This window comes from Pseudomonas arvensis (assembly GCF_056688935.1).
Genome location: NZ_CP162038.1, coordinates 975,850 through 1,883,750 on the forward strand (window position 1 = coordinate 975,850; position 907,901 = coordinate 1,883,750).

General features: G+C 60.2%; 850 protein-coding genes, 2 tRNA genes, 1 other RNA gene, 9 pseudogenes and 1 riboswitch (2 of these 863 only partly in view). Of the genes and pseudogenes, 472 read left to right on the forward strand and 390 right to left on the reverse strand.

Features of this window, described 5'->3' with window-relative positions:
• From AB3G88_RS04390 to tldD, 5 genes are all read left to right on the forward strand, one after another.
• On the forward strand, nt 1-480 hold the 3' portion of the coding sequence (locus AB3G88_RS04390; protein ID WP_158878404.1) for a Maf family protein. 117 nt of this gene lie to the left of the window's left edge; the window shows 480 of its 597 coding nt (coding positions 118-597); the start codon falls outside the window, past its left edge; it ends in the stop codon at nt 478-480.
• Nucleotides 481-550: 70 nt separating this feature from the next.
• Nucleotides 551-2,008, forward strand: coding sequence for a ribonuclease G (rng, locus tag AB3G88_RS04395; protein WP_099587109.1), 1,458 nt, complete (start codon nt 551-553; stop codon nt 2,006-2,008).
• A 76-nt stretch (nt 2,009-2,084) separates the two neighbouring features.
• Nucleotides 2,085-5,900 carry a YhdP family protein gene (locus AB3G88_RS04400; protein WP_480453377.1) on the forward strand — a complete coding sequence of 1,272 codons (3,816 nt, stop codon included), beginning with the start codon at nt 2,085-2,087 and terminating at the stop codon, nt 5,898-5,900.
• Nucleotides 5,901-5,963: 63 nt separating this feature from the next.
• Entirely contained in the window at nt 5,964-6,812 is an 849-nt protein-coding gene (locus AB3G88_RS04405; protein ID WP_112193478.1) for a carbon-nitrogen hydrolase family protein, read from the forward strand.
• 16 nt (nt 6,813-6,828) lie between these two features.
• Entirely contained in the window at nt 6,829-8,271 is a 1,443-nt protein-coding gene (tldD, locus tag AB3G88_RS04410) for a metalloprotease TldD (protein WP_099587112.1), read from the forward strand.
• A gap of 45 nt (nt 8,272-8,316) precedes the next feature.
• Here the strand turns inward: tldD and yjgA are convergent, their stop codons facing one another.
• Nucleotides 8,317-8,838, reverse strand: a complete 522-nt coding sequence (yjgA, locus tag AB3G88_RS04415) for a ribosome biogenesis factor YjgA (RefSeq protein ID WP_017138246.1) — start codon at nt 8,836-8,838, stop codon at nt 8,317-8,319.
• Between the two features lie 108 nt (nt 8,839-8,946).
• Between yjgA and pmbA the strand changes: the two genes are divergently transcribed.
• The 6 genes from pmbA (at nt 8,947) to AB3G88_RS04445 (ending at nt 14,392) form a co-directional block, all read left to right on the forward strand.
• The gene (pmbA, locus tag AB3G88_RS04420) at nt 8,947-10,293 is read left to right on the forward strand and encodes a metalloprotease PmbA (RefSeq protein WP_099587113.1); all 1,347 of its coding nucleotides are present in this window, start codon (nt 8,947-8,949) and stop codon (nt 10,291-10,293) included.
• Between the two features lie 142 nt (nt 10,294-10,435).
• Nucleotides 10,436-10,831, forward strand: coding sequence for a FagA protein (locus AB3G88_RS04425; protein ID WP_158878407.1), 396 nt, complete (start codon nt 10,436-10,438; stop codon nt 10,829-10,831).
• 183 nt (nt 10,832-11,014) lie between these two features.
• Nucleotides 11,015-12,397 (forward strand): class II fumarate hydratase, encoded by a 1,383-nt coding sequence (locus AB3G88_RS04430; protein ID WP_480453381.1) that lies wholly within the window; start codon nt 11,015-11,017, stop codon nt 12,395-12,397.
• Nucleotides 12,398-12,423: 26 nt separating this feature from the next.
• Nucleotides 12,424-12,852 (forward strand): DUF2753 family protein, encoded by a 429-nt coding sequence (locus tag AB3G88_RS04435; protein ID WP_099587116.1) that lies wholly within the window; start codon nt 12,424-12,426, stop codon nt 12,850-12,852.
• Between the two features lies 1 nt (nt 12,853).
• Nucleotides 12,854-13,465 (forward strand): superoxide dismutase, encoded by a 612-nt coding sequence (locus AB3G88_RS04440; RefSeq protein WP_099587117.1) that lies wholly within the window; start codon nt 12,854-12,856, stop codon nt 13,463-13,465.
• A 33-nt stretch (nt 13,466-13,498) separates the two neighbouring features.
• Nucleotides 13,499-14,392, forward strand: coding sequence for a ZIP family metal transporter (locus AB3G88_RS04445; RefSeq protein ID WP_480453384.1), 894 nt, complete (start codon nt 13,499-13,501; stop codon nt 14,390-14,392).
• A 21-nt stretch (nt 14,393-14,413) separates the two neighbouring features.
• Here AB3G88_RS04445 and AB3G88_RS04450 read toward each other — a convergent pair whose 3' ends face one another.
• From AB3G88_RS04450 to AB3G88_RS04495, 10 genes are all read right to left on the reverse strand, one after another.
• On the reverse strand, nt 14,414-14,686 hold the full coding sequence (locus tag AB3G88_RS04450) for an HPr family phosphocarrier protein (protein WP_003216108.1): 273 nt from the start codon (nt 14,684-14,686) through the stop codon (nt 14,414-14,416).
• A 16-nt stretch (nt 14,687-14,702) separates the two neighbouring features.
• Complete coding sequence (gene rapZ / locus AB3G88_RS04455; RefSeq protein ID WP_099587119.1) at nt 14,703-15,560, reverse strand: RNase adapter RapZ; 858 nt, start codon at nt 15,558-15,560, stop codon at nt 14,703-14,705.
• Nucleotides 15,561-15,562: 2 nt separating this feature from the next.
• Nucleotides 15,563-16,027 carry a PTS IIA-like nitrogen regulatory protein PtsN gene (gene ptsN / locus AB3G88_RS04460; RefSeq protein WP_027604813.1) on the reverse strand — a complete coding sequence of 155 codons (465 nt, stop codon included), beginning with the start codon at nt 16,025-16,027 and terminating at the stop codon, nt 15,563-15,565.
• Between the two features lie 12 nt (nt 16,028-16,039).
• Nucleotides 16,040-16,345 (reverse strand): ribosome hibernation-promoting factor, HPF/YfiA family, encoded by a 306-nt coding sequence (gene hpf, locus AB3G88_RS04465; RefSeq protein WP_099587121.1) that lies wholly within the window; start codon nt 16,343-16,345, stop codon nt 16,040-16,042.
• 75 nt (nt 16,346-16,420) lie between these two features.
• A complete protein-coding gene (locus AB3G88_RS04470; RefSeq protein WP_480453388.1) occupies nt 16,421-17,914 on the reverse strand; it encodes an RNA polymerase factor sigma-54 in 1,494 nt (497 codons plus the stop codon).
• 197 nt (nt 17,915-18,111) lie between these two features.
• Entirely contained in the window at nt 18,112-18,837 is a 726-nt protein-coding gene (lptB, locus tag AB3G88_RS04475; protein ID WP_004372092.1) for an LPS export ABC transporter ATP-binding protein, read from the reverse strand.
• Nucleotides 18,837-19,370 (reverse strand): lipopolysaccharide transport periplasmic protein LptA, encoded by a 534-nt coding sequence (gene lptA / locus AB3G88_RS04480; protein WP_027604809.1) that lies wholly within the window; start codon nt 19,368-19,370, stop codon nt 18,837-18,839. The genes lptB and lptA overlap by 1 nt, the downstream gene beginning before the upstream one ends.
• Nucleotides 19,357-19,929 carry an LPS export ABC transporter periplasmic protein LptC gene (gene lptC / locus AB3G88_RS04485; protein WP_480453390.1) on the reverse strand — a complete coding sequence of 191 codons (573 nt, stop codon included), beginning with the start codon at nt 19,927-19,929 and terminating at the stop codon, nt 19,357-19,359. Before lptC ends, lptA begins: the two co-directional genes overlap by 14 nt.
• An 8-nt stretch (nt 19,930-19,937) precedes the next feature.
• Nucleotides 19,938-20,462, reverse strand: a complete 525-nt coding sequence (locus AB3G88_RS04490) for a KdsC family phosphatase (RefSeq protein WP_058414321.1) — start codon at nt 20,460-20,462, stop codon at nt 19,938-19,940.
• On the reverse strand, nt 20,463-21,437 hold the full coding sequence (locus AB3G88_RS04495) for a KpsF/GutQ family sugar-phosphate isomerase (RefSeq protein WP_480453392.1): 975 nt from the start codon (nt 21,435-21,437) through the stop codon (nt 20,463-20,465).
• 311 nt (nt 21,438-21,748) lie between these two features.
• Here AB3G88_RS04495 and AB3G88_RS04500 point away from each other — a divergent pair, with 311 nt between their 5' ends.
• From AB3G88_RS04500 to hisC (AB3G88_RS04545), 10 genes are all read left to right on the forward strand, one after another.
• Entirely contained in the window at nt 21,749-22,558 is an 810-nt protein-coding gene (locus tag AB3G88_RS04500; protein WP_003171811.1) for an ATP-binding cassette domain-containing protein, read from the forward strand.
• Entirely contained in the window at nt 22,558-23,355 is a 798-nt protein-coding gene (gene mlaE, locus AB3G88_RS04505; protein WP_099587125.1) for a lipid asymmetry maintenance ABC transporter permease subunit MlaE, read from the forward strand. The genes AB3G88_RS04500 and mlaE overlap by 1 nt, the downstream gene beginning before the upstream one ends.
• Entirely contained in the window at nt 23,355-23,822 is a 468-nt protein-coding gene (gene mlaD, locus AB3G88_RS04510) for an outer membrane lipid asymmetry maintenance protein MlaD (protein WP_003171814.1), read from the forward strand. Before mlaE ends, mlaD begins: the two co-directional genes overlap by 1 nt.
• An 11-nt stretch (nt 23,823-23,833) precedes the next feature.
• Entirely contained in the window at nt 23,834-24,481 is a 648-nt protein-coding gene (locus tag AB3G88_RS04515; protein ID WP_480453394.1) for an MlaC/ttg2D family ABC transporter substrate-binding protein, read from the forward strand.
• Nucleotides 24,478-24,783: an STAS domain-containing protein gene (locus AB3G88_RS04520; protein ID WP_480453396.1), complete on the forward strand. Its 306-nt coding sequence runs from the start codon at nt 24,478-24,480 to the stop codon at nt 24,781-24,783. Before AB3G88_RS04515 ends, AB3G88_RS04520 begins: the two co-directional genes overlap by 4 nt.
• A 114-nt stretch (nt 24,784-24,897) precedes the next feature.
• The gene (locus tag AB3G88_RS04525; protein WP_099587128.1) at nt 24,898-25,137 is read left to right on the forward strand and encodes a BolA family protein; all 240 of its coding nucleotides are present in this window, start codon (nt 24,898-24,900) and stop codon (nt 25,135-25,137) included.
• Nucleotides 25,138-25,160: 23 nt separating this feature from the next.
• A complete protein-coding gene (murA, locus tag AB3G88_RS04530) occupies nt 25,161-26,426 on the forward strand; it encodes a UDP-N-acetylglucosamine 1-carboxyvinyltransferase (RefSeq protein WP_099587129.1) in 1,266 nt (421 codons plus the stop codon).
• A 236-nt stretch (nt 26,427-26,662) separates the two neighbouring features.
• On the forward strand, nt 26,663-27,298 hold the full coding sequence (gene hisG, locus AB3G88_RS04535) for an ATP phosphoribosyltransferase (protein ID WP_099587130.1): 636 nt from the start codon (nt 26,663-26,665) through the stop codon (nt 27,296-27,298).
• A gap of 128 nt (nt 27,299-27,426) precedes the next feature.
• A complete protein-coding gene (hisD, locus tag AB3G88_RS04540; RefSeq protein WP_480453400.1) occupies nt 27,427-28,749 on the forward strand; it encodes a histidinol dehydrogenase in 1,323 nt (440 codons plus the stop codon).
• 3 nt (nt 28,750-28,752) lie between these two features.
• Nucleotides 28,753-29,805: a histidinol-phosphate transaminase gene (gene hisC, locus AB3G88_RS04545; protein ID WP_099587132.1), complete on the forward strand. Its 1,053-nt coding sequence runs from the start codon at nt 28,753-28,755 to the stop codon at nt 29,803-29,805.
• A 68-nt stretch (nt 29,806-29,873) separates the two neighbouring features.
• Here the strand turns inward: hisC (AB3G88_RS04545) and AB3G88_RS04550 are convergent, their stop codons facing one another.
• Entirely contained in the window at nt 29,874-31,148 is a 1,275-nt protein-coding gene (locus AB3G88_RS04550; RefSeq protein WP_112193497.1) for a uracil-xanthine permease family protein, read from the reverse strand.
• A 2-nt stretch (nt 31,149-31,150) separates the two neighbouring features.
• Nucleotides 31,151-31,789 carry a uracil phosphoribosyltransferase gene (gene upp, locus AB3G88_RS04555; RefSeq protein WP_099587134.1) on the reverse strand — a complete coding sequence of 213 codons (639 nt, stop codon included), beginning with the start codon at nt 31,787-31,789 and terminating at the stop codon, nt 31,151-31,153.
• Nucleotides 31,790-31,953: 164 nt separating this feature from the next.
• Here upp and AB3G88_RS04560 point away from each other — a divergent pair, with 164 nt between their 5' ends.
• From AB3G88_RS04560 to AB3G88_RS04570, 3 genes are all read left to right on the forward strand, one after another.
• Entirely contained in the window at nt 31,954-32,511 is a 558-nt protein-coding gene (locus AB3G88_RS04560; RefSeq protein ID WP_032886291.1) for a hypoxanthine-guanine phosphoribosyltransferase, read from the forward strand.
• A gap of 60 nt (nt 32,512-32,571) precedes the next feature.
• Nucleotides 32,572-33,057, forward strand: a complete 486-nt coding sequence (locus tag AB3G88_RS04565; RefSeq protein WP_480453402.1) for a hypothetical protein — start codon at nt 32,572-32,574, stop codon at nt 33,055-33,057.
• 92 nt (nt 33,058-33,149) lie between these two features.
• The gene (locus tag AB3G88_RS04570; protein ID WP_099587136.1) at nt 33,150-33,437 is read left to right on the forward strand and encodes a PA4642 family protein; all 288 of its coding nucleotides are present in this window, start codon (nt 33,150-33,152) and stop codon (nt 33,435-33,437) included.
• 58 nt (nt 33,438-33,495) lie between these two features.
• Here the strand turns inward: AB3G88_RS04570 and mqo (AB3G88_RS04575) are convergent, their stop codons facing one another.
• Both mqo (AB3G88_RS04575) and AB3G88_RS04580 read right to left on the reverse strand, forming a co-directional pair.
• Nucleotides 33,496-35,004: a malate dehydrogenase (quinone) gene (gene mqo, locus AB3G88_RS04575; protein WP_099587137.1), complete on the reverse strand. Its 1,509-nt coding sequence runs from the start codon at nt 35,002-35,004 to the stop codon at nt 33,496-33,498.
• Nucleotides 35,005-35,682: 678 nt separating this feature from the next.
• Nucleotides 35,683-35,916: a hypothetical protein gene (locus AB3G88_RS04580; protein ID WP_099587138.1), complete on the reverse strand. Its 234-nt coding sequence runs from the start codon at nt 35,914-35,916 to the stop codon at nt 35,683-35,685.
• Nucleotides 35,917-36,110: 194 nt separating this feature from the next.
• On the opposite strand from AB3G88_RS04580, the gene AB3G88_RS04585 reads away from it, so the two are divergent.
• Complete coding sequence (locus tag AB3G88_RS04585) at nt 36,111-36,698, forward strand: YajG family lipoprotein (RefSeq protein WP_099587139.1); 588 nt, start codon at nt 36,111-36,113, stop codon at nt 36,696-36,698.
• A 56-nt stretch (nt 36,699-36,754) separates the two neighbouring features.
• On the opposite strand, the gene AB3G88_RS04590 is transcribed toward AB3G88_RS04585, so the two are convergent.
• Nucleotides 36,755-36,964 carry a hypothetical protein gene (locus AB3G88_RS04590; RefSeq protein WP_099587140.1) on the reverse strand — a complete coding sequence of 70 codons (210 nt, stop codon included), beginning with the start codon at nt 36,962-36,964 and terminating at the stop codon, nt 36,755-36,757.
• 184 nt (nt 36,965-37,148) lie between these two features.
• Here AB3G88_RS04590 and AB3G88_RS04595 point away from each other — a divergent pair, with 184 nt between their 5' ends.
• On the forward strand, nt 37,149-37,406 hold the full coding sequence (locus AB3G88_RS04595) for a hypothetical protein (RefSeq protein WP_099587141.1): 258 nt from the start codon (nt 37,149-37,151) through the stop codon (nt 37,404-37,406).
• 33 nt (nt 37,407-37,439) lie between these two features.
• Here AB3G88_RS04595 and AB3G88_RS04600 read toward each other — a convergent pair whose 3' ends face one another.
• The gene (locus AB3G88_RS04600) at nt 37,440-38,603 is read right to left on the reverse strand and encodes a 1-acyl-sn-glycerol-3-phosphate acyltransferase (RefSeq protein WP_177411508.1); all 1,164 of its coding nucleotides are present in this window, start codon (nt 38,601-38,603) and stop codon (nt 37,440-37,442) included.
• A 133-nt stretch (nt 38,604-38,736) separates the two neighbouring features.
• Here AB3G88_RS04600 and AB3G88_RS04605 point away from each other — a divergent pair, with 133 nt between their 5' ends.
• The 4 genes from AB3G88_RS04605 (at nt 38,737) to AB3G88_RS04620 (ending at nt 40,795) form a co-directional block, all read left to right on the forward strand.
• Nucleotides 38,737-38,919 (forward strand): CPXCG motif-containing cysteine-rich protein, encoded by a 183-nt coding sequence (locus tag AB3G88_RS04605; RefSeq protein ID WP_099587143.1) that lies wholly within the window; start codon nt 38,737-38,739, stop codon nt 38,917-38,919.
• Nucleotides 38,920-38,930: 11 nt separating this feature from the next.
• On the forward strand, nt 38,931-39,191 hold the full coding sequence (locus AB3G88_RS04610; RefSeq protein ID WP_099587144.1) for a putative signal transducing protein: 261 nt from the start codon (nt 38,931-38,933) through the stop codon (nt 39,189-39,191).
• Between the two features lie 36 nt (nt 39,192-39,227).
• A complete protein-coding gene (locus tag AB3G88_RS04615) occupies nt 39,228-39,848 on the forward strand; it encodes an SOS response-associated peptidase (RefSeq protein ID WP_099587145.1) in 621 nt (206 codons plus the stop codon).
• 128 nt (nt 39,849-39,976) lie between these two features.
• Nucleotides 39,977-40,795 carry a M48 family metallopeptidase gene (locus AB3G88_RS04620; protein WP_099587146.1) on the forward strand — a complete coding sequence of 273 codons (819 nt, stop codon included), beginning with the start codon at nt 39,977-39,979 and terminating at the stop codon, nt 40,793-40,795.
• Between the two features lie 75 nt (nt 40,796-40,870).
• Here AB3G88_RS04620 and AB3G88_RS04625 read toward each other — a convergent pair whose 3' ends face one another.
• The 3 genes from AB3G88_RS04625 to AB3G88_RS04635 all read right to left on the reverse strand — a co-directional run bounded on the left by AB3G88_RS04625 (nt 40,871) and on the right by AB3G88_RS04635 (nt 43,710).
• Nucleotides 40,871-41,455: a TMEM165/GDT1 family protein gene (locus tag AB3G88_RS04625; protein WP_099587147.1), complete on the reverse strand. Its 585-nt coding sequence runs from the start codon at nt 41,453-41,455 to the stop codon at nt 40,871-40,873.
• Between the two features lie 88 nt (nt 41,456-41,543).
• Nucleotides 41,544-41,665: riboswitch (yybP-ykoY riboswitch) on the reverse strand.
• Between the two features lie 50 nt (nt 41,666-41,715).
• Nucleotides 41,716-42,714 (reverse strand): methyltransferase, encoded by a 999-nt coding sequence (locus AB3G88_RS04630; protein ID WP_099587148.1) that lies wholly within the window; start codon nt 42,712-42,714, stop codon nt 41,716-41,718.
• Between the two features lie 30 nt (nt 42,715-42,744).
• On the reverse strand, nt 42,745-43,710 hold the full coding sequence (locus AB3G88_RS04635; protein WP_112193507.1) for a 2-hydroxyacid dehydrogenase: 966 nt from the start codon (nt 43,708-43,710) through the stop codon (nt 42,745-42,747).
• A gap of 84 nt (nt 43,711-43,794) precedes the next feature.
• On the opposite strand from AB3G88_RS04635, the gene AB3G88_RS04640 reads away from it, so the two are divergent.
• Nucleotides 43,795-44,427 (forward strand): LysE family translocator, encoded by a 633-nt coding sequence (locus AB3G88_RS04640; RefSeq protein ID WP_003188636.1) that lies wholly within the window; start codon nt 43,795-43,797, stop codon nt 44,425-44,427.
• A gap of 93 nt (nt 44,428-44,520) precedes the next feature.
• On the opposite strand, the gene AB3G88_RS04645 is transcribed toward AB3G88_RS04640, so the two are convergent.
• Nucleotides 44,521-45,591 carry a hypothetical protein gene (locus AB3G88_RS04645; protein ID WP_191948243.1) on the reverse strand — a complete coding sequence of 357 codons (1,071 nt, stop codon included), beginning with the start codon at nt 45,589-45,591 and terminating at the stop codon, nt 44,521-44,523.
• Nucleotides 45,584-47,623, reverse strand: coding sequence for a lipase family protein (locus tag AB3G88_RS04650; RefSeq protein ID WP_480453403.1), 2,040 nt, complete (start codon nt 47,621-47,623; stop codon nt 45,584-45,586). Before AB3G88_RS04650 ends, AB3G88_RS04645 begins: the two co-directional genes overlap by 8 nt.
• 253 nt (nt 47,624-47,876) lie before the next feature.
• Between AB3G88_RS04650 and AB3G88_RS04655 the strand changes: the two genes are divergently transcribed.
• The 6 genes from AB3G88_RS04655 (at nt 47,877) to AB3G88_RS04680 (ending at nt 57,828) form a co-directional block, all read left to right on the forward strand.
• Nucleotides 47,877-49,559 carry a fatty acid--CoA ligase gene (locus tag AB3G88_RS04655; protein ID WP_099584902.1) on the forward strand — a complete coding sequence of 561 codons (1,683 nt, stop codon included), beginning with the start codon at nt 47,877-47,879 and terminating at the stop codon, nt 49,557-49,559.
• 331 nt (nt 49,560-49,890) lie between these two features.
• Entirely contained in the window at nt 49,891-51,759 is a 1,869-nt protein-coding gene (locus AB3G88_RS04660; RefSeq protein WP_480453404.1) for a DUF1302 domain-containing protein, read from the forward strand.
• A 30-nt stretch (nt 51,760-51,789) separates the two neighbouring features.
• Nucleotides 51,790-53,154, forward strand: coding sequence for a DUF1329 domain-containing protein (locus AB3G88_RS04665; protein ID WP_480453405.1), 1,365 nt, complete (start codon nt 51,790-51,792; stop codon nt 53,152-53,154).
• 242 nt (nt 53,155-53,396) lie between these two features.
• Entirely contained in the window at nt 53,397-56,126 is a 2,730-nt protein-coding gene (locus tag AB3G88_RS04670) for a winged helix-turn-helix domain-containing protein (RefSeq protein ID WP_480453406.1), read from the forward strand.
• A gap of 93 nt (nt 56,127-56,219) precedes the next feature.
• On the forward strand, nt 56,220-56,864 hold the full coding sequence (locus tag AB3G88_RS04675; protein WP_099584906.1) for an MBL fold metallo-hydrolase: 645 nt from the start codon (nt 56,220-56,222) through the stop codon (nt 56,862-56,864).
• 199 nt (nt 56,865-57,063) lie between these two features.
• Nucleotides 57,064-57,828: a YiaD family glycine zipper/OmpA-like lipoprotein gene (locus tag AB3G88_RS04680; RefSeq protein WP_400528288.1), complete on the forward strand. Its 765-nt coding sequence runs from the start codon at nt 57,064-57,066 to the stop codon at nt 57,826-57,828.
• A 68-nt stretch (nt 57,829-57,896) separates the two neighbouring features.
• On the opposite strand, the gene AB3G88_RS04685 is transcribed toward AB3G88_RS04680, so the two are convergent.
• The 4 genes from AB3G88_RS04685 to AB3G88_RS04700 all read right to left on the reverse strand — a co-directional run bounded on the left by AB3G88_RS04685 (nt 57,897) and on the right by AB3G88_RS04700 (nt 61,343).
• Nucleotides 57,897-58,478, reverse strand: coding sequence for a BON domain-containing protein (locus AB3G88_RS04685; protein ID WP_032886311.1), 582 nt, complete (start codon nt 58,476-58,478; stop codon nt 57,897-57,899).
• Nucleotides 58,475-59,068, reverse strand: a complete 594-nt coding sequence (locus AB3G88_RS04690; protein ID WP_007904374.1) for a phosphoheptose isomerase — start codon at nt 59,066-59,068, stop codon at nt 58,475-58,477. Before AB3G88_RS04690 ends, AB3G88_RS04685 begins: the two co-directional genes overlap by 4 nt.
• A 92-nt stretch (nt 59,069-59,160) precedes the next feature.
• On the reverse strand, nt 59,161-59,532 hold the full coding sequence (locus AB3G88_RS04695; RefSeq protein ID WP_099584908.1) for a YraN family protein: 372 nt from the start codon (nt 59,530-59,532) through the stop codon (nt 59,161-59,163).
• Entirely contained in the window at nt 59,532-61,343 is a 1,812-nt protein-coding gene (locus tag AB3G88_RS04700; RefSeq protein ID WP_400528292.1) for a penicillin-binding protein activator, read from the reverse strand. The genes AB3G88_RS04695 and AB3G88_RS04700 overlap by 1 nt, the downstream gene beginning before the upstream one ends.
• A gap of 187 nt (nt 61,344-61,530) precedes the next feature.
• On the opposite strand from AB3G88_RS04700, the gene rsmI reads away from it, so the two are divergent.
• From rsmI to lpxC, 18 genes are all read left to right on the forward strand, one after another.
• Entirely contained in the window at nt 61,531-62,436 is a 906-nt protein-coding gene (gene rsmI, locus AB3G88_RS04705) for a 16S rRNA (cytidine(1402)-2'-O)-methyltransferase (RefSeq protein ID WP_160385005.1), read from the forward strand.
• Nucleotides 62,437-62,532: 96 nt separating this feature from the next.
• Nucleotides 62,533-62,886, forward strand: an RNA gene (gene rnpB, locus AB3G88_RS04710) — RNase P RNA component class A.
• Nucleotides 62,887-63,240: 354 nt separating this feature from the next.
• The gene (gene mraZ / locus AB3G88_RS04715; RefSeq protein WP_003171868.1) at nt 63,241-63,696 is read left to right on the forward strand and encodes a division/cell wall cluster transcriptional repressor MraZ; all 456 of its coding nucleotides are present in this window, start codon (nt 63,241-63,243) and stop codon (nt 63,694-63,696) included.
• Entirely contained in the window at nt 63,693-64,640 is a 948-nt protein-coding gene (gene rsmH, locus AB3G88_RS04720) for a 16S rRNA (cytosine(1402)-N(4))-methyltransferase RsmH (protein ID WP_026137039.1), read from the forward strand. The genes mraZ and rsmH overlap by 4 nt, the downstream gene beginning before the upstream one ends.
• A complete protein-coding gene (ftsL, locus tag AB3G88_RS04725; protein WP_076951227.1) occupies nt 64,637-64,930 on the forward strand; it encodes a cell division protein FtsL in 294 nt (97 codons plus the stop codon). Before rsmH ends, ftsL begins: the two co-directional genes overlap by 4 nt.
• Nucleotides 64,930-66,672, forward strand: coding sequence for a peptidoglycan D,D-transpeptidase FtsI family protein (locus tag AB3G88_RS04730; protein WP_164673122.1), 1,743 nt, complete (start codon nt 64,930-64,932; stop codon nt 66,670-66,672). Before ftsL ends, AB3G88_RS04730 begins: the two co-directional genes overlap by 1 nt.
• The gene (locus AB3G88_RS04735; RefSeq protein ID WP_099584910.1) at nt 66,672-68,135 is read left to right on the forward strand and encodes a UDP-N-acetylmuramoyl-L-alanyl-D-glutamate--2,6-diaminopimelate ligase; all 1,464 of its coding nucleotides are present in this window, start codon (nt 66,672-66,674) and stop codon (nt 68,133-68,135) included. The genes AB3G88_RS04730 and AB3G88_RS04735 overlap by 1 nt, the downstream gene beginning before the upstream one ends.
• Nucleotides 68,128-69,498: a UDP-N-acetylmuramoyl-tripeptide--D-alanyl-D-alanine ligase gene (locus tag AB3G88_RS04740; protein WP_480453407.1), complete on the forward strand. Its 1,371-nt coding sequence runs from the start codon at nt 68,128-68,130 to the stop codon at nt 69,496-69,498. Before AB3G88_RS04735 ends, AB3G88_RS04740 begins: the two co-directional genes overlap by 8 nt.
• Nucleotides 69,498-70,580 (forward strand): phospho-N-acetylmuramoyl-pentapeptide-transferase, encoded by a 1,083-nt coding sequence (mraY, locus tag AB3G88_RS04745; protein ID WP_078740796.1) that lies wholly within the window; start codon nt 69,498-69,500, stop codon nt 70,578-70,580. The genes AB3G88_RS04740 and mraY overlap by 1 nt, the downstream gene beginning before the upstream one ends.
• Nucleotides 70,581-70,586: 6 nt before the next feature.
• Complete coding sequence (gene murD / locus AB3G88_RS04750; protein WP_480453408.1) at nt 70,587-71,933, forward strand: UDP-N-acetylmuramoyl-L-alanine--D-glutamate ligase; 1,347 nt, start codon at nt 70,587-70,589, stop codon at nt 71,931-71,933.
• The gene (gene ftsW, locus AB3G88_RS04755; RefSeq protein WP_065924256.1) at nt 71,930-73,153 is read left to right on the forward strand and encodes a putative lipid II flippase FtsW; all 1,224 of its coding nucleotides are present in this window, start codon (nt 71,930-71,932) and stop codon (nt 73,151-73,153) included. The genes murD and ftsW overlap by 4 nt, the downstream gene beginning before the upstream one ends.
• The gene (murG, locus tag AB3G88_RS04760) at nt 73,143-74,213 is read left to right on the forward strand and encodes an undecaprenyldiphospho-muramoylpentapeptide beta-N-acetylglucosaminyltransferase (protein WP_480453409.1); all 1,071 of its coding nucleotides are present in this window, start codon (nt 73,143-73,145) and stop codon (nt 74,211-74,213) included. Before ftsW ends, murG begins: the two co-directional genes overlap by 11 nt.
• Entirely contained in the window at nt 74,206-75,651 is a 1,446-nt protein-coding gene (gene murC / locus AB3G88_RS04765) for a UDP-N-acetylmuramate--L-alanine ligase (protein ID WP_099584914.1), read from the forward strand. Before murG ends, murC begins: the two co-directional genes overlap by 8 nt.
• Complete coding sequence (locus AB3G88_RS04770) at nt 75,648-76,604, forward strand: D-alanine--D-alanine ligase (protein ID WP_480453410.1); 957 nt, start codon at nt 75,648-75,650, stop codon at nt 76,602-76,604. The genes murC and AB3G88_RS04770 overlap by 4 nt, the downstream gene beginning before the upstream one ends.
• 4 nt (nt 76,605-76,608) lie before the next feature.
• On the forward strand, nt 76,609-77,478 hold the full coding sequence (locus AB3G88_RS04775; protein WP_099584916.1) for a cell division protein FtsQ/DivIB: 870 nt from the start codon (nt 76,609-76,611) through the stop codon (nt 77,476-77,478).
• 15 nt (nt 77,479-77,493) lie between these two features.
• The gene (gene ftsA / locus AB3G88_RS04780; protein WP_017738691.1) at nt 77,494-78,756 is read left to right on the forward strand and encodes a cell division protein FtsA; all 1,263 of its coding nucleotides are present in this window, start codon (nt 77,494-77,496) and stop codon (nt 78,754-78,756) included.
• A 74-nt stretch (nt 78,757-78,830) separates the two neighbouring features.
• Nucleotides 78,831-80,027, forward strand: coding sequence for a cell division protein FtsZ (ftsZ, locus tag AB3G88_RS04785; protein ID WP_099584917.1), 1,197 nt, complete (start codon nt 78,831-78,833; stop codon nt 80,025-80,027).
• A 112-nt stretch (nt 80,028-80,139) separates the two neighbouring features.
• A complete protein-coding gene (gene lpxC, locus AB3G88_RS04790) occupies nt 80,140-81,051 on the forward strand; it encodes a UDP-3-O-acyl-N-acetylglucosamine deacetylase (protein ID WP_003171886.1) in 912 nt (303 codons plus the stop codon).
• A gap of 135 nt (nt 81,052-81,186) precedes the next feature.
• On the opposite strand, the gene AB3G88_RS04795 is transcribed toward lpxC, so the two are convergent.
• From AB3G88_RS04795 to AB3G88_RS04820, 6 genes are all read right to left on the reverse strand, one after another.
• Nucleotides 81,187-82,680: a sensor domain-containing diguanylate cyclase gene (locus tag AB3G88_RS04795; RefSeq protein ID WP_400528539.1), complete on the reverse strand. Its 1,494-nt coding sequence runs from the start codon at nt 82,678-82,680 to the stop codon at nt 81,187-81,189.
• 86 nt (nt 82,681-82,766) lie between these two features.
• Nucleotides 82,767-84,095, reverse strand: coding sequence for an OprD family porin (locus AB3G88_RS04800; protein ID WP_480453411.1), 1,329 nt, complete (start codon nt 84,093-84,095; stop codon nt 82,767-82,769).
• A 973-nt stretch (nt 84,096-85,068) separates the two neighbouring features.
• The gene (locus AB3G88_RS04805; RefSeq protein WP_480453412.1) at nt 85,069-86,433 is read right to left on the reverse strand and encodes a heavy metal sensor histidine kinase; all 1,365 of its coding nucleotides are present in this window, start codon (nt 86,431-86,433) and stop codon (nt 85,069-85,071) included.
• On the reverse strand, nt 86,423-87,100 hold the full coding sequence (locus AB3G88_RS04810; RefSeq protein WP_099584921.1) for a heavy metal response regulator transcription factor: 678 nt from the start codon (nt 87,098-87,100) through the stop codon (nt 86,423-86,425). Before AB3G88_RS04810 ends, AB3G88_RS04805 begins: the two co-directional genes overlap by 11 nt.
• Before the next feature lie 8 nt (nt 87,101-87,108).
• Nucleotides 87,109-90,204 (reverse strand): multidrug efflux RND transporter permease subunit, encoded by a 3,096-nt coding sequence (locus AB3G88_RS04815; RefSeq protein ID WP_158877632.1) that lies wholly within the window; start codon nt 90,202-90,204, stop codon nt 87,109-87,111.
• Nucleotides 90,201-91,367, reverse strand: coding sequence for an efflux RND transporter periplasmic adaptor subunit (locus AB3G88_RS04820; RefSeq protein ID WP_158877634.1), 1,167 nt, complete (start codon nt 91,365-91,367; stop codon nt 90,201-90,203). Before AB3G88_RS04820 ends, AB3G88_RS04815 begins: the two co-directional genes overlap by 4 nt.
• Nucleotides 91,368-91,581: 214 nt before the next feature.
• On the opposite strand from AB3G88_RS04820, the gene AB3G88_RS04825 reads away from it, so the two are divergent.
• Complete coding sequence (locus AB3G88_RS04825) at nt 91,582-91,815, forward strand: hypothetical protein (RefSeq protein WP_400528548.1); 234 nt, start codon at nt 91,582-91,584, stop codon at nt 91,813-91,815.
• 165 nt (nt 91,816-91,980) lie between these two features.
• A complete protein-coding gene (locus AB3G88_RS04830; RefSeq protein WP_158877636.1) occupies nt 91,981-92,763 on the forward strand; it encodes a transporter substrate-binding domain-containing protein in 783 nt (260 codons plus the stop codon).
• A 13-nt stretch (nt 92,764-92,776) separates the two neighbouring features.
• Here the strand turns inward: AB3G88_RS04830 and AB3G88_RS04835 are convergent, their stop codons facing one another.
• The 6 genes from AB3G88_RS04835 to AB3G88_RS04860 form a co-directional block, all read right to left on the reverse strand.
• Entirely contained in the window at nt 92,777-93,520 is a 744-nt protein-coding gene (locus AB3G88_RS04835; protein ID WP_480453413.1) for a YkgJ family cysteine cluster protein, read from the reverse strand.
• A gap of 108 nt (nt 93,521-93,628) precedes the next feature.
• The gene (locus tag AB3G88_RS04840) at nt 93,629-94,111 is read right to left on the reverse strand and encodes a GNAT family N-acetyltransferase (protein WP_112193540.1); all 483 of its coding nucleotides are present in this window, start codon (nt 94,109-94,111) and stop codon (nt 93,629-93,631) included.
• A 3-nt stretch (nt 94,112-94,114) separates the two neighbouring features.
• Nucleotides 94,115-95,017 (reverse strand): chemotaxis protein CheV, encoded by a 903-nt coding sequence (locus AB3G88_RS04845; RefSeq protein ID WP_099584928.1) that lies wholly within the window; start codon nt 95,015-95,017, stop codon nt 94,115-94,117.
• A gap of 182 nt (nt 95,018-95,199) precedes the next feature.
• Nucleotides 95,200-96,174 carry a 2-hydroxyacid dehydrogenase gene (locus AB3G88_RS04850; RefSeq protein WP_112193542.1) on the reverse strand — a complete coding sequence of 325 codons (975 nt, stop codon included), beginning with the start codon at nt 96,172-96,174 and terminating at the stop codon, nt 95,200-95,202.
• Between the two features lie 111 nt (nt 96,175-96,285).
• A complete protein-coding gene (locus AB3G88_RS04855) occupies nt 96,286-97,254 on the reverse strand; it encodes a LysR family transcriptional regulator (protein ID WP_112193544.1) in 969 nt (322 codons plus the stop codon).
• A 97-nt stretch (nt 97,255-97,351) separates the two neighbouring features.
• Complete coding sequence (locus AB3G88_RS04860) at nt 97,352-99,559, reverse strand: hypothetical protein (RefSeq protein ID WP_480453414.1); 2,208 nt, start codon at nt 99,557-99,559, stop codon at nt 97,352-97,354.
• Nucleotides 99,560-99,787: 228 nt separating this feature from the next.
• Between AB3G88_RS04860 and AB3G88_RS04865 the strand changes: the two genes are divergently transcribed.
• The 4 genes from AB3G88_RS04865 to AB3G88_RS04880 are packed head-to-tail and all read left to right on the forward strand — an operon-like array spanning nt 99,788 to nt 104,548.
• Nucleotides 99,788-101,299 carry an efflux transporter outer membrane subunit gene (locus AB3G88_RS04865; protein ID WP_099584932.1) on the forward strand — a complete coding sequence of 504 codons (1,512 nt, stop codon included), beginning with the start codon at nt 99,788-99,790 and terminating at the stop codon, nt 101,297-101,299.
• A gap of 10 nt (nt 101,300-101,309) precedes the next feature.
• Nucleotides 101,310-103,487, forward strand: a complete 2,178-nt coding sequence (locus tag AB3G88_RS04870) for an FUSC family protein (protein WP_480453415.1) — start codon at nt 101,310-101,312, stop codon at nt 103,485-103,487.
• Nucleotides 103,477-103,677, forward strand: a complete 201-nt coding sequence (locus tag AB3G88_RS04875; protein ID WP_027604741.1) for a DUF1656 domain-containing protein — start codon at nt 103,477-103,479, stop codon at nt 103,675-103,677. Before AB3G88_RS04870 ends, AB3G88_RS04875 begins: the two co-directional genes overlap by 11 nt.
• A 10-nt stretch (nt 103,678-103,687) precedes the next feature.
• Nucleotides 103,688-104,548: an efflux RND transporter periplasmic adaptor subunit gene (locus AB3G88_RS04880; RefSeq protein WP_480453416.1), complete on the forward strand. Its 861-nt coding sequence runs from the start codon at nt 103,688-103,690 to the stop codon at nt 104,546-104,548.
• Nucleotides 104,549-104,621: 73 nt separating this feature from the next.
• Here AB3G88_RS04880 and AB3G88_RS04885 read toward each other — a convergent pair whose 3' ends face one another.
• From AB3G88_RS04885 to yaaA, 18 genes are all read right to left on the reverse strand, one after another.
• Nucleotides 104,622-105,065, reverse strand: coding sequence for a hypothetical protein (locus AB3G88_RS04885; protein ID WP_244643662.1), 444 nt, complete (start codon nt 105,063-105,065; stop codon nt 104,622-104,624).
• Nucleotides 105,055-105,981, reverse strand: coding sequence for an Ssp4 family T6SS effector (locus tag AB3G88_RS04890; RefSeq protein ID WP_480453417.1), 927 nt, complete (start codon nt 105,979-105,981; stop codon nt 105,055-105,057). Before AB3G88_RS04890 ends, AB3G88_RS04885 begins: the two co-directional genes overlap by 11 nt.
• Before the next feature lie 105 nt (nt 105,982-106,086).
• Nucleotides 106,087-106,488, reverse strand: a complete 402-nt coding sequence (locus AB3G88_RS04895; RefSeq protein ID WP_099584936.1) for a DUF4440 domain-containing protein — start codon at nt 106,486-106,488, stop codon at nt 106,087-106,089.
• Nucleotides 106,489-107,301, reverse strand: coding sequence for an SDR family oxidoreductase (locus tag AB3G88_RS04900; protein ID WP_099584937.1), 813 nt, complete (start codon nt 107,299-107,301; stop codon nt 106,489-106,491).
• Nucleotides 107,302-107,315: 14 nt separating this feature from the next.
• A complete protein-coding gene (locus tag AB3G88_RS04905) occupies nt 107,316-107,780 on the reverse strand; it encodes a multidrug transporter (RefSeq protein WP_099584938.1) in 465 nt (154 codons plus the stop codon).
• 711 nt (nt 107,781-108,491) lie between these two features.
• Nucleotides 108,492-109,943 carry a mannose-1-phosphate guanylyltransferase/mannose-6-phosphate isomerase gene (locus tag AB3G88_RS04910; RefSeq protein WP_099584940.1) on the reverse strand — a complete coding sequence of 484 codons (1,452 nt, stop codon included), beginning with the start codon at nt 109,941-109,943 and terminating at the stop codon, nt 108,492-108,494.
• Between the two features lie 171 nt (nt 109,944-110,114).
• Complete coding sequence (locus AB3G88_RS04915) at nt 110,115-110,771, reverse strand: alginate O-acetyltransferase AlgF (protein ID WP_099584941.1); 657 nt, start codon at nt 110,769-110,771, stop codon at nt 110,115-110,117.
• A gap of 16 nt (nt 110,772-110,787) precedes the next feature.
• Entirely contained in the window at nt 110,788-111,972 is a 1,185-nt protein-coding gene (locus tag AB3G88_RS04920) for an alginate O-acetyltransferase (protein ID WP_099584942.1), read from the reverse strand.
• A gap of 11 nt (nt 111,973-111,983) precedes the next feature.
• Complete coding sequence (locus AB3G88_RS04925; protein WP_099584943.1) at nt 111,984-113,516, reverse strand: MBOAT family O-acyltransferase; 1,533 nt, start codon at nt 113,514-113,516, stop codon at nt 111,984-111,986.
• Between the two features lie 202 nt (nt 113,517-113,718).
• The gene (locus tag AB3G88_RS04930) at nt 113,719-114,828 is read right to left on the reverse strand and encodes a mannuronate-specific alginate lyase (protein ID WP_099584944.1); all 1,110 of its coding nucleotides are present in this window, start codon (nt 114,826-114,828) and stop codon (nt 113,719-113,721) included.
• Nucleotides 114,829-114,836: 8 nt separating this feature from the next.
• Nucleotides 114,837-116,285 (reverse strand): alginate O-acetyltransferase, encoded by a 1,449-nt coding sequence (locus tag AB3G88_RS04935; protein WP_112196908.1) that lies wholly within the window; start codon nt 116,283-116,285, stop codon nt 114,837-114,839.
• Nucleotides 116,286-116,296: 11 nt separating this feature from the next.
• Entirely contained in the window at nt 116,297-117,865 is a 1,569-nt protein-coding gene (gene algG, locus AB3G88_RS04940) for a mannuronan 5-epimerase AlgG (protein ID WP_099584945.1), read from the reverse strand.
• Nucleotides 117,865-119,349 (reverse strand): alginate export family protein, encoded by a 1,485-nt coding sequence (locus AB3G88_RS04945; RefSeq protein WP_099584946.1) that lies wholly within the window; start codon nt 119,347-119,349, stop codon nt 117,865-117,867. Before AB3G88_RS04945 ends, algG begins: the two co-directional genes overlap by 1 nt.
• Nucleotides 119,346-120,770 (reverse strand): alginate biosynthesis TPR repeat lipoprotein AlgK, encoded by a 1,425-nt coding sequence (gene algK / locus AB3G88_RS04950; RefSeq protein ID WP_099585025.1) that lies wholly within the window; start codon nt 120,768-120,770, stop codon nt 119,346-119,348. Before algK ends, AB3G88_RS04945 begins: the two co-directional genes overlap by 4 nt.
• A gap of 110 nt (nt 120,771-120,880) precedes the next feature.
• Nucleotides 120,881-122,047: an alginate biosynthesis protein Alg44 gene (locus AB3G88_RS04955; protein WP_112193564.1), complete on the reverse strand. Its 1,167-nt coding sequence runs from the start codon at nt 122,045-122,047 to the stop codon at nt 120,881-120,883.
• A 36-nt stretch (nt 122,048-122,083) separates the two neighbouring features.
• Complete coding sequence (gene alg8, locus AB3G88_RS04960) at nt 122,084-123,565, reverse strand: mannuronan synthase (RefSeq protein WP_160385045.1); 1,482 nt, start codon at nt 123,563-123,565, stop codon at nt 122,084-122,086.
• An 82-nt stretch (nt 123,566-123,647) separates the two neighbouring features.
• Nucleotides 123,648-124,964, reverse strand: a complete 1,317-nt coding sequence (locus AB3G88_RS04965; RefSeq protein WP_099584949.1) for a nucleotide sugar dehydrogenase — start codon at nt 124,962-124,964, stop codon at nt 123,648-123,650.
• 898 nt (nt 124,965-125,862) lie between these two features.
• Entirely contained in the window at nt 125,863-126,642 is a 780-nt protein-coding gene (yaaA, locus tag AB3G88_RS04970) for a peroxide stress protein YaaA (RefSeq protein WP_480453418.1), read from the reverse strand.
• A 119-nt stretch (nt 126,643-126,761) separates the two neighbouring features.
• Here yaaA and AB3G88_RS04975 point away from each other — a divergent pair, with 119 nt between their 5' ends.
• From AB3G88_RS04975 to moaE, 5 genes are all read left to right on the forward strand, one after another.
• Nucleotides 126,762-127,886, forward strand: a complete 1,125-nt coding sequence (locus tag AB3G88_RS04975) for a polysaccharide deacetylase family protein (RefSeq protein WP_480453419.1) — start codon at nt 126,762-126,764, stop codon at nt 127,884-127,886.
• Between the two features lie 322 nt (nt 127,887-128,208).
• The gene (locus tag AB3G88_RS04980; protein ID WP_032886372.1) at nt 128,209-129,603 is read left to right on the forward strand and encodes a PhoH family protein; all 1,395 of its coding nucleotides are present in this window, start codon (nt 128,209-128,211) and stop codon (nt 129,601-129,603) included.
• Between the two features lie 75 nt (nt 129,604-129,678).
• Nucleotides 129,679-130,152, forward strand: a complete 474-nt coding sequence (moaC, locus tag AB3G88_RS04985) for a cyclic pyranopterin monophosphate synthase MoaC (protein ID WP_099584952.1) — start codon at nt 129,679-129,681, stop codon at nt 130,150-130,152.
• Nucleotides 130,149-130,391 (forward strand): molybdopterin converting factor subunit 1, encoded by a 243-nt coding sequence (gene moaD, locus AB3G88_RS04990; protein WP_099584953.1) that lies wholly within the window; start codon nt 130,149-130,151, stop codon nt 130,389-130,391. Before moaC ends, moaD begins: the two co-directional genes overlap by 4 nt.
• A 2-nt stretch (nt 130,392-130,393) precedes the next feature.
• Complete coding sequence (gene moaE / locus AB3G88_RS04995; RefSeq protein ID WP_480453420.1) at nt 130,394-130,843, forward strand: molybdopterin synthase catalytic subunit MoaE; 450 nt, start codon at nt 130,394-130,396, stop codon at nt 130,841-130,843.
• An 86-nt stretch (nt 130,844-130,929) separates the two neighbouring features.
• On the opposite strand, the gene rhlB is transcribed toward moaE, so the two are convergent.
• The gene (rhlB, locus tag AB3G88_RS05000) at nt 130,930-132,393 is read right to left on the reverse strand and encodes an ATP-dependent RNA helicase RhlB (RefSeq protein WP_177411600.1); all 1,464 of its coding nucleotides are present in this window, start codon (nt 132,391-132,393) and stop codon (nt 130,930-130,932) included.
• 95 nt (nt 132,394-132,488) lie between these two features.
• Complete coding sequence (locus AB3G88_RS05005) at nt 132,489-133,145, reverse strand: alpha/beta hydrolase (protein ID WP_480453421.1); 657 nt, start codon at nt 133,143-133,145, stop codon at nt 132,489-132,491.
• A 348-nt stretch (nt 133,146-133,493) separates the two neighbouring features.
• Between AB3G88_RS05005 and AB3G88_RS05010 the strand changes: the two genes are divergently transcribed.
• The 4 genes from AB3G88_RS05010 (at nt 133,494) to AB3G88_RS05025 (ending at nt 137,663) form a co-directional block, all read left to right on the forward strand.
• Entirely contained in the window at nt 133,494-134,525 is a 1,032-nt protein-coding gene (locus AB3G88_RS05010; protein WP_017526224.1) for an amino acid ABC transporter substrate-binding protein, read from the forward strand.
• Nucleotides 134,526-134,597: 72 nt separating this feature from the next.
• On the forward strand, nt 134,598-135,779 hold the full coding sequence (locus tag AB3G88_RS05015) for an amino acid ABC transporter permease (RefSeq protein ID WP_099584957.1): 1,182 nt from the start codon (nt 134,598-134,600) through the stop codon (nt 135,777-135,779).
• A gap of 10 nt (nt 135,780-135,789) precedes the next feature.
• Entirely contained in the window at nt 135,790-136,887 is a 1,098-nt protein-coding gene (locus AB3G88_RS05020) for an amino acid ABC transporter permease (RefSeq protein WP_099584958.1), read from the forward strand.
• 11 nt (nt 136,888-136,898) lie between these two features.
• Nucleotides 136,899-137,663 carry an amino acid ABC transporter ATP-binding protein gene (locus tag AB3G88_RS05025; protein ID WP_003171943.1) on the forward strand — a complete coding sequence of 255 codons (765 nt, stop codon included), beginning with the start codon at nt 136,899-136,901 and terminating at the stop codon, nt 137,661-137,663.
• Nucleotides 137,664-137,721: 58 nt separating this feature from the next.
• On the opposite strand, the gene AB3G88_RS05030 is transcribed toward AB3G88_RS05025, so the two are convergent.
• The gene (locus AB3G88_RS05030; RefSeq protein WP_099584959.1) at nt 137,722-138,216 is read right to left on the reverse strand and encodes a type II toxin-antitoxin system MqsA family antitoxin; all 495 of its coding nucleotides are present in this window, start codon (nt 138,214-138,216) and stop codon (nt 137,722-137,724) included.
• Nucleotides 138,213-138,524: a type II toxin-antitoxin system MqsR family toxin gene (locus AB3G88_RS05035; RefSeq protein ID WP_099584960.1), complete on the reverse strand. Its 312-nt coding sequence runs from the start codon at nt 138,522-138,524 to the stop codon at nt 138,213-138,215. The genes AB3G88_RS05030 and AB3G88_RS05035 overlap by 4 nt, the downstream gene beginning before the upstream one ends.
• Before the next feature lie 230 nt (nt 138,525-138,754).
• Here AB3G88_RS05035 and AB3G88_RS05040 point away from each other — a divergent pair, with 230 nt between their 5' ends.
• Nucleotides 138,755-140,020 (forward strand): CynX/NimT family MFS transporter, encoded by a 1,266-nt coding sequence (locus tag AB3G88_RS05040; RefSeq protein ID WP_158878124.1) that lies wholly within the window; start codon nt 138,755-138,757, stop codon nt 140,018-140,020.
• On the opposite strand, the gene AB3G88_RS05045 is transcribed toward AB3G88_RS05040, so the two are convergent.
• From AB3G88_RS05045 to AB3G88_RS05080, 8 genes are all read right to left on the reverse strand, one after another.
• Entirely contained in the window at nt 140,017-140,667 is a 651-nt protein-coding gene (locus AB3G88_RS05045; protein ID WP_112193576.1) for a DUF1120 domain-containing protein, read from the reverse strand. The two genes, AB3G88_RS05040 and AB3G88_RS05045, sit on opposite strands and share 4 nt — an antisense overlap.
• 17 nt (nt 140,668-140,684) lie before the next feature.
• Nucleotides 140,685-141,824, reverse strand: a complete 1,140-nt coding sequence (locus AB3G88_RS05050; RefSeq protein ID WP_177411509.1) for a DUF1120 domain-containing protein — start codon at nt 141,822-141,824, stop codon at nt 140,685-140,687.
• 10 nt (nt 141,825-141,834) lie between these two features.
• Nucleotides 141,835-144,234, reverse strand: coding sequence for a fimbria/pilus outer membrane usher protein (locus tag AB3G88_RS05055; protein WP_480454412.1), 2,400 nt, complete (start codon nt 144,232-144,234; stop codon nt 141,835-141,837).
• Nucleotides 144,235-144,390: 156 nt separating this feature from the next.
• Nucleotides 144,391-145,095, reverse strand: coding sequence for a fimbria/pilus chaperone family protein (locus AB3G88_RS05060; protein WP_099584964.1), 705 nt, complete (start codon nt 145,093-145,095; stop codon nt 144,391-144,393).
• A gap of 27 nt (nt 145,096-145,122) precedes the next feature.
• Nucleotides 145,123-145,743 carry a DUF1120 domain-containing protein gene (locus AB3G88_RS05065; protein WP_480453422.1) on the reverse strand — a complete coding sequence of 207 codons (621 nt, stop codon included), beginning with the start codon at nt 145,741-145,743 and terminating at the stop codon, nt 145,123-145,125.
• Between the two features lie 79 nt (nt 145,744-145,822).
• Nucleotides 145,823-146,440, reverse strand: coding sequence for a DUF1120 domain-containing protein (locus tag AB3G88_RS05070; RefSeq protein ID WP_191947239.1), 618 nt, complete (start codon nt 146,438-146,440; stop codon nt 145,823-145,825).
• Between the two features lie 39 nt (nt 146,441-146,479).
• On the reverse strand, nt 146,480-147,094 hold the full coding sequence (locus AB3G88_RS05075) for a DUF1120 domain-containing protein (protein ID WP_480453423.1): 615 nt from the start codon (nt 147,092-147,094) through the stop codon (nt 146,480-146,482).
• 48 nt (nt 147,095-147,142) lie between these two features.
• The gene (locus AB3G88_RS05080; protein ID WP_480453424.1) at nt 147,143-147,757 is read right to left on the reverse strand and encodes a DUF1120 domain-containing protein; all 615 of its coding nucleotides are present in this window, start codon (nt 147,755-147,757) and stop codon (nt 147,143-147,145) included.
• Between the two features lie 292 nt (nt 147,758-148,049).
• Between AB3G88_RS05080 and AB3G88_RS05085 the strand changes: the two genes are divergently transcribed.
• The 7 genes and pseudogenes from AB3G88_RS05085 to dacB all read left to right on the forward strand — a co-directional run bounded on the left by AB3G88_RS05085 (nt 148,050) and on the right by dacB (nt 155,618).
• Entirely contained in the window at nt 148,050-148,856 is an 807-nt protein-coding gene (locus AB3G88_RS05085) for a response regulator (protein ID WP_099584968.1), read from the forward strand.
• A 188-nt stretch (nt 148,857-149,044) separates the two neighbouring features.
• Nucleotides 149,045-149,680 carry a response regulator gene (locus AB3G88_RS05090; RefSeq protein ID WP_099584969.1) on the forward strand — a complete coding sequence of 212 codons (636 nt, stop codon included), beginning with the start codon at nt 149,045-149,047 and terminating at the stop codon, nt 149,678-149,680.
• Between the two features lie 96 nt (nt 149,681-149,776).
• Nucleotides 149,777-150,247, forward strand: coding sequence for a nuclear transport factor 2 family protein (locus AB3G88_RS05095; RefSeq protein WP_099584970.1), 471 nt, complete (start codon nt 149,777-149,779; stop codon nt 150,245-150,247).
• Nucleotides 150,248-150,283: 36 nt separating this feature from the next.
• A complete protein-coding gene (locus AB3G88_RS05100) occupies nt 150,284-150,559 on the forward strand; it encodes a GIY-YIG nuclease family protein (RefSeq protein ID WP_099585028.1) in 276 nt (91 codons plus the stop codon).
• A 75-nt stretch (nt 150,560-150,634) separates the two neighbouring features.
• The gene (locus AB3G88_RS05105; RefSeq protein ID WP_480453425.1) at nt 150,635-151,570 is read left to right on the forward strand and encodes a glutathione S-transferase family protein; all 936 of its coding nucleotides are present in this window, start codon (nt 150,635-150,637) and stop codon (nt 151,568-151,570) included.
• Nucleotides 151,571-151,679: 109 nt separating this feature from the next.
• Nucleotides 151,680-154,097, forward strand: coding sequence for a TonB-dependent siderophore receptor (locus tag AB3G88_RS05110; protein WP_480453426.1), 2,418 nt, complete (start codon nt 151,680-151,682; stop codon nt 154,095-154,097).
• A gap of 76 nt (nt 154,098-154,173) precedes the next feature.
• Nucleotides 154,174-155,618: pseudogene (gene dacB / locus AB3G88_RS05115) on the forward strand (D-alanyl-D-alanine carboxypeptidase/D-alanyl-D-alanine endopeptidase).
• A gap of 1 nt (nt 155,619) precedes the next feature.
• Here dacB and AB3G88_RS05120 read toward each other — a convergent pair.
• Nucleotides 155,620-156,399 (reverse strand): IclR family transcriptional regulator, encoded by a 780-nt coding sequence (locus AB3G88_RS05120; protein WP_158878116.1) that lies wholly within the window; start codon nt 156,397-156,399, stop codon nt 155,620-155,622.
• A 119-nt stretch (nt 156,400-156,518) separates the two neighbouring features.
• Between AB3G88_RS05120 and hmgA the strand changes: the two genes are divergently transcribed.
• From hmgA to AB3G88_RS05140, 4 genes are all read left to right on the forward strand, one after another.
• Nucleotides 156,519-157,802 carry a homogentisate 1,2-dioxygenase gene (gene hmgA / locus AB3G88_RS05125; protein ID WP_112193592.1) on the forward strand — a complete coding sequence of 428 codons (1,284 nt, stop codon included), beginning with the start codon at nt 156,519-156,521 and terminating at the stop codon, nt 157,800-157,802.
• Nucleotides 157,803-157,805: 3 nt separating this feature from the next.
• A complete protein-coding gene (fahA, locus tag AB3G88_RS05130; protein ID WP_480453427.1) occupies nt 157,806-159,092 on the forward strand; it encodes a fumarylacetoacetase in 1,287 nt (428 codons plus the stop codon).
• 12 nt (nt 159,093-159,104) lie between these two features.
• On the forward strand, nt 159,105-159,740 hold the full coding sequence (gene maiA / locus AB3G88_RS05135; protein ID WP_480453428.1) for a maleylacetoacetate isomerase: 636 nt from the start codon (nt 159,105-159,107) through the stop codon (nt 159,738-159,740).
• A 74-nt stretch (nt 159,741-159,814) separates the two neighbouring features.
• Nucleotides 159,815-161,182, forward strand: a complete 1,368-nt coding sequence (locus AB3G88_RS05140; protein ID WP_112193598.1) for an MFS transporter — start codon at nt 159,815-159,817, stop codon at nt 161,180-161,182.
• Here AB3G88_RS05140 and AB3G88_RS05145 read toward each other — a convergent pair.
• A complete protein-coding gene (locus AB3G88_RS05145; RefSeq protein ID WP_099584978.1) occupies nt 161,179-161,982 on the reverse strand; it encodes a SirB1 family protein in 804 nt (267 codons plus the stop codon). The genes AB3G88_RS05140 and AB3G88_RS05145 overlap by 4 nt on opposite strands.
• A 185-nt stretch (nt 161,983-162,167) precedes the next feature.
• Between AB3G88_RS05145 and AB3G88_RS05150 the strand changes: the two genes are divergently transcribed.
• Nucleotides 162,168-163,187 carry a Glu/Leu/Phe/Val dehydrogenase family protein gene (locus AB3G88_RS05150; protein WP_099584979.1) on the forward strand — a complete coding sequence of 340 codons (1,020 nt, stop codon included), beginning with the start codon at nt 162,168-162,170 and terminating at the stop codon, nt 163,185-163,187.
• 54 nt (nt 163,188-163,241) lie between these two features.
• Here AB3G88_RS05150 and AB3G88_RS05155 read toward each other — a convergent pair whose 3' ends face one another.
• Entirely contained in the window at nt 163,242-163,502 is a 261-nt protein-coding gene (locus AB3G88_RS05155; protein ID WP_003171979.1) for a YebG family protein, read from the reverse strand.
• Between the two features lie 247 nt (nt 163,503-163,749).
• Between AB3G88_RS05155 and AB3G88_RS05160 the strand changes: the two genes are divergently transcribed.
• Entirely contained in the window at nt 163,750-164,238 is a 489-nt protein-coding gene (locus tag AB3G88_RS05160; protein ID WP_099584980.1) for a phosphate-starvation-inducible protein PsiE, read from the forward strand.
• Here AB3G88_RS05160 and AB3G88_RS05165 read toward each other — a convergent pair.
• From AB3G88_RS05165 to AB3G88_RS05175, 3 genes are all read right to left on the reverse strand, one after another.
• The gene (locus AB3G88_RS05165; RefSeq protein ID WP_099584981.1) at nt 164,235-164,549 is read right to left on the reverse strand and encodes a DUF3509 domain-containing protein; all 315 of its coding nucleotides are present in this window, start codon (nt 164,547-164,549) and stop codon (nt 164,235-164,237) included. The two genes, AB3G88_RS05160 and AB3G88_RS05165, sit on opposite strands and share 4 nt — an antisense overlap.
• A 254-nt stretch (nt 164,550-164,803) precedes the next feature.
• On the reverse strand, nt 164,804-166,093 hold the full coding sequence (locus tag AB3G88_RS05170) for a serine/threonine transporter (protein WP_099584982.1): 1,290 nt from the start codon (nt 166,091-166,093) through the stop codon (nt 164,804-164,806).
• A 60-nt stretch (nt 166,094-166,153) separates the two neighbouring features.
• On the reverse strand, nt 166,154-167,530 hold the full coding sequence (locus tag AB3G88_RS05175; RefSeq protein ID WP_480453429.1) for an L-serine ammonia-lyase: 1,377 nt from the start codon (nt 167,528-167,530) through the stop codon (nt 166,154-166,156).
• A gap of 137 nt (nt 167,531-167,667) precedes the next feature.
• Here AB3G88_RS05175 and AB3G88_RS05180 point away from each other — a divergent pair, with 137 nt between their 5' ends.
• Nucleotides 167,668-168,615: a LysR substrate-binding domain-containing protein gene (locus AB3G88_RS05180; protein WP_112193601.1), complete on the forward strand. Its 948-nt coding sequence runs from the start codon at nt 167,668-167,670 to the stop codon at nt 168,613-168,615.
• Nucleotides 168,616-168,827: 212 nt separating this feature from the next.
• On the forward strand, nt 168,828-169,238 hold the full coding sequence (locus tag AB3G88_RS05185; RefSeq protein WP_099584985.1) for an HPF/RaiA family ribosome-associated protein: 411 nt from the start codon (nt 168,828-168,830) through the stop codon (nt 169,236-169,238).
• A 51-nt stretch (nt 169,239-169,289) separates the two neighbouring features.
• Here the strand turns inward: AB3G88_RS05185 and AB3G88_RS05190 are convergent, their stop codons facing one another.
• The gene (locus AB3G88_RS05190; RefSeq protein ID WP_480453430.1) at nt 169,290-170,786 is read right to left on the reverse strand and encodes an MFS transporter; all 1,497 of its coding nucleotides are present in this window, start codon (nt 170,784-170,786) and stop codon (nt 169,290-169,292) included.
• Nucleotides 170,787-170,891: 105 nt separating this feature from the next.
• On the opposite strand from AB3G88_RS05190, the pseudogene AB3G88_RS05195 reads away from it, so the two are divergent.
• A pseudogene (locus AB3G88_RS05195) lies at nt 170,892-171,765 on the forward strand (LysR family transcriptional regulator).
• On the opposite strand, the gene fecA reads toward AB3G88_RS05195, so the two are convergent.
• The 3 genes from fecA to AB3G88_RS05210 form a co-directional block, all read right to left on the reverse strand.
• The gene (fecA, locus tag AB3G88_RS05200; protein WP_480453431.1) at nt 171,766-174,105 is read right to left on the reverse strand and encodes a TonB-dependent Fe(3+) dicitrate receptor FecA; all 2,340 of its coding nucleotides are present in this window, start codon (nt 174,103-174,105) and stop codon (nt 171,766-171,768) included.
• Between the two features lie 91 nt (nt 174,106-174,196).
• Nucleotides 174,197-175,138: a FecR domain-containing protein gene (locus tag AB3G88_RS05205; protein WP_480453432.1), complete on the reverse strand. Its 942-nt coding sequence runs from the start codon at nt 175,136-175,138 to the stop codon at nt 174,197-174,199.
• The gene (locus AB3G88_RS05210; RefSeq protein ID WP_480453433.1) at nt 175,135-175,623 is read right to left on the reverse strand and encodes a sigma-70 family RNA polymerase sigma factor; all 489 of its coding nucleotides are present in this window, start codon (nt 175,621-175,623) and stop codon (nt 175,135-175,137) included. Before AB3G88_RS05210 ends, AB3G88_RS05205 begins: the two co-directional genes overlap by 4 nt.
• A 170-nt stretch (nt 175,624-175,793) precedes the next feature.
• Here AB3G88_RS05210 and AB3G88_RS05215 point away from each other — a divergent pair, with 170 nt between their 5' ends.
• The 5 genes from AB3G88_RS05215 to AB3G88_RS05235 are packed head-to-tail and all read left to right on the forward strand — an operon-like array spanning nt 175,794 to nt 179,556.
• On the forward strand, nt 175,794-176,096 hold the full coding sequence (locus tag AB3G88_RS05215; protein ID WP_480453434.1) for a DUF3649 domain-containing protein: 303 nt from the start codon (nt 175,794-175,796) through the stop codon (nt 176,094-176,096).
• Complete coding sequence (locus AB3G88_RS05220) at nt 176,093-177,667, forward strand: PepSY-associated TM helix domain-containing protein (RefSeq protein WP_480453435.1); 1,575 nt, start codon at nt 176,093-176,095, stop codon at nt 177,665-177,667. Before AB3G88_RS05215 ends, AB3G88_RS05220 begins: the two co-directional genes overlap by 4 nt.
• Complete coding sequence (locus tag AB3G88_RS05225) at nt 177,668-177,994, forward strand: DUF3325 domain-containing protein (protein WP_099584993.1); 327 nt, start codon at nt 177,668-177,670, stop codon at nt 177,992-177,994.
• Nucleotides 177,995-178,003: 9 nt separating this feature from the next.
• A complete protein-coding gene (locus AB3G88_RS05230; RefSeq protein WP_112193613.1) occupies nt 178,004-178,582 on the forward strand; it encodes an RNA polymerase sigma factor in 579 nt (192 codons plus the stop codon).
• Nucleotides 178,579-179,556 (forward strand): FecR family protein, encoded by a 978-nt coding sequence (locus AB3G88_RS05235; RefSeq protein ID WP_480453436.1) that lies wholly within the window; start codon nt 178,579-178,581, stop codon nt 179,554-179,556. The genes AB3G88_RS05230 and AB3G88_RS05235 overlap by 4 nt, the downstream gene beginning before the upstream one ends.
• Here the strand turns inward: AB3G88_RS05235 and AB3G88_RS05240 are convergent, their stop codons facing one another.
• Both AB3G88_RS05240 and yejK read right to left on the reverse strand, forming a co-directional pair.
• A complete protein-coding gene (locus AB3G88_RS05240) occupies nt 179,557-179,907 on the reverse strand; it encodes a glutaredoxin family protein (protein WP_480453437.1) in 351 nt (116 codons plus the stop codon). It abuts the gene before it with no gap.
• On the reverse strand, nt 179,907-180,911 hold the full coding sequence (yejK, locus tag AB3G88_RS05245) for a nucleoid-associated protein YejK (protein WP_032886429.1): 1,005 nt from the start codon (nt 180,909-180,911) through the stop codon (nt 179,907-179,909). Before yejK ends, AB3G88_RS05240 begins: the two co-directional genes overlap by 1 nt.
• A 397-nt stretch (nt 180,912-181,308) precedes the next feature.
• Here yejK and AB3G88_RS05250 point away from each other — a divergent pair, with 397 nt between their 5' ends.
• Nucleotides 181,309-181,590, forward strand: a complete 282-nt coding sequence (locus AB3G88_RS05250; RefSeq protein WP_099584997.1) for an HU family DNA-binding protein — start codon at nt 181,309-181,311, stop codon at nt 181,588-181,590.
• A gap of 61 nt (nt 181,591-181,651) precedes the next feature.
• Here AB3G88_RS05250 and rlmF read toward each other — a convergent pair whose 3' ends face one another.
• The 5 genes from rlmF to AB3G88_RS05275 form a co-directional block, all read right to left on the reverse strand.
• The gene (gene rlmF, locus AB3G88_RS05255; RefSeq protein WP_112193619.1) at nt 181,652-182,671 is read right to left on the reverse strand and encodes a 23S rRNA (adenine(1618)-N(6))-methyltransferase RlmF; all 1,020 of its coding nucleotides are present in this window, start codon (nt 182,669-182,671) and stop codon (nt 181,652-181,654) included.
• 238 nt (nt 182,672-182,909) lie between these two features.
• On the reverse strand, nt 182,910-185,756 hold the full coding sequence (locus AB3G88_RS05260; protein WP_112193621.1) for a valine--tRNA ligase: 2,847 nt from the start codon (nt 185,754-185,756) through the stop codon (nt 182,910-182,912).
• A 150-nt stretch (nt 185,757-185,906) separates the two neighbouring features.
• A complete protein-coding gene (locus AB3G88_RS05265) occupies nt 185,907-186,299 on the reverse strand; it encodes a DNA polymerase III subunit chi (RefSeq protein WP_480453438.1) in 393 nt (130 codons plus the stop codon).
• A gap of 7 nt (nt 186,300-186,306) precedes the next feature.
• Complete coding sequence (locus tag AB3G88_RS05270) at nt 186,307-186,735, reverse strand: DNA polymerase III subunit chi (RefSeq protein ID WP_099585001.1); 429 nt, start codon at nt 186,733-186,735, stop codon at nt 186,307-186,309.
• A gap of 51 nt (nt 186,736-186,786) precedes the next feature.
• On the reverse strand, nt 186,787-188,277 hold the full coding sequence (locus tag AB3G88_RS05275; protein WP_112193625.1) for a leucyl aminopeptidase: 1,491 nt from the start codon (nt 188,275-188,277) through the stop codon (nt 186,787-186,789).
• A gap of 282 nt (nt 188,278-188,559) precedes the next feature.
• Here AB3G88_RS05275 and lptF (AB3G88_RS05280) point away from each other — a divergent pair, with 282 nt between their 5' ends.
• The 10 genes from lptF (AB3G88_RS05280) to tadA all read left to right on the forward strand — a co-directional run bounded on the left by lptF (AB3G88_RS05280) (nt 188,560) and on the right by tadA (nt 199,074).
• A complete protein-coding gene (lptF, locus tag AB3G88_RS05280; RefSeq protein ID WP_191947204.1) occupies nt 188,560-189,678 on the forward strand; it encodes an LPS export ABC transporter permease LptF in 1,119 nt (372 codons plus the stop codon).
• Complete coding sequence (gene lptG, locus AB3G88_RS05285) at nt 189,671-190,750, forward strand: LPS export ABC transporter permease LptG (protein ID WP_099585004.1); 1,080 nt, start codon at nt 189,671-189,673, stop codon at nt 190,748-190,750. The genes lptF (AB3G88_RS05280) and lptG overlap by 8 nt, the downstream gene beginning before the upstream one ends.
• A 151-nt stretch (nt 190,751-190,901) precedes the next feature.
• The gene (lepA, locus tag AB3G88_RS05290; RefSeq protein WP_032859966.1) at nt 190,902-192,701 is read left to right on the forward strand and encodes a translation elongation factor 4; all 1,800 of its coding nucleotides are present in this window, start codon (nt 190,902-190,904) and stop codon (nt 192,699-192,701) included.
• A 5-nt stretch (nt 192,702-192,706) separates the two neighbouring features.
• The gene (gene lepB / locus AB3G88_RS05295; RefSeq protein ID WP_099585005.1) at nt 192,707-193,561 is read left to right on the forward strand and encodes a signal peptidase I; all 855 of its coding nucleotides are present in this window, start codon (nt 192,707-192,709) and stop codon (nt 193,559-193,561) included.
• A gap of 161 nt (nt 193,562-193,722) precedes the next feature.
• The gene (gene rnc, locus AB3G88_RS05300; protein WP_032886446.1) at nt 193,723-194,412 is read left to right on the forward strand and encodes a ribonuclease III; all 690 of its coding nucleotides are present in this window, start codon (nt 193,723-193,725) and stop codon (nt 194,410-194,412) included.
• A complete protein-coding gene (gene era / locus AB3G88_RS05305) occupies nt 194,405-195,307 on the forward strand; it encodes a GTPase Era (protein ID WP_043204836.1) in 903 nt (300 codons plus the stop codon). The genes rnc and era overlap by 8 nt, the downstream gene beginning before the upstream one ends.
• A gap of 151 nt (nt 195,308-195,458) precedes the next feature.
• Nucleotides 195,459-196,148: a DNA repair protein RecO gene (recO, locus tag AB3G88_RS05310; RefSeq protein WP_158878100.1), complete on the forward strand. Its 690-nt coding sequence runs from the start codon at nt 195,459-195,461 to the stop codon at nt 196,146-196,148.
• 51 nt (nt 196,149-196,199) lie between these two features.
• The gene (gene pdxJ / locus AB3G88_RS05315; RefSeq protein WP_400526893.1) at nt 196,200-196,943 is read left to right on the forward strand and encodes a pyridoxine 5'-phosphate synthase; all 744 of its coding nucleotides are present in this window, start codon (nt 196,200-196,202) and stop codon (nt 196,941-196,943) included.
• A gap of 251 nt (nt 196,944-197,194) precedes the next feature.
• Entirely contained in the window at nt 197,195-198,577 is a 1,383-nt protein-coding gene (locus AB3G88_RS05320) for a multicopper oxidase family protein (protein WP_480453439.1), read from the forward strand.
• A complete protein-coding gene (tadA, locus tag AB3G88_RS05325) occupies nt 198,577-199,074 on the forward strand; it encodes a tRNA adenosine(34) deaminase TadA (RefSeq protein WP_480453440.1) in 498 nt (165 codons plus the stop codon). Before AB3G88_RS05320 ends, tadA begins: the two co-directional genes overlap by 1 nt.
• Nucleotides 199,075-199,153: 79 nt before the next feature.
• Here the strand turns inward: tadA and cmoB are convergent, their stop codons facing one another.
• From cmoB to AB3G88_RS05355, 6 genes are all read right to left on the reverse strand, one after another.
• Nucleotides 199,154-200,110: a tRNA 5-methoxyuridine(34)/uridine 5-oxyacetic acid(34) synthase CmoB gene (cmoB, locus tag AB3G88_RS05330; RefSeq protein WP_480453441.1), complete on the reverse strand. Its 957-nt coding sequence runs from the start codon at nt 200,108-200,110 to the stop codon at nt 199,154-199,156.
• Complete coding sequence (cmoA, locus tag AB3G88_RS05335; protein ID WP_099585010.1) at nt 200,107-200,850, reverse strand: carboxy-S-adenosyl-L-methionine synthase CmoA; 744 nt, start codon at nt 200,848-200,850, stop codon at nt 200,107-200,109. The genes cmoB and cmoA overlap by 4 nt, the downstream gene beginning before the upstream one ends.
• A gap of 36 nt (nt 200,851-200,886) precedes the next feature.
• Complete coding sequence (locus tag AB3G88_RS05340) at nt 200,887-201,543, reverse strand: lysoplasmalogenase (protein ID WP_112193628.1); 657 nt, start codon at nt 201,541-201,543, stop codon at nt 200,887-200,889.
• Nucleotide 201,544: 1 nt separating this feature from the next.
• The gene (locus AB3G88_RS05345) at nt 201,545-201,934 is read right to left on the reverse strand and encodes a protease inhibitor I42 family protein (RefSeq protein ID WP_099585012.1); all 390 of its coding nucleotides are present in this window, start codon (nt 201,932-201,934) and stop codon (nt 201,545-201,547) included.
• 256 nt (nt 201,935-202,190) lie between these two features.
• The gene (gene lon, locus AB3G88_RS05350) at nt 202,191-204,611 is read right to left on the reverse strand and encodes an endopeptidase La (protein WP_099585013.1); all 2,421 of its coding nucleotides are present in this window, start codon (nt 204,609-204,611) and stop codon (nt 202,191-202,193) included.
• A gap of 124 nt (nt 204,612-204,735) precedes the next feature.
• Entirely contained in the window at nt 204,736-205,725 is a 990-nt protein-coding gene (locus AB3G88_RS05355; protein WP_099585014.1) for a GntR family transcriptional regulator, read from the reverse strand.
• Nucleotides 205,726-206,061: 336 nt separating this feature from the next.
• Here AB3G88_RS05355 and AB3G88_RS05360 point away from each other — a divergent pair, with 336 nt between their 5' ends.
• The 15 genes from AB3G88_RS05360 to AB3G88_RS05430 all read left to right on the forward strand — a co-directional run bounded on the left by AB3G88_RS05360 (nt 206,062) and on the right by AB3G88_RS05430 (nt 222,779).
• Complete coding sequence (locus tag AB3G88_RS05360; RefSeq protein WP_480453442.1) at nt 206,062-207,384, forward strand: amidase; 1,323 nt, start codon at nt 206,062-206,064, stop codon at nt 207,382-207,384.
• Nucleotides 207,385-207,395: 11 nt separating this feature from the next.
• Entirely contained in the window at nt 207,396-208,274 is an 879-nt protein-coding gene (locus AB3G88_RS05365; RefSeq protein WP_003234086.1) for a polysaccharide deacetylase family protein, read from the forward strand.
• Nucleotides 208,275-208,312: 38 nt separating this feature from the next.
• On the forward strand, nt 208,313-209,653 hold the full coding sequence (locus AB3G88_RS05370; protein WP_099585016.1) for an MFS transporter: 1,341 nt from the start codon (nt 208,313-208,315) through the stop codon (nt 209,651-209,653).
• 10 nt (nt 209,654-209,663) lie between these two features.
• A complete protein-coding gene (locus AB3G88_RS05375; protein ID WP_099585017.1) occupies nt 209,664-210,425 on the forward strand; it encodes an SDR family NAD(P)-dependent oxidoreductase in 762 nt (253 codons plus the stop codon).
• A gap of 77 nt (nt 210,426-210,502) precedes the next feature.
• A complete protein-coding gene (locus AB3G88_RS05380; RefSeq protein ID WP_480453443.1) occupies nt 210,503-211,252 on the forward strand; it encodes an SDR family NAD(P)-dependent oxidoreductase in 750 nt (249 codons plus the stop codon).
• Between the two features lie 13 nt (nt 211,253-211,265).
• The gene (locus AB3G88_RS05385) at nt 211,266-211,565 is read left to right on the forward strand and encodes a hypothetical protein (RefSeq protein WP_099585019.1); all 300 of its coding nucleotides are present in this window, start codon (nt 211,266-211,268) and stop codon (nt 211,563-211,565) included.
• Nucleotides 211,562-212,536, forward strand: a complete 975-nt coding sequence (locus tag AB3G88_RS05390) for a CobW family GTP-binding protein (protein ID WP_099585020.1) — start codon at nt 211,562-211,564, stop codon at nt 212,534-212,536. Before AB3G88_RS05385 ends, AB3G88_RS05390 begins: the two co-directional genes overlap by 4 nt.
• Nucleotides 212,533-213,708, forward strand: a complete 1,176-nt coding sequence (locus AB3G88_RS05395) for an ABC transporter substrate-binding protein (RefSeq protein WP_480453444.1) — start codon at nt 212,533-212,535, stop codon at nt 213,706-213,708. Before AB3G88_RS05390 ends, AB3G88_RS05395 begins: the two co-directional genes overlap by 4 nt.
• A gap of 776 nt (nt 213,709-214,484) precedes the next feature.
• The gene (locus AB3G88_RS05400) at nt 214,485-214,778 is read left to right on the forward strand and encodes a transposase (RefSeq protein WP_064452164.1); all 294 of its coding nucleotides are present in this window, start codon (nt 214,485-214,487) and stop codon (nt 214,776-214,778) included.
• The gene (locus tag AB3G88_RS05405) at nt 214,775-215,632 is read left to right on the forward strand and encodes an IS3 family transposase (protein WP_218573960.1); all 858 of its coding nucleotides are present in this window, start codon (nt 214,775-214,777) and stop codon (nt 215,630-215,632) included. Before AB3G88_RS05400 ends, AB3G88_RS05405 begins: the two co-directional genes overlap by 4 nt.
• Before the next feature lie 328 nt (nt 215,633-215,960).
• Nucleotides 215,961-218,297 carry a putative bifunctional diguanylate cyclase/phosphodiesterase gene (locus AB3G88_RS05410; protein ID WP_480453445.1) on the forward strand — a complete coding sequence of 779 codons (2,337 nt, stop codon included), beginning with the start codon at nt 215,961-215,963 and terminating at the stop codon, nt 218,295-218,297.
• A gap of 195 nt (nt 218,298-218,492) precedes the next feature.
• Nucleotides 218,493-219,161, forward strand: a complete 669-nt coding sequence (locus AB3G88_RS05415) for a methylamine utilization protein (protein WP_158878422.1) — start codon at nt 218,493-218,495, stop codon at nt 219,159-219,161.
• Nucleotides 219,145-221,493 (forward strand): bifunctional diguanylate cyclase/phosphodiesterase, encoded by a 2,349-nt coding sequence (locus AB3G88_RS05420; protein WP_112193645.1) that lies wholly within the window; start codon nt 219,145-219,147, stop codon nt 221,491-221,493. Before AB3G88_RS05415 ends, AB3G88_RS05420 begins: the two co-directional genes overlap by 17 nt.
• 9 nt (nt 221,494-221,502) lie before the next feature.
• A complete protein-coding gene (locus AB3G88_RS05425) occupies nt 221,503-222,360 on the forward strand; it encodes a DUF3034 family protein (protein WP_480453446.1) in 858 nt (285 codons plus the stop codon).
• A complete protein-coding gene (locus AB3G88_RS05430; protein ID WP_099583533.1) occupies nt 222,360-222,779 on the forward strand; it encodes a group I truncated hemoglobin in 420 nt (139 codons plus the stop codon). Before AB3G88_RS05425 ends, AB3G88_RS05430 begins: the two co-directional genes overlap by 1 nt.
• Before the next feature lie 721 nt (nt 222,780-223,500).
• On the opposite strand, the gene AB3G88_RS05435 is transcribed toward AB3G88_RS05430, so the two are convergent.
• Both AB3G88_RS05435 and AB3G88_RS05440 read right to left on the reverse strand, forming a co-directional pair.
• Nucleotides 223,501-225,912 carry a glucose/quinate/shikimate family membrane-bound PQQ-dependent dehydrogenase gene (locus tag AB3G88_RS05435; RefSeq protein WP_480453447.1) on the reverse strand — a complete coding sequence of 804 codons (2,412 nt, stop codon included), beginning with the start codon at nt 225,910-225,912 and terminating at the stop codon, nt 223,501-223,503.
• Nucleotides 225,913-226,293: 381 nt separating this feature from the next.
• On the reverse strand, nt 226,294-228,312 hold the full coding sequence (locus AB3G88_RS05440; protein ID WP_099583531.1) for a TonB-dependent receptor: 2,019 nt from the start codon (nt 228,310-228,312) through the stop codon (nt 226,294-226,296).
• 150 nt (nt 228,313-228,462) lie between these two features.
• Between AB3G88_RS05440 and AB3G88_RS05445 the strand changes: the two genes are divergently transcribed.
• Complete coding sequence (locus AB3G88_RS05445; protein ID WP_016977534.1) at nt 228,463-228,696, forward strand: VF530 family protein; 234 nt, start codon at nt 228,463-228,465, stop codon at nt 228,694-228,696.
• Between the two features lie 4 nt (nt 228,697-228,700).
• Complete coding sequence (locus AB3G88_RS05450; protein WP_480453448.1) at nt 228,701-229,324, forward strand: Pr6Pr family membrane protein; 624 nt, start codon at nt 228,701-228,703, stop codon at nt 229,322-229,324.
• A 1-nt stretch (nt 229,325) separates the two neighbouring features.
• On the opposite strand, the gene AB3G88_RS05455 is transcribed toward AB3G88_RS05450, so the two are convergent.
• The gene (locus tag AB3G88_RS05455; protein ID WP_158878427.1) at nt 229,326-230,093 is read right to left on the reverse strand and encodes a siderophore-interacting protein; all 768 of its coding nucleotides are present in this window, start codon (nt 230,091-230,093) and stop codon (nt 229,326-229,328) included.
• Nucleotides 230,090-230,638 carry a PadR family transcriptional regulator gene (locus AB3G88_RS05460; protein WP_480453449.1) on the reverse strand — a complete coding sequence of 183 codons (549 nt, stop codon included), beginning with the start codon at nt 230,636-230,638 and terminating at the stop codon, nt 230,090-230,092. Before AB3G88_RS05460 ends, AB3G88_RS05455 begins: the two co-directional genes overlap by 4 nt.
• 501 nt (nt 230,639-231,139) lie before the next feature.
• On the opposite strand from AB3G88_RS05460, the gene AB3G88_RS05465 reads away from it, so the two are divergent.
• The 6 genes from AB3G88_RS05465 (at nt 231,140) to AB3G88_RS05490 (ending at nt 238,117) form a co-directional block, all read left to right on the forward strand.
• Nucleotides 231,140-231,640: a CS1 type fimbrial major subunit gene (locus AB3G88_RS05465; RefSeq protein ID WP_480453450.1), complete on the forward strand. Its 501-nt coding sequence runs from the start codon at nt 231,140-231,142 to the stop codon at nt 231,638-231,640.
• 119 nt (nt 231,641-231,759) lie between these two features.
• Nucleotides 231,760-234,279: a CS1-pili formation C-terminal domain-containing protein gene (locus AB3G88_RS05470; protein WP_480453451.1), complete on the forward strand. Its 2,520-nt coding sequence runs from the start codon at nt 231,760-231,762 to the stop codon at nt 234,277-234,279.
• A 502-nt stretch (nt 234,280-234,781) separates the two neighbouring features.
• Nucleotides 234,782-235,534, forward strand: a complete 753-nt coding sequence (locus AB3G88_RS05475; protein ID WP_371929479.1) for a hypothetical protein — start codon at nt 234,782-234,784, stop codon at nt 235,532-235,534.
• A 36-nt stretch (nt 235,535-235,570) separates the two neighbouring features.
• Nucleotides 235,571-236,806, forward strand: a complete 1,236-nt coding sequence (locus AB3G88_RS05480; protein WP_099583524.1) for a hypothetical protein — start codon at nt 235,571-235,573, stop codon at nt 236,804-236,806.
• Nucleotides 236,807-236,867: 61 nt separating this feature from the next.
• Nucleotides 236,868-237,629 (forward strand): molecular chaperone, encoded by a 762-nt coding sequence (locus AB3G88_RS05485; RefSeq protein ID WP_112193662.1) that lies wholly within the window; start codon nt 236,868-236,870, stop codon nt 237,627-237,629.
• A gap of 5 nt (nt 237,630-237,634) precedes the next feature.
• Entirely contained in the window at nt 237,635-238,117 is a 483-nt protein-coding gene (locus AB3G88_RS05490; RefSeq protein ID WP_099583549.1) for a CS1 type fimbrial major subunit, read from the forward strand.
• A 66-nt stretch (nt 238,118-238,183) separates the two neighbouring features.
• On the opposite strand, the gene AB3G88_RS05495 is transcribed toward AB3G88_RS05490, so the two are convergent.
• Entirely contained in the window at nt 238,184-241,279 is a 3,096-nt protein-coding gene (locus tag AB3G88_RS05495; protein ID WP_480453452.1) for a transglycosylase domain-containing protein, read from the reverse strand.
• Nucleotides 241,280-241,463: 184 nt separating this feature from the next.
• On the opposite strand from AB3G88_RS05495, the gene AB3G88_RS05500 reads away from it, so the two are divergent.
• Together AB3G88_RS05500 and AB3G88_RS05505 are read left to right on the forward strand one after the other, a co-directional pair.
• Nucleotides 241,464-246,086, forward strand: a complete 4,623-nt coding sequence (locus AB3G88_RS05500) for a hypothetical protein (protein WP_480453453.1) — start codon at nt 241,464-241,466, stop codon at nt 246,084-246,086.
• A gap of 268 nt (nt 246,087-246,354) precedes the next feature.
• Nucleotides 246,355-247,767: an amino acid permease gene (locus AB3G88_RS05505; protein ID WP_099583520.1), complete on the forward strand. Its 1,413-nt coding sequence runs from the start codon at nt 246,355-246,357 to the stop codon at nt 247,765-247,767.
• Between the two features lie 47 nt (nt 247,768-247,814).
• On the opposite strand, the gene AB3G88_RS05510 is transcribed toward AB3G88_RS05505, so the two are convergent.
• Nucleotides 247,815-248,939: an OpgC family protein gene (locus AB3G88_RS05510; RefSeq protein WP_480453454.1), complete on the reverse strand. Its 1,125-nt coding sequence runs from the start codon at nt 248,937-248,939 to the stop codon at nt 247,815-247,817.
• A 224-nt stretch (nt 248,940-249,163) separates the two neighbouring features.
• Between AB3G88_RS05510 and AB3G88_RS05515 the strand changes: the two genes are divergently transcribed.
• The 3 genes and pseudogenes from AB3G88_RS05515 to AB3G88_RS05525 all read left to right on the forward strand — a co-directional run bounded on the left by AB3G88_RS05515 (nt 249,164) and on the right by AB3G88_RS05525 (nt 251,983).
• Complete coding sequence (locus AB3G88_RS05515) at nt 249,164-249,538, forward strand: GtrA family protein (protein WP_480453455.1); 375 nt, start codon at nt 249,164-249,166, stop codon at nt 249,536-249,538.
• Nucleotides 249,535-250,486 (forward strand): annotated as a pseudogene (locus AB3G88_RS05520) (glycosyltransferase family 2 protein). Before AB3G88_RS05515 ends, AB3G88_RS05520 begins: the two are co-directional and overlap by 4 nt.
• Before the next feature lie 3 nt (nt 250,487-250,489).
• A complete protein-coding gene (locus AB3G88_RS05525; RefSeq protein ID WP_480453456.1) occupies nt 250,490-251,983 on the forward strand; it encodes a glucosyltransferase domain-containing protein in 1,494 nt (497 codons plus the stop codon).
• A gap of 35 nt (nt 251,984-252,018) precedes the next feature.
• Here the strand turns inward: AB3G88_RS05525 and AB3G88_RS05530 are convergent, their stop codons facing one another.
• Nucleotides 252,019-253,638 carry an FMN-binding glutamate synthase family protein gene (locus AB3G88_RS05530; protein WP_480453457.1) on the reverse strand — a complete coding sequence of 540 codons (1,620 nt, stop codon included), beginning with the start codon at nt 253,636-253,638 and terminating at the stop codon, nt 252,019-252,021.
• A gap of 190 nt (nt 253,639-253,828) precedes the next feature.
• Between AB3G88_RS05530 and AB3G88_RS05535 the strand changes: the two genes are divergently transcribed.
• Nucleotides 253,829-254,101, forward strand: coding sequence for a type B 50S ribosomal protein L31 (locus AB3G88_RS05535; protein ID WP_099583517.1), 273 nt, complete (start codon nt 253,829-253,831; stop codon nt 254,099-254,101).
• A gap of 20 nt (nt 254,102-254,121) precedes the next feature.
• On the opposite strand, the gene AB3G88_RS05540 is transcribed toward AB3G88_RS05535, so the two are convergent.
• From AB3G88_RS05540 to AB3G88_RS05555, 4 genes are all read right to left on the reverse strand, one after another.
• Nucleotides 254,122-255,492, reverse strand: a complete 1,371-nt coding sequence (locus AB3G88_RS05540) for an ATP-binding protein (protein ID WP_112193717.1) — start codon at nt 255,490-255,492, stop codon at nt 254,122-254,124.
• Entirely contained in the window at nt 255,489-257,303 is a 1,815-nt protein-coding gene (locus AB3G88_RS05545) for a DAHL domain-containing sensor histidine kinase (protein ID WP_480453458.1), read from the reverse strand. Before AB3G88_RS05545 ends, AB3G88_RS05540 begins: the two co-directional genes overlap by 4 nt.
• Nucleotides 257,300-258,223 carry a cytochrome-c peroxidase gene (locus AB3G88_RS05550; RefSeq protein ID WP_480454415.1) on the reverse strand — a complete coding sequence of 308 codons (924 nt, stop codon included), beginning with the start codon at nt 258,221-258,223 and terminating at the stop codon, nt 257,300-257,302. The genes AB3G88_RS05545 and AB3G88_RS05550 overlap by 4 nt, the downstream gene beginning before the upstream one ends.
• A 64-nt stretch (nt 258,224-258,287) precedes the next feature.
• The gene (locus AB3G88_RS05555; RefSeq protein ID WP_099583515.1) at nt 258,288-260,165 is read right to left on the reverse strand and encodes a putative bifunctional diguanylate cyclase/phosphodiesterase; all 1,878 of its coding nucleotides are present in this window, start codon (nt 260,163-260,165) and stop codon (nt 258,288-258,290) included.
• 219 nt (nt 260,166-260,384) lie between these two features.
• Here AB3G88_RS05555 and nosR point away from each other — a divergent pair, with 219 nt between their 5' ends.
• The 4 genes from nosR to AB3G88_RS05575 are packed head-to-tail and all read left to right on the forward strand — an operon-like array spanning nt 260,385 to nt 263,313.
• On the forward strand, nt 260,385-261,686 hold the full coding sequence (gene nosR, locus AB3G88_RS05560) for a response regulator c-di-GMP phosphodiesterase, NosR family (protein ID WP_099583514.1): 1,302 nt from the start codon (nt 260,385-260,387) through the stop codon (nt 261,684-261,686).
• A 48-nt stretch (nt 261,687-261,734) separates the two neighbouring features.
• Complete coding sequence (locus tag AB3G88_RS05565; protein ID WP_480453459.1) at nt 261,735-262,148, forward strand: NUDIX hydrolase; 414 nt, start codon at nt 261,735-261,737, stop codon at nt 262,146-262,148.
• Nucleotides 262,149-262,171: 23 nt separating this feature from the next.
• Nucleotides 262,172-262,810, forward strand: coding sequence for a LysE family translocator (locus tag AB3G88_RS05570; protein ID WP_099583512.1), 639 nt, complete (start codon nt 262,172-262,174; stop codon nt 262,808-262,810).
• Nucleotides 262,807-263,313 carry a GNAT family N-acetyltransferase gene (locus tag AB3G88_RS05575; protein ID WP_480453460.1) on the forward strand — a complete coding sequence of 169 codons (507 nt, stop codon included), beginning with the start codon at nt 262,807-262,809 and terminating at the stop codon, nt 263,311-263,313. The genes AB3G88_RS05570 and AB3G88_RS05575 overlap by 4 nt, the downstream gene beginning before the upstream one ends.
• Before the next feature lie 31 nt (nt 263,314-263,344).
• Here the strand turns inward: AB3G88_RS05575 and metR are convergent, their stop codons facing one another.
• A complete protein-coding gene (gene metR / locus AB3G88_RS05580; protein WP_099583510.1) occupies nt 263,345-264,262 on the reverse strand; it encodes a transcriptional regulator MetR in 918 nt (305 codons plus the stop codon).
• 182 nt (nt 264,263-264,444) lie between these two features.
• Between metR and AB3G88_RS05585 the strand changes: the two genes are divergently transcribed.
• The 5 genes from AB3G88_RS05585 to AB3G88_RS05605 all read left to right on the forward strand — a co-directional run bounded on the left by AB3G88_RS05585 (nt 264,445) and on the right by AB3G88_RS05605 (nt 267,964).
• Nucleotides 264,445-265,464, forward strand: a complete 1,020-nt coding sequence (locus AB3G88_RS05585) for an alpha/beta fold hydrolase (protein WP_099583509.1) — start codon at nt 264,445-264,447, stop codon at nt 265,462-265,464.
• Nucleotides 265,465-265,518: 54 nt separating this feature from the next.
• Nucleotides 265,519-266,172 (forward strand): DsbA family oxidoreductase, encoded by a 654-nt coding sequence (locus AB3G88_RS05590; protein WP_191958230.1) that lies wholly within the window; start codon nt 265,519-265,521, stop codon nt 266,170-266,172.
• A 105-nt stretch (nt 266,173-266,277) separates the two neighbouring features.
• The gene (locus AB3G88_RS05595) at nt 266,278-267,198 is read left to right on the forward strand and encodes an arginase family protein (RefSeq protein ID WP_158878489.1); all 921 of its coding nucleotides are present in this window, start codon (nt 266,278-266,280) and stop codon (nt 267,196-267,198) included.
• The gene (locus tag AB3G88_RS05600) at nt 267,195-267,575 is read left to right on the forward strand and encodes a DMT family transporter (RefSeq protein WP_032891828.1); all 381 of its coding nucleotides are present in this window, start codon (nt 267,195-267,197) and stop codon (nt 267,573-267,575) included. The genes AB3G88_RS05595 and AB3G88_RS05600 overlap by 4 nt, the downstream gene beginning before the upstream one ends.
• On the forward strand, nt 267,572-267,964 hold the full coding sequence (locus tag AB3G88_RS05605; RefSeq protein ID WP_191947177.1) for a DMT family transporter: 393 nt from the start codon (nt 267,572-267,574) through the stop codon (nt 267,962-267,964). Before AB3G88_RS05600 ends, AB3G88_RS05605 begins: the two co-directional genes overlap by 4 nt.
• Nucleotides 267,965-268,041: 77 nt before the next feature.
• Here the strand turns inward: AB3G88_RS05605 and AB3G88_RS05610 are convergent, their stop codons facing one another.
• Nucleotides 268,042-268,797 (reverse strand): MipA/OmpV family protein, encoded by a 756-nt coding sequence (locus AB3G88_RS05610; protein ID WP_099583506.1) that lies wholly within the window; start codon nt 268,795-268,797, stop codon nt 268,042-268,044.
• A gap of 214 nt (nt 268,798-269,011) precedes the next feature.
• Here AB3G88_RS05610 and AB3G88_RS05615 point away from each other — a divergent pair, with 214 nt between their 5' ends.
• From AB3G88_RS05615 to AB3G88_RS05640, 6 genes are all read left to right on the forward strand, one after another.
• A complete protein-coding gene (locus tag AB3G88_RS05615; protein WP_112193731.1) occupies nt 269,012-269,710 on the forward strand; it encodes an MtnX-like HAD-IB family phosphatase in 699 nt (232 codons plus the stop codon).
• Nucleotides 269,703-271,097 (forward strand): aspartate aminotransferase family protein, encoded by a 1,395-nt coding sequence (locus tag AB3G88_RS05620; RefSeq protein WP_480453461.1) that lies wholly within the window; start codon nt 269,703-269,705, stop codon nt 271,095-271,097. Before AB3G88_RS05615 ends, AB3G88_RS05620 begins: the two co-directional genes overlap by 8 nt.
• On the forward strand, nt 271,094-272,041 hold the full coding sequence (locus AB3G88_RS05625) for an alpha/beta hydrolase (protein WP_480453462.1): 948 nt from the start codon (nt 271,094-271,096) through the stop codon (nt 272,039-272,041). Before AB3G88_RS05620 ends, AB3G88_RS05625 begins: the two co-directional genes overlap by 4 nt.
• Nucleotides 272,042-272,182: 141 nt before the next feature.
• Nucleotides 272,183-273,307, forward strand: a complete 1,125-nt coding sequence (locus AB3G88_RS05630) for a GNAT family N-acetyltransferase (protein WP_099583502.1) — start codon at nt 272,183-272,185, stop codon at nt 273,305-273,307.
• A complete protein-coding gene (locus AB3G88_RS05635) occupies nt 273,307-275,076 on the forward strand; it encodes a sensor histidine kinase (protein WP_250925777.1) in 1,770 nt (589 codons plus the stop codon). The genes AB3G88_RS05630 and AB3G88_RS05635 overlap by 1 nt, the downstream gene beginning before the upstream one ends.
• Nucleotides 275,066-276,463, forward strand: a complete 1,398-nt coding sequence (locus AB3G88_RS05640) for a sigma-54-dependent transcriptional regulator (RefSeq protein WP_099583500.1) — start codon at nt 275,066-275,068, stop codon at nt 276,461-276,463. The genes AB3G88_RS05635 and AB3G88_RS05640 overlap by 11 nt, the downstream gene beginning before the upstream one ends.
• A gap of 123 nt (nt 276,464-276,586) precedes the next feature.
• On the opposite strand, the gene AB3G88_RS05645 is transcribed toward AB3G88_RS05640, so the two are convergent.
• From AB3G88_RS05645 to AB3G88_RS05695, 11 genes are all read right to left on the reverse strand, one after another.
• Nucleotides 276,587-276,925 (reverse strand): GlpM family protein, encoded by a 339-nt coding sequence (locus AB3G88_RS05645; protein ID WP_099583499.1) that lies wholly within the window; start codon nt 276,923-276,925, stop codon nt 276,587-276,589.
• Nucleotides 276,925-278,262 carry a two-component response regulator AauR gene (gene aauR / locus AB3G88_RS05650; RefSeq protein WP_112193741.1) on the reverse strand — a complete coding sequence of 446 codons (1,338 nt, stop codon included), beginning with the start codon at nt 278,260-278,262 and terminating at the stop codon, nt 276,925-276,927. Before aauR ends, AB3G88_RS05645 begins: the two co-directional genes overlap by 1 nt.
• Nucleotides 278,259-280,160: a two-component sensor histidine kinase AauS gene (gene aauS, locus AB3G88_RS05655; protein ID WP_112193742.1), complete on the reverse strand. Its 1,902-nt coding sequence runs from the start codon at nt 280,158-280,160 to the stop codon at nt 278,259-278,261. Before aauS ends, aauR begins: the two co-directional genes overlap by 4 nt.
• 109 nt (nt 280,161-280,269) lie before the next feature.
• Nucleotides 280,270-281,004 carry an amino acid ABC transporter ATP-binding protein gene (locus tag AB3G88_RS05660; RefSeq protein ID WP_049709764.1) on the reverse strand — a complete coding sequence of 245 codons (735 nt, stop codon included), beginning with the start codon at nt 281,002-281,004 and terminating at the stop codon, nt 280,270-280,272.
• A complete protein-coding gene (locus AB3G88_RS05665; RefSeq protein ID WP_158878448.1) occupies nt 281,001-281,672 on the reverse strand; it encodes an amino acid ABC transporter permease in 672 nt (223 codons plus the stop codon). Before AB3G88_RS05665 ends, AB3G88_RS05660 begins: the two co-directional genes overlap by 4 nt.
• A complete protein-coding gene (locus AB3G88_RS05670) occupies nt 281,672-282,418 on the reverse strand; it encodes an amino acid ABC transporter permease (RefSeq protein WP_024073702.1) in 747 nt (248 codons plus the stop codon). The genes AB3G88_RS05665 and AB3G88_RS05670 overlap by 1 nt, the downstream gene beginning before the upstream one ends.
• A 194-nt stretch (nt 282,419-282,612) precedes the next feature.
• A complete protein-coding gene (locus AB3G88_RS05675; RefSeq protein ID WP_099583495.1) occupies nt 282,613-283,539 on the reverse strand; it encodes a glutamate/aspartate ABC transporter substrate-binding protein in 927 nt (308 codons plus the stop codon).
• 314 nt (nt 283,540-283,853) lie between these two features.
• Nucleotides 283,854-285,392: a glycerol-3-phosphate dehydrogenase gene (glpD, locus tag AB3G88_RS05680; RefSeq protein WP_112193744.1), complete on the reverse strand. Its 1,539-nt coding sequence runs from the start codon at nt 285,390-285,392 to the stop codon at nt 283,854-283,856.
• A gap of 263 nt (nt 285,393-285,655) precedes the next feature.
• On the reverse strand, nt 285,656-286,411 hold the full coding sequence (locus AB3G88_RS05685) for a DeoR/GlpR family transcriptional regulator (RefSeq protein ID WP_017526345.1): 756 nt from the start codon (nt 286,409-286,411) through the stop codon (nt 285,656-285,658).
• A gap of 83 nt (nt 286,412-286,494) precedes the next feature.
• A complete protein-coding gene (glpK, locus tag AB3G88_RS05690; RefSeq protein ID WP_017137034.1) occupies nt 286,495-288,000 on the reverse strand; it encodes a glycerol kinase GlpK in 1,506 nt (501 codons plus the stop codon).
• 81 nt (nt 288,001-288,081) lie between these two features.
• A complete protein-coding gene (locus AB3G88_RS05695; RefSeq protein ID WP_480453463.1) occupies nt 288,082-288,936 on the reverse strand; it encodes an MIP/aquaporin family protein in 855 nt (284 codons plus the stop codon).
• 327 nt (nt 288,937-289,263) lie between these two features.
• Here AB3G88_RS05695 and ybaK point away from each other — a divergent pair, with 327 nt between their 5' ends.
• The gene (gene ybaK / locus AB3G88_RS05700) at nt 289,264-289,734 is read left to right on the forward strand and encodes a Cys-tRNA(Pro) deacylase (RefSeq protein ID WP_112193748.1); all 471 of its coding nucleotides are present in this window, start codon (nt 289,264-289,266) and stop codon (nt 289,732-289,734) included.
• Between the two features lie 67 nt (nt 289,735-289,801).
• On the opposite strand, the gene AB3G88_RS05705 is transcribed toward ybaK, so the two are convergent.
• Entirely contained in the window at nt 289,802-290,908 is a 1,107-nt protein-coding gene (locus AB3G88_RS05705) for an ABC transporter ATP-binding protein (protein ID WP_099583491.1), read from the reverse strand.
• Nucleotides 290,905-291,825, reverse strand: coding sequence for an ornithine carbamoyltransferase (gene argF, locus AB3G88_RS05710; RefSeq protein WP_099583490.1), 921 nt, complete (start codon nt 291,823-291,825; stop codon nt 290,905-290,907). The genes AB3G88_RS05705 and argF overlap by 4 nt, the downstream gene beginning before the upstream one ends.
• Before the next feature lie 433 nt (nt 291,826-292,258).
• Between argF and AB3G88_RS05715 the strand changes: the two genes are divergently transcribed.
• Both AB3G88_RS05715 and grxD read left to right on the forward strand, forming a co-directional pair.
• Nucleotides 292,259-294,367: a molybdopterin oxidoreductase family protein gene (locus AB3G88_RS05715; RefSeq protein ID WP_480453464.1), complete on the forward strand. Its 2,109-nt coding sequence runs from the start codon at nt 292,259-292,261 to the stop codon at nt 294,365-294,367.
• 77 nt (nt 294,368-294,444) lie between these two features.
• Nucleotides 294,445-294,771, forward strand: coding sequence for a Grx4 family monothiol glutaredoxin (gene grxD, locus AB3G88_RS05720; RefSeq protein WP_099583488.1), 327 nt, complete (start codon nt 294,445-294,447; stop codon nt 294,769-294,771).
• A gap of 67 nt (nt 294,772-294,838) precedes the next feature.
• Here grxD and bfr read toward each other — a convergent pair whose 3' ends face one another.
• On the reverse strand, nt 294,839-295,309 hold the full coding sequence (bfr, locus tag AB3G88_RS05725; RefSeq protein ID WP_017526353.1) for a bacterioferritin: 471 nt from the start codon (nt 295,307-295,309) through the stop codon (nt 294,839-294,841).
• Nucleotides 295,310-295,510: 201 nt separating this feature from the next.
• Complete coding sequence (locus AB3G88_RS05730) at nt 295,511-295,729, reverse strand: bacterioferritin-associated ferredoxin (RefSeq protein WP_010564137.1); 219 nt, start codon at nt 295,727-295,729, stop codon at nt 295,511-295,513.
• Between the two features lie 244 nt (nt 295,730-295,973).
• On the opposite strand from AB3G88_RS05730, the gene AB3G88_RS05735 reads away from it, so the two are divergent.
• Nucleotides 295,974-296,576: a peroxiredoxin gene (locus tag AB3G88_RS05735; protein WP_003172097.1), complete on the forward strand. Its 603-nt coding sequence runs from the start codon at nt 295,974-295,976 to the stop codon at nt 296,574-296,576.
• A gap of 140 nt (nt 296,577-296,716) precedes the next feature.
• On the opposite strand, the gene rnt is transcribed toward AB3G88_RS05735, so the two are convergent.
• Both rnt and pyrC read right to left on the reverse strand, forming a co-directional pair.
• On the reverse strand, nt 296,717-297,388 hold the full coding sequence (gene rnt / locus AB3G88_RS05740) for a ribonuclease T (protein WP_032891788.1): 672 nt from the start codon (nt 297,386-297,388) through the stop codon (nt 296,717-296,719).
• A complete protein-coding gene (pyrC, locus tag AB3G88_RS05745; RefSeq protein WP_099583487.1) occupies nt 297,385-298,431 on the reverse strand; it encodes a dihydroorotase in 1,047 nt (348 codons plus the stop codon). The genes rnt and pyrC overlap by 4 nt, the downstream gene beginning before the upstream one ends.
• 156 nt (nt 298,432-298,587) lie before the next feature.
• Between pyrC and AB3G88_RS05750 the strand changes: the two genes are divergently transcribed.
• The 3 genes from AB3G88_RS05750 (at nt 298,588) to AB3G88_RS05760 (ending at nt 302,095) form a co-directional block, all read left to right on the forward strand.
• A complete protein-coding gene (locus AB3G88_RS05750; RefSeq protein ID WP_158878457.1) occupies nt 298,588-299,496 on the forward strand; it encodes a flagellar protein MotY in 909 nt (302 codons plus the stop codon).
• 129 nt (nt 299,497-299,625) lie between these two features.
• Nucleotides 299,626-300,843: an argininosuccinate synthase gene (locus AB3G88_RS05755; protein ID WP_049709749.1), complete on the forward strand. Its 1,218-nt coding sequence runs from the start codon at nt 299,626-299,628 to the stop codon at nt 300,841-300,843.
• 619 nt (nt 300,844-301,462) lie between these two features.
• Nucleotides 301,463-302,095, forward strand: a complete 633-nt coding sequence (locus AB3G88_RS05760; protein ID WP_099583485.1) for a response regulator transcription factor — start codon at nt 301,463-301,465, stop codon at nt 302,093-302,095.
• Between the two features lie 81 nt (nt 302,096-302,176).
• Here the strand turns inward: AB3G88_RS05760 and AB3G88_RS05765 are convergent, their stop codons facing one another.
• The 4 genes from AB3G88_RS05765 to metG all read right to left on the reverse strand — a co-directional run bounded on the left by AB3G88_RS05765 (nt 302,177) and on the right by metG (nt 306,377).
• Nucleotides 302,177-302,359 carry a PA3496 family putative envelope integrity protein gene (locus tag AB3G88_RS05765; RefSeq protein ID WP_099583484.1) on the reverse strand — a complete coding sequence of 61 codons (183 nt, stop codon included), beginning with the start codon at nt 302,357-302,359 and terminating at the stop codon, nt 302,177-302,179.
• Nucleotides 302,360-302,466: 107 nt separating this feature from the next.
• Nucleotides 302,467-303,105, reverse strand: coding sequence for an endonuclease III (nth, locus tag AB3G88_RS05770; RefSeq protein ID WP_099583483.1), 639 nt, complete (start codon nt 303,103-303,105; stop codon nt 302,467-302,469).
• 144 nt (nt 303,106-303,249) lie between these two features.
• Nucleotides 303,250-304,212, reverse strand: a complete 963-nt coding sequence (gene rsxB / locus AB3G88_RS05775) for an electron transport complex subunit RsxB (protein WP_480453465.1) — start codon at nt 304,210-304,212, stop codon at nt 303,250-303,252.
• Between the two features lie 113 nt (nt 304,213-304,325).
• Complete coding sequence (gene metG, locus AB3G88_RS05780) at nt 304,326-306,377, reverse strand: methionine--tRNA ligase (protein WP_099583481.1); 2,052 nt, start codon at nt 306,375-306,377, stop codon at nt 304,326-304,328.
• Nucleotides 306,378-306,548: 171 nt separating this feature from the next.
• Here metG and apbC point away from each other — a divergent pair, with 171 nt between their 5' ends.
• Nucleotides 306,549-307,643 carry an iron-sulfur cluster carrier protein ApbC gene (apbC, locus tag AB3G88_RS05785; protein WP_480453466.1) on the forward strand — a complete coding sequence of 365 codons (1,095 nt, stop codon included), beginning with the start codon at nt 306,549-306,551 and terminating at the stop codon, nt 307,641-307,643.
• A gap of 502 nt (nt 307,644-308,145) precedes the next feature.
• Here the strand turns inward: apbC and fdxA are convergent.
• Both fdxA and mutS read right to left on the reverse strand, forming a co-directional pair.
• Entirely contained in the window at nt 308,146-308,469 is a 324-nt protein-coding gene (gene fdxA, locus AB3G88_RS05790) for a ferredoxin FdxA (RefSeq protein WP_158878462.1), read from the reverse strand.
• A gap of 142 nt (nt 308,470-308,611) precedes the next feature.
• Entirely contained in the window at nt 308,612-311,203 is a 2,592-nt protein-coding gene (gene mutS, locus AB3G88_RS05795) for a DNA mismatch repair protein MutS (protein WP_480453467.1), read from the reverse strand.
• A 540-nt stretch (nt 311,204-311,743) separates the two neighbouring features.
• Here mutS and AB3G88_RS05800 point away from each other — a divergent pair.
• The 24 genes from AB3G88_RS05800 to recX all read left to right on the forward strand — a co-directional run bounded on the left by AB3G88_RS05800 (nt 311,744) and on the right by recX (nt 327,902).
• Complete coding sequence (locus AB3G88_RS05800; protein ID WP_112193761.1) at nt 311,744-312,478, forward strand: LexA family transcriptional regulator; 735 nt, start codon at nt 311,744-311,746, stop codon at nt 312,476-312,478.
• Between the two features lie 589 nt (nt 312,479-313,067).
• Nucleotides 313,068-313,406: a phage holin family protein gene (locus tag AB3G88_RS05805; RefSeq protein WP_112193763.1), complete on the forward strand. Its 339-nt coding sequence runs from the start codon at nt 313,068-313,070 to the stop codon at nt 313,404-313,406.
• A gap of 23 nt (nt 313,407-313,429) precedes the next feature.
• The gene (locus AB3G88_RS05810; protein WP_480453468.1) at nt 313,430-313,945 is read left to right on the forward strand and encodes a hypothetical protein; all 516 of its coding nucleotides are present in this window, start codon (nt 313,430-313,432) and stop codon (nt 313,943-313,945) included.
• 3 nt (nt 313,946-313,948) lie between these two features.
• A complete protein-coding gene (locus AB3G88_RS05815; protein WP_191947117.1) occupies nt 313,949-314,560 on the forward strand; it encodes a phage baseplate assembly protein V in 612 nt (203 codons plus the stop codon).
• 9 nt (nt 314,561-314,569) lie between these two features.
• Nucleotides 314,570-314,902 carry a phage baseplate protein gene (locus AB3G88_RS05820; RefSeq protein WP_112193769.1) on the forward strand — a complete coding sequence of 111 codons (333 nt, stop codon included), beginning with the start codon at nt 314,570-314,572 and terminating at the stop codon, nt 314,900-314,902.
• Nucleotides 314,899-315,894, forward strand: coding sequence for a baseplate J/gp47 family protein (locus AB3G88_RS05825; RefSeq protein ID WP_094774803.1), 996 nt, complete (start codon nt 314,899-314,901; stop codon nt 315,892-315,894). The genes AB3G88_RS05820 and AB3G88_RS05825 overlap by 4 nt, the downstream gene beginning before the upstream one ends.
• Entirely contained in the window at nt 315,891-316,529 is a 639-nt protein-coding gene (locus AB3G88_RS05830) for a phage tail protein I (RefSeq protein ID WP_112193773.1), read from the forward strand. Before AB3G88_RS05825 ends, AB3G88_RS05830 begins: the two co-directional genes overlap by 4 nt.
• Nucleotides 316,526-317,062 (forward strand): hypothetical protein, encoded by a 537-nt coding sequence (locus tag AB3G88_RS05835; protein ID WP_400530573.1) that lies wholly within the window; start codon nt 316,526-316,528, stop codon nt 317,060-317,062. Before AB3G88_RS05830 ends, AB3G88_RS05835 begins: the two co-directional genes overlap by 4 nt.
• Before the next feature lie 56 nt (nt 317,063-317,118).
• Entirely contained in the window at nt 317,119-317,736 is a 618-nt protein-coding gene (locus AB3G88_RS05840) for a hypothetical protein (protein ID WP_400530576.1), read from the forward strand.
• Nucleotides 317,737-317,994 (forward strand): phage tail assembly chaperone, encoded by a 258-nt coding sequence (locus tag AB3G88_RS05845; RefSeq protein WP_191958243.1) that lies wholly within the window; start codon nt 317,737-317,739, stop codon nt 317,992-317,994. It abuts the gene before it with no gap.
• 84 nt (nt 317,995-318,078) lie between these two features.
• On the forward strand, nt 318,079-318,252 hold the full coding sequence (locus AB3G88_RS05850; protein WP_191958244.1) for a hypothetical protein: 174 nt from the start codon (nt 318,079-318,081) through the stop codon (nt 318,250-318,252).
• Nucleotides 318,253-318,254: 2 nt separating this feature from the next.
• A complete protein-coding gene (locus tag AB3G88_RS05855) occupies nt 318,255-319,421 on the forward strand; it encodes a phage tail sheath protein (protein WP_480453469.1) in 1,167 nt (388 codons plus the stop codon).
• Nucleotides 319,421-319,927 (forward strand): phage major tail tube protein, encoded by a 507-nt coding sequence (locus tag AB3G88_RS05860; RefSeq protein WP_044272192.1) that lies wholly within the window; start codon nt 319,421-319,423, stop codon nt 319,925-319,927. Before AB3G88_RS05855 ends, AB3G88_RS05860 begins: the two co-directional genes overlap by 1 nt.
• Before the next feature lie 180 nt (nt 319,928-320,107).
• Nucleotides 320,108-320,689: a phage tail assembly protein gene (locus AB3G88_RS05865; protein ID WP_099583544.1), complete on the forward strand. Its 582-nt coding sequence runs from the start codon at nt 320,108-320,110 to the stop codon at nt 320,687-320,689.
• Nucleotides 320,686-320,811, forward strand: a complete 126-nt coding sequence (locus AB3G88_RS05870; protein ID WP_256673698.1) for a hypothetical protein — start codon at nt 320,686-320,688, stop codon at nt 320,809-320,811. The genes AB3G88_RS05865 and AB3G88_RS05870 overlap by 4 nt, the downstream gene beginning before the upstream one ends.
• Before the next feature lie 6 nt (nt 320,812-320,817).
• A complete protein-coding gene (locus AB3G88_RS05875) occupies nt 320,818-323,040 on the forward strand; it encodes a phage tail tape measure protein (RefSeq protein ID WP_480453470.1) in 2,223 nt (740 codons plus the stop codon).
• Nucleotides 323,040-323,423 carry a phage tail protein gene (locus AB3G88_RS05880; protein WP_099583465.1) on the forward strand — a complete coding sequence of 128 codons (384 nt, stop codon included), beginning with the start codon at nt 323,040-323,042 and terminating at the stop codon, nt 323,421-323,423. The genes AB3G88_RS05875 and AB3G88_RS05880 overlap by 1 nt, the downstream gene beginning before the upstream one ends.
• A complete protein-coding gene (locus AB3G88_RS05885; RefSeq protein ID WP_044272200.1) occupies nt 323,416-323,628 on the forward strand; it encodes a tail protein X in 213 nt (70 codons plus the stop codon). The genes AB3G88_RS05880 and AB3G88_RS05885 overlap by 8 nt, the downstream gene beginning before the upstream one ends.
• Nucleotides 323,629-323,637: 9 nt before the next feature.
• Nucleotides 323,638-324,639: a phage late control D family protein gene (locus AB3G88_RS05890; protein ID WP_480453471.1), complete on the forward strand. Its 1,002-nt coding sequence runs from the start codon at nt 323,638-323,640 to the stop codon at nt 324,637-324,639.
• A gap of 22 nt (nt 324,640-324,661) precedes the next feature.
• A complete protein-coding gene (locus AB3G88_RS05895) occupies nt 324,662-325,219 on the forward strand; it encodes a glycoside hydrolase family 19 protein (protein WP_158878470.1) in 558 nt (185 codons plus the stop codon).
• Entirely contained in the window at nt 325,207-325,701 is a 495-nt protein-coding gene (locus AB3G88_RS05900) for a lysis system i-spanin subunit Rz (protein WP_191958249.1), read from the forward strand. Before AB3G88_RS05895 ends, AB3G88_RS05900 begins: the two co-directional genes overlap by 13 nt.
• An 81-nt stretch (nt 325,702-325,782) precedes the next feature.
• The gene (locus AB3G88_RS05905; RefSeq protein ID WP_191958250.1) at nt 325,783-326,283 is read left to right on the forward strand and encodes a nicotinamide-nucleotide amidohydrolase family protein; all 501 of its coding nucleotides are present in this window, start codon (nt 325,783-325,785) and stop codon (nt 326,281-326,283) included.
• Between the two features lie 84 nt (nt 326,284-326,367).
• Nucleotides 326,368-327,426 carry a recombinase RecA gene (gene recA / locus AB3G88_RS05910; RefSeq protein WP_032891767.1) on the forward strand — a complete coding sequence of 353 codons (1,059 nt, stop codon included), beginning with the start codon at nt 326,368-326,370 and terminating at the stop codon, nt 327,424-327,426.
• An 8-nt stretch (nt 327,427-327,434) separates the two neighbouring features.
• Nucleotides 327,435-327,902 (forward strand): recombination regulator RecX, encoded by a 468-nt coding sequence (gene recX, locus AB3G88_RS05915; protein WP_003189043.1) that lies wholly within the window; start codon nt 327,435-327,437, stop codon nt 327,900-327,902.
• A gap of 61 nt (nt 327,903-327,963) precedes the next feature.
• Here recX and AB3G88_RS05920 read toward each other — a convergent pair whose 3' ends face one another.
• Together AB3G88_RS05920 and AB3G88_RS05925 are read right to left on the reverse strand one after the other, a co-directional pair.
• Entirely contained in the window at nt 327,964-329,076 is a 1,113-nt protein-coding gene (locus AB3G88_RS05920) for an LOG family protein (RefSeq protein ID WP_480453472.1), read from the reverse strand.
• A 290-nt stretch (nt 329,077-329,366) separates the two neighbouring features.
• Nucleotides 329,367-329,801: a PA3611 family quorum-sensing-regulated virulence factor gene (locus tag AB3G88_RS05925; RefSeq protein WP_099583459.1), complete on the reverse strand. Its 435-nt coding sequence runs from the start codon at nt 329,799-329,801 to the stop codon at nt 329,367-329,369.
• A 179-nt stretch (nt 329,802-329,980) separates the two neighbouring features.
• Here AB3G88_RS05925 and AB3G88_RS05930 point away from each other — a divergent pair, with 179 nt between their 5' ends.
• The 3 genes from AB3G88_RS05930 to AB3G88_RS05940 all read left to right on the forward strand — a co-directional run bounded on the left by AB3G88_RS05930 (nt 329,981) and on the right by AB3G88_RS05940 (nt 332,041).
• Nucleotides 329,981-330,700, forward strand: coding sequence for a tRNA-uridine aminocarboxypropyltransferase (locus AB3G88_RS05930; RefSeq protein WP_099583458.1), 720 nt, complete (start codon nt 329,981-329,983; stop codon nt 330,698-330,700).
• A 252-nt stretch (nt 330,701-330,952) separates the two neighbouring features.
• Nucleotides 330,953-331,603: a response regulator transcription factor ErdR gene (gene erdR / locus AB3G88_RS05935; protein ID WP_112193797.1), complete on the forward strand. Its 651-nt coding sequence runs from the start codon at nt 330,953-330,955 to the stop codon at nt 331,601-331,603.
• 75 nt (nt 331,604-331,678) lie between these two features.
• Nucleotides 331,679-332,041: a diacylglycerol kinase gene (locus tag AB3G88_RS05940; RefSeq protein WP_032891758.1), complete on the forward strand. Its 363-nt coding sequence runs from the start codon at nt 331,679-331,681 to the stop codon at nt 332,039-332,041.
• A gap of 3 nt (nt 332,042-332,044) precedes the next feature.
• Here the strand turns inward: AB3G88_RS05940 and AB3G88_RS05945 are convergent, their stop codons facing one another.
• Nucleotides 332,045-332,971, reverse strand: a complete 927-nt coding sequence (locus tag AB3G88_RS05945; protein WP_480453473.1) for a LysR family transcriptional regulator — start codon at nt 332,969-332,971, stop codon at nt 332,045-332,047.
• A gap of 124 nt (nt 332,972-333,095) precedes the next feature.
• Between AB3G88_RS05945 and fpr the strand changes: the two genes are divergently transcribed.
• The gene (gene fpr, locus AB3G88_RS05950) at nt 333,096-333,875 is read left to right on the forward strand and encodes a ferredoxin-NADP reductase (protein WP_003231344.1); all 780 of its coding nucleotides are present in this window, start codon (nt 333,096-333,098) and stop codon (nt 333,873-333,875) included.
• Between the two features lie 132 nt (nt 333,876-334,007).
• Here the strand turns inward: fpr and tsaA are convergent, their stop codons facing one another.
• The 7 genes from tsaA to AB3G88_RS05985 all read right to left on the reverse strand — a co-directional run bounded on the left by tsaA (nt 334,008) and on the right by AB3G88_RS05985 (nt 338,772).
• Nucleotides 334,008-334,703, reverse strand: coding sequence for a tRNA (N6-threonylcarbamoyladenosine(37)-N6)-methyltransferase TrmO (tsaA, locus tag AB3G88_RS05955; protein ID WP_191958252.1), 696 nt, complete (start codon nt 334,701-334,703; stop codon nt 334,008-334,010).
• Nucleotides 334,704-334,706: 3 nt separating this feature from the next.
• Nucleotides 334,707-335,168, reverse strand: coding sequence for a YehS family protein (locus AB3G88_RS05960; protein ID WP_099583453.1), 462 nt, complete (start codon nt 335,166-335,168; stop codon nt 334,707-334,709).
• Nucleotides 335,169-335,235: 67 nt separating this feature from the next.
• Nucleotides 335,236-335,946, reverse strand: a complete 711-nt coding sequence (locus AB3G88_RS05965) for an rRNA pseudouridine synthase (protein ID WP_099583452.1) — start codon at nt 335,944-335,946, stop codon at nt 335,236-335,238.
• Nucleotides 335,947-336,017: 71 nt separating this feature from the next.
• Complete coding sequence (locus AB3G88_RS05970; RefSeq protein ID WP_480453474.1) at nt 336,018-336,491, reverse strand: GNAT family N-acetyltransferase; 474 nt, start codon at nt 336,489-336,491, stop codon at nt 336,018-336,020.
• Between the two features lie 103 nt (nt 336,492-336,594).
• A complete protein-coding gene (gene rimO, locus AB3G88_RS05975) occupies nt 336,595-337,935 on the reverse strand; it encodes a 30S ribosomal protein S12 methylthiotransferase RimO (RefSeq protein ID WP_046384502.1) in 1,341 nt (446 codons plus the stop codon).
• Nucleotides 337,936-338,134: 199 nt separating this feature from the next.
• A complete protein-coding gene (locus tag AB3G88_RS05980) occupies nt 338,135-338,452 on the reverse strand; it encodes an addiction module antidote protein (RefSeq protein ID WP_099583416.1) in 318 nt (105 codons plus the stop codon).
• On the reverse strand, nt 338,449-338,772 hold the full coding sequence (locus tag AB3G88_RS05985; protein WP_099583415.1) for a type II toxin-antitoxin system RelE/ParE family toxin: 324 nt from the start codon (nt 338,770-338,772) through the stop codon (nt 338,449-338,451). The genes AB3G88_RS05980 and AB3G88_RS05985 overlap by 4 nt, the downstream gene beginning before the upstream one ends.
• A gap of 412 nt (nt 338,773-339,184) precedes the next feature.
• On the opposite strand from AB3G88_RS05985, the gene AB3G88_RS05990 reads away from it, so the two are divergent.
• The 3 genes from AB3G88_RS05990 to AB3G88_RS06000 all read left to right on the forward strand — a co-directional run bounded on the left by AB3G88_RS05990 (nt 339,185) and on the right by AB3G88_RS06000 (nt 342,774).
• Complete coding sequence (locus AB3G88_RS05990) at nt 339,185-341,086, forward strand: potassium transporter Kup (protein WP_099583414.1); 1,902 nt, start codon at nt 339,185-339,187, stop codon at nt 341,084-341,086.
• A gap of 125 nt (nt 341,087-341,211) precedes the next feature.
• Complete coding sequence (locus tag AB3G88_RS05995; RefSeq protein ID WP_480453475.1) at nt 341,212-342,318, forward strand: NADH:flavin oxidoreductase/NADH oxidase; 1,107 nt, start codon at nt 341,212-341,214, stop codon at nt 342,316-342,318.
• Between the two features lie 270 nt (nt 342,319-342,588).
• Nucleotides 342,589-342,774 carry a hypothetical protein gene (locus tag AB3G88_RS06000; protein ID WP_099583412.1) on the forward strand — a complete coding sequence of 62 codons (186 nt, stop codon included), beginning with the start codon at nt 342,589-342,591 and terminating at the stop codon, nt 342,772-342,774.
• 51 nt (nt 342,775-342,825) lie between these two features.
• Here AB3G88_RS06000 and AB3G88_RS06005 read toward each other — a convergent pair whose 3' ends face one another.
• The 9 genes from AB3G88_RS06005 to AB3G88_RS06045 all read right to left on the reverse strand — a co-directional run bounded on the left by AB3G88_RS06005 (nt 342,826) and on the right by AB3G88_RS06045 (nt 354,853).
• A complete protein-coding gene (locus AB3G88_RS06005) occupies nt 342,826-344,451 on the reverse strand; it encodes a glucan biosynthesis protein D (protein WP_032891741.1) in 1,626 nt (541 codons plus the stop codon).
• A 257-nt stretch (nt 344,452-344,708) separates the two neighbouring features.
• A complete protein-coding gene (locus tag AB3G88_RS06010) occupies nt 344,709-346,571 on the reverse strand; it encodes an NAD(P)-binding protein (protein WP_480453476.1) in 1,863 nt (620 codons plus the stop codon).
• Between the two features lie 66 nt (nt 346,572-346,637).
• Nucleotides 346,638-348,062, reverse strand: a complete 1,425-nt coding sequence (locus AB3G88_RS06015; RefSeq protein WP_480453477.1) for a gamma-aminobutyraldehyde dehydrogenase — start codon at nt 348,060-348,062, stop codon at nt 346,638-346,640.
• 109 nt (nt 348,063-348,171) lie between these two features.
• Complete coding sequence (locus tag AB3G88_RS06020) at nt 348,172-348,996, reverse strand: ABC transporter permease (protein WP_099583409.1); 825 nt, start codon at nt 348,994-348,996, stop codon at nt 348,172-348,174.
• Nucleotides 348,986-349,915, reverse strand: a complete 930-nt coding sequence (locus tag AB3G88_RS06025) for an ABC transporter permease (protein ID WP_032891733.1) — start codon at nt 349,913-349,915, stop codon at nt 348,986-348,988. The genes AB3G88_RS06020 and AB3G88_RS06025 overlap by 11 nt, the downstream gene beginning before the upstream one ends.
• Nucleotide 349,916: 1 nt before the next feature.
• Nucleotides 349,917-350,951 carry an ABC transporter ATP-binding protein gene (locus AB3G88_RS06030; RefSeq protein WP_158878478.1) on the reverse strand — a complete coding sequence of 345 codons (1,035 nt, stop codon included), beginning with the start codon at nt 350,949-350,951 and terminating at the stop codon, nt 349,917-349,919.
• 175 nt (nt 350,952-351,126) lie between these two features.
• Nucleotides 351,127-352,278, reverse strand: coding sequence for a putative ABC transporter substrate-binding protein YdcS (gene ydcS, locus AB3G88_RS06035; RefSeq protein ID WP_099583407.1), 1,152 nt, complete (start codon nt 352,276-352,278; stop codon nt 351,127-351,129).
• Nucleotides 352,279-352,351: 73 nt separating this feature from the next.
• Nucleotides 352,352-353,809 carry a gamma-aminobutyraldehyde dehydrogenase gene (locus tag AB3G88_RS06040; RefSeq protein WP_177411512.1) on the reverse strand — a complete coding sequence of 486 codons (1,458 nt, stop codon included), beginning with the start codon at nt 353,807-353,809 and terminating at the stop codon, nt 352,352-352,354.
• A 132-nt stretch (nt 353,810-353,941) separates the two neighbouring features.
• Complete coding sequence (locus tag AB3G88_RS06045; protein WP_099583405.1) at nt 353,942-354,853, reverse strand: LysR family transcriptional regulator; 912 nt, start codon at nt 354,851-354,853, stop codon at nt 353,942-353,944.
• A 168-nt stretch (nt 354,854-355,021) separates the two neighbouring features.
• On the opposite strand from AB3G88_RS06045, the gene AB3G88_RS06050 reads away from it, so the two are divergent.
• A complete protein-coding gene (locus AB3G88_RS06050) occupies nt 355,022-355,729 on the forward strand; it encodes a tellurite resistance TerB family protein (protein WP_480453478.1) in 708 nt (235 codons plus the stop codon).
• Between the two features lie 111 nt (nt 355,730-355,840).
• Here AB3G88_RS06050 and AB3G88_RS06055 read toward each other — a convergent pair whose 3' ends face one another.
• Both AB3G88_RS06055 and AB3G88_RS06060 read right to left on the reverse strand, forming a co-directional pair.
• Nucleotides 355,841-356,455 carry a hypothetical protein gene (locus tag AB3G88_RS06055; RefSeq protein ID WP_480453479.1) on the reverse strand — a complete coding sequence of 205 codons (615 nt, stop codon included), beginning with the start codon at nt 356,453-356,455 and terminating at the stop codon, nt 355,841-355,843.
• Complete coding sequence (locus AB3G88_RS06060; protein WP_480453480.1) at nt 356,452-356,847, reverse strand: DUF2515 family protein; 396 nt, start codon at nt 356,845-356,847, stop codon at nt 356,452-356,454. The genes AB3G88_RS06055 and AB3G88_RS06060 overlap by 4 nt, the downstream gene beginning before the upstream one ends.
• A 2-nt stretch (nt 356,848-356,849) precedes the next feature.
• Between AB3G88_RS06060 and AB3G88_RS06065 the strand changes: the two genes are divergently transcribed.
• The gene (locus tag AB3G88_RS06065) at nt 356,850-358,109 is read left to right on the forward strand and encodes an IS256 family transposase (RefSeq protein WP_015372597.1); all 1,260 of its coding nucleotides are present in this window, start codon (nt 356,850-356,852) and stop codon (nt 358,107-358,109) included.
• On the opposite strand, the gene AB3G88_RS06070 is transcribed toward AB3G88_RS06065, so the two are convergent.
• Nucleotides 358,093-359,280, reverse strand: coding sequence for a PAAR domain-containing protein (locus tag AB3G88_RS06070; protein WP_480453481.1), 1,188 nt, complete (start codon nt 359,278-359,280; stop codon nt 358,093-358,095). The two genes, AB3G88_RS06065 and AB3G88_RS06070, sit on opposite strands and share 17 nt — an antisense overlap.
• A 215-nt stretch (nt 359,281-359,495) precedes the next feature.
• Between AB3G88_RS06070 and AB3G88_RS06075 the strand changes: the two genes are divergently transcribed.
• The 15 genes and pseudogenes from AB3G88_RS06075 (at nt 359,496) to AB3G88_RS06145 (ending at nt 375,935) form a co-directional block, all read left to right on the forward strand.
• A complete protein-coding gene (locus AB3G88_RS06075; protein ID WP_099583402.1) occupies nt 359,496-361,118 on the forward strand; it encodes a methyl-accepting chemotaxis protein in 1,623 nt (540 codons plus the stop codon).
• A complete protein-coding gene (locus tag AB3G88_RS06080; RefSeq protein ID WP_099583401.1) occupies nt 361,118-361,630 on the forward strand; it encodes a chemotaxis protein CheW in 513 nt (170 codons plus the stop codon). Before AB3G88_RS06075 ends, AB3G88_RS06080 begins: the two co-directional genes overlap by 1 nt.
• Nucleotides 361,627-362,883, forward strand: a complete 1,257-nt coding sequence (locus AB3G88_RS06085) for a CheR family methyltransferase (protein WP_099583400.1) — start codon at nt 361,627-361,629, stop codon at nt 362,881-362,883. The genes AB3G88_RS06080 and AB3G88_RS06085 overlap by 4 nt, the downstream gene beginning before the upstream one ends.
• Nucleotides 362,880-363,581, forward strand: coding sequence for a chemotaxis protein CheW (locus AB3G88_RS06090; RefSeq protein WP_112193821.1), 702 nt, complete (start codon nt 362,880-362,882; stop codon nt 363,579-363,581). The genes AB3G88_RS06085 and AB3G88_RS06090 overlap by 4 nt, the downstream gene beginning before the upstream one ends.
• The gene (locus AB3G88_RS06095) at nt 363,578-365,848 is read left to right on the forward strand and encodes a hybrid sensor histidine kinase/response regulator (protein WP_158878484.1); all 2,271 of its coding nucleotides are present in this window, start codon (nt 363,578-363,580) and stop codon (nt 365,846-365,848) included. Before AB3G88_RS06090 ends, AB3G88_RS06095 begins: the two co-directional genes overlap by 4 nt.
• A pseudogene (gene cheB / locus AB3G88_RS06100) lies at nt 365,845-366,856 on the forward strand (chemotaxis-specific protein-glutamate methyltransferase CheB). The gene AB3G88_RS06095 and the pseudogene cheB overlap by 4 nt, the downstream one beginning before the upstream one ends.
• A gap of 51 nt (nt 366,857-366,907) precedes the next feature.
• Entirely contained in the window at nt 366,908-367,909 is a 1,002-nt protein-coding gene (locus AB3G88_RS06105) for a diguanylate cyclase (RefSeq protein WP_191947267.1), read from the forward strand.
• A 982-nt stretch (nt 367,910-368,891) separates the two neighbouring features.
• Nucleotides 368,892-369,987, forward strand: a protein-coding gene (gene prfB, locus AB3G88_RS06110; RefSeq protein ID WP_095943132.1) for a peptide chain release factor 2 whose coding sequence is annotated in 2 segments (ribosomal slippage) — nt 368,892-368,963 and nt 368,965-369,987 — 1,095 coding nt in all. Because the reading frame shifts where the segments join, the coding sequence is not laid out codon by codon here.
• An 80-nt stretch (nt 369,988-370,067) separates the two neighbouring features.
• Nucleotides 370,068-371,570: a lysine--tRNA ligase gene (gene lysS / locus AB3G88_RS06115; RefSeq protein ID WP_480453482.1), complete on the forward strand. Its 1,503-nt coding sequence runs from the start codon at nt 370,068-370,070 to the stop codon at nt 371,568-371,570.
• Nucleotides 371,571-371,676: 106 nt separating this feature from the next.
• A complete protein-coding gene (locus AB3G88_RS06120) occupies nt 371,677-372,393 on the forward strand; it encodes a TetR/AcrR family transcriptional regulator (protein ID WP_099583394.1) in 717 nt (238 codons plus the stop codon).
• Between the two features lie 16 nt (nt 372,394-372,409).
• Complete coding sequence (locus AB3G88_RS06125; RefSeq protein ID WP_099583393.1) at nt 372,410-372,958, forward strand: hypothetical protein; 549 nt, start codon at nt 372,410-372,412, stop codon at nt 372,956-372,958.
• Nucleotides 372,959-372,980: 22 nt separating this feature from the next.
• Nucleotides 372,981-374,258, forward strand: coding sequence for a flavohemoglobin expression-modulating QEGLA motif protein (locus tag AB3G88_RS06130; RefSeq protein WP_099583392.1), 1,278 nt, complete (start codon nt 372,981-372,983; stop codon nt 374,256-374,258).
• Between the two features lie 27 nt (nt 374,259-374,285).
• Nucleotides 374,286-375,191: an alpha/beta hydrolase gene (locus AB3G88_RS06135; protein WP_191958259.1), complete on the forward strand. Its 906-nt coding sequence runs from the start codon at nt 374,286-374,288 to the stop codon at nt 375,189-375,191.
• The gene (locus AB3G88_RS06140) at nt 375,188-375,514 is read left to right on the forward strand and encodes a PA3694 family proteiin (RefSeq protein WP_053137353.1); all 327 of its coding nucleotides are present in this window, start codon (nt 375,188-375,190) and stop codon (nt 375,512-375,514) included. The genes AB3G88_RS06135 and AB3G88_RS06140 overlap by 4 nt, the downstream gene beginning before the upstream one ends.
• A gap of 118 nt (nt 375,515-375,632) precedes the next feature.
• Nucleotides 375,633-375,935, forward strand: coding sequence for a hypothetical protein (locus AB3G88_RS06145; protein ID WP_250925839.1), 303 nt, complete (start codon nt 375,633-375,635; stop codon nt 375,933-375,935).
• A 50-nt stretch (nt 375,936-375,985) separates the two neighbouring features.
• Here the strand turns inward: AB3G88_RS06145 and lptF (AB3G88_RS06150) are convergent, their stop codons facing one another.
• From lptF (AB3G88_RS06150) to AB3G88_RS06160, 3 genes are all read right to left on the reverse strand, one after another.
• Nucleotides 375,986-376,771 (reverse strand): lipotoxin F family OmpA-related lipoprotein LptF, encoded by a 786-nt coding sequence (lptF, locus tag AB3G88_RS06150; RefSeq protein ID WP_099583390.1) that lies wholly within the window; start codon nt 376,769-376,771, stop codon nt 375,986-375,988.
• A gap of 55 nt (nt 376,772-376,826) precedes the next feature.
• The gene (locus tag AB3G88_RS06155) at nt 376,827-377,252 is read right to left on the reverse strand and encodes a DUF4398 domain-containing protein (protein ID WP_099583389.1); all 426 of its coding nucleotides are present in this window, start codon (nt 377,250-377,252) and stop codon (nt 376,827-376,829) included.
• Between the two features lie 272 nt (nt 377,253-377,524).
• On the reverse strand, nt 377,525-377,869 hold the full coding sequence (locus tag AB3G88_RS06160; RefSeq protein ID WP_099583388.1) for a pilin assembly protein: 345 nt from the start codon (nt 377,867-377,869) through the stop codon (nt 377,525-377,527).
• 183 nt (nt 377,870-378,052) lie between these two features.
• On the opposite strand from AB3G88_RS06160, the gene ppc reads away from it, so the two are divergent.
• The 7 genes from ppc to AB3G88_RS06195 all read left to right on the forward strand — a co-directional run bounded on the left by ppc (nt 378,053) and on the right by AB3G88_RS06195 (nt 385,269).
• Complete coding sequence (gene ppc / locus AB3G88_RS06165) at nt 378,053-380,680, forward strand: phosphoenolpyruvate carboxylase (protein ID WP_250925840.1); 2,628 nt, start codon at nt 378,053-378,055, stop codon at nt 380,678-380,680.
• A 295-nt stretch (nt 380,681-380,975) separates the two neighbouring features.
• The gene (adk, locus tag AB3G88_RS06170) at nt 380,976-381,623 is read left to right on the forward strand and encodes an adenylate kinase (RefSeq protein ID WP_057021888.1); all 648 of its coding nucleotides are present in this window, start codon (nt 380,976-380,978) and stop codon (nt 381,621-381,623) included.
• 90 nt (nt 381,624-381,713) lie between these two features.
• Nucleotides 381,714-382,400 (forward strand): tRNA (adenosine(37)-N6)-threonylcarbamoyltransferase complex dimerization subunit type 1 TsaB, encoded by a 687-nt coding sequence (gene tsaB / locus AB3G88_RS06175; protein WP_099583386.1) that lies wholly within the window; start codon nt 381,714-381,716, stop codon nt 382,398-382,400.
• Nucleotides 382,401-382,561: 161 nt separating this feature from the next.
• A complete protein-coding gene (locus tag AB3G88_RS06180; protein ID WP_099583385.1) occupies nt 382,562-382,852 on the forward strand; it encodes a hypothetical protein in 291 nt (96 codons plus the stop codon).
• Nucleotides 382,852-383,712, forward strand: coding sequence for a DUF72 domain-containing protein (locus AB3G88_RS06185; protein ID WP_480453483.1), 861 nt, complete (start codon nt 382,852-382,854; stop codon nt 383,710-383,712). Before AB3G88_RS06180 ends, AB3G88_RS06185 begins: the two co-directional genes overlap by 1 nt.
• A gap of 27 nt (nt 383,713-383,739) precedes the next feature.
• Nucleotides 383,740-384,567 carry an isocitrate lyase/PEP mutase family protein gene (locus tag AB3G88_RS06190; RefSeq protein WP_112193835.1) on the forward strand — a complete coding sequence of 276 codons (828 nt, stop codon included), beginning with the start codon at nt 383,740-383,742 and terminating at the stop codon, nt 384,565-384,567.
• 3 nt (nt 384,568-384,570) lie between these two features.
• Nucleotides 384,571-385,269, forward strand: a complete 699-nt coding sequence (locus AB3G88_RS06195) for an extensin-like domain-containing protein (RefSeq protein WP_480453484.1) — start codon at nt 384,571-384,573, stop codon at nt 385,267-385,269.
• Nucleotides 385,270-385,272: 3 nt separating this feature from the next.
• On the opposite strand, the gene AB3G88_RS06200 is transcribed toward AB3G88_RS06195, so the two are convergent.
• Nucleotides 385,273-385,893 (reverse strand): energy transducer TonB, encoded by a 621-nt coding sequence (locus tag AB3G88_RS06200; RefSeq protein ID WP_112193837.1) that lies wholly within the window; start codon nt 385,891-385,893, stop codon nt 385,273-385,275.
• Between the two features lie 96 nt (nt 385,894-385,989).
• On the opposite strand from AB3G88_RS06200, the gene AB3G88_RS06205 reads away from it, so the two are divergent.
• Nucleotides 385,990-386,772, forward strand: a complete 783-nt coding sequence (locus AB3G88_RS06205) for a class I SAM-dependent methyltransferase (RefSeq protein WP_112193839.1) — start codon at nt 385,990-385,992, stop codon at nt 386,770-386,772.
• A gap of 3 nt (nt 386,773-386,775) precedes the next feature.
• Here the strand turns inward: AB3G88_RS06205 and AB3G88_RS06210 are convergent, their stop codons facing one another.
• Nucleotides 386,776-387,411 (reverse strand): TetR/AcrR family transcriptional regulator, encoded by a 636-nt coding sequence (locus tag AB3G88_RS06210; RefSeq protein WP_480453485.1) that lies wholly within the window; start codon nt 387,409-387,411, stop codon nt 386,776-386,778.
• A 93-nt stretch (nt 387,412-387,504) separates the two neighbouring features.
• On the opposite strand from AB3G88_RS06210, the gene AB3G88_RS06215 reads away from it, so the two are divergent.
• From AB3G88_RS06215 to AB3G88_RS06230, 4 genes are all read left to right on the forward strand, one after another.
• Complete coding sequence (locus AB3G88_RS06215) at nt 387,505-388,605, forward strand: efflux RND transporter periplasmic adaptor subunit (RefSeq protein ID WP_158876320.1); 1,101 nt, start codon at nt 387,505-387,507, stop codon at nt 388,603-388,605.
• A 6-nt stretch (nt 388,606-388,611) separates the two neighbouring features.
• Nucleotides 388,612-391,677, forward strand: coding sequence for an efflux RND transporter permease subunit (locus AB3G88_RS06220; RefSeq protein ID WP_480453486.1), 3,066 nt, complete (start codon nt 388,612-388,614; stop codon nt 391,675-391,677).
• 2 nt (nt 391,678-391,679) lie between these two features.
• Nucleotides 391,680-392,273 carry a LysE family translocator gene (locus AB3G88_RS06225; RefSeq protein WP_191947762.1) on the forward strand — a complete coding sequence of 198 codons (594 nt, stop codon included), beginning with the start codon at nt 391,680-391,682 and terminating at the stop codon, nt 392,271-392,273.
• Nucleotides 392,274-392,570: 297 nt separating this feature from the next.
• Nucleotides 392,571-392,699, forward strand: a complete 129-nt coding sequence (locus AB3G88_RS06230) for a hypothetical protein (protein WP_256595584.1) — start codon at nt 392,571-392,573, stop codon at nt 392,697-392,699.
• A gap of 84 nt (nt 392,700-392,783) precedes the next feature.
• Here AB3G88_RS06230 and AB3G88_RS06235 read toward each other — a convergent pair whose 3' ends face one another.
• The 3 genes from AB3G88_RS06235 to plsB are packed head-to-tail and all read right to left on the reverse strand — an operon-like array spanning nt 392,784 to nt 396,458.
• Nucleotides 392,784-393,473, reverse strand: coding sequence for a DUF4197 domain-containing protein (locus tag AB3G88_RS06235; RefSeq protein WP_099583374.1), 690 nt, complete (start codon nt 393,471-393,473; stop codon nt 392,784-392,786).
• A 27-nt stretch (nt 393,474-393,500) separates the two neighbouring features.
• Complete coding sequence (locus AB3G88_RS06240; RefSeq protein WP_191958266.1) at nt 393,501-393,902, reverse strand: YbaY family lipoprotein; 402 nt, start codon at nt 393,900-393,902, stop codon at nt 393,501-393,503.
• Nucleotides 393,903-393,953: 51 nt separating this feature from the next.
• A complete protein-coding gene (plsB, locus tag AB3G88_RS06245) occupies nt 393,954-396,458 on the reverse strand; it encodes a glycerol-3-phosphate 1-O-acyltransferase PlsB (protein ID WP_099583372.1) in 2,505 nt (834 codons plus the stop codon).
• A 183-nt stretch (nt 396,459-396,641) separates the two neighbouring features.
• Here plsB and AB3G88_RS06250 point away from each other — a divergent pair, with 183 nt between their 5' ends.
• Entirely contained in the window at nt 396,642-396,851 is a 210-nt protein-coding gene (locus AB3G88_RS06250; RefSeq protein ID WP_032891681.1) for a cold-shock protein, read from the forward strand.
• A gap of 131 nt (nt 396,852-396,982) precedes the next feature.
• Here the strand turns inward: AB3G88_RS06250 and AB3G88_RS06255 are convergent, their stop codons facing one another.
• The 4 genes from AB3G88_RS06255 to AB3G88_RS06270 all read right to left on the reverse strand — a co-directional run bounded on the left by AB3G88_RS06255 (nt 396,983) and on the right by AB3G88_RS06270 (nt 402,189).
• Nucleotides 396,983-397,360 (reverse strand): hypothetical protein, encoded by a 378-nt coding sequence (locus AB3G88_RS06255; protein WP_480453487.1) that lies wholly within the window; start codon nt 397,358-397,360, stop codon nt 396,983-396,985.
• 54 nt (nt 397,361-397,414) lie between these two features.
• Nucleotides 397,415-398,224 (reverse strand): putative RNA methyltransferase, encoded by an 810-nt coding sequence (locus AB3G88_RS06260; protein WP_099583370.1) that lies wholly within the window; start codon nt 398,222-398,224, stop codon nt 397,415-397,417.
• Nucleotides 398,224-399,375: a succinyl-diaminopimelate desuccinylase gene (dapE, locus tag AB3G88_RS06265; RefSeq protein WP_049709680.1), complete on the reverse strand. Its 1,152-nt coding sequence runs from the start codon at nt 399,373-399,375 to the stop codon at nt 398,224-398,226. Before dapE ends, AB3G88_RS06260 begins: the two co-directional genes overlap by 1 nt.
• Nucleotides 399,376-399,597: 222 nt before the next feature.
• Nucleotides 399,598-402,189, reverse strand: a complete 2,592-nt coding sequence (locus tag AB3G88_RS06270; protein WP_480453488.1) for a glycosyltransferase — start codon at nt 402,187-402,189, stop codon at nt 399,598-399,600.
• 212 nt (nt 402,190-402,401) lie between these two features.
• Here AB3G88_RS06270 and tcdA point away from each other — a divergent pair, with 212 nt between their 5' ends.
• Nucleotides 402,402-403,217 (forward strand): tRNA cyclic N6-threonylcarbamoyladenosine(37) synthase TcdA, encoded by an 816-nt coding sequence (gene tcdA, locus AB3G88_RS06275; protein ID WP_480453489.1) that lies wholly within the window; start codon nt 402,402-402,404, stop codon nt 403,215-403,217.
• Between the two features lie 131 nt (nt 403,218-403,348).
• Here tcdA and AB3G88_RS06280 read toward each other — a convergent pair whose 3' ends face one another.
• The 4 genes from AB3G88_RS06280 to AB3G88_RS06295 all read right to left on the reverse strand — a co-directional run bounded on the left by AB3G88_RS06280 (nt 403,349) and on the right by AB3G88_RS06295 (nt 406,458).
• A complete protein-coding gene (locus tag AB3G88_RS06280) occupies nt 403,349-403,762 on the reverse strand; it encodes a SufE family protein (RefSeq protein WP_480453490.1) in 414 nt (137 codons plus the stop codon).
• Nucleotides 403,759-404,964, reverse strand: a complete 1,206-nt coding sequence (locus AB3G88_RS06285) for an aminotransferase class V-fold PLP-dependent enzyme (protein ID WP_099583366.1) — start codon at nt 404,962-404,964, stop codon at nt 403,759-403,761. The genes AB3G88_RS06280 and AB3G88_RS06285 overlap by 4 nt, the downstream gene beginning before the upstream one ends.
• A gap of 64 nt (nt 404,965-405,028) precedes the next feature.
• A complete protein-coding gene (gene dapD / locus AB3G88_RS06290) occupies nt 405,029-406,063 on the reverse strand; it encodes a 2,3,4,5-tetrahydropyridine-2,6-dicarboxylate N-succinyltransferase (protein ID WP_099583365.1) in 1,035 nt (344 codons plus the stop codon).
• Between the two features lie 32 nt (nt 406,064-406,095).
• Nucleotides 406,096-406,458, reverse strand: coding sequence for an ArsC family reductase (locus AB3G88_RS06295; RefSeq protein ID WP_112193855.1), 363 nt, complete (start codon nt 406,456-406,458; stop codon nt 406,096-406,098).
• 201 nt (nt 406,459-406,659) lie between these two features.
• On the opposite strand from AB3G88_RS06295, the gene AB3G88_RS06300 reads away from it, so the two are divergent.
• Nucleotides 406,660-408,306, forward strand: coding sequence for a Na+/H+ antiporter (locus AB3G88_RS06300; RefSeq protein ID WP_480453491.1), 1,647 nt, complete (start codon nt 406,660-406,662; stop codon nt 408,304-408,306).
• Nucleotides 408,307-408,389: 83 nt separating this feature from the next.
• Here AB3G88_RS06300 and AB3G88_RS06305 read toward each other — a convergent pair whose 3' ends face one another.
• The 4 genes from AB3G88_RS06305 to map all read right to left on the reverse strand — a co-directional run bounded on the left by AB3G88_RS06305 (nt 408,390) and on the right by map (nt 414,592).
• On the reverse strand, nt 408,390-409,514 hold the full coding sequence (locus AB3G88_RS06305; protein WP_480453492.1) for a M12 family metallopeptidase: 1,125 nt from the start codon (nt 409,512-409,514) through the stop codon (nt 408,390-408,392).
• Between the two features lie 291 nt (nt 409,515-409,805).
• Nucleotides 409,806-411,005, reverse strand: a complete 1,200-nt coding sequence (gene dapC, locus AB3G88_RS06310) for a succinyldiaminopimelate transaminase (RefSeq protein ID WP_480453493.1) — start codon at nt 411,003-411,005, stop codon at nt 409,806-409,808.
• Between the two features lie 38 nt (nt 411,006-411,043).
• Complete coding sequence (locus AB3G88_RS06315; protein ID WP_112193860.1) at nt 411,044-413,746, reverse strand: [protein-PII] uridylyltransferase; 2,703 nt, start codon at nt 413,744-413,746, stop codon at nt 411,044-411,046.
• Between the two features lie 63 nt (nt 413,747-413,809).
• On the reverse strand, nt 413,810-414,592 hold the full coding sequence (gene map / locus AB3G88_RS06320) for a type I methionyl aminopeptidase (protein WP_158876298.1): 783 nt from the start codon (nt 414,590-414,592) through the stop codon (nt 413,810-413,812).
• 387 nt (nt 414,593-414,979) lie between these two features.
• Between map and rpsB the strand changes: the two genes are divergently transcribed.
• From rpsB to ispD, 23 genes are all read left to right on the forward strand, one after another.
• Nucleotides 414,980-415,717 carry a 30S ribosomal protein S2 gene (rpsB, locus tag AB3G88_RS06325; protein ID WP_003189158.1) on the forward strand — a complete coding sequence of 246 codons (738 nt, stop codon included), beginning with the start codon at nt 414,980-414,982 and terminating at the stop codon, nt 415,715-415,717.
• 192 nt (nt 415,718-415,909) lie between these two features.
• Nucleotides 415,910-416,773, forward strand: coding sequence for a translation elongation factor Ts (gene tsf / locus AB3G88_RS06330; protein ID WP_099583358.1), 864 nt, complete (start codon nt 415,910-415,912; stop codon nt 416,771-416,773).
• 210 nt (nt 416,774-416,983) lie between these two features.
• Nucleotides 416,984-417,727, forward strand: coding sequence for a UMP kinase (pyrH, locus tag AB3G88_RS06335; protein ID WP_003189161.1), 744 nt, complete (start codon nt 416,984-416,986; stop codon nt 417,725-417,727).
• On the forward strand, nt 417,724-418,281 hold the full coding sequence (frr, locus tag AB3G88_RS06340; RefSeq protein WP_158876296.1) for a ribosome recycling factor: 558 nt from the start codon (nt 417,724-417,726) through the stop codon (nt 418,279-418,281). Before pyrH ends, frr begins: the two co-directional genes overlap by 4 nt.
• Nucleotides 418,282-418,298: 17 nt before the next feature.
• A complete protein-coding gene (gene uppS, locus AB3G88_RS06345) occupies nt 418,299-419,054 on the forward strand; it encodes a polyprenyl diphosphate synthase (protein WP_099583356.1) in 756 nt (251 codons plus the stop codon).
• Entirely contained in the window at nt 419,055-419,864 is an 810-nt protein-coding gene (locus AB3G88_RS06350) for a phosphatidate cytidylyltransferase (protein WP_099583355.1), read from the forward strand. It begins immediately after the preceding gene.
• Nucleotides 419,861-421,051: a 1-deoxy-D-xylulose-5-phosphate reductoisomerase gene (ispC, locus tag AB3G88_RS06355; protein WP_480453494.1), complete on the forward strand. Its 1,191-nt coding sequence runs from the start codon at nt 419,861-419,863 to the stop codon at nt 421,049-421,051. Before AB3G88_RS06350 ends, ispC begins: the two co-directional genes overlap by 4 nt.
• Before the next feature lie 53 nt (nt 421,052-421,104).
• Nucleotides 421,105-422,457, forward strand: coding sequence for a sigma E protease regulator RseP (gene rseP / locus AB3G88_RS06360; RefSeq protein ID WP_099583353.1), 1,353 nt, complete (start codon nt 421,105-421,107; stop codon nt 422,455-422,457).
• A gap of 74 nt (nt 422,458-422,531) precedes the next feature.
• Nucleotides 422,532-424,919, forward strand: a complete 2,388-nt coding sequence (gene bamA / locus AB3G88_RS06365) for an outer membrane protein assembly factor BamA (RefSeq protein ID WP_099583352.1) — start codon at nt 422,532-422,534, stop codon at nt 424,917-424,919.
• Between the two features lie 45 nt (nt 424,920-424,964).
• The gene (locus AB3G88_RS06370) at nt 424,965-425,468 is read left to right on the forward strand and encodes an OmpH/Skp family outer membrane protein (protein WP_003172279.1); all 504 of its coding nucleotides are present in this window, start codon (nt 424,965-424,967) and stop codon (nt 425,466-425,468) included.
• Between the two features lie 3 nt (nt 425,469-425,471).
• A complete protein-coding gene (gene lpxD / locus AB3G88_RS06375; protein WP_112193868.1) occupies nt 425,472-426,527 on the forward strand; it encodes a UDP-3-O-(3-hydroxymyristoyl)glucosamine N-acyltransferase in 1,056 nt (351 codons plus the stop codon).
• A 111-nt stretch (nt 426,528-426,638) separates the two neighbouring features.
• Nucleotides 426,639-427,079, forward strand: a complete 441-nt coding sequence (fabZ, locus tag AB3G88_RS06380) for a 3-hydroxyacyl-ACP dehydratase FabZ (protein ID WP_003172281.1) — start codon at nt 426,639-426,641, stop codon at nt 427,077-427,079.
• Complete coding sequence (lpxA, locus tag AB3G88_RS06385; protein WP_099583350.1) at nt 427,076-427,852, forward strand: acyl-ACP--UDP-N-acetylglucosamine O-acyltransferase; 777 nt, start codon at nt 427,076-427,078, stop codon at nt 427,850-427,852. The genes fabZ and lpxA overlap by 4 nt, the downstream gene beginning before the upstream one ends.
• Nucleotides 427,853-427,854: 2 nt before the next feature.
• Nucleotides 427,855-428,994, forward strand: a complete 1,140-nt coding sequence (lpxB, locus tag AB3G88_RS06390) for a lipid-A-disaccharide synthase (RefSeq protein WP_480453495.1) — start codon at nt 427,855-427,857, stop codon at nt 428,992-428,994.
• Nucleotides 428,991-429,623 (forward strand): ribonuclease HII, encoded by a 633-nt coding sequence (gene rnhB / locus AB3G88_RS06395; protein WP_099583348.1) that lies wholly within the window; start codon nt 428,991-428,993, stop codon nt 429,621-429,623. The genes lpxB and rnhB overlap by 4 nt, the downstream gene beginning before the upstream one ends.
• 75 nt (nt 429,624-429,698) lie before the next feature.
• Nucleotides 429,699-433,220, forward strand: coding sequence for a DNA polymerase III subunit alpha (gene dnaE, locus AB3G88_RS06400; RefSeq protein WP_480453496.1), 3,522 nt, complete (start codon nt 429,699-429,701; stop codon nt 433,218-433,220).
• 128 nt (nt 433,221-433,348) lie between these two features.
• A complete protein-coding gene (locus AB3G88_RS06405; protein ID WP_003172288.1) occupies nt 433,349-434,296 on the forward strand; it encodes an acetyl-CoA carboxylase carboxyltransferase subunit alpha in 948 nt (315 codons plus the stop codon).
• A 160-nt stretch (nt 434,297-434,456) separates the two neighbouring features.
• Nucleotides 434,457-435,767 carry a tRNA lysidine(34) synthetase TilS gene (gene tilS / locus AB3G88_RS06410; protein WP_480453497.1) on the forward strand — a complete coding sequence of 437 codons (1,311 nt, stop codon included), beginning with the start codon at nt 434,457-434,459 and terminating at the stop codon, nt 435,765-435,767.
• A 274-nt stretch (nt 435,768-436,041) separates the two neighbouring features.
• Nucleotides 436,042-437,673, forward strand: coding sequence for a CTP synthase (locus AB3G88_RS06415; protein ID WP_032891641.1), 1,632 nt, complete (start codon nt 436,042-436,044; stop codon nt 437,671-437,673).
• Nucleotides 437,674-437,678: 5 nt separating this feature from the next.
• Nucleotides 437,679-438,524, forward strand: a complete 846-nt coding sequence (gene kdsA, locus AB3G88_RS06420; RefSeq protein ID WP_010563535.1) for a 3-deoxy-8-phosphooctulonate synthase — start codon at nt 437,679-437,681, stop codon at nt 438,522-438,524.
• 157 nt (nt 438,525-438,681) lie between these two features.
• Complete coding sequence (gene eno, locus AB3G88_RS06425) at nt 438,682-439,971, forward strand: phosphopyruvate hydratase (protein WP_053137218.1); 1,290 nt, start codon at nt 438,682-438,684, stop codon at nt 439,969-439,971.
• Nucleotides 439,972-440,142: 171 nt separating this feature from the next.
• Nucleotides 440,143-440,421, forward strand: a complete 279-nt coding sequence (gene ftsB / locus AB3G88_RS06430) for a cell division protein FtsB (RefSeq protein ID WP_003231201.1) — start codon at nt 440,143-440,145, stop codon at nt 440,419-440,421.
• Complete coding sequence (ispD, locus tag AB3G88_RS06435) at nt 440,418-441,125, forward strand: 2-C-methyl-D-erythritol 4-phosphate cytidylyltransferase (protein ID WP_400525413.1); 708 nt, start codon at nt 440,418-440,420, stop codon at nt 441,123-441,125. The genes ftsB and ispD overlap by 4 nt, the downstream gene beginning before the upstream one ends.
• A 58-nt stretch (nt 441,126-441,183) precedes the next feature.
• Here the strand turns inward: ispD and AB3G88_RS06440 are convergent, their stop codons facing one another.
• Entirely contained in the window at nt 441,184-442,080 is an 897-nt protein-coding gene (locus AB3G88_RS06440; RefSeq protein ID WP_099583344.1) for a LysR substrate-binding domain-containing protein, read from the reverse strand.
• Nucleotides 442,081-442,190: 110 nt separating this feature from the next.
• Between AB3G88_RS06440 and AB3G88_RS06445 the strand changes: the two genes are divergently transcribed.
• The 8 genes from AB3G88_RS06445 (at nt 442,191) to rpoS (ending at nt 449,308) form a co-directional block, all read left to right on the forward strand.
• Nucleotides 442,191-443,303, forward strand: a complete 1,113-nt coding sequence (locus AB3G88_RS06445; RefSeq protein WP_057701300.1) for an S-(hydroxymethyl)glutathione dehydrogenase/class III alcohol dehydrogenase — start codon at nt 442,191-442,193, stop codon at nt 443,301-443,303.
• An 8-nt stretch (nt 443,304-443,311) separates the two neighbouring features.
• Nucleotides 443,312-444,157: an S-formylglutathione hydrolase gene (gene fghA / locus AB3G88_RS06450; protein ID WP_099583343.1), complete on the forward strand. Its 846-nt coding sequence runs from the start codon at nt 443,312-443,314 to the stop codon at nt 444,155-444,157.
• A 54-nt stretch (nt 444,158-444,211) separates the two neighbouring features.
• Complete coding sequence (gene ispF / locus AB3G88_RS06455) at nt 444,212-444,685, forward strand: 2-C-methyl-D-erythritol 2,4-cyclodiphosphate synthase (protein ID WP_012722614.1); 474 nt, start codon at nt 444,212-444,214, stop codon at nt 444,683-444,685.
• Nucleotides 444,682-445,740, forward strand: coding sequence for a tRNA pseudouridine(13) synthase TruD (gene truD / locus AB3G88_RS06460; RefSeq protein WP_099583342.1), 1,059 nt, complete (start codon nt 444,682-444,684; stop codon nt 445,738-445,740). Before ispF ends, truD begins: the two co-directional genes overlap by 4 nt.
• Nucleotides 445,728-446,477: a 5'/3'-nucleotidase SurE gene (gene surE, locus AB3G88_RS06465; RefSeq protein ID WP_099583341.1), complete on the forward strand. Its 750-nt coding sequence runs from the start codon at nt 445,728-445,730 to the stop codon at nt 446,475-446,477. The genes truD and surE overlap by 13 nt, the downstream gene beginning before the upstream one ends.
• A 41-nt stretch (nt 446,478-446,518) precedes the next feature.
• Nucleotides 446,519-447,154 (forward strand): protein-L-isoaspartate(D-aspartate) O-methyltransferase, encoded by a 636-nt coding sequence (locus tag AB3G88_RS06470; RefSeq protein WP_169899534.1) that lies wholly within the window; start codon nt 446,519-446,521, stop codon nt 447,152-447,154.
• A gap of 207 nt (nt 447,155-447,361) precedes the next feature.
• Complete coding sequence (locus tag AB3G88_RS06475; protein WP_099583340.1) at nt 447,362-448,198, forward strand: peptidoglycan DD-metalloendopeptidase family protein; 837 nt, start codon at nt 447,362-447,364, stop codon at nt 448,196-448,198.
• A gap of 105 nt (nt 448,199-448,303) precedes the next feature.
• Nucleotides 448,304-449,308, forward strand: coding sequence for an RNA polymerase sigma factor RpoS (gene rpoS, locus AB3G88_RS06480; RefSeq protein ID WP_099583339.1), 1,005 nt, complete (start codon nt 448,304-448,306; stop codon nt 449,306-449,308).
• 181 nt (nt 449,309-449,489) lie between these two features.
• On the opposite strand, the gene AB3G88_RS06485 is transcribed toward rpoS, so the two are convergent.
• Nucleotides 449,490-449,699, reverse strand: coding sequence for a cold-shock protein (locus tag AB3G88_RS06485; RefSeq protein WP_002554837.1), 210 nt, complete (start codon nt 449,697-449,699; stop codon nt 449,490-449,492).
• Between the two features lie 389 nt (nt 449,700-450,088).
• Here AB3G88_RS06485 and dcd point away from each other — a divergent pair, with 389 nt between their 5' ends.
• Complete coding sequence (gene dcd / locus AB3G88_RS06490; protein ID WP_003172320.1) at nt 450,089-450,655, forward strand: dCTP deaminase; 567 nt, start codon at nt 450,089-450,091, stop codon at nt 450,653-450,655.
• A gap of 107 nt (nt 450,656-450,762) precedes the next feature.
• Entirely contained in the window at nt 450,763-450,960 is a 198-nt protein-coding gene (locus AB3G88_RS06495) for a hypothetical protein (protein ID WP_010212420.1), read from the forward strand.
• 23 nt (nt 450,961-450,983) lie between these two features.
• Here AB3G88_RS06495 and pdeM read toward each other — a convergent pair whose 3' ends face one another.
• From pdeM to AB3G88_RS06565, 14 genes are all read right to left on the reverse strand, one after another.
• Nucleotides 450,984-451,637, reverse strand: coding sequence for a ligase-associated DNA damage response endonuclease PdeM (gene pdeM, locus AB3G88_RS06500; protein WP_099583338.1), 654 nt, complete (start codon nt 451,635-451,637; stop codon nt 450,984-450,986).
• A complete protein-coding gene (locus AB3G88_RS06505) occupies nt 451,634-454,108 on the reverse strand; it encodes a ligase-associated DNA damage response DEXH box helicase (RefSeq protein ID WP_480453498.1) in 2,475 nt (824 codons plus the stop codon). Before AB3G88_RS06505 ends, pdeM begins: the two co-directional genes overlap by 4 nt.
• Nucleotides 454,109-454,166: 58 nt before the next feature.
• A complete protein-coding gene (locus tag AB3G88_RS06510) occupies nt 454,167-454,931 on the reverse strand; it encodes an ABC transporter ATP-binding protein (RefSeq protein ID WP_150761123.1) in 765 nt (254 codons plus the stop codon).
• A gap of 13 nt (nt 454,932-454,944) precedes the next feature.
• The gene (locus AB3G88_RS06515; protein WP_480453499.1) at nt 454,945-456,063 is read right to left on the reverse strand and encodes a succinylglutamate desuccinylase/aspartoacylase family protein; all 1,119 of its coding nucleotides are present in this window, start codon (nt 456,061-456,063) and stop codon (nt 454,945-454,947) included.
• A 9-nt stretch (nt 456,064-456,072) separates the two neighbouring features.
• On the reverse strand, nt 456,073-456,783 hold the full coding sequence (locus AB3G88_RS06520; RefSeq protein ID WP_099583334.1) for an ABC transporter permease: 711 nt from the start codon (nt 456,781-456,783) through the stop codon (nt 456,073-456,075).
• Nucleotides 456,780-457,508, reverse strand: a complete 729-nt coding sequence (locus AB3G88_RS06525) for an ABC transporter permease (protein WP_032891617.1) — start codon at nt 457,506-457,508, stop codon at nt 456,780-456,782. The genes AB3G88_RS06520 and AB3G88_RS06525 overlap by 4 nt, the downstream gene beginning before the upstream one ends.
• Nucleotides 457,509-457,565: 57 nt before the next feature.
• Nucleotides 457,566-458,345, reverse strand: a complete 780-nt coding sequence (locus AB3G88_RS06530) for a transporter substrate-binding domain-containing protein (RefSeq protein WP_032891615.1) — start codon at nt 458,343-458,345, stop codon at nt 457,566-457,568.
• Nucleotides 458,346-458,568: 223 nt separating this feature from the next.
• Nucleotides 458,569-460,203, reverse strand: a complete 1,635-nt coding sequence (locus AB3G88_RS06535) for an ATP-dependent DNA ligase (protein WP_112193879.1) — start codon at nt 460,201-460,203, stop codon at nt 458,569-458,571.
• Nucleotides 460,200-461,204 (reverse strand): ligase-associated DNA damage response exonuclease, encoded by a 1,005-nt coding sequence (locus AB3G88_RS06540; RefSeq protein WP_400525433.1) that lies wholly within the window; start codon nt 461,202-461,204, stop codon nt 460,200-460,202. The genes AB3G88_RS06535 and AB3G88_RS06540 overlap by 4 nt, the downstream gene beginning before the upstream one ends.
• 131 nt (nt 461,205-461,335) lie before the next feature.
• Nucleotides 461,336-463,777, reverse strand: a complete 2,442-nt coding sequence (locus tag AB3G88_RS06545) for a penicillin acylase family protein (RefSeq protein WP_480453500.1) — start codon at nt 463,775-463,777, stop codon at nt 461,336-461,338.
• A gap of 158 nt (nt 463,778-463,935) precedes the next feature.
• Nucleotides 463,936-464,148 carry an SEC-C metal-binding domain-containing protein gene (locus tag AB3G88_RS06550; RefSeq protein ID WP_099583330.1) on the reverse strand — a complete coding sequence of 71 codons (213 nt, stop codon included), beginning with the start codon at nt 464,146-464,148 and terminating at the stop codon, nt 463,936-463,938.
• Nucleotides 464,145-464,627 (reverse strand): LEA/WHy family protein, encoded by a 483-nt coding sequence (locus AB3G88_RS06555; RefSeq protein WP_099583329.1) that lies wholly within the window; start codon nt 464,625-464,627, stop codon nt 464,145-464,147. Before AB3G88_RS06555 ends, AB3G88_RS06550 begins: the two co-directional genes overlap by 4 nt.
• A gap of 19 nt (nt 464,628-464,646) precedes the next feature.
• Nucleotides 464,647-465,117 (reverse strand): YchJ family protein, encoded by a 471-nt coding sequence (locus AB3G88_RS06560; protein WP_480453501.1) that lies wholly within the window; start codon nt 465,115-465,117, stop codon nt 464,647-464,649.
• Nucleotides 465,118-465,121: 4 nt separating this feature from the next.
• Nucleotides 465,122-465,619, reverse strand: coding sequence for a DUF6231 family protein (locus tag AB3G88_RS06565; protein ID WP_112193882.1), 498 nt, complete (start codon nt 465,617-465,619; stop codon nt 465,122-465,124).
• A gap of 206 nt (nt 465,620-465,825) precedes the next feature.
• On the opposite strand from AB3G88_RS06565, the gene AB3G88_RS06570 reads away from it, so the two are divergent.
• A complete protein-coding gene (locus AB3G88_RS06570; RefSeq protein ID WP_480453502.1) occupies nt 465,826-466,584 on the forward strand; it encodes a collagen-like protein in 759 nt (252 codons plus the stop codon).
• 102 nt (nt 466,585-466,686) lie between these two features.
• Here the strand turns inward: AB3G88_RS06570 and AB3G88_RS06575 are convergent, their stop codons facing one another.
• Nucleotides 466,687-467,151, reverse strand: coding sequence for a CopD family protein (locus AB3G88_RS06575; protein WP_480453503.1), 465 nt, complete (start codon nt 467,149-467,151; stop codon nt 466,687-466,689).
• A gap of 99 nt (nt 467,152-467,250) precedes the next feature.
• On the opposite strand from AB3G88_RS06575, the gene dinG reads away from it, so the two are divergent.
• The 6 genes from dinG (at nt 467,251) to AB3G88_RS06605 (ending at nt 475,708) form a co-directional block, all read left to right on the forward strand.
• A complete protein-coding gene (gene dinG / locus AB3G88_RS06580) occupies nt 467,251-469,395 on the forward strand; it encodes an ATP-dependent DNA helicase DinG (RefSeq protein WP_099583324.1) in 2,145 nt (714 codons plus the stop codon).
• A gap of 88 nt (nt 469,396-469,483) precedes the next feature.
• The gene (locus AB3G88_RS06585; RefSeq protein ID WP_480453504.1) at nt 469,484-471,769 is read left to right on the forward strand and encodes a beta-galactosidase; all 2,286 of its coding nucleotides are present in this window, start codon (nt 469,484-469,486) and stop codon (nt 471,767-471,769) included.
• 82 nt (nt 471,770-471,851) lie between these two features.
• Complete coding sequence (locus AB3G88_RS06590) at nt 471,852-472,997, forward strand: serine hydrolase domain-containing protein (protein WP_400525616.1); 1,146 nt, start codon at nt 471,852-471,854, stop codon at nt 472,995-472,997.
• 143 nt (nt 472,998-473,140) lie between these two features.
• Nucleotides 473,141-474,304, forward strand: coding sequence for an OmpA family protein (locus AB3G88_RS06595; RefSeq protein ID WP_158876266.1), 1,164 nt, complete (start codon nt 473,141-473,143; stop codon nt 474,302-474,304).
• A 27-nt stretch (nt 474,305-474,331) separates the two neighbouring features.
• The gene (pdxH, locus tag AB3G88_RS06600; RefSeq protein ID WP_480453505.1) at nt 474,332-474,979 is read left to right on the forward strand and encodes a pyridoxamine 5'-phosphate oxidase; all 648 of its coding nucleotides are present in this window, start codon (nt 474,332-474,334) and stop codon (nt 474,977-474,979) included.
• A 264-nt stretch (nt 474,980-475,243) separates the two neighbouring features.
• A complete protein-coding gene (locus AB3G88_RS06605) occupies nt 475,244-475,708 on the forward strand; it encodes an outer membrane lipoprotein (RefSeq protein ID WP_003189251.1) in 465 nt (154 codons plus the stop codon).
• Nucleotides 475,709-475,783: 75 nt separating this feature from the next.
• Here the strand turns inward: AB3G88_RS06605 and nhaA are convergent, their stop codons facing one another.
• On the reverse strand, nt 475,784-476,959 hold the full coding sequence (nhaA, locus tag AB3G88_RS06610) for a Na+/H+ antiporter NhaA (RefSeq protein ID WP_099583320.1): 1,176 nt from the start codon (nt 476,957-476,959) through the stop codon (nt 475,784-475,786).
• Between the two features lie 216 nt (nt 476,960-477,175).
• On the opposite strand from nhaA, the gene AB3G88_RS06615 reads away from it, so the two are divergent.
• Nucleotides 477,176-478,270, forward strand: coding sequence for a PLP-dependent cysteine synthase family protein (locus AB3G88_RS06615; RefSeq protein WP_112193892.1), 1,095 nt, complete (start codon nt 477,176-477,178; stop codon nt 478,268-478,270).
• Between the two features lie 62 nt (nt 478,271-478,332).
• On the opposite strand, the gene AB3G88_RS06620 is transcribed toward AB3G88_RS06615, so the two are convergent.
• The 3 genes from AB3G88_RS06620 to AB3G88_RS06630 all read right to left on the reverse strand — a co-directional run bounded on the left by AB3G88_RS06620 (nt 478,333) and on the right by AB3G88_RS06630 (nt 481,418).
• The gene (locus AB3G88_RS06620; RefSeq protein ID WP_099583318.1) at nt 478,333-479,946 is read right to left on the reverse strand and encodes an NAD(P)/FAD-dependent oxidoreductase; all 1,614 of its coding nucleotides are present in this window, start codon (nt 479,944-479,946) and stop codon (nt 478,333-478,335) included.
• 105 nt (nt 479,947-480,051) lie between these two features.
• Nucleotides 480,052-480,723, reverse strand: coding sequence for a COG3650 family protein (locus tag AB3G88_RS06625; RefSeq protein ID WP_112193893.1), 672 nt, complete (start codon nt 480,721-480,723; stop codon nt 480,052-480,054).
• Nucleotides 480,724-480,818: 95 nt separating this feature from the next.
• The gene (locus AB3G88_RS06630; RefSeq protein WP_112193895.1) at nt 480,819-481,418 is read right to left on the reverse strand and encodes a short chain dehydrogenase; all 600 of its coding nucleotides are present in this window, start codon (nt 481,416-481,418) and stop codon (nt 480,819-480,821) included.
• 103 nt (nt 481,419-481,521) lie between these two features.
• Between AB3G88_RS06630 and AB3G88_RS06635 the strand changes: the two genes are divergently transcribed.
• Nucleotides 481,522-482,430: a LysR family transcriptional regulator gene (locus tag AB3G88_RS06635; protein ID WP_480453506.1), complete on the forward strand. Its 909-nt coding sequence runs from the start codon at nt 481,522-481,524 to the stop codon at nt 482,428-482,430.
• Here AB3G88_RS06635 and AB3G88_RS06640 read toward each other — a convergent pair.
• The 9 genes from AB3G88_RS06640 to AB3G88_RS06680 all read right to left on the reverse strand — a co-directional run bounded on the left by AB3G88_RS06640 (nt 482,427) and on the right by AB3G88_RS06680 (nt 490,059).
• Entirely contained in the window at nt 482,427-482,912 is a 486-nt protein-coding gene (locus AB3G88_RS06640; RefSeq protein WP_099583314.1) for a DoxX family protein, read from the reverse strand. The two genes, AB3G88_RS06635 and AB3G88_RS06640, sit on opposite strands and share 4 nt — an antisense overlap.
• Entirely contained in the window at nt 482,909-483,685 is a 777-nt protein-coding gene (locus tag AB3G88_RS06645; protein ID WP_400525460.1) for an HvfC/BufC family peptide modification chaperone, read from the reverse strand. Before AB3G88_RS06645 ends, AB3G88_RS06640 begins: the two co-directional genes overlap by 4 nt.
• Nucleotides 483,682-484,560, reverse strand: a complete 879-nt coding sequence (gene bufB / locus AB3G88_RS06650; RefSeq protein ID WP_480453507.1) for an MNIO family bufferin maturase — start codon at nt 484,558-484,560, stop codon at nt 483,682-483,684. Before bufB ends, AB3G88_RS06645 begins: the two co-directional genes overlap by 4 nt.
• A gap of 23 nt (nt 484,561-484,583) precedes the next feature.
• On the reverse strand, nt 484,584-484,880 hold the full coding sequence (locus tag AB3G88_RS06655) for a BufA1 family periplasmic bufferin-type metallophore (protein WP_112193901.1): 297 nt from the start codon (nt 484,878-484,880) through the stop codon (nt 484,584-484,586).
• 181 nt (nt 484,881-485,061) lie between these two features.
• Nucleotides 485,062-485,763 carry an ABC transporter ATP-binding protein gene (locus AB3G88_RS06660; protein ID WP_078731918.1) on the reverse strand — a complete coding sequence of 234 codons (702 nt, stop codon included), beginning with the start codon at nt 485,761-485,763 and terminating at the stop codon, nt 485,062-485,064.
• 1 nt (nt 485,764) lies between these two features.
• Complete coding sequence (gene livG / locus AB3G88_RS06665; RefSeq protein WP_099583310.1) at nt 485,765-486,532, reverse strand: high-affinity branched-chain amino acid ABC transporter ATP-binding protein LivG; 768 nt, start codon at nt 486,530-486,532, stop codon at nt 485,765-485,767.
• Complete coding sequence (locus AB3G88_RS06670; protein WP_099583309.1) at nt 486,529-487,782, reverse strand: high-affinity branched-chain amino acid ABC transporter permease LivM; 1,254 nt, start codon at nt 487,780-487,782, stop codon at nt 486,529-486,531. The genes livG and AB3G88_RS06670 overlap by 4 nt, the downstream gene beginning before the upstream one ends.
• A complete protein-coding gene (livH, locus tag AB3G88_RS06675) occupies nt 487,779-488,702 on the reverse strand; it encodes a high-affinity branched-chain amino acid ABC transporter permease LivH (RefSeq protein WP_025855194.1) in 924 nt (307 codons plus the stop codon). The genes AB3G88_RS06670 and livH overlap by 4 nt, the downstream gene beginning before the upstream one ends.
• 229 nt (nt 488,703-488,931) lie before the next feature.
• Nucleotides 488,932-490,059 carry a branched-chain amino acid ABC transporter substrate-binding protein gene (locus AB3G88_RS06680; protein WP_099583308.1) on the reverse strand — a complete coding sequence of 376 codons (1,128 nt, stop codon included), beginning with the start codon at nt 490,057-490,059 and terminating at the stop codon, nt 488,932-488,934.
• 341 nt (nt 490,060-490,400) lie between these two features.
• Between AB3G88_RS06680 and AB3G88_RS06685 the strand changes: the two genes are divergently transcribed.
• Together AB3G88_RS06685 and AB3G88_RS06690 are read left to right on the forward strand one after the other, a co-directional pair.
• Nucleotides 490,401-490,706, forward strand: a complete 306-nt coding sequence (locus tag AB3G88_RS06685) for a DUF2288 domain-containing protein (protein ID WP_112193908.1) — start codon at nt 490,401-490,403, stop codon at nt 490,704-490,706.
• Between the two features lie 257 nt (nt 490,707-490,963).
• Nucleotides 490,964-492,055: a hypothetical protein gene (locus AB3G88_RS06690; protein ID WP_480453508.1), complete on the forward strand. Its 1,092-nt coding sequence runs from the start codon at nt 490,964-490,966 to the stop codon at nt 492,053-492,055.
• A 36-nt stretch (nt 492,056-492,091) separates the two neighbouring features.
• Here AB3G88_RS06690 and AB3G88_RS06695 read toward each other — a convergent pair whose 3' ends face one another.
• From AB3G88_RS06695 to AB3G88_RS06705, 3 genes are all read right to left on the reverse strand, one after another.
• A complete protein-coding gene (locus AB3G88_RS06695) occupies nt 492,092-494,287 on the reverse strand; it encodes a hypothetical protein (RefSeq protein WP_158876249.1) in 2,196 nt (731 codons plus the stop codon).
• Between the two features lie 203 nt (nt 494,288-494,490).
• Complete coding sequence (locus AB3G88_RS06700; RefSeq protein ID WP_112193914.1) at nt 494,491-496,755, reverse strand: putative bifunctional diguanylate cyclase/phosphodiesterase; 2,265 nt, start codon at nt 496,753-496,755, stop codon at nt 494,491-494,493.
• Nucleotides 496,756-496,893: 138 nt separating this feature from the next.
• Nucleotides 496,894-497,259: a YkgJ family cysteine cluster protein gene (locus AB3G88_RS06705; protein ID WP_099583304.1), complete on the reverse strand. Its 366-nt coding sequence runs from the start codon at nt 497,257-497,259 to the stop codon at nt 496,894-496,896.
• 251 nt (nt 497,260-497,510) lie between these two features.
• On the opposite strand from AB3G88_RS06705, the gene AB3G88_RS06710 reads away from it, so the two are divergent.
• The gene (locus AB3G88_RS06710) at nt 497,511-498,857 is read left to right on the forward strand and encodes a spinster family MFS transporter (protein ID WP_150761140.1); all 1,347 of its coding nucleotides are present in this window, start codon (nt 497,511-497,513) and stop codon (nt 498,855-498,857) included.
• Between the two features lie 166 nt (nt 498,858-499,023).
• Here AB3G88_RS06710 and rapA read toward each other — a convergent pair whose 3' ends face one another.
• Nucleotides 499,024-501,870, reverse strand: coding sequence for an RNA polymerase-associated protein RapA (gene rapA, locus AB3G88_RS06715; RefSeq protein WP_112193920.1), 2,847 nt, complete (start codon nt 501,868-501,870; stop codon nt 499,024-499,026).
• Nucleotides 501,871-502,088: 218 nt separating this feature from the next.
• On the opposite strand from rapA, the gene AB3G88_RS06720 reads away from it, so the two are divergent.
• On the forward strand, nt 502,089-502,430 hold the full coding sequence (locus AB3G88_RS06720) for an aspartate-semialdehyde dehydrogenase (protein ID WP_099583300.1): 342 nt from the start codon (nt 502,089-502,091) through the stop codon (nt 502,428-502,430).
• Here the strand turns inward: AB3G88_RS06720 and AB3G88_RS06725 are convergent.
• The 3 genes from AB3G88_RS06725 to AB3G88_RS06735 all read right to left on the reverse strand — a co-directional run bounded on the left by AB3G88_RS06725 (nt 502,427) and on the right by AB3G88_RS06735 (nt 505,040).
• Nucleotides 502,427-503,608 (reverse strand): aminotransferase class V-fold PLP-dependent enzyme, encoded by a 1,182-nt coding sequence (locus AB3G88_RS06725; protein WP_480453509.1) that lies wholly within the window; start codon nt 503,606-503,608, stop codon nt 502,427-502,429. The genes AB3G88_RS06720 and AB3G88_RS06725 overlap by 4 nt on opposite strands.
• A complete protein-coding gene (locus tag AB3G88_RS06730) occupies nt 503,605-504,075 on the reverse strand; it encodes a RidA family protein (RefSeq protein ID WP_158878925.1) in 471 nt (156 codons plus the stop codon). The genes AB3G88_RS06725 and AB3G88_RS06730 overlap by 4 nt, the downstream gene beginning before the upstream one ends.
• Before the next feature lie 92 nt (nt 504,076-504,167).
• Nucleotides 504,168-505,040 (reverse strand): LysR substrate-binding domain-containing protein, encoded by an 873-nt coding sequence (locus AB3G88_RS06735; RefSeq protein ID WP_480453510.1) that lies wholly within the window; start codon nt 505,038-505,040, stop codon nt 504,168-504,170.
• A gap of 133 nt (nt 505,041-505,173) precedes the next feature.
• Between AB3G88_RS06735 and AB3G88_RS06740 the strand changes: the two genes are divergently transcribed.
• Both AB3G88_RS06740 and ccoM read left to right on the forward strand, forming a co-directional pair.
• Entirely contained in the window at nt 505,174-505,335 is a 162-nt protein-coding gene (locus AB3G88_RS06740) for a hypothetical protein (RefSeq protein ID WP_092487749.1), read from the forward strand.
• A 143-nt stretch (nt 505,336-505,478) separates the two neighbouring features.
• A complete protein-coding gene (ccoM, locus tag AB3G88_RS06745) occupies nt 505,479-505,595 on the forward strand; it encodes a cytochrome c oxidase subunit CcoM (protein WP_276145525.1) in 117 nt (38 codons plus the stop codon).
• Between the two features lie 150 nt (nt 505,596-505,745).
• On the opposite strand, the gene AB3G88_RS06750 is transcribed toward ccoM, so the two are convergent.
• Both AB3G88_RS06750 and AB3G88_RS06755 read right to left on the reverse strand, forming a co-directional pair.
• The gene (locus tag AB3G88_RS06750; protein ID WP_099583296.1) at nt 505,746-507,221 is read right to left on the reverse strand and encodes an inorganic phosphate transporter; all 1,476 of its coding nucleotides are present in this window, start codon (nt 507,219-507,221) and stop codon (nt 505,746-505,748) included.
• 311 nt (nt 507,222-507,532) lie between these two features.
• Nucleotides 507,533-507,733, reverse strand: coding sequence for a hypothetical protein (locus AB3G88_RS06755; protein ID WP_099583295.1), 201 nt, complete (start codon nt 507,731-507,733; stop codon nt 507,533-507,535).
• Between the two features lie 558 nt (nt 507,734-508,291).
• Here AB3G88_RS06755 and pcaR point away from each other — a divergent pair.
• The 11 genes from pcaR (at nt 508,292) to pcaC (ending at nt 518,974) form a co-directional block, all read left to right on the forward strand.
• The gene (pcaR, locus tag AB3G88_RS06760; protein ID WP_025855315.1) at nt 508,292-509,134 is read left to right on the forward strand and encodes a pca regulon transcriptional regulator PcaR; all 843 of its coding nucleotides are present in this window, start codon (nt 508,292-508,294) and stop codon (nt 509,132-509,134) included.
• A gap of 145 nt (nt 509,135-509,279) precedes the next feature.
• Nucleotides 509,280-510,620: a 4-hydroxybenzoate transporter PcaK gene (gene pcaK, locus AB3G88_RS06765; RefSeq protein ID WP_112193937.1), complete on the forward strand. Its 1,341-nt coding sequence runs from the start codon at nt 509,280-509,282 to the stop codon at nt 510,618-510,620.
• A 146-nt stretch (nt 510,621-510,766) separates the two neighbouring features.
• Nucleotides 510,767-511,624 carry a CoA transferase subunit A gene (locus tag AB3G88_RS06770; RefSeq protein WP_099583293.1) on the forward strand — a complete coding sequence of 286 codons (858 nt, stop codon included), beginning with the start codon at nt 510,767-510,769 and terminating at the stop codon, nt 511,622-511,624.
• Nucleotides 511,624-512,403, forward strand: a complete 780-nt coding sequence (locus AB3G88_RS06775) for a CoA-transferase subunit beta (RefSeq protein ID WP_480453511.1) — start codon at nt 511,624-511,626, stop codon at nt 512,401-512,403. Before AB3G88_RS06770 ends, AB3G88_RS06775 begins: the two co-directional genes overlap by 1 nt.
• Nucleotides 512,400-513,602 carry a 3-oxoadipyl-CoA thiolase gene (gene pcaF / locus AB3G88_RS06780; RefSeq protein ID WP_191947767.1) on the forward strand — a complete coding sequence of 401 codons (1,203 nt, stop codon included), beginning with the start codon at nt 512,400-512,402 and terminating at the stop codon, nt 513,600-513,602. Before AB3G88_RS06775 ends, pcaF begins: the two co-directional genes overlap by 4 nt.
• Before the next feature lie 17 nt (nt 513,603-513,619).
• The gene (gene pcaH, locus AB3G88_RS06785; protein WP_099583290.1) at nt 513,620-514,324 is read left to right on the forward strand and encodes a protocatechuate 3,4-dioxygenase subunit beta; all 705 of its coding nucleotides are present in this window, start codon (nt 513,620-513,622) and stop codon (nt 514,322-514,324) included.
• 1 nt (nt 514,325) lies between these two features.
• Nucleotides 514,326-514,892 carry a protocatechuate 3,4-dioxygenase subunit alpha gene (gene pcaG / locus AB3G88_RS06790; protein ID WP_099583289.1) on the forward strand — a complete coding sequence of 189 codons (567 nt, stop codon included), beginning with the start codon at nt 514,326-514,328 and terminating at the stop codon, nt 514,890-514,892.
• A 200-nt stretch (nt 514,893-515,092) separates the two neighbouring features.
• Complete coding sequence (locus tag AB3G88_RS06795) at nt 515,093-516,388, forward strand: MFS family transporter (RefSeq protein ID WP_012722673.1); 1,296 nt, start codon at nt 515,093-515,095, stop codon at nt 516,386-516,388.
• Between the two features lie 10 nt (nt 516,389-516,398).
• Nucleotides 516,399-517,763 carry a 3-carboxy-cis,cis-muconate cycloisomerase gene (locus tag AB3G88_RS06800; RefSeq protein WP_480453512.1) on the forward strand — a complete coding sequence of 455 codons (1,365 nt, stop codon included), beginning with the start codon at nt 516,399-516,401 and terminating at the stop codon, nt 517,761-517,763.
• Between the two features lie 10 nt (nt 517,764-517,773).
• The gene (gene pcaD / locus AB3G88_RS06805) at nt 517,774-518,565 is read left to right on the forward strand and encodes a 3-oxoadipate enol-lactonase (RefSeq protein ID WP_480453513.1); all 792 of its coding nucleotides are present in this window, start codon (nt 517,774-517,776) and stop codon (nt 518,563-518,565) included.
• A gap of 10 nt (nt 518,566-518,575) precedes the next feature.
• Nucleotides 518,576-518,974 carry a 4-carboxymuconolactone decarboxylase gene (pcaC, locus tag AB3G88_RS06810; protein WP_112193950.1) on the forward strand — a complete coding sequence of 133 codons (399 nt, stop codon included), beginning with the start codon at nt 518,576-518,578 and terminating at the stop codon, nt 518,972-518,974.
• Between the two features lie 65 nt (nt 518,975-519,039).
• Here the strand turns inward: pcaC and AB3G88_RS06815 are convergent, their stop codons facing one another.
• From AB3G88_RS06815 to AB3G88_RS06840, 6 genes are all read right to left on the reverse strand, one after another.
• Nucleotides 519,040-519,939: a polysaccharide deacetylase family protein gene (locus tag AB3G88_RS06815; protein WP_480453514.1), complete on the reverse strand. Its 900-nt coding sequence runs from the start codon at nt 519,937-519,939 to the stop codon at nt 519,040-519,042.
• A gap of 84 nt (nt 519,940-520,023) precedes the next feature.
• Nucleotides 520,024-521,274 carry an OprD family porin gene (locus AB3G88_RS06820; RefSeq protein WP_112193954.1) on the reverse strand — a complete coding sequence of 417 codons (1,251 nt, stop codon included), beginning with the start codon at nt 521,272-521,274 and terminating at the stop codon, nt 520,024-520,026.
• 224 nt (nt 521,275-521,498) lie between these two features.
• Nucleotides 521,499-523,196: a molecular chaperone HscC gene (locus AB3G88_RS06825; RefSeq protein WP_480453515.1), complete on the reverse strand. Its 1,698-nt coding sequence runs from the start codon at nt 523,194-523,196 to the stop codon at nt 521,499-521,501.
• A 168-nt stretch (nt 523,197-523,364) separates the two neighbouring features.
• Entirely contained in the window at nt 523,365-524,822 is a 1,458-nt protein-coding gene (adeC, locus tag AB3G88_RS06830; RefSeq protein WP_099587562.1) for an AdeC/AdeK/OprM family multidrug efflux complex outer membrane factor, read from the reverse strand.
• On the reverse strand, nt 524,819-527,980 hold the full coding sequence (locus tag AB3G88_RS06835; RefSeq protein ID WP_112193956.1) for an efflux RND transporter permease subunit: 3,162 nt from the start codon (nt 527,978-527,980) through the stop codon (nt 524,819-524,821). Before AB3G88_RS06835 ends, adeC begins: the two co-directional genes overlap by 4 nt.
• A 3-nt stretch (nt 527,981-527,983) precedes the next feature.
• A complete protein-coding gene (locus AB3G88_RS06840; RefSeq protein WP_112193958.1) occupies nt 527,984-529,132 on the reverse strand; it encodes an efflux RND transporter periplasmic adaptor subunit in 1,149 nt (382 codons plus the stop codon).
• A 286-nt stretch (nt 529,133-529,418) separates the two neighbouring features.
• Here AB3G88_RS06840 and AB3G88_RS06845 point away from each other — a divergent pair, with 286 nt between their 5' ends.
• A complete protein-coding gene (locus AB3G88_RS06845; RefSeq protein ID WP_099587559.1) occupies nt 529,419-530,051 on the forward strand; it encodes a TetR family transcriptional regulator in 633 nt (210 codons plus the stop codon).
• A gap of 290 nt (nt 530,052-530,341) precedes the next feature.
• Here AB3G88_RS06845 and AB3G88_RS06850 read toward each other — a convergent pair whose 3' ends face one another.
• From AB3G88_RS06850 to AB3G88_RS06860, 3 genes are read right to left on the reverse strand one after another with little or no spacing between them, the layout of a single operon-like run.
• On the reverse strand, nt 530,342-531,397 hold the full coding sequence (locus AB3G88_RS06850) for an alkene reductase (RefSeq protein WP_191947722.1): 1,056 nt from the start codon (nt 531,395-531,397) through the stop codon (nt 530,342-530,344).
• Nucleotides 531,398-531,425: 28 nt separating this feature from the next.
• Complete coding sequence (locus AB3G88_RS06855; RefSeq protein WP_112193962.1) at nt 531,426-532,592, reverse strand: MFS transporter; 1,167 nt, start codon at nt 532,590-532,592, stop codon at nt 531,426-531,428.
• 14 nt (nt 532,593-532,606) lie between these two features.
• The gene (locus AB3G88_RS06860) at nt 532,607-532,933 is read right to left on the reverse strand and encodes an ArsR/SmtB family transcription factor (protein WP_012722694.1); all 327 of its coding nucleotides are present in this window, start codon (nt 532,931-532,933) and stop codon (nt 532,607-532,609) included.
• Nucleotides 532,934-533,087: 154 nt separating this feature from the next.
• Here AB3G88_RS06860 and AB3G88_RS06865 point away from each other — a divergent pair, with 154 nt between their 5' ends.
• On the forward strand, nt 533,088-533,672 hold the full coding sequence (locus AB3G88_RS06865) for an acyl carrier protein phosphodiesterase (RefSeq protein WP_480453516.1): 585 nt from the start codon (nt 533,088-533,090) through the stop codon (nt 533,670-533,672).
• Between the two features lie 51 nt (nt 533,673-533,723).
• On the opposite strand, the gene AB3G88_RS06870 is transcribed toward AB3G88_RS06865, so the two are convergent.
• Both AB3G88_RS06870 and olsB read right to left on the reverse strand, forming a co-directional pair.
• The gene (locus AB3G88_RS06870; RefSeq protein WP_191947720.1) at nt 533,724-534,515 is read right to left on the reverse strand and encodes a lysophospholipid acyltransferase family protein; all 792 of its coding nucleotides are present in this window, start codon (nt 534,513-534,515) and stop codon (nt 533,724-533,726) included.
• Nucleotides 534,515-535,270, reverse strand: coding sequence for an L-ornithine N(alpha)-acyltransferase (olsB, locus tag AB3G88_RS06875; RefSeq protein WP_099587554.1), 756 nt, complete (start codon nt 535,268-535,270; stop codon nt 534,515-534,517). Before olsB ends, AB3G88_RS06870 begins: the two co-directional genes overlap by 1 nt.
• Before the next feature lie 185 nt (nt 535,271-535,455).
• Here olsB and AB3G88_RS06880 point away from each other — a divergent pair, with 185 nt between their 5' ends.
• Together AB3G88_RS06880 and AB3G88_RS06885 are read left to right on the forward strand one after the other, a co-directional pair.
• Nucleotides 535,456-536,529: a serine hydrolase domain-containing protein gene (locus AB3G88_RS06880; RefSeq protein WP_480453517.1), complete on the forward strand. Its 1,074-nt coding sequence runs from the start codon at nt 535,456-535,458 to the stop codon at nt 536,527-536,529.
• Nucleotides 536,526-536,840 (forward strand): amidase, encoded by a 315-nt coding sequence (locus tag AB3G88_RS06885; RefSeq protein WP_480453518.1) that lies wholly within the window; start codon nt 536,526-536,528, stop codon nt 536,838-536,840. Before AB3G88_RS06880 ends, AB3G88_RS06885 begins: the two co-directional genes overlap by 4 nt.
• A gap of 54 nt (nt 536,841-536,894) precedes the next feature.
• Here AB3G88_RS06885 and AB3G88_RS06890 read toward each other — a convergent pair whose 3' ends face one another.
• The 4 genes from AB3G88_RS06890 to AB3G88_RS06905 all read right to left on the reverse strand — a co-directional run bounded on the left by AB3G88_RS06890 (nt 536,895) and on the right by AB3G88_RS06905 (nt 539,538).
• A complete protein-coding gene (locus AB3G88_RS06890) occupies nt 536,895-537,284 on the reverse strand; it encodes a hypothetical protein (RefSeq protein WP_400525524.1) in 390 nt (129 codons plus the stop codon).
• Nucleotides 537,281-538,693 (reverse strand): PAAR domain-containing protein, encoded by a 1,413-nt coding sequence (locus tag AB3G88_RS06895; RefSeq protein WP_480453519.1) that lies wholly within the window; start codon nt 538,691-538,693, stop codon nt 537,281-537,283. The genes AB3G88_RS06890 and AB3G88_RS06895 overlap by 4 nt, the downstream gene beginning before the upstream one ends.
• A 28-nt stretch (nt 538,694-538,721) precedes the next feature.
• A complete protein-coding gene (locus AB3G88_RS06900) occupies nt 538,722-538,991 on the reverse strand; it encodes a hypothetical protein (RefSeq protein WP_480453520.1) in 270 nt (89 codons plus the stop codon).
• Nucleotides 538,992-539,244: 253 nt separating this feature from the next.
• Nucleotides 539,245-539,538 carry a DUF3077 domain-containing protein gene (locus AB3G88_RS06905; RefSeq protein WP_480453521.1) on the reverse strand — a complete coding sequence of 98 codons (294 nt, stop codon included), beginning with the start codon at nt 539,536-539,538 and terminating at the stop codon, nt 539,245-539,247.
• Between the two features lie 323 nt (nt 539,539-539,861).
• Here AB3G88_RS06905 and AB3G88_RS06910 point away from each other — a divergent pair, with 323 nt between their 5' ends.
• Entirely contained in the window at nt 539,862-540,443 is a 582-nt protein-coding gene (locus AB3G88_RS06910; protein ID WP_480453522.1) for a YceI family protein, read from the forward strand.
• Between the two features lies 1 nt (nt 540,444).
• The gene (locus AB3G88_RS06915) at nt 540,445-541,602 is read left to right on the forward strand and encodes a phospholipase D-like domain-containing protein (protein WP_480453523.1); all 1,158 of its coding nucleotides are present in this window, start codon (nt 540,445-540,447) and stop codon (nt 541,600-541,602) included.
• Between the two features lie 67 nt (nt 541,603-541,669).
• Here AB3G88_RS06915 and bglX read toward each other — a convergent pair whose 3' ends face one another.
• Entirely contained in the window at nt 541,670-543,961 is a 2,292-nt protein-coding gene (gene bglX, locus AB3G88_RS06920; protein WP_112193972.1) for a beta-glucosidase BglX, read from the reverse strand.
• Nucleotides 543,962-544,205: 244 nt separating this feature from the next.
• Between bglX and AB3G88_RS06925 the strand changes: the two genes are divergently transcribed.
• The 4 genes from AB3G88_RS06925 (at nt 544,206) to AB3G88_RS06940 (ending at nt 547,568) form a co-directional block, all read left to right on the forward strand.
• Nucleotides 544,206-544,817 carry a LemA family protein gene (locus tag AB3G88_RS06925; RefSeq protein ID WP_032888315.1) on the forward strand — a complete coding sequence of 204 codons (612 nt, stop codon included), beginning with the start codon at nt 544,206-544,208 and terminating at the stop codon, nt 544,815-544,817.
• A gap of 4 nt (nt 544,818-544,821) precedes the next feature.
• The gene (locus AB3G88_RS06930) at nt 544,822-545,556 is read left to right on the forward strand and encodes a TPM domain-containing protein (RefSeq protein WP_480453524.1); all 735 of its coding nucleotides are present in this window, start codon (nt 544,822-544,824) and stop codon (nt 545,554-545,556) included.
• Between the two features lie 31 nt (nt 545,557-545,587).
• Nucleotides 545,588-546,205, forward strand: coding sequence for a TPM domain-containing protein (locus AB3G88_RS06935; protein ID WP_400525542.1), 618 nt, complete (start codon nt 545,588-545,590; stop codon nt 546,203-546,205).
• 145 nt (nt 546,206-546,350) lie between these two features.
• Entirely contained in the window at nt 546,351-547,568 is a 1,218-nt protein-coding gene (locus AB3G88_RS06940) for a class I SAM-dependent methyltransferase (RefSeq protein ID WP_480453525.1), read from the forward strand.
• A 103-nt stretch (nt 547,569-547,671) separates the two neighbouring features.
• On the opposite strand, the gene AB3G88_RS06945 is transcribed toward AB3G88_RS06940, so the two are convergent.
• The 6 genes from AB3G88_RS06945 to AB3G88_RS06970 all read right to left on the reverse strand — a co-directional run bounded on the left by AB3G88_RS06945 (nt 547,672) and on the right by AB3G88_RS06970 (nt 554,701).
• On the reverse strand, nt 547,672-548,574 hold the full coding sequence (locus AB3G88_RS06945; RefSeq protein ID WP_480453526.1) for a DMT family transporter: 903 nt from the start codon (nt 548,572-548,574) through the stop codon (nt 547,672-547,674).
• Nucleotides 548,575-548,673: 99 nt separating this feature from the next.
• Nucleotides 548,674-551,247 carry a TonB-dependent receptor gene (locus AB3G88_RS06950; protein ID WP_480453527.1) on the reverse strand — a complete coding sequence of 858 codons (2,574 nt, stop codon included), beginning with the start codon at nt 551,245-551,247 and terminating at the stop codon, nt 548,674-548,676.
• Between the two features lie 128 nt (nt 551,248-551,375).
• Nucleotides 551,376-552,344, reverse strand: coding sequence for a FecR family protein (locus AB3G88_RS06955; protein WP_099587542.1), 969 nt, complete (start codon nt 552,342-552,344; stop codon nt 551,376-551,378).
• Nucleotides 552,341-552,880 carry an RNA polymerase sigma factor gene (locus tag AB3G88_RS06960; RefSeq protein WP_112193983.1) on the reverse strand — a complete coding sequence of 180 codons (540 nt, stop codon included), beginning with the start codon at nt 552,878-552,880 and terminating at the stop codon, nt 552,341-552,343. The genes AB3G88_RS06955 and AB3G88_RS06960 overlap by 4 nt, the downstream gene beginning before the upstream one ends.
• Before the next feature lie 137 nt (nt 552,881-553,017).
• Nucleotides 553,018-553,890, reverse strand: coding sequence for a dihydrodipicolinate synthase family protein (locus AB3G88_RS06965; RefSeq protein WP_480453528.1), 873 nt, complete (start codon nt 553,888-553,890; stop codon nt 553,018-553,020).
• A 28-nt stretch (nt 553,891-553,918) separates the two neighbouring features.
• A complete protein-coding gene (locus AB3G88_RS06970; protein ID WP_480453529.1) occupies nt 553,919-554,701 on the reverse strand; it encodes an aldolase in 783 nt (260 codons plus the stop codon).
• 106 nt (nt 554,702-554,807) lie between these two features.
• Here AB3G88_RS06970 and AB3G88_RS06975 point away from each other — a divergent pair, with 106 nt between their 5' ends.
• A complete protein-coding gene (locus AB3G88_RS06975) occupies nt 554,808-555,335 on the forward strand; it encodes a helix-turn-helix domain-containing protein (RefSeq protein ID WP_099587538.1) in 528 nt (175 codons plus the stop codon).
• 19 nt (nt 555,336-555,354) lie between these two features.
• On the opposite strand, the gene AB3G88_RS06980 is transcribed toward AB3G88_RS06975, so the two are convergent.
• Nucleotides 555,355-556,371, reverse strand: a complete 1,017-nt coding sequence (locus AB3G88_RS06980; protein WP_480453530.1) for a DUF4917 family protein — start codon at nt 556,369-556,371, stop codon at nt 555,355-555,357.
• A gap of 124 nt (nt 556,372-556,495) precedes the next feature.
• Between AB3G88_RS06980 and yiaY the strand changes: the two genes are divergently transcribed.
• The 6 genes from yiaY (at nt 556,496) to AB3G88_RS07010 (ending at nt 562,978) form a co-directional block, all read left to right on the forward strand.
• Entirely contained in the window at nt 556,496-557,644 is a 1,149-nt protein-coding gene (yiaY, locus tag AB3G88_RS06985; RefSeq protein WP_158878949.1) for an L-threonine dehydrogenase, read from the forward strand.
• A gap of 85 nt (nt 557,645-557,729) precedes the next feature.
• Nucleotides 557,730-558,404, forward strand: coding sequence for an NAD(P)H-binding protein (locus AB3G88_RS06990; RefSeq protein ID WP_480453531.1), 675 nt, complete (start codon nt 557,730-557,732; stop codon nt 558,402-558,404).
• Nucleotides 558,404-559,357, forward strand: a complete 954-nt coding sequence (locus tag AB3G88_RS06995) for a LysR family transcriptional regulator (protein ID WP_099587534.1) — start codon at nt 558,404-558,406, stop codon at nt 559,355-559,357. Before AB3G88_RS06990 ends, AB3G88_RS06995 begins: the two co-directional genes overlap by 1 nt.
• Before the next feature lie 102 nt (nt 559,358-559,459).
• The gene (locus tag AB3G88_RS07000; protein WP_400525563.1) at nt 559,460-560,653 is read left to right on the forward strand and encodes a CaiB/BaiF CoA transferase family protein; all 1,194 of its coding nucleotides are present in this window, start codon (nt 559,460-559,462) and stop codon (nt 560,651-560,653) included.
• On the forward strand, nt 560,650-561,591 hold the full coding sequence (locus AB3G88_RS07005; protein WP_099587532.1) for a hydroxymethylglutaryl-CoA lyase: 942 nt from the start codon (nt 560,650-560,652) through the stop codon (nt 561,589-561,591). The genes AB3G88_RS07000 and AB3G88_RS07005 overlap by 4 nt, the downstream gene beginning before the upstream one ends.
• Nucleotides 561,592-561,649: 58 nt before the next feature.
• Nucleotides 561,650-562,978, forward strand: coding sequence for an MFS transporter (locus AB3G88_RS07010; protein ID WP_099587531.1), 1,329 nt, complete (start codon nt 561,650-561,652; stop codon nt 562,976-562,978).
• A gap of 7 nt (nt 562,979-562,985) precedes the next feature.
• Here the strand turns inward: AB3G88_RS07010 and AB3G88_RS07015 are convergent, their stop codons facing one another.
• Nucleotides 562,986-563,471, reverse strand: a complete 486-nt coding sequence (locus AB3G88_RS07015; protein ID WP_250925888.1) for a DMT family transporter — start codon at nt 563,469-563,471, stop codon at nt 562,986-562,988.
• Between the two features lie 77 nt (nt 563,472-563,548).
• Between AB3G88_RS07015 and AB3G88_RS07020 the strand changes: the two genes are divergently transcribed.
• Entirely contained in the window at nt 563,549-564,457 is a 909-nt protein-coding gene (locus AB3G88_RS07020; RefSeq protein WP_480453532.1) for a LysR family transcriptional regulator, read from the forward strand.
• Between the two features lie 10 nt (nt 564,458-564,467).
• Here the strand turns inward: AB3G88_RS07020 and AB3G88_RS07025 are convergent, their stop codons facing one another.
• The gene (locus AB3G88_RS07025; protein WP_480453533.1) at nt 564,468-564,752 is read right to left on the reverse strand and encodes a type II toxin-antitoxin system RelE/ParE family toxin; all 285 of its coding nucleotides are present in this window, start codon (nt 564,750-564,752) and stop codon (nt 564,468-564,470) included.
• Nucleotides 564,742-564,981, reverse strand: a complete 240-nt coding sequence (locus AB3G88_RS07030) for a CopG family ribbon-helix-helix protein (RefSeq protein ID WP_112196918.1) — start codon at nt 564,979-564,981, stop codon at nt 564,742-564,744. The genes AB3G88_RS07025 and AB3G88_RS07030 overlap by 11 nt, the downstream gene beginning before the upstream one ends.
• 100 nt (nt 564,982-565,081) lie before the next feature.
• Between AB3G88_RS07030 and fos the strand changes: the two genes are divergently transcribed.
• The 3 genes from fos to AB3G88_RS07045 all read left to right on the forward strand — a co-directional run bounded on the left by fos (nt 565,082) and on the right by AB3G88_RS07045 (nt 566,834).
• Entirely contained in the window at nt 565,082-565,492 is a 411-nt protein-coding gene (fos, locus tag AB3G88_RS07035) for a fosfomycin resistance glutathione transferase (RefSeq protein ID WP_480453534.1), read from the forward strand.
• Between the two features lie 54 nt (nt 565,493-565,546).
• On the forward strand, nt 565,547-566,188 hold the full coding sequence (locus tag AB3G88_RS07040; protein WP_099587525.1) for a LysE family translocator: 642 nt from the start codon (nt 565,547-565,549) through the stop codon (nt 566,186-566,188).
• Between the two features lie 118 nt (nt 566,189-566,306).
• Nucleotides 566,307-566,834, forward strand: coding sequence for a DUF4142 domain-containing protein (locus tag AB3G88_RS07045; RefSeq protein WP_016975135.1), 528 nt, complete (start codon nt 566,307-566,309; stop codon nt 566,832-566,834).
• A 54-nt stretch (nt 566,835-566,888) separates the two neighbouring features.
• Here the strand turns inward: AB3G88_RS07045 and AB3G88_RS07050 are convergent, their stop codons facing one another.
• Entirely contained in the window at nt 566,889-567,314 is a 426-nt protein-coding gene (locus tag AB3G88_RS07050; RefSeq protein WP_099587524.1) for a low affinity iron permease family protein, read from the reverse strand.
• Nucleotides 567,315-567,359: 45 nt separating this feature from the next.
• On the opposite strand from AB3G88_RS07050, the gene AB3G88_RS07055 reads away from it, so the two are divergent.
• Complete coding sequence (locus AB3G88_RS07055) at nt 567,360-568,274, forward strand: GNAT family N-acetyltransferase (protein ID WP_480453535.1); 915 nt, start codon at nt 567,360-567,362, stop codon at nt 568,272-568,274.
• Here AB3G88_RS07055 and AB3G88_RS07060 read toward each other — a convergent pair whose 3' ends face one another.
• Together AB3G88_RS07060 and AB3G88_RS07065 are read right to left on the reverse strand one after the other, a co-directional pair.
• Complete coding sequence (locus tag AB3G88_RS07060) at nt 568,275-568,775, reverse strand: methylated-DNA--[protein]-cysteine S-methyltransferase (protein ID WP_099587522.1); 501 nt, start codon at nt 568,773-568,775, stop codon at nt 568,275-568,277.
• Between the two features lie 88 nt (nt 568,776-568,863).
• Nucleotides 568,864-569,781, reverse strand: a complete 918-nt coding sequence (locus AB3G88_RS07065) for a LysR family transcriptional regulator (RefSeq protein WP_480453536.1) — start codon at nt 569,779-569,781, stop codon at nt 568,864-568,866.
• Nucleotides 569,782-569,876: 95 nt separating this feature from the next.
• Between AB3G88_RS07065 and AB3G88_RS07070 the strand changes: the two genes are divergently transcribed.
• Nucleotides 569,877-571,040, forward strand: a complete 1,164-nt coding sequence (locus AB3G88_RS07070; protein WP_480453537.1) for an MFS transporter — start codon at nt 569,877-569,879, stop codon at nt 571,038-571,040.
• A 38-nt stretch (nt 571,041-571,078) separates the two neighbouring features.
• Here the strand turns inward: AB3G88_RS07070 and AB3G88_RS07075 are convergent, their stop codons facing one another.
• The 7 genes from AB3G88_RS07075 to AB3G88_RS07105 form a co-directional block, all read right to left on the reverse strand.
• Nucleotides 571,079-571,384, reverse strand: a complete 306-nt coding sequence (locus AB3G88_RS07075) for a DUF6482 family protein (protein ID WP_112194000.1) — start codon at nt 571,382-571,384, stop codon at nt 571,079-571,081.
• 21 nt (nt 571,385-571,405) lie between these two features.
• Entirely contained in the window at nt 571,406-571,930 is a 525-nt protein-coding gene (locus AB3G88_RS07080; RefSeq protein ID WP_099587518.1) for a DUF3833 domain-containing protein, read from the reverse strand.
• A 184-nt stretch (nt 571,931-572,114) separates the two neighbouring features.
• Nucleotides 572,115-572,188 (reverse strand) — tRNA-Gly (locus AB3G88_RS07085).
• A 122-nt stretch (nt 572,189-572,310) separates the two neighbouring features.
• Nucleotides 572,311-573,195 carry an alpha/beta fold hydrolase gene (locus AB3G88_RS07090; RefSeq protein ID WP_250925893.1) on the reverse strand — a complete coding sequence of 295 codons (885 nt, stop codon included), beginning with the start codon at nt 573,193-573,195 and terminating at the stop codon, nt 572,311-572,313.
• 305 nt (nt 573,196-573,500) lie between these two features.
• Nucleotides 573,501-574,193: a 16S rRNA pseudouridine(516) synthase gene (locus AB3G88_RS07095; RefSeq protein ID WP_480453538.1), complete on the reverse strand. Its 693-nt coding sequence runs from the start codon at nt 574,191-574,193 to the stop codon at nt 573,501-573,503.
• Entirely contained in the window at nt 574,183-574,395 is a 213-nt protein-coding gene (locus AB3G88_RS07100; protein WP_099587575.1) for a cysteine-rich CWC family protein, read from the reverse strand. The genes AB3G88_RS07095 and AB3G88_RS07100 overlap by 11 nt, the downstream gene beginning before the upstream one ends.
• A gap of 63 nt (nt 574,396-574,458) precedes the next feature.
• Nucleotides 574,459-576,081 (reverse strand): methyl-accepting chemotaxis protein, encoded by a 1,623-nt coding sequence (locus AB3G88_RS07105; protein WP_480453539.1) that lies wholly within the window; start codon nt 576,079-576,081, stop codon nt 574,459-574,461.
• Between the two features lie 309 nt (nt 576,082-576,390).
• On the opposite strand from AB3G88_RS07105, the gene AB3G88_RS07110 reads away from it, so the two are divergent.
• Nucleotides 576,391-576,756 (forward strand): hypothetical protein, encoded by a 366-nt coding sequence (locus AB3G88_RS07110; protein ID WP_112194010.1) that lies wholly within the window; start codon nt 576,391-576,393, stop codon nt 576,754-576,756.
• 52 nt (nt 576,757-576,808) lie between these two features.
• Here the strand turns inward: AB3G88_RS07110 and AB3G88_RS07115 are convergent, their stop codons facing one another.
• Nucleotides 576,809-577,921 (reverse strand): enoyl-CoA hydratase/isomerase DspII, encoded by a 1,113-nt coding sequence (locus AB3G88_RS07115; RefSeq protein WP_099587513.1) that lies wholly within the window; start codon nt 577,919-577,921, stop codon nt 576,809-576,811.
• 136 nt (nt 577,922-578,057) lie between these two features.
• On the opposite strand from AB3G88_RS07115, the gene ung reads away from it, so the two are divergent.
• The 4 genes from ung to AB3G88_RS07135 all read left to right on the forward strand — a co-directional run bounded on the left by ung (nt 578,058) and on the right by AB3G88_RS07135 (nt 585,797).
• On the forward strand, nt 578,058-578,750 hold the full coding sequence (ung, locus tag AB3G88_RS07120) for a uracil-DNA glycosylase (RefSeq protein ID WP_480453540.1): 693 nt from the start codon (nt 578,058-578,060) through the stop codon (nt 578,748-578,750).
• A 141-nt stretch (nt 578,751-578,891) separates the two neighbouring features.
• Nucleotides 578,892-580,904: a hypothetical protein gene (locus AB3G88_RS07125; protein WP_480453541.1), complete on the forward strand. Its 2,013-nt coding sequence runs from the start codon at nt 578,892-578,894 to the stop codon at nt 580,902-580,904.
• A gap of 364 nt (nt 580,905-581,268) precedes the next feature.
• The gene (locus AB3G88_RS07130; protein ID WP_480453542.1) at nt 581,269-583,299 is read left to right on the forward strand and encodes a hypothetical protein; all 2,031 of its coding nucleotides are present in this window, start codon (nt 581,269-581,271) and stop codon (nt 583,297-583,299) included.
• A 299-nt stretch (nt 583,300-583,598) separates the two neighbouring features.
• Nucleotides 583,599-585,797, forward strand: coding sequence for an autotransporter outer membrane beta-barrel domain-containing protein (locus tag AB3G88_RS07135; RefSeq protein WP_480453543.1), 2,199 nt, complete (start codon nt 583,599-583,601; stop codon nt 585,795-585,797).
• 88 nt (nt 585,798-585,885) lie between these two features.
• Here the strand turns inward: AB3G88_RS07135 and AB3G88_RS07140 are convergent, their stop codons facing one another.
• Nucleotides 585,886-589,470, reverse strand: a complete 3,585-nt coding sequence (locus tag AB3G88_RS07140; protein ID WP_480453544.1) for a YncE family protein — start codon at nt 589,468-589,470, stop codon at nt 585,886-585,888.
• 202 nt (nt 589,471-589,672) lie between these two features.
• Here AB3G88_RS07140 and AB3G88_RS07145 point away from each other — a divergent pair, with 202 nt between their 5' ends.
• A complete protein-coding gene (locus tag AB3G88_RS07145) occupies nt 589,673-589,816 on the forward strand; it encodes a hypothetical protein (protein ID WP_480453545.1) in 144 nt (47 codons plus the stop codon).
• An 80-nt stretch (nt 589,817-589,896) separates the two neighbouring features.
• Here the strand turns inward: AB3G88_RS07145 and AB3G88_RS07150 are convergent, their stop codons facing one another.
• The 6 genes from AB3G88_RS07150 to AB3G88_RS07175 form a co-directional block, all read right to left on the reverse strand.
• Nucleotides 589,897-593,397, reverse strand: a complete 3,501-nt coding sequence (locus tag AB3G88_RS07150) for a YncE family protein (RefSeq protein ID WP_480453546.1) — start codon at nt 593,395-593,397, stop codon at nt 589,897-589,899.
• 172 nt (nt 593,398-593,569) lie between these two features.
• On the reverse strand, nt 593,570-594,598 hold the full coding sequence (locus tag AB3G88_RS07155) for an AbrB family transcriptional regulator (protein ID WP_191947529.1): 1,029 nt from the start codon (nt 594,596-594,598) through the stop codon (nt 593,570-593,572).
• A complete protein-coding gene (locus AB3G88_RS07160) occupies nt 594,591-596,105 on the reverse strand; it encodes a tripartite tricarboxylate transporter permease (RefSeq protein WP_099587510.1) in 1,515 nt (504 codons plus the stop codon). The genes AB3G88_RS07155 and AB3G88_RS07160 overlap by 8 nt, the downstream gene beginning before the upstream one ends.
• Before the next feature lies 1 nt (nt 596,106).
• Entirely contained in the window at nt 596,107-596,565 is a 459-nt protein-coding gene (locus AB3G88_RS07165) for a tripartite tricarboxylate transporter TctB family protein (RefSeq protein ID WP_480453547.1), read from the reverse strand.
• 61 nt (nt 596,566-596,626) lie between these two features.
• Nucleotides 596,627-597,610, reverse strand: a complete 984-nt coding sequence (locus AB3G88_RS07170) for a Bug family tripartite tricarboxylate transporter substrate binding protein (RefSeq protein ID WP_099587508.1) — start codon at nt 597,608-597,610, stop codon at nt 596,627-596,629.
• Between the two features lie 48 nt (nt 597,611-597,658).
• On the reverse strand, nt 597,659-598,951 hold the full coding sequence (locus AB3G88_RS07175; protein WP_480453548.1) for an OprD family porin: 1,293 nt from the start codon (nt 598,949-598,951) through the stop codon (nt 597,659-597,661).
• Between the two features lie 235 nt (nt 598,952-599,186).
• Between AB3G88_RS07175 and AB3G88_RS07180 the strand changes: the two genes are divergently transcribed.
• Nucleotides 599,187-599,858: a two-component system response regulator TctD gene (locus AB3G88_RS07180; RefSeq protein ID WP_099587506.1), complete on the forward strand. Its 672-nt coding sequence runs from the start codon at nt 599,187-599,189 to the stop codon at nt 599,856-599,858.
• Nucleotides 599,851-601,236 carry a two-component system sensor histidine kinase TctE gene (locus AB3G88_RS07185; protein WP_480453549.1) on the forward strand — a complete coding sequence of 462 codons (1,386 nt, stop codon included), beginning with the start codon at nt 599,851-599,853 and terminating at the stop codon, nt 601,234-601,236. The genes AB3G88_RS07180 and AB3G88_RS07185 overlap by 8 nt, the downstream gene beginning before the upstream one ends.
• Here AB3G88_RS07185 and AB3G88_RS07190 read toward each other — a convergent pair whose 3' ends face one another.
• Together AB3G88_RS07190 and ygfZ are read right to left on the reverse strand one after the other, a co-directional pair.
• A complete protein-coding gene (locus tag AB3G88_RS07190) occupies nt 601,237-602,058 on the reverse strand; it encodes an HDOD domain-containing protein (protein WP_099587504.1) in 822 nt (273 codons plus the stop codon).
• Between the two features lie 36 nt (nt 602,059-602,094).
• Complete coding sequence (gene ygfZ / locus AB3G88_RS07195) at nt 602,095-603,036, reverse strand: CAF17-like 4Fe-4S cluster assembly/insertion protein YgfZ (RefSeq protein ID WP_480453550.1); 942 nt, start codon at nt 603,034-603,036, stop codon at nt 602,095-602,097.
• A gap of 140 nt (nt 603,037-603,176) precedes the next feature.
• Between ygfZ and AB3G88_RS07200 the strand changes: the two genes are divergently transcribed.
• Together AB3G88_RS07200 and AB3G88_RS07205 are read left to right on the forward strand one after the other, a co-directional pair.
• Nucleotides 603,177-603,431 carry an FAD assembly factor SdhE gene (locus AB3G88_RS07200; protein ID WP_099587502.1) on the forward strand — a complete coding sequence of 85 codons (255 nt, stop codon included), beginning with the start codon at nt 603,177-603,179 and terminating at the stop codon, nt 603,429-603,431.
• Nucleotides 603,415-603,861: a hypothetical protein gene (locus tag AB3G88_RS07205; RefSeq protein WP_480453551.1), complete on the forward strand. Its 447-nt coding sequence runs from the start codon at nt 603,415-603,417 to the stop codon at nt 603,859-603,861. Before AB3G88_RS07200 ends, AB3G88_RS07205 begins: the two co-directional genes overlap by 17 nt.
• On the opposite strand, the gene nadB is transcribed toward AB3G88_RS07205, so the two are convergent.
• The gene (nadB, locus tag AB3G88_RS07210) at nt 603,830-605,446 is read right to left on the reverse strand and encodes an L-aspartate oxidase (RefSeq protein WP_099587500.1); all 1,617 of its coding nucleotides are present in this window, start codon (nt 605,444-605,446) and stop codon (nt 603,830-603,832) included. The two genes, AB3G88_RS07205 and nadB, sit on opposite strands and share 32 nt — an antisense overlap.
• Before the next feature lie 462 nt (nt 605,447-605,908).
• Here nadB and rpoE point away from each other — a divergent pair, with 462 nt between their 5' ends.
• The 4 genes from rpoE to AB3G88_RS07230 all read left to right on the forward strand — a co-directional run bounded on the left by rpoE (nt 605,909) and on the right by AB3G88_RS07230 (nt 609,763).
• Entirely contained in the window at nt 605,909-606,490 is a 582-nt protein-coding gene (gene rpoE, locus AB3G88_RS07215) for an RNA polymerase sigma factor RpoE/AlgU (protein ID WP_003172477.1), read from the forward strand.
• A gap of 32 nt (nt 606,491-606,522) precedes the next feature.
• The gene (locus tag AB3G88_RS07220) at nt 606,523-607,110 is read left to right on the forward strand and encodes a sigma-E factor negative regulatory protein (protein WP_099587499.1); all 588 of its coding nucleotides are present in this window, start codon (nt 606,523-606,525) and stop codon (nt 607,108-607,110) included.
• 16 nt (nt 607,111-607,126) lie between these two features.
• Nucleotides 607,127-608,089 (forward strand): MucB/RseB C-terminal domain-containing protein, encoded by a 963-nt coding sequence (locus AB3G88_RS07225; RefSeq protein WP_480453552.1) that lies wholly within the window; start codon nt 607,127-607,129, stop codon nt 608,087-608,089.
• A 234-nt stretch (nt 608,090-608,323) separates the two neighbouring features.
• On the forward strand, nt 608,324-609,763 hold the full coding sequence (locus tag AB3G88_RS07230) for a DegQ family serine endoprotease (protein WP_480453553.1): 1,440 nt from the start codon (nt 608,324-608,326) through the stop codon (nt 609,761-609,763).
• 67 nt (nt 609,764-609,830) lie between these two features.
• Here AB3G88_RS07230 and AB3G88_RS07235 read toward each other — a convergent pair whose 3' ends face one another.
• Complete coding sequence (locus AB3G88_RS07235; RefSeq protein WP_099587496.1) at nt 609,831-611,264, reverse strand: M48 family metalloprotease; 1,434 nt, start codon at nt 611,262-611,264, stop codon at nt 609,831-609,833.
• 95 nt (nt 611,265-611,359) lie between these two features.
• Between AB3G88_RS07235 and AB3G88_RS07240 the strand changes: the two genes are divergently transcribed.
• The gene (locus AB3G88_RS07240) at nt 611,360-611,599 is read left to right on the forward strand and encodes a sulfurtransferase TusA family protein (RefSeq protein WP_003172483.1); all 240 of its coding nucleotides are present in this window, start codon (nt 611,360-611,362) and stop codon (nt 611,597-611,599) included.
• A 30-nt stretch (nt 611,600-611,629) separates the two neighbouring features.
• Complete coding sequence (locus AB3G88_RS07245) at nt 611,630-612,700, forward strand: AI-2E family transporter (protein ID WP_027604314.1); 1,071 nt, start codon at nt 611,630-611,632, stop codon at nt 612,698-612,700.
• A 136-nt stretch (nt 612,701-612,836) separates the two neighbouring features.
• Here the strand turns inward: AB3G88_RS07245 and AB3G88_RS07250 are convergent, their stop codons facing one another.
• Entirely contained in the window at nt 612,837-613,307 is a 471-nt protein-coding gene (locus tag AB3G88_RS07250; protein ID WP_099587495.1) for a peroxiredoxin, read from the reverse strand.
• 10 nt (nt 613,308-613,317) lie between these two features.
• Complete coding sequence (locus AB3G88_RS07255; RefSeq protein ID WP_003172487.1) at nt 613,318-613,878, reverse strand: glycine cleavage system transcriptional repressor; 561 nt, start codon at nt 613,876-613,878, stop codon at nt 613,318-613,320.
• 272 nt (nt 613,879-614,150) lie between these two features.
• Here AB3G88_RS07255 and dapA point away from each other — a divergent pair, with 272 nt between their 5' ends.
• The 9 genes and pseudogenes from dapA to AB3G88_RS07300 all read left to right on the forward strand — a co-directional run bounded on the left by dapA (nt 614,151) and on the right by AB3G88_RS07300 (nt 621,174).
• The gene (dapA, locus tag AB3G88_RS07260) at nt 614,151-615,029 is read left to right on the forward strand and encodes a 4-hydroxy-tetrahydrodipicolinate synthase (protein WP_480453554.1); all 879 of its coding nucleotides are present in this window, start codon (nt 614,151-614,153) and stop codon (nt 615,027-615,029) included.
• A gap of 17 nt (nt 615,030-615,046) precedes the next feature.
• Nucleotides 615,047-616,162, forward strand: a complete 1,116-nt coding sequence (bamC, locus tag AB3G88_RS07265) for an NlpB/DapX family lipoprotein (protein ID WP_099587493.1) — start codon at nt 615,047-615,049, stop codon at nt 616,160-616,162.
• A gap of 4 nt (nt 616,163-616,166) precedes the next feature.
• Nucleotides 616,167-616,925: an MBL fold metallo-hydrolase gene (locus AB3G88_RS07270; protein WP_099587492.1), complete on the forward strand. Its 759-nt coding sequence runs from the start codon at nt 616,167-616,169 to the stop codon at nt 616,923-616,925.
• A gap of 27 nt (nt 616,926-616,952) precedes the next feature.
• The gene (purC, locus tag AB3G88_RS07275) at nt 616,953-617,666 is read left to right on the forward strand and encodes a phosphoribosylaminoimidazolesuccinocarboxamide synthase (protein WP_017736329.1); all 714 of its coding nucleotides are present in this window, start codon (nt 616,953-616,955) and stop codon (nt 617,664-617,666) included.
• 83 nt (nt 617,667-617,749) lie between these two features.
• A tRNA-Ser gene (locus AB3G88_RS07280) sits at nt 617,750-617,839 on the forward strand.
• A gap of 262 nt (nt 617,840-618,101) precedes the next feature.
• Entirely contained in the window at nt 618,102-618,356 is a 255-nt protein-coding gene (locus AB3G88_RS07285; protein WP_480453555.1) for a hypothetical protein, read from the forward strand.
• 171 nt (nt 618,357-618,527) lie between these two features.
• Nucleotides 618,528-619,295, forward strand: a pseudogene (locus AB3G88_RS07290) (MCP four helix bundle domain-containing protein); the annotation flags it as partial.
• 48 nt (nt 619,296-619,343) lie between these two features.
• Nucleotides 619,344-620,153: a methyl-accepting chemotaxis protein gene (locus AB3G88_RS07295; protein WP_425416923.1), complete on the forward strand. Its 810-nt coding sequence runs from the start codon at nt 619,344-619,346 to the stop codon at nt 620,151-620,153.
• 118 nt (nt 620,154-620,271) lie between these two features.
• Nucleotides 620,272-621,174, forward strand: coding sequence for a LysR family transcriptional regulator (locus AB3G88_RS07300; RefSeq protein WP_099587573.1), 903 nt, complete (start codon nt 620,272-620,274; stop codon nt 621,172-621,174).
• Here AB3G88_RS07300 and AB3G88_RS07305 read toward each other — a convergent pair.
• Nucleotides 621,166-621,924: a substrate-binding domain-containing protein gene (locus AB3G88_RS07305; RefSeq protein ID WP_099587572.1), complete on the reverse strand. Its 759-nt coding sequence runs from the start codon at nt 621,922-621,924 to the stop codon at nt 621,166-621,168. The genes AB3G88_RS07300 and AB3G88_RS07305 overlap by 9 nt on opposite strands.
• The gene (tcuC, locus tag AB3G88_RS07310) at nt 621,924-623,228 is read right to left on the reverse strand and encodes an MFS transporter (protein WP_099587478.1); all 1,305 of its coding nucleotides are present in this window, start codon (nt 623,226-623,228) and stop codon (nt 621,924-621,926) included. The genes AB3G88_RS07305 and tcuC overlap by 1 nt, the downstream gene beginning before the upstream one ends.
• 245 nt (nt 623,229-623,473) lie before the next feature.
• On the opposite strand from tcuC, the gene AB3G88_RS07315 reads away from it, so the two are divergent.
• The gene (locus AB3G88_RS07315) at nt 623,474-624,397 is read left to right on the forward strand and encodes a LysR substrate-binding domain-containing protein (RefSeq protein WP_017526706.1); all 924 of its coding nucleotides are present in this window, start codon (nt 623,474-623,476) and stop codon (nt 624,395-624,397) included.
• Nucleotides 624,398-624,442: 45 nt separating this feature from the next.
• The gene (locus AB3G88_RS07320; RefSeq protein ID WP_480453556.1) at nt 624,443-624,805 is read left to right on the forward strand and encodes a 5-carboxymethyl-2-hydroxymuconate Delta-isomerase; all 363 of its coding nucleotides are present in this window, start codon (nt 624,443-624,445) and stop codon (nt 624,803-624,805) included.
• 17 nt (nt 624,806-624,822) lie between these two features.
• Here the strand turns inward: AB3G88_RS07320 and AB3G88_RS07325 are convergent, their stop codons facing one another.
• The 6 genes from AB3G88_RS07325 to AB3G88_RS07350 all read right to left on the reverse strand — a co-directional run bounded on the left by AB3G88_RS07325 (nt 624,823) and on the right by AB3G88_RS07350 (nt 632,029).
• Nucleotides 624,823-625,758 carry a LysR family transcriptional regulator gene (locus AB3G88_RS07325; RefSeq protein ID WP_191947510.1) on the reverse strand — a complete coding sequence of 312 codons (936 nt, stop codon included), beginning with the start codon at nt 625,756-625,758 and terminating at the stop codon, nt 624,823-624,825.
• A 137-nt stretch (nt 625,759-625,895) separates the two neighbouring features.
• The gene (locus AB3G88_RS07330; protein ID WP_480453557.1) at nt 625,896-627,083 is read right to left on the reverse strand and encodes a CynX/NimT family MFS transporter; all 1,188 of its coding nucleotides are present in this window, start codon (nt 627,081-627,083) and stop codon (nt 625,896-625,898) included.
• Nucleotides 627,084-627,249: 166 nt separating this feature from the next.
• Nucleotides 627,250-628,086 (reverse strand): IS3 family transposase, encoded by an 837-nt coding sequence (locus AB3G88_RS07335; RefSeq protein WP_400530991.1) that lies wholly within the window; start codon nt 628,084-628,086, stop codon nt 627,250-627,252.
• A complete protein-coding gene (locus AB3G88_RS07340) occupies nt 628,083-628,385 on the reverse strand; it encodes a transposase (RefSeq protein WP_014717988.1) in 303 nt (100 codons plus the stop codon). Before AB3G88_RS07340 ends, AB3G88_RS07335 begins: the two co-directional genes overlap by 4 nt.
• Nucleotides 628,386-628,964: 579 nt before the next feature.
• Nucleotides 628,965-630,407 (reverse strand): aldehyde dehydrogenase family protein, encoded by a 1,443-nt coding sequence (locus tag AB3G88_RS07345; protein ID WP_480453558.1) that lies wholly within the window; start codon nt 630,405-630,407, stop codon nt 628,965-628,967.
• The gene (locus tag AB3G88_RS07350; protein WP_480453559.1) at nt 630,404-632,029 is read right to left on the reverse strand and encodes a 5-guanidino-2-oxopentanoate decarboxylase; all 1,626 of its coding nucleotides are present in this window, start codon (nt 632,027-632,029) and stop codon (nt 630,404-630,406) included. The genes AB3G88_RS07345 and AB3G88_RS07350 overlap by 4 nt, the downstream gene beginning before the upstream one ends.
• A gap of 110 nt (nt 632,030-632,139) precedes the next feature.
• Between AB3G88_RS07350 and AB3G88_RS07355 the strand changes: the two genes are divergently transcribed.
• The gene (locus AB3G88_RS07355) at nt 632,140-633,018 is read left to right on the forward strand and encodes a LysR substrate-binding domain-containing protein (protein ID WP_480453560.1); all 879 of its coding nucleotides are present in this window, start codon (nt 632,140-632,142) and stop codon (nt 633,016-633,018) included.
• Nucleotides 633,019-633,309: 291 nt separating this feature from the next.
• Here AB3G88_RS07355 and AB3G88_RS07360 read toward each other — a convergent pair whose 3' ends face one another.
• Nucleotides 633,310-633,924: an NAD(P)-dependent oxidoreductase gene (locus AB3G88_RS07360; protein ID WP_480453561.1), complete on the reverse strand. Its 615-nt coding sequence runs from the start codon at nt 633,922-633,924 to the stop codon at nt 633,310-633,312.
• A 34-nt stretch (nt 633,925-633,958) separates the two neighbouring features.
• Entirely contained in the window at nt 633,959-634,825 is an 867-nt protein-coding gene (locus tag AB3G88_RS07365) for an MBL fold metallo-hydrolase (protein WP_191958333.1), read from the reverse strand.
• A gap of 107 nt (nt 634,826-634,932) precedes the next feature.
• Between AB3G88_RS07365 and AB3G88_RS07370 the strand changes: the two genes are divergently transcribed.
• Both AB3G88_RS07370 and AB3G88_RS07375 read left to right on the forward strand, forming a co-directional pair.
• Nucleotides 634,933-635,838, forward strand: coding sequence for a LysR family transcriptional regulator (locus AB3G88_RS07370; RefSeq protein ID WP_112194048.1), 906 nt, complete (start codon nt 634,933-634,935; stop codon nt 635,836-635,838).
• 100 nt (nt 635,839-635,938) lie between these two features.
• The gene (locus tag AB3G88_RS07375; RefSeq protein ID WP_177411513.1) at nt 635,939-636,115 is read left to right on the forward strand and encodes a hypothetical protein; all 177 of its coding nucleotides are present in this window, start codon (nt 635,939-635,941) and stop codon (nt 636,113-636,115) included.
• On the opposite strand, the gene AB3G88_RS07380 is transcribed toward AB3G88_RS07375, so the two are convergent.
• Nucleotides 636,108-636,986, reverse strand: a complete 879-nt coding sequence (locus AB3G88_RS07380; protein WP_099587466.1) for a helix-turn-helix domain-containing protein — start codon at nt 636,984-636,986, stop codon at nt 636,108-636,110. The genes AB3G88_RS07375 and AB3G88_RS07380 overlap by 8 nt on opposite strands.
• A 189-nt stretch (nt 636,987-637,175) precedes the next feature.
• On the opposite strand from AB3G88_RS07380, the gene pobA reads away from it, so the two are divergent.
• On the forward strand, nt 637,176-638,360 hold the full coding sequence (gene pobA / locus AB3G88_RS07385; protein WP_480454418.1) for a 4-hydroxybenzoate 3-monooxygenase: 1,185 nt from the start codon (nt 637,176-637,178) through the stop codon (nt 638,358-638,360).
• Nucleotides 638,361-638,426: 66 nt separating this feature from the next.
• A complete protein-coding gene (locus AB3G88_RS07390; RefSeq protein WP_099587464.1) occupies nt 638,427-639,944 on the forward strand; it encodes an MDR family MFS transporter in 1,518 nt (505 codons plus the stop codon).
• A 71-nt stretch (nt 639,945-640,015) separates the two neighbouring features.
• On the opposite strand, the gene AB3G88_RS07395 is transcribed toward AB3G88_RS07390, so the two are convergent.
• Together AB3G88_RS07395 and AB3G88_RS07400 are read right to left on the reverse strand one after the other, a co-directional pair.
• Nucleotides 640,016-640,855, reverse strand: a complete 840-nt coding sequence (locus AB3G88_RS07395; protein WP_480453562.1) for a cache domain-containing protein — start codon at nt 640,853-640,855, stop codon at nt 640,016-640,018.
• Nucleotides 640,856-640,903: 48 nt separating this feature from the next.
• Nucleotides 640,904-641,677 carry a transporter substrate-binding domain-containing protein gene (locus AB3G88_RS07400; protein ID WP_480453563.1) on the reverse strand — a complete coding sequence of 258 codons (774 nt, stop codon included), beginning with the start codon at nt 641,675-641,677 and terminating at the stop codon, nt 640,904-640,906.
• Between the two features lie 344 nt (nt 641,678-642,021).
• Here AB3G88_RS07400 and AB3G88_RS07405 point away from each other — a divergent pair, with 344 nt between their 5' ends.
• The 5 genes from AB3G88_RS07405 (at nt 642,022) to AB3G88_RS07425 (ending at nt 646,679) form a co-directional block, all read left to right on the forward strand.
• Complete coding sequence (locus AB3G88_RS07405; RefSeq protein ID WP_480453564.1) at nt 642,022-643,392, forward strand: glutamine synthetase family protein; 1,371 nt, start codon at nt 642,022-642,024, stop codon at nt 643,390-643,392.
• 101 nt (nt 643,393-643,493) lie between these two features.
• Nucleotides 643,494-644,093, forward strand: coding sequence for a class I SAM-dependent methyltransferase (locus AB3G88_RS07410; RefSeq protein ID WP_099587460.1), 600 nt, complete (start codon nt 643,494-643,496; stop codon nt 644,091-644,093).
• 122 nt (nt 644,094-644,215) lie between these two features.
• Nucleotides 644,216-645,349 carry a ribonuclease D gene (gene rnd, locus AB3G88_RS07415; protein ID WP_099587459.1) on the forward strand — a complete coding sequence of 378 codons (1,134 nt, stop codon included), beginning with the start codon at nt 644,216-644,218 and terminating at the stop codon, nt 645,347-645,349.
• The gene (locus AB3G88_RS07420) at nt 645,346-645,639 is read left to right on the forward strand and encodes a YcgL domain-containing protein (protein WP_099587458.1); all 294 of its coding nucleotides are present in this window, start codon (nt 645,346-645,348) and stop codon (nt 645,637-645,639) included. The genes rnd and AB3G88_RS07420 overlap by 4 nt, the downstream gene beginning before the upstream one ends.
• 107 nt (nt 645,640-645,746) lie before the next feature.
• Nucleotides 645,747-646,679 (forward strand): D-2-hydroxyacid dehydrogenase, encoded by a 933-nt coding sequence (locus AB3G88_RS07425; protein WP_480453565.1) that lies wholly within the window; start codon nt 645,747-645,749, stop codon nt 646,677-646,679.
• Nucleotides 646,680-646,726: 47 nt separating this feature from the next.
• Here AB3G88_RS07425 and AB3G88_RS07430 read toward each other — a convergent pair whose 3' ends face one another.
• Nucleotides 646,727-647,311 (reverse strand): nitroreductase family protein, encoded by a 585-nt coding sequence (locus AB3G88_RS07430; protein WP_099587456.1) that lies wholly within the window; start codon nt 647,309-647,311, stop codon nt 646,727-646,729.
• Between the two features lie 153 nt (nt 647,312-647,464).
• Here AB3G88_RS07430 and AB3G88_RS07435 point away from each other — a divergent pair, with 153 nt between their 5' ends.
• Together AB3G88_RS07435 and AB3G88_RS07440 are read left to right on the forward strand one after the other, a co-directional pair.
• On the forward strand, nt 647,465-647,914 hold the full coding sequence (locus AB3G88_RS07435) for a YcgN family cysteine cluster protein (RefSeq protein WP_003172524.1): 450 nt from the start codon (nt 647,465-647,467) through the stop codon (nt 647,912-647,914).
• A gap of 13 nt (nt 647,915-647,927) precedes the next feature.
• On the forward strand, nt 647,928-649,148 hold the full coding sequence (locus AB3G88_RS07440; RefSeq protein ID WP_158877114.1) for a hypothetical protein: 1,221 nt from the start codon (nt 647,928-647,930) through the stop codon (nt 649,146-649,148).
• Between the two features lie 60 nt (nt 649,149-649,208).
• Here AB3G88_RS07440 and AB3G88_RS07445 read toward each other — a convergent pair whose 3' ends face one another.
• On the reverse strand, nt 649,209-649,559 hold the full coding sequence (locus AB3G88_RS07445) for a YgaP family membrane protein (RefSeq protein ID WP_099587454.1): 351 nt from the start codon (nt 649,557-649,559) through the stop codon (nt 649,209-649,211).
• 67 nt (nt 649,560-649,626) lie between these two features.
• The gene (locus AB3G88_RS07450; protein WP_003189607.1) at nt 649,627-650,094 is read right to left on the reverse strand and encodes an RNA methyltransferase; all 468 of its coding nucleotides are present in this window, start codon (nt 650,092-650,094) and stop codon (nt 649,627-649,629) included.
• Between the two features lie 202 nt (nt 650,095-650,296).
• Here AB3G88_RS07450 and AB3G88_RS07455 point away from each other — a divergent pair, with 202 nt between their 5' ends.
• The 10 genes from AB3G88_RS07455 to AB3G88_RS07500 all read left to right on the forward strand — a co-directional run bounded on the left by AB3G88_RS07455 (nt 650,297) and on the right by AB3G88_RS07500 (nt 660,040).
• Nucleotides 650,297-651,013: a 2OG-Fe(II) oxygenase gene (locus AB3G88_RS07455; RefSeq protein WP_480453566.1), complete on the forward strand. Its 717-nt coding sequence runs from the start codon at nt 650,297-650,299 to the stop codon at nt 651,011-651,013.
• A 97-nt stretch (nt 651,014-651,110) separates the two neighbouring features.
• On the forward strand, nt 651,111-652,214 hold the full coding sequence (gene ada, locus AB3G88_RS07460; protein ID WP_480453567.1) for a bifunctional DNA-binding transcriptional regulator/O6-methylguanine-DNA methyltransferase Ada: 1,104 nt from the start codon (nt 651,111-651,113) through the stop codon (nt 652,212-652,214).
• Nucleotides 652,215-652,273: 59 nt separating this feature from the next.
• Nucleotides 652,274-652,573: an Ada metal-binding domain-containing protein gene (locus tag AB3G88_RS07465; protein WP_480453568.1), complete on the forward strand. Its 300-nt coding sequence runs from the start codon at nt 652,274-652,276 to the stop codon at nt 652,571-652,573.
• 351 nt (nt 652,574-652,924) lie between these two features.
• Nucleotides 652,925-654,310, forward strand: a complete 1,386-nt coding sequence (locus AB3G88_RS07470) for an iron-containing redox enzyme family protein (protein WP_480453569.1) — start codon at nt 652,925-652,927, stop codon at nt 654,308-654,310.
• On the forward strand, nt 654,291-654,587 hold the full coding sequence (locus tag AB3G88_RS07475; RefSeq protein WP_400527107.1) for a Rieske 2Fe-2S domain-containing protein: 297 nt from the start codon (nt 654,291-654,293) through the stop codon (nt 654,585-654,587). Before AB3G88_RS07470 ends, AB3G88_RS07475 begins: the two co-directional genes overlap by 20 nt.
• Nucleotides 654,588-654,633: 46 nt before the next feature.
• Entirely contained in the window at nt 654,634-655,587 is a 954-nt protein-coding gene (locus AB3G88_RS07480) for a class I SAM-dependent methyltransferase (protein ID WP_400527105.1), read from the forward strand.
• 61 nt (nt 655,588-655,648) lie between these two features.
• Complete coding sequence (locus AB3G88_RS07485) at nt 655,649-656,938, forward strand: MFS transporter (protein ID WP_480453571.1); 1,290 nt, start codon at nt 655,649-655,651, stop codon at nt 656,936-656,938.
• 11 nt (nt 656,939-656,949) lie between these two features.
• Entirely contained in the window at nt 656,950-657,882 is a 933-nt protein-coding gene (locus AB3G88_RS07490) for an alpha/beta hydrolase (protein ID WP_400527101.1), read from the forward strand.
• The gene (locus AB3G88_RS07495; RefSeq protein ID WP_480453573.1) at nt 657,831-659,153 is read left to right on the forward strand and encodes an ATP-grasp domain-containing protein; all 1,323 of its coding nucleotides are present in this window, start codon (nt 657,831-657,833) and stop codon (nt 659,151-659,153) included. The genes AB3G88_RS07490 and AB3G88_RS07495 overlap by 52 nt, the downstream gene beginning before the upstream one ends.
• The gene (locus tag AB3G88_RS07500; RefSeq protein WP_400527097.1) at nt 659,150-660,040 is read left to right on the forward strand and encodes an alpha/beta fold hydrolase; all 891 of its coding nucleotides are present in this window, start codon (nt 659,150-659,152) and stop codon (nt 660,038-660,040) included. Before AB3G88_RS07495 ends, AB3G88_RS07500 begins: the two co-directional genes overlap by 4 nt.
• Before the next feature lie 95 nt (nt 660,041-660,135).
• Here AB3G88_RS07500 and AB3G88_RS07505 read toward each other — a convergent pair whose 3' ends face one another.
• A complete protein-coding gene (locus AB3G88_RS07505) occupies nt 660,136-660,510 on the reverse strand; it encodes a YajD family HNH nuclease (protein ID WP_003210675.1) in 375 nt (124 codons plus the stop codon).
• Between the two features lie 101 nt (nt 660,511-660,611).
• Here AB3G88_RS07505 and AB3G88_RS07510 point away from each other — a divergent pair, with 101 nt between their 5' ends.
• The gene (locus AB3G88_RS07510) at nt 660,612-661,532 is read left to right on the forward strand and encodes a ParB/Srx family N-terminal domain-containing protein (RefSeq protein WP_480453575.1); all 921 of its coding nucleotides are present in this window, start codon (nt 660,612-660,614) and stop codon (nt 661,530-661,532) included.
• 85 nt (nt 661,533-661,617) lie between these two features.
• Here the strand turns inward: AB3G88_RS07510 and AB3G88_RS07515 are convergent, their stop codons facing one another.
• Nucleotides 661,618-662,304: a spermidine synthase gene (locus AB3G88_RS07515; RefSeq protein ID WP_046035159.1), complete on the reverse strand. Its 687-nt coding sequence runs from the start codon at nt 662,302-662,304 to the stop codon at nt 661,618-661,620.
• Between the two features lie 78 nt (nt 662,305-662,382).
• On the opposite strand from AB3G88_RS07515, the gene AB3G88_RS07520 reads away from it, so the two are divergent.
• A complete protein-coding gene (locus tag AB3G88_RS07520) occupies nt 662,383-662,661 on the forward strand; it encodes a hypothetical protein (RefSeq protein ID WP_480453576.1) in 279 nt (92 codons plus the stop codon).
• On the opposite strand, the gene AB3G88_RS07525 is transcribed toward AB3G88_RS07520, so the two are convergent.
• Together AB3G88_RS07525 and AB3G88_RS07530 are read right to left on the reverse strand one after the other, a co-directional pair.
• A complete protein-coding gene (locus tag AB3G88_RS07525) occupies nt 662,658-663,131 on the reverse strand; it encodes a cyclic nucleotide-binding domain-containing protein (RefSeq protein ID WP_099587452.1) in 474 nt (157 codons plus the stop codon). The two genes, AB3G88_RS07520 and AB3G88_RS07525, sit on opposite strands and share 4 nt — an antisense overlap.
• 59 nt (nt 663,132-663,190) lie before the next feature.
• Nucleotides 663,191-665,233: a S9 family peptidase gene (locus AB3G88_RS07530; protein ID WP_480453577.1), complete on the reverse strand. Its 2,043-nt coding sequence runs from the start codon at nt 665,231-665,233 to the stop codon at nt 663,191-663,193.
• A 24-nt stretch (nt 665,234-665,257) separates the two neighbouring features.
• Here AB3G88_RS07530 and AB3G88_RS07535 point away from each other — a divergent pair, with 24 nt between their 5' ends.
• Genes AB3G88_RS07535 through AB3G88_RS07545 form a run of 3 tightly spaced genes read left to right on the forward strand, consistent with a single transcriptional unit; the run spans nt 665,258 to nt 667,143 of the window.
• Entirely contained in the window at nt 665,258-665,791 is a 534-nt protein-coding gene (locus AB3G88_RS07535; protein ID WP_099587450.1) for an MFS transporter, read from the forward strand.
• A 21-nt stretch (nt 665,792-665,812) separates the two neighbouring features.
• Nucleotides 665,813-666,589 (forward strand): class II glutamine amidotransferase, encoded by a 777-nt coding sequence (locus AB3G88_RS07540; protein ID WP_024074057.1) that lies wholly within the window; start codon nt 665,813-665,815, stop codon nt 666,587-666,589.
• A gap of 11 nt (nt 666,590-666,600) precedes the next feature.
• Nucleotides 666,601-667,143 (forward strand): DUF2937 family protein, encoded by a 543-nt coding sequence (locus tag AB3G88_RS07545; protein WP_032888750.1) that lies wholly within the window; start codon nt 666,601-666,603, stop codon nt 667,141-667,143.
• 75 nt (nt 667,144-667,218) lie between these two features.
• Here AB3G88_RS07545 and AB3G88_RS07550 read toward each other — a convergent pair whose 3' ends face one another.
• From AB3G88_RS07550 to AB3G88_RS07560, 3 genes are all read right to left on the reverse strand, one after another.
• Nucleotides 667,219-668,397 (reverse strand): vWA domain-containing protein, encoded by a 1,179-nt coding sequence (locus AB3G88_RS07550; protein WP_099587449.1) that lies wholly within the window; start codon nt 668,395-668,397, stop codon nt 667,219-667,221.
• Nucleotides 668,397-669,242, reverse strand: a complete 846-nt coding sequence (locus tag AB3G88_RS07555) for an AAA family ATPase (protein ID WP_003210690.1) — start codon at nt 669,240-669,242, stop codon at nt 668,397-668,399. Before AB3G88_RS07555 ends, AB3G88_RS07550 begins: the two co-directional genes overlap by 1 nt.
• Before the next feature lie 105 nt (nt 669,243-669,347).
• Nucleotides 669,348-670,424 carry a DUF748 domain-containing protein gene (locus AB3G88_RS07560; RefSeq protein WP_112194074.1) on the reverse strand — a complete coding sequence of 359 codons (1,077 nt, stop codon included), beginning with the start codon at nt 670,422-670,424 and terminating at the stop codon, nt 669,348-669,350.
• A 125-nt stretch (nt 670,425-670,549) separates the two neighbouring features.
• On the opposite strand from AB3G88_RS07560, the gene cysK reads away from it, so the two are divergent.
• Together cysK and AB3G88_RS07570 are read left to right on the forward strand one after the other, a co-directional pair.
• Nucleotides 670,550-671,524: a cysteine synthase A gene (gene cysK / locus AB3G88_RS07565; RefSeq protein WP_099587447.1), complete on the forward strand. Its 975-nt coding sequence runs from the start codon at nt 670,550-670,552 to the stop codon at nt 671,522-671,524.
• A gap of 85 nt (nt 671,525-671,609) precedes the next feature.
• A complete protein-coding gene (locus AB3G88_RS07570; RefSeq protein WP_099587446.1) occupies nt 671,610-672,548 on the forward strand; it encodes an aspartyl/asparaginyl beta-hydroxylase domain-containing protein in 939 nt (312 codons plus the stop codon).
• A 228-nt stretch (nt 672,549-672,776) separates the two neighbouring features.
• Here AB3G88_RS07570 and acnA read toward each other — a convergent pair whose 3' ends face one another.
• Entirely contained in the window at nt 672,777-675,518 is a 2,742-nt protein-coding gene (acnA, locus tag AB3G88_RS07575) for an aconitate hydratase AcnA (RefSeq protein ID WP_112194076.1), read from the reverse strand.
• A gap of 190 nt (nt 675,519-675,708) precedes the next feature.
• On the opposite strand from acnA, the gene rlmM reads away from it, so the two are divergent.
• Complete coding sequence (gene rlmM / locus AB3G88_RS07580; RefSeq protein WP_099587444.1) at nt 675,709-676,785, forward strand: 23S rRNA (cytidine(2498)-2'-O)-methyltransferase RlmM; 1,077 nt, start codon at nt 675,709-675,711, stop codon at nt 676,783-676,785.
• A 13-nt stretch (nt 676,786-676,798) separates the two neighbouring features.
• Nucleotides 676,799-677,050 (forward strand): sulfurtransferase TusA, encoded by a 252-nt coding sequence (gene tusA / locus AB3G88_RS07585; RefSeq protein ID WP_099587443.1) that lies wholly within the window; start codon nt 676,799-676,801, stop codon nt 677,048-677,050.
• On the opposite strand, the gene AB3G88_RS07590 is transcribed toward tusA, so the two are convergent.
• Nucleotides 677,047-678,441 carry an MATE family efflux transporter gene (locus tag AB3G88_RS07590; RefSeq protein ID WP_158877102.1) on the reverse strand — a complete coding sequence of 465 codons (1,395 nt, stop codon included), beginning with the start codon at nt 678,439-678,441 and terminating at the stop codon, nt 677,047-677,049. The genes tusA and AB3G88_RS07590 overlap by 4 nt on opposite strands.
• A 165-nt stretch (nt 678,442-678,606) precedes the next feature.
• Between AB3G88_RS07590 and pdxB the strand changes: the two genes are divergently transcribed.
• Nucleotides 678,607-679,749 carry a 4-phosphoerythronate dehydrogenase PdxB gene (pdxB, locus tag AB3G88_RS07595; RefSeq protein WP_480453578.1) on the forward strand — a complete coding sequence of 381 codons (1,143 nt, stop codon included), beginning with the start codon at nt 678,607-678,609 and terminating at the stop codon, nt 679,747-679,749.
• 53 nt (nt 679,750-679,802) lie between these two features.
• Here pdxB and AB3G88_RS07600 read toward each other — a convergent pair whose 3' ends face one another.
• Nucleotides 679,803-679,976 carry a PA1571 family protein gene (locus tag AB3G88_RS07600; RefSeq protein WP_400527079.1) on the reverse strand — a complete coding sequence of 58 codons (174 nt, stop codon included), beginning with the start codon at nt 679,974-679,976 and terminating at the stop codon, nt 679,803-679,805.
• A gap of 236 nt (nt 679,977-680,212) precedes the next feature.
• Here AB3G88_RS07600 and AB3G88_RS07605 point away from each other — a divergent pair, with 236 nt between their 5' ends.
• Together AB3G88_RS07605 and AB3G88_RS07610 are read left to right on the forward strand one after the other, a co-directional pair.
• Nucleotides 680,213-681,988: an ABC transporter transmembrane domain-containing protein gene (locus AB3G88_RS07605; RefSeq protein WP_480453580.1), complete on the forward strand. Its 1,776-nt coding sequence runs from the start codon at nt 680,213-680,215 to the stop codon at nt 681,986-681,988.
• A gap of 63 nt (nt 681,989-682,051) precedes the next feature.
• A pseudogene (locus tag AB3G88_RS07610) lies at nt 682,052-682,819 on the forward strand (Fic family protein); the annotation flags it as partial.
• A 65-nt stretch (nt 682,820-682,884) separates the two neighbouring features.
• Here AB3G88_RS07610 and AB3G88_RS07615 read toward each other — a convergent pair.
• On the reverse strand, nt 682,885-684,813 hold the full coding sequence (locus AB3G88_RS07615) for a transglycosylase SLT domain-containing protein (RefSeq protein ID WP_099587439.1): 1,929 nt from the start codon (nt 684,811-684,813) through the stop codon (nt 682,885-682,887).
• A 213-nt stretch (nt 684,814-685,026) separates the two neighbouring features.
• On the opposite strand from AB3G88_RS07615, the gene AB3G88_RS07620 reads away from it, so the two are divergent.
• Nucleotides 685,027-686,946 (forward strand): ATP-binding cassette domain-containing protein, encoded by a 1,920-nt coding sequence (locus AB3G88_RS07620; RefSeq protein ID WP_099587438.1) that lies wholly within the window; start codon nt 685,027-685,029, stop codon nt 686,944-686,946.
• A 182-nt stretch (nt 686,947-687,128) separates the two neighbouring features.
• On the opposite strand, the gene AB3G88_RS07625 is transcribed toward AB3G88_RS07620, so the two are convergent.
• A complete protein-coding gene (locus AB3G88_RS07625) occupies nt 687,129-687,569 on the reverse strand; it encodes a universal stress protein (protein ID WP_400527075.1) in 441 nt (146 codons plus the stop codon).
• A gap of 105 nt (nt 687,570-687,674) precedes the next feature.
• Here AB3G88_RS07625 and AB3G88_RS07630 point away from each other — a divergent pair, with 105 nt between their 5' ends.
• From AB3G88_RS07630 to AB3G88_RS07660, 7 genes are all read left to right on the forward strand, one after another.
• The gene (locus AB3G88_RS07630) at nt 687,675-688,112 is read left to right on the forward strand and encodes a hypothetical protein (protein ID WP_099587436.1); all 438 of its coding nucleotides are present in this window, start codon (nt 687,675-687,677) and stop codon (nt 688,110-688,112) included.
• Between the two features lie 482 nt (nt 688,113-688,594).
• Nucleotides 688,595-690,742 carry a fatty acid oxidation complex subunit alpha FadB gene (gene fadB, locus AB3G88_RS07635; RefSeq protein ID WP_112194089.1) on the forward strand — a complete coding sequence of 716 codons (2,148 nt, stop codon included), beginning with the start codon at nt 688,595-688,597 and terminating at the stop codon, nt 690,740-690,742.
• 29 nt (nt 690,743-690,771) lie between these two features.
• Nucleotides 690,772-691,947 (forward strand): acetyl-CoA C-acyltransferase FadA, encoded by a 1,176-nt coding sequence (gene fadA / locus AB3G88_RS07640; RefSeq protein ID WP_112194091.1) that lies wholly within the window; start codon nt 690,772-690,774, stop codon nt 691,945-691,947.
• A 97-nt stretch (nt 691,948-692,044) separates the two neighbouring features.
• Complete coding sequence (locus AB3G88_RS07645; protein ID WP_112194093.1) at nt 692,045-692,281, forward strand: DUF1653 domain-containing protein; 237 nt, start codon at nt 692,045-692,047, stop codon at nt 692,279-692,281.
• A 114-nt stretch (nt 692,282-692,395) separates the two neighbouring features.
• Nucleotides 692,396-695,017: a type I DNA topoisomerase gene (gene topA, locus AB3G88_RS07650; RefSeq protein WP_095184112.1), complete on the forward strand. Its 2,622-nt coding sequence runs from the start codon at nt 692,396-692,398 to the stop codon at nt 695,015-695,017.
• 248 nt (nt 695,018-695,265) lie between these two features.
• Nucleotides 695,266-695,787, forward strand: coding sequence for a DUF6586 family protein (locus AB3G88_RS07655; RefSeq protein WP_191958344.1), 522 nt, complete (start codon nt 695,266-695,268; stop codon nt 695,785-695,787).
• Nucleotides 695,788-695,905: 118 nt separating this feature from the next.
• A complete protein-coding gene (locus tag AB3G88_RS07660) occupies nt 695,906-696,139 on the forward strand; it encodes a hypothetical protein (RefSeq protein ID WP_032889274.1) in 234 nt (77 codons plus the stop codon).
• A gap of 107 nt (nt 696,140-696,246) precedes the next feature.
• Here AB3G88_RS07660 and sulA read toward each other — a convergent pair whose 3' ends face one another.
• Both sulA and lexA read right to left on the reverse strand, forming a co-directional pair.
• Nucleotides 696,247-696,720 carry an SOS-induced cell division inhibitor SulA gene (gene sulA, locus AB3G88_RS07665; protein ID WP_099587430.1) on the reverse strand — a complete coding sequence of 158 codons (474 nt, stop codon included), beginning with the start codon at nt 696,718-696,720 and terminating at the stop codon, nt 696,247-696,249.
• 10 nt (nt 696,721-696,730) lie between these two features.
• The gene (gene lexA, locus AB3G88_RS07670; RefSeq protein WP_003172575.1) at nt 696,731-697,339 is read right to left on the reverse strand and encodes a transcriptional repressor LexA; all 609 of its coding nucleotides are present in this window, start codon (nt 697,337-697,339) and stop codon (nt 696,731-696,733) included.
• 263 nt (nt 697,340-697,602) lie between these two features.
• On the opposite strand from lexA, the gene AB3G88_RS07675 reads away from it, so the two are divergent.
• Both AB3G88_RS07675 and nagZ read left to right on the forward strand, forming a co-directional pair.
• Nucleotides 697,603-698,310, forward strand: coding sequence for a TetR/AcrR family transcriptional regulator (locus AB3G88_RS07675; RefSeq protein WP_099587429.1), 708 nt, complete (start codon nt 697,603-697,605; stop codon nt 698,308-698,310).
• 144 nt (nt 698,311-698,454) lie between these two features.
• Nucleotides 698,455-699,465, forward strand: a complete 1,011-nt coding sequence (gene nagZ, locus AB3G88_RS07680; RefSeq protein WP_480453582.1) for a beta-N-acetylhexosaminidase — start codon at nt 698,455-698,457, stop codon at nt 699,463-699,465.
• A gap of 80 nt (nt 699,466-699,545) precedes the next feature.
• On the opposite strand, the gene AB3G88_RS07685 is transcribed toward nagZ, so the two are convergent.
• From AB3G88_RS07685 to mfd, 3 genes are read right to left on the reverse strand one after another with little or no spacing between them, the layout of a single operon-like run.
• Nucleotides 699,546-702,236 carry a DEAD/DEAH box helicase gene (locus tag AB3G88_RS07685; protein ID WP_480453583.1) on the reverse strand — a complete coding sequence of 897 codons (2,691 nt, stop codon included), beginning with the start codon at nt 702,234-702,236 and terminating at the stop codon, nt 699,546-699,548.
• Nucleotides 702,237-702,245: 9 nt separating this feature from the next.
• Nucleotides 702,246-702,812, reverse strand: coding sequence for a CsiV family protein (locus AB3G88_RS07690; RefSeq protein WP_099587426.1), 567 nt, complete (start codon nt 702,810-702,812; stop codon nt 702,246-702,248).
• Nucleotides 702,813-702,823: 11 nt separating this feature from the next.
• On the reverse strand, nt 702,824-706,273 hold the full coding sequence (mfd, locus tag AB3G88_RS07695) for a transcription-repair coupling factor (RefSeq protein ID WP_099587425.1): 3,450 nt from the start codon (nt 706,271-706,273) through the stop codon (nt 702,824-702,826).
• A gap of 340 nt (nt 706,274-706,613) precedes the next feature.
• Between mfd and AB3G88_RS07700 the strand changes: the two genes are divergently transcribed.
• Nucleotides 706,614-708,077, forward strand: a complete 1,464-nt coding sequence (locus AB3G88_RS07700; RefSeq protein WP_099587424.1) for a glyceraldehyde-3-phosphate dehydrogenase — start codon at nt 706,614-706,616, stop codon at nt 708,075-708,077.
• A gap of 174 nt (nt 708,078-708,251) precedes the next feature.
• On the opposite strand, the gene AB3G88_RS07705 is transcribed toward AB3G88_RS07700, so the two are convergent.
• The gene (locus AB3G88_RS07705) at nt 708,252-708,785 is read right to left on the reverse strand and encodes a chalcone isomerase family protein (RefSeq protein WP_480453584.1); all 534 of its coding nucleotides are present in this window, start codon (nt 708,783-708,785) and stop codon (nt 708,252-708,254) included.
• Nucleotides 708,786-708,999: 214 nt separating this feature from the next.
• Between AB3G88_RS07705 and sthA the strand changes: the two genes are divergently transcribed.
• Nucleotides 709,000-710,394 (forward strand): Si-specific NAD(P)(+) transhydrogenase, encoded by a 1,395-nt coding sequence (gene sthA / locus AB3G88_RS07710; protein ID WP_003189670.1) that lies wholly within the window; start codon nt 709,000-709,002, stop codon nt 710,392-710,394.
• A 42-nt stretch (nt 710,395-710,436) separates the two neighbouring features.
• On the opposite strand, the gene AB3G88_RS07715 is transcribed toward sthA, so the two are convergent.
• Entirely contained in the window at nt 710,437-711,159 is a 723-nt protein-coding gene (locus tag AB3G88_RS07715; protein WP_480453585.1) for a glycerophosphodiester phosphodiesterase, read from the reverse strand.
• A gap of 44 nt (nt 711,160-711,203) precedes the next feature.
• Nucleotides 711,204-711,782, reverse strand: coding sequence for a PilZ domain-containing protein (locus tag AB3G88_RS07720; protein ID WP_112194098.1), 579 nt, complete (start codon nt 711,780-711,782; stop codon nt 711,204-711,206).
• 94 nt (nt 711,783-711,876) lie between these two features.
• On the opposite strand from AB3G88_RS07720, the gene AB3G88_RS07725 reads away from it, so the two are divergent.
• The 3 genes from AB3G88_RS07725 to AB3G88_RS07735 are packed head-to-tail and all read left to right on the forward strand — an operon-like array spanning nt 711,877 to nt 715,123.
• On the forward strand, nt 711,877-713,127 hold the full coding sequence (locus tag AB3G88_RS07725) for a lipoprotein-releasing ABC transporter permease subunit (RefSeq protein WP_099587420.1): 1,251 nt from the start codon (nt 711,877-711,879) through the stop codon (nt 713,125-713,127).
• A gap of 7 nt (nt 713,128-713,134) precedes the next feature.
• Nucleotides 713,135-713,818, forward strand: coding sequence for a lipoprotein-releasing ABC transporter ATP-binding protein LolD (lolD, locus tag AB3G88_RS07730; RefSeq protein WP_480453587.1), 684 nt, complete (start codon nt 713,135-713,137; stop codon nt 713,816-713,818).
• Between the two features lie 60 nt (nt 713,819-713,878).
• On the forward strand, nt 713,879-715,123 hold the full coding sequence (locus AB3G88_RS07735; RefSeq protein WP_099587419.1) for a lipoprotein-releasing ABC transporter permease subunit: 1,245 nt from the start codon (nt 713,879-713,881) through the stop codon (nt 715,121-715,123).
• A gap of 53 nt (nt 715,124-715,176) precedes the next feature.
• Here AB3G88_RS07735 and AB3G88_RS07740 read toward each other — a convergent pair whose 3' ends face one another.
• Both AB3G88_RS07740 and AB3G88_RS07745 read right to left on the reverse strand, forming a co-directional pair.
• Entirely contained in the window at nt 715,177-716,532 is a 1,356-nt protein-coding gene (locus tag AB3G88_RS07740) for a heavy metal sensor histidine kinase (protein ID WP_099587570.1), read from the reverse strand.
• Nucleotides 716,529-717,209 carry a heavy metal response regulator transcription factor gene (locus tag AB3G88_RS07745; protein WP_099587418.1) on the reverse strand — a complete coding sequence of 227 codons (681 nt, stop codon included), beginning with the start codon at nt 717,207-717,209 and terminating at the stop codon, nt 716,529-716,531. The genes AB3G88_RS07740 and AB3G88_RS07745 overlap by 4 nt, the downstream gene beginning before the upstream one ends.
• A gap of 156 nt (nt 717,210-717,365) precedes the next feature.
• Here AB3G88_RS07745 and copI point away from each other — a divergent pair, with 156 nt between their 5' ends.
• Complete coding sequence (copI, locus tag AB3G88_RS07750) at nt 717,366-717,878, forward strand: copper-resistant cuproprotein CopI (RefSeq protein WP_099587417.1); 513 nt, start codon at nt 717,366-717,368, stop codon at nt 717,876-717,878.
• A gap of 125 nt (nt 717,879-718,003) precedes the next feature.
• Entirely contained in the window at nt 718,004-718,834 is an 831-nt protein-coding gene (gene queF / locus AB3G88_RS07755; protein ID WP_480453590.1) for an NADPH-dependent 7-cyano-7-deazaguanine reductase QueF, read from the forward strand.
• Between the two features lie 59 nt (nt 718,835-718,893).
• On the opposite strand, the gene AB3G88_RS07760 is transcribed toward queF, so the two are convergent.
• Nucleotides 718,894-719,160 (reverse strand): DUF4404 family protein, encoded by a 267-nt coding sequence (locus AB3G88_RS07760; RefSeq protein WP_158877076.1) that lies wholly within the window; start codon nt 719,158-719,160, stop codon nt 718,894-718,896.
• A 110-nt stretch (nt 719,161-719,270) separates the two neighbouring features.
• Nucleotides 719,271-719,879: an HAD superfamily inactivated hydrolase PcrP gene (pcrP, locus tag AB3G88_RS07765; RefSeq protein WP_158877074.1), complete on the reverse strand. Its 609-nt coding sequence runs from the start codon at nt 719,877-719,879 to the stop codon at nt 719,271-719,273.
• A gap of 195 nt (nt 719,880-720,074) precedes the next feature.
• Between pcrP and AB3G88_RS07770 the strand changes: the two genes are divergently transcribed.
• Nucleotides 720,075-720,764: an MlaA family lipoprotein gene (locus AB3G88_RS07770; protein WP_099587413.1), complete on the forward strand. Its 690-nt coding sequence runs from the start codon at nt 720,075-720,077 to the stop codon at nt 720,762-720,764.
• A 63-nt stretch (nt 720,765-720,827) separates the two neighbouring features.
• On the opposite strand, the gene AB3G88_RS07775 is transcribed toward AB3G88_RS07770, so the two are convergent.
• Nucleotides 720,828-721,124 carry a PilZ domain-containing protein gene (locus AB3G88_RS07775; protein ID WP_480453594.1) on the reverse strand — a complete coding sequence of 99 codons (297 nt, stop codon included), beginning with the start codon at nt 721,122-721,124 and terminating at the stop codon, nt 720,828-720,830.
• A gap of 277 nt (nt 721,125-721,401) precedes the next feature.
• On the opposite strand from AB3G88_RS07775, the gene rssB reads away from it, so the two are divergent.
• Together rssB and rssC are read left to right on the forward strand one after the other, a co-directional pair.
• Nucleotides 721,402-722,583, forward strand: a complete 1,182-nt coding sequence (gene rssB, locus AB3G88_RS07780; RefSeq protein WP_099587411.1) for a two-component system response regulator RssB — start codon at nt 721,402-721,404, stop codon at nt 722,581-722,583.
• The gene (gene rssC, locus AB3G88_RS07785) at nt 722,583-723,065 is read left to right on the forward strand and encodes an anti-sigma factor antagonist RssC (protein WP_003172602.1); all 483 of its coding nucleotides are present in this window, start codon (nt 722,583-722,585) and stop codon (nt 723,063-723,065) included. Before rssB ends, rssC begins: the two co-directional genes overlap by 1 nt.
• Before the next feature lie 191 nt (nt 723,066-723,256).
• Here rssC and tal read toward each other — a convergent pair whose 3' ends face one another.
• The 7 genes and pseudogenes from tal to AB3G88_RS07820 all read right to left on the reverse strand — a co-directional run bounded on the left by tal (nt 723,257) and on the right by AB3G88_RS07820 (nt 729,382).
• A complete protein-coding gene (gene tal, locus AB3G88_RS07790; protein ID WP_099587410.1) occupies nt 723,257-724,183 on the reverse strand; it encodes a transaldolase in 927 nt (308 codons plus the stop codon).
• 286 nt (nt 724,184-724,469) lie between these two features.
• Nucleotides 724,470-725,456 (reverse strand): tRNA dihydrouridine(20/20a) synthase DusA, encoded by a 987-nt coding sequence (gene dusA / locus AB3G88_RS07795; protein ID WP_480453597.1) that lies wholly within the window; start codon nt 725,454-725,456, stop codon nt 724,470-724,472.
• Between the two features lie 84 nt (nt 725,457-725,540).
• Nucleotides 725,541-725,810 (reverse strand): annotated as a pseudogene (locus AB3G88_RS07800) (type II toxin-antitoxin system RelE/ParE family toxin).
• Nucleotides 725,811-725,814: 4 nt separating this feature from the next.
• Nucleotides 725,815-726,057, reverse strand: coding sequence for a CopG family ribbon-helix-helix protein (locus tag AB3G88_RS07805; RefSeq protein ID WP_480453599.1), 243 nt, complete (start codon nt 726,055-726,057; stop codon nt 725,815-725,817).
• Nucleotides 726,058-726,213: 156 nt separating this feature from the next.
• Complete coding sequence (locus tag AB3G88_RS07810; protein ID WP_480453601.1) at nt 726,214-727,665, reverse strand: hypothetical protein; 1,452 nt, start codon at nt 727,663-727,665, stop codon at nt 726,214-726,216.
• A complete protein-coding gene (locus AB3G88_RS07815; RefSeq protein ID WP_480453603.1) occupies nt 727,662-729,002 on the reverse strand; it encodes a KGGVGR-motif variant AAA ATPase in 1,341 nt (446 codons plus the stop codon). Before AB3G88_RS07815 ends, AB3G88_RS07810 begins: the two co-directional genes overlap by 4 nt.
• The gene (locus AB3G88_RS07820) at nt 728,999-729,382 is read right to left on the reverse strand and encodes a hypothetical protein (protein WP_480453605.1); all 384 of its coding nucleotides are present in this window, start codon (nt 729,380-729,382) and stop codon (nt 728,999-729,001) included. Before AB3G88_RS07820 ends, AB3G88_RS07815 begins: the two co-directional genes overlap by 4 nt.
• A gap of 497 nt (nt 729,383-729,879) precedes the next feature.
• Here AB3G88_RS07820 and AB3G88_RS07825 point away from each other — a divergent pair, with 497 nt between their 5' ends.
• A complete protein-coding gene (locus tag AB3G88_RS07825; protein ID WP_480453607.1) occupies nt 729,880-730,242 on the forward strand; it encodes a DUF6124 family protein in 363 nt (120 codons plus the stop codon).
• 233 nt (nt 730,243-730,475) lie between these two features.
• Here the strand turns inward: AB3G88_RS07825 and AB3G88_RS07830 are convergent, their stop codons facing one another.
• On the reverse strand, nt 730,476-731,225 hold the full coding sequence (locus AB3G88_RS07830; RefSeq protein ID WP_480453609.1) for a metallophosphoesterase: 750 nt from the start codon (nt 731,223-731,225) through the stop codon (nt 730,476-730,478).
• A 198-nt stretch (nt 731,226-731,423) separates the two neighbouring features.
• Between AB3G88_RS07830 and AB3G88_RS07835 the strand changes: the two genes are divergently transcribed.
• Nucleotides 731,424-731,642, forward strand: coding sequence for a hypothetical protein (locus tag AB3G88_RS07835; protein ID WP_480453611.1), 219 nt, complete (start codon nt 731,424-731,426; stop codon nt 731,640-731,642).
• Nucleotides 731,643-731,737: 95 nt separating this feature from the next.
• Here the strand turns inward: AB3G88_RS07835 and AB3G88_RS07840 are convergent, their stop codons facing one another.
• On the reverse strand, nt 731,738-732,925 hold the full coding sequence (locus AB3G88_RS07840) for an MFS transporter (protein WP_191960233.1): 1,188 nt from the start codon (nt 732,923-732,925) through the stop codon (nt 731,738-731,740).
• Nucleotides 732,926-733,405: 480 nt separating this feature from the next.
• On the opposite strand from AB3G88_RS07840, the gene mqo (AB3G88_RS07845) reads away from it, so the two are divergent.
• Nucleotides 733,406-735,052 (forward strand): malate dehydrogenase (quinone), encoded by a 1,647-nt coding sequence (mqo, locus tag AB3G88_RS07845; RefSeq protein ID WP_099587363.1) that lies wholly within the window; start codon nt 733,406-733,408, stop codon nt 735,050-735,052.
• Between the two features lie 443 nt (nt 735,053-735,495).
• The gene (locus AB3G88_RS07850; protein WP_099587362.1) at nt 735,496-735,825 is read left to right on the forward strand and encodes a YXWGXW repeat-containing protein; all 330 of its coding nucleotides are present in this window, start codon (nt 735,496-735,498) and stop codon (nt 735,823-735,825) included.
• A 43-nt stretch (nt 735,826-735,868) separates the two neighbouring features.
• On the opposite strand, the gene AB3G88_RS07855 is transcribed toward AB3G88_RS07850, so the two are convergent.
• The 4 genes from AB3G88_RS07855 to AB3G88_RS07870 form a co-directional block, all read right to left on the reverse strand.
• Nucleotides 735,869-736,264, reverse strand: coding sequence for a type II toxin-antitoxin system VapC family toxin (locus tag AB3G88_RS07855; protein WP_191960232.1), 396 nt, complete (start codon nt 736,262-736,264; stop codon nt 735,869-735,871).
• Nucleotides 736,261-736,575, reverse strand: a complete 315-nt coding sequence (locus AB3G88_RS07860) for an AbrB/MazE/SpoVT family DNA-binding domain-containing protein (protein ID WP_177411514.1) — start codon at nt 736,573-736,575, stop codon at nt 736,261-736,263. The genes AB3G88_RS07855 and AB3G88_RS07860 overlap by 4 nt, the downstream gene beginning before the upstream one ends.
• Before the next feature lie 122 nt (nt 736,576-736,697).
• Nucleotides 736,698-738,071 (reverse strand): nucleotide 5'-monophosphate nucleosidase PpnN, encoded by a 1,374-nt coding sequence (gene ppnN, locus AB3G88_RS07865; RefSeq protein WP_099587360.1) that lies wholly within the window; start codon nt 738,069-738,071, stop codon nt 736,698-736,700.
• A 148-nt stretch (nt 738,072-738,219) separates the two neighbouring features.
• Nucleotides 738,220-739,044, reverse strand: coding sequence for an aspartyl/asparaginyl beta-hydroxylase domain-containing protein (locus AB3G88_RS07870; RefSeq protein WP_480453615.1), 825 nt, complete (start codon nt 739,042-739,044; stop codon nt 738,220-738,222).
• A 310-nt stretch (nt 739,045-739,354) separates the two neighbouring features.
• Between AB3G88_RS07870 and fabV the strand changes: the two genes are divergently transcribed.
• The gene (gene fabV / locus AB3G88_RS07875) at nt 739,355-740,551 is read left to right on the forward strand and encodes an enoyl-ACP reductase FabV (RefSeq protein ID WP_480453617.1); all 1,197 of its coding nucleotides are present in this window, start codon (nt 739,355-739,357) and stop codon (nt 740,549-740,551) included.
• Nucleotides 740,552-740,614: 63 nt separating this feature from the next.
• On the opposite strand, the gene AB3G88_RS07880 is transcribed toward fabV, so the two are convergent.
• On the reverse strand, nt 740,615-741,805 hold the full coding sequence (locus tag AB3G88_RS07880) for an anthrax toxin-like adenylyl cyclase domain-containing protein (protein WP_480453619.1): 1,191 nt from the start codon (nt 741,803-741,805) through the stop codon (nt 740,615-740,617).
• Nucleotides 741,806-742,110: 305 nt separating this feature from the next.
• Here AB3G88_RS07880 and AB3G88_RS07885 point away from each other — a divergent pair, with 305 nt between their 5' ends.
• Nucleotides 742,111-742,734, forward strand: a complete 624-nt coding sequence (locus AB3G88_RS07885; protein ID WP_480453620.1) for an HAD family hydrolase — start codon at nt 742,111-742,113, stop codon at nt 742,732-742,734.
• Here AB3G88_RS07885 and AB3G88_RS07890 read toward each other — a convergent pair.
• Nucleotides 742,731-743,636, reverse strand: coding sequence for a LysR family transcriptional regulator (locus AB3G88_RS07890; protein ID WP_480453621.1), 906 nt, complete (start codon nt 743,634-743,636; stop codon nt 742,731-742,733). The genes AB3G88_RS07885 and AB3G88_RS07890 overlap by 4 nt on opposite strands.
• 96 nt (nt 743,637-743,732) lie before the next feature.
• Here AB3G88_RS07890 and AB3G88_RS07895 point away from each other — a divergent pair, with 96 nt between their 5' ends.
• Nucleotides 743,733-744,911, forward strand: a complete 1,179-nt coding sequence (locus tag AB3G88_RS07895) for an acetylornithine transaminase (RefSeq protein ID WP_480453623.1) — start codon at nt 743,733-743,735, stop codon at nt 744,909-744,911.
• Here AB3G88_RS07895 and punR read toward each other — a convergent pair.
• Nucleotides 744,883-745,806 carry a DNA-binding transcriptional activator PunR gene (gene punR / locus AB3G88_RS07900; protein WP_112194124.1) on the reverse strand — a complete coding sequence of 308 codons (924 nt, stop codon included), beginning with the start codon at nt 745,804-745,806 and terminating at the stop codon, nt 744,883-744,885. The two genes, AB3G88_RS07895 and punR, sit on opposite strands and share 29 nt — an antisense overlap.
• Before the next feature lie 122 nt (nt 745,807-745,928).
• On the opposite strand from punR, the gene punC reads away from it, so the two are divergent.
• Nucleotides 745,929-747,107: a purine nucleoside transporter PunC gene (punC, locus tag AB3G88_RS07905; RefSeq protein ID WP_480453624.1), complete on the forward strand. Its 1,179-nt coding sequence runs from the start codon at nt 745,929-745,931 to the stop codon at nt 747,105-747,107.
• Here the strand turns inward: punC and AB3G88_RS07910 are convergent.
• Nucleotides 747,104-747,937 (reverse strand): nucleoside-binding protein, encoded by an 834-nt coding sequence (locus AB3G88_RS07910; RefSeq protein WP_112194128.1) that lies wholly within the window; start codon nt 747,935-747,937, stop codon nt 747,104-747,106. The genes punC and AB3G88_RS07910 overlap by 4 nt on opposite strands.
• A 157-nt stretch (nt 747,938-748,094) precedes the next feature.
• Here AB3G88_RS07910 and AB3G88_RS07915 point away from each other — a divergent pair, with 157 nt between their 5' ends.
• On the forward strand, nt 748,095-749,597 hold the full coding sequence (locus AB3G88_RS07915; RefSeq protein ID WP_112194130.1) for a nucleobase:cation symporter-2 family protein: 1,503 nt from the start codon (nt 748,095-748,097) through the stop codon (nt 749,595-749,597).
• A 185-nt stretch (nt 749,598-749,782) separates the two neighbouring features.
• On the opposite strand, the gene AB3G88_RS07920 is transcribed toward AB3G88_RS07915, so the two are convergent.
• Together AB3G88_RS07920 and AB3G88_RS07925 are read right to left on the reverse strand one after the other, a co-directional pair.
• On the reverse strand, nt 749,783-750,709 hold the full coding sequence (locus tag AB3G88_RS07920) for a proline iminopeptidase-family hydrolase (RefSeq protein WP_480453626.1): 927 nt from the start codon (nt 750,707-750,709) through the stop codon (nt 749,783-749,785).
• A gap of 93 nt (nt 750,710-750,802) precedes the next feature.
• Nucleotides 750,803-751,567 (reverse strand): LuxR family transcriptional regulator, encoded by a 765-nt coding sequence (locus AB3G88_RS07925; protein ID WP_112194134.1) that lies wholly within the window; start codon nt 751,565-751,567, stop codon nt 750,803-750,805.
• Nucleotides 751,568-751,750: 183 nt separating this feature from the next.
• On the opposite strand from AB3G88_RS07925, the gene AB3G88_RS07930 reads away from it, so the two are divergent.
• The 6 genes from AB3G88_RS07930 to AB3G88_RS07955 are packed head-to-tail and all read left to right on the forward strand — an operon-like array spanning nt 751,751 to nt 757,914.
• Nucleotides 751,751-752,638, forward strand: a complete 888-nt coding sequence (locus AB3G88_RS07930) for a proline iminopeptidase-family hydrolase (protein ID WP_099587349.1) — start codon at nt 751,751-751,753, stop codon at nt 752,636-752,638.
• A gap of 3 nt (nt 752,639-752,641) precedes the next feature.
• Entirely contained in the window at nt 752,642-753,589 is a 948-nt protein-coding gene (locus AB3G88_RS07935; protein WP_032888892.1) for an ABC transporter permease, read from the forward strand.
• Nucleotides 753,586-754,443: an ABC transporter permease gene (locus tag AB3G88_RS07940; protein WP_191960227.1), complete on the forward strand. Its 858-nt coding sequence runs from the start codon at nt 753,586-753,588 to the stop codon at nt 754,441-754,443. Before AB3G88_RS07935 ends, AB3G88_RS07940 begins: the two co-directional genes overlap by 4 nt.
• Nucleotides 754,440-755,396, forward strand: coding sequence for an ABC transporter ATP-binding protein (locus AB3G88_RS07945; RefSeq protein WP_480453627.1), 957 nt, complete (start codon nt 754,440-754,442; stop codon nt 755,394-755,396). The genes AB3G88_RS07940 and AB3G88_RS07945 overlap by 4 nt, the downstream gene beginning before the upstream one ends.
• Complete coding sequence (locus tag AB3G88_RS07950; protein ID WP_480453628.1) at nt 755,393-756,364, forward strand: ABC transporter ATP-binding protein; 972 nt, start codon at nt 755,393-755,395, stop codon at nt 756,362-756,364. The genes AB3G88_RS07945 and AB3G88_RS07950 overlap by 4 nt, the downstream gene beginning before the upstream one ends.
• Nucleotides 756,365-756,399: 35 nt before the next feature.
• On the forward strand, nt 756,400-757,914 hold the full coding sequence (locus AB3G88_RS07955; RefSeq protein WP_480453629.1) for an ABC transporter substrate-binding protein: 1,515 nt from the start codon (nt 756,400-756,402) through the stop codon (nt 757,912-757,914).
• 77 nt (nt 757,915-757,991) lie between these two features.
• Here AB3G88_RS07955 and AB3G88_RS07960 read toward each other — a convergent pair whose 3' ends face one another.
• From AB3G88_RS07960 to AB3G88_RS07975, 4 genes are all read right to left on the reverse strand, one after another.
• Nucleotides 757,992-758,732, reverse strand: coding sequence for a YciK family oxidoreductase (locus AB3G88_RS07960; protein ID WP_010211973.1), 741 nt, complete (start codon nt 758,730-758,732; stop codon nt 757,992-757,994).
• Nucleotides 758,733-758,911: 179 nt separating this feature from the next.
• Nucleotides 758,912-759,583: an N-acetylmuramic acid 6-phosphate phosphatase MupP gene (mupP, locus tag AB3G88_RS07965; RefSeq protein WP_158877048.1), complete on the reverse strand. Its 672-nt coding sequence runs from the start codon at nt 759,581-759,583 to the stop codon at nt 758,912-758,914.
• Nucleotides 759,584-759,587: 4 nt separating this feature from the next.
• Nucleotides 759,588-760,286: a bifunctional 2-polyprenyl-6-hydroxyphenol methylase/3-demethylubiquinol 3-O-methyltransferase UbiG gene (gene ubiG / locus AB3G88_RS07970; RefSeq protein ID WP_099587341.1), complete on the reverse strand. Its 699-nt coding sequence runs from the start codon at nt 760,284-760,286 to the stop codon at nt 759,588-759,590.
• Between the two features lie 64 nt (nt 760,287-760,350).
• Nucleotides 760,351-761,682, reverse strand: coding sequence for a TRZ/ATZ family hydrolase (locus tag AB3G88_RS07975; protein ID WP_480453630.1), 1,332 nt, complete (start codon nt 761,680-761,682; stop codon nt 760,351-760,353).
• Between the two features lie 109 nt (nt 761,683-761,791).
• Here AB3G88_RS07975 and mtnA point away from each other — a divergent pair, with 109 nt between their 5' ends.
• From mtnA to AB3G88_RS08030, 11 genes are all read left to right on the forward strand, one after another.
• On the forward strand, nt 761,792-762,862 hold the full coding sequence (mtnA, locus tag AB3G88_RS07980) for an S-methyl-5-thioribose-1-phosphate isomerase (protein ID WP_480453631.1): 1,071 nt from the start codon (nt 761,792-761,794) through the stop codon (nt 762,860-762,862).
• Between the two features lie 424 nt (nt 762,863-763,286).
• Nucleotides 763,287-765,947 (forward strand): DNA gyrase subunit A, encoded by a 2,661-nt coding sequence (gene gyrA, locus AB3G88_RS07985; RefSeq protein WP_480453633.1) that lies wholly within the window; start codon nt 763,287-763,289, stop codon nt 765,945-765,947.
• Nucleotides 765,948-766,058: 111 nt separating this feature from the next.
• The gene (serC, locus tag AB3G88_RS07990) at nt 766,059-767,144 is read left to right on the forward strand and encodes a 3-phosphoserine/phosphohydroxythreonine transaminase (protein WP_099587337.1); all 1,086 of its coding nucleotides are present in this window, start codon (nt 766,059-766,061) and stop codon (nt 767,142-767,144) included.
• Nucleotides 767,144-768,238: a prephenate dehydratase gene (gene pheA, locus AB3G88_RS07995; protein WP_003172650.1), complete on the forward strand. Its 1,095-nt coding sequence runs from the start codon at nt 767,144-767,146 to the stop codon at nt 768,236-768,238. The genes serC and pheA overlap by 1 nt, the downstream gene beginning before the upstream one ends.
• A gap of 9 nt (nt 768,239-768,247) precedes the next feature.
• On the forward strand, nt 768,248-769,360 hold the full coding sequence (gene hisC, locus AB3G88_RS08000; RefSeq protein WP_480453634.1) for a histidinol-phosphate transaminase: 1,113 nt from the start codon (nt 768,248-768,250) through the stop codon (nt 769,358-769,360).
• 28 nt (nt 769,361-769,388) lie between these two features.
• On the forward strand, nt 769,389-771,599 hold the full coding sequence (locus AB3G88_RS08005; protein ID WP_480454419.1) for a bifunctional prephenate dehydrogenase/3-phosphoshikimate 1-carboxyvinyltransferase: 2,211 nt from the start codon (nt 769,389-769,391) through the stop codon (nt 771,597-771,599).
• Nucleotides 771,596-772,285: a (d)CMP kinase gene (cmk, locus tag AB3G88_RS08010; RefSeq protein ID WP_099587334.1), complete on the forward strand. Its 690-nt coding sequence runs from the start codon at nt 771,596-771,598 to the stop codon at nt 772,283-772,285. The genes AB3G88_RS08005 and cmk overlap by 4 nt, the downstream gene beginning before the upstream one ends.
• A gap of 120 nt (nt 772,286-772,405) precedes the next feature.
• Complete coding sequence (gene rpsA / locus AB3G88_RS08015; RefSeq protein ID WP_027604177.1) at nt 772,406-774,091, forward strand: 30S ribosomal protein S1; 1,686 nt, start codon at nt 772,406-772,408, stop codon at nt 774,089-774,091.
• Between the two features lie 158 nt (nt 774,092-774,249).
• Entirely contained in the window at nt 774,250-774,534 is a 285-nt protein-coding gene (locus AB3G88_RS08020; protein ID WP_400529506.1) for a hypothetical protein, read from the forward strand.
• A 132-nt stretch (nt 774,535-774,666) separates the two neighbouring features.
• Entirely contained in the window at nt 774,667-774,963 is a 297-nt protein-coding gene (gene ihfB / locus AB3G88_RS08025) for an integration host factor subunit beta (protein ID WP_003218804.1), read from the forward strand.
• A 25-nt stretch (nt 774,964-774,988) separates the two neighbouring features.
• Nucleotides 774,989-775,222, forward strand: coding sequence for a lipopolysaccharide assembly protein LapA domain-containing protein (locus tag AB3G88_RS08030; protein ID WP_099587332.1), 234 nt, complete (start codon nt 774,989-774,991; stop codon nt 775,220-775,222).
• An 88-nt stretch (nt 775,223-775,310) separates the two neighbouring features.
• On the opposite strand, the gene AB3G88_RS08035 is transcribed toward AB3G88_RS08030, so the two are convergent.
• From AB3G88_RS08035 to AB3G88_RS08085, 11 genes are all read right to left on the reverse strand, one after another.
• Nucleotides 775,311-776,072: a glycosyltransferase family 2 protein gene (locus AB3G88_RS08035; RefSeq protein WP_158877034.1), complete on the reverse strand. Its 762-nt coding sequence runs from the start codon at nt 776,070-776,072 to the stop codon at nt 775,311-775,313.
• Between the two features lie 9 nt (nt 776,073-776,081).
• Nucleotides 776,082-777,491 (reverse strand): mannose-1-phosphate guanylyltransferase/mannose-6-phosphate isomerase, encoded by a 1,410-nt coding sequence (locus AB3G88_RS08040; protein ID WP_158877032.1) that lies wholly within the window; start codon nt 777,489-777,491, stop codon nt 776,082-776,084.
• Nucleotides 777,492-778,616 carry a glycosyltransferase gene (locus tag AB3G88_RS08045; protein ID WP_480453636.1) on the reverse strand — a complete coding sequence of 375 codons (1,125 nt, stop codon included), beginning with the start codon at nt 778,614-778,616 and terminating at the stop codon, nt 777,492-777,494.
• 8 nt (nt 778,617-778,624) lie between these two features.
• Nucleotides 778,625-779,779: a glycosyltransferase family 4 protein gene (locus AB3G88_RS08050; RefSeq protein WP_480453637.1), complete on the reverse strand. Its 1,155-nt coding sequence runs from the start codon at nt 779,777-779,779 to the stop codon at nt 778,625-778,627.
• Nucleotides 779,776-780,960, reverse strand: coding sequence for a glycosyltransferase (locus tag AB3G88_RS08055; protein WP_480453639.1), 1,185 nt, complete (start codon nt 780,958-780,960; stop codon nt 779,776-779,778). Before AB3G88_RS08055 ends, AB3G88_RS08050 begins: the two co-directional genes overlap by 4 nt.
• Complete coding sequence (locus AB3G88_RS08060) at nt 780,957-781,448, reverse strand: DapH/DapD/GlmU-related protein (protein ID WP_158877028.1); 492 nt, start codon at nt 781,446-781,448, stop codon at nt 780,957-780,959. The genes AB3G88_RS08055 and AB3G88_RS08060 overlap by 4 nt, the downstream gene beginning before the upstream one ends.
• A 124-nt stretch (nt 781,449-781,572) precedes the next feature.
• Complete coding sequence (gene fcl, locus AB3G88_RS08065; protein WP_480453640.1) at nt 781,573-782,550, reverse strand: GDP-L-fucose synthase; 978 nt, start codon at nt 782,548-782,550, stop codon at nt 781,573-781,575.
• Between the two features lies 1 nt (nt 782,551).
• The gene (gene gmd / locus AB3G88_RS08070; protein ID WP_178075438.1) at nt 782,552-783,676 is read right to left on the reverse strand and encodes a GDP-mannose 4,6-dehydratase; all 1,125 of its coding nucleotides are present in this window, start codon (nt 783,674-783,676) and stop codon (nt 782,552-782,554) included.
• Between the two features lie 31 nt (nt 783,677-783,707).
• Nucleotides 783,708-784,667: a GDP-mannose 4,6-dehydratase gene (locus tag AB3G88_RS08075; RefSeq protein ID WP_150674626.1), complete on the reverse strand. Its 960-nt coding sequence runs from the start codon at nt 784,665-784,667 to the stop codon at nt 783,708-783,710.
• 10 nt (nt 784,668-784,677) lie between these two features.
• Entirely contained in the window at nt 784,678-785,772 is a 1,095-nt protein-coding gene (locus AB3G88_RS08080) for a glycosyltransferase family 4 protein (RefSeq protein WP_480453642.1), read from the reverse strand.
• 115 nt (nt 785,773-785,887) lie between these two features.
• Nucleotides 785,888-787,387 (reverse strand): lipopolysaccharide biosynthesis protein, encoded by a 1,500-nt coding sequence (locus tag AB3G88_RS08085; RefSeq protein ID WP_099587322.1) that lies wholly within the window; start codon nt 787,385-787,387, stop codon nt 785,888-785,890.
• A 939-nt stretch (nt 787,388-788,326) separates the two neighbouring features.
• Here AB3G88_RS08085 and AB3G88_RS08090 point away from each other — a divergent pair.
• The 4 genes from AB3G88_RS08090 (at nt 788,327) to AB3G88_RS08105 (ending at nt 792,871) form a co-directional block, all read left to right on the forward strand.
• Complete coding sequence (locus AB3G88_RS08090; protein ID WP_099587321.1) at nt 788,327-789,295, forward strand: UDP-glucose 4-epimerase family protein; 969 nt, start codon at nt 788,327-788,329, stop codon at nt 789,293-789,295.
• Nucleotides 789,296-789,332: 37 nt separating this feature from the next.
• Nucleotides 789,333-790,349, forward strand: a complete 1,017-nt coding sequence (locus AB3G88_RS08095; RefSeq protein ID WP_099587320.1) for an MraY family glycosyltransferase — start codon at nt 789,333-789,335, stop codon at nt 790,347-790,349.
• Nucleotides 790,350-790,432: 83 nt separating this feature from the next.
• Nucleotides 790,433-792,427 (forward strand): polysaccharide biosynthesis protein, encoded by a 1,995-nt coding sequence (locus tag AB3G88_RS08100; protein ID WP_480454422.1) that lies wholly within the window; start codon nt 790,433-790,435, stop codon nt 792,425-792,427.
• A 111-nt stretch (nt 792,428-792,538) separates the two neighbouring features.
• Nucleotides 792,539-792,871: a ComEA family DNA-binding protein gene (locus tag AB3G88_RS08105; protein WP_099587319.1), complete on the forward strand. Its 333-nt coding sequence runs from the start codon at nt 792,539-792,541 to the stop codon at nt 792,869-792,871.
• A 16-nt stretch (nt 792,872-792,887) separates the two neighbouring features.
• Here the strand turns inward: AB3G88_RS08105 and AB3G88_RS08110 are convergent, their stop codons facing one another.
• On the reverse strand, nt 792,888-793,466 hold the full coding sequence (locus AB3G88_RS08110; protein WP_191960201.1) for a TetR/AcrR family transcriptional regulator: 579 nt from the start codon (nt 793,464-793,466) through the stop codon (nt 792,888-792,890).
• Between the two features lie 130 nt (nt 793,467-793,596).
• Here AB3G88_RS08110 and AB3G88_RS08115 point away from each other — a divergent pair, with 130 nt between their 5' ends.
• Both AB3G88_RS08115 and AB3G88_RS08120 read left to right on the forward strand, forming a co-directional pair.
• The gene (locus AB3G88_RS08115; RefSeq protein ID WP_480453644.1) at nt 793,597-794,241 is read left to right on the forward strand and encodes a GntR family transcriptional regulator; all 645 of its coding nucleotides are present in this window, start codon (nt 793,597-793,599) and stop codon (nt 794,239-794,241) included.
• A 15-nt stretch (nt 794,242-794,256) separates the two neighbouring features.
• Complete coding sequence (locus tag AB3G88_RS08120; protein ID WP_099587316.1) at nt 794,257-795,105, forward strand: urea carboxylase-associated family protein; 849 nt, start codon at nt 794,257-794,259, stop codon at nt 795,103-795,105.
• A gap of 6 nt (nt 795,106-795,111) precedes the next feature.
• Here AB3G88_RS08120 and AB3G88_RS08125 read toward each other — a convergent pair whose 3' ends face one another.
• Both AB3G88_RS08125 and eat read right to left on the reverse strand, forming a co-directional pair.
• Complete coding sequence (locus tag AB3G88_RS08125; RefSeq protein ID WP_081797766.1) at nt 795,112-795,279, reverse strand: DUF2897 family protein; 168 nt, start codon at nt 795,277-795,279, stop codon at nt 795,112-795,114.
• A 111-nt stretch (nt 795,280-795,390) separates the two neighbouring features.
• On the reverse strand, nt 795,391-796,755 hold the full coding sequence (gene eat / locus AB3G88_RS08130; protein WP_099587315.1) for an ethanolamine permease: 1,365 nt from the start codon (nt 796,753-796,755) through the stop codon (nt 795,391-795,393).
• Nucleotides 796,756-797,156: 401 nt separating this feature from the next.
• Between eat and kdpF the strand changes: the two genes are divergently transcribed.
• The 6 genes from kdpF to AB3G88_RS08160 all read left to right on the forward strand — a co-directional run bounded on the left by kdpF (nt 797,157) and on the right by AB3G88_RS08160 (nt 805,111).
• Entirely contained in the window at nt 797,157-797,246 is a 90-nt protein-coding gene (gene kdpF, locus AB3G88_RS08135) for a K(+)-transporting ATPase subunit F (RefSeq protein ID WP_003218754.1), read from the forward strand.
• A gap of 9 nt (nt 797,247-797,255) precedes the next feature.
• The gene (gene kdpA, locus AB3G88_RS08140; protein ID WP_099587314.1) at nt 797,256-798,950 is read left to right on the forward strand and encodes a potassium-transporting ATPase subunit KdpA; all 1,695 of its coding nucleotides are present in this window, start codon (nt 797,256-797,258) and stop codon (nt 798,948-798,950) included.
• Nucleotides 798,951-798,964: 14 nt separating this feature from the next.
• Nucleotides 798,965-801,022 carry a potassium-transporting ATPase subunit KdpB gene (gene kdpB, locus AB3G88_RS08145; RefSeq protein WP_177411516.1) on the forward strand — a complete coding sequence of 686 codons (2,058 nt, stop codon included), beginning with the start codon at nt 798,965-798,967 and terminating at the stop codon, nt 801,020-801,022.
• Between the two features lie 40 nt (nt 801,023-801,062).
• Complete coding sequence (gene kdpC / locus AB3G88_RS08150) at nt 801,063-801,608, forward strand: potassium-transporting ATPase subunit KdpC (protein ID WP_480453647.1); 546 nt, start codon at nt 801,063-801,065, stop codon at nt 801,606-801,608.
• A gap of 124 nt (nt 801,609-801,732) precedes the next feature.
• Nucleotides 801,733-804,384, forward strand: coding sequence for a DUF4118 domain-containing protein (locus AB3G88_RS08155; protein ID WP_480453649.1), 2,652 nt, complete (start codon nt 801,733-801,735; stop codon nt 804,382-804,384).
• A gap of 37 nt (nt 804,385-804,421) precedes the next feature.
• A complete protein-coding gene (locus AB3G88_RS08160) occupies nt 804,422-805,111 on the forward strand; it encodes a response regulator (protein ID WP_032892766.1) in 690 nt (229 codons plus the stop codon).
• Nucleotides 805,112-805,165: 54 nt separating this feature from the next.
• Here the strand turns inward: AB3G88_RS08160 and AB3G88_RS08165 are convergent, their stop codons facing one another.
• A complete protein-coding gene (locus AB3G88_RS08165) occupies nt 805,166-806,203 on the reverse strand; it encodes a patatin-like phospholipase family protein (RefSeq protein WP_112194209.1) in 1,038 nt (345 codons plus the stop codon).
• A gap of 218 nt (nt 806,204-806,421) precedes the next feature.
• Between AB3G88_RS08165 and AB3G88_RS08170 the strand changes: the two genes are divergently transcribed.
• From AB3G88_RS08170 to AB3G88_RS08180, 3 genes are all read left to right on the forward strand, one after another.
• Complete coding sequence (locus tag AB3G88_RS08170) at nt 806,422-806,700, forward strand: hypothetical protein (protein ID WP_032888964.1); 279 nt, start codon at nt 806,422-806,424, stop codon at nt 806,698-806,700.
• 45 nt (nt 806,701-806,745) lie between these two features.
• Entirely contained in the window at nt 806,746-807,507 is a 762-nt protein-coding gene (locus AB3G88_RS08175; RefSeq protein WP_112194211.1) for a CHAD domain-containing protein, read from the forward strand.
• A 90-nt stretch (nt 807,508-807,597) separates the two neighbouring features.
• A complete protein-coding gene (locus AB3G88_RS08180) occupies nt 807,598-808,395 on the forward strand; it encodes an acyl-CoA thioesterase (RefSeq protein ID WP_480453650.1) in 798 nt (265 codons plus the stop codon).
• A gap of 3 nt (nt 808,396-808,398) precedes the next feature.
• Here AB3G88_RS08180 and AB3G88_RS08185 read toward each other — a convergent pair whose 3' ends face one another.
• From AB3G88_RS08185 to AB3G88_RS08205, 5 genes are all read right to left on the reverse strand, one after another.
• On the reverse strand, nt 808,399-808,761 hold the full coding sequence (locus tag AB3G88_RS08185) for an Mpo1-like protein (protein WP_112194215.1): 363 nt from the start codon (nt 808,759-808,761) through the stop codon (nt 808,399-808,401).
• 150 nt (nt 808,762-808,911) lie between these two features.
• Entirely contained in the window at nt 808,912-809,328 is a 417-nt protein-coding gene (locus tag AB3G88_RS08190) for an Imm50 family immunity protein (protein ID WP_480453652.1), read from the reverse strand.
• The gene (locus AB3G88_RS08195; protein WP_480453653.1) at nt 809,325-814,040 is read right to left on the reverse strand and encodes an RHS repeat-associated core domain-containing protein; all 4,716 of its coding nucleotides are present in this window, start codon (nt 814,038-814,040) and stop codon (nt 809,325-809,327) included. Before AB3G88_RS08195 ends, AB3G88_RS08190 begins: the two co-directional genes overlap by 4 nt.
• A 198-nt stretch (nt 814,041-814,238) precedes the next feature.
• Nucleotides 814,239-815,720, reverse strand: coding sequence for a methyl-accepting chemotaxis protein (locus tag AB3G88_RS08200; RefSeq protein ID WP_480453655.1), 1,482 nt, complete (start codon nt 815,718-815,720; stop codon nt 814,239-814,241).
• 96 nt (nt 815,721-815,816) lie between these two features.
• Entirely contained in the window at nt 815,817-816,623 is an 807-nt protein-coding gene (locus AB3G88_RS08205; protein WP_099586830.1) for a TatD family hydrolase, read from the reverse strand.
• Between the two features lie 236 nt (nt 816,624-816,859).
• On the opposite strand from AB3G88_RS08205, the gene AB3G88_RS08210 reads away from it, so the two are divergent.
• From AB3G88_RS08210 to AB3G88_RS08220, 3 genes are all read left to right on the forward strand, one after another.
• Nucleotides 816,860-818,281 (forward strand): MltF family protein, encoded by a 1,422-nt coding sequence (locus tag AB3G88_RS08210; protein WP_480453656.1) that lies wholly within the window; start codon nt 816,860-816,862, stop codon nt 818,279-818,281.
• 102 nt (nt 818,282-818,383) lie between these two features.
• On the forward strand, nt 818,384-818,818 hold the full coding sequence (locus AB3G88_RS08215; RefSeq protein ID WP_099586828.1) for a DoxX family protein: 435 nt from the start codon (nt 818,384-818,386) through the stop codon (nt 818,816-818,818).
• Between the two features lie 260 nt (nt 818,819-819,078).
• Nucleotides 819,079-819,387, forward strand: a complete 309-nt coding sequence (locus AB3G88_RS08220; protein WP_099586827.1) for a hypothetical protein — start codon at nt 819,079-819,081, stop codon at nt 819,385-819,387.
• Between the two features lie 4 nt (nt 819,388-819,391).
• Here AB3G88_RS08220 and AB3G88_RS08225 read toward each other — a convergent pair whose 3' ends face one another.
• From AB3G88_RS08225 to AB3G88_RS08235, 3 genes are read right to left on the reverse strand one after another with little or no spacing between them, the layout of a single operon-like run.
• Nucleotides 819,392-821,137 carry a Gldg family protein gene (locus AB3G88_RS08225; protein ID WP_480453657.1) on the reverse strand — a complete coding sequence of 582 codons (1,746 nt, stop codon included), beginning with the start codon at nt 821,135-821,137 and terminating at the stop codon, nt 819,392-819,394.
• A gap of 15 nt (nt 821,138-821,152) precedes the next feature.
• Nucleotides 821,153-821,878, reverse strand: coding sequence for a heme exporter protein CcmB (locus AB3G88_RS08230; RefSeq protein ID WP_480453659.1), 726 nt, complete (start codon nt 821,876-821,878; stop codon nt 821,153-821,155).
• Entirely contained in the window at nt 821,875-822,801 is a 927-nt protein-coding gene (locus tag AB3G88_RS08235) for an ATP-binding cassette domain-containing protein (RefSeq protein WP_480453660.1), read from the reverse strand. The genes AB3G88_RS08230 and AB3G88_RS08235 overlap by 4 nt, the downstream gene beginning before the upstream one ends.
• 210 nt (nt 822,802-823,011) lie before the next feature.
• Between AB3G88_RS08235 and AB3G88_RS08240 the strand changes: the two genes are divergently transcribed.
• Together AB3G88_RS08240 and greB are read left to right on the forward strand one after the other, a co-directional pair.
• A complete protein-coding gene (locus AB3G88_RS08240) occupies nt 823,012-823,998 on the forward strand; it encodes a hypothetical protein (RefSeq protein WP_099586823.1) in 987 nt (328 codons plus the stop codon).
• Nucleotides 823,999-824,110: 112 nt separating this feature from the next.
• Nucleotides 824,111-824,584 (forward strand): transcription elongation factor GreB, encoded by a 474-nt coding sequence (gene greB, locus AB3G88_RS08245; protein WP_053130756.1) that lies wholly within the window; start codon nt 824,111-824,113, stop codon nt 824,582-824,584.
• Nucleotides 824,585-824,629: 45 nt separating this feature from the next.
• Here the strand turns inward: greB and AB3G88_RS08250 are convergent, their stop codons facing one another.
• Both AB3G88_RS08250 and AB3G88_RS08255 read right to left on the reverse strand, forming a co-directional pair.
• A complete protein-coding gene (locus AB3G88_RS08250; protein WP_480453661.1) occupies nt 824,630-827,140 on the reverse strand; it encodes an ABC transporter permease in 2,511 nt (836 codons plus the stop codon).
• Nucleotides 827,140-827,823 (reverse strand): ABC transporter ATP-binding protein, encoded by a 684-nt coding sequence (locus tag AB3G88_RS08255; RefSeq protein ID WP_016972350.1) that lies wholly within the window; start codon nt 827,821-827,823, stop codon nt 827,140-827,142. The genes AB3G88_RS08250 and AB3G88_RS08255 overlap by 1 nt, the downstream gene beginning before the upstream one ends.
• 10 nt (nt 827,824-827,833) lie before the next feature.
• Between AB3G88_RS08255 and AB3G88_RS08260 the strand changes: the two genes are divergently transcribed.
• The 3 genes from AB3G88_RS08260 (at nt 827,834) to AB3G88_RS08270 (ending at nt 829,846) form a co-directional block, all read left to right on the forward strand.
• Complete coding sequence (locus tag AB3G88_RS08260) at nt 827,834-828,439, forward strand: arylesterase (protein ID WP_191959977.1); 606 nt, start codon at nt 827,834-827,836, stop codon at nt 828,437-828,439.
• 58 nt (nt 828,440-828,497) lie between these two features.
• Nucleotides 828,498-828,791, forward strand: a complete 294-nt coding sequence (locus AB3G88_RS08265) for a hypothetical protein (protein WP_003172705.1) — start codon at nt 828,498-828,500, stop codon at nt 828,789-828,791.
• 86 nt (nt 828,792-828,877) lie between these two features.
• Nucleotides 828,878-829,846 carry a L,D-transpeptidase family protein gene (locus AB3G88_RS08270; protein WP_099586820.1) on the forward strand — a complete coding sequence of 323 codons (969 nt, stop codon included), beginning with the start codon at nt 828,878-828,880 and terminating at the stop codon, nt 829,844-829,846.
• Nucleotides 829,847-829,999: 153 nt separating this feature from the next.
• On the opposite strand, the gene oprI is transcribed toward AB3G88_RS08270, so the two are convergent.
• A complete protein-coding gene (oprI, locus tag AB3G88_RS08275; protein ID WP_003172710.1) occupies nt 830,000-830,251 on the reverse strand; it encodes an outer membrane lipoprotei OprI in 252 nt (83 codons plus the stop codon).
• Nucleotides 830,252-830,863: 612 nt separating this feature from the next.
• On the opposite strand from oprI, the gene AB3G88_RS08280 reads away from it, so the two are divergent.
• The gene (locus AB3G88_RS08280) at nt 830,864-831,145 is read left to right on the forward strand and encodes a GNAT family N-acetyltransferase (RefSeq protein ID WP_064451529.1); all 282 of its coding nucleotides are present in this window, start codon (nt 830,864-830,866) and stop codon (nt 831,143-831,145) included.
• A 63-nt stretch (nt 831,146-831,208) separates the two neighbouring features.
• Here AB3G88_RS08280 and AB3G88_RS08285 read toward each other — a convergent pair whose 3' ends face one another.
• Complete coding sequence (locus tag AB3G88_RS08285; protein WP_032888996.1) at nt 831,209-832,285, reverse strand: 3-deoxy-7-phosphoheptulonate synthase; 1,077 nt, start codon at nt 832,283-832,285, stop codon at nt 831,209-831,211.
• Nucleotides 832,286-832,415: 130 nt separating this feature from the next.
• Nucleotides 832,416-832,850, reverse strand: a complete 435-nt coding sequence (locus AB3G88_RS08290; protein WP_480453663.1) for a PilZ domain-containing protein — start codon at nt 832,848-832,850, stop codon at nt 832,416-832,418.
• Here AB3G88_RS08290 and AB3G88_RS08295 point away from each other — a divergent pair.
• From AB3G88_RS08295 to cysB, 5 genes are all read left to right on the forward strand, one after another.
• On the forward strand, nt 832,849-833,235 hold the full coding sequence (locus AB3G88_RS08295; protein ID WP_112194237.1) for a YbbN family protein: 387 nt from the start codon (nt 832,849-832,851) through the stop codon (nt 833,233-833,235). The two genes, AB3G88_RS08290 and AB3G88_RS08295, sit on opposite strands and share 2 nt — an antisense overlap.
• Nucleotides 833,232-834,185 (forward strand): putative 2-dehydropantoate 2-reductase, encoded by a 954-nt coding sequence (locus AB3G88_RS08300; protein ID WP_099586817.1) that lies wholly within the window; start codon nt 833,232-833,234, stop codon nt 834,183-834,185. The genes AB3G88_RS08295 and AB3G88_RS08300 overlap by 4 nt, the downstream gene beginning before the upstream one ends.
• Nucleotides 834,186-834,200: 15 nt before the next feature.
• Complete coding sequence (locus AB3G88_RS08305; RefSeq protein WP_099586816.1) at nt 834,201-835,118, forward strand: 5'-nucleotidase; 918 nt, start codon at nt 834,201-834,203, stop codon at nt 835,116-835,118.
• Between the two features lie 53 nt (nt 835,119-835,171).
• Nucleotides 835,172-835,672, forward strand: a complete 501-nt coding sequence (locus tag AB3G88_RS08310; protein WP_480453665.1) for a universal stress protein — start codon at nt 835,172-835,174, stop codon at nt 835,670-835,672.
• 104 nt (nt 835,673-835,776) lie between these two features.
• Nucleotides 835,777-836,751 carry an HTH-type transcriptional regulator CysB gene (gene cysB / locus AB3G88_RS08315; protein ID WP_003189876.1) on the forward strand — a complete coding sequence of 325 codons (975 nt, stop codon included), beginning with the start codon at nt 835,777-835,779 and terminating at the stop codon, nt 836,749-836,751.
• Nucleotides 836,752-836,756: 5 nt separating this feature from the next.
• Here the strand turns inward: cysB and AB3G88_RS08320 are convergent, their stop codons facing one another.
• The gene (locus tag AB3G88_RS08320; protein WP_480453666.1) at nt 836,757-837,239 is read right to left on the reverse strand and encodes a GreA/GreB family elongation factor; all 483 of its coding nucleotides are present in this window, start codon (nt 837,237-837,239) and stop codon (nt 836,757-836,759) included.
• A gap of 12 nt (nt 837,240-837,251) precedes the next feature.
• Nucleotides 837,252-837,623 (reverse strand): hypothetical protein, encoded by a 372-nt coding sequence (locus AB3G88_RS08325; RefSeq protein WP_099586813.1) that lies wholly within the window; start codon nt 837,621-837,623, stop codon nt 837,252-837,254.
• A gap of 129 nt (nt 837,624-837,752) precedes the next feature.
• Between AB3G88_RS08325 and earP the strand changes: the two genes are divergently transcribed.
• Both earP and AB3G88_RS08335 read left to right on the forward strand, forming a co-directional pair.
• Nucleotides 837,753-838,886 (forward strand): elongation factor P maturation arginine rhamnosyltransferase EarP, encoded by a 1,134-nt coding sequence (gene earP / locus AB3G88_RS08330; RefSeq protein WP_480453667.1) that lies wholly within the window; start codon nt 837,753-837,755, stop codon nt 838,884-838,886.
• 49 nt (nt 838,887-838,935) lie between these two features.
• Nucleotides 838,936-839,508, forward strand: coding sequence for an elongation factor P (locus AB3G88_RS08335; RefSeq protein WP_032889016.1), 573 nt, complete (start codon nt 838,936-838,938; stop codon nt 839,506-839,508).
• 65 nt (nt 839,509-839,573) lie between these two features.
• On the opposite strand, the gene AB3G88_RS08340 is transcribed toward AB3G88_RS08335, so the two are convergent.
• From AB3G88_RS08340 to AB3G88_RS08355, 4 genes are all read right to left on the reverse strand, one after another.
• Complete coding sequence (locus AB3G88_RS08340; RefSeq protein WP_480453668.1) at nt 839,574-840,590, reverse strand: alpha/beta hydrolase; 1,017 nt, start codon at nt 840,588-840,590, stop codon at nt 839,574-839,576.
• 27 nt (nt 840,591-840,617) lie between these two features.
• On the reverse strand, nt 840,618-841,037 hold the full coding sequence (locus AB3G88_RS08345; RefSeq protein WP_099586810.1) for an organic hydroperoxide resistance protein: 420 nt from the start codon (nt 841,035-841,037) through the stop codon (nt 840,618-840,620).
• 146 nt (nt 841,038-841,183) lie between these two features.
• Entirely contained in the window at nt 841,184-841,636 is a 453-nt protein-coding gene (locus AB3G88_RS08350) for a MarR family winged helix-turn-helix transcriptional regulator (RefSeq protein ID WP_112194247.1), read from the reverse strand.
• Nucleotides 841,637-841,714: 78 nt separating this feature from the next.
• The gene (locus AB3G88_RS08355) at nt 841,715-842,665 is read right to left on the reverse strand and encodes a LysR family transcriptional regulator (protein ID WP_191959972.1); all 951 of its coding nucleotides are present in this window, start codon (nt 842,663-842,665) and stop codon (nt 841,715-841,717) included.
• 108 nt (nt 842,666-842,773) lie between these two features.
• Here AB3G88_RS08355 and AB3G88_RS08360 point away from each other — a divergent pair, with 108 nt between their 5' ends.
• A complete protein-coding gene (locus AB3G88_RS08360; RefSeq protein ID WP_099586807.1) occupies nt 842,774-843,523 on the forward strand; it encodes a sulfite exporter TauE/SafE family protein in 750 nt (249 codons plus the stop codon).
• On the opposite strand, the gene AB3G88_RS08365 is transcribed toward AB3G88_RS08360, so the two are convergent.
• Nucleotides 843,513-844,394, reverse strand: coding sequence for a LysR family transcriptional regulator (locus AB3G88_RS08365; RefSeq protein ID WP_191947427.1), 882 nt, complete (start codon nt 844,392-844,394; stop codon nt 843,513-843,515). The two genes, AB3G88_RS08360 and AB3G88_RS08365, sit on opposite strands and share 11 nt — an antisense overlap.
• Before the next feature lie 70 nt (nt 844,395-844,464).
• Here AB3G88_RS08365 and AB3G88_RS08370 point away from each other — a divergent pair, with 70 nt between their 5' ends.
• Nucleotides 844,465-844,671: a DUF1127 domain-containing protein gene (locus AB3G88_RS08370; RefSeq protein ID WP_244643707.1), complete on the forward strand. Its 207-nt coding sequence runs from the start codon at nt 844,465-844,467 to the stop codon at nt 844,669-844,671.
• Nucleotides 844,672-844,716: 45 nt separating this feature from the next.
• On the forward strand, nt 844,717-845,931 hold the full coding sequence (locus tag AB3G88_RS08375; protein WP_480453670.1) for a winged helix-turn-helix domain-containing protein: 1,215 nt from the start codon (nt 844,717-844,719) through the stop codon (nt 845,929-845,931).
• 104 nt (nt 845,932-846,035) lie between these two features.
• Here AB3G88_RS08375 and AB3G88_RS08380 read toward each other — a convergent pair whose 3' ends face one another.
• Complete coding sequence (locus AB3G88_RS08380) at nt 846,036-847,382, reverse strand: class II 3-deoxy-7-phosphoheptulonate synthase (RefSeq protein WP_112194251.1); 1,347 nt, start codon at nt 847,380-847,382, stop codon at nt 846,036-846,038.
• 124 nt (nt 847,383-847,506) lie between these two features.
• On the opposite strand from AB3G88_RS08380, the gene AB3G88_RS08385 reads away from it, so the two are divergent.
• Entirely contained in the window at nt 847,507-848,262 is a 756-nt protein-coding gene (locus AB3G88_RS08385) for a spermidine synthase (RefSeq protein ID WP_112194253.1), read from the forward strand.
• Nucleotides 848,263-848,360: 98 nt separating this feature from the next.
• On the opposite strand, the gene AB3G88_RS08390 is transcribed toward AB3G88_RS08385, so the two are convergent.
• Nucleotides 848,361-849,152, reverse strand: a complete 792-nt coding sequence (locus AB3G88_RS08390) for a crotonase/enoyl-CoA hydratase family protein (protein WP_099586801.1) — start codon at nt 849,150-849,152, stop codon at nt 848,361-848,363.
• A 422-nt stretch (nt 849,153-849,574) separates the two neighbouring features.
• Here AB3G88_RS08390 and AB3G88_RS08395 point away from each other — a divergent pair, with 422 nt between their 5' ends.
• Complete coding sequence (locus AB3G88_RS08395) at nt 849,575-851,248, forward strand: DEAD/DEAH box helicase (protein WP_480453673.1); 1,674 nt, start codon at nt 849,575-849,577, stop codon at nt 851,246-851,248.
• A gap of 86 nt (nt 851,249-851,334) precedes the next feature.
• Here AB3G88_RS08395 and AB3G88_RS08400 read toward each other — a convergent pair whose 3' ends face one another.
• Nucleotides 851,335-852,102 carry a DODA-type extradiol aromatic ring-opening family dioxygenase gene (locus AB3G88_RS08400; RefSeq protein ID WP_112194255.1) on the reverse strand — a complete coding sequence of 256 codons (768 nt, stop codon included), beginning with the start codon at nt 852,100-852,102 and terminating at the stop codon, nt 851,335-851,337.
• Between the two features lie 103 nt (nt 852,103-852,205).
• Between AB3G88_RS08400 and AB3G88_RS08405 the strand changes: the two genes are divergently transcribed.
• Complete coding sequence (locus AB3G88_RS08405; protein ID WP_480453674.1) at nt 852,206-852,862, forward strand: thiopurine S-methyltransferase; 657 nt, start codon at nt 852,206-852,208, stop codon at nt 852,860-852,862.
• Between the two features lie 56 nt (nt 852,863-852,918).
• On the opposite strand, the gene htpX is transcribed toward AB3G88_RS08405, so the two are convergent.
• Nucleotides 852,919-853,806, reverse strand: a complete 888-nt coding sequence (gene htpX, locus AB3G88_RS08410) for a protease HtpX (RefSeq protein ID WP_099586798.1) — start codon at nt 853,804-853,806, stop codon at nt 852,919-852,921.
• A 305-nt stretch (nt 853,807-854,111) separates the two neighbouring features.
• Nucleotides 854,112-855,323, reverse strand: a complete 1,212-nt coding sequence (locus AB3G88_RS08415) for a pyridoxal phosphate-dependent aminotransferase (protein WP_017136168.1) — start codon at nt 855,321-855,323, stop codon at nt 854,112-854,114.
• A 202-nt stretch (nt 855,324-855,525) separates the two neighbouring features.
• Between AB3G88_RS08415 and msrB the strand changes: the two genes are divergently transcribed.
• The 3 genes from msrB (at nt 855,526) to AB3G88_RS08430 (ending at nt 857,025) form a co-directional block, all read left to right on the forward strand.
• Nucleotides 855,526-855,918, forward strand: coding sequence for a peptide-methionine (R)-S-oxide reductase MsrB (gene msrB / locus AB3G88_RS08420; protein WP_191947421.1), 393 nt, complete (start codon nt 855,526-855,528; stop codon nt 855,916-855,918).
• A gap of 133 nt (nt 855,919-856,051) precedes the next feature.
• On the forward strand, nt 856,052-856,537 hold the full coding sequence (locus tag AB3G88_RS08425; RefSeq protein WP_099586796.1) for a glutathione peroxidase: 486 nt from the start codon (nt 856,052-856,054) through the stop codon (nt 856,535-856,537).
• Nucleotides 856,534-857,025, forward strand: coding sequence for a MarR family winged helix-turn-helix transcriptional regulator (locus AB3G88_RS08430; RefSeq protein ID WP_112194261.1), 492 nt, complete (start codon nt 856,534-856,536; stop codon nt 857,023-857,025). The genes AB3G88_RS08425 and AB3G88_RS08430 overlap by 4 nt, the downstream gene beginning before the upstream one ends.
• Here the strand turns inward: AB3G88_RS08430 and AB3G88_RS08435 are convergent.
• On the reverse strand, nt 856,979-859,288 hold the full coding sequence (locus AB3G88_RS08435; RefSeq protein WP_112194263.1) for a hybrid sensor histidine kinase/response regulator: 2,310 nt from the start codon (nt 859,286-859,288) through the stop codon (nt 856,979-856,981). The two genes, AB3G88_RS08430 and AB3G88_RS08435, sit on opposite strands and share 47 nt — an antisense overlap.
• Before the next feature lie 163 nt (nt 859,289-859,451).
• On the opposite strand from AB3G88_RS08435, the gene AB3G88_RS08440 reads away from it, so the two are divergent.
• On the forward strand, nt 859,452-860,342 hold the full coding sequence (locus AB3G88_RS08440; protein ID WP_099586793.1) for an ATP-binding protein: 891 nt from the start codon (nt 859,452-859,454) through the stop codon (nt 860,340-860,342).
• The gene (locus AB3G88_RS08445; protein WP_112194267.1) at nt 860,339-860,821 is read left to right on the forward strand and encodes a free L-methionine (R)-S-oxide reductase MsrC; all 483 of its coding nucleotides are present in this window, start codon (nt 860,339-860,341) and stop codon (nt 860,819-860,821) included. Before AB3G88_RS08440 ends, AB3G88_RS08445 begins: the two co-directional genes overlap by 4 nt.
• 27 nt (nt 860,822-860,848) lie before the next feature.
• Here the strand turns inward: AB3G88_RS08445 and AB3G88_RS08450 are convergent, their stop codons facing one another.
• The 8 genes from AB3G88_RS08450 to AB3G88_RS08485 all read right to left on the reverse strand — a co-directional run bounded on the left by AB3G88_RS08450 (nt 860,849) and on the right by AB3G88_RS08485 (nt 869,643).
• Nucleotides 860,849-864,484, reverse strand: coding sequence for a transporter substrate-binding domain-containing protein (locus AB3G88_RS08450; RefSeq protein ID WP_480453677.1), 3,636 nt, complete (start codon nt 864,482-864,484; stop codon nt 860,849-860,851).
• Nucleotides 864,485-864,492: 8 nt separating this feature from the next.
• Nucleotides 864,493-865,113, reverse strand: coding sequence for a response regulator transcription factor (locus AB3G88_RS08455; protein WP_099586790.1), 621 nt, complete (start codon nt 865,111-865,113; stop codon nt 864,493-864,495).
• 256 nt (nt 865,114-865,369) lie between these two features.
• Nucleotides 865,370-865,765, reverse strand: a complete 396-nt coding sequence (locus AB3G88_RS08460; RefSeq protein WP_480453678.1) for a response regulator — start codon at nt 865,763-865,765, stop codon at nt 865,370-865,372.
• A 171-nt stretch (nt 865,766-865,936) separates the two neighbouring features.
• Nucleotides 865,937-867,268: a deoxyguanosinetriphosphate triphosphohydrolase gene (locus tag AB3G88_RS08465; RefSeq protein ID WP_099586788.1), complete on the reverse strand. Its 1,332-nt coding sequence runs from the start codon at nt 867,266-867,268 to the stop codon at nt 865,937-865,939.
• 71 nt (nt 867,269-867,339) lie between these two features.
• A complete protein-coding gene (locus AB3G88_RS08470; protein ID WP_400528793.1) occupies nt 867,340-868,503 on the reverse strand; it encodes an EAL domain-containing protein in 1,164 nt (387 codons plus the stop codon).
• 95 nt (nt 868,504-868,598) lie between these two features.
• Nucleotides 868,599-868,940, reverse strand: a complete 342-nt coding sequence (locus AB3G88_RS08475) for a hypothetical protein (protein ID WP_099586786.1) — start codon at nt 868,938-868,940, stop codon at nt 868,599-868,601.
• Nucleotides 868,937-869,326, reverse strand: coding sequence for a phage holin family protein (locus tag AB3G88_RS08480; protein WP_480453680.1), 390 nt, complete (start codon nt 869,324-869,326; stop codon nt 868,937-868,939). Before AB3G88_RS08480 ends, AB3G88_RS08475 begins: the two co-directional genes overlap by 4 nt.
• Nucleotides 869,327-869,328: 2 nt before the next feature.
• A complete protein-coding gene (locus tag AB3G88_RS08485) occupies nt 869,329-869,643 on the reverse strand; it encodes an ElaB/YgaM/YqjD family protein (RefSeq protein ID WP_480453681.1) in 315 nt (104 codons plus the stop codon).
• Nucleotides 869,644-869,989: 346 nt separating this feature from the next.
• Between AB3G88_RS08485 and AB3G88_RS08490 the strand changes: the two genes are divergently transcribed.
• On the forward strand, nt 869,990-871,198 hold the full coding sequence (locus AB3G88_RS08490) for an ammonium transporter (RefSeq protein ID WP_480453683.1): 1,209 nt from the start codon (nt 869,990-869,992) through the stop codon (nt 871,196-871,198).
• Here AB3G88_RS08490 and AB3G88_RS08495 read toward each other — a convergent pair.
• A complete protein-coding gene (locus AB3G88_RS08495; RefSeq protein WP_191947418.1) occupies nt 871,185-872,918 on the reverse strand; it encodes a cation:proton antiporter in 1,734 nt (577 codons plus the stop codon). The two genes, AB3G88_RS08490 and AB3G88_RS08495, sit on opposite strands and share 14 nt — an antisense overlap.
• 147 nt (nt 872,919-873,065) lie before the next feature.
• Between AB3G88_RS08495 and AB3G88_RS08500 the strand changes: the two genes are divergently transcribed.
• From AB3G88_RS08500 to AB3G88_RS08510, 3 genes are all read left to right on the forward strand, one after another.
• Entirely contained in the window at nt 873,066-873,302 is a 237-nt protein-coding gene (locus tag AB3G88_RS08500) for a glutaredoxin family protein (protein WP_480453686.1), read from the forward strand.
• Between the two features lie 74 nt (nt 873,303-873,376).
• Nucleotides 873,377-873,712: a transcriptional regulator gene (locus AB3G88_RS08505; RefSeq protein WP_099586783.1), complete on the forward strand. Its 336-nt coding sequence runs from the start codon at nt 873,377-873,379 to the stop codon at nt 873,710-873,712.
• Nucleotides 873,713-873,784: 72 nt separating this feature from the next.
• Nucleotides 873,785-874,675 carry a pseudouridine synthase gene (locus AB3G88_RS08510; RefSeq protein ID WP_099586836.1) on the forward strand — a complete coding sequence of 297 codons (891 nt, stop codon included), beginning with the start codon at nt 873,785-873,787 and terminating at the stop codon, nt 874,673-874,675.
• Between the two features lie 55 nt (nt 874,676-874,730).
• On the opposite strand, the gene AB3G88_RS08515 is transcribed toward AB3G88_RS08510, so the two are convergent.
• Both AB3G88_RS08515 and mobA read right to left on the reverse strand, forming a co-directional pair.
• Nucleotides 874,731-874,952: a YgdI/YgdR family lipoprotein gene (locus AB3G88_RS08515; protein ID WP_010211805.1), complete on the reverse strand. Its 222-nt coding sequence runs from the start codon at nt 874,950-874,952 to the stop codon at nt 874,731-874,733.
• Nucleotides 874,953-875,032: 80 nt separating this feature from the next.
• The gene (gene mobA / locus AB3G88_RS08520) at nt 875,033-875,635 is read right to left on the reverse strand and encodes a molybdenum cofactor guanylyltransferase MobA (RefSeq protein ID WP_099586782.1); all 603 of its coding nucleotides are present in this window, start codon (nt 875,633-875,635) and stop codon (nt 875,033-875,035) included.
• A gap of 76 nt (nt 875,636-875,711) precedes the next feature.
• On the opposite strand from mobA, the gene moaB reads away from it, so the two are divergent.
• The 3 genes from moaB to AB3G88_RS08535 all read left to right on the forward strand — a co-directional run bounded on the left by moaB (nt 875,712) and on the right by AB3G88_RS08535 (nt 878,820).
• On the forward strand, nt 875,712-876,251 hold the full coding sequence (moaB, locus tag AB3G88_RS08525; RefSeq protein WP_099586781.1) for a molybdenum cofactor biosynthesis protein B: 540 nt from the start codon (nt 875,712-875,714) through the stop codon (nt 876,249-876,251).
• Nucleotides 876,235-877,461 (forward strand): molybdopterin molybdotransferase MoeA, encoded by a 1,227-nt coding sequence (locus AB3G88_RS08530; protein ID WP_480453687.1) that lies wholly within the window; start codon nt 876,235-876,237, stop codon nt 877,459-877,461. Before moaB ends, AB3G88_RS08530 begins: the two co-directional genes overlap by 17 nt.
• Before the next feature lie 102 nt (nt 877,462-877,563).
• On the forward strand, nt 877,564-878,820 hold the full coding sequence (locus AB3G88_RS08535; RefSeq protein ID WP_480453689.1) for a hypothetical protein: 1,257 nt from the start codon (nt 877,564-877,566) through the stop codon (nt 878,818-878,820).
• Nucleotide 878,821: 1 nt separating this feature from the next.
• Here AB3G88_RS08535 and AB3G88_RS08540 read toward each other — a convergent pair whose 3' ends face one another.
• Nucleotides 878,822-879,151, reverse strand: a complete 330-nt coding sequence (locus AB3G88_RS08540) for an EscU/YscU/HrcU family type III secretion system export apparatus switch protein (protein WP_099586778.1) — start codon at nt 879,149-879,151, stop codon at nt 878,822-878,824.
• Entirely contained in the window at nt 879,148-880,725 is a 1,578-nt protein-coding gene (gene fliK / locus AB3G88_RS08545; RefSeq protein WP_480453690.1) for a flagellar hook-length control protein FliK, read from the reverse strand. Before fliK ends, AB3G88_RS08540 begins: the two co-directional genes overlap by 4 nt.
• A gap of 200 nt (nt 880,726-880,925) precedes the next feature.
• Between fliK and ccmA the strand changes: the two genes are divergently transcribed.
• The 10 genes from ccmA (at nt 880,926) to AB3G88_RS08595 (ending at nt 888,278) form a co-directional block, all read left to right on the forward strand.
• A complete protein-coding gene (gene ccmA, locus AB3G88_RS08550) occupies nt 880,926-881,561 on the forward strand; it encodes a cytochrome c biogenesis heme-transporting ATPase CcmA (protein WP_099586777.1) in 636 nt (211 codons plus the stop codon).
• Nucleotides 881,558-882,226, forward strand: a complete 669-nt coding sequence (gene ccmB, locus AB3G88_RS08555; RefSeq protein ID WP_003189951.1) for a heme exporter protein CcmB — start codon at nt 881,558-881,560, stop codon at nt 882,224-882,226. Before ccmA ends, ccmB begins: the two co-directional genes overlap by 4 nt.
• Before the next feature lie 84 nt (nt 882,227-882,310).
• On the forward strand, nt 882,311-883,066 hold the full coding sequence (locus AB3G88_RS08560) for a heme ABC transporter permease (protein ID WP_480453692.1): 756 nt from the start codon (nt 882,311-882,313) through the stop codon (nt 883,064-883,066).
• Nucleotides 883,063-883,239, forward strand: coding sequence for a heme exporter protein CcmD (gene ccmD, locus AB3G88_RS08565; protein WP_003172771.1), 177 nt, complete (start codon nt 883,063-883,065; stop codon nt 883,237-883,239). Before AB3G88_RS08560 ends, ccmD begins: the two co-directional genes overlap by 4 nt.
• Nucleotides 883,236-883,691 (forward strand): cytochrome c maturation protein CcmE, encoded by a 456-nt coding sequence (gene ccmE, locus AB3G88_RS08570; RefSeq protein WP_480453693.1) that lies wholly within the window; start codon nt 883,236-883,238, stop codon nt 883,689-883,691. Before ccmD ends, ccmE begins: the two co-directional genes overlap by 4 nt.
• Nucleotides 883,692-883,694: 3 nt before the next feature.
• Nucleotides 883,695-885,683 (forward strand): heme lyase CcmF/NrfE family subunit, encoded by a 1,989-nt coding sequence (locus tag AB3G88_RS08575; RefSeq protein WP_480453694.1) that lies wholly within the window; start codon nt 883,695-883,697, stop codon nt 885,681-885,683.
• Nucleotides 885,680-886,216, forward strand: a complete 537-nt coding sequence (locus tag AB3G88_RS08580; RefSeq protein ID WP_032889103.1) for a DsbE family thiol:disulfide interchange protein — start codon at nt 885,680-885,682, stop codon at nt 886,214-886,216. The genes AB3G88_RS08575 and AB3G88_RS08580 overlap by 4 nt, the downstream gene beginning before the upstream one ends.
• Nucleotides 886,213-886,686 carry a cytochrome c-type biogenesis protein gene (locus AB3G88_RS08585; protein WP_012723038.1) on the forward strand — a complete coding sequence of 158 codons (474 nt, stop codon included), beginning with the start codon at nt 886,213-886,215 and terminating at the stop codon, nt 886,684-886,686. The genes AB3G88_RS08580 and AB3G88_RS08585 overlap by 4 nt, the downstream gene beginning before the upstream one ends.
• Nucleotides 886,679-887,863, forward strand: coding sequence for a c-type cytochrome biogenesis protein CcmI (ccmI, locus tag AB3G88_RS08590; RefSeq protein WP_480453695.1), 1,185 nt, complete (start codon nt 886,679-886,681; stop codon nt 887,861-887,863). Before AB3G88_RS08585 ends, ccmI begins: the two co-directional genes overlap by 8 nt.
• 16 nt (nt 887,864-887,879) lie before the next feature.
• On the forward strand, nt 887,880-888,278 hold the full coding sequence (locus tag AB3G88_RS08595) for a hypothetical protein (protein WP_099586772.1): 399 nt from the start codon (nt 887,880-887,882) through the stop codon (nt 888,276-888,278).
• 180 nt (nt 888,279-888,458) lie between these two features.
• Here the strand turns inward: AB3G88_RS08595 and AB3G88_RS08600 are convergent, their stop codons facing one another.
• The 7 genes from AB3G88_RS08600 to AB3G88_RS08630 form a co-directional block, all read right to left on the reverse strand.
• Nucleotides 888,459-889,979 (reverse strand): MFS transporter, encoded by a 1,521-nt coding sequence (locus AB3G88_RS08600; protein WP_112194291.1) that lies wholly within the window; start codon nt 889,977-889,979, stop codon nt 888,459-888,461.
• Nucleotides 889,980-890,049: 70 nt separating this feature from the next.
• Nucleotides 890,050-890,922, reverse strand: a complete 873-nt coding sequence (locus tag AB3G88_RS08605; protein ID WP_400528811.1) for a prephenate dehydrogenase dimerization domain-containing protein — start codon at nt 890,920-890,922, stop codon at nt 890,050-890,052.
• A complete protein-coding gene (gene pabB / locus AB3G88_RS08610) occupies nt 890,919-892,988 on the reverse strand; it encodes an aminodeoxychorismate synthase component I (protein WP_480453697.1) in 2,070 nt (689 codons plus the stop codon). Before pabB ends, AB3G88_RS08605 begins: the two co-directional genes overlap by 4 nt.
• The gene (locus AB3G88_RS08615; protein ID WP_228391213.1) at nt 892,985-893,320 is read right to left on the reverse strand and encodes a chorismate mutase; all 336 of its coding nucleotides are present in this window, start codon (nt 893,318-893,320) and stop codon (nt 892,985-892,987) included. Before AB3G88_RS08615 ends, pabB begins: the two co-directional genes overlap by 4 nt.
• A gap of 45 nt (nt 893,321-893,365) precedes the next feature.
• Nucleotides 893,366-894,637, reverse strand: coding sequence for an aminotransferase class I/II-fold pyridoxal phosphate-dependent enzyme (locus AB3G88_RS08620; RefSeq protein ID WP_480453699.1), 1,272 nt, complete (start codon nt 894,635-894,637; stop codon nt 893,366-893,368).
• 13 nt (nt 894,638-894,650) lie between these two features.
• Nucleotides 894,651-895,511 carry a HemK/PrmC family methyltransferase gene (locus AB3G88_RS08625; RefSeq protein WP_480453700.1) on the reverse strand — a complete coding sequence of 287 codons (861 nt, stop codon included), beginning with the start codon at nt 895,509-895,511 and terminating at the stop codon, nt 894,651-894,653.
• Nucleotides 895,508-896,941, reverse strand: coding sequence for an NAD(P)/FAD-dependent oxidoreductase (locus tag AB3G88_RS08630; protein WP_480453701.1), 1,434 nt, complete (start codon nt 896,939-896,941; stop codon nt 895,508-895,510). Before AB3G88_RS08630 ends, AB3G88_RS08625 begins: the two co-directional genes overlap by 4 nt.
• A 352-nt stretch (nt 896,942-897,293) precedes the next feature.
• Between AB3G88_RS08630 and AB3G88_RS08635 the strand changes: the two are divergent.
• The 4 genes and pseudogenes from AB3G88_RS08635 to AB3G88_RS08650 form a co-directional block, all read left to right on the forward strand.
• Nucleotides 897,294-897,386, forward strand: a pseudogene (locus AB3G88_RS08635) (phosphonate metabolism protein/1,5-bisphosphokinase (PRPP-forming) PhnN); the annotation flags it as partial.
• Nucleotides 897,383-897,484, forward strand: a pseudogene (locus tag AB3G88_RS08640) (transposase); the annotation flags it as partial. The pseudogenes AB3G88_RS08635 and AB3G88_RS08640, both read left to right, overlap by 4 nt.
• Before the next feature lie 602 nt (nt 897,485-898,086).
• On the forward strand, nt 898,087-898,659 hold the full coding sequence (gene phnN, locus AB3G88_RS08645) for a phosphonate metabolism protein/1,5-bisphosphokinase (PRPP-forming) PhnN (RefSeq protein WP_191947405.1): 573 nt from the start codon (nt 898,087-898,089) through the stop codon (nt 898,657-898,659).
• Between the two features lie 161 nt (nt 898,660-898,820).
• Nucleotides 898,821-899,225 carry a type II toxin-antitoxin system HicB family antitoxin gene (locus AB3G88_RS08650; RefSeq protein ID WP_099586764.1) on the forward strand — a complete coding sequence of 135 codons (405 nt, stop codon included), beginning with the start codon at nt 898,821-898,823 and terminating at the stop codon, nt 899,223-899,225.
• A 23-nt stretch (nt 899,226-899,248) separates the two neighbouring features.
• Here AB3G88_RS08650 and AB3G88_RS08655 read toward each other — a convergent pair whose 3' ends face one another.
• From AB3G88_RS08655 to AB3G88_RS08670, 4 genes are all read right to left on the reverse strand, one after another.
• Nucleotides 899,249-900,445: an MFS transporter gene (locus AB3G88_RS08655; protein ID WP_099586763.1), complete on the reverse strand. Its 1,197-nt coding sequence runs from the start codon at nt 900,443-900,445 to the stop codon at nt 899,249-899,251.
• 168 nt (nt 900,446-900,613) lie between these two features.
• Nucleotides 900,614-901,618, reverse strand: coding sequence for a sulfate ABC transporter substrate-binding protein (locus tag AB3G88_RS08660; RefSeq protein ID WP_099586762.1), 1,005 nt, complete (start codon nt 901,616-901,618; stop codon nt 900,614-900,616).
• 96 nt (nt 901,619-901,714) lie between these two features.
• Nucleotides 901,715-902,539 (reverse strand): ion transporter, encoded by an 825-nt coding sequence (locus tag AB3G88_RS08665; RefSeq protein WP_099586761.1) that lies wholly within the window; start codon nt 902,537-902,539, stop codon nt 901,715-901,717.
• A 31-nt stretch (nt 902,540-902,570) separates the two neighbouring features.
• Nucleotides 902,571-903,446, reverse strand: coding sequence for an urea transporter (locus AB3G88_RS08670; RefSeq protein WP_480453703.1), 876 nt, complete (start codon nt 903,444-903,446; stop codon nt 902,571-902,573).
• A 115-nt stretch (nt 903,447-903,561) separates the two neighbouring features.
• Here AB3G88_RS08670 and AB3G88_RS08675 point away from each other — a divergent pair, with 115 nt between their 5' ends.
• Both AB3G88_RS08675 and AB3G88_RS08680 read left to right on the forward strand, forming a co-directional pair.
• Entirely contained in the window at nt 903,562-903,864 is a 303-nt protein-coding gene (locus AB3G88_RS08675) for a transposase (protein ID WP_014717988.1), read from the forward strand.
• Nucleotides 903,861-904,697 (forward strand): IS3 family transposase, encoded by an 837-nt coding sequence (locus tag AB3G88_RS08680; RefSeq protein WP_400530991.1) that lies wholly within the window; start codon nt 903,861-903,863, stop codon nt 904,695-904,697. Before AB3G88_RS08675 ends, AB3G88_RS08680 begins: the two co-directional genes overlap by 4 nt.
• Before the next feature lie 197 nt (nt 904,698-904,894).
• Here AB3G88_RS08680 and pyk read toward each other — a convergent pair whose 3' ends face one another.
• The 3 genes from pyk to AB3G88_RS08695 form a co-directional block, all read right to left on the reverse strand.
• Complete coding sequence (gene pyk / locus AB3G88_RS08685) at nt 904,895-906,310, reverse strand: pyruvate kinase (protein WP_480453704.1); 1,416 nt, start codon at nt 906,308-906,310, stop codon at nt 904,895-904,897.
• Nucleotides 906,300-907,580, reverse strand: a complete 1,281-nt coding sequence (locus tag AB3G88_RS08690) for a glycerate kinase type-2 family protein (RefSeq protein WP_480453706.1) — start codon at nt 907,578-907,580, stop codon at nt 906,300-906,302. Before AB3G88_RS08690 ends, pyk begins: the two co-directional genes overlap by 11 nt.
• 127 nt (nt 907,581-907,707) lie before the next feature.
• Nucleotides 907,708-907,901, reverse strand: partial view of a 2-hydroxy-3-oxopropionate reductase gene (locus tag AB3G88_RS08695; RefSeq protein WP_099586757.1) — the end only. Its footprint extends 697 nt past the window's final position; only the last 194 of its 891 coding nucleotides appear in the window; its start codon lies beyond the right edge, outside the window; the stop codon is at nt 907,708-907,710.

The following is a 907,901-nucleotide window of genomic DNA, read 5'->3' on the forward strand; positions in this document are numbered from 1 at the left end:
TCGGCTGTTGCCTACGTCGAGCGTCTTGCGCGCGGCAAGGCGGCGGCGGGATTTTCCGCGCTTGAGCATTCGCCGGGCGCTTGTGTGTTGGGCGCTGACACGGCAGTGATCGTGGACGGTCAGATCCTCGGCAAGCCGGTTGACCAGGCCGATGCCCTGGCGATGTTGATGGCCTTGGCGAAACGTGAGCATGAAGTGCTCACCGCTATTGCCCTTACCGACGGCCAGCGCTGTGAAACCCAATGTGTAAGCAGTCGTGTACGTTTTCGCGCGATTTCTGTCGAAGAAGCGACAACCTACTGGCACAGCGGCGAACCCCGGGACAAGGCGGGCGGCTATGCTATTCAAGGGCTTGGCTCGGTGTTTGTCGCCGGTCTCAATGGCAGCTATTCCGCCGTTGTAGGGCTGCCGGTGTGCGAAACCGCGCAACTGCTTGCCCGATTCGGCATACCCTGTTGGCAAAACCTTACCGTGCGCTAAACGCCTTGCACCAGCGCCCAGCCTTAAGCGACCGGCCACTATTGTGAAAACGCCTGAACGAGACCCAGCCATGAGTGAAGAGATTCTGATCAATATCACGCCGATGGAATCGCGCGTGGCGGTGGTAGAGAACGGTGTTCTGCAAGAAGTGCACGTTGAGCGCACCCAAAAGCGCGGGATCGTGGGCAATATCTATAAAGGCAAAGTCGTGCGGGTATTGCCGGGGATGCAGGCGGCATTCGTCGACATCGGCCTGGACCGCGCTGCGTTTATCCATGCTTCGGAAATTTCCCTGCGCGAAGGGCCGACGGTAGAAAGCATCAGCGCCCTGGTGCATGAAGGGCAGAGCCTGGTGGTGCAAGTCACCAAGGACCCCATCGGTTCCAAAGGCGCACGCCTGACCACCCAGTTGTCGATTCCGTCGCGTTACCTGGTGTATATGCCGCGTACCGCCCACGTCGGCATTTCCCTGAAAATCGAAGATGAAGCGGAACGCGAACGTCTGAAAAAGGTGGTCAGCGACTGCGTGGCCGCCGAAGGCATCAAGGAGGCCGGCGGTTTCATCCTGCGTACTGCCGCTGAAGGCGCGGGTGCTGATGAAATCCTGATGGACATCCGTTACCTGCGGCGCCTGTGGGACCAGATCGGCGCGCAGATCAAGACCATCGGCGCGCCAAGTGTCATCTATGAGGACCTGGGCCTGGCCCTGCGCACATTGCGCGATCTGGTCAGCCCCAAGATTGAGAAAATCCGCATCGACTCGCGGGAAACCTTCCAGCGAACCACGCAATTTGTGGCCGAGTTGATGCCGGAAATTGCCGACCGCCTGGAACACTACCCCGGCGAGCGGCCGATCTTCGACCTGTATGGCGTCGAAGACGAAATCCAGAAAGCCCTGGAACGCAAGGTGCCGCTCAAGTCCGGCGGCTATCTGGTGGTAGACCCGGCGGAAGCCATGACCACCATCGACGTCAACACGGGCGCTTTCGTTGGTCATCGCAACCTCGAAGAGACAATCTTCAAGACCAACCTCGAAGCGGCCACCGCGATTGCGCGCCAACTGCGCCTGCGCAACCTGGGCGGCATCATCATCATCGACTTCATCGATATGGAAGACGAAGATCACCAGCGCCAGGTGCTGCGCACCCTGGAAAAACAACTGGAGCGCGATCACGCCAAGACCAACATCATCGGTATAACCGAGCTGGGCCTGGTGCAGATGACCCGCAAGCGCACCCGCGAAAGCCTGGAGCAGGTGCTGTGCGAGCCGTGCAGCAGTTGCCAGGGTCGCGGTAAGTTGAAGACCCCCGAAACGGTTTGCTACGAGATTTTCCGGGAAATCTTACGGGAGGCACGGGCTTATCAGGCTGAAGGTTATAGAGTCCTCGCCAACCAGAAAGTGGTTGATCGCCTGCTGGACGAAGAGTCCGGTAACGTTGCCGAGCTGGAGGGGTTTATCGGCCGCACGATCCGTTTCCAGGTTGAAACCATGTATTCCCAGGAACAATACGACGTGGTGCTGCTCTGATCCCCATTCGCTTTCTTTCTTCGAGACGGGCAGACCTTGATCTGCCGTCCGCCTACTGCCTTGAGGGTCGCCTGACATGGAGCGTCTGATACGCTTTTTTGCCGCTTTGACCCGTTGGGGCCTGGGCCTCTGTGCCTTGCTGCTGGTATTGGCTGCGGTGTATGTGAGCCTGGGTCGTGAATTGACCCCGCTGGTGGCTGAATACCGCGCCGAAGTCGAAGCCAAGGCCCAGGCGGCGGTGGGCATGCCACTGCACATCGGCAGCCTTGAAGGGCGCTGGAGCGGTTTCGCACCGGTGCTGCTGGCCCATGATGTGATGGTCGGCGAGGGCAGCAGCGCCTTGCGCCTGGATCAGGTCGAGGTGGTGCCGGCTATCTGGGACAGCCTGATGGCGCGTGAGGTGCGTCTTTCGCACCTGCAGGTCAGTGGCCTGCAACTGAGCGCCAAGGAAGACAAGGACGGCCATTGGGCGCTTCAGGGTCTGCCGGTGCAGGACGATCAGCCGCTGGATCCGCAGCAGTTACTCAAGCGCATGCAGATGGTCAAGCGCGTGTCGTTGCTCGACAGCCAGGTCACCTTGCAACCGTTCGATCAGGCACCGGTCACATTGACCTACGTGGGCCTGAGCTTGCACACCGGCATCACCCGTCAACGCCTGGACGCACGCCTGACCTTGCCGGACGGCCAGCCCCTGGCGCTCAGCCTGCGCAGCCGCATTCGTGCCAGTCAATGGAAGGACGCTGAGATTCAGGCCTACCTCAGCCTGCCGCAGAGCGACTGGGCCAAGTGGATCCCGGCCAGGCTGACCCAGCAGTGGACACTTTCGCAGTTCAAGGCCGGCGGTGAGTTCTGGCTGAACTGGAGCAAAGGCACTGTGCAAAGTGCGGTGGTACGTCTCAACTCGCCACAGCTGAAGGGCCGCTACGCCGAGCGCAAGCCGGTGCACATCGAAAACCTTGCCCTCACGGCTTACCTGCAACGCAGTGATACCGGCCTTAAGGTGCTGTTTGATTCGCTGGCGATGAGCCTGGGCGAAACCCGTTGGGAGTCGCGCCTGCAATTGCAGCAGACCCTGGCCACCGACAAGGCGCAGGAAGTCTGGAAGCTGCAGGCGGACCGCCTCGACCTGACCCCGATCACGCCGTTGCTCAACGCCCTGGCGCCGCTGCCCGAAGGTTTCGCCAAGACCCTCGAACATCTGAAGGCCACCGGCCTGCTACGTAATGTGCTGGTGGATTTTCGCCCTGAAGACACCACCGATCAAAAAGTCAGTTTTGCCGCCAACCTTGAGCGGGTCGGCTTCGACGCCTATTTCGGCGCACCGGCGGCGCGAAACGTGTCCGGCAGCATCAGCGGGGACCTTGGCGGTGGCGAGTTGCGCATGGACAGCAAGGATTTTTCCCTGCATCTCGATCCAATCTTCGCCAAGCCCTGGCAGTACCTTCAGGCCAATGCGCGCCTGACCTGGAAGCTGGACAAAGAAGGCTTCACCCTGATCGCCCCGTACATCAAGGTGCTGGGAGAAGAGGGCAAGATCGCTGCGGACTTCCTGATCCGCCTGCATTTCGACCACAGCCAGGAAGACTATATGGACCTGCGGGTCGGCATGGTCGACGGCGATGGGCGTTTCACTGCCAAGTACCTGCCAGCGGTGTTGAGCCCAGCACTGGATGAGTGGTTGCGCACGGCGATTCTCAAGGGCGCGGTGGATCAAGGTTTCTTCCAGTATCAGGGTTCGCTGAACCACGACGCGTTGCCGGCTGCGCGCAACATCAGCCTGTTCTTCAAGGTGCATGACGCCGAATTGGCGTTCCAGCCAGGCTGGCCCCATGTGAGCAAGGTCAAGGGTGAGGTGTTTGTCGAAGAGACCGGCGTGCGCATCCTGGCCAGCAAGGGTCAACTGCTGGATACCAAGGTCAATGACATCTACGTCAATATTCCCCACACACCGTCCGGCAAGGAAAGCCATCTGCTGCTCACGGGTGGTTTTGCCGGCGGCTTGGGTGATGGACTGAAGATTCTCCAGGAAGCGCCGATTGGCACTGCTTCCACCTTCGCGGGCTGGAAAGGCGAAGGTGACCTGCAAGGCAAATTGGACTTGGACGTTCCGCTGGCCAAAGGCATCGAGCCCAAGATCGTGGTGGATTTCCAGACCGACAATGCGCGCCTGCAACTGGCTGAGCCGACCCTTGACCTGACCCAGCTCAAGGGCAACTTCCGCTTCGACAGTGCCAAGGGCCTGAGTGGCGAGAAAATCACGGCCCAGGCGTTTGATCGGCCGATCACTGCGCAGATTTTTGCCGACGGCAAACCGGGCAATATCAGCACCCGTGTCGCCGCCAGGGGGCAGGTGACGGTCAAGCGGTTGACGGATTGGTTGAAAATCAGCCAGCCGTTGCCGGTGTCCGGCGATATCCCGTACCAGTTGCAACTCAACCTGGACGGTGCCGACAGCCAACTAATGGTCAGCTCCAACCTCAAGGGCGTTGCAGTGGACCTGCCGGCGCCGTTCGGCATGCCAGCCAGCCAGGGGCGTGACAGCGTGTTCCGCATGACCTTGCAGGGCGCCGAGCGCCGCTACTGGTTTGATTACGGCGAGCTTGCCAATTTCACCTTTGCCGCGCCGCCGGACAAATTCAATGATGGCCGTGGCGAGTTGTTCCTCGGCGATGGCGACGCCGTGCTGCCCGCCGCCAAGGGCTTGCGTATTCGTGGGGTGCTCTCGGAGCTGGACATCGACCCATGGAAAAAACTGGTCAACCGGTATGCCGGCAACGACCCGGGCGGCAGTGCAAAGCAACTGCTCAGCGGTGCCGACTTCAAGATAGGCAAACTCACCGGTTTGGGCACTCAGTTCGATCAGGTCAGTCTGCAGTTGGACCGAAAACCCGCCGCCTGGGGCATGCAGTTCGACAGCCAGCAGGCCAAGGGCAGCGTCAGCTTGCCGGATGCCAAGGGCGCGCCGATTGCAGTCAACCTGCAATACGTAAAATTACCCGCGGTGGACCCGACGGTGCAGGCTGATGAAAACGCGCCGGACCCGTTGGCCAGCATTGATCCAAAAGACATTCCGGCGCTGGATATCGCCATTGCGCAACTGTTCCAGGGGCCCGATCTGGTGGGTGCATGGTCGCTGAAAATCCGCCCAACCACCAAAGGCCTGGCTTTCAGCGATCTGGACCTGGGCCTGAAGGGCATGCAGCTCAAGGGCGCCGGCGGATGGGAAGGCGCTGCCGGGACCAGCAGCAGTTGGTACAAAGGCCGTCTGGACGGCAAGAACATCGCCGATGTGCTCAAGGGCTGGGGATATGCGCCCACGGTCACCAGCGAAGACTTCCATCTGGATGTGGACGGACGTTGGCCGGGTTCGCCGGCTTGGGTCGGGCCGAAGCGCTTTTCCGGTAGCCTGGATGCAGCGTTTCGCAAAGGTCAGTTTGTTGAAGTGGAAGGGGGTGCCCGGGCGCTGCGCGTGTTCGGCCTGCTCAACTTCAACTCCATCGGGCGCCGCCTGCGGTTGGATTTCTCCGATCTGCTCGGCAAGGGGTTGAGTTACGACCGGGTCAAAGGCCTGCTGGCAGCGAGCGATGGTGTGTTCGTCACTCGTGAGCCGATCACGCTGACCGGGCCGTCGAGCAACCTGGAACTCAACGGTACTTTGGACCTGGTGGCTGATCGCGTCGATGCCAAGCTGTTGGTGACATTGCCGGTGACCAACAACCTGCCGATCGCAGCGCTGATCGTCGGCGCGCCCGCCATTGGCGGGGCGTTGTTCCTGATCGACAAGCTGATCGGTGACCGTGTCTCGCGTTTTGCCAGCGTCCAATACAAGGTGGAAGGGCCGTGGAAGGATCCAAAAATCACCTTCGACAAGCCATTTGAAAAACCAAACTGAGAGCCTGCGGAGTAGCATGGGGCTCTTTTTTTTTTGGTGAATGTCCATACGGAGTGTCGGCCCATGTCCTTCGCGGTAATTCAAATGGTCAGCCAGAGCGACGTGCTGGCCAATCTGGCCCAGGCTCGGCGCTTGTTGGAACAAGCCGCCGAGGGCGGGGCCAAGCTGGCGGTGCTGCCGGAAAACTTTGCCGCCATGGGTCGCCGCGACGTGGCGGACATCGGTCGCGCCGAGGCTCTGGGCGAAGGTCCGATCCTGCCATGGTTGAAACAGGCCGCCCGCGACCTCACCTTATGGATAGTGGCTGGCACATTGCCGTTGCCGCCTGACGGTCAACCCCACGCCAAATCCAATGCCTGCTCACTGCTGATCGACGATCGCGGCGAAATCGTCGCTCGTTACGACAAGCTGCATTTATTTGATGTGGATGTGGCGGATGCCCGGGGTCGCTATCGGGAGTCCGACGACTATGCTTTCGGGAGCAATGTGGTGGTGGCGGACACACCGGTCGGCCGTTTGGGCCTGACGGTGTGTTACGACCTGCGCTTTCCCGAGCTGTACAGCGAGCTGCGTGCGGCGGGAGCTGAATTGATTACCGCACCCTCGGCCTTTACCGCAGTGACCGGTGCTGCGCACTGGGATGTGCTAATACGTGCGCGAGCCATTGAAACCCAGTGCTATGTGCTGGCGGCCGCCCAAGGCGGTGTGCATCCGGGGCCAAGGGAAACCCATGGTCATGCCGCGATTGTCGACCCGTGGGGGCGTGTGCTGACACAACAGGATCAAGGCGAAGCGGTGTTGCTGGCCGAGCGCGATAGCAGTGAACAGGCGTCGATACGGGCGCGCATGCCGGTGGTCAACCATCGGCGCTTTTTCTCGCAGGGCGCACAGCGACCTGCCTCAGAACGATGAATTTAAGGCCAAACCTATGAGCGAGTTGTTGTCCTCAGTCAGTGAACACCTCCTGGCACCCGGTGGCGTGACCATCGAAAGCTTGCAAACCGTGCTGGGCGATCTCGCCGGGCCTGGCATCGACGCCGCAGACTTGTATTTCCAGGGACAGATTTCCGAGTCCTGGGCCTTGGAAGACGGCATCGTCAAGGAAGGCAGTTTCAATCTCGACCAGGGTGTCGGCGTGCGGGCGCAATCCGGTGAAAAGACCGGTTTTGCCTACAGCAATGCAATCACCCTGGAGGCGCTTGGCCTCGCCGCCCGTGCGGCGCGTTCGATCTCCCGCGCCGGCCAGAATGGCACGGTGCAGGCGTTCAGCACTCAGGACGTGGCCCAGTTATACGCGCCGGATAACCCACTTGAGGTGATCAGCCGGGCGGAAAAAGTCGATCTGCTCAAGCGTATCGACGCAGCCACCCGTGCCCTGGACCCACGTATCCAACAGGTCACCGTGAGCATGGCCGGTGTGTGGGAGCGAATCCTTGTCGCGTCCACTGACGGCGGCCTGGCGGCGGATGTGCGGCCGTTGGTGCGCTTCAACGTCAGCGTGATCGTCGAGCAGAACGGTCGCCGCGAGCGCGGCGGGCATGGCGGCGGCGGGCGAACGGACTACCGTTATTTCCTCACCGAAGACCGTGCGATGGGCTATGCCCGCGAAGCACTGCGCCAGGCGCTGGTGAACCTGGAAGCCATTCCGGCCCCGGCGGGTACGCTTCCGGTGGTACTGGGTTCGGGCTGGTCTGGAGTGTTGCTCCACGAAGCCGTGGGCCACGGCCTCGAAGGTGACTTCAACCGCAAGGGCAGTTCTGCCTACAGCGGGCGCATGGGCGAGATGGTTGCGTCCAAGCTCTGCACCATTGTCGATGACGGCACCTTGGCCGGTCGTCGTGGCTCGTTGAGCGTCGATGACGAAGGCACACCTACTGAATGCACCACCTTGATTGAAAACGGTGTGCTCAAGGGCTACATGCAGGACAAGCTCAATGCCCGCCTGATGGGTGTGGCGCGCACCGGTAACGGTCGCCGTGAGTCCTACGCGCACCTGCCGATGCCGCGCATGACCAACACCTACATGCTCGGTGGCGAAAGCGACCCGGCGGAAATCATCGCCTCGGTAAAACGCGGTATCTACTGCGCCAACCTCGGCGGCGGCCAGGTGGATATCACCAGCGGCAAGTTCGTGTTCTCCACCAGCGAGGCGTATCTGATCGAAGACGGCAAGATTACCGCGCCGGTCAAAGGGGCGACATTGATTGGTAACGGGCCGGAAGCCATGAGCAAGGTATCGATGGTCGGCAACGACCTGGCGCTGGACAGCGGCGTGGGTATGTGCGGGAAAGATGGTCAGTCGGTGCCGGTCGGTGTGGGCCAGCCAACGCTGAAAATTGATGCGATCACCGTGGGTGGCACGGGGTCGTAAGGGATGGAGCTTCGGGTGGCGAAGATCGCCACCCGGGGAAGGGCATCAACGCAGTCCGCGTTGAGTCTCGTCCAGCTCACGGATGTATTTGAAGATTTTACGGCTGGTGGCTGGCGCCTTGTTATGCGCCTGCTCGTGCTGGGCTTGACGGATCAGGGAGCGCAGTTGCTGGCGGTCCGCATCCGGGTAGTCCAACACGAATTTCTCCAGCACGGCGTCATCGCCCGAGATCAGGCGGTCACGCCAACGTTCCAGGTTATGGAAACGTTCGTTGTACTGGCGAGTGGAGGCATCGGTTTGATCGAGCAAGGCCAGAATGGCGTCAGTGTCCTGATCGCGCATGAGCTTGCCGATAAACATGATGTGCCGTTTACGCGCGATATTCGCGGTGTGCTTGGGTGCGTCTGCAAGCGCCCGGCGCATTTCGTCGGTCAGTGGCAGTTTTGCAATCAAGTCTTTCTTGAGCGTTGTAAGGCGCTCGCCAAGGTCAACCAGAGCATGCAGCTCACGTTTGACCTGGGTTTTGCTTTTCTCCCCATCGAGGGAGTCGTCGTAAGAATCAACCATGGTGGCAGTCCGCAAAGAAACGCCGCCATGATAACCAGTCGGGGGCCGCTTGTCCGGCCCGGTCGCTCGATGGCCTTAACCGAAAGCAGAATTTGAGTGGAGAAAACCATGAGTGCAGCCCAAAGCGTCGGTCCGCAAGCGTTACCGGCACTTCAGGAACAAGTCGAGCAGATCCTTGCCGAGGCCAAGCGCCAGGGGGCCAGCGCCTGTGAAGTCGCGGTGTCGCTGGAGCAAGGGTTGTCGACGTCGGTGCGTCAGCGGGAAGTGGAAACCGTCGAATTCAACCGCGACCAAGGCTTTGGTATCACCTTGTACTCGGGGCAGCGCAAAGGCTCGGCCAGTACCTCTGCCAGTGGCCCGGAAGCGATCCGCGAGACGGTTGCAGCCGCGTTGGCGATTGCCAAGCACACCTCTGAAGATGAGAGCTCAGGTCTGGCAGACAAAGCGCTGATGGCCAAGGACTTGAAGGACTTCGATCTGTTCCACGCCTGGGACATCACGCCTGAGCAGGCTATTGAGCTGGCTCTGACCTGTGAAGCCGCCGCGTTCGACGCTGATGCCCGCATCAAGAACGCCGATGGCACCACATTGAACACGCACCAGGGTTGTCGCGTATACGGCAACAGCCACGGGTTTATCGGCGGATATGCGTCCACTCGCCACAGCCTCAGCTGCGTGATGATTGCCGAGGCCAATGGCCAGATGCAGCGTGATTACTGGTATGACGTGAGCCGCCAGGGTGAATTGCTGGCCGACCCGGTCAGCATTGGCCAGCGCGCTGCACAGCGTGCCGCGAGCCGCCTGGGTGCGCGCCCGGTGCCTACCTGCGAAGTACCGGTGCTGTTTTCGGCGGAGTTGGCGGGCGGTTTGTTTGGCAGTTTTCTGGGGGCGATCTCCGGCGGCAATCTGTACCGCAAGTCGTCGTTCCTGGAAGGTGCAATCGGCCAGAAGCTGTTTCCCGAGTGGCTGACCATCGATGAACGCCCACACTTGATGCGCGCCATGGGCAGCTCGGCGTTCGATGGCGATGGCCTAGCCACGTATGCCAAGCCGTTCGTCGAGAACGGTGAGTTGGTTTCCTACGTGTTGGGCACCTACTCAGGCCGCAAGCTCGGCCTGCCAAGCACGGCCAACTCCGGCGGCGTGCATAACCTGTTCGTGACCCATGGCGACGAAGACCAGGCGGCGCTGTTGCGGCGGATGGGACGTGGCCTGCTGGTGACCGAGTTGATGGGCCACGGCCTGAATATGGTCACCGGAGATTATTCCCGTGGCGCGGCGGGCTTCTGGGTGGAAAACGGCGAGATCCAGTTCGCCGTCCAGGAAGTGACCATTGCTGGCAATATGCGCGATATGTTCAAGCAGATTGTTGCGGTGGGTAATGACTTGGAACTGCGCAGTAATATCCGCACAGGCTCGGTATTGATCGAGCGGATGACTGTCGCCGGCAGCTAATCTACGCGTTACAAAAAAAGCGTGCTATCTCGTCGATAGCGCGCTTTTTTTATGCCTTCTTGAAAACGGATTACTGTGCCAGCGTTGCTTTGATTCTCAATATCATTTAATAATAAATATCATTAGCGAATGAGTGTGGATCATGAGTTCTGTCCTGCATGAGGATCCGTATCTGGAAAGCTGGCGCTGGATGAGTCGTCAGATTCGCTGCGGCCTCGATCCCAATGAACCTCGCCTGATCGAACATTACCTCAATGAGGGTCGATACCTGGCGTGTTGCACCGCAACCCATCCGTGGACGATCGCCGAAACGTCATTCCGCCTGTTGATCGACACCGCCGGTGATATCGCCTTGCCGTGGCATTGGCGATCCACCTGCCTGGACCAGGCTTGGCGCCCGCTGCGCGATCTGGAAAAACTCTCCCACTGTGCCTGTCGCCTCAAGCGCTGGCAGACCTTTGCCTGGCAATTGGCGACCTGCCAATTGCTGCCTTCCCTTTCTGTTTCTGACCTGGTGCAAGGATCCTCCGATGATTAGGGTCTGCCATCACTTATTTCCTGTGCCGCGCCGGCCCTGCGCGATTGCAGGCCCGGCCCTTCGGGTTGTGTCTGAAAGCGGGCCAGGCTGCGTTGCAGTCCTTGGCAAGGGAACAACCATTACCAGCGGACTGCGCCTTGCCTGGCCCGCTTTCAGACCTCAACGCGACACAGGAAATAAGTGATGGCAGACCCTAACACCCGTATCGAAAGCGACAGCATGGGCGAACTGCAAGTGCCTGCCGAGGCCCTGTATGGCGCACAGACCCAGCGCGCGGTGAATAACTTTCCGATCAGCCACCAACGCATGCCGGCGCAGTTCATTCGCGCACTGATCCTGGCAAAGGTTGCTGCCGCCAAGGTTAATGTCGACCTCAAGCAAATCAGTGAAGGGCAGGGCAAGGCCATCGTCGATGCTGCCCAAGGTCTGCTGGAAGGCGACTTCATGCAGCACTTCCCGGTGGATATCTTCCAGACCGGTTCCGGCACCAGTTCCAACATGAACGCCAACGAAGTGATTGCGACCCTCGCCAGCCGTCTGCTCGGCGAGGCGGTCAACCCGAACGATCACGTCAACTGCGGCCAAAGCAGCAACGACATCATTCCTACAACCATCCACGTCAGTGCGGCGCTGGTATTGCACGAGCAAACGCTGCCGGCGCTGTTGCACCTGGTGCAGGTGATCGAGCATAAGGCTGAAGAAGTCCACCCGTTCATCAAGACCGGCCGCACGCATTTGATGGACGCCATGCCAGTGCGTATGAGTCAGGTACTCAATGGTTGGGCGCAGCAACTCAAGGCCAATATCGGTCATCTGCAAGACCTGCTGCCAAGCCTGCAGGCCCTCGCGCAAGGCGGCACTGCGGTGGGCACGGGGATCAACGCGCACCCGGAATTCGCGGCGCGTTTCAGTCAACAGCTCAGCAGCCTGACGGATGTGAAATTCACCCCGGGCAAAAACCTGTTTGCGCTGATTGGCTCCCAGGACACGGCCGTGGCTGTTTCCGGCCAACTGAAAGCTACCGCCGTATCGTTGATGAAAATCGCCAATGACCTGCGTTGGATGAACTCCGGCCCACTCGCCGGCCTGGGTGAAATCGAGCTGGAAGGCCTGCAACCGGGTTCTTCGATCATGCCCGGCAAGGTCAACCCGGTCATCCCGGAAGCGACTGCCATGGTGGCTGCCCAAGTCATCGGCAATGACACGGTGATCACTGTTGCCGGCCAATCCGGCAACTTCGAGCTGAACGTGATGCTGCCGATCATCGCCCAGAACCTGCTCAGCAGCCTCGAACTGCTGGCCAACGCCAGTCGCCTGCTGGCGGACAAAGCCATCGCCAGCTTCAAGGTCAATGAGGCCAAGCTCAAGGAAGCGCTGTCGCGCAACCCGATCCTGGTCACCGCGCTCAACCCGATCATTGGTTACCAAAAGGCTGCTGAAATCGCCAAGAAGGCCTATCAGCAAGGCCGTCCTGTGATTGATGTCGCCCTTGAACACACCGACTTGTCCCGTAGCCAACTGGAAATCCTGTTGGATCCGGAAAAGCTTACGGCCGGCGGCGTGTAATCACCGACTCTGCTTTGGAGGCTCATATGGAGCACTGGAAACGCACGATCGAACGGGCTAATCGCTGCTTTATGCAGGGCGAACTGGTCGACGCTCGCGAGGCCTATTTGCAAGCCCTGGCCCTGGCTCAAGTGTTGTTCGAACGCTGGGCAGATGCCGACGAAGCAGTGGCGGCCTGCGTCATTTCACATCACAACCTGGCGGATCTGCACTTGCGCCTGAATCAGCCTGAGGAAAGCGCCGAGTACCTCTGCGCCATTCACCAGCGCTTGCTGCAGACCATGCAGGACGCGCGCTTGAGCCCGCAACTGCGGGAAGCGGCCCTGCGCCAGAGCAGCAAGACTTACGTCGAACTGTTGAATTTCATCAGCGATCACGGCGAATACCCGCGCACCCATCGCTTGCTGGGCGGTACTGCGGCGCAACCGACCACGCCTCAATACGGAGTACATTGATATGACTTACACCTTGCCTGCCTTGCCTTATGCCTACGATGCCCTGGAACCGCATATCGATGCGCAAACCATGGAAATTCACTACACCAAGCATCACCAGACCTACATCAACAATCTTAACGCCGCGGTCGAGGGCACCGAGTTCGCCGACTGGCCGGTAGAAAAACTGGTGTCCAGCGTGCAGCAACTGCCGGAAAAACTGCGCGCAGCGGTGATCAATCAAGGTGGCGGCCACGCTAACCACTCGCTGTTCTGGGCGGTGATGTCACCTCAGGGGGGCGGTAAGCCTGAAGGCGCGCTGGGCAAGGCAATTGACGAGCAAGTCGGTGGTTTTGAAAGCTTCAAGGAGGCTTTCACCAAAGCTGCGTTGACCCGCTTCGGCAGCGGTTGGGCCTGGCTGAGCGTTACCCCGCAAAAGACCCTGATCGTGGAAAGCAGCGGTAACCAGGACAGCCCGTTGATGAACGGCAACACGCCGATCCTCGGCCTCGACGTGTGGGAGCACGCTTACTACCTGCGCTACCAGAACCGCCGCCCGGAATACATCAATGCCTTCTACAGTGTTATCAACTGGCCAGAAGTTGCCGCACGCTATCAGGCTGCTTTGGCCTGACATTGACCTCCATAACAAGATCTAAGGCCGACTATGGGCACTGAAACACTGGCGATCGGCAGCGTGCGGATGTTTCGTTATGCGCTGGGCTCGCTGCTGCTACTGGCAGGTACTGCATTGCTGGTGGCCCACGGGCTGGCCTGGCTGGACCTGCAACCGCGTATCTTGCGCGCCTTGCAGGGCGGTGCGATCTGCGCGCTCGGCACCGCGCTGGGCGCGGTTCCTGTATTGGTGATTCGGCGGATGCCGGTGGCCGTGAGCGATACCTTGCTGGGCTTTGGGGCGGGCGTGATGTTGGCCGCCACCGCCTTTTCGCTGGTGGTGCCAGGCATCGCCGCTGCCGAAAGCCTGGGGCTTACGCCCTGGGGGGCGGGCGGGTTGATTAGTTTCGGCATCATGTCAGGGGCATTCGGACTGTATCTGATTGACCGCAAGGTCTCCGGCGCCAGTCCGGAAATGTTGGTGGGCACGCCGGATAAACCGGTGATCCCGCCGCGAATCTGGCTGTTCGTGTTCGCCATCATTGCCCACAACATCCCCGAAGGCATGGCGGTTGGCGTCTCGGCGGGCGGTGGCATGCCGGACGCCGATAGCCTGGCCATGGGCATTGCCTTGCAGGATGTGCCCGAAGGTCTTGTGATTGCGTTGGTGTTGGCCGGGGCAGGCATGTCGCGGGCCAAGGCGTTTCTGATTGGCGCTGCGTCAGGCTTGGTGGAGCCGGTGTTTGCCGTGCTCTGCGCCTGGTTGGTGAGCCTGGCTGAAGTGCTGTTGCCCTTGGGTTTGGCATTGGCCGCTGGGGCGATGTTGTTGGTGGTGACCCATGAGGTTATCCCTGAGTCACGGCGCAATGGCCATGAAAAACTCGCCAGTCTGGGATTGTGTATCGGGTTTTGTTTGATGATGGTGATGGATACGGCGCTAGGTTAACCCCGCTCCTGTAGGGTGAGTTTACTCACCCTCATCAAAGAAGTTATTGATCAGTGCCACCAGGGCATCCATCGCTTCCTGTTCCTGTTCGCCTTCCGTTTTCAAGTGAATCTTGGTGCCCTTACCGGCCGCCAGCATCATCATTGCCATGATGCTTTTGCCATCGACCATGCTTTCCGGTGTACGCCCTGCCCTGATCTGACAGGGGAACTGCCCGGCAACGCCGACAAATTTGGCTGAGGCGCGGGCGTGCAGGCCCAGCTTGTTGATGATTTCAATTTCCAGAGCGGGCATCGCGAAGGTGTTCCTTTCAGCTGAGGTCGCGGTGGCGAACCTGGACGTTCTTGAGGGTTTGTTGCAGTACCTGGCCCAGGCGCTCGGTCAGGTATACGGAGCGGTGGTGACCACCGGTGCAGCCAATGGCAATGGTGACATAGGCCCGGTTGCTGGCAGCAAAGCGCGGCAGCCATTTGAGCAGGTAACTGGAGATGTCCTGAAACATCTCCTCCACATCCGGCTGCGCGGCCAGGTACTCGGCTACGGGTAGATCCAGCCCTGACTGGTCACGCAATTCCGGTTTCCAATAAGGGTTGGGCAGGCAGCGCACGTCAAACACGAGGTCCGCATCCACTGGCATGCCGCGTTTGAACCCAAAGGACTCGACAAGAAACGCCGTGCCAGGCTCCGGCTGATTCAGCAGGCGCAGCTTGATGGCATCGCGCAGTTGATACAGGTTAAGGCTGGTGGTGTTGATCTTGAGGTCGGCGAGGTCAATGATCGGCCCCAACAACTTGGTTTCGTCCTCGATGGCTTCGGCCAGGGAGCGGTGGGGGCTGCTGAGCGGGTGGCGCCGGCGGGTTTCGGAGAAGCGCTTTAATAACGTCTCTTCGTCGGCATCGAGGTACAGCACATCACAATGGATGTGCTTGGCGCGCACTTCTTCCAGCAATTCCGGGAATCGCGAGAGGTGGCTCGGCAGGTTGCGGGCGTCGATCGAAACGGCAACCAGGGGTTGCGCCAGCTCGGTGTGGATCAGAGCACGTTCCGCCAGCTCTGGCAGCAGGCCGGCAGGCAGGTTGTCGATGCAATAGAAGCCATTGTCCTCAAGAACGTTGAGGGCGGTGCTTTTACCCGAGCCGGAGCGGCCGCTGACGATGATCAAACGCATGGTTACTGCCCGTTTTGCTCATCCAGGACAACTTGGTACAGCGCCTCGTTGCTGCTGGCACTGCGCAGTTTGTCGCGTACTTCCTTGCGGTCAAGCATGCTGGCGATCTGCCGAAGCAGTTCCAGGTGCGCATCGGTGGCGGCCTGCGGGACCAGCAGAACAAACAGCAGGTCGACCGGGGCACCGTCGATGGCGTCGAAATCGATAGGGGCGTCCAGGTGCAGCAGGGCGCTGACAGGTGTTTCGCAGCCTTTGAGGCGACAGTGAGGAATGGCGATGCCGTTGCCAAAACCGGTCGAGCCGAGTTTTTCACGGGCAATCAGAGCCTCGAAGACATCTTGCATCTCCAGCTCAGGCACTTGGCTGCTGATCAGGTTGGCAATTTGTTCGAGGGCTTTCTTCTTGCTGCCGCCCGGCACGTTCACGAGGGAACGGCCGGGGGTCAGGATGGTTTCAAGTCGGATCATGGGTTGGGGGTGTTAGCGGCCAGTGCCATTAAGAAGGCTCTGCTGCTTTTCCTTATGCTTTTTAAGTTGGCGGTCAAGCTTGTCAGTCAAGGCATCAATTGATGCATACATGTCCTCATGCTCGGCATTGGCGACTACTTCGCCACCGGGAATCTGCAGGGTCGCCTCAACTTTCTGCTGAAGCTTGTCGACCTTCATGATGACTTGCACGTTGGTGATTTTGTCAAAATGCCCCTCCAGGCGTTTCAGCTTCAGCTCGACATACTCGCGCAGGGGAGGGGTGACTTCTACATGGTGTCCACTGATGTTGACTTGCATACAGCTTCTCCTTCGTTGCCAGTGCATAAAGCGACGGGTAGGAATACCCGTCACTGGAACGCTGTGGCCCGCCCGTCACATCAAACGCTTGCGCTCGCTGGAAGGCGCGATCCCAAGGGATTCGCGGTACTTGGCGACGGTTCGACGGGCGACCTGAATGCCTTGTGCCTCCAGTAAACCAGCGATCTTGCTGTCACTCAACGGCTTTTTCTGATTTTCCGCAGCAACCAGTTTTTTGATGATCGCGCGGATCGCCGTTGACGAGCATTCGCCGCCTTCGGAGGTGCTTACATGGCTGGAGAAAAAATATTTCAACTCATAAATACCCCGTGGGGTATGCATGAATTTTTGCGTGGTCACGCGTGAAATTGTCGATTCGTGCATGCCTACCGCCTCGGCGATGTCGTGCAGGACCAGAGGCTTCATTGCTTCGTCGCCGTATTCCAGGAAGCCGCGCTGATGCTCGACGATCTGGGTGGCCACTTTCATCAAGGTTTCGTTGCGGCTCTGCAGGCTCTTGATGAACCAGCGGGCTTCCTGCAGCTGGTTGCGCATGAAGGTGTTGTCGGCACTCGTGTCGGCCCGGCGTACAAAGCCGGCATATTGCGGGTTGACCCGCAGGCGCGGCACAGACTCCTGGTTCAGCTCAACCAGCCAGCGCTCGTTGTCTTTGCGCACGATTACATCGGGCACCACGTACTCGGCTTCGCTCGACTCGATCTGCGAGCCCGGACGCGGGTTCAGGCTTTGCACCAGCTCGATGACCTGGCGGAGGTCGTCTTCCTTGAGCTTCATGCGACGCATCAGTTGGGTGTAGTCGCGGCTGCCCAGCAGGTCGATGTAGTCGGTAACCAGGCGCTGGGCCTCAGCGAGCCATGGCGTCTTGGCGGGCAGCTGGCGCAGTTGCAACAGCAAGCATTCGCTCAGGGTACGGGCGCCGATGCCGGCCGGCTCGAACTGCTGGATGCGGTGCAGCACCGCTTCAATTTCGTCCAGCTCAATGTCCAGTTCCGGGTCGAAAGCCTCAAGAATTTCTTCGAGCGTCTCGTCCAGGTAACCCTGGTTGTTGATGCAGTCGATCAGGGTGACGGCGATCAGTCGATCGGTATCAGACATCGGTGCGAGGTTCAGTTGCCACAGCAGATGGCTCTGCAGGCTTTCACCGGCGGAGGTGCGGGTGGTGAAGTCCCACTCGTCATCGTCGTTGCTGGGCAGGCTGCTGGCGCTGGTCTGATAGACGTCTTCCCAGGCGGTATCTACTGGAAGCTCGTTGGGGATGCGTTCGTTCCAATCGCCTTCCTCCAGGTTGTCCACCGTAGGGGCAGTTTCCTGATAGGACGGTTCCTGCACGTCCGCGTTGGGTTTTTGCTCGATGTTGTCGGCCAACGGGTCTGCGTTATCGAAGTCGTCGCCTTCTTCCTGGCGTTCGAGCATCGGATTGGACTCCAGGGCCTCCTGGATTTCCTGTTGCAGGTCCAGGGTCGACAATTGGAGCAGGCGGATGGCCTGTTGCAGCTGCGGTGTCATCGTCAGCTGCTGGCCCATTCTCAGGACTAGCGATGGTTTCATGGCAGGGGCTTAACACCTTATTCGCCGGCGCAATGCGCCATCCACGACAGGGCGCGTGAGCGCCAAACATAAGCAAATTATATGCCTGATATCGAGGGCTTTGCCTAGAGCGCGGTAACAATAAAAAACCGGAGGTTCTTATTGACTCCCGCGCATCGGGCAAACGACCTGCCACCGCCTTGTTATTACAGGCGGGTTTACAGGCGAAACTCGTGACCCAGGTACACTTCCTTGACCAGTTCATTGGCCAGGATGGTAGCGGAGTCGCCCTCGGCGATCAGTTGTCCATCGTTGACGATATAGGCGGTTTCGCAGATATCGAGGGTCTCACGCACATTGTGGTCGGTGATCAGTACACCGATGCCCTTGGCCTTGAGGTGATGGATGATCTGCTTGATATCGCCAACCGAGATAGGGTCGACGCCGGCAAACGGTTCGTCCAGCAGGATGAACTTGGGGGCAGTGGCCAGGGCACGGGCGATTTCCACGCGACGCCGCTCGCCACCGGACAGGCTCATGCCAAGGTTGTCGCGAATGTGGTTGATGTGGAATTCCTGCAGCAGGCTTTCCAGTTCCTGGCGGCGGCCGTCACGGTCCAGTTCCTTGCGGGTTTCAAGGATGGCCATGATGTTGTCGGCAACCGACAGTTTGCGGAAGATCGACGCTTCTTGCGGAAGATAACCGATACCGGCACGGGCACGACCGTGCATTGGCTGGTGGCTGACATCCAGGTCGTCGATCAGTACGCGACCCTGATCCGCCTGGACCAGGCCGACGATCATGTAGAAGCATGTGGTCTTGCCTGCGCCGTTGGGGCCGAGCAAGCCGACGATCTGGCCGCTGTCGATCGACAGGCTGACGTCGCGCACGACCTGACGGCTTTTATAGGCCTTGGCCAGATGCTGGGCTTTCAGGGTTGCCATTACTCGGCCTTCTTCTTCGGCTGGATAACCATATCGATACGCGGACGCGGTGCGGTCACCTTGCTGCCATTGGCGCGGCCGGCGTTGGCGATCTGTTTCACGGTGTCATAGGTGATCTTTTCACCTTCCGTGGAGTTGCCATCGGGGCTGAGCACCTTGGCCTGGTCGATCAGCACAATGCGATTCTGCTGCGCGTGATACTGGATGGTCTTGCCGTAGCCCTTCATCGGGCCGGTGTCGGTCGCGGACTGCTTCTGTTCGAAGTAAGCCAGGTTGCCAACCGAGGTCACGACGTCGATATCACCGGCTTGGGTGCGCGTCAGTGTCACGGTATTGCCGGTGATTTTCATCGACCCTTGGGTGATGATCACACCGCCGGTATAGGTGGCAACACCTTGCTTGTCATCGAGTTGCGCATCGTCAGCCGAGATGTGGATCGGTTGCTGGCTATCGTTCGGCAGAGCCCAGGCGCTCACGCTTCCCAGTGCTGCGCCCAAACCGAGCAAAATAGGGAGAGTTTTAACGAGCCTCATACTGTCCTCTTACGTTCGATAGCAGGTGTATCCTGCTTTCTTTCAAATACGCTTTCATTCCCTTGCCAGTCGATACACCGCCAGCGCCGTCGATTCTAACGTCTTGCTCGGTCTGCGCATATTGCTTCTGCGGGAATACGGTCATGCGACTGCTGGTAATCACCGTGTCGCGGTCTTTTGCGTCCGTGCGTGCAACGCGTACCGAGTCGATCAGCTCTACCTCGGTGCCGTCAGGGTTCACCTCGCCACGCTTGCTGGTGACATGCCACGGAAATTCTGTGCCGCGGTACAGGTTCAGGTCCGGGTTGGTCAGCAGGGTGACTTCGGTGGCCTTCAAGTGTTCGACTTTGTCCGAGGTCATTTCGTACTGCAACTTGCCGTCGGGCAGGAACTGCACGCTATAGGCGTCGGTGGCGTAATAGTCGATAGCCCCTCCGTCGACCTGTGCAGCAGGCTGGTCGAGGAAGCGCCCCGGGCTGATATTCCAGTAGCCCACCGCGAGCAGCAGCGCGGCGATGACCCCGAATAGCAGGAAGTTGCGAATCTTTTTACTCAGCATAAAACGCTCTATAGGTAGGCGGCGTGTGCCGCTTCAAGGCTGCCCTGGGCTCGCAGGATCAGTTCGCAGAACTCGCGGGCCGCACCTTCGCCGCCACGGGCAGAGGTGATGCCATGGGCGTGCTCGCGAACAAACGCCGCCGCATTGGCGACGGCCATGCCCAGGCCCACTCGGCGAATGACCGGCAGGTCGGGCAGATCATCGCCCAAGTAGGCGACCTGCTCATAGCTTAGGTTGAGTTGGCCAAGAAGCTCGTCCAGAACCACCAGTTTATCCTCGCGGCCCTGATACAGGTGAGGAATCCCCAGATTTTGTGCGCGGCGTTCCACAACGGGGGTTTTCCGGCCGCTGATAATCGCGGTCTGCACGCCCGCAGCCATCAGCATTTTGATGCCCTGGCCGTCGAGGGTGTTGAATGTCTTGAATTCACTGCCATCTTCGAGGAAGTACAAGCGACCATCGGTCAGCACGCCGTCAACGTCGAAAATCGCCAGCTTGATGTTCTTGCCGCGTTGCAACAGGTCGCTGGTCATTTACATCACTCCCGCACGCAACAAGTCGTGCATGTTCAGGGCGCCGACCGGGTGGTCGTCGCTATCGACCACCACCAGGGCGCCGATCTTGTGGTCTTCCATGATCTTCAAGGCTTCGGCTGCCAGCATTTCAGGGCGGGCGGTCTTGCCGTGCGGGGTCATCACGGCGTCGATGGTCGCCGTATGGATATCGATGGTGCGGTCCAGGGTACGGCGCAAGTCACCGTCAGTGAATACCCCGGCCAGGCGCCCGTCAGTTTCCAGGATCACGGTCATGCCCAAGCCCTTGCGGGTCATTTCCATCAGCGCGTCCTTCAGTAACGTGCCGCGTTGGACGTGGGGCAATTCATCGCCCGAGTGCATGACGTTTTCCACTTTCAGCAGCAGACGGCGGCCCAGTGCGCCACCAGGGTGGGAAAATGCGAAGTCTTCAGCGGTGAAGCCCCGGGCTTCAAGCAGCGCAACGGCCAGGGCGTCGCCCATGACCAGGGCTGCGGTGGTGGAGGAAGTCGGCGCCAGATTCAGCGGGCAGGCTTCGTGGGCCACATGAACATTCAGATTCACTTCGGCCGCCTTGGCCAGCGTCGACTCTGGATTGCCAGTGACGCTGATCATCTGGATGCCCAGGCGCTTGATCAGCGGCAGCAGGGTCACGATTTCGTTGGTGGTGCCAGAGTTGGACAGTGCCAGGATGACGTCATCCTTGGTGATCATGCCCATGTCGCCGTGGCTCGCTTCGGCGGGATGCACAAAAAATGCGGTGGTCCCGGTGCTGGCCAGGGTGGCGGCGATCTTGTTGCCGACGTGGCCCGATTTGCCCATGCCGACCACGACAACGCGGCCTTTGCTGGCCAGAATCATCTCGCAGGCGCGTACGAAATCTGCGTCGATATGGGCCAGCAAGCCTTCTACGGCTTCGACTTCGAGGCGGATGGTGCGTTGTGCGGATTGAATAAGGTCGCTGGATTGGCTCATGTCTGAAATCGTATAGCCTGACGAAAAGTCGGCGATTATAGCGGTAATGATCAATTCCCTCACGCAAGTTCGTCAGGCTTTGTTCTTTGGGTTCCTGAGATCGATCCTCAGTAACACAGTCGGCAACGTTTTTTCCCTGTCCTGAAACTGAACTAGCGCCGTTCCGGCCTTGGGCGCGTTGTACCAGCAGTGATATAGTTCGCCGCCAGTTCGGTCCGCCCAGCCCATGAGGCTATCTATATGCGTCGCCGTTGCAAACGTTTGTCGCATGCGTGGTGTCTGAGTGAGAGGCTGCATCCCAAGGAGTTTAGATGAGTGCCGATAACGCCTACGCGGTCGAGCTGAAGGGACTGACCTTCAAGCGCGGGACGCGCAGCATCTTCAATAACGTCGATATTCGCATTCCCCGTGGCAAGGTCACGGGCATCATGGGGCCGTCCGGTTGCGGCAAGACCACCCTGTTGCGGCTGATGGGCATGCAATTGCGCCCCAGCGCCGGCGAAGTGTGGGTCAACGGCCAGAACCTGCCGACGCTGTCGCGCAGCGATCTGTTCGATGCGCGCAAGCACATGGGCGTGCTGTTCCAGAGCGGTGCGCTGTTTACCGACCTCGATGTGTTCGAGAACGTGGCGTTCCCGCTGCGGGTGCACACCCAGCTGTCCGATGAAATGATTCGTGACATTGTGTTGCTGAAATTGCAGGCCGTGGGCTTGCGTGGTGCCATTGACCTGATGCCCGACGAACTGTCCGGTGGCATGAAGCGTCGTGTGGCCCTGGCGCGCGCCATTGCGCTCGATCCGCAGATTCTCATGTACGACGAGCCCTTCGTCGGTCAGGACCCGATCGCCATGGGCGTGCTGGTTCGCCTGATCCGTCTGCTCAACGACGCCCTGGGCATCACCAGTATCGTGGTGTCCCACGACCTCGCAGAAACCGCGAGCATTGCCGATTACCTCTATGTAGTCGGCGATGGCCAGGTGCTGGGGCAGGGTACGCCCGAAGAGCTGATGAACGCCGATAACCCGCGCATTCGCCAATTCATGACTGGCGATCCCGATGGCCCTGTGCCTTTTCACTTTCCGGCAGCGGATTACCGCTCAGATCTTCTGGGGAAGCGCTGATGCGCAAGACATCTCTTATCGAAAAGGTTCGCCTTTTCGGTCGCTCGGGCATCGACATCGTCGAGGTGCTGGGTCGTTCGACGATTTTCCTGTTTCACGCCTTGCTCGGCCGCGGTGGCATTGGTGGCGGCTTTGGCCTGTTGCTCAAGCAACTGCATTCGGTGGGCGTGATGTCCCTGGTGATCATCGTGGTCTCCGGGGTCTTCATCGGTATGGTGCTGGCATTGCAGGGCTTCAATATCCTGTCCAGCTACGGGTCGGAGCAGGCGGTGGGGCAGATGGTTGCCCTGACGCTGCTGCGTGAGCTGGGGCCGGTGGTGACCGCGTTGCTGTTCGCCGGTCGTGCGGGCTCCGCGTTGACTGCCGAAATTGGCAACATGAAGTCCACCGAACAGCTGTCCAGCCTCGAAATGATCGGCGTGGACCCCCTCAAATACATTGTTGCCCCGCGCCTGTGGGCCGGCTTCATCTCCCTGCCATTGCTGGCGATGATCTTCAGCGTGGTTGGTATCTGGGGCGGTTCGTGGGTGGCGGTAGACTGGCTGGGTGTCTATGACGGCTCCTACTGGGCCAACATGCAAAACAGCGTGACCTTTAGCGGTGACGTGCTCAATGGCGTTATAAAGAGCATCGTCTTCGCCTTTGTAGTGACCTGGATCGCCGTATTCCAAGGCTATGACTGTGAGCCCACTTCAGAAGGGATCAGTCGCGCCACCACCAAGACCGTTGTGTACGCCTCGCTGGCAGTACTGGGCCTTGACTTCATTTTGACCGCCTTGATGTTTGGAGATTTCTGATGCAAAACCGCACTGTGGAAATCGGTGTCGGCCTTTTCTTGCTGGCTGGCATCCTGGCTTTACTGTTGCTGGCTCTGCGAGTCAGCGGCCTTTCGGCCAGCCCCACCGCCGATACTTATAAACTTTACGCATACTTCGACAATATCGCCGGTTTGACTGTCAGAGCTAAAGTGACCATGGCCGGTGTAACCATCGGCAAGGTCACGGCAATCGATCTGGACCGCGACAGCTTCACCGGGCGAGTGACCATGCAGTTGGACAAGAAGGTAGATAATCTGCCGACCGACTCCACTGCATCTATCCTCACTGCGGGGCTGCTGGGCGAGAAGTACATCGGTGTCAGCGTGGGCGGGGAAACAGCCCTGCTCAAGGATGGTTCGACCATCCACGACACGCAGTCGTCGCTGGTGCTTGAGGACCTGATCGGAAAATTTTTGCTCAATACGGTCAATAAAGACGCCAAATGAGGAATCTGTTCATGATCTCTACCTTGCGACGTGGCCTGCTGGTACTGCTTGCAGCACTGCCCTTGATGGCCAACGCGGCAGGTTCTGCGCACGAACTGGTGCAGGACACCACCAGCAAGATGCTGGCTGACCTGACGGCCAATAAAGAACAGTACAAGCAGGATCCGAGCAAGTTTTACGACGCGCTCAATACCATTGTGGGCCCCGTCGTGGACGCCGAGGGTATTTCGCGCAGCATCATGACCGTCAAGTACTCGCGCAAGGCAACACTTGCGCAGATGCAGACGTTCCAGGAAAACTTCAAGAAAGGCCTGTTCCAGTTCTACGGCAACGCCCTGCTGGAATACAACAACCAGGGTATTACCGTCGCTCCAGCCGGTGATGAATCCGGTGATCGCACCAGCGTCAACATGAGCGTCAAGGGTAACAACGGCGCCGTTTACCCGGTGCAGTACACCCTGGAGAAGATCAACGGCGAGTGGAAACTGCGTAACGTGATCATCAACGGTATCAACATTGGCAAGCTGTTCCGTGATCAGTTCGCCGACGCGATGCAGCGCAATGGCAACGACTTGGACAAGACCATCAATGGTTGGGCCGGTGAAGTTGCCAAGGCCAAGGAAGAAACCGACAAAGCTGCCGGGAAGCCTGCGCAATGACCGAGTCGGCTGTTCGTCTCGGCGACGCTGGCGAGTTGTTCCTCAGCGGTGTGCTGGATTACCGCACCGGGCCTGACCTGCGCAAGCAGGGTCAGGCGCTGATCAAGACCAGCACGGCTTCTGCGCTGGTGCTCGATTGCTCGGCGGTGACCAAGTCCAGCAGTGTCGGTTTGTCGTTGCTGTTGTGCTTCATGCGTGACGCCGAAGCGGCGAAAAAGCAGGTCAGCATCCGGGCTTTACCCGAAGACATGCGTGAAATTGCCGAAGTTTCGGGTCTGACCGAGCTGCTGGCGCATCCTTAATACACATTATCAGTGAGGCCCCCCGTCAGAGTCCTGCTATGCGGGGTTCGCAGGCGCGGGGCTTTTTTGTATGATGTGCGACCCGTGCGCACTGGGCGCCGATAGAGGTTGATCATGCAGGCCCTAGAAGTTAAAAGCTTTCTCGAAGGAAAGCTGCCCGATACGAGCGTAGAAGTTGAGGGCGAAGGCTGCAATTTCCAGCTGAACGTGATTAGCGATGAGCTGGCGGCATTGAGCCCAGTCAAGCGTCAGCAGCAGATCTATGCCCATTTGAACCCGTGGATCACCGATGGCAGCATCCATGCGGTCACTATGAAATTTTTCAGCCGCGCGGCCTGGGCCGAGCGCACCTGAGCCCCCAAGGCGTCGAGATTCTTATGGATAAATTGATTATTACCGGCGGTGCCCGCCTTGATGGCGAGATTCGCATTTCCGGTGCGAAAAACTCTGCCTTGCCGATCCTGGCAGCGACCCTGCTGTGCGATGGCCCGGTGACCGTGGCCAACCTGCCGCACCTGCACGACATCACCACCATGATCGAGCTGTTCGGTCGCATGGGCATTGAGCCGGTGATCGACGAGAAATTGTCCGTCGAAATCGACCCGCGCACCATCAAGACCCTGATCGCCCCGTACGAACTGGTGAAAACCATGCGTGCGTCGATCCTGGTACTCGGCCCTATGGTTGCTCGTTTCGGCGAAGCCGAAGTCGCCCTGCCTGGCGGTTGCGCCATCGGCTCGCGTCCAGTGGACCTGCACATCCGTGGCCTGGAAGCCATGGGCGCAGTCATTGACGTTGAAGGCGGCTACATCAAGGCCAAGGCACCGGAAGGCGGCCTGCGTGGCGCTAACTTCTTCTTTGATACCGTCAGTGTGACCGGTACCGAGAACATCATGATGGCCGCTGCCCTGGCCAAAGGCCGCAGCGTCCTGCAAAACGCCGCGCGCGAGCCTGAAGTAGTCGACCTGGCCAACTTCCTGAACGCCATGGGCGCCAAGGTAGCCGGTGCTGGTACCGACACCATCACCATTGATGGTGTAGAGCGTCTGCACACCGCCACCTATAAGGTCATGCCTGACCGCATCGAGACCGGTACCTACTTGGTTGCTGCTGCCGTTACCGGTGGTCGCGTCAAGGTCAAGGACACCGATCCGACCATCCTGGAAGCGGTCCTGGAAAAACTGCGCGAAGCTGGCGCTGAAATCACCACCGGCGAAGACTGGATCGAGCTGAACATGCACGGCAAGCGGCCAAAAGCCGTTAACGTGCGGACCGCTCCGTACCCGGCGTTCCCGACCGACATGCAAGCGCAGTTCATCTCTCTGAACGCGATTGCCGAAGGCACCGGTGCCGTGATCGAGACCATCTTCGAAAACCGCTTCATGCACGTGTACGAACTGCACCGCATGGGCGCGAAGATCCAGGTAGAAGGCAACACCGCCATCGTGACGGGCACCGAAAAGCTCAAGGGCGCGCCAGTCATGGCCACCGACCTGCGTGCATCGGCCAGCCTGGTGATCTCGGCGTTGATCGCTGAAGGTGACACCCTGATCGACCGCATCTACCACATCGACCGTGGTTACGAGTGCATCGAAGAAAAACTGCAGATGCTCGGCGCTAAAATCCGCCGCGTACCGGGCTAGTTGCTGTTTGTAGTGAGCGGGCTTGTCGAATCGTCGCACCGCTCGCGCTGGAGTGCGAAGCGCTCCCAAGATTTTTAGGGCCGCTTCGCAGCCCAGCGCGGGGCAAGCCCGCTCACTACAAATTAAAGAAGCAGTATGCTGAATTTGTTTCAAATCGAGGCTGTCATGGCCTCGATCTGCGTCTGGCGCCGTTTGCGACCGGACAGCAATAGCCTGATGAAGGACTGACGTTTCCCATGTTGACCATCGCACTGTCCAAGGGCCGCATCCTTGACGACACTTTGCCGCTTCTGGCTGAAGCGGGCATCGTGCCGACCGAGAATCCGGACAAGAGCCGCAAGCTGATCATCCCCACGACCCAGGAAGACGTTCGCCTGCTGATCGTGCGGGCTACCGACGTGCCGACCTATGTTGAGCATGGCGCGGCCGACCTCGGTGTCGCCGGTAAAGACGTGCTGATGGAATACGGTGGCCAGGGCCTGTACGAGCCGCTGGACCTGCGCATTGCCCTGTGCAAGCTGATGACCGCCGGCCGTGTCGGTGATGTCGAGCCCAAGGGCCGCCTGCGCGTGGCCACCAAGTTCGTCAATGTCGCCAAGCGTTACTACGCCGAGCAAGGCCGTCAGGTCGACATCATCAAGCTCTACGGCTCGATGGAGCTCGCGCCCCTGATCGGCCTGGCCGACAAGATCATAGACGTGGTCGACACCGGCAACACCCTGCGTGCCAACGGTCTCGAACCACAGGACTTCATCGCCGACATCAGCTCTCGCCTGATCGTCAACAAAGCGTCGATGAAGATGCAGCACGCTCGTATCCAGGCGTTGATCGACACCCTGCGCACCGCAGTGGAGTCTCGACACCGCGGTTGACCTACCCGCGTAGCTGAAGAGCTACGCCCGTCTATCCGCCTCATAGCCAGAATTCTCAGGTGCCCAAGCGGAAACGACTGCTAGTTTAGGGCGCCTGAGTTTTTGCCAATTCTATTGAGGCCCTCGCTATGACCACGTCCACCGCAATTGCCCGACTCAACGCTGCCGACCCGGATTTCGCCCATCATCTGGATCATCTGCTGAGCTGGGAAAGCGTGTCCGACGACTCGGTCAACCAGCGGGTGCTAGACATCATCAAGGCCGTGCGCGAGCGCGGTGACGCGGCGCTGGTGGATTTCACCCGCCAGTTCGACGGCCTGGACGTTGCTTCCATGTCCGACCTGATTCTGCCCCGCGAACGCCTGGAGCTGGCCCTGACGCTCATCACCGCGCCTCAGCGCGAAGCCCTGGAAGTCGCGGCGGCGCGGGTGCGCAGCTACCACGAAAAGCAGAAACAGGACTCCTGGAGCTACACCGAGGCCGACGGCACTGTGTTGGGCCAAAAGGTCACGCCGCTGGACCGTGCGGGGCTGTACGTCCCCGGTGGCAAGGCGTCGTATCCGTCATCGGTGTTGATGAACGCAATTCCAGCCAAGGTGGCCGGCGTGACCGAAGTGGTGATGGTCGTGCCAACCCCTCGCGGTGAAATCAACGAGCTGGTGCTGGCTGCGGCCTGCATCGCCGGTGTCGACCGCGTGTTCACCATCGGTGGCGCCCAAGCTGTCGCGGCCCTGGCCTATGGCACTGAAAGCGTGCCGAAGGTCGATAAAGTAGTCGGCCCCGGCAACATCTACGTGGCCACCGCCAAGCGCCATGTCTTTGGCCAGGTCGGCATTGACATGATTGCCGGCCCTTCGGAAATCCTCGTGGTGTGCGACGGCCAGACTGACCCGGACTGGATCGCCATGGACCTGTTTTCCCAGGCCGAGCACGACGAGGACGCGCAGGCGATTCTGGTCAGCCCGGATGCCGAGTTCCTCGACAAGGTGGCCGCCAGCATCGACAAGCTGCTGCCGACCATGGACCGCGCCGGGATCATCGAGAAATCGATCAATGGCCGTGGCGCGTTGATCCTGGTGCGCGACATGGAGCAGGCTATCGAAGTGGCCAACCGTATCGCACCAGAGCACCTGGAACTGTCCGTGGCCGATCCACAGGCCTGGCTGCCGTCGATTCGCCACGCCGGTGCGATCTTCATGGGGCGCCACACCAGCGAAGCCCTGGGTGACTACTGCGCCGGCCCGAACCACGTGCTGCCGACCTCCGGCACTGCGCGTTTCTCCTCGCCGCTGGGGGTGTATGACTTCCAGAAGCGCTCGTCGATTATCTTCTGCTCGCCTCAAGGGGCTTCCGAACTGGGTAAGACCGCGTCGGTGCTTGCTCGTGGTGAGTCGTTGAGCGCACACGCCCGTAGTGCCGAATACCGAATCCTCGAAGAGAAGGGTAACTAAGTCATGAGCAAATTCTGGAGCCCCTTCGTCAAGGACCTCGTGCCTTACGTACCCGGCGAACAGCCAAAGCTGACCAAGCTGGTCAAGCTCAACACCAATGAAAACCCCTACGGCCCGTCGCCCAAGGCGCTGGCCGCGATGCAGGCCGAGTTGAACGACAACCTGCGCCTGTACCCGGACCCCAACAGCGACCTGCTCAAGCAGGCCGTGGCCAAGTACTACGGGGTCGACGCTGGCAAGGTGTTTCTCGGCAACGGCTCGGATGAAGTGCTCGCGCACATCTTCCACGGCCTGTTCCAGCACGACCTGCCGCTGCTGTTCCCGGACATCAGCTACAGCTTCTACCCGGTGTACTGCGGCCTCTACGGCATCCAGTCCGACCCGGTGCCACTGGATGAGCAGTTCCAGATTCGTGTAGCGGACTACGCCAAGCCTAACGGCGGGATCATCTTCCCCAACCCCAACGCGCCGACTGGCTGCGTGCTGGCGCTGGACGCGGTGGAGCAGATCCTCAAGGCCAGCCCGGATTCGGTGGTGGTGGTCGATGAAGCCTATATCGACTTCGGTGGCGAAACCGCCATCAGCCTGGTGGATCGCTACCCGAACCTGCTGGTGACCCAGACCCTGTCCAAATCGCGCTCGCTGGCCGGTTTGCGCGTGGGCCTGGCCGTGGGCCACCCGGACCTGATCGAGGCGTTGGAGCGGGTCAAGAACAGCTTCAACTCCTATCCGCTGGACCGCCTGGCGATTGTCGGCGCGGCGGCGGCGTTTGAGGATCGTGAGTACTTCGAGAAGACGTGCCGGTTGGTCATCGACAGTCGTGAGCAGATGGTTGCGCAACTGGAAGGTAAAGGCTTTGAAGTGTTGCCGTCAGCGGCCAACTTTATCTTTGCTCGTCACCCCAAGCACGATGCTGCCGGCCTGGCGGCCAAATTGCGTGAGCAAGGGGTGATCGTGCGGCACTTCAAGCAGGAGCGGATTGCCCAGTTCCTGCGGATCAGCATTGGTACGCCGGAGCAGAACCAGGCGCTGATCGATGGCTTGGGTGAGCTCTAAGCCACACTGAAGATGTAAAAATGTGGGAGGGAGCAAGCCCCCTCCCACATTTGGTTTTGCGTTGGCAGTTAAAGCAGCGGTTCGTCAGGCTTCTTGTTCTTCCAGCCATCATTGCCCGGCAGCAGCAGGTTCAAAGCAATCGCTACGACCGCACACAAGGCGATGCCCTTCAGGCCGAAGTCGTTCGGACCTGTACCGGTTCCCACCAATACCCCGCCAATCCCGAACACCAGGGTCACCGACACAATCACCAGATTGCGCGCCTCGCCCAGGTCGATCTTGTGGCGGATCAGTGTGTTCATCCCTACCGCAGCAATCGAGCCGAACAGCAGGCACAAGATTCCGCCCATTACCGGGATGGGAATGCTCTGCAGCAATGCACCGAACTTGCCGATGAATGCCAGGCTGATGGCAAACACTGCCGCCCAGGTCATGATTTTCGGGTTGTAGTTCTTGGTCAGCATTACCGCGCCAGTCACTTCGGCGTAGGTGGTGTTCGGCGGGCCGCCAAACAGGCCGGCTGCCGTGGTGGCGATACCGTCACCGAGCAGCGTGCGATGCAGGCCGGGCTTTTTCAGGTAGTCGCGACCGGTCACGCTGCCGACTGCAATCACGCCACCGATGTGTTCGATCGCCGGGGCCAGGGCCACCGGGACGATGAACAGTATTGCCTGCCAGTTGAATTCCGGCGCGGTGAAGTGGGGCAGGGCGAACCAGGGCGCGGCGGCAATCTTGGCCGTGTCGACCACGCCAAAGTAGAACGCCATGGCAAATCCCACCAACACACCGGAGATGATCGGCACCAGGCGGAAAATACCTTTGCCGAATACCGCCACGATCAACGTGGTGAGCAGCGCCGGCATCGAGATCAGCATGGCCGTCTTGTAGGGGATCAGTTCGGCGCCGTCGCCACCTTTACCCATCGCCATGTTAGCGGCGATAGGTGCCATGGCCAGGCCAATGGAGATGATCACCGGGCCGATGACCACGGGCGGCAGCAGGCGGTCAATGAAACCGGTGCCCTTGATCTTCACCGCAGCGCCGAGAAACGTGTAGACGAAACCGGCGGCCATCACCCCGCCCATCGTCGCGGCAAGGCCGAACTGATCCTTGGCGAGAATGATTGGCGTGATAAACGCAAAGCTCGATGCCAAAAACACCGGCACCTGCCGCCCCGTCACCACCTGGAACAACAGCGTGCCCAGGCCTGCGGTGAACAGTGCGACGTTTGGATCAAGGCCTGTGATCAGCGGCATCAACACCAGCGCGCCAAATGCTACGAAGAGCATTTGTGCGCCAGACAGGATCTGGCGCCAAAGCGGGTCGTTGAATTCATCCTGCATGCTCACGCGTCCTTCTGCTTGGTGCCGAAGATCTTGTCACCGGCGTCGCCCAGGCCTGGGATGATATAGCCGTGTTCATTCAGGCGCTCATCGATGGACGCGGTGTAGATCTGCACGTCCGGGTGCGCTTTCTCGACAGCGGCGATGCCTTCGGGCGCGGCGACCAGCACCATGGCGCGGATGTCCCGGCAACCGGCTTTTTTCAGCAGGTCAATGGTGGCAACCATGGAGCTTCCGGTGGCGAGCATCGGATCGATGATCATGGCCAGGCGTTCGTTGATTTCCGGAACGAGTTTTTCCAGGTAGGTGTGAGCCTGCAAGGTTTCTTCGTTGCGGGCCACGCCCACGGCGCTGACCTTGGCGCCCGGAATCAGGCTGAGGACGCCTTCGAGCATGCCGATACCGGCGCGCAGGATCGGCACCACGGTGATTTTCTTACCGGCGATTTTTTCTACCTGTACGGGACCGGCCCAACCGGGGATCTCGTAGGTTTCCAGCGGCAGGTCCTTGGTGGCTTCGTAAGTGAGCAACGCTCCGACTTCCTGAGCAAGCTCACGGAAGTTCTTCGTGCTAATGTCGGCGCGGCGCATAAGGCCGAGCTTGTGCTGGATCAGCGGGTGGCGGATCTCGCGAGTGGGCATGGGAAAGGCTCCGGCGGCGGGCAAAAAAACCGGCCTAGATTAATCTATCCGAGGGTGTTGTCCTATAGACATCTAGTACGTTAGTCCATTAAGGCTTGCCCGGAGCGCATGAGAAGCGTACCTTCGCCCGCTTTTCTTGCCACAGCACCCCTTTGGAGAGCGCCATGTCCGCTGATCTTGAGCATATCCGTCAAATCATGCGTGAGGCTGATTGCCTGTACACCGAAGCGCAAGTCGAAGCTGCGATCGCCAAGGTCGGCGCCCACATCACCCGCGAAATGGCCGACACCAATCCGGTGGTCTTCTGCGTGATGAACGGCGGCCTGATTTTCGCCGGCAAATTGCTCACCCACCTGCAATTCCCGCTGGAAGCGTCCTACCTGCACGCGACCCGCTATCGCAACGAAACCACCGGCGGCGACCTGTTCTGGAAAGCCAAGCCGGAAGTCTCGTTCATCGACCGCGACGTGCTGATCATTGACGACATCCTCGACGAAGGTCACACCCTGGGCGCGATCATCGACTTCTGCAAACACGCCGGCGCGCGCAAAGTGCACACCGCCGTGCTGATCGACAAAGACCACGACCGCAAGGCCCGTCCGGACCTGAAAGCCGATTACGTCGGTCTGCCATGCATTGACCGCTACATCTTCGGTTACGGCATGGACTACAAAGGTTACTGGCGCAACGCCAATGGGATCTACGCCGTCAAAGGCATGTGACCCAGGCCTGGCGCAGGGTTGTCATGCTATCGTGCGTGGCCCCCGCGCCTGGAGCTGTACATGAGCCTGTTGATTCGCACGTGCGCCGTCCTGGCGCTGACCCTGAGTTTGCCCCTGGCCGCCGCTCCGGCGCCGATGCATGCTCAATTCCTGCCGCCGGATGACCTGACGCTGCGCACTGAAACCCCTGACCAGCAGCAGTTGCTGCAAGTCACCGAGTACGCGGTGGTGGTGGGCAACCAGCGCCAATCCAACCAGCAACCGATCCCGGTGACGTCGCCGTTGATGATCCGCCTCAAGGGCAAGTCCCTGAACAAAGGCGCGATAATCAGCCAGGTGGTGCTCAATTTCGATGCCGAAAGCAAAAGCCTGAAAAAGCCGGTGTTTGATGACAAGAACAAGACGCTGACGCTGTCGTATCCGGTGGCCCAATACCGGGTGATCGTCGATTTGCTGCGCAATGACACGGTGTATGTGCAGTTCCTCAGTTATGCCAACGGGCATATCTGGGCGGACCTGCACACCGGTGCAGTCCGCACCAAATAATCAAAACACCTTGGATCTCCACTGCTTTCGGAGCTTGCGTCACACAGGTAGACTTCAAATCCCGTGTAAATGTCTGCAGGCTGGAGTCGGTAATGCGTAAAGATAAGAAACAGGTGATTGGTGACGAGATCGGCGACGATCAGATCAAGTTGTTCCTGGACTTCGAGCCGGTTGACGCGACTTCACCGTCCCTGCACAAACTGATCAAGGCCTACCGTGGCCTGCGTATCGACGACTTCGAGCGGTTCCTGGGCTTTTTCAAGGAAGCCGGCCTGGACCTGGATGGCAAGGATGAACATGGCCAGACGTTTGTTGATCTGATCAAGGACCAGCGCAATGCGCCTGAGTACATAGAGCTGATCGAAAACGCCCGCGGCTGATTTTCCCCAGCCATAAAAAAACGCCCCGGGGGGGCGTTTTTTTTATGGCAGCAATGCCTCAAGCGTAGCTTTCGGCCTCGTTGCTTTGTTCCACCAGCTCCAGGCTGATGTTGTTCTGCGTGTTGATCTTGCGATACAGCTCGGCGTCGGTCTCCAGGACTTTCTCCCGTGCCGGGAAGATCTCGTGCAGCTTGGCTGCCCACTCACCCGCAGCCTTGGCCGGGAAGCAACGTTCAATCAGCTCCAGCATGATCGAAACGGTCACCGAAGCGCCCGGAGAAGCGCCCAGCAGCGCTGCCAGGGAGCCGTCCTTGGCCGCGACCAGCTCGGTGCCGAATTGCAGCACGCCGCCTTTTTTCGGGTCTTTCTTGATGATCTGTACCCGTTGGCCGGCCACTTCCAGGCGCCAGTCTTCGGCTTTCGCCTCAGGGTAGAAGCGACGCAGGGATTCCAGGCGCTGCTCCATGGATTGGCGCACTTCGCTGACCAGGTACTTGGTCAGGTCCATGTTGTCGCGGGCCACGGCCAGCATCGGGCCGATGTTGCCAGCACGAATCGACATCGGCAGGTCAAGGAACGAGCCGTGCTTGAGGAACTTGGTGGTAAAGCCGGCGTAGGGCCCGAACAGCAGGGATTTCTTGCCATCCACCACGCGGGTGTCGAGGTGCGGCACCGACATCGGTGGCGAACCGACGGCGGCCTGGCTGTAGACCTTGGCCTGGTGGTGCTTGACCACTTCCGGGTTGTCGCAACGCAGCCACTGGCCACTGACCGGGAAGCCGCCAAAACCTTTGCTTTCTTCGATGCCCGAGGCTTGCAGCAACGGCAGGGCCGCGCCACCGGCACCGAGGAACACGAACTTGGCGTCCACTTCACGGCTGGTGCCGCTGTTGACGTCCTTGATGCTCACGGTCCAGCCGGCGCCGTTGCGCTTGAGGCCGGTAACGCGCTTGCTGTACTTGACCTGGGCATCCGGCGAGCTGGTCAGGTGGCCGAGCAACTGGTTGGTCAGGGCGCCGAAGTTGACGTCGGTGCCGTTCATGACGCGAGTGGCGGCGATTTTTTCGTCGAGCGGGCGGCCCGGCATCATCAGCGGCATCCACTCGGCCATCTCGCTGCGGTCTTCGGTGTAGTGCATGTCCGAAAACGCATGGTGCTGGCTGAGGGATTCAAAGCGCTTCTTGAGGAAAGACACGCCTTTGTCGCCCTGCACGAAGCTCAGGTGCGGCACCGGGCTGATAAAGGACTTGGACGAGCCAAAGGTGCCTTTTTTGGTCAGGTACGCCCAGAACTGCTTCGACACCTCGAACTGGGTGTTGATGTGCACGGCTTTCTTGATGTCGATGGAGCCATCGGCGGCCTGGGGCGTGTAGTTCAGCTCACACAGCCCGGCGTGGCCGGTACCGGCGTTGTTCCACGGGTTGGAACTCTCCGCGGCACCCGAATCCATCAGCTCAACGACTTCCAGCTTGAGGCCGGGGTCGAGCTCTTTGAGCAATACGGCCAGGGTGGCACTCATGATGCCGGCCCCTACCAGTACTACGTCGACTGCTTCGTTATGCGCCATTTAACGCGTCTCCAAAATCTGCAGCACCAAATTGACGGCATGGCTGCCAGGAGTGACGGGGCGGTTCACGTGTTGCCCCAGGTTACCCATGGCCAGGATCGCCATGTCCGTTTCGCAATTCTTTGCAACGTCAGCGCACGCTTCCTGCCTGCCTCATTCGCCTATGAACGCATTCATGGGCGCCTGTGGCAATTCGACTTATGGTCAAAGCGTGCAATTCGTGCAATCAATCCGTAGCGGACAGGCTCAAGCTCCGGTGATTGAGGAATACTCGGTCCTGTGTGATTGGGCTGTTCCAGACGCTGATGGTGCTTGTACAAACGCCAAACTATTCATTTGCTCGCCACACTCTTGTGAAGTTGTGAAAACCCGTTTTTTCACGCTCTTTTGAAGACGTGAACCTCAAAAAAGGGCTGCCGCGGGCTGGCACAGTGGCCGGGCGCAATGGCAGCTCTGGCAGATTCGGTAGAGGCGGGTGGTTTGCAAAGGAAACAGCAAGCGCGCCAGCTTCACTCGATCTGTGTGGGCGGCTCTCTGTGGGCGATTCTTGGGGGGTTAATACCGAGGCATTAACGTGCTGCGAGGCCCGATCAGGAGACGTCCTTATAATCGGGGGGAGATTGTAGCGAAGAACGTCAGGGAAATGGGCGTGTTTTATGACTTTTATTAGGTATTCGGTCAGGCGGCCAACGGCTGGTGACGTGGCGACCGCACAGGACGTGGGCTTACACGGGCACGGGCGGGGAGCGGGTGATGCATCCAGCTCAGGCGGATTTCATCGATTTCCACCCAGCCGTCGCCCACAGGCGCCTGGCTGCATTCCTTGAACGCCTGGCAACGGCCTTGTGCATCGAGCCGGGCGAACTGACGAAGGGCCGGCTTGCGGGTAAACAGTGACCAGAGAAATTGCATGGCGAGAGCCCTCCTGAGATTGAGGCTAAGCATGCCGTGTGGGGATGACGAGTCGATGTAACGGCTATGACATATCAATGACAGCGAACCGCTGCCGAGGCGACGAGTCATAGGTTGTAACTGACGCTAGTTCCCTGCGGGGGCGCCCCGCTATACTGCCGGCCTGTCGGTACCTGATTTCTGGAGAGAAGCGCATGTTGCAACGCCTGTTGTTCGGTTTGATCACTGTGACCAGTTTGACCTTGGTTGGCTGCGCCAACAGCCCGCAACAACTGAGCCCACAACCGAAGCTCACCACGCAGTTGGCCCCGGTAGGTCATGGTCAGCCGGTGTCGGTGCGTGTCGTGGATGGTCGTCCTTCGCCTACGTTGGGCTCTCGCGGTGGCCTGTACCCGGAGACCGCGCTTATCTCGGTGACTGGCCAGGACGTGCTGCCCAAGTTGCAGGCCCAGGCCGAAGCGGCCGTGCGCCTGCTGGGCTTCACGCCGAGCGCCAACGCACCAGGCGCTCCTCAGCTGACCATCACCTTGGCGGAACTGAAGTATCAGTCGCCTAAAGAAGGCCTGTACGTGACTGAAGCCGCCATCGGCGCAACGTTCAAGTCCGACGTCACCGCCGGTACCCGTCGCTACAGCGGCCGCTACGGCGCATCGTTGAACCAGCGCTTCGGCATGTCGCCGAACCAGGAAACCAACACCAAGCTGGTCAGCGATGTCCTGAGTGACGCCTTGACCCGCCTGTTCAAGGACCCAAGCATCGGTTCCTTGCTCAGCGCGCAGTAACTGTCCAGATAAAGACCGGGCTCAGTGATGAGCCCGTTTTTTTTTCGTCTTCAGTTTCACGCGGCAGTGTCGATACAGAAGTCCAGCATGCTCACCCCGGTCAACAGATCGGCCTCCGGCAAGTCCGCATGCTGGTGCCCGCCAAGGGCGCAATACACCAGCCAATGGCGGTCCTGCACGTTGAACGCAAGGCCGCCGACCAGCGCCTCTTGCTCATCGCTTTGGGCAATCAGATACAGCCGATCCTGGTTGTGCGCGTGCAGCATGACAAGCTCCCGAACGTTCGAAGGGCAACAGAGTGGCTTGTTAAGGTGACGTTCAGGTGACGCTGTAAATTACTGGATACATTAACCGTCCATGGGGGATGGAGTGTTTTAGGCGCTGGAGGCCACTGTCCGTTTATGTAGGTATCTGCACGGATACCCAGACACTGTTTTCCTGAGGTTTGTGATGGCGCTGCCCGCACTATTGATCAATGCTGTGGCTTTATTGGTAGCCTGCCCCGGTGCGGCGCTTCTGTTCATTACCCGCCTGCGCGAACAACGCGCCATGGCCGAGTTGACCGCACAAAGCGAAGACCGGGCCATCGATCAGCCCATGCTGTTCCTGGATGTGCGCACCGAACGGGCGCATCGGGTGGCTTACCGGATTGGCTTCGCCTGTCTGGGGCTGGGGCTGGCCATATCCTGGCTCAGCACCCGAATCTAAAAAACCGCCCCTTCCCACATTTTTGATCGGTGTTCAGAGAGGGATTCCGGCCTTCACCCGATACTGATTGCGCACCGGCGTCGCGTATTGCACCACCAGAAATGGCCGGTGTTCCTCCGGGCATTCATTCAGGCGCCGCTCCCACTCGGCCTTCGCCTTGGCCAGTTCATCCGCCGGGAACACCTCGGCCGCCTTTGGCACCTGTAATTGCGGGTCGGCGTCGCTCCATTGGGCATACGCCAGGTAGTGCACTGGGAACAGCCGATAACCGCCGAGAATCTGTCGATCCATTTCCACGGCCAGCACTTTGGTGTCTTCGAAGCGCTCGGTAATCGGCGGCGCGAAGTTGATGTGTACGCGGCCTTTGTAGCCGGTAATGCCCAACGCAATGCTCACATCATCTTCACCCTGCGCCTTGACGTAGGTGCCGGTGGTGGCGCGGATATACAGCTCGCGGGCCTTGGCCGTATCGCACGGGTCGTACTCGTAGCTGATGGACACCGGGGTCAGGTTCAGCGACTGGATCACCTCGGCAAACGGTTCGTCCTTGCGGCTGACGTGGAACATCTTGAGGATCGCCGACTCGGTGCGGTCATCCCCATCCTTGGCACGACCTTCGGCCTGGGCGATCCAGATCGACTGGCAGTCGTTGCGGATCGAATGGTTGATGTAGGCCGACAGCAAGTTGAACGCGGCCATCTTCTCCTTTCGCCCGGTGATCGAGCGGTGCACGATGAAGCTCTTGTTCAGGCGCATCAGGTCGCTGACAAACGGCTTTTGCAGCAGGTTGTCGCCGATGGCGATACGCGGCGTCGGCAGGCCGGCGTGGTACACGGCGTAGTTGACGAAGGCCGGGTCCATCACGATGTCGCGGTGGTTGGCCAGAAACAGGTAGGCACTGCCCGACTTGAGTTGCTCGACGCCGCTATAGGTCACGCCGTCGGTCGCCCGGTCAATGGTATGGTCGACGTAATACTCGACTTTGTCCTGCAGCGTCGCCACGGTGGTGACACCGGCGAACTCACGGCGCAGTTTGCGGGCGATCATCGGCTTGAGCAGCCAGCCCAGGGCGCCGGCAAAGCGCGGGAAGCGGAAGTGGGTCAGGATGTCCAGAAAGGCCTTGTCACTGAACAGTCGGTCCAGCACTGCCGGGACTTCGCTGTCGTTGTAAGGTCGGATGGTATCGAATTCGCCCATCATGCTCTCTTGTTAGAAACGGCTAGGGTAAGTAAAGGAAATACCAGGGCGCGGTACGGGTAATTGGCCCGGCCGGACAATAGCCCTGTAAATAGACCGGCGATTATACGCACAAGTCACTTGGGAGACTGCGATGCTGGAAACTGCGACCTACGATTGTCCTTATTGTGGTGAAGAGGTCGAGACGACGGTGGACTTGTCCGGCGGTGATCAGGTTTACATAGAAGACTGTCAGGTGTGTTGCAGGCCGATCACGTGCAACCTGCAGGTGCATGGTGATGAGTGGATGCTCGAAACCCGAAGCGAAAACGAATAACAGGCAAACCTATGCAGCGAATCTACGAACCGGAAAACCTGATGGAGGGCGAGTTGCTGCAACAGATGCTCGCCAGCGAGGGCATCGAGGCGCACCTGGTGGGGCGGCATTTGCTCGGCGGCACCGGCGAGCTGCCGATTTTCGGCCTGCTGGGGCTGGAGGTGGACAACGACCGGGCCGTGGATGCCCGCGAGCTGATCACCGCCTACATCGGTGCGCAACCCGTGCCCGGCGATGAACCCGACAGCTTCCCCGACGTGCTGGTCTGTTAGGCTGTCGGCCGGTTTACCCAAGAGTCGTGTTGCCCCATGTGTGGACGTTATGCCCTGTTTCGCTGGAATCCTGCCTTTGCGGCCTTGCCGGGTTTTCCCGTCGACCAGCAGGCCCAGTGGAACATCTCCCCGAATGATTCGGTGCTCATCCAGCGCCTGAACGACGGCCAGCGCACCCTGGCCCGCGCCCGTTGGGGCCTTACGCCGCCCTGGCTGACTGACCTTTCCCGCACACCGGCCCACGCCCGCGCCGAAACCCTGGCCGAGCAGCCGATGTTCCGCGAAGCCTTCCGCCAGCGTCGCTGCCTGCTGCCGGCCAACGGCTTTTATGAATGGCGCGGCACCCAGCGCAAACGCCCCTATTGGCTGACGCCGGGGGAGGGCTCCACGTTGTTTTTTGCGGCGATCTGGGAGGCCTATCCGGTGCAGGAGCAAGTGTGGCTGAGCACTGCTGTGGTGACGCAGGCCGCCCAGAGCCAGCGCCGGCCGTTGATCCTGGACGCGGCTGGGCAGGCCGCCTGGCTTGATCCCGAAACGCCGTTGCATGTGCTGCAAAGCTTGCTGGCCAGTGAGCCCGTCGCGCTGCGCGAGCGAGTCCTGGCCAACATGGTCAACGATCCCAAGCTCAACGGGCCGGAGTGCCTGACGCCGGCTTGAACCTGAACGCCGCTGTGGGATGTATCTGAAAATCAGCGGTTAAGCGTCTGTTGTATCTGGCGCCGATACAAATGAGCGCCTACGATACGCGCGATGTTTTATGGGTGTTTTTCAGGGAGCGAGTGTTGATGAAAAAAACAGTGGCGGTAAGCGTATTGGCGGCGGCAATGCTGCTGGCAGGGTGTCAGTCGGTCAATACCACCAGCGGTGGCGCCGTTGGGGTTGAGCGCAAGCAGTACATGTTCAGCATGCTGTCGAGTCAGGAAGTCGACCAGATGTATGCCCAGTCCTACCAACAGACCTTGGGTGAAGCCAGTACCAAAGGCCAGTTGGACAAGACCAGTGCCAACGCCAAGCGTGTGCAGGCTATCGCCAAGCGTTTGATCGCCCAGGCGCCCACCTTCCGCCCTGACGCAGCGCAGTGGAAGTGGGAAGTGAATTTGATCAAGAGCGATGAGATGAACGCCAACTGCGGGCCAGGCGGCAAGATCTTTGTGTACAGCGCATTGATCGACAATCTCAAGTTGACGGATGACGAGTTGGCAGCGGTGATGGGCCATGAGATCGCCCATGCCTTGCGCGAGCACGGCCGTGAGGCAATGTCCAAGGCGTATGGTATCGAGATCGCCAAGCAGGGCGCCGGTGCGTTGTTCGGCTTGGGCCAGGACAGCCTGGCACTGGCCGACACCGTGGCCAACTACGGCATGACCTTGCCGAACAGCCGCAGCAATGAAAACGAGGCAGACCTGATTGGCCTGGAGCTGTCGGCCCGCGCCGGCTACAACCCGAACGCCGCCATCACGCTGTGGAACAAGATGGCCAAGGCTTCGGAAGGTTCGCCGCCGGAATTCATGAGCACTCACCCCGCGTCCGACAGCCGGATTGCCTCGTTGCAGGCGGCGATTCCGAAGGTGATGCCGCTCTACCAGCAGGCCAAGAAGTCCTAAGGCTTGATGAGGATCTAAATGTGAGAGGGGGCTTGTCCCCCTCCCATATTTGATTGGGTTTGCAGGCTTGGATCCTTAGATCCAGCCACTGCTTTGCATGGCCTTGTACACCGCGACAATCGCCAACACAAAGAACGCCGTCGCCGCCAGTCGACGAATCATCGTCAGTGGCAGTTTCTCCGCCGCAAAATTCCCCGCCAGAACCACCGGTACGTTGGCAATCAACATGCCCAGGGTGGTGCCGATAATCACCAGCCACAGCTCCGGGTACTGCGCGGCGAGCATCACCGTGGCGATCTGGGTCTTGTCACCGATTTCCGCCAGGAAAAACGCAATCAGCGTGGTCAGGAATGGCCCGAACTTGCGTGTGGTGCTGGCTTCGTCGTCATCGAGTTTGTCCGGCACCAGGGTCCATAGGGCGGTGGCGCAGAAGCTCGCCGCGAGGATCCAGTGCAACACCGCGTCGGAGAAGAAACTGCCAAACCAGGCACCCACGGCACCGGCGGCCGCATGGTTGGCCAGGGTCGCGGCGACGATGCCGGCGATGATGGGCCAGGGCTTGCGAAAGCGAGCAGCGAGAATGAGCGCGAGCAGTTGCGTCTTGTCGCCGATTTCGGCCAAGGCAACGATTGCGGTAGGAACGAGTAATGAATCCAGCATCAGGTAAGTTTCCAGGGGCGGGTCGACACGGCTATGACACGTACAGCCTTCCCGCCCCGGGTAAGGTGTGCGTGTCATAGGTCTTGTCAAACCCCGGTCCGTCTGTGCGGACTCCTGGGTCGCATACGCCATGGTCTGTTGACCAAGTATGTTGACGTATGCCGGACGAGCGTGGCGCTCGTGGGAGACTACTCCCCTAGGACGGAGCGGATTCTGCCTAGGCAAAATCCATTCGGCAAGCCTTCTTTTTCAAAGCGCCATCAGGGGCGCTTGGCACGGTAGATGCGAAAACCATTGCCCTCAGCCTTGATCGCACACACGCCCAAATGCTCTTCGATCAGCGGCTGGTACTTCAGGAAGCTGTTGGCAACCAGCCGAAGTTCACCACCTTTTGCCAGGTGTTTCGCCGCTTTTCGCAGCAGGTTCTCGGTAGCGAAATAATCGGTGTGCACCCCGACATGGAACGGTGGGTTGCTAAGAATCGCGTTCAAGCCCATCGGTGCAGCATCGATGCCATCACCGGTCAGCACCTCGGCCTCCAGGCCGTTGGCCGCCAGTGTCAGGCGGCTGCTGGCGGCGGCGAAGGCGTCCACGTCCAGCATCGTCACGCTGTTGTGCGGGTAGCGACGTTTCACCGCAGCCCCCAACACGCCTGCGCCGCAACCGAAGTCCAGCAGATGGCCGCTCGGCAGTTTGTCCAAATGCTCCAGCAGCAACTCGGTACCACGGTCCAGGCGACCATGGCTGAACACCCCCGGCAGGCTCACGACTTTGAGCGGGCCTTCGGCCAGCGGCACTTCAAACACTTGCGCCAGGCTTTCCAGTTCCACCGCGTGCGGCGCGTTAGCCACGGTGATCTGCCACAGCTGGCAGTGCCGTGCATTGTCGAGCTTGCGCGGTTTGCCGAACGGGATCATCTGTTTGGCGGCGCTTTCGATACCGCTTTTTTTCTCGCCGACCAGAAACAGCTCGGCGCCGGGCAGGCGTGCGGCGACGGCGTTGAGCAGGTAATCGGTGAGGTCCTTGGACTTGGGCAGGAAGATCACCGCAGCGTCGAACTCACGCTCCGGCACGTTCACGCCAAATTGGCTGCGCTCGGGGAACCGCGCATCAAGCGCTGCCTGATCGCCGGCATGCCAGCACCAGGCGTGGGCGTTGGGCAGGCGGCCCAGCAGGTCGTCGGCGGGCAAGCCCACCAGCAACAGGTTGCCTTGAAAAAGTTCGGCCTGACGAAGCAGTACTTCACTGCGCGGATCCATGGTCTGCTCCTTGAAAAGGGGCGCAGTTTATCAACTGACGACGCGCAGCGGGGCGCCGCTGAAAAAGCCCAGGGCGTTTTCCGTCAGTTGGCCGACGATGCGCTGCCGCGCTTCGCGACTGCCCCAGGCATTGTGCGGGGTGACGATCAGCCGGGGAATGTCATCAGCCAGCAACGGGTTGCCGTTGACCGGTGGCTCCACACTCAGCACATCGGTGGCTGCGCCGCCCAAGTGACCGCTGCGCAAGGCATCCGCCAGCGCCTGTTCGTTGATCAAACCACCGCGTGCAGTATTGACCACCAACGCGCCGGGCTTGAGCAGTGCGAGTTCGCGGGCGCCGATAAAGTCGCGGGTATGCTCGTTGAGTGGGCAATGCAAGGTAAGGGCGTCGACCTGCCTGAGCAGCTCATCCAGAGGTACACGGTCTGCGCGGGCAGGGCGACCCGGAATCGCGCCAAGCAGCACGCGCATGCCAAACGCTTCGGCCAGCCGGGCTACCGCGCCGCCCAGTTCGCCGTGGCCCAGCAGGCCGAGGGTCTTGCCTTCCAGCTCGACGATAGGATGGTCGAGCAGGCAGAACTGCTTGGCCTGTTGCCATTTGCCAGCGGCCACATCCCGTTGATAGTCCTTCAGGCGCGTCGCCAGGTTCAGCAGCAGCATGATCGTATGCTGCGCCACCGATGGCGTACCGTAGCCCTGGCAATTGCTCACGGTGATGCCCTGGGCGCGGGCGGCCTCAAGGTCGACGTTGTTGGTGCCGGTGGCCGATACCAGGATCAACTTGAGTTCCGGGCAGGCCGCCAGGGTTTCGCTGTTGAGGACGATCTTGTTACTGATGACCACCTGCACACCTTGCAGGCGCTCAATCACATTCTGCGGCGTGGTGTCCGAGTACAACTGCAGGTCGCTGAAGCAGTCTCTTAGACCGCTGAGGTCGAGGTCCCCCAGGTCCAGGGAGGGGTGATCAAGGAAGACGGCGCGGCGATTGTTCGTCATCAACTGTACCTTTTGCGACAGGGTTCGAAGGCGTAATCTGCCGAGCCTATCAGATGAAATAATCCGTTACTTAATGGAGTGAGTATGTACGTCGCCGAGTTTTTGACCGTGGCCTTGATCCACCTGTTGGCAGTGGCCAGCCCAGGCCCGGATTTCGCCGTGGTAGTACGCGAAAGCGTGACCCATGGCCGTCGCGCCGGCACCTGGACCGCACTGGGTGTGGGCTCGGCGATTTTCCTGCACGTGGGTTACTCGTTGCTGGGGATCGGCTTGATCGTGTCCCAGTCCATTGTGCTGTTCAATGCACTGAAATGGGCGGCGGCCGCGTACCTGCTGTATATCGGCTTCAAAGCCCTGCGCGCGCAGCCGGCCAAGCCCGCCGCCGAGGGCGAGTTGCACCGTGAAGCGGGCGAGCGCACACCACGCGGCGCGTTTACTGCGGGCTTTGTGACCAATGGTTTGAACCCTAAGGCCACGTTGTTCTTCCTGTCGCTGTTCACCGTGGTGATCAACCCGCACACGCCGCTGGCCGTACAGGCGGGTTACGGTGTGTACCTGGCGGTGGCGACGGCGTTGTGGTTCTGCCTGGTGGCCATGCTGTTCAGCCAACAGCGCGTGCGCGCCGGGTTTGCGCGGATGGGGCATTGGTTTGATCGGACCATGGGGGCGGTTTTGATTGCGATTGGGGTGAAGTTGGCGTTTACCAGTATGAAGTGAGTCGAGATTTCTTATGGTAGGGTCAAGGTGGAATATGGAGCTGTCCTGGGCAGAGTCGAGCGGGTTCGAATGCCAATTTTCGCATAGTCGACATCACCGTCTCCTGCCGGGGAAGTCGACTTCACGTATTGGATGTGCGTTATCCGGCAACGGGTCTGTAAACCCCTCGACATCCGTCTTCTCCTCGAATATTTGACCGTTATTCCCGACCAGCCTATAGCCATATGAAGGCAGTCTTTTCCCCCATTCGTCCACAATGACGTAGCGCCCATACCCAGGCTTATCCGGTTCTGGGAGCCATTCGGGTAATAACTGCGGGCGCGGGTCCGGGCAATCCACATAACGCCAGCGTGAAAAACATTCAGGGGCGCGTCCTGTGCGCAGGCTTTGTAGTTTCCAGAAGTCTGGCTTCGATTGACCGTCGGCCACGACACTGCCGTCGGGGTAGGTGAATTTAATGAAATTGCCAACTTTGTGTACCTTTGACCCTTCCGAACGAACCAGTACCGAAGAGTGAAAAACAGGTTCGAAATACACTGTTCGCGCCTGCAATGCCTGATAGTTAATGTAGATGCCACCTTCACTCGCCAAATTTATAGTCTTGCTGTACCCGCCTATAAAACTTTCATGTATCCAAGGGTAATAGTCCTTTTTGATTGTTAAATCTCCGTCAACCTTGATATCGGCTCCTCCTTGTGGAGAGTCGTTGTAGTCAAATATCGCGATCACGCCTCCACCAGCGCCATAAGTCACGTTCTCGCCAAACCGCGTCGGGTCGGCATATTCCACACCAAACGTCACATTCGCCAAGTGCCAGCGGCACGCTCCTCCTCCATCTTTTGGCAGTTTCACCTGGTAAAGATCGCTCTCTCCTTGGCGCTCCAATTCCTTGTAAACCGACTGATGCCCATCCCGTTCCATGCGTTGGCCGCTGGGGCCGCGTCTGATGCTCTTACAGATGGGCGAGCGATACATCACCCACATGGTTTCGGTTTTCAGTTCCTTGGGCAGTTTCACCGTGACGGTTATTGTTTCGCTGTTGGCCGGCGGTGCCAGGCTGTAATCCTGGCGACAGCCGCTGAGGCTGAAAAACATCACGCACGCGAAACTGAGCAGTCGGGTAAACCCGGTTTCGACCTTTAGCGAACTGATAGGCTTAACCATAAATTTTCTCGTAATACGCTTTGGGGTCGGCAATGGCATTAAAGCGTTGCAGCGCTTCCGCTCCGCCCTCCATTTGCTGGGTGACAGGCAGGGCCTGGTCTACCAGGGCCTGCAAGTCGAGAAAAATGCGACTGCGGGCCAATTCGTCTGCATGAATGCTCCCGTAGTAGTCCTTCATCTGCTGTTCGAACTTGTGCCTTTCTATCTGCCGCTCCAGTAACGGATCACGCTCGGCGTCAATCGATTCCAGTAATTGGTTGTGGATATAGGGTTGGTATTGCGACATGTAATGATCGCCAATACGCGGCATTCGCCACGTCGTCGGGAGGCTGTAGCGCGGGAAGAACCTGGCTCGGCTTTCTGCAGTCAGGGAGGTATTGAGGCGCTGCGTGGCCTGCTCAGCCTGCTGATCACTGTCCTCGCTCAGGCTTGGGACCAAATACAACTTGGCTTTTATCGGCAGTTCATAAGTGAGCGTGCTGCGATAAGGCGAGCCGTCAGGTCTGCGGTAAGCGGGGTATGGGGTGAATTCTTGTTGCTGGTGTTGTTCGGTACGGAGAAACAGGGCGATCTCACCGTGATGGCTGTATGGGTCTTCATGCTTGAACAGGGCGCTGGTAACAGCTTGACGTAGCGACCAACTAAACCCGGCCAGCAGGCCCATAGGGCCGTAGATGTCATACAGGTAGTTGTCCAGCGCGGCCTCGGGGGGCACGCGAGGAATGGCGTCCATGTCGTTGACATGGCGAAAGTGCCTGAGGTCGCCTAAAAATTGCACGGCGTGGAGGGTAAAGGTTCGGGGCATCCCGTAGGTATAGAGCAAGGGGTTATGGTCTTTCAGCGAGGCCGCGTGGATGAGGCCGAGGGCGCCGCCCAGGCTATGGCCGCAGATGAACAGCTTTTTACCATCAATCCCCTTAAAAATCGTCTGCCCCAAATGTTGGGTATAAACCCGTCTCGCTACCTCAAATGCATCTCGAAAGCCAAGGTGCACACTGCCCACAGCGGTGAGGTCGGGGCAAGGAACCTTGGGCTCGCAAACCGCCGCGACCTCAGATTTCACAGGACGAAAGGTCGCATCAGTAATTAAATCTGCGAAACCGTCCATCTCAGTTCCGCGCCACGCCACCAATACTTGGGAGGCGCTGATAGCGTAAAAGAGCTGGGTATGACCTTCCGGTGGCTTTTCTTTGGCAGTGCCCAACGCCTTGACTGTTGTATAGCGATCACCGAAGGGCACATCTACCACCACACAGGGCCAAACCTGGCCGTTATCCCAGACCCTAGGTGTACGCGACAGATCCAGGCATTGCTGCTCGAAGAACTGATTCACGGAACCCAGTTCGTGCTCATCCCGATTGCTATACGACAAAATACTCATCAAGCCCAAGTTGTAGGCATTGACCAGGCTGTACTCAGGTTGGTGATGCAACAGCAGCGACCAGGCGCGAAAGGGGCAGATTTCCAGCACATGGCGACGATCCAGTTCCGCATCGCTGACGGTGAAGCCGCTGAACTTCCGCTCCGGGAAATGAAACGCCGGTAGCTGAGTCGAATCGTCCAAGGGCGGTTTGATTATTGGTAGTTGGTCACATAGTTGACCGATTCGCAGATAGTGGTAGCAGTACCCCGCATTCAGTGCCTGCGTCTCAATCGGTGAAAAGCCTGAGCGTTGCGGACCATGTATCGGTGTACGGTCCCCAATATCTGGCCGGGGCGGCTCGGCGCGTTCAGCACGCAATCGACGGGTTTGCAGTTGGACGGCTAAAGGATCTGCCTCCATCAACAGCGTGATAGGCAACGGATGCAGGCCCTCGATGCGAATCACACCCTCAGCATCGGTGCGGCCAACAAACTCCAGCACAAAGCGTTCACGAGTGGCCTCATTCACCGCCCGATAGGGCAAGTTCGCCAGCGGCTCGCCCTGCTCGTCCAGCAACTGGAACTCGATCCAATGCTTTATCTGTTCACCGCCTATAAAATCCTTGTACGGATTGAGGGTGTCCGTGCGGTGCATGGGATCGTTGTACATGGCAGTCCTTAGCAATGGATATGGCGAAAACCCAAAGCGTAAAGAGTTGCTATCGGTGACGAATGTCGGAAGGTTCGCTTTTCAAAGCAGGTGACTTCCTGATCTGAAGATGTATGGGAAAGGATTGATAATGGCTCAAAGCTAGCATTCCCCGGCCTCTGCAAATCATTCCTTTGGCTGATTTGGCTGAAACATAAGCGCTCTACAGTGCAGATCGTTCACCCAAGACCGTGCAGTCATAAAAGGGATTCGTATGTTGCAGACCCGTGTTATTCCCCCCGCCGAAGGTGCGTACCAATATCCACTGTTGATCAAGCGCCTGCTGATGTCCGGTGCTCGCTACGAAAAGACCCGGGAAATCGTCTATCGCGACAAGCTGCGCTACACCTACCCGACCTTGATCGAACGGGTCGCGCGCTTGGCCAATGTGCTGACCGAAGCCGGGGTCAAGGCCGGTGACACCGTGGCAGTGATGGATTGGGACAGCCATCGCTACCTGGAATGCATGTTCGCCATCCCGATGATCGGCGCGGTGATCCACACCATCAACGTGCGCCTGTCGCCGGAGCAAATTCTCTACACCATGAATCACGCCGAAGACCGCTTTGTGCTGGTCAACAGTGAGTTCGTGGGCCTGTACCAGGCCATCGCCGGGCAGCTCACTACCGTCGACAAGACTCTGCTGCTCACTGATGGCGAATCAAAGACTGCCGAGCTGCCGAATCTGGTGGGCGAGTACGAAACCCTGCTCGCCGCCGCCAGCCCCAAGTATGACTTCGAGGATTTCGACGAGCATTCCGTCGCGACCACCTTCTACACCACCGGCACCACCGGCAATCCCAAGGGCGTGTACTTCACCCATCGCCAACTGGTACTGCACACCATCGGCGTGGCGACCATCATGGGCAGCATCGACAGCGTGCGCCTGCTGGGCACCAACGACGTGTACATGCCGATCACGCCGATGTTTCACGTGCACGCCTGGGGCCTGCCGTATGTGGCGACCATGCTTGGCCTGAAGCAGGTCTACCCTGGCCGCTACGACCCGGAATACCTGGTGGAGCTGTGGCGCAAGGAAAAGGTCACCTTCTCCCACTGCGTGCCGACCATCCTGCAAATGGTGCTCAACGCCAAGGCCGCCCAAGGCGTGGATTTTGCCGGCTGGAAAATCGTCATCGGCGGCAGCGCGCTCAATCGCTCGCTGTATGAGGCGGCGAAGGCGCGTGGGATTCAACTGACCGCCGCGTACGGCATGTCCGAGACTGGCCCGTTGGTGTCCTGCGCCCATCTCAACGAAGAGCTGCTGGCCGGCAGCGAAGACGAGCGCATCACCTATCGCATCAAGGCCGGCGTGCCCGGACCGTTGGTGGAAGCGGCGATCATGGACACCGAGGGTAACTTCCTGCCCGCCGACGGCGAGTCCCAGGGCGAGTTGGTGTTGCGTGCGCCGTGGCTCAGCGAAGGTTATTTCAACGAGCCGCAGAAGGGCGCCGAGCTGTGGGCTGGCGGCTGGATGCACACCGGCGACGTGGCCACGCTGGATGCATTTGGCGTGATCGATATCCGCGACCGCATCAAGGACGTGATCAAGACCGGCGGCGAGTGGATCTCCTCACTGGCCCTCGAAGACCTGGTCAGCCGTCACCCGGCGGTACGCGAAGTAGCGGTGGTGGGCATCGCCGATCCGCAGTGGGGCGAGCGCCCGTTTGCGCTGTTGGTGGTGCATGATGGCCATATGATAGGGGCCCGCGAGCTCAAGGAACACCTCAAGCCTTTTGTCGAATTGGGCCATTTGAGCAAGTGGGCGATTCCAAGCCAGATCGCCGTTGTTACTGAAATTCCCAAGACCAGTGTCGGCAAACTCGATAAAAAACGTATCCGTATCGACATCATCGAATGGCAGGCCAACAACAGTACCTTCCTGTCCACTCTCTGATGCCCCTCGCCGTGCCCGTTCGGGCACGGCAATGCTCTATCTTGAGCCTCTACTTGTGATTTTCCGATTTTCAGCCATCCTCTCCGCGTCGGCCTTTGCCGACATGGCGAAAGGGCTGTGGCAGACGGGTCGGTGATGCGAATCACACTTTAGAGGGATCAAGCGGTACCCCCTGCTGGCTATAGTCCTACTCAGAGTTTTTCAAGGATGCGTCGCTTCGGGCCATGGAGGTTCAGTTGCCAGGGCGGCATTGGAATCGTTGTATTCCGGCCGTTACAAGCATCACAAAAGAACTCACTGCCATAACAATAATGCACATGGAGTAGCGTCGATGACCTCAGTAAACCAGTTCTGGCGCCGGGCAAGATTGCCATTGGCCGTCAGCCTCGCCTCTACGCTCGCCGGGCCCGCATTCGGCGTCAGTTTCAATATCGGTGAAATCGAAGGGAGTTTTGACTCGTCGCTCTCTGTGGGGGCGAGCTGGTCGACAGCCAAGCCTGACCGGGATCTTATCGGCGTCAACAACGGTGGCAAGGGGTTGTCCCAGACCTCCGATGACGGTCACTTGAACTTCAAACGTGGCGAAACGTTCTCGAAGATCTTCAAGGGGATTCATGACCTGGAGCTGAAGTACGGCGATACCGGTGTGTTTGTGCGTGGCAAGTACTGGTACGACTTCGAACTCAAGGACGAGAGCCGCGAGTTCAAGGACATCAGCGATAACAATCGCAAAGAGGGCGCCAAGTCTTCTGGTGGGCAGATACTCGATGCGTTTATCTACCACAACTATTCCATCGCCGATCAGCCCGGCAACGTGCGGTTCGGTAAGCAGGTAGTGAGCTGGGGTGAAAGTACCTTCATCGGCGGCGGCATCAACTCTATCAACCCGATCGATGTGTCTGCGTTCCGTCGTCCGGGTGCCGAAATCAAGGAAGGCTTGATTCCGGTCAACATGTTCTATGTGTCGCAAACCCTGACCGATAACTTGTCGGCGGAAGCGTTTTATCAGTTGGAATGGGACCAGACCGTCACGGATAACTGCGGGACGTTCTTCTCGCAGCCTGATGTTATTTCCGATGGCTGTAGTAACAATTTGCGAGTGCTGAACAGCCGTCGCTTCCTGCCTGGCGCAGTACTGCCAGGGCTTGCCGCGAACGGCGTCGACGTCAATAACGAGGGCGTATTGGTGCGCCGCGGCCCTGATCGTGATGCGCGCGACAGTGGTCAGTTCGGTGCAGCGTTCCATTACAACTACGAGCCTCTGGATACAGAGTTCGGCGCATACTTCATGAACTACCACAGTCGCGCTCCGATCTTCAGTGCCCAGGGCGCCCCGCAATCGAAATACACCGGCGCAACGCCAGGTCTGCCTGGTCAATTGCGTCCGTTGGTGGTCGCGGGTAACTCCAATTATTTCGTTGAGTACCCTGAGGACATTCGTCTTTATGGTTTGAGCTTCTCCACCACCTTGCCTACGGGAACCGCGTGGAGTGGCGAGTTTAGTTATCGTCCTAACGCCCCCGTTCAACTGAGCACCACCGACATTCTGTTTGCGGGTGTGAAGCCGCTTGGTGGTCCGGTGCTGGGCAATGCATCGTTGCTGAACGGGGCTCCCGGTCAGGACTTGCATGGTTATCGGCGTAAAGAAATCAGCCAGTTCCAAACGACCTTTACCCACTTCTTCGACCAAGTCATGGGCGCCAGCCGCTTGACCCTGGTGGGTGAAGTCGGCGTAACCCATGTGGGCGGACTGGAGAGCAAGTCTGACGTTCGCTACGGTCGCGACCCTGTCTTCGGCCCTGGATCGCTGCCCAACAACGCCTGTGCGAACTTGAACACGTCTACTGCACAAGGTGGGGGGCTGGCCAATGCCAATAGCTTGAACACTAACTGCAACAATGATGGCTTCACCACCGCCACTTCCTGGGGTTATCGCGGTCGGGCCATCTGGGAATACCCGGATGTGTTCGCTGGCGTCAACCTCAAGCCAAACGTGGCCTGGTCCCATGACGTCAAGGGGTACTCCCCGGGTCCTGGCGCCAACTTCGAAGAAGGCCGCAAGGCCGTCAGCCTTGGCCTGGATGCCGAATATCAGAACACCTACACCGCCAGCCTGGCCTACACCAACTTCTTCGGTGGTGATTTCAGCACGGTGAATGACCGCGACTTCGTCGCCCTGAGCTTCGGCGCGAACTTCTAAGCACACTGTATTTTCAGGAAGAACCAGAACATGAAAATAACCAAAAGTCTGTTGCACGTGGGTGTGCTTGGACTGTCGATCCTGGCGAGCAACGTCATGGCGGCAGTGTCGGCGGATGAAGCCGCCAAGCTGGGCACCAGCCTGACCCCGATGGGCGCGGAAATGGCCGGTAACGCGGCCGGCACCATCCCGAAATGGTCGCCGATGCCGACCAATGCGGGGGCTGTGGATTCTAAAGGTTTCCTGGCCAACCCTTACGCCAGTGAACAGCCGCAATTCACCATCACCGCGCAAAACGTCGAGCAGTACAAAGACAAGCTGGCACCGGGGCAGTACGCGATGTTCAAGCGTTACCCGGAAACCTTCAAGATGCCGGTCTACCCGACCCATCGTGGCGCCACCGTGCCGGCGGCGGTGTTCGACTCCATCAAGAAGAACGCCACCACCACCAACCTGGTGTCCGGCGGCAACGGCCTTGAGAACTTCGAAACGGCCGTGCCGTTCCCGATTCCGAAAACGGGCGTCGAGGTTATCTGGAACCACATCACCCGTTATCGCGGTGGCAGCGTGACCCGCCTGGTGACCCAGGCCACGCCGCAAACCAACGGTTCCTACAGCCTGGTGTACTTCCGCGACCAGTTCGTGTTCCGCGACAAGATGAAGGACTTCGACCCGAAAAACCCAGGCAACGTGCTGTTCTACTTCAAGCAGCAAGTGACCGCGCCAGCACGCCTGGCCGGTGGTGTGCTGCTGGTGCACGAAACCCTGGACCAAGTGAAGGAACCGCGTTCGGCGTGGGTCTACAACGCCGGCCAGCGCCGTGTGCGCCGCGCGCCACAAGTGTCCTATGACGGACCAGGCACCGCAGCCGATGGCCTGCGTACCTCCGACAACCTCGATATGTACAACGGTGCGCCGGATCGCTACGACTGGAAACTGGAAGGCAAGAAGGAAATCTACATCGCCTCCAACAGCTACAAGATCGATGATCCTAAGCTCAAGTACGCCGACATCATCAAGGCCGGCCACATCAACCAGGACCTGACACGCTACGAGCTGCGCCGCGTCTGGCACGTGGTCGCCACCTTGAAGGAAGGCCAGCGCCATATCTATGCCAAGCGTGACTTCTTCATCGACGAAGACACCTGGCAAGCCGCGGTGATCGATCACTACGATGGTCGTGGCCAACTGTGGCGCGTCGCCGAAGCCCATGCCGAGAACTACTACGACAAACAAGTGCCGTGGTACGCCCTGGAAACCCTCTACGACCTGCAGTCCGGCCGCTACCTGGCCCTGGGCATGAAGAACGAAGAGAAGCAGGCGTATGACTTCGGCTTCACCGCCACCACCAGCGACTTCACCCCAGCGGCCTTGCGCCAGGACGGTGTTCGCTAAGCTGCAGCTGTAACCCAATGTGGGAGGGGGCTTGCCCCCGATAGCAGTGTGACAGTCAGCCTAGGCATTGACTGACCCACCGCCATCGGGAGCAAGCCCCCTCCCACTTTTTGTTTGTGGCGATATTTTTTGTCGCAGTTCTTTTTCAGGCAAATGTTGCAAAGATCTACAAACCTGCTGCTTTTACCGCTAGTCTGCGGACATCTGCAATGCCGACAACAGCCTTCTACAAGAGCCCGGCGATGACTGATCTGTCCCGAATCCATGGGCCTGCCAGTGTGGTAATCCCGACCCTGGAAGGTCGCTTCTACAGGCCTCCGCTGCCTGACGGCTACGTGCTGCGCCCACGCCTGTGTGAACGGCTGAGCGCCGGCCTCGACGGGCGGTTGCTGTTGGTCAGCGCCCCGGCGGGTTTCGGCAAGAGTTCGTTGGCGGTGGAGTTCTGCCAGAGCCTGCCATCCCACTGGCAAAGCCTGTGGCTGGGCCTGAGCCCTCGGGACAACGACCCAGGACGATTCCTTGAGCGTCTGCTCGAAGGGTTGCAGCAGTACTTCCCCGCACTCGGCGCCCAATCCCTGGGCCTGCTGAAAATGCGCCAGCGTCACCAACCTTTTGCCTTTGAAGAATGGCTGGATGGCTTGCTTGATGAGCTGGCGGTCCATCTGTCCACGCGGGCGCCGTTGCTGCTGGTGCTGGACGACTATCACCTGGCCCAGGGCCCGGTGCTGGACCGCTGCCTGCAATTTTTTCTCAATCATCTGCCTGACGGCCTGGTGGTACTGGTTACCAGTCGCCAGCGCCCGGACTGGCATCTGGCACGCTTGCGCCTGTCGCGGCACCTGTTGGAGTTGCACGAGCAAGACCTGCGCCTGACCCATGCCGAATCCCAGGCGCTGTTGGATCGCCACAGCAGTTCCCTGAGCGGTGAGGCCCTCGACAACCTGATCCGCCGCAGCGAAGGCTGGGTGGCGGGACTGCGCTTCTGGCTGCTGGCGGCTTCCGAAGCTGGCAACGAAGGCGCCTTGCCGCAAAACCTGCACGGTGGGGAAGGGCTGATCCGCGATTATTTGCTGGAAGAGGTGATCGACTGCCTGCCGCCCGAAGTGCAGGCGTTCCTGTTCGATACGGCCCCCCAGGATCGTTTCTGCGGCGAATTGTGCGACGCCGTGCGCGAAGCCCATGACAGCGCCGAGATCCTGCGTTACCTGCAAGCCCACCAGGTTTTCCTGGTGCCCTTGGACGAGCAGGGCCATTGGTACCGCTATCATCATTTATTCTCCGACCTGCTGCGCACCCGCCGTGCGAGCTGCAATGTACTGCCGGCCGCCAGCCTGCACCTGCGCGCTTGCCGCTGGTTCAACGGCCAAGGCTTGATCGACGAGGCGGTAGAGCAGGCGTTACGCGCCGGGCACCTGGACGTTGCGGCCAGCCTGGTGCAGAACCTGTCCGAAGAGCAGCTGCTGGCCGAGCAGAATGTCGGCATGTTGCTGCGTTGGAAAATGGACTTGCCCGACAGTCTGTTGATCAGCACACCGCGTTTGATCGTGCTGTACAGCTGGGCACTGGGATTGGCCTGTCAGTTGGATGCCGCGGAAGAACTGTCCGGCTACCTCAGTCGCTTCCTGCCCGCTCCGTCGGCCACGGCGCAAAAGTCGATGCTGGCCCAGTGGCTGGCGCTGAGCGGGATTATCGCTCGTGGCCGGGGTGACCGTGAGTTGACTGAGCGTTATTGCAGCGAGGCCTTGGAAAGTCTGCCGCAACGGCGTTACGGGCAACGTCTGGTGTGCCTGTCGACGCTGTCCAACCTGGCGATTGCCAATGGTGACTTGTGGCGCGCCCGTGGGCTGAACCGCGAATCACTGGAGTTGGCGCAGCGCGTCGGCAACCCGTTGTTTGAAGCCTTGGCCCATTACGATCGTGCGCGGGTATTGCAAGCACGCGGCGAAATCCTGCGGGCTCTTGATGAAGTACGCCAGGGCCTGCAACGTTTGCACGGGCTGGCGCCGCAGCGGCTTTACGCGGTACGTGCGCGTTTGTCGTTGTACGAAGGTTATCTGCTGTTGGTGCGCAATCAGCCGGAAGCCGGTATCGCCCATCTGCGCGCAGGCCTGGCGGAGGCGCGCGCCTGTCGCGACATCAGCGTCCTGATCGGCCATTGCGTGATCGCCAGCTTCGAAGGGCGGCGCAATGACTTCTCCAAAGCCTTCGCCGAGCTCGCCGAGGCCGAACGCTTGATGCATATCTGGGACGTGCCGCCCATCTACTACCTGGCGATGATCACCCTGATCAAATGCGAGCTGTGGCTGGCCCAGGGCCGCACCGACCTGGCCGACGCCTGGTTGACGCGGCTGGGGCAGACCTACAATGGCGAGCAGGCTGCCGCTGCGCCGGAATTCCACCCGCATTTGCCGCAACATATCGGGCTGCAACAAGCCGCTCTCGATGCCATCCGCCATCAGCCCGAGGCCGCATTGCAACGGCTCGACGCACTGGCGCAACAGGCCCATGACAGTGGGCGCCAGATGATTGCCTTGATGGCGCTTACCCAGCAGGCACAGTTGCTGCTGGACGGCGGTCAGGAAGCCAAGGCGCGGCCGGTATTGGCGCGAGCGCTTGAGGCCGGTGCCGGAGGAGCGTTGCAACCTTTCCAGAGGCTGCTGGAAAACCACCCGGACTGGATGCGCGAGCAACTTGGCAAGGATCCCCAGGGCGTGCTGAATCAGAGCCTTGTGGTGCTGCTGCCCGTCGTTGTGGCGGCTGACGTGTCACCTAACCATGAGGCCCTGAGCGTCCGGGAACTGGCCGTGTTGCAACTCATTGCCCAAGGCTGCTCCAACCAGGAAATCAGCAACCGACTGTTTATCTCACTGCACACCGTCAAGACCCACGCCAGCCACATCAACAGCAAGCTTGGCGTGGAGCGACGCACCCAGGCGGTGGCGCGGGCGCAGGAGCTTAGGTTGATTGGCTAGCGTGTTTACTCGCGCTGGAGCGGCAAGCGCTCCCCTTCTGTTTTAATAGTGCGTTTACTTCAGCGCTATTTGATTTGCACCCGAGGACTGCCCATGGAACCCACAACGCCCGCGCTCATCCGCGAAACCTTCCCCGTCGGGCCCCTGCAATGCAACTGCACCATCATCGGCGATCCCATCACCAAAAAAGCCATCGTGGTCGACCCCGGCGGCAACCATGAGCTGATCCTGGCACGCCTCGACGCGCTGGGCCTCAAGGTTGTGAGCATCATCCACACCCATGCCCACCTCGATCACTTCCTGGCATCCGGCCAGTTGAAAGAGAAAACCGGCGCCACGTTGCACCTGCACAAGGAAGATCAGTTCCTGTGGGACAACCTGGAAATGCAGTGCCAGATGTTTCGCGTGCCCTATACCCCGGTGCCGTCGCCGGACCGGTGGCTGGAAGATGACGAAGAATTGGCCTGCGGCTGCGGCGTAGCCTTGCATACGCCGGGTCACACGCCGGGGTCGATGAGTTTCTGGTTTGCCGATGCCAAGCTGCTGATCGCCGGCGACACGCTTTTCCGGCGTGGCGTGGGGCGCACGGATTTGTGGGGTGGGGACCAGGCCACTATCGTGCGCTCGATCAAACAGCGGCTTTACACGCTGGACGAGGGCGCCACGGTGGTCACCGGTCACGGGCCGGATACGCGCTTGGGCGAGGAGATGCGCGAGAATCCATTTGTGCGGGCGTGAGGGCAATCTGTTGTAGCAAAAACGCAGGTCGCGTTCAGCTGAGATCTGCTACGTTTTCTATAGCGGTAATGTGGCTAACCTTTTGTTACAGCTGCGCGATTGGTCACGGAATTTTTGCCATTTGTCGTGTTCAAAACTCGGCACTGGTCCATTGCCAATGTCCTCTGCACCACAGAATGCAAAAGTAGGAGCTCTCTTCATGTTCACTCCGCGTCGTCTGCTTGTTGTCGCCACCGCCGTAGCCCTGTTATCCGGCTGCGCTTCACCTAATCCTTATGACGGCAGCAGCCAGGGACAGGCGAATAATGAATCCAGCGGTATGAGCAAAACCGCCAAGTACGGCGGCCTTGGTGCTCTGGCCGGTGCATTGGCCGGTGCTGCCATCGACCATAACAACCGTGGCAAGGGCGCACTGATCGGTGCGGTGGTTGCAGGTGCTGGCGCAGCGGGTTACGGCTACTACGCCGACCAACAGGAAAAGAAACTGCGCGAGAGCATGGCCAACACCGGGGTTGAAGTGCAGCGCCAAGGCGATCAGATCAAGCTGATCATGCCGGGCAACATCACCTTTGCCACCAACTCGGACGCGATCTCCAGCAGCTTCTATCAGCCGCTGAACAACCTGGCCAACTCCCTCAAGCAGTTCAACCAGAACACCATCCAGATCGTGGGCTACACCGACAGTACCGGTAGCCGCCAGCTGAACATGGACCTGTCCCAGCGTCGTGCGCAGAGCGTGGCCAACTACCTGACCTCCCAAGGCGTCAACGGTGCCAACCTGAGCGCACGAGGTGCCGGCCCGGATAACCCGATTGCCAGCAATGCCGACGTTAACGGTCGCGCCCAGAACCGTCGCGTAGAGGTCAACCTTGGGCCAATTCCAGGTCAGCAATACGGCGGTCAGCAGCAGGCGCCACAACAGAACAACCAGTTCCAGGGCAACCCTTACTCGCAGTACCAGTAAACAGCGGCAAATAAAAAGGGCGCCGTGCAATCAATGCACGGCGCCCTTTTTTGTGCCTGTCGGTTACATCAGTCGATGTATTCGAACACCTTCACGATTTTCTGCACGCCGGATACACCCTGTACCAGGTTGGAGGCTCGGGTGGCTTCTGCCTGTGTCAGCAAGCCCATCAGGTACACGATGCCGTTGTCTGTCACGACCTTGATCCGCGAGCCAGGGATCGCGTTGTCGGTCAGCATCTGTGCCTTGATCTTGGTGGTCAGCAGCGCGTCGTTGCTGATGGCCAGCAGGGTGATAGGGTCCATGACCTGCAATTCGTTGTGGACCTTCTTGACCCGCTGAACCGAGGCGGCTGCTTGTTCTGCTTGAGCCTTGAGATCGGCCCGCGGGGTTTGACCGGCGAGCAGTACGACACCGTTGAAGCTGGTGACGACGATGCGCGACGCACCGTTGCCCAGATCCGTGGCGGCTTTGGCAACGTTGACTTCCACCTTGGTTTCGATCAACGAGTCGTCGATCTTGCTGCCGAAGGTGCGGGTGCCCTTGTCATCCTGAATAGGGGTGTCACGTGTTGCAGTGATCGCCGTGCTGCAGCCGCTGATGCCGAGGCACAGCGTAATGGCCAAGAGGCCGAGGCGGTTAACGGTCATTCTTCACTCCCAAACAGTTGGCTGTCGATCAGATCGCACAGGCAGTGGATCGCCAGCAGGTGGACTTCCTGAATACGTGCGGTGACATTGGCCGGGACGCGAATTTCAACATCTTCGGGCAGCAGCAGCGAGGCCATGCCGCCGCCATCGCGTCCGGTCAATGCTACGACAATCATTTCGCGATCATGTGCGGCCTGGATCGCTTGAATAATATTCGCCGAGTTGCCGCTGGTGGAAATCGCCAGCAGGACATCGCCCGGTTGGCCCAGGGCGCGGATCTGCTTGGAGAAGATTTCGTTGTAGCTGTAGTCGTTGGCAATCGAGGTGATCGTCGACGAATCGGTCGTCAAGGCGATAGCCGGCAGGCTCGGACGCTCACGCTCGAAGCGGTTGAGCAGCTCGGACGAGAAATGCTGGGCATCGCCAGCCGAACCGCCGTTGCCGCACGAAAGCATTTTGCCCTCGTTTAGCAAGGCATTGACCATGACCTGACTGGCTTGCTCGATGTGCGGTGCAAGTACGTCCATCGCCTGTTGCTTGGTGTCGATGCTGGCCTGGAAAAGCTGGCGAATTCGGGATTGCATGTCCATCTGTGTGACCTTAAGTAGCGCGGCTGTTTGGCACAGGAATGTGCAGCCCGCAAAGCAAAGAGCAAAAGTGTGTGGTGAAGATGTCCGGTGAGTCAGCTGTCGAAGGCATCTTTGAGCCAGTTCAGATCAGCCTTGCCAGACGGTGTGCTTTCTATGGCAACCACGTCGAAACGGCAGGGGGCGTCGGCCCACCGATGCTCTTTTTGCAGGAAAAACTGCGCGGCGAGTATCAGCTTCTGACGCTTGCGCCCGTCGATACTGGCGAGCGCGCCACCCCATTGTGCGTGTTTTCTGTAGCGGACTTCGACGAATACTACTGTATCGCCGTCAAGCATGACCAGATCAAGCTCGCCGCGTTTACACAACCAGTTCTGCGCCAGCAGGCGCAGACCCTGTTGCTGCAAGTGTTGCAGAGCTTGAAGTTCGGCATCCTTGCCGCATTGCGCGCTGGTCCGCTCGGGCATCAGCGCGGTGTGTCCGGCAGGCGTTGGACCTCGCCACCGACGAACTTGGCCCAAGGCATCTGGCGATCGACGCGTTGGTTGGCGCTGATACCCAGGTTGCCCGAAAGACCGTCAACCCGTGTATCTGGCAGCGCCTTGAGCTGGCCCAGGCGTGGTGCGAGGCGGTAGGCGTCGACGCCCATTGCATACAGGCGACCAAGGCTGCCATTGGCTTGCGGCCATTGTGCAGCAACCTGGTTACGCAGCGGATCGGTGGTGTTGAGCAGCCAAGGTGTTTCGCAGAACATCACGTTGGTCATGTCCAGGTACTGGTTGCGGTCACCGCTGGCGCTGAACACGTGGGACGTTGCGTAGACCGGCACGTCGCCGGCGTACTGGAAGTTCAGGGTCGGCTTGATCTGCTGGGCCAGTTGCGGGGTGACGGCCAGGAAGATGAATTCGATGTCCTGGCGACGCGACGGTTGTGCCGCTACGTCGGTGCCCACGGTACTTTGCAGGCTCTTGGCGCGGCCTTCGCTTTTACGCAGTTGGAACAGATCGGCAATCTGCTGGGCCAGGGCGACCGGCTGGTCGACATACTCGACACCCATAACGGTGCCGCCATTGGCTTCCCAGTCCTGGCGGAACGCCTTGTAGACGCGCTCACCCCATTCGCCACGCGGCACCATCGCGGCTGCGCGATGCAGGCCGTCGGCACGGGCACGGCGCGATACTTCGCGGGCTTCGTCTTCAGCGGCCAGCCCGAACTGGAACAATTGCGCAGGGCCTTGATCGGTTTCGCTGTAGTTCAGCGCCAGTGTGGTGATCGGCAGTTGCGGGCGCGCACTGAGCTGTTTGACCAGCGGCTTCTCCAGTGGGCCGACAACCAATTGCACGCCGGCGGCCTGGGCCTTGGCGTAGAAGTCGTCGATGGAGGTCAGGCGCGAGCTGTCATAGAACTCGATCACCGGCGGCTTCTGGCCGGCTTGTTCAGCCTGGTAGTGAGCCGCCATGAAGCCTTCGCGCAACGCCTTGCCGACGGAGGCCAGCGGGCCTTCTTGTGGCAGCAGCAGGGCGATCTTGTTCAGGGGTTGGCTCGCCAGTTCCTTGAGTTTGGTCAGCGGCGTAGGCAACTGCACGGCGGCCGGGTGGCCCGGATTCTGCGCACGCCAGGTGTCGATAGCCGCCTGTTGTTGCTCCAGCGTACCGGCGCCCTTGACCGCCTGGGCGAGGGAGATCCAGCCGTCCAGGATCGGGGTGCCGCTGGCTTGCAGCTGTTCGGCCGGCAGTGCGGCAATCAGCGTCCAGATGGCTTCGTGATTACTGTTGGCGGCCTCGCCAGTCAGTAGTGGCGCCATCGCGACCCTCTCGCGGGCAGCGGCGAGGGTCTGGCCATCGGCTTCGTAAGCGCGGGCATGCACGGTACCGGTGCGGATCTGCTGTTCGGTCGGCAGATCCTTCAGGCTTTGCAGGCTTGGGTGGTTCAAGGCCGTCAGCGCGGCTTTGGGCTGGTTGCGCGCCATGGCCAGTTCGGCGGCCAGTGTGCTGGCAAATACTTGTGCGGCTGGCTTGAGGGTATCCAGGGGCACTTGTGCAAGAATCTGCGATGAGCGGCCGGGATTGTTCTGTTTGTAGGCCATGTCTGCCGCACTCAGGCGCAGCAATGCGGCCTTTTCTGGCGTCTTGGCGGTGGTGGCCTGTTCGAGCAGTTGCTCGATACTGGCATCCGGGGTCCGTGGAAGTTCGCCAAGGCTGGACGAGGGCGAGCTGGCGCAAGCCGCCAGTAAGGCAGCGAGGCAGAGGGCGGAGAGCAGCCGCAGGCAAGCGATCATGTAAGTGTTCCTGATACCGATCAAATTAGCGTGGAATTGTACCCAAGCACTGGCCCAGGCGCGATGTTACTGGCGTGAAACCGTCGATTTAGGTCGTGCAAATGTTGCTATTGGGCTGCCGTTGGCAATCGGCGGCTGAAAAGGCGTCGGCCGTGATGGCATATTTTCAAGGCGTCTACGCGCTACAATGTGGCTTTTGCCAACCATCGAGGTGTGCGTTTTGACTGCTCCAGGTCCTTTGAATTCCACTGCAGGCTCGCTTTTTGTCGTGGCGACGCCCATTGGCAACCTGGACGACATCAGTGCCCGGGCGCTGAAAGTGTTGCGCGAGGTTAAATTGATCGCGGCGGAAGACACGCGGCACTCCCAACGGTTGATGCAGCATTTTGGTATCAGCACGCCATTAGCCGCGTGCCACGAGCATAACGAACGCGAAGAAGGCAGCCGCTTTATCGTACGCCTGCTGGCCGGTGACGATGTGGCGCTGATCTCCGACGCGGGCACGCCGCTGATTTCCGATCCGGGTTACCACTTGGTTCGCCAAGCGCGGGCCGCTGGTATCAATGTAGTGCCTGTTCCGGGGGCGTGCGCGCTGATTGCTGCATTGTCGGCGGCAGGCCTGCCTTCGGACCGCTTCATCTTCGAGGGTTTCCTGCCGGCCAAGGCGGTGGGGCGGCGTGCGCGCCTTGAGGCGGTAAAGGAAGAGCCACGGACCCTGATCTTCTACGAAGCGCCGCACCGCATCCTTGAATGTCTGCAGGATATGGAACTGGTGTTTGGCGGCGCGCGCCTGGCATTGCTGGCCCGTGAACTGACCAAAACCTTCGAAACCCTCAAGGGGCTGCCGCTGGAGGAACTGCGCGCGTTTGTCGAAGGTGACAGCAATCAGCAGCGCGGCGAGTGTGTTGTTCTGGTGGCGGGCTGGACGGCGCCGGAAGCCGAAGATGCAGTCGGCAGCGAGGCCATGCGTATCCTGGACCTGCTGCTCAAGGAAATGCCCCTCAAGCGTGCCGCAGCCTTGGCGGCGGAAATCACCGGCTTACGTAAGAACGTGTTGTATCAAGTCGCGCTGGATAAACAAAAAGCTGAATAGTTCCGGGGTTATAGCTGTATCTCGTCTGAACGTGATGGCGATGCTGCATTTTTAGTACTTGTCCTGAGGCCGCCGTGCCGTTAACCTGCGCGGCGGAGAGTCGATTGGACAGTCGCTGCCCTCTATGAAAATTAGGGGGGGGAGGAAAGTCCGGGCTCCATAGGGCGAAGTGCCAGGTAATGCCTGGGAGGCGTGAGCCTACGGAAAGTGCCACAGAAAATAACCGCCTAAGCACTTCGGTGCCGGTAAGGGTGAAAAGGTGCGGTAAGAGCGCACCGCACGACTGGCAACAGTTCGTGGCTAGGTAAACCCCACTTGGAGCAAGACCAAATAGGGTCCCAAGGCGTGGCCCGCGCTGGGACCGGGTAGGTTGCTAAAGGTGTCCAGTGATGGCCATCGTAGACGAATGACTGTTCAAGACAGAACCCGGCTTACAGATCGACTCTCCACCTTTTTCCCTCTGCCTGAATCTCAGGCAGAAACTCGGTAGTAGCGCAAGAATCCCTCCCTGCCAAATCATTGGCAGATGCATCTTCGTAATACCAAAAAAATCTTACTCTTAATAAATTACTTTAACTTTAAGTCGTAGCTCTTTGAGCTATTTGATCTTGCTGGGTCAAAAACACCGTCGAACTCTGGTTTCTCCTGCTTTTACGCTCCTAAATCTCCGTTCTGTAAGGCTTTTCCTTGAATCCGCGCCTTGACGGTGTGGTGGGCGCATTCCTATAGTGTGCGCAAGTGGCGGAAAGTGGCACAAAGTGGGTTTTTTGAACGTAAAACGCTAAAATTTGGAGAAACGCATCTGTGTTTCGCGGAGCTAACGCTATCAGTCTCGATGCAAAAGGCCGTCTCGCTATGCCGAGCCGGTATCGTGACGAGCTGATTTCGCGAAGTTCCGGGCAGTTAATCATCACGATCGATGCCGTTGACCCTTGTTTATGCGTTTACCCCCTCGATGAGTGGGAGTTGATCGAAACCAAATTGCGCGCCCTGCCTTCATTGCGTGAAGAAAACCGCCGCCTGCAGCGTTTGCTGATCGGTAATGCCGTCGACCTTGAGCTCGATGGCAGCGGTCGTTTCCTGGTGCCCCCGCGTCTGCGCGAGTACGCCAAGCTGGACAAGCGCGCAATGCTGGTCGGCCAACTGAACAAGTTCCAATTGTGGGACGAAGATGCCTGGGATGCTGTTTCTGCAGCTGACCTGGCTGCTATTCAACAACCGGGCGCTATGCCTGATGAACTGCGTGATTTGATCCTGTGACTATTGATAGCGGCTTTAACCACATCACCGTACTGCTTGACGAAGCCGTTGAGGCTCTCGCCGTACGTGCGGATGGCTGCTATTTGGATGGCACCTTCGGCAGGGGCGGGCACAGCCGGTTGATACTCAGCCAGCTCGGGTCCGACGGTAAGCTCCTCGGGTTCGACAAAGACCCCCAAGCGATTGCCACCGGGCAAGCGCTAGCGGCCGAAGACGGCCGCTTTGTCGTTGTGCAGCGCAGCTTTGCCGAGCTGGGCGCCGAAGTGGCTGAGCGCGGCATGGCGGGCAAGGTGGCCGGGGTTTTGCTCGACCTGGGCGTGTCTTCGCCACAGCTCGACGACCCGGAGCGCGGCTTCAGTTTCATGAACGACGGCCCCCTCGACATGCGCATGGACCCTACCCGTGGCATCAGCGCGGCACAGTTCATCGCCACCGCTCCCCATGAAGAAATCACCCGCGTATTCAAGGAATACGGTGAAGAGCGCTTCGCCGGTCGCATGGCCCGTGCCGTGGTCGAGCGCCGCGAGATCCAGCCGTTCGAGCGCACTGCCGACCTGGCCGAAGTGCTGAAAGTCGCCAACCCTGCCTGGGAAAAGGGCAAGAACCCGGCGACCCGTGCGTTCCAGGGTCTGCGTATTCACGTCAATAACGAATTGGGCGATCTGGAAGCAGGCCTCGAAGCCGCTCTGGACGCGTTGGAAGTCGGCGGTCGCCTGGTGGTGATCAGCTTCCACTCCTTGGAAGACCGCATCGTCAAATTGTTCATGCGTCGCCTGGTCAAGGGTGAGTCCGACAACCTGCCGCGCAACCTGCCGGTGCGTTTCGAGGCCTTTGTGCCGAAAATCAAAATCCATGGCAAAGCGCAGTTCGCTTCCGAAGCGGAACTCAAGGCCAACCCACGCTCCCGTAGCGCCGTCATGCGCGTCGCGGAGAAGCTGCGGTGAGCAAGCTTTTCGCCAAGCCCCTGCCGGGCGGCAGCTTCTTCATGATGCTGCTGTACGTCGGCGTGCTGGTGTCCGCGATTGCGGTGTCCTACAGCGCGCACTACAACCGCCAATTGCTCAATACCCTCTATGGGGAATTGAGCGTGCGCGACAAAGCGCAGGCGGAGTGGGGCCGGTTGATCCTGGAGCAAAGCACCTGGACGGCCCATAGCCGTATCGAAGTGCTGGCGACCGAACAACTGAAAATGCACATCCCGGGCGCGGCCGACGTTCGCATGGTGGCGCCATGATGAAGCTCGAAGGCGCACTCTACCCATGGCGCTTCCGCCTGATGCTCGGCTTGCTGGCATTGATGGTGGGTGCGATTGCCTGGCGGATCATTGACCTGCAGGTGGTTGACCGCGACTTCCTGATCGGCCAGGGCGATGCCCGTAGCCTGCGTCATATCCCGATTCCTGCGCACCGCGGTCTGATCACTGACCGTAACGGCGAGCCTCTGGCCGTCAGTACGCCGGTGACCACCCTGTGGGCCAACGCCAAGGAATTGCAGGTGGCCAAGGACAAGTGGCCACAACTGGCTGCCGCCTTGGGTCAGGACCCAAAGGCCCTGGCTGAGCGTCTTGAAGCCCAGGCCAACAAAGAATTCATCTACCTCGTTCGCGGCCTCACCCCCGAACAAGGCCAGCAAGTGCTCGACCTTAAAGTCCCCGGTGTCTACGGCATCGAGGAGTTCCGTCGTTTCTATCCGGCCGGTGAAACCACTGCCCATATGGTCGGCTTTACCGACATCGATGACCACGGTCGCGAAGGCGTCGAGCTGGCCTACGATGAGTGGCTGGCCGGGGTTCCCGGCAAACGACAAGTCATCAAGGATCGGCGCGGCAGACTGATCAAGGATGTCCAAGTCACCAAAAACGCCAAGGCCGGCAAGCCCTTGGCGTTGTCGATTGACCTGCGTCTGCAATACCTGGCCAACCGCGAGCTGCGTAACGCGATCATCGAGAACGGCGCCAAGGCCGGCAGCCTGGTGATCATGGACGTGAAGACCGGCGAGATCCTGGCCATGGTCAACCAGCCGACCTACAACCCGAACAACCGTCGCAACCTGCAACCGGCGATGATGCGCAACCGCGCCATGATCGACGTGTTCGAGCCGGGTTCGACCATGAAAGCCATCTCCATGAGTGCCGCCCTGGAAACCGGACGCTGGAAGCCCAGCGACAAGGTCGAGGTGTACCCCGGCACGTTGCAGTTGGGCAAATACACCATTCGTGACGTATCGCGCACCGAAGGTCCAGTGCTGGATTTGACAGGCATCCTGATCAACTCCAGTAACGTCGGCATGAGTAAGGTCGCCTTCGATATCGGCGGCGAAACCATCTACCACCTGGCGCAAAAAATCGGCCTGGGCCAACCCACCGGCCTGGACTTCCCCGGTGAGCGCGTCGGCAACCTGCCGAACTACCGCGACTGGAAAAAGGCCGAGACCGCCACGCTTTCCTATGGTTACGGTCTATCGGTAACCGCTATCCAACTGGCTCACGCCTTCTCCGTACTGGCTAACAATGGCCGCATGGTGCCGCTGAGCCTGATCCACGTTGACGAAGCGCCAAAAGCCACGCAGGTCATCCCGGAAAATGTCGCCAAGACCATGCAAGGCATGCTGCAACAAGTGATCGAAGCGCCACGTGGCGTATTCCGTGCCCAGGTGCCGGCTTATCACGTAGCAGGCAAGTCCGGTACCGCACGTAAGACGTCGGTGGGGACCAAGGGCTATGCCGAAAACTCCTACCGTTCGCTGTTCGCCGGCTTCGGCCCGATGAGCGACCCACGCTACGCCATTGTTGTGGTGATCGACGAGCCAAGCAAAGCCGGTTACTTCGGTGGCCTGGTTTCGGCGCCTGTGTTCAGCAAAGTGATGTCCGGCACCCTGCGCCTGATGAACATCACGCCGGACAACCTGCCGCCGACCCAACAAGCGAACGCCGGACCACCGGCCGCTGCAGTCAAAGCCAATGGAGGGCGCGGCTGATGTCTCTTAGCCTGAACAAGATTTTCGCCCACGCCGGCCGCGATCTGCTGATTCGCGAGTTGACTCTGGACAGCCGTAATGTGCGCGCTGGTGACCTGTTCCTGGCGGTGCCGGGCGGCAAGGTCGATGGCCGTGCGCATATAGCCGACGCCTTGCAGCGCGGTGCAGCCGCCGTGGCTTATGAAGTGGAAGGCGCCACCGTGCTGCCGATCACCGACGTGCCGCTGATCCCGGTCAAAGGTCTGGCCAAGCAATTGTCGGACATCGCCGGGCGCTTCTATGGTGACCCGAGTCGTCACCTCAATCTGGTGGGCGTGACTGGCACCAACGGCAAGACCAGCGTGACCCAGCTGGTTGCCCAGGCGCTTGACCTGCTGGGCCAGCACTGCGGCATCGTGGGTACCTTGGGCACCGGGTTTTATGGCGCGCTGCAAAGCGGCCTGCATACCACGCCGAATCCTATCGCCGTGCAAGCGACCCTGGCCGACCTGAAAAAGGCCGGTGCCAAGGCGGTTGCCATGGAAGTCTCGTCCCACGGCCTCGACCAGGGCCGCGTGACTGCACTGGCTTTTGACGTGGCAGTGATGACCAACCTGTCCCGGGACCACCTGGACTACCACGGCACCATGGAGGCGTACGCCGCCGCCAAGGCCAAGTTGTTCGCCTGGAGTGACTTGAAGTGCCGGGTCGTGAACCTGGACGATGAGTTCGGTCGCCAATTGGCTGCCCAGGACAGCGAATCGCGTTTGATCAGCTACAGCCTGCTGGACGCCAGCGCATACCTGTACTGCCGCGAAGCCCAATTCAATGACGAAGGCGTGCGCGCCACGCTGGTAACGCCCCAGGGCGAACACCACCTGCGCAGCACGTTGCTCGGGCGTTTCAACCTGAGCAACGTCCTCGCCGCCATCGGCGCGTTGCTTGGCCTGGATTACGCCTTGGACGAGATCCTCAAGGTGCTACCGAAGCTGGAAGGTCCGGCCGGTCGCATGCAGCGCCTGGGTGGCGGCACGCAGCCGCTGGTGGTGGTTGATTACGCCCATACCCCGGATGCCCTGGAAAAAGTCCTCGAAGCCCTGCGCCCTCACGCCAAAGGCAAGTTGCTCTGCCTGTTCGGTTGCGGCGGTGATCGTGATCGCGGCAAGCGTCCGCTGATGGCCGAGATTGTCGAGCGCTTGGCCGACGGCGTGCTGGTCACTGATGACAACCCGCGCAGCGAAAGCCCGAGCCAGATTTTCGACGATATCCGCGCAGGCTTCAAAGACGTCTCCAAGGCGACGTTCGTTGCTGGTCGCGGTGCGGCCATCGCGCAATTGATCGCCGGCGCCAGCGCTGACGACGTGGTCGTACTGGCCGGCAAAGGTCACGAGGACTACCAGGAAATCAACGGCGAGCGCCATGCCTTCTCCGATCTGGTCGAGGCCGATCATGCCTTGACCGCTTGGGAGGTTGCCCATGCTTAAGGCGATGACATTCGGTGAACTGACCCAGGCCCTGTCGGCCCGCGTGCTGTCGAGCGATTGCCGCTTCGATGGCGTGAGCATCGATAGCCGGGCGATCAAGCCGGGGCAACTGTTCGTCGCCTTGGCCGGCCCACGCTTTGACGGTCACGATTACCTGAACGACGTCGCTGCCAAAGGTGCCGTGGGTGCCTTGGTGCAGCGCGAAGTCGCCGACTCCACTTTGCCGCAACTGCTGGTCGCCGATACCCGGCTGGCCCTTGGCCAATTGGGTGCGCTCAACCGTGCAGCGTTCGATAAGCCTGTCGCCGCCGTCACTGGCTCCAGCGGCAAGACCACGGTCAAGGAACTGCTCGCCGGTGTACTGCGCACACGCGGCCCGGTGCTTGCGACCCGTGGCAACCTGAACAATGATTTCGGCGCCCCGCTGACCCTGCTCGAACTGGCCCCGGAACACACGGCGGCGGTGATTGAGCTGGGGGCTTCGCGCGTCGGCGAAATCGCCTATACCGTGGCGCTGACCAAGCCCCACGTTGCGATCATCAACAATGCCGGCACCGCCCATGTAGGTGAGTTCGGCGGTCCGGAAAAAATCGTCGAAGCCAAGGGCGAAATCCTTGAAGGCCTCGACGCTTCGGGCACCGCCGTATTGAACCTCGACGACAAGGCTTTCGAGACCTGGCGTGCGCGCGCTGCCGGTCGCAAGGTGCTGACGTTTGCCGTATTGAATGCCGCCGCAGACTTCCATGCCTCCAAGATCACGGTGGATGCCCGTGGCTGCCCAGCCTTCACCTTGCACACCCCGCAAGGTGACGAGCACGTGCAGTTGAATCTGCTGGGCAACCATAACGTCGCCAACGCCTTGGCCGCCGCCGCTGCCGCCCATGCCCTGGGTGTGTCGCTGTTCGGTATCGCCACGGGCCTGGGCGCGGTGCAGCCGGTCAAGGGCCGCACCGTGGCGCAACTTGCCAGCAACGGCATGCGGGTGATTGATGACACTTACAACGCCAACCCGTCCTCCATCAATGCCGCTGTGGATCTGCTCAAAGGCTTTGATGGGCGCAAAGTCCTGGTACTGGGCGATATCGGCGAGTTGGGCGATTGGGCTGAACAAGGCCATCGTGAAGTCGGCGCCTATGCCGCTGGCAAAGTGGACGCGCTCTACGCCGTTGGCACGAACATGGCCCATGCGGTCAACGCTTTCGGCCCCGGTGCGCGGCATTTCGCAACCCAGGCCGAGCTGATCCAGGCCTTGGGCGCAGCAGAACAAGACAAACACACAACCATTTTGATCAAGGGATCGCGCAGCGCGGTGATGGAAAACGTCGTCGCGGCCTTGTGCGGTTCAAGTACGGAGAAACATTAATGCTGCTGCTGCTGGCTGAGTATCTGCAACAGTTCCACAAAGGCTTCGCGGTCTTTCAGTACCTGACCCTGCGCGGGATCCTGGGTGTGCTGACCGCGCTGTCTCTGTCGCTGTTTCTGGGGCCGTGGATGATCCGCACCCTGCAGAACCTGCAAATTGGTCAATCGGTACGTAATGACGGCCCGCAGTCGCACCTGTCCAAGTCCGGCACCCCGACCATGGGCGGCGCGCTGATCCTGTCGTCGATCGGTATCAGCACCCTGCTCTGGGCAGACCTGCACAACCGTTACGTCTGGACGGTGCTGCTGGTGACTTTGCTGTTCGGCGCCATCGGCTGGGTCGACGACTACCGCAAAGTGATCGAGAAAAACTCCAAGGGGCTGCCGAGCCGCTGGAAGTATTTCTGGCAGTCGGTATTCGGCCTGGGCGCGGCCATCTTCCTGTACACCACGGCGCCAAGCGCAGTGGAAACCACCCTGATCATTCCGATGCTCAAGGACGCCAGCATTCCACTGGGCATCGGCTTCGTGGTGCTGACCTACTTCGTGATCGTCGGCTCCAGCAACGCGGTGAACCTGACCGACGGCCTCGACGGCCTGGCGATCATGCCGACGGTGATGGTGGGCGGCGCGCTCGGCATCTTCTGCTACCTGTCGGGTAACGTGAAATTCGCCGAATACCTGCTGATCCCTTATGTACCGGGCGCGGGTGAATTGATTGTGTTCTGCGGCGCCTTGATCGGTGCCGGCCTGGGTTTCCTGTGGTTCAACACCTACCCGGCACAAGTCTTCATGGGCGACGTCGGCGCACTGGCGCTGGGCGCAGCCTTGGGCACCATTGCGGTGATCGTTCGCCAGGAAATCGTGTTGTTCATCATGGGCGGTGTGTTCGTGATGGAAACCCTGTCGGTGGTCATCCAGGTGGCCTCCTTCAAGTTGACCGGGCGCCGGGTGTTTCGCATGGCGCCGATTCACCACCACTTTGAACTCAAGGGCTGGCCGGAGCCACGCGTGATTGTCCGTTTCTGGATCATCACCGTGATTCTGGTACTGGTCGGCCTTGCCACCCTGAAACTGAGGTAGAAACGAGTGTCCCTGATCGCTTCAGACCACTTCCGCATCGTTGTCGGCCTCGGCAAGAGCGGCATGTCCCTGGTTCGCTTCCTGGCGAACCGGGGCACGTCGTTTGCCGTGGCCGATACGCGGGAAAATCCACCGGAGCTGGTCACGCTGCGCCGTGACTACCCGCACGTGGAAGTGCGTTGTGGCGAGCTGGATGTCGAGTTTCTGTGCCGCGCCGATGAGCTCTACGTGAGCCCCGGCCTAGCCCTGGCGACCCCGGCCCTGCAAGCGGCAGCGGCGCGTGGCGTGAAGCTGTCCGGCGATATCGACCTGTTCGCGCGTAACGCGAAGGCGCCGATCGTGGCCATCAGCGGTTCCAACGCGAAGAGCACCGTGACCACCCTGGTCGGCGAGATGGCCATTGCGGCCGGCAAGCGCGTGGCCGTAGGCGGCAACCTCGGCACGCCAGCCCTGGATTTGCTCAGCGACGACGTCGAGCTGTACGTGATGGAGCTGTCGAGCTTCCAGCTGGAAACCACTCACGACCTCGGCGCCGAAGTGGCCACTGTGCTCAACGTCAGCGAAGACCACATGGATCGCTACAGTGGCCTGCCGGCGTACCACTTGGCCAAGCACCGGATCTTCCGCGGCGCCAGGCAATTTGTGGTCAACCGCCAGGATGCCCTGAGCCGTCCGCTGATGGGCGAGGGCATGCCGTGCTGGACCTTCGGCCTGGGCAAACCCGACTTCAAGGCCTTTGGTATTCGCGAAGAGAACGGCGAGAAATACCTGGCCTTCGAATTCCAGAACCTGATGCCGGTGCGCGAGCTGAAAATCCGTGGCGCCCATAACCAATCCAATGCCCTGGCGGCATTGGCCCTCGGCCATGCGGTTGGCCTGCCATTCGACGCCATGCTGTCGAGCCTGCGCACTTTTGGTGGCCTCGAACATCGTTGCCAGTGGGTGCGCGACCTGGACGGCGTCAGTTATTACAACGACTCCAAGGCCACCAACGTGGGTGCCGCATTGGCTGCCATCGAGGGCCTTGGCGCTGATATCGAGGGCAAGCTGGTATTGATCGCCGGTGGGGATGGCAAAGGTGCCGAGTTCAAGGATCTCAAAGCCCCCGTCGCCGCGCATTGCCGTGCCGTGGTGCTGATTGGCCGCGACGCCGACAAAATCGCCGCAGCCCTCGGTGACGCCGTCCCGCAAGTGCGCGCCACTTCCCTGGACGACGCGATTGCCCAGTGCAAAGCCCTCGCCCAGGCAGGCGATGCCGTGCTGTTGTCGCCGGCGTGCGCCAGTTTCGACATGTTCAAGAACTACGAAGAGCGCGGCCAGTTGTTCGCCCGCGCCGTGGAGGGCTTGGCATGAGCATTGATTTCAGAAACATCATCAAGCCATACCCGTCGCCGATCATCACCGGGCGCGGCATCGACCTCGATTTTCCGATGCTCGCCGGTTGCCTTGCGCTGCTGGGCCTGGGCCTGGTCATGATCACCTCGGCGTCGTCCGAAGTGGCTGCCGTGCAGTCGGGCAACACCCTGTACATGATGATCCGTCACCTTGTGTACCTGATCATCGGTCTGGGTGCGTGCATCGTGACCATGATGATCCCCATCGCCACCTGGCAACGCCTGGGCTGGTTGATGCTGATCGGCGCGTTCGGCTTGCTGATCATGGTGATCCTGCCCGGCATCGGCCGCGAGGTGAACGGCTCGATGCGCTGGATCGGCTTCGGTGCGTTCAACGTGCAACCCTCGGAAATCGCCAAGGTGTTCGTGGTGATCTACCTCGCCGGTTACCTGGTGCGTCGCCAGAAGGAAGTGCGCGAAAGCTGGATGGGCTTCTTCAAGCCATTCATCGTGCTGCTGCCCATGGCCGGCCTGTTGCTGATGGAGCCCGACTTTGGCGCCACCGTCGTAATGATGGGGGCCGCAGCGGCGATGCTATTCCTCGGTGGCGTGGGCCTGTTCCGCTTCAGTTTGATGGTGGTACTGGCCGTGGCCGCCGTGACCATCCTGGTGCAGGCGCAACCCTACCGTATGGCACGTCTGATCACCTTTACCGACCCGTGGTCCGACCAGTTCGGTTCCGGCTATCAGTTGACCCAGGCGTTGATCGCCTTCGGTCGCGGCGAGTGGCTGGGCGTAGGCCTGGGCAACAGCGTGCAGAAGCAGTTCTACCTGCCGGAAGCCCACACCGACTTCGTGTTCTCGGTACTCGCCGAAGAGCTGGGTGTGGTCGGCTCGCTGTGCACCGTCGCGCTGTTCGTGTTCGTGTGTGTACGCGGCATGTACATCGGCTTGTGGGCCGAGAAGGCCAAACAGTATTTCGCCGCCTATGTGGCTTACGGCTTGTCGTTCCTGTGGATCGGCCAGTTCCTGATCAACATCGGTGTGAATGTCGGCCTGCTGCCGACCAAGGGCCTGACCTTGCCGTTCCTCAGTTACGGTGGCAGTTCCCTGGTGATTTGCTGCGCCTGCCTGGGCTTGTTGCTGCGCATCGAGTGGGAGAGTCGAACCCACCTGGGCAGTGAAGAGATGGAGTTCAGCGAAAGCGACTTCGCCGAGGAGCCGACCCATGGGCGCTAATGTGCTGATCATGGCGGGTGGCACCGGGGGCCATGTGTTCCCGGCCCTGGCCTGTGCGCGTGAATTCCAGAACCGTGGCTACACCGTGCACTGGTTGGGAACGCCCCGTGGCATCGAAAACGAACTGGTACCGGGTGCCGGCTTGCCGTTGCATCTGATCAACGTCACCGGCCTGCGTGGCAAGGGCAAGTTGTCCCTGCTCAAGGCGCCGTTCGTGTTGCTCAAGGCGGTGTGGCAGGCGCGCAAGGTCATTCGTGAATTGCAGCCGGTGTGTGTGCTTGGGTTTGGCGGTTATGTGACGGGCCCTGGCGGCGTCGCGGCCAGGCTCGCCGGCGTGCCGGTGATCGTGCACGAGCAGAACGCCGTCGCCGGTACCGCCAACCGCCTGCTGGTGCCGTTGGCGGCGCGGGTGTGTGAAGCGTTTCCCAACACCTTCCGCGCGTCGGATAAACGCCGTACCACCGGCAACCCGGTGCGTACCGAGCTGTTTATGGATATCGCCCGCGATGCACTGGCAGGGCGCAAGGCGCACCTGCTGATCCTCGGTGGAAGCCTGGGCGCGGAGCCGTTGAACAAATTGCTGCCGGAAGCGGTGGCGCAACTCCCTGTGGAATTGCGCCCGGAGATCTTCCATCAGGCCGGCAAGAACCACGATGAAGTCACCGCCACACGTTATCGCGAGGCCGGTGTCGAGGCGAATGTACAGCCCTTCATCAAAGACATGGCCCAAGCCTATGGCTGGGCCGACCTGGTGGTCTGCCGCGCTGGTGCGCTGACCGTCAGTGAACTGGCCGCCGCCGGTCTGCCGTCCTTGCTGGTGCCTTTGCCCCACGCCATCGACGATCACCAGACCCGCAACGCCGAATATTTGGCCGGGGAGGGCGCTGCCTTCCTGCTGCCGCAAAGAACGACTGGCGCCGCCGATTTGGCCGCACGCCTGACCGAGGTTTTGATGCAACCGGAACGACTCAACAACATGGCGAGCACCGCAAGCCGCCTGGCCAAACCTGACGCAACCCGCACCGTGGTCGATATCTGCCTGGAGGTGGCCCATGGTTGAGAATCAGAAAGCCATGCCGCAACCCGAGATGCGCCGCATCCGTCGTATCCACTTCGTCGGCATCGGCGGCGTGGGCATGTGCGGCATTGCCGAAGTGCTGCTGAACCTGGGCTACCAGGTGTCCGGTTCAGACTTGAAAGAGTCGCCGGTCACCGACCGCCTGAAGTCGTTTGGCGCACAGATTTTCATCGGCCACCGCGCCGAGAACGCCGCCGAGGCCGACGTGCTCGTCGTGTCCAGCGCTGTGAACACTTCCAACCCGGAAGTAGCCACCGCCCTGGAGCGCCGTATTCCTGTGGTGCCACGCGCGGAGATGCTCGCTGAGCTGATGCGCTACCGCCACGGCATTGCCGTCGCCGGTACCCATGGCAAAACCACCACCACCAGCCTGATCGCCTCGGTGTTCGCCGCCGGTGGCCTGGACCCGACGTTCGTCATCGGTGGCCGCCTGAATGCAGCCGGCACCAATGCCCAGCTCGGCACCAGCCGCTACCTGATCGCCGAAGCCGATGAAAGCGACGCGAGCTTCCTGCACCTGCAACCGCTGGTGGCCGTCGTGACCAACATCGACGAAGACCACATGGCGACCTACGACGGCGACTTCAACAAGTTGAAGAAAACCTTCGTCGAGTTCCTGCACAACCTGCCGTTCTATGGGCTGGCCGTGGTGTGCCTGGACGATCCGGTCGTGCGCGAAATCCTGCCGCTGGTCAAGCGTCCGACCGTGACCTACGGCTTCAGCGAAGACGCCGACGTGCGCGCAATCAATGTGCGCCAGGAAGGCATGCAAACCTTCTTCACCGTGCTGCGTCCCGAGCGTGAGCCGCTGGATGTGTCGGTGAACATGCCGGGCAACCACAACGTCTTGAACTCCCTGGCGACCATCTGCATCGCCTCCGATGAAGGTGTCAGCGATGAAGCCATCGTCGAAGGCCTGTCGCGCTTTGCCGGTGTGGGCCGTCGTTTCCAGGTCTACGGCCAGTTGCCGGTAGAAGGTGGCGACGTGATGCTGGTGGACGACTACGGTCACCACCCGACCGAAGTGGCGGCGGTGATCAAGGCCGTTCGCGGTGGCTGGCCGGAGCGCCGTCTGGTGATGGTCTACCAGCCGCACCGCTACAGCCGCACCCGCGACCTGTACGACGACTTCGTCAATGTATTGGCCGATGCCAACGTGCTGTTGCTGATGGAGGTGTACCCGGCCGGTGAAGAGCCGATTCCGGGCGCCGACAGCCGCAAGCTGTGCAACAGCATTCGTCAGCGTGGCCAGTTGGACCCGATCTACATCGAACGTGGTGTGGACCTGGCACCGATCGTCAAGCCGCTGCTGCGGGCCGGTGACATTTTGCTGTGCCAGGGTGCCGGTGACATTGGTGGCCTTGCCCCTAAATTGCTGGCGAGCCCGCTGTTCGCTGCTGCCAAGGGGAAGTCGAAATGATCACGAACTACGACTCCCTGTTCTCCACTATCGCGCCTGCCGATTTCGGCCGCGTGGCCGTGTTGTTCGGCGGCAAGAGCGCCGAGCGCGAAGTGTCGCTCAAGTCCGGCAATGCCGTGCTTGAAGCGCTGCAAAGCGCCGGCGTAAACGCCTTCGGTATCGATGTGGGCGATGACTTCCTCGCCCGCTTGCAGGCCGAGAAGATCGACCGTGCCTTCATCATCCTGCACGGCCGTGGCGGTGAAGACGGCAGCATGCAAGGCTTGTTGGAATGCGCTGGCATCCCTTACACCGGCAGCGGCATTCTCGCGTCGGCGCTGGCGATGGACAAGTTGCGCACCAAGCAGGTGTGGCACAGCCTGGGCATTCCAACCCCGCGTCACAGTGTTCTGTGCAGCGAAGACGATTGTATTTCTGCAGCCAAGGAACTGGGCCTGCCTTTGATCGTCAAACCTGCCCATGAAGGCTCCAGTATCGGCATGGCTAAAGTGAACTCGGCCGCCGAATTGATCGACGCATGGAAAGCGGCAAGTACCTACGATTCGCAAGTGTTGGTGGAACAGTGGATCCAGGGTCCCGAGTACACCATCGCCACCCTGCGTGGCCAGGTATTGCCGCCTATCGCATTGGGCACGCCCCACACCTTTTACGACTACGACGCCAAGTACCTGGCTTCCGATACCCAGTACCGGATCCCATGTGGCCTTGATGCAAACAAAGAACAGGAATTGATCAACCTCACGGCGAAAGCCTGTGAGGCGCTGGGTATCGCCGGTTGGGCGCGCGCAGACGTGATGCAGGATGACCAAGGGAATTTCTGGTTCCTGGAAGTCAACACCGCACCGGGCATGACCGACCACAGCCTGGTACCTATGGCAGCCCGTGCGGCCGGTTTGGACTTCCAGCAGTTGGTGCTGGCGATCCTGGCCGACAGCATTGAGCCAAGAGGCTAAGGACATGAAAGGCGCATCGCTTCGTCATCAGCCCCCACAAGCACCGAGCCGCAAGCCGGTGCCACGGGGTGCCAGCCGAATGGTGGCTAAAGAGCCGATGTCGGCGCGCCTGCCGAAAGCCAACTTTGGTTTCCTCAAGGCGTTGTTCTGGCCGGTGTTGCTGGTGGTGTTGGGCTTCGGCACGTATGAGGGCGCGCAGCGGCTGTTGCCGTATGCCGACCGGCCGATCACCAAGATCAGCGTGCAGGGCGATTTGAGCTACATCAGCCAGCAAGCGGTGCAGCAGCGCATCGGCCCGTACCTGGCCGCGAGCTTCTTCACCATCGACCTGGCCGGTATGCGCGCAGAGCTGGAACAGATGCCGTGGATCGCCCACGCCGAAGTCCGCCGTGTCTGGCCGGACCAGGTGACGATCCGCCTGGAAGAACAACTGCCCGTGGCCCGCTGGGGTGAAGAGGCGCTGTTGAACAACCAGGGGCAGGCGTTCACCCCGCGTGAGTTGGCCAACTACGAGCACCTGCCGCAGTTGTTCGGGCCGCAGCGGGCGCAGCAGCAAGTCATGCAGCAGTACCAGGCCTTGAGCCAGATGCTGCGGCCGATGGGCTTCTCCATTGCACGCCTGGAACTGCGTGAACGGGGTAGCTGGTTTTTGACGACCGGGGCAGGCAGTTCCGGCCCGGGCATCCAGTTGTTGCTGGGACGCGACCGCTTGGTGGAGAAGATGCGCCGCTTCATTGCCATCTACGACAAGACCTTGAAAGAACAGATTACGAACATTGCGAGCGTCGACCTGCGTTACGCCAACGGCCTTGCCGTCGGCTGGCGTGAACCGGCTGCGCCCACGGCAGCGCAACCCGCTGTCGCGAAGAATTAAGAAGAGGCAGGACCCATGGCAAACGTGCAAAGCGGCAAAATGATCGTCGGTCTCGATATCGGCACCTCCAAGGTGGTGGCGCTGGTGGGCGAGGTCGGGGAAGACGGCGTGATCGAGATCGTCGGTATTGGCACGCATCCGTCCCGGGGCCTGAAGAAGGGCGTGGTGGTGAACATCGAGTCCACCGTGCAGTCGATCCAGCGTGCTATCGAAGAAGCGCAGCTGATGGCCGGTTGCCGGATTCACTCGGCGTTCGTCGGCGTGGCCGGCAACCATATCCGCAGCCTGAACTCCCACGGCATCGTGGCGATCCGCGACCGCGAAGTCAGCGCCGCCGACCTTGAGCGCGTCCTTGACGCCGCCCAAGCCGTGGCGATCCCGGCTGACCAGCGCGTGCTGCACACCTTGCCGCAGGATTACGTGATCGATAACCAGGAAGGCGTCCGCGAGCCCCTGGGCATGTCGGGCGTGCGTCTGGAGGCCAAGGTCCACGTGGTGACCTGCGCCGTAAACGCTGCACAGAACATTGAAAAATGCGTGCGCCGCTGCGGTCTGGAAATCGACGACATTATTCTGGAGCAGCTTGCTTCCGCGTATTCGGTACTGACCGACGACGAAAAGGAACTGGGCGTGTGCCTGGTGGACATCGGCGGCGGCACCACTGACATCGCGATCTTCACCGAGGGTGCGATCCGTCACACCGCCGTGATCCCGATTGCGGGCGACCAGGTCACCAACGACATCGCCATGGCGTTGCGTACACCGACCCAGTACGCCGAAGAAATCAAGATCCGCTACGCCTGCGCCCTGGCCAAGCTGGCCGGTGCCGGCGAGACCATCAAGGTGCCGAGCGTGGGCGACCGTCCACCGCGCGAACTGTCGCGCCAGGCCTTGGCTGAAGTGGTCGAGCCGCGCTACGACGAGCTGTTCACCCTGATCCAGGCTGAACTGCGCCGCAGTGGCTACGAAGATTTGATCCCGGCCGGCATCGTGCTGACCGGTGGCACCTCGAAGATGGAAGGCGCGGTCGAACTGGCCGAGGAAATCTTCCACATGCCGGTTCGCCTGGGCGTGCCCCATGGTGTCAAAGGCCTGGGCGACGTAGTGCGCAACCCGATTTATTCCACCGGTGTGGGCTTGCTGTTGTACGGACTGCAAAAGCAGACCGACGGCATTTCCCTGTCGGGCCCGAGCATCCGTGACAGCTATCGCAGTGACGACGAGGCCAAGGCGCCGTTGTTCGAGCGGTTGCAGGCTTGGGTAAAAGGCAATTTCTAAAGATTTACCGCTACACCGCAACACAGAAAGAAGCAGTAGGCGAAAAAACTAGAGATAACGAAAGGAGAGGGAACATGTTCGAACTCGTAGACAACATCCCCGCCAGCCCGGTCATCAAAGTGATCGGTGTCGGCGGTGGCGGCGGCAACGCTGTCAACCATATGGTCAAGAGCAACATTGAAGGCGTTGAATTCATCTGCGCCAACACTGATGCCCAGGCGCTGAAAAGCATCGGCGCGCGGACCATCCTGCAATTGGGCACAGCCGTGACCAAAGGGCTCGGCGCTGGCGCCAACCCGGAAGTCGGCCGTCAAGCCGCCCTGGAAGACCGCGAGCGTATTGCCGAAGTGCTGCAAGGCACCAACATGGTGTTCATCACCACCGGCATGGGCGGCGGTACCGGTACCGGTGCAGCGCCGATCATTGCCGAAGTGGCCAAGGAAATGGGCATTCTGACGGTCGCAGTCGTGACCCGTCCGTTCCCGTTCGAAGGTCGCAAGCGTATGCAGATCGCCGACGAAGGCATCCGTCTGCTGTCTGAAAGCGTCGACTCGTTGATCACCATTCCCAACGAGAAGCTGCTGACCATCCTGGGCAAGGACGCAAGCCTGCTGTCCGCGTTCGCCAAGGCTGACGATGTGCTGGCCGGTGCCGTTCGCGGTATCTCCGACATCATCAAGCGCCCAGGCATGATCAACGTCGACTTTGCCGACGTACGTACTGTCATGAGCGAAATGGGCATGGCGATGATGGGCACTGGCTGCGCCAGCGGTCCGAACCGTGCGCGCGAAGCCACTGAAGCGGCCATCCGCAACCCGCTGCTGGAAGACGTGAACCTGCAAGGTGCACGCGGCATCCTGGTGAACATCACCGCCGGTCCTGACCTGTCCCTGGGTGAGTACTCCGACGTGGGTAGCATCATCGAAGCCTTCGCTTCCGAGCACGCGATGGTCAAAGTCGGTACCGTTATCGATCCAGACATGCGCGACGAACTGCACGTGACTGTGGTTGCTACCGGCCTGGGCGCGAAGATCGAGAAACCTGTCAAGGTCATCGACAACACCGTCCATACCAGCCACGCCAGCCAGTCGGCTGCAGCTCCAGCGCCTGTGCGCCCGGAAATGCCGTCGGTGAACTACCGTGACCTGGACCGTCCGACCGTGATGCGCAACCAGGCTCAGGCCGGTGCTGCGGCGTCCCGTAGCCCGAATCCGCAAGATGACCTGGACTACCTGGACATCCCGGCATTCCTGCGTCGTCAGGCCGATTGATGGAATGTATCAGGGCTATGAAGGTGATTGGTGTTCAGCAAAGGTCTGGTCTGCTATTATCGCCAGCCTTTGTTGATACCAGTTCGCAATTTGCGCTCAAGCGGTCCAAGCCATGATTAAACAACGCACCCTGAAGAATATTATCCGTGCCACAGGTGTAGGTCTGCACTCCGGGGAGAAGGTATACCTGACCCTCAAACCTGCACCTGTCGACACCGGCATCGTGTTTGTTCGTGCCGACCTGGACCCTGTGGTGCAGATTCCTGCTCGCGCGGAAAACGTTGGCGAAACCACGATGTCGACCACACTGGTCAACGGTGACGTCAAAGTGGACACGGTGGAGCACTTGCTCTCGGCCATGGCTGGCCTGGGCATCGATAACGCCTACGTCGAGCTCTCCGCGTCCGAAGTCCCTATCATGGATGGCAGCGCTGGACCCTTCGTATTCCTGATTCAATCTGCCGGCCTGGAAGAACAGGACGCAGCCAAGAAGTTCATACGCATTCTGCGGGAAGTGACAGTAGAAGACGGCGACAAGCGCGCCACCTTCGTCCCGTTCGAAGGCTTTAAAGTGAGCTTTGAGATCGATTTCGATCACCCGGTATTCCGTGACCGCACCCAAAGTGCAAGCGTGGATTTTTCCAGCACTTCGTTCGTAAAAGAAGTCAGCCGCGCCCGTACTTTTGGTTTCATGAGTGACATCGAGTACCTGCGCAAGCACAACCTCGCACTCGGCGGCAGCGTTGAAAACGCCATCGTGGTCGACGCGGATGGTGTACTGAACGAAGACGGCCTTCGCTACGAAGACGAATTCGTGAAGCACAAGATCCTCGATGCAATCGGTGACCTCTACCTGCTGGGCAATAGCCTGATAGGCGAGTTCAAAGGCTTCAAGTCGGGCCACGCCCTTAACAACCAGCTGCTGCGCAAGTTGATTGAGCAGACAGACGCTTGGGAAGTCGTGACCTTCGAAGATGCCAGCACCGCACCGATCTCTTACATGCGTCCCGTTGCGGCGGTGTAAGTAACAACTCTCTTTCTTTAGTTTTTAAAGGCTGCCTTCGGGTGGCCTTTTTTTTATGTGAAAAACCTTCAGAACACTGGAAATCCAAATGTGGGAGTGGACTTGCCCCCCTCCCACATTGGATTTGATTAACAATTAGAAGGTGGTGGCATCCACAATCCGGTTACGCCCACTGTGCTTGGCCTCATACAGCGCCTGGTCCGCACTCAGCAGTAACGCCTCCAGGGACATGCGGCTGCGTTTATCCCAAGTGCTCATGCCAATGCTCACGGTAATCGGCCGTTCGCTCCCCGCCACCCGTGGCAAATGCTCGACACTGCTGCGGATGTGCTCGGCGATCACCCAGGCACCTTTGGCATCGGTATGCGGCAGCACCACCGCAAACTCCTCGCCGCCATATCGCGCCGCCAGGTCGGCAGGGCGACGGATGTTGTTGCCGATCACTTGGGCCACCGTGCGCAGCGCTTCATCACCGCCCTGATGGCCATGGCGATCGTTGAACGCCTTGAAGTGGTCCACGTCGATCATCAGCAGCGTCAGCGACTCTGTTGAACGTTGGGCGCGGTCCCACTCCAGGCGCAGGCGCTCATCGAGGATGCGGCGGTTGGGCAGCCCGGTGAGGGCGTCAGTGGCTGCCAGTTCTGACAGCACCCGCTCTGCGCGGTAGCGGCGCCGCAGTTCACGACGCAGCATCCAGGCCAGCCACAACAGGCCTATACACAGGATGCCGGTGGCGCCGCTGGTCAGTAGCGCCGCGCGTTTCCAAGGGGCGAACACGTCTTGGCTGGACAGGGCCACCACCACGATCAATGGCAGCTCTCCGACGTTGGTAAAGGTGTACAGGCGCTCCTTGCCGCTGATGGCGGAGATCGCCTGGAAGCTGCCACTGCCTTCGAGCAGCATGCGTTTGAAATTCGGCCGCTCGCTCAGGTCCTTATCGATCATGTCGCGTTCGAGCAGCGGCTGCTGGGCCAGCAGAATGCCTTTTTTGTTGATCAGGTTGACGCTGCTGCCGTTGCCGATGGTCAGGGTGCTGAACAACTGGTCGAAATACGCCAGGCGCATGGTCGCCACCGCAACGCCGGCGAACTCTCCGTTGGGCCCTGACACGCGCCGACTGAATGCCATGCGCCAGACCTGGTCGCAATCGCAATGGATCTTGAACGGTCGACTGATGAACAAGCCGGCCTGGGCGTCCTGTGCATGTACCTGGAAATAGTCGCGGTTGGCAAAGTTACGCGGGCTGGGGTGCAAGGTTGAGGAGTCTGCAGTGACTGCGCCCTCCGCGTCCAACAACAGGACCTCGCCCTTGAAAGGCGCCGCCGTGGCCAGGTCAAACTGCACCAGGTGCTGGATATTCACATCCACCAGCGTCAGGTCTTCGCGTTGCTTGGCTGCGATCAAGCCTTTGAGCGCCAGGTCGTACAACTCGACGTTGCGCAGCACATCGGCATTGATCAGTTGGGCAATGTTGGTGGTCGAGCGCTTGGCCGCCTGCAGGGTGCTGGCGTGTTCACGGATCAGCAACGCCGCGACGATAATTACAATCAGGGCGACGGTGAGGCCGCTGCCCAGAATCAAAAACAACTCCGGATGTGCAGGCGAGGTACGAGCAGGGCGTTGACTCATCGGGCAGACTTCAGCGGTGTGAATGCTGGCAGTTTAGTTCTACCCGATGAAAAATAAATGCTGAGTTGGAAAGAAAGATCAGCAGGTCAGAAGACGTTGATGGGGTAGTCGACAATCACCCGGTACTCATCCACATCCCGGTCCACCGCCGAGTAGCCGTTACTGCCGCGGTTGGTCGCCCATTGAAAGCGCATTGCGAGGTCCTTGGCCTTGCCGCCCTGCACCACGTATTTCACGTCGATGTCCCGCTCCCAATGCTTGGCGTCTTTGCCATCGGCGCTGTACCAAGCGCTGTAGCCACGGCTTTGCCGGTCGACCTGGGTCAGGTCGGTCTTGCCGCTGATGTAGGACACGGCCGAGGTCAGGCCGGGCAGGCCCCAGCGTGCGAAGTCATAGGCGTACTTGAGCTTCCACGAGCGCTCGTTGGGGCCGTTGAAGTCCGAGTATTGCTGGGAGTTGTCCAGGTACACGCTGTCGCCCTGGGCGATGTAGTCGAATGGCGTGTTGCCGTTTACACGCTGGTAGGCGGCGGTGACGCTGTGGTTCCCCACGCCCACGGTGAAATGCAGGCTGTAGGTGTTGTTGTCGATATCCCCCAGCAACGACCGGCCGGTGTCCTGGGTGTGGTAGTAGTGCAGGCCCGGGTTGAGGCTGATCAGATCATTGAGCGCGTAGGTGTAGTCCAGGTCGTAGTAGTACTGGTGCCACACGTCCTTGAGTTCGGAGGCGTACAGGTTGCTGGTCAGGCCGGGAATACCGCTGAACGACACACCGGCCCAGTTCATATGCTGGCTGTCGGTGTTGCTCGGCAAAGCGCCGTAGCTGGTGCCGATGCGACGGTGACCGCTCTGGTTGTAGAGCTTGGTGAAACTGGCCTGGCCGCCTTCGAACATCCAGCCGTCGAAGCTGTGGTTGTTCAGGTTCACGCCTCGGAACGTCTGCGGCAGCATGCGGGTCTGGCCGCCCGCGATGACCGGGTTGTTGAGGAACAGGTCACCGGCTTTCAGCTCGGTATCAAAGGCGCGCACCTTCAAGGTGCCACCGGCCGTGGAGAACGATCCGGGCGCTTTGCCGCTGCCGTCAGTGCTGCCGTAGGGGAGAATGCTGGAACCGTCAGTGCCCCCACCGCCGTCGAGCTTGAGGCCGAGCATGGCGTGGGCATCCAGGCCGAAGCCGACGGTGCCTTGGGTGTAGCCGGATTCGAACGTACCGAGGAAGCCCTGGCCCCACTCCTTGCTGTCATCGGTATGAGTGTCGCGTCGGTCGCGGTTCATGTAGTAGTTGCGGGTGTTGATGTTGAGGTGCGAGCCCTCGATGAAACCTTCAGTGGGGGGAGCGTCTGCCGCGTGGGCAAGGGGGACGATAGTTGCTGCAATCGCGAGGAATAACGGGGTCAGCGTCAGCGAGTTCTTCACCGGTAAAGCTCCTTTGGTCAATCGAAAACGGCCAATGTCGTGGGGGTGTGCCTGGCCTTTTTTACGGCAAAAAAAAGCCGCTGATATCAGCGGCTTTAAGACAGATTCCCAGTGTAGAGCCCTGGAAATAAGTCGAGGGAAATTCGGGTAAGCGGGTAGGTGTCTTTGCCGTAGCGCTCGTCGATGCGTCAAATTAACGCAGGCGGGCGGTGTGATACAGAGTGTAACAAGAGAATGACTGTTGCCCAAATCGCAACAGTTTGATGGTGGTGTACATATCCGTTGCTGCGGTAACGGCGGCTTAGGGTTCCGCTCTTACAGCGGGTCACTTTTGGAAGGACCCAAAAGTAACCAAAAGGTCCTCGCCCCACCACTCGGTGCCTCGCCTAGGCTCGGCATGCCCGTAATCCGACATTGATTTGGGGGGCCGCCGCCACGCGCCATCCATGGCGCAGGGCGGCTAAACCGGCATCCCTGCCGGTTTACCCCCCAAATCAATATCGGATTCCGGCCATCGTGGTTGACGGGGCGATCTCAGATCAAAATCAAAATCAAAAGCAGAGCACGGCGGCCTGGTAGCCGACCTGAGTGGTTAGATCAAAAGCGGGTTGCTCTGCTCTGTTGTTGATCTGGCTCTTAGATCCTTGTCGCTGACGAAGTCAGCGGTCTTTTGATCTGCGCTTTTGATTGTGATCTTGATCTTAGGCGCCCCGTTAAACACGCTGGCCGAACGCAGGCTTGAATCCGTGGGTAACCCGGCAGGACGCCGGGTTAGCCGCGCTGGGCCAAGGATGGCCCATCGCGGCGGCCCACGGATTCAAGCCTTCGTTCGGGCACACCGAGCCTAAGCGAGGTGCCGAGTGTTGGGGCATGAGCCCTTTGGTTACTTTGGGGCTTTTCCAAAGTGACCCGCCGTAAGGGCGGAACCAATACCCGCCGTTACCCAAACAACGGATATGTACACAACCTCAGCCTAAACGGGCAGCGTAATCCCAAACGTATTCCCACCCCCCTCACTACGCACAAACACATCCCCCCCGTGCATCAGCGCAATTGCCTTGACGATCGCCAATCCCAACCCATGATTCGCCCCGCTGTTACTGCGCGACGCGTCCACCCGATAAAACCGCTCAAACAACCGCGGCAGATGCTCACTGGCGATCTCATCACCCGGGTTGGTCACCCCAATCGCCACAAACTGCTCCTGCACCTCGATATTCACCTCAATGACCCGCCCCGGCGCCGTGTGCTGCACCGCGTTGCTCAACAGGTTGATCAGCGCCCGGCGCAGGTGGGCTTTTTCGATCTGTACCTGCGCGTCACCGTGCACCTGAACCCGCACCTGGGCGTCTTCGAGAATGAAATCCAGATAGTCGAGGGTGGTGGCCACTTCATCGGCCAGGGAGCTTTCGATCAGCTTGGTAGCCTTGCTGCCCTGGTCGGCGCTGGCGAGGAAGAGCATGTCGTTGATGATCGAACGCAAGCGTTCCAGCTCCTCCAGGTTCGACTCCAGCACTTCCAGATAATGCTCGGCCGAGCGCCCTCGGGTCAGCGCCACTTGGGTCTGCCCAATCAGGTTGGTCAGCGGCGAGCGCAGTTCATGGGCCACGTCGGCATTGAAGGACTCCAGGCGCGAGTAGGCCTGCTCAACCCGGTCGAGGGTGGAGTTGAAGGAATTGACGAATTGCTTGAGTTCCGGCGGCAATGGCGCCAGTTGCAGCCGTCCGGAGAGTTTGGGCGGCGCAAGTTTGCGCGCTTCATCCGAGAGTTTGCCCAGGGGCTTGAGACCAATGCGCGACACCCAGAACCCCAGCAGCGCAGCCAGCACCACGCCCACCAGCGCCAGGCTGATCAGTGCCACCAGCAAGTGATGCTGGGTGGCGCGGAAGTTCTCGGTGTCGATGGCAATCATGAAGCGCAACGGCGGGCGTTGGTCCTTGGCGGGAAACTGGCTCACCAGCACTTTGAACGGATGAGAATGGCCAGGCAGGTGTAAATCGCGCTTGCCGCTGGGGCCCTCGGCGAAGGCGCGGATCTGCGCATCCGGCTCACCGTATTCGTAGCTCGGATCACTGCTGACCACCCAGAAGCGGATGCGCTTGTCTTCCTCACTCAAGAGTTTGAGTTTGGCCCTGATCTTCAGCCAATGGTCCGGCGTCCCGAAGCGGTTGATCGAAGACTCCAGCACGCTGTAGCGCGCATCCAGCTCTGCGCCCGGCAATAAACCGAGACTGCGGTCGACCTGCTGGTACAGCGCTCCGCCGATCAACACAAAGATCAGCAGCGCCACCAGGGTGAACATGCCGCTCAGGCGCAGGGCGATGGAATTAGACGACACTGCGGTTCTCCAGCACGTAACCCATGCCGCGAATGGTGTGCAGCAGTTTGTGGTCGAACGGCCCATCCAGCTTGGCGCGCAGGCGCTTGATCGCGACCTCGACCACGTTGGCGTCGCTGTCGAAATTGATGTCCCAGACCATCTCCGCAATCGCCGTCTTGGACAGGATTTCACCCTGGCGCCGCGCCAGCACGCTGAGCAGCGAGAACTCCTTGGCGGTCAGATCCAGACGCACGCCATTGCGGCTGGCCTTGCGGCTGATCAGGTCGATCCACAGGTCGGCGACGGTGACCTGCACCGGCTCATGGCCGCCGCTACGCCGGGTCAGGGCTTGCAGGCGCGCCACCAGTTCGAGGAATGAAAACGGCTTGCCCAGGTAATCATCGGCGCCTTCGCGCAGCCCGCGAATGCGGTCTTCCACGCGCTCGCGGGCGGTGAGCATGATCACCGGCGTCTGCTTGCGTGCACGCAAGGCGCGCAGCACACCAAAGCCGTCGAGACCGGGCAGCATCACGTCGAGCACGATCACTGCGTAATCGTTCTCCAGCGCCAGGTGCAGTCCCTCGACACCTTCGCGGGCCACGTCGACGGTGTAGCCCTGTTCCGTCAGGCCGCGGTGCAGGTAGTCGGCGGTTTTTTCTTCATCTTCAACAATCAGTACGCGCATGACCCGCCTCAATATGTGGTCGCCAGCTCGGCAGCTGGTTTGGGCCGGTGGAAAAATCGCTCAAGGTACAAGTATATGACCGGCGTGGTGAACAGCGTCAGCGCCTGGCTCACCAGCAGGCCGCCGACCACGGCGATCCCCAGCGGCTGGCGCATTTCTGCGCCGGGGCCGCTGCCGAGCATCAGCGGCACTGCGCCGAGCAGGGCGGCGAGGGTGGTCATGATGATCGGGCGGAACCGCGTCACGCAGGCTTCGTAGATTGCTTCTTGCGGCGGCAAGCCACGCACGCGCTGGGCTTCCAGGGCGAAGTCGATCATCAGGATGCCGTTTTTCTTCACAATGCCGATCAGCAGCACCAGGCCGATCAGGGCCATGATCGAAAAGTCCTGGCCCATCAACCACAGCATGATCAACGCGCCCAAACCGGCCGAAGGCAAGGTGGAAATAATCGTCAGCGGGTGCACGAAGCTCTCATACAGCACCCCCAGAATGATGTAGACCGCCACCAGCGCCGCAAGGATCAGCCACGGCTGGCTGGCCAACGAGCTCTGGAACGCCTGGGCCGCGCCCTGGAAATTGCCGATGAGGGTCGCCGGCATGCCGATTTCATTCTTGGCCTGGTTGAGCATGATCACCGCATCACCCAGTGCCACGCCGGGCGCCAGGTTGAACGACAGGTTGGCGGCCGGGAACATGCCGTCATGGCTGATGGACAACGGCCCCACGGTGGGTGGGTCAACCTTGGCCAGCGCCGACAGCGGCACCATCTCGTTGGTCAGCGGTGAGCGCAGGTAGAAGTAGTTCAGGCTCTCGGCCTTGCCGCGTTGTTGGCTGTCCAGCTCCAGTACCACCTGGTACTGGTTGATCTCGGTCTGGAACTCGTTGATCTGGCGCTGGCCGAAGGCGTCATACAGCGCCTGGTCGACATCGGTGGCGGTCAGGCCAAAGCGCGCGGCGGCCTGACGGTCGATGCTGATGTGGGTAATGCTGCCGCCCAGTTGCAGGTCGTTGGACAGGTCGCGGAACGCCGGGTTGGCGCGCAGTTTTTCGGTGAGGCGCTGGGTCCAGGTGTTGAGCGTCGGGCCGTCGTTGCTCTTGAGCACGTATTGGTACTGGGCACGGCTGGGGCCGGAGCTGAGGTTGATGTCCTGGCCGGCGCGCAGGTACAGCACGATGCCCGGCACCTTGGCCAGTTTCGGGCGGATGCGGTCGATGAACTGGCTGGCGGAGACATCACGATCACCCCGATCCTTCAGTGCAATCCAGAAGCGGCCGTTGGCGATGGTCTGGTTGCTGCCCGTCACGCCCACCGAATGGGAAAACGCCAGTACCGCCGGGTCATCCTTGACGATCTCGGCCAGGGCCTTGTGCTTGGCGACCATGTCCGGGTACGACACATCGGCTGCGGCTTCGCTGGTGCCGAGCACAAAGCCGGTGTCCTGCACCGGAAAGAATCCCTTGGGAATAAACACGTAACCGACAACCGCCAGGGCCAGGGTCACCACGAAAATTGCCGCCATGGTGCGTTGATGGGCCAGTGCGCGGCGCAGGTTGCGCGCGTAGCCGGCGAGCAGGCGTTCGCTGAAACCGGGTTTGCCGTGGGCAGGGTGGGTCGGGGCGCGCATGAACAGCGCGGCCAGGGTTGGCGCGAGGGTCAAGGACACCACCACTGAAATCAGGATGGTCGAGGTCGCCGTCAGGGCGAACTCCTTGAACAGCCGTCCGACTACGCCGCCCATGAACAGCAGCGGAATAAACGCCGCCACCAGCGAGAAGCTGATGGACACCACCGTAAAGCCAATCTCGCCCGCGCCCTTGATCGCCGCTGCGCGTTTGTCGAGGCCTGCTTCCAGATGGCGGTGGATGTTCTCCACCACCACGATGGCGTCGTCCACCACAAAGCCCACGCTGATCACAATCGCCACCAAGGTCAGGTTGTTCAGGCTGAACCCCATCAGGTACATCAGCGCAAAACTGGCGACCAGCGACACACCCAGCACGCTGGACACGATCAGCGTCGCCGAGAGTTGGCGCAGGAACAGCGCCATCACTGCTACCACCAGCAGGATCGCGATCAGCAGCGTCACTTCCACTTCATGCAGCGAGGCACGGATGGTCTTGGTGCGGTCGGTCAGCACACTGACCTGCACCGACGCCGGCAGCATGCCTTGCAGGCGCGGCAGTTCGGCCTGGATGCGGTCCACGGTCTCGACGATGTTCGCGCCGGGCTGGCGCGAGATCACCAGGTTCACGCCGGGCGTATCCCCGGACCACGCTTGCACGTAGGCGTTTTCCGAACCGTTGATGACTTTGGCGATATCGCGCAGTTGAACCGGTGCACCATCCTTGTAGGACACGATCAGTTGGGCGTAATCCTCCGGGTGGAACAACTGGTCGTTGGTCGACAGAGTCGACACGCTGTTCTCCCCGTAGATCGCGCCCTTGGCCAGGTTGAGGCTCGATTGCTGGATCGCCAGGCGCACATCGGCCAAGGTCAGGCCGATGGCGGCGAGTTTGTCGGGCGAGGCCTGCACGCGGATCGCCGGGCGTTGCTGGCCGGTGATGTTGATCTGGCCGACGCCGTCGATCTGGCTGATCTGCCGCGCCAGCAGGGTTTCCACGTAGTCGCTCAGCTCGGTACTGGGCATGCTGGCGGAGCTGACGCTGAGGATCAGCACCGGGCTGTCCGCCGGGTTGACCTTCTTCCAGGTCGGCAGGCTCGGCATATCGCTGGGCAGCTTGCCCGACGCCGTGTTGATCGCCGCCTGCACTTCCTGGGCGGCAGTGTCGATGCTCTTGTCGAGGGTGAATTGCAGGGTCAGCAGGCTTGAGCCCAAGGCACTGCTGGAGGTCATCTGGGTCATGCCGGGGATGGCGCTGAATTGCACTTCCAGCGGCGTAGCCACCGATGAGGCCATGGTGTCCGGGCTGGCGCCGGGCAATTGCGCGGTGACCTGGATCGTCGGAAATTCCGCCTCCGGCAGTGGGGCGATGGCCAGGCGCGGGAAGGCAATCATCCCGAGCAGCACCAGGGCGAAGGTCAGCAACAGCGTGGCGACCGGGTGGTCGACGCACCAGGCCGACGGCGAACGGCTACCGGTCATGGCTGCACCTTGGCATCGACGGTCTGGATCACCTGCGGCGGCTCCTTGAGCACGTCCACCTGGGCACCGGCCTTGAGCCGCGACTGGCCATCGCTGACCAGCACATCACCGGCCTGCACACCCTTGATGATGTTCACGTCGCTGTTTTGGTAAGTGACCTGCACCGGTACCACCTCAACCTTGTCGCCGTTGAGCCGGTACACGAAGTGCGAGTCCAGGCCGCGTTGCACTACGGTCGGCGGCACCACCAGCGCGTTTTTGTCGAGGGCGACCTGGATCTTGATGGTCACCAATTGCCCCGGCCACAGGCGCTGGGAAGCGTTGTTGAACTCGGCCTTGGCGCGCAGGGTGCCGGTGGTGGAGCTGATCTGGTTGTCGATCAGGCTCAAATGGCCTTCACCGAGCAAGTCACCGGTCTGGCCGTCGGTGTCGGCGCCCAGGTAGGCGTCGACGCTGGCCGGGGTGGTTGCAGCGATCAAGCCTTGCAGGGTCGGCAGCATCTGTTGCGGTAGCGAGAACTCAACGGCAATCGGGTCGATCTGGGTCACGGAGAACAAGCCCTGCGTATCGCTGGTGCGCAGGAAATTGCCTGCGTCCACATTACGAATACCCACGCGGCCACTGACGGGAGAGCGGATCTGGGTGTAGGAAAGCTGTACCTGGGCCGAATCGATGGCGGCCTGGTTGCCTTGGACGGTGGCTTTGAGTTGGTTGACCAAGGCTTGTTGCTGGTCATAGGTCTGCTTGGACACGCCGTCGTCGACGCTCAATTCCTTGTAGCGCTTGAGGTTGACCAAGGCCACCTGCAATTGCGCCTGGCTCTCGCCCAGTTGCGCCTTGGCCTGGTCGAGGCTGGCGCGGATCGAGCGGTCATCGATGGTCGCCAGCAGGTCGCCGGCCTTGACCCGTTGGCCTTCCTTGACCAGCAATTGGGTGAGAATGCCGTCGACTTGCGGACGAATCACCACGCTGTGCAGCGATAACACCGTGCCGATGCCGCTGACAAATCGCGGGATATCCTGTTGCGCCACGCTCACCACCCGGACCGGGATTGCGCTCGGTACTGCCAGCTTGGCCTTGGCCGGCCGGGTCAGCGCCCAGGCTGCAATCGCCGCGACCACGACGACACCCACAATCAGGGCGGTTTTTCGTTGAATCTGCATGGGTGAGGCGCCGGGGGCAAAGGATGGGGAGAGTGAGCGGTCTTTATAGCCCTTTAACCCGGTCAGCACGGTGACTGCTAACTGACAGCGCTGTCAGCAAACTCCGACCATTCGTACAGGCGGTGGTTAAAGATCTGAGGCGCGCAGGTATACTGCGCGCCACTGTGGCCCGCAAGCCGGCCCCGCATCATTTTTTGCACGCTCCGGAGCTTCCATGACTTCCCCGACACAACCCTCTGTTGAAGCGACCGACATCGTCGATCCGGCCAGCGCCGAAAGCGTTGAAAAAGCCGAGATCCCGGCGTTCAAGTTTCCGTTCAAGCCGGGTGAGCTGGCCGGGGCCAAGAATGTCGCCCAGCCTTGGTACAAAAACGGCGCCAAGAATGGCCACACCAAGTCACCGGGCATGGCACCACCGGGCACTCGTCGTTCGATGGGTAAACGCTGAGATTAACCCGTTGCACGTCGTGTCGACTGTTGCCTACAGCCTCCGCTGATATTTCTGATTGCAGGTCTACAGCCCTTTCTTGAAAGCTTGCACCGCCTTTGCTCTGTCCCCGTGATTCAAGGGGGAACAGGGCGGCGCTGGTCTTTCCGGAAAAGGACGTTTCCCGTGGCCCTGATACACATCTGTGTCATGTTTGCCCTGTTGCTTTCGGCTGATGCGCTCGCGGCCGCTGATCAACCGCGTCGCGAAATTCGTTTTGGGGTTGCTGCGCAATTCCCACCCTTCCAGAGCCGCAACCCGCAAGGGCAGTTGGTAGGCTTGAACATCGAGCTGGGCAATGCCCTGTGCGTGCAGTTGAATGCACGTTGCGTCTGGGTCGATCAGGTGCTTGTCGAAGACTTTCCCGCCCTCGAAGCCAGAAAATTCGACGCAATCATGGGGATGGCACCTACGCTGGAGCGGCGGCGTTCGGTCAGCTTCACCGATCACCTCTACCCCTTTACCACACGCCTGGTGGGCCGCAGCACATCCGGCCTGCTGCCCCAAGTAAAGTCGCTCAAGGGCAAGCGGATCGGCGTATTGCTGGGGAGCAACCGTGAAGCCTTTGCCCGGACGAAGTGGGCGCGCCGGGGCGTCATCATCAAGAGCTTCTGGCTCAATGACGATCTGGTGCGCAGTCTGGTGGCCGGCGAAATCGACGCAACCTTGCAAGGCACCGTAGAAATCCGTGAAGCCTTGCTCGACACCGACGAAGGCCGGGATTTTGACTTCCTCGGCCCACCCATTTCGGCGCCGCTGCTCGGCGATGGTGTAGCGATTGCGGTGCGTAAGCCCGACACCGCATTGCGCCAGGAGCTTAACTGCGCCCTCGAACAGTTGAAGCAGAGTGGTGAGTACCAGCGGATCATTCAATCCTACCGACTGGACGCTGCTCCCGCTGCGTCATGATGGCCAATAAGGCCTACGCAGCCCGCAACGAGATAAACGCATAATTGGCCGGCACCTGCGTGGCAATCTGCGCCCCTGCATCGAGTATCTGCTCGGCGATGTCCAGCCCGGATACATGAAACACCCATTCATTGGCCACGCGCGGCTGCTCAACCGCCAACTCGATCGCCTGGGCAAATGCGCCCATGTCCGGCAAGTACGCGGTAAACCCATCACCCTTGAGCGCCGTGGTGCGAATGCCCAGCAAGGCGCACACCGCTTCCTTGGTCTGCACATCGTCGCGGTCGGCCTGGCGCGAACGCTGGATCAGTATCGCGAGTTCCGGGTCCACCAGTCCGCCGCCGACGATCAGCGCGGGGCCCTGCTCCCATGATTCCGGCGGGCAATCCTTGGCGGCAGGGTTGAGCGGGATATGCGGGTTGATCTCCATCGGGTAGATGCGGCACACCAATGGGCGACGCTCATAGATGCGGCACAGGTTGTCTTCGTCAAGATTCCGGCAGCGTCCGGCGTTATAGGCGGCAAAGGTAATGGCCACAAACGCTTCGGTGCTGCCGCTGGGCACCACCACCGAACGGCGCTCGGCATGCTCGCGTTGCAGTGGGGGCAGGCCCAGTCCGTTACCGAGGAATCCCTCTACCAGAACAATGACGTTACCGCCGTCCGCCGCCCACATACGGGCTTCGGCAAGGGTCAGGGGGACGTGATGGTCGCTGCAGCATTTACCGCAACCAACGCAGGAAAAATGAGTGTTCATGGCGGATCTGTTACCAGGCTAGGTCAGAGGGCACGCAATCACGGTGACGGGTTTTTACCTCTTTGCACCGGTATGGCAGTCTGGAAGCAAGTTATGCGCCAGCGCCTGTCAGTCCTCTGCGACGACATCCCGCAGTACAAACACCATGCCTGCGCTTTCATACAGATGCCGGGCGCGCAGGTTGCTCTCCAGCACCTTGAGGTCCACATAGGGTTCGCCGCGTTGCTTGAACACCTGGAAAGTGTGCAGCAACAACGCGCGGCCCAGCCCCTGGCCTTGGGCGCACGGATGTATGGAGAGGTTCTTGATAAAGGCGCTGGTCCAGCACTGGGCCACGCCGAGAATACCGTCGGCGTTGCTGGCGACCAGGCACAGCGAGGGGTCGAATTCGGCATCAGTGACGAACTGTTGTCGCCATTCATCCAGGCTGGCGACACGGCCGCCGCCCTGCTCCTGGGTCATGCTCAGTACGGCGTGAATCGCCGGCGCCAGATCGGCACGGTAGTGGTCCAGCACGGTCCCTGCCGGCCATTGTGGCGCGGGCAGGCCGCCGGTGAGGTCGCGGCGCAGCAGTTGGTAATACGCCGCCATCGATTACAGGCCCTGTTGCGCCACGGTTTGCGCGGCCACCACCAGGCATTTGGTCAGCTCAGGGGAGGAGAACTTGGTCAGTACCGCATTGGCACCGGCCAGGCGCGCCTTTTCACTGTTCATCGCGCTATCCAGGGACGTGTGCAGCAATATGTACAGGTGCTGGAAGTCCGGCGTTTCACGCAGCGTGCGGGTGAGGGCGTAACCGTCCATTTCGGACATCTCGATATCCGAAACCACCACATTGATCTGCGCGGCAGTGCCTTGCAGCTCCAGCAGTACATCGATGGCTTCCTTGGCACTGCGCGCCGTGTGGCAGGTCAGGCCGAGGTTGCGCAGGGTATGCACGGACTGCTGCAGGGCGACCTGGCTGTCATCCACCACCAGGATTCGCGCATTGCCGAGCACTTCAGCTTCTTCCATGGTCAGGTCGGTCGGCGCCGCTTCAATCGGTGCCGGCGCGATGCCGTGGATGACTTTTTCGATATCCAGCACCTGCACCAGGCCGCCTTCCACCTGAGTCACCCCAGTGATGAATGCACGGTTGCCGCCGGAGCCGTAGGGCGGTGGGCGGATGTCAGTCGTCAGGCAGTGCACGATCTTGCTCACGGCCTGCACATGCAGGCCCTGTTTGGAGCGGCTCACGTCGGTGACGATCAGGCAGCCGCCGTCTGGATCTTCCAGAGGGCGTTCACCCAAGGCGCGGCTGAGGTCGATCACCGACAGCGAGGCACCGCGCAGGGTGGCGATGCCTTTGACGTTAGGGTGCGACTCCGGCAGCTTGGTCAGCGGCGGGCAAGGAATGATTTCGCTGACTTTCAGCAGGTTGATGGCCATCAGCTTGCCGCTGCGCAAGGTAAAGAGCAGAAGCGAGAGGGAGTCTGCGCGGGCTTTGGTGGTGGACATAAAAACCTTCTGTGGATCAGGGATGACGATCTTCTATGGAAGGTTATCGACGTGAACACAGAAAACTGTAGGCGCCTTGCTTGTTGTTGCTCGCGCTGGAGTGCGCAGCGCTCCCAGGCTTTTGGGGCCGCTTCGCAGCCGAGCGGGAGCAAGCTCCCTCGCCACCGTTCGTGCCTACTGTCTTAGCCCTTCCACACCTGTGGGTTCACCAGATCCTGTGGGCGCTGGCCCAGCAGCGCGCTGCGCAGGTTGTCCAGGGCCCGGTTGGCCATGGCTTCGCGGGTCTCGTGGGTCGCCGAGCCGATGTGCGGCAGGGTCACCGCATTGCTCAGCTGGAACAACGGGGATTGCGCCAGTGGCTCTTGCTCGTACACATCCAGCCCGGCGCCCCGAATGGTCTGGTTCTGCAAGGCCTGGATCAGCGCCGGCTCGTCCACCACCGGGCCACGGGAGATGTTGATCAGGATCGCGCTGGATTTCATCAGCCCCAGCTCGCGGGTGCTGATCAGGTGACGGGTCTTGTCGCTGAGCGGCACCACCAGGCAGACGAAATCCGCCTCGGCCAGCAACTGGTCCAGGCTGCGCCACTGTGCGCCCAGCGCTTGTTCAAGTTCAAGCTTGCGGCTGTTGCCGCTATACAGGATCGGCATGTTGAAGCCCAGGCGCCCGCGACGAGCCACGGCCGCGCCGATATTGCCCATGCCGACGATGCCCAGGGTCTTGCCGTGCACATCGCAGCCAAACAAGGGGGCGCCAACGCTGGCTTTCCACTGGCCGGCCTTGGTCCAGGCGTCCAGTTCGGCTACCCGGCGTGCGCTGCTCATCAGCAGGGCGAAGGCCAGGTCGGCGGTACTTTCGGTGAGCACGTCGGGGGTGTTGGTCAGCATGATCCCGCGCTCGTTGAAGTACGGCACGTCGTAGTTGTCGTAGCCCACCGACACGCTGGACACCACCTCCAGCTTGCTCGCGCCTTCGAGCTGCGCACGGCCCAGCTTGCGACCCACGCCAATCAGGCCGTGGGCGTGGGGCAGGGCTTCGTTGAATTGCGCATTGATGTCACCCAGCTTGGGGTTGGGCGCGATCACCTCGAAATCCTGTTGCAGGCGTTCGATCATTGGCGGGGTGACGCGGCTGAAGGCGAGGACAGTCTTTTTCATGGCAGGCGGGCTCATCGACTACGGAAGAATGCCAAGCAAGCTAACATTCTTGCCCGCAATTGTCAGGACACCGCAGATCTAAAGCGGGCAGTGAAATTCGCCTGGTAGAAATCAGTTCGCCAACCGCGCGCCGCTGAGGCTGCCACTCAATTCATACGCCACCAACTCCGCCTGATGCGCCGCCAGAATCTCCGGCAACGAGCCACGCAGGTATTCCACCCAGGTCTTGATCTTCGCATCCAGGTACTGGCGCGATGGGTAGATGGCGTACAGGTTCAATTCCTGGGAGCGGTAGTTGGGCATCACCCGCACCAGCGTGCCATTGCGCAAGCCTTCGATGGCCGCATACACCGGCAACAGGCCGATGCCCATGCCGCTGGTGATCGCGGTTTTCATCGCGTCGGCCGAGTTGACCAGGAATGGCGAGGTGTTGATCGCCACGCTTTCCTGGCCTTCCGGGCCGTTGAAGGTCCACTTGTCCAACTGAATCACCGGGCTGACCAGGCGCAGGCAGGCGTGGTTTAGCAGATCATGGGGGCGGTGGGCACAGCCCTTGGCCTTGACGTAATCCGGCGAGGCGCAGGCGATGCTGTAGGTGATGCCCAGGCGTTGGGACACAAACCCCGAGTCCGGCAGCTCGCTGGCCAGTACGATGGACACGTCGTAGCCTTCGTCGAGCAGGTCCGGCACGCGGTTGGCCAGGGTCAGGTCGAAGGTTACGTCCGGGTGGGTGCGGCGGTAGCGGGCGATCGCGTCGATGACGAAATGCTGGCCAATCCCGGTCATGGTGTGCACTTTCAATTGCCCGGCGGGGCGTGCGTGGGCGTCGCTGGCTTCGGCCTCGGCTTCTTCGACATAGGCGAGGATCTGTTCACAGCGCAGCAGGTAGCGTTTGCCGGCTTCGGTGAGGGCAATGCGCCGGGTGGTGCGGTTGAGCAGGCGGGTTTGCAGATGGGCCTCCAGATTGGAGACCGCGCGCGAGACGTTGGCCGTGGTGGTGTCCAGTTGCGCGGCGGCGGCGGTGAAGCTACCCGCTTCGGCCACACAACTGAAGGCGCGCATGTTTTGCAAGGTGTCCATGGAGTGTTCTCAGGGGAGATAGCAAATTGTGACATGAAGTTGCGCGAAGGTGTGTATCCGCTGGCCACTGCTCTTCCTGGGCATAAGCCTCCATGGCTCAAGACAAGGTCCAGGCCTTACTGACGTTCGCCTCATAGTGCGGCAGGTATTCCACCACCAGATGATTGAATGCCTCCCGCGCCTGGCTGCGGTTTTCAGCGGTAGGTGCTTGCAAGGCGGTCTGTGCATGTTGCGTCAGGGTTTCGACCGCCTGGGTCAGTGCCGGGCTGACGCGCTTGAGCGCATCCAGTTCTGCGCTCAACACCGCACCGTGTGCCTGTCGGGCGATGGTGTCGAGTAACCCATGCAGGTCATTGGCATGCCGCTGTACGTAATCATCCCAACCCGATCGTTGCCCAGGGGCGCCCAGGTAGCGGCGGGCGATTGGCAGCAGGTGATCCAGCGACTCGCTGCCCAATTGTTCCCGGACTAGGGTCTGGCGTGTGCGCAGGGACTGCGCTTCAACACCGCTTAAGTGCTCAAGCCTCTCTGGAAGCGCCAAGTCGCGGGATTTGTTCACCGTGTAGCGGGTGAGCAGCACCACCGGCTCTCCATGTTTGATCTTGACCAATATATGGGTGGACGGCGATTTATTGGGCATGAGCAGTGATTCGGTGATCGAGCGGATAAGGTTTTCCCAATCGAACGCCTGGTTTCCCAGGGCCGCCAAGACGTTTCGCAGGACTCCTTTCACAACGTTCATGGACTTGAGCGCAGCGATATCGATCTCCAGGTAATCGCCACTCAGGTGGGGGTCGTCCAGCTTTCGATGACTGTATGCGATCGTCACCCCTTTGCCGCCCTCGGCCTGCGACGAGGCCGTGGCAGATACGTAGCCACTGAGTATCTGGGCCTGGGTTGTCAGCTTGTACACTTTCAACGCCTCGGGCCGAAGCAGCGCCCGGTTCTGATGTATGACTCCGCGTAGGTGCTTATCCACATCGGGATCGATGCGCGAGTGTGTCTGAAGCAGCACATAGCGCTCCATCAAGGCTCGCGCTTGTCTGGTGCTCGCATGCAGGCTGGCATTCAGCCCGGATGCCAGCGCGCAGGTATAGGCCTGTTGGGTGAATTGGTGGCTGTTGGACGTAACGTGGTTTTTCATGTCGTCCAGCAGCCTTGCCGGGGTATCACCGTGGTGCGTCAGCGCCGCCAGTCGTTGCAAGGCCATTGCCGGCGCTGTTTCGTGCAGGCCGAGAATGTCCAAGGTTTTGTGTTGGTGGGTGCGGTGTAATGTCAGCGACAGGGCGCTGTTCAGCTTCAGGAAACTGAAAAAATCAGCCGCCACTTTACTGCGAGCACTGAATGCGATGCCTGTTTCGGTCATGACCGGTGCAGGTGTGTTCTGCAGGCAGGGCAGTTCAACGTCTGGCAGGCCGGCACTGGCCAGCGCTTGCCTGAGATACGGTTGGCTCAGGGCAGAGTAAGCCCTGTCCCTTGGCAGATTGTAATGGTCACTCACGATGCTGCTCAGGTGCCGGGCCGTTTGACCGATGCTTTCGCTCAAGGAGGTACGGACAGAATGGCTGCGGGCGTCGGCGTAGTGCTCCAGGTTCGCGTACGTTCGGGACGAAACATGCCCAAGGGCGATTTGCTGGTGGGTCTGAGCTTTAGTCATGGTAGCCAGCGTTGATTTGAGCGTGCCCTGCAGGGCAATCACCCGCGTGCTCTTGAGGTGCTGATCGTCAGTGATTTGCAGCCGGGAGTCAGCTGCCAGTTGCGGTCCGGCCTGGAGTTGTCGCGCCGGATCCAGCGCCACGTTGTAGCCAATATGACGGTGGTTGATGCGTTCGCCCCCGGCGCGAATGTAGGCAAGAGAAGGCAGCAACCGCTGGGTCAGGCGCTGGTGTCGCTCCTCACCGGCCGCCGCACGGAATTGCCATTTAAGGGCGCGACACAGGGTATGGTCTGCCTCGATCTGCGGATTTTCATGGCTGCGATGCCGGTCAAGCAGGCGCTCGGCTTTTTTGAAAAACGCGTAGAAACCTGCAAGCTCCTGCGTCGACACCTCTAACCTCGGTGCGCTGTGGGTCAGCGTGTAGTGCAGCGCTTCTATTGCTGATTGATCGCGATGATAGCCCGCAAGCAGTGCGAGCTTCTCCAGCACCTTGTCTGCGATCCAGCGTACATCCCGTTGCAGAGGCAGCATGTCGGGGCGCAGAGGTTTGGGCGCTATGTGCAACTGCCTGCGCAACGCGTCGACAGTTTCTTGCGCTGGCGTGTGTACCCGACCGTGCGGGTTCAATATGCCGGGGACCGTCAGCATCGTGTGCTCCAGAGGCGGTGATGCTCCCTAGTGTGATACCCCTCGGTGCCGCGTGATGTAGGGCGAGTGCTGAGGCCATCGCTTCAATATCCGAACAATGTGCGCAGCCGCGTGGATTATCGCCCGAACGGTAACAAAGATTCACAGGAATGCCCGCTTATCGCCATTCCTCCCGCCGCCTAGAATTGCGCCACCTTCGCGCTTTACCACCTCAGGAATTCGCTTGCCGTGCCGCGTCGCATCAGCAGAGAGCTTAAGACTCTCAGTGTTTGGGCCTTATCGTTAGCAATCAGCGGCTGCATCGGAACCGGAGGAATCGCTCCCCAAGGCCACGCCTTGAGCGCCAATGCCCTGGCCACCGATGAAGCGATCCAGAGCGCTGCCCAGGACGCCCACTGGCCCACCGCACAATGGTGGCAAGCCTACGGCGACCCGCAGCTCAACCACTGGGTCGAACTCGCCACGCAAAGCAGCCCGAGCATGGCCATGGCCGCCGCGCGGGTGCGTGAAGCGCGGGCCATGGCCGGGGTTGCCGAGTCGGCTGAGTCGTTGCAGATCAACAGCGACACTAGCCTCAAGCGTCACAACTGGCCCAAGGATCAGTTCTACGGCCCTGGCGAATTGAGCGGTGCCAACACCTGGGACAATAATGCGTCCTTGGGCCTGAGCTACGCCCTCGACCTGTGGGGCCGCGAAAGCAATGCCACCGAGCGCGCCGTCGACCTGGCCCACATGAGCGCCGCCGAAGCACGCCAGGCCCAACTTGAACTGCAGAACAACGTGGTGCGCGCCTATATCCAGCTGTCGTTGCATTACGCCAACCGCGATATCGCCGCCGCCACGTTGGCCCAGCAAGAGCAGATTCTTGACCTGGCCAACAAACGCTTGAACGCCGGTATCGGCACGCATTTCGATGTGAGCCAGGCCGAAACCCCCCTGCCTGAAACCCATCGTCAACTGGACGCCCTCGACGAGGAAATCGCTCTGAGCCGTAACCAGTTGGCGGCGTTGGCGGGCAAAGGCCCGGGGGAGGGCGCGCAGTTGCAACGCCCAAGCCTGTCCCTCGCCGCGCCGCTTAAACTGCCGTCCGCGTTGCCCGCGCAATTGCTCGGCCAGCGCCCGGATGTGGTTGCCAGCCGCTGGCAAGTGGCGGCCCAGGCGCGGGGCATCGACGTGGCGCACGCCGGCTTCTACCCCAACGTCGATCTGGTCGGCAGCCTCGGCTACATGGCCACCGGCGGCGGCATGCTGGCGTTTCTGGCGGGCAAGAAATTCAATTACAACGTCGGCCCGGCGATCACCTTGCCGATCTTCGACGGCGGCCGCTTGCGTGCCGAGCTGGGCGAGGCCAGCGCTGGTTACGACATCGCCGTGGCGCGCTACAACCAGACGCTGGTCACTGCGCTCAAGGGCATCAGCGACCAGTTGATCCGCCGCGAATCCCTGGACAAGCAACAAGGCTTCGCCGCGCAATCGGTGGCCTCGGCGCAGAAAACCTATGACATCGCGATGATCGCCTACCAGCGCGGCCTTACCGATTACCTCACTGTGCTCAACGCCCAGACGTTGCTGTTGCGCCAGCAACAGATCGAGCAGCAAGTCCAGGCGGCGCGCCTGAGCGCCCATGCCGAACTGGTGACCGCCTTGGGCGGCGGCCTTGAAGCAGGCCAGGACGCACCGCAAAACGCCAAGACCCTCCCGAGCAAAACCCCGGCGGCCCTTGCCGTATTCGATCACTGAGTAGGTTGTGATGACTCCCTTGCCCGCACCGCTGCGCTGGCTGCATTCCCTTGAGTGGCGCCGTGGCTTTTTCGACTGGGCACGCAGCGACGGCGTGACCTGGGTGTATATCTTCAAGGTGTTGATTGCGGCGTTTCTCACTCTGTGGCTGGCCATGCGCCTGGAACTGCCGCAACCGCGCACCGCCATGATCACAGTGTTTATCGTGATGCAGCCGCAGAGCGGCCAGGTGTTCGCCAAGAGCTTTTACCGCTTCCTCGGCACCCTGACGGGCTCGGCGGTCATGGTGTTGCTGATCGCCTTGTTTGCGCAAAACACCGAACTGTTTCTCGGCGCCCTGGCGATCTGGGTCGGCATCTGCACGGCCGGGGCGACGCGCAACCGTAACTTTCGCGCCTATGGTTTTGTGCTGGCCGGCTACACGGCGGCGATGGTCGGCTTGCCGGCGCTGGCCCATCCGGACGGCGCGTTTATGGCGGCGGTATGGCGGGTGCTGGAAATTTCCCTGGGGATCATCTGTTCCACCCTGGTCAGCGCCGCGATTTTGCCGCAGACCGCCAGCGCTGCCATGCGTAATGCGTTGTATCAGCGCTTTGGCGTGTTCGCGCTGTTCGTCACCGATGGCCTGCGCGGGCGCAGCCAGCGTGACGGCTTCGAGGCCAGTAACGTGCGCTTCATCGCCGAAGCCGTTGGCCTGGAAGGGCTGCGCAGCGTCACCGTGTTCGAAGACCCGCATATGCGCCGACGCAACGGTCGGCTCAGTCGCCTCAACAGCGAATTCATGAGCATCACCACGCGCTTCAACGCCTTGCACCAGTTGCTGGAACGGCTGCGCACGGATGCTGCGGATCATGTGGCGGCGGCGATCAAGCCCGGCCTGCAAGACCTTGCCGAAGTACTCGATGGGTTCTCCGGCCGCGCCCTCACCAGCCCCGACGCTGCGCGGCTGGTCAACCAGCTGAGCATTTATAAAGACAGCCTGCCGGCCAAGGTGCGCAGCCTGCGCACGGCCTTTCAGGAAGGCGACCCGACTGAAGCCGAACAACTGGATTTCCACACCGCCTACGAGCTGCTTTACCGCTTCGTCGAAGACTTGCACAACTATGCGCAAACCCACGCCTCCCTCGCCGATCACAGCCACGCACGGGAAGACTGGGACGAAGCCTATACGCCGAAGACCAACTGGCTGGCCTGCGCCGCTTCGGGGATTCGCGCGTCATTCATCCTGATTGTGCTGGGCAGTTATTGGGTGGCAACCGCCTGGCCCAGCGGCGCCACCATGACCCTGATCGCAGCCGCCACCGTCGGCTTGTCCGCCGCCACGCCCAACCCGAAACGCATGGCGTTCCAGATGGCCTGCGGCACGTTGATCGGGGCGTTGGTGGGGTTTGTCGAAATGTTCTTCGTGTTCCCCTGGATCGACGGCTTCCCGCTGCTGTGCGTGATGCTCGCGCCGGTGATCATCTTCGGTGCTTTCCTCGCCTCACGCCCGCAATACGCAGGTGTTGGCGTGGGCCTGTTGATCTTCTTCAGCACCGGCTCGGTGCCGGACAACCTCACGGTCTACAACCCGTACACCTTTATCAACGACTACATCGCCATGATCCTCGGCATGCTGGTGTGCGCCGCCGCCGGTGCGATCATCCTGCCGCCCAACAGCCGCTGGCTGTGGCGGCGCCTGGAGCAGGACCTGCGCGAACAAGTGGTGTACGCCATCAGCGGCAAACTCAAGGGCTTGGCGTCGAGTTTTGAAAGCCGCACCCGTGACCTGTTGCACCAGGCCTACGGCCTCGCCGTCGGCCAGCCGCAGGTGCAGCGCGATCTGCTGCGCTGGATGTTCGTGGTGCTGGAAGTCGGCCACGCGATCATTGAGTTGCGCAAGGAACAGGCGATCCTGCCGGTACACCCGGCGTATGCCGAATCCCAGCCATGGCGCCAGGCGATCCGCGTGATGGGGCGCTCGCTGGTACGGCTGTTCCTGCAGCCCAGCGCGAGCAACCTGGAACGCGGCCTCATTGCCGTCGACCATGCGATCAGCCGCGTACAGGCCACCGACGAGCCCTTCGCCCCGCACTTCGACACTTCGGCCCTGCGCCGGGTGAAAAGCTACCTGCACTTTATCCGCACCTCGTTGCTCGACCCGCAGTCACCGCTGGCGGCTCTCAAAGGAACCCCGAATGCCCCGTGAAATCGCATTCCACGGCATCTATATGCCGACCATGACCCTGATGTTCCTGATCGCGGCGGCGCTTGCCTGGGCGCTGGACCGCTTTCTGGCCGGCTTCGACCTGTACCGCTTTTTCTGGCACCCGGCGTTGCTGCGCCTGAGCCTGTTCGTTTGCCTGTTCGGCGCCCTGGCGCTGACCGTCTACCGTTGAGAATGCCCCGATGAAAAAGTTTTTCAGCCTGCTCGCCACCTTGCTGGTACTGGCCTTGGCGATCTGGATGGGCCGCACATTGTGGGTGCACTACATGCAAACCCCATGGACCCGCGATGGCCGTGTTCGCGCCGACATCATCAACGTAGCCGCCGACGTGACCGGCGAAGTGGTCGACGTGCCGGTGCGCGACAACCAGTTGGTGAAAAAGGGCGACCTGCTGATGCAGATCGACCCCGAGCACTACCGCATCGCGGTCAAGCAGGCGCAGTCGCTGGTGGCTTCGCGCAAAGCCACCTGGGAAATGCGCAAGGTCAACGCCCGTCGCCGTGCCGACCTCGACGCCCTGGTGATCTCCAGGGAAAACCGCGACGACGCGAGCAACATCGCCGACTCGGCCCTGGCCGACTACCAACACGCGCTGGCACAGCTGGAAGCCGCCGAACTCAACCTGAAACGCACCCAGGTCGTGGCGGCCGTGGATGGCTACGTCACCAACCTCAACGTGCATCGCGGCGACTACGCGCGCATCGGCGAAGCCAAGATGGCCGTGGTCGATATGAACTCGTTCTGGGTGTACGGTTTCTTTGAAGAAACCAAGCTGCCCCATGTGAAAGTCGGTGACAAAGCCGATATGCAATTGATGAGCGGCGAGACGTTGAAGGGGCACGTAGAAAGCATCTCGCGTGGTATCTACGACCGCGACAACCCCGAAAGCCGCGAGCTGATTGCCGATGTGAACCCGACCTTCAACTGGGTGAGGCTGGCCCAGCGCGTGCCGGTACGGATTCACATTGATGAAGTGCCAGACGGGGTGTTGTTGGCGGCGGGGATTACGTGCACGGTGATCGTTGACCAGACACGAAACTAAATTGTGGGAGCTGGCAAGCTCCCACATTCGTTTTTTGTTGATAGGCAGATCGGGCTTTGTCTCAGATGAGGACTTAGGCTCTGACTTTTCGTCGACGCCTGACCCGCAACATACTGACGTAGCGGCGGTGGTTTCTTGTGTGGAGTAGGAACAACCAGAACAGCGCTTGAAATAAAGGAAACACTGCAAACATCGTCACTCGTTGGTTGCCCAGGTAGTCGGCCGCAAGCATAGCGTTCAACGCTGCGACGCCCACCAGTAGGACAGGGCCAAAACGGAACCCCGCCGCCACCAGCGCCATCCCAATGCAGATGACCAGTAGTAATACCAGAGCCGCCAAAACCGCATATTCGCTTGGCAGGTAATATATTCGGGCGTAATACGACAGGCTATGTGACAAGTTGCCGGAAGTACTGACGAGGCTCATTGATACCCCCATGCCCACCGTGAACGCAAAACGTCGGGTGTAATAACGTAAAGTTCGGGGATCCTGGGCGCTGATAACGTCATTGCTCATGGCTGCCGAACTCCTCATAAATCCCAATTACGAGAGAATTGACGTTTCCGGACAGGCCACTGCCAGTGGCCGCCAGAGCGGCGCCCACTTGATCGGCTAACTGAGTGAGGAGGTCCTGACGTAATTGGGCATTGCTGAAGCGCTTGGGGAGTGTTCCTGCCAACTGCTTTAACCGGATCATTTCGCGAGGACGACGAGGGTTCTGCAAACGCAGGACTTCGTTGGTCAGTTTTGCGCGTTCCTGGCGGCTCATGTGCCTCAAGATGTCGGTCAGGTTGCGGCCTGACGTATTTTTGATAGTCATGACAGTCTTTACCGTGACGAACGTCGTGCTGCCCGCCCCCACCAGCGAAATACCGTCCAAGGCTACGGTCATTGCCTGATACCAAGCAAGGCTGTCGTAATAATCGTTTTCAGCCGGGTTGGTCAGTTCTTTGTATGTCCGCCATAGGCCGTTACCACATTGCATAGCACTGGCGGCTGCCGCTGTATAAGCAATGTAAGTAACTGCAAGGCTGGAACCTGCACTGAGCGGCGCTGACGCTATGCCTACCTTGGCAACGACAATGCCTATCACGGCTCCACCGCATGCCAGGGCCAACCCTGCCGCCTCGCGCCATAAATGCGACTCGCGCGGTGAGTTTGCCACCCATTGCGCATAATCATCGGCAGTCATCGCCGGTCCCGCCACCTCCCGCAGAATCACCCGCTTGGGCTTGATACTGCACAGCGGTACAAACTCACGCAGCACCGTCACCTGATAATCACTGCCGATATGCACCACACCTGCCCCGACGATGGCCGGGTCGGCGTCAATGGTTCGATAAAGTTTGGGCAGGTCCAGCAGGCTGGTCAGCCGCTGGCGAGTCGTGGTGTGCGCATCCGGCACACCGCTTCGCATAAAATCCCTTGGCATCCTTTCACCTGTGAGTAGACAGAGGTGAAAGAGCCTGGGGTTAGTTTCCTTGTAATGCTGTCAGCCCATTCGCTGTTTTTTGTAGGATCCGGCTGGGCAGTTAGTTCATTGAGCTACATAGGTTTCATGCAAATGGCGCCACAACAGCGCGCCACTCGCCTGCTTCTCAAACACCACGGTGGCCCGCCGATCCGTTTGGGTGCCGCTGTCGTCCACCTGATGCTCACGATAAGTCACCGTCGCACCGCGTGCATGCCGGTCAATCCCGGCCATTTCACTCAAGGTGATTTTCAGCCCCGGCCGCATCCCGCCCAGGCGCGTGAACAGCGCATTCACCCCGGCTGCATTGACGCGTGTGCCGGTGGCGGGAGCGATCATGCTGAATTCCGGCGAGAAGCGCGCAAGCAGGTTTTGCAACGTGCCGTCAGGCGCAACGCCGGCAAACCATTGCTCGATCTCGATGTGGGTCTGGATGACTTCTTCGAAAAAGTCGCTGTAGTCGATCATTTACAAATTCCCCTTCAAGCCAAAGCGTTTTTTCAACACGGTTTCCAATAACCCCTTGGGCAACAACGCCGCCATCAACGGCAGCGCCCGGCTGCCATTGCCCGAGCGCAACAGGCGTGGTGGCTGCGGCTGTTGCACGGCTTTGAGCACATCCGCCGCAAACACCGTGGCAGGCGTCGGCTTGTCCTGGGAGGCCTGGCTGCGTGCGCGAATGCCTTCGCGCAATGGCCACCATGGCGATTGCTCGTTGATCAGCAACTCGGCCTGGGCCCCGGCGTTTTTGGCAAAGCGTGTATCGATGGCGCCGGGTTGTACTTCCATCACCCGTATGCCAAACGGCGCCAGTTCCATGCGCAGTGCATCGCTCAAGGCATGCACCGCCGCTTTGGAGGCGCAGTAGGCACCGGCAAACGGCGTGACCAGCACCCCGGAAACGCTGCCGATATTCACCACCAGGCCTTTGCGCTTGCGCAGCGCCGGGAACAGCGCCTGGGTCACGCCGACGATGGAAAACACGTTGGTCTGGAACTGACGCTGCATCGCCTCGGTGCCGCCGTCGAGCAGCGGGCCCATGGCGCCGTAGCCGGCGTTGTTGATCAGTACATCCAATTCGTCCAGGTTCGCGGCCAGGGTCTGCAGGGCGGCAGCGTCATTCACGTCCAGCAGCACAGCGTGGAAGCCCGCGTCGTTGAGGGCGATCACGTCGTCTTCGCGGCGAGCGCTGGTCAATACGTCGTAGCCGGCAGCCTTGAAGGCATCGGCCAACGCACGGCCGATGCCGCTGGAGCAACCGGTGATGAGAACATTGGGCATGGATCAATCCTTTGTCAGTCCGAGAAGCTGCCTTGCAGGTGCTCGGCACGAAATTCCAGGGTTTGCGGGCGGTAGCCGGGGCGCAGCGGCGGGGTGGGCAGGCAATCGTCCCAGGTGGCGCCAGCCTGCAACTCACCGGGGCCGCGATAGCGCGGGGCAGCATAGACGTTGTCGGCGAGATTCACCGTGTCGCCGGGCGCATAGGCGGCGACGCGCCAGCGCAGTTCGGTCAGTGGTACGTCGTTGCCGTTGTTCAGGGTGAGTTTCAGCGGACGGTCGGCGGGGCAGTCCTGTGGGGCGTAGGCGATGCGCAGTTCAAGGCGCGCCAGCTGCGAGGCCTCGCGGTTGTCCAGCCAGACCACCCACACTGCGACAAAACCCAGGCCGACAGCGGCGGCCAGCGATACCGGCAAGGCTTTGGCGGGGTAGCGCAGCAGCAGGATCAGCCAGGTGATGATCAGTAGGACGCCGAAAAACATGATGACAACCTCATACGCGGATAAAACATCCTACCTGTGGGTTGGCCTTGGTGCCTATCGTGGGCATCAGTTTTCGTTTACGAAGGAACCCGATGGCGCATTGTCTCCACAGAGCGAACATAGGGAAATACAGACCGCCCAGGAGGGTAATAACCGAAGTCAGAATAAGTGAGACCCACTATGGTTGCTTCAGCTCTTATTGTGCCCGTTGTCTCCAATGTCTTGTCGTCGGTGGTGACCTCCCTCATCACTGCCCCTAAAGCGCCAGCGCAGAACGCTGCTGGAGCGTCCCGGCAAATGGACCACGCGGCGAATTCTCCTCCGTCTGGTCGCATGCGGGACCACAAACTTACAAGTTTGGGTCAAACCCTGCTGCAAGGGCCTTCGTCGCAGCTGTGTAACAGCGGTATGAATGCCAAGCATGCCAAGGGGGCGGGTATTGCCTTGGGTGGCATGGCTGCGCAAGAGGCTGGGAAAAACCTGGCCAACAGTAGTGGTACGTTGTCCAGAGTCTTGGGCGCGCTCATGACCGAGGGTGGTAAGGCGGCCCAGTTGTACGGTGCTGTCAAGTTCGGTAACGCTTGACGCAATTGACGGACGTTCTGCGGCACTGGCATTGGCGCTGGCAATGACTGAATAAAAAAGCCCCCACCCAACCCACTGCGGATAGGGGACGCAATGGGCTGGGCGAGGGCTTCTTGTACGACTGTTTTACTGCGCGATAGTTTTCACCGATACGCCACGTTCAACCGGTGTCGAGCGGCCGTAGATATCTTCGAAGCGCTCGATATCGTCCTCGCCCAGGTAGCTGCCCGATTGCACTTCGATGATCTCCAACGGGATTTTGCCCGGGTTGCGCAGGCGGTGCACCGAGGCGATCGGGATGTAGGTCGACTGGTTCTCGCAGAGCAGGAACACGTTCTCGTCGCAGGTCACTTCAGCCGTGCCGCTGACCACGATCCAGTGTTCGGCGCGGTGGTGGTGCATCTGCAGTGACAGGCACGCGCCCGGCTTGACCGAGATGTGCTTGACCTGGAAGCGGCCGCCCATGTCCACCGAGTCGTAGGAGCCCCACGGACGGTAGACTTCGCAGTGGTTCTGGGTCTCGCTGCGGCCCTGTTCGTTGAGGGTGTTGACCATCTGCTTGACGCCCTGGACCTTGTCCTTGTGGGCAATCATCATCGCGTCCTTGGTTTCCACCACCACGATGTTTTCCAGGCCGATCACCGACACCAGCTTGCCGTTGCCGTGGATCATGCAGTTCTTGCTGTCCTGGATCACCACGTCGCCCTTGGTGACGTTGCCGTTGGCGTCTTTATCGTTGACCGCCCACAGCGAGGCCCAGCAACCCACGTCGCTCCAACCGGCGCTCAGCGGTACGACGCAGGCGCGTTGGGTTTTTTCCATCACGGCGTAGTCGATGGAGTTGTCCGGGCAGCAGGCGAAGGTGGCTTCGTCGAAGGACACGGTGTCGGCGGTCTGTTCGCTGCGTTCCAGGGTCAGCACGCAGGTGTCGTAGATGTCCGGATCGTGCTTTTTCAGCTCTTCGAGGAAGCGGCTGGCGCGGAACAGGAACATGCCGCTGTTCCAGAAATAGCCGCCGCTTTTGACGAACTCGACAGCGCGTTTTTCATTGGGTTTTTCCACGAACTGCTCGACGCGGCTCACGCCTTCGGGCAGCAGCGAATCGTTGGTGGACTTGATGTAGCCATAACCGGTTTCCGGACGGGTCGCCGGCACGCCGAACAACACCATCTCGCCACGCTCGGCTGCCACGGTGGCCAGGGCCAGGGCGCGTTGCAGGGCTTTCTGGTCATCGATCACGTGGTCGGCGGGCAGCACCAGCATCAACTCGTCGCGGCCTTCGTTGACCAGCATCATCGCGGTCAGGGCCACGGCCGGCGCGGTGTTGCGACCGAACGGCTCCATCAGGATGCGTTGGCATTCGAGCTTGCGCGCGCTCAACTGCTCGTTGACGATGAAGCGGTGATCCTTGTTGCAGACCACGATCGGGGTGTCCATGCCTTCGAATACCAGGCGTTCCAGGGTTTGCTGGAACAGCGTGTGCTCACCGGTCAGGGCCAGGAATTGCTTGGGGAACTGTTTACGGGAAAGCGGCCAAAGACGTGAGCCGCTACCACCGGAAAGGATTACTGGGATCATGTGTTTCTCCTTGAATCAATTTGGGTCAGAGCTACGAAGGTTTGTCGTTTCACTCTTGTTTTTGTCTCGGTCCCTGTGGGAGCTGGCTTGCCTGCGATGCAGGCGACTCGGTCTGTCACTGACACCGAGGTGATGCCATCGCGGGCAAGCCCGGCTCCCACAGGGGAATAGTTAGCGGGTCGACACGGGGCGTTTCACCCACACTGGCGACAGGCTGCTGCCGGAACCGGTGACATACAGCACCGCTGCTTCACCGCGCTCCAGGGCAACCGGTTTCACATCGCCGACTTTCTTGTCACCGTCATACAGTGCCAGGCTCACCTTCACCGGGTTGATCTCACGCTCGCCACGGCCTTTGGCGGCTACCGACTTGACCACGTCGGTCTTGCCGTCAGCGGTCTTGAGGGTCAGGGCCTTGTCGCTGAGGTTCTGCACGCGCACCAGGGACTTCTGCTTGTTCTTGAACGGCGGTTCTTCGATCAGCTGAGGCTGGCCGCTGCCGCTGTTGACCAGGGTGTAGTAGTGGTCGGCGGCGAGTTTGACCGGCAGGGTCTGGCTGCCAACCTTGGCGCTGTAGTCACCGCCCGGCATGAAGCTGAAGTCACTGCTGGCCAGTGGCGCAACCTCGCTGAGGTTGGTGTTGCCCACGGTGGCGCTGACTTCCTGGTTGCTGGCGTTGTAGATACGTACGAAGCTCGAACCTTTTGGCGCGGTAGGGCCGTAGAGCGCGGCATCGCCACCGGCGAAGGCGGACATCGATACGAAGCTCAGACCGGCAGCAATGGCCAGGGTTTTAGCGAGACGACGAGGAGTTGTAGTGAAAGTCATGTGAGTTACCTCTCTTTCAGTTTTGCGCCCGGTCGGGCGTCTCGGATTTTTGGTTTTTAACTGGGGTGTTCAGTGCCATGTTTTGTTGGCGTGAACCGGCTTGTTTAAGTTGCGCAACCCACGCAGGGTCGGCATCACCGATTTCGTTGTTCACAGGCAGATAGCGTTCAGGAAACTCCCAGATCAGCACCTGTGGCGGGCTGTTCTTGAAGTCGTCACTTTTCAGGTAGCTGAGCATCGGCAGGATCGGGCCGTGGCCGTCTTCTGCGTAGCTGACCACGTCGCTGCCCAGGGCTTGCTTGAGGGCACCGACGAAGTTCCAGTTGGGGTTGGCGCTGTAACTGGTGCCGACCAGTGCCACCGGGGTTTCGCTGTCGCTGAACAGCGCGTCGTCGCCTTTGGTTTCGGCCAGGTGCGTGACGCGTTTTTCCAGCGGCTCTTTAGGCGGCATCAGGTTTTCAAACAGCGGGTCCAGGGGCAGGAACAGACGCAGGTCGCCTTTGTGCGGCTCGGTCTTTTCGGCCTCGGTGACAAAGCGCTGCGGCTCGCCGCTCAGCGGGGTCTTGTCGGCAATCGCCTTGGCCAACTGCTTGGCCGCGACTTCGGCACCATCCGGCGTCCAGTGGGTGTCGGTGCGCAGGAACACTTGCTTGCCGCCCAGCTTGGCCTGTTGCAACGGGCCGAGCAGGTCGGGCGCCGGGATGTTGTCGGCGGCGACACGGGCATGGAAGTCCTGGTACAGGTTGGCGTGGATACTGGCCGGTTTCACTTCACCCAGGTGTTCCGGGTAGAGGCGCACCTTGGCCGGCACGATCGCCATCACCAGTTGGATGCCTTGGGCCTTGAGCTTCTGGCGTACGCCTTCGACCAGCGCGTAGTTGCCTTGCAGGTTCTGGTCCTCGTTGACGGCGGGGTTGAACTCCTCGTCGCTGTACAACCAATGATCGCGGCCCAGCACCACGCCGGGGCGGCCTTCATTGAACAGCTTGTAGTCCAGCGCCGCCCAGAGGTTGGTGCCGATGCGCTTGATCGGGAACTCGTCGTCGTAGTGCGTCTCGACGGCCTTGGTCCAGCGACCATTGAGCACCGTGGCCTCGGCGTTGGTGCTGAAGCCCAGAAAGCTGCGCAGCGACCAGGCGCCGAGTGCCAGCAGCAGCACCATGAACAGGCTGATATAGAGGACGCGTAATGAACGGGTCATGGTCGGCTCCCTCAGAATTGGAAGTAAAGGAACGGCGAGAAACTCTGCGCCGACAGTTTGAGAATCGACGCCACGAACAGCAGCAGCACCGCAGCGCGCATGGCGTAGCGTGGCCAGTCAGCGGTCCAGTAGGCCGGTTGCACGGCGGCGTCCTGGCCAACGGTGAAACCTGGCTGGTGGATGCTGCCGGGGTTGTCGCCCGGTACGGCCTTGATCAGGCTTGGGTCGACAGGCTTGGTTTTTTCGGCAGGGCGGTTGGTGTAGAAATCGCGCAGGCCGAAGAACGCCAGGGTTGCGTACGCCACCACCAGGGTTGCCACTTGCAGGCCGGTGAGGTTGGCGCGGTTGAGTTCCGACAGCGACCACTCGCCAAAGCTGAACATCGCACCGTACATACGGCCGGCGACGTGCAGGTTTTCGGCGCGGAAGATCACCCAGCCCATCACCACCAGCAGGAAGGTGAAGGCCCAGCGCAACACGTTGAAACTGCGCGGCGCGGTGTTCAGGCCAATGGCTTTTTCAATCGCCAGCCACATGCCGTGCCAGGCGCCCCACACGATGTAGGTGATGTTGGCGCCGTGCCACAGGCCGCCCAGCAGCATGGTCAGGAACAGGTTGCGGTAGGTGGTCAGCGTGCCTTTACGGTTACCGCCCAGGGTGATGTACAGGTAGTCACGCAGCCAGGTGGACAGGCTGATGTGCCAGCGGCGCCAGAACTCGGTGATCGACTGGCTGATGTACGGCTGCTTGAAGTTTTCCATGAAGCGGAAACCCATCATCAAGCCCAGGCCGATGGCCATGTCGCTGTAGCCGGAAAAGTCGAAGTACAGCTGCGCGGTGTAGGCCAGCGCGCCGAGCCAGGCGTCGCCGGTGGTCGGGTTTTGCAGGGCGAAGCAATGGTCGGCCACCACCGCGAGGGTATCGGCGATAAACACCTTCTTGATGAAACCCTGCATGAACCGCGTGCAGCCCTCGGAGAACTTGTCGAGGGTGTGGGTGCGGTTGTTGAACTGGTCGGCCAGGTCGCGAAAACGCAGAACAGGGCCGGCAATCAAGTGCGGGAAAATCGCCACGAACGCCGCAAAGTCGATCAGGTTGCGGGTCGCCGGGGTGTCGCCACGGTACACGTCGATGATGTAGCTGATGGACTCGAAAATGTAGAACGAGATCCCGATCGGCAACAGCACGTGGGTGAGGATGAACGGCTCCAGGCCCGCCGACTTCATCATGACGTTGATGCTGTCGACGCCGAAGTTGGCGTACTTGAAGTAGCCGAGGATGCACAGATCGACGGCCACGCCGAGCAGCAGCCAGCGTTGGGCCGGCTTGGTGCGCACGCCGGCTGCACCGACCTTGAGGCCGATCCAGTAGTTCCACAGCGTGACGGCGGCGAACAGCGCCAGGAAGTCCACTCGCCACCAGGCGTAGAACACATAGCTGGCAATCAGCAGCAGCAGGTTGCGATAGCGTTGCCCGCTCAAGTAGTACAAGCCGAGAAAGATCGGCAAGAACAGAAACAGGAACACATTGGACGAGAAAACCATCCCGATCTCTCCATGTTTAACCAACAGTCAAGGGCCGCAGCCCCCCCAAACCCCCCACGAATTTCGGGGAGGGTTGTATTGCAATCTCACTGTCGAAACCGGCTTCAAATGTGGGAGGGGGCTTGCCCCCGATGGCGGTGTAACAGTCGCCATTGCTATCGGGGGCAAGCCCCCTCCCACATTTTTTATTCACCGCGTTTCGTCAGGAACCTTTGTTGCCTTTTTCGTGCGCCGGGTCGTAGACCTTGGTCAGGTCACCCCCCAGGCGGAACGTTTTGAACGGCTGCATCCCATGCTTGCGCTCCACCACATCCGGGGCGCAGGTGTAGAGGGTGCAGAAGGGTTCGAGCCAGGCGAATTTCATGTCCTGCTTCAAATCCTTCATGTCCTGCTCTTTGCCGTTCTTCTGCTCGAAGATCTCCGGGTCCTTGACCCCGGCCAGCACTTTGTCGCCCAGGCGCTTGAGCGCGCTGTTGTTTTCCTGGCGCAGGTCGACACCGTTGACCAGGGCAAAACTGGCGATCATCGACAGTGGCGGCAGGGCGTAGTTGTGGTACGACAAGGCCCGCTGCTGACGCTTCAATTCGTTGGGCAGGAAGCCCTGGTCGTCGACCTGGTTCACGCCGACTTTGTATTCCTTCACCGCCCAATCAAACAGGTCGCGACGGTTGGTGGCGATGGACGTCGCCATCACCGACCAGGCGGCCCAGTAGGAGTGGTTGTTGGTTTTTTCCAGGGGCAGGTTGTCCCAATCGCTCACCACCTGATCGGCCAGTTTGTTGAACCAGGCTTCGATCAGTTGGGCTTCCTGCGGGTGGTTGGCCAGCGGGTGCGAGTCGGAGAACTTCAGGCGCACATAGGCCGAGGCCATGCTGCCCAGCGCCCATTTGCGCATGGACTTGCCGGTGTGGTTGAAGTCCTTGGACATCAACGCGTCAGCCTTGGCCCACGACACCAGCCAGTTCAGCGTGCATTCAAGCTGCTCCGGGCGGCCGTCGCGCATGAACTGCATCACGCGCTTGCTGGTGTCTTTTTCCAGCTTGGTGATGTCGGCGGTGCTGTCACGAAAGGCCTTTTCCGACTGCACGTTCAGCGTCGAACGGGCCTTGTCGGAGCCTTCGTACTTGCTGCGAAATTGCAGCGGGCCGGTGTACGGCGTCGGCATGCTGTCGCAATCATTTTTGAAGTCGCCGGTCTTGAACGCTTCGATCGGTGCGAAATAGCCCTGGGGCGGACGCAGTGGCGCGGCGGCGTTGGCTGCGCCGGCAAAGATCGCCAGGCCGAGCAACGATGGAATCAATAACTTCTGCATAAGTAACCTCATTGCCCCGTTGATGCAGTCTGTTGACCACCGGCGGCGAATACGTTGCGTGTGCAAATTTTCGCTTCAACCTTCTGCGCCGCAGCGCCCGCTTCGGGGCCCTGCACTTCCACGGCCAGCAAGTTCTGCGAAGCCCAGTCTTCATCGGTGCGCAGTTCAAAGGCGAAACGCCCGTCTGTATCGGATGTTTCGGGTTTCTCGATCTTGATGTCCTCGTGGCGCCCGTTCATGTACCAGAGGGTGGCTTGCAAGGTTTTCACCGACGGATCGGCGAAGCGGATATCAACCTGATGGTTGGCGTTGCGCAGGTCTTTGTTCGAACTGTTAACCATCAATTCGTTCTTGCCGGGTTTCAACGTCGTGCTGGCGCTCATCTGCGCGGTCTTGCCTTCGCAGCCGTTGTCCAGCAGCGACATCATCTGGCGGTAGATGGTCTCCTGGTCCAGGCGGTACAGCGGCGAGAACTCCCAGATGAGGATTTTCGGCGGGGTTTTCTGGAATTCGTCGCTGCCCAGGTACTGGATCATCGAGCCTTCCAGGCCACCGCCGGGGAAGGCGACGTTGAGGATGTCGGCACCGATTTCCTGTTCCAGGAAGCCGGCGAAGTTGTAGTTCTTGCCGCTGTGGCTGGTGCCCACCAGGGTGATCTGCGGGTTGCCGGAATCGCCGAACAGGTCGCCGTCACCGGCTTCGCCCTTCGGCTCGGTGGTGAACTGGTCCATGTACTGGATCGCGTAGCTGGTGCCGCACAGCTGCCCGGCCATGTTGTGCAGGGTGCCGGTCTTGCCCATGCGCCCGGAGCGCTTGGTCTCGAATTCACGCTTGGGAATATCGGCGAACTCGGGCATGGCACGCACTTTGGCGCCAACGATCTTCGCGGTGCGCTGGGCGCCGTATGGCGTCCAGTGCTGGTCGCCACGGAAGTAGAAATCGTGGGCCGGCAGTTCATCCGGCAGTTGCTCATTGGTCAACGGCGACAGGTCCGGCACCACGTAGCCCATCTTGGCGAAACGACCGAGCATGGTTTTGTAGTTGCCCAGGGCCTTGTCGAAGTCGAACTTGGCTTTCTCTTCGGGGTTGAGCTTGTTGCGGTTCACCAGGCCACGGGTCGGCTGGTAGACCACCACCAGTTCCACGCCCTTGGCCTTGAACGCATCGTGCAGCTGTTGCATGCGCTTGTAGCCGGCGGGGCTGGTGTCGAATTCGGTGCGCAGGTCTTCCTGGGTGCGGAACAGCCAGTCGCCCTGGGCTTGCACCAGGGTGGTGAAGTTCTGCTGGTAGCGCGTGGTGTAGTTCTTCGCGTCATGGGCGGCCGGGCACAGGCTGCAGCACGGCTCGGCGGTGAAGGTCGGAGCCTTCAGCTCGTCGGCGCGTACGCCCTGGCTGGCCGCGAGCAGGCCGAGGGTCAGACCCGAGAGGCTAAGCAGTTTGATCATGTGTGGGTGCATAAGGGTCATCCTCAGTCCTGCATTTCGGTCTGGCGTTCGACAGGGTCGATCAGCACGGCTTTCTGCTGGCGCACCAGCAGGTCGAGAATTTCTTCCTGGCGCTCGCCAAGAACGCCGGAGAAGCTGATGCCGCTGGATTTGGTCGGCGCCAGCATCGACACGCGGTACAGCTCGATGCTCAGCGGCGAGTCGATGGACAGCGGCCCGCTGCCGTTACCAGCCAGCTCACCGCCGACCACGATCAGCGAGACCTTGGCGTCGAACGGGTCGAGGGCGATGTCGCGGTCGGTGTCGGTCAAATCCTTGATGTGGCCGTAGACGCCGGTCAGGCCGTTGGCCATCGAGGTGTTTTCGTACAGCTTGATGTTCACGCTGTTGCGCACCCGAATGCCGTGGCGACGGTTGCTGATCACCTTGTTGCCCCACAGCAGGTTATCGCCGCTCTCATAGAGCGTGATGCCGTCGGTGTGGTTGCGGTAGAACTCGTTGTCGGCCACCACGTTGTTGACGCTGTTACGGTCGAGTACCAGGCCCGAGAGCTTGTTGTCGTAGCTGCGGTTATTGAAGATGAAGCTGTCGTTCACTTCCCGGGAAATGATGATGCCGTGCTTCTTCTTGGTGCCGTAGACGGTGTTGTCCGCGATGATCAGGCCGTGGGAACGGTCGTGGGGGTCAATGCCGTAGACGATGTTGTCTTTGTAGGTATTGCCCTTGATCACAAAGCCCGTGGTCTCGTAGCAATAGAAGCCGTACCACATGTCCGAGAACTCGGAATCGATGATCCAGCCGGTCGGTTCCGCGCGCTTGAGCACCTTGGCCATGTTCGGCGTGTACTGGGAAATACTCACCCCGTACGACTTACTGTTGGCGTAGCCGAAGCTGGCCATCTTGGTCTTGGAGATGTAGGTCTCGGTGCCGCCCCAGGCCAGCAGGAACGGGCGGAACTCCTTGGGCGACTTGAACAGCGCCGGGCCGTTGGCCTTCTCGTCCCAGCCGGTGACTTTGGTGTCACGCACAAACAGCTGGCCGTCGTTGATCAGGAACGAACCGGCCTGCTGGGACAGGCGCAGCTCCTGGGTCTTGTTGTCGATGTCCAGGATGCCCTTGCGCCCGACCACGATCGGCAACTTGGCCAGGAACACGCCAGGCGAGGTTTCGCTGAAGTACTGCTTGGGCACTTTGCCCAGCAAGTCCTTGAGGTTCATGTAGCCGTCGTCGACAAAGATCGCCTGGGGAATGCCGTGCTGGCGCACCACCCATTCGGCCATCTTGTTGTCGCCGCCGATAAAGTCCTTGAGGGCGTCTTCCTGCATCATGCGGCGGATGCTGATTTTGCCGGGCTTGCTGCGCACGATCTTCTTTTCCATCGCGGCGGCGGTGTAGCCCGACAGGTCCGGCAGGGCCGGCTTGGCCATTTCCAGCGGCGCGGTGGGCGGGCTGGAAATGGTGTAGGTCTTGGCCTGTTGCAGTTCCTTGGCGATGGTCGGCGCCTTGGCCGGCGTGTCGGCCAGGGCCGAGGCGCTGGCCAGCAGCATGGCCGCGACGAGCAGGCTTTGAGGATTCATGGCGCAGGCTCCCATCAGAATTTCCAGACCACGTCGACAAAGGCGCGGTGCATGTAGGAGTCGACATTGCTGCCATAGGCGTCGCCCGGTTTGAACACGCCGGCACGGAAACGCACCAGGGCCGAGGGTTCGTCAACCGACTGGCTGAGCGCGGCCGGCAGCAGGCCTTTCTTGAAGTACTTGGTGACGACCAGGTCCATCTCCTGGCCAAGATCTTTCTTGCCGTCGGCCAGTGGCAGGGAGGTGCTGGCGATAATGTCACCGGCGGCGTCGGTGGTGTTATCCAGCGCGGCGATGCCGTTGCTGCTCACCGGCTTGTTGCCGTCCACGCGCCAGAACTTGTGGTAGACCAGGCTGGCGTCGTAGTCCTCGCGCAGTTGCCAGGAACCGAACAGGCTCATGGACTGCATGTTGTTCATCTCGCCGCGAAACGCTTCGCCGAAGCGGTGCACGCGGGACTGGGTGCCGGTCCAGTTCGAACGGTTGCTTTGCAGGCCGTTCTGCTCGTAGTCGGCGCTGGCGCGGGCGTAGGCCGCACCCACTTGCCATTGCGGGTCGAGGCGCAGACGCACGCCGATATCGGTGGCCCAACCACTCAGGTCGTCGCTGTTCTTGGCCTGGTCGGGACGGGTGCCGTCAGACTTGAGCGCGTTGACCTTGTCGCGATCACCGCGCATGCCCGTGATGCTTGCCCAGTAGTTGACGGTGTTGGTGTTGCGCCAGTTATAGGCGTCGCTGTTGGCTTCGATGCCGAGCCAGGTCAGGTCGCCGTTCTCGCGTTTGTCCAACGAGTCGGTCGGCTGGCCGGGTTCCGGGTAGTCGAGCTTGCCGTTGTCATGGGTGTGGTGACCACGCAGGCCGATCCATTGGCCGGGCGTCCACTGGTAGGCGGCGTCGGCGTAGAGGTGCTGGCGGTCCTTGTCGACGGGCGCCAGTTCCTTGAGGTCGGTGCGGTATTCGCTGAAGCGTTCGGCGACGCCCACGTTGGCTTTGAGCAAGGTGGTGTCGAAGGTCCAGTTCAGCGCTTCGATGTTGGTGTCGCGCCATTGGCCGTCGTCATTGCGCAGGCGTTGGCGGCCGAGCTTGAGGATCTCGCCAGGGTAGGGCGTGAAGCCGCTGTAGCCGACCCAGAACTCGCGCATCGCCAAGTAGTTTTTCTTGGTCTTGCGGTCGTTGTTGGTGGTTTGCTGGTTTTCGTCATCGGCCGACTGTTGCAGGGTGTCGGTCTCGATGATGTCGCTGGAGGCAACCGCCTGGCCCATCGCATAAGCGCTCCAGTTGCCGCTTTCGCCGTAGATCCACGGGCGCAGGTCGATACCGACGCCGTTGACGTCGCCGCCTTTTTGCGTGCCCAGGTCGCGGTCATCTTCGGACTGGCCGGTGATTTTCACTTCCAGGCCGAAGTTCTTGGCTTCGGTCAGCGCGGCCAGGGTCGGGCACGACCACAGCAGGGCGAAGGTCAGGCCAATGCCGGCCTTGACGAATGGGTTGAGCTTCATAGGGATTCCTCGCCGTCTTCTTCTTCATCCAGGGCGTGCAGTTGCAACGAGCTCTGGGCCAGGGTGCCGCGGGTGGCCAGTTCCTGTTGCACCAGGCGTTGCCCTTGGGCGCGTTGTTCCGGCGTCAGGGGCGCTTCGAGCTGGGTGGCCAGCTCAACGGCTTCCGGGGTGTCCTGGGCTTTGGCCAATTGGCTGAAGACATAGGCGTTCAATGGGTCGGGCTTGGTGCCCTTGCCTTGGGAAAACAGCTGGGCGATGGCGAAATCGGCACTGTTCTGGCCGTTGCGCGCAGCGGTCAGCAAGTGGTCCAGGGCTCTTTGCGGGTAGACCTTGCCCAGGTAGCCACGGCGGTAGATCTGGCCGAGGTAGTAATCGGCGGCCACTTCACGGCCCACGGCTTTTTCGAAATGCGCTTCGGCGGCCTTGGCATCTGCCGGGACCCACTTGCCTTCGTAGTAGAGCTTGCCCAGGAGCAATTCGGCGCGCGGCTGGTCGGCGGCGCGGCCGTTGTCCAGGTACTTCATCATCTGGTCGACGTCGCCCAGTTCCGGGAAGTCGTAGAGCAGCTGCGCCAGGCTGACCCAGGATGCCGGGTAGCCGGGGGCGATTTTTTCCAGCAGGGCCTGGGCGGTTTTTTCGTCCGGCGTGCCGAGGGTGGCATCGCCCAGCACACGAGCGACGCTGTCGACACGCTGGGCGGTGACGGTGCCACGGCTGTAGCCGGCTTCCATCTGCTTGAGCAACTCGGCCTGTTTTTCCGGCGCGGCTTGCTTCTGATAAACCGTGGCCAGTTCGACGTAGCAGATGTCGGTGGTGTTCAACGCGGCTTTGCAGATGCGCTCCACATCATCGAGGTGCTGGTCGTAGGTGTCCTGGGTGCGATACAGCAGCACTTGGGCCAGGCCGGCTTCCGGATAACCGGCGGCCTGCCATTTACTGATCTGCTGCTGGGCGTTCACATTCGGGAAGCTGTGTGGGTATTGCAGGTACAGCATCGCCAGCGGAATCAGGGTGTTGCCTTCACCATTGGCAAAGGCTTTTTTCAGCAGGCCTTCGGCTTCATGGTGCTCGGCTTCGGTGGCGCCAGGCTTGGCCACCAGCAGGCGGCCGAGGCGCGCCTGGGCACGTGGCGAGGTATCCGCCGCGGCACGGTAAGTGGCTTCGGCCTGTTTGATTTGCGCCGGATCGCGGGTGCCTACCTGGATATCGGCCAGGCCCACTTGGGCCTCGCTGTAACCCAGGTCTGCCAGTTGCTGGTAATTCTGCTGCGCGGTGGCCGTGTCGCCACGCTTGAGCGCTTCATTGGCCAGGCGTTGGTCGGGCAGGCCGGCGCAACCGGCGAGGCTGACCGCAAGGGCCAGCGCGCAATAGGCCGAGGCGAAGTGCGATCTGCTTTGTGTGGGAGCTGGCTTGCCTGCGATGGTATCGGCGCGGTGCAACTGATGTACCGAGTCGCCTGCATCGCGGGCAAGCCCGGCGCCCACATGGGTCGGTGTTGTTATTGAGATAGGGTTCACAGGCATGTCCTCGCTTACAGACCGTGCGCCATGGCTTTATCGATCAGCCAGTTCAGCGATGGGCCACGGTCGCTGGTGACTTCCACCGGGCGGCCGGCGAAGGCGCTGTCCAGTGGTGCATCAGGCTTGATCTGGACGCGGATGTCGGAGGACAGGTCGGCGCTGTTCAGGCTGGTGCTGCTGACGATGGTGCCGGTACGCACCTGGTCTTCGTCGGCGACCTGGAAGCTCACTGGCGTACCTGGGCGCACGTCGCCGAACTGGCGATAAGTGAAGCGTGCTTCCACATTGGCCGGGGCGCCGCGTGGCACCAGTTGGAAGATCACATCGCCTTTGCTGGCGTACTGACCGTCGGCGACCATTTGCTGGGCGACCACGCAATCACACGGCGAAGTCAGGGTGCCGGTCATTTGCTTGCCGAACAGTTCTTCGACCTTGGCCGGTTGCAGTTGGTCTTCGTCCAAGTGGCCCTTGAGCACATCCAGCATGCTGGTGCTGAAGGTCGCCAGTGGCGCGCCTTTGGCGGCAATCGCGTCACCTTTGAGCAGGCTTTGCACGGTGCCGTCACGCGGCATGGTCACGTTCATGCCGGGCACGCTCACCAGGCCGGCCTGGGCGTGGCTGACGAAGTACATGCCGTACACCGACTTGAAGACAAACCCGAACGCCGCCAGACCAACGATGAAGATACCGGCGCTGAACACTACGGCGCGCAGGCGACCGAACGCGGTCATGCCGCTGCCGCTGTCCTTGACCTTGCGTGCCTTGGTGAAGTTGTCGCGTTGCAGGGTCGCCAGCACGTCGCCCATGGACACGATATCGCCGGACAAGTGCGACGTGATCAGGTGGCGCAGGGTCGAGATATCCTGTGGCTCCAGATTCTGGAACTGGCAACCGGTGCGGCCGCTCTGACGGTCGTAGGAGCGAATCTGCAACTCGACGTCCATCGCCAGGCCGAGGTTATCAATCACGAACTGCAGGCGGCCCTTGTGCACTTCACCAACGTTCAGCGGTTGGGTCGCAGTGAATGCCAGGCCGCCGGCGGAGAGGTCGATCACCCGCGCTTCGGTGGGTTTGCCGTCATTGCCGAAAAAGCGCAGTTTGGCCGGGATTTTGACCCGTGCGTGTTGGCGCTGGGCTTCGGATTCGTGGACAACGTTGACGTTTGCTTGGCTATTCATCAGGTGTATTCCTAAGTTAATTCAGGCTTGGCAGGTTCAGACCATCATCAGCAAAACGGCGACGAAGATGCTGCCGGCGGAGAAGGTCATGGTCCGAGACGACCAGGTGTTGAACCAACGTTGAAAGCTGGCCAAATCGCGGGTCAGTTTGGTGTCCTGGCGGGTCCAGGACTGTTGATCAAGGCGGAAGAACACGTAGATCTTCACCAGCGCGCCCATGATCTGGTTGTAATAGAGAATCGCCGGGTAAGCCGGGCCGATCTTGTGGCCGGAGCACGACAGCAGCAGCGTGAGGATCAGGCGGGTGATGCCGATCCACAGCAGGTACGCGAGGATGAACGCGCCGCCGTATTTGAAGGTGGCGATGATCGCCACGGTCAGGCCGAGCAGGGAGGTCCACATCGACACGCGCTGGTCGAACAACACCACGCTGGTGAACAGACCGAGGCGGCGTACGCCCAGGCCCAGGGCGCGGGAGTTCTGGCGCAGGTTGTTGCCGTACCAGCGGAACATCAGCTTGCGGCTGGCCTTGATAAAGCTCTTTTCCGGCGGGTGTTCCACGGTGTTGATCGCGGCGTCCGGCACGTAGAAGGTGTCGTAGCCCAGGCGCATCAGACTGAACCAGCTGGACTTGTCGTCGCCGGTGAGAAACTTGAAGCGGCCCAGGCGCCAGTGTTGCAGCGAGTCACTTTCCACGTCGGCGATAAAGCCCGGGTCGGTCACGACGCTGGCACGAAACACCGACATGCGCCCGGTCATGGTCAGCACGCGCTTGGACAGGGCCATGGAGCACATGTTGATGTGGCGCTGGGCGAAGCGCAGTTTGTGCCACTCGCTCATGATGTAGCCGCCGCGCACTTCACAGAACTCGTTGGTGGTCAGGCCGCCGACATTGCCGAACAGCTGGAACCACGGCACGGTCTTGCGTACGACGCCTTCGGCGAGCACGGTGTCGCCATCGATCACCGCCACGACGGCGCGGTCGTCCGGCAGGTGGCGGGAGATGGCACGGAAACCGAAGGCCAGGCCGTCACGCTTGCCGGTGCCGGCGATGCGCACGAAGTCGAGCTTGACGTGGTCCGGCGGGTTCATCTTTTCCCAGAGGCTCTTGACCAGCAGCTCATCGGACATTTCCACCAGCGAGCAGACCACGGTGGTGGGGAAGCCGCATTCGATGGCCTCGCGGATCACCGAGCTGTAGACCTGCGCGGTGGTCAGCGCATCGATCCGGAAACTGGTAACCATCAGGAACACATGGGATGGGTCGGCGGCCTTGCCCAGCTTGCGCACTTTACGGCGCAGGTGCGGGTAGACCACGTACAAAAACAGCATGCCGCGAAAGAAATGCGTAGCACCCATCGAGTAGCGCCAGATACCGACGGCGCCAATCAGGAAAATAAAATTCTTCGACTCGGAGTCGAACGTACTCGCCGGCAACAGCAAGGCGAGACCCATCAGCAGGCTCAGAAAGAACAGCCAGCCGGCGGATTGGAGCAGTACGTGTTTTAACTTGGACATAAGCGTCATCCGAAGGTGAAGAAGGCTCCGGCTGCACCTGCTGGGGATCAGGACAGGTGCAGCGCGGAACTTGCCGTTGCTGTTACCAGCAAATGCCTTCGGTGCGACCGGTCGTGCAGGTCGCCTTGGACATGAAGCCCACCAGGTCGATCACTTGCTTGCCGTGCGGTGCGTTCTGCGCCAGGGCGCGGAATTTCTCGTCACGGTTGCCCAGGATGATCACGTCGGAGTTGTTGATCACGTCGTCGAAGTCCGAGTTGAGCAGGGACGACACGTGCGGGATCTTGCCTTCGATGTAGTCCTTGTTCGCACCGTGGACACGGGCATACTCGACGTTGCTGTCGTAGATGCTCAGGTCGTAGCCCTTGCCGATCAGCATTTCCGCGAGTTCTACCAGCGGGCTTTCACGCAGGTCGTCGGTGCCGGCCTTGAAGCTCAGGCCCAGCAGGGCGACTTTGCGCTTGTCGTGGCTGGAAACGATGTCGAAGGCGTTCTGCACCTGGGACTCGTTGCTGCGCATCAGCGAGTTGAGCAGCGGCGCTTCCACGTCCAGGGAGCTGGCGCGGTAGGTCAGGGCACGCACGTCTTTTGGCAGGCACGAGCCGCCGAACGCAAAGCCTGGGCGCATGTAGTACTGGGACAGGTTGAGGGTCTTGTCCTGGCAGACTACTTCCATCACTTCACGACCATCGACGCCGACGGCCTTGGCGATGTTGCCGATCTCGTTGGCGAAGGTCACCTTGGTGGCGTGCCACACGTTGCAGGTGTACTTGATCATCTCGGCAACGGCGATGTCCTTGCGGATGATCGGCGCGTCGAGTTCTTCGTACAGCGACTGCAGGACATCGCCGGAGGCTTTGTCGAACTCGCCGATGACGGTCATCGGTGGCAGGTCGTAGTCGGCGATGGCGGTGGATTCACGCAGGAATTCCGGGTTGACCGCGACACCGAAGTCGACGCCGGCTTTCTTGCCGGAGCAGTCTTCGAGAATCGGGATGACCACGTTGGCCACGGTGCCCGGCAGCACGGTGCTGCGCACCACTACGGTGTGGCGGGTGGCTTTGTCACGCAGGACAAAACCGATTTCGCGGCACACGGCTTCGATGTAGTCTAGTTCCAGGTCGCCGTTTTTCTTGCTCGGCGTGCCGACGCAAATCATCGACAGGTCGGTATCGCGGATGGCTTCGGCGAAGTTGGTGGTGCCGCGCAGTCGACCGGTTTCGATACCCTGGCTCAACAGCTCGCCCAGACCCGGTTCAACGATTGGCGATTTGCCAGCGTTGATAAGGTCGATCTTATCCTTGGAGATGTCTACGCCGACCACTTCGTGGCCACGGGCAGACAGGCAACCGGCACACACTGCGCCAACGTAACCTAGACCAAATATGCTGATGCGCATCGCATTTACCTCTTTGTCATTCAAGACTGTGTTAAACATGCCAATTAATGGCCGGAGTTCATGTTTGCAAGCGTCACTGATGCCACGAAAGTTGGGCGAATAGACGCCGACTTACCGCGTACAGGCATGTTAAATAGTGAGTGGCTAACTAGTGCACTCAAGTTGTGCGCAACGTGGCCTTGTTGTTGGGACCTGCCCTCAAATGCAGCCGGCCTTCCTGGGAGAAGGGCCTGGCGCCAGTGCCGCAGGGCTTTGATAGAGGCTGAAACCTTTAAATATCAATGCCTTGGGTTGACTCACTGACCATTAGGGGAGGTTTGGCCCTGGCCTTATAGGGAGAAGCAAATCATCCTTGTCGCCGCTCTTGATTAATCGGTTGGCAATATGACCAATGAGTCAAAGTTCAATGTGACAACTTCGCTACTTCCGTTGGTCGCCATGTAAGTCATCTCTTACAGAATCAGAGAATTTCGTTACCGGTGGTATGAGCCGTGCTTTTGGACGAAGTTCCAGACCGCCTATCCCGAGCGTGGAAATTTCTTGAAATATTAACCGAGATGGCACTGGTACTATATTGATAGCACTTGCTATTTGAGCCAGTAGTTACAGGGAGTTGGCGCGGTGGGATAGTTTTGTGCCACCAGTGTTTAAAAAAAGTGGTGCCACTACGAAAAAAAATCGGAAATGTCGAGTGAAATAAATGTTAGGGATGTGTCTGGATTTTTTTTGGCGCCATAAATTTGACGATTGATGGTGTGAAATGCGGACAAAAATGTGGGAGGGGGCTTGCCCCCGATTGCAGTGGATCAGCCAACTTATCTCTGGCTGACACACCGCCATCGGGGGCAAGCCCCCTCCCACATTTGGATCTCATTGTTTGAAAGAAGGCTGCGAGGCCTTATTCCGGTGCGTGATCGCGCAAAAACACCAGGTTATCCGGCTTGGACTGCTCCGCATTGAAGCGATAGCCCTGCACATCGAACTGCTTGAGCTTGGCCGGATCGTTGATGCGCTCCTCAATCACGAAGCGGCTCATCATGCCCCGGGCTTTTTTCGCGTAGAAACTGATGATTTTGTACTGGCCGTTCTTGAAGTCCCTGAACTCGGTATTGATGATCCGTGCCTTCAGGGCCGTGCGCTTGACCGCCGAGAAGTATTCGTTGGATGCCAGGTTGAGCAGTACATCATCGCCTTGCTCGGCCAGGGCTTCGTTGAGCCATTCGCTGATGCGCGTGCCCCAGAATGCGTACAGGTCCTTGCCACGGGTGTTGGCCAGTTTGGTGCCCATCTCCAGGCGGTACGGCATCATCAGGTCCAGCGGGCGCAGCAGGCCGTAGAGGCCCGAGAGCATGCGCAGATGGTCTTGGGCGTAGCTGAAGTCGGCATCGCTGAACGTCTCGGCATTGAGGCCGGTATATACGTCGCCCTTGAACGCCAGCAGCGCCTGCTTGGCGTTGTCCGGAGTGAAGGCCGGCGTCCAGCTGCCGAAACGTGCGGCGTTGAGGCCGCCGATTTTGTCGGAAACGTGCATCAGCTCACTGATTTGCGCCGGGCTCAGCTCGCGCAATTGTTCGATCAGCTCCTGGGAGTGGTCGAGGTATTGCGGCTGGGTGAAGCGTGGGGTCGCCGGTTTTGACTCGAAATCGAGGGTCTTGGCGGGGGAAATCACCATCAGCATGAAGTCGTCTCCTGTAATCGTGGGGGGATTCTAGGGGCTGGGGCGGTTTGACTCCACCTATGATGCCGATAGGCGCGATCCGCTATAGTGGCCGACGACTCTGGAGAGGGAGACCCTGTGTGCGAATAGCACTGTTATTGGCCGCGTGCCTGTTAAGCCTGAACGCCCATGCGGCGCCGATGGTCGTCGCCAGCCTGGACCGTGGCACCTGGCCCGAAAAACTCAGCAGCCCTGCGCTGTTCGACGTCGCCTCGCGCGCCGAAATCCTGATGTTCGCCCGCAGCCTGCTGGCCAGTGAGTCCTTGGGCGACGCAGCGCTCAAACAGCGCCTGGGCCTGAAGATCATCAACCAGGCCGCCATCGACGACCTGCGCCGCCAGCTCTGGCAACGCTTGCTGGAAAACTACACCGTCGCCCAACAGAGCTGCGAGGTGGATGCCTCGTTCTGCTACCTGGTGGAAAACATGGACGACCTGCGCGAACAGGCCGGCAAGTTCGAAGTCAGCGAAGACTCCTTCTATATAGGCTGGTCCGCCCCCAGCCATACCTTCCACGAACGCTACCTGGACGAACTGCTGCGCAAAGCCGCGTTGTTCCCGCAGATCAGCAGCGAAGTCGCGCGGTTCGGCGACCATGAACGTAACGGCGACGAGTTCAACGACCGTCTGTTCCTGCTGACCTTCGACGGCGGCCCGGCGCCGGTCAGTGGCAATACCGACTGGCTCGCCGACTACCTGCGCAAGCAGAAGATGAACGCCACCTTCTTTGCCCTCGGCAGCAGCCTGCAAACCCGCGTAGAGCGCAGTTCCGCCGCTGAGGTGGAGGCGTTGTACCAGGGCCAGTGCGTCGGCACCCAAGGCTGGCAGTACCGGTCCCATAGCCATTGGGTCGACTGGCAAAGCTCCATCACCCGCAGTGCCGCGCTGGTGCAGAACCTGATGCCGGAAAACTATGTGCCGCTGTTCCGCCCGCCCTATGGGCAGCGTCGTGCGGACAGCCAGGGTTTCTTTCAGTCCCAGGGTTTGCAGGTGGCGTTGTGGGACATCGATTCCCAGGACGAGCCGGGCAAGCTCAAGGCCGATGAGTCGATGCAGCGCGTGCTCACGCTGATGCTGCTGTGGCGCAAAGGGGTGATTGTGTTCCACGACACCCAGGACAAGGCGCGGGTGGCATTGCCTCTGTTGCTACAGGCAACGGCGCAGAGTGGCTTGGGTTGGCAGGACTGCCGGGAAGCCTTTCGTTAAAAATATGAAGTGCCCGCCCCTGTTGGGTTTAAGGCGAAATGGGGGTGATTTTGTGCGACGTTTCGAGGCAGGCGGACTTCCGACTTTAACGGGGTGCATGGCACTCGGCTAGTGCTATTCGTCATCCTGAAAAATAAACTTCAAAAAAGCGTCAAAGTGCTTTTTTCTGTCATGGGTTTTGCGGTATTACGAAGTCAGATCGCCGAAACCTGCACCACAGGTGGCGTCTTCCAAGACTCCTTTTGCGGTGTGTTCGGCGGTCAATCGAGGCGCAGCACTGTCGTGGTATTGCGTCGACTGGCTCCCACAAAGGTGACCGAGTATGGATGATCATGGACGCACCCCTTCTTCCGACCAGCCAATCCTTTATGTGCTTGATACCAACGTACTGATCCACGATCCAAACGCACTGCTTAACTTCGAAGAACACCACGTCGCCATCCCGATGATTGTGCTAGAGGAACTCGACAAGCTCAAAAGTGGGCACCACAGCGTTGCCGCCGAATGCCGCCAGGCCATCCGCCTGATCGACAAGACCCTGGGCGAAGCCTCACCCGAGGATGTTGAAGTCGGCGTGCCGATCCAGCGTGGCAAAAGCGGGCCCAAGGGCTTGCTGTCGATCCTGATGAGCAAGCGCAGCGAGCCCAACAGCCTGCTGCCGGAAAACCTCAACGACAACAAAATCATCAACCAATTGATCGACCTGCACGCGCGCGACAAGGACCTGCGCCTGGTGCTGGTGACCAAAGACATCAATATGCGCCTCAAGGCCCGAGCGTGCGGGATCGCGGCCGAGGACTACAGCACCGACCAACTGGTCGATGACGTTTCAATGCTGTCCCGGGGTTATCACACAGTGACCGGCTCGTTCTGGGACCTCGTGAGCAAGGTCGAAACCCGTCAGGACCACGGCCGCACCTGGCATCAGGTGCAACTGATCGACAACCTGCCGGCCGTGCACATCAATGAATTCATCATCGACGAACAGGGGTTTGTAGGCTGGATCAAGGAGATTCAGGTCGACAAGCTGCTGATCCTCGACCTGCATCAGGAACCCCTGCTGCACCAGGAAGCCTGGGGCCTGAAACCGCGTGACATCTACCAGAGCCTGGCGCTGTACGCGCTACTCGACCCGGACATCCACCTGGTCAATCTGACCGGCGCCGCGGGTTCCGGTAAAACCATCCTCGCCCTGGCCGCTGCTATCGAGCAGACCATGGTCACCAAGCGCTATCGCCGCATCATCGCCACCCGTAGCGTGCAGGGCCTGGACCAGGAAATCGGTTTCCTGCCCGGCACCGAAGCGGAAAAAATGGAGCCATGGTTGGGGGCGATCACCGACAACCTCGAAGCCTTGCATATGGATGACGAAAACACCCATGGCAGCGTCGACTACATCCTCAGCAAAGTGCCGTTGCAGTTCAAATCCCTCAACTACATCCGAGGTCGCAGCTTCCAGCAAAGCCTGATTTTGATTGATGAATGCCAGAACCTCACGCCGCACCAGATGAAGACCATCATCACCCGTGCCGGCGCCGGTTCAAAAGTGGTGTGCCTGGGCAACCTGGCGCAGATCGACACCCCTTACCTGTCCGCGACCAGCTCCGGGCTGACCTACCTGACGGAACGCTTCAAAGACTTCCCCAACGGCGTGCACATTGCGCTGCAAGGGGTGCCTCGCTCGATTCTGGCCGAATACGCCGAATCCCATCTGTAAACGCGGTCACTGTGGGAGGGCGCTTGCTCCCTCCCACATGGTTTACACTCGCGGCTCCTGATCAGGAGTATCGCTGTGCTGACTCATCTCGATTCCCAAGGTCGCGCCCATATGGTCGACGTCACCGACAAGTCCGTGACGTTCCGTGAGGCGGTGGCTGAAGCGCGGGTGCGCATGTTGCCAGGCACCCTGCAAATGATTGTCGACGGCGCCCACCCCAAGGGCGACGTGTTTGCCGTGGCCCGTATCGCCGGGATCCAGGCTGCCAAGAAAACCAGTGACTTGATCCCCCTTTGCCATCCGTTGATGCTCACCGGCGTCAAGGTTGAACTGAGCGCCGATGGCGTGGACGCCGTGCATATCGTGGCGCGCTGCAAACTGTCCGGGCAGACCGGCGTGGAGATGGAAGCGTTGACCGCTGCCAGTGTTGCGGCGTTGACGATCTACGACATGTGCAAGGCCGTGGATCGCGGCATGACCATCGAAAGTATTCGCCTATTGGAAAAACTGGGCGGCAAGAGCGGGCATTTCAAGGCGGATCAAGTATGAGCATTAACGTACTGTTTTTTGCGCGCTATGCCGAAGCGGTGGGCTTCGATTCTCTGGAGATGGAAGGTGAGTTTGCCACCGTTGATGCCGTGCGCCTGGCGCTGGCCGGTGACCCCGAGTTTGCCGTCCTCAACGAGACGAGCCTGATGTGCGCCCGCAACGAGGAGTTGTGCAGCCTCGACGAACCGGTGCAAGCAGGCGATGAAGTCGCGTTCTTCCCGCCAGTGACCGGAGGCTGAGCATGGCCATCCGTGTGCAGGTCGGGGCGTTTGATCCCGGTGCCGAAGTCAACGCCATGCACGCGGCCAACGTGGGCGTGGGCGCGGTGGTGAGCTTTGTCGGTTATGTGCGCGACTTCAATGACGGCCGCGATGTGTCGGGGATGTTCCTGGAGCATTACCCCGGCATGACCGAAAAGGCCTTGGCCAAGATCGCCGTGGAAGCCGAGCAACGCTGGCCGCTGCTCAAGCTCGAAGTGCTGCACCGCGTTGGCGCGTTGGAGCCGGGTGAGCCGATTGTGTTTGTCGCGGCCGCCAGTGCCCATCGCCAGGCGGCGTTTGATGCGTGTGCGTTTGTGATGGATTACTTGAAGACCCGGGCGCCGTTCTGGAAGAAAGAGAACACCCCCGAAGGGGCACGCTGGGTGGAAGGGCGGGACAGCGACCACGCTGCTGCTGATCGCTGGAAATAGCCCGCCGAACACCTCTCTTAAAATCACCTCAAATCAAATGTGGGAGGGGGCAAGCCCCCTCCCACATTTTTACTGCATTCCAAGCCTTAGGGGCGCTTGCGCTCCACGGCTCGCAGCAAGTGCGTCGGCGGTGTCTCGCAGCTGATCTTGCGGCCCAGCAAGGTCTCGATCGATGGCAACTGATACGAGTCATCTTCTCCCGCAAAGCTGATCGACACACCCGCAGCACCCGCACGGCCGGTACGGCCAATCCGGTGCACGTAGTCGTCCGGCACTTCCGGCAGGGTGAAGTTGATCACGTGGCTGATGCCGTCGATATGAATGCCGCGCCCGGCGACGTCAGTGGCCACCAGCACGCGGATCTTGCCTTCGCGGAAACCTTCCAGGGTCTTGATGCGCTTGTGTTGTGGCACATCGCCCGACAGTTGCGCGGCGTTGACGCCGTCGCGCACCAGGCGCTCTTCGATACGGCGTACTTCGTCCTTGCGGTTGGCGAACACCATGACGCGCTCCCAACCGTTGTCGTTGATCAGGTTGTAGAGCAGCTTGTACTTGTCGGCACCGGCCACAGCGTAAATGTGCTGTTCGACGTTTTCGCTGGCGACGTTCAGCGCTTCGATCTCGACGATGGACGGGTCGGTGGTCCACTGCTTGGCGAGGTTCATCACGTCTTCGGTGAAGGTCGCGGAGAACAGCAGGGTCTGGCGCTCGTTTTTCGGCGGGGTCTGGCGAATGATCTGGCGTACTTGCGGGATGAAACCCATGTCGAGCATGCGGTCGGCTTCGTCCAGCACCATCACTTCGACCATGTCCAGGTGCACGTCGCCGCGCTGGTTGAAGTCCAGCAGGCGGCCAGGGGTGGCGACCAGGATGTCGCAGTGGCGGGCTTCGAGGTGCTTGAGCTGTTTATCGAAGTCCATGCCACCGACGAAGGTCATCACGTTGAGTCCGGTGTATTTGGTCAGGTCGGCGGCGTCCTTGGCGATCTGTACCACCAGCTCCCGGGTCGGGGCGATGATCAGCGCGCGCGGTTCACCCATGTAGCGCTCTTTCGGCGGCGGTGTTTGCAGCAGCTGGGTGATGATCGAGATCAGGAACGCGGCGGTCTTGCCGGTGCCGGTCTGGGCACGGCCGATGGCGTCTTTGCCGGCAAGGGTGAAGCCAAGCACCTGCGCCTGGATCGGCGTGCAGTAAGGGAAGCCCAGGTCCTGGATGGCGTGCATCAGTTCCGGGGCCAGTTTGAAATCGTGGAAGCGGGTTTTACCTTCCTGGGGCTCGACGACGAAGTCTTCGAGTTTCCAGGGAATGACGACCGGTTTGGGCGCACGTTCCCGGCGCGGCTTCGGGGCTGGCGCGGCTTCAGCCTGAGGTGTCGCCTGTTCGGGCGGTGTCACCGGCGGCGTCTTCGGCTGCGCGACAGGTGCGGTCCGGCCGGGCTGTTGGCCGTCATTGCGGCTGCCGGAGGAGGGGACAGGAGCACTGGGAACAGGCGCGAGCGGCTCAGCCTCGCTTTTGCCGAACATCTTCTTGAGTGCTTTGAGCACGGTGATCTCATTAATTGGTTAAGGAATGTACGCCGGCCAGTGTAATGCAAGAATCGGGCGCGGCGTAGTGCGTCTGTCATACGGCTACATAAACGTGGATTTCAGCGCAGGCGCTCGGCCAGCCAAGTGCCGATATCGCGTATCTCTTCAGGTAACACTTCGTGGCCCATTGGGTATTCCTGCCATGTCACGGTGACACCACGGCTGTTCAGGTGTTCGTAGGCCGTACGGCCCATGGCGTTCTGTACCACGTCGTCGTACTGGCCGTGCAGGCACAGGGCCGGAATGCGCTGCTGGCTGGCCGACAATTCCAGCTCATCACCAAAGGTAGGCGCGTAAGTGGAGAGGGCGATGACGCCACCCAGCGGGCCTTCCCAATTCATAAACGCAGTGTGGAAGACCACGGCGCCGCCCTGGGAAAAACCCGCAAGAAAAATTCGCGAAGCGTCTATTCCGGTTCTCTTCTGGGCCTCGATCAAATCCGTGAGCATTTTTGCCGATACTTCCAGCTCTTCCAGACTGATGGAACGCGCCGGGCTCATGGCCTTGATGTCGTACCAGCTCGGCATCTCGTAGCCGCCATTAATAGTCACCGCACGGGTCGGCGCCTGGGGCAATACAAAGCGGGTGGTCTGCAATTCTTCCTGCAACGCTTCAGCCACCGGCAAGAAGTCGTAGCGATCGGCACCCAGGCCATGCAACCAGATTACGCAGGCGTCTGCGGGCTTGGCGGGCTGAAGAATCAAGGGGTCGGTCATGTCTGCTCCATAAATGTGCGTGCGCTCCGATTAAGTGCGACGGAACGGTGCGCTAGAGGTTGATCTGTTAAGAGAATGTCGCAAGGCTGAATCTTTTTCTATTGACCATGGGCTGAAACGACTCAGCCGCGACTCTGGTACGCGCCTTGCTACGTGTAGGTCGATGTCAGAACTTTCTTGTGACGGTAACACTATCAGTGAGTGCCGCTTGTAGGAAAGCAGCTGGAATTACCGCGACAGCCTCATGCCGCTCGGCCCTAAAAAAAACCAACACGGGTCGATATCGCCTCATAAGGGTGCGCTGAGGTTCGGAGCTTCGACACAACAAGAGCGTATTTGGAGGTTTGAATGAAGGTATTGAAATCCACCCTGGCCATCGTTTCCGCGGCCGCTGTACTGGGTGTCAGTGGTTTCGCCCAAGCTGGCGCCACTCTGGACGCCGTGCAGAAGAAAGGCTTTGTGCAATGCGGTGTGAGTGACGGCTTGCCGGGTTTCTCGGTACCGGATGCCAGTGGCAAGATCCTCGGGATCGACGCTGACGTTTGCCGCGCTGTAGCCGCTGCTGTGTTCGGCGACGCGACCAAGGTCAAGTTCAGCCAGTTGAACGCCAAGGAGCGTTTCACCGCGCTTCAGTCCGGCGAAGTCGACATCCTTTCGCGCAACACCACCATGACCAGCTCCCGTGACGCAGGCATGGGCCTGAAATTCCCGGGCTTCATTACCTACTACGACGGCATCGGCTTCCTGGTAAACAACAAGCTGGGCGTCAAAAGCGCCAAGGAACTGGACGGTGCAACCATCTGCATCCAGGCCGGTACCACCACCGAGCTGAACGTTTCCGACTACTTCCGTGGCAACGGTCTGAAATACACCCCGATCACCTTCGACACCTCCGACGAAAGCGCCAAGTCGCTGGAATCCGGTCGTTGCGACGTGCTGACCTCCGACAAGTCCCAACTGTTCGCCCAGCGCAGCAAGCTGGCCTCGCCGAAGGACTACGTGGTTCTGCCGGAAACCATTTCCAAGGAACCCCTGGGCCCGGTCGTGCGTAATGGCGACGACGAGTGGCTGGCTATCGTGCGCTGGGTAGGCTACGCCATGCTCAACGCTGAAGAGGCCGGTATCACCTCCAAAAACGTTGAAGCTGAAGCCAAGTCCACCAAGAACCCGGACGTTGCACGTCTGCTCGGTGCTGACGGCGAATACGGCAAAGACCTGAAAGTGAAGAAAGACTGGGTCGTACAGATCGTCAAGCAAGTCGGTAACTACGGTGAAGTGTTCGAGCGCAACCTGGGCAAGAGCACCCCGCTGGAAATCGACCGTGGCCTGAACGCGCTGTGGAACAACGGCGGCATTCAATACGCACCCCCTGTGCGCTGATCGCTGATGGTTCTGTCACCCGGTGGGCCAACCGCCGGGTGATGTTCTGTTCCATTCTTTCCGGGGCACTTCATGCAAAATCAAATCGGCGCACCAAAGCAGAAGCTCAGCTTCAGCGATCCCAAAGTGCGTGCGTGGCTCTTCCAGATCATCACGATTGTGGCGGTGGTCTCGCTGGGCTGGTACCTCTTCAACAATACCCAGACCAACCTTCAACACCGGGGCATTACCTCGGGTTTCGACTTTCTTGAGCGCAGTGCCGGCTTTGGCATCGCGCAGCACTTGATCGACTACACCGAATCGGACAGCTATGCCCGCGTCTTTGTAATCGGCCTGCTCAATACCTTGCTGGTGACCGTGATTGGTGTGGTCCTGGCAACCTTGCTCGGCTTCATCATCGGCGTGGCGCGCCTGTCGCCGAACTGGATGATCAACAAGCTGGCGACGGTGTACGTGGAAGTGTTCCGCAACATTCCGCCGTTGCTGCAGATCCTGTTCTGGTACTTCGCGGTGTTCCTGACCATGCCGGGGCCGCGCAATAGCCATAACTTCGGTGACACCTTCTTTGTCAGCAGCCGAGGCCTGAACATGCCGGCAGCGCTGGCCGCTGACGGGTTCTGGCCCTTTGTGGCCAGCGTGGTGGTGGCGATCGTGGCAATTGTGCTGATGGCGCGTTGGGCCAACAAGCGCTTTGAAGCCACTGGCGTTCCGTTCCACAAGTTCTGGGCGGGCCTGGCGCTGTTCATCGTGATCCCGGCGTTGTGCGCCCTGATCTTCGGTGCACCGTTGCACTGGGAAATGCCCAAGCTGCAAGGCTTCAACTTTGTCGGCGGCTGGGTGCTGATCCCTGAACTGCTGGCACTGACCCTGGCACTGACTGTTTATACGGCAGCGTTTATCGCCGAGATCGTGCGTTCGGGCATCAAGTCCGTCAGCCACGGCCAGACCGAAGCTGCGCGCTCCCTGGGCCTGCGCCCTGGGCCGACGCTGCGCAAGGTCATCATCCCGCAAGCCTTGCGGGTGATCATTCCGCCGCTGACCAGCCAATACCTGAACCTGGCGAAAAACTCGTCGTTGGCCGCCGGTATCGGTTACCCGGAAATGGTTTCGCTGTTTGCCGGCACGGTGCTCAACCAGACCGGCCAGGCCATCGAAGTCATTGCCATCACCATGAGCGTGTACCTGGCGATCAGCATCAGCATTTCCCTGCTGATGAACTGGTACAACAAGCGCATTGCGCTGATCGAGCGGTGAGGAAACGCCCATGAGTACGCATACGTTCAAACCTGATATGCCGCCGCCGAACAAAGTCTTCGGCCCGGTGGCATGGATGCGCGCCAACCTGTTTTCCAGTTGGCTCAACACCCTGCTGACCTTGCTGTCGCTGTACCTGGTCTACCTGGTAGTACCGCCGATCCTGCATTGGGCCATCCTTGATGCGAACTGGGTCGGCACCACACGCGCCGATTGCACCAAAGAGGGCGCCTGCTGGGTGTTTATCCAACAGCGCTTCGGGCAGTTCATGTACGGCTACTACCCCGGCGACCTGCGCTGGCGCGTAGACCTGACCGTGTGGCTGGCCATCGTTGGCGTGGCGCCGTTGTTCATCTCGCGCTTTCAGCGCAAGGCGATCTACGGCCTGGGCTTCCTGGTGCTGTACCCGATCATCGCCTACTTCCTGTTGCACGGCGGCATCTTTGGCCTGGCCAACGTGGCGACCAGCCAATGGGGCGGCCTGATGCTGACCCTGGTGATCGCCACTGTCGGTATCGCCGGCGCCTTGCCCCTGGGCATCGTGCTGGCGTTGGGACGGCGTTCGAACATGCCGGCGATTCGTGTGGTCTGCGTGACCTTCATCGAATTCTGGCGCGGCGTGCCGTTGATCACCGTGCTGTTCATGTCCTCGGTGATGCTGCCGCTGTTCCTGCCGGAAGGCATGGGCATCGACAAGCTGCTGCGGGCGTTGATCGGCGTGATCCTGTTCCAGTCGGCCTATGTGGCCGAAGTGGTGCGCGGTGGCTTGCAGGCGATTCCCAAGGGGCAGTACGAAGCGGCCGCCGCAATGGGCCTCGGTTACTGGCGCAGCATGGGCCTGGTGATTCTGCCGCAAGCCCTGAAGCTGGTGATCCCCGGTATCGTCAACACGTTTATTGCGCTGTTCAAGGACACCAGCCTGGTGATCATCATCGGCCTGTTCGACCTGCTCAACAGTGTCAAGCAAGCCGCCGCCGACCCGAAATGGCTGGGCATGGCCACTGAAGGCTACGTGTTCGCCGCCCTGGTGTTCTGGATTTTCTGTTTTGGTATGTCGCGCTATTCCATTCATTTGGAACACAAGCTCGACACAGGCCACAAGCGTTAGGAGTTGTTGTTATGAGCGAAGCAATCAAACAGCCTGTGAGCCCTGAAGGCATTATCCAGATGCAGGGCGTCAACAAGTGGTACGGCCAGTTCCACGTGTTGAAAGACATCAACCTCAACGTCAAGCAGGGCGAGCGTATCGTGCTGTGCGGCCCGTCGGGTTCGGGCAAGTCCACCACCATCCGCTGCCTCAACCGTCTGGAAGAGCACCAGCAGGGCCGCATCGTGGTCGATGGCGTGGAACTGACCAACGACCTCAAGCAGATCGAAGCGATCCGCCGTGAAGTCGGCATGGTGTTCCAGCACTTCAACCTGTTCCCGCACCTGACCATCCTGCAGAACTGCACGCTGGCGCCGATGTGGGTGCGCAAGATGCCCAAGCGCAAGGCCGAAGAAATCGCCATGCACTACCTGGAGCGCGTGCGCATTCCGGAGCAGGCCCACAAGTTTCCGGGGCAACTGTCCGGCGGCCAGCAACAGCGTGTGGCGATTGCCCGCGCCCTGTGCATGAAGCCGAAAATCATGCTGTTCGACGAGCCAACCTCGGCGCTGGACCCGGAAATGGTGAAGGAAGTACTCGACACCATGATCGGCCTGGCCGAAGACGGCATGACCATGTTGTGCGTGACCCACGAAATGGGCTTCGCCCGCACCGTGGCCAACCGCGTGATCTTCATGGACAAGGGCGAGATCGTGGAACAGGCAGCGCCGAATGACTTCTTCGACAACCCGCAGAATGACCGGACCAAGTTGTTCTTGAGCCAGATTTTGCATTGATCGATAGATGATGCTTGAAAATAAACCCGGCCTTGGCGCCGGGTTTATTATTTGTGATTTATGAGGCTTTCAGCGTTTCAGTCTCGTCGTGGACGGTATAGGTGAAAGCGCCACGCAAATCAGCACCTTCGGCCAGAATTCTTGCTTGCGCCAGCAAATGCGGATGGCGATCCAACAACCGAATCAGTAGCACTAAGGGCTTGGGCGCAAGAAGCTCGCCGCGTTCGTAGCGAGAGAATGCGTTGTGGCCGGCCCCGGACAGCAAATCTACTGCCTCTTTTTGCGTAAGGTGCAGTTTGCGGCGGGTACGTTTAATCTCGGCGCCGATCATTTTCCGAGCGGCGAGGGTGAGTTCGTCTTTCGCTTCGCCGTAACGGTCAGCGCTGTCGTTGTCGGGATCCCAGAAACCGTCGCCACACACCTCGCATTCCCAGCCTGAAAGATTATCGACCCGACGCTCCATGCCTTTGATGCGGATGGTTTCACTGCGTCCCTCGTAATAGCTCAACGCATCAGGAGCGCCACAGATGTAGCAAAGCTCTTTTTCTTTCATGGGTTTTTCTCCTTGAAGGAGACTACCGGAGGCCTACCGTCAGTGCGGTATGTGACCTTGATGTAAATCTCCTTACCTTTTGAGTGGATGTGATACACATCTTGCCAAACTCGATGGTCTCCATAGGTGGTCATCGACTTGTGCAGCATCCAGTTCTGCAGCTCATAGATGACCTCCTGCATATCCTTGATACTAAGGCCAAGAGCATCGCCGCACTCTTCTGCAGTGCGGGTAAACGCCTTCCTTCCAAGCCGCCTGACATCCGCCTTTATCCCCGCCAGATCGTAATGAGGTGTGTACTTTTCCATAAGACACCTGAGCCGAATAATTACCCTCTAAGGGTAATTTTACCAATCGAAAATACTGCTCCTTTTCCTGCCTAAGAACCGTAGTGCGTTGCCTTTGTAGGCAGCGCTGAATAGGCTGTAGGAAAATTCATCCTATGGTTGGGCGAAAGTCCGCATCCCACGACAGACGACCAGCGTCGGTCTGACGCCTGGTGGACCCCGTGCCAAATCCATCTGCCGATAGTTGATCAATGAACCTTCCATCCAAACACACGACCGAACTCGAAGAACTGTTGATTGACGCCGAAGCCGACGATGACGTCGTGCAGCACGCGCCTGCGACGGTGAACCGCCCCTGGCTGTTGCTGTTGGGCCTGGTGCTGGTGGCGCTGAACCTGCGTCCGGCGCTGTCCAGCATGGCGCCGGTGCTCGGTGACGTATCCAGCAGCCTGGGCTTGTCGGCGGCCAAGGCCGGTCTGCTGACCACCTTGCCCGTGCTGTGCCTGGGGCTGTTTGCGCCCATGGCTCCGATCCTGGCGCGGCGTTTTGGCGCTGAGCGCGTGGTGCTGGGGATTTTGCTGACACTGGCTGCCGGTATCATCCTGCGCAGTTCCTTCGGCGAGGTCGGTCTGTTCGTCGGCAGCCTGATCGCCGGCGCAAGCATCGGCATCATCGGCGTGTTGCTGCCGGGTATCGTCAAGCGCGATTTCGCCAAGCACGCGGGCACCATGACGGGGGTCTACACCATGGCGCTGTGCCTGGGTGCAGCGCTGGCGGCGGGGGCGACGGTGCCGTTGAGTCACTATTTCGGCGACAACTGGACTGTGGGCCTGGGCTTCTGGATGCTGCCGGCGCTGGTGGCGGCGCTGTTCTGGTTGCCGCAGATCGGACAGAAACACGGCGCTCACCGTGTCGCGTATCGGGTCAAGGGCTTGTTGCGTGATCCGCTGGCCTGGCAGGTGACCCTGTACATGGGGCTGCAATCGTCCCTGGCCTATATCGTGTTCGGCTGGTTGCCTTCGATCCTGATTGACCGAGGCTTGAGTGCCACCGAAGCAGGGTTGGCGCTGTCTGGCTCCATTATCGTGCAGCTATTGAGTTCCCTGGCGGCCCCGTGGCTGGCCACTCGTGGCAAAGACCAGCGCCTGGCAATCCTGGTGGTGATGCTGCTGACGTTGGGCGGGCTGTTCGGTTGCCTGTATGCGCCTTTGGACGGTTTGTGGGGCTGGGCGATTCTGCTCGGCCTGGGGCAGGGCGGCACCTTCAGCCTGGCGCTGACCTTGATCGTATTGCGTTCGCGAGATGCCCATGTGGCGGCCAACCTGTCGAGCATGGCCCAGGGCATCGGGTACACCCTGGCATCCCTCGGCCCGTTGGCGGTTGGGCTGATGCATGACTGGACCGGTGGCTGGGCGGCCATCGGCTGGATTTTCGCGGTGATCGGCCTGGGCGCGATCATCGCTGGGCTGGGCGCCGGGCGTGCGCGGTATGTGCAAGTCAACAGCGAGAAACGCTAGAGGTACACGACCTCCAAGGTGGCCAGGCCATCGAGTCGGGTGTCGCTGCTCAGGTCCAGGTTTTGCGTGGCGTTGATCACGGTCTCGACCTTGACCGTGCTGATCAGCTCCTGGATCGCCGACGGGCCGGCCGTGCTGCCGGCGATGGCGGTGAAGCCCAGGTAGCTGTTGGCGCCAATGTTGATCGGGTTGAGGTTGGCGGTACGCCAGGCCAGCCCACCCGTGGTGGACTCGGTGCCGTAGACCTGCGTGGTGCTGTCGACCTGAGTCTGGCGAGGGTCGAAGGTCATGGAATACAGGCCGATGCGGTTGCCGCTCTTGTCCAAGCCCAGGCCGTAGTAAATCTCGCTGTTGACCATGGCCGAGCCGTCCCGATTGTCGTGCATGCGCAAGGCGAAACGGCTTGGCGCGCTACAGTCGATGCTGACTTGCAGCAGCTTGACCGGCAGACGGGTGCTTTTGTCCGGGCTCAGGTCTTGGTGGGACATTTTGCCGTAGTCGATCATTGCACCGTTGGACAGTAATGGATTGCACGCGGTGGGCGTGATCCGACCCTTGACCGCCAGATCCACGATCGAAGCGGCCTGTGCATTGGGCGTACTACCGAGCAGCAGCAGGGTGAAAAGGGCGATGTCGTGCTTTTTCATGAGGCTGATCCCAAGGGTTACAGGTAGATGATTTCGAGGGTGCCGGAGCCGTTGATGCGCACTACGTGGCGCAGGTCCAGGGATTGAGTGGGCGCCAGGTAGGTTTTGATGCGCACCGTACCGGACAGGTTGCGCAGCGCGATCGGGCCCTGGGTGTTGCCGGCCTTGTCGGTAAAGCCCATGTAGCTGTTGGCGGCCATGGGGATTTGCCGTTGGCTGGAACTGCTCCACGCCGCGCCATTGCTGGTGGAGTCGGTGCGGTACAGGGTCCTGAAGGTGTCGGCGTTGAATTCACCTGGGTCGATTGTCAGATAGAAGCGCCCGATTTTGTTGTGGCTGGCATCCAGGTCCAGGCCATAGGCGGTCTCATCGATACCGCCGGTGGCCGAGCCCTGGCGGTTGTCATGCATGCGCAGGGCAAAACGCGTAGCGGCGTCGCACATCACGCTAAAGCGCAAGGTTCTGCCGGGCAAAGGCGTTTCGAGGGTGGTATTCAAGTCTTTGGCCAGCAAGGTGCCGTAGTCCACGATGCCGTGATCCGACAGCGCGGGTTGGCAGGCCACGGGGGCAAAGTGCGCACGCAGGTTCAGTTCGCGAGAGCGGCCATGCTGGGGGCTATAGAGCGTCCCGGTGGCTTCCCAGGTGGTGGCATCCCGTACTTGGGTGGCGGCAGGGTCGGCCCACGCGCGCAGGGTCAGTTGCAACGACAGATTCTGGCCGGTGACGACCGCACCTCGTTGCACGGGCGCGATGCCATGAGCGGGAAGCCAGTCCAGAGCTGTCGCGCTGGTCAACGGTGGCTGGCCAGGTGCGGGGAGCAGGCCCAGTTCCACGCGGTGTCCATCGAGCACGGCATGGCCGGCTTCGACGGCGTAGCTGCCGTGCTCGGTCAATTGCAGACGCTGCGCATTGGCGGCCAGGGCGCGGTAGAACAGGCTCATGTCGTCGGCCTTGGGGCAGGTGAAGCTCAGGCTCAGGCGGCGCTCGCCCAGCAAGCGTTCAGCCGCGCTGTCGTCCTGGGCGAGGCGGCTCATCAGGCCGAAATCCACCAAGGGTTCGCTCACATTCAATTGGCATTCGTCCGCAGCCAGGGCGGTGCCGGCAACGCCAATCAATAGCCACAGGCTCAGTTGATGCAGACGGGTGACAAGGGGCATGGCAGTGTCCTCAAGGTTGATGGCAGCGGGCGGGTGCGGTTTCGAAATACACCGAGGGGTCGGATTTTTCCGGCAGTTCGAAGCGCAACTGGCAGCGGCTGCCGTCCGCTCGGGTAATCCATAAGGCTGGCTGCTCAAGCACATTGGGCAAGAACACTTGGCTGCCTTCCTGGACCAGGGTGACAAACTCGCCACGGGCGCTGCTGACGGAGGCCCCCGTGGGCAGCGGTGCGCCCTGGTCAGTGCTGACTGTGAGCAGGGCGCGGCGCGTCAGGCCCACGCCAAACTCGACCCGGTCCACGGCACCGCGCCCGGCCGAGATCATCGCCAGGCCGTTGCTGATGTCGGCATTGCGCGGCAACGAACGGGTCTGCACTTCCACCAGGCTGCGGCCGTAGGCGTTGACCTGAGGCACCACCGCCTGGCCTTGCCAGTCGGTCCAGACCGGGCCGCTGGGGGTGCTGAGCTTGACGCCGCTCATGTCGCCCACCGACACCAGGGCGAAGGTGTCGCGCACGGGGTAGGGTGAAAACGTCACGCCGTCGCCGTGCATCACCACGCCGCCACGGGCGCCGCCTTGATAGCTGGAGCGCTCGCTGTCGGAGCGGCTGTAGCTGACGTCCAACTGGCTGTAGCGCGGCAGTGCCGACACGCCCAAGGTGGTTTCCACTTGACGGTCGCGGCTGTCGTGTTCGGCGCTGACCCGATAGCTGAGTTGATCGTCCAGCTGTTCAGTGACGCCCATACCGGTGCGGTTCTCACCGGCAGAGTTACGCACCCAGCCACGCACCCGGCGATTTTCGCCCAGTGGTGCACTGATGTTCAGGTACACCGCATTGTCCTGTTGCTGGCGCCCGCCCATTTGCCATTCGGCACTGGCCGACAATGACACGCCGCCTACACTGGTGCCCCAGGAGGCCAAGGCACGGCTGCTGCTGTCGCCATCGAAACGGCTGGCCCGTGAAAACCCGGCACTGAATGCGCCGAGCCACGGATGGGCCCAGCCGAGCGTTATGCTTTGTTGATCGCGATAGCGTGAGTGCTGCTGGCCGGTGTCCCGTTCGTAGGTGCTTTCTTCGAGTTCACGATAGCCGGGGGTGCGCCAGGAGTTGGCCGCGCTGAATGACCATTGTTCGCTCAAGCGCTGGGACCAGGACAGATCGGTTTGTGCGCCGCTGACCTGTTCTCTGCCACTGGCATCGGACAGTTGCGTCGACAGCTGGATCTGGCTGTCCAGCCACGGCAGCCAGCCCAGGCTGGCACCGGCAGAGCGATACTCATCGGCCGCCAGCAGGCCGCCGCCCAAGGTCACTTGCGGGTGCACGGTGCCTGTCCAGCCGGCGCTCACCACCCAGGGATCATCGCCCTGGGCATCGCCGATATTACGCACCCGTCCGGCGGCGACCGAGTAACCCGGTGCAGGCAAACCGAGGCCGAGCATGGCGGCCGGCACAGTGAAGCGTCGTTCGCCGCCGACGCTTTCCTTGACCGTGACCTCCACGTCCGAACGGGTGTTCAAGCGTCGTACGTCGTTCAGCGCAAACGGCCCGGCGGGTACGACGGTGGAGTGAATCAGCGCGCCGTTCTGCCGGACTTCGATTTGCGCCGCACTGTTGGCGATGCCTTCGATCACCGCGCCCTGGCCTTGCTCCAGCAGGGCCTGCTCGGTCAGCACCTGTACGCCAGTGATCTGTGCGCCGGACAACACCGGGTTGTAGAGGTTGATCTGCCCGGCCTGCAACACCGCTTGATGGCTGGCAAAGGTGCGCTGGGCATAGGCCTCCAGATGGGTCGTGCGCGAGAGGCCATCCTGCCAGGTCTGCACCTGACGGCTGCGCACGATCCAGTCACCGGCATTGAAGCCGACTTCAGTATTGGCCGAGCCAAACCGGCTGGCGTCACCGCCATAGCGGTTGTAGAACCCGGTCAGGTCGTAATTGAGCAACCCGGCAAAGCCGCCGGTTTGATAACCCGATACATCCTGGGGTGTTGGCCGCAGGGCTTCGGTGGGCACTACCAGCTGCACCGACAGGTTGGCGGGATCAGGCTCCACCAGGCTTTGCGGGTATCGCGCGATGAAGTCATGACAGTGCTGGTCGTCGTCGGGAACCACCAGGTTGGCGGCGTCCAGCAAGGCGCGGTCGAAGCACAGTGTGCCCTGCTGATCAAAGCTGACCCGCACCCGCTCACGTTGCTGACCGTTGACCCGCAGGCTGACCAGATGTTGCCCGGCGGTAAAGCGCGGCGCATCCAGCAGCAGGCTGGCCAATTGCGGGTCGATGCCCCGTTGGTGCAGGGTTATGGCGTCGAAGCCGGACGCCGGAGCGCTCTCTGCCCAGCCTTTGGCCGGCAGCAAGGCGCACAGCAGCAACGTGATCGGCAAGGCGGGGCGGGGCGGTGTTTCGGGCATGGCTTTGCCGTCACGGTAACTCAATACTGTTTTCACGAAAGGCACTCGAATAGTGAACGCCCAGGCCCGGTTTTTCCGGCGCACGCAGGCGTTCCGGTGATAGTCAATGAGCTATCACTTCGTTATCCAGGCATCTGGCGCGCCTGTTTTGTGGGGTCAGGGCGTGATGGGTGCTTCGTAGGCCGCAACGGCAAATCCGTACACCGTGGCTGGCTGTAACTGGACTTTACTAGCTGGCCCTCCGCTGGCCGGCACGCTCAATGCTTCACCCGGCAGCACATAGGTGCGCGGCAACATGGCCTTGCCGTCACCGGGCAGCAAACGCAGCTCCTGTGCCAGGCGCACCACATAGGGCGTGTCGTTACGCACCTGCAACATGCCATCGCGCAATGACCAGGTCAGGTCAGTCCAGGGCGTGCGGTTAAGTGCCAGGCCCTTGGGATGCACGATCACCGGCAGGTTCTGGCGCACGGTCACACCCACGCGTGCATGGCCTGCCTGCGTAGCGGCCCGGCCCTGGGGCATCCCTTCGAAAATCGCGCGCTTGAGGCGCTGGGTTTTCAGTGGCGTCTGGTTTTGCAGAATGAAACGCACCAGTTGTGATTTGGACGGTTCCACCCGTGACAGCGGCGGCGTGACGACCAGCAGCGGCTCAGTGTCTTCGGGGACGTCTTGCAGGGTCACATGCAGCAGGGCGAGTTTGCTGTCGGTATTGGTCACCGAAATCGCCACCTCGCCCTCGGCTTCGTGAACGATCACCACAGAGCTTTCGGGCACCATGCCGTCGGCTTTGACTTGAGTGCCGAGCAAGAGCATCAGGGCGATAAAACCGGCGGCGGTGTTTGAACATAACGTCGTCATGACGGGGTATCCGTTGAGGCAAAAAAGTTAGAGGTAGCGCAAGTCCAGCACGATGGAACCATCAAGCGGCACGTCTCGATCCAGGGTCAGGTGCTCTGTGGCGTCGATTACCGTGTCGACCCAGAGCTGGCTGAACAACTGGCTGATGAAGTCGGGCTGGCGCTCGCCTGGTAGTGCAAAGCCCATATAGGTCTGTGGTGTGGCAGCGGACTGCGGGACCCAGGTCTCGCCGTTGTTGATCGATGCCAACGCCTGCATGTGCTGTCCATCCCCTATCGAGTCGCGGTAGCTGAGCGACACCGACCCCAGGCGTTGTCCCGGTACATGAGCGTTGGCTCCAAGGCCGAATGTTCCGGGGGTTATCGCGGACTCCGGACGGTTGTCGATACCCACCAGGGCAAACAGCATGGGGCGTGTGCAGATCACGCTTAATTCGAGCACCCGCCCGGGCAGTGCGGTAGGTGCCGAGGCGTTCAGACGGTAGGTGGGAATCTTGCCGTGTTCGACGGTGCCTTCATCGGACAGCTCGACGCGGCAGGCATCGGGCGTGAGTCTGCCAGTGATCGTGAGGTCGACAAGCGAGTCGGCAATGACTTCGTTGGTGGTTAGCGGCAAAAGCAGTACTAGAAAGCGAGCATACGAATTCATCGGTTCATCACTGGCACACATAAGCACGACTGTCGGAAAACCCATGCCGGGCATATGTCCCGGCATGGTGGGCAAGGCATTACAGGTACTTCACTTCAAGTGTGGCCGAGCCATCGATGGGTACTTCGTTGCTCAGGTCCAGGCTGTCGGTGCGTGCGATGACGGTCTCGACCTGCATATCCATGACGACCTCTTTGGCGGATAGCGGTTGAGTGTCGTCATCCATGGCTGCAACGGACATGTACAGGCCCGGGTCCCAGAAGCGCTCGCTGTACCAAGTGTTACCCGCGTCATTGGAGGCAATCGGTTGCACTGGTACGCTGTCGGCAATCGGGTTGCTCAGGATCAGGTTATACCGCCCCAGTTTCTGGTTGCCGTTGATCAGTCCCAGGCCGTAGCTGGAAGGACCAGTGGCTGAGCCGGCGCGGTTGTCGACCGAGTGCAGGGCAAACTGAATGGGCGCATCACATATCACGGCGATGGTCATGGTGTGAGTGCCGATCAGCGTCGGGTTGTCCGGGCGCAGGTCTTTTGCCGAGATCTTGCCGTGATCGATCACCCCGCCGCTAGACAGGCTAGGGGTGCAGGCGCTGGGGACGATCAGGCCTTTGACGGCCAAGTCCACCGTGGAGGCCGCAAAAGCGGCTGGGGACGCGAGTAGCAGGCAGGCAGAGAGAGTGCTAAAAATTTTTTTCATGGCGGGCGAGTTCCTTTCGGTTGCATTTTTCTGCAGTAATTACAGATAGTTGAGTTGCACAGTGGCATGACCATCCACGGGGACTTCATCGATGAGAGTCAGGCGCTCGGCAGGTGCGATATGGGTATAAAGGCTGAGCTGTGCGTCCAGGTTCTTGACGGCGATGGGCACCAGTTCGTTGCCCATCGCAACAGCGGTCAGCATGACGTGATTGAGCGCCACTGCCGCTTTCCAGGTCATGCCGCCGTCCTCCGAGACGATGGGGCGGGCGGGTATGCCGTCGGCGACCAGCTCGCGCAAGGCAAGGGCTGCGCCCCCCAATTTCTCTCCGTCGGGTGTCATGCCCAACCCATGCCAGCTATCATGATTGGCCGAGCTGCCGGCGCGGTTGTCGATGGTGTTCAGGGTAAAAAAGGTCGGGCCTTCGCAGCGCACGCTAAACTCCATAGCCTGGTTGGGCAGTGAGGTGAATTGTTCAGCATTGAGTGTCTTGGCCGACATCTTGCCGAAATCGACCACGCCGCCACTCGACATCAAGAGTTCGCAGGCGCTGGGAGTGATGCTGCCTTTGATGGCGAGGTCCGTGTTACTGGCTGCAAACACCGTTGGCGTGAATAGCAGTACCAGCGCAGCGCGAATGGCAAATGTGCTCATGAATAAAGAACCTTTGTGAGAAGAGGTCGATGGACGGGGGGGTTAGGGCTACAGGTAAACCACTTCCAGAGTGCCGGAGCCATCGATGGGCTCTTCGTTACTCCAGTCGAACTGGTCTGCGCGTGCGATCTGGGTCCCTACTTCAAAATCCAAGGTCAGTTCCTTCACCGGAATCGGCATGCTGGCGTCGTCCAGGGCGCCTACGCCCCATAGGGTCTGTAGTTCCCAGGCCCACTCCGCATACCATGTTTGCCCGCCATCTATAGAGGCGATCGGTTGAACGGCGGTGTTGTCAGCAATCATGTTTCTTGGCGTCAGGGAAAACCTCCCCAACTTCTTGTTGCCATTAATCAGGCCAAGGCCGAAGTCGATGCCTCCGATGGAGGTACCCGTGCGGTTATCAATGGGCCTGATGGCGAAGTGGGTTGGTGCTTCGCAGTTGAGGGAAAATTGCAACATAACCCTTGGCAGGGACGTAGGGTTGTCCTGCACCAGATCTTTTGAGGCGATCTTTCCGTGATCGACCACGCCTCCGCCTGCAATTACAGGCGTACAGGCACTTGGGGTGATCACGCCTTTTACGGTCAGGTCCACAGTGCTGGCTGCAAAGGCGGGTAGAGTGGTCGCGAGCAACAGGGCGGTGCTCATCAGGGACATCTTCATTTCAGGTTGTTCCAGTGCAAAAACAGACGAATTACAGTGCCAGGGCAAAGCCTGACGTTGGAGAGGGGCGCAATTTATCGGGCGACCTGAGGCGGGGGGAATACAACTATTACGACAATGCTGGAGTGCACTGAATAGCGTCGGAAGAAATCCGAGCATGTGTAGGAAGTGTTGAGCTTTCGTAGTTGTTGTATCGCCATAAAAATGGTCATAGGGATACTTGGTGGGTTTTTAAGCAGTCATTTGAATGTCAAAAGAGGGCAGTAGGACCGACCGTAACAACGAGGTGATCATGCCGTCCTGCCCACCGCCTGGCGAAGTGCCTGACCTGCAATCGGCACTGTCGGCCCATTGGCAGCATGTGACCGTATTGGTGGTGGAAGACCATTCCACCTACCGGGCCTTGCTGGGCTGGTACCTGGGGGCGCTCGGGCTGGGATTTGAGCTGTTCAGCGATGGGCGCAGCGCCCTGGCAGCGATCGTCAGCCGGCCCTTTGATCTGGTGATCACTGACTGCCAGATGCCCCTGATGGATGGTTACCGGATGACCCGCGCCATCCGTCTTCGCGAGCGCATCAACGGCCTGGCACGCATGCCGGTGATTGCCTTGACCGCCAACCTGACACTCCACGATCAGCAACGATGTCGCGCCGCTGGCATGGACGCCTGGCTGCGCAAACCCTTGATGCTGCAACAACTGCGCAAGGTGTTGCTGTACTGGTTGCCCGGCCCCGGTGCGCTGCCGCCGGTGCGCAAGCCCACTCCGCCCGGCGTGGCATGGCCCACCCGTGCTGATCTTGTCCAGACCTTCGGCAGCCAATCGGCGGTGGACATGATGCTCGCAAGCCTGCTGGTCGCCGCGCGGGAGGACAGTGCACTGCTGGAACATGCGCGCCTCACGTGCAATACGGCAATGACTGCCGAGCGTTTGCATCGCCTGGTGGGCAGTCTGGCCTTTCTGGGTGGGGTAGGCCTTGAGGCCAGAGGCGTTGAGTTGATTGAGCAGGTCCAGGCTCACGGCGTGATGTCGGTCAGGGCCGAGCTGGAAGTGTTCCAGGCGGACCTGCAGGCCTACATCACCTACTTGACCAGCCTGTAGGAGGCCGACGGTTTGCCGAGTGTTGATCGGTTTTTTTATGTAGGTATTTTCTTTTTGTTTTGTGGGGAGTTGCTTATTGGCTACCAAACACTGGACGAGACTCCCGGCTCATTGTCGTGAGCGGTTGTTGAGGATCGCCCACGGCGCTATTTTGCCTGCGTCCAAGTTGCCATCATCCGTGGGTGCCTATGCTTCAAGTAATTATTGCTGACGATCATCCCATTGTGCGTATCGGGCAGCGGGTCGTGATCGAGGCGAATGGACGGTGCAAAGTAGTGGGGGAGGCCGATGGGCCCGATGAGTTGCTCAGGCTGCTGGGCAGCACACCCTGCGATGTGCTGGTGACCGATTTCGCCATGCCGGGTGGCCAGCAGGCTGACGGTTACGGCCTGCTCAGCCTGTTGCAGCGCCAGTACCCGGGGTTGCCGGTGATTCTGGTGACGATGTTCGCCAATGTGGCCACATTGCGTGCGTCGTTTGCCCACGGGGCACAGGCCATTGTGGCCAAGAGTGCCTCGGCCAAGGAACTGCCTCTGGCGATTAAGGCGGTCAGTGAAGGCAAGACCTTTGCCAGCGAATGCCTGCGAGTACAAATGGTGGAGGCGGGGACCGGGGATCAGTCTCAGCAGCCGCAGCTGTCGGACAAGGAGCGGGAGGTGGTGCGCATGCTGGCCAGCGGCATGACCGTGAGCCAGATCGCCGCACGGGTCAATCGCAGTATTTCAACCATCAGCAAACAGAAAAGCACGGCGATGCATCGGCTGTGCATTTCCACCGATGTGGACCTGTTCGCCTACGCGCGTAGCTGTGGCATGGTGCCTTAGCGCTTTGCCTGCGGTATTAGCCTGGTAAATGCCGATAGTGTTCCGCGCGTTTGCGCACTATCGTACGCAACCCCTATGGCTTTTCGGAACCTGTCCATGAGCGACGCCCATAACGCTTTGATCACCGAGTTCTACAGCGCTTTCCAGCGCCTTGACGCCGAGGCGATGGCGGCCTGCTACACCGATGATGTGGTGTTCAGCGACCCGGCCTTCGGCGAACTGCGCGGACGTGATGCCGGCGATATGTGGCGCATGCTCACCACCCGCGCAAAGGATTTCTCCCTGACTTTCGACAACGTGCGCAGTGATGACCACAGCGGCGGCGCGCATTGGGTCGCCACCTACCTGTTCAGCGCCACGGGCAACACCGTGGTCAACGATATCCAGGCGCGGTTTGTGTTCCGCAACGGCAAGATTTGCGAGCACCACGATCACTTTGATTTGTGGCGCTGGTCGCGCCAGGCACTCGGCACCAAGGGCCTGTTGTTGGGTTGGACGCCGTTGGTGAAAAACGCCGTGCGTGCCCAGGCCAATAAAGGCTTGAAGGCATTCCAGGCCAGTCGTTGATACGCTGGGTGTTCCACTTGTCTGTTGAACCTGGCCGTGACTGATCCCGTCGAACCCAAACCCTGGTACGTCTACCTGGTGCGCGCCGCCAATGGCTCGCTGTATTGCGGCATCAGCAACGACCCGGTGCGCCGTTTTGCCTCGCATCAGAGCGGCAAGGGCGCACGGTTTTTTCTCTCCAGCCCTGCCGTTGCGCTGGTGTACACCGAGCAGTGCGCGAGCAAGGGCGACGCGTTGCGTCAGGAACGCTTGATCAAGAAGCTGAAGAAGAGTGCGAAGGAGTGTCTGGCGGCGAGTGGTTCATTGATCTGACTGATGGGTTCCCATCACGCCACCTGAGCAAGATGCGCGCTAAGCTGCGGGTTCATTTGTTAGGTGGACCCCAGCATGTCTGAGCTAATTCTGCACCACTACCCCACATCCCCCTTCGCGGAAAAAGCTCGGCTGTTGCTGGGCTTCAAAGGGTTGTCCTGGCATTCGGTGCATATCTCCCCGGTGATGCCAAAACCGGATCTGACGGCCTTGACGGGCGGCTATCGTAAAACCCCGGTGCTGCAAGTGGGCGCCGACATTTATTGCGACACGGCCCTGATCGCTCGCCGCCTGGAACAGGAAAAAATTGCACCTGCGTTGTTTCCCCTGGGCCAGGAAATGATCACCCAAACCTTCGCCACTTGGGCCGACAGTGTGGTGTTTGCCCACGCGGTGAGCCTGGTGTTCCAGCCGGAGTCGGTGGCGGTGCGTTTTGGCAAGTTGCCGCCGGAAGCGATCAAGGCGTTTCTCGCCGACCGCGCCGCGCTGTTCAGCGGCGGCACCGCGAGCAAGCTTCCGGCCGAGTTGGCCAAGCATCAATGGCCGGCGATTATGGCGCGGCTGGAGCAGCAATTGCAGCGAGAGCCGGGCGACTTCCTGTTTGGCGAACCGTCGATTGCCGACTTTGCCCTGGCCCACCCGCTGTGGTTTCTCAAGGCCACGCCGGTGACCGCGCCGTTGGTGGACGCGTATCCGGCCGTGTCGGCGTGGTTGGGCCGTGTGCTCGGTTTTGGCCATGGCACCGCGAGCCAGATGACCGCCGAGCAGGCGTTGGAAGTCGCACAGAAGGCCACACCGGCGCCGTTGCCGGAAGAAGTGTTCGAGGACTTGAATGGCTTCCAGGTCGGCCAGCAAGTGACCATCAGCGCCATCGATTACGGTGTCGACCCGGTCGCTGGCGAATTGCTCTTCGCTGGGCGCGAAGAACTGATTCTGCGCCGCACCGACGAACGCGCCGGTACCGTTCACGTGCATTTCCCACGTTTCGGATTTCGCATTCAGGCGCAATAAATAAAAATATTTGCAAATACAGGTGAGGTAAATCGCCAGCCCATCCGTGTAGTGCTTGAAACTGCGATCTATTCGCATTAACGGCGTTTTCTACACGGGTTCTCACAGCATGAAGTCGACGGCAGGCGGTTTGGTTAAACAGTGGCTGGGAGCCTCGGTATTTGCGGTGTCGGGGTTGGCAATGCTGCCCCTGGGCGTGGCTCAGGCGCAGGAGCAGCAAAGCGCCCAGTTCACCTTTGCCCTGGCTGCCAAACCGTTGCCCCAGGCCTTGAGCGATTTCAGCCGGGTCACCGGGATCAGCGTGATCTATACCGATGAAGCGCCTTACGGCCTCAGTGCCCCGGCGGTCCGCGGGCAAATGAGCGCGACCCAGGCCCTGCAACACTTGCTGGCGAACTCCGGTTTTACCTTCCGCCAGATCGACGCCCGCACCCTGGCCCTGGAACCTGTGCCCACCGAGGGTGCGCTCAACCTCGGCGCGACCACCATCAGCGGTGTCGGCCAAACCGAGGACAGCACCAGCTACCAGCCGCCGCCCACCAGTTCGGTGATGCGCTCCCGTGCTTTGCTGCTGGAAACCCCGCAAACCGTCAATGTGGTACCCGCCCAAGTGCTGCGCGACCAGACCCCGCGCAACCTGGATGACGCCCTGGCCAACGTCAGCGGCATTACCCAGGCCAACACCTTGGCCAGCACCCAGGACGCCGTGATGCTGCGCGGCTTTGGCGACAACCGTAACGGCTCGATCATGCGCGATGGCATGCCGGTGGTGCAGGGCCGTGCATTGAACTCAACCGCGGAGCGGGTCGAAGTGCTCAAAGGCCCGTCGTCGCTGTTGTATGGCATCCAGGACCCGGGCGGCGTGGTCAATATCGTCAGTAAAAAGCCGCAACTGACCCAGGCCACGTCCCTGACCGTGCGTGGCTCGTCCTTCGGCGACGGCAAGAACGGCAGCGGTGGCAACCTCGACACCACCGGCCCCATCGGCGATTCGGGCCTGGCGTATCGCCTGATCCTCGACCATGAAGACGAAGACTACTGGCGCAACTTCGGCACTCACCGCGAGTCGCTGGTGGCGCCATCCCTGGCCTGGTACGGCGACACCACCAAGTTGTTGTTTGCCTACGAGCACCGCGAATTTCTTTCCCCGTTCGACCGCGGCACGGCCATCGACAAGTCCAACCACCCGCTGGACATCCCGGCCACCCGCCGTCTGGATGAGTCATTCAACAATATGGAAGGGCGTTCCGACCTGTACCGCTTTGAAGCCGACCACGACTTGAACGACGACTGGAAAGCCCACTTCGGCTACAGCTGGAACCGTGAAACCTACGACGCCAGCCAGGTGCGCGTCAGCGCGGTGAACACCAACGGCACCCTGACCCGCAGGATGGACGGCACCCAGGGCGCGATCACCACCGACCGCTTCACCACGGCCAGCCTGGAAGGCAAGGTCAATGTGCTGGGCATGCAGCATGACCTGGTGTTCGGCCTGGACGACGAGTACCGCAAGGTCTACCGCGCGGACCTGATTCGCCAGGCCTCGCGCACCACGTTCAACTACAACAACCCGGTGTATGGCAACGAAGTCGCGGGCACGACGGTCAGCGCCGCCGACAGCGCCCAGACCGACCTGCTGCGCAGCGACTCGCTGTTCTTCCAGGACGCGATCCACCTCACCGACCAGTGGATATTCGTGGCGGGCGCGCGCTACCAGATGTACGACCAATACGCCGGCAAAGGCGTGCCGTTCAAGGCCAACACCGACGGCAACGGCCAGGCCTGGGTGCCACGTGCAGGGCTGGTGTATCGCTACACCGATGAGCTGTCGTTCTACGGCAGCTACACCGAATCGTTCAAGCCCAACTCCACCATCGCTGCCTTGGCCGATGGCAGCACCTTGACCGGCGACCTTACGCCCGAAGAATCCAAGTCGTGGGAACTGGGCGCCAAGCTCGACATTCCTGGGCGCATCACCGCCAGCGCGGCGTTGTTCAACATCGACAAGCGCAACGTGCTGGTGTCGGTGGGCTCTGGTGCGAACACCGTCTACAGCATCGCCGGTCAAGTGCGTTCCCGTGGCCTGGAACTGGATGCCAGCGGCCAATTGACCGACAAGTGGAGCCTGATCGGCAGCTACGCCTTCACCGATGCCGAAGACATCAAGGACAACGACCCGACGCTGCAAGGCAACCGCCTGCAAAACGTGGCCAGGCACACCGGCTCGTTGTCGGTGGCCTACGACTTCGGCAACATTTTCGGCGGTGATCAGTTGCGCGTCGGCACGGGTGCGCGATATGTCGGCGAGCGCGCAGGCGACGCCGCCAACGATTTCGACCTGCCGGGCTACACCGTGGCGGATGCGTTCGCCACCTACGACACCCGGATCGACGGGCAGAAGGTCAAGTTCCAGGTCAACGTGAAGAACCTGTTCGACCGCGTCTACTACACCTCGGCGGCCAGCCGCCTGTTTGTGTCCATGGGCGATGCGCGGCAGGTGTCGGTGTCCAGCACCCTGGAGTTCTAAACCCCAGCCCGCTCGCCACAAAGGTACGGAGCTGTTAGCGTTGCGGCCATTGATGGCTTTGCGGAACACGGTACCGATGCACTTTGGACGATGGCTACACCTGCTGTGCCTGAGCATTTTACTGGGCGGCTGTGCGAGTGTTTCGCAGCCGTCCACGTCCTCGACGCTGGACCGCCTGTTGGCCGATCCTGCCCTCAACGGCGCCACGGTTTCGGTCATGGTGCGCGACGCCCGCAGTGGCGGCACCCTCTATCAACACAACCCGCGCACACGCCTGATCCCTGCCTCCAACCTCAAGTTGCTCACCACCGCTGCGGCGATGGATGTGCTGGGGCCGCAATACCGCTTTTCCACGCAACTGCTGAGCAACGGCCCGCAACAAGGTGAGCGCCTGGTCGGCAAACTCTACCTGCGCGGCTTGGGTGACCCGACCACCCAGTTTGCCGACTACCAGGCACTCGCCGCCCAGTTGGCGAGCCAGGGCGTGCGCCAGGTGCAGGGCGACCTGGTGTTCGACGACAGCTTTTCGACGCCGAACGGCTGGGCGTCGACTGGGCCCAGGACGATGAAAGTACCTATTATGGCGCGCAGATTTCGGCGTTGACGGTGTCACCCAATGCGGATTTTGACGCGGGCACCCTGATCGTCACAGCCAAGGCGCCGGTCATTGCTGGCCAGCCGGTGACTGTTTCTTTAAGCCCGCCCACGGATTACGTGCAACTGAGCAACCGCGCCGTCAGCGGCCCCGGCAACAGCTATGGCATCACCCGTCAGCACGGCACCAATCTGCTGCAACTGACAGGCACGCTGGCGCCGGGCAAGCAAAGCCGGCAGTGGGTGAGCGTGTGGGAGCCGACGCAACTGGTGGCCCATCTGTTCGAGCAAGCCTTGGCGCAGCAGGGTATCGAGGTGCTGGGGCGCAGGGTGATTGGCGGTGCAAGCCCTGGGACGGCCAGGGTGCTGGCGGAGCATCAATCGGCACCGTTGCAGGCACTGATCACGCCGCTGCTCAAGCTCTCGAACAACAACATGTCCGAAGCGTTGCTCAAGGCCATGGGCCGTAAAACGGCGAACGCGGGGACGGCGGCGGCGGGTGTGGCGGCGGTAGCGGCATTTATGCAGCGCCAGGGCCTGGACCCGGCGACGCTCAGCCAGGTGGATGGCTCGGGTTTGTCGCGGCGCAACCTGGTGTCGGCGCAGAACCTGGCGGACCTGTTGCTGGTAACCGCCAGACAACCCTGGTTCGACGCCTGGTACAACGCCTTGCCGATTGCCGGCAATGCCGACCGTATGACCGGCGGCAGCCTGCGTTATCGCCTGCGCGGGACGGCTGCCGAAAACAACCTGCACGCCAAGACCGGCTCCATGGCCGGGGTGTCATCATTGAGCGGCTACATCACCGATGCCGAAGGGCGGCGGTTGGTGTTTTCGATGATCAGCAATAACTACTTGAGCGATGCAGCGCCGATCCGTGCCCTGGAAAACCGCCTGGCCGTGGCCCTGACGCACTGGCACGACTGATTCAGGGCTGATAACCCATCCGCCAACTCACGGCCTGGGTCGCCGCCAGCAAGCGCTGCGCCGCCGGGCCATCTTCGTCGGCATGGAACAGCGAGGTGGGGCCGACCACGGTCATCACCGCCGCCACTTGCCCAACCGCGTTGAACACCGGCGCCGACAGCGCATCCACCCCCGGCATCAGCAGGCCATGCACAAAGTGCAGGCCACGGCTGCGGATCTGCTCGCAGGTGAGGGCGTAAGCCTGGTCGTCGGCCAGGGCGTGGGCGAGACCGGCCTGGATTTCACGCTCACGCAACTCGACGGTTTCCCGCGACGGCAGGAAGGCGCTGAACACCAGCCCGGTGGACGAGCTGAGCAGCGGCAACACCGAACCCAATTGCGTCACCACCGTGACTGCGCGCACCGCCGGCTCGATCTGCACCACCGTCGCGCCCTGGTTGCCCCATACCGCCAGGAAGCAGGTTTCATTCAACTCGTCGCGCAGTTCTGCCAGGGGCATCGCGCCGACTTTCAGCACGTCCATGCTGCCCAGCGCGGCCAGGCCCACCCGCAGCGCCTCGCGGCCCAGGCCATAGTGGTTAGTGGCGGTGTTCTGTTCGGCAAAACCCGAAGCGATCAACGCCTGTAAATAACGATGCACCTTGCTTGCCGGCATCTGCACATGTTCGGCCAGGCGCGACAGGGACGTGGCGGGCGACAATTCGGCCAGGGCCTTGAGGATGTCGGTGCCCACTTCGGCCGAGCGGACTTTCTGTTTACCGGTGTCGCGGGGCTTTTCCATGGAAGGGCGAGAATCCGAGAGATGAATGGGCGTCTTTATAGCTTGACGGTCGATGGTGATCAAATTACGTTATGCGTAACTGGATTACGATAAAAACAACTGACCCCAGAGGAAGCTCCATGAACCTCGAATATCTTTCGGGCTTCGGCAATGAATTCGCCAGCGAAGCCCTGCCCGGCGCCTTGCCGGTCGGCCAGAACTCCCCGCAAAAAGCGCCCTACGGGCTGTATACCGAACTGTTTTCCGGCACCGCCTTCACCATGGTGCGCAGCGAAGCCCGTCGCACTTGGCTGTACCGCATCCAGCCATCGGCCAATCACCCGGCGTTCATCAAGCTGGAGCGACAGCTGGCCGGTGGCCCTCTGGGTGCGGTAACGCCCAATCGCCTGCGCTGGAACCCTTTGGATATTCCCGGCGAGCCGACAGACTTTATCGACGGCCTCGTCGCAATGGTGGCGAACGCCGGGTCAGAAAAGCCCTCAGGCATCAGCATCCATACCTACCGCGCCAACCGTTCGATGGAGCGCGTGTTCTTCAATGCCGATGGCGAACTGTTGATTGTCCCCGAGCAGGGCCGCTTGCGTATCGCCACCGAACTCGGTGTGCTGGAGGTGGAGCCGTTGGAGATCGTCGTGCTCCCGCGTGGTCTCAAATTCCGCGTCGAACTGCTGGATGCGCAAGCACGCGGTTATGTCGCGGAAAACCACGGCGCGCCGCTGCGCCTGCCGGACCTTGGACCTATCGGCAGCAACGGCCTGGCCAACCCCCGTGACTTCCTCACGCCGGTTGCCCACTACGAAGACCTGAAACAGCCTACAACCCTGGTGCAGAAATTCCTCGGTGAGCTGTGGGCCTGCGAGTTGGACCACTCACCGCTGAACGTGGTCGCCTGGCACGGCAACAACGTGCCTTACAAATACGACCTGCGCCGCTTCAACACCCTCGGCACCGTGAGTTTCGATCATCCCGATCCGTCGATCTTCACCGTATTGACCTCGCCCACCAGCGTGCACGGCCTGGCCAACCTCGACTTCGTGATCTTCCCGCCGCGCTGGATGGTCGCCGAAAACACCTTCCGCCCGCCGTGGTTCCACCGCAACCTGATGAACGAATACATGGGCCTGATCCAGGGCGCCTACGACGCCAAGGCCGAGGGCTTCCTGCCCGGCGGCGCGTCGCTGCACAGTTGCATGAGCGCCCACGGCCCGGACGGCGAGACCTGCACCAAGGCGATCAACGCCGAGTTGGCGCCGCACAAGATCGACAACACCATGGCGTTCATGTTCGAGACCAGCCAAGTGCTGCGTCCCACCCAGTTCGCCCTGGACTGCCCGCAACTTCAACCTGCTTATGACGCGTGCTGGGCCTCGCTGCCCAACACCTTCAACCCGAACCGGAGATAACCCATGACTCAGCCCACTACTACCCAAAGCTGGGTGGCCTGCGCCAATGGCCACCGCGACTTTCCTTTGCAGAACCTGCCGTTGGGCGTGTTCAGCATCAACGGTTCGGCCCCGCGCAGTGGCGTGGCGATTGGGGACTGCATCTTCGACCTGCATGCCGCTCTGGAAGCATTTGAGGGTGAAGCACGCCGAGCGGTTGAAGCGACCGTGGGCGGCCAGTTGAATGCGTTTTTTGAACTGGGCCGTGGCCCGCGTGCTGCGCTGCGTGAGCGCCTGTTGGAACTGCTTGCCGAGGGCAGCCCGCTGCAAGCGCGTGAGGCGCAGGTACTGCACCGTGCCGCCGATTGCCAGATGCATGTACCGGCCCGGATCAATGACTACACCGACTTCTACGTCGGCATCGAGCACGCGCAGAACGTCGGCAAGCTGTTCCGTCCCGACAACCCTCTGTTGCCCAACTACAAGTACGTGCCGATCGGTTATCACGGCCGTGCCTCGACCATTCGCGCCTCCGGTGCCGATGTGCGTCGCCCCAAGGGCCAGACCCTGCCCGCCGGCCAGACCGAACCGACCTTCGGCCCTTGCGCACGGTTGGATTACGAGCTGGAACTGGGCATCTGGATTGGCCAGGGCAATGCCATGGGCGACTCGATTGCCATCGGCGACGCCGCCGAGCACATTGCCGGTTTCTGTCTGCTCAACGACTGGTCTGCGCGGGACATCCAGGCCTGGGAATACCAGCCGCTGGGGCCGTTCCTGTCGAAAAGCTTCATCACCACGATTTCGCCCTGGGTTGTCACGGCCGAAGCACTGGAACCGTTCCGCAAGGCGCAACCGGCCCGTCCCGAGGGCGATCCGCAACCACTGCCGTACTTGCTGGATAAACGTGACCAGGCCGCCGGTGCCCTGGACATTGAACTGGAAGTGCTGCTGACCACCGCGGCCATGCGCGAACAGAATCTGCCGGCCCAGCGCCTGGCGCTGAGCAACAGCCTGCATATGTACTGGACTGTGGCGCAACTGGTGGCACACCACAGCGTCAACGGCTGCCAGTTGCAGGCCGGTGATCTGTTCGGTTCGGGGACCCTGTCCGGGCCGCAGGAAGGGCAGTTCGGCAGCCTGCTGGAGATGACCGAAGGCGGCAAGAAGGTCATCGAATTGCCATCCGGCGAAGTGCGCAGGTTCCTGGAAGACGGTGATGAAATCATCCTGCGCGCCCGCTGCAACCGGGAAGGTTTCGCCTCCATCGGCTTCGGCGAATGCCGTGGCACTGTGGTCGCAGCGCGTTAAGAGGGCAGGGTGATGGAACTCTATACCTACTACCGCTCCACGTCGTCGTACCGGGTGCGTATCGCCTTGGCCCTCAAGGGCCTGGACTTCACGGCGGTGCCGGTGAACCTGCTGGTACCGGCGGGCGGCGCCAATCGCCAGCCGGAGTACCTGGCAATCAACCCTCAAGGCCGCGTGCCGGCCTTGCGCACCGATGACGGCGAACTGTTGATTCAGTCGCCGGCGATCATCGAGTACCTGGACGAACGTTATCCACAGGCGCCGTTGCTTTCCAAAGACCTGGCCACCCGCGCCCATGAGCGTGCCGTGGCGTCGATCATCGGTTGTGATATCCACCCGCTGCACAACTCCAGCACCCAGAACCTGTTGCGGCAGTGGGGGCACGATGAGGCGCAATTGCTGGAATGGATCGGTTACTGGATCAGCCAGGGGCTGGGCGCGGTGGAGCAGTTGATTGGCGATGCGGGGTTTTGTTTTGGTGAACAGCCTGGGCTGGCGGATACGTTTCTGATTCCCCAGCTGTACGCGGCGGAGCGCTTCAAAGTGCCGTTGGCGGCGTATCCGCGCATTGGCCGGGTGGCGGCATTGGCGGCGCAGCATCCGGCGTTCATTCAGGCCCATCCCGCCAACCAACCTGACACCCCATAACGCTCAAGGCTTGCACCCTCCCTCCCGCAGTGGATTTGCGTCACCTACCAATAAAAATAAACAGGTACCTTGCGATGCACAATCAGATTGCCAGCTTTCGCGCGGCACTCGACGCCCGTCCGGTGTCGCGCTATCAGTGGTTGATCCTCCTGTTGCTGGCGTTGCTGCTGGTGACCGATGGCTACGATGCTCAGGTGCTGGGCTATGTAGTGCCGGCTTTGGCGTCGGATTGGGGATTGGAAAAAGCTGCGTTCGGCCCGGTGTTCAGCGCCAACCTGCTGGGGCTCACATTAGGCTCGCTGCTGGTGACACCTTTGGCTGACCGATTTGGCGTACGGCGCATCTTGCTGGGCTGCGTGTTGATCTATGCCTGCCTGACTCTGCTGATGGTGTTCGCCCACTCACTGACCTCCCTGATGGCTGCACGATTTATCTGCGGCATCGGCATGGGCGGCGCGATGCCCAGCGCCATGGCGTTGATGTCGGAATATTCGCCGCCGCGCCTGCGCACTCTGATGGTGACCTTGGCGGCGTGCGGGTTCTCGTTCGGCGGTGCGGCGGGTGGGTTTGTGGCGGCGGGGTTTATCGACAGCTTCGGCTGGCAAGCGGTGTTCTTGGCCGGTGGCGTCACACCGTTGCTGTTGTTTCCGTTCCTGGTGTGGCTGCTGCCTGAATCGTTGCCGCGCCTGTTGCGCGATGCACCGCCGTATCGGCGATTGCGCAACGTGACCTCGCGCATGCTGCCCGACTGGCAACCGCCGCCGGCGAACGAGGCAGAACACCTTCAAGCGCAGGGCAGCAAGCTGACGGTGGTCGAGCTGTTCCGCCATGGCTATGCACGTCCGACGCTGCTGATCTGGGCCACCTTCTTTGTCAGTCTGATCTTGCTGTATTTCATGATCAGTTGGCTGCCGTCGCTGTTGCTGGAAAGTGGCCTGGCGCTGAATCAGGCCAATTTGGTGACGTCGATGTTCCTGTTTGCCGGCACCTTGGGCGCGATCGGCATGGCCTGGTTTGCCGACAGACTCAAAAGCAAGGTACGCCTGCTGTCCACTGTATTGGCGGCGGCTGCGGTGTGCACCGTTTTGCTGGGGCTGAACCACGACAATTCGCACTATCTGGTGGCCTGTGTGTTTGCGGCCGGGTTCTGCATCATCGGGGGACAATTGACCCTCAATGCTTTCGCCAGCAACTTTTACCCGGCGCATGTGCGTGCCACCGGTACCGGTTGGGCACTCGGTGTCGGGCGCTTTGGTTCGATCCTGGGGCCGTTGTTTGGCAGCATGCTGCTGGCGATGCATATTCCGGTGCAGCAGATTTTTTTCTTCTGCGCGATACCGGCGGTGATGGCGGCATTGTTGATTATTCAGGTCCGATCACCAGGGGGTGATGTGCCGAAGAGCGCGCTGCCTGGCGATATTCTCAAGGCGCCTGAGGGCTAGTGCACCACTGAATTGGGCGGCAGGTGCCCTAGCCGCTCGGTCAGGCGCAGGCGTTGGATCGGATCTTCACTGAGCATCAGCGCGTGTTCCAGGTCAAAACGCTCGGCGTTCGGGCAGTCCAGGCGTTGATACAGGCTGGCCCGTGCCAGGTAGTCGGCGGCATTGGCGCTGCCCAGTTCCAATACGCGCTCGGCGTCCACCAGGGCTGCCAGCGGGTTGTCGTTGGCGAGGTGCAACTGGCGCAGGTTGCGCGACAGTCGTTGCAGGATAGAACGCGCGTCGGCGGTGTGCAGGTGGTCGGCCTGCAACTTGAGGTTGGGCCCGTACTGGCGTTGCAGCAGTTCACGGCAATCGTTGGGGTACAGGCGCCGCCCGCCGCACGGGTCCAGCAAGTGATCGGCACCGGGCACCCGCAGCAGGAAGTGCCCGGGGAAGTTCACGCCAACCATCGGTATCTCCAGGCGTCGCGCAAGCTCCATGGCAATCAACCCCATGGCCAGGGGTTGCCCGCGTTTGCGCTGTAGCACCTTGTCCAGCAGTGCGGCGGCAGGGCGCAGCGGGGTGAAGTCATCCTGGGCAAACCCCAGGTCATTCATGCGCCGCAGCAGCGGTTGACCCAGTTCATCTGCCGGCAGCATGGGCATGCTCAGGCTGACCTGTTGTTGCAGTAAGGCCAGGTTCTGCAGGATCTCCAGCGGCTGCACCGCCGGGTCGTGCTCGGCGGCGATCCACAGCGCTGCTTCGAACAGCGCTGGCGGCGAACGTTGCAGGCAGGCGAAAAAGGCTTGGCGGGGCTTCATTGCGTTCTCCGGCGGATGCCCCCGTTTTAGCCTTGCTGAGAATGTTCGTCTAGTGGCTTAAGAAATATCCCACGTTCTTATGTCGCAAGCCCTGCAAAATCGGGCGGCTTATTCCAGTGCACTTCGGCACTTTTCTACCGCAAGCCTATACTTGGCGACACCAGAAGTGATTCGGGAGCTTGACGATGTTTGCTCTCATGCACAGCACCCGCCTTGAATCGCTGCACCTGAGCGTCGACCCGGTGACGGGGCTCAAGGCGGTCATCGCCATTCACAACAGCCGCCTGGGGCCTGCCTTGGGCGGCTGTCGTTATATCGCCTACCCCGACGACGAAAGCGCCGTGGCCGATGCCGCGCGCCTGGCCCAAGGCATGAGCTACAAGGCGGCCCTGGCCGGGCTGCCGGTGGGCGGTGGCACGGCGGTAATCCTGCGTCCCGCCCATGTGGAAAACCGGGCTGCGTTGTTTGAAGCGTTTGGACGTTGTGTCGAGCAACTCAATGGGCGCTACATCACCGCTATCGACAGCGGCACCTCGGTGGCCGACATGGATTGCATCGCCCAACACACCTGTTTCGTCACCAGCACCACCGCCGCTGGCGACCCTTCGCCCCATGCGGCCATGGGCGTGTTCGCCGGCATTCGCACCACCGCCATGGCCCGCCTGGGCAGCGACAACCTCGAAGGGCTGCGCGTGGCAGTCCAGGGCCTGGGCAATGTCGGTTATGCACTGGCCGAACAACTGCACGCCGCCGGTGCCGAATTGCTGGTTAGCGACATCGATCACGGCAAGGTGCAACTGGCCATGGAACAACTGGGCGCGCACCCCATCGCCAATGACGCGTTGCTCAGCACCCCCTGCGACATCCTCGCGCCCTGCGGCCTGGGCGCGGTGTTCAACCGCACGAGCGTGGGCCAACTGCGCTGTGCCGCCGTGGCCGGGTCCGCCAGTGCGCAACTGACCAACCTGCAAGTGGCCGACCAACTGGAAGGGCGCGGCATCCTCTACGCCCCCGACTACGTGATCAACTCCGGCGGCCTGATCTACGTCGCCCTCAAGCACAGCGGTGCCGAACTGCCGACCATCACCGCGCACCTGTCCAACATCGGCAAGCGCCTGACCGAAATCTACGCCCACGCCCAAGCCGAAAAACGCTCCCCGGCACGGGTGGCGGATGAACTGGCCGAACGCCTGCTCTACGGATGAGCACGCATTAAAAAGGCCCTGAACCAATGATTCAGGGCCTGTTCAATTCGGGCTTTATTCCGCCGCTGCGTTGAGCAACTCGGACAACGCGTCCGGCTGGCTCTTGAAGGCCTTGGCAAACACATCGCGATTCTTCGCCATGTAGATCCCGGCTTCTTCCACCTGCTGCTCGCTCAGGGACGGCACGGCTTTTTGCAACACTTCTGCCAGCAACTCAGCGAGTTCAAGCATTTTGTCATGACGGTCAGCTTCGGCTTTATCCATGAACAAACGCTCCAGATCTCGGCTGCTGCGGTATACCACTTCGACGGCCATTCACCACCTCACATGCCTTCACGATAGTTGTCTTTTGCGACTACTGTATTTATATACAGCTAAAAGGGTAAGCCAAACCGCGGGGTTTGGGTAGCAGTTTTTTAATGTAGCCCGTAAATACAGGTTTGGCGTGCCTCATATCACCCCGCCATCATCTCATGCCAGTGCTGGCCTTTTTTCTGCATGCAGAACAACCGTCACGTCCAACCCGCATTATCCGGTCGAGTCGACCTAAGGAAGTACCCTCGTGAAAATCAACTGGGCCGAAAAGCTGCGTCTGCAAGTCCATGGGCTGGCTGAGTCGCTGGGCAATCTGTTCGTGGAGTCGTTCCACTACCTGGCGCTGTTCGCCATTGGTGCAGTAACCGCCTGGGCGGCGGTGATGGAGTTTCTGGGGATGCTGGAGAACGGACACATCAAGATCGATGACATCTTGCTGCTGTTCATCTACCTGGAATTGGGCGCCATGGTCGGGATTTACTTCAAGACCAACCACATGCCCGTACGCTTCCTGATCTACGTGGCGATCACTGCGCTGACCCGTTTGTTGATCTCCAACGTGTCCCATCACAACCCGCCGGACGTAGGCATCATCTACCTGTGCGGTGGGATTTTGCTGTTGGCGTTCGCGATTCTGGTGGTGCGCTACGCTTCGTCGGCGTTCCCGTCGGTGAAGGTCGAAGGCCCGCGCCGCAAGGGCCAGACGAGCCTGGAAACCGAGAAGGGCGAGCTTTAAAGCCCGACGCTGAAGGGCAGGGTGCGGCTGGGCGGTCGTTGCAACAATTGGTGATCGCCATCCGTCATCACCGCCAGGATCTCCATGGCGCTGTGGCCCTGCTCAATGGCGATGCCGAACTGGATGCTCTGCACCAGGCGTTTGAGTCGTTGCGGGTCGTTGCGTTGTTCGGCGCTGATCATGCGTTTGGCAACCACGCCATCCTCATTCGAGAGGGTGAGCATGATGCTGCCGTCCAGCCGTTGGATACTCAGGTTGACCCGGTAGGTTGGGGTAAAGGTGTCGGTGATGATCTGAAAAGGATTGTCCATGGTGCGTTACCGCCTGATAAGAACATGCAGTCATTGACGACCGGTATCGGGATTAGTTCGCGTCTCCTGACCACCGGCCAAAGTCCGTTTCCCTCAAAAGCTGTACAGCAAGGGGCGTGCCGTACACGCAATGTGGGAGGGGGCTTGCTTCCGATAGCGGTGTGTCAGCCAATAGATGCTTGGCTGAAAGACTGCTATCGGGGGCAAGCCCCTTCCCACATTTGATTTGGGTTGTGCTGAGTCCGTGGGCTATTTCAGGGCAGTACGGAGAAAACGATCGCAGACAGCGCAATCAACCCGATCACCACCACAAACACATTCGACACTTGGCCCGAATACTGGCGCAAAGCCGGCACGCGGCGGATCGCGTACATCGGCATCAGGAACAGCAGGCACGCGATGATCGGCCCGCCCAGGGTTTCGATCATGCCCAGGATGCTTGGGTTAAAGGTGGCCACGGCCCAGCAGGTCAGCACCATGAACAGTGCGGTGCTGCGTTCCAGCCACTTGGCCGACATGGAGCGGTTACGCCCGCGCAGGGATTTGACGATCAAGCCCTGGAAGCCTTCGCTGGCGCCGATGTAGTGCCCGAGGAAGGATTTGGTGATGGCCACCAGCGCAATCAGTGGCGCGGCGTAGGCAATCACGGGCGTCTGAAAGTGGTTGGCCAGGTACGACAGGATGGAAATGTTCTGGGCCTTGGCCGCCGCCAAGTCCGCCGGCGACAGTGCCAGTACGCAGCTGAAGCAGAAGAACATCACCGTCAGCACCATCATGCCGTGGGCGGTGGCGAGGATGCCGCTGCTTTTGCGCTCGGCCTGCGGGCCGTACACGCGTTTCTGGTCGACGGCGAACGCGGAGATGATCGGCGAGTGGTTGAACGAGAACACCATCACCGGGATCGCCAGCCACAGGGTCTTGAAGAAGATGGGCAGCGGCATGCCTTCGCTGGCGGAGGCGAAAAATGCGCCGTTCCAGTTGGGGATCAGGCTCAATGCCAGTAACAGCAGGGCGGCGACGAACGGGTACACCAGCACGCTCATGGCCTTGACGATCACGCCCTGGCCGCAGCGCACGATGGCCATCAGACCGAGGATCAGCACTAGCGACAGAATTGCCCGTGGCGGCGGCGTCATGTGCAACTGGTGCTCCATGAAACTGCCCAGGGTATTGGTCAGCGCCACGCTGTACACCAGCAGAATCGGGAAAATCGCAAAGAAGTACAGCAAGGTGATCAGCTTTCCCGCGCCGACGCCGAAGTGTTCTTCGACCACTTCGGTGATGTCGCCGGATTTGCCTGACAGCACAAAGCGCGTCAGCCCACGGTGGGCGAAGAAGGTCATCGGGAAGGCCAGCAGCGCCAGCACGATCAGCGGCCAGAAACCGCCGACGCCGGCGTTGATCGGCAGGAACAGGGTGCCCGCGCCGATGGCGGTGCCGTAGAGGCCAAGCATCCAGGTGGTGTCGTGTTTGGTCCAGCCGGTGGTTACGGTATTTTCTACTTCAACAGGATTTTCGGCAGCAGGTGTACGTACATCGGTCATCGTTATTGCCTCGTTATTATTTTTGCGCGGGCTCACGTTGGGGCGGTCAGGGAATGCTCCTCAGCACTCCACCCAGCTCACGGCCAGGCCGCCCCGTGAAGTTTCTTTGTATTTGTCATGCATGTCGGCGCCGGTATCGCGCATGGTGCGGATCACGCGGTCGAGGGAGATGAAGTGTTTGCCATCGCCGCGCAGGGCCATTTGCGTGGCGTTGATGGCCTTGACCGCCGCGATGGCGTTGCGCTCGATGCACGGCACTTGCACCAGGCCGCCGACCGGGTCGCAGGTCAGGCCGAGGTTGTGTTCCAGGCCGATTTCGGCGGCGTTTTCCAATTGCTCGGGTGTGGCGCCGAGGATGTCGGCGAGGCCAGCGGCGGCCATGGCACAGGCCGAGCCGACTTCGCCCTGGCAGCCGACTTCGGCGCCGGAGATTGAGGCGTTTTTCTTACACAGGATGCCGACGGCGGCGGCAGCCAGGAAGAAATTGACCACATCGTCGTCGGACGCGTCGGCGTTGAACTTCATGTAGTAATGCAGCACCGCCGGGATGATCCCCGCCGCGCCGTTGGTGGGGGCCGTGACCATGCGTCCGCCGGCGGCATTCTCTTCGTTGACGGCGAGGGCGAACAGGTTGACCCATTCCATGGCCGACAAGGTCGAGGTGATGACGTTGGGTTTGCCGATTTCCAACAGGCTGCGGTGCAGTTTCGCAGCACGGCGTGGCACATCCAGGCCACCAGGCAAGATGCCTTCATCGCGCAGGCCTTGCTCCACGCATTCGCGCATCACCGACCAGATATGCAGCAGGCCGCTGCGGATTTCTTCGTCGCTGCGCCATGCGCGTTCATTGGCCATCATCAGTTCGGAGACGCGCAGGCCGTGCTTGTTGCACAAGGCCAGCAGTTCGACGGCGCTGGAAAAGTCGTAGGGCAACTGCACATCGCTGGTCGGCGCGATGCCTGACGCCGCCTCAGCCGCTTCGATGATGAAACCGCCGCCCACCGAGTAGTACGTTTGCTCGCTGAGCAGGCCGCTGTCGCCATAGGCGTGCAGGGACATGGCGTTGGGGTGGTAGGGCAGGCTTTCTTCGAGTAGCAGGAGATCGGTGCGCCAGTTGAAGGCAATGTCCTGGGTGCCGGCCAGCAATAAGCGGCCGGACTCGCGCAATTGCTGGATACGTGTATTGATCGAGGTGGGGTCGACACGGTCCGGCCATTCGCCCATCAGTCCCATCACGCAGGCGCGGTCGGTGGCATGGCCAACGCCAGTGGCGGACAGCGAGCCGTACAGACGCACTTCCACCCGTCGGGTTTCGGTGAGCACTTGCTGGTCGCTGAGGGCTTGGGCGAAGGTCGCCGCTGCCCGCATGGGGCCGACGGTATGAGAGCTGGACGGGCCGATACCGACCTTGAATAGATCAAAAACACTGATAGCCATGCTAAACCCTTACAAGCAATGGAGTAGGAATCGCTGCCATGTTTTGTAGGACGAGCGCAATTGGCGCGATACTGAGCCTCTGGATCGGCACTGACCAACGAATTATCCTAAGACACCCTTTAGCAGGACTAAACCCTATGGCTCGCCCGCTTCATGGTCAGACTTACGTCTGGCTGCACGTGTTTTCCTGTGCTGCACGGCATCTGTCGTTCACCCGTTGTGCCGAAGAACTGCACATCACGCCGGGGGCGGTGAGCCAGCAAATCCGCCAATTGGAGGAGCGTTTGGGCTTTCGGCTGTTCCATCGACGGGCTCGGGGAGTGGAGCTGAGTGCCGAGGGCCAGCGATTGGCGGCGACGGTGGGGGAGGCTTACGGCAGCATTGATGCGGAGTTGCAGCGGCTGGATGCGGGGATGATCAGCGGCACCTTGCGCCTGCGCTCGATTCCGTCGTTCCTGGGCAAGTGGCTGACCCCGCGCCTGCCGCGCTTGCAGCAACGCTTTCCGGACATCCAGTTGCGCATGGTCGCCGAGGACAGCAGCATCGCCCTGCATGAGGGCGACTTCGACCTGGCCATCGACCTGAACGACGGCAGCTACCCCGGCCTGTTATCCACAGCCCTGCTGGATGAGCAGATATTTCCGGTGTGCGCGCCGAGCCTGTTGCGCGGCCGCCCGCCGCTGCACGGCCCGGCCGACCTGGTGCATTTCCCTTTGCTGCACGACATCACCGCCTGGCGTGGGAGTTATGAGTACGCGGAGTGGGAGTTTTACCTGAACGCTATCGGCTACCACCAGGCTGATGTTCGTCGCGGCCATACCTTCAACCGCAACCACTTGACCATCGAAGCCGCGATCGCCGGCATGGGTGTGGCCATTGCACGGCGTACCTTGCTTAACGATGAGCTGGAGCGCGGCACCTTGATCGTGCCGTTCGGCCTGGCCGTGCCCAATCACAAACGTTACGTATTGCTCTACGCGCCGGGCGCGCTGAGCCATCCGGGCGTGCGGGCGGTGCATGACTGGCTGGTAGAGGAAGCGGGGATTTTTCGCGGATTGCACCCGTTGGGAGACGGGCAATTGTGACGTTTACAGAGCGTAAGAAGATGTAACTAACTCCCCACCCTAACAGCGTTTTTGCTCGTCGTCAGGCTTAATTTGTAATGTAGGATTTATCTTTGCAAAGGGGTTGAATTGTTTCTCTGGCTGCTCAATTGTGTAATCAAGAGGTCATGGTTTCACCACCCCGGTGTCGCAGTTGTGACCTCTCGCGAGCTAGCTGAAATAAGGGAAGAACTATGCAAATCCAAGTCAATAGCGATAACCATATTGAAAGCAGCATCCGACTGGAGGAGTGGGTACGTACTACCATTGAGAGCACGCTCGAACGTTATGAAGAAGACCTGACTCGTGTTGAGGTCTACCTGCGGGATGAGAACGGCGACAAGCCTGGCCCCCACGATTTGAGTTGCCGCCTGGAAGCGCGGCCTAAAGGTCACCAGCCACTGTCGGTGTCCGCCAAGGGCGATACCCTGGAACAGGCGATCGACAGCGCGGCCACCAAACTGGATCACGCGTTGGAACATCTGTTTGGCCGACTGCAAGGCAAGCCACGCGCTGCCGGGAAAAACCAGCCAATCAACAAAGTGAATGAAGACGCACTGGAACAGGAATTCCTGGAAAACGAAAACGCTGTGATCAACGGCTGACCGATTTTTCATCCCCTACAAACGGGCCTGCATTTGCAGGCCCGTTTTCGTTTAGCTGCGTCGGAAAAAATACCGGCTCAGCAATGCCAGTCCGCCAGCCCCCAACCCCGCGAACAGCATCGCCCAACCGGCGCCGCGGCGCAGTGCCGCCTGGGCATCGTTAGCTGTCAGTCCTGGCAATTCCAATTTGCCCGCTGCAATGCCCTGACTGATGGTTGGCCATTCCAATGCAGTGCTCGCCGGCATCACCTCTGCCAGTTGATGGCTGATACCCAGCAACACCACCAAGCCCATCAACGCGATATTGATTGCCAGGGTAATCAGCCTTGCGCTGAGGTCGATACCCGACGCCATGCCTGCGCGGTCGGCCGATACCGAGCCTGTGGTGGTATTGGTGGTAGGCGAGTTGGTCAGCGCCAGGCCCACGCCCGCCATCACGCAACTGGCCAGTATCAGCCCGATACTCGGGTGTTCGGCGATATTGGCGGCGGCCATGGCCAGAAAGCCTGCACCCATCAGGCCCAGCCCCAGCGGAATAATGCGTTCGGCGCCGTAGCGCAGGGCCAGGCGCTCGGCCAGCGGCGGCACCAGCAGGGTCGGCAAGGTGTAGGCGAGCAGGGCTGCGCCGGTGGTCAACGTGTCGTAACCCAGGCCGGCCTGGAAGTACAACGGCAGGTAGATCATGAACGGCCAGAAGCTGAAGTTCATGCCAATCGAGCCCATCAATGCGCCATTGAAGCGCCGGATGCGAAACACCGCGAAGTCGAACATCGGGTGCGCGCTGCGCCGCTCGATCACGATAAACAACAGCAACGCAGCCAGCGACAAGCCCGCCCAACCCGGCACAAAGCCATTTTCGCTGCCCTGGGTGATGAAGTAGACCAGTGCAAACACCGACAGCGTCAGCGTCAGCATGCCGGCGATATCGAGGCGATGGGCAGCCGGGTCGCGGGATTCTTCCACGCTGACGCGCAGCAGTACCCAGGTGAACAGCGTGAGTGGCACATGCACCAGGAACACCCAGCGCCAATCCGCCACGGCCAGGATCAACGCGCCGATCATCGGCCCGAAGCCCAGGCCCACGCCGGCAATCACACCCCATATGGCAAACGCCCGCGCCCGAGCCGCCGGTTCGCGGAACAGGTGCGACAGGATGGCGAACTGGCAAATCATCATCGCCCCACCGCCAATGCCCTGGACAAACCGCGCCACAATCAGCGTGGCGGCGCTGTCGGCCAACCCGCACGCCAGCGAGGCCAGGGCGAATACCCACAGGCACAGCACCAGCATGCGTCGACGGCCAAAACGGTCGGCCAAGGTGCCGGCTGCCATCAGCACGCTGGTGCAGGCCAGGGTGTAGGCGTTCATGATCCATTGGGCGTCCTGGAAACCGGTGCCCAGTTGCTGTTCGAGCGTAGGCAAGATGATCGGCACGCTGGAAATTTCCAGGCCGAACATCAGTGCCACCAGGCACACGGCGGTGAGGGCCAGGTTGTTTCTGGCATGACTGGGCGTGCTGGCGGCCGATAACGTGGCGGCGGGTGGCATGGGATTCTCCTGTGGATAAACGACGGAATTATTCTCAGGGGAATCCATTTCTTTATTCGTGATAAGTTTTCTTTGGATAAGGGACTCAAGGGCGACAATTACAGCATGGCCACACCACGATTTGATGGCGTTGAACTCTTTTTGCAGATCGTCGAAAGCGGCAACCTGACCGAGGCCGCCGAACGGCTCAATCTCACGCGCTCGGCGGTGGGCAAAGGGTTGGCGCGGCTGGAAGCGCGGCTTGGCACATGCCTGTTGCAGCGTTCGACCCGTCGCCAACGGCTCACCGAAGACGGTCAGGCCTACTACGAACATTGCCTGCGCGCACTGGCAGAACTGGAGGCGGCCGAATCGGTGTTGGAAAGCGGCCGCCAACAACCACGCGGACGCTTGAGGGCGAGCTTGCCGCTGGCGTTCGGGCATCACTACGCGGCGCCCGCCCTGTGGGGCTTGATGGCGCGTTATCCAGAACTGGAGATCGAAGATCTGCTTCGCCGACCGGCTGGTGGATCTGGCCCAGGAAGGCTTCGACGTGGCCGTGCGAATCGGCCCGCTGCCCGACACCGATCGCCTGAGCGCGCGACGCCTGGGTGAACAGTCCGTGTGCCTGGCGGCTGCACCGGCGTATTTGCAGCGTGTGGGGCCGATTGCATCCATCGACGACCTCGCCGGCCACCGAGGCATCGCCTACCGCAGCAATACCCCACACCGTTCCCGCGTGGTCTCCCCGCTGCTGATGGACGACCTCCAGGCCGTGGCCGACGCCGCTATCGCGGGCGTGGGCCTGGCCTGGTTGCCGAGTTGGCTGGTTGCGCACTATGTGCTGCGCGGACAACTGGAAGCCGTATTGCCCGCCTACCGCGAGCAGCCTTCACCGATCCATGTTATCTGGCCCACGGCAACCCATATGCCGGCCAAGACGCGCTGTGCCATCGACGCCTTGGTGGCCGGCACACCGTCGTGCCTGGCGGGCAGTTGATCAGAACGCGATAGACGTCTGCACATACACCGTACGCGGCTCACCCACGTATTTGCCCTTGTTGTTGTCGTCGAACGAGCGGGTGAAGTACTGGGTGTTGAAGATGTTTTTCACGCCCACCGCCACATTCAGATCCGACAGTTGCGGGCCGAAGTCGTAGCCCGCGCGGCTGCTGAACAGCATGTAGCCGGGGATGCGGCCGTTGGCGCCGTTGGCGCTTTCGGCCTGGGTGTTGGCGTTGTCGGCGAACTGGCTGCTCTGGTAGCTGCTGTCCAGGTTGAGCTTCCAGCGGCCTTCGGTGTAGCCCACGCCGAGGGTGCCTTTGTGCTTGGACGAGAAGGGCACGCGGTTGCCTTTGTTCGGGCCGTCTTCGCGGATGGTGGCGTCGACGTAGGCGTAGGTGGCGTACACATCGAAGCCGGCCAGCGCCGGGCTCAAGCCGTCGAGGGCATAGTTGACGCTGGTCTCGATGCCCTGGTGGCGGGTTTCACCACGGGCGATTACCGAGTCGTTGGTCTGGTTACTTTCATACTGGTTGTCGAAGTTGATCAGGAACGCGCCGATCTCTGCGCGCAAGGTGCCGTCGTCGTAGCGGGTGCCGAGTTCCCAGGTGCGGGCTTTTTCCGGTTTGACTTCACCGCTGGTGACGCGGTTGGGCATCTGGCTGTATTGCACACTGCCGAACGAACCTTCGGTATTGGCGTATAGGTTCCAGCTGTCGGTGAGGTGATAGAGCACGTTCAACGCCGGCAGCGCGGTGTTGTAGTCACCCTTGTATTGGACGTTGGTCAGGTTGTTGCTCTGCTGGGATTCGATCATCTCGTAGCGAATGCCCGGGGTGATCGTCCACTTGCCGATATCAATCCGGTCATCGACGAAAAAAGCATTGGCCTCGGTGCCACCACGGGTGTCGCGGTCGTTGCGGCTGTCGGTGCTGGGGATTTGCTGGTTGTTGGCCGAAATCGGCGTGCGGTAGCGCAGTTCATGCCCGGCTTCGTTGATATAGCGGTAGCCGACGCCGACTTCATGGCTGGTCGGGCCCAGGTCAAAACCCTGGGCGAAGCGGGTTTCCAGGCCGCGTACCCAATATTCGCGTGGCGACAGCGAAAGAAACGTGCCCTGGTCCAGGTAGCCGCTGCGCAGGGTCTTGGTGAAGAAAGTATTCGCGGTGAATTCGCGGCGATCCTGCTCGTAGCGGTAACCGACGTTGAACATCGTACGGCGGCCCCAGAACTTGTCGTAGGGGCGGGTGGACTGGTACGGGTCGGCTTTGTAGTCCGCCACGTTCAAGCCGCCGGGCATGTCGGCCTGGCCTTCGTAGTACTGCGCCATGGCGTTGAAGCTGTTGGCGTCGTCGAGCTGGTATTTGCCCTTGAGGATCAGGTCGTCGATGCGCGAATTGCTGTTTTCGCGCCAGTCGCCGCCCCGTGTGCCGGAGTACAGGATCGCGCCGCCCAGGCCATTCTCGGCGGTGCCGCCGGCCAGCAGGTTGCCGGTGGTCTTGAAGCCGTCGTGGCTGGAGGACGGGCTGGTTTCCGTCTGCAAGCCGCCTTTGACCGTAGGCGCATCCGGGATCGCGCGGGTTACGAAGTTGACTACGCCGCCGACGTTCTGCGGGCCGTAACGCACCGCGCCGCCGCCGCGCACGACGTCCACCGCGTCCATGTTGCCCATGCTGATCGGCGCGAAGGACAGTTGCGGCTGGCCATACGGCGCGAAGGGCACCGGGATGCCGTCCATCAGCACGGTCGAGCGCGACGCCAGGCGCGGGTTGAGGCCACGAATGCCGAAGTTCAGCGCCATGTCGTGGCTGCCGGTGCCGTTGTTGTCCGGGGCGTTGACGCCGGGGATGCGGTTAAGCACGTCCTTGGCCTGGGTGGCGCCCTGGCGTTCGAATGCTTCGCGGCGGATCACATCACGGGCGCCGGGGTGTTCGAACACATTGGTTTGTGCCGCGTCGCCGAGCCAGTCGCCGACCACGCTGGACGTCGCCAGCTCTACCGTAGCCGGAGCTTTTTCCGGTTGCAGGCTGAAAGCGTTGTCACCTTCAGGGCGGGCTTGCAGGCCGGTGCCTTCCAGCAGTTTTTGCAGGCCTTCGGCGGTGCTGTAATTGCCAGACAGCCCACGACTCTGCATGCCTGCAGTGACTTCGGAGCCGAAGGAAATCAACACGCCGGCTTCGCGACCAAACTGGTTCAGGGCCGCTTCCAGCGACGTCGGGGCAATGTGATAAGGCTTGGCGTCGGCCGCCATCACAGAAGGCAATACCGCGAAACTGAGGCTGGCGCCCAGTAACAAATGGCGCAGGGTGCGGGCGATTAGGGTCGGCTGCTGGGGCATGAAGAGCGGTCCTGAGAAGGAAGGATCAAGGTGGCTTTCCTTCTCTGTCACGCGAGGGGTGGAAAACGGCTCACAGGTTTGCAAAATAATTTCAGGCGCGCGCCTGGACCGTCACCCAGTAGCGGGTAAAGCGCCGCACTTTGACCGGCAGGCTGACTTCCAGCAGGTCAAGAATGCGTTCGCTTTCGTCCAGCGGGTAGCTGCCGGAGATCAGCAGGTTGGCCACCTGCGGGTCGCAATTGACCTGGCCGTGACGATAGCGGCCCAGTTCGTCGAGGAAGTCCTCCAGGCGCATATGGGCGGCCACCAACATGCCGTCGGCCCAGGCGCCGCTGTTGGCGTCGGTCGGGCGTGGGGTATCCCAGCCTTTGCGGGTGAAGTTGACTTGATGCGCGGCCCCCACCGTCAACGGCAGGCCGCTGTAGGTGTTGGGCATCACCTCGACCTGGCCGTCGAGCACCGCCAACTGGGTGTGGTCGTTGAACTGGCGCACGTTCAGTTGCGCCGCCTGGCTGCTGAGCAGGCCCTGGCCGGTAAGGACGCGCAAAGGGGCGTTGCCGGCGCTGCCGCTCAGCATGATCTCGCCTTCGAGAAGGCGGATCAGTCGCTGCTGGCCATCGAAATGCACATCCACCGCGCTGCCGGTGTTGAGCTGCAACTGGCTGCCGTCGGCCAATTGCACCTTGCGTCGCTGGCCCACGGGGCTGCGGTAGTCGGCGGTCAGGGGCGGCAGGATATGTTGCTGGCGCAGGCTCCAGGCGGCGGCCGAGCCCGCGCCGAGGATCAGCAGCAGCTTGAGCGCCTGGCGCCGGCTGGTGGAGGTCGGCGCGTTCAATGCGGCATGGGCCAGTGGCGAGGGCATGCCGCGCAGGCGCTGGTTGACGCGCTGGATATGGTCCCAGGCGCGCTGGTGCTCACTGTGGGCATTCAGCCAGCGCTGCCAGGCGGCTTGCTGGCGAGGATTGAGTGCGCCTTGCTGCATTTCCATCAGCCAGTGCACGGCCTGTTCGGCAACTTGAGTGGAAAAATTCATAGGGCAAAGTAGCAGCGCAGGGCCGCTTTATTCAGGTGGCGTTTGACGGTAGCGATGGAGATGCCCAGTTCAGCGCCAATCTGCGCGTAGGTCAGGCCATCGAGTTGGGCCAGCAGGAAGGCGCGTTTGACTTGGGTGGGCAGGCCGTCGAGCAATTGGTCCAGTTCGACCAGGGTTTGCAGGATGATTGCGCGTTCTTCTTCCGACGGTGCCACGTGTTCGGGCATCTGCGCCAGGGCGTCGAGGTAGGCGCGCTCCAGGTCCTGACGGCGGTAGAAGTTGAACAGCACGCGCTTGGCGATAGTGGTGAGAAACGCGCGCGGCTCGACCAGCGGGGGCGTTTCCCGTGCGGTGAGTACACGGATGAACGTATCTTGCGCCAGGTCGGCAGCACTTTCCGGGCAGCCGAGCTTGCGTCGCAACCAGCCGGTGAGCCAGTGGTGATGGTCGTTGTACAGAACTTCGACGGTGTTGGACGGGCTCAACGCAAACACTCCACAAGCATCGGCATGCTTTAGAGAACAAGAATTGTTCGCATTGTATGGCTCGTAACACCGTTCGGCAATCCGTCAGGGCAGGTGATTCATCCGTTCTGTTTTGCTTATGAGAATATTTATCATTAATATTGCGCGCTGATGAACCTGGCGCCTCCCGCATGAAAAGCAAAACTTCACTTCCCGCGCTGTACCGCCTGGCTGTCACGTCCCGCGTGCTGGCCGCCGTGGTCGGCGGCTACCTCATGGCCTCGCTCGCCGCCATCTGCCTGGCATTGTGGATGCCGACGTCCCGCGCCGATGCCGTGATCACCGGGATGATGAGTTCATTTGTGTTCTATCTGCTGGCGGTGCTCTGGTGCTTCGCCTGCCGTACGGCGTGGCGCGCCTGGTTTGGCGTGATGTTGCCGAGCGCGGCATTTGCCGCGCTGGCGGGCTTAGGCTTGTGGATGACGCGCACATGAAAGAGGGATTCCGCCAGGCCATGGCCTGGTTGCACACCTGGGCGGGCTTGATCTTCGGCTGGCTGCTGTTTGCCATTTTCCTCACGGGCACCCTGTCGTACTTCAAGGATGAGATCACCCACTGGATGCAACCCGAGGTGCAGGCCCATCCGCTGGACAATGCGCGCAGCCTGAGCGTCGCGCAACACTACCTGCAGCAAGTGGCACCGACAGCGGCGCGCTGGTTTATCGCCCTGCCGGACAGTCGCGACCCTGGCCTGTCGGTCATGTGGCAAGACAAGGTCGACCCTGGCCGGCGCGGCAATTTCATGCGCAAAACCCTTGATCCGGTCAGCGGCCAAGCCGTAGAGGCCCGCGAAAGCATGGGCGGGGATTTCTTCTACCGTTTCCACTTCCAGCTGCAAATGCCTCATCCCTGGGGCCGCTGGCTGTCCACCATCGCTGCGATGGTGATGTTCGTGGCGCTGATCACGGGCATCATCACCCACAAGAAAATCTTCAAGGACTTCTTCACCTTCCGCCCCCGCAAAGGCCAGCGCTCCTGGCTCGACGGGCATAACGCGGTGGGTGTGCTGGTGCTGCCGTTTCACCTGATGATCACCTACAGCAGCCTGGTGATCTTTATGAGCATGGTGATGCCGGCGCCAATCATGGCCTCCTATGGCAACGACACCCGTGCGTTCTTCAACGAAATATTCCCCGCGACCAACAATGCGCCGGCGTCGGGCCAGCCGGGCGAACTGGCGCCGCTGCTGCCGATGTACGAGCAAGCGCGGGCGCACTGGGACGGCGGCCACGTGGGGCGCATCGGGGTGAACAACCCCAGTGATGTCAACGCGTCGGTCAATGTGTTCCGCGCAGGTTCCGACAGCGTGGTGCATGAATTCGACAGCATCGTGTCCTTCAACGGACACACCGGCGAACTGTTGCGCGCCAGCGACGGGCCATCGTTGGTCGCGATTGTCGGCGGCAGTTTCTACGGCCTGCACATGGGCCATTTTGCCGGGCCGGTGCTGCGTTGGTTGTACTTTATCTGCGGCCTGGCGGGCACGGCGATGATCGGCACCGGGCTGGTGACCTGGCTCGGCAAGCGCCAACTCAAACATGCCAGGACCGGTGTGATGCCCTTTGAGCTGCGACTGGTGGAAGTGCTCAATATCGCCAGCATGTCCGGGCTGCTGATCGCCGTTGCGGCGTTCTTCTGGGCCAACCGTCTGCTGCCGGTGAGCTTCGCCGATCGCTCCGATTGGGAAGTGCAGGCGTTCTTCATCGCCTGGGGCCTGAGCCTGATGCACGCCATTGTGCGTCGCGGCCGCCAGGGGTGGATCGAGCAATTAAGCGTCGGTGCGCTGATGTTTGTCGCCGTGCCACTGCTCAATGCAATCACCACCGATCACCATTTGGGCGTGTCCCTGGCCAGTGGCGACTGGGCGATGGCCGGCTTCGACCTGACTTGCCTGGGCAGCGGCGTGTTCCTCGCCTGGGCCGCCTGGAAGATGCAGCACCGCACGGCAGCGCAACCCAAGGCTGAACGGGCGCGTGCGCTCAACCTCAAGCAAGAGGCCAACTGAATGCTCCTCGCGCTGCTGATGTGCTACGCCGGGTTTACCGCACTGTGCCTGGCCACCGACCGGCATCACGGCGAACTGCTGCACAGCAAGCCCTCGCCCCGTCGACGCCTGGGGTTGCGTGTGGCCGGATGGTCGCTGCTTGCCGTCGCGCTCTGGCCCGCCGTGAGTGTGGCTGGTTGGGGTGAGGGATTGGTGCAGTGGTGCGCCGTATTGATGCTCAGCGCCCTGTTGCTGGTGCTGTTGTTGCCGTATCGGCCAAGGCTGGCCTTGATTCTGGCGGGCGTCGGCCTGCTGGCCAGCCCCGTTGCGGCCTTCGCCACCCTCTGAGCCCTTGCCATGATGATCAGTACCCCACCCGAATCCCAGGACAGCCCGCACACTGATGCGACGGGTGGGCGTGCGCATTTTCTGCAGGTGTTTCTGTCCCAGCGTTCGCAGATGGAAGCCTTGGTGAGCCGCCGCGTCGGCTGCCGCGCCACGGCGGCTGACCTGGTGCAGGACCTGTTCCTGCGCTTCTGGCGCCGGCCCCTGGTGCAGGTCGAAGAGCTGAGCACCTACCTGCTGCGCTGCGCCGGCAATATCGCCATCGACCATCTGCGCAGCGAAGGCGCACGGGTGCGCAGCAGCGAAGGCTGGTTGCCCGAGCAGCAGGATAACCAGGGCTGCGAACCCCAGGCCGCACTGGAGGCGGGCAACGATCTGCGCCATGTCGAAGCGGCCTTGCGCAGCCTGCCCGAACGCACGCGGCAGATTTTCCTGCTCAACCGCATCCATGGCCGCAAATACGCGGAAATCGCCAAGGCCATGGGGTTGTCCCAAAGTGCCGTGGAAAAACATATGATGCGTGCCCTCGAAGCCTGCAAGGCCAGCCTTCGCGACCCATTGCCTCCACGCACGCCAGGGAAAGCACCGTGAACGTCACCCCCACGCCCGACCAGCAACACGCCGCGCTGGCCTGGCTGAGCCTGTTGCACGATCAGCCGAGCAGCGGCGACCAGGCGACGTTCAGCCACTGGTTGCGCGCCGACCCGGCACACGTCGAGGCCTACGCCCAGGCCCAGGTGCTGTGGGAGTTGAGCGAAGTGCCCGCACGCAAACTCGCCGACGAAGACGCCCTGGCGTTGCAGGGCTATCTCAACGCGATGAACACCTCCAAACGTTCGCGTGTAGTGCGCTGGTCCGGCGCCCTGGCCATGGCTGCTTGCCTGCTGTTGATGGTGTCCATGGGCGCCGGTTGGCAGCCGTCTCGTTGGATCGACGACATTGGCGCTGATTACGTGACCGCGCCGGGGGAGGTGAAGACCATCACCCTGGTCGATCAATCCAAAGTCACCCTCGACGCCGACAGCGCGATTGCCGTGGATTTCAGCCAGGGCGAGCGGCATATCCAGTTGCGGCGTGGTGCCGGTTTTTTCAGCGTGACCCACACCGGCGAATCCTTTGTGGTGGAGGCCGGCAGCGGTGAGGCGCGGGTGCTTGGCACGCAATTCGAAGTGCGCCTGCAACCGGCGGGCGCGCAAGTGACGGTGTTGTCGGGGCGCGTCGGTGTGACCCCGTCGAAACAGGGCCCGCAGCAGATTTTGACGGCCGGCCAGCAAGTGGCCTACGCCGATGGCATTGCCGAGCCGATGCATGGTGTGGACAGCGAATCCCGCCTGGCCTGGCGCGACGGCTGGCTCAATTACTACAAGGCGCCGCTGGCCGATGTAGTGAAGGATCTGGGGCGTTACTACCCCGGCCGCATCCTGTTGCTCAACGAAGAGCTGGGCGCCAAACGCGTCAGCGGCAGCTTCCCGAGCAAAGACCCGCAGGCAGTACTGAATGCGTTGCAGGCGGTGCTGGGGTTTGAGCAGCACAGCCTGTTGGGGCGGGTGATCGTGGTGCGCTGATTATTTCAGCGCGGCCATGATCGCGTCGGGATTGAAATCCCGGATCAACGTCCCATTCACCTGCACAAACGGAATCCCACCGCCGCCCAACGCCTCATACGCCTTACGCGCCTGGGCGTCCTTCTCGATGTCGAACGCCTGGTACGGAATGCCTTTCTGATCCAGAAAGCGGCGGATCTGCTTGCAGTAACCACACCACTCGGTGGCATAGAGCACCACCCGCGCCGAGGTGCGGACCTGCTCTGAAACCACCTGCGAAGGGTTGAAGATGCGCTCGATCTTGCCCCAGTTCTGGATCACTACAACCACCAGCAACACCAGCAGGACTTTTTTAAGGACCCCGCCGAGCATCAGTTACGGCGCTTGAGCTGGTCGGTCAGTTGGGTGGGCAGACCCTTGATGATCAAGGTGCCGGCGGCCTCGTCGTATTCGATCTTGTCGCCCAGCAGGTGCGCTTCAAAGCTGATGGACAAACCCTCGGCGCGCCCGGTGAAACGGCGGAACTGGTTGAGGGTGCGCTTATCGGCCGGGATTTCCGGCGACAGGCCGTAGTCCTTGTTGCGGATATGGTCGTAGAACGCTTTTGGCCGATCTTCATCGATCAGGCCCGACAATTCTTCCAGGCCCATGGGCTCGCCGAGCTTGGCCTGGCTGCTGGCGTAGTCCACCAAGGTCTTGGTTTTTTCGCGGGCGGACTCGTCCGGCAGGTCTTCGCTTTCGACGAAGTCACTGAAGGCCTTGAGCAGCGTGCGGGTTTCGCCCGGGCCGTCGACGCCTTCCTGGCAGCCAATAAAATCGCGGAAGTACTCCGAGACCTTTTTGCCATTCTTGCCTTTGATAAACGAGATGTACTGCTTGGACTGCTTGTTGTTCTGCCACTCGGAGACGTTGATGCGCGCCGCCAGGTGCAGTTGGCCCAGGTCCAGGTGACGCGACGGGGTCACGTCCAGTTCGTCGGTCACCGCCACGCCTTCGCTGTGGTGCAGCAGGGCGATGGCGAGGTAATCGGTCATGCCTTGCTGGTAGTGGGCGAACAGCACGTGGCCGCCGGTGGAGAGGTTGGACTCTTCCATCAGCTTTTGCAGGTGCTCGACGGCGGTGCGGCTGAAGGTGGTGAAATCCTGGCCACCCTCGAAATATTCCTTCAACCAGCCGCTGAACGGGTGCGCGCCGGACTCGGCATGGAAGAAACCCCAGGCCTTGCCCTGTTTGGCGTTGTAGCTCTCGTTGAGGTCGGCAAGCATGTTCTCGATGGCAGCGGATTCGGACAGCTCCGAGTCGCGGGCGTGGAGAACTGCGGGCGTGCCGTCGGGTTTTTTGTCGATCAGGTGGACGATGCAATGACGGATCGGCATGGGCTTCTCGGCTGGTTGAAGGGGAGCGGTTGGCCTCCCCGAAAAGTCGCCCAGTGTACCGCACCCATTGGTCAAGACACGCCTCGAAGGCGGTTTTGACCGCCGTCTGACATTGCATATGCCTTTTTTTCACGGTTTAGAGCGATAAAGCTGACCAAATGGGTAGGTAGAGGCGGATATTTCCCCGTCTCTGTGCTAGTTTTGCCCCGTCTTACGCCAAGTCTCGGCGTTAAGCGTGCATTCAGCATCTGTCAGGTCGAACCAATCCCCGTTTCAAGCATCTATAACCCCGTTCTCCGAGGTTATAAGCCTGGGGTGCCAGACCTAGACGGTCGGGCTCGACGGCTGACACTGCACTCTGCAATCCATATGAATTTGATAGGGAAGGAACACCACAATGGCTATTACTAAAGACCAACTGATCGCTGACCTGGCTGAATCTGTAGACGCACCGAAAACTACCGTGCGCGCTCTGCTGGACCAACTGAGCCAAGTTGTTGCTGATCAGCTGGAAAACGGCGGCGAAATCACTCTGCCAGGCGTTGGCAAACTGAAAGTGACTGAGCGTCCAGCCCGTACTGGCCGTAACCCTTCGACTGGCGCTGCCATCGAAATCGCTGCCAAGAAAGTTATCAAGCTGGTTGTGGCCAAAGGCCTGACCGACGCTGTTAACAAGTAAGACGCAGCAAAAAAAACCGCGCTCCGGAGTGATCCGGGCGCGGTTTTTTGTTGCCTGCGATTTAGTCGCGGACCCAGCGCTGGCGCCAGATCTGCTGCTCGTTCTTGGTCTGGAAGGTCCAGGCCACGAAGCGGCTTTGCTTCTGGCCCTGGGACATTTCCACTACCTGGCTTTCCAGCACGCCGGCTTTTTTCAGGGCTGTTTCAATCGCGGGCAAGTTCGACGCTTTTGACACCAAGGTGCTGAACCACAGCACTTTATGAGCAAAATTCGCGCTTTCGGCGATCAACTGCGTCACAAAACGCGCTTCACCACCTTCACACCACAACTCGGCCGACTGGCCACCGAAGTTCAGCACCGGCAATTTGCGCTTGGGATCCGCCTTGCCCAGGGCGCGCCACTTGCGTTCGCTGCCTTTGGTGGCTTCGTCCATGGACGCATGGAACGGCGGGTTGCACATGGTCAGGTCAAAACGCTCGCCCGGCTCCAGCAGGCCCAGCAGGATGTGCTTGGGATTTGCTTGCTGGCGCAACTGGATGACCTTGCTCAGGTCGTTCGACTGCACGATGGCCTTGGCGGCCGCGACGGCGATAGGGTCAACCTCGGAGCCGAGGAAGTTCCAGCGGTATTCCATGTAGCCAATCAGCGGGTAGACGCAGTTGGCGCCCATGCCGATGTCCAGCACCTTGACGATGGAACCACGGGGAATCTTGCCGTCGTTGACGCTGGCCAGCAGGTCGGCGAGGAAGTGCACGTAGTCGGCACGCCCCGGCACCGGCGGGCACAGGTAGTCCTGCGGGATATCCCAATGCTGGATGCCATAGAACGACTTGAGCAGCGCCCGGTTGAACACCCGCACCGCATCCGGGCTGGCGAAGTCGATGCTTTCCTTGCCGTAAGGGTTGAGGATCACGAATTTCGCCAGTTCCGGCGTGGTCTTGATCAGCGCCGGGAAGTCGTAACGGCCTGTGTGGCGGTTGCGCGGATGCAGGGTGGCCTCCTTGCGCGGCGCGACGGGTTTGGCCGTGGCGGCGGTTTTAGGCTTCTTGCGTGGAGGCTTGGGCGTGCTGGGGGTGGTCATGATGATTCTGGTGTTGGCTCAAAGTGGCGGCCATTGTCACACATTCCCGAGGATAACTCGGTCAAATGTGGGAGGGGGCTTGCCCCCGATGGCGGTGTACCCGCCAATTTGTAGGTTGCTGACACACTGCTATCGGGGGCAAGCCCCTCCCACATGGGGTGTATTGCCAGCCTGGCACCGGGGAATTTCGGGCAAAAAAAAGAGACCCGAAGGTCTCTTTTTTCACACGGCTCAAGCCTTACAGGCTGGAAATCCGCGCATGTTGCTCCGCCAGCTTGCCCAAAGCCTGTTCCGCTTCAGCCAGTTTGGCGCGTTCTTTGTCGATCACTTCAGCCGGCGCCTTGTCGACGAACGCCGCGTTGGACAGCTTGCCGCCCACTCGCTGCACTTCGCCTTGCAGGCGCGCAATTTCCTTGTCGAGGCGGGCCAGTTCGGCGCCCTTGTCGATCAAGCCGGCCATTGGCACCAGCACTTCCATCTCGCCGACCAGTGCGGTGGCGGACAGCGGTGCTTCGGCGCCGTCAGCCAATACGGTGATCGACTCCAGCTTCGCCAGCTTCTTGAGCAGCGCGTCGTTCTCGCTGAGGCGACGCTGATCTTCGGCACTGGCGTTCTTCACGAACACGGCCAATGGCTTGCCCGGCCCGATGTTCATCTCGGCGCGGATGTTGCGTGTGCCAAGCATCAGTGTCTTGAGCCATTCGATATCGCTTTCGGCGGCTTCATCGATGCGTGCTTCGTTGGCCACCGGCCAAGGCTGCAGCATGATGGTCTTGCCTTCGATACCGGCCAGCGGCGCGAGGCGCTGCCAGATTTCTTCGGTGATGAACGGCATGAACGGATGCGCCAGGCGCAGGGCCACTTCCAGCACACGCACGAGGGTGCGACGGGTGCCGCGCTGGCGTTCGACCGGTGCGTTTTCGTCCCACAGCACGGGCTTGGACAGTTCCAGGTACCAGTCGCAATACTGGTTCCAGATGAACTCGTACAAGGCCTGGGCCGCCAGGTCGAAACGGAACTGGTCGAGCTGGCGGGTTACTTCGGCTTCGGTGCGTTGCAGCTGCGAGATGATCCAGCGGTCAGCCAGGCTCAGCTCGTAGGCTTCGCCGTTCTGGCCGCAGTCTTCGCCTTTATCCAGCACGTAGCGCGCGGCGTTCCAGATCTTGTTGCAGAAGTTGCGATAGCCTTCGACGCGGCCCATGTCGAACTTGATGTCACGACCGGTGGACGCCAGCGAGCAGAAGGTGAAACGCAGGGCGTCGGTGCCGTAGCTGGCGATACCGTCGGCGAACTCGTCGCGGGTCTGCTTCTCGATCTTCTTCGCCAGTTTCGGCTGCATCAGGCCCGAGGTGCGCTTTTGCACCAGGGTTTCCAGGTCGATGCCGTCGATGATGTCCAGTGGGTCCAGGACGTTGCCCTTGGACTTGGACATCTTCTGGCCCTGGCCATCACGTACCAGGCCATGCACGTAGACGGTCTTGAACGGAACCTGCGGCGTGCCGTCCTCGTTCTTCACCAAATGCATGGTCAGCATGATCATCCGGGCAACCCAGAAGAAAATGATGTCGAAACCGGTGACCAAGACGTCGGTGGAGTGGAATTTCTTGAGGAATTCGGTCTGCTGCGGCCAGCCCAGGGTGGAGAACGTCCACAGGCCCGAGCTGAACCAGGTGTCCAGAACATCGTTGTCCTGTTGCAGCGCTACGTCCGGGCCGAGGTTGTGCTTGGCACGCACTTCGGCTTCGTCGCGGCCTACATAGACCTTGCCCGACTCGTCGTACCAGGCCGGAATGCGGTGGCCCCACCACAGTTGACGGCTGATGCACCAATCCTGGATGTCACGCATCCACGAGAAGTACATGTTTTCGTACTGTTTGGGCACGAACTGGATACGGCCATCTTCCACGGCGGCGATGGCAGGTTCAGCCAGCGGCTTGGTGGACACGTACCACTGGTCGGTCAGCCACGGCTCGATCACGGTGCCGGAACGGTCGCCTTTCGGCACTTTCAGGCCGTGGTCGTCAACGCTCACCAGCAGGCCGGCCGCGTCGAACGCGGCCACGATCTGCTTGCGTGCTTCAAAACGGTCGAGGCCGGCGTATTCAGCCGGGATCTTGCCGTCGATGCTGTCGTTCAGCGTGCCATCCAGGTTGAACACCTGGCAGGCTGGCAGTACGGCGGCATTCTTGTCGAAGATGTTCAGCAGCGGCAGGTTGTGGCGCTTGCCGACTTCGTAGTCGTTGAAATCGTGGGCCGGGGTGATTTTCACGCAGCCGGTGCCGAATTCAGGGTCGCAGTAGTCGTCCGCGATGATCGGGATGCGACGGCCAACCAATGGCAGGTCAACGAACTTGCCGATCAGTGCCTGGTAGCGTTCGTCGTTCGGGTTAACCGCGACAGCTGCGTCGCCAAGCATGGTTTCCGGACGGGTGGTGGCGACGATCAGGTAGTCGTTGCCTTCAGCGGTCTTGGCGCCGTCGGCCAGCGGGTACTTGAGGTTCCACAGGAAGCCTTTTTCGTCGTGGTTTTCCACTTCGAGGTCGGAAATCGCCGTGTGCAACTTGGTGTCCCAGTTGACCAGGCGCTTGCCGCGGTAGATCAGGCCGTCTTCATGCAGGCGCACAAAGGCTTCTTTCACGGACTCGGACAGGCCGTCATCCATGGTGAAGCGCTCGCGGCTCCAGTCGACGGACGAACCCAGGCGACGGATCTGACGGCTGATATTGCCACCGGACTGGTCTTTCCATTCCCAGATTTTTTCCAGGAATTTCTCACGACCCAGGTCGTGGCGGCTCTGGCCGGTGGCTTCGAGTTGACGCTCGACCAGCATCTGGGTGGCGATACCCGCGTGGTCGGTGCCTGGTTGCCACAGGGTATTGCGGCCCTGCATGCGGCGGAAACGGATCAACGCATCCATGATCGCATTGTTGAAGCCATGGCCCATGTGCAGGCTGCCAGTGACGTTCGGTGGCGGAATCATGATGGTGTAGGACTCGCCCGCACCTTGCGGAGCGAAATAGTTCTCGGACTCCCAGGTGTTGTACCAGGAAGTTTCAATAGCGTGCGGCTGGTAGGTCTTATCCATGCGCGGCGGGACCCTAGTTGGCATTTATTCAGGAAAGCCGGCAAGTATAACGGGGGATAGGGCGCAGGGCGAGGCGAAGACGGGCTTGAGGTGTATGGGGGCAAATGTGGGAGGGGGCTTGCCCCCTCCCACATTGGATCTATGTGTGGCTTAGGACTGGTATTGGCTGAGCAACCGCTCCATGCGCGCATCCATCCGGCGCTTGATCTCGGTTTCGATGTGCGGAGCAAAGTCGTCGATCACGTCTTGCATGATCAATTGCGCGGCGGCGCGCAGTTCGTTGTCCAGGTGCAGCAGCAGGGCGTCAGGCGTTTTCTCGGCGGCGGCGGCCGCAACGGGTGCAGCGGCTACGACGGGCGGTTCGACCGGGGCCGGGGTGGGTTTGCCGCCCACCATGTCAAATAGCAATGGAATCTGTACCTCGCCGTCGACCGATTCGGTCAGCAGCGGCGGTTGCAAGCCATCATCACCCAGCAACTGACGGATCGACTCAAGGTCATCCAGCAGGTGGTCATCTTTTTTTACAGGGTTGGAAGTGTCCATCGTGTGCTCAAAGTCGTTGTAGCCGGTGATCTTGCAAAGGATAGCCCTGTTCGCGGTAGAAACGGAAACTCTCCCGCGCGGCCTGACGAATAGCCGGATCTTCCACCACCACTTCCGCCACACGGGCGAACGCCTTGGCGAAGGGCGGTACTTTAAGGTCCAGGTTGACCAGCAGGTCATGGTGATCGCCGCAGCTGTCGCCCAAACCCAGTACTACCAGGCCTTCGGGTTCGGATTCGGCAGGGCCATGGGGTACGAAGCTTTCACCCTTGAAGCGCCACAGGCGGGCGTCGAGTTCGTCGCGTTGGGCGCTATCGCTGCAATGCAGGTAGATGCGGTGGCCCATGCGCCAGGCTTTTTCGGTGAGTTTGCAGGCAAAGTCCAAGCGCGCGAGCGGGTCGGCGCTGGGCAATATATAGAAGTCGACTTGGGTCATTGCGGTTCCTGAGGCCGGGGCGGTGTGAGGGCCGCCCCGGCATCTTCAGTTTCAGGCCTTGGCGCGATCCAGCAGGTATTGGGTCAGCAGTGGTACCGGACGGCCAGTGGCGCCCTTGTCCTTGCCGCCGCTGGTCCACGCGGTGCCGGCGATGTCCAGGTGCGCCCAGTTGAAGTTCTTGGCAAAGCGCGACAGGAAGCAGGCCGCCGTGATCGTGCCGGCTTTCGGGCCGCCGATGTTGGCGATGTCGGCGAACGGGCTGTCCAGCTGTTCCTGGTACTCATCGAACAGCGGCAGTTGCCAGGCGCGGTCGTCGGCAGCCTTGCCGGCGCTGAGCAGTTGCTCGATCAATTCGTCGCTGTTGCCCAGCAGGCCCGATGTGTGGGAGCCCAGGGCAACAATGCACGCACCGGTCAGGGTGGCGATGTCGATCACGGCTTGCGGCTTGAAGCGCTCGGCGTAGGTCAGGGCGTCACACAGCACCAGGCGGCCTTCGGCGTCGGTGTTGAGGATCTCGACGGTCTGGCCGCTCATGGTGGTGACGATGTCACCTGGGCGTGCAGCGCCACCGCTCGGCATGTTCTCGGCGCAGGCCAGGATGCATACCAGGTTGATCGGCAGCTTGAGTTCCAGCACGGCACGCAGGGTGCCGAACACGCTCGCGGCGCCGCCCATGTCGTACTTCATTTCATCCATGCCGGCGCCCGGCTTGAGGCTGATGCCGCCGGTGTCGAACGTGATACCTTTGCCGACCAGGGCGTAAGGCTTCTCGGACTTCTTGCCGCCGTTGTACTGCATCACGATCAGGCGGGGTGGCTGGTCGCTGCCCTGGCCCACGGCATAGAACGAGCCCATGCCCAGTTCCTTGATCTTTTTCTCGTCCAGCACTTCGACTTTCAGGCCCTTGAACTCTTTGCCCAATGCCTTGGCCTGCTCGCCCAGGAAGGTTGGGTGGCAGATATTCGGCGGCAGGTTGCCCAGGTCGCGGGTAAACGACATACCGTTGGCAATTGCGGTGGCGTGGGTCACGGCGCGCTGGACTTCAGCCTGCGCGGCCTTGATGGTCAGCAGGGTGATTTTCTTCAGGGCGCGGGGTTCGGCTTTCTGACTCTTGAACTGGTCGAAGATATAGCCGCCGTCCACCAGGGTTTCGGCCAGCAGGCGGGTCTTGCCGTAGCTGTCGCGGCCTTTGACCACGATTTCGTCGAGGGCCAGTGTGGCGTCGCCACCCCCCAGGCCCTTGAGGGTGCCGAGGATGCTGCTGATGATCTTGCGGAAAGGGCGGTCGCCCAATTCGGCATCCTTGCCCACGCCGACCAGCAATACGCGGTCGGCCTTGAGGTTAGGCAGGCTCTGCAGCAGCAGGCTCTGGCCGACTTTGCCGGCCAGGTCGCCGCGCTTGAGCACTGCGCTGATGGCGCCGCCGCTGAGTTCGTCGAGTTGCTTGGCGGCCACGCCGAGCTTGCGGCCTTCGCCAATGGCGACCACGAGGGTGGCGGTTTTCAACGTTTCGGGGCTAACGCTTTTTACAACCAATTCCATTTTCGGGTCCCTTATAAAGGTCTGAGAGCCTGGCTTCTGTCTCCAGGCTTTAAAGCGTGGCAGTTACGTAAACCGCCAGCGACAAAGGCCGCAGTTTGAACCTCGCCGACGGAGCCTGACAACCCTTGGCGCATGCTTTGTAGGTGTGCGTGAGGTTGCGCAGTGACAGGCGCGGTCAATCACAGGATAATGCGCCATCTTTTTAGCCGGCCCTGTGTAAGGGGCTGACTCGGTATGCTGCTTGTTTGGCCGCCTTAGCCTGACAACCCTGGAGTGTCTGGTTTGATTGTCTTCCGTTATCTGTCCCGCGAAGTCCTGTTGACCCTGAGTGCCGTGAGTGCGGTCCTGCTGGTCATCATCATGAGTGGTCGTTTCGTCAAATACCTGGCCCAGGCTGCTTCCGGCGCCCTGGATCCAGGTTCGTTGTTCCTGATCATGGGCTTTCGCCTGCCAGGATTCCTGCAACTGATCCTGCCACTGGGCCTGTTCCTCGGGATACTGCTGGCCTACGGCCGCCTGTACCTCGAAAGCGAAATGACCGTGCTCTCGGCCACCGGCATGAGCCAGCAGCGCCTGCTCGGCATGACCATGATCCCGGCCGCGGGCGTCGCGTTGATCGTCGCCTGGCTGAGCCTGAGCCTGGCCCCCCAGGGCGCCATGCAGTTCCAGCTGGTGCTGAACAAGCAGGACGCGATGACCGAGTTCGACACCCTCGAACCGGGCCGCTTCCAGGCACTCAATGACGGCACGCGGGTCACCTACACCGAAACCATGACCGAAGACCGCGCCAACCTGGGCGGGGTATTCATCTCCGAGAAACGCCTGGGCCAGGACAAGAAAGACCGGGGTATCTCGGTGCTGGTCGCCGAGTCAGGTCGCCAGGACATACGGCCGGACGGCAGCCGCTACCTGATCCTGGAAAACGGCTATCGCTATGACGGCAGCCCTGGCCAGGCCGATTACCGGGCTATCAAGTACGACACCTACGGCGTGTTGCTCGCCCGTCCGGATGTCAGCGACGAGGTGACCGACCGCGACGCCATTCCTACGACGGAGCTGTTCGGTAGCCAGGAGCTGCGCTCCATCGCCGAGCTGCAATGGCGTATTTCCCTGCCTTTGCTGGTGTTTATCGTGACCCTGATGGCCGTGCCGTTGTCTCGCGTCAACCCGCGCCAGGGCCGCTTCCTCAAGCTGTTGCCGGCGATCCTGCTGTACATGGCTTACCTCACCATCCTGATTTCCGCCCGCGGCTCCCTGGAGAAAGGCAAGCTGTCGCCGACCCTGGGGTTGTGGTGGGTGCATGGGATCTTCCTGGTGATCGGCCTGGGCCTGCTGTACTGGGAGCCTATCCGTTTGAAAATGTTGAGCCGTCGTGGCCAGAAGGAGTTGGCTCGTGGCTAAGCTCGATCGCTATATAGGTAGCAGCGTCCTGATCGCCATCCTGGCGGTACTGGGCATCATCCTCGGGCTGGCCTCGTTGTTCGCCTTCATCGATGAAGTGGGCAACGTCAGCGACACCTACACCGTGTGGGATGTGCTGAGTTACGTGGCACTGACCGCGCCGCGTCGTCTCTACGACATGATGCCGATGGCCGCGCTGATCGGCTGCCTGATCGGCCTGGGCAGCCTGGCCAGCAACAGCGAACTGACGATCATGCGTGCCGCCGGGGTGTCCATCGGTCGTATCGTCTGGGCGGTGATGAAGCCCATGCTGCTGCTGATGCTGTGCAGCGTACTGATCGGTGAATACGTCGCACCGCCGGCTGAAACCACTGCCCAGGCCAATCGCGCCCTGGCCCAGGGTTCGGGCGATGCACAAAGCGCCAAGCATGGCCTGTGGCACCGCCAGGGTGATGAGTTCATCCACATCAACGCCGTGCAGCCGGGCGGCCTGTTGATCGGTGTGACGCGCTACACCTTCGATAAAGAACGCCACATGCTGTCGTCCAGCTTCGCCAAACGTGCACAGTACAGCGGCGAAAAATGGCAACTGACGGATATCACCACTACGCACTTTCGCAATGTCGGCCAAGGCACCAAGGCCAGCACCGAAGTGATCAATGTGCCAAGTGAAGAGTGGGACATTGCACTTAAACCGCAATTGCTCAATACCGTGGTGATGATTCCCGAAAGCCTGCCGATCTCCGGGTTGTGGAGTTACATCCACTACCTGAAGGAGCAAGGGCTGAACAACGGCCGCTACTGGCTGGCGTTTTGGGTCAAGGTGTTGCAGCCGGTGGTGACTGCCGCGCTGGTGTTGATGGCGATCTCGTTCATCTTCGGCCCATTGCGCTCCGTGACCCTGGGTCAGCGTGTATTTACCGGTGTGCTGGTGGGCTTTACCTTCCGGATTGCCCAGGATCTGCTCGGTCCGTCGAGCCTGGTGTTCGGTTTCTCGCCGCTGTTTGCGGTGCTGGTGCCCACCGCCATCTGCGCCCTGGCCGGGTTCTGGCTGCTGCGCCGAGCCGGTTGATACCGCGCTTATGCACAAAAAATGCCCCGCTCGAATGAGTGGGGCATTTTTGTTCTGGTCAGCAAAGATGACGTCTGGCTGAAGCTTCAGGTACAATTCCCGGCTATTTTTCAGCGGGCAATCTGCCTGCAGCCTTTTTGAGTGTTGATCCGTGAGTGATTTGAGTCATATCCGCAATTTCTCCATCATCGCCCACATTGACCATGGTAAGTCGACGCTGGCCGATCGATTCATCCAGATGTGCGGCGGCCTTGCCGAGCGTGAAATGGAAGCCCAGGTACTGGACTCCATGGACCTCGAACGCGAGCGCGGGATCACCATCAAGGCCCACAGCGTTACCCTGTACTACACCGCCAAAGACGGTATCAAGTACCAACTGAACTTCATCGACACCCCGGGCCACGTTGACTTTACCTACGAAGTCAGCCGCTCCCTGGCGGCCTGCGAAGGTGCGCTGCTGGTGGTGGACGCGGGCCAGGGCGTTGAAGCCCAGTCCGTGGCCAACTGCTACACCGCCATCGAGCAAGGCCTGGAAGTCATGCCGGTGCTGAACAAGATCGACCTGCCGCAGGCCGATCCGGACCGGGTAAAAGAAGAAATCGAAAAAATCATCGGCATTGACGCCACCGACGCCGTCGAGTGCAGCGCCAAGACCGGCCTGGGCGTCGACGAAGTGCTCGAACGCCTGGTCAAGACCATCCCCGCCCCCACCGGCAACTACGAAGATCCGCTGCAAGCGTTGATCATCGACTCCTGGTTCGACAACTACCTGGGGGTTGTCTCCCTGGTGCGCGTGCGCCACGGCCGTGTGAAGAAGGGCGACAAGATCCTGGTCAAGTCCACCGGCAAGATCCACCTGGTGGACAGCGTCGGTGTATTCAACCCGAAACACACCGCCACCACTGATCTGAAAGCCGGTGAAGTAGGCTTCATCATCGCCGGTATCAAGGACATTCACGGTGCACCGGTCGGTGACACCCTGACCTTGAGCTCCACCCCTGACGTTGACGTGCTGCCGGGCTTCAAACGCATCCAGCCGCAGGTTTACGCCGGTCTGTTCCCGGTCAGCTCCGATGACTTCGAAGACTTCCGCGAAGCCCTGCAGAAGCTGACCCTCAACGACTCGTCGTTGCAGTACACCCCGGAAAGCTCCGACGCCCTGGGCTTCGGCTTCCGTTGCGGCTTCCTCGGCATGCTGCACATGGAAATCATCCAGGAGCGCCTTGAGCGCGAATACGACCTGGACCTGATCACCACCGCGCCAACGGTTATTTTTGAGCTGTTGTTGAAAACCGGTGAAACGATTTACGTCGACAACCCGTCCAAGCTCCCAGACCTGTCTTCCATCGAAGACATGCGCGAGCCGATCGTGCGCGCCAATATCCTGGTGCCGCAGGAACACCTGGGCAACGTCATTACCCTGTGTATCGAAAAGCGTGGCGTGCAGCACGACATGTTGTTCCTCGGTACCCAGGTGCAAGTGACCTACGATTTGCCGATGAACGAAGTGGTCCTGGACTTCTTCGACCGTCTCAAATCCACCAGTCGCGGCTATGCTTCCCTGGATTACCATTTCGACCGGTACCAATCGGCGAATCTGGTGAAACTGGATGTGTTGATCAACGGCGACAAGGTCGATGCCCTGGCACTCATCGTGCACAAGGACAACGCGCACTACAAAGGTCGCCAACTGACCGAGAAGATGAAAGAACTGATTCCGCGCCAGATGTTCGACGTCGCGATCCAGGCCGCCATTGGCGGGCAGATCATTGCACGGACCTCTGTCAAGGCTCTCAGAAAGAACGTACTGGCCAAATGCTACGGCGGCGACGTAAGCCGTAAGCGCAAGCTGCTTGAGAAGCAAAAGGCCGGTAAAAAACGCATGAAGCAAGTGGGCAACGTGGAAATTCCACAAGAAGCCTTCCTTGCGGTGCTCAGGTTGGATAGTTAGGTCCTATGTCGCTAAATTTCCCGCTGTTGCTGGTCATCGCCGTTGCCGTTTGCGGTCTCCTGGCGTTGCTCGATCTGGTGTTCTTCGCCCCGCGTCGGCGGGCGGCTATCGCGTCCTATCAGGGCAGCGTCAGCCAGCCCGATGGCGTGGTGATCGAGAAACTGAACAAAGAGCCTTTGCTGGTTGAATACGGCAAGTCGTTCTTCCCGGTGTTGTTCATCGTGCTGGTGCTGCGTTCGTTCCTGGTGGAGCCGTTTCAGATCCCTTCGGGGTCGATGAAACCTACCCTGGACGTGGGCGACTTCATCCTGGTGAACAAGTTTTCCTACGGGATTCGCCTGCCGGTGATCGACAAGAAGGTCATCGAAGTCGGTGATCCGCAGCGCGGCGATGTGATGGTGTTCCGCTATCCGAGCGACCCGAACGTCAACTACATCAAGCGTGTGGTGGGCCTGCCGGGCGACGTGATTCGCTATACCAGCGACAAGCGTCTGTTGATCAATGGCGAGTCGGTGTCCGAGAAACTGCTCGGCTCCGAACCGAACAGCCTGGGCAGCGCCGAGCTGTACCAGGAAAAACTCGGTGCGGTAGAGCACGAAATCCGCAAGGAAATGAGCCGCTACCGCGCCATGCCTGACGGCGAGTGGAAAGTGCCGGCCGGGCACTATTTCATGATGGGCGACAACCGTGACAACTCCAATGACAGTCGCTACTGGGATGACCCGAGCATTCCCAAGGAGCTGCTGGGCATGGTTCCCGACCAGAATATCGTCGGCAAGGCCTTCGCGGTCTGGATGAGCTGGCCGGAACCCAAGCTCAGCCACCTGCCGAATTTCTCGCGGGTCGGGCTGATCAAGTAATACAAGCGGCGCTGTGAACACAGCGCCGACTGCTTTTCTGGGGCTTGGACAATTCCGGCTCCAGGCTGTAACCATCAGGATGTGAATTTGAACACTGCGTCAATCGTCGATGGCCGCCGGTGCCACCCACTAGATATGCAGCAACTAGGTATGGATAAACCGTGACCGTTTCGCTAAGTCGTTTAGAGCGCCAGCTCGGCTACACCTTCAAGGATCAGGAATTGATGATCCTTGCCCTCACACACCGCAGCTTTGCAGGGCGTAATAACGAGCGCCTGGAATTCCTCGGTGATGCCATTCTCAATTTCGCCGCCGGTGAGGCGCTGTTCGAACGCTTCCCCCAAGCGCGCGAAGGCCAGCTGTCGCGCTTGCGTGCGCGCCTGGTAAAAGGTGAGACCCTTGCCGTACTGGCCCGTGGTTTCGGCCTGGGTGAGTACCTGCGCCTGGGGTCCGGCGAATTGAAAAGCGGCGGCTTCCGTCGCGAGTCGATCCTGGCCGATGCCCTCGAAGCGTTGATCGGTGCGATCTACCTCGATGCAGGGATGGAAACGGCCAAGGAGCGCGTGGTCGCCTGGCTGGCTTCGGAGATTGAAAGCCTCACGCTGGTCGACACCAACAAAGATCCCAAGACCCGCCTGCAGGAATACCTGCAGTCCCGTGGTTGCGAACTGCCACGCTACGAAGTGGTGGATATCCAGGGTGAGCCCCATTGCCGCGTATTCTTCGTGGAATGTGAAATCACTTTACTGAATGAAAAAAGCCGAGGTCAGGGTGTGAGCCGTCGTATTGCCGAACAGGTAGCGGCCGCTGCAGCACTGATTGCCCTGGGCGTGGAGAATGGCCATGACTGATTCAACCGCAACACGCTGTGGCTATGTTGCCATCGTTGGCCGCCCGAACGTGGGCAAGTCCACGCTGCTCAACCACATCCTCGGCCAGAAGCTCGCGATCACCTCGCGCAAGCCACAGACCACTCGCCACAACATGCTGGGCATCAAGACCGAAGGCACCGTGCAAGCGGTTTACGTCGACACCCCAGGTATGCACAAAGGCGGCGAGAAAGCCCTGAACCGCTACATGAACAAGACCGCTTCGGCGGCGTTGAAAGACGTCGACGTGGTGATCTTCGTGGTCGACCGCACCAAGTGGACTGACGAAGACCAGATGGTCCTTGAGCGTGTGCAGTACGTCACCGGGCCATTGATCGTCGCGCTGAACAAGACCGACCGCATCGAAGACAAAGCCGAGTTGATGCCACACCTGACCTGGTTGCAGGAACAACTGCCGAACGCCCAGATCATGCCGATCTCGGCCCAGCACGGTCACAACCTCGAAGCCTTGGAGCGCGTTATCGCCGGCTACCTGCCGGAGAACGAGCACTTCTTTCCGGAAGACCAGATCACCGACCGCAGCAGCCGCTTCCTCGCCGCCGAACTGGTGCGCGAGAAAATCATGCGCCAGATGGGCGCCGAGCTGCCGTACCAGATCACCGTCGAAATCGAAGAGTTCAAGCAGCAGGGCAAGACCTTGCATATCCATGCGCTGATCCTCGTCGAACGTGACGGCCAGAAGAAAATCATCATTGGTGACAAGGGCGAGCGCATCAAGCGCATCGGCACCGAAGCGCGCAAGGACATGGAATTGCTGTTCGATTCCAAGATCATGCTCAACCTGTGGGTGAAGGTGAAAGGCGGCTGGTCCGATGACGAGCGTGCACTGCGCTCCCTGGGCTACGGCGACCTGTAAGGACTTGAAAGCACCACAGGGCTGAAAAATGTGGGAGGGGGCTTGCCCCCGATAGCGGTGGGTCAGTTAATAGATAAGTGACTGAACCACCGCCATCGGGGGCAAGCCCCCTCCCACATTAGGTTTGTATTGTTTTCAAGATAGAGAACCCATGTCCCAATCCCAACCCCCCAGCCAACTCGCCTATGTCCTGCACAGCCGCGCCTATCGCGAGACGAGCGCCCTGGTGGATTTCCTTACGCCTCAAGGCCGCCTGCGTGCAGTGTTGCGCAGCGCGCGGGGCAAGGCGGGGACATTGGCCCGGCCCTTTGTGGCCCTGGATGTGGAGTTTCGCGGCAAGGGTGAGCTGAAAAACGTCGGCCGCCTGGAAAGCGTCGGCACGTCGGCCTGGCTCAACGGCGATGCGTTGTTCAGCGGCCTCTACCTCAACGAACTGCTGATTCGTCTGCTGCCCGCCGAAGACCCGCACCCAGCGGTCTTCGATCACTACGCGGCCACGCTGTTGGCCCTGGCCGAAGGCCGTCCTCTGGAACCCCTGTTGCGTGCGTTCGAATGGCGCCTGCTGGATGACCTCGGCTACGGTTTCGACCTGCACAACGACCTGCACGGCGCGCCCATCGCCGCCGATGGCATGTACCGCCTGCAAGTCGACGCTGGCCTTGAGCGTGTCTACCTGCTGCAACCGGGCCTGTTCCAGGGCACTGAGCTGTTGGCCATGAGCGAAGCGGATTGGACGGCGCCGGGCGCCTTGTCCGCCGCCAAGCGCCTGATGCGCCAGGCCCTGGCCGTGCACCTGGGCGGACGGCCGCTGGTCAGCCGCGAGTTGTTTCGAAAGCCCTGACATCCCCGTGTATGCTGTGCACCGTTTCTTTCCCTATTCAGGAGCGCTTCCGTGACCACCAGCAATCGCATTCTTCTTGGCGTCAACATCGACCACGTCGCCACCCTGCGCCAGGCCCGGGGCACCCGCTACCCTGATCCGGTCAAGGCCGCGCTGGATGCCGAAGAAGCAGGCGCCGACGGCATCACCGTGCACCTGCGCGAAGACCGCCGCCACATCCAGGAACGCGATGTGTTGCTGCTCAAGGACGTGCTGCAAACCCGCATGAACTTCGAAATGGGCGTCACCGAAGAAATGATGCTGTTTGCCGAGCGCGTCCGTCCGGCGCACATCTGCCTGGTCCCGGAAACCCGCCAGGAGCTGACCACCGAAGGCGGCCTCGACGTGGCCGGCCAGGAAGCGCGGATCAAGGCCGCTGTGGAGCGCCTGTCGAAGATCGGCAGTGAAGTGTCGCTGTTCATCGACGCCGACGAGCGCCAGATCGAAGCGTCGCGTCGCGTCGGCGCGCCGGCCATCGAACTGCACACCGGCCGTTACGCCGATGCCACCACGCCGACTGAAGTGGCGGATGAACTGCAGCGCATCATCGACGGTGTGAACTGCGGCCTCAATGAAGGCCTGATCGTCAACGCCGGTCATGGCCTGCATTACCACAACGTGGAAGCTGTTGCCGCGATCAAGGGCATCAACGAGCTGAACATCGGTCATGCGCTGGTGGCTCACGCGCTGTTCGTCGGTTTCAAAGGCGCAGTGGCCGAGATGAAGGCCCTGATCCTGGCCGCTTCCAGGACCTGAGCGAGCACACTATAAGATTCAATGGAGATCAACATGTGGGAGGGGGCTTGCCCCCGATAGCAGTGTGTCAGTCAGCCTACTCTTATCTGATGCACCGTAATCGGGGGCAAGCCCCCTCCCACATTTTTGATCTTCATCGCAGTCCACAATTCAGCTGTGCGGCAATGCGAAGCCTTACTGTTTAGCCGATGCAGGTGTATCGTATCTGCCCTTTGCAGGCCGTGCGCCTGCGGCAGATACGTGAGGTTGTTGTGTCCCGATCCTTTTCCCGTCGACAAATCCTGGGTGGTCTTGCAGGCCTGGCCGTAGTGGGCGTCGGTGCCGGTGGCGCCTACCGCTACTGGCTGGGGAAAGTCGCCGAATCCGAAGCGGGTCACGATTACGAGCTGATTGCCGCACCGTTGGACGTGGAACTGGTGCCAGGCCACAAGACCCAAGCCTGGGCGTTCGGCCCCTCGGCACCGGGTACCGAGTTGCGTGTGCGCCAAGGCGAATGGCTGCGGGTGCGCTTTATCAACCACCTGCCGGTCGCCACCACCATTCACTGGCATGGCATCCGCCTGCCGCTGGAAATGGACGGCGTGCCCTACGTCTCGCAATTGCCGGTACTGCCCGGCGAGTACTTCGACTACAAATTCCGCGTGCCCGACGCCGGCAGCTACTGGTATCACCCCCATGTGAACAGCAGCGAAGAACTCGGCCGTGGCCTGGTCGGCCCGCTGATCATCGAAGAACGCGAACCCACCGGTTTCCAGCACGAACGCACCCTCAGCCTGAAAAGCTGGCACGTCGATGAAGAGGGCGCCTTTGTCGCCTTCAGCATCCCCCGTGAAGCGGCGCGTGGCGGTACGGCTGGGCGGCTGTCGACCATCAACGGTGTGTCCCAGGCAGTGATCGACTTGCCCGCCGGGCAGATAACTCGCGTGCGCCTGCTCAATCTCGACAACACCCTGACTTACCGCATCAACATTCCCGACGTCGAAGCGCAGATCTACGCGCTGGACGGCAACCCCATCGAACCGCGCCCGCTGGGCAAGGAATACTGGCTGGGCCCGGGCATGCGCATCTGCCTGGCGATCAAGGCACCGCCTGCGGGTGAAGAATTGTCGATCCGTAATGGACCGGTGCGCCTGGGCACCTTCCGCTCGGTAGCCAACACCGATGCGCCCACCGAATGGCCGCCCGCGCTGCCGGCGAACCCGGTCGCCGAGCCGGACCTGGCCAATGCGGAAAAACTCAACTTCAATTTCGAGTGGGTCGGCTCGGTGTCGGTCAACGTCGAAAACGGCAAGCCGCCCAGCCTGTGGCAGATCAACGGCCAAGCCTGGGACATCACCGACAAGACCTGCGCCGACCGCCCGATAGCCAAGCTGGAGAAGGGCAAAAGCTACATTTTCGAATTGAAGAACATGACCCAGTACCAGCACCCGATCCACCTGCACGGCATGAGCTTCAAGGTGATCGCCTCGAACCGCCACAAGGTGATCCCGTATTTCACCGACACCTACCTGCTGGGCAAGAACGAGCGCGCCCGCGTGGCATTGGTGGCGGATAACCCGGGGGTGTGGATGTTCCACTGCCACGTGATCGACCACATGGAAACCGGCCTGATGGCCGCCATCGAGGTGGCGTGATGCGCCAGATTCGCCCCACGGCGATCATCGACCGCAGCCGCGACCAGGACTTTATGCGCGAAGCCCTGGCCCTCGCCGCCCAAGGCGCGGCACTGGGCGAAGTGCCGGTGGGCGCGGTGCTGGTGCAGGACGGCGAAATCATCGGCCGAGGTTTCAACTGCCCCATCAGCGGCAACGACCCTAGCGCTCATGCCGAAATGGTCGCCATCCGCGACGCCGCCCAGGCCATCAGCAACTATCGGCTGGTGGGCAGCACGCTGTATGTGACGTTGGAACCGTGCAGCATGTGCGCGGGGTTGATCGTGCATTCGCGTATTGCGCGGGTGGTGTATGGCGCGCTGGAGCCCAAGGCGGGGATCGTGCAGAGCCAGGGGCAGTTTTTTACCCAGGGCTTTTTGAATCATCGGGTGTTGTTTGAAGGTGGTGTGCTGGCCGAGGAGTGCGGCACAGTCTTGAGCGAATTCTTCAAGGCCCGCCGAGCCAAGCCGCCAATCTAAAGAACACGGATGAGCAAATGTGGGAGGGGGCAAGCCCCCTCCCACATTTTGATCTCCACTTTTTCAGAGAGATTGGGGATTATTTCCTGGCGATGATCACCGCCCGCATCGGCGCCGGCAGTCCTTCAATCGTCTTGCTGTGATCCTCCGGATCGAGGAAGTCACTCAGCGACTGATACTTCATCCACTCCGTCCCCCGCTGTTCTTCGACCGTGGTCACGCTCACATCCACACAACGCACATCGCTGAATCCTGCGCGGCGTAGCCACAACATCAGTGCTGGCACCGACGGCAGGAACCACACGTTGCGCATCTGCGCGTAGCGATCTTCCGGCACCAGCACTTGCTGCTGATCGCCTTCCACCACCAAGGTCTCCAGGACCAGCTCGCCGCCCTTGACCAGGGTGTCCTTCAACGCCAGCAAATGCTCGATGGGCGAGCGGCGGTGATAGAACACGCCCATGGAAAACACCGTGTCGAAGCCTTCCAGGTTCGCCGGCAAATCCTCAAACGGGAATGGCAGGTGCCAGGCCTTGGGTTCGGACAGGTAGCGCTGTACCGCCTGGAACTGGCAGAAGAACAACCAGTTCGGGTCCACGCCAATTACGCTGTCGGCACCGGCACCGAGCATGCGCCACATGTAGTAACCGTTGCCGCAGCCCACATCGAGGATGCGTTTGCCCTTGAGGTCCAGGTGCGGCGCGACCCGCGACCACTTCCAGTCCGAACGCCATTCGGTGTCCACATGCACGCCGAACAGGTGAAAAGGCCCCTTGCGCCACGGGCACAGGCCTGACAATGCGGTGCGCATTTGCGCACGGGTTTCGTCGTCGCAGTCGGTGTCCAGCACCAGGTCGTTCAGCAAGTCGACGTTGCTGGGCATGATCTTCGGCAGCGCATCCAACGCACTCTGCCAGCGCTCCAGGTCGCCATGACCTTTTTCCATTTTGCTGTCGAGCTGCGCTTGCAGCCCTTGGGCCCATACGGCCAGGGGAGTACCGACCAAATGGCGGGCGAGGGGGGACAGATCAATCATGGCAGGGCAATCAACGAGGCAAAGTTAAGACACTGGAACCACGGCACGACTTTCGAGAACCCGGCCGCCAGCAGGCGCTCGCGGTGTTCTTCGAGGCTGTCGGGCTTCATGACGTTTTCGATGGCGCTGCGCTTCTGGGCGATTTCCAGTTCGCTGTAGCCGTTGGCGCGTTTGAACGCGACATGCAGATCGGTGAGCAGCGCATGTTCTTCAAGGTCATTGAAGCGCAGCTTTTCCGAGAGGATCAATGCACCGCCAGGCAGCAGCGACTGACGAATACGCGACAACAAGGCCAGGCGCTCGTCGGGCGCGATAAATTGCAGGGTGAAATTCAGCGCCACCACCGAGGCCGGTTGGAACTGCAACGCGAGGATGTCGCCGTCGATCACCTCGACCGGCAGCAGCTCCTGGAACATCGAGTCCTGGCCATTGAGGTATTCGCGGCAGCGCTCGACCATCGCGGCCGAGTTATCCACAGCGATCACACGGCAACCCTCGGTGCGCACATGGCGACGCAGGGCTTGGGTCACGGCACCCAGGGAAGAGCCCAGGTCATACAGCACGCTACCCGGTTGGGCAAATTGCGCGGCCAGCACGCCGAGGTTTTCGACGATAGTGGGGTAACCCGGCACCGAGCGCTTGATCATGTCCGGGAACACCCGCACCACATCCTCGTTAAAGGCGAAGTCCGGCACCTGGGGCAGGGGCTGGGCGAATAGGCGATCGGGTTCTTTGCTCACGGCTGTTCCGGCGACGATGGGGGAAAGGCCGGCATTTTAGCCAAGTTGGCCCTCGTGTGCGCGGGTTGTCTGATGGAATGCTGATGCGGTGATCCCCCACTGGCCAAGCCAATAAGTAGCGATCAACAAATACGGCGCCGCCTCGAATGCCACCACGAAGCGATTGATACCGATCAGTGCGTCGGAAAACACAAACGACACCGCGCCCGCCGCCGCCAACACTGCCGAGCGTTTCGGCACGTCGCTGCCCAATCGTGCCAGCGCACGCCAGAGCATGGCGCTGATCACCAAGGCGTAAACCACCACGGGTATCAGCAAGTCGCCGAGCCCATGGGAAATCAGGATGCTCAGCAGAATCGCGCCCACGCCCAGTGCGAGAGCCAATGGCAACAACGCCAAACGACGGCAATCGCTGAAGTAGGCTTTGAGGTACGCGAGGTGAGCAAACAGAAACGCGCCGAGACCAAAGATAAACAGGTCGCCCGGCCAGGCCAGCAACACATCGCCGACCAGGGAAAAAATCAGCCCCAGGCTGATCCAGCGTCGATAGTCGGTGGGCGGTGCGTCATGCAGCCAACCCAACAACGCCAATATCGGCAGCGGCTTGACCAGCAGACACAGCAACATCGCGTGGGTGCTCAAGCCGTAGATAAACGTGGCCGCGCCCATCAACGCAAGAATCAGCCAGGGCATATCAGTTCACCGTAATGGCGCAGTCGAAAGTCTCGGCCGGCTCGGCTTCCGGCTCCCAAGGTTGTTGGGAGGTCAGGCGCAAACGGCCCTGGCCGGCAGTAAACGCCTGGAAGCGCCAGGTGGATTGGCCGCCACCGCCGATCACACCGGACTCTGAGCTGCTGTATACCTCCGGGCTCAGCGCTCGCAGCACACCGCCGGCGGAATCCTGGATGGCCCAGCGGTAGCCGGTGGTGGGGTTACTGGGCAGGGTGAGGATCAGGTTTTGCCCGGTTTTAAGCTGGAGCGGGCAGGCGCTCTGGTTGTCCACGCTGACGTTTTGCTTGGGGGCACTGGCGCATCCGGCCAGCAGGGCAAGGCTCAAGGGGAGAAACAGGCGGGCAGCGGTCATGAAGGCTCCGTTAATACACGACGAAGGGGGAGCATAACCGAAGATGAGACAAGGTGTGACAGGAGGGAAATGACAGAAGTGAGTGTGGGCTTGCTTGTTGTGGTGAGCGGGCTTGCCGCGCTGGGCTGCGCAGCGGGCCCAAAACCGAACGCCACGTTTTGTCTGACAGAGCGCAGCGTTTTTCAGGGGCGGCTTCGCCACCCAGCGCGGGGCAAGCCCGCTCACCACAGAGGCCTTCACAGACGCTAGAAGTTTGTCAGAACAGCACCTTCGCCACATCCGCAAAGCGCTTGGCAAAGTGCACCGTCATGCCTTCCTTCAGATAGTCCGGCAGCTCTTCAAAACTACCGCGATTCGGCTCCGGCAGAATCAGCTCGTGAATCTTCTGGCGCCGCGCCGCGATCACCTTCTCGCGCACCCCGCCGATCGGCAGCACATGCCCGGTCAACGTCAGTTCGCCCGTCATGGCCACGCCTTTTTTCGGCGCTTGATTGCGCGCCAGGGATAACAGCGCACTGGCCATGGTCACCCCGGCACTCGGGCCGTCCTTCGGCGTAGCGCCTTCCGGTACGTGCAAGTGCACGAAGGCTTCGTCGAAGAACTTCGGGTCACCGCCAAACGACTTCAGGTTGGAGCTGATGTAGCTGTAGGCGATTTCGGCGGACTCTTTCATCACCTCACCCAACTGCCCGGTGAGCTTGAAGCCGCGATTGAGCGTGTGGATACGTGTCGCCTCGATTGGCAACGTCGCGCCGCCCATGCTGGTCCAGGCCAGGCCGGTGATCACACCGGTGCCGGACAGCACTTGTTCGTTGCGGAACACCGGCATGCCGAGGGAGCTTTCCAGGTCTTTGTTGCCGATCTTGATCACCGACTTCGGCTCATCCAGCAGCTTGACCACCGCCTTGCGCACCAGCTTGCCCAGTTGTTTCTCCAACTGGCGCACCCCGGCTTCACGGGCGTAACCGTCAATCAATGCGCGCAGGGCGCCGTCGCTGATGCTCAGGCTGTTTTTCGAGACCCCGGCTTTTTCCAGCTGTTTTGGCCACAGGTGGCGTTTGGCGATGGCGACTTTTTCTTCGGTGATGTAACCCGACAGGCGAATCACTTCCATACGGTCCAGCAACGGGCCGGGAATCGAGTCCAGGGTGTTGGCGGTGCACACGAACAGCACTTTGGACAGGTCCAGGCGCAGGTCCAGGTAGTGATCGAGGAATTCGACGTTCTGCTCCGGGTCGAGGGTTTCCAGCAGTGCCGAAGCCGGGTCGCCCTGGAAGCTCTGGCCCATCTTGTCGATCTCGTCGAGCATGATCACCGGGTTCATCACTTCCACATCCTTGAGCGCCTGCACCAGCTTGCCCGGCAGGGCGCCGATGTAGGTGCGGCGATGGCCCTTGATCTCGGCCTCGTCGCGCATGCCGCCGACGCTGAAACGATAGAACGGCCGGCCCAGGGACTCGGCGATGGATTTACCCACGCTGGTCTTGCCCACGCCCGGCGGGCCGACCAGCAGCACGATGGAACCGGCGACTTCACCTTTATAGGCGCCCACCGCGAGGAATTCGAGAATGCGGCTCTTGATGTCATCCAGGCCGGCATGGTGCTTGTCCAGCACCTTGCGCGCGTGTTTCAGGTCAAGTTTGTCCTCGCCATACACGCCCCATGGCACCGAGGTGGCCCAGTCCAGATAGTTGCGCGTCACGGCGTATTCCGGCGAGCCGGTTTCCAGGATCGACAGTTTGTTCAGTTCTTCATCGATGCGTTTTTTCGCCTGGGCCGGCAACACCTTGCCTTCCAGGCGCTGCTCGAACTGCTCCACGTCGGCGCTGCGGTCGTCCTTGGTGAGGCCCAGCTCTTGCTGGATAACCTTGAGCTGTTCCTTGAGGAAGAACTCGCGCTGGTGTTCGCCGATCTTGCGGTTCACCTCGGCGGAGAGTTCTTTTTGCAGGCGCGCCACTTCGACTTCCTTGCGCAGCATCGGCAAGACTTTTTCCATGCGCTTGAGCATCGGCACGCAGTCCAGCACTTCCTGCAGCTCATTACCTGTCGCCGAGGTGAGGGCGGCGGCGAAGTCGGTGAGGGGCGACGGGTCGTTGGGGCTGAAACGGTTGAGGTAGTTCTTCAGCTCTTCGCTGTACAGCGGGTTGAGCGGCAGCAGTTCCTTGATCGCATTGATCAGCGCCATGCCGTAGGCCTTGACCTCGTCGGTCGGCTCGGTGGGCTGGTGCGGGTATTCGACCTCTACCAGGTACGGTGGGCGGTGGTGCTTGAGCCAGGTCTTGATGCGCACGCGGGTCAGGCCCTGGGCAACGAATTGCAGCTTGCCGTTCTCGCGGCTGGCGTGGTGCACCTTCACCAGGGTGCCGTACAGCGGCAGCGCGGAGGTGTCGAAGTGACGTGGATCTTCCGGCGGCGTGTCCATGAAGAACAGGGCGAGCGAGTGGTGGTCGGATTTGCTCACCAGTTCCAGCGTCTCGGCCCACGGCTCTTCGTTGACGATCACCGGCAGCACTTGCGCCGGGAAGAAGGGCCGGTTGTGGATCGGGATGATATAGACCTTGTCCGGCAGGTTTTGCCCAGGCAGGGCCAGGCCGGTATTGGACGAAGGGGTTTCAGCGTTTTCTGGGTCGGCGTAATCGTTGAGGTCGTAATCAGGGAATTCTTGCTGGTCGCTCATGGGGCACCTGCATAAGGAAGTATGCAGGTTAGATGGGGCGGGCCAGCAGTGGTTTCAATGGTGGGAGTGAGATAGCAACATATTGCATAAATTATCTGCTGCCATGCGGTCGATGTGGGAGCATTCAGCTGATTTTGTGCAGGTAGGCGGGTAGGGGTTGCTCCGGCAATACCGATAACACCTTCAACCGCTGCAACATCCGCTGGCGTGCCCGTTGCAAATGTTCGCGCAGGTTCAACGCCGCCGCATCAAACGCGCCATGCAGCAACAGCTCCAGAATCAAGCGATGTTCAGCCAACATCGCCGGATCAGCGCCGATCCCCAGCAAACGGTAGAAAATCCGGCTGATGATCATCGGGCTCTGGCCCTGGCGAATCAGTGCGGCGATCTTGCGGTTCTGCATCCCGGCCAGGCAGCGCTGGTGCAAGTCTTCCTCGATCTGTTCGATGGCTTCCAGGCTGCACTCGGCGCTGTCCTGGGCATCCAGTACCCGCCGCAACATCGCTTCAAGCATCTCGCGGTCGAGGTCCGGTGCGCTCTGGCGCAGGGCCTCGGGCTCCAGGCAGGCGCGCAGTTCGTAATCTTCGGTGACTTCCCGTGCGGTCAAGGGCCCGGCCAGCCATTGGGAATAAGGCTCTTTTTCCACCAGGCCCCGGTCGCGCAGGCGCATCAACGCTTCACGTACCACTGCGCGGCTGACCCCATAGTGGTCGGCGGCGGCTTGTTCATCCAGGCGGTAATGGCCGAACGCAATGCAAGTGGACAGCGCCGCGCCGATCTCCTCGACGATGCGCTCACCCAAGGGCCGGGTGTCCACCAGTTCAGCCTCGCCGTTCAGGCCCAGATGCGCATGGCTCAGCGGCAGCCGCAGCGGCTCCATGGCCAGCCCTTCGGGGTTGATCAGATAACCTCGGCCGGCGAAACGGCAGATCAAGCCTTCGGCATGCAGCAGGTCCAGGGCCTTGCGCACCGGCACGCGGCTGGTGCCGAACAATTCGGCCAACGGCGCTTCCAGTAAAACCAGGCCATGCCGAGCGGTGCCGTTGACGATCGCGTCGCGCAACACTTGGTGAATCATCGCGTAACGGGAGGCCGAGGCGGACACTGCTTTCATTACGTTCCCTGGGGCTTGTAGGACGGTGGCCGGGGATTCTCTCATAAGTTGCACCTGTCACTCTGTGCTACGTCGCTGGCACTTTTTTGGGGCCTGAAAGTTACCTCTGTTACTTTTCTGCACCAAAATGTACTTATTAATAAAAGATACATTATTTCATTGAGGGCGACTCACGAACGCAACGCAAGACTTTTTTGCCCTTATCCAAACCATCTATCCCGCAGTTCTGGACGGAAAACCGCAATCAGCTACACGAGGCAAAATAGAGACTGGCACGAAAGCTGCCTTTGTAAAATGTACATTTTATGAATATGTACGTTTTATGAGGTTTTCCTGATGTCAGACGCCACGTCAATGGCCGAGGATTTCGCCAGCGGTCGCAGCGACCCGGTGCAAGCCCTCGAACAGGCACTCGATCAAGCGAGCCGCTCGGCCAGCGTTTTCATTTCCCTGACCGCCGAGCGCGCCCGCCGTGAAGCCGAAGCGTCCGCCGCCCGGTGGCGCGCCGGCCAACCCTTGAGCAGGTTCGACGGTGTGCCCGTGGCCTGGAAAGACCTGTTCGACGTGGCTGGCAGCGTCACCACCGCCGGCGCGGCTTACCGGCGCAACGCGCCTGCTGCCTTGCTCGATGCGCCGAGCGTGGGCCTGCTGTGCCGCGCCGGGATGGTCAGCGTCGGCAAGACCAACCTCAGCGAACTGGCGTATTCCGGCCTGGGCCTGAACCCGCATTTCGGCACGCCGCACAACCCTCATGGGGCGGACCAAGCGCGTATTCCAGGCGGCTCGTCCTCGGGTTCGGCCGTGGCCGTGGCCGCCGGGATTGTGCCGATTGCCATGGGCACCGACACCGCTGGCTCCATTCGCATCCCGGCCGCCCTCAACGGCCTGGTCGGCTATCGCAGCAGCAGTCGGCGCTACAGCCGTGACGGCGTGTTTCCCCTGGCCCACACCCTCGACAGCCTCGGCCCGCTGACCCGCAGCGTGCGTGATGCGCTGGCCATCGACGACCTGCTCCATGGCCGCGCCCAGACCCACAGCGCCCGCAGCCTCAAGGGCCAGCGCTTTGTGTTGGCGCAGCAGGACGTCGAGCCTGCGGTGCGCAACAACCTGCTGCGCGCCGTGGCGCAACTCCAGGCCCAAGGCGCGCTGATCGAAGAACGTGAATGCCCGACCTTCCAGGCCACCCTGGACCTGATCAAACACCACGGCTGGCTCGGATCCTTCGAAGCCTTCGCCCTGCACCAGAGCCTGCTCGACAGCGCCGATGCCGAGCAACTCGACCCCCGTGTGCGCCGCCGCCTTGAAGCTGCGCGCACGTTGCCGGCCAGCCAACTTATCCACCTGACCGATGCGCGCCGCCGCCTGCAACAGCAACTGCTCGACGACCTCGACGGCGCGATCCTGATCACCCCCACCGTGGCCCATGTCGCGCCGCCACTGGCACCGCTGGAAGCCGACGATGACCTGTTCATCAGCACCAACCTCGCCACCCTGCGCCTGACCATGCCCGGCAGTTTGCTCGACATGCCAGGCGTCAGTGTGCCCAGCGGCCGCGACGCCCAGGGCCTGCCCACCGGGCTGCTGCTCAGCGCCCCGACGGGGGAGGACGCGCGGCTGTTGCGCGCGGCCTTGTCTGTCGAATCCGTACTCAACATTTAAGGAGACACATCATGGCTAAAGACATTCTCTGTGCATTCGGCGTCGACGTGGATGCCGTCGCCGGCTGGCTCGGTTCCTACGGCGGCGAAGACTCGCCGGACGACATCTCCCGTGGCCTGTTCGCCGGTGAAATCGGCGCGCCGCGCCTGCTCAAATTGTTCGAGCGCTACGGCCTGCGCACCACCTGGTTTATTCCCGGCCATTCGATGGAAACCTTCCCCGAGCAGATGAAGGCAGTGGCCGACGCCGGTCACGAAATCGGCGTGCATGGCTACAGCCACGAAAACCCCATCGCGATGACGGCCGAGCAAGAAGAGATCGTGCTGGATAAGTCCATCGAGCTGATCACCCAGGTCACCGGCAAGCGCCCGACCGGCTACGTCGCGCCGTGGTGGGAATTCAGCAAGGTCACCAACGAACTGCTGCTGAAAAAAGGCATCAAGTACGACCACAGCCTGATGCACAACGACTTCCATCCCTACTACGTGCGCAAGGGCGACAGCTGGACCAAGATCGACTACAGCCAGCACCCCGACACCTGGATGAAGCCCTTGGTACGCGGCGAAGAAACCGACCTGGTAGAGATCCCGGCCAACTGGTACCTGGACGACCTGCCGCCGATGATGTTCATCAAGAAAGCCCCCAACAGCCACGGCTTTGTGAACCCGCGTCACCTGGAAGAAATGTGGCGCGACCAGTTCGACTGGGTCTACCGCGAACACGAACACGCGGTGTTCACCATGACCATTCACCCCGACGTGTCCGGCCGCCCGCAAGTGCTGTTGATGCTTGAGCGCCTGATCGAACACATCCAGAGCCATGCCGGCGTGCGCTTCGTCACCTTCGACGAAATCGCCGACGACTTTATCCGCCGCCAGCCGCGTACCTGATCCCAACCCAAGCAGCCCCCACCTCCCGAGGCGCGATTATGTCCATCTACAACAAGCTTGACCTGACTGGCTGGAAACCCCGGCAACTGACGTCCCAGGAAGTGCGCTTCGCCACCTGGATCGCGTTTTTTGCCTGGGTGTTTGCGGTGTATGACTTCATCCTGTTTGGCACGTTGTTGCCGGAGATCGGCCGACACTTTGGCTGGGGTGAAGTGGAGCAAGCTGAAATCGCGACCTGGGTGGCGGTGGGTACTGCCGTGGTTGCCCTGGCCATCGGCCCAATCGTGGATAAATTGGGCCGCCGTAAAGGGATTATTTTCACCGTGGCCGGCTCTGCGCTGTGCTCGGCGCTGACGGCCATTGGCGGCGCGTGGGGCAAGTCGCCGCTGATTCTGATCCGTTCGCTGGGTGGCCTGGGGTATGCCGAGGAAACCGTCAACGCCACCTATCTGACCGAACTGTATGGCGCCTCAGAAGACCCGCGCCTGACCAAACGCCGCGGTTTCATCTACAGCCTGGTGCAGGGCGGCTGGCCGGTCGGTGCGTTGATCGCCGCCGGTTTGACCGCGTTGCTGCTGCCGATCATCGGCTGGCAGGGCTGCTTCATTTTCGCCGCGATCCCTGCGGTAGTGATCGCGATCATGGCGCGCAAGCTCAAGGAGAGCCCGCAGTTCCAGATCCACCAGCGCATCAGCGAGCTGCGTAAAAGCGGCGCGGTGAAAGAAGCGCAGAACGTCGCCGTGACCTACGGCGTGGATTACGACGAACACAGCAAGGCTGGCCTCAAAGCGGCGTTCCGTGGCCCGGCCCGTCGCGCCACGCTGGTGATCGGCGCGGCGCTGCTGCTCAACTGGGCAGCGATCCAGGTGTTCAGCGTGCTTGGCACGTCGGTGATCGTCAGCGTGCACCACATCTCGTTCGAGAACTCGTTGATCATCCTCGTGCTGTCGAACCTGGTGGGTTACTGCGGCTACCTCAGCCATGGCTGGATGGGCGACAAGATCGGCCGCCGCAACGTGATCGGCCTGGGCTGGATGCTCGGCGGGCTGTCGTTCGCCGGCATGCTGTTCGGCCCAAGCAACATGGCCATGGTGGTCGGGCTGTACAGCCTGGGCCTGTTCTTCCTGATCGGGCCGTACTCGGCGGCGCTGTTCTTTATCAGCGAAAGTTTCCCCACCAGCATCCGTGCCACCGGTGGCGCAATCATCCATGCCATGGGGCCGATAGGTGCAGTGGTCGCAGGCTTCGGTGCGACCCAAGTGTTGTCCGCCGGCAGCGACTGGCAGACCGCTGCGCTGTGGTTCGGCGCGTTACCGTGCTTCCTGTCCGGCATGTTGATGTTTGCCGCCCGCCATGTGCGTCCGGAAACCGTTCAATAAGGAGCCATTGATGAGTCGTAAAGTTGCCTTGATTACCGGTGCCGCCAGCGGCATCGGCCAAGCCCTCGCCGTGGCCTATGCGCGCAGCGGCGTGGCAGTGGTGGGCGGGTATTACCCGGCCGACCCGCACGACCCGCAAGCCACTGTCGACCTGGTGGAACAGGCCGGTGGCGAATGCCTGATGTTGCCGCTGGACGTGGGCGATACCGCTTCGGTGGACGCCCTGGCCGCACAGGCCGTGCAGCACTTCGGCCGGTTGGATTACGCGGTCGCCAACGCCGGCTTGCTGCGTCGCGCGCCGCTGCTGGAGATGACCGATGCGCTGTGGGACGAGATGCTCAACGTCGACCTGACGGGGGTGATGCGCACCTTCCGTGCGGCGACGCGGCACATGAAGGAAGGCGGCGCGCTGGTGGCGATTTCCTCGATTGCCGGTGGCGTGTACGGCTGGCAGGAACACTCGCACTATGCCGCCGCCAAGGCCGGTGTGCCGGGCTTGTGCCGGTCGCTGGCGGTGGAATTGGCGGGCTTGGGCATTCGTTGCAATGCGGTGATCCCTGGGTTGATCGAGACGCCGCAGTCCCTGGACGCGAAAAACTCGCTGGGGCCGGAGGGCTTGGCGAAAGCAGCGCGGGCGATTCCGTTGGGCCGGGTAGGGCGGGCGGATGAGGTGGCGTCGCTGGTGCAGTTTTTGACCAGTGAGGCGTCGAGTTATCTGACCGGGCAGAGCATCGTCATCGACGGCGGCCTCACTGTGCGCTGGCCTGACTAACAGGTGTACTCGATCAAAATGTGGGAGGGGGCTTGCCCCCTCCCACATTGGAAGTGGTTTTTTTCAGGAGTTTTTGCATGAACCAACTGACTAACCGCCGGGCCGTGATCACTGGCGCCGGCAGCGGCATCGGCGCCGCCATCGCCCGTGCCTACGCCGCCGAAGGCGCGCGTCTGTTATTGGCCGACCGCAACGCGGCCAGCCTCGCCGAAACCGCGATCACCTGCCGCAACCTCGGCGCCGAGGTCTTTGAATGCCTGGCCGATGTGGGCACCGTCGAAGGCGCCCAAGCCAGTGTCGACCGTTGCGTCGAACACTTCGGCGGCATCGACATTCTGGTCAACAACGCCGGCATGCTGACCCAGGCGCGTTGCGTCGATCTGTCCATCGAAATGTGGAACGACATGCTGCGCGTCGACCTCACCAGTGTGTTCGTCGCCAGCCAGCGCGCCTTGCCCCACATGGTCGCGCAGCGTTGGGGGCGGATCATCAATGTGGCCTCGCAACTGGGCATCAAGGGCGGCGCCGAACTGACTCACTACGCAGCCGCCAAGGCCGGCGTGATCGGCTTTACCAAGTCCCTGGCGCTGGAAGTGGCCAAGGACAATGTGCTGGTCAACGCCATCGCCCCTGGCCCGATTGAAACGCCTTTGGTCGGCGGTATCAGCGACGACTGGAAGCGCGCCAAGGCCGCCGAACTGCCCCTGGGCCGCTTCGGTTTGGCGGATGAAGTCGCGCCCACCGCCGTGCTGCTCGCCAGCGAGCCGGGCGGCAATCTGTTCGTCGGCCAGACCCTGGGCCCGAACTCCGGCGACGTCATGCCATGAGTGAGGTGTAGCCATGTGCGGACTCTGCGGATTGCTCGGCGAAGACCTGCACTGGAGCGACCCCCTGGGCGACGAATTGCCCCGGCGCCGCGAGCGCCTGCGCCGTATTGCGGCGATCAACCAGGTGCTGGCGGTGTTCCGGCTCAAGGTCGAAGACTTCCAGGGCGCCTCCTATCTGCTGTTGGGCGCCACCGGCAAACAGGCATTGGCGAGCGGCCTGGATCAACTCTGGCAGGCGGCCGAAACCATGCTCGGCCGCCCGCTGGACCCCCTCGATGCACGGCTGTTGGATCACCTGGAGTCCGCCCCATGAGCATCGCCCTGAATGTCATCACCGGCTTCCTCGGCAGCGGCAAGACCACTTTGCTCAAGCGCCTGCTGCAAGGCGAAAGCCTTGGCGATACCGCACTGCTGATCAATGAATTCGGCGACGTCGGCATCGACCATCTGTTGGTCGAAGAAGTCGCGCCCGACACCGTTCTGCTGCCCAGCGGCTGCGTGTGCTGCTCGATCCGTGGCGAACTCAAGGACGCGCTGCTCGGCCTGTTGCAACGCCGTGAGCGTGGCGAAATACCTGCGTTCAAACGGGTGATCCTGGAAACCACCGGCCTGGCCGACCCGGCGCCGATCCTCGCCACCCTGAACAACGATGTGCAATTGCGTGGGCGTTTTCACATTGGCCTGGTGATCACCCTGGTCGACGCCAGCCACGCCGCCCTGCAAGAACGCCTGCACCCGGAATGGCTGGCCCAAGTGGCGGCCGCGGACCGTTTGCTGCTGAGCAAGACGGACCTGGCGGGCGACTGCGAGCCACTGCGGGCGCACCTGCGTGCACTCAACGCCGGCACGCCGATCCTCAACACCCATGACATCCACAGCGGCGATCAACTGCTGCTCGGCGAGGGCCTGCGCAGCGCCGAGCCGACGGTGGAAGTCAGCCGCTGGCAACTGCATCAAACCACCAGCGCCACTCACGGCGCGGCGCAAGTGTGCAGCCTGACCTTCGACCAGCCGCTGGATTGGGTGGGTTTCGGGGTGTGGTTGTCGATGCTGTTAAGATGCCACGGCGAACGAATCCTTCGCGTCAAAGGACTGCTCAACGTGAACGCCAGCAACGCCCCCATCGTCATTCATGGCGTGCAGCACTGCCTGCATGCCCCGGTCCATCTGCCTGCGTGGCCGGGCACGGATCGGCAATCGCGCCTGGTGTTTATCCTGCGCGGCCTGGACCCGGCGCTGCTCCGGCGATCCTTTGAGGCGTTCTCGCGGCGGTTCGCCGGATGATCACCCTACGTGTCCTCGGCACCTCCGTGACCTTGCTCGAAACCTTGCGCGTTCGGGCTGAACAGGAACTGGGCATTCGGCTGATCTACCAGGTACACGACGTCGAACAGGCCCAGCGCATTGCGGTGATGCATCCCGACAGCTACGACCTGTACGACCAGTGGTTTCACAACGTCGACTTTGTGTGGCCGGCCCGGGCGATCCAGCCCATCGATACACGCCGCATCGCGCTGTGGCATGAGATCAACGACCTGCCCAAGCGCGGGCGCCTGTCCTCCAGCGACCGCCTGGGCAGTGGCAGCGTGCCCAGCGAGCGCTTATTCGTGCAGCACGACGGCAGCCTCGGCAGCACCGTCACCGAACGCATCAGCATGCTGCCCCTGACCCACAATGCCGACAGTTTCGCCTACCGCCCCGAGCGTCTGCCCGAAGGCTTTTGCCACGGCAACGAGAGCTGGGGCTGGCTGCTGGACCCGGCCTGGCGCGCGCGCACGGCGCTGCAAAGTGACGCCGCCATCGGCGCCCTGGATGCCGCGCTGGCGGTGCAGGGCGCAGGGCTGGCCCGTTTTAACGACATCGGCAACATGAGCATCGAGGAGATCGACGTGTTGGCTGACATTCTGGTGCGCAAGCAGAAGGAGGGGCACTTCGCGGCGTTCTGGTCCGACGATGAAGAGGCGGCGCAATTGATGCTCAGCCCGAACGTTGATATCCAGAGCCTGTGGTCGCCGACCTTGATGCGCTTGCATCGCGCCGGGGTGAAATACCGTCTGGCCGTGCCCCGCGAAGGCTATCGCGCCTGGTTTGGCGGTTTGTCGCTGTCGCGCCATGCCCAAGGCCCGGTGCTGGATGCGGCCTATGCCTACCTCAACTGGTGGCTGTCCGGCTGGCCCGGCGCGGTCATGGCCCGCCAGGGTTATTACATCGGCAACCCTGCGCGCAGTCGCGACCACCTGAGCAGCGCTGAGTGGGATTATTGGTATGCCGGGAAGGCTGCTCGGGAAGAGTTGTTGGGGAGTGATGGGTTGCCGTTGATTGATATCGGCGAGGTGCGCGATGGTGGCTCGTATGAGCAGCGGATGGGGCATATCGCGGTGTGGAATTCGGTGATGGATGAGCACAACTACCTGGTGCGCCGGTGGGGGGATTTCATGCGGGCGCGGTGTGTTTGATTGAGTGGGCTGGGGCTCGCTCGGATAAAAAATGTGGGAGGGGGGGTACCGGGTTTGTCGGGGTACATATCCGTTATGTGGGTAACGGCTGCCTATGGTTCCGCCCTTACGGCGGGTCACTTTTGGAAAGCCATCCATGGCGCAGGGCGGCTAAACCGGCATCCCTGCCGGTTTACCCCCCAAATCAATATCGGATTCCCGCCATCGTGGTTGACGGGGCGATTCCCGATCAAAAGCAAGAGCGCGGCGGCCTTAGAGCCGACCGGTGTTGTGTCGGATGTACTGGGTTAAAAATGTGGGAGAGGGCTTGCCCTCGATAGCTGTGGATCAGTCACAGCTGCATCAGCTGACACTCCCCCATCGGGGGCAAGTCGTCGCACCGCCCCTCCCACATTTTGATCTCCATATATCAGATAGATCTCAGACTGCTGTAGATCTGCTTTAGATCTGCTTTTGCTCTTGCTCTTACATCCTTTTCGCTGACGAAGTCAGCGGTCTTTTGATCTGCGCTTTTGATCGTGATCTTGATCTTAGGCGCCCCGTTAAACACGCTGGCCGAACGCAGGCTTGAATCCGTGGGTAACCCGGCAGGACGCCGGGTTAGCCGCGCTGGGCCAAGGATGGCCCATCGCGGCGGCCCACGGATTCAAGCCGGAGTGAGGGCACACCGAGCCTAGGCGAGGTGCCGAGTGTTGGGGCAAGAGCCCTTTGGTGGACTTGTTCCCTCGCAGCGGACGCCAAGAAGCGATATTTTAATCGCAACCTTGGAGGCACCTATGTCACAGCAAACCCGCCGCAGTTACACCGACGACTTCAAAGCTCAGGCAGTGACACTCGCTGAAAGCATTGGTCGAGGAGAAGCAGCTCGACAGTTAGATATCTCGGTCAAAACCTTAGGTAATTGGCTGGACGCCGCACGCAACGGGCGTCCTCTCAGTTCTCCTGCCCGGCATCCGGTCTCTGACCTGGAAAGCGAGCTGGCCCGGCTTCGAGCTGAAAATGCCACGCTTAAAATGGAACGAGAAATCCTAAAAAAAGCGACGGCGTTCTTTGCCAGAGAGTCCAACTGAGATACGCCTTCGTCGCCCGTGAACGGACTCGCTTTCCAGTCAGGTTGTTATGTCGAGTGATGGAAGTCTCGGTGTCGGGCTTTCACGGCTATTTGAAACGCCGGGAACGTCCTGATCCAGACGCTGAAATTCGCCTGGAAATTCGTGCGATTCATCATGCCAGTCGCGGCACTTATGGGCGCCCGCGGATGGTCAAGGCACTTCATAACCGATCTTTTTCAGTTGGGCATAAGCGAGTGGCCCGGTTGATGCGAGAAGAAATGTTGCGAGGGAAAATCAAGGCTCGGTTCAAACACTCGATGGATAATCGGTATATCCAGCCAATTTCCGACAACGTGTTGAAACGACGTTTTTCTGTGACAAGCCCAACTCCCGCGTGGGTGGGCGATATCACCTATATTTCGACGCGTCAGGGGTGGCTATATTTGGCCGTGGTGCTGAGCATCCAAACACGCCAGGTACTCGGTTACAGCCTGTCGGAACGGATGCCTGAGGGTCTGGTGCAGCAGGCTTTTTTGAACGCCTGGACGAATACACCAGTTGATCAGGGTGTAATTTTTCACTCTGATAGAGGTCGGCAATACACGGGCAGCGGTTTTCGCAGCATGATCTTGGACAGGGGGTTTGTGCAAAGCATGAGCCGTAAGGGCAACTGCTGGGATAACGCTGTAGCAGAGAGCTTTTTTGCCACACTCAAGAAGGAAGAAGCTACCGGTGTGTATCCCAGCAAAGCACAGGCTCACGCATCTATCGCGAGCTACATCCATGGTTTTTACAACCCGACACGGCTGCACTCGGCGCTGGGATACAGCTCACCTAATGACTACGCAAAGCAACTGAAGCAAACTGCTTAACGCTCGCTTTATGGCGTACGTTTTGAGGGAGCAAGTCCATGGTTACTTTGGGGCTTTTCCAAAGTGACCCGCCGTAAGGGCGGAACCAATATCCGCCATCACCCAAATAACGGATATGCCCACACTCAACCCCAGGGTCGCCAATAAACCGCCACCCAACTCCCCGATTTTATTGGATGCACTCCCCCCAACTCCCAGCTAATCTCCTCAAACCAAATACTCACTCCCAATAGATGTTTTTTTGACGCCGGGTCAGCTGTCGCAAGGAATGCACATGACACAACGACGGAGTGGCAGAAAGCGGCGAACACTGCCAGAGGGCACCGCCATGACGTGGCGCCATACGTTCCAAACCCGTATCGCCGGGGTGCTGGCGTTGCTGCTGCTGGTGGTGGTCGCCGCCACCTATTTCGCCGTCAAGGCCGCCACCACCCGCGCGGTGGAGAACCAGGCACAGGTCCAATTGAAAACCGGAACCCAGGTGTTTGAACGCCTGCTGGACCTGCGCGGCCGTCGCCTGCAATACGGCCTCGGTTGGCTCACCGCCGACGGCCCGTTCAAGCAGGCCGTGGCCGAAGGCAAGACGGTGCCGATTCTGGCTGCACTGCGGCGGCATGGCACCGGCATCCGCTCCAGCGAAGTGTTTGTACTGGGCCCGGAGGGCAAGGTCGTGGTCAGCACCTTGCCCATCCTTACGCGCGGGAAGCTTTTTCCCTATGACAACGCCTTGCGCCAGGCACGGCGCAACGGCCTGCAAATGCTGATTGTGGCCCTGGACGGGCGACCTTACTTGCTGGTGCAGGATCAAGTACTCGATCCATTGCCCATCGCCCGCGTCGTCATGGGCTTTCCCATGGACCAACTGTTTGCCAATGAACTGCGCTCCATGAGCAACCTGGAGGTCTCGTTCCTCAGCGTGCAGGGCGGCAGGCCTGGTCCCTTGTTCAGCACCCAGCCTGAGGCTTATCAGGCCGCCATCCTCAGCCTGCTGCACGATGCGCCGCTGAACCCGCAGGCGCAGATCCAGTTGTTTTACGGTCAGCGCGTGCTCAGCCGAGTGTTGCCGCTCGCCAACTCCGGTGACGGCGACGACGTGCGCGTACTGCTGCAAAGCCCGCTGGACCACGCACTGGAATCCTTTGCGCCACTGGATCGGCAGTTCCTCGGGATTGCCCTGGCGGTGCTGCTGGTGTCGTTGGCCGGCGCGTTGTTCCTGGCGCGGCGGGTGTCGCGCCCGCTCAACGCGCTGGTGGAGGCGGCCGGGCGCATCGGCGCGGGTGACTACCGCACGCCGGTGCGGGTGCGCAGCCACGATGAATTCGGCCTGTTGGCCCGTGCCTTCAATGCCATGCAAAGCGGCATCGCCGTGCGCGAACGGCAACTGGCCCATAACGCCCTCCACGACCCACTGACCGGCCTGCCCAATCGCGCCCTGGCAATGGAGCGCCTGGGCAGTGCGATCAGTGCGCGGCGGCCGGTGGTGTTGCTGTACCTGGGCATCGAGAACTACCGCGTCATCAACGAAGGCTTCGGCCCGCAAGGCGTGGAAGAGATGATGCGCGAAGCCAGCCGGTGTCTGTCCATGAGCCTGTTGGCCAGCGACACGGCTGCACGCATCACCGGCAGCGAATTCCTGTTGCTCCTGGAAAACACCGAGATCGACCGCGCCGTGGCCCGCGCCGACCGCCTCTACGCGCTGCTCACCGAACCCCAGCGCATCGGCAGTCACGAAGTGCGCCACGAGGTCAGTATCGGCATCGCCGCGTACCCCGCCGACGGCCAGCACGTGGAAGAGTTGATCAGCCGCGCCGCGATTGCGCGCCACGATGCAACGACGCTGCCCGGCTATCTGCAGGTCTACCAACAGGACCGCGACCTGGCACACCAACGCCAGATCAGCTTGATCCGCGACCTGCGTCGTGCGGTCGTCGAAGGTCAGTTGTACCTGTGCTACCAGCCCAAGCTCGACCTGCTGCACGGTCAGGTACGCCAGGCCGAAGCCTTGCTGCGCTGGCAGCACCCGACGCTGGGGCTGGTGTCGCCCGCCGAATTCATCCCCCTGGCCGAACGCACCGGCAGCATGGGCGGCCTGACCCAGTGGGTGATTGAAGAAGCGATCCGCCAGATCGGCGAATGGGCGCAGCGCGGACTGCCTATTCAGCTGTCGGTGAATATTTCGGTGGACGACCTAGCCGATGATGAACTGGCGGTCCGTGTCACCACTTTGCTGACGCGCTACAACGTGCCGGCCCAGCAACTGATTTTCGAGATCACCGAAAGCGCGATCATGCACAACCCGCAGCAGGCCCTCAGCGTGCTGGAGCAACTGCGCGACTGTGGCATCAGCCTGTCGGTGGATGACTTCGGCACCGGCTATTCGTCGCTGGCGCAATTACAGCGTCTGCCGGTGCAGGAGTTGAAGATTGACCAGTCGTTCGTGCGCAACCTCGACAGCGCCACGGGCGATGGTGTGATCGTGCGCTCCACCATCGAAATGAGCCACAACCTGGGGCTCAAGGTGGTGGCCGAAGGCGTGGAGTTCGAGCCGAGTCTCAAGCTGCTCAAACAGTGGAACTGCGACACGGCCCAGGGCTACCTCATCAGCCGGCCACTGAATGCCATGGCGTTCGAGAGGTGGATGCGCCGCGAGCACGCGCAGGTCTGATGACCCGCTGCTACAGTTTCTACGGTCCAGGCCGATAGGCTTTACAAGGCTTGACCGTTTGCACAGTTATTTACCGACCAACGGTCAAGTATCCAGCGCTATTGAGTGATGGCATTATGCCTTGGTTGCGGCATCATGACCGCACATCGCTGTGCCAAGGCTGGCCGCTCATTTTCCATTTTTTGCGGATCGACCATGGCCCGAACTTTTCCTTCGATCTCCCTGATGCTGATGCTGGCGGGCTCTGCCTCGGCGGCCACGCTGGACCTGTCGTTCAAGCAGGCCGATGGCAGCCCGGTGGCGGATGCGATAGTCACACTGCAAGGCCCGCCCGCCGCATCGGCCGGCGTGCTCACGGCCAATATGGACCAACGTGGCCAGCGCTTCGCCCCCCATGTGCTGGCGGTCCATACCGGCACCCAGGTGCGTTTCCCCAATAGCGATAACATCCGGCATCAGGTGTATTCCTTTTCTACGGCCAAACGTTTCGAATTGCGCCTGTACGAAGGCACGCCCGCCGAGCCGTTGCTGTTCGACAAACCCGGCGTGGTGGTGCTCGGCTGCAATATTCATGACTGGATGCTCGGCTACATCTACGTCACCGACGACCCGCACTTTGGCGTCAGCAACGCCCAGGGCCAGGTACGCCTGGAGCAGCTGGCGCCCGGTGATTACCACGCCACCCTGTGGCACCCGCAACTGAAGGATATGCAGCCGTTGGACGGCGGCACCTTGCACGTGCCCGCCGCAGGCCTGAGCCACAACGTAGTGCTGGCCCTGGAGCCCGCGTCCGAAGACCTTCCGCCCACGCCAAGCGCCTTTGGTGATGCCTTCAATCGAGCTGCCCGTGAAACTGCGCAGTAGTTTCCAGGCGCGCGTCGCCAGCGTCCTGATCCTGCTGTTGCTGGTGGTGATCGGTGCGCTGTATTTCAGCGTCAAGGCAGCCACCAGCTCAGCGGTGCGCAGCCAGGCGCTGGCCCAGCTGGATGTGGGGGCGCGGGTCTTCGAACGCTTGCTGGACGTACGCGGTCGGCGCCTCGCCGACGGCGTGCAACTGCTCGCGGCCGACTTCGGTTTTCGCGATGCCGTGGCCAGCGGCGACTCGGCGACGATGCGCTCGGTGCTGCTCAATCACGGCAAGCGCATCAACGCCAGTGACATGATCCTGCTGGGCATGGACGGCAAAGTCCTGGCCAGTACTCTGAGCGAAGTGCCCGAAGGCTCGACCTTCACCTATGACCAGTCGCTGCGCGAAGCCCGGCGCAATCGCCAGGCCATGCTGATCGTGCCGCTGCAAGGCAAGCCGCACCTGCTGGTGGAAGCCTCGGTGCTGGCGCCGCTGCCGATTGCGCGGGTGGTGATGGGCTTCAGCATGGACGGCGCGTTCGCCGGTGAATTGCGTTCGTTGAGCAACCTGGAAGTGTCGTTCCTGGCGATCGAGAAAGACCAGCCTGGCGAGTTGGTTACTACCCAACCCCAAGCGCTGCACGAGAGCATCCAGGCACTGATGCAGGGCGATTCCACGCGCCGAGGCGTGTCCACCACCGATCACCTGGAACAGAGCTTCCTCAGCCAGTCGCTGGTGTTGGCCAGCGATGAAAACGGCAAAGTCCTGGCCTTGCTGCAAAGCCCGCTGGACGCGGCGATGCAAGCCTTTGTGCCGTTGGATGAAAAGATCCTGGTCATTGCGTTGGTCGCGTTACTGGCGTCGCTGATGGGTGCCTTGCTGCTGGCGCGTAGCGTGTCGCGTCCGGTACAGGCCTTGGCGCTGGCGGCCGAGCGTATTGGTCAGGGCGATTACCAGACGCCCGTGGCCCTGGCCCGCAGCGACGAGCTGGGCTTGCTCGCCAGTGCGGTCAACTCCATGCAAAGCGGCATCGCCGAGCGCGAACAGCAGCTTGCTCACAATGCCCTGCATGATCGCCTCACCGGCCTGCCGAACCGCGCACTGGCCATGGAGCGCCTGGGCAGTGCCATTGCGTTGAATCGACCGGTCGCCTTGATCTACCTGGGCATCGACAACCTGCGCGCCGCCAGCGAAACCGCCGGGCCGGATGCAGTGGACCAATTGCTGCTGGCCGTCTGCCGTCGCCTGGAGGCGGTACTGCGCCCTGGCGATACCCTGGCGCACCTGATCGCCGACGAGTTTCTGCTATTGCTCGAAGGCGCCGGCAGCGACGAGGCAGTGGGCATGGCCGACAAACTCCAACAACTGTTGCTGCGCCCCCAGCGCATCAACGGCCATGACTTGGCGCTGGACTGCCGCCTGGGTATCGCGGCATTCCCGGCCGACGGCGAAAGCCCGCACACCCTGCTTGAGCGTGCGGCCATCGCCATGAAAGACGCCGCGCAAATGCCCGGTCGCCTGCAAATCTACGAGCACGGCCGTGACCTGGCGCACCGTCGCCAGATCACCCTGATCCGCGACCTGCGCCACGCGCCTAACCAGGGCCAGTTGCTGCTGCATTACCAGCCCAAGCTGGACATTCGCCAGGGCACCGTACGTCAGGCTGAAGCCCTGTTGCGCTGGCAGCATCCGCAGTTCGGCATGGTCTCGCCGGCGGAATTCATTCCCCTGGCCGAACGTTCCGGCAGCATTCAACTGCTGACCCACTGGGTGATCGAAGAGGGCATTCGTCAGCTGTGTGAATGGAACCGCCGTGGCCTGTACCTGCAGTTGTCGCTGAACATCTCGGCGGACGATTTACTCGGCGATGAGCTGGCCCACCGCGTCTCGGCGTTGCTGCGTCGCTATGGTTTGCCGGCGGAGCAACTGGTGTTCGAAATCACCGAAAGCGCAGTGATGCGTGAGCCGGAAAAAGCGCTGAAAGTCCTGCACCTGCTGCGTGATTGCGGCATCAGTCTGTCGGTGGATGACTTCGGCACCGGCTATTCGTCGCTGGCTCACCTCAAGCGCTTGCCGGTGCAAGAGTTGAAGATCGACCAATCCTTTGTCCGTAACCTCGATGAAACCAGTGAGGATGCGGTGATCGTGCGTTCCACCATCGAGATGAGCCACAACCTGGGCCTCAAAGTGGTCGCCGAGGGCGTTGAATACGCCCACAGTCTGCGTCTTCTGGAGCGCTGGCAGTGCGACACGGCCCAGGGTTACCTGATCAGCCGGCCCTTGAGCGCCGACGCTTTCGAAGCCTGGGTGGCGTTGCCCCTCAGTGCGCAAACTTCCCTGGTTCATTGAGTGGCTGACGTGCGTTTTTCTCTATTGCTCGGCTGCCTGGCCGCCCTGACTGTGCAAACCACCCTGGCCGATAACGGCCGCCTGATCGCCACCGGCGGTGCCAGCAGCATCGAGGGCACGGCGGGCGGCGGTATCACGCCGTGGGCGGTGCTGGCCGGCTACGGTGAACAGCACGAATGGGGCGCGACGGCGTTCGCCACCACGGTCAACCTGCCGGACTATCGGCTGGACGTGGCGGGGCTGGCGCTGGCCTACGACAACCGCGTCGAAGTGTCTTTCGCCCGCCAGCGCTTTGACCTTGGCAGCCTGGTGCACAAGCTCAATCTGCCGGAAGACAATCTTGGCCAGGATGTGCTCGGCGTAAAGGTGCGCCTGTTCGGTGATGTGATTTACGACCATTTGCCCCAGGTGTCCCTCGGCCTGGAATACAAGCACCAGACCAACTTCGACATCCCCAGCCTGGTCGGTGCCAGGCGCGACAGCGACGTGGAAGGCTACCTGGCCGCGAGCCGTTTGTTCATGGGCGCCGCGTTCGGCTACAACGTGCTCGTCAACGGCAGCCTGCGCTACAGCCGCGCCAACGAAACCGGTCTGCTAGGCTTTGGCGGCGACCGCCGTGACAGTCGCAGCCTGCTCAAGGAAGGTTCGGTGGCGCTGCTGTTCAACCCGCGCTGGGCGGTGGGCGTGGAGTACCGCGAGAAACCCGACAACCTGTCGTTCGCAGGCGAAAGCGACTGGGCCGATGTGTTTGTCGGCTACTTTCCCAACAAGCATCTGTCGTTTGTGCTGGCCTATGCCCGGCTTGGGGAGATCGCCACCTTGGATAACCAGAACGGCACCTATCTGTCGGTGCAAGGGAGTTTCTGATGCGTTTCCTACCGATCGCCCTGGTGCTGCTGCTCAGCGCCTGCGCCCAGCAACCGCCCAAGGACGACAGCCTGTACCGCGACCTTGGCGCCATGCCCGGCATCACCCGGATTGTCGAAGGCATGCTGCTCAACATCGCCCGGGATGAGCGCATCGTCGAACGCTTCCGGCGCGTCGATATCCAGCGCCTGCGCAACAAATTGATCGAACAGTTCTGCGTCGAAGCCGGCGGGCCGTGCACCTACACCGGCGACAGCATGGCCGAGAGTCACAAGGGCCAGAACGTGAGCCGCAGTGACTTCAATGCGCTGGTGGAGGATTTGATCAAGGCGATGGACAGCGAAGGCATTGCGGTGCCGGTGCAGAATCGGTTGATTGCCCGGTTGGCGGTGATGCGTGGGGAAGTGATCGAGCACTAGTCACCTGAACACCACGGTTCAAATGTGGGAGGGGGCTTGCCCCCGATGGCGATGGGCCTGAGTACATATCCGTTGTTTAGGTAACGACCACCTACGGTTCCGCTCTTACAGCGGCTCACTTTTGGAAGAGCCCAAAAGTAAGCAAAAGGCTCTCGCCCCACCACTCGGTGCCTCGCCTAGGCTCGGCATGCCCGAACGCAGGCTTTGGAGCGTGGGCCGCCGCGATGGGCCATCCTTGGCCCAGCGCGGCTAACCCGGCGTCCTGCCGGGTTACCCACGCTCCAAAGCCTGCGTTCGGCCAGCGTGGTTAACGGGGCGACCCGAGATCAAAAGCAAGAGCGCGGCGGCCTTAGAGCCGACCGGTATTTCATGCAAGTGACCATTCAAAATGTGGGGGGCACTACCTCTTCGAGGTAGCGCTGTCGCGCAACAAACTGAGGGCGCCTACAAAATCTCAGTTTTAGAGGTGATTTTTAACTCTTTAAAATCAGTAACTTATTTTATGTTTGATAAGAGCTTGCTCCCGTTGGACTGCGCAGCAGTCCCATTCTTGGGGCCGCTTCGCGGCCCAGCGGGAGCAAGCTCCCTCGCCACAGGTACGGTGTTCGTCCTTAACTGACTGGCATTGGGGCAAGCCCCCTCCCACATATTGATCTGTGTTGTTTATGAAAAAGGCGGCTACCTGTTTAGGGTAGCCGCCTTTTTTTACCGCCGATAAAGCTTAATCCGGCAGTTTAAACGCCATCACATAGTCACCCTGCTTGGTACCCAGGGAACCATGACCACCCGCCACGACCAGCACGTACTGCTTGCCGTCCTTGCCGGTGTAGGTCATCGGTGTGGTTTGCGCGCCGGCTGGCAGGCGGCCTTCCCACAGTTGCTTGCCGTTTTTGACGTCGTAGGCACGCAGGTACTGGTCGAGGGTGCCGCTCAGGAAGGACACGCCACCGGCAGTGGTGAAGGTGCCGCCCAGGCTAGGCACGCCCATGCTCAGCGGGATCGGAACCGGCGAGCTGTCACGCACGGTGCCGTTCTTGTGCATCCAGATGGTTTTGTGGGTGGTCAGGTCGACCGCCGCCACATAACCCCACGCCGGTGCCTGGCACGGCAGGCCCATTGGCGACAGCATGGCTTCGAGGATCACACCGTACGGCGCGCCTTTGTTCGGCTGCACGCCTTCGGTTTCGCTGACGCGAGGGCCTTGCTTGGCGATGTCGGCGGCTGGGATCAGCTTGGACTTGAACGCCATGTAGCTAGGGTTCACGAAGGCGATCTGGCGTACCGGGTCGACGGAAATACCACCCCAGTCGAACACGCCGAAGTTACCTGGGTAAACGATCGAGCCTTGCAGCGATGGCGGGGTGAACGCGCCGTCGTAGCGCAGGGATTTGAAATCGATGCGGCACAGCAGTTGGTCGAACGGCGTCACGCCCCACATGTCGCGCTCTTTGAGCGGCGGCGGCATGAAGTTCAGCTCGGACTTCGGCTGGGTAGGGGAGGTACGGTCGCCCGCGACTGCGCCTTGCGGCACGGCCACTTCATGGACCGGCACCACCGGTTGGCCGGTTGCACGGTCCAGCACGTAGATGCTGCCTTGCTTGGTCGATGCCATGACGGTCTGCTTCACGCCGGCGTCGGTCTTGATGTCGATCAGCGACGGCTGCCCGCCCACGTCCATGTCCCAGAGGTCATGGTGAGTGAACTGGAAGGTCCACTTCACGTGGCCGCTGTCGATGTCCAGGGCGGTCAGGCCGGCGGAATATTTCTCGGAATCGTCGGTACGGTCGCCGCCGTATTGGTCGGGCATCTGGTTGCCCATCGGCAGGTAGAGCATGCCGAGTTTTTCATCCACGGCGAACATGGACCACATGTTCGGCGAGTTGCGGGTGTAGGTCTTGCCTTCGGCCAACGGGGTGGTGTCGTCCGGGTTGCCGCTGTCCCAGTTCCACACCAGCTTGCCGGTGTGCACGTCGAACGCGCGGATCACGCCGCTTGGCTCGTCGGTGGAGACGTTATCGGTCACGTGACCACCGATCACAACCAGGTTCTTGGTCACGGCCGGTGGCGAGGTGGAGTAGTAACCGCCTGGGGCGAAGCTGCCGATATTGGCACGCAGGTCGACCTGGCCTTTGTCGCCGAAGTCTTCGCACATCTTGCCGGTGTCGGCGTTCAGGGCGATCAGGCGGGTGTCGGCGGTCGGCACGAAGATGCGTTTAGGGCAGGCATTCGGCGCGGCGGCCGGGCTGGCGCTGCCGGTCGGGCTCTGCTCGGACGCGTAGGCGGCGTCATCGTGATACGACACGCCACGGCAGGTCATGTGCGCCCAACCCTTGAAGTTCTCAGCGCCCTGGCTGCTGATCTTCGGATCGAAACGCCAGATTTCCTTGCCGGTGTCCGGGTCCAGGGCAATCACTTGGCTGTGCGGGGTGCACACGTAGAGCATGCCGTTGACTTTCAGCGGGGTGTTTTCCGCGGTGGTCTCGCCTGGATCGTTCGGGCCAGGGATGTCGCCGGTGCGGTAGGTCCACGCCGGCACCAGCTTGTGGGCATTCTCCGGGGTGATCTGCGCCAGCGGCGAGTAACGGTCACCGAAGGACGAACGACCGTAGGAATTCCAGTCGCCATCAGCCTGGGACGGCGCAGCATTGGCCATGCCCGGCACCGCGTCGCTGTCCAGTTGGCCTTTGATTTCACCAGGGTTGGTGAACTGGCTGGCGAGGGCGGCAGCGCCGGCCAACACCACGGCCACGCTCAGCGCGCCAGTGCCCAGCGGGGCAGGTTGGCCACGCAGCAACGGACGACGAAACCACGGCAGCAACATGACGATGCCCAGGGCGAACAGCAGCGCCAGGCGTGGCACCAACTGCCACCAGTCCAGGCCGACTTCCCACAATGCCCACACGGTACTGGCGAACAGCACCAGCGCGTACAGACCCAGCGCCGCACGGCGGGTCGCCAGCAGCAGGACGCCGGTGAGGGCGATGCCGATACCGGCCAGCAGGTAGTACAGCGACCCGCCGAGCATTGTCAGCTTGATACCGCCGGCCAGCAGGGCCAGGCCCATGATCAGCAGCAAGACGCCTAGCAACCTGGGCAGCAGGCGGCTTGGGCTTGAAGCACCATCAGTGCTCATAGTGTGTTTCTCCGTGACGTTGGAATAATTGTGTAACCCCGTGCTTCACTCACTGTAGATGACGATTCGGCACAGGCTTGGTTCAGCGTTAATTCGGTTTTTCTGAGGATCGGGAGGGTTATCCACAGGCCGGCGATTTATCCTTGGGCGCAGCTCGGTGTAAGACAGCGCTGTCTTGATGGCTAGGAATATTCAGCAAGATGGGGTCGACCGGGAGATGAAACGTTTCAGGTTGTTGCGAAGGATAAAGCGCGGAGGCGTTTAGAGAAAGCCTGAATCGCAAGATGCATCATTTCAGATTTGGTAACAGTGACGAAGTGTCGCTGCAAAAATGAATGTGGGAGGGGGCAAGCCTCCTCCCACAGGAGATTTCCAGTGTTTTTAGAAGCTGGTGCGCAGGCCCACTTGCACGCTCCTGCCCGGGGCGGGCGCCACATCGCGCAGGATCGAACTGGCATAGCGCACGGTCTGGTTGGTCAGGTTTTCACCGTTCACAAACGCCAGCCACTGGCTGCCGCCCATGTTGAAGTGGTAACCCGCGCTCGCGCCCAAAGTGGTGTAGCCATCGGTGCCGCTTTCGTTATCCGGTACTCGGCCCTGGCCCGCTGCGTGTTCCACGTCGATGCGCGCCTGCCAGCGGTCAAGTTCCCACAGCAGGCCGCTGTTCAAGCGCAGCGGCGCAATGCGCGGCAAGGCTTCGCCGGTATCCAGGTTGGTGGCGCGGGTGTAGTCGCCCGACAACTCCAGGGCGAATTTGCCGTAGGCGCCTTCGCCGAGCTTGATGTGATCCTGTGCCTCAAAGCCGGCGAAGCGTGCACGCACGCCGGAATATTCGTACTCGGGAATGCCACCCGCGTCTTCTTCACCGTCATCGTTCAGCGTACGACCGGTGCCCAGCAGGCCGATGTAATTGGAGAAGCGGCTGTAGAACACGCCGAAGCTGCCTTTGTGGGTGCCATTGTCAAAGCGCAGAGCCAGGTCGCTGGACACGGCTTTTTCTTTCTTCAGGTTGGCGTCGCCCAGTTCATAGGTGCCAGTGGCGACGTGGGCGCCGTTGGCATACAGCTCGTAGAAGGTCGGCGCGCGCTCGGTGTAGCCCAGGGTCGCGGCCAGGGACCAGATCGGCGTCAGCGTATACACCGCGCCCGACGACAGGCTGCCGGCGGTGAAGTCGTTGGATGTGTCGGCACCGGCAAAACGTGCGTTGCCCTTGGCGTCCGGGTCGACGCTGGTGTGTTCCAGGCGCCCGCCGAGACTGAGCTTGAGGCGCTCGGTGGCCTGCATTTCTTCAAGGATAAACAGCGCGCCGGCGTTGGTGTCGGTCTGCGGCACGAAGGCTTCTTCACCGAGGGCCGAGAATTCGTTGCGGGTCACCTGGGCGCCCACCACGCCGTCGAACGGGCCGATGGGCTGGTGACGCGCTTCCACGCGGGCTTCATAGCCCTTGTTCTTGAAGATCGTGCCGGTTTCGCCGCCTTCGATTTCGCGGTGCTCGTAGTCGGTGTAGCCCGCGTCGAGTTTCACCGAGGTGAACGGGCCTTGCAGGTTGCGGATCTCGGACGCAAAGGCGTAGTGATCCTGCTTCATGCGGATGCGCACTGCCTGTTCGGCAGGCGAGCCGTAGTTACTGTCGTAGCTGCTGTAGGACAGCCCGGCATAACCGTCATCCCAGGTGTAGGAACCGCCCACCGCGCCGCCGTCCTGGCGCCCGTCGCTGTTGCCCAGGCGCCCGTTCTTGCCGGGGCCGTCTTCGCTGTCCGGTGCGTGGCGGCTGCGGGCCTGGCCTGGGATTTTCAGGTCGTTGAATTCCCGCGCATTGGCGTCCAGGTGCAAGGCAAACGTACCGTTGCCGGCTTCCAGTTTGCCCGCGCTGCTGCGGGTGGTGTCGGCGCCGCCGTAGCGCAATTCACCGGCACCGTGAATGCCTTCGATGGCCTCGGTGGGGATGCGGTTGTCGAAGGTGTTGACCACGCCGCCGATGGCGCTGCCGCCATATAGCAACGCGGCCGGGCCACGCACGATTTCAATGCGTTCGACGTTGACCGGGTCCAGCGGCACCGCATGGTCATAAGACAGCGACGAGGCATCCAGCGCGCCCACGCCGTTGCGCAGGATGCGAATGCGGTCGCCGTCCTGGCCACGAATGATCGGCCGGCTGGCGCCTGGGCCAAAGTACGAAGACGACACGCCCGGCTGCTTGTTCAGGGTTTCGCCAAGGCTGCCTTTTTGTTGCAGTGTCAGGTCGTCGCCTTCCAGCACGGTGGTCGGTGAGGCGAGCTGCTCGCTGCCCAGCGGGTTGCCGGTGATGACTTGGGGTTGCAGTTCCAGCGCGTGGGCTTCGGAGCAGATCAGCAGGGCGGCGGCAAGCGGAGTCAAGCGCCACAGGGAAGAGAGGGACATCGGACATTCCTTGGCAAAACGACGAAAAGATTTGAAAGTTATAGTTACAATATAACATCTCTTTTTCGTGATCCACGGGAACTTTTTATCAGTGGGTGGGCGGGGTGATAAGGTGTGCGCCTTCGTGATTACTTTTTTCATAGGCCCGGCATGACCGCGACAAGCAACGACCCCCTTCACGGCGTCACCCTGCAGCACGTCCTCACTACCCTGGTGGAACACTACGAATGGGAAGGCCTCGCCGAGCGCATTGATGTGCGGTGTTTCAAGAGCGACCCGAGCATCAAGTCGAGCCTGACGTTCCTGCGCAAAACGCCGTGGGCGCGGGAAAAAGTCGAAGGGTTGTACGTCAAGCTGATGCGCACCAAACGCCCGCTGGATTGAACCCATGAAGCGGTTTATAGCGGCAGCGGCACTGGCCGGTTGGATGGGGTTGGCGACTCAGCAGTACCTGATTTTCTATTCGCGCTGGGAAGCCGGCGCCAGCCTGCTGGGCGGGTTGATCAACTTTTTCAGTTTCTTCACGGTGCTCACCAACACCTTGGCGGTGGTGGTATTGAGTTATGCCCTGGTCCAACGGGATTCAGCGGCGAAGCGGTTTTTTCTCAGGCCGGCGATCAGCAGTGGGATCGCCGTGAGCATCCTGGTGGTGGGGTTGGCGTACAGCCTGTTGCTGCGGCATTTATGGCAGCCCGAAGGCTTTCAGTTCATCGCCGACGAACTGCTCCACGACGTGATGCCGGTGCTGTTTTTTATCTACTGGTGGCGGTGTGTGCCCAAGGGTACGTTGCGCTTCAAGCACATCGGCGCCTGGGTGCTCTACCCGCTGGTGTATTTCGCTTATGCGCTGCTGCGCGGGGATTTGCTCGGGCAGTATCAGTACCCGTTCATTGACGTCAGCACCCTCGGTTATCCACAGGTGTTCGTCAATGCCGGAGGGATTCTGGCGGGGTTTGTGGCGATTGCGCTGGCAGTGCTGGGGCTGGATAAAGTCATCAAGCCCCCTACTTGATTCAATCTTCTTCACTGCCTTCGGCGCGCCAGTAACCGACGGCCTTGAGGAACTCTTCATTGACCTTGTGGGTGTCCAGCAGCACCCGGCGCACCTGGCGCGACAGCTTGGTTTCGGTGGCGACAAAGCTGTACAGCGTGCCACCGGGCAGCGTCAGGTTCTGCACCACTTCCAGCAGGTTGTCCTGGCCGCGCACCACCCATATCACGTCCACATCGGCAGCACTGCGCAGCGTTTGCTGCTCCTCGGCATTTTCGATCTCGATCACCGCCAAGACCTTGCGCCCCGCCGGCAGTTCTTCCAGGCGGCGACCGATGGCCGGCAGCGCGGTTTCGTCGCCGATCAGCAGGTAGCTGTCGAAGATATCCGGCACGATCATCGAGCCGCGCGGCCCGCCGATGTACAGGCGCTGACCGACTGCGGCTTGTGCGGCCCAGGTCGACGCAGGGCCATCACCGTGCAGCACGAAGTCGATGTCCAGTTCGCCGATGTCCAGGTCATAGCGGCGCGGCGTGTAGTCGCGCATGGGTGGTTGCGGGCCGTCGCCCTTGAGGCTGAACGTCGGGCTTTCCAGGGCATCCCGTTCGGCGGCGGTCTGCGGGAACAGCAGCTTGATGTGATCGTCACTGCCCAGGCTGATAAAGCCTGCCAGCTCCGGCCCGCCCACGGTGACGCGGCGCATGCGCGGCGTGATGTCGACCACGCGCAGTACGTCGAGGCGGCGTAATTTGATTTCGTGGCTAACGCGATGGATGACTTGCGTATTCATTGGGCTTTCCCGTCGGCAATGGCTTGGGCGGTGCTGTTGAGCAACGCGGCGACACGCTGGATTTCTTCCGGGCTCCAGCGCCCGTGGTGCGACTGCAGAGCGTGGCGCAGGTTATGCACCGCCTCATGGATTTGCGGCGGGCGGTCATGGCCGCGCAGCGAGCGTTTGCTCACATCCATGCGCATGCGGATACCCTCAAGGGCAATCGCCTGTTCGCTGATGAAGAGACGACCGGCGTCGGTGATTGTGTAGCGTTTTTTTCCGCCCTCGGCGTCGCCCGTGATCAATTCGCTTTCTTCAAGAAAGGTCAGGGTGGGATAGATCACTCCAGGGCTGGGGCTGTAGGCGCCGTCGAACAGGGCTTCGATCTGGCGGATCAGGTCGTAGCCGTGGCAAGGCTGGTCGGCAATCAGCGCCGGCAGCAGCAGTTTCAGGTCGCCCGGTGCGAAGACGCGGGGGCCACGCCCGCCGCGTTCACGGCCGGGGCGTTTTTCGAAGCCGTCGTGGCTGTCACCGTGGTCTCGGTGGTGATGAGGGTCTCTCATTTCTGTGCGCTCTCTTTGCAGGTTTAGACATAACGTAAGATATATCTTATTGTTTGGGTATGCCTGGGCGACCAACGGTCATTCGCCTAGGTGCATGGGGCAAGTGCAGTGCAACTTTTAACGTTTACGCTATAACTATTGATTAGAGTTGCTGCTCTAGTTTTTTATGCAGGGCTTGGCGGTTTTTTATTATGTTTGTGGTACTGTTCTTACAGGCTATTCAAGTTGTTTTAGTGTCAGGTAGTTGTGTAGTACAAATCTTACGGATACTTTTAAAGTTTTGGCAAATTGCCATAAAATTCACGCGAGCCTTGTAGTGTAAGGGCTACGTGGTTATGGGAAGTTGCTGGCATATTTGAAATTGAAATCGGTGGATCATGTCTGGGTGTTGTGCTGACCTCTTACGGGCAGTCATGACTCTCATTGCAGGTTGATTTTGTTTGTTAACGTCAAGTTCAACTTGTGGTGGTTAATCCAATACCCAAGAAACAGGTATCCACCATGTTCAAGAAGTTTGTGATTGCTGCCCCCCTGGCCGTTTTGGCACTGAGTTCGTCGGTTGCATTCGCAGCCGGCGAGGCCAACCACACCGTCAACATCAAGGCCAACATCCCGACCACCGTGTTCCATGCTCAGCCACGTGATCCCAACTTTGGTCGGGACGAAACCATGACCTACAACCTGGTGAGTGGTGAGCTGGCACCCTTGACCGCCATCTACGACCTGAAGAACACCAACGGCTCGGTCCACGCTTATATCGAAGGTGGCCCGGCGGTGTTGTTCAACGGTACCCCTGCACAAAACATCCCGCTGACTACCACCCTGCACGGCGTGGAGCTGGATGGCACGCCAAAAGAAGTGGTGAACGAGGCTGATTCGACCCCAGGCGTCGGGGCTCAACTGCGCATCGCGGCCGCCAAGCCTACGGAGACCCAGCGCGGTGCCTACACCTCAGCCGTGGCGCTGGTGTTCGACGCCGTACTGCCAACGCCTGCTCCCTGATGGCGTAAGTGCCCGATGAGCCTTGCGCTCTCGGGCATTGGCGCTCAGGCCGGGCTTCTGTCCACCGGGAGTCCGGCCTGTTTATCACTTTGTCTCTTGGCTCTCAGAGTATTGCTTTCATGTTCCCGATGACGCCCATCGCGGTTGCGCTTGCGCTAGTGATTTGTACGAGTGCCTTGGCTGCGCCGACACCCATCGCCGTGACGCCCGCCAACTTGCTCACCCAGTCCCAGGGTTTGCCGGCGGGGTTTGTCGACCATTTCTTTGATGTGCCACTGGCTGTGCGGGTCGATCTTGATCAGCAATTGCTGGGAGAGGCGCTGATTGTCCTGTCCCGCGATGAGCGCGTGACGCTGCTTGAGTTCACTGAGTCGGGCGACAGCAAGGTGCCCGCCGCTACCCGTGATACCTGGCAAGGCTTGCTGGAAAAGGGCCTGCCCCTGGGTGCGTGTACCCAATCGTGCCCGCAGCAGTTGGTGTCGATGCACTACAGCCTGGAAAGCTCGCAGTTGTCGATCATCACCCAAAACGTCGAACGCACCGGTGATGCGCCGCGTTACTACCAGCAGCCCGAAGGCGGCAGCCGGGGCCTGATCATCAATAATCAGCTCAACCTCAACGGCGGCCAGGACGAAGACCTGGGCGGACGTTATGGCTTGCAGGCCAGCGCCAGCCTGGGTAACTGGACCCAGGTGTTCAACCTGCAACTGGCGCGCCAGAGTGGCGACGAAGAGCAACTGCGCCACGCGATCCATGAGCTGTATACCCAGCGTGAACTGGAAGGCCAGTTTTTGCGCCTGGGGCATTTCACCCCCAATTCCGATGGCCTGACGCGGCAGTTGCGCAGCTTTGGCGCCAGCCCCGACACCGCGCTGGGTGTCATGTATGGCAGCTCTGACAGCCTGTCCATCAACAGCGGCAAACCCAGCGTGTACCCGATCTACGTCACCGCCAACCGCCAGGCCGCCGTGGAGATTTACCGCAATGGCCTGCTGATCAACACTCAGGCGGTGTCGGCCGGCTTGCAGACGTTGGACACGCGCCCCTTGCCCGGTGGCATCTATGAAGTGGAGGTGCGCCTGGTGGAAGACGGCCTGACCGTCAGCACCACCCAGGAGCTGGTGTACAAGCCCAGTAACTGGCGCAACGCCGAAGATCGCTGGCGCTACAACGTGTTCGCCGGGCGTGAAACCAAGTTGTTCAGCAACTGGGACGAACAGGCCAGTGGCGCGATCACCGCCGGCGCCTCCGTCAACTATCTGGTGCATCCACGGGTAATTCTCGGTCTGTCGGCCCGTGAAGTGCGCGAGCAATTGCAATATGGCGGCTCGGCGGACTGGACCGTAGCCAGCAATACCAGTCTCTACGCCAACGTCTACCAGACCCGCGAACACGGCACCGGCATGGACCTGCAAGGGCTCTATAGCTTCGGCGCCACCAACCTGGTGTTCAGCCACAACCGCAGTTGGCTCGATACCCGCGACACCTACGAAACCCTGCCGGACGGCACCCGCCTGCGGCGCAATACCTTCGTGGGGCAAACCAGCAATTCGGCGCTCTCGGTGAACCACCATGTCGACACCAAAAACTCATGGAACGTGCGACTGTCCCACAGCGAAGGCAATACCGAGGGCGCAGGCGTGGACCTGGGCTGGAGCCGTCGCGATACCTTGATGGGCAGCGACGCCAACTGGCGGCTTTCGGTGTTCGACCGTCCCGCCAGCGCCGGCACCGGTAACGAGCGCAATCGCGGCGTCGACCTGAGCCTGAGCCTGGCCCTGGGCAGCGATGGGCGGCAAATATCCGGCAGCATCGGCAGCCGTACCGCCCGTGAAGGGGGGCGCGATAACAACGCCTCGGTCACCTACCGCCAGGACCTCACCGGTCATGTACTGCAAAGCGTCTCGGCCACGGCGATCACCGACACCTACGGGGTGGGGCTGTCCGGCATGGCCAGCTTCGACACCGATGTGGTCAGCGGCGACGGCTTTGTCCAGCGCAGCTCGTTCAACGGTGATATCAGCGGCGGCCTGAACCTGAACAGCACCTTCGTTGCCGGCGCCGACAAGATGCTGCTGACCAGCCAATACCAGAGCAACGGCGCGGGCATGATCATCGACGTCGAGACCGACCTGGACAGCATTGCCCTGCGCGCCGATGACTTCAGTGGCGGCGGCGCGATCCTGCGGCCTGGGCGCAACTTTGTGCCGGTGTCGGCCTACAAGAGCAGCACCGTGAACTTCGACTTTGAAGGCAACCATCCACCGGCCGCCAACATCCAGCCGGCACGCGCCACCTACCACCTGAACAAAGGCGGGGTGGACTACCGAAAAATCACCGTGATGAAAACCGTCAGCGTGCTCGGGCGCCTGCTCGATGCCCAGGGGCAGCCGCTTAGAGGCCACCACGTGATCAACCACGCCAGCCGTGGCGTGAGCGAAGCGGACGGGTTCTTCTCGATGGAAATGAGCGCCAGCGCGCCGACGCTGGAAGTGCGCTACCAGAACCAACTGCTGTGTCAGTTCCGCCTGGATCCGGCCACCACCGCCAATGCAAACGACGTGTTGATGATCGGCGACCTGCGTTGCACGCCGGACACCCTGGCTGAAAACACGCTCAGCGCGCAGACCGCCGGTTGAGTGCCATGACGAGACAACCACGATGAAACGCAGCAATACAGTGATCACACAGATCGGGGCGATGGGCGCGGCGCTGTTGTTCAGTTTGTCGGCGCAGGCTGCGGTTCAGGAGATTCGGGCGACGTTTGTCCCGGATCCGTCTAACCCGATGGTCAACCGCTTTGAGAATAAAACGCCCCAAGGGGGTGTCTGCGTCTCCTTCATGCCTGCACGTTGCAAGGCGTTGGGTATTTTCAGCCTGAGGCTTCCAGGGCTTTCGTTCGTTACGAAAGAGGCGATTGAAGCTAATCATGAAAACCCCCGGCAGGGGTTCATGCTCACCCTACCTTCAGATTGGCGGGATGTGGAGGTGCGCCACAGCACAGGTGAGACGGAAGTCGTCCAGATACGCATTGCCGGTATCGGTGGCAGTTGGAACCTTTCTTATCCACCCGGGGTGAGTGCCTGGGCCCGGCCTGGGGCTAGCTGGCAATCGATGTGGCAATCGGCACCTGCCCCCTGCATGAGTACCAATTTCCTGGCGGCGGGTGCCTCTTATGCCCAGTTTTTCTGGTTGATGCCCGAGGGGGCCGGGGCTTGTGCAAGAACGCCGTCGCTGACGATTCCTTACTTCCGTTGGAGTGGCATTGACTATGTATATGAACTGCGTACCCCCAATCCGTTGAGCATGCGCGCCGGTGAGTACCGTGGCTCGCTGTCTTACTCCATTGGGCGGGGGATGGACTTTGATATGGGGGATGCGCTGATCCCGAGTATCGACACGGTAGCCCTCAACTTTGTCCTGAGCGTGGAACACGCCCTCAAAGTCGACATCCCCCCCGGCGGCAACCGCATCGAACTGATCCCCGAAGGCGGTTGGCAAGCCTGGCTCAATCGTGGCCGCACACCGGCCCGGTTGTACCGCGACCAAACCTTCAAGATCGGCGCCAGTTCGCGTTTCAAGATGCAGTTGGAGTGCTCGATTGTCATGGGCAACACCTGTGGCTTGCGCAACGGCACCGGCGATGAAGTGCCGGTGCAGGTGGCCGTGACCCTGCCCGGCGGCATCGACGGCCAGGGCGACCAGGCGGTGCGCAGGCGCCCGCTGCGCCTGGATGGCAGCGGTACCGAACTGTTCCAGCCGCTGTTCTACGTCAACGACCGGCCCGGCACCCTGCACTTTGAAGTGTTGCGTGACGACATGGCCGAAATGCTCAATCGGCCGGGCAGTACCTACTCAGGTGTGGTGACCGTGATTTGGGATTCGCAGGTCTAGAGCGGCCACGATCAATCAATGACGAGACAACTCACGATGAAACGCAGCAACACATGGATCAAGCAATTGGGGGGCATCGGCGCAGCGCTGTTGTTCAGTACATCAGCGGTCGGTATCACCCGGGAAATCACGGCGGTATTCAGGCCGGACCCAGCTAACCCGATGCAGAACAAATTCGAAAACACCACGCCTCTGAGCACGGTCTGCGCAAACCATATGCCCTCCCGCTGCAAGCAATTGAATATTTTCAGTCTCAGGGCGCCTGAGTTCCGGGCGAGAACGATTGCGCCGGTTTTGGCCAATCATGAGGATGAGCGGCAAGGGTTTATGGTGAAGGTGCCATCCGACTGGCGGGACTTACAGGTCACACATGTCATGACCGGTGAGACCGAAACAGTCCAGATGCGTATGGCCGGTATCGGTACGCCATGGGACGTTCCACGTCCTCCAGGAGTCAGCGCATGGGCGCGGCCGGGTCAGTCATGGCAGTCAGTATGGGCGAACGCTCCGAGCCCATGTGTAAGTACCGGCTTCCTGGTGGCCAGCACTAATGCTGCTGCCTATTTTTGGCTGGTGCCCGAAGGTGCGGGAGCGTGCAGCCGAAAAACTGCGCAGGATCTTTCTTATATAAACCTTGCACAGATGGAGTACGCCTACGAAATCAAGACCCCTAACCCATTGGGTATGTCTTCGGGGCTGTACCGAGGAAGCCTCACCTATTCGATGGGCCCCCGCGCGGACTTTGATTTTGGCGATGTGGTCATTCCCGTGCAGAACGCTATTACGTTCAACTTTGCCTTGAGTGTCGAGCACTCCCTCAGGGTCGACATCCCGCCCGGCGGCAATCGCATCGAACTGATCCCCGAAGGTGGTTGGCAAGCCTGGCTCAATCGCGGCCGCACACCGGCCCGGTTGTACCGCGATCAAACCTTCAGGATTGCCGCCAGTTCGCGTTTCAAGATGCAGTTGGAGTGCTCGATTGTCATGGGCAACACCTGCGGCTTGCGCAACGGCACTGGTGATGAAGTGCCGGTGCAGGTGGCCGTGACCCTGCCCGGCGGCATCGACGGCCAGGGCGACCAGGCGGTGCGCAGACGCCCGCTGCGCCTGGATGGCAGCGGTACCGAACTGTTCCAGCCGCTGTTCTACGTCAACGACCGGCCCGGCACCCTGCACTTTGAAGTGTTGCGTGACGATATGGGCGAAATGCTCAAGCAGCCGGGCAGTACCTACTCAGGTGTAGCGACCGTGATGTGGGATTCACAAATTTAGGTCGGCCCCGCAACAACGGCGGGCCAGGCCCGCCGCATTCAATCAATGAGGTGAAGTAAACATGAAGCGTGCAGTGTTATGGATCGGGTTGTGCCTGTTGTCGCTCACGGCCCATGCCGGGCCGCAGATCAATGTCGGGGTGGTGTACGACTACCTGGAGGGTGAGCGCAGCTCATACCTCAAGCGTGTGTTCAACGGCGGCACCAGCACCGCGTTCGTCAAGGTCAATGTGCTGGAGATTGTCTACAACGAGGACGGCACCTCTAAAGAGGTACCGGTTGGTTCGCAGGTGGACGATAAAGGCGTGACCACCAACCGCGATGGCCTGATGGCCAGCCCGGCGCGCTTGATCGTGCCGGTGAACGGGCGCCAGGGCACACGGCTGTTGTACATGGGCGCGCGGGACAAGGAGCGCTATTTCCGCCTGCGCTTTATCCCCGTGGTGCCGGAAAAAGACGACAACTTCGGGATCAGCTCTGAGGAACAGGCCGAATACAAGGATGACCTGGCTGCCGGGATCAACGTGATGACCGGCTACGGCACGGTGTTTTTCGTGCGCCCCAAGGACACCCGCTTCGATACCCAGATCAATGAAACCCCGGATGAGTACCGACTGCGCAACGCCGGTAACAGTGTGGTGGTGCTGGACGAGTTTCATGACTGTTCGGCGAGCAATGCCACCGACTGCGTGCCGACTACCAAGCACCACATCCTGCCGGGACGCCAGTTGAAATTCGAGAAAAAACCGGGCCGGCGCTACAACTTCGTATTGGTTGAAGGGCAGGGCAAAAAACCGCTGAAGTTCGAAAAACGTAACGGGTGATCATGATGTTCAAGCAACTGACAAGACTCGCTGTGCTGGCCGCCTTGACGGTGGTTGGCACACATGCCGGAGCGATTCAGGAGCGCCATTCCTTTGATGTGTCGGTGACGATCCCGGTCCACGAGGCTTATGTACTGCCATCGGAGCCCGACTGGATGGGCCAGGACCAATTGCTCGCCTGGAACCTGGTGACCTCTGAACTCAGTCGCCTGCGCAAGAACTTCGACGTGAAAAATATCAACGGCGGCGTTGCAGCCCGCTTGGGGGCTGAGCCTTACCTGTTCAATGGGCGCAACCGCATCGACTTGCAAGTGCTGTTCAACCGGGTGCCCCTGACCCTGGACGCCACTGAAGTGGTCAATGCCGATGACGCCCGCGTAGGGCGCCGTGCCGAATTGGACATCGCCGCGATCAAGCCCGAAGGCGGCTACCGGGGCGGGGATTATTACGGCACGGTGCATCTGGTGTTCGATTTCCTGGCGCCGTAATTAAACAACGCTTAAAGGCTGACACAGAACCCTGTGGTGAGCGGGCTTGCTCGGCTACTGTGACGTTTATTGTGTCGTGGATACCTGGCACAAGGTCTGCCCACCGGGTTGCAGATAAGGTGTCAGCCAGGGGGCCATGCCCTTGAGGACCTGTACGGGCAGTGCGGAGGTGAAGGTGAACTGTTGCGCCGAACTGCCCGGCACAAACGCGGTCAGCGTGCCGAAGTGCTGCTCGCCGATGTAGAACACGAAGGTGGCGGTGCGGTTGATCGATTTGGAACTGAGCAGGCGCCCGCCGGCACCGATGGCTTCTATGCGGTTGTCACCGGTGCCGGTCTTGCCGCCCATGATCAGCGGCGTGCCGTCCGCCAGTTTGAAACTACCGGCCACGCGTTTGGCGGTGCCGTCGTCCACCACTTGGGACAAGGCCGAGCGCAAGGCGCTGGCGACTTCACTGGGCATCACCCGTTTGCCCTTGTCGGGGTTGTTCACCAGGCGGGTGTCATAAGGCGTGCCGGCGGCGAAATGCAGGCTGTCGATACGCACGGTCGGTTGGCGCACGCCATCGTTGAGGATGATTCCCACCAATTCCGCCAGGGCTGCGGGCCTGTCGCCCGAACTGCCAATGGCGGTGGCCAGGGACGGTACCAAGTGGTCGAAGGGATAGCCGACGGCTTGCCAGCGTTGATGAATGTCGAGGAAGGCTTCGATCTCCAACATGGTGCGGATGCGGCTGTCCCGGGCGCTTTTGTGGCGGCTTTTGAACAGCCAGCCATACACCTCCTGACGCTCGTGCTCGCTGGCGGCGACGGCCTGGGTGAAGGTGGCGTCGGGGTGGTTGAGCAGGTACCCGAGCAGCCACAACTCCAGCGGATGGACCTTGGCGATATAGCCTTGGTCTGGCAGGTCGTAGGCGCCGGGGCCGTAATCCTTGTAGAGCTTGGCCAGGCGTTCGTCGGTGAGTTTTTCCGGGGCTTTGGTGGGCAGATGGGCGCGCACGAATCGGTTGAAACTGTCCTGATTGGCCTGGGGCAGCAGATAACGGTGCACCGCCGCCAGGCGCATGGCGGTGGGGTGCATGCTGTCGAGGAAGGTGTCGAGCCGGGCCTGGGTGTCTTTATTGCGGTAGCGCTTCCAGAACCGCAGCAGGAAGGTAGTGCCCTCGCGGTCGGCGAACTGGGCCAGGTATTCCTGGCGACGCGGGTCGTTGTCATCCTTGAGCAGCTCGGCGCTGTTGTTGGGGCCTTGATAGGTGCTGTAGCGCACCAGGTCACGCATCAGGCGAATGAACGGCAGGTTGATCGACTCACGCAGGGCCTCACGCAAGGTGGGGTTGCGCCCGTTGTCTTCGTTGCGAAAGTTATTGAAGTGATGCAGGCCGCCGCCGGTAAAAAAGCGCTCGCCGGGGCTGGCCGAATACTGCCGGTTGAGCGCCGCATCGAGCATCTTCGGCAGGCTGCGGTCGCTGTTTTGCGCCAGGTAATCCACGGCCCAGCGCGATAGGCGATCCTGCTCGTCGACGCTGACGGTTTTCAGCGAGGCGGGGGTCTGGTCGGCATAACGGTCGTGCAGCTCGCTGATGATTTGCAGGTAGGTGGTCAGCACCCGCAGCTTGGCGGTGGAGCCCAGTTCCAGCTTGCTGCCTTCGTTGATGTCGAAGGGTTGGTCGGTGTTGTCAGTTTGTACCCGTACCCGTGCGCCGTCGGCGGTCATCTCATAGAGGGTGAAGCTGTAGCGCACTTGCGCGGTGCTGGCGGGCGTCAGCAGGCGCGGGCCGAGCAGGCCGATCTGGCCGGCGAAGGCGGGATCTGCCAGGTGCTTGAGGTAGGCCGTGGCCTGGTTTTGCAGGTCGTCCTGCAAGGTCGTGGTGGCGGACAGGTCAAGGCGGTCCAGGTCGTACAGCGGGCGGTTGAGCAGGGCGGCCAGGCGACTGCGGGCGACGCTGATGCCTTTGTTGGTTTCAATCGGTTGCATCGTCGGCTGTTGCTGCCAGTCGCGATAACTCACCCGGCTGGCCAGGGCGGCGTCCGCCAAGGCCGGTTCGATGACGTTGTTCTGCGTCAGCAGGCGGATATGGCTGTCGGTCAGGGTTTCCAGTTCGGCGTGGCCTTTGGACAGGTAATGGGAAGGCCGACGCTGGGCGATCATCAATGACAACACCTCACGCAGCGCCACACCTTTTTGCGCGAGGTGTTGCGCGGAGTTGTCGGCGAGCAGCGTGTTGGTGCGGTTGAAGTCGGCGCCGTACCACACCCGCAGGCCTTCGGCCATGCCATGTACTTCGCCGTGGCCGGGCACGGCGGACAACGGCACGCTGTTGAGGTAGTCGCGCACAATGTTCTGGCGCGCCTGCAAGGTCTGCGGGCCGTCCTGATACGCGCGCACGCTGGCGGAAAACATCTGGCGCAGTTTCTCGCCGCCGGACAACGTCAGGCCGTCGGGCGAGTGGCGGTATTTTTCCAACTGGGTGGCCAGGGTGCTGCCGCCCGCCGTCTGCCCCGGCAAATGCAGCAGCTTGGCCACTTGTGACCAGGCTGCCTTGGCGAAACGCGGCCAGTCCACCGCCGGGTTGGCTTCAGGTTGCGCCGGGTCGAGCAGGTCGCGGTTTTCGATGAACAGCAGGCTGTTGACCACCACCGGCGGGATCGCGGCGAAGTCCTGATACGACTGGTGTGGATAGGTGAAGCGGTACAGCGGCTCGGCTCGGCAGTCGCTGATCGACAGGCCCGCCTGGATTTTCTCGGCATAGGGCACGAACAGGCCCCGCTCGGTGTACGCCATCAACGGCGCTGAGAACCGCGCCTGACGATCAATCAGGTAATTGCGCTTGAGCAGGCGCGGCAGGAATTCATCCAGGTCGCTGTAGCCCAGGCGTTTGTCGAAGGGGCCTTCACCGGGATAGACCATGGCATCGCTGGGGCCGGGCTCCAGCGTGTAGCCGAGCGTCGCGGCCAGGTGACTCAGTTGCTGCGCCTGCCAATGCGACGTGCGCATTTCGCGCTGGGCGGCGTAACCCGCAGCGATCAGCGCGATTACCAGCAGCAGCCACACCATTCGCCACCGATACAACGGCTTGCGGGGGCGTCGTGGCAATGGCTGTTCATCCAGGCTGTCGGCGGGAGCCGCAGCCTTGGTCGAATCGGTTTGCCATAAAGCGCCCATAGTCGATTGATCCATCCCGGCAGATTGATCGGACTTGATTGAAGTTTAGACGCTGATTGGCGCAGCCGAGAAAATTGTCGGCGTGGGCGGCGCTATCCGGCTACCACAGTCGGGGCGACGGTCTTCCTTAACGTACAGGGTTTATCGGACCCAACTCCGGGGCCGTCATCAGGAAGCCCACCCCATGCCGGAAACACCTTCATTACGTCGCGGCCACATCAAGCAAGTCGTCAGTCTGTTTTCTGACGCCCCAACACTGCGGGAGGTGGCGATCGAGCAGGTACAGGCCACGCTGGATCGACGGTTTGGCAGCTGCAACTTTCTCGCCGAGCGGGTCGCCATCGGCACCCCAACCCAAGCCGACCAGCACCGCTACAGCCGCCTTGCGGACGAGGTCGTGCTGCGCCTCGCCAGCGCACGGCCAGTGCGGTATGTCGAGGGTTACGATCAAGTCTTCTTGCACCAGCGCGAAGTCTATGTGAAGGGTGGCCCGCCATTGGCGGACATTGAAAACCTCGTCAACCAACTCGGGCCGGACCTGGTGGAGGCCTGGCTTGCACGACTGCAGGGCTGGTGGCGCGAGACGCTGCCGGTAAACATGACGCGATGGGGCTATCTGTCCGACGATTGCCTGGCGTTGCTGTATGACAGCTCGCCACCACCGGGCATGGATGCGCAGCAATTCGCCAAGGTTTTTCCAGCCACGGAATTACGTGCCACTCGTCCTGATCGGCAATGGAGCCTTCACGGCGCTTCGTTGCAGGTCTGGACCGTACACGTCCGGCCCAAGGGCACGCTGCAGACTCCGCAAATGCTGCCGCTGTTGATCCTCGACCATCGGTTGTTCGGCGCCGAGTTGCGTACGTTGTTGCTGTTCAGCCTGGCGACGGGCGTTCAGCGGCTTACGCGCCTGGAGGACATCGAGGCGTTGATCCCCGACTACCTGAACGAGCGTCTGGCCGGTCAGGCGCTCGAATGGTTTGCTCAAGAGCCTTGGGGCGATCCGTTCGACGCCCTGGCCGCCAGCTATGCCGAACGCCAGCGGGCGGATGTGTTGGCCATCGACTGCACCGTGCCGCGTACGCCCAGCCAATTCCAGCAGATGCTCGACTATGTGACGGACCCTATGCGTTGGTTCGAATCAGTGCTGACGCCGTTTCAGCAACGGCTGCAGGACCAACTGCCGCTGTGGCTGATCCATGCGTCGACGGCAGACAGCCTGGCCTACGCCCACGCGCTTGAGGTTCTGGTCGTGGCGCAGGCTTCGGCGGGCGGGCGGACTTTTCTTGACGGCATCGCGCCGATTCGGACCTTCGCCGCGCGAGCCCTGACGCAGTGCCTGCACAAGGAGCGCAGGGCCAACGGCGTCGAGCCGGATGACATCAAGCTGACCTACCGGATTGTGACCGCAGCCATGACGCCGGGCGGCTTTGCCAGCGGTGACGTGCGTCACGTGACCCTGAGCCTTACGGACCTGGCCCTGGAAAATCTCGGTGGTTTCCCTCATTCGCCATCAGCGATCACCCTCAAGGGCAATCCCGCGCCTGCCTGGCTGACGGCGACGTTGCTGAAGGGCTGCGTGACCGAAGTGGATGTTGGCCAGGCGTACCCGCAGTTGCTCAAGGACACATTGATAGACGATGGCGCCGAACGGTTGCGCCGCGAAGCGTTGTTTATCCAGCAAGTGCGCGCCCAATTGCCGCTGCTGGCGGTGCAGATGAAGATCAACGCCGAGAACGGCATGACCGAGGCCGGGTATCGCCTGGTGCAGGCCGCCGTGACGCAGCAACCTGAGGCGGCGTTATGGCCGTTGGCATTCAGCGCCACGCCCACGTCCACTCCGGACACGGTGGTGAATATGTATGTGATTGGCGCCCGGCGTTCCGAGTTGGGGCCGCACGTGCTCTACCAACCGTTGTTCAGCCCTTGCCTGCAAGAGTTTGCATCCGCCCAAGCCTTGTTCGAGGCGATCAAGGCACCGGGACCCTTGCAGGACCTGGTGCTGGCCTGGCTGCCTGCGACGCGCCGGGCGGTGTATGCCAATGGCGGTTTTCAGGAGCCGCATGTGCGGCACTTTCTGGCCGGCGATGAGTTCAGCACCCCCGAGCGCCCGGCGCCGGCTCAACTGAGCAAATCCCTGGAGAGCGGTGACCCGTTGCCTCAGGTGTTCGCCGCCACGGTTCAGGCGCTGGTCAGCCTGGCGCAGCGCCAGTCGGTGTCCAACGCCGAGCAGCGTTGGATGACGTTGAAAGAAGCTGGGTGGTTGCTGTTCAACAGCGTTTTGCCCTTTGTCAGGGGGCCGGTGGCGCTGGCGGGGTGGATGGTTCAGGTGATGGACAGTGTCTATCAGGACGTGCACGCCATCAGCAGCGATGACGCGGCAGCCCAGGCCCAGGGGGTCATGGACCTGTTGACCAACCTGGTGCTGATTCTGGCGCATCGGGCGTCGCCCCACGAATGGCCATCGACGCTGGCGTTGCAACATCCGGCCTTCGAGCCGACACCGCCAAGAGTTGCGCCGACGACCGTGGTCCGCGGCCCGCTCGACGTGCCCTTGCGCTCGCCCAGTGGCTGGAGCAATGCACGCGACACCCTCACGCCGCCCCTGCAAGCCCGGCTCGAACGGCTGAGCCTGAGGGCACTGCCCTTGTCTGAGCGATTGCCGGGGGCGCAGGTCGGCGGGCGGCTCGATGGGGTGTTGTTCAACGCCGCCGCACAACCGCCGCAGTGGCAGGTGCCGGTGCGCGGCCATGTGTACCGGGTCAAGGTCACTGATAACAGTGTGCGGGTGATCAGTGCCGATGGTCGCGAGCTGGGGCCATGGCTCAGGTTGTTGGACACTCGCGTCTGGGACGTGGATTTGCGCCTGCGCCTGCTGGGAGGGCAGGCTGACAAGCCGGTGGCTGTGCCGGACACGGCGTCGCGCTACGAGCAACTGGAACGGGAGTACCGTCAATACACTCAGCGTCGGGAAGCGGCGAATCGTGCAATGACCGTGGCTCGTCAGCTGAAATCCAGTGCCGACCCGCGCATCACCGAGCAGCAGCGCGCCATGGCCGCCGACCGATATGCTCAAGAGCTGCGAAACAAGCTGGACGCTTCATTGCTGGAGTTGCAGAGCCTCAAAGGCTTGCGCGCCCTCAAGCCACGCCCGGGCTATGAAGCTGAATTGTCGACGTCGCTTGAGGGGCTGATTCGTAACCTGTGGCAGTTGCAGTCGCTGGCCCGTGATACGACCGCCGCTATCAATGCCAGGATCTTGTCGCTGCTGGACCAGGTGCAGTTCGAGACAGCGGAGGAGGCCCTGTCGGATATCAATCAACAGGCTCACCGCACCTTGGGTGAGTGTATGCGACAGGTGGCAGACAGCAATGAAAATGCCATCGACTTGCGCGTCCGAGAACTCGATTTCCTGCAGGAATTGAAGCGCGTACCCAAGTACGGGGAGAACAAGGCCCGCGCGTTGCTGTTGGACCAGCCGACAGGCCCGACGGTACTGGAGTTGCAGTCATTGCAGGTGACGACCCTGTGGGCGGTGGCGCTCAAGGCCGAAGGGCCGAGGCTGGACGATGATTTCTTCCAAAGCCTGGATGACACGGTTCATCGCGCACGCTGGGCCAGCAGTTCCCTGGCGCAACTGGACGAGCTGGCGCCCCATAGCCCGCAGTTGCGTATCGAGTTGTTGGAGAGCTTCAGCCGCGTCTACGCGCTGACCGATGACCGCATCGAATTCTGGCGAGCGATGGAGCCAGACAAATTCCACCTGGGCTACCTGGATAAATTGCAACGGTTGTTCACTCAACTGCGCGCGCAAACCGAGCGTCAACTGGCCGCCGCCCTGACCACCGCGAACCCTGAGCCGGTCGCTGCCTCGGCCCCTGCTGCCGCCCCTCGTGCGGTACGCAAAAGCATCATCCGCACCCGCAACCAGGACATGTATGTCGCCCGCCTCACGTTGGCGACGGACGAACAGCCGGTCGAGCTGGCCGAGGTGATGGATAACCAGGACACCGTGATCGCTTCGTTTACCCACGCCGCCGATGGGGTGTGGGAGCCCGTCACCAAGCCTGCTCCCAAAGGCGCTGCCCCGCTGCCCAACCTCAACCGTTTGATTGAACAGGGCAAGGCGTTGCAGGGGGCAGTGGAGCAGGCAATTGCCGAAGTGCTGAAAATGGCGCGCAACGCCAACGAGCCCCAGTCGCTGCAGGACATTCTGGAGCAGCGCGCCGACAAGTTGCGCCAGTGTGCCGACGCCATCCACCAACGCCTGCAGCACACCGAGCCGGCCCCCCTGGCGGCTACCCAACAGGCTCGGGCCAGAACCGTGGCCGACGAGTTGCGAGCTGGGGCCAGTCGTTTGTCGGAGCAGGGTTTGCGGGCCCGCCTGAATGCCATCAAGGCGCGTGCGCCCACTCAGTCGGGCCTGGAAGTGCTGGTCAGCCACCGTGAGGCGCGCATTTTGCGCCAAGGCGGGCGGATCGCGCTGGCCGCCAACGCCAATGATTGGTTGCAGACCTATGTGGTGATGGATGTGCACACGCGGCAGGCCTTGTGCTACGGGCACTTTCACTATGAGCGCCAGACCGGGCCGGACGATCATTTCACCGCTGCGCACCTCAAGACACCGGCGCAGCATCGCATGGGCAAACAGACCCAGGCACAGGCCCAGGCTCAGGCTTTTGCCCGCATCCAGGCCGGGCAAGGCGGGCGGGCGGTGCAGACACTGGAGATTCATCGCGGCGAGATCAACCTGAAAATGGCGCGCAAGTTGTTTTTCGACGCGCCGTTGTGGACGCAGGAGTGGTAGGCGCAGGCGTGTATTTGCGTGAAATGGCGCACCATTGCTGTGCGATACTCCAACTGTGCAATCGGATTTACACGGGAACTCCCGCTGAATATTGCCATTTATAGAGTGAAAATCACTGGGTTGAGCTTTTTATACTGCACTCCCTGATCTGGCCCGGCCAGACCGGTTTACCCAAGAAGTGAAACGGGAACCGTACCTCGTGACAGACCCGTCGCGAGGTATCGGAGTCGCAGGCTCATATCCAATAACAAGACGAGGTTGTATCCCTATGCCAGTCGGCAATCACCTGCCCCAGGGCGAGACCGCTTCGGGCGGCCCGCTCAAACGCGAACTGGGCGAGCGGCATATTCGCCTGATGGCGCTCGGCGCCTGTATCGGTGTCGGCCTGTTCCTCGGTTCGGCCAAGGCCATCGAAATGGCCGGTCCGGCCATCATGCTCTCCTACATCATCGGTGGCCTGGCCATCCTGGTGATCATGCGCGCCCTCGGCGAGATGGCTGTGCACAATCCGGTGGCCGGCTCCTTCAGTCGCTATGCACAGGATTACCTCGGCCCGTTGGCGGGTTTTCTGACCGGCTGGAATTACTGGTTCCTGTGGCTGGTGACCTGCGTGGCGGAGATCACCGCCGTGGCGGTGTACATGGGCGTGTGGTTCCCCGATACGCCGCGCTGGATCTGGGCCCTGGCGGCCCTGATCAGCATGGGCACCATCAACCTGATCGCGGTCAAGGCCTTCGGTGAGTTCGAATTCTGGTTCGCGTTGATCAAGATCGTCACCATCATTGCGATGGTGATCGGCGGCGTGGGCATCATCGCGTTCGGTTTTGGCAACGATGGCGTGGCGTTGGGGATTTCCAACCTGTGGGCCCACGGCGGCTTCATGCCCAATGGTGTGCAGGGTGTGCTGATGTCCCTGCAAATGGTGATGTTCGCCTACCTGGGTGTGGAGATGATCGGCCTCACCGCCGGTGAAGCGAAGAACCCGCAGAAGACCATTCCCAATGCCATCGGCTCGGTGTTCTGGCGCATTCTGTTGTTCTATGTCGGCGCGCTGTTTGTGATTCTGTCGATCTACCCATGGAACGAAATCGGCACCCAGGGCAGCCCGTTTGTGATGACCTTTGAGCGCCTGGGCATCAAGACCGCTGCCGGCATCATCAACTTCGTGGTGATCACAGCGGCGCTGTCGTCGTGCAACGGCGGCATCTTCAGTACCGGGCGCATGCTCTACAGCCTGGCGCAGAACGGCCAGGCCCCGGCCGCGTTCGGCACCACCTCCAGCAACGGCGTTCCGCGCAAGGCGCTGCTGTTGTCCATCGGCGCGTTGTTGCTGGGCGTGTTGCTCAACTACCTGGTGCCGGAAAAAGTCTTCGTCTGGGTGACCTCCATTGCCACCTTTGGCGCGATCTGGACCTGGGTGATGATCCTGCTGGCCCAGCTCAAGTTCCGTAAGAGCCTGAGCCCGGCCGAACAGAAAAACCTCAAGTACCGCATGTGGCTGTACCCGGTCAGTTCGTACCTGGCACTGGCCTTCCTGGTATTGGTGGTGGGCTTGATGGCGTACTTCCCGGACACGCGCATTGCACTGTATGTGGGGCCGGTGTTCCTGGTGCTGCTGACGGTGTTGTTCTATGTGTTCAAGTTGCAGCCGACGAACGCGGCGGTGCGTTCAGCGGCCTGATAGCCAGACGGACAACAAAAAGCCCCTTGATCGGGGCTTTTTGTTTTTCAGGCCTGGGCCATTTTTGTAGATTGGTTCAGGCGTTTGTTGAACTCCAGCCAGGCTCCCAGCAAGGCCATCAAGGCAGTGCCTGCCAGAGCGGTCAAAATCTGCATGGCGAACGCATCACCGGCCATGGCGTTGACCATGTCCGCCAACGGTGCCAGCAACACGCCGAGGCAGAACACTTCCAGGGAATAACGGCCCATGCGGCAGGTTTGTTGCGCCAGCCAGTTTTGCGTCCAGCCGCGGCCCGGCAGCAGTTTGGCGGTGACGTAGGCCAGGGCCAGGAAGTGCAGCAACCGCACCGGCGACAGGTCGGTCTTGCTGATGGGGTACAGCCAGTCACTGAGGGCCGATGGCATCCACGCGTCATGGATCTCGGGCCAGCGCCACGACAGGGTGATCACGCCAGCGGCCAGCACATAGGCGGCTGCGGCGAGGAATAACGGCTGCCGGGATAAGGCCTGGTTTTGCAGCGGGCTTGGCCGGCTGGCATGAATCGCCGCTGCGCCGCCGAGCACGAACAGCAACTGCCAGGTGACCGGGTTGAAGTACCACACGCCGTCGGCAATCGCCCGCAGGTTCCAGCCCATCCACGGCGCCAGCAGGTACACCGTCATCGACGCGCCCACCACCAGCCAGGTCTGGCGCAGCAAGAGCGGCAGCACCAGCGACAGGCCGGCCAGCAGCACGATATACAACGGCAACGGGTCCATCAGGTTGGGCTTGAAGCGCAGCAGCAATTCATCGGTCAGCGCCTGCTGCGGGTGGGTGACGAAGTGCGTCAGGCCCATCTCTTCGACGAGGTCGCGGGTTTCCACATGGCTGTTGGCGAAGAACACGATGCCCATCAGCATCGCCAGCAAAAAGATATGCACCACGTACAACACCCAGGTCCGGCGCAGGATCTTCAGGCCAGCCATCCAGTAACCCTCGCGCTGCAGGACCTTGCCGTAGGCCAGCACCGAAGCATAGCCGGCCAGGAACACGAACACTTCGGCGGCATCGCTGAAGCCGATGTTGCGCAAGGTGATTTGACCGAGGGGGTTGTGGGGGACGTGATCCCAGAAAATGAAGATCAACGCCAGGCCCCGAAAAAAATCGATGCGCGGGTCGCGTCCGTTCAGCATGGCAGCGGGCTCTTGAACAAGTAGGTTTATTAAGGACAGGCAGGCGGCGGTGATGTCGTACGCCGTGCGTCGGGCGGGCGCAGGTTGGCGGTATTTGTAAGCAATTGCAAAGGTTGGGTATTACTGAATGTCTCAATTGCGCGCACGACTTACCTGTTAATTCTGACAGTAGACGCTCGATTGGCGTCGTGGCTTGCTGGCAACAGCCGCAACGGGACGACGCAATGAACAGACTGTGGAAGGGGTTCTCCAGCTACACAGCCATAGGTATCGCCAACACGGTGATCCACTGGCAGTTGTTTTTTGTATTGCGCACGGCGTTCGACCTCAGCCAGGCCCTCAGCAACTTCCTGGCGTTTTGCATTGCGGCGTCTTTCTCTTTTTATGTGAACGCGATCTACACCTTTGCCATGCCGGCGTCGTTGCCGCGCTATGGGCTGTTTATGCTGTGCATGGGTGGCCTGAGCCTGGGCGTGGGCTGGTTGGGGGACCGCTGGCGGGTGCCGGGCATCGTCACCATGGTGGTGTTTTCGCTGGTCAGCCTGGTGTGCGGCTTCTTGCTGTCGCGCTGGGTGGTGTTTCGCGAGCGTGAACAATGAGGTTTTCGCTGGTGGTGCCCCTGTTTAATGAAGAACAGAGCGTCGACCGGTTTTACCGCGCCATTCGCCACGAACCGGATTTGTGCGCCCACAGCGTCGAGATCGTGTTCATCAACGACGGCAGCACCGACCGCACTGCCGAACATGCCAAGGCCATTGCCGTGGCTGACTGCGACGTGATGCTGATCAACTTCTCGCGCAACTTTGGCAAGGAGGCCGCGTTATTCGCCGGGCTCGAATACGCCACGGGAGATGCCGTGGTGCCGATCGAACGTGGACTTGCAGGACCCGATAGACGTCATCCCGCAGTTGCTGGCCGAATGGCAAAAAGGCGCCGATGTGGTGCTGGCCAAACGCCGAGACCGTGCCAGCGATGGCTATCTCAAACGCCACAGTGCGTCGCTGTTCTATCACCTGCTCAGTCGCATTTCCTACACCCACATCGAAGAAAACGTCGGTGACTTCCGACTGATGGACCGCAAGGTGGTGGACGTGATCAAGGCCCTGCCCGAGCAGCAACTGTTCATGAAAGGTGTGCTGTCCTGGGCCGGTTTCAGCGTGGCCATCGTCGAGTACGACCGCGCCCCGCGCAGCGTCGGCCAGAGCAAGTTCAACGCGTGGAAATTGTGGAACCTGGCCCTGGACGGCATCACCTCCTTCAGCACTTTGCCGCTGCGGTTATGGAGCTATGTCGGCGGGTGCATCTCGTTGCTGGCGCTGGTGTATGCCGGGTACCTGGTGCTGGACAAGGTGCTGTTCGGCAATGACGTGCCGGGGTATCCGTCATTGATGACGGCGATTTTGTTTCTGGGCGGGGTGCAACTGATTGGGATCGGGATATTGGGGGAGTATGTGGGGCGGATTTATATGGAGGCTAAACACCGGCCCAAATACGTGGTTCGTGACATCGTTCGCCAGAGCGGCGGGCCAGCAGAGATCAAGGAGTAGCTGATGATTGAAGGGTGGCTGAAACCGCTCTCAAACCGGCAGCGGTTGCTGTTTTTCGGCGGCGCAGTGTGGTTGTTCGCCTGGCCGTTGATCCTGGCTGACCATCTCTACCTGGATGACAACTGGCGCGCACTTTCCGGCGGCATGGCGTGGCAAGAGAGCGGACGGCTGTGGGTCGAACTGTTTTATCAAGGGCTGTCCTTTACCCGGGGCGCCCCGGATATTTTCCCGTTGCCGTTGATAGTGGCGATGGTGTTGTTTGCTTTTGCACTGAATACGATGGTGACGCATTTATTCCAGATGCCCACGGCGGCCACATGCCTGGTGGTGTTGCCGATGTGGTACAGCCCTTTTTTCCTGCAAAACCTGTCCTATCACTACGACGGGCCGACCATGGCCTTTGGGGTGGTGGCGGTTATTTATGGGCTGACGTTTCGTCATCGCTCATTGATGCTGCAACAGGCCGTTGGCGGTGTGTTGGTGGCGCTTGGATTGGGTTTTTATCAAGTGGTCATCAATGTTTACATTGGGCTTTGTTGCCTCCAATTGTTCCGAGAAGTGGATCAAAACCCATCATTACAAGCTTGCTTGCTGCTACTGCGCGATCAATGTTTGAAGCTGGTCTGGGGGCTGCTGATATACGTGCTGACAGCTTTTCAGTTCACGGTGGCCGAGCGCAAAGGCTTGCGCGCCTTGGAGGGCGACTGGATAAGGTGGTTGGGCGATGACCTGCTGACGTGTCTGGAGAACGTGTCGCTGTTGGCGCAAGGCGCAAACCGTTGGCTGGCCGGCCTGCTGCTTGCGCTGGCTGCCGGGGGATTTTGCCTGAGCCTCTTTCGTATTTTCAGAAGCGACAACACGTTGCTGCAAAGGCTCATGTTGAGCCTTATGGTCAGCACGGCCTTGGTGACGGCGTTGATTGCGATTCCTGGCCTGGCGCTGGCGTTCAGCTTTTTTGACAGCAATGCCAGGTTGATGATGGGCCTGTCGACGTTTCTGGTACTGGTGTTTTATCTGGCGAGGAACGTACTGGTGCTGGTCGCACAGAAATGGACGCTGTTATTGCTGGTTCCGCTTCTGGCAATGCTGGTGTTTGCTTATGCCTACGGACGGGTGTTGACGGTGCAGAAGGCGTTGGAAAACAGCGTCGTGCATTACCTGTCTTACGACCTTCTAAGCAACCCTCGGCTGGCGGATATCGAGCACCTGCAGATGGTCAACAACTTCAGCAACGACTGGCTCGGCGGTGCAGAGGGAACAATGAAGTTGATGCCAGCCATGAAGTATGTGCTCAACGTCCATGTGCTGCTCTTGCCCGAATTACTCAGCCGCTCGGGCGTGGCAGTGCCGTTTTCGCCGACGCTGGGTTTTGCCTGGTGGAGCCGCCAGCAACAGGGGGAACCCGTGGCCGAGAACCGTTTTTACCGGCTGTACGTGCAGGGCAAGACGGCAGTTGTGGTGATGAAGGATATGGCCGCCGATGGCCACTCACGTTGAAAGGGGACGCCTGTTTGTCAGGCGTCATGTTGGCGTCAAGCCGCTGTCAGCTCATGCGGCTCAAAACTGTCCGCCCGCGCCATCTGCCACATCCGCGAATAGAACTCGCCGTTCACCTCGCCCGTCAGCAACTCCCCTGGCTTGAGGAACACATGCAGTTGCGAGAACAACTTGATCTCGGTCGCCGACATGCGTCGCACCAAATGCTTGGCTGACAGCTGCGACGGATGATCCAGGCCCGCCGCCGCGAGCATTTCTGCCAACGCCTTGAGGGTGTTGCGGTGGAAGTTGAACACGCGCTGGGCTTTGTCCGGTACCACCAGGGCGCGTTGGCGCAATGGGTCCTGGGTGGCGACGCCGGTCGGGCATTTGTTGGTGTGGCAGCTTTGCGACTGGATGCAGCCGATGGCGAACATAAAGCCGCGCGCCGAGTTGGCCCAGTCGGCACCGATGGCCAGGACGCTGGCGATGTCGAAGGCGCTGACGATCTTGCCGCTGGCGCCGAGCTTGATCTTGTCGCGCAGGTTCAAGCCCACCAAGGTGTTGTGTACAAACAACAGGCCTTCACGCAGCGGCACGCCGATATGGTCGGTGAACTCCACGGGCGCGGCGCCGGTACCGCCTTCCTTGCCGTCGACCACGATAAAGTCGGGCAGGATGCCGGTCTCCAACATGGCCTTGGCGATGCCCATGAATTCCCACGGATGGCCCAGGCAGAACTTGAAACCTACCGGCTTACCGCCAGACAGTTCGCGCAGTTGGGCGATGAACTGCATCAGTTCGATGGGCGTGGAAAACGCGCTGTGGCGCGACGGTGAGACGCAGTCTTCGCCCATCAGGATGCCACGGGTTTCGGCGATTTCTTTCGTCACTTTATGCTTGGGCAGGATCCCGCCATGGCCGGGTTTGGCACCCTGGCTCATCTTGATTTCGATCATGCGCACCTGCGGGTTCTGCGCCTGCACAGCGAAACGTTCCGGGTCGAAACGGCCATCGCTGGTGCGACAGCCAAAGTAGCCGCTGCCCAGTTCCCAGGTCAGGTCGCCGCCGTTTTCACGGTGATAGGGGCTGATGCTGCCTTCGCCGGTGTCGTGGGCAAAGTTGCCCAGCTTGGCGCCATGGTTGAGCGCCCGAATGGCGTTGGCGCTTAGGGAGCCAAAACTCATCGCCGAGATATTGAACACCGACGCCGAGTACGGCTGTGTGCATTGCGGGCCGCCGACCATCACACGAAACGTGCTGGGATCGCTCAGCGGCGCCGGGCGCATGGAGTGGCCGATGAATTCGAAGCCCGACTGGTACACGTCGATGAGGGTGCCGAAGGGTTTGTCGGCGGTTTCGTTCTTGGCGCGGGAGTAGACCAGCGAGCGTTGCGAGCGGGAGAAGGGCAGGGCGTCGCTATCGGATTCGAGCAGGTACTGGCGGATTTCCGGGCGAATGGCTTCCACCAAATAACGGATATTGCCCAGGATCGGGTAGTTGCGGCGCACCGCGTGGGGGCTTTGCAGCAGGTCGAAAATGCCGATCAGGCTCAGCACGCCGGTGACCAGGGTGATGGGCCACAGCCATTCATGTTCGATAAAGGGGAGGCTGGCGAGGGTAAAAATGACGCACACAGCAAAAAAGGCGTAGCGGCTTAGCAAGGACAGGCTCATACGGTTTCCTTGGTTCGGACTCTGAGGTCGATGGGGCATTCTGCGCCAGTCCGGAAACCACAAACAACCTGGGGGTTTATTCTTCATATGCCGCCCCGGTCGTTTCTTATTGCAATCGGTTCTCGTTTGGAGGCTTATTTTGTGTTACTGTATAACAATCAAGTCGCAACCAAACGCCCCCGGAGGCCCCATGAAAGCTGGTATCCATCCCGACTACCGCACAGTGCTGTTCCACGACACCGCTGCCGACGTGTTCTTCCTGATCGGCTCCACCGCCGACAGCGATCGCACCCATCAACACAGCGACGGCAACACCTACCCGTACATCCCGTTGGACGTGTCCAGCGCGTCGCATCCGATCTACACCGGCCAGCAGCGCAAGACCCAGGTCGAAGGCCGGATTGCCGGGTTCAACAAGCGCTTTGCGGCGTTTGGGTCGAGTCCGAAAAAAGCCGAGGCGTGAGCATGATGCGGCGGCGTGCCCTACGCCGCCGTCTGCCGAATCGGCAGCACCACGCGAAACCGCGTGCCTTTGCCCAGCTCACTGCTCACGGAGATATCGCCACGGTGTTTTTTGACGATGCCGTAGGAGAGTGACAACCCCAGCCCCGTCCCTTCGCCCACTGGTTTGGTGGTGAAGAATGGATCAAAGATTTTCTGCATGGCCTGCGGGTCAATCCCGCAGCCGTTGTCCGCCACTTCCAGCCACACGTTCTCACCTTCCACGCCGTTGCTGATGGTAATGGTGCCGCGCTCCGGCCCCATGGCTTGCGCGGCGTTGATCACCAGGTTCATGACCACTTGGTTGAGTTGCGAGGCCAGGCATTCGATTTCCGGCAATGGCGTATAGCGTTTGATCACGTCGGCCTTGTACTTGAGCTCGCTGGCGACGATGTTCAGCGTGGAGTCGATGCCCTGCTGCAGGTTTGCAAATTGCCAGGTCTGGTCATTGTCGACCCGCGAGAAGTTTTTCAGGTCCTTGACGATTTGCACCACGCGCCCGATGCCTTCCTTGGACTCCCTGATCAATAGGGGAATGTCGTCCTTGAGAAAATCCAGTTCCAGTTCGGCGCGCAGGGCTTTGAGTTGCTCGCCCTGCGCGAGGCTGTCCTCGGCCAGCCGGTAAGCCTCCAGCATCTGTTGCAGCTGGTTGAAGTAGCCATCGAGGGTGCTGAGGTTGGACGAGATAAACCCCACCGGGTTATTGATCTCATGGGCCACGCCCGCGGCCAACTGCCCCAGGGATGCGAGCTTTTCCGACTGTACCAGTTGGCTTTCCAGTTGCTTGCGCTCGTCGATTTCCACTTGCAGCGCCAGGGTGCGCTGTTCCACCAACTGCTCCAGGTGGGCGGTTTGCAGTGAGGCGCGGCGAGCCATGTCCCATTTGTTGGCCAGGGTATTGGCCATCTGCTGGACTTCGATGTTGTCGAACGGTTTTTTCAGGATCAGCAAACGATCGTAGCCCTGCAGGCGATGCAGCAGGTCATCCCAGGAATAATCCGAATACGCGGTGCACACCACCACCTGCAGGCCAGGGTCGACTTTCCACAACTCTTCGATGGTCTTGGCCCCGTCCCAGCCTTGGGGCATGCGCATGTCCACAAACGCCAGGGCATAGGGCCGGGTTTCTGCCATTGCCGTGGCGAGCAACTGCAGGCCTTCCTCTCCGCCATAGGCCGAGTGCAGCTCAAAGGGTTGTACCGTGGGTTTGCTGGTGTCGCCGAACAGTGCCGACTCCATATCATCCAGCGCCTGGTTCGATTCACCGGTGGGCATCAGGATCTTGCGGAAATCGTCGTGGATCGACGGGGTATCGTCGATCAGCAAAATGCGCCGGTTAGGAGGTTGGTTCATGGCGGGCTTCCGGCAAGGGTCAGAGGAATCGTCAAGGTGAACACTGCGCCCAGCCCCGGCCCGTCGCTGCGGGCGCTGAGCTGGCCGTGCATTTCCACGGCGGCCAGTGCGCAACTGTGCAGGCCGAAGCCGTGGCCCTCCTTGCGGGTGGTGAAACCGTGGGTGAAGATCCGGGTCATGTTCTCGGCGGGGATGCCTTCGCCTTCGTCCTTCACGCTGATCTGCAAGGTGGCGTCGTCCAATTGTTGCACCGCCAGGGTCATCTGCCGTGGCCGGTCGGTGAGGTTGGACATGGCGTATTTGGCGTTGCTGATCAGGTTGACCATGATCAGCAGCAACCGGTGTTTGTCGGCCATGATTTCCGGCACTTGCCCATATTCCTTGACCACTGTGACGTGGTGGCGGCTCAGCGCGCCGGCGTTCATGCGCAGGGCGTCTTCCATCAGGGCGCTGATATGCACCGGCTCCATCAGCGTGGATGCTCCGGCATAGGATTGCTGGGTAGAGACGATGTCCTTGATGTGGTCAACGCTTTTGCTCAGTTGCGCCAGTTCATCGGCCATGCCTTGCTGTTCGATGGCAATGGCCTCCACCAGTTGGTTGAGGTAGCCCGGCAGCAGCTTGCCCTTTTCATCCTGGGTCAGGAAGGTGCCCAGGTCAGCCGTGTGTTCGTTGATCAACTGCATGGCCTTGCCCAATCCCAATGCCTTGCTGCTGCGCAGTTTGCGGGTGACCAGGTCGGCGGAGATATTCACGCTGTTGAGCACATTGCCAACGTTGTGCAGCACGTTGGTGGCGATCTCCGCCATGCCGGCCTGGCGGGCGCTGTCCAGCAGTTCGCTCTGGGCATCCTTGAGCTGCTGGGTGCGCCGTTCCACCCGTTGCTCCAGGGTTTCATTGGCTGCTTGCAAGGCGCGGTTGACCCGGTTGATCTCGGCGAAACTGCGCAGCAGGCGCACCGCCAGATAGAGCAGCAATACCACCAACAACGTCGAGAAGATCAGCAGGTAGAGGTGGTATTGATGGTCGATCAGGTCGGCGGCTTGCTGGTCCTGATTGAGGTGGTTGTTCAGCTCGTCCAGGCGGTCGGCCACAGGGACTGCGGCAATGCGTTCGAGCAGGCCGTTGACCACCGGCTGTTCGCGCAGGATCAGCGAGATGTGGTTGCTGAGGATCTCCACCGGGGCCTGGAACTCGATCGGCAGGCGATCTTTGTTGATCGCCAGCTTGCCCAGGCCCACCAGGATATCGGCGGCGCGCTCGTCGCTGGTGACCTGGGCGAATTCAAGGCTGCTGAGCAGAAGATCGTAGGTGTCGGTGGCCACATCTTGCAGTTGCAGGCGGCCTGCATCGTCAATGCGATTGAACTGCGCCTGGATGTCATCTTCGGCGGTCGGCAAAAACGCCAGTGAGTTGCGCAGCACGGCATTGTGGGATTTGAACTGGTCGACCAACCGGGCTTTTTCCTGGATGGCTGCCTCATACGCCTCTGTGCTGGCCTTCCAGCGGGGCAGGTCTTCGGGGTCGTGGTAAGTCGCGTCACTGCCCAGTTTGGCCCACAGTTGTGTCATGTCCGCGAGCGGCGTAACCAGCGGGTCGTAGTTGTGGGTGAGCGCGATCCGCGCCTTGAGCACTTCGCTGTCCCATTGGGCATTGAGCTGCTTGAGCTGGCGGATCAAGTCCCGTGACTGGGTGTAGGTGGCCGTTTGGTCGCGGGAGGACTTGAGGTAAAGAAATACCAGTGTCGAGGCCAGCAGCAGAGCGATCAGGCCGAGCAAGAGTTGGCTGGTGCGGCGGCGGGTAAGGGTCATAGAGGCTTGCCCGCCCATTCGCCGGTCAAGGTCTTGAGAAACTGGATGATCAGGTCTTTATCTTCCTGGGACGGGTTGCGCCCCAGCTGGTACTTGAACATCACGTCCACCGCCTCGGCCAGGGTCTTGGCCGAGGCGTCGTGAAAGTACGGCGCGGTGACGGCCACATTGCGCAGGCTGGGCACCTTGAACACATGGCGGTCTTCTTCGTCCTTGGTCAGCAGGTAGCGCCCCAGGTCTGATTCGACCGGGTTGCCCCGCGCCTTGAAGTAGTCACCCATCACCCCGAATTTCTGGAACATATTGCCGCCGATATTCACGCCCTGATGGCAGGCGATGCAGCCGTAATCCTTGAAACGCTGATAGCCGTATTTTTCCTGGGTCGTAAGGATGTCGGTGTTGCCCAGCAGGTATTGGTCGAAGCGCGAATTGGGGGTGAGCAGCGTGCGTTCATAGGTGGCCAGGGCGTTTTGCACATTGGCTGCGGTGACGCCGTCGGGGTAGGCCTGTTTGAAGGCGTTCTGGTAGGCGGGCAGGGCGGTTAGATTCTGCACCACGGTTTTCCAGTCGCTGCCCATTTCCGCCGGGCTGATGACCACTTGCTCGACCTGGGCTTCCAGCGTGTCCACCCGGCCATTCCAGAACTGCTTGAAATTCAGGCTGGCGTTGAATACGGAGGGGGTATTGATCTCCACCGGTTTGCCGTCGAAGCCGATGGAGAAAGGCTTGTTGTCAGCACCCCCGGCTTCCAGCTGATGGCAACTGGCGCAGGAGAGCGTGTTATTCACCGACAGGCGTGGCTCATTGAACAACTGGCGGCCCAGTTCGACTTTGGCTGCGTCCAGCACCGGCACTGGCGGCAAAGGCTTGAGCGCCTCGTCCAGGGGGGCGGCCGGCAGTGGCATGCTGAGTCCCACCATGACGGCCAGACCCAAACCATAGGTTGCGACTTCATTCAAGCGAGCACTCCTTGCAAGCGTGGGGCTATTGTCGGGTTATCGGCATCGCACGGCCGACCTGCAGCAACTGGGCGAAATCTTTCGCCGGCACGGCTTTGCTGAACAGAAAACCCTGGCCTTCCTCGCACTCCAGCGTTTTCAGGAAGTCCAGTTGTTCGGTGGTTTCCACCCCTTCGGCGATGATATTGAGTTCCAGGCTCTTGCCCATGCCGATGATCGCCGTGATCAACTGCGCGTCCTGGCTGTTGGTATTCAAGCCGCGTATGAAGGATTGGTCGATTTTCAGCACATCAATGGGAAAGCGGCGCAGGTAGCTGAGGCTGGAATAACCCGTGCCGAAATCATCCAGTGCCAGGCGCACGCCCATGGCCTTGATTCGCTGCAGGATATCCACGGTTTCGTCGACGTTCTGCATCAGCACGCTCTCGGTGATTTCCAGCTCCAGTTGTGCCGATGGCAGGCCTGTTTCCTTGAGAACCGCCGCCAGGTTGTCAACGAAATCGCGCTGGCGAAAGTCGATGGCCGAGATATTCACGGAAACGCGCAAGGGGGGGAGGCCCATCACCCGCCAAATCTGTGCTTGCTCGCACGCCTGGCGCAGTACCCATTGGGTCAGCGGAACGATCAAGCCGCTGTCTTCAGCCACCGCAATGAAATCAGCCGGGTTGACCCACCCCGAGCGCGGCTGGAACCAGCGTATCAGCGCCTCCGCACCGACAATGTTGCCGGAAGCCAGGTCCAGTTTTGGCTGGTAATGCAACACAAATTCATCGCGTTCCAGTGCCTGTCGTATCGCGCTTTCCAGGTTTTGCTGGTGCTGGGCGCGCAGGTTCATGTCTTCGGTATAAAAACTGAAATTATCCGGGCCGCGTTCCTTGCTGGTGTGCATGGCGGTTTCGGCATGCTTGATCAGCTCTACGGCGTTGCCGCTGTCATTCGGGTAAATACTGATGCCCAGGCAGGCGGTGACGCTCAGGTCATGCCCCGCCACATGGCGGGTGGCGCTGATAGTTTTAAGCAGCTTCTGGGCAATGTGCTGGGTTTGCTGAGGATGCTGGACATCGTTGAGCAGGATCACAAACTCGTCGGTGCCATAGCGAAACACCGAGTCCGACGCACGCACTGCCGCGATCAGGCTTTGGCTGACCTGCTGGAGCACTTCGTCGCCTACCGGATAGCCCAGGGCGTTGTTGATACGTTTGAATCGGTCCAGCCCGATAAACATCACCGCCAATTGCGTGTCATGTCGACGGCCCAGAGCAATGGCCTGGGTCAGGCGGTCGCCCAGCAGCGTGCTGTTGGGCAACTGCGTGAGCGCGTCGTATTGAAGCAGGTGCGAGACCTTGAGCAATTCCTGCACCCGTTCTTCGATGGTGCGCTCCAAGCCAAGCATCTTGAGCGCGACGTCCTGGGCGAGCTGCCATTTCCAGGTCAGCGCGCTGGCCATCTGGCGGATCTCCAAGTGGTCGAAGGGTTTTTTCAGGATCAGCAACTGGTCGTTGTATTTCAGCCGTGCCTCGATGGCTTCGAAAGAGTAGTCGGAGTAGGCCGTACACAGGGCGATCTGCAAGTTGGGATCGGCGTTCCACAGCTGTTCGATGGTGTGCAGGCCATCCCAGCCGGGCGGCATGCGCATATCAATGAACACCATGGCGTAAGGCGCGTTGGCGGCCAGGGCCTGGTTCACCAGCTCAAGGGCTTCCTGCCCCTGGTAAGCAGAGTCGAGCACAAATAACTGGCGCGGCGGAGCGGCTGTGGTGCCGAACAGGGTTGCTTCGAGGCTGTCCAGGGTCTTTTCGTCGTGTACAGCCGGGCAGAGAATCTTGCGAAAGTCTTCATGGATCGAGGCCGTATCATCGACGATCAGGATGCGACGGTTGGCCCGCCCTGAGCTCGGGTTCATGGCGCTCTCCTCACCTGCAAAGGGTTCGACGGCATAACGATTCCTTCCCTGGTTCCATTGCTGTGCGGGGCGCGGACCTGCTGTGTCAGCATAGTCGGGTTCCCTTGAAATTGGCGGCCAGTTGGCGTCAAATCAACCCCGCGCGTTAAGCGAGGCAAGACGGCTTGGCACAAGGGTTCAATTTAGCTCAACTCAGTTTAATTGGAAGGCGCAGCACGCATGGATGAACAACTGGCTACGAAACCCACAGTCTTGCTGGTCGACGATGAAGAGTCGATCCTCAACAGCCTGCGCCGCCTGTTGCGCGGCCAGCCATTCGATGTGGTGCTCGCCGGCAGCGGTGCCCAGGCCCTGGAAATCATGGCCGCCCAGCCCATCGACCTGGTGATGAGCGATGCACGCATGCCCGGCATGGACGGCGCGCAGTTGCTGGCCGAGGTTCATCGCCTGTACCCCGCCACCAGCCGCATCCTGCTCACCGGTTATGCCGACCTGCCGACGATCATCAAGGCGATCAACGAAGGGCAGATCCACCGCTATATCGGCAAACCCTGGAATGACGAGGAACTCAAGCTGATCCTGCAACAGGCCCTGGAGCATCAGCGCCTGGAGCGCCTGACGCATCAGCAGAACGAGCAGCTCAAGCTATTGAATTCCACCCTGGAAAAGCGCGTGGTGGCACGCACCAGTGAGCTGCAACAGACCGCCGACATGCTCGACCTGGCCTACGACGAACTCAAACGCAGCTACGTGACGGGCACCGAAGTGTTTTCGCTGCTGGCCAACCTGCGTTTACCCAAGGACAAACAAACCAACCGCCCGTTGATCGATCTGATCCGGGTCTACTGCGCCGCCCAGTCCATGGACGAAGCCAGTACCCGCGACCTGGCCATGGCGGCGGCGCTGTACAACATTGGCAAGCTGAGCTGGAGCGACAGCATGTTGGTTGAGCCGGCCGACAAGCTGCACAGCACCGATCGCGAGCGTTACCGCGGCTATCCGGCGCAGAGCGAATCGCTGTTGATGACGCTGGAGCCGATGAAGGATGCGGCGCGGATGATTCGTCATCATCAGGAGCGCTGGGATGGCAGCGGTTTTCCCGACCACCTCAAGGGCGAAGCGATTCCCTTCGGTGCTCGCCTGCTGAAGCTGGCAGTGGACTTCATCGAGTTGCAAAAAGGCCTGATCCTCGAACGGCGCCTGAACAGTGATGAAGCACTGTTATATATCCGCAAATATGCCGGCCGCCTCTATGACCCAGAGCTGATCGAGGACTTCGTCCAGGCCTGCGCGGCGTTTCTCAGCGACGTGACCTTGGGCGATCCGACCGTCAAGGTCTTGAGCACCCGTGAGCTGGCCGCCGGGATGGTCCTGGCGCGCAATCTCAATGCCGACAACGGCATGCTGCTGCTCAACGCCGGCAAGGTGCTGAACCTGCCGCTGGTGGACAAGCTGATTGCTTTCGAGGCGATGGAAGGGGCCAAGTACAGCGTATTTATCAAGGAACCGGAGGAGGCGTGAGCCGCGTTCCATTACTGTTCACTCTTTTGACTTCAAGGCTTTTATTTCATGTCCACCACTATCCGCATCGCCGCTGCCCTTTTGATCGGCGCTGACGGCCGAACCCTGCTGGTGCGCAAGCGCGGCACCCAGGCCTTTATGCAGCCCGGTGGCAAGATCGATGCCGGCGAGCAACCGGCCGAGGCCCTGGCCCGGGAACTGTTTGAGGAGCTGAACCTGCGTATCGATCCCAACGCGGCCGCCTATCTTGGCAACTTCTCTGCCCCTGCGGCCAACGAGCCGGGGTTCACCGTGGACGCCGAGTTGTTCCAAGTGCAGATTGACGTGCCCGTCGCCCCTGCCGCCGAAATCGAAGAAGTCTGCTGGATCGACCCTGCCGGTGATGGCGGCCTGGTCCTGGCGCCGTTGACGCGTGATTTGATCCTGCCGTTCTATCGCTCATCGCTGACTACCACTGCCTGATGCACAGGCTCAAGGACTGACCCGTGATCCCACTCAACGACTTGCTGATTTTCGCCGCCGCGTGCCTGCTGATGGTGCTCACCCCCGGCCCGAACATGATCTACCTGATCTCCCGTTCGATCTGCCAGGGCCGCAAGGCGGGCATGGTGTCGTTGCTCGGTGTGGTGGCGGGGTTCTTTGTGCACCTGTTCGCGGCGGCGGTCGGTTTGACGGCGGTGTTTCTCGCGGTGCCGATGGCCTATGAAGTGCTCAAGTGGGCTGGCGCGCTCTACCTGCTGTGGCTGGCCTGGCAAGCGGTCAAGCCGGGCGCACGCTCGCCGTTCGAGGCCCAGCAATTGCCGCCGGACTCCACGCGCAAACTGGTGACCATGGGCTTTCTTACCAGCGCGCTGAACCCCAAGATCGCGGTGTTCTACCTCTCGGTGTTCCCGCAGTTCATCACCCCGGAACACGGTTCGGTGTTTACCCAGAGCCTGATGCTGGGCTTCACCCAGATCAGCGTGAGTTTCCTGGTGAACATGCTGATCTCGCTGTTTGCCGCCTCCATCGCCGCGTGGTTTATGCACAACCCCACTTGGCTGTCGGTGCAGCGCTATTTCATGGGCTTTGTCCTCGCCGCCCTGGCCGTCCGGCTGATGGTTGAGCAACGGCGCAGCGCATGAACATTCGCGCACTCGGGGCGGCTGATGCACAGGTGTATCGGGCCTTGATGCTGCAGGCCTATGAGGTTTATCCACAGGCGTTTACCTCCAGCGTGGCCGAGCGCGCATTGATGCCGCCGAGCTGGTGGGAGAAGCGCCTCGACAACCCGTTGGATCGGCTGCTGGGCGGTTTCGAAGGGGATGAACTGGCGGGGATTGTCGGCCTGGCGTTCGAGCCTCGGGAAAAGGCGCGGCACAAGGTAACGTTGTTTGGCATGTACGTGACCGAGGCTTATCAGCGCAAGGGCTTGGGCCGACGCCTGGTGGAAGCGGCGCTCGATGAAGCGCGCCAGCACCCGCGCCTCAAAGTGATCCAGCTGACCGTCACCGCCGGCAATGATGCCGCGTTTGCGTTGTACCAACGCTGTGGGTTCGTTCAATACGGCCTGGAGCCGCTGGCGGTGCGGGTGGGCGTCGCATATTTCGACAAGATCCACATGTGGCGTGAACTGAAGACCGACTGAGATCTACCTGTGGGAGCGAGGGCTGGTTTGATCAGCGAACTGCGCTTACCCCGTCCAATGTCGAAAACGATGTGTCCTTGGCCGTAAGCAAAAAGTCGCGCATGTACGGCGCATCCAGCATGTCCGCACGAATCCCCGCATACAGCGTCGCAAACAAGCCTTTCTCACCCAGGCGCTTGGCCTTCACGTAGCCACGCGAGCTGTATTCATGCAGCGCCCAATGGGGCATGCCGCACACGCCACGGCCGCTGGCGACCAGTTGCATCATCATCACCGTCAGCTCCGAGGTCCGCACCTGGGCCGGCTCGATGTCGGCGGGTTCCAGGAAGCGCGTGAAGATGTCCAGGCGGTCGCGCTCCACTGGGTAGGTAATCAGGGTTTCGGGCAGCAAGTCTTCAGGCACGATGAACGACTTGTTCGCCAGCGCGTGCTGGTTGGCCACGGCCAGCATGGCTTCGTAGGTGAACAGCGGCACATAAGTGATGCCCGGCAGTTCCAGCGGGTCGGACGTGACTACCAGGTCCAGGTCGCCACGGGCCAGGGCCGGCAGCGGGGCGAAGGCAAAACCCGACGCGAGGTCCAGCTCGACTTCCGGCCAGGCGTCGCGGAACTGGTCGATGGTCGGCATCAGCCACTGAAAGCAGCTGTGGCATTCGATGGCCATGTGCAGGCGCCCAGCGGTGCCACCGGCCAATCGTGCGATGTCGCGTTCGGCGCCGCGCAGCAAGGGCAGGGTGGCGTCGGCCAGTTGCAGCAGGCGCAGGCCGGCGCTGGTGAAGCGTAGCGGCTTGGTCTTGCGCACGAACAGCTGCATGCCCAGGCGCTCTTCCAGCTCCTTGAACTGGTGGGACAGCGCCGATTGCGTCAGGTGCAGGCGCTCGGCGGCTTCCACCAGGCTGTCGGCTTCGCGCAGGGCGTGCAGGGTCTTGAGGTGACGGATTTCGAGCACGGGCTCTCCATGAAGACAATTTGTGACGAAGTTGAATAGCGTGAGTTTGTCTCATGTTGCAAGGCGTGTCGACCACGACCACTGGGCACTCTTCATCAAACTGTCATACAAGTGTGGCAGCGCGCTTGAACAAACTTCATCAGACTCGCGCTCTACTGGGGTTCTGCGTTTCGGTGTTTTTCATGCGCGTGTTGCTTTTACTGGCCGCCTTCTGGTTTGGCCTGCCGTCTTTTGCGGCGTCTCGATGTGATGTCAATGTCCCGACCCAAACGGTCGACCTGGAAACGGTGAGCATCGCCTACCAGAGCATCGGCCGTGCGTCCGATCCGGCGTTGCTGCTGGTGATGGGTCTGGGTGGGCAATTGATCCATTGGCCGGACGAAGTGGTGGAAGCCCTGTGTCAACAAGGCTTCAGGGTGATCCGCTATGACAACCGCGATGTCGGCCTGTCTACCTGGCGCCAGGCGCCGGCCAACGCCAATCTCACCTTTGAAGTGCTGCGCTACAAGCTCGGCTTGCCGGTGGCGGCGCCGTACACCCTGACCGATATGGCCGATGATGCACTCGGGCTGATGAGCGCGTTGCAGATCGAGCAATTTCACGTGCTCGGCGCGAGCATGGGCGGCATGATCGCCCAGCATTTGGCGGCCATGGCACCGCAGCGGGTGGAGAGCCTGACCCTGATCATGACCAGCTCCGGCGCCGAGGGCTTGCCGGCACCGAGTGCGGCGTTGGTGCAACTGTTGTCGAGGCGCGGCGCGCCCAATCGCGAGGTGGCCCTGGAGCAACAGGCCGATCTGCTGGCCGCGCTGGGCAGCCCGACGATCAAGGATGATCGCCAGGCGCTGCTGCACCAGGCGGCGCTCTCTTACGACCGTGCCTTCAACCCGGAGGGCGTGAAGCGCCAGATCATGGCGATCCTCGCCGAGCCCAGCCGCGTACCGCTGCTCAACCAGTTGCGCGTGCCGACCCTGGTCGTCCACGGCACCGCCGACCCGTTATTGCCGGTGATGCACGGCGTGCACCTGGCGGCGCATATCCAGGGCAGCCAATTGAAGCTGATTCCCGGCATGGCCCATCGTTTCCAGGAGGCTTTCAAGGCGCCGCTGTTGACGGCGGTGTTGCCGTACCTGCAAGCCCATCGTGAAGACGCGGCCCATTGGGCACAGATTGATCAGGTGGCGCCTGCGAAGCTGTTGTGAGGTGGTGTATCGTGCAACCTTTGCGGCGTATGACTGCCAACGAGGTTGCCTACCATGAGTACTCCCCTGAAAATCGATTTCGTCAGTGACGTGTCCTGCCCCTGGTGCATCATCGGCCTGCGTGGCCTGACCGAAGCCCTCGACCAACTGGGCGCCGAGGTGCAGGCCGAGATCCATTTCCAGCCGTTCGAACTGAACCCGAACATGCCTGCCGAAGGGCAGAACATCGTCGAGCACATCACTGAAAAATACGGCTCGACCGCCGAAGAATCCCAGGCCAACCGTGCGCGCATCCGCGACATGGGCGCCGATCTGGACTTTGCATTCCGCACCGATGGCCAGAGCCGCATCTACAACACCTTCGACGCCCATCGCCTGTTGCATTGGGCCGGGTTGGAAGGCTTGCAGTACAACCTCAAGGAAGCGTTGTTCAAGGCCTACTTCACCGATGGCCAGGACCCGTCCGACCACGCCACCCTGGCGATCATTGCCGAGAGCGTCGGCCTGGATATCAAGCGCGCGGCCGAGATTCTCGCCAGCGATGAATACGCCGCCGACGTCCGCGAGCAAGAGCAGCTGTGGACATCCCGTGGCGTGACGTCGGTACCGACCATCGTGTTCAACGACCAGTACGCGGTCAGCGGTGGTCAGCCGGTTGAGGCGTTTGTGGAGGCGATTCGCCAGATCATTCGCGAATCCCAGAACTGAAGCCGAGCACAAATCAAAATGTGGGAGAGGGCTTCCCCCTCCCACAAATATCTCACTGGCCCGCCCCTTGCATTGACCCCCTAAAGCCATAGGGGACACATGACCTTGAACATTCTCGACCTCGATCACAGCCTCACGGCCCAGGCGCCGATTGCCCGGCGCCTGGCCAGTGGCCGTGCTACCTGCATCGACCTGCTCGACCTGGGCCCGAAGCTGCGCCTGTGGTCCACCGCAAAAACCTGGAAACGCTTCACCGAACGCCTGGCCCGACGGCCACGGCCTACGGATGCGCGACCGGAAATCCTGTTTGTCGGCTCCGGCGATTATCACCACCTCACGCCGGCCTTCCTTGCCGATCTCAAAGAACCCATCAGCCTGATCCACTTCGATAACCACCCCGATTGGGTGCGCTTTGCGCCCAAGCGACACTGCGGTTCGTGGGTCAACCGCGCGCTGAAGATGCCGGCGATCAAACGCATCGTCACCCTCGGCCCGTGCAGCGATGACTTGCACAACCCGCAGCTGCGCGGCGGCAACCTTGGCGCCCTCAAGCGCGGGCAGTTGCAGCTGTTTCCCTGGCAGCATCCGCCGTCGAAAGTCTGGGGCCGGGTCGGCGATGGCGCGGGTCACCAGCAGCAGGAAAACCACCTGCACTGGCGCAATCTGGCGGAGCTGGACTGGGCCGCGTTCCTTGAACAGATGATCAGCAGCCTGCCCACCGAGGCGATCTGGATCACCATCGACAAGGACGTGCTCGCCAGTGAAGACGCGGCCACCAACTGGGACCAGGGCGGCATGCGCCTGACCCACTTGCTCCAGGCCCTGCGCGCGCTGGCGGCACGCAAACGGATCATCGGCATCGACGTGTGCGGCGAGTTCGCCACGCCGGCGTTCAGCAATGCGTTAAAGCGTTGGGAAGCCAAGTCCGACCAGCCGCCAGTGGGGCGCTGGAGCCCCGAGGATTTGCAGCGCAATGCGGCCACCAATGAAGCCCTGATCGACCTGTTTGAGGAGCTGTTCCCGTGACCTTGACCGTGGTGTTGCTGGTGGCGTTTTCCATCGTGCTCGATGTGATCGGCCAGTTGTGTTTCAAGCTCGGCCTGGACCGTTTGCCGGAGTTGGAAGGCGGCTTTCGCCTGAACGCATTCTGGGGCCAGGTGTTTAATGCGCCGTTACTGTGGGCGGGGATCGGTGCCTACGTCATCGAGTTTTTTATCTGGCTGGAAGCTCTGTCCCGTGCGCCGTTGAGCCTGCTGTTTCCAGCCGCCGCGCTGGCGTATTGCGGGGTGGTGCTGGCAGGCAAAGTGGTGCTGGGTGAAACCGTCAGCCGCCGCCGCTGGCTGGGCACGTTGGTGATTACCTTGGGGGTGATGCTGGTGGCGATTGCCGGGAGTCAGGCATGAATGCGCACGCATGGTTGCATGGGCGTTTCGGCACCGTGGTGCTCTGGGCCTTACTGATCTGTACCGAGAGCGCCGGGCAGTTGTTTACCAAAGTCGCCGGTGACCAACTGGGGCAGATGGATTTCAACCTGCAGTGGCTGGCCGATGTGGCGCGTAACCCAGGGATTCTGGCGGCGATTGCCTGCTACATCGGCGCGTTTTTCGTGTGGATGCTGATCCTGCGGCGCAGCAGTCTGTCCTTGGCGTTTCCGCTGAGTTCACTGGTGTTTGTGGTGGTGCTGCTGGGGTCGTGGCTGGGGCTGGGGGAACATATCAGCCCGCTGCACTGGGCAGGCGTTGCAGTGATTATCGGCGGGATAGCGCTGCTGGCTGAGGGCGAAGAAAACTGAGATAGGCCATGAACTGCAGGCCAAGGTGGGAGGGGACAAGCCGCCTCCCACATTTATATCTCCATGCATCAGGTGAATCAGTCGAAGGTGTAGCTGATCGCCGTCTGCACCTGGCCCTGGTTCACCTCACCGGCCTGCCTGACGATACTGCTGTCCGCCGCCGAACCCACCAGATGCACCCAGCTGGCGCTGGTCAGCAGTGACCAGTTGGGCGCCAGGGGGAACTGGAAGCTCTGGCTCAGGGTGATGTTCTGGAAACCGCCGCTGGCGTTGTAGGCCTTGAAACCCGTGGCCGCCGCCTCGTTTTCATCCACCCCGAAATACGTCTGGGTCTGCCGCGCATCCGCGAAGTGCGCCACCAGCCCACTGCTGCCAATGATCCCACCGCCCAGGGGATAGCCCAGCTCGCCGCCGACCTTGCCCAGCGCGCCGCTCTGGGAATGACCACCACCGACAGCCTGGCCCAACTGGGCATAGACCCGCCAGAAGTCAGCCGGAGCGTATTGGATGAACCCGCCTATTTCAGCCATGTCCGACACGTTGCGCAGGCCCTGCAACGAGCCGTTGGAGGTGCGCCCCTGCAGGTAATTGATGTACGGGCCGGCGCTGAAACCGTTGGTGTTCAGGGCGCTCCAGCTCAAACCGTCATCGGTGCCCAGGCTCACGTTGCCCCAGTCCAGGTCGAGGTAGGGGACGGGCCGGGTTTCGTAGCGGCTGCCGGTCGGGTCGTGGGGCTGGTAGCTGACGCCTGCGCCGACGTCACCGCTGATGCCTTCGGCGTGGGCGGCGAGGCTCAGTAAACCGGCGAGTGCCGCGCATGTGATCCTCAACATGGTCACAGTTCCTAAGTGAATACACGCGCATGAACGCGCAAACCCCCGGCCCCACGCAAGCACTCATCTTGTTTGTAGCAAGCTACAAAAATTGTAGCTTCCACGACACATTGCGCCTCCCGCGCCCAGCCCCGCTGGGCTTCAGCCACTTGGCACACTCCCTGCTCTACCCCTGGTGAACGCGCAGACAGCGCACTCCATCAAGGTAACCACAATGATTGACTGGCATATCGTGTGCGACTTCGACGGGACCATCACCCCCACCGATGTTATCGACAACGTCCTCCAACGCTTCGCCGGCCCCGAGTGGGAAACCATCGAGCAGCAATGGCTGGATGGGCATATCGGTTCACGCGAATGCCTGAGCCGCCAACTGGCGTTGATCAAGGCCACCCCCAGCGAGTTGCTGGCGTACTTCGACAGCGTCGAGATCGACCCGGACTTTCCGGACTTCGTCGATCACGTGATTGGCCTCGGCGCGTCCATCGAAGTGGTCAGCGATGGTATCGAGCAAGGCATTGCGCGGATCCTGTCGCGCAACTACGTGACCTTGCTGCCGATCCTCGCCAACCGCCTGCGCCAGGTCGACCAGAACAGCTGGCGCATCGATTTCCCGTATTCCAGCGACGCCTGCCGCGCCGCGTCCGGCAACTGCAAGTGCAAATCCACGCCGCGCAACAAGCGCGTGCTGGTGATCGGCGACGGCAAGTCCGACATGTGCGTGGCCTCCACCGCCGACTTCGTGTTCGCCAAGGGCAGCCTCGCCGAGTACTGCGTCGCCCACCAGATTCCCCATGCGCGCTTCGACAGCTTTGCCCAAGTGCCTGCGCTGCTCGCGCAACTGCCTCAGGGCATTGCCGCCAACGCGACCTCCTTCACTGCCGACACACAGGAAATTTTCCACCATGTCTGATATCCGCATCGCTACCGCCGAAGACCAGATCCTCCTGGATAAAGAAGCCAAGTACTGCTCCTACGGCGACACCGTCCACTACATCGAGCCGCCGCGTATTTTCAGCCGCTGCGAAGGCTCCTACGTGTGGGACACCGAAGACCAGGCCTACCTCGACCTGCAAATGTGGTACTCGGCGGTCAACTTCGGCTATGCCAACCCGCGCCTGAACAACGCGCTGAAACAGCAGATCGATACCCTGCCGCAAATCGCCAGCCAGTACCTGCACAAGGGCAAGATCGAGCTGTCGGAAATGATCGCGGTGGACGCCAAGAACAAGTTCGGGCTGGACGGGCGCGTGCACTTCAACGTCGGCGGTTCGCAGTCCATCGAGGATTCGCTGAAAGTGGTGCGTAACGCCAGCAACGGCAAAAGCCTGATGTTCGCCTTCGAAGGCGGTTACCACGGGCGCACCCTCGGCGCGTCGTCGATCACCTCCAGTTTTCGCTACCGTCGCCGCTATGGCCACTTCGGCGAGCGCGCCAACTTTATCCCGTTCCCGTACCACTTCCGTGGCCCCAAAGGCATGACGAAAGAAGAGTACGGCAGCCAATGCGTGCAGCAATTCGCACGTCTGTTCGAGACCGAATACAACGGCGTCTGGGACCCGAAAACCAACCAGTGCGAATATGCAGCATTTTACGTCGAGCCGATCCAGGGCACCGGCGGCTACGTAATCCCGCCGATGAACTTCTACCGTGAGCTCAAGCACGTGCTCGACCAGCACGGCATTCTGATGGTGTCCGACGAAATCCAGATGGGCTTCTACCGCACCGGCAAGCTGTGGTCGATTGAGCACTTCGACGTGCAGCCGGATGTGATCGTGTTCGGCAAGGCCCTGACCAACGGCCTCAACCCACTGGGTGGCATCTGGGCCCGTGAAGAGCTGATCAACCCGAAGATCTTCCCGCCAGGCTCGACCCACTCCACCTTTGCCTCCAACCCGTTGGGCACGGCGGTGGGCCTGGAAATGTTCAAGATGACCAACGAAGTCGACTACGGCGCAATGGTCATGGCCAAGGGCAAATACTTTCTGGAGGGCCTGCAGGATTTGCAGAAGCGCTTCCCGATCATCGGCGATGTCGACGGCCTGGGCCTGGCGCTGCGCTGCGAAATCTGCGGCCCGGACGGCTTCACGCCGGACAAGGCGACCCTGGACTACATGGTCGAAGAAGGCATGAAGGGCGACATGGTGGTGGATGGCCAGAAACTCGGCCTGATCCTCGACGTGGGCGGTTACTACAAGAACGTGATCACCCTCGCGCCGTCCCTGGAAATCAGCTACCCGGAAATCGACCTCGGCTTGCAGCTGCTTGAGCAACTGCTGGTGCGAGCGACCACGCGGTGAGCCGGGCAGAGATCGACCTCGGCGAAGGTGATGCCGGCTTCGTTCTCGGTGAAGGTCCGGTCGGGATCCTGTTGATCCACGGCCTGACCGGCACTCCGACCGAACTGCGCCAGGTCGCCAAGGGCCTGGCCAAGGCGGGCAATTGCACGGTGTACGTGCCCACCCTGGCCGGGCACTGCGGTGATAACAGTGACCTGCAGGCCACTGGCTGGCGTGACTGGTATGAAGGCGTGCGCAAGACGTTTGTACAGATCAAGCAGCGGCATGGGCAGGTGTTTGTCGGTGGCTTGTCCATGGGCGCGGTGATGTCGATGTACCTGGCCTCCGAGCATCCGGGCCAGGTCGCCGGCCTGCTGATGTATTCCACCACCTTGAAGTACGACGGTTGGAGCATCAGCAAAATGGCGTTTATCACGCCGTTGCTGATCCGCATTCCTTTCGGCGTGCGCTTGTTCCGCTTCACCGAGAAGCCGCCGTACGGCATCAAGAATGAACGGCTGCGGGCGATCGTCGAGCGGCAGATGAAGGAGGGCGAGAGCAGCGAAGCGGGGTTGTTGACCATGGAAGGCGTGACCGTGCGCGAGTTGCACTGGATGAACGCGGTGGTCAAGAAACGCATGCCCCGGATCAACGTGCCGGCGCTGGTGCTGCACTCCATCGAGGACGACATCACCAGCCGCTGGAACGCCGATTACGTGGAGCGCCACCTTGGCGGGCCGGTGACCAAGATCCTGCTGGATAACTGCTACCACATGATCACCGTCGACCTGCAATACCGGCGGGTGATTGAGTTGAGTGCTGACTTCATCAGCCGGCAAGTTTCCTGTGGTGAGCAGTGCTGTTGTGGTGAGCAGGCTTGTTGTGGTGAGCAGGGCTGTTGTGGTGAGCAGGCTTGCCCTGCGCTGGGTGGCGAAGCCGCCCCAAAACCTGCCATTGCGGTCTAGCTGGAGAAACTCATTACCTGGATTGGGGCTGCTTCGCCACCCAGCGCGGGCGGTGCGACGATTCGACAAGCCCGCTCACCATAAGAAGCCCCATTCACTACAAAAGCACTTTCACCACAACAACTCCAACTGGAAGCCAATGTGATCACCACCCAAGCCTTCCCCACCATCCGGGCCCTCCAGCGCAGTGCATGGAACGATTGTTTTCCGGGTGCCCTGGAGGACTGGGACTATTACGTCGCCGTGGAAAACGCCGCCATCGATGATTTCCAATGGCGCTACCTGGCGGTTTACGAAGATGGAACCCTGGTGGCGGTCGCGCCCGCGTTCATCACCCATTACCGCCTCGATACCACGGTGTCCGGCGCCGGCAAGCGCTTGACCGAACGCCTGGAGCGGCTGTGGCCCGGCGTCTTGCAGTTGGGGCTGTACGCCATCGGCTCGCCGGTGGCCGAGCGCTGTGATGCCGGGTTTGCCAGCCACGTGCCCGAGTCGCGCCGCCCGCTGTTGCTCAAGCATGTGCTGCAAGCCGCGCGCCACGACGCCGATGATTTCGGCATCGGCCTGTTGGCGGTCAAGGACGCACCGAGCAACGATCCGCACTGGGTCGACAGCTGCCGCGCCGCCGGTTTCCAGGCCATGCCGAGCCTGCCCACAGGCGTATTGCCGCTGCCCTATGGTTCGGTGGACGCCTACCTCGGCTCGCTGGGCAAATCCACGCGCAAGGACCTGCGCCGCAAACTGCGCGCGCCGGGGCCTCGGGTGGAATGGCGGCGCAATATCGACGACGTGCTGCCTGAGGTCATGCGCCTGTACGAAGCCACGCTGACACGGGCCGAGTTGCAGTTCGAACGCCTGCCTGCGAGCTACTTCACCGGTGTGCTCGAACGCCTTGAGTCGCGCGCGGTGTGTGCGCTTTACTGGGTGGACGAGCAGTTGGTGGCGTTCAACCTGATGCTGGTGGACGAGCACCGGCTGGTGGATAAGTTTTTCGGGCATGACGTGGCGTTTACCCGTGACTACAACCTGTATTTCCGCAGTTGGCTGACCAACGTCGACTACTGTATTGAGCACAAGATTGCGCTGTACGAGTGCGGCCAGGCCGGGTATGCCAGTAAGCTGCGCCTGGGCTGCGAGTTCCAGGGCAACAGCGTGTTCTTCCGGCATCGCAACCGGCTGGTCAACGGCCTGCTCAAGTTGGTAAAACTGTTTATTCGACCGGATCGTTCCGACCCTGCCATGGCTGCTGCGATAAGCGAAACCTGATGATCACCAAGACCCGCCAGAAAGCCCGCCCCTTTGCCATTTCGCGCTGGAGCGTCCAGCGCAAGCTGGTGCTGGCGTTCTGGTTGGTCAGCGTGGTTCCCACCATGATCGCGGCGGAACTGGCCGCTAGCACGCTGTCGCAGATTTTCGACAGTAACGTGCGCATTTGGCTGCAAGAGTCGACCAAGATCGTCAAGGACGAGATCGGCGACATCCTTCACGACAACGCGCGCATGGCCAAGCTGTTCCTGCGCTACATCAGCCCGCCGGACAACAAGCAAGCCGCCCGACACGACCGGCTGACGGCCGACATTGCTGATGCCACGGACATCGACGTGGTGGCGCTGATCCGCGCCAGTGATCGAAAAGTGGTGTTCACCACCGCCGCCGATGACATCGTGCAGCAGATCAGCCTGGCCAAGAATACGGTGCTGCAAACGGTCAAGGTGGGCGGGGCCACCACCGGTATCGTGGTCTCCACCTTCGAGACCAGCCGGGACGGCGTCGACTACCTGCTGCTGGTCGGCACCTACCTGGACAGCAGTTTCCTGACCAGCGTGGCCGATGTGCATTCCCTCGACCTGCGCCTGTACCTGGCCAACCCGGAGGGGTTCTCGGAAATCTTCTCGACCCAGCGCTTTGAGGATCACCCGTCGCGCATCCCCAAGACTGTCGAAACCGCCATGCGCGCCACTCGCCAGCCCAGCGAGCAGTTCACCAATAACTACAGCGGTTTGTACTGGCCGATCTTCAACGATGCCGGCGATTTGCAAGGCGTGATCTTCAGCGGTCTGCTGCGCCATAGCAGCCTGATGGGGCTGGTCAACCAGAGCAACCTGTTCGTGCTGATTTTCCTGGTCAGCTCGGCGCTGTCGCTGGCGGCGGGGGTGCTGGTGTCGCGGCGCCTGACCCGGCCGCTGCGGGATTTGTCCGAAGGCGTGGGGGCGGTGATCTCGGGCAATTACACGCACCGCGTGGCGGTCAGCGGCGGCGATGAGCTGGCGCAGTTGAGCAGCACCTTCAACCATATGACCGAGCGCCTTGGCGAGTTGCATCACCTTGAGGCCCAACTGCGCCGACGTGACCGCCTGCACGCGTTGGGTGAAGTCGCCATGGGCCTCGCCCACGAGATCCGCAACCCGCTGGGCATCATCAAGACCGCCACCCAGTTGTTGCACCGCCGCGCCGACCTGCCGGACACCGACAAGCGTCACCTGGAATACGTGATCAGTGAAGTCAGCCGCATCAACGACCTGATCACCGAGTTCCTCGACTTCGCCAAGCCCAACCCGCCGCTACGGGTGGTGCAGCCGGTGCGTGCGCTGGTGGAGGAGATCCTCGGCTTCTGCGCGCCGGAACTGGCGACACATAACATTGATACGCAGATCGACGACCAGGCACCGGGCGCGACGATCTACGCGGATGCCAAGCAGCTTAAACAGGCGTGCCTCAACCTTATTCTCAACGCCATCGACGCGATGCCCGACGGCGGGCGCCTGACGCTGGGGATTCGCACGGTGAACGACCACACCGTTATCAGCATTGCCGATACCGGCCAGGGCATTGCAGCAGAGATGGTCGAGCGCATCTTTACGCCATTCGTGACCACCAAGGCCTCAGGTACCGGCCTGGGCCTGGCCAAAGTCTATTCGATCATGGAAAGTCACGACGGCAGCATCGAATGCGCCAGCGAGAAAGATGCCGGCGCCACCTTCAGCCTGTACATTCCGGCGATGGGCGAAGACGACGAGGACAGTCATGACGCATAACATTCTGGTGGTCGACGACGAACCCAAGCTCTGTGACCTGCTGGCGTCGGCCCTGAGTCAGAACGGCATCCAGGTATTTATCGCCGGTAACGGCCTGCATGCGCTCAAGGTGCTGGAGCAGGAAGACATTGACCTGGTGATCAGCGACTGGCGTATGCCAGGCATGGACGGGCCGGCGCTGCTGGCGGAGATCAAGGTGCGCTACCCCCACGTGCCGGTGATCGTGATGACCGCCTACAGCACGGTGAAAAACGCGGTGCAGTCGATGCGCAACGGCGCCTATGACTACATCGCCAAGCCGTTCGATATCGATGAGCTGGACATCACCGTCAGCAAGGCGTTGCAGTTTCGCGACATCATGCGCGACAACGCACGCCTGCGCGCCGAGCTGGATGAGCATGCGCAGTTCGACAGCCTGGTGGGCGACAGCCCGGCGTTTCGCACGGTGTTGCAAGCGGTGGACTCGGTACGTGACAGCAGCGCCACCATCCTGCTGACCGGCGAAAGCGGCACCGGCAAGGAAATGGTCGCCCGTGCCATCCACAAGCACGGCAGCCGTGCCGACAAACCTTTCGTGGCGGTCAACTGCGCGGCGATCCCGGAAGGGTTGCTGGAAAGCGAAATGTTCGGTCACCGCAAGGGCGCGTTCACTGGCGCAGTCGCGGACCGGGTAGGGCGCTTCATGCAGGCCGACAAAGGCACGCTGTTCCTTGATGAAGTCGGCGATATGCCTTTGGCGTTGCAGGCCAAGATCCTGCGCGCCTTGCAGGAGCGGGTCATCGAGCCGGTGGGCGACCCTCGCGAACGCAAAGTCGACGTGCGGGTGATCGCGGCCACCAACAAGAACCTGCTGGAAGCGGTAGCCAATAAGGAGTTTCGCGAAGACCTGTATTACCGCCTCAACGTGTTCCCGATCCCGTTACCGGCCCTGCGCGAGCGCGTGGAAGACATCGCCCCGCTGGCGCGTCACTTCGCCCACAGCCTCAGCGCCACCGCCGGCAAACGCATCACCGGCTTCAGCCCCGAGGCGTTGCAGGCCATGGCGGCGTATCACTGGCCGGGCAATATCCGCGAGCTGCAAAACTGCGTGGAGCGCGCGACCATCGTGGCGGCGTCGCCGGTGATCGAGGATATAGATTTGCCGGGGTATCTGTTTGCGTCGAAGCCGGGCGAGGGCGGCGTGACGGCGATCCTCAGCGATGGACCGGGGATTCCCCAGGACCTGGACGCGGCGCTGGCGGAGGTGGAGAAGGCCTACATACTGGCGGCGTTGCACGAGAGCAACGGGGTGCAGGCTGCGGCGGCGGCGAAGATCGGGATCTCTGAACGCAGTTTCTGGTATCGCCTCAAGAAGCTGGGCATTCAAGTCGACAAAATAGTCCGCTGACCCAACCGGGATAAAAAATGTGGGAGGGGGCTTGCCCCCGATGGCAGTGGGTCAGTTAAAGATAAGGTGACTGACACGCCGCTATCGGGGGCGAGCCCCCTCCCACATTTTGACTGTGGTGTGTCAGGTGTGGAGGCGCACCCAGACGCTGACCAGCACCGTCGCCGCCATCAACCACGCTACCGCCGCCAAGGCCAATGACGCCTCCAACCGCATCCGGTCCACCAGCACATACAACGTCGCCAAATACACAAAGTATGGAATGATCGACCACATCCCGAACAGGATGGTGGTCTTCAAATCCTCCACCGAACGGCCCTTGCCGACGATGTAATGGGCGATCAGCGCAAAGGTTGGAAACAGCGGCACCAACCCCGCGATGTAATAGTTCTTGGTCTTGGCGAGCGCCGCCAATATCAGCACCACCGCCGCGCCAAGGGCGGCCTTCAGGAACAGATCCATCAGTGACTCAACCCGTATTTCTTGACCTTGTCGAACAGCGTGGTCTTGGCCATCCCCAGCTCCTGGCTGGCCTGGGTCAGGTTGCCACCGCTGCGTTGCAGGGCGTCGCTGAGCAGGTTGCGTTCAAACGCTTCCACCGCCTCGGTGAAGGCCACGCCCTGGTTGCCGCTGCCGGCGCCGCTCTTCTTGAAGGCGGGCAGGCCGAGGGCGAAGCGTTCGGCGACGTTGCGCAGTTCACGCACGTTGCCGGGCCAGTCGTGGCTCATCAGGCTCGACAAGGTCTGGTTGTCCAGCTCCGGCACGCTGCGGTCGAAGCGCAGGGACGACTGCTGCAGGAAGTGTTCGAACAGTTGCAGGATGTCTTCCCGGCGCTCGCGTAAAGGCGGCAGTTCCAGGGTGACCACGTTGAGGCGGTAGTACAGGTCACTGCGGAACTGGCTGGCGCGGCTCAGTTCGTCGAGGTCGGACTTGGTGGCGGCGATCACTCGGCAATCCACCGCCACGCTCTGGTTCGAACCCAGGCGTTCCAGGGTGCGTTCCTGCAAGACCCGCAGCAATTTGATCTGCAGGTTGATCGGCATGCTTTCCACTTCATCGAGGAACAGCGTGCCTTCATGGGCGTGTTCGATCTTGCCGATACGCCGCTTGCCGGCGCCGGTGAAGGCGTTGGCTTCGTGGCCGAAAATCTCGCTTTCGAACAGGTTTTCGGGCAGGCCGCCGCAGTTGAGCGCGACGAACTGGTGCGAGTGACGCCGGCTGAAATCATGCAGGCAGCGGGCGACCAGCTCCTTGCCGGTGCCGGTCTCGCCTTCGATCAGCACGTTGGCCGAGGTGTCGGCGACGTTGGCGATCAGCTCGCGCAGGTTCTGCATGGCCGGGGAGCGGCCGATGATGCGGCCTTCCAGGGAGTCGCGTTCGGCCAACTGACGGCGCAGTGACCAGACTTCCCGCGCCAGTGCGCGTTGCTCCAGGGCACGCCGGGCGACATCCACGAGGCGTTCGGGAGAGAAGGGCTTTTCCATGAAGTCGTACGCGCCGTTGCGCATGGCGCCGACGGCCATGGAAATATCGCCGTGCCCGGTAATCAGCACCACCGGCAGGCTTTTATCCAGGGCCTTGAGGCGGGTCAGCAGCTCCAGGCCGTCGATGCCCGGCAGGCGGATGTCGCTGATCACGATGCCCGCGAAGTTCTCGCCGATGCGCTTCAACGCCTCTTCGGCACTGCCTACGCCGACGCTGGGAATATCTTCCAGCGCCAGCGCCTGCTGGCAGCCGAGCAGCACATGGGGGTCGTCTTCGACGATCAGCACGGTGAGGTCTTGAGGATCAATATTCATGTCGACTCAGCTTTTTGAGCGCCCACCAATGGCAGGCTCAGGACAAAGGCAGTACCACCACTGGCCGGGTGTTCCACGGCGAGGTTGCCGCCGGTGGCCGCCGCGAGGCTGGCGGACAGGGTCAGGCCCAGGCCCAGGCCTTGCTCGCCCGGCTTGGTGGTGAAGAACGGTTCGAACAAATGCTTGCGCGCCTCGGCGTCGATGCCGTGGCCGTTGTCGCGCACATACAGGCGGTATTTGCCTTCGGCAACGCTGCCTTCCAGCCACAGTTCAGGGGTGGGTTGGGCCTGCATGGCGTCGAGGGCGTTACCGATCAGGTTGACCAGGATCTGCTCCAGGCGCGTCTGGTCGATCTGCAGTTGGGCCGCTGCGAAGTCGCGGTGCACCGTCAGTGCCAGGCTGTCCAGGCGTGCGCCCAGTACCTGGAACGCGGCGTCCACCGCCTTGGCGAGGTTGGCTTCGCCCTGGTCATCACCGCGCCGGGCAAAGGAGCGCAGGCTAGCGGTGATGCGCCCCATGCGGTCGATCAGTTCGTTGATGGTCTTGAGGTTGGCGCTGGCGGTATCCAGGGCGCCGCGCTCCAGGAAGCGCACAGTGTTGCCGGACAAGGTGCGCAACGCCGCCAGCGGTTGGTTCAATTCGTGGGCGATGCTGGTGGACATCTGGCCGATGGCCGCCAGTTTGCCGGCCTGCACCAGCTCATCCTGGGCGCGACGCAGGGTCTCTTCGGCCTGACGCCGTTCGCGGATCTGGCCCTTGAGCCGTTCGTTGCTGGCGCGCAGGTCGGCGGTGCGTTCGGCAATCCGACGTTCCAACTGGCTGTTGGCTTCCTGCAGCGCTTCACGCGCGGCGAGGCGGGTGGCGATGACCTTGCGCCGCTCGTTCCAGGCGATCAGCAGGAAAGCCACCAGACCAAAGGCCACAGCCACCAGGATGCCCTGGTTGATCGCTGCGCGGCGCAGGTCATTGAGCGGGGTGAGCAGGGTGAAATTCCACGGCGTGTCGTAGAGCGGGCGGGTTTGCGCCAGGTAGCTGACTTCGTGTTCGTCGTTGACCACTTCGCTGTTGGCCGGGAAGGTCAGTTTTTCGGTGCCTTCGTTCAGGCGTTCACGGGCCAGCGGTTCCAGCTCGTTCAGTGTTGCCCAGTAATATTGCAGGCTGTGGGCCAGGCGATCCTTGGTCTCATCGCTCAGCGGGCGCACGGCCTTGAGGCGGCGCGCCGGGTCGCTGGAGAGAATGATGATGCCGTTCTCGTCGCTGACGAACGCTTCCAGGCGCGCACGTTGCCAGCGTTCTTCCAGGGCTTCGAGACGCACCTTGACCACTGCGACGCCGATGATCTTGCCGTGCTCTTCCAGGCCGTGGGCCAGGTAATAGCCGGGCTCGCCGTTGGTGCTGCCGATGCCGTAGAAACGTCCGGGCTGGCCACGCACGGCGTTCTGGAAATAGGCGCGGAAGGACAGGTCTTCGCCCTGATAACTGTCGGCATCGCGCCAGTTACTGGTGGCCAGTACCCGGCCGGTGGTGTCCATCACATAAATGGCCCGACTGCGACTGCGTCGGTTCAGGCCTTCGAGGTAATCGTTGACGCTTTTACGGGTTTCCTGGCTCGGGTCGGCGAGCAACTGCGAGACGCTGGTCTCCAGCTCCAGCAGGCTGGGCAGGTAGGTGTATTTGCTGAGTTCACTTTCGACGGTGCGGGCATGCAGCTCCAACTGGCGTTCGCCGGTGTCGCTGAGGGTGCGGATGCCGTAGTACTCGCTGATCCAGAAGCCGATATAACCCAGGCCGATCATCAGGGCGACGATCAACGGCGGCAGGAACAGTTGGCGAATCAGACGAGGCTTCACGGCAAGTGATGGCGGTGCGGCGCGAAATTGGTTGGGGTCGCATTTCATCACAGATGCCTTGGGTCAACCAGAGCTTACCGGCCTGCGCGATCCAATGTGGGAGAGGGCAAGCCCCTCCCACATTGGCCATGTTCCTACAGTGGCAGCTGTGTAGGGCTTAGTGCTGCAGGATTTTCTCAAGGAAGTGCTGTGCACGCTCGGAGCGGGCGCTGATGTCGCCGAAGAATTCTTCTTTCGGGCAGTCTTCGATGATCTTGCCGGCGTCCATGAAGATCACGCGGTCGGCGACTTTACGGGCGAAACCCATTTCGTGGGTCACGCACATCATGGTCATGCCTTCATGGGCCAGTTGCACCATCACGTCCAGCACTTCGTTGACCATTTCCGGGTCCAGGGCCGAGGTCGGTTCGTCGAACAGCATGACGATCGGGTCCATGGCCAGGGCGCGGGCAATCGCCACACGTTGCTGTTGGCCACCGGAGAGTTGGCCGGGGTGCTTGTGGGCGTGCGCCGACAGGCCGACGCGCTCCAGCAGTTGCAGGCCTTTCTTGGTGGCTTCTTCCTTGCTGCGGCCCAGCACCTTGATCTGCGCGATGGTCAGGTTTTCGGTGATGGTCAGGTGCGGGAACAGTTCGAAGTGCTGGAACACCATGCCCACGCGCGAGCGCAATTTCGGCAGGTTGGTCTTCGGGTCGGCGATGGAGGTGCCGTCGACCACGATGTCGCCCTTCTGGAAGGGTTCCAGCGCGTTGACGCACTTGATCAGCGTGGACTTACCCGAGCCCGAAGGCCCGCACACCACGATCACTTCGCCTTTTTTGACATCAGTGCTGCAATCGGTCAGCACCTGGAAGTCGCCATACCACTTGTTGATGTTCTTGATAGAGATCATACGGCAAACCTTTTTTGCAGACGCTTGACCAGCAGCGAGGCGGAAAAGCTGATGATGAAGTAGACGACACCGGCAAAGATCAGGAACTCATTGGAGCGGCCGATGATGTCGCCGTTGGAGCGGGCGGAGTTGAGGAAGTCCACCAGGCCCACGGTGTAGACCAGCGAGGTGTCCTGGAACAGGATGATGCTCTGTTGCAGCAGCAACGGGGTCATCTTGCGGAACGCCTGGGGCAGGATGATCAGGCGCATGGTCTGGCCATAGGTCATGCCCATCGCTTGTGCTGCGCCCATCTGGCCCTTGGGGATCGACTGCACGCCGGCCCGCACGATCTCACAGAAGTACGCGGCTTCGAACATCATGAAGGCCACGACGCAGGAGGTGAACGCACCGATCGGGGTGTCTTCGCCGGTGATCCAGCGCAACACGAACGGCACCGCCAGGTAGAACCAGGTGATCACCAGCAGCAGCGGGATCGAGCGGAAGTAGTTCACGTAGGCGCCGGCCACGCGCGACAGCAGTTTGCTGGACGACAGGCGCATCAGCGCCAGGATCGTCCCCAGTGCGATGCCGCCGATCACGCCCATGACCATCAACTGCAGGGTCATGACCATGCCGTTCCACAGGCCCGGGATGGCGGGGATGATGCCGCTGAAATCGAGTTCCATTATTTACCCCCCACGGAGATCAGGCCGGGCACCGCGACTTTCTTCTCGACCACACGCATCAGCAGCATAAGGCTCATGTTCAGGGTGAAGTAGATCAGCGTAGCCAGGGTGAAGGCTTCAAACAGGTTGGCCGAGAATTCGGCGGTCTGCTTGGTTTGCGCCAGCAGTTCCATCAAGCCGATCAAGGACGCCACGGAGGAGTTCTTGAACACGTTGAGGAATTCCGAGGTAAGCGGCGGAATGATGATGCGGTAGGCCTGGGGCAGCAGCACGTTCCAGTAGATCTGCGGCAGCTTGAAGCCCATGGCGCGCGCAGCGGCCTCTTGGCCCCGTGGCAGCGCCTGGATGCCGGTGCGCACTTGCTCACACACACGGGCAGCGGTGAACAGGCCCAGGCACACGACGACGCTCAGGTAGGCCGAGGTGGTCGGGTTGAGGTCCTGTTTGTACCAGTCCTGCAGGTTTTGCGGCAGCAGGTCGGGTATCAGGAAATACCAGATGAACAGCTGAACCAGCAGCGGCACGTTACGAAACAGTTCCACGTAGCAGGTCGCGATGCCCGATACGAGGCGGTTTGGCACCGTGCGCATGACCCCCAGAATGGAGCCCAGCAGCAAGGCGATAATCCACGCCACGACAGCGATGGCAATGGTCCAGCCCAGGCCGGCGATGTACCAGTCGAGATAAGTCTCGCTGCCCACGCCGGTGGACTTGAAGAACACGCCCCAGTCCCAGTTGTAATTCATTAGGGTCTCCCCTCGAAGTCGATCGATGTACAAGCACCCGCTTGGGGAAGATCCATTCCCACCTGACGATGAACGCCAGGCACACGCGATCGGCTCGAAAACCGCCAGGTCGAGTGTTCCAAGTTAAAGCCAGCAGGTAATTACAGACGCCTGAGGGAGGGTTGGCTCCCTCAGGACATAAGCTTAGTCAGGTATCAGATTTTTACTTCTGGCGCTGGTTTGTCGCTAGGGTTAGCGATCAGATCCTTGACTTTGTCGCTCATCGGGAAGTTCAGGTTCAGGCCTTTCGGTGGGATCGGGCTTTCGAACCATTTGGCGTAGATCTTGTTGATCTCGCCGGACTTGTACAGGGCGACAATGGCGTCATCCACGGCTTTCTTGAAGTCCGGGTCGCCTTTGCGAACCATGCAGGCGTAGGCTTCGAAAGACTGCGGAGTACCGGTGATGACCCAATCATCCGGCTTCTTGGCCTTGGCTTCTTCGCCGGCCAGCAGGGCGTCGTCCATCATGAACGCAACGGCGCGGCCGCTTTCGAGCATCTGGAAGGATTCGCCGTGGTCTTTGGCGGAGATGACGTTCATGCCCATCTGCTTGTCGGCGTTCATCGCTTTGATGATGCGCTCGGACGTGGTGCCGGCGGTGGTCACGACGTTCTTGCCTTTGAGGTCAGCGAAGTCAGCGTAGGAAGGCTTGCCTTCCTTGTCTTTCTTGACCAGCAGGCGGGTGCCGATTTCGAAGATGTTGACGGTGAAGTCGACTTGCTGGGCGCGCTCGGTGTTGTTGGTGGTGGAGCCGCACTCAAGGTCCGCAGTGCCGTTCTGGATCAGCGGGATACGGGTTTGCGAGGTGACCAGGTTGTACTTGGTCTTCAGGTCGGGCTTGTTCAGGTCTTTTTTCAGTTGCTCAACGACAGCCACTTGAATGTCGTGGGAGTAACCAACGGGTTTGCCCGAACCATCCGCGATGTAGGAAAACGGAATGGAGCTGTCGCGGTGAGCGAGGGTGATGGTGCCGGAGTCGTTGATTTTCTTCAGTGTGCCGGTGAGTTCGGCGGCAAAAACTGGAGTGCTGATCAGAGCAGCAGCGATAGCTGCGCCCAGGATATGGGGAACGATGCGCATCAATACTTCCTCGACATTTGTTTTTTTTATGAAGCCAGTTAGACGGCTCTCTTGTACAGCGAATGCCCTTGACGGCTCCTGAGGCGTCCCAGGCAATCGTCCAAGAGTGTAGAGCATGAGTCGTGCCAGGCCAGGCGTAAAAGCTTAACTGGTTGATTTATATGGTTATTAACTTTGTGTGACGGTAAATATGTAACTGTTTAATCCGGCAAACCGACTAGGCCGGGGTGTCGCGTTCGGAAAACCGAATGATCTGGCCAACATAAAAAAGCCCCTGGGCCTCACGGCGCAGGGGCTTTTGTACGATGCGTCTGTCAGGCCGCCTGGATCTTGCTGCGGTTCTGCTCAACCTGGGACAGATAGCGTTGCAGGTTGTCCTGCTCTTGCGGGGTGGTGAACAGGCCAAGCTTGGTGCGGCGCCACAGCACGTCCTGCGGTTGGGTCACCCATTCTTCAGCACACAGGTAGTCGACTTCGCGGGTATACAGGCCGCCACCCAGGTGGTCGCCGAGGTCGGCCAGCGATTGCACGCCCTCCAGCAGGCGCCAGCTGCGGCTGCCGTAGGTGGTGGACCAGCGGCGTGCGATTTCGCTTGGCACCCAGTCGAATTTGCTGCGAATCGCTTCGGCCAGCGCTTCTGGCGTGGTCATGTGTTCGCCGCCCGGCAGGCTGGCCTTGGCGGTCCAGCTCGGGCGCATCTGGGTGAAGTACGGGGCCAATTGCGCCATCGCCGACTCGGCAAGCTTGCGATAGGTGGTCAGCTTGCCGCCAAACACCGATAGGATCGGCGCCTCGCCCGAACCACCAGACAGTGACAAGGTGTAGTCGCGGGTGATGGCCGATGGGTTATCCGACTCGTCGTTGCACAGCGGGCGTACGCCTGAGTAGGTGTGGACGATGTCATCGCGGCTCAGTTGCTTCTTGAAGTGTGCGTTGACCACCTTGAGCATGTAGTCGGTTTCACCTTCGGTGATCGCCACTTTCGCCGGGTCGCCGGTGTATTCGCGGTCAGTGGTGCCGATGATGGTCAGGTGGTTCAGGTACGGAATGGTAAAAACGATGCGTTGGTCTTCGTTCTGCAGGATGTGCGCGTGGGCGCCCTCGTACAGTTTCGGCACGATCAGGTGGCTGCCCTGGATCAGGCGGATGCCGTAGGGCGAATCCAGCTTCAGGTCGTCCTTGATGAATTTGGCGACCCACGGGCCAGCGGCATTCACCAGCGCGCGGGCGCGGATCGAGAAGAGGCTGCCATCGGCGCGTTCCATGTTCATGTCCCACATGCCGTTGCTGCGGTGTGCGCTGATGCAACGGGTCTGGGTGTGGATGTGCGCGCCTTTTTCACGGGCGGCCATGGCGTTGAGTACGACCAGGCGGGCGTCATCGACCCAGCAGTCGGAATACTCGAAACCCTTGGTGATCTCGCTTTTCAACGGGCTGTCGGCGCCGAACTTGAGGCTTTTGGAGCCGGCGAGCTTTTCACGCTTGCCCAGGTGGTCGTACAGGAACAGGCCTGCGCGGATCATCCACGCCGGGCGCAGATGCGGGCGGTGCGGCAATACAAAGCGCATCTGCTTGACGATGTGCGGGGCCTTGGCCAGCAGCACTTCACGTTCGGCCAGCGCTTCACGCACCAAGCGGAATTCGTAATGCTCCAGGTAGCGCAGGCCACCGTGGATCAGCTTGCTGCTGGCGGAGGAGGTGTGGCTGGCCAGGTCGTCCTTTTCGCAAAGGAACACCGACAAACCGCGACCGGCTGCGTCCGCTGCTATGCCGACGCCGTTGATCCCGCCGCCGATCACGGCAACGTCATAGATTTCGGCAAGCGGTGGGGCAGGCAAGGTGGAAGGGTTCATCGGCTGGCCTCGCGATTTTTTCGTCTTTGAATTCGAACATTAATGTTCATTTGCGAAAATGGTAGCTGATAAACGCGGGCACAGCCACCCGACTTTGATTGAAAAAACTCATCAAAGGGTAGGGAAAGGAAGAATTGTGAACATGATTCCTGGAGGGGGGGTCGGATAGATCGCCATCGGGGGCAAGCCCCCTCCCACATTTTGATCGGTGTGCACATTCAAAGGTGGGAGGGGGCTTGCCCCCGATGGCGGTGTTGCAGGCGCTACACGACTTCCAGCCGAACCTTATGCTCATTGAGCAACTGCACCAACGCCGGCACCGGCTGCTGGTCGGTCACCAAACAGTCCACCAGGCTGATCGGCCCCAGGCGAATCATGGCGTTGCGCCCGAATTTGCTGGAGTCGGCCGCCAGGATCACCTGGCGCGCATTGGCGATGATCGCTTGGGAAACCCTGACTTCCTGGTAATCGAAATCCAGCAGGCTGCCGTCTTCATCAATGCCGCTGATACCGACCAAGGCAAAATCGACCTTGAACTGGTTGATGAAGTCCACGCTGGCCTGGCCCACCACGCCGCCGTCACGCCTTACGTTACCGCCGGTCAGCAGCACGTCGAAGTCATCCTTGGCGCTGAGCATGGTGGCGACGTTGAGGTTGTTGGTGATGATTTTCAGGTGGTTGTGATTGAGCAGCGCACGGGCGATGGACTCGGTCGTGGTGCCGATATTGATGAACAGCGAGGCGTGATCGGGGATTTGCGCGGCGATGGCTTCGCCGATGCGCTGTTTCTCGTCGCGCATCTGGTCGGCACGCATGGCGTACGCGGTGTTTTCAACGCTGGAGTCATAGGCTGCGCCGCCGTGGTAGCGGCGCAGCAGATTGGCGTCCGCCAGCTGGTTGATATCGCGGCGGATGGTTTGCGGGGTGACAACGAACAACTGCGCCATTTCCTCGATACTCACGTAGCCGCGTTCGCGGACCAGTTCGAGGATTTGTTGTTGGCGGGGAGGCAGATTCATGGGGCGTCCTTTGGGCTGCCATACAAAAGTGGCCCATGATGACGCAGGAATCTGCTCCCGACCAGTTACAACCGGCGCTTGGCTTATTCGGCGCCTTCGTGCGGTTCCCAATCGCGGGTGCGGCTGACGGCTTTTTGCCAGCCGGCGTAGAGTTTCTCTTTGGCCGCTTCATCCAGCTGTGGTTCGAATTCGCGCTCAATCACCGCCTTGCCACGCAACTCGTCCAGGCTGCCCCAGAAACCACAGGCCAGGCCTGCCAGGTAGGCGGCGCCCAATGCCGTGGTCTCGCGCATTTGCGGGCGCTCGACCTGGGTACCGAGGATGTCGGCCTGGAACTGCATCAGGAAGTTGTTGGCGACCGCGCCGCCGTCCACACGCAGGGCTTTGAGGCGTTCGCCGGAGTCCTGCTGCATGGCGTCGAGAACGTCGCGGGTCTGGTAGGCAATCGACTCCAGGGCTGCACGAATAATGTGATCCACGCGTACGCCACGGGTCAGGCCGAACAGCGCGCCACGGGCGTAGGGGTCCCAGTACGGAGCGCCCAGGCCGGTGAAGGCTGGGACCAGATACACACCATTGCTGTCCTTGACCTTGCCGGCGAAGTATTCGGTGTCGGTGGCGTCGGCGATGATCTTCAGTTCATCGCGCAGCCACTGCACGGTGGAGCCACCGTTGAAGACCGCGCCTTCCAGGGCGTAAGCCACTTCGCCACGCGGGCCGCAGGCGATGGTGGTCAACATGCCGTGCTTGGATTTCACCGCTTTGTCGCCGGTGTTCATCAGCAGGAAGCAGCCGGTGCCGTAGGTGTTCTTGGCCTGGCCGGCTTCCACGCACATCTGGCCGAACAGCGCCGCTTGCTGGTCACCGGCAATACCGCCAATGGCAATGCCGCTTTTGGTGCGGCCATAGATTTCCGAGGAGGATTTCACTTCCGGCAGCATTTCGCGCGGAACGTCGAGGATCTCCAGCATCTTCGCGTCCCACTCCAACGTGTGGATGTTGAAGAGCATGGTGCGTGACGCGTTGGTGTAATCGGTGACGTGGGTCTTGCCGCCGGTAAATTTCCAGATCAGCCAGCTGTCCACGGTGCCGAACAGCAGCTCGCCGTTGCGTGCGCGCTCGCGGCTGCCTTCGACGTTATCGAGGATCCACTTGAGCTTGGTGCCGGAGAAGTACGGGTCGGTGACCAGGCCGGTGGTGTCGCTGATGTACTGTTCGTGGCCGTCACGCTTGAGCTGCTGGCAGATCTCGGTGCTGCGGCGACATTGCCAGACGATGGCGTTGTAGATCGGGCGGCCGGTGATTTTGTCCCACACCACGGTGGTTTCACGCTGGTTAGTGATACCGATGGCGGCGACCTGGTCATGGTGCAGACCAGCCTGGGCCAGGGCTTCGACCATGACCGCGCTCTGGGTGGCGAAGATTTCCATCGGATCGTGTTCGACCCAGCCAGCTTGCGGGTAGTGCTGAGCGAATTCACGCTGGGCGGTGCAGACCACGTTAGCGTCACGATCAAAGATGATCGCCCGCGAACTGGTGGTGCCCTGATCAAGGGCAATGATGTAGTTCTTATTCTGAATGTCGGTCATGTCGATTGCCTTGGACGAGAAATAAGGGAGTGGATCAACAGCCTGGGCCACTAAAAGGGCAGTAGGGACCAGGCGGTCTTATCAGGAAATACGGGTTTCGCCAGTGACGGCGGTGTCTTGGGTTTCAGCTAAAGCAGGTGCGGCGCTCGGCAGATGACGGGCAATCAGCCCGCGATAGGCCGCAGCACCCAGGCATGCGCCGACAATCGGCGCGAAAACGGGTACGAGGAAGTAAGGAATATCGCGCCCGCCAGTAAAGGCCATTTCACCCCAACCCGCGAAAAAGGTCATTAGCTTGGGCCCGAAATCCCGCGCCGGGTTCATCGCAAAGCCGGTCAACGGCCCCATGGCACTGCCAATTACTGCAATCAGCAGGCCGATCAGCAGCGGAGCCAACGGGCCGCGTGGCAAGCCATTGTTGTCATCGGTCAGGGCCATGATCACGCCCATCAGGATGGCGGTGATGACCATTTCCACCAGGAACGCCTGTGCAGTACTCAGCAGGGCATGTGGATACGTGGAGAACACTGAGGCCAATTCCAGGCTGGCCTGCGTACCGCGCACCAGATGGTGGGTTTGTTCGTAATCGAAAAACAGATTGCTGTAGAGCGTGTACACCAGCGCAGCGGAGCAGAACGCGCCGGCCACTTGGGCAAGGATATAGAAAGGCAGTTTGCGCTTTTCGAAATCGGCGAAAAGGCACAGGGCGATGCTGACGGCTGGATTGAGGTGAGCCCCGGAAATACCGGCGCTCAGGTAGATCGCCATGCTGACGCCGATCCCCCAGATAATGCTGATTTCCCACAGACCAAAGCTGGCACCCGCGACCTTGAGCGCAGCGACACATCCTGTACCGAAGAAGATCAGAAGCGCAGTCCCCAGGAATTCGGCCATGCATTGGCTCGAAAGTGAAGGCTGTTGAAGAGCAGTTGTCATGGAAAACCTCGATTGTTGTTCTTGTCTGGCGCACCGCCTCAACGGACGGTTGCGCGATTTTCACCGTGACGAGGATCCCCATCCAAGGCACGGCTTACTGCTGGAGCGCTGTAGGAACATTCGTACAGTGTTCGTAAGCGAAAAAATATAGACAAGAATGACCGCTGTCAAAGGTCGAAAGTGAACGGTCGGTCACTTTCTAACTATGGGTTTGATGAATGATCATGCTTGCTCCATGGACTATCGGCTGGAGAGAGGTGCGCACTAGAGCGTTTTACGTGGGCTTGGCCTAGAATTGGCCATCTGTTAGCCACCGCCGGAGACGTCATGACCCCCGCATTGGATTTGTTGAAAAAAGTTCGCGCCGAACATCGCATCCACAGTTATGAACACGATCCCAAGGCCGCTTCCTATGGTCTGGAAGCCGCAGAGAAATTGAGCCTAGACCCGGCGCAGGTGTTCAAGACCTTATTGGCCAGCAGTGAAAAGGGCGAATTATTGGTGGCGGTGGTGCCGGTCGTCGGAAGTCTGGACTTGAAAGCCTTGGCGCAGGCGGCGGGGGTGAAAAAAGTAGAAATGGCCGACCCGGCTGCGGCCCAGCGTTCTACCGGCTACCTGTTGGGCGGCATCAGCCCGCTGGGGCAGAAGAAGCGTCTGCGCACATTTATCGATGTGACGGCGCAGCCGTTTGCAACGATTTTTGTCAGTGCGGGGAGAAGGGGGCTGGAGGTGGAGCTGTCGGCGCAGGTGCTGGCTGAACACACCCAGGCCAAGTTCGCGCCGATTGGCAGGGAGTAATCTCAGGCTCCGGTGAACTCCAATGTGGGAGGGGGCAAGCTCCCTCCCACATGTGTTCTCTGTGTTTTCAGGTCGGGCTGTGGCGTCGTACGCCGGATTCGGCTTGAGGGATCTGCGCGGCAACGCTGCCCGAGGCCTGAAACAGCACCAGATGTTCAGCCGCCACGCGAATCCCCACATCCGCCCCTACCTGATGATCGGCATGGCTGGGGAAAATCGATTCCAATTGCGCGCCAGTCGGCAGTTGCAAGCGGTACAAGGTCGATGCGCCGAGGAACGTCTTGCCGACGATCCGTGCTTTCAACGCGCTGTCCGGCGCATAGACGATGTCATCCGGGCGCAGCAGCACATCTACCGCGCCACCGGTCGGCCAGGTGTAGGCGCGATTGCCGCGCAGGTCACCCAGTTCGGTGCTGACGGATTCGGGCGAGCTCAGTTGGCCACGAATGAAATAACCCTGGCCGATAAAGCTCGCGACGTAAGGTGTCTGCGGTTCGTGGTAGAGGTTGTAGGGCGTGTCCCACTGCTCCAGCCGGCCTTCCTTGAACACACCCACTTGATCGCTGACGGCGAAGGCTTCTTCCTGATCATGGGTGACCAGGATCGCACTGGTGCCGCGTGCCTTGAGGATGTCGCGCACCTCATGGCTGAGCTTGCGCCGCAGTTCGCCATCGAGGTTGGAGAAGGGTTCGTCCAGCAGCAGCAGTTGCGGCTCCGGGGCGAGGGCGCGGGCGAGGGCGACACGTTGCTGCTGGCCGCCGGACAGTTCGTGGGGGAAGCGCTTGCCCAGGTTCTTCAGGTTGACCAGCTCCAGCAGCTCGGCGACTACGCGGTCCTTTTGCGGATGCTTGCGGATACCGAACGCGATGTTGTCGGCCACGCTGAGGTGGGGAAACAGCGCGTAGTCCTGGAACACCATACCGATGCGACGTTTCTCCGGTGCCAGGGTAAAACCGGCACTGGAGATCACTTCGCCCGCCAGGCTGATTTCGCCTTCGTGCACTGGCTCAAAGCCTGCAATGGCACGCAAGGTGGTGGTTTTGCCGCAGCCCGAGGAACCGAGCAGGCAACCGATATCACCCGCGTTGAGGTGCAGATTGAGGTTCTGCACCACCCGTTGATCTTGATAGCCGCATGCCAGATTGCGCAGGTTCAGCAGAAGGGGCTGGCTCATGCGTGGTGGTACGACGGTGGGACGAGGAATTCGAGCAGGGCCTTCTGGGCGTGCAGACGGTTTTCGGCCTGGTCCCAGGCGACCGAACGCTCATCGTCAAGCAGGTCGAGGCTGATTTCTTCACCCCGGTGGGCGGGCAGGCAGTGCATGAACAGCACATCCGGCGCAGCCAGGTCGAGCAACGCGCGGTTCACCTGGAACGGTGCGAACAGGGCCAGGCGCTTGGCGGTTTCGTCTTCCTGGCCCATGGAGGTCCAGACGTCGGTGCTGACCAGATGCGCGCCGAGTACGGCTTCACGTGGGTCGCGCACGAGGGTGACGCGATCGCCAGCCAGCGCCAGGAAGCGCGCATCCGGCTCGTAGCCTTCCGGGCAGGCAATGCGCAGCTGGAAGTCGAACTGAATCGCCGCTTCTATATAGCTGTTGCACATGTTGTTGCCGTCGCCGATCCAGGCCACGGTTTTGCCTTGGATCGAGCCGCGATGTTCCAGGAACGTCTGCATGTCAGCCAGCAACTGGCAGGGGTGCAGGTCATCGGACAGGCCGTTGATCACCGGAACCCGTGAGTTGGCGGAAAATTCGGTAACGGTGCTATGGGCAAATGTGCGGATCATCACCGCATCGAGCATGCGCGACATGACACGGGCGCTGTCGGCGACTGGTTCGCCACGGCCCAATTGAGTGTCGCGCGAGGACAGAAAGATAGCTTGGCCACCCAACTGGATCATGCCGGCTTCAAAGGACACACGGGTGCGGGTCGACGACTTCTCGAAAATCATGCCGAGAACGCGGTTTTTCAAAGGCTCGAACAGTACGCCGCGGTTACGCAGGTCTTTAAGCTCAATGCCTCGACGGATCACGCTGACCAGCTCTTCGGGCGTGCAATCCATCAGGGAGAGAAAGTGCCTTGCGCTCATCATTAACTACCTTTTTGCAACAGACCGCAGATACTCAAAGCCTTGTTTATTGTGACAACGGGCGAGACCTGCGGCGAAAGCCGCACGGGGCGACGAAATAGGGGAAGGCGCGATATTGACATTAAATGTCGCGTCTTACCAATAGGGCTACGTTTTTAGGGGTGTTCAAGAAGGGCGCGAGAGCGCTTTTGAAGACGAATTCCTGACAGCAGCGGGCCATTTGTACACTGGCGTCGCAACCTTTTGCAATGCGCGGGGGCGGGCTTGGATCAGGCTGAGTCGGTTTCGGAGGCTGTGGGCGGGGTTTCGTAACATTTGCTCATGCTTGGTCATGGCTTGGCCTGATGGCCGGCGATTCACGGGACGAACGATACTGGCGCCCGTCATGGTCGCGGCTCATAGTCAGATCAAAGCCCCTATAAAGAGACTGGCCATGACCAAGACTCTCCACCACCGTGCTTGCCATCTGTGTGAAGCCATTTGTGGCCTGACCCTGGAAACCACCCAAGCCGAAGACGGCAGCCTGGCGATCACCTCGATCAAGGGCGACGCGCTGGACACGTTCAGTCGGGGTCACATCTGCCCCAAGGCAGTGGCGTTGCAGGATATTCAGAATGACCCGGATCGCCTCCACCAGCCCATGTTGCGGGTGGGCAGCGAATGGCAGCCGATCCCGTGGGACGAGGCCTTTGCGCTTGTAGCCGAGCGGCTGGCCGGCATCCAGGCCCGCCACGGGCAGAATGCGGTGGCGGTGTATCAGGGCAACCCCAGCGTGCACAACTATGGGCTGATGACCCACAGCAACTACTTCCTCGGCTTGCTCAAGACGCGCAATCGGTTTTCCGCGACCTCGGTGGATCAGTTGCCCCATCACCTCACCAGCCACCTGATGTACGGCCATGGCCTGCTGCTGCCGATCCCGGACATCGACCATACCGACTTTATGTTGATCCTGGGCGGCAACCCGCTGGCGTCCAACGGCAGCATCATGACGGTGCCGGATGTGGAGAAGCGCCTCAAGGCCATTCAGGCCAGGGGCGGCAAAGTCGTGGTGGTTGACCCTCGGCGCAGTGAGACGGCGGCCATGGCTGACCAGCATCTGTTCGTACGGCCGGGCGGCGATGCGGCGCTGTTGTTCGGCGTGCTCAACACCTTGTTTACCGAGGGCCTGACACGCACCAGCCATTTACCGGTGGAAGGTCTTGAGGACGTACGCCGTGCGATCGCTGAGTTTACTGCCGAGGCCATGAGCCGCCAGTGTGCGGTGCCCGCCGAGCAGATCCGCCAATTGGCGCGGGACTTTGCCGCCGCGGACAAGGCCGTGTGTTACGGACGCATGGGCGTGTCGACCCAGGCGTTTGGCACGCTGTGCCATTGGTTGGTGCAATTGATCAACCTGGTCACCGGCAATCTGGACCGGGTCGGCGGCGCTTTGTGCACCTCACCTGCGGTGGACCTGGTGGCGTCGACCGGTGGCGGGCATTTCAACCGCTGGCAGAGCCGGGTTTCCGGGCGTCCGGAGTACGGTGGCGAGTTGCCGGTGTCGGCGCTGGCTGAAGAAATGCTTACCGAAGGCGAAGGACAGATCCGCGCACTCATCACCGTGGCGGGCAATCCGGTGCTGTCGACGCCCAATGGTCGCCAGTTGGAGCAGGCGCTGGACGGGTTGGAGTTCATGGTCAGCGTCGACCTCTACATCAACGAAACGACGCGCTATGCCGATCTGATCCTGCCGTCCACCTCCGCGCTGGAAAACGATCACTACGACACCACCTTCAACATGTTTGCGGTGCGTAACGTCACCCGTTTCAACCGCGCGATCCTGCCCAAGCCTGCTGGGGCGTTGCATGACTGGGAAATTTTCGTCGGCCTGGCCACGGCCTTTGCGGCGCAGACGGGGGCGGTGCTTAAACCGACGATGCCGCCGGCCAAGATGATCGACTTTGGACTACGTGCCGGGGCGTACGGTGATGGGTCCAGTCGTAAGCTGTCGGTGGCGATGCTGGCCGATCATCCCCATGGTGTGGATCTGGGACCTTTGCAGCCCAATCTCGCTGCGCGACTGAAAACTGCAGATGGCACGGTGCAGGCTGCGCCAGCGGTGATTCTTGCTGACCTGGCGCGCTTCGCAGCGCAGCCGCTGCCTGGGCCTGGCGAACTGCTGCTGATCGGCCGTCGGCATGTGCGCAGCAATAACTCTTGGATGCATAACTATCATCGCTTGGTGAAGGGCAAGCCCCGGCATCAATTGTTGATGCATCCCGATGATCTGGCCAGCCGGCAACTGAGTGACGGTCAGCGGGTGCGCGTGAGTTCGCGCATCGGCATGATCGAGGTGCAAGTGCTGGCCAGCCCGGAGATGATGCCCGGTGTCGTCAGCCTGCCCCATGGCTGGGGCCATGGCCGACCAGGCGTGCAGATGAGCATTGCCAGTGCGCAACCGGGGGCGAGTGCGAATGATTTGACCGACGAACGGCAGTTGGATGAGTTATCGGGCAACGCTGCGCTCAATGGGGTTCCGGTCCAGGTAGCAGCCGCCTGAGCACCCGGCTGGAATTTTGCGTTACAATGCGCCACCGTGCCGACCTGTGAGTCGCAAAGTTCCAGCCGAGGTGTTCCATGGATATCATCGAAACGATCAAAGAGCAGATTGCCAACAACACCATTCTGCTTTACATGAAGGGCGCTCCGAACGCTCCTCAGTGCGGTTTCTCCGCGAAGGCGTCCCAGGCTGTGATGGCGTGCGGCGAGAAGTTCGCTTATGTGGATATCCTGCAAAACCCTGAAATCCGCGCCAACCTGCCAAAGTACGCCAACTGGCCGACCTTCCCGCAACTGTGGGTAGCCGGTGAGCTGGTTGGCGGTAGCGATATCATCACTGAAATGGCAGCTGATGGTTCGTTGCAGGCGCTGATCAAAGACGCAGCGGCAAAGACCGACGCCTGATTCGCCTGCAATAAAAAGCCCCGCTTCTCGTGAGAGAACGGGGCTTTTTTACGACTGCGAGAGCGGGTTATTCACCCATCTGCGATTGCAGGTAATTTTCCAGGGTGACCTTGTCGATCAGGCCCAGTTGGGTTTCCAGCCAGTCGATGTGCTCTTCCTGGTCTTCCAGGATATCTTCCAGCAGCTCGCGGCTGCCGAAGTCGCCCTGAGCTTCGCAGTGAGCGATGGCGGCCTTGAGGTCGCTGTGGCTCTTACGTTCAAAACCAAGGTCGCTGCCGATCATTTCCTGGGTGTGCTCGCCGATGTTCAGCTTACCCAGGTCCTGCACGTTCGGCAGGCCTTCGAGGAACAGGATGCGCTTGATCAGCGCGTCTGCGTCCTTCATCGCCTTGATGGATTCTTTGTATTCGCGCTTGCCGAGCTTTTCCAGGCCCCAGTCGTCATACATGCGCGCATGCAGGAAGTACTGATTGATCGCGACCAGTTCATTGGCAAGGATTTTGTTGAGTTGCTGGATGACTGAGATGTCGCCTTTCATGACTGGGGTCCTGCCCTGTAATAGCTGTATATAGGGCGGAGTTTGAGCGGCGAAAACCCTAGTGTCAAACCTAAGTTATTGAATAATAAATGAAAATTAATCGGAATAAGAATGTTTGTGTTCCGCGTCTTGACGCTAACTAATTGAATTACAGGCATAAAAAAACCGGACACTAAGTCCGGTTCTTTAAAACACGCTGTTTTAAGCGTGTGTAAATTCTGCTGAGTACGGGAGCGCGGCCTGGGCTGTCTGCAGCTGCGTCAGGGTTTCCCGAACCACTTGCTTGGCGAGGCAAGCACATTTGCCACATTGGCTGGCAACGCCGGTGGTTTCACGCACTTCCTTGTAGCTGCAGCAACCTTCATAGATTGCTTCGCGGATTTGTCCGTCGGTGACGCCAGTACACAGGCACACATACATAAGGGAGAACCGTCGCGGGTTAAGGCTTAAGTGCGATGGATCTTAATGTTAACGAGAATGATTGTCAAAGTAGATTCTGTCTTTCTCTGGTCAGAATGATTACCCGCTGACGAACGGTTTTTTCCCGAGCCGTGTATGATGGTCGGTCTTCACGAAGCGTGATCCCGTCACAGCGTTGTCGTTTACCCACGACACACTGGAAGGGATCCTTTTACTTCAAGTCACCCCCATCAGGAGATACCCAATGAGCGTACTCGTCGGCAAACAAGCCCCGGATTTCGACGTACCAGCCGTCCTCGGCAATGGCGAAATCGTAGACAGCTTCAAGCTGTCTGAAGCCATCAAAGGCAAATACGGCCTGGTGTTCTTCTACCCGTTGGACTTCACCTTCGTCTGCCCTTCGGAGCTGATCGCGCTGGACCACCGCATGGACGATTTCAAGGCGCGTAACGTTGAAGTGGTTGCTGTTTCCATCGACTCCCATTTCACCCACAACGCCTGGCGCAACACCGCCATCAACGATGGCGGCATCGGCAAAGTCAAATACACCATGGCTGCTGACATGAAGCACGACATCGCCAAGGCCTACGACGTTGAGTCTGAAGGCGGCGTTGCCTTCCGTGGCGCGTTCCTGATCGACGACAAGGGCGTTGTTCGCTCGCAGATCATCAACGACCTGCCACTGGGCCGTAACATGGAAGAGCTGATTCGCCTGGTTGACGCGCTGCAATTCCACGAAGAGCACGGCGAAGTTTGCCCTGCAAACTGGAAGAAAGGCGACAAAGGCATGAACGCTTCGCCAGAAGGCGTTGCGGCTTACCTGACCGAGAACGCTGGCAAGCTGTAAGCCAGATTCGCGGTGAAAAAAAACCGGCCTGTGAGGGCCGGTTTTTTTATGTGCGGGTTTTGACCTGTAGTTGTGGTGAGCGAGCAAGCCCGCTCACCACGACAAGCCCGCCTAGCCATGAAAGCCCGTTCGAGTCAGCCTCAGTCGCCGAAGTCTTCCCAACCGCCCATTTGTTTCCAGCGGTTGACGATGCCGCAGAACAGATCAGCGGTCTTCTCGGTGTCGTAGCGCGCCGAGTGGGCTTCGCGACCGTCGAAGTCGATACCGGCGGCCTGGCACGCCTTGGCCAGTACGGTCTGGCCATAAGCCAGGCCAGCCAGGGTGGCGGTGTCGAAGCTGGAGAACGGATGAAACGGGTTGCGCTTCATGTCCAGGCGGGCCACGGCAGCATTCAGAAAGCCCAGATCGAAGCTGCTGTTATGCCCCACCAGGATCGCACGCTTGCAGCCATTGGCCTTCAACGCCTTGCGAACGCCACGGAAAATGTCGGTCAGTGCCGCTTCTTCGCTGACGGCCATGCGCAAGGGGTGATCCAGCTTGATCCCGGTGAACTCCAGGGCTGCCGCTTCGATGTTGGCACCTTCAAACGGCTCGACGCGGAAGAAATGGGTGTGTTCTGGATAAACGAAGCCCTGTTCATCCATGCCGATGGTCGTCGCGGCAATTTCCAGCAGCGCATCGGTGGCGCAATTGAAGCCGCCGGTTTCTACGTCGATAACGACAGGCAGGTAGCCGCGGAAACGTTCGGCCATCGGGTGGCGTGAACCACCGCCACCGTGTTCCTGGTCGTCATCGTAATGGTCTTCACTCACTTGCTTTCCTCCAGCAGGCGCCAGCGCAGTGTTTCACCGGCGCGCAGCGGGATAACGGTCAGCTCGCCAAATGGCAGGCTGGCAGGGGCGGTCCAGTCTTCCCGGACCAGGGTGATGCGGTCGGTATTCGCCGGCAGGCCATAGAAACGTGGGCCGTTGAGGCTGGCGAAACCTTCGAGTTTATCCAGAGCGTTGCGTTGTTCGAACGCTTCGGCGTACAGCTCGATGGCGGCATAGGCGGTGTAGCAACCGGCACAGCCACACGCGGCTTCCTTGGCGTGCTGGGCGTGGGGCGCCGAGTCAGTGCCGAGGAAGAACTTCGGGTTACCGCTGGTCGCGGCATCCAGCAGCGCCACCTGGTGGGTATTGCGCTTGAGGATCGGCAGGCAATAGAAGTGCGGCCGAATCCCGCCCACCAGCATATGGTTGCGGTTATAGAGCAGGTGATGCGCGGTGATGGTTGCGCCGACGTTGGCCGAGGCCTCGGTGACGAACTGCACGGCATCGGCCGTGGTGATGTGCTCGAACACCACCTTGAGGGTCGGGAACAACTCGACCACGCGGCGCATGTGCTCGTCGATGAAGACCTTCTCGCGATCGAACACGTCCACGTCGCCACGGGTGACTTCACCGTGGATCAGCAGCGGCATGCCGACTTCGGCCATGGCTTCGATGGCGGGCAGGATCTTGTCGATGCTGGTCACGCCGGAATCGGAGTTGGTGGTCGCGCCAGCCGGATACAGCTTGGCGGCGTGTACATAACCGCTGGCCTTGGCCTCGCGAATTTCTTCGGGCTGGGTGCGGTCGGTGAGGTAGAGCACCATCAATGGTTCGAAGCGGCTGCCGGCCGGTCGTGCAGCGAGGATACGCTGGCGATAGGCATCGGCTTCAGCGGCGTTACGCACCGGTGGTACCAGGTTAGGCATGATGATGGCGCGGCCAAACGTGCGCGCTACATCGGCCACGGTTTGGGGCAACGCAGCACCATCGCGAAGATGAATATGCCAGTCGTCGGGACGCAGCAGGGTCAGGCGGTCGGACATTGGGGATTCCAGGCGGGTCAATCTGGTGGGAATGCTACCGGAAAAGACTCTTGCAGGCACTCGCTATCAAGTTTTGCAGGATGCATCCGATAGCCTTTCGTATGCCTTATCGATGTATGACGCTTTGAAGTGTTGTAGAAACCAGTGGAGCCTCCCGTGCGCCAGCATTATCTAGCCCTGCTCAGTGTGTTCGCCAGCCTGCCTGCAATGGCCCTCACGTTCCAGACACGTCTGGAGAATATTGAGTGGAAGGTGGAGGGTGACAAGTTCGAGTGCCGCCTGACCCAACCGATCACCGATTTCGGTTCGGGTGAGTTCGTGCGCCGGGCCGGTGAGCAGGCGACATTCCGCCTGAAAGCCTATAACGGCTCGCTGGGTTCAGGATCCGCCACCTTGTTGGCCGCTGCGGCGCCGTGGCAGCCTGGTCGTGGCGATATCAATCTCGGCGCCGTGCGCGCAGGCAGTGGCGACGTGCTGTTCAACAGCTCCCAGGCCCAGGCCGGGCGCCTGTTCAATGGTTTGCTCGATGGCCGTTCACCCACCGTGCGTCACTACGGGCGCGAGGGCGGCTATTCAGAGATTCGCCTGCTGCCGGTGAAATTCAACAAGGCCTATAGTGACTATCAGCTGTGCACGGCCAAGTTGCTGCCGATGAATTACGATCAGGTCAAGCAGACCGAAGTCGGTTTTCCCGGCGGTGGTATCGAGCTGGACGCGGCGGCCAAGCAGAAGCTGGCGGTGATTCTCGAGTTCCTGAAAGCGGACCCTACCGTCAACCACATCGAATTGAACGGTCACTCGGACAACAGCGGCAATCGCCTGAGCAATCGCGATGTATCACGGCGTCGTGCACTGGCGGTGATGGACTACTTCAAGGCCAATGGCATCCAGGAATCCCAGATCACCCTGCGCTTCCATGGCGAGAGCTATCCTTTGGCACCGAATACAAATGCCGCCAACCGGGCGCGCAACCGCCGGGTGAATATTCAGCTTGAGCGGGTGGCTGCCCCCGAGAAACCGGCGCCTCAGGCTGCTGTGCCGAGCAACCCCGCGCACACTTCTTAAGGGGCGGCCGTCGGTCGCGCCCTCGACATAATCTGTCGCTTTATCTTCATTTGCTGTCGCGCCCCTGTAATTTCACGGTTTTGGTCGGTAGAATCGACGCCTTTCCGTACAACCCCGTGGAGTGATGGCATGGCCGACGTAAACAAGGTCGTTCTCGCGTATTCCGGCGGCCTGGACACTTCGGTGATCCTCAAGTGGCTGCAGGATACTTATAACTGTGAAGTGGTGACCTTCACCGCTGACCTGGGTCAGGGTGAAGAGGTCGAACCTGCACGTGCCAAGGCGCAAGCCATGGGCGTGAAAGAGATCTACATTGACGACCTGCGCGAAGAATTCGTCCGCGATTTCGTCTTCCCGATGTTTCGCGCCAACACCGTCTACGAAGGCGAGTACCTGCTGGGTACCTCCATCGCACGCCCGCTGATCGCCAAGCGCCTGATCGAAATCGCCAACGAAACCGGCGCCGACGCTATTTCCCATGGCGCCACCGGCAAGGGCAACGACCAGGTGCGTTTCGAACTGGGTGCCTACGCACTCAAGCCTGGCGTGAAAGTGATTGCTCCTTGGCGTGAATGGGATTTGCTCTCCCGTGAAAAGCTGATGGATTACGCTGAAAAGCACGCAATCCCGATCGAGCGTCATGGCAAGAAGAAATCCCCGTACTCGATGGACGCCAACCTGCTGCACATCTCCTATGAAGGCGGCGTGCTGGAAGACACCTGGACCGAGCACGAAGAAGACATGTGGAAGTGGACCGTCTCCCCGGAGAACGCTCCAGACAAGGCGCAATACCTGGAACTGACCTACCGCAACGGCGACATCGTCGCACTGGACGGCGTCGAAATGACTCCGGCCACCGTGCTGGCGACCCTGAACCGTATCGGTGGCGAACACGGCATTGGCCGTCTCGACATCGTCGAGAACCGCTACGTGGGCATGAAGTCCCGTGGCTGCTACGAGACTCCAGGTGGCACCATCATGCTGCGCGCTCACCGCGCCATCGAGTCCATCACCCTGGACCGCGAAGTGGCTCACCTCAAAGACGAGTTGATGCCCAAGTACGCCAGCCTGATCTACACCGGCTACTGGTGGAGCCCAGAGCGTCTGATGCTGCAACAGATGATCGACGCCTCCCAGGCCCACGTGAATGGCGTTGTGCGCCTGAAGCTGTACAAGGGCAATGTGATCGTTACCGGTCGCAAGTCCGATGACTCGCTGTTCGACGCCAACATCGCCACCTTCGAAGAAGATGGCGGCGCCTATAACCAGGCGGATGCAGCAGGCTTTATCAAGTTGAACGCATTGCGCATGCGCATCGCTGCCAACAAAGGCCGCTCGTTGTTCTGAGGGTTTCGCCGGTTGTGAAGAGTGGCCCCTTGTTTTCAAGGGGCCATTTTTTTGCCCAGGATTTTAAATAAGTCGGTGTTGTTCAAGGTTGTTTAAACCCAGTGTTCAAACTTTTCGGAAACTCGACTCTTGATTGCCGTGCGTTATCTGCGTTTTTTGTAGGGAGGAATGAATTTTTTACATATGTGTAGGAACCAGTCTTACAGATAATTCACTCATGTAGTTACGGGAGTATGTAAAAGACACATGGGTCTGTAGGAAATAAGGATGTAAATAAATATGTTAAATGGAGCTGAAAATGTTGATTTTTTTACCCCTGCCCGCGCCTCTGCAGTCGATGTGCAAGAGGCATTTCCTGATAGCGGTGTGCAGCATGGTTACTTGGTGTCGGGGTTCCTAGGGAGATTTCGCTCAAAATATGAAAAATGCCGGAAAGGTCTGAAAGGCTCTATAAAACTGGAAACATCCAAGTCTGCGTTTTTTTGTAGGGCATTTCCTTTATCGCTGTGGGGTGGGTCTCTGCTTGCTCTTGCCTGGGGGGGAGCGCTATGCCAACTAGCAAACGACTAGGCTATTGTGCTTGCTCTAAATAATTCGAACAGCGAAATTGGACTTTCTCATGAATAAAGTGCTGATCGTGGATGATCATCCCGTCATTCGTCTTGCTGTGCGTATGCTAATGGAACGCCATGGTTATGAGGTCGTTGCCGAGACCGATAACGGTGTCGATGCGTTGCAACTTGCACGGGAGCATATGCCGGACATTGTCATACTGGATATTGGGATTCCCAAACTCGATGGCCTGGAAGTTATTTGCCGGCTGTCATCTACCAAGCAAGCAATACCGTTCAAGGTGCTGGTGCTCACCTCGCAGGCCCCTGGTCATTTTTCCATGCGTTGCATGCAGGCCGGTGCTGCCGGCTATGTGTGCAAGCAACAGGACCTGACCGAGCTGCTGAGTGCGATCAAGGCAGTGTTGTCGGGCTACAGCTACTTTCCGAACCAGGCACTCAACTCGGTACGCTCTACCATGGGCAATGCCAGCGAGGCCGATATGGTCGAGCGTTTGTCGGGTCGCGAAATGATGGTGTTGCAGCAATTGGCCCGGGGTAGAACCAACAAGGAGATCGCCGACGGAATGTTCCTCAGCAACAAGACGGTCAGCACCTATAAGACTCGCCTGCTGCTCAAGCTCAATGCTCGTTCCCTCGTGGACCTGATCGAGCTCGCCCAGCGTAATGGCTTGGTATAGAGGAGGGCAGCCTGCACATAGTCCGGGATAGTCGGCATAAAAAAGCCTCCGTCAGGGAGGCTTCCGGCCGTCTAGCGCTCTTCAGAGATCGAAGTCGTAGTCGGACAGTTGTTTTTGCAAGCGTCGTTCTTCCAGAAGATTGTCGATAGTACGGCGTTTGCTCAGATTGGTCTTGGCCACCTCGGCCACAGGGGCTTGCGCGTCATCGTCATCCGACTCAACGAGGTCGTCTTCCACATCCAACTGTTCTTTGTCAGTGCTCATAACGTTAACTCCGGAGTAAGACTGCCGTTGGCGCTCCTTATAACGATAATCCATGGACGGGTAAAAAAGATTTTTTCAATCGATTGATCGAGAAAACCAATGAGCTCTCAATCGTCCGATGTCTTTTCCTTGTATTCGCACAGGTCTTCGATGCGGCAGCTGCCGCAGCGTGGCTTGCGGGCCTGGCAAACGTAACGCCCGTGCAGGATCAGCCAGTGGTGGGAGTCGAGCAGGTAAGGCTTGGGCACAAATTTCATCAACTGCTTTTCCACCTCAACCACGTTCTTGCCGCGGGCAATGCCGGTTCGATTGCTGACCCGGAAAATGTGGGTGTCCACGGCCATTGTCAGTTGTCGGAATGCGGTATTGAGCACCACGTTCGCGGTTTTGCGGCCCACGCCCGGCAGGGCTTCCAAGGCTTCGCGGGTTCGTGGCACTTCGCTGCCATGCAGTTCCACCAATAGGCGGCATGTCTCGATGACATTCTTGGCCTTGCTGTTGTACAGGCCTATGGTCTTGATGTACTCCGACAACCCGTCCACACCCAGGGCATAGATTGCCTCTGGTGTGTTTGCCACGGGATACAGCTTGGCCGTGGCCTTGTTGACGCCAACGTCCGTAGACTGGGCCGACAGTATCACCGCAATCAGCAACTCGAACGGCGAGGAGTAGGCCAGTTCGGTCTTGGGTTCCGGATTGTCTTCGTGAAACCTGCGGAAAATTTCCAGGCGTTTTGCGGCGTTCATCGGGCTTAGGATTCCTTGCAGGCGATCAGCGTAGTTTCGAATAGTGGGTCCAGGCCTGGAACCCTGCGAGCAACGACCCGAGGAGCATAAACCCGACAGGTATCAACGGGGGGCGGCAATGGCCATCAACCACCCCAGGGCGCGTCAGTCACCATGGGCATCCAGCTGGCTTTGGGCCTCATCGACCTTGCTTCTTGCGTCGGCCAATTGTTGTGCATCACCCTGTTGGTCCTGGGCTTTCTTCAGCTCTGCGCGGCGCATCGCCAACTGGATCTTGGCGCGTTTGAGGGCGGCGTTGTTGTTGCTGGGGAGCGGCGTCGCGAGCGCGTTGTTCTGGTCCAAGGCGGCCAGTGCCTGTTCTGCTGCTTCGAACTGCTGTTGCAGAACGATCAACTGTGATTGCTGCTCAAATGTTGGCGGATGCCCAAATGCCTTCAGCGATTTGTGTAATTGGGCGCGGCTCATTGCAACGTTGATCTTGGCTTTCTTGATCGACGCATCCCTCGTGGCCTCGTGAGTATCCAGCTGTGTGGGAGGCTCCGGTACCACGCGTCTGGCTCGGGCCAGGCGTTCGGCGAGCTTGTGCTCTTCTTCTCGTTGCAAGCGCGCGTTACGTTGCTCGAAGCGCCGCCGTGCGCGGTTGCGCTTGATTTCACGGTCATGACGTTCTTCGTCGTTGGCCGCCAGGCCACCTACGATAGGCAGCACGGTGATCGGCGGGCGCATCTCGATGCAGTCCACCGGACACGGTGCAACGCACAGGTCGCAGCCCGTGCACTCATCGATAATCACCGTGTGCATAAACTTGGCGGCGCCAACGATGGCATCTACCGGGCAAGCCTGGATGCACTTGGTGCACCCGATGCACTCAGCCTCGCGGATGTACGCAACCTGCGCTGGCGCCTCGCCACGGCTGGTGTCGAGGTCCAGCACCGGTACGCGCAGCAGCAGCGCAAGGCCTGCAATGGTTTCCTGCCCACCGGGCGGGCACTTATTGATGGCCTCGCCCTGCGCGATGCCCTCGGCGTAAGGCTTGCAACCCGGGTGCCCGCACTTTCCGCATTGGGTCTGCGGCAGCAGCGCGTCGATACGTTGAATCAGATTCATGGGGTGATCATTGGCAAGCCGGTTAAACAAACAGGGCCTGATTATCCGGCAAGCGAGAAAGGGGCACTAGCTCAACAGCCCTGTCGCCGAGACGGCAGGGCTGATTTGCAGGGTTACTTGATGCGCTGACCCGGCTTGGCGCCGCTATCGGGGCTGAGCAGGTAGATCTCTTCACCACCAGGGCCAGCCGCCATCACCATGCCTTCGGAGATACCGAACTTCATTTTGCGTGGCTTGAGGTTGGCGATCATCATGGTCAGGCGACCATCGAGCTTGGAGGGGTCCGGATACGCGCTCTTGATCCCGGAGAACACATTGCGCTGCTCGTCACCGATGTCCAGGGTCAGGCGCAGCAGTTTGTCGGCGCCTTCCACGGCTTCGGCCTTGATGATCAGCGCAACACGCAGGTCAACGGCGGCAAAGGCGTCAAACTCGATTTCCGGAGAAAGCGGGTCTTTGGCCAACTCACCGTTGCCCGCTGGTGCAGCCGAGCCGGTGTCGGTCTGGCTGGCGGCCAGGTCTTCTTTCGAAGCGTCGGTCATGGCCTGGACTTTTACCGGGTCGATACGGGTCATCAGCGGCTTGAACTCGTTCAACTGGTGGTTGCTGAGCAAGGTGGTGTGGTCGTTCCAGGTCAACGGGGCGACGTTGAGGAATGCCTCGGCGTCGGCCGCCAGCAGTGGCAGCACCGGTTTGAGGAAGATCACCAACTGGCGGAACAGGTTGACGCCGGTGGCGCAGATCGCCTGGACTTCTGCCTGCTTGCCTTCCTGCTTGTTCAGCGACCACGGGGCCTTGTCGGCGATCCAGGCGTTGGCGCGGTCGGCCAGGCCCATGATCTCGCGCATGGCGCGGGCAAAGTCGCGGGCTTCATAGGCGTCGGCGATGCTTGGCGCGGCGGCCAGGAACGCGTCGGTCAGTTCCGGTGCGGCATTTTCTGCAACCAGTAACCCGGCATTACCCTTGTGGATGAAACCGGCGCAACGGCTGGCGATGTTGACGACTTTGCCGACAAGGTCCGAGTTGACCTTCTGTACGAAGTCTTCCAGGTTCAGGTCCAGGTCGTCGACGCCACGGCCCAGCTTGGACGCGTAGTAGTAGCGCAGGTATTCCGGCGACAGGTGGTCCAGGTAGGTGCGCGCCTTGATAAAGGTGCCACGGGACTTGGACATCTTCTGGCCGTTGACCGTCAGGTAGCCGTGCACGTTGATACCGGTCGGCTTGCGGTAGCCCGAACCTTCGAGCATCGCCGGCCAGAACAGGGCGTGGAAGTTGACGATGTCCTTGCCGATGAAGTGGTACAACTCGGCGGTGGAGTCCTTGCCCCAGAACGCGTCGAAGTCCAACTCCGGCGTGCGGTCGCAGAGGTTCTTGAAGCTGGCCATGTAGCCGATCGGCGCGTCCAGCCACACATAGAAATACTTGCCCGGCTCATCCGGGATCTCGAAGCCGAAGTACGGTGCATCGCGGGAGATATCCCACTGCTGCAGGCCGGCATCCAGCCATTCGGCGATCTTGTTCGCCACGGCATCCTGCAGGGTGCCGCTGCGGGTCCAGGTTTGCAGCATCTGCTGGAAATCCGGGAGTTTGAAGAAGAAGTGCTGGGAATCCTTGAGTACCGGCGTGGCGCCGGAGATTGCCGACTTCGGATCCTTCAGGTCAGTCGGTGCATAAGTGGCACCGCATTTTTCACAGTTGTCGCCGTACTGGTCTTCAGTGCCGCATTTCGGGCAGGTGCCCTTGATGAAGCGGTCGGCCAGGAACATTTTCTTTTCCGGGTCGAAATACTGGGTGATCGAACGCTGGGCAATGTGCCCGGCATCACGCAACTTGAGGTAGATCTGGCTCGACAGCTCACGATTTTCTTCGGCGTGAGTGGAGTGGAAGTTGTCGAAGTCCACCAGGAACTCGGCAAAGTCGGCGCTGTGTTCAGCCTGCACATTGGCGATCAGTTGTTCCGGGGTGATGCCTTCCTTTTCGGCGCGCAGCATGATGGCCGAACCGTGGGCGTCGTCCGCGCAGACATAGATGCATTGGTTGCCGCGGTGCTTCTGGAAGCGCACCCACATATCGGTCTGGATGTACTCAAGCATATGGCCAAGATGGATAGAACCATTGGCATAGGGCAGGGCGCTGGTGACGAGGATCTTGCGTGGCTCGGACATGGGGCTCGGCTACTTGATGAAACGGAGGTCGGCCACTATAAAGCGCCGGGAAATTTATTTCACCCCGTGACGCTGTTTCAGAATTTTCCAGCCCTTCGAAAGCGTGCCGTTCAGCGGCCGGAACGGTTAGGATAGCCGCCTGTTTCAGTCAGTCTTTTTCGGGAGTAGCCCATGAGCGCCGTGAATCGCGCAGCGGTGGAAGCCGTTCTTCGCCAGTACACCGACCCCTATTTGAATCTGGACCCGGTCAGTGCCGGCTGTGTGCGAGCCATTGAGGTCCAGGGGGATCAGGTGGCGGTGCAGCTGGAGCTGGGTTATGCCGCCGGGCTGTTCAAAAGTGGCTGGGCGCAGATGTTGCAAATGGCTATCGAAGGTCTCGACGGTGTTCGTTCAGCCAAGGTCGACATCCAGTGCGTGATCGCGCCGCACAAGGCCCAGGCACAGATTCCGGGCCTGGCTAACGTCAAGAACGTGGTGGCCGTGGCCTCCGGCAAGGGCGGTGTGGGTAAATCCACCACGGCGGCCAACCTGGCGCTGGCCCTGGCCCGTGAAGGCGCCCGCGTAGGCATTCTTGACGCCGACATCTATGGCCCAAGCCAAGGCGTGATGTTTGGGATTGCCGAAGGTACGCGGCCGAAGGTCAAGGATCAGAAGTGGTTCGTGCCCATCGAATCCCTGGGCGTGGAAGTCATGTCCATGGCGTTCCTGACCGATGAAAACACGCCGATGGTGTGGCGTGGGCCGATGGTTTCCGGCGCCTTGCTGCAATTGGTGACGCAGACCGCTTGGGGCGACTTGGATTATCTGGTCATCGACATGCCGCCAGGCACTGGCGATATCCAACTGACCCTGGCGCAGAAAGTCCCGGTGGCTGGTTCGGTAATCGTGACCACACCCCAGGATCTGGCGCTGCTCGACGCGAAAAAAGGCGTGGAGATGTTTCGCAAGGTCAACATCCCGGTGCTGGGCGTCGTGGAAAACATGGCCGTGCACATCTGCTCCAACTGCGGTCACGCCGAACACCTGTTTGGTGAAGGCGGCGGCGAGAAGCTGGCGACCCAGTACGGGGTTGAATTACTGGCGTCGTTGCCGTTGTCGATGGCCATTCGAGAACAGGCCGACGGCGGTAAACCTACCGTAGCGGCCGAGCCGGACGGTCAGCTTGCGATGGTTTATCAGGAACTGGCCCGTCACGTGGGCGCGCGGATTGTATTGCAGGAGGCGGCGGCACCGGCCATGCCGACCATTACCGTCACCGACGACTGAGAGGGTTGAAGGGCAAAAGAGCCTCGCGTTGTCGGGGCTTTTTCTTGTCTACGCAAGGCGCAGGCGGTATCGGGTGCGCATTTACTCAGTCGTGCGTGTAAGCATTAACTTACTTTTGCGTAAGTGTTCGGTTTTTCTATCAGATCCTTACGGCTCTAAATATCGAAAGATATCCCTATGCTATTGATATATAAGAAGTATTTTATAGCGTGTTGCGGGTGTGACTGTGTGGCGGGGTGAGTTGTGCCCCGTTGAACTTCCCGGGGAACCCTCTAACATCAGCCCTGTGTCCACGGATTGGCACAGCCATCAAGGAACGATGGTTTGAAGGAACGTCGCAGGATGCGATTCATCAGGATGATGAAAAGGAATACAGGGACTAGGGAAAAAATGTGGGCGGGTCATACCGCCCCTTTTTTTTGCCTGCGAAAAAGTAAATGCTTGCCCCCGGAATGCAAAAAAGCCCCTGTAAAAGGGGCTTTTTCAGTTGGGCAGCGGCGCTTTAGCGCTCTAGTTGCTCAATTTTGTTGGGCTTGCCATCCCATTCAGCGGCATCCGGCATCGGATCTTTGCGCTCGGTGATGTTTGGCCACACTTCGGCCAGCTCGACGTTCAACTGAATGAATTGCTCCATGCCCGTAGGCACTTCGTCCTCGGAGAAAATCGCGACGGCCGGGCATTCTGGTTCACACAGGGCGCAGTCAATGCACTCATCCGGGTGAATAACCAGGAAGTTCGGGCCTTCGTAGAAGCAGTCCACCGGACACACTTCGACGCAGTCGGTGTACTTGCACTTGATGCAGTTGTCGGTAACGACGAAGGTCATTTCTAATTTTCTCCTCAGGCGGCGGCGGCGAAACCCTTTACGGCAGGGCTCGCGAGGTTCGGGAGCGATAGTCTGCAGGCCAGGCTAAAAGCCTGCAGCATCCCAAACCGCGCGAGAGTCTACCAGCTTGCAAGCGTCTGCGTTATATCCGAACCTGCAGTGCATATAACATTTCGAGCGCTTTACGTGGCGTCAAACCGTCCAGGTCGAGCTTTGCGAGCTCATCCAGCACTGGGTGGGGCAGGCTGGCGAACATATCGCTCTGGTGCGGCGCGGCGGGTTTGCTGTTGGCTTTGACCGGGCTGGCGACCACCGTTTCGTGGGGCAAGGCCGTGGTCTCCAGCCGGCTGAGGTGCTCGCGGGCACGCAGGATCACGTCGTTCGGCACACCGGCCAACTGCGCCACCGCCAAGCCGTAGCTTTGGCTCGCCGGCCCTGGCAGCACATGGTGCAGGAACACAATGCGCTCATTGTGCTCGGTGGCATTGAGATGCACGTTGGCCACCAGCGGCTCGCTTTCCGGCAGTACCGTCAGTTCGAAGTAGTGGGTGGCAAACAGCGTGTAAGCCCGCAGATGCGCCAACCGCTCGGCTGCCGCCCAGGCCAGGGACAGACCATCGAAGGTGCTGGTGCCACGCCCCACTTCGTCCATCAACACCAGGCTGCGTTCGGTGGCATTGTGCAGAATATTGGCGGTTTCGCTCATTTCCACCATAAAGGTGGAACGGCCACCGGCCAAGTCGTCGCTGGAGCCGATTCGGGTGAAAATGCGGTCCACCAGGGACAGCTCGCAACTGGCCGCGGGTACAAAGCTGCCGATATGCGCCAACAATACGATTAACGCGGTCTGGCGCATGTAGGTAGATTTACCGCCCATGTTCGGACCGGTGATGACCAACATGCGGGTATCGTCGTCGAGCGACAGGTCGTTGGCGACGAACGGCGTGATCAACACCTGTTCGACCACCGGATGGCGCCCCTGCACGATGCGCATGCACGGCTCGCTGACAAAACGCGGGCAGTTCAGGTCAAGGTTCAGCGCACGTTCGGCGAGGTTGCTCAACACATCCAGCTCCGCCAGGGCAGCGGCAGTGTCTTGCAGCGGCGCCAGCTGGCTGATCAGGTCTTCGAGCAAGGCTTCATAGAGCATCTTTTCCCGAGCCAGGGCGCGGCTCTTGGCCGACAGCGCCTTGTCTTCGAACTCTTTGAGCTCCGGCGTGATAAAACGCTCGGCGCCTTTGAGGGTCTGGCGGCGTTGATAGTCGATAGGTGCCGACTCGGCCTGCTTGCTTGGCAGTTCAATAAAGTAGCCGTGCACGCGGTTGTAACCGACCTTGAGGTTGGCTAGGCCGGTGCGGGCTTTTTCGCGGGCTTCCAGGTCGATCAGGAACTGCCCGGCGTTTTCGCTCAGGGCTTGCAGTTCATCCAGCTCACTGTCGTAACCCGTCTTCAATACACCACCGTCACGAATAATCGCCGGCGGGTTGTCGATGATGGCCTTTTCCAGCAGGGCTGCCAGTTCCGGATAGGTACCTGCGGTTTCGGCCAATTGCTGCAGGTGCGGCGTGTCCAGTTCGGTCATTGCCACTTGCAACTGCGGCAGGGCGCTGAGGGCATCACGCAGGCGTGCAAGGTCACGAGGGCGCGCATTGCGCAGGCCGATCCGCGCCAGAATCCGCTCGATATCGCCGATTTCCTTGAGCTGCGGTTGCAGCTTTTCGAAGCGGTAGCCATCCAGCAGGCAGGTAATAGAGGTCTGACGCGCTTGCAGCACCGCCAGATCCCGCAACGGACGGTTCAACCAGCGCGTCAGCAGGCGGCTGCCCATGGCGGTCTGGCAACGGTCGACCACCGATTGCAGGGTGTTGTCACGCCCGCCTGACAGGTTGGTGTCCAGTTCCAGATTTCGGCGGCTGGCGCCATCGAGCACCACCGTGTCGTCCAGGCGCTCATGGCGCAGGCTGCGCAAATGCGGCAGGGCAGTGCGCTGGGTTTCCTTGGCGTAGCTGAGCAGGCAACCGGCGGCGCCGATGGCCAGGGTCAACGTCTCGCAACCGAAGCCCTTGAGGTCTTGCACCGAGAACTGCTGGCACAGACTTTTCAGCGCCGAATCACGCTCAAAATCCCACGGCGCACGACGCTTGGTCCCACGACGCTTCTCCGCCGGCAAGTCCTTGGGCCAATCATCCGGGATCAGCAACTCCACCGGATTGATGCGCTCCAACTCCGCCAGCAAGTTCTCCCAGCCCTTGATCTCCAGCACGCTGAAATTGCCGCTGGTGATGTCCAGCACCGACAGGCCGAACAGCCGCTCATCGCCCAACACCGCCGCAATCAGGTTATCGCGACGCTCATCCAGCAACGCTTCATCACTCACCGTCCCCGGCGTGATAATGCGCACCACCTGACGTTCCACCGGCCCTTTACTCGTGGCCGGGTCGCCGATCTGCTCACAAATCACCACCGACTCGCCCAGCTTCACCAGCTTGACCAGGTAACCTTCCAACGAATGGTACGGAATCCCACACATCGGAATCGACTGCCCTGCCGATTGCCCACGCGCGGTCAGGGTAATGTCCAGCAGCTTGGCGGCCTTCTTCGCGTCCTCGTAGAAGATCTCGTAGAAGTCGCCCATGCGATAGAACATCAACTGATCAGGGTGCTGGTTTTTCAGGCGCCAGTACTGCTGCATCATTGGGGTATGGGAGGACAGATCGGAAGTGTTCTTACTCATCAGATAGTTAGCAAATTCGTTAAAAGGAGTGGGGCAAAGATGGGGCACCTGGCCCTGCTAATTTTGCGATGGCGGCAAGGTTAACACGCGAGGTCGGGGCTTCGCAGGTCGCAAGCTGATAGGTAAAACGCAAAAGGGTGCGACTTAATTACAGGGTTTCAAATCAGTTCACTTACCGTAGAAATGGTTCAGGAGTATCAGTTCGCACGCCGCCACCAAAGTGCAGAGCACAATGAAGCCGGGGCTGAAGACGCGTTTGCGATTAGACGAGCCATCGCCCCATGAGCCTGGATCTGCATCGTCGGAAACGAGGGTAATCAGTGCCATCAGGCTAAGTATCCATGCCTTGGTCCAGAAATTGTAAGTTCTCCATTGAGTCATCCTTGCTCGTCTCCCGTCGGTTTTGCGATGGCGATAAGGTTATCACTCAACACTTGCCCTTCGCAGACCTGCTAAGGGCATGGTCAATGCATAAAAAAGTGCATAATGTATGCCGTTTAGCATTTGCTAACCTTTCAATCTCCCGTCAGTATCCGCATCATGCAAAAACGCAACGTTTCTATCGTCTTAAGAGAACTGCTGGATCGCGACCGGATCTCCCCCACGGAGCTTCACCGGCGTACCGGCGTGCCTCAATCCACGTTGTCCCGGATTCTCAGCGGCAAGATCGTCGACCCGTCGGACAAGCATATTTCCCGCATCGCAGAGTACTTCCGCGTCAGCACCGACCAACTGCGCGGGCGCGTAGCGGTCGGCGTTTCGCGGGACGACGAGCGCGACCCTATGCATTCTGAACTCAAGGACATAAGCCTGTGGGACGACGACACGCCCGTTAATGATGACGAGGTGTCGATCCCCTTTCTGCGCGAGGTTGAATTGGCTGCTGGATCAGGAAGATTCGTCATCGAGGAAAGCGAGAAGGCCAGCTTGCGTTTTGGAAAACGCAGCCTGCGGCATAACGGTGTGCAGTTCGACCAGGCCAAGTGCGTGACAGTGCGCGGCAACAGTATGTTGCCGGTGTTGCGCGACGGCGCAACGGTGGGGGTGAATGCCGGCAAGAGCGGCATTGGCGATATTGTGGATGGCGACCTGTATGCCATCAATCACAACGGCCAGTTGCGGGTTAAACAGCTCTACCGCCTGCCTTCCGGCATTCGCCTGCGCAGCTTCAATCGTGATGAACATCCGGATGAGGACTACAGCTTCCAGGAGATCCAGGATGAGCAGATCAGTATCCTCGGTCATGTTTTCTGGTGGGGCATGTACGCCCGCTAACCTCCACGCGTAAGAAGAAACCCGCCCATGTGCGGGTTTTTTTTCGCCCCTGGAAAACCGGCCAAGCCCAAGCCCGTAAGGCTTTCAATGCATCAATGCATTTGTTTGGCAAAATAAATGCGTTTATGCATTGACTGTATATGCATACATGCATATTCTTTATCTCAAGCCAGCCAACACGGCCTGGTGGAGGCGGCAAGGATGCTGCCAAGGAAGACAAGGAAGGCACGCAACATCGGCAAGGACGCCATCGAAGCGATGGCAGGGATGCCAGGCAACACCGGCAGGGACGCCGACGCTCTTTAGTTTCAACGCTTCAACAACAGGCAGCGATGAACCGGCCTTAACGGTTCAGAGGGTTGGCAACTGACCCGGGTGTGCAGCGTAAAGCACCAGAAGCAGTTATCCGGCAGACAGGGATCGTGGTCGGAAAAACATCGAGGAAAGGACCGTACCGCGCCAGTAGCGCCGAAAGTCCGAGGACATCATTACTGAAAAGCCCGGGCGACCGGGCTTTTTGGAATGCCTACCTATCCAAGCATTTGTAAATGAAATACGGACTATTTATTGCTCAGCCAGGAGGCGTGACATGACAAATGAACAGCAAGCGTTAGCGGAAATGCCTATCTGGCTGGTCATCATATTGGCGCTGATCGGCGGGGTCTCGGGTGAAATGTGGCGCGCCGATAAAGAAGGCGCACGTGGCTGGTCGCTGATCCGCCGATTGGCCCTGCGTTCCGGAGCGTGCATGGTTTGCGGGGTGTCGGCCCTGATGCTGTGCTACGCCGCCGGCATGTCGATCTGGACCGCCGGCGCGATTGGTTGCCTGACCGCCATGGCCGGTGCTGATGTGGCCATCGGCCTTTATGAACGATGGGCGGCCAAGCGCATCGGGATCAACCAAGGCTCCGGCCAGGACCCGCACTAACCGTTGCAAGGACGCGACTTAAAATGACGTTTATCGAAAAGCCATCCCAACTGCCCCAGGCCATCGGCTCGATGCTGCATGCGGCCTTCCCGGACATCAAGGTCGGCAGTCACCAAGACTTTCAAGGCGATGCTGAACAAACCTGCGTAATGGTTACGGTCGAAGGCAATGGCCCGGGCATTCGCTCCCGTGAAGGGCGCAAGGCCCACGTCTTGGCCATTTCGCTCAGGGCCATGGTGGCACCCGGTGCATTGCCGTTCGACGCCTGCGACCTGGCCAGCCAACTGATGGATCTGGTGCTGGATAACCGTTGGAACCTGCCCCAGGCACAGTGCGATTTGCCGGCGAATATCGTCGCTGCGCCCGCTGTGCGCACTTCCGTGCAAACGGACTACGACACCTGGACGGTTTCCTTCACGCAAACCCTCTATCTGGGGCCGGCGTTACTCGACGATCCCACAGGCCAACCGCTATTTGCCTGCACCTGGGACGTCTCCAACATCGACGACCCAACCCAATACCAGCCACTGGCGGAGTAGCCCATGTTCGACGCGCTGTTACGCATGCAATTGGGACCGATCGTCGAACGCCTGGCCGAGATGGAGTCCCAGCTCGAGGACCTCTACCGCCGCGCCGAGAGCTTCTGCCGGATCGGTGTTTGCCAGCAGGTCGATGCGGCCAGCAACACCTGCAAGGTCAGCCACGGCGATTTGCTCACCCCGGCGATCCGCTTTTTCAACCCCAGCGCCGGTGCACAAACCGAAACCCGCATCCCCACGGTGGGTGAGCAATGCCTGCTGCTCAACTACGGCGGGGGGGAGGGCGGTGTGCAATCCGTGGCCCTGTTCGGCCTCAACAGTGATCGCTTCCCGCCGGTCTCCAGCGTGGCGACGCTGACCCGGCGCCGACACCAAGACGGCACCCAAAGCGACTACGACGACGCCAGCCATACCTTCAACTGGGTCAACGGCCCCACCACCTTCAGCGGTTCCCGCGAACAGGTTGACGTCAAAGTCGGCGTCGCCAGCCTGAGCCTCAACGCCCAAGGCATCACCCTGCAAGTCGGCGGCACCAGCCTGTTGCTGGATGCCGGCGGCGCGCACTTCAGCGGCCCGGTGGTTGACCATCAAGGACGCGTCATCAGCCCCCGATAAGGACACCCCATGCTCGGAATCGATAGGAACACCGGGGCGGCCGTCGACGACTGGCTGCAATTTGTGCAGCGCGCCACCCGGGCGCTGACCACCCCTGTGGGCACTCGGCAAAAACGCCCGTTGTACGGCTCGCTGATCCCGCAGTTGCTCGGCCAGAACCTCGGCGATGACCTGTTGATCCTCGCCCAGAGCCACGCCGCGCAAGCCTTCTACAACACCCACAACGGCATCGGCGACTTCGACCCTCAGGTCATCGTCGCCACCCGCCAAGGCGCCGGCCTGCTGTTGCGGTTTGCCGGCATCTGGAAAAACCGCCAACAATCCTTCGAGGTCGTGACATGAGCATGCTGATCCCCGGCCAGAACCAACTGGCGGAACCGGCCATTATTAAGGTCGATGAGTTCGAACCGTTGTTGGCCGAATTCAAAGCGTTTGTCATCGACTACGTCGCCACCCGCGCGCCGCAAAGCGCAGCCAAACTCCAGGTCAGCCTCGACAACGAAAGCGAACTGCTGACCCTGGCGCTGGAAGCTTTTTGCGTGCGCCTGCAAACCCATGAGCGCAAATACAACGCCCGCATCAAGCAGATGCTGGCGTGGTGGGCCACCGGCAGCAACCTGGATGCACGCCTGGCCGATATGGGCCTGGAACGCCAGGTACTCGACCCCGGCGACCCGGCCGCGTTCCCGCCGGTGCCGCCCACCTTGGAAAGCGACGACGACGCCCGCCTGCGTTACTACCTGGCGCCCCATGCTCCGGCGGCGGGCTCGCGCATGCAGTATCGCCGTGAAGTGTTCACTTTGGGTGAGCGCCCGGCGGTGAAAGTGCAAAGTGCGACGCCCGGCGTGGTCACGGTCACCTACACCTTCGACCCGGACGGTTACGCGGCCCAGGTCAAGGACGGCAACGCTCGCCGCACCGCACCGGGTGAAGTCATGGTCACTGTGCTTTCGAGGGAGGGCGACGGCACGCCATCTGCCGACTTGCTTGACGGTGTGCGTCGACATTTCGCACGGCCGGATGTAAGGCCCGAAACCGATCTGGTCAGCGTCCAAGGCGCGCAGATTCAACCCTATAAAATTCGCGTGGTGGCCAAGATCAACGCCGGTCCGGACTCGGGGCTGACCCAAGTGGCGGCGCAGAAACTGCTGCAAGACTACGCAGAGTCCTGCCACCGCCTGGAAGGGCGGGTGGACCCCAGCTGGATCGACTACGCCATCCACAGTGCCGGCGCTGCGCAACTGCACATCCTCGAACCGCTGGCGCCGATTGTCAGCACCGCGTTCCAGGCTCCGTATTGCACGGGTGTCGAGGTGGAGGTGCGCACGCTATGAGTGAACCCAACGCAAGTTTGCTACCGGCCAACAGCTCACCGCTGGAAAAGGCCCTGGACCTGGGCTTCGGCAGATTGCTCGAGCGCGTCACCCCGCCGTTTCCGGCGCTGATGAACCCGCTGTATACCCCTAGTGAGTTCCTACCTTACCTGGCCGCCGATCGTGGCGTCAGCGAATGGGATGCCGAGGCCAGCGAAGCGGAAAAACGCCTGACCTTGGCTTTGTCCTGGCAGATCCAGCGCCAGGCAGGTACGCCCAAGGCGCTGAGCCACGCGGTGGAATCATTGGGCTTCACGCCCAATATCAGCGCCTGGTACCAGCAACGCCCGCTGGGCGTGCCTTACACCTTCGACGTGCAGGCGATCATCGGGCGCAGTTGGTCCAGTGGCGACCACAACCGGCTGATCCGGCGTATCAACGCAGCCAAAAGTGAGCGCGATCAGGCGACGATCACCATCGTGCATGAGACCGAAGGCCAGCTCGCACTCACGCAAGTGCTCGACGCGCCTTTAAGCGACGGCGAGTTCTACCTGAACGGCGCGTTGCCGGAATTGGCGCTGGTGGCTCGCCTAAACAGCGCCGGGGTTGCCCAGCACTACACCATTAACGATTACGACCTCAGGGCGCAGCCATGACATATGAAATCACGCGCCTGGTGCGCTTCACCTCCAAAGGTTTGGATGAAGTGCTGCAGGCAAAGAACCAGGGCCTCAAAGGCGAAATCACCCACATCGGCGCCGGCACCGGCCGCTACAACCCCAACGGCACGGAAGTGGCCTTGCGTGACGAGCGCCAACGGGTGGCTATCGTCGATTACGAAGACCTGGGCGAGCGCCAACTCAGGATGGCCGCGCTGTTTGATGGCGACGGCGAGTATGAGATTGGCGAGTTCGGGTTTTACCTCGCCAGCGGCACCCTGTTGGCGGTGTATTCCGTGGCGGGGAAGTTGCTGACGTATAAAGCGGCGGCGGCAAGAGTGCTGCAGAAGTTTACGCTGGATGTTTCGCCGTTGCCGGCGGATAGCGTGACGATTGTGGTGGGGGAGCACAACCTTAATTTGTTGTTGACAGAGGAGTTGGCGACTATTGCCGCTGCCAATGTAAATAATATGTGGCGGCATCTAGACGTGTTGTTTCGAGTAATGGCGCTGGAAATAAAAGCTCAATGAGGGGTCAAGGATGATTCGCGAAGCTCCCTTAGTATTTAATAATTCAGAGGTCAAGTATGGGTATTGAGCAAAAAATTGGTGACTTGGTCACTGCCGCGGACAACCTCACAACTGCGGTTAATGGAAAAATTTCTCAAATAGACAACCGTATGGACGTTGCGCGGGCAGAGTTTGATGATTTTCGCAGCAAAAAGGATATGGTCGGCGTAGTCGGTGCGGCAGGTTCAGTACAGCTCAACGTCTTCCAAGGCGGTGTGTGGGGTACGGGTGGCCCTCAAAAGACAGGCGCGTCAGGTGGGTTCTCCATCGTCGATCTAGGAACGTCAGCTGAAGTTTACATGCACTTCAAGTTGCCGGTTAATATCAATACTCACGATCAGATGTTCTGGTTCAATATTCGTGGGTATAGCTATGGTAGTGCAAGCATAGTAGATGAGACCGTAGTGGGTTATTGCTATTCGCCTCAGCGTGCGGTGTTGAATAAGTCTGTATTTGGGAATATGTCTCCGGGGATTTATACGGATGCCAGTGGTAATGTGATTATGCGGCTGAAGTTTCCAAGTATCTATGTGACTACGATCCGTATTGACACTATGCAAGTCGGTATTGGCGGCTTGTTTACGGTTGGTAGCATTGAGTCGAAGCTGTCGCTTACTGATAAGGTGGAGTTTTAAGTGAACGAAAAAGTTGAGTTGGATTATCAATATAAACCTAACCCCGAGTCTATTGCTCTTGCTGAATGGGCCTCTATTCGCACTCGTCGTCAACAGCTATTGGCTTCCACAGAGGCAATGCAGTCCTTAGACAGCTCACTGACTGACCTGCAACGTAGTGAGCTTGCGCTTTATCGACAGGCAGTGCGCGACGTCCCACAAGACTCGGGTGATCCCTACAAAGTCGAATGGCCAGAGTTGCCTGATTTCCTGAAATAACCCACCGCGAAAGCGGTTTTTTTTCGCCTCCCCAAAGCCCCTCCCGCAAGGGCTTTTGCATTTCCCACCCGGAGATTTCCACCCATGCCCACCCGCCAAACCTACACCGTCCTCGTCCCATTCCCCATCGGCAACGGCCATTGGTCCACCGCCGGCGAGGAGCTGGAACTGCTCGACGTCGAAGCATCCGCCCTGCGCACCGCTGGCCGTCTGGAACTGACCAGCGTCCTCAACTCCACCCCCAAGAAGGCTGAATAACCATGGCAGAGGTCCTGAACTTCGAGCACAACGGCATCACTGTGAATGCCACTGAATCTCCCGAGGCCATGGGCGGCCTTGGCGACAACGTCATTGGCCTGGTCGGCACCGCGCCGAATGCCCATGGGTCGATCCCGAAAAACGCGCCGTTTCGCATCAACAGCTTCACCATCCAGGCGCTGCTGGACCCTACCGGCAACGAGTCGGGCACCTTGTTCCAGGCGGTGTACCAGATCCTCAAAGTGGTGAAGGTGCCGGTCTACGTGGTGATCGTCGAAGAAGGCGCGACCCCGGCCGACACCATCAATAACGTGATCGGCGGCAACGACCCCGTCACCGGCCGCAAGCTGGGCCTGGCGGCCTTGAGCAGTGTTCCTGAAGACTTGACCATCATTGGCGCACCGGGCTTTACCGCCACCAAGGCTGTGGCGGGTGAGTTCGCCTCCTTCGGCAAGCGCATCAAGGCCCGTGTGGTGCTGGATGGCAAGGACGCTTCGGTGGCCGACCAAGTGACCTACAGCGGCGAACTGGGCGGTGCCGACTTGGGCTTCGACCGTTGCCTGCTGGTGCACAACATGCCGTCGGTGTATTCCAAGGCGGCGAAGAAGAATGTGTTCCTCGCGCCGTCGTCCCTGGCCATCGCCGCATTGGCCAAGGTCAAACAGTGGGAAAGCCCGGGCAATCAGGTGACGTTCGCCGAGGATGTTTCCCGCGTCGTTGAGTACAACATCCTCGACACCTCCACCGAAGGCGATCTGCTCAACCGCTATGGCGTGAGCTACTACGCCCGCACCATCCTCGGCGGTTTCTCGCTGCTGGGTAACCGCTCCATCACCGGCAAGTTCATCAGCTACGTCGGCCTGGAAGATGCCATCAGCCGCAAGCTGGTCAAGGCCGGCCAGAAAGCCATGTCCAAGAACCTCACCAAGTCCTTCATGGACCAGGAGGTCAAGCGCATCAACGACTGGCTGCAAACCCTTGTGGCCGACGAAACCATTCCCGGCGGCAGCGTGTACCTGCACCCGGAACTGAACAGCGTCGATAAGTACAAGAACGGCACCTGGTTCATCGTCATCGACTACGGCCGCTACGCGCCGAACGAACACATGGTTTATCAACTCAACGCCCGCGATGAAATCATCGAGCAGTTCCTGGAGGACGTTCTCTAATGTTTACCAACCGAGTCAGACAGGCCATTGCGGCCACCCTTCAAGGCCTGCCGTTGTCGGCAACCGTTGATTCCTTCACGCCGCCGAAGATCGAGTTCGAGATGGACCCGATGACCGGTGGGCGCTTCATCGCCGAGGAGGTCGCCAAAAGCGCCAAAGTGCTGAATGCAACCCTGGTACTGCAAGGTGTTGGCGCCCAAGTCCTGCTGGCGCTTGGCGTCACCCAGGGTGACGACATCCTGTTGAACGTGCGTGAAGCCGGTCAGGATCAGGACGGCAAGACCTATTTCACCTACCACACCGTGGGCGGCAAGCTGAAGTCCCTGGCCGAGACGGCGCTGACCATGAACGCCAAGCCGGTCACCACTCTGGAATTGTCCTGCCGTACCTACAACCGTCTGGAAAATGGCATTCCAGTGATCGACATCGACGTGCGCACCCAGAAGTTCGTGCTCAACGGTGTCGACATTCTTGGCGATGCCCGCCGCGCGGTGCTGATGCCTTAAGGGCCGGCGCAATCTGAAGCGAGCACGGGCAAGGTGGGAGCTGGCTTGCCTGCGATGCAGGCGACTCGGTATCGCTGGAGCATCGAGTGGATGCCATCGCAGGCAAGCCAGCTCCCACAGGGGCAGTGCTCAGGTTTAGATTTTTCACACTTTTCAACACCGCTCAACAAGGAATTCCCCATGGCCTGGATGCCACCGTTGCACATCCTGCTGTCCCCGATCACCGCCGACACCGGTGCAATGATCGAGCAAGTTCAACTCAAGCCGTTGTTCTACGCCGCGCAGAAAGACGCGCTGGCCCGGGCCGGTGATGACGAGGACGACCAGTTCTTCGAACTGGCGAAACTCGCCACCGGCCTGTCGGAAAAAGAGCTCGACCAACTCAAGCGCCCGGACTACGTGAGCATTGCGCAGTACGTACACGAAATGTCGACCCGGCCTGCATCGTTTTTTCTCGCGCAAACCGATAGCCCGCGCGAGTCGTTGACGTGCGAACAGGTTGCCCTGCTGCTGCCGCTGGACGCGAGCGGTCGCACTCTCACCAGCGTCACCCTGGAAATGCCCGCCTTGCGCGCTACCAAGGTGATGAAAAAACTGGCCACTAACAAAGACCGGGCCGAGTTCATCACCGCTCACTGCACCGGCCTGATGATTCCCGATCTTGCCGGCCTGACCGTCCCCGACTGGACCGAGCTGCAGGAGCGCATCGACGATTTTTTAAACAAACCGGCGGACTTCTTTCGGAACGCGACATCGAAGTGATCCTCGATGTAGTGCCGCTGGTTTACTCGGTAAACGAAGCGGAAATCCTCGACTGGGAAGCCGGCAAAGCATTGCGCCGCTACGACATCGTGATCAGTCGTCTTGGCGTCAAACAGGAGTAGAGCGCAATGGCAGATAGTAATCATGGAGCAGGGTCAGCCATTGCCAAGGATGGCGTGTTGACTCAGGGCGCACTTCAGATGACAGGAATGCAGGCCAGTCTCAAACCTATCACCCAAGCGCTGCCGAGCCCACTTGAGGTGGCACCGGGGAGTGCGGCGAGTTTGGCACTGGCATTGGCCGATGCCAGCTTGCAGATCAAGCATCTGGCGGACGGGCAGGTACGGTTGGTCGATACGTTGGAGCTGTTCAACGTCTCGTTGCTCAAGGTGATGGACGCCCGGCAAGCCGAAGCTGCCGGGAACGCAGAGGGTACGAAGATCACCGCGGCTGCCGACAAGCGTACACCCTCGCAGGCGCTGGACGCCGCGATGACCGACCTTGATCAACTGTTGAGGTTTACCCGCAATGAGCGCAAGGCATTGCGCGAAGCCAACCTTGCCATGGCATCCGAGCCGGTGGTGGCCGCCAGTGGTGCCAGCGCCGTCGACCTCGTTAAGGTTGAGTATGCCGCCGCCCGCACAGGTATCGGCAGCGATCGTAAGGACGCTTCAGGCAATATTGACCCCGTCGGGCGCCAGGCAGACCTGCAGCAGTTTACCCGCGATGCCGCAATCATGGCGACCGCGTTCAAGATCGACGTCAAAAATGCCGGCGAACTCATGGGCGGTTGGCGCGAGTCCATGCAGCTTGATCGCGCACAGGCCTTGGACCTGGCCGATGCAACAAACGTGCTGGGCACCCAGGTATCGCTCAAGGCTGAATCGGCGGATATCGGCGCTATCGTGCAACATCAGGGCGCTGCCGCGAAGGCTGCGGGCATGAGCCCCGAACAGGCAGCAGCGCTTTCGGCGGCGTTGTTGAGCGCAGGTAACAGCAAGGCTGTTGCCGGTGCCGGGCTGGAAAAAATCAGCGCGGTCCTGGCTAAAGGCGACAACGCCTCTGCAGGGCAACGCAGCGCCTGGGCAGCGCTCAAGCTTGATCCAAAAGTACTCGCGGCGGGCATGAAACAGGACGCCCCGCAGGCCGTACTTACGGTGCTGGAGGCCCTCAAATCGCAACCTGCAGAACGGCAGGCGATGCTGGCGACGCAGTTGTTTGACGGCAACCAGACCATTCTGAGCCTGGTGCCGGTGATCGACAGCGTGAAACAGGCCTTTTCGCTGGTGGCCGAGAAATCCACCTACGCTACTTCCACGTTGGGCGATCAGGGTTCGGTCCTGCGCTCGGCCACGGTTCGTGCGGACTCTACTTACGCACGTCGGCAAGCCTACGAGGCCAGTACCACACGCTTGAGCACCGCCTCTGATACAGCGCTGGCCCCCGTTGTGGATGCCTCGCTGACCGCAATGAACGGCTTGGTCAGTGGCGTGGCTTGGCTCGCGGAAGGCCTGCCCAAGGCTGCCGCTGCCGTCACCCTGGCGGGGGCGGTGCTGATCCCGGTGGTTTCCGGTGTTTTCGGTGCCGTGAAGGACAAGATTTTCGAAAAGGTCGCAGGGAAAGTGCTCGGAGAGGGGCCGGCAGCAGGGAATAAAACCACGCCGCCGGACAGCCAGCGCAAAGCCCCGAGTAATGACGGGCACAACGCTAATCTCCCGTCGGCCTCCGGTCCTGGTATCTCTGGCAACGCTGCGAAGGTGAGCACGCTGGCCAAAGGGGCCTCCCTCAGCCTGGTGGTGGCCCAGGCCGGTATCGAGATGACGCAAGGCGCGATGACCGGGAACCTGGGTAAAGCGGTTGGCACCAGCGTGGGCTCGATCGGCGGCGGTGTTGCCGGCGGTGTCGTTGGTGATGTGGCGGGGATGGCGATTGGTCGTGCGGTCGGCACGCTGGCGGGAGCTGTTATCGGTTCGGTCGTTCCGGGTGCCGGCACAGTGTTGGGCGGTGTGATGGGCGGCGTCGCCGGGGGCGCAATCGGTAAGGTAGTCGGTGGTGCCGTGGGCACTTTCGTGGGCAGTGACGTCGGTGCGTGGCTCGCTGAAAAAGTGATGGGGACAGGCGATCGCCTGCCATCGCCCACAGAGGTCAGCAAAAACCTCAACGCCCCTCAAGCCGACAACCGCCAAATCAACTTCGCCCCGCAAATCACCATCACCGCGCCTGAGCAAGCCAGCCATCAACAGCTGGCGGCGCTCGTGGTGCAACAGATCGAAGCGCAATTTACCCCGCTGTCGATGGACAACCTGCTGGCGACCCGACGCGGCGCAGCACTCACCGATGGAGCTGTGTGATGCGACAACAGATGGTCTTGGGTACTTTTATTTTCGGGCTGTCCCGTGGGTTCGCCTACGACACGCTTGATCGTGGGAGCAGCGGGGGCTGGGTCAGTCTCGACATCATTGCCGGCAAACCTAAATCCAGCCAGGTCGGCCAGGGGCTCGAAACGCTGGCATTCGGCGGCAAGGCTGCGCGCGCCAAGGGCATGGCGCGCCTGGATGAGTTGCGCGCCCTGCAGGCCCTGCGGACGCCGTTGCCGTTGGTGGACGGATTAGGGCGTAACTGGGGGTTATGGACCATCAAGTCGATCAGTGAAAAACAAGCCAGCGTGATCGACGATGGTACGGCCATGGTGATCAATTGGTCGTTGGTACTGGAGGAGTTCGTCAATGCGTAGGGTTCGAAGTATTGCCGGCGACTCGGTGAACCTGTTGCTCTACCGCCAACTGGGGCGCAGTGATGATGCCGCAGAAGAGGCGTTGTGGCGCTTGAATCCGGAGTTGGCCGAACAGGGCGCAGTACTGCCTGCGGGCGTCAGTGTGCTGGTGCCCGAATTGGATGCGCAACCGGTCGCAAGTCGACCGGTTTCCGCCTGGGATTAAGGAGCCATTATGGCACTCGGATTTACACCTGTAGTGGAGCTTTACGGAACTAATGCCGCGCTATTCAACGAGCGGCTATTGGAGTGGGAACACACCGACGCAGCGGGGTTTGTGTCTGATCAACTGAAGCTGACCCTTGATATCGAGGGTCTTGAAGGGCTGCCCGATCTGGGCGGCAAAATTGGCCTGCGTATCGGCTACCTGGAATCGGGCCTGGTGGATAAGGGGGTGTTCAAGATTACCCAGCGCACGCCCTCGATGTTCCCATTGCGACTGGTGCTGGTGGCCACGGCGGCACCGTTCGACGAGCACGAATTCAAACAGCGCCGCACCGCCAGCCATGGGCCGATAACTCTGGGTGCGCTGTTTCGCCAACTGACCACCCGATACGGTTTTTCACCGCGTGTGGCGCCTGAACTCGACGGTGAGCCGATCGCGCACATCGATCAGACCAATGAAAGCGACATGGCTTTTCTGACGCGCCTGGCAAAGCGCTTCGATGCGGTGGCCAAACCTGTCGATGAGCTGTATGTACTGGGGCGTAAAGGCCAGATCAAGACGCTGTCGGGCAAGGCATTGCCGGATGTACGGTTGTCGATTACCCATGACAATCGTCCAGGCGAGCGCGCGTTCATCAGCGCCAGTTTCACCGACACCAGCCGTGCCAAATACAACGGCGCGCAAACGTCATGGTGGGACGCGGCAGCCGGAAAACAGCGTGTCGTCAAGGTGGGCATCGCACCCTTCAAAGTGGTGACACAGCGATACCAGAGCGAGGACGAAGCACGCTCGGCGGCGCAGGGAGAGATGCGGCGGGTGGGGCGCGAAGGGTTGCAGATCGATGTGGTCTGCCCTGGTAATCCTTCGTTGGCTGCTGAAGGCCTGTTGCTGTTGGATGAGTCGTGGCCGGGGTTCATGCAAGGGCGCTGGTCGATTAAAACGGTGAAATCCAGGGGCGAGCGAAAAGGTGGCTATCGGAGTACGGTCCAGGCCAGCGGTTTGTCGGTGTAGATCCTTTCTTAGAGTAAAACCCATGGTAATCACACATGCTCAGCTTCTGGGTGTAATGCCTGGAGCCCGCCTTCGCGCGGGCATTTTTTTAACCTTTCTAAATGCTGCCTTTGCGGGGCACCAGATCAATACGGCCCGTCGCGTCGCCGCCTTCCTCGCCCAAATCGGTCACGAGTCTGCCCAGTTACAGTACGTGCGCGAATTGGGTAGCGATCAATACCTGAGCAAGTACGACACCGGCAGCTTGGCCGCGCGGCTGGGCAACACCCCTGAGGCGGACGGTGATGGGCAAATGTATCGGGGCAGGGGGCTGATCCAGATCACTGGGCGCCGTAATTACATGGCGTGCAGCCAAGCTCTGTTTGGTGACGATCGTCTGCTGCGACAACCGAAATTGCTGGAGCAGCCTCAATGGGCCTGCGAATCCGCCGCCTGGTTCTGGCAAAGCAACGGCCTCAACGAGCTCGCCGACAAAGGCCAGTTCACCACCATCACCCGGCGCATCAACGGCGGCCTCAACGGCCTGGACGACCGTTTGCAGTTGTGGGCGCGGGCGAAGGCGGTGCTATGCGTTTCCTAGGTGTGTTTCGCTTGGTCGGTGTGTGCCTGCTCATGGCGCTTGTGTGGCAGGTGCAAGCGTGGCGATACGGGGCGCAGTTGGAGCTGCAATCGGTGGTCCATGCACAGGCGCTCAGCCAGCAAAGCCAGGCAATTCTTCAGCAACAACAGGCCGAACAGGCCAAACGCCTGGCTCTTGAACAACAGCTCAACACCAGCGACCAGCACCACACCCAGGAATTGAACGATGCCCAACGCAACCAAGCTGCTCTGCGCGACCGCCTGGCCACTGCTGATGTGCGGCTGTCAGTCCTTCTCGACACCGTCGCCATTGGCTGCACAGTGCCTGCCGCCCCCACCGCCAGCGGCGTGGTTCATGCAACCTCGCGAGCCCGACTTGACCCGGCGCATGCTCAGCGAATTATCCGCATCACCGACGACGGCGATAACGCCCTGATCGCCTTGCGCGCTTGCCAGGCCTACGTGCAGGCCGTCGCGCATTAGTCTCTTGATGCACTCTGTGTCTTGCATGGTCGATGGGCTCCTGTAGGGTAGGCAAACCCCCGCCCATTCCTGGAGACGACCGTGAAGGAAATCACTCAACTGGCTGCCGAACTGGGGCGCCGTTTACAGGTGCTCAATGCGCACGTCACCACTGCCGAGTCCTGTACCGGCGGCGGTATTGCCGAAGCCATCACGAGGATTCCGGGCAGTTCGGCCTGGTTCGAGGCGGGTTATGTCACCTATTCCAACCGGCAGAAGACCCGGCAACTGGATGTGCCGGAAAAACTCTTCGCCAAAGTCGGGGCCGTCAGCCAGGAAGTGGTGGAAGCGATGGCCCGCGGCGCCCAGGAAAAAAGCCTGGCCCGATTCGCCGTGGCAGTCAGCGGCGTGGCCGGGCCCGACGGCGGTTCGCCAGATAAACCGGTGGGTACAGTGTGGTTGGCCTTCGGCGTGGGCGACGAGGTCACGGCCGAGCTTGAGCACTTCCCCGGCAACCGCGATGAGGTCCGCCGACAAACGGTAAAGGCTGCGCTAGAGGGCTTGTTGCGACGAGCTGCAGCAGAAATAGAAAATCAGGGGTAGGCGATCTACGATCTTTGTGGAACAATACTGTCTACTTATACAGGTGTTGGCCGCCCCGGCCTTATTGATTACGTGAGGACTTTAATGGACGACAACAAGAAGAAAGCCTTGGCTGCGGCCCTGGGTCAGATCGAACGTCAATTCGGCAAGGGTGCCGTAATGCGTATGGGCGATCACGACCGTCAGGCGATCCCGGCTATTTCCACTGGCTCTCTGGGTCTGGACATCGCGCTCGGCATTGGCGGCCTGCCAAAAGGCCGTATTGTTGAAATCTACGGTCCTGAATCTTCCGGTAAAACCACTCTGACGCTGTCGGTGATTGCCCAGGCGCAAAAAATGGGCGCCACCTGCGCGTTCGTCGACGCCGAGCACGCCCTGGACCCTGAATACGCCGGCAAGCTGGGCGTCAACGTTGACGACCTGCTGGTTTCCCAGCCGGACACCGGTGAGCAAGCCCTGGAAATCACCGACATGCTGGTGCGCTCCAACGCCATCGACGTGATCGTGGTCGACTCCGTGGCAGCCCTGGTACCCAAGGCTGAAATCGAAGGCGAAATGGGTGACATGCACGTGGGGCTGCAAGCCCGTCTGATGTCTCAGGCACTGCGTAAAATCACCGGTAACATCAAGAACGCCAACTGCCTGGTGATCTTCATCAACCAGATCCGTATGAAGATCGGCGTAATGTTCGGTAGCCCGGAAACCACCACCGGTGGTAACGCGCTGAAGTTCTACGCTTCGGTCCGTCTGGATATCCGCCGTACTGGCGCGGTGAAGGAAGGTGACGAGGTTGTTGGTAGCGAAACCCGCGTCAAGGTTGTGAAGAACAAAGTGGCGCCGCCATTCCGTCAGGCTGAGTTCCAGATTCTCTACGGTAAAGGTATTTACCTGAACGGCGAGATGATCGACCTGGGCGTGCTGCACGGTTTCGTCGAGAAGTCCGGTGCCTGGTATGCCTACAACGGCAGCAAGATCGGTCAGGGCAAGGCCAACTCGGCCAAGTTCCTGGCAGACAACCCGGATATCGCCGCCACGCTTGAGAAGCAGATCCGCGACAAGCTGCTGACCGCAGCCCCTGACGTGAAAGCTGCTGCCAACCGCGAGCCGGTTGCAGAAGTGGAAGAAGCCGATACTGACGTCTGAAGCAAAAGATGACTGTTGTACTGGATACACTCGTCGCCGTTCGGCGCACTGCGATGGACCTGCTCGCTCGCCGCGAGCATGGGCGAGTCGAGCTGACACGTAAGTTGCGCCAGCGTGGTGCAGAGCCTGAGATGATCGAAACAGCCCTCGACCGGTTGACGGAAGAAGGGCTGTTGTCGGAAGCCCGTTACCTTGAAAGTTTTGTGTCCTACCGCGCACGTTCCGGTTATGGCCCTGCGCGGATTCGCGAAGAGTTGAGCCAGCGTGGACTGCAACGTGCCGATATTGACCTCGCGCTACGTGAGTGCGGTATCAGTTGGCAGTCGCAGTTGGAGGAAACCTGGCGTCGCAAGTTTGCGGGCCACCTTCCGATTGATGCCAGGGAACGTGCGAAGCAAGGTCGCTTCTTGAGTTATCGCGGGTTTTCGATGGACATGATCAGCCGCTTGTTAAGTGGTCGGGATATGGACGACTGAACGCCAAAAAACAAAAGGCCCACTATGAAAATAGTGGGCCTTTTTTTTCGGCTGTAAAAAGTCACGCTGTCTCTGGCGTCATCCGTTGCTGCGCCTTGCCCTGAGCTTGCACCCAGTTCTCCGGCAAATTGATGTAATCCACCAATTCCCGCAAGCGCCCCTGGTCGCGACCATTAAAGTTAAACACCAGCCGCGTCAGATGGCTGAACCGTGCCTCATCATGCTCCTCACCGGTATAAGCGAGTTGCCGAAACTCACCGCTCAACCGCAGGCTGGCGAACTCACTCTGCAAATGGGCCAGCGCCCGATCGCTGAGCGGATGATTCATGCGCACCACAAACTCACGCTTCAACCAGCGAGTGGAGTGGAAGTTTGCATAAAACTGATTGATTTCTTCCACGGCCTCTTCAGCGCTATACACCAGTCGCACCAGCTTGAGGTCAGTTGGCAAGATATAGCGATTGGCTTCCAGCTGGCTGCGGATAAAGTCCAGCGCGCCTTGCCAGAACCCGCCACCCGGCGCATCCAGTAACACCACCGGTACCAGCGGGCTCTTGCCGGTCTGGATCAGCGTCAGCACTTCCAGCGCTTCATCCAGCGTGCCGAACCCGCCAGGGCATAACACCAGTCCATCGGCTTCCTTGACGAAGAACAGCTTGCGGGTAAAGAAGAAGTGAAAGGACAGCAGGTTGTCGGTGCCATCAATCGTCGGGTTGGCATGCTGTTCAAATGGCAGGGTGATATTAAACCCCAGGCTGTGCTCCAGGCCTGCGCCTTCGTGCGCCGCGGCCATGATGCCGCCACCACCACCGGTAATCACCATCAGGTCCGAGCGCGCCAGTGCTGCGCCCACTTCTCGGGCCAGCGCGTACAGCGGGCTTTCCACCGGCGTGCGGGCCGAGCCGAATACGGTGACTTTGCGCCGGTCCTTGAACTGTTCGAGCACACGGAAGGCGTTGTCCAGTTCACGGATGGCTTGCAGGGTGATCTTGGCATTCCAGCGGTTGCGGTCGTCCTGTGCCATGCGCAGCACGGTGAGGATCATGTCGCGGTATAGAGGGATATTCGGGCTGTCGGGGGCGATCAGTTGGAGTTGGGCTTCGACCTGCTGCGTGAGGTCGGCCCCGTTTTTTTCAAAATGCTGGAGCAGGCTGTCATTCGGTGCGTAAGGCATTCAACTTCTCCTTCTTGCAGGGCCGGGTAGCCGACGAGAAGTTCGCCGGAGGCTACGACACTACATGTGTCGCTGCTTGCCGCAGGGGGCAACCTTCTTTTGCCCTGAAAATGTTACAGAACAGCATGAAAAGTGCTGTGAGTGAGCGGTTGGGATGGCTTGATCATGAGCCGAAAAACCGTTGGCTGGCAACCGCTTATTGGTTGCTCAATACGGAGTCTAGCTGTTTGAGGGGCGTTGGAGCGGGGGGATGCGCGCCACTGAGAGCAGCGCGCGAACGTCAGATAGAATCACTTTTTCTTTTTTGCCGGTGCCGGGCAATCCGCTTCCACGAACTTCACCGATGCCACAGGACGGTTAGTCTTGTTCTCGGTGATTTCGTAGCGCATCACGGCGCCTTTGGCCATCAGCTCGCGGTAGCCTTTGTTCAGGCAAACGCTTTGCCCCAGTTGGAAATACACAGCCTTGGGGTTGGCGCGCATTTGCTCGGCGCGGTCGGACATCACACTCAAGTGATCGATCAACTGCATGCCTTCAACGGTGTAGGCCACTTCCAGGGTTTTTTCGTCGATTTCCCGGGGCAGGTCTTTGTTGCTCTCAGCCGCGACGCTTTGCAGTTTCCTGTTCATCTGGGCCTCCAGCAGCGAGGCCGCATGTGCGCCCACAGGCAACACCAGCGCAAGGGCGATGGATGGGGCGACAAAGCGCAGCATGGAACGCAGCATGAAACTCTCCTGATTCGGTTACTGGTGCATAGACCAGCCACTGCGCTGTGCGTTCAGTGGCGCGCGATTATAGGTGAGCCCTTGCCACTACAGCCAGGCGTATCGCTGGTAAACTGCGCCCACTTCAGCCTTTCACGAGTTCTATCCGTGTCGATTTACCCGTTCCAGCGGTGCATCCGATGAGTCACGCCGTTTCACGTCTGCGCACCCAGCGCCTGGCGCGTGCCATCAAGCCCTTCGTCAACCGTGGCTCCCGCGCCGAACGCTGCCCCGGCTGCCGGGTGATTCCAGAGTACTGCCTGTGCGCCTGGCGACCCAAGGTCGAGGCCCGGTCTGCGATGTGCTTGCTGATGCATGATGTTGAACCGATGAAACCCAGCAACACCGGCTGGCTGATCGCCGACGTCATCGCCGATACCACCGCGTTCCCCTGGGCGCGCACCGAAGTCGAGCCGGATTTGCTCACCTTGCTTGCAGACCCGCAATGGCAGCCTTATATCGTATTCCCTGGCGAATTCGTGGCGCCTGAACGGGTGGTCAGCGAAGTCATCGTGAAGGAGGGTAAGCGCCCGTTATTCATCCTGCTCGACGGCACCTGGAGTGAAGCGCGCAAGATGTTCCGCAAAAGCCCGTATCTGGAGCACTTGCCAGTCCTGAGCCTGGCGCCTGAGCAACTCTCGCGCTACAAACTGCGCCGCTCCAAGCGTGATGATCATTTCTGCACCGCCGAAGTCGCGGCGCTGTGCCTGGAGTTGGCCGGGGATGAAGTTGCCAGCGAAGTGCTGGACGCCTACCTCGATGTGTTCAGTACCCATTATCTGGCCGCCAAGTTCCAGATGCCTTTGGACGCCTGCGATGTCGTCCATACGCGACTTGCGCCCTATATACCGGCGGTATAGCCAGACGACGTTTGCATGATGGCACTGTAAACCCGCAACCCGCTAAAATGCCCACGGGCGTAGTGCTTGACCCCCCAGGCTACGCTGGGCATGCTGGGCGCCGATTGGGGCGCAACCGTGAGTTTTCGACGTCGTTTCACGTGCATTTGACGTTGAATGTGCCCTATGGCGATGGCTGCCTGGCCATTGCCGTGTGTACTGGCGAACCTTGAACCCATCAAGGCTGCCATAAAAAACAGGATCATTTAATCAATGGCCACATACGAAATCCTGATAGCCGATGACCACCCGTTGTTTCGCAGTGCGCTGCACCAGGCTGTAACGCTGGGCCTCGGCCCGGATGTGCGTCTGGTTGAAGTGGCCAGCATTGCCGAGCTGGAAACCCGCCTCACCGAAAAATCCGACTGGGACCTGGTGTTGCTCGACTTGAACATGCCGGGCGCTTACGGTTTCTCGGGGTTGGTGCTGCTGCGTGGGCAATACCCGCAAATACCGGTGGTGATGGTGTCGGCGCAGGAAGAAGCCGATGTGGTGGTGCGCTCCAAGGAGTTTGGTGCCAGCGGTTTCATCCCCAAGTCCAGCGCCATGGAAGACATCCAGAACGCCGTACGCAAGGTGCTGGACGGTGATGTCTCATGGCCGCCGCAAGCGTTTGAAGAAATCAACGTCTCCGACGAAGCCAAGGCCGCCCGCGATGGCTTGGCCAGTCTGACGCCGCAGCAGTTCCGGGTGTTGACCATGGTCTGTGAAGGCCTGCTGAACAAGCAGATCGCCTATGAGCTGAACGTGTCTGAAGCGACCATCAAGGCCCACGTTACGGCGATTTTCCGTAAGCTGGGCGTGCGTACGCGCACCCAGGCGGCGCTGCTCTTGCAACAACTTGAGTCAATTTCGCAGCATTAAGCTGTTGCCGATTCACGCTTTTTTGACTTTGCGTGATCTAGTTTTCCCACTTCTTTGGTTCAGTTGCCTACGTCTATGTCGCCTTTCAAGGGTCAAACCGGTATCAAACGTATCTTCAATGCTGGGGGTTATTCCCTGGATGGCCTGCGTGCGGCGTTCACCGGCGAGGCTGCTTTCCGTCAGTTGGTGCTGCTCAACGTCATCCTGGTCCCGCTGAGCTTTTTCCTGAACGTCAGCCGGGTCGAACGGGCGTTACTGATTGCAGTGTGCCTGCTGGCCTTGATCGTCGAATTGCTCAATTCGGCCGTGGAAGCGGCCATTGACCGCATTTCCCTGGACCGTCACCCCTTGTCGAAAAATGCCAAGGACATGGGCAGCGCCGCGCAATTCGTGGCACTGACCATGATTACCCTGGTGTGGGCCGTGATCCTGATCTGACGATCAGGCGATATTCGGCAGCACGATCTCGTCGCTGCGCTGAACCCCGGCGGTGAAGGCGCGGCACAGCTCCAGAAACTCGCGCATTGCCGAGGTCTGGTACTTCTGTTTATGCCAGATGAAGTAAAACTGACGCGCCAGGTCCAGGTCCGGGGTTTCCACCGGCATCAGGCTGCCTCGGCGGAACGCGTCGCGCAGCGCCAGGCGCGAGATGCAGCCAATCCCCAATCCAGATTCCACGGCGCGCTTGATTGCCTCGGTATGCTCAAGCTCCAGGCGGATATTCAGTGTGCTGCGGTGGTGACGCATGGCCTGGTCGAAGGTCAGGCGCGTGCCTGAGCCTTGCTCGCGCAGGATCCACGCCTCATGGGTCAGCTCTTCCATGGTGGCCACGCCGCGCTTGGCCAGATGATGCTGAGGCGCGCAGAACACCACCAGCTCATCCTCGACCCAGGTTTGCACCTCGATATCGGGGTGGCTGCAGTCGCCTTCGATTAGACCCAGGTCAATTTCGTAGTGCGCAACCTGGTGCACGATATTGGCAGTGTTCTGCACATGCAGTTTTACCTGGCTCTCGGGATGCTGCTGCATGAAGCTGCCGATCAGCAGGGTGGCCAGGTAATTGCCGATGGTCAGGGTAGCGCCGACGGCCAGGGAGCCGAAGCCCGACTTGCCGTTGAGCAGGTCCTCGATCTCCTTGGCCTGGTCCAGCAACGCTACGGCCTGAGGCAGCAGCTGATGGCCGAGGGCGTTCAGGCTCAGGCGTTTACCGGCGCGGTCGAATAATTGGCAGCTGGATTGACGCTCCAGCTCGGTGATCGAAGTGCTGGCGGCGGATTGAGATAAGGCCAGAAGGCCAGCAGCGCGCGAGACGCTTTCCTGCTGGGCGACGGCGACGAAGACTTGCAGTTGACGGAGAGTAAATCGCATATCGATATAACCGATAACCCTTATCTTAATAATCCAGTTAACAGATATTGTCGCCGCCATTAGAATGCTGTGCAATTGCGCACTTCATCTTTGGCGCAGACCCATTTCCAGGAGTCCCCCGTACATGAGCAACATGAACCACGAGCGTGTCCTCAGTGTTCATCACTGGAACGACACTCTGTTCAGCTTCAAGTGCACCCGCGACCCGGGCCTGCGCTTCGAGAACGGTCAGTTCGTGATGATCGGCCTGCAACAGCCCAACGGCCGCCCGCTCATGCGCGCTTACTCCATCGCCAGCCCAAACTGGGAAGAGCATCTGGAGTTCTTCAGCATCAAGGTGCCGGATGGTCCGCTGACTTCCCAATTGCAGCACTTGAAGGAAGGCGACGAGATCATCATCAGCAAAAAACCGACAGGCACCTTGGTGCTTGACGATTTGAAACCGGGCAAACACCTGTACCTGCTCAGCACCGGTACTGGCCTTGCTCCGTTCATGAGCGTGATCCAGGACCCGGAAACCTACGAGCGTTTCGAAAAAGTGATCCTGTGCCACGGCGTGCGTTACGTCAACGAAGTCGCCTACCGCGAGTTCATCACCGAGCACCTGCCGCAGAACGAATTCTTCGGCGAGGCCCTGCGTGACAAGTTGATCTACTACCCGACCGTGACCCGCGAGCCGTTCGAAAACGAAGGTCGCCTGACCGATCTGATGCGCAGCGGCAAGCTATTCACGGACATCGGCCTGCCACCGATCAACCCCGAGGACGACCGCGCCATGCTGTGCGGCAGCCCAAGCATGTTGGATGAAACCAGCGAAGTGTTGAACAGCTTCGGCCTGAAGGTTTCGCCGCGCATGCGTGAGCCGGGTGACTACCTGATCGAGCGTGCGTTCGTCGAAAAGTAATACAGAGTCAGTAACACCAGCGATCCAAAAAATGTGGGAGCTGGCTTGCCTGCGATGCAGACACCTCAGTGGTTCAGTTGAACCGAGGTGATGCTATCGCAGGCAAGCCAGCTCCCACATTTGGTTTTCGTCCTATTTAGCCGGAACCACTTCCAGCACACAGATCATCCCCGGCTCCGGGTAGTGCCAGCGCACATCTACATCCCAGAACCGCACACCGTATTCACGCTCAGGGCCGGGCGTTTGGTAGGCCGGTCGCGGATCTTGCGCCAGGCACTGATCAATCAACTCTACCAACGGTTCACCAAGGCGCTGGGCATGGCCTTGCGCCTGTTGCAGTGCAGCCTTGAGCCATTGCACGCCGATCAGTTCGGGCGCATCGCTGGCGATGTGGTTGGTGGCCGCACCAACGCTATCGGCATACGGCACATACGGCTTGATATCCAACACCGGCGTGCCGTCGAGCAAATCGATCCCGGAAATCCACAGCCGCCCCGGCTCCACCTTGTCCAGCTTCACTACCGACTGGCCGATGCCATTAGGTCGATGAGTCGCGCGGGTCGCAAATACGCCCATGGACGTATTGCCGCCTAGACGCGGCGGCCGCACTTTCAGGCGCGGCTTGTCTTCCAGGGCCTGGTGGAACAGGAATAACAGCCACACATGGCTGACCTGTTCCAAACCCTGCACCGCCTCACCCTGGTCGAACGGCGCCACCAACTCCAACACGCCCCGGGCGGCGGGCGCCAGTTGCGGTTGGCGAGGGATGGCGAACTTCTCCTTGAAGCAGGAGCGGACGAAGCCGACGGGCGAGACCTGGTAACTCATGGCTTATGCACGAACCCGCAGGGTCAGACCCTTGAGGAAGTTGCGCAGCAACTGGTCGCCACAGGTGCGGTAGTTGGTGTGGCCGAACTTGCGGAACAGCGCGCTCAGCTCCGGCTTGGAGACCGGGAACTCGGCAGCCTTGAGGATGGCGTGCATGTCGTCTTCTTTCAGCTCGAAGGCCACGCGCAGCTTTTTGAGGATGATGTTGTTGGTCACCGGGGTTTCGATCGGCTGCGGCGGACGGCTTTCGTCCTTGCCGCGCTTGAAGATCACCAGGCCGTCGAGGAAGTAGGCCATGACCTCGTCCGGGCAGAAGACGAAGCCTTCTTCCTCATCTTTCTTGAGGTAGGTCAGCAGGTCGTCCTTGGTGACGTCCATGCCGCCGAGCTTGATGATCTCGACCATCTTGTTGTCGCTGATGTCGAGCATGTAGCGCACGCTGCGCAGTACGTCGTTGTGAATCATGGTGGGCAATCCTGGTATTCAACTGAGGACACCGCCCATCAGGCGGTGTCGAGAAAAGGGGAGCGGCTTAGAACTTCTCTTTGCCGGACAGGTAACGCCATTGACCGACCGGCACCTTGCCGATCGATACACCGCCGATACGGATGCGACGGATCGCCACGACTTTCAGGCCAACGGCTTCGCAGAACAGCGCGATCACGCCTGGCTGCGGGTTTTTCATCGCGAAACGCAGGCGGTTTTCGTTCTGCCAGCTGGCTTTGACCGCCGGCAGCTCCTTGCCCTTGTAGGTCAGGCCGTGGTTCAGGCGGTTGAGGCCGTGGGCAACCATGTCGCCCTCGACTTCCACCACGTACTCCTGCTCGATCTTGGCGGCATCGGCGGTCAACTTGCGCAGAATCTTCCAATCCTGGGTAAACACCAACAGGCCGCTGGCCTTGGCTTGCAGGTCGGCGCTGGCGGTCAGGCGCAGGAAGTGACCTTTGAGCGGGCGCTTGCTGAAGCGGTGTTCTTCGGACAGGGTTTCGGCGCTGATCGAGGCCATGGCGGTCTCGGCATCCACGCCGGCGGGAGCGTGCAGCAGGATGGTCACCGGTTCCGGCACCGTCGCCTTGGCGTCGGGGTCAAGTTCGACTTTCTGCGTCGTGACCTTGAACTGCGGCTCGTCGATCACTTCACCGTCCACCGAGACCCAGCCGCCTTCGATAAACAGCTCAGCCTCCCGACGGGAGCAACCGACCAGTTCGATAAGGCGTTTGGAGAGGCGTATGGGGTCAGTCATGACAAGGGCCGTAACAAAAGGGGGCGGGTATTGTACCTGTGCGGGCGCGGTTAATCCCGGACCCATTTCATTTAGCCTTGGCGCTCCTGCTGATGCGCCTGGCGCAGACGCATATGCAGCAACGGATAAGGCTGGCCCAGGCCATCATGCTCCGTGCGTCCGATCACCTCGAACCCGAGCTTCAAATAAAACCCCAATGCCTGGGGATTCTGTTCGTTGACATCCAGCGCTTCGGCATTCAGGTGCTCGATCGCGTACCACAGCAGTTGTCGGCCAAGGCCCCGGCCACGGTGTTGCGGGTCGATAAACAGCATCTCCACCTTGCCCGCCGCGACCCCGGCAAACCCGGTGATGCGCTGGCGCGAGTCCTTGGTGCAGATCAGCATCACTGCGTCCAGGTAGCGGGTCAGCACCAGGTTTTTGAGCAGCACGATGTAACTGTCGGGTAAAAAGTCATGGGTGGCCCGCACAGAGGCTTCCCAGATCTGCGTCAACTGCGCGTAGTCGCTGGTGTTGGGTGTATGGATAACCGAATGCTGACGCATGCCCGCTGCCCCTTGCTGAGATCCGTGCCGATGGGCAAAACGATAGACGTAAAAAAGCCCCGCATCTTGTCCAGAGGCAGGGCTTTTTCATGTTTTTACGCCATCAGTCGCGCTTTTCGGCCCACAGGTCGTACTCGTCGGCGTCGGTCACGGTGCACCAGACCTTGTCGCCCGGCTTCAAACCGCTGGCATCGTCGATAAAAACGTTACCGTCGATTTCCGGCGCGTCGAAGAAGCAGCGGCCTACCGCGCCTTGCTCGTCGACTTCGTCGATCAGCACTTCGATTTCCTTGCCTATGCGCAGTTGCAGGCGCGCCGAGCTGATCGCCTGCTGGTGCGCCATGAAACGCTCCCAGCGGTCTTGCTTGACGTCGTCCGGCACCACGGCCAGGTCCAGCAGGTTGGCCGGAGCACCTTCCACCGGCGAGTACTGGAAGCAGCCGACACGGTCCAGTTGGGCTTCGGTCAGCCAGTCCAGCAGGTACTGGAAGTCTTCTTCGGTTTCGCCAGGGAAGCCGACGATGAAGGTCGAACGGATGATCAGCTCCGGGCAGATCTCGCGCCAGTTCTTGATGCGCGCCAGGGTCTTGTCTTCGAAAGCCGGGCGTTTCATCGCCTTGAGCACTTTCGGGCTGGCGTGCTGGAACGGGATGTCCAGGTACGGCAGGATCTTGCCGGCGGCCATCAGCGGGATCAGTTCGTCCACGTGCGGGTACGGATAAACGTAGTGCAGGCGCACCCACACGCCGAGGCTGCTCAAGGCTTCGCAGAGTTCGGTCATGCGGGTTTTCACCGGCGCGCCGTTCCAGAAACCGGTGCGGTATTTCACGTCGACGCCATAGGCGCTGGTGTCCTGGGAGATTACCAACAGCTCTTTCACGCCGGATTTGACCAGGCGCTGGGCTTCATCGAGCACGTCACCGACCGGGCGGCTGACCAACTTGCCGCGCATCGACGGGATGATGCAGAAGCTGCAGCTGTGGTTGCAGCCTTCGGAAATCTTCAGGTACGCATAGTGGCGCGGGGTCAGCTTGATGCCTTGCGGCGGCACCAGGTCGATCAGCGGGTTGTGATCCTGACGCGGCGGCACCACTTGGTGCACGGCATTGACCACCTGCTCGTACTGCTGCGGACCTGTCACGGCCAGCACGCTTGGGTGCACGTTGCGGATATTGCCTTCTTCCACGCCCATGCAACCGGTCACGATGACCTTGCCGTTTTCCTTGATGGCTTCGCCGATCACTTCCAGGGACTCCGCCTTGGCCGAGTCGATAAAGCCACAGGTGTTGACCACCACCACGTCGGCGTCCTGGTACGTGGACACGACGTCATAGCCTTCCATACGCAGTTGCGTGAGGATGCGCTCGGAGTCGACCAGAGCCTTTGGGCAACCCAGGGAAACAAAGCCAACCTTGGGGTTGGCTTTTGCGATGGTGGTGGACATGTCTAACCTCGGTATTGAATGACGCTGCCGGTCGTGCACGACAAGACAACGGATGGGCGCTTGGTGCGCCTCTGATCAAAAAGTGCGCAATTCTAGCGGCGGGCAATCCACTTGACCAGCTTTATGCAGGGAAATGCGACGAGCGCTGTATTGGGTAATTCGCCCGGCGCTTAACGCGCGCTTGAGGCCATGCGACTTGTTATGTGCGGTGCGATACAACTTTAGACATGCCTACGCCTAATGCCTGCAGCACTTTCAGGAGGGTGGAGAGCTTTGGGTCGCCGCCGACAGCGATGGACCTGTAGAGATTAGCTCTATTGAGGCCCGTGTTCTGCGACAAGCTGAGCATTCCTCCACGGGCTTCCGCCACTCGACGGATAGCGACAAGAAAAGCGTCCTCGCCTCCCGCCACATCTATTTCCTCAAGCGCCACAGATAGATATTCGAGGGCAAACGCTTCGTCGTCTCGAAGCATTTCAAGCACGCTGTCTTCATGAGAGCGAGTACGAATGGTCATTTTTGCTGCACCTTGTAAGATTTCCAGAGAACTTTGGCCTGATTGATGTCGTTCTGCTGCCTTGCCTTTGAGCCACCGCCCAACAGGAAAACAATTCGTCGGTCCTCAATTGCGTAATACACGCGAAACCCAGGACCGAAGTCGAGTTTCATCTCAAAGACCCCGTCACCCACCGGCTCGGTAGTGCCGAAGTGGCCGAGGGACGCTCGGTCCACTCTGGTGGTGATCCTTGCCTTTGAACGTTTATCTTGAACGGTATCCAGCCAAGCTTGATAGATATCTACGCCATTGGCTGACAGTACGTGTTTCACTTCGTACATAAGAAATGTACCTTAAAAGAGACAGATCGATAATTGAGTTTTTATATCGATTGCGCGCCCCAGGCAGGCCCGCGATTAATTGATCAGGTAAGCCGGCCAAGGAATTCCTGTATACACAGCGAAGGCAGCCCCTATGCGCCGGGCGAAAAATATACGGTCGGCCGTAATGCGATCAATGGAGGCATAAAGGCTCCAAAATGCCCCGTCATCTATGGCTCACGACCTAAAACGACGCCCACATCACGTGAGCAGGGAAATGCGACGAGCGCTGCGCTATGCTTCGCGCCGTTGCACACGGGTAAAACCCCTGGGTCAATAAAACGTCTGTTACGAGAAGTAAAACAGCGCATGCTAGGGTCAGCTTAGGCGCGTTGTTTATAAGAGACCTCAGGTCAAAGGGCAGGAGTGGTTGATGGGTCAGGCGAGTAGTCAGGCGGCAGGTGCCGAGCATTCAAACACCAAGCCGATCGGCATGCTGGTGGCAGCGGTCGGGGTGGTTTACGGCGATATCGGCACCAGCCCGCTCTACACCCTCAAAGAGGTGTTCAACGGTGGTTATGGGGTGCAGGTCAACCATGACGGTGTATTGGGGATCCTGGCGCTGATCTTCTGGTCGCTGATCTGGGTCGTATCGATCAAATACATGCTGTTTGTGCTGCGCGCCGACAACCAGGGCGAAGGCGGCATCATGGCTTTGACCGCATTGGCACGCCGGGCAGCGGGAGAGCGCAAGAAATTGCGCAGTTTCCTGGTGGTCTGCGGCCTGTGCGGCGCGGCGCTGTTCTATGGTGACAGCATGATCACCCCGGCGATTTCCGTGTTGTCGGCGGTTGAAGGCCTGGAGCTGGCGTTCGACGGCCTGGAGAAATGGGTCGTGCCGATTGCACTGGTCGTGCTGGTGGCGCTGTTTCTGATCCAGAAACACGGCACCGACCGCATCGGCAAGTTGTTCGGGCCGGTAATGGTGACCTGGTTCCTGGTGCTGGGCGGGCTGGGCATCTATGGCATCAGCCAGCACCCCGAAGTGCTCAAGGCACTGAACCCGATGTGGGCCGTGCGTTTCTTCGAGGCTCACCCAGGCATTGGCGTGGCCATCCTGGGCGCCGTGGTGCTGGCCCTGACCGGCGCCGAAGCGCTCTACGCCGACATGGGCCATTTCGGCCGCAAACCCATCGCCCGCGCCTGGTTTATCCTGGTGTTGCCGGCGCTGGTGCTCAACTATTTCGGCCAGGGCGCCATGCTGCTCGGCGATCCTGAAGCCGCGCGCAACCCGTTCTACCTGCTGGCGCCGAGCTGGGCGCTGATCCCCCTGGTGGTGCTGTCGACCCTGGCCACGGTGATTGCCTCCCAGGCGGTGATTTCCGGTGCGTTCTCCTTGACCCGCCAGGCGATCCAGCTGGGTTACATCCCGCGCATGCACATTCAACATACCTCCAGCGCCGAACAGGGCCAGATCTACATCGGCGCGGTGAACTGGTCGCTGATGGTCGGCGTGATCCTGCTGGTGGTGGGCTTTGAGTCTTCCAACGCACTGGCTTCGGCCTACGGCGTGGCGGTGACCGGCACCATGCTGATGACCACCATTCTGGTCTCGGCGGTGATGTTGCTGCTGTGGAAATGGCCTCCCGTGCTGGCCGTGCCGGTGCTGCTCTGCTGCCTGTTGGTGGACGGCCTGTACTTCGCCGCCAACGTGCCGAAAATCATCCAGGGTGGCGCCTTCCCGGTGATCGCGGGCATCGTGCTGTTCGTGTTGATGACCACTTGGAAGCGCGGCAAGCAATTGCTGGTGGAACGCCTCGACGAAGGCGGGCTGCCGCTGCCGATCTTTATCAGCAGCATCCGCGTACAGCCACCCCATCGCGTGCAGGGCACGGCGGTGTTCCTGACTGCGCGGCCCGACGCCGTGCCCCACGCGCTGTTGCACAACCTGCTGCATAACCAGGTGTTGCACGAGCAAGTGGTGCTGCTGACGGTGGTGTACGAAGACATCCCGCGCGTCCCGGCTTCACGGCGTTTCGAGGTGGATTCCTACGGGGAAGGGTTCTTCCGTGTGATCCTGCACTTCGGTTTCACCGACGAGCCGGATGTGCCCGAAGCGCTGAAGTTGTGCCACTTGGATGATCTTGATTTCAGCCCGATGCGCACTACCTATTTCCTCAGCCGTGAGACGGTGATCGCCTCGAAGATCGAAGGCATGGCGCGCTGGCGCGAAGGCTTGTTTGCGTTCATGTTGAAGAATGCCAACGGTAACCTGCGCTTCTTCAAACTCCCGGTAAACCGGGTGATCGAGCTGGGCACCCAGGTCGAAATGTAAGTATCTGCTGCACGGGAGCCGGCCATCGGCTCCCGCTTTGCTTCTGAACCCTGTGCAATCCATCGTTGTCGACTAGGCTCTAAGCACTGTTGAACAGTGCCCATAGAACCCAGAAGAGGTGCGCCATGAGTCAGCTGCTCGAACCCTATACCCTGCGCCAATTGACCCTCCTGAACCGCATTGCCGTCTCGCCGATGTGCCAATACTCCAGTGATGATGGCCTGGCCAATGACTGGCACCTGGTCCACCTCGGCAGCCGTGCCGTCGGTGGCGCGGGGCTGATTTTCACCGAAGCCACTGCCGTGACGGCCGATGGGCGCATCACGGCCCAGGACCTGGGCCTGTGGAACGACCAACAGATTGAACCGCTGCAGCGCATCACCCGCTTTATTGCCGCCCAGGGCGCGGTGGCCGGCATCCAGTTGGCCCACGCCGGGCGCAAGGCCAGCACCCATCGGCCATGGATCGGCAAGCACGGCAGCGTCAAACCCGAGGACGGTGGTTGGGTGCCGGTAGGCCCATCGCCGATTGCCTTTGACCCTCAACACACTCAACCCCGGCAACTGGACGAAGAGCAGATCAAGTACGTGATCGCCGACTTCGTCGCTGCCGCCAAGCGTGCGCTCACCGCCGGTTTCGAGGTGGTGGAAATCCACGCGGCCCACGGTTATCTGTTGCACCAGTTCCTGTCGCCGATCAGCAATCAACGGCAGGACCAATACGGCGGCTCCTTTGAAAACCGTATCCGCCTGGTGCTTCAAGTGACCCAGGCGGTGCGCGAGGTCTGGCCCCAGGAATTGCCGCTGTTCGTGCGGGTGTCGGCCACCGACTGGGTGGAGGACGGCTGGAACCCCGATGAAACCGTCGAGCTGGCGCTTCGCCTCAAAGGCCTGGGCGTGGACCTGATCGACGTATCCTCCGGCGGCACCGCCGCCAATGCCGAGATCCCCACCGGGCCGGGCTACCAGACGCGCTTTGCCGAACGTGTGCGCAAGGAGTCGGGCATCGCCACCGGCACCGTTGGCATGATCACCGAGCCGGCCCAGGCCGAGCACATCCTGCGCACGTGTCAGGCCGATATCATCTTCCTGGCCCGTGAACTGCTGCGCGATCCGTACTGGCCATTGCATGCCGACGATGACTTGGGCGGGCGCAAGGCAATCTGGCCAGCGCAGTACCAACGGGCGACCCATCGGGACCAGCCGATTCATGAGTCTGACTTGAAGGATTGATCCGCCACAGGCGCCATCTGAACCCACCCTGAGCCGGTGGGTTTTTTCTGTCCGTTGCTGTGGGATCAGGGTGTAGGTATTTGTTACCGAAGTAATTTTTTAAGTGAATACTCTAAAAAAATCCCACACGTAACGAGATTGTTTCTACGCTTAGGATATGACCGATTTCTGGCCCAGGGAGTCAGTCTGTTTGTCCACGCAGGCGTTGCGCCTCACGGGATTCGGTTGGTGGGCACCGGAGTATTTGATTGATATCAGGAGAAGCAGTCCATGGCCAAGTCCGATAGCGTAGCAGGTTGGGTGGCGTCTTTTTTGACCCGCAGGGTGTCCATGCGTGGCCGTCGTTTAAGTCGTGATGAGGTTGAGTTGCTCGCGCAGTATCGCGCCCTGAACGAGAGCGATCAGGTGGCGATGCGTTATCTCATTGGAGCGATGAAGAGCGTGTCGCGGTTTTAGAGCCCACGAGTAAACCGCGTGGGAGGGAACAGGCCCCTCCCACATTGGATATCAGGTGTACTTGCGCTGGTCCGGTGCCGGCGGGAAGTACTGATACAGCCAGGTTTCACTCAACGTGCGGTCCTGGGTGCGGATAAACAGGCGCAGTTCCACCGGCTCCACGCTGTCGCTGGTCGGGTACCAGTCGAACAGGATGCGGTAGCCCTTGATGTTGTCGAGCACCAGCACGCTGAAGTCCTTGACCTCACCATGGGAACACGTCACCACGGGCTCGATCCCGGTGCCGGGCGGTAAACGGTCAAGGCCCCCGCCCTTGAAGTCCACGGCAAAACGCCGCGCCCATACGTCCGGGTAATGCTCGCCCGGTGCCCAACCTTCGGTAAAGCCGCCCATGCCGGAACGGGTCGCGTCGACCTGGGCCAACGGCGTGCTCACCGGTGGCAAGGCGCTCCAGTACAGCTTGTAGCCATAGTTGAGCGACTCACCCGCAGCCACGGGCTTTTTCGGGGTCCAGAAGGCCACGATGTTGTCCAGGGTCTCGCCGGTGGTGGGGATCTCCAACAGGTCGATGGAGCCTTCGCCCCAGGCGGTGGTCGGCTCGACCCACAGGCTTGGGCGCTTGCTGTACCAGTCTACGGTGTCCTGGTAGCTGGCGAACTCATGGTCGGTCTGCACCAGCCCAAAGCCTTTCGGGTCTTTGTCGGCAAATGCGTTGAATTGCAGCTTGGCCGGGTTGTTCAGCGGGCGGCAGATCCACTCGCCGTTGCCGCGCCACATCGCCAGGCGGTCCGAGTCGTGGATTTGCGGGTGGATGGTGTCGCACATCCGGCGTTCGTGGGTGCCGCAGCTGAACATGCTGGTCATCGGTGCGATGCCCAGTTGCTCAATGGCGGTGCGCGCATTGATGTGCGCGTCGATCGCCATCACCACCTGGTTGGCCTGGCAGTCGATATCGAAGCGATAGGCGCCGGTGGCACTTGGCGAGTCGAGCAGGGCGTAGACCACAAAACGCGTGGCGTCCTTGTCCGGGGTTTCGAACCAGAACTGCGTGAAGTCAGGGAATTCCTCGCGTTTTTTCGCGTAGGTGTCGATGGCCAGGCCACGGGCAGACAGGCCGTATTGGCCGGTGGAATCCACGGCGCGGAAGTAGCTGGCACCGAGAAACGACAGCACGTCATGGCGATCCAGTTCCGGGGCCTTGAACAGTTTGAAACCGGAGAAGCCCAAGTCGCCGGTCAGCTGTTTGGTGTCGACGGTGGTTTTTTCATAGTTGAACAGCGAGGGGCGAAAGTGCACCTCGCGGGCTTCACGGGTTTTCGGATCAACGCTGTGCATGCGCACCGGCGTCTTGAAACCCATGCCGACGTGGAAAAACTGCACGTCCAACTGGCCGTTCAACTCTTTCCACAGCGAATGCTTGCCGTCGTAGCCGATGGCGTTGAAATTCTGCGGGGTCATGGTCGCCAGGGTCGGCGGCAGCACCTGTTTGGTGTCTTTATAAGCGGTCCCGGCGAGTTGCTTGGCCTGGGCCTTGAGTGCGTCGAAGTCGAACGCCACGGCCTTGCCGTCGGCGGCACGGTTCCCGGCCCAGGCCTGCGCGGCCAGCAGGCCGCTGGCCGACAAACCGGTGTAAGCCGCAATGGCCATGGACGCTTTGAGCAAATTCCTGCGGTGCATAGAGACAACCTGTCGTGAGCAAATCCCGCGCCGTTCCTGGCACGTAGCGGATCAGAAATTACGGTTCGGACATGCCTTCGGCCAAACGCAACGGACATTAAACAGACGCCGGATAGCTTAAGCGGTTCGATGACGTAGGAAAATTGATTGATGGCGGGTTGATGGCATTGCAAGTGCGACAAGACATTTCCGCGCCTAATGTGGGAGGGGCAAGCCCCCTCCCACATTGACTATTGCAGTGCTTGTCAGAGCGTCTTTCAGGCGACTTCACCGACTGCCCGGTAAGCCTCATCGATCGCCGCATGGGCATACGCGCTCCACGCCGCATCCGAATTGGCGATGCTCACATGTCCTACAGGCTTGCGCGCCAAATTCATCAACGCTTCGTTCTCATCGGCGTCATCAAACAAGCTGTTGGAGAAGCTCGCATAACCATGTGACCAACGGTTGACCGTGATCGCCAGAATATCCGTCTCATGCTTGAACCCACCCGGCCCGAGCATGCGTTGCAACTGGTCACGCAATTGCGCCTCCAACTGCTCGAACGTCTGCCCATACAGCTTGCCCCGTCCGGCGCGGGCTTGGTCGCGGGCGTTCATGCCGCTGTCGGGGCTGGTAGGCACATAGACCAGGTGCAGCCCAATCGGCTGCGTCGGGTCGCGTGGATGATCGTAGCCGCCCATGCTCACCGGGTAGTCCAGTTTGATGCGGCTGTACGGTTGGGTCGCCGCGTAGATCTCATGCACCCCCAGTTGCTGGAACGACTGCCAATTGCGGATCACCACCTTGGTGTACACCAGCGGGTATTTCACGTTCTGGCTGAGCGCATGGGCCTGAGGCGCCGGCAGGTCTTTGAGCAGGTACGGAATCATCATGTTGTAGCACGCCAGGATGCAGCGCTTGCCGCGCACCTGGGCGAGCTGGCCGCCGCGGCTGTAGCCGATATGCACGCCACCGTCGACGTTGCGCACGCTGACGGCCGTGCTGTTCAAGCGCAGCCGTACCGCCGCCTTGGGCTGGTCGAGCCTGGCGTAATCAAAGGTGGCCAGCACGATATCGTCCATGGTGTGCCCCGGCGCCACGCCGGGTATCAGGCTGCGCACCAGCAACCGCGCCACCGAGGCATTGCCATCCGGGAAGTGGTAGATGTAGGGCTCTTCCATTTCCGCTGCGGCTTCTTCGCTGATTGGCGCCAGGTTCATCCCCGCAAAGCCTGGGAAACCCACGCTATAGGCATCGGCCGCTGCCACGGCATCAATGCTCAGCGCCATGAAGTCATTGGTTCGGCTCTGGAAGTACTTCACCGCGCCTTCCGATAACCCTACGTCCTTGAGCAGGAAATTGCGGTAGCTGGTGGCCGACAGGTAGTCGGCCTTTTCTTCGGCTGTTTTACCCGGCAGGTAATCCTTGGGCGCCGTGTGCAGGTCGATCAACGCCTGGCGGTCTGCTGCCGGCAGAGGAAAGTCATTGATGAACTCGTGGATGGGCCGCGCATGCAGTTGGTCTGGCGCAATGTCATCAGCCACCATGGGCGTCGGGTCACCGGTCACCAGTTTGTCTTCGCCGAAGTTTTCCTTGTCGAAAAACACCCCGCGCGACAGCCCCAGGTTGGGGTAGAACTGGCGGTCGAAGGCGGTTTCGAAGCGCTTGATAGTGACGCCGAGCTTCTTCAGCAGCCCGTTCACTTCCTTGCTGTACAAATGGTTCGGCGATTGCAACGCCTCGCTGCCGCCGTAACCGATGATCATGCGGCCACCGGCCTGGAATTCATTGCGCTTGGCGTGGCCGCCGAAGTCGTCGTGGTTTTCCAGGATCAGGATCTTCGCCTTCGGGTGCTTCTCCCGGTAGAACCACGCCGCCGACAAACCACTCAAGCCTCCGCCGACCACCACCAGATCGTAATCCTCGGTGATCGGCAGTTTTTCGGTGTCGAACACCTTCTTTTCCCAGCCCATCTGGTGCGCCACTTCGAACGAGCCGACATGGCTGCCGCGCAGGCCGGTGAGGGCAGGGGGGTAGTAGCGGCCATCGGGTGCAGCCTGGAGCAGTTGCAGCGGAGTCATGCCTGCGGCAACAGTAATGGCGACGCCGTTGAGGAAGTCGCGGCGGGTGATGTCCATGGGGGGCAACCTGAGATTTTATTGTTGTAGGACCGGCACCCAAGGCAGGTGCCGGGAGGCGCTCGATCAGTGCTTGAACATCACGTGGCGAACCGTGGTGTAGTCCTCCAGCCCGTACATGGACATGTCCTTGCCGTAACCCGACAGTTTCTGACCGCCATGGGGCATTTCGCTGACCAGCATGAAGTGGGTATTCACCCACGTGCAGCCATACTGCAAGCGCGCAGCCAAACGATGGGCGCGGCCTACATCGGCGGTCCATACGGAGGACGCCAAGCCGTAGTCCGAATCATTGGCCCAGCCCAATACCTGCGCTTCGTCGGTGAACCTGGTCACCGACACCACCGGTCCGAACACCTCGCGGCGCACGATTTCATCGTCCTGTTGCGCATCGGCCAGTACCGTCGGTTCAAAGAAGAACCCGTTGCCTTCCACCGCCTTGCCACCCGTCACCAGGCGGATATGCGGCTGCGCCACGGCACGCTCGACAAACCCGGCGACACGGTCGCGATGCTGTGCGGTGATCAACGGGCCCAGTTCGGTGGCCGGGTCATCCTGCAAGCCATATTTGATAGTGGCGACGGCCGCACCGAGCTTCTCGACAAATGCGTCGTAGATATCCGCCTGGGCGTAAATGCGGCACGCGGACGTGCAGTCCTGGCCAGCGTTATAGAAGCCGAACGTGCGGATACCTTCCACGGCGGCCTCGATGTCCGCGTCGTTGAAGATGATCACCGGCGCCTTGCCGCCCAGTTCCATGTGCATGCGCTTCACGCTGTCGGCCGTGCTGGAAATGATATTCGCGCCGGTGGCGATGGAGCCGGTCAGCGACACCATGCGCACCTTCGGGTGGTTCACCAGCGGGCTGCCTACGGTTGGCCCACGACCGAACACCAGGTTGAGTACACCGGCCGGAAAAATCTCCGATGCCAGTTCAACCATGCGCAACGCGGTCAGCGGGGTTTGCTCCGACGGCTTGAGCACCACGGTATTACCGGCGGCGAGGGCTGGGGCGATTTTCCAGGCGACCATCATCAGCGGGTAGTTCCACGGTGCGATAGAGGCGATCACGCCCACCGGGTCGCGGCGGATCATCGACGTGTGGCCCGGCAGGTATTCGCCGCCGGCCGAACCGCTCATGCAACGGCTGGCGCCGGCGAAGAAGCGGAATACATCGGCAATCGCCGGGATCTCGTCGTTCAGCGCCGCGCTGTAGGGCTTGCCGCAGTTGTCCGACTCCAGCTTGGCCAACTCTTCGCCGTGGGCTTCGATTGCGTCGGCCAGTTTCAGCAGCAGCAGGGAGCGGTCCTTCGGCGCGGTTTGCGCCCAGCTTTCAAAAGCCGCGTCGGCGGCGCGCACGGCCGCGTCGACCTGGGCTTCGCTGGCTTCGTTGATTTCCACCAGCACCCGGCCCAACGCCGGGTTGAAAATCGCCTGGGCCGGGCCTTCGCCTTCGACCAGGTGGCCGTTGATCAGCAGTTTGGTTTGCATGGTTCAGCTCTCCTCAAACTAATGTTATTTCCCTGAAGAAACCGGCTCTAAATGTGGGAGGGGGCTTGCCCCTTCCCACATTTAGAGCCGAGTTCCTCCAGTCACAGAGTTATTTACCGCCACTTCCCGCCACGCTTTCACCGCCGCGTGTCAGGTAATAGGCACCGAGAATCGGGAACATCGTGACCAGCATCACCAGCATCGCCACCACGTTGGTCACCGGCACATCCCTAGGGCGACTGAGCTGGTTGAGCAACCACAGCGGCAAGGTGCGCTCGTGGCCAGCGGTGAAGGTGGTGACGATGATTTCGTCGAACGACAGCGCGAACGCGAGCATGCCGCCGGCCAGCAGCGCCGAGCCCAGGTTGGGCATGATGATGTAGCGGAAGGTCTGCCAACCGTCGGCGCCCAGGTCCATCGAGGCCTCGATCAGGCTATGGGAGGTGCGGCGCAAGCGGGCGATGACGTTGTTGTAGACGATCACTACGCAGAATGTCGCGTGGCCGACGATGATGGTGAACATCCCAGGCTCAATGCCCAGTGTCTTGAAGGTCGCCAGCAGCGCGATACCGGTGATGATGCCCGGCAGCGCAATCGGCAGGATCAGCATCAGCGACACGCCTTGCTTGCCGAAGAACTCGCGGCGATACAGCGCCGCCGACGCGAGGGTGCCGAGCACCATGGCGATCAGGGTGGCAATGGCGGCGATCTGCAGCGACAGTTTGATCGACTCCAGCACGTCCGGTCGGGCAAACGCCACACTGAACCACTTCAACGTGAAGCCCTGGGGTGGAAAGCTGAACGCGGCTTCTTCGGTGTTGAAGGCATAGAGGAAGATGATCAGGATCGGGAAGTGCAGAAACACCAACCCGCCCCAGGCCGCGATCTTCAAGCCTATTGATGACTGCATTTGAGGTGAAGAGTCAGAGTGCATCGAAGGCCCCCAGGCGTTTGACGATGGACAGGTACACCGCAATCAACACGATGGGCACCAGGGTGAACGCCGCGGCCATGGGCATATTGCCGATGGCACCTTGCTGGGCATACACCATGCCACCGACGAAGTAACCCGGCGGGCCCACCAGTTGCGGCACGATGAAATCGCCCAGGGTCAGCGAAAACGTGAAGATCGACCCGGCCGCAATCCCCGGAATCGACAGCGGCAGAATCACCTGCATAAAGGTCTGGCGCGGCTTGGCGCCCAGATCCGCCGAGGCTTGCAGCAACGACGGCGGCAAACGCTCCAGGGATGCCTGGATCGGCAAAATCATGAACGGCAGCCAGATATAGACGAACACCATGAACCGCCCCAAATGCGAGGTGCTCAAGGTGCTGCCGCCCACGCCGGGAATGCCCAGCACGAACTGCAACACCGGCTCCAGCCCCAGGTGCTGCACAAACCACTGCGCCACGCCGCCCTTGGCCAGCAGCAAGGTCCAGGCGTAGGCCTTGACGATATAGCTGGCCCACATCGGCATCATCACCGCGATGTAGAAGAACGCCTTGGTCTTGCCCGTGGTGTAGCGGGCCATGTAGTAGGCAATGGGGAAGGCCACGATGGCGCTGGCGATCGACACCACAATCGCCATGCTCAGGGTGCGCAGGATGATGTCGAAGTTCGACGGCTGGAACAGCGCGGCGAAGTTGGCCAGGGTCAGGTCCGGCGTGACCGCCATGGTGAAGTCGTCGAAGGTGTAGAAGCCTTGCCACAGCAGGGTCAGCAACGAGCCGAGGTAGATCGCGCCGAACCAGATCAGCGGCGGTATCAGCAGCATGGCCAGGTACAGGTTGGGCTTGCGGTACAGCAGGTTGGAGAACCTGCGCATCGGCGGTTGGGAAAGGGCCAGGCTCATGTCACACCTCGCCTGCAGTGTCGGTCAGCGGCGTCATGGCTTCCCGCGCCCAGCGCGCGGTGATCGGCTGGCCGACCTGATGGCCGCTGCTGATGTCCAGCCACTGGTTGTTGGCCTGGCTGATGTTCAACGCCTGGCCGTTCTCCAGTTTCAGCTCATAGCGGGTGGCGCTGCCCTGGTACTGGATATCATGCAGCAGGCCGCTGATTTCAACTTCGCCGGTACCCAGCGGGCCTTCGGCAAACCGCACATGCTCCGGGCGTATCGAAAACGGCTGCGCGCTGCCGCTCAGGCGCTGGGCCAGTTCGCCGCGAATCACGTTGGAGGTGCCGACAAATTCGGCGACGAATGCGGTGGCCGGTTTCATATACAGGTTGCGCGGGGTGTCGACCTGTTCGATGCGGCCTTTATTGAAGACCGCCACACGGTCAGACATCGACAAGGCTTCGGTCTGGTCATGGGTGACGAAGATGAAGGTGATGCCCAGCTGGCGTTGCAGCTTTTTCAACTCGCTCTGCATCTGCTCGCGCAGCTTGAGGTCGAGGGCGCCCAGCGGTTCGTCGAGCAGCAACACGCGGGGGCGATTGACCAGGGCGCGGGCCAGGGCCACACGCTGGCGTTGACCGCCCGAAAGTTGCACCGGCTTGCGCTCGCCATAACCGCCGAGGGCGACCATGCCCAAGGCTTCTTCGGCGCGGTTCAGTCGCTCGGTCTTGCCCACGCCTTTGACCTTGAGGCCGTAGGCCACGTTGTCGCGCACGTTCATATGGGGGAACAGCGCGTAATCCTGGAATACGGTGTTTACATCGCGTTGATACGGCGGCAGGCCGGCGGCCTCCTCGCCATGAATCCGGATCGAGCCAGCGCTCGGCTGCTCGAACCCGGCGATCAGGCGCAGGCAGGTGGTCTTGCCCGAGCCGGAAGGGCCGAGCATGGAAAAGAACTCGCCGTCCTGGATATCGATGGAAACCCTGTCAACGGCCTTCACTTCGCCGAACTGACGGGAAACGTGGGTGAATTGGACTGCAAGCGTCATGGTGCGGTGCTCCAAAAAAGCATGGGCCGTCGCAGCGGCCCGGTCTGGGCTTCTGAAAAAACGAGGATGCATGTGTGCTGCGCTGAAACGGTGAAAATCGGGCTTTTGTGGTGAGCGGGCTTGCCCCGCGCAGGGCAAGCCTGCTCACCACAAGAAGCAGTCTCTGCAGGGACCTTTAGCGGCCGCCCATGATCGCGATGTAATCCTGGGTCCAGCGGCTGTAGGGCACGAACTTGCCGCCTTCTGCCTGCGGGGTTTTCCAGAAGGCGATCTTGTCGAACTGGTCGAACCCGTTGGTCTTGCACCCTTCGGCACCCAGCAGTTCGCTTTCCTTACAGGCCGCAGGCACCGCCGGCAGCGAGCCGAACCACGCCGCGACATCGCCCTGGACCTTCGGCTGCAGCGACCAGTCCATCCACTTGTAAGCGCAGTTCGGGTGCTTGGCTTCGCTGTGCAACATGGTGGTGTCGGCCCAGCCGGTGGCGCCTTCCTTGGGGATAGTCGAGGCAATCGGCTGTTTCTCGTTGACCAACCCGTTGACCTGATACGGCCAGGCGCTGGAGGCCACCACGCCTTCGTTCTTGAAGTCACTCATTTGCACGGTGGTGTCGTGCCAGTAGCGGTGGATCAACGGTTGCTGGGCGCGCAACAGGTCGAGCACGGCTTTGTACTGGGTTTCGGTCAGCTCATACGGGCTCTGGATGCCCAGTTCCGGCTGGGTAGATTTGAGGTACAGCGCTGCATCGGCAATGTAGATCGGGCCGTCATACGCCTGCACGCGGCCTTTGTTCGGCTTGCCGTCCGGCAGGTTCTGGGCGTTGAACAGCACATTCCAACTGGTGGGCGCGGTCTTGAACACGTTGGTGTTGTACATCAGCACGTTCGGGCCCCACTGGTACGGGGTGCCGTAGGTCTGCTGGCCGACCACGTACCACGGCGCATCCTTGAGGCGTGGGTCGATGTTCTTCCAGTTGGGGATCAGCGCGGTGTTGATCGGCTGCACACGCTTGCCGACGATCAGCCGCAGCGACGCATCGCCCGACGCAGTGACCAGGTCATACCCGCCCTTGGCCATCAGGCTGACCATTTCGTCAGAAGTGGCGGCAGTTTTCACATTGACCTTGCAACCGGTTTCCTTCTCAAAACCAGTGACCCAGTCGTAGGCCTTGTCGCTTTCGCCACGTTCGATATAGCCAGGCCAGGCGACGATATCCAGCTGGCCTTCACCGGCGCCTACCGCCTTGAGCGGTTCGGCGGCCTGAATGCTGGCGCTGGCCAGCAGCGCGGTGGTCAAGGCACTGAGCAGTGCGGTCTTGTGCGCGGACATGGGGGTTCCCTCTTCTTTAATTATGGTCGGGGCAGTTGTGTGCAACCGGTGACGCAGAAGCTTAGTTGTTGTTTTAAAGATGTTGGCCGTGGCGGGCCATGATGTGGCGCACCACGCTGTAGTCCTGTAGCGAATCGCTGGACAGATCTTTCCCATACCCCGAGCGCTTCAAGCCGCCGTGGGGCATTTCGCTGACCAGCATGAAATGGCTGTTGATCCAGGTGCAGCCATATTGCAGGCGCGCTGCCACCTGCATGGCTTTGTCCAGGTTTTGGGTCCATACGGAGGAGGCCAGGCCGTACTCGGAGTCGTTGGCCCAGTCCACCGCCTGTTCCAGCTCGTCGAAGCGGGTCACCGTGACCACCGGACCAAACACTTCGCGCTGCACGATCTCATCATTCTGTTTACAACCGGCGAGCAACGTTGGCTGGTAATAGAAGCCCGCGCCGGAATGCACCGCGGCGCCGGTGACCCGTTCGATATGGGGCTGGCCGAGGGCGCGCTCGACAAAGCTGGCCACGCGGTCGCGCTGGCGTGTGCTGATCAGCGGGCCCAGTTCGTTGTCGGCATCGCGCTTGCCGGCAAAGCGCAGGCTGCTGACCGCCGCACCGAGGTCGGCGACCAGCTTGTCGTGAATCCCCGCCTGGGCATAGATGCGGCAGGCGGCGGTGCAATCCTGGCCGGCGTTGTAATAACCGTAGGCGCGCACGCCTTCGACCACGGCTTGCAGGTCGGCGTCGTTGCATACGATCACCGGCGCCTTGCCGCCCAGTTCCAGGTGCGTGCGTTTCAGGGTTTTCGACGCGGCCTGCAGGATTTTTTGCCCAGTGACGATATCGCCGGTCAGGGACACCATGCGCACTTTCGGGTGGCTGACCAGATGGCTGCCCACGCTTTCGCCGCCGCCACACAGGATGTTGATGACACCGCGTGGTAACAAGTCCTTCAGCACGGGGGCCAAGGCGAGGATCGACAGCGGTGTGTGTTCCGACGGCTTGAATACCAGGGTATTTCCGGCAGCCAGGGCGGGCGCGATCTTCCACGCGGCCATCATCAATGGGTAGTTCCACGGCGCAATGGAGGCGACGACGCCAATCGGGTCGCGCCGCACCATGCTGGTGTAGCCCGGCAGGTATTCGCCGCTCAGTTGCCCGGTCTGGCAGCGCACGGCCCCGGCGAAGAAGCGGAACACGTCGACGGTGGCGCTCAAGTCATCCTGACGCGCCAGGTGCAGTGGCTTGCCGCAGTTCAGGGATTCCAGGCGGGCCAGGTAGTCGGCTTGTTTTTCGATGGCATCGGCGATGCCCAGCAAAATGTTCGAACGTTGCTGCGGCGTGGTCCGCGACCAGCCGGCAAATGCACGGTGGGCGGCGAGGATGGCCGATTCCACCTGCTCGGTGCTGGCTTCGGCGATCTGGGTGAGCACTTCGCCGGTGGCCGGGTTGAGGATCGGCTCGGCAAAACCCTGGCCGTGGACCAGTTCGCCGTCAATCAGCAATGCAGTAAGCAGCGGGGTAGACGCGCCGGACATTTTTCGCGATCTCTTTTCTTGTGTGGCCATGGGCGTTCTCTTACGAGGGCCTGACCTTTCTCTTATGGATGCACAGAGACTAGAGGTCAGGCGCGAGGTCAACAAATACTAAATACTGAATGCAGCATTCGATTAAATAGATGGCTTGCGTGGATGGGGCTGTTCCCGGGCGACGGTGAGGAACGGGTCCACCAGTGCCGGTCGCGCCGTGCCACGGCGCCACGCCAGGCCTACGTCAAGGGTCTGGCTGAGATCCGCAATCGGTCGCGCCTCAATAATGTCGCCCTCCAGGGACCATGGGCGGTAGGTCATGTCCGGCTGGATCGATAGGCCCAGGCCTGCCGCCACCAGGCTTCGTACGGCTTCCGTCGAGGCGGTGCGTAACGTGACGCGCGGTTGTAGTCCGGCGCTGGCCCACATGCGCTGGGCGTTGTGGCCCATTTCATCGACATTCAGCTGAATCAGCGGCTCGCGCGTGACATCGGCAAGGTTGATGCTGTCGTGTTCCAGCAGCGGATGCTGCGCCGGCAGCCACAGGCGGTGGGGCGAGTGAGTAAGCACTTCGGTCTGCAGGGCGTGGCGGTCTTCCAGGTTGGAAAGGATCAGCACGCCGACATCGATCTCGCCGCTGACGAGCAAGTGTTCGATATACGGGCGCTCGTCCTCCATCACACGGATTTCCACGTTGGGGTAGGCGCGCTGGAAACGGGTGAGCAGATCGGCGAGGTAGTAGCCGGCCACCAGGCTGGTCACGCCGATGATCAATTGGCCGGCGACCTGGTCGGTGCTTTGTTGCAGGCTGCGTTTGGCGTTGTCCACGGTGGCGAGGATCAAGTGCGCCTGGCGCAGGAACTGGTGGCCCTGGTGGGTCAGGGTCATGCCCTTGGCGTGGCGGTTGAACAGGTTGACGCCGATTTCCTGCTCCAATTGCTGGATCGCCAGGGTCAGCGTCGACTGGGAAATAAACGCGGTCTGCGCGGCGGCCGAGATTGAGCCGGTCTCGGCCACGGCGATAAAGTGCCGGATTTGACGCAAGGTCATCATGCTGGAATTACCAGTGGGGTGTTTTTATAGATTTGTCCAAGTGTATATCGGTTTTAGCGAACGGCAGCGGCGTTACATCTGGAAGCACTCTAGATCGGGGCTTTTTGGCACTTAGTTTTACGCTGGTGGCCTATTGGTCCAATGAACCCAAGTGTCTGGAGGCTACGAATGAATACCCGTGGATTGCTCGATCAGTTGCTCAAGTCCGGCCAGGACATGTTGCAAAACAAGGCTGGCGGCCAACGCAAGCAAGACGATAAAGGTGCTTTGGGCGGTCTGCTGGGCGGCGCTGGGTTGGGCAGCCTGCTCGGCGGTGCCGGTGGTGGCGCTCTGGCGGCGGGGGCCATGGGCCTGTTGCTGGGCAATAAAAAGGCGCGCAAATTCGGCGGCAAAGCCCTGACCTATGGCGGGCTGGCCGCATTGGGTGTGATTGCCTACAAGGCCTACGGCAACTGGCAGGCCAAGCAAGCCAATGCGCCCAAGGGCGAACCGCAGACCATCGACCGCCTGCCACCGGCCCAGGTCGAGCAACACAGCCAGGGCATTCTCAAGGCGCTGGTCGCAGCGGCCAAGGCGGACGGTCATGTGGACGAACGCGAGCGCGAACTGATCGAAGGCGAGTTCACCAAGCTGGACAACGACCGCGAACTGCACAACTGGCTGCACGCCGAGCTGAACAAACCCCTTGACCCCGCCGATGTCGCCCGTGCCGCCAGCACCCCGGAAATGGCTGCCGAAATGTACATCGCCAGCGTGATGCTGGTAGACGAAGAAAACTTCATGGAAAAAGCGTATCTGGACGAACTGGCCCGCCAACTGAAACTGGAGCCTGGGTTGAAGCTGGAGCTGGAAAAGCAGGTGCGGCTCAACCAATAAGCACGCATGCACACAAATCCAAATGTGGGAGGTGAGCAAGTCACCTCCCACATTTGCTTTGCGAGCGCTATTCCATTCCCGCTCTCCTGTGTCGTCCAAGCAGGTATTGGATCATTGCGGTATCCAGGGTGCGGCCAGCTGTAGTTTGATCAGATAGCGTTCTTGAGTGGGATTTCGAACATCCTTGAAGCGATTAACCACCAGCATTACCTGATATTTGTCTGCGGCCTGCCATATAGACGTACCCCCTTTGTTTACGTTGCGTAGTCGCGCACGCCATTGAGGTGTGTCGGCAAAGGGAGGGTCGTCTTTTACGTGAATGGGGATCCAGCCGCCTTTGCGCCATTGTTCCTGTAGGTCCAGTACGACCTGCAGGGCGTCGTCTAGCAACAGCGGTTCGATTTGAGGGGACATGCGAACGCCTTCGACCCGTCCGTTACCGAAGCCTACCGTGAGAAAGCGAGCGAGAGGTGTCACGAATCCATATTCAGCGTCTACGAGTCGCAATCGGGCATTTGACCTGGGAGTCCTGAACCAATGATGCCCGGTAATGGAGGGGCCGATCTTTGCGCTGGAACGTTGTCGCATGTCTTCCCAGGGCTCGCCGGGCGTCAGCGCGATTTCCGGATCATCGGCACCGAAGAATATCGCGAGCCATACGAAAAGGACTACGGCGGCCGACCAGAGGCCGACACGTCGCCAATTCATCTGCGCGATCCACCTCATTGGACGCCACGACCTTCGGCGATATCTTCAAGTGCTTGCTCGATCAGATACCGATCATCGCTATGTAAAAGCTTGTTGAACTGAGCCGCGGCCCTTATTACGAAGGCCATTCGCTGATCGATATCGGCCAGGCTAGCGACGGGATTGTTGCTGAACGTAATGGTGCGCCCGTCATCAACAGGGACGCATTGGCTTGCCAGCGTCAGCTCAATGGCCTGCGCGGTGCCTGAGGGTATACCGGTGACGTAGGAAAGATGGTTGCCGAGCAGCAGGGCTACCAGTTTCTGGTCGGTATATAGGGTTGGCTGAAGGATGTTTCGTTGTTCATGGTCAGCTAGATAGGGACTGTCATAAATTTTGTGTTCGGGCATAACATGTTGATAGAGGTGCATGTATGCCGACCAAAAAGAAACCGGCCCGTGAGGCCCCGCGAGACCTTCCATCCATTCCCCAAGAGCTGATCGACCAGTTCGTCAGCGGCCCGATGAGTGCCGAAGCCATTCAGGATGCCTCGATGGCGTTCAAAAAGGCGCTGATCGAGCGAGCTCTTGGTGCCGAGTTGGGCCACCACCTTGGCTATCCTCAGGGCGCGGAGCGCCCTGAGGAGTCGAGTAACCAGCGCAACGGCAAGAGCGGAAAAACGGTGCTAACCGATGACGGTCCGCTGCGTTTGGACATTCCCAGAGACCGTGATGGAAGCTTTGCTCCGATTCTGATCCCCAAACACGAACGGCGTTTTACCGGCTTCGATGACAAGATTATCGCGATGTATGCCCGAGGCATGACGGTTCGCGAAATCCGGGCGTTTCTCTCTGAACAGTACGGAACAGACGTCTCTCACGATTTCATCAGCTCCGTCACTGACGCAGTGTTGGAGGAGGTTACCGCCTGGCAACAGCGACCGCTTGAACCGATGTACCCGGTAATTTTCTTCGATGCATTGCGAGTCAAAATTCGCGACGAAGGCTTGGTTCGCAACAAAGCGATCTACTTGGCACTGGGAGTATTGCCGGACGGAACGCGAGATATTCTGGGCATTTGGATTGAAACAACCGAAGGCGCCAAATTTTGGATGAAGGTCTTTAACGACCTGAAAACCCGAGGCGTCGAAGACGTCTTGATCGCCGTAACTGACGGTCTCAAAGGCATGCCCGAAGCGCTGAGTGCTGTGTTTCCTGAGACGACGTTGCAGACCTGCATCGTCCACCTGATCCGTAACAGCCTCGATTACGCCCCGTGGGATAAGCGCCGTGAGCTGGCCAAGGCACTGAAACCGATCTATCAAGCACTCAATGCTGACGCCGCAGAACAAGCGCTACTGGCTTTCGAAGCCGGGCCTTGGGGTAAGCAATATCCGACAGTCGTATCAGCTTGGAAACGTGCTTGGGATCGAGTTATCCCGTTCTTCGTGTTTCCCCCGGCGATACGCAAAGTGATCTACACAACCAATGCCATCGAGAGTATCAATGCCCAGTTGCGCAAGGTCATCAAGACGCGAGGCCACTTCCCAACGGATGAGGCCGCGACAAAACTAATCTGGCTGGCATTACGAAATATCACCGCGAACTGGGGCAGTGCAGCTCATGATTGGAAGAACGCAATGAATCAATTTGCGATTCTGTACGGAGATCGATTTATCAGGCCGACCTGGTAAAGATGGCCTGCCTGACGGCAGGCCGTAACCGGCCCGAACACAAAAAATCTGACACTCTCGCTAGATACTCAACGCTCATGGCAATATTGCCTTTCTCAATCGCCTCAAAAGCTAGCAGGATCTCTCTTTGGCCCGTCCCGAACTCTAATACCTCTTGCCCGATAGGCCACAGCACAGGCGGCCGACCATTTTCAAAGATGTTTTTACGAGACCGTAGACACTTCTCCAGCAACCCCAACCCCCGATCCCTATAGAACGCGTGCAGCGGAAACACATCCAGAAACAACGTGGTGTTCCCTATTGCCATCATCTCGTACACATGTTGATAAAGCTGCTGCACGCTCGATAACGGCTCGCCCTCGCGTCGCCAATCAACATCAGGCATTGGGTTATTGCGGGCGGCCAGTTCATATTCACGCTGTCGCTTCTCGTACTCCCTCAGTTTTACCCGCCGCTCACGCTCGTCGGCACTGAACAGCCCCCAAACTCCTTTGCGGGCACTCCTTTTCAATTGCTGCGCCGCTACGTACTCCGCTTGAATCTTTTCGATGGAGTCAGCCGCATGCAGTAAGCCGCACCCCACCTGCTTGGATGCAAACGCCGCAAGGCCCGCCCACTGAAAGCGATTATCGAGCCGCCAGAGCTGGGCGTAAGCGGCGTTGATGATCTGGTTGCGCAATCTGGGATCGGCGATCAGCGTGCCGCCCGGCGCCACAATTTCTTCTGCCTGCTTCTGGTAGGTGCGCCAACTGCGTTCGCAAGAAGAGTCGAGCACCTCGCTGAATATCGCAGGCGCGGGCTTTGACGCTGAGGCAGGCGTCGTGCGAGGTATTGACGCTGGGGGCGATGTAGGAGCGGCACTGTTTTGTACGGAGGTTTCTTCGCCGCTAAGCGTCTGATACCGCTCTAACTGGTCGGCAATCAGACGAGGGGGCGGATCGCATTTGCACTGACAGATATCGTCCGATAGCGCCACTCTTTGTCCCCGTGCCCACTGCTCCCGGCGTGGCCCCACGCAGACAATGGTGCCCGTGGTTTTACACACAGGGCAACGCACTTCGTGGCCTTCAAGGGCAATGTCGACTTGCTTGATGGCGAAGCCAATCAAACCACCGACGACGGTACCGCCTGCAGTCGTTCTGGCCCCTCGGGTAATAAAGTAGCGTCGCATGCCAGATATGTCCTTTTGTTAGCTGGGACAGGCACGCTAGGTGAGGAAAAAAAAGCTTGGTAGTCGGACGATTCTTGGCTTGGCGTAGGCGGGTTCTGTAATCACCATCAGGGTGTTTTTGCATTCTGTGAGCGCTACATCAAAACCCGTTGATTAATGAGGCCTTCTGCTCAGCTATACTCCCCTCCATTTGAATGGCCCTTCGAGGAAATACTGTGAAGAACTGGACCTTGCGCCAACGCATCCTGGCAAGTTTTGCGGTCATTATCGCCATCATGCTGTTAATGGTCGTGGTCTCCTATTCACGGTTGCTGAAGATTGAAGTCAGCCAGGAAGCTGTCCGAGACGATGCGGTGCCAGGGGTTTACCTCAGTTCCATGATCCGCAGTGCGTGGGTCGACAGTTATCTGCAGACCATCGATATCATTGGTCTGCGCGAGGATAAAACCTTCACCAATACCGATAAGAACGACTACAAGGCCTTCGAAGCGCGCATCGAGCAGCAGATGGCCAGCTACGAAAAAACCGTGCACAGCCAGGCTGACCGCATGGAGTTCGACAACTTCAAGGCCGCACACATCAATTACAACAAAGTCCTTGAGCGAGTGCTGGACCGCGTCCAGAACAATGACCTGCCCGCTGCGCGTGAAATGCTTGAAGAGCAACTGACGCCGATCTGGACCGAAGGTCGCATGAAGCTCAATGACATTATTACCGAGAACAAAAACGTCGCTGACCGTGCCACCGCGGCCATTGACGACGCCGTGCTGTCGGCCAAGATCAGCATGGGCGTGTCGCTGATCATCGCCATCCTGGCCGCCGGCCTGTGTGGCCTGCTGCTGATGCGCGCAATCATGGCGCCGATGCAGCGTATCGTCGAAATCCTCGACACCATGCGCACGGGCGATCTGAGCAAACGCCTGAACCTTGAGCGCAAGGACGAATTCGGTGCGGTGGAAACCGGCTTCAACGACATGATGACCGAACTCACTGCCCTGGTTTCCCAGGCGCAACGCTCTTCGGTACAGGTCACCACCTCGGTGACCGAGATTGCCGCCACCTCCAAGCAGCAACAGGCCACCGCCACTGAAACAGCGGCAACGACCACCGAGATCGGCGCCACATCGCGGGAAATCGCCGCCACGTCCAAGGATCTGGTGCGCACCATGACCGAAGTCTCCACCGCTGCCGACCAGGCTTCGGTGGCCGCCGGTTCCGGCCAGCAAGGCCTGGCGCGCATGGAAGAGACCATGCACTCGGTGATGGGCGCTGCCGACCTGGTGAACGCCAAGCTGGCGATCCTCAATGAGAAGGCCGGCAACATCAACCAAGTGGTGGTGACCATCGTCAAGGTCGCCGACCAGACCAACCTGCTGTCCCTGAACGCCGCCATCGAAGCTGAAAAGGCCGGTGAATACGGGCGCGGGTTTGCCGTGGTCGCAACCGAGGTGCGTCGCCTGGCCGACCAGACCGCCGTGGCCACCTACGACATCGAGCAGATGGTGCGCGAGATTCAGTCGGCGGTGTCCGCGGGCGTGATGGGCATGGACAAGTTCTCCGAAGAAGTGCGCCGCGGCATGTTCGAAGTGCAGCAAGTGGGCGAGCAACTCTCGCAGATCATCCATCAGGTACAGGCCCTGGCGCCGCGGGTGTTGATGGTCAACGAAGGCATGCAGGCCCAGGCCACCGGCGCCGAGCAGATCAACCACGCGCTGGTGCAACTGGGGGATGCCAGCAGCCAGACCGTGGAATCCCTGCGCCAGGCCAGTTTTGCGATTGATGAACTGAGCCAGGTTGCGGTGGGTCTGCGCAGCGGCGTGTCGCGTTTCAAAGTCTGATGAGCGACCTCGCGGCTAAACGCGGCGCCGTCCCGGCAGCGAAAAAGGCGTTGTTCCTGGTGTTTCACATCGGTAGCGAACGTTATGTCCTCAAGGCCACCGAAGTGGCCGAGGTGCTGCCGCGCCTGCCGCTCAAGCCCATCGCCCATGCGCCTTCCTGGGTGGCTGGCATCTTTGCCCACCGTGGGGCGTTGGTGCCGGTGATCGACCTGAGCGCGCTGACCTTCGGTACGCCGGCGCAGGCTCGCACCAGCACGCGGTTGGTGCTGGTCAATTACCAGCCGCAACCTTGGGTCGAATCCCGCCGGCTGGGGCTGATCCTCGAACAGGCCACCGATACCCTGCGTTGCGACCCCGCCGAATTCCAGCCCTATGGCCTGGATAACCACCAGGCGCGCTACCTGGGGCCTGTGCGGGAGGATGCCTTGGGCTTGATGCAATGGATTGGCGTGAATGACGTGCTCACCGACGACGTGCGCGCCCTGTTGTTTTCTGCCGAGCTGAGCGTATGAGCAACGACCCGCGCTTCTTTGCCTTCCTCAAGGAACGTATCGGCCTGGACGTTGCGTCGGTCGGCGAGGCCATCATCGAACGTGCGGTGCGCCAGCGCAGCCAGGCCGTGCAGGCGCGAACGCCAGGTGAATACTGGCAGCACCTGCAAAGCTCCCACGACGAGCAGCAAGCGCTGATCGAAGCGGTGATCGTCCCCGAGACCTGGTTTTTCCGTTACCCCGAATCCTTTGCGACCCTGGCCCGATTGGCGATTGCCCGTCTGGCCGAGATCAAGCAGATGCGTGCACTGCGTATCCTCAGCCTGCCGTGCTCCACCGGTGAAGAGCCCTATTCGATCGCCATGGCCCTGCTTGATGCTGGCCTGGCGCCGCACCAGTTCAAGGTGCTGGGCCTGGACGTCAGCCCGCTGTCGGTGGAGCGTGCGCGGCGCGGCGTATATGGCAAAAACTCGTTTCGCGGCAGCGATATCGCCTATCGTGACCGCCACTTCATTGAACACGACGACGGGTTCCATATCGCCGACCGCGTGCGCGAGCAGGTGCGTCTGCAAGTCGGCAACCTGCTCGACCCGACGCTGCTGGCGAACGAGGCGAGCTATGACTTCGTGTTTTGCCGCAACCTTTTGATCTATTTCGACCAGCCCACCCAAAAACAAGTGTTCGATGTGCTCAAGGGCCTTACCCACGTGGACGGCGTCCTGTTTATCGGCCCGGCCGAGGGCAGCCTGTTGGGGCGCCACGGCATGCGTTCGATTGGGGTGCCGCAGTCCTTTGCCTTCAGCCGGCACGCCGAGCCGATCCAGCCTGAACCGGTGTTCGTGCCCATGCCGGCGCCTCAGCGCAGCGCGGCACCGATCCCCGTCAAGCCGCGACCGTTCAGCACAGTCAGCGCCCAGGTGGTGCCGATCAAGGCCCCGCCGCCTTCCGACGCAAGCACCTTGCTCAGTCGTATCGCCACCCTGGCCAACGAAGGCAAGAGTGCCGAGGCCCGTGCCGCCTGCGAGCAGTATTTGAACAGCCACCCGCCAGCCGCCCAGGTGTTTTACTGGCTCGGGCTGCTCAGCGATGTGGCCGGCAGCGCCCTGGAAGCCCAGGGTTTTTATCGAAAAGCCTTATACCTGGAACCCCAGCATCCGCAGGCCTTGATGCACCTGGCCGCGTTGCTCGAATCCCAGGGCGACAGTGCGGGGGCGCGCCGTTTGCAGGCGCGGGCCGCCCGTAGCGAGCGAGCAGACAGTGAGTCCAAACGATGAGTAGCCCCGACGCGCTCGACACCGCCGGCCTGGACCTGACCCTGGCCGACACCCAGGCCATCGACGACTGCTGGAACCGCATCGGTATCCACGGCGACAAGTCCTGCCCGCTGCTGGTGGATCATATTCATTGCCGCAACTGCGCCGTGTATTCGGCGGCCGCCACGCGCCTGCTGGATCGCTACGCCTTGCAGCAGGACGACCGTCGTCCGGCCGCTGCGGCTGAAGTCGACGAAGAGATCGTCACCCGCTCGTTGCTGATGTTCCGTCTCGGCGAAGAATGGTTGGGCATCGCTACCCGTTGCCTGGTGGAAGTGGCGCCGTTGCAACCGATTCACTCGCTGCCGCACCAGCGGTCCCGCGCCTTGCTCGGCGTGGCCAATGTGCGGGGGGCGCTGGTGGCGTGCCTGTCATTGGTGGAACTGCTCGGCCTGGACAACACCGGCAACGGCGCCAGCGGTGGGCGGATCATGCCGCGCATGTTGATCATCGCCGCGCAGGATGGCCCGGTGGTGGTGCCGGTGGACGAAGTGGACGGCATCCATGCTATCGACGAACGCACCTTGCAGGCTGCATCGGCGTCCGGCACCCAGGCCAGCGCACGGTTCACCCAGGGTGTGTTGCAGTGGAAGGGCCGCAGCCTGCGTTGGCTGGACGAGGCGCAATTGTTGTCCGCCGTGACCCGGAGCCTCACATGACCCCCGACCAGATGCGCGATGCCTCGCTGCTGGAACTGTTCAGCCTGGAAGCCGATGCACAGACCCAGGTGCTGAGCGCGGGCCTGCTGGCCTTGGAGCGCAACCCGACCCAGGCCGACCAACTGGAAGCCTGCATGCGCGCGGCCCACTCGCTCAAGGGCGCGGCGCGCATCGTGGGGGTGGACGCCGGGGTCAGCGTGTCCCATGTCATGGAGGACTGCCTGGTCAGCGCCCAGGAAAGTCGTCTGTACCTGCAACCTGAACATATCGACGCCTTGCTGCAAGGCACCGACCTGCTGATGCGCATCGCCACCCCTGGCAACACCGTGGGACCAGCGGACATCGAAGCTTATGTGGCGTTGATGGAGCGCCTGCTGGACCCCTCTCAGCCGACCGCCAAGGTCGCGCCGCCACCCGTTGTGCCGGCGCCGGTGGTTGAAGAGCTCCCGCCGGAACCCGAACCCGCGCCGCCAGTGGCCAGCGATCCGCCGCGCCAGGGCAAACGCATGACCGAAGGCGGCGAGCGTGTACTGCGCGTGACCGCCGAGCGGCTTAACAGCCTGCTGGACCTGTCGAGCAAGTCCCTGGTGGAAACCCAGCGTCTCAAGCCGTACCTGGCGAGCATGCAGCGCCTCAAACGCATTCAAAGCCAGAGCGTGCGCGCCCTGGATACCCTGGACGGCCAGCTCAAGACCCTGGATCTGAACCTCGAAGCCCAGGAAGCCCTGGCCGATACTCGCCGCCTGCTGAGCGAAGCCCAGGCGCTGCTGGCGGAAAAAACCGCCGAGCTGGATGAGTTCGGCTGGCAGGCCGGGCAGCGCGCCCAGGTGCTCTACGACACCGCGCTGGCCTGTCGCATGCGTCCGTTTGCCGATGTGCTGGCCGGGCAGGTGCGCATGGTGCGTGACCTCGGCCGCAGCCTGGGCAAGCAAGTGCGCCTGGAGATCGAGGGCGAAAAGACCCAGGTCGACCGCGACGTATTGGAAAAACTTGAAGCGCCACTCACCCATTTATTGCGCAATGCCGTCGATCACGGCATCGAAATGCCTGACCAGCGCCTGCTGGCCGGTAAACCCGCCGAAGGCTTGATCCGCCTGCGTGCTTCCCATCAGGCCGGTTTACTGGTGCTGGAACTGAGCGACGACGGCAACGGCGTCGACCTGGAGCGCCTGCGCGGCACCATCGTCGACCGGCATCTGTCTACTCTGGAAACGGTGCTGACCCTCAGTGAAGAGGAGTTGCTCACGTTTCTGTTCCTGCCGGGGTTCAGCCTGCGTGACAAGGTCACCGAAGTGTCCGGGCGCGGGGTCGGGCTGGATGCGGTGCAGCATATGGTCCGCCAACTGCGCGGCGCGGTGGTGCTGGAGCAGACGGCGGGGCAGGGCAGCCGTTTCCATCTGGAAGTGCCGCTGACCTTGTCGGTGGTGCGCAGCCTGGTGGTGGAAGTCGGCGAAGAAGCCTACGCATTCCCCCTGGCGCATATCGAACGCATGTGCGACCTGGCCCCCGACGAGATCGTGCAACTGGAAGGCCGCCAGCATTTCTGGCACGAGGGCCGGCATGTCGGCCTGGTCGCCGCCAGCCAGTTGTTGCAGCGCCCGCCGGGGCAGAATAACGACGAGACCCTGAAAGTCGTGGTGATCCGCGAGCGCGATGCGGTGTACGGTATCGCCGTGGAACGCTTCATCGGCGAGCGGACCCTGGTGGTATTGCCGCTGGATGACCGCCTGGGCAAGGTCCAGGACATTTCCGCCGGTGCCTTGCTCGATGATGGCTCGGTGGTGTTGATTGTCGATGTGGAAGACATGCTGCGTTCGGTGGACAAGCTGCTCAACACCGGACGCCTCGAACGCATCGCCCGGCGCAGCCAGCAGGTCACCGAGGCGCCGCGCAAGCGCGTGCTGGTGGTGGATGACTCGCTCACCGTGCGTGAGTTGCAACGTAAATTGCTGCTTAATCGCGGGTACGAAGTGGCCGTTGCAGTCGATGGCATGGACGGCTGGAATGCCTTGCGCTCCGAAGACTTCGACCTGCTGATCACTGACATTGATATGCCTCGCATGGACGGTATTGAATTGGTCACACTCTTGCGCCGGGATACTCGCCTGCAATCGTTGCCGGTGATGGTGGTGTCGTACAAAGACCGTGAAGAGGACCGTCGCCGTGGGCTGGACGCCGGTGCCGATTACTACCTGGCCAAAGCCAGCTTCCACGACGACGCGTTGTTGGACGCCGTGGTGGAGCTGATTGGAGGCGCGCGGGCATGAGGATTGCGATCGTCAATGACATGCCCCTGGCGGTAGAGGCCTTGCGCCGCGCCTTGAGCTTCGAGCCCGCGCACGAGGTGGTGTGGGTGGCCGGCAATGGCCTGGAAGCGGTGCAGCGCTGTACCGAATTGACCCCGGACCTGATCCTGATGGACCTGATCATGCCGGTGATGGACGGTGTGGAAGCCACGCGGCAGATCATGGCCGAGACGCCGTGCGCGATCCTGCTGGTGACTGTCGACCGCCAGGCCAACATGAGCCGGGTGTTCGAAGCCATGGGGCACGGCGCCCTGGATGTGGTGGACACGCCTGCCCTCGGCGTGGGCAACCCCAAGGATGCGGCGGCGCCGCTGTTGCGCAAAATCCTCAACATCGGCTGGCTGATCGGCCAGCGTGGCAGCCGCGTGCGCACCGAAACCCCATCAGCGCGCACCACCGGCAAACGCCAGAGCCTGGTGGCTATCGGCTCGTCGGCGGGTGGCCCGGCTGCCCTGGAAATCCTGCTCAAGGGTTTGCCCCGGGACTTTCCCGCCGCCATTGTGCTGGTGCAGCATGTGGACCAGGTGTTCGCCGCCGGCATGGCCGAGTGGCTCAGCAGTGCTTCCGGACTGCCGGTGCGCCTGGCCCGCGAAGGGGAACCGCCACAAAGCGGCGTGGTGTTGCTGGCCGGTACCAATCATCACATTCGTCTATTGAAGAATGGCACGCTAGCCTATACCGCAGAGCCGGTGAACGAGATTTACCGGCCTTCGATCGAACGTGTTCTTTGAAAGCGTGGCCAGCCACTGGAATGGCGATGCCGTTGGCGTACTGCTGACCGGCATGGGGCGCGACGGGGCCCAGGGCCTCAAGTTATTGCGTGAAGAAGGTTATTTGACCATCGCCCAGGATCAGCAGAGCTCGGCGGTGTATGGCATGCCCAAAGCGGCGGCGGCAATTGATGCTGCTGTTGAAATTCGCCCACTGGACAGAATTGCGCCCCGATTGCTGGAGGTCTTTGCACAATGAATATGACCTCGCGTGATGTTGGCTTGCAGGTGGTAATTCAGGTGACTGCAGATGAATGATTTACAGATCGACGACGTCAAGACCGACGAAAATGCCGCCATGGTATTGCTGGTCGACGACCAGGCCATGATCGGCGAGGCGGTGCGACGCGGCCTGGCCCATGAAGAAAACATCGACTTCCACTTCTGCGCCGATCCGCACCAGGCGATTGCCCAGGCTATCCGTATCAAACCGACGGTGATCCTGCAGGATCTGGTGATGCCCGGCCTCGATGGCCTGACCCTGGTGCGCGACTACCGCAACCATCCGGCCACGGCGAACATCCCGATCATCGTGCTTTCGACCAAGGAAGACCCGCTGATCAAGAGCGCGGCGTTTTCGGCGGGGGCCAATGATTACTTGGTCAAGCTGCCGGATAATATCGAGTTGGTAGCGCGTATCCGCTATCACTCGCGGTCTTACATGACGCTGTTGCAGCGGGACGCGGCCTACCGCGCGTTGCGGGTCAGCCAGCAACAACTGCTGGACACTAATCTTGTGTTGCAGCGGTTGATGAACTCCGATGGGTTGACCGGGTTGTCCAATCGTCGCCACTTTGACGAATACCTGGAACTGGAATGGCGGCGGGCCATGCGTGATCAGACGCAGTTGTCGTTGCTGATGATCGATGTGGATTTCTTCAAGACCTACAACGACAGCTTCGGCCACGTTGAAGGGGATGAAGCCTTGCGCAAAGTCGCCGCTACCATCCGCGACGCCAGCAGCCGCCCTTCGGACCTGCCGGCACGCTACGGCGGCGAAGAATTTTCCCTGGTGCTGCCCAATACGTCACCGGGCGGTGCTCGCATGGTCGCCGAGAAGCTGCGCATGGCCGTGGCGGCGCTGAAAATCCCGCACATTGCGCCGACTGAAGGCTCCAGCCTGACCGTCAGCATTGGCCTGTCGACCATGACGCCGGTGCAGGGTACGGATTGCCGCCAGTTGATCATGGCGGCGGACAAGGGTTTGTATACGGCCAAGCATAATGGGCGTAACCAGGTGGGGATTGAGTAGGCTCAGGCCTTTGCTAATGCTATGTGGGAGGGGGCTGAGTACATATCCGTTGCTGCGGTAACGGCTGCGTATGGTTCCGCCCTTACGGCGGGTCACTTTGGAAAAGCCCCAAAGTCCACCAAAGGGCTCTTGCCCCAACACTCGGCACCTCGCTTAGGCTCGGTGTGCCCTCACTCCGGCTTGAATCCGTGGGCCGCCGCGATGGGCCATCCTTGGCCCAGCGCGGCTAACCCGGCGTCCTGCCGGGTTACCCACGGATTCAAGCCTGCGTTCGGCCAGCGTGTTTGACGGGGCGCCTAAGATCAAAATCAAGATCAAAAGCGCAGATCAAAAGAGCGCTGACTTCGTCAGCGACAAGGATGTAAGGGCCAGAGCAAAAGCAGATCCAAAGCAGGCTGAGATCTATCTGATATATGGAGATAAAATGTGGGAGGGGGCTTGCCCCCGATGAGCATGAGTATCTACACAACTCTTAAAGGCTGACACAGAATCCTGTGGTGAGCGGGCTTGTCCCGCGCTGGGCTGCGAAGCAGCCCCAATAAGGTCACCGCAGAGTGCCAGAACCAATCGAGGTGAAGGTTTTGGGGCTGCTGCGCAGCCCAGCGCGGGACAAGCCCGCTCACCACAAAAGCCCATTTGCCATAGATTGAGCATCCTCCGGAAGTTGTGTAGATGCCCATGCCCCGATGAGGGAGTGTCAGCTGATGCAGCTGTGACTGATCCACAGCTATCGAGGGCAAGCCCTCTCCCACATTTTTAACTCATGTGGGTGAGTCATACCGGGCGTGGCTTTTTGGTTACTTTTGTGCCTTTCCAAAAGTGACCCGCCGTAAGGGCGGAACCATAGGCAGCCGTTACCGCAGCAACGGATATGCCCCCAACATAATCCAACCCCCCCTTTTCGCCCAGCGGGCTGCCGCTCCCCCCCGTTTGCCGTTATACTCGCCGGCTTTCAAAAGTTCGCCAACGAGTGCTGCCCGCCATGGAAATCAACCCGATCCTGAACACCATCAAGGACCTGTCCGAGCGCTCCGAAACTATTCGGGGGTATCTTTGACTACGATCAAAAGCATGAGCGTCTGACCGAAGTCAATCGCGAGCTTGAAGATCCGGCTGTCTGGAACAAACCCGAATACGCCCAGGAACTGGGCCGCGAGCGCGCCGCGCTGGCGCAGATCGTCGACACCCTCGACGAACTGAACACCGGTCTGGCCGATTGCCGTGACCTGCTGGACATGGCCGTCGAAGAAAACGACGAAGGCGCAGTGGGCGATGTCGTCGCCGAACTGGCCCGTCTAGAGGAAAACCTCGCCAAACTCGAATTCCGCCGCATGTTCAGCCATGAAATGGACCCGAACAACGCTTACCTGGACATCCAGGCCGGTTCCGGCGGCACCGAAGCCCAGGACTGGGCCAACATTCTGCTGCGCATGTACCTGCGCTGGGCCGACAAGCGCGGTTTCGACGCGACCATCATGGAACTGTCGGCCGGTGAAGTGGCGGGTATCAAGGGCGCGACCGTGCACATCAAGGGTGAATACGCCTTTGGCTGGTTGCGTACCGAAATCGGCGTGCACCGCCTGGTGCGCAAGAGCCCGTTCGACTCCGGCAACCGTCGCCACACCTCGTTCTCGGCGGTGTTCGTCTCGCCAGAGATCGACGACAAGGTGGAAATCGAGATCAACCCGGCCGACCTGCGCATCGACACCTACCGTTCATCCGGTGCCGGTGGCCAGCACGTAAACACCACCGACTCGGCCGTACGTATTACCCACGTACCGACCAACACTGTGGTCAGCTGCCAGAACGAACGTTCCCAGCACGCGAACAAGGACACCGCCATGAAAATGCTGCGGGCCAAGTTGTACGAGCAGGAAATGCAGAAGCGCAACGCCGCCTCCCAGGCGCTGGAAGACACCAAGTCGGATATCGGCTGGGGTCACCAGATCCGTTCGTACGTGCTCGATGCGTCGCGGATCAAGGATCTGCGCACCAACATCGAACGCAGCGACTGCGACAAGGTGCTCGACGGCGATATCGACGAATACCTGGAAGCCAGCCTGAAGTCCGGCCTCTAAAGAACCTGTAGGAGCGGGCTTGCCCGCGATCCTCAGCCGTAGGCTGAGGGCAACGAACCTGTGATGGAATTTCAAAAGACATGAGCGACCAACAACTCGACCCGCAAGCCCTGCTACAGGAAGAAAACTCCCTGATCGCCCTGCGCAAGGAAAAGCTTGCTGCCGAGCGCGCCAAGGGCAATGCCTTCCCCAACGACTTCCGCCGCGACAATTACTGCGATGCCTTGCAGAAACAGTACGCGGACGAGACCAAGGAAGAGCTGGCAGAGGCTGCGATCCCGGTCAAGGTGGCAGGTCGCATCATGCTCAACCGTGGCTCGTTCATGGTGATCCAGGACATGACCGGGCGCATCCAGGTCTACGTCAACCGCAAGACGCTGCCTGAAGAAACCCTGGCCTCGGTGAAAACCTGGGACATGGGCGATATCATCGCCGCCGAAGGCACCCTGGCCCGTTCCGGCAAGGGCGACCTGTACGTCGAGATGACCAGCGTGCGCCTGCTGACCAAGTCCCTGCGCCCACTGCCGGACAAACACCACGGCCTGACCGACACCGAGCAGCGCTACCGCCAGCGCTACGTTGACCTGATCGTCAACGAAGAGGTGCGCCAGACCTTCCGCGTACGTTCCCAAGTCATCGCGCACATCCGCAGCTTCCTGATGCAGCGCGACTTCCTGGAAGTGGAAACGCCGATGCTGCAGACCATCCCCGGTGGTGCCGCAGCCAAGCCGTTCGAAACCCACCACAACGCGCTGGACCTGGAAATGTTCCTGCGCATTGCGCCTGAGCTGTACCTCAAGCGGCTGGTTGTCGGCGGTTTTGAAAAGCTGTTCGAGATCAACCGCAACTTCCGTAACGAAGGCGTCTCGACCCGTCACAACCCAGAATTCACCATGTTGGAGTTCTACCAGGCTTACGCCGACTACGAAGACAACATGGACCTGACCGAAGAACTGTTCCGCGAACTGGCACAGTTGGTCCTGGGCAGCACCGACGTGCCGTACGGCGACAAGGTCTTCCACTTCGGCGAGCCGTTTGTGCGCCTGTCGGTGTTCGACTCGATCCTCAAGTACAACCCTGAGCTGACCGCCGACGACCTCAACGACATCGACAAGGCCCGTGCCATTGCCAAGAAAGCCGGCGCCAAGGTGCTGGGTTTTGAAGGCCTGGGCAAATTGCAGGTGATGATTTTCGAGGAACTGGTCGAGCACAAGCTGGAACAGCCACACTTCATTACCCAATACCCGTTCGAAGTGTCGCCGCTGGCCCGTCGCAACGACGACAACCCGAACGTCACCGACCGTTTCGAGCTGTTCATCGGCGGCCGCGAAATCGCCAACGCCTACTCCGAGCTTAACGACGCGCAAGACCAGGCCGAGCGCTTCATGGCCCAGGTGGCCGACAAGGACGCTGGCGACGACGAAGCCATGCACTACGACGCCGACTTCGTGCGCGCCCTGGAATACGGCATGCCGCCAACCGCCGGCGAAGGCATCGGCATCGACCGTCTGGTGATGTTGTTGACCAACTCGCCGTCGATCCGCGACGTGATCCTGTTCCCGCATATGCGGCCAGAAGTGTAAACGTAACGAAATCCGAAGCCGCCTTTTATAAGGCGGCTTTTTTATGTGGCGTTTTTAAGCGTCAAGCAAACAGCGCCAGGGTTTGATCTATTCAAGGATGTGAGTCGTGAACCGCGTAATCGCACAAGAAGGCGCCGCCGGCATTGCTGCTGCCGTGGCTGAAAGCGTCCAGTACCAGGGCCGTAAGGCCAGTCGTCGGGGCAGCGAGCAACGCAGGCAAGACATTCTCGATGCGGCCATGCGCATCGTGGTGCGCGAAGGCGTGCGTGCCGTGCGCCATCGGGCGGTGGCGGCGGAGGCGGGTGTGCCGCTGTCGGCCACCACCTACTATTTCAAAGACATCGATGACCTGCTCACCGATACCTTCGCCCAGTACGTCGAACGCAGCGCCGCCTTCATGGGCAAGCTGTGGGTGCGTAACGAAGGCCTGTTGCGCGAGATGGTCGCCTACGGGGATGGCAGCCCGGAGTCGCGCTCACAGCTGGCCGATGACATCGCGCGCCTGACCGCCGATTATGTGCAGCGCCAACTGATCAACCGCCGCGAATACCTGATGGCGGAACAGGCGTTCCGCCAGGAGGCGCTGCTGAACCCGCGCCTGGCCGAACTGGTGCGCTCCCACCAGCAGATTTTGTTGCAGGGCACCGGGCAGTTTTTCCAGGTTCTGGGCTCCCGCGAACCGCAGCAGGACGCCAAGGTGTTGACGGCGATTATCAGTCGGATGGAATATCAGGGCCTGTTGGGCGGCGCAGAGCCTCTGACCGGTGAAGAGATGCTTGAGATCCTCAAGCGTTACATGCATTTGGTGTTGGCCTCGGTCTGACACCGGAGGGTGTCTGATGAAAACCTGGCGCAGCGCAGTAATCGCCTTGTCGTTCCTGCTGCTCAGTGGTTGCCTGGTGACCTTCAAGGAGCCGCTGGCAACCCGTGAAGCGGCGCCGGATGAGTTGCTGGGCCAATGGTCCAGCAAAAATGCCTGGGGCGAGCCGCTCAACCTGCACATCACGCGGGCCGGTGAGCACCGTTACAAAGCCGTGAGCTACCCTAAGGCCACGCCGGAGCAGCGCGACGAGTACCTGTTCAGCGTGTCGCGCCATGGCAACCGCTGGTACCTGTCGGCGCCGTTGCCTACAAAGCTCGGTGGGAATTTTATTCTGGCCGGCTTCGAATTCGACGAAAAGCACGAATTGGTGGTCTACAACCTGGATCTGGACCAGATCCACCAGGCCATCGGCCAACAGGCGTTGCGTGGTCATACGGTAGAAACCGTCGAAGGCGACGGCGTGTTGGTGGATAGCCCCATGGACCAGGTGTTTGCCTACCTGGACAACCCGGCCAATGCCGATGTGTTCGTTGAAGCCGTGCGCTACCGGCGTGCGGGCAAATAACGTTTAAAGAAGGAAGCCCCCGGTGGACGATTACCAGCAGACGATACGCACCTTGTCCGATCGCATTGTGCTGGCGCAAACACCGATTCGCGTCCTCGACGCCGTGAAGTGGGACGACAACATTCGCCAGGGATTCCTCAAGGCCAAGGGCAAGGCAATGCCTGCCGTGGACCGCGACTATTACCTGAACCGACCGCTGTCGTTCGATTCCAGCGCAGTGAAGCTGGAATTCCAGAACATTGAGCGTGATATCACCCGGCGGCTCGGCCAGTTCAGCCCGGTGGGGCAGATCATGCGCCGCATGTGCCGTGAATACCGCATGGTGGTGCGTATGCTCGAAGCACGCGGCACCGAGGACTTCGGCCTGATTTCCCAGGAATTGTACGGCGCTGCCTCCGATGCGTTTCATGCTGGCGACCCGACCCTGGCCGACCTGGGGCTGATGCTCTCTGACTACCTGAACAATATCGATGGCCGTGGCGACCTCAAGGACGAAGCCAAGACCCTCACCGCCAAGGACGCCGTCGCCCTGCTGCAAACCCGCTTGAACAAGGTGTTCGGCGAGGCGGAAGAGACTATCCGCGTGTTCGAGTCCGACGGCATCGTCGCCGACGCGGCGGCGGGGGCCGACTACATCAAGATCCGCGCCGATGCAATGTTCAACAATCGCGACGTACGCGCCCTGGAAGTGCATGAAGGCCTGGTGCACGTCGGCACCACCCTCAACGGCCAGAACCAGCCGATCTGCACCTTTCTGTCCAAGGGCCCGCCGTCGTCCACTGTGACCCAGGAAGGCCTGGCCATTCTGATGGAGATCATCACGTTTGCCTCATACCCCAGTCGCCTGCGCAAACTGACCAACCGCACCCGCGCCATCCACATGGTGGAAGAGGGCGCCGACTTCCTGCAGGTGTTCGAGTTCTTCCGCGAGCAAGGCTTTGAAATGGCCGAAAGCTATGGCAACGCCAGCCGTGTATTCCGTGGCTCGGTGCCCAATGGCCTGCCGTTTACCAAGGATTTGTCCTACCTCAAGGGCTTTATCATGGTCTACAACTACATCCAGCTGGCCGTGCGCAAAGGCAAGCTGGAGCAAGTGCCGCTGCTGTTCTGCGGCAAGACCACCCTGGAAGACATGCGGACCCTGCGCCAACTGGTGGATGAAGGACTGGTGGTGCCACCCAAGTACCTGCCGGAGCAGTTCCGCGACATGAACGCGCTGGCCGCGTGGATGTGCTTCTCCAACTTCCTCAACCACCTGAGCCTGGATCGGATCGAAGCGGACTACTCCAATATCCTTTAAACACGTTTATTCACGAGGCTTCATCGGATGAGAATCCTCGGCATTCTGTGCCTGCTACTCACCTTGAACGGCTGCAGCTCGCTGCTGTTCTACCCCGAGCCCGGCCTGCCCTTTACCCCGGAAAAGGCCCGTCTGGCGTACCGCGACGTCACCCTCACCACCGCTGATGGCGTGAAGCTGCACGCGTGGTGGCTGCCGGCCAAGGTTGGCGTGCCTGTCAAAGGCACGGTGCTGCACCTGCACGGCAATGGCGGCAATCTGGCCTGGCACCTCGGCGGCAGTTGGTGGTTGCCGGAGCAGGGCTATCAAGTGCTGCTGGTGGACTATCGCGGATATGGTTTGTCCGAAGGCAAACCGTCGTTGCCGGCGATCTATGAGGATGTGGATGCGGCGTTCCGCTGGATCGACACGGCCCCGGAAACCCAAGGCCAGCCGCTGATTGTCCTCGGTCAGAGCTTGGGCGGTGCGCTGGCGGTGCACTATCTGGCGGCGCATCCTGAGCGTCAGGCCAGGCTCAAAGCGCTGGTACTGGATGGCGTGCCCGCCAGTTATCGTGACGTAGGACAATTCGCCCTCAGCACCTCTTGGCTAACATGGCCGTTCCAGGTGCCTTTGTCCTGGCTGGTGCCCGACGCCGACAGCGCAATCAACGCCATGCCGCAACTGACCCGTGTGCCGAAACTACTGTTCCACAGCCTGGATGACCCGATCGTGCCGCTGTCCAATGGCATCCGCCTGTACCAGGCCGCGCCAGCGCCGAGGGTGTTGCAGTTGACCCGGGGCGGCCATGTGCAGACCTTTGCCGACAAGACCTGGCAAACCGTGATGCTGCGCTACCTGGACGACCCGCAGCACTTCAACGGCCTGCGCCGCCTGGGCGAAATTGCGAACTACCCCATTCCTAAAGTTGATTCATCAGAGAGCCCGCAATGAGCGAAGAACGCAACATGATCCCGCTGATTCTCACCGGTATCGGCACCATCATCGGCACCGTCGGCTGCCTGTGGTACTACGGCTACCTGCACTTCGCCAAACCGGAAGATGCGTTACTGCTCAGTGACTTCACCATGCTCAAGACCGTACCCGGCGAGGACTACAAAATCTCGCTGACCCCGGCGGCCCAGGTGGCGCAGTGCGTCGATGGCGTGCTGGTGATGTTCGATACCGAGCAAAAAGGCTTGAGCGGCGTGCTGGTGAATAACAAGAAACAGGCCGTGCGCTGCTTGGGGCAGGAAACGCCGCAACTGCAGCAGTAGCAGGTTCGTCATTCCAAATAGCCGGACATATCTGGAACCGTTTTTCGTAAGGTGCCACTGACTAGCCTGTCAGTACGACTGGCAAATAACTTATGAATATGGACTCTGGAGTGTAAACGTGAGTGGCATTAGTGCTATAGGCAAGATGTTGGGAATGGCAAGGGGCCAGGAAAGCCTGGGGCGAGATGTTGCTGAAGGCGCTGGTCATCAAAACGATAAAGTAGACCCGGAGCTGCTCAAGAAGCTGCTCGAAATGCTCTCCGGCGGCGCCGGTGGCGCTCAGGGCGGTGGCGGATCAGGTTCATCTGGTGGTTCGGGTGGTCAGCCTGACCCTGATCAGATCAGGAAGATGATGAGTGGGCGCCAAGGGATGGAGGCGATGATGCCGGACAGTGATAACGGTCGTCAGGTCCAGGTCTGACAGGCACAAAAAACCCACCGTCAGGTGGGTTTTTTTTCAGCATCGGTTAATCAGTTCGCCATCGACGAACGTGGTTTGACCGGCTGGTTGTCGTTGGAGATGGTCACTTCAACGCGGCGGTTCATGGCACGGCCCGACACGCTGCCGTTATCGGCAACCGGGTATTCCTTGCCGTAACCGGTGGTCACGATGCGGCGTGGATCAACACCCATCTTGATCAGTGCAACCTGTACCGAAGCAGCACGACGCTCCGACAGGCTCTGGTTGTAGGCATCGGCGCCGGTGCTGTCGGTGTAACCCTCGACGATCACCTGGCGATCCGGGTTTTCCTGGAGGAACTGCGCCAGCTTGTTGATGTTGACCAAGCCGCTGGATTTCAGGTCGGCCTTGTTGGTCGCAAACAGCACATCACCGAAGGTCACCAAGGTGCCGCGATCAGTCTGCTTGGCGTTCAGGCTGTCTTGCAGTTGCTTGATCTGTGCATCACGGGCGTCCAGCAGGGCGCGGGCACGTTCGTCGCCGGCATTTTTCAGCTTGGCTTCGGATTCGCGCAGCACGATGGTGTCCTTGGCCACCTCGACGCGCTGGTTGGTCAGGTAAGCCAGCTGGTCGACCTTCTTCTCGTCTTCCTTGTCACGGTAGGCTTTGTCAGCCTTGTCCAGCCAATCTTGTGCGTCCTTGGTTTCCAGGGCCGCTACTTTGGTGGCGTTAGGGTTGGCCTGCAGGGCCGAGAAATTGGTCCGAGCGTTTTCCAGGTTTGCGTTCGGCGGGGTGGAGCAAGCTGCCAGGGCAACGCTCATCGCCAGCAGGGCAGGGATCATCAATTGTTTACGCATAGTCGTGTCGTCCTTTCAATTCGATATCAGGTGCGATGCAGTCAGGGGCGGCGGCTTATTTCTGCTGGATAGCAGCCGGGCGCATGCCTTCCTTACGCAGCTCGTCAACAGCCTTCTGAGAATCCTTCACAGCCTGGTCAGCCTTGGCGGCCTGAGCTTTACGCTCTGCAACGCGAGCGTCCCATTCAGCTTGTTCAGACAGGCGACGGGCTTCGTCGTAGTTTTTGTCGTGCATCGCGATTTCGGCTTGCTTGAGCTTGTCCTGGGCCGACTTCATTTCTACGGCCGCGTACTCGGTGCCGCCGGCGCTGACAGCGCTGTTCACCGCAGATTGTGTAACGGCGTACTGTTCAGTCGGAGGGTTGCCGGCGCAGCCAGCCAGAACGAAGCTGGTGCCGATTGCCAGCGCGGCCAATTTAAGCCCGCGCAGGTGGTTAAACGAGGATTTGGCAGTGCTGGTCTTCATCGTCTTCAACTCCATTGGATAACTCCTGAAAAACTTCAACATCCATCGTAGGTGGTCAGCTGTGGCGGGCTCTGCGGTTAAGCGCGGGGCACCGATTCAAACGGCTGTTCCAAGTGATGGCTTACTGGCTGTGACCGGCGGCTTTTTTGAATAGTTCAGAGAAGATGGCGATTTGCCTAAAAAAATAACTGACTGAATGGTCAGCGTAAAAAATTGGAACTTTTGCTGCACGCAGAAGTACACCGGGCCTTTGGGAGGCCCGGTGTACAAGGGTTAGCAAGGGGGTGTCAGTGCTTGGGTTCGTCGGCACTGGCCGACAAGTCATGCAGATGGCGCCGAGACAGCGTGAGAAAACGTGGCGTCGGGCCGACGTCTTCATACAGCGGGTCGCCTTCTTCATCAGTGGCGATGACGTGCTGCCCCTTGATGTAGGGAAAGCTGGCTTCCAGCTCCTCAAGGGCGGCGCCGATCAGCTCGCCGAGCAGTTCTTCGGTATTGCGCTTCGGGTACATCTCGGCGATGGCCGCCAACCGAGCGGCGGCCTCGACATCCAGATGGATGGCGTACTCGGTCTTGGTCAAGCGACCCTTGGCGTTCTCTTCCCAATGCTGGGCCAGTTCTCGAATTTTCATGGCAACCTCAATAAAGCCTGGGATGGCAGGCGGTGATGAGTGACCAGTCGCGCGCATGGATAACGCGGCGGCTCACAGTTGAGACTAGCTGCAAGCGGCAAGGTTTAAAGTCTTGTCATAAAACGATGCTGACGGCACTCTGGCAGGCCTGCGCGTCCCGGATTTCTGGCTGGAGATTGGCTGATGAGTGATATCGATGCACGCTTGCGTGAGGATGTTCACCTGCTGGGTGAACTGCTGGGCAACACGATTCGAGAGCAGTACGGCGATGATTTCCTCGACAAGATCGAGCAGATCCGCAAAGGCGCCAAGGCCGATCGTCGCGGCGCTGGCGATGAGCTGAGTACCAGCCTCAACCAATTGCAGGAAGACGAACTGCTGCCCGTAGCCCGGGCCTTCAACCAGTTCCTCAACCTGGCCAATATCGCCGAGCAGTACCAATTGATTCACCGGCGCGATGAGTCGCAGCCGGCGCCTTTCGAATCGCGCGTACTCCCGGAGTTGCTGGCCCGCCTGCAAAGCGAGGGTCACAGCAACGAATCCCTGGCCCGCCAACTGGGGCGCCTGGAGATTGACCTGGTCCTCACGGCCCACCCCACCGAAGTGGCGCGCCGCACCCTGATCCAGAAATACGATGCCATCGCCGCGCAACTGGCGCTGCAGGATCACCGCGACCTCACTACCGCCGAGCGCGAGCAGATCCGCCAACGCTTGCAACGGTTGATTGCCGAAGCCTGGCACACCGAAGAAATCCGCCGCACCCGACCCACGCCGGTGGATGAGGCCAAGTGGGGCTTTGCGGTGATTGAGCATTCGCTGTGGCACGCCATCCCCAATTACTTGCGCAAGGCTGATCAGGCCTTGCACGCTGCCACGGGCCTGCGCCTGCCGCTGGAAGCCGCGCCGATTCGGTTTTCCTCCTGGATGGGCGGCGACCGCGACGGCAACCCGAACGTCACTGCGCCGGTCACCCGCGAAGTGCTATTGCTCGCGCGCTGGATGGCCGCCGATCTGTATTTGCGCGATATCGATCATTTGGCCTCCGAGCTGTCGATGCAACGCGCCAGCCCGGCATTGCAGGCCAAAGTGGGCGACAGTGTCGAACCCTACCGCGCCGTGCTCAAGCAGCTGCGCGAACGCCTGCGCGCCACACGCCAGTGGGCGCACACCGCGTTGAGCAGCAACACACCGGCACCGGCCGAGGTGTTGCAGAACAACCGCGATCTGCTGGAGCCGCTGGAACTGTGCTACCAGTCGCTGCATGAGTGCGGCATGGGCGTGATCGCCGACGGCCCGCTGCTCGATTGCCTGCGCCGGGCCGTCACCTTTGGCCTGTTCCTGGTGCGGCTGGATGTGCGCCAGGACTCCAGTCGCCATTCGGCGGCCATGACCGAAATCACCGATTACCTGGGCCTGGGCCGTTACGAAGAGTGGGACGAAGACGCACGCATCAGCTTTCTGATGAAGGAACTGGCCAACCGTCGACCGCTGCTGCCGAGCTATTTCAAACCATCGGCGGACACGGCCGAAGTGCTCAACACCTGTAAGGAAGTGGCCGCCGCGCCCGCTGCATCGCTTGGCTCGTATGTCATCTCCATGGCCGGGGCTGCGTCGGACGTGCTTGCCGTGCAATTGTTGCTTAAAGAGTCGGGCGTTCAGCGGCCGATGCGCGTGGTGCCGCTGTTCGAAACCCTGGCCGACCTGGATAACGCCGGCCCGGTGATCGAGCAACTGTTGCTGCTGCCGGGCTACCGTGCGCGCTTGCAGGGCCCGCAGGAAGTGATGATCGGCTACTCCGACTCGGCCAAGGACGCCGGCACCACCGCAGCCGCCTGGGCGCAATACCGCGCCCAGGAACGGTTGGTCGATATCTGCCGTGAGCAGCAGGTGGAATTGCTGTTGTTCCATGGTCGCGGTGGCACCGTCGGCCGTGGCGGCGGCCCGGCCCACGCGGCGATCCTGTCGCAGCCGCCGGGTTCGGTGGCGGGGCGTTTCCGTACCACTGAACAGGGCGAGATGATCCGCTTCAAGTTCGGCCTGCCGGACATTGCCGAGCAGAACCTCAACCTGTACCTGGCCGCCGTGTTGGAAGCGACGCTGCTGCCACCGCCTCCACCCGAGCCGGCCTGGCGCCACTTGATGGACGAATTGGCCGCCGATGGTGTCAGTGCTTACCGTGCCGTGGTGCGGGAAAATCCGCAATTCGTCGAGTATTTTCGCCAATCCACCCCCGAGCAGGAGCTTGGCCGTTTACCGCTGGGCAGTCGTCCGGCCAAGCGCCGCGCCGGTGGTATAGAAAGCCTGCGCGCGATCCCCTGGATCTTCGGCTGGACCCAGACCCGCCTGATGCTGCCGGCGTGGTTGGGCTGGGAAGCCGCGTTGAGCAAGGCCCTGGAGCGCGGCGAGGGCGAACTGCTGGGACAGATGCGTGAGCAATGGCCGTTCTTCCGTACCCGCATTGATATGCTGGAAATGGTGCTGGCCAAGGCAGATGCCGATATCGCGCGCCTGTATGACGAGCGCCTGGTCCAGCCGGATCTGTTGCCATTGGGTGTGCACTTGCGCGACCTATTGTCGCAGGCCTGTGGCGTGGTGCTTGGCCTGACTGGCCAGTCGCAACTGCTGGCCCATAGCCCTGACACCCTGGAGTTTATCCGCCTGCGCAACACCTACCTCGACCCCTTGCACCTGTTGCAGGCTGAGTTGCTGGCACGCTCGCGCCAGCAGGAAGCGGCGCAGGACAGCCCTCTGGAACAAGCGCTGCTGGTGTCCGTGGCCGGTATTGCCGCCGGTTTACGTAATACCGGCTGAGGTTTTTTGCGTGTTCTCAACGGCTTGCAGATAAACCACAACGACCGCCCGGAACCGGGCGGTCGGCGTTTACAGGGCCGGGTTGCACTCAGGCACACCCTACCTATGACGCATGCCGGGCGCGGTTCCTGCGACTTTTGGCGGCTTGTGTGGTTAAGGCCTGCTGTGTATCTTGATCAGCCTTTGGCCGTTTGGGCGGCCCGAATCCTATTGCTACGAGCCACACTTCTACGAGATTTGCCCCAACGCGGTGAATCCGAGCGTCATCTCTATATAAAAATTGAGGAGCACATCAATGCGCGTCATTCTGCTGGGAGCTCCCGGGGCCGGTAAAGGTACTCAGGCAAAGTTCATCACTGAAAAATTCGGCATTCCACAAATCTCCACCGGCGACATGCTGCGTGCGGCCGTCAAGGCCGGCACCGAGCTGGGCCTGATCGCCAAGAGCGTGATGGACAGCGGCGGCCTGGTTTCCGATGACCTGATCATCAACCTGGTGAAGGAACGCATCAGCCAGGACGACTGCAAGAACGGTTTTCTGTTCGACGGCTTCCCACGCACCATTCCCCAGGCTGAAGCCCTGGTGAAGGCCGGCGTTGAGCTGGACGCAGTGGTCGAAATCGCCGTTGAGGACGAAGAAATCGTCCAGCGTATCGCCGGTCGTCGCGTTCACGAAGGCTCGGGCCGCGTGTACCACGTCGTCTACAACCCGCCGAAGGTTGAAGGCAAGGACGATGTCACCGGTGAAGACCTGGTGCAGCGTAAAGACGACACTGAAGAAACCGTGCGTCATCGCCTGTCGGTCTACCACTCGCAGACCAAGCCGCTGGTGGACTTCTACCAGAAGCTGTCCGCTGCCCAGGGCAAGCCGAAGTACAGCCACATCCCTGGCGTTGGCTCGGTAGAAGCCATCACCGCCAAGGTGCTGCAAGCACTGAGCTGATCCTTCGATCGGCTTGCGACACAACGGCCCGCTTGCGGGCCGTTGTTGTTTATACTGGCGCACTTTTTTTCGACTTGGACACCCACACCGATGAGCACCCTGCTGGCCCTGGACACCGCGACTGAAGCTTGCTCCGTTGCCTTGCTGCACAATGGCACCGTTACGAGCCACTACGAGGTGATCCCGCGCCTGCACGCGCAGAAGCTGTTGCCGATGATCAAGCAACTGCTGGACGAAGCGGGCACCACCCTGGCCGCCGTCGATGCCATCGCCTTTGGCCGCGGTCCGGGTGCATTTACTGGTGTGCGGATCGCCATTGGCGTTGTGCAAGGCCTGGCATTTGCGCTGGATCGCCCGGTCCTGCCGGTGTCCAACCTTGCCGTCCTGGCTCAGCGCGCATGGCGTGAACACGGTGCTTCGCAGGTGGCAGCGGCCATTGATGCGCGGATGGATGAGGTGTACTGGGGCTGCTACCGCGAAACGGCTGGCGAAATGCGCCTGGTGGGTGTTGAGGCTGTGCAGCCACCGGAGTCGTCGGTATTGCCGGACGATGCCAGCGGCGATTGGTTCGGTGCCGGCACTGGCTGGGGTTATGGCGAGCGTATCGGCGTTCGGTTGGTTGGCCAGGACGCCGCCATGTTGCCTCACGCCGAAGACTTGTTGAGCCTTGCGCGTTTTGCTTTCGAGCGCGGTGAGGCAATTGCTGCCGATCTGGCTGCACCGGTTTATCTGCGCGATAAAGTGGCACAAACCAAAGCAGAACGCGGGATCGTGTGACATCAAAAGTGGTGGCAATTTGATGCAATCCGGCGCCAATCGTCAGAATTTGCCCCTGCTTTTAAACCTTTTTCAAATTATGTGTTCTAGTTATCACCAGAGCATTTGCGCGCTACGGATTGCGCCACTAAAATGCCATCACCGATACCGAGTTCGCATCGATGCGTATAGACGGCTTTTCCTCACAGTCCTACCCAATCAAGCGCAAGCCGCGTAAGGCAAACGTCACGGTAGACGAGTCCGTCGAAGACTCACCGGACTTCATCGAAGTCCAGCCCGATGCACAGCCCAACTCCCAGGCACGCATCAGCGGCCTTCCGGCCCGCCAACAAGATATGGTCTTCCCGCGCTCCATGAGCAAAAGCGTTGCCACCGCCCTGGCCAGCTACCTGACCACCGCCGGCTTTGTCGAATGGGATATGGAAGTGCTGGGCCTCGACATCCACATCTGATGCGCCTGCCTTACTACCTCGGTTGCCCGTCCTGGAGTGAAAACGCCTGGCGCGAGTACCTGTATCCCGCCGATGCGCGTTCCAGCGACTATCTGGCCCTCTATTCCCAGGTCTTCAACGCCGTTGAAGGCAACACTACTTTTTATGCCCGACCTTCCGTCGCTACCGTGCAGCGCTGGGCTGAAATCATGCCTGACGATTTTCGCTTCACCGCCAAATTCCCCGGTGACATCAGCCATGGCGGCGACTTGCGTGAGCAATTGCCTGCGGCCGAAAGTTTTGTCAGTTTGATGAGCCCGCTCGGTGAGCGGGTTTCGCCGTTGTGGCTGCAACTGTCGGCGAGTTTCTCGCCACAACGCCTGGCGGAACTGGCCGGTTTTATTGATGGCCTGGAACGCCCGTTGGCCGTTGAAGTGCGTCATCCGGAGTTCTTCGCCAAGGGCGATGCCGAGCGCATGCTCAACCGCCTGTTGCGTGATCGGGGCGTCGAACGTATCTGCCTCGATCCGCGTGCGTTGTTCAGTTGCACGTCCACCTCGGCAGCGGTGCTGCATGCCCAATCCAAAAAGCCCAAGGTACCACCGCGCCCGGCAGCGCTGACCCAGTTTCCCCAGGTGCGCTTTATCGGCCATCCGGAGCTTGAGGCCAACGACCCGTTCCTGGGCCCATGGGTGGAAAAAGTTGCCGGCTGGATCGAAGAGGGCCGCACGCCCTATGTGTTTCTGCACACCTCGGACAACCGCCTCGCCGCACAACTGGCCCTGCGCTTCCACGACCAGTTGATGGCACGCCTGCCCGGCCTGCCTGCGCTGCCAACGCTGGATCGGCAACCCGAAGCCGAACAACTGGGGTTACTCTAGGGCTCCTTTTCCCGCCAGGAGTCAGTCATGGATGCCCAAACCCGACGCGCCGAAACCTTCAAGGCCTTGCACGAGCGTGACCGCGCCTTCGTGATGCCCAACCCTTGGGACGCGGGCTCCGCCGTGATGCTCGCCAGCCTCGGCTTTGAAGCCCTCGCCACCACCAGTGCGGGTTATGCGTTCAGCCTGGGGCGCCCGGATGCGGAAGGCGCGCTGTCCCTGGAAGACACCTTGCTCAATGCCGCCATGATCGCCAAGGCCACCGCACTGCCGGTGGCGGCCGACCTGGAAAACGGCTTCAGCGACACCCCCGAAGGCTGTGCCCAGACCATTCTGCGCGCGGCTGAGAGCGGCATCGTCGGCGGCTCCATCGAAGATGCCACGGGCATCGCGGCTGACCCGATCTATGCCTTCGACCTCTCCGTCGAACGTGTGCGAGCCGCCGTCGCCGCCGCGCGCAGTCTGCCATTCCCTTTCACTTTGACGGCCCGTGCGGAAAACCTCCTGCATGGTCGCCTGGATTTACCAGACACCATTCGCCGCCTGCAAGCCTACGCCGAAGCAGGTGCCGACGTGCTGTATGCGCCGGCCCTGCGCAGCGCCGAGGAGGTGTTGGCGGTGGTCAAGGCCGTGGCGCCAAAACCGGTGAATGTGTTGATGTCCGGTGGGCTGAAACTCAGCGTGGCGCAACTGAGCGCGATGGGGGTCAAGCGCATCAGTGTGGGATCGGCCATGGCGCTGGCGGCCTATGGTCAGTTCTACCGGGCGGCCCAGGAAGTCTATGAACTCGGCACCTTTACCTTCACCGAACGCTCGATGCCCTTCAGCCAAGCCAATCAGTTCTTCAAGGACTAAGCGGTGCGTTTTTTCAAAGTACTGGCCGTGTTACTGCTGCTCGGCGGCGCGATTGGCGTGGGCGTATGGCGAGGCTGGGTACCGCTGCCCGCTGAATGGAACCCCTGGGCGCCGCTGGATGTGCGCGCCAGCCCTAACCTGTTGACCCGCTACAAGCTGGGGCGTTTGCAGGAGGATCCGGCGTTGTGCGACCAAGTGCTGAAAACCTCCGGCCTGCGCGTCAGCCATCAGGCCGACACGCCCGCCGACGCCGCTTGCCCTTTGCGCAATACCTTGCGCGTGCAGGGCGCCGACGTGGCCTTGAGCAGCAGCTTTCTCGCCAGTTGCCCGTTGGCGGTGGCGTTCGCGCTGTTTGAGCGTCATAGCCTGCAATCGGCGGCGCAGGCGGTGTTCGGCCAGGCGGTCACGCGGGTCGATCATCTGGGCAGCTTCGCCTGTCGCAATATCTATGGTCGTGCCGAGGGGCGCCTCAGTCAGCATGCGTCTGCCAATGCTTTGGATATCGCCGGGTTTCGGCTGGCGGATGGGCGCAGTATCAGCGTGCTCAAGGATTGGCCGGGGGAGGGCGACAGCGCACGGTTTTTGCGTCAGGTGCGCGATAGCGCCTGTGATGATTTCAACGTGGTGTTGAGCCCGGACTACAATGCCGCGCACCGCAACCACTTCCATCTGGACATGGGGCGCTGGTGGGTCTGTCGCTGAGGCTCAGGCGGCCAGGCGCAGGTTGTTGGCGATCAATGGGCGTGCCCAGTAGTAGTCGAAGTCCAGGGCCTTTTGCTGGGCCACCAGCTCTTCAGTCGGGTACGGCGTGGCGGGCGGCGGCAGCAGGTCCAGTTCGAACTCGGCAATCGGCAAATGCAGTGGGCGAGGTTGCGGCGCCGGGCTTGGCTCGGGCAGTGGTTGGCCTGCGGTGAGCACGATGGGGCGTACCCAGCCGCTTTCGAAGTTCTGCTGGCGTTGCTGGGCGACGATTTCGTCGTCCGGGAACGGCGTCGCAGCCGGTGGCAGCAACTCGGTTTCGAATTCGGCGATCGGCAGGAACAGTGGCTCAGGCGGAGCGATTTCGGTGTCTTTCACGTCGCACTCACGCTGCGTGAGGATCTGCGACAGCAGGTCGGCGCCTTCGTGAGGTTCTACCGCTGGGTCCACCGGTGCTGGCGCCTGCACGGCGAGCGCGCCCGGCGTATCGCCAAGCTGCTCGGCCAGCGCACGGGCGAAGAAGTCCTGCCACACATGACTCACCCCGGCCAGCGCTTGAGTATTGCGCAGGCCGTAGTGGTTGTGGGTCGGCAGTACACCGATGGTTAGGGGGAGAATGTCTGACATTTTTCTCGGTCGACGCTCAGCTCTGGCAAAATACCTGACTGTTATTTTTATCGGCCGTTGTTTGCCGATCCTTAATATTTTTGAGCGTAGTGATTGATGAGCGAACAACCAGCGGCCAGCCGCATTCAGGTCGAGGCCTTGGGCGAAGGTTTCAAGGCCCGCGCCGAGCAATGGGCAGCGCTGCTTGGCTTGCCTTTACAGCTCGCCGACGCGGACTTTTCCCTGCAAGTTGGCGAGCAGGGCCTACAGCTGCAACAGCTCGGGCCTGACGCGCCAGGGCCGGTGCGGGTGGACTTTGTTGAAGGCGGTGCGGCCCATCGTCGGCTCTACGGTGGCGGCAGCGGGCAGATGATTGCCAAAGCCGTAGGCGTTGCCCAAGGCGTGCGCCCACGGGTGCTGGACGCCACGGCCGGTCTGGGCAAGGACGCGTTTGTGCTGGCCAGCCTGGGTTGCCAGATGAGCCTGATCGAGCGCCAACCGTTGATCGGTGCCTTGCTCGAAGATGGCCTGGCGCGCGGTGCAGAGGATTTTGAGGTGGCGCCGATCGTGGCGCGCATGAAGCTGCTCAAGGGCAACTCCATCGACGTGATGCTCAACTGGGAAGGCGAGCCGCCGCAGGTGATCTACCTCGACCCGATGTTTCCTCACCGTGAGAAAACCGCCTTGGTGAAGAAGGAAATGCGCCTGTTCCGCCCGCTGGTAGGCGATGACCCGGACGCACCGGCCTTGTTGGCCGCCGCCCTGGCCTTGGCCAGCCACCGTGTAGTGGTCAAGCGCCCGCGCAAGGCGCCGTGCATCGAAGGGCCAAAGCCGAGCCATGCGCTGGATGGCAAGTCCAGCCGGTATGACATCTATCCCAAGAAAGCGCTCAAGCCCTGATGTTCAAGGCCTGTAAGCCCGCATAAACAACCCCACCACCTCCTGCACATGGGATTCGGCGGCGGTTTCACTCAGTTGCCCGCCGCAGCCATACAGCAGGCAAAAATTTGCCGTGCCCTTGAGCAGGCAGAAGAAGTGCTCGGCTGCGGTAAACGGTTTATCGATGCTCAGGGCGCCACTCTGGTCGATTTTGCTGAGCAATCGTTCCATGCCCTGGAGCATGCGCATCGGTCCTGCGTCGAAGAAAATCCGGGAGAGTTTCATGTCCTGATTGCCGGTGGTCATCATCAGGCGGTGCAAGTTTACCGACTCCTCGCTGTTGATCAGCCGATGGAACCCCCGCGCGATATTCAGCAACACAGTCTCGACCGGCATGCCCTCAGGCAGCTCGAAGTACATCACCGGCAACTGCTCCTCGCACGTCGCCACCACGGCGGCGGTGAACAAGGTCTCTTTGTCGGTGAAGTGGCTGTAGACGGTCAGTTTAGACACGCCCGCCTCAAGGGCCACGGCATCCATGCTGGTACTGGCATAACCATTCCCCAAAAACAGGGTTTTCGCTGCCTGGAGAATTGCCTGGCGTTTTGCCATGTCCTTGGGACGCCCGGGGCTATTGGTGTTAACGCGATTGTCGGACATTTTCACCTTTAATACTGGACTGGTGAGTTTGGTATTAATAACATACTGGCCAGTATAATTATTCCTAGCTTCATTTGCGAAAGGTCCTTCAGCATGCGCAGCACTTTCCTGCCCTTTGCGTTGCCTGTCAGTCTGGTCTTCCTGTTGGCCGCCTGCGGCCATGAAGAACCGGCCCAGATCACCGTCCGTCCAGCGATGGTGGTGCAACCGCAACCGTCGGCCCAGTCGATGGACAGCTACCCAGGCGAAGTAAGGGCTCGCTACGAGCCGGACCTGGCCTTTCGCATCGGTGGCAAAGTCAGTAAACGCCTGGTGGAAGAGGGGGAGCGGGTCAAAGCCAACCAACCGTTGGCGGAACTCGACCCTCAGGATGTACGCCTGCAATTGGAGGCCACCCGCGCCCAGGTCGCCGCCGCCGAGGCCAATCTGAGCCTGGTCCGTGCTGAGCGCGACCGTTACAAGACCCTGATGGACCGTCAGATGGTCAGTCGTTCCCAGTACGATAATTCCGAAAACCTCTACCGATCCGGCGAAGCGCGCCTTAAGCAGATCAAGGCCGAATTCGATGTGGCCAGCAACCAAGCCGGTTACGCCGTGCTCCGTGCCCCCCAGGACGGGGTCGTTGCCAAGCGTGCGGTGGAAGTCGGCCAAGTGGTGTCGGCTGGCCAAACCGTGTTCACACTGGCCACCGATGGCGAGCGTGAAGTGCTCATCAGCCTGCCCGAACAGGGCTTTGGTCGCTTCAAGGTCGGCCAGCCGGTAGCCGTGGAGTTGTGGAGCCAGCCCGACCAGCGTTTTACAGGACGCATTCGTGAACTGTCCCCGGCGGCCGATCCAAAATCACGCACTTTTGCCGCCCGCGTGGCGTTTACCGCAGGCAAAGTCCCGGCGGAACTTGGCCAGAGTGCCCGCGTATTCATTCAGGCCGATGGCGTTGTTGCGCTGTCGGTCCCGCTGTCTGCCCTCAGTGCAGAGAATGGGGCGTCCTACGTCTGGCGTGTGGAGCCGGACAATACCCTCAAGCGCACGCCGGTGCGCATCGGTGCCTTCGGCGAAAAAACCGTACCGGTGCTGGAAGGCTTGACGCCCACCGATTGGGTGATCGCCGCGGGCGTGCATGTGCTCCACGAAGGCCAGCAAGTGCGCCCTGTGGATCGCTCCAACCGTGTCGTGAATCTGGCGGCCAAGGAGTAGTCCCCGATGGGTTTCAATCTTTCCGAATGGGCGTTGCGTAATCGCCAGATCGTACTGTTCCTGATGATCCTGCTGGCCGTTGTCGGCACGTTGTCCTACACCAAGCTGGGACAAAGTGAAGACCCGCCGTTCACTTTCAAAGCCATGGTGGTCAAGACCAACTGGCCGGGCGCTACCGCCCAGGAAGTCTCGCGCCAGGTCACCGAGCGCATCGAAAAGAAGCTGATGGAAACCGGCGAGTACGAGCGCATTGTCTCGTTCTCGCGCCCTGGTGAATCCACGGTGACCTTCATCGCCCGCGACTCCATGCACTCGGCGCAGATTCCCGAGCTGTGGTACGAGGTGCGCAAGAAGATCAGCGACATCCGCCAGACCTTGCCGCCAGATATCCAGGGCCCGTTTTTCAATGATGAATTTGGCACCACCTTCGGCAATATCTACGCCCTGACCGGCGACGGTTTCGACTATGCCGTACTCAAGGATTACGCGGACCGCATCCAGATTCAGCTGCAACGGGTGGCGGATGTGGGCAAGGTCGAGTTGCTCGGCCTGCAGGACGAGAAGATCTGGATCGAGCTGTCCAATCTCAAACTCGCCACCCTGGGATTGCCCCTGGCCGCTGTGCAGCAGGCGTTGCAGGAGCAGAACGCGGTGTCCACCGCCGGCTTCTTTGAAACCCCGAGCGAGCGCGTGCAACTGCGCGTGTCGGGCAACTTCAAGACGGTGGAGCAGATCCGCGACTTTCCCATTCGAGTCGCCGACCGGACCTTTCGGATCGGCGACGTAGCCGACATCCACCGTGGCTTCAACGATCCACCGGCACCGCGTATGCGTTACATGGGCGCTGATGCAATCGGCCTGGCCGTGGCGATGCGCGACGGCGGCGATATCCTGGTACTGGGCAAGGCGCTCGAAGGCGAATTCGCACGTTTGCAGAAGAACCTTCCGGCTGGCATGGAGCTGCGCAAGGTGTCGGACCAACCGGCAGCGGTGAAGACCAGTGTCGGAGAATTCGTGCAGGTGTTGGCCGAGGCGCTGGCGATCGTATTGCTGGTGAGCTTCTTTTCCCTCGGCGTACGCACCGGCATGGTGGTGGCCCTGGCGATTCCGTTGGTATTGGCGATGACCTTCGCCACCATGTATTACCTCGGCATTGGTCTGCACAAGATTTCCCTTGGCGCACTGGTACTGGCGCTAGGTTTGCTGGTGGATGACGCGATCATTGCCGTGGAAATGATGGCAATCAAAATGGAGCAGGGCTACGACCGGCTCAAGGCCGCAAGTTTCGCCTGGACCAGCACCGCTTTCCCGATGCTCACCGGCACGCTGATCACGGCGGCTGGCTTCCTGCCGATTGCGACTGCGCAGTCGAGCACCGGCGAATACACCCGTTCGATCTTCCAAGTGGTCACCATCGCGTTGCTGGCCTCCTGGGTCGCCGCCGTGGTGTTCGTGCCCTACCTGGGGGAAAAACTCCTGCCGGACTTGGCGAAGATTCATGCGGCCAAACACGGCGCTGATGGCCCGGATCCCTACGGAACGCCGTTTTACCAGCGTGTAAGACGTTTGGTGGAGTGGTGCGTCAGTCGACGCAAAACGGTGATTGTGCTGACACTGCTGCTGTTTATCGGCTCGGTGGCGTTGTTCCGCTTTGTGCCGCAGCAGTTCTTCCCGGCTTCTGGCCGTCTGGAACTGATGGTCGACCTGAAACTGGCCGAAGGCGCCTCCCTGAGCAACACCGCCGATCAGGTCAAACGCCTGGAAGCCATGCTCAAAGACCATGCCGGCGTCGAGAACTACGTGGCCTACGTCGGCACCGGTTCGCCGCGTTTCTACCTGCCGCTGGACCAGCAACTGCCGGCCGCCAGCTTCGCGCAATTTGTGGTACTGGCCAACACTATCGAGGAGCGTGAAAGCCTGCGCACCTGGCTGATCGAAACCCTCAACGAACAATTCCCCGACCTGCGTTCGCGCGTCACACGCCTGGAAAACGGACCGCCCGTGGGCTACCCGGTGCAGTTTCGCGTGACCGGCGAGCACATCGAAGAAGTCCGCGCCCTTGCACGTAAAGTCGCGGCCAAGGTTCGCGAAAACACCCATGTGGTCAACGTGCACCTGGACTGGGAAGAGCCGAGCAAAATCGTCTACCTCAATATCGACCAGGATCGCGCACGCGCCCTTGGCGTGAGCACCGCCAACCTGTCGAAATTCCTGCAGAGTTCACTCACCGGCTCCAGCGTCAGCCAATACCGGGAGGACAACGAATTGATCGAGATCCTCCTGCGCGGCACCGTTCACGAGCGCACCGAACTGTCGCTGCTGCCTAGCCTGGCGGTGCCGACCGACAACGGTAAAAGCGTGGCCCTGTCCCAGATCGCCACCCTCGAATACGGATTCGAGGAAGGCATCATCTGGCACCGTAACCGCCTGCCGACAGTCACCGTGCGCGCCGACATCTACGGCAAGGACCAACCGGCGACCCTGGTTCAACAAATTCTGCCGACCCTCGCGGACGTACGCGCCGAGTTGCCGGACGGGTACCTGCTGGAGGTAGGCGGCACCGTCGAAGACTCTGCGCGCGGGCAGAACTCGGTGAAGGCCGGTGTACCGCTGTTTATTGTGGTGGTGCTGACCCTGCTGATGCTGCAACTGCGCAGCTTCTCACGCACGGCAATGGTGTTTCTCACGGCGCCGCTGGGCTTGATCGGCGTCACGCTGTTCCTGCTGGCGTTCCGCCAGCCCTTTGGTTTCGTGGCCATGCTGGGGACCATTGCCTTGTCGGGCATGATCATGCGCAACTCGGTGATCCTGGTGGACCAGATCGAACAGGACATCAAGGCCGGCCTGGCGCCGTGGCAGGCGATTATCGAAGCCACCGTCCGACGCTTCCGCCCGATTGTGCTGACGGCACTCGCCGCTGTACTGGCGATGATCCCGCTGTCGCGCAGTGTGTTCTTCGGGCCGATGGCGGTGGCGATCATGGGTGGGTTGATTGTGGCGACGGCGTTGACCCTATTGTTCTTGCCGGCCCTGTATGCTGCGTGGTTCCGAGTGAGGAAGGACGTCGCGTAATCATGTTGGCCACTGTTTCTGCCCTGATGTTGTTGTTGCTTGCCCCTGGTCCGACCAACACCCTGCTATTGCGCGCAGGGGTGTTGTTCGGGTTTCGGGCTTCGTGGAAGTTGGCCTTCATCGAGTGTCTGGCCTACTTGCTACAGGTAACACTGTGGGGCGCGGCCTTGCTCTACATCGCGGTGTATTCGCCGTGGGCGCTTAAACTGACTCAGTTGGCCGCCGGTTGTTACTTGCTTCTGGCGTCCTATCAGTTGTGGCGCCGCAAACAGGCTCCGGATGAGGCTGTCGGGGATCAGTTTTCAGGCATCTATTTTTTTTCGTTGACGGTAATGAACCCCAAAGGGTTGTTGATCGCATCTTTGATCGCCCCCGCCAATACGTTCAGCAACTGGACTGACTATATGGCGTTTATGACCCTCCTGGCCCTGGTGGTAGTGCCGATTGGAATGGCATGGATAGGCTTCGGTGCCGGGGTAGTCGGGCGCCACTCTCGCTGGTTGAGTTCACTTACGATCAATCGCGTCACTGCAATCGCCATTGGTTGTTTCGCTACTGTCCTGCTCGGCCGCGTGGCTGATTCGATCCTCCACTGACGCTATCAATCCGAAGGGGCGTCAGGCTTGCGCATTACGCTCAGGCCCCAGGCGATGGACGCGCTGACTGGGTAGCGGCTCGTTCCAACGCATAGGCAGGAACTATTTCAACTAACGCACCACACAGAATTACCTGGCCGAAAAGTACTGGCGTTTGGAGTGCAGCGGTCTGGACTATCGTGTGAATTTAATTAGGAAGGAATGTAGATGATTCTGCCAATACTGACGTTACCGCTACAAATGATGGGGGCGATGATGGGCCTTGGTCGGTGTTGTGGAAAGAGCCAGCAGCAACCCGTGAATATCAACATCAATAACGAGAACAACAACGAGAACAACAACGTCAATTCGAACTCGTCCAGCTCGAACGGCAATACCAGTGTTTCGTATGGCTCATCCCGGCCATTGCCGCACTACCGTTTCTAGGCTGTGCATTAGAGCAAGGGGTGTTAAAAAGTACATGCAACAAAAAACGCCCGGACAAAGTCAGGGCGTTTTTTTAATCAGCTTTTATAGCGCCCCAAAGACTTTCTTCGCCAAGCTGGTCGCTGCTGCCGCCGGGTTCTTGCGAATCGTCTCTTCCTGCTGCGCAATCATCTTGAACAAACCATCCAGCGCCTGCTCGGTCACGTAGTTTTCAACGTTGGCGCTCTTGGCATCCACGGCACCGAAGGCTGCCGCCTTGCCGGCCAGCGCGTTGTACTGCTGGGCCACGCCGACCTTATCGGTGGCAGCCTTGACGATTGGCAGGAACTTGGCGCGGATCTGTTCGCGACTGCTCTTGTTCAGGTATTGGGTGGCCGAGTCCTGGCCGCCACTGAGGATGCCCTTGGCGTCGGTCACGCTCATGTTCTTCACGGCGTTGACCAGGATCGGCTGGGCCTGGGTCACGGCGGTTTCGGCCGCTTTGTTCATGCTGTCTTCCAGTTGCGTGACCTGGTCGCCCATGCCGAACATTTTCAGTTTGTCGGCGACTTTGCCGAGCTTGCCTGGCAGGCCGATTTTTACTTCGGGGTTGTTGCTGAAACCACCGGGCACACCCAGTTGTTTCACCGCGATCTGCGCGCCCTGGGTCAGGGCGTCCTTGAGACCGCCGCTGGCATCGCCCTGGGACAGGCTACTCAGGTCCAGGGCCATGGCATTGGCGCCGAACAGCAGGCCGGCGCACAGGGCAGTGAGGCGAAGGGAGTTACGGAGCATGGGCGCTTCCTTATGATCTGGAGAATATCAGTGTGCGACCGCATCAACTCGCAGGCGCAGCGGCTGTGGATCCTGGCCGTTGAGCTGCACAGCGTGCCGTTCAGTGGTGATAAACAGTAGCTTGCCATCCTGTTCGATGCGAGCACTCACCGCATAACTGTGGCCCGGCTTGACCTGGGCCGGGTCGTAATTCAAGTGAAACGGCAGCGGCACCTGGCCTTTGATCGGACCTTTCTGTTCGGCAAGGGTCACGGCCGGGGCGTCCATCAGGGATACGTCCTGCAGGCTGACGCTCAAGGTTGCTGTCGGCGGCAGGGCGATGCGTTGCAGGTAGAACACTTCGCCATCAAGGCTGGCCTTGGGAGCAGGGGTCATGGATTGGCAGGCTCCGAGCAGGGCGGTCAGGCCCAGGAGGATGATCTTTTTCATGGTGCGGCTCCTTGTCAGCGGCGCCAGCATCCCACTGGCGCCTTATTCAATCTAGCGGGTTTCTTCAGGCTCATCCGGTTGTTCGGCTGCGCCATCGACACGATGCAGGGCCACCTGGCGGATCGACAGGCGAATCTCGGCCGGCAACACACGTTTGGCCGCGCCTTCCGCCAGCTCACCGAGCAGATCGTGATAGCTCAATTTGCCGGCCTCGTCGCGGCGCAGCACATCTTGCTCCAGCAATGTCTGAATAAAATGTCGGAAAAGGCTCTTGTCGAAGAACTCCGGTGCATTGAGACCATGCAGGATCGACAGGCGCTGGGCCATGATCGTGCACAGGTCTTCCAGTTCTTCGGCGCTGATGCTGTTCTGGCCGCTGTTGAGCAGCAGCGAGATCGCCATGTAGAAGCGTTGCAGCGTCTGGGCGATGCTCTTGGACAGCAGCGTCAGCAGCACAAAGTGCCGCGAGCTTGGCGCCGGGCGCAGGTACACGTTGTTTTCGAAGCGCAGCAGGCCTTGTTCGACAAAGGCTTCCAGCCACTGGTCGACAACCGTGTCCAACTCTTCCAGCGACCAGCGGATAAACAGCTCCGATTGCAGGTACGGATACAGCGCGTGGGTGTAGCGCAAAATCTGTTCGCGGCTCATCCGCGAGCTGCTTTGGAAGAAGCTCGCCAGCAGCGCCGGCAGGGCAAAGATGTGCAGCACGTTGTTGCGGTAGTAGGTCATCAGGACGGCGTTCTGCTCGTCCAGATACACAATCTTGCCGAGGGCGTCACTCTGTTCCGACAGCAGGTCCATGTCCTTGACGTGCTTGATCAGCGCCAGGCCATCACCCTCGGGCAGGGTGGTGTGGGGCGAGTAAGGCACGCGGCGCAGCAGCGCCAGGTACAGGTCCAACTGGCGGGCCATGGCCTGTTCGTCGAGGGCCAGGCGTGTGGTGGACAGCAGCGCCAGGGCCACCAGGTTCACCGGGTTCACCGCCGCCGCTTCGTTCAAGTGGCGGGCCACCCGTTCGCCGAGGCGGTTGGTGGTTTCGTTGAGCCATGCCGGCTTGTAGTTCGGCCCCAGCTCCTGGGTGCGCCAGTCGGGTTGTTCGCCGTCGAGAAATTCCGCCAGCTTGATCGGCTCGCCGAAGTTGACCGCGACCTGGCCAAACCGCTGCTTGAGCGCGCCGACCACTTTGAAAATATCGAAGATCGACTCTTTCTTCTTGCTCGCGCCGCGCAGTTCGCCCAGGTAGGTGCGGCCTTCGAGCACACGCTCATAGCCGATATACACCGGCACAAACACGATCGGCATGCGCGAAGAGCGCAGGAAGCTGCGCAGGGTAATCGCGAGCATCCCGGTCTTTGGCTGCAACATGCGCCCGGTGCGTGAGCGTCCGCCTTCGACGAAGTACTCCACCGGGAAACCCTTGGTGAACAGGGTATGCAGGTATTCGTTGAACACCGAGGTGTACAGCGGGTTGCCCTTGAAGGTGCGGCGCATGAAAAACGCCCCGCCCCGGCGCAGCAGACTGCCGATCACCGGCATGTTCAGGTTGATGCCCGCGGCTATATGCGGCGGGGTCAGGCCGTTCTTGAACAGCAGGTAGGACAGCAGCAGGTAGTCGATATGGCTGCGGTGGCAAGGCACGTAAATCACCTCGTAGCCTTGGGCAACCTTTTGCACACCTTCGACGTTATTGACCTTGATGCCGTCGTAGATCTTGTTCCAGAACCAACTCAGCACCACTTCCAGGAAGCGGATCGCGGTGTAGGTGTAATCCGATGCGATTTCGTTGCCGTAGCGCAGGGCCAGGGCCTTGGCTTTTTCCGGGCTGATTTTTTCCCGTTCGGCTTCATCCAGAATGGCCTGGCGCACCAACGGCATATTCACCAGGCCCTTGACCAGGTTGCGGCGGTGCGACAGGTCGGGGCCGATCACGGCGGTCTTCAGGTTACGAAAGTGCACACGCAGGATGCGCTGGGCCATGCGCACGGTGCGTTCGTGCCCTTTATTGTGCTCGATCAACTCACGCAGGTTGATGGGCGCGGAGAATTGCACACGGGTCTTGCGACCCAGGATCAGGATGCTCAACAACCGACGCAGGCGGCCGGTGACGGCCCAGCTGTCGGCAAACAGCAGTTTCCAAGGGCTCGACTCGCTCGCCGGGGTTTGCCCCCAGAACACGCTGACCGGAATGATTTGTGCATTCTCTTCGGCGTGCTCGCTCAGGGTGTTGACCAGGCGGGTCAGGGTCGGCGGTGCGCCGCGCTTGTCCTGGCGGCCGAGCCAGTCCGGCTCCGGCGTGAGGTAGAAGAACGCCGCCGGCTCCATCAACGGGCCTACGGAGACTGGCAGCACCGGGCGCGGTAGGCCGGCCTTGGTGCACTCGGCATCGACCACGGCCAATTCGGTGAGAGAGGGCGATTGCAGGACGTAAAACACCGGCCGGCTGCGGTCCAGGTTGAGGGTAAGGGACGACTGGTTGATCGTCTCCGAGCGAACCCAGAGGTACAACAGTCGGCGCAAGGTGCCAAACACCAGACGGCGGAACGGGGAGCGGGTCATAGGCGAGCTGCTTGAAGTGGAAAAAACCGAGCAGGCGCTCGGGCGGGTAGTGTGCCGTATTCGCCGAAAATCGGCAAAAAAGCAGCGATGTAAACTTGAGTTGATCGCTTTTGAGCCTGTCTTATACTCGGCAGTTCAACGCAAGCGACTCAACAATAAAAAACGTACGTGGGAGTAATACAGATGGCAACGCGCGAAACCGGCAATGTGAAGTGGTTCAACGATGCAAAGGGCTATGGCTTCATTCAGCGTGAAGATGGCAAGGATGTGTTTGTGCACTACCGCGCCATTCGCGGTGATGGCCACCGTTCCCTGGCCGAGGGCCAGCAGGTGGAATACGCCGTGGTGACCGGCGAGAAGGGGTTGCAGGCGGAGGATGTGGTTGGCCTGTAGGCCCATCGCAGATCAAATGTGGGAGGGGGCTTGCCCCCGATGGCGGTGTATCAGCAACAAATTAGCTGACTGACGCACTGCTATCGGGGGCAAGCCCCCTCCCACATTTTTGACGGCATTTGCAATTCAGGTTATGCAGTTTTCCAAGTGATCTGTTCTTCACCGTCTGCGCTGATGCGAATCCAGGTGTCGGCACTTTCCTCACCTTCTTCCTCGACCCACGTCCCCGGCGCGCAGCGCACCTCGACGTTCAGTGCAGCAAATGCCGCACGGGCGCAGGCGATGTCGTCGTCCCACGGCGTCTGGTCACTTTCCAAGAACAGGCTGTTCCATTTGCCTACCGCTTTGGGCAACCAGGTGACCGGCACATCGCCGGCGTTGCACTTGTAGGTCTGGCCGCGCTGGATCCAGTCGGTGCACGGGCCCAACGCGGTGCCCAGCCACGCGGCGATGGCCTTGTAGTCGACGTCGGCGTCCTTCAGGTAAATCTCGATATCAGGTTGGCGCATGGATATTCCTCGTTGCGGGATTCGAAAATCCATTCGCGGATGCTTAAAAGTCGGTTATTGAAGCACGAAATAGTCGTAGCGCATCGACACGGTGACCAGCAGCGGCTCAGCGGCTTCGATCACCTCGGCACGGCGCTCGGCGCTGGCGCGCCAGCCGTGGGGTGTCATGGCCAGCAGGTTGGCGCGGTCCTGGGGCTCGGCCAGACTCAAGGTGAACTCCAGCGTCTCGCTGTGGGCCAGGCTCATGCCGTCCGGCACCAGAGCCAGATGTTTGTCGTCGGTGTATTCACGCACTTCGTCATACAGGCGCTCGCGCAGTTCCATCAGGTGGCCACGTGTAGGACCGACCTTCATCAAACCGCCGCCGGGGCTGAGCAGGCGCTTGGCTTCTTGCCAATCCAATGGACTGAAAACACTGGCGAGAAACTGGCAACTGCCTGACGCCAATGGAACGCGGGCCATGCTGGCGATCAACCAGGTCAGCGCCGGGTTGCGCTTGCACGCACGCTTGACCGCTTCTCTGGAAATATCCAGCGCATAGCCGTCGGCGTGGGGCAGGGCGTCGGCAATCTGCGCGGTGTAGTAACCCTCGCCACAGCCGATGTCGACCCAGCGCTGCGGCGCGCGTTCAGCGGCCAGCTCGGCCAGGCGCCTGGCCACCGGCGCGTAGTGCCCGGCGTTGAGGAAGTCGCGGCGCGCTTCAACCATCGCCAGGTTATCGCCCGGATCGCGGCTGTTCTTGTGCTGCACCGGCAACAGGTTCAGGTAACCCTGGCGAGCCCGGTCGAAACGGTGCCCGGCCGGGCACGCCACGCCGTTGTCTACCGCGTTGAGCGGGGCGCTGCAAATGGGGCAGGCAAGCATCAGGCGAGCAACTTGATCAGGGTCTGGTAGTAGATTTCGGTCAGTACATCGAGATCGCTGGCGAGGATGCGCTCGTTGACCTGATGGATTGTCGCGTTGACCGGGCCCAGCTCGACCACTTGAGTACCGAGGGTGGCAATGAAACGGCCATCCGACGTCCCGCCGCTGGTGGACGCCTTTGTCTCGCGACCGGTAATCGCCTTGATGCTGGCGGACACCGCATCGAGCAAGGCGCCCGGTTCGGTGAGGAACGGCAGGCCCGACAGCGCCCACTCCACATGCCAGTCCAGGCCATGTTTGTCGAGGATCGCCGCCACGCGCTGCTGCAGGCCTTCGACGGTGGATTCGGTGGAGAAACGGAAGTTGAACACCGCCGTCAGGTCACCAGGAATCACGTTGGTGGCGCCGGTGCCGGAATTGAGGTTGGAAATCTGGAAGCTGGTCGGCGGGAAGAACGTGTTGCCGTCGTCCCAATGCTCGGCGGCCAATTCCGCCAGGGCCGGTGCGGCGAGGTGGATCGGGTTCTTCGCCAGGTGCGGGTAGGCCACATGACCTTGCACGCCGCGCACGGTCAGGGTCGCGCCGAGGGAACCGCGACGGCCATTCTTGACCACATCACCGACCAGCGTCGTGCTCGACGGTTCGCCGACGATGCACCAGTCCAGGCGCTCTTTGCGCGCGGCCAGGCGCTCGATCACGGCCTTGGTGCCGTGGTGCGCCGGGCCTTCTTCGTCGCTGGTGATCAGGAAGGCCACCGAGCCCTTGTGGTCCGGGTAATCGGTGACGAAACGCTCCGCTGCCACCAGCATTGCGGCCAGGCTGCCTTTCATGTCCGCCGCGCCACGCCCGCAGAGCATGCCGTTTTCGTCGATCAGCGCGTCGAACGGATCGTTCTGCCAGGCTTGCACCGGGCCGGTCGGCACCACATCAGTGTGACCGGCGAAGCACAGCACCGGGCCATCGTGCTTGCCGTGGGTGGCCCAGAAGTTGTCCACGTCTTCAATGCGCATCGGCTCCAGCGCAAAACCGGCGTCGCCCAGACGCTGCATCATCAGCTTCTGGCAATCGGCGTCGATCGGCGTGACCGAGGGGCGACGGATCAGGTCGATGGCAAGTTGAAGGGTCGGCGAAAGGTCGGCATGGGCCGTCATGGGAAAACTCCGGAAGCGTGTATGGGCGCAGATTCAATGTGGGAGGGGGCTTGCCCCCGATGGCGGTGTATCAGCCACAAATTTAGCTGATTGACACGCTGCTATCGGGGGCAAGCCCCCTCCCACATAAGGCAATCGGTGCTTGCCTGATCCAACAAAACGGCCGTTATCTTATAGCAAAACGGCGACCAGAGGCCGCCGTTTAGTGCATTGCGCAAGTTTTTACGCCGCAGGCGCGGGCTCAGGCGCCGCTACCGGTTTGGGCAGCGACGACAGAAACGCCATGATCAACGCGGCCACATACGGCAGCGACTGCACCAGCAGCATCACCACCCAGAAGCGCATGTCGTTGCTTGGCAGGCCCTGCACCAGGTAGATCCCCAGCGCCGCGCCCCACAACAGCAGCATGATGAACATTTCTTCGCGGGCTTCGGAAATCGCCACCCAGAAGCCGTGGTTATCCGCGTTTTTCGGTGTACGAAAGAACGGAATACTGGTGGTGAAGAAGCCATACAGCACCGCTTTGGCGATGGTGTGGGACAACGCCAGGCCTGCCAGGGCCGCGCAGAATGCGTCCTTGAGGTTCACGCCCACCGCACGGCGGTACAGGAAGATGATCTTGCCGACCTTGAACACGAACAACGCCAACGGCGGGATCGCGAAAATCAGCAGCGGCGGATCGACCCGCGTTGGCACAATGATCATCGCCGCCGACCACAACAGCGCGCCGACGGTGAAGAAGATGTTCATGCCGTCCGCCACCCACGGCAACCAGCCCGCGAGGAAGTGGTAGCGCTGGCCACGGGTCAGCTCGGTGTCCTTGCCGCGCAGCAGGCTGGCGGTGTGGCGTTTGATGATCTGGATCGCACCGTAGGCCCAGCGGAAACGCTGTTTCTTGAAGTCGATAAAGGTATCGGGCATCAGGCCCTTGCCGTAGCTGTCGTGGTAATACGCCGCCGACAAGCCTTTCTCGAACACCCGCAGGCCCAGTTCGGCGTCTTCGCAGATGCACCAGTCGGCCCAGCCTAGTTCTTCGAGCACCGAGCGACGGGTCATGGTCATGGTGCCGTGCTGGATGATCGCATCGCGGTCGTTACGGGTGACCATGCCGATATGGAAGAAGCCTTTGTATTCCGCGTAGCAGAGCTTCTTGAAGGTACTTTCGTTCTGGTCGCGGTAATCCTGGGGCGACTGCACCACGGCGATTTTCGGGTCGGCGAAGTGCGGCACCATGTGCTTGAGCCAGTTCGGCGAGACGCAGTAGTCCGAGTCGATCACCGCGATCACTTCGGCATCCTTGGCGGTGTGCGGGATCAGGTAGTTCAGCGCGCCGCCCTTGAAACCGGCCAGGGGCGCGACGTGGAAAAACTTGAAGCGCGGGCCGAGGGTTTCGCAGTAGTCGCGCACCGGTTCCCAAACCGCCGGGTCCTTGGTGTTGTTGTCGATGATCAGGACTTCGTAGTCCGGGTAATCGAGGGCGGCCAGGGCGTCGAGGGTCTGTTTGACCATCTCCGGCGGCTCGTTGTAGCACGGCACATGGATCGAGACTTTCGGGCGGTAGTCCGAATCCCCCTCGACCGGCAGGAATTCACGACGACGCTTGTGGGTCCAGACGGCTTCGGCCAGTTCATGGGCCTCGGTCAGCAACACGATAAACACGCCGAGGGCGCCGAGCGCCAGGAGGATACCCACGGTGACACTGAACCAGGTGCTGTATTGCTGGCTGTAGTCGTAGCCGATCCACACCAGTACCGAGCCGCACAGGAACGCGATAAAGGTCAGGAAGGTCCGGCCGCGCTGGCGCAGGGCCGAGCCGTCGATCATCAGCAGGGTCAGGGACAGCAGTGCCAGCACCACCGAACCGATGGCCAGCACGCGCCATTGCGGGATCGCGACGACAGGCCCTTCAAAGTTGAATTTCTGCTGGCGTGCGGCGTTGAACACGCCCCAATAGGCGCCGGCAGAGCCTTCGTCGCTGACTTTCCATGGCTGGTCGAACGCTTCGATCACAAAGTAGTTGTAGCCCTGGCGATTGAGCTTGTTCACCAGCGTGCGCAGGTAAATCGCCTGGTCTGCCGGGGATGTTTCGTTACCCCCGCGCATACGTCCGTTGCTCGGCCAGCCAATTTCCGACAGTAGCAGCGGCTTTTTCGGGAAGAGTTTTTTCAGGTCTTTGGCCCGGTCCAGTACGTACTGGCCAGCCTTGTCCATGGGGATGTATTCCCAGAACGGCAGGATGTGCGCGGCGATCAGATCGACGTGCTTGGCCAGTTTCGGGTTCTTTTCCCAGATGTGCCACTGCTCGGAGGTGGTCACCGGTACTTTCACCGCAGCGCGCACCCGGTCGAGCAGCACGATCAGCGCTTCAGGGGTGATTTCTTCGCGGAACAGCGCCTCGTTGCCGACCACCACGCGCACGACACTGCGCGAGCTGTTGGCGATCTCGATGGCACGCTGGATTTCGCGCTCGTTACGCTCCAGGTCCGGGCTGATCCAGATTCCCAGGGTGACGCGCAAGCCGAACTCTTCCGCCAGCTTGGGGATATCCCCCAAGGTGCCGTTGACCGAGTAGGTACGGATGTTGTCCGTCAGCTTGCTCATGATCTCCAGGTCACGACGCATCTGCTCGTCCGTGGGGTACTGGTCTTTTTGCGGGAACTGGCCTTGCTGGAACGGCGAGTAGGAAAAACCGGAGATTTGCTCAGGCCAGTTGGGAGCAGTGACCGGGCGGTTGACCAGCGCCCAGAAGCCGGTGAACAGCGCGGCAATTGCCAGCACGATCACCAGGTTGAGTCCAAATTTACGCGATGCCATGGTTATGTCGGGTTCCAAAGGGTGTGGAACGAAAAGAGGTGTCGGCCTGCACCGAACGGCGCGCATCCTACACCGGCCTTTCCCCGAGCGTACAGCGGACAGAGAAAAGCCGGACGTTAGTCAGCAAAAGGCCATCTAAGTTCTTTACTTGTAGCTTGAAGCTTCGAACTTGTCGCTGCGTAGCCCTATAATGCGCGCCGGTTTTTGGGGTAATGGTCATGAGTACAGAAGATCCGCGGTTTGCAGGCGTCGCCCGCTTGTATGGCATTGAAGGCCTGGAACGCTTGAAAGCGGCCCATGTGGCGATCGTCGGCGTCGGCGGCGTGGGCTCCTGGGCGGCGGAAGCCATGGCCCGTTGTGGGGTAGGCGAGATTTCGCTGTTTGACCTGGACGATGTCTGCGTCAGCAACAGCAACCGCCAGTTGCACGCCCTGGACAGCACCGTGGGCAAGCCCAAGGTCGAGGTAATGGCCGAGCGCCTGCGCGGCATCAACCCGGACTGCACCGTGCACGCGGTGGCGGATTTCGTGACCCGCGACACCATGGCCGAATACATCACGCCGAATATTGATTGCGTGATCGACTGCATCGACGCCGTCAACGCCAAGGCCGCGCTGATTGCCTGGTGCAAGCGTCGCAAGATCCAGATCATCACCACCGGTGGCGCTGGTGGGCAGATTGACCCGACGCTGATCCAGGTGTGCGACCTGAACCGCACCTTCAATGATCCATTGGCGTCGAAAGTGCGCTCCACCCTGCGTCGTGACTACAATTTTTCCCGCACCGTGACCCGCCATTACAGCGTGCCGTGTGTGTTTTCTTCCGAGCAGCTGCGCTATCCCAAGCCGGACGGCAGCATCTGTTTGCAGAAAAGTTTTGTGGGTGATGGTGTGAAGCTGGACTGCGCCGGTGGGTTTGGCGCGGTGATGATGGTCACGGCCACGTTCGGTATGGTGGCGGCGACCAAGGCGGTGGACAAGATTGTGGCAGGCGTTCGCAGGCCGTCGGAGCGGGTCAAGCTCACTTAGATCTCACTACCGAACATAGAGCCAAATGTGGGAGGGGGCTTGCCCCCGATAGCAGTGTGTCAGGTTGAATATATGTACCTGATCCACCGCTATCGGGGGCAAGTCGAATCGTCGCACCGCCCCTCCCACATTTAGATTTGTGTACGGCTCAACTCGCGCATGCGCTGCAGGACTGCATTGAGGCCATTGCTGCGTGACGAAGACAGTTGGCGTGAAAGCCCCAGTTGGTTGAACCAGTCAGGCAAATCCACCGCCTGCAACTCAGCAGCCGACAACCCATTGACCCGCGCCAGCAGCAACGCCACCAGCCCCCGGATCATTCGCGCATCACTGCTGGCGGAAAACTGCCAATGGCCGTCGTGCAAGCGCCCCACCAACCACACCTGGCTTTCGCATCCGTGCACAAGATTGGCGTCGACCTTCTCGTCATCGGCCAAGGCGGGAAGGCGCTCGCCCCACTGCATCAGCATCCGCGCGCGTTGTTCCCAACTTCCTACGGCCTGGAAGGCTTCCAAGGCGGCAATCGCATCCACGGGCAAACTCATCGCAACATGTCCAGTGCCTGATCCAGCGCTTCAAAAAAGCGCTCAAGATCGTCGGAATCGTTGTACAGCGCCAGGGAAACGCGGATCGCTCCTGACAGTTGCATCGCCTTGAGCAGTGGCATAGCGCAATGATGGCCGGCGCGTACCGCAATGCCTTGCTCGGTCAGCAGGTGCGCGAGGTCGGCGTTGTGCACGCCCTCGACCACAAAGCTGACCAGCGCCACCTGCGGCGAGCCCAGCACCCGCACGCCGTTGCGCGCCTTCAGGCCGTGCAACAGGTAGTCATGCAAGGCCGCTTCATGGGCGATGACCGCTTGCGGGTCCAGGGAACTCAGGTAATCCAGGCTGGCGCCCAAGCCGATCACGCTGGCAATCGGCGGAGTACCCGCCTCGAAGCCCAGCGGCGCGGGGCGAAAGCTCGCGCTGTGGTAGTCCGCCTGCTGCACCATCTCCCCGCCGAACTGCCAGTGGCGCAGGTGATGCAGGGCTTCGTTGCGGCCATAGAGCACGCCGACGCCGTCCGGGCCGTAAAGTTTGTGGCTGGAGAAAACATAAAAGTCGCATCCCAGCGCTTGCACGTCATGGCGACCGTGGACGATGCCTTGAGCGCCGTCGACCACGGTCAGGGCGCCGTGGGGCTGCGCCAAAGCCAGCAAGGCTTGCAGCGGTTGCCAGGCGCCAAGCACGTTGGACAACTGGCTCACTGCCAGCAGGCGCGTGCGTGGGCCGATCAACTCGGCGGCGGCGTGCAGGTCGATCACGCCGTCATCACCGAGTGGCAATACCACCAGCGTGAGCGCGCGACGTTTGGCCAGTTGCTGCCAGGGCAGCAGGTTGGCGTGGTGTTCCAGGGCGCTGATGACAATCTCATCGCCCGCATTGAATAAGTGCTCAAGGCCGTAGGCCAGGAGGTTCAGCGCAGAGGTAGCGCCGTGGGTAAAAACGATTTGCCCGGTGTCACCTGCATTCAACCATTGCGCAACTTTGCTGCGACTGTCCTCGAAGGCCTGGGTCGCGTGGGCGCCCGGTAAATGCTGGGCACGGTGCACATTGGCTGCGCCGTTGGCGTAGTAATGGCTGATGGCATCCAATAAGGCTTGGGGTTTTTGCGTCGTAGCGGCGTTGTCCAGATAGGTCTGGTCTTGCCGTTGCAGGGTGGCAATGGCCGGAAAATCGGCGCGCCAGGGGGAGGGCACAAGCATGGTGGTCAAGACTCGTATAAGCGAGCCCCAGGATCGGGGCCCGCTAGTGGCATCGAGTGGCTGCTTAGTTGTGAGCGTGCAGCGCTTCGTTCAGTTCGATGGCCGATTTGTGGGTTTTGCACTCCACGGCACCCGTCTCGGAATTGCGGCGGAACAGCAGGTCCGGTTGACCGGCCAATTCACGTGCCTTGACCACTTTGACCAATTGGTTCTGCTCATCCAGCAGCGCAACCTTGGTCCCGGCAGTCACATACAAGCCCGATTCCACGGTGTTGCGGTCGCCCAACGGGATACCGATACCGGCGTTGGCGCCGATCAGGCAGCCTTCGCCAACCTTGATCACAATATTGCCGCCGCCCGACAGGGTGCCCATGGTGGAGCAGCCGCCGCCCAGGTCCGAGCCCTTGCCGACGAATACGCCTGCCGACACGCGGCCTTCGATCATGCCCGGGCCTTCAGTGCCCGCGTTGAAGTTGACGAAACCTTCGTGCATCACCGTGGTGCCTTCGCCCACGTAGGCGCCCAGGCGGATACGTGCCGCGTCAGCGATACGCACGCCGGCCGGAACCACGTAGTCGGTCATTTTCGGGAACTTGTCCACCGAGAACACTTCCAGCAGCTCGCCACGCAGGCGTGCTTCCAGTTGGCGTTCGGCCAGTTCGCCGATGTCGATCGCGCCCTGGCTGGTCCAGGCCACGTTCGGCAACTGCGGGAACACGCCAGCCAGGCTAAGGCCGTGGGGCTTGACCAGGCGGTGGGACAGCAAGTGCAGTTTGAGGTAGGCCTCAGGCGTGGAGGTCAGTGCGGCGTCTTCTGCCAGCAGGGTGGCGACCAGCGGCGTGTGGCTTTCCGCCAGGCGGCTCAGCAGAGCGGCTTGGGTGGCGTCGACGCCCTTGAGCGCGTCGGCCAGTTGCAGCGCCTGGGTCACAGTGAAGGTGATCGCCTGGTTACCTTCGGTGTAACCGAGGATCGGCGCGATGGCCGCGACGATTTCAGCCGATGGATTAAGCAGCGGTTGTGCGTAAAACACTTCCAGCCAAGCACCTTGGCGGTTCTGAGTGCCAACGCCGAAGCCCAGGCTGAACAGGGAATGGGACATGCTGTTACCTCTACAAAAATGGAAGGGCTGGCCTACTTGAGGGCCGCCGAATAACTATCTGGCTTGAAGCCAATCAGGGTTCTGTCACCGAGATCAAGCACCGGGCGCTTGATCATCGAAGGTTGCGCGAGCATCAATTCAATGGCTTTCGACTGATCGAGATCGGCTTTGCGTTCGTCTTCGAGTTTGCGAAAGGTGGTGCCCGCACGGTTCAAAACCACCTGCCAACCGTGCTCGTCGCACCATTGGGTCAAGTGTTCGCGGTCGATACCGGCCGTTTTGTAGTCGTGGAACTCATAGTTCACAGCGTGCTCATCGAGCCAGGTGCGCGCCTTTTTCATGGTGTCGCAGGCTTTGATGCCGAAAAGGTGCAACGTTTTGCTTGAAGCGGTCAAGGAATTGCCCCCTTTTAGGATGCTCAAAACGAAAGGTCCGGGATTATGCCACGACCAGCGGGTTTGGGTGCCGGTCGTCCTGCGCTGTGCGACTTTTGTGCAAAAGCCAGCGCGTAACATAGCCGGTTAATATGGCACTTCAGTGGCCAGTTGTTGCCTGATGTGTGTCGTTGCAAGTCGATTGTCCGGGAACCCCGCTTTATGCAAACCGCCTACACCGTTCTTATCCTGCTGATGCTGGTCAGCGTTTCGCGTCTGGTCGGGCGTGTCATTCCTTTGCCGCTACCGCTGGTGCAGATTGCCGCCGGTGCGCTCCTGGCCTGGCCCACGCTGGGGCTGCATGTGGCGTTGGACCCGGAGCTTTTCCTGTTTCTGTTTCTGCCGCCGTTGCTGTTTTCCGACGGTTGGCGCATGCCCAAGCGCGAGTTGTGGCGCCTGCGCGGGCCGATCCTGACGCTGGCCGTGGGGCTTGTGCTGTTCACGGTGGTCGGTGCCGGCTACTTCATTCATTGGATATTGCCTACGATCCCGTTACCGGTGGCCTTCGCCCTGGCGGCCGTTTTGTCGCCGACGGATGCCGTGGCGGTGTCGGCCATTTCCCAGAATCGCTTGCCTACGCCATTGATGCATATGCTCCAGGGCGAAGCCTTGATGAACGATGCGTCGGGCCTGGTGACCTTCAAGTTTGCCTTGGCGGCGGCGCTGACCGGCGTGTTTTCCCTGGCCGATGCCAGCCTGACCTTTGTGCTGGTCGCCGTCGGTGGCCTGGCGGTCGGCGTGGCGCTGAGCTGGCTGGTCGGCCGCCTGCGTGCGTGGATGATTGCGCGGGGCTGGGATGACCCGGCGACGCACGTGGTGTTTATGTTGCTGCTGCCGTTTGCCGCTTATGTACTGGCTGAACGTTTGGGGGGCTCCGGGATTTTGTCGGCAGTGGCGGCGGGCATGATGCAAAGCTGGCTGGATCTGCTGCCTCGCCAGACCAGCACGCGCCTGCTCAATCGCAGCGTGTGGTCGCTGCTGGAGTTTGCCTTCAACGGCCTGATTTTCCTGCTGCTGGGCCTGCAACTGCCGGACATTATCAGGGCCGTGGCGAGCCATGAGCCGACGTTGTGGCCAACGCTGTTCTATCGCTGCCTGGACGTGGTCGCGATTTTCCTGGTGTTGGTGGTGCTGCGTTTTATCTGGGTGCAGAGCATCTGGAGGCTGTCGGGGTTATTGCGTCGTGTGCGTGGGAAAAGCGAGCTGACGCTGGTACCGACCGCCCGGTCCTGCTGGTTGCTGACGGTCGGAGGCGTGCGCGGTGCAGTGACCCTGGCCGGTGTGATGTCGGTGCCGTTGCTGCTGGCACCAGGTAAAGATTTTCCCGAGCGCGACCTGCTGATCTTTATTGCCGCCGGGGTGATCCTGCTGTCACTGGTCGCTGCTTGTATCGCTCTGCCGCTGCTCTTGCGTGGCGTTGAAAAAAGTCCGGATGAAAAGCGCCACAACGAAGTGCGCGAGGCCTGGAAAAAAACTGCAGTGGCGGCGATCCATGCCCTGGAGGCGGACGATCCCGCTGAAACCGCAACCCAGGACGCCGCCCAATCTGCCCTAGCCACTGAACTGAAAGCGCGGTTGATGTCGGAATACCGGCACCAATTGGACGTGTTCAATGACTCTGCCGAGGTTCAGGCTCTGGCGCAGCGGATGAACCAGCTTGAACGCAAATTGCGCTTAAAGGCTTTGCGGGCGCAGCGACTGGAGTTGTACAGCTTGAGTCGCCATCAGCAGATTGGTGATGACGTGCTCAGAGAGGTACTGGCTGACTTGGATATGAGTGAGGCAAATTTAGAGATAAATAAACTGTAACTGATGTATTACGTGCTTGCTCTCTAGGATGTCATTGTGCATGGGTAAAAAACTCTTTGTTTATATGTCATTTCATCAGGAGCTTAGGCAGTGTTTTTGGGAAGGGTAATATTAGTAAAGCCAAGCGCTTTGACAAACATGTGTTTGACGTCGCGAGCGGTTTGTTTTTTGTTGGTATGCCAATGGATACCCATGGTTGGGGCCGAAGGTGCCGCGTTATTGGCGTCTGTTCCGGTTTCGGACCAGGATTTGCCAGTGTTGGTTGGTGAGATTCGGATATTGCTATCTGTTTTGTCCGTGAATTTAATGTGAGTGTTAATGTGGGGTTGTAGTTTCTCGATATTATGTTTCACGAATTTCTTCTGTTCGTCACTCATGCCAAGCAGCGATACGGTGACAGTTGAGAGGTCTGGCCAGAGTTTAGCTGTTACCGCTGTTGCTTGTAACCGCGCAATGCTGTTTTCCAAGGATGGCAGCGGGCGTGGAGGATACATAAGTTTGAGTAATGCAATATCGCCTGCTGAAAGCTCATTGTTTTTAGGAATGGCCGGTGCGCCGTTTAAATCTTCCGAATCAAACTGATAATGCATAATTGACAATGGGTCATATGGCGTGAACATTGGGCCATTTCTTTGCCGCTTTACAGTATCCAAGACTGCACTCTGCATGATGTTTCGAGGGTCGTCAGATTCCTTGAAGCGCGCGAGCAGCGTTTCTTTATTGAAGGTTATAGAACGGTCGGGGTGTTGATGCTCGTGCAAGAATCCAATTGCATGTAAACCTTCATGTACCGCAGTAGCGATTACTTTCTCAGGCTCTCGATTAAAGTCCATAAAAAAAGTGAGTTTGTCGGGTGCGGCGTTTTTTGCGCTATTGCCGACGTACGACGAACCATTTTCACCTTTTTTTTCAGTAGGACCTATCCGAATATCTGCGTCAGGACCTGGGACATATTTGAAGGTGAGGTTGATGTGTGGAGTGAACTTGCCGAATCCTTGTTTTATAAGTTCCTCTTGGTCTTTAGTAGTTCCTTTGAAGGCAATGGTAACGGTTGAATGTTGTGGCCATCTCCGATGAGTCGCGCCAATGCCGCGCTTGTTTCTGATACGAGGTTTAGAGGTCTCTTGGGTCTCTTCAGTGGCGGCTGCATTGATGGGGGGAGTCGCTTGAGCGTTCACTTGCGTATAGTTCGTGCTGATCGAATTCATATAACTTGGCTCCTGAGTGGCGGTGCATGTTTTACGATGATTCAAATACGCAGTAGATGAACAATATGTTTATTGTTGTGCGAGTTCACAGAGTGTGTGGTTTACGTGAGGTACGGGTTCCATTAAGGGAGTTAGAAAGTGTTTCGTTAGTTCGTGACGGGGCTGGTGTTCAGGTATATCCAGATAAGACCTTCTGAAAATACTTGGCCAGTTTTCGGGCGGGGGGGCGGGCAGTATCTCGAGAGCAGTGTCAGGCCTGCACCCCATTGCGGGGTGCAGGCTGATGTGGCGTTATTGGTTGCGGGTGATAAACGCGTGAATTCGCTCAGCTGCTTCCACACATTCCGCCAGCGGAGCCACCAGCGCCATGCGAACGCGACCTGCACCAGGGTTGACCCCGCCCACTTCCCGCGACAGGTACGAGCCCGGCACCACGGTCACGTGCTCTTGCACGAACAAATCCCGGCAGAACGCGGCATCGTCGCCATTCACATTCGGCCACAGGTAGAAACCACCATCGGGGTGTTGCACATCCAGCACCGGCTTGAGGATCGCCAGCACAGCGTTGAATTTCTCGCGATACAAGTCACGATTGGCCAGCACGTGGGCTTCGTCCTGCCAGGCCGCAATGCTGGCCAGTTGCGTTTGTACCGGCATCGCGCAGCCATGGTAGGTGCGGTACAGCAGGAAGGCCTTGAGGATGTCCGCGTCGCCGGCCACAAAACCGGAGCGCAGGCCCGGCAGGTTGGAGCGTTTGGACAGGCTGTGGAACACCACGCAGCGCTTGAAGTCCTGGCGGCCCAGTTCGACACAGGCGCTCAGCAGGCCCGGCGGCGGGGTTTGTTCGTCGAAGTACAGCTCGCTGTAGCACTCGTCGGCGGCGATGACGAAGTCGTATTCGTCGGCCAGGGCGATCAGTTTTTTCAGGGTCTCGACCGGGATCAGCGCGCCGGTCGGGTTACCGGGGGAGCACAGGAACAGGATCTGGCAGCGTTTCCAGATATCCGGCGTCACAGCGTCGAAGTCCGGGTTGAAGCCGTTCTCATCCAGGCATGGCAGGTAATGCGGCTTGGCCCCGGCCAGGAACGCGGCGCCTTCGTAGATTTGGTAGAACGGGTTCGGGCTGACGACCAGCGCATCGTCGCCACGGTTGACCACGGTCTGGGTGAAGGCGAACAGCGCCTCGCGGGTGCCGTTGACCGGCAGGATATTGCGCGCCGGGTCGAGCCAGCCCTTGGGCACGTTGAAGCGACGTTCACACCAGGCGCCGATGGCCTCGCGCAGCGCCGGGATGCCCAGGGTGGTGGGGTACACCGCCATCTGGTCGAGGTTGCTGCTCAGTGCCTCGGCCACGAAGGTCGGGGATTTGTGCTTGGGCTCGCCGATGGACAGCGCAATCGGGCGCTTGTCCGGGTTCGGCGTGACGCTGCCCAGCAGTGCGCGCAGTTTCTCGAACGGGTAGGGTTGCAGCTGGTTCAGGGCGTTGTTCATGGGAATCTCGTGCAAGGCGTTAAAAACTGGAATGAGGTTTAGATCGTCAGGCGCGTCAGCTCGACGCCGGGTTCCTGAGTCACGCTCAACTGCTGCACGATGGCTTCCTGCAACCGCAGGCACAGCTCAGGATCGGACAGTGGCTGGTTGTCGGCGTCGGTAATAAAGAACACGTCTTCCACGCGCTCGCCGAGAGTCGCAATCTTGGCGTTCTGCAATGACAGGTCGAACTCCAGGAAGATCCCGCCGATACGTGCCAGCAGGCCCGGGCGGTCCGGCGCGCTGAGTTCCAGCACGGTGACCGGGCGCTGCGCGTCGTTGGAGATGGTCACCTGGGGCGCAAATGCAAAGTGCTTGAGCTGGCGCGGCACCCGGCGCTGGATGATGGTCGGGTAGTCGTCCGGGTTGCGCAGGGCCTCGGTGAGGCCTTCGCGGATCTTTTTCACCCGTGCCGGGTTGTCGCCGATGGACTCGCCTTCGGTGTCGAGCACGATATAGGTGTCGAGGGTGAACTGGCTGCTGGAAGTGATCACCCGGGCATCGTGGATGTTCAGGTTGAGCTGGTCCATGGCCGCCACGGTCACGGCGAAGAAGTCGTGCTGGTCGGGCGCATAGATGAAAATCTGCGTGCCGCCTTCGAATTCGCGTTGGGTGGTTTCCTTGATCAGTACCAGCGGGCCGCCATCGGCGGGCTGCTGCAGGATCGCGTCAGTGTGCCAGGCTACATCGCCGGCAGTGTGACGCAGGAAGTAATCATCACCCAATTGCGACCACAGCTGCTCGACGTCGTCTGGGTCGTTGCCGCCGCGCACCAGGATATCCAGCGCTGCGCTTTGGGTGCGGCGGATCTGCTCTTCGCGGTCCACCGGGTTTTCCAGGCCACGGCGCAGCGCACGCTTGGTCTCGGTGTACAGCTGGCGCAACAGGCTGGCGCGCCACGAGTTCCACAGCGTCGGGTTGGTGGCGTTGATGTCGGAGACGGTCAGCACGTACAGGTAGTCGAGGCGGGTTTCATCGCCGACCGCCTGTGCGAAGTCGTGGATCACCTGCGGGTCGGACAAGTCCTTGCGCTGGGCCGTGGTCGACATGACCAGATGGTTCTGCACCAACCAGACGATCAGGCGGCTGTCCCATTGCGGCAGTTGGTGGCGCTGGCAGAAGGCCTCCGCGTCGACCGCGCCGACTTCGGAGTGGTCGCCATGCCGGCCCTTGCCGATGTCGTGGTACAGGCCGGCCAGGTAGATCAGCTCGGGCTTGGGCAGTTTGGCCATGAGTTTGCTGGCTAGCGGGAATTTCTCTGACACTTGCGTGTACTGAAGCTTACGCAGGTGCTTGATCAGGTTCAGGGTGTGGGCGTCCACGGTATAGATGTGGAACAGGTCGTGCTGCATCTGACCGACGATAAAACCGAACTCCGGCAGATAACGCCCGAGGATGCCGTAACGGTTCATGCGCCGCAGGTTGCGGTGGATGCCGATCTTGCACTTGAACAGCTCGATGAACAGGCTGGTATTGCGGATATCGTTGCGGAAATCGTCGTCGATCAGGTGACGGTTCTCCCGCAGCAAGCGGATGGTGTCGGCGCGCACGCCTTTGATTTCCGGCTGCTGGGCCATCAGCACGAAGATTTCCAGCATGGCGAACGGCGTGCGGCGGAACACGTTGTCGTTGCGTGCCTCGATATAGCCGTCGTGCAGTTGGAAGCGCGAATTGATTGGCTGCGGCGGTGCTTCGTCTTCGGGGGCGAGGATCACTTCTTCGAAGTGCTGGATGATCAGGTCGCTGAGCTGGGCAATGCTCATGACCACCCGGTAGTACTGCTGCATGAAGCTTTCAATGCTGGTCTTGGCGTCTTCGCCTTCAAAGCCCAGCAGGGTGGCGATGGAGCGTTGATGGTCGAACAGCAGGCGGTCTTCGGAGCGGCCGGCGAGCATGTGCAGGGCGTAGCGCACTTTCCAGATGAATTCCTGGGATGAGGCCAACAGGGCGTTTTCGCTTTCTACCAGAAAGCCTTCGCCAGCCAGGGCGCGCAGGTTCAGGGTGCCGTACTGGCGACGGGCTACCCACAAAATCGTCTGGATGTCGCGCAGCCCGCCCGGCGAGCCTTTGACGTTGGGTTCCAGGTTGTATTCAGTGTCGTTGTACTTGTGGTGCCGGGTCTTCTGCTCGGCGCGCTTGGCCAGGAAGAACTCCTTGCTCGGCCACATATGCGCGGTGCTGGTGACTTCCAGCATGCGCTGGCGCAGGCGCTCGGGGCCCGCGATGGTGCGGCTTTCCATCAGGTTGGTGATTACGGTGAGGTCGGCGCGGGCCTCTTCGGCGCATTCGTCCACCGAGCGCACACTCTGGCCGACTTCAAGGCCGATGTCCCACAGCAGCGTCAGAAAACGCTCGATGGAATCGCGAAAGGTCTCATGGTCGGCGCTGTCCAGCAGGATCAGCAGGTCGATGTCGGAGTAGGGGTGCAGTTCGCCACGGCCATAGCCGCCGACGGCCACCAGGGCGATATCGGCGTCTTCACTCCAGTTGAACTGTTCCCAGGCCTTTTGCAGGATGTTGTCGACGAACCAGGCGCGGTCCTCGATCAGTCGGCGGATGTCCCGGCCGCTGCGAAAGCGCTCATCGAGCACCTCGCGGGCCTGGCGGATCGCTTTCTTGAAAGCGGCGATGGGGCTTGCCTTCAGGGCCAGTTCGGCCTGGAACTGGCCACGGTCGAAGAGTTCGGGATCCACCTGGGGCATCGATCGGCTTTCCTTTCTATCTATAGTCAGTCACAACACGCTGTGGGAAAACCTGGGCAACCTTCAAGCCGAAATGCGAGGGATCGTGTCGTCGGCGCGCAGGGTGAAGATCTCGTAGCCGGTTTCGGTGACCAGCAGGGTGTGTTCCCACTGGGCCGAGAGCTTGCGGTCCTTGGTGATGGCGGTCCAGCCGTCGCCCAGCACCTTGGTGTCGGCCTTGCCCTGGTTGATCATCGGCTCGATGGTAAAGGTCATGCCTGCCTTGAGCTCCATGCCGGTGCCGGCGCGGCCGTAGTGCAGGATCTGCGGTTCTTCATGGAATACGGTGCCGATGCCGTGGCCACAGAAATCACGTACCACCGAGAAACCGTTCTTTTCAGCGTGTTTCTGGATCACTTCACCGATATCGCCCAGGCGGCAGCCGGGCTTGACGATTTCGATGGCCTTGTACATGCATTCCTGGGTGACCTGGGACAGGCGCTCGGCCCAGACCGGCACGTTGCCGACGTGGAACATGCGGCTGGTGTCGCCGAAGTAGCGGTCCTTGATCACGGTGACGTCGATGTTAAGGGTGTCGCCGTCTTTCAGGGGTTTGTCGCACGGGATGCCGTGGCAGACCACGTGGTTGATCGAGGTGCAGATCGACTTGGGGAAGCCCTTGTAGTTGAGCGGGGCAGGGATAGCCTTCTGCACGTTGACGATGTAGTCGTGGCAGATCTGGTTCAGTTCTTCGGTGGTGACGCCGGGCTTGACGTGTTCAGCGATCATTTCCAGTACGTCGGCAGCCAATTTACCGGCAATGCGCATGCCGGCGATGTCTTCGGCGGTTTTCAAACTAACAGTCATACAGGCTCTCTCTAGCGCGGCGCGCTGAAATCAATACGGTTTACGGGCGCGCGACAAAAGGTTACAGAATTCGCACAAGCCCCAAAAAACGCGATTCTAACAGACGCGGGCGGCAAATCATGAGCCCCTGACGATCGCTTCTCTCTATGAGGTGGGGCTATATCCGCTCTATTCAAAGGGTTGCGCATCACTCGCGCACGCCAAATGTGATTGCGGGTTCCGTTTTCGCCCTTCGTGTGGTATAAAATGCGCCGCTTTCCGGGGATGCCCCGAAGAGCTTAAATCCACACACGTGTCGACACGATGACCTGGGTGCCGGAGGCCTTGATGCCGCTGGTTGGTCATTGGGATACGTGGAGGCCAAACCCGACTTATTAAGGAACTATCATGTCCCAAGTCAACATGCGCGATATGCTGAAGGCCGGTGTGCACTTCGGTCACCAGACCCGTTACTGGAACCCGAAAATGGGTAAGTACATTTTCGGCGCGCGTAACAAGATCCACATCATCAACCTTGAAAAAACCCTGCCAATGTTCAACGAAGCTCTGACTTTCGTAGAGCGCCTGGCCCAGGGCAAAAACAAGATTCTGTTCGTCGGCACCAAGCGTTCCGCTGGCAAGATCGTTGCTGAAGAAGCAGCACGTTGCGGTTCGCCGTACGTCGATCACCGCTGGTTGGGCGGCATGCTGACCAACTTCAAAACCATCCGTGCTTCCATCAAGCGTCTGCGTGACCTTGAAGTGCAAGCCGAAGACGGTACTTTCGCCAAGCTGACCAAGAAAGAAGCGCTGATGCGCTCCCGTGACCTGGAAAAGCTCGATCGTTCCCTGGGTGGTATCAAGGACATGGGCGGTCTGCCTGACGCACTGTTCGTTATCGACGTTGATCACGAGCGCATCGCGATCACCGAAGCCAACAAGCTGGGCATCCCTGTTATCGGCGTAGTCGATACCAACAGCAGCCCGGAAGGCGTTGACTACATCATCCCAGGCAACGATGACGCAATCCGCGCTATCCAGCTGTACATGGGTTCGATGGCTGACGCTGTAATCCGTGGTCGTAACCACGTTGCTGGTGGTACCGAGCAGTTCGTTGAAGAAGCTCCGGTAGCCGCAGCTGAGTAATTGACGCCCTGGCGTTGACTCAGTAAGCAAAAAGGGGGCTTGGCCCCCTTTTTGCCACCTCGAAAACCATTTGTGAGCGGCGCAGCTACATCATCTGTAACGTGCAGCGGCCTACAAGGGTGGTTCGGGAAGAATTGATCCCCCGTTCGATCGGGTGGAATGGTTGAAAACCTATCCAAGAGGAATTTGAAAATGGCAGCAATTACTGCAGCGTTGGTTAAAGAACTGCGTGAGCGTACCGGCGAAGGCATGATGGATTGCAAGAAAGCCCTGGAAAAGGCTGACGGCGACATCGAAAAAGCCATTGATGACATGCGTGCTTCCGGCGCCATCAAGGCTGCCAAGAAAGCAGGCAACGTAGCTGCTGAAGGCGCTATCGCTCTGAAAGAAGACGGCAAATCTGCCGTTCTGCTGGAAGTGAACTCGCAGACCGACTTCCTGGCTCTGCAGGACGACTTCAAGGCATTTGTTGCTGCCAGCGTTGAAAAAGCGTTCGCCGACAAACTGACTGACGTCGCTCCGTTGATCGAGGCTCAAGAAGCTGCTCGCCTGGTACTGGTCGGCAAAGTTGGCGAAAACGTCAACATTCGTCGCCTGGTGCGCGTTGAAGGTGATGTTGTTGGTGGTTACCTGCACGGCAACAAGATCGGTGTTGCAGTTGTCCTGAAAGGCGGCAACGTTGAACTGGCCAAAGACATCGCTATGCACGTAGCGGCCAGCAACCCTGAGTTCCTGCTGCCTTCGGAAGTTTCTGCCGAAGCCATCGAGCGCGAAAAAGCTGTGTTCCTGCAGCTGAACGAAGAAAAAATCAAAGGCAAGCCAGAAAACATTGTTGAGAACATGGTCAAAGGCCGTATCAGCAAGTTCCTGGCTGAAGCAAGCCTGGTTGAGCAGGCGTTCGTCAAGAACCCTGAAATCAAGGTTGGCGAACTGGCTAAGAAAGCCGGTGCTGAAATCGTTTCCTTCACTTACTTCAAAGTAGGCGAAGGCATCGAGAAGCCGGTCGACAACTTCGCTGAAGAAGTTGCTGCCCAGCTGGCTGCCGCCAAGCAATAAGACAGTTTTCAACTGTCGCCCGAAAGAGGCTGCCCGCTCACGCGCGCAGCCTCTTTTCAAATGGGCAGGCCGAATTTATTTGGCTTACCCTCGGAACTGGCTTACAAAGCCGTGTTCCGATGGCGCTGTGACAGCGTCCAGCTAGAGTGAACGCAAGCCGTAAACGGCTCGCCAAGAATTTTTAAAAATACGCCGCAGGAGAGATTCGCAATGGCTCAGCAGGGCAGTGGTTATCAGGCTCGCTATAAACGCATTCTACTCAAGCTCAGCGGCGAGGCCCTGATGGGCTCGGAAGAGTTCGGGATTGATCCCAAGGTGCTCGACCGCATGGCGCTGGAAGTCGGCCAATTGGTCGGCATCGGCGTACAAGTCGGCCTGGTGATCGGTGGCGGTAACCTGTTCCGTGGCGCGGCACTGAGTGCGGCCGGTATGGATCGGGTCACTGGCGACCACATGGGCATGCTGGCCACTGTGATGAACGCCCTGGCGATGCGTGATGCCCTGGAGCGTGCCAATATCTCGGCTATCGTGATGTCGGCTATTTCCATGGTAGGCGTGACCGATCACTATGATCGCCGCAAAGCCATGCGCCATTTGAACTCAAAAGAAGTGGTGATCTTCGCCGCCGGTACCGGTAACCCGTTCTTTACCACTGATTCCGCGGCGTGCTTGCGTGCCATTGAAATCGATGCTGATGTGGTACTGAAGGCGACCAAGGTAGATGGCGTGTACACCGCAGACCCATTCAAAGACCCGCATGCCGAGAAGTTCGATCATCTGACCTACGATGAAGTGCTGGATCGCAAGCTGGGTGTGATGGATCTGACGGCTATTTGCCTGTGCCGCGACCACAAGATGCCGCTGCGCGTATTTAATATGAACAAGCCCGGCGCCCTGCTGAATATCGTACACGGTGGCGCAGAAGGGACTCTGATCGAGGAAGGCCAACAATGATCAACGAAATCAAGAAAGACGCTCAAGAGCGTATGCAGAAATCCCTGGACTCCCTGAAACATGCATTTGGCCAGATCCGTACCGGCAAGGCCCACCCAAGCATCCTGGGTAGCGTGATGGTGCCTTACTACGGTGCTGACACCCCGCTGAGCGGTGTGGCCAACGTGACCGTGAAGGATTCGCGTACCCTGCAAGTTGTTGCCTTCGAGCGCAACATGCTCGGTGCTGTAGACAAGGCAATCCAGAGCGCGGGCCTGAACCTCAACCCGACCAACCTGGGTGAGTTGCTGTTGATCTCCATGCCAGCCCTGACTGAGGAAACCCGCAAGGGCTTCACCAAGCAGGCGCGTAGCGCAGCTGAAGATGCACGCGTTGCTGTGCGTAACATCCGTCGCGATGCCTTGGGTGACCTGAAGAAGTTGGTCAAGGACAAGGAAATCAGCGAAGACGAAGAACGTCGCGCCGTTGCCGATATCGAAAAGCTGACCAAGGACGCCGAGGCCCAGATCACCAAGGATACCGACGATAAAGAAAAGGACCTGATGGCCGTATAAGGGGTCAGGACGCCTTCATGGAAAAGACCAAGCAGACTGTACCCTCTGTGGTGCCGCGCCATGTCGCGATCATCATGGATGGGAATAATCGCTGGGCGAAGAAACGCTTTATGCCCGGTGTCGCCGGGCATAAAGCGGGTGTTGATGCGGTGCGGGCTGTGATTGAGGTGTGTGCCGAGGCCAAGGTCGAGGTGTTGACCTTGTTCGCCTTTTCCAGTGAAAACTGGCAGCGGCCTGCCGAAGAGGTCAGCGCCTTGATGGATCTGTTCTTCAAGGCGTTGCGTCGTGAGGCCAAGCGTCTTAACGACAACAATATCAGCCTGCGCATCATCGGTGATCGCTCGCGCTTCCACCCGGAACTGCAGGCGGCCATGCGCGAAGCCGAGGCCATCACGGCTGGCGCCAACCGTTTTGTGTTGCAGATCGCAGCCAATTACGGCGGCCAGTGGGATATCGCCCAAGCTGCGCAGCGGCTGGCTCGCGAAGTGCAGGCCGGTCATCTGCGGCCGGACGACATCACGCCTGAGCTGTTGCAAACCTGTCTGGTGACCGGCGACCTGCCGTTGCCAGACTTGTGCATCCGTACCGGCGGCGAGCATCGCATCAGCAACTTCCTCTTGTGGCAGTTGGCCTACACCGAGCTGTACTTCTCCGACCTGTTCTGGCCGGACTTCAAACACGATGCCATGCGCACCGCGCTGGCCGATTTCGCTTCCCGCCAACGTCGCTTCGGTAAAACGAGCGAGCAGGTCGAAGCTGGAGCCCGGGTTTAAATGCTTAAACAACGAATCATCACAGCACTGATCCTGTTGCCGATCGCCTTGTGTGGGTTTTTCCTGCTCGACGGTTCCGGTTTTGCCCTGTTTATTGGCCTGGTTGTAACCCTTGGTGCCTGGGAATGGGCGCGATTGGCAGGGTTCAACGCACAGTTGCCACGCGTGGCGTATGCCGCAGTGGTGGCGGTGTTGCTGTTTCTCATGCATACCCTGTCGAGCATCATCGTCCCTTGGGTGCTGGGCGCTGCGGTGCTGTGGTGGGCGCTTGCGACCTATCTGGTGCTGACGTTCCCGCGCAGCAGTGGGCATTGGTCCAGTGTGGCCAGCAAGTTGGTGATTGGCTTGTTGATTCTGTTGCCTGCCTGGCAAGGCTTGGTGGAGATCAAGAATGCGCCGATGGGCAATTGGCTGATCATGGCGGTGATGGTGCTGGTGTGGGGCGCGGATATCGGCGCCTACTTCTCGGGTCGGGCATTCGGCAAGCGCAAGCTGGCGCCGGCGGTCAGTCCGGGCAAGAGTTGGGAAGGGGTGTACGGCGGTCTGGCATTGACCCTGCTGATCACCTTGGTGGTCGGCGTTGTACGGGATTGGTCGGTCACGGACATCTTCCTCGCCCTGCTGGGCACGGCCATCGTCGTCTTTATTTCGGTTGTGGGCGATCTCACCGAAAGCATGTTCAAGCGCCAGGCCGGGATCAAGGACAGCAGTAACCTGCTGCCGGGCCACGGCGGGGTGCTGGACCGTATCGACAGCCTTACCGCTGCCATCCCGATCTTTGCCGTGCTGTTGTGGATGACTGCTTCGTGAGCCGTCTGCAACAAGTGACCGTGCTCGGTGCAACTGGCTCGGTAGGGTTGAGCACCCTTGACGTGATCGCACGTCACCCTGACCGCTATCAAGTGTTTGCCCTGACCGGATTCACCCGCCTGAGCGAATTGCTGGCGTTGTGTGTACGCCACGTGCCGCGTTTTGCGGTAGTGCCTGAAGCGGCAGCGGCGCGCAGTCTGCAGGATGACTTGCGGGCTGCCGGGCTGGCCACTCAGGTGCTGGTGGGCGAGGAGGGGTTGCGCCAGGTCTCGGCCGATGCGCAAGTCGATACAGTGGTTGCCGCTATCGTCGGTGCCGCGGGCTTGCGCCCAACCTTGGCTGCCGTTGATGCGGGCAAAAAAATCCTGCTGGCCAATAAAGAAGCGCTGGTGATGTCCGGTGCACTCTTTATGCAGGCGGTGCGTAAAAGCGGTGCCGTGCTGCTGCCTCTGGACAGTGAGCACAACGCAATCTTCCAGTGCATGCCCGGTGACTATGCCCGTGGCTTGAGCCAGGTTGGCGTGCGTCGGATTCTGCTCACGGCCTCCGGTGGTCCTTTTCGACAAACTCCGCTGGCAGACCTGGAGCAGGTGTCTCCGGATCAGGCGTGCGCTCATCCGAACTGGTCCATGGGGCGCAAGATCTCCGTGGATTCGGCCAGCATGATGAACAAGGGTCTGGAGTTGATCGAGGCCTGCTGGTTGTTCGACGCACGGCCGGACCAGGTTGAGGTGGTCATTCACCCGCAAAGCGTGATTCATTCGCTGGTCGACTATGTGGACGGTTCGGTATTGGCCCAGTTGGGCAATCCCGATATGCGCACGCCGATCGCCAACGCCCTGGCCTGGCCGGAGCGGATTGATTCCGGTGTGGCGCCTCTGGACCTGTTTGCAGTCGCTCGCCTGGACTTTGAAGCACCGGACGAGCAGCGCTTTCCTTGTCTGCGCTTGGCGCGACACGCGGCAGAGGCGGGTAACAGTGCGCCGGCGATGCTCAATGCAGCTAACGAGGTGGCCGTGGCGGCGTTTCTCGAACGGCGCATCCGCTTTCCGCAGATCGCGAGTATTATCGAGGACGTCCTGAGTCTTGAGCCTGTGGTGGCTGTGAATGACCTTGGGGCAGTATTTGAGGCGGACTCCAAGGCGCGGACCTTGGCCGAGCATTGGTTGAGCCGCAACACGCGTTAGTCTGTGGGCGCGTTTGAGCCTTCAGGCACTGGATTGGAATGCGGAGAAATTAGATGAGTGCGCTTTACATGATTGTCGGCACCCTGGTTGCTCTGGGTGTGCTGGTCACCTTCCACGAATTCGGCCACTTCTGGGTGGCGCGTCGTTGCGGCGTCAAGGTACTGCGTTTTTCCGTCGGTTTCGGCATGCCGCTGGTTCGCTGGCACGACCGTCATGGTACGGAGTTCGTGATTGCGGCCATCCCGTTGGGTGGCTACGTCAAGATGCTCGATGAGCGCGAAGGCGAAGTGCCGGCTGACCAATTGGATCAATCCTTCAATCGCAAGACCGTTCGTCAGCGTATCGCTATCGTTGCTGCTGGCCCGATCGCCAACTTCCTGTTGGCAATGTTCTTCTTCTGGGTCTTGGCCATGCTCGGCAGCGAGCAGGTGCGTCCAGTCATCGGCGCGGTCGAGGCAGACAGTATTGCGGCCAAGGCAGGTCTGGTTGCCGGCCAGGAAATTGTTTCTATAGATGGCGAGCCGACCACCGGGTGGGGCGCGGTCAATCTGCAACTGGTGCGCCGCTTGGGTGAAAGCGGCACCGTCAATGTCGTGGTGCGTGAGCAGGATTCCAATGCTGAAACCCCGCGTTCGTTGGCCTTGGACCAGTGGCTCAAAGGCGCTGATGAGCCTGATCCGATCAAATCCCTGGGTATCCGTCCGTGGCGTCCTGCGCTGCCTCCGGTGCTTGCCGAGCTGGATCCGAAGGGCCCGGCCCAGGCCGCAGGCCTGAAAACCGGCGATCGCCTGCTGGCCCTCGATGGCCAGGCGCTGGGGGAATGGCAACAAGTGGTCGATCTGGTGCGTGTACGCCCTGATACCAAAATTGTGCTGAAAGTTGAGCGCGATGGTGCTCAAATCGACGTCCCCGTGACCCTGGCGGTACGTGGCGAAGCCAAGGCGGCCGGGGGTTACCTGGGTGCTGGCGTCAAGAGCCCCGAGTGGCCGCCATCGATGGTGCGTGAGGTCAGTTTCGGGCCGTTGGCGGCAATTGGCGAGGGTGCAAAACGCACCTGGACCATGAGTGTGCTGACCCTCGAATCCCTCAAGAAAATGTTGTTCGGCGAGCTCTCGGTAAAAAACTTGAGTGGACCGATAACCATTGCTAAAGTGGCGGGCGCTTCTGCCCAGTCGGGTGTCGCGGATTTCCTGAATTTCCTGGCTTATCTGAGTATTAGCCTGGGTGTTCTGAATTTGCTGCCCATTCCTGTATTGGATGGGGGGCATCTGTTGTTTTATCTGGTCGAGTGGGTGCGTGGTCGCCCCTTGTCGGATCGGGTGCAGGGTTGGGGGATACAGATCGGTATCAGTTTGGTGGTCGGGGTGATGTTGTTAGCCCTTGTCAACGATCTGGGTCGACTGTAACGCTTCGCTGAATTGCGAATCTGCCGCATTTTGCGGCAGTTTGTTTATTGCCAGTTGGAATAAGAAAGGACTTCATGAAACGTCTGCTGCTAACTGCGGTTCTCACCGTATTGATGATCGCCGAAGTTCACGCCGAGTCCTTCACCATCTCCGATATTCGCGTCAACGGCCTCCAGCGGGTTTCCGCGGGTAGCGTCTTTGGTGCGTTACCGTTGAACGTCGGTGAACAGGCTGATGACCGTCGCCTGGTGGAATCCACTCGTGCGCTGTTCAAAACCGGTTTCTTTCAAGACATCCAACTGGGGCGCGAAGGTAACGTCCTGGTCATCACTGTTGTCGAGCGACCTTCCGTCGCCAGTATCGAGATCGAGGGCAACAAGGCGATCTCTACTGAAGACCTCATGAAGGGCCTCAAGCAATCCGGCCTGGCCGAGGGCGAGATCTTCCAGCGTGCCACCCTTGAAGGTGTACGTAACGAACTGCAGCGTCAGTACGTTGCCCAGGGTCGCTACTCCGCGACCGTGGAAACGGAAGTGGTCCCGCAGCCTCGTAACCGTGTCGGCCTGAAGGTCAATATCAACGAAGGCACCGTGGCGGCCATTCAGCACATCAACGTGGTGGGCAACACCAAGTTTGCTGATGAAGACCTGATCGACCTGTTCGAGCTCAAGACCACCAACTGGCTGTCGTTCTTCAAGAACGATGACAAGTACGCCCGTGAGAAACTCTCCGGTGACCTGGAGCGTCTGCGTTCGTACTACCTGGACCGTGGCTATATCAATATGGATATCGCTTCGACCCAGGTGTCCATCACCCCGGACAAGAAGCACGTCTACATCACCGTCAACGTCAACGAAGGCGAGAAATACAAGGTTCGTGACGTCAAGCTGAGCGGCGACTTGAAAGTGCCTGAAGACCAGGTCAAGGCCCTGCTGCTGGTTCAGAAAGACCAAGTGTTCTCGCGCAAGCTGATGACCACCACGTCCGAACTGATCACCCGTCGCCTGGGTAACGAAGGCTATACCTTCGCCAACGTCAACGGCGTACCGACCCCGCACGATGATGACCACACTGTGGACATCACCTTCGTGGTTGACCCAGGCAAGCGTGCCTACGTGAACCGCATCAACTTCCGTGGCAACACCAAGTCTGCGGACGAAGTGCTGCGCCGTGAAATGCGCCAGATGGAAGGTGGCTGGGCGTCGACGTACCTGATCGACCAGTCCAAGACCCGTCTTGAACGCCTGGGCTTCTTCAAGGAAGTCAACGTCGAAACCCCGGCTGTACCGGGCGTGGATGACCAGGTTGACGTGAATTACGCCGTAGAGGAACAAGCGTCGGGTTCCATCACCGCCAGCGTCGGTTTTGCGCAGAGCGCGGGCCTGATCCTGGGTGGGTCCATCACCCAGAACAACTTCCTCGGTACCGGTAATCGTGTCTCCATCGGCCTGACCCGCAGCGAATACCAGAGCCGCTATAACTTCGGTTATACCGACCCCTACTGGACTGCTGACGGTGTGAGCCTGGGCTACAACGCCTTCTACCGCACCACCGACTACAAAGACCTCGATGTTGACGTTGCAAGCTATGCGATCGACAGCCTCGGCGCGGGTGTCAACGTTGGCTACCCGATCAGCGAAACCTCGCGTCTGACCTTCGGCCTGACCGCGCAGCAGGATGAGATCAAGACCGGTGTCTACACCGTGGACGAAATCTTCGACTTCACCCGTCGTGAAGGTGACAAGTTCCTGAACTTCAAGGCGTCTGCCGGCTGGTCCGAGTCGACCCTGAACAAAGGTGTACTGGCGACCCGTGGTCACTCCCAGAGCCTGACCTTGGAAACCACCACGCCGGGCAGCGACCTGTCGTTCTTCAAACTCGACTACCGTGGCCAGTTGTTCCAGCCGCTGAGCGATAACTACACCATGCGCCTGCACACTGAGCTGGGTTATGGCGATGGTTATGGTTCGACCAACGGCTTGCCGTTCTATGAGAACTACTACGCCGGTGGTTTTAACTCGGTACGTGGCTTCAAGGACAGCACCTTGGGCCCGCGTGGTACGCCGAGCCGTGGTGCAGGTGTGACCGGTAACTCGGGCACTGTCGTCGACTCGGACGATGACCCGCTGCCATTCGGTGGTAACGTGTTGATCCAGGGTGGTGCGGAAATTCTGTTCCCGCTGCCGTTCGTCAAAGATCAGCGATCCCTGCGTACTTCGGTCTTCTGGGACGTGGGTAACGTGTTCGACTCCAAGTGTGAGCAGATCACCAACCCAAGCGGCGTGAAGTCCAAGACTCAATGCAACGACGTGAGCCTCAGCAACCTGGCGAGCTCCGTGGGTGTAGGCGTGACATGGGTGACTGCGCTTGGCCCGTTGAGCTTTGCTCTGGCCATGCCGATCAAGAAACCGGATAACGCTGAAACCCAGATTTTCCAATTCTCCCTCGGCCAGACGTTCTAAGCGTCTGACCCAAGATAACGACAACGGATTCTGTAGGAGTACATCGTGCGTAAGTTGACTCAATTGGTTCTGCTGGCCACCGTGCTGGTAACCACCCCGGCCTTCGCCGAAATGAAAATCGCCGTCCTGAACTATCAGATGGCATTGCTGGAGTCCGACGCGGCCAAGAAATACGCCGTGGATGCCGAGAAGAAATTCGGTCCGCAACTGACCAAGCTCAAGACACTGGAAAGCAGCGCCAAGGGCATCCAGGATCGTCTGGTAGCCGGTGGCGATAAAATGCAGCAAGGCGAGCGCGAGCGCCTGGAGCTTGAATTCAAGCAAAAGGCCCGCGACTACCAGTTCCAATCCAAGGAACTGAACGAAGCCAAGGCTGTTGCCGACCGTGAAATGCTCAAGCAGCTCAAGCCGAAACTCGACAGCGCTGTGGAAGAAGTCATCAAGAAAGGTGCCTTTGACCTGGTGTTCGAGCGTGGCGCAGTGATCGACGTCAAGCCTCAATACGACATCACCCGTCAGGTGATCGAGCGCATGAATCAGCTGAAGTAAGCCATGACCGCGACTATCAAGCTCGGCGAGTTGGCCGAGTTCCTGGGGGCCACCTTGCGTGGCTCCCAGGAGAAGGAAATCACTGGGCTAGCCACCTTGCAGGAGGCTGGCCCAGCTCAGTTGAGCTTCCTCGCAAACCCTCAATACCGTAAATACCTCGTCGACAGCCAAGCCGCAGCCGTATTGCTCAAGGCTGCTGACGCCGAAGGGTTTGCCGGGGATGCGCTGGTGGTAGCTGATCCGTACCTGGCTTATGCGCAGGTGTCGCACCTGTTCGATCCGAAACCCAAGGCAGCCAGCGGTATTCACCCGTCGGCGGTGATCGCCGATGATGCCCAGGTTGATCCTGGTGCGAGCATTGGCGCCTTTGCGGTGATCGAGAGTGGTGCGCGCATTGCGGCCGGTGTAACCGTTGGTGCGCATTGCTTTATTGGTGCGCGCTGTGAAATCGGTGCCGATGGCTGGCTGGCACCGCGCGTGACCCTGTACCACGATGTGCGTATCGGTGAGCGTGTGGTCATTCAGTCAGGTGCTGTGATCGGCGGGGAGGGCTTCGGTTTTGCCAACTCCAAAGGTATCTGGAACAAGATTGCCCAGGTCGGCGGCGTTTTGATCGGCGACGACGTGGAAATCGGTGTCAACACAGCTGTCGATCGCGGGGCCTTGGCCGATACCGTGATCGGCAACGGTGTGAAGCTCGACAACCAGATCCAGATTGCCCACAACGTGCAGATTGGCGATCACACCGCCATGGCGGCGTGCGTGGGGATTTCCGGCAGCACCAGGATCGGTAAGCATTGCATGCTTGCCGGTGGCGTCGGGCTGGTGGGGCATATCGATATTTGCGACAACGTTTTCATCACCGGCATGACCATGGTGACCCACTCGATTACCGAGCCTGGGGCCTATTCATCCGGTACCGCCATGCAGCCTGCGGCTGAATGGCGCAAGAGTGCAGCACGGTTGAGGCAGCTCGACGACATGGCTCGACGTCTCAAACAGCTGGAAAAGCGTGTTGGGGACGTGACCCCTGGCGGTAATGCTTCATCAGAAGGCTGATACCATTTCCATATCAAGTGTGCACAGCCGCTAGACTTGCCTCCTTGATTTGCTAGCGGGGCGTGCGTTTAGTCGCCCGCCCCCAATCTTTATTACAGGCTTCCCCCCGAAATGATGGACATCAACGAGATTCGCGAATACCTGCCTCACCGTTACCCGTTCCTGCTGGTGGACCGCGTAGTGGACCTCAATGTTGAGGAAAAGCGCATTCGTGCCTACAAGAATGTCAGCATCAACGAACCGTTCTTCAATGGTCACTTTCCCGCGCATCCCATCATGCCGGGCGTGTTGATCATCGAAGCGATGGCCCAGGCTGCCGGTATCCTTGGTTTCAAAATGCTTGACCTCAAGCCTGCCGACGGCACGCTTTACTATTTCGTGGGCTCCGACAAGTTGCGTTTCCGCAATCCGGTCACCCCGGGTGACCAGTTGATCCTGGAAGCCAAGTTCATCAGCTGCAAGCGCCAGATCTGGAAGTTCGAATGCCAGGCCTCGGTGGACGGCAAGCCGGTGTGCTCTGCCGAGATCATCTGTGCGGAACGCAAACTATGAGTTTGATTGACCCTCGCGCAATCATCGATCCGTCGGCCGTTCTGGCCGCCGACGTTGAGGTCGGCCCTTGGTCGATCATCGGCGCAGGTGTGGAAATCGGCGAGGGGACTGTCATCGGGCCGCACGTGATCCTCAAAGGTCCGACCCGCATTGGCAAACACAATCGCATCTACCAGTTTTCCTCGGTAGGCGAAGACACCCCGGACATGAAGTACAAGGGTGAAGAGACACGCTTGGTAATCGGTGATCACAACATCATCCGTGAAGGCGTGACCATTCACCGTGGCACCGTGCAGGATCGTGCCGAGACCACTCTGGGTGATCACAACCTGGTCATGGCTTATGCCCATATCGGCCACGACAGCGTGATCGGCAACCACTGCATCCTGGTCAACAACACGGCGTTGGCTGGCCATGTGCACGTTGACGATTGGGCGATCTTGTCTGGTTTCACCCTGGTGCATCAGTATTGCCATATCGGCGCCCACAGTTTTTCTGGCATGGGCACCGCCATTGGCAAGGATGTCCCTGCGTTTGTCACGGTGTTCGGCAACCCCGCCGAAGCCCGCAGCATGAACTTCGAAGGCATGCGCCGTCGTGGCTTCAGCGAAGAGGCCATCCATGCCCTGCGCCGTGCCTACAAGGTGGTTTACCGCCAGGGGCTGACGGTTGACCAGGCGTTGGCCCAACTGACCGAGCCGGCAGCGTTGTTCCCGGAAGTCGCGGTGTTCCGTGATTCGATCCAGGCATCGACCCGCGGCATCACCCGCTGATCATGGCCAATCTGCGTATTGCGCTGGTGGCCGGAGAAGCTTCCGGCGATATTCTGGGCGCAGGTCTTATGCGGGCCCTCAAGGCCCAGCATCCGGCGGTGGAGTTAATTGGCGTCGGTGGTCCGCTGATGCAGGCTGAAGGCCTTGTGTCCTACTTTCCCATGGAGCGCCTGTCGGTCATGGGGTTGGTGGAAGTGCTGGGTCGCCTGCGTGAGCTGTTGGCGCGCCGCAAGCTGCTGATTCAGACCCTGATCGAAGAAAAGCCCGACGTCTTCATCGGAATCGACGCGCCGGACTTCACCCTCAATATCGAACTCAAGTTGCGTCAGGCCGGGATCAAGACCGTGCATTACGTCAGCCCCTCCGTGTGGGCATGGCGACAGAAACGTGTGCTGAAGATCCGTGAAGGCTGTGACCTGATGTTGACCCTGCTGCCGTTCGAGGCCAGGTTCTACGAAGAACAGGGCGTGCCGGTGCGGTTTGTCGGGCATACCCTGGCGGACGACATCCCGTTACAGGCGGACCGTGCAGCGGCCCGCGCGCAGTTGGGCTTGCCCGATGGCCCGCTTGTCGCGTTGATGCCGGGCAGTCGGGGTGGCGAAGTCGGCCGGCTGGCCAGCGTGTTCTTCGATGCCGCCGAACGCCTGCAAGCCTTGAAGCCGGGTGTGCGTTTCGTACTGCCCTGTGCCAGCCCGCAGCGCCGTGCGCAGATCGAAACGCTGCTGGAAGGTCGCAACCTGCCGTTGACCCTGCTCGATGGCCAATCGCACCTGGCCCTGGCGGCCTGCGATGCGGTGCTGATTGCCTCAGGCACGGCCACCCTGGAAGCCTTGCTCTACAAGCGTCCGATGGTCGTGGCGTATCGCCTGGCGGCGCTGACCTTCTGGATTCTCAAGCGCATGGTCAAAAGTCCCTACATTTCTTTGCCCAACTTGCTGGCCCAACGCCTGTTGGTGCCGGAGTTGTTGCAGGACGATGCAAAACCCGAGGCCTTGGCACAGACACTGCTGCCATTGATCGATGGCGGCGAAGAACAGACTCGAGGGTTTGATGAGATTCATCGCACCCTGCGCCGTGACGCATCGAACCAGGCGGCGGATGCCGTATTGACCTTGATCGGCCACAAACAGGAAGCTTTATGAGTACGCAAATGGGCCTGGATTTCAGCCTCGTTGCCCAAGCCGACGAACTGGTGGCCGGTGTTGACGAAGTAGGGCGCGGCCCCCTGTGCGGCGCTGTGGTCACGGCAGCGGTGATTCTTGACCCGAACCGTCCGATCCTCGGCCTGAATGATTCGAAGAAGCTCACCGAAGCGCGCCGCGAAAAGCTCTACGACGAGATCTGTGAGAAAGCCCTGAGCTGGCATATTGCCCGGGCCGAAGTCGAGGAAATCGACGAGTTGAACATCCTTCACGCCACCATGCTCGCCATGCAGCGTGCCGTCGAAGGCCTGCACATCACGCCCAAGCTCGCGATGATCGACGGCAACCGCTGCCCTAAACTGGCGATGGCGGCCGAGGCGGTGGTCAAGGGTGACAGCAAGGTCCCGGCCATCGCCGCGGCTTCGATCCTGGCCAAGGTCAGCCGTGACCGGGAAATGGCGGCGTTCGAGTTGATCTACCCTGGCTACGGCATCGGTGGGCATAAGGGCTATCCGACGCCCGTTCATCTGGAAGCCCTGGCCCGGCTCGGTCCCACGCCGATCCACCGCCGCTCGTTTGCCCCGGTACGCCTGGCTTACGAGGCGCGGGAGAGTCTCAGCGAGGTGTAGTCGCGAGGCTGATGTTTTTGCCAAGGCCCGGTACAATCCGGGCCTTGTTGTTTCCACGTATAAGACAGGATCACTATGCCGGCTTCATTCGTTCACCTGCGCCTGCACACTGAGTACTCCCTGGTCGACGGCCTGGTACGGATCAAACCCCTGGTCAAAACCCTGGTGGGCATGAACATGCCAGCGGTGGCGGTGACCGATCAGAACAACATGTGTTCCCTGGTCAAGTTCTACAAGAACGCGATGGGCGCCGGCATCAAGCCCATCTGCGGCGCCGACCTGTGGTTGTCCAATAAAGATCCGGATAACGCGCTGAGCCGCATCAGCCTGCTGGCGATGAACGGCGTCGGTTATCGCAACCTCACGGAACTGATCTCCCGCGGCTTTATCGATGGCCAGCGCAACGGTTCGATCATTATCGAACGTGAATGGGTCGCCGAGGCCAGCGAAGGCCTGATCATGCTGTCGGCCGCTAAAGAGGGTGAGATTGGTCTTGCGCTGCTGGGCGGCAACCCCCAGGAAGCCGAAGTGCTGGCCAAGGAGTGGATGCAGGTCTTTCCCGACCGTTTCTACCTGGAAGTGCAGCGCACCAATCGCCCCAATGATGAAGAGCACCTGCACGCCGCGGTAGCCCTGGCCGATAAGCTGGGCGCGCCACTGGTTGCTACCAACGATGTGCGCTTTATCAAGAAGGAAGATTTCGAAGCCCACGAAACTCGGGTATGTATCGGCGAAGGCCGGGCCCTGGATGACCCGCGTCGCTCGAAAAACTACAGCGAAGAGCAATACCTCAAAAGCGCCGACGAGATGGCCGAGCTGTTCAGCGACCTGCCCGAGGCCCTGGAAAACTCCGTCGAGATTGCCAAGCGCTGCAACATTGAAGTGAAGCTGGGCAAGCACTTCCTGCCCAACTTTCCGATCCCCGATGGCATGACCATCGATGAGTATTTCCGCAAGGTGTCGTTCGATGGCCTGGAAGAGCGGCTCACCGTGCTGCTGCCCAAGGACACCACCGAGGACTATGAAGCCAAGCGCCAGGTGTATGTCGACCGGCTCAATTTCGAGCTGGATATCATCATCCAGATGGGGTTCCCCGGTTACTTCCTGATCGTAATGGACTTTATCCAGTGGGCTAAAAGCAACGGCGTGCCCGTCGGCCCTGGCCGTGGGTCGGGCGCCGGCTCGCTGGTGGCCTATGTACAGAAGATCACCGACCTCGACCCCCTGGAATATGACCTGCTGTTCGAACGGTTCCTCAACCCGGAACGGGTTTCCATGCCCGACTTCAACGTCGACTTCTGCATGGACGGTCGCGACCGTGTGATCGAATACGTGGCCGAGAAATATGGCCGCAATGCCGTCAGCCAGATCATTACCTTCGGTTCCATGGCCGCCAAAGCGGTTATCCGCGACGTGGCGCGAGTGCAGGGCAAGTCCTACGGCCTGGCCGACCGCCTGTCGAAGATGATCCCGTTCGAAGTCGGCATGACCCTGGAAAAGGCCTACGAGCAGGAAGAAATTCTGCGTGACTTCATCAAGATCGATGAAGAAGCCGCTGAAATCTGGGACATGGCCCGCAAGCTCGAAGGCGTGGTGCGTAACGTTGGTAAACACGCGGGTGGCGTGGTAATTGCGCCGACCAAGCTCACTGACTTTTCGCCGATCTATTGCGACGAAGAGGGCGGCGGCCTGGTGACCCAGTTCGACAAGGACGACGTGGAGGCGGCTGGCCTGGTGAAGTTCGACTTCCTCGGCCTGCGGACGCTGACCATCATCGACTGGGCGCTCAAGACCATCAACCGCGAGCGCGCCAAGGTCGACGAAGAGCCGCTGGATATTGCGTTCATCCCACTGGACGACAAGCCGACGTACCAGTTGCTGCAAAAAGCTGAAACGACCGCAGTGTTCCAGCTTGAGTCGCGGGGCATGAAAGAGCTGATCAAAAAGCTCAAGCCCGACTGCCTGGAAGACTTGATCGCACTGGTGGCCCTGTTCCGTCCGGGCCCACTGCAATCGGGCATGGTTGACGACTTCATCAACCGTAAGCACGGCCGCGCCGAATTGGCGTACCCGCACTCCGACTATCAGTACGAAGGCCTCAAGCCCGTACTGGCGCCGACCTACGGCATCATCCTGTACCAGGAACAGGTGATGCAGATCGCCCAGGTCATGGCGGGCTACACCCTCGGCGGCGCGGACATGCTGCGTCGAGCCATGGGTAAAAAGAAACCCGAGGAAATGGCCAAGCAGCGCGGCGGTTTCATTGAAGGTTGCGCCACCAACAATATCGATGCCGATCTGGCCGGTAACATTTTCGACCTGGTGGAAAAATTCGCCGGTTATGGCTTCAACAAATCCCACTCCGCCGCCTACGGCCTGGTGTCGTACCAGACCGCGTGGCTGAAAGCCCACTACCCGGCGCCGTTCATGGCGGCGGTACTCTCGGCGGATATGCACAACACCGACAAGGTCGTGACCTTGATCGAGGAAGTGCGCACCATGAAGCTGCGCCTCGATGCACCGGACGTGAACGCCTCGGAGTTCAAGTTCACGGTGAACGACGAAGGCCGCATCATTTACGGCCTGGGCGCGATCAAGGGCGTGGGCGAAGGCCCGGTGGAGGCGATCACCGAAGCGCGTCAGGACGGGCCGTTCAAGGACCTGTTCGACTTCTGCGCAAGGGTTGACCTCAAGCGTATCAACAAGCGAACCCTTGATGGCTTGATCCGCAGCGGCGCGCTGGACCGTCTTGGCCCGTACTTCCACGACGAGCCGAAAGCCTACCAGGCGAATATCGACCGCAACCGCGCGGTGCTGCTGACCGCCATGGAGGAAGCGATCAAGGCTGCCGAACAGACTGCCCGCACCCATGACAGCGGCCATGCCGACCTGTTTGGCGGGTTGTTCGTCGAAGAAGACGCGGACGTGTACGGCAACCACCGCAAGGCCAAGGAATTGACCCTCAAGGAACGTCTCAAGGGTGAAAAAGACACCTTGGGCCTTTACCTCACCGGTCACCCGATTGACGAATACGAAGGCGAGATCCGCCGTTTCGCCCGCCAGCGCATCATCGACCTGAAACCGGCGCGGGACACCCAAACCGTCGCGGGCATGATCATCGCCCTGCGGGTGATGAAAAATAAGAAGGGCGACAAGATGGGTTTCATCACCCTCGACGACCGTTCGGGGCGCATCGAGGCGTCGCTGTTTGCCGACGCCTTCCATTCGGCGCAATCGCTGCTGCAGACCGATGCCATGGTGGTGGTGGAGGGGGAGGTCAGCAACGATGACTTCTCCGGTGGCCTGCGCCTGCGTATCAAGCGGGTAATGAGCATGGAAGATGCACGTACCAACCTGGCTGAAAGCCTGCGTTTGAAGGTCAAGACCGAGGCGCTCAAGGGCGATCAGCTACGCTGGTTGGGCGACCTGCTCAAGCGCCACCGTGGCGCATGCCCGGTGACCATGGAGTACACCGGCAATGACGCCAAGGCCATGTTGCAGTTCGGCGAGACCTGGCGAATTGATCCTGCTGATGGCTTGATTCAAGCTTTGCGTGACCAGTTCGGCCGAGACAACGTCTTCCTCCAATACCGCTGACGGTCAGCACGTCTGACCTCGGCTGAACATTTAATCTCGACCTGAACGCGCCTCTCCCTTAAGGTAGGGCGCGAACAGACAACCGGCTGGCCAGGCACGCCCTGGCCGTCGACCCAAGACGGACGCTTATGAACCCGAATTTTCTTGATTTCGAACAGCCGATCGCTGACCTGCAAGCCAAGATCGAAGAGCTGCGCCTGGTCGGCAATGACAATTCGCTGAATATCGGCGATGAGATCGCCCGCCTGCAAGACAAGAGCAGCACCCTTACCGAAGACATCTTCGGCAAGCTGACCAGTTGGCAGATCGCGCGCCTGGCCCGCCACCCGCGCCGTCCATACACCCTGGACTACATTCAGCACATCTTCACCGAGTTCGACGAGCTGCATGGCGACCGCCACTTCTCCGACGACGCGGCCATCGTGGGCGGTATCGCTCGCCTGGACGACCAGCCGGTGATGGTGATCGGTCACCAGAAAGGCCGTGAAGTGCGCGAGAAAGTCCGCCGCAACTTTGGCATGCCGCGTCCGGAAGGCTACCGCAAGGCATGCCGCCTGATGGAAATGGCCGAGCGTTTCAAAATGCCGATCCTGACCTTCATTGACACGCCGGGTGCCTACCCAGGTATCGACGCTGAAGAGCGCAACCAGAGCGAAGCGATTGCCTGGAACCTGCGTGTCATGTCCCGCCTGAAGACCCCGATCATCGCCACCGTGATTGGTGAAGGTGGTTCCGGCGGTGCACTGGCCATTGGCGTGTGCGACCAACTGAACATGTTGCAATATTCGACCTACGCGGTGATCTCCCCCGAAGGTTGTGCCTCGATCCTGTGGAAAACCGCGGAAAAGGCGCCGGACGCTGCTGAAGCCATGGGCATCACCGCCGATCGCCTCAAAGGCCTTGGCATCGTGGACAAAGTGATCGCCGAGCCACTGGGCGGCGCCCACCGCGACCCGGCCGCTGCCGCTGCGACCATCCGTGCCGAGTTGGGCTCGCAACTGGCGATGCTCAAGAAGCTGGATAACGAAGCACTGCTGGCCCGTCGTTACGAGCGCCTGATGAGCTACGGTCTCTAAAGTCGCAGCAAGACCAAGTGTGGGAGGGGGCTTGCCCCGATAGCTGGGTGTCAGTCAACCAATCGGGTGGCTGACCCACTGTTATCGGGGGCAAACCCCCTCCCACATTTGCTTTGTGTATGCTGGGTTATCGCATTACAGATCGATGGCGGTACTTTCCATGAAGCCCTGCTTAACCGCCAGACTACGGCACGCCTTGGCCCCCTGGCGCAACGCCCCCGCCTTGCATGTCGCTTTCTCCGGCGGTCTTGATTCCACTGTCCTGCTCCACCTCCTCGCCAACACCGAACACCTCCCGCCGCTCAGCGCCGTTCATGTCCACCATGGCCTGCAGGCTGCTGCTGATGCCTGGCCAAGTCATTGCCAGTCAGTTTGTGACAGCCTGGGCGTGCCCTTGCGCGTCATGCACGTACAGGTCCAGCCAGGCGCGAGTCTTGAGCGTGCCGCCCGTGAGGCGCGTTACCAGGCGTTGGCCGAGGTGGTCGGGGCAGGGGAGGTCTTGCTCACGGGCCAGCATCGCGACGATCAGGCTGAGACTCTGCTGTTTCGCCTCTTGCGCGGGGCCGGGGTGCGCGGGTTGGCGGCGATACCGGTGCAGCGTCCATTGGCGGGGGGGCATCTGCTGCGCCCGTTGCTGGATGTCTCCCGTGCGGAACTGGAGGCTTACGCCCACGAGCATCAATTGGAGTGGATCGAGGATCCATCCAATGCTGATCCACGGTTCTCCCGTAATTACCTGCGCCACCGAGTGTTCCCTGTCCTCACGGAACGCTGGCCCCAGGCTGTCTCAAGCCTGGCCCGTACCGCCGAGCACCTGAGCGACGCGCAGGGACTGCTTGATGAGCTGGCCCGTATGGACTTGCAGTTCGCGGATCGACCTTCGCCGTTGCCCTGGCTTCAGTTGCCATCCCTGGATTTGGCAGCACTGCGCAAGCTTTCCGATGCCCGCCAGCGCAACGCCCTGCGTCACTGGCTGGCTCCGCTCACCCGGTTGCCCGACAGTGATCACTGGGCCAGTTGGTATTCCTTACGTGATGCCAAGGCCGACGCACAGCCGCTATGGCGCTTGGCTGACGGCGAGTTGCACCGCTGTGGCGAGCGCATCTGGTGGTTGCCTGCGATCTGGTCGGAATTTTCCGACGCAACGGTGAGCTGGCCCGATCTGCAAAACCCACTAGAGTTACCCGGCAATGGCCTGCTGAGCATTATCGGCGAGGCGCCCGAAGGCCCGCTGGAGGTGCGTTATCGCCAGGGCGGTGAAATCGTCGAGGTGCCCGGCCGAGGTCGGCGTGACTTGAAGCGCCTGCTTAACGAAAGTGGCGTGCCGGGTTTCGTCCGTGGCAGATTGCCGCTGCTGTATCGGGGCGAGCAATTGCTGGGCGTGCCCAGCCTCATTGGGCATTGGGCGGCACCCAGTCGAGGCTGGCAATTACATTGGATGCCACAGACCTGCGATCAAGGTTTGAGCTGATAGCGCCTTTCCGGTAGACTACGCTCCCTTCTTGATACAACTTCTGTGGATTCGCCTGAATCGCAGCAGTTGCCGATTACCAAGCAGTCTTTGCTGGGCGATTCCAAAAAATGTGTAGCGATCAACGTACTGGCAGTTTCACTGCTGGTCTGTCACAACGCGGCGGTTTTTTTGAAAGGTGCACTGTGATTAATGCAGGTGATCGGGGGCTTCGGCCTCTCTTCGCTTTCCCCGGCGGCTCGGACCGCTTTAACGCAGACTTCTAGGGTTTTTCATGACGCGCTACATATTCGTCACGGGCGGTGTTGTTTCTTCATTGGGGAAAGGCATTGCCTCCGCTTCATTGGCGGCCATCCTGGAGGCGCGGGGGCTTAAAGTCACCATGCTCAAGCTGGACCCGTACATCAACGTCGACCCGGGCACCATGAGCCCGTTCCAGCACGGTGAAGTGTTCGTCACACACGACGGCGCCGAGACTGACCTGGACCTGGGCCACTACGAGCGGTTCATCCGCACGACCATGACCCAGAACAACAACTTCACCACCGGCCGTGTCTACGAGCACGTGCTGCGCAAGGAGCGCCGTGGTGACTACTTGGGTGCAACCATCCAGGTGATCCCGCACATCACCGACGAAATCAAGCGCCGCATCATCAAGGGTGCAGGCGATGCCGACGTGGCGATGGTCGAGATCGGTGGCACCGTGGGTGACATCGAATCCCAACCGTTCCTCGAAGCCATCCGCCAGTTGCGTTTCGAAGTCGGCGCCAAGCGCGCGATGCTGATGCACCTGACCTTGGTGCCTTACATCGCCACCGCCGGCGAAACCAAGACCAAGCCAACCCAGCACTCGGTCAAGGAACTGCGTTCCATCGGCCTGCAGCCGGACGTGCTGGTGTGCCGTTCCGATCACCCGATCGATATTTCCTCGCGTCGCAAGATCGCGCAGTTCACCAACGTCGAAGAACGTGCGGTGATTGCCCTGGAAGACGCCGACACCATCTACAAGATCCCGGGCATCCTGCACTCGCAAGGCCTGGACGATTTTGTGGTCGAGCGTTTCGGCCTGCAGTGCAATGGCGCGGACCTGTCCGAATGGGAAGCCGTGGTCGACGCCAAGCTCAATCCCGAGCATGAAGTCACCATCGCCATGGTCGGCAAGTACATGGAGCTGCTGGATGCGTACAAATCGCTGATCGAAGCGATGAGCCACGCCGGTATCAGCAACCGTACCAAGGTCAACCTGCGCTACATCGACTCCGAAGACATCGAGAACCAGGGCACTGCGCTGCTCGAAGGTGTTGACGCAATTCTCGTTCCCGGCGGTTTCGGCCTGCGTGGCGTGGAAGGCAAGATCACCGCCGTGCAGTACGCTCGTGAGAACAAGGTGCCGTACCTGGGTATCTGCCTGGGTATGCAAGTGGCCGTTATCGAGTTCGCCCGTAACGTGCTGGGCTGGAAAGACGCCAACTCCACCGAGTTCGACAGCAAGAGCGGTCACCCGGTCGTGGGCCTGATCACCGAGTGGGAAGACGCCACTGGCGCTGTTGAAACCCGCACCGAAAGCTCCGACCTGGGCGGCACCATGCGCCTTGGCGCGCAGGATTGCCTGCTGGAGCCGGGCTCGCTGGTTCACGATTGCTACGGCAAGGACGTGATCGTCGAGCGTCACCGTCACCGCTACGAGGTGAACAACAACCTGCTGCCGCAGATCAAGGAAGCCGGCCTGAAAATCTCCGGTCGCTCCGGTGATGGCGCGCTGGTTGAAGTGGTCGAGGCACCGGATCATCCATGGTTCGTCGCTTGCCAGTTCCACCCAGAGTTCACCTCGACTCCACGCGACGGTCACCCGTTGTTCAGCGGTTTCGTCAAAGCTGCACTGACGCAACATCAGAAGAAGGCGTAAACCTGATGGCCCAGAAGATCATTCGCGTAGGCGACATCGAGATTGCCAACGACAAGCCCATGGTGCTGTTCGGCGGCATGAACGTGCTGGAAAGCCGTGACATGGCGATGCAGGTCTGTGAAGAGTACGTAAAGGTTACCCAGAAACTGGGTATCCCTTACGTGTTCAAGGCCAGCTTCGACAAGGCCAACCGTTCGTCCGTGACCTCCTATCGCGGCCCAGGCCTCGAAGAAGGCATGCGGATCTTCCAGGACATCAAGCAAGCCTTCGGTGTGCCGATCATCACCGACGTCCACGAGCCTGAACAGGCCGCCGTGGTCGCCGAAGTATGCGACATCATCCAGTTGCCGGCCTTCCTGTCGCGCCAGACCGATCTGGTCGTCGCGATGGCCAAGACCGGCGCAGTGATCAATATCAAGAAAGCCCAGTTCCTCGCGCCCCAGGAGATGAAACACATCCTGAACAAGTGCGTGGAAGCGGGTAACGACCAGTTGATCCTCTGCGAGCGCGGTTCGAGCTTCGGCTACAACAACCTCGTGGTGGACATGCTCGGTTTCGGCATCATGAAACAGTTCGAATACCCGGTGTTCTTCGACGTGACCCACGCGCTGCAAATGCCCGGTGGTCGCGCCGACTCCGCCGGTGGGCGTCGTGCCCAGGTACTGGACCTGGCCAAGGCCGGCATCAGCCAGTCCCTGGCTGGCCTGTTCCTGGAAGCCCACCCGGATCCGGACAACGCCAAATGCGACGGTCCATGTGCCTTGCGCCTGGACAAGCTGGAGCCATTCCTGGCCCAGCTCAAGCAGTTGGACGAACTGGTCAAGAGTTTTCCGACGGTAGAGACCGCGTAAGCGTCGTTTCTCCGGTAGACTTTCCCACGTTTTCTGTTCAGGCCCTCGGGCCTGAGCCTTGCCGCCTGCAAGCCTGCCCCGTTGTTCCACCCTTGCGGTCGGTCAAAAGTTTCCCTTCAGCTGCGTCGTTTTCGTCAACTTTGGAGTGTTTACAACAATGGCAAAAATCGTCGACATCAAAGGTCGTGAAGTTCTCGACTCCCGTGGCAACCCCACCGTCGAAGCCGACGTGCTTCTCGATAACGGCATCATCGGCAGCGCCTGCGCGCCGTCCGGTGCTTCCACCGGTTCGCGCGAAGCGCTGGAACTGCGTGATGGCGACAAGAGCCGTTACCTGGGCAAGGGTGTACTCAAGGCTGTAGCCAACATCAACGGCCCGATCCGTGACCTGTTGCTGGGCAAGGATCCGCTGGACCAGAAAGCCCTGGACCACGCGATGATCAAGCTCGACGGCACCGAAAACAAAGGTAGCCTGGGCGCCAACGCCATCCTCGCCGTGTCCCTGGCCGCTGCCAAGGCTGCTGCTCAGGACCAGGACCTGCCGCTGTACGCTCACATCGCCAACCTGAACGGTACGCCGGGTGTCTATTCGATGCCGGTGCCGATGATGAACATCATCAACGGTGGCGAGCACGCTGATAACAACGTCGACATCCAGGAATTCATGGTGCAGCCGGTTGGCGCCAAGACCTTCTCCGAAGGCCTGCGCATGGGCACCGAGATCTTCCATCACCTGAAAGCTGTCCTGAAGGCCCGTGGCCTGAGCACTGCCGTAGGCGACGAAGGTGGTTTCGCACCCAACCTGGCGTCCAACGAAGATGCACTGAAAGTGATCTCCGAAGCCGTGGCCAACGCTGGCTACACGCTCGGCACCGACGTGACCCTGGCCCTGGACTGCGCCGCCAGCGAATTCTATGAAGACGGCAAATACAACCTGTCCGGCGAAGGCCAGGTGTTCAACTCCGAAGGTTTTGCTGAGTACCTGAAGGGCCTGACCCAGCGCTATCCGATCATCTCGATCGAAGACGGCCTGGACGAGTCCGATTGGGACGGCTGGAAAATCCTCACCGACAAGATCGGCGAGAAAGTCCAATTGGTCGGCGACGACCTGTTCGTGACCAACACCAAGATCCTGAAGGAAGGCATCGATAAAAAGATCGCCAACTCGATCCTGATCAAGTTCAACCAGATCGGCACCCTGACCGAAACCCTGGAAGCCATCCAGATGGCCAAGGCTGCGGGCTACACCGCCGTAATCTCCCATCGCTCCGGCGAAACCGAAGATTCGACCATTGCCGACCTGGCCGTGGGTACCTCGGCGGGCCAGATCAAGACCGGTTCCCTGTGCCGTTCCGATCGCGTTTCCAAGTACAACCAATTGCTGCGTATCGAAGAGCAACTGGCGGGCAAAGCCAAGTACAACGGTCGCGGTGAGTTTCGCGGCTGATCTGTAAATGCTAAAAAGTCGGCGGATTGCGTCGGAAAGTTCACGAAAGTGAACATTTCGACGCTAATCTGATGGCTATCAAGCACAAGCCTGGTTCTTCCAGGCTTCGTGCTATCAGTTGCTTCAAAAGTTAGGCATGGCTGTCTTTTTTCACTGGATACCCGATATTCGATGCGCAGTCCCAATTGGTTGTTCCTCGTCTTGCTCTTGTTGCTGGCTGGCCTGCAGTACCGCCTGTGGGTGGGTAATGGCAGCTTTGCGCAGGTAAAAGACCTGACTGAGCAAATTGCGGCACAGCACGCCGAAAACGAGATCTTGCTGGAGCGCAACCGCGTCCTGGATGCTGAAGTGCTTGAGCTGAAAAAAGGCACGGAGACCGTTGAAGAGCGGGCTCGTCATGAACTGGGCATGGTCAAGGAGGGCGAAACCCTCTACCAGTTGGCCCAATGAGTAACAGTTTGCCGGCCTTCTGGGCCGTGATTCCTGCCGCGGGCGTCGGTGCCCGTATGGCTGCGGACCGTCCCAAGCAATATTTGCAACTGGGCGGGCGCACTATTCTTGAACACAGCCTTGGCTGTTTTCTCGACCACCCCGCGCTCAAGGGCCTGGTGGTCAGTCTTGCTTGTGATGACCCCTATTGGCCAAATCTGGCATGTGCCGCTGACCCGCGTATCCAGCGTGCGGACGGTGGCGCCGAGCGCTCGGGTTCTGTGCTTAACGCGTTGCTGCAGCTCAATGCCCTGGGCGCCAGCGATGAGGATTGGGTGCTGGTGCATGATGCTGCCCGGCCTAATCTGAGTCGTGAGGACCTCGACAATTTATTGAGCGAACTGGCTGACGATCCCGTCGGCGGCCTTTTGGCTGTGCCGGCGCGCGATACCCTGAAGCGTGCCGACAAGCAGGGTCGGGTGGTGGAAACCGTGGATCGCAGTCTCATCTGGCAAGCCTACACGCCGCAGATGTTTCGCCTCGGCGCCTTGCACCGCGCATTGGCTGACAGCCTGGTGGCCGATGCGCTTATCACCGACGAAGCCTCCGCCATGGAGTGGTCCGGTCAGGCGCCGCGCCTGATAGAAGGGCGTACGGACAATATCAAGGTGACCCGGCCGGAGGATCTTGAGTGGTTGCGGTTGCGGTGGGCGAATCGGCGGTAATCAGCGGAACCGCTATAGGGGGCTTGCCCCCGATGAGGCCCGCCCAAGCAACATCCAATCAACGACTGTACTCCGGCCTCCCGGCCAACCCCTCCTTCAAGAAATCCACCAGCTTCCTGACCTTCGGCGACAAATGCCGCTGTTGCGGATATAGCGCCCACACCGCCGTATTCGGCGGCTGATGCGCCTCAAGCAGCGACACCAGCGCGCCGCTGTGCAAGTGCTCCAGCACGTAATAGTCCGGCAACTGACACAACCCAACCCCCTGCAACGCCGCGTCCAGCACCGCCTGCCCACTGTTGCAGCGCCAGTTTCCCTGCACCCGCTGGGAGAATTCGCGCCCGTCCTGGGCCAGTTGCCAAATATCCGAACTGCCGATCAGGCAGTTGTGCCGACTCAATTCCGACAAGCTATGTGGCCGACCGTACCGTGCCAAGTAGGACGGCGAGGCGCACAAGTACATGCGGCGCGGCGCGAGGCGGCTGGCGACCATTCGCGAATCCTGCAGGCGCCCCAGGCGAATCGCCAGGTCCAGGCCCTCATGCACGAGATCCAACTGGCGGTTGCTCAATTCGATATCCACCCGCAACTGAGGGTAAAGCCCCATGAATCGCGTCACCAACGGCACAATAAAACGTTCGCCGTAAGCCACGGCGCACGTCATGCGCAGCATGCCTTTGGGTTCGCTGGCGAGGTCGCCTACCGCACGCAGGGCTTCTTCGCGACCGTCCTGCAAGCGTTGGCAGTGTTGCAGGAAAGTCTGGCCGGCTTCGGTCAGCGTCACCTTGCGCGTACTGCGATACAACAATCGTGTTTGCAGTCGCTCTTCCAGGCGGGCCACCTGCCGGCTGATATGGGATGAGGACACGCCCAGGCGCTCGGCCGCTGCCGTGAATTGGCTGCACTCGGCCACGGCGACAAATTCATCGATGCCTTCCCAGCGGTTTTCCAACATGGTGATTGTCCCTGTACAGCAATAAAGTTTTGCTTTTGCCTGGATTATTAATCAGTGGGGCATGTTTTACACTCGCCGTCTCAGTTTTAAACTCCCTGGAGAAACACCGGATGATCAAGTCCCGCGCCGCCGTCGCCTTCGAAGCCAAGAAACCCCTTGAGATTGTTGAGGTGGATGTCGCCATGCCCAAGGCTGGCGAAGTCCTGTTGCGCGTGGTGGCTTCCGGCGTCTGCCACACCGACGCCTACACCCTGTCGGGCGCCGACCCGGAAGGTATCTTCCCGTCGATCCTCGGCCACGAAGGCGGTGCGGTGGTTGAAGCCATCGGCGAGGGCGTTACCTCGGTCGCCGTTGGTGACCATGTGATCCCGCTGTACACCCCGGAATGCGGCAAGTGCAAATTCTGCCTGTCGGGCAAGACCAACCTGTGCCAGGCCATCCGTTCTACCCAGGGCAAAGGCTTGATGCCGGATGGCACCACGCGCTTTTCCTACAAGGGCCAGCCGATTTTCCACTACATGGGCACCTCGACCTTCTCCGAGTACACCGTGTTGCCGGAAATCTCCGTGGCCAAGATTGCTAAAGACGCGCCGCTGGAAAAAGTCTGCCTGCTTGGTTGCGGCGTCACCACAGGCATCGGTGCGGTGCTCAACACTGCCAAGGTCAAACCGGGCGATACCGTGGCTATCTTCGGGCTGGGCGGCATCGGCCTGTCAGCGGTGATCGGCGCGGTCAAGGCCAAGGCCGGTCGCATCATTGCCATCGACATCAACCCGGCCAAGTTCGAAATTGCCAAGCAATTGGGCGCAACCGACTGCATCAACCCGAAAGACTACGACCGCCCGATCCAGGACGTGATTGTTGATTTGACCGACGGCGGCGTGGACTTTTCCTTCGAATGCATCGGCAACGTGCAACTGATGCGTGCGGCACTTGAGTGCTGCCATAAAGGCTGGGGCGAGTCGGTGATCATCGGTGTAGCCGGTGCTGGCCAGGAAATCGCTACCCGTCCGTTCCAGTTGGTGACCGGTCGCGTCTGGCGTGGTTCGGCGTTCGGTGGCGTGCGCGGTCGTACTGAATTGCCAAGCTACGTGGAAATGGCCCAGACCGGCGAGATCCCGCTGGACACCTTCATCACCCACACCATGGGCCTGGAAGACATCAACAAAGCGTTTGACCTGATGCATGAAGGCAAAAGCATTCGTACCGTCATCCACTTCTGAGGTCGGCCATGAGTCTGGAAAACCTGTCCTGCCAGAAGAGCTTCGGCGGCTGGCATAAACGCTACAAGCATCATTCCGACGTGCTCGATTGCGACATGACCTTCGCCGTTTACCTGCCGCCGCAAGCGGAGCAGGGCGGCAAGCTGCCGGTGCTGTATTGGCTGTCCGGGTTGACCTGCACCGACGAGAACTTCATGCAGAAGGCCGGCGCACAGCGCATGGCCGCCGAGCTGGGGTTGATCATCGTTGCGCCGGACACCAGCCCTCGCGGTCCCGGTGTGCCGGGTGATCCGGATAACGCCTGGGACTTCGGTCTGGGGGCCGGTTTCTATCTGAATGCCACGCAGGAACCGTGGGCCAGGCATTATCGGATGCATGACTACGTGGTGCAGGAATTGCCGGCGTTGGTTGAAGCGCATTTCCCTGCTTCGGATAAACGCGGTATCAGCGGCCACTCCATGGGCGGACACGGTGCGCTGGTGTGCGCGCTGCGCAATCCGGGGCGTTACCAGTCGGTGTCGGCGTTTTCGCCGATCAACAACCCGATGGATTGCCCGTGGGGCCAGAAAGCCTTCTCCCGTTACCTGGGCGAAGAGCGCTCGAAGTGGCGTGAATGGGATGCCTGCGTATTGATCAGCGAAGCCTCGCAAAAGCTGCCCTTGCTGGTGGACCAGGGCGATCGCGACGATTTCCTCGCGGTGCAGCTCAAGCCTGAAGCCCTGCGGCAAGCAGCCAAGGCGGCCAAGCATCCGCTGGAACTGCGCCTGCAACCCGGCTATGACCATAGCTATTTCTTCATCGCCAGCTTCATCGAAGACCATTTGCGACACCATGGCCGTGCTTTGCTCGGTTAATGTGAGGCAAAAGTAGGTAGAATCACGCCCTGAATTAAATCGGGGCGTTTTTTTATGCGTATTGGCCACGGCTACGATGTGCACCGTTTCGCTGAAGGCGATTTCATCACCCTGGGCGGCGTGCGCATTGCGCACCACCATGGGCTGCTGGCTCATTCCGACGGCGACGTGGTGTTGCATGCCTTGAGCGATGCCTTGCTCGGCGCTGCGGCGTTGGGTGATATCGGCAAGCACTTTCCGGACACCGACCCCACCTTCAAGGGCGCGGACAGCCGGGTATTGCTGCGCCACGTGGTCGGCCTGATCCACGCCAAGGGCTGGAAGGTCGGTAACGTCGACAACACCATCGTCGCCCAGGCACCGAAGATGGCGCCCCATATCGAATCGATGCGCGCACTGATTGCCGCAGACCTGCAAATTGAATTGGATCAAGTCAACGTGAAAGCCACCACCACCGAAAAGCTCGGGTTTACCGGTCGTGAAGAGGGCATTGCGGTGCACTCCGTCGCCTTGTTGCTGCGCGCATGAATGATCTGGAATTGCTGGGCCCGCGTGCCTACGGCGAGGCCTTGGGCAGCGCGGTCTTGAAGGCCACGGCTGAAGATTTCCAGGTCGACGAAGTGCTGGATATCCCGCTGACCGGCGAGGGCGAGCACTTGTGGCTGTGGGTGGAAAAACGTGGCCTCAATACTGAGGAAGCTGCGCGCCGTATCGCCAAAGCTGCCGGCGTGCCGTTGCGCACCGTCAGTTATGCCGGGCTCAAGGACCGCCAGGCGCTGACCCGCCAGTGGTTCAGCGTGCAACTGCCGGGCAAGGCCGACCCGGACATGAGCGCTGCAGAAAACGACACCCTCAAGATTCTCAAAACCGCCCGCCACAAGCGCAAGCTGCAACGCGGCGCGCACGCGGCCAACGGGTTCACCTTGCGCCTGACCCAGCTGGCCGGCGATACCGCCGCCATCGATGCGCGTTTGCAGCTGATTGCGCAGCACGGCATTCCCAATTATTTCGGCACCCAGCGTTTTGGCCACAACGGTGGCAATGTGGTCGACGCCCGTGAGTGGGCCGCGCGCAAGGCCCTGCCAGAGCAGCGCAATGTGCGTTCGCGGTTGTTGTCTACGGCGCGCAGTTTCCTGTTCAACAAGGTCCTGGCAGCACGGGTCGCCGACGGTTCCTGGCAGCGTGCGCAAGTGGGTGATCTGCTGGCGTTTACTGACAGTCGCAGTTTTTTCCCGGCGGGAGAGGCTGAGTGCAGTGACCCGCGCCTGGCGATCCTGGACCTGCACCCCACCGGCCCGCAGTGGGGCGAAGGCGATTCGCCCGCGACCGGTGCCACCCATGAACTGGAGCAGGCGATCGCCGCCAGTGAAGCCGACCTGCGCGATTGGCTGGTGAATGCCGGCATGAGCCAGGAACGTCGCATTCTGCGACTGCCCATTGGCGGGTTGACGTGGCATTATCCCGGGCCTGACATTCTGCAATTGGAATTCGTCCTGCCGGCCGGATGCTTCGCCACTGTCTTGGTGCGCGAGCTTGTTGATCTGGTGCCGGTGGGGCAGACGGACAGCCCATGCGTATTCTGATATCAAACGATGACGGTGCCACCGCACCCGGCCTTGCCGCGCTCTATGCTGCGCTGCAGGATTACGCCGAGTGCGTGGTGGTTGCCCCCGACCAGGACAAGAGTGGTGCCAGCAGTTCGCTGACGCTTGACCGTCCCCTGCACCCGCAGGTTCTGGCCAATGGCTTTATCAGCGTCAACGGTACGCCCACCGACTGCGTGCACCTGGCCATCAACAGCCTGTTGGATCAAGAGCCGGACCTGGTGGTGTCGGGCATCAACCTCGGCGCCAACCTGGGCGACGACGTGCTGTATTCCGGCACCGTGGCGGCAGCGCTCGAAGGGCGCTTCCTGGGCCGTACCTCGTTCGCTTTTTCGTTTGCCTCGCGGCAACTGGACAACCTGCCCACCGCCGCCTATTTCGCACGCAAGCTGGTGGAGGCCCACGCCTCTCTGGACCTGCCGCCGCGTACAGTGCTCAACGTCAATATTCCCAATTTGCCCCTCGACCATATCCGTGGCATCCAACTGACGCGCCTGGGCCATCGCGCCCGTGCAGCAGCGCCGTTGAAAGTGGTCGACCCGCGCGGCAAGGAAGGCTATTGGATTGCAGCCGCCGGTGATGCCGAAGACGGGGGCGAGGGCACGGACTTTCATGCGGTGATGCAAGGTTATGTGTCGATTACCCCGTTGCAATTCGACCGAACCTTCAGCGATGCCTTCAGTGGTCTCGAAGGCTGGCTGGAGGGATTGCGCTGATGGCTCGTGAACAAGACGACCTGCTGCGTCGGGGCATCGGGATGACCTCCCAGCGCACCCGTGAGCGTTTGATCCAGCGCCTGTACGAAGAAGGGTTGTCCAACGCCCAGGTGTTGGAAGTGATCCGCCGTACGCCTCGCCATCTGTTTGTCGATGAGGCCCTGGCCCATCGCGCCTATGAAGATACGGCCTTGCCCATCGGGCATAACCAGACCATCTCCCAGCCCTACATGGTGGCGCGCATGAGCGAGCTGCTGCTGGCCGCAGGGCCGCTGGATAAGGTGTTGGAGATCGGCACCGGTTCCGGCTACCAGACCGCCGTGCTGTCGCAGCTGGTGGAGCGTGTGTTCTCGGTGGAGCGCATCAAGGTGCTTCAGGATCGTGCCAAGGAACGCCTGGTGGAACTGAACCTGCGCAACGTGGTGTTTCGCTGGGGGGATGGCTGGGAAGGCTGGCCGGCGCTGGCGCCTTACAACGGCATCATCGTCACCGCCGTGGCCACCGATGTTCCGCAAGCGCTGCTCGACCAGTTGGCCCCGGGCGGGCGCCTGGTCATCCCGGTGGGCTCCGGCGAAGTGCAACAATTGATGCTTATTGTCCGTGAAGACGACGGTTTTTCCCGGCATGTATTGGGCGCCGTGCGCTTTGTTCCGTTACTCAACGGCCCGCTGGCCTGATGAATTTTCGCCGTCAGTGAATTCTGCGGATGGGGATGTGTCTTACGGCGGGGTCCATCAAGTCAACATGATGGCTTCATCGATTCAACACGTTGAATGATTCGTTTCAGTCGCGTGCCGGTAAAACTTCAATGCCCAGTTATACTTGCGACATATTTCAAGCCTGATACAGGCGTTCATGTTCAGCCACCATAAAGGGAGCGGCGGGTGAGTCTCACAGGTCTTGCGCAGCGTATGGGTAAAACAAGTTTTCAGCGACTGGTGCTTGGCCTTGTCTTCGGTTCCTTGTTGGTGGGCTGTTCCAGCTCGCCAAGCAGCGGTGCACGGGTCGTTGACCGTAATAATGCCGCACCGCAAAAGCCGACGGTAACTACCGGGCAATATGTGGTGCGCAAGGGCGACACGATGTTCTCGATCGCCTTCCGTTATGGCTGGGACTACAAAGCGCTTGCAGCCCGTAACAATATTCCTGTGCCCTACACGATACATCCGGGTCAGACGATTCGCTTCGATGGTCGCACCGGTTCCGCGCCTACGGCGGTTGTGACAAACACCGGATCTTCACCGTCGTCTTCGAGCAAAACCACCATCATTACTCGGCCTGCCGGCACTGCTGCGCCGACGGCTGCGAACAAGCCGACAGCCGCGCCGTTGCCGCCTGCCGGACCTGCGCCGACCGGTTGGGGATGGCCCTCAAACGGAGTGTTGATTGGAAAATTCTCTTCAAACGGTAGTTTGAATAAAGGCATTGATATCGCCGGGGATTTGGGACAGCCTGTTTTAGCTGCGTCTGATGGGACAGTGGTGTACGCCGGGAGTGGTTTACGGGGCTACGGCGAGCTGGTCATCATCAAACACAGTGATACCTACGTCAGTGCTTACGGTCATAACCGCAGGCTGTTGGTTCGGGAGGGGCAGCAAGTCAAAGTCGGACAGACAATTGCCGAAATGGGTTCAACGGGTACAGACCGGGTGAAACTGCACTTTGAGATTCGCCGTCAAGGGAAGCCTGTAGATCCGCTGCAATTCTTACCCCGTCGTTGATGTGTTGCCAGCCTGTTCCCTCACGTAGAAGGAACAGGCTCCAGCGTTGCCAAGGATAAAGGCGTCGCTTGAGCTTGAGGTCGAACTCACCAAAGGACTATAACAATGGCTCTCAGTAAAGAAGCGCCGGAGTTTGACATCGACGATGAGGTTCTCCTTATGGAGACCGGTATCGCTATGGAATCGATGTCGAATGAGGGACCTGCAACACCTTCAGTTCGCACCAAATCCAAAAACTCCTCCGCGTTAAAGCAACATAAATACATTGATTACACACGGGCGCTCGACGCGACCCAGCTGTACCTCAATGAAATCGGCTTTTCCCCCCTGCTGACCCCCGAAGAGGAAGTCCATTTTGCGCGGTTGTCGCAAAAGGGTGATCCGGCTGGGCGCAAGCGCATGATTGAAAGCAACCTGCGCCTGGTGGTGAAAATCGCCCGGCGCTACGTCAACCGTGGGCTGTCCCTGTTGGACCTGATCGAGGAGGGCAACCTGGGCCTGATCCGGGCAGTGGAGAAGTTCGACCCTGAGCGGGGCTTCCGCTTTTCAACCTATGCCACCTGGTGGATTCGCCAGACCATCGAACGGGCGATCATGAATCAGACCCGCACGATCCGGTTGCCGATCCATGTGGTCAAGGAGCTCAACGTCTACCTGCGGGCAGCGCGTGAGCTCACTCAAAAACTCGATCATGAACCCTCGCCCGAAGAAATCGCCAACCTGCTGGAAAAACCGGTAGGGGAGGTCAAGCGCATGCTGGGCCTTAACGAGCGCGTGTCTTCGGTCGATGTCTCGCTGGGTCCGGATTCGGATAAAACCCTGCTGGACACCCTGACGGATGATCGCCCTACAGATCCTTGCGAGCTGTTGCAGGACGTTGATCTGTCCCAAAGCATTGACCAGTGGTTGTCGGAGCTTACAGACAAGCAGCGTGAAGTGGTGATTCGCCGCTTCGGCCTGCGTGGTCATGAGAGCAGCACCCTGGAGGACGTAGGCCTGGAGATCGGCCTGACCCGTGAGCGGGTGCGGCAGATCCAGGTGGAAGGGCTCAAGCGCTTGCGTGAGATCCTGGAGAAGAATGGCTTGTCGAGTGAATCGCTGTTCCAATAAGCGGCGCAGCTTGATTGCTTGAATGTGGGAGGGGGCTTGCCCCCGATAGCAGTGTCACAGTCGCCAGTTATATCGACTGATACATCGCAATCGGGGGCAAGCCCCCTCCCACATTTTTTGTTCTAGGCATAAAAAAACCCCGCTTTTAAGGGCGGGGTTTTTTCGACTAAGTCAGTACAAGTTAGATAACTTGAACTTCTTCAGCTTGCATGCCTTTCTGACCGCGGGTAGCGATGAAAGAAACCTGTTGGCCTTCTTTCAGGCTTTTGAAGCCGTCGGATTGGATAGCTTTGAAGTGAACGAACAGGTCGTCACCGGATTGTGGAGTGATGAAGCCGAAGCCTTTTTCATCGTTGAACCACTTAACGGTACCAGTTTGGCGATTAGACATGGTGTATCTCCTTGGACAAAGTTAACTGCGACTCAGGAAAAGCCCTGGCCGAGACTGAGTGCAAAGAGCAGGAAAAATTCTTGGAGATGGTTGGATCGAAATTCAACATATCGTGTAGAGATTCTCAGTGACACAAGCAGCACAGTGGCGCCACCTTAACCCTTTTTCCGGAACGTGCCAATGGTATTTCCGAAGGTTTCTCTATTTTCGTGACTGGCGGTGGTATTTACCGGTACCGCTGGCGGCAATACGGCCCCCGGCCCTGCTGGCTGCGCCTTACAGCCGGCGGGGCATTCATCAAGAAAAGCCCGACGCCCTTTGAACCCCAACGCCGGCACCGGTAAGATGCCACACAGAATTTTTCCACCTCGCTATTCAGGACACCCGCCATGAGCATCAAATCGGACAAGTGGATTCGCCGCATGGCGCAAGAGCACGGCATGATCGAACCGTTCGTCGAGCGCCAGATTCGTGGTGAAGGCGACGACCGAGTGATCTCCTATGGCGTTTCCAGCTACGGCTACGATGTGCGCTGCGCCGATGAGTTCAAGGTGTTCACCAACATCAACTCGGCGATCGTCGACCCGAAGAACTTCGACGAAAAGAGCTTCGTCGACGTCAAGAGCGACGTGTGCATCATTCCGCCAAACTCTTTCGCCCTGGCGCGCACCGTGGAATTCTTCCGTATTCCCCGCGACGTGCTGACCATCTGCCTGGGTAAAAGCACCTACGCGCGCTGCGGCATTATCGTTAACGTGACGCCGCTTGAGCCTGAGTGGGAAGGTCACGTCACCCTGGAGTTCTCCAACACCACCACCCTGCCGGCCAAGATCTACGCCAATGAAGGCGTGGCGCAGATGCTGTTCTTGCAGTCCGACGAGGCCTGTGAAGTGTCCTACAAAGACCGCGCAGGCAAGTACCAAGGCCAGCGCGGCGTCACCTTGCCACGCGCTTGATCGAAAGGTCCTACGCGTAAAGGGAATTAGTCCGCAGAAAGTGACTCTATTGGGTGTACTGCCTCGGCGCGTGCAAAACGCGCCGGGCCACGCTTGAGGAGTGCCTTATGAAGATCGACCCGCGAATCAGCGCAGAACTTGCCCGGCTTGAACCCAACCAGATTGGCGTTCTGGCCTGGTCCCTGATGGCCGATCCCGCTTATGCGGGCGGCATCCCCGGCCAACCCGAGCCGGATTACCCACAGCCTACCGAACCCGGTGAGCCGACCCTTCCCGATGAGCCGCCACCCGCACCGGTTGCCTGATACCTGCAAGCCCAGTCGGTGTTTCAGCCAACTGGCCAGACCTGGTGATCGCCAATCACAAAGAGTTGGTGATCATCGCCCTGATCTACTGCGTATCCGCCCGTAAATGCGCCAAACGCTGGCAACAGGCTGACGTGCCTGCCCAGCAGGAAGCACGGCAGGCGCAGGCTCTGCCGGCCCTTGCCGCGCAATCGATACACCGGGTGCACATGCCCCGCCAGCACCAGGTGGCTGGCATGGGGATCCGGTTCGTGTTGCAGGGCGAAAGGTCCCATCAGCAGCGGCTCAGGCACCACCTCGATCCTCAAGTCAGCAGGTGGATCGCCCGCGCGTTTGTCGTGATTGCCGCGAATCAACGTCATCGCCAGGTCGCAATGCCGTGCTCGCCAGGCCCGCAAGGCGCTCAGTGTGCCGCTGGCGTGTGAGCCGGGACCGTGCAGGAAGTCGCCCAGAAAGATCACCTGCGCGCACGGCAGGGCGCTTAACACGTGATCCAGACGCTGCAGATTGTCGGTAGTCGTGCCCTGCGGCACTGGCTGCCCCAGGCTGCGATAGGCAGATGCCTTGCCAAAGTGCGCATCGGCAATCAACAAACACTGGCGCGCAGGCCAGTACACGGCTTTCTCCGCCAGCAACCACAGTTCTTCGCCGCCAAGCGTCACCGAGCAGTGCGTCATCGTTTCTCCGCTACTTTTTCCAAATCCTTGACCATCCGTGCAATGCGCTCCGAGAGCTTTTCCGAACTCATGCTTTCGCGCATCCGCTCCACCAGCAGCGGGAAGGCGAGGGGCGTAGGACGTTCGATCATATGCATGTCCAGTTTCAGCGCCGACAAGCGAAGCAAGGTCTCTTCCAGGCGGCGAATATCCAACTCGTCACGCAGGACTTCTTCCCCGGCCTGGGCCAGCAACAGGTTCTGCGGGTCATACTGCTTGAACACTTCAAAGAACAATCCGCTGGACGCCTGCACCTGGCGCGTACTTTTCGGCGCGCCGGGGTAGCCGGCAAACACCAGCCCGGCGATACGGGCGATTTCACGAAAGCGCCGCAAGGCCAGTTCCCCGGCATTCAGGCTGGCGGCGACGTCGCTCAGCAAATTGGCCGGGCTCAGCAGCGCCTCGCTCAGCCATACAGGCCAATCCACCGGCGTGGCGCTCAGTAACTCCAAGCCATAGTCATTGACGGCAATGGAGAAGGTCACTGCCTGTCCTTGGCTGACCCGCCAGGCGAGCAGGCTCGCCAGCCCCAGATGCACCTGGCGCCCGGCAAACGGGTACAGAAACAGGTGCCAACCTTCCCGCGACTTCAGCACTTCGGCCAACAGATGTTCCCGCGTCGGCAGGCCGGACCAGCGCAACTGCGTCTGTAGCAATGGTTGCACCGCCTGCATTTCCGGGCCTTCGAAGCGACCCTGCGCCGCCGAGTCAAAGCGCTCCACCACGGCCTGGGCCAGCTCATTGGAAAGGGGCATGCGCCCGCCATTCCAGCGCGGTACGGCGGCCTTTTTGGCGGTGCTGCGCCGCACGTAGGCGGTCATGTTTTCTACCCGCACCAGTTCCAGCAGGCGCCCGGCAAACAGAAACCCATCCCCAGGCTTGAGCCGTGCGATAAAACCTTCCTCGACGCTGCCCAGATTCTTGCCGCCGCCGCCCTTGCTCCAGAATTTCAACTGGATACTCGCGTCGCTGACAATGGTGCCCACACTCATGCGATGGCGTCGCGCCAAGCGGGCGTCGGGCACGCGCCAGATGCCCTGCTCGTCGGGCTCCACCCGGCGGTAATCCGGATAAGCGGTGAGCGACAGCCCGCCATGGCGCACAAACCCCAGCGCCCAGGCCCAATCCGCGTCCGTAAGATCGCGATACGCCCAGGCGCCGCGCACTTCCGCCAGCAATGCATCCGGCGTGAAGCCACCGCCCAGGGCCATGCTCACCACGTGTTGTACGAGTACATCCAGCGGTTTGCAGGGTGATTCGCGGGCCTCGATGCGCCGCCCTGCAATTGCATCCTGGGCCGCCGCCGCCTCGACCAGTTCAAGGCTATGGGTCGGCACCAGCGTCACCCTCGATGGCCGCCCCGGCGCATGGCCGGAGCGCCCGGCACGTTGCATCAGACGGGCGATGCCCTTGGCTGAGCCGATCTGCAACACCCGCTCCACCGGCAAAAAATCCACCCCCAGGTCCAGGCTGGAGGTGCAGACCACCGCCTTGAGCTGCCCGTCTTTCAGGGCGCGTTCTACCCAATCGCGGGTTTCCCGAGACAACGAACCGTGGTGCAGGGCAATGACCCCGGCCCACTCCGGCCGCGCTTCCAGTAAGGCCTGGTACCAGATTTCCGACTGCGCCCGCGTATTGGTAAACACCAGGCAGCTGCTGCTGGCCTCCACCTCGGCGACCACCTGCGGCAACATCTTCAAACCGATATGCCCGGCCCACGGGAAACGCTCGGTAACCAGTGGCAACAAGGTGTCGACTTTCAGCTGTTTGGCCGTTTGCCCTTGCACATTGATTCCGCCGCCTTGTGGGACCAATACCTCCAGCGCGTGGGGCTGATTACCCAAGGTCGCCGAAATGCCCCACACCATCAGGTCAGGGTGCCAGCGCCGCAGCCGCGCCAACGCCAATTGCAACTGTACGCCGCGCTTGTTGCCGATCAGCTCATGCCATTCATCCACCACCACCATGCGCAGGTGCGCGAGGCTCGCCTCACTGTCGGCGCGGGCGAGCATCAGGGTCAGGCTTTCCGGGGTGGTGATCAGTACGGTGGGTTGGCGCCGGGTTTGCCGGGCGCGCTCGCTGCTGCTGGTGTCGCCCGTGCGCAGGCCGACGCTCCACGGAATCTGCAAGGTCGCCAGCGGCGCTTCGAGGGCGCGAGCCGTGTCGGCGGCCAGCGCACGCATCGGCGTGATCCACAGCACCGTCAGCGGTTCGGCAGGCTGTTTGCGTTTGCCCTTAGCAGGCGGTCGGATGGTGGCGAAGCGATTGAGGGCGGCAAACCACAGTGCGTAGGTTTTACCCGCGCCAGTGCTGGCGTGCAGCAGCCCTGAGCGGCCTTGCTTGACCGCTTGCCAAACCGCTTTCTGGAAGTCGAACGGCTTCCAGCCCTTGGCGGCGAACCATGTCTTGGCGAAGTCGTGGGGTTTTGCCATGCGGCGGCTGACGCTCTGGAAGGTCTATTCCCACAGACCCTCCAGGCACCGCAAAGGTTTACTTCAAATTGCCACTGAGGAATTGCTGCAAACGCTCGCTCTTCGGATTGCCCAACACATCCTCAGGCGCGCCTTGCTCTTCGACCAGGCCCTTGTGCAGGAACAGCACCTGGCTCGACACCTTGCGCGCAAAGCTCATCTCATGGGTGACCATGATCATGGTGCGGCCTTCCTCGGCCAGGCCCTGGATCACCTTCAACACTTCGCCCACCAGCTCCGGGTCGAGCGCCGAGGTGGGTTCGTCAAACAACATCACCTCCGGTTCCATGGCCAGCGCGCGCGCGATGGCCACCCTTTGCTGCTGGCCACCGGAGAGAAACGCCGGGTACTGGTCGGCCACTCGCGCTGGCAGGCCGACCTTGTCCAGATAGCGACGGGCACGGTCCTCGGCGTCCTTTTTACTGCAACCCAGCACCCGGCGTGGCGCCATGGTGATGTTTTCTAGCACGCTCATGTGGCTCCACAGGTTGAAGTGCTGGAACACCATCGCCAGCCGCGTGCGCAGGCGCTGCAATTCGGCGTCGTCGGCCACGCGCATGCCGTGGCGGTCGCTGACCATGCGGATCGGCTTATCGTCGAGGGTCATGGCGCCGTCGTTGGGGGTTTCCAGGAAGTTGATGCAGCGCAAAAAGGTGCTTTTGCCCGAGCCGCTGGCGCCGATCAGGCTGATCACGTCACCGGTCCTGGCCTTCAGCGAGACACCTTTGAGCACCTCATTGTCGCCATAGCTTTTATGCAGGCCTTCAACGGTCAATTTGTACATGGGGCGTGCATCCTCAAGGCGAAAGTAGGTAGCCGCTGCGGTAGGCCTCTGAGCCGGCGACATGGGCGATGACCATCCCGGCAGTGGCCATGCGGCGCAGCGAACGGGCGTAAAGCAGGCCTGCGTGATGGCACTGCACAGGCGTTACGCGGTCGGTAATGGGGTCGATGATTTCAGCAATCAGTTGCCCGGCTTCCAGGTACTCACCGGGCAGGGCGCTGAACACCAGCAGGCCGCCCACGGGTGTTGCAACGGGCTCGACGCCGGCCAGTGGGGTGGCCGGGTAGGGCAGGTCGGGCAAGGGCGCCGCTTCGCCGCTGATCGCGCCGAAGTGAATCAGGTAGTCGATGATCGCCTGGCAATCGAGGCCCGCCAGGCCGTGGTTGACGTCGCCCTGGCCGCGCAGTTCGACCGTCACCGAAAAACTGCCCATGGGGATCGGGAAGCGTTCGGCAAACCGTTGCTGCAACTGCCACCAGACCAGGGTGAAACATTCATCGAACGACTGCCCGCCAGAGTCGGTGGCCAGTAAATTGGCTTCCGAGCCTAGATAACGCGCCAACGGCTCCACCTGCGGCCAGGCCTCAGGCGTGGTGTACAGGTGCGCCACGGCTTCGAAGTCGCAATGCAGGTCCAGCACCATGTCGGCGTCGCACGCCAGGCGTTGCAGCACCAGCCGTTGAGACTGCAATTGGGTGACGGCGGTTTGCCCGGCGAGGGCGCTGCTCAATGCGGCGCGAATCAGTTCGACATTGCGTTGCGGATCATCCCCCAGCAGCGCCTCGACCCGGTTGCCCACCTCGTCACTGAGGTCGACAAACAGGCGATTGAAGTTCTGCCCGCTTTCCAGCTCGTAGCGGCCCAGGGGGATATCCATCAACACCTGTTCCAGGCCCACCGGGTTGGCGATGGGCACCACTACGATCTCGCTCAACAGCCGTCCGGCCGCCGCCAATTCGGCGAGGCGCACCTTCAGGTGCCAGGCGACCAACATGCCGGGCAGCTCATCGGCATGCAGCGACGCCTGGATGTAGACCTTGCCTGCGGCCTGCTGCGGGCCGAAGTGGAAACTGTGGATCTGCCGCGCCGTGCCTGGCACCGGCGCAATCAGTTCATGTCGCTGATGACGCATGAAGGCTCCTTAATGGCTTGGCCCGAGAAAGGCCAGCCAGCGACGTTCCGCCAGCCGAAACAGGCCGACCAGGGCAAAGGTCACGGCGAGGTAGATCAGCGCGGCAATGCCGAACGATTGAAAGGTCATGAAGGTCGCCGAGTTGGCATCCCGCGCGACTTTGAGAATGTCCGGGATCGTCGCGGTAAACGCCACGGTGGTCGAGTGCAGCATCAGGATCACTTCGTTGCTGTAGTACGGCAACGAGCGGCGCAGTGCGGACGGCATGATCACATAGGCGTAGAGCTTCCAGCCGCTGAGGCCGTAGGCCTTGGCCGCCTCGACTTCACCGTGGGCCATGCTGCGGATCGAGCCGGCGAAAATCTCCGTGGTGTAGGCGCAGGTGTTGAGGGCGAAGGCGAGGATGGTGCAGTTCATTGCATCGCGGAAAAACGCATCCAGCACCGGTTGGGCGCGTACGGCGGCGATGCTGTAGATGCCGGTGTAACAGATCAGCAACTGAATATAGAGCGGCGTACCGCGAAACAGGTAAGTGTAGAACTGCACCGGCCAGCGCACCCAGCGCTTGCGCGATACGCGGGCGATGGAGAGTGGGATCGACACCAGAAACCCGATCACCAAGGCGGCGCTGAGCAACCACATCGTCATGGCCAGGCCGGTGATGTGCTGGCCGTCGCTGTAGAGGAACGGGCGCCAGTATTCCTGCAAGAGTTCGATCATCGCACTGCCTCCCGGGAGCCTGCGGAGTAGCGACGTTCAAGACGGCGCAGGACAAAGTTGGAGACGCTGGTGATCACCAGGTAGATCAGCGCGGCCAACACCAGGAAATAGAACAGCTGGTAAGTGCTTTTGCCCGCGTCCTGGGCCGCTTTGACCAAGTCCGCCAAGCCGATGATCGACACCAGCGCGGTGGCCTTGAGCATCACCATCCAGTTATTGCCGATGCCGGGCAGGGCAAAACGCATCATTTGCGGGAAGGTCACGTAGCGAAACCGCTGGCCGCGCTTGAGCCCATAGGCGGTGGCAGCTTCCAACTGGCCACGGGGCACGGCGAGAATCGCGCCGCGAAAGGTCTCGGTGAAGTAGGCACCGTAGATAAAGCCCAGGGTGATCACCCCGGCGCTGAATGGGTCGATCTCGATGTACTCCCATTCCATAAAATCGGTAAGGCCGGTAAGCCAGGTTTGCAGGCTGTAGAAAATCAGCAGCATCAGCACCAGGTCAGGCACGCCACGGATCAGGGTGGTGTAGAGCTGGGCGGGAATGCGCAGGAAGGGCAGGCTGGAGAGTTTGGCGCTGGCGCCGAGCAGGCCGAGCAACACGCTGACGGCCAGGGACAGCACCGACAACTTGAGGGTCATCCAGGTGCCCTGCAGCAACAGCGGGCCGAAACCCTTCAAGCTGAACGCGCTCAGCCCGAGGGTTTGCAACAGATCTTCGAACATAAATCAGGACCTATGGCGATAAAAAAGCGCCCCTCCAGTGGAGGGGCGCCCCGGGCATTACTTGCCGCTGTACAGGTTCAGATCGCCAAAGTGTTTCTTCTGGATAGTGGCGTAGGTGCCATCATCGTGTAACGCTTTGATACCTTTATCCAAAAGTGCCTTGAGCTCAGTGTTACCTTTTTTGATACCGATCGCGGTTTTCGACGGCAGCAATGGGTCGTCAATGGCCGCGCTGACTTCGTAGCCGGCACCGGCTGGCGACTTCAGGAAGCCCAGTTCGGCTTGCAGCATGTCCTGCACGGACGCATCGAGACGGCCGGACGTCAGGTCAGCATAAACCTGGTCCTGGTTGGCGTAGGCCTTGGTGGTCACACCGGCCTTGTCCAGCACAGCCTTGGCGTAGGCTTCCTGGATGGTGCCTTGCTCGTAGCCCACGGACTTGCCCTTGAGCGACTCAGGGGTAGAGAACCCAGCGCCTTTCTTGAACACCAGCGAGGTCGGGCCGGAGAACAGTTCGTTGGAGAAGTCGATGGCCTTTTCACGCACCGGGGTCACCGTCATGGACGAGATCACGCCGTCGAACTTGTTGGCTTTCAGGCCTGGGATCATGCCGTCGAAGTCACTTTCGACCCATTTGCACTTGACCTTCAGCTCCGCACAGATGGCATTGCCCAGGTCGATATCGAAGCCCACCAGGCTGCCGTCGGCAGCTTTGGATTCGAATGGCGCGTAGGACGGATCGACACCAAAACGCAATTCCTTGTATTCCTTGGCCAGCGCGGTACCGGCGGCCATGCACAGAGCCAGTGCAGAAAGGGTCAGCAATGCTTTTTTCATTATGTAATCCCTGGAAACCAAGATAAGCGCTTGTGGCGCGTTTAGGACTGTTACTGAACGGTGTCAGACGGATCACAAGTAGCAATTTCTGCACCATAGTTCCGAATGAGCGTTTTAAAAGGTAGGACAAGGGAAATCTGAGTGTAGGAGATGCCCGAAAGTGGGCGCGGGAAAATGAGCGCACCATTTCAGGTCGCACGGAAATTCAACGCGGGGATTTATGTCAGGCCAGGAGGTCCTGCAGGGTGGCAAGGTTGTCGGCCTCGTCGACTGTCTTGTCCTGCCGCCAACGCAACATCCTGGGAAAGCGCACGGCAATCCCGCTCTTGTGGCGCTTGGACAGGGCAATCCCTTCAAACCCCAGCTCGAACACCATGCTCGGCGTCACGCTGCTGACCGGGCCGAATTTTTCCACCGTGGTCTTGCGCACAATCGCGTCGACCTTGCGCATTTCCTCGTCGGTCAGCCCGGAATAGGCCTTGGCAAACGGCACGAGCGTGCGCTCGCTGCCGGGCGGGCCGTCCCACACGGCAAAGGTGTAGTCGCTGTATAAGCTGGCGCGTCGGCCATGCCCGCGCTGGGCGTAGATCAACACGGCGTCGACGCTGAACGGGTCGACTTTCCACTTCCACCACAGACCCATATCCTTGGTGCGGCCCACGCCGTACAGGCCCTGGCGATTCTTGAGCATCATGCCTTCGACGCCGAGGCTGCGGGAGGCTTCGCGTTGTTGGGCAAGGTCTTGCCAGGTTGCACCCGTCAGCAGCGGTGAGGGCTGCAACACTGGTTGGTTGCACTGGGCAATCACCTGCTCCAGTTGTGCGCGGCGTTTGGCCTGGGTGTGGTTGCGCCAGTCGTCGCCCTGATGTTCCAGCAGGTCGTAGGCCAGGACTGCCACCGGCGCATCCTCCAGCACTTTTTTGCTCAGGGTCTTGCGGCCGATACGTTGTTGGAGCAGGGCGAAGGGTTGCACCGAGTCTTTCCACACGACGATTTCGCCGTCGATCACCGTGCCATCGGGCAGGCCACTCGCCAGGCTGTGGAGTTCGGGAAACCGCTCAGTCACCAACTCTTCGCCTCGGGACCAGATCCACAGGCGCCCGTCACGCTTGACCAACTGCGCACGAATGCCGTCCCACTTCCACTCCACCTGCCAGTCCGCTGGAGAGCCGAGCAGGGCATCGAATTGCTCCACTGGCTGCGACAACCCGTGAGCGAGAAAAAACGGATACGGCTGTCCGCCTCGTTGTGCATGTTCGTCGGACGATTCGGCGGCGATCAGCTTGAGGTAGCCCTCAGGTGTAGGGCGATTGGACAGATCGGTGTAGCCCACCAGCCGCTGGGCCACGCGTTTACTGTCCAGTCCGGCCATGGCCGCGAGGGCGCGGGTGACCAGCAGCTTGGACACGCCAACGCGGAAGCTGCCGGTAATCAATTTGATGCACACCATCAGGCTTGGTTGATCCAGTTGTGTCCATAACGCTGGCAGGCGTTCAGCCAAGTCCAGGGGCGAGAGCCCGCGCAGGGGCAGGAGTTTGTCTTCCAGCCACACGGCCAGGCCGTCTTCTGAGGTGTAGGTCGATTCCGGTAACAGCAGGGAAATCGTCTCGGCCAAGTCACCCACCGACTGGTAGCTCTCTTCGAACAGCCACGGCTCGATGCCGGACGCTTCGGTGGCCATGTCTCGCAGCAGGCGCGTCGGCACCAGTTGCCGAGGGCGTCCGCCGGACAGGAAATACACCGCCCATGCCGCATCCTCGGGCGGTGCTTGCAGGAAGTAGGCTTGCAGGGCCGCGAGCTTGGCGTTGCTGGAGGTGGTGGCGTCGAGGTTGGCGTACAGCTCGGCGAAGGCCCTCATGCGCTGGCCTCTTCTTCGTCATCACCGTATTCGGTGGTGAAGCCCTGGGCGTCCAGGCCTTTTTCCCGCAGGTGGCGCACCAATACGCCGACAGAACCGTGGGTCACCATCACCCGTTCTGCGCCGGTCTGTTCGATGGCCCACAACAGGCCCGGCCAATCGGCGTGGTCCGACAGTACAAAACCTCGGTCCACTCCGCGCCGCCGCCGTGTGCCGCGCAGGCGCATCCAGCCGCTGGCGAACGCGTCGCTGTAGTCGCCGAAACGCTTGATCCAACTGCTGCCGCCGGCGGAGGGCGGGGCGATGATCAAGGCTTGGCGCAGCAGTGGGTCGGTCTTGGTGAAGTCCCCGGCGTAGAGCGTGTCGGGGATATAGATGCCGGCCTCGCGGTACACCCGGTTCAGCGGTTCGACCGCGCCGTGGCTGAGGATCGGGCCGATGCTGGCGTCGATGCCATGCAGGATGCGCTGGGCTTTGCCGAAGGAATAGCAGTACAGCACGCTGGCTTTGCCAGCGGCGATATTGGCCTGCCACCAATCGTTGATCCCGGCAAAAATCTGCGCCTGGGGCTGCCAGCGGTAGATCGGCAGGCCAAAGGTGGATTCGGTGATAAAGGTGTGGCAACGCACCGGCTCGAAGGGCGCACAGGTGCCATCGGGCTCGACTTTGTAATCGCCGGACGCCACCCAGACTTCACCCTGGTATTCGAGGCGCACCTGGGCTGAACCGAGTACATGCCCGGCGGGATGGAAACTCAAGGTCACACCGTGGTGCAGCAGTTTCTCGCCATAGGCCAGGGTTTGCAGGTTGATGTCCTGGCCCAGACGCGAGCGCAGGATACCTTCGCCGGGTGCGGCGGCCAGATAATGCTGATTGCCGGTGCGGGCATGGTCGCCGTGGGCGTGGGTGATGACGGCGCGTTCCACCGGGCGCCAGGGGTCGATGTAGAAATCGCCAAAGGGGCAGTAGAGACCTTCGGGGCGGGCGATGACAAGATCCATGGACGCGTGCCGGGGGCGATGGGCTTATCAGGTAGGAGGAGAATGGGCCTGGAGAAGTTCTATCTAAATGTAGAGAGCCAAAATGTGGGAGGGGGCAAGCCCCCTCCCACATTTGGACCACATACATTCAGTTACTTGCCTGGCGTCAGGGTCAGCCGAGCTTTCCCATAGACCTTCTCGAAGTTCTGCGGCTGCATCGGGAAGCTCAGGTATTGCGCCTTGAGCGACGGGTCGATGCCATTGGCGTAGTTCGGGCTGGCCGGGTTGCCGGATTGGCCGATACCGCCCTGGCCCATCATCGGCTCCGCCTGGCCGAAGTCGACGATCATGCGCAGCGCAGGGACTTGGGTGGTATTGAAATCCTGGCCCCAGCTGTAGGGCGCGGGATTCAGGGTGTTGTGGTCGCCGCCGGACGCCAGCGGGCCACGGATGACTTGGCCTGCGGTGTTCTTCCAGGTGGTGCTGTGCAGTTTGCCCCACTGCCAGGCCTTGTGATCGGCGCCCAATTGGCTGTCGCCAGCTGTGATCGCGGCCGCGAGGCTGCGGGCGAGGATCGCCGGTTTGTCTTCTTTTTGCGGTGTGCGCACGTCGTCCCAGAACGGGCTGTCTTCGCGGCTCAGCAAGTGATCCGCCTGGGCGGCGTAGGACAGGCTGGCGTTGCTGACGAAGGCCTTCCAGCTGGCGCTGTCTTGCGGGCCGAGTTCGTCGAGGAAGATCTGCTTGGTGCTTTCCTGCAGGAACAGCTCATAGAGCGCCGCGTCGGCAGACGTCGCAACGAGGCGACCGTCAAAGGCCATCAGGCGTTTCAGCGCTTCGCGCGCCTTGACCTGTTCGGCTGCGGGCAATCCATCAATCGCCTGCTTCAGCGGCTGGGCCATGCCTGGTGCCTGGAACATGCTCTTGAGCTTGGCGGCGAAGGTGGTGGTCTGGTCGTACTGCATGGCGATCATGCTGCGGCTGTCATGTTTGCCGGCATTGGCCAGTTGCGCCAGGCGCTCGCTGCGCTCCGGGGCATCCCAGGAGTTGGACAACTGCATGCCATAGCCACGCGGCGCGGTGCGCTGGTTGGCGGTGCCGATCCAGCCTTGGGCCGGGTCCTGGTCATAGGGGTGCAGCATTGCGTCGGCGTAACCGTCCCAATCAAAGCGCGCATCCCAGCCCGGCGACGGCAGCAAACCTTCACCTTCGCGGCGGTTAGGGAAGCGGCCAGTAACCTGCCAGCCGATATTGGTGGCGTCGGCAAACACCATGTTCAACGCGATGGCGCGAATCTCGCGGGTTGCGTCCGAGGCCTTGCCGACGTTTTGCGCACGGGACAGGTCGAAAAACGCATCCAGGCTCTTGTCGTCTTTAAAGTCGGCTGTTTGCAACGCCAGGCCCAGGCCGCTGGTGAGTGCCTGGCTGCTGTTGAGCAGGGCGCCGTGACGGGTTTCGTAGACAACTTCGCGAATTGAGCGCTGGCCCTTGACGAAGAAGGTCTCGTTGCGCACGCCGGCCGGCAGCCATTTGCCATTGTTCTCGTAGTACAACGCGTTGCCCTGGCGTCTGACTTTTTCCAGGAACAGGTCCTGTGTGTCGCCCTTGACCGTGCTCAGGCTCCACGCGACTTTGCCGTTGAACCCGGACAGCAGCGTCGGCAAGCCGGCAATCGAGGCGCCGACGGCCTGGTATTTCGGGGCGCGGATCTGCACGTAGCTCCAGGGCGACGGCGCTTGCGGTTGGGCGGCCAGGTCGTTGGCCAGCAGGCTTTTGCCACTGCGGCTGCGCTGCGGGCCGATGGCCCAGTTGCTCGACGTGGTCACGCCCAGGGCATTGAGGCTGCTCAGTTGCTGGGTCACGGTATCAAGCCCGGCCAGACCGGTGATCTGGCTGAAGTTCACGCCCTTGAGTTTCTCGGCCTCGGCCACTGGGATCGGCTCATCCGGCGCGCTTGGAGTGAGCCAGGCGAGTTTGTCGACGCCGACTTTTTGCGCCAGCACCAGGGAGGCGATTTCTTCCTGCAGGTTGGCCGACTCGCTGAAATTCAGCAGGCAGAACAACAGTGCCGAATCTTCCGGTTTCCAGTACTCGGGCTTGTAGCCGGTCTGGGCCAGGTCCGGCGGCAGCTTGTCGCGGTAGCGGAACAGGTAGGCGTTGACGCCACGGGCATACACTTCGAAGAACCGCTTGAGGCGCGGCGACGAGGCGCTGTACAGCTCGCCGGCGCTTTTTTTCAGGTTGACCGCACGCATGAAACGGTCGACATCCAGCACCTCAGGGCCGGACATTTCCGCCAGGCGGCCCTGGGCCAGCAGGCGCAAGGTGACCATCTGGGTGATGCGGTCACTGGCGTGCACATAGCCGAGACTGAACAGCGCGTCGTGGAAGGTGTTGCTTTCGATCAGCGGCATGCCTTGGGCATTGCGACGCACCGACACGTTTTGTGCCAGGCCTTTGATCGGTTGCACGCCCGCAACGGGCGGCAGGGTGTCCTGGGTGCTCTGGAGCTGGCAACCGGCCAGGCTTAAAGCACTGGCCACTGCCGCGGCAACGCCGAACCGGGGAAGAAAATGTGAGAGGGCTGGCGAGGCCATGGCAAAGCTCCTGCGGGGGGGTAGCGTCAGTAAAGGCGCTACGTTAGTGAGCGCGGCGAAGCGACGCAAGCAGGAGTTTTGGGTTAAGCGTTAGATCTTGAGACTGGCTCGGGCCATGTGGGGCGTGGTTGCTCCCACATGGAGATCTTCAGTGCGGCTCAGGCCCCGTGGCACTTCTTGAATTTCTTCTCGCTGCCGCATGGGCAAGGATCGTTGCGGCCAACATCCTTCAACGCATTGCGCACGGGTTCCTGGTGAGCGTGGCCGCAGTTCGGGCCGTGGACATGGCCGTGATCGTGGTCATGGTGACTGTGATCGTGGTCGTGATCGTGGTTGCAGTCAGGACCATGGACATGGGGTTGCTGAGTCATCGATGTCGCTCCGGAATAAAATCGCCGGGGATTATTACGCCATTGTGGGCGACCTGCACGTCATAACCGATGAATAATCCGGTTTTGAGCTCGCCTTCCAGGCGATAGGGCACGGGTTGGTCGGGTTTTTTCAACAATTGCACCACATCGCGTATCTGCGGCCAGAGGTTGGTGCGCACCGAGACTTTGAAAAAAGCGTGGCCTCGGGGCGGCACGGTGAGCCACTCGTTGGACTCGCCTTCGGTCAGCACAAAATCATCCAGGGTGACCTTGTAGACCAGGCCGCGCACGGTCAGGTCGGCGTCGTCGCGGTTGTCCACGCGAAAGTACAGTTTGAATTTCTGTTCCAGCAACTTGGCTCGCACCACTTCGACCTTGACCAGGGAAATGTGGGGCGGCGGTGAGTCGTCCTCGAACCACGACGCGCAGCCGCTCAGGCCGAAGGTTAACGCCAGCATCAAGCTGTAGATCCGGAGCATGGCGTGGGTCCTCGTGGGGTTAGAAGTAGCTGGAACAGCACTTCTTGAATTTTTGCCCGCTGCCGCACAGGCACGGGTCATTGCGTCCGGCCTTCACCTCAACCGTTGGGTCGATGAAGTACCAGCGCCCGTCATTCTGTACGAAAGAGGACTGTTCTCGGTGGCTATGTTCGCCGGTGCTGTCGTGCCAGCGCGCGGTAAAGGTCACGAAGGCATGTTCGGGCTGGCCGCCGAACACTTCCGAGCTTTCCACCTCAAGGCCGAGCCAGGTGCTCTGGGCGCTCCAGGTGCTGATGGCGGCGCGGTCCAGACCTGCTTGTTGCGCTGGCAACGTGGTCGCTACCAGATAGTCGACCAGGCCCAGAACATAGGCGCTGTAGCGTGAGCGCATCAACGCGCTGGCGCACGGCGCCTGATGGCCGGCGTGATACTGGCCGCAGCAGGCATCCAGCAGGTTGCCACTGCCGCAGGGGCAAATGGATGTACTCATTGGGTTACCACCAATACTTTCCAAAGTTTTCCGGGTTGGCCCAGAAGCGGGCGTTGAGCCAGTCCGGCACCTGTTTATAGTCAAGCAGATCGTAGGTAAACAGCGTCAACACCTGTTCATCGCGCTGGAAACGCTCGCCGGCCTGCAGGGCCAGGGAGAAAAAGTCAGTGTCTTTCCAGTCGCAGGCACCTAGGTCCACCAGTACCGCAATGCGGCTGGCGTTGAGGTTGCGAATACCGCCGAGCAGGGTCAGGCCCTGCGGTTTTGACAGGTGCTCCAGGCAATCGACCACCAATGCCAGGTCAAAGCGCTGCGCCGCCAGTTCTGCGGGCAACGGCCCAGGCGCCGCCACGGACACTTGGGTGTCGGGGTGCGCCTCCTTAAAGGCATCCAGCGCCGGGAACTGGCTGGCGCCCAACAGCAACAGGCGTTTGGGCTGGTGCAGATCGAGCAAAGCGGCCAGGGCTTGCTGGGGGGTACGGGCAGAAATACCAGCGGTCATCAGAGATCCTCACATCAGGACCGTAGAGACTAGCGCGGCTGAGCGTGCGGGCCTAGAGCGAGAGGCTGCGAAAAATCCTCCAGGGGCGGTGATCCTCGCTTAACCCATGCCCTTCTCAAGTTTTTTGAACCTTCACTGGCAAATCGCCGGTAGAAGTCGTTACTGTGCGTCCAAAGAAAAATTTGAAAACACTCAGGAGCCCCATGATGCGTAAGGTTTTTCTGTTGGCCCTGCTGGTCAGCCCCGTTGCCCTGGCCCAGAGCGTCAGTGTCGAAACCAACTCGTTGATGCGCCTGCCCAGCAGCACCAGCGTGTTGCAACTTGAGCGCCTGGAGGTCGCCGACTACGGCACGTTGCTGATCCCGGCGACCATCAGCCAGGTCAACGTCGATGAGCTGCATCTGGGGCGTGACGCACGCATCGCTATTGTCCCCGGTGCTGTCGGGCTGCAATTGCAGGTGGGCCGTGCGCAACTGGAGCATGGCAGCCAGATCACCTCGCGCGGCGCGCCTGGCACTCATGAAAAACCGGCCAAGGCCGGACGAGACCTGACCTTGCGCATCAACTCGCTGACGGCTGAAGAGCTGTCGGTGGATGCCCGTGGCGGCGCCGGCGCCCAAGGGTATGCCGGGCTTGATGGCGCCAACGGCGTGGACCCTGGCTGCACCTGGGGCTCGGCAGGGCGCGGTTTTAATGGGGATAACGGCGGTGATGGCCTGCCAGGTGGCGCGGGCGCACAGGTACGCGTGGAGTTGCCGAAGGACTTCCCGGTTGAACATATCAAGGTCTGGGTGGACGGCGGCGCCGGTGGGTTGGCCGGTGTAGCAGGCAAACCGGGCAAGGGCGGGGAATCCAAAGGCTGCCTGGTGTACCGCGCCGATGGTGGCGAAAAAGGCCGGCCAGGGTTGGAAGGGCAGCCGGGGCCGGTTGGGCCGGCGGGGACTGTGACCATCCAGCGGCTTTGAGTCGAAAGGTCTGACGCCATCGGGGGGCAAGCCCCCTTCCACATTTGGAATGCATCTAACTGTGGGAGGGGGCTTGCCCCCGATGGCGATATAAGACTCGCCTCAGAACATCGGCCGAGCCGAAGCAATCGCCACCACCACTAGCCCCACAATCAGGTTGATCCCTACCAACTTGCGAATCTGCCCCAGCGCAGCCGCGCCCGCCGGCCAATCCTGCGCCGCCACTGCTGCCTTCAACTGCGGAAACTTCAACGCCTGGATGCGGATAAACAGCGCCGTCATCACCAGATACAAGCCCATCATCACCTGCACGTAACGGGGTGCAGTCTCAAACCCGCTGAAACGCAGGTGCAGCAGGCCGACACCGCTGATCGGCAAAATCAGCACCGCGACCCACACCCATACAAAAAAACGTTGAAACACATTCGCCCACAGCGTCAGCCGGGCAGGGCCCTCAAGTGCCGCCACAGCGGCGGGGCGCAGGATCATCCAGGCGAAAAACATACCGCCCACCCATACCAGGGCGCCCAATACATGCAGGGTGTAAGCGAGGCTAAACGCGGTCATTGTGGTACTCCGTTCTGCGCGGGATTAATTAGCGGGGTATGATAGCGGCCGATCCGAACCACTGAAAATTTATCCAGCGTTTTTTGCGCCCGACTATCCATGATCAGCACTGAACTCAAAACCACGATCCAGGGCGCCTACTCGCGTTTTCTCGAAGCCAAGAGCCTGAAACCGCGCTATGGCCAACGCCTGATGATCGCCGAAGTTGCCAAGGTCCTCGGGGATATCGACACCGACGACGAAGGTCGCCGCGAGGGTGACCCGGCGGTCGTGGCCGTCGAAGCCGGCACCGGTACCGGCAAGACCGTGGCCTACAGCCTGGCCGCGATCCCTACCGCCAAGGCCGCAGGCAAACGCCTGGTGATCGCCACCGCCACCGTCGCCCTGCAAGAGCAGATCGTCTACAAAGACCTGCCTGACCTGATGCGCAACAGCGGCCTGAACTTCACGTTCGCCCTGGCCAAGGGCCGCGGTCGCTACATGTGCCTGTCCAAGCTCGACGTGTTGTTGCAGGAAGGCCACGCGCAGACGGCCACGGCGTCGCTGTTCGAAGAAGAAGGCTTCAAGATTGAGGTTGATGAAGTCAGCCAGAAGCTGTTTACCAGCATGATCGAGAAACTCGCCGGCAATAAATGGGACGGCGACCGCGACAGCTGGCCCACCGCCCTGGAAGACGCCGACTGGGCGCGCCTGACCACCGACCATAGCCAGTGCACCAACCGCCATTGCCCGAACTTCGGCCAATGCGCCTTCTACAAGGCACGCGAGGGCATGGGCAAGGTCGACGTAATCGTCACCAACCACGATATGGTCCTGGCCGACCTGGCCCTGGGCGGCGGCGCTGTGTTGCCGGACCCCCGCGACACGCTCTATGTGTTCGACGAAGGGCATCACCTGCCCGACAAGGCCATCGGCCACTTCGCCCACTACACGCGCCTGCGCTCCACCGCCGACTGGTTGGAGTCCACCGCGAAGAACCTCACCAAATTGCTGGCCCAGCACCCGTTGCCCGGTGACCTGGGCAAGCTGATCGAGCAGGTGCCAGAGCTGGCGCGGGAGATCAAGACCCAGCAGCAGTTCATGTTCAGCGCCTGCGAACAGGTTGCCGACTTCAAGCCCGGCGAAGATGTTGAAGGCCGTGAACGCCCTCGACACCGCTTTGTCGGCGGGATGATCCCCGAGCATATGCGCGAAATGGGCATTGAGCTGAAGAAGGGCTTTTCACGCCTGACCGACCTGTTCACCCGTCTCACGGATCTGCTCAAGGAAGGCATGGATGGCGAGGTCAATATCGGCATCGCCAGCAACCAGGCCGAGGAGTGGTACCCGCTGTTCGGCAGCCTGTTGTCCCGTTCCCAGGGCAACTGGGAGCTGTGGACTGCGTTTACCGTCGAAGACCCGGAAGACAACCCGCCCATGGCGCGTTGGCTGACCTTGTCGGAAAGCGGCGCGCTGTTTGATATCGAGGTCAACGCCAGCCCGATCCTTGCCGCCGAAATGCTGCGGCGCAACCTGTGGAACGTGGCCTACGGCTGCCTGGTGACCTCGGCCACGCTGACCGCCCTGGGCACTTTCGACCGCTTCCGCATGCGTGCCGGGCTGCCGAAAAAAGCCGTCACCGCCGTGGTGCCGAGCCCGTTCCACCACGCCGACGCCGGTGTGTTGCGGGTACCGGACCTCAAGGCCGATCCGCGTGACGCGCCGGCCCACACTGCGGCGATCATTCGTGACTTGCCGGGCCTGGTCGAAGGCTCCCGGGGCACGCTGGTGCTGTTCTCCTCGCGCAAGCAGATGCAGGACGTATTCGACGGCCTCGACCGCGACTGGCGCAAGCAAGTGTTTATCCAGGGCAACCTGTCCAAGCAGGAAACCCTGAACAAGCACAAGGCGCGCGTCGATGGCGGCGACTCCAGCGTGCTGTTCGGCCTGGCGAGCTTTGCCGAGGGTGTCGACTTGCCGGGCGCGTACTGCGAGCACGTGGTGATCGCCAAGATCCCGTTCTCGGTACCGGATGATCCGGTGGAGGCCGCGTTGGCCGAGTGGATCGAAGCCCGGGGCGGTAACCCGTTCATGGAAATCTCGGTGCCGGATGCTTCCCTGAAGCTGGTGCAGGCCTGCGGGCGCTTGCTGCGTACCGAAGAAGACCGGGGCACCATCACCTTGCTCGACCGTCGTTTGGTCACCCAGCGCTACGGTAAAGCTATCCTCAATGCTTTACCGCCGTTCCGGCGCGAAATTTCTTAAGCCACCGTGGGCGGATTCGCCCACTTCGTGGTCTATCTCATCAATGTCATCAGGCCATTCACCGGCCGTTTGGGAGAACCTTGCTCGTATGATTCGCACGCTGCCCGCCCTTTTTGCCCTGCTGTTCACTGCGCCCTTGATGGCCGCGCCTGCCGGGCAACAAACCCTGTTCAACTTCGTCCGGCCTGCCGATGTGGTCAAGGTGGCGACCCAGGACGCCAGCCTGCCGCAATACAACGCCGAGCAAACCCCTGAAGGTGAGGTGTTGCGCCGCATCACGTTCAACCCGGCCGCCGAACCCAGCCTGGTGCTCAGCCCGCAGACCGGCGTGTGGGATTGGTCGCAGTCCGGCGCCATGAGCCTGCGTATCCAGAGCGCCATGGACTGGGCGCTGACCCTCTACGTCAAGGTGCAGAGCAGTGACGGCAAGACCTTGGTCAGCCGCATCGACCTGCCGGCCGGCCCGGCCCAGACCCTGCTGATCCCGCTGCAAGCCAACACGCCACTGAGCCAGGGCATGAAGGCCGGCCCGCCGATGCCGATCACCGTGGACGGCCAACGCGTATTGCTGGCCGGCAGTGCGGGGGAAATCGACCGCAGCCAAGTGGTTTCGGTGACGCTGTCGATGATCAAGCCCAATGCGGCCCAAAGCATTCTGCTGGAGCGCTTTGGCGTGCAGGACAGTGAGCCGGTGTTGAAGGCTGCCTACAGCGAGCTGGTGGATACGTACGGGCAATCCACCCGTGCGCGCTGGCCGGAGAAAGTCAGCAGCGACGAGCAACTCAAGGCCGCCGCCGCCAAGGAGCAAGCCCAGCTCCAGGGTTGGCTGGCTGCGCGGGATAAATCCGCATTGGACCGGTTTGGCGGCTGGAACAAAGGCCCTGTATTCAAGGCCAGCGGTTTTTTCCACACCGAAAAGCGTGACGGCCGCTGGTATCTGGTGACGCCGGAGGGGCATCCGTTCTATTCCTTGGGCGTCAATACCGTGGCTGCCGACAACAGCCAGACCTATGTGGCGGGCCGCGAATGGATGTTCGCGGCTTTGCCCAAGGCCGGTGAACCTTTGGACAAGTATTACGGCAGCGGCGATAACCGCACTGGCAACGGCGCCGGTGAAGGTCGCAGCTTCGGTGCCGGGCGTTGGTACGATTTCTACGGTGCCAACCTGCAGCGCGCTTACGGCGGCGAAGGCTTCGACCAGAAGCGTTGGGTGACCCACACCCTTGATCGTCTGCAAGCCTGGGGTTTCAACACCGTTGGCAACTGGAGCGATGCAGAATTGGCCCGCGCCGACCGTGTGCCGTACACCTTGCCGCTGTCGATCGTCGGCGATTACGCCAGCATCAGCACCGGCACGGACTGGTGGGGCGGCATGCCCGATCCGTTCGACCCGCGCTTCGCCATGGCCACCGAGCGTGCCGTGGCCATCGCCGCCCGCGATCACCGTGACGACCCGTGGTTGATCGGCTTCTTTGCCGATAACGAACTGGCCTGGGCCGGGCCGGGTGATGATCCGAAATCCCGTTACGCCTTGGCCTACGGCACGCTGCGCATGACCACTGACGTTCCGGCCAAACGTGCGTTCCTCAAGCAACTTCGGGACAAGTACCGCAACGAAGATGGCCTGTCGAAAGCGTGGGGCATCGAATTGGCGGGTTGGGAGCTGATGGAAGACCCAGGTTTCGAGCCACCCATGCCAAACCCGGAGCACCCGGAAATCGAGGCGGACTTCAAATACTTCCAGAAAACCTTCGCCGATGCCTACTTCAAGACCATCTCCGACTCCCTCAAATGGCACGCGCCGAACCAGTTGCTGCTGGGTGGTCGTTATGCGGTGAGCACTCCGGAAGCTGTGGCGTCGTGCGCGCAGTATTGCGATGTGCTGAGTTTCAACATGTACACCCTCAAGCCCCAGGACGGTTACGACTTCGCCGCGTTGCGCGCGCTGGATAAACCGGTGCTGATCACTGAATTCAACTTTGGCTCTGCCGACCGTGGCCCGTTCTGGGGCGGTGTGACCCAGTTGGCCAGGGAAGAAGATCGCGCTGCGGCGTACGCCAACTTCCTCAAGCAGGCCATGGCCGAACCGTCGATTGTCGGCGTGCACTGGTTCCAGTACCTGGACCAGCCGGTGACCGGCCGTTTGCTGGACGGTGAAAACGGCCACTTCGGCCTGGTGGGCATCACCGATGTGCCTTACCAGGGGTTTGTCGACAGCGTGCGTAAAAGCAACCTGGCGACGGTAGAACAACTGGGCAAGGAAGCAGAAAAGGCCAAGGCGGCCGGCGCGGTCCGTGAAGGCGAAGGCGGTAAATCTGGGCATGACGGCAAAGGCGCCGGGCATGCTGGTGGGCACGCCGGAAACGGTCACTGATTGAGGGCTGACGGGTTCACAAAAGCCACAAGGGCTGGAACAATGTCGGCCACTTTCCATGGTGTTTTTCGAGGCGGCTTACGTGCAGATTCAGGGTCATTACGAACTCCAGTTCGAAGCGGTACGTGAAGCGTTTGCCGCGCTGTTCGATGACCCGCAGGAGCGTGGTGCCGGGCTCTGCATCCAGATCGGCGGCGAAACCGTCGTCGACCTGTGGGCGGGCACGGCGGACAAGGACGGCGCCGAGGCCTGGCACAGCGACACCATCGTCAACCTGTTCTCCTGCACCAAGACCTTCACCGCCGTCACGGCCCTGCAACTGGTGGCCGAGGGCAAGTTGCAGCTGGACGCTCCCGTGGCCAGGTATTGGCCGGAATTTGCCGCTGCCGGCAAGGAAACCATCACGCTGCGCCAGTTGCTCTGCCATCAGGCCGGTTTGCCGGCGATCCGCGAAATGCTGCCCACCGAAGCCCTGTACGACTGGCAATTGATGGTAGACACCCTGGCTGCCGAAGCACCTTGGTGGACGCCAGGCCAGGGCCATGGCTACGAAGCGATTACCTACGGTTGGTTGGTCGGCGAATTGCTGCGTCGCGCCGATGGGCGTGGGCCGGGTGAGTCGATTGTGGCGCGGGTTGCAAGGCCGTTGGGCCTGGACTTTCATGTGGGCCTGGCAGACGCAGAGTTTTATCGTGTTGCCCATATTGCACGCAGCAAAGGCAATATGGGCGATGGGTCCGCGCAACGGTTACTGCAAGTAATGATGCGTGAGCCCACCGCCATGACTACACGGGCATTTGCCAACCCACCGTCTATTCTGACCAGTACTAATAAACCTGAATGGCGACGCATGCAGCAGCCCGCGGCTAATGGTCACGGTAATGCACGCAGTCTGGCGGGGTTTTACAGTGGGTTGTTGGACGGTAGTTTGTTGGAAGCCGACATGCTCGAAGAGTTGACCCGTGAACACAGTATCGGTTTGGATAAAACATTATTGACACAAACTCGTTTTGGCCTGGGCTGCATGTTGGATCAACCGCAGTTGCCCAACGCCACGTTTGGCCTGGGCCCACGGGCTTTCGGGCACCCGGGCGCTGGCGGCTCGGTCGGTTTTGCCGATCCTGAGCATGATGTAGCGTTTGGTTTCGTGACTAATACATTGGGGCCTTATGTACTTATGGACCCCCGTGCACAGAAGTTGGTCGGAATATTGGCCGGTTGTCTGTAAACCCCTTGCTGTTTCACGTTTTTTTGTTACAAAGGCAACTATAAGAAGGCGCTGAACGAAATTTTGTAACTTTAAAGTTCTGTAAGCGTCTGTTTAACGGGTCATCCAGACCCCCGTTTCTTTTCTCATTTTGTGGATATCTCATGTTATCGAACAAGTCCTTGGCACTGGCGCTTTGCCTCACCATTACCGGCTGCGCACAAACTCCACAGAATGATGCCGAGGGTGGGCATTGGTGGTCATTTGGATCTGATAAGGCCGCTACCAAGGACGCAGTGACCCAAACCGACGCCAAGCCAGATGCCAAGCCTGCTGCTGGCGCAAAGCCTGCCGCACCTGTAGCGGCTGCTGCACCTGCACCCGTACCCGCATCTGCTCCGGCAGCCAAGGCTGACACTGGCTCCAGCTGGTGGCCGTTCTCCTCCAAAAGCGCCGACGAAAAAGCTGCCGATGCCAAGGCTGCAGACCTGAAAGCCGACCTCAAGGCCGCCACTCCGGCACCTGCCGCTGCGCCAGCCGTTGCCAAGACTGACAGCGAAACCCATTGGTGGTGGCCGTTCGAAAGCAAACCCAAGCCATTGTCCAAGGTCGACGTGACCAACGTGCCGATGCCTGATCCGAAAATCACCCAGGCCTGGTTGGACGACTATGAGCCGCGCCTGCGCGCCGCCATCAAGGACAGCAACCTGCAACTGGAACGTCGCGACAACGTGCTCGTCGTGATTGCCCCGGTTGATGGCTCCTACAACCCGAAACGTCCAGCCATGCTGCTGCCGGTTACCCTTGGCCCGTTCACACGTGTTGCCAAGGCTGTTGAAGCCGATCCCAAGACCGCCGTGCTGGTTCTTGGTCACGTAGACGCCACCGGCACCGCCCCGGCGAGCCAGGCGTTGAGCAAGGAACGCGCACAGTCGATCGCTTCGATTTTCAGCCTCAGCGGCTTGAAGCAGGATCGACTGATGCTGCGTGGCATGGGTGACCTGATGCCACGTGCCGCCAACGACAGCACCCAGGGCCGTGCGCTGAACCGTCGCATGGAAATTATGTTCACTCAGCGTACAACTATGTTGGCGCTGCTGAGCAAGTACAACTCGGGCAAGACGCCGCCTGTGGCTGAAATGGTTGCGGTACAGAACGTACCTGCACCGGCTCCTGCTGCCAAAGCACCGGCGAAAAAAGCCCCTGCTGCCAAGAAAGCCGCCGCCAAGCCAGCCGCTAAAAAGGCGCCGGCCAAGCCAGCGGCCAAGAAAGCGGCTCCGGCCAAAGCCAAGGCTGCTGCACCGGCGAACGACCAGGCCAAAAACTGATCCGCTGAACCAGAAGGATAAAGCCGCATGACCCAGGCACTGGCCGATATGCGCCGTGACTACACACGGGACGGTTTGAGCGAGGCCCAGGCCCCGGACGAGCCGTTTGCGTTGTTCCACCAGTGGTTTGCCGACGCGGTGAAAACCGAGCAGCCACCGGTGGAAGCCAATGCCATGACCCTGGCAACGGTCGACCAGGACGGTCGCCCGCACTGCCGCATCCTATTGCTCAAGGGCCTGGATGCGCACGGCTTTACCTTCTTTACCAACTATCAGAGCGCCAAGGGTCAACAGCTCGCGGCGCGACCGTTCGCAGCCATGACGTTTTTCTGGCCGACCCTTGAGCGCCAGGTGCGCATCGAAGGGCGGGTGGTCAAGGTCACGCCTGAGGAGTCGGACGCGTATTATCAGGTCCGGCCTTTGGGCAGCCGCCTGGGTGCCTGGGCCTCCCCGCAGAGCCAGGTCATTCGTGACCGTGCAGAACTGCAAGACTTGCTCACGGCCACTGAACAGCGTTTCAGCGATACCCAGCCCGACTGCCCCGAGCATTGGGGTGGCTATCGTCTGCTGCCGGAGCGTATCGAGTTCTGGCAAGGCCGCGCCAGCCGCCTGCATGACCGCCTGAACTACCGCCTGCAAGGGACCGAATGGACCCGCGAGCGCCTGGCACCCTGAGCGGCACCTTTCGTCACCTCACCTGAATGTTGTTCGCAGCACCGACGTCTCTATGGGAGAGACTTCGGTCGCATGCGGCTGCCCGGCTACAATGATGAAACCGTCATGACATCTGTTGGCGCAAAAACTGAGCTACCGTTTGTCGAGTTTTGTGGTGTGTGCAGTCTGTACTCAGGCTGAATGAAAGAAGTTTTCTGTGGTGCTTGCCGTGACAGGCGCCAAGCCGCAGCGTCTAATGAACACCTGTCCTTTGGAGTTGATGCTATGCGTAAGTCCGTTTTACTGGTTGCCTGCTTTACCACCCTGTCGCTGCTGCTGGGTGGCTGCGCCTCAAGTTTGACCGGCGATTCGTATTCCCGTGATGAAGCGCGTCGTGTACAGACCGTGCGCATGGGCACCATCGAATCTCTGCGTCCGGTGAAAATCGAAGGCACCAAGACCCCAATCGGCGGCGCTGCCGGCGCAGTCATCGGCGGTGTTGGCGGCAGCGCCATCGGCGGCGGCCGTGGCAGCATTGTCACTGCGGTGATCGGTGCAGTCGCCGGCGGCCTGTTGGGTTCGGCTACCGAAGAAGGCCTGACCCGCACCCAAGGCGTGGAAATCACCGTTCGCGAAGACGACGGCAGCATGCGCGCCTACGTGCAGGCCGTGCAGGAGAATGAAATCTTCCGCATTGGCGACCGCGTGCGGATCATGACGGTGGATGGCACCAGCCGCGTTACCCGTTAAGCAGTAAGCAGCAGGCAAAGAAAAACCCCAGCCGGGTGACCGGTTGGGGTTTTTTGTGGGCGTTGTTCAGGGGGGTCAGGCTTTCTTGCGACTCGCCATCGCCGTCACCATATACCCGATACATGCCGCCAATATCGACCCGGTCAGAATCCCCATGCGATCCTCGCCGGCAAACTCGCTGACGCCTGGTACAAACGCCAGGGAGCCGACAAACAGGCTCATGGTGAAGCCGATGCCGCACAGGATTGCCACACCAAAGACTTGGCCCCAGCTCGCACCACTTGGCAGTGCTGCGAGGCCGGTCTTGATGGCCAGCCAGGTGAGGCCGAACACACCGACGGTCTTGCCGATCAACAGGCCCGCGGCAATACCCATGGGCACGTGATGGGTGAAGCTTTCCAGGCTGACACCGGTGAGGGATACGCCGGCGTTGGCAAAGGCGAACAGCGGCAGGATGCCGTAAGCCACCCACGGGTGCAGGGCGTGTTCGAGGGTCAGCAGCGGCGAGGGTTCGGCGTTCTTGGTACGCATCGGGATGCAGAACGCCAGGGTCACGCCGGCCAGCGTGGCGTGCACGCCACTCTTGAGTACACAGACCCACAGGATCAGGCCGACGATCAGGTAGGCCCAGAGCTTGATCACGCCGAGGCGGTTCATCGCGATCAAGGCCACCAGGCACGCGCCTGCGCCTGCCAGCGCTGCGCCGGACAAATCGGCGGAATAGAACACAGCGATCACGATGATTGCACCGAGGTCATCGATGATGGCCAGTGTCATCAGGAACAGCTTCAGCGACACCGGCACGCGTTTGCCCAGCAGCGCCAACACGCCCAGGGCGAAGGCAATGTCGGTGGCCATCGGGATCGCCCAGCCCGAGAGGGCGCTCGGGAAGTCCTTGTTGATCGCCCAGTAGATCAGCGCCGGCACCACCATACCGCCGATGGCAGCAGCGCCGGGCAGTACCACTTGCGATGGCTTGGACAGATGGCCGTCAAGCAGCTCGCGCTTGACCTCCAGGCCGATCAACAGGAAGAACAGCGCCATCAGGCCATCGTTGATCCACAACAAGGCCGGCTTGTCGATTTTCAACGCGCCGATCTGCGCCACCACGGGCACGTCGAGAAATGCGCCGTACAGGTGCGACAACGGTGAGTTGTTGATGATCAGTGCCAGGGCCGCAGCGGCGATCAACAACAGACCGCTGGCGGCTTCCAGCTGGAAGAAACGGGTGAAAGTGCTACGCAGAGCCAAGGGATGCTCTCCAATCCGGATTCAATAGGTGGGTACCCTAACCCGTACCGTTAGTTGTTAAAACAAAAGTTATATTCTTATTTGTTATAAGCAATGGACGGGTTCAGCGTTGCGTCAGGGGCCGGGAATTGTGTGTCCAATTGAGTCGTTACTGTATCTGTGTCGAGTGTAGGAAAGATCCTAATATTGGCCTGGAAATCCTTAGAGAAACCCACCATGAGTGACCATCGTCCCTGGGCTCGCGAAGCCATTCGTATCATCGAAGCAGACTTCCAGCGCAGCGCTGACACCCATCTGATCCCCTTGCCGCTGCCGGGGTTGCCCGGTATCGAGTTGTACTTCAAGGACGAGTCGAGCCATCCCACCGGCAGCCTGAAACACCGGCTGGCCCGCTCGCTGTTTCTGTATGCGCTGTGCAACGGCTGGCTCAAGCCCGGAGCACCGGTGATCGAGGCCTCCAGCGGTTCCACGGCGATCTCCGAAGCTTACTTCGCACGGCTGCTGGGCCTGCCGTTTATCGCGGTGATGCCCGCCACTACCTCCCAGGAAAAAATCGCGCAGATTGCTTTCTATGGCGGCAAGAGCCATTTGGTGCAGGATCCGACGCAGATTTACGCCGAATCCGAACGCCTTGCGCAGGAAAGTGGCGGCCACTTCATGGATCAGTTCACCTATGCCGAACGCGCTACTGACTGGCGCGCGAACAACAACATCGCCGAGTCGATCTTCCAGCAGATGCGCTTTGAGCAGCATCCCGAGCCGAGCTGGCTGATTTCCAGCCCCGGCACCGGCGGCACCACGGCGACACTGGGCCGCTACGTGCGCTATCGCCAGCACTGCACCCGCGTGCTGTGCGCCGATGCCGAGCGTTCAGTGTTTTTTGACTATTACCAGACGGGTGATGCGAGCCTGCGCCTCGATTGCGGTTCGCGCATCGAAGGCATTGGCCGGCCACGGGTCGAGGCGTCGTTTTTGCCGAAGGTGATCGATGCGATGGTCAAGGTCCCGGATGCGCTGTCACTGGCAGCCATGCATTACCTGGCCGAGCGGCTGGGTCGGCGAGTCGGTGGTTCCAGCGGGACCAACCTGGTGGGTGCACTGATGGCGGCGCAGCAGATGAAGGCTGCGGGGGAGTCGGGTTCTATCGTGGCGATCTTGTGCGACGGCGGGGAGCGATACGCCACGACCTATTACGACCAGGCATGGCTGGCAGGGCAGGGGTATGAGTTGGACGGGTTGATGGCGGCCGTTGCGGCCAGTGTGGAGCGGGGCGAACCGTTGCCGGCCAGCGTCTTGCGCGCAAATATCTGACCCGACGCTGACCCGAATGTGGAAGAGGGGCTTACCCCTCCCACATTCAATTTGCGCTGTTCTCAGGCCTGGATGCCGAGCATATCCCGCGCTAACGCTTCGGCGATCCGAATCCCATCAACGCCTGCCGACAGAATCCCACCGGCATAACCGGCGCCTTCGCCGGCCGGGAACAGACCCTTCACATTCAAGCTCTGCATCGATTCGTCACGGGTAATCCGCAGCGGTGATGAGGTGCGGGTTTCGATGCCGGTCAAGACGGCGTCGTGCAACGAGTAGCCCTTGATCTGCTTTTCAAAGGCTGGCAACGCTTCGCGGATAGCTTCAATAGCAAATTCCGGCAGCGCCAGTGCGAGATCGCCCAAGGACACGCCCGGTTTGTAGGACGGTTCCACACTGCCGATGGCGGTGGACGGCTTGCCGGCGATGAAATCACCCACCAGCTGCGCCGGCGCCTCGTAGTTGCTGCCGCCGAGGATGTAGGCGTGGGATTCCAGGCGTTCCTGCAACTCGATACCCGCGAGTGGGCCACCTGGGTAATCCACTTCCGGCGTGATCCCCACCACGATGCCGGAGTTGGCATTGCGCTCGTTACGCGAGTACTGGCTCATGCCGTTGGTCACGACGCGGTTCGGCTCGGAGGTGGCTGCCACCACGGTGCCGCCGGGGCACATGCAGAAGCTGTAGACCGAGCGGCCATTCTTCGCGTGGTGCACCAGTTTGTAATCGGCGGCGCCCAGCTTCGGGTGCCCGGCGTATTTGCCCAGCCGCGCAGCGTCGATCAGCGACTGCGGGTGCTCGATGCGAAAACCCACCGAGAACGGCTTGGCTTCCATGTACACGCCGCGGCCGTGGAGCATGCGGAAGGTGTCGCGGGCGCTATGGCCCAGGGCCAGGATCACGTGCCTGGACAGGATCTGCTCGCCGCCATCCACCACCACGCCGTTCAGTTGGCCGTCTTCGATCAACACGTCCGTCACACGTTGTTCAAAGCGCACTTCACCGCCGAGGGCGATGATCTGCTCGCGCATGTTTTCCACCACGCCGGTCAGGCGGAACGTACCGATATGCGGTTTGCTGACGTAGAGAATTTCTTCCGGCGCGCCGGCCTTGACGAATTCGTGCAGCACTTTGCGGCCGTGGAATTTCGGATCCTTGATCTGGCTATAGAGTTTGCCGTCGGAAAAGGTGCCGGCGCCGCCTTCACCAAACTGCACGTTGGACTCGGGGTTGAGCACGCTTTTGCGCCACAGGCCCCAGGTGTCCTTGGTGCGCTGGCGCACTTCCTTGCCGCGTTCGAGGATGATCGGCTTGAAGCCCATTTGCGCCAGCAGCAGCCCGGCGAAGATGCCGCACGGGCCAAAACCGACGACGATCGGCCGCTCAACCAAACCTTCGGGGGCCTGGCCGACAACCTTGTAGCTGATGTCCGGCGCCGGGTTGACGTTGCGGTCATCGGCAAACTTGAGCAGGAGGGCGGCTTCACCCTTCACGTCCAGGTCGATGGTGTAAATGAAGCACAGCTCCGACGTCTTCTTACGGGCGTCGTAGCTGCGTTTGAACAGGGTGAAATCGAGCAGGTCATCACTGGCGATGCCCAGGCGCTGCAAGATGGCAGGCCGCAGGTCTTCTTCGGGATGGTCGATGGGCAGCTTGAGTTCGGTGATTCGTAACATGACAGGATCCGGTGTGCGGCGTTCGGTGAGGCCGGCGGTTTTGCAAACCGGCGATTATAAGCCCCAACCGTGGTTTCCCGTCATGCTAAAAAGCGCAGGATGCGATCAATCGTCCCGCGAACCACCGAAAGCCGCGCAGCCACGCTGGACTTGACCGTTGATCCGCAATTCAGCGGTCATGTGTTGCAGGCTGCCACTGACGCTGTCCACGCAGCGTTGCGGGGCCACCCACAGCTCGACGTGCTGGTTGTTGGCTTCGGTCATCAGGTTGAAGCGACCGTCACCGATCTGCTCCTCTACATACGGCACTGCCAGTGGCGGCTGGCCTTCGCGCTCAAGCACCATGCCCTTGGCGGTGACGTTCATCGCCCAGGCGGGCTTGTGGCCGTTGGCGCGCAGGGTCATGCGCTTGAAGTCCGGGTCGTCGCAGGCGGCGGTCGAGCGTTCTACGCGATAGAGTTGTTGCAGGTCCACGCTGCCCTGAGTGCCGCTGGCAACGCCGGAGAACTTGCCGCGCAGGTCGGCAAACAATGCACCCTGCTGACCGGCCAGGGAGGCCGCTTCCTGCAGGATGCTGGTGCCACCGGTGTCGTTGATCACATAGTTGCGTTTGTCGTTGCACGGCTGGAACAAGAGCTTGCCACCGACGGCTGTGAGTTCCCCCTGCATGCGGGTCAGCCCCGCGAGAGAGGGCTTCGCCGGCTCGCTTTCGAACATCTGGCAAGCGGCGAACAGGGGAAGCAAGGCAAACAGGGCGAGGTTACGGACGGCACGCATAAGGGGTCTCCAGACAAGTGCCGCCACGTTACGCAGGCTGGCGATGCATCACAAGCCCGGCCGCCAGCTTCAGCCATTTCTGACAGGCGTAGAATTCAGCCTACGATAAAGGTCTGGCCGGTCTGCAAGCCTTCCACGCTTTTTGCGTAGGCCAATGCCACATCAGCGCCCGGAGCCGGTTTATAGCCACGGAAATACGGCGCGTAGCTGCCCATGGCTTCCACCAGTACCGTGGGGCTGACGGAGTTGATCCGCAGGCCCCGGGGCAATTCAATGGCGGCGGCCTTCACAAAGGCGTCGATTGCACCGTTGACCAATGCGGCCGAGGCGCCGGTACGAATCGGATCGCGGTTGAGAATGCCGCTGGTGAAGGTGAACGAGCCTGCGTCGTTGGCGTATTCACGGCCAATCAGCAGCAGGTTGACCTGGCCCATCAGCTTGTCACGCAGGCCCAGTTCAAAGTCGCTTTCGCTCATGTCCCCCAGCGCCACAAAATTCACACTGCCAGCGGCACAGACCAGGGCGTCGAACTTGCCGGTCTGCTCGAACAGCGTGCGGATCGAGGCACTGTCGCTGATATCCACCTGGAAGTCGCCGCTGCTGCGGCCGATGCTGATCACGTCATGACGCTGCGCCAGTTCGGCCTTAATGGCTGAACCGACGGTGCCGCTGGCGCCAATCAATAGGATTTTCATGGTGCAGTTCCTCCAGGGGTAAGTGAAGGTTCAGTCTAGAGTGGCTTTTCAAGCGGATAAACGTGCTAATAGGCAACCTTTGGTTTTCAAATGGAAACAATCCATGAGCGAGATGGATGACCTGGCGGCCTTTGCCGTACTGATCGAAGCGGGCAGCTTTACCGTGGCGGCCGAACAGCTGGGCTGCAGCAAAGGCCAGTTGTCCAAGCGCATCTCCCAGTTGGAGGCACAGTTTTCCGTTGTGTTGTTGCACCGCACCACACGCAAGCTCAGCCTGACGGCCGCTGGCGCGGCGTTGCTGCCGCAGGCCCAGGCATTGGTGGTGCAAGTAGAACGTGCGCGTCAGGCATTGGCGCGGCTCAAGGACGATCTGGCCGGGCCGGTGCGTATGACCGTTCCCGTTTCATTAGGCGAAACCTTCTTCGATGGCTTGTTGCTGGAGTTTTCCAGGCAGTACCCCCAGGTGCAGATCGAGCTTGAGCTCAACAACAGCTACCGAGACCTGGCGCGGGACGGTTTTGACTTGGGGGTGCGTTCGGGGGCGATCGAAAACGAGCGTCTGGTGGCCAAACCTTTGCTGGCCTGGCATGAGATGACCTGCGCCAGCCCCGCCTATCTGGAACAGCACGGCGAACCACTGACCCCGGCGGATCTTGCGGCGCATACCTGCTTGCTCAATAGCCACTACAGCGGTCGTGAGGAATGGCTGTATCACCAGCAGCACGAGTTGTTGCGGGTCAGGGTGAGTGGCACGTTCGCGTCCAACCACTACAACCTGTTGAAGAAGGCCGCGCTGGTCGGTGCCGGAATCGCCCGGCTGCCGTCCTACGTACTGCACTCGGAATTGGCTGACGGCCGATTGCGCTGGCTCCTGCGCGATTACCAGACGCGAAGCCTGCCGATGTACCTGGTTCACCCTTATCAAGGTGGCCTGCCCAGGCGTACCCAGATACTGGCTGACTACTTGGTGGACTGGTTCAAGCGCAGCGGCGAGGCGCTGGATCGGCTTTAACGGGAGCGGCGGGCAATCAAGTGGTCGATGGAAAAACAGCCTGGACCCTTGGCAACCAACAGCAACAACAAGGCAAGCCAAGTGCCGTGGGTAGGGTAGGCGTCCGGGTACACAAACAGCTGAATAACCAACGTCATGCCGATCAAGGCCAGGGCCGAGAACCGCGTGGCGAACCCCACCAATATCAGCACCGGGAAAAAGTGCTCGGCAAACGCCGCCATGTGCGCGGCCACTTCCGGCGACAACAACGGCACGTGGTACTCACTGCGAAACAGCGGCAATGTCGACGCGGCGAGTTTCGGTTCGCCCAGCTGGAACGTGCCGCTGATCAGGTCGATCGCGAAACCTTCGACCTTGGTTTGCCCGGATTTCCAGAACACGGCTGCAATGGAAAACCGCGCAATAAACGCGATCAGGCTGTAGGGGATTTTCTCGAAAAGCGCGATGGCCCGTCTGATGAGGCACGAAGGGGTGGTGTTCATGGCGATACCTTTTGTTCTGGGAGCAGGTGAGTGATGGCGTCGTGGTTGATCAGCAGTGACAGACATTGGTGCAGGTCAAATTCGGCGCAGGCTTCAAGGGCGTCTGCCACGGCCGTTTCCAATGCAGCGCCGTGGTTCAGGCTATTGATAAACGCGACCGAGCCGCCGTCGATGGCGAAGACCTTGACGCTCAGTCCGTGGCGCAGCACCAGTGCACTTTGTGCCTGCCAGGGATCAAGGCTGGCCAGGGCGCCCTCGGTCTGGTGCGCCGCCCAAACTGCGACCACCGCGTAGGCGCAGTTCAACGTGGCGAGGGATGGGTGCAGTTGCAGGCGTAATGCGCCCAGCGCCGTTTGGGCCTGCAGGTGTTGTAGTACGACCTGCTGATTCACCGACGGCGTATCCGCTGCGTGATAGGCACGAACCCGCAGGCGTTCCAAGCGGGCCATATCGGCCAGGTAAGGCACGCTGGCGGCGGGTTCGAAACCCTGGATGAAGTCGGCAAATGTGCTGCCGTAGTCGCTCATCAACGGGCTGTCGGGTGGTGAAGCCTGGACGTAAACGCTGGCCATTGCGCGGAAAAAATCATCACCTACCAGGCGCACCGTTACGGGGTACGCCGTGGCCAGTGCATTGATCAGTGCACTGTGGACATTGTTGCGATACACCGCAAAACGACTGGCCGGGTCGGCGCCGTTACTGCTGAACAGGCCGTCCGGGCAGGGCTGATCGGGCGCCAGCAAGGCGCTGGTGAATGCGTCGTGAAGGCTCATGGGCGGACCTGGGATAAATAGCGTTCGGCCTGATGGGCTTCAGCGTGCAACACGTTGAAGGCAGGCACTTGGTTGTCACGCTCAATCAGGGTGGCGACCGGGCCCGTGCGTGTGAGCACCTGCTCGTAAAGCTGCCATACCCTGTTGTCGATGGGGGCACCGTGGTCATCTATCAGCAGGCGATCACCCAGGCTGTCGGTGTCTTCGGCAAAACCTGCCAGATGAATCTCGCCCACGGCGTGCAACGGCAGGGCGTCGATGTAGGCCAGCGGGCTGCGTTGGTGATTGATACATGACACGTAGACGTTGTTCACGTCCAACAGCAAGCCGCAGCCGGTACGGCGGATGATCTCGCTGATGAAGTCGGTCTCGTCCAGGGTGGAGCGCTCGAACTGCAGGTAGGTCGATGGATTCTCCAGCAACATCGGCCGCTTGAGGGCGCTCTGCACCTGATCGACGTGTTCGCAGACCCGGTTCAGGGTGCTGGCGTCGTAGGCCAGGGGCAGCAAGTCATTGAGAAACACCGGGCCGTGGCTGGACCAGGCCAGGTGTTCGGAAAAAGAGTGGGGTTGGTAGCGTTCGATCAGCGCCGCAAGCCGTGCCAGGTGCTCACGGTTGAGCGGGCCTTCGCCGCCGATGGACAGGCCCACGCCATGCAGCGACAGCGGGTACTGTTGGCGAATCAACCCCAGGTAATGATGGAAAGGGCCGCCGGCGACCATGTAGTTCTCGGCGTGCACTTCAAAAAAACCGATATCGGGAAGGGTCTGGAGCACCTCGTTGAAGTGCTCGCTCTTGAGCCCCAGCCCGGCCCTGGAAGGAAGGCCGGGTGCCTGAGCCGTTGAGACCTTGTGCAGAGTGGAAAGCGTCATCATCCGTACTCAGGCTATGCAGGGTTTCAGGACTTGGCGGTGAAGGCCGCTTCCTGGCCGAAGCCGGTCGGCGAGGTAGAGCTTGGGGTTTGGGTGCAGGTGCCGGCGGGGACCAGTTTCCAGGCGTTGGCCTGATCCTTGGTTTTCGACGTGCCCGCACAAGAAGTGCCCGCGCCTGCGGCGCAATCGTTTTTGCCGGCTTCTGCGACGCCGAAGCATTTCTGCATGTCGTCGGCGGCATGGGCGGTGGTGGTCAGGGCGGACAGGCTCAGGGCGGAACCCAGGGCCAGGATGAGGGCGGAGGCGGACAGTTTGGTGGTCATGGTGTATCTCCAGTAGTGGTCGTGTGGGCAGGCTTGAGTGCCTGCATGCACCACTAGAGAGGGGAGGGCTGAGTTCGTTACATGCGGATGGAAAATAATTATTCAGGGATCACGCGAAACAAATGTGGGAGGGGGCAAGCCCCCTCCCACATTTAGCTCCGGTTTATTCAGCAACCGTCTCTTAGCCGCCCAGGTACGCCTCCCGTACCTTCGGATCGGTCAGCAACTGCTCACCCGTGCCCTGCATCACCACCCGACCGTTTTCCAATACATAGGCGCGGTCGGCGATTTTCAGCGCCTGGTTGGCGTTCTGTTCCACCAAAAACACGGTCACACCGTCTTTGCGCAGCTGTTCGATGATGTCGAAAATCTGCTGGATGATGATCGGTGCCAGGCCCAGGGACGGTTCGTCCAGCAGCAGCAGCTTGGGCTTGCTCATCAGCGCCCGGCCGATGGCGAGCATTTGCTGCTCGCCGCCGGACATGGTGCCGCCGCGCTGGCTGAAGCGTTCCTTGAGCCTTGGAAACAGGTGCAGCACCTTGTCCATCTGCTCCTGGTAGTCGCCCTTGTCGGTGAAGAACCCGCCCATGGCGAGGTTCTCTTCGACGGTCAGGCGCGAGAACACGCGGCGGCCTTCCGGCACTACGGCGATGCTCTTGCGCATAATGTGCGACGACTCCTGGCCCACCAGCTCTTCACCCATGTAGCGGATGCTGCCGCTGTGGGCCTGGGGTGAACCGCACAAGGTCATCAGCAAGGTGGACTTGCCGGCGCCGTTGGCGCCGATCAGGGTCACGATTTCACCCTGGCGCACTTCCACATTGACGCTGTGCAGGGCCTGGATCTTGCCGTAGAAAGTGGAAACGTTTTCGAATTGCAGCATTTTACGCTTCCCCCAAATAGGCTTTGATCACTTCAGGATTGTCGCGGATCTGCTCCGGCGTCCCGTCGGCCAGCGGCGTGCCCTGGTTGATCACCACGATGTGGTCGGAAATGCTCATGACCAGTTTCATGTCGTGTTCGATCAACAGCACCGTGGCATTGTTTTCCTCACGCAGCACGCCAATCAGCGCCTTGAGGTCTTCGGTTTCCCTGGGGTTCAGGCCGGCCGCTGGTTCGTCGAGCATGAGGATCCGCGGGCGGGTCATCATGCAGCGGGCGATTTCCAGGCGACGTTGCTGACCATAGGCCAGGGTGCCGGCAGGGCGGTTGGCGAACTCGGTCAAGTTGACCTTGTCCAGCCAGTACTCCGCATACTCCATGGCCTCGCGCTCGCTTTTGCGGAACGCCGGGGTCTTGAACAGGCCTGCAAAGAAGTTGGTGTTCAGGTGACGGTGTTGGGCGATCAACAGGTTCTCGACCGCCGTCATGTCCTTGAACAACCGCACGTTCTGGAAGGTACGCACCACGCCCTTGCGGGCGATCTCGTGGCCGGCCAAACCCTGGATCGGCTGACCGTCCAGCAGGATGCTGCCACCGCTCGGCTTGTAGAAGCCGGTGAGGCAGTTGAACACTGTGGTCTTGCCGGCGCCGTTGGGGCCGATCAATGCCACTACCTGTTTCTCCTTGACGGTCAGGGCCACGCCGTTGACCGCCAGCAAACCGCCAAAGCGCATGCTCAGATTTTCGACTTTCAGGATCTCGCGGCTCATTTGCGCAGCTCCATGTGTGGACGTTGCATGGGCAGCAGGCCTTGAGGGCGCCAGATCATCATCAGCACCATCATGGCGCCGAACATCAACATGCGGTATTCGCTGAACTCACGCATCATTTCCGGCAGCAGGATCATTACGATTGCCGCCAGGATCACGCCCAGTTGCGAGCCCATGCCACCCAGAACCACGATGGCGAGGATGATCGCCGATTCGATAAAGGTGAACGACTCCGGGGTGACCAGGCCTTGGCGCGCAGCAAAGAAGCTGCCGGCGAAACCGGCGAACGCGGCACCGAGGGTGAAGGCGGAGAGCTTGATGATGGTCGGGTTCAGGCCCAGGGCGCGGCAGGCGATCTCATCTTCGCGCAGCGCTTCCCATGCACGGCCAATCGGCATGCGCAGCAAGCGGTTGATCACGAACAGTGCTGCCAGCGCCAGCAACAGCGCGACCAGGTACAGGAACACCACTTTGCTCACCGGGTTGTAGGCAATCCCGAAGTACTCGTGGAAAGTCTGCATGCCCTCGGCGGCGGTGCGGTCGAATGACAGCCCGAAGAACGTTGGCTTGGGGATGCTGCTGATGCCGTTGGGGCCGCCGGTGATGTCCGTGAGGTTACGCAGGAACAGGCGGATGATTTCCCCGAAGCCCAACGTCACGATGGCCAGGTAGTCACCGCGCAGGCGCAGCACCGGGAAGCCCAGCAGGAAGCCGAACGTGGCCGCCGCCATGCCGGCCAGCGGCAGGCAGATCCAGAAACTCCAGCCCAGGTAGTGCGAGAGCAGCGCGTAGGTGTAGGCACCCACGGCGTAGAAGCCCACATAGCCCAGATCGAGCAGGCCGGCGAGGCCCACCACGATGTTCAGGCCCAGGCCCAGCAGCACGTAGATCAGGATCAGGGTAGCGATATCCACCGCCCCGCGCGAGCCGAAGAACGGCCAGATCAACGCGGCCACGATCAGGCCGATGATGATGTAGCGCTGGGTGCGCGGCAGGGTCAGGAATTGGCTGACCTTGGGCGATACCAACGGGCCGCGGTTGCGCTTGAGCAAGGCACCGACCTGATCGCTGAACAGCACGCGCAGGAACATCAGCACCGAGCACAGGGCAATGATGGTCAGGGTCACGGGACCGGTGCCATGCACTTCCAGGTTGATGCCGACAATGCTCAGCTTGAGGCCGAGTACCGGAAAGGCCACGGCCCATACCAGCAAGGCGCTGAAAAACGCCGATTTAAGATATCTGCTCATACTTTCTCAACCTCCGGACGGCCCAGGATGCCGGTCGGACGGAACAACAGCACCAGAACCAACAGGCCGAACGCGACGACGTCCTTGTATTGGTCGCCGAAGATATCGGCACCAAACGCCTCGGCCACACCCAGCACCAGCCCGCCGAGCATCGCGCCCGGGATACTGCCGATGCCGCCCAATACCGCCGCGGTAAAGGCCTTGAGCCCTACCAGGAAACCGGCGTTGGGGTTGATCACGCCGTACTGCATGCTCAGCAGCACCGCCGCAACAGCGGCCAGCGCGGCACCGATCACGAAGGTCAGGGCGATGATGTTGTTGGTGTTGATGCCCAGCAGGTTGGCCATCTTGATGTCTTCGGCGCAGGCCCGGCAGGCGCGCCCCAGACGGGAGCGGGAGATGAACAGGGTCAAGCCCAGCATCGCCACCAGGGTGACGACGAAAACCAGGACCTGCATGTACGAAATCAGCACTTCTTGTGCGCCACCCGGGCCGAAGGAGAAGCTCCCCGGGATCAGGTTGGGAATGGACTTGTCCTTGGAATCCTGGGACAGCAGTACGGTGTTCTGCAGGAAAATCGACATGCCGATGGCGGAAATCAGCGGGATCAGGCGGTTGCTGCCACGCAAGGGACGGTAGGCAACACGCTCGATACTGTAGCCATAGGCACTGGTCACGATGATCGACGCGAGGAACGCAGCGGTCATCAACAGCGGCAGGGAGTGGATACCCATCATGGCCAGCCCGGCAAGGGCGATGAAGGCCACGTAGGAACCAATCATGTACACCTCGCCATGGGCGAAGTTGATCATTCCAATGATGCCGTAAACCATTGTGTAGCCAATGGCTATCAAGGCATAGGTGCTGCCAACGGTCATACCGTTAACCAGCGTTTGGAAAAAATGATAGATCTCAGGCATTACAGCGCTCCTAAAAACCCGATACGCATTTCACTGGTGGAGTCATGTTCCGGCCCTGTGCTGTGTTCTGTGAGCACATTTGCACAAAGCGTTTGCCAGCGAACCGCTGGTGACGGTTTTAAGATTTTCAGGTGAGCCAGCGCCCGGATCGCGGGTGACAGGCCCATAAACCTCGTAAAACAAAGCCCACTGCTCTCACAGTGGGCTTGTTGGACCAGTAACGCCTGGCTTACTGAGGGGAAACTTCGGTTTTAGGTTTGCCGAAGTGCCATTCGTAGACCACGAACTTGAAGTCCTTCAGGTCGCCCTTGGCGTCGAAGCTCAGCTCGCCGGTAGGGGTCTTGAAGGTGCCTGCGTGGATGGCAGCAGCCACTTTGGCGGTGTCATCGCTCTTCGCGGCGGCGATACCACCAGCGATCACTTCAACAGCCGAGTAGGCCGGGAACACGAACGGACCGGTTGGGTCCTGCTTGTTCTTGGTGAACTCTTCAACAATGGCCTTGTTGGCTGGATCGGTGTCGAAAGACTTCGGCAGGGTCACCAGCAGACCTTCGGAAGCGTTCTGGGCGATTTGCGAGATGGAGTCGTTGCCGACGCCTTCAGGGCCCATGAACTTGGCGTTCACGCCTTTTTCCTTGGCTTGGCGCAGGATCAGGCCCAGCTCAGGGTGGTAGCCACCGTAGTAGACGAAGTCGACGTTGGCTTGCTTGAGCTTCTGGATCAGCGAGCCGAAGTCCTTGTCGCCAGCGTTGATACCTTCGAAGAGGGCAACTTTCACGCCTTTCTTCTCGAGAGTCTGTTTAACGGCGGTGGCGATGCCTTCACCGTATTGCTGCTTGTCGTGGATGACTGCAACGACTTTTGGCTTCACGTGGTCGGCAATGTAGTTGCCGGCCGCCGGGCCTTGGGCGCTGTCCAGGCCGATGGTGCGGAACACCAGCTTATAGCCACGGGAAGTGATTTCCGGGCTGGTGGCCGCCGGGGTGATCATGATCACGCCTTCGTCTTCATAGATGTCGGACGCTGGCTGAGTGGAGCTGGAGCAGAGGTGACCGACCACGAACTTGACGCCGTCGTTGACCACTTTGTTGGCCACGGCCACGGCTTGTTTAGGATCGCAAGCGTCGTCGTATTCCTTGGCTTCAAGCATTTTGCCGTCGACGCCGCCTTTGGCGTTGATGTCGGCGATTGCCTGCTTGGCACCCATGAATTGCATGTCGCCGTATTGCGTTACAGGACCCGTCTTCGGACCGGCGATGCCGATCTTGATGGTGTCAGCTGCGAACGAATGGCCGGCAACCCCAGCCAGGACCATAGCGGCAAACAGTTTGGAAATCTGCTTAGTAGCCTTATTCATAGTGCTCCACTCTTACTGTTGTATTTTTTATAGTTCTAGCGGCCTTGTGAGCTGCAGAACCGGATCAGATATCTCGGATATCCCCCCGGCAGTGCCCTGGCAACTGTACCGGTACAGTGTAGAGCGCCGATTCATCGCTTGAAAAGCTGGCTGCTGGGGGCAAAAGCCGGGTGTGTCGCTTTAATGAAAGAAAAAGACAGAATTGCGGCGGGGTGATGCCAGAGTTTCGGGCAATCCTTGGCTTTCCTGACACTTTCTATCGATGACTCATTTGCAACTGGGTTTTTCTAGCTTGGCCGCGACGTTATGATTGCGCCGATTTTTTCCCAAGGTGAATTCCCATGACGCAAGAACCTAGCACCCTCTATGCCAAGCTGCTCGGTGAAACGGCCGAAATTTCCTGGAAGGAGCTTGAGCCGTTCTTCGCCAAGGGTGCCCTATTGTGGGTCGACGCCGATCTGGATTTGATCGAAGCCGCCGAGGGAATGGCCGAGGACAACCGTGACAAAGTCGCTGCCTGGCTGGCCTCGGGCAGCCTGGGCGAAGTGTCTGCAACGCGGGCATTGGACCTTGTGGCGCGTGACCCTGGCTTGTGGGCGGTGGTGGTTTCGCCGTGGATACTGATCCAGGAAAGGGCGGCGCAATAGCTGTTGGCACCAAAACGGTGCGCGTAATCCCGCTGCAAAAGTGTGTAGCCGAGTAACCGCAATCGACGTGATGGCATGTTGCCGTGAAGAAAGGTCACAGCTCAGGGTGACGTGCGCGTCATGGGAACAGTTTTCCCGTGGGCGAACGGCTGGGAGAATTGTTTCTCGGTGTTAATAGATGGAAGTCGGAGGTCAGAACATTCCGTAGGAAGCGGTGAATTCCGGTAAAGTTCGCCGCTTGTTACCCGGAGCTAGTTATGCCGTCAGCGCTGCCCCCTTTAGCCAAGCCCTCGCACCAACTGCTTTACCTTATCTACGGTAATCAGGACGTTTATCGGCGCGAAGCCAAATTCAGCATCCTCACCGCCTTGTCCCAGCTGAAAGCGGGCGAGTCGTTGTGCATTCGGGTCATGACCGATCGCCCCCAGGACTACCTCGGCTGGCCGGTTGAAACCATCACCCTGGATGAACAGACCCTGACCCAATGGCAGGGTGAGAACGGCTATACCCACCGCCGCAAGGCCTGCGCGATTGCCCACGGGCTGACGCTGGCGGACAAAACCCTGTTTGTCGACACCGACACCCTGTTCCTCAAATCCCCCCATCGTGTGTTCGAGCTGATCGAGCCGGGCCAGTACGTGATGGATGGCTTCGAGTACGACTGGAGTTACGTCTGCCAGCGTGCGGACTACCTCAAGCTGGGCGAACACCTACAGGCCCACGGCATCTGTGCCGATAACAGCTTCAAGCTCTACAACAGTGGCCTGTGCGGTGTGCGCGCCAGTGATGCGCCGCTGCTCGAAGCGTCTATCCGCCTGATCGACGAGTGGACCCAGCACACGTTCGATATCCACACCATCGAGCAAATCGCGATTTCCTTTGCGATGCGCGATCAGAAGGTGCGCGAGGCGCGCAAGTTCGTGCATCACTACTTTGCCGACAAGCGCTTCTTCCATGCCATGCAGGCGCACTTCTTCACGCTGCACGGTGAGGTATTCGGTCCCGAGTTGGTAGCGCGTTGCCTGGATGTGCCGCAGGTCAAGCCCGTGCCGTCGCCCTGGCAGCGGCTGCGTATCAAATGGAAGCTGCGCAATCAGCGCAAACACGTCAAAAAGGTCGGCCGCGATCTGCTCTACGGCAGTTCGGCACCTGAGCATCCGTACTACGACGTGTGCCGACATGGCTGGTGGGAATCGGCATCGCGGGAGATTCGCGGCTGGAATGAGGCCGAGCAGAAGCGGTTTTTCGGCGCCAAAGACGCCGGCTGGCCGAAGCATATCCCCCGGCCTGCCAAGCGCGCTGACGAAAAGACCATCATCGCGTTCCTGCGCCAACGCATGACGCACTGAGCTGGCGACGGCGCCACGCGGCGCCGTCGCACAGTGCTAGGCGGTTTTGCCGGTGTGGTTGTTCAACGAAATTACCTTGGTCTTGCCGATGCGGTGACGGTAGATCTCGCGCAGGTACTTGATCGCTTTCTTCACGCAGTCCCGTGACAGACGAATGTCATTGATCGACACGAACTTGTCTTTGTCGTTGATCAACTCGCGGTACTTCTTTTCATACATCGGCTTGATCGCGTACCAGTTGGTGTCGAGGATCTTCGCCGGGTTTTCAAACTCGTTGAGCAACTCGTCGATCCGGTCTTCGTCGAAGTCCTCGTGGATGATGAAGTCCAGGATCGAGTTGTCCAGAGTGTCGTCGAAGCGGTACGGGTTGCGTGCGAAGCAGCGTTTGATAAAGGCCACGATCAGCGTCAGGAAGTCATCCGACAGGCACGGGCTCTTGGCGATCAAGGTGGTCAGCGACAGGTTGGCCGAGGCGCCGATCACCAGGGCATAGCGCTTGAGGGTGGTGTTGGGGAACAGGCTGTTGAGGTGGGTCTTGAGTCGGTTCAGGTCCATATAGGACAGCTTGTAGTCCTTGGGCAGCGAGACGATGGACACCACCGACGAGCAGTTCTTGAAGAAGTGCAGGTCGTGCAGCGCCGCCGCGTCATAGCCGGAGTTCTTGTACTGCTCCAGGGACGCCTTGTAGCGCTTGGACTCGATCGGCAACAAGCTGATGCCTTCGATGGCCTGGGTGACTTTGTTGAAGTGCGGCAGGTCGATGGAGCGGAAGAACAGGTCGTCGATGTTCAGGCGTTGCGGCTCTTTTTCGAAGACTTTGAACTTGTCATTCGACGGCGCCGGGGTTTCCGGGACCACGGACTCGGCGTAGGCAATCGCCACCGGGCCGGCCAGGCTCATGAACAGGTCGTTGGCGTCCAGGCGGATGGTTTCGCCGATGTCGATGCCGGCGCGACGGAAGTAGTTCTGGTCGTAGTCGGTGGTCACGGCCTGGGCGGTGAGGATGTTGAAGATCTGTTGGGAGATGTACTGGTTGGCGTGTTTTTCCATGGCATTGACGTCAATGTTCTGGATGTTGCCGTCATCGCTTTCTTCGGCGTAACGCATGATGTCGTTGGAGATCAGCATCATCGCGTTCCACGGACGGATACGCCCCTTCACACTGGCTTCGCTGCTGTCCTCGTTGTCGAAGTTGTACGAGAAGTCCCACTCTTCCGACAGGTATTTGCACAGCAGCCGTCCGGCATTGATGTGCAACGCTTCGGACATTTCGCTGCGGTGATCGGAAATATTCGGCAGTACGCAAATGCCGCTGGTGAAGATCGGTTCGAACACGAAAGCGTGGCCGCTCTTGCTGTCGTGCTCGTCGGCGGGCTTGGTGTCGAACGTCTTGTTCATGTACGAGTGCTGCTGGGCCAGGCCGAATTCCGAGGCCATGCCCGAGCCGGTGCCGCCACCGGCGCTGAAGATCGAAAAATACAGGCGCGACTGGTTGGCCTTGATACCGCAGGAGTCGATCAGGTACGAGTGGATCATCTTCCAGTCAGGGCTGGAAAAACGCTGGGTGTCTTTATTGAGGATGATCTTGGCCAGGTACTGGCCGAGGATCGGCGCATTACCGGCGCCGCCGGCATGGACTTCCGACAGGTCCATGATTTTCATCTTGCTGTAATCGCGCAGGAAGCCGCTTTTTTCGCTCTTGCGCGAGAAGCGGATACGCCCGGCAATGTCCTTGTCCAGGTCGCCGAGCATCACCAATGGTTCCACCAGAAACACCGGCTTGCTGGCTTTGCCGCCGCCCAGGCGCAGGTTGTTGCGGATCCACTGGGTGGGGCTGTAACCCTTGTCCTGATGGCTCTTTTTAAATTGAAGCTTATCTTCGTTGCTGAACTCGTTCAGGTAGAACTTGCGCGCGTTGTACACCAACTCCGCCACGTCCAGCGCAATGTTCGAACCGCAGCGCCCCAGGCCGATCAGGCACACCGACGGGAATTCCTGCTCGCTGCGCTGCTCGCCGTCCATTTCCAACTGAGGCGGGCGCGGGAACACCATGTCGCGCAGGCCGTCGAGGTTATCGAGGATGCGGTCGGTATTGGTCTCGGTGAAGTACAGGTATTGCTGGGTGGACAGCGGGCGGGCGCTGCTCGATGACTTTGAACCTGAGGATTTTTCCGCAGGAGCTGTGGGCAACACGTCGGATACCACGGTGGCAGAGTTATTTTTAGAAGTCATGGTGCGCCATGTGCCTGGGCGGATGGCTGAAAAGAATAAAACGGCCATCACGGAGTGGGAGTTCGCGACTTTGCAGTGCGTCCTTGTCCGGGATAATCGGGTTTGACCCTGTGTTCTCAGGGCAAACCTGGCCGGACTCTGATGAATCGGCCGTTTGTCGGGAATCTTGAGATAAATGATGGCGAAATGCCAAAGATTCGGCGTCAGCGAATTGGCCTGACGATGGAAGGGGTGCCTGAGCGCGCCGGGGACGGTTCTTTCGGCGGGCTGGTGTCCTTGGCCGCCGTGCCACTCAACGGATTGAGCGGGTTGCGCATATCGATACCCTGCATCACGCCGATGATGTCGCTGGCGGGCACCGCCGGGCTCAGCAGGTAGCCCTGGACGTAATCACAGCCGTGCTTGAGCAGCAAGTCGAACTGGGCCTGGGTTTCCACGCCTTCGGTCACCACGTGCAGGTGCAGGGTATGGGCCATGCCGATGATCGCCTGGACGATTTCGATATCGGTCGCCGACTTGGGAATGTCCTGGATAAACGAACGATCGATCTTCAAGGTGTTGAGCGGCAGGCGCTTGAGGTAGGCGAGGGAGGAGTAGCCGGTGCCGAAGTCGTCGATGGACAGCGACACACCCAGCGCCCGGATTTGCCGCAACAGCGCCAGGGTGCTGCTGATGTTGCCCATCAGCGCATTTTCAGTCACTTCCAGTTCCAGGCGGTCGGCGCCGATTCCGCTGAAGCGCAGGGCGTCCTCGATTTCGTCCGCCAGCTCATCGCGGGCCAGGTTCAGGGCCGAGCAATTCACCGTCATGGTCAGGTCGGTATAGCCTCGGTCGCAGAGCAGGCTCAAGTCGTGGCAGGCCTGGCGCAGTACCCAGTGGTCGAGGTCGGCGATCAGCCCGTTGCTTTCGGCAATGCCGATAAACCGGTCCGGGGCCAGCAGCCCATGTTGCGGATGTTGCCAGCGCACCAAGGCTTCCAGGCGCGTGACCTTGCCCAGTTTCATGTCAAAGATCGGTTGGTAGAACAGCACCAGTTGGTTCTGGGCGCGCAGGGCGCTGCGCAGTTCTTCTTCCAATTGCAGTTCGAGGAAGGCCCTGGTTTTCAGGTTGGAGCTGAAGAAGTTCAGACTGTTACGTCCCGTTTCTTTGGACTGGTACAGCGCCAGGTCGGCGGTCTTCAGCAGCTCTTCGCAGGTCGCGCCGTCATCGGGAAACAGGCTGATGCCGATGCTGGTGGTCATTACCATGCGTCGGCCGGCCAGTTCGATGGGCTCTTTCATTTTCTGCATGATGCGCTGGGCCAGGTGCCGCGCTTCGTCGCGGTGGTGGACGCTGATCAGGATGCAGAACTCATCGCCGCCAAACCGGGCGACCACGTCTGCATGGCTGCGCACCGAGCCTTTGATATGGCTGGCGAGTACGGTGAGCAATTGATCGCCGGCGTCATGGCCGAGGCTGTCGTTGATGCGCTTGAAGTGGTCGATGTCCAGGAAAATCACCGCCATCATGCCGTTTGACGCGGTCTTTTCGGCGATTTTTTCCGCAAAGATCTGATTGAAACCCCGGCGATTGAGCAGGCTGGTCAGGGCGTCGTAATGGGCCACCTGTTGCAGGGAGGCACGCGCCTGGTCCAGTTCGCTGAGCAGCGCGTTGACCCGTCGCAGGTCGCGCTCCTTGTGTTGCAGCTTCTTGTCCGCCAGGGCCGCGCTGATGCTGCTGCCGATCACCAGCAAGGTGATCACGGCGACCGACAGACCCAGTTGGATGGGGTTGTTGTCCTGCGTCAACGAAAGGTCGGCGCCCGTGGGCACAATCAGTCGCATCGCCGCCATGCCGGTAAAATGCATGCTCAGAATGCCCGCGCCCAGCACCAGGCTGGCGGCGTATTTGAGCAGTTGATGAAAGACCCCGGCGCCGGTGCGCAGGTAGCTGGACAGCAACAACGCCGCCAGGCTGGCGCCCATGGCAATGCCCAGGGACGCAAAGAACAGCCCCGACTCGAAGTACATCTGAGCCTGGGAGTGCATGGCCGACATGCCGACGTAGTGCATCAAGGTGATGCCAAACCCCATCCACACCGACGCCAGCAGGTACTGGTGCAAGCGCACATTGGTATGGCTGAGGGTTTTCATGGCGAACAATGAGGCGATCAGGGCGATCAGCAGCGACGCGAACGTGGTGATCAGTTCGTAGTGAATGGCAATGGGCGCCTGGAAGGCCAGCATGCTGATGAAGTGGGTGGACCAGATGCCACCCGCCAGGCATCCGGCACCCAGCCAGCGCCAGTGGCGGCGCGCGGTGGGGTCTTCGACATGGCCAACGCGTTCGGCCATGTCCAGCGTGCCGAACCCCGCCGCACAGGCGACCAGGTAGGCCAGTAGCACCAGGAAAGGGTTATGACTGCAATTGAGTAATAAGTGCCCGTTCTCTGGAAGGTCGGTAAAGAAGTGCAGACCCAGCCATTCCATAGCATGTCCCGTCATAGCGTCACGTCACAGCCTACGGCAGTGACCTATGAGGTCGAGTATAGAAGCCTCGAAGGATTTGCCAGGGATAATGGCACTTTGCTCTCAATGATTTTGGCATGCCGCTCATAGCGATTAATGCTAAGCGCTGATGGGCAGCTCCAATTCGAATGGCGCTTGCAACGGCGGCAGGCCAAATGCGGCGCGGGCTGCATCGCAATCTAGGCTCTGCTCGCCCTGGCTCCACGACGCATCGAATTCTCGGCAGGTGCTTGAGCGTTGCTCATAAATTGAGCAGCTGGTGCCTTTGCCGACTTCGCCTTCAAGGCTGCAGCAGCGCGCGGGCTTCTGGTCGGTGCCGATCATCGCGACGCGCGTCGGGTTGATCTGGACCACCAGGTCATCGGGCACTGTGCCGCCCGACGAGGCGCACTCACCCCAGAAGAAAGACACTCGGAAGTATGAACAGCAGGCACCGCAACTCAGACACGGACTGGCTTCGGACATGGGCGTCGTCAATAAGAAAAGTAAGAAGGGGGGCTACGGGAAGGCTCGCCATTCTATCCGTGCCATGGCCGTTGGGAAGAGGGGAGCGCACTTATATTTTTGTAGGCGAAGTCCCGTAGCGCCGGGTGAAATCATGCCCTATCAGCTTTACGAATCATTACAGACAACCTGGGCTCGCCTGACTATGTTGCAGGTACCGGGCAGGATGCATCGGGCATCGCAGCTCTCATAACAATAAAAGAGACGGACCCATGCAGAACTCGACCCAAGCGGCGAATGCCTGGCGCATTCTGTTCCTGCTGTTTCTGGCCAACCTGTTCAACTTCTTCGATCGCACCATTCCGGCGATCATCATCGAGCCGATCCGCATGGAATGGCACCTGAGCGACTTCCAGCTCGGCATCATCGGCACGGCCTTTACCATCGTCTACGCCATTGCCGGCCTGCCGCTCGGGCGCCTGGCCGATACCGGCTCGCGTAGCAAACTGATGGGGTGGGGCCTGTTTGCATGGAGCGGGCTGACGGCGGTCAATGGTCTGGTCGGCAGTTTCTGGACGTTTTTGCTGGTGCGCATGGGCATCGGTATTGGTGAAGCCAGCTATGCGCCGGCCGCCAACTCGCTGATTGGCGACCTGTTCCCGGCGCATCGTCGCGCCCGGGCGATGGGGATTTTCATGCTGGGCCTGCCGCTGGGCCTGTTGCTGGCGTTTTTTACCATTGGTTGGATGGTCAAGGCTTTCGACAGCTGGCGCGCCCCGTTTTTTATCGCCGCCGTGCCGGGGATGATCCTCGCGGTGTTCATGTTCTATATCAAGGAACCCAAGCGCGGCGCTGCCGAAACCGTACAAGTCTCCCAGGAACGCGTCGACCGCCCGATCCGCCGCGTGCTGGCCGTACCGACTTTTCTGTGGCTGGTGCTGGCCGGGCTGTGCTTTAACTTTGCCACCTACGCGTGCAACTCGTTTCTGGTGCCGATGCTGCAACGGTACTTCCTCATGCCGTTACAGGATGCGGCCGTTGCCACCGGGGTGATTGTCGGTTTGACCGGCTTGGTGGGCCTGACCCTGGGCGGCTGGATCGCCGACAAGATTCACCAACGGGTTGCCAATGGGCGGCTGCTGTTTGCCGCGTGCAGCCTGATCATCTCCACCGTCACGACCGCCTGGGCCTTGCATGCCGGGCGCATCGAGATTGGTGTGTTTGTGGCGCTGTTCAGTGTGGGTTGGTTGTTTGCCTATAACTTCTACACCTGCGTATACACGGCGATCCAGGACGTGGTCGAGCCGCGCCTGCGAGCCACGGCGATGGCGTTGTTCTTTGCCGGGTTGTACTTGCTGGGCGGGGGCATGGGGCCGATTGTGGTGGGCGGATTGTCCGATCACTTTGCTCATTCGGCGATGTATGCCGATGGGGCTGCGCAGATGACCGAGGCTTATAAAGCCGTGGGTCTGCATGACGCCATGTACCTGATTCCGGTGGCGCTGTTCTTGACGATGCTGTTCTTGTTCCAGGCCTCGCGCAGTTTTGTGCGCGATGCCAAGCGCATGAAGGCCGGATTGGTGGCTGACGAGGTGCCGGCGGCTGCGGTGACGGCTTGAGATGGAGGTGATGCCATCGGGGGCAAGCCCCCTCCCACATTGATCGGTGATAGACAGGACCGCTCGGTCAACTGTGGGAGGGGGCTTGCCCCCGATGAGGCCCCCAAAGCCAATAAAAAAGGCCCGCATTGCGCGGGCCTTCTTGTTCAGCGGGGCAGGGCGGTAATCAACCTGCCACCAGCACCCGAATCGCCTCCAGTCGCAGCGCCGCCTTGTCGAGCATGGCCAGGCCTTGCTCGCGTTGGTTGCGCAGGGCGACCAGCTCGCTGTCACGTACGGTCGGGTTGACCGCTTGCAACGCAGTCAGGCGCGCCAGCTCTTCGTCGGTGTCCGCTGCCAGGCGACGCTTGGCCTCGGCCACGCGCTCGGCATGTTGCGGGGTGATCTTCTCTTCACCCGCGTTGATCCTTGGCGTCAACTGGTCGCGCTGGGCCTGGATGAACTTGTTGGCGCTGGCCCGCGGCACGCTTTCCAGCTGGTCGTTGAGGGTCACGAATGACACACGCCCCGACAGGTCATTACCGTTCGCATCCAGCAGGCAGCGCAGTGCCGCCGGCGGCAGGTAGCGACCCAGTTGCAGCGCACGCGGTGCAACCACTTCGCTGACGTAGAGCAGTTCCAGCAACACGGTGCCCGGCTTGAGCGCCTTGTTCTTGATCAGCGCCACGGCGGTGTTGCCCATGGAACCGGACAGCACCAGGTCCATGCCGCCCTGCACCATCGGGTGTTCCCAGGTGATGAACTGCATGTCTTCGCGTGACAGTGCCTGGTTACGGTCGTAGGTGATGGTCACACCTTCGTCGTCGCCCAGGGGGAAGCTGGCGTCGAGCATTTTTTCGCTGGGTTTGAGGATCAGCGCGTTTTCCGAATGGTCTTCGCTGTCGATGCCAAAGGCGTCAAACAGGGTTTCCATGTAGATCGGCAGGGTGAACTGGTCGTCTTGCTCAAGAATGTCTTCAACCAGGGCATCACCTTCGCCGGCGCCGCCGGAGTTGAGTTCCAGCAGGCGGTCGCGACCGGTGTGCAGCTCTTGCTCCAGGCGCTCGCGTTCGGCACGGGCCTCGTCGATCAGGGCTTGCCACTCGCCGTCGTCGGCGTTTTCCAGCAGCGGCAGCAGGCGTGGGCCAAACTGATGCTGCAAGGCGTTGCCGGTCGGGCAGGTGTTGAGGAATGCGTTCAGCGCTTCGTGGTACCACTGGAAGAGACGCTCTTGCGGGCTGGTTTCCAGGTACGGCACGTGCAGTTCGATCACATGTTTCTGGCCGATCCGGTCCAGACGGCCGATGCGTTGTTCCAGCAGGTCGGGGTGGGACGGCAGGTCGAACAGCACCAGGTGGTGGGAGAACTGGAAGTTGCGGCCTTCGGAGCCGATTTCCGAGCAGATCAGCACCTGGGCGCCGAACTCTTCATCGGCAAAGTAGGCGGCGGCGCGATCACGTTCGAGGATGTTCATGCCCTCGTGGAACACCGTGGCCGGGATGCCGGAGCGCACCCGTAGGGCGTCTTCCAGGTCCATGGCGGTTTCAGCGTGGGCGCAGATCACCAGGACTTTGGTGCGCTTGAGCATTTTCAGCTGGTCGATCAGCCACTCGACGCGCGGGTCGAAGCGCCACCAGCGGTTTTCTTCGTCAATGTCCGGCTGCGACTGGAAGCTGACTTCCGGGTACAGCTCGGCGTGTTCGCCCAGCGGCAACTCCAGGTATTCATCCGGGTTCGGCATCGGGTAGGCGTGCAGCTTGCGCTCCGGGAAACCCTGCACGGCGGCACGGGTGTTACGGAACAGCACGCGGCCGGTGCCGTGGCGGTCGAGCAGCTCACGCACCAGACGCGCACTGGCTTCGGCGTCGCCATCGTTGACGGCGGTGAGCAGCGCTTCGCCTTCGTTACCGAGGAAACCCTGGATGGTCTTGTGGGCGGTCGGCGACAGGCGGCCCTTATCGAGCAGTTCCTGCACGGCTTCGGCCACCGGACGATAGTTTTCGCTCTCGGCGCGGAAGGCCTGCAGATCGTGGAAGCGGTTCGGGTCCAACAGGCGCAGGCGCGCGAAGTGGCTGTCCTGGCCCAGTTGCTCCGGGGTGGCGGTGAGCAGCAGCACGCCTGGTATCACTTCGGCGAGTTGCTCGACGAGAGAGTATTGCGGGCTGGCTTTTTCTTCATGCCAGACCAGGTGGTGGGCTTCGTCGACTACGAGCAAGTCCCAGCCAGCGGCGAACAGCGCGTCCTGGGCCTTCTCGTCGTCCACCAGCCATTCCAGGGCCACGAGGGCCAACTGGGTGTCTTCGAACGGGTTGGCGGCATCGCTTTCGATGAAGCGTTCTTCGTCGAACAGCGCGACCTGCAGGTTGAAGCGGCGGCGCATTTCCACCAGCCACTGGTGTTGCAGGTTTTCCGGGACCAGGATCAACACGCGGTTGGCGCGGCCCGAGAGCAACTGGCGATGGATCACCAGGCCGGCTTCGATGGTCTTGCCCAGGCCGACTTCGTCAGCCAGCAATACCCGCGGTGCGATACGGTCAGCGACTTCACGGGCGATGTGCAGTTGGTGAGCAATAGGTTGCGCGCGTACGCCACCCAGGCCCCACAGCGTGGACTGCAACTGGCGGCTGGTGTGTTCCAGGGTGTGATAGCGCAGCGAGAACCAGGCCAGCGGGTCGATCTGGCCGGCGAACAGACGGTCGCTGGCCAGGCGGAACTGGATAAAGTTGGAGAGTTGGGTTTCCGGCAGGGTGACCTGCTCGTTCTGCCCATTGAGGCCGTGGTAGACCAGCAGACCGTCGACGTCGTCGACTTCCTGTACGGTCATTTTCCAGCCTTCGAAATGGGTGATGGAGTCACCCGGCGAGAACCTCACACGGGTGAGGGGCGCATTCCGTAGCGCATACTGGCGAGTGTCGCCAGTGGCCGGATAGAGCACGGTCAACAAGCGGCCGTCCTGTGCCAGAACGGTGCCTAACCCCAGCTCTGCTTCGCTGTCACTAATCCAGCGTTGCCCCGGTTGATACTGCTGCGCCATGCTGCCTGACTCCCGCCGTGAAAAAGCCGACTATCTTAACGGAACAAGGCCCGCAGCCAAAGGACTCTGACAAAAACTACTCCGTTTGAGTGCAGGGCGGAGTGCTGAATCGACGGGTGGCGGGCACTTGCGAGTGTCGACTGGGTCACAGGTTGGCGAGTCCGCGCTCAAGTCGCTGTGGCCCCCGCCGACAGCCTGCTGACAGGAGAACAACTATCATGCTGCCACCTATGCTGCCCGTCAGCGTTATACCGGTTACGTCGCAACTCGACCCGGTCCGTCAGAAACCAGATATTCCGCCCGTGGTCCCTGTTCAACCGGGCTCCAGTGAAAGCACCATCGACTTGAAAAAAGGCGATGCCGAGCAGTCGACCTTTCTGCTGCGCGAAGAGCAACGCCGCCAGCAGGAACAGCAGAAACGCCGGCGCGAAGCCGATGAGGATCCGGACCAGCACCTGGCGATCCCGGGCGACCTGCTCAATGCCGACAACACCGTACCGGTTGTGCCGCTGATCGAAGACGCGCCGCGCCAGGGCCTTTGGGTGGACGTCGAGGTTTAAACCCGCAGTTGCCTCAAGGCCGCTAGCAGCGACTCGATGTCGTGGTCGTTGTTGAGGGGGCTGACGGAGATTCGTGCAACGCTTGCCAGGCCCCGCGCCTGCATATCCAGCGGGGTGTAGGCCACGCCGTTGGCGCCAATATTGATGTGCCTGAGTCCCAATTGTCGTTTCAGCTCGAAGGCGTCGCAGCCAGCGAGGTTGAAGGCGATCAGCCCTGATTGAAACGTGCCCAGGTCATGCAGGGAAACCCCCGGAATCTCACACAATGCTGCGCGAATTTGCGCGCTGGTTTGTGCGACGTGTTTCCATACTCGCTCAATCCCCCAGTCATTCATCTCGTGCAGCGCATTCCCCAGTCCCGCCAACAGGGCGAAGGACACTTCGCTGGTTTCAAAGCGCCGTGCGTCGTCGCGCAGGTCGAAACCGGCGGCGGTCCAGGGGGCTGAAAACACATCGCGTTGGGCCGGGTTCAACTGTTGGAGAAAGTCCGGCCGCACATACAACAGCGCCGTGCCACGCGGCCCGCGCAGGTGTTTGCGGCCGGCCGACTTGAGCACATCACACTGCAACGCCTGCACATCCACCGGCACCTGGCCGACCGCTTGGCCGGCGTCGATAAAGTAGGGAATGCCATGACGCCGGGCCACTGCGCCGATGGCCTGGGCGGGGTTGATCAGGCCGCCGTTGGCCGGCAGCCAGGTGAGGTCGATCAGCTTTACGCTGGCATCGATCATCGCCTCCAGCGCCACCGGGCACACCGCGCCGGTGGCGTCGCAGGGGATGACTTCCACCCGCGCACCTGCTTGCACGGCCAATTGCATGCTCGCCAGGTTGCCGCCCCATTCGTGGCGCCCCACCAGAATGCGATCACCCGGTTGCCACGGGCCCAGGGCTTGGAATGCCATGCTCCAGGCAGTCGAACCGCTGCCGGCAAAGGCTATCGACGCGGCGGGCGCGTTGAGCAGTTGCGCGGCGGCGTGGCGCGCTTTTTCCACGAGCATGGCGCCATGTTCACCGGCTTCCATCGGACCGTCCCGGGCTTCGCGCTGGAGTTGGTCAATGATGGCGTCAAGTGTCGCCTGGCTTGGCAGCGAGGCGCCTGCAGGGTTGAAGTGCACCAGGCCCGACTGGCAGCCAGGCGTGGCCTCCCTTAATCGTTGAACATCGAGTGGGCTCACGGCTGCAGCTCGAAAATCGCGTCGACCTCTACCGCCACACCGGCTGGCAGACTGGCAACCCCCACTGCGGTGCGCACATGCCGGCCTTGTTCGCCGAGGGCATTCACCAGCAGGTTCGACGCACCGTTGGCCACCGCGCCCTGGCGCTGGAAATCGGCGCTGCTGGCGATAAACACCCCCAGGCGCACAGTGCGCACCAGGCGCGACAGGTCATCGCCCAAGGCATCGCTCAATTGCGCGAGCAAGCTCAGTGCCGCCAGTTCTGCCGCCTGGACACCTTCTTCTTCACTGAGGGATTCGCCCAGTCGGCCGAGGTAAGCAGGCCTTGCGTCGAGCAGGGGGATTTGCCCGGAGATAAACAGCTGGTTCTGACTGATGACATGGTTGATGTAGTTGGCAATCGGCTGGCTGGGAGCTGGCAGCGTCAGGCCAAGGGCGTGCACGCGTTGGCGCAGGGAGTTGCTCATGCTGAGTCCTCTGGTTTCAAGAGGGTTGAGCATGTTGTTCCGGGGGGGGGCTGCGACAAACGGATAGATCTCACTCGACGTATCGAAATAACTCACGCGTCGGCGCAGATCTCCCTTAGCCACTGGCTGAAGCATTCGACCGCTTGGTGGGCAGGGCCTTGAGGGGTGATCAGCCAATAGCCGATATCGCTGTGGTAGGGCGGCCAGTCGAAGGCTTGCACCAGGCTGCCGTCCTGGAGTCGGCGTTGGATGAGGTGGTGACGACCCATCGCGATGCCCTGGCCGGCAGCGGCGGCTTCGACCACGATGTTGTAGTCGTGCAGCATGACGCGCGGGTGATGTTCAAGGCTGACTTGATAGTGCTGGGACCAATCCGTCCATTCGAACGGCCGGTGTGAGGTTGCCATCAGCAAGGAGCCGTTGCCCAGTGAGTTGGCCTTGAACGTCGGGCTGCAGACCGGTGAAATGACTTCAGCCATCAGGCGCGTGGCCTGCACGTGCGGCCAATCGCCCTTGCCGTAGCGGATGGCCAGGTCGACCTCGGCGGCGGCGACATTGGCCAGTTGAATTGACGGCAACAGCTCCACCTGGATGTGTGGGTAGCGGTTGAGAAACCCCGCCAGGCGCGGCGCCAGCCACAGCGTGGCGAAAGACGCCAGCAGGCCGACGCGCAATACCGTGGCGCTGGGCACGTGCCGTTGGGCGCGGGTCGCGGTGGCGATGGCATCGAGGGCCGGGCGGATTTCATCGTAGTAACGCTGCCCGTCTGCGGTCAGATCGATGGCGCGGGTGCGTCGGATAAACAACGGTTTGCCCAGGTGCTGTTCGAGTTTCTGGACCTGATGGCTGAGGGCGCTTTGGGTCACTGAAAGCTCCTGGGCCGCCTTGATAAAGCTCAAGTGTCGGGCCACGGCTTCAAAAGCACGAAGGGCCAGCAGCGGGGGAAGATCCTTGTGCAGTGACACCTGAGTGCGCCTCCTGAGTTGGGCGGAAAGTACCGATTTTGGGCGACGGTCTGCCTTTTGTCGCGTGCTGATTTGCCGTCGGGCACAGGAGCCCGCATTATTGAGCCCTACTTGCCACGACGTAAGACAAACCATGAGTGATGACGACAAGCTGATCGACCTGAATGCCGAACGCGCCAAGCGCGTGCATGACCTCAATGACAAACGCCTGAATGAAGTGCGCCAGGCATTTGAACACGCAATGCCTTTAGGCAAAGCCAAGAAAAAATCAAAGAACAAACCGAAAAAGCGTTAATACGGCCTGCGTCTGTTGATGCAGGTCAGTTATTGCCCTTCTTTACGCCCCGTTGCGGGCGACATTGATCCCCGTCAATTTTCCAATTCGCCTTCTCCAGTAACTTAGCCCTATCGCAACAGGGCAAGTGCAGGAGGCCGGTCATGTTTATCGATAATGTGGTATTCGCCGGGGTGCTGACTGTCAGCCTCATGGTGCTGTTTTTTGTAGGGTTTGGGATTTTTATCTGGAAGGACGCTAATAAGCGTAAAGAACCGTAAGTCTTTCTGGATTACATGAGCACGCAAGGCATTTTGGGCGACTTCGGTCGCCTTTTTTTTGCCTGGTATTTAATGATGTCGGTTAATACTGATCCATAAAAAAAGGTGCGGTCCTCACAGAGGCCGCACCTTTTTTTCAGCGCCTGGCTATCAGTTGCCCAGCGCCTTGGACGCCAGCCAGAACAACCCGGCCGACAGGCCAACGGTCGCAGGCAACGTCAACACCCAAGCCATCAGGATGGTCTTGACCGTGCCACCTTGCAGGCCGCTCTTGTTCGCGACCATGGTGCCGGCCACGCCCGAAGACAGCACATGCGTCGTGGACACCGGCAGGGCAAAGATATTGGCAAAGCCAATCATGGTAGCGGTGGTGATCTGCGCTGACATGCCCTGGGCATAGGTCATGCCCTGCTTGCCGATCTTCTCACCGATGGTCAGTACCACACGCTTCCAACCCACCATGGTGCCCAGGCCCAAGGCCAGTGCGACGGCGAGGATTACCCAGAACGGCGCGTACTCGGTAGTCGCGGTCAGGTCTTTGCGAAGCTTGTCGAGGTCGGACTTCTCACGCGCATCCAGGCCCGGCAGCTTGCCGACTTTCTTCGCGGTGTCGTCCAGGCAGAGCAGGTAGCGACGCACTTCGATACGCTGGTCCGAGGTCAGCGAATGGTAGTCCGAGACCCCGCTCAACGTACTGACGAGCGCTTTGATAGTGGGCTCGGTCTGCTGCGGGTTGCACTGGAACTTGCCCGGCAGATCGTCCTTCACGCTTTTGCCCAGAGCCAGGAATTCGCCGAGAGTGGCGTTATTGCGCTGGTAGAACTGGCTCAAATGCACGGTGGCGTCGCGGGTACGCTCGATCTGGTAGGTGGTGCTGCCCAAGTCGAGTACGAACTGCGCCGGCACGATACCGATCAGCACCAGCATGATCAGGCCGATGCCTTTCTGACCATCGTTGGAGCCGTGCACGAAACTCACGGCCATGGCGGAGATCACCAGGACCAGGCGGTTCCAGAACGGCGGGTGCTTCTTGTCGTCGAGCTTGCGGCGCTGGTCCGGGGTCTTGTGCATCTTCGACAGCGGGCGCCACCATTTCAGACCGATCAGCACCAGGGCTGCGACCAGGAAGCCGGCCATCGGCGAGAACACCAGGGAGGCGCCGATATCGATAGCCTTCTGCCAGTTCACACCGTCAGCCAGGGGAATATCGTTGATCAGGGCGTTGGCCAGGCCGACACCGAGGATCGAGCCGATCAGGGTGTGGGAGCTGGAAGCAGGAATACCGAAGTACCAGGTGCCCAGGTTCCAGGTGATCGCCGCGGCCAACAACGAGAAGACCATCGCCAAACCATGGCCGGTGTTCACATTGATCAGCAACTCCACCGGCAGCAAATGCACGATGGCGTAGGCGACACCGACACCACCGAGCAATACGCCGAGGAAGTTGAACACCCCGGAGAAGAACACGGCCAGATGCGGCGGCATGGCTTTGGTATAGATGACTGTGGCCACCGCGTTAGCGGTGTCATGAAAGCCATTGATGAACTCGAAGGCGAGGACAAAGGCCAGGGCGAGCAACAGGCTCACGAGAACCCAAGCATCCAGTCCGCTGAATAAATCGATCATGAAGGTTTTCTGACCCGGTCGTAAGGGGGCGCGATTATGCCAGAAAACCTCAGTAATCGATGCACTAGCTGCTCATCGGTAACAAACTTCATTGAAACGCCAGGGGCGAAACCGGGCGATCCCAGGGTTTTCGGGGCTTTGGCAAGTCTTTGATTTATAAAGTACAGGGCTGAAAAGACCGGGTTTTGTCACCGAATCGTCATGCCTGAAACATTTGTATGAAATTTTACTGGCGATCGTGGGATTCAGGGCCCAGGCTGCTGGCTAAGCGCTAGCAGCCTGGGTCGCGCCCCTGGCTCAATCCGAAGCACTTATGGCTCTTCGGCCTTGAGTTCCTGTTCAATCTTTTGGATTTCCTGGGTAAACGCCTGGTCGAGCAGGCTGGCTCGCTTGCGCCAGGGTTTGCGCTCAGGTTCAGGCTGGGCGGCGTAGGTGGTGACTTCCCCGCCGTAAACGTCCTTGTAACGTTGCTCCTGGCGCTCAAGTTCCGCGCGCAGTTCATCTTTCGTCACATTGTTACCTAATCGAGTTGAGTGTAATTACCCGGCAGCGTAGTGCCTGAATGTCGCCTTCGGATTGTTCAAAGTTGAACCAGTGATGCGCTCAAGTTTGAACCGCTGATACTAAAGACCGTTGGTGATAACTGTCATTCAAGGCAGGTAGTTGCGACCTTCCATGCACGGCATGTGCCTGGGCTGGCGAGCTCTGGTCCCGATAGTGAAACCGGGCTGACCTCCGCACAGCGTGCATTATAGCGGCGCATTTGAATAACACTATCGGCATAAAGTTAAAAAGCGTCAACTTTGTGTGAGCGTTTTGTTACACGCAGACGTCAGCAATTGCTGAAATTCTGGCGCCATAAAGTCAACAAGGAACTAAAGATTCAACCTTCTCACCGCAACTTTACTCTGCCAGGCGGGTGAGGGCGCGGGCGCGGCTCAAATTGCGATAATCGCATGATCGTCCGATAATCGCCCAATGTTGCCGGCCCTGCCTTGTGCAGGGCGGCCGGTGCGGCTTGTAATACCCGCCCAATCCCTGCGGTTGACAATAAGAGAAAGGAACCTGAGATGAACGATCAATTGCGCAACTCCTTCGCGTCAGTGGCGCCGCCGATCGTTGCCTCGCCGGCCAAGCGGATCCAGGCGTTTACCGGTGACCCCGACTTCATGACCTCCCTGGCCCGTGGCCTGGCCGTCGTGCAGGCATTCCAGGAGCGCAAGCGCCACCTGACGATTGCCCAGATCAGTCACCGCACCGAAATCCCCCGCGCCGCTGTGCGCCGTTGCCTGCATACCCTGATCAAACTGGGCTACGCCACCACCGACGGGCGCACCTACTCACTGTTGCCCAAAGTCCTGACCCTGGGCCATGCCTACCTCTCATCCACGCCACTGGCGGTGTCGGCCCAGCCGTACCTGGACCGTATGAGTGAACAACTGCACGAAGCCTGCAACATGGCCACCCTGGAAGGCGATGACATCCTCTATATCGCCCGCTCGGCAACGACCCAGCGCCTGATTTCGGTGGACCTCTCGGTGGGCGGCCGTTTGCCGGCCTATTGCACTTCCATGGGGCGCATCCTGCTCGCGGCATTGGACGACGCTTCGCTGCAGGACTACCTCGATCACGCCGACCTGCAAACCAAGACCAGTCGCACCCTCACCACACCTGAAGCCTTGTTCGAATGCCTGCAACAAGTGCGTCAGCAGGGCTGGTGCATCGTCGACCAGGAACTGGAACAAGGCCTGCGCTCCATCGCGGTGCCGGTGTATGACGCCTCGGGCCAGGTATTGGCGGCACTCAATGTCAGCACCCATGCAGGGCGGGTCAGCCGCAGCGAACTGGAACAGCGCTTCCTGCCGAGCATGCTCAGCGCCAGCCGTGAGCTGAGTGCGCAACTGTTTGCCTAAGCTGTTCGGTGACCGCACAGATCCCGGCTTGATCAATTGACGGTGTTTCACCCGGCTTATTATTGTGCGGCAGCGCTCTCAGGGGCGCCCCAATAATAATGACGACCCCAGGTCGTTGGCCCGCCCTCGGTGTGGAATAAAAATAATGAATCAGCCTTCTGTCGGTACCACGCTGGACGTGCAGTCCTTCATCAACACCCAGCCACTGTCACGCTATCAGTGGCGCGTGGTCATCCTGTGTTTCCTGATAGTTTTCCTCGACGGCCTCGACACTGCAGCCATGGGCTTTATTGCGCCTGCGCTGTCCCAGGACTGGGGCATCGACCGCGCCAGCCTCGGCCCGGTGATGAGTGCTGCGTTGATCGGCATGGTATTCGGCGCGCTGGGTTCCGGCCCGCTGGCCGACCGTTTTGGCCGTAAAGTGGTGCTGGTCGGTGCCGTACTGGTGTTTGGTGCGTTCAGCCTCGCCTCGGCCTACAGCAGCAATGTCGACCAGTTGCTGGTGCTGCGTTTCCTCACCGGGCTGGGCTTGGGCGCGGGTATGCCCAATGCCACCACGCTGCTGTCCGAATACACCCCCGAACGTCATAAATCGTTGCTGGTGACCAGCATGTTCTGCGGTTTCAACCTGGGCATGGCCGGTGGCGGGTTTATCTCGGCCAAGCTGATCCCGGCGTTTGGCTGGCATGCGTTGTTGATGATCGGCGGCATCCTGCCGTTGATCCTGGTGGTGGTCCTGCTGCTCTGGCTGCCGGAGTCGGCGCGTTATCTGGTGGTGCGCAACCGTGGCACTGACAAGGTGCGCAAAACCTTGTCACCCATCGAGCCCACTATCGTTGCCCAGGCCACGGCCTTCAGCGTACCCGAACAGAAAACCGTCAAGGCCCGCAATGTGTTCGCGGTGATCTTCTCCGGCACCTACAGCGCCGGCACCTTGCTGCTGTGGCTCACCTACTTCATGGGCCTGGTGATTGTGTACCTGCTGACCAGTTGGCTGCCGACGCTGATGCGTGACAGCGGCGCGAGCATGGAGCAAGCCGCGTTTATCGGTGCGTTGTTCCAGTTCGGTGGGGTACTGAGCGCCGTTGGCGTGGGTTGGGCGATGGACCGGTTCAATCCCCACAAAGTCATCGGCATTTTCTACCTGCTGGCTGGGGTGTTTGCCTACGCGGTCGGACAGAGCCTGGGCAATATCACGGTGCTGGCGACCTTGGTGCTGATTGCCGGGATGTGCGTCAACGGTGCGCAATCGGCGATGCCGTCCCTGGCGGCGCGTTTCTACCCGACCCAAGGCCGCGCCACCGGCGTGTCGTGGATGCTCGGCATCGGCCGCTTCGGCGCGATCCTCGGCGCCTGGATGGGCGCCACCTTGCTGGGCCTGGGCTGGAACTTCGAGCAGGTGCTCACCGCCCTGGTGATCCCGGCCGCAGTAGCCACCGCGGCAGTGGTCATCAAGGGCATGGTCAGCCACGCGGATGCGACTTGAGGTTGATTGATAGCTTGCCAACAATCGGTTCGATAATCGAACGCTTAGTCGATTATCGGATTGTTTGGCCCATTTCCCCAGCTTAATCTTCAAGCACTTCGGCGCCACCTCAGCGCCTTTTTCGATAACCCCGGGAGCCCAACCCCATGGCTGACATTCTCACCCTGCGTGATGCGGTCAAGCGTTTCGTGAACGACGGCGATACCGTCGCCCTCGAAGGCTTTACCCACCTGATCCCTACCGCCGCAGGCCATGAAATCATTCGTCAGGGCAAGAAAGACCTGACGCTGGTACGGATGACGCCTGACCTGATCTACGACCAGTTGATCGGCGCCGGCTGTGCACGCAAGCTGATTTTCTCCTGGGGCGGCAACCCTGGCGTGGGTTCCCTGCATCGCCTGCGTGACGCGGTCGAGAAACACTGGCCGCAGCCGCTGGAGATCGAAGAACACAGCCATGCCGACCTGGCGAATGCCTACGTCGCTGGTGCCTCGGGCCTGCCGTTTGCGGTGCTGCGTGCCTACGCCGGTTCCGACCTGCCCAAGGTCAACCCGCTGATCAAAAGTGTGACTTGCCCGTTTACCGGCGAAGTGCTGGCGGCGGTGCCGTCGGTACGCCCGGACATCACCGTGATTCACGCCCAGAAGGCCGACCGCAAGGGCAACGTGTTGCTCTGGGGCATTCTCGGTGTGCAGAAGGAAGCGGCCCTGGCGGCCAAGCGTTGCATCGTCACCGTCGAGGAAATTGTTGACGACCTGAATGCACCGATGAACAGCTGCGTATTGCCGACCTGGGCCCTGACTGCTGTCTGCCACGTACCCGGCGGCGCGCATCCTTCCTACGCCCACGGTTACAACGAGCGCGACAATCGCTTCTACCAGGCGTGGGACCCGATTGCCCGCGACCGTGGGACGTTTACCGCCTGGATTGACGAATACATCCACGGCACTGCCGACTTCAGTGAATTCCAGGCCAAACTGGCTACCGCGCAGGAGGCCAAGTAATGGCTTACTCGACCAATGAAATGATGACCGTCGCCGCCGCGCGCCGCCTCAAAAACGGCTCGGTGTGCTTTGTCGGCATCGGCCTGCCCTCGAAAGCAGCCAACCTGGCGCGCCTGACTTCGTCGCCCGACGTGGTGTTGATCTATGAGTCCGGCCCAATTGGCGCCAAGCCTTCGGTACTGCCGTTGTCCATCGGTGACGGTGAACTGGCGGAAACGGCTGACACCGTGGTGCCAACCGGTGAGATTTTTCGCTACTGGCTGCAAGGCGGGCGCATTGACGTCGGCTTTCTCGGTGCGGCTCAGGTCGACCGTTTCGGCAACATCAACACCACCGTGGTCGGTGACTATCACCATCCCAAAGTACGCCTGCCAGGTGCCGGTGGCGCGCCGGAGATTGCCGGTTCCGCCAAGAGCGTGCTGATCATCCTCAAGCAGTCGTCCCGGTCGTTCGTGGACAAGCTGGACTTCATCACCTCTGTCGGCCACGGCGAGGGCGGCGATTCGCGCAAGCGCCTGGGCCTGCCGGGCGCCGGTCCTGTCGGCATCATTACCGACCTGTGCATCATGGAGCCGGAAGAGGGCACCCATGAATTTGTGGTCACTGCGCTGCACCCTGGCGTCACCCGCGAGCAAGTGGTGGCCGCTACCGGTTGGGCGATCCGCTTTGCCGACCAGGTCAGCACCACTGCCGAACCGACTGACGTCGAACTGACCGCCCTGCGTGACCTCGAAGCCCGCACGGCCGCCGCCCATGGCCAAGCCCCCGGAGAAGCCTGATGCGCGACGTGTTTATCTGTGATGCCATCCGCACGCCCATCGGTCGGTTTGGCGGTGGCCTGGCCACGGTGCGTGCCGACGACCTGGCGGCGCTGCCGATCAAGGCGCTGATGGAACGCAACCCGTCGGTGGACTGGCGTGCGGTGGACGAGGTGTTCCTCGGCTGCGCCAACCAGGCCGGCGAAGACAACCGCAACGTTGCGCGCATGGCGCTGTTGCTGGCGGGCCTGCCCGAGACTATTCCCGGCGTGACCCTCAACCGGTTGTGCGCCTCGGGCATGGACGCCATCGGCACCGCGTTTCGCGCCATCGCCAGCGGCGAAATGGAGCTGACGATTGCCGGCGGCGTCGAGTCGATGTCCCGTGCACCGTTCGTGATGGGCAAGGCCGACGCGGCGTTTTCGCGCAACATGAAGCTGGAAGACACCACCATCGGCTGGCGTTTTATCAACCCGCTGATGAAGGAACAATACGGCGTGGATGCAATGCCGCAGACCGCCGATAACGTCGCCGACGATTACCAAGTGTCCCGCGCCGATCAGGACGCCTTCGCCCTGCGCAGCCAGCAACGCACGGCAGCCGCCCAGGCTGCCGGTTACTTTGCCGAAGAAATCGTGCCGGTGCGGGTCGCCCATAAAAAAGGCGAGACCGTGGTGGCGCACGATGAGCATCCACGGGACACCACCCTCGAAGCCCTGACCAAGCTCAAGCCGGTCAACGGCCCTGACAAAACTGTCACCGCTGGTAATGCTTCGGGTGTGAATGATGGCGCCGCCGCGCTGATCCTGGCGTCCGCCGAAGCGGTCAAGAAACACGGCCTCACCGCCCGTGCCCGCGTGTTGGGCATGGCCAGCGCCGGTGTCGCCCCGCGTGTGATGGGCATCGGCCCGGTGCCGGCGGTGCGCAAACTGGTGGAGCGCCTGGGGTTGGCGGTCACCGATTTTGACGTGATCGAACTCAACGAAGCCTTCGCCAGCCAAGGCCTGGCGGTGCTGCGTGAATTGGGGATCGCCGACGACGCGCCCCAGGTCAATCCGAACGGTGGCGCCATCGCCCTTGGGCATCCGCTGGGCATGAGCGGTGCACGGTTGGTCCTGACAGCCCTGCATCAGTTGGAAAAAACCGGTGGCCGTAAAGGCCTGGCGACCATGTGTGTCGGCGTCGGCCAAGGCTTGGCCCTGGCGATTGAACGCATCTAATAAGAGAGGACTGCTCCATGAGTGACAAGCCCGGTTACCGGCGCCCGCAAGCGGGCACTCAACCTGATTACCTGCACCCGGCCTACCAGTCGACGAACCTGCGTTCGCCGTCCCAGCCGCTGGTGTTCCTGCCCCATTCCTTGTCGGAAATCACCGGTCCGACCATCGGTGCCGAGCGGATCAACGAGAAGGACAACGACCTCACCGCGCAACATGAAGGCGAGCCACAGGGCGAGCGCATCATCATTCATGGCCGCGTGCTGGACGAAAACGGTTTGCCGGTGCCGGGCATCCTCGTGGAGATCTGGCAGGCCAACGCCGCCGGTCGCTACAACCACAAGCGCGATGTGCACGACGCGCCGCTGGACCCGAATTTCACCGGCACCGGCCGCACCGTCACCGACGCCGATGGCTGGTACCAGTTCCAGACCATCAAGCCCGGCGCCTACCCGTGGGGCAACCATCACAACGCATGGCGCCCGGCGCATATCCACTTTTCGCTGTTTGGCCCGAGTGTGCTGACGCGGTTGGTCACGCAGATGTATTTCCCCGGCGACCCGTTGCTGGAATACGACCCGATCTACAACTGCGTGCCGGACACTTCGGCCAAGCAGCGCTTGATCGCCAGCTTCGACCTGGAAAAAACCATTCCTTCCTATGCCCTCGGCTACCGCTGGGACATCGTCCTGCGCGGCCGCGACGCCACGCCGATGGAGAAATGAGATGAGCCTTTACGCAACCACGTCCCACACCGTCGGGCCGTATTACCACATCGGCCTGACCTGGCTGAACCGCGAAGACCTGACCGTCGCCGCCACCCTTGGCGAGCGCGTGGCGATCAGCGGGCAAGTGGTGGATGGCAACGGTGATGTGGTCAACGACGCCATGCTCGAAGTCTGGCAGGCCAATGCCGCCGGCAAGTACGACCATCCGGAAGATGAGCAGGACAAGGCCGTCGACCCTAACTTTGAAGGGTTTGGCCGGGTGCCGGTGGACGCCGAAGGGCGCTTCCGGTTTACCACCATCAAGCCGGGGGCTGTTCCGGGCCTGAAAGGCACGACCCAGGCACCGCATTTGGTGGTGCTGGTGTTTGCGCGAGGCTTGGTGAAGCACTTGCTGACGCGGATTTATTTTGACGGTGAGGTGCTCAATGGCGATGACGCGCTGCTGGCGTGTGTGCCGGCCGAGCGGCGTAGCACCTTGATTGCCAGGCAGGATGAGCAGGGTGTGTATCAGTGGAATGTGATTTTGCAGGGGACGGATAAGGAGACGGTGTTTTTTGATTATTGAGTAAGGCTTGGGGGCCTCTTCGGGGGCAAGCCCCCTCCCACAGTTGATCGAGTTGTCTGAGCCTTACTCGGTTAAGTGTGGGAGGGGGCTTGCCCCCGATAGGGCCGGTTCAGGCAACCCATTATCCAAATGTCTGCTTGCGGAACATGGTTGTTGCAAAGTATGTCTAGGCTATAACCGTTCCCACTGAGTGAAAAATCATGACAACAACCACCAGTCACTACACCGGAGAAGAACGCAGCAAACGGATCTTTGCGATTGTCGGTGCCTCCTCCGGCAACCTGGTCGAATGGTTCGACTTCTACGTCTACGCCTTCTGCGCCATTTACTTCGCCCCGGCGTTTTTCCCCTCGGACGACCCCACGGTCCAACTGCTCAACACCGCCGGCGTATTCGCCGCCGGGTTCCTGATGCGCCCCATCGGCGGCTGGCTGTTTGGCCGGGTGGCCGATAAACACGGTCGCAAAAATTCGATGATGATTTCGGTGCTGATGATGTGCGCCGGCTCGCTGGTCATCGCCTTCCTGCCCACCTACAAAGACATCGGCGCCTGGGCCCCAGCGTTGCTGCTGGTGGCGCGGTTGTTCCAGGGTTTGTCGGTGGGTGGCGAGTACGGCACCACCGCAACCTATATGAGTGAAGTCGCCCTCAAGGGCCAGCGCGGTTTCTTCGCCTCGTTCCAATACGTCACCCTGATCGGCGGGCAACTGCTGGCGGTGTTGGTGGTGGTGATCCTGCAACAGATCCTCACCGAAGAAGAATTGCGCGCCTGGGGCTGGCGGATTCCGTTCGTGATCGGCGCGATTGCGGCGGTGATTTCGCTGTTGCTGCGTCGCACCCTCAAGGAAACCACCAGCAAGGAAATGCGCCAGGACAAGGACGCCGGCAGCATCGCTGCGCTGTTTCGCAACCATAAAGCGGCGTTTATCACCGTGCTCGGCTACACCGCCGGCGGCTCGCTGATTTTCTACACGTTCACCACCTACATGCAGAAGTACCTGGTGAACACCGCCGGGATGCACGCCAAGACCGCCAGCTACATCATGACCGGCGCGCTGTTCGTGTACATGTGCATGCAGCCGCTGTTCGGCATGCTCTCGGACAAGATCGGTCGACGCAACTCGATGCTCTGGTTTGGCGCCCTCGGTACCCTGTGCACCGTGCCGATCCTTTTGACCCTGAAAACCGTGACCAGCCCGTTCCTGGCGTTTGTGCTGATTTCCCTGGCGTTGGCTATCGTGAGCTTCTACACCTCGATCAGCGGCCTGGTGAAAGCGGAAATGTTCCCGCCCCATGTGCGTGCCTTGGGCGTAGGCCTGGCCTATGCGGTGGCCAATGCGATCTTCGGCGGCTCGGCGGAATACGTGGCCTTGGGTCTGAAATCCATGGGCATGGAAAACACCTTTTATTGGTACGTCACCGGCATGATGGCCGTGGCTTTCCTGTTCAGCTTGCGTCTGCCGAAACAGGCGGAGTACTTGCACCACGATTTGTAAGGAACGCGTTATGACACTGCGCACCAGCAATCAGCTGTTCGACGCTTACTTCACGGCTGACAGCATGGCCGAGGTGTTCTGCGACCAGGGGCGCTTGCAGGGCATGTTGGATTTTGAGGCAGGTTTGGCCCGCGCCGAGGCGCGGGTCGGGTTGATTCCCCAGGCCGCCGTTGCACCGATTGCCCAGGCATGCCTGGCGTCGTTGTACGACGTGGACGCGCTTGGCGTGGCGATTGCCACCGCGGGCAATTCGGCGATTCCGTTGGTCAAGGCGCTGGGTAAGTTGATCGCCAGCGAAGATGCCGGGGCCGAACGCTACGTGCATCTGGGCGCGACCAGCCAGGATGTGATGGACACCGGGCTGGTGCTGCAATTGCGGCGTGCACTGGTGTTGATCGAAACCGACCTTGCTCGCTTGGGGGATGTACTCGCCGCCCAGGCCCAGCGTTATGCGACCACACCGATGGCCGGGCGTACCTGGCTGCAGCACGCAACGCCCGTGACGTTGGGCATGAAAATCGCCGGTTGGCTGGGCGCCGTGACGCGCAGTCGTCAACGTCTTACCGAGCTGAAACCGCGCCTGTTGGTGCTGCAATTCGGCGGCGCCTCCGGCACCCTGGCCGCACTCGGCGAGCAGGCGATGCCGGTGGCCGAGGCGTTGGCGGCTGAGCTGCAACTGAGCTTGCCCGAACAGCCCTGGCACACTCAGCGTGATCGCCTGGTGGAGTTCGCCAGCGTGCTGGGGTTGATCGCCGGCAGCCTCGGCAAGCTGGGCCGCGACATCAGCCTGTTGATGCAGACCGAAGCGGCGGAAGTGTTCGAACCGGCGGCGCCGGGCAAGGGTGGCTCGTCGACTATGCCGCACAAACGCAATCCAGTCGGCGCTGCGGTGCTGATCAGTACGGCCACCCGCGTGCCTGGGTTGGTCGCGACGATGTTCAGCGCGATGCCCCAGGAGCATGAGCGCAGCCTGGGCTTGTGGCATGCCGAATGGGAAACCTTGCCGGAGATCTGCCGGTTGGTCTCCGGTGCCTTGCAACAGGCGCTGCAGGTGAGCGAGGGGTTGGAAGTCGACCCCGAGCGCATGAAGCAGAACCTCGATCTGACCCAGGGCCTGGTCCTGGCCGAAGCTGTCAGCATCGTGCTTGCCCAGCGCCTTGGCCGCGAAACCGCGCACCATTTGCTGGAGCAGTGCTGCAAGCGAGCAGTCGCTGAAGGGCGCCATCTACGCGCCGTATTGGCCGACGAACCGCAGGTCAGCGCCGAGCTGTCTGCACCCGAACTCGACCGCCTGCTCGACCCGGCCCACTATTTGGGCCAGGCGCACACTTGGGTCACCCGTGCTGTCACCGAACATTTTGAACTGACTGCCTGAGGAGGCCGCCATGCCATTTGCACAACTCGCCGAGGGCGACCTGCATTACCAACTCGATGGCCCCGTGGACGCGCCAGTATTGGTGCTGTCCAACTCGTTGGGCACTGACCTGCATATGTGGGACATCCAGATTCCGGCCTTCACCCAGCATTTTCGCGTGTTGCGTTTCGATACCCGTGGCCATGGCAAATCCCTGGTTACCGAGGGCCCCTACAGCATCGAACAGCTCGGCCGTGATGTGCTGGAGCTGTTGGACGCACTGGATATTCAACGCGCGCATTTTTGCGGCCTGTCCATGGGCGGCCTGATTGGCCAATGGCTGGGCATCAACGCCGGCGAGCGTTTGCAGAGCCTGGTGGTGTGCAACACCGCGGCCAAGATCGGCACGCCGGAGATCTGGAACCCGCGCATCGAGATGGTGTTGCGCGACGGTGCAGCGGCGATGGTGGCCTTGCGTGATGCCTCCATTGCGCGCTGGTTCACCGCTGACTTCGCAGCGGCCAACCCGCACCAGGCCAAGCAGATCACCGACATGCTCGCGTCCACTTCGCCCGAGGGTTATGCGGCCAACTGCGGCGCCGTGCGGGATGCGGATTTCCGTGAGCAACTGCGCACGATCAAAGTGCCGACCCTGGTGATTGCCGGCACCGAAGATGCCGTCACACCGCCAGAGGGTGGCCGCTATATTCAGACCCATGTGAGGGGTGCCGAGTACGCTGAGTTCTATGCGGCGCACCTGTCCAACGTTCAGGCCGGTGCTGCATTCAGCGACCGTGTAATTGAATTTTTGCTGGCCCGTTGAGGAGCTTTTTGTGGAAGAGAAACAACGTTACGCCGAGGGGCTGCAAGTACGCCGCGACGTGCTGGGCGACGCGCATGTCGACCGTAGCCTCAATGCCCTGACCGAGTTCAATAGCGAATTCCAGGAAATGATCACCCGCCACGCCTGGGGTGACATCTGGACCCGCCCGGGCCTGCCTCGGCACACCCGCAGCCTGATCACCATTGCCATGCTGATCGGCATGAACCGCGCCGAAGAGCTCAAGCTGCACCTGCGCGCCGCTGCCAGCAATGGCGTGACCCGTGCCGAGATCAAGGAAGTGCTGATGCAGAGCGCGATCTACTGCGGGATCCCGGCGGCGAATGCCACCTTCCACCTGGCTGAATCCGTGTGGGATGAGCTGGGCGTTGAGTCCCGCCAACCCGACTAGATTTGAACTGCGCTCAAAATGTGGGAGGGGACTCCCACCTGTTTGATTTCACAAGGCTTCAAGTTTCAGTGGGAATCAGCATCCCACACCCAGTTCCATACCCCCGGCAGGTGCACGGCTTCACTCACATCCTTGACCGTCCGCGCCAGCGCCGCACGCTGCAGTGCATCATGGTCGGTATAGAACGGCTCGGCGGCGGTCGTCATGCCGGTGACCTGGGCACTGTCCAGCAGGATCTGCAGATATTCCTGCATATGCCGCGCGGTGTAGCGGTTGATGTCGTGGAAGGTCACCACCACCGGTATCACCCCATCTACCGTTGGCAACTCGCCCAATGCAATGCGCTCGCGCACCACCGACAGTTGCCGATACAGGTTGGCGCGGCGGCGTGGGCTGCCGTTGAAGCCCCAGATCTTGCCGTCATTGGCGCTCAAGTCCGTCAGCAGCACGTGCAGGCCATGGCGCTGGTAGGCGGCGAAGGTGCGGCGGTCGTAGTTCCAGAACGGCGGGCGCACCAGCACCGGTGGCGCGCCGGTGATCGCGGCGATATCGGCAGAACCCTGGGCGAGGGTGCTTTCCAGTTCGGCGTTGTTCAGCCAGCGATGGTTGGTATGAAACGCCGTGGCTGTGTGGAAGGCCAGGATATGCCCGCCCGCGTACTCACGTTCCATGGTCTTGCGACCCCGTGAACTGCCGCCGGAACGGGCCGCCTCGGTCTGCAAAAAGAACACCGCCTTGATCCCCGGCAACACCGGGTTGTGCGCCAGGTCGGCCACCACCGAACGGCTCGGGTTGTTGTAGCCGGAGGCACTGGGACCGTCATCGAAGGTCAGCAGGAAACGGATCGGTGCCTGGCTTTGCAGGCGCTGCTCAGTCTGGGGCGTCAGGGCGACGGGCGCGCCGATGCAGCCACTGAGGCTCACGGCCAGGGCCAGCACGGCCGATGCGATGGCGAAGGATTTCATGGTGTATGCGGGCTCGAAAAAGAGGCCGCTGCTGGGCGGATCAGCAGCGGCAGGCGCGCACCATACAGCAAGTGCGACGCTGGATTACAGCAGACTTATCGGGTAACTGACGATCAACCGGTTTTCGTCAAACTCGTTGTTGCTGTAGTCGCGGCGCATGCTGGAGTTGCGCCAGCGCATCGTCAGGTTTTTCAGGCTGCCGCTTTGCACGGTGTAGCCCAATTCGCTTTCGCGACCCCATTCCTTGCCATCGGTGATGGTGCCGGTGTGCACGTTGCTGCCGCTGATATAGCGGTTCATCAAGGTCAGGCCCGGCACACCGAGGGCGGCGAAGTTGTAGTCGTGGCGCAGTTGCCAGGATCTTTCCTGGGCGTTGTCGTAGCTGGAGTTATAGCTGTCGTTGGCCAGGGTGCCGCCGCTGGTGCCGTTGACGCGCATCCAGGCGTTGTTGCCGGTGAGTTTTTGCAGGCCGACATAGAAGGTGTTGCCGCCGTACTTGGCAGAGAACAGGCCGGACCAGGTCTTGTTGTCCAACTCGCCAGCGCGGGCACTGCCGTCGTCCTTGCCGTAGAAGAACCCGAGGTTGGCGCCCAGGGTCCAGTCACCGAGGGGCTGGCTGTGGGTCAGGTTGACGTATTGTTGGCTGTAGATGTCCTTGAGCTGGGCATTCCACAGGCCGACCTGGGTGCGTTTGTCGTTGAACGTATATTCGCCGCCCTGGAAGTTGAAGCGGTCAGAGGTGAAGGCGGCTTTGCCGGTCATCGACAGGTCGGTCATGCTGCTGTCGTCACGCGGGCTGTTGGCGCGGAATTGGCCGCCGTAGAGGGTCAGTCCGTCGATTTCCCTGGACGTGATCTGCCCGCCGCGCAGGGTTTGCGGCAGGGAACGGCCGTCGTCCGAGCGCAGGATCGGCAGCACCGGCATCCACTCGCCGACCTTGACTTCGGTCTTCGAAATACGGGCCTTGAACGCCACTCCGAGGCGCCCGAACTCATCCGCCGGCCGGCCGTCGCGATCCAGCGGCAACAGCTGTGTGCCACCGGTGCCGCGCCCGCCATCGAGCTTCAACGAATACAGCCCCAGCACATCCACACCGAACCCAACTGTGCCCTGGGTAAAGCCGGACTTGGCGTCAAGAATGAAACTCTGCGTCCACTCCTGCGCGCCGCCCTGGGTCTTGGTCGGGTTGGTGAAATTGCGGTTGATAAAGAAATTGCGCAAGTTGAGGTTGGCGCTGGCGTCTTCCAGGAAGCCGTGCTCTTCGGCGACGACGGGAATTGCCAGGCTGGCGACAGCGGTGGCCAGCAAGAGCTGGCAGGGACGGAACGTGCTCATGGCGTTGGACCTGTTGTTATTGGGGTTATGCAGGTGGCGGCCATGGTGCGGGGCGGTACGGGGGCGATGAAAGTGGGGGCGGGCGGGTTTTGGGCGGTGATCGAACGACTTTGAGCGGATAAACGCTTGGGATAGATTGCCCGTGTGAGCACACAGGCCGTCCATGAAATTGACAATCATGGACGGCATTTATGACGCCAGTGAATGACTACAGCGCCTTTCCCTCAGCGCCACGATCCATTGTCGAGTTGCTCAAGTTGCCGGGTCAGTTCACTGCGGGCTTCACGGATGCGGCGTTCGTCCTGGGTGTCGAGGATCTGCTGGAACTGCGCGGCCCAGTGGCCGAGCTGCTCGCGCAGCTCGCCGAGGTTTTCCTGATAGAGCCGTTCGAGGCGCGCAGTCAGCACCGTGTTGACCTGCTGATCGCGTGGGTGAACCTTCAACTGCGCCAGCGCTTGCAGGCGTTGCTGAATCTCTTGCGGGCTGAGCACGCCGGGGTTGTTCTCGATCACCAGGGAGTGCTGCTCGCCGGTCAGCGGGATGCTCACCTGGGCTTCCAGCAGACCGTTGTTGTCGTAGGTGAAGCGCACATCCAGCGAGACTTCACCGGCCTTGCGCTTGGGCACCGCGATGTCCAGTTGGCCCAGTTCGATGTTGTCTTTCACCAGGCGGCTTTCGCCTTGGTAGATTTTCAGCAGCACCTGGCTCTGGTTGTCGTGCAGTGTCACTACGCTTTTTACCCGACTCACCGGCACGCTGCTGTTGCGTTCGATCAACGGCAGGTAATGGCCGCTTTCGATATGGCCGCCGTATTGGTTCGAGGTTTCGATGCCCAGGGTGTAGGGGCACACGTCGGTCAGCACCACTTCTTCAAGCGCGGCGGAACGGGCTTTGAGCGCCGCCTGGATCGCCGCGCCGTGGGCGACCACCTGGTCGGGGTCAAGGCTGATGGACGGAAAGCGCCCGAACAACCCGGCGGCGAGTTTGCGCACCAGCGGCATGCGTGTGGTGCCGCCCACCAGCAGGATTTCATCGAGGTCGCTGACGCGAATCCGCGCATCGCGCAGGGCGCGTTCAATCGGGGCGCGCAGGCGTTCCAGCAGTGGCGTGTAGAGCTTGGCCATTTCCTGTTGAGTGATGGTCTGCGCCCATTGCTGGCCATCGACCCGCAGGGCGAACTCGGCGCTGTCGTCCTGGCCGAGGGCCTTGCGCACGCGCTCGGCTTCGCGGCGCAGGGCTTGCAGCACACTGTTGGTGGGCGGAAAACCGGCGGTGTTGCGCTGGCTCTCGACGAAGTGTTCCAGCAGCAAGGTGTCGAAGTCTTCGCCACCGAGGAAGTTGTCGCCGGCGCTGGCGCGCACTTCCATCACCCCGTCGAACAGCTCGATGATCGACACGTCAAAGGTGCCGCCGCCGAGGTCGAAGACCAGGAACGAGGTTTCTTTGTCGCGCTGATGCAGGCCGTAGGCGAGGGCGGCGGCGGTGGGTTCGTTGATCAGTTTTTCAACGTTGAGCCCCGCCAGTTCGCCGGCGATGCGCGTGGCTTTGCGTTGGCCGTCGCTGAAGTACGCCGGCACGCTGATCACGGCTTCAGTGACGGTATGGCCGTAGGTGCGCTCGATGTCTTCCTTGAGGCTCTTGAGCACCAGCGCCGAGAGTTCTTCGGGGCGGAACGAGCGATCACCCAGGCGCACCTCAGTGGCGCTGCCCATGTAGCGCTTGAACAGCGACGTGGTCAGGTGCGGGTGGGTGTGCAGGCGCTCTTTGGCGGCCTGGCCGACCAGGATACGGCCTTGATCATCCAGCCCGACCACGCTTGGGGTCAGCAACTGGCCAAGGGCATTGGGCACCAGTTCGGCGGCGTCGCCGCGCCAGACGGCGGCGAGGCTGTTGGTGGTTCCCAGGTCGATTCCTACGATCATTACGACAAGCTCCCTCTGTGGTCTGTAAGAATCTGTGACCAATTTTACCCTGAAAGGTTGAAGCGAAAGCAAGGCGACAGGGTGTTTTGTGGTGAGCCCGCTCACCACTATGGACATAAAAAAACCGCCTCCTGTAAGGGCGGCGGTTTTTTCTTTACTGCAGCGTGATCAGAACAACTTCAACGCCGGCGCTTCTTCTTTCAACGGCTCATTCTTTGCCGTCTGCTCGTTCCAGCCACCGCCGAGGGCCTTGTACAGGGTGACCTCGCTGGTCAACTGCGCCAGGCGGTCGGTGATCAGCGATTGCTGGGCACTGAACAGCTGGCGCTGGGCGTCGAGGAAGGTCAGGTTGCTGTCGACACCAATACGGTAGCGACGCTCAGCCAGGCGGTAGTAATCCTGGTTGGCCTCGACGAAACCGCGCTGGGCGTCCAGTTGCTGCTTGTAGGTCTCACGTGCGGCGAGGCCGTCGGAGACTTCCTGGAAGCCGGTCTGGATGGCCTTCTCGTAGTTCGCCACGTTGATCTCTTTCTGGATCTTCGAGTAGTCCAGGCTGGCGCGCAGGCTACCGGCGTTGAAGATCGGGATGTTGATCTGCGGTGCAAACGACCAGGTGCCCGAACCGCCTTTGAACAGGCCGCCCAAGGTTGGGCTGGCGGTGCCAGCACTGGCCGTCAGGGTGATGCTCGGGAAGAACGCGGCACGGGCCGCGCCGATGTTGGCGTTGGCCGCCTTGAGGTTGTACTCGGCCTGCACGATGTCAGGACGACGTTGCAGCAGGTCCGATGGCAGCCCGGCCGGCACGTCGCTGAGCAGGTCATCCGACAGCGGCTGGCTGGCGATATTCGCCGGCAGGCCGGTGCCCAGCAGCAGGGTCAGGTTGTTTTCGTCCTGGGCCACCTGGCGGGTGTAACGCGCCAGTTGCACGCGGGCGTTTTCCACCGAGGTGCGCGCCTGACTCAGGTCAAGTGCCGAGGCCACGCCGACTTCGTTGCTGCGCGAGGTCAGTTTGAAGCTCTGCTCGAACGCGCCCAGGGTGTCCTGGGTGAGCTTGAGCAGCTCCTTGTCGGCCTGCCAGGTCAGGTAGGCGTTGGCCACACTGGCTACCAGGCTGATCTGGGTGCTGCGGCGCGCTTCTTCGGTAGCGAAGTATTTCTGCAGCGCTTCTTCACTCAGGCTGCGGACACGCCCGAACAGGTCCAGCTCGTAGGAGCTGATCCCCAAGCCTGCCGAGTACTGGCTGGCGATGGTCGCCTCACCGGTCTGCGACAGCTTGGCCGGTGTACGCGAACGGCTGCCGCTGCCCGTGGCCGAGACGGCCGGGAACAGGTCGGCGCGCTGGATCTGGTACTGCGCGGCATAGGCATCGATGTTCAGCGCCGCAACGCGCAGGTCACGGTTGTTTTCCAGCGCGGTCTTGATCAGCTGTTGCAGGGCCGGGTCATGGAAAAACTGCCTCCAGCCTTGCTCGGCAGCCGCCTGGTTCGGCGCCTGGGCTGGCGAATACGCCGGCCCCTGCGGGAACTGTGCCGCCACCGGCGCTTCGGGGCGCTGGTAGTCAGGTATCAGCGAGCAGCCACTGAGCACGAAGGCGGTGACGGCTAGGGAAAGTAGCGACTTGCTCATTGGCCAGCCTCTTTAGGAGTTTGCTTAGGTTCAGTCTTTTTACGCTCACCCGCGGCGGACACGGTTGCAAAGAACAGTGGCACCCAGAAGATCGCCAGGACAGTGGCCGTGATCATACCGCCAATCACGCCGGTACCGATGGCGTGCTGGCTGCCTGAACCGGCGCCCGAGGAGATCGCCAGCGGCAGTACGCCGAGGACGAACGCCATGGAGGTCATGATGATCGGGCGCAGACGCATGCGGGAGGCTTCGATGGCCGACTCGACAATGCCCTTGCCTTGTTCATGCAGCTCTTTGGCGAACTCGACGATCAGGATGGCGTTTTTCGCCGCCAGGCCCACCGTCACCAGCAAGCCCACCTGGAAGAACACGTCGTTGGACAAGCCGCGCATGCTGGTGGCGATCAACGCACCCACCACACCCAACGGCACCACGAGGACAACTGCAATCGGGATCGACCAGCTTTCGTACAGGGCCGCGAGGCACAGGAACACCACCAGCAGCGACAAGGCGTACAACGCAGGTGCCTGGGAGCCGGACAGACGTTCTTCGTACGACAGGCCCGTCCAGGCATAGCCCACGCCCGCCGGCAGTTGCTTGGCGATGCGTTCGACTTCAGCCATGGCATCACCGGTGCTGTAGCCCGGAGCCGGGGTACCGAGGATTTCCATCGCCGCTACACCGTTGTAGCGCGAGAGCTTCGGCGAACCGTAGATCCACTTGCCCGACGAGATAGCCGACAACGGCACCATCTTCCCGGAGTCGCTGCGCACGAACCACTTGTTCAGGTCTTCAGGGGACATACGGCCAGCGGCCTCACCCTGCACGTACACCTTCTTCACGCGACCACGGTCGATGAAGTCGTTGACGTAGCTGCCACCCAGGGCAATCGCCAGGGTCTGGTTGATGCTCGACAGCGTAATGCCTTGGGCACTGGCCTTCTCGTCGTCGACGGTGAGCTCGTACTGCGGCTCATCGTTCACGCCGTTGGGGCGTACACCGGCCAGGATCTTGCTCTGGGCCGCCATGCCGAGGAACTGGTTACGCGCCTCCATCAGCTTCTCGTGGCCGACACCGCCCTGGTCTTGCAGGAACACGTCGAAACCGGTGGCGTTACCCAATTCCAGAACCGAAGGCGGCACGATGGCGAAGACCATGGCGTCCTTGAATGCCCCGAAGAAGTAACCCTGGGCACGCTTGGCCACTTCGAATACCGACTGCGAAGCGTCGCGCTCATCCCATGGCTTGAGCATCACGAACGCAAGGCCCGAGCTCTGGCCACGGCCGGCGAAGTTGAAGCCGTTGACGGTAAACACCGATTTCACAGCCTTGCCTTCGCCTGGCTCGCCTTCTTTGTCGTTGAGCAGGAAGGCACGCATGTCGTCGATGACTTTTTGCGTACGTTCAGCCGACGAACCGACCGGCGTCTGCACCTGGGCAAAGATCACACCCTGGTCTTCCTCGGGCAGGAACGCGCTTGGAATGCGGGTGAACAACCAGATCATGCCGACGACGATGATCAGGTACACAAAGAACGCAGGGAATTTGTGCTTGATCATGTTGCCCACGCCGCGCTCGTAGCTGATGACGCCACGGTCGAAGGTGCGGTTGAACCAGCCGAAGAAACCACGCTTGGGTTGGCCGTGTTTCTCGGGATCGATGGGTTTGAGCATGGTGGCGCAGAGCGCCGGGGTGAAGATCAGGGCAACCAGTACCGACAACGCCATGGCCGAAACGATGGTGATGGAGAACTGTTTGTAGATCACACCGGTGGAACCACCGAAGAACGCCATCGGCAACAGTACCGCCGACAGCACCAGGGCAATACCCACCAGGGCGCCCTGGATCTGGCCCATGGACTTGACCGTCGCCTCTTTCGGCGACAGGTGTTCCTCGGCCATGACCCGCTCGACGTTTTCCACCACGACGATGGCATCGTCCACCAGCAAGCCGATGGCGAGGATCATGCCGAACATGGTCAAGGTGTTGATGGTGAAACCGAACGCCGCCAGGATCCCGAAGGTGCCCAGCAATACCACCGGTACGGTCATGGTGGTGATGATGGTGGCGCGGAAGTTCTGCAGGAACAGGAACATCACCAAGAACACCAGCACGATCGCTTCGACCAGGGTGTGCACCACGCCGGAGATCGATTCGGTCACCACAGGGGTGGTGTCATACGGCACCACCGCCTTCATGCCTGGCGGGAAGAACGGCTCCAGGGATGCCACGGTCGCACGGATGGCCTTGGCGGTGTCCAGGGCGTTGGCGCCCGAGGCCAGCTTGATCGCCATGCCGGAAGCCGGCTTGCCGTTGAACTGTGCACTGATGCTGTAGTTCTGGCCGCCCAGTTCGATACGCGCGATGTCACGCAGACGCACCTGCGAGCCATCGGCGTTGACCTTCATCAGGATCTTGCCGAACTCTTCTGCGGTTTGCAGGCGGGTCTTGCCGATGATGGTCGCGTTCAGTTGGGTGCCGGGCAGGGCAGGCAGGCCGCCCAGTTGACCGGTGGCCACCTGTACGTTCTGTGCCGAGATGGCGGTGCTGACGTCGACCGGGGTCAACTGGTAGTTGTTCAGCTTGCCCGGGTCCAGCCAGATACGCATGGCGTACTGCGAACCGAACACCTGGAAGTCACCGACACCCGCAGTACGCGAGATCGGGTCCTGGATGTTGGACACGATGTAGTTGGAAAGGTCGTCCTTGGTCATGCTGCCGTCTTCCGACACCAGACCGATCACCATCAGGAAGTTCTTCACCGACTTGGTCACACGGATACCCTGTTGCTGCACTTCTTGCGGCAGCAGCGGGGTCGCCAGGTTCAGCTTGTTCTGCACCTGGACCTGGGCGATGTCCGGGTTGGTACCCTGGTTGAACGTCGCGGTGATGGTCATGCTGCCGTCGGAGTTACTGTCCGAGGCGACATAACGCAGGTTGTCGATACCGTTGAGCTGTTGCTCGATGACCTGCACCACGGTGTCCTGCACGGTTTGTGCGGACGCGCCTGGGTAGGTCACCTGGATGTCGATGGCGGTTGGCGCGATGGCCGGGTATTGGTTGATGGGCAACTTCAGGATCGACAGTGCCCCGACCAGCATGATCACCAGGGCAATTACCCAGGCGAAAATGGGACGGTCGATAAAAAATTTCGACATGGATTACTCCCCTTTGCCGGCAGCGGCAGCAGGAGCAGCAGCGGAACCTGCGGGCTTGGCGTTGTCAGCGTCCTTGACCTTGACTTCGATGCCCGGCTTGATGAATTGCAGGCCTTCGGTGATCACGCGGTCACCGGCGTTCAGGCCTTTTTCCACCAGCCAGTAGGCGCCGTCGGTACGGTTGGCCACCAGGGTGCGTTGCTCGACCTTGTTGTCCTTGTTCACCACCAGCGCGGTCGGGATGCCCTTGATGTCACGGGTCACGCCTTGCTGCGGTGCCAGGATCGCCTTGCTGTTCACACCGGCTTGCAGTTGGGCGTGAACAAACATGCCCGGCAGCAGGGTGTGGTCAGGGTTGGGGAACACAGCGCGCAGGGTCACGGAACCGGTGGTCTGGTCGACCGACACTTCGGAGAACTCAAGTTTGCCTTCCTGACCGTAGTCGGTGCCGTCTTCCAGGGTCAGCTTGACCTTGGCGGCATTGGCGCCGGCTTTTTCCAGCTGACCGCTTTCCAGGTCACGGCGCAGTTTCAGCATTTCAGCGGAAGACTGCGTGACGTCGACGTAGATCGGGTCCAGTTGCTGGATCACGGCCATGGCATCGGCCTGGCCATTGCTGACCAGCGCGCCTTCGGTGACGGCAGAACGGCCGATACGCCCGGAAATCGGCGCGTAGACCTTGGTGTAGCGCACGTTGATCTGGGCGGTTTGAACGTTTGCTTCGGCAGTCATGCGGTTAGCGACGGCGGTGTCGTATTCCTGACGGCTGACGGCTTGTTCATCCACCAACTGTTTGTAGCGATCGGTGATCGACTTGGTCTGGGTCAGCGTCGCTTGTGCGCTTTTGAGCGTGGCTTCATAGACCGACGGGTCGATCTGGTAAAGCTGCTGGCCTTCCTTCACGTCGGCGCCTTCTTTGTACAGGCGCTTGAGGATGATGCCATTGACCTGAGGACGAACTTCCGCGATGCGGTAGGCGGTGGTGCGGCCTGGCAGCTCGGACGTCAGGGTATAGGCTTGCGGTTGAATGGTGACCACGCCGACCTGAGGGGTTTGAGCGGGCGGAGCCGCTTCTTCCTTTTTACATCCGCTGAGCAGCGATGCCAGGGCGACGGCAGTGACCAGAGCGGTAACAGCTGGCTTAAGTTGCATGAAGATCCTCGGGTCAGGCGCGCAGGGTGCGCACAAGAAGGGTGGAAGGGTAAAAAACAAGCCGTGAGTGGATAAGTAGCTTGCTACGCAATATACTTACGTTCATGGTTGTTTGTAAACTCTTGACAGGCTGCGGGGAATGTTGACAAAGCAACGTCCGAAGCCTCGATTCCATTACGTTCGGCACCCATGACGGTGTCGTCCCACAAATATTCAGATGATCGTTCGCGTCTATTAACGTTGCGTTAACGATAGTCTCAAGTGTCCTGATTGAGGTTCTACTGCCATGGTTCGTCGCACTAAAGAGGAAGCTCAAGAAACGCGCAGCCAAATTCTTCAAGCCGCCGAGCAAGCCTTTTACGATCGCGGCGTTGCACGCACGACGCTGGCGGACATCGCCGCGCTGGCCGGTGTGACGCGGGGCGCTATTTACTGGCACTTCAGCAACAAATCCGATCTGTTGCAGGCGCTGCTCGACACCTTGCATGAGCCGCTGGATGAATTGGCCAGGGCCAGTGAAAGCGAGGATGAACTCGACCCGCTGGGCTGCATGCGCAAGCTGCTGATTCATTTGTTTCATCAAGTGGCCCTGGACCCGAAAACCCGGCGCATCAATGAGATTTTGTTTCATAAGTGCGAATTCACCGATGAAATGTGCGACATGCGCCGCCAGCGCCAGACCCACAGCCTGGAGTGCAACCTGCGCATCGGCCTGACCCTGCGTAACGCGGTCCATCGCGGGCAACTGCCGGAAAACCTCGACACCACCCGCGGCGCCGTGTGCATTCATGCCTACATCAATGGGCTGATTGGCCAGTGGCTGTTGGTCCCCGACAGCTTCCAATTGCATCAGGAAGCGGAACGCTGGGTAGACGCAGGGCTAGACATGCTGCGTCTGAGCCCAAGCCTGCGCAATTGAAACAAAATGCGTAATTGCATCAGGGTGTGTCAACAGTAAAGCCTAAGGACAGTCAATCGTCCTTCTGCCTGATTGGTGGGGTGACTTTATATACGGGCTGGCGGGCGGTTGATAGGTAGCCGCCTAAGTATTTTGTAGGGATTTTGTTGCGGTTCTGTGAAGTGATGTTTCCCAAGGCTACAGACAGTCAAAAATGTGGGAGGGGGCTTGCCCCCGATAGCAGTGGGTCAGTCAACACCTATAGTGACTGATGCACCGCCATCGGGGGCAAGCCCCCTCCCACATTTGGTTTACAGCGCCAGCGTTGGGTAATCGATGTAGCCGACCGGGCCCTTGCCATAGAAGGTGTCCGGACGTGCTTCGTTCAGCGGCGCATCGGCCTTCAAGCGTGCCGGCAGGTCCGGGTTGGCAATGAACGGCACACCCCAGGCCACCGCATCCGCTTTACCTTCGGCCAGCCACGCATTGGCGCTGTCCTTGGTAAAGCGTTCGTTGGCGATGTACACGCCGCCGAAGGCTTTCTTCAGTTGTGGACCGAGGCTGTCCGCGCCTTCCTTTTCACGTGAGCAGATAAACGCGATGCCACGTTTGCCCAATTCGCTGGCGACGTAGGTGAAGGTTTCTGCCAGGTTATCGTCGCCCATGTCATGGGAATCGGCACGCGGTGCCAAATGCACGCCCACACGGCCGGCGCCCCAGACTTCGATGGCCGCGTCGGTCACTTCCAGCAGCAGGCGTGCACGGTTTTCCAGGGAGCCGCCGTACTGGTCGGTGCGCTTGTTGGTGCTGCTCTGAAGGAACTGGTCGAGCAGGTAACCGTTGGCGCCGTGGATTTCCACGCCGTCGAAGCCGGCGGCCTTGGCGTTCTCGGCACCGGTGCGGTAGGCGTCGACGATGTCGGCGATTTCTGCAGTTTCCAGGGCGCGCGGGGTCGGGTAGTCAGCCAGTGGGCGTACCAGGCTGACGTGGCCCTTGGGCTGGATCGCGCTCGGTGCCACCGGCGTTTCGCCATTCAGGTAGGACTCGTGGGAGATGCGGCCCACATGCCACAGTTGCAGGAAGATCTTGCCGCCCGCGCCATGAATCGCCTTGGTGACGTTGGCCCAGCCACGCACCTGGTCGTTGGACCAGATGCCTGGGGTGTCCGGGTAGCCCACGCCCAGCGGCGTCACGGAGGTGGCTTCGCTGAGGATCAGCCCGGCGGACGCGCGTTGCACGTAGTACTCGGCCATCAGCGCGTTGGGTACGCGGCCTTCATCGGCACGGCAGCGGGTCAGCGGCGCCATGATGATGCGGTTCGACAGTTCCAGGTCGCCCAGTGTGATCGGATCGAAAATAGTCGTCATGGGAATACACCTTTCTCTTTGAAGTTGATCAGTTGGTCGCAGGGGCCAGGTCGGCATCGCCGCCCTGGCGGAAAGTAATCAGGGTCACTACCAGCGCAAGGATGGCCAGGGCAGCTGCCGCCAATGGCACGCTGGTCAGGCCGAAGCCGTGGGCAATCACACTGCCGCCGACCCAGGCACCAAGGGCGTTGCCGATGTTGAAGGCGCCGATGTTCAAGGTGGACACCAGGTTTGGCGCGGCCTTGCCGAAGGTCACCACGTTGATCTGCAACGCAGGCACGGCAGCAAACGAAGCGGTGGCCCACAGGAACAGGGTGATTTCAGTCGGGATCACGGCGACGCTGGTCCAGGTCAGCGCCGTGGACACCACCGCCATGCTGATAAACACGCCGATCAAGGTCGCGGCCAGACGCTTGTCCGCCAGCTTGCCGCCGATGATGTTGCCCACGGTGAGGCCCAGACCGATCAGCAGCAGGGTCCAGGTCACGCCTTTGGGCGACACGCCGGTGACATCACCGAGCAGCGGCGCCACATAGGTGAAGAGGGTAAACATGGACGCGGCGAACAGTGCGGTCATGCTCAGCGACAACCAGATCCCGGCCCCTTTGAGGGCGGCCAGTTCGGCACGCATGTCGAGTTTTTCTTCGTCGCGCTTGGCCGGCAGGAAGCGGATCAGGCCGATCAACGCCACCACACCAATCACCGTCACCGCCCAGAAGGTCGAGCGCCAGCCGGCTTCCTGGCCCAGCGCAGTACCCAGCGGTACACCGAGCACGTTGGCCAGGGTCAAACCGGTGAACATCAAGGCCACGGCGGACGCCCGCTTGTTGGCGGGCACCAGGTTGGCTGCCACCACCGAACCGATCCCGAAAAACGCACCGTGGCACAACGCGGTGACCACACGGGCAAACATCAGCACGTTGTAGTCACTGGCCAGGGCGCAGAGCAGGTTGCCGATAATGAAGATGCCCATCAACGCTACCAGCGCCGCCTTGCGAGGCAACTTGGCGGTGGCCAGTGCCATGAACGGCGCGCCGATGGCCACGCCCAGGGCGTAACCAGTCACCAGCCAGCCGGCGCCGGGAATCGACACACCGAGGTCCGCCGCCACATCGGGCAACAGGCCCATGATGACGAACTCGGTGGTGCCAATGGCGAAGGCGCTCAGGGCCAGGATGAGTAGCGAGAGGGGCATTTGCGTTTCCTTTGTTACAGCGCTGCGTTGTCGTCAGCGCTGAGTTCTGTGGTGAGCGCTGCGAGGAAGGCCTGGATGGTTTCCTCGTTGCGTTTGAAAAAGTGCCACTGCCCGGCCTTTTGGCTGCTGATCAAACCCGCCCGTTGCAAGGTGGCCAGGTGGGCCGACACGGTCGACTGGGACAAGCCGCAGCGCTGGTCGATCTGCCCGGCACAGATGCCGTATTCGTGGTTGTGCAGTTGCTCGGGGAATTGCACTTTCGGGTCTTTCAGCCAGGTGAGGATGTCTCGTCGTACTGGGTGCGCCAGGGCTTTTATTATTTCGTCGAGGTCGATGGACATGGCAGGTGCTCGGTGTCGTAAAGCGTTATATCGCGATGAGGCGAACCTTAAATCGTTGCATCCCGATATACCAATATGATTTTGGTCTGAGGACAGGTCAAATCGGTATATCGGGTTATAACGATACGTTGACGGCAGTGCTAGACTGCGCGCCATGAATTATCTCGCACATCTGCACCTGGGCGGCCAACTTCCTGCACAACTGCTGGGCAGCCTCTATGGCGATTTCGTCAAAGGTCGCCTGCAAGGGCAGTTCAGCCCGCAAATCGAGTCGGCGATCCAGTTGCATCGCTCCATCGACCGCTTTACCGACAGCCACGCGCTGGTCGGCGAAGCGTTGTCGCGTTTCAGCCTTACCCGCAGGCGCTATGCGGGGATCGTCCTCGACGTGTTTTTCGATCATTGCCTGGCGCGGGATTGGGCGTTGTATGCCGATCAGCCGTTGGAGCAGTTCACTTCGCAGGTGTATCGCGTGCTCGCGGCCGAGCCGCAGTTGCCGGGGCGGCTGGCGCAGATTGCGCCCTGGATGGCAGCGGATGACTGGCTGGGTTCGTACCGTGAGTTCGAGGTGATGGAGCAGGTGTTGCGCGGGATTTCGCGGCGGCTGACGCAGCCGGAGGAGTTAGGGCAGGCGATGCAGGAATTGCGGATTCTGTATGAGCCGCTGAGCAAAGACTTCAGTGAGTTCTACCCAGAGCTACAAGCCTTTTCACAAGCCCAACTGATTAGTGGGGTCTAAATGTGGGAGGAGGCAAGCCCCCTCCCACATTGGAACCGTGTTTAGCTCATATCAGGCGGCGAACGCTGGCCGACCCGCCACGTGCTCAGCCTCCGGCAACGGCCCAAACAACGCCTTCTGCACCGCCTGCTGCGCCTGATACGCCAATGCCGCGCGTTCTTGCCCGGCGCACGCAATCGGCTTGAGCACGTGAATCTCCACATCGCCCTGATCATTGGCGAACAACCGCATCAGGTGCGACAACAAATCGTCATCGCCAATAAACGGCGCCAGCGGGTCTACTTGCCCATCGCGCAGGTAACGAATTGCCACCGGTTGCAGCGCCACATCCGCATCGATCGCACTGGCCAGCAAGCGCCCGTGGAAGGTGCGCAGGCTACGCCCGTCAGTGGTGGTGCCCTCGGGGAACATCAGCAGCGGATGCTGTTGCTCCAGATGGCGGGTCATCTGCTTGCGGATCAACTGGCTGTCGCCCGAGCCACGGCGGATAAACAGGCTGCCGGCCTTGGCCGCCAACCATCCCGCCACCGGCCAGGTGCGCACTTCGGCCTTGGACAGGAACGACATCGGCGCCACCGCACCCAGCAGCGGAATGTCCGTCCAGGACACGTGATTACTCACCCACAGCATCGGCTGCGTCGGTAACTCACCGTGCACCGTCACGCGAAAGGGCAGGGCGTTGGTCAGCCGCGCCATAAAAAACCGCGACCAACGCTGACGCCGCACCATCGAGTTGGCGATGCCCAGCCGCTCGAACACGCCGAACACACTGGCCATGCTCAAGCCCAGCGCCACCACCACCAGCACGCGGGCGATGCGCCCGTACACGCGCAAACGGCTCATCACATGGCCGCCTTGAAGTGGCGCGCGTAACGCGGGCACAAATTATCGCGTTTGAGCAGGATGAACACGTCGGCCACCTGGAAATCTTCATCCCAGCACGGCTCGCCGCAGATCTTCGCACCCAGGCGCATGTAGGCCTTGAGCAGCGGTGGCATTTCGGCGATCACGTTGGACGGCAGGTCCAGCGCCGGCAGCGGTTTTTTCGGTTCGGCGCGCAAGTGTTCGTTGCACAGATAGCGTTCGCGCAGGCGCTGCATGATCGCGTGGGCCTGGATGCCGCCGTCGTGCATCGGGATGCTCGCGCAGCCCATCAGATAGCTGTAGCCGCCCTGGTTGAGCACTTCGGCCAATTCGCCCCACAGCACGGCGATGGTGCCGCCGTTGCGGTAGGCCGGATCGACGCAGGTGCGGCCGATTTCCAGGATCGGGCCCTGCAGGTGCAGCAAGCCATGCAGGCTGAATTCTTCTTCACTGTAGAACCGGCCCAAGGTGCTGGCGGCCTGATGGTCGAGCAAGCGGGTAGTGGCGACGAGTCGACCGCTGTTCAAATCCCGCACGCCGATGTGGCTGCAGTGAACATCATAGTCATCCATGTCCAGGCCGTGTTCCGCGCCTTTCAGCTTGGCGTTGAACTCGCCGCTGAACACGTTGAACCGCAGGGCCTGGGCTTCCTGCAACGCTTGTGCGCCAACCAGGCGTTCGGCTTGCAGACGGCGTTCATTGCCGGTGTCGCTGATGCGGGCGATCTGAGTCATGGCGAATCTCCGAGTGCCAGCCACCTTTCGGCCGGTCGACTTGTTTGTCCAAACTCAGGCTATGTAGGCTCGGTGTCATCTCCATGAAGTTATGGTGACGCTTGGATGACAGCCCTTCCTGTCGCAAATCTGTCATCACCCTCGGCTAGGCTCGCGGGCTTGAATGCCCCCTTGAGTCTGTGTCCATGGTCAGAGGCCTGCTGTGTGTTGCCCTGCTGTTCGTCACCGTTACCGCCTATGCCGACACCTGGCCAGACAAGGACTGGGCCAAGGGCACGCCGCTTGCCGGGCCCGCCGTCGAAGCCTTGGACGCCTACGCGTTCCCGCCGCGTGACGATGCCACCCGCCAAGGCATTCGCACCGATGCGCTGCTGGTGATCCGCGACGGCGAGATCATCTACGAGCGCTACGCAGCGCCCACCACCGCCGACACGCCGCACCTGACCTGGTCCATCAGCAAGAGCCTGATGGCCACTGTGCTGGGCATAGCCTACGGCGATAATCGCTTCAAACTGACTGACCCTGTGTGGCGTTTTTACCCGCCGATGAAGCAACACCCCACGGTGACCATGGCCGACCTGCTGCACTGGGCCTCAGGCCTGGACTGGCAGGAGGACTACGAATACGCGCCGCTCAAATCCTCGGTGGTGGCGATGCTCTATACCCGTGGCCACGCCGATATGGCCGAGTTCGCCGCCAACACCGGATCGTTCAGCGCGCCGGGCCAGGCCTTCCGTTATTCCAGCGGTGACAGCAATATTTTATCCGCCGCACTCAAAGGCATGCTCGGGCACAAGGCTTACATCAGCTACCCGTGGGACGCGCTGTTCAAACCGCTGGGCATTCGTAATGCCACGTGGGAAACCGATGCCGATGAAACCTTCGTCGCCTCGTCCTATGCCTACCTGACTGCACGCGACTTGGCCCGCGTCGGTTTGCTGATGGCGCGCAACGGTCGTTGGGGCGAGCAACAGTTGCTGCCAGAAGACTGGGTCGCCTTCAACCGCCAGCCTTTCGACAAATACCAGGCAGGCCAGGACGAAGCCGTGCCCGGCGGTCATTGGTGGCTGAACCAAGGCACCCCGCGACCCTGGCCCGCCGCCCCGGCTGACACGTTCGCCGCACTCGGCCATTGGGGCCAGGCGCTGTACGTGATGCCCGCCGACCACCTGGTGATCGTGCGTTACGGCGATGATCGCGACGGCAGCTACCAACACAACGAACTGCTCAAGCGCGTGCTTGCGGCGGTGCAGCCATGATCCGTCGTCGGCCGTTTACCACCGTGTTTCTATTGTTGGTCGCAGCCCTGCTGGGCTGGATCTGGCACGAGCGCGTCAACCTGCAAGCCTTCCCCGACATTATCGCGGCGTACACGGCCAAGGAGTATTGCTCGTGCCGGTATGTTGCGAACAATCCGGCGGAATATTGCCGGGGGTATGTGAAGCAGTACGTGCCGACCAGTGCATTCAGCGATAACCCTGAGCGCAGTGAAGTGACGGCGAGTGGGTTGGGGCGCACGCACAGTGCCAGGTGGTTGGGGGAGCGGCAGGGGTGTCGGTTGTTGCCGTGAGGTCGCTTCATTTAGATATTTTCGACGGCGGGCCTTGGATAAGGCCCGCTTGAATTACCTGAACTCCAATAGAATGGCTACGACCATCATCCAAATAAAGCCGATGATCATCACCGTCAAGTTGATGATGAGGCGACGTTTCAGAGGGGGAGGGAAATTCTCAAGATCAACCGGGTCCAGTTCTCCGATTTGAATCGAAGCCCTTGGCCACGCCACCATTCCGGCGATTTTTGAGATCTCCAATAGCGACCAAATCAAACCTCGTTTCCCAAGGCTCGTCCCCCAAATATACATATATCGACTGTTCTTCAATGCCTCTTTTATAGCATCCAGCCGATAGCGGCTCAGGTACAGGCTGTACGCGATACCGGCAGTTGCGAGCAAGCCCCAACCTCCCGTGGCAATGATCGCAACCCACGGAGGCCAAGTGTCAATACTTGTCATGGTTGATTGCCCTTGTAAATCATCTCCCCTATAGCTTCGCCAGCCATTCCGCCGCCCGTTGTACCTACCCAGGAGCCAGCCCCGACTAAGGCCCCGAAACAGACTACACCTCCTATACCAGTTGAGACTCCAAGAGCCAAACAAATCGAACTACCGGCGGAACTAGCTATCGCGCCCCCCAGGGCACCACCTGCTGTAGCCAAGCCGAATTTTCCTGTTTCAGTAAACTTAATCTTCCTGCAAACCGCCCCAGAATCTCCGTTACAAACTTGCTTGATAGCCAACAACGACGACACACCGCCAATACCAATGCCAATATAACCGCCTGTATTCATGTACTTGGCCGCACGACTGATCGCCTCCACATGGGTGGCATATCCAGGAATCGCCCCCGGTCCACCCGCTTTATTCCAGTGATGTACGAGGCTCCGGTTGGAAATGCCGAGGGACGTTTTCAGCTTGGGGTGATCACCTAATGTCGTCTGGCCACGCAGGCGAGTGGAGTTCAGCAAGTGTGCATCCAGTTTGGCTAGTAGCCGTTGTCGTTCGGCAAAGAACTGCGGCGATTTAAGGTGCCCGTGCTGACGATAGCTCTCCTGATGCAAGCGCTCGATCGCTTGAAGGGTATCGCGCAGGTTCGTCAGGTGCTTTTCCATCACTATTGCGCTGACGCCCAGCCAAGTTGATGTGTCGCCAATGAAGCTGGCGATTTCTGCCCCGTGTCGATACAGAAAGTCAGCTTCATCTGGCGTCAGGGGATCCAGCGATGTATCCACTTGTTGAGCGGCCTGCATCAGTTGTGCTTCCTGATAACTACAGGAGGTGTTGTTCGGATCACCAAGCACGATCATGGAGCCGGCTTTTATATAGTCAGTTTTGGGATTGAGGGCTTGAAACTTCCTTATCACGTCGGGATCAGGTGCGGGGAAAAGCAAGTTCTCCAATGCTTCTCGACTCATGCTCTTGGGCACCACATAGAAGCCGGGTTCCTGGCCCAGCACCCCGTTCAATGCAGATGGGGCGGGAGTGTGCGAAGGGGCATAGGCAGATTGTTGCGGCGCGTCGGGGCGGCCGGTTAGCGTCGAAGACACCGGTTCAACGGCTCGCCTGGTTGGTGGCGCTTCATAACCTTCGTTGCTGTAGGTCGCCGTGTACACGGAGGGGATGAATTTGGCTCGACAGGGGCAACTACTGAAGCTGTCCAGCGTGCCTGCCATACGCCTGCCATGGCTTTCAATATGCGAAATACCACCGAGGATTTTATAAATCCCTTTATGCTTCCCACATGTAACTTGATCACCTTCGCAAGCATGTAGGAGGCCGTATATATTTACTCTTGGATCACCATCCAGAACTGTTCCGCCGCAAGTGGTTTTGTCACCCAGGCCAATGAAATGTCCTTCGTTCATTATCTTGTCCTTTATCTATTTTTCATCATCAGTCGGCTATAGGTTTTAATTTTTTTAAGATGCACCGTACTTTGTAGTGCCGTGCATTTTTTTGATTCAGCTTTCGATAGAGGGCAGGAAGTCCTCTGGCAGTGATACGCCTTTGAGATTTTTTATATTCCTGCTGTTGCTTGATTGTTGCCAATGCTTGTTCATTGAAAGTGGAAAGTTGCTGTTCCGTAAAAGTCGACTTATTCAAAGTGCGGAGAAAGTCAGGGGAAACTTCGTTGGTGTAGAACTTAGATGTTGGGGGAGTCATTTTTATATCCTCACCGGTGGGCGTTTTTGGCTATGTACCTCTGTTGCTTCCACGAACTATTATGCGTGACGCGTTTCAGTCGAGGGCAATGGGTTGGAAGAAGTAGCAAGCACGCCAAACTTTGGAGAGGCGTTTACTTGGCGTAAAGTCAGACGTTTCCGATAGTTGTGTCGTTAGAGTCTGATGGGGCGCGTCAGTCTATGTAGGAATATGGTGTTTACGCGCCCGATGCATTACATCGGGCGCGAATGGCTTACTGCTGTGTTGGATTGCCGGGCTGCATAGCCAGGAGTAGATCATCAACAATGGCTTTACCCATTTCGCCCAAGTAATGCGAAGCGAACGCGAACTTCTCTGCCTTGGGGTCCATTGCGGCCTCAACAGAGAGCATTTTGGCGTAGTAGAGCACGTGGGATGCGTGTTCAAGGGCTTCCACAAGCGGAACACCCGCGTTGACGCGGAATACTTTCAAATGGCTTTTGTTTTCACCGCAGTCTGCGAAGGCCACGGCGCCGATAGTTTCGGCAGAGGGTATTTCGTACGGCATAAGTTTGCTCCTTTGGTACAACCAAAAAGAGCTGCCATTCACGATTCCAAGCATGAGGGTGGCAGCTTTACGCAGGTTGGAATCCGAGAAGAAGCGACTCGGCAGGCACGGGGCCTCCCACGCACAGCCGCCATAAAGCACAAACAGCGGGCACAAAAAAGCGCCGACTGGTTTGCATGACGACGCTGTAGCGTCTTCGTATCAGTTAATGAATCCTTGGCTGAACGGCCGTCATCGGCGGCAAGCCCCCTCCCACATTTGGATTTGCGCCGTTCCTGACATGCGCTTAAGGTTCGTGCAGGTTTTTTGCCCCACGAGTCTTTATGTTCAATGTCAAACCTCTGGCCTTCACGTTACTGACCTGCGCCGCTATCCCCGCCCATGCCGATTGGTACCTGGATAACGAATCCTCGCGGCTGTCCTTTGTCACCACCAAAAACACCGAAATCGCTGAAGTGCAGCGCTTTCTGGTGCTGCATGGCAAGGTCGACAGCCAGGGCGCGGCGCAGGTGGAAGTGGAACTGGAGTCGGTCAATAGCGGCATCCCGCTGCGTGACGAGCGCATGCGCAACCAGCTGTTCGAGATCAAGACGTTTCCCGATGCGCTGATCCGTACACAGATCAATCTGCAACCCATCAATGACCTGGCCCCCGGCGCGCAGTTGGAGTTGCGCCTGCCGCTGAGCGTGACCTTGCACGGCAAGACCCAGACCTACAGCGCCGAATTGCTGGCCACGCGCCTGGATGACCGGCGCTTCCAGGTAGTGACCCTGGAGCCTGTGGTACTGCACGCCGAGGGTTTCGACCTGGCGCCAGGTGTCGCGGCATTGCGTGAAGCCGCGGGGCTCAAGTCGATCAGTTTGTCGGTGCCGGTGGGTGCGGTGCTGATTTTCACGGCGCGCTGACGTGAGCGGCGCAGTGTTCCCGTGGCGCAGCGCCAACCGTTTCGAGTTGTTGATCGACGGACCGAATTTCTTCCCGCAGATGCTGGTGGGCATTGCCCGCGCCGAGCGCCAGGTGGATCTGGAGTTGTACCTGGTGGAGGCGGGCGCTTGCGCCGAAGCCATGGTGCAGGCGCTGGTGCTGGCCGCCGAACGCGGCGTGCAGGTACGTTGCCTGTTCGATGACTACGGCAGCCTCGCCTTCACCCTGGGGCTGCGCAAGCGTTTGACCGATGCGGGTGTGGCGCTGCGTTTCTACAATCGCCTGAGCTGGCGCCGTTGGATGCGTAACCTGTACCGCGACCACCGTAAGCTGCTGCTCATCGACCAAAACATCGCCGTGGTCGGCGGCACCGGCGTCACCGATGAATTCTGGACGCCGGGCGAAGACACCGCCGAATGGCACGAAGTGATGGTGCAGATCAGCGGCCCGTTGGTGCAGGACTGGCAGGCGCTGTTCGACCGCCAATGGCATGCCAACGTGGCGCGCCGGGAATGGAAGCCCGCCACCCATTTCGGTTTGCCGCGCTTGCCCAAAGTGCCGGCGACCGGGCCGGGTCTGGGCCGCGTCGCGTATGCCGACGCCCGTCAGCACCGCGACATCCTGCAATCGCTGATCCGTGCACTCAACAACAGCAAGACGCGAATCTGGCTGGCTACGCCGTATTTCCTGCCCACTTGGGGCGTGCGCCGTGCCTTGCGCCGGGCGGCTGGGCGGGGGGTGGATGTGCGTTTGCTGCTGACCGGTCCACGCACCGATCACCCGTCCGTGCGTTACGCCGGGCATCGTTATTACCCGCGTTTGTTGCGCTCGGGCGTGCAGATCTTTGAATACCAGCCGTGTTTTTTGCACCTTAAAATGGTGCTGGTGGATGACTGGGTGAGCATCGGCTCGTGCAATTTTGATCACTGGAACCTGCGCTTCAACCTGGAAGCCAACCTTGAAGCGTTGGACCCGCAATTGACGGCGGCGGTGGTGGACAGCTTCGAGCGGGACTTTGCACAGAGCCAGGCGGTAAGCCTGCAAGCATGGAAGGCGCGGCCATTGTGGCGGCGGGTAAAGCAGAGAGTGTGGGGCTGGGTGGATCGGTTGGTGGTCAATCTGCTGGATCGACGCGGCTGACAAGAACAACGAGGCCAAATGTGGGAGGGGGCAAGCCCCCTCCCACAGTTTTTAGCGCATTTGAGGTTTAGAGCAGTTCGAAGGTCTGCTGCTGCACATCCTGGGAATCCAGCCCGATCTGCACATTGAACTCGCCCGGTTCCGCCGCGAACTTGAGCTGGGTGTTGTAGAACTTCAAATCCTCTTCGGTGATGGTGAAGTGCAAGGTGCGCTCTTCCCCAGCCTTGAGCATGACTTTCTGGAAGTTCTTCAGCTCCTTGATCGGGCGGATCATCGAGCCGGCCACGTCCTGGATATACAACTGCACCACGGTTTCGCCGTCGACCTTGCCGGTGTTCTGCACGGTGACGCTGGCGTCGAGCTTGCCGGTCTTGTTCAAGGTGGTGGACGACAGCGCCATGTCCGACAGGCTGAACGTGGTGTAGCTCAGGCCATACCCAAACGGGAACAGCGGCCCGGTGGTGTCATCGAAGTATTGCGAGGTGTAGTTGCCCGGTTTGCCTGGGGTGAACGGCCGGCCGATGGTCAGGTGGTTGTAGTAAGTCGGAATCTGCCCCACAGAGCGTGGGAAAGTGATCGGCAGTTTGCCCGACGGGTTGTAGTCGCCGAACAGCACGTCGGCGATGGCGTTGCCGCCTTCGGTGCCGGCGAACCAGGTTTCCAGGATGGCGTCGGCCTGTTGGTTCTCTTCCAGGATCGACAGCGGGCGACCGTTCATCAGCACCAGCACCAGCGGCTTGCCGGTGGCCTTCAACGCCTTGATCAGGTCGCGCTGGCTTTGCGGGATATTCAGGTCGGTGCGGCTGGAGGATTCGTGGGACATGCCACGGGACTCGCCCACGGCGGCGACGATCACGTCGGCATCCTTGGCCGCTTTGACCGCTTCATCGATCAGCACCTGCGGCGCGCGCTTGTCATCCACCACTTCCGGGGCATCGAAGTTGAGGAAGTTGAGGTAGTCGACCACGGCCTTGTCGTTGGTGATGTTGGCGCCACGGGCGTAGATGATCTTGCCTTTCTCGCCGATCACCGCATTCAAACCGTCGAGCAGGGTTACCGACTGTTCCGGCTTACCGGCTGCGGCCCAACTGCCCATCATGTCGATCGGCGCCTTGGCCAGCGGGCCGACCAGGGCGATGGTCGCGGATTTTTTCAGTGGCAGAGTGTTGTTCTGATTTTTCAGCAAGACCAGGCTGCGGCGCGCGATGTCACGGGCCTCGGCGCGGTGCAGGCGGCTGTCGGCGTAGGTGTCGGCCGGGTCATCCTCGGCCTTGCCGATGCGCAGGTACGGGTCCTTGAACAGGCCCATGTCGTACTTGGCGCCGAGCACTTCGCGCACCGCGTTGTCGATGTCGCTTTGCTCGATCTCACCGGACTTGAGCAGCCCCGGCAATTCCTTGCCGTAGAGCGAGTCGTTCATGCTCATGTCGATGCCGGCCTTGATCGCCAGCTTGGCGGCTTCACGCCCGTCCTTGGCCACGCCGTGCTTGATCAGTTCGAAGATCGCACCGTGGTCGCTGACGGCCAGGCCCTTGAAGCCCCAGTCCTTGCGCAGCAGGTCGTTCATCAGCCAGGTGTTGGCGGTGGCGGGCACGCCGTTGATCGAGTTGAGCGCCACCATCACGCCGCCGGAACCGGCCTTGATCGCCGCGTGGTACGGCGGCAGGTAGTCCTGATACATCTTGACCGGGCTCATGTCGACCACGTTGTAGTCGCGCCCGCCTTCCACCGCGCCGTACAGGGCGAAGTGCTTGACGCTGGCCATGATGCTGTCGGCATTCGCGGGGCTGGCGCCCTGGAAGGCGCGGACCATGACTTCGGCAATGCGTGAGACGAGGTAGGTGTCTTCGCCGAAACCTTCGGAAGTCCGGCCCCAGCGCGGGTCACGGGAGATATCGACCATCGGCGCGAAAGTGATGTCGAGGCTGTCGGCGGCGGCTTCCTGGGCGGCGATGCGCCCGGAGCGGCCGATGGCGTCCATGTCCCAGCTGGAGGCCAGGGCCAGGCTGATCGGGAAGATCGTGCGGTGGCCGTGGATCACGTCATAGGCGAAGAACATCGGGATCTTCAGGCGGCTGCGCATGGCCGCGTCCTGCATCGGACGGTTTTCCGGGCGGGTGATGGAGTTGAACGTGCCGCCGATGCGGCCGGCGGCGATTTCCTTGCGGATCATCTCGCGGGGCATTTCGGGGCCGATGCTGATCAGGCGCAATTGGCCGATCTTCTCGTCGAGCGTCATCTGCTTGAGCAGGTCGCTGACAAAGGCGTCCTTGTCTTTAAGCGCAGCAGGCTTTGTTTCTGCCCAGGCGGGGTGGGTGGCCAGCGTGGCAACAAGGCCGAGCAAACACAGCTTTTTCATGAATATCCTTTTTCGGCTCACTGCACAGCGAACAGGCGCTGTTCTGCCAAAATGTGGGGAACATATGGTGTTGTTCGAGTGTTATTGCAGAAAATGCACCACACTTCTGAACTCTTATTTGCGCTGGGCATCTTTTTAGCTGAATGATTCGATGCAATCCAGTAGTGGGAGCGGATTATGCCCCAAGCGCGCGGTTTATAGGGTCAGTCGTCACATTCCATCAAGATTGCTCAGGAGAAACACCATGCAAGCAGCACAAGGTTACCGCTGGGGCTTCAAGGCCGCGGCTTTGCTATTGATCAGCACGGTGCTGAGCGGTTGCGGCATCAACACCATTCCCACCCTGGACGAACAGGCCAAAGCCGCCTGGGGCCAGGTGCAGAACCAATACCAACGCCGCGCCGACCTGATCCCCAACCTGGTGGAAGTGGTCAAAGGCTACGCTGCCCATGAGCAAGACACCCTCACTGCGGTGATCGAAGCGCGGGCCAAGGCCACCTCGATCCAAGTGGATGCCAGCACCCTCGACAATCCCGAGAAGCTTAAGCAGTTCCAGCAAGCCCAGGACGGTTTGAGCGGCGCCCTCAGCCGTTTGATGGTGGTGTCCGAGCGCTACCCGGACCTGAAGGCCAACCAGAACTTTCTGGCCCTGCAATCCCAGCTTGAAGGCACCGAAAACCGTATCGCCGTGGCCCGCCGCGACTTTATTCAGGCCGTTCAGGCCTACAACACCGAGATCCGCACCTTCCCAGGTCGCCTGTGGCACAGCGTGATGTACAGCGACTTGCCGATCCGCCAGACGTTTGAAGCCACCAGTGCCGATGCCGATAAAGCGCCGCAAGTGAAGTTCAAGTAAGCCGATGCGCTTATTACGGATAGGCCTGGCGCTGTGGCTGCTGGCCTGCGTCGGGGCGGCCCAGGCTGCGTTGACCTTCCCGGAGTTGACCGGGCGGGTGGTGGACAACGCCCAGATGATCGACCCGGCGGTGCGCGCGCACTTGACCGAGCAGTTGCAGGCGCTGGAGCAAACGTCCGGCGACCAGATCGTGGTCGTCACCGTGCCCGACCTGCAAGGCGTGCCCATTGAAGACTTCGGTTATCAACTGGGCCGCCACTGGGGCATCGGCCAGAAGGGCAAGGACAACGGCGCGCTGTTGATCGTCGCCCGCGATGAGCGCACATTGCGCATCGAAGTCGGCTATGGCCTGGAAGGCGTGCTGACCGATGCGCAGTCGTGGGTCATCATCAATCAGGTGATCACCCCCAAATTCAAAACCGGCCATTTCAGCCAGGGCATCAGCGATGGCGTGGCCGCGATGATCCAGGTGGTTGGTGGTGAGCCATTGGCCGTGCCGGCCCATGTGGCGGACGCCAACTTTGCCAAGGATAATCCCGGGTTTTCCATTGGCCTGTTTATCCTGCTGATCGGCGTGTTGTGGCTGTGCAACCGTATGGGGCTGCCGGTGGGCGCGATCTTGCTGGCTATTCTCAGCAGCAGCAGCAGCGGACGCGGCGGCGGGGGAGGCGGTGGCGGCGGTGGTTTCCGGGGCGGCGGTGGCGGTTTCGGCGGCGGCGGCGCTTCAGGTGGCTGGTGATGACAATAACTAGAAAAGAGCATGTACAACCATGGCATTACTGACTGAACACGAGCAACGCCAAGTCGCCGAGGCGATTGCCCGGGTCGAGCAACAGACCGACGCCGAGCTGGTCACCGTGCTGGCCGCGCGTGCCGACGATTACGCCTACATCCCGTTGTTGTGGGCCAGCCTGATCGCCTTGGTGGTGCCGGGTGTGGTGCATTACCTGTCGGGCTACCTGACCATGTACACCTTGTTAGTGGCCCAGTGGCTGACCTTCATTGTGCTGTGCCTGGTGTTTCGTTTGCCCAAGGTGACCACGCGGCTGATTCCGCGCTCGGTGCGCCACTGGCGGGCGTCCAACCTGGCGCGCCGGCAGTTTCTGGAGCAGAACCTGCACCACACGTTGGGCAGTACCGGTGTGCTGATTTTTGTCTGTGAGGCCGAGCGTTACGTGGAAATCCTGGTGGATGACGGCATTTCCAAACGCCTGGATGACAGCAGTTGGGATGCCATCGTCAAGACGTTTACCCAGCACGTGAAGCAGGGGCAGACGTTGGCCGGGTTCATCTCCTGTATCGAAGCGTGTGGCGAGTTGTTGAAGGTGCATGTACCGGTGACGCAAGCCCGGAATGAACTGCCCAACCGTCTGGTCGTACTCGAATAACCCAAGCGCCGCTGAACAACAATGTGGGAAGGGGCTTGCCCTCCCACATTTGGATCTGTGTTGACCACTGGTCAAATAACCCCGTGCCCTAAACCTCTATCCCCCCTAAAATGCCCGGCATTCTTAGCCCGAGGCGTTTTTGTTCATGTCCGTCACCGCTCAACCTGCCAGCCCCGCGCCGGATCATCACGCCCAGTTCATCGAACTGCTGGACACGAGCCTCGCGCAGAACGCCTTTATCAAGCTGGTGCTGGCCAAGTACGTTGGTGAGGAAGCCGAGCTGCAACGGCTGATCATCAAGCCCGTGACGGTCAAGGAGCAGGCGTGCCTGTCCTTCGTCTACCGCTACAAGACCCGCGACATCACCAAGAATTTCCCGCTGGCCGATGGCGTGGCGGCGATTGCCGAGCTGCTGCCGGCCTCGTTCAAGAACGCGCATTTGCTGTCGCTGACCGACGAAGCCCAGTTGGAATACAGCAAGAAGAACAAAAGCTCGCTGTTCAAAAGCAAGCCCCAGCAACTGCGTGAGGCACCTTCGGCCGAGCACAACCGCGAGAAGCATCGCTTCCTCGATCTGAGCCGGCCGTTTCTCGCCGACCTGGGCGTGACCGACGCCAGGCAGGCGCTGATCCCATCGATGTCGCGCAAGTGGAAGCAGATCAACAAGTTCATTGAAGTGTTCAGCCATGCGCTGACCTCGTCACCGCTCAGGCTGGACCAACCGGTGCGCGTTGCCGACTTCGGTTCGGGCAAGGGCTACCTCACGTTTGCGATCCACGATTACCTGCGCAACACCCTCCAGGCCGAAGGTGAAGTTACCGGTGTGGAACTGCGCGAAGACATGGTGACCCTGTGCAACACCGCTGCCGCACGCCTGGAACACCCGGGGCTGGTGTTCAAATGCGGCGATGTACGCAGCGTGGCGCCGAGCGAACTGGACGTGATGATCGCGCTGCACGCGTGCGATATTGCCACCGACTATGCGATCCACACCGGCATCCGCTCCGGCGCGTCGATCATCATGTGTTCGCCGTGCTGCCATAAGCAGATCCGCTTGCAGATCCAGAGCCCGGTGCTGCTCAAGCCGATGCTGCAATACGGTTTGCACCTGGGCCAGCAGGCGGAAATGGTCACTGACAGTTTGCGCGCATTGTTCCTTGAAGCCTGTGGTTACGAGACCAAGGTGTTTGAGTTCATCTCCCTGGACCACACCAACAAGAACAAGATGATCCTCGCGGTCAAGCGCGCGGAGCCGGTGGACAATGCGCAGTTGCTGGAGAAGATTCAGCAGTTGAAGGCGTTCTACCAGATCACCGAACACTGCCTGGAAACCCTGCTGCGCGCCGACGGCTACCTGAAGTAGCCGTCTCTACACAACCCCCGTAGCAGCTGCCGAGCCCTGGCGAGGCTGCGTAGCGGTGTGTCAGGCACGCCGCAGACGCAGTCTCGCCAAAGCTCGGCAGCTGCTACGACGAGGTTGCAGGCTTGACGACTGGGGCCGGTTGCACGGATGTCCTGCGCCCCAGCATCACCGTCACAATCACCCCGCACGCAAACACCCACGTAATCGGCTCGATATGTTCCCCAAAGAACAACGCCGAAAACGCGATGGTGAAGAAGATCTGCAACAGTTGGATCTGGCTGACCCGCGCAATACCGCCCATGGCCAACCCGGCGTACCAGGCAAAGAACCCCAGGAACTGCGAGAACAGCGACACATAGCCAAACGCCCACCAGGTGTGCATGGAAATCGCGCCTTGATGTTGCGCCGCCAGGTACCACACCGGCCCGATCAACACCGGCGTCGACAGCACCAACGCCCAGCAGATCACCTGCCAGCCGCCCATCTCCTTGGCCAACCGGCCGCCTTCGGCATACCCCAGGCCACCCACGGCAATCGCGCCGAGCATCAGCAAATCACCCGCCTGGATACTGCCGGCGCCGGTGATCAACGCATAACTCAATACCAACGCACTGCCCAATGCGGCGCAGGCCCAGAAGGCTTTGGACGGTCGCTCGTGGGACAGCCACGCCGCATACAGCGCCACGCACAGCGGTTGCAGGCCGTTGACCAGCGCGCCATGGGACGCCGGCAGGGTTTGCATGGCCCAGGCCGACAGCACCGGAAAGCCAAGAATGACGCCCGCGATCACCAGGCACAGCCCGCGCACTTGGCGCCAGGTGGGCCAGCGCTCGCGACGCCACAGCAACAGCGCCGCCGCCGGGACCGCCGCGAACAAGGCACGGCCCAGACCGTTGAGCAGCGGGTGGATCTCCTGCACCACGATACGGGTGAAGGGCAGGGTCAGGCTGAAGATGATGACGCCCAGCAGGCCGAGGGCCATGCCGGTGTTTTCACGCGATCTCATGGGGGTACCGAAATCCAGAGGGCTTCAAGGGAAGCCCATCTAGCCACAACCCCCGCCGAATGCGGGCCTACAGCTGGGTACGGAATTATCCGTACAGTTTTAGAAGAAGCGTGTGACGCTGATCTTGGCGTTGCGCCCTTCGCTGTAGGCACGGTCGCCGCTGAGTGCCGGCCGGTAGTTGTTGTTAAGCAGGTTGTCGACAGTGAAGTTGACTTCGGTGCCTTTGAGGCCGGCCTGTTGGGGTTTCCAATTGGCGAACAGGCCCATGCTGCCGTAGGACGGGTTGGGGTATTGGTCATAGAACGTGTCGCCCACCGAGCTGTTCAAGGCGCTTGAGTATTTATCGCTGGGCAGGCGGTCGGTCTTGCGCACGAACTGCGCCGTCCAGCCGAATTGGGCGTTCCAGGCGGGGATCTTGTTGCCCATCATCAACACCCATTTGGCTGGTGGAATGTCCCGGGCCCAGACGTGGATGTCGGTGGCCCACGGGTTGGTGTAGGGGTTGTCGCGTTTGCCGGTAGCGTAGGAGTAACTCACCGAGCCGAACAGATAGGTCGAGTCGTAGTAGGCCTCAAGCTCAAAACCCTTGATCGTCATGCCACCGACGTTGCGGTAGTTGGTCTTGGCGGCCATGTCGGCGCTGGTGCAGACGCGGTCGATGCCCCCCACTGCGGTGTTCTGACGGTCACAGCCGATGCCCGTTGCCTTGAAAATCTCGTCTTCGATGCGGTTGTGGAACAGCGTCGCACGCAGTTGCAGGTTGTCGTCACGGCCGATGAGGTTGGAGAAATTGGTGACGTTGCCCGCGGTTATGGCGGTGATGCGCTCCGGGTTGAGATTAAGGCTGGTGGACGTGCGGCTGCCCAAGCCCTGGACTTCGTACTGTTCGTCGATCACCGGGGCGCGCCAGGTTTTGTTCCAACTGGCGAACATCGCCACGTCCGGCGTGATGTTCCAATAGGCCGCCAGGCGGGGTGACCAACCGGTGTAGGTGCGGTCGCTGTAGTCATGCCCGATGGAGGGATCGGGGTTGCTGTAGTACGGCGCGTCGTTGGCTTCGCCACGGTTGCGCACGTGGTCATAGCGCAGGGAGGGGGTGATGGTCACGTCGCCGAGGGTCACGGCGTCCTGCAGGTAGAACGCGTTGGTGTCGACTTTGCCATGGGGCATGAAGTACGGCTGGAAGTGGCCGTAGTTGTACTTGGCGGTGTTGTAGGTTGCGCCGGGCATCCAGCTTTCGGTTTCACGCTTATGCTTGCGAATCTGCACGCCGCTGGTCACGGCATGTTCCAGCGGGCCGGTGCTGAACAGGCTGATGTTGCGCAGTTCCAGAATCTTGTCGCCGTAGGCGGTGTCCATCTTGCGCCCACCCGTGGCCAGGGAGAACGACGCATCGGCGTTGCGCTCATCGGTCTGGTCGGTATGAGACACCGAATAGCTGAGCTTCATGTCGATCAGCGGGTTGTCCAGCGGCTGGTAGAGGTACTTGCCCGAGTACGTGGTATCGATGGTTTCCCGATTGGCGAGGAAGCGTTTCAATGCACCCTCGTAGCCATAGCGGTCAATCGCCGACTGCAGCGGCGGGGTGGGATAGCTTTTGGCCGAGAATGGCGTCCAGCGCCGGCTGTTGGAGCGCGAGTACGACAAGCCTGCGCTGTGTTCATCAGTGAAGTGGGCGTTGAGCTTGAACAACTTACCGTCCACATTCTGTGCGCTGTTGGGCAGGCGCTTGGGATTGATCGGGTACTCATTGCGGGGATCCGGCGGCGTGCCGGCCAGCTTCATGTCACCCCCATCGCGCTGGGTCAGGTAGGCGAGAGCGTCGAAGCGGCCATCGTCGGTGCGCCCGTAAACGGCCGAGCTGTAGACCTGCTCGTGATCGTTGCTGGCGTAGCCATACTTGAGCATGGCGCCGGCGTTGCGGCCGTCCTCCAGCATGTCGGGAGCATCTTTGGTCTCCATGATGATCGAGCCGCCGAAGCCACCGTTGCCGGTGAAGGCCGAGTAGGGGCCTTTTTCCACCTCGACGCTCTTGATCAGCTCAGGCTCGATAAACACGGTGCCTTGCTGATATCGCTCAAAGCCGCTTTTGGTGGCGCCATCCACCGACATCGGCACGTCTTCGGCCTCACCCATGCCACGGATATTGATGGTCTGGCCTCCGGGCTTGGACGAGCCACCCATAAATACACCCGGCAGGTTTTGCAGCAGCGCGGGGACGTTGTTGGGCTGAAAGCGGTCGATATCCGCCTGCTTCATGGTAGAGCGGCCGACGGTGCTGGAGTCGACCTGGGTGCCAGTGCCGATCACGCTCAGGGCATCCAGTTGCACGGCGCCGCTGCTGGTGGTCCTGGCCTCTTCGGGCTTGACCACGTAGGTACTGCCCACCTTGATCAAGGTAAACACAGCGTTTTTCAGCAGGGTGCGAATCGCCACTTCCGGGGTGAAATCACCGTTGAGCGCCGGTGCCTGCACGTTCTTGAGCAGCGTTTCGTCGAACAGCAACTGGATTTTCGCCTGCTGCGCCACCTGACTCAGGGAGGTGGCCAGCGACTGGGCGGGCAGTTGCAGCGTGAGCGACTCGGCCTGGGCACTGAGGCTGAAGGCCAGGCAGCTGGCAATAAGGGTTGGTCGCAGAAACAGATGCGTAGCGTGGCAAGGCGCGCGAAACATGAAATCCCCCAGTGTGGCCAAATGGCCGAAAATGCGTGCGTATCAAACGCAGACCGGAGGAAGACGGGGCTGGCAAAAAAAACCACACCTGCGAATGCAAAATATTCTCAAGTGGGGTTTTGGCTGGTTTACTTGCTCGGTTCTATTCGCACAATGCCATCGGCCGACGCCACGGTTTTCACCGGCAGCAGGGCGGGCAGGGCATTGAGCAGGGCGTCGGGGTCATTCACATCAAGATTGCCCGACACTGTCAGGTGGGCCACGGCGTTGCTCACCTGCAACGGCGCCTGGGGGCGGTACAGGCTCAGTTCATCGATCAGGCTGACCAGTTCGCGGTTGCGAAACGACAAGTGCCCGCTGCGCCAGTCGGCCACTTCTTCAGCCGTGAGGGTTTGCTGCTGCAAGGTGCCTTTGGTGTAGCTATAGCTGGCGCGTTGCCGGGCGCCGAGCAGGGTGACGGGGCTTTTGGTGTCCGGTTCGAACGCGACCTGGCCGTGGGCGACGCTGACCACCAGTTGCTGCTGGCTGCGTCGCACGTCAAAGCCGGTGCCGACCACCCGCACAGTGGCCTCGCCGGCCTGCACGAACAGCGGGCGCTCCTTGTCGGCAGCCACCTCGATGTACAACTGGCCCTTGTCCAGGTGCACGATGCGTTGGTGCGCATTGAAGTCCACGCGCAGTTGAGTATTGGCATTCACGTACAACGTACTGCCATCCGGCAGATTCACGGTGCGCATGCCCTTGGCATGGGCAGCGACCTGGGTGTGATAGAGCTCACGCGGCGCGCCGATATGCGTGGCCAGCACCGCGCACAGCAATGCGGCGGCCACCGCCAGCGCAGGGCGCCATACCGATGGTTTGCGCTTGGGCAGCGCCACGGGTTTGTTCAGTTGCTGCAACTGGGCCAGGTCCGCCCACAGTTGCTCGAATTCGGCATAGGCGCGGGCATGGGCCGGTTCGGCCACCCAGGCGGCAAACGCCCGGCGGTCGGCGCGGTCGGTGTCGTTGCGGTTGCGCGCAAACCAGCTGGCGGCCTGGGCGTCGATGGCGTCGCTATCGTCGATATCCAGGTCGTCGGTGTCGCTCAGGCGGTTCATTCTGGCTGCTCCGTGCCGGGGTCGTTTTGAAGGCGTCGCTTGCAATGCAGCAGGGCAAAGGCGATGTGCTTTTCCACCATGCTGGTCGAAATGCCCATGCGTTCTGCAATCTGCGCCTGGCTCAGGCCTTCGAAGCGGTGCAGCATAAGGGCTTCTCGCCTGCGGGGCGAGAGTTCGGCGAGGACTTCTTTCAACTGTTCCAGGCGTTGCAAGCGTTGCGCGGCGGCCATGGGATCGTTTTGCTCGTCGGTGACAGGTTCGACGTCCATGGCGGCCTGATCTTGATGGACGGTGTGTCGTACCTTCTGTTTGCGCCAGTGATCACGCAGAAGGTTGCGTGCCATCTGGAACAGAAACGCTCGGGGCTGCTCGACCTTGGCGCGGTCGCGGTAGTCCAGCCATTGGGTAAAGACATCCTGGGTCATGTCCGCCGCGTCGCTGGCGTTGTCCGTGCGTTTACGCAGGAAATACAGAATATCCGTATAAAACGCGCGAAAGGCATCGGCCGACACCGGGTCGGGCTTGGGACGAGACATGGATATCCTTCTTGACGAAGCACGACGTGGGAAAAGTCGTGAATGATATCGAGAACTATTGTCATTTGTCTCTATTTGAAGGATCTACTCTATTTAAAATGTGGGAGGGCGGCCCCGCCCCACACTGGATCGCCGCGTCAGCGCAGCAGCGTCGTCAGCTGTTCAATCCCCGCTTCACCCAAGGGGAACACCGGCAACCGCGGATCACCCACCTCCAATCCGGTCAACCGCAGCCCAGCCTTGATCGTCGCCGGCAACCCGCCCTTGAGGATAAATTCCAGCAGCGGCAACTGACGATAAAACAGTTCACGTGCGAGGGTCAGGTCATTGGCCAATACAGCGTTATACAAATCCAGGTTGAGCTGCGGGATCAGGTTCGGCGCCGCCGTGCACCAACCCTTGGCGCCCGCCGCGAAGGCTTCCAGCGCAAGCGGGTTGCAGCCGTTGTAGAACGGCACATCACTGTGACGATGCAACTGGTGCATACGCTGAATATCCCCGGTGCTTTCCTTGACCATGGTCACGTTCTCGACCTGCTTGAGGATGCGCAGGATCAGTTCCACCGACATGTCCGTGCCACTGGTGGCCGGGTTGTTGTAGAGCATGATCGGCACACCGACGCTGTCGCCGATCGCCGCGTAGTGGGCGAGAATTTCCGACTCGCTGAGTTTCCAGTATGAGGCCGGCAGCACCATCACTACGTCGGCGCCGTTGGCTTCGGCGTAACGGGCGCGGCGCACAGCCTTGGCGGTGGTCAGGTCGGACACGCTGACAATGGTCGGCACGCGCCGGGCGATTTTTGCGAGGCTGTAGGCGCTGACTTCGTCCCACTCGGCATCGCTTAGATACGCGCCTTCGCCGGTGCTGCCCAGTGGCGCAATGGCATGCACGCCGCTGTCGATCAGACGGTCGATGGAGCGGCCGAGGGCGCCGAGGTCGATGCTTTGACCGTCAGCGCTGAACGGTGTGATGGTGTAGCCGATGATGCCGTGAAGAGTGGGGCTGGACATGGATAGTCTCCGGTCTGAGAGGGGCGGGTCAGTTCAGGCAATCGGCGTGTTGGCGCAGGTTCCGGCGGGCGTAATAGTTGAACGTGGCGCCATGGCGCTTGGGTCGGGAAATCCAGTCATGGGCCTCGCGGCCCAGCGCTGGCAGGATCGGCTTGATAGTGCCCGCCGCCATCGCCAGCAGCTGCAATTTGGCGGCGCGCTCGATCAACTGGGCGATTACGCAGGCCTCCTCGATACTCGCCCCGGTGGACAGTTGACCGTGGTGCGAGAGCAAAATCGCGCGCTTGTCGCCGAGCGCCGTGGTGATGATATCGCCTTCCTCATTGCCCACCGGCACGCCTGGCCAGGCTTCCAGGAAGGCGCAGTCTTCGTACAGCGGGCAAAGGTCCATGTGGGACACCTGCAGCGGCACTTCGAGCATCGACAACGCCGCGATATGGGTGGGGTGCGTGTGGATGATGCAGTTCACATCCGGCCGGCCACGGTACACCCAGCTGTGGAAACGGTTGGCCGGGTTGGGGATGCCGTGACCTTCCAGCACTTCAAGGTCCTCGTTCACCAGCAACAGGTTGCTGGCGGTGATCTCATCAAAACCCAGGCCCAATGGTTGGGTGTAATAGGTGCCTGGCGTGGGGCCGCGTGCGGTGATCTGCCCGGCCAGGCCGGAGTCGTGGCCGTTCTCGAACAGGATGCGGCAGGTGAGCGCCAGCTTTTGCCGGTCGGTCCACGTATTATCCGCCAGGCTGTTTTGCATCTGATTCAGTGCGTGCTTGACCAGTTGGTCTTTGGGGAGTGCTAATGTCTTGGCCATATCGGTGTCCTTTGGGTTAGAGCAAATGACACTAAGGATGCTATATGACACTTTGTGTCATTAGCAAGCACAGCTTATCGTTTTCTGCATGGATTACCCGCAGCGCATGTCTATCCGTTTGAAATTATTAAGGAAAAAACTTGGCGTGACCTTGGAGGCCCTGGCTGAAAAATCCGGGATGACCAAGAGTTACCTGTCCAAGGTCGAGCGCGGGCTCAACACGCCGTCCATTGCCGCCGCGTTGAAACTGGCCAAGGCGTTGAACGTGAACGTCGAGGAATTGTTCAGCGAGGATCGCGTCAGCCTCGACAGCTACAGCCTGGTGCGCAGTCACGAGCGGCCCGATACCACGCCGGGTTACGCGGTGCTGGCCCATCAAGTCAGCGAGCGCAGCTTGCTGCCGTTCATCATTTATCCGCCGGCGGAGTTCAGCGACAAGACCTTCAAGGAGCATCTGGGGGAGGAGTTTCTGTTCGTGCATGAAGGCGCGGTAGAGGTGGACTTCATGAACGAACGGGTGATTTTGCAGCGAGGCGATGCGTTGCACTTCAACGCGCAAAAGCCGCACCGGCTTCGTTCGGTGGGGGACGTGCAGGCGCAGTTGCTGGTGGTGGTGCACAGCGCGGAAGAATAATCACGATCCGAATTTTTGATCAGCGTTCGACAGGGACGGACAGTGCTGCATTCCCCAACGGATGCGTGCGCGCCGAAAAAAACTTCAGCGCCACACCGCTGCCATCAAACAACTCGGAATACCGCCGCTTCTGCTGGCGGATAAACCCTTCACTGCGGCCCGACACCGAGATCGCCAGCGTGCTCACATTGGCCTGGCGAATCGCGTCCACCAAGTGCTGATCCTGCGGCCCCAGACCGTGCCCGAAGATGCACAGCGCGCCCTCATGAGTCAGCAATTGCTCATAGCAGAACGACAGGTAATCCGAACTGCGGATGGTCTTGAGCTTCTCCTCCATCTTGCCTTCGCTGACAAACAGCGGCACATCGTCCAGGGTCTTGATCGTGTTGTTGATGGCAAAGCTGCTGAGCAAGGTGCTGTCGGTCGTCGGCAGTTTGCGCGCAGTGCCGTCGAGGTTGCGCACCAGGTGCAGGCCGCCGTGCAGGTACAGGATGCGTGTGGCGTCGGTGCGGGTGTCGCGCAGGTCGAAGCTGGCGTCGGCGTTGCGAAACAGGTCATCGATGCCCGGCGTGTGCAGGATCGCCCAGTAGTTGAGCAGATCGTAGTTACTGGTAAACACAGTGGCATAACCGGCCAGTTCCGTATTGATCGCTGCCAGTGTCGATGGCTGCACCAGGCGCCACGGGATATGCACCGCGTGGATGGTGTTGATCAACGCTTCCTTGATCGCGTAGTAGCGATTGCGCGGTGCCGCCGAGCTGACTGCCAACGCCTTGTTGACCCGGCTGGTGGTTTTCAGCGCGCCCAGGGCTTGCTCGAAACTGCGGGTTTGCAGGGCGTCGAACACGCTGAGTTCAGAGGGGCTCAGGGGTTTTTCTTCGACGGTGCGGGCGTTTTCAAACAGCGAGTCGTAGGCAAAGTCTTCCCAAATCGTACGACTCGCGCCGTTGCCGATCAGAATCCCAGTGAAGTCGATGGCGCTGCGCAGGGCGCTCCAGTCTTCAAGGTGGGCGTCAATATTCTGGAAATCCTTCATTGCGGCGGGCTACTCGAAATCGGCTGGGCGGTGACTTTATCACGAGCGGGCGTTGATCCTGATCAAGATGCCGCAGGCCAGTGAGGTCGATGCTGTAGGCATAAACGTTATCCGAGGATTCGCCATGAGCAGCACCTTCTTCATTCCTGCCGTCAACATCATGGGCACCGATTGCCTCGACGAAGCCATGAACGCCATCCGCAATTACGGTTTTCGCAAGGCGCTCATCGTCACCGACGCCGGCCTGGCCAAGGCGGGCGTGGCCAGCATGATCGCCGAAAAACTGGCGATGCAGGACATTGACTCGGTGATCTACGACGGCGCCAAGCCCAACCCCAACGTGGAAAACGTTGAGAAAGGCCTGGCGTTGTTGCAGCACAGTGCGTGTGATTTTGTGGTGTCGCTGGGCGGCGGCTCGCCCCATGACTGCGCCAAGGGGATTGCCCTGTGTGCCACCAACGGCGGGCATATCGGCGACTACGAAGGCGTCGATCAGTCGGCCAAGCCACAACTGCCGCTGGTCGCCATCAACACCACCGCCGGCACTGCCAGCGAGATGACGCGCTTTTGCATCATCACCGACGAAACCCGCCACGTGAAAATGGCCATCGTTGACCGCAACGTCACGCCGCTGCTGTCGGTCAACGACCCATCGCTGATGGTCGGCATGCCCAAGGGGCTCACCGCCGCCACCGGCATGGACGCCCTGACCCACGCCATCGAAGCCTACGTCTCCACCGCCGCCACGCCGATCACCGATGCCTGCGCGATCAAGGCCATCGAACTGATCAGCGCCAACTTGCGCTTGGCCGTACGCGACGGCAGCGATAAGGTCGCGCGGGAAAACATGGCTTACGCGCAGTTCCTCGCCGGCATGGCCTTCAACAACGCATCCCTGGGCTTTGTGCACGCCATGGCCCACCAGTTGGGCGGTTTCTACGACCTGCCCCACGGCGTGTGCAATGCGGTGCTGCTGCCCCATGTGCAAAGCTTCAACGCCAGCGTCAGCGCCAAACGCTTGAGCGACGTGGGCCGCGCACTGGGTGCCGAGATCAAGGGCATCACCGCAGAAGAGGGCGCCCAAGCCGCCATCGCCGCCATCCGCAGCCTGGCCCAGGACGTTGAAATTCCCGCCGGCCTGCGTGAACTGGGCGCCAAGTTGCAGGACATTCCGCTGCTGGCGGCCAATGCGTTGAAGGATGCGTGTGGACTGACCAACCCACGGCGCGCGGATCAGCGTCAGATTGAGGAGATTTTTCGCAGCGCGTTTTGAATAGGGGCAGTGGCAAGCGGCAAGCGTTAAGCTACAAGTCGAATGCGTTTAACTTGAGCTTGCGGCTTGCCGCTGAGGTCCCCTTATGAGAGTTCTGTTATTCGGCGCCACCGGCATGGTCGGCCAGGGTGTTCTGCGTGAATGCCTGTTGGCTGCCGACGTGCAGGAAATCGTCGCCGTTGGCCGCACGCCACTGACCCAGGAACACGGCAAGCTGCATCAGGTATTGCACGGTGACATGCTGGATTTCCAGCCCCTGGAAAACCTGCTGCAAGGCTTTGATGCGTGCTTCTTCTGCCTCGGCGTGTCTTCGGCCGGCATGAATGAAACCAGGTACACCCATCTCACCTATGACTTGACTCTCGTCGCTGCCAGCACCTTGGCGCGGCTCAATCCGCAGATGACGTTTATCTATGTGTCCGGCGCCGGTACCGACAGCTCCGAGGCGGGCAAGTCGATGTGGGCGCGGGTCAAGGGCAAGACCGAGAACGCCTTGCTGCGCTTGCCGTTCAAGGCGGTGTACCTGTTCCGGCCGGGGATTATCCAGCCGTTGCACGGTGTGCGCTCGAAGACGCCGTTGTACCAGGCCTTTTATTCCGTGCTGGGGCCTGTGCTCTCGTTTGTGCGCCGGGTCAAACCGAGCTGGGTGGTGAGTACCGAGACCGTTGGGCGGGCGATGTTGCAGGCGGTGAACCACGGCGCGCCGCAAGCGGTGGTAGAGCAGGGCGGGATCCACCGTCTGGCTGCCGAGCGTCGCTGATGTTGCACAAGAGCCTGGTGCGTCGCCTGGACCTGATCACCCTGCAGCTGTTTGTCGCGGTGTTCGAAGAAGGCACTTTGACCCGTGCCGCTGCCCGTGAGGCCATTGCGGTATCGGCCGCCAGCAAGCGCCTGATGGAACTGGAGCACGTGTTGGGCGTAAGCCTGTTTGTGCGCCGGGCCAAGGGCATGGACCTGACGGCCGCTGGCGAAACGCTGTTGCACCATGCACGGCAGATGCTGTTCAACGTCGAGAAGATGGGCCTGGAACTGGGCGAACACAGCCACGGTGTGCGCGGTTATGTGCGGATGTTGGCCAATCTTTCGGCGATCATTCAGTTCCTTCCTGAAGATTTGCGCGATTTTTCCGAGCTGCATCCCGAAGTGAAAACCGATCTGGAAGAGCGCCCCAGTACCGGCGTGGTGCAGGGCGTGCTGGACGGCGTCGCGGACCTGGGTATCTGCTCGTGCGACACAGACACCAAAGGCTTGCCCAGCGTGACCTATCGGCTCGACAAACTGGTGGTGCTGATGCCGGCGGATCATCCGTTGGGAGCGCGCCAGAGCGTGGCGTTCGCCGAAACCCTGGACAGCGACTACGTCGGCCTGCACGCCGCGAGCTCAATCAACATGCGTACCCACGCCGCTGCGCGTGAGGCCGGCAAGATGCTGCGCCTGCGTATCCATGTGCCGGGCTTTGATGCGATGTGCCGGATGGTCCAGGCCAATATGGGCATCGGTATCCTGCCGCACAAGGCCTACGAATTGTTTGGGCGCGCACTGGGTTTGCACGCGGTGCCGTTGACGGACAGTTGGTCTGATCGCCGTTTGATCCTGGTGGTGCGCGACGAAGCGCAATTGTCGCCAGTGAGTCGGCTGTTGTTCGATTACCTGAGTCTCTCGATGCCTTCCCTGGAGCAGCCTGCCAGCCTGGTCCTACGGAAAATTCGCTGAGCGTTCGCTTTTCGCGAACGCTCCTTGCCAACTGACGGTTGGATTTCTCCCGCCCCTGTCCTCTAGCCTTGGTCCACATTCCAAGAATAAGAGGTACACCCCATGATGGCTCCCCTGAGCGGTATCAAGGTGATCGAGATCGGTACCTTGATTGCCGCGCCGTTCGCCGCACGGTTGATGGCCGAGTTTGGCGCCGAGGTGATCAAGATCGAATCCCTCGGCCAGGGCGATCCGCTTCGTAAATGGCGAAAGCTGCACAACGGCACGTCGCTGTGGTGGTACCTGCAATCACGCAACAAGAAGTCGTTGGCGCTGGACCTCAAGTCCACGCAAGGCCTGGGCCTGATCAAGCAACTGCTTGGCGACGCCGACGTGCTCATCGAAAACCTGCGCCCCGGCGGCCTGGAAAAACTCGGCCTGGGTTGGGACGTGCTGCACGCACTCAACCCCAAGCTGACCCTGGTGCGCATCTCCGGCTACGGCCAGACTGGCCCTTACCGCGACCGTCCGGGTTTCGGCGCTATCGGCGAGGCCATGGGCGGCATTCGCTACACCACGGGCAACCCGGATTCGCCACCGGCGCGAGTGGGGGTGAGCCTGGGCGATTCCCTCGCGTCCCTGCACGCAGTGATCGGCACCTTGATGTCGTTGCTGCGGGTCAAGACCGGCCAGGGCGATGGGCAGATTGTCGACGTGTCCCTGGCTGAAAGCGTGTTCAACCTGATGGAAAGCCTCGTGCCGGAATACGACATGCTCGGTCATGTGCGCGAACGCAGCGGCGGGGCCTTGCCCGGCATTGCACCGTCCAATACCTACCTCACCGCCGATGGCGCCTATGTGGTGATTGCCGGCAACAGTGACCCGATCTACAAGCGGCTGATGACCACCATCGGCCGTATCGACCTGGCCGAAGCCCCCGAGTTTGCCCACAACGATGGGCGTGCGGCGCAGAGCGGCCTGCTGGATGCGGCGATTACCCACTGGACCAGCAGCCTGCCCATCGAGCAGGTGCTCAGCGCCCTGGAAGCGGCGCAAGTACCGGCCGGGCGTATCTATTCGGTGGCGGATATAGTCAGCGACCCTCACTACCAGGCACGTGACATGCTGCTCGACGCCGAGCTGCCTGGCGGCGTTTCGGTGAAGATGCCGGGCATTGTGCCCAAACTCTCGCAAACCCCCGGCGGTGTAAATTGGTCGGGCCCGGCCCTGGGCCAGCACACTGACGACATTCTCACCGGGCTGGGCCTCACCGGCGCCGATATTCAACGCCTGAAAACCACCGGAGTGGTGCAATGATCACTGATTATTCCGACCCGCTGATCGTGCAGGAAGTGTCCCCGCGCGATGGCTTGCAGATCGAACCGACCTGGGTCGAGACCGCCGATAAGATCGCGCTGATTGACCGGTTGTCACTTGCCGGTTTTTCGCGGATCGAGGCCGGTTCGTTCGTTTCACCCAAGGCTATCCCTGCGCTGCGCGATGGCGAGCTGGTGTTTCAGGGTATCGAGCGCAAAGCCGGTGTGATCTACGTGGCGCTGATCCCCAACCTCAAGGGCGCCGAGCGCGCCATCGCGTCTCGCGCCGATGAGCTGAACCTGGTGATGTCCGCCAGCCAGACCCACAACCTGGCCAATATGCGCATGCGCTGCGAAGCATCGTTGGCAGCATTTGCCGACATCGTCAGCTTTGCCGCCGAGCATCCGGTGCGCCTCAACGGCAGTATCGCCACCACCTTTGGTTGCCCGTTCGAAGGCAAGGTCGACGAAGACCGCGTGCTGCAGATCGTTGACGCCTATCGCAAGTTGGGCATTCAGGGCATCAGCCTGGCTGACACCACCGGCATGGCCAACCCCCGTCAGGTGCAACGCCTGGTCAAGCGCGTGCTGGAGCGCATTCCCGCCAGTGACCTGACGCTGCATTTCCACAACACCCGCGGCCTGGGGTTGTGCAATGTACTGGCCGCATACGAGGCCGGTGCCCGTCGTTTTGATGCGGCGCTTGGCGGCCTTGGCGGCTGCCCGTTTGCGCCGGGGGCCTCGGGCAATATCTGTACCGAAGACCTGGTCAACCTGTGTGAGGAAGTCGGGATTCACACCGGGATCGACTTGGCGCACCTGCTGGACATGTCCCGGCGCCTGCCGGCGCTGTTGGGCCATGAGTTGCCCGGTCAACTGGCCAAGGCCGGGCGCAATGGTGATTTGCATCCACCCCCGGCTTACATCGCCACGTTGTAACGCCTGCCAGACAACAAAAACAATCGGACGCCTGTGAGCAGTCCGCTGGAGAAGCACAATGAGCACTAATACGTTAGAGGCCGGCGCGCGCCCGGCCGGTGAAGTCGATCCCATCAAAGCCGTGGTCAAGAAGGTCGCCTGGCGCCTGATGCCACTGATCATGGTCTGCTACCTGTTTGCGTTTTTTGACCGTATCAACATCAGCTTCGCCAAGTTCCAACTGCAAGCCGACCTGGGCCTGAGCAACACCGCCTATGGCCTGGGCGCGGGGCTGTTCGTGATCGGTTACGTGATCTTCGAAGTGCCGAGCAACATGATGCTCTACAAGGTCGGTGCGCGCCGCTGGATTGCGCGGATCATGGTGTCCTGGGGCCTGGCTACGGCGGCCATGGTATTTGTCACGGCCGAATGGCAGTTCTATGCACTGCGCTTTGTGATCGGCGCGATGGAGGCCGGGTTTGCCCCAGGCGTGCTGTACTACCTGACGCTGTGGTTCCCCCAGGATTTCCGTGGGCGGATTACTTCCTTGCTGTTCCTGGCCTCTGCGTTCGCCGGGCTGGTGGGCGCGCCGTTCTCCGGCCTGGTGCTGGAGCACTTGGACGGCGTGCTGCAGATGCGCGGCTGGCACTGGTTGTTCCTGCTTGGCGGCTTGCCGTGTATAGGGCTGGCGTGGATGGTGCTGACGCAATTCAAGGATCGCATCGAAGATGCACCTTGGCTGAGCGCCGAGGAAAAAACCTTGCTGTCCAGCCGTATCGCCGTGCACGAAGTGCACAAGAAAGGCTCGTTGCTCCAGGCCCTGCGCATTCCGGGTTTCCTGATGCTGGGGCTGATCTACTTTCTGATTCAGGTGGCGTCCTACGGCCTCAACTTCTGGGCTCCGCAATTGATCCGCAGTGCGGGGGTCGAAAGCCCGGTGGTGATTGGCTTGCTGACGGCCATTCCTTACATCTGCGGGGCGATCACCATGGTCCTTGTGGGGCGTTGGTCGGATGCCACGGGTGAGCGGCGCAAGTTCGTCAGCGGGCTGGTGGCGTTGGGCGCGGTAGGGTTCTTCTGTGCAGGGATCTTTGATAACCACACCACGTTCCTGATCATCGCCCTGGGCCTGCTGGGCGCGGGGATTATCGCGTCGATCCCGACTTTCTGGACCCTGCCGCCCAAACTGCTGGCGGGCGCGGGTGCCGGGGCGGCTGGCGGGATTGCGCTGATCAACACGTTGGGGCAGTTGGGCGGCATCGTCAGCCCGGTCATGGTGGGGCGCATCAAGGACATCACGGGCAGTACCACGCCGGCGCTTTATGTCATCGCTGTGTGCGCCTTGATTGCCGCAGCACTGTTGCTGTGGGGTTTGCCACACAAGCTGCGTACGTCCGACAAGCGCTGACGGTATTTCACGCGGCAGCCAGGGCTTTGGCTGGTGCGCCGCCGAATTGAATCAGCGCCACCCCACCTATCAACAACAACGCCCCAAGCACCCGGGGCGTTGTCAGTTGACGCTCCACCAGGCCAAACAGCCCGAAGTGGTCGAGCAGCAGCGATGCAATCAGTTGCCCCGCCAACGCCAGGGCAATGAACCCGGATGCACCCAGCTTGGGCAGCAGCATCAGCGCCAGGGAAATAAAGCACACGCCAAACGCGCCACCGGCCCACATCCATAACGGCGCCTGGGTAATGAATGCCAGGCTCGGCAAGGGCAGGCGCAGGGCGATGATCACCGGCAGCAGCACGATAATGCTCACCAGCAGCGATGCCAGGGTGGCCCACAATGGATGGCCCAGCCCGCGCCCGAGGTTGGCATTGATTGCACTCTGAAACGGCACCACCGCCCCGGCGATTACCGCCAGCGCCAATAAACCCAGCCATTGCAACGTTGTCATTTGGTATCTCCCAGAGGTTTTGCTGGACTCTAGGCTATTCGTCGCGCAAATTTAAATTCCTAGTTCTTATGCTGGATATGCAGCTGATGAATGATCTGCGCCGCATCGACCTCAACCTGTTGGTGATCCTCGACGCCTTGCTCAGCGAGCAACACGTTACCCGCGCCGCCGAGCGGCTGCACCTGAGCCAGCCGGCGGTCAGCCATGCGCTGGCGCGGTTGCGGGATGTGTTGGGGGATCCGTTGCTGGTGCGCCATGGCGGCGCGCTGGTGCCCACTGCGCGTGCGTTGGAATTGGCCGCACCGCTGGCCGAAGCCCTGGCCCAGGTGCAGGCGTTGCTGGCGCCGAATTGTTTTGATCCGACGTCGGCCAAGCGCCGGTTTCGTGTGGCGATGTCGGACTACAGCGCGGCGATTTTCCTACCGGGATTGGTCCGCGTTCTGCGTCGTGAGGCGCCGGGCATCGACCTGCAAGTCATCCAGGCCAGCCGTGAAGGCATGGTCGACGGTGTGCTCAATGGCGACCTTGACCTGGCCGCAGGTGTGTTCCCCGACATGCCCGCCGAACTGCGCACCACGCCCTTGTTCGAAGAGCACTACACCTGCCTGGTGGACCGTAACAGCCTGCCGCCGGACGGCACACTCGACCTGCCCACCTACCTCTCGCGCCCCCACGTGCTGCTGGAAATGCGCGGCAGCGGCACGCCGGAAATCGAACGCGCGCTGACGGCGATTCGTCAGCGGCGGCATGTGGCGATCAGCCTGCCGCATTGGGGCGTGGCGCCGCAATTGATCGAGGGCACGGACCTGATCCTGACCGTATCGTCGCGGGGCTTGCGCGCTGTCGAGCATCCGCACTTATTGGCCGTAGCGCCGCCGTTTCATATTCCATCGTTTGCGTTTGAGCTGGCGTGGCATGCGCGGCGGGGAGGGGATTCGGGGATGCAGTGGTTGATGGGGCAGGTGCGCAGAGTTTTACAAGACTGAATAAGGATCGCTACCAAGACGCGGGTGGCTGACGACGGGTATGGAAAATCCGCATGACCTGCAACCGCCCCTCTCGAATGCGGTAGGGAACGATATAAGGCCATCGAGGCACCACCCATTCGCGAGTACCGGATACTCGGCCCTCTTTCCCCATTGCGGGAAATTGCGCGATGTTCTCAAGGCCGCTCAAAATTGCCTGGACGAACTCATAGGCCGCTTTGGGATTTTCTTCGGCAATGAAGGCCGTTTCGTCGTCAAGGTTCCTGAGGGCTACCCTCAGCCACTCAACCTGCATTGTTGCGCCATTTGTCGGCGATAGCTTTTACCTCTGCTGCCGTTGCGAAGTCACCCGCATCAGCTTCTTTGAGGGCTTTTTGAATTTCTTCAATTTGCCAGGCTTCGCGCGTCAAGTATTCGCGTAACGCATCAACTGCGAGAAAGGATTTGCTGCGCCCGGTGGCCTTGGCAAGACTGGCAAGCGTATCGGCGATTTCTTCCGGTATGCGTAGGGACATAACAGACATATATATCTCGATGTAGTGATGTGTAGTGAAACATACTACCTTGTCATCATGCTTGCAGTTTGCACCGTTCGTCAGAGTCATTATGGTCTAGGACATCTTCATGCTTACAGGACTCAATCACCTAACGTTGGCTGTCACTGATTTGCACCGCAGCCTGTGCTTTTACCATGACCTGCTGGGGGTTCGGCTTGATGCCACTTGGAGCAACGGCGCCTATCTCTCATTGCCGGGTTTATGGTTATGCTTGTCTCTGGACCCGCTGCGCGTCTCGGCGCCTGCACCTGATTACACCCACTTTGCATTTACCACCGATGCGGGCGATTTCGCTGCACTGGTTGAGCGCTTGAGGGCTGCCGGTGTTCAGGAGTGGCGCGACAATCGTAGTGAAGGCGCCTCGTTCTACTTCCTTGACCCCGATGGACACAAGCTCGAAGCCCATGTAGGTAATCTGGCATCGCGTCTGCAGGCCTGTCGACAGAAGGCCTATCCAGGAATGGAGTTTTACCCCTAGCACCGGAACATACAGAATCCATCCAACTCACAGTCTTTTTTCAGAGTCGCCTTCATGACCCTATCCCTGCTGCTCGCCGTACTCGCCTCGGGTTTTATCTATGGCATTACACCTGGCCCTGGCGTGTTGGCCGTGTTCGGTATCGGTGCCGCCCGTGGTCGCCGCGCCGGGGCAGGTTTTCTGTGCGGGCATCTGCTGGGCGATGTGGTGTGGTGCAGCACCGCGTTGATCGCCATTGTCGGTGCGCGGGAAGTGGGCAGCACTGCGTTTGATGTGCTGGGCGTGCTCAGCGGCCTGTATCTGTTCTGGCTTGGCTGGCGGGCCATCCGCACGCAACGGCGCAGCAGTGACGACCCTCAGGGCGCCGCGCGGCATCCGTTCTGGCACGGGATTGTGTTCGGCCTGACCAATCCGAAAGCCTACCCGGTGGCGGTCGCGACCTTCACTGCGTTGCTGTCCAGCCGCGCCGAGTTGCTGACCTGGTCGATGCTGCCGTCGCTGATCTTCCTGAGCTTCGTTGGCGGTCTGCTGGCCTATGCAATCCTGATCGGCGTGGTCGGCGCCCAACGTGTACGCACGGTGTATCAGCGTCATGAAGTCCTCATCACCAAGCTCTGTGGCGTGATGTTTATCGGCTTCGCCATCAATGCGCTGGCCCATGCGGTGCCAGGCCTGTTCGCCAGCAAACCGGCATGACATGTCGACGACCGTTCGTCGCGTCGGCAAGTTTTTTCTAAACCTTTACCGCCCTGAAAATTCGAATTCAGGGCGGGGTGTGTTCCCCGTCCTAATTTTTGCCCTGGAGGAACCCCTCATGAGCCGCATGGCTATCCGGTTACGCACCGCCAGTTTCGCGATGCTGCTGGGCCTCGGCGCCAGCAATGCTTTCGCCCAGTCGCCTGCTGAATTCATCGAGCAGGCCTCGGCCAAAGGAATGGCCGATATCGAGACCAGCCGCATGGCCCACGCGAAAACCTCGTCCCAGGAAATCAAGGACTACACCATCGAGGTGATCAACGAGCGCACCCTGGCCAATCAGCACTTGGCAGCCATCGCCAAGAAGCTCGATCTGCCCGTGGCGCCACGTGAGAAAATTGTCGACAAAGCCGAGACCCTGATGCCCGAGCTCAAGGACGGCGACTCGTTCGACGCCGCCTATACCGCACAACAGGTCAAGGAAAACGAAGACGCTATTGCACTGTTCAAACAGGAAGGCGCCGCGTCGGATGTACCGGAAATAAAAGCGTTGGTCGATGAGACACTGCCAAAATTGGAAGAGCGCCTGCAGAAGGCCCGCGCCTTGGCGTCGACTTATGGCAAAGGTCATCAAGGCGACGGTTAAGGTCGTCACCTGAATTGAAAAACGGCGGTTGGATCCTCTCCAACCGCCGTTTTTTTATGCCTGGTTCAGATCGGTTTTAGTGGGCGCCGCGTCGTCGGCAGCGTGGCCGCAACTGCTGTTCAGGTTCAAGGTGCCGGCGTTGCCAATGCTGCGGTATTCCTGGCGCAGTTTTTCCAGCTCTTTGCGGTCCAGCCCGTCCAGGCTGAGTACGGCGTTCTGTGCATCTTTGGACACGCGCAGCAGCTCGTCGATCTTGATATGCAGGATATCGTTGTCGCGGTTCTGGGTGTTCTGGATCAGGAACACCATCAGGAAGGTGATGATGGTGGTCGAGGTGTTGATGATCAGCTGCCAGGTGTCGTTGTAGTGGAAATACGGCCCGCTCAGGCTCCACGCCAGGATCAATGCGGTCGCTGCGTAGAAGGTGCGGGGGCTGCCTGCCCAGCGGGACAGGGATTGCGAGACTGTGGAGAATTTCATGACCGTTTTCCTGGAGTGAAGGGGTGATGAACGTATGGACAGCAGGTGCTCTTTGAAATTTCTTTTTACAACTTGGCTGATGAACCAAACGGTGCGCTTTTTCTTCGGGTTTCAAGGCAAGGGCTTACATCGACCAGCAGTGGCGGGCGCAAGACTTTGCTTTTGCCTGGACTGCCCATGCGCGCTATTCCTACCCGCGATTTGCCCACGCTCTATTACCGGACTGAAGATCATTTTTTTACCGTGACCTGTCCGTTACGTCGGCGCTATGGCGCCTGCATCACTGCCTATTTCACTGACCTATTTTGCAACCCGTCGAACCTGTTGCTTATCCGCGTGGGCAACGGCCCGTCGGGTGACGCAATGACTGAGCCTCTGGGTCTGATTCGCCGCACCTGCCTGGCGATACAGGTGGTGATTCATGAGGAAAAGGTCGAGGGAGTGCATGAGGCACTGACGGAACTCGGCTTGCAGCCTGCCGAAAGGACCACCACGATGGCGCTCGAACTGTCGCGTCGGGTGCCTTCGGTAAGTGAGCGTTTTTCGCAGATTAGCCTGACTCGGAACTTGAATGACTGGGCGCTTCCCATTGGTAATGCGTTCGCGGTCCCGCCCGAGGTGGTGGCGCATTATCAGGCTCGGCACCAGCGTGCCCTGGACGCCGGTCATTCACTTCACCACTTCACTTTGTCTGTCGAGGAGAGGGTGGCGTGTTCGTTGACGTTGTCGCTATGTGATGGCGTCGCACGGCTTAACGATGTCGGCACGATCAAGGAATTTCGTGGGCGGGGTCATGCCACTCAATTGATTAACGCTGCGCTGCTGCACGCTTCGAACCTGGGCGCCCAGCGATGCTTCCTAGAGGCGTCGATGGCGGGGCGCTCGTTGTACAGCACGCTGGGTTTCAAACCGTTGTTCGATTACCAGTACTTTAACCGTGGAGCGGTCGCAGGCACGTGATCAGAAGGCCATTTTCACCTGGCCGCGGTTCTCAAGGGTCAATAGATACTGCTTGGCCTCAAGCCCTCCAGCAAAGCCGGTCAAGGTTCCCGAGGCACCGATGACCCGATGGCACGGCGCGATGATTGAAATCGGATTACGCCCATTGGCCGCACCCACGGCGCGCACGGCGTTGGGGTTGCCGATCTGTAGGGCGATCTGGCTGTAGCTGCGGGTTTCGCCGAAGGGGATGGTCAGCAATGCCTGCCAGACCTGCTTCTGGAACGCGGTGCCGTTGAAATCCAGTTCCAGCTCGAAGGTGCTGCGCGTGCCGGCGAAGTACTCCTGCAACTGGCGCTCGGTTTCCAATAGCACGGGGCTTTCATTGGCTTCGTGCAATTCGCCCAGGCGCACGCGGTTGGCGCGTTCTGTCTCCCACAGGATTGCACCGAGCTTGCCATTGCGCGCCACCAGGGTGAGTTGGCCAACGGGGGAGGGCATGAGTTTGTATTCGTACACCATGAGCGGGCTCCTATGGGCGGGTGTAGTGCCAATCTAAAGCATGCCGCCCCGGTCAAAACTACGTTTCTTGCGGTGGAATTCGACGGCGTCAGCGGTCCTGCTGCAGCACTTTAAGCGCAGTCGACGAGATCCCGGCAATCACGCTGAGGAACGCCTCGACCAACACACTTTTTGTTTCAGTCGCGGTCAAGACTAACAACTGCGCACAGGCGTCCGCCTCGATCAGCGGCCTGTACTTGATGCCCTTGTTCATCAAGCTTTGCGTGCATTCCGGTACCAGCGCCACCCCTTGGCCAGCCGCCACCAGCGCGATGATCGAGGTGATCTGCCGCCCAGTCGGGCCAGGGCGCAGGGGCACGCCGTGGTGCCGGTAAAGCTGTTCGATGGATTGGTTAAGCCCGGAGCCATAATCCGCCGGAAACAATATCAGTGGGTAGGCACTGAGCTGCGCCAAGCTGACCTCGGCCAGGCTCGCCAGTGGGCTGTCTGCGGACACCGCCGCTACCAACCGCTCCTCTCCCAGGGATAGCACCTGCACTTCTCGGGGGGGCGGTAGCAGTCGGCTCAAGCCGATATCCAGCCGCCCATCCGCTACCTGAGCGCCCAGGCTGCCGGAAGCGCACTCCACCAGCGTCAACTGCACATCTGGATATCGCTGGGCAAAAGACTGGATCGCTTGGCTGAACAGATCTGAGAGGGCTATTGAGCTGGCATAACCGAGCGCCAGCTGCCCGGCAGTGCCTGCGGCCAATTTGTTTGCGATCACCTGTGCCACGTCGATCTGTTCCAACACCCTGCGTACATAGGGCAGGAACGCTCGTCCTTGGGCCGTGAGGGTCACCGTGCGGCTGGTGCGGTCAAACAGTTTGAAACCCAACTCTGCTTCCAGCGCTGAAATCTGCCGTGTCAGCGGTGGTTGCGCGAGGTGCAGGCGAATGGCAGCACGGCCGAAGTGCAATTCCTCGGCGACCGTCAGAAAGTAACGCAGCTTGCGTAGGTCGAGCATCCTGGTCCTTGGGTATCAATCGGTCGGAATTCGGTATTGGTCCCAGACCCGCAGGCCATTCTATAAAGACCTTTCAAAATAAGACGAGAGGTTTCATGAAATCGCGCCTGCATTGCGCCCGCCTTGCCCTGTTCCTGTGTGGCTGCGCGGCGTTTCTCAACCTGTATGCAACCCAGAGTATCCTCCAGACCTTTGCCGCGCAGTTCCACCTCAGCCCCAAGGCCGCAGGTTGGAGCATCACGGTGACCACTCTCGCCGTGGCGATCACCGCGCCGTTTGTCAGTCGTGTGACCGGGCGTTTCGAGCAACGCACGGTGATCTGCGTGGCCGCGCTGTTGCTGGCGGTGCCGACGTTGATGACCGCCTATGCCGGCAGCTTTGCCGAAGTGCTGGTGTGGCGCTTCGTGGAGGGCATGGTGATACCGGTGGTGTTTGCCACCAGCGTGGCCTATATCGGCGACCGTTGGCATGGCGGCACCGTCACCGAAGTCACCAGCCTGTATGTCGCCGGCACCGTGTTGGGTGGGTTTGCCGGACGCTTCGTCACGGGGATGGTGACCGAGTACTTCGGTTGGCGCGAAGCCTTTGAAGTGCTGGCGGTGTTGAGTTTGATGGTCGGTGGGTTTATCCAGTTTCTGCTGCCGGCCAACCGTGCGCGGGAGGTCCAGGTCCGCGCTTCTTCTTCGAGCGTTTTTCGCAAACCATTGTTGGCTGCGTACGCCGTAGGTTTTTGTGTGTTGTTTTCCCAGGTTGCGGCGTTTACCTACGCAGGTTTGTACCTTGGCCTACCGCCATTCAACCTTGGACCGGCGGCCTTAGGCACGCTGTACATGGTGTTTTTGTTGGCGCTGATTGTGATCCCTATCGCCGGGCGCCTGAGCAAGGCCCGTCCCCATGCCCAATTGCTGACGGAGGCTGCCGTGCTTGGCGTAAGCGGATCAGCCCTGACGCTGATCCCCTCTCTGTGGTGCATCGTGACGGGCCTGGCCCTCAGTTCCACCGGCGTGTTCCTTGCCCAGGCCGCAGCCAATGCCTTCACCACCGCCACCGCGCACGACAACAAGGCCGGTGCCGTTGGCGTCTACCTCACGTGTTACTACTTGGGCGGCAGTTGCGGTGCAGTCGTGCCAGCGCTGATCTGGGAGCGTTGGGGCTGGGACGGTTGCGTGGCGCTGATCATCGTGTTCCAGCTGTTGATCTTGTTGATCGCGCTGACAGGTTGGCGACCCTACGAACCTATGCGGGGCCAACCCTCATGACGTTGCCTGCCGGGCCTGGATGGCTGGTTGCAACGGTCCTAAAGAGTCGCACCCAGCGAAAATGGAATGCGCAACGCACCGACAGCGCCCTCGCGGGTGCCACACATTTCGTCATGGGCGCACTGCTGCACCAACACACAGGGAAACGGTGGAACGTCCTGCAACAGGTCGCGTAAATGCGTGCTGGAGCGCAGGCGCAGGGTCTTGCCGTTATCGTCCAGCAATGTCATCTCGACGTGATCGAGCTTCACGCGGGCAATATAGAAACCGCCCTCCAGGGACAGCAACTCAAGACCCCGTATTTCACCTTTCTCGGCCAGTTTGGCCAGCTTCTGCACATTCATTTTTCACCCCCGCGTTGACTGTTATTGGCGACGAAAGAACAACGTGACCTGGCCCCATTCCACGCCGAACTTGGACATGCTCGACCGGTTGATCATCGTGTCCTCGTCCATCAGGTACATCCAGTCGTCAAAACTCACCTCGTACACCGAGCCATCCACCGGGAGGTTGAGGCGGTAGCGCCACCGCAACGCGTTCCCGGCGACTTCGCCGATGGCCTCGCCCACCACATCACCCGCTCGCCCGCGCCAGCGCCCCGGACCATCGGGCGTGAGCGTCCACACGCGGCGCTGGCGAGTGCCGTCGCTGTACAGGAACTTTTCGTCGAGAATCAGTTTGTCGCCCTCGCGATGACTGGCGATATCCACTTCAAAACGCTTGGCGACTTCGCCCGAGCGTTTCTCGAAGATGCCCCAGGCTTTCACGGGTTTACTGAAGAAACGCTCAAGATCCAGCGCAGGTTTCTGGTCGGCGTAGTGTCCGACCTCTACATTGCTGCAACTGGCCAGGCTCAAAACCAGCAACAGTGAAATCAGCAGGCGCGTCATTGCCCGGCTCCTTGATCGTGCGAGGCTTGGTGCCTGCGCTCAAGGTCTGATAGTTGTACAGAATTCTGTATTTGTACAGGTTTTGCGGTCGGGAAAATATTGGCATAAAAAAACCGGCCTCCAGGGACCGGTTTCTTTATGCATCCCCCGCCAAAACCATGTTGGCGTGGGATCTATGTCTGAGTGGAGCGGGTAGAGGGAATCGAACCCTCGTCGGAAGCTTGGGAAGCTACTGTTCTACCATTAAACTATACCCGCTCAGAGCGGCTGACTTTGTACCAGATGTTCACTTGGATTTGAAGTTTTTCTTTGAAAATGTGCAGGTTGCGGCGAAGGCGTGTGCTCCTTCGCCACAACGAGCGTGGCGTTGAGTCATCATTTCAAACTGCAAATGCATGCTGTGCCTGACCTTGGTGATAACGCAATCGGCTGATCTGCCGCGCCGGTTTCAAAAAGCCCACCACTGCCTCCCGGCTGTCCTTGCATGCCGCTTTATGCTCCATGTCGAGAAAATGCCCCGTCGCCTGGATGGTGCTGAAGCTGCTGTTGGCCACGTAGTTGCCGAACTGCCTGGCATCCTGGGCGCTGGTGTATTCGTCCCACTCGCCGTTGAGGAACAGCACGGGAATGTCGATCGCCTTGGCGGCCTTGAGGTAGCAGAGTCGGTCGCTGGTGAGCACTTGGCTGATGTGGAAGTGCATCTGCCCATATTCGTGCTCGGCCAGGCTGCTGACATGCTTGTAGTTGAAGCGCTTGAACAGCGACGGCAGGTGTTTGCCGATGGTGTTGTTGACGAGGTGGCCGACACGGTCGCGGTCGAGGTTGCCGAGGTAGTCGACACCGCGCTCCAGGTAGTCACGCATGGGCGCGTTGATCACCGGGGAGAACGAGCTGATCACGGCCTTTTCCACGCGACGGGGGCGGTGGGCGAGGGCGACCAGGGTAGCGGCGCCGCCCCAGGAAAACGACAGCACGTGCTCGGCGGCAAAGTGGTCGATGAGTTCCAGCAAGATCTGGCCCTCGACTTCCTTCGTCAGCATTTGCTCATGGCGGTTATGGATTTTGGAGCGGCCGGCGTAGGGCTGGTCGTACAAAACCACGTTGAACTGCGGGTGCAGGCTTTTCACGGTCTGGGCGAAGGATGCCGTGGTGGCCATTGAGCCGTTGACCAGAATGATGGTCTTTTCAGCCTCGTCCGCGCGATAGAACTCCGTGTAAACCCGATACTGACCCTGTATATCCAGCACAGCGATTTCTGGCCTCATGTCGTAAGACTCCTGGCAAGCGGGTAGGGCGCGCAGATAACTCTGCACGAGCTTTGTGACAGGTAGGCATACGCCTGAAAATGGAGGCCCATGTCGGTCCGATGACGGCTGGCCGACGGGTGTTGTTATGGCGGGCTGTTTGCCTGGAAGGCCCGTGGGATAAAGCGCGGGCGGGGGCAAGGTGTTTCTTGGAGGTTATAGGCGACTCGCCAGTCATATTTAAACTGGTGAGCTTGATTCAAGCACAGACTCGGGATGTCGCAAGGCGTAAAAATGGGTTTTTGCCATCACCGGCTGAACGGTCATCAGACCTGGCGGATTTCCTCAAGCGTCAACGGCCTATATTCGCCCGGCGCCAGCGCTGCATCCAATTCGAGCGGCCCCATGCGCTCGCGATGCAAGCCGATCACTTTGTTGTTGAAGTGCCCGAACATGCGCTTCACCTGGTGATAACGGCCTTCGATAATGCTCAGTCTCGCGGTCGTCGGCCCCAGCAGTTCCAATGCGGCGGGCTGGGTGGTGAGGTCTTCAAACGCAAAGTACAGGCCCGCCGCAAACGTATTCGCGTACTCGACGCCGATGGCCTGTTCTGTTTCAACGAGATAGACCTTGGGCAATTTGGTCGTCGGTTGCGTCAGGCGGCGCGACCACTGGCCGTCATTGGTGATCAGCATCAGCCCGGTGGTGTTGAAATCCAGACGGCCGGCGATATGCAAGTCGGCGGTGTCCGGTTCATGCAGCAGGTCCAGCACCGTGGGGTGTTGCGGGTCCGACGTCGCGCTCACACACCCCTGAGGCTTGTGCAGCATGAAATACCGCGCAGGTTTGCCCGCCTGCAGCACGTTCTCATCAACGCACACGCGGCTGAACTCCCGTACTTCATGGTGAGGGTCGCTGACGGCCAGCCCATCGACGGTCACCCGTCTTTCTACCAATAGCAAACGCACTTGCTTGCGGTTGAACTGCGACAGGTTGCTGAGGAAACGATCAACTCGCATCGCGGCTGCGCAGCTGTTGATCGACTTGGGCGCAGCGCGGGCACAGGCAGGCTGTGTTGCGCAGCTCGTCCGGCAACGCTTCGAGCACCGCCGTGTCGATGGTGACGCTGAAGCACCAGCAGGCCTGGTCGGCGGTACGTGGGTCGGCCAGGGTGCAGTCGTTGCGGGCGCCGCAGGCGGGGCAGAGGGTTGGCGTGGTCATGGGCTGCATCGGGCAAGGTTCGCTTGGCCTTGCACGATACAGCGCCAACCCACGGCAGGCTACTTACAGCTGGAACTTGCTGACCAGCAGATTGAACGACGTAGCCAGGCGCGACAGGTCCTGGCTGGAGGCATTGGTCTGGTGGGCGCCGGCGGCGGTCTGGGTCGACAGGTCCTGAATGTTGAGCAGGTTGCGGTCCACTTCACGGGCCACTTGCGCCTGTTCCTCGGAAGCGGAGGCGATCACCAGGTTGCGCTCATTGATCTTCGCCACGCTGCTGGTGATGCGTTCCAACGCCTCGCCGGCGTTCTGTGCCAGGGTCTGGGTGTTGTTGGCCCAGGTCAGGCTCTTGTTCATCGCGGCCACGGCGTCATCGGCACCGACCTGCACTTCGCCGATCATTTTTTCGATTTCGACGGTGGAGATTTGGGTGCGATGGGCCAAGGCCCGCACTTCATCGGCAACCACCGCGAAACCTCGACCTTGCTCACCCGCACGGGCTGCTTCGATGGCCGCATTGAGGGCCAGCAGGTTGGTCTGGTCGGCGATGCCGCGAATCACATCGATCACCTTGCCGATTTCCCGGACCTGGCCCGCGAGGTCGGCGACCGATTGCGTCGAATCATTGATCTCGACCACCATCGAACCCATGCCGGACACGGCCTGGGCCACTTGCTCACGACCTTCTTCGGCTTCGGTGGTGGCCTGGCGCGAGGCTTCCGAGGTGGACACGGCGTTGCTCGCCACTTCGTCCACCGCGGCGGTCATCTGGTTGACGGCGGTGGCGGCCTGTTGGATTTCGTCATTCTGGCGGATGAGGCCCCGGCTGCTTTCTTCGGTGACTGCGCTGAGTTCCTCTGCTGCTGAAGCAAGCTGGTCAGAGGCGTTGGCGATTTCCACCAGGGTGCTTTTCAAGCCGCCCTGCATGTCGGCCAGCGCCATCAGCAGTTGCCCGGCTTCGTCGGTGCGCTCGGTGACGATGGCTTGGGTCAGGTCGCCTCTGGCAATGCGTTGTGCGCTCTCCACGGCCTGGGCGATGGGGCGGGTGATCAGGCGGGTGATCAACACACCAATGGTGATGGCGATGATGAAGGCCAGCACGATGCCGCTGATCATCCAGGTCAGCGCGCTGTTGCGCAGGTCATCAGCGGCGATGGAGCCTTCTTTGATCTGGCGGTTGTTGGAGTCGATTAGCACGCGGATCAAGTCGCGTGCCTGGCGGAAAATCTCATTGTTGGTGGTGTTGAGCTGTGCACGGGCCTGGTCGAGCTGGTTGTTTTCAAGCATCGACATGATGCGTTCGGAGTTGCTGATGTAGGTGGGCCAGAGCTGGTCGAGCTTATCGCCGGCTGCCCGTTCGTCGTCTTCCAGCGGCGTGGTGCGGTAGGTTTTGTAGGCGGCCTGGCTGTTCGCGAGTTCTTTGGTGATGTCCTGGCGCACGCGATCGCGGTCTTGCTGGGACACGTCGCCCTGGCTGGCATCCATCAACCGGTACAGGCCACGGTTATGAGCGACCAGGCCGTTGAGGGTGGCCGAGGTGGTGCTGACGGAGACCAGATTGTTCGAAAACGTCAATTCCAGTGCAGTGGCGAGGCGAACGACCCCTTTGATACCCAGTACACCCACGCCCAGGGTTACCACTGCGCACAGTAGAAAGGAGAGCAACAGTTTGGTTGAAATCTTCATGGCTGAAATCCGAGGTTATAGGGGTATAAAGCTCGCGCTAGAGCCTCCGTGCTATTGTGCGATGTCATAGTGACACTATTCAATTGTTTAAAGTTTCAATACACCCACAAATGTTCCACCCACTCTCAAAGCCCGACCCATTGGCAAACTTGCGGCGCCAACACAGTTTGGTCTGATGCAGATGTATCAAGCTGTTACCAAAACGCACCAGATTCGGTTTTTGATGTCAGATATTTCGTCATTCGGTGAAAGCTGAATGCCGCCCTCCCGCGTCGCTGGAGGTGCTCTTTCGCGGTCCAGGAGGCCGCCATGTATCGACGACTGCTGCTCAGCGCTTTACTCGGTCTGACCCTTTCCGCTTGTGTGCCCTACTACGATGGAGGCCAGAGCTACTATCGATCCGAGGTCTACACCTCACCGGCGCCGGCGTATTACTACGGTGGTGGCCCGGCGTATCAATACCGCCGTGACTACTACCCATCGCCGCGCTACTACGCACCCGCACCGCGTTACTACTCGGCGCCGCGTTATTACCAGCCGGCACCTCGCTATTACCCTTCGGGGCCAAGGGCGGGCTACCGGCCTTATCCGAACCAGGGCTGGGGTGATCACGGGGGTAATGGCAGGCACGGACGCGATGGTGACCATGGCCGCGGTCGCGGCGGTCACCGTTGACCGGTGTTGAATGCAAACGGCGCAGGAAGCGCCGTTTTTTTTGGTGAAGCAATCAGTAATCGGACAGGTCCGCCAGCGGATGGCGGCCTTCCCACGCCTTGTGAAAGTGCGCCTGCACCACGGCGTCCGGAACTGTATTGATATCTGGCCAATGCCAATGGGGTTTGTGGTCCTTGTCGATCAAGCGCGCGCGCACGCCTTCGCTGAACTCCGGGTGACGGCAGCAATTGAGGCTCAGGGTGTATTCCATCTGGAATACCTGGGCCAGGGATAAATGCCGGGCGCGCTGGATCTGCTCCCACACCAGGTGTGCGGTCAGCGGGCAGCCTTCGCTCAAGGTCGTGCCGGCACGGCTGAACAGCGGATCGGCGTGGTCACGCAGCGGGCTCAAGGCGCGCCAGGCACAGCGCACGTCGCCAACGTCCAGCCATTCGTCGATCTGCGCCCGGCGCGGCAGCCATTGGGCCTCGGGCTGTTGGCTGACTGCTTCCTGGGCCAGGGCCTTGAGCAGGCTGTTGAGCTGCATCGCGGTCTGTTCCTGCCAGTTGAGTTGCAGCAGGCCATCGAGCAGTTCGTCCTGTTGATCATCGCGCAGGAAACGGTCGGCCAGACCCAGGTCCAGGGCGTCACGGCCGTTGATGTGCGCGCCGGTAAGGCCCAGGAATAAACCGAGCTTGCCCGGCAGGCGCGACAGAAACCAACTGGCGCCCACATCCGGGTACAGGCCGATGCTGATTTCGGGCATGGCCAGGCGGCTGCTCGGCGTGACGATGCGGATGGCGGCGCTTTGCAGCAGGCCCATGCCGCCGCCCAGCACATAGCCGTGGCCCCAGCAGATCAGCGGCTTGGGGTAAGTGTGCAGGCGGTAATCAAGGCGGTATTCCGCGGCAAAGAACTGCGCCGCCAGGGCGGGCACTTCGCCGGGCTGTTCACGGCATTCCATGGCCAGGCTGCGCACCTCGCCGCCGGCGCAAAAGGCCTTGGGTCCGTTACCGCGCAGCAGCACGCAAACGATATTCGGGTCCTTGGCCCAGGCATCCATGCGATCGTGTAAGGCCAGGATCATCGGCAGGGACAGGGCGTTCAGGGATTTTTCAGCATCAAGGCTGGCGATGCCGATGCGGGCACCGTCGCTGCCAGTCAGCTCTTCGAAGTGCAGGTTCATTGTGACCTCATTCGGGAGGGTGAAGGATCAGTATGATCGCTTCGTGGGAAGGTGCCGATGGTGTGTCAGATCAATTGACAAGCAAGGCCGGCTTTCCTAGGGTTCGCCTCATTCTTTTTTACAAGACAATTCAACTATGACCGAAGGCGACCGTATCAAACTCGAACCCAGCTGGAAACACGCCCTGCGTGAGGAGTTCGATAAGCCCTACATGGGCCAGTTGCGCGAGTTCCTGCGCCTGGAACATGCCGCTGGCAAAGAGATCTACCCGCCTGGCCCTTTGATTTTCAATGCCCTGAATTCCACGCCTTTGGACAAGGTCAAGGTGGTCATCCTTGGCCAGGACCCGTACCACGGCCCCGGCCAGGCCCACGGTTTGTGCTTCTCGGTGCAACCGGGCGTGCCCACACCGCCGTCGCTGGTCAACATCTATAAAGAACTCAAGCGCGACCTGAACATCGACATCCCCAGCCACGGCTACCTGCAAAGCTGGGCCGACCAGGGCGTGTTGATGCTCAACACCACCATGACCGTCGAGCGCGCCAATGCCAACGCCCATGCGGGCAAGGGCTGGCAGTTCTTTACCGATCGGATTATCGAAGTGGTCAGCGAGCACCAGCCACATTTGGTATTTCTGCTGTGGGGCGCCCATGCGCAAGGCAAGCAGAAACTGGTCGATGCCACCAAGCATCTGGTCCTGACGTCCGTGCATCCGTCGCCGCTGTCGGCGTATCGCGGGTTTCTGGGCTGCGGGCATTTCAGCCGCGCCAACAAGTTTCTTGAGCAGAATGGCGAGACGCCGATTGAGTGGCGGTTGCCGCCTGTCTGATCAGCGTGCATACCTGTGACATTCGACAGTAGCCAGAGGGTGTACTTGCGCATTAAATGATTTACCTGGCCTTGTCGGTTGGGTGCACTCCCATCGGTGGTCAATGGCCGGTCATTGATCGATTGCCCAAGGAGAGTGGACATGCCCAAATACACAACCTCTACCCCTATTCCCCGCACGCTGGACCAGCCCTGGGTTCCAGCGGCGCTGCCGTTGCTGGATGATGAAGTCGCTTACAAAATACATCGGCAGAACCAAGTTGACCCGTTGGCAGTGGAAATCTCTACCCTTTGGATTGGCGGGGGCCTGCTTGACCCAGGTGAGGTAACACGTGTGACCTGGCTGTGGGATGACGTCCAGGTTGGTGATGTGAAGGAGTTGACAGCCCCCTATGATGAAAGCGATCTGCCCATGGTAGCGAGCTCCATACCGGCTATCCGCCTGGCCGAGCCTGGCCTGCACAGGTTGCAGTACATCGTTGAGCTGGTCGCTGGCAACCCTACGGACGCGTCATTTCCAATCCAGATTGATCTAGACAAGGTTGCGCCCAATCAAGGGCAGCAGCCTAACAGGCTGCAATTTGACGCTTATATTCAAGCCAACGGTGTGACTGATGAGTACCTGGCCGACCCGGCCAACAATGATCAGGTCATGGCTGTTGTGCCGCCATGGCCCGATATGCGCCTGGAGGATCGCGTTGACGGTAAGTTGACGTTGTTGCCGGCGTTTCGACGCTCATACTCACGCAACGACGAGATAGTCGCATCGGTGCACATTACCCAGGCTCACAAAAACGGTGCCCCGATCGAATTGGTCTTTGAAGGCGACACGTTTCGCACACTGCGCAGCAATCGAGAATACTCCGCTCAGTACTTCTTGATAGACCGCGCCGGTTGGCAAGGGCCGGCGTCGCGTACTTCCGTCGTACTGAATGCGCTCACACCCTCGCCCATTCAGTTTCTCTCGCCGGAGGTGCCACAAGCCTTCGGCGCGGGTGCAAATGGGCGGATTGACCTGGAAGATGCCCGTGAAAGTGGCGGCGTCTATATGAATATCCTGGAAATCGTTGGAGCACTTGATGGCGATGTGGTAACGCCTTCGTGGGACTTGATTCCCCTTCCTCCGATTACCGTAGGGCCTTTTCAGGTCTGGCCAGTGCGTGTCGATATTCCTTGGCCGATTCTGGCTCAAGGCGGCTTCGAGCTGGTGGGTGGGGTGATCCGGGCCGGCTATACCTGGCAACGTGGAACCGGCACCGCCCGGCCGGCCATCCCCAGGTTCGTCCCCGTGGACCTGACCGCCGCGGGCGAACTCAACCCGGACAACCCCAACTACATCAACCCCCTGCTTCTGCTGCCAACCGTCAAAGGTGAGACCGGCGACGATGTGTTGACCCTCTTGGATCAAAACAAACCCGCCACTGTGGAATTGGAGTTGGGCGTTGATTTCGAGGTGGACGATGAGCTGGAGCTGATCTGGAATGATAACCCCGTGCCGGTGGATACCCACAAGGTTGCCATCGGTGAGAATCCGGGGGCTTTGATCACGTTCCATATTCCCTGGTCGCTCATCGAGCCGATTGGTAACGCACGGGTCAATCTCTTCTATCGCACTTTCAATGGCGTGAACCGTCAACGTTCTAACCACAAAGTCATCACCGTGGCCGTTTCACCGATTGTGGGGTTGAGGCGCACCCAATACCCGGACGTGAACTATGGCCCAGGACCTGATTCCGGGTTTATAGGTTGCACGCTCAACCCTCATCCCTCTTTTGGAGTCAAGGTATTTGTCCCGGGGGACACTGCGCGACTGGAGGTAGGCGATGTGTTGCGCTTGATCTGGGTGGGCTATGCCAGCCCCAACGGCAATCTCGTTCATGTGATCGACAGCTCTAAAGGCGAGTGGGATTCGCCTTCGTTGACCCAGGAAGGGGTGCAAAACGGTCACACGTTCACAGTCCCGTTCAATCCCCATGTGTTGTTGCCTGGGTTGGTCAAGCGAGATGAATATCCCCATGAGCCGGCCCACGGCTCAGCCACCACGTATTACCAGGTGATTCGAGGTGGAGTGCCTGTCGGCGCGTCGGCGCTCAGCCTGGTATTGGTCACGTTGATTCGTCCAAACAATTTACCGCCCTGCATCGCGCCATCCTGAATCAACGCGCAAATGGGAAGGGCGCAATGCCCTTCCCATGTGGTCTGCATGCCGTCGCCAGCCTTTTTAATAGAACCCTTTGCGCTGTTCAGCGCCTGGCAGATGCTCGCACGTAGTGAAAAAAGACGCTTCACCGACATTTAGCGGTCGAACGCCAAACTGCATATTTTCTGGCGTTTGGCAAGTTGTGAGAATTGACAGTTATGCGGTGAGCGAGGCTGAGGTTTAATGGACTAACCGTTGTCAGGTTGCAGTGATAGCTGGAGATGACGAATGACATCTCCATTAACAGGGTCGCAGGTCTGTGGGTGAAATACCGTTGTCCGGATCCAGATCCTTTCCCCCATGCAAGGAGCTTTGGATCATGTCAAAAAAACTACCGTTGTCGAAGGCCAAAACGCCAGCAACGCAGGCGAACGAAAAGTTGCCTGCGAAAGCAAAAGCTACCCGTAAACCCTCGCAGCGCACGCGCGCAGGGACACAGAGGGTTTTAGCCGCTGCGCCTGCTCCCACGCTTGTCAACGCACTTCCTAACTTGCCAGTGGTTCCCCCCGACCCTGACCAATCGGCAGACGGTCAACCCAATCTCATACCCCACGCTGTCCAGGCCGGCGGTTTGACGCTTTCCCTTCCACGCTGGGCTCCACTTGCAGATCCGGGGGAACTCGACACTATTTTTTGTCGTGCGAACGGCCGAATGATTGGCTACTACGAATACAGTGGCGACGATCCAGCGCCACCTGATCCTTTTATTCTCACTCTTCAACCGCACGCCGAGCTGCAAACCCATGGTGAAAAGGAGATCACCTATACGATCTTTCATGCCAATGGCAATGTAGCTCCCTCTGACATCACCCGTGCGTTTGTCGACGCACTCGACCCCAACCTCAATAACCGGCCGGCTGCCATTACCTTGCCAACCGATCTGTCGGGGCCAGTGACACCGGATTATCTGGCTGGCAAACCCGGGTTGGTGTGTCGAATCCAACGAATGGCAGACAACCGCCCCGGAGATACCTGGCAGGCATTTTTCGGGAGTAAGGATTTAATCGGTATCACGGGTGTTTTTCCGTTGACAGGCAGTGCTGAAGTGATTTTTACAACCGCGATTGTCCTGGCCGGCGGGTCGGGCGATCGGGAGATTACCTACAATGTAACTGATCGTGGAGGCAACGAGACGCAGACGTCTTTTACCCGGACCGTGACAGTCGCCACCGCTAACGAACCCGTGTTGGAAAACTTTCAAGTATTGGAGGCGCCTTTGATCGATAAGGAAGAGGCGCGTAATGGTGTAACGGTACGCTTGGGGAATATTGTCGACTGGCTCTCGACTGATATGGTTCGAATGTTCTGGCATGGCACCTTGATCTACGAGAAACCTGTAGGTGTGTTCCCTATCTTCCCGCTTGATGGCACGGCTACGTTCGATGTGATCAGTTCACATGGGGACATGTACGACGCCGATGTCCACTGCACCATCAGCCGTGACGGGCTAGGGACTATCCCCTCGCCAACGATCACCGTTGCGGTGAATATAGGTGAGCCCGGTGATACGGATAACCCTGGCCCAGGCCCCGTTGACCCCAACTATGATCCACCAACGGTCAGAGGCAATGAAGGTCATGAGAACCATTTGGTAGAACTTGACCGTGGTTTCCCGGCCACGGCGACGTTCATTATTCCTTCAGGGCTAACCGCCGGCGTTTTTATTGATGTTTACTACGGCATTATGGGCGGGACGCTGGCTGACACTTATGACGTCACCGGTAGTGAAGCTCCCGATTTCGAGGTTGCGTTGGAGATTGGTTGGGACATTATCGAAATGTATGGCAACGGCGATGCCATACCTTGTTATTACAAGGTTCGCGATGCAATCAACTACAAGCACTCTCCCGACCAGAGCGTCAAGGTTGAACTCTACAGCTTGTCGGGGCTTGCAGATCCGGTGTTCTCGGTACTCAATACAGTGGGCAGGCTTGGATGCTTCGACCGCTTGACGCCTCCGCTAGTCCCGGCGCCTTGGGTGGCAGTCCCTATTTTCATCAAGGACGACGTAGCTCTTCAAATCGGTGACCTCGTAGTTGTGCATGCGGCCAGGTACGCATTTGCCGATAACACTACCCCGTTAGATACCATGGAAACGACGCCTAGAGAGATATCGCGCAACGACATCGCGGATGGCTTCACCATCAACCTCTTGCTGGGGTTGTGGTTCAGGGACTTTACCGGGACCGGCGGTCGTGGTTGGGTAGGTGTGCGCTGGAGTATCTATCGCCCTGACACGACGGATCGCGGTACCTCGGATGAAGTTCAGGTGCAATGGGATTTCCGTGGTGCTTACCCACCACTGGGCACCTGTGTGCCAGATTCGACGCGAGCGCTCGGGTCGCTGTGATCCATGCATAACCCTGTTGGCCTCTTTTTGTGGGGCCACAGGGTTTTTTATTGCGGCTTGCTTAATCAACGCCAGGGTTGTGTCGAAGCTAGATGATCTACTCATAAGGAAAGTCCTACATAAAAAGGTAATTCCAATCCTTAGTCTTTGCGCCGTGGAAAACGGAAGGCCGGTCGATATGGCCTTCGGGTTCGAACTGGTACTTTTTCTGAGGTTCATTGGCAATGCACACGATTAATTCTTCTGACTTTAAACACTCCAAATTATCGGCAGCGATCAAGCTTATCGCTGTTGCCCCAATGTGTTTCCTGAGCGCTCAAACCCTGGCGCTGGAAGAACTGGACGGAACGACCAAAGACGTCTATCCAGTGACGTACGTTGATAACTTTCGGCTGAAAAACAACGCCACGCTGAATGTTCATAACGGTGGGACAGTGCGCGACATTCAGTCGGTTGGCTCGACGGTAAACCTGACAGGCGCACGGGTTTCATCCACTGCCAGTACCACCGCAGTGATACTGACCAACAGCACTGCACACATCAACAATACCCTTATCACCAGCACTCGTGCGGGCGGTCTGGACGTGGTTCGCAATCCGTCAACGCTCACGGGGTCCTTGGCAGAGGTCAGCAATAACAGTGAAATTCACGGCGCGACTTATGGTGCCAATGTAACTTCCTACAGCACCTTGAACCTCAATGACTCGAAACTGATAGGTGGTTCCCAGGCCGGGTTGATCCTTCGCGGTGGCGCGGCCAATGCGGTCAATAGTCAAATCATCGGTGCTACCGATGGCATCCGCATGACCCGCGAACACAGCACCGTCCCCAACTCGCCGGAACTGCGCTTGGAAGGTACACGTGTCGAGGGGCTGACAGGCTCTGCCATTGTGGTCGATACACCGATCACTGCTGAAATTGATGTCAATAACGGTTCTACCCTGATAGGCAATAACGGCAACTTGCTTGAGTTGAAAACCGGCGGCAACGCCAACATGCGCGTCAACAACAGCGCGCTGACCGGCAATATCCAAGTGGGCACCGGCAGCGTCCTGGACCTTAGCCTTGACAGTGCCATCATGAACGGCGACGTGATCAACAACGGTGGCACTGCCAGCGTCGGCTTGAACAACGGTTCGGTCTTGACGGGGCGACTGGAGAACGTCGACAAGCTGGCGATCAACAGCGACGCCACCTGGGTCATGGTCGACAACCAGCAGGTCGGCGACCTGTCCCTGAACGGCGGCAACATCAAGTTCGGCGATACGGGGCACTTCTACCAACTCGACGTAGAAAACCTGTCGGGGAACGGCACCTTCCTCATGAGCGTGGACTTTTCCACCCTGAAGGGCGACTTCCTCAACGTCACCGGCACATCTGCGGGCGAGCACCAACTGTTGATCGCCAGCAGCGGCGCAGACCCCTTGGGCGATGACCGTTTGCACGTGGTACATACCGCGGATGGCGTTGCCAAGTTCAGCCTGCTGGGTGATCGCGTGGACGTGGGGACTTACTCCTACAGCCTGATCGATGACAACGAGAGCAAGGACTGGTACCTCGACCCGGACAGCAAAGTGATCAGCCCGAGCACCAACTCCGTGCTTGCGTTGTTCAATGCGGCGCCAAGTGTACTGCTGGGTGAAATGACCACCCTGCGTACCCGCATGGGCGAATTGCGCTTCAGCGACGGCAAATCCGCAGGCCTGTGGACTCGCGCATACGGCAACAAATACGAAGTGTCCAACGACAAGACGGGCTTGGGTTATAACCAGTCGCAACGTGGTTTTACCCTCGGTGCCGACGCGCCGGTAGAGGGCGGCGACGGCCAGTGGCTGATCGGTGCCATGGCGGGTCACAGCACCTCGGACCTGGACCTGAACCGTGGTAGCAGCGCCACCATCAACAGCTACTACGTGGGCGGTTATGCCACGTGGATGGATGCCGAGAGCGGCTTCTACTTTGACGGCGTGCTCAAGTTCAACCGCCTGCACAGCGAGTCCAAGGTGGCGATGAGCGACGGCAAGAAAGCCAAGGGCAACTACACGCAAAACGCGATGGGCGCGTCGGCGGAAGTCGGTCGCCATATCAGCCTGGACGACGGTTATTTCGTCGAACCGTATGGTCAGTTGGCGGCGGTGATTACCCAGGCCCAAAGCTACACGCTGGACAATGGCCTGGACGCCAAGGGCGACCGTTCAAGCTCGGTCATCGGTGAAATCGGTACAACGGTGGGGCGCAATATTCAGTTGGAAAGCGGCGGGGTGTTGCAGCCGTACCTGAAGGCGGCGGTGGCCCACGAGTTCGACCAGAGCAATAAGGTGTTCGTCAACGACAACGCGTTCAACAACGACCTGTCGGGTTCGCGCCTGAAGCTGGGGGCGGGTGTGGCGATGTCGGTGTCGCAGAACCTGAAGTTGCATGCGGATGTTGAGCGCAGCACCGGGAAGAACATCAAGCAGCCTTATGGGGTGAATGTGGGGTTGCGGTACGATTTCTAAGTCGGTGAGTCCAGGGATTGGTGGCCGTTAAACTATACCGGTAATAAAAAATGCCCCCGCTCGAAAGAGCGGGGGCATTTTTTATGGCTTACAGGCTGACGATAATGACATTGTTATTTCCGGAATTGGCAACGTATGCCACCGCGCCATCAGAGCTGATAACAATTTCTTTTGGACGATCCAGCGGGTGGGTAGTGGTATTGACTTCTCCAGTGATGAGTCGGGTGGCCGTATCGATGATTTTTATCGAGTTGTCTGCGTTTAGGCACATGTACGCTTTATCGCCGTTTGGTGTGAATGCTATTCCCCAAGGCTGAGGCAAGTTTTCGAGTTTCTTGATCAGCGAGGGAGGGGTGGTCGTTGTTGAAAGTATATTCAGGCTGCCATTGGTAGGCGCCGAACTCCTAAAGGTTGTCACATAGAGGACTTCTTCAGTAGGGCTGTAGGCAATACCGTAAGAATTTGTAGTTCCATTGAGATAACTGCCTAAAAGCGTGCCGTCAGATTGATTGAACTCATTTACATAGTTACCCGTCGTGTAAACTCGACTGCCAGAACGGTTAGTGGTAACCGCATTTGCATAAGTGTTGTTGTTGGAAAGATTTCTTGCGTATGTGTTAGTTGAAGTGTCGATTTCTTGTGTATAGCGATGGTTTTCATTAATTACATATAGACGTGAACCTGTAGGGTTTAGGCGTATCGCTAAACAATTAGTAAATCCACCCATGGCTTTGATTGTCTGGAAGTTCTTAGTCTCAATGGCAAGCGTCAAATTCGTTTCAACGGAGACATACAAGGTTTGGCCATTCGGATGAATGGCTATGCCGCGAGGTGCCGCTGCAAGCGAGATCGTGCGTGTCACTTTACGTGTAGCGGTATCGATGACTGAAACCGTTTTACTGCCATAGTTGGCCACATAGAGGGTCGAATTGTCGGAACTCAACGCAAGGTTGTTGGGCGTGTTGCCCACCGCGATTGCCCCGTCCACCACCCCCGAAGCCCTCTTGACCCGATACGGCGGCGAAATCTCCAACGGCCTCGCCGAAGACTTGTAACCCGTGCCATCCAGCGACACCAGTACCTGCACTTCCAGCGTGTCGCCTTCATGCAGGCTGCGCAGGTAATTGGCCGGTATCGGCATGCTGATCCGCCGGGCGTTGAACTCTTCGTTACTGACGGGCAGGCTTATGCGCAGCGCATAATTGCTGCTGCTGAGCAGATCAATCCACACCGCCTGCCCCAGCCGCATGAACGGCCAGCCGTCCACCCGCACGGTGTAAGCCTTGTTGGTTTCAACCTGGCCCCCCACCGCTTCTGGAATCCGTACCAGATCCAGCTCCTGCGCCGGCAGGTCTTGCACCTCCAGGGTCAGCTCTTTTGAGGGGGTTGAGGCATGGTCGCGTATCACCTCATAAAATACCTGGCAGTTCATGCCGAGATTGGCGCCGACAAAGCGGTTGGAGACGGTAAAGCTGACATAGTTTTCCCCCTGCTCCGGGATACCGGGTTTGCTTGGAATATCCGGTGTGCCGAGCCCCGCAGCGCCGATGATGCGCACCTTGATCTGATCGCTGGGCAGCATCGGGCTGTAGCTCACCCGGATCGTCACCACTTCCGGCCGTGGCGGCAGCACATGCTCGGGGTTCAGACGCGTCAGGGTCGGCGTGATCACTGTGCCTTCCAGCACCAGCGGCACGTGCAGGTTCAAGGCCGCCCCCACCGTGATTACCACTTCAAAGGAGAACAACGTGCGTTGGCCTGGTACTTCTACGGTGTAGTAAAGCCTGCCCGTGCCGTTCAAATTGGCGATCACGTAAACCCGTGGGATGATGAAAGGCAGGTCCCGGCCGAACCAGTTACTGTTGATCGAGAATTCGTTGGGCGGAGCACTGCCGCCGGCGGCGCTGCCTTCGAAATGCAGGGTAACCCTGGCGCCGAGCACAAACGCAGCGTGGCGGGTGACGGTGACATTCAGATCGCCGCGCTGAGTGTCCGGATCGAACACGTAGTGCGGTGGCAGCGCCTGGCGTGGCACGGGAGCCGGCAGTGAGGCCTGAAAGTCGCCGACATCAAGGGCAAGCGATTTCGACTGTGGTCGTTCCGCCGCGTCATTGACCTTGTAGGACAGCCGGAGACTTCCGCCTTCCAACTGGGCAATGTCGCCATTGGGGCCGTTGGGCAACTCAAAGTAAATGTCGCCGTTGCCGGCGCGCTCAGTGCGCTCGTCGTAGTAAGGGTTCCCGTTGGCATAGGCGCCTTCCAGCAACAGGGTGATGCGATCCTGGGGGTCCTGCCCGGGGTAGGCCAAGATATGCACGAACACCGGATTGATTGTTGGCGGCAGTACCCCGCCGATAGCATCGGGCACGAGTGGCGCGGGCAAACTGGTGTCGATGGGGGTGCCGATGATATTGATTAGTGTGCTCTCGGAGTTGCGAGGCAGTACATCGGTCCGAAGGCGCTGATAAGTGATCTGGATCCGGCCGCCGACCAAAGGCTGGATATCGGCATTGGGCCACTCGATATTGGCGAACATCACCGTGGTGGAGGTGACGGTGAAATTGTAGAAGTTGGTGATGCGTACACCGCCCTGTGTCAGCCCAATGACCCGCACACGGATGATGTCATCGACCAGGTAGCCCCAGCCGCGGACTGGCACAGTAATCTTGGCATTGGTGCCGTTGAGCTTGTCGTAGTTGAGAGCGTCATTGCCATGACCATCGTCCTCAGACTCAAAAATGAAGGCGGCCGGCAAGAAGGGTTCGGTCGAATCATCCAGTCGCACCTCAATCACCTGCGCCGGGGAAAACCCATCGGAGGCGTTGCCCACTTCGTCGACCACATTGTATTCACAGACGTGCACGCCACTGCCGACCTGTGGCCAGATACCTGGGTTGACGAGTACCGTGATGGGATCCCGGCCCGAGGCTTCGAACTCGGTGACGCTGTGCTCGACAATGACCCCGCCAATGCTCAAGCGAATACGATCGCGCACTTTGCGATGGTTGACCGCTGGCAGCGCTCGGTTGGCGGGGTAAAAGTCGATAAGGACCTCTATGGGCGAGCCTGCGTTGTCCTTGTCCACCCCAAAGTCGATGATTTCCTGAGGGAAGCGCGGCAACTTCAGGTTTTCGTTCTCTGGCGTGCTGGCAATCGGGTTACGCCCGCCGGGCAGTTCACTGTCAACCAGGAGATTGAAACGCTTGGTTTCTTCGGTTCCACCCCCAATGCGCGTGACAAAGGCCTGTAGCGTATTGCCGGCCTCGTGCAAAAAAGCGCCGCTGGGTGCAAACAGGATGATTTGCTTGCTGTTTGCTGCTTCGTCGTCAGTGACGGTATGAAAGTCGACCCGGATATTATGGAGCCGAAGCTCAATGAAGTCGCCTTCGGACTGGCCAAGATAGGGCAGCAGGATACAGATCACCCCTATGGCGGCGACATCCAGCGCGGCGCGATTAAGCCCGCCATCGTAGCCCACTACCGGGTTGCTCAGGGTTGGCAGATAAAGGGGCAGGTCAGAAAACGGTACGCTGGCAAAGGACGCCGGTGTCAGAAGTGCATCGGCGGGTTGGGGAAGGGTAAACCCCTCGCGGCGCAAATCATCGGATTGTGATGAGGACGGCGTAGCGGGCGTTTTCACGAGCAACAGCGCGGGGTTGATGTCTTGATTCATGGTCGCAATCCTGTGTGAACCGTACGAAAGGCGACCGCGAAGTGAGGGGGCCGCCAGAGGATTCAATACCCTGCGACCCGACGTTGACTAGCTGTGAGAAATGACAGTGGCGACGAGTGGTCAGTGGCCCAGGACGGGCCACTTGAACCGGTGAATCGTAAGATGCAGGGCTGTTTTTTTTCGGGTGAAACAAACGCGTTAAATGTCGACGATTAATACGGTGTTGCTGGCCGTATTAGCGACAAACATCCTCGTACCGTCGGCGGCGGTGACCTCCAATCGCTGGCAGTTGCCATGGTCGGCTGCGGTACTCGACACCATCAACAACTACTCAGCGGACGGATAGGCCACCTGGTTTTTAAGGGCACCATTGAAAAAATGCCCCGCACAGCGAAGTGCGGAGCATTTTTTGCTGGGCCCTGAAGCTTATGTACTGATGACAGTGACAGAGTTGCCATCATAGTTGGCGACATAGAGTGTGGAGCCGTCTGGGCTGATAGCGACCCCGAACGGGCTATTGAGCCCTTCCACTGCATCAATGACGGTTTCTTCATCGGTGTTTATGATTTTCAGGCTGTTATTACTGAAGTCCGAGACATAGGCGAATGGTTGTGTGGGGTGCATGACAATGCCGCTGGGATTGTTGAAACCCGTAAGGGTGTTACGGATGACGTTCGTCCCCGTATTCACAATATGAATGTTATGGGCATCTGTGTTCGCTACGTACAGTGTTGGCTTGGCACTTACGTTGTGAGGGCTGTAAGCCATTTCACGAGCGCGATTGAAACCCGCCAAGGATCCCACGGCGGTATTGCTTGGCTGGTCGACGGTGTATACGCGGGTGTTTGCCCCCACATAAATGCGAGAATTACTGGGGTTTAGCGTCACTGAAAAAGCGTACGAGTACCCGAGTGTGTACAGGCGCGCACCGGAGGAAGTGTCGTGTGTATACAGCGCATTGGAATCGTAGCTAGTAACATATAAGCGCGTTCCCAGCGTATTCAAAGCAAGTGCGTAAGGACCAGCCAAACCCGTTATTTGGTTGATAAATGCATAGCTGGTAGTGTTGATAACGGTAACTTGTTTCGTGCCCAAGTTGCTTACATACAGGATGCCGCCGTTGGGACTGATAGCCATGGCGTATGGTCTGCTCAGACCGGTAATGGTATAAATAACTTGATAGGTGGCCGTCGAAATCACTGACACCGAATGAGAGGTCAAATTGGCAACGTAAACGCGACTGCCATCGGGGCTGACGACCAGTCTTGCCGGTGCGCCCCCTACATTGACATGGGCAATGATCCCCGCCTGTCTTTTAATCGAATAGGACGGTTTGCCCAATTGTACGGCGGTGTTCCTGTCACCGAAACCGTCCATTGAAACCAGTGTTTTAACCCGAATTTGGCTGCCATTGGGCCGCGAGCGCAGGTACGTGCCAGGGATGATTTGCACGATTTTCTTCGCGCTCGACTCTGCGGGCGTTAGCGGGTCGCCATTACGCAGCACATAGTCTGGCGTACCATCGTCATGTTCGAAGATGATCCAAACGGGCTGCCCTGTCGTCATGAAGGTATAGGCCAGCACCTGCACGGTATTGTTGGCATTGGCATCGACTTGGCCCGCGTGGGCTTCGGGGATGGTCACCACATTTATCACGGAATCGGGAAGCGGTTCTACCTGTACAGTCAGGGGGTCTGAAGGGAGAATTGAATTGCCTCGTTTCACTTCATAGTCGATTGTAAACGTCTCGCCCAAATGCGCGGCGATGACCGGATTTCGTAAGTCGAAGTCCACATAACCTAATGCGGCATTTCCAAGCTTCGCAGGGATGTGTGGGCTACCCAGTCCCATTTTACCTTTGATATAGGGCTGAATTTGATCGGTATTCTGCATGTTATAGGTCACGCGAATCGTGCCGACGGGTGGGTTTACGAAGTGCAACGGGAATACACTGACACTGACGCCTGGCACAATGACCGTTGATTCGAGCACTCCGGGTGCGGACAGTTGGATGGCCGCACCAACGCGCATCTCTACAGCATGAGACAACCGGGTTCGTTCATTGGGTTTAGTGAGTGTGTAGTAAATCGTCGCTGAACGATCCAGGTTTTGCAGAACCACATACCGGGCTACGTCAAAATACAGGTCAGTATTTTCCCACGTCTGGGTAATTGGATGAGGAATGGTCGTGCTGCCTCCTGCCGCTTTGCCCACAAAGTACAGGGTGACGGTACTGCCCAGGGTGAAGAGCGGGTTGGCTCTTACTATGATGGATGCACCAAACAAACTTTTACTGGGGTCAAAAATATAGTCGGGTGCCGGTGCTTCTTCAATGTGCACCACGCGCAATGTCGCCACCAAATTACCGACATCAACTTTCGCATCTTGGGATTTGCGCGAGCCTTGGTCATTGACAACCGTATAATGAAATTGCAGGTCACCGCCCTCTAGCCCGGCAATCTCCCCTTCCGGGCCATTGATCACGTTAATGATAATGTTGCCGGTGCCCGGCCGCCTTGGCCCGATGCGACGATAATAAGCTGTGCCATTGGCATAGGTACCAATCAGGTGGAGGTACACGGCGTCAAGCGAGTCTTGGCCGGGATAGGGAGCGATTACGAATGTCGCTGCAACTACATCAGCGGGTAAATTGCCATCTGGCGCTTGAAGAATACTAGCGGGCGCAAGGCCTACGGGAGTGCCCTTACCTATAACCTCTAAAATGCATATGTCCGAAGGTCGGTCCGGTGTGACCCCCGTACGAACACGGCGGTAGGACAAACGCAACGTCCCGTTTACGAGCCCGACTAAATGTGCGTTTGGTAGCACAACTTGTGCATCTAAAAAAATGGATTTGACCTCGTACCGATATTCGGTTTTGGTAATAACCCCATCATAGGCAACACCCTGCATAGTGATAATAAGTGTGTCGTCAATCTTATAGTCTTTGTTTCTAATGTAGACGCCGATGGTAGCGTTTCGTCCTTCAAGCAGGTCTACATCCAATCTTCCATGATTATCAAGTTCATAAATAAACGGCGCATCCAACGGCAGTGGTCCGCCGCCAACGAACGACATGAGCATTTGAATGGGCGACTGTGAGTCCATCACGTTGTTGGCTTCGTCGTAAACAGTGTACTCAGCAATGACGCCCCCGTCGCCGAGCTGGCTGAGAAAGCCTGCATAAAGCGTCATTACAATCGGCGCATCGCCGGCGGCCTCGTACTCCGTCACGATATGCCTTTGAATATGGCCGTTTAATCGAAGAACAATTTGGTCTCGGGCTTTACGCTTGTAATTCGGTGAAAGCCCCGAGCGATTCGGATAGTTGTTGATGGTGACTTTGACGCCTGTCACCAGATCGTCGGGGCGTATCCCGTTATCGAGAATACGTTGTTCGAAAATAGGTTTATCAACGTAGTCGTGGTAGGGCGTTGCGATCGAAGGGTTCGGACCTGCCGGTAATTCATTATCGATGAATACCTTTATTTTAGAACTTTCCTCATATCCGCCACCGACGCGGGTTACCTTGAAAAACACATTGTCGACAGCACCATAATTCAACCATACGGGAGGGACGTACAGTGCGATTGCAAGTCCATTGGCGGCTTGAATATCACTGATTACTACTGAATCAACCGGGATGACCGGGTCCCCGAAAAATACCTCGACGAAGTCAAACTCCTGCATACCCAAATAGGGGCGCAATACCACCAACAAGCCTTTTTCAGGCGTAACGTTCAGGGCAGCCCTATTCAACGCCCCGGCGTAACCCTGATAGGGGGTTGTGAGATTGGGAATATCCATTACCAATTGACTGAAGAATACCGGATCCAATCGTTCAGGCTGACTCAGGTCAATGTCATAGACATCTTCATTTTCGGACAGCGGTGCGTAAGGTGAGATGGGAACGATATCGAATGCCATGGTTGAAAACCCTCGGACAATTGAGTGAAAGCCTCGGCCCGAACTCAACATGATGGGAGGGGGCAGGACCTGAGTTCATTCAGCATCACGAGGAACTGTTCGGATACCTGTGAGAAATAACAGTGCCGACGAATGGTCAGTGGCCCAGGACGGGCCACTTGAAACAGAGGGGTCAGGGCTGACGGTTCCAATGCCGAAATAACGGCTCCGCCAGAAACAACACAAACAACAACCGCATCACCTGCATCGCCGTCACCAGCGGCACCGACAGTTGCAGGGTTTCGGCCGTGAGGCTCATCTCGGCAATGCCGCCGGGCATCATGCCCAGGGTCAACGAGCGCAGGTCCAGATGGGTGAGGGCGCTCAAGCCCACCGCCGCCAGCGTCGCCAGCGCCATGGTCAGCGCGGTGCCGATCAGGGTGCGCGCCATGAACGACGGAGCGCGCCGGAAGAACTGACGGTTGAAGTGGCAGCCTAAACCGCTGCCGATCAGCCATTGGCCGATCTGGCTGCCGCCGTCAGGCAAACCGATATGCAGATCCCACACCACGCTGGCGGTGGCACTCACCAGCAACGGCCCGAACAACCACGGGTTTGGCTGACGCAAGCGCTGCCATCCCCAGGCTACCAGCGCACCGACTGGAAACAGCAACGCCAGCCAGGCCCAACTTACCGGCGCCGGATGAAACTGCGGCGCACCGCCCTCCAGCAAGTACTTGAAGATCGCCGGCACACACAACACCACCACCAGCACCCGCAGGCTCTGGCCCGCCGCGACACGGCTGAGCACCGCGCCATTGCGGGCGCCGAGGTTGACCATCTCGCCGGAACCGCCCGGCATGCTGGAGAAAAACGCAGTGGCGCGGTCTTCACCGCTGCGGCGCATCAGCCACACGCCGACCACGCTCGACAGGCTGGTGACCAGCGCGCCGAAGAAGATCAGGCCGAAGTGGCTCATCACCTGTTCGATCACCACCGGGGTGAAGTGCAGGCCGATACCGATGCCCACCACCCATTGGCCGCATTTGCGCCCGCCGGGAATCTCGGCCAACTGCCAAGGCGTGAGACAACGCACCAGGATGATCGCCAGCAACGAGCCGACCATGTACGGCAACGGCCAGCCGACGAGGCTGGCCAGGTAACCGCCGGCCAGGCCGACCAGCGGTGTTCCCCACCAATGTCTGAAGGTGACCTCAGACATCGGCCACGGCACGACGCTGTTGCGCACGTTTGCGCCAGATACGCAGCAACGGTACGAGCAGCATGATGGCGGTCAGTACCCAGACACCAAAGGTGATCGGGCTCGACCAGAGGATTTCCAGCGCACCGTTGGAGATCGACAGGGCACGGCGCAGGTTCTGCTCCATCAGGCCACCGAGGATAAAGCCCAGCAGCAGCGGCGACAGTGGGAAGTCCAGCTTGCGCAGGATGTAGCCGAAGATGCCGATGGCGATCATCAGGAACAGATCGAAGGTGGTGGCATGCACCGCGTAGACGCCAATCGCGGTGATGATGGCGATCACCGGCACCAGCGCCCAGTTCGGCACGGCAAGAATGCGTGTGAAGATGCGGATCATCGGGATGTTGAGGATCACCAGCATGATGTTGGCGATAAACAACGACGCGATCAGGCCCCAGACGATGTCCGGTTGCTGTTGGAACAGCAGCGGGCCTGGCGTGATGTTGTACAGCGACAGTGCGCCGATCATCACCGCTGTCGTGCCCGATCCGGGTACGCCGAGGGTCAGCATCGGCACCATGGCGCCGCAGACCGACGCGCCGATCGCGGTTTCCGGCGCGGCCAGGCCGCGCATGTCGCCTTGGCCGAACTTGCCGCTGGCCCCTGCGATACGTTTCTCGGTCATGTAGGCAACGGCTGAAGCCATGGTCGCGCCGGCGCCTGGCAAGACGCCAATGATGAAGCCCGACACGCCGCACCGCAGGTTCACGGTCAACACCGACAAGGCTTCCTTGGCGTTGAACATCATGCGTCCGGTGGCTTTCACCGCTTCCTGGCCGCGATGGGTTTTCTCCAGCAGCAGCAGGATCTCACTGATCGAGAACAGGCCCAGTACCAGCACCACGAACTGGATGCCGTCGGTCAGATGGATGTTGTCACCGGTAAAGCGGTACACGCCACTGTTGGCATCGATGCCGACACACGCCAGGAACAGGCCGATCAGCGCCGAGACAAACGTCTTCAGCGGTTTGTCACCGGCCATGCCGCCCAGGCAGACAATCGCAAACACCATAAGGACGAAATATTCCGCCGGGCCGAAAGCAATCGCCCACTTGGCCAGCAGCGGGGCGAACAGCACCATCCCGCAGGTGGCGATAAACGCACCGATGAACGAACTCCATGCCGACAACGACAGCGCCACGCCCGCCAGGCCTTTACGGGCCATCGGGTAGCCGTCGAGGGTGGTCATCACGGTGGAGGCTTCGCCCGGGATGTTCAGCAGGATCGAGCTGATACGGCCGCCGTATTCGCAGCCCAGGTACACGGCCGCCAGCAGGATCAGCGCCGATTCCGGCGGCAGGCCCAGGGCAAACGCGATAGGGATCAACAACGCCACGCCGTTGATCGGGCCCAGGCCCGGCAACAGGCCGACCACCGTGCCGATCAAGGTGCCGCACAACGCGGTCACCAGGTTGTAGGGGCTCAGCGCGATGCCGAAGCCCTGGCCCAAATAGCCAAAAGTATCCATATCAGTTCTCCAGAACGTCGAGCAGACCGAGGGGCAGCGGTACGTCCATGGTTTTATCGAACAGCAGATAAAGACCGACGCTCATCAATGTGATGATCACCGCACCGGGCAGCCAGCGGCCGCCATACAGCCGTGCCATCGGAATGCCAATCAGCATGCTGCTGAGGATGAAACCCAAGGATTCGAAAGTGCCGGCAAACACCAGCAACAAGGCCACGCAGATCCCGATCTTGATCAGGGTGGGTCGGTCCAGCGCGGGTTCATCGTCGGTGTGTTTGGTCGGTTGCGGACGAATCAGCATGTAAACCAGTGCCAGGCCCATCAGCCCGAGCAGCAGCAATGGGAAGGCCCTTGGGCCTACGGGCTCGTAGGAAAAAGCCGCCTGATACGGCCAGGCCATCAGCGCCAGGCCGACACAGGCCAGTAACAGCACGGCCGCGAAAATGCGTTGTAAGAGCATGGGAAACTCCTGAGCCACGTCTGTGCTCTGCACAGACGTGGCTGCGCGAACAGGGGGTCGATTACTGGATCAGGCCGAACTCTTTGGCCAACACTTTGTAGTCAGCCACCTGTTTCTTCACGTAGGTGTCCAGCTCCGGGCCGGTCATGGCGAACGGGAACAGCTCGCGCTGGTCGCGCAGCTTGGCGAACTCTTCGGAGGCCAGCAGTTTGTCGAACGCGTCTTTCCACCAGGCGTAGTCGGCATCGCTGACTTTTGGCCCGAGGTAGAAGCCGCGCACCACTGGCCAGACGATGTCGTAGCCTTGCTCCTTGGCGGTCGGAATGTCCTTCATTTCCGGCTCGTCCAGGCGCTTCTCGGAGAACACCGCCAGCAGGCGCATGTCGCCACTCAGGATGTGCGGCATGGAGTCGGAGATGTCGGTACTGCCCACCTGGATGTGACCACCGAGCAGGGCCGTAGCGATTTCGCCGCCGCCTTCGAGGGCCACATACCGCAGCTCGCGGGGGTTGATCCCGGCAGCCTTGGCGATCAGGGCGGTTTGCATCCAGTCCTGGCTGCCGACGGTGCCGCCGGAACCGATCACCACGCTGCCCGGATCTTTCTTCAAAGCTTTTACGAGATCGTCGAGGGTCTTGTAGGGCGAATCACTTTTCACTGCGATAGCCCCGTAGCTGGTGCCCACGGCTGCCAACCAACGCACGGCGCTTTCATCAAAACGACCGAACTTGCCTTGTGCCAGGTTCAACAGCGAACCGCTGGACCAGGCCACCAGAGTGCCCGCATCGGCAGGGCGCTGGGCGACCACCGCGTTGTAAGCCACCGCACCCACGCCGCCAGGCATATAGGTCACGCGCATCGGCTTGCTCAGTAACTTCTGGTTGACCAGCGCGCTTTGCGCCAGTTTGCAGGTCAGGTCAAAACCACCGCCGGGGGAGGCCGGGGCGATGCATTCCGGGCGCTTGGGTTCATCGGCGGCCAACAGTTGGCCGGCAAACAGCATGCAGCCGGCGGCGAGGGCAAACTTACGCAGTGAAGGGGTCATGGTTATCTCCGTCTTTTTTTGTTGTGAGGTTCTACTGCCTGAGCACCCTTACCAAAGGGCAACGCTGTAGCTGATCAGTACGCGCATTTCATCCGCGTCACGGGCCGAATAGTTGGAGCGGTAGGTGGCGTTGCGCAGGCGTACGGCAACGTCTTTGAACGTACCGGTTTGCACCACGTACTTGATCTCGGTGTTGCGCTCCCACTCTTTGCCGGTTTCGCCGTTCTTGAGCTTGATGTTGTCACCCGACAGGTAACGGCTCATGAAACTCAGGCCGGGAATGCCCAGCTTGGCGAAGTCGTAGTCATAGCGCGCCTGCCAGGAACGCTCGTCGGCACCGGCAAAGTCGTTGATCTGAACGAAGTTGACCAGGTACGGGTCACTGCCATCCACATACGGGAAGGCGCTGTCGCCGGACATGTGCTGGTAGCCGGCGCTGAGCTTATGGCCATTGAGGGCATAGCTGAACAGGCCGTTGAGAGAGGTGTTGTCGATCTTGCCGCCACGGGCGGCACCCGTGTCATCACTGATGGCCAGGCGCAGGTCGGTGGCGAAGGTGCCGGGGCCCATCGGGCGTGCGGCTACCAGGCCGAGGAAGTGCTGGCGGTACACGTCGTCGAGTTGGGCGAAGTGGTAGCTGCCGGTGATCTTGTCGGCAAACTTGTAGTCCACGCCACCGAAGTTGAAGTGCTTGCCGGTGGCGCCACTGAGGAAGCGGCTGTTCTTGTTGTTGAGGGCGATGTCCTCGTAGTTGCTGTCGTCGCGGTCCTTGGCTTTGTCCAGGCGGCCGCCGGTGAACGTCAGGTTCTTGAATTCCCTGGAGGTCAGCAGGCCACCGTTGAACGTCTGCGGCAGGATGCGGCCGTCGTTGGGCTTGAGGATCGGCAGTTCAGGCATCAGCGAGCCGATCTTCAACTCGGTGGCGGAGATCTTCACCTTGCCGGTCAAACCCAGCTTGGAATACTCATCGGCGGCGCGACCATCGTCATGGGTCGGCAGCAGGCCGGTGCCGGTGCGGTCGGGGCTGGAGTCGAGCTTGACCCCGAGCATGCCCAGCGCATCCACGCCAAAACCGACGGTGCCGTCGGTGTAGCCTGATTGCAGGTTGAGCATGAAGCCCTGGGCCCATTCGTCGCGCTTGGATTGCTGCGCACTGGTGCCATCGCGAAAGTCGCGGTTGAAGTACATGTTGCGGGTTTCCAGAGTCGCGCTGCTGTCTTCGAAGAAGGCAGCCTGGCTAAGCGGCGAAAAGCCGGCAAGGGCCGCGGCACTGGCAAGGGCGGTGTGGGTCAGGCGGGAAAAACGAACAGGCGGGCAAGCCTGGGGCTGGGTCGACAGCATCGTGGTGCACTCCGTTATTGTTCTTATTCTGGCGAAAACGCATCGAGGCGTTTTTCGGGCGCTACGGTTGAGGTAGCTGGGCAGGCAGGGCCTACCGTGTCTGGATGCTAAAGGGCGAAGCTTTCACTAACCTTTCAACTGCCTTTCAATGTTTTCGGGCTTCACAGGGCAGGCGGCGCCTGTAAACTGCCCGCCAAGGCGTGGCATCGACCACCCATGAACGAGGTAGAAATCCATGCGTGTCCTCCTGGTTGAAGACCATCTGCAACTTGCCGAAAGTGTCGCCCAGGCGCTCAAGAGCACGGGTTTGACCGTCGATGTACTGCACGATGGCGTGGCCGCAGACCTGGCCTTGAGCAGCGAGGAATACGCGGCGGTGATCCTTGATGTGGGGCTGCCGCGCATGGACGGTTTCGAGGTGCTGGCCCGTCTGCGCGCCCGTGGAAAAAATCTGCCGGTGCTGATGCTGACCGCCCGCAGCGATGTGAAAGACCGCGTGCATGGCCTCAATCTGGGCGCCGATGACTACCTCGCCAAACCTTTCGAATTGACGGAGCTGGAAGCACGGGTCAAGGCACTGCTGCGCCGCAGTGTGCTGGGCGGCGAGCGCCAGCAGGCCTGTGGCGTGCTGGTGTACGACCTCGATACGCGGCGCTTCACCGTGGGCGGCGAGCTGATGACCCTGACCTCCCGCGAGCAAGCCGTGCTCGAAGCGTTGATCGCCCGGCCCGGCCGGGTGATGAGCAAGGAGCAACTCGCGTCCCAGGTGTTCGGCCTGGACGAAGAGGCCAGCCCGGATGCTATCGAAATCTACGTGCATCGCCTGCGCAAGAAACTCGATGGCCAGCCCATCGCCATCGTGACCTTCCGAGGCCTCGGCTACCTGCTGGAAGCCCGCGATGCATAAGCCCAGCAGCCTGCGCTGGCGCCTGTTGTGGAACCTGGCGCTGTTGCTGGTGCTGCTGATGCTGGCCAGCGGCATGAGCGCCTATTGGAACGGTCGCGAAGCCGCCGACACCGCGTACGACCGCACGCTCCTGGCCTCGGCGCGGACCATCGCCGCTGGGCTGACCCAAGTCGACGGTACCCTCAGCGCCAACGTGCCCTATGTGGCCTTGGACACCTTCGCCTACGACAGCGCCGGGCGTATCTATTACCAGGTCAATGACATCGACCAGAAGCTGATCTCCGGTTACGAGAACCTGCCCGGCCCGCCGCCTGGCACGCCGCGCACCGATGACTATCCGGCGCTTGCGCGGTTTTACAACGCCATGTATCTGGGCCAGGAGGTGCGCGTGGTCAGCCTGCTCAAGGCTGTCTCGGAGCCGAACATGAACGGCATGGCGGAAATCCGCGTGGCCGAAACCGACGAAGCCCGCGTGAGCATGGCCCGCAGCCTGATGGCCGACACCTTGCTGCGCCTGGGCATGCTGGCCATTGGCGCGTTGCTGTTGGTGTGGTTTGCCGTGAGTGCGGCGCTGCGCCCGTTGGAGCGCCTGCGCACGGCAGTCGAAGAGCGCCAGCCCGACGACTTACGGCCATTGCCGCTGGTGGAAGTGCAGCACGAGTTCGGCCCGCTGGTGCGTTCCCTCAATCACTTTACTGAACGCCTGCGCGGGCAGTTCGAACGCCAGGCGCAGTTTATCGCCGACGCCTCCCACGAACTGCGTACGCCTTTGGCGGCACTCAAGGCACGCCTGGAGCTCGGCCTGCGCGCCGAAGACCCGGTGACCTGGCGCAGCACCCTGGAAACCGCAGCCCAAGGCACCGACCGTCTGACCCATTTGGCCAATCAATTACTGTCCCTGGCGCGTATCGAAAACGGCGCCCGAGCAATTGCCGAAGGTGGCGCGCAGTTGCTGGATTTGAGCCAGTTGGCCCGCGAGCTGGGCATGGCCATGGCGCCATTGGCCCATGCACGTGGTGTGGCGTTGGCGCTGGAGGCCGACGAGCCGGTGTGGTTGCGCGGCGAGCCGACGCTGCTGAACGAATTGCTGAGCAACCTGGTGGACAACGCCCTGGCCCACACGCCGCCGGGCGGCAACGTGATTCTGCGGGTGACGGCGCCGGCGGTATTGGAGGTGGAAGATGACGGCCCAGGTATTCCGCTGGATGAGCGCGACCGGGTGTTCGAGCGCTTCTACCGCCGCAGCCAGCAAGGCATGGGCTCCGGCCTGGGGCTGGCGATTGTCGGCGAAATCTGCCGCGCCCATCTGGCGCAGATCAGCCTGCACGATGGTGCGCAGGCGGGGTTGAAGGTGCGGGTGAGTTTTATCGCCGGTTGATCAATCGAACATCGAGCGGGCTTCATCCAGCTCTGCGCGCAGTTTTTCGCTGTAGGGGTCGACGCGCAGTTTCTTCATTGCCGGCACGTTGGAGACTTCTACCCTTGCCAAAGGGTGGTCGGTGCCGTGGTGGCAGTACAGCACGGCGATCTGCACCAGGTCGATGTAGTCGAGGCTGGCGGAGTCGCGCTCCAGGTTCAGGTACTGGCCCGGCAGTTTCGCCAGCATTTCCGGGAAGTCCCAGCCGCTGAGCAATTTGTCACCCAGTGCCGGGTGGATGCTGTCGATCACATGGTTGAGGCTGACCGGATCCGACAGCAGTTCGTAATGGTCTTCGGCGTAGGTCAGGATCGGCAGCACGCCGATCTGATGCACCAAGCCGCCCAGCGCAGCCTGGTCCGGCTTGAGCTGGCTGTGGCTGCGGCACAGGGCATAGCTGACGCCCGCCACTTCCAGGCTGCGGCGCCACACATCGCGCATTTTCTGTTCTACCGTTTCGGAGCGGGCATGGAAGATCTGTTCCATCACCAGGCCGATGGCCAGGTTGCTGCTGTAGTTGGTGCCCAGCCGGGTGATGGCGGTGTGCAGGTCGGTGACTTCCTGGGTGGCGCGCAACAGCGGACTGTTGACCACTTTGATCAGGCGCGCCGACAGCGCGGTGTCGCGACCGATGACTTTGCTCAAGTGGCTGATGCTGATTTCCGGGTCTTCAGCGGCCTGACGGATGTTCAGGGCCACTTCCGGCAATGTCGGCAGAACCAGGTCATCGTTGTTGATGGCCTTAACCAACGCCTGTTGGATTTTTTCCGCCAGTTTGTTCATTCATGCTCTCTAGGGTGCTGCAAAAAGGTACGGCGACTAACGCTGGATTTCTCGATCGCGGTCGAGAGTGTAAGGCAGCTCAAGCAGCTGCAAAACGGGGCCTTCCAGCGTGCCTAAGTGCACATCGCCACTATCGGCTGCTTCGGCTTGCAATACGGCCAGAAGTTCAATCACTTGGTCAGCTTTTGCGGCAATCACCACTTCGCCGATCGAGCTGTTGTGGCTGGGTGAAAACAGCGGGGTGCCTGGCTCGGGCATGTCAGCCGCGTTGAGGCTCAGGCGATACAAGCGACGCTTGAGTTTGCCCAGGTACTGCATGCGCGCGACGATTTCCTGGCCGGTGTAGCAACCTTTCTTGAAGCTCACGCCGCCCACCGCTTGCAGGTTGAGCATCTGCGGGATGAAGACTTCGCGGGTTTGCGGCATGACCTGGCCGATGCCGGCGCGGATCTGGCCGAGCAGCCATTCGTTCAAGTCGGCTTCCTTCAAGTGCGCGGCGAGTTGGCTGCGCACGGTGTCAGCTTGATCGGCAGGCACCCAGAGTTCGGCACGGGCTGGCGAGACGCGGATGGCGACCAGCGCTTCGGCACGCGCCACGCTGTCGGTCTCGGCCGGTAGCTCAAGGCCCAGGCTGCCAAGCGCCTGGTCAGCGTCCGATAGCCCGAAACGCACCCAGGCGGCGCTTTCGTCGGTGAGCTTGGACTTGGAGAACACTGCGTATTTCTTCAGGTCGGCCAGCTGTGGTTCCAGCAGCTCAGTGGCCATCGCCAGCAATACGCCGTCACCTTGCAGCAGGATGCGGAAGCTCGACTGCATGCGGCCTTTTTGTGTACAGCGCGCGCCGAGGCTGGCCTGGGTGTCGCTCAGGTAGTTGAGGTTGCAGGTGAGCTGGCCCTGCAGGAACTTGGCAGCGTCGGAACCGCGGACGGCCAGAACGCCTTCGTGGGACAGCGAGCAGAAAAAAGCGGAGTCAGCCATGGGTCATCGCAGGTCAAAAAGTCATGGGTGCATCATAGAGGGGCGCCCGGCAAATGGATAGTTTCCATATGGGGCGACCAAAGCCGACTGTTCCGGTGCCGTCGGGCCTGTATACTTGCGCTCTATTTGAGGAGCGCTCCATGGTCGAAGATGTAGAAATCAATCGCCTCTACTGGCACAGCCGTCGTGGCATGCTGGAACTGGATGTGTTGTTGGTGCCTTTCACCAAAGAGGTTTATGCGACGCTCAATCAGGTAGATCGCGCCCTTTATGTCCGTCTGCTGGAATGCGAAGATCAGGACATGTTCGGCTGGTTCATGGAACGCGCCGAATCGGAAGATCCTGAGCTGCAGCGTATGGTTCGGATTATTCTGGACCGTGTTCAGCCCAAGTAATCGCTATGAATGCCGCTGGCAGGCCTCACGGCTGTTGCTGGCGGCGTATGTGCTTGCCCAGCTGTTCGCGCTGGGCGCCTGTTTGATCCTCGATGTTCCCTTTGCTTTCCTTGGCGTGCTGGTGTGCCTGGCCCATGCGGCCTGGGTGCTGCCACGTCATATCCTCTTGACCCACCGCTCGTCGGTTGTTGGCCTGCGTCGTGATGAGGAGGGTTGGCAGTTGTTCAGTCATGAGCGGGGATGGCACAGCGTGCAGTTGCGCCCTGACAGCCTGGCGTTGCCGCTGATTGTCGTGTTGCGCTATCGGGTGCAGGGCGAGTGGTGGCTGCGTTCGGTCTGTGTGCCGCGGGATTCGCAGGTCGCCGATGTGCATCGGCGCCTGCGGGTACGCCTGAAGTTCAGCCGCCGTAGGTGGTTGGCACCAGAATAGTGTCGCGGGCCTCGGGCAACATCTGCGGATAGTCGAGGGTGTAATGCAGGCCCCGGCTTTCCTTGCGCTCCATGGCCGAGCGAATCATCAGTTCAGCGACCTGCGCCAGGTTGCGCAATTCGATCAGGTCACGACTGACTTTATAGTTGCTGTAGAACTCATCAATCTCATCGAGCAGCAAACGCACGCGGTGCTGAGCCCGTTGCAGGCGCTTGTTGGTGCGCACGATCCCCACGTAGTCCCACATGAAACGCCGCAGTTCGTCCCAGTTGTGGGCGATGATCACGTCTTCGTCAGAATCGGTGACCTGGCTGGCATCCCAGCGGGGCAGGGCGGCTGGCACGGGGATGCGCGGCAGTTGGTCGAGAATGTCCGCAGCGGCTGAGCGGGCATAAACAAAGCATTCGAGCAACGAGTTGCTGGCCATGCGGTTGGCGCCGTGCAGGCCGGTGAAGCTGGTTTCGCCGATCGCATACAGGCCGGGCACGTCGGTGCGGCCATGCTGGTCGACCATCACGCCGCCGCAGGTGTAGTGCGCGGCCGGCACCACGGGGATCGGGCCTTTGGTGATATCGATGTTGAACGCCAGGCAGCGCTCATAGACGGTGGGGAAGTGGGTCTTGATGAAGTCTTCCGGTTTGTGGCTGATGTCCAGGTATACGCAGTCGACGCCCAGGCGTTTCATCTCGTGGTCGATGGCGCGGGCCACGATATCCCGTGGGGCCAGTTCGGCACGTGGGTCGAAGCGCTGCATGAAGCGTTCGCCATTTGGCAGTTTAAGGTGTGCACCTTCTCCGCGCAGGGCTTCAGTGATCAGGAAACTCTTGGCCTGTGGGTGATACAGGCACGTCGGATGGAATTGATTGAATTCCAGGTTGGCGACCCGGCAGCCCGACCGCCAGGCCATGGCGATGCCGTCACCGCAAGCGCCGTCGGGGTTGCTGGTGTAGAGGTAGACTTTGGCCGCACCGCCCGAGGCGAGAATCGTGAAGCGTGCGCCATAGGTGTCGACTTCGCCGCTGGCGCGGTTGAGCACGTAGGCGCCGAGGCAGCGCTCGCCGTCCAGGCCCAGGCGTTTTTCGGTGATCAGGTCCACGGCGACGCGTTGCTCCAGCAATTCGATGTTGGGGCGCTGGCGAGCCTGGTCGAGCAGGGTCTTGAAGATCGCGGCACCGGTGGCGTCGGCGGCGTGGATGATGCGGCGGTGGCTGTGGCCGCCTTCGCGCGTGAGGTGGAATTCGAAGCCGCCGTCGTCACTGCTCGCGTGTTCGTCTCGGGTAAACGGCACGCCCTGGTCGATCAGCCATTGGATCGCCTCGCGGCTGTGCTCGACGGTAAAACGCACCGCGTCTTCGTTGCACAGGCCGCCGCCGGCGTTAAGGGTGTCTTCGACGTGGGATTGCACCGTATCGGTGTCATCCAGCACAGCGGCTACGCCGCCCTGGGCCCAGAATGTGGAGCCGTTGGCCAGGTCGCCTTTGCTCAGGACCGCAATGCGCAGATGGCTGGGAAGGGTCAGCGCAAGGCTCAATCCGGCCGCGCCGCTGCCGATCACCAGGACATCGTGTTGAAACTGTTGGCTCATTTGAAGGATTCCGCAAAAAGCGATCCAGAGGACAGGCGCAAACAGGACGCCTGGATCGGCGAATCAAAGGGTCACACGGGCCACTAGTATATAGAGGGGGGGAGCGGCACAATAGCCAGGCATTCGTGGCAATGTGAGATTACGGTGCACGGCTTGGGTAAAATCAGCTGGTTATTGAGGTGGGAACTTTTTGCATAAGCCCTGACTCAATAGCAGGTTGCCCGAAAGCTGGGAAACGTTGAGTTTATTGGCCCGTCGGGAGCATTGGACGCGTCAGAAAACCGGCGACAAGATTATTCGCGCAGCCGGCGTTACCCGCGCTGCGTTTTTCGTGCGTGCCAAATCAGTGCATGCCGGAAACTTGCTTGAAGGGGGAGAACTTTTGCGAAAAGTCCGAGTCTATGTTTGCAAGCCTGATCGTTTAGTTATGCAAGCCTCCTTCAAGTACAACGAGGAGTGTTCATGCTAACCCAGGAAGAGGATCAGCAGCTGGTCGAGCGCGTTCAACGCGGCGACAAGCGGGCATTTGATCTGCTAGTGCTGAAATACCAGCACAAAATTCTCGGGTTGATCGTGCGGTTTGTGCACGACACCCATGAAGCGCAGGACGTTGCACAAGAGGCCTTTATCAAGGCCTACCGTGCACTGGGCAATTTCCGCGGTGACAGTGCGTTTTATACGTGGCTGTACCGCATCGCCATCAACACGGCGAAGAACTATCTGGTGTCTCGCGGACGCCGCCCACCGGATAGTGATGTTAGTTCGGAAGATGCAGAATTTTACGATGGTGATCACGGCCTCAAAGATCTCGAGTCGCCGGAGCGTGCATTGCTGCGCGACGAAATTGAAGGCACCGTCCATCGCACTATTCAGCAATTGCCAGAAGATTTGCGTACAGCGTTAACTTTACGTGAATTCGATGGTCTGAGTTACGAAGACATTGCGAGCGTCATGCAGTGTCCGGTGGGGACTGTAAGGTCACGGATTTTCCGGGCCCGGGAAGCCATCGATAAAGCCTTGCAACCGTTGTTGCAAGAGAACTAAAGACAGCGGCGACAGCCAAGAGAGGAACCGCCATGAGTCGTGATGCCCTGCAGGAATCGCTGTCCGCAGTGATGGATAACGAAGCGGATGAACTGGAACTTCGTCGAGTGCTCAACGCATTTGATGATGCCGAAACCCGTGATACCTGGTCTCGTTACCAAGTCGCTCGGGCGGTGATGCACAAGGATCTTCTAATCCCTCGTCTGGATATTGCTGCGGCCGTTTCTGCTGCGCTGGCCGATGAAGCCGTTCCGGCAAAAGCTGCTCGTGGTCCTTGGCGTAGCCTCGGTCGCCTGGCAGTCGCTGCCTCGGTGACAGTTGCAGTGCTTGCCGGTGTTCGCCTGTACAACCAGGACGATATTGCTGGTGCCGAACTGGCCCAACAGACTCAGCAACCGGTCATGGCCGGTCCGCAAGTCAAAGGCCCAGCAGTACTGGCAGGCTACAAGGAAAGCTCGGACACCACCGGTCCTATGGCCAACGGTGTACTTCAAGGGCAATCCGGCTGGCAAGATCAGCGTCTTCCAGGTTACCTGCGCCAACACGCACAGGAATCGGCCCTGAAAGGCACTGAAAGCGCTCTGCCATACGCTCGCGCTGCAAGCCTGGAAAACCGCTAAACCGCTAGGGAGCATTATGCGCGCCATACCGCTCCTTACGCTGTTGCTCAGTGGTTGGTTTGCACTACCCGCCCATGCCGATGAAGCCCAAGACTGGCTGACTCGACTTGGGCGTGCCGAGCAGAAACAAAGCTTTGAAGGTACGTTCGTCTACGAGCGTAACGGCAGTTTTTCCACTCATGACATCTGGCATCGCGTCCAGAATGGTCAGGTCCGCGAGCGGCTTTTGCAGCTTGATGGTTCTGCACAGGAAGTTGTGCGAGTGGATGGTCATACCCGATGTGTCAGCGGCACGCTGGTCGCCGGCCTTGGCAATTCGCCTGATGCCCCTTCGCGCTCCCTTGATCCGCAAAAACTCAATCAATTCTATGAGCTGGCCGTCATCGGAAAATCCCGCGTGGCCGGTCGTAATGCAGTCATTGTGTCGATCGCGCCGCGTGATCAATACCGTTATGGGTTTGAACTTCACCTGGATCGTGAGACCGCACTGCCACTTAAGTCCTTGTTGCTGAACGATCAAGGTCAGTTGCTGGAGCGCTTTCAGTTCACCCGCCTGGATACGTCCACCGCGCCCAGTGATCGAGACTTGCAGCCCAGCAGCGAGTGCACATCGATTGCCGTCGCCGACACAAAGGCGCCAGAAGTCGAGCCCACCGAGGCTTGGCACTTGGAGTGGTTGCCACCGGGTTTTCAGTTGGCCAATAGTAGTGCGCGTAAGGATCCCCATACCAAAGTCACGGTCGACAGTCTGATGTATGAAGATGGGCTGGCGCGCTTTTCGGTGTTTCTTGAACCGATCAGCGATGTGAGCGTGACCGAGACTCGCACCCAGTTAGGCCCTACGGTTGCAGTGTCCCGTCGTCTTAATACGGTGGACGGCGAAATGATGGTGACGGTCGTTGGTGAAATTCCTATCGGTACCGCCGAGCGTATCGCGCTGTCGGTGCGCGGTGAAAAAAAGGCCCCCACCCAGCCGTGAGTTGTTAATCCTATGTTCATCCGGCTCTTTCACTGTACGTCCATGCCAGGTTGGCTGCCGAGAGCATGAAATGTCTGGATCAGCATTTTCACTTGCAAAAAACCCCCATGTTTTTTATAGGTCAGGGCTTGTCGGCTCTGGCCTTGTTTTGTTCGCGGAACAAAAATGTCGGTCGCAGTTTTCGGCGTTTTTTGAACCCTGTCGCTCAACCCTGCTCGTCGTAACGGGAGCTGTATGTCGATACCACGTTTGAAATCCTACCTATCCATCGTCGCAACGGTGCTTGTGCTGGGCCAGGCCGTGCCTGCGCAAGCGGTCGAGTTGCCTGATTTCACCCAATTGGTTGAGCAAGCCTCGCCAGCCGTAGTGAACATCAGCACCACGCAGAAACTGCCGGATCGCAAAGTGTCGAATCAGCAGATGCCTGACCTGGAAGGCCTGCCGCCGATGTTGCGCGAGTTCTTCGAGCGAGGCATGCCACAACCCCGCACGCCTCGTGGCGGCGGTGGCGGTCAGCGTGAAGCGCAGTCCCTGGGCTCGGGCTTCATCATTTCCCCTGATGGCTATATCCTCACCAACAACCACGTAATTGCCGACGCCGATGAGATTCTCGTGCGCCTGGCCGACCGTAGCGAGCTGAAAGCCAAGCTGGTGGGTACCGATCCTCGTTCCGACGTTGCGCTGCTGAAGATCGAAGGCAAGGACCTGCCGGTGCTGAAACTGGGCAAATCCCAGGACCTGAAAGCTGGGCAGTGGGTTGTGGCCATCGGTTCGCCGTTTGGTTTTGACCACACTGTGACCCAGGGCATCGTCAGCGCCATTGGCCGCAGCCTGCCGAACGAAAACTACGTGCCGTTCATCCAGACCGACGTGCCGATCAATCCGGGTAACTCAGGTGGTCCGCTGTTCAACCTGGCCGGTGAAGTGGTGGGTATCAACTCGCAGATCTACACCCGTTCCGGCGGCTTCATGGGCGTGTCGTTCGCTATCCCGATCGACGTCGCCATGGATGTTTCCAACCAGCTGAAAAGCGGTGGCAAGGTCAGCCGTGGTTGGTTGGGCGTGGTGATCCAGGAAGTGAATAAAGACCTTGCTGAGTCCTTCGGTCTCGACAAACCGGCCGGCGCCCTGGTTGCACAGATCCAGGATGATGGCCCTGCCGCCAAAGGCGGGTTGCAAGTCGGCGACGTGATCCTGAGCATGAATGGCCAGCCGATTGTCATGTCGGCAGACCTGCCACATCTGGTAGGTGCACTGAAGGCGGGCAGCAAGGCCAAGCTGGAAGTGATTCGTGAGGGCAAGCGCCAGAACGTTGAGCTGACCGTAGGCGCCATCCCTGAAGAGGGTGCCACCCTGGACGCCCTGGGCAATAACAAGCCGGGGGCTGAGCGCAGCAGTAACCGCCTGGGTATTGCAGTGGTTGAGCTGACCGACGAGCAGAAGAAAACTTTCGACCTCAAGGGCGGCGTAGTGATCAAGGAAGTGCAGGATGGCCCCGCTGCCTTGATCGGCCTGCAGCCAGGCGACGTGATCACCCACCTGAACAATCAAGCAATCGACACCACCAGGCAGTTCACCGACATCGCCAAAGCGCTGCCGAAGAATCGCTCGGTGTCGATGCGTGTGCTGCGTCAGGGGCGTGCCAGCTTCATTACCTTCAAGCTGGCCGAGTAATCCGCTAAGCCAATAAAAAGCCCCGCCGTCGGTTAACGATGGCGGGGCTTTTTTATGGGTGATGGGTTTAGCCCATCATCCCTTTTACCAGACGTTCCTGTTCGATCAGCTCACGTTGGCGTGCGTCGATACGTGACGACAGCGGGAAGTTGCTGCCCGCGCGGCGCTTGGCGAAATCCAATTGCTGAATCGCCTGCTGGAAGTCACCCACCAGGGCAAAGTATTCGGCGCGTGCTTGATGCAGGCCGATGATGTTGCCTGACAACCCACGGGTCTCGGCGACTTGATACCACACGTCTGGATCGTCTGGGCGGGACTTGAGCAAGCCGTCCAGGGCCTTTTCCGCGTCGGCTGTACGATTCTGTTTCAGCAGCAAGTCGACCCGGATCTGATTCAGTGGGTAGTTGCCAGGGTATTGGGTCAACATCCGATCGGTGCGTTGCTGGGCATCGGGCAGATGGCTGTTGTCTATATCCAGCTGGATCTGCGCCAGGTTGTACGTGATGTCATTGGGTGCTTTGGCCAGCAAGGGCTGCAGGCTCTCTCGCGCCAGCTTGAACTGTGAGGCCTTGATTTGGGCGATGGCCAAGCCATAGCGCGCCACATCGTTTTTCGGGTTCTCGTCCAGTTGCGCCTGGAAGCGCTTGGCGGCGAGTCCCGAGGTGTCCTCATATTGCAGCTGCACCCGTGCGCGGATCAGTTGGTAGCGCAGGCTGTCCTCCTTGCCACCGGGCTTGGATTGCTCGGCGCGGTTGCGGGTGTCGGCGATCCGCGATTCGGTGACCGGGTGCGTCAGCAGGAATTCCGGTGGCTTGGCGTCGAAGCGATATTGGCGTCCCAAACGCTCAAACATCGTCGGCATGGAGCGCGGGTCGTAACCGGCTTTCTCCAGGTTGACGATGCCGATACGGTCCGCCTCTTGTTCATTCTGCCGAGAAAACCGCCGTTGTTCCTGGATCGCCGCCGCCTGGGTGCCGGCAATCGCAGCAATGCCCGCATCGCCTGCGCCGGCGGCTGCCGCGATGATGCCGCCAAGCAGGGCAGCCATCATCGGGATTTGCATGCGCTGTTGCGCTTCAACACCCCGGGCGAAGTGGCGTTGGGATAAGTGAGCCAATTCGTGGGCCAGCACCGAGGCGTACTCGCCTTCGGTCTGGGCGTTGAGAAACAGGCCGCCGTTCACGCCGACGATGCCGCCTGGCGCGGCAAAGGCGTTGAGCTGCGGGCTGTTGATCAGGATGAACTCCAGGCGTCGGTCGTTCACCTGGCTGGTTTCTACCAGCTTGTACACGCTGGTTTCGACGTAATCCTTGAGTTGCGGGTCGTTCAGTTGGGAAACCTGCCCGCGCAGATAAGCCAGCCAGGCACGGCCCAATTGAAATTCCTGTTGTGGCGAGACAATGGCAGAACTGGCGTCGCCAAGCGACGGCAGGTCGTCAGCAAAGCCCGGAGAGGCCAGCAGGCAAGCCAGCGTCAGCAGGGTAGGGCGCAAAAAAGTCATGCACAGAGCCTTTGGACAAAGAGGTTACTGTAGCCGGACACTGAGCGTCGGACCAGATATTCTAAGCGCCCCGAACGCTTGCCCGGAGTAAACCCATGACCGACGCTGTAGCCTTTGATGCCGAGCTTGACGCCAGCGGCCTCAATTGCCCGTTGCCTTTGCTGAAGGCCAAGCTGGAATTGAATCGATTGGCCAGCGGTGCTGTGCTCAAGGTGATCGCCACGGACGCAGGCTCCCAGCGCGATTTCCGCACCTTTGCCAAACTGGCCGGCCACACCCTGCTGCATGAAGAAGATGTCGCCGGTGTTTACCGTTACTGGTTGCGCAAGGCCTGAGCCGCTGCCCCTACCAACCGAGGTTGATTGATGTTCAAAGTGTTACGAGACTGGATCCAGCGCTACTTCTCCGATGAAGAGGCTGTGGTGCTGGCCGTCCTGCTGTTCCTGGCCTTTACTGCCGTGCTCACCCTGGGCGGCATGCTGGCGCCCGTACTCGCGGGGATGGTGCTGGCTTACCTGATGCAGGGCCTGGTCACTACCCTTGAACGCTTGCGCTTGCCAGGTGGTGCGGCGGTGGGGCTGGTATTTGCCTTGTTCATGGGCCTGCTGGTGGTGTTTGTCGTAGTGGTGTTGCCGCTGCTGTGGCATCAACTGATTACGCTGTTCAATGAGCTGCCGGGCATGCTTGCCAAGTGGCAGTCGCTGTTGCTGCTGTTACCGGAGCGCTACCCGCATCTGGTGTCGGATGAGCAGGTGTTGCAGGCTATCGAAGTGGCGCGCGGCGAAATCGGAAAATTCGGGCAATGGGCGCTGACGTTTTCCCTGTCCAGTCTGCCGCTGCTGGTCAACATCATGATCTACCTGGTGCTCGTTCCGATCCTGGTGTTCTTCTTCCTCAAGGACCGCGCAATGATCGGTCGCTGGGTGAGTGGCTACCTGCCGCGTGAGCGAGCGCTGATCACGCGGGTGGCCGAGGAGATGAACCGCCAGATCGCCAACTACATTCGTGGCAAAGTCATCGAAATCATCATCTGCGGCGGCGTTACCTACATCGCCTTTATTGCCCTGGACCTGAATTACGCGGCCTTGCTGGCATTGCTGGTCGGTATTTCAGTGGTGGTGCCGTATGTCGGTGCGGTGGTGGTGACGGTGCCGGTGACACTGATTGCCCTGTTCCAGTGGGGTTGGAGTGACCAGTTCATCTACTTGATGGCGGTGTACGGGATCATCCAGACACTGGATGGCAACGTGCTCGTGCCGCTGCTGTTCTCGGAGGCGGTCAACCTGCACCCAGTGGCGATCATCTGCGCGGTGTTGTTGTTTGGCGGGTTGTGGGGATTCTGGGGAGTGTTCTTTGCGATTCCCCTGGCAACGCTGTTCAAGGCGGTGCTGGATGCATGGCCACGGCAGGAGCCCGTTGTTGCGCCATTATTGTAGTGAGCGGGCTTGCCCCGCGCCGGGCTGCGGAGCAGCCCCGATAAAAAAACGCCGCGTTCTTACAGAAAGAACGCGGCGTTTGGTTTTAGGGTTGCTACGCAGCCCAGCGCGGGGCAAGCCCGCTCACAACAATAAGTCAGCTGTTCAGAGTCTGTGCTGCTGCCAATACGGCATCCACATGCCCAGGCACTTTCACCCCACGCCATTCCTGACGCAGCACGCCATTCTTGTCGATGAGGAAGGTGCTGCGATCCACGCCAAGGTATTCCTTGCCATACAGCTTTTTGAGTTTGATCACATCAAACAGCTGGCAGACCGCTTCGTCCTTGTCGCTGATCAGCTCAAAGGGGAATTCCTGCTTGCCCTTGAAGTTCTCGTGGGACTTCACGCTGTCGCGCGACACGCCAAACACTTCGGTGTTGGCCGCCTTGAACGCCGCGTATTGGTCACGAAAACCCTGGCCTTCGGTCGTGCAGCCCGGAGTGCTGTCCTTCGGATAGAAGTAGATCACCACCTGCTTGCCCTTGAGGGCGGCAAGGCTGAAGGTCTGGCCACTGGTGGCCTGGGCTTCGAAGTCGGCTACGGGTTGGTCGATGACTACTGCCATGGGTACTTCCTTACATTGGGTTCTGTGGGCGCCATGGTTCGATCAACGCGTCTAGGTTCAGGGCGTCGGCGAAATCCAGGAATTGGTCGCGAAGCCAACTGATCTGCACACCGGCCGGCAAGGTCACGGTAAAGGTGGCGTTGAGCATGGTGCCGCCGGTTTGCGGGGCCTGGTAGGTGTCACAGGTCAGGTTTTCCAATTCGACGTTGTGGTCGATAAAGAACTGGCACAGCTCATTGACGATGTCCGAGCGGTAGGCTGAGCTGACGTAAGCGACGTATGGCAGCGCTTGCGGGCGATTTTCCAGCGCGGCGCTGCGCACAACATTGACGGTGAAGTCATGCTTCTTGGCCAGGCCCGGCAGGCCGGTTTCCAGGCGTGCCAGGGCGTCCCAGGTGCCGGATATCTGCAGGACCAGCGCACTGCACTCGCCGTGGCGGGTCAGGCGGGAAGTCACGACGGCGCAGCGGTTTTCATGGCTGGCGCGGCACAGGACGTTGGTCAGCTCCATGGGGTTGGCGCCGAGGGCACTGATAACAAGGAATTGTTCGCGAACTGTGGGGGTGGACATGCAGCCTTCCTAAACGATGAGCGGTCGATACTCTGAGAGCCGTATCGATCAAAGCATGAAGGGTAGCGAAAAGCGCCGCCAAGGGATAGGAGGTGGCGTTTTCATTACGTGAACGGCGTGATTACACCCCGCTGTAACCCTTGCTTTCATCCAATGATGGCATTGCCCATCGTTTAGTTGCCCCATAACGCATCCTCACGCGGTACTTCGCTTGTACAAGCATCTTGGCGCCAGTACCATTACGGCTCTCTTTTTCCGGCAGGAGCGGTTGCATGATTGCGGGCAGTATGGTGGCACTGGTCACACCCATGGATGCACAAGGTCATCTCGACTGGGACAGCCTGGGCAAACTGGTGGACTTCCACCTGCAAGAAGGCACCAACGCCATTGTGGCGGTCGGCACCACAGGTGAATCGGCCACCCTCGATGTGGAAGAACACATTCAGGTGATCGAGTTCGTGGTCAAGCGTGTCGCGGGCCGTATTGCCGTCATTGCCGGTACGGGCGCCAACTCGACGCGTGAAGCGATCGAGCTGACCAAGAACGCCAAGAAGGCCGGCGCCGACGCTTGCCTGCTGGTAACCCCGTACTACAACAAGCCGACTCAGGAAGGCTTGTACCAGCACTTCAAAGCCATTGCCGAAGCTGTGCAGATCCCGCAGATCCTCTACAACGTACCGGGCCGCACCGCCTGCGACATGCAGGCCGCGACCGTGATCCGCCTGTCCACCGTGCCGAACATCATCGGCATCAAGGAAGCCACTGGCGACCTGCAGCGCGCCAAGGACATCCTGGCCGGCGTGAGCAGCGATTTCCTGCTGTATTCCGGTGACGACGCCACGGCTGTCGAGCTGATCCTGCTGGGCGGCAAGGGCAACATCTCCGTGACCGCCAACGTGGCCCCACGCGCCATGAGCGACATGTGCGCCGCTGCCATCGCTGGCGACGCCGTGACCGCCCGTGCGATCCACGAGAAGCTGATGCCGCTCAACAAGACACTGTTTATCGAATCCAATCCTATTCCCGTGAAATGGGCGCTGACTGAAATGGGCATGATGCCGGACGGTATCCGTCTGCCGCTCACCCGCCTCAGCGAAGCCTGTCACGAACCGCTGCGACAGGCCCTGCGCCAGTCCGGCGTCCTGGTTTAATTGAGGAAGCACTACGCATGAAGCGATTGGCCGGACTTTCCGCACTTGCCTTGATTATCTCCAGCACCAGTGGCTGCGGTTGGATCTGGGGCCCGGAAGGCTACTTCCGTGACCGCGGCAGCGATTACCTGGAAGCACAAGCAACCAAACCGATGCAATTGCCGCCGGACGTCAACGTCGCCAAGCGCCTTGACCCGTTGCTGCCGATTCCACGCAACGTCGCCGACGACACCACTAAAGGTGAGTACGTGGTGCCACGTCCGCAGCCGATCTCGGCCGTGGCGGACGCCAGCGACTACAGCTTGCAGAAGAGCGGTGATTCCCGCTGGATCGTGGCTCAGCGTCCACCTGCCGAAGTCTGGCCAGTGGCCGTGCAGTTCTTCCAGGACAACGGTTTCCGTATTGACGAGCAGCGCCCGCAGACCGGTGAATTCACCACGGCATGGCAGCAAGGCAACGAGCTGTCCGCCACGATGGCCAAACGCTTGCAGGCCGGCGGTGTTGCTGCTGACAGCGAAGCCCGCGTGCGTGTGCGCATCGAGCCAGGTGTGCAGCGCAACACCAGTGAAGTCTACGTCGTGAGCGCCGAGCGTCCTGCCGGCAGCACGGCCAACGTCGACTTCACCAACCGCTCGGTCAACACCGGCGTTGACTCGGCGCTGGTCGACGAAATGCTGGCCAGCATGAGCCGTATCTCCGAGAAGGGCGGTTCCGTTTCCCTGCTCGCCGCCCGTGATTACGACACCCCGAGCCGCGTCAGCCTCACCGAGGACGGCAGCGGCAACGTGGTGCTGAACCTGGGCGAAGACCTGGATCGTGCCTGGGCCAGCGTCGGTCGCGCCCTGGAGCAGGGCCCTTGGCGTGTTGAAGACATCAACCGCAGCCTGGGCCTCTACTACATCAACGTGGCTGAAAAGGCCGAGCGTAAAGACGACGAGCCTGGTTTCTTCGGCAAGCTGTTCGGCAGCCAGCCGACCAAGGAAGAAATCGAGACCCGCGCCGAGCGTTATCAGGTTCGCTTGAGCAAGGTTGGCGAGACCGTGCAGGTCACCGTCGAGAAGAACATCAACACCGTTGCGCCAGCTGAAACAGCGCGCAAAGTGTTGGGTGTGATTCAGGACAACCTGGGCTGATCCGATGCGTTTTGCTGTTCTCGGTAGCGGTAGCCAAGGGAACGGCACGCTGGTCGCCCACGACGACACGTACGTATTGGTGGATTGTGGTTTCTCGTTAAAAGAAACCGAGCGGCGCCTGCTGCGCCTGGGGGTTCACCCCGCGCAGCTGAGCGCGATTCTGGTGACCCACGAACATGCCGACCACGTGCATGGCGTGGGTTTGCTGTCTCGGCGCTACAATCTTCCGGTGTACCTGAGTCGCGGCACCTTGCGCGGGATGCGCAAACCCATTGAACCCGCAGGTTTCCTGGCTGGCGGTGAGCAATTGCAAATCGGCGCCTTGAGCATCGATGTGATTGCCGTGGCGCACGACGCCCAGGAGCCGACGCAGTATGTATTCAGTGATGGCCAGCGGCGCTTCGGCGTGCTGACCGACTTGGGTTCCTACTGCGCGAAGGTGCTGGACGGTTACCGGAACCTCGATGCCTTGATGATCGAGTCCAACCACTGCCGAGACCTGCTGGCTCGCGGTCACTACCCCTACTTTCTCAAGCAGCGGGTGGGCGGCGAACTGGGACATTTGAACAACCATCAGGCGGCGTACCTGGTGTATGAGTTGGGCTGGCAAGACCTGCAACACCTGGTCCTGGCCCACCTGAGCAGCAAGAACAACCTGCCGACGCTTGCCCGGCAATGTTTTGTCGACACCCTCGGGTGCGACCCGGACTGGCTGCAACTGGCCGATCAAGATTCAGGGCTCGACTGGCGACATATCGCCTAGCCCACCTCACTCAAAGCGGAGCCCATCATGGAAAAACGTGAAGAACTCTACCGCGGCAAAGCCAAGTCGGTGTACAAGACCGACGACGCCAACCGCCTGATCCTGCTGTTTCGCAACGACACTTCGGCGTTCGACGGCAAGCGCATCGAACAACTTGATCGCAAAGGCATGGTGAACAACAAGTTCAACGCCTTCATCATGCAGAAACTCGAAGAGGCCGGTATTCCGACCCAATTCGACAAACTGCTGGGCGACAACGAGTGCCTGGTGAAGAAGCTGGACATGATCCCGGTCGAATGCGTCGTACGTAACTACGCCGCCGGCAGCCTGGTCAAGCGCCTGGGTGTGGAGGAGGGCCTCAAGCTCAACCCTTACACCTTCGAACTTTTTCTGAAGGACGACGCCAAGGGCGACCCGTTCATCAACGAGTCCCACGTCGTGGCATTCGGCTGGGGCACCGCTGAACAACTGGCCCGCATGAAAGAGTTGTCCCTCAAGGTCAACGACGTGCTGAACAAACTGTTCGACGACGCCGGCCTGCTGCTGGTCGATTTCAAACTGGAATTCGGCGTATTCCACGACGGCTCCATCGTCCTGGGCGACGAATTCAGCCCGGACGGCTGCCGCCTGTGGGACAAGGACACCAAGAAGAAGATGGACAAAGACCGCTTCCGCCAAGGCCTCGGTGACGTTATCGAAGCCTACGAAGAAGTCGCCAATCGTCTCGGCGTACCGCTGTAATCGACGCAAGCATCTGATAGCACGGAAAAAAATCGCTTCGGCGCTTTGCTTTCCTGATCCACGCTGTTATGATGCGCGCCGTTGGAGAGATGCCAGAGTGGCCGAATGGGACGGATTCGAAATCCGTTGTACCTTCACCGGTACCTAGGGTTCGAATCCCTATCTCTCCGCCATTACACAGAACAAGCCCCGTAGCTGAATAAGCTACGGGGCTTTTTCGTTTCCGGCGTTTGCTTGGGCCGTTTGCCATTCGAAATTCGTACTACTCAACGGATGCATCTTTCTTCTGTGTTTCCACGATGCTGCCTACAGGTATACCGTTGTGGCCCCGCCTGCACTTCACTATCGTTTGGTTTGTGCGAGACAGGCCCTGCGTTCAGGGCTCTGGCTTCGTTGTCACGTGCATCTCACCTCAAACGGCAAAGGAAATGCGTAATGAGCAAGAACACAAAACAAACCTCCGAAAAAATGGCGACCCTCGCAGCTGAAACCCTCGGTAATCCGAAGGCTTCAGCCATCGCCAAAAGTCTTGCCGCGTCAGCACTGGCCCAGAGTGGTACGGATAAGCAGACAAGTGCGGAGATGGAGGCGAAAGCTGGCAAGGCGCTTCACAGTCATAAGTACAGCGATGAGACGAAAGCCCTTGCCGCCTCGGTCCTCTCTCAATCCAATAAAGAGCGCAGAAGCTGAGCTAAGACCCTCTGGCCAAAGAACTCTTTACTCATGGACCGCCTTACTTGGCTAAGGCTGTCCATTTTTCACTAGGAATGCTCATCAGTTTCCGTCCCGCCTAAAGTCCTCCCTCACGCGGCCGAAATGCTGTCATACGATGTCGTATCCCTAATAAGAGTGCCCCCCTAAATGTCCCTTCGCAGCCTGTCCATCGCCCGCCGTGCGGGTTTGGGTTTTGCCTTGATTGCTTTGCTCGTGGCCCTGCTGGGTTTTTTTGCGCTGTCGAACATGGCAAGTATCCGCGCCAGTGCGGTGCAGGTGGAAAGTGGGCTGGTGCCGAAGATGCGGCTGGTGGCTGACATTCGCGAGATTATGTTGCGCATTCGTACGATTTCTTTGCGGATGGCGTTGGACCCCAGCCCTACGAGCCTCCCGCAATACCGCAGTCAGATGGATACCCGCAGCCAGGACCTGACGAAACGGCTGGCTGACCTCGATAAGGTGATCGACACGCCTGAGGTGCGCACGCTCTATGACCAGTTCCAGGTTTCGCTGCGCCAGTACCAACAGGGCTTGGCGCAGTCGTTCATCCTTGCCGATAAACAGCAGGGCGCCGAACTCAACAAGCTGCTGCTGGTGGACATGAAAACTGTGGTCGATGGCTCCGGCGCCCAGCTCAACGCACTCGCCGACTACTACAACGCCCAGATCAACCAACAGGGGCAGGTGGCCGAGTCGCAGTACAGTCGTTCGCGCACCATGGTGTTTGGCTTCGTGATCCTGGCGGGCCTGAGCACGGTGGCCCTGGCCTGGCTCCTCACGCGTAGCATTGTCGGTCCGTTGGGGCAGGCCATGCGCGCAGCCGAAAACGTGGCCCGAGGCGACCTGACCCAGACGGTGGAGGTCAGTGGAAACGACGAGGTAACCCGCCTGCTCGTAGCCCTGCACTCCATGCAAGGCAGCCTGCGCAGCACCTTGCAACTGATCCGGCAGTCGGCGGCACAGATGGCGGCCTCTGCCACCGACCTCAACGGCATTACCGACCAGAGCAGCCGCAGCCTGCAACAGCAGACGGCTGAGATCGAGCAGGCGGCGACGGCGGTCAATGAAATGACTTCGGCCGCTGAAGAAGTCGCGCGCAATGCGGTGTCCACCTCCGAATCCACCCGCCTGTCCAATGAAACCGCGCGTGAAGGTCAGCACCGCGTCGGTGAAACGGTCAGCGCGATTCAGGCCCTGAGCAGCAATATCGGCGAGACTTCGACCCTGGTGCAGAACCTGGCTGAGCAATCGCGGGACATCGGCAAAGTGCTCGATGTGATTCGTTCCATCGCCGAGCAGACCAACCTGCTGGCACTTAACGCCGCCATCGAGGCGGCGCGGGCCGGTGAGTCCGGGCGTGGCTTCGCGGTGGTCGCCGATGAGGTTCGTGCACTGGCCCATCGCACCCAGCAATCGACCCTTGAAATCGATCAGATGGTCACTGCCATGCGCACCGGCTCCAACGATGCATTGACCTCGATGCAGTCGAGCTCCCAGCGCGCCGCCGACACCCTGACCCTGGCCGAAGGGGCGGGTGGCGCCTTGAGTCAGATCACCAACTCCATCGACCAGATTCATCAACGCAACCTGGTCATCGCCAGCGCTGCCGAGGAGCAAGCCCAGGTGGCCAAGGAAGTGGACCGCAACATCGTCAATATCCGCGACCTGTCGGCGCAGTCGTCTTCCGGCGCCGGGCAGATCAACGGCTCAAGCCAGGAGCTGGCGCGGTTGGCGGTGGCGCTCAACGACGCGGTCGCACGGTTTCAGTTGTAGTGAGGTCAGGTTGAGGGCGTGCAGCCTACGCAGGTGCGTTTTTTTTCAATGCGCGTGGGCCATGCGCTAGCGCATTCGTAAGATAATGCCGGTCAAATCGACCACACTGGCGACTCCCGTGATCATCAACTTCGACCTCAACGACCTCCAAGCCTTCCGCGCCGTGGTGGACAAGGGCAGTTTTCGCGGCGCCGCCGAGGCCATCCGTATCTCGCAACCGGCCCTCAGCCGACGCATCGAAAAACTCGAATCCGCCCTCGACGTGAAGCTGTTCGAACGCACCACGCGGCGGGTCAGCCTGACCATGGTGGGCCGTGCCTTCCTGCCGCAAGTCGAGCGCATGCTTGACGACCTCGACATCGCGCTGATGGGCATCAGTAACGTCGCGTCCACGCGCATGGGCAATGTCACCATCGCCTGCGTGCCCTCGACCGCGTACTACTTCATGCCCCATGTGATCTCCGAATTCCACAAACTGTATCCGAAGATTCGCCTGCGGGTGCTGGACGCCAGTGCTGGCGAAGTGTGCCAGGCGGTGGAAAGTGGCGAGGCGGATTTTGGCGTGAGTTTCAGCGGCAGCCTGGCCGATGAAGTGGAGTTCGAATTGCTGTTGCAGGAGCGCTACGTGTTGGCCTGTCGGCGTGATCATCCGTTGGCAGAACGGGACAGCGTGACCTGGGCCGAAGCCTACGAGCACGACTACATCACCGTGGACAAGACCTCGGGCAACCGCTTCCTGTTGGACCAGGCCTTGCGCGGCGTGCGAGTGAAGAAGCCGAGTATCTGCGAGACGCACCACGTGACCACCATGATTGGTCTGGTGGAAGCGGGGCTGGGGGTGGCGATGGTGCCATCGATTGCGATGCCGGCGTGCGAACACCCGATTCTGGTCAGTGTGCCGCTGGTGGAGCCGCAGGTGATGCGCAATGTGGGCTTGATCAAACGCCGCGGGCGGACATTGCCGCCGGCGGCGCTGGAGTTGGAGCGGTTGGTGCGGGAGATGCCGTTTCGGTCAGCGTGACACCGAGTCCAGGCCGGTGGATTGCACCACCGGTTGCGCCTCGGGCGACGCCAGGTACTTCAGCAGCGCCTTGGCCTGCGCGGGGTGTTCGGCGTTCACCGGAATGCCTGCGGCAAAGCGCGTTACTGATTGCACGTCTTCGGGGATTTTTCCCACATAGGTCACGCCGGCTACCGGTAACAATTCCGCTACCTGCTGTAGACCCACTTCGTAGTCACCTTTGGCCACCTGTTCAGCCACCGGGATGCGTTCGATCATCGTGCCCTTGGCCGGCATGCCGAGCTTCTTGAACAGCTCTTTCTCGACATACACACCGCTGGCACTGTCCGAGTAGGCCACTGATTTGGCCTTGCTCAGCACCGCTTTCAATTCTGCGTCGGTGCTGATGGCGGGTTTCGCCGCGCCTGCTTTCACCACCAGGCCGATGCGCGAGTCTGCCAGTTCCACGCGGGACGCCGGGTCGACCTTGCCTTGTTTGATCAAGTCATCCAGGGCGTAGCCGACCATGATCACCACGTCGGCGTGTTCGCCCCGGGCCAGGCGGTTGGGAATCGCTTCCGGCGCCTTGCCCATGGACGGGCCGAGAATGGTATCGAGGGTGTCACCGCTGCGCTGGGCATACTGCGGGCCGAGCAATTTATAGGCGGCGGTGAAACCACCGGAGGTCATCACCTTGAGCTCCTCGGCCTGGGCCGTCAGCGCCAGCGCGCCAAGGGCCAGGCCCGCCAGGGTCTTGAACAGAGGCTGCATCATGCCGCCCCCTGCATCACTTGCCCGCGCGTGTTGGCGCGGCGGTACAACGCCAGGGTCGAACACAGCGCACACACTGCCGCAAACATCATCCAGTAGGCCGGCGAAGCCTTGTCTTCGGTGATGTGGATGAACCAGGTGGAGATCGCCGGGGTAAAGCCACCGAAAATCGCGGTTGCCAGGCTATAGGCCAGCGAGAAGCCCGCCACGCGCACTTCCACCGGCATGATTTCGGTCAGCGCCGGGATCATCGCGCCGTTGTACATGCCATAGAGGAAGGAGAACCACAGCAGGGTCTCCAGCATATGGCCGAAGCTCGGTGCATTTACCACGTAGGACAGCGCTGGATACGCGGTAAGAACCGTCAGCGCAGTCATGGCGATCAGTACCGGCTTGCGGCCAAAGCGATCGCTGAGGGTGCCGCCGATGGGCAGCCAGACAAAGTTCGACACCGCCACCAACAAGGTCACCAGCAACGCGTCGGAGGTGCTCAATTGCAGCACGGTCTTGCCGAAGGTCGGCGCGTACACGGTGATCAGGTAGAACGCGGTGGTGGTCATGGCCACCATCAGCATGCCGCCGATCACGACGGTCCAGTTTTTTACCAGGGTGGCCAGCACTTCGCGCATGGTCGGGCGATGCTTGCGGTTGGCGAACTCTTCGGTTTCCTGCAGGTTGCGACGCAGCACAAAGATAAACGGGATGATCACGCAACCGACGGCAAACGGAATGCGCCAGCCCCAGTCGGCAACCACCGCCGGTTCCATCCACACGTTCAGGCCGTAACCCAGCGCAGCGGCGACCACGATCGAGATCTGTTGGCTGCCCGACTGCCAACTGGTGTAGAAGCCTTTGCGGCCGGGTGTGGCCATCTCGGACAAGTACACCGACACGCCGCCCAGTTCCGCACCGGCCGAGAAGCCTTGCAGCAAGCGGCCAAGCAACACCAGCAGAGGCGCCCACAGACCAATGGTGTGATAACCCGGCACCAGCACGATCAGCAGCGTGCCGCTGGCCATGATCGACAGCGTTACGATCAGCCCTTTGCGGCGACCCACGTCGTCGATATAGGCACCCAGAATGATTGCGCCGAGGGGACGCATCAGGAAGCCTGCGCCGAACACGGCGAAGGTCATCATTAATGACGCAAACTCATTAGCGGCCGGGAAGAACGCCGCCGCAATGTAGGTGGCGTAGAAGCCGAACAGAAAGAAGTCAAACTGTTCGAGGAAGTTGCCCGAAGTAACGCGAAATACCGCGCCAATTTTCGAGCTGGCAGCGTCGGGCCGGGAAGGGCTAGTCATGGTTTTGTGTCTCCAGCGTTCTTTTTAAAGTGCTTGTTTCGCTTAAGACTGAGGATAGTGGCTGACACATTTAGAAATGATAAGTGAAAGATTTGGATTTATTGATGCGTTCAAGTTATCAATCGAAAATGCTGAAGCGTTTTGTGTAGTTGTCACTGTGGCGACGGAGCACCCCACGATGCGCATAGACGCCGCACGCCGCGCTTTCTACACTGCGACCTGTCTTGGGGAAAGGGCAGGCGCCGATGAATCGCAATGAATTACGCAAGGCCGACATCAATCTGATGGTGGTCTTCGAAGCACTGATGCTGGAGCGCAATGTGACGCGGGTGGCCGAGAAGCTGTTTCTCGGCCAGCCGACCATCAGTTCGGCCCTCAACCGCCTGCGTACCCTGTTCAACGACCCGTTGTTCATTCGTGTCGGCCATCGCATGGAGCCCACCGCGCGCGCCGAGGAAATCATCCAGCATTTGTCGCCGGCCCTGGATTCGTTGTCGTCGGCCTTGAGCCTGACCCACGATTTCGACCCGTCCATCAGCACCATGACCTTTCGCATCGGGCTGTCCGATGATGTCGAGTTCGGTCTGTTGCCGCCGCTGCTGCGCGCGTTGCGCCAGGAGGCGCCGCAAGTGGTGTTCGTGGTGCAGCATGTGGATTACTGGCGCATTCCCGACCTGCTCGCGTCCGGCGACATCACCGTAGGCATTACCCAAACCCGTGGCCTGCCGGCGAATGCCAAGCGCAAGTTGCTGCGCCATATCCGCCCGCGACTGCTGCGCGCCGATGCCTCGGACACGCCGCTGACCCTCGATGAATATTGCTCACGACCCCATGTGCTGGTGTCCCACACCGCCAACGTGTCAGGGTTTGCCGATGAGTGGCTGGCCGAGATCGGCCGCAAGCGCCACGTGGTGCTGTCGGTGCCGCAATACAGCGCGTTGCCTGCCTTGCTGGCCGGCACCGACCTGATCGCCAGCCTGCCGGACTACACCGCCGAAGCCATGGCGGTGTCGGGCAATCTGTTTTGTGAGCCGTTTCCGTTCGAGACGCCGACGCTGGATTTGTCCATGGTCTGGCTCAGCCACGTCGACACCGACCCGGCCGAGCGTTGGGTGCGCTCGCGACTGGAGGCATTCATGAGCGATAGAGGCTTGGGCGCCAAGGCCTGACGCGATATATTCAAGAATCTTCCTACAACAAGCTCGGAGCAACCCATGCCACACCTGCACCTGGAATACACCGCCAACCTGCCAGACCTGGCCGTCGATATAACTCTGTTGCGGCTCAACAATGTGCTGATGGCGTCCGGTCAGTTTGGCTCCGAGCTCGATATCAAAAGCCGTGCAGTAAAGCTTGAGAGTTTTAAGGTGGGCACTTCCCTCAGTCCGCGTGGCTTTATCGCGGTGAAGCTGTCGCTGCTCAGTGGGCGGTCAACGCAGGTCAAGCAGCAGTTGTCGCAAAGCCTGCTAGGGGCGTTGCAGGAGCTGGGCGATTGGCCGGAGAATTTACAGATTCAACTGAGCGTCCAGGTGGTGGACATGGACCGTGATTCCTACAGCAAAGCCGCCATCGGCTGACACCCTTGCCGCAGGGTTTAGAGTAATCCCTGGTCTGCGCAGACCTTCACCACCTGCTCGCGAAACCAGGTATTGGCACTGTCCTGTTCACTGGTTTCGTTCCACTGCATGTCCAGGGTGAACCCCGGCAACCCGTTGGGCGCCGCGCAATGGCCGAACACCGCCGCTGGCGCCAACAGCTTTTGCACGCGGCGCGGCAGGGTGACGATAAAGTCGGTGCCGGTGATCATCTTCAAGGCGGCGCTGTAGCTGTTGGCCCGGGCAACCACATGACGCTTGTGGGCCTGGCGCGCCAGCCAGCCGTCGATCATGTTGGTGTCGGAGGTCCACGGCGTGGGGAACACGTGGCGTCGTTCGACGAAGGATTGCAGGCTGAATGCCGGCTCCCTGGGCGCCGAGCGTTTATCGAAGACGCACACCAGGTCGTCCTCCAGCAGCATCTGGGTCTTGAAGTCTTTGTGGGCGCGATGAAAGTGCGGGCCGAAGCAGATCACCAGGTCCAGGCGGCCTTCGCGCAGGTCATCGGCGGGGATCTGGGTTTCCAGCTTCTGCACATTGACGATCACCGGCAGGTCAGCACGGTCGAAGCTTTTCAGCAGGCGCGGCAGGATCAACTGTTCGAAGTATTCCGGTGCACAGACGTTGAAGGTCACCGCCTTCTGGGTCGGGTCGAAGGCCTGGCCACCGGCGTGGCACAGGTTGATGCTTTCGAGGATTTTCTGCACATGGCCGTACATGGTGGTGGCCTTGTACGTAGGACGCATCCCCGCCCGGGTGTTGATAAACAGCTCGTCTTCAAAGCTGGTGCGCAACTTCTTCAGGCTGTAGCTCACGGTGGACTGGCTGACGAACAGCGTTTCGGACACCTCGGTAACGCTGCTCTGGTCGTAGACGGCGATAAACACCATCAAGTCCTGCATATCGAGTTTTCTGAGCAAGTTACTGTTTAACATCGGTTTCGTCCGTAAACCCTTTGTACCGAATTCAGTACAAGACAGCGCAAAAGCTTAACGGAACGTACGTGCCAATAGAAAGCTCTGTAGGGCGTTTCTATGTTTGCCGTGGGACAAATAATGTTTGCAACACGACCTCAGCGGATGTGGTGCGCGTAGTGCCTTGGGTTGAAGCGCGTGACGATCAGCAGCATCAGTACAACCACCGCTGTCAGCGACCACCAGGCCCATTCGAAACTGCCCAATTGGTCACGAATCATCCCGGCGATCAGCGGCGACAAGCCTGCAATCAGGTAGCCGATGCCCTGCACAAAGGCCGTGAGGCCACCGGCACGGCGTGGGTCGTCCAGGTGATCGAGGGACAGGATCAGGCTCATGGGGAACAGGCCGCCAATGCCCAGGCCGAGCAGGCACGGCCACAGCAAACTCAGGGCTTGCGGGCTGAGAATCAGGCCGCAGAAACCGATGATGATCAGCACCAGCAACACCGCCACCACGCCGCGTTTATCCCGGCGACGGTTGGCGATGGCGGGGGTGATCAGGCCGGAGACCACTTCCATGGCCGTCAGGAAGCCCAGCAGCAGCCCGGCGTTCTGCTCGCTCCAGCCTTGCTCCACGTAGTACGGCGCCAGCCACGCAAGAACACAGGTGTAGGACGCGGTGCCCAAGCCAAAAAAGATCGCCAGCAACCAGGCACGACGGTTGCCAAAAAATGACGCCTGCGGGCCGGAACCGGCCTGGGGCAATGGCGGCATAGTTGAGCGCTGGGCGAGCCAGAACACCAGGGCGAGCAACGCCAGCACGGCCCAGATCGCCAGGCCGATACGCCAGCTGCCGGTGCGCATTTGCACGAAAGGGGAAAACGAAGCCGCCAGCGCCGCGCCGCCCATGATGGCGGTGACGTACAGGCCCATGAACAGTGACACGTTATCGCTGAAGCGCGACTTGATCAGCGCTGGCATCAACGCCTGGATCATTGCAATACCGACCCCCGCTGCAATGGCGCTGACGATCAGCTCCAGCGCCGAATCCAGAAACAGCCGCGACAGCGTCGCCACGCCAATTACCAGCAGTGACAGCACAATGCTGCGGTGCTCGCCGAAACGCCTGGCCAGGCCCATGCCAAAAAACATCGCCAGGCCCATGGCCATGACCGGCAGCATGGTCAACAACGCCGCGCTGCTGAAACTCAACGGCACATCGCCACGAATCGACGACAACAATGGCCCCACGGCCGCCATCGACGGGCGCAGGTTAAGGGCGACCAGCACCACGCTGATCATCAGCCAAACGGCGGTGGTGGGTTTTGCCTGAACGTTTTCCATGGGCCGACCTTGAGTGAACAAGGGCGAATCAGGCCACGCATGGAGGCGGGGGGCAAATGAGAAAGTCGCAGGGAGTATCTAAAAAATGCATTTCCCACAAACACCGCAAATCGAAATGTGGGAGGGGGCATGAACTGGTCAAGTAATCTTGGACACCGATTACGGTTCACGCCGCCAACCTTTCCTTCATGACCGGCGACCGGTAGTCGTTGTAGCTGTGAGGCCTGCTGATGTTGTAGCGAGAGACATAGCGCTGCACGTCTGCTCGGGCCTCATGTTCCAGTTTGTAGCCCGTTTCAGGCACCCACTCTGATTTCAAACTGCCAAAGAAACGCTCCATCGGGGCGTTATCCCAGCACTCGCCTTTACGGCTCATGCTTTGCCTAAAACCCTGTTTGAGCAGCTCGTTTCGAAACTTATGACTGGTGTACTGACAACCTTGGTCAGAATGAAACAACACATTCTGGGGATGGCTGCGTAGCTCAACCGCCATGCGTAGCGCTTCGCAGGTCAGGTTGGCATCAGAAATCATCGAGAACGACCAGCCCACGATCCTGCGAGCGTACAAATCCAGAACGGCGGCGAAGTACATCCACCGCTTGCCGACCTTGATGTAAGTCACGTCGCCACACCACACCTGATTAACCGCCGTCACATCAAATTTCCGCTTGAGCACGTGTGGCGCCACTAAGGCCTCCACGCCCGGCGATTTGTACTTATGGCGCCTGCGCTGACGACTAGCGATGCCAGCTTCGCGCATCAAACTGCGAGCCATATAACGTCCGATACGATGCCCTTTGGCTTGTAGCTCCTTGGACAATGTACGTGCGCCGGCCGACTCTCTGGACGCCTTGTGGTGCCTGACCAGCGCGGCCTTGAGCTTGTCCCGTTCAGGATTTGCTCTGCCTTGGCGCTGGCGCCAAGCGTAGAAACTACTGCGGTTGACCCCGAACGCCCGGCAACACCTTTTAACGCCGTACTGCTCGTCCAGCTCATCGATCAACGTGAATGATCTTTGGCGTCCAAAAGCAGGAGAGCACTGGCCTTTTTTAGGATTTCGATATCCAGGTCTTTCTCTCTGAGCAGAGCTTTGAGCCTCTGGATTTCTCGTTGATCAGCGGTAATCGCCTTGGCCCCTACGGGAGTCGAGCCCAAGCGTTCTTTTTGCACTTGATCGACCCAGCGACGCAGCGCTGTGGGGCCGATATCCAGGCTGGCACAGACTTCGGTAACTGGCTGACCTTCATCCAACACCATGCTGGCGGCCTTGAGCTTGAACTCACTCGAATAAGATTTACGCATATCCAAACACCTCAAATTTGGGCGCTATCATAGCGCCCGATTGAAGTGTCCAAAATCATTAGGCCAGTTCAGCAAGCCCCCTATAGCCGTGTTTCAGTCTAAGCATCTGTAACTGATCCACCGCTATCGGGGCATGGGTATCTACACAACTCTCAAAGGCTTATACATAACGCTGTGGTGAGCGGGCTTGTCCCGCGCTGGGCTGCGCAGCAGCCCCAAAACCAGGCAACTTGGTTTTTCTGAAAAAACGCGGTGGCTTTGATGGGGCTGCTTCGCAGCCCAGCGCGGGACAAGCCCGCTCACCACAACAGCCCAGTTGCCATAGATTCAGCATCCACGGGAAGTTGTGTAGATACCTATGGCTATCGGGGGCAAGCCCTAATGCCAGTCAGTTAAGGGCGAACACCGTACCTGTGGCGAGGGAGCTTGCTCCCGCTGGGCCGCGAAGCGGCCCCAAAAATGGGACTGCTGCGCAGTCCAACGGGAGCAAGCTCCCTCGCCACAGGTTACTTTTTGCCCTTTTATCTCTTAACTGACCGGCATTAGGGCAAGCCCCCTCCCACATGGGTCGAAGCGGTGTCAATTAGACCGAATCACATGCTTGATCTCCTGGAACGCCGCCAACCCCCACGGCCCCAACTCGCGGCCGATGCTGCTCTGCTTGTAGCCGCCCCACGCGGTCTGCGGGAAGATCACTTGCGGTGCGTTGATCCACACCAGCCCGGCCTGCAAGGCATTCGCCACCCGTTCGGCGGTCCCGGCGTCGGCGCTGACCACACTGGCCACCAGGCCGAAATCGCTGTCGTTGGCCAGGGCAATCGCCTCATCCTCAGTCGCGAAACGTCGTACACACAGCACCGGGCCGAAGATTTCCTCGTTCCATAACGCGCTGTCCAGCGGCACCTCGGTGAGCACGGTCGGGCGGATGAAAAAACCTGTCGTCAGATCCGCCGGACGTTCACCGCCGCACAGCAATCGCGCGCCGTCCTCGATGCCACGCTGGATATGCGCCTGTACCCGTTGATACTGCGCACGGTTGATCAGCGCGCCCATTTCCACGTCCTCGGCAAACGGGTCCGCCACGTGAATCCCTTCAGCCCGCACCTGCAGGCGCTGCAGGAATTCATCCGCCAGGCTGTCGGCCACCAGTACGCGACTTGTCGCGGAACACATTTGCCCGGCATTGAAAAATCCACCGCCACACGCCAGTTCTACCGCCAAGTCCAGATCAGCATCCGCCAGCACCAGCAACGAAGATTTTCCGCCCAGTTCCAGGCTGACGCCCTTGATGGTTTCGGCGGCGCGTCGCATCACCTGCACGCCCACTGCATTGCTGCCGGTGAAGGAAATCTTCGCCACGCGACGGTCCGCTGCCAGGGGCGCGCCGACCGCCAGGCCCGTGCCGCAGACCAGGTTGAACACGCCGGCGGGCAGCCCGGAATCGGCGATGATCCGCGCCAATTGCAGCTCCGCCAGCGGCGTGACCTCCGAGGGTTTAAGCACCACGCAGCAGCCGGCGGCGAGGGCGGGGGCGAGTTTCCAGGCGGTGGTTACCATGGGGAAATTCCACGGCACGATCAGCCCCACCACGCCACAGGGTTCACGGCGCAGGCGAGCGCTGAAATCATCGCCGGGCAGCGCCACCGGGCGGTCTTGCCCGGCGTCCAGGTCCTCGGCGACAGCTGCGTAGTACTCGAAGGTGGCAATCACGTCGTCCACATCGATGCCGGCCTCAAACAGCGGCTTGCCGTTGTTGCGCGACTGCAGGTGCATCAACGGTTCGCGCTGTTCGCGCACGCCCTGGGCGATGTTGCGCAACAGGGCACCGCGTTCGTGGCCGGTGGTTTTTGACCACTCGGTAAACGCCCGGCTGGCGGCGTCCACTGCCTGGGTCACGGCAACACTGTCGCCTGCGCTGACCTCGGCCAAGCGGGTTTCGGTCGCCGGGTTGATCACCTCCAGCACGTCATGGCCTGCACGCCATTCGCCGTCGATATACACACCGTTTATGACTGCGTTCATACCGCGACCTCCTTCATCCAAAGCCCCTGGTCGATTTCAATCAGCGTCGGCCCTTGGCGCTCAGCGGCGGCCAGCAGTGCGCTGTGCAAAGATCCGACGCCCTGGATGCGTTCAGCCGCGCAACCCAGGGCCTTGGCCACGCCGATAAAGTCCGGCGTGTAGATGTCTACGCCGACCGGCTCGATGGCGCGGTTGAGCATGTATTTCTTGATCTCCTCATAGCCCTGGTTATTCCACAGCAACACGATGATCGGCGTGCGGGCTTCCACCGCGCTGGCCAGTTCCGGCAGGCTGAACTGCAGGCCGCCGTCGCCGATCAGGCACACCACCGGTTGCCCATCGCCGCGCCCCAGCCAGGCGCCGATGGCGGCGGGCAAGGCGTATCCCAAGGTGCCGTAGCCGGTGGAGGAATTGAACCAGCGGCGCGGGTGGTCGAGGTTGAGGGTCAGGTTGCCGCTGTACACCGGTTGGGTAGAGTCGCCGACCATGACGACGCCGGACAGTGTCTCCAGGACCGTGTTGAGCAACAGGGTTTGCGCGCGGGTCGCGGCGTCCCAGGTGGGCGTCAGTTCAGCCCACAAACGGGCGACGCGCTCGCCGCCCCAACTGCTGCAGCGCGGCGGTAACGATGTGCTGTCCAACTCGGCCAGCAAGGCTTCGGCGGCGATTTGCGCATCGGCGACCAATGCAACTTGAGGGGGGTAGTTGCGCACGGTCTGGTCGGGGTCGATGTCGATGCGCAGCAGCGCGCCGGGAATGTCAAAGCCGCCGGCGAAGGTCACGTCGTAATCGGTTTCCCCAAGCTCCGTGCCGATGGCCAGCACCACGTCGGCTTCGGCGACCAATGCGCGGGTGGCGACCAAGGTCTGGGTCGAGCCGATCAGCAACGGGTGCGCGGCGGGCAGCAGGCCTTTGGCGTTGATGGTCAGCGCCACTGGCGCGCCGAGGGTTTCGGCGAGGCGGGTCAACGCGCAGGCGGCATTGATGGCGCCGCCTCCGGCGAGAATCAGCGGACGCTTGGCGCAGGCCAGTAGCTGAGTCATCTGTTTGATCGCCGCAGGTGCGGCACCCGCACGCGCCACGTTGATCGGCTCGCTGCCCAGCAGGGCGTCGGCGTTTTCCACCAGTACATCCAACGGGATCTCGATATGCACCGGGCGCGGCCGACCGGCCTGGAACAGCGCAAACGCCCGTGCCAGCACACCTGGCAACTCCGCCGCCGACATCAAGGTATGGGAGAACGCCGCCACGCCCGCGATCATCGCGCTCTGGTTCGGTAGTTCATGCAACTTGCCGCGCCCGCCGCCCAACTGGCTGCGTGATTGCACGCTGGAAATCACCAGCATCGGGATCGAGTCGGCGTAGGCCTGGCCCATGGCCGTGGTGATGTTGGTCATGCCGGGGCCGGTGATGATGAAACACACGCCGGGCTTGCCGCGGGTACGCGCATAGCCGTCGGCCATGAACCCGGCGCCTTGCTCGTGGCGCGGGGTGACGTGACGGATGCTGGAACGGGCCAGGCCACGATACAGTTCCACGGTGTGCACGCCGGGGATGCCAAACACCTGGTCCACGCCGTAGCCTTCGAGGAGGTTGACCAACACTTCGCCGCAGGTCGCCATACAGGTCGCTCTTGTTATGGATTCGAGGCGGTATTGGAACGGCTGGCCCATAGCGGCAACAATCGATTAAAAGTCATACTAGCCATGTCCTCACGTCATGGCTGAACCCGATGAAACGCCTTCCACCGCTGCCCGCGCTGCACACCTTCTGGGTCACGGCCCAGTGCTGCAATTTCACCCGCGCAGCCGAGCAACTGCACATTACCCAGGGCGCGGTGAGCCGGCAGATCGCCGGGCTGGAAAGCCACTTGGGTTACACCCTGTTCCAGCGTCAGGCGCGGGGCTTGAGCCTGACCGAAGAGGGGCGCGAATGGTCACTGCGGGCGCAGCAGGTGTTTGGCTTGCTCGGTGACGCCGTGGAGCAGATCGGCAATCGCCGCCAGACCTTGCAGCTCAAGGCGTCCACCTGCGTGATGCGCTGGTTGCTGCCGCGCTTGATGCAGTGGCAAAAGGAGCGTCCGGACGTGCCGGTGGAGCTCACCACCACCGTGGCCTACACCGTGGATTTTCGCCGCGAGCAGTTCGACGCAGCGGTGATCTACGCGCCCATCGCCGAGCAGTCCGCCGAGGCGCGGCATTTGTTCGACGAGCAACTCACGCCAGTCTGCGCGCCGGGTTTACTGACGGGCTTGCACGCACCGCAGGATTTGCAGCAACAGGTGCTGCTGCATCCCACGCGGGATGAGCGGGATTGGGCGTTATGGTTGAAGGCGGCGAATACCCATGTGAGCAATCTGAGCCAGGGTCATCATTTCGAAACGCTGGACTTGGCAATGACGGTGGCCTCCCAGGGTTCCGGGGTGGCGATTGGCGATAGCGCGTTGATTGGCGAGGACGTGAAGGCGGGGCGGTTGGTCATGCCGTTCGCACTGCGGGTGTCGACGGGGATGGGGTATTACCTGGTGTATCCGCCGGGGACGAAGCCGTCGACCGGGCTTGAAGCGCTGATGGATTGGTTGGTGAGCCAGGCGCAATTTCCAGAACACTGAAAGGCAAATGTGGGAGGGGGCTTGCCCTAATGCCGGTCAGTTAAGAGATAAAAGGGCAAAAAGTAACCTGTGGCGAGGGAGCTTGCTCCCGTTGGACTGCGCAGCAGTCCCATTTTTGGGGCCGCTTCGCGGCCCAGCGGGAGCAAGCTCCCTCGCCACAGGTACGGTGTTCGTCCTTAACTGACTGGCATTAGGGCTTGCCCCCGATAGCGATGTGTCAGTCAAAGATGCTCCAACTGAACCACCGCTATCGGGGGCAAGCCCCCTCCCACATTTCTTGACCTAGTTGTGTCAGTAACCGACGGTGAAGCGCTGGCGCGAATGTTTTGGCGTTTCTACTTCGTCGATTAGTGCAATCGCATAGTCGGAGAAGCTGATCCAGCTTCTTCCTTTCTCACTTATGAGCAAGTGGTCTTGCCCCAACCTGAAGTCGCCAGTGCGGAGACCTTCAACGAACTCCGCAGAGGGCGAGAGAAAGGACCAATCCAACTCCTTTTCTTGACGCAGTTTGTCGAGAAACACACTGCCAGCACTTGCTTCAGCCCGATATTCCTCAGGGAATCCGGCGCTGTCGATGACGCGCTCTCCCGTCGGCAACAACAACGAGCCAGCGCCTCCCACTACCAATAGGCGCTTCACACCGGCGTTCTTCACCGGACCGATCAACGCCTCGGCTGGCACGGTCGCGAAGTGTGCGGCACTGATTACCACATCACTTCCACTGACAGCTTTTTGCAGCTCGTCAGCATTCAAGGCATCAGCTTTTTTGACGGTCACACCTGGCTTCACATCGATGGATTCGGTATTGCGCGCGATAGCCACCACGCTGTGCCCACGACGCAACGCTTCTTCCAGCAATTGGCTGCCGGCACGGCCTGTGGCCCCAATGATTGCGATCTTGCTCATGACGTTCTCCAGTACGGTTAAGGTGTGAGAGGTTTCACCACTTCATTTCGCCCTTGGCGACTTTTGCACTCAGCTCCAGGGAGCTTTCGTCGGCCAGGGTGGGGTAACGCGTTTTCATGGCTGCGATGAGGGCGGCGGAGTCTTTGGCCTTGGCCGTTTCTACGTCGAAGGCCTTGATGTAGTCAGCAGTAAATTTGACCGAAGCCAGGGACGGCGTACCCAGGTAGTGACCCGGAATCACGGTGCGCGGTTTCAGGTTTTCGATGCGTTGCAGGGTGGCCAGCCAGTCCTTGTGGGATTGCGCGCCCTGGGTGTCGGCCATCCACAGGTGAATGTTTTCGGCGACCACGACGCCACCGACCACGGCCTTGATCGACGGGATCCATACAAAGCTGCGATCCGGCTGCGGGCCGTCCAGGCCGATCACCTCCAACTGCTTACCTTCCAGCGTCAGGCTGTGGCCTTGCAGCACCTGCGGCACGATGGTTTTAGCCGGTTTGTCGGCGCCCATTTTCGGGCCCCAGAACTCAAGTTTGCCGGCCACGGTGGCGTTGATATGGTCGACCACCGGTTGCGGCGCGAGCACTTTGGCCTCCGGGAACGCAGCCGTCAGGGTGTCGAGGCCGAAGTAGTAATCCGGGTCGCCATGGCTGATGTAGATGGTGGTCAGGTGTTTGCCGCTGGCGCGGATCTTCTGTACCAGTTGCTCGGCTTGGCCTTTGCCGAATTGTGCGTCCACCAGGATCGCGTCTTTGGCGCCGCTGACCAGCACCGAGGTCACCGGGAAAATCGCCGCTTCGCCAGGGTTGTACACGTCGAGAGTCAGGTCGGCCGCCGACGCATGGGCGGCAAATGCCAGGGCGGCGGTGGCCAGAGTCAAGCGCTTGAGGGTTGAGAACATCGGACAGCTCCAGCAATCGGTTCAAAGGATGCACAGAGCTTAGTTGCACCAAACGGGACTAAAAATGCGATGCTGGAACATAGTTTGTTTCTGAAATCGGGCAAATCATGGATCGTCTTCAAGCAATGCGCGTGTTTGTCACCGTGGTGGACCTGGGCAGCCAGTCTGCCGCCGCCGACCACCTGGACCTGTCGCGCCCGGTCGTCTCACGTTACCTGGCCGAGCTGGAAGACTGGGTTGGTGCGCGTCTGATGCACCGCACTACGCGCAAACTCAGCCTCACGGCGGCAGGCAGCGAAACCCTGCCGCGCTGCCGACAATTGCTGGAGTTGTGCGGCGACATGCAGGCCGCCGTCAGCGAACCGGATGACGCACCCCGTGGCCTGCTGCGCCTGAGTGTCAGCACCTCGTTCGGTCAGGCGCAATTGGCCGAGGCCATTGCCGAGTACGTCAAGCGCTACCCCTTGGTCACTGTCGACCTGCAGATGCTCGACCGCACGGTGAACCTGGTGGATGAACGCATCGACCTGGCCATCCGCACCAGTAATGACCTGGACCCGAACCTGATCGCACGGCGCCTGACGGTCTGTCGCTCGGTGGTCTGCGCCACCCCGGCGTACCTGCGCGAGCTTCCGGCCCCGCAAAAAGTCGAAGACCTGGCCCGGCACAACTGCCTGACCCACTCGTACTTCGGCAAAAACCTGTGGCATTTCGAGGAGCATGGCGAGCACGTGTCGGTGCCAGTGCACGGCAATATCACGGCCAACGAGGCCAGCACGCTGTTACGCCTGACGCTGGCCGGGGCCGGGGTGGCCATGCTGCCCAGTTACCAGGCCGGCGATCACATCCGCCGTGGCGAACTGGTGCGCCTGCTGCCCCACGCCGAGCCTCGGCAGATGAATATCTACGCGGTCTACGCCTCACGCAAACACATGCCGTCGGCGCTGCGCAGCCTGCTGGATTTCCTGGTATTGAGATTCCCTGAAGAGCCGGCGTGGGACGTCGGTCTGTAGGGCGACATAAGCCTGTTGAATGTCGTCCAATAATGGCAACTCGCCCTGGCTGGCCTATGCTTTAAACAGCACCGTGTGGATCCGTCCAGAGGTCTGTGCCATGAGCATTAAAACCAGAAAATACCTGATGATTGTCACGCTCTGCGCCTTGGCCAGTGCGCTGTACGGGACTGCCGCCTACCGCGTCGAACAGACCCGTATGCAGCCGACCTTTGCGATCAGCTGCCATCAGGACCAATGCGTGCCCCACACCGGCAGTTTCAGCGCGCTCAGGTAGCCGGCGATTCGGCTTTGAGTTGCTCGCGAAACGCCTTGGGTGAGAACCCGACGCGTCGGCGAAACAGCCGAGAGAAGTTGGTCGGGTCGGAGAACCCCAGCACCTCCGACATTTCATTGATGGTCATGCTGGTGTAAGTCAGCAGGCGCTTGGCCTCCAGCAATTGGCGGTCATGCATGATCTGCAACGCAGGCTGCCCACCCAGTTCCCGACATGTTCCATTCAAGTGTGAGACCGAGATACCCAGCTTGTGGGCCAGATCCTCAATCTTCGGGTGTTCCCGATAGTGCTGTTCGACCAATTGGGTAAACCGCCGGAAATACTCGCGGCCCCTTGGCGCGCGCGGATGGCGGCGCTGGATGGCCTGGCGGCTGACCCACACCAGCAGCACGCTGACCAGGGCGTGCATCATCATGTCCCGGGCCGGTTGGTCGTCGGCGTATTCGTCCTGCAGGCGGGCGAACTGGGCGTTGAGGTAGTCACTGTCCTTGCCGGCCGGGTAACTTCCCAAGGTTTGCAAACCGCCCGCCGTGGCACCCAGTTGTGCCTGCAAGTGGCTCACCAGTGGCGCTGAGAGTGTCACCACATACCCTTCGACATCTTCGGCAAAACGAAAGCCATGCACGCACAACGGCGGCAATACCTGCAGCGTGGCTTCGTTGAGCGTGGTGCGCTGGCCTTCGATTTCCAGTTGGGCCTGGCCCTTGTGCACATACAGCAGCTGGCACAGATCCGCGTGCCGGTGGGGTTGGATTTCCCACTGGTATTCCCGACTGCGCCGGGAAATGGTTTCGCAGTGCAACAAATCGGGGGTCGGCCATTGCTGGTTTTCCCCGTAAAGCTTGAAGACCGGAATCGCGGTGTCTGTCATGGTTTCAATCCGATACTCAGGACGGTTGTGCGGTAATCGCCCAAATTGGCAAAAAGCGCAGGGTTTGTCGCAGTTTTCACCTTCTTATGGCGTTCACTCAAGTGAAAAATGTCAGCCATAAGATCAATGACAACTCTTTCACTTGATCCGTTCGAGTGGAACTTGCGGGCGATAAAAATAATGAAAACGCTGAAAACCCAAGTCGCCATTATCGGCGCCGGTCCTTCTGGACTGTTGCTCGGCCAGCTGCTGCACAATGCCGGCATCGAGACCCTTATCCTAGAGCGCCAGAGCGCCGATTATGTGCAAGGCCGCATTCGCGCCGGGGTGCTGGAGCAAGGCATGGTCGACCTGCTGCGCCAGGCGGGTGTCAGCCAACGCATGGATGCCGAAGGCCTGGTGCATGACGGCTTTGAGTTGGCGCTGGACGGGCATCTCACCCACATCGATCTCAAGGCCCTGACTGGCGGCCAATCGGTGATGATCTACGGCCAGACCGAAGTCACCCGCGACCTGATGGCCGCCCGTGACGCGGCCGGCGCCGTCACGTTCTACGAAGCGCGTGACGTGCAGCCCCATGATCTTAAAACTGATCGACCCTGGCTGACCTTCGAACACCAGGGCGAGGCGTTCCGCCTGGAGTGCGATTACATCGCCGGCTGTGATGGTTTCCACGGCGTGGCGCGCCAGTCGATCCCGGCTGAGTCACTGAAAATCTTTGAACGCGTCTACCCCTTCGGCTGGCTGGGCATCCTCGCCGACACCCCGCCAGTACACGACGAACTGGTGTACGCCAAGCACTCCCGTGGCTTTGCCCTGTGCAGCATGCGCTCGCCGACCCGCAGCCGTTATTACCTGCAAGTGCCTGCTGAAGAACCGTTGGACGAATGGTCGGACGAACGCTTTTGGGATGAATTGAAAACCCGCCTGCCCAGCCGCCTGGCCGAGCAGTTGGTCACCGGCCCATCGATTGAAAAAAGCATCGCGCCGCTGCGCAGTTTTGTGGTGGAACCGATGCAGTACGGGCGCCTGTTCCTGCTCGGGGATGCCGCGCATATCGTCCCGCCCACCGGCGCCAAGGGCCTGAACCTGGCGGCCAGTGATGTGAGCACCTTGTTCCGGATTCTGCTCAAGGTCTATGGCGAGGGGCGCGTGGATTTGCTGGAGCGCTATTCGGCCATTTGCCTGCGCCGGGTGTGGAAGGCCGAGCGGTTTTCGTGGTGGATGACCTCGATGCTGCATCAATTCCCGGAGGCGGACGGCTTCAGCCAGCGCATCGCTCAGAGCGAACTGGAGTACTTCATCCACTCCGAAGCCGGGCGCAAAACCATTGCGGAAAATTACGTCGGGCTTCCTTACGAGGCTATCGAATAGCCTGCTATCGTATTCAGCATTCCCGTGGGCCGTCTTTTCCTACGGGCCTTGCTTGAAGGTTCTGTCGTGACTCAGCTTAATCAGCCTACGCCACCGCTCCCGGCGGTGCGCAGTATCCTCGCCTCGTTGATGATGGCGATCTTCCTCGGCGCCTTGGACCAGACCATCGTCGCCGTGTCCATGCCCGCTATCTCCGCGCAATTTCACGACGTCAACCTGCTGGCCTGGGTGATCTCCGGCTACATGGTGGCAATGACGGTGGCGGTGCCGATCTACGGCAAGCTCGGCGACCTGTACGGGCGCCGGCCGATGATGCTGATCGGCATGGGCTTGTTCACCGTGGCATCGCTGTTCTGTGGCATGGCGCAAAACATGGAGCAACTGGTGCTGGCGCGGGTGCTGCAGGGCATCGGTGCTGGCGGCATGATCTCGGTGAGCCAGGCGATCATCGGCGACATCATTCCGCCCCGTGAGCGTGGGCGCTACCAGGGCTATTTCAGCAGCATGTACGCAGTGGCCAGCGTGGCCGGGCCGGTGTTGGGCGGTTACATGACCGAGTATCTGTCGTGGCGCTGGGTGTTCTTGATCAACCTGCCGCTGGGCGCCGGCGCCTGGTATGTGGCGCATCGCACGCTGGTAGGGCTGCCGGTGCCGCAGCGCAAGCCGATCATCGATTACCTCGGTACCGTCTTGATGATCGTCGGCCTGACCGCCTTGTTGCTGGGTATTACCGAAATCGGCCAGGGCCATCATTGGCGTGACCCTGAGGTGCTGGGCCTGCTGGCCTGCGCGCTGGTGGCGTTGACGCTGTTTGTGTGGCACGAGCGCCGTGCGCGGGAGCCTTTGCTGCCGATGCACCTGTTCGTCAACCGCAGCGCAGTGTTGTGCTGGTGCACGGTGTTTTTCACCAGTTTCCAGGCGATTTCCCTGACGGTGCTGATGCCCCTGCGCTTTCAGACCGTAACCGGAGGCGGTGCCGACAGTGCGGCCTTGCACTTGTTGCCCCTGGCGATTGGCTTGCCGATTGGCGCGTATTCCGCCGGGCGCATGACCTCAGTGACCGGGCGCTATAAACCGATGATTCTCAGTGGCGCACTGTTAAGCCCGCTGGCAATCCTGGGCATGGCCTTCAGTGCGCCCCAGGATGTGCTGCTGACCGGTGTGTTCATGCTGCTGTGCGGGATCGCCGCCGGGATGCAATTCCCCACCTCCCTGGTGGGCTCGCAAAACTCGGTGGAACAGCGCGACATCGGCGTCGCCACCAGCACCACTAACCTGTTCCGTTCCCTCGGCGGTGCGGTGGGCGTGGCGTGCATGTCGGCGCTGCTGCTGGCGTTGTTGCAGGATTCGAGCTTCGCGCATCTGGCCAGCGGTGCGCTGGTGGCCGAGGGCAGTTCTGGCAATGTGCTGCTCGACGGTCTGAACGCCGCGCCAGGCCCGGCGCAGGATGCACTGCGCGGGGAGTTGGGGGTGACGTTCAGGCATTTGCTGATGGTGAGTGCGGCGGTGTCGCTGCTGGGGTTGGCGGCAGCGATTGCGATGCCGAATCGGGTGCTGCGCGGGCGGGAAGACAAAGCGAAGTAACTGGCGCGATAGAGATCAACGTGTGGGAGGGAGCAAGCGCCCTCCCACAAGTTCAGGCATCCGCGTCCAGATCACGGGCTGTAGTAACCCACCGCAACCATGAAATGCCCGGCCTTGCGCACATAGGCATGCTTGTTCTCGACCTTGTCCGTCACCGGGTTTTTCCAGCGGTACTTGTATTCTCCCTGGTCCTGCTCCGCCATCAGCTTGAGGATCGGCTCGCCGACCGGTCTGCCGTCCGGGTCCTTGATCTTGCTGAAGTCGGTGTTGATCAGCCGCAGGGTGGTGCCGTGGGCCACGTAGCGTTGGGTGTCCAGGTCGACCACGAACACATAGAGATCATCCTGCAGGAAGCCGCCCTGCAATGAGTTGATGGCCTTGAGCGTACCGGCTTCATCCTTGAGCAACGCGTTGACCGCTTTGTTGCGCAAGGCCCGGGCCTGTTCCGGGGTCGCCCGTGGCAGGTAATAGCCCACGGCCAGGATGCGTTCACCCACCCGCTGATAAAACACGTGCTTGTGCTCGATCTTGCCGTCGTTCCAGTTCTGCCAGCGGTAATCCGCCTGCTGGATGCCCTGGCCTTGCGGTGTCGTGAGCGCGGTCTTGAACGACTCGCGCAAGTCCGGCCCCAATACCTCGTTGACGTCCCGGCCGATCAACGCGGAGGAGGGACCGCCGCTGGCCAGCAGTACGCCCTGGGTATCGATCACGAACACGTAACGGTCCTGGTCGATAAATTCCCCTTGGCGGCTGAACGCGGCAAAGGCCTTGTCGCCATTGCTCTGGTAGTAGGCCAGGGCTTTTTCCAGCAGGGCCTTGGCCGCCTGCGCGTCCTCATCCTGAGTTGTGGCGGCGTGCACTTGGCTGAAACACAACAGCAGCAGCCAGGTGACGCGGAGCATTCCCTTCATGGTCCGTCCTCGTTTTTATTGATGTGACAAGAGCGTAGACGGCCTTGGCTAGGGCGCTGCCAACCATTGGTCGACAATGCCTTGGTACACACCGGTCGCGACGCTCAGGTGCAACCACTGGTCGACATAGCTTTTCCAGGTCACGTCATCGCGGGGCAGCAAAAAGGCTTTTTCGCTGTACTGCATCTGCCGCTCAGGATTGACTGCACACAGGCCGGGCTTTTGCTTCTGCTGGTAACGGGCTTCGCTGGCGTCGGTGATCATGACGTCTGCCTTGCCAGCGAGCAGTTCGTCGAAGATGGTCACGTTGTCGTGCAGGCGGATCTGCGCCTGGCCCAGGTGGGCACGGGCAAACACTTCATTGGTGCCGCCCGCCGGTTCGATCACCCGTACCTGGGGCTGGTTGATCTGCTCGACAGTCTGGTAGCGCTGCACATCGGCGCAGCGCACCAGCGGAATCTTGCCGTCGACGCCAAGGGACTGGCTGAAGAAGGCTTTTTTCTGACGCTCCAGGGACACCGAAATCCCCCCGACGGCGATATCGCAGCGTTGCGCGAGGAAGTCCGGCATCAGGGTTTTCCAGGTGGTGGGCACCCAGGTGATCTTCGCGTTGAGGCTCTTGGCCAGGGACTCGGCCATGGCAATGTCGATGCCTTCATAGGTGCCATCAGCGCGCAGCTTGGTGTAGGGCGTGTAGTCGCCGGTGGTGCATACGCTGAGGGTGCCGCGCTGGAGCACCTCGTCGAGGCGTGACGGGGCAGTGTCGGCCAGGGCGCTGGTGGCCAGGCTCGCCAGTACACACAGGGCTAAGGGTGCTTTCATGCGGTCGAGTCCTTGGGGCAGGGTGGGGGCAGCCATTATTTCCAGCGCGGGGCAGGGTGGCAAGGCGTGGCGAATGTTTAGCCGGCGCGTAACCAAACTCCGTCATCCCTGAATTTACGCGCCTATCCCGGCGTGTGAGGCTGCGGGCATCTCCATCACCGTGATGCGCCCATGGACGGTTCCGCCGCCACCCACCTCGCGACACTGCCGTCCATACTGGCATTCTGGGCGCTGTTCCATTGCCGGCATGCGCGCCCGCCGGATGCCTTTCTCCTACGTTGATTTACCCCATGGATGACGCGCCTGTGTGCGCATCTGCCTGAAGCAAACGTATGAGAAACCCTATGCGCGATTTCGCCAGCCTGCACGAAGCCCACTCTTTCCTTGAGCAGCACCCGGACATCGAGATGTTCGAGCTGTTTATCCTCGACAACAACGGCGTACCGCGTGGCAAGTTGCTGCACCGCGATGAACTGCTGGCGGTGTATGAAAGCGGCCGGCCATTGCCCAGCACCATCCTCGGCCTGACCATCAATGGCGATGATGTCGAGAACTCCGGCCTGGTGTGGGAGGTGGGTGATATCGACTGCCGCGCCTACCCCATCAGCGGCAGTTTGCAGCGCATGCCGTGGCGGCTGATCCCCACCGCAGCGGTGCAAGTCAGCATGCACCCCATCGAAGGCCTGCCCGCCACCGTGGCCGACCCCCGGCATGTGCTGGCCAGGGTCATCGACGGGCTCAACGCCGATGGCTATTACCCGGTGATGGCGGCCGAGCTGGAGTTCTACCTGCTCGACGAGAAGCCCGACAGCCACGGCCGCCCGCAACCAGCGCGGGATAGGGATGGCGGTCGCCCGCGTTCGACCCAGGTCTATGGCCTGCGCGAACTGGAGCAGATCGAGCCCTTCCTCGCCGACCTCTACAGCGCCTGCAAGCTGCAAGGCATCCCGGCGCGCACGGCCATCTCCGAATACGCCCCCGGCCAAGTGGAAATCACCCTGGAACACCGCGCCGACGCGCTGCAAGCCATGGACGAAGCAGTGCGCTACAAGCGCCTGGTCAAGGGCGTGGCGCATAAGCACGGGATGACGGCGTGCTTCATGGCCAAGCCGTTCGACGACCTGGCAGGCACCGGCATGCACATGCACGTCAGCCTGGCGGATGCCCAAGGCCATAACCTGTTCGCCAGCGAGGCGGCCGACGGCACGCCGCTGCTGCGTCAGGCCGTGGGCGGGATGCTCGGCACCTTGCTCGATTCCCTGCTGATGTTCTGCCCCAACGCCAATTCCTATCGCCGCTTCCAAACCAACAGCTACGCGCCCCTGGCCGTCACCTGGGGCGTGGACAACCGCACCGTCAGCCTGCGGGTGCCCGGTGGCCCGGCACATTCGCGGCATATCGAACACCGCATCTGCGGCGCCGACGCCAACCCTTATCTGGCCGCTGCCGCGATCCTGGCCGGCATTCACCGAGGTATCCGCGAACAGCGCGACCCCGGCACGCCGGTGGAAGGCAACGGCTACGCCCAGGCCACGGAGTTTCTGCCCACCGATTGGCTCACCACCTTGCGTGCGCTGGAAGGCTCAAGCTGGGCCAGAGAGGCGTTTGGCAGTGAATTCCTCGGTGTGTACCTGGCGGTAAAACGCGCGGAGTATCGCCAGTTCATGGGCGAGGTGGGCGAGCAGGATTGGCGTTGGTACCTGCATCAGGCCTGAGTGGATGAGGGGGAGTGGACGCTTCGACCTTTTTTTCACGTTGCGCTGGTTAAGCTGCGAATCAAGGTCGTTCACCCCTGTTTAACCCCAATGAGCCCGTGATGTCGCCACAACCACCATCCTCCATCGAGATCGAATACGCCGAGCGCTGCGGCCTTGAACATGCCAAGGTCTGCGCAGACACGCGCCCACCGGGACTGCGTCGGCGGCTGGCGTCGTGGCGTGACGAGTGGCTGGTGCGCCAGGCGCTCAAGGTTGCCGGCGAACCAGGGTTGATCCTTGACCTGGCCTGCGGTTCAGGGCGTTTCTGGCCGGTGTTGGCCGAACACATCAACCGGGTGATCCTCGCCTCGGACAATTCCCAGGACATGCTCGACCACGCGTGCACCCATCACCCGGCGGCGCTGCTCAAGCGGGTCAAGACTTTTCAGGGTTCGGCGTTTTCCATCGGTTTGTCGGAGAACGCGGTGGACTGCATCTTCTGTTTGGAGTTGTTTCGCCATGTGCCCAACAGCGAGGGACGCCTGGCGTTGCTGCGCGAGTTTCACCGCGTGAGCCGCGATACGGTGATTGTCTCGGTCAATTCGCGCACTGCGGTAGACGACGAGTTTCGCCAGGCCGGCTTCAAAGTCCTGAACCAGCAGGAATTCATGCCAGGCTCAAACCTGTGGCGGGTCTATGTGCTGCGTAAGAAAGGATAACTCCGCCCCGTAGGGCTATTCTTCATCTCCTGTCTGAGTTTTCATGGTTGCCAGTGCACTGCGGATGCTCGCTAGCCCCTTTCGCGATATATACTGCGCGCCATTCTTCAAGGGAGAGCCGTGTGGCCATCGATATTCACTGGATCTGCGACAACGATAGCCTCGGCCAGCATTGCGCCGAATGGCAGCAGTTGCCATTCGTCGCCCTCGACACCGAATTCATGCGGGTCGACACCTTTTATCCCATTGCCGGGCTGATCCAGATCGGTGATGGCGTACGCGCTTACCTGATCGATCCCCTGACCATCGACAACTGGCAACCCTTGGCCGACCTGCTGGAAAACCCGGCGGTGATCAAGGTGGTGCACGCCTGCAGCGAAGACCTCGAAGTCCTGCTGCGCCTGACCGGCAGCCTGCCGGTGCCGTTGTTCGACACCCAATTGGCAGCCGCGTACCTGAATCTCGGTTTCTCCATGGGCTACTCGCGCCTGGTCCACGCCGTGCTCGACATCGATCTGCCCAAGGGCGAGACCCGCTCGGACTGGCTGCAGCGACCATTGTCCGAGACCCAGGTCAGCTATGCCGCCGAAGACGCGGTGCACTTGGCCGAGGTCTACATTCGCCTGCGTCCGCAGCTGTCGGACGATAAATACGCCTGGGTGCTGGAGGACGGCGCCGAACTGGTGGCCAACCTGCGCCGCGAAGTCGACCCGTACGAGGTGTACCGCGACGCCAAGCTGGCGTGGAAACTGTCCCGTGCCCAACTCGCCGTGCTGCGTGAACTGTGCGCCTGGCGCGAACAGCAAGCCCGCGCCCGTGACTTGCCGCGCAACCGCATCGTTCGCGAACACTCGTTGTGGCCCCTGGCCAAATCCCAGCCGGATAACCTCGCCGCCCTGGGCAAGATCGAAGACATGCACCCGCGCACCGTGCGTCAGGATGGCCAGTTCCTGCTGGACCTGATCAAACGTGCCGGCAGTGTGTCCATGGACCAATGGCCGCCGGCCGTGGCGGAACCGCTGCCGGTGGACGCCGCCAACCTGATCAAGCAACTGCGTGCCCTGGGCCAGACGTTCGCCGAACGCCTGGAGATGGCGCCGGAACTGATGCTGCGCAAGAAAACCCTCGAAGCCCTGGTTAAAAGCGGCTACCCCGATGGGCCTTATAAATTGCCAGACTCGCTGCGTGGCTGGCGCCGCGAGTTGATGGGCCAGGCGCTGCTCGACAGCCTGGCCACTGCCGGAGAACAGCCTTGAAACGTATTTGCTCCATCTACCGCAGCCTGAAAAAAGACGGCATGTACCTCTACGTGCTCAAGAGCGATGCCCTTGAGCGTGTGCCGGAACCGTTGATGGCCGCCTTCGGCAAGGCCCATCTGGCGTTCGAGATGATCCTGACGCCGGAGCGCAAGCTGTCGCGCGAAGACATCCTGGTGGTCCTGGAAAACCTCGACAAACAGGGCTACCACCTGCAAATGCCGCCGGCCGAGGACGAGTACATCGAACACTTGCCCGAAGAGCTGCTGCGCCGCAACGACCCGATGTAATCGGTCAGTGCCTGCTTCAGGGCACATGTTTCAATGGAATCGTATTAGTGGGCGGTGGCCGTAAGGATGCGGGCGGCCGTCTGCATTGTTTTTGAAAGGTTTGAACCATGCGTGTTCTGATTGCTGAACAGGATCACCCGCTCTACGCCCAACTGCTCAACAATGTGGCGCCGGACCTTGAGGTGCTCACCAGTGGCGACTCGGCCGAACTGTCACGCCTGGCCGCCGATTGCCCGGTCTGGCTGGGCCAGCCGGACCTGCTGGCGACATTGCTGCGCCAGGGCCACCAACCCCAATGGCTGCAATCGACCTGGGCCGGTATCACGCCCCTGCTGGCCGAAGGCTTGCCCCGCGACTACCGCCTGACGCGCGCCGTCGGCATTTATGGCCAGGTCATGGCTGAGTTTGTCCTCACGTATATGCTCGGCCATGAGCGCGAAGTGCTGGCGCGGCTGGTCAGCCAGGTCGAACGCAAGTGGGACAGCCGCACCGGCCAGAGCCTGGCTGGGCGCAAGGCATTGATCGTGGGCACCGGCGATATTGGCCAGAGTGTGGCCGAGTTCCTGGTGCCGTTTGGCGTCAAGCTGTATGGCATTGCCAGTACTGAGCGTGAGCAAGCGCCGTTTATCGAAGTGGCCGGGCTTGATCAGCTCGGGCGTCTGGTGGGCGAAGTGGACTACGTGATCAACCTGCTGCCCAACACGCCGAACACCCACGATCTGTACGACGCGGCGCTGTTCAAACAATTCAAACCGACCGGCTTGTTCATCAATGTCGGGCGCGGTGTGGCGGTGGTGGATGCTGATCTGGTCGAAGCTCTGAAAGAAGGGCACCTGGCCGGCGCCGTGATCGACGTGTGCCGCCAGGAACCGCTGCCACAGCGCCATCCGTTCTGGACCGCCTGGGGTTTGCTGTTGACCGGGCACAGCTCTGCGCCGACGTCGCCGCCGATGATGGTGGAGTTGTTTCTGGAGAACCTGCGGGCCTATAAGGCCAATGAAGCGCTGCGCGGAACCGTGGATTTCGAGCGGGGTTACTGAACTGTGGGAGCGGGCTTGGCCCCTCCCACAGTGGCAAAGCGTCCGTCTTAAAGGCTGAAGTCACCTTCCGATACCAGCTCGCTCAGCGGCTTGCGCGGGCTTGGCGCTTCACGACCTTGCAGATACTCCGGCAGGGTCGACTTGTCTCCCAGCTTGCCAACGGCCACGGCCGCATGCAGTGCATAGCCTTCTGGAATCTTCAGTTCCTTGCGGGTCAGCTCCTGGTCGAAACCGGCCATGCCGTGGGTGTGCCAGCCGCTGAGGCTGGCTTGCAGCGCCAGGTGGCCCCAGGCCGAGCCCGTGTCGAAGGTGTGCCACAGCGCCGGGGTTTCTTCGGTGGCGCCGGGGGCGACGAAGTCGGTTTTCGAGGCGATGATCACCAGGGCCGAGGCATGCTGCGCCCAACCGCGGTTGAACTCGTTGAGCAGACCCAGGAAACGTTCCCAGTCCGGCGTGTCACGGCGCGCGTAGAGAAACCGCCACGGCTGCGAGTTGTAGGCCGACGGTGCCCAACGGGCGGCTTCGAAGAAGCTCAGCAGGGTCTCTTGCGAGATGCCCTCGCCGGTAAACGCGCGGGGCGACCAGCGGTCGGTGAACTGGGTGTGGATCGGATGGTCGGCAACACGTGTCATGAGCGGTTCCTGATCGTCAATTCGGCGCTCAAAGCTACTGCGCGCCCGCTAGACTGACAAGTCTTGTTACACCGCCAGTCGTAAGCGCTTGGTTCCAAGGGGCTTGGGCACTAGACTGGCGGCCTTTTCACCTATCGATACTGATGTTGAGCCATGGCCGCCAAAGTCGAACCTTTCTGGATACGCAAAACCCTCGAACACCTCGACCAGGAGGAGTGGGAATCGTTGTGCGACGGCTGTGGCCTGTGCTGCCTGCAAAAGCTTGAGGACGAAGACGACAACAGCGTCTATTACACGCGCATCGCCTGCAAACTGCTCGACCTCAAAACCTGCCAGTGCACCGATTACCCCAACCGCCGCGCCTCGGTGCCCGACTGTATCCAGCTCACCCCAGGCCAGGCCGACCAGTTCAAATGGCTGCCGCCCACCTGTGGCTACCGCCTGGTCAGCGAGCGCAAGGACTTGCCGCTGTGGCACCACCTGGTCTGCGGCGACCGCGACGCCGTGCACCACGAACGCATTTCCCAGTCCGGGCGCATGCTCAGCGAAGGCAGCGTGCCCGAAGACGACTGGGAGGATTACCTGATCTTCCGCGCAGGCTGAAAAAGGAGTGTGTATGAAGGTGGCAACCCAGCTGGCGGCAAGCCTGGTGCTGCTGGCGCTGAGCGTGCCTGCGTGGTGCGCCAGGAAAGTCGACCTGGATTATCACGTCAAACTGCTGCCCCAGAGCGATCAGGCTGAAGTGCGCCTGAGCCTGTCACAAGGCTCGGCGGTGCGCAGCCTCGACTTCGACCTGGGCCGCACCGGCAGTTACAGCGACTTCAAGGCCGACGGCCAGTGGCAGGTCAGCGGCGAGCGTGGCGTGTGGCAACCCAGCGCCGACAAGGCCAGCCTGACCTACCGCGTGCACCTCACCCAAGCGCGCAAGCCGGGCAGCTATGAAGCGCGCATGACCCCGAGTTGGGCGCTGTTTCGCGGCGAAGACCTGGTGCCGACGGCGCGGCTCGACCAGCAGGATGGCGTCGAGTTGGTCTCGCGCCTGGTGTTCGAACTGCCGGCGGGCTGGAAAAGCGTCGAAACCGCCTGGCCGCGTATCGGCAAGCACAAATTCCGCATCGACAATGTTTCCCGCCTGTTCGACCGGCCCACCGGCTGGATGCTCGCCGGCACCTTGGGCAGCCGCCGCGTGCGCCTGGGCGAAACCGAAGTCACCGTAGCGTCGCCCAAGGGCCAGGCCATGCGCCGCATGGATGTGCTGACGTTGCTGACCTTTGTCTGGCCGCAGGTCGAGGCTGCGTTCCCGCGTCATCCGGCGAAGCTGTTGGTGGTGGGCGCCAGCGACCCGATGCGCCGGGGCGTGTTCTCGGCCCATGACTCGATCTACCTCAACAGCCGCACGCCGCTGGTCAGCGAAAACGGCAGCAGCCCGTTGATTCGTGAAGTGGTGCAGGCGATTGCACGCTTCAACGATCACGACACCAGTGACTGGATCAGCGAAGGGTTTGGCGAGTATTACGCCATTGAACTGCTGCGCCGTGCCGGCGGGATTACCGATGAGCGATATCAGGCAATACAGGTGCGCTTGAGCAAGGAAGGCAAGGACGTCACGACGTTACGCGGCGAGCACGTCAGCGGCGCAACCGTGGCGCGCGCAGTGGTGGTATTGCAGGAGCTGGACCGCGAGATTCGGGTGAAAACCCATAACAAGCGCTCGCTCGACGACCTTGCGCAGGCAGTGATGCGGGCCAATAGCATTACGACGAAAGAGTTTGTGCAACTGGCCGAAAGCATCATTGGCGAGTCGTCGGTGGTGCTGGACAGCAAGTTACTGCGCTGAAGTCCCCGTCATGCACGAAACAAAATGTGGGAGGGGACTTGCCGCCTCCCACATTTGAATCTAACCAGTGGTTTTAACAGCCTTCTCAGCCGCCACTTCAGCTTTGGTCTTCAGGTTCTTCAGCTCTGCCCCGGCACGCTCGACCTTGGTGCGCAGGCTGTTCATTTCCTGACGACCCTGTTCCAGCTTGTCCTTGAGCGAGCTGTGCCCGGTAAAACCACGGGCCAGTGCCACACCGCCAATCGCCACCTGAATCAAACCGAAAATCCCGCCACGGCGCAGGCCTTTGCCCACCATCATCACGCCACCGGCCACCGAGCCGATGCGTTCCCAGCCGTGCACGTTTTGCGTGGGCTGAGTCTGGAACGGCGTGTGTTCGATGATAGGTCGCACGTTTTTGCTGTCGCTCATGATCTGTCTCCAACAAGGGCAAGTGTAAGTAGCTGACTGCTGGCGGGCGTCGGATGTTCCCAAAAAATCAGTACTTGGGGCCCGAACGGGTGTTGTTGCCCTTGGCCAGGCGGTCATAAAGCACCACGTTGACCGTCGCGGCGAGGTTCATGCAACCGGTGGTCGGGATGTAGACCACGTCTTCGCACCAGTCACGAATCTCTTTATCCAGCGAACCGTCTTCCGGGCCGAAGATATACAGGGCGCGGTCGGGGTGGGTGTACTCGGGCAGCGGGCGGGCGCCTTCCACCAGTTCCACGGCGACCGGGATGCAGCCCAGGGGCAGGATTTTTTTCAGGTCATCGATGCCGATCAGCGGAATGTCGTGATGGACCTTCTTGGTGTCGGTAATGAAGTCCCGGGCGCGCTCGTAACGCACGCCGGTGTAGAACACCGAGGCCACGCCGTAGCAGCCGGCGGCACGCATGACCGAGCCGACGTTTTCGGGGGATTTGGGGTTATACAGGCCGATGCAGCTGTAGCGTTTATTGCCCACGGGGAAGGGTGCCTTGGAGAAAAACGGCGATTATACGGTGCTGAGGGCTGTGGTGCTTGGGCGATCGCGATCGGGGACAAGCCCTTGATAAGTGCGGTACAGCTCGAAGCGGTTCATCGGATTAATTTGATAGCAACAAACGGGAGGCTTCCGTTGATTGCCTGCGTTAGGTTGATAGACATGCAAACCGTAGGGGAATGTCATGGTCGAAACGGTACTGGAAACGAGGCTCTCCGGTGAAAACTGGAGTGAGCACCTACACCGCGTAAACGCCAGCGGCTTTACCGTCATCGAGAAGCTGCTCGATCCAGACGTCTGCCAGCGTCTAATCGACAGCTACGGCGAGCCGGACATCTTTCGGTCGCATATCAATATGAGCAGGCACGGCTTTGGTGCGGGCCACTATCAGTACTTCGCCTACCCGCTGCCTCCGGTTATCGCCACATTGCGATCCTGTGTTTACCCACACTTGGTTCCACTGGCCAACTATTGGAGCGATAAGCTTGGCCTCGCGCCTCCCTATCCTGACCGCCACGATGACTTTCTAAGCCGGTGCCACGACGGCCGGCAAGAGCGACCCACGCCACTGCTGCTGCGCTACGGTGCAGGCGACTACAATTGCCTGCACCGCGACCTGTATGGAGAAATTTTGTTTCCCGTGCAGATGGCAGTCCTCCTGTCCGAGCCCAATGAAGACTTTACCGGCGGCGAATTCGTGCTTACCGAACAGCGACCGCGGATGCAGTCCAAGGTCAGCGTAGTGCCTTTGCGCAAGGGCGATGCCGTTATTTTTGCGGTCAACCGCAGGCCCCTTAAGGGCGTCAGGGGCTTCTACTCCGTATTTACGCGCCACGGCGTGAGCGAGATCCGCGCAGGGGACCGGTTTACCCTCGGGGTGATATTCCATGATGCGCAGTGATGGAGCTTCGTAGTGTTTGAATTTGACAGCAAGACGCGGAGTTTAAAGGCGGATTAATAACGATAGGCTTGCGGAAACTGCGAAATGGGGCGTTGCCATGGAATGCGTTAAAGACCAGACCACTCAACTCGTGCTGAAGGCCGAGGACGATCCGCGCTGGTATATCCTTGTAAATCGAAAGGCCGATGCGTGCATTGATTTCGTCTACGGAGTGCTGACCACAGGGGTTTATTGCAGACCATTCAGTCCGAGTAAGCTGCCCCGGCCGGAAAATGTCGTATTTTTCGATACGGCCGCCGAAGCAGAGAGGGCCGGTTTTCGCGCCTCCAAACGCGACAGCAGCAACCAGGCAGTCGTCGCTCAGAAGCACGCCTTGGCAGTCGCTGAAGCGTGCCGGCTCATTGATACATCGAATACGGTACTCAACCTGGGTGACGTGGCCGAACGGGTGGGCATGAGCAGTTTCCACTTCCATCGCGTCTTCAAGAGGCTCACGGGTCTGACGCCGAAAGCCTACAGCGTCTCCTCGTTACGTTCGCGCGTCAGAGACCAGCTTTCGCTCAGTGGCACCATCACTGATGCTCTTTATGAGGCCGGCTATAACTCCAATAGCCGATTTTATGAGGCTTCACAAAACATCCTTGGCATGAAGCCCACGGAGTACCGTGCCGGGGGCGCCAACGTGGACATCAAATTTGCACTGGGCGAAAGCTCGCTGGGCTCGATTCTGGTGGCCCGAAGCGCGCGCGGCATTTGCGCTATTTTATTGGGGGATGACCCCAATGCGCTGGTTGAAAGCTTTCAGGACCAGTTCCCCAATGCCAACCTGATTGGTGGCGACGCCGAGTTCGAGTCGCTGGTAGCGACTGTCGTCGGCTTTGTCGAGTCCCCAGGCGCCGACCTCGCGCTTCCGTTGGATATCCGTGGCACCGTGTTCCAAGAGCGGGTGTGGCAGGCGCTGAGGGATATTCCTGCTGGAACGACCGAGACCTATGCTCAGGTCGCCGCGAGGATAGGCATGCCCAGCGCTACCCGCGCAGTGGCCAACGCATGCGGGGCCAATAAGCTGGCGGTTGCGATTCCGTGTCATCGCGTGGTGCGCAGCGATGGAGCATTGTCTGGCTACCGTTGGGGAGTGGAGCGTAAGCGCAAGTTAATTGAGTGCGAGAAGGGCATGCACGCTGCAAAAAATGGCGGATGAGCCACCCCGGTGATTTGCCGCGGTCCTGCTAGTGGCTACTGAACGGGGTAGGGCGCGCAATGAAGCGATGGACGGTCTTGGATTCCCACGGCAATTTCGTCCTGAGTCGTAAGCCAGGTCAATTTGGCGGGCATAAAAAAAGCAAAATCTACGGGCTTTTGAGCTGCCCAGCTGCACTTCGGGCGTTGAGCAAAGGTGGGTATGTGAAGGATCGTGTGTTTTTTATAGATGAACAGGTTGCTCGATTGGCAGGCTATCGTCCGTGCTCCAGATGCATGCCTGCTAGTTACCTTGAGTGGAAGTTGACACCTAAGGAACACATAGGAGCCAAAGTGCTTTCGGAGCAGTGTGAGCCTTAGGCTGTCGCTGTCCCAGTGCATTCAATTCGATAAAGTGGCGAACTTAGAAGTGTCTTGTTTAGTGGTTGCGCGCAAATAATGTTTTTTTGTTTAAATAATTGAAGTGTTGTAGTCCGAGGTCCTACAGTATCGACGTATTTTTGCGTGCGTCTAAAAAAATCGATGTTAAAAAAATATAAAAGCAAGAAACCGAGTTTTTCGATAAATATTCTTCGATACTTTGATCCTGCCGCTCGTTGCTTCCGTAGTGCTGATGCGCGGTGCAAGGAGAACGCGTCGCCAATGTCCGATATACCGAGCGATAAAAGCTTTGGTTTTTTTCAAAAAATCTGATGACTTGGGAGTGGTTCAATGAGTGCGCACAAATTTGAATGCCTTATGAAAAACTTGGGCGAGATGGAACATTATCAGGACGGCGAGGACTGGGTGGAGTCTGAGTCTGTCTGGAAGCGCCCACTTCGACCGCAAGCTTTTCCCAGCACTGGTTTTGACAGTGTTACGCCAGATAGATTGTTCAGCTATTCATCCCTGACGATGAATCGAACATTGACTGCGCTGTACGAACAAGATTTTCTCTATCTGCCAACGGCGTCCAATAATATTGTAGAAGACCTGAAAACTGCGTATGGCACACCGCTTAGAACACTGGCAAACGAGCTGATTACTCTGCTTGAGGAGAAAGTGCTGGGTGCTTTGCAGCGTCAAGTTAAAGTGGGTGGGGCATGGGACGAGGCGCTGTTCAAATCTTTTTTAGCAGAGAAGCTGAAACCCCGTAGCGAAGTCGTACAGGATTCTTTGAGCCTGATTCAAAGTGCTATTGACCCGCAATTGATGGTGAAGCTGTTAGTGATGCAACACGCTGTGGATTTCCTTCCTGAGTCTTCGCACATGGCGAGATTTGCGAAGGGGGATTATGGCGATGCGCAATCCGCAGTGTTTCGAGTACTGCTCGATGAGTTCGGTTATGGCAAGCACGCGACCAAGCACAGTACGCTATTCAAGGCGACACTTAAATCTATCGGCATGCTGGATAATTCCCATGCTTACTGGAATTTCTACCTGGCCTCCTCGCTGATCAATAATAATTATTTTCATAAGCTGACTCGAAGCCCGGAATGTTTTTTTGAATATATCGGTGCAATCACCTATGCAGAAAACTCCTTCGGGCCATATTGCGGCAGAGTCAGGGACTTGCTGTTGCAGCACTTCCCGAATGTGGACGTGCGCTATTACACCGAACATGTGCACATAGACGATTTCCACGGTTCGATGACCTTAAATGAAATTTTGCTGCCGCTGGCGGAGCGTTATGGACCTTCGGTATTTCCCGAATTTGTGAGGGGGGTTGAGATGTCCTGCATGCTCCAGCAGATCATGGAAGATGAACTGTGCGCACAGATCACCTGGATGAATAAGCGTCCCCTCTATCTTCAGCTGGCCATTGATATCAAACAAGCTGTACTGAAAAATATCGAAAATATCCCGGTGGCCTACCTCAATGAGCCCAAGGGTGAGCTTTCTGTTCCGCACGTCCATGACGGTGACGAGTTTTGTATTGTAGATGAAGGCCTGCTGCGGTTTTGCCACGGTCCGGACTGTTTCAGTGACCTCTCGCCCGGTGAGTGTGTAGTGATCGCGAAGAATAGACTGCACGGTGCATTGGTGTTGTCTGACTTTTGTAAATACCGAGTTCTGTCTATCGGGGATTACCGCCAATATGCGACTTATAGCCTTTGATCAATCTCAGCTACTGCCCGTTATCAAAGCGGCCGGTAAATATATTCAAATGCAACGCAATGAAGAGGGGCATATGACGTTTAAGGATATGACCTGCCGGCATCGAGGTGGCCCGTTGACCCATGGCACAGAAAACACTGGGTCGGTGATCTGTCCCTGGCATGGTAAAAAGACGAGGAAGTGCCGGATTCACTACTTGGATGTTGCCTTCGTGGAGAACTCGAGCACGGTCTGGGTCGGACTTCAAGATATTGAGCGACTTATCTACGCAATATGATTAATTTTGCTGGGCTAGGTGTATTGTCGAACTTCGGAGATTTAGCATGTCGAGTCATAACGATAAGGCTGTTTTCAAAGTGGGTGACCCCTGGATAGCCACCATCCCTCGCTGGCATTTTTCCATGCTGAACGACCGGCAACGCAATAAGGCTTTTTTTGATGCGATCAATGCTACTGACTTTACCAATAAAACCGTACTTGATATTGGTACCGGTTCGGGCTTGTTGGCGATGCTAATTGCCCGGAAGGGCGCCCAGCATGTTTATACCTGTGAGTTCAACCCTTTGATGGCGGCCAAGGCAGAGGAGATTATCCGGATAAATGGTCTAGAACACAGAGTCACCGTGATCAATAAATTATCAATCGATCTGGTGTCCGGTGAGGACATTCCGCGCAATATCGATATTATGATTTCCGAAACCATTGATTGCGGCTTTTTTGGCGAAGGGTTTGGTCATGCGTTGACTCACGCAAAACGTGAGTTGCTCAGCCCCGGCGCTATTGTTATTCCTGAATCAGTGAAATTGCACGCCTGCTTGTTATCAAGTCAAGAGGTGGCCAATTTGAATTGTGTGTATGACGATGTTTTTGGTCTCGACATCAGCGCATTCAATAGTTTTCAGACAGCGGGTTATTTTCCAGTGCGCTTGCAGACATGGCCGCATCGGTTGGTCAGTAATACTGTCGAGTTCTATAGCGTCGATTTCAACAGTAAGTTTGTTTTTGATGCCAGTCTGGAACTGACGTTTACCGCCAACGTCAATGCGTTGGTTCATGGAGTCGTATTTTGGTTCGATCTTTTTCTCAATGAAACCACCTGTTTATCCAATGAGCCCTGCAATGCTTGCTCGCACTGGATGCAAGCGGTTCAATTATTTGAGAGGCCCATTTATGTTGAGACGTTCCAAGAGTATCGAGTTGCGTTAAGTCTAAGTTGTAACGGCGTTCGGTTTGGTAAACCACTTACTTCCCGGTTGTTTGGAGATATCGCCAATTGATAGCCCGCGTCGTTCGACAGGCATCGAACGCCGTTGGTTTTCTTGAATGAGGAGAGTGTGTATGGACGCTGTACAGAAAGACCCGTTGCTGCGCACCGACCACAAAAGCTTCAATTTGCTCTGGTCAGGGCAGTCGCTGAGCCTGCTGGGAAATCAGTTCATGGTGATCGCGCTACCCTTCCTGGCGGTAGTAACCGTGGGCGCATCGGCAGCGGAAGCCGTGCTTTTGCCATTTTTGATGTTTGTTCCGTTCCTGGCGTTCGGCCTGCCGGTCGGCGCCTTAATTGACAGGCTGCCCAAGCGAAACACCATGATCCTGGCGGATCTGGTGCAAATGTTGGTCTACGCGACAATCGCGCTTATGGCCATGGGCAGCATGCTGACATTGCCGATACTGATGGGCCTGATCCTGATCGCCGGCACTGCAACGGTGTTCTTTCAGGTGGCATACAACTCGCTCCTGCCGGAAATGTATTCCACTGCGTCCGACTTGCAGAAAGGCAACGCAAAATTGTTTTTCTCCGAGTCGATCGCTCGCACGCTCGGGCCAATTGGGGCGGGGCCGTTGATCACGGTGTTTGGTCCCCCGATGGCCATTCTTCTTAACGGTTGCTCGTTTCTGATCTCGATTCTTACGTTAGGTGCTATCCGGGATGCGCCCGTGGAACGTGCACAGAATCATGCATCCACAGCACGCCGGTCCATCATGGCGGATATAAAAACCGGCCTGGAGTTCGTGTTTTCGCACCCCAAGCTCCAACCGGTTTTTTTATGCGGCGCCGTGTATGTGCTGTTTTTGACGGTTATCGAAACCAGCCTAGTGCTTTATTGCAAGGACATCCTGCTGCTTGCGCCCAGTGTCATTGGTTTGGTCATCGGTGCAGCAGCTATTGGTTTTCCGATCGCTAACCTGATTGCTGCGAGGTTGCTCAACCACTTCGGCATGGCGCGCACTCTGGTGATTGCCGCCGCTACGTCGGTTAGTGGGTTGTTTCTTATTGCTGTCTTTGGCGCCTCTGGATCAATCGCCGGGCTGATAGCTGCCGGCGTATTACACGGGTTAGGGGAGGGAGTGTTCGGTCCGACTTCCCTGACCCTGAGGCAGACCGATACACCGTTGTCCCTGCTCGGTCGCGTCAATTCGGTGCAGCGCTTCATGATCTGGGGCGCAATACCCTTGGGCAGCGTGATGACCTCGTTGATCATTAAGTACATTGGGCTTGAATGGACACTTTGGGTGGGCGGTATTGGAACCGCGATGTGTCTGATACCGCTTATTCGCCGCGGAATACTGGCAGATCTGCGCGAGCCCAATACTCCCTTTGGTACAGATTCTTCCCACAACAGATAGGAGCCCTTGCGATGACATACGCACCGGGTATAGAAGAGTTCGTTGATCGTTGTAACGCGGTTATGCCTGCCGATTTCTTCACTTACGCGATGGAGGATCAGCGCCGTCTGTATCAGAGCCTTGTGGTCGAGTTTCCTTATGAGCTGCCTCCGCATGTGCATTGGGCGGAACACAGCGTTACGTGTGGTAATACGCACCTTCGATTCAGGCTCTACGAGCCGTCTCAGTCGATGAGTGACGGTATGGTTATTTATATCCGCGGCGGCGGGTTTGTCATGGGGTCCCTCGACACTCATCATTCTGTCGCGGCGGAAATCGCTTCAAAATCCCAGATCAAAGTCATGGCCGTGGACTTTCGGCTGGCACCGGAATATCCATTCCCTGTTGCACTGGAGGATTGCTACCACGCACTCCTCTACGCTTGCGCACAGGCGGATACCCTGGATATCGACCGGAAAAAAATCATCTTGGCGGGCGATAGTTCAGGCGCCAATATGGCGGTGGCGGTTGCAATGATGGCGCGTGACCGCAATGGCCCTGCGCTTGCGGGACAAGCCCTGATAAGCCCTGTATTGGATTTCACCCGCTGGCGCAATGGCGGCGATGATGCGCCGCTGCTGACCGGGGGCGAGATGGAGTTCTACACGGCCTGCTATACCCCGGACCCGTCGACCACTTCGCACCCTTACGTCTCGCCCCTGATTTCCGGCGATTTCAGCGGTTTGCCCAAGGCCTATGTGATGGGCGCGGAGAAAGATTCACTGGCGATTGATGCCCAGCTCTACGCGCAAGCCTTGCAGCGCCAGGGTATTGATGTCGAATTGGTCATCGAGCCCGGCTTGGTTCATGCCGCCATCCGCGCACGTGCGCTCAGCCCGATGGTGGAGGACGCATGGACGCGTTACTGCGCCAGAATCAGCGAAATGACGAGGGACGTATCATGACGTCCTCTCTTGAGCGTTACGCCGTGATTGTCGATCCATACTCATCCGGCAATCAGTTTGCGAAAGAGTTTGCGCGCGAGGGCGTCAGGGTGATTGCGGTGTTGTCGTGCGTGGAGCCTGCGCAGGTGTATGCCGCGTCGTATCGGCCCCAGGATTTCTTCAGGGTGTATGTGGCGCCTGCCGCTGATTTGGAGGAATTGGTTGGAGAATTACGTGACTACTCGCCCATCTGCGTGCTGACCGGCTGCGAGTCCGGGGTGGAGCTTGCTGAGCGCCTCGCCCCCCTGCTGCTGCCTCAGACGTGCAATGGGCTGGAGCTTGCCATCGCTCGGCGTGACAAGGGGTTTATGGCCGCAGCGGTGTCTGCGGCTGGCGTACCGATGATGAAGCAGATATGCACCGATGACTTAGCGAGTGTGCAACGTTGGCGCTTGGATAATGGCCTGGCCCAACGGGACCTCGTCGTCAAGCCACCCAAGAGCGCGAGTACCGATGGCGTCACCAAGGTCAGCACCGATGAAAGCTTGCAGCAGGCATTTACACGGCTGCTTCATCAGCCCAACCGGCTGGGGATTATTAACGACAGGGTTCTGGTTCAGGAGTACCTTTCCGGCACCGAGTACGTCGTTGATACCTTCAGTTACGCAGGGGTTCACACCCTGTGCAGCGTATGCCAATACGCCAAGTTAGATAACGTTAATAGCATGGCCATCTATGACCGGATGGACTGGGTCAGCCACGACGACCCAATCATTGAAACCCTGGCTGGCTATGCCGAGCAGGTGCTTAATGCGCTCGGTATTGCCTGGGGCAACTCCCATATTGAAATTATGCAAACTGTCGACGGCCCACGGTTGATCGAATTGGGTGCCAGGCCTCATGGCGGCGGGCACCCATCGCTGTGCGTGAAAGCCACGGGCGATAGCCAGGTTCATAGAGCAGTGAAGTACTTTGCCCAAGGCATCACACCATCCAAACGCTTTTACCTTCTTAAACATATGACGGTGGTTTTTTTCCGAGCGCTGGCGCCTTGCATCGTGCGCAATCTTGAAAAGCTGCACGCACTTGCCGCATTGCGCAGTTATGTTGATGCGAGCATTCAGGTCAAAGAAGGTCAAGCTGTACCGCCGACGCAGGATCTGTTCGCAACCCTGGCATTGGGCTTCGTGGTACTGGCTAACGAAGATCGGCGGCAACTTGCCGAGGATGTAGTGGCTGTTCGGCAGGCCGAAGCCGAGGTGTTTCAACAGGGTATGCAGGGGGTTGCATGATGGCTTCACCGGTACAGCACGCACCTGGCGCGTTCCATGAGGTGCGCGAGAAACAACTGTGGGTCGAACAGGCGGGTGATGGACCGCCGTTGATGTTGCTATCCGGTCTTGGCCCGGCCGGCTCACACGCCCTGTTTCATCCGCACTTCGACGCCCTGCATGCCGATTTTCGCGTCATTTATGTCGATCTTTATGGCCGTGGGCGCTCCGAGAAGCCGGACGATTTGGGCGATATCAGCTTTGCGCAGGATGTGCTCGATGTAACGGCATTGATCAGCCAACTTTGCCCGGAGGGTGTTCATCTGTTCGGTTTTTCTTACGGTGGGCTGATCAGTTTGCAGGTGGCATTGGATCAGCCCGACCTGGTGCGCTCCGTACTGCTTTGCAACTCTCTGCATAGCCCGCAGATGTGGCAGCAGAACCATGAAAATATCAATCAGGTTATTGCCACGCAGTTGCCTCATGTATGGGCGCAAATATGCCAATTGCATACTCAGGGCGAAGTGTCCACGTCGCCGCGTATGCAGGCGCTCTTCGGTCAGGCAGCCACTCTGGTCAGGTTCTATGACCCGGCTAACGCGAGCAAATTGTTCAGTGAGCCAAGCTCACGCAATACGGAGCTTTATCCGCAGTTTTGTGGTGCCGATGTTGATTTCACCCTTGGCGGGAAGTTGTTGCTGATCCCGGACTTCAGGCCGTTGCTTGAACAATTAGTGCCGCCTACCAAGGTATTGGCCGGACGTTTTGATCGGGCGCTATATCCGGCGCTTCAACTTGGGTTTCAGTGCGCGCGCGTCGAACTGACGTTCCTGGAGCAAAGTGGCTCATTCGGCTTTATTGAGGACAATGAACAAGTCTTGGGGCACATCAGGGCGCATTGCCGATGAGCCGGCGCTTTCCAACTGACGTTAACGGAGGTCATCAACGCGCGTTCGTCACAGGCGCTAACCTGCGACGAGGCCGGTGCGACTTCAGATGATCTTCAGTCGTCCTTCTTCATCAACCCCGCCAACGCCGCAAACGGGTTGTGCGTCGCCTTGGCAATCGTCGGGCTGCTGGTGGAGCCTTCGCCGAAGTACTGCTGGTCGGTGTAGCGCGAGTGTTCGTTGTCGTGGCAATACAGGCACAGCAACTCCCAGTTGGAGCCGTCCTGGGGGTTGTCATCATGATTGTGGTTACGGTGGTGTACGGTGAGTTCGCTCAGGCGCTTGCCGGCGAATTCACGGGCGCAGCGGCCGCACACGTGGGGGTACATTTTGAGGGCTTTGTCGCGGTAGCCCATTTCCCGGTCGCGCTGGGCATCGGCCAGGATGCGGTCCAGCTTGGCGGTGTGGGAGGGCGGGTTGGTCGAGCTCATGATGGCTCCTGGCTATTTGGTGGGTCACGGATAGCGTTGATTCTAGCCGTCGGCGGGCGTTTGTAGTATCGGTTCATTCATTTCACAAGGATCTGAAACCTATGCGTTGGCACACATGGACAGTTGCACTGCTCTTCGGCGCCCTGGCGGCTCACGCCCAGGCGTTCTCCACACCTCAGCCGGGCCAGGTGATCGAGGTCGCCCTCGAACAGTTGCACCCGACCCAGGCCGTAGTGGGCTTCGATCAGATCTATTACAGCCTCGGGTTGTTTGCCGACAAACCTACCAAAGCCTTCGATGAATACTGCGAGACCAACGGTCAGGGCGAGGCCGACAAGGTGCCCAAGAACGCCAAGCTGCTCCAGCCCACCAGCTTCACCTGCAAAGACCCGGTAGGCACCCACCCCGACGATATGAAAACCGTAGTGGTCGGCCCCGGCGGCCAGTTGTACCTGACCGATGGTCATCATAGCTTCACCACCCTGTGGGAAACGCCGGGGGCCGGCCCTCGATTGAAAATGTGGGTGAGGGTGACCGACGATTTCAGCAGCAGCCCAGACCTCGCGACCTTCTGGCTGCGTATGGAAGCGGCCCGCAAGGTCTGGCTCAAGGACAATCAGGGCCAGACCCTGCCGCCTGCGCAACTGCCGGCCCACCTGGGGTTCAAGAACCTGCAGGACGACACCTTTCGCAGCCTGGTGTATTTCACCCGCAAGGCTGCCTACGGCAAGCCGGACGTGGGGGAGGTCGCACCGGAATTTCTGGAGTTCTATTGGGGCAACTGGCTGCGCACGCAGATTGATCTGGGCCAGTACGACCTGAATAAAAAAGGCGGCTACAAGGCCGCTATCGAAGCGGTGGCCAAGCGCATGGTCAGCCTGGCGCCCGGCTCACAGGTCGGGGACAGCGGTTTCACTGCGCAGCAACTGGGCGGCATGAGCAAACTGGATCGCGATGAGTTGGAAAAGACCTTCGATAAAAAAGTGCCGTATGTCATCGACTACCGCAAATCCCACAACTGACCAGGGATCAAAAATGTGGGAGGGGGCAAGTCGAATCGTCGCACCGTCCCTCCCACATTAGATTTACGCTGTCGGGGACGCATGCTCAGCCCTTGAGCTTTTCCGCAATCCAGATGGTGTGACGCGTGCCCTTGTTGCCATGGGCAAACACCTGCACTTCCTCGGCCTTGAAACCGGCCTTGCGCAGTTTGTCGCTGAACAGTTTGTCGGCGCTTGCCGACCACACCGCCAGCACGCCCTTGGGCCGCAAGGCCTTGGCGCAGGCTGCGAGGCCACCGGCGGAGTAGAGCCAGCTGTTGGCTTTTTGCGTCAGGCCTTCGGGGCCGTTGTCCACATCCAGCATGATCGCGTCAAAGCCCTGGGGCTCGGCTTGCAGCACCTTGGCCACGTCTTCCAGACGGATCACGGTGCGCGGGTCCAGCAGTGGACGGCCGGACTTTTCCCCCAGCGGCCCACGGTTCCATTCCACGACGCCCGGCACCAGTTCGGCCACGACCACTTCGGCGGTTTTGCCCAGATGCTTGAGCGCCGAGGCCAGGGTAAAGCCCATGCCCAGACCACCAATCAACACCCGAGACCCCGGACGACCGGCAACCTTGCGGCAGGGGATCTCTGCCAGCGCATCTTCGGAGCCGTGCATGCGCGTGTTCATCAACTGGCCGCCGTCACCGCCCTGGATCTTGATGACAAAATCCTCGCCGTATTCGAACAGGCACAAGGCACCGCCGTTGTCGGGGATCGGGGTGGTGTCCAGCAGAACGAAACGTTTCATGGAAATCTCATTGGGAAGGGCATTCTTGCGCGGTTGGGAGTAGCCTTACGACATTCCGGTCAGGCCATGGAGCCATCGATGAAGTGCAGCATTCTAACGGTCATTGTGTTGAGCGCGCTCGCATTGGGTGCGGCGCAGGCTCAGGAGTTGCAAACCGTACCGGTCGCGCCCGCGCCAACCCCAGGTGCGCCGGGCACGCCGACGCCGACGCTGTATCCCCAGGTCAGCCCGCCAGCGCTGCCCAAGACCAACGGCTCGCCGCCCTTGGCGCCCATCGTGCTGCCGACGCCACCGAAGGACCAGACGGTGCCCGGCCTGCAGCAGAACGACAGCAAACCGAAACCCCCCGGCGGTTAAAACGGTTGGGACAGTAACTGCCCATCCGCCATGCGCAGGCGCTTGGACAAGGCAATCGCAATCGCCCGGATGATCTTGGCGGCCACCCGTGGTGTTTCGTTGAGCATTTTTTCCAGGGAGTCCTTGCCCAGGTTCAACAACACGCAGTCGCTGGCCGCCACGCAACTGGCGGAGCGCCGCTCGCCGTCAAGTACCGCCATCTCACCAAAGGCCCGACCACTGCGCAGGGTGGCGATGGTCAGGCGCTGGCCGTCGTGATTGGTTTTCTGCACCGCCACCTGGCCGCTGTGGATGATGCACATAAAGGTGCCGGCATCGCCTTCGAGGAAAATCGCTTCGTCCTGGGCAATGCTGCTGATATTGAAGTAGCCGGCGGCGACGTGAAAATCCTCCGGCAACAGAGGGTCGAACAGGCCGCAGTCCATGAGCATGTCGCGGATTTCATCGTTCAGTAAAGTCGGTTGTGGCATGACTGGTCCATCAATCGGTAAGCGGTCCTGTGTTCAGACAGAACCGCCGCACTAAGTTCCTAAATTAACCCCAGCGCCTTGAACACAAATGCATATTCGAGCGCTACGTCACGTAATCCCTGGTAACGACCGCTCATCCCACCATGGCCGGCGCCCAGTTCGGTCTTGAGCAACAGCAGGTTGTTGTCGGTTTTGGTGTCACGCAGCCTGGCCACCCACTTGGCGGCTTCCCAGTACTGCACGCGGCTGTCGTTGTAGCCGGCGATCACCAGCAGATGCGGGTAGGCCTGGGCCTGGACATTTTCGTAAGGCGCGTAGGCCTTGATGCGCTCATACACCTCGGGCTCGTCGGGGTTGCCCCACTCGTCGTACTCGGTGATGGTCAGCGGCAGATCCGGGTCGAGCATGGTGTTGAGCACATCGACGAACGGCACTTCGGCAATCGCCGCCTGGAACAACTCCGGACGCTGGTTGAGCACCGCGCCGATCAACAGGCCGCCGGCACTGCCGCCGCTGATGGCCAGTTGCTTGGCGGTGGTCAAGCCTTGGGCGATCAGGTGTTCGGCGCAGGCGATAAAGTCACTGAAGGTGTTCTGCTTGTGTTCCTGCTTGCCGTTGCGGTACCAGGCTTCACCCAGCTCGCCGCCGCCACGCACGTGGGCAATCGCAAACGCGACGCCACGGTCGAGCAGACTGAGGCGCGCGTGGGAAAACCACGGGTCGAGGCTTTGGCCGTAGGCGCCGTAGCCATACAGGTAAAGCGGCGTGGTTTTGCCGAGCTGGTCGCGCTTGACCACCAGGCTGATCGGTACCTGGGTGCCATCGGCAGAGGTGGCCCACAAGCGCTGGCTCACGTAATCGTCGGCATTGAACACACCGAGCACCGGGGTTTCCTTGAGCACCTGTTGCGCGCCGCTGGCCAGTTCCAGCTGACGCACCTGGGCCGGGCGATTGAGGGCCTCATACCGCAGGCGAATTTTGTCGCTGACGAATTCCAGGCTGTTCTGTACGTAGAGGCTGTAGGCGGCGTCGGGCAATTCCACGCGATACGCGGGCAGGCCCTGCGGGTGCACTTCGATCACCGGCAGGCCACCGATGCGCAGGCTCAGGGTCATGGCGCCGGTATTGAGGCTCACACCGTCGAGCATCACGTCATCGCTGTGGGGGATCAGGTTTTGCCACTCATCCTCGGTGGGCACATCGCCAATGTCGGTTGCAACGAACAGCGCATAGTTGATGCCATCCCGGTTGCTGCGGATAAACCAGGTCCACGCGCCATTCAGTTGGCCGTGGTCGACGTCGTATTCGTGGTCCTCGACCCGAGGCGCCAGGCAGGTGAAGGCCAGGTGCGGCTGGTCGGCGTCCAGCGCCCAGACTTCGCTGGTGGTCTTGCTGCCCAGGGCCAGCAGCAACTGGCGCTCGGAGCTGGAACGGTAGCAATGCAGGAAGAAACGCCCGTCGGGCTCGTGGAACACTTCCTGCGCTGCCGTGCCGTCCAGGCGATAGCGATACAGTTTGTGCGGACGGTGGGTGTCGTCCAGTTCGCCGAAGAACAGGGTCAGGCTGTCGTTGGCCCAGGTCATGCTGCCGTCGCAGTCCTGGAACTCCAGTTCGCTGACCTTGCCCGTCGCCAATTCCTTCACGAACAGGGTGTAGATCTCATCGCCGCTGGTGTCCAGGCTGTAGGCCAGGCGCTGGTGGTCGGGGCTGATGCTGAACGCGCCGAGGGAGAAAAAGCCGCCATTGGCCAGTTCGTTCGGGTCCAGCAACAGCTCTTCGCTGCTGTCGTCGACCTGGTTGCTGTCATCGGCCGGACGGCGGCAGCGGTAGTGCCGGGCGTACTCGTCACCGGCGGTGGTGCGGGTGTAATAGAGGTACGGGCCCCACGGGGAGGGCAGCGACAGGTCGGTTTCGAGGATGCGGCCCTTGATCTCTTCAAACAGGCTTTCGCGCAAGTCTGCCTGATCGGCGAGCTGGGCTTCCTGCCAGGCATTTTCGGCCTTGAGGTAATCGAGCACTTCAGTGCTGTCGCGTTCTTGCAGCCAGGCGTAAGGATCCTGGCCTGGGGCCTTGCGGGCAATCGGGGGGCGCGATACAGGCATGGATTATTCTCTATCTGGCGGACGGTGGCAGGCTTTGCAGCCGCGACACGCAAAAGCCGTTATCATAGCCGCCTCTTTGCCAGCCTTGCCATGGACACCATGACCGAGAACGACTATCTGACCGCTTGGGGCCTTTACGCCTTCGCCGCTTTGGGCTGCCTGTTGGTGTGGTGGCGCATGACGCGCTGGATCTGGCGCTGGCTGCGCGAGCCGCTGCAATTGCTGATGGCCGTGTTGCTGTTCAGCCCGACCATCGTCGACCCGGTCAAGACCCAGTTCGCGCCGGCCGTGGCCATTACCGCCCTGGACCTGGTGCTCAAGGTCGGCAACAACGCCTGGCGGGCGATTTCCGATTTGTTCATGTACACCATGATCGCCTTTGGCGTGTACCTGGTGATTGTGTTGATCCGCTGGCCCATCGAGCGCGCCGCCAATGCGCGTCGTGAGCGCAAGGCCGCCACCGATGCAGCCCTGGCCGCTGAAGCGGTGGAAGAAGACGACGAGCCATTCCGCCGTCCGGCGCCTGTCAGCGGCATGCGGGTCGAACCGCGCCTTTAACGTTGCAGCGAGAGCCCTGGCATGTGTGAATTATTGGGCATGAGTGCCAACGTCCCCACCGATATCGTGTTCAGCTTTACCGGGCTGATGCAGCGCGGTGGGCGCACCGGCCCCCACCGCGACGGTTGGGGTATCGCCTTCTACGAAGGCCGTGGCCTGCGCCTGTTCCAGGACCCGGCCGCGAGCAGTGAATCGGAAGTCGCGCTGCTGGTGCAGCGTTATCCCATCAAGAGTGAAGTGGTGATCGGCCATATCCGCCAGGCCAACGTGGGCAAAGTGAGTCTGGCCAATACCCACCCGTTCGTGCGTGAATTGTGGGGTCGCAACTGGTGTTTCGCCCATAACGGCCAATTGGCGGACTTCAACCCGCGCGCCACGTTCTACCGCCCGGTCGGCGATACCGACAGCGAGGCAGCCTTCTGCGACTTGCTCAACCGCGTGCGCGAGGCCTTTCCCGAGCCGGTGGACATCGAGCAGATGCTGCCCGACCTGATCGCCGCCTGTGCCGAATACCGCAGCAAAGGCGTGTTCAACTGCCTGCTCAGCGATGGCGACTGGCTGTTCTGCTACTGCTCGACCAAGTTGGCGCAGATCACCCGGCGTGCCCCGTTTGGCCCGGCGCGGTTGAAGGATGTCGACGTGATCGTCGATTTCCAGGCCGAAACCACACCCAATGATGTAGTGACGGTGATCGCCACCGAACCGTTGACCGACAACGAAAACTGGACCCGTTACGAACCGGGCCAATGGAGCCTGTGGCGACGCGGTGAATGCGTCAGCCAGGGCATTACTGAGTAAGGATATCGACCATGTTGCTCAGCTATCTGCGGTTGGTGCTGTTTGCCATTGGCCTGTTGGTCGGCGTGCAAGTGCCGGGTTTTATCAACGACTATGCCAAGCGCGTCGAAGCCCACCTGATCGAGGCCCAGACGGGGCTGAGCGGGTTTGAAACCACTGCGCGGCAGTTCTTCAACGGTGATTTGAAAGCGTTGGTGGCGCATTACCGCGCCAGTGACGACCCCGTGTTCCAGAGCGACGCCAATAGCCTGGGCGCGATGCTTGATCGCCAGGTGGCGCTGGACAAGCAATTCCAGGCCATGCAAGGCCCGTGGTACATCCGCGCCTTGCAAGTGGCGGTGGCTGCCGACCCGGATATCCGCCAGGAAACCTGGAACGGCTACAGCTACCAGATCCTGCTGACCCCTGAAGCCATGGGCTGGGGCCTGGGCGGGGCGATGCTGCTGTCGTTTGGGTTGGAATGCCTGTTCCGCCTGATCGACTGGGTGGTGTTGGGCGGCAAGCGCCTGCGCCAGAGCCGGCCGATTGAAGAGCGGGACCTGAAAGGTCTTTAACGCCCAACCCGGTCCAATGTGGGAGGGGGTAAGCCCCCTCCCACATTAGATCTCCTGCATTATGGGGATCGGCGTTTATTTGGACAGGAAGCGCATGCCTTCTTCCAGCCCGCGCAGGGTCAGCGGATACATCTGATCCTCCACCAACTCCCGCACAATCCCCGTCGACGCCGTAAAGTCCCAAGTGTCCTTCGGATACGGATTGATCCAGATCAGCTTCTTGTACTTGGCCATGAAACGCTGCATCCACACATAGCCCGGCTCTTCGTTCCAATGCTCGACGCTGCCGCCGGCCTGGGTGATTTCATACGGCGCCATCGATGCGTCGCCGATAAAGATCACTTTGTAGTCGGCGCCATACTTGTGCAGCAGGTCCTGGGTGGAAGTGCGCTCCGAGGTGCGGCGCTGGTTGTTCTTCCACACCGACTCATACACGAAGTTATGGAAGTAGAAGTACTCCAGGTGTTTGAACTCGGTCTTGCAGGCGGAGAACAGCTCTTCGCAGATTTTCACGTGGGCATCCATCGAGCCGCCGATATCGAACAGCAGCAACAGCTTGATGGTATTGCGCCGTTCCGGGCGCATCTGGATATTCAGCAAGCCGGCGTCGCGGGCGGTGTGGTCGATGGTGCCGTCGATGTCCAACTCGTCGGCGGCACCCTGGCGCGCGAATTTGCGCAGGCGGCGCAGTGCAATCTTGATGTTGCGCGTGCCCAGTTCCACCTGATCGTCGAGGTTCTTGTACTCGCGCTGGTCCCAGACTTTCACCGCCTTGCCCTGGCGCTTGCCGGCGTCACCGACGCGGATGCCTTCGGGGTTGTAGCCACCGGAGCCAAACGGGCTGGTACCGCCGGTGCCGATCCATTTATTGCCGCCGGCGTGGCGTTCTTTCTGTTCTTCCAGGCGTTTCTTGAACTCTTCGATCAGCTTGTCGAGGCCGCCGAGGGATTGGATCTGCGCGCGTTCTTCGTCACTCAGCGAACGCTCGAATTCCTTGCGCAGCCACTCTTCGGGGATCAGCGCCTGCAAATGGTCGTCGAGCTTTTCCAGGCCGTTGAAATAGGCGCCGAAGGCACGGTCGAACTTGTCGAAATGCCGCTCGTCCTTGACCAGGATCGCCCGGGCCAAGTAGTAGAACTCGTCCATGTCGGCGAAGGTCACGCGCTGCTTGAGCGCGTTGATCAGGTCGAGCAACTCGCGCACCGACACCGGCACTTTGGCGGCGCGCATCTCGTTGAACAGGTTGAGCAACATCAGCGATTACCGCGACGGCTCATGAACGCCAGACGCTCCAGCAATTGCACGTCTTGCTCGTTCTTGACCAAGGCGCCGGCCAGCGGCGGGATGGCTTTGGTCGGATCGCGTTCGCGCAGCACCGCTTCACCGATATTGTCGGCCATCAGCAGCTTGAGCCAGTCGACCAGTTCGGAGGTGGACGGTTTTTTCTTCAGGCCCGGGACTTTGCGCACGTCGAAGAACACGTCGAGGGCTTCGCTGACCAGGTCTTTCTTGATGTCGGGGTAGTGCACATCCACGATCTTCTGCAGGGTGGTGCGGTCGGGGAAGGCGATGTAGTGGAAGAAGCAACGGCGCAGGAATGCGTCCGGCAGCTCTTTTTCGTTGTTGGAGGTAATGATGATGATCGGGCGCTTCTTGGCCTTTATGGTCTCGTCGATTTCGTAGACGTAGAACTCCATCTTGTCGAGTTCTTGCAGCAGGTCGTTGGGGAACTCGATGTCGGCCTTGTCGATTTCATCGATCAGCAGGATCACCCGTTCTTCGGACTCGAACGCTTCCCACAACTTGCCCTTCTTCAGGTAGTTGCGCACATCGTGCACCTTGTCCACGCCCAACTGCGAGTCGCGCAGGCGGCTGACCGCATCGTACTCGTAGAGGCCCTGGTGGGCCTTGGTGGTGGACTTGATGTGCCAGGTGATCAGCTTGGCACCGAAGGATTCGGCCAGTTGCTCGGCGAGCATCGTCTTGCCGGTGCCCGGTTCGCCCTTGACCAGCAACGGCCGCTCCAGGGTGATGGCGGCGTTGACGGCCAGTTTCAGGTCATCGGTAGCCACATAGGCCTGGGTGCCTTCGAACTTCATCGGTGTTTCCTCGCATTCATCAATGCCCCGACTATACCGCGCAGCCCCGGCGACTGTGAACGCAGACGGGTTATTCAGTCTCTGAATGGCCGGTCACATGGGATATCAGTCTGCCGATGGCTTGGGTTGCTCATAACGTGCATTGAACGCCTGGATAAAACCATTGCGCAAAATCCCCAAAAACGCAGAGAACGCGCTGACATTTTGTTGATGTACGCTGCCACTGAGCTCGACGCGGGTGGCGAACTGGTTTTTCTGCTGGTTCTTCAGCACCGTCTCGCTGGTGCCAACCACCGCCTCCCAGATCGAGCGGAAGATGTTCTTGTCCTTGTTCTCCACGTCCTGCTGCCAGTCAAACACTTCCACATCCCTTAACAACGGCTTGATGTAGCCGGTCAGTTGGCCTTTTTCGGCCTGGGCTTCGATCACCACGTCGCCGTTACCGGCCTTGAAGTCGAACTTGCCGTAGGCCGAGGCGAAGTCATTCATGCGCTTGAGCTGCAGGTCCTTGGCGCGGAAACGGAACTCGAAGTTCTCGAAATTGCTCAGTGGGTCAAAGGTGGCGCTGGCTTCCAGCGGGGCCTGGCCTTGCAGCAGGGCCTTGCCGTCGAAGCGGGCGTCGCGCTTGCCTTTGACGTCGACCACGTTGGTCAGGTTGTAGAAGCTGGCGTTGACGTCAGTGGCATCGATTTTTACCGCAGGTTTGGAGCTGAAGTTGTGGAAGGCGATCTTGCCGTCTTCGATGCGCACTTCATCAAGGGTGATGGGTGCCAGCTTGCTCAACTGCTCGCGCCAGTCGGTGCCCTTACCTGTCTGGGACGCCTGCTTGTTGGCGCCGCCGTCGACGAAGTTCACTTCAGGTTTGATAAACCGCACCTTGGCGACCACTGCATGGTCGTACCACAGCGAATGCCAGCTCACCGCCAGGTCGATCAGCGGGGCGTTGACAAACGGTACGGGCACTTTGCCGTCGACCTTGATGATTTCAAGGCCGTTGATCCGGTACGCGCCCCGCCATAGCGCCAGGTCCACGTCGGTCACCTGGCCTCGGTAATCGCCCATATTGGCGAGTTTGTCATTCAAATAGTTGCGCACCAGGTAGGGCAGGGCGATGCTCAAGGCGACCAGGACCACCAGCACTCCGGCGACGGTCCATAGTGGCCAGCTGTAGCGACGTTTCATCGGGCAGTTCTCCTTGCAGATGAAACATGGACTGTCTTGATCCGCGCAACGTTCCTCTGACTGGACGCTTTGTACTACGAGGCATACCCTTGTTGCCTTCTTGAAATTGCCTACAAGGACCCGTCATGAGCCGCATTTTTGCAGACAACGCGCACTCCATCGGTAACACGCCCCTGGTGCAGATCAACCGCATCGCCCCGCGTGGCGTGACCATCCTGGCGAAGATCGAAGGGCGTAACCCGGGTTACTCGGTAAAGTGCCGCATCGGCGCGAACATGATCTGGGACGCGGAAAGCACCGGCAAACTCAAGCCGGGCATGACCATTGTCGAGCCGACGTCGGGCAATACCGGCATCGGCCTGGCGTTTGTCGCCGCCGCCCGTGGCTACAAGTTGCTGCTGACCATGCCGGCGTCCATGAGCATCGAGCGCCGCAAAGTGCTCAAGGCCCTCGGTGCCGAGCTGGTACTGACCGAGCCGGCCAAAGGCATGAAGGGCGCTATCGAAAAGGCCGGCGAAATCGTTGCCAGCGACCCGGCCACCTACTTTATGCCGGCCCAGTTCGAAAACCCGGCCAACCCGGCGATCCACGAGAAAACCACCGGCCCGGAAATCTGGAATGACACCGACGGTGCGGTGGATGTGCTGGTAGCGGGCGTGGGCACCGGCGGCACCATCACCGGCGTATCGCGCTATATCAAGAACACCGCGGGCAAGCCGATTCTGTCGGTGGCCGTTGAGCCGGTGGTGTCGCCGGTGATCACCCAGGCGCTGGCTGGCGATGAGATCAAGCCGAGCCCGCATAAAATCCAGGGCATCGGCGCCGGTTTTGTACCGAAAAACCTCGACTTGTCGATGGTTGACCGCGTGGAGCTGGTGACCGACGACGAATCCAAGGCCATGGCCCTGCGCCTGATGCAGGAAGAGGGGATTCTGTGCGGCATCTCCTGCGGTGCCGCCATGGCGGTGGCCGTGCGCCTGGCCGAGAAACCGGAAATGCAGGGCAAGACCATCGTGGTGATCCTGCCGGACTCCGGTGAGCGCTACCTGTCGAGCATGCTGTTCAGCGATTTGTTTACCGAGCAGGAAAACCAGGCTTGATGTATGTCAGCGCCGATACCTTGGGCCTTCTGCATACTGGCCCAAGTGTTTATGATGCCCGGCGCATATTTCCAGGAGTTGCTGCATGACCTTTTCTTTGGCCGCCAAACTGTCGGTGCTGCTGCTGTTTATCGGTAGCACACTGTATGTCCACTTGCGCGGCAAGGCCCGTCTACCGATGTTGCGCCAGTTCGTAAACCATTCGGCGCTGTTCGCCCCGTATAACGCCTTGATGTATCTGTTTTCGGCAGTGCCGTCCAAACCCTACCTGGACCGCAGCAAGTTCCCGGAACTGGATGTGCTCAAGGACAACTGGGAGGTGATCCGCGAAGAGGCCATGCACCTGTTCGACGAGGGTTACATCCGCGCCGCCGAAAAGAACAACGATGCCGGTTTCGGGTCGTTCTTCAAGAAGGGCTGGAAGCGCTTCTACCTCAAGTGGTACGACAAACCCCTGCCATCGGCCGAGGCGCTGTGCCCGAAAACCGTGGCACTGGTGAGCAGCATTCCCAACGTCAAGGGCGCGATGTTTGCGCTGTTGCCGGGCGGCAGCCACCTCAACCCGCACCGCGACCCTTTTGCCGGTTCCCTGCGTTATCACCTGGGGCTGTCCACGCCCAACTCCGATGCCTGCCGCATCTTCGTCGACGGCCAGGAATACGCATGGCGCGACGGCGACGACGTGATGTTCGACGAAACCTACGTGCATTGGGTGAAGAATGAAACCGAACAGACCCGTGTGATTCTGTTCTGCGACATTGAGCGTCCCCTGAGCAACCGCGTGATGACCCGCCTCAACCGTTGGGTCAGCAAGCAACTGGGCCGTGCGACCGCGCCGCAGAACCTGGATGACGAGCGTGTTGGCGGGATCAACCAGGCGTATGCCTGGAGCAAGACCTTCAGCGACAAGTTCAGCGGCCAGGTCAAGCAGTGGAAGCGCAAACATCCCAAGGCTTACCGCATTGCGCGGCCGGTGTTGGCGGTGGTCGTGCTGGTGCTGCTGTGGAAATGGCTGTTCGGCTGATCTGAAAGTTTAAACGCGGTCAAAAATGGGGAAGGGGGCTTGCCCCCGATGACAGTGGGTCAGCTACAGATTTATCAGCTGACACACCCTCATCGGGGCAAGCCCGCTCACCACAAGACCCTCGTTCGCTAAGGGTACGTTTTCACCAAAGATGTGTAGATACCCATGCTCATCGGGGGCAAGTCGAATCGTCGCACCGCCCCTCCCACATTTGATCTCCAGTGATCTTTAGCTGGCGATCAGTTGGCGCAACACGTAGTGCAAAATCCCGCCCGCCTTGAAGTACTCCACCTCATTGAGCGTATCGATCCGGCACAGCACCTCGACCTTCTCGCTGCTGCCATCCTCTCGCGTAATCACCAGCGTCAGGTTCATGCGCGGCACGATCTCCACCTCGCTCAGCCCAAGAATGTCGATCTTCTCCTTGCCACTGAGCTTGAGCGTCTTGCGGTTCTGATCGAGTTTGAACTGCAACGGCAGCACGCCCATGCCCACCAGGTTGGAACGGTGAATTCGCTCGAAGCTCTCGGCGATCACCGCCTTGACGCCCAGCAGGTTGGTGCCCTTGGCCGCCCAGTCGCGGCTGGAGCCGGTGCCGTACTCTTGCCCCGCAACCACCACCAGCGGGGTGCCCGACGCCTGGTATTTCATCGACGCATCGTAGATCGCCATTTTTTCGCCGGTGGGGATGTACAGCGTGTTGCCGCCTTCTTCGCCACCGAGCATTTCGTTGCGGATCCGGATATTGGCAAAGGTGCCGCGCATCATCACTTCATGGTTACCCCGGCGTGAGCCGTAGGAGTTGAAGTCCCGCGGTTCCACGCCTTGCTCGCGCAGGTATTGGCCGGCGGGGCTGTCGACCTTGATGTTGCCGGCGGGGGAGATGTGGTCGGTGGTCACCGAATCCCCCAGCAGGGCCAGCACGTTGGCGCCCTTGATGTCCTCGATCACCGGCAACGGGCCGGCAATGTCGTCGAAAAACGGCGGATGCTGGATGTAGGTGGAATCCTTCTGCCACACGTACGTCGCAGCCTGAGGCACTTCAATGGCCTGCCATTGCGCGTCGCCGGCAAACACCTCGGCGTATTCCTTGTGGAACATGCCAGTGCTGACCTGCGCCACCGCGTCGGCGATCTCCTGGCTGCTCGGCCAGATGTCCTTGAGGTAGACCGGCTTGCCGTCCTTGTCGTTACCCAGCGGCTCGCTGCTGATGTCGATGCGCACCGTGCCGGCCAGCGCATAGGCGACCACCAGCGGCGGCGAAGCCAGCCAGTTGGTTTTCACCAGTGGGTGTACGCGGCCTTCAAAGTTGCGGTTGCCCGACAGCACCGAGGCCACGGTGAGGTCGGCCTTCTGGATGGCTTTTTCAATCGGCTCGGGCAATGGCCCGGAGTTGCCGATGCAGGTGGTGCAGCCATAGCCCACCAGATCAAAACCGAGCGCGTCCAGGTAGTGGGTGAGGCCGGCGGCGTTGTAGTAGTCGGTGACCACCTTGGAGCCGGGCGCCAGGGAGCTTTTGACCCACGGCTTGCGCGTCAGGCCTTTTTCCACGGCTTTCTTGGCCACGAGCCCGGCGGCCATCATCACGCTGGGGTTGGAGGTATTGGTGCACGACGTAATCGCGGCGATGACCACCGCGCCGTTTTTCAGGCGGTAGGTGTTGCCTTCGTATTCGTAATCGGCTTCGCCCACCAGGTCGGCATTGCCCACGGCGACACCGCCGCCGCCTTCGCTTTCCAGGCGGCCTTCTTCCTTGTTGGTGGGTTTGAATTGCAGGTCGAGAAAGTCGCTGAAGGCCTGGCCGACATTCGGCAGCGCCACGCGGTCCTGCGGACGTTTCGGCCCGGCAAGGCTGGCTTCGACGCTGCCCATGTCCAGGGCCAGGCTGTCGGTGAACACCGGTTCTTGGCCGGCAATACGCCACAGGCCCTGAGCCTTGGTGTAGGCCTCGACCAATTTCACGGTTTCTGTCGGCCGACCGGACAGGCGCAGGTAGTCCAGCGTCACTTCATCCACCGGGAAAAAGCCGCAGGTGGCGCCATATTCCGGGGCCATGTTGGCGATGGTGGCGCGGTCAGCCAGAGGCAGATCGGCCAGGCCGTCGCCGTAGAACTCAACGAACTTACCGACGACGCCTTTTTTGCGCAGCATCTGGGTCACGGTCAGCACCAGGTCGGTGGCGGTGATGCCTTCCTTGAGTTTGCCGGTGAGCTTGAAGCCAATCACTTCCGGGATCAGCATAGACACCGGCTGGCCGAGCATCGCCGCTTCCGCTTCGATGCCACCCACGCCCCAGCCAAGTACGCCAAGGCCGTTGATCATGGTGGTGTGGGAATCGGTGCCGACCAGCGTGTCGGGGAAGGCGTAGGTGCGGCCGTCTTCGTCCTTGGTCCACACGGTGCGGCCCAGGTACTCCAGGTTGACCTGATGGCAGATGCCGGTGCCCGGCGGCACCACGCTGAAGTTGTCAAAGGCGCTCTGGCCCCAGCGCAGGAAGGCGTAGCGTTCGCCGTTGCGCTGCATCTCGATATCGACGTTTTGCTCGAAGGCATCGGCATTGCCGAACTTGTCGACCATCACCGAGTGGTCGATCACCAAATCCACCGGGGAGAGCGGGTTGATGCGCTGCGGGTCGCCACCGGCCTTGGCCACGGCGGCGCGCATGGCGGCCAGGTCGACCACGGCGGGTACGCCGGTAAAGTCTTGCATCAGCACGCGGGCGGGGCGGTACTGGATCTCACGGTCGGACTGGCGCTCTTTGAGCCAGGCGGCAATGGCCTTGAGGTCGGCGCCGGTGACGGTCTTGTTGTCTTCCCAGCGCAGCAGGTTTTCCAGCAGCACCTTGAGCGACATCGGTAGCTTGTCCAGGTCGCCCAGGCTCTTGGCGGCTTCGGGCAGGCTGAAGTAGTGGTAGGTTTTGTCGTCGATTTGCAGGGTTTTAAGGGTTCTCAGGCTATCAAGCGATGACATGACGCGACTCCTTATGGTCCGCACGGCTACGGACCTGACGGGACGAACAGAGCTATCAAACTAGCCCCGTTTTCATTAGCAGGCTAATAACTGGACTCTATGGGCAAGTCCAAGGTTCCGAACTCGGCTATCATGCGCGCGTTTTCATGACAGGCATTGCGATAGAGCAAGCCAGTTGCCAGGAGATTCAATGAACACCCTTTTTATGCACTGCCGCCCGGGTTTTGAAGGCGAAGTCTGTTCCGAGATCGCGGACCTCGCTGCGCGCCTGAACGTTTCCGGCTACGCCAAGGCCAAGACCGGCAGCGCCTGCGCCGAATTTGTCTGCACCGAAGAAGACGGCGCCCAGCGCCTGATGCACGGCCAGCGCTTTGCCGAGCTGATCTTCCCCCGGCAGTGGGCGCGCGGGGTGTTTATCGACCTGCCGGAAACCGACCGCATCAGCGTGATCCTCGCTCACCTGCGCGAATTCCCGGTGTGCGGCAGCCTGTGGCTGGAGATGGTCGACACCAACGATGGCAAGGAACTGTCGAACTTCTGCAAGAAATTTGAAGTGCACCTGCGCAAAGCCCTGCTGGGCGCCGGCAAGCTGGTGGACGACCCGAGCAAGCCGCGCCTGCTGCTGACCTTCAAGAGCGGCCGCGAAGTGTTCATGGGCCTGGCCGAGTCGAACAATTCGGCCATGTGGCCGATGGGCATCCCGCGCCTGAAGTTCCCGCGTGACGCGCCAAGCCGTTCGACGTTGAAGCTGGAAGAGGCCTGGCACCACTTTATCCCCCGCGACCAATGGGACGAGCGCCTGCACGGCGACATGACTGGCGTCGACCTCGGCGCTGCGCCGGGCGGCTGGACCTGGCAACTGGTCAACCGTGGCATGCTGGTGACCGCCATCGACAACGGCCCCATGGCCGAAAGCCTGATGGACACCGGTCTGGTGCAGCACCTGATGGCCGACGGCTTCACCTTCGTGCCCAAGCAGCCGGTGGACTGGATGGTGTGCGACATCGTCGAGAAACCGGCGCGCAACGCCGCGTTGCTGGAAACCTGGATCGGCGAGGGGCATTGTCGCGAGGCGGTGGTGAACCTGAAGTTGCCGATGAAGCAGCGCTATGCCGAAGTCAAGCGCCTGCTGGAGCGTATCGAAGAGGGCTTCAAGGCCCGCGGCATTCGCGTGGAAATCGGCTGCAAGCAGCTGTACCACGACCGTGAGGAAGTGACCTGCCACCTGCGCCGCCTGGTGGATGCGAAGAAAACCAAGGCCCGTTAACGAGGAGTCATCAATGAGCGATATCAACGAAAGCCCTGTCGACGGCATTCTCGATGCCACCGGCCTCAACTGCCCGGAACCCGTGATGATGCTGCACCAGCACATCCGCGACCTGCCGGCAGGCGGTTTGCTCAAGGTGATCGCAACGGACCCGTCGACCCGCCGCGATATTCCCAAGTTCTGCGTGTTCCTGGACCACGAACTGGTGGATCAGCAGGAACAGGCTGGCACTTATCTGTACTGGATTCGCAAGAAGGCCGACTAACCCCGCGCCTTGTCCGCCCGGATACGCCGGCGTGCACTGCGCGCCAGGCGTACCAGCAACATCCCCGCCGCACAGCTCAGGCCCACGATCAGCCCTTGCCACAAACCGCTGGGGCCGCTTGGGGCGCCGAGCCAGTCGGTCAGCCCCAGGGCATAACCCACCGGCAGCCCCACGCCCCAGTAGGCGAACAAGGTCAGCACCATGGTCACGCGGGTGTCCTGGTAGCCACGCAAGGCGCCGGCTGCCGTGACCTGGATCGAGTCCGAGAACTGGAACAGCGCCGAGAACACAATCAGCGTCGAAGCCAAGTGAATCACCACTGGGTCCGGGGTGTAGATCGTCGCGATCTGCTCACGGAACAACAGCATCAGGCTGCACGACAGGCACGCATACGCCAGCGCGGTGCCCATGCCGACACCGGCGGCGAAGCGCGCTTCCCGTGCCTCGCCACGGCCGAGGGCCTGACCGACGCGCACGGTGACGGCCATGCTCAGGGAGTAGGGGATCATGAACACCAGCGAGCTGACGTTCAGTGCGATCTGATGCCCGGACACCACCGTGGCGCCCAGGCTGCCGAGCAACAGGGCGATTACCGCAAAAATGCTCGATTCGGCGAAGATCGCGACGCCAATCGGCAGGCCAATCCCCAGCACACGCTTGATGACTGCCCATTGCGGCCAGTCAAACCGTTTGAACAATTCACTGCTCTGATAGGCCGGGCCCCAGCGCGTCCAGACGGCCAGGCCGAGCATCATCACCCACATCGCAATGGCCGTGGCCCAGCCGCAGCCCACGCCGCCCATGGCCGGCACGCCAAAGTGGCCGTAGATGAAGATGTAGTTCAGCGGAATATTCAGCGCCAGGCCGACCAGGCCCATGACCATGCTCGGCCGCGTGCGGCCCAGGCCATCGCTGAAACAGCGCAGCACGTAATACAGCGCAATCGCCGGCATCCCGGCGGCGATGCCGTGCAGGTAGCCCATGGATGGTTCGATCAGGTCGGGCTCGACCTTCATGGCATGCAGGATCGGTTCGGCGCACAGCAGCAGCAATGCGCCGATGATCCCCACGACCACCGCCAGCCACAACGCCTGGCGCACCAGCGGCCCGATCTCGTTGAACTGGCCTGCCCCGTAGCGCTGGGCGACTTTCGGCGTGGTGGCCAGCAGCGTGCCGCTCATCAGCAGGTACACCGGGATCCAGATCGAGTTGCCCAGGCCCACCGCCGCCAGATCCTGGGGGCTGACCCGCCCGGCCATGACCGCGTCGACAAAACTCATGGCGGTGGTGGCCAGTTGGCCGATCATGATCGGCAGGGCGAGCGTCAGCAGGTCGCGCACTTCCCGGCTGATGCGGGCGGGGCGGGTGAGGGCGGTGGCGGCAGTGTTCACGTACAGGTGTCCAATTGAGAGGAGCGCAAGGACGGCGGATTCTACGCCCTGACGCAATGGTCAGGAAAAAACCTGTGTTGGGGATTTGTAAGCAACCTGCCAGGCCCCCTCCCACATTGAATCCACGCAAGCCTGTACACTGCGGGTCCGCCAAAGGAGCCTGCCATGCTGATTGTTGCCGACGAAAATATCCCGCTGCTCGATGCCTTCTTCCAAGGATTTGGCGAGATTCGCCGGGTGCCCGGCCGTTCCCTTGACCGCGCCACGGTCGAGCAGGCGGATGTGCTGCTGGTGCGCTCGGTGAGCAACGTCAATCGCGCGCTTCTGGAGGGCTCCAACGTGCGCTTTGTCGGCACCTGCACCATCGGCACCGACCACCTGGATTTGGACTACTTCAAGCAAGCCGGTATCCAGTGGTCCAGCGCCCCCGGCTGCAATGCCCGTGGGGTAGTGGACTACGTGCTGGGCAGCCTGCAGACCCTCGCCGAGATCGAAGGCGCCGACCTCAATAAGCGTACTTACGGCATCGTCGGTGCCGGTGAAGTCGGCGGGCGCCTGGTCAAGGTGCTCAAGGGCCTGGGCTGGAACGTGCTGGTGTGCGACCCGCCACGGCAGATCGCCGAAGACGGCGACTATGTGAGCCTGGCGCAGATCGTCGAGCAGTGCGACGTGATCAGCCTGCACACGCCGCTGACCAAGTCCGGCAATGGCTCGACCTGGCATTTGTTCGACCGCCAGCGCCTGGAGCAGCTCAAGCCCGGCACCTGGCTGATCAACGCCAGCCGCGGCCCGGTGGTGGACAACGCTGCCCTGCGCGAGGTGTTGCTGGCGCGCGAAGACCTGCAAGCGGTGCTGGATGTATGGGAAGGCGAGCCCGAAGTGGATGCGGACCTGGCCGACCTGTGCGTGCTGGCCACGCCGCATATCGCCGGTTACAGCCTGGAAGGCCGTCAGCGCGGCACGGCGCAGATCTACCAGGCGTTTTGCGCGTACCTGGGCCAGGCACCGAGCATCCACTTGAGCGAACTGTTGCCGGCGCCGTGGTTGTCTGAAGTGCACCTGAATGCTTCGACCGACCCCGCCTGGGCGCTGGCGACCTTGTGCCGCAGCGTGTACGACCCGCGCCGGGATGATGCGGATTTCCGTCGCAGCCTGGTGGGAACTGTGGAAGAACAGCGTAAGGCGTTCGACCTGCTGCGCAAGCATTACCCGGAGCGTCGGGAGATCGAGGGCTTGAAGGTGCGTATCAATGGGGAGTCGGAGACGCTGTCGAAGATTGTGTCCGCATTGGGCGCAGTGGCTATTTAAGCGCCCATAAAAAACCCGGCCATCGCGGCCGGGTCTGAAAGAGCTTGGGCGTTTCAGCCTTGCTGGGCAGACTTGACCAGTTTTTCTTCCAGTTCGCGGCACGCTTGCTGGATCATCTCTTCGGTGATCTGAACCTCATGGCCTTGGGCGTCGATGACGGAGCAAGGCAACTGCTGGGGTTGGCGGATCACTTCAATCTTGGCATCGCTGCTGTTTTGCAAGGTCATGGCCTGTCTCCTCATCAGGTTGTGTACCTACTTTGAACCCCCCGCGTGACCGCGCTGTGACAACTCCCTGCACGACCACCGGTTCGAACATCCAGTCCACCAGAAACCGCTGTCGATTTCCAGCCGGGTGTTAGACCGATAGCCTCTAGGGGCCAGCATCGGCGGGCATAATTAACCTGACTCATTGTTATTTACCCAAGTTCCCCCAATGTTGAGGTATAGACCCCTCATCGGTGATGCCCTCCATGTTCTCAGTCCGTCAACGCCGCGCAATTCGCCTGGCCAGCCGCTTTATCGCGCCCTATCGCTGGCAGGCGCTGGGCGCCCTGTTGGCGCTGATCGTCACCGCCGGCATCACCTTGTCCATGGGGCAGGGCATCCGCCTGCTGGTGGACCAGGGCTTCATGACCCAGTCGCCGCATCTGCTCAACCAGTCCATCGGCCTGTTCATGATCCTGGTGCTGGGCCTGGCGGTGGGTACTTTTGCACGGTTTTACCTGGTGTCCTGGATTGGCGAGCGGGTGGTGGCGGATATTCGTCGGCAGGTGTTCAACCACCTCATCTACTTGCACCCCGGCTTCTACGAGAACAACCGCAGCTCCGAAATCCAGTCGCGGCTGACCACAGACACCACCTTGTTGCAATCGGTGATCGGCTCGTCGCTGTCGCTGTTCCTGCGCAATGCCTTGATGGTCATCGGCGGCATTGTGCTGCTGTTCGTCACCAACCCCAAGCTCACCAGTATCGTGGTGGTGGCGCTGCCGCTGGTGCTGGCACCGATCCTGATTTTCGGTCGCCGCGTGCGTAGCCTGTCGCGCCTGAGCCAGGACCGGATTGCCGATGTGGGCAGTTATGTGTCCGAAACCCTCGGCCAGATCAAGACCGTGCAGGCCTACAACCACCAGGTCCAGGACGAACAACGCTTTGCCGTGACCGTCGAAGAAGCCTTTGCCACGGCGCGTAAACGTATTGCCCAGCGGGCCTGGCTGATCACCTTGGTGATCATGCTGGTGCTCGGTGCCGTGGGCGTGATGCTGTGGGTGGGCGGCATGGACGTGATCAGTGGGCGTATTTCCGGCGGCGAACTGGCGGCGTTTGTGTTCTACAGCCTGATCGTCGGCAGCGCCGTCGGCACCCTGAGCGAAGTACTCGGTGAGCTGCAACGCGCCGCCGGTGCAGCCGAGCGCATTGGTGAGCTGTTGCAGTCGACTAACGAAATCCAGGCGCCGGCCGCAGGCACGGTGCAATTGCCGGCGCGGGTCAGTGGGCGTATGGAGCTGCAGGACTTGCGTTTTTCCTACCCGTCACGGCCCGACAGCTACGCAATCGACGGCTTGAATCTGACGATCAACCCCGGCGAAACCCTGGCCTTGGTCGGGCCATCCGGCGCGGGCAAGTCGACCATTTTCGACCTTCTGCTGCGTTTCTACGACCCCCAGCACGGCCGCATACTGCTCGAAGGTCACCCGCTGACCGAGCTCGACCCCCTGGATCTGCGCCGCCATTTCGCCTTGGTGTCCCAGAGCCCGGCGCTGTTTTTCGGCAGCGTCGAAGAAAACATTCGCTACGGCAACCCGAGCGCGACCCGCGAGCAGGTCGAAGCCGCTGCGCGCATCGCCCACGCCCATGATTTCATCCTGCAAATGCCCAACGGCTACCAGACTCACCTGGGCGACGGTGGCCAGGGCCTCTCCGGCGGCCAGCGCCAGCGCCTGGCCATCGCCCGCGCCTTGTTGGTCGACGCACCGATCCTGCTGCTGGACGAAGCCACCAGCGCCCTCGATGCCCAGAGTGAACACCTGATCCAGCAAGCCTTGCCGCAACTGATGCAAGGGCGCACCACGCTGGTGATCGCCCATCGCCTGGCCACGGTGAAGAATGCTGATCGGATCGCCGTGATGGACCAGGGCAAGCTGGTGGCGGTGGGCACGCATCAGCAGCTGATTGCGAGCAATCCGCTGTATGCGCGGTTGGCGGCGTTGCAGTTCAGTGCTGTTGGGGATATGGAATGAAGCTGCGGTGTGCTTGCTCCTTAAGGCATTATGCAATCTTTCGCTATTGATCTGGATGAGGACATGAGCCGCTATCAACCTCCGTTGACACTGACCACAAAGATGCTGGCCCTGGTGGCTGATATCAGTGAGCAGATTGGTCAGCTCTCAGTCGGTGACGACACCCGTCAGACGCCACAGCTCAGGCGGGGTAATCGAATCCGTACGATTCAGGCCTCATTGGCGATCGAGAACAATACCCTCAGCGTCGAGCAGGTGACTGCTGTTCTGGAAGGCCGACGAGTATTGGGGCTGCCTAGAGAAATCCAGGAAGTGCGTAATGCGTTTGCTGCCTACGAGGCAATGCCGCAGTGGCTGCCGAGTAATCGCGCGGATGTGTTGAAGGCTCACGAACTGCTGATGTATGGCTTGATCGACGATGCCGGACGGTTTCGGCAGGCGGGTGTTGGTATCTATCGTGGCGAGCAATTGGTACACATGGCTCCGCCCGCGAGCCGTGAGACGCATCTGGTGGATGACCTGCTCCAATGGTTGTCGGTTTCCGATTGGCACCCGTTGATCGCCAGCTGTGTATTCCATTATGAGTTTGAATTTATCCACCCTTTTGCCGATGGTAATGGGCGCATGGGACGGCTCTGGCAAACGCTGATTCTCAGCCAATGGCGTCCTGTATTGGCCTACCTGCCAGTGGAAGCGGTTATTCGTGAACAGCAGGACGCTTACTATGCCGCGCTTTCAACTGCAGACCGGCAGGCCGAGGCCACGCCCTTCGTTGAGTTCATGCTGCAGGCGTTGAGCCTGGCCTTGGCTGAAGCCGTGCAAAGCGAGCCTCGGGCAGGCTCATAAAAAATGCCCGCATTTTTCAATGCGGGCATTTTTCCTTTCCGTTTCAAGTGTTACTGATCGTCAAAATACCGCTCATGCCAATCCACCAGCGGCTGTGGCGAGTTGAGCTTTTGCCCGTAGATCACTGAATAAGACAGCACGTTCTGCACGTACTGGCGGGTTTCGTCGAATGGGATGCTCTCCACCCATACATCGAAACTCAAGTGATCGGCACCGCGCAACCACTGGCGCACGCGGCCGGGGCCGGCGTTGTAGGCGGCGGAGGCGAGTACGCGGTTGCCGTTGAATTGGCTGTGCACCTGGCTCAGGTAGGCGGCGCCGAGCTGGATGTTTTTGTCGGGGTCCAACACCTGGGCCGGGGAGGCCAGGGGGATGCTGAATTTGCGCGCGGTTTCCTTGGCGGTACCGGGCATCAGTTGCATCAGGCCGCTGGCGCCAACGCCGGAGCGGGCATCGTCCATAAAGGCGCTTTCCTGGCGGGTGATGGCGAATACCCAGCTCGAATGCAGGCCACGAACCTTGGCTTCACGCACCAGGGTGTCGCGGTGGGCCATCGGGAAGCGGATGTCCAGATCGTCCCAGTACTGGGCCTGGCTTATGGTGCGGATCGCCGGGAAGTACCACTTCATGTCGTACGCCAGCTTGGCTTGGGCGACCATCTCATCGCGGTTGAAGTGGCGGCTGACGTGGTACCACTCGCGGCGACCGTCCACGATCTGCCCACGGGCGTAAAACTCCAGGGCGCGGCGTACGCCGGGGGTGTTACGGACTTTATTGACCAGCGCCTGGCTCATCACCAGCGGCTTGTTGTTCAGTTGATACGGGGCTTTGGAGCGATCAGCCGCGAGGAATCCGTAGAAGTCCCGCTCCCGCGACAGGTTCTTGTAGAGCACCAGGGCTTGCGGGTTCTTCGGCTCGGCCAGTTCCAGGCTGCGGGCCTGCCAGTAGCGCCAGCGGTTGGTGGTGGCCAGGTCTTGTGGGAGTTTGCGCGTCAACTGGTAGGCATCTTCCCAGCGTGCCAGGCGCAACAGCAAGCGCAGGCGCCACTCGGAGACGGTGTTGTCGCGCAGCTCGGGGTCGTACTTGGTCATCACCTCAAGGGCGCGTGGGTCGAAGCGCTTGGCCAGGGTCAGGCCGATTTCGCGGGCGATCGACACTTTTTCGTCACGGGAGAAGTGCATGCTGCTGGCGTAGCCGTCGAGCAGGGCCATGGCCTTGTCCGGGTCCTGGCGGGCCAGGCGACGCAGGCCCAGGCCCACGGCGTCAGACATAGCCTCGGTGGCCGGCTGGAAGCGCGATGGATCGCTGAGCATGTCGGGCTTTTGCGCCACATCCACCATCAGGCGGCCTTGGGCGCCGAGCGTCGGCAGGGTTTTCACCAGGCTGTTGGCGAGCGCGTAGTTGCGCGCTTCGGCGGCGAGCTTGGTGCGGTCCCAGATTTTCTGTTCGGTGAGTTGGCCGTCGGCGGCCCACTGGCCAAAGGTGGCATCACAGGCGGCGGGTTGGGATTTGCCGGTCATCCACAGCTTTTCGGCGGTCTTGTAGCCTTCGGCCTTCAGGTTGTGGGTGAGCTGGTATTGGCCGTGCAGGCAGTCCAGTTCGACGAAATTGAGTTTGGAGTCGTAGTACTTTTCAAAGGTCTGCCAGTCGCCACGCTCGGACAGCCAGCGCAACCAGCGCAGCTTCATCCAGTTGGCCTGGGGCAGGTCGCCGTTTTTGGCGAGAAACTGCTCGATTTCCTGATTACTCGCGGTTTTCAGGCGCGCGGTCAGCTCGTCGTAGGCCAGGTACGGCGTCAGCGGGTAGTCGGCCAGGGCCTGGCTGTATTGCATATAGGGGCCGGTATCGCCCTTGGCCAGTGCGCGCTTGGCTTCATCGTAATATTGACGTTGGGTGGTGAGGTCCACGGCCTGGGCGGATTGAACGGCGGTGGCGGAAAGAAGCAGACAAGATAAAAAGTTGAAAAGGCGACTGCGCATGAGACGTCCGTGCAGAGAAATCACGACTAGCGCCGGCACCGCCGACGCTGATTGCCCCTAGCTTAGCCTTTTGCCAGCGACCGGCGAAAGCTTTGCCGGCCGGTTCGTTCAGGTTTACCGGAAATGTCCTACAGAACGTGTCGGCCTTGAAAATGCTGGCCGCATCCCACCCTCAAGTCAGGTAGAATGCGCGCCCAGTTTTTGGAGAAGCGTATGACCCTGCTCAAATTCAGCGATGTGTCCCTTGCTTTCGGCGCTATGCCGTTGTTGGACAAGGTGTCCTGGCAGATCGCCCGTGGTGAGCGGGTGTGCATCATCGGCCGCAACGGCACCGGCAAGTCCAGCATGATGAAGCTGGTCAAAGGCGACCAGAAGCCCGATGACGGCTCTGTCTGGCGCGCCCCAGGCCTCAAGATTGGCGAATTGCCGCAAGAATTGCCGGTGGCCGACGGACGGACAGTGTTCGACGTGGTTGCCGAAGGCCTGGACGGCGTGGGTGAGTTGCTAGCGCAATACCATCACCTGGCGCAGAACTGCGTCACCGAGGAAGACCTGGACAAGCTGATGCACGTCCAGCAGGACCTCGAAGCCCGTGACGGCTGGCGCCTGCAGCAACTGGTCGACAGCACCCTGAGCCGCCTGCAACTGCCTGCCGACAAGACTCTCGCCGAATTGTCCGGCGGCTGGCGTCGCCGCGTGCTGCTGGCCCAGGCATTGGTGTCCGAACCGGATTTGCTGCTGCTCGACGAGCCCACCAACCACCTGGACATCGGCGCCATTGCCTGGCTTGAAGAAGCCATCAAGGACTTCCAGGGCGCCGTGCTGTTCATCACGCACGACCGTGCCTTCCTGCAGAGCCTTGCCACGCGCATCCTCGAACTGGACCGTGGTGGCCTGATCGACTGGAACGGCGACTACGCCAGCTTCCTGGTGCACAAGGAAGCGGCGCTGTCGGCTGAAGAAACCGCCAACGCCCTGTTCGATAAAAAGCTGGCCCAGGAAGAAGTCTGGATCCGCCAGGGCATCAAGGCCCGCCGCACCCGTAACGAAGGCCGTGTACGCGCGCTGAAAGCCCTGCGCGTTGAGCGCAGCGAACGTCGCGAGCGTACCGGCAAGGCCAATATCCAGCTGGATACCGCCGACAAGTCGGGCAAGCAGGTGATGGTGCTGGAGAACGTCAGCTTCCATCACCCGGATGGCCCGTTCCTGATCAAGGACTTCTCCATGGTCCTGGCTCGCGGCGACCGTATCGGTCTGCTGGGCGCCAACGGTACCGGCAAGACCACCTTGCTCAAGCTGATGCTTAATGGCCTGCAACCGACCAGTGGTAAAGTCGAAGAGGGCACGCGCATCGACGTGGCCTACTTCGACCAGTTGCGCCATCAGTTGGACCTGGAAAAAACCGTGATCGATAACGTGGCGGAAGGCCGCGACTTTATCGATATCGACGGCCAGAGCCGCCATGTGTTGAGTTACCTGGGCGACTTCCTGTTCAGCCCGCAGCGTGCACGTACGCCGGTCAAAGCGTTGTCCGGTGGTGAGCGCGCACGCCTGCTGCTGGCGAAGCTGTTCAGCAAGCCGGCCAACCTGCTGGTACTCGACGAACCAACCAACGACCTCGACGTAGAAACCCTCGAACTGCTGGAAGAGGTCCTGTTGACCTTCAACGGCACCGTGCTGATGGTCAGCCACGACCGGGCATTCCTCGACAACGTGGTTACCAGCACCCTGGTCTTCGAAGGTGAAGGCAAGGTTCGCGAATACGTCGGTGGTTATCAGGACTGGCTGCGCCAGGGCGGTTCACCGCGCCTGTTGGGCGTGACCGAGAGCAAGTCCGGCAAGGCCGACTTGACCTCGGCGGTGGTAACACCGGTTGCCGCCGCGGCTCCTGCACCCGAAGCTGCGCCGGCGGCCAAGAAGAAGCTCAGCTACAAGCTGCAGCGCGAGCTGGAAGCGTTGCCGGGTGATATCGACGCCAAGGAAAAGCAGATTGCTGCTGTTGAAGCGGACATGGCTGATGCGGGTTTCTATCTGCGTCCGGCAGCGGAAACTGCCAAGGTCATTGCTTCCCTGGAGGCGCTGAACCAGGAACTGGAAGTGTTGATGGAGCGTTGGGCCGAGCTGGATGCCTGAGTGATCCGCATGCAATAAAAAACCCGGTGTTCACTAGTATGAACACCGGGTTTTTCATATGAAATGCAGTTCAAATGTGGGAGGGGGCTTGCCCCCGATGGCGGTGTATCAGTCTCCAAATGTATCAACTGACAGACTGCTATCAGGGGCAAGCTCCCTCCCACATTTGGTCCTCATTCGCCTTATGAGGTTTTTACAAGCTTCACGGCCAGCACATCGCACGGCGCGCCGTGCAGCACATCATTGGCAGTAGAACCCAGCAACAACGCCAAGCCGTGACGACCATGGCTACCCACCACGATCAAGTCGCAAGCCTCTTCCTTGGCCAAGTGATGGATTTCCTGGCGCGGTTGGCCGTATGTCAGGTGGCAGTCTTCCTTTTTCAGGTGCGGGTATTTAAGAATCAAACGGTCCAGGCGCTCCTTGGCCTGGTCAAATTGTTGTTGCTGCAACTGGGAAAGGTCCATCGGCACGTCACCGCCAAAGGCCATGGCCATGGGCTCGACGATATGCACCAGCGACAGTTTGGCGCCATTGGCAATCGCGGATTCCTGCGCGCGCTTGATCACTGGATCGCACTCTTCGGTCAGGTCGACAGCGACCAGAATATGTTGGTAGGGCATGAGGCGTTCCTCCAGGGGACTGCAATAAATTAAGTATGGCTGCTTTCAAGCGGATCGGGTTGTATCCGGTCAAATCCGCTCATCTAGAAATTCGGGAGTACACATATGACGGTCTGGATAGTGGTGTCAATCCTTGTGGTGGTTCTGAGCCCTTTGGCATGGCTGCGCCCGTCGCGCCATCAGAGCGGGCGGATGGCCCTGCGCATGGAGGCGCGCCGCATCGGGCTGGCCATGCAGTTGGCACCCCAGGAGTGGCCGCACTGGCTCAAACAGGAGCCGCCGAGCCCCTGCGCGCAGTACTGCCGGCCACGGCGTGGCAGCACGCCGGCCATCTGGAGCTACTGGCAATTGGAGCCGGGGATGTGGGTCAACCAGTGGCGCGAAGTCTGTGAGGACGAGAAGTTGTTGCCGTATTTTGCAACGCTGCCGGCCAACGTCTACAAAGTCGAGGCTGACAAGCAGATGATCGCCCTGTATTGGGGCGAGAAGGGCGAAGCGAGTGATCTGCTCGCCATTGATGCACTGCTCAAGGCGTTGGCATGAAAGCCAGGCAATAAAAAGCCCGACATCATCATCGGGCTGGAGTTGGCCAGGCAGGCCGGTAAATCTCTGGTTGCCGCGTCGGATGTTCATCCAGGCGCGTTACGGTTGCGGCTAGCCTAGCCGGATATCCCGTTCTGTACAGTCTTTTCCCACATCTTTCCTATAATTGATTTCGTGAATGTTTGAATATTGGCGAAGCGTGGGCCTATGGTTGGGGTTCTGAAATGACTGGAAAGTCGCGTTTTTCCTAGCCTTTCGAGCGATTGACAATTGCCTGGAATTGGATGAAGGTGGCGTACCCAAATCAAACGGGCGTATGAATTGAGCGTTTGTCTGTCAGACCGCTCATACATGCATCCCGACTATCGCATTGGCGGGTGTGCCTGGCGGATTGGAGTGAGCATTGACCTAGCGGCCAGTGTCCAACCAGAGGCCAGCGTCCAATGTGTACTGTTCAGCTTCCATATCGTGGAGATCAGTTGATGATTTACGAAGGTAAAGCCATCACGGTTAAGGCTCTTGAAAGTGGCATCGTCGAATTGAAATTCGACCTCAAGGGTGAGTCCGTCAACAAGTTCAACCGTCTAACCCTGAACGAACTGCGTCAGGCCGTAGACACCATCAAAGCAGATGCTTCGGTCAAGGGCGTGATCGTTTCCAGCGGCAAGGACGTGTTTATCGTCGGCGCTGACATCACCGAATTCGTCGACAACTTCAAGCTGCCCGATGCCGAGCTGGTGGCTGGCAACCTCGAAGCCAACAAGATTTTCAGCGATTTCGAAGACCTCAACGTACCGACCGTTGCCGCGATCAATGGCATCGCGCTGGGCGGCGGCTTCGAAATGTGCCTGGCCGCAGACTTCCGCGTCATGTCGGCCACTGCCAAGATCGGCTTGCCTGAAGTCAAGCTGGGCATCTACCCAGGTTTCGGCGGCACCGTACGTCTGCCGCGCCTGATCGGGGCCGACAACGCCATCGAATGGATTGCCGCAGGCAAGGAAAACCGTGCTGAGGACGCGCTGAAAGTCGGCGCTGTCGACGCCGTGGTTGCCCCAGACAAACTGGCCGAAGCTGCACTTGACCTGATCAAGGGCGCCATCAGCGGCGAATTTGACTACAAGGCCAAGCGTCAGCCGAAGCTGGAAAAACTCAAGCTCAACGCCATCGAACAAATGATGTCGTTCGAAACCGCCAAAGGTTTCGTGGCTGGCCAGGCCGGCCCGAACTACCCGGCGCCGGTTGAAGCGATCAAGACCATCCAGAAAGCCGCGAACTTCGGTCGCGACAAGGCACTGGAAGTAGAAGCGGCAGGCTTCGTCAAACTGGCGAAAACCTCGGCGGCCCAAAGCCTGATCGGCCTGTTCCTGAATGATCAAGAACTGAAGAAAAAGGCCAAGGCCTACGACGAAATCGCCAAGGACGTGAAACAGGCCGCCGTACTCGGCGCCGGTATCATGGGCGGCGGTATCGCCTATCAGTCGGCGTCCAAAGGCACGCCGATCCTGATGAAGGACATCAACGAGCACGGTATCGAGCAAGGCCTGGCCGAAGCGGCCAAGCTGCTGGTAGGTCGCGTTGATAAAGGTCGCATGACCGCTGCAAAAATGGCCGAAGTGCTTAACGGTATTCGTCCTACGCTGTCCTACGGCGATTTCGGCCATGTCGACTTGGTCGTCGAGGCCGTTGTCGAGAACCCGAAGGTCAAGCAGGCGGTACTGGCTGAAGTTGAAAGCCACGTCAAAGACGACACGATCCTGGCGTCGAACACCTCGACCATTTCCATCTCGCTGCTGGCCAAGGCCCTCAAGCGTCCGGAAAACTTCGTCGGCATGCACTTCTTCAACCCGGTGCACATGATGCCGCTGGTGGAAGTGATCCGTGGCGAGAAGTCCAGCGAACTGGCCGTTGCCACCACCGTGGCCTACGCCAAGAAAATGGGCAAGAACCCGATCGTGGTCAACGACTGCCCGGGCTTCCTGGTCAACCGCGTGCTGTTCCCGTACTTCGGCGGTTTCGCCAAGCTGGTCAGCGCCGGTGTGGACTTCGTGCGTATCGACAAAGTCATGGAAAAATTCGGCTGGCCAATGGGCCCGGCGTACCTGATGGACGTGGTCGGCATCGACACCGGCCACCACGGTCGCGACGTAATGGCTGAAGGCTTCCCGGACCGCATGAAAGACGACCGCCGCTCGGCGATCGATGCGCTGTACGAGGCCAAGCGCCTGGGCCAGAAGAATGGCAAGGGCTTCTACGCCTACGAGGCGGACAAGAAGGGCAAGCAGAAGAAAGTCGCCGATCCATCGGTGCACGAAGTGCTCGCGCCGGTCATCTACGAACAGCGTGAGGTGTCCGACGAGGACATCATCAACTGGATGATGATCGCCCTGTGCCTGGAAACCGTGCGCTGCCTGGAAGACGGCATCGTCGAGACCGCCGCCGAAGCCGATATGGGCCTGGTGTACGGTATTGGCTTCCCTCCATTCCGTGGCGGTGCGCTGCGTTACATCGACTCGATCGGTGTGGCTGAATTCGTTGCCCTGGCTGATCAATACGCTGATCTGGGCCCGCTGTACCACCCGACCGCGAAGCTGCGTGAAATGGCCAAGAATGGCCAGAGCTTCTTCGGTTAAGCGCCCAGACGACTAGAGCGAGAATATTTATGAGCTTGAATCCAAGAGACGTGGTGATTGTCGACTTCGGTCGCACGCCGATGGGCCGCTCCAAGGGCGGCATGCACCGCAACACCCGCGCTGAAGACATGTCCGCGCACCTGATCAGCAAAGTGCTGGAACGCAACGTCAAGGTCGACCCGAACGAAGTCGAGGACGTGATCTGGGGCTGCGTCAACCAGACCCTGGAGCAGGGCTGGAACATCGCGCGCATGGCCTCCTTGATGACCCAGATCCCGCACACTGCGGCGGGCCAGACCGTCAGCCGCCTGTGCGGTTCGTCGATGAGCGCGCTGCACACCGCCGCCCAGGCGATCATGACCGGCAACGGTGATGTGTTCGTGGTCGGTGGTGTGGAGCACATGGGCCACGTCAGCATGATGCACGGCGTTGATCCTAACCCGCACATGTCCCTCTACGCGGCGAAAGCCTCGGGCATGATGGGCCTCACCGCGGAAATGCTCGGCAAAATGCACGGCATCACCCGCGAAGCCCAGGACGCGTTCGGCGTACGCTCCCACCAACTCGCCCACAAGGCGACGGTGGAAGGCAAGTTCAAGGATGAAATCATCCCGATGAACGGCTACGACGAGAACGGTTTCCTGAAACTGTTCGACTACGACGAAACCATTCGTCCGGATACCACCCTGGAAAGCCTGGCAGCCTTGAAACCTGCCTTCAATCCAAAGGGCGGCACCGTGACAGCCGGCACTTCGTCGCAAATCACCGATGGTGCTTCATGCATGATCGTGATGTCGGCGCAGCGTGCCCAGGACCTGGGCATCCAGCCACTGGCGGTGATCCGTTCGATGGCCGTGGCGGGTGTGGACCCGGCAATCATGGGCTATGGTCCAGTACCGGCCACACAAAAAGCCTTGAAGCGCGCGGGCCTGACCATCTCCGATATCGACTTCTTCGAGCTCAACGAAGCTTTCGCCGCACAGGCCCTGCCAGTGCTGAAAGATTTGAAAGTACTCGACAAGATGAATGAGAAGGTTAACCTGCACGGCGGTGCGATTGCCCTGGGCCACCCATTCGGTTGCTCCGGTGCACGTATTTCCGGCACTTTGCTTAACGTGATGAAGCAAAATGGCGGCAACCTTGGGGTTGCCACCATGTGCATTGGTCTCGGCCAAGGCATTTCCACCGTCTTCGAACGCGTCTAAGCGTTGAGTTGACGGAAGCCGGGGCCCAGTGCCCCGGTTTTTGTTTTTGGGTGGTCTTGTATTTTTTTTTTAACAAATTTTGTAAGAGGGCCAGAGCATGAAAGTTGAACCAGGGCTCTACCAACATTATAAGGGGCCGCAGTACCGCGTTTTTAATGTGGCACGGCACTCTGAAACTGAAGAAGAAGTGGTGTTCTACCAAGCGCTGTATGGTGAATACGGCTTTTGGGTACGCCCCTTGAGCATGTTCCTGGAGACCGTCGAAGTTGACGGCGAACAGGTCCCGCGCTTTGCTTTGGTCCAGGCCGAACCCAGTCTTTTTTCAGGGCAATAACGGCAGGCCGCGCAGAATGCTGCGCTTGACCTCACCTTGTTGCCACTATATATAGCGTTGCCGCGTCAGGCGCCAACTGCCTTTCACTTCTCGAATTCAGGAATTTTCCGATCCATGGGCAAATCGCTGGTCATTGTGGAATCCCCGGCTAAGGCCAAGACCATCAACAAGTACTTGGGTAACGAGTACGTGGTGAAGTCGAGTATCGGCCATATCCGAGACCTGCCCACCAGCGGTTCGGCTAGCGCCAGCAAGGAGCCTGCCGCCAAGCGCGGCAAGGCGGCTGCGGGCGAAGGCCCGGTGCTCACGCCAAAAGAGAAAGCGCGCAAGCAGCTGGTCTCGCGCATGGGTGTGGACCCGGATCATGGCTGGAAGGCCAAGTACGAAATCCTTCCGGGCAAGGAAAAGGTCATCGAAGAGCTGCGCCGGCTCGCCAAGGATGCTGACACCATCTATCTCGCAACGGACTTGGACCGCGAAGGGGAAGCCATTGCCTGGCACCTGCGGGAAGCCATTGGCGGTGACGACAGCCGCTACAAGCGTGTGGTGTTCAACGAAATCACCAAGAAAGCCATCCAGGAAGCCTTCTCCAAGCCAGGTGAACTGGACATTGACCGCGTCAACGCCCAACAGGCCCGTCGTTTCCTCGACCGCGTCGTGGGTTACATGGTCTCGCCTCTGCTGTGGGCGAAGATCGCCCGTGGCCTGTCCGCCGGCCGTGTGCAATCGGTAGCGGTCAAGCTGGTGGTGGAGCGTGAGCGCGAGATCCGTGCGTTCAACCCTGAGGAATATTGGGAAGTCCACGCCGACCTCGGTACTGCCAAGGGCAACAACGTCCGTTTTGAAGTGGCCCGCGAGAAAGGCGAAGCCTTCAAGCCGCTGAACGAAGCCCAGGCCATGGCCGCGCTGGAAAAGCTCAAGGCGTCCAGCTACAGCATCGTCAAGCGCGAAGACAAACCGACCAGCAGCAAGCCGTCGGCACCCTTCATTACTTCCACCCTGCAACAGGCCGCGAGCAACCGCCTGGGCTTTGGTGTGAAGAAAACCATGATGATGGCCCAGCGTCTGTACGAAGCCGGCTACATCACTTATATGCGTACTGACTCCACCAACCTGTCGCAAGACGCGGTGGCGATGGCGCGCACGTATATTGAAAGCGAGTTCGGCAAGAAGTACCTGCCGGAAAAGCCGAACGTCTACAGCAGCAAGGAAGGCGCCCAGGAGGCTCACGAAGCGATTCGTCCTTCCGACGCCAACACCGAGCCAAGCAAGCTGAGCGGCATGGAGCGCGACGCTGAGCGCCTCTACGAGCTGATCTGGCGCCAGTTCCTGGCCTGCCAGATGCTGCCGGCGCAATACCTGTCGACGACCGTCAGCGTGGGTGCTGGTGACTTCGAGCTGCGTGCCAAGGGCCGTATCCTCAAGTTCGACGGTTACACCCGCGTAATGCCGCAAATCGCCAAGCCGGGTGACGACGATGTGTTGCCGGACATGGCCCAGGGCGACACGTTGAAGCTGATCAAGCTCGACCCGTCCCAGCACTTCACCAAGCCGCCGGCGCGTTATTCGGAAGCCAGCCTGGTCAAGGAGATGGAAAAGCGCGGTATCGGCCGTCCTTCGACCTATGCGGCGATCATCTCGACCATCCAGGACCGTGGATACGTCGCGCTGCACAACCGTCGTTTCTATTCGGAAAAGATGGGCGACATCGTGACTGAGCGCCTGTCCGAGAGCTTCTCGAACCTGATGGACTACGGCTTCACCGCCGGCATGGAAGAGAACCTCGATGACGTGGCCCAGGGCGAACGCGACTGGAAAAACGTACTCGACGAGTTCTACGGCGACTTCAAGAAGAAACTTGAGGTAGCTGAAAGCCCTGAGAGCGGCATGCGTGCCAACCAGCCGGTAATGACTGACATCCCGTGCCAGACCTGTGGCCGTCCGATGCAGATTCGTACCGCGTCCACCGGCGTGTTCCTCGGTTGCTCGGGCTACAGCCTGCCGCCGAAAGAGCGCTGCAAGGCCACGGTCAACCTGGTCCCTGGTGATGAAATCGCGGCCGACGACGAGGGTGAGTCCGAGTCGCTGGTATTGCGTGGCAAGCACCGTTGCCCGATCTGCAGCACGGCGATGGACGCCTACCTGCTGGACGAGAAGCACAAGCTGCACATCTGCGGTAACAACCCGGATTGCAACGGCTACGAGATCGAAGAGGGCACTTACCGCATCAAGGGCTACGAAGGTCCGAGCCTGGAATGCGACAAGTGCGGCAGCGAGATGCAGCTCAAGACCGGTCGTTTCGGCAAGTTCTTCGGCTGCACCAATCCGACCTGCAAGAACACCCGCAAACTGCTGAAAAGCGGTGACGCAGCGCCGCCGAAGATGGACCCGGTGAAGATGCCTGAACTCAAGTGCGAGAAGGTCAACGACACTTATATCCTGCGTGACGGCGCCTCGGGGTTGTTCCTGGCGGCGAGCCAGTTCCCGAAAAACCGCGAGACCCGTGCGCCGTTGGTGCTGGAGATCGTGCCGCACAAGGACGAGATCGATCCTAAGTACCACTTCCTGTGTGAAGCGCCGAAGAAGGACCCGGATGGTCGTCCAGCCGTGATCCGCTACAGCCGCAAGACCAAGGAGCAGTACGTGCAGACCGAAGTGGACGGCAAGCCTACCGGCTGGAAAGCGTTCTACGACGGCGGCAAGTGGAAGGTCGAAGACAAGCGCCAGGGCGCTTGATCCGCCGAATACCCCGAAGATCCAATGTGGGAGGGGGCTTGCCCCCGATAGCGGTGCATCAGTCAGACACATGTCGGCTGATAGACCTCTATCGGGAGCAAGCCCCCTCCCACATTTGCATCGGCGTGTTTGTGTAAGTGAAGTTCCTTCTCACGTAAGCAGCCGTTCGTGGCACTTGCAGTCGACTCGGCTGATCCGTGACACTGTTCAGCCAGCATCACGCCTATTCGTTGTGGAGATTTGCCGTCATGGCCAACGAACTCTATACCCGTACCAATCAGAAAATTTACTTCGCGGGTTTGTCCCTGGAAGCCCTTGGCCGTGCCGAGGAAGGGAAGGAGATGAATGCTATCGCGTTGGTCCAGGCGGGGCGTGAAGCAGCTTTATTTCACCTGTACGGCGCGTTGCTGGGGCTGTGTCATGAAATCGCCGGCTTCTACCGTTTGCCACAGGCCGGTTCGCCCCGTGCGGAAATGATCATGAACCGTGAAGTGCTGGAGAGCATGGCGATTCCTGAGCTGTCGGAACTGGTAGAAATGGCCCAGAGCCCTGACAGCTGGGTGGCGCGCCTGCTCAAGGCCCATGCCGATATGTTCCAGCCGCCGCGTGTTCCCCACGTACCTAAGGGGGATGTGACTCAGCCGTTGATCGTGGCAATTGCGCTGGAAGAGGACGAGCCGAAGCCGCTGGGCCGGGAAGAGTTGGAAGGCTGGCGTCAGGAGCTGAAAAAGATGGCGCTGCGCTTTCGTGAAGGCCTGAACGAGTGTTGAAGCTTGGGCGGGCGCAGAAAGCACCGTTCATCAAGCTGTAAAGAAACCTCGCCAGAACCTCAACGAGGCTGGGAGGATGACTGATATAATCCCGGCCTTTGGTGGAGAACAGACTTTTATGCCTACGTCCTTTCTGGAAATTGTTGAGTTGCCTGACGGCCGAATCGAGCTGCGCCGGGCTGAGGACGAGGGTTCTCTGGTTATCCTGGATTTTTCCGAGGACGCAAAAGCGTTCCTGCAAGGCCAACACGTGGAAGTGGCAAAAGCCATGTTGAGCGTGGGAGTGCAGATGGCTGGCCGCCTGGCGGAAGGCGAACCGGAAAAAGAGGATGGTTCGCGGGTTCTCCACTGAATGTGGGTTCGCTGTTGTGGTGAGCGGGCTTCTGTGGTGAGCGGGCTCACCATAATGAGCATGCTCACCACAGAAGCCCGCTCCGTTCCCTTATAAGGCCTGGCCTTTTATCCCAATCGAATATTCAAACTCTGTGCATCGCCCGTGCGTGCTGCGCTGACCAATTGCTGCTTGGCTGCCGCATTCAGCGGGTTCAGCCAGCTCACCACCGTATGACTACGACCCAGGCGCAACGCCTCACATGTCAACTGCTGCGCACTTTGCGCACCACGCGGTTGTAGCAGCAGGATACGCTCACGGTTAAGACCGGCGTCCCGTAGCCAGGCCTGGGTCAGGCTGGCGGGTGGGGCGATCAGGGTCAGCCAGCGTGCATCCTGCTCTTCGCTCAGATCACGAAGAATCGGCGCCAATAGGCTCAGGCAGCTCCCAGCCGCACCGCGCAACGACAGTTCACTGAACGCCTCGGGTTCGGCGCTCCAGGGCGCCTCGACCGTTTCCTTGAGAATGGGCGAAAGGGGTTGGGCCATAAAGGCCTCGAACAGCGACAGTTGAGTGTGTTGTGGGGTGTGTATGAGCTGCATGGTGCCTCCTCTAGCGGCGAATGACGCCGACGCTCAAGCCTTCGATCACCAGGTCCTGATCTTTCAGGTTCACTTCAATTGGAGCGAACTCAGGGTTCTCAGCCAGGAGCCAGACCTTGCTGCCTTCGCGCTTGAAGCGTTTAACGGTGACTTCATCGCCGATGCGAGCGACGACGATCTGGCCATTACGGGCTTCGCGGGTGGTGTGGACGGCCAGCAGGTCGCCATCAAAGATGCCCACGTCTTTCATGCTCATGCCGTGTACCCGCAACAGGTAGTCGGCACGCGGATGGAAGAAGGTGGGGTTGATGTTGCAGGACTCCTCGACGTGCTGCTGTGCCAGGATCGGCGCACCAGCGGCAACACGGCCGATGATCGGGAGTGTCGATTCGTCGGCCTTGGCTTCGAAGCCAGGGATACGAATACCGCGCGAGGCACCGGGCGTCATCTCGATCGCGCCTTTGCGAGCGAGGGCCTTGAGGTGTTCTTCAGCGGCGTTGGGGGACTTGAACCCCAGTTCCAGCGCAATTTCGGCTCGTGTCGGCGGGTAGCCGTTGTCATCGAGGCAGCGCTTGATAAAAGCCAGAATCTCAGCTTGGCGTGGCGTCAGTTTTAGCATGTTGATCGCTCTGTCTTTTTATACAGTGACTGGGATTATATACAGTGGACTGCGCTTGGCAATCATCCTTTTGTTCGCCTCCGCTGGACGGTCGTTCGCCATCCTTCCTACAGCGCAGAGATAGCGCTGCCTACAGACCCGTAAGGATGTGATTAAATAGTGATGAAATAGATGACTACCCGGCCGGAAAGCGAACCCGCAGGCTTGACAAGACACACCCTGAAACGTATGTTTCAAACAAGTGTTTGTCAGGCGGAGTAGTCATGGCCCAGTCGGAAACCGTTGAACGCATTCTCGATGCTGCCGAGCAATTGTTCGCGGAAAAAGGATTTGCTGAAACTTCATTGCGGCTGATCACCAGCAAGGCCGGGGTCAACCTCGCTGCCGTGAACTACCATTTCGGCTCGAAAAAAGCCCTGATCCAGGCGGTGTTCTCGCGCTTCCTGGGGCCGTTCTGCGCCAGTCTCGATCGTGAACTTGAGCGTCGCCAAGCCAAGGCCGACCACAAACCCAGCCTCGAAGAGCTGCTGGAGATCCTCGTCGAGCAGGCCCTGGTGGTTCAGCCTCGCAGCGGTAACGACCTGTCGATCTTCATGCGGCTTCTAGGCCTGGCGTTCAGCCAGAGCCAAGGCCACTTGCGGCGCTACCTGGAAGACATGTACGGCAAGGTTTTCCGTCGCTACATGTTGCTGGTCAACGAAGCGGCGCCGCGTATTCCTCCTATCGAACTGTTCTGGCGCGTGCACTTCATGCTCGGTGCGGCAGCGTTCAGCATGTCCGGGATCAAGGCATTGCGTGCGATTGCCGAGACCGATTTCGGCGTTAACACCTCCATCGAACAGGTCATGCGCCTGATGGTGCCGTTTCTCGCCGCAGGCATGCGCGCCGAGACCGGCGTGACCGACCCTGGCATGGCCGCCGCGCAACTGCGCCCACGCAGCAAATCTGCACCAGCCCCCGCCAAGGTTTGACGGTGCCGGGTGTGCGCGGCAGCTTGCATCCGCTAAGCTAGCCGCCATGTCGAATTCAGCTATTTACTCGCAACCCGTTGTGCTTGCTGCGCTTATCGCGTGAAGCAAGGGCAACGGGTTGTGTGCGTTATTTAAGGAAGGTTTATGACTGCTGCCCTGCAAGGTTCTTTGATGGTCGACGTTGCCGGTACCTGGCTGACGGCCGAGGATCGCCACTTGTTGCGCCAGCCTGAAGTGGGCGGCCTGATCATTTTTGCGCGCAATATCGAGCACCCGCGCCAGGTGCGGGAGTTGAGTGCGGCGATTCGTGCCGTGCGCCCAGACCTGCTGCTGGCCGTCGATCAGGAAGGCGGTCGTGTACAGCGCCTGCGCCAGGGATTTGTGCGCCTGCCGGCCATGCGCGCGCTGGCGGACAACCCCAACGCTGAATACTTGGCCGAGCAGTGCGGCTGGGTCATGGCCACGGAAGTGCTTGCGGTCGGCCTGGACCTGAGTTTCGCCCCGGTACTCGACCTGGACTACCAGCGCAGCGCCGTGGTCGGCACCCGTTCCTTCGAGGGCGACCCCGAGCGTGCCGCCGTGCTCGCGGGCGCCTTTATTCGTGGCATGAACAGCGCCGGTATGGCCGCCACGGGCAAGCACTTTCCGGGTCATGGTTGGGCTGAGGCCGATTCCCACGTCGCCATTCCCAATGACGAACGCAGCCTGGAACAGATTCGCGCCAATGACCTGGTGCCTTTCGCACGCCTGAGCAAGCAATTGGCAGCAGTGATGCCGGCGCACGTCATCTACCCACAGGTTGACGCCCAGCCCGCCGGCTTCTCGCGCCGATGGTTGCAGGACATCCTGCGCGGCGAGCTGCAATTTGACGGCGTGATTTTCAGCGATGACCTGTCCATGGCCGGTGCCCATGTGGTCGGCGATGCGGCCAGTCGTATCGAAGCGGCATTGACGGCCGGTTGTGACATGGGGCTGGTGTGCAATGATCGTGCAGCAGCCGAGCTTGCCCTGACTGCGGCGCAGCGGATGAAGGTCACACCGTCTGCCCGTATTGCGCGGATGCGCGGGCAAGGGATTGCTTCGGCGGAGTACAAGCAGGATCCGCGCTGGTTGGCAGCGCTTAGGGCGTTGCGGGATGCTCAACTGATCGACTGAAGACTGAGTCGCTTCTATCGGGGGCAAGCCCCCTCCCACATTTGTATGTGGGGGGCTTGCCCCCGATGGCGATCCGCCAGTCAGCGCTTCTCTTGCTTATTGGGCAGCGGCGCAAACAACGCTTCAATATCCTCGTTGCCCAACTGCCAATCCCCGGTGGTTCGTCCATCCAGCACACCCGCCGCCAGATCGGACTTTTCTTTTTGCAGGTGCTGGATTTTCTCTTCCACCGTGCCTCGGGCAATCATCTTGTAGACGAACACCGGCTTCTCTTGCCCGATGCGATACGCACGGTCGGTCGCCTGGTTTTCCGTTGCGGGGTTCCACCACGGGTCGTAGTGGATCACCGTGTCTGCTTCTGTGAGGTTCAGGCCTACACCGCCGGCCTTCAAACTGATCAGAAAAATCTGCAACTTGCCGCTCTGGAAGTCCTTCACCGGCGTGCGCCGATCCCGGGTTTGACCGGTGAGCAGTGCGTAGGCAATGCCGCGCTTTTTCAGTTCGACTTCGATCAGGCTCAGCATCGAGGTGAACTGGGAAAACAGCAGGATCCGCCGGCCTTCGGCAAACAGCTCGTCGAGCATGTCCAGCAGGCTGTCGAGCTTGCCCGAGCTGCTGCCACGGGCGGGCAGGGTGGCGTCGTTGACCAGGCGCAAGTCGCAGCACACCTGGCGCAGCTTGAGCAGCGCTTCAAGGATGATGATCTGGCTGCGCGCCACACCTTTGCGGGTGATCTCGTCGCGGACCTTCTTGTCCATGGCCAGGCGCATGGTTTCGTACACATCGCGCTGGGCTTCGTTGAGGTCGACCCAGTGGATGATTTCGGTCTTGGGCGGCAATTCTGTCGCCACTTGTTCCTTGGTGCGGCGCAACAGGAAGGGTTTTATCCGACCGTTGAGGTGCTGCAATCGCACTTCGCTGGCGCGCTTTTCGATGGGCACGCGGTAGTCACGGTTGAAGCTTTTTACGTCGCCCAGCCAGCCCGGCAGCAGGAAGTGGAACAGCGACCACAGCTCGCCCAGATGATTTTCCAGCGGCGTGCCACTCAGGCACAGGCGCTGTCGTGCATTCAACTCACGCGCTGCCTGGGCCGCTTTGCTCGACGGGTTCTTGATGTATTGGGCTTCGTCGAGGATCAGCACATGCAAGGGCAGGGCAGCGAGGGTGTCGATGTCCTTTGGCAGCAGCGCGTACGTGGTAAGCAGCAGGTCATAATCCTGCAGATTGGCGAAATGTTTCTTACGTGTCGCGCCGTACAGGGCTTGCACCCTGAGTTGCGGAGTGAAGTGGGCTGCCTCGTCGAGCCAGTTAGGAATCAGGCTGGTGGGCATCACCACCATGCACGGTCGATCCAGGCGCCCGGCGATCTTTTCGCTGAGGATATGCGCCAAGGTCTGTAGGGTTTTGCCAAGGCCCATGTCATCCGCAAGAATACCGCCGACGTCCAGCTGGCGCAGCGACTGCATCCAGCTCAGGCCTTCCAGCTGGTATGGGCGCAAAGTCGCGTTCAACCCTTCGGGCGCGACGCAGGTGAAGTCCTTGATATCCCGCAGACGTTGGGCAAAGTTGCGGATCTTCTCACCGCCTTCCCATTGCAGCGGCAGGTCTTCCAGCGGGTTCAACCGAATCGCATCGGCCTTGGCCAGGCGCAGCGTGGTGGTGCCGGCTTCCTGTAGGTAAAACTCGCCAAGCGTCGCCAGTACTGGCTTCAGGCGTCCGTAAGGCAATGCCACTTGCAGTGGGCCGTGGCCGTTGGGCAGGCCAGGAATGTTCACCAGGATCAGTTCGTCATCGCGACGGCGTGCGAGTTTCTCCGGGTTGAGAATCTCGGTGTGAGAGCGCATCAGGTTCAGCAGAATCGGCAACAGGCTCAGCCGTTCACCGTTGACGATGATCCCCAGTTCCAGGTCAAACCAGTCGCGCTCCGGCCCTTCGTCGACGGTGGCGTACCAGTCGTCCACCGTGCTCAGGTCGAAACCGAAATCCTCATCGATCTGCAACTCCCAACCTTCGGTGCGCAAAGTGGGCGAAACGTTGAGGGTGAAGTTCAGCCAGGCACTGTCATTGACCATCTCGAACAGCTCGCCAGCGCTTTCCGGCAGTGCCTTGCTCTGGCGTGTGGCGATCTTGAAGCCCAGCAGGCGCAGTTGTTCGCGATAGGGTTGTTCCAGCCCCGGGTGGCGCTTGATGCGCAGGCTCTGGGTTTCCTGGCGTACGATAATGTCGGCGTTCTTTTGCCCGCTGACATAGTGGCCCAAGTAGTTGAACGACAGCGCCGCACGGTGCTGAATATAGCGCTGCATCCTGCCGTTGCGCGGTTCGAACGCACTGAACTCGACACTCGCCAGCCACAGGCGCGGGATCGGCAGCACATCTTCCATCACCACCTGCGGTAACACCACGCGGTTGTCCAGCACAGCCTGGAGCTTCTCCAGCAGCTCGGCATCCTGGGCGGCGGCCGGGTAGGCCAGGGTTTCCTGGACCTTGAGCAAGACGGCGGCGATATGTTTGCAATTGGTATGCACCGGGCAGGTGCAGCGGCTGTCCACCAGGATCAGCGAGCCCTTGGCCGATTCGCGCAGCGAGATGGTCTGTCGGTAAACGTTGCCGCCCGAGCCTTCGCAGCTGGCGATGATGGTGCTGTCACCGGATTCGACGATGCGTACCCGATTCTCCAGCGCATAACGTCGCCCGCGCTCCAGGCTCTGCTCTTTGAAGCGATTGGCCCACGAAGGGGCCAGGGGTTTGGTCAACGACGACGTCTGGGGCATGGCGCTGGATCAGTCCTGAATGTCAGGCGGGGGTGCGCTGGGCGGCTTGGCGGTCAGCGAAGTGATCTTGATCAGCAGTGCGAGGTGACCACCATCCAGGTAGTTGAGTTGGTTGTTCTTGGTGCGCACGTCGGTCTGGTTCAGGTGCTCGCTGGCAATCACGCTGCCGTTGCTGTCGAACTGATTGACCCAGAATTGCGCGTCGATATCGGTAAAACGCCCCAGTTGCAGGTTCAGCGTGCCCTCGATAGGGAACTGGCCGAACTGTTCCTGGCCGTCGGTGATCGCGATTTTGACCGGTTGTTCGCCGAGGTTCTGTTCCCAGGCCTTGTGCGCCAGCACGGTGTAGCTGTTATCGGCGCTGAGCTTGTCGACGATGTTGTTCAGGCGCGGCGGGCTCATTTTATCGCCCAGGCGCACGGCCCCGGCATCCCAGTTTTCCGGCGCGGCGCGGCTGTTGATCACCGGTTCCGCATTTTGGCGCACCAGGATCATTTCTACCTGGTAGGGGCTGTCGGCAAATGCCGAAGGCGCCAATACCACCAACAACAAGCTCAGCATGCGGAACAGGCGCATTGGGGCGTCCTTCAAACAGATTTCGGGATGAGGCGCTCAAACAGCGCCTCCAGGGTATTAAAGCGTTCTTCGGCGCGTTCCATCGGCACCATGAACTTGAACAGCGTAGCCCCTTCGAACTTGTAGCGGTTGGGCTGGCCCTGGATCAGCTTGATCAGCACCAACGGGTCTACCGGCGTCTGCGCTTCGAACTCAATACGCCCGCCCTGCGGCCCAGCGTCGACTTTCTTTATACCGAGCTGCTCGGCCTGCAATTTAAGCAGGGTCAGGCGCACCAGGTTCTTGGTCGGTTCCGGCAGCAGGCCGAAGCGGTCGATCATCTCAACCTGCAAGTCCTTGAGGCCTTCTTCGTCGGTGGCCGAAGCGATGCGCTTGTACAGGATCAGCCGTGCGTGCACGTCCGGCAGGTAGTCTTCGGGAATCAACGCCGGCAAGCGCAGGTTGATTTCCGGACCGCCGCCCAAGGGTTGGTCAAGGTTCGGTTGCTCGCCCTTGCGGATGGCCTTCACCGCACGTTCGAGCATCTCCATATAGAGGGTGAAACCCACTGCCTGGATCTGCCCGCTCTGGCCGTCGCCCAGCAGTTCGCCGGCGCCACGGATTTCCAGGTCGTTGGTGGCCAGTACAAAACCGGCGCCGAGGTCCTGGGTGTTGGCGATCGCTTCCAGGCGCTTTTCGGCGTCGGACGTGATCTGTTGGCGCGGCGGCGTCAGCAGGTAGGCGTAGGCCTGGTGGTGACTGCGACCGACGCGGCCACGCAGTTGGTGCAACTGCGCCAGGCCGAATTTATCGGCGCGCTCGATGATGATGGTATTGGCGCTCGGCACGTCGATACCGGTCTCGATGATGGTCGAGGCGATCAACACGTTGAAGCGCTTGTGATAGAAGTCGCTCATCACCTGTTCGAGTTCACGTTCGCGCATCTGCCCGTGGCCGATGGCGATCCGCGCTTCCGGCACCAGTTCGGCGAGGTCGGCGGCGCATTTCTCGATGGTTTTCACGTCGTTGTGCAGGTAATACACCTGGCCGCCGCGCAGCAATTCCCGCAGCAGGGCTTCTTTTACCGTGCTTTTGTTCTGCTCCATGACGAAGGTGCGCACCGAGAGGCGGCGCGCCGGCGGCGTGGCGATGATCGACAGGTCGCGCATGCCCGACACCGCCATGTTCAGCGTGCGTGGGATCGGCGTTGCTGTGAGCGTAAGAATGTCGACTTCACTGCGCAGGGCTTTGAGCTGCTCTTTCTGGCGCACGCCGAAGCGGTGTTCTTCGTCAATGATCACCAGGCCCAGGTTCTTGATCTTTACGTCGTCCGACAGCAGCTTGTGCGTGCCGATCACGATGTCGATCTTGCCTTCGGCCAAATCGGCGACGGCAGCGTTCACTTCCTTGGCCGACTTGAAGCGGCTCATCACTTCGACGGTCACCGGCCAGTCGGCAAAGCGGTCGCGGAAGCTGTTGTAGTGCTGCTGGGCGAGCAGGGTGGTCGGCACCAGGATCGCGACCTGGCGGCCACCGTGTACGGCGATAAAGGCGGCGCGCATGGCCACTTCGGTCTTGCCGAAACCCACGTCGCCACACACCAGGCGGTCCATCGGCTTGGGCGCGAGCATGTCGGCGCGCACGGCTTCGATGGTGGTTTGCTGGTCCGGGGTTTCTTCGAACGCGAAGCCGGCGCTGAAGGTGGCGTAGTCGGCTTTCGGGTCGGCGAAGGCATAGCCTTCGCGGGCGGCGCGGCGGGCATAGATGTCGAGCAGCTCGGCGGCAACATCGCGAACCTGCTCGGCAGCCTTGCGCTTGGCCTTCTGCCAGGTCTCGGAGCCCAGGCGGTGCAACGGCGCCAGGGCGTCGTCGCTGCCGGTGTAGCGGGCAATCAGGTGCAGGCTGGCGACCGGCACGTAGAGCTTGGCGCCCTCGGCGTATTCCATGGTGAGGAATTCGGCGGCCTGGTTATCGATCTCCAGGGTCTGCAAGCCGAGGTAGCGACCCACGCCGTGGTCGATGTGCACCACTGGCGCGCCTTCGCGCAGTTCGGTGAGGTTTTTGATGACTGCGTCGTTGTTGGCGTCGGCACGTTTTTCGCGACGGCGACGCTGCATCACGCGCTGGCCGAACAGTGGGCTCTCGGCAATCAACGCCAGGGCCGGGTCATCCAGCAGCAGGCCCTCGTCGAGCGGGGCGATGGTGATCGCCAGGCGCTCTTTGCCTTTTACAAAATCCGGCCAGCTGTCGACGGTTTTTGGCCGCAGCTTCAGGCGCTCCAACAACTCCAGCAACACTTCACGGCGGCCGGCGGACTCGGCGGTAAACAGCACGCGGCCGGGGAAGTCACTGATGAAGTTGGACAAGGCCTCCAGGGGCTGCGTGGCTTTGGCTTGAATCGCCAAGTCCGGCAGCGTGGCCGCAGGGAAGCGCTCACGGCCGCTTCCGGCTTCCACATCCTGCTGGCTGGCCACCACGCGCGGCCAGTTTTTCAGGCGGGCGAAGCAGTCTTCCACCGGCAGGAACAGCTCGGCCGGCGGCAATAGTGGACGGGACGGGTCGACGCGGCGCTCTTCGTAACGGTTGCGCACGTCGTTCCAGAAGTTTTCCGCGGCTTGCTCGATGCCCGGCAGCGAGAACACTTGGGTGTCCTGGGGCAGGTAGTCGAACAGGGTCGAGGTTTCGTCGAAGAACAACGGCAGGTAGTACTCGATACCGGCCGGGGTAATCCCGCTGCTCAAGTCCTGGAAGATCGGGCAGCGACGGAAGTCGACATCGAAGCGTTCACGAAAGCGCGCCTTGAAGCGGGTGACAGCGTCCTTTTGCAGCGGGAATTCCCGTGCGGGCAGCAGCTTGACCGAGTCGACCTTGTCGATGGAGCGTTGGTTTTCCGGATCGAAGGTGCGCAGGGTCTCGATTTCGTCATCGAACAGGTCGATGCGGTACGGCAACTTGCTGCCCATCGGGAACAGGTCGATCAGCGCACCGCGCACCGCGAACTCACCGTGCTCGTACACCGTGTCCACGCAGCGGTAGCCGCTGGCTTCGAGGCGCGTGCGCATCTGTTCCACGTCGAGCTTCTGGCCGATATCCAGCACCAGGCTGCTGCCCAGCAGGAACTTGGTCGGGGCCAGGCGATGCAGCGCCGTGGTAATCGGCACCACCAGCACGCCGTGGGCCAGTTCCGGCAGACGGTACAGGCTGGCGATGCGCTGGGAGATGATGTCCTGGTGCGGCGAGAACAGGTCGTAGGGCAGGGTTTCCCAGTCGGGAAAATGCAGCACCGGCAAATCGGGGGCGAAGAAGCTCAGCTCCTGCTCCAACCGTTCGGCACTTTGGCTGTCGGCGGTGAGCAGCAGGGTAAAGCGCTTGGCTGCGCTGGCAGCCTCGGCAATGGCCAGGCTCAGGGCGGCACCGGGCAGATTGCCCCAGTGCTGTTTACCTGCCGCGGCAGGGAGTAGCGGTAGACGCAGAACGGGCACGGAAGGTTGAGCTCCAAGCGTTGCGACAAAGTCGGTAATTGTAACGGGCCAAGGTGCCGCCTGTCAGTTGCTGACTGTGCCTATTACGGTTTGTAGGAAATGTAGTGGCTAAGACAAACAATGGCGTGTTTTGACTCAATATGTAGTGCCAAAAAGCGCGAATGTTTAGGAGGGTTACGGACAAGTCGGACGACTCGTCCAACTAGTGGCCTTCTGGAACCCGCGTATTTACTGGGCTGCAGCGGGGCGGTATTTTTTAGCAAGGACTTTTTGTTGGCTGGCGCGCATTGCGACGAGGGCGGTCGGGCGGCATAATGTAGCCCCTTTTTTCAGCCCCTACATGTGGAAGGTTCCCGTGACTCAGAAGCCCGACCAGTGTCTTGGTGAATGGATCGACCGTGAAGCACTCGCAGAAGCGATGATCCCGCTTATCGGTCAGCTGTACCGCAATAACAATGTGGTGAGCTCGATCTATGGCCGCAGCCTGATCAACCAGTCCGTCATCGCGATTCTCAAGGCGCACCGCTTTGCGCGCCATCGCTCTGCCGACGACAGCGAACTCTCCGTCCACGAAACATTCCCACTGCTCAAGGCCATGAGCGAGCTCAAGCTCGGCGCGGCCTCGGTAGACCTGGGCAAGTTGGCGTACAAATTCCGCAAGGAAGGCGCCGGCCGCACCGCCGAGCAGTTCGTGCGTGAAGAAATGGCCGATGTGGTTGGCCAGCAAAACGCAGCAGCCCGCAAAGGCACTGACGTTGTGCTGTACGGCTTCGGTCGTATCGGCCGCCTGCTGGCGCGCATCCTGATCGAAAAAACCGGTGGCGGCGACGGCCTGCGCCTGCGTGCCATTGTTGTGCGCAAAGGCGCCGACAACGACCTGACCAAACGCGCCAGCCTGCTGCGCCGCGACTCGGTACACGGTCCGTTCAACGGCACCATCGTCATTGACGAAGAAAACAACACCATCACCGCCAACGGTAACCTGATCCAGGTGATCTACGCGAAGAACCCGTCCGAGGTGGATTACACCCAGTACGGCATCAAGGACGCCCTGCTGGTGGACAACACCGGCGTATGGCGTGATGCCGAAGGCCTGGGCCAGCACCTGGCTTGCCCTGGTGTTGATCGCGTTGTTCTGACCGCGCCTGGCAAGGGCAAGCTGAAGAACATCGTGCACGGCATCAACCACGGTGAAATCACCGCTGACGACAAGATCGTCTCCGCCGCTTCCTGCACCACCAACGCCATCGTGCCGGTGCTCAAGGCTGTGAACGACAAGTTCGGCATCGTTAATGGTCACGTTGAGACCGTTCACTCGTACACCAACGACCAGAACCTGATCGACAACTTCCACAAAGGCGATCGCCGTGGCCGTAGCGCCGCGCTGAACATGGTTATCACCGAGACTGGTGCTGCTACCGCTGCTGCCAAGGCGCTGCCTGAGCTGGCCGGCAAGTTGACCGGTAACGCGATCCGCGTTCCTACGCCAAACGTGTCGATGGCCATTCTCAACCTGAACCTTGAGACTGCCGCCAGCCGTGAAGAGATGAACGAGTACCTGCGCTACATGGCGCTGCACTCCGATCTGCATAAGCAAATCGACTTCGTCAATTCCCAGGAAGTGGTATCCACCGACTTCGTCGGTTCGCGCCACGCCGGTGTGGTGGATGCCGAAGCGACCATCAGCCAGGACAACCGTGTTGTGCTGTACGTGTGGTACGACAACGAGTTCGGCTACAGCTGCCAGGTGGTTCGTGTGATGGAAGACATGGCCGGGGTCAACCCGCCTGCGTTTCCGCGCTAAGCATCAGCAGTAGATGAAAAAGCCCCGACTGGTTCGGGGCTTTTTTATGGCTGTGGGTTTCGGGCTGCCTGTGAGGGCCTCATCGGGGGCAAGCCCCCTCCCACAGTTTGATTTGTGAATATATTCAAATGTGCGAGGTGGCTTGCCCCCGATAGCGGTCGTTCAGCCGACGCATCAATTGAGCAACTGCCCGCGCAAGCTGTCCGACAATCCCTTCGGCGCCAGCCAGATACCCATATAGGCTTTCGCCAATTCAGTATCTCGACTGCTGAACACCACCTGGCCATTGATCTCCAAGTTCAAACCGCGCCCCGACCGAAAATCCAGGGCGTAACGATCCCCGCTGCGGATATTGCGAAAGCGCGCATGCAGTTGATCCAGCTCAGGCTTCAAACGAGCACTGGCTTGCTGGCGCTCCAACGTCGCGGTGGCGGCCTTTATCACATCGTTGCGGTCGATGTCGCGAAAGTAATACAGCACAAGGCACAGGTCCTGTTGTTGTGACCAGGCCTGTCTGGCGCTCACATCCGCAGAGGCATACAACGCGGCAGCGTACACATCGGCCCACAGGTAGGTGAGCACCGCCTGGTTTTTGCGGGCCAGGCCCTCGAACTGTGCGGGGAAATCAGCCTGCTTGAGTCGGTCGGCGTCATTGGCGTGAGCCGTGATCGACATCATCAGCATCAAACAGATAAAGAGTTGTCGCATAATGGCTCATCCTGAAATTGGCGCTGATTTGCGTCATGTAGTATGGCAAGACTGGCCTACGACGCGACCAAGGGTTAATGTGCGCGGCGTTGACCCTTATATAGACTGTGCCCCGGTTCACACACTTGAGCCAAATTGTCCTTCATGACCGCTGGCCGCGGCATGATTTAGCCAGGCGTCCAACCGTACGCCTGGCCTGTTCTGAGGAGTACGCATGGCTGTCTACAACTACGACGTGGTGGTACTGGGTTCCGGCCCGGCTGGAGAAGGTGCGGCGATGAACGCCGCGAAGGCAGGGCGCAAGGTGGCGATGGTCGATAGCCGTCGCCAGGTCGGCGGTAACTGCACCCACCTGGGTACCATCCCGTCCAAGGCCTTGCGTCACTCGGTCCGCCAGATCATGCAGTTCAACACCAACCCGATGTTCCGGGCCATTGGTGAGCCGCGCTGGTTCTCGTTCCCGGACGTGCTCAAGAGCGCCGAGAAAGTCATCTCCAAACAAGTGGCCTCGCGTACCGGCTACTACGCGCGTAACCGCGTCGACCTGTTCTTCGGCACCGGCAGTTTTGCCGACGAGCAAACCGTCGAAGTGGTCTGCGCCAACGGTGTGGTCGAGAAGCTGGTGGCCAAGCACATCATCATTGCCACCGGGTCGCGTCCGTATCGTCCGGCGGACATCGATTTCCACCACCCGCGTATCTACGATAGCGACACCATCCTGAGCCTGGGCCACACCCCGCGCAAACTGATCATCTACGGCGCCGGCGTGATTGGCTGTGAATACGCCTCGATCTTCAGCGGCCTGGGTGTATTGGTGGAGCTGGTGGATAACCGCGATCAGTTGCTGAGCTTCCTCGACTCGGAAATTTCCCAGGCGTTGAGCTACCACTTCAGCAACAACAACATCACCGTGCGCCACAACGAAGAGTACGAGCGGGTCGAAGGCCTGGATAACGGCGTGATTCTGCACCTTAAATCCGGCAAGAAGATCAAGGCCGACGCTTTGCTGTGGTGCAACGGTCGTACCGGCAACACCGACAAGCTGGGCATGGAAAACATCGGGGTCAAGGTCAACAGCCGTGGCCAGATCGAAGTGGATGAGAACTACCGCACCTGCGTGCCGAACATCTACGGCGCCGGTGACGTGATCGGCTGGCCAAGCCTGGCCAGTGCGGCACATGACCAGGGCCGTTCGGCCGCTGGCAGCATTGTCGACAATGGCAGCTGGCGCTACGTGAACGACGTACCGACCGGGATCTACACGATTCCCGAGATCAGCTCGATCGGCAAGAACGAGCACGAGCTGACCAAGGCCAAGGTGCCTTACGAAGTGGGCAAGGCGTTCTTCAAGAGCATGGCGCGTGCGCAGATCGCCGGCGAGCCCCAGGGCATGCTGAAGATCCTGTTCCATCGCGAGACCCTGGAAGTGCTCGGCGTGCATTGCTTCGGCTACCAGGCGTCGGAGATCGTGCACATCGGCCAGGCCATCATGAACCAGCCGGGCGAGCAAAATACCCTCAAGTACTTTGTGAACACCACGTTCAACTACCCGACCATGGCTGAAGCCTATCGGGTAGCGGCCTACGATGGCCTCAACCGGCTTTTTTGAGCGGCTCCGGCCGGTGGCCTGAGCCGGCCGGGGAGACCGATTTCAGTAATTCCCGAGAGTGGCAGTGGCCAAACCGGGAAAGTCTGTAATCAGGCTATCTACGCCGAAGTCGGCGAGCCTGCGCATCAGCGCAGGTTCGTTGACCGTCCACACCGACACATGCAGACCTTGGCGCTGGGCTTTTTCCAGACGCTCAGGGGTGCACAGCGTCCAGTTCAACGCCAGGTATTCACAGCCATAGTTCTGCGCGACCTTCAGCGGGTCGAGCCAGGCGTATTCGGCCACCAGTCCACGTGACAGGTCCGGGGTGAGATCAACCGCCGCTTTCAACACTTCCCGCGAGCTTGAGGTCACGGTGACCTTGTCCATCAAGCCGAAACGTACCGCCATCTCGCGGATTGCCAGCACCGTGGTTGCGGCGCGGGTGCGCGAGGCGCTTTTGACTTCCAGTTGCCAGTGATCGAAGTCGCATTGTTCGAACAGCTCTTCCAGGCATGGGATCGGGCAGGGTTTGACCCAGCCTGGGCCGCCTTTGCGGGCGTCCATCTTCACCAGGTCTGCCGCTGAATACTCGACGACCTTGCCGCGCCGGTCGGTGGTGCGCTTGAGGGTCGGGTCGTGGATGACCATCAGCTCGCCGTCCATGGACAGGTGCAGATCCAGTTCGCAGCGGCGTACGCCGTGCTTGAGGCACTCCTGGAAGCTGGTCAGGGTGTTTTCCGGTGCTTCGCCTTTGGCACCGCGGTGGCCGTAAATCAGGGTCACAGTTGCTCCTATGCGCCAGGCTGGCTGGCGGAGTGAATACGAATTCAGAGATCGTCGCTTTGTTCCCGCGCCAGGCGGCGTTCCTGGGCCTGTTTCTGCAGGATGTAGCGGGCCAGCAATTGGCGCTGGGCATCGGTCATGGACTCGAATTCCGTGCCTACGTCAAAGCCATCGCCCTTGGGATCGCAATGGGTGACCCGCGCCCGCAGCAGCAGGCCGAGCGCCTGGGGCATCAGTACCAGCTTGACCGCCAGATGGATGCCGGTGGCCAGGGGGGCAGGGTGCTGGAAGTCGATGCCGCCTTCGGAGATGATCACCGGCTGCGGTGCGCCCACCTCGTCCAGCAGGCCGCGCGCCATGATCTGGCTGAGCAGGTCCACGCGTTTGTTCTGCACACGCAGGAAGGCGGCGAGGGTGCGGTCCTTTTCGCTCAGTTGGCGCAGCAGGTGCTGGGCTTCGAACTCGCTCAGGTGCAGCTCACTGAGCAGGTTGAACAGCGGTGAATCATCCAGCAACACTTCCTTGCTCGCCGCTTCGGGGGCCGACAGGCTTTTGATTTGGAGTGCGATCATGTCGTCGATACGGTAGTATTCGCGGCGCTCTTCTTCATCTAATGTCGACATGGCGAACCCCAGGTAACGGTAATGGTCAGAGTGTAAAGCTGCTTACCAGACCCCGCCACCGGGACGTCTTCTTTTCCTCCGAACAAGCCCCGACATGTTCAGACCTCTCTTCGTATTTATTGGCACGCGTTATACCCGTGCAAAGCGCCGCAATCATTTTGTGTCGTTCATTTCCTTGACCTCGATGATCGGGCTCGCCTTGGGCGTGGTCGTGATGATTGTGGTGCTGTCGGTGATGAACGGCTTCGATCATGAGATGCGCACCCGCGTGCTGGGCATGGTGCCCCACGCGACCATCGAGTCCGGTGAGCCGATTAACGACTGGCAAAGCCTGGCCGCCAAGGTCAAGCAGAACCCCAAGGTCGTCGCCGTTGCGCCGTTTACCCAGATGCAGGGGCTGCTGACCCATGATGGCAAGGTGCAGAAGATCCTGCTCAATGGCATCGACCCGGCCCAGGAACGCAACGTGTCGATCATCGACAAGTTCATGTTGCAGGGCAAACTCGACGACCTGGCCCCCGGCAGCTTCGGCATCGTGATCGGCGACAAGGCGGCGGCCAAGCTCGGCGTGGGCCTTGGCGACAAGCTGACCTTCGTCGCACCGGAAGTTACCGTGACCCCGGCCGGCATGTTCCCGCGCATGAAGCGCTTTACCGTGATCGGTACCTTCCATGTGGGCGCTGGCGAAATCGACGGCTACCTCGGCCTGACCAACCTCACCGACCTGGCCCGCCTGCAGCGCTGGCAGCCGGACCAGGTGCAGGGCCTGCGCCTGAAGTTCAGCGACCTGTTCGACGCCCCGCGCGGCGCCTGGGACATTGCCCAGCACTTGGGTGAAACCCAGTATTACGCCCGTGACTGGACCCGTACCCACGGCAACCTGTACCAGGCCATCCGCATGGAAAAAGCCATGATCGGCCTACTGCTGCTGCTGATCGTCGCTGTCGCCGCGTTCAATATCATCTCCACGCTGGTGATGGTGGTGAACGACAAGAAAGGCGATATCGCCATCCTGCGTACCCTTGGCGCCACGCCGGGGCAGATCATGGCGATCTTTATGGTGCAAGGCACCGTGATCGGCGTGGTCGGCACCTTGATCGGCACCGCGGTGGGCATTCTGGCCGCGCTGAACGTCAGCGCCGCCATCGCGTTGCTAGAGAAAGTGATCGGCCACAAGTTCCTCAACGCCGACGTCTACTTCATCGACTACTTGCCGTCCCAGGTTCAGGCCCAGGACGTGTTGATGGTGGGCGGCGCTGCGTTGGTCCTGAGTTTCCTTGCCACCCTGTATCCAGCCTGGCGCGCGGCACGTACCCAGCCAGCACAGGCCTTACGTTATGAGTGAATCGGGCATGAGTGAAAAAGCAATCCTGAGCTGCCGCAACCTGGGCAAATCCTACGAGGAAGGCCCGGAGTCGGTGGTGGTGCTGTCCAACCTGCAACTGGAACTGCATCCGGGCGAGCGCGTGGCGATCGTCGGCAGTTCCGGCTCCGGCAAAAGTACCTTGCTGAACCTGTTGGGCGGCCTTGATACGCCGTCCCAGGGCAGCGTGTGGCTGGCTGGCGAAGAGTTGTCGGCCTTGAATGAAAAGGCCCGAGGCCAACTGCGCAATCGTTCGTTGGGTTTTGTGTATCAGTTCCACCACCTGCTGCCGGAATTCACCGCCCTGGAAAACGTGTGCATGCCGCTGCTGATCGGCAGGACCGCGATCCCGGAAGCCCGTCAGCGTGCCAAGGCACTGCTGGAGCGCGTCGGCCTCGGCCATCGCCTGGAGCACAAACCGGCCGAACTGTCCGGCGGCGAGCGCCAGCGTGTGGCAATTGCCCGCGCCCTGGTGAACAACCCAGGCTTGGTAATGCTCGACGAGCCCACCGGCAACCTCGACTCCCACACCGCCCAAGGCATCAAGGACTTGATGCTGGAACTGAGCACCCAGATGCGCACCGCGTTCCTGGTGGTGACCCATGACATGAGCATGGCCCGCCAGATGGACCGCGTGCTGCACCTGCAGGAAGGTCATCTGGTCGCCATCTGACCCGTTTCAAGCCCGACGCCTGGCGTCGGGCTTTTTCAATTTTTCAGGCGGTGCCCGCGAATGTTCAGACCGTTATCGATTTTCATCGGCACGCGCTATACCCGCGCCAAGCGCCGCAATCGTTTTGTTTCATTTATCTCGATGACCTCGATGATCGGCCTCGCCCTGGGCGTGTTGGCGATGATCGTGGTGCTGTCGGTGATGAACGGCTTCCAGCGCGAAATGAGCTCGCGCATCCTCGGCATGGTGCCCCACGCCACTATCGTCGGTGTGAACCCGATTGATGATTGGCAGCCGGTGGCCGCCGCCGCGATGAAGAATCCACAAGTCACCGCTGCGGTGCCATTCACGCAGATGGACGGCATGTTCTCCTACAAGGGCGCCATGCAGCCGATCGAGATCAGCGGCGTTGACCCGGCCCAGGAAGGCAAGGTGTCGATCGTGGCCCAGCACATCGTGCAGGGCAAACTCGAAGACCTGAAGCCCGGCGAGTTCGGCGTGGTGGTCGGCGAAATCACTGCACGGCGTTTTCGCTTGAATGTGGGCGACAAGCTCACGCTGATCGTGCCGGAAATCAGTACCGCGCCAGGGGGTATCACCCCGCGTATGCAGCGCTTGAACGTGGTCGGGATCTTCAAGGTCGGCGCCGAGCTGGATGGCTCCATGGCGTTGATCCACATGGCTGACGCGGCGGAAATCCAGCATTGGCAGCCGAACCAGGTGCAGAGCGTGCGTCTGGCCGTGAAGGATTTGTACGCGGCGCCCAAGGTGTCGACGGACATTGCCACGGGCCTCGGCGCGGCCTACAAGGCGGATGACTGGACCCACACCCAAGGCAGCCTGTTCAGCGCGATGAAGATGGAAAAGACCATGATCGGCCTGTTGTTGCTGATGATCGTTGCCGTGGCGGCGTTCAACATCATCGCTACGTTGATCATGGTGGTAAACGACAAAGGCGCGGACATCGCGATCCTGCGCACCATCGGCGCCACGCCCCGGCAGATCATGGCGATCTTCATGGTGCAGGGCACTGTGATTGGCATTGTCGGCACCTTGATCGGCGGCGTGTTGGGCGTGATTGCAGCGCTGAACGTGAGCGAACTGGTGGGCTGGGTCGAGCGGGTGAGCGGGCAGCATATCTTCAGTTCGGATGTGTATTTCGTCAGCAACCTGCCTTCGGAGCTGCAGGGTGGGGATGTGCTGCTGATCTGCACGGCGGGCTTTGTGTTGAGCTTTTTGGCGACGTTGTATCCGGCGTATCGGGCGGCGAAGATTGAGCCGGCGCATGCCTTGAGATACTCCTAGTGTTTTAGACCGCTATCGGGGGCAGGCCCCCGATAGCGCCCGCCCAGCTTGCATCAATCCTGGTTGGGCAACTCAATCACAAACCGAGTAACCCCCGCCTCGGACTCACAAAAAATCCTCCCCCCATGCGCCCGCACAATCGACTGGGTAATCGCCAGCCCCAGCCCCGCGTGCTCGCTGCTGCCTTCATGCCGTGCCGGATCGGCCCGGTAGAACCGATCAAACAGCCTCGGCAGCACGTTCGCCGGGATGCCTGCGCCGGTATTCTCCACGGTCAGTTTCGCACCCCGTTCATCTTCGCTCATGCGCACACGCACCTCGCCGCCTGCCGGGGTAAACCGCAGCGCGTTATCCAGCAAGTTCGACAAGGCCCGGCGCAACATGCCGCGATCCCCCGCTGTGTGGGCAGTGCCTTCGCGCACCAGCGAGACCTGCGCGTCCTCCGCCAGCAACGCAAAAAACTCCAACAACGCCTCCACTTCATCAGCCAGTGCCAAAGGTTCGCGCTTGGGCACCAACAAACCATGATCCGCCTTGGCCAGGTACAGCATGTCGTTGACCAGTTGCGCCATCCATTGCAGCTCTTCGAGGTTGCTGTGCAGCGCCTCGCGGTAGTCCTCCAGCGGGCGCGGCTGGGTGAGGATGACCTGGGTCTGGGTCAGCAGGTTCGACAGCGGCGTGCGCAGTTCATGGGCGATATCGGCAGAGAACGCCGACAGGCGCTGGAACGCATCGTCCAGTCGTCCCAGCATGGCGTTGAAGGCCTGGGCCAGCTCAGCCAGTTCCACCGGCATATGCTGCTGAGGCAGGCGTTGGGTGAGGGAGTGGGCCGATACACTGGCGGCCACTTCACCCATGCGCCGCAACGGCCGTAACCCGCTGCGTGCAGCCCAGGCGCCGAGGAGCGCGGTGGCCAGGGCGCAGAGTCCGACCGTGAGCCAGATCAAATGCTGCATGCGTTGCAAGAAATGTTGATGGTGAGTGATGTCGAGCATCAGGCTCAGTTGCGGTGAGTCGGCTTGGCCAGCGTTGAGGGGTGCGTTGTAGACGCGGTAGTCGGTGCCGGCGTTTTGCAGGTTATGCAGGCCAGGCGCGGAGGGCAGGGTGACGCTCGGCGCATCGTCCAGCCAGCGCTGGCCGGCGTAGGTAATGCGCAGTGCAAGGTCGGGCTGTCGGTTGAGCTCAGCGCGCAGTTGCGCCTCACGTTGGCTGAAACCTTGCAGCGAGTCTACGCCCTGCAAAGTGCTGCGCAACGCCACCAGTTTGCTGTCGAGTTGCTGCTGGTCCAACTCGATAAAGTGCGCCTCACTGGCTTGATTGAACAGCACCCCTGCAATCAGCGAGACCACCGCCGTGCAGGCGGCAAACAACAGCGCCAGGCGGCTGGCGAGGGACAGGTGCTTGATCAATTGCAACGTTCCTCCAGCACATAGCCCATGCCGCGCACGGTGTGGATCAGTTTAGTAGGGAAGCTGTCATCGACCTTGAGGCGCAGGCGGCGGATCGCCACTTCGATGATGTTGGTGTCGCTGTCGAAGTTCATGTCCCACACCTGGGAGGCGATCAGCGACTTGGGCAGCACTTCGCCCTGGCGGCGCAGCAGCAGTTCCAGCAGGGCGAACTCCTTGGCGGTCAGGTCGATGCGTTGACCGTCCCGCTCGACCCGGCGGCGAATCAGGTCCAGACGCAGGTCGGCCAGTTGCAGGGCGGTTTCCTGCGGTGCGCTGCTGCCGCGCCGCAACAGGCTGCGCACCCGCGCGAGCAGTTCGGAGAAGGCAAACGGCTTGACCAGGTAATCATCGGCGCCCAGCTCAAGGCCATGCACGCGGTCTTCTACCGCGTCGCGGGCGGTGAGGAACAGCACCGGGATATCCAGGCCCGCGCTGCGCACGGCTTGCAGGATCTGCCAACCATCGCGGCCAGGCAGCATCACATCGAGGATCAGCAGGTCGTAGTCGCCAGTCAGCGCGAGGTGCTGGCCGCTGGTGCCGTCGGCCACCAGTTCGGTGGTAAATCCCGCCTCGGCCAAGCCCTGGCGCAGGTAATGGCCGGTTTTCGGTTGGTCTTCGACGATCAGCAGTTTCATGGGCAACTCTTGGCAGCGGGTGACGAGGGGCTTTATACCGCGGGGGCGAGGTCACGGGCGCAACCTGACAAAGTTGTAATCTAGCAGTCAGCTGGCTGGCAGCGGCGTAATCTTAAGGTGCTGCGCAGGCTGGTTTTATATTTTGGGAGAACAAAGATGACGTTGCGTACACCCCTGTTGTTGGCGGGTTGCCTGTTGGCGTTGAGTTTCAATGCGATGGCGGATGCCGCCCATACCTACGCGTTTGGTCAACCCGCTGCGGCTGACAAGGCCACGCGCACCGTGGAAGTGACGCTGCAGGACATTGCGTTTGCGCCCAAGTCCCTGGATGTAAAAGCCGGCGAGACGGTGCGCTTCGTATTGGTCAACAAAGGCCAGTTGCTGCATGAATTCAACCTCGGCGACGCGGCGATGCATGCGGCGCATCAGAAAGAAATGTTGCAGATGCAGGCCAGCGGCATGCTCACGTCCACCGGCATGGGCAAGATGGACCACAGTGCCATGGGCCATGGTGCGATGAAGCACGATGACCCGAACAGCGTGTTGGTGGAGCCCGGTAAAACCGCTGAGCTGACCTGGACGTTCAGCAAGGCCACCGGCCTGGAGTTCGCCTGCAACCTGCCCGGGCATTACCAGGCTGGCATGGTCGGAAAGCTTAACGTCGAATGACCCCAACGCGCAGTTGCCCTGCGAGCTTCACGGCGGTATCTACGGAGGGTGTGGGTAATGGTGCGGTTTTTGAGGCAGCGCAAAGGCTGGTAGACTGGCGCGGTTTATTTAGCCAGGTTTCCGCCATGCATCCCGCAGCCGAACATTCGCCGCTGGGCAAGTCCAGTGAATACATCAGCACCTACACGCCTTCATTGCTGTTCCCGATTCCGCGCGCCGCCAAGTGGGCCGAGCTGGGTCTGAGTGCCGCGACCCTGCCTTACAAGGGCGTGGACTTCTGGAACTGCTTCGAACTGTCCTGGTTATTGCCGTCGGGCAAGCCGGTGGTGGCCATCGGTGAATTCAGTATCCCGGCAGACTCGCCGAATATCATCGAATCCAAGTCCTTCAAGCTGTACCTCAACTCGCTGAACCAGACGGCCTTTGCCGATACCCAAAGCCTGGAAGCCACACTGCGCGACGACCTGAGCGCCGCCGCCGGCAAGCCGGTGACCGTGCGCATCCGCCGTCTGGCCGAGATCGAGGCCGAAGGGGTGATGGCGTTGCCGGGTGTGTGCATTGACGACCTCGACATCAGTGTCAGCAACTACGAGCACCCGCGGCCGGAACTGCTGCGTTGCGATGACTCGCGGATCGTCGAGGAGAGCGTGCACAGTCATCTGCTCAAGTCCAACTGCCCGGTCACCAGCCAGCCGGACTGGGGCAGCGTGGTGGTGGAGTACCGTGGTCACGCGCTGGATCATGCCAGCCTGCTGGAGTATATCGTGAGCTTCCGCCAGCACTCAGACTTCCATGAGCAGTGTGTGGAGCGCATCTTCCTGGACTTGCAGCGTCTGCTGAAGCCGGAGAAGTTGACGGTGTATGCGCGGTATGTGCGACGCGGCGGGTTGGATATCAACCCGTATCGCAGTACGGAGGATGTGCCGTTCCAGAATGTGCGCCTGGCTCGTCAGTAAGTAAATGTGGGAGGGTGCCCCCTCCCACATTTTAGTGTTGTCCTTGGCTTGGGTTCGGGTTAGATGCCCATATTGCCCAAGGTGATCATGATATTGCGCAGCGTCCCGGAAATCACCGGGTGCTCCTCATCGAACTCTATGGCCGCTTTATTCACATCGTCGGAAATGCTGGGTGTTTGAGTGGCCGGCTCAAGATCAAGTTGTAATTCAAACTTGGCAATCAGGGCTTCCAGCGCTTCACGTTTTTCTTCCGGCAGTGGCGGTTCCTGTTCCAACTGCCCGCGCAGGATATTGACCTGTTCTTCCAGTTTTTTGCGATCAGGCATGACGTTCTTCCTTTTATCGATAGGCACTGGCATAGACCGCGGCACGCCGAGAAAGGTCTACGGGCTGACTTGCAGATTAATCCACCGGCGCCGACTGTGCATGATCTCGATCAGGGCTTTTCGCCTTTGAGCTGGCGCAGGCTGATGTCCGCCAGGCAGGTGCCGAGTTCGCCGAGGTGGTCGATCACCGAATGTACGCCCAGCCCATACAGAGCCACGGTGGCTTTACCACGCTTGCGCTCGCGTTCCGGTTCGCTCAACGCTTGCCATTGCGCGGGTGGCAGTCCGCATAGCGAGCCGCAGGAGGCGAGGCCGATGGTCCACAGCCCGGCGTTGAGCCCCGATTGCAGCAAACGCGGTTCGCCACTGACCAGTACGCAGCCTTCAAGGCGTTGAATGTTCAGTTCCATCAAGGCTTCCCAACAGGCATGGGGCGCGGGCCAGCGGATGGAAGAGGGAGAGGCGGCCTTGAGCCAACCAGGTAATACGGCGGCCAATGGCGTGGTCACCGAAGGCGGCAGCTCATCCAGCCAGGCGCAGGGGACACCTTGTTCCTTGAGACTGCGCAGGATTTTCAGGGCGCCGGGTGTGGCTTGGGAGTCCTGGAAGGGTGAATCGGTACGCGCCTGGGAACCAAAGTCCACCAGGCAACCACTCAGGCCAAACAGAACAGCAGTCAAGGCGGGTGCGCTGGCGATGGCTATCTCGGCGTGAGGCATGTCGACATCCCTGAAATAGCTGTGACGCTATCGGGGTCGGATGACAAGCCGATGACAGCGAGGTTAATTGTAGGAATTTTGTCCATTTTCTGTGTGTCGTTTCCTGACGACTGCCTAAATGGACGCTTCCGTCATATACTGACGGCCTCATTCAGGGCATAGCGCCCATGACAGACCATTCAAGGAGCAAAAGCTATGCGCTGGAGCCATTACTTCGCTCAGCTGTCGGTGTGTGCCACCGTCATGCTGGCCCCGTTCGCTGCCCAGGCTGCGACGGAAGATGATCCATGGGAAAGCGTCAACCGCCCGATCTTTACCTTCAACGACACCGTTGATACCTATGCCCTCAAGCCTTTGGCCCAAGGGTATGAGTGGATCACGCCGCAATTTGTCGAAGACGGTATCCACAACTTCTTCCGCAATATCGGCGATGTCGGCAACCTGGCCAACAATGTGCTGCAACTCAAGCCGCATAACGCAGGCGTTGATACGGCGCGTTTGCTGGTCAACACCACCTTTGGCGTGCTGGGCTTCATTGATGTCGGCACCAAAATGGGGCTGCAACGCAGCGATGAAGACTTCGGTCAGACCCTGGGTTACTGGGGCGTGGGCAGCGGTCCCTACGTGATGCTGCCTTTGCTGGGCCCGAGCACACTGCGTGATGCACCGTCCAAATACGTCGACAGCTACACTCAACCGTATCGCTACATGAACGATATCGGCTGGCGCAACAGCACCATGGGCCTGAACATTGTCGATACCCGTGCCAGCTTGCTCGACAGTGAGAAGCTGATCACCGGCGACAAGTACACCTTCATTCGTAACGCCTACCTGCAGAACCGTGAGTTCAAGGTCAAGGATGGCAAGGTCGTCGACGACTTCTAAGCCGTGATGTTTTGAAATGAAAAAAAGGCGACCTTCGGCGGTCGCCTTTTTTATGCGCGGGTTTCAGCGCATTTTCAGGATCTTGAGGCCTAGGTGCTGGTTTTGGCCCTCGTTCTTGGCCCATACCACTTCGGTATCTGCTTCCAGGCCGGCAAGGGCTGCATGCTCCGAATCGATGCGTACGGTCAGTTTATCGCCCACGATGAACTGGCGGGGTGCCTGCACCTGCATCCCAGAGCTGGAAAGGTCCACGCAAACCCCGGCAATCTCCTGCCCGGCGTGGATCAAAGACACCTCGGCATCCACTCGCATGCGGATGAAATCGCGTTTCTCGGCGTAGTCGCGCTCGTGTTCGCTCATGGGTTCCATCCTTACTTTGTGTTGTGGTCGTGGCTGTTCTTATAACTCCCGGTGATTTGCGATGTAAAGACGCCCGGCGACCATCGGCATGAGCTTGAAACACCTGGCGGATGGGAGTACCGTCTGCGCCTTAGAAGGGCACCTCTGCTTTACAGTTGTGCGTGGGCAATACGCCTATGCTTTGTAGGACAGAGAGGCTAGAAAGCGAATCCAGTAGCGTGATCCCGGCCATTGCCGAGTCGCCTACGCCAACCTAATTCTGGCGCCGTTTGCCCACATGCAAAAAACCAGTGCCACGCTGCTGATAATCGATGACGACGAAGTAGTGCGCGCGAGCCTCGCGGCCTATTTGGAAGACAGTGGCTTCAGCGTCCTGCAGGCCAGCAATGGCCAACAGGGTCTCCAGGTATTCGAGCGCGACCAGCCCGACCTCGTGATCTGCGATCTGCGCATGCCCCAGATGGGCGGCTTGGAGCTGATTCGCCAGGTGACCGAGATTGCCCCGCAGACGCCGGTGATTGTCGTGTCCGGCGCCGGCGTGATGAACGATGCTGTCGAGGCTTTGCGCCTGGGGGCGGCCGACTACCTGATCAAACCCCTGGAAGACCTGGCGGTGCTGGAGCACTCGGTGCGCCGCGCCTTGGATCGTGCACGTTTGCTGGTCGAGAACCAGCGTTACCGCGAAAAGCTCGAAACCGCCAACCGCGAACTCGAAGCCAGCCTCAACCTGCTCCAGGAAGACCAGAACGCCGGTCGCCAGGTGCAGATGAACATGCTGCCGGTCAGCCCCTGGACCATCGACGAGTTCAAGTTTGCGCACCAGATCATCCCCTCGCTGTACCTGTCGGGTGATTTTGTCGACTATTTCCGTGTGGATGAGCGACGTGTGGCGTTTTACCTGGCCGACGTTTCGGGCCACGGCGCGTCTTCTGCTTTTGTCACCGTGTTGTTGAAGTTCATGACCACGCGGCTGTTGTTTGAATCCAAGCGCAATGGCACCTTGCCGGAGTTCACCCCGTCCGAGGTGCTGGGCCACATCAACCGAGGCCTGATCAGCTGCAAGCTGGGCAAGCACGTGACGATGGTCGGCGGCGTTATCGATGAAGAAACCGGTCTTTTGACCTACAGTATTGGCGGTCACCTGCCGATGCCTGTTTTATACACTCCCGACAGTGTGCGTTACCTGGAAGGGCGTGGTCTGCCCGTCGGCTTGTTCAATGAAGCCACCTACGAAGACCACATCCTGGAACTGCCGCCGACCTTCAGCCTGACGCTGATGTCCGATGGCATCCTGGACCTTCTTCCAGAGCCTACACTCAAAGAGAAAGAAGCCGCCTTGCCCCAACGGGTCAAGGCAGCGGGCGGCAGCCTGGATGGCCTGCGGCAGGTTTTTGGATTGGCCACGCTAGGGGAGATGCCGGATGATATCGCCCTATTGGTGTTGAGCAGGAATCTTTGATGAGTACCGGAAGAATCCAATTCGCTGAGCAAGACGGGACCTTCGTCCTGAAATTTGTCGGTGAAGTGCGCCTGACCTTGTGTTCGGCGCTGGATGCGACGATTGAGCGGATCTTCACTGCGCTGAACTTCTCGGCGATCGTGATCGATCTGACCGAAACCCGCAGCATCGACAGCACCACCCTTGGCCTGCTGGCCAAGTTGTCCATTCTGTCTCGGCAGAAGGTCGGCCTCTTGCCGACGGTCGTCACCACCCACGAAGACATCACCCGGCTGCTGCAGTCCATGGGCTTCGACCAGGTGTTCAACATCGTTGATCGCCCGATCCCGTGCCCGGAATGCCTGACCGACCTGCCTTCCCAGGACCAGTCCGAGGAAGTCGTGCGGGTGAAGGTGCTGGAAGCGCACAAAATCCTGATGGGCCTCAACGAGTCCAATCGCGAAGCGTTCCACGACCTTGTGAATGCCCTGGAACGTCACTGATCCCAATTCAAACGCTATCAAACAGTGACAGGGGGCTTGCCCCCGATGGCGGAGTGTCAGTTACAAATAAGTTGACTGACCCCCTGCTATCGCGAGCCCCCTCCCACATTTAGTTTGCGACTGGCTTGAGACTGGCGCACAAAAAAAGGGCGGTACCCCAAAGGTACCGCCCTTTTTGCCGCTATCCGCCTTTACAGCTTGGCCGACAACAACGCCTCCAGCTTCTCCTGGTCCCGCGCGAACTGACGAATCCCCTCCGCCAGCTTCTCAGTCGCCATCGCATCCTCGTTGGATTCCCAACGGAACTGCGCTTCAGTCATATGCACCCGTGCTTCACCGGCATGGCCTGGCGACAACTTGCGTTCCAGCTTGCCTTCATCCGCCGCCAGCTTTTCCAGCAGGTCCGGGCTGATGGTCAGGCGGTCACATCCGGCCAGCTCTTCAATCTGGCTCAGATTACGGAAGCTCGCACCCATCACCACGGTCTTGTAGCCATTGGCCTTGTAGTAGTTGTAGATGCGCGTCACCGACTGCACGCCCGGATCATCGGAACCGGTGTAGTCGTTGCCATTGGCCTTCTTGTACCAATCGTAGATGCGGCCCACGAACGGCGAAATCAGGAAGACCCCAGCCTCGGCACACGCCACGGCCTGGGCAAAGGAGAACAGCAGCGTCAGGTTGGTCTGGATGCCTTCTTTTTCCAGCTTCTCCGCCGCGCGGATGCCTTCCCAGGTGGAAGCGATCTTGATCAGCACGCGGTCACGGCCAACGCCGGCTTTGTCGTACAGGTCGATCAGACGGTGCGCACGCTTGAGAATCGCGCCTTCGTCGAAGGACAAGCGCGCATCCACCTCAGTGGAAATACGGCCCGGAACCACTTTCAGAATCTCTTGACCTACCGCTACTGCGAAACGGTCACTGGCCAGACCCACATCACCGTTGCAATCTTGCACGCACTCATCGAGCAGCTTGGCATAGCCCGGAATCGACGCGGCCTTGAGCAGAAGGGAAGGGTTGGTAGTCGCATCCTGCGGCTTGAGCTTGGCGAGGGTAGAAAAATCGCCGGTATCGGCTACGACAGTGGTGAATTGCTTGAGTTGTTCCAGCTTGGAAGTCATGGGCGTGCTCTGTCCTATGGGTCTGATGACATTACCCGAGCGCCGACAGGTGCTCAAGGGCGCAAATGCGTTCGATCGTTTGCGAGGGCAACAACCTGAAAACAGCCGGTTGAATGCTCGGCCATACTGCTCAATAGGAGGGCAAAACTGACCGCAGGTTCAACCCAACTGCCATGTGGGCAACGCGGTCCCGTGATGCACACTGTTAAAAATGTGGAAGGGGGCTTGTCCCTGATAGCACTGTATCAGTCGGTCCATACCCACTGACCCGCTGCAAGCCAACCAATCAACGCCCTTCCAACAAAGCCCCAGCCTGATCCAGCAATGCCAACGGATCCGCAGCCTTATGAATATCCACCGACAACAACTGCCTGAACTTGCGCGCCCCAGTGAACCCGGTACCGAGCCCCAGCACATGCCGCGTAATATGATGCATCGTCCCGCCACCGGCCAAATGCTCAGCAATATAAGGCCGCAATTGCGCCAACGCCTCAGCCCGGCTGATCACCGGCGCCTCACTGCCAAACAACTGCTGATCCACCTCCGCCAGCAGATACGGGTTGTGATAAGCCTCCCGGCCCAGCATCACCCCATCAAACGTCTGCAAATGCTCATGGCACTGCTCCAACGTCTTGATGCCCCCGTTGAGCACAATCTCCAACTCCGGGAAGTCCTGCTTCAACTGCGCCGCCACGTCATAGCGCAACGGCGGAATGTCCCGATTCTCCTTCGGCGACAACCCTTCCAGAATCGCAATCCGCGCATGCACGGTAAAACTGGTGCAGCCCGCATCCTTCACCGTCCCGACGAAATCACACAGCTCGGCATAACTGTCCCTACCGTTGATGCCGATACGGTGCTTCACCGTTACCGGAATCGAAACCGCATCGCGCATCGCCTTCACACAATCGGCCACCAGCGCAGGGTGAGCCATCAGGATCGCGCCGATCATGTTGTTCTGAACGCGGTCGCTGGGGCAGCCGACGTTCAGGTTCACTTCGTCGTAACCGGCGGCTTCGGCCATGCGGGCGCAGGCGGCCAGATCGGCGGGGACACTACCGCCTAGCTGAAGCGCCAGCGGGTGCTCGGCTTCGTTGTGGCGCAGGAAGCGGTCGTGGTCGCCGTGGAGGATCGCGCCGGTGGTGACCATCTCGGTGTAGAGCAGGGCGTGCTTGGAGAGTAGGCGGAGGAAGAACCGGCAGTGGCGGTCCGTCCAATCCATCATCGGGGCGACGGAGAAGCGGCGGGAGAGTGGGGCGGTTTGTAGGGGCATGGGGGAATCTGAGTCAGCGAGGCGAATGGGGTGCAGTTTATCAGGAACGGATCTTGGGTGCCGGAGAGGCAAGTTTTGCGCGCATTACCACTTCGAACGAGGACGTTGCCGCGTGTGGAATACGCCAAGGATCTGCAGTCGTTCACCCCGCACTCTATACGGGATCAGATAGGACAAGTCGGGAACTGCCCATTAGCGGGTATGTTTCACCCGACCTTCGCGCCCCATGGAAGGAAACTGAGCCAGCCTGTCGACACTGGCGAAAATGGCATCCGAGAAGTCGTCGGCGGCTTTTGGATTTTCGAGAGCGATATAGTTCGCTTCGTCTTCCAGATTTTTGAGTGCTTTTTCAATTCACTCAACCCGCATTCCTGCTCCAACGCCTAGCGCGCATGGCTGCCACTTGGTCATCGGTGGCGAATTTGCCTTCGTCGGCTTCTTTTACTGCCTGCTCGACTTGGGCGGTCAGCGTTTTTTCGTGCTTGATGTAGTCGCGAAGAACGTCCATCGCCAGGTAGGTCGCAGTCTGGCCGTTGGTTTTGGCCAGGTCGGCGAGAGAGTTGGACAGGTCTTCCGGGAGGTTTAGGGATATTCCAGTCATGGCGGTCTCGATGGTGGATGGTTGTAGGGCATCTTACACCGCAGAGCGCTGGCTTGAATCAGCAGGTCGTCGCTGTGTGTATCCGGAAGTTATTTGTTTCACCTCATTGCCGGAGTATTGTGGTCTGACCCCGATATCTCCCACCCCGGGGATTGATTATTTCGATCTTGAGAAAGTCGGTGGCTTTACTCCCCCCCTCCTCTTTATTTTGGCTGCTACCCTGAAGATGTCAGGCATGTTTATTTTGCTTTCGGTACGGTACTCCACGACTCCAATGTTAACTAATGACTCCAATAACAAGTCTTCTTTGTTAGACTGGGCTTTCAGTAGCTCTACAGGGCCTGGAAGCTCAGTTGCTAGATTATTAATCCCTAAAATAGTTTCTCGCTCTGCCCATCTAGTTACAAATGACGCAGGTGCGCAAGGAACTTCAAGTCCCGCTAAATCCGTGAGCGCTCGCGATATCCAGGGGTAATCCTCTGAAAGTTGGTCCACTCGTATCGCTGATGCAGCTTGAACCCCTTCACGTATACCATGGTGATCAATAACCGCATTAATAGGGTGCTGTCTTGCAGTCGCGGCGCGTTGTAGTGTCACTAGAAAACTCCTCGGAGTTGTTTCGTGAAAAGCGTCAGCTAGATGATCAATGATCCATGTGTAAGTTCTGCCTCTACGGTGGTCTGATCCCATGTATTCTCCGGCAATAATGGTAAAAACTTGCCGTTGTTGTATTGGGTCTGGCACAGTTGAGTAAGGCCTTAAGGGGGTTTTCATTATCTCGCGATATATTTTGCCAAAAGCTGCTTCGGATTTATCATTATTTTTTAATAGCTGGAAAAAAAGTCCATAAAGGTCAATGGAGTGCCATGTTAGATCTATACATGCTGCACGAAGCTTAGACGCGTCGGGGAAGTTAAAGATTGTGCTGTCTTTAAATTGGTCGGTGCGCATGAAAACTTTTGCGCGCATGTTGGAGTATCCTTGCATTCCGAGTGTTAGTATTAATACTCCTCTTGTTAGAGGGCGTATATCTTCCCAGCTTCGGCCAAGTCGGTCTAAAGCATCGAATACCAGTAAAAATTTCTTATTGTTCTTTGTAAAAAAAGCGTCCGCCTTCCTTAATAAATCTTCGCACTTGGATGGGTAGGCGTCCACCCATTCTACTAGGTCTTCAAAGTTGCTCTTAATTCTAGATTTTGTATGCTTGGATGTGGCTTTTAATAAGACTGCCATCCAAATGACTTCTGGGTCTTTGTTTTTTCGTAATAGTGCGCTGAGTACGCGTGGAGATGGCGCAATGCCATTTACTTCTGCTGCGCTTTGATGAAAGCCCAGTTCTACCTCTGCGTTTAACAGAGAATCATAAGAATGTTTAGATGCGATGGATTTCCTTACAGTGGGGTCGGCTAGTGCCCCAGACCATACACTTTTGCCTGTTCCCCTGTTTCCTACTACCAAAGGCTTTTCAAAATCGAGCGCATCCTTATGTGAAGACGGTGTGTAGATTTCGCTCAAAGGCAATGCCCGTGCGGCGCTCGAGGACGACTCAGGTTGAAAATTTGAGATTACCGACCTTAAGGCGTTGATGTCGTAGTCTTCAAGTTTCATTGGAAATCCAGTCGTTCATATAAATTATTTAAAAACTGTCCAAATATAGGGCCGATAACAGAAGTGCTATTTTGGGTGTCATCATCTAGAGGGCTGTATTCATAGAAAGTAGATGACATAAATATTGGCCAAGCATAGTGTGGCGCTGTCGGATCATCAAGGTCAAAACCAAATGATCCCACAAGCCCTTGCGCTGCTTCGTCTCCTTCTACTTCGTCATAAAGATAAGCGGTAAAGAGTTCCGATGCTTGGTCTCTGAATTTGATAATGGCGTCTTGATTGTTTATTGCTTTTGCATGAACTATTTTTAGTTTATAGCGCCAATCAAGTACGCTGTCGGCTTCGGGTTTATGGCGTGCAAGATGTGAAAAGAAGTAGCGATAACCTTCCCATGTTTGCGGGGTGTCTACTCCGAAGAATAGTATGTCGGCTCCCAGTCCTTGTATGGTTGCTGCTGTGGTTTCATTTAATCCCGCCCTTGCATCGATAAAAATCACATCAAATGATGCGCTCGCGCATACGGAGCTAATTAACTCTCTGGTCTTATCGAGAAAGGATAACGGGATTCCTTCGCTACTCAATATTTCCAAATAGGCTCTTGATATTTTTCCAAGTACATTTTGTGGAAAAGCTTGGCTTGCCATCCCTGTCGCTGGAATGATTGTGAAAGCGCCTCCTGAAGCATCTGTATAAGCAACTTTTTGCATGTCTTCAAGAAATTTCGCAGATATAGAGGTCCTTCCGTATTCTACATAAAAGTCCAGCGCACCGTATTTTGGTAAGTCGGCTCCATTCAAAAACATCCCACCGATACCTGGTGCTTCCAAATCAAGATCAATAGCTAAAATTGATTTCCCCATGCGAGCTAGGTGCATTGCAGCAATAGAGAGTGCGGTAGACCTACCTACACCACCCTTTAAACTGGAAAAGACCACTATCTTAGGGGCGTTTTCGATGGGCGCCTGCATGCTTCGAACCCAGTCTCCTCCAACAATTCGCCTTTCTAAATATCGGATGTATATTTCAGCACCGTCATCGAGCAGAACTAATTCTAATTTGTCCTTTGACTGGTCAGCTAGGCTTGAATCGAATAGGTCGTCAGGTGTTGCTATGACGGGTTTTGTTGCATAGTTTTCGAGCGCATTGTATAGAAGTTCAGATGCTTTGGTGATGAGTTCTGGTGGCAGCTTGTCTCGTAGTATTACTGTTATAAAACCGTCGGTGTCGCGAAGCAATAGATTTCTATCGAAAAAATCTATCCCGCACAGTTCGGTAACTATTTTAACAGTCGTAGGCACAATATCGTCGTATCTTGCAATGTTTTCAAGAGTTGTCATGCTCGCTTCCTTAATCCTGAGGCGTGCAGTAATGAATAAGCCTGCTGTCGCCAAAGTTCATACTTGGCTTGATCGATAGCGCCATTTTCATGGTATCTAAGTTCTACTTTCCAGTTACTCATAAAATTTTGATTTTTTATGATTGTGTAAAGACCCGAGTGTCGCCGTTGATTTAGTTGGCGCTTGGCAATTTCAGTCAAGTCCGGGAAGTGGCCCCGCACACCCTCACCGTCTTGCCGCAAAGACATAATTCCATATTTTAAAGCGCACTCAGCAGAAAAGCCTACTAGATGTCCTGCACCATCCCAGCTCGATGCTGCGGCTAGGCACTCAGCATCTGTGAAATGTCGTACTGCAGCCACACCATAATTTTCCGGCATTCCAAATGGTCCTTTTTGAGCTCGCGCTGGTCAGATTGACGGTGTGTGCCTCGAAAAGGCATTTAGCCGCAGCTTTCATCCTGAAGCAAGGTCCGAATAAAATCACTCAGCGCGCCGAGCACGGTTCCAAGTGACTCATCATCGGATTGAAATATGGTCTGCCCCTTGCGATATATGTGGAGTGCCGGAGCACGCAATGATACTTCTTAGGATATTTCCCACGCTTTTCTCAGCTTGCCCCTCAGACCACCCATAGCTAACCTCCTCAAGCCGCTACCAACCTAGCGGTCGGATGTGGAAGTCCGTACCAAGCTAAGACGCAATCGTCACAAACACCTACCGGCGTTTTTTTACGTCTGTATCATGTGTTTCGGCGGCTGTGCGCGGGGCACTTCGGTGCGCCGGGTCCTTAGCCCTGGTCTTCCACACCTGCGTACAGCTGCCACCCTCATGTGGAAGTGAGATTGGCAGTTCCTGAACAGTTAAGGAGCTTCGCCATGCACAACAAACCTAATCCGCCTCATGCCTCAAATGCAGCAACCCCCGACGCCAAGCTGTACGCAGCGGCAGGGCGTGCGATTCATCATTACTTTCCACCGTCTGATGAAAATGCACCGATCAACCAACCCAGTGGCAATCTATTCCTCGTCAGCCCCAACATCGACAACGAAACGCTGCTGGCCAACGCCGCCGAAAACCTTGCGTCTGCTAACCAAATGGCCGCAACCCTGGCTTTCGATCTCGACGACTCCCAGCGCTCCATCGCCTTGGGCATTCAGCAACTGATCGAGTTGAGCTCTCTGCTTATCGACCGAGCTCTAGAGCAAGTCGACGCGACGTCAAGTACGACCACAGCCTGACACGCAACCTGCCGCCTTACCCCAAGGCGGCAACTTGAACTGGTCAAGTAACCCTGCGCCTCCAACCCTCGGAAACCGTCTTCAACTGCGTCGCCATGGCGTGGCGCAAAGGTGGAATGTGCCGATTCTGCCAGGGCGAAAACCACTCCTGAAACGCAATCCGCCACGCACGGTGACGCGGGTAGAACCCAAGCCCTTCACCTAGGGTAGTCGGCATAAAGCAGAGTCAGTTATCACAACCCGGCGCCAAGAGAGTCATGCAATAAACGCATGCTTACATGGATAACCTCTCCAGTATCAATGTCTATCACGCTCAATGTACCGTCCGAAAAAGAGCAACCAGTATCGGTATAAACGACATTGCCCAATGTATGCACATGGGGGACTGTCGAGTGGCCCACATATAACTTATCCAGACCTATGATCGGTGCCTGGTTTTGCTGTTCTATTCTTTCCCTGGCATAGAGTGCGGTTTTCAACGCTTGTTGTTGGGCGGATTCTCCGCGCATGCCGCTGATAGCGTCTTTGGCGTCTTGCCAACTTTGGGTAGCACATGAAAGAAAGGCTTCAGCATGGACAATGCCGATTTTTCGACCATCCGATAAGTTGACCTCAATCATGACTGGGAGCGTTTGCAGGAGGTTGTAGATCTCGTTCTGGACGCTGGGCGACAGCGCGTAAAGCCACGCTCCGCCGTTTCGCGTGTGCCTGTTGATGTCGCCGCGACCGGATAGGCAATCAATAAGCATCTGCTCGTGGTTGCCACGTACGCCGTAAAACCATGGTTCGCTGAGCCACTTCAACACGTCAATAGAGTCAGGACCTCTATCAATAAGATCGCCCACACAAAACAAGCGATCTTGTTGGGTGTTGAAGTTTACTTTTTCCAGGAGTGACGCGAGTAGCTTGAAATGCCCGTGAATATCACCCACCACAAAGTCGCGGCCCTTTGGGTTGGATTCAAATACTTTGATGGTGGACATGTTCAAGGCTTCGATGGGGTGGACATTAACGGACTATATCATTGCCAATGCCTGCGAAAACCTGGCGTCATCCCCAAATCAGGCAACCTGAACCCTACCTGTCGCCCAGCAAAGCTTCATAATTCCCTGCGCCGTTGAGGTCTACGATTCCCTGCAAGAGAGGACCCCAGCGCCTCCAGCCCACAGGGAACTGAAACCATGATTTCAAACCTCGTCAAAATCACAATGATCACCGGCACGTTGTTGGTGAGCGCTTGTTCATCTTCCCCAGCCGTGAGCAGTGACCCGTGCTTTTCAGGTGGATGCCAGGCATTTGGCGACCGCAGTCCCAACAAAGCCACCAAGATGAATGCTGGTGGCAGTGGGCTGGGGAGTAGTTATGGGGAGTATGGGTCGGGGTTGTTGCATGATGATTGATGGGGTGGTGGGGCAGTCACTGGGGTGGTGACTGACCCATTGCTATCGGGGGCAAGCCCCCTCCCACATTGGAACTGAGATTGGGGCGGGAAATGTCAGTGGCCGCCTTTCATCCGCCGCGCAATCAGGTAGAGGCCCAGGCCGACCAGCGCCGTAGCGGCACCTATATAGCCGGTACTGGTCCAGCCCAAACCCGCCGTAATCGCCATCCCGCCAAACCACGGCCCCAGCGCGTTCGCCAGGTTGAAGGCCGCGTGGTTGGATGCCGCCGCGAGGCTCGGTGCTTCATGGGCGATGTCCATCAGGCGGATTTGCAACGGGGCGGCCAGGGCGATCATGGTGCCGACCAATGCGATGCCCACTAGCACGCCCCATAGCGAACTCGCTGCAAAGTGGAAGAACACCAGCACGGCCATCGACCACACCAGAATCCAACCCACCGCGCGAAATTGCATGCGGTCAAACAGCTTGCCGCCGGCGATGTTGCCAATGATACCGCCGACGCCAAACGCGGCGAGGCCGAAGGGGATCCACTGCGGTGACACTTTGGTCACTTCGAGCATGGTCGGCGCCAGGTAGCTGAATACGCAGAACATGCCGGCAAAGCCTATCGCACCGATGGACAGGGCCATCCACACCTGGGGCTTGGTGAAGGCGCGCAGTTCCTTGCGCGGGTCGCTGCGTTGTTCGTCGTGGCGGTGGGGTACGAATTGCCAGACGAGCACGATGGTGCACAGGGCGATCACGCTGACCAGCGCAAACGCCGAGCGCCAGCCCAGGTGTTGGCCGAGGAAGGTGGCGATGGGGTTGCCCAGCAACATGGCCAGCGTCAGGCCGAGCATTACCCGGGCGACGGCGCCGGCACGTTTGTCGTTGGGCACCATGCTGGAGGCGACCACGGCGGCGATGCCGAAGTAGGCGCCGTGGGGCAGGCCGCTGATAAAGCGGAAGGCCACCAGCGAGCCGAAGGTCGGGGTGAAGGCTGTGGCGAAGTTGCCCAGTGCATACAGGCCCATCAACAACAACAGCATGTGTTTGCGCAGCAGCTTGGCGCCGAGGATGGCCAGCAGGGGAGCGCCGACCATCACACCCAGCGCGTAGGCGCTGATGGCGTGGCCGACCTGGGGTTCGCTTAAACCCAGGTTCTGGGCGATGTCGGGCATCAGGCCCATGATGGCGAATTCGCCGGTGCCGATTGCGAAAGCGCCCACAGCCATGGCCGCTTCCATTTTGGCGGCACTGCGCGCGGGCAGCACGTGCCCGGGTGTTTGGTGGATAGACATGGATCGCCTGTTTGGAAGGAGTGCATAAAGGAGAGCCGCCGATGCTACGCAAGCTGCGGCGAAGGTGTCTAGAACCGCTGATTCAGGCAGAGTTCCGTGCCTGTGACCCCACGTCGCGCCTACCATACTTGACACCGGCCCGATAAAAGCCGCGATTTAGAGCTGTCAATTGGCCAAACGGCGCATAAACGCTGTTTGCCGTGATATTCTGCGCGCCGTCCTGGTCTAGTCTTTCCTGGTGCGTACACCCGTATACGTCCCAGCGATTGGCTGTCGCCCAGGTAGCTGAAGCCAATAATGATAAGAAGTCAGCGCAGAAGGGACATAAAAGTGAGGTCGATACGTCGGCCTTGTGTGCCCACCCTGCGGCCCTCGTGTGAATGTGCAAACCCCGCGGTACGTTGCCTGGCGTAGCGTGATCGAGGGTTGCCCGTTCTCTGGGGTAGCGGGGCGGATGGCGTTTTATCATAGGTGCTACTGATGTTTAAGAAAGTAAACACTGCCCTGCTGGGGCTGGCTTTGTCGATGGGGATCACGTCCGTTCACGCGGAAGAGGCAAAGAAAGTCGATGTGCTGCTGATCGGCGGCGGCATCATGAGTGCGACCCTGGGTGTCTGGCTTAACGAGCTGGAACCGGAATGGTCGATGGAAATGGTCGAGCGCCTCGATGGCGTGGCCGAAGAAAGCTCCAACGGCTGGAACAACGCCGGTACCGGTCACTCGGCCTTGGCTGAGCTGAACTACACCCCGGAAGACAAGAACGGCAACGTTGAGATCCCGAAAGCGGTCGAGATCAACGAGGCGTTCCAGATCTCCCGTCAGTTCTGGTCCTGGCAGGTCCAGCAGGGCGTGCTGAAGAACCCGCGTTCGTTCATCAACACCACTCCGCACATGAGCTTTGTGTGGGGCGATGACAACATCAAGTTCCTCAAGAAGCGCTACGAAGCCCTGCAAGCGAGCCCGTTGTTCGCCGGCATGCAGTACTCCGAAGACCCGGCGCAGATCGCCAAGTGGGTTCCGCTGATGATGGAAGGGCGTGACCCGAACCAGAAAATCGCGGCCACCTGGAGCCCGCTGGGTACCGACATGAACTTCGGCGAGATCACCCGCCAGTTCGTTGCTCACCTGCAAACCACGCCTAAGTTCGACCTGAAGCTGTCGAGCGAAGTGCAGGACATCACCAAGAACGCCGACGGTTCGTGGCGTGTCAGCTACAAAAACCTGAAAGACGGCACCAAGACTGAAACCGACGCCAAGTTCGTGTTCATCGGCGCGGGCGGCGGTGCACTGCACCTGCTGCAAAAGTCGGGTATTCCTGAAGCCAAGGAATACGCTGGCTTCCCAGTGGGTGGTTCGTTCCTGGTGACCGATAACCCGACCGTGGCCGAGCAGCACTTGGCCAAGGCCTACGGTAAGGCTTCGGTTGGCGCGCCACCGATGTCGGTTCCGCACCTCGACACCCGCGTGCTGGATGGCAAGCGCGTGATCCTGTTTGGCCCATTCGCGACCTTCTCGACCAAGTTCCTGAAAGAAGGCTCGTACCTGGACCTGCTGACCAGCACCACCACCCACAACATCTGGCCGATGACCAAGGTTGGTATTCGTGAATACCCACTGGTCGAGTACCTCGCCGGTCAACTGATGCTGTCCGATGACGACCGCTTCAAGGCGCTGCAAGAGTACTTCCCGAACGCCAAGCAATCCGACTGGCGCCTGTGGCAAGCCGGTCAGCGCGTGCAGATCATCAAGCGTGACGAAGAGCAGGGCGGCGTCCTGAAACTCGGTACCGAAGTGGTCAGCTCCGCCGACAACACCATTGCAGGCCTGTTGGGTGCATCGCCAGGCGCGTCCACCGCGGCTCCCATCATGCTGACCGTGCTGCAGAAAGTGTTCAAGGACAAGGTCGCTACCCCGGCCTGGCAGGAAAAACTGCACCAGATCGTGCCAAGCTACGGCACCAAGCTGAATGACAGCCCTGAAGCTGTTGCGAAGGAATGGGCTTACACCGCCAATATCCTGCAACTGCCTACACCGCCGGTAATCCCGGCGAAGGCTGCTCCCAAGGCGACCGAGGCTGCCAAGCCTGCGGCTGAGCCGAGCAAGCCGGCGTCTGACCTGGCGCTGTAAATCGCCCGTGGGGGGCTGAATCAGGACCCTACCGGTAACAAAAAGCCCGCTGAACCGATAACGGTCAGCGGGTTTTTTTGTGCGTGTTAAGTACGCAAGCGCTTCATTCAAGCCAGCCTGGGAATTTGGTCTGCACGTTTAACCGCTAACGTTCAGCGGTTCTTGAAGATCAGTATTCAAATATTGAAGCCTTTTTTCAGTTGCTCATGCAGATGCAGCGCCAAATGGTTTGCGCTGCCGGTATTGCCGTAGTGATCGCAGGCCTGGTGCTGGTACGGTCGAAACGACCGACTGTCGCATGTGCCTCTTGATGCCCTTGGGTTCAGCAACCTGACAGATACTGCCTGTTAAAAAAGTACCCATGCCACGCAGGAGCGCGGCTGCAACACAGGAGGATTTTTTTACTGGTGCAGGTGTTGGGCGTCAGCGCCCGAGGGTTTTCTATGTTGCTACGTTATGCGGCATTGGCGGCGGTGGTCGTCGCGGCATCCGGGTGTGTGCAAGAGCGTGTGGTGCATGAGCGCCGGCCGCCGCAACGTGAATATGTCGAGGTGGTTGCGCCGCAACCGCCGCCGGTGCAGGTGATTGAAGTCGAGCCACCTGTGCGCGAAGGTTACATATGGTCGCGCGGTTACTGGCGCTGGGAAGGCGGGCGATACGTGGCGGTACACGGCCACTGGGAGCCGGTGCGCGAAGGCTATCGCTATGTGCATCCGCACTGGGTGCCGCGCAATGATGGGTATCACTGGCAGGTAGGGGGTTGGGTTCGCTGAGCCTCGTATCAACAAAACCTGCCCGGTGCCGCAACGCCGTGACTCAGGTCAGTCGTTTCATAGCCGCCGCCTTGGCGGCCTTGAGATCAAAGGTGGCGGTGTATTCACACCCGGCTGCATGGGCGCAGCGTTCTATCAGGCAGTCGGCAAAATCAGCGTTGTTCGCCGCGAATCGCCGAAGCGCCTGCCAGATGACTTCGGCGTGTTCGATGGTCAGCTCACGGGTGCGCAGCAACGTTTCCAGAACGGTGACCACGTCACTCTTCGTGCACGGGTAACAGCTTTGTAACACCCAGACCAACTCCACCACGGACACCAGGCTGACAAAGCCTGGCGCAAGGGTGGTGAGGGATTCGATCAGGGCGGATGCCTTGGGGGACTGCACCGGATCATCCTGGGTGACGTAGCGCACCAGTACGTTGGTATCCAGCCCGATCATCCGCCATTCGCTCCCCGTGCAGCGATGGCGCGGTTCATATCGTCGATGGACACCGCTTCTGCAGGCTTGCGGATCAGCCCCTTGAGGTCCTGCACCGTCTTGCTCGCTGCAATGATCGAAAATCTGCCGTCTTCCATTTCGACAAACTCGACGCGGTCTCCTGTTTCGAGGCCGAGTGCGGTCCTGACTTGTACGGGGATGGTGATTTGCCCTTTCGAGGTGAGTGTGGCGGTGGCCATAGTGAGTATCTCCAACATGATGCTCCTTACCTTAGGGTAAGGAATGATGGAGGACAATATCCGTTGGTCCATAGGGTGGCTCGCAGGTGTGAGTGAGTCGCAATAGTCAAACCCTAGTCCGGATTCCCCGTACTCACACCCTTGGCCATGGGCCAAAGCGATACAAACTATGACCTACCGCCAGCCCTGTTGCCTTATTGCACCACGCGATAACAAGGCACATACGCCGCGCCGCCCGGTAACTTCATGCGGTGCTGGGCAACAAACGCCTGCAGCAGCTCATCCAGCGGCTTCATGATGGCCGGGTCGCCATGGATCTCGTACGGGCCATGCTCTTCGATCAGGCGGATGCCCTTGTCCTTCACGTTGCCGGCCACGATCCCCGAGAAGGCCCGGCGCAGGTTGGCCGCCAGTTCGTGGGGCGGCAGCGTGTGGCTCAGTTGCAGGCTGGCCATGTTCTCGTGCGTCGGGTCGAAGGGGCGCTGGAAGCCTTCGTCGATTTTCAGCAGCCAGTTGAAATGGAACGCATCGTTGCGCTCGCGGCGGAACTGTTTCACCGCCTTGAGGCCGGCGGTCATCTGGCGGGCCACTTCGGCCGGGTCGTCGATGATGATCTGGTAGTGCGCCTGCGCCGCTTCGCCGAGGGTGGCGCCGACGAAGGCGTGCAGCTGTTGCAGGTACGGCGCGGCCTGTTTCGGCCCGGTGAGAATGACCGGGAAGGGCACGTCGCGGTTGTCCGGGTGCATCAGGATGCCGAGCAGGTAGAGGAACTCTTCAGCCGTGCCGGCACCGCCCGGGAAGATGATGATGCCGTGACCGACACGCACAAAGGCTTCCAGGCGTTTTTCGATGTCCGGCAGAATCACCAGTTCGTTGACGATCGGGTTCGGCGCTTCGGCGGCGATGATGCCCGGCTCGGTCAGGCCCAGGTAGCGCCCGCCGGTGATGCGTTGCTTGGCGTGGGAAATGGTCGCGCCCTTCATCGGGCCTTTCATCACGCCGGGGCCGCAACCGGTGCACACGTCGAGGCTGCGCAGCCCCAGTTCGTGGCCGACTTTCTTGGTGTATTTGTATTCTTCGGTATTGATCGAGTGCCCGCCCCAGCACACCACGATCTTCGGCTCCACGCCCGGACGCAGCGTGCGGGCGTTGCGCAGCAGGTGGAACACGTAGTCGGTGATGCCCTGGGAGTTGCTCAGGTCGATGCGCTGGCTGTCGAGTTCGTTCTCGGTGTAGACGATGTCGCGCAGGGCGCTGAACAACATCTCACGGGTACTGGCGATCATTTCACCATCGACAAACGCGTCGGCTGGCGCGTTCAGCAGTTCCAGGCGCACGCCACGATCCTGCTGATGGATGCGCACTTCAAAGTCTTTGTAGGCGTCGAGGATGGTCTTGGCGTTGTCGATGTGCGCGCCGGTGTTGAGGATCGCCAGGGCGCACTGGCGGAACAGGGTATAGATGCTGCCGGTACCGGCTTCGCTCAGTTGCTGGACTTCACGTTGGGACAGGGTTTCGAGGCTGCCCTTGGGACTGACGGAGGCATTGATGACTTGGCGTTGGAGCATTCTGATTCCTTGAAAGCACAGCCACCGCAGCCGTGGAGGCGCGATGGCTTGAGAATGGTGGGCGCCGTAAACGGTCGCACGAGCCGGATATTTACCTCAGGCGCAGGGCCCAGCGCAAATACCGTCCACCCCCATCATGCCGCAGAACTTACTGAATCAGCTTCCAGTTTTTGTAGAAAACCCGACGCAGGGTAAAGACCATCCCCGAAAACCCAGCGATCACGGCGTTGAGCACGGACGGCAACGGCGTCGGCCGTACGATATCGATAAACAGACAGTAACGTTTGGCGTCATTTTTGTTGAAGGACGCGTGCATCAGCGTGTCATCGAAGATAAACAGCGGGTCGTCATGCCAGTAATGCTTGTGCTTGCCCACCTGGATGTAGACACCCTCGTGGTGGGGCGCCGGTGCCATGTTGTAGAGCACGCGGAACATCATGCGCAGCGGGCCGAAGTGAAAGGAGGTCGAGCGGTTTTCGTTGAAGACCGACACACCGATGGTCTTCACGAACGGCAGTTTCTCCCGCAGTTTCGGGATGTCCAGGGTGGTCTCGATCGGCCGGCCGTACCATTGGAAAAACAACATGCCGCGCTTCTTCTCGGCCATGCGTTCGTTCAGGTACCCGATGATTTCATCCTTGTGCGCCATGGCGTCGTCGATCACCTGTTGCAGGTCCTGTCGCCAGGCGAGTGGCAGGTCATGCATCGTGTAAACGTGGCGGTTACGCGAACTCAGCAGGTCGAACAGCGTGTTGAACGGCGCCAACAGCCAGGTGTTGCGGCCACTGCCAATAAAGTATTTCTTGATGGTGCTCTTGTCATACAGGCCGTTACGCAGGAAGTCGTAAATACCGCACACCAGTACCAGGCAGAGGAACACCAGCGTGGTTTCGGGGAATACATCGATAATCAGCAGCACGCCGAGTACCCAGGCGACCGATACCGCTTTTTTACGCAAAGCAGGCTTGTTCATGCAACTCAGCTCCAGGAGGACGCCATTCGACAGTCGGATCCGTGGCCGCGAGTGGTGGGGTTTTTGAAACATATTGAAACAACTGCGTCATGATAAGACGTTCTGCGCCGCAAGGGCGTATTAAATAGTGCGAAATTGTGAAGGCTTTGCACCGTTTTCAAGCCTTGCCAGCCCTGTGTGGATTGGATTTTGTAAACGGAAGATTTACGTCTATCGTGACGCTTCGGTTTTTCGGGCGTCATAGACCGGTACGATTGAAGTTGAATGGCCACCATTGGCCTTCGGCACCTTGGAAGAGGCAGAAATTTTTATGATCATCAAACCGCGGGTTCGTGGCTTTATCTGTGTGACCGCTCACCCTGTTGGCTGTGAAGCGAACGTCAAAGAGCAGATCAACTACGTAACTGAAAACGGCGTCATCGAAGGCGGCCCCAAGAAGGTGCTGGTCCTCGGCGCTTCCACCGGCTACGGCCTGGCCGCGCGCATCAGTGCTGCGTTTGGCTGCGGCGCCGATACCCTGGGCGTGTTTTTTGAGAAAGAAGGCGAAGAAGGCAAGCTCAGCTCCGCCGGCTGGTACAACAGTGCTGCGTTCGAGAAGTTTGCCGTCGAAAACGGCCTGTACGCCAAGAGTATCAACGGCGACGCGTTCTCCGACGACATCAAGCGCCTGACCATCGAAACCATCAAGAAAGACCTGGGCAAGATCGACCTGGTGGTCTACAGCCTGGCCGCGCCACGCCGTACCGATCCTAAAACCGGTGAAGTCTATAACTCCACCCTCAAGCCGATCGGCAAAGCCGTGACCCTGCGCGGTATCAATACCGACAAAGGCGTTGTGGTCGACACCACCCTTGAGCCTGCGACCCAGGAAGAAATCGACGGCACCGTGAATGTCATGGGTGGCGCTGACTGGCAGTTGTGGATCGACGCCCTGCGTGACGCCGACGTCCTGGCCGAAGGCGCCAAGACCACTGCGTTCACCTACCTCGGCGAGAAGCTGACCCAGGACATCTACTGGAACGGCTCCATCGGCGAAGCCAAGAAAGACCTCGACAAGAAAGTCCTGACCCTGCGCGACAACCTGGCCGCACTGAAAGGCGACGCCCGTGTGTCGGTACTCAAGGCGGTGGTTACCCAGGCAAGCTCGGCGATCCCGATCATGCCGTTGTATCTGTCGTTGCTGTTCCGCGTAATGAAAGAACAGGGCACTCACGAAGGCTGCATCGAGCAAGTCTACGGCCTGTTCAAAGACAGCCTGTACGGCAGCGAGCCGAAACTCGACGCCGACGGTCGTTTGCGTGCCGACCTGGCCGAGTTGGAGCCAAAGGTCCAGGACGCCGTTGCGGCACTGTGGGATCAGGTTACCGACGAAAACGTCAACGAGATCAGCGATTTTGCCGGCTACAAGGCAGAGTTCCTGCGCTTGTTCGGCTTTGAAGTCGATGGCGTGGATTACGAGGCTGATGTGAACCCGACCGTCAAGATCAACGGTCTGGTCCAGGCCTAAATGATGTGACTGACAACGGCCCAGGTAACGGGATTGCCAGGCCGTTGTTTTCCCGACGCTGATTCAGGCGAGACGGCTTTTCGCCCGAAGAAAGTCAGACCGCCTGATCCCGACCACTTCCTTTTCCCAGAGTGGATTCAATGGCACGTGATAGCCGCTGTCTTTGGCGGTATTTATCAGTTCTGCCATTTCCCTACTGTTGGCGATGATACCGATGACATCGAACCTGCCTAATTTTGCGGGCAGGAAAAAAGTAGCCGGGTAGTTAGCGGCCACGTCCGTCGCCGGGCTGCCTGAATCCGCATTGTGGTGCACCACCCGCTCACCCCCGCCAACCAGTTTCTGATTGATGAGTTCTATCATCTGCTCGATTCGCGGTGTGGCATTGCCGAGATGAAGGTCTTCTTTCTGGTAGAAGCGCGCAGCGTTTTCAAAGTCAGCTCTCAGCTCTTTTGGAACCTGCTTGTAGCGATTGATCCGATCCCTGAAGACACTGTGGGCGACATCGGGCACAGGCAGCTTATCCTGAGGGCCAAAGTCACTCAGGTGGGGAGCGACCATGTGCAGGTCGTAATCTGCCGTCAATGGCTTGCCGCCTGGCTGTTTAGCGAGCACTTCGAGTGGCTCGCCCTGATGGGAGATGAGGTAGTTGTCGCTGGACGGCGACGTACGATGACCTTCGAATTCATACCACTGCTCACTCGGACCGCGGGCGCTCAGGTGCAGTGTGTCGTTGGGTCCTTGAGGCGTCAGTTGAGTTATCTGGCCGAGCTTCACCAATTCATCAAGACGTCGGCCGGAGAGTGTCAGAGGCGTTGCGATCGCATGGCCATCGCGGATACAGGCCTGAATTTGCTTATTGGCGGTGGCCACTTTATCCGGTGTTTCTTCAGCGACTTGTTCAAGTTTGCTGAACGCCTGGTTCGTACAGATAAGGCCTGCCTGTGGCCCCCAGTTGGCGCTTTTGCCTTTGATATGAAAGTCCTTGGCAGGGTGGCCGGCCTCTATCAACCCTGTGGCCGCGGACTCGACGGGGCGTATTACGATGATGGAGTTGGTCGCAACCGCTATTTTTTGCAAGGGCGCAAGATGGCTCGGCAGTATCCCCGTCTGCTCCTTTACCGTTGCAAGTAGCGCGCTCATGGGATCATTCGTGCTTTGAAGGGGGGCTTCAGATGAGGCGCGGTGAAAGCGTTGCAGTGCGTCCAGGCTGAACGCGGAAGGCGAGGCGATTGAAGAAATCATACCGGTCATTACAGTATCTCCAAGTCATGTTTACAGCTAAGTTGGATGATTCCCTCCCGTCCCATATCCCTTGATGTTTCTCGCTGGACACTAGACTGGGCCCGCTATCCAAAGTAGAAAAAGTCTGTGACTCCCCGTGTAATGCATAACCCCTCCAGGCACCGCGAGGCACTGACTACAAGCCGTGTCGGTTATTTTCTGCTGAGCGGACGGTATGAATTCTCAGAGCTTTCCTACGCGTTCTTACTTGCTGCTGTAGGCCAGGTACATGCCAGACTGGCCTGACCAACGCGTTGCATACACGGGAGGAAGCCATGACGATTCGTGCAGTAGTTTTTGATTTCGGCGGTGTTTTGTTCGATTGGAACCCGCAACACCTGTACCGCAAGCTGATTGCCGACGAACACGAGCGGCAATGGTTCCTCGATACCATCTGCACCCAGGCCTGGAACACCGAGCAGGATGCCGGTCGGCCGTTGGCCGAAGCCACGCAAGTGCTGACCGATCAATTCCCGCACCATAAAGCCTTGATCACGGCGTACTACGCCCGTTGGCCCGAAATGCTGCGCGGCCCGTTGCCTGAAGGTGTGGCGATTCTCAAGGCGCTGTACGCGGCGAACATGCCGTTGTTCGGGCTCACCAACTGGTCGGCCGAAACCTTTCCCTATGCCCGTGCCCACTATCCATTCCTAAACTGTTTTCGCGACATAGTGGTGTCTGGCGAATTGAAGCTGATCAAGCCCAATCCGGCCATCTACGACGCCAGCCTCAGCCAGGTTCGTGCCCATTTGCCAGATATCCAGCCAAGGGAAGTCGTGTTTATCGACGATGTTGCCGACAATGTCGACGCTGCCGTCGCGCTCGGCTGGCAAGGTATTCACCATGTGTCGGCTGAACACACGGCGGCTCGGCTGCGTGAGTTGGGCGTGGGGTTCTAGCGCGCCCACTTCTCCAGGGCGAAATCGACAAAGGCGCGCAGCTTTGGCAGGCGATAACGGTCCTGGCCGTACAACAAGTGCATGGGGCGGCTGGGCAGTTGGTAGGTGGTCAGCAATGCCACCAGCTTGCCGGTCTGCAGGTCGGGTTGTACCAGGGCGTCGGGCAGCATGACGATGCCCATGCCTTGCACCGCCGCCTGGCGCAGGGCCTGGGAGCTGTTGATGGTCAGCGAGCCGGACACCGGGATTTCCACTTCGCCCTCTGCGCCGGTCATGCGCCAGAGCTTGTCTGCATTGCGCCAGTCGTCGGTGGACGGGTAGGCGAAGGCCAGGCAGTCGTGATGTTGCAGGTCCTCGGGCGTCTGTGGCGTGCCGCGTCGTGCCAGGTAGTGCGGTGAGGCGCAGAGGGTGATGGTGTAGTCCTGCATCGGCCGCGCGATCAGGCTCGACGCCTCCAGTTCCCCCAGGCGGATCGCGACGTCAAAGCCGCTGTCGACCATGTCCATGCGCTGATTGCTGAGCACCACGTACAGTTTGATCAAGGGGTAGCGTAGGGCGAATTCGCTCAAGGCGGGCGCCAGGCGTTCGGTGCCGAAGGCAGGGGGGGCGGTGATGCGCAGGGTGCCTTTGGGAACGTCACTGTGGGCTTGTTCAGCCCATTGCTCGGAATCGGCCACCAGCCCCAGCACTTCCAGACAACGCTGGTAATACTGGCCACCGAACTCCGTCAGGCTCTGTTTGCGCGTGGTGCGCTTGAGCAGGCTGACGCCCAGGCGTTGCTCCAAGGCGCGCAGGTGGTTGCCGACCATGGTGGTCGACATCCCGCACGCGTGGGCGGCGGCGGTCATGCTGCCGGTCTCCACCACTTTCACGTAAACCGACATCGCTTGGAACAGGTCCATTATCAATCCCTGATTTAAAGTCATTGCAGGAAAGTGCAGTTTATCCAGCTGAGGTGGCTAACGATACTTCAACCACCCCAACCGGAGCCTGCCACCATGACTGCCGCCTGCCTGATGACCACCTACCAACCTTTGGCCTTGAGTTTTACCCGTGGCCTGGGCACACGCCTATGGGACCAGCAGGGCCGAGAATATCTGGACGTGGTAGCGGGCGTGGCAGTAACCAACGTCGGTCACTCCCACCCGAAACTGGTGACAGCCATCAGCGAGCAAGCCGGCCTGTTGCTGCACACCTCCAACCTCTACAGCATCGACTGGCAGCAGCGGCTGGCTCAGCGCCTGACACAACTGTCCGGCCTGGACCGTGCCTTCTTCAACAACTCCGGCGCCGAAGCCAACGAGACCGCACTGAAACTGGCGCGATTGCACGGCTGGAAAAAAGGCATCGAAGAACCGTTGGTGGTGGTGATGGAAAACGCCTTCCATGGCCGCACGCTCGGCACCATGGCCGCCAGTGATGGGCCATCGGTGCGTCTTGGTTTTCAGCGCTTGCCTGGGGATTTTCTCAAAGTCCGGTTTGGTGATCTGGCGGCCATCGAAGCGCTCACCAAAACCCTTGGTACGCGGATCGCGGCGGTCTTGCTGGAGCCGATCCAGGGCGAAAGTGGCGTGTTGCCAGCCCCGCCGGGTTACCTGCAAGCCTTGCGCGACCACTGCACGCGTCACGGCTGGTTGATGATGCTCGATGAAATCCAGACGGGCATCGGCCGTACCGGCGCGTGGTTTGCGTTCCAGCACGAAGGCATCGTGCCGGACGTGATCACCCTGGCCAAAGGCCTCGGCAACGGCGTGCCCATTGGCGCCTGCCTCGCCCGGACGGCGGTCGCTCAGTTGTTCACGCCGGGCAGCCATGGCAGCACCTTCGGCGGCAACCCGCTGGCGTGTCGGGTGGGCTGCACCGTGCTGGACATCATCGACGAGCAGGGCCTGTTGCAGAACGCTGCGCAACAAGGCGAACGCTTGCTGGCGCGGTTACGCATGGAATTGGACGAGCACCCGCAGGTGCTGGCGATTCGCGGCCAAGGCTTGATGATCGGTATCGAATTGGCCAGCCCCTGCCGCGACCTTGCCCAGCGCGCCGCCCAGGAACATGGGCTATTGATCAACGTGACGCGGGGCAAGGTCATTCGCCTGTTGCCGCCGCTGACCCTGGATGCCAAAGAGGTCGAGATGATCGTGCGGGCCATCACCCGGTTATTGGATCAGGTCCATTGAGCCATTCCTGGTTCATGGTTTCTTTATCGCCCAGGTATTCGAGCAACCACGCCATGGCCGGGGACAGTTTGTTCTGTGCCCAGGCCACGCACGACGGGCTGGCAGGGAAGGGCCGGGTCAATTGCAGCGCCACCAGTTCACCGCGTTCGATCCATGGCAACACCTGATGCGCCGGCGCCATGCCGACGCACAGGCCATCGCGCAGGCAATCGATGGCGGATGCCCAGTTCGGCACCACCAGCCGCCGTTGGTTATCCAGCGTCCAGGTATCACGCTTGGGCAGGTTACGTGAGGTGTCGGTCATGCACAGCGAGGCGAACGGGCGCAGTTGGTCATCACTGAGCAGGCCTTGCACGGCCGCCAACGGATGCCTGGCGCTGACCACGCACAGCCAGTTCAACAAGCCCATGTCGCGGAAAGTGAAGTGACTGGCCACCGGCACCGCGCTGGTGGCGCCGATCACAATGTCGGTGCGCTCATCGGCCAGGGCATCCCACACGCCGTTGTACACCTCGTACTCCAGCAACAATTCCACCTCGGGAAACTGTCGATAGAAATCCAGCACCAATTGCCGGCAGCGCTGAGGTTTGACGATGGAGTCCACGGCTACCTTCAACTGGCCGCTCCAACCGTTCGCCACCTGCTGGCACAATCGCCGCGTGCCGAGCATTTTTTTCATCACGCCTCGGGCTTCGTCTATAAACAGACGGCCTGCGGGGGTCAGCTCGACGTCGCGATGGCGCCGCACAAACAGCGGCACCGCCAGCCATTCTTCAAGCTGGCGCACCGTGTAGCTGATAGCCGATGGGACGCGGTGCAATTCTTGAGCGGCGGCGCTGAAGCTGCCGTGGCGCGCCACCGCATCGACGACATCCAGGGAGTATTCAGACCACATAATGCTTGTCTTCAAAATTATTGATAGGAGTGTCCAATTATTATCGCTTCACACGCAATCTGTCAGCTTCATAATGGGCGCCAGTCAGCAAATAGTTTGATGGCAGGATCGACAAGGCTTCAATGAAAAATTCTTTTGGTTTCACTTGGTATCTGGCGGGGCTGAGCATGCTCGGTTATCTGGCCATGGACATGTACTTGCCGGCGTTCGGCGCCATGGGCGAACAGTTGCAGATTGGCGCGGGCGCGGTGGGTGCCAGCTTGAGCATTTTCCTCGCCGGCTTTGCCCTGGGACAGTTGTTGTGGGGGCCGTTGTCCGACCGCCTGGGCCGCAAGCCCATTCTGCTCGCAGGCTTGAGCCTGTTTGTGCTGGGCTGCGCCGGGATGTTCTGGGTCGAGACAGCACTGCAACTGCTGGCCTTGCGTTTTATGCAGGCGATTGGCGTGTGTTCTGCTGCCGTGAGCTGGCAGGCGCTGGTGATTGATCGCTATCCAGCCGACAAGGCTCACCGGGTGTTCGCCAGCATCATGCCGTTGATGTCGCTGTCGCCGGCCCTGGCGCCGCTGCTGGGCGCGATGGTGCTGAATCACTTTGGCTGGCAGGCGATCTTCGGGGTGCTGCTGGGCGTTTCGCTGCTGTTGCTGCTGCCGACGTTGTTCCTGCGCAGCGTGCCGAAGCCACAGACTGAAGCACCATCGCGCCTGGGTTATACGCAGTTGCTGACGTCTCGGGTGTTCACCGGCAACGTAATGATCTTCGCTGCCTGCTCCGCGAGTTTCTTTGCCTGGCTGACCGCTTCGCCCTTCATCCTTGGCGACATGGGCTACAGCCCGAATGACATCGGCCTGAGCTACGTACTGCCGACACTGGCGTTTCTGGTGGGTGGCTACAGTTGCCGCAGTGCCCTGCAGCGTTTCCAGGGCAAAACGCTGTTGCCCTGGTTGCTGGTGGCCTATTGCATCAGCATGCTGGCGCTGTACCTGGTTGCGACCTTGAGCGTGCCGACCCTCACCACGTTGCTGATTCCGTTCTGCCTGATGGCGTTGGTCAACGGTGCGAGTTATCCGATTGTGGTAGCGAACGCGCTGATGCCGTTTGCGGAAAACTCCGGCAAGGCGGCGGCGCTGCAAAATACCTTGCAACTGGGCCTGTGTTTCCTCAGCAGCCTGCTGGTGTCGTCGATGATCGAGCAACCGCTGCTGATTACGGTGATCGTGATGCTGGCGACCGCGCCACTGGCGGTGTTGGGCTACTGGCTGGCGCGGCCGAAGGTGGACGACTCCGAGTTGGCCGCTGCCTAGAACGTTATTTCCATATTCACCGTCGGCGTCGACGTGCGGCTGCCCCGGCCGCCGTCTACACCGAACTTGTTATGCCAGTACTCGTAACCCACCCCGAGGTACAGGTTCGGCTTCACGCTTTTACCCGGCCGTACCGCCACCATCAACGCTGTGCGCATCAAGGCCTCCGGCGCCGTGTCGCGGCCATGGTAGTCCTCACCTTTTTCCCCGACGTAATTGATAAACCCCTGGAATTTCGCCGCGTGGCTGGCGATCTCGAATGGACGCATCCAGGTCAGGTTAAGCAGGTAGGTGTCGTCGAAGGTGTGGTTCGATTCCTGCGCGCCGGGGATGCCGGTGTGGTTCTTTTCCTTGTAGTACATCAGGCTCAGGTCCAGCACGCCCACGGTGTTGAACTTCAAGGTCGGGCCAATCACCAGCGCGCGTTTTTTCGCCGAGGCGAAGTTGTTGTTGCGGTTGGCATCAAAGCCCAGGGTCAGCGCGTAATCCTTGATCAGCCCGGTGCCCAGCGGCACATCCAATACACGTGAGGCGTACAACTGATGCCGGTATACGGCATACACCTCGCTGCCACCGTGATCGGTGCCCTTGCGTGGGTCGCTGCTGTCGGACAGGAACACATCCAGATTCAGGAAATTGCTGCCGTATTGGTAGCCGCTGGCGTGGGTGAAGCTGTAGATGCGCTTGCTGAAGTCGTCGGGGTTGTTCGGGTTGGTGAACTGCTGGCCATAGCGAAAGCCCAGGCTGTTGTTCATCCATTCCACCGCGACAGCCTCCCCGCCGCCGAGGAGGGTGAGTGCAACGGTGGCGCCCTGTAATACCTTTTTCATGGTTGTGGTCCTTTGGCGTTCTGGCTCATCACGGCCGGATTGTTTTTGTAACGCCGAAGGAGGGTATCTTGTTCGATTGATTGTATACAACTCTATGGACATCTAGTCCTAACATTGCATACAGTGGCCGCACAACAAAAACAGAGAACCCCTCACCATGACTATCCCGAAGGCGTCACCGCAGCGGCCAGAAGATGAGAATCTCGGCGTCGCCGCCAACATGGCTTACGGCCTGCAGCATGTGCTCACCATGTACGGCGGCATCGTCGCGGTACCCTTGATCGTCGGCCAGGCGGCCGGGTTGTCACCTGCCGATATTGGTCTGTTGATCGCCGCCTCGCTGTTTGCCGGTGGCCTGGCGACCCTGTTGCAAACCCTTGGCCTGCCGTTTTTTGGTTGTCAGTTGCCGCTGGTGCAAGGCGTGTCGTTTGCCGGCGTGGCCACCATGGTGGCGATTGTCGGCAGCGACGGTGCCGGCGGGGTGCCGGCGATTCTCGGGGCGGTGATGGCCGCGTCGTTTATCGGGTTGCTGATCACGCCGGTGTTCTCGCGGATCACCAAGTTCTTCCCACCCTTGGTGACCGGCATTGTGATCACCACCATCGGCCTGACCTTGATGCCCGTGGCAGCGCGCTGGGCCATGGGCGGTAACAGCCGTGCGGCGGATTTCGGCAGCATGTCCAATATCGGCCTGGCGGCGTTGACCCTGGTGCTGGTGCTGCTATTGAGCAAGATTGGCAGCGCGACCATCTCGCGCCTGTCGATCCTGCTGGCGATGGTGATCGGCACGGTGATCGCGGTGTTCCTTGGCATGGCGGACTTTTCCGGCGTAACCCAGGGCCCGATGTTTGGTTTCCCGACGCCCTTCCATTTCGGCATGCCGACCTTCCACATCGCGGCGATCATTTCCATGTGCATCGTGGTGATGGTGACCCTGGTGGAAACCTCGGCGGACATCCTGGCCGTGGGCGAAATCATCGACACCAAAGTTGACTCCAAACGCCTGGGTAACGGCCTGCGCGCCGACATGCTGTCGAGCATGTTCGCGCCGATCTTCGGTTCATTCACTCAGAGTGCATTCGCCCAGAACGTCGGCCTGGTGGCGGTGACCGGGGTGAAGAGTCGCTTCGTGGTGGCCACCGGTGGCCTGTTCCTGGTGATCCTCGGCCTGCTGCCGTTTATGGGCCGGGTCATCGCGGCGGTGCCGACCTCGGTGCTCGGCGGTGCCGGGATTGTGCTGTTCGGCACGGTGGCGGCCAGTGGTATTCGCACGTTGTCGAAGGTGGATTACCGCAACAACATGAACCTGATCATCGTCGCCACCTCCATCGGTTTTGGCATGATCCCCATCGCGGCGCCGAGTTTCTACGATCAATTCCCCAGCTGGTTCGCGACTATATTTCACTCGGGCATCAGCTCGTCGGCGATCATGGCGATCCTGCTGAATCTGGCGTTCAACCACTTCACGGCGGGTAACTCGGACCAGCAGTCGGTGTTCGTGGCAGGGACTGAGCGCAGTTTGTGTTTCCACGACGTTGCAGGCCTGCGGGACGGGGATTACTTCAGGGGCGGCAAGTTGTTTGATGCCGAGGGCAAGGAGATTCCATTAGTGGCGCAGGTGCCGAAGAAAGCGGTAAAAACTGAGGTCAGCCAGGCCTGACCCGATAGCTGCTACGCGACGACGGGAGTCCTTGGCATCCGTAGCAGCTGTCGAGCCTTGGCGAGGCTGCGTAGCGGGCGTATTGACACTCCGCGATCTGCGGGGCGCCCAACGCAGCCTCGCTTGCGCTCGACAGCTGCTACCGGGCGAAACGGGCGCTTGCCCGGTGAGCGTCAAGACGGTATCTACGCAATTTTAAGCACTTTATTCGAACACGCCTCATCCAGAAACTTCACCACCGTCCCCATGCACGCCTGGCGTTCTTCCACATGGGGCATGTGGCTGGAGTCTTCGAACAGCGCCCAGCGCACATCCGCGATCTCATCCAGAAACGGCTTGACCACCAGTGGCGTCGCCTCGTCATGTCGGCCGGAGATTACCAGGGTCGGCACCTTGATCGCGGACAGGCGGCCAATGGATTTCCAGTCCTTCAAACTGCCGATCACATGGAACTCGGTCGGGCCGCTCATGGCGTGATACACCGTGGGGTCTGAGTCGACCTGGGCGAAGGTGCGCGCCACTTCTTCCGGCCAAGGGTTCACGCGGCACACGTGCTGGTCATAGAACACCCGCGACGCGGCGAGGTATTCCGGATCCTGGTAGGTGCCGGCGGCTTCGTGCTTGAGCAGGGTTTCGTGCACGCCTTTCGGCAGCAATTGGCGCAGGCGATTGGCTTCGCTGACCCAGGTGCGCATGCAGGTCGGTGAGTTGGCCGGGATAAACGCGCGCAGGCCCTTGGGTTGCAGGATCGCATGTTCACTGCCGAGCATGCCGCCCCAGGATTGGCCGAGGATCGCGTAGTTGTCGCTGATCTGCAGGTGGTCCAGCAGGTTATCCAGTTCTTTGAGGAACAGATCGACAGTCCAGAAGGACGGGTCTTTTTCAGGCAAATGCGTGGAGCGGCCGTTGCCCAGTTGGTCGTAGTGGATGACGGCGTGGCCGCTGGCCGCGACGTCCTTGAAGGCGTCAACATAATCATGGGTGCAGCCGGGGCCGCCGTGGATGACGACCAGCGGTGTACGGCCACTGGCCAGGTCGCCCGTTACGCGGTACCAGGTCTGGTAGTCGCCAAACGCGGCATACCCTTCGCGGATTTGTTCGATGAATTCCATTTCGTACCCTGCTCTGAAAAAAAGGATCAGGGACACGATAGTCTGCACGTGAAATTTAGGTAACTAGCAAAACAGCTAGGTTTTGCCGATGGATCAATCTTCCAGCAGGCGGTAATGGGTGGCACGAACCACCGCCTGGACGCGGTTCTTTGCCCCCAGCTTATGCATTGCCGAGGCCAGATGCAGGGTGACCACCGCCAGCGAGCGGCTTAACTGAGTGGCGATCTCGGCCGCCGTCAGGCCGTCGGCGGCCCATTTCAGGCACTCGCGCTCGCGTTTGGTCAGGTGGATATGGGGGTAGGTGCGCAGTTCCTTGCTGAACAGCGGGTAGGCCGCTTCCTGCAATGCATGGGAAATCACACTGAAGTCCGACAGGGTCTGCTGTGCCTCCTGCAGCACGGTGCCGGCGCTACCGATGCGCAGGCCGGTCAGCGAAGCAAAACCGCCACGGGGCAGGTGGATCGGTACGCTGACGCCGCAGGTCAGTTGCTGGTCATGCAGGTAGGATGAAACCGGGGCGTGGCACGGATCGATGATTTTTTGCAGCGGGGTATCGGTCTTGGCTTCGTAGGACCACACGAACGGCGACACCGTGCTCAGGGCCAGATGTTGCACCGGATCGATCTGGTAAAACCCTTTGCTGCACCATAACGCGTGCCAGTCGGGCGGGGTATTGCGCAGTTCCAGCACCGAGGGGGTGATCAAGGCGCCGTCCTGGTCGATCGGCACGGGCGAGTAGTCGTAGACCAGCGCATCGAAACCCAGCTGTTGAGCGAGGATAAAGGCGTTGTCCATCTGCTCGTCCAGGCTCCTGCCCGGCATCAGACGTTTGTTGAAGGCAGTCAGCTTGGCCAGCATCCGTTCTGCTCCTGAATTCATTTGAATCTCGACTTGCTGCAAGTAGAATGCCACGCCCCGGCGAAGGACTGCCAGGCCAAACCTATAAGAACTACTAGGTTATGGACGCGCGGCATCCTCGGTAGTGTTGGCCTGGCAAACGGCCGCTACCCGCCAGGCCGATACAACACAAGGAATGTATGCATGTGGCGTGAAATTGCCCCCGACCAGCAGTACAACGTGCAAGTCGACGGCTATAACCTCGTGGTCTATAGCTTTGGCGAAGGCGATGAGGTGCTGTTGTGCCTCAACGGCGGGCCGGGCCTGCCGTGTGACTACTTGCGCGACGCCCATGGCTGGCTCAAGGCGCATAACCTGCGAGTGGTTGCATTCGACCAGCTTGGTACGGGCGCATCAGCCAGACCGACCGATGTTGGGCTGTGGGAAATCCGCCGTTATGTCGAAGAAGTCGAAACCGTGCGCCAGGCACTGGGCCTGGGCCGCGTGCATTTGCTCGGGCATTCCTGGGGCGGCTGGCTGGGCATTGAATACGCCATCCATTACCCCGACGCGCTGAAAAGCCTGATCCTGGAAAATACCGTCGGCGACATTCCGCACCTGTCCCAGGAACTGGAGCGCCTGCGCGGTGCCCTTGGCAGCGAAACCGTGGCCATGATGCAACGCCATGAAGCCATGGGCACCCTCGACCACCCGCAGTACCAGGCCGCGATCACGTTGCTCAACTATCGCCATGTGTGCCGCCTGGACGAATGGCCGGAGCCGGTCAAACGTTCCCTCGGCGACTGGAACATGGGCCCCTACGAAACCATGCAAGGCCCCAACGAATTCCTCTACGTCGGCAACCTCAAGGACTGGAACCGCATCCCCGAGATGGCCGACTTCACGATGCCGATCCTGATCACCACCGGCCAGCACGACGAACTCACCCCGGCCTGCGCCATGCGCATGAAGATGGCGGCCAAGCACGCCGAACTGCACGTATTCCCCAACAGCAGCCATATGCCGTTCTACGAAGAACCCCAGGCATATTTCCCGGTGCTGCTGGACTTTCTCGCTCGCCACCGAGGCTGACGGATGAACCTGGCGCGCTACCGTTTTGTGCTGTCCCGGCCACTGCAATTGCTGCCGGTGCTGTTTGGCATCAGCCTGATTACCTTTGTGCTGGTGCGCTCCATTCCCGGCGACCCCGCGCGAGCCTTGCTCGGCTCGCGCAGCACACCGGACGCGTTGCTGAAGATCCGCGCCCAGTACGGCCTTGATCAGCCGTTGTGGCTGCAATATTTCTACTTTCTCAAGAACCTGCTCAAGGGCGACCTCGGGCAATCGCTGCTGTACAAAGTCGACGCGCTGAAGCTGATCGTCACCCGTATCGAGCCGACCTTGGTGCTGGTACTCGGCAGCGTGGTGCTGGCGCTGCTGATCGCGGTGCCGCTGGCGACCTGGGCGGCGCGCAATAAAGGTGGCTGGGCGGACAACCTGATTCGCGTGTTCACCACGGTGGGCCTGGGCATGCCGGCGTTTTGGCTGGGCTTGATGCTGATCCTGCTGCTGAGTGTGAAATGGGGCCTGTTCCCCGTGTCCGGCTACGGTCGCACCTGGCTGGACAAGGCGCACCATATGGTCCTGCCGTGCCTGACCATCGCGCTGGCGCTGTCGGCGGTGCTGGTGCGCAACCTGCGGGCGAGCATGTTGATGGAGTTGCAGGCGGACCACGTCACCGCCGCCCGTGCGCGCGGGCTGTCGGAAGCCGCGGTGTTTCGCCGCCATGTGCTGCCCAACTCCCTGGTGCCGGCGGTCAATCTGCTGGCGGTGAACATCGGCTGGCTGATCAGCGGCACGGTGGTGATCGAAAGCCTGTTCGCCATTCCCGGTATCGGCCAGTTGTTGGTGCGCGGCATCTTTACCCGCGATTACATGGTGGTGCAGGGCGTGGCTATGGTGTTGGCCTGCGCCACGGTGGTGGTCAACTTCATCGCGGATGTGGCGACAGTGGCCCTCGACCCACGGGTGAAGATGCAATGAGCAGCCGCCCGATGATCGCCCCATGGCGCTTGCGCCTGCGTTTTGGTTTTCGCAATGGCCGGCTGACGGCCGCGTGGGGGCTGTTGATCCTGTTGATATGGTTGGCCCTGGCGCTGTTTGCGCCGTGGATCGCGCCGTTTGATCCGATTGCGCAGAACACCGATATCAGCTTGATCGGTCCCAGCCTGGCCCATCCATTTGGCACTGATAACTACGGCCGTGACATTCTTTCGAGGGTGATTTGGGGCGCACGCATCGACCTGCAACTGGCGATCATCGGGGTGATTTTCCCGTTCATGATTGGCACCTTTGTGGGCGCAGTCTCGGGTTATATCGGCGGGCGTTTCGACAGCTTTTGCATGCGAGTGATTGATGTGATCCTCGCGTTCCCCTTCCTGGTGCTGATGCTGGCGATCATGGCCATCCTCGGCCCTGGCTTGAAGAGCTTTTATATCGCCATGGCGCTGGTGGGGTGGGTTTCGTATGCGCGGCTGATCCGTTCGCAGATCCTGGTACTCAAGGAAAGCGACTTCGCCCTGGCGGGCAAGAGCCTGGGCTTTGGTCACGGGCGCATCCTGTTCCGGCATTTGCTGCCCAACGCGATGTTTGGCTCGATTGTGTTTTCCATGTCCGATGCGGTGCTGGTGCTGCTTAACGGCGCCGCCGTGAGCTACCTGGGCCTGGGCGTGCAGCCGCCGACGGCGGAGTGGGGCACGATGGTCGCCGAGGGCCAGGCCTTTATCACCACGGCCTGGTGGATCTGCACTTTTCCTGGGTTGGCCATCGTGACCCTGGCCATGGGCTTCAGCCTGCTGGCCGATGGCGTTGCCCAAGTGCTGGGGGATCGCGCATGAGTCTGCTGCAAGTGCGCGACCTCAGTGTTATCGCCAACAATGCCGGGCGTGATGTGACACTGGTCGAACGTGTGTCTTTCGACCTCGCCGAAGGCGAAATCCTGGGTCTGGTGGGCGAAAGCGGCTCTGGCAAAACCATGGCCTGTCGCGGCCTGATGCGCTTGCTGCCGTCGCCCAGCCTGCGGGTGCAGGGCGGTGCGGTGCGCCTTGCCGGCCAGGATCTGTTGCAACTGGATGACGCGGGCATGCGTGCCATACGCGGCGGGCAACTGGGCATGATTTTCCAGAACCCCAGCAGCCACCTCGACCCGTTGATGCGCATCGGCGAGCAGATCGCCGAGGGTATTCGCCTGCATCAGGGCGCGTCGAAAAAAGACGCCCGGCGACTGGCCATCGACGTGCTGCGCCAAGTGGGCATTCCCGATCCCCTGGCGCGGGTCGACAATTATCCTCACGAGTTTTCCGGCGGCATGCGCCAGCGCGCCATGATCGCCGTGGCCTTGGGCTGCAACCCCAAGGTGCTGATCGCCGACGAGCCGACTACCGCCCTGGATGTGACCGTGCAGGCGCAAATCCTGCGCCTGCTGCTGGACCTGCGCGACCAGCGTGGCCTGTCGATCATCATGATCACCCACGACCTGGGCGTGGTGGCGCAAACCTGTGATTCCATCGCGGTGATGTACGCCGGGCGCCTGTGCGAGCACGGCAGCAAGTACGACCTGCTGGCCCATCCGCAACATCCCTACACCGCTGGCCTGATCGACTGCCAGCCGGCCCACAGCAGCGGCCACGCCTTGTTGCGCACCATCCCCGGCCAGCCGCCGTTGCTGGATGCGTTGCCCGATGGCTGCCGGTTCAACCCGCGCTGTCCGCAGGTCGGCGCCTTATGTACCGAGTTGCTGCCCGAAGGCGCGCGCGTAGCCTGTCACTATCCGCTGGGAGAGCGTCCATGAGCCTGTTGCAGATCAAGGATCTGGAGGTGCGCTTCGCGGCGTCCGGCAGCGGTTTGTTTGGCCTGAACAAGCAGTGGGTGAGGGCGGTGAACGGTGTATCGCTGAACCTGGCGGCGGGCGAAACCCTGGGGTTGGTGGGCGAGTCCGGCAGCGGTAAAAGCACCCTCGGCCGGGCGATCCTGCACCTCAACCCGATCAGCGCCGGGCAGGTGTTGTTCGATGGCGTCGACATGGCCCATGGCAGTGCCATCGACATCGCCCGCCTGCGCCATGAAACGGCGATGATCTTCCAGGACCCCTATGCGGCGTTGAACCCGCGCCACACCATCGGCGAAACCATCGCTGAAGTGCTGCGGGTACAGCGCAAGGTTCCCGCCGAGCGCATCCCGGCGCGTGTCAACGAACTGCTTGATCTGGTCGGCTTGCGCCCCGAACTGGCCAATCGCAAGCCCGGCTCCCTCAGTGGCGGCCAATGCCAGCGCGTGGGCATTGCTCGCGCCCTGGCCGTAGAGCCGCGGTTGATCATCGCCGATGAGTGTGTGGCGGCGCTGGATGTGTCGATCCAGGGGCAGATCATCAACCTGCTGCTGGAACTGCAACAGCGCATGAACCTGGCCATCCTGTTTATCGCCCATGACCTGGCCATCGTGCGGCGCCTGTGCGACCGCGTGGCGGTGATGTACCTGGGCAAGATCGTCGAGGAAGGGCCGGTGGAGGCGGTGTTCAGCGCACCGCGCCATCCGTACACCGCGGCGTTGATCCAGGCGATCCCGGAGATCGACCCTTATCGGCCGTTGCCTGCAGAACCTTTGCCCGGTGAGCCACCGAGCCCGCTGAATTTACCCACCGGCTGTGCCTTCCACCCACGTTGCCGGTATGCGCGCGCGATGTGTTCCGTGGTGTTGCCGCCTACTCATTTCCTGCACGAGCATCGATACAGTTGCGTGCTTGAAGCACCTTTGCTTTGACCTTTCCCTGCCATTCATGAACAAGGAGTTATGACATGCAATCCCGTCACTTGAAGTTGCTCGCCGCCGCTACGCTTACGGCTTGGTCCCTGACCGCTGGTTTGGCTCAGGCCGCTGGCGTGCTCACCATCGGCTGCCGTGAAGACAGCACCACCTTCGACCCGATCAAAAGTGCACAAAACCGCGACACCTGGGTGTTCGCCAACGTCTACGACACCCTGGTGCGCGTGGATAACCTGGGCACCAAGATGGAACCGGGCCTCGCCGAAAGCTGGGACATCTCCAAGGATGGCCTGACTTACACCTTCAAACTGCGCGATGCGAAATTCTCCGATGGCTCGGCGATCACCGCTGAAGACGCGGCGTTCAGCCTGTTGCGCATCCGCGATAACAAAGCCTCGTTGTGGGCCGATCCGTTCAACCTGATCAACACGGCCAAGGCCGCCGACGCGAAAACCCTGGTCGTCACCCTGAAGACGCCGGCCGTGGCTTTCCTCTCGCAACTGGCTTCGCCGACGGTCTCGATCCTGTCGGAAAAAGCCATGACCAAAATGGGCGAAGACGCCTACTCGGAAAACCCGGTGACGTCCGGCGCGTTTACCGTGGAAGAGTGGCGCAAGGGTGATCGGGTGATCCTGAAGAAGAACCCGAACTTCTGGCAGGCCAAGAACGTCAGCCTGGATGGTGTGGAATGGGTCTCGGTGACCGACGACAACACGCGCATGCGCATGGTGCAGAACAACGAACTGGACACGGCGATCTTCGTGCCGTTCTCCCGTGTTGAAGAGCTCAAGAAAGACCAGAACGTGGTGATCCACGCCGACCCGTCCACCCGTGAAGATCACCTGTTGATCAACCACGCCCACGGCCTGCTGGCCAAGCCCGAAGTGCGTCAGGCGCTGGACATGGCCATCGACAAACAATCGCTGGTCAAGACCGCCACCTACGGTCAGGGCACCGTGGCTTATTCCTACATTCCAAAAGGCTCGCTGTACCACTACGCCAACAATCTGCAACGCCCGTACGACCCGGCCGAAGCCAAGAAACTGCTGGCCGCTGCCGGTGCCAAGGATTTGAAGCTGAACTACGTGGTCAACGCGGGCAATGAGGCTGACGAGCAGATTGCGGTGATCATCAAGGACCAACTGGCCAAGGTGGGTGTGACGGCCAACCTGCAGAAGGTCGACCCGACCCAAAGCTGGCAGATGCTGGTGGACGGTGAGTACGATATTTCGGTGATGTACTGGACCAACGACATTCTCGACCCGGACCAGAAAACCACCTTCGTGCTGGGCCACGACACCAACCAGAACTACATGACCCGCTACAAGAACGACACGGTCAAGGACCTCGTGGCCGCAGCGCGCATCGAGGCCGACCCGGCCAAGCGTGAGCAGATGTATGTCGAACTGCAGAAACTGGCGAAACAGGATGTGAACTGGATCGACCTGTACTACAGCCCCTACATCAACATCTCTCGCAAGAACGTGAGCAACTTCCTGCAGAACCCGCTGGGGCGTTTCACGCTTGAAGAAGTGGTGAAGAACTAAGTTCTAGAGAACACTGCAATACCAATGTGGGAGGGGGCTTGCCCCCTGCCACATTCAAATCCAGGGCGTGTCAGATGTTACTGCGCGTCAAACGCCTGCCCGTTGATGCCGGTACTGTCCGGCCCCATCAGGTACAGGTACACCGGCATGATTTCTTCCGGCGCCGGCCTTTCCATCGGGTTTTCCCCTGGATACGCCTGGGCCCGCATGCTGGTACGTGTGCCGCCGGGGTTGATGCTGTTGGCCCGCACCGCCGCCACATCTTCAAGCTCATCCGCCAAGGTCTGCATCAAGCCTTCAGTGGCAAACTTCGACACCCCGTAAGCGCCCCAGTACGCCCGGCCCTTGCGCCCGACGCTGCTGGAGGTGAACACCACCGACGCATCCTGGGACAGCTTGAGCAGCGGCAACAAGGTGCTGGTGAGCATGAACATCGCGTTGACATTGACGTGCATCACCCGCATGAAGTTTTCACCGGACAACTGCTCGATGGGCGTGCGTGGGCCAATGATCGAGGCGTTGTGCAACAGGCCGTCGAGGTGGCCGAATTCCTTTTCGATCATCGCTGCCAGCTCATCGTACTGATGGGGCAGGGCGGTCTCCAGGTTGAATGGGATCACCACTGGCTGCGGCTGGCCGGCGGCTTCGATCTCGTCGTACACCTGGGCCAGGTTGGCTTCGGTCTTGCCCAGCAACAGCACGGTGGCACCATGGGCGGCATACGTCTTGGCCGCCGCAGCGCCAATCCCGCGACCGGCACCGGTCACCAGGATGACCCGGCCTTTGAGCAGTTCTGGACGTGCGGAGTAATCAAACATAAATAGCCTCGACAGAATTCAGCAGCTTATGAACCCCAAATCTGAAAACACTGAAGATCCCCTGTGGGAGGGGGCTTGCCCCCGATGAGGGCCTGTCAGTAATAGAGGTGCGGGCTGGCACACCGCTATCGGGGGCAAGCCCCCTCCCACATTGCATCTTCATAGGGGGCGTTGAATAGTCAGCAACTGCACAGCGCGTTATCCAGCACCTTGCGCAGTTCCAGCGGGTGATCCACGACCACATCCGCTCCCCAATGGCGCGGGTTGTCGTCCGGGTGGATGTAGCCATAGGTCACCGCCGCCGTGCGTGTGCCGGCATCGCGGCCGGACTCGATGTCACGCAGGTCATCGCCCACGAACAACACGCTGGCCGGGTCCAGGCCGAGCATCTTGCACGCCAGGATCATCGGCTCCGGGTCCGGCTTGCTGTTTTTCACGTGGTCCGGGCAGATCAGCAAGGCCGAACGCTCGGCCAGGCCCAACTGCTGCATGATCGGTTCGGCGAAGCGCAGTGGCTTGTTGGTGACTACGCCCCAGACCAGCTTGGCCTTCTCGATGTCTGCCAGCAGCTCGGCCATGCCGTCGAACAGCTTGCTGTGCACCGCGCAGTCCTTCAGGTAGCGCTCCAGGAATTCCTGGCGCAGTTCCTCAAAACCCGGCGACTCCGGGTCCATCGAGAAGGTCACGGCGACCATCGCCCGCGCACCGCCGGAGATTTCATCGCGGATGTGCTGCGGGTTGACCGGTGGCAGGCCACGGTCGGCGCGCATGGCCTGGCAGATGGCGATAAAGTCCGGCGCGGTGTCCAGCAGGGTACCGTCCATGTCGAAGAGAACCGCTCGCAACTTCACAGGCTTACTCCTCGCGCAGGGTCTGGATCATGTAGTTGACGTCAACGTCGTTGGCCAGCTTGTAGTGCTTGGTCAGCGGGTTGTAGGTCAGGCCGATGATGTCCTTGACGGTCAGGCCGGCCTGGCGGCTCCACGCGCCCAGCTCGGACGGGCGGATGAATTTCTTGAAGTCATGGGTGCCGCGCGGAAGCAGCTTCATGATGTATTCGGCGCCGATGATCGCGAACAGGTAAGCCTTGGGGTTGCGGTTGATGGTGGAGAAGAACACCTGGCCGCCGGGCTTGACCATGCGGAAACAGGCGCGGATCACCGAGGACGGGTCCGGCACGTGCTCAAGCATCTCAAGGCAGGTGACCACGTCGAACTGCTCGGGCATCTCTTCAGCCAGGTCTTCGGCGGTGATCTGGCGGTATTCCACGCTCACGCCGGACTCCAACTGGTGCAACTGGGCCACGGCCAGCGGCGCTTCACCCATGTCGATGCCCATTACTGTGGCGCCGCGCTGGGCCATGGCTTCGCTGAGAATGCCGCCGCCGCAGCCGACGTCCAGCACCTTCTTGCCGGCCAGGTTGACGCGTTCGTCAATCCAGTTGACCCGCAGCGGGTTGATGTCGTGCAGGGGCTTGAACTCGCTTTCGCGGTCCCACCAGCGGTGGGCCAGGGCTTCAAACTTGGCGATTTCGGCGTGGTCGACGTTGCTCATGGTGCATCCTCTAAATCTGATAAATCGGGTTGTCGGTCCTGGACACGTGGGTCCAGGGCCGGCGTTATTCGGTGTGCCCGCTGATGCGTTTGCCCCAGGCAATGGCCGTGGCGGTCAACTGGTGTTCATCCATGCGGGTCAATTGCCGGTCGTCGAGCAACTGCTTGCCGGCGACCCAAACGTGTTTCACGCAATCGCGTCCGGTGGCATATATAAGCTGTGAGACCGGATCGTAGATCGGTTGTTGCGCCAGTCCTGACAGGTCGAACGCGACGATATCCGCTGCCTTGCCCACTTCCAGTGAGCCAATCTCGCTTTCCAGGCCCATGGCTCGCGCACCGTTGAGCGTAGCCATGCGCAGTGCACGGTGCGCGTCCAGGGCAGTCGCCGAGCCGGCGACCGCCTTGGCCAGCATCGCAGCGGTGCGGGTTTCACCCAACAAATCCAGGTCATTATTGCTGGCGGCGCCATCGGTGCCGATGGCCACATTGACCCCAGCCTGCCACAGACGCTCCACCGGGCAAAAGCCGCTGGCCAGTTTCAGGTTGGATTCCGGGCAATGGATCACGCTGGTGTTGCTTTCTACCAGCAAAGCCAGGTCGTCCTCGCTGATTTGGGTCATATGAACGGCCTGGAAGCGCGGACCGAGCAGCCCGAGGCGGCCCAGGCGTGCCAGCGGGCGTTCGCCGGTCTGTTCGACGGCTTGCTGCACCTCAAAGGCGGTCTCGTGCACGTGCATATGGATTGCGGCGTCCAGCTCTTCGGCAATTACCCGGACCTTTTCAAGGTTGGCATCGCACACGGTATAGGGCGCGTGGGGGCCGAACGTGATCTTGATGCGCGGGTGGTGCTTGAGGTCGCCGAACAGCTCGATGCCCTGACGGATCGCCTCATCGGCGCTGCTGGCGCCGGGAATCGGGAAATCGAGGATCGGAATTGCGATCTGTGCACGTATGCCGCTGTTGTGCACGCAATCGCTGGCGACTTTGGGGTAGAAGTACATGTCAGAGAAGCAGGTGATGCCGCCCTTCAGCTGTTCGGCGATGGCCAGGTCGGTGCCATCACGAACGAAGGCTTCATCGACCCACTTGGCCTCGGCGGGCCAGATGTGTTTTTCCAGCCAGGTCATCAGGGGCAGGTCATCGGCGAGGCCGCGAAACAGGCTCATCGCCGCGTGGCCGTGGGCGTTGATCAGGCCGGGGCTGAGCAGCATGCCCGGCAGTTCGCGCACTTCGCTGGCCGCCAGCTTCAACGCCGCGGCCCGTGGCCCGATAAAGGTAATGCGCCCATCGCGGATGCCCACGCCATGTTCCTTGAGCACCACGCCAGCAGGTTCGACAGGTACCAGCCAGGTTGGCAGTAGCAGTAAGTCGAGCGGGGCGGCAGTGGAGGTCATCGCAGGCTTCTTCCCGGGCAGCTATAAAAGAAGCGCGAAGTATACCCGAGCGTCCTGGCTGGCGGATCGCTATAATCGGCGGCTTTTGTTCATGAGTGCGGAGTAAGGGATGCGCGATCGACTGTTGGCAGCGGAGAAAGTGAAGGCCATCGATTGGCGTGATGGCGCGCTGTACCTGCTCGATCAACGTGCCTTGCCCTCCCAGGAAACCTGGGTGGCCTGCTCCACCGTCGATGACGTCGCTGCCGCCATTCGCGCCATGGTCGTGCGCGGTGCGCCGGCCATCGGTATCAGTGCGGCCTATGGCCTGGTACTGGCCGCCCGTGATCGCGTTGCCGAGGGCGGTGACTGGCAGGCCGCGTGGGAGGAAGACTACGCGCTGTTGGCCGCTACGCGTCCCACTGCGGCGAACCTGTTCTGGGCCCTCAAACGCATGCGTGACCGCCTGGATCGCGTCAAGACACACGCTGACCCGCTGGCTGTCCTGGAAGCAGAGGCCATTGCAATCCATGAAAGTGATCGCGAAGCCAATCTGGTGATGGCCCAACTGGGCGTCGAGCGGATTCGCAAGCACCAAGGCAACGCCCAGGCGATCCTGACCCATGGCAACGCCGGCGCATTGGCGACGGGGGGTGTCGGCACGGCCCTCGGAGTGGTGCGTGCTGCCTTTCTTGAGGGGTTGGTCGAGCACGTCTATGCCAATGAAACCCGGCCCTGGCTGCAAGGTTCGCGGCTGACGGCCTGGGAGTTGGCGGGCGAGGGCATCCCGGTTTCGGTGAATGCTGATTCTGCGGGCGCACATATCCTCAAGACCAAAGGCGTGACCTGGGTAATCGTCGGGGCTGACTGCATTGCGGCCAATGGCGATGTGATCGGCCCGATCGGCACGTACCAGTTGGCGGTGTGCGCCATGCATCACGGCGTGCGCTTTATGGTGGTGGCGCCGAGTTCGACTCTGGATCTGATGATGGCCACTGGCGATGATGTTGCGTTGGAAGAACGTGATCCCGGCGAGTTGCTGGACGTGAAGGGTCAGCGCCTGGAAGTGGCTGCTTTTAATCCGGTATTTGATGTGACCCCGGCTGATCTTATTGATGTGATCGTGACCGAGAAGGGGGTTGTCGAGCGGCCGGATACAGCCAAACTGGCCAAGTTGATGTGCCGTAAGCGGTTGCATTGAGGGCCTTGGCGTCTGTGAAAATGCTATCGGGGGCAAGCCCCCTCCCACACTTGGATTGTGAGCACAGTCAAAATGTGGGAGGGGGCTTGCCCCCGATGGGTCTATAAAGTCAACAAAACCCTCGGATCCGATCTCAAAAAATGGCACCACCGCGCCTCTGAGCCCCTCTCGTCTCCCTCACGCCTGTCATCCGTCAAATTACTAGTCTCCATGCGCATCAGGGGGATAGGTGCGTGGCGGCGATTGTGATAACATCCGGCGGTTTCCAGGGCCGCCCCGAGGGGTTGCCTATAACGTGCAGATCCGTGTCATAACTCGTTGATTTGTCGTAAGTCGTTGTCAGGCACTCTGCCGGCAGCGGCGAGCTTCGTTCGTCCCATATGGATGTGACGAGGTTTCACCCGAAAAAGGAATCAGGCTTCTCATGGGCGAACTGGCCAAAGAAATCCTCCCGGTCAATATCGAAGACGAGCTGAAACAGTCCTACCTCGACTACGCGATGAGCGTAATTGTCGGTCGGGCACTGCCTGATGCGCGCGATGGCTTGAAGCCCGTGCACCGGCGTGTGCTGTTCGCGATGAGCGAGCTGGGTAACGACTGGAACAAGCCGTACAAGAAATCTGCCCGTGTTGTCGGTGACGTGATCGGTAAGTATCACCCTCACGGCGACACTGCGGTGTACGACACCATCGTTCGGATGGCCCAGCCGTTTTCCCTGCGCTACCTGCTGGTAGACGGCCAGGGTAACTTCGGTTCCGTCGACGGCGACAACGCCGCGGCCATGCGATACACCGAAGTGCGCATGACCAAGCTGGCGCACGAGCTGCTGGCCGACCTGCATAAAGAAACCGTGGACTGGGTGCCGAACTACGACGGCACCGAAATGATCCCGGCTGTCATGCCGACCCGTATTCCCAACCTGCTGGTCAACGGTTCCAGCGGTATCGCCGTGGGCATGGCGACCAACATCCCGCCGCACAACCTCGGTGAAGTCATCGACGGTTGCCTGGCCCTCATCGACAACCCCGAGCTGACCGTCGATGAACTGATGCAGTACATCCCGGGTCCGGATTTCCCGACTGCCGCGATCATCAACGGTCGCGCCGGCATCATCGAAGCCTACCGCACCGGCCGTGGCCGCATTTACATGCGTGCCCGCTCGATGATCGAAGACATCGACAAGGTCGGTGGCCGCCAGCAGATCGTCATCACCGAACTCCCGTACCAGCTTAACAAGGCGCGCCTGATCGAGAAGATCGCCGAGCTGGTCAAAGAGAAGAAGCTGGAAGGCATCACCGAGCTGCGCGACGAGTCCGACAAAGACGGTATGCGCGTCGTGATCGAGCTGCGTCGTGGTGAAGTGCCTGAGGTGATCCTCAACAACCTCTATGCCCAGACCCAGCTGCAAAGCGTGTTTGGTATCAACGTGGTTGCCCTGATCGATGGCCGTCCACGCATCCTGAACCTCAAGGACCTGCTGGAAGCCTTCGTGCGTCACCGCCGCGAAGTGGTCACCCGCCGTACCGTGTTCGAACTGCGCAAGGCCCGCGAACGCGGCCACATCCTGGAAGGCCAGGCGGTTGCACTGTCGAACATCGACCCGGTTATCGCCCTGATCAAAGCTTCCCCGACCCCGTCGGAAGCAAAAGAAGCACTGATCAAGATGCCGTGGGAATCCAGCGCCGTAGTGGCCATGGTTGAACGTGCCGGTGCGGACTCGTGCCGTCCGGAGACCCTGGACCCGCAATACGGTCTGCGCGAAGGCAAGTATTTCCTGTCGCCGGAGCAGGCCCAGGCCATTCTGGAACTGCGTCTGCACCGTCTGACCGGCCTGGAACACGAGAAACTGCTGGCCGAGTACCAGGAGATCCTCAACCAGATCGGCGAGCTGATCCGCATCCTCAACAGCGCCGTGCGCCTGATGGAAGTGATCCGCGAAGAGCTGGAAGTGATCCGCGCCGAATACGGCGACGTGCGTCGCACCGAAATTCTCGATGCCCGCCTCGACCTGACCCTGGGCGACATGATCCCGGAAGAAGAGCGCGTGGTGACCATCTCCCACGGCGGCTATGCCAAGACCCAGCCATTGGCTGCGTACCAGGCCCAGCGTCGTGGCGGTAAAGGTAAATCGGCTACTGGCGTGAAGGATGAGGACTACATCGCTCACCTGCTGGTCGCCAACAGCCATACCACGCTGTTGCTGTTCTCCAGCAAAGGCAAGGTGTACTGGCTCAAAACCTACGAAATCCCGGAAGCCTCCCGCGCCGCCCGTGGTCGTCCGCTGGTCAACCTGCTGCCGCTGGACAGTGATGAATACATCACCACCATGCTGCCGGTAGACGAATACACCGAAGGTCACTTCATCTTCATGGCGACTGCCAAAGGCACCGTGAAGAAGACCCCGCTGGAATCCTTCAGCCGCCAGCGCAGCGTGGGCCTGATCGCCCTGGAGCTGGACGAAGGCGACGTGCTGATCTCCGCCGCCATCACCGACGGCGAGCGTGAAGTCATGCTGTTCTCCGACGGCGGCAAGGTCACGCGCTTCAAGGAATCCGACGTGCGTGCCATGGGCCGTACCGCCCGCGGTGTGCGCGGCATGCGTCTGCCGGAAGGGCAGAAGCTGATTTCGATGCTGATCCCGGAAGAAGGCAGCCAGATCCTGACCGCTTCGGCGCGTGGCTATGGTAAGCGTACGGCCATCGGCGAGTTCCCGGAGTACAAGCGTGGCGGCCAGGGCGTTATCGCCATGGTCAGCAACGATCGCAACGGCCGTCTGGTCGGCGCGGTCCAGGTGCTCGACGGCGAGGAGATCATGCTGATTTCCGACCAGGGCACCCTGGTGCGTACCCGTGTGGCTGAAGTGTCGAGCCTGGGCCGTAACACCCAGGGCGTGACGCTGATCAAGCTGGCCAGCGACGAGACACTGGTAGGCCTGGAGCGTGTCCAGGAACCATCGGAAGTGGAAGGTGAAGAGCTGGACGAGGCCGATGCCGAGTTCGCACGTGAGGTAATGGCAAGCGGCGATGATGTCGTCGACGAGCCAACCCTCGACGCTGCCGCAGACGAAGAAGAACCGCAGGAATAAGCGGACACACAGGGGGCGGATGAAGATTCGCCCCCTTGTTGTTTGTCCCTTATGAAAGTATTGAAATACCCGTTTATTGCACCACCCCACCAGATCAGAGTGAGATTGGATGTGAGCAAGAGAGCCTATAACTTCTGTGCCGGTCCCGCGGCGCTTCCTGAAGCAGTCCTGCAGCGTGCGCAGGGTGAACTCCTCGACTGGCATGGAAAAGGCCTCTCCGTGATGGAAATGAGCCATCGCAGTGATGAGTTCGTGTCCATTGCGACCAAGGCCGAGCAGGATCTGCGCGACTTGCTGGACATCCCCTCCCATTACAAAGTGCTGTTCCTGCAAGGCGGCGCGAGCCAGCAGTTCGCTCAGATCCCGCTGAACCTGCTGCCGGAAGACGGCACGGCCGACTACATCGACACCGGCATCTGGGGTCAGAAGGCTATTGAAGAGGCCTCGCGCTACGGTCACGTCAATGTGGCCGGCACCGCCAAGCCCTACGACTACTTCGCCATTCCTGGTCAGAACGAATGGAAGTTGTCGAAGGACGCTGCCTACGTGCACTACGTGCAGAACGAAACCATCGGCGGCCTGGAATTTGACTGGGTGCCGGAAGTTGGCGATGTGCCATTGGTGTGCGACATGTCTTCGGACATCCTTTCGCGCCCGATCGACGTGTCCAAGTACGGCATGATCTACGCCGGTGCGCAAAAGAACATCGGCCCAAGTGGCATCCTGGTCAACATCGTCCGCGAAGACCTGTTGGGGCGTGCCCGTTCGCTGTGCCCGACCATGCTCAACTACAAGGTCGCGGCCGACAATGGCTCGATGTACAACACCCCGCCGGCGTTTTCCTGGTACCTGTCCGGCCTCGTGTTCGAGTGGCTGAAAGAGCAGGGCGGTGTCGCCGCCATGGGCAAGCTCAACGAAGAGAAGAAGCGCACCCTGTACGACTTCATCGACGCCAGCGGCCTGTACAGCAACCCGATCAACCTGACCGACCGCTCGTGGATGAACGTGCCGTTCCGCCTGGCTGACGACCGTCTGGACAAGCCATTCCTGGCCGGTGCCGACGAGCGTGGCCTGCTGAACCTCAAGGGCCATCGTTCAGTCGGCGGCATGCGCGCCTCCATCTATAACGCTGTCGACATCCACGCGATCAACGCGCTGGTGGCCTACATGGCAGAGTTCGAAAAGGAACACGGCTAATGTCTGAACAAGAGCTCAAGGCCCTGCGTGTACGCATCGACAGCCTGGACGAGAAAGTCTTGGAACTGATCAGTGAGCGTGCGCGGTGCGCCCAGGAAGTGGCACGGGTAAAGATGGCGTCCCTGGCTGAAGGCGAAGTGCCGGTGTTCTACCGTCCCGAGCGTGAGGCCCAGGTGCTCAAGCGCGTGATGGAGCGCAACAAGGGGCCGCTGGGCAACGAAGAGATGGCGCGGTTGTTCCGTGAAATCATGTCGTCGTGCCTCGCGCTGGAGCAGCCGCTGAAGGTGGCTTACCTCGGTCCTGAAGGTACGTTTACCCAGGCGGCAGCCATGAAGCACTTCGGCCACGCGGTGATCAGCAAGCCGATGGCGGCCATCGACGAAGTGTTCCGTGAAGTCGCAGCCGGTGCGGTGAACTTTGGCGTGGTGCCGGTGGAAAATTCCACCGAGGGCGCGGTCAACCACACCCTGGACAGCTTCCTTGAGCATGACATGGTGATCTGCGGCGAAGTCGAGCTGCGTATCCACCACCACCTGCTGGTGGGCGAGAACACCAAGACCGACAGCATCAGCCGCATCTACTCCCACGCCCAGTCCCTGGCCCAGTGCCGCAAGTGGCTGGATGCCCATTACCCGAATGTCGAGCGCGTGGCGGTGTCCAGCAACGCCGAAGCGGCCAAGCGGGTCAAGGGTGAGTGGAACTCGGCGGCGATTGCCGGCGATATGGCCGCAGGCCTGTACGGCCTGACGCGCCTGGCCGAGAAAATCGAGGATCGCCCGGATAACTCCACGCGCTTCCTGATGATCGGCAGCCAGGAAGTGCCGCCGACCGGCGACGACAAGACCTCGATCATCGTCTCCATGAGCAACAAGCCCGGCGCGCTGCATGAGCTGCTGGTGCCGTTCCATGACAATGGGATTGACCTGACGCGCATTGAGACTCGTCCTTCGCGCAGCGGTAAATGGACCTACGTGTTCTTTATCGACTTCATCGGCCATCACCGCGACCCGCTGGTCAAAGGTGTGCTCGAGAAAATCAGTCAAGAGGCCGTGGCACTCAAGGTGCTGGGCTCTTACCCGAAAGCGGTTTTGTGAGGCGTTAACATGAGTGGCAACTTCCTCGCCCTGGCTCAGCCGGGCGTGCAACAACTGTCGCCTTACGTCCCGGGCAAGCCTGTGGACGAGCTGGCGCGTGAGTTGAATCTGGACCCGTCCAAAATCGTCAAGCTGGCGAGCAACGAGAACCCGCTGGGCCCGAGCCCCAAAGTGCTCGCGGCGATTCGCGAAGAGCTGGCCGAGCTGACCCGTTATCCTGATGGCAACGGCTTTGCCCTCAAGTCGTTGCTGGCAGAAAAATGCCGGGTTGAGCTGAGCCAGGTCACGCTGGGCAACGGCTCCAACGACATCCTTGAGCTGGTCGGTCGTGCCTACCTGGCGCCGGGCCTGAATGCGGTGTTCAGTGAGCACGCGTTTGCGGTCTACCCGATCGTCACTCAGGCCGTCGGTGCTGACGCGCGTGTGATTCCTGCCAAGGACTGGGGCCATGACCTGCCAGCGATGCTGGCGGCCATCGATGCCCAGACCCGCGTGGTGTTTATCGCCAACCCGAACAACCCGACCGGCACCTGGTTCGATGAGCAGGCGCTGAACGAGTTTTTGCGGGATGTGCCAGAGCACGTGCTGGTGGTGTTGGACGAGGCCTACATCGAATACGCCGAAGGCGGCGACCTGCCGGATGGCCTGGACTTCCTGGCGGCGTACCCGAACCTGCTGGTGTCGCGCACCTTCTCCAAGGCTTACGGCCTGGCCTCGCTGCGGGTTGGCTATGGCCTGTCCACGGCGGTGGTGGCTGATGTGCTGAACCGCGTGCGCCAACCGTTCAACGTCAACAGCCTCGCCCTGGCCGCGGCCTGTGCAGCGGTGAAGGACGCCGAGTACCTGGAAGAGGGTCGCCGGATCAACGAAAGCGGCATGCTGCAGTTGCAGGCAGGCTTGCGTGAGTTGGGCCTGGGCTGGATTCCGTCCAAGGGCAACTTCATCTGCGTCGACCTCGGCCAAGTGGCTGCGCCTGTGTTCCAGGGCCTGTTGCGCGAAGGCGTGATTGTGCGTCCGGTGGCCAACTACGGCATGCCGAACCACCTGCGTATCACCATCGGTTTGCCGGCTGAAAACAGTCGCTTCCTGGAGGCGCTGGCCAAGGTTCTGGCTCGTGGTTGATGTCACTGCATTGCAACCTGCTGTGCCTATGATCGGTCGCCTGGTGGTGGTCGGGCTGGGGTTGATTGGCGGCTCTTTCGCCAAAGGCCTGCGTGAAAGCGGGCTGTGTGGCGAAGTGGTCGGCGTCGACCTGGACCCGCAGTCGCGCAAGCTCGCGGTTGAGCTGGGCGTGGTGGATCGCTGTGAAGCAGACCTGGCGCTCGCGTGCCAGGGGGCTGATGTGATCCAACTCGCGGTGCCGATCCTGGCGATGGAGAAGTTGCTGGCAGTGCTGGCTGGCATGGACTTGGGTCAGGCGATTCTTACGGACGTCGGCAGTGCCAAAGGCAATGTGGTGCGCGCGGCGCAACTGGCTTTTGGCGGTATGCCTGCGCGCTTCGTGCCGGGCCACCCGATTGCTGGTTCCGAGCAGAGCGGGGTGGAGGCGTCCAATGCGCAGCTGTTCCGTCGGCATAAGGTGATCCTGACGCCGCTTGAACAAACCGACCCGGCTGCGTTGGCCGTGGTGGATCGTCTCTGGCGCGCGCTGGGAGCGGACGTCGAACACATGCAAGTCGAACGCCACGACGAAGTGCTGGCGGCGACCAGCCATTTGCCGCATTTGCTGGCATTCGGCCTGGTGGATTCCCTGGCCAAGCGCAACGAAAACCTGGACATTTTCCGCTACGCCGCCGGTGGCTTCCGCGATTTCACGCGGATTGCCGGCAGTGATCCGGTGATGTGGCACGACATCTTCCTTGCCAATCGCGAAGCGGTGTTGCGCACCCTGGACACCTTCCGCAGTGACCTCGACGCGCTGCGCGATGCGGTCGATGCGGGTGATGGTCATCAGTTGTTGGGCGTGTTCACCCGTGCGCGGGTGGCGCGTGAGCATTTCAGCAAGATCCTGGCGCGGCGTGCCTATATGGAAACCGCTGTGAACGTCGATGAGCTGGCCTTTCTCGCCAATCCGGGCGGCCGCTTGAGCGGGCGTATCCGGGTGCCGGGTGACAAGTCGATCTCCCATCGGTCGATCATGTTGGGCTCATTGGCTGATGGCGTGACCGAGGTTGAAGGTTTTCTTGAGGGCGAAGATGCCCTGGCGACCTTGCAGGCGTTTCGCGACATGGGTGTGGTCATTGAGGGCCCGCACCATGGGCGCGTGATCATTCATGGCGTGGGCTTGCATGGCTTGAAGCCAGCGCCGGGGCCGATTTATCTGGGGAACTCGGGCACGTCCATGCGGCTGTTGTCCGGGTTGCTGGCGGCGCAACGCTTTGACAGCGTGCTGACAGGCGATGCGTCGTTGTCCAAGCGGCCGATGAGCCGGGTGGCCAAGCCGCTGCGGGAAATGGGCGCAGTGATCGAGACCGCGCCGCAAGGGCGTCCGCCGCTGACCATTCGTGGCGGGCAGTCGCTTAAAGGCTTGAACTACGCGTTGCCGATGGCCAGCGCCCAGGTCAAATCCTGCTTGTTGCTGGCCGGGTTGTATGCCGACGGCAAAACTGCAGTGACCGAGCCTGCACCGACCCGCGATCATACCGAGCGCATGTTGCGCGGTTTTGGCTATCCGGTGCTGGTGGAGGGCGCTACTGCGTCGATTGAATCGGGACATGCACTGACGGCTACCCATATTGAAGTGCCAGGGGATATTTCCTCTGCTGCGTTTTTCCTGGTGGCGGCGTCGATTGCCGAGGGTTCCGAGCTGCTGCTGGAACATGTCGGCATCAACCCTACTCGCACCGGGGTAATCGATATCCTGCGGCTGATGGGCGCAGATATCACCCTGGAAAACCAGCGCGAAGTCGGTGGTGAGCCTGTCGCAGACCTGCATGTGCGTGCTGCGTCGCTGAAGGGTATCGAGATTCCAGAAGCCCTTGTGCCATTGGCCATCGATGAATTTCCAGTGTTGTTTATTGCGGCGGCCTGCGCAGAGGGTCGGACCATTTTGCGTGGGGCTGAGGAGCTGCGCGTAAAGGAGTCTGACCGTATCCAGGTGATGGCCGACGGTCTGCTGGCGCTGGGCGTGAAGTGTGAAGCCACCTCCGATGGGATTATCATTGACGGCGGCCTGATGGGCGGGGGTGAAGTTCATGCCCAGGGTGATCACCGGATTGCCATGGCGTTCAGCGTAGCGTCCCTCAGGGCGACTGCGCCGATTCGTATCCGTGACTGCGCCAATGTTGCTACGTCTTTTCCGAATTTTCTTACACTGTGTGCCCAAGTCGGCATCCGTGTTGCCCAAGAGGCTCAATTGTGAATATCAAATCACCGGTGATTACCATCGACGGGCCAAGTGGCTCGGGCAAAGGCACGATCGCCGGCATCCTGGCCAAGCGCCTCGGCTGGTGCCTGCTGGATTCCGGCGCGCTGTATCGCCTGCTGGCATTTGCCGCACGCAACCATGGCGTGGACCTGACCAACGAAGAGTCCTTGAAGCTGCTGGCGGCGCACCTTGATGTGCAGTTCGTCGGGGCGACGGAAGGTCATCCTCAGCGCATTATCCTGGAAGGGGATGATGTGACGGATGACCTGCGTAACGAACAAGTGGGTTCCTGGGCCTCCCAGATCGCCGCGCTGCCGGCCGTGCGCGACGCGTTGCTGCAGCGTCAGCGGGCTTTTCAGGAGCCGCCGGGCCTTGTGGCAGATGGCCGCGACATGGGCACGGTGGTGTTTCCTGAAGCGCCGCTGAAGATTTTCCTCACCGCCAGCGCCGAGGAGCGGGCACGCCGCCGTTACTTGCAGTTGAAGGGCAAAGTCGATGGTGTTAGTCTGTCGAGTCTGCTAGATGAGATCCGTGCACGCGATGAGCGTGATACCCAGCGCGCAGTAGCCCCGCTAAAGCCGGCGGCTGATGCCATACAGCTGGATTCCACGGAGTTGTCCATCGAGCAGGTGCTGGAACGCATCATGAGTGAAATCGCCATTCGCGATATCGCCGGGTGATCAAGAAGGCCGCAGGGGACCAGTCATAGTCCTGCGGTGGCTTCTTTTAACTGAAACTGACCCACACCGTCTGGGGTGTGGAGATGGGCGTATTCTTCGCCCTTATCAACAGGAATTAAAATGAGCGAAAGCTTTGCGGAACTCTTTGAAGAAAGCCTAAAAACCCTGAACCTTCAGGCAGGCTCCATCATCACCGGTGTTATCGTTGATATCGATTACCAAGCTCGCTGGGTAACCGTTCACGCTGGTCTGAAGTCTGAAGCTCTGATCCCGCTGGAACAGTTCTACAACGATGCTGGTGATCTGACAATCAATGTCGGTGACGAAGTTCACGTTGCTCTGGACTCGGTTGAAGACGGTTTCGGTGAAACCAAGCTGTCCCGTGAAAAAGCCAAGCGCGCTGAATGCTGGATTGTTCTCGAAGCAGCCTTCGCAGCTGAAGAAGTGGTCAAGGGCGTTATCAACGGTAAGGTTAAAGGCGGCTTCACTGTCGACGTTAACGGCATCCGTGCGTTCCTGCCAGGTTCTTTGGTCGACGTTCGTCCTGTGCGCGACACCACGCACCTGGAAGGCAAAGAACTCGAATTCAAGGTCATCAAACTCGATCAGAAGCGCAACAACGTTGTCGTTTCCCGTCGTAGCGTCCTGGAAGCAGAGAACTCCGCCGAGCGTGAAGCTCTGCTGGAATCCCTGCAGGAAGGCCAACAAGTCAAAGGTATCGTCAAGAACCTCACCGATTACGGCGCATTCGTCGATCTGGGTGGCGTCGATGGCCTGCTGCACATTACCGACATGGCTTGGAAGCGTATCAAGCATCCTTCCGAAATCGTCAACGTTGGCGACGAGATCGATGTCAAGGTTCTGAAGTACGATCGTGAGCGTAACCGCGTTTCCCTGGGCTTGAAGCAGCTGGGCGAAGATCCATGGGTTGCTATCAAAGCTCGTTACCCAGAAAGCACCCGCGTAACCGCGCGTGTTACCAACCTGACCGACTACGGCTGCTTCGCTGAGCTGGAAGAAGGCGTGGAAGGCCTGGTACACGTTTCCGAAATGGACTGGACCAACAAGAACATCCACCCTTCGAAAGTCGTACAAGTCGGCGACGAAGTGGAAGTTATGGTTCTGGACATCGACGAAGAGCGTCGTCGTATCTCCCTGGGCATCAAGCAGTGCAAATCTAACCCATGGGAAGATTTCTCTGGCCAGTTCAACAAGGGCGATAAAATCTCCGGCACCATCAAGTCGATCACCGATTTCGGTATCTTCATTGGTCTGGACGGCGGCATCGACGGCCTGGTTCACCTGTCCGACATCTCCTGGAACGAAGTTGGCGAAGAAGCTGTTCGTCGTTTCAAGAAGGGCGACGAGCTGGACACCGTTATCCTGTCGGTTGACCCAGAGCGCGAGCGCATCTCCCTGGGTATCAAGCAACTGGAAAGCGATCCGTTCTCCGAGTACGTTCAAGAGAACGACAAAGGCGCCATCGTTAAAGGCACTGTGAAAGAAGTTGACGCCAAAGGCGCCATCATCGTTCTGGCCGACGATATCGAAGCGACTCTGAAAGCCTCCGAAATCAGCCGTGACCGCGTTGAAGACGCGCGCAACGTTCTGAAGGAAGGCCAGGAAGTAGAAGCCAAGATCATCAGCGTTGACCGCAAGAGCCGCGTGATCCAACTCTCCATCAAGTCGAAAGATGAAGTTGAAGAGAAAGAAGCTATCCAGAGCCTGAAATCCGCTCCGGAAGCTGCAACTGGCGAGACCACCATGGCCTCCCTGCTGCGCGAAGCAATGGCTAAGCAGAACTAAGTTCTGTAAAGCTGTAAAAAGGGCGACTTCGGTCGCCCTTTTTTGTGCCTGAAATTCGTTGAATCAACAAGTGAGAACCAAGGCCTACAGCTCAGTGTCAGAGCTGACTATAGTCTTGATAAAAGCACTCTCCTGTTGCTGTTTTAATAAGGGTCCCAATGAACAAGCTTATCGTAGTGTTCTTAGTTGTAATGCTTGCAGGCTGCTCCGCCACCAGCGCCAAAACTCACGTGAGGCGCGGCGTCAGCGGGATTGAAGTCGACTGCTCGGGGCTTGGCAATCATTGGGAGAAATGCGAACAGCGCGCCGCCCGCGAATGCAAGATGCAAGGCTACAAGGTCATCACCAGGTCAAGCGAGGCCAAGGATGAGGAGGGCGACTACCTGTTCGGCTGGAACCCGGCTGGGGCAGTCACTCGCACGATGCTTGTGATCTGCAATTAAGCGCATTACGTGTTCGCCACAAGTGCTTATTCGGCCAGCAGATAAGTTGATGCATGGGCTGTTCAAATTCATCAAGTCATGCTAAAACCTTCGAAGCGCTTTTCCTAGCTGCTTGAAAAAGAAGGGAAAAATATGACGAAGTCGGAGTTGATCGAACGAATTGTCACCCATCAAGGGCTGCTTTCATCCAAGGATGTGGAGCTGGCTATCAAGACCATGCTTGAACAAATGTCCCAGTGCTTGGCTACCGGCGATCGGATTGAGATTCGCGGGTTTGGGAGCTTCTCCCTTCACTATCGCGCGCCGCGGGTTGGGCGAAATCCCAAGACCGGGCAGTCTGTGAGTCTTGATGGTAAGTTCGTGCCTCACTTCAAGCCAGGCAAGGAGTTGCGGGATCGGGTGAACGAAGACGAAGAAGAGGGCGTCTGAGTGTTTTTGGATAGGGGGAAAAGTTATGAGTGGGGTTAAGCGCGTTTTGTTGGTGTTGACCATTCTGGCGTTTGTCTTGGTGACCCTTGCGTTTGTGCTTGAGAATCAGCAGGGCGTCGCGCTGTCGTTTTTGGGTTGGAGTAGTGCGCAGTTACCCGTGGCCGTGTTTGTAACGCTGGCGTTGATTGCAGGCATGCTGATTGGACCGTTGCTCGGTGGAGTGATCAGGCTTGCGGGGCGTCGTAAACAAGGTTTATAGCCCTTGGATGCATACCCCGCTCAACCCTGATCTGCCTGCGGCCAGTGAGCGCAGTTGCTCGTCCATCACATCCAGCGGTTCTGCCAAGTCATGAGGCTGGTCGTTTACGCAATTCGTAGAGCTTGAATGGCAGTTTGAACAGCAGCATCAGTATGTTGGTGTAGAGCCCATTCGTGCGACAGGCATTAACGATTTCCAGGTTCAACTTCAAGCTGCTCCTTAGTCCAGCTGTACTGGCGCCTCCTGATCGCATCCGTACCAGCACTTGATTAATATAAGAATACTTGAGGGCGTGCACCTTAAACAGTCGCACAAAAAACTCGTAATCCGCAGAAATCCTGTACTTCAACGAGTACTGGCCGACGACGTTGTAAGCTGATTTACGAATGAATGTCGCCGGATGAGGTGGCATCCATCCAAAGCGCAACTTCCATGGTGCAAAGCGGTTTGCGCGGTAAAAGCGTGTCACTTTGTGCAGGTCGGTTGGATTGACAAAAACCACATCGCCAAACACCGCATCGCTCTCTGGGCGACGTTCGAATGCTTTCGCCACAGACGAAAGACTGGTGGTGCTTTCATAAAAGTCATCGGAATTCAAAATGCCGACCACGGCACCGGTAGCCATGGCTACACCTTTATTCATTGCATCGTAGAGGCCCTTGTCCGGCTCGCTGACAAAGCGACTGATACGGTCTCCATAAGATTCGACAATCGCCTGCGTCCCGTCCCTTGAGCCGCCGTCCACAACGATGTATTCGATATCACCATAGTCTTGTGAAAGAACGGACTCAATCGTGTCTCGAATGGTGCTCGCGCTGTTAAAACAGACTGTAATAATTGATAACTTCAAGACAACCTCTTATGTACGACCATACAGGTCTTCGAAGCGTACGATATCGTCTTCACCCAAATAGGAGCCGGACTGCACTTCAATCAGCTCCAGGGGTATAACGCCAGGGTTCTCCAGCGTGTGGACCTGACCAATAGGGATATACGTCGACTGGTTTTCAGTGACCAGATAAGTTTTCTCACCATTGGTAACCCGGGCGGTGCCACTCACGACAATCCAGTGCTCAGCTCGATGGTGATGCATCTGCAGTGATAGCTTCGCGCCTGGATTAACGGTGATGCGCTTCACTTGGTAGCGGCTGCCATTATCAATGGAATCGTACATCCCCCAAGGCCGATAGACTTCACGATGATCAAGGGATTCGCATCGGCCTTCGGCTTTCAATCGATCAACGATCTTCTTGACGTTCTGCACTTGGCTTTTGTGGGCGACCAGGATGGCATCCTTGGTTTCCACGATCACCAGGTCCTCAACACCTACGGTGCTCACCAGGCGACTCTGGGAATGTACGAATGTGTTGTGGGTCTGTTCGACCAGAACGTCCCCGTTGCACACGTTGCCTTGTGCGTCCTTCTTGCCAACCTCCCACAGCGCTGCCCATGATCCAATATCGCTCCAGCCGGCATCGAGCGGTACGACGACAGCGTCAGCCGTTTTCTCCATTACCGCATAATCGATCGACTCCGACGGACACGCTGCGAAGGCCTCTTTGCCGACACGCGTGAAATGCATATCTTGGGCACCCACTGCGATAGCGCTGCGACAAGCTGCGAGGATGTCCGGACGGAATTTTGCCAACTCTTCCAGGTACCTGCCCGCGCGGAACATGAACATGCCACTGTTCCAGAGATAGTTTCCGCTGGAAAGGTAAGCGCGTGCAGTTTCTTCATCAGGCTTCTCGACGAAGCGCGCGACCTCGAATCCGGCGGCGTTGACGCTATTACCCTTTTCGATATAGCCATAACCTGTTTCCGGCTGAGTCGCCACAATACCGAAGGTCACCAACTTGCCGTCGAGCGCCAGGGGAAGCGCTTTGTGGATGCACGCTTGGAATGCGGCGACATCCTGGATCAGGTGATCGGCTGCCAGTACCAGCAAGAGCGGATCCTGCCCGTCGACGCACGATTGCAGTGCTGCCAGTGCGACCGCTGGAGCCGTATTGCGCCCCACGGGTTCCAGCAGGATGTTGGCGCTTTCCAGGCCCAGTTGCCGAAGCTGTTCGGCGGCCAGGAATCGATGTTCTTCGTTGCAGATTAATCGGGGGACATCGACTTCAAGTCCTTCCAGGCGCTTGATTGTGGCCTGCAACATGGACAGCTCGCTGTCAGCCAGGCAAAGAAACTGCTTGGGGTTGAGCTGACGCGAAAGCGGCCAAAGGCGTGAGCCAGAACCGCCGGCCATAATTACCGGAATCAACATTTATTCTTCCCTTGCGTTCAATTCGTTGGTCACGCCGACAGACGGTTTTAAAGCGATATCCAGCATGGTCTTCGCGACGCTCTCCCAATCTTTAGGGATCGTTTTCAACTGTTCTGTCCAGTCAGGCCAGTAGCCTGTCGAGAGTTTTGCGTGCAGTTCGTTTACCGCATCTTTCAACGAGTCTGCGCTATTGGCTTGAAAGTATATCGCCTCGTCGCCACATAAAACCCGCGCATAAGGCAGGTCCGGACATACGATGGGCAGGCCTGCAAACATGGCTTCCACAAGTGGAAACCCATAACTTTCATCCGTTGAGAGAAACAGTAGCGCATCCACTCGGTTGTAGGCATCAATCATCTGTTGCGCAGTCAGTGTGCCCAGGCAGTGAAGCCATGGAAGATTGGGTGCTGGATTGCTTTTTTCGTCGAGCGTTATAGCAAGGCGCGCCAAGGGCCACTGTGCAGCCTGGCGGTCATCAATGCTGGCAAGCAGCTTGTGATTTTTATGCGGATATCCGGCTGCGGGGTAGATCAGGTGCAGCGGATCACCCTCGGTCGTGATGCGCCCGGTGCGTTTGATTCCGGCGTTCAACAACCATGCAGGAACAGGTTGTGCCACAACGTGTACGCGCGAGTGCAGGGACGGGTACGACTTGATAAGAGCGTCACGCATCAATGTAGTTTGGACGATAAACGCCTGCGCGTATTTGATGTTGGACCGAAACACCCATCTGAGTAGTGCCTGCTTCATTTTTCCAAGGCGCCAAGAGAATTTTTCCGGGCGCAAGAGGTGTGGTGTTTGAACAAAAACCGTCTGTTGGCTCGTGCAACGAATGGGCAGGTCGCCCATGACCAGAAGCGGAAGCTCCCCACTAAAGCGCTGTCCTAAAAACAGGCACTCCGCCAAGCGTGATAGCGAATTGGGAAGGTAGCGACGGTAACGTGTCAAGGCGACTGACGTGTCGTTATTCTGATAAGACGATAAGTCTCCCTTGTCGGGCAGATAAACCTCGACAACGCGTACGGTTTTATTCCTCTCCAGGGCGGGCAGCAATGACTTGATCAATTGCACCGCGCCCAGTCCGGCAATGTTGGTCAGGTGAAGACGAACAGCATCTTGTCTCATGGCGATGATTATTCCGGATACCAAGGAGAGATAACGGCAGCTTTGCTTTGGGGATTGGCGCGAAGAACGGCCAGCATGTAGCGGGCCGCGACCTCCGGTTGAATGGCCGCAGCAGCACGGGATGTGGCAGCGCGCATGGTAAGCAGGCGTGTGGGGTCGGTGTGCAATGCACTGATGAGCGATTCCAGTGAATCCGGATCATCGGCCACGAATACGTCCCCGGCACCAAATGTCTCCACCAGAACCCGAGCGCCTACCTGATCGCTGCAGATCACAGGAACGCCCGCGCACAACGCTTCATTCACCACGACTCCCCAGCCATCATAACGACTAGGCAAGACCAAGATGTCGTACTCGGACACTACTTTCTGGGTCATGCCGAACGGGATTGTCCCGCGCAAGTGAATCCTGTCGCTGTCGAAGGCAAGCAGCTTGGAGCCGCCAGGGCCGTAGATATCCAGAATGATCGGCGCTTTAGAGCGGGTAACGGCTTCAATGAGCAGATCGATGCCTTTGCGCGCGATCAATGCGCCGACAAAGACAATTCTTAATGTCGTGTCGTCTTCACCGGGGTCTTTTGAATTCGGCGCGAGTGCCCCGATGGCCGGAACAAAGTAGCCGAAAGGAAACAGTTTGTTTTTTGCTATCCCCGACGTTGAGTATTGTTCAATCGCCTTTGCCGAGATTGTAAAGACTCCGGATATATGTCGCTTGAGCAGCGCCGTGTACACCCTGTAAAGACAAGGGCGTAACGCTGCCTTGAGCTTTTCGCGTGTGCGCAGCTTATCGTTGAAGTAGCCTTGGGCAATCGGGGAGTACGGCTCCGAGATGATGTAGAACTCCACTCGAAACAGGACGGCCAGCATCAGGCAGTAGAGCATTTTCAGATTCTGAAATGCGCTGCCGAACAGGTGGACTTCATGTCGGTGCTCGCGCATTTTCCGGTAGCAGTAAAGCATCCCGCCGCGCTGCGGTATCAGTCGACGTTCTATCGACGTTACCTGAGTGTCTTGCCAACCCTGAGCGCGACGGGTCGCATCTTCCATCGTCAGCACATAAGCCAGGAGCGGTGTCTGTGCTTGCTGGGACAGTGCTTCATACGTAAACGCCTGATGATCCGTCAGGACCGGTTGCCAGGTAATGAATAGAGGCTGCTTTGTCATGAGCGCTCACCCCATATAAAACCTAGCACTGCCTGACCAGCCAGTTGTGGAGAACATCGAGTCACGACGGCCTCTGTGCCCCTGAGGGCGCATGCCAGTGTTTGCCCTGGTTCCTCGACGACGCTGCGAAGCAGGTCTGCCAGCGCCTTTGGGTCGTTGCGTGTCAGGTACAGCGCCCCCGAGCCCAATACCGCGCGCACATCGCTGATGTCTGTACTCAATACCAGCAAGCCTGCCTCGGCGAATTCAATAACCTTGGAAGGGAAGGTTGTGTCAGCCAGAGGGCCACCCACCGGCTTCAGCGCCAGGCCTACGTTGCATCGATGGAGTATCTCGGCGTACTCAATATCGGTGGTGCGCCCGTGCACCGTCACTCTGGGGGGGGCGCCTTCATTGGCCAGCTCCCGGAGGGCTTCGAGTGACTCACCTTTGCCGGTCACTTCAAATTGCAGGCTGTGTACCCACGCCTCGGAGTCCTGGCGAAGCAGGCGGATGGTATCAATCAGCAGATCCGCACCGGTATCGGCATTGAGCGTACCGGCCATCAGGACTGATTGCGGGTTGGCACTCGATTTAACGCCGAATGTTTTTGTAGCGGTCGCGCCATAATAACAATGGACTGGACGAATGCCGGTCATGCCTGCCAGCGCGCTGCACGCCAGCAATGCGCCATCTGGACAAAGGCGGTCGTACAGCCAGGTAATAGAGCGCCCCAGTAGTGCTTTCAGCGCACCGCTGTTCTGGCCCGCGACTTCTCCGTCCTCAAGGTCAAGGAAGCGTTTGTAGCCGCTGACGGATGCTGCTATCAGCAAGGGAAGATAAGCACTCATGCGGTTGTAAAAAATCACCGCTTTCTTCGGGCTTGACGAAAGTCGGAGCAGGGCGCCGATCAGAAAGAACAATGAGAGAAACTGGGAAAAAAACCGAACATGTGAAAACGGCGCGTACACGACGGGCACGCCCGCCACCCGCCTGACTGTGCGGGGGAAATAGTTGAAGGAGCCGTTGGCGCGTCCTCGCCCAAGGCTCAGGATGCAGGGGCGTGCGCCTGCTTCGCGCAATGCCTGGCAGAGCATGAGCACCTTGCGGGAGGCGGCAGGGCTATCACTGACGATGCCCCTCTCAAGGCGAGTCTTGTCATCCAGCGCATTGCACACTACCAGGACCAGCGGGCGCTTCATGGCAGTTGTCTCTTAGCGACTGCCGGCACGCCAGCGACCAGCGTATGGGCGGGAACGTCGCGTGTCACCACGGCTCCGGCGGCAACGATGGCGCCGTCACCAATGGTGACGCCCCCCAAAATGATGCTTTTGGCGCCAATCCAGCAGCCGTCACCCACCACAATGGGGCGTGCTGTTCCGGTGCCTGCGCGTCGCTCACGGGGTCCGAGTTCGTGGCTGCCGACGATAAATTCAACGCCATGTCCCAGGTCGCAGCGGGAGCCGATTTGGATATCGGCTTCTTGATGGGTATGAAACACCACCCCAGGGCTAAGCCAGGTGCCTTCGCGGATGATCAGGCGTCCCCGGCCATAGATCCATCCACGCCCGCAGAACTTGACGTCCGGGTGCATCTCGATGCCTGCCCAGCGCAGAAGCGCCGATCGGGCGGTAAACAGACGCGATGGCGGGAGGAGCGACAGAATGATGTTGATTAGGTGTCTGATCATAGGTACCGACTAAGCCTCGACCGGGAGCGCCCCGGTCAGAGACTGTTGCTTCCTGCAGAGTAGGAATTGAGGTGAGAGAGGTGCATTGAGTGGCTCCAGGATGAACCATCCCACGCGCCTTTTACTAACGCGAACGCACGCGCAGGGCATTCTCGGAAAACCAGCTGTAGGCGTCCCTCAGTCCATCTTCGAGGGTGATTGTCGCTTCCCAACCCAACTGCTTCAGACGGGAGACGTCCATCAGTTTTCTTGGGGCACCGTCCGGTTTGCTCGCATCAAAGCTCAGGCGGCCCTTGAATCCGGTGACCTTGGCGATGGTCTGAGCCAGCTCACGAATGGTGCAGTCTTCACCCGTCCCGACGTTGATATGAGAGAGCATAGGCTGGGTATGGGCGCCATACAGCTCAGGGCTCAATTCCATAATATGAACGGATGCACTTGCCATATCATCGACATGCAGGAACTCACGCATCGGCGAACCGCTGCCCCAGATCACGACTTCTTCGACATTCTGCTCGGTGGCATCATGAAAGCGACGCAGGAGGGCAGGAATGACGTGAGAGTTTTCCGGATGGAAGTTGTCGTTCGGGCCATACAAGTTGGTAGGCATGGCGCTACGATAATCACGGCCATATTGACGATTGTAGCTTTCGCACAACTTGATCCCGGCAATTTTTGCGATTGCGTAAGGCTCATTTGTAGGCTCAAGCACGCCGGTCAGCAAGGCCTGTTCAGCCATGGGCTGTTGAACCTTGACCGGGTAGATGCAGGATGATCCTAGAAATAGCATTTTCTGCACATCATGTTGATGTGCAGCGTGGACGATGTTGGCCTGCATGGTCAGGTTCTCGTAGATGAACTCGGCCGGGTAGGTGTTATTGGCGTGAATGCCGCCCACCTTGGCGGCCGCCATGTAGACCTGCTCAATCTTGTTCTCGGCAAAAAACGCGGCGACCGACTGCTGATCCAGGAGATTCAATTGAGCCCTGTCCCGGGTCACAATATTTGTGTAACCCAACGCTTGCAGGCGACGGACAATGGCCGAACCGACCATTCCTTTATGGCCGGCAACAAAAACACACTCGCTCAATTGGCGTGACATCCTAGTTCTCCAGCGACACCGGCAGATCGTAACCATGGTTCTTCAGCAGCGCATGACGCTGGGCGACTTTGAGATCTTCGCGAACCATCTCGGCACACATTTCCTGTGCGGTGATTTCCGGTACCCAACCCAGCTTGGTCTTCGCTTTGGTCGGATCACCCAGCAGGGTTTCAACCTCAGCGGGACGGAAGTAGCGCGGGTCGACGCGAACCAGTGTGTCCCCGACCTTGAGTGCTGGGGCGTTGTCGCCAACGATGGACTCGATAATGGCGCATTCGTCCACGCCGGTCCCTTCAAAGCGCAGGGTCAGGCCGAGTTCGGCTGCAGACCAGCGAATGAAGTCACGAACGGAATATTGCACGCCTGTCGCGATCACGAAATCTTCAGGGGTATCCTGTTGCAGCATCATCCACTGCATGCGGACGTAGTCCTTGGCATGTCCCCAGTCGCGCAGTGCATCCATGTTGCCCATGTACAGGCACTGTTCAAGGCCCTGGGCGATGTTTGCCAGGCCGCGCGTGATCTTGCGGGTCACGAACGTTTCGCCGCGGCGTGGAGATTCGTGGTTGAACAGAATCCCGTTGCAGGCGTGCATGCCGTAGGCTTCACGGTAGTTGACCACGATCCAGTAGGCGTAGAGCTTTGCTACCGCGTAAGGCGAGCGCGGATAGAAGGGTGTGGTTTCTTTTTGAGGCGTTTCCTGCACCAGTCCGTAGAGTTCTGAAGTGGAGGCCTGGTAGAAGCGGGTTTTTTTCTCCAGCCCGAGCAGGCGGATTGCTTCAAGAATGCGCAATGTTCCCATTGCATCGACATCGGCGGTGTATTCAGGCGATTCGAAGCTTACCGCTACGTGGGACTGCGCGCCCAGGTTGTAGACCTCGTCAGGCTGCACTTCCTTGATGATACGGGTCAGGTTGGACGAATCGGACAAGTCGCCGTAATGCAGGATAAAGCGCTGGTTATCAACATGCGGGTCCTGGTAGATGTGATCAACGCGCTGGGTGTTGAAGGACGATGCACGTCGCTTGATGCCGTGGACCTCGTAGCCTTTTTCCAACAACAACTCAGCCAGATAGGAGCCGTCCTGGCCGGTGATCCCGGTGATCAGCGCTTTTTTCAGGGTCATGTCTACGTCCTAGAATTCTTTGAATATGTAGTTAAATTGCATTTAGCATGCTGGTAATGATATCGGTCATCGTCGACTTTGCCTTCCAGCCCAGAACGCGTTCGGCCTTGGCAGGGTCCGCGCGACTGATCAGCAGGTCTGTTGGCCGGAAGAACTCCTGCGATTGGTCGACATAGTCCGTCCAGTCGAGTCCCAATTGTGTGAATGCTTCAGCAACGAATGCTTCAAGTGTGTGCGTCTGGCCGGTGGCGATCACGAAATCACTCGGTTCATCGCACTGCAGCATGCGCCACATGGCATCGACGTACTCTGATGCCGCTCCCCAGTCACGAGCAATATCCAACCGTCCAAGCGTCAACCGTTCGCCCGAACCCGCAGCAATGCGCTTGGCCGTACTTACAATTTTTTGTGTAACAAACCTGGATGGGCGTAATTCGGATTCGTGATTGAACAGGATACCCGTACACGCAAAAAGATTATAAGCCTCACGATAATTATCGACTAGCCAGAAAGCAGATGATTTAGCCACCGCATAAGGGCTGCGGGGATGGAATGTGGTGTTCTCTGACGCCGGTTCACCATTCGTGTCGCCGAAGCATTCGCTGGAACCCGCTTGGTAAAAGCGAATGGGCCGCTCGGTCATCCGGCAGGCCTCAAGCATGTTCAGCGTTCCAAGGGTGATGCTTTGGATGGTTTCGGCGGGCTGTTCAAATGACAATCCGACAGACGACTGCCCGGCGAGAAAATACACTTCGTCAGGCTGGCTGCGTTTCAGCGCCATGAATACACTGCGAAAGTCTTCTGGCACCATCGACAACAATTTCACCTTCGAGACAATACCCAGTCGCTTCAGGTTGGCGAATGAAGAGCCCTGAGCGTCTCGCGAAGTCCCCCAGACGGTATAGCCCTTTTCGAGTAGGAGCTTTGCCAGATAAGCACCGTCCTGACCACTCACGCCACAAATCAGGGCTGTTTTTTCTGAGTATTCCAAAAAATCACCTTTATAAGGACTTGTAGATCGAGAGTGTTTCCTGGGAGCAGCGCTGCCAGGAAAACTGCTTCAACCGCTCACGGCCACGCTCAATCAATCTCGCGATTTCACTGTCAGAGTAAACCACTCTTTCTATCGCTCCGGCCATTTCGTCGCCATTGAGTGGGTCGAACAAGGCCCCTGCATCGCCGATGACTTCGGGCATTGAACTTGTACCGCTGCTGATGACGGGGCAGCCGTGCGCCATGGCCTCCAGTGGTGGAAGACCGAAACCCTCATAAAGAGAGGGATAGACGAAGGCTTTGGCGCCTTCGTAAAGTTGACCGAGGACCGCGTCATCACCGCCGACCTGGCGTACCTGTTCGGCGGCAAAACCTAACCGTTGAACCTGCTCCAACTCGCTTGGCGAAAAGGCACCGCCGCCGAAGGCGACAATATCAAAGTCGGCCTTGAGGCGTTTCGAGTGGGAAACCGCATTCAGTAAGCCGGAGAAGTTTTTGTAACCGTGTCGACTTCCGACATACAACAGATAAGGCTTGACGGGCGAGGCGGCCGTTTCCCGGGCGCAGGGTTTGAACTGCTCGAACCCCAGGTGTGCCACCGATAGTTTGCTTTCGGGCACCGAGAACAGTTTCATCAGGTCCTGGCGGGTGCTCTCCGAAATGCAGATGACATGATCCGCTCGCTCAACGGCGCGTCGCTTTAACGCCGTTGTCTGGTCCCGGGCGGAGAAATTCTCGGGGAACAGTTCGTGAATCATGTCGTAGACAGTCAGTACGATCGGGCAGCCCTTCGGGGCAGCGCTGAAACGTGAAAAATAGGTTTCATGCACAACCTCAGGCTTCCAGGCACGTATGGCGCGCTGACCCAGCAGGTGGTTGTAGATCAGCGCCAGCCGCGTCGTACGAGGCGGGTACTGTTCGGCTTTCTGGCCGTGGACAATGCCCTCGGCCAGGTCGTTGAGATAAAAGTTGCGGTGAAGCGGCGAGAAAATGCCCACCTCGTTGCCGGTGATGGCCATCTGCTCGGCAATGCGAGAAAAATAGCGAGAAATGCCGCCGTAGTTTTGTAGGCAGAATATCTGGTGATCAAAAGCAACGCGCATTTTTATGCTTCGCCTCGTGAGAAATAAGACCTTGATAGATCAGGAAATCGAGTGTGCACCTTAGCAAAATCAGTGCCTCTGGCGGCTGTTTTGGTGCGGTGACGGGCCAGCATTCTCAGAGCGGGTTTCTCCACTCGATTTTTCGGGCAGCAAAGCGGATGACAAATACGCGGAGCCCAACGAGCAGGTAGGTGGCTCCCAGGGAGAATGCCATTGTGAAAGGGTTGTTTAACGCCCAAGTGTCGAACAGTGCTCTCATTGCAAACAGCGCACATAAGGCGATGGCGGCGGGTATCAGGATTGTTTCGGTGTACCAGATTCTGGCCGGTTTGATACTGAGTTTTCGAAAAATAACGGGTGAGCATATCACCACGTAACTCACGTTCAGAATCAACCAGGGCAATGCACTGCCGTCCAGTCCGTAGTGGGTGGCCAGGTAGTAAGTCAGCGGGATGATGAATACAACAGCCACAGCGTTCTGCCATACGCTGAACCGCGTCCAGCCGTGGGCCAGTTGGAGTGCGTAAGGCATCTGCATGAATGCATAGAACATGGTCCCAATCGCCAGAAACCATAGCGGAGTACTGGCTAGTGCCGCAACGTGTTCATCTCTCGTCCATAACAGCAATAACGGCTGGCTATATAGCGCGACCCAGATAGAGAATGGGATCACCAGCAATGAAAGTACTTGGCTGGCCCTTGTAAACGTGCCAAAGGTTTCGACGTTGTTGTGTGTAGTGACAAGGGATACCAGTTTTGGGTAGTAGACATTAAACACTGGAGAGACCAGCCGGAATGCCACCGAACCCACGGTCCAGGCCAGCATGTAACACCCGAACTCCTTGAGTGGGAGTATTTTTGACAGGATGATCTTATCCACTTGCATTAACAGAAAAGCAAGGATGTTGGTGGTCGCTACGCCTGCCGCAAAGCCACCGAGGCGTTTAATGATGTCCGTGGAAAATACGCCCACTTCTCGCCACTCTGGAAGTTCACTGATCAGTTTTCTACGCAATACCAGAACGGTGGCGAGGCTGTTGATGCCCTGCCATATCAGAAACCACTCTACAGTCGGTGAAACAATCCATAAAACCAACGCCGCGCCGGCGGCACGCGTGGTGGCGAATACAGAACTTATCGAGTTCAGTGTGACGTGTTTTTGAAGTCCGATGAGGCCGCCATAGTAAAGCCCGATAGGGAACTGTAACAGCAGTGCAATCCCCATTATTCTCAGCGAACGCGTGGCCGATTCAACGTTGTCCGCATTGACGGTGAGCCAGTGGTCAGCTATCAGTGGGGCCAGCAGTGTGATGCATGCACCGAGCGCGATTGCGACAGACCAGAAGATACATTCCACGCTTTTAATGGTCAGTACTATCTTTTGTTTTTGGGCTGTAGAGGCGGCTTCATAAGTGGATGCCTCTCGCGATGCCACGGCCCCAAATCCGCCGTCAAACATCGTCATGGCTGACGAAAGAATGATGAAAAATCCAACCAGCCCGTAACCTTCTACACCAATGAACTTAAGGTAGAGTGGAACAAAGCAGATACCCATCAGGGCGATCCAGCCTTGCCCTACAAAGTTGGCGGAGATATTTTTAAATAGGCCACTCATTCGCCGGGGTCCTCAACGTGCCCGCTCAATAGGCAGGGTCCATGCGGGGTATCAATGAAATCGAAATAAGGTTTCGATTGAGTGAGCAACGTACTCTTTGACGGTATGACCCTAAACAGAGCAAGTAATAAAATCGTGTATTTCATTATAGAAAAAGATGTGCTGACGTGACGCAGGGAACGAGGATATGGCGGGTCTCGGGAGGGCGTGTGCCCAATCCGTTCGCCAACATTGCTGCCGTCATGGGAAACCTCTCCTGCAAGCGCCTTTGAAACCCGCTCAATCAACTGGTGGGTGGGGGCGAAGACCCATATGGCACGAGTGCTACAGCAGAATTGGCAGGCGGGGAGACTAGCATAGACTCTTGAATTTACATATTAAAAAGCGCCATTTATGTGGCGCTGCAGCCGCCCGATCCCAGGACCAAGAGGATTTTCTGAGGTTGCGTGGATCGATGCGTTCGACGACAAGCCGGGCGCTCGCGCAGAACCTGTGGTACAGGCTTTCGCATGCACTTTCAAACCTGTGGCGTGCCATAGATGCCCTGTCTGCCCATTGCTTGTAGCGCTCAATATCGTATTGATCAATGTATACGCGATGTACAGTGCTACGAAACGCGTCCAGGCACGCTCGGAACCTGCGGAGTAAGGGCTTCAAGTGGTACTCTACGCCCCTTGCGAAGTGATGACGCGAGCGCGCAAAGTCGGGCCTCGCTGTGAACCCTGCTAAGTGCGGGGCTTTGGGCGTTGTAGACGCGCAGTTTGCTCGGCGTTTGAAGACTGGCGACGCGAGTACCTGAGCATGTTCAAACTTATCGGGAATTTCACCTGGGTCTTGCTGGTTGCTCCCTTTATTGCGAGCGACAGCGATTCGTGCAGGCGTGTGTAGAAAAATTGTGGAGCAACATGTTGATGTGTCTAGGCGGTTGGAGAATGCGGATTGAGTCATAAGAAAACATTCTTCGTGACCGGAGCAAGTGGCTTTGTCGGGGCTGCGCTTGTAGAGCGTCTTGCGTCGAATGCTGATTGTCAGGTGCTTGCACTCGTACGTCGTGACGATGTGGTATTGCCTTTGGGGGCGACCAGGGTGCGCGTGGGTGAAGACTACCTTGCCTCGGAGGACCTGCCTCTCACCGGTGTTGATGTGCTGGTTCACTGTGCGGCCCGTGTTCACGTGATGTCCGATGCATCGAACGATCCGTATTCGGCCTATCGCCGGATCAATGTAGAAGGCACGTTGAGGTTGGCCGAGCAAGCCGCGCGGTCGGGGGTCAAGCGTTTCATTTTTATCAGTTCGATCAAAGTCAATGGCGAGGGTACCCGGCCAGGGGAAGCGTATACGGCAGATGATCCACCCGCCCCGGCTAGCCCATACGGCGTCTCCAAGATGGAGGCTGAGCAGCAACTTCAGTTGCTCGCTCAGCGGACCGGCATGGAGGTCGTTATTATTCGTCCCGTCCTCGTGTATGGCCCGGACGTGAGGGCGAACTTTCGCAGCATGATGGTATGGCTGAACAAAGGCATTGCCTTGCCGCTGGGGGCTATCCGCAGTCAGCGCAGCTTGGTGGCGCTGGATAACCTGGTGGACCTGATTGTGACGTGTCTTCAGCATCCCGCAGCGGCCAATCAGGTGTTTCTGGTGAGCGACGGTGAGGATATGTCGACCACGGAACTGTTGACCCGTATTGGGCTGGCATTGCACAAGCCTGCGCGGCTGATTCCTGTTCCCGCGGCCCTGCTGCGCTGGGGCATGTTCCTGATCGGGCGCAGAGGAATGGGGCAGCGCCTGTGTGGCTCTCTACAGGTTGATATCCAAAAAACGCGTGAGCTCCTGGGATGGACACCGCCTACATCCGTGACGGTCGCTTTACGCAAGACGGCAGAGCATTTTCAGGGGAGTTTGAAGTAGTGGTGTGTGTGAATATGAACCCGACAGGGAGCCGTTGATGAACCACTTACTTTGGCTCGTGCCGATTGTCGCCGTCCTTGCAGGTGTATTGACTTGGTTATTGCGCGGTTATGCACTGTCCCGAAGCCTGATTGACGTACCCAACGCACGCAGCTCTCACTCGGTGCCCACGCCCAGGGGCGGCGGTGTCGCGATTGTTGTGAGTTTTCTCGTCGCGCTGCCCCTGTTGTTCGTGAGTGGGGCGGTTTCTCCCGCCCTCACCTGGGCACTCATGGGGGGCGGTGCAGCGGTCGCGGTGCTGGGCTTTCTCGACGATCATGGTCACATTGCCGCACGTTGGCGTTTATTGGGACACTTCAGTGCCGCCTCATGGGCACTCTTCTGGATCGGCGGTTTACCCGCTGTGAGCTTGCCGGGCATTACCACCGACCTCGGTTGGGTGGGCCATGTGGCCGCTGTTTTTTACCTGGTATGGGCACTCAACCTTTACAACTTCATGGACGGCATTGATGGGTTGGCGAGTATCGAGGCGATGTGCGTATGCCTCGGCGCCTGCCTGGTCTATTGGCTGGGCGGGTATGGGGCGGCTATCTGGGTGCCACTGTTATTAAGCATGGCAGTGCTGGGGTTTCTCTATTGGAATTTCCCTGCGGCAAGAATATTCATGGGCGATGCCGGCAGTGGTTTTCTCGGGTTCGCCCTTGGCGTGCTGTCGCTGACTGCGGCCTGGCAGAATGCCAATTTGCTGTGGGTCTGGTTGATTCTCTTGGGTGTGTTTATTGTCGATGCAACATTGACGTTGATCCGGCGATTGGTGCGGGGGGACAAAGTCTACGAAGCCCATCGCAGCCACGCCTACCAGTTCGCGTCTCGTGAAGTGGGCAGTCATTTGCCTGTGACGCTGTCGGTCCTGGCGATCAATGTGCTGTGGCTGACCCCCATCGCAATAGGCGTCGGTGTTTTGGGTTTGAATGGCCTGCTGGGATTGGTTATCGCTTATACGCCATTGGTCGTTTTAGCCATCAAGTACAAAGCCGGTGAGCTGGAAACCTGATGTTATTTTTGCAGTAAACGCGTTATAGAGGCGGTGAGCGTTTAGCCGCGAGTAAAGGAGCTGCACAGGTGTTTGAAGGGTTTATGGGTACCATCCGGTCATGTCTACTGGGCCTTCCTCGGCGAAGGAAGCGCTTTCTGCAAGTCATCACAGACGTTCTCCTGGTCTGGCTGGCATTGTGGATGGCGTTTGTCGTTCGCCTAGGTGTGGACGATATGATCAACCCTGTGGCGCAACACTTCTGGCTGTTTTTGAGTGCGCCAGTGGTGGCTATTCCGCTTTTTGTGCGTTTCGGAATGTACCGCGCCGTGATGCGTTATTTCGGTAACGATGCGTTGATCGTGATAATCAAGGCGGTCAGCCTGTCCTCTCTGATTCTGGGGGTCGTGGTTTACCTGTACAGCAATCATCAGGCCGTCGTACCTCGTTCTATTATTTTCAACTATTGGTGGCTGAGCGTGATAATGGTCGGCGGATTGCGGCTGGCCATGCGCCAGTACTTCCTCGGCGATTGGTTCACGGCTGCGCAGCATGTGCCATTCACCAGCCGGGAAGACGGTTTGCCGCGAGTTGCAATTTACGGTGCAGGCGCCGCAGGCAACCAACTGGTCGCTGCTTTGCGCATGGGCCGCGTCATGCGCCCGGTTGCGTTTATCGATGACGATGATGGTATTTCTGACCGCGTCATTTCAGGGTTGCAGGTTTATAAGCCCAAACATATCCAGCGGATGATCGAAGCCACTGGCGCACAGGAAATCCTTCTGGCCATACCGTCTTCCAACAGAGGCCGTCGACGCGAGATCTTGGGGTTTCTGGAAGGTTTTCCGTTGCATGTACGCAGCGTGCCGGGGTTTATGGACCTTGCCAGCGGGCGGGTCAAGGTAGATGACATCCAAGAAGTTGATATCGCTGATTTGCTTGGGCGCGATACCGTTCCCGCGCAATCCGAACTGCTGGAACATTGCATCATGCGACGAAGCGTTCTGGTGACGGGGGCCGGAGGTTCGATAGGCGCTGAATTGTGCCGCCAGATATTGACGTTGAATCCGACGACGTTGTTACTGTTTGAACACAGTGAGTTCAATCTTTACAGCATTATGTCTGAGCTTGAACAGCGCATCGCCCGAGAGTCGCTATCGGTTAGACTGCTCCCTATCCTGGGATCGGTACGTAACCCGAACAAACTGCTGGATGTCATGAAAACCTGGCGGGTAGACACCGTGTATCACGCGGCTGCCTATAAGCATGTGCCGATGGTCGAACACAATATCGCCGAAGGCGTACTGAACAACGTGATCGGCACACTCAATACCGCACAGGCTGCTCTCCAAGCCGGCGTTTCCAACTTCGTGCTCATCTCGACCGACAAGGCTGTACGTCCCACCAATGTCATGGGCAGTACCAAGCGCCTTGCCGAGTTGACCCTTCAAGCGCTGAGCCGGGAGCTGGCGCCTGTGCTGTTTGATGATAAAACGAACATTTCCCGCGTCAATAAAACCCGGTTCACCATGGTCCGGTTCGGTAATGTACTGGGCTCTTCCGGTTCGGTTATCCCGTTGTTTCACAAGCAAATCAAGTCGGGTGGGCCTATCACGGTGACTCATCCGAAAATCACCCGCTACTTCATGACCATTCCCGAAGCCGCACAGTTGGTGATTCAGGCGGGCTCAATGGGCCAGGGCGGCGATGTATTCGTCCTGGACATGGGGGAGCCGGTGAAGATCGTAGAATTGGCCGAAAGAATGATTCATCTCTCGGGCTTGAGCGTGCGCTCCGATAGAAATCCCCAAGGCGACATCGCCATCGAATTCACCGGCCTACGCCCCGGTGAAAAGCTTTACGAAGAGTTACTGATCGGCGACAACGTTGTCGCTACACGACACCCCATGATCATGAGCGCCAACGAAGATCATTTATCCTGGGATGTGCTCAAAGACAAGCTGACGGAGCTGCTGGCCGCGGTGGAACAAGATGAATACACCCGCGTCCGCCAACTCCTGCGCGACACTGTAAGCGGCTACTCCCCTGACGGAGAAATCGTCGACTGGATCTACCAGCAACGTCGCTTGGAACCCTGATTTAACACTCTGTTACGCAAGCATTTTTGACGAATCCCCAACATCACCTAAGTTTGAAAAGCAGCTTCGGAAAAGCTGCTTTTCCCTCAACGATGTCAAGGAGCGTCACCCATGCAGAAAACCTACATTTCTTCGCTGATCTTCGCCTTCCTCACAACCCTCTCCGTCGCCGCCACCGCAGCGCCGTCCATCAAGCCAGAAGCCCCAACCCCTGTCACCGCGCAGATGACTCAGGTCGAGCAGTCCGCCAAGGTCAACCTGAACGCCGCCGACGCCGAGACCCTGCGTCGGGATCTGTTCGGCATTGGCGCGGCCAAAGCCAAGGCGATCATCGCCTACCGCGAAAGCAATGGTCCGTTCACGGCGGTGGATGAGTTGTTGGAAGTGAAGGGGATCGGCAAGGCGTTGCTGGAGAAGAACCGCGACAGGTTGGTGATCAACTAAACGTCCAAGAGGCCGGTCATTGATCGGCCTCTTTCTCCTGCAGATTTTGCGTTTTCAGGTTCTCCCGTACTACTTCCATGATCCGTCTTGCCAATTGTGGATCTTCAACACTCCTGGCCAAGACCAATGCGCCTACCAGTGTCGACATCATCATCAGACTTTCTGCGTCGCAACGTCCCGCGCCCAGTGCCGTTTCAATTTGCTTGAGCCTTGCGTCGAGCACGTGGTCGGTGGTTGCACTGGGTTGGCCTCTCAAGCCCAGTTCGGAAGACATAGTTGGCAACGGGCAGCCCTGGTCCGGTGAGGTCAGGTGCCATTCCGACAGGTAGCTGTCGATAAACGCGTCCAGCGGCCGTTCCTGGCTGAACAGCATGTCGCAATGGGCATCCAGGTCGGCCGCCGCAGCCTGTAGCGCTTTTTCCACCAGCTCTTTCTTGGACCTGAAGTGCGCGTAGAAGCCGCCATGGGTCAGGTTGAGCGCTTTCATCAGCGGCTGCAGGCCGGTGGCGTCGATGCCGTCACGGCGAAAGCGGGCTGACGCTTCCTTGATGATGCGTTGGTGGGTCTGGGCTTTGTGGTCTTGGGAATAACGCATAGGGCGGCCTCGGTGACAGGCTGGCATTTTAACCAACCTGAACTTTTTTACACGGTTGGCGAAGCTAAGGTGTTGGCATGAAAAGTGATTACCTCTACGCAAAAGATTGTTCAACAATCGTGAGGGAATGATGACTCCCAGTTTGTCTTTAGCCGACCAGATTGCCTTGGAGCTGCGCGCCGACATTATCGGCGGGCGGTTATTGCCAGGTATGGCATTGGTCGAGGTGGATCTGGTCCGGGCCTACAGTGCGTCGCGCAACACCATTCGCGAAGCCCTGCACCGTTTGGGTCAGGAAGGGCTGACCCGTCACGTGCGCAACAAGGGTGTGATGGTCCGGCGACTGCAGCGGGAGGAGGTTCGCGACCTGTTTGTCGTGCGCCGCACCCTCGAATTGCAGGCGATCGCCGACAGCAGCGCGTTGACGGATGAACAATCTGAACGCATGCAAAACGCCATCGACGCCACCACCCTGGCCCGTGAGCGCGAAGACTGGCGCGCCGTGGCCACCCACAGTTTGTTGTTCCATCAGCACATTGTCGGGTTGATGCGCAGCCCGTTGTTCGATGAGTTTTTCGCCCAGGTCATCGCCCAATTACGCTTGGTGTTTTGCGCGGCGCTCGATGAGCAGCGATTCCAGTCGCCCTGGCTGGAACGTGACCGCGAGATTTACACGTTACTGGTCCAGCCGAATAAAGCCGCGGCAGGGGAGGCGATGAGCCTGTACCTGGAGGATTCCGAACGCATCTCGTTGGCTCTTTTTACCCACCCCTGATTGAGGATCTGCACCATGTATAAAGACTATCCGGCCGCTTATCAGGTCAGCAAAGGCTCGGCGTTGCAGGTCGATACGGCGTTTTACGAGCGTATTCGTGACCGGGCGGATCAGCGCACGTTGATCGAACAGTTTGAAGTGCCGATTCGCACGGGCAGGGCGTGGAAGGTGCCGGCCGGGCATGTGTTTCGTGTCACCACGCCGGTGGGGCCGCAGGTGGGTGACTTTAACGTATGGAATGCCAATGACCCTCGCGAACGTCTTTGGGCGGCGCGCACCCGCCAATTGCAGGGCGCTCATGTCAGCACCCATGACCGCTTGTGGTCGAACCTGCCGTTTTTGCGGCCTTTGGTTACGATCACTGATGACAGCCTGGCCGGCTACGGTATCGACGAGCACGGCGGACGCTTGCATGACTTGCTTGGCACGCGTTGTGACCCTTACGTGAACCGCATGCTGACGGGGGAGGATTTCCATCACCACTGCCACTCCAACCTGACGCGTGCGGTGTTGCCCCACGGTCTGACGGAATTCGACGTGCATGACGTGTTGAATATTTTCCAGTGCACCGGTCTCAATCACGACGACATGTATTTCATGAAGGCGTGTCCTGCACAGAAGGGCGATTACCTGGAGTTTTTTGCCGAAATTGATTTGCTGTGTGCGCTGTCGACCTGCCCGGGTGGGGATTTGTCACTGCCGATGTGGGGCCCGGATGCGCAGGATCCACTGACGGTGTGTCGTCCGCTGGGTGTCGAGATCTATCAGTTGGAGGATGAGTTACTGAATGGCTGGAGCCAGCCAGAGCGTGCTGCCTACAAGGGGCAGCACGGGTTGCAGATTGCCAAGGCGGATTGGGAGTAATCGATCCTAGCGATCCTGTGAATCCTTGGCATCCGCCTGGGCATTGCGCTCGGCCACGCGTTTGCGTTGCTCGTCGGTGAGCTCCACTTTGTTGGCGCTGTCTCGCAGCATCATCAGCCCCCCGACGATCGACCCGATCGCGACCACCATAATCAACCACGCATACCACGGCATAAGGCTCTCCTTGAGGCAGATTGCCGTGGGAGAATTTTCCCACGGCAATAGCTGCTTTGAGTAACGGGCTTTCTGAGTAGTTCAGTGTAGGCCCGTTCTGCCTCGTAAACCTTAGAGCCCGGTCAACATTGCATCTGCCGGCGCATCGGCACGGTCTTGCGCGGTCAGTTGGAAGTACACAAAACCTACCACCATGAAGCCCAGGAAGATCAACCCGATCAGCGTGTTGAACCACGCCATGGCCACCAGGCACACCACCGCCAATACCAACGCAATGCCTGGCACGATCGGATAACCCGGCGCGCGGAAGGTGCGTTCCAGCAGCGGTTCGGTCTTACGCAATTTGAACAGGCTGAGCATGCTCATGATGTACATGACGATCGCGCCGAACACTGCCATGGTGATCATCGCTGCAGTCAGGGTCATGCCGCCTAGGTTGATCAGGCCGTCGCTGTAGATAGCGGCGATGCCGACCACGCCGCCAGCGATGATCGCCCGGTGTGGTGTCTGAAAACGCGACAGTTTGGCGAGGAATGACGGCAGGTAGCCGGCGCGGGCCAAGGCGAAGAATTGGCGCGAGTAGCCCAGGATAATGCCGTGGAAACTCGCCACCAGGCCGAACAGGCCGATCCACACCAGCATGTGCAACCAGCCCGAGCTTTCGCCGACCACGGTTTTCATGGCCTGTGGCAACGGGTCGTTGATGTTCGACAGGGTGCGCCAATCGCCCACGCCACCCGCGAAGAACATCACGCCCATGGCCAGGATCACCAGGGTCAGGATGCCGCTGATGTAGGCCTTTGGAATCGTGCGCTTCGGATCTTTCGCTTCTTCAGCCGCCATGGCTGCGCCTTCGATGGCGAGGAAGAACCAGATGGCGAAGGGAATCGCGGCAAACATGCCCGCAATTGCCGGAGCCCCAAACGTGTCGGAACCGGCCCAACCGTTCAGGGCGAAGTTACTGAAGCTGAAGGCCGGCGCGACCACGCCCATAAACACCAGCAACTCGGCGACGGCGAGCACGCACACCACCAGTTCAAAGGTCGCGGCGAGCTTCACGCCAAGGATGTTCAAGCCCATGAACACGATATACGCACCGACAGCTGCGTGTTTGGGGTCCAGCGCTGGAAACTGCACATTCAGATAAGCGCCGATGGCCAAGGCAATGGCAGGTGGCGCGAAGACAAATTCGATCAGTGTGGCAAGGCCGGCGATCAAACCGCCTTTCTCTCCAAACGCCCGACGGCTGTAGGCAAATGGCCCGCCAGCATGGGGAATTGCGGTGGTCAGCTCGGTGAAACTGAAGATAAAGCAGGTGTACATCGCGGCGACCATCAACGAGGTCACCAGAAAGCCCAAAGTCCCGGCCACGCCCCAGCCATAGCTCCAGCCGAAGTATTCCCCGGAGATCACCAGCCCGACGGCAATGCCCCATAAATGCAGGGTGCCTAGGGTGGGTTTGAGTTGTGTGTTCATTGTGTTGCTCCCTGAACGGTTTGGAATGATTCAAGGTGTTGCAGCGGCCATGCCAGCCTGAGAATCATTGTCGTAAAGGCGCGCAACTGTCGTCTGGGGGATGGTTTGGCGTTTGAAACTTTGCCTTGTTGCACCAGATAAGTGCGGGGGGGACTGTGCCGACGCTATCGGGGGCAAGCCTCCTCCCACATTTTTACCGGTATATGTAGGGCCAAGTGTGAGAGGGGGCTTGCCCCCGATGAGACCCTCCCAGCCACCACAGACCCCTCTGTAAACCCCGCATAAACTCACTCTTTACGCCGTCTTTACGCCCCGCCTGCACCCTCGCTCTCGTTCCTTTACACCACTCCTGCGGACAATTGCGCCACACGCGGCACTCGCCGCTGAACGGAGAGACTTCCATGAGCGTTCTGGACGGGGTGTCACTGCTATTGGCCGTGGCGCTGTTCATTTATCTGCTGGTTGCGCTGCTACGCGCGGATCGGAACTAGGAGCTGGCCATGCACAGTTATGACTATTGGCTGATCATTGCCTTCTTTGCCGTGGTACTGGTGCCGGCCCCCTTCCTGGGGCGGTTCTACTACAAGGTGATGGAGGGCCAGCGCACGTGGCTGACTCCGGTCCTGGGGCCTGTCGAAAAAGCCTGCTATCGCCTGTCGGGTGTCGACGCGCAGCAGGAGCAGAGCTGGCAGAAATACATGCTGGCCTTGCTCGCATTCAACCTCGCGGGTTTCCTGCTGCTTTTCGCGATCCTGGTGTTCCAGGACTATCTCCCACTTAACCCGCAGAAATTGCCGGGGCAGGAGTGGACGCTGGCGTTCAACACCGCGGTCAGTTTCATGACCAATACCAACTGGCAGTCCTACAGCGGCGAGGCGTCACTGAGCTACCTCAGCCAGATGGCCGGCCTGACCGTGCAGAACTTCGTCAGTGCGGCGACCGGTCTGGCAGTCCTGGTCGCGTTGTGCCGTGGGATCGGTCGCAAGTCGGCCCAGACATTGGGTAACTTCTGGGTTGATATGACCCGCGCTACCCTCTACGGCCTGTTGCCGCTGTGCCTGGTGCTGGCGTTGTTCCTGGTGTGGCAGGGCGTGCCACAGACTTTCGCCCATTACGTCGATGCCGTGACGCTGCAAGGCGTGGATCAGGTCATCCCCCTCGGCCCGGCGGCCAGTCAGATTGCGATCAAGCAACTGGGCACCAACGGTGGCGGCTTCTTTGGGGTCAACTCGGCGCATCCGTTTGAAGACCCGACCGCGTGGGCCAACCTGTTTGAGGTGGCGTCCATCATTCTGATCCCGGTGGCGCTGGTCTTCACCTTCGGTCACTACGTCAAAGACCTGCGCCAGAGCCGCGCGATCCTTGGCTGCATGCTGGCGTTGTTCCTGATCGGCGGCGCGACGTCTCTGTGGTCCGAGTACCAGCCCAATCCGACCCTGAACAACCCGGCCGTGGAGCAAACCGCACCGCTGGAAGGCAAGGAAACGCGCTTCGGTACCACCGGCACGGTGCTGTGGTCGGTGACCACTACCGCGGCGTCCAACGGTTCGGTCAACGGCATGCAGGACAGCCTCAGCCCCCTCAGCGGGATGGTGGCGCTGGTCAACATGATGGTCGGTGAGGTTATCTTCGGCGGCGTTGGCGCCGGCATGTACGGCATGTTGCTCAACGTGTTGATCGCGGTGTTCCTCGCCGGCTTGATGATCGGTCGCACCCCGGAATACCTCGGCAAGAAGCTACAGGCCAAGGAAGTGCAACTGCTCGTCGTGACCTTGTTGGTGATGCCGGTTGGCGTGCTCGTGCTCGGTGCCATTGCCGCCAGCCTGCCAGGTCCGGCCGGCGCCATCAGCAACCCGGGCCCCCACGGTTTCAGCCAGTTGCTCTACGCGTATACATCGGCCAGTGCCAACAACGGCTCGGCGTTTGCTGGCTTCAGCGCCAACACGCCGTTCCATAACCTGATGCTCGGCCTGGGCATGTTGATCGGCCGCTTTGGCTACATCCTCCCGGTACTGGCCCTGGCCGGCAGCCTGGCGATGAAAAAGAGCGCACCGATTGGCCAGAACAGCTTCCCCACCCACGGCCCGCTGTTCGTGACCCTGTTGACCGTCACCATCTTGCTGGTAGGGGGCCTGACTTTCCTGCCGACGCTGGCGCTGGGTCCTATCGCCGAACACTTGAGCATGGGCTTCTGAGAAGGGATATGAACATGAATATGCCTGCAAAAAACGCTGCCCCGGTCAAACCCCAGGAGCCTGCCAAAACCGCCATCTCTGCTCTGTGGCGCCCGGCGCTGGTCCAGGCGTTCGTCAAGCTTGACCCGCGCCAGCTGAAGCGCTCGCCGGTGATGCTGGTGGTCGAATTGACTGCGATCCTCACCACGGTGCTGTGCTTCGTGCCCGACACCACCGTGCCGACTTTCGTTGCCGTGCAGATCGCCGTGTGGCTGTGGTTCACCGTGCTGTTTGCCAACTTCGCCGAAGCCTTGGCCGAAGGGCGCGGCAAGGCGCGCGCCGACAGCCTCAAGGCCGGTAGCGAAGGCCTCAGCGCACGGCGCAAGGAAGCCGATGGCAGCTTCAAGGTCGTGCCCGCCACCAGCCTGCGCAAAGGCGATGTGGTGCGCGTTGCCGCCGGGGAGATGATCCCCGGTGACGGCGAGGTGATCGAAGGCATCGCGGCGGTGAACGAAGCGGCGATCACTGGCGAATCGGCTCCGGTGATCCGCGAGTCCGGCGGCGACCGCTCGGCCGTCACCGGTAACACGCGGCTGGTCTCGGACTGGCTGCTGATCCGCATCACCGCCAACCCCGGCGAGTCGACCCTGGACCGCATGATCGCGTTGGTGGAAGGCGCCAAGCGCCAGAAGACTCCCAATGAAGTTGCGCTGGATATCCTGCTGATCGGCCTGACGCTGATCTTCCTGTTGGTGGTCGTGACGCTGCAGCCGTTCGCCCACTTCGCCAATGGCAGCTTGCCTTTGGTGTTTCTGGTCGCACTGCTGGTGACGCTGATTCCTACGACCATTGGCGGCTTGTTGTCGGCCATCGGCATCGCCGGCATGGACCGCCTGGTACGCCTCAATGTGATCGCCAAGTCCGGCCGTGCCGTGGAAGCCGCGGGTGACGTGCATGTGTTGCTGCTGGACAAGACCGGCACCATCACCTTTGGTAATCGCCGCTGCGCAGCGGTGGTCGCGGCGCCTGGCGTCAGCGGCCGCGAGGTGGCCGAAGGCGCGCTGTTTGCGTCCCTGGCGGACGACACGGCGGAAGGCAAATCCATCGTTGAATACCTGCGCGCCTTGCACCCTCAGGCTGAGCCTGCGCCGGACGAGTTGACCGCCGTGCCGTTCAGCGCCGAAACCCGGCTATCCGGCGTTGACTGCCAAGGCCGCGTGTATCGCAAAGGCGCAGTGGATTCACTGCTGGCATTTATCGGCCAGCAGCGCCTTGACCTTGCCCCTGCGTTGTCGCGGGAAATCGACAAGATCGCCCAAAGCGGCGGCACCCCGTTGCTGGTGTGCGCCGATGGCAAGTTGCTCGGTGCGATTCATCTTAAGGACGTGGTCAAGCCCGGCATACGCGAACGTTTCGCCGAGTTGCGCAAACTGGGCATCCGCACCGTGATGGTTACCGGCGACAACCCGCTGACGGCTGCTGCGATTGCCGCTGAGGCGGGCGTGGATGATGTGCTGGCCGAAGCCACGCCAGAGAAAAAACTTGCACGTATACGTCATGAGCAGAACGACGGTCGTCTGGTGGCCATGTGCGGCGACGGCGCCAACGATGCACCGGCACTGGCCCAGGCCGACGTGGGCATGGCCATGAACGACGGCACCCAGGCAGCGCGTGAAGCCGCCAACATGGTCGACCTCGACAGCGACCCCACCAAGCTGCTGGATGTGGTGCAGATCGGCAAGGAATTGCTGGTGACCCGTGGCGCGCTGACCACCTTTTCCATCGCCAACGACGTGGCCAAATACTTCGCGATTCTGCCTGCGCTGTTTGCCTCGATCTATCCGCAACTGGGCGTGCTCAACGTCATGCACCTGCAGAGTCCGCAGAGCGCGATTCTGTCGGCCATTGTGTTTAACGCGCTGATTATCGTGGTGTTGATCCCGCTGGCATTGCGCGGTGTGCGCGTACAGGCGGCGAGTGCAGCGGCGTTGCTGCGGCGCAACCTGTTGATCTATGGCGTGGGTGGGTTGCTGGTGCCATTCGTGGGCATCAAGGCCATCGACATGCTGCTGACCGCGCTGCACCTGGTTTGAACTGGCTACCTTGGTTTGCCGATTTATTGAGGATTTGACTATGACTAACATGATCCGCCCGGCCCTGAGCCTGCTGGTCCTCATGACCCTGATCACCGGTGTGGCCTACCCACTCGTGGTCACCGGCGTGGCGCAAGTGGCCTTCCCCGACCAGGCCAACGGCAGCCTGGTGCGCGACGCCGGTGGCAAGGTGCGCGGCTCCAGCCTGATCGCCCAGGATTTTACCGGTGACAGCTGGTTCCACCCGCGCCCATCGGCGGGTGCTTTTGCGACCGTGTCGAGCAGCGCCAGTAACCTCGGCCCGAGTAACCCAGCGTTGGCTACCCGTGTATTCGATGACGCGAATAAACAGCGGGTGCCCAGTCAGGGGCCGGTGCCGTTGGCCTCGCTGACTACCTCTGGCAGCGGTCTTGATCCACACTTGCCACCTCAGGCGATTGCCTATCAACTGGCGCGGGTGGCGGCGGCGCGGAATGTGCCGGTGTCGACCTTGCAACGGCTGCTGGATGAGCACATCGAAAGCCCGTTGGTGGGGCCGCCGGTAGTGAATGTGCTGGCGCTGAACATGGCCCTGGAAAAGTTGTAGGCATTGAGACCACCGTCGGGGCAAGCCCCCTCCCACAGGGAAATGCATTCCAAATGTGGGAGTGGGCTTGCCCCCGATGGAGCCCTGAAAAACTTTATACAAACACCTGAAGGAACCCCCACGCATGAGCGACTCCGGCCGCGCCGACGCCCTGCTCGCCGATCTGCCCCGCAACGGCCGTGGCCGGCTCAAAGTTTTCCTCGGCGCCGCACCGGGCGTGGGCAAGACCTACGCCATGCTGCAGGCCGCCCACACCCAACTGCGCCAGGGCGTCAAGCTGGTCGCCGGCGTGGTGGAAACCCATGGCCGCGCCGAGACCGAAGCCTTGCTCAGCGGCCTGCCACAGCAACCGTTGCTGCGCAGCGAATACCGCGGCGTGATGCTCGAAGAAATGGACCTCGACGGCCTGCTCGCCACCAAACCCAAGCTGGTGCTGGTGGACGAACTGGCCCACAGCAACGCCCCGGGCAGCCGTCATGAGAAGCGCTGGCAAGACATTCAGGAACTGCTTGCCGCCGGCATCAACGTGTTTACCACGGTCAACGTCCAGCATCTGGAAAGCCTTAATGACCAAGTGCGCGGCATTACCGGCGTGCACGTGCGTGAAACCCTGCCCGACTGGGTGCTGCAAGAAGCCGACGAACTGCTGCTGATCGACCTGCCATCCCGCGAGCTGCTGGAGCGTCTGCGCGACGGCAAAGTCTACGTCCCGGAACAGGCCCGAGCGGCCATCGATGCGTTTTTCACCCAGACCAACCTGATGGCCCTGCGCGAGCTGGCGATGCAGACCGCTGCCGCCCATGTAGACGACGACTTGGCCCAGGGCTATCGCCAGCTTGGTCAAGCGGCACCGGCGGTGCGCGGTCGTTTGCTGGTGGGTGTGGACGGTGATGCCCAGGCTGAACGCCTGGTACGGCATGCGAGTCGGGTGGCACAGCGTCGGCACTTGCCGTGGAGCCTGGTGCATGTCGATAACGGCCGCGCACGGGATGAACAGTCGCGTCTGCGCCTGCAAAACGCCCAGCAATTGGCCGAGCGTCTCGGCGGCGAAGTCGTGTTGCTACGGGCTGGGGAGGTGGCCAAGACGTTGATCCAGCACGCCGCCGAACGCCGCGCCAGCCTGGTGTTGGTCGGGCAGTCGCGGATGCGCTGGCGCCGTCGCCTGTTTGGTGGTGGCCTGGCGGCGCGTCTGTTGCGCAATGCGCGGGGCCTGGAAATCAACGTGCTCGACAGAGACGACATTCCCGCACCGCCGCGTATGCCGCAGGTGCGCGGGCTGGTGTGGTTCGATTACGCCTTGGCGGTGCTCGCAACGCTGGTGGCTGCGGGCGTGGCCTGGGCGGTGTCCAGTGTGTTGCCGTTGCCGAATATCTCGTTGGTGTTCCTCGCCGCCGTCTTGCTGGTGGCGGTGCGCAGTAGCCTGGGGCCATCCCTGGTGTGCGCGGCGTTGTCATTTCTGACCTACGACTTCCTGTTTATTCCGCCGAATTTTTCCTTCTCCATCCAGCGCGAAGAAGATGTGCTGACCCTGCTGTTCTTCCTGCTGATGGCGGCGCTCACCGGCAACCTCGCGGCGCGCCAGCGTCGACAATTGCAGGCATTGCGCGACACTCAGGAAGAAACCAGCGAGCTGCTCGACCTGTCACGCAAACTCACGGCCGCCACCGATCGCCAGGCGGTGGTCAGCGCGGCGGCCCATCACCTGGAAGGCTGGAGCGATCTGGACCTGTGCCTGGTCAATCGCGACGGTCAGGGCGGCTGGAAGGTCGAGACCGGCGGCCCGCTGACCCTCAGCGAAGCCGAACGCGCCGCGGCCGACTGGGCCTGGCAACATGACCAGCCCGCTGGCATGGGCACCGGCACCTTGCCGTTTGGGCGCTGGTGGTGGTGGCCATTGTCGGGCGAGGAGGGTCCGCTGGGCTTGCTGGGTGTCAGTGCCAAACCGGGCCAGGCGTTGAGTGGTCAACGCCGCCGCCTGCTCACCGCGTTGAGCCAGCCGCTGGCCCAGGCCCTGGCCCGTGCGCAGTTGGCGCAGGAGCTTGAATCCGCACGCCTGCACGGCGAAACCGAGCAACTGCGCAGTGCCTTGCTCGCGTCGGTGTCCCATGATCTGCGCACGCCGCTGACGTCCATGCGCGGCAGTATCGACAGCCTGTTGGCGTTGGGTGAAGCCATCCCCTTGGAGGACCGTCGCGAATTACTCGAAGGCACGCGCGATGAAGCCGAGCGCCTCGATCGTTATATCCAGAACCTGCTGGACATGACGCGCCTGGGCCATGGCGCGCTCAAACTGGCGCGGGATTGGGTGTCGCCGGGCGATATCGTCGGCAGTGCCCTCGGCCGTTTACGTGCGGTGCTGGCGCCGTTGCAGGTGAGCACCGAGGTGCCGCCTGAGCTGCCATTGCTGTATGTGCATGCGGCCTTGATCGAGCAGGCGCTGGTCAATGTGCTGGAGAACGCCGCACGCTTTTCACCTCTTCAGGGGCGTTTGCAATTGAGTGCCGGGGTGTCGGATAACCAACTGCTTTTCGCGGTGGCCGATGAGGGGCCGGGTATTCCCGAAGACGAGCGTGCGAAAATTTTCGATATGTTCTACACCGCCGCACGCGGTGATCGGGGCGGGCAGGGCACCGGCCTCGGCTTGGCGATCTGCCAGGGCATGGTCGGGGCGCACGGAGGGCATATCCGCGTGGCCGATGGCATTGAAGGGCGCGGCACCTGCATCACCTTGTTTTTGCCATTGCCGACACAGCCTGGCCTGGAGCCTGAGTCGTGAGCTACCCTCTTTTCTCCACGGATTTTGATGGAACACCATGAGCCAGACCGCGACGATTTTGGTCATTGATGACGAACCACAGATCCGCAAGTTCTTGCGCATCAGCCTGGCCTCCCAGGGCTACAAAGTGATCGAGGCCGGTACCGGTAACGAAGGCCTGGCCCAGGCGGCATTGAGCAAGCCGGACTTGCTGGTGCTCGACCTCGGCCTGCCGGACATGGACGGCCAGCAGGTGCTGCGGGAGTTTCGTGAGTGGTCGACGGTGCCGGTATTGGTGCTGTCGGTGCGCGCCAGCGAAGGGCAAAAGGTCGAAGCCCTCGACGGCGGCGCCAATGACTATGTGACCAAGCCTTTTGGTATCCAGGAATTTCTCGCCAGGGTTCGCGCGCTGCTGCGCCAGGCACCTGCAGGCGAAGCGCAGGAAGCAGCATTGAGTTTCGGCCCGCTGACGGTCGATCTGGCCTATCGCCGCGTACTGCTGGACGGCGCTGAAGTGGCGCTGACCCGTAAGGAATATGCCGTGCTGGCGCAGTTGGCACGGCATCCAGGGCGGGTGATTACTCAGCAGCAATTGCTCAAGGATATCTGGGGGCCGACCCATACCGAGGACAGTCACTATCTAAGGATTGTGGTGGGCCATCTGCGCCAGAAACTAGCGGATGATCCGACTCAGCCACGTTTTATCGTGACCGAGGCGGGGGTGGGGTATCGGTTGTTGGGGGCTTGAGCCTGAAGAGGTGTGTTATCTGATCCATCGCCATCGCGGGCAACAGCGAAGTACTCAGGACTGCTCACTCTCATAGCGGTCCAACGTGTCGCTGGCTATTTCCCGGCCCAACGCGATCAACTCCGGCGCCTTGTAGAACTCGAAAAACCGGCACACCCGCTTCGGCACGTTGATCAACACGTCCGGCGGATAGCCTGCAATCTTGTACTGGGCCAATGACGTCTGCATCACCTCGAAACTCTGGTTGATCAGGTCCAGCAACGACGCTGGCCCCACATTATCGATGATGAACGATCCAGTGGCGGACTTCGGTGCGCCGGGTTTTTCCGGTGCGGCGGCGGGTTGTTGGGACTCGGGTTCAGCCGAATCCAGCCACGGGTTGATCTCGGCCGCCTGGGCCTGCAAGGCCTCCTGCTCCAGCTTCATCAACTGCTCGGCCTGCTTGCGGCGAAACGGCAGGTGCGAGCCCAGTGATTTCGCCAGGCTGTTGAAGCGGCTCTTGAAGGCCGGCGGCCGCTGGATCACCGGCAAGTGGTAGTGCTTCTGGTTGGTGGCGTTGAGGTTGACCGCGATGATCAAGTCGCAATGGCTCGACACCACCGGCACGATGGGTAGCGGGTTGAGCAGGCCGCCGTCCACCAGCATGCGGTTGCCTTGCATCACGGGGGTGAACAGGCTGGGAATTGCCGCCGAGGCGCGCATGGCCTGGTGCAGGCAGCCTTCCTGGAACCAGATTTCCTGCTGGTTGGTGAGGTCGGTGGCCACGGCTGTGTAGGGGATGCGCAGCTCTTCGATGTTGATCTCGCCGACGATCTTGCGGATCTGGCCGAAGACCTTCTCGCCACGAATCGCACCGAGGCGAAAACTCACGTCCACCAGGCGCAGCACGTCGAGGTAGTCAAGGCTTTCGATCCAGTTTCGATACTCGTCCAGCTTGCCTGCAGCATAGATTCCACCCACCACCGCGCCCATGGAGCAGCCGGCAATACAGGCAATGTCATAGCCGCGTCGTTCGATTTCTTCGATCACTCCGATATGGGCATAACCCCGGGCTCCGCCCGAGCCCAGCACCAATGCAACACGTTTTTTCATGGTCCATATCCTTTGATCGGCAGGTAGCCACAATGCACCCATTGAGGGGGCTGCTTCAATCTTCGCTAAGCGGCGTAATATTTTTCCAGAGTAGCGACTAGGCTCGGGTATGCTCTGGCAATAGGTACTATCGATTTCAGGCTAAGGACAAGGCACTTTTTGTTGTAGGTAACGTCTACAACCGTACGACTGTTTTTCTTTATTTTGAGGTGTCATCGATGAAAGCCTGGATGTGTGTGCCTGTGATTCTGTTGGCCCTGGCCGGTTGTGCCGGCAAAACCGCTTACCGCGACAGTTGCGGTGCGCAATTGGACGCTGCCTGGAAAGAGCTCGACCTGGCCAAGGCCGAAGGCTTCGCCGGTACCGTCAGCTATTCCAAGGCGTTGTCCCTGTTGACCGGTGCCAAGACTCAGCAGCAGTTTGAAGCGTTTGAAGGCTGCTCCAACAAGGCTGAAAAGGCACGGTTCTATATTCGTGAGTCGCGCGCCGGGCGTTGAGCCGTCGGCAGAAAGTAGGATTTTTCATCAAGAAGTGAGGGCAGGATGTCAGCGTTGGTCGATCAGTTAGTCGCTCAGGTCATTGGCCTGGAAGTAGGGTTACTGAGCTGCCAGGCTCGCCTCGCTGCCGTCACCGACGACGAAGCGCTGCATGACTTGCGCACCACGGTGCGGCGCCTGCGTAGTCTGTTGCGGCCCTTGCGCGGGTTGCCGGGCGTCGAACAGCTTGAGCTGGCCGCCAGCAGTGTCGGCCAATTGACCACCCCACTGCGTGATCGTGAGGTGCTGGCCGCCTATCTGCACCAGCATGGTCATCACGACGCGGCGGATCGGCGTCTGCGCCTGCAGCCCGATGCTTATCGCCAGGTAGCGCAAAGTCCGGAGTTGGCGCACTTGCTGCAGATTCTGGATGCCTTCCCACGCTTTATTCGCGCCTCCCAGCATCAGAAATTGCTCAAGGGCGTGCGCTCGCGGATCGAGAAGCGCCTGGCCAAGCAATGGCATACCCTCGGTGAAGCCCTCAAGGATCCTGGCCATGATCGCCACCGTCTGCGGCTGTTGATCAAGCGCGTGCGTTATGCCGCCGAGGCCTATCCCGAATTGGACAAGTTGCCCGCCAACGCCATGTCGCGCCTGAAGAAAGCCCAAGGTGCCCTGGGCGATTGGCACGACTGCTGGCAGTGGCTGGCCCAGGCTGAACACCAGGCCGATCTGCAACCTTGTGTGGCGGTATGGCACAAAACCATGGCCAAAGCCGAGGGGCAGGCGGATCGGGTGCTGGATAAGCTCAGCTCCGATTGCTTCTGAATCGGTCCGGCTTTTGGCCGGAATAGGCGCTGTACCTCACCCCCACGATGGTTAAGATCCCTCATCTGTTTCCTTTGACCTGAGGTTGCCATGCGCTTTAGTGACTTGCTCGACGCTGCCCGTAGCCACCCGCTGGATGTCACCATTCCTGCTGAATGGGCACAAGGTCGCGCGACGTTTGGCGGCCTGGTTGCCGCTTTGCAATACGAAGCCCTGCGCGCCCAGGTGCCTGCGGATCGACCGTTGCGCTCGTTGGCAATCACCTTCGTTGGCCCGGTGGCGCCCGACGTCCCTGCCAGCTATCAAGTCGAAGTGTTGCGCGAAGGCAAGGCGGTCAGCCAATTGCTCGGCCGGGTCATGCAGAACGGTGAAGTGGCGACGCTGGTACAGGCCAGCTTCGGCGCTTCCCGTGAATCAGTCATTGATGTGGCAAGCGAAGCACCGCCAGCGTTCAAACACTGGGACGAGTGCCAGGAGTTGCCCTATATCAAGGGCGTCACGCCTGAATTCATGCGGCACCTGGCAATGCGCTGGAGCGTCGGCGGCCTGCCATTTACCGGCAATAAGTCTCGCGACATGGGCGGCTGGGTTCGCTTGCGTGGGGATGTGAAAGAAGAGCCGCTGACCGAAGCGCATATCCTCGCCCTGGTCGACGCCTGGCCACCGGCCTTGCTCCCACACCTGAACAAACCGGCTCCGGGCAGCACCCTGACCTGGACCATCGAGTTCATCCAACCATTGCAGGATCTGACAACCCTCGATTGGTGCCAGTACTACGTCAACATCGAACACGCCCGCGACGGCTACGGCCACGCTGCCGCAGCGCTGTGGAGCCCCTCCGGCGCGTTGATCGCGATCAGCCGCCAGACCGTTGTAGTGTTCGCTTAAGCATCAGTGCCGATGGCGCTGCCGCCAGGCGCGCCACCAACCACCGCTCAACACAAAGCGCGGAAAGGTCACGAACTGCTCGACCACCAGGCGTTGCACTGCATCGTTGCGATCACTGAAAGGCTCGCTGGCCTGGGCTTCCAGACTATGACCATGACGCTGCAAACCCAGGCCGGCCAGGATGCCCACCACGCCAATAGCGAAACTGGCCAGGCTCAGGCTGAACACCCCGGAAACGATCAACAGAAACCCGACGATAAACAGTGGCACGGCGATCAGGTGCAAGGCCAAGTTGGTGGGGTGCTGGTGATTCTGCGGGTAGTTACGCCATTGCCAGGCGGGGAGATTGGGGTGCCGTTTGCCCATGATGGTGAGTCCTCTGTCCGTTGAAATAACTTGGATGGAGTTTAGGCGGGGGTGGGCGGGTGGGCGAATTGGGGCTGGCTATAGAGCTCATAGTTTCTCTTATCTAAAACATTTAACCCCCCCCCAAAAAAAAAATCCATTCTAGATAACTTAAGCTGACCAGCTATGATCTCCTGGTTCGGGACAATTTATATAAACTGACGGCCCATCCATAGACAACCATTTTGCTTTGAATTCAATAGAGGCATTTTCTGATTTTGCGTTGAAAAGATAGTGCTCATTTTCTCGCGTAATTTTTGCAATGAAAATTTCTCGGAGAGGAAGATTGATTATCTGCAGGTTACTTATTCCGTGACAGGTCAGTCCAATTCTGCATGTGTTATATCCTTTGTCCTGCAATTTTGGAGGTAAGGAATCTGGAAAGTCTGGTATGTCAAAGCCAATGCCGAGAGAGGGTTGGTCGTTTTCTATCGTCAGCGAGTGTATATAAATTTCGCGAATTTCAATTGGTTGACTGAACAATTTATTAAAAAATATGGTTCCTTCAAGATCATTCCAATGTTTCATTTTTTATCCTTAAATGTGTAGTGGTCTTTTGTTCCCGGGACTTTGCCGGTCCGCGGTGTATCAAATGGGCGTAGGTTGAAATGAGAGCCTTGATCGCCTGCTCCGTCTTGCGCGCCGAAATTATGCCCCGCTGAATGGTCTTGTATTAATACTTTGGAGCCATCGGCTCTCGTATATTGGTAGACCCTTGTCTGAATTGGTTTTCCCGAGCTATCTAAAATTGCTTTTTCATTTATATCCGACATTTTCACGATTTTGTATTGCTTTTTTACGCCAGAACGCGCGTTGGTAAATACGTCAGGTTGTTGCGACATCGGTATGTTGGCGTCCCTTTTTGCTGCGCGGAATGCTCCTTTACGAGATACATCAGGTGCGTCAGGTTCAGCAGGTATCGCGCAGGTTGGATTTTTCTTTACTACGCCAGTGCAGCTGGCATTCAGTCCCAGCGGATCCACCCACCCCGTAGGATTGGGCACGTACTGGTACGCGTTAATCCCGCCCGCCAACTTCACCGGGTCCGGCGTCAGGTAACGACCAACATCCGGATTGTAGTAGCGATGACGGTTGTAGTGCAGCCCGCTTTCCGCATCGAAGTACTGCCCTTGAAACCGCAGCGGATTGTCGATTTTGCTTTTGTCGAGACGACTGATCTGGCCGTAGGCGCGGTAGTGCGCTGACCAGACGATTTCGCCGTCTGGGTCGGTGAGTTCCTGTGGCGTGCCGAGGTGGTCGAGTTGGTAGTGGTAGGGCTGGGTTTCGGTTGGGTCAAAGCCCTCCAGCAGCACCAAGGGTCGAAAGCTGTCGGGTTCGTAAAGGTAGCTGCGGTGGCGATCTGCATGGTGCTCGGCAATCAGCTTGTCGCCTTGCCAGAAAAACTCCGTGGTGATGCCGTCTACGGTTTTACTGATACGCCGTCCAAACGGATCGTAGCGGTAGCTGGCGGTTTGCCCGTTGGGTTGTGTGACGGCAATCAGGCGGTGCTGGCAGTCGTAGCGGTACTGGGTGACCAGTTGGTGACCTTTGCCTCTGCGTTCGCCGATCAGGTTGCCGAAGGCGTCGTAGTCGTAATGCCGGTCGCCCTGGATCATCAGGCGGTTGCCGGCGACGATGTCGGGGCCGGGGCGGTCTTGCATGAGCAGGTTGCCCGCCGGGTTGTGGCCGAAGCGTTCTTGCAGGTCTTGGGAGTGGTCGGCTCGGGTCAGGCGGTTGAGCGGGTCGTAGTGGTAGTGGTGTTCGCCTTTGCGGGTGTCGTTGAGGCGGGTGAGGTTGCCGGATTTGTCGTAGTCGTAGTGGCGTTGGTAGAAGTGGTCGTGTTGTTGAGTGATCGCGTGGGAGTGCAGGCGGTGCTGGTCGTCGTAGTGGTAGTGGCTGAGCAGTTGGCCTTGTTGGCGCTGGTGTTCTTGACCGGCTTTGAACAGGTGCGAGGTAAGGGTTTTACCGTTGAGTTCTACCGTGGCGAGATGCCCGCCTTTGGCATGGTTGAACGCCACACGGTTGTTGTCCGGCAGGCGCAGGTGTTGAAGCTGGCCACAGCCGTCATAGCCGTAACGCAAGGTGCCCCAGCCTTGGTGTTCGGCGGTGAGGCGGTTCTGGACGTCATATTCGTAGGCCAGCGCCCAGTGACCGTCGTCGACGCTGAGGAGATTGCCTTGGCGGTCGTAGGCGTAATCGACTTTGTTGCCGTTTGGCAGGGTTTTTCGTACGAGACGGCCGGCGTGGTCGCGCTCGTAACGAGTCACTAGCTGACTGCCATCATCGCCGTGTTCAGTTTTTTCCTGCAGGTTGCCATTGAGGTCATACGCGTAGGCCGTGCGCTGGCCATCAAACCCGATTTCCTGCTGGATCAGACCGTTGGCGTGGTAAGCCAGCCGATAGGTCTCGCCAACTTCGTTTTCAATCTCGGTCAGCAGCAACCGCACGTTGTCGTAGCGGTACTTGACCTGGCTGCCGTCGGCATTGATGCGGCGGCTGATCAGGTGCAGGCCGTCCGCGTATTCGTAGCGGGTGACGTGGCCCCGTTCATCGCGTTCGGCGGTGATTTTTCCGTAGGGGTTGTAGCTATATTCCCGCGTTGCGCCGCCGGGCAGTACGAGGCGAGTCAGCCGACCGACCGCATCCCACTGGTATTGGGTCAGCGCGCCTTGTTCATCCTCACGGGCAATCTGGCGTCCCAGGTCGTCGTAGCGATAGCGCTGGATGCCACCATTGGGCAGTTGCTCTTCAAGCAACTGGCCGCGTTCATTCCATACCAGCCGCTGGCAACTGTGATCGGGGTACCACACCCCAATCAGTTGCCCGTATTTGTTGTAGCTGTAGTCGGTGATGTGACCGTCGGGATCGGTCCTACGCGTCACGTCGCCCTGATCGTTGCGCTCGTACTTCCAAACCGCTGAGCCTCGCCTTACAACCCGTACGAAGCCGTTGTCATGCTCGTAGGACGTCGGCTCATCGTCCCCCGGAAACAACGCAACCAGGCGTCCGGCCTCGTCGTACTGATACGCCGTCACCGCGCCCAGCGGGTCCTGCTCAACCGTCAGCCGACCCTTGTCATCGTAGGATTTGAAATGCTCGGCACCGTCCGGATCAATGCGCTGCACCAGCCGTGCGCGGTCATCGTGGACATACACTTCCTGGCTGCCATCGGCGTTGTGCACCACAACGCTGCCGTCATCCCCCCACACATACCGCGTATCCATCTGTGAAAAACTGGCCCAATGCCGGACACATCGCGCCGCCTTGCCAGACCGTTCCCACGCCCAAAAGAAACTCGCCCCACCGGCCAACCCACGTTCAAGAATCACGTGCTGATCGTCGTAGCGATAAACCTCGCTTTCACCGACGGCATTGGTCGCTGAGACCAGTCGGCCCATGTCGTCATAGGCGTAGGAAACAACGCTGTGCTCTGTGATCCAGACGTAAGGCGCATGTCCCTTGGCCCGCTGAACCTGGTAGTCCACCGCCACAATGCGGCCCGACTCATAGCGTAAAAACAGCGCACACCCGGCACCGTTATCCAGCCGCTCAATGCGTCCTAAAACGTCCCGACTAATCCGCAGCCGGTTGTCATACGCATCACTGATCGAAACCAGCACCCCATCGCGAAAGTGATAAAACCGCGACGCCTGCGTCAGCACCAACTCATCCGGCTCCGAGCCCAAGTAGATCGCCGCTTCGGCCAGGCTATTGGTGATTGCAGGTCGAGCAACTGTCGGCAGTGGAAACTCAGTCGAGCGGTTTTCATGGTCGATCCAGACCACCGAATTACCTGACACGACAAGCCGATGCGCCAGCGAATGACTCCAGCCAAACCCCAGCCCGACATCCATTTCCACCGCACTGGTGCGATACAACCGTGTCCACTCAAACGGCAAAATCCCGTCTAAAACACCGTCAGTCAGCGTAAGTAATTCTTCGCCGGTGACCATCGACACCGGGCAGCCGTTGGTCACGGTCTTATCCGAAGCCGCAGCAGCATCCCCCTTCGGATTCGTCGCCACGGCAGGCGCGTCGTCGACATGTTCCTGGCGAACCAACACCGTCCGCTGTGTCTTGCCGCGAACCGCCGGCACCGCGTTTGAAACCAGATTCTCCCCAGCCTTCAACGGCGCAGCCGGCACTGCCTTGATCGGCGTCGCTGCACTGCCCAAGAGCAAAGGCTTGAGCGCCTCCGAGTGCGCGTCCAACTTCGGCCCCACGAGGTGATCGGCCAGCAACTCCAACAACGCCCGCGCCCGTTTGGATTTGATGGCGCTCAGCGTCTGCGCACCCAGGCGTAGCGTCACACCCGTCCCGGCCGTCGCCCACATCAGCAGCAGGTTGATCAGCACTTCACCGGTGATCTCGCCCAGTAATTCATACATCTCCGGCGGTGGCAGCAGGCGTATCCAACTGACGATCGCCGAGACATAAATGAACAACAGCGGCTCATCGCTAAGCACCAACAAACCCTTGGCAATCGCGTCGCTACCCAGCTTCAGCAGTTCATCAAGCTCAGCCTGGGAGAGGTATGCCAACAACTTCTGGCTGTTGGCCTTGAGATCCGCCAGCAGGTCGTACAGCTGGGAAATGTTGTCCCACAGGTTGTAGAGCGCCTTGGCCATCCCGCTGGAAAACGCCACGCCCTGCATCGCGCTGCGTTGCAAAGAGCTGGCGCTGGCAAAGTCCTTCCATTGGGGTTGGAAAGTCGCCGTCCACTCTTCCCGCAGCCGACCCTCTAGCCCCGCAATCACCGACTGATAAGACGCATACAGCGCCTTGACGTGATCCTCGGAAACAGTGGGGTCGAAGGTGATTTGGTAGGGCTGATTGCGATCACACTCGGTGATTTCGAGGATGCCGCTGGGGCCGATGGTCCGATGCAGCGGCGCGCCCATCGGGCTGCCATCCGCCGCAATGGCTTGGAGCATCACTGGCGTATTGCCGATAGGTACAAAGCGGGTGCTTTCGAACATATGCACCAGGGTCAGCGAGCCCTGGGCACTGCACATGGCGACGGTTTTACTGGGTGTCTTGGACGAAACCGGCGTGACCAGCTCTACCTCGTCTCCCACCTTGAAGACCTGTTCCACCTCCAGTGCCGAACCGCTCCAGAAGCTTTCGGCCCAGGCATCAAAGGTGTTCAGGCAATCGCGAAAATCACCGAAGACGCGCTCACTATCCGGCGCCTTGGGATCCATGGGGGCCAGGACGAAGCTGGCGATGACGGGAATCAAGAGGCAGCCCTATGTGGCAGGGCGGTCATTGAGAAGTACATCGGCGGTCCCTCGCACTGAATCATCAGGCGAGAGACTTTGGAGAGGTTCGTCAGATAAAGAAGTCGGCGTTATTCGCCAGCATGGCTAGGAGGTTTCGCCAAAATTTCGGGTAAATGGTGGGGCTAGCGTAGGAGTCGGATTACAGGTAGGGAAGTCCTACAGCTTCAGTTGCCCAATCGCTTTGCTCAACTCCCCGGCCAGCGTCGCCAGCTCATTGCTGGTCGTGGCCGAATCCACGGTCTGCTGTACGGTGTTTTCGGTCACATCGCGAATGCTCACCACCGCGCGGTTCATCTCTTCGGCCACGTGGCTTTGTTGCTCGGCGGCGACGGCAATCTGGGTGTTGCTCTCGCGCATTTGCGCCACGGCGCTGGTGATTTCGGCGAGTGCCGCGCCGGCCTCTTGGGCTTGTTGCACGCAGTCGTCTGCCTTGAACGAGCTTTCCTGCATAAAGTCCACCGCGTCGCGGGTGCCCGCTTGTAGCGCTGAGACCATGCGGGTGATTTCGTCGGTGGAGCTTTGCACGCGTTTGGCCAGGTTGCGCACTTCGTCGGCGACCACGGCAAAGCCGCGGCCCATTTCTCCGGCCCGGGCGGCTTCGATGGCGGCGTTGAGGGCGAGCAGGTTGGTCTGTTCGGCGATGCTGTGGATCACGCTGACCACGCCGTTGATTTTCTGGCTGTCTTCGGCGAGCTTCTGGATCATTTCGGCAGTTTGTTGCACACCGCTGGACAGCCCGGCAATTGAGTGTCTTACCCGCGTCACTACTTCCTGGCCGCTGCCGGCGAGGGTGTCGGCGGTCTGGGATAAGTCCCGGGTGGCGCCGGCATGTTGGGCGATGTGATAGACGGTGGCCGTCATTTCGTTGATGGCGGTGGCGGCCTGGTCGGTCTCGCTTTGCTGGCCGAGCATGCCGTGTTGCACCTCGTTCATGCTGCTGGCCAGGCGCGCGGCGCCTTCGTCGAGTTGCCGGGCAGTGCGCGCCACGGTGCTGACCACGCGTTGGTAGCCAGCCTGCATGGCATTGAACGCGCTGGCCATCTGGCCGACTTCATCTTTGCAGGCCAGGGGGACGCGGGCCGATAGATCGCCGGTTTTTTCCACGTGCAGCATGACGTCCTTGAGCGTGTTGAGCTGACTGAGCAGGAAGCGGATCAGCAACTGCGAAGCGCCCAGCATCGCGAGCATCAAGATTGCCACCGCCACGGCGTAATTGACGAAGCGTTCGCCGAACACCTGGCTCAAGCTTGGTGCATAGGCAAGCACGCCAATATATTGCCCGTCCGGGCGGGCGATGACTTCGGCGCCCATCAATGGATTCTCGCCAAACAGCGGCATGTGATTGAGTTCGACCCAACCGGTGGTGGTGCTCAGGGCTGACAGATCCAGATCGCCGAGCTGTGGGACTTGGCCTCGCGCAAACGTCAGCCAGTGCGCGTCCTTCGGCAGTGGCTGATCGGTTGGCCAGGCACCCAGCAATCGCCCCTGGGCCTGCGCCGACGCTTGGGACGCGGTGATGCGCGCCTGTTGTTCGAGCTGCACGGCGTACAGCACCAGCAGGAGGGTGGTGATGAAGGCAACCGCGTTGACGGCCCAGAATTTGTACTTCAGCGAGATATTGCTAAGCCAGGCACCCATGGAAGGTTTTCTCTGATAGCGGAAACAGCATTGGCAAGGTGCCATTATTGTGCCGCTATTCAGAAAGCCGGTTTTGACATGGGTCAATGCGCCGCATCAATCCACGGTCGGCAACCCAAAAAAAGCGCGGGAACAGGCAGTGCTGTGTTCGGCCAGGTCTTGCGCGCTTTCATTGCGGTGCAGGGCAACTTCGCGCAGGACTTCTGTCAGGTAGGCCGGCTCGTTACGACCATTTTTCGGTTTGGGGCGTAGGGTGCGGGGCAGCAGGTAAGGCGCATCGCTTTCCAGCATCAGACGGCCTCGGGGAATTTCCCTGACGAGCGGGTGCAGGTGTGTCCCACGGCGTTCGTCGCAGATCCAGCCGGTGATGCCAATGTGCAAATCGAGGTCGAGGTAGCTGAACAGCGCCGCCTGTTCGCCGGTAAAACAATGCACCACGGCGGCGGTCAGGTGGTCGCGGTAGTCCTTGAGGATCTCCAGCAGGCGTTGGTTGGCGTCACGCTCATGGAGAAACACCGGAAGCTTTAGTTCGACGGCCAGGGCCAAGTGTTCTTCCAGGACTTTTTCCTGTTGTGGGCGCGGTGAGAAATCCCGATTGAAATCCAGGCCGCATTCGCCCACGGCACGTACCCGGGACTCACCGAGCAAACCGCGCAAACGCTGGGCGCTGTCGCCGTTCCAGTCGCTGGCGGAGTGGGGGTGGATACCTGCGGTACTGAACAGGCGTTGGCCGCTTTCGTCGAGTTTGACGCACAGCTCCAGGGCCTGTTCGCTGCCGTCCACGCTGGTGCCGGTGAGTACCAGTTGTTGCACGCCGGCGGCGTAGGCGCGGTCGAGAACGGCCTGGTGCTTGCCGTCGAAACTGGAGTTGGTCAGGTTGACGCCGATATCAATGAGTTGCATGGTGCTATCTCCGCCTGCGGCCGGAAAGCATATCAGAGCTGTAGATTTATAAGAAAAACGAAGAACTACAACGAGTTATAGCTGTCTTTGAACGTCGCAAGTGACATGGTGGTTGGCTGAACGCCTTGCACTGTGCCACCGTTGCGCGCAAAGCCTGCGCATAAAGCGCTCTGTTTCTGACCCCCACCGCGTCGTTTTTCGCGAGCGCGTTGGCCAGTATTCTTTCCGGAGAGCGGATGATCCGACCCTCGGCGTTGCTTATGTTGTGCCTGACGTTACTGCTGCCCATGGCAGCGGTTGCGCGTCTGGACGGGCCGCTGGAAGTGACCAAACCCGGCAAGGTTCGTGACCTGGCGCAGATTCGTTCCAGCCGCACCCTGCGGGTATTGGTCAACCAGAGCCGCAACAGCTCAGGCGAAGTGCAGGGCCAGGCTATCGGTGTCGAATACCACCGCCTGCGCGCCTTTGAACAATACCTCAATGGTCACGCCCGGGATGGCCAGGAAATCAACCTCAAGATTATCCCCAAGGCCAAGGACCAGTTGCTCGGCGCGCTGGCCCGTGGCGAAGGCGATCTGGTGGCGCCTGGCGAATTACTGGATGTGAAGGCGGCTCATAAAGTCAGCACCAGTGACCCGATTGCCAGCGATGTTCCGTTGTGGCTGGTGGGTGTTAAGGGGGAGCGACGGTTTACCAAGTTGGAGCAATTGTCTGGGCGAACCCTGGCCCTGACCACCGGCAGTGCGGCGGCGGACGCCATTAGCCAGGTCAATCAGAAGCTGGCCCTGCACAAGCAGCCACCGGTCAAGGTGGAATGGGTGGACCCGACCCTGGCGGTGGAAGACGTACTGGAAATGGTCCAGGCGGGGATTTTTCATCTCACTATCGTCGAGAAACCGATTGCCGAACGCTGGTCGAAGATCCTGCCCAAGTTGCGCTTCGACAAACAAGTCGTCATCAGCGAGCCCGGCGATGAATACTGGTTTGTGCGCCAGGATGCTTCGATGCTGCGGGCCAGTATTGATCGATTTCTCAAGACCTATCGCACGCCATCAGATCAGGACGTGGCATTCCAGCGTATCTATAGACGCCTCTACCAAGTGCGTAATCCGCTGGCCCGCGCAGACCGTCAGCGCCTGGAAAAACTACGCCCTGTGCTGCAAAAACACGCCCGTGAACAGGGCATGGACTGGCTGAACCTGGCCGCACTGGCCTTCAAGGAATCTGCCCTCGACCCTGGGGCGCGCAACAGCGGCGGCCCTACCGGGCTGATGCAGATCACACCCTCCGCGGCGCAACGGGTGGGCGTCAGCAACATCGAAAATCTCGACAGTAATGTGCAGGCAGGCGCGCGTTACCTGGCGTTGATCCGGCGCAAGTTCTTTTCCAGCCCCAAGCTCAACGAGCGCGAACGCATGGCCTTTGTACTGGCGGCCTACAACATGGGGCCGGAGCGGGTGCAAGGGATGCGCACCGAGGCCAAGCGCCGGGGACTGAATCCCAACCAATGGTTCTTCCAGGTGGAGCGCATTGCCATGGAGCAGGTAGGGATGGGCGGCGTCAGCTATGTTAATAGCGTGAACAAGTACTACTTGGCGTTTGATCGGGAGCGGGAGTCCCTGGAGCCGCCAGCGGCGAAGATTGTCTCACGCAAATAATCTATTTTATCGATATCAATTAGGCATTTTTTCGGCTTTTATCATTGCTTAAACTGATTAATATAGCGGCCAACCCAACTTACTTCGAAAAGGATTTACCCCATGAGCCCAATGATTAAAAGCCTGCTGTCCACCCGTGCCGGCTACGGTCTGACCGTCCTGCGCATTGTCGTCGGCATCATCTTTGCCGCCCACGGTTCGCAAAAACTCTTCGGTTGGTTTGGCGGCTATGGCTTGGCGGGCACTGCGCAATGGATGGAAAGCATCGGCCTGGCACCGGGTACCCTGATGGCGCTGCTGTCGGGCGGAACCGAGTTCTTCGCCGGCCTGGCGCTGATCATCGGTTTGCTGGTGCGCCCGGCGGCATTGGGCCTGACCATTCTGTCGCTGGTGGCGATCTTCTCGGTACACATCCACAACGGCCTGTTCATGGCCAACAACGGTTATGAGTTCGCACTGGCCTTGTTGGGCGGTTCCCTGGCGGTGCTGCTGGAAGGTGCGGGCAAACTGTCTGCCGACCGCGCCATCGCTAACTGACCGCTCTGCAGCACCCCGAAGAGGCCCGCCATGTGCGGGCCTTTTCATTGCTCTGGATTCTTGACATCGGCCCTTCGGCTTCTCTAGGATGCTGTCCATGCGCCGATTTAAACAGCTAATTGCGGGGCGCCACTGGGACTCAATGCAGCCCGACAGAAGCCTGTTTTCCCCTGAGGAGACAGCTTCGAAATACCGCTAAAGCGCTGGTTCGGTGTTGCCTCTCACCTGCCCGCAGACTTTTGAGGCAGAGACACGACACGATGAATGCACTACGCCCCCTGATACGCCTGGCTCCGATCACTGCGGACCTCACTCAACGCAATCCAAAAATCCTCTTGGGCGGCAAGCACCAGCCGACGTTGCTACGTTATCTGGACGGCTGGCCACGTCGCACCGGGCGGCCTTCGGCGTTCCTGATCCAGTTTGTCGAAGACGGCGATTCCCTGGCCCGCTTTGCAAATAACAGCTTCGACCTGGCGGTTATTCAGGCGCCCAGCGCCAGCAACGCGCAGGAGGTCATCCGAGAGTTGACCCGCATTGCCCGTCAGGGGCTGATTGCCAGGCGTTAGAGCCTCAGTGACGTACGGCGTCCGCTCGCAAGCGACGTCGTCGGTTACCTAGAAACACCACCCAGGCAATCAGACACAGCGTCAGCGGCACCGCCAACGTCACCACCAGTTTCATAGCGAACTCCAGGAAGTGCACACGTGCGTATGCCTCGGCCTTCAAGGCATGCAATTCCATGGGTAAGCGCAGGCGCTCTTTGTTGAGTGCAAGCAGTTGGGCGGTGCTGTCTACTGCCTGGGAACTGAGGTTGGTGGGCTCTGGGCTCAGCCTTTTCCATTCCTGCTCAGTACGTAGCAGGCGCCGCTCCAACTCACTCGCCTTCTCACTGTATGTGTGTGCAGCGTCGTCACGCATTCGTTCGAGCATGTTCGGTGACCTGTTCGCCACCGCGCGTGGGCGGATATTGAGCAGCGCATCGCTTGCGGACAAGTTATCCAGTGTATTCAACACAAACAGGGTGTTGCCGTGGGGTGCCGTGCTGTTGACTTGATCTGTCAGCAAGTCAGTGTCGGCAACCACTACCACATGGATGAGCGCCGCTTTTTGCACACCTGCTGGCTGCCCTTCGAGGCTGTCTGGGAATACGGAATAAGCCGGACCCTCTATGCGAGCGGCAATCACATGGCGTTGCGCTTGAGTGGACGCCTCATCGGCCATTGAGTCGAACTCGTTTGGAGAGGCAAATCGGTGGGTTTCCACCAACACAGATTGGCCAGAGCTTTGCAGGAGAGGGGTGAAGGTGGTGCGCGCTTTTTGGCGACGCGTGAGGGCGCCGCTACTCGATACCGCTACGTTGTTCACTTTGCGGCTGCTGATGTCGTGTGCATTCATTGCCTGGGGAGGCAGATCCAAACCGCCTGGGTGCGGCGTTGCTGGCTGACCGGGTGCTGATGTGATTGATGCGGCATAGCGGTTGTCGACTAGAAACTTGTCCTCCTGCATCTGTATACCCCAAGCCGCAAGCAACTCAGTCAGCCGGTTATGGGGCGCACGCGTGTTCGAGTGTTGCTCGCTGAGGGTATCGATAAACATCATTAATCTACCGCCCTTCAATACAAATTGTTCAATCTCATACAGTGACCGCTCAGGCAGTGCCCGTGGATGCACGACCATGAGCGTTTTGACCTGCTCCGGTATGCGCTCGGCGCTTGCGCCCAGATTGACCAGGTTGAAGTGTCGCTGCAGTTCCTTCAGCAAGCGGCCAGCTGACGCCCCTATCTCCAACCCTGGCACCAGCCCTATGACGGCTCGCTCTGGGTGTTGCAGTTTATGGATCAGATGGCTGATTTCGTATTCGAGCAATGGCTCCCGGTCAAGGCTGAACGATTCGATGCGTTGCGCTCCGTGCCCGGCGCGAGTGCCGATCAGCCCCAGGAAGCCCGCAGTGTCGTCGAGACCGAACAGCTTGGCTTTGTAGGCATCTTCTGAAAAAGGTTTGGGATCAATAAGGTGTAGGTTGATCATGCCCTTCGCTGCTTTTTCGTACTCCAGCAATACGTCCTCGATGCGCTTGCCATAGCGTTTCAAGGCGTAGCTTCGTTTCGGGTCGTTGTGGGCATTGAAGTAATACACGTCCAGGGGACTTTCCAATGATGCGAGTAATTGTTGGGCTTGAGGAGACAGGGTGTGGGTTTTCTCTCGTGATAAATCCCAGCGGATATCAGGAAGCTTTGCGACCCACACTAAGTTGAACGCCAAAAATAATAACAAAATGACAATAAGAGTCATGCCGGTGCGCAGAGTAGGTCGCATGGAGGGCTTTCCTTCTCAGCTGTGCTTGTAGTTGAGGGTTACTGTCGTCGCTGCTAGAAAGGTCAGGATTGTGCTGATGAAGTAAAGCGTGTCGCGAAGCGCGAGTTTTCCATTGTCGATCGCGCTGTACCTTGAAAAAGGGTTGAGCGAGACCAGGCTGTCTACCGCCCAGATCGGGGCCTGATGCTCAAGTGCATCGAGTAAATAAGAAAGGCCGCTGACGACGAGCAGCAAGGCCACTGTCAGTATGAACAGGGCGGTGCGCTGACGTACTAGTGTGAACATGAAACAACCGACCGATAAATAACTCCCTGCCAACAGCCAGCTCGACACAAATTGTGAGGCAATAACGCTGTTGTCTGCCTTGCCCAAGTAGTTGGTAATGATGACGAGGGGGAATGTCAATATCAGGGCTATGCCTACCACGACCCAGGCGGCCAGGAACTTTCCGACGACCCATTCAAATGTTGTGATCGGCAATGTTTTCATCAGGTCGAGAAATCCTGAGTTGGACTCGTCCGACCAGAGTTGCGCCGCCAGTAGGGGGATCAATAACAAATAGAGCCAGGGGTGTAACTGGAAGAAAATCTGCAAGTGGCTGTTGTCTTGTGCCGGCCACGGGCTCATGTGCAACCCCAATGTCACGGACGTTACTGAAAAGATGGCGACACTCACGTAGGTGCCGGGTGCGCTGGCGTAGTGAGCGAACTGACGCTTGAAAATGGCGGGCAGCAGTTTCAAAGAGAGGCCTCTCGGCTCAGATGGTGAACCACATCGCTTATGCGACCAGGCTCTAGATTCAGTGAGTTGATTTTCCAGCGGCGATTGGCAATGAGCGTGTTGATGTGCGGGTAGATGGTATGTCCTGGCATGGCCAGGATGGTCACTGTGCCAGGGGCATGCCGATGCTCCTCGATGCCCGCGACCCCAGGCAGCACAGCGAGGGCGAGCAAGTCCAAGGGCATGTCTGAAGCCAGGGTCACGGCTTGGAAATGGCGGGAGTCGCTTTGTAAATCCGGCATGGGGGTATCGGTTACCAAGCGATCGCCTGCGATAACCAGCGCGCGCGTACAGAACTCGGACAATTCATCGCAATGGCGGGACGCAACGATCACCGTCATGTCTTGCGTCAATGACTGTATGAGCACCCTGAATTTTTGTTTCTGGTCAGGCGTTAATCCCTCGGTGGGTTCATCCAGCAATAGCAAGGCCGGTGCATGCAGGATGGCCTGGGCAATTGCGACTTTGCGCTTTAAACCGGTAGAAAGAACATCAAGGGAGGCGTTGAGTACTGGCAATAATTCCAGTTGTGTAGCGACTTGTTCTACCCGTGCGCGTTTTTCATTGCCACGGAGTCCGCGAAGGGTGGCCATATAGTCGAGGAACTCTTTAACCGACATCGTAGGATGACTGAGGCACCTCTGGCGTTGGTAACCAATGATTTTTTTTGTTTTAAGTGGATGGGCTTTAGTGTTGAGGTTTTGAATAAGTATATGTCCGCTGGACGGTGCGCTCGAACCCGAAATCAAATCGAGTAGTGCGGTTTTAACTGTAGGATCTTTCCCGAACAGTCCCAGACATTCCTGTTTGTTTGCGCTAAATGAGAAATCGCTGATTATTTTTTTCTTGTTTGAATGTTTTGTCAGGTTGATTATTTCTATCATTTATTTTAATGCGACTTATAAGTGGGGTTGAAAAAGGGTACGAGTAATAGCTGTTTTTGGGAACGTCGATCAGCCTTAATAAGGAAAGTCCTACGTGCGTGCCGAGTAAATCGCTGGAACAATTGTTTTGTGCTTTTTGAGCCTTTGATGTCGAGGGTTTATCTGAAGGTTATAGAGACTTTCCGAATTTTGTAATGAGGCCTGATTACCATGATGCTTCTACGTACCCTTGTTCTTGAACGCGACGGTCAGGATGCTCCGGTCAACGGTGCATTGCTCTGTGGGTTTGCTGTAGGTCAGATTGCCTCCAACTTCCTTGTTTATAGCCTGGATGAAGAGGTGGAACCGGCGAGTTCCAGGGTGTATATCGCGGCCTTGCGCAAAAAACTTGATCGGTATTTTTTGGGCGGTGTTGAATCCAAGGAAGACCTGCAAGTGGCAATGCATGTGTTCAAGCAGATTCTCATATCAGCGGCATCGGGGGCCAAGGCGGGTGCTGTTACCGAAACCCAGGTGCCTTACCATTTCGTCGATTTGAAAGGCTGCAAGCTGCCACCCGCCAGGCCCGAGGAACATCACTCGGTGATCATCAAGAAGGCGTTGGTGATGAAAGTCATTACTCTGGGTATGTCTGCCCCGGTGATGCCGGCAATCGAAAGCGCTTCATTAATCGTGCCCTCCATTCGCTTCTCATCGAAAATGAGCGCGCCTACCAGGGGTGTAAATCCGGTTGAGCCTCCCCGGCTGCCGATTCATGAGCCTACGGTGGAAGAGCCGCGACAGGCCCCCGTCGAGATGCCCATGACCATGGTGCCGGCAGAGCCTGTTGTCCCGAATGTGCCAGACGTCCCGGAGCAGCCGAAGCATCTGGCTCCACTGTCCCAGAGTACTTTGTTCGAAGTGGACAGTACGCTGACCAACCTTGCTCGCGTCGCTCAGGAACTGACCCAACAAAAACTTGCTGCCATCGAACGGGAAACGGCGCTTGATCAGTGGCAGGCCCGATTGCAGCAAGAGCAACGTCAGCTGGATGAAAGGGGCCGGGAATTGGAACAGCGCATCACTCAACTGCATGACCAGTCGTTGGCTGTCAGCCAGCGGACCGAAGCCCTGAAGGTGATGACCTCGCAAGTGTCAGGCTTGCGCCAGAGTTTGCGCGGTATGCTGCTTGAACTGGATCAGGCCATGGATGGTTAGACTGGCCTGGCTACTTTCCCGGGTTCATTTATTATCAGTGCCAGCCAACCGAAGCCGGACGTGATTGCCTGGTCTATCGGCACCTGTGGACATTGCCTGGGGATGCAAGCGTTTGAGTACCAAGCTGATTACCAAAGAAGGTCATGAAGCGCTGAAGAAAGAGCTGGATTATCTATGGCGCGAGAAGCGCCCGGATACCACGCGCAAGGTGACGTGGGCCGCCTCTCTGGGGGATCGCAGCGAGAATGCCGACTACCAGTACAACAAGAAGCTGCTGCGCGAAATCGACCGACGTGTGCGCTACTTGCGCAAGCGCCTGGAAGACATGCGCGTGGTGGAGTACATGCCCGAGCAGGAAGGGAAGGTCTTTTTTGGCGCGTGGGTGGATATTGAAAACGAGCAGGGCGAGACCAAGCGTTTTCGCATCGTTGGCTATGACGAGATTTACGATCGGATGGATTACATATCCATTGACTCACCGATGGCTCGTGCCTTGTTGCGCAAGGAAGTCGACGATGAGGCCATCGTGCAGACGCCAGGTGGTGAAGTGTGTTGGTGGATCACTGCAATTGAATATGTGAAGTAGGCAATGATGGCCCGCATTCGTTAAAGAGTGCGGGCCATCGGCGTTTCAGCCTTCGCGCAATACCGTCAGCGGGCTGGCATTCAACGCGCGGCGTGTGCCGAATACACCGGCGGCACCGATCAGTACGGCGCCGATTACCGGGAGTAGCAACAGCCACGGATGCGGGTGCCAGGCCAGGTCGAAGGCATAACGGTACAGCACCCACGTCACCAGTTCGGTGCCCAGTGCTGCCAGCAAGCCACTGACGGCGCCTAGTAAGCCAAACTCGATATGCCGCGCCTTGACCAGCAACTTGCGCTCGGCGCCCAACGCCCGCAGCAGTGCGCCTTGGCGGATGCGCTCGTCCAAAGTGGCCTGTAAGCCCGAGAACAACACGGCCATTCCCGCAGCCAGCACAAACAACAGCACGTATTCCACCGCGAGGGTCACTTGGGCGAGGATGCTGCGCAACTGCTCCAGCAGAGCCTCGACCTGCAGGATCGTCACCGCCGGAAAGGCTCGCGACAGATCGACGATCTGTTGGTCATGCCCTGGCGCGAGGTAGAAGCTGGTCAGGTAGGTGGCAGGCAGGTCCTTCAAGGTCCCCGGCTGGAAAATCATGAAGAAGTTCGGCTGGAAGTTATCCCAGTTGATGGTTCGCAGGCTGGTGACCCGCGCTTCACGATTCTCCCCGGCGATGGTGAACACCAGGTGATCGTCCAGCTTGAGCTTGAGGCTTTCTGCGACCTTGGCCTCTACCGACACACCCGGTATCTCATCAGTCGGTTGTTGTGACCACCACGAACCTGAGGTCAGGGCATTGCCAGGCGGCAGTTCGGCGGCCCAAGTCAGGCTCAGGTCGCGTTGTACTGCGCGGTCGCCGCTGGAGTCCTTGCTGACAATGTCCTGCACCGGCTCGCCGTTGATACTGATCAGCCGCCCCGGCACCACAGGGTAAAGTGGCGCGGATTGGGCCTGCACTTCCAGCAGGCGGGCGCCAAAGGCGTCCTTGTCGGCCGGCAGGATGTTCAGCGCGAAATAGTTGGGCGCATCCTTGGGCAACTGGTTTTGCCAGGTATCGAGCAATTCGCCACGCAGCAAGGCGATCAAGCCCATGGACAATAGGATCAAGCCAAACGCCAGTGACTGGCCGGCCGCTGCCAATGGGTGGCGCAGCAGTTGGCCCAGGCCCAATCTCCAGGGCAGGGAGGCACGAGCCAGAAGACGCCGCAGGCTTTGCAACAGCAGCAGAAGCAAGCCGCCAAGGACCAGCGCCGCCACCACGCCGCCGCCCAGCAGGGCGAAGGTCAGCACCAGGTCCAGGCTCAGGCGCCACATGATCAGGCCGAGGGCAAACAGCGCAGCGCCATAGACCATCCAGGTGCTGGACGGGATGGGCAGCAGGTCGCGCCGCAATACGCGCAGCGGCGGTACGCGCCCGAGTGCGGCCAGCGGTGGTAGGGCAAAACCCGCGAGCGCGACCAGCCCGGTGCCGATCCCGGCAACGGCCGGCAGCAGTCCGCCGGGGGGCACATCTGCCGGCAGCAAGTCGTGCAGGAAATAGAACAGGCCAAACTGCGCCAGCCAGCCAAGCAGGGCGCCGGCCAGGCTCGCCAGCAAACCCAGCACCGTCAGTTGCAGGCTGAACAGCAACATGGCTTCGCGTCGTGACAATCCCAGGCAGCGCAGCAGTGCACTGGCGTCGAAGCGTCGGGTGGCAAAGCGGTTGGCCGATAAGGCGACGGCCACGCCAGCCAGCAGCACGGCGACCAGGCTGGCCATGTTCAGATAGCGCTCGGCCTTGCCCAGGGCGCCGCCAATCTGCTGGTTCCCGTCCCGTGAGTCCTGCAGGCGCTGGTTGGCGGCCAGGCCCGGCTTGAGCAGGTCACGATAGGTTTGCAGCGCTGTGCTGCCCTGAGGCCCGCGCCACAGTTCACGGTAGCTGACGCGGCTGCCGGGCTGGACCACGCCGGTGGCATCCAGGTCCGCCAGGTTGATCATCACCCTCGGCGTGAGGCTGTAGAAGTTGCCGGCGCGATCCGGTTCGTAGGTGAGCACGCGGGCCAGGCGCAGGGTTTTCATGCCGACATCGACGCTGTCGCCGACCTTGAGATCCAATGCCGTCAGCAGTCGCGCCTCGACCCAGGCTTCACCGGGTTTGGGGCCGCCGCCTGGGGTTTCATCGCCAAAGGGCGCGGCCGCGCTCTTCAGTTCGCCTCGCAACGGGTATTGCTCGTTGACGGCCTTGATGCTGGAGAGCTGGATACCGTTATCGGTGGCGATAACACTGGAGAACTCCACGACGCGAGCGTGATCCAGGCCCAGCTCGGTCCCGGAGCGGATTTGCTCGGTGCGGGCAGGTGAGCTTCCTTCCAGCACCAGGTCGGCGCCAAGGAACTCGGTGGCACGCAGCATCATGGCGCCGTTGAGGCGGGCGCCGAAATAACCGATAGCGGTACTGGCGGCCACAGCCACCAGCAGGGCGAAGAACAACACGCGCAATTCGCCGGCGCGGGCATCGCGCAGTAATTGGCGCATGGCCAGGCTGAACAGGCGCAACAGCGGCAAACGTGCCATCAAGGCTCCAGGGGCGCGACCATCAGGCCGGCTTCAAGGCGGATCAGGCGTCGGCAACGGTGGGCCAGGCGCTCGTCGTGAGTGACCAGCACCAGGGTCGTGCCGCTCTCTTTATTGAGTTCGAACAGCAGATCGCTGATGCGCTCGCCGGTGTGGCTGTCGAGGTTGCCGGTGGGTTCGTCGGCAAACAGCACGTCCGGTTCGGCGGCAAAGGCGCGGGCAATGGCTACCCGTTGCTGCTCACCACCGGAGAGTTGTCGCGGCGAGTGGGTCAGGCGTTGGCCGAGGCCCACGCGCTCCAGCAGGTGTTTGGCGCGCTCGCGGGCATCTTTGCGGCCATCCAGCTCCAACGGCAGCATGACGTTCTCCAGCGCATTGAGGCTGTCGAGCAGTTGGAAAGACTGGAATACAAAGCCCACATGTTCGGCGCGGATACGCGCACGCTGGTCTTCGTCGAGGGTGCTAAGGGCTTGCCCGGCGAGGGTGACTTCGCCGCTGCTGGGCAGGTCGAGACCGGCCAGCAGGCCAAGGAGGGTGGATTTGCCGGAGCCGGAACTGCCGACGATAGCGAGGCTATCGCCCTTGTTCAGTTCCAGGCTCAGTTCGTGCAGGATAGTCAGTTCACCTTCCGCGCTGGGAACCACTTTGCTAAGGTTCCGCGCGGTGAGAATGCTTGCGCCCATGGAGAATCCGATGCGAATGTGGTTTTTGAGTGCTGGCCTGGCCTTGATGTGCATGGCCCAGAACGCAGCGGCGGGTACAGTCCTGATCGTTGGCGATAGTATCAGTGCCGGTTTCGGCCTGGATACACGCAAAGGGTGGGTTGCCTTGCTGGAGCAACGGCTCAAGAAGGAAGGTTTCGACGATAAAGTGGTCAACGCGTCCATCAGTGGCGATACCAGTGCTGGAGGCCTCGCGCGGCTGCCGGCGGCGCTTGCAGAGCATAAGCCTGACGTAGTGGTTATCGAATTGGGTGGCAATGACGGCCTTCGTGGCCAGCCCCCTGCGCAATTGCAACAAAATCTTGCTTCGATGATCGAGAAGTCCCAGGACAGCGGCGCCAAGGTGCTGTTGCTGGGCATGCAGATTCCGCCCAACTACGGGAAGCGTTATGTCGATGCCTTCGCGAAGGTATTCGGCGATGTCGCCGAGCAAAAAAAGGTGCCTTTGGTGCCGTTTTTCCTTGAAGGCGTCGGCGGCCATCCGGAGTTGATGCAGGCGGACGGGCTGCACCCGGCGGTCGCTGCCCAGGGCAAGTTGCTTGAAAATGTCTGGCCGACGCTAAAACCGCTGCTATGACGCTTTTCTACCGGCAGGCTTTCGGCTAAGGTGGCGCCCCCCCGATCTGGAGCCCCCGATGTCGCGTCCTGCCTGGTCCCTGTTTAACTACCAACTGATCGAGCCGGACGAGCAGCTGGATCTGTTCGCCTGCCAGGAAGTGCGGGTGCATCTGGTGACGCGTCAGCTGGAACTGGGCGGCTCCATCGATCGCACGCTGTGCGGTACCTTGCTGCCAGCGCAACCTCGCTGGTCGCTGGTCGATCGCTCGATTTTCCAGGATCAGCGCCTGTGCCCCTTGTGCCGAGCCATTCTTGAGTCCCAGAAGCGCGGCACGCCGCCGATCTGGCCGGAGCTGCGTTTCGAGCTCTAGGAGCCGCTACACGCTTGCAGCTAGAAGCTCACATCACGTATACAATCGATTTTTACCTACCCGTCGTTCTGCGAAGGATTTTCCGGATGTTGTCGCGCCTCTCCGTCGTCACCTGCTGCCTGTCTCTCGCTGCGTTCTGTGCGGCGGGCTCTGCATCCGCTTTGCAGCTGCCCTTGCCACCACCGGGTGAAGATATCGTCGGTCAGGTCCAGGTAATCAAGGCCAAGTACGAAGACACTTTCGCCGACCTGGGCACCACGTACGACCTGGGCTATTCGGAAATGGTCGCGGCCAACCCGGGTATCGATGCCTGGTTGCCGGGGGCGGGCACCGAGATCGTGCTGCCGACACGGTTTATCCTGCCGCCGGGGCCTCGCGAGGGCATCGTCATCAATCTGGCGGAATACCGGCTCTACTATTTCCCCAAGGGCCAAAACGTGGTCTACACCTTCCCGTTGGGGATTGGCCGTGAAGGCTGGGGCTCGCCGATTGCCCATACCAGCATTATCGCCAAGACGCCTAACCCGACCTGGACGCCGCCGGCCTCGATCAAGGCCGAACACGCCGCCAACGGTGATCCATTGCCGAACGTGGTGCCTGCCGGCCCGGATAACCCGTTGGGCCCGTTCAAGTTCACCCTGGGCACACCGGGTTACCTGATCCACGGTTCAAACATGAAGTTCGGCATCGGCACACGTACCAGTCACGGTTGCTTCCGCATGTTCAACAATAATGTGCTGGAGATGGCTGGCATGGTGCCGGTGGGCACTTCGGTGCGCATCATCAACGATGCCTACAAGTTCGGCAGCAGCGGCGGCAAGGTTTATCTGGAAGCGCATACACCGTTGAACGATGACGGAACGCCATCGGTGGTCGACAAACACACGGCGGTGATCAACGCCTTGCTCAAGCGTGAAGACCTGGCCAACCAGTTGCGGGTGAACTGGGATCAGGTACGCGACGTGGTCGCGGCGGAAGATGGCCTGCCGACCGAGATCGGTGTGCCGGGTGGTGCACCGGTGGCCTCCAGCGCGCCAATCGATCTTCAGCAGTAAAACGTGTGGGAGGGGGCTTGCTCCCGATGTGGTGGTTCAGTAACGGATATGTTTACTGAGACACCGCCATCGGCAGCAAGCCCCCTCCCACATTCAGGCAATAAAAAAGCCGACCCATAAATGGATCGGCTTGATAACAACCCCGAGGGATTATTACTTGCGGCTAGCTTTTTCAAGCATGCGCAGAGCGCGCTCGTTAGCTTCGTCAGCAGTCTGTTGTGCTTTTTGAGCAGCAGCCAGAGCTTCATCAGCTTTACGGTAGGCTTCGTCTGCACGGGCCTGGGAGCGAGCTGCTGCGTCTTCAGTTGCAGTCAGACGAGCTTCGGTTTCTTTGGAGACGCTGCTGCAACCGGTAGCCAGAACTGCGGCCAGAGCCAGAGCAGAGAATTTCAGAACGTTGTTCATCGTGTTCCCCTTCAAGGACTTTCTATTAAATGGCTACTTTCTCAGAGTGAGCAAATAGCCGGCGTACATACTACCCATTACTTGTAGTAAGTAAACTGACGTAGCGCAAGAAGCAAAAAAAATTCTCGCGCCGAATCTATTTTGGCTAATCTTTTGGAGGTTTGTATAAAAACCATCCAGATTTTTTCATTTGGGTGAAGATTGGATCCAGGCTGAAAGGGCCGGCCTGCATGCGTTAAGCTTTGCAAACAGGTGGGGATTTATATATCCGCGCCGACACTTACGTTGCGTTTGGCGTTGCTTGGCCGGGTATCTTTTACGCATGTAGAGGTGACTTTAAGAGCGCCTGTTCGTCTCAAGGTTCAACTGCCGGCAATGTTCAGGCTTTCGACCAGTGTTTGGTCGAGGCCCTTTCTATATCCACCAGCGGCAGGGAATGACGAGTGCGCCTTGAGCAATTGCAGGATTGGTGCCTACTATTCCCTACGTGCTGGTTGTGAGCGCTCAAGGTTTTCTCGTTGTCGAAACCGGCACGGGGTGGCGTAGATGTTCCTTCGCCGGAAAAACATCGGTAAGGTAGGGGTCAGAATTCAAGACCCGCGAGGAGTAGTGATGAGCGAGGCGTTGTCCATCCACCATGACCAGGCTGGTCATCAGTTCGAGACCAATGTGGACGGTCATCGTGCCTATCTGACCTATATGGACCTCGGTAAGCAGACCCTGGATATCTATCGGACCTTCGTGCCCAACGCACTGCGGGGCCGTGGCATTGCGGCGGCGCTGACCGAAGAGGCCCTGAAGTTCGCCGAAGACGCTGGCTACACGGTGATCCCGTCCTGCTCCTATGTGGAACGCTACATGGAGCGCCACCAGCGCCATGCCGCGAAGCTCTGAGCGATCAGCAGACAATAAAAAACGCCGGGTTTAGCCCGGCGTTTTTGTGTGCGCAATTGAGGTTCAGGTGCGTTTGCGTGTTGGCAATACGTCCTTGAGCTTGGCGTGCATGCTGCGCAGGGTATTTTCGGTGGCGGCCCAGTCGATGCAGGCATCGGTGATCGACACGCCGTACTGCAAGTCGGCCAGGTCTTTTGGAATGGCCTGGCAACCCCAGTTCAAATGGCTCTCGACCATCAGGCCGATGATCGACTGGTTGCCTTCGAGGATCTGGTTGGCAACGTTTTCCATCACCAACGGCTGCAGGGCCGGATCCTTGTTGGAGTTGGCGTGGCTGCAATCGACCATGATGTTCGGCTTGATCTTGGCCTTGTTCAGCGCTTGCTCGCACAACGCAACGCTGACCGAATCATAGTTGGGCTTGCCGTTGCCGCCGCGCAGCACCACGTGACCATAGGCATTGCCCTTGGTGGTCACGATGGAAACGCCGCCTTCCTGGTTGATGCCCAGGAACCGGTGAGGGCTGGAGACCGATTGCAGCGCGTTGATCGCCACGGTCAGGCCTCCGTCGGTGCCGTTCTTGAAGCCCACGGCCGAGGACAGGCCGGACGCCATTTCGCGGTGGGTCTGGGACTCGGTGGTACGCGCGCCGATGGCCGACCAACTGATCAGGTCCTGCAGGTACTGCGGGGAGATCGGGTCCAGTGCTTCGGTAGCGGTTGGCAGGCCCATTTCAGCCAGGTCCAGCAGCAACTGGCGACCGATGTGCAAGCCATCCTGGATCTTGAACGAGTCGTCCAGGTACGGGTCGTTGATCAAGCCTTTCCAGCCGACGGTGGTACGCGGCTTCTCGAAATAGACGCGCATGACCAGGTACAAGGTGTCGGACACTTCTGCCGCCAGCACTTTGAGGCGCTCAGCGTATTCGTGGGCGGCCTTGAGGTCGTGGATCGAGCATGGGCCAATCACCACAAAGAGGCGGTGGTCGGTGCCGTCGAGAATCTCACGGATGACTTCGCGGCCCTTGGTGACGGTCTGCAGGGCAGCGTCGCTCAGGGGGATTTCGCGCTTGAGCTGATCGGGCGTGATCAGCGTCTCGTTGGATTCGACGTTTAGGTCATTGATCGGTAAATCAGCCATCGTGTTACTCGTCAGGGTCACGGGTGCCGGCCGCCAGCCATCCCCGTGCGGCGGGCACAGCATGATTTGGATGCAGGGGGGAGGAACCTTAGCGCGTAACACGGGCCCGCGACAATGGGCAAAGCCCGCTTTAATCCAGTGCTGGCTGCACAAACGCCTCATGGGAGAACTCGCCTGCATGGCGCGACACCCACTCCCGGGCCAGGGCTTCGATCTGCTCGGGCGTCGGTTCGGCATCTTCGTGCTGGCGGCAGTAGCGCTCTATCCGGCATGCTTGCTCGCCCATGCGTGCGCCAAACAATGCATGTTCATCGGTAAATGAGATACCCACGCGGTAGCCGTTTTCCACTTTGCGACACCATGCTATGTAGCCTGGGTATCGGGCGGTGGCGCCCAGGGAAGGGATGCGCAATTCAACCGCCGTGCCCTGGCGCCAGGCGCGCGGCCAGTTGCAGGCAATGCCACCCAGGCCGTGAGTGAGCAGGCGTTGGCGCGGTATGGCGGGAGAGGGGCGTTGGATTAACTCGACAGCGACATCATCAGGGTGAGGTAAAAAACGACCCATGTACACGGACTCCGAGCACCGTCCTGTAGACGGCGGTGGCAGCAGTATAGTGAACGAACTGGAATTGACCGACCTGGATATTGACCAGCAATTGCTGGGATTGCCAGGAGTTTCGCTCGTGGTGTTCACCAGCGTAGGATGCTCCAGTTGCCGTTGGGCGCGCCAGCAGTTGCCCGGTTGGCAGCTGCCGGTGGACCGCGTGTGCTGGGTAGATGCCGGGCATAACGGCGGCGCGGTCGAACGCTACCAGATCTTTCATTTGCCCGCGTTGTTCGTGGTGTGCGAGGGTCAGTTCCTCGGGCAATTACAGACACGTCTTACACGTTCTGACCTTGCCAGCGCTGTAAAACAAGCGCTTACCCGTATTCCTGAGGACTTGCCATGACAGCTCAATCGCCACGCATCGGTATTATCGGCACCGGCGCCATTGGTGGTTTCTATGGTGTGATGCTGGCGCGTGCCGGATTCGATGTGCACTTCCTGTTGCGCAGCGAGTACGCGGTGGTCAGCCAGCATGGCCTGCGTGTCAACAGCCACGTGCATGGCCAACTGCACTTGCAACCGGTGCAGGCGTATGCAAGCGCTGCCGATATGCCACCCTGCGACTGGCTGCTGGTGGGCACCAAGTCCACGGGTAACGTGGAGCTTGCGCCGACGCTCGCCCAGGTCGCCGCGCCGGATGCCAAGGTGGTGTTGCTGCAGAACGGCCTGGACGTCGAGGACAGCCTGCGCGAACACCTGCCGCCGTCACTGCATTTGCTGGGTGGGCTGTGCTACATCGGTGTGCACCGCTCGGGCCCCGGTATTGTCGAGCATCAGGCGCTGGGGCGCGTCAACCTGGGCTATCACAGCGGTTCGGCGGCCAACGACGAACCCCTTCAAAAGACCATCGTCGAGGCCGGTGCCGCCTTGTTTCACCAGGCCGGCATCGAATCCCAGGCCATGGCCAATGTGCATCAGGCGCGCTGGCACAAGCTGGTGTGGAACGTGCCCTTCAACGGCCTCTCTGTCTTGCTGGGCAGCGGCACCACAGCGTTGATGGCGGACGAATCCAGCCGCGAACTGATCCAGGCGCTGATGGCCGAAGTGGTGCAGGGCGCGCACGCCTGCGGCCATGAGATTCCCGCCAGTTACGCGGGGCAGATGTTCACCATGACTGAATCCATGGACGACTACCTGCCGAGCATGTATCACGACCACGTGCACAAACGTCCGCTGGAACTGGCAGCGATCTACGCGCGCCCGCTGGCCGCGGCCAAGGCCGCCGGCTGCGAGTTGCCGCGAATGCAGGCGCTGTACCAGGCCTTGAGCTTTATTGATCGGCATAACCGCTGAGTCGGGGGTAAACGCATGGCGAAGGGATTGGGCGACAAACTGGTGTTGGCGATTTCGTCGCGGGCCTTGTTCGACCTGGGCGACAGCCACAAGGTCTATCTTGCCCAAGGAGTAGAGGCCTATCGCAAATACCAGATCGAACACGAGGAAGAAATCCTCGAACCCGGCGACGCCTTCCCACTCGTCAAGAAGCTGCTGAGCCTCAATGCCAGCCTAGGGCGCGCTCGGGTCGAAGTGGTGCTGGTATCGCGCAACAGTGCTGACACAGGCCTGCGTGTATTCAACTCGATTCAGCACTACGGCCTGGATATTTCCCGCGCTGCTTTCGTAGGAGGGCGTAGTCCTTATCCTTATTTGGCTGCATTTGGTTGCCATCTGTTTCTTTCGACCCATGCTGAAGATGTGCGCAGTGCCCTTGATGCGGGCTTTGCAGCAGCGACGATTCTGTCGGGCGGGCCGCGCCGTGCCTCCAGCGAGGAACTGCACATCGCCTTTGATGGTGACGCAGTGTTGTTTTCCGATGTGTCGGAGCGCGTGTACCAGGCCGACGGGTTGGCGGCGTTCCAGGCCAGTGAGCGCGAATCCGCACGCCAGCCGTTGCCTGGCGGTCCGTTCAAGGGGTTCCTGGCGGCGCTGAACTTATTGCAGCGAGAGTTCCCTGACGAGGCCTGCCCGATCCGCACCGCATTGGTCACCGCCCGTTCGGCGCCGTCTCACGAGCGGGTGATTCGCACGTTGCGTGAGTGGGATATTCGCCTGGACGAGTCGTTGTTCCTTGGCGGCCTGGAGAAGTCCGCGTTTCTGGAGGCGTTTGCCGCTGATGTGTTTTTCGATGACCAGGCCGGTCATTGCGAGAAAGCCAGGGAAGTGGTGGCCACTGGGCACGTGCCCCATGGCATCAGTAATGAATTGAGGATTCAGGCCGAGAGTTAGGCGCGCTGCTAAGCTCATTCAATCTCCTCCAGCCTGGCAGTCCAGGAGGTTTTATGATTCGTTCGATGCTGTACGCCACGGACCTCGGTCTTTACGCGCCCTATGTGATGCAACATGCGCTGGCGCTGGCGCGAACGTTCAAGGCCGAGCTGTATGTGATTCACGTGGTCGAGCCGATCGGGCTGTTCGCCGAATCGGTGTTGCAGAGCTACCTTGATGAAGCCGCGTTGAGCGAGTGGCAGAGCCGGGGGCTGAACACGGTGATGGCGACTATCGAGCAGCGGGTGCTCGACAGTTTCCGCGAGGAGTTGGGGGAGGGTGAGCAGGACCTGAAGTTGATCCGTTCGGTACGCGTGATCCAGGGAGATCCGTGCGAGGTGATTCTGGACCAACTGCGCAAACTGTCGGTAGATCTGCTGATAGTCGGCAGCCACAGCCACGCAACGGGTGCGACCACGCCTCTGGGGCGTACCGCGGCACGGGTACTGCAACTGTCCAGCGTACCGGTTTACCTGGTGCCGTCGTTACAACGTCGCCGCAGTGATGACATGTGATCGGTAGGAAACGATAAAAAGTTCTAGATTTATCCGTCTAACCTTTAATATAGTTATATACCGTCGCTGATACCCGTGGCGTCTATCTGCTTTGAGGGACACATATGAAGCTTCAACAACTGCGCTACATCTGGGAAGTGGCGCACCACGACCTCAACGTTTCCGCTACCGCTCAAAGCCTGTACACCTCGCAACCCGGTATCAGCAAGCAGATCCGCCTGCTCGAAGACGAGCTGGGCGTTGAAGTGTTCGCGCGCAGCGGCAAGCACCTGACCCGCGTCACCCCGGCCGGTGAGCGCATCATCACCACCGCCGGCGAGATCCTGCGTAAAGTCGAAAGCATCAAGCAGATTGCCCAGGAGTTCTCCAACGAGAAGAAAGGCACCCTGTCGATCGCCACCACGCACACCCAGGCGCGGTATGCATTGCCTCCGGTGATTCGCGATTTCATCAAGCAATATCCGGACGTGGCCCTGCACATGCACCAGGGTTCGCCGATGCAGATCGCCGAGATGGCCGCTGACGGCACCGTCGATTTTGCCATCGCCACTGAAGCCCTGGAGCTGTTCGGTGATTTGGTGATGATGCCGTGCTACCGCTGGAACCGTTGCGTGGTGGTGCCTCAGGGTCACCCATTGGCCAAGTTGCCGAAGCTGACCCTCGAAGCCCTGGCCGAATACCCGATTGTGACCTACGTGTTCGGTTTCACCGGCCGTTCCAAGCTGGACGAAGCCTTCAGTCATCGCGGCCTCACGCCGAAAGTCGTGTTCACCGCCGCCGACGCCGACGTGATCAAGACCTACGTGCGCCTGGGCCTGGGCGTGGGTATCGTCGCCAAGATGGCGGTCGACACCAACCTCGACAAAGACCTGGTGGTGCTCGATGCCAGCGAGCTGTTCGAATCCAGTGTGACCAAGATCGGCTTCCGCCGTGGCACGTTCCTGCGGGGCTTCATGTGCGACTTCATCGAGAAGTTTGCGCCGCACTTGACCCGCGAAGTCATGGCCAAGGCGATCCAGTGCCACAACAAGCAGGAGCTGGAAGAGCTGTTCGACGGCGTTGAACTGCCTGTTCACTGAGTGGCTTATCGGGCCTCGGTAACCGTAAATAGTTGCCGAGCGCCTGCCACCAGAATCTCCACTTCATCCCCGTCGAACTTGCCCAGCAGGCTTTTGCCCAGAGGCGAGCGCGGGGTGATGACCGTCACCGGTTGCCCGACCACATCCACCTTCAAGCCCGCAGCATCAGGCGCCAGGAACAGCCATTGCTGGCGACCGTTCTCGTCCTCCAGAACCAGTAGTGCACCGACTTCTATCCCTCGCTGATCATCGTAGGCGCGCAACTGCAGGTTCTGGCAAAGCGCCAGCGACTGCTTGATTTCCTCGACCCGTTTGGCTTGCCCGGCCGCTAGATAAGAAGCTTCCAACCCCAAGGTGTCGTACTTGTTCTCCGCGATGTTTTCTTCATGAGTCGCGGTTTCGTAGGCAGTCTGCGCGGCGCGTTGGGCTATATCGAGGTCGACGGTGAGCTTTTCCAGGATCAACTGGAGGACGGCGTGCTTATTCATGGCTGTGCTTGATCATTCGCAGAATTGCAGGACATTGGCCCGGCTTTTTTCATTGGGCGCATTCTGGTCTTGTTGCAGCCAGAACTGGCATTTGGGGTTGGACAGGTTACGGGCGTTGCTACGCGCCTGGTCCAGGGTTTGTTGCTGTTCCTGCTTTTGCAGGTTTTGTTGGTACTGCTCGAACATGCGGTTGGGCGGCTCCGGCGCGACAACGGCCGGTTTACCCAATTGCTGGACCGCCTGGGCCACCGGCGCGAGGCTTTGCGGAAACAGGTAGCGCGAGGCCAGCCAAGTGGTCAGCGCGATGGCGATAAACCCCAGCCATACGCCCAAGGCGATAGCGATGCACAGCTTGAGCAGCGACAAAGGCGCGCTAGAGGGCATGTGGAACTCCTTGCTACGGGGATAATGGCGGCGATTGTCGCACAGCCTCCATGCAGAATAATCGCGATCAAGCCTTCTGCATCGGCGCATTTATGCGGACAATCGAGCCTTTGAGTGTTGGAGCCCGGAATGAAAGCCCGCTGGGATATTTTTTGCAGCGTTGTCGATAACTTCGGCGACATTGGCGTGACATGGCGCCTGGCCCGGCAATTGGTGGCGGAGCATGGCTGCGAGGTGCGTTTGTGGGTCGATGACCTGCGGGCCTTCGAACGCATGTGCCCCGAGGTGGATGTGCAGCGCGAGCAACAATGGCAAGAGGGCGTCGATGTGCGCCACTGGCCAGCCGATTGGTCACCAACCCCTGCCGCTGATGCGGTGATAGCCGCTTTCGCTTGCCAGTTACCGCCTGACTATATGGAAGCCATGGCCGAGTGTGAGCGCACGCCGTTGTGGATGAACCTGGATTATCTCAGCGCCGAGGATTGGGTAGTGGGCTGTCATCGCCTGCCGTCGGTGAAGTTCAAGGGGGTACAAAAGTATTTCTTTTTCCCTGGCTTCCGGCCCGGTACGGGTGGTCTGTTGCGTGAGGCCGGGTTGCTGGAGCAGCGTAGGGCTTTCCAGCGGGATGTTGTTGCGCAGCGACAATTCCTGCAATCGCTGGGGGTGTTTCCAACTGATGGTGCGCGTCTGTTCTCACTGTTTGCGTATGAAAATGCCGGACTGGCCAGTTGGCTGGACGTATTGTCGACGGACGGGCGTGCCACTCATCTATTGGTGCCGGAAGGGCGCATCCTCGGTGATGTAGAGCGCTGGCTTGGAGTAGAAGAGCTCGCCGCCGGGGATGTTCATCAGCGTGATGCACTGACCGTGCAGATACTGCCGTTCGTGCGTCAGGAGCAATATGACCACCTGCTGTGGTGCTGCGACTTCAACGCCGTGCGCGGTGAAGACTCGTTCGTGCGCGCCCAGTGGGCCGGGCGCCCGCTGCTGTGGCACATCTATCGCCAGGACGAAGACATCCACCTCGACAAGCTCGATGCCTTCCTGGAGCTGTACACCGCCGCCTTGTCACCGGCTGCAAAGGCGGCGCTGATCGCGCTTTGGCAGGCCTGGAACACCGAGGGCGACATGGTACAGCCGTGGAAAATGCTGCTGGAACACTGGCCAGAGGTCAGCCAGAACGCCGAAACGTGGTGTCTGGAGCAGGCCTTGCAGGCCGATCTTGCGACGGCGCTGGTACAGTTTTATGAAAGTTGGATATGATACGCCACCTTGATTTTTGTAAATCCCATCCAAATTTCGGATATATGCAATGAAAACTGGTAAAGAACTGAAACCCGGTACAGTGATCCGTCTCGAAAACGACCCTTGGCTGGTTCAGAAAGCTGAGTTCACCAAGTCTGGTCGTAACAGCGCAATCATGAAGACCAAGCTGAAGAACCTGCTGACCGGTTACAAGACCGAGATCGTCTACAGCGCCGATGACAAACTGGACGACGTAATCCTCGACCGCAAAGAAGCGACCCTGTCCTTCATCAGCGGCGACACCTACACGTTCATGGACACCACCGACTACACCATGTACGAGCTGAACGCTGAAGACATCGAAGCCGTTCTGCCGTTCGTGGAAGAAGGCATGGAAGACATCTGCGAAGCGATCTTCTTCGAAGAGCGCCTGGTTTCCGTAGAGCTGCCGACCACTATCGTGCGTAAAGTTGCCTACACCGAAGGTTCCGCTCGCGGCGACACTTCGGGCAAGGTAATGAAGCCAGCCAAGCTGGCTAACGGTACCGAGCTGCAGGTCGCTGACTTCATCGAAATCGACGACCTGATCGAGATCGACACCCGCGAAGGCGGTTCGTACAAAGGTCGCGCCAAGAAGTAATTCTGGCCCTACCGTACGAAATAAAAAAACCCGACCATGAGTCGGGTTTTTTATGGGCGCTGTTTTTACTTCAAGTGTTGCTTCAACTCATCCGATGCCTGCAGCAGGGCCGAACGCACCGACGGCACCTGGCTGACTACATTGAGCAAACCGTAGTCGTGAATCATGCCGTTGTAACGTACGGCGGTCACCGGCACACCGGCTGCATCCAGTTTGCGGGCATAGGCTTCGCCTTCATCACGCAGCACATCGGCGCCGGCCGTCTGAATCAGCGCGGGCGGCAAACCCTTTAGTTGGTCCGTGGTGGCCCGCAGCGGCGAGGCATAGATCTCGGCTCGCTGGTTGGCGTCGGTGGTGTAGTTGTCCCAGAACCACTTCATCATATTTTTGGTGAGGAAGTGCCCTTCGGCGTACTGGTTGTAGGACGCGGTCTCGAAATTGGCGTCAGTCACCGGCCATAACAGCAGTTGGAATTTGATCGCCGGCGTGCCCTTGTCCTTGGCCATCAGGCTGACCACGGCCGCCATATTGCCGCCGACGCTGTTGCCCGCGACCGCCAGGCGCTTGCCGTCGACATTGATCTCTTTACCGTGTTCGGCCACCCATTTCGTTGCGCCGTACGCCTGGTTGATCGCCACTGGGTAATGTGCCTCGGGTGACGGCGTGTAGTTGACGAACACCGCCACCGCCCCGGAACCCACGACCAGATCACGCACCAGGCGTTCGTGGGTCGGATAATCCCCCAGCACCCAACCGCCGCCGTGGAAGAACATGAACACTGGCAATGTGCCTTTGACCCCGGCCGGACGCACGATGGTCAGGTCCAGCGGCTTGCCATCGACCTGGATGGTCTTCTGGCTCACATCAGCCTTGGGCAGCGTCAGCTTCACCCCGGCTTGGGCGCCGGTCAGCACCGCGCGCGCTTCCTTGGGCGTCAATTGTTCCATCGGCTTGCCGGTGCCGGCGTTCAATACATCCAGGAAAGCCTGGGTGTTGTGCTCAACGTCGCCATTGGCGGCGAACGCGTGGCTGATGGACAAGGCGAGCAGGGTGCCGGTGAGCGCTTTACCAAATGTGTTCATGTTCTTCTCCTTGAGCTGCAGCGTGGGTTAGACGGTTACATGCAGGCGCACATCGACGTTGCCACGGGTGGCGTTGGAGTACGGGCAGACCTGGTGAGCTGCGTCGACCAGACTTTGCGCGTCATCCTGCGCCAGGCCAGGCAGGCTGATATGCAGGTCGATGTCCAGGCCGAAACCGCCGGGGATCTGGCCGATGCCGACGTGGGCAGTGATCGAGGCGTCAGCCGGGATTTTGCGTTGGGTCTGGCTGGCGACGAATTTCAGGGCGCCGATGAAGCAGGCCGAGTAGCCGGCAGCGAACAGTTGTTCCGGGTTGGTCGCCTGACCACCGGCGCCGCCCAGTTCTTTTGGCGTGGAGAGCTTGACGTCGAGGATGTTATCGCTGGAAACAGCGCGACCATCACGGCCGCCGGTGGCGGTGGCTACTGCGGTATAGAGCGTTTGCATGGTGTCGTCCTCATTGGTATATAGCGCTAAATGTTTGCGCGCTAAGTAGTTGGTGAGGCGAATGTATAGCGCTAATGTTTAGTGCGCAAGATAAATTTAAAAGTATTTTTCGTGAAGCGCCTCATCCCGCATTTTCATTGGGCGTATTAAACGGCGCCTTGCAGGTTGCTGCGCAATGCAATCAGATCCGCTTGCAGCTTGCGCAATTGTTCCAACTCCAACCCGCTGGCCCCAAGGATGCACTGTGGAATATCCATGGCCTTGTCCTGCAAGGCACGGCCGGCGGTAGTCAGTTCCACCACCACCACGCGTTCATCCTCGCGGCTGCGCGTTCGGCTGAGCAGGCCTTCGGCTTCCAGGCGTTTGAGCAGTGGCGTCAGGGAGCCAGGGTCTGTGAGCAGGCGGCTGCTGATTTCGCCGACAGTCAAACCATCCTCTTCCCACAGCACCATCATGGCCAGGTACTGCGGGTACGTCAGGCCGAGCGCTTGCAGCAGAGGCTTGTAGACCTTCGTCATCAGCAATGAAGTGGAGTGCAACGCGAAACACAGCTGGTTATTCAGCATCAGGGGTTCGCACGGGTCAGGGTTTTTGCTCATGGCGGTGCCTTAAATACGTGTATGGGCTGGAATCTAGCGAGCAAATCTTTAATGCGCCAGACAATTCTGTCCAGGAGGTCAGACCAGGCCGCTCTGCAGCGCCAGATCCCATGGCGGAACAGGGCTGAAACGGGATTTGAGGTATTCCAGCAGCAAGCGGCTGCGTGCGTTGGCCTGTTGTTCCAGGCGCAGCGCATAGATCCCGGTAGTTTCCGGGCTGGGCAGACCATCTTCGCAAAACAGCGGCAGCAATTCGCCACGCACCAGGTATTCGCTGGCCAGCCAAGTGGGTAGATGGGCGATGCCCAAGCCGGCCAAGGCGCCTGAGAGCAGCGCTTCTGCGTTGTTGGCGCTCATGCGGATGCGCTGTGGTCGATAGGTCGCACGGCGCCCGTCCAGTTCGAAGCGCCACGCGAACATCGGCGCCAGGCCATCCCAGTCCAGGCCATCATGATCACTCAACTCCCGGGGATGGGTCGGCGTGCCACGGCTTTTGAGGTAGGCCGGACTGGCGCAGGCGATACGCACGATGCTGGCCAGGGGCGTGGCGATCAGACGGGTATCGACGATATGCCCGGCCCGCAGCACCAGGTCGACCTTGCCAAGATGCGCGCCCTGCATATCCACAAAACTATCGATCAGATGTAGGTGCACATCCAGGCCGGGGTACACCTTCAGGAAATCCGCGATGACTGGCGCCAAGTGCCGTCGACCAAACGCCGCGGGCGCATCCACGCGGATCAAGCCCTCCGGCGCATGGCTCAGAGACACCGCTTCAGCCCGTGCCAGTTGCAACTCGCTGACAATCCGCCGCGCCCGCTCTGCAAACGCCAGGCCCGCCGGCGTCGGCACTACCGCGTGGGTACTGCGCTGGAACAAGCGGCTGCCCACGGAGCTTTCCAGGCTGTCGATGCGCCGCGCTACCGCGGAGGGCGTCAACGGATGACGGCGTGCGGCGGCGGAAAAGCTACCGGTTTCCAGTACATCGAGAAACAGACTCAACTGGTCGGTAAGGGTATTGGGGTTCATGACTGAATGCTTATGCGAGATTGGCACAGCCATTGTGCGTTGCTGTGCGTTTCCGCGCCAGGGCCGACTGCGTAGCATGCGAGGCCTGGGATTATGGAGTAATGAGCGGTGTGGGATTTAGCGATGTACCTCGTATTGGGCGCGGCCTTGGGCACGGTTGGCGGGCTGTTTGGCATCGGCGGCGGGCTGATTGCGATCCCGGTGCTCGGCGTATTGTTTGGCCTGGATCAACAGATCGCCCAAGGCACCGCGCTGGTGATGGTGGTGCCGAACGTGATGCTCGCCCTGTGGCGTTATCACCAGCGCAACCGGATTGAACTGCGTCACGCGCTGCCGCTGGGCATCACGGGTTTCAGCTTTGCCTGGTTGGGCTCGATCTGGGCAGTGGGCCTGGACGCAGGGGCGATGCGGATTGGCTTCATTGCGTTTCTGGTGGCGTTGTCGGCCTACAACCTGTTGCGCATGTTCACCCGCAACGCACCGCCGACCGCGCAGATGCGTTATTCCTGGCCCTGGCTGGGCGTGCTGGGCGCCGCGTCCGGCTCCATGGGCGGCTTGTTTGGTGTAGGCGGGGCCGTGGTGGCCACGCCGGTGCTGACCAGTGTGTTCGGCACTACCCAAGTGGTCGCCCAAGGCTTGTCCCTGGCCTTGGCCCTGCCCAGCACCGGCGTGACCCTGGTCACCTACGCCTGGCACCACGAAGTGGATTGGATGATCGGCATACCCCTGGCAGTGGGTGGCCTGCTCAGTATCAGTTGGGGCGTGAAAGTTGCCCATGCCTTGCCCGAGCGTTTGTTGCGTGGCCTGTTCTGCGGCTTCCTGGTGGTGTGCGCGGTGATGCTGACCTTTAAACTCTGAAGCCTTCCAGAATGTACTCGGCCAGGCATTCGGTGATCGGCGAGGTGATGTGCGGGTTGCGCAGCAAGTGCAGATTCATCGACGGCAGCGGTGGGAACCCCTCGTCGCTGCCGAGTATGCGCAAGTCGTCGGTCACCAGGCTTTCCATGCAGATCATCGCGGCGAGGCCGGCACTCACCACCGCCTGGATCGCCGCGACGTTGGTGCTGTGGTACGCCAGGCGATAGTCCCGGCCGCAGGCATCCAGTGCGGCACGGGTCCACTGCGTATACAGGCAGTCGTCGCCGGAAACCGCCAGGGGCACGGCGTCGTGTTCCTCCACGCAGAAGCACGGCGCTGCTGCCCAGACCATCCGCTCAGTGCGCAACAGTTCGCCGATTTCTTTGCCGGGCTCCCGGCTGATCACGGTCAGCGCCAGGTCCCGCCGCTGCATCAGCACCGTTGACGACTCGCAATGCAGCTCGATCTGGATCAGCGGGTACGCCTTGGAAAATTGCTTGAGGATCCCCGGCAGGAAGCGCATCACGTAGTCGTCCGGCGTGCCGATCCGCACCAGCCCCACCATATGCGGCTCGCGCAGGGTGTTGAACACCTCGCTGTGCAGTTTCAGGATGCGCCGCGCATAACCCAGCAACACCTGGCCCTCGGGTGTCAGTCGCACCTGCCGGCCATCGCGCTCGAACAGCTTGCGCTGCAACACGTCTTCTTCCAGACGCTTCATCTGCATGCTTACCGCCGATTGAGTGCGGTTGACCAGCTCGCCAGCGCGGGTAAAACCGCCCTGGTCAGCGATGGCAACGAAGGTACGCAGCACTTCAGTGTCGATGCTCGGGTAGCCGGACAATTGATCAATCTCCGAGATGTGTTGCATAAGAAACATTCGTTGGATTGATCATAGTGCCCCGCACACACTGGCGTCATCCCCAAGGGAGGGCGAGAAGATGAAAGGTCAGAAAGGTTACGTGGTGATGGCGAAGCATCCGTTTGCCGGGTTGTTTCAAAGGATTGCCCGCTGGCAGGCATTGCGCTACGAACGCCAGATGCTGGCGAGCATGAGCGATGATGCGCTCAAGGACATCGGCCTCAGCCGCGCCGATGTGGAACAGGAAACCCATCGGCATTTCTGGGAAGACCCGCTGCGAAAATGACCCGGGATGCAGTAGGGTAGGTCGCGAGCCCTCAAGGAGTTTTCCATGCCTGCCGACCTGTCCTTTTCACTCAAGCAAGCTCGACGCATGGCGCTGGCGGCCCAGGGTTTTTCCGGGCGCCAGCCGCCTGCGCAGATCAAGGCCGCGCACCTCAACCGATTGATCGACCGCCTGGGCGTGTTGCAGATTGATTCGGTCAACGCCGTGGTGCGTTCTCATTACCTGCCGCTGTTTTCCCGCCTGGGTCACTATTCCCCTTTACTGCTTGAGGAGGCTGCCTGGAGCCAGGGCCGGCGGCGTTCGCTGTTCGAATACTGGGGGCATGAAGCCTCGCTATTGCCCATGGCGTTGTACCCATTGATGCGGTGGCGCATGGTGCGGGCGCAGCAGGGCCAGGGCATTTATGCGCAGATGGCGCGTTTTGGGCGCGAGCAGCAGGCCATCACTCAGCGTGTGCTCAAGACCGTTGAACAACAGGGCGCACTCGGCGCCGGCAGCCTGTCCACCCGTGAGGAGCGCGCCGGCCCCTGGTGGGACTGGAGTAATGAAAAGCACGCGCTGGAATGGTTGTTTGCTGCCGGGCTGGTCACCGTGGCCGGACGACGTGGTTTCGAGCGCCTTTACGACTTGCCCGAGCGCGTCATGCCCGATGACATTCTTCAGCAAGCGCCGTTGGCTGAAGCCGAGGCCCAGCGTAGGTTGTTGCTGCACAGTGCCACCGCCCTGGGGGTCAGCACTGAAAAAGATTTGCGTGATTACTTTCGCCTCGACCCTGCCGACAGTCGCGCCCGCTTGGCTGAGTTGGTGGAGAACGGCCAATTGCTGACCTGCCGGGTTCAGGGCTGGAAGCAGTCGGCATATTGTCTGCCGGAGCCAAAAACGCCGCGCAACGTACCGGCCAGCGCCTTGCTGTCGCCCTTTGACTCGTTGATCTGGGAACGCGCCCGCACTGAGCGCCTGTTCGATTTCCGTTACCGACTGGAGATCTACACCCCGCAAGACAAACGGGTGTATGGCTATTACGTGCTGCCGTTTTTGCACAACGAGCGGATCGCCGCCCGCGTCGACCTGCGGGCCGAACGCGCCAATGGGCGCTTGGCGGTGCATGCGGTGCACGAGGAAGAGCCTGGGCTGGATGAGGAGGGGATGCTGGCGCTGGCGCAGCATCTGCGGCAAATGGCGCAATGGTTGGGGCTTGAGCAGGTGCAGATCAATTGCCAACGGCCAAGTGCCGCTCGGCTGCGGCTTGCTGGGCTCTAGGGCCCCATCGGGGGCAAGCCCCCTCCCACATTTGGATTTGTGAACGCAGTCAAACTGTGGGAGGGGGCTTGCCCCCGATGGCCTCAGTCCTGTCAGCCAAAATCTCAGCGCTTGACCTGTTTCAAGGTCTCGGCAATCAGAAACGCCAGCTCCAGCGACTGATCGGCATTCATCCGTGGGTCGCAATGGGTGTGATAGCGGTCCGACAAGCCATCCTCGGTGATTGGCCGCGCGCCGCCGATGCACTCGGTGACGTTCTGCCCGGTCATCTCGATATGAATTCCGCCGGCGTAGCTGCCCTCGGCCTGGTGCACCTGGAAGAATTCTTTCACTTCGCCGAGGATCTGCGCAAAGTCGCGGGTCTTGTAGCCGCTGCTGGCCTTGATGGTGTTGCCATGCATCGGGTCCGAGCTCCACAGCACCTGCTTGCCCTCGCGCTGTACGGCGCGGATCAGGTTGGGCAGGTGGTCGCCGACCTTGCCTGCGCCCATGCGGGCGATCAGGTTCAAGCGGCCTGGGTCGTTGTCCGGGTTGAGGATGTCGATCAGGCGGATCAGGTCGTCGGGGTTCATGCTCGGGCCGACCTTGACCCCGATCGGGTTGTTAACGCCGCGCAGAAACTCGACGTGGGCGCCATCCAACTGGCGGGTGCGGTCGCCGATCCACAGCATATGGGCCGAACAGTCGTAGTAGTCGTTGGTTAGGCTGTCACGGCGTACGAAAGCTTGTTCGTAGTTCAGCAGCAGCGCTTCGTGGGCGGTGAAGAAGCTGGTTTCGCGCAGTTGCGGCGAGCTGTCCATGCCGCAGGCACGCATGAAGGCCAGGGTTTCGTCGATGCGGTCCGCCAGTTGGCTGTACTTCTCGGCCAGCGCGGAGTTGGCGATAAAGTCCAGGTTCCACTGATGAACCTGGTGCAGGTCGGCGAAACCGCCCTGGGCGAAGGCGCGCAGCAGGTTGAGGGTGGCGGTGGACTGGTGGTACGACTGCAACAGGCGGTCCGGGTCGGGTACGCGGCTTTTTTCGTCAAAGCCGATGCCGTTGACGATATCGCCACGGTAGGCGGGCAGGGTGATGCCGTCGATGGTCTCGTCGTTGGATGAGCGCGGCTTGGCGAACTGGCCGGCCATGCGCCCGACTTTCACCACCGGGCAGCCGGCGGCGAAGGTCATCACAATCGCCATCTGCAACAACACCTTGAAGGTGTCGCGGATTTTCGCCGCAGAAAACTCAACGAAGCTTTCGGCGCAGTCACCGCCTTGCAACAGGAAGGCGCGACCCTGAGTCACTTCGGCAAACTGGCGGCGCAACTCACGGGCTTCCCCGGCAAACACCAGCGGCGGGTAGCTGGCCAGGTTCTGCTCCACCCGCAACAGGTGTGCGGCGTCCGGGTACTGGGGTTGTTGCTGGATCGGCAGGGCGCGCCAGCTGTCGGGGCTCCAGGGTTGGCTCATCATGAACTCGATTGGCTGATTGACGGTCGGGCGCCAATGTTATCAGCAATTAGTGCGTGACCTGCTGCTGCCGGTTGGCCGACAATCGCGCCTTTGGCGTAGAGCAAACCCGTTAGGAGTAGTGATGACAGAGGAGCGTGTCGAGCGCTTGCTGGCCGAGGTCCATGATGACTTCGGCATGATCCGTGTGCTCGAAGTGGCCGATTACCGGTTTCTCGAATTCGGCGACGCCATCGAGCAGAGCTGCGTGTTCACCGCCGATCCGAGCTGGCTGGAGTACGACTACACCCGCGCGATGCTGATCGGCGCGTTGTGCCATGAACAGCCGGAAAGCGCGTTGTTCCTCGGTCTCGGCGCTGGCACGTTGACCCAGGCGTGCCTGAAGTTCTTGCCCCTGGAAGACGTCGAAGCCATCGAGCTGCGCCCGGACGTACCACGTCTGGCCATCGAGTACCTGGGGTTGGACGATGATCCGCGCCTGTACATCCGCATCGGCGACGCCCTGGAATTGCTGGAGACTGCCGAATCGGCCGACCTGATTTTCGTCGACCTTTATACCGATGTCGGCCCGGGCGTCGGGCACCTGGCCTGGACGTTCCTGGAAAACTGCCAGAAAAAGCTCAACCCCGGTGGTTGGCTGGTGATCAACCAGTGGGCGACTGACGACGGTAAACCACTGGGCGCGGCGTTGTTGCGTGGGCTGTATCACCGGCATTACTGGGAGCTGCCGGTGAAGGAGGGCAATGTAATTTTGCTGGTGCCTTCGGAGTTGGATCAGGTGCTGGATCTGGCTGCGCTTTCTAATCGGGCCGAAGTGTTGGCGCCGCGTCTGGGGTATTCGTTGCAACCGTTGATCAAGGCGATTCGGCCGGCTACTTAGTTGTCTGTGCTGACGTCATCGGGGGCAAGCACCCTCCCACATTGGACCGCATTCTCCTGTGGGAGGGGGCTTGCCCTGATGGCGCCGTAGTTGCCAATTCAAATGCCTTTGAATACCCCCGGCCGCTTCTCGATCATCGCCCGTACACCTTCCTTGGCATCTGCACTGTTAAACAGCTTGTCGACCATCGGCGGCAAGGCGGCGGCGGCCACGGTCTCACCCTCCATGCGCGCCAGTCGCGCCGACATCAAGGTAGCCTGCACGCCCAGCGGAGCCTGGCGCGCAATGCGGTTGGCCAGTTCAATGGCGCGGGGCAGCAAGTCTTCGCTGGCCATCACTTCCTGCACCAGACCCAGGCGCAGGGCTTCATGGGCGTCGAACTCATCGCCAGTGAGCAGCCAGCGCATGGCGTTGCCCCAGCCGGCGATCTGATGGAAGCGCAATGTCGCACCGCCAAACGGAAAGATCCCACGCTGTACTTCCATCTGCGCAAAGCGCGTGTTGCTCGCACAGAGGTTGATATCCGCTGCCAGCATCAATTCGATACCGATGGTCAGGCAGTAGCCTTGGGCGGCGACGATCACCGGTTTGCTTACCCGCGGACCCGCGAACACGCCCCACGGATCGCAGCCCCCCAGCGGCGGTTGCCAGCCGCCGGCCATCACGGCGCTGACATTGGCCAGGTCCAGCCCGGCGGTGAAGTGGTCGCCGTGGGCAAAGACGACAGCGACCCGCGCAGCGTCGTTTCGATCAAATTCGCCATACGCCAGGCTCAGCTCATTGAGCAAATCCAGGTCAAAGGCATTGCGCTTGGCCACCCGGTCCAGGCCCAACAGCAGGACATGGCCCTGGAGTTCACGGCTGACGCGGCTGCTGCTGGCTTGATTCATCGGGTGTGCCCTCGGGCGCAGGGAAGGATTTCAGACCAAAGGTCTCGAACATTGGGTGAATCGTTTAAGCGTTATCACCAACAGGGCCGGGCCTTTGAAAAATAGACCCTGGCCGGCTTATCTGCAAAGACTGTGACGCAGCGCGGTTTATCGGCGCTTTGCGATAAAAAAAGCTCCCTTTTTCAGGTATTTCCGGTATAGTGCGCGCCGGCCTTTAACCGGGCCGCGTTTAGGTAGCGCAATTCCCCGAAGTCAGCTTCGGCTGCACGTCCGCACAGCGGACTCTCCCTTGACGAATCTTTTTCATTCATTCGTTTTCGCAAATCCCCGCCGACAAAGCAGCCAGGGCGACTCTTGAGTCTCAACACGGCATGCGCAGCTTTGGAGCATGGGTCTTTGCGGATGCACTCAGAGGCAGACCCATGACCCAGGAAACCGGCGGCTTCGCCGCTTTTAATCTTAACCCGAACATTCTTGCTGCCGTCATTGCGACCGGCTACGAAGAACCTTCGGCGATTCAGCAGCAATCGATCCCGATCATCATGGCCGGCCAGGACATGATTGGCCAGGCGCAAACCGGTACCGGTAAAACCGCCGCGTTCGCCCTGCCTATCCTGCACTGCATCGATCCTGCCAAGCGCGAGCCGCAAGCCCTGATCCTGGCGCCAACCCGTGAGTTGGCGCTGCAAGTAGCAACCGCTTTTGAAACCTACGCCAAGCAAATGCCAGGCGTTACCGTTGTTGCCGTTTACGGCGGCGCGCCGATGGGCCCGCAACTGAAAGCCATCCGTAATGGCGCTCAGATCGTTGTGGCGACCCCAGGCCGCCTGTGCGACCACCTGCGTCGCGACGAAAAAGTACTGTCGACCGTGAACCACCTGGTTCTCGACGAAGCTGACGAAATGTTGAAGCTGGGCTTCATGGATGACCTGGAAGTCATCTTCAAGGCGCTGCCACCGACCCGTCAGACCGTACTGTTCTCGGCCACTCTGCCACAGTCGATCCGTGCCATTGCCGAACGCCACCTGCGCGATCCGCAACACGTGAAGATCCAGACCAAGACTCAGACCGTTACCGCGATCGAACAGGCTCACCTGTTGGTTCACGCTGACCAGAAGACCTCGGCTGTATTGAGCCTGCTGGAAGTCGAAGACTTCGATGCCCTGATCATGTTCGTGCGTACCAAGCAAGCGACCCTGGACCTGGCAAGTGCCCTGGAAGCCAAAGGCTACAAAGCCGCTGCGCTGAACGGTGACATCGCCCAGAACCAACGCGAGCGCGTGATCGACTCCCTCAAGGATGGCCGTCTGGACATCGTTGTAGCGACCGACGTAGCCGCTCGTGGTCTCGACGTTCCACGTATCACCCACGTGTTCAACGTTGACATGCCTTACGATCCAGAGTCCTACGTTCACCGTATCGGCCGTACCGGCCGTGCAGGTCGCGAAGGTCGTGCACTGTTGCTGGTGACTCCACGTGAGCGCCGCATGCTGCAAGTGATCGAGCGTGTAACCGGTCAGAAAGTTGCCGAAGTCCGCCTGCCGGATGCCCAGGCTGTTCTCGATGCCCGCATCAAGAAACTGACCAACAGCCTGTCGCCACTGGTGGCTGACGCTGAATCGACCCACGGCGACCTGCTCGACCGCCTGACCGCCGATATCGGCTGCACCCCACGTGCCCTGGCTGCAGCTCTGCTGCGCAAGGCAACAAACGGTCAGGCCCTGACCCTGGCAGCCATCGAGAAAGAACGCCCGCTGGTACCGAACAACGCGCCACGCGGTGATCGTCCAGAGCGTACTGGCGACCGTCCAGACCGTGGTGAACGTGAGCGTCGTGCTCCGGTTCCATTGGCTGAAGGTCGTGCTCGTTGCCGTACCGCGCTGGGCGCGCGTGACGGTATCGCTGCCAAGAACCTGCTGGGCGCTATCCTCAACGAGGGTGGCCTGGCACGTGAAGCCATCGGTCGCATCCAGGTCCGTGACAGCTTCTCCCTGGTGGAGCTGCCGGAAGACGGTCTGGAAAAGCTGCTGACCAAACTGAAAGACACTCGCGTTGCCGGTAAGCAGCTGAAGCTGCGTCGCTACCGCGAAGATTGATCCGCCCTTGGGCTGATTGATCGCACATAAAAAATCCCCGACTGGTTCGGGGATTTTTTTTGCGTCGCTGTTTTAACCATTACGAGTTAGCCGAAGCGGTAAATGTCCATGCCCAGCGCGCCCATGGTGAAACCTTGGTGCGCGATGCTGAAACCCCCGCCCGCACCACGCGCAAAGTAGAGCGGCAACAGGTGTTCATCGCTTGGATGGCTGCGAACTGCGTAGGGCGCTTGGCGGCGATAGTCGTGCAGTGCGGCTTCGTCGTTGGCAACAAGCTTCTCCACGACCCAGTCGCGGAAACCCCTCGCCCAAGGCTCGATGCTTTCAGGCCCGGCGTGCCAGTCCAGTTCGCCCAGGTTGTGAGTGATACTGCCGGAACCGATCAGCAGAACACCTTGCTCGCGCAAGCTGGCCAAGGCATGGCCGACTTGTGTCTGCAGGGCAGGGCCCATGTGGCTGGGCAGGGACACCTGCACCACCGGGATATCCGCGGCGGGGTACATCAGCGACAGCGGCACCCAAGTGCCGTGGTCGAAAGGGCGCTGGTCGTCAATGCGCGGATTCAGGCCATCGGCGTGCAACAGTTGGACAATCTCGCGGGCCAGTTGCGGGTCGCCCGGCGCCGGGTATTGCACGGCAAACAGTTCACGGGGGAAGCCGCCGAAGTCGTGCCAGGTTTCCGGTGCGGCGCTGCCGCTGACAAGCAAATCCTGGCTTTCCCAATGCGCCGACACCACCACGATTGCCTTCGGGCGGGGCAGCTCGGCCGCCAGGCGTTGCAGCGCCGGGCCGCTGGCGCCAGGTTGCAGGGCGAGCATGGGCGAACCGTGTGAGATAAACAGGCTAGGGAGCATAAGTGGGGTCCTGAGCGTTAACATGGGCCCATCTTCAATCAGATCATTGATCTAAATCTAATATAAGTTTTAGTGCCTTTTGATCGAGATTTCTGGGGGATCCATGGAACCTAAGTTTTGGCAGGAGCGCTGGGCGCGCAATCAGATCGGCTTCCATCGGTCCGAGGTCAACCCTTACCTGCAGCGGCACTGGCGTTCGTTGGGGCTTGCCGAGGGGGCCAAAGTACTGGTGCCGCTGTGTGGCAAAAGCCTGGACTTGATGTGGCTGGCCAGCCACGGCTATCGCGTGCTCGGCGTTGAACTGTCGGAGCAAGCGGTTGAAGCCTTCTTCAGTGAGCAGAACCTGACGCCGCGAACCACTCGGCACGGCGCGTTCAAGGTGTACCAGGCGGATTTGATCGAAGTGTGGTGCGGTGATTTCTTCGCCCTCGACGCTGAGGTGCTGGCTGATTGCACTGCGCTCTACGACCGCGCCGCCCTGATCGCCTTGCCACCGCTGATGCGCGCGCAGTACGCCGAGCATCTGAACAGCCGCTTGCGCCCAGGCTGCCAAGGATTGCTCATCACCCTCGACTACGACCAGACGCAAAAGGCCGGCCCGCCGTTTGCGGTGACGGATGACGAGGTGAAGGTGCTGCTGGGAGCGCACTGGAGCCCGCAGGTGGTCGAAAAGCAAGACATTCTTGGTGAGAGCTGGAAGTTCGTGCAGGACGGCGTCACGGGCTTGGACGAGCGTGTCTACAAAATGGCGCGGGTATAAAGGGGCGCCCACAAAAAAGGGGCGATCCGATCGCCCCTTTTTTGCATTACCGGGTATCAGCCCCGACGACGTAGCGCGTCAATACGCTCTTCCAGCGGTGGGTGGCTCATGAACATGCGCGCCAGGCCCTGCTTGATGCCGCCGTTGATGCCGAAGGCGGTCAGGCTGTCAGGCATGTGCACCGGCAGGCCCTGTTCGGAGCGCAGGCGTTGCAGCGCACTGATCATTGCGCTGGTGCCCGCCAGGCGTGCGCCGGCTTCGTCTGCCCGGAACTCGCGTTTGCGCGAGAACCACATCACGATCGCACTGGCCAGGAAGCCCAGTACCACTTCGGCAAAGATGGTCGCCACGAAGTAGGCGATACCGCGACCGCCTTCGTTCTTGAAGATCACCTTGTCGACAAAATTACCGATGATCCGCGCAAAGAACATCACGAAGGTGTTCACCACGCCTTGCACCAGTGCCAGGGTGATCATGTCGCCGTTGGCAACGTGGCCAATCTCGTGCGCGAGTACTGCCTTCACTTCATCGGGTGAGAAACGTTCGAGCAGGCCCTGGCTGACGGCCACGAGCGCGTCGTTCTTGTTCCAGCCCGTTGCAAAGGCGTTGGCCTCATAAGCAGGGAAAATCCCGACTTCGGGCATTTTGATACCTGCCTCTTGGGACAACTGCTCCACGGTTTGCATCAGCCATTGTTCATGGCGAGTGCGTGGTTGGGTGATGACCTGGGTGCTGGTGCTCATCTTCGCCATCCACTTGGAGATGAACAGCGAGAACAGCGAGCCGGCAAAACCAAAGACCGCACAGAAAATCAGCAGCTGATTGAGGTTCAGATCAACCCCGTTGGCCGCCATGAACCCGTTGAAGCCGAAAAGGCTCAGGGTGATGCTGGCAATCAGCACGACCGCCAGGTTGGTGGCCAAGAACAGCAGGATGCGCATCATGGTTGTAGAGTTCTCCTCATGCTTAATATGTCGCTTACTGCGGGGTATATAAGGTGCGGCATGGGGTGATTCAACCGAGCGACTATTTCAAACTGTGTCCTACAGCTCGAATGTAGAGTCTTGAAGGGATTTTCCGGCCGGGAATGCTACCCCTTACAAGCCGTTCATGGTCTTGTGGCCCAACAATTATAGGGGGCTTGAGGCCATAGAGCGGCACGGGCGGTATGAGGGGAGGGGTGAAGACAGAGAAGTGTTGCCAGATAATCGCTGTACGACCGAATGTCGGTCGTACAGCGTCATATCCCCTACTGGCGATAGGACTTGAGGAAATTGCCGATACGTCCAATCGCCATGTCCAGGTCATCCACACGCGGTAAGGTAACCACGCGGAAGTGATCCGGCCACGGCCAGTTGAACGCGGTGCCCTGCACCACCAGCAGTTTTTCCGACAGCAGCAAGTCGAGCACGAACTTCTCGTCGTTGAGGATCGGGCACACCTTCGGGTCGATCCGTGGGAACGCGTACAACGCACCCATGGGTTTCACGCAGCTCACGCCCGGGATCGCGTTGAGCAGTTCCCACGTGCGGTTGCGCTGCTCCAGCAGGCGGCCCTGGGGCAGAACCAGGTCATTGATGCTCTGGTAGCCGCCCAGTGCGGTCTGGATTGCGTGTTGGCTCGGCACGTTGGCACACAGGCGCATGTTGGCCAGCATGTCGATACCTTCGATGTAGCTCTGGGCGTTGTGCTTGGGACCGGAGATGGCGATCCAGCCGGAGCGGAAGCCCGCCACGCGGTAGGACTTGGACAGGCCGTTGAAGGTCAGGCACAGCAGGTCCGGCGCCAGGGAGCCCGTGCAGATATGGACCGCATCGTCGTAGAGAATCTTGTCGTAGATCTCGTCGGAGAACACCACCAGGTTGTGCTGGCGGGCCAGTTCGAGCATGCCCAGCAGCACTTCTTTAGAGTAAACCGCGCCGGTAGGGTTGTTCGGGTTGATGATCACCAGTGCCTTGGTGTTCGGGGTGATCTTGGCCTTGATGTCGGCCAGGTCCGGGAACCAATCGGCGCCCTCGTCGCACAGGTAGTGCACCGGGTGGCCACCGGCCAGGGTCACGGCGGCGGTCCACAGTGGATAGTCCGGTGCTGGTACCAGCACTTCGTCGCCGTTGTTGAGCAGCGCCTGCATGGACATCACGATCAGCTCGGACACGCCATTGCCCAGGTAGATGTCTTCGATGCCGACACCTTCAACCTGCTTCTGCTGGTAGTACTGCATCACCGCCTTGCGTGCGCTGAACAGGCCCTTGGAGTCGCTGTAGCCCTGTGCGGTAGGCAGGTTGCGGATCACGTCCTGGAGGATTTCGTCCGGCGCTTCGAAACCAAAGGGCGCCGGGTTGCCAATGTTCAGCTTGAGGATGCGATGGCCTTCCTCTTCCAGGCGCTTGGCGTGCTTGAGCACTGGGCCGCGAATGTCATAGCAGACGTTGGCGAGCTTGTTCGATTTGCTGACCTGCATGGCGATGTGATCCTGAAAATGAACGATCCAGACGGTGTGGACACTACCGTACTGTGAAACCTGCGGGGCCCGCACCCATAAATACGTTTGAATGCCGATAGCGCGGGTGCCAGACTGGCGTTTTGAAGAGGCGCAATCATACGTGCCGCCTGATCCATGGAAAAGACACAGATCAGGCTTTTTCAGTTGCCGAGGTGTACCGATGGATAAGTTGCAGAAAACCGTTGAAGAGTGGAAAGCCATGCTCGATCCCGAGCAGTACAACGTGTGCCGGCTCAAAGGTACCGAGCGCCCGTTCAGCGGCAAGTACAACGGCACCAAGACCGACGGCGTGTACCACTGCATCTGCTGCAATGCGCCGCTGTTCGACTCCGCCACCAAATTTGATTCCGGCTGCGGCTGGCCGAGCTTTTACGCGCCGATTGCCGACAGCGCGATGATCGAGATCCGTGACGTCAGCCACGGCATGATCCGCACCGAAGTCACCTGCGCCAAGTGTGATGCGCATCTGGGCCATGTATTCCCGGATGGTCCGCCGCCGACCGGTCTGCGTTATTGCATCAACTCGGTGTGCCTGGACCTGGTCCCGCGCTGAGTACTCGCGGTGAGGGAGCCTGCTCCCTCATCCCGTGCCCATAAGGCACTATCATTCCGATCAATTCAATTGCACACAATTGAATCGCCTACTATCTTTCTCCTTCTTCTCCCCTTTTTCTTGAGGCACTGCCATGAGCGACAACCTGCTGAGCATCCCTTGCACCACCATCAAAGGTGAGCAAAAGACCTTGGCCGATTTCGCCGGCAAGGCCGTGCTGGTGGTCAACACTGCCAGCAAGTGCGGTTTCACCCCGCAGTACAAGGGGCTGGAACAGCTTTGGCAGCAATACAAGGATCAGGGCTTGGTGGTGCTGGGCTTTCCCTGCAACCAGTTCGGCAAGCAGGAGCCGGGTGACGAAGGCGCGATCTCAGAATTCTGCGAGCTGAATTTCGGTGTCAGCTTCCCGTTGTTCAAGAAGATCGACGTGAATGGCAGCGATGCCCATCCACTGTTCGTGCAACTGAAAAAACAGGCGCCGGGCCTGCTGGGTTCCAAAGGCATCAAGTGGAACTTCACCAAGTTCCTCATCGGCCGCGACGGCCAGGTGGTCAAGCGCTTTGGCCCCACCACCAAGCCGCAGGACCTGACCCAAGAGATCGAAGCCCTGCTCAAATGATCCAGCCGCCCGCCGTGTCCCTGGCCCTGGACAACCAGCTGTGTTTCAAGCTCTACGCTGCTTCCAGGGCTGTTACACGCGCCTATAAGCCGATGCTCGACCAATTGGGCCTGACCTATCCGCAATATGTGGTGATGCTGGTGTTGTGGGAGTGGCACGACACGCCAACGTCGCAACCAACAGTCAAAGCCCTGGGCGAACGCCTGATGCTCGACTCGGGTACGTTGACGCCCTTGCTCAAGCGTCTGGAGCAACTTGCGCTGGTGCGGCGCCGGCGCAGTGCCCAGGATGAGCGGGAGGTTCACCTGAGCCTGAGTGACAGCGGCGTACAGCTGCGTGATCAGACCCTCGCCCTGAAAACCCGGCTGCTGTGCGCCAGTGGGGTTGACCTGAACCAGGCTGACGCCTTGCGTGACGGTCTGGATCAGTTGCTGGTGCAGATCAGAGCGTTGTCGTCCGAGGCACCCACAGGTCCAGCAGGGCATTGAGTTCTTCGCGGCGGAACGGTTTGGCCAGGTAGTCATTCATGCCCGCCGCACGGCACCGCTCGCGCTCCTCGGACAGCGCGTTGGCGGTCAACGCGACAATCGGCAGGTCCGGCCAGCGCCCGCTGCGGCGAATCTGTCGGCTGGCTTCATAGCCATCCATCACCGGCATGTTGCAGTCCATCAGCACCAGGTCGAAGGGTTGCTCTTCGAGGAGTTTGAGCGCTTCGCCGCCATGGGGCGCCACAATCACCTCGCAGCCCAGTTTGCTGAGCATGCCCTTGGCCACCAGTTGATTGACCGGGTTGTCCTCCACCAGCAGGATGCGCGCGCGATGCGCGAGGGGGGCCGCATCCAGCTGGATCGGATCAAGGATCAACTGCGTGCCTCTGTGCATGTTGCGCAGCAGGATCTGATACAGCGCGGTGCGGCTCAAAGGACGCGCCTGTTGGTGCAGGGGTACCAGCGCTGCCACTTCCTCGCTGGGCATGAAATTGCCATAGGCCGTCACCAGCAAAATGGGCGCGGTAATGCCCGGCCGTATGCGGAACAGGCATTCCGGGCAATCGGTAATCAGCAGGTCAGGCGTTTGCCCGCTCAAATCGTCATCCATGGTGAAACAACGCGGTGTCAGCCCCCAACTGGGCAGCAGTGTGGTGAGCAACTCCGTCAGGCCGCCGCCAGCGCTGGTGATGGCGATGACCTGGCCGCTCAGCGGCGGCGGCTGCACGGCGGGCAAATGGGTGGGCAGCGGGAGGTCTGCGCAGAATTGGCTGCCAAAGCCCACCTCCGAGCTGATACTCAACCGTCCCTTCATGGCTTCACAGAGGTTGTGGGTCAGCGCCAGACCCAGGCCCGTCCCGCCAAACTGGCGAGTGATACCGGCACCGGCCTGGGTGAACGGTTGGAAGATCTTCACCTGGGCATCCTGCGCAATACCGATGCCGGTATCGCAGACTTCAATACGCACGCCGCCGTCGTGGGTGTGCAGGCGCACATCAACGCGACCGAAGCGTGTGAACTTGAGGGCGTTGGACAGTAAGTTGCTGACGATCTGCCGCACACGGGTCGGGTCGCCCAGTACCTGGGCCGGAAACTGCGGGTCGATCAGGCACGTCAGTTCCACGCTCGGCGCTGCGTTCTGTGACAACAGGTTCGCGGTGTCTTCGACCAGCGCGCCGAGGTCGAACGGGATGCGCTCCAGCTCCAACTGCCCGGCATCAAACTTGGACAGGTCGAGAATATCGTTGAGCAACTCCACCAGCACTTTGCCCGAGTCATGGGCGATAGACAGTTGCTGGCGTTGCTCGGCGTTCAACGGGCTGTCCAGCGACAGCGCGATCATGCCCAGCAGGCCGTTGAGCGGGGTGCGGATTTCGTGGCTCATGTTTGCGAGGAAAGCCGCCCGGGCCTGAGCCATGGCCAATGCATTCATCTTTGCCGCTTCGAGCTCATTGTTGGTCTGGGTCAGGCGCTGGTTGCTGGCCTTGAGTTCGAGGGTGCGAGCGGAGACGATGTCCTCCAGTTGCCCCAGGTATTCCGTCAATCGGTCTTCGGCGTGACGGCGTTGCTGGATTTCGGTTTCCATGTTTTCGAATTGCTGGTTGGCGACATTCACCAACACGCCGATTTCATCGTGCTCATGCCCCGGCGGGCAATCCAGGCGGGCCTGCTTGCGGGTGCTCAGTTCACGGATAATGCGCACCAGCGGTTGAGTCAGCATCACATAGAACAGGCCCAGCAGAATCCCGGTCAGCAGCAGGCTGCGGGCAAATCCGTTGAGCAGGGTGATCTCGGCGCGGCGTAGGAACCGGCTGCCAAAAGCGTAAGTGTCGACATCCAGACGTAGTACGCCCAGTGACTCGTTGGGCATGTGGCTCAGAAACAGTTGGTCTTCGAACTGGCGGTTGGCGCCAAACATGAAGTCACTGATAGGCCGGTAAGTGCTTTCCTTGCGTGGCCGGTCGACATCGGCGAGTACCACGCCGTTGTTGTCGATCAACTGCGCGCGAATGATGGCTGGGGAGTGCAGCAGGCCGCGGGTCAGCTCCTGGGCCAGTTCGGCATCGATGTTGTAGGCAATACGTGACGCCGGGTTATGGCTGATTTCGATCAGCGAGCGTATTTCACGGTTGATGGATGCGTCTTCACTGGCATAATCAATGCCGATTTGGATCAGGCTGAGCAAGGTTCCCAAGACGAAACCGACCAGCACAGTCAATCTGGCTTGTTTAAAAGACAAGCGGTGGGCGAATTTGATATCCATCGAGTGTTGAACCACTTCACGTTTCCCTTCGCCCGGCAAGCATAGCTGAACATCCACAGGCTCAGGCTTGCCCGGCATAAATCGTTTTTTACGCAGCCCCAAGCGGTCTGTCGCAGGGTTGCCAATACGCCATCTTTTACAAGAACTTGCCAGAGGAATAATCGTGGACTCTCGATTGAATGCCTTTCTGGAGCGGGCCGATGCAGTGCTCGCTCGTCTGGAACCCTTGTTGCCCGCGCCACGCCAAGCCATCGACTGGAACCATTGCCTGGCCGCCCGTTGGCAGCGTGAAGGCCGCAGTGGTTTCCTGTTGCCCCTGGATGTGAGCCTGGACATGCGCCTGTCCGACCTGATTGGCGTGGACAAGCAACGTGAAACACTGGCGCGCAACACTCAGCAGTTTCTGGATGGGCTGCCCGCCAACCATGCGTTGCTGTGGGGTTCGCGCGGTACTGGTAAATCGTCCATGGTGCGCGCGTTGCTCGCCCAGCATGCCGAGGCCGGTTTGCGCCTGATCGAAATCGAGCGTGACCACCTGGCCGACTTGCCCCGTGTGGTTGAGCAACTGCTCAAGCTGCCGCAGCGTTTCATCCTGTTTTGTGACGACCTGTCGTTCGAGGCCGGCGAGGGCGACTACCGGGTACTCAAGAGCGTACTGGATGGCTCCCTGGAACAGGCGCCTGAAAACGTGCTGCTGTATGCCACGTCCAACCGCCGTCACTTGGTGCCGGAAAACCAGAGCGACAACGACAACTGGAAGCGCGTGGATGGCGAACTGCACCCCAGTGAGGCGGTGGAAGACAAGATTGCCCTGTCCGACCGTTTTGGCTTGTGGCTGTCGTTCTACCCGTTCACCCAGGAGCATTTTCTGGATGTGGTCGAGCACTGGATCGGTGAGCTGGCGAACAAGGCGGGTTTGCAGTGGCAGCGCGATGAAGCCCTCGACATTCTGGCCGTGCGCTGGGCGACCGGGCGCGGCAACCGCAACGGCCGTTGCGCGTATCAATTCGCCCGTTATTGGGTGGGCCTCAAATTATTGGAGCGTCAACCATGATCGATTTACAACAAGCTGGCACCGGTCTCGGTGGCTATGCCCTGCTGTGTGCCCAGTTGGAGTCGCTGCTGGCGGATGAACGCGATTTTATCGCCAACAGCGCGCAGTTTTCCGCTTTCCTGTTTAGCCAGTTGGATGACCTGAACTGGGCCGGCTTTTACCTTAACCGCAATGAAGAGCTGGTACTCGGCCCATTCCAGGGGCAGATCGCGTGTGTGCGTATTCCGTTTGGCCGAGGGGTCTGCGGTGCCGCTGCGGCCTCGCGGCAAACCCAACGGGTGGAAGATGTGCACGCGTTCCCCGGGCATATCGCTTGTGACAGCGCGTCCAACAGCGAACTGGTGGTGCCACTGGTCAAGGACGGCAAGTTGATTGGCGTCCTCGACCTCGATAGCCCCTTGCTGGCCCGATTTACCCCTCAGGACCAGGCGGGAATCGAACATCTGGCGGCGATCTTCCTGCGCTTGACCGACTGCTGATCAAGCAGGGGGGCGTAGCACGCCCCCTTATTGACCCTCCATCCCGTCAAGCTGCACCTGCAGCATCCTCTCCATCTCCAGCATCAGCTTTTCCAGGGATTTCACACCCGCATTGATCAGATGTCGTTCATCGCCGTGGGCACAGGTCTGTTCAAGGGCTTCGCAGTGCGAGGCCAGCGTACTGGCTTGAACGATGCGGGCAGCGCCCTTGATCTTGTGAGCCTGTTCGATGATGTTCTGGGCCGGGGCCTGCGCAGCCATCAGTGCGACCAACTCTTGGCGATCCTGACGGCTGCTTTTCAGTAGCTCTTCCAGCAAGCGACGGCTCATGTGCGGGTCGCCACCGGTAAGGTTCTCGAAATTGCCGAGGTCCAGGATCATGTGGGTGGGTTGCGGACTGATCTTTGCCAGTTGCCGTTCCAGCGCCGTGAGGCTAATGGGTTTGAACAGGCAGTCGTTCATGCCTGCTTCTGCGCAGCGGTGCTTCTCCTCGGGCTGTGCATTGGCGGTGAAGCCCAGCACGACGCAGGGCTTCAGGTGTTCGCGTTGTTCATATTCGCGGATTGAGCGACTCAACTCGTAGCCGTTCATGATGGGCATGTTGCAATCGGCGATCACCAGATCGAAGTGCTCCTGGCGCCACGCCTGGAAACCGGTGGCCCCGTTCTGGGCGGCAGTGAACTGGTGGCCCAGGAAACCGAGTTGCTGACACATCAGCAAACGGTTCGCCGGGTGGTCGTCCACCACCAGCACATTGAGCACGGTCGCGCTTGCAGGCGCCTCGGATTTGAGTTCGTCCGCCGTCGTCACCGGTTGCAGGCGCGTCATCCTCAGGCTCACATGCACTTGGGTACCCACCATGGGCACGCTGCTCAGGCTCAGTTGCCCGCCCATCATGGCGCACAGGCTGCGACAGATCACCAGCCCCAGGCCTGCGCCGCTCCTGGCCAGTTGCCCGGAATTGTCGGCCTGGGCAAAGGGTTCGAACAGGCGCTTCTGGTCGTCCCGGCTGATACCGATGCCGGTGTCTTCCACCACCAGTTTCATCTCGACCTGTTGCGCCAGCTCAGTGGGTAAGACTTGTACCTTGATTTTTACCTGGCCACGCTCGGTGAACTTGATGGCATTGCTGACCAGGTTCGACAGCACCTGCTTGAAGCGCAGTGGGTCGATCAAGACTTCAGTGTCTTCAAGGTCTGGCGTGAACTCCAGCATCAGGCTGAGGCTCTTTTGACGCGCCAGGCCGTCGAAGACACGCACCACCGACTCGATCACTTCCCGCAGGTTGACGCGCTCCGGTGCCAGGCTCAGACGCCCGGATTCGATACGCGCGATGTCCAGGATGTCGCCGATCAGTTCCAGCAGATCCTTGGCTGAGTTATAGGCCACTTCGATGGCCGGGCGATCAAGGTGGCCCTGGTCCGCCCGCTTGAGGGTCAGTTCCAGCATGCCGATCACCGCGTTCATCGGTGTGCGGATTTCATGGCTCATGGTCGCGAGGAACGTGCTCTTGGCCCGGTTGGCTTCGTCGGCTCGTTCCTTGGCGGTACGAAGTTCGTCGAACAGCTGGCGTCGCTCACTGATGTCTATCCAGCCACCGATGATGCCCTGAACTTCACCGACCGAGTCACGGTACGGCAGGATCCAGTGGTAGATCGTGAGTTTTTTTCCGCGAATATGCAGGGGGCGGTCCAGGATCATCGGTTTGCCTTCCGCCACCACGCGTTGATAGTCGGCATGGTATTGCGCCGCTTCCGTTGCAAGGGCTGTGCTGATCTGGACCGCACTTTTGCCTATCACGTCTTCGCGCTTGACGTCGAACACCTGCAGGTAGCTGTCATTGCAGGTCTGCAGCAGCCCCCTGCTATCACGTACATAGATCGGGTGCGGGGTTTCATTGACCAGTGCGCGCATGAACTCGAACTGATCATTGAGGGCGCGTTCGGCCATTTTCCGGTGACTGATCTGGCGGCGCATGTAAGCGTTCCAGCTCAGGGAAATCAGCAGCAGCAACCCGGTGCCGATGATGATGCGTGCAATGAGTTGGTGATAGTCACGCCAGTAACTGTCTGAGGCGGCGGTATAGCCGCGCCAACGACTGTTGATCACCCCCAGCTCATCCGGGGCGATGCTGAGCAGGGCTTTGTCGAGGATCGAGCTGAGTTCCGTGGCGCTGCGTGACGTCGCCAATCCAAAGGTGGCGGGCATGGTGCCAATGCTGAAGCTGATTTGAACCTTGTCCTGGAACATCTGCGAGGTCAGAAAGTAATTGGCGACCACCAGGGTATTCACGGCGCCCTCCACATGGCCTTGTACGAGCATCTCGGCTGACTTGAAGGTGTCACCGGCTTCTACCAGTTGAATCTTTGGGAACTGCTCGCGCAGGAATTTTTTCAGCGGGCTGCCCTGAGTGATTGCCAGGCGTTTGCCCTCCATTTCCTCCAGACCTGTGGGTGCCTGGCCGTCCTTGCGCGTCAGCATTACGTAGGAGTTTTCCAGGTAAGGGCGGCTGAAGTTGATTTGAGCCTCGCGTTCGACGCTCGGGATGATCGCCCCGATGATGTCCGCTTTGCCTGTCTCGACGTCTTCGATCATCGCGTTCACATCCCGCCCGCGCTGGATCTCGAAGCGCAGCCCGGTGCGCAGGCGAATCAGTTCCAGCAGGTCGGCGGTGACGCCGTGGAAATTGCCATCGGCATCGAAGAACGTCAGCGGCGCAAAGGTGGGGTTCACGATCACCTTGACCACCGGATTGTCTCTGAGCCAGCGTTCCTCGCGCTGCGTCAGTTGCAGCTTCTGGTCGGTCAACAGGATGTCGCTGCCGGCACTCCAGCGCTTGGCGATCGCTTCCCTTTCGGTGGTAGGCACGGCCCTCAGTGCTGCGTCGACGATGCTCAACAGGGTTTGCTGGTCCTGGGGCATCGCAAAGCTGAACCCATAGGCTTCATGTTTGCCGAAGTTCGCCATGCGGATGTTTTTCAGGTAGCCCTTGTTGATCATGTAGTGCGTGGAGATGGTATCGCCGAGAAAAACGTCAGCCTGGTCGAAAGCCACCGCATTCAAGGCGTTTTGATAAGAGGGGTAGGCGCGGATGATCGCCTTGGGGTACAGCTTCTCCACCTCGCCCAGCGGCAGGTAGTGGTAGACCAGTGCCAGACGCATCCCGGCCAGTCCGTCGCTCAGGCTGCGGGTCTCGCCTTCGCGGGTCACCAGCACCGGCCGGTCTGCGGCATAGGGCTCAGACAGGGTCAGGTTGGGGTTTGCCGCTTCAAAACTGTTGGAGGAGCCCAGTAAATCGATATCCCCAGCTTCAAGGGCCCGAATGGCGGCTTCTCGGGAGGGGTAGCGCAATACCTTTATCGGTAAGGCCAATGCCGTGGCCAGGAGGCCGGCGTAGTCCGCGGTGAGTCCCTCGTAGTCGTGCCCGCTGGAGGTCAGGTCAAACGGCGGATAGTCCGGGTATGCCGTTCCCAGCACCAATTCCCGTTTGTTTTGGAGCCATTGGCGCTGGGCCTTGTTCAGGTGGGTTTCCAGTTGCATGGAGTTTGCGCGACTCAATAGGTCGAAATGTTCCGGGCTCGCTGGAGGGGTTGCAGGCACGGCAGTGCTGAAGCACAAACCGGCACTCAATATAATCAAATAGTCCTTTATACGGCTGGGCATCCGCTTTCTCACACTAGCGCGTTTCGTTTTGCCATCTCGATAAGTTCTACCAAAGACTTGGCTTGAAGTTTTTGCATTAACCTCTTTTTGTAGGTGCTTACTGTTTTGTTGCTCAGAAACATGCCTTTGGCGATTTCCTTGTTGGTGCGACCTTGTGCGAAAAGTTGCAATACCATTAACTCGCGATCGTTAACGGCCTTGAACAGTTCAAGCTCCTTGCCGCTTTCGTCATTGGTGTTCAAGGCCTGGCTGGGGAAGTAGTTGTAACCTGACAAGACGGCACGGATGGCGCTCATCAGTTCACTCAGGTCGCCTTCCTTGCACACATAGCCATCGGCACCTGAACGCATGCAGCGTGTGGCAAACAGGGTGGGCGATTGAGCCGTCAGCACCAGGGTTTTCATCGAGGTGTTCATGGCGTTGAACCGGCACAGCACTTCCAGTCCATCGAGTTTCGGAATGCTGATGTCGAGGATGATCAGGTCCGGCATGCATTCGCGGACCATTTGGATGGCGTCGCACCCGTTATCCGTTTCGCCGACGACTTTGAAATTCTCTTCATGTTCCAACAACATTCGTATGGCGAGCCTTATAACCGGGTGGTCATCAATAATAAAAACTGTGTTCATGATCGTATTCCATGCGTGTGCAAATAAAGCGGGCACATTAGCTCAGAAGCTAAGGCAGGAGCATGAACTTGAAGGGGAGTAGGTATAAAACAGGAAAATTCCTACATCAAAAAAGGTAAAGGCCTACCGGCTGATAAGGCGTTGTAGGGCGAAAAGCCTATATTTCGCAGGGGCGTGAACTGAATCGTGGTGCCAGGGATTTTGCGGACGTTATGCGTGCAGTTTTCGACGGGTTTATATGTTTTAAGTCCTACATTTATAGTGTGAGTAATGGCAGGGTCAAACCTGCAAGTTCATCTTTGTTTAATGGCTTCGGCAAGTAGCCGAGCAACGGCAGGCCCCGTTTGAGCGCCAGGGCCTGCAGCGTTGAAAGTTCTGTCGCGGGCAGCCCGCTGAGCAGGATGGCGGCCTTGATAAAGCCACGGCGGCTGGCGATTTCAATCAGTTCAAGCCCAGGCAGATCGGGCAGGCACTGATCGCACAGGATAATGTCGAAGGGCGCCTCGGCCTGCGTCATGAAGCGAATCGCCTGTTCGGCGTTTTCCGCCGGGGTCAGATGCTCAAAGCCGAAGCTTTTGAGCAGGCATTGGGTGGCGAGCAATTGAAAGGGGTGATCCTCTACCAACAGGATCCGAAGGGGGTACTTGGGCATAGAAGGCACACGGTGAGTCAGGCGTCGATGGGAGGCACGCAAGAACGGTTTGCCAGATTCGCCCGGAGCGTGCGCGATTATTCCTCGGGTGTTTGTGCGAATTCGATCAGGCCGCTCTGTTCCCTTCGTAGGGCGATTCTCTTCAGGGAACAGGCAACTTGATGCATGACGTTACTGAGGGCTTGAACGCCCGGTCATTTCCCGCGCCATCTCAGTGGCATAGCTGTCGGTCATGCCGGCGATAAAGTCGATCATGCGCAGGAACGAGGCGTGCAGTGGCCAAGCAGGATTCGGCGCATTGTTGCCCAGCAGATCGAGAATGCGCCGGTTCTTGAAGGACGGCGTACGCCCGCCATGCTGCTCCAATGCCGCGCCACAAAAGGCGTTCAGCAGTATTTCCAGCGTGGTGTAGGCGCCAATTTCATGCAAAGTCTTGCGTTTGTCCTGGAAGATCTTCTTGCGCGCCATATCTTTGGCATCCAGCACGCAGCGTTTGGCCGGGCCGTGCATATGCTCCACCAGGTCGCCGGGCAGGGTGCCGGCCAGCAGGGCATCCTGCTGTTCGACGAAGGCTCTCGCCGCCGCGTTGGTCAAATGCTCGATGGCCTTGCCGCGCAGGATCGCCAGCTTGCGTCGGCGCGAGTCCTGGGGGCCGAGTTGCCGATAGGTCTGCGGCAGGTCGTCGCCCACCAAATCGAGCAGCAGCGACTCGACTTCGGCGTATTCCAGCAGATCCATTTCCAGGCCGTCCTCCAGGTCGATCAGGGCGTAGCAGATGTCATCCGCGGCTTCCATCAGATAGACCAGTGGGTGACGGGCCCAGCGTTGTTCTTCGAGTTGTGGCAGGCCGAGCTTGTGGGCGATCTGTTCGAGAATCGGCAGCTCGCTCTGGTAGCAACCGAACTTGTGTTTCTTGTAGCCCAGAGCGTCGGCGTGGCGAGCGGTCCAGGGGTATTTCAGGTAAGTGCCCAGGGTGGCATACGTCAGCCGCGTACCGCCGTCGAACTGGTGGTATTCAAGCTGGGTCAGTACCCGGAAACCTTGGGCATTGCCTTCGAAATTGAGGAAGTCATTGCGCTCGGCGCTGCTCATGTCATCCAGCCAGCCGCGCCCGGCTGCCTGTTGGAACCAGTGGCGGATAGCGTCTTCCCCAGAATGCCCGAATGGCGGATTGCCGATGTCGTGGGCCAGACAGGCCGATTGCACCACCATGCCCAGATCACTCGGGTCGCACCAGTCGGGCAGGGCGCTGCGCAGGGTTTCGCCGACGCGCATGCCGAGGGAGCGGCCCACGCAACTGACTTCCAGGGAGTGGGTCAGGCGGGTGTGGATATGATCGTTGCTGGACACCGGGTGCACTTGGGTCTTGCGGCCCAGGCGGCGAAACGCGCCGGAGAAAATAATGCGGTCATGGTCTTTGTGAAAGGGGCTGCGGCCGAGTTCTTCCGGGCTGTGCAGGGGCTTTCCAAGCCGTTCGCGGGTAAGCAGGGTAGGCCAATCCAAGGCGGGTACTCTCCGTGCGGTGAATGACCCACCCAGCTTCCCGGTTCCGCCCTGGCGGGGCAAGCGAAAATCTACAACCCGGCCGCGTCGATATCGATTAACAGCAAGCGCTGACCGTTATCGAAGAATTGTCCGGCGGTGAGGCAATACTGGTTGGTGGTGGCGTCGCGATAAGTCGAGGACAACGTCAGGCGCCGCTCGTCCCACCCTTCGGCCAGCAGATGGTAGAAATACGGGCGCCACGACCAGTTGTGGCCCAGGTAACGGTTGTCGGCTTGCCAGGCGTCATGGCGCCATTCCAGGTTGGGCGTGAGCTGCGTGCCATGCCGGTCGCACTGATAAAAACGCAGCAGCCAGGGGAAATCCGGCAATTGCGGCAACTGGTCAAGCGGCGCCTGGCCCAGGGCCCAGCTTTGCAGGATTTTCATCAACTCGGTCAATTGCTGGCGCAGGTGCATGATGCGCCCACGCTCCGCCAGTTTGTGCTGGACGTATGTCGTGCGCAGTTGGGCAAAGCGCGGTACGAAAGCGTCGGCGGCAAACCAGTCCAACTGTGCCTGGGCAAACAGATAGCCTTGTACATAGCGCGAGCCGCATTCCAGGGCAAAGCTCAGTTGTGCCTCGGTTTCCACGCCTTCGGCAATGATCCAGCAGCCGGTTTTTTCCGCCATCTGAGCCAGTGCCCGCACCACATCACTGCTTGGCCCGCCCTTGGCGGCTTCCTGGAACAGGCGCATGTCCAGCTTGAGGATATCCGGCTGCAACGCCAGTACCCGGTCAAGCTGTGAGTAGCCCGCGCCGAAGTCATCAATCGCGATGCGCGCACCGGCCTGGCGATACCGCGCGACCACATCGGCCAGGCGCTGGATATCACCGCCCAGTTCAGTGATCTCGAACACGATGCGCTGCGGGTCAACCCCGTGGGCGTGGATTTGTTTCAGACTCGGCAGGGCCTGGCCCGGACGCAATCGGTTGATCCAGCGCGGCGAGATGTTGAGGCTCAGAAACCAGTCTTGGGGCGCTTCATGCAGGCGGCTCAAGGCATTGTCGCGCAGCTGCCGGTCGAGGCGGCGCAAGGTCGTGCCTGGCGTGCGCGGGTCGGCGAACAACGGGCCCACGGACTGCAAGCTGCCGTCGGCCTGGCGCAGGCGTCCCAGTGCCTCTACGCCGGCAATGCGTCCGGTGGCAGTGTCGATAAACGGTTGGAAGCAGGCGAGCGGTTGCCCGTCAATCACAGGGCCTCCTTATGGGAGATAGCGAAAAAAAGAGGCCCGGCCTTCAATGACGAAGGCCGGGCCGATTCTGTTTGCAAGAATGCAGCCAGCAGGGCTTATCCTTTGCGTGAAGTCCCCGCCATCGCCAATTTGATCAGAGGGATCAAACCGGCGCCCAGCCGCACCAGTCGGGTGATGCTGCTGATACTGCCGCCCTTGGCCCCCTTGCCGGTAAAGAAACCCATCAGCGTCACCGCCGCCACGCCCCACAGCGGCGCGTGCTTGATACCCAGGCTGTCCTGCCAGTTGTGGCGCATGTCGCGCACTTTGTGCAGCGGTGCCATCAATTGTTGGGACTCGTGACGGATTTCCTGGCGGTGCATTTCCATGCGCAGGCGGATCAGCGCCTTGCGCATTTCCCGACGGGAAGTGTTGTGCGGGATCTCAGTCAGGCTCATGGCAGCAGGCGCTCCCGATCATTGGCCAGCTCTTCAAGCGTGGCGTGGAAGGGCGTGGATTCATCGAACACCGCAGCTTTCAAGCGCACCCCGCAGAACGCGGCGGCCAGGCTGTAGAACACGCAGAGGCAGATGATGCCGGTCAGACGGTAGCCGGTGTCCCAGACGAGGATCATCACCAGTGTCGACAACCCCATCAGCAATAACAGGGCAAACACCAAGGCCAAGCCGGCAAACAGCAGCAGGCTGACGGTGCGTGCTTTCTGCTCCTGCAATTCGATGCCGAACAGTTCGACGTGGCTGTGCAGCAAGCCTAGAACGGCCGCGCCCAGGCGTCGTGAGGTAGAACTTGCGCCCGTAGCCGAGCCGCTTTCGCCGATAGACATGATTAGCGCCTTGTAGCCAGCAGGCCGATCAAAAAGCCCACGCCGGCCGCGATACCCACCGACTGCCAAGGGTTGGCTTGTACGTAATCTTCCGTAGCAGTGACCGCCGCCTGACCGCGCTCGCGCAAGGAATCTTCGGTCAGTTGCAGGGTATCGCGGGCCTTGAGCAGGCTTTCATGAATCTTGCTGCGCAGCTCGTCGGCCTGGTCGCCGGCCAGGATCGCCGTGTCATCCAGCAGTTTTTCGGTGTCACTGACCAGGGTTTGAAAATCCGCCATCAGTATTTCCTGGGCTGTCTGTGCTGTTTTTCTGGCCATGGTTATCTCCGTGATTGGCTGATCGGTACGTGTGGTTTCGAGTCACCCGCATCGGTGAAGGTTCAGTGCAATTGTGTGGTACAGCTTTTGCTTTGCCATGGTGCGCATGCACGAGTGCCTGCGCTGAATCTGGGCGGTAAGGCCTCAAGCCATCAAAAACCTTACCCTAAATAACTGAAACTCGCGGAAAAACCCTGTCGGCAACGGCCTGTTGTGTTGAACGCTGCGCTAAAGCGGTTCACGCCCTCTCAAGAGGGGCGGAGCCGGCGGTGCCAATTTAGTGCGCGCAATCGTGGCCTGAACCGCTTTGGTGCTTTTTGCCTTTAATGCAGGCCTGCCAACCTCCATGGAAAATTTGCAAAGTGCGGTGGACACCCTGGTCCACAGCTCAAACACCCTGTTTATCCTGATCGGCGCGGTCATGGTGCTGGCCATGCACGCCGGCTTCGCGTTCCTGGAAGTCGGCACGGTACGCCAGAAAAACCAGGTCAATGCACTGTCGAAGATCCTCAGCGACTTCGCCATCTCCACCCTGGCCTATTTCTTTATAGGCTATTGGATCTCCTACGGCGTGAGCTTCATGCAACCGGCGGCGGTGATCAGCGCCGACCACGGTTATGGCCTGGTGAAGTTCTTCTTCCTGCTGACATTCGCGGCGGCAATCCCGGCGATTATCTCCGGCGGCATTGCCGAGCGTGCAAAGTTCGCTCCGCAGTTGTGCGCCACCGCATTGATCGTGGCGTTTATCTACCCGCTTTTCGAAGGCATGGTCTGGAACGGCAATTTCGGCCTGCAAGCCTGGTTACTTGCGACCTTTGGTGCCAGCTTCCATGACTTTGCCGGCTCGGTGGTGGTACACGCCATGGGCGGCTGGCTGGCGTTGGCGGCGGTATTGCTGCTCGGCCCGCGTAACGGGCGCTACAGGGAAGGGCGCCTGGTTGCATTTGCACCGTCGAGCATTCCGTTCCTGGCGCTCGGGTCGTGGATTCTCATCGTCGGCTGGTTCGGCTTTAACGTGATGAGCGCGCAAACCCTCAACGGCGTCAGCGGCCTGGTGGCGGTCAACTCGTTGATGGCGATGGTCGGTGGCACAGTGGCTGCGTTGGTGATCGGGCGTAACGACCCAGGCTTCCTGCATAACGGCCCGCTCGCCGGGCTGGTGGCGATCTGCGCCGGGTCCGACTTGATGCACCCGGTGGGCGCGCTGGTCACTGGGGTAGTCGCCGGTGGGCTGTTTGTGTGGTGCTTCATCGCCGCCCAGGATCGCTGGAAGATTGACGACGTGCTGGGTGTGTGGCCGCTGCATGGCCTGTGCGGTGTGTGGGGCGGGATTGCCTGCGGCATCTTTGGCCAGACGGCGCTGGGCGGCCTGGGCGGCGTGAGCCTGATCAGCCAGTTGATCGGCACCGGCCTCGGCGTGGCGGTTGCATTTGGCGGCGGCCTGCTGGTGTACGGCGTGATCAAGCGCGTCGGCGGCCTGCGCCTGAGCCAGGAGCAGGAGTACTACGGCGCGGATCTGTCGATCCACAAGATCGGCGCGGTCAGTCAGGATTGATCGGCGCGTCGTTGCTGTTCGGCGGCGTGTAAAAGCCGTGGAGCAGTCGATAGCGGTTATGCCGCACTTCATCGACCCGCGCCTGCACCTGTTGGTCCGGCAGGCCCAGCAGGATCAAGGCGTGGGAGGCAAGCATCAGGCTCGACTCCAATAGCTCGGGCACCACTTCGCTGGCGCCCGCAGCTTTCAACTCGGCCCACTGGCTGTCATCGCGGGTACGCACCAGGATCGGCACATCGGGGTTGATGCGACGCGCCTCCTTCAGTACCACCAGGGCGACATCGCTGTTGTCCACGGCAATCACCACCAACCGCGCGCGTTCCAGCCCCACTGCACTGAGCAAGGCGCCGCGACGGCAGTCGCCGTAATGCACGCTGCTGTCTTCGGTGGCGGTTTCCTGTACCCGTTCCGGGTCGTCATCCAGGGCGATAAACGTTTGTTGTTCGTGGCGCAGAAAACGCCCGATGGACTGCCCGACGCGGCCGTAGCCACAGATCACCGCGTGGTCGCGCAGCTCGGCATTGAGCGCGGTGATTTCTTCCAGTTGCACTTGCTGGTTGGGCTTGCGGTGCAGGCGCAGGGCAATTGCCGGTGCGGCACGCAACAGCAGTGGCGTCAGCAGCATTGAGCAAAACGTGGCGGCGAGCAGCAGGCCATTGAATTGATCCGGGATCAGCCGGCTTTGCTGCATTTGCGCCATCAGTGCAAAACAGAACTCACCGCCTTGGGCGAGGGCCAGGCCGCTGCGCCAGGCTGTTTCGCTGTCGCTGCCGCGCAGCTTGACCAGCACCGCCACCACGCAACCTTTAACCAGCATCAGTGTAAGCGTCAGGCCAAGGATCAGCAGGCTGTGGCTGATGAACAACTGCAGGTCAATCAACATGCCGATGCTGACGAAAAACAGCCCCAGCAGGATGTCGCGAAACGGGCGGATATCCGCTTCGATCTGGTGACGGTAATGGCTCTCACCCAGCAGCATGCCGGCCAGGAACGCACCGAGGGCCGGGGACAGGCCAAGCAAGTGAGTGAGCCAGGCGGTCAGCAACACGATCACCAGCGCCAGCAGCACAAACAGTTCTGCCGAATGGGACGCGGCGACCTCACGGAACAGGCGCGGCAACAACCAGCGACTGGCCAGCAGCAGGCCAACAAACAGCACCACGGTTTTGCCCAGGGTCAGCGGCAGCGCCCAGTACCAGGCGTGGTCGCTGCTGCCGGCAAACACCGGCACCAGGGTCAGCAGCAAAACGGCGACCACGTCCTGGAACAGCAGTACGCCAATCGCATTCTGCCCATGGCTGCTGAAAATTTCCCCAAGGCTGCCCAGCTCTTTACTGACGATCGCCGTGGAGGACAACGCCAGCCCCGCCCCCAGCAGCAAGGCGATGCCGGGCGCCACACCAAAGCCCATCAATACGCCCCCCAACAGCGCACTGCACCCCAGCACCTGCAAACTGCCCAGGCCAAACACCACGCGGCGCAGGGCGAGCATCTTGGTCAGGGAGAACTCCAGGCCCAGGGAAAACAGCAGGAACACCACGCCAAGCTCGGCGAGATCGGGCAGCTCTTCGCTGTCGTTCACCCAGTCCAGCGCCGTAGGCCCCACCGCCAGGCCCACGCACAGGTAGCCCAGCACGGGCGGCAATTGCAGCCGGCGAAACAGCGCAATCACCACCAGGGATGAGGCCAGAATGATCAGCAGGTTGGCGAACACAAGCATCTCCGTTGCAGGGTGAGCGGGCAAAAAGCCGCGAGAATCGCTGAATCAGTTATAGGTCATGCTGATCTGGATCAGGGTTTATCGGCTCGCCACCGGTACTGAGCAGGCCTAGAATGTTGATCTGTTTTCTGATCAGGTCCTTTCGTCATGCTTCCTGAATGCCAGCTGTTCGGCACCCTGGGTTGCCATCTTTGTGAGATTGCCGAAGCCGAAATCATGCCGCTCGTCGAACACGGGGTGCTGGTGGAACTGGTGGATATCACCGATCCCGCTGACCTCACCGAAGCCTACGGCCTGCGGATTCCGGTGCTCAGAAGGGTGGACACCGGTGCCGAACTGGATTGGCCTTTCGACACTGAGCAGGTTGTCGCCTTCTTGCGCTGACGCTTCTGCGATGGCGGGTTTCCAATTATTACGTTACTGTATGTTTGTACAGCGATTGAATAGAGGGAACGCCCGTGGTGAATGTTGAACAACTGAAAAGCAGCGTCAATCGCATGTCCGCCGACGTCGTGCGCGACGCGGTGAACGAGCTGCGCCTCGATGGCCTGGTCACGGAAGGCAAGACGCCCTTTAACAAAGTGCATTTCAATACCTGCTTCGCGGAGATCGAAGCGTTGTTCCAGCGCGCCGGTTACCACAAGCAACTGGACGTGGTGGGTTATCAGGGGCTGCTTTACGCTTTGTACGATCCGGGCCGCTGGGACGCGGTGGATGTGCTGCGCTGGCTGAAGGAGTTCACCGACGCGGCCAGTGCGTCGCCTGTCCTGCGAGCGCAATTGGCTAAAGCCTGAGATCCGCCCTAGGCTGAGTCCCGCTTCATGCGGGATAATGCCCGCCGGTTTTTCAAGGCTTCGAGCATCGGCATGTCCACTTCCGGTTTTTCCGCGTCCCAACATCAAGCCAGCACCCTGTACCTGCCGCCTGGCCCTTGGGCGACCGTGCTCGATTGCCTGTGCGGGCACTTCCCGGCGATCAGCCGTGAACACTGGTTGGACCGCATCGGCCGTGGGCGGGTGTTGGATATCAACGGCAGCCCCATCCAGCTGGACCTGGCCTACAAGGAAGGTCTGTGCATTTACTACTTCCGTGAAGTACCGAACGAAAAGGTGATCCCGGCGCAGGAAACCATCCTGTATGCCGACGAGCATCTGGTGGTGGCGGATAAACCGCACTTCCTGCCCGTGACCCCGGCCGGCGAGTACGTCGAGCAAACCTTGCTGCGCCGCCTGATTCGCTGCCTGGATAATCCCTCACTGGTGCCCTTGCACCGTATCGACCGGCACACGGCGGGGCTGGTACTGTTCTCGGCCAATCCCGCCAGCCGCTCGGCCTATCAGCAGCTGTTTCCCACACGCCAGATCGATAAGTTCTACGAAGCCATCGCACCAGCGTTGCCTGACCTGAGCTTTCCCAGGGTGCATAAAAGCCGACTGGTCGATGGCGAGCCGTTCTTTCGCATGCAGGAAGGCCCTGGCACCGCCAACACCGAAACGGCGGTGGAAGTGCGCGAGAAAAACGGCGATCTGTGGCGCTACGGCCTGTTCCCGGTGACCGGCAAGAAGCACCAGTTGCGTGTGCACATGAGCGCCCTCGGCGCGAGTATTTGCAACGACCCGTTCTACCCCGACGTGATCAAGGACGCGGTAGACGACTACGCCAACCCCCTCAAACTGCTCGCCCAGGGGGTGCGGTTCATCGACCCGGTTACGGGTGAAGAACGCAGTTTCCGCAGCCAGATAACCCTCGACTGGTAACCGCCAGAAACGACAAGGCCCGCGCGAGGCGGGCCTTGTTGGCAAACGCTAAGATTTACAGGTCTTTTACGGTGCGAACCTGATCTTTATTGATGCGGGTGCGCTTGCCGTCAAGTTGTTCGAATTCGTAGAAACCCGAATCTTCGTTGTATTTCGGGGTGTCGACGGCCTGGATTTCGCGACCGTCATTCAGTGTGATCACTGTTGGCGAAGCGCAACCTGCGAGGGTGGCGAGGCCCAGTGCAAGCATGAGAGCGGCGATGGTCCGTTGAGTCATGGGTTTGTCTCCGAGAGAATACTTTTTGATTGCTGACCTTGAGACGTGTAAGACGTCGCCAAAGTTCCTTGTGCGAAATTTCATTCTGACACGTCAGCGCTCGGCTTTAACAGCTCGGGCGTATTAAGGTTTGCCAAGCGCGGGTCATCTGCCGGGCACGCCAGGCCCACGCCGCCCAACTGCAGGAAGATCTTGCGCGGGCTGCGCTCACCCGTGTTCCAGGCCCGTTCTACCTCGGTTTTGAGGTGGGTGGGGATGATGCAGATCAAGGGTTCCCAGAATGCGCCGTGACGCACCATCACGGGCACCAATGGGTTTTGCCGCGCGGTCTCGCGCAGGTCGGCCAGTAGTCGTGTGTCGATATTCGGCACATCGCACGGCAATATCAGCAGGTGCTCATGGCGCGCTACGGCGAGCCCGGCGCGGATACCGGCGAGGGGGCCCGGGAAGTCCGGGCTGTCGTCACTCACCAGCGTATCGGCATAGGGCGCGTAGCGGTCCTGGTTGCGGTTGCACGAGATGATCAGGTCATCCGTCAGTGGCCGCACCAGGCCTTGCAGATGGGCGATCAAGGGCTGGCCGCGCCACGCCAGCAGGCCCTTGTCCTGGCCGCCCATGCGCTGGCCGCGTCCACCTGACAACAGCAGAATCGAGCAGGGCAGGGGCGAAGAATCTAACGACATAAGGGTTCCGCTACGGCAGGTAAACAGGGGCCTGTGATATAACACCGGGCTGTTCCTTCGACAACCGGACCGTGCCATGAAAGCCAAGGCAGATGCGCCCTTCGTACCCCTGAACATTGCTGTATTGACCGTCAGCGACACCCGCAACCTCGAAACCGATACCTCCGGCCAGGTCTTCGTTGACCGACTGACAGCCGCCGGCCATAACCTGGCCGAGCGCGTGCTGCTCAAGGATGACCTCTACAAAATTCGCGCCCAGGTCGCCCACTGGATTGCCGAAGACGTGGTGCAGGTTGTGCTGATCACCGGCGGCACCGGCTTCACCGGCCGTGACAGCACCCCCGAGGCGGTGAGCTGCCTGCTGGATAAGCAGGTCGACGGCTTTGGCGAACTGTTCCGCCAGATTTCCGTGGCCGACATCGGCACGTCCACTGTGCAGTCCCGTGCCCTGGCCGGTCTGGCCAATGGCACCCTGGTGTGCTGCCTGCCGGGCTCTACCAATGCCGTGCGTACCGGCTGGGACGGCATCCTCGCCGAGCAACTGGACAACCGTCACCGCCCATGCAACTTCGTCCCGCACCTGAAACAGGCCGAACCCTGTGAATCCCGTGGGTAAGCCCGGCAAGACCGGCGCGCTGCTGCCGGTAGAGGACGCTTTGGCCCAACTGCTGGCCATGGCCGACGCCGCGCCGATCCGTGAGCAGGATGCCCTGCTGCTGGCGGAGTGCGACGGCCGTGTACTGGCGCAAGACTTGATCTCAACCCTCGACCTGCCGCCCTGGCCAAACAGTGCCATGGACGGTTATGCCGTGCGCCTGGCGGATTGGACCGGCGAACCGCTGGTGGTCAGCCAACGCATTTTCGCAGGCCAGGCGCCACAACCCCTGGCCGCCGGCACCTGCGCCCGCATCTTCACCGGCGCCCCGGTACCGGAAGGGGCAGACTGCGTGGAAATGCAGGAGAACGCCGTGGTCCACGCCGATGAGCGCGTGAGCTTCACCGAGCCCCTGCACCTCGACCAGAACATCCGTCCCCAGGGCCAGGAAACTAGCGTAGGCGAGTTGGTATTGTCGGCCGGCACGCGTCTGGGCCCGATTGAACTGGGACTGGCGGCGTCCCTCGGCCATGATCGCTTGGCGGTGATACGTCGCCCGCGCGTGGCGGTGTTGTCGACCGGCGATGAATTGATCGAACCCGGCTTACCGCTCGGGCCGGGGCAGATCTACAACAGTAACCGACGCGTGCTGTGCTCATGGCTTACGCGCATGGGGTGCGAAGTGATTGACGCTGGCATCCTGCCTGACGACCTGGAGCAAACCCGCGCGCGCCTGGGCGGTTTGGGCCGTGTCGACTTGATCCTGTCCACGGGCGGTGTGTCGGTGGGCGAGGCGGACTTCCTTGGGATCGCCCTGCGTGAAGAGGGTGAGCTGGCGTTGTGGAAACTCGCGATCAAACCGGGCAAGCCGCTGACCTTTGGCCACTTCCGTGGCGTGCCGGTGATCGGCCTGCCCGGCAACCCGGCGTCGACGCTGGTCACGTTCGCACTGCTGGCACGCCCTTATCTGCTGCGCCGCCAAGGGGTGCAAGACGTCGAGCCGCTGCGCTTTGAAGTGCCGGTAGGGTTCGAGTGGCCCAAGCCAGGCAACCGCCGCGAATATCTGCGCGGTCGCGTCGAGCAAGGCAAAGCGATCATCTACCGCAACCAGAGCTCCGGTGTGCTGCGCAGTGCAGTGTGGGCAGAAGGGTTTGTGGAGGTGTTGGAAGGCACGACGCTGGCTATCGGCGATCGGGTCAACTTCATTCCGTTGAGTGAGGTATTTGGCTGACACACAATTCACCGGTGGCGGGGGCACAGTCAAGATAAGTCCTATGAGCCATCCAGAACGGGCAGGTTAATTTTCTGAGTCTTGGTTACTGGAGGCCTGACGATGACTATCCAACCTGCTACTTCCGCTCCTGGCGTGGCGGCACCCGCTCTCGCCGAACCCGGCTTGCCCACTGCAGCGTCGATCAATTCAAGCACTGCACGTGGGGTTTTGAATCAACTGATCGGCACGCCGCTTTCCGAGAATACTTATCGGGAGCGGCTTGCCTGCATGATCGCCGATCCGAGCATTACCTCCTGGCAGGCGCTGACGCGTGATCCTGGGCAGTTGCAACGATTGCAGGACAATGAGCGGCTGCGGTGGGCCGACCCGGCTGCGGCTGACAAAACCTTGCCGACACTGGCGCAGGCCCTGGGCAAGAAAAATGTCTGGCTGCCCGAGGTGGACAGCCTCAATGCCAACATTCTGAAGAACCTGACTGCACAGGTGGCAGAAAAATACCTGACGCAATTCCAGTCCATTCTTCAAGACCCGGCACCTGCCTTGTCGCAGGATGTCTCGATAGTTCGGGGTGCGCCATCAGCGGGTAAAACTACCTTTCTCACCGGCCAGTTCGCGCTCAACACCGATGTTGTCAAGAACATGATCCAAAACCGTATGCCCGGCACGAGCATGTTGCAGGTGCATGACCAGGGCGCGGCGTTGGTTCAGCAGTTCATAAGCCCCATGGAAAAGCGCCTGGGGCAGCCACTGACGCGCGATGCGTTGTACCTGTGGCCAAACGATTTCAACCAGAAAATCGCCGATATCGCACGCTTGAGCCAGGAACCCAAGTTGCATTTCCACGATATCCAGGTGGACCTCGCGACCTTGTGCTGTCGGATTCTCAAGCGCGGCACCGATGAGGCGGTGATGGACTTCAATGTCCTGAGCCAGTTTTTCAGTGCCGGTCTGGAGCATCGTGGCCCGAGTATCGAGTCGGTCAAGAACAGTCAGGACAGGCTTAAGGAATATTCACTGTCGGCCTGGAACGGTCAGCAGAATGTGCTCGTTGCTCAACGCGCACCCGGTGCCAAGGATTTTGTGATCAAGGATCAAGCCCTGTTCGATAAGGTCACTGCCCGGGATAGCCGTTCCGTACAGGCAGAGGTAGAGAGTGTTCGCAACACCGTGATTGACGCGCCGTTCATCGAGGCCTTCACCGCGCCACTTCCGCCTGCGCAGGCGAGTGCGTTTGGTGCGGCATTGCGGCGGTATGAGGGGCAGACGTTCGAGCAGGCGTTGAAACAGCACGCTCAGCGCAAGCCGGTTAACACCTCGGTAGCGGCCCGCGTATTGGCCAGTGTGGTGCCGGGCTGATTCAGTAGTCATCCCCGCGTTCGGTCACGTCGCGCTCTACCGGCGCGGCGTACGGGTCATACCCCACCGGGAACTTGCCCTTCAGCGTCCAGGCAAACGCAATGATCTCGGCAATCGTGCGGTACAGCTCTTCCGGAATGCTGTCGCCCAGCTCCATGCGTGCCAGCAGCTTCACTAGCTCGGCGTTTTCATAGATCGGCACTTCATTTTCCCGCGCCAATTTCAGGATGGCTTCGGCCAGGGCATCGTCGCCCTTGGCAGTGAGCGTGGGCGCCTGCTGGCCGTCGTACTTAAGGGCAATCGCCTGGCGTGGCGGGTTTGCGTTGTTCATGCGGTTTCATCCACCCAGCGTTGCTCCAGTCCGGTTTTCGGCCCGCGTGGCGGCGTGCCGAGGTGGCAATCCAGGTCGCCGACGTTGATGCCAGAGGTCACCAGCCGCTCGCGCAGGCTGCCCAAATGGCTTTCGATCAGGCTGGCCGTGAACGGGCGGGTTGCCCACAGTTGGCTGGACAGTTTGCCCTGGGTCAGTTGCGCCTGGACCTGCAATGGCCCCAGCGGCTCCATATCGAACGCCAACTCGACGCGCCAGAGCATTTGCTTGGGGTCTTTCCTGTCCTTGCGTTCGGGCTGGTCCTTGTCCTGCGCCGGTTCCTCGCGCTGGAACTTGACCTGCAAGGGCACGATGTCTTGCAGGCTGCGCATGGGGATTTCCAACTGCCAGGTGGTTTGCAGGCGGCCATCGGCGGTGGTGCCGGTTTGTTCCAGGCTCGACAACTGATGGCTCTGCAAGCGGGAGATGGCCCCCGCAGCCAGGCGCAGCAGGTTCTCCAGGTCGCCTTCGCCTTCCAGTTTGGCCATCAGCCGCTCCGGCAGTGGGAAGCCAACCGGTGCCTGTCGCGCGCTGACTTGGCCGAGCGTATTCAGCGGGCTGCGCACGAAATTCGGCATCACCTGGGCCAGGGTGTTGGCGGCGAGGATCGCATTCAAGTTGGTGCTGGTGGGCAGGGCAGGCAGCAGATCCGCGACCAGGCGCAGCAGCGCGCCCTTCATATCCAGGGGCGGCACTTGCGGGTTTTGCCCGGCGAGCAGCTTGGCTTCAAGAAATGCGCCGCTGTTCTGGACCACCTGGGCCAGCACTTTGGGATTACTTACCTGGGCCAGGTCCGGCAGGGCGGCGAGCAAGCGGTCGGCGGCGGCGCGCAGGTCGGCGGAGGTGCTGTCGCCGCGCGGCAGGTTCTGCAGTGCAGTGAACACCGCATCCAGCGAGCCTTGCCGACTTTGCTGGGTCGAGAGTTGTTGAGTGACGGCCAATTGATCCTTGAGCCCGCTCAACGGTACGAAGCTCAGGGTCTGCGCGTTCTGCACCACGGCGCTGAGCAGGCTGCCCACGCGCAGGGGCTGAGGGCTTTCCACCGTCAGCGTCGCACCGGCCAGGGCGTTGTTGAGCACCGTCACCAGCGAGCGGTAGATCGCCGGTTGTGCGGTGCCCTGGGGCAACATCTGGGTGGTCAGCACCTTGGCCTGCAACAGCGTGCCCACGGGCATCTGATCAGTGTCGATGCGGGTCAGGGCCGCCACATTGGCACTCAAGGCCTGTTGCAGGCTCAAGGTCAGGTTGCCCGCCGGCGTCTGGCTCACCGCCACATTGCTGCCCAATGGCAACGGCTGGGCGCTGCTGGCTTGCACCAGGGTCTGGCGGCCGCCTTCAAGGGTCAGCTTGAGCAGAAGCTGAAAGGCTTCACCGCCTTGCTTGAGCGCGATGACTTCGGCGTTCGCGGTTTTTCCCGGGTCGATCAGCCCGATCTGCGGCTCCAGCAGTTTCAGCAATTCACCCGTCGCAGGCGCGGGGCTTTGCCCGGCTGTCGGGGTGGGAGGGAGCGTAGGAAGGTTGATCTCGCCGGTCATCGTGCGCATCGTCTCTGGGGAAATTGCCCTCTTTAGCGTAGGGCATCACATGTATAATGCCGCCCGTCTGCAAAGAGAGTGGTAAAAACCTCACAACTATTTGATCCAGCTCTCTAAAATCGGTCGCCAAAGCCGTTATTGTGCATCTCTCTTTAACGGCCGCTGCACCGCCGACTTGAACCGTAAAGGCCCGCGATCTCTTGACCAGCCCTCTTCTTGAAGCCGTAGCGCTTGCCTGTGAACGCGACTTGCGCCTGCTGTTCGAGCACCTCGACCTGCGTGTGGCGGGTGGCGATATGGTGCAGGTCAGCGGCCCCAACGGCAGTGGCAAGACCAGTCTGCTGCGCCTGCTGGCCGGGCTGATGCAGCCGACGGCGGGCGAAGTGCGGCTCAACGGTAAACCCCTCAGCGAACAACGCACTGAACTGGCGCGAAACCTGATCTGGATCGGCCACGCCGCCGGCATCAAGGACGTGCTCACCGCCGAAGAAAACCTCAGCTGGCTCAGCGCCCTGCATCATCCTGCTCCCCGTGACGCCATCTGGCAGGCCCTGGCCGCTGTCGGTCTCAAGGGCTTTGAAGACGTTCCTTGTCATACCCTGTCCGCCGGCCAACAGCGCCGCGTGGCCCTGGCGCGCCTGTACCTGCCGGGCCCGCCGTTGTGGATTCTCGACGAGCCCTTTACTGCCCTGGATAAACAAGGTGTCGCCCAACTGGAAGAGCACCTGGCGCGGCACTGCGAGCAGGGCGGCACCGTGTTGCTCACCACCCATCACACCCTGGCTCGCATGCCCGCCGGTTACCGCGACCTCGACCTGGGCCGGTGGTCGGCATGAGTGTCTTCGCCCTGCTGGTCGCCCGTGAAGCACGGCTGTTGTGCCGTCGCCCGGCTGAATTGGCCAACCCGCTGGTGTTCTTTGCCATTGTGATTGCGCTGTTCCCGCTGGCGGTCGGCCCCGAGACTAAACTGTTGCAAACCTTGTCTCCGGGACTGGTGTGGGTGGCGGCGCTTTTATCGGTTCTGCTCTCGCTGGACGGGCTGTTTCGCAGTGATTTCGAAGACGGTTCCCTGGAGCAGTGGGTCCTTTCGTCGCACCCTTTGCCACTTCTGGTACTGGCCAAGGTGCTGGCACACTGGGCTTTTTCCGGCTTGGCGCTAGTCTTGCTTTCGCCGCTGCTTGCCATGATGCTCGGGTTGCCCGTTGAATGCCTGCCGGTGCTGCTCCTGTCCCTGTTACTCGGCACGCCAGTGCTCAGCCTGTTGGGGGCCGTGGGCGCAGCGTTGACCGTCGGTTTGAAGCGCGGTGGCCTGTTATTGGCCCTGTTGATTCTGCCGTTGTACATCCCGGTACTGATCCTTGGCAGCGGCGCTTTGCAGGCCGCGCTCATGGGCATGCCGGCGACCGGTTACCTCCTGTGGCTTGGTAGCCTGACCGCCCTGGCGGTAACCCTGACACCCTTTGCCATAGCCGCCGGCCTGAAGATCAGCGTCGGTGAATAATGAGGTCTGACCCAGCGTGACACGCTGAGTCAGTAAAGACCCTACGCTTCTCGCCATGACGCGAAGCAACCGTGAGAAACAGCAATGAACTGGACCTGGTTTCACAAGCTTGGCTCGCCCAAATGGTTCTATGGCATCAGCGGCAAACTGCTGCCGTGGTTGAGCCTCTTCGCCGTGTTGCTGATCGGCATCGGCCTGGTCTGGGGCCTGGCTTTCGCGCCGCCGGACTACCAGCAAGGCAACAGCTTTCGCATCATCTATATCCACGTGCCCGCCGCGATGCTGGCCCAGTCCTGCTACGTGATGCTGGCGGTGTGCGGCATCGTTGGCCTGGTGTGGAAGATGAAACTGGCCGACGTGGCCCTGCAATGCGCTGCGCCCATCGGCGCGTGGATGACCGCCGTGGCGCTGGTCACCGGTGCGATCTGGGGCAAACCCACCTGGGGATCATGGTGGGTCTGGGATGCGCGACTAACGTCCATGTTGATCCTGCTGTTTCTGTACTTCGGTCTGATTGCCCTGGGCAACGCGATCAGTAATCGTGACAGCGCCGCCAAGGCCTGTGCGGTACTGGCGATTGTCGGTGTGATCAACATCCCGATCATCAAATACTCGGTGGAGTGGTGGAACACCCTGCACCAGGGCGCCACCTTCACCCTCACCGAAAAACCGGCGATGCCCGTGGAAATGTGGGCGCCGTTGCTGCTGATGGTGCTGGGTTTCTACTGTTTCTTCGGCGCCGTGCTGCTGCTGCGCATGCGCCTTGAAGTGCTCAAGCGTGAAGCCCGCGCCAGTTGGGTCAAGGCCGAAGTGCAAACCTGCCTGGGAGCGCGTGGATGAGCTTTGCTTCTTTCAGTGATTTTCTCGCCATGGGCCACCACGGCCTGTATGTCTGGACGGCCTATGGTATTTGCCTGGCGGTGCTGGCCCTCAACGTCGCCGCGCCGATTCTGGCCCGCAAGCGTTACCTGCAACAAGAGGCGCGTCGTCTGCGCCGGGAGACCGAAAAGTGAATCCGCTGCGTAGAAAGCGTCTGTTGATCATCCTTGCCATCCTGGCCGGCGTCGGCATTGCCGTGGCCCTGGCCCTGAGCGCCCTGCAACAGAACATCAACCTGTTCTACACCCCGACCCAGATCGCCAATGGCGAAGCGCCTGTCGATACGCGCATCCGCGCAGGCGGCATGGTGGAGAAGGGCTCGCTGAAACGCTCCGGCGACTCCCTCAACGTGACCTTCGTGGTCACCGACTTCAACAAGGCCGTGACCATCACCTACCGCGGCATCCTCCCGGACCTGTTCCGCGAAGGCCAGGGCATCGTCGCCCTGGGCAAACTCAACGCCGACGGCGTGGTGGTGGCCGATGAAGTGCTGGCCAAGCACGATGAGAAATACATGCCGCCGGAAGTCACCAAGGCCTTGAAAGAAAGCGGCCAATCCGCGCCAACACCCGTTAAGGAGGGTTGAGTGATGACGTCCGCACTGTTTATCCCCGAGTTGGGCCAGTTGGCGATGATCCTTGCCCTGTGCTTCGCCATCGTGCAGGCCGTGGTGCCGTTGCTCGGCGCCTGGCGTGGTGACCGCCTGTGGATGAGCCTGGCGCAGCCGGCCGCCTGGGGTCAGTTCGCCTTCCTGTTGTTCGCGTTTGGCTGCCTGACCTACGCGTTTATGACCGACGATTTTTCCGTCGCCTACGTCGCCAATAATTCCAACACCGCGCTGCCTTGGTACTACAAGTTCAGCGCCGTGTGGGGCGCCCACGAAGGTTCGTTGCTGCTGTGGGCATTGATCCTCGGCGGCTGGACCTTCGCCGTGTCGGTGTTCTCGCGCCAACTGCCGCAAGTGATGCTGGCGCGGGTGCTGGCGGTGATGGGCATGATCAGCATTGGTTTTCTGCTGTTCCTGATCATGACCTCAAACCCGTTCAGCCGCATCCTGCCGCAGATCCCGTCGAATGGGCATGACCTCAACCCCTTGCTGCAGGACATCGGCCTGATCGTTCACCCGCCGATGCTGTACATGGGTTACGTCGGTTTCTCCGTGGCCTTCGCCTTCGCCATCGCCGCCTTGTTGGGCGGGCGCCTGGATGCCGCCTGGGCGCGCTGGTCGCGGCCGTGGACCATCGTCGCCTGGGCCTTCCTGGGGATTGGCATTACGTTGGGCTCCTGGTGGGCGTACTACGAACTCGGCTGGGGCGGCTGGTGGTTCTGGGACCCGGTGGAAAACGCCTCGTTCATGCCGTGGTTGGTGGGCACCGCGCTGATTCACTCCCTGGCCGTCACTGAAAAGCGCGGCGTGTTCAAGAGCTGGACGGTGCTGCTGGCCATCGCCGCATTTTCCCTCAGCCTGCTCGGCACGTTCCTCGTGCGTTCTGGCGTACTGACCTCGGTGCATGCGTTTGCGTCGGACCCGGAGCGCGGCGTGTTCATCCTGATCTTCCTGCTGTTTGTGGTGGGCGGCTCACTCACCCTGTTCGCCCTGCGTGCGCCGGTGGTCAAGAGCCACGTTGGCTTCAACCTGCGGTCGCGGGAAACCCTGCTGCTGGGCAACAACCTGGTGCTGGTGGTCGCTGCGTCGATGATCCTGCTCGGCACTCTTTACCCGCTGGTGCTGGATGCCCTGAGCGGCGCCAAGCTGTCCGTCGGCCCACCGTATTTCAACGCGCTGTTTATCCCGTTGATGGGGTTGCTGATGGTGGTGATGGCGGTCGGCGTACTGGTGCGCTGGAAAGACACACCCGTGAAATGGCTGGCCGGCATGCTGATGCCGGTACTGCTGGGCAGCGTCGCGCTGGCCGTGATCGCCGGCATTGCCTATGGCGACTTCAACTGGGCGGTACTGGCCACCTTTATGCTCGCCGCCTGGGTGCTGCTGGCCGGTGTGCGCGACCTCTTCGACAAGACCCGCCACAAAGGCTTGATCAAAGGCCTGCCGACGCTGACCCGCAGCTACTGGGGCATGCAGATCGCCCACATTGGCATCGCCGTGTGTGCGCTGGGCGTGGTGCTGTCCAGCCAGAACAGCGCCGAACGCGACCTGCGCCTGGCGCCGGGCGAGTCCATGGACCTGGGCGGTTATCAGTTTATCTTTGAGGGCGCCAAGCACTTTGAAGGGCCGAACTTTACGTCCGACAAAGGCACTGTGCGGGTAGTGCGCGACGGTAAGGAAATCAGCGTGCTGCACCCGGAAAAACGCCTCTACACCGTGCAGAGCTCGATGATGACCGAAGCCGGTATCGACGCCGGTTTCACCCGTGACCTCTATGTGGCGTTGGGCGAACCGTTGGGCGAGGGCGCCTGGGCCGTGCGCGTGCATGTGAAGCCGTTTGTGCGCTGGATCTGGTTTGGCGGTTTGCTCACCGGCTTTGGTGGTTTGCTGGCCGCGCTGGATCGGCGGTATCGAGTCAAGGTCAAGAGCCGGGTGCGTGAAGCCCTCGGTCTGCAAGGAGCGGCGGTATGAAGCGTTGGTTGATGGTGTTGCCGCTGGCGTTGTTCCTGGTGGTGGCGGTGTTCCTGTATCGCGGCCTGTACCTGGACCCGGCCGAGCTGCCTTCGGCAATGATCGGCAAGCCGTTCCCCGAGTTCTCTCTGTCGAACGTGCAAGGCGACAAGACGCTGACCCGTGCCGACCTGCTGGGCAAACCGGCGCTGGTCAACGTGTGGGGCACCTGGTGTATCTCCTGCCGCGTCGAACACCCGGTGCTCAACAAATTGGCCGAGAAAGGCGTGGTGATCTACGGCATCAACTACAAGGACGACAACGCAGCAGCCTTGAAATGGCTGGCCGAGTTTCACAACCCATACCAGCTGGATATCCGTGATGAAGACGGCAATCTCGGCCTCAACCTCGGCGTCTACGGCGCCCCTGAAACCTTCTTTATCGACGCCAAGGGCGTGATCCGCGACAAGTACGTCGGCGTGATCGACGAAGTCGTGTGGCGTGAGCAACTGGCCGCCAAGTACCAGGCGCTGGTCGATGAGGCCAAACCATGAAACGTCTGTTAGCCGCTGCCGTGCTGGCGCTGGGCTTGGTCGGTGTGGCCCACGCGGCCATCGACACCTACGAGTTTGCCAAGGACGGTGATCGCGAGCGTTTTCGCGAACTGACCAAGGAACTGCGCTGCCCCAAGTGCCAGAACCAGGACATCGCCGACTCCAACGCGCCCATCGCCGCCGACCTGCGCAAGGAGATCTTCCGCATGCTGGGTGAGGGCAAGGACAACCAGCAGATCATCGACTTCATGGTCGACCGCTACGGTGATTTCGTGCGCTACAAACCGGCCCTCACCGGCAAGACCGCGCTGCTCTGGTTCGGCCCCGCCGGGTTGTTGTTGGCGGGCGTGGTCGTCATGGCGGTGATCGTGCGCCGTCGCCGCGCGGCGCCAACCGATGGTTCCGACGCGCTGTCCCCCGAAGAGCGTAAACGCCTCGACCAATTGCTGGACACCAAGACTGATGATTGATTTCTGGCTCGCAGCCGGCTTGCTGCTTCTGATTGCCCTGAGTTTCCTGTTGATCCCCGTGTTGCGCGGCCGCCGTGCCCAGCGCGAAGAGGATCGCACCGCGCTGAACGTGGCGCTGTACCAAGAGCGTGTCGCCGAGCTGCAAGTGCAGCAGGACGAAGGCGTGCTCAACGCCGCGCAACTCGACACCGGTCGCGCCGAAGCGGCCCGCGAACTGCTGGCTGATACCGAAGGCGTCGAAAAGCCCCGCGAGTCCCGTCTGGGCAAACCGCTGCCGTTGCTCGCCGCCGTCCTCGTGCCCGTGCTTGGCTTGGGCCTGTACCTGCACTTTGGCGCCAGCGACAAAGTCGAACTGACCCGCGAGTTCTCCCAGCCGCCGGTGTCCATGGAAGACATGACCCAGCGCCTGGAGCGCGCGGCCGTGGCCCAACCGGATTCAGCCGAAGGCCTGTACTTCCTCGGCCGTGCCTATATGGCCCAGGATCGTTCGGCCGATGCGGCCAGAGTCTTCGAGCGTGCCGTGGCGTTGGCTGGCCGCCAGCCGGAGCTGCTTGGCCAGTGGGCCCAGGCGCAATACTTCGCTGACGAAAAGCAGTGGTCGCCCAAGGTTCAGGCGTTGACCGATGAAGCCCTGAAGCTGGATCCGAAGGAAGTCACCAGCCTCGGCCTGTTGGGTATCGCGGCGTTTGAAGGCAAGCGTTATCAAGAGGCCATCGACTACTGGACACGCCTGCTGGCCCAACTGCCACCGGAGGATAATTCCCGTGCCGCGCTGCAAGGCGGCATCGACCGGGCGGCGCAGAGCCTGAAGGAAAGCGGGGGCACCGTCGCCGAAAAAGCCGTGATAAAGGTGCGGGTGGATGTGTCCGCCGATGTGAAGGCCAAGGCGCTGCCGAGCGACACTGTGTTCATCTTCGCCCGCGCCGTCAGTGGCCCTCCGGCACCATTGGCGGCTAAACGCATTACCGTCGCCGAACTGCCGGTCACCGTCGAGTTGGGTGACGCCGACGCAATGATGCCGCAATTGAAACTGTCCAACTTCGCCGAAGTCCAACTGGTTGCGCGCATATCCCGGGCAGGTCTTCCGACCGCTGGCGAGTGGATCGGCCGCAGTCAACCCCTGGCCAGCAGCACTACTGCACTGCAACAGCTGACCATCGACAGTCCGGACAAGTAATCCTGAGGAAACGCCCATGACGACCGCATTCGCACGCATCACCCTGCTCAGCCTGGTAGTGGGCCTGAGCGCCTGTGCGGTCCATCGGCCACCTCCTGGCCCGACCGGCCCGACGATCCCGCCGTCCGGCCCTTCGACTCAGCCGAGCACCAGGCCTTCCGGCCCGGTTACCCCGCCGCCAAAGCCTGTGCCGACCAAATCGCCGACGTTCGCCCCGCCACCGGGCGCCGCCAGCCACTGGGACGGCAAGATGCAGGTCTACGTGCTCGATGACCAGCCCGACACCTTCTACCGCCAGCGCACCTACTACCGCTGGAGCAACGGCTGGAGCCGCTCTATCAGCCCCAACGGGCCATGGGAAGAAACCAACGTGCAAGGCGTGCCGCCGGGGTTGAGCAAGCAGTACGCGCAATGACAAAAGGCGACCGTTTTCGGGTCGCCTTTTTTATGTTCGATTTGAAAGGCTATCAACTGTGGGAGCGGGCTTGCCTGCGAAGGCGGCCTGACAGTCGATCGGGATGTTGGATCTAACCAGGCGTCCTGCCGGGTTACCCCCGAATTCAAGTTGCACTTGGTTCGCCCGCCCGCACCCACGTCACACCGACGCTGCCTCCTGTGCCTTCAATGTGCGCCGGGCGATGACGATGGCGAGCACCGCCAAGCTGAAGGTGGCCCAGGCCATCAGTTGAGTCCCTGCGACAAATGCCTGTATAGCGTTGCCCATGACTTCACTGGCCTGGTCGTGAGCCAGGGTGGTCGAAATTGCGTGGGCGCCTGCCAAGGTTTCGCTTGCCAGGTGCATTTGCACCGGGGTCAAGAAGTCCGGTAGGTGCAGCGTGCCGCGGTAGTACGCCGTCACCAGGCCACCGAGCACGGTGGTGCCGAGTACTACCCCGACTTCATAGGCCGTCTCGCTGATGGCTGACGCGGCTCCTGCCTTGTTGGCCGGTGCGGCCGACAGGATCACGTCGTTAGAGACCGTGGCGATGGCACCCACGCCAATGTTCAACAAGGCAAACGCAACCACGATCACCGTCAAACTGCTGCCGAGGCTGGCGACCAGCAAGAACGCGCCGGCAGTGAAGGCCAGCAGGATGGGAATCAGGACATTGACCGATACGCGCTGGGCGACCGGGACTATCAGGATCCCCACCACAATCGCCATGAGCTGGCCCGGTATCAGCGCCAGGCTGGCGTTCAAGGGCGACATGCCCAGGACGATTTGCAGCAATTGCGTGGCAAAGAACACGAAACCGATCAGGAAGGCCAGGCTCATCAGGTTAATGGTCACCGAGCCGCTGAACGTCTTGTTGCGAAACAGGCTCAGGTCCATCAAGGGGGTAGGGAGGCGCAACTGACGGCGTACGAATTGCCAGCCGCTCACGATTGCGACGGCCAGTGTCGCCAGTGCCCAGGCATCCGGCCCTTCGCTGGCGACATGCTTGATGCTGTACACCAGGGCACTGAGGGCGACCATCGAGAGCACAATGCTGATGACGTCCATCGGCCCCGAGGCGTCCGGCTCGGACTCAGGCAGCAGCCAGGGGCCGAGGATCAACAGAGGCACCAGCACCGGCACGGCCAGGAGAAAAATCGACCCCCAGTTGAAGAACTCCAGCAATATGCCGCCGACCAATGGCCCAAGCGCAGAACCGACGGTCAAGGTGGTTGCCCAGATCGCCACGGCCAGGCGACGCTCTTCCCGGTCGTCGAACACTGAGCGAATCAACGCCAACGTTGACGGCATCAACATTGCCCCGAAGATCCCCATGCACGCCCGTCCCGCGACCAGCTGCGTGGCGGTGCTGGAATAAGCGGTCATCACCGACACCAGGGTAAAGCCCAGTGAGCCGATCAGCAGGAGTTTGCGATGGCCTTTGCGATCACCCAGGCTACCCATGGAAATGAGCAACCCTGCCAGCACCAGTGAGTAGGCATCGATCATCCACAATTGCTGGCTGGCACTGGGGTGCAGGGCCTCGGCGATTTTGGGCAGCGCAAAACCCAGCACGGTGTTATCCACGGTCACCAGCAAGACTGGCAGCATCAATATCGCGAGCGCCAACCACCGGCGTGAGCGTGGTTGTTGTGTTACTTCATCAGCCGCTAAAGACATCACCGGCTCCTTCTTGGAAAAGTGGCGAGTTGTGAAAAAACACCTCGCCATTCCCTGGCGAGGTCATCGTTCAGTTCAGCAATGAAAACAGATGCTGGCAGTCCACGGCGCCTGCATTCAAGCGTTTGCCCAAGACCTTTGAAACACTCTGTAAGTCGCTTCTGAAGCGCTCATAGTCCTGCTCCACGATGTTTTCCTGCAGGCGCTCCAGGCCCTGCACCAGCGCTTCACGCTGAGCGGTCGCCTGGTCGTTTTCCAGTTGTATGTCCCAATACACCTCGGGCGGGTTGACCAGGATGCGCGACAGCAGCGCCATCATGGTACGCATGGGCGGCGGCATGACCTCTGCCACGATGTCCAGGTCGACCGAAGATTGGGCCAGGGCCATGCCGAATCCGAGAATGGCTGCATGGGGCAAGGCCTGACACAGGGCCATCAGCTCATCATGCGCGGCGGGCGTCATTCGACGGACCTTCATCCCGGCCTCCATCAAATGCCGTTCGATGAAGGATTGCGGGGTTTGCACGTCTTCCACGCAGACCGCCACCGTGCGCCCCTGGACGGACAACTTGGGCGAAAACATGGGGTTGACGCCCACAAACCTTTGCTGCGGCGCCGCTGCTTTCAGTGCGTTGAAAAAGGGGCCCTGCACCGAGCAGGTGGGGATCATTACCGCGTCTGAAGGCAAGCACCGGGTCACCCAGGCAATCGCGCTGACCGCGACGCTTTCAGGCAGAGCGAACACCACGGCGATGGCGTCGCGAAAAACAGCCCCTGAATGATTGAACGGTTGAGTCACGTCCATTTCGTGAAACTCACAGTCGGAATCCGGCGGACGGCGATCCACGACGCGCACGATGTATCCGTATTGCTTGAGAATACGGCTGATCAGTGAGCCGATGAGGCCAGCGCCTCCTAATACGACTACTGCTTGGGTATTCATGTGTCGCTCCCTGCGCAAAAGCTGTAATACGGCACGCTGGCCTTGACCAGCGTCTCTTCAAGTTCTTCTTTCGGGTCGGAGTGGGCGACGATGGCGCCACCAATGCCGAACTCAGCCTGTTGTTTATGCAATACCGCTGTGCGGATGACGATGCTCAGTTCCGCACCGCCATTGAAAGAGATCCAGCCCAGCGCTCCGGAATAAACACCCCGTGCACAGGTCTCCAGCCCATCGATGATTTCCATCGTGCGCTTTTTCGGCGCACCGGTCATTGAGCCTCCCGGAAAGCACGCTCTGATGGCCTCCATTGACGAGATGTCGCTGCGTAGATGTCCACGTACCGTAGAGACGAGCTGGTGTACCGAGGAAAAACTCTCCACGGCGAAAATATTCGGCACATGCACACTCCCTGAACGGCATACGCGGTTCAGATCATGGCGTACCAGATCGACAATCATCAGGTTCTCGGCGCGATCTTTGGTCGAGGCGTGCAAGTCATCTCGCAGGCGCTGATCTTGCTCAGGGTCTTTGCTGCGTGCACGGGTGCCCTTGATGGGGCGGGATTCGATCAGGCCGCCTTCATCGATTCTCAAAAAGGTCTCGGGTGATGCGCTCAGCACGCTGAAGCTGTCGAAGCAAAGATAGGCCCCATAAGGTACTGGGCTTGCTTCGCGCATTCTCCGATAGGCTGCGAGGGGCGCGCCGTCGTAGCTCATCCGCGCGCGGTTGGTCAGGCATATTTCATAGGATTCACCATCGGTGATGTATTGCAGCGACCGCTTGACCTTACGGATGTAACTGTCGGGGCTGTCTTCGAGTGACAGCTCAAGTTCATTCACTGCACCGGGAACAAAACGCCGTGTGTTCGTGGCGCTCTGAGGTGGGGGCATTGAGGTCTGCAACGTCGGCCACTGCGGGGGCTGGCCCGTCGCGCTTAACAGGCACTCGTAGACCTTTTGGTCATGGTGGTCGAAGACGAAGAAATGCGGCGCCAACATAAAGCCGGCATCCGGTTGCCCGGAGCGATAGACCTTGTTCCCGCCGGTCAGGGCCTTGAGTTCATACCCCAGGTACCCGACAAAACCACCCTTGAATTCAAACGGAAGGTATTGCGGGACTGCCACGTTGACCGATTCGATGAGCTGGCCGAGCAGGGTGAAGAAATCACCCGCCACACGCCTGCTGCCTTTGGGGCCTTCGAGTGTGAGGGTTTCGCTGTTGACGTCATAGGTTAGACGAATAGCTCCCTGGGCCTGGCCGCTGCCCATGATTGAATAGCGCGCGTTGGGCCGTTCGGATTTTTCGCTGTCGAGCCAGAAAGCATGCTGATCATTGGCATAAAGCGTGGTGAACAGCGCCAATGGATCGCACGCAGCTGAATGGACTCGATAGGCCAATTGCAGGTTGAGCAAACCGCCTACCGCGACGTAGTGCTCCTTGGCCGATTGAGCACTGGCCGGGCTCTGTCGCGTCGGCACGCGCTGGCGCCCATTGTGCTCGAGTGCCATGCGGATGAAGTTACTGAGCAGCGCATGCCCATACTCCGAGTCGATGGACTCAGGATGGAACTGGACGCCCCAGATCGGACGGCTTTGGTGCTCGATCGCCATCACCACACCTTCCTCCGTCCACGCCGTGCAGCGCAGCTCCTCAGGCAGATGGGTACACATCAGGGAGTGGTAGCGCACCACTTCAAACTGCTCTGGCAGGTCGCGGAACAAACCACTGCCGGCGTGCTGGATTTTACTGCGGTAACCGTGCACCGGGTTGGGCGCGTGGCCGACGGTTCCGCCAAGGAATTGGGCGATACCCTGGTGCCCCAGGCAAATGCCGAGCAAGGGTACCGGGGAGCGCAGGATAACCTGCCCGCACACCCCAAAATCCAGGTACTCGCCCGGGTGCCCAGGGCCCGGTGAAAGCACTACGGCATCGTATTGTTCAATGTGCAGGTGTTCGTACGCCACGCTGTTGGTGACGATATCGACGCACACACCTGTGACCTCGTACAGGTATTGGGCGATGTTCTGAGTGAAGGAGTCAAAATTATCAATCAGCAATATTTTCATGAGCGCTGCCCCTGGCCCAGGCGCTGCTGAATCAACCGCTCTTCCTGGTTGCAGGTTTCCTCGATGATCAGCTTGAACACCGACTGAACGTAATCGGGCCTCAAGCCGACTTTCGAGGCGTGGCTTGCGAGCTGATCCATCACTTGAACGATACGTTTGGGCTGCATCATGGGGATGTCATGGGCCGCCTTGAGTTCGGCGATCTCCATGCACACGCTCATGCGTTCGCCAAGCAGGTCGACCAAGTGGGTGTTGATCCGGTCCAACTGATCCCGCATGGGTTGCAGGATGGTGGACGGAGTTGCACGTGAAATTTGCTGGTGCCGTGTCATATTCATTCCTTTGATGTGTACGACGTAGTGCGGGTGTGTGAAGGGTCAGGCGGTGGCCTCGGGTAGCGCAGTGGCGTTCCATAAGCCTGCACGGGTGAGCTCGTTCAAGGCTTGGGCCAGTTGCCGGATATCGTGATCGCCGTGGCCGGCCGAAAAGGCGAAGCGCAGCATGGCTTTTCCCTTGGCGATGATCGGGTAGAACACCGGGAACATGAGGATGCCGTGGTCGCGCAGGATCCGGCAGGCTTGCAGGCCGTCTTCTTCGGTTTCGAAGAATGCGCCTCTGACCGGGGATTGAACCCCGGCGTTGAGCAGGCGATTGTGGGTCAGCGAATCAAACAGGCGCACGTTGCTCCACAGGCGGTCTTGCAGGCTGTCTATCTCGTCGCTCAGGTGAATCTTCGCGGCCGCCACGTTGGCGGCCAGCATTGGCACCATGATCGAGTGACCGAACACCAGGGGGTTGGCCAGTGTGTGTATCGACGGGATGTCCCGCGGGTCACTCACCACCACAAACCCGCCCGCTCCGCCAAAGGCCTTGGACAAAGAACCGGCCAGGATCATGTTGTGCGGCAACTGGTTATCTACCGCCGCCAGGGCGTAGCCAGCACCATGACGCCCTGCGATCGAGATGCCGTGGGCATCATCCACATACAGGTAGCCTGCGGCGTCCGCCAGTTGGCGCGCGAGGTGCGCGATGGGCACCAGGCCGCTCATCGAGCCGATACCGTCGATCAACAGAATCGGCGTTTCCTGGCGATCAGCGCAGTGTTTCAAGGCCACGCGCATCGACTCCGGATCGGTGGCCTCGACACGGGTCACTTCACCAAACTGCTGCAGAATGCCGCGCAGCACCTGCATCGAGGCGTGAGCGGTTTTATCGATCAACCAGTGGGCGCGCTTTTTGATCGGATAGCCCTTGAGCGAATTGCTGCCCAACAGTGGCAGTACGCCAAGGTGCACGCTGCTGGTGGAGGTGAACACGCTGACACCGCAGCCTTTATAGACGCGGCTGAGCAGCGACTCCAGTTCTGGCAAATAGACCGGGCGCATGGCACTGCGTGACGAGGACAGGTGCAGGCCAAAGGTGCCCAGTGCCTGGTGCGCCGCGTCGATCAGTGCAGGATGGGTTTCCAGGCCCAGATAAGAACAGGAAACGAACTCGGTGAACGTGCCGCCCTGCGCCAGGGTGATACGCTTGCCTTCACGGCTCGCGACGGTGAGGCCCGTGAGGCCCTCCGCATAGGCGCTCTCCAGGGCGCTGGTGGTGTTGTCACGGCGAATGGTCATCCAGTCTGGTTTGGTGTGTGCATCCATGGCTCAAAAGCTCCTATGCTTGAACAGCGTTCGATAAGCGGCCCACGGTCATGACGGACGTGCCTGTGGTGTCTGATGACTCACGGTCAATCACAGTGCTGACGTCAAGCAAGTGGTGCTGTTGGAACAATTCACGAACGGCGAATGCTTGATCCTCGCCGTGTTCGATCACCAGCCATCCCTCAGGTGTCAGCAAAGTGGTCGCCAGGGCGATGATGTGCCGTGTCAGGTCCAGGCCATCGGCACCTGAATAGACGGCCGCCGAGGGATGATGGCTGCCCCATTCGGGCTGTAACTGCGTTTGCCTAGGAACGTACGGCGGGTTGGCGACAATCAGCCCGACCAGGTGCTTGAAGCCAGCGAATGCAGGGGTTTCACGGATATCCGCCTGCATCGCGTTGACATGCACGTCGTGGGTGGCCAACCGGGCGATATTGCGTTTGAGGTAGTGGACAGCCACGTCTTCAAACTCCACGCAGGTCACCCGCAGGTCTGGCCGGCGCCGGGCGATGGCCAGGCCAATGGCGCCGCTGCCGGCGCAAAGGTCCAGCACGCAGGTTCCCGTCGCCAGTCGGGCATCGTCCAGCCACTTATGAATCACCGTGCTGTGCGGGCGCGGGATAAATACGCCGCTGCCCACAACCAGGGGCAGGTCGTCGAACGCGACCGTGCCGACAATATGCCCCAACGGAATCCGATTGCAGCGCTCGCTGACCGCCAGCCTGAACTCATCCAGTGCGCGCTGTTTGTCGGCACGCACGATAAAGCGATCGACCAGGCTATCCAGGTCATTGTCCGGGTCCCACACGCCGGCCGCTTCCAGCTGCACGCGGGCCAGGGCGATCGCCTCCTGCTCCTGTTTGCCCAGACTCATGACCACTCCTTGTAGTACTGCGCCAGCTTCACGCGCATGGACTCATAGAGGTAGGAGAATGCGACCAGCTCCGGAGGGGGAGTGAACGAGGGGTGCAGTTCATCGATCAGTTGCTGGTAATTGCTCGACAGTCCTTTATCGAGAATGGGCAGCCAGTAAGGTTTTACGTCCCAGCGATATTCATAACCGGTGGCAAACATCTGCTTGACGGTTTCGCCAACCGTCAGCTCGCGAGCAAGCCCGGTCAGTGGGGCGCGCACAGGATTGAAGGTGCTCAAGTCCAGGCCGGTGCTCTTGACGCCGGTCAAACAGTCGGCGATGTAGGCTGCCAGCAGCGGCGATTGGTGCAGGCCATCACGGTATGTCCCGGTTGCCAGCCACAGCCCTTGCATGCCGCATTCGCCGATCAGAGGGAAGCCGTCGGCTGGAATGGGACGGTTGCCCACTTGGATCGAAATAATTTCGGCACTGTGCAGGTCAAGGTTCAATTGGTCGACGGCGCAATCGAGCAAAAACTGTACATCCGAAATCAGCGCATGGTGCTTGGGGCGCTCGGACAGGATATTGGTCGCGCCCAGGTACAGCACGCCGTCACCACGTGGCACGCAATGCAGGCCACAGGCAAATGCGCGATTGGGGGTGCGGATCACCGATTGGGGTAACGCCATGCCCTCAGGCAGCTTGACCAGAATGGACACGCCATATCCGCTGAACAACGGTGGGATTTTGTTGACGAGCGTGTCGAACTCGCTGAGCAGGTCCAGAGACTGAACACCGGCAGCCACTACCACCTTTTTCCCCCACAGCACCTCACCGCTGAGCAGCTCCACCCCTGTGGCGATTGCGCCTTCGGCGATCACCCGGCGGGCGTTCTCATTGATCAAGGTGCCATGGTTGGCGAGCAGCGCGGCGTCGAGCTTTTCCAGTAGCAAGTGCGAATCAACGGCGTGTTCATTGGGGATAAACAGCCCGCGCAGCGGACGTACCAGATGATCCGGTGCCAGCCATTCCATGGCTCTTGGATCAATGGTTTCGTACTGTTCCCCATAGGCTTGCAGTGTGTGCTCGATGGCTTCGTAGTTGACCGTATCGACTTCGTCCATGCCGGCACTGTTGAGCAACACATGAGTGCCGCTGGCACTGAACAGCGGGGTGCTGATGCCGGAGTCGGCGACCAGGCGTTCGGCCCAGGCGGGCCAGAGGTCTTGTGCCTGACGATCCATATTGAGTTTGAGGCGGCCATGCTCGCTGGCCAACAGGCCGCTGGTGACTTCGCCAAAACAGCCATTCATGGCACCGGCTGCCTTGGATGCAGCGTTGGTGCGGGCGGTCTCACCGACCCGGCAAACCTTCAAGCCCCGTGCACTCAGTTCATACGCGATAGAACCGCCAATGGCGCCTGCGCCTACTACAATTACGTCGAACTCCATGTTCTAGATCCTTGTTTAAACTGTCAGCTGTAGGATGAAAAACATTCCCATGTAGGAACGTGCTGAGCTTTTTATAGATTGTGAGAAGGGGCGACCATCGAGCATTTGTTTCATGTTGTATCGTTGTTACAAATTCACATATTTACTCGAACAAGCCCGGAAAGCCTGGGTGCAGGTGCCGCGCGTGGTGCGCGTGGTGCGCGGTGGGTCACACTCGGGTAATGTGGCCGGCGCCGGCCTGCAAGGGTCTTTTGGCTGGAAATACTTTCCAGCGTCTACGACGCTCGACGCGTGGGCAACTGACACCGAGGCGCCGTTACAGGTCTGAAGACAAGCGAAGAGGGTGTTTTGAATGGCGGGCAGGTTGATCTATCTCATCGGGCCATCGGGTTCGGGCAAGCACAGCCTGCTGGACGCCGCGCGCGCACGCCTGGCCGAGCGTGGATGAAGGTGTTCAACGACCTCAAGACTCGTGGCGTTGAAGATGTTCTGATCTCCGTCACGGATGGCCTCAAAGGAATACCGGAGGCGTTGCAGACTGTGTGAAAACACAGCCTGCCAAGGTCAAAAACCAATGCCCCGAATTGTCGGGGCATTGGTTTTTCTAACAGGCGGCACGAAAAAAGGGCCTTTCAGCCCATCAATGCCATCAACTGATGGGCGCCCATCACCTTGGATATAGCGCATAAGCAAAATGCCCGTATCTTGCGATACAGGCATTTTGTTTAACCGGCCGGCAGAGTGCTAGGTTTTCACACAGTCTGTGGGGGTCGCCTTTTTTTGAATTGAAATCCGTTATTCCAAACACAACCGAACAAATGTGGAAGTGGTGCTTGCCCTGATGCTAAGGGCGAACACTGTGCCTGTGACGCGGGAGCTTTACGGATATACAAGAGGGCGAGCTGCACGCAGACGGGGCGTCCGGGGGATGGAAACCCGGCGGGGCAGCCCCGCTGCGTGCCGCTCGGCCGGCAGTATGAGTACCTGCCATTGCGGCTGCTGTAGGCCAAGTCCGGTTTCTCACCTTTGCAGCCGGTGAAAGCGGCACGTTGATGGGAAGGATTAGTGGATATACTTTCCAGTGGCTACCATCCGGCCTAGCCGGTAGTGCAACAAATCTGGCAACAGGCAAAGAAGGTGTTTTGATGGCGGGCAGGTTGATCTATCTCATCGGACCATCGGGCTCAGGCAAAGACAGCCTGCTGGATGCCGCCCGTGCGCGCCTGACCGAGCGTGGCTGCCGCATTGTGCGAAGGGTCATCACCCGTTCGGCCGAAGCGGTGGGCGAAGCGGCCCAAGGCGTGAGCCCGGAGCAGTTTGCCGCGCTGGACGCCGAAGGCGCGTTTGCCCTCAGTTGGCACGCCAATGGGTTGTCCTACGGCATTCCCAAGGATATCGACGCCTGGCTCGCGTCGGGGGAGGACGTGCTGGTCAACGGCTCGCGTGCGCACTTGGCGCAGGCTCGCGCACGTTATCCGCAGTTGCTGGTGCTGCTGTTGACCGTGGATCAAGCCGAGCTGCGCCAGCGCTTGATCGCGCGGGGCCGTGAATCCCTGGCGGATATCGAGGAACGCCTGGCGCGCAATGCGCGGTTTACCCAAGCGCTGATCGCCGGCAATGGTTCGGGGTTATTCGTGCTGGATAACTCCGGCCCCCTGGAGCATACCGTCGACCGCTTGCTGTGCTGCCTGGACCTTGGGCATTCGGTCTGCGCCTGACGCTGTTCCGGCGCCGGCTCATTCGGTTACTGGCCCTCGCTCAACATTCGGTAAAACACCCGTCAGTCGGGCTGACGCATTCTGTGCTTGAGTGAATATAACTCTAGGGTTGCTTTTATCAGAAAACGCGCCGGGTTGTTTCAGTTTTAAGGAGAGCATTCATGCAATACCCAATCTGTATCGAATGGGGCGATGACTTTACCGCCACCGGTATTCAGATCCCCGATATCCCAGGCGCTGTCACCGCCGGGGACAGTTTTGAAGAGGCTTACAACGCTGCCGTGGAAGTGGCGCACATCCTGCTGCAGGAGATCGCCGCGCAGGGTGCGACGATTCCGATGCCAACGTCAGTCGCGACCCATCACGCCCATGAGGACTACGCGGGGATGGGCTGGGGGATGCTGGAGTTGGACATCTCGCCCTACCTGGGCAAGACCGAGAAGGTCAATGTGACCTTGCCCGGTTATGTCATTCAACGCATCGACCGTTACGTGCGGGAGCACAAAGTCAAAAGTCGCTCGTCATTTCTGGCGGATGCCGCATTGGAAAAACTAGTGCGTTCTTGATCGGCGCCCGGTGTGCCGTCCCCTCAGGCGGTGGCCACCGACGTCTGGCGCGAGGCACTGACGAAACGCAATAACGCCACCAGCGGGAATGCACTCCCCACCAGAATCACCCCCAGCCAACCGCCGTGCTCATAGACGCTGCTGGCAATCGCCGAGCCGAAAGCGCCGCCGATGAAGATGCTGGTCATGTACAGCGCGTTCAAACGGCTGCGGCTATGGGCGTCGAGGGCGTAGACGGCGCGTTGGCCGAGGACCATGTTCATCTGCACGCAGAAGTCCAGGACCACACCGGTTACCGCCAGGCCGATCACGCTGTACAGCGGATGCACAAACGCAGGCAGGAAGCTCAACACCGCGAGCAGCATCGCCAGCAACGAAGCGCGGTGAGTGTGACCGGCATCCGCCAGGCGCCCGGCGATGGGCGCGGCGACGGCGCCCAGTGCGCCCACCAGGGCGAACAGCGCGATTTCGCTCTGGCTCAGGCCATGATTACGTGCGAGTTCCAGGGGCACGGCGGTCCAGAACAGGCTGAAGGCGGCGAACATGCAGCCTTGATAAAACGCGCGTTGGCGCAGCACCGGCTGGCGCCGCAACAAAGTGCCCAGCGAGCCCAGCAATTGGCCGTAACTGGCGCTGTGATCGGGTTGGCGCTTGGGGATCGTGAGCATCAACACCACGCTGATAAACGCCATCAACCCTGCCGCGGCCATGAACATCGCACGCCAGCCGAAGTGGTCCGCCACGACGCTGGACACAGGCCGTGCCAGCAGGATACCCAGCAGCAAACCGCCCATGATGCTGCCGACCACGCGGCCACGGGACTCAGCGGGCGCCAGGTGCGCGGCCAGCGGGATCAGGATCTGCACCGACACCGAACTGAAACCGATCAGCAGCGACACCAGCAGGAACAGGTTCGGCTGTTCGGTGAACGCAGCGCCCAGCAGGCTGGCGATGGCCACCACGGTGGTGAGGATCATCAGCTTGCGGTTTTCCAGCAAGTCGCCCAACGGCACCAGGAAGAACAGCCCCAAGGCATAACCGATCTGCGTCAGCGACACGATCAGGCTGGCCATGGCTGGCGTAAGGCCGATGTCCGGGGCGATCAGTTCGATGATCGGCTGTGCGTAGTAAATGTTGGCGACGATGGCGCCACAGCAGAACGCAAACAGCATCACCATCCCGCGGGTCATGGTGCTTGCAGCGTGGGGGGTGGCATTCATGGTTGTCTCATAAAAGCGAAGGAGGATGGCGAGCGAGAATAAAGGCAAGGCGTCAGCGCGGGTAGGGCGCTTGGGGTGATATCACTTATGCTGGCTGATGATACATCTAGAAACAAATGTGGGAGGGGGCAAGTCGAATCGTCGCACCGGCCCTCCCACATTGTTCAGTTACTGACCGGAGTAGATCTGGTCAAAAACCCCACCATCATTGAAGTGAGTCTTCTGCACCGTGCGCCAGTCGCCAAAGGTCTTCTCCACCGACAGGAAGTCGACTTTCGGGAAGCGGTCGGTGTACTTGGCCAGCACTTTCGGATCACGTGGGCGTAGGTAGTTGTTGGCAGCAATTTCCTGGCCTTCAGGCGACCACAGGTACTTCAAGTAGTCTTCGGCGGCCACGCGGGTGCCTTTCTTGTCGACCACTTTGTCAACCACCGACACTGGCGGCTCGGCTTCGGCGGAGACGCTTGGGTAGATGACTTCGAACTGATCACGGCCAAATTCACGGGCGATCATTTCGGCTTCGTTCTCGAAGGTCACCAGCACGTCGCCAATCTGGTTGGTCATGAACGTGGTGGTGGCGGCGCGGCCACCGGTATCGAGCACTGGCGCTTGCTTGAATAGCTTGCCGACGAAGGTCTTGGCTTTCTCTTCATCGCCGCCGTTCTTGAGCACATAACCCCAGGCCGACAGGTAGGTGTAGCGGCCATTACCCGAGGTCTTCGGGTTGGGCACGATCACTTGCACGCCGTCCTTGAGCAGATCCGGCCAATCTTTCAGGGCCTTGGGGTTGCCTTTGCGCACGATGAACACGGTGGCGGAAGTGAACGGCGCGCTGTTGTTCGGCAGGCGCGTGACCCAGTTGTCCGGCACCAGTTTGCCGTTGTCGGCGAGGGCATTGATGTCGGTGGCCATGTTCATGGTGATCACGTCAGCCGGCAGGCCGTCGATCACCGAGCGGGCTTGTTTGCTGGAACCGCCGAAGGACATTTGCAGGGTCAATTTGTCGTTCGGGTGCTCGGCGTCCCAATGTTTCTGGAAGGCGGCGTTGTAGTCCTTGTAGAAATCTCGCATGACGTCGTAGGAGACGTTGAGCAGTGTGACCGGTGCGGCATGCACGGCGCCCGCCAGGGCAAGGCCGGCGGCCAGGAGAGAGGCGCTAACGAGTTTTTTCACTGCTCATTCCTTGTTGTTCGAAAGAAGGGGTAAGGCCATTTGCCAGCGACTATAGCCGGGGCACCATAGTCGCTTAAAGATTAAAAAGAACTTTGCTTATTCCACTTTCTTGAAAAGATTACTGCCGCAACGCGAACAGAACGCGGCGTTGGGCTCGTGGCTGTTTTTCTTGCACACCGGGCAGTCGGTTTGCAGCTGTTCACCGCGCATGGCACTGGCCAGCTCGGCGGTGAAAATCCCGGTGGGCACGGCGATGATCGAGTAACCGGTGATCATCACCAGTGACGAAATCACCTGGCCCAGTGGCGTCTTCGGCACGATATCGCCAAAGCCCACGGTGGTCAGCGTCACGATGGCCCAATAGATGCCCTTGGGAATGCTGGTAAACCCGTGTTCCGGGCCTTCGATCACGTACATCAAGGTGCCGAACACCGTCACCAGCGTGCACACGCTCACCAGGAACACCACGATTTTCTGCTTGCTGCCGCGCAGCGCCGCCATCAGGTAGTTGGCCTGCTTGAGGTACGGGCTGAGCTTGAGCACCCGGAAGATCCGCAGCATGCGGATGATGCGGATGATCAGCAGGTACTGCGCGTCGCTGTAATACAGCGCCAGGATGCCGGGCACAATGGCGAGCAGATCCACCAGCCCGTAAAAGCTGAAGGCATAGCGCAAGGGCTTGGGCGAGCAATACAGGCGCAAGCCGTACTCGATCAGGAAGATGACGGTGAAGCCCCACTCGATATACGCCAGCATATCGGCGTAGTTCTGGTGTACCTGGTCGATGCTGTCGAGCATCACGATCACCAGGCTGGCGAGGATGATCAGTAGCAGGATGCCGTCAAAGCGCCGCCCGGCCAGGGTGTCACTCTGGAAAATCATGACGTAGAGCCGCTGGCGCCAGTCGTTGTTGCTGTCCATAAATCCCGCCCGAATCGAAGATCGAGCAAGCCTAGGGGGATTCGAAGGGGCTGTCCATGCGCGGTTTCTGAAGCCTGCGGCAACCGGCGCGCACCAGCCAGCAGGCGAGGATAAACGGCGCAGTGAGCGCGGGCAGGTGCAGGGCGGCAAAGCCCGGCGTGAGCAGGCTGGCCAGTAGGATGCCGAGCAGCGGCAGCCAGGCTTGGCGATGCAATGGGCTCAGGGCCAGGGCCGCGAGGGCCGGGTTGTAGCTGTGCAGGCCGAGGAGGGCGCCGGTGCTGTCATCCAGCAGCACGCCGATCAGCACGCCGGCGCTGGCGCCGATCACGGCCCAGCGGGCTGCGCGGCGGTTGGCCAGCCACAGGCCAAGGGCAATCAGCACGCCGGCCAGGGGCTGGTCCAGCAGCATGATTTGCGCCAGGCCAGTGAAGGGGGCGCTGAGGAATGCCAGCGCATCGGGCTCGCCCAGGGCGAAAGTGTTTGGCGCCGCAGTGCCCAGCAGCATCCAACCCAGAAGCACAAACGGCGCGGTGTAGGCGGGCAAGTCATCCGGTTGCGTCGCGCGCTTGAGCCATTGCCGCGTGAGGATCGCACTCAAGCCGCCACACGCCAGGATCAGCGGCGGCAACAGGGCCGACCAGGCGAAATGCTGGCTGATCAACAGGCCCAGCAATACGCCGTTATAGCTATACAAACCGGCTTGGCGTTCAGCCTTGGGATAACCCCGGCGCTGGGCCGTGAACAAACCGGCTACGCCACCCAGCAGCGCACCGCCGAGCAAGCCCGGAGCGCCGATCAGGATGGCCAGCAGGCACAGCAGGCCGCACAGCGGTTGGCGTTGGAGGAAGATCTGGCTGAAGCCGTTGAGCAGGGCTTCGGCCCAGTCGGGGCAGGTCTGGTTGTGCATGGTGGGTATTCAGTGAGACCGGGTTGTCCCCATCGGGGGCAAGCTGAACTGGCCTAATGATTTTGGACACTTCAATCGGGCGCTATGATAGCGCCCAAATTTGAGGTGTTTGGATATGCGTAAATCTTATTCGAGTGAGTTCAAGCTCAAGGCCGCCAGCATGGTGTTGGATGAAGGTCAGCCAGTTACCGAAGTCTGTGCCAGCCTGGATATCGGCCCCACAGCGCTGCGTCGCTGGGTCGATCAAGTGCAAAAAGAACGCTTGGGCTCGACTCCCGTAGGGGCCAAGGCGATTACCGCTGATCAACGAGAAATCCAGAGGCTCAAAGCTCTGCTCAGAGAGAAAGACCTGGATATCGAAATCCTAAAAAAGGCCAGTGCTCTCCTGCTTTTGGACGCCAAAGATCATTCACGTTGATCGATGAGCTGGACGAGCAGTACGGCGTTAAAAGGTGTTGCCGGGCGTTCGGGGTCAACCGCAGTAGTTTCTACGCTTGGCGCCAGCGCCAAGGCAGAGCAAATCCTGAACGGGACAAGCTCAAGGCCGCGCTGGTCAGGCACCACAAGGCGTCCAGAGAGTCGGCCGGCGCACGTACATTGTCCAAGGAGCTACAAGCCAAAGGGCATCGTATCGGACGTTATATGGCTCGCAGTTTGATGCGCGAAGCTGGCATCGCTAGTCGTCAGCGCAGGCGCCATAAGTACAAATCGCCGGGCGTGGAGGCCTTAGTGGCGCCACACGTGCTCAAGCGGAAATTTGATGTGACGGCGGTTAATCAGGTGTGGTGTGGCGACGTGACTTACATCAAGGTCGGCAAGCGGTGGATGTACTTCGCCGCCGTTCTGGATTTGTACGCTCGCAGGATCGTGGGCTGGTCGTTCTCGATGATTTCTGATGCCAACCTGACCTGCGAAGCGCTACGCATGGCGGTTGAGCTACGCAGCCATCCCCAGAATGTGTTGTTTCATTCTGACCAAGGTTGTCAGTACACCAGTCATAAGTTTCGAAACGAGCTGCTCAAACAGGGTTTTAGGCAAAGCATGAGCCGTAAAGGCGAGTGCTGGGATAACGCCCCGATGGAGCGTTTCTTTGGCAGTTTGAAATCAGAGTGGGTGCCTGAAACGGGCTACAAACTGGAACATGAGGCCCGAGCAGACGTGCAGCGCTATGTCTCTCGCTACAACATCAGCAGGCCTCACAGCTACAACGACTACCGGTCGCCGGTCATGAAGGAAAGGTTGGCGGCGTGAACCGTAATCGGTGTCCAAGATTACTTGACCAGTTCAAGCCCCCTCCCACACTTTATTGGGTTCACATAGCGACAGGTGTGAATGCAGTCCAATGTGGGAGAGGGCAAGCCCCCTCCTTTATTGGGTTCACATAGCAACAGGTGTGAATGCAGTCCAATGTGGGAGGGGGCTTGCCCCCGATGGGGCCTTCATAAGCGCTAAATCAACATCTCGATACGCAGCGAGTTGGTCGACCCCGGCTGCCCAAACGGCACCCCCGCCGTTATCACCAAGGTATCCCCACGCTGCGCCATGCCCTGAGCCTGGGCAATCTCCAGCGCCGTAGAGCACACCTCATCCACCTGGCGCAGCCGATCGTTGACCACCGAGTGCACGCCCCACGCCACGCTCAGCCGTCGCGCCGTGGACAGGTTCGGCGTGAGGTTGAGGATCGGCGCCACTGGCCGTTCGCGCGCCGCGCGCAGGCTGGAGCTGCCGGATTCGCTGTAGTTCACCAGCACCGCCACCGGCAGGATGCTGCTGATACGACGGATCGCGCAGCTGATGGCGTCCGACACGGTGGCATCGGCTTTAGGCCGGCTGACGTCCAACTGCGCCTGGTAATCCGGGCCGTTTTCCACTTGGCGGATGATCTTGCTCATCATCTGCACGGCTTCCAGCGGGTACTCGCCCGATGCGGTTTCGGCTGACAGCATCACCGCATCCGCGCCTTCGGCCACGGCGTTGGCCACGTCGGTGACTTCGGCACGGGTCGGCGCCGGTGAGAAGCGCATGGATTCAAGCATCTGCGTGGCCACCACCACCGGTTTACCCAGTTGGCGGCAGGTGCTGATGATGTCCTTCTGGATCTGCGGCACGCTTTCGGCGGGCACTTCCACACCCAGGTCGCCCCGGGCCACCATGATGGCGTCGCTCAGCTCGGCGATTTCCCGCAGCCGCTGCACGGCGGAGGGCTTCTCGATCTTGGCCATCAGAAAGGCCTTGTCGCCGATCAGCTCACGGGCTTCGCGGATATCTTCCGGGCGTTGCACGAACGACAGCGCCACCCAGTCCACGCCCAGTTCCAGGCCGAAGCTCAGGTCACGCCGGTCCTTGGCGGTCAGTGGGCTCAGCTCCAGCAACGCTTGGGGCACGTTCACACCTTTGCGATCGGACAACTCACCGCCATTGAGCACGGTGGTGTCGATGGCATCGGCATGCTTGGTGATCACCCGCAGGCGCAGCTTGCCGTCATCCAGCAGCAAGTCCATGCCCGGTTCCAGGGCTGCGATGATTTCCGGGTGGGGCAGGTTGACCCGGCGTTGGTCGCCCGGCTTCTCGTCCAAGTCCAGGCGCAGTGCCTGGCCGCGCACCAGTTGCACCTTGCCCTCGGCAAACCGCCCGACCCGCAGCTTCGGCCCTTGCAGGTCCATCAGGATGCCCAACGGGTAGTTGAGCTGGCGCTCCACCTGGCGAATCCATTGGTAGCGCTGGGCGTGATCGGCGTGCTCACCGTGGCTGAAGTTGAGGCGGAAGATATTCACCCCGGCCTCCACCAGCTCACGGATGTCATCGATCCCGTCGGTGGCCGGGCCCAGGGTGGCGAGGATTTTGACTTTTTTGTCAGGCGTCATGTTTGGCAGTCTCAAGAATCAGAATGGCGCGGAAGTCGTTGACGTTGGTGCGCGTCGGCTCGGTGACGATCAGGTCGTCGAGCGCCGCGAAATAGCCGTAGCCGTTGTTGTTATCCAACTCATCACTGGCACTCAGGCCCAGGGCTTCGGCGCGGCGGTAACTGCACGGCGTCATGATTGCGCCGGCGTTGTCTTCCGAGCCGTCGATGCCGTCGGTGTCGCCCGCCAGGGCATACACGCCGGGCAGGCCTTTGAGGCTGTCGGTCAGGCTCAGCAGGAATTCCGCGTTACGCCCGCCACGGCCATTGCCGCGCACGGTGACGGTGGTTTCACCGCCGGACAGGATCACGCAGGGCGCCGCCAACGGCTGGCCGTGCTGCGCGATCTGGCGGGCAATGCCCGCGTGCACTTTGGCCACGTCCCGCGCTTCGCCTTCCAGGTCGCCGAGGATCAGCGGGCTGAAACCGGCCTGGCGTACTTTCACGGCCACGGCTTCCAGGGATTGCTGGGGGCGGGCGATCAATTGGAAGTGGCTGCGGGCGAGGATCGGGTCGCCGGGCTTGACGGTTTCGGAGGCCGGGTTTTGCAGCCAACTGCGCACGGACGCTGGGGCGTCGATCCCGTAACGCTTGAGGATCGCCAGGGCTTGTTGCGAGGTGCTCGGGTCGCCGACGGTCGGGCCGGAGGCAATTACCGTGGCCAGGTCGCCCGGCACATCGGAGATGGCGTAGGTGTACACCGTCGCCGGCCACGCGGCCTTGGCCAACCGACCGCCCTTGATCGCCGAGAGGTGCTTGCGCACGCAGTTCATCTCGCCAATGGTCGCGCCGGACTTGAGCAGGGCCTTGTTGATGGTTTGTTTGTCGGCCAGGGTGATGCCTTCGGCGGGCAGGGCCAGCAAGGCAGAGCCGCCGCCGGAAAGCAGGAAGATCACACGGTCGTCTTCGCCGAGGTTGCTGATCAATGCCAGCACGCGCTCGGCCACGGCCAGGCCGGCGGCGTCGGGCACCGGGTGAGCGGCTTCGACCACTTCGATTTTCTGGCACGGTGCGCCATGGCCGTAGCGGGTGACCACCAGGCCGCTGACTTCGCCCTGCCAACAGTGTTCGACGACCAGCGCCATGGCCGCCGCGGCTTTGCCGGCGCCGATCACGATCACACGGCCGCTGCGGTCGGCGGGCAGATAAGGTTCAAGGACTAGCCGGGGATGGGCGGCGTCGATGGCTGTGGCAAACAGCTCGCGAAGCAGGTGTTGCGGATCGACCGACATAAGCGGGCTCCGGGGGGATTCTTGTTTTTAGAGATGCAGCAATTTCAGACTTGGAATGGGAACAAATGTGGGAGGGGGCAGGCCCCCTTCCACATTGACTGCATTTCAGAGTGAGATCTGTGGGGAGTTACTTGTCGCGAATCGAGAAATTCGCCATGTGCTCCAGGCCCTTGATCAGCGCCGAGTGGTCCCAATTCCCGCCGCCAATCGCGGTGCATGTGCTGAACACCTGCTGGGTGCCGGCGGTGTTCGGCAGGTTGATCCCCAGCTCCTTGGCACCGGCCAGGGCCAGGTTCAGGTCTTTCTGATGCAGGTTGATGC

Coding starts and splice junctions, on each gene's coding strand:
- AB3G88_RS05565 (WP_480453459.1), top strand. CDS start 261,735: ATGTCCACCACTATCCGCATCGCCGCTGCCCTTTTGATCGGCGCTGAC.
- ftsW (WP_065924256.1), top strand. CDS start 71,930: ATGAGCATTGATTTCAGAAACATCATCAAGCCATACCCGTCGCCGATC.
- tsaB (WP_099583386.1), top strand. CDS start 381,714: ATGAGCACCCTGCTGGCCCTGGACACCGCGACTGAAGCTTGCTCCGTT.
- AB3G88_RS05470 (WP_480453451.1), top strand. CDS start 231,760: ATGTTCCCGATGACGCCCATCGCGGTTGCGCTTGCGCTAGTGATTTGT.
- lpxD (WP_112193868.1), top strand. CDS start 425,472: ATGACCGCGACTATCAAGCTCGGCGAGTTGGCCGAGTTCCTGGGGGCC.
- AB3G88_RS05895 (WP_158878470.1), top strand. CDS start 324,662: ATGGTAATCACACATGCTCAGCTTCTGGGTGTAATGCCTGGAGCCCGC.
- AB3G88_RS05610 (WP_099583506.1), bottom strand. CDS start 268,797: ATGTTGAGGATCACATGCGCGGCACTCGCCGGTTTACTGAGCCTCGCC.
- AB3G88_RS06505 (WP_480453498.1), bottom strand. CDS start 454,108: ATGGCAAAACCCCACGACTTCGCCAAGACATGGTTCGCCGCCAAGGGC.
- rpoS (WP_099583339.1), top strand. CDS start 448,304: ATGGCTCTCAGTAAAGAAGCGCCGGAGTTTGACATCGACGATGAGGTT.
- AB3G88_RS06555 (WP_099583329.1), bottom strand. CDS start 464,627: ATGCTCCGGATCTACAGCTTGATGCTGGCGTTAACCTTCGGCCTGAGC.
- AB3G88_RS06095 (WP_158878484.1), top strand. CDS start 363,578: ATGACCCCCGACCAGATGCGCGATGCCTCGCTGCTGGAACTGTTCAGC.
- AB3G88_RS06645 (WP_400525460.1), bottom strand. CDS start 483,685: ATGAGCCTTCACGACGCATTCACCAGCGCCTTGCTGGCGCCCGATCAG.
- AB3G88_RS06545 (WP_480453500.1), bottom strand. CDS start 463,777: ATGGCCTCGCCAGCCCTCTCACATTTTCTTCCCCGGTTCGGCGTTGCC.
- pcaD (WP_480453513.1), top strand. CDS start 517,774: ATGCCATTTGCACAACTCGCCGAGGGCGACCTGCATTACCAACTCGAT.
- AB3G88_RS08255 (WP_016972350.1), bottom strand. CDS start 827,823: ATGGGCGCAAGCATTCTCACCGCGCGGAACCTTAGCAAAGTGGTTCCC.
- AB3G88_RS05640 (WP_099583500.1), top strand. CDS start 275,066: ATGACGCATAACATTCTGGTGGTCGACGACGAACCCAAGCTCTGTGAC.
- lpxB (WP_480453495.1), top strand. CDS start 427,855: ATGGCCAATCTGCGTATTGCGCTGGTGGCCGGAGAAGCTTCCGGCGAT.
- AB3G88_RS08600 (WP_112194291.1), bottom strand. CDS start 889,979: ATGTCTTTAGCGGCTGATGAAGTAACACAACAACCACGCTCACGCCGG.
- AB3G88_RS08670 (WP_480453703.1), bottom strand. CDS start 903,446: ATGCACAACCAGACCTGCCCCGACTGGGCCGAAGCCCTGCTCAACGGC.
- AB3G88_RS08460 (WP_480453678.1), bottom strand. CDS start 865,765: ATGCCCAAGTACCCCCTTCGGATCCTGTTGGTAGAGGATCACCCCTTT.
- truD (WP_099583342.1), top strand. CDS start 444,682: ATGAATGATCTGGAATTGCTGGGCCCGCGTGCCTACGGCGAGGCCTTG.
- AB3G88_RS04515 (WP_480453394.1), top strand. CDS start 23,834: ATGATCTCTACCTTGCGACGTGGCCTGCTGGTACTGCTTGCAGCACTG.
- AB3G88_RS05015 (WP_099584957.1), top strand. CDS start 134,598: ATGCAAAATCAAATCGGCGCACCAAAGCAGAAGCTCAGCTTCAGCGAT.
- AB3G88_RS06900 (WP_480453520.1), bottom strand. CDS start 538,991: ATGACTCCCCCAACATCTAAGTTCTACACCAACGAAGTTTCCCCTGAC.
- AB3G88_RS05070 (WP_191947239.1), bottom strand. CDS start 146,440: ATGAAAAAAATTTTTAGCACTCTCTCTGCCTGCCTGCTACTCGCGTCC.
- AB3G88_RS05355 (WP_099585014.1), bottom strand. CDS start 205,725: ATGAAAGCAGTGTCCGCCTCGGCCTCCCGTTACGCGATGATTCACCAA.
- rseP (WP_099583353.1), top strand. CDS start 421,105: ATGAGTGCGCTTTACATGATTGTCGGCACCCTGGTTGCTCTGGGTGTG.
- AB3G88_RS06305 (WP_480453492.1), bottom strand. CDS start 409,514: ATGAATTCGATCAGCACGAACTATACGCAAGTGAACGCTCAAGCGACT.
- kdpC (WP_480453647.1), top strand. CDS start 801,063: ATGACTAACATGATCCGCCCGGCCCTGAGCCTGCTGGTCCTCATGACC.
- AB3G88_RS05390 (WP_099585020.1), top strand. CDS start 211,562: ATGAGCATCGCCCTGAATGTCATCACCGGCTTCCTCGGCAGCGGCAAG.
- AB3G88_RS08185 (WP_112194215.1), bottom strand. CDS start 808,761: ATGGGCAAACGGCACCCCAATCTCCCCGCCTGGCAATGGCGTAACTAC.
- AB3G88_RS04910 (WP_099584940.1), bottom strand. CDS start 109,943: ATGATCCCAGTAATCCTTTCCGGTGGTAGCGGCTCACGTCTTTGGCCG.
- AB3G88_RS05960 (WP_099583453.1), bottom strand. CDS start 335,168: ATGATTCACAACGACGTACTGCGCAGCGTGCGCTACATGCTCGACATC.
- AB3G88_RS08005 (WP_480454419.1), top strand. CDS start 769,389: ATGATCGGTCGCCTGGTGGTGGTCGGGCTGGGGTTGATTGGCGGCTCT.
- AB3G88_RS06025 (WP_032891733.1), bottom strand. CDS start 349,915: ATGAGCCTGGCCCTTTCCCAACCGCCGATGCGCAGGTTCTCCAACCTG.
- rsxB (WP_480453465.1), bottom strand. CDS start 304,212: ATGAATCTGATTCAACGTATCGACGCGCTGCTGCCGCAGACCCAATGC.
- AB3G88_RS05455 (WP_158878427.1), bottom strand. CDS start 230,093: ATGAATACGCAAGTCATCCATCGCGTTAGCCACGAAATCAAATTACGC.
- AB3G88_RS08210 (WP_480453656.1), top strand. CDS start 816,860: ATGATCCGACCCTCGGCGTTGCTTATGTTGTGCCTGACGTTACTGCTG.
- AB3G88_RS07380 (WP_099587466.1), bottom strand. CDS start 636,986: ATGACAGACACCGCGATTCCGGTCTTCAAGCTTTACGGGGAAAACCAG.
- AB3G88_RS06190 (WP_112193835.1), top strand. CDS start 383,740: ATGGATGCCCAAACCCGACGCGCCGAAACCTTCAAGGCCTTGCACGAG.
- hmgA (WP_112193592.1), top strand. CDS start 156,519: ATGAACCTCGAATATCTTTCGGGCTTCGGCAATGAATTCGCCAGCGAA.
- tsf (WP_099583358.1), top strand. CDS start 415,910: ATGGCAGCAATTACTGCAGCGTTGGTTAAAGAACTGCGTGAGCGTACC.
- AB3G88_RS08625 (WP_480453700.1), bottom strand. CDS start 895,511: ATGAGTCTGGGCAAACAGGAGCAGGAGGCGATCGCCCTGGCCCGCGTG.
- rsmI (WP_160385005.1), top strand. CDS start 61,531: ATGTGGCTTTTGCCAACCATCGAGGTGTGCGTTTTGACTGCTCCAGGT.
- AB3G88_RS04450 (WP_003216108.1), bottom strand. CDS start 14,686: ATGCCCGCTCTGGAAATTGAAATCATCAACAAGCTGGGCCTGCACGCC.
- AB3G88_RS07110 (WP_112194010.1), top strand. CDS start 576,391: ATGTATCGACGACTGCTGCTCAGCGCTTTACTCGGTCTGACCCTTTCC.
- AB3G88_RS05060 (WP_099584964.1), bottom strand. CDS start 145,095: ATGACGACGTTATGTTCAAACACCGCCGCCGGTTTTATCGCCCTGATG.
- AB3G88_RS04695 (WP_099584908.1), bottom strand. CDS start 59,532: ATGCCCGAGCGGACCAGCGCGCAATGCGGCAAGGATGCCGAACTTCAA.
- AB3G88_RS06910 (WP_480453522.1), top strand. CDS start 539,862: ATGTTCAATGTCAAACCTCTGGCCTTCACGTTACTGACCTGCGCCGCT.
- AB3G88_RS07020 (WP_480453532.1), top strand. CDS start 563,549: ATGCAGCTGATGAATGATCTGCGCCGCATCGACCTCAACCTGTTGGTG.
- ygfZ (WP_480453550.1), bottom strand. CDS start 603,036: ATGGCTGACTCCGCTTTTTTCTGCTCGCTGTCCCACGAAGGCGTTCTG.
- AB3G88_RS07555 (WP_003210690.1), bottom strand. CDS start 669,242: ATGAAGTTCGAAGGCACCCAGGCCTATGTGGCTACCGATGACCTGAAA.
- AB3G88_RS07625 (WP_400527075.1), bottom strand. CDS start 687,569: ATGCCCTACCAACATATTCTGGTCGCTGTCGACCTGACCGAAGAGTGC.
- AB3G88_RS05890 (WP_480453471.1), top strand. CDS start 323,638: ATGGCACTCGGATTTACACCTGTAGTGGAGCTTTACGGAACTAATGCC.
- htpX (WP_099586798.1), bottom strand. CDS start 853,806: ATGATGCGCATCCTGCTGTTCTTGGCCACCAACCTGGCGGTCGTGCTG.
- AB3G88_RS06925 (WP_032888315.1), top strand. CDS start 544,206: ATGCAAGCAGCACAAGGTTACCGCTGGGGCTTCAAGGCCGCGGCTTTG.
- AB3G88_RS06930 (WP_480453524.1), top strand. CDS start 544,822: ATGCGCTTATTACGGATAGGCCTGGCGCTGTGGCTGCTGGCCTGCGTC.
- AB3G88_RS07560 (WP_112194074.1), bottom strand. CDS start 670,424: ATGAAACGTCGCTACAGCTGGCCACTATGGACCGTCGCCGGAGTGCTG.
- AB3G88_RS04930 (WP_099584944.1), bottom strand. CDS start 114,828: ATGCAGAAGTTATTGATTCCATCGTTGCTCGGCCTGGCGATCTTTGCC.
- grxD (WP_099583488.1), top strand. CDS start 294,445: ATGGATATCATCGAAACGATCAAAGAGCAGATTGCCAACAACACCATT.
- punR (WP_112194124.1), bottom strand. CDS start 745,806: ATGTGGTCTGAATACTCCCTGGATGTCGTCGATGCGGTGGCGCGCCAC.
- AB3G88_RS04850 (WP_112193542.1), bottom strand. CDS start 96,174: ATGAAAAAGACTGTCCTCGCCTTCAGCCGCGTCACCCCGCCAATGATC.
- apbC (WP_480453466.1), top strand. CDS start 306,549: ATGAGCGCCGTGAATCGCGCAGCGGTGGAAGCCGTTCTTCGCCAGTAC.
- AB3G88_RS06415 (WP_032891641.1), top strand. CDS start 436,042: ATGACGCGCTACATATTCGTCACGGGCGGTGTTGTTTCTTCATTGGGG.
- AB3G88_RS07550 (WP_099587449.1), bottom strand. CDS start 668,397: ATGTTGCTCAACCTGTTCAACGAGATGCGCGCCGCCAAAGTGCCGGTG.
- AB3G88_RS05145 (WP_099584978.1), bottom strand. CDS start 161,982: ATGAAGCCCCGCCAAGCCTTTTTCGCCTGCCTGCAACGTTCGCCGCCA.
- AB3G88_RS07040 (WP_099587525.1), top strand. CDS start 565,547: ATGACCCTATCCCTGCTGCTCGCCGTACTCGCCTCGGGTTTTATCTAT.
- rssB (WP_099587411.1), top strand. CDS start 721,402: ATGCAAAAAACCAGTGCCACGCTGCTGATAATCGATGACGACGAAGTA.
- AB3G88_RS07820 (WP_480453605.1), bottom strand. CDS start 729,382: ATGCCGGAAAATTATGGTGTGGCTGCAGTACGACATTTCACAGATGCT.
- AB3G88_RS05840 (WP_400530576.1), top strand. CDS start 317,119: ATGGGTATTGAGCAAAAAATTGGTGACTTGGTCACTGCCGCGGACAAC.
- AB3G88_RS04860 (WP_480453414.1), bottom strand. CDS start 99,559: ATGCTGACGGTCCCCGGCATATTGAACCCGCACGGTCGGGTACACACG.
- AB3G88_RS06840 (WP_112193958.1), bottom strand. CDS start 529,132: ATGCAACTTAAGCCAGCTGTTACCGCTCTGGTCACTGCCGTCGCCCTG.
- rlmM (WP_099587444.1), top strand. CDS start 675,709: ATGAACACCCTTTTTATGCACTGCCGCCCGGGTTTTGAAGGCGAAGTC.
- tsaA (WP_191958252.1), bottom strand. CDS start 334,703: ATGAGTTACCAGGTCTCGCCCGTCGGCTTCGTCCGCTCCTGCTTCAAG.
- AB3G88_RS05525 (WP_480453456.1), top strand. CDS start 250,490: ATGATTGAAGGGTGGCTGAAACCGCTCTCAAACCGGCAGCGGTTGCTG.
- AB3G88_RS06185 (WP_480453483.1), top strand. CDS start 382,852: ATGCGCCTGCCTTACTACCTCGGTTGCCCGTCCTGGAGTGAAAACGCC.
- AB3G88_RS07345 (WP_480453558.1), bottom strand. CDS start 630,407: ATGAACGCAGTCATAAACGGTGTGTATATCGACGGCGAATGGCGTGCA.
- AB3G88_RS05645 (WP_099583499.1), bottom strand. CDS start 276,925: ATGGATCTGTTCCTGAAGGCCGCCCTTGGCGCGGCGGTGGTGCTGATA.
- AB3G88_RS05395 (WP_480453444.1), top strand. CDS start 212,533: ATGATCACCCTACGTGTCCTCGGCACCTCCGTGACCTTGCTCGAAACC.
- AB3G88_RS05360 (WP_480453442.1), top strand. CDS start 206,062: ATGTCAGACGCCACGTCAATGGCCGAGGATTTCGCCAGCGGTCGCAGC.
- AB3G88_RS07925 (WP_112194134.1), bottom strand. CDS start 751,567: ATGCTGGCCAAGCTGACTGCCTTCAACAAACGTCTGATGCCGGGCAGG.
- pcaH (WP_099583290.1), top strand. CDS start 513,620: ATGAGTGACAAGCCCGGTTACCGGCGCCCGCAAGCGGGCACTCAACCT.
- lexA (WP_003172575.1), bottom strand. CDS start 697,339: ATGCTAAAACTGACGCCACGCCAAGCTGAGATTCTGGCTTTTATCAAG.
- AB3G88_RS05375 (WP_099585017.1), top strand. CDS start 209,664: ATGAGTCGTAAAGTTGCCTTGATTACCGGTGCCGCCAGCGGCATCGGC.
- AB3G88_RS07495 (WP_480453573.1), top strand. CDS start 657,831: ATGGACGCGTTACTGCGCCAGAATCAGCGAAATGACGAGGGACGTATC.
- AB3G88_RS06670 (WP_099583309.1), bottom strand. CDS start 487,782: ATGAGCAGATATCTTAAATCGGCGTTTTTCAGCGCCTTGCTGGTATGG.
- AB3G88_RS05500 (WP_480453453.1), top strand. CDS start 241,464: ATGCCGGAAACACCTTCATTACGTCGCGGCCACATCAAGCAAGTCGTC.
- AB3G88_RS06835 (WP_112193956.1), bottom strand. CDS start 527,980: ATGTCGAAATTTTTTATCGACCGTCCCATTTTCGCCTGGGTAATTGCC.
- AB3G88_RS04645 (WP_191948243.1), bottom strand. CDS start 45,591: ATGGTTAAGCCTATCAGTTCGCTAAAGGTCGAAACCGGGTTTACCCGA.
- AB3G88_RS08585 (WP_012723038.1), top strand. CDS start 886,213: ATGAAACGTCTGTTAGCCGCTGCCGTGCTGGCGCTGGGCTTGGTCGGT.
- AB3G88_RS05985 (WP_099583415.1), bottom strand. CDS start 338,772: ATGTACGAAGTGAAACACGTACTGTCAGCCAATGGCGTAGATATCTAT.
- AB3G88_RS08280 (WP_064451529.1), top strand. CDS start 830,864: ATGAGCGAGGCGTTGTCCATCCACCATGACCAGGCTGGTCATCAGTTC.
- AB3G88_RS06990 (WP_480453531.1), top strand. CDS start 557,730: ATGAGAGTTCTGTTATTCGGCGCCACCGGCATGGTCGGCCAGGGTGTT.
- ftsZ (WP_099584917.1), top strand. CDS start 78,831: ATGTTCGAACTCGTAGACAACATCCCCGCCAGCCCGGTCATCAAAGTG.
- ada (WP_480453567.1), top strand. CDS start 651,111: ATGGAATGCGTTAAAGACCAGACCACTCAACTCGTGCTGAAGGCCGAG.
- alg8 (WP_160385045.1), bottom strand. CDS start 123,565: ATGTCCAAGTTAAAACACGTACTGCTCCAATCCGCCGGCTGGCTGTTC.
- AB3G88_RS04405 (WP_112193478.1), top strand. CDS start 5,964: ATGTCCTTCGCGGTAATTCAAATGGTCAGCCAGAGCGACGTGCTGGCC.
- AB3G88_RS05150 (WP_099584979.1), top strand. CDS start 162,168: ATGTTTGCTCTCATGCACAGCACCCGCCTTGAATCGCTGCACCTGAGC.
- AB3G88_RS05575 (WP_480453460.1), top strand. CDS start 262,807: ATGAACATTCGCGCACTCGGGGCGGCTGATGCACAGGTGTATCGGGCC.
- AB3G88_RS04445 (WP_480453384.1), top strand. CDS start 13,499: ATGGGCACTGAAACACTGGCGATCGGCAGCGTGCGGATGTTTCGTTAT.
- AB3G88_RS07315 (WP_017526706.1), top strand. CDS start 623,474: ATGAATCGCAATGAATTACGCAAGGCCGACATCAATCTGATGGTGGTC.
- AB3G88_RS04660 (WP_480453404.1), top strand. CDS start 49,891: ATGACCTCAGTAAACCAGTTCTGGCGCCGGGCAAGATTGCCATTGGCC.
- AB3G88_RS05945 (WP_480453473.1), bottom strand. CDS start 332,971: ATGCGATTTACTCTCCGTCAACTGCAAGTCTTCGTCGCCGTCGCCCAG.
- AB3G88_RS07810 (WP_480453601.1), bottom strand. CDS start 727,665: ATGAAACTTGAAGACTACGACATCAACGCCTTAAGGTCGGTAATCTCA.
- AB3G88_RS04675 (WP_099584906.1), top strand. CDS start 56,220: ATGGAACCCACAACGCCCGCGCTCATCCGCGAAACCTTCCCCGTCGGG.
- AB3G88_RS05190 (WP_480453430.1), bottom strand. CDS start 170,786: ATGCCACCCGCCGCCACGTTATCGGCCGCCAGCACGCCCAGTCATGCC.
- AB3G88_RS08620 (WP_480453699.1), bottom strand. CDS start 894,637: ATGGATGCACACACCAAACCAGACTGGATGACCATTCGCCGTGACAAC.
- AB3G88_RS06560 (WP_480453501.1), bottom strand. CDS start 465,117: ATGAGTACATCCATTTGCCCCTGCGGCAGTGGCAACCTGCTGGATGCC.
- AB3G88_RS08675 (WP_014717988.1), top strand. CDS start 903,562: ATGCGTAAATCTTATTCGAGTGAGTTCAAGCTCAAGGCCGCCAGCATG.
- recA (WP_032891767.1), top strand. CDS start 326,368: ATGGACGACAACAAGAAGAAAGCCTTGGCTGCGGCCCTGGGTCAGATC.
- AB3G88_RS05410 (WP_480453445.1), top strand. CDS start 215,961: ATGACGTGGCGCCATACGTTCCAAACCCGTATCGCCGGGGTGCTGGCG.
- AB3G88_RS05805 (WP_112193763.1), top strand. CDS start 313,068: ATGACAAATGAACAGCAAGCGTTAGCGGAAATGCCTATCTGGCTGGTC.
- AB3G88_RS07065 (WP_480453536.1), bottom strand. CDS start 569,781: ATGCTCGACCTACGCAAGCTGCGTTACTTTCTGACGGTCGCCGAGGAA.
- adeC (WP_099587562.1), bottom strand. CDS start 524,822: ATGAGCAAGTCGCTACTTTCCCTAGCCGTCACCGCCTTCGTGCTCAGT.
- AB3G88_RS05250 (WP_099584997.1), top strand. CDS start 181,309: ATGGCTATTACTAAAGACCAACTGATCGCTGACCTGGCTGAATCTGTA.
- AB3G88_RS07545 (WP_032888750.1), top strand. CDS start 666,601: ATGTTGCTCAGCTATCTGCGGTTGGTGCTGTTTGCCATTGGCCTGTTG.
- AB3G88_RS04820 (WP_158877634.1), bottom strand. CDS start 91,367: ATGCAGATTCAACGAAAAACCGCCCTGATTGTGGGTGTCGTCGTGGTC.
- AB3G88_RS05990 (WP_099583414.1), top strand. CDS start 339,185: ATGGGTCAGGCGAGTAGTCAGGCGGCAGGTGCCGAGCATTCAAACACC.
- yejK (WP_032886429.1), bottom strand. CDS start 180,911: ATGCCGATCCGTCATTGCATCGTCCACCTGATCGACAAAAAACCCGAC.
- AB3G88_RS08290 (WP_480453663.1), bottom strand. CDS start 832,850: ATGGGTCGTTTTTTACCTCACCCTGATGATGTCGCTGTCGAGTTAATC.
- AB3G88_RS08125 (WP_081797766.1), bottom strand. CDS start 795,279: ATGCCGTGGTATGCGTGGTTGATTATGGTGGTCGCGATCGGGTCGATC.
- AB3G88_RS04605 (WP_099587143.1), top strand. CDS start 38,737: ATGCTGGAAACTGCGACCTACGATTGTCCTTATTGTGGTGAAGAGGTC.
- AB3G88_RS07855 (WP_191960232.1), bottom strand. CDS start 736,264: ATGATCGGGCTGGATACCAACGTACTGGTGCGCTACGTCACCCAGGAT.
- AB3G88_RS07930 (WP_099587349.1), top strand. CDS start 751,751: ATGTGGCGTGAAATTGCCCCCGACCAGCAGTACAACGTGCAAGTCGAC.
- AB3G88_RS07675 (WP_099587429.1), top strand. CDS start 697,603: ATGGCCCAGTCGGAAACCGTTGAACGCATTCTCGATGCTGCCGAGCAA.
- AB3G88_RS08160 (WP_032892766.1), top strand. CDS start 804,422: ATGAGCCAGACCGCGACGATTTTGGTCATTGATGACGAACCACAGATC.
- AB3G88_RS06680 (WP_099583308.1), bottom strand. CDS start 490,059: ATGAATAAGGCTACTAAGCAGATTTCCAAACTGTTTGCCGCTATGGTC.
- earP (WP_480453667.1), top strand. CDS start 837,753: ATGAAAGCCCGCTGGGATATTTTTTGCAGCGTTGTCGATAACTTCGGC.
- AB3G88_RS05055 (WP_480454412.1), bottom strand. CDS start 144,234: ATGCCCGAAACACCGCCCCGCCCCGCCTTGCCGATCACGTTGCTGCTG.
- AB3G88_RS05535 (WP_099583517.1), top strand. CDS start 253,829: ATGAAAGCTGGTATCCATCCCGACTACCGCACAGTGCTGTTCCACGAC.
- AB3G88_RS06220 (WP_480453486.1), top strand. CDS start 388,612: ATGGGTTTCAATCTTTCCGAATGGGCGTTGCGTAATCGCCAGATCGTA.
- AB3G88_RS05995 (WP_480453475.1), top strand. CDS start 341,212: ATGAGTCAGCTGCTCGAACCCTATACCCTGCGCCAATTGACCCTCCTG.
- AB3G88_RS08655 (WP_099586763.1), bottom strand. CDS start 900,445: ATGAATGCCACCCCCCACGCTGCAAGCACCATGACCCGCGGGATGGTG.
- AB3G88_RS06960 (WP_112193983.1), bottom strand. CDS start 552,880: ATGTCTCGTCCCAAGCCCGACCCGGTGTCGGCCGATGCCTTTCGCGCG.
- AB3G88_RS07720 (WP_112194098.1), bottom strand. CDS start 711,782: ATGTCGACATTAGATGAAGAAGAGCGCCGCGAATACTACCGTATCGAC.
- AB3G88_RS05345 (WP_099585012.1), bottom strand. CDS start 201,934: ATGACCGCTGCCCGCCTGTTTCTCCCCTTGAGCCTTGCCCTGCTGGCC.
- AB3G88_RS06890 (WP_400525524.1), bottom strand. CDS start 537,284: ATGACAAGTATTGACACTTGGCCTCCGTGGGTTGCGATCATTGCCACG.
- AB3G88_RS08105 (WP_099587319.1), top strand. CDS start 792,539: ATGCAGAAAACCTACATTTCTTCGCTGATCTTCGCCTTCCTCACAACC.
- AB3G88_RS07830 (WP_480453609.1), bottom strand. CDS start 731,225: ATGTCCACCATCAAAGTATTTGAATCCAACCCAAAGGGCCGCGACTTT.
- AB3G88_RS04835 (WP_480453413.1), bottom strand. CDS start 93,520: ATGAACACTCATTTTTCCTGCGTTGGTTGCGGTAAATGCTGCAGCGAC.
- AB3G88_RS05490 (WP_099583549.1), top strand. CDS start 237,635: ATGTTCAAGCAACTGACAAGACTCGCTGTGCTGGCCGCCTTGACGGTG.
- AB3G88_RS07705 (WP_480453584.1), bottom strand. CDS start 708,785: ATGCGACAACTCTTTATCTGTTTGATGCTGATGATGTCGATCACGGCT.
- AB3G88_RS05835 (WP_400530573.1), top strand. CDS start 316,526: ATGACATATGAAATCACGCGCCTGGTGCGCTTCACCTCCAAAGGTTTG.
- AB3G88_RS07160 (WP_099587510.1), bottom strand. CDS start 596,105: ATGGATACTTTTGGCTATTTGGGCCAGGGCTTCGGCATCGCGCTGAGC.
- yjgA (WP_017138246.1), bottom strand. CDS start 8,838: ATGGTTGATTCTTACGACGACTCCCTCGATGGGGAGAAAAGCAAAACC.
- AB3G88_RS05755 (WP_049709749.1), top strand. CDS start 299,626: ATGGCCGACGTAAACAAGGTCGTTCTCGCGTATTCCGGCGGCCTGGAC.
- AB3G88_RS06965 (WP_480453528.1), bottom strand. CDS start 553,890: ATGTCCAGCCCCACTCTTCACGGCATCATCGGCTACACCATCACACCG.
- AB3G88_RS07770 (WP_099587413.1), top strand. CDS start 720,075: ATGCGCTGGAGCCATTACTTCGCTCAGCTGTCGGTGTGTGCCACCGTC.
- AB3G88_RS08475 (WP_099586786.1), bottom strand. CDS start 868,940: ATGAGCCTGACTGAGATCCCGCACAACACTTCCCGTCGGGAAATGCGC.
- AB3G88_RS07030 (WP_112196918.1), bottom strand. CDS start 564,981: ATGTCTGTTATGTCCCTACGCATACCGGAAGAAATCGCCGATACGCTT.
- AB3G88_RS08045 (WP_480453636.1), bottom strand. CDS start 778,616: ATGAGACAAGATGCTGTTCGTCTTCACCTGACCAACATTGCCGGACTG.
- AB3G88_RS05495 (WP_480453452.1), bottom strand. CDS start 241,279: ATGGGCGCTTTATGGCAAACCGATTCGACCAAGGCTGCGGCTCCCGCC.
- queF (WP_480453590.1), top strand. CDS start 718,004: ATGCATCCCGCAGCCGAACATTCGCCGCTGGGCAAGTCCAGTGAATAC.
- AB3G88_RS07465 (WP_480453568.1), top strand. CDS start 652,274: ATGAAGCGATGGACGGTCTTGGATTCCCACGGCAATTTCGTCCTGAGT.
- bglX (WP_112193972.1), bottom strand. CDS start 543,961: ATGAAAAAGCTGTGTTTGCTCGGCCTTGTTGCCACGCTGGCCACCCAC.
- AB3G88_RS07725 (WP_099587420.1), top strand. CDS start 711,877: ATGTTCAGACCTCTCTTCGTATTTATTGGCACGCGTTATACCCGTGCA.
- AB3G88_RS08200 (WP_480453655.1), bottom strand. CDS start 815,720: ATGGGTGCCTGGCTTAGCAATATCTCGCTGAAGTACAAATTCTGGGCC.
- tadA (WP_480453440.1), top strand. CDS start 198,577: ATGCGCCAGATTCGCCCCACGGCGATCATCGACCGCAGCCGCGACCAG.
- kdpF (WP_003218754.1), top strand. CDS start 797,157: ATGAGCGTTCTGGACGGGGTGTCACTGCTATTGGCCGTGGCGCTGTTC.
- nosR (WP_099583514.1), top strand. CDS start 260,385: ATGGATGAACAACTGGCTACGAAACCCACAGTCTTGCTGGTCGACGAT.
- AB3G88_RS06080 (WP_099583401.1), top strand. CDS start 361,118: ATGAGCGACCTCGCGGCTAAACGCGGCGCCGTCCCGGCAGCGAAAAAG.
- AB3G88_RS07690 (WP_099587426.1), bottom strand. CDS start 702,812: ATGCGCCTGTTCCGCATGCTGAGCTTGTTGTTGGTGGTATTGGCGCCT.
- AB3G88_RS05970 (WP_480453474.1), bottom strand. CDS start 336,491: ATGCGTCAGCATTCGGTTATCCATACACCCAACACCAGCGACTACGCG.
- AB3G88_RS05965 (WP_099583452.1), bottom strand. CDS start 335,946: ATGACTGACCCCATACGCCTCTCCAAACGCCTTATCGAACTGGTCGGT.
- AB3G88_RS05620 (WP_480453461.1), top strand. CDS start 269,703: ATGTCTGATATCCGCATCGCTACCGCCGAAGACCAGATCCTCCTGGAT.
- AB3G88_RS04815 (WP_158877632.1), bottom strand. CDS start 90,204: ATGACCGGTAGCCGTTCGCCGTCGGCCTGGTGCGTCGACCACCCGGTC.
- lysS (WP_480453482.1), top strand. CDS start 370,068: ATGAGCGACCAACAACTCGACCCGCAAGCCCTGCTACAGGAAGAAAAC.
- AB3G88_RS05275 (WP_112193625.1), bottom strand. CDS start 188,277: ATGGAATTGGTTGTAAAAAGCGTTAGCCCCGAAACGTTGAAAACCGCC.
- AB3G88_RS06595 (WP_158876266.1), top strand. CDS start 473,141: ATGTTATCGAACAAGTCCTTGGCACTGGCGCTTTGCCTCACCATTACC.
- AB3G88_RS07250 (WP_099587495.1), bottom strand. CDS start 613,307: ATGGCAGTAGTCATCGACCAACCCGTAGCCGACTTCGAAGCCCAGGCC.
- AB3G88_RS04630 (WP_099587148.1), bottom strand. CDS start 42,714: ATGGATCCGCGCAGTGAAGTACTGCTTCGTCAGGCCGAACTTTTTCAA.
- AB3G88_RS07520 (WP_480453576.1), top strand. CDS start 662,383: ATGAAGTGCAGCATTCTAACGGTCATTGTGTTGAGCGCGCTCGCATTG.
- AB3G88_RS04550 (WP_112193497.1), bottom strand. CDS start 31,148: ATGCAGGATGAATTCAACGACCCGCTTTGGCGCCAGATCCTGTCTGGC.
- AB3G88_RS06135 (WP_191958259.1), top strand. CDS start 374,286: ATGAGAATCCTCGGCATTCTGTGCCTGCTACTCACCTTGAACGGCTGC.
- AB3G88_RS06240 (WP_191958266.1), bottom strand. CDS start 393,902: ATGAAAAAGATCATCCTCCTGGGCCTGACCGCCCTGCTCGGAGCCTGC.
- AB3G88_RS07070 (WP_480453537.1), top strand. CDS start 569,877: ATGAAATCGCGCCTGCATTGCGCCCGCCTTGCCCTGTTCCTGTGTGGC.
- AB3G88_RS08265 (WP_003172705.1), top strand. CDS start 828,498: ATGTCGCGTCCTGCCTGGTCCCTGTTTAACTACCAACTGATCGAGCCG.
- AB3G88_RS06000 (WP_099583412.1), top strand. CDS start 342,589: ATGGCCAAGTCCGATAGCGTAGCAGGTTGGGTGGCGTCTTTTTTGACC.
- dapA (WP_480453554.1), top strand. CDS start 614,151: ATGATTGCGGGCAGTATGGTGGCACTGGTCACACCCATGGATGCACAA.
- AB3G88_RS04735 (WP_099584910.1), top strand. CDS start 66,672: ATGTCTCTTAGCCTGAACAAGATTTTCGCCCACGCCGGCCGCGATCTG.
- AB3G88_RS05180 (WP_112193601.1), top strand. CDS start 167,668: ATGGCTCGCCCGCTTCATGGTCAGACTTACGTCTGGCTGCACGTGTTT.
- AB3G88_RS08445 (WP_112194267.1), top strand. CDS start 860,339: ATGATCGATTTACAACAAGCTGGCACCGGTCTCGGTGGCTATGCCCTG.
- livG (WP_099583310.1), bottom strand. CDS start 486,532: ATGAGCCGCGAGATCCTGAAAGTCGAAAATCTGAGCATGCGCTTTGGC.
- AB3G88_RS04610 (WP_099587144.1), top strand. CDS start 38,931: ATGCAGCGAATCTACGAACCGGAAAACCTGATGGAGGGCGAGTTGCTG.
- AB3G88_RS07425 (WP_480453565.1), top strand. CDS start 645,747: ATGCGTGTTCTGATTGCTGAACAGGATCACCCGCTCTACGCCCAACTG.
- AB3G88_RS06625 (WP_112193893.1), bottom strand. CDS start 480,723: ATGCGTGCCGTCCGTAACCTCGCCCTGTTTGCCTTGCTTCCCCTGTTC.
- AB3G88_RS05365 (WP_003234086.1), top strand. CDS start 207,396: ATGGCTAAAGACATTCTCTGTGCATTCGGCGTCGACGTGGATGCCGTC.
- AB3G88_RS04440 (WP_099587117.1), top strand. CDS start 12,854: ATGACTTACACCTTGCCTGCCTTGCCTTATGCCTACGATGCCCTGGAA.
- mlaD (WP_003171814.1), top strand. CDS start 23,355: ATGCAAAACCGCACTGTGGAAATCGGTGTCGGCCTTTTCTTGCTGGCT.
- tcuC (WP_099587478.1), bottom strand. CDS start 623,228: ATGACTAGCCCTTCCCGGCCCGACGCTGCCAGCTCGAAAATTGGCGCG.
- mlaE (WP_099587125.1), top strand. CDS start 22,558: ATGCGCAAGACATCTCTTATCGAAAAGGTTCGCCTTTTCGGTCGCTCG.
- AB3G88_RS05810 (WP_480453468.1), top strand. CDS start 313,430: ATGACGTTTATCGAAAAGCCATCCCAACTGCCCCAGGCCATCGGCTCG.
- AB3G88_RS05635 (WP_250925777.1), top strand. CDS start 273,307: ATGATCACCAAGACCCGCCAGAAAGCCCGCCCCTTTGCCATTTCGCGC.
- AB3G88_RS06870 (WP_191947720.1), bottom strand. CDS start 534,515: ATGAGCCGTTTGCGCGTGTACGGGCGCATCGCCCGCGTGCTGGTGGTG.
- AB3G88_RS06495 (WP_010212420.1), top strand. CDS start 450,763: ATGAAGATCGACCCGCGAATCAGCGCAGAACTTGCCCGGCTTGAACCC.
- pyrC (WP_099583487.1), bottom strand. CDS start 298,431: ATGTCCGACCGCCTGACCCTGCTGCGTCCCGACGACTGGCATATTCAT.
- AB3G88_RS06935 (WP_400525542.1), top strand. CDS start 545,588: ATGGCATTACTGACTGAACACGAGCAACGCCAAGTCGCCGAGGCGATT.
- AB3G88_RS05530 (WP_480453457.1), bottom strand. CDS start 253,638: ATGAGCCTGTCCTTGCTAAGCCGCTACGCCTTTTTTGCTGTGTGCGTC.
- AB3G88_RS06045 (WP_099583405.1), bottom strand. CDS start 354,853: ATGATGACCTTGCGTCAAATCCGGCACTTTATCGCCGTGGCCGAGACC.
- AB3G88_RS07470 (WP_480453569.1), top strand. CDS start 652,925: ATGAGTGCGCACAAATTTGAATGCCTTATGAAAAACTTGGGCGAGATG.
- AB3G88_RS07025 (WP_480453533.1), bottom strand. CDS start 564,752: ATGCAGGTTGAGTGGCTGAGGGTAGCCCTCAGGAACCTTGACGACGAA.
- AB3G88_RS08055 (WP_480453639.1), bottom strand. CDS start 780,960: ATGAAGCGCCCGCTGGTCCTGGTAGTGTGCAATGCGCTGGATGACAAG.
- AB3G88_RS06160 (WP_099583388.1), bottom strand. CDS start 377,869: ATGAAAATTCGAGAACTGGCCCAGCATTGGGAAGAGAACGCCAAGGGT.
- ccmI (WP_480453695.1), top strand. CDS start 886,679: ATGATTGATTTCTGGCTCGCAGCCGGCTTGCTGCTTCTGATTGCCCTG.
- AB3G88_RS08250 (WP_480453661.1), bottom strand. CDS start 827,140: ATGGCACGTTTGCCGCTGTTGCGCCTGTTCAGCCTGGCCATGCGCCAA.
- AB3G88_RS05265 (WP_480453438.1), bottom strand. CDS start 186,299: ATGGACACTTCCAACCCTGTAAAAAAAGATGACCACCTGCTGGATGAC.
- AB3G88_RS08060 (WP_158877028.1), bottom strand. CDS start 781,448: ATGATCAGACACCTAATCAACATCATTCTGTCGCTCCTCCCGCCATCG.
- rapZ (WP_099587119.1), bottom strand. CDS start 15,560: ATGCGTTTGATCATCGTCAGCGGCCGCTCCGGCTCGGGTAAAAGCACC.
- ftsB (WP_003231201.1), top strand. CDS start 440,143: ATGCGCAGTCCCAATTGGTTGTTCCTCGTCTTGCTCTTGTTGCTGGCT.
- AB3G88_RS08115 (WP_480453644.1), top strand. CDS start 793,597: ATGACTCCCAGTTTGTCTTTAGCCGACCAGATTGCCTTGGAGCTGCGC.
- AB3G88_RS05460 (WP_480453449.1), bottom strand. CDS start 230,638: ATGAGAGACCCTCATCACCACCGAGACCACGGTGACAGCCACGACGGC.
- fahA (WP_480453427.1), top strand. CDS start 157,806: ATGACTCAGCCCACTACTACCCAAAGCTGGGTGGCCTGCGCCAATGGC.
- AB3G88_RS07130 (WP_480453542.1), top strand. CDS start 581,269: ATGTCAAAAAAACTACCGTTGTCGAAGGCCAAAACGCCAGCAACGCAG.
- AB3G88_RS06010 (WP_480453476.1), bottom strand. CDS start 346,571: ATGGACATCACCCGCCGCGACTTCCTCAACGGCGTCGCCATTACTGTT.
- AB3G88_RS06520 (WP_099583334.1), bottom strand. CDS start 456,783: ATGATCGAACTCTTGCAGGAATACTGGCGCCCGTTCCTCTACAGCGAC.
- AB3G88_RS06980 (WP_480453530.1), bottom strand. CDS start 556,371: ATGAAGGATTTCCAGAATATTGACGCCCACCTTGAAGACTGGAGCGCC.
- AB3G88_RS06260 (WP_099583370.1), bottom strand. CDS start 398,224: ATGCTTGCCTGCCCCATTTGCAGCGCCCCGCTCAACGCGGTAGACAAC.
- AB3G88_RS07285 (WP_480453555.1), top strand. CDS start 618,102: ATGAGCAAGAACACAAAACAAACCTCCGAAAAAATGGCGACCCTCGCA.
- AB3G88_RS07505 (WP_003210675.1), bottom strand. CDS start 660,510: ATGAGCTCGACCAACCCGCCCTCCCACACCGCCAAGCTGGACCGCATC.
- AB3G88_RS08515 (WP_010211805.1), bottom strand. CDS start 874,952: ATGACTCAACGGACCATCGCCGCTCTCATGCTTGCACTGGGCCTCGCC.
- AB3G88_RS04425 (WP_158878407.1), top strand. CDS start 10,436: ATGAGTTCTGTCCTGCATGAGGATCCGTATCTGGAAAGCTGGCGCTGG.
- AB3G88_RS05545 (WP_480453458.1), bottom strand. CDS start 257,303: ATGACCCTTACCCGCCGCCGCACCAGCCAACTCTTGCTCGGCCTGATC.
- AB3G88_RS06640 (WP_099583314.1), bottom strand. CDS start 482,912: ATGAACACCACCCCTTCGTGCCTCATCAGACGGGCCATCGCGCTTTTC.
- AB3G88_RS08240 (WP_099586823.1), top strand. CDS start 823,012: ATGATGCTTCTACGTACCCTTGTTCTTGAACGCGACGGTCAGGATGCT.
- AB3G88_RS07955 (WP_480453629.1), top strand. CDS start 756,400: ATGCAATCCCGTCACTTGAAGTTGCTCGCCGCCGCTACGCTTACGGCT.
- AB3G88_RS08480 (WP_480453680.1), bottom strand. CDS start 869,326: ATGTCTATCGGCGAAAGCGGCTCGGCTACGGGCGCAAGTTCTACCTCA.
- AB3G88_RS05515 (WP_480453455.1), top strand. CDS start 249,164: ATGAACAGACTGTGGAAGGGGTTCTCCAGCTACACAGCCATAGGTATC.
- murC (WP_099584914.1), top strand. CDS start 74,206: ATGGTTGAGAATCAGAAAGCCATGCCGCAACCCGAGATGCGCCGCATC.
- AB3G88_RS08500 (WP_480453686.1), top strand. CDS start 873,066: ATGCTTCCTGAATGCCAGCTGTTCGGCACCCTGGGTTGCCATCTTTGT.
- AB3G88_RS07245 (WP_027604314.1), top strand. CDS start 611,630: ATGTTCAAAGTGTTACGAGACTGGATCCAGCGCTACTTCTCCGATGAA.
- AB3G88_RS07175 (WP_480453548.1), bottom strand. CDS start 598,951: ATGCTGTCGACCCAGCCCCAGGCTTGCCCGCCTGTTCGTTTTTCCCGC.
- AB3G88_RS06050 (WP_480453478.1), top strand. CDS start 355,022: ATGAATACCCGTGGATTGCTCGATCAGTTGCTCAAGTCCGGCCAGGAC.
- AB3G88_RS07185 (WP_480453549.1), top strand. CDS start 599,851: ATGCATAAGCCCAGCAGCCTGCGCTGGCGCCTGTTGTGGAACCTGGCG.
- AB3G88_RS05030 (WP_099584959.1), bottom strand. CDS start 138,216: ATGAAAGAAAAAGAGCTTTGCTACATCTGTGGCGCTCCTGATGCGTTG.
- AB3G88_RS04495 (WP_480453392.1), bottom strand. CDS start 21,437: ATGAGCCAATCCAGCGACCTTATTCAATCCGCACAACGCACCATCCGC.
- AB3G88_RS07530 (WP_480453577.1), bottom strand. CDS start 665,233: ATGCCTGTATCGCGCCCCCCGATTGCCCGCAAGGCCCCAGGCCAGGAT.
- AB3G88_RS04585 (WP_099587139.1), top strand. CDS start 36,111: ATGTTGCAACGCCTGTTGTTCGGTTTGATCACTGTGACCAGTTTGACC.
- AB3G88_RS06540 (WP_400525433.1), bottom strand. CDS start 461,204: ATGGATCTTGTCATCGCCCGCCCCGAAGGTCTCTACTGCCCCTTTGGC.
- tldD (WP_099587112.1), top strand. CDS start 6,829: ATGAGCGAGTTGTTGTCCTCAGTCAGTGAACACCTCCTGGCACCCGGT.
- rpoE (WP_003172477.1), top strand. CDS start 605,909: ATGCTAACCCAGGAAGAGGATCAGCAGCTGGTCGAGCGCGTTCAACGC.
- AB3G88_RS07230 (WP_480453553.1), top strand. CDS start 608,324: ATGTCGATACCACGTTTGAAATCCTACCTATCCATCGTCGCAACGGTG.
- AB3G88_RS06905 (WP_480453521.1), bottom strand. CDS start 539,538: ATGCCGTACGAAATACCCTCTGCCGAAACTATCGGCGCCGTGGCCTTC.
- AB3G88_RS06705 (WP_099583304.1), bottom strand. CDS start 497,259: ATGTCCGAAGCCAGTCCGTGTCTGAGTTGCGGTGCCTGCTGTTCATAC.
- AB3G88_RS07170 (WP_099587508.1), bottom strand. CDS start 597,610: ATGACCCCTTCACTGCGTAAGTTTGCCCTCGCCGCCGGCTGCATGCTG.
- AB3G88_RS07960 (WP_010211973.1), bottom strand. CDS start 758,732: ATGTTTGATTACTCCGCACGTCCAGAACTGCTCAAAGGCCGGGTCATC.
- moaB (WP_099586781.1), top strand. CDS start 875,712: ATGAAAGCCAAGGCAGATGCGCCCTTCGTACCCCTGAACATTGCTGTA.
- hisC (WP_099587132.1), top strand. CDS start 28,753: ATGAGCAAATTCTGGAGCCCCTTCGTCAAGGACCTCGTGCCTTACGTA.
- AB3G88_RS08325 (WP_099586813.1), bottom strand. CDS start 837,623: ATGCCCTCTAGCGCGCCTTTGTCGCTGCTCAAGCTGTGCATCGCTATC.
- AB3G88_RS05465 (WP_480453450.1), top strand. CDS start 231,140: ATGTTCAAGAAGTTTGTGATTGCTGCCCCCCTGGCCGTTTTGGCACTG.
- AB3G88_RS06105 (WP_191947267.1), top strand. CDS start 366,908: ATGAATGATTTACAGATCGACGACGTCAAGACCGACGAAAATGCCGCC.
- AB3G88_RS05485 (WP_112193662.1), top strand. CDS start 236,868: ATGAAGCGTGCAGTGTTATGGATCGGGTTGTGCCTGTTGTCGCTCACG.
- AB3G88_RS06405 (WP_003172288.1), top strand. CDS start 433,349: ATGAACCCGAATTTTCTTGATTTCGAACAGCCGATCGCTGACCTGCAA.
- oprI (WP_003172710.1), bottom strand. CDS start 830,251: ATGAACAACGTTCTGAAATTCTCTGCTCTGGCTCTGGCCGCAGTTCTG.
- AB3G88_RS05230 (WP_112193613.1), top strand. CDS start 178,004: ATGATGATCAGTACCCCACCCGAATCCCAGGACAGCCCGCACACTGAT.
- AB3G88_RS07445 (WP_099587454.1), bottom strand. CDS start 649,559: ATGAGCGACAGCAAAAACGTGCGACCTATCATCGAACACACGCCGTTC.
- AB3G88_RS08165 (WP_112194209.1), bottom strand. CDS start 806,203: ATGAAAAAACGTGTTGCATTGGTGCTGGGCTCGGGCGGAGCCCGGGGT.
- AB3G88_RS07430 (WP_099587456.1), bottom strand. CDS start 647,311: ATGACACGTGTTGCCGACCATCCGATCCACACCCAGTTCACCGACCGC.
- AB3G88_RS05550 (WP_480454415.1), bottom strand. CDS start 258,223: ATGGTGGGACTCAGCATGCCACTGCCGGCCGCCCCCCTGGACGAGGCG.
- mobA (WP_099586782.1), bottom strand. CDS start 875,635: ATGTCGTTAGATTCTTCGCCCCTGCCCTGCTCGATTCTGCTGTTGTCA.
- AB3G88_RS06285 (WP_099583366.1), bottom strand. CDS start 404,964: ATGCTTGTGCCCTCCCCCTGGCGCGCCGATTTTCCGGCCATTGCCACC.
- AB3G88_RS05660 (WP_049709764.1), bottom strand. CDS start 281,004: ATGATCTCTATCAAGAACATCAACAAGTGGTATGGCGACTTCCAGGTG.
- AB3G88_RS07220 (WP_099587499.1), top strand. CDS start 606,523: ATGAGTCGTGATGCCCTGCAGGAATCGCTGTCCGCAGTGATGGATAAC.
- kdsA (WP_010563535.1), top strand. CDS start 437,679: ATGGCCCAGAAGATCATTCGCGTAGGCGACATCGAGATTGCCAACGAC.
- AB3G88_RS05825 (WP_094774803.1), top strand. CDS start 314,899: ATGAGCATGCTGATCCCCGGCCAGAACCAACTGGCGGAACCGGCCATT.
- AB3G88_RS04470 (WP_480453388.1), bottom strand. CDS start 17,914: ATGAAACCATCGCTAGTCCTGAGAATGGGCCAGCAGCTGACGATGACA.
- AB3G88_RS07605 (WP_480453580.1), top strand. CDS start 680,213: ATGCCCTCCATGTTCTCAGTCCGTCAACGCCGCGCAATTCGCCTGGCC.
- AB3G88_RS06770 (WP_099583293.1), top strand. CDS start 510,767: ATGGCTGACATTCTCACCCTGCGTGATGCGGTCAAGCGTTTCGTGAAC.
- AB3G88_RS07660 (WP_032889274.1), top strand. CDS start 695,906: ATGCCTACGTCCTTTCTGGAAATTGTTGAGTTGCCTGACGGCCGAATC.
- fecA (WP_480453431.1), bottom strand. CDS start 174,105: ATGCCCCAGCAGCCGACCCTAATCGCCCGCACCCTGCGCCATTTGTTA.
- AB3G88_RS07395 (WP_480453562.1), bottom strand. CDS start 640,855: ATGAAGGGAATGCTCCGCGTCACCTGGCTGCTGCTGTTGTGTTTCAGC.
- ubiG (WP_099587341.1), bottom strand. CDS start 760,286: ATGAGCAACGTCGACCACGCCGAAATCGCCAAGTTTGAAGCCCTGGCC.
- AB3G88_RS08650 (WP_099586764.1), top strand. CDS start 898,821: ATGCAATACCCAATCTGTATCGAATGGGGCGATGACTTTACCGCCACC.
- AB3G88_RS06140 (WP_053137353.1), top strand. CDS start 375,188: ATGAGCGAAGAACGCAACATGATCCCGCTGATTCTCACCGGTATCGGC.
- argF (WP_099583490.1), bottom strand. CDS start 291,825: ATGAGCGCAAGGCACTTTCTCTCCCTGATGGATTGCACGCCCGAAGAG.
- AB3G88_RS04560 (WP_032886291.1), top strand. CDS start 31,954: ATGTCCGCTGATCTTGAGCATATCCGTCAAATCATGCGTGAGGCTGAT.
- AB3G88_RS06005 (WP_032891741.1), bottom strand. CDS start 344,451: ATGCACCGCAGGAATTTGCTCAAAGCGTCCATGGCCATTGCGGCTTAC.
- AB3G88_RS06630 (WP_112193895.1), bottom strand. CDS start 481,418: ATGAAAATCCTATTGATTGGCGCCAGCGGCACCGTCGGTTCAGCCATT.
- AB3G88_RS08630 (WP_480453701.1), bottom strand. CDS start 896,941: ATGGAGTTCGACGTAATTGTAGTAGGCGCAGGCGCCATTGGCGGTTCT.
- AB3G88_RS08320 (WP_480453666.1), bottom strand. CDS start 837,239: ATGAATAAGCACGCCGTCCTCCAGTTGATCCTGGAAAAGCTCACCGTC.
- AB3G88_RS07860 (WP_177411514.1), bottom strand. CDS start 736,575: ATGGACCAACGGATATTGTCCTCCATCATTCCTTACCCTAAGGTAAGG.
- AB3G88_RS06210 (WP_480453485.1), bottom strand. CDS start 387,411: ATGTCCGACAATCGCGTTAACACCAATAGCCCCGGGCGTCCCAAGGAC.
- AB3G88_RS07510 (WP_480453575.1), top strand. CDS start 660,612: ATGCGTTGGCACACATGGACAGTTGCACTGCTCTTCGGCGCCCTGGCG.
- ispF (WP_012722614.1), top strand. CDS start 444,212: ATGCGTATTGGCCACGGCTACGATGTGCACCGTTTCGCTGAAGGCGAT.
- AB3G88_RS05705 (WP_099583491.1), bottom strand. CDS start 290,908: ATGAGCCAGCCCCTTCTGCTGAACCTGCGCAATCTGGCATGCGGCTAT.
- AB3G88_RS08425 (WP_099586796.1), top strand. CDS start 856,052: ATGAGCGACAACCTGCTGAGCATCCCTTGCACCACCATCAAAGGTGAG.
- AB3G88_RS08040 (WP_158877032.1), bottom strand. CDS start 777,491: ATGTTGATTCCGGTAATTATGGCCGGCGGTTCTGGCTCACGCCTTTGG.
- AB3G88_RS05900 (WP_191958249.1), top strand. CDS start 325,207: ATGCGTTTCCTAGGTGTGTTTCGCTTGGTCGGTGTGTGCCTGCTCATG.
- AB3G88_RS08190 (WP_480453652.1), bottom strand. CDS start 809,328: ATGAAACATTGGAATGATCTTGAAGGAACCATATTTTTTAATAAATTG.
- AB3G88_RS07935 (WP_032888892.1), top strand. CDS start 752,642: ATGAACCTGGCGCGCTACCGTTTTGTGCTGTCCCGGCCACTGCAATTG.
- AB3G88_RS06620 (WP_099583318.1), bottom strand. CDS start 479,946: ATGTTACGAATCACCGAACTCAAGCTGCCCATCGACCATCCCGAAGAA.
- AB3G88_RS08300 (WP_099586817.1), top strand. CDS start 833,232: ATGACAGCTCAATCGCCACGCATCGGTATTATCGGCACCGGCGCCATT.
- AB3G88_RS05800 (WP_112193761.1), top strand. CDS start 311,744: ATGCAAAAACGCAACGTTTCTATCGTCTTAAGAGAACTGCTGGATCGC.
- AB3G88_RS07630 (WP_099587436.1), top strand. CDS start 687,675: ATGACGGTCTGGATAGTGGTGTCAATCCTTGTGGTGGTTCTGAGCCCT.
- lepB (WP_099585005.1), top strand. CDS start 192,707: ATGTCGCTAAATTTCCCGCTGTTGCTGGTCATCGCCGTTGCCGTTTGC.
- ispD (WP_400525413.1), top strand. CDS start 440,418: ATGAGTAACAGTTTGCCGGCCTTCTGGGCCGTGATTCCTGCCGCGGGC.
- AB3G88_RS06895 (WP_480453519.1), bottom strand. CDS start 538,693: ATGAACGAAGGACATTTCATTGGCCTGGGTGACAAAACCACTTGCGGC.
- AB3G88_RS08615 (WP_228391213.1), bottom strand. CDS start 893,320: ATGACACGGCACCAGCAAATTTCACGTGCAACTCCGTCCACCATCCTG.
- AB3G88_RS07440 (WP_158877114.1), top strand. CDS start 647,928: ATGAAGGTGGCAACCCAGCTGGCGGCAAGCCTGGTGCTGCTGGCGCTG.
- AB3G88_RS06060 (WP_480453480.1), bottom strand. CDS start 356,847: ATGCACCTCTATCAACATGTTATGCCCGAACACAAAATTTATGACAGT.
- AB3G88_RS05675 (WP_099583495.1), bottom strand. CDS start 283,539: ATGCGCATCGTTCCCCATATCCTGGGCGCAGCTATCGCTGCTGCTCTG.
- dapE (WP_049709680.1), bottom strand. CDS start 399,375: ATGACGGCCCATGCCGACCTTTCGCCGACCCTTCAACTTGCCATCGAC.
- AB3G88_RS06615 (WP_112193892.1), top strand. CDS start 477,176: ATGAGTGACCATCGTCCCTGGGCTCGCGAAGCCATTCGTATCATCGAA.
- AB3G88_RS07735 (WP_099587419.1), top strand. CDS start 713,879: ATGTTCAGACCGTTATCGATTTTCATCGGCACGCGCTATACCCGCGCC.
- AB3G88_RS05450 (WP_480453448.1), top strand. CDS start 228,701: ATGAAGCGGTTTATAGCGGCAGCGGCACTGGCCGGTTGGATGGGGTTG.
- AB3G88_RS08595 (WP_099586772.1), top strand. CDS start 887,880: ATGACGACCGCATTCGCACGCATCACCCTGCTCAGCCTGGTAGTGGGC.
- rnhB (WP_099583348.1), top strand. CDS start 428,991: ATGAGTACGCAAATGGGCCTGGATTTCAGCCTCGTTGCCCAAGCCGAC.
- lolD (WP_480453587.1), top strand. CDS start 713,135: ATGAGTGAAAAAGCAATCCTGAGCTGCCGCAACCTGGGCAAATCCTAC.
- pmbA (WP_099587113.1), top strand. CDS start 8,947: ATGAGTGCAGCCCAAAGCGTCGGTCCGCAAGCGTTACCGGCACTTCAG.
- AB3G88_RS06020 (WP_099583409.1), bottom strand. CDS start 348,996: ATGCACTCTGACTCTTCACCTCAAATGCAGTCATCAATAGGCTTGAAG.
- AB3G88_RS05445 (WP_016977534.1), top strand. CDS start 228,463: ATGACCGCGACAAGCAACGACCCCCTTCACGGCGTCACCCTGCAGCAC.
- AB3G88_RS05010 (WP_017526224.1), top strand. CDS start 133,494: ATGAAGGTATTGAAATCCACCCTGGCCATCGTTTCCGCGGCCGCTGTA.
- AB3G88_RS08260 (WP_191959977.1), top strand. CDS start 827,834: ATGCGAATGTGGTTTTTGAGTGCTGGCCTGGCCTTGATGTGCATGGCC.
- AB3G88_RS04580 (WP_099587138.1), bottom strand. CDS start 35,916: ATGCAATTTCTCTGGTCACTGTTTACCCGCAAGCCGGCCCTTCGTCAG.
- lptF (WP_099583390.1), bottom strand. CDS start 376,771: ATGCGTAAACAATTGATGATCCCTGCCCTGCTGGCGATGAGCGTTGCC.
- AB3G88_RS07910 (WP_112194128.1), bottom strand. CDS start 747,937: ATGAAAAAGGTATTACAGGGCGCCACCGTTGCACTCACCCTCCTCGGC.
- AB3G88_RS05540 (WP_112193717.1), bottom strand. CDS start 255,492: ATGAACCAACCTCCTAACCGGCGCATTTTGCTGATCGACGATACCCCG.
- AB3G88_RS07400 (WP_480453563.1), bottom strand. CDS start 641,677: ATGAAAGCACCCTTAGCCCTGTGTGTACTGGCGAGCCTGGCCACCAGC.
- AB3G88_RS08020 (WP_400529506.1), top strand. CDS start 774,250: ATGAACAAGCTTATCGTAGTGTTCTTAGTTGTAATGCTTGCAGGCTGC.
- AB3G88_RS05170 (WP_099584982.1), bottom strand. CDS start 166,093: ATGACCGATGTACGTACACCTGCTGCCGAAAATCCTGTTGAAGTAGAA.
- AB3G88_RS08575 (WP_480453694.1), top strand. CDS start 883,695: ATGACGTCCGCACTGTTTATCCCCGAGTTGGGCCAGTTGGCGATGATC.
- AB3G88_RS04770 (WP_480453410.1), top strand. CDS start 75,648: ATGATCACGAACTACGACTCCCTGTTCTCCACTATCGCGCCTGCCGAT.
- mqo (WP_099587363.1), top strand. CDS start 733,406: ATGTTTAAGAAAGTAAACACTGCCCTGCTGGGGCTGGCTTTGTCGATG.
- AB3G88_RS07060 (WP_099587522.1), bottom strand. CDS start 568,775: ATGGTGTACGAATACAAACTCATGCCCTCCCCCGTTGGCCAACTCACC.
- AB3G88_RS07095 (WP_480453538.1), bottom strand. CDS start 574,193: ATGCGAGTTGATCGTTTCCTCAGCAACCTGTCGCAGTTCAACCGCAAG.
- ppc (WP_250925840.1), top strand. CDS start 378,053: ATGAGTGATATCGATGCACGCTTGCGTGAGGATGTTCACCTGCTGGGT.
- AB3G88_RS04435 (WP_099587116.1), top strand. CDS start 12,424: ATGGAGCACTGGAAACGCACGATCGAACGGGCTAATCGCTGCTTTATG.
- AB3G88_RS06720 (WP_099583300.1), top strand. CDS start 502,089: ATGCTGCCACCTATGCTGCCCGTCAGCGTTATACCGGTTACGTCGCAA.
- AB3G88_RS06445 (WP_057701300.1), top strand. CDS start 442,191: ATGATCAAGTCCCGCGCCGCCGTCGCCTTCGAAGCCAAGAAACCCCTT.
- AB3G88_RS08270 (WP_099586820.1), top strand. CDS start 828,878: ATGTTGTCGCGCCTCTCCGTCGTCACCTGCTGCCTGTCTCTCGCTGCG.
- ihfB (WP_003218804.1), top strand. CDS start 774,667: ATGACGAAGTCGGAGTTGATCGAACGAATTGTCACCCATCAAGGGCTG.
- AB3G88_RS08540 (WP_099586778.1), bottom strand. CDS start 879,151: ATGAACAACGCAAACCCGCCACGCCAGGCGATTGCCCTTAAGTACGAC.
- AB3G88_RS07920 (WP_480453626.1), bottom strand. CDS start 750,709: ATGGAATTCATCGAACAAATCCGCGAAGGGTATGCCGCGTTTGGCGAC.
- AB3G88_RS06030 (WP_158878478.1), bottom strand. CDS start 350,951: ATGACGCTTGCAGTCCAATTCACCCACGTTTCCCGTCAGTTCGGCGAA.
- pyrH (WP_003189161.1), top strand. CDS start 416,984: ATGGCTCAGCAGGGCAGTGGTTATCAGGCTCGCTATAAACGCATTCTA.
- AB3G88_RS06655 (WP_112193901.1), bottom strand. CDS start 484,880: ATGACCACCAAACTGTCCGCCTCCGCCCTCATCCTGGCCCTGGGTTCC.
- AB3G88_RS07370 (WP_112194048.1), top strand. CDS start 634,933: ATGGATCGTCTTCAAGCAATGCGCGTGTTTGTCACCGTGGTGGACCTG.
- pabB (WP_480453697.1), bottom strand. CDS start 892,988: ATGAAAATATTGCTGATTGATAATTTTGACTCCTTCACTCAGAACATC.
- AB3G88_RS06970 (WP_480453529.1), bottom strand. CDS start 554,701: ATGGCCAAGACATTAGCACTCCCCAAAGACCAACTGGTCAAGCACGCA.
- cysB (WP_003189876.1), top strand. CDS start 835,777: ATGAAGCTTCAACAACTGCGCTACATCTGGGAAGTGGCGCACCACGAC.
- AB3G88_RS04920 (WP_099584942.1), bottom strand. CDS start 111,972: ATGACCCGTTCATTACGCGTCCTCTATATCAGCCTGTTCATGGTGCTG.
- AB3G88_RS05735 (WP_003172097.1), top strand. CDS start 295,974: ATGAGCGTACTCGTCGGCAAACAAGCCCCGGATTTCGACGTACCAGCC.
- AB3G88_RS06215 (WP_158876320.1), top strand. CDS start 387,505: ATGCGCAGCACTTTCCTGCCCTTTGCGTTGCCTGTCAGTCTGGTCTTC.
- AB3G88_RS07235 (WP_099587496.1), bottom strand. CDS start 611,264: ATGACTTTTTTGCGCCCTACCCTGCTGACGCTGGCTTGCCTGCTGGCC.
- lptA (WP_027604809.1), bottom strand. CDS start 19,370: ATGAGGCTCGTTAAAACTCTCCCTATTTTGCTCGGTTTGGGCGCAGCA.
- AB3G88_RS07620 (WP_099587438.1), top strand. CDS start 685,027: ATGACCCTGCTCAAATTCAGCGATGTGTCCCTTGCTTTCGGCGCTATG.
- map (WP_158876298.1), bottom strand. CDS start 414,592: ATGACTGTTAGTTTGAAAACCGCCGAAGACATCGCCGGCATGCGCATT.
- AB3G88_RS06155 (WP_099583389.1), bottom strand. CDS start 377,252: ATGGAGTTGAAGACGATGAAGACCAGCACTGCCAAATCCTCGTTTAAC.
- AB3G88_RS06585 (WP_480453504.1), top strand. CDS start 469,484: ATGATTCGCACGCTGCCCGCCCTTTTTGCCCTGCTGTTCACTGCGCCC.
- AB3G88_RS06635 (WP_480453506.1), top strand. CDS start 481,522: ATGAGCGAGATGGATGACCTGGCGGCCTTTGCCGTACTGATCGAAGCG.
- murA (WP_099587129.1), top strand. CDS start 25,161: ATGGATAAATTGATTATTACCGGCGGTGCCCGCCTTGATGGCGAGATT.
- AB3G88_RS08030 (WP_099587332.1), top strand. CDS start 774,989: ATGAGTGGGGTTAAGCGCGTTTTGTTGGTGTTGACCATTCTGGCGTTT.
- AB3G88_RS04615 (WP_099587145.1), top strand. CDS start 39,228: ATGTGTGGACGTTATGCCCTGTTTCGCTGGAATCCTGCCTTTGCGGCC.
- AB3G88_RS04730 (WP_164673122.1), top strand. CDS start 64,930: ATGAAGCTCGAAGGCGCACTCTACCCATGGCGCTTCCGCCTGATGCTC.
- AB3G88_RS06280 (WP_480453490.1), bottom strand. CDS start 403,762: ATGAGTTTGCCCGTGGATGCGATTGCCGCCTTGGAAGCCTTCCAGGCC.
- AB3G88_RS08375 (WP_480453670.1), top strand. CDS start 844,717: ATGCCTGCCGACCTGTCCTTTTCACTCAAGCAAGCTCGACGCATGGCG.
- AB3G88_RS05110 (WP_480453426.1), top strand. CDS start 151,680: ATGAAGTCGACGGCAGGCGGTTTGGTTAAACAGTGGCTGGGAGCCTCG.
- AB3G88_RS07885 (WP_480453620.1), top strand. CDS start 742,111: ATGACGATTCGTGCAGTAGTTTTTGATTTCGGCGGTGTTTTGTTCGAT.
- AB3G88_RS08220 (WP_099586827.1), top strand. CDS start 819,079: ATGAATGCACTACGCCCCCTGATACGCCTGGCTCCGATCACTGCGGAC.
- pcaG (WP_099583289.1), top strand. CDS start 514,326: ATGAGCCTTTACGCAACCACGTCCCACACCGTCGGGCCGTATTACCAC.
- AB3G88_RS07805 (WP_480453599.1), bottom strand. CDS start 726,057: ATGACTGGAATATCCCTAAACCTCCCGGAAGACCTGTCCAACTCTCTC.
- AB3G88_RS07255 (WP_003172487.1), bottom strand. CDS start 613,878: ATGTCCACCCCCACAGTTCGCGAACAATTCCTTGTTATCAGTGCCCTC.
- recX (WP_003189043.1), top strand. CDS start 327,435: ATGACTGTTGTACTGGATACACTCGTCGCCGTTCGGCGCACTGCGATG.
- AB3G88_RS08215 (WP_099586828.1), top strand. CDS start 818,384: ATGAGCCCAATGATTAAAAGCCTGCTGTCCACCCGTGCCGGCTACGGT.
- AB3G88_RS04680 (WP_400528288.1), top strand. CDS start 57,064: ATGTTCACTCCGCGTCGTCTGCTTGTTGTCGCCACCGCCGTAGCCCTG.
- AB3G88_RS05665 (WP_158878448.1), bottom strand. CDS start 281,672: ATGGAACTCGATTTCAGCGGCATCATCCCCGCCATCCCGGGCCTGTGG.
- AB3G88_RS05105 (WP_480453425.1), top strand. CDS start 150,635: ATGTCTGAGCTAATTCTGCACCACTACCCCACATCCCCCTTCGCGGAA.
- AB3G88_RS08535 (WP_480453689.1), top strand. CDS start 877,564: ATGACTATCCAACCTGCTACTTCCGCTCCTGGCGTGGCGGCACCCGCT.
- fpr (WP_003231344.1), top strand. CDS start 333,096: ATGAGCAACATGAACCACGAGCGTGTCCTCAGTGTTCATCACTGGAAC.
- AB3G88_RS08175 (WP_112194211.1), top strand. CDS start 806,746: ATGTCAGCGTTGGTCGATCAGTTAGTCGCTCAGGTCATTGGCCTGGAA.
- pdxB (WP_480453578.1), top strand. CDS start 678,607: ATGCTGATTGTTGCCGACGAAAATATCCCGCTGCTCGATGCCTTCTTC.
- yaaA (WP_480453418.1), bottom strand. CDS start 126,642: ATGCTGATGGTGATTTCCCCCGCCAAGACCCTCGATTTCGAGTCAAAA.
- AB3G88_RS05215 (WP_480453434.1), top strand. CDS start 175,794: ATGAAAAGCAAAACTTCACTTCCCGCGCTGTACCGCCTGGCTGTCACG.
- ppnN (WP_099587360.1), bottom strand. CDS start 738,071: ATGCTCCAACGCCAAGTCATCAATGCCTCCGTCAGTCCCAAGGGCAGC.
- ptsN (WP_027604813.1), bottom strand. CDS start 16,027: ATGATCCGACTTGAAACCATCCTGACCCCCGGCCGTTCCCTCGTGAAC.
- AB3G88_RS05850 (WP_191958244.1), top strand. CDS start 318,079: ATGCCCACCCGCCAAACCTACACCGTCCTCGTCCCATTCCCCATCGGC.
- AB3G88_RS06855 (WP_112193962.1), bottom strand. CDS start 532,592: ATGCCCCTCTCGCTACTCATCCTGGCCCTGAGCGCCTTCGCCATTGGC.
- AB3G88_RS06995 (WP_099587534.1), top strand. CDS start 558,404: ATGTTGCACAAGAGCCTGGTGCGTCGCCTGGACCTGATCACCCTGCAG.
- gmd (WP_178075438.1), bottom strand. CDS start 783,676: ATGACCCTGAAAAAAGCGCTGATCACCGGGATCACCGGCCAGGACGGC.
- AB3G88_RS08495 (WP_191947418.1), bottom strand. CDS start 872,918: ATGCTTGTGTTCGCCAACCTGCTGATCATTCTGGCCTCATCCCTGGTG.
- AB3G88_RS06815 (WP_480453514.1), bottom strand. CDS start 519,939: ATGAAATCCTTCGCCATCGCATCGGCCGTGCTGGCCCTGGCCGTGAGC.
- AB3G88_RS06085 (WP_099583400.1), top strand. CDS start 361,627: ATGAGCAACGACCCGCGCTTCTTTGCCTTCCTCAAGGAACGTATCGGC.
- AB3G88_RS08415 (WP_017136168.1), bottom strand. CDS start 855,323: ATGCAGGTCAGCAAATCGAACAAGCTCGCCAACGTCTGCTATGACATT.
- tilS (WP_480453497.1), top strand. CDS start 434,457: ATGAAGCCCTGCTTAACCGCCAGACTACGGCACGCCTTGGCCCCCTGG.
- AB3G88_RS06865 (WP_480453516.1), top strand. CDS start 533,088: ATGAATTATCTCGCACATCTGCACCTGGGCGGCCAACTTCCTGCACAA.
- AB3G88_RS08340 (WP_480453668.1), bottom strand. CDS start 840,590: ATGAACACATTTGGTAAAGCGCTCACCGGCACCCTGCTCGCCTTGTCC.
- AB3G88_RS05880 (WP_099583465.1), top strand. CDS start 323,040: ATGCGACAACAGATGGTCTTGGGTACTTTTATTTTCGGGCTGTCCCGT.
- hisG (WP_099587130.1), top strand. CDS start 26,663: ATGTTGACCATCGCACTGTCCAAGGGCCGCATCCTTGACGACACTTTG.
- AB3G88_RS08100 (WP_480454422.1), top strand. CDS start 790,433: ATGGGTACCATCCGGTCATGTCTACTGGGCCTTCCTCGGCGAAGGAAG.
- AB3G88_RS04875 (WP_027604741.1), top strand. CDS start 103,477: ATGCCCCGTGAAATCGCATTCCACGGCATCTATATGCCGACCATGACC.
- AB3G88_RS08285 (WP_032888996.1), bottom strand. CDS start 832,285: ATGGCTGATTTACCGATCAATGACCTAAACGTCGAATCCAACGAGACG.
- mutS (WP_480453467.1), bottom strand. CDS start 311,203: ATGAGTAAGAACACTTCCGATCTGTCCTCCCATACCCCAATGATGCAG.
- rpsB (WP_003189158.1), top strand. CDS start 414,980: ATGTCCCAAGTCAACATGCGCGATATGCTGAAGGCCGGTGTGCACTTC.
- AB3G88_RS07950 (WP_480453628.1), top strand. CDS start 755,393: ATGAGCCTGTTGCAGATCAAGGATCTGGAGGTGCGCTTCGCGGCGTCC.
- dapD (WP_099583365.1), bottom strand. CDS start 406,063: ATGTCCCATTCCCTGTTCAGCCTGGGCTTCGGCGTTGGCACTCAGAAC.
- AB3G88_RS06570 (WP_480453502.1), top strand. CDS start 465,826: ATGCGTAAGGTTTTTCTGTTGGCCCTGCTGGTCAGCCCCGTTGCCCTG.
- AB3G88_RS04935 (WP_112196908.1), bottom strand. CDS start 116,285: ATGCACCCACACATGATCAAACTGCTTAGCCTCTCGGGTCTGACCCTC.
- kdpA (WP_099587314.1), top strand. CDS start 797,256: ATGCACAGTTATGACTATTGGCTGATCATTGCCTTCTTTGCCGTGGTA.
- AB3G88_RS06065 (WP_015372597.1), top strand. CDS start 356,850: ATGCCGACCAAAAAGAAACCGGCCCGTGAGGCCCCGCGAGACCTTCCA.
- AB3G88_RS04965 (WP_099584949.1), bottom strand. CDS start 124,964: ATGCGCATCAGCATATTTGGTCTAGGTTACGTTGGCGCAGTGTGTGCC.
- AB3G88_RS07125 (WP_480453541.1), top strand. CDS start 578,892: ATGCCCAAATACACAACCTCTACCCCTATTCCCCGCACGCTGGACCAG.
- AB3G88_RS05940 (WP_032891758.1), top strand. CDS start 331,679: ATGTCGCCTTTCAAGGGTCAAACCGGTATCAAACGTATCTTCAATGCT.
- AB3G88_RS08170 (WP_032888964.1), top strand. CDS start 806,422: ATGAAAGCCTGGATGTGTGTGCCTGTGATTCTGTTGGCCCTGGCCGGT.
- AB3G88_RS05005 (WP_480453421.1), bottom strand. CDS start 133,145: ATGACCGACCCCTTGATTCTTCAGCCCGCCAAGCCCGCAGACGCCTGC.
- AB3G88_RS07135 (WP_480453543.1), top strand. CDS start 583,599: ATGTGTTTCCTGAGCGCTCAAACCCTGGCGCTGGAAGAACTGGACGGA.
- cmoB (WP_480453441.1), bottom strand. CDS start 200,110: ATGATTGATCTGTCCCCCCTCGCCCGCCATTTGGTCGGTACTCCCCTG.
- AB3G88_RS05370 (WP_099585016.1), top strand. CDS start 208,313: ATGTCCATCTACAACAAGCTTGACCTGACTGGCTGGAAACCCCGGCAA.
- AB3G88_RS08225 (WP_480453657.1), bottom strand. CDS start 821,137: ATGCGACCTACTCTGCGCACCGGCATGACTCTTATTGTCATTTTGTTA.
- ung (WP_480453540.1), top strand. CDS start 578,058: ATGACCGAAGGCGACCGTATCAAACTCGAACCCAGCTGGAAACACGCC.
- AB3G88_RS07490 (WP_400527101.1), top strand. CDS start 656,950: ATGACATACGCACCGGGTATAGAAGAGTTCGTTGATCGTTGTAACGCG.
- AB3G88_RS04880 (WP_480453416.1), top strand. CDS start 103,688: ATGAAAAAGTTTTTCAGCCTGCTCGCCACCTTGCTGGTACTGGCCTTG.
- lon (WP_099585013.1), bottom strand. CDS start 204,611: ATGAGCGACCAGCAAGAATTCCCTGATTACGACCTCAACGATTACGCC.
- AB3G88_RS06660 (WP_078731918.1), bottom strand. CDS start 485,763: ATGCTGCAATTCGAAAACGTTTCCACTTTCTACGGCAAGATCCAGGCC.
- AB3G88_RS05155 (WP_003171979.1), bottom strand. CDS start 163,502: ATGGCCGTCGAAGTGGTATACCGCAGCAGCCGAGATCTGGAGCGTTTG.
- AB3G88_RS08430 (WP_112194261.1), top strand. CDS start 856,534: ATGATCCAGCCGCCCGCCGTGTCCCTGGCCCTGGACAACCAGCTGTGT.
- AB3G88_RS06945 (WP_480453526.1), bottom strand. CDS start 548,574: ATGAGATCGCGTGAAAACACCGGCATGGCCCTCGGCCTGCTGGGCGTC.
- punC (WP_480453624.1), top strand. CDS start 745,929: ATGAAAAATTCTTTTGGTTTCACTTGGTATCTGGCGGGGCTGAGCATG.
- AB3G88_RS05930 (WP_099583458.1), top strand. CDS start 329,981: ATGAGTCACGCCGTTTCACGTCTGCGCACCCAGCGCCTGGCGCGTGCC.
- AB3G88_RS06200 (WP_112193837.1), bottom strand. CDS start 385,893: ATGTCAGACATTCTCCCCCTAACCATCGGTGTACTGCCGACCCACAAC.
- AB3G88_RS06350 (WP_099583355.1), top strand. CDS start 419,055: ATGCTTAAACAACGAATCATCACAGCACTGATCCTGTTGCCGATCGCC.
- AB3G88_RS04845 (WP_099584928.1), bottom strand. CDS start 95,017: ATGTCCACCACCAAAGCCCGCGCAGACTCCCTCTCGCTTCTGCTCTTT.
- AB3G88_RS06125 (WP_099583393.1), top strand. CDS start 372,410: ATGAAAACCTGGCGCAGCGCAGTAATCGCCTTGTCGTTCCTGCTGCTC.
- AB3G88_RS07305 (WP_099587572.1), bottom strand. CDS start 621,924: ATGCAGCCTCTGTTCAAGACCCTGGCGGGCCTGGCCCTTGGCGCGCTG.
- AB3G88_RS08080 (WP_480453642.1), bottom strand. CDS start 785,772: ATGCGCGTTGCTTTTGATCACCAGATATTCTGCCTACAAAACTACGGC.
- AB3G88_RS05765 (WP_099583484.1), bottom strand. CDS start 302,359: ATGAGCACTGACAAAGAACAGTTGGATGTGGAAGACGACCTCGTTGAG.
- hisC (WP_480453634.1), top strand. CDS start 768,248: ATGAGTGGCAACTTCCTCGCCCTGGCTCAGCCGGGCGTGCAACAACTG.
- olsB (WP_099587554.1), bottom strand. CDS start 535,270: ATGACTCAGATCGCCCGCATCAGCGACACCGGCAATGAACGCCGTCTG.
- AB3G88_RS04795 (WP_400528539.1), bottom strand. CDS start 82,680: ATGAGTCAACGCCCTGCTCGTACCTCGCCTGCACATCCGGAGTTGTTT.
- AB3G88_RS08485 (WP_480453681.1), bottom strand. CDS start 869,643: ATGGCCAGAAAAACAGCACAGACAGCCCAGGAAATACTGATGGCGGAT.
- AB3G88_RS04430 (WP_480453381.1), top strand. CDS start 11,015: ATGGCAGACCCTAACACCCGTATCGAAAGCGACAGCATGGGCGAACTG.
- AB3G88_RS07355 (WP_480453560.1), top strand. CDS start 632,140: ATGAAACGCCTTCCACCGCTGCCCGCGCTGCACACCTTCTGGGTCACG.
- AB3G88_RS07570 (WP_099587446.1), top strand. CDS start 671,610: ATGACCTTTTCTTTGGCCGCCAAACTGTCGGTGCTGCTGCTGTTTATC.
- AB3G88_RS05435 (WP_480453447.1), bottom strand. CDS start 225,912: ATGAGCACTGATGGTGCTTCAAGCCCAAGCCGCCTGCTGCCCAGGTTG.
- AB3G88_RS04945 (WP_099584946.1), bottom strand. CDS start 119,349: ATGAAGCTCAACCCATTCGTCAAGGCCGGCATTGGCCTGACCTTCGCC.
- AB3G88_RS04640 (WP_003188636.1), top strand. CDS start 43,795: ATGTACGTCGCCGAGTTTTTGACCGTGGCCTTGATCCACCTGTTGGCA.
- AB3G88_RS06315 (WP_112193860.1), bottom strand. CDS start 413,746: ATGCCCCAGGTGGATCCCGAACTCTTCGACCGTGGCCAGTTCCAGGCC.
- eat (WP_099587315.1), bottom strand. CDS start 796,755: ATGAACACACAACTCAAACCCACCCTAGGCACCCTGCATTTATGGGGC.
- AB3G88_RS07915 (WP_112194130.1), top strand. CDS start 748,095: ATGACTATCCCGAAGGCGTCACCGCAGCGGCCAGAAGATGAGAATCTC.
- AB3G88_RS06685 (WP_112193908.1), top strand. CDS start 490,401: ATGACGCAAGAACCTAGCACCCTCTATGCCAAGCTGCTCGGTGAAACG.
- AB3G88_RS07475 (WP_400527107.1), top strand. CDS start 654,291: ATGCGACTTATAGCCTTTGATCAATCTCAGCTACTGCCCGTTATCAAA.
- murG (WP_480453409.1), top strand. CDS start 73,143: ATGGGCGCTAATGTGCTGATCATGGCGGGTGGCACCGGGGGCCATGTG.
- surE (WP_099583341.1), top strand. CDS start 445,728: ATGCGTATTCTGATATCAAACGATGACGGTGCCACCGCACCCGGCCTT.
- AB3G88_RS06800 (WP_480453512.1), top strand. CDS start 516,399: ATGACACTGCGCACCAGCAATCAGCTGTTCGACGCTTACTTCACGGCT.
- AB3G88_RS04890 (WP_480453417.1), bottom strand. CDS start 105,981: ATGCCAAGGGATTTTATGCGAAGCGGTGTGCCGGATGCGCACACCACG.
- AB3G88_RS05505 (WP_099583520.1), top strand. CDS start 246,355: ATGCCAGTCGGCAATCACCTGCCCCAGGGCGAGACCGCTTCGGGCGGC.
- AB3G88_RS05585 (WP_099583509.1), top strand. CDS start 264,445: ATGCGCGTGTTGCTTTTACTGGCCGCCTTCTGGTTTGGCCTGCCGTCT.
- rapA (WP_112193920.1), bottom strand. CDS start 501,870: ATGGCGCAGCAGTATCAACCGGGGCAACGCTGGATTAGTGACAGCGAA.
- moaE (WP_480453420.1), top strand. CDS start 130,394: ATGGCCATCCGTGTGCAGGTCGGGGCGTTTGATCCCGGTGCCGAAGTC.
- AB3G88_RS04895 (WP_099584936.1), bottom strand. CDS start 106,488: ATGATCGACTACAGCGACTTTTTCGAAGAAGTCATCCAGACCCACATC.
- AB3G88_RS06070 (WP_480453481.1), bottom strand. CDS start 359,280: ATGCGACGCTACTTTATTACCCGAGGGGCCAGAACGACTGCAGGCGGT.
- AB3G88_RS08385 (WP_112194253.1), top strand. CDS start 847,507: ATGACAGAGGAGCGTGTCGAGCGCTTGCTGGCCGAGGTCCATGATGAC.
- AB3G88_RS07895 (WP_480453623.1), top strand. CDS start 743,733: ATGACTGCCGCCTGCCTGATGACCACCTACCAACCTTTGGCCTTGAGT.
- AB3G88_RS06225 (WP_191947762.1), top strand. CDS start 391,680: ATGTTGGCCACTGTTTCTGCCCTGATGTTGTTGTTGCTTGCCCCTGGT.
- AB3G88_RS08390 (WP_099586801.1), bottom strand. CDS start 849,152: ATGAATCAAGCCAGCAGCAGCCGCGTCAGCCGTGAACTCCAGGGCCAT.
- recO (WP_158878100.1), top strand. CDS start 195,459: ATGTCCCAATCCCAACCCCCCAGCCAACTCGCCTATGTCCTGCACAGC.
- AB3G88_RS08435 (WP_112194263.1), bottom strand. CDS start 859,288: ATGGATATCAAATTCGCCCACCGCTTGTCTTTTAAACAAGCCAGATTG.
- AB3G88_RS06530 (WP_032891615.1), bottom strand. CDS start 458,345: ATGAAAAAAGCATTGCTGACCCTTTCTGCACTGGCTCTGTGCATGGCC.
- AB3G88_RS05065 (WP_480453422.1), bottom strand. CDS start 145,743: ATGAATTCGTATGCTCGCTTTCTAGTACTGCTTTTGCCGCTAACCACC.
- pdxH (WP_480453505.1), top strand. CDS start 474,332: ATGACCCAGGCACTGGCCGATATGCGCCGTGACTACACACGGGACGGT.
- purC (WP_017736329.1), top strand. CDS start 616,953: ATGGAAAAACGTGAAGAACTCTACCGCGGCAAAGCCAAGTCGGTGTAC.
- AB3G88_RS04665 (WP_480453405.1), top strand. CDS start 51,790: ATGAAAATAACCAAAAGTCTGTTGCACGTGGGTGTGCTTGGACTGTCG.
- AB3G88_RS07330 (WP_480453557.1), bottom strand. CDS start 627,083: ATGGAAAACGTTCAGGCAAAACCCACCACCGCCGTTTGGCTGATGATC.
- AB3G88_RS06485 (WP_002554837.1), bottom strand. CDS start 449,699: ATGTCTAATCGCCAAACTGGTACCGTTAAGTGGTTCAACGATGAAAAA.
- pcaR (WP_025855315.1), top strand. CDS start 508,292: ATGAACGATCAATTGCGCAACTCCTTCGCGTCAGTGGCGCCGCCGATC.
- eno (WP_053137218.1), top strand. CDS start 438,682: ATGGCAAAAATCGTCGACATCAAAGGTCGTGAAGTTCTCGACTCCCGT.
- AB3G88_RS08395 (WP_480453673.1), top strand. CDS start 849,575: ATGACCCAGGAAACCGGCGGCTTCGCCGCTTTTAATCTTAACCCGAAC.
- mtnA (WP_480453631.1), top strand. CDS start 761,792: ATGCGCGATCGACTGTTGGCAGCGGAGAAAGTGAAGGCCATCGATTGG.
- AB3G88_RS04900 (WP_099584937.1), bottom strand. CDS start 107,301: ATGCCCAATGTTCTCATCACCGGTTGCTCCAGCGGCATCGGCCGTGCG.
- AB3G88_RS07880 (WP_480453619.1), bottom strand. CDS start 741,805: ATGACCGGTATGATTTCTTCAATCGCCTCGCCTTCCGCGTTCAGCCTG.
- AB3G88_RS07455 (WP_480453566.1), top strand. CDS start 650,297: ATGGTCGAAACGGTACTGGAAACGAGGCTCTCCGGTGAAAACTGGAGT.
- AB3G88_RS06015 (WP_480453477.1), bottom strand. CDS start 348,062: ATGCAAACCAAACTGCTGATCAACGGCCACCTGGTCGAAGGCGAAGGC.
- AB3G88_RS06250 (WP_032891681.1), top strand. CDS start 396,642: ATGGCAACGCGCGAAACCGGCAATGTGAAGTGGTTCAACGATGCAAAG.
- aauR (WP_112193741.1), bottom strand. CDS start 278,262: ATGAATATTGATCCTCAAGACCTCACCGTGCTGATCGTCGAAGACGAC.
- AB3G88_RS05830 (WP_112193773.1), top strand. CDS start 315,891: ATGAGTGAACCCAACGCAAGTTTGCTACCGGCCAACAGCTCACCGCTG.
- AB3G88_RS07015 (WP_250925888.1), bottom strand. CDS start 563,471: ATGACAACGTTGCAATGGCTGGGTTTATTGGCGCTGGCGGTAATCGCC.
- ccoM (WP_276145525.1), top strand. CDS start 505,479: ATGTTTATCGATAATGTGGTATTCGCCGGGGTGCTGACTGTCAGCCTC.
- AB3G88_RS08205 (WP_099586830.1), bottom strand. CDS start 816,623: ATGCAACTCATTGATATCGGCGTCAACCTGACCAACTCCAGTTTCGAC.
- AB3G88_RS04590 (WP_099587140.1), bottom strand. CDS start 36,964: ATGCTGCACGCGCACAACCAGGATCGGCTGTATCTGATTGCCCAAAGC.
- AB3G88_RS05695 (WP_480453463.1), bottom strand. CDS start 288,936: ATGACAACTGCTCTTCAACAGCCTTCACTTTCGAGCCAATGCATGGCC.
- AB3G88_RS07600 (WP_400527079.1), bottom strand. CDS start 679,976: ATGACCTTGCAAAACAGCAGCGATGCCAAGATTGAAGTGATCCGCCAA.
- AB3G88_RS06300 (WP_480453491.1), top strand. CDS start 406,660: ATGCAAACCGCCTACACCGTTCTTATCCTGCTGATGCTGGTCAGCGTT.
- AB3G88_RS07480 (WP_400527105.1), top strand. CDS start 654,634: ATGTCGAGTCATAACGATAAGGCTGTTTTCAAAGTGGGTGACCCCTGG.
- AB3G88_RS06860 (WP_012722694.1), bottom strand. CDS start 532,933: ATGTCCATCGACCTCGACGAAATAATAAAAGCCCTGGCGCACCCAGTA.
- AB3G88_RS05415 (WP_158878422.1), top strand. CDS start 218,493: ATGGCCCGAACTTTTCCTTCGATCTCCCTGATGCTGATGCTGGCGGGC.
- algG (WP_099584945.1), bottom strand. CDS start 117,865: ATGGGAGCCTGCGCCATGAATCCTCAAAGCCTGCTCGTCGCGGCCATG.
- yiaY (WP_158878949.1), top strand. CDS start 556,496: ATGAGCAGCACCTTCTTCATTCCTGCCGTCAACATCATGGGCACCGAT.
- nagZ (WP_480453582.1), top strand. CDS start 698,455: ATGACTGCTGCCCTGCAAGGTTCTTTGATGGTCGACGTTGCCGGTACC.
- AB3G88_RS07140 (WP_480453544.1), bottom strand. CDS start 589,470: ATGAATCAAGACATCAACCCCGCGCTGTTGCTCGTGAAAACGCCCGCT.
- AB3G88_RS07975 (WP_480453630.1), bottom strand. CDS start 761,682: ATGACCTCCACTGCCGCCCCGCTCGACTTACTGCTACTGCCAACCTGG.
- dnaE (WP_480453496.1), top strand. CDS start 429,699: ATGCCGGCTTCATTCGTTCACCTGCGCCTGCACACTGAGTACTCCCTG.
- ybaK (WP_112193748.1), top strand. CDS start 289,264: ATGACCCCCGCATTGGATTTGTTGAAAAAAGTTCGCGCCGAACATCGC.
- AB3G88_RS07005 (WP_099587532.1), top strand. CDS start 560,650: ATGATCACTGATTATTCCGACCCGCTGATCGTGCAGGAAGTGTCCCCG.
- bfr (WP_017526353.1), bottom strand. CDS start 295,309: ATGAAAGGCGACATCTCAGTCATCCAGCAACTCAACAAAATCCTTGCC.
- AB3G88_RS07775 (WP_480453594.1), bottom strand. CDS start 721,124: ATGAGCGAACACGAGCGCGACTACGCCGAGAAACGCGATTTCATCCGC.
- AB3G88_RS08370 (WP_244643707.1), top strand. CDS start 844,465: ATGAAAGGTCAGAAAGGTTACGTGGTGATGGCGAAGCATCCGTTTGCC.
- AB3G88_RS06525 (WP_032891617.1), bottom strand. CDS start 457,508: ATGTTCGAAGATCTGTTGCAAACCCTCGGGCTGAGCGCGTTCAGCTTG.
- AB3G88_RS05875 (WP_480453470.1), top strand. CDS start 320,818: ATGGCAGATAGTAATCATGGAGCAGGGTCAGCCATTGCCAAGGATGGC.
- AB3G88_RS06845 (WP_099587559.1), top strand. CDS start 529,419: ATGGTTCGTCGCACTAAAGAGGAAGCTCAAGAAACGCGCAGCCAAATT.
- gyrA (WP_480453633.1), top strand. CDS start 763,287: ATGGGCGAACTGGCCAAAGAAATCCTCCCGGTCAATATCGAAGACGAG.
- AB3G88_RS07500 (WP_400527097.1), top strand. CDS start 659,150: ATGATGGCTTCACCGGTACAGCACGCACCTGGCGCGTTCCATGAGGTG.
- AB3G88_RS05865 (WP_099583544.1), top strand. CDS start 320,108: ATGGCCTGGATGCCACCGTTGCACATCCTGCTGTCCCCGATCACCGCC.
- AB3G88_RS08380 (WP_112194251.1), bottom strand. CDS start 847,382: ATGAGCCAACCCTGGAGCCCCGACAGCTGGCGCGCCCTGCCGATCCAG.
- AB3G88_RS05820 (WP_112193769.1), top strand. CDS start 314,570: ATGCTCGGAATCGATAGGAACACCGGGGCGGCCGTCGACGACTGGCTG.
- metG (WP_099583481.1), bottom strand. CDS start 306,377: ATGTCCGAGCCACGCAAGATCCTCGTCACCAGCGCCCTGCCCTATGCC.
- AB3G88_RS07840 (WP_191960233.1), bottom strand. CDS start 732,925: ATGTCTATCCACCAAACACCCGGGCACGTGCTGCCCGCGCGCAGTGCC.
- AB3G88_RS05050 (WP_177411509.1), bottom strand. CDS start 141,824: ATGCCCCTTGTCACCCGTCTGCATCAACTGAGCCTGTGGCTATTGATT.
- AB3G88_RS07870 (WP_480453615.1), bottom strand. CDS start 739,044: ATGAACAAGCCTGCTTTGCGTAAAAAAGCGGTATCGGTCGCCTGGGTA.
- fdxA (WP_158878462.1), bottom strand. CDS start 308,469: ATGACCTTCGTCGTTACCGACAACTGCATCAAGTGCAAGTACACCGAC.
- mraY (WP_078740796.1), top strand. CDS start 69,498: ATGCTGCTGCTGCTGGCTGAGTATCTGCAACAGTTCCACAAAGGCTTC.
- AB3G88_RS06205 (WP_112193839.1), top strand. CDS start 385,990: ATGAGCGAACAACCAGCGGCCAGCCGCATTCAGGTCGAGGCCTTGGGC.
- AB3G88_RS06740 (WP_092487749.1), top strand. CDS start 505,174: ATGAGTGATGACGACAAGCTGATCGACCTGAATGCCGAACGCGCCAAG.
- dapC (WP_480453493.1), bottom strand. CDS start 411,005: ATGAACAACGCCCTGAACCAGCTGCAACCCTACCCGTTCGAGAAACTG.
- AB3G88_RS05205 (WP_480453432.1), bottom strand. CDS start 175,138: ATGAATTTTTCCACTCAAGTTGCCGAACAGGCCGTGCACTGGCTGATG.
- AB3G88_RS07540 (WP_024074057.1), top strand. CDS start 665,813: ATGTGTGAATTATTGGGCATGAGTGCCAACGTCCCCACCGATATCGTG.
- AB3G88_RS04870 (WP_480453415.1), top strand. CDS start 101,310: ATGACTCCCTTGCCCGCACCGCTGCGCTGGCTGCATTCCCTTGAGTGG.
- fos (WP_480453534.1), top strand. CDS start 565,082: ATGCTTACAGGACTCAATCACCTAACGTTGGCTGTCACTGATTTGCAC.
- AB3G88_RS08235 (WP_480453660.1), bottom strand. CDS start 822,801: ATGATAGAAATAATCAACCTGACAAAACATTCAAACAAGAAAAAAATA.
- AB3G88_RS07050 (WP_099587524.1), bottom strand. CDS start 567,314: ATGAAATTCTCCACAGTCTCGCAATCCCTGTCCCGCTGGGCAGGCAGC.
- AB3G88_RS07850 (WP_099587362.1), top strand. CDS start 735,496: ATGTTGCTACGTTATGCGGCATTGGCGGCGGTGGTCGTCGCGGCATCC.
- dinG (WP_099583324.1), top strand. CDS start 467,251: ATGATCAGCACTGAACTCAAAACCACGATCCAGGGCGCCTACTCGCGT.
- AB3G88_RS08450 (WP_480453677.1), bottom strand. CDS start 864,484: ATGCCCAGCCGTATAAAGGACTATTTGATTATATTGAGTGCCGGTTTG.
- AB3G88_RS06055 (WP_480453479.1), bottom strand. CDS start 356,455: ATGAGGTGGATCGCGCAGATGAATTGGCGACGTGTCGGCCTCTGGTCG.
- AB3G88_RS07225 (WP_480453552.1), top strand. CDS start 607,127: ATGCGCGCCATACCGCTCCTTACGCTGTTGCTCAGTGGTTGGTTTGCA.
- AB3G88_RS07000 (WP_400525563.1), top strand. CDS start 559,460: ATGATGGCTCCCCTGAGCGGTATCAAGGTGATCGAGATCGGTACCTTG.
- AB3G88_RS06565 (WP_112193882.1), bottom strand. CDS start 465,619: ATGACCGCTGGTATTTCTGCCCGTACCCCCCAGCAAGCCCTGGCCGCT.
- AB3G88_RS06775 (WP_480453511.1), top strand. CDS start 511,624: ATGGCTTACTCGACCAATGAAATGATGACCGTCGCCGCCGCGCGCCGC.
- AB3G88_RS05025 (WP_003171943.1), top strand. CDS start 136,899: ATGAGCGAAGCAATCAAACAGCCTGTGAGCCCTGAAGGCATTATCCAG.
- fcl (WP_480453640.1), bottom strand. CDS start 782,550: ATGTCACGCCAATTGAGCGAGTGTGTTTTTGTTGCCGGCCATAAAGGA.
- AB3G88_RS06515 (WP_480453499.1), bottom strand. CDS start 456,063: ATGCGTCATCAGCGACATGAACTGATTGCGCCGGTGCCAGGCACGGCG.
- rng (WP_099587109.1), top strand. CDS start 551: ATGAGTGAAGAGATTCTGATCAATATCACGCCGATGGAATCGCGCGTG.
- livH (WP_025855194.1), bottom strand. CDS start 488,702: ATGCCTGAGATCTATCATTTTTTCCAAACGCTGGTTAACGGTATGACC.
- plsB (WP_099583372.1), bottom strand. CDS start 396,458: ATGACCCGCTCCCCGTTCCGCCGTCTGGTGTTTGGCACCTTGCGCCGA.
- AB3G88_RS05085 (WP_099584968.1), top strand. CDS start 148,050: ATGCCGTCCTGCCCACCGCCTGGCGAAGTGCCTGACCTGCAATCGGCA.
- AB3G88_RS04650 (WP_480453403.1), bottom strand. CDS start 47,623: ATGTACAACGATCCCATGCACCGCACGGACACCCTCAATCCGTACAAG.
- AB3G88_RS07760 (WP_158877076.1), bottom strand. CDS start 719,160: ATGCCTGATCGCAAAAAACTGGAAGAACAGGTCAATATCCTGCGCGGG.
- AB3G88_RS07200 (WP_099587502.1), top strand. CDS start 603,177: ATGGTCGAAGATGTAGAAATCAATCGCCTCTACTGGCACAGCCGTCGT.
- AB3G88_RS06710 (WP_150761140.1), top strand. CDS start 497,511: ATGCAGAACTCGACCCAAGCGGCGAATGCCTGGCGCATTCTGTTCCTG.
- AB3G88_RS05080 (WP_480453424.1), bottom strand. CDS start 147,757: ATGAAGATGTCCCTGATGAGCACCGCCCTGTTGCTCGCGACCACTCTA.
- AB3G88_RS08510 (WP_099586836.1), top strand. CDS start 873,785: ATGTCCACTTCCGGTTTTTCCGCGTCCCAACATCAAGCCAGCACCCTG.
- AB3G88_RS07645 (WP_112194093.1), top strand. CDS start 692,045: ATGAAAGTTGAACCAGGGCTCTACCAACATTATAAGGGGCCGCAGTAC.
- nth (WP_099583483.1), bottom strand. CDS start 303,105: ATGAACGCCGCAAAACGCCTGGAAATTTTCCGCAGGTTTCACGAAGAC.
- AB3G88_RS07075 (WP_112194000.1), bottom strand. CDS start 571,384: ATGAATGTGCAGAAGCTGGCCAAACTGGCCGAGAAAGGTGAAATACGG.
- AB3G88_RS06880 (WP_480453517.1), top strand. CDS start 535,456: ATGGTCAGAGGCCTGCTGTGTGTTGCCCTGCTGTTCGTCACCGTTACC.
- bamA (WP_099583352.1), top strand. CDS start 422,532: ATGAAACGTCTGCTGCTAACTGCGGTTCTCACCGTATTGATGATCGCC.
- adk (WP_057021888.1), top strand. CDS start 380,976: ATGCGCGTCATTCTGCTGGGAGCTCCCGGGGCCGGTAAAGGTACTCAG.
- AB3G88_RS04400 (WP_480453377.1), top strand. CDS start 2,085: ATGGAGCGTCTGATACGCTTTTTTGCCGCTTTGACCCGTTGGGGCCTG.
- AB3G88_RS08180 (WP_480453650.1), top strand. CDS start 807,598: ATGCGCTTTAGTGACTTGCTCGACGCTGCCCGTAGCCACCCGCTGGAT.
- ccmD (WP_003172771.1), top strand. CDS start 883,063: ATGAGCTTTGCTTCTTTCAGTGATTTTCTCGCCATGGGCCACCACGGC.
- uppS (WP_099583356.1), top strand. CDS start 418,299: ATGGAAAAGACCAAGCAGACTGTACCCTCTGTGGTGCCGCGCCATGTC.
- AB3G88_RS04570 (WP_099587136.1), top strand. CDS start 33,150: ATGCGTAAAGATAAGAAACAGGTGATTGGTGACGAGATCGGCGACGAT.
- AB3G88_RS07105 (WP_480453539.1), bottom strand. CDS start 576,081: ATGAAGATTTCAACCAAACTGTTGCTCTCCTTTCTACTGTGCGCAGTG.
- AB3G88_RS07320 (WP_480453556.1), top strand. CDS start 624,443: ATGCCACACCTGCACCTGGAATACACCGCCAACCTGCCAGACCTGGCC.
- AB3G88_RS07405 (WP_480453564.1), top strand. CDS start 642,022: ATGCGCGATTTCGCCAGCCTGCACGAAGCCCACTCTTTCCTTGAGCAG.
- AB3G88_RS06510 (WP_150761123.1), bottom strand. CDS start 454,931: ATGTACAAATTGACCGTTGAAGGCCTGCATAAAAGCTATGGCGACAAT.
- AB3G88_RS04620 (WP_099587146.1), top strand. CDS start 39,977: ATGAAAAAAACAGTGGCGGTAAGCGTATTGGCGGCGGCAATGCTGCTG.
- AB3G88_RS05185 (WP_099584985.1), top strand. CDS start 168,828: ATGCAAATCCAAGTCAATAGCGATAACCATATTGAAAGCAGCATCCGA.
- pcrP (WP_158877074.1), bottom strand. CDS start 719,879: ATGCCTCACGCCGAGATAGCCATCGCCAGCGCACCCGCCTTGACTGCT.
- AB3G88_RS05715 (WP_480453464.1), top strand. CDS start 292,259: ATGACCAAGACTCTCCACCACCGTGCTTGCCATCTGTGTGAAGCCATT.
- AB3G88_RS07240 (WP_003172483.1), top strand. CDS start 611,360: ATGACCGACGCTGTAGCCTTTGATGCCGAGCTTGACGCCAGCGGCCTC.
- AB3G88_RS06470 (WP_169899534.1), top strand. CDS start 446,519: ATGACCTCCCAGCGCACCCGTGAGCGTTTGATCCAGCGCCTGTACGAA.
- cysK (WP_099587447.1), top strand. CDS start 670,550: ATGAGCCGCATTTTTGCAGACAACGCGCACTCCATCGGTAACACGCCC.
- AB3G88_RS07655 (WP_191958344.1), top strand. CDS start 695,266: ATGGCCAACGAACTCTATACCCGTACCAATCAGAAAATTTACTTCGCG.
- glpD (WP_112193744.1), bottom strand. CDS start 285,392: ATGAACCCTTCCACCTTGCCTGCCCCACCGCTTGCCGAAATCTATGAC.
- AB3G88_RS05685 (WP_017526345.1), bottom strand. CDS start 286,411: ATGAATCTGCCTCCCCGCCAACAACAAATCCTCGAACTGGTCCGCGAA.
- AB3G88_RS05605 (WP_191947177.1), top strand. CDS start 267,572: ATGAATGCGCACGCATGGTTGCATGGGCGTTTCGGCACCGTGGTGCTC.
- AB3G88_RS05815 (WP_191947117.1), top strand. CDS start 313,949: ATGTTCGACGCGCTGTTACGCATGCAATTGGGACCGATCGTCGAACGC.
- AB3G88_RS06270 (WP_480453488.1), bottom strand. CDS start 402,189: ATGGCATCGCGTAAATTTGGACTCAACCTGGTGATCGTGCTGGCAATT.
- AB3G88_RS04685 (WP_032886311.1), bottom strand. CDS start 58,478: ATGACCGTTAACCGCCTCGGCCTCTTGGCCATTACGCTGTGCCTCGGC.
- AB3G88_RS08095 (WP_099587320.1), top strand. CDS start 789,333: ATGAACCACTTACTTTGGCTCGTGCCGATTGTCGCCGTCCTTGCAGGT.
- AB3G88_RS05020 (WP_099584958.1), top strand. CDS start 135,790: ATGAGTACGCATACGTTCAAACCTGATATGCCGCCGCCGAACAAAGTC.
- lptB (WP_004372092.1), bottom strand. CDS start 18,837: ATGGCAACCCTGAAAGCCCAGCATCTGGCCAAGGCCTATAAAAGCCGT.
- topA (WP_095184112.1), top strand. CDS start 692,396: ATGGGCAAATCGCTGGTCATTGTGGAATCCCCGGCTAAGGCCAAGACC.
- AB3G88_RS05340 (WP_112193628.1), bottom strand. CDS start 201,543: ATGCCCTGGCTGATTCTTGCGTTGATGGGCGCGGCCACGTTTATCTAC.
- AB3G88_RS07485 (WP_480453571.1), top strand. CDS start 655,649: ATGGACGCTGTACAGAAAGACCCGTTGCTGCGCACCGACCACAAAAGC.
- AB3G88_RS07700 (WP_099587424.1), top strand. CDS start 706,614: ATGTGGAAGGTTCCCGTGACTCAGAAGCCCGACCAGTGTCTTGGTGAA.
- AB3G88_RS06750 (WP_099583296.1), bottom strand. CDS start 507,221: ATGATCGATTTATTCAGCGGACTGGATGCTTGGGTTCTCGTGAGCCTG.
- AB3G88_RS04690 (WP_007904374.1), bottom strand. CDS start 59,068: ATGGACATGCAATCCCGAATTCGCCAGCTTTTCCAGGCCAGCATCGAC.
- pyk (WP_480453704.1), bottom strand. CDS start 906,310: ATGACGCCTGACAAAAAAGTCAAAATCCTCGCCACCCTGGGCCCGGCC.
- AB3G88_RS08050 (WP_480453637.1), bottom strand. CDS start 779,779: ATGACAAAGCAGCCTCTATTCATTACCTGGCAACCGGTCCTGACGGAT.
- AB3G88_RS06550 (WP_099583330.1), bottom strand. CDS start 464,148: ATGACTCAGCAACCCCATGTCCATGGTCCTGACTGCAACCACGATCAC.
- AB3G88_RS07180 (WP_099587506.1), top strand. CDS start 599,187: ATGCGTGTCCTCCTGGTTGAAGACCATCTGCAACTTGCCGAAAGTGTC.
- AB3G88_RS05730 (WP_010564137.1), bottom strand. CDS start 295,729: ATGTATGTGTGCCTGTGTACTGGCGTCACCGACGGACAAATCCGCGAA.
- copI (WP_099587417.1), top strand. CDS start 717,366: ATGACGTTGCGTACACCCCTGTTGTTGGCGGGTTGCCTGTTGGCGTTG.
- kdpB (WP_177411516.1), top strand. CDS start 798,965: ATGAATATGCCTGCAAAAAACGCTGCCCCGGTCAAACCCCAGGAGCCT.
- AB3G88_RS05040 (WP_158878124.1), top strand. CDS start 138,755: ATGAACCTTCCATCCAAACACACGACCGAACTCGAAGAACTGTTGATT.
- AB3G88_RS05510 (WP_480453454.1), bottom strand. CDS start 248,939: ATGCTGAACGGACGCGACCCGCGCATCGATTTTTTTCGGGGCCTGGCG.
- AB3G88_RS08665 (WP_099586761.1), bottom strand. CDS start 902,539: ATGGACAGCAACAACGACTGGCGCCAGCGGCTCTACGTCATGATTTTC.
- AB3G88_RS07685 (WP_480453583.1), bottom strand. CDS start 702,236: ATGCCCCAGACGTCGTCGTTGACCAAACCCCTGGCCCCTTCGTGGGCC.
- tal (WP_099587410.1), bottom strand. CDS start 724,183: ATGACTTCCAAGCTGGAACAACTCAAGCAATTCACCACTGTCGTAGCC.
- AB3G88_RS05165 (WP_099584981.1), bottom strand. CDS start 164,549: ATGGACAATCCTTTTCAGATCATCACCGACACCTTTACCCCAACCTAC.
- bamC (WP_099587493.1), top strand. CDS start 615,047: ATGAAGCGATTGGCCGGACTTTCCGCACTTGCCTTGATTATCTCCAGC.
- AB3G88_RS04600 (WP_177411508.1), bottom strand. CDS start 38,603: ATGGGCGAATTCGATACCATCCGACCTTACAACGACAGCGAAGTCCCG.
- AB3G88_RS04700 (WP_400528292.1), bottom strand. CDS start 61,343: ATGATCGCTTGCCTGCGGCTGCTCTCCGCCCTCTGCCTCGCTGCCTTA.
- rimO (WP_046384502.1), bottom strand. CDS start 337,935: ATGTCCACCACCATCGCAAAAGCCAACCCCAAGGTTGGCTTTGTTTCC.
- fadA (WP_112194091.1), top strand. CDS start 690,772: ATGAGCTTGAATCCAAGAGACGTGGTGATTGTCGACTTCGGTCGCACG.
- AB3G88_RS04565 (WP_480453402.1), top strand. CDS start 32,572: ATGAGCCTGTTGATTCGCACGTGCGCCGTCCTGGCGCTGACCCTGAGT.
- AB3G88_RS06575 (WP_480453503.1), bottom strand. CDS start 467,151: ATGACCGCGTTTAGCCTCGCTTACACCCTGCATGTATTGGGCGCCCTG.
- AB3G88_RS08400 (WP_112194255.1), bottom strand. CDS start 852,102: ATGCTCCCTAGCCTGTTTATCTCACACGGTTCGCCCATGCTCGCCCTG.
- AB3G88_RS06605 (WP_003189251.1), top strand. CDS start 475,244: ATGCGTAAGTCCGTTTTACTGGTTGCCTGCTTTACCACCCTGTCGCTG.
- lptC (WP_480453390.1), bottom strand. CDS start 19,929: ATGCTGAGTAAAAAGATTCGCAACTTCCTGCTATTCGGGGTCATCGCC.
- AB3G88_RS05120 (WP_158878116.1), bottom strand. CDS start 156,399: ATGGAAAAGCCCCGCGACACCGGTAAACAGAAAGTCCGCTCGGCCGAA.
- AB3G88_RS05400 (WP_064452164.1), top strand. CDS start 214,485: ATGTCACAGCAAACCCGCCGCAGTTACACCGACGACTTCAAAGCTCAG.
- ccmB (WP_003189951.1), top strand. CDS start 881,558: ATGAGTGTCTTCGCCCTGCTGGTCGCCCGTGAAGCACGGCTGTTGTGC.
- frr (WP_158876296.1), top strand. CDS start 417,724: ATGATCAACGAAATCAAGAAAGACGCTCAAGAGCGTATGCAGAAATCC.
- AB3G88_RS07350 (WP_480453559.1), bottom strand. CDS start 632,029: ATGGCGACCTGCGGCGAAGTGTTGGTCAACCTCCTCGAAGGCTACGGC.
- dcd (WP_003172320.1), top strand. CDS start 450,089: ATGAGCATCAAATCGGACAAGTGGATTCGCCGCATGGCGCAAGAGCAC.
- AB3G88_RS05260 (WP_112193621.1), bottom strand. CDS start 185,756: ATGGATAAGACCTACCAGCCGCACGCTATTGAAACTTCCTGGTACAAC.
- AB3G88_RS05220 (WP_480453435.1), top strand. CDS start 176,093: ATGAAAGAGGGATTCCGCCAGGCCATGGCCTGGTTGCACACCTGGGCG.
- fghA (WP_099583343.1), top strand. CDS start 443,312: ATGAGTCTGGAAAACCTGTCCTGCCAGAAGAGCTTCGGCGGCTGGCAT.
- AB3G88_RS05980 (WP_099583416.1), bottom strand. CDS start 338,452: ATGACCATTCGTACTCGCTCTCATGAAGACAGCGTGCTTGAAATGCTT.
- AB3G88_RS08405 (WP_480453674.1), top strand. CDS start 852,206: ATGGAACCTAAGTTTTGGCAGGAGCGCTGGGCGCGCAATCAGATCGGC.
- AB3G88_RS08350 (WP_112194247.1), bottom strand. CDS start 841,636: ATGAGCAAAAACCCTGACCCGTGCGAACCCCTGATGCTGAATAACCAG.
- AB3G88_RS05385 (WP_099585019.1), top strand. CDS start 211,266: ATGTGCGGACTCTGCGGATTGCTCGGCGAAGACCTGCACTGGAGCGAC.
- AB3G88_RS08085 (WP_099587322.1), bottom strand. CDS start 787,387: ATGAGTGGCCTATTTAAAAATATCTCCGCCAACTTTGTAGGGCAAGGC.
- aauS (WP_112193742.1), bottom strand. CDS start 280,160: ATGAAATGCGACCCCAACCAATTTCGCGCCGCACCGCCATCACTTGCC.
- AB3G88_RS07080 (WP_099587518.1), bottom strand. CDS start 571,930: ATGACGCGCCTGCTGATTTCACTGTTGCTGGTTTTGAGCCTGGCCAGT.
- AB3G88_RS06440 (WP_099583344.1), bottom strand. CDS start 442,080: ATGTTGGAAAACCGCTGGGAAGGCATCGATGAATTTGTCGCCGTGGCC.
- fadB (WP_112194089.1), top strand. CDS start 688,595: ATGATTTACGAAGGTAAAGCCATCACGGTTAAGGCTCTTGAAAGTGGC.
- AB3G88_RS04925 (WP_099584943.1), bottom strand. CDS start 113,516: ATGGTTTTCTCGTCCAATGTGTTCCTGTTTCTGTTCTTGCCGATCTTT.
- AB3G88_RS04980 (WP_032886372.1), top strand. CDS start 128,209: ATGGATGATCATGGACGCACCCCTTCTTCCGACCAGCCAATCCTTTAT.
- AB3G88_RS06700 (WP_112193914.1), bottom strand. CDS start 496,755: ATGGAATGGCTGGGTCTGCACTTCTTTACCGACCTTCCAGAGAACGGG.
- AB3G88_RS07145 (WP_480453545.1), top strand. CDS start 589,673: ATGTCGACGATTAATACGGTGTTGCTGGCCGTATTAGCGACAAACATC.
- AB3G88_RS08690 (WP_480453706.1), bottom strand. CDS start 907,580: ATGTCGGTCGATCCGCAACACCTGCTTCGCGAGCTGTTTGCCACAGCC.
- AB3G88_RS07340 (WP_014717988.1), bottom strand. CDS start 628,385: ATGCGTAAATCTTATTCGAGTGAGTTCAAGCTCAAGGCCGCCAGCATG.
- tcdA (WP_480453489.1), top strand. CDS start 402,402: ATGGTCATGAGTACAGAAGATCCGCGGTTTGCAGGCGTCGCCCGCTTG.
- AB3G88_RS05095 (WP_099584970.1), top strand. CDS start 149,777: ATGAGCGACGCCCATAACGCTTTGATCACCGAGTTCTACAGCGCTTTC.
- AB3G88_RS04595 (WP_099587141.1), top strand. CDS start 37,149: ATGGCGCTGCCCGCACTATTGATCAATGCTGTGGCTTTATTGGTAGCC.
- AB3G88_RS05225 (WP_099584993.1), top strand. CDS start 177,668: ATGCTCCTCGCGCTGCTGATGTGCTACGCCGGGTTTACCGCACTGTGC.
- AB3G88_RS04625 (WP_099587147.1), bottom strand. CDS start 41,455: ATGCTGGATTCATTACTCGTTCCTACCGCAATCGTTGCCTTGGCCGAA.
- AB3G88_RS04775 (WP_099584916.1), top strand. CDS start 76,609: ATGAAAGGCGCATCGCTTCGTCATCAGCCCCCACAAGCACCGAGCCGC.
- AB3G88_RS06695 (WP_158876249.1), bottom strand. CDS start 494,287: ATGACTTCTAAAAATAACTCTGCCACCGTGGTATCCGACGTGTTGCCC.
- AB3G88_RS07270 (WP_099587492.1), top strand. CDS start 616,167: ATGCGTTTTGCTGTTCTCGGTAGCGGTAGCCAAGGGAACGGCACGCTG.
- AB3G88_RS08560 (WP_480453692.1), top strand. CDS start 882,311: ATGAACTGGACCTGGTTTCACAAGCTTGGCTCGCCCAAATGGTTCTAT.
- AB3G88_RS06535 (WP_112193879.1), bottom strand. CDS start 460,203: ATGAGGGCCTTCGCCGAGCTGTACGCCAACCTCGACGCCACCACCTCC.
- upp (WP_099587134.1), bottom strand. CDS start 31,789: ATGCCCACTCGCGAGATCCGCCACCCGCTGATCCAGCACAAGCTCGGC.
- AB3G88_RS04840 (WP_112193540.1), bottom strand. CDS start 94,111: ATGGCGGCGTATTACCAACTGCTGCGCCGCGACCTCACCGGCGGCCTG.
- AB3G88_RS07940 (WP_191960227.1), top strand. CDS start 753,586: ATGAGCAGCCGCCCGATGATCGCCCCATGGCGCTTGCGCCTGCGTTTT.
- fliK (WP_480453690.1), bottom strand. CDS start 880,725: ATGACCGGCGAGATCAACCTTCCTACGCTCCCTCCCACCCCGACAGCC.
- AB3G88_RS04520 (WP_480453396.1), top strand. CDS start 24,478: ATGACCGAGTCGGCTGTTCGTCTCGGCGACGCTGGCGAGTTGTTCCTC.
- AB3G88_RS04655 (WP_099584902.1), top strand. CDS start 47,877: ATGTTGCAGACCCGTGTTATTCCCCCCGCCGAAGGTGCGTACCAATAT.
- AB3G88_RS05270 (WP_099585001.1), bottom strand. CDS start 186,735: ATGACCCAAGTCGACTTCTATATATTGCCCAGCGCCGACCCGCTCGCG.
- AB3G88_RS04855 (WP_112193544.1), bottom strand. CDS start 97,254: ATGGACACCTTGCAAAACATGCGCGCCTTCAGTTGTGTGGCCGAAGCG.
- AB3G88_RS06690 (WP_480453508.1), top strand. CDS start 490,964: ATGCCGTCAGCGCTGCCCCCTTTAGCCAAGCCCTCGCACCAACTGCTT.
- erdR (WP_112193797.1), top strand. CDS start 330,953: ATGGCCACATACGAAATCCTGATAGCCGATGACCACCCGTTGTTTCGC.
- AB3G88_RS08580 (WP_032889103.1), top strand. CDS start 885,680: ATGAAGCGTTGGTTGATGGTGTTGCCGCTGGCGTTGTTCCTGGTGGTG.
- rlmF (WP_112193619.1), bottom strand. CDS start 182,671: ATGACCACCCCCAGCACGCCCAAGCCTCCACGCAAGAAGCCTAAAACC.
- AB3G88_RS05760 (WP_099583485.1), top strand. CDS start 301,463: ATGAATAAAGTGCTGATCGTGGATGATCATCCCGTCATTCGTCTTGCT.
- AB3G88_RS05590 (WP_191958230.1), top strand. CDS start 265,519: ATGAGTACTCCCCTGAAAATCGATTTCGTCAGTGACGTGTCCTGCCCC.
- ftsA (WP_017738691.1), top strand. CDS start 77,494: ATGGCAAACGTGCAAAGCGGCAAAATGATCGTCGGTCTCGATATCGGC.
- AB3G88_RS08310 (WP_480453665.1), top strand. CDS start 835,172: ATGATTCGTTCGATGCTGTACGCCACGGACCTCGGTCTTTACGCGCCC.
- AB3G88_RS08455 (WP_099586790.1), bottom strand. CDS start 865,113: ATGAACACAGTTTTTATTATTGATGACCACCCGGTTATAAGGCTCGCC.
- AB3G88_RS07515 (WP_046035159.1), bottom strand. CDS start 662,304: ATGAAACGTTTCGTTCTGCTGGACACCACCCCGATCCCCGACAACGGC.
- AB3G88_RS07615 (WP_099587439.1), bottom strand. CDS start 684,813: ATGCGCAGTCGCCTTTTCAACTTTTTATCTTGTCTGCTTCTTTCCGCC.
- AB3G88_RS04490 (WP_058414321.1), bottom strand. CDS start 20,462: ATGACCAGCGACCTGTTGCAACGCGGCAAGAACATCAAGCTGGCGATT.
- AB3G88_RS07815 (WP_480453603.1), bottom strand. CDS start 729,002: ATGACAACTCTTGAAAACATTGCAAGATACGACGATATTGTGCCTACG.
- AB3G88_RS04810 (WP_099584921.1), bottom strand. CDS start 87,100: ATGCGCGTACTGATTGTTGAAGATGAAGAAAAAACCGCCGACTACCTG.
- AB3G88_RS06090 (WP_112193821.1), top strand. CDS start 362,880: ATGAGTAGCCCCGACGCGCTCGACACCGCCGGCCTGGACCTGACCCTG.
- AB3G88_RS07745 (WP_099587418.1), bottom strand. CDS start 717,209: ATGAAACTGCTGATCGTCGAAGACCAACCGAAAACCGGCCATTACCTG.
- AB3G88_RS08110 (WP_191960201.1), bottom strand. CDS start 793,466: ATGCGTTATTCCCAAGACCACAAAGCCCAGACCCACCAACGCATCATC.
- AB3G88_RS06825 (WP_480453515.1), bottom strand. CDS start 523,196: ATGATCGTAGGAATCGACCTGGGAACCACCAACAGCCTCGCCGCCGTC.
- pheA (WP_003172650.1), top strand. CDS start 767,144: ATGTCTGAACAAGAGCTCAAGGCCCTGCGTGTACGCATCGACAGCCTG.
- AB3G88_RS08120 (WP_099587316.1), top strand. CDS start 794,257: ATGTATAAAGACTATCCGGCCGCTTATCAGGTCAGCAAAGGCTCGGCG.
- rssC (WP_003172602.1), top strand. CDS start 722,583: ATGAGTACCGGAAGAATCCAATTCGCTGAGCAAGACGGGACCTTCGTC.
- AB3G88_RS06730 (WP_158878925.1), bottom strand. CDS start 504,075: ATGAGCAACTCCCTGCGCCAACGCGTGCACGCCCTTGGCCTGACGCTG.
- AB3G88_RS04670 (WP_480453406.1), top strand. CDS start 53,397: ATGACTGATCTGTCCCGAATCCATGGGCCTGCCAGTGTGGTAATCCCG.
- AB3G88_RS06040 (WP_177411512.1), bottom strand. CDS start 353,809: ATGTCCGGCGCGTCTACCCCGCTGCTTACTGCATTGCTGATTGACGGC.
- AB3G88_RS06255 (WP_480453487.1), bottom strand. CDS start 397,360: ATGCGCCAACCTGATATCGAGATTTACCTGAAGGACGCCGACGTCGAC.
- AB3G88_RS04955 (WP_112193564.1), bottom strand. CDS start 122,047: ATGAATAGCCAAGCAAACGTCAACGTTGTCCACGAATCCGAAGCCCAG.
- lpxC (WP_003171886.1), top strand. CDS start 80,140: ATGATTAAACAACGCACCCTGAAGAATATTATCCGTGCCACAGGTGTA.
- mqo (WP_099587137.1), bottom strand. CDS start 35,004: ATGGCGCATAACGAAGCAGTCGACGTAGTACTGGTAGGGGCCGGCATC.
- AB3G88_RS04740 (WP_480453407.1), top strand. CDS start 68,128: ATGCTTAAGGCGATGACATTCGGTGAACTGACCCAGGCCCTGTCGGCC.
- AB3G88_RS06795 (WP_012722673.1), top strand. CDS start 515,093: ATGACAACAACCACCAGTCACTACACCGGAGAAGAACGCAGCAAACGG.
- AB3G88_RS04825 (WP_400528548.1), top strand. CDS start 91,582: ATGACTTCCCCGACACAACCCTCTGTTGAAGCGACCGACATCGTCGAT.
- AB3G88_RS08605 (WP_400528811.1), bottom strand. CDS start 890,922: ATGAATACCCAAGCAGTAGTCGTATTAGGAGGCGCTGGCCTCATCGGC.
- AB3G88_RS05380 (WP_480453443.1), top strand. CDS start 210,503: ATGAACCAACTGACTAACCGCCGGGCCGTGATCACTGGCGCCGGCAGC.
- AB3G88_RS05240 (WP_480453437.1), bottom strand. CDS start 179,907: ATGCTCGGCGGGGTCCTTAAAAAAGTCCTGCTGGTGTTGCTGGTGGTT.
- AB3G88_RS08305 (WP_099586816.1), top strand. CDS start 834,201: ATGGCGAAGGGATTGGGCGACAAACTGGTGTTGGCGATTTCGTCGCGG.
- AB3G88_RS05615 (WP_112193731.1), top strand. CDS start 269,012: ATGATTGACTGGCATATCGTGTGCGACTTCGACGGGACCATCACCCCC.
- AB3G88_RS05920 (WP_480453472.1), bottom strand. CDS start 329,076: ATGCCTTACGCACCGAATGACAGCCTGCTCCAGCATTTTGAAAAAAAC.
- AB3G88_RS05555 (WP_099583515.1), bottom strand. CDS start 260,165: ATGAACCCGAGCTCAGGGCGGGCCAACCGTCGCATCCTGATCGTCGAT.
- sthA (WP_003189670.1), top strand. CDS start 709,000: ATGGCTGTCTACAACTACGACGTGGTGGTACTGGGTTCCGGCCCGGCT.
- AB3G88_RS07100 (WP_099587575.1), bottom strand. CDS start 574,395: ATGACCACGCCAACCCTCTGCCCCGCCTGCGGCGCCCGCAACGACTGC.
- pdeM (WP_099583338.1), bottom strand. CDS start 451,637: ATGACGCACTGCTCGGTGACGCTTGGCGGCGAAGAACTGTGGTTGCTG.
- AB3G88_RS05035 (WP_099584960.1), bottom strand. CDS start 138,524: ATGGAAAAGTACACACCTCATTACGATCTGGCGGGGATAAAGGCGGAT.
- AB3G88_RS07365 (WP_191958333.1), bottom strand. CDS start 634,825: ATGTTCTCAACCCTCAAGCGCTTGACTCTGGCCACCGCCGCCCTGGCA.
- AB3G88_RS05885 (WP_044272200.1), top strand. CDS start 323,416: ATGCGTAGGGTTCGAAGTATTGCCGGCGACTCGGTGAACCTGTTGCTC.
- AB3G88_RS05860 (WP_044272192.1), top strand. CDS start 319,421: ATGTTTACCAACCGAGTCAGACAGGCCATTGCGGCCACCCTTCAAGGC.
- AB3G88_RS07835 (WP_480453611.1), top strand. CDS start 731,424: ATGATTTCAAACCTCGTCAAAATCACAATGATCACCGGCACGTTGTTG.
- sulA (WP_099587430.1), bottom strand. CDS start 696,720: ATGCAGCTCATACACACCCCACAACACACTCAACTGTCGCTGTTCGAG.
- AB3G88_RS07045 (WP_016975135.1), top strand. CDS start 566,307: ATGAGCCGCATGGCTATCCGGTTACGCACCGCCAGTTTCGCGATGCTG.
- AB3G88_RS07165 (WP_480453547.1), bottom strand. CDS start 596,565: ATGCTCTTACAACGCATTTTCGCGGCCGTGCTGTTACTGGCCTGTGTC.
- AB3G88_RS08490 (WP_480453683.1), top strand. CDS start 869,990: ATGGAAAATTTGCAAAGTGCGGTGGACACCCTGGTCCACAGCTCAAAC.
- AB3G88_RS07360 (WP_480453561.1), bottom strand. CDS start 633,924: ATGAGCAAGATCGCAATCATTGGGGCCACAGGCCGTGCCGGCAGCCAA.
- phnN (WP_191947405.1), top strand. CDS start 898,087: ATGGCGGGCAGGTTGATCTATCTCATCGGACCATCGGGCTCAGGCAAA.
- AB3G88_RS08335 (WP_032889016.1), top strand. CDS start 838,936: ATGAAAACTGGTAAAGAACTGAAACCCGGTACAGTGATCCGTCTCGAA.
- AB3G88_RS05480 (WP_099583524.1), top strand. CDS start 235,571: ATGAAACGCAGCAACACATGGATCAAGCAATTGGGGGGCATCGGCGCA.
- AB3G88_RS05075 (WP_480453423.1), bottom strand. CDS start 147,094: ATGAGCACATTTGCCATTCGCGCTGCGCTGGTACTGCTATTCACGCCA.
- nadB (WP_099587500.1), bottom strand. CDS start 605,446: ATGAGCCAACAGTTTCAACACGATGTCCTGGTGATCGGCAGCGGCGCG.
- AB3G88_RS05140 (WP_112193598.1), top strand. CDS start 159,815: ATGCACAATCAGATTGCCAGCTTTCGCGCGGCACTCGACGCCCGTCCG.
- AB3G88_RS07890 (WP_480453621.1), bottom strand. CDS start 743,636: ATGGACCTGTTCCAAGCGATGTCGGTTTACGTGAAAGTGGTGGAGACC.
- AB3G88_RS04905 (WP_099584938.1), bottom strand. CDS start 107,780: ATGTTTTTCGGCGTCCTACTGATCATCACCTGGCTGATCCTGCTGCTG.
- msrB (WP_191947421.1), top strand. CDS start 855,526: ATGGATAAGTTGCAGAAAACCGTTGAAGAGTGGAAAGCCATGCTCGAT.
- rpsA (WP_027604177.1), top strand. CDS start 772,406: ATGAGCGAAAGCTTTGCGGAACTCTTTGAAGAAAGCCTAAAAACCCTG.
- AB3G88_RS06820 (WP_112193954.1), bottom strand. CDS start 521,274: ATGAGCACGTTCCGTCCCTGCCAGCTCTTGCTGGCCACCGCTGTCGCC.
- AB3G88_RS04885 (WP_244643662.1), bottom strand. CDS start 105,065: ATGAGCAATGACGTTATCAGCGCCCAGGATCCCCGAACTTTACGTTAT.
- AB3G88_RS08355 (WP_191959972.1), bottom strand. CDS start 842,665: ATGAACCCCAATACCCTTACCGACCAGTTGAGTCTGTTTCTCGATGTA.
- AB3G88_RS08295 (WP_112194237.1), top strand. CDS start 832,849: ATGTACACGGACTCCGAGCACCGTCCTGTAGACGGCGGTGGCAGCAGT.
- AB3G88_RS07375 (WP_177411513.1), top strand. CDS start 635,939: ATGAGCATTAAAACCAGAAAATACCTGATGATTGTCACGCTCTGCGCC.
- hpf (WP_099587121.1), bottom strand. CDS start 16,345: ATGCAAGTCAACATCAGTGGACACCATGTAGAAGTCACCCCTCCCCTG.
- era (WP_043204836.1), top strand. CDS start 194,405: ATGACTGATTCAACCGCAACACGCTGTGGCTATGTTGCCATCGTTGGC.
- AB3G88_RS06940 (WP_480453525.1), top strand. CDS start 546,351: ATGTCCGTCACCGCTCAACCTGCCAGCCCCGCGCCGGATCATCACGCC.
- glpK (WP_017137034.1), bottom strand. CDS start 288,000: ATGACCGACATTCAGAATAAGAACTACATCATTGCCCTTGATCAGGGC.
- AB3G88_RS07295 (WP_425416923.1), top strand. CDS start 619,344: ATGGCGGCCTCTGCCACCGACCTCAACGGCATTACCGACCAGAGCAGC.
- AB3G88_RS06885 (WP_480453518.1), top strand. CDS start 536,526: ATGATCCGTCGTCGGCCGTTTACCACCGTGTTTCTATTGTTGGTCGCA.
- AB3G88_RS07410 (WP_099587460.1), top strand. CDS start 643,494: ATGTCGCCACAACCACCATCCTCCATCGAGATCGAATACGCCGAGCGC.
- AB3G88_RS08365 (WP_191947427.1), bottom strand. CDS start 844,394: ATGCAACACATCTCGGAGATTGATCAATTGTCCGGCTACCCGAGCATC.
- AB3G88_RS07525 (WP_099587452.1), bottom strand. CDS start 663,131: ATGCCACAACCGACTTTACTGAACGATGAAATCCGCGACATGCTCATG.
- AB3G88_RS05855 (WP_480453469.1), top strand. CDS start 318,255: ATGGCAGAGGTCCTGAACTTCGAGCACAACGGCATCACTGTGAATGCC.
- AB3G88_RS07825 (WP_480453607.1), top strand. CDS start 729,880: ATGCACAACAAACCTAATCCGCCTCATGCCTCAAATGCAGCAACCCCC.
- fabZ (WP_003172281.1), top strand. CDS start 426,639: ATGATGGACATCAACGAGATTCGCGAATACCTGCCTCACCGTTACCCG.
- AB3G88_RS04500 (WP_003171811.1), top strand. CDS start 21,749: ATGAGTGCCGATAACGCCTACGCGGTCGAGCTGAAGGGACTGACCTTC.
- AB3G88_RS06180 (WP_099583385.1), top strand. CDS start 382,562: ATGCGTATAGACGGCTTTTCCTCACAGTCCTACCCAATCAAGCGCAAG.
- AB3G88_RS07945 (WP_480453627.1), top strand. CDS start 754,440: ATGAGTCTGCTGCAAGTGCGCGACCTCAGTGTTATCGCCAACAATGCC.
- bufB (WP_480453507.1), bottom strand. CDS start 484,560: ATGATGACGCTTTCCACTCTGCACAAGGTCTCAACGGCTCAGGCACCC.
- AB3G88_RS07325 (WP_191947510.1), bottom strand. CDS start 625,758: ATGTTAAACAGTAACTTGCTCAGAAAACTCGATATGCAGGACTTGATG.
- fabV (WP_480453617.1), top strand. CDS start 739,355: ATGATCATCAAACCGCGGGTTCGTGGCTTTATCTGTGTGACCGCTCAC.
- AB3G88_RS05670 (WP_024073702.1), bottom strand. CDS start 282,418: ATGAATTACAACTGGGACTGGGGCGTGTTCTTCAAGTCCACCGGCGTG.
- moaD (WP_099584953.1), top strand. CDS start 130,149: ATGAGCATTAACGTACTGTTTTTTGCGCGCTATGCCGAAGCGGTGGGC.
- AB3G88_RS07190 (WP_099587504.1), bottom strand. CDS start 602,058: ATGAACAAACTGGCGGAAAAAATCCAACAGGCGTTGGTTAAGGCCATC.
- pcaK (WP_112193937.1), top strand. CDS start 509,280: ATGAATCAGCCTTCTGTCGGTACCACGCTGGACGTGCAGTCCTTCATC.
- AB3G88_RS07150 (WP_480453546.1), bottom strand. CDS start 593,397: ATGGCATTCGATATCGTTCCCATCTCACCTTACGCACCGCTGTCCGAA.
- AB3G88_RS06235 (WP_099583374.1), bottom strand. CDS start 393,473: ATGCTCCGTAACTCCCTTCGCCTCACTGCCCTGTGCGCCGGCCTGCTG.
- AB3G88_RS07155 (WP_191947529.1), bottom strand. CDS start 594,598: ATGTCTGAGGTCACCTTCAGACATTGGTGGGGAACACCGCTGGTCGGC.
- AB3G88_RS06955 (WP_099587542.1), bottom strand. CDS start 552,344: ATGAACCGCCTGAGCGACACCGACGACCTGGATATCGACGATAGCGAC.
- AB3G88_RS04915 (WP_099584941.1), bottom strand. CDS start 110,771: ATGACTTTCACTACAACTCCTCGTCGTCTCGCTAAAACCCTGGCCATT.
- AB3G88_RS05475 (WP_371929479.1), top strand. CDS start 234,782: ATGAGTACCAATTTCCTGGCGGCGGGTGCCTCTTATGCCCAGTTTTTC.
- AB3G88_RS06850 (WP_191947722.1), bottom strand. CDS start 531,397: ATGACGACTATTTTCGATCCGATCACACTGGGCGACCTGGAACTGTCG.
- AB3G88_RS07090 (WP_250925893.1), bottom strand. CDS start 573,195: ATGAGGCCAGAAATCGCTGTGCTGGATATACAGGGTCAGTATCGGGTT.
- maiA (WP_480453428.1), top strand. CDS start 159,105: ATGGAACTCTATACCTACTACCGCTCCACGTCGTCGTACCGGGTGCGT.
- AB3G88_RS05045 (WP_112193576.1), bottom strand. CDS start 140,667: ATGAAAAAGCACGACATCGCCCTTTTCACCCTGCTGCTGCTCGGTAGT.
- AB3G88_RS04635 (WP_112193507.1), bottom strand. CDS start 43,710: ATGACGAACAATCGCCGCGCCGTCTTCCTTGATCACCCCTCCCTGGAC.
- tusA (WP_099587443.1), top strand. CDS start 676,799: ATGAGCGATATCAACGAAAGCCCTGTCGACGGCATTCTCGATGCCACC.
- AB3G88_RS05430 (WP_099583533.1), top strand. CDS start 222,360: ATGCGTTTCCTACCGATCGCCCTGGTGCTGCTGCTCAGCGCCTGCGCC.
- AB3G88_RS08155 (WP_480453649.1), top strand. CDS start 801,733: ATGAGCGACTCCGGCCGCGCCGACGCCCTGCTCGCCGATCTGCCCCGC.
- AB3G88_RS05925 (WP_099583459.1), bottom strand. CDS start 329,801: ATGCTGCGTTCCATGCTGCGCTTTGTCGCCCCATCCATCGCCCTTGCG.
- AB3G88_RS07115 (WP_099587513.1), bottom strand. CDS start 577,921: ATGAACCTGCACTTCGAAGAGCTGACTGGCAGCGACGGTGCCCGCATC.
- AB3G88_RS07435 (WP_003172524.1), top strand. CDS start 647,465: ATGGCCGCCAAAGTCGAACCTTTCTGGATACGCAAAACCCTCGAACAC.
- AB3G88_RS05090 (WP_099584969.1), top strand. CDS start 149,045: ATGCTTCAAGTAATTATTGCTGACGATCATCCCATTGTGCGTATCGGG.
- AB3G88_RS05440 (WP_099583531.1), bottom strand. CDS start 228,312: ATGTCCCTCTCTTCCCTGTGGCGCTTGACTCCGCTTGCCGCCGCCCTG.
- hisD (WP_480453400.1), top strand. CDS start 27,427: ATGACCACGTCCACCGCAATTGCCCGACTCAACGCTGCCGACCCGGAT.
- acnA (WP_112194076.1), bottom strand. CDS start 675,518: ATGTCATCGCTTGATAGCCTGAGAACCCTTAAAACCCTGCAAATCGAC.
- AB3G88_RS05175 (WP_480453429.1), bottom strand. CDS start 167,530: ATGGCTATCAGTGTTTTTGATCTATTCAAGGTCGGTATCGGCCCGTCC.
- AB3G88_RS08345 (WP_099586810.1), bottom strand. CDS start 841,037: ATGCAAACGCTCTATACCGCAGTAGCCACCGCCACCGGCGGCCGTGAT.
- AB3G88_RS06950 (WP_480453527.1), bottom strand. CDS start 551,247: ATGTTTCGCGCGCCTTGCCACGCTACGCATCTGTTTCTGCGACCAACC.
- AB3G88_RS04525 (WP_099587128.1), top strand. CDS start 24,898: ATGCAGGCCCTAGAAGTTAAAAGCTTTCTCGAAGGAAAGCTGCCCGAT.
- ydcS (WP_099583407.1), bottom strand. CDS start 352,278: ATGTCCGCGCACAAGACCGCACTGCTCAGTGCCTTGACCACCGCGCTG.
- lpxA (WP_099583350.1), top strand. CDS start 427,076: ATGAGTTTGATTGACCCTCGCGCAATCATCGATCCGTCGGCCGTTCTG.
- dusA (WP_480453597.1), bottom strand. CDS start 725,456: ATGCCCCTACAAACCGCCCCACTCTCCCGCCGCTTCTCCGTCGCCCCG.
- AB3G88_RS06975 (WP_099587538.1), top strand. CDS start 554,808: ATGTCTATCCGTTTGAAATTATTAAGGAAAAAACTTGGCGTGACCTTG.
- AB3G88_RS07010 (WP_099587531.1), top strand. CDS start 561,650: ATGAGCACTAATACGTTAGAGGCCGGCGCGCGCCCGGCCGGTGAAGTC.